Genomic DNA, 905,866 nt, shown 5'->3' on the forward strand with positions numbered 1-905,866 from the left:
TAGGGCAGCGCGCGTCAGGGCGACAGGTCCGGCGCCGCTAGGGTGGGAGCGTCCGCATCCATTTGGGACGTCGCGCCGCGCGCGATACCCGGCCAGAGAGAACCACGTTGACCGAGACCTTCGCCGCGCTGCCCGAAGCCGTGCGCCCCACCTTCGCCACCGTCCTCGCCCGCAACCCCCACGAGCCCGAGTTCCAGCAGGCCGTGCACGAGGTGCTCGACTCGGTGGCTCCCGTCATCGAGCGCCACCCCGCGTTCGCCGAGCTCGGCATCCTCGAGCGCATCGTGGAGCCCGAGCGACAGATCATGTTCCGCGTGCCGTGGGTCGACGACGCCGGCACCGTTCGGGTCAACCGCGGCTTCCGCATCCAGTTCTCCTCCGTGCTCGGCCCGTACAAGGGCGGCCTGCGCTTCCACCCCACCGTGAACGCGTCGATCGTGAAGTTCCTCGGCTTCGAGCAGATCTTCAAGAACGCGCTCACCGGGCAGGGCATCGGCGGCGCCAAGGGCGGCAGCGACTTCGACCCGCACGGGCGCTCGGATGCCGAGATCATGCGCTTCTGCCAGTCGTTCATGAACGAGCTGTACCGGCACCTCGGCGAGCACACCGACGTGCCCGCCGGCGACATCGGCGTGGGCGCGCGCGAGATCGGCTACCTCTTCGGCCAGTACCGCCGCATCACCAACCGGCACGAGTCCGGCATGTTCACCGGCAAGGGCGTGCAGTGGGGCGGCGCCGAGGTGCGCACCGAGGCCACCGGCTACGGCGCCGTGTTCTTCGCCGAGGCGATGCTCGGCGTCGCCGGCGAGAGCCTCGAGGGGCGACGCGTGAGCGTCTCCGGCTCGGGCAACGTCGCCGTGTACGCCATCGCCAAGGCGCAGCAGCTCGGCGCGGTGCCGGTGACCGCATCCGACTCCAGCGGCTACGTCGTCGACGACGCCGGAATCGACCTGGGCCTGCTGCGGCAGGTGAAGGAGATCGAGCGCGCCAGGATCGCCGAGTACGCCGCACGCCGGCCGAGCGCTCGCTTCGTGCCGGACGCGCGGCCGTGGGAGGTTCCCGTCGATGTCGCGTTCCCCTGCGCGACGCAGAACGAGCTCGACGAGACGGATGCCGGCACGCTCATCGCGAACGGCGTGCGTGCGGTCGTCGAGGGGGCGAACATGCCCTCCACCCCCGGTGCCATCGCCGCATTCCGAGGCGCCGGTGTGCTCTTCGCGCCCGGAAAGGCGGCCAACGCGGGCGGCGTCGCCACCTCCGCGCTGGAGATGAGCCAGAACGCCTCGCGCCAGCGCTGGACCTTCGCCGACAGCGAGGCCAAGCTGCGCCAGATCATGCGCGACGTGCACGACGCCGCGTTCGACGCGGCCGAGCGCTACGGACGCCCCGGCGACTACGTCGTGGGCGCCAACAGCGCGGGCTTCGAGCGCGTCGCCCACGCCATGGCGGCGCAGGGCGTCATCTGACGCGGGACGAGCCTCAGGCGTCGGGCGCGCGTGTGGCCGCCGCCGCGCGGCTGCCCACGACCGCGCCGTAGAGCACGAAGCCCAGCATCGCGGCGCATCCGGCCAGCACGATCGCCGCGAGTCCGGCGGAGGGCACCGGCAGCAGCGCGCCCAGGCCCGCGATGACTCCCGCGATCCCTCCCCAGATCGTCGCCTGCTTCGCGCGGATGTGGGCGGCGAGCCAGGCCTCGTCGCTCGCCATGGTGACGGAGGTGCGGATACCCGCGATCGCATTGCGCTTCAGACGACCGGATGCGGCGGCCCGCGCCATCCAGATCATGAGGCAGCCTGAGCCGACCATCACGACGGCGAGCAGGATGCGGATGAAAAGGTCGTTGTCCATGGGGTACCTCAGGCAGCGGGGGCCGGCTCGGGAACGGGGAACAGCGCGTCCAGCAGCTGACTCGTCCAGGCGATGAGCTCGGCATCGCCCAGCGGCTCGCCACCGGCGGTCGGCAGCGGCACGACGAGCGCCTCGCCCGAGGCGACGAGCTTCGCCTTGGGGTACAGCCGCTGCATCCGCACACGCAGCGAATCGGGCAGATGCGCGGGCGCGACGCGCAGGTTCGGTCCCATCGCGACGACGTCGGCGAGCGACGAACGCGCCGCACGACGGCGCAGGCGCGCGACGGCGACGAGACCCTCGACCTCGGCGGGCGGCTGTCCGTACCGGTCGGTGAGCTCTTCGATCACGAGGTCGATCGCGTCGTCCTTCGCGGTCGCGGATGCCGCCGCCGACAGCTTCTGGTATGCCTCCAGGCGCAGGCGCTCGCTGTCGATGTAGTCCTCGGGGATGCGGGCCTGCACGGGCAGCTCGAGCCGGAGCTCGGTCTGCCCCTCGGTCTCCTCACCGCGGAAGGTGGCCACGGCCTCACCGATCATGCGCAGGTACAGGTCGAACCCGACGCCCGCGATGTGCCCCGCCTGCTCGGCGCCGAGCAGGTTGCCCGCGCCGCGCAGCTCGAGGTCTTTCAGCGCAACCTGCATACCCGAGCCGAGGTCGTTGTTGACCGAGATCGTCTCGAGACGGTCGGCCGCGGTCTCGCTCAGCGGCTTCGTCTCGTCGTACAGGAAGTACGCGTAGGCGCGCTCGCGCCCACGACCGACACGGCCGCGCAGCTGGTGCAGCTGGCTGAGGCCGTACTTGTCGGCACGGTCGATGATGATCGTGTTCGCGTTGGAGATGTCGAGGCCGGTCTCGACGATCGTGGTCGAGACGAGCACGTCGGCACGGCGCTCCCAGAAGTCGTCGACGACCTGCTCGAGCTGGTGCTCACCCATCTGCCCGTGCGCGACGGCGATGCGCGCCTCCGGCACGAGCTCGGCGAGATCCGCGGCGACACGCTGGATCGACGAGACCCGGTTGTGCACGAAGAACACCTGTCCCTCGCGCAGCAGCTCGCGTCGGATCGCCGCCGCGATCTGCTTGTCGTTGCGCGGCCCGACGTAGGACAGGATCGGATGCCGGTCCTCGGGCGGGGTGGCAAGGGTCGACATCTCTCGGATGCCGGTGACCGCCATCTCGAGCGTGCGCGGGATGGGCGTGGCGCTCATCGCGAGGATGTCGACGTTCGTCTTGAGCTTCTTCAGGGCATCCTTGTGCTCGACGCCGAAACGCTGCTCCTCATCGATGATCATCAGGCCGAGATCTTTGAAGATCACCTTCTCGGTGAGGATACGGTGCGTGCCGATGACCATGTCGACGGTGCCGTCGGCGAGGCCGGCGACCACATCCTTCGCCTCCTTGTCGGTCTGGAAGCGCGAGAGCGCGCGCACCTTGACGGGGAAACCGGCGAAGCGCTCGGAGAACGTCTCGAGGTGCTGCTTGACGAGCAGGGTGGTCGGCACGAGCATCGCGACCTGCTTGCCGTCCTGGATCGCCTTGAAGGCGGCACGGACCGCGACCTCCGTCTTACCGAAGCCCACATCGCCCGACAGCAACCGGTCCATCGGGATCGGCCGCTCCATGTCGGCCTTGATCTCATCGATCGTCTGCAGCTGGTCGGGGGTCTCGGCGAACGGGAACGCCTCCTCCAGCTCGCGCTGCCAGGGCGTGTCGGGCCCGAAGGCGTGACCCTTGGCCGCCATCCGCGCCGAGTAGAGCTTCACGAGCTCGACCGCGATGTCGCGCACGGCGCGGCGGGCCTTGCTCTTGGCGGCGGCCCAGTCGCTGCCGCCCATCTTCGACAGGGCGGGCGCCTCGCCGCCGACGTAGCGCGACAGCAGATCGAGCTGGTCGGTGGGCACGTACAGCTTGTCGCCCGGGTGGCCGCGCTTGGAGGCGGCGTACTCGAGCACGAGGTATTCGCGCTTGCTCTTGACCGCGTTGCGGCCGCCGCTCGAGACCTCGCGCTGCACGAGCTCGACGAACTTGCCGATGCCGTGCGTGGAGTGCACGACGAAGTCGCCGGGCTTGAGCTGCAGCGGGTCGACGACGTTACGTCGGCGCGAGGCGAGCTTCTTGACGGCGCGGGTGTCGCTGCCGATCGTGCGGCCGTAGAACTCCGACTCGGTCAGCACGGCGAGGCGCGCATCCGCGACCTGGAAGCCGCGCTCGAGCGTGCTCACGACGACCGTGGCGAGTCCCGGCTCGGGCGGCTCGCTCAGCGACTCCACGCGGCGTGCGGCGATCCCCCGCTCGGCGAGCACGTCACGGGCACGGTCGGCGAGCCCCGCGCCGGACGCGGTGACGACGACGGCCCACTGCTCGGTGAGCAGCTGGGCGACATGATCGATCGCGCCCTCGACGCTGCCAGCGAACGACGGAACGGATGCGGCGGCGATCCGCGTGACGCCGGCGTCGTCCGAGAGACCCTCGGCGGCCGCATCCGCTGCTCCTGAGTCGAACGAGGACAGCTCCCACCACACGTCGGTGCGCGCGCGGGCGGCCTCGTGCAGTTCTGGCAGCGACAGGAAGTCGCCGGAGCCGAGGTCGACCGGGGTGTCGGCGCCGGCGACAGCGGCGCTCCACGCCGCATCCAGGAACTCCTGGTTGGTCTCGGCGAGCGTCGTCGCGCGGGTGGCTGCGCGCACCGGGTCGACGATGGCGACGGCACTGGCGCGCGGCAGGTAGTCCACGATCGTGACGAGGCCGTCGACGAGCGCGGGGATCAGTGATTCCATGCCCTCGACGGGGATACCCTCGGCCATCTTCGTGAGCATGCCGGCGAGCGAGGGGAACGCATCGGCGAGGCCGAGCGCGCGGTCGCGCACCTCGTCGGTGAGCAGCAGCTCACGGCTCGGCAGCAGGTCGATCCGGTCGATGTCGCCGGGCAACGAACGCTGGTCGGCGACCGAGAACGCGCGGATCTGGTCGACCTCGTCACCGAAGAACTCCACGCGATACGGGTGGTCGGCTGCGGGAGGGAAGACGTCGAGGATGCCGCCGCGCACCGCGAACTCGCCGCGCCGCGAGACCATGTCGACGCGGTGGTACGCGAACTCCACGAGACGCACGACGATGGCTGCGAGGTCATGCCCGCGGCCGCCGACGCTCAGGCGGATCGTGCCCGCATCCCCGAGTCCGGGAACGATCGGCTGGATCGCGCCGCGCACGGATGCGGTGACGACCAGCGGCGCGGTGCCCTCCCACTCGGCGATGCGCTGCAGCACAGCGAGGCGCCGGCCGACGGTCTCGGCGCTCGGGCTGAGGCGCTCGTGGGGCAGAGTCTCCCACGCCGGGAAGTGGCGCACCTCGGCGCCCGGAAGCAGCGCCTCCAGCGCGGGACCCAGCGCCTCGGCGCGACGGCCGGTGGGCGCGACGGCCAGCAGTACGGCGGGCTTGCCCGCCTCGCGGCGCCGCTCGAGCAGGGCCGCCAGCAGCGGGGCGTCGAGGCCGTCGACGAGGGAGAAGTCCCCGTCGACGGAGGCCGCGCCGGCTGCGTCTCGGAACGTTTCTGAGCGCGCGAGGGCGCGGACGATCCCGGGAACTGTCACCACAAGAGTCTACGGCGCCCCACCGACACCCGCCCCGCGGCGGCTCTCCGCCGGGCCCGGCGCGGTGCTTCCGGGCGCGGCGTGGACCCACCCCACGTTCAAGGGACCCGAAACGCGACCGATCGGGCCCAAAGGGCGCAACACGCGTCCCTCGAACACGACGGGCCACGTTCAAGGGACCCGAAACGCGACCGATCCGGCCCAAAGGGCGCAGCACGCGTCCCTCGAACACGACGTGCCACGTTCAAGGGACCCGAAACGCGACCGATCGGCCCAAACGCCGCAACGCGCGTCCCTCGAACACGACGGGGCGCATCCGGATCCGGATCACCGAGAGTGCGAGGAGGCCGGGATGCGGGGAGGCCCCGCGCGGAGAGTCAGGCGCGCGGGGCGTGCCAGCGCTGCTGGGCGGCGACGAGGCCCTCGTCGACGAGGAGCTCGACCGCATCCGCCGCATCCGAGACGAGGATGGGGAGGGTCTTGCGCTCGGCCTGACCGAAGGCGTCGAGCACCCAGTCAGCCGGGTCCTGGCGACCGGGAGGGCGCCCGATGCCCACGCGCACGCGCGGGAACTCCGGTGTGCCGAGCGCCTTGGCGACGTCGCGGACGCCGTTGTGGCCGCCGTGGCCGCCGCCGGTCTTGAGTTTGAGCGTGTCGAAGGGGATGTCGAGCTCGTCGTGCACGACGACGACGCGGTCGGCGGGGATGTCGAAGAACTTCGCCAGGTTTGCGACCGGCCCGCCGGACACGTTCATGAACGTGTTGGGCTTCGCGAGCACGAGCTTCGGTCCGCCGGGACGCAGCCATCCCTCGGCGATGCGCGCACCCGCCTTGTGCACTTTGAAACCCTCGTTGCGGCGGCCGGCGAGTTCGTCGATGACCATCTGGCCCACGTTGTGGCGCGTCGCCTCATAGCGCAGTCCCGGATTCCCGAGTCCCACGATCAGCCAGGTGTCGGCCATGTCATCCCTTCCGGAGGCGGCGCGAATGCGACGTTGTGACGGACGTAAAACAGGAGAAATCCCGAACGCAGGATGATTCTTGCGAATCGATCCTGTCGTCGGGATTTCTCCTGTGCGAGTGGGGCGGAATTACTCCGCGGCCTCCGAGGACTCCTCGGACTGCTCTGCAGCGACCTCGGCGTCGGCCTCGGCGATCTCGTCCTCCGCGGCGAGGGTCGCAGCGGGCACCGAGATGGCGACGACGAGCGTCTCGGGCTCGGTCACCAGCGTCGCGCCCTTGGGGAGCTTCAGGTCGGCGGCCGTGATGTGCGTGCCGTCCTCGAGGCCCTCGACGTCGACCTCCACGTGCTGCGGGATGTTGGTGGCCAGCACCTCGAGCGACACGGTCGTCGCGTCCAGGTTCGCGATGGTGCCCGAGAAGGGCTCGCCCACGACGACGACGGGCACGTCGACGGCGACCTTCTCGCCCTTCTTCACGACCAGCAGGTCGATGTGCTCGATGATCTGGCGCACCGGGTCCTTCTGGACGTCCTTGACGAGGGCCAGGTGGTCCTTGCCGTCGGCGGTGAGCTCGAGCAGCGCATTCGCGCGACGGATCAGCAGGGCAACCTGGTGACCCGGCAGGGCGAGGTGCACGGGCTCGGTGCCGTGGCCGTAGAGGACGGCGGGGATCTGACCGGCGGCGCGCAGGCGACGGGCGAAGCCCTTGCCGAACTGCGTGCGCACCTCAGCGGTGACCTTGTTGTCTTCCGACATGATGATTCTCCTTGCGGGCCCACGGGCCCCGGGTTTGGGGATGGGTTCGACTCGAACGCGAGCGCGTGAGGAAGCCGTAGGCCTGCACACCCTCGTCGATTACGGATGCGGATGCCGCATCCCTCGCCGAAGTTCGCGTCAACTCTACCAGTGCCGCCCGGTACCATGGAAAAGATGCGCCCCGCCGGCGCGAGCCCCGACCGAAAGGACTCCCCCGTGGACGCTCAGCTCGCCTCCGACCTCCTGCTCGGTGTGATCGGTCTGCTCTCGCTCGGATCCCTCATCGGCGTCGTCGGCGCCTTCTGGTCCATGGGACGGGCGAACTACCGCAAGTCCTGACGCCGTCGCGACGCACGGCGTCGCACGGAATCCTCACGGCGCGTGGGAACACTACGATTGGCGTGTTCCCACCCTTCGTTCGAGGAGTATTTTTCGTGACCGAGGCATCAGCCAACATCGGAGTCGTCGGACTCGCCGTCATGGGGTCCAACCTGGCCCGCAACCTCGCCTCGCGCGAGGGCAACACGGTGGCCGTGTTCAACCGCAGCTATGACAAGACCGAGCACCTCGTCACGGAGCACCCCGAGGCGGGCTTCGTCCCCGCCTCGACGTACGCCGAGTTCGCCGCGTCGCTGCAGAAGCCGCGCACCGCGATCATCATGGTCAAGGCCGGCGGCCCCACGGATGCGGTCATCAACGACCTGGTGCAGGTGTTCGAGCCGGGCGACATCATCGTCGACGGCGGCAACGCTCTGTTCACCGACACGATCCGCCGCGAGAAGGCCGTGCGTGAGACCGGCATCAACTTCGTCGGCGCCGGCATCTCCGGCGGCGAGGAGGGTGCGCTGAACGGCCCCTCGATCATGCCGGGCGGCTCGGACGAGTCCTGGGTGACTCTCGGCCCGATCCTCAAGAGCATCGCGGCCGTCGCCGAGGGCGAGCCCTGCGTCACGCACGTCGGTCACGACGGCGCGGGCCACTTCGTCAAGATGATCCACAACGGCATCGAGTACGTCGACATGCAGCTCATCGGCGAGGCGTACGACCTCATCCGTCGCGGCACCGGCAAGACGCCCGCCGAGATCTCCGAGATCTTCGCCGAGTGGAACCGGGGCGAGCTCGAGTCGTACCTCATCGAGATCACCGCCGAGGTGCTCAAGCAGGTCGACGCCGCCACCGGCAAGCCGCTGGTCGACGTCATCGTCGACCAGGCCGGCGCCAAGGGGACGGGCGCCTGGACCGTGCAGACCGCGCTGGATCTCGGCATCCCCGTCTCGGGTATCGCCGAGGCCGTCTTCGCGCGCTCCCTCTCCTCGAAGCCGGCCCAGCGCGCCGAGGCGACATCGCTGCCTGGCCCCTCCTCGACGGGCACGGTCGCCGACCCCGAGGCGTTCATCGAGGACGTCCGCCAGGCGCTGTACGCGTCGAAGATCATCGCCTACTCGCAGGGCTTCGACGCCATCGTCGCGGGTGCCGAGCAGTACGGCTGGGACATCAAGAAGGGCGACATCGCCAAGATCTGGCGCGGCGGCTGCATCATCCGCGCCCAGTTCCTCAACCGCATCACCGAGGCCTACGCCGAGAACCCGTCGCTGCAGGCGCTCGTGCTCGCGCCATACTTCCGCGACGCCGTCGCGAAGGCTCAGGATGCGTGGCGCCGCGTCGTCATCGGCGCTGTCGAGACGGGCGTTCCGACTCCCGCGTTCTCGTCGTCGCTCGCCTATTACGACGGCCTGCGCGCCGACCGCCTGCCGGCCGCCCTCATCCAGGGCCAGCGCGACTTCTTCGGCGCGCACACCTACAAGCGCGTCGACAAGGAGGGCACCTTCCACACGCTGTGGTCGGGCGACCGCTCCGAGGTCGAAGCCGTCGACACGCACTGATCCCGCAATGACGGACGCCGCCGTGCGCGGCCGCCGGAGGACGCTCCTCCTGGCGGTCGCGACGGCGGCGTATCTCGTGGTGCTGGCACGCCTCACACTCGTGCCCGACGACGCAGCCGGTACCGGCGGCATCCTGAGATCGTGGGCCGAGGCCTTCGCCGCGATGCCGCTCACACGGTGGATCACGTTCGATCTGCTGGAGTTCACCGCCAACGTCGCGCTGTTCGTGCCCGCCGGGCTCCTCGGCGGCCTGTGGCTCGGCCGCCGCTGGTGGCTCGCCATCCCGATCGGCCTCGCGATCAGCGCCGCGATCGAGACGACGCAGCATCTGGCCATCGCGGGCCGCGTCGCCGATGTGCGCGACCTCGTCTCGAACACCGCCGGCGCGGCGCTCGGCGCGCTGGCGATCGCGGCGATAGGCCGCATCCGTCGCCGCTGACGAACGGATGCGGCGCGCCGGGCTCACCGGGTGATGTCGCGCACCGTGCCCTTCTCGAGCCGCAGGCGCCGCGATGCGCGCCGGGCCACGGCCGAGTCGTGCGTCACCACGATAAGGGTCAGTCCCTCACGGTTGAGCTCCTCCAGCACGTCGAGGATCTCGTCGCGCATGTGCTCGTCGAGATTTCCCGTCGGCTCGTCCGCCAGCAGCACGCGGGGCTTCTTCGCGATGGCTCTGGCGATCGCCACGCGCTGCTGCTGACCGCCCGACAGCTCGCCGGGACGGTGGTCGGCCCGCTCGTCGAGGCCGACACGCTCAAGGGCCTCGCGGACCCGGTCGGCCCGCTCGGAATGCGGCAACCCCAGAGGCTCGAGCCCCACGTCGACGTTCTCGGCGGCCGTCAGGGTGGGGATGAGGTTGAACCCCTGGAACACGAAGCCGATCTCGTGCGCACGCACCTCGCTGAGCTTTCGGCTGGTCGCGCGGGCGATGTCGGTCTCGCCCAGCATCACCTGCCCGTGGGTGGGCTGATCCAGGGCCCCGAGCAGCTGCAGGAACGTGGACTTGCCGCCTCCCGTGGGTCCCTGGATCGTGACGAACTCCCCGGGGGCGATGTCGATGTCGACGCCGGAGAGCGCCGTCACGACTCTCCCCTTCTGCCGGTAGGTCTTGCCGACACCGCGCACACGGTAAGCGAACTCCGTCGCCGCGCCGGCGTCGACGCTGTCGTTGATGATCATGTCTGTTCTCCTCGTTTCGTTCGGGTGCGGATCAGGCGACGGCACGTAGGGCCTCTGCCGGGCTGAGTCGCGCTGCGCGCCATCCACCGAAGGCCCCCGCGACCAGCCCCGCCGCGACCGACAGGGCGACGGCCACCAGCACGATGCCGATCGAGACGGGGGCGTTGAGCACCACATCGGATGCGGCGGCCGCCAACTGCGGCATCCCGACTGCTCCCCCCATCCCGCCCGGCCCCGTCATCCCACCCGGGCCCGTCGCCTGTTCGGTGCTCGCGGAGATCGTGGGAGAGATCAGGTTGATGATGCCGACCGCACCGAGCCCCAGAACCACGCCCGCGACTCCGCCGATGAGCCCCTGGACGACGGATTCGCCAGCGACCTGACCGACGACCCGACGGTTGGACCATCCGATCGCCTTGAGCGTTCCGAACTCGCGGGTGCGGCGGGAGACGCCGGAGATCGTGAAGAGCACGGCGAGTGCCACGGCGACGACCAGCAGCAGCACCGACAGCCAGGTGCCGAGACTCGTGATCAGAGCCGCGGCGCTCGCGAGCGAGCCCGAGACGGTCGAGGCCAGATCCGACTGCGAGCTCACGGTCGCATCGGGGAAGGCCTCCGAGATCGCGGTCTGGACCGAGCCGATGGCGTCGGCGGAGCTCGCCTGCACGTACACGGTCGAGACGACATCGCCCACTCCCGCGAGCGTCTGGGCGACATCGAGCGGGATGTACACGTTCGCAGCCGTGTCAGCATCGTTCGTCGCGGAGGCGACGATGCCCACGATCTGCATCTGGGTGCCGCCCACATCGATCGTGCCGCCGACGGCGAGCGACTTCGATGCCGCGTAGGTGGCGTCGAGCACGGCGACGTTCTGACCCGCATCCGCGCCGTCCAGCATCCGTCCCTCGGAGACCGTCACGGCGGAAAGCGGTCCGACGGATGCGTCGGCGCCGACGCCGAGCACGGAGAACGAGTCGAGGTCGAAGGATCCGCCGCCGAAGCCCCCACCCCCGCCCGGCGGGCCGGTCTGACCCTCGGTCGCGGTGCCGTCGTCAGTGGACGGCCGCTCGGGGAGCTCCCCCGTGAAGGTCGAGTTGGTGAGCGCGAGCGCACCGGATGCGGCGGAGACGTTCTCCAGGTTCGCGATGGTGTCGACGGTCGACGCCGCCAGAGTGCCGCGCATCAGGTCGGTCGTCAGCCGGGACTGGCTGAGCGAGGTGGTGCCGTCGTCGTCGGTCGAGCCACCGTCCTGACCGAACTCGAAACGGGGTCTTTCTCCTTGGCCCGGCTCGGTCTCGGCTCCGGCCACGGTCAGGTCGGTGCCGACGCCGTAGACGGACTCGAGGGCCCGGGTCTGTGCATCGCGGACGCCGGATGACAGCGCCGTCACCACAATGACGAGAGCGATGGCGATGGCGAGCCCCGCCGCCACGATGATGGTCTGCTTCTTGCGGCCGGACAGCTCCCGCCGCAGATATGTCGCGTACATGTTCTCCTCCTGGCCCATCGGGTGTAAGGCCGTGCCGAGACGCTAGAGACGCTCACGATGCGAGACGCATGGCGCGTTGATGAGGCGACTATGCGACCATGTCTGTCATCCGGTACCCGATCCGGCTGCGCGACTCACAGCGGGCTCATAACCCGCTCCATAGGAACGGCATAGAAACGACCTCAGAATCGAGGCATGACTTCGATGGCACCCTCTCCCGCTCTGCAGCGCGCCGATGGCTCCGCTCCCCGCATCCTCGTCGTCGACGACGAGCAGATGCTCACCGATCTGCTGTCGATGGCGCTGCGCATGGAGGGCTGGGATGTGCGCGCCGCGGCCAGTGGATTCCAGGCGCTGCAGGCCGCGCGCGACTTCGAACCCGACGCCATGGTGCTCGACATCATGATGCCGGACCTCGACGGCATGGCAGTGCTCCAGCGCCTGCGCCAGTCGGGCAACGACGTGCCGGTGCTGTTCCTGACCGCGAAGGACGGCGTGGCCGACCGGGTCGCGGGGCTCACGGCCGGCGGCGACGACTACGTCACGAAGCCCTTCAGCCTCGAAGAGGTCGTCGCGCGGCTGCGCGGGCTCATGCGCCGCGCGGGTACCGCCCAGGCCGGCGACTCCGAGCCCATCCTGCGCGTCGGCGACCTCAGCCTCAACGAGGACAGCCACGAAGTCGAGCGTCAGGGTGTCGAGATCGAGCTGACGGCGACCGAGTTCGAGCTGCTGCGCTACCTCATGCGCAACCAGCGCCGCGTGGTGTCGAAGGCGCAGATCCTGGACCGCGTCTGGAACTACGACTTCGGCGGACGCTCGAGCGTCGTCGAGCTGTACATCTCCTACCTGCGCAAGAAGATCGACGCCGGGCGGGAGCCGCTGATCCACACCGTGCGCGGTGTGGGCTACATGATCAAAGCCCCGCAGTGACACGCGTCCACCGAAGGGTGGCGCGGCGACTCACGCTCCAGGCCCGGCTCATGGTCGCCGTCATCGGCATGGTCGCCATCATCCTGGGCGCCGTCGGATTGGCCACGGGCACGATCCTCACCTCGATCATGCGGGAGAGCCTGGACACGCAGGTCACGGAGGCGTCGCAGCTGTACGGCAATCCGACCGACAGTGCTGCGGACATCCTCAAGAACGGCCGCCAGGAGGTCGGCACGCTCCTCGTGCTGCGCGGACAGTACGGTCCCACCACCGGCGCGTACGTCGCCGATGACAACAACATCGTCGAACTCTCGTCGTCGCAGATCGAGAGCATCACGGGCCGTCCCGACCACGACACCGGCCGCGTCGACGTCTCGATCGACGGCCTGGGCGACTATCGCGCCATCCTGACCGGCAGCACCTCGGGCGCTTTCCTGCTGGTCGGGCTGCCCACCTCCGAGGTCACCGAGACGCTCGGCCAGATCGTCACCACCGTCGCGCTCGTGACCGTCGGCGGTCTGCTGCTGCTCGGTGTCGTGCTCGCCGTGATCATCCGCCGCAGCCTCCGGCCGCTCAGCGCCGTGGCGAGCACCGCCGAGCGGGTCGCCGCCCAGCCCCTGTCGGAGGGCGCCGTGCGCATCAGCGAGCGCGTTCCCGCATCCGAGGCCGACGACGCGACGGAGATCGGACGCGTCGGCGTCGCGCTGAACACCCTCCTCGATCACGTCGAGACCTCGCTCGAGGCACGTCAGCGCAACGAGGAGCGGATGCGGCGCTTCGTCGCCGATGCGAGCCACGAGCTGCGCACCCCTCTCGCCTCCATCCGCGGCTACTCCGAGCTGTCGCTGCGCGATCGTACGCTGAGCGAGACCACGGAGTCCTCGCTGCAGCGCATCCAGGCCCAATCGCTGCGGATGACCGAGCTCGTCGAAGACCTCCTGCTGCTCGCCCGCCTCGAGGAAGGGCACGAGCTCGTCTACGGATCGGTCGATCTCTCGCGGCTTGCTGTCGAGTCCCTCGGCGACGCGCAGGCGGCGGGCCAGGATCACCATTGGGAACTCGAACTCGACGAGGAGCCGGTCATCGTTGCGGGCGACACGGGCCGACTCACCCAGGTCGTGGCGAACCTGCTGGCGAACGCTCGCACGCACACCCCCGCCGGCACGACCGTGACGCTCAGCGTCACGCGCGAGGGTTCGGACGCGGTGCTCCGTGTGCACGACGACGGCCCGGGCATCGACCCGCAGGTGCGCGACGAGCTCTTCGAGCGCTTCGCACGCGGCGACAGCTCACGCGCTCGCAAGACCGGCGGCACCGGCCTCGGCCTGTCCATCGCACGGGCGATCACCAACGCTCACGGCGGCGAGCTGACGGTCGATTCCGTCCCCGGCGACACCACGTTCACCGTGCGTATGCCAGGCAAACCCATTGATCCGGGATCGACCGCATCCGAGGCCGATCCGAGCCGCTAGCGTGGTGGGGTGACCACTCCGATCGATGCCACCACCACCTCCGCCTGGGCGGATCTCACCGCCCTTCGTGACGGGTTCTCCCCCGACCTGCGCGGCTGGTTCGCCGCTGAGGACGACCGCGCTCAGCGCCTGAGCCTGCCGCTGGCAGACCTGCACGTCGACCTGTCGAAGAACCTCGTCACCGACGAGATCCTCACCCGGCTCGTGGAGCTCGCGCGCCAGACCGGCGTCGAGGAGCGCTTCGCCGAGATGCTGGCCGGTGTGCACATCAACACGAGCGAAGACCGCGCCGTGCTGCACACCGCCCTCCGCCGCCCCGCGGGCGCCCAGCCCGCGCTCGTCGTCGACGGCCAGCACGTCGACGAGGACGTGCAGTCGGTGCTCGAGCTCGTCGCAGCCTTCGCCGACCGGGTGCGGTCGGGCGAGTGGCAGGGTGTCACCGGCAAGAAGGTCACGCATGTCGTGAACATCGGTATCGGCGGCTCCGACCTCGGCCCGGTCATGGTCTACGAAGCTCTGAAGCCCTACGCGGACGCCGGCATCCAGGCGCGATTCGTGTCGAACATCGACCCGACCGACCTCGCCCAGAAGACGGCCGACCTCGACCCCGAGACGACCCTGTTCATCGTCGCGTCCAAGACGTTCACCACGCTGGAGACGCTGACCAACGCCCGCCTCGCGCGCGACTGGCTGTGGGCGGGGCTCACCGCATCCGGCGCCATCGCCGACGAGGACGACGCCCGCACGGATGCGGTCGCGCACCACTTCGTCGCGGTGTCGACGGCGCTCGACAAGGTCGCCGCCTTCGGCATCGACCCGACGAACGCGTTCGGATTCTGGGACTGGGTGGGCGGGCGCTACTCCGTCGACTCGGCGATCGGCCTGTCGCTCGCGATCACCCTCGGCCCGGACGTGTTCCGTGAGCTGCTCGCCGGCTTCCACGCGGTCGACGAGCACGTGCGCACCACGCCGCTCGAGCGCAACGTGCCCGTCCTCATGGGCCTGCTGAACGTCTGGTACAACAACTTCCTCGGCGCGCAGTCGCACGCGGTCCTCCCCTACGCGCAGCAGCTGAGCCGCTTCCCGGCGTACCTGCAGCAGCTCACGATGGAGTCCAACGGCAAATCGGTGCGCTGGGACGGCTCCCCCGTCACGACCGATACCGGCGAGATCTTCTGGGGCGAGCCGGGCACGAATGGACAGCACGCGTTCTACCAGCTGATCCACCAGGGCACGCGCCTGATCCCGGCCGACTTCATCGCATTCGTGAACCCCGCCTATCCGCTCCGCGACGGAGACCGCGACGTGCACGGACTGTTCCTGGCGAACTTCCTCGCCCAGACCAAGGCGCTCGCGTTCGGCAAGACCGCCGCGGAGGTCGAGGCCGAGGGCACCACCGGTGCGCTCGTGGCCGCACGCACGTTCGCGGGCAACCGCCCGACGACGTCGATCTTCGCCCCCGCCCTCACCCCGGCGGTGCTCGGCCAGCTCATCGCACTGTACGAGCACATCACCTTCACGCAGGGCGCGATCTGGGGCATCAACTCGTTCGACCAGTGGGGTGTGGAACTCGGCAAGCAGCTCGCCCTGCAGATCGCACCCGCGATCGAGGGCGATGCGGATGCGACGGCGGCACAGGATTCGTCGACGCGCGCGCTGCTCGACTACTACCGGACCCACCGCACGGTCTGACACCCTCGGGCCCTCCGGCGCCGCATCCGTCTTCCGGGTGCGGCGCCGCGGCGTTGTGGGCGAGTGCGGCGCCGCGGCGTTGTGGGCGAGTGCGGCGCCGCGGCGTTGTGGCCCGGCTCCATCGCCCGAGTTGCGTCGCACTTGCGCAGATGCGCCACTTTTACGCAGATGCGCCTGCTGATCGCAGGCGCATCTGCGCAAAAGTGTGGCGGTTCCGCATCCGTTCGCGCTGGCGGCGAGTAGCCGCGAAGGAAACGGATGCGGCTTGCGCGCCCGCATCCGCCATCCGCCGCTCGCCGCTTGCCGCTTGCCGCTTGCCGCTACAGAAATGCGCACCTGCACCAAGTAATCACTGGCGCAGGTGCGCAGAACTGTGGCATTTGCGCAACTGCGACGCAACTCGGGCACCCGGATGCCGGAACCGACCTTTACGCCGGACCTGCCCCGAGACCCAGGACCCGTGCCCCCAGGACCCGCGCCCCCAGGCCCCCGAGCCCCGAATCCCCCGGGGCCGGCCCCGTGCCCCCAGGTCAAGGCCCCCGGGCCCAGACCCCACGCGCGGGACGCGGGGTCAGTAGCCGCTGAAGGCGTCTGTCGTGATGCCGCGGGCCTTCTCGAGCGCCGGCGCGAGGTCGGCGATCAGCCGCGGCGGGCCCGACACGTACGCGTGACGCTGGCCGATGTCGGGAACGACACGGGCGAGGTGCCCGGCATCGATGCGATCCGGACCTGCCCACGTCCAGTTCGCGGGCAGAGTCCCCGGGTCGTCGGGAGTGAACACGACCACCGGAACCCCGGATGCGGCGAGGTCGTCGCGGAACACGAGCTGACCGGCATCCGACGCCACGAACACGAGCACGATGTCGCGCCGGACCCCGCTGGCCGCGAGATGACGCAGTTGCGACACGAAGGGCGTCACGCCGATACCTGCGGCTACGAGCAGCACGGGCCGCGAGGTGTCCTTGGGTAGAACGAAGTCGCCCCAGATGCCCGTGACGGCCAGCTTCTTGCCCGGCTGCACCTCGCCGAGCGCCTTCTTGTACGAGCTCTGCGGCCCCACGCCGTCGCGATAGGCGACACGCACCGTCGGCAGGTCCTCCGGTGCGGAGACGATGCTGAACTCGCGTCGGGTTCCGCGCGCGTCGGCGCGACGGTGGGGCACATCGAGCTCGAGATACTGGCCCGCCCGGAAGGCGAGACCGCGCTCGGCGCGGAACACCAGCTCCCGAACCGTCGGGCTCGGCGAGTGCCGCTCCACGAGCGTCAGCCGCACGGCCTGACGCAGGCAGAGCAGGAACGCGATCAGGTTGCCGATGAGCAGCGCCCGCTCCTGGCCCAGCGTCATGTAACCGACCGGGATGGGCCAGCCCGCCAGCACCCCCACGACGGCAGCCACCGTGTACTGCTGCCAGCGCCGCGGCGGCAGCGTCAACGGCTCGGAGAGCATGAAGGCGCCGAGGAACAGGAACGGGGATGCGGTCAGCACCTGCCCGATCACGGTGCCCGCATCGATCGCGAGACCGGACTGCTGATACTGGACGAAGACACGGATCAGGTTGACGGCGACGGCGACCACGAAGAAGAGCCCGACGACGCGGATCTTCTCGGTGCGCCAGAGCACGATGAGCCCGAGCAGCAGCACCGGACCGAACAGCACGGGGGTTCCCACCCACCAGGCCGAACCGCCGATGCCCGAATCCAGCGGCAGCAGCGCGGAGACGATCGTGACGACCGTCGCCCCCACGGCCGCCGGGTTGAAGATATGGCGGCCGCGCCACGCGAGCAGGTACTTGGATACGGATGCGGCCAGCGCCGCGATCGCGATGCCCACCAGTCCCATGGGCTCGACGGTCGGGCGCAGCACGAACAGCAGGATCACGGAGGTGATGAGCGTGGACTCGGTGCGCAGGGGCAGCCGCAGCAGTCGCTGCGCCGTGGTGTCGGCGAGGACGCCGACCACGACCAGCACGAGGGCGGTGGCCAGCAGCTCCCACGGCGTGGGGACGACGAGGCCCGCGAACGAGAGGACGAAGGCGATGGCGGCGAGCACGCCCAGCGCGAGCTGAACGAGCCGGTACATCGACAGGCGCCCGAAGAGGGCGGTGACCCGATTCGCGCCGGCGGTGAAGGAGGCGATCACAGGAACAACTCGGCTTTCTGGTCAACGGACCATTCGACGGTGCCGTCGGTGGTCATCCTCACCCACGACACGCCCCAGTCGGCGGCCAATTCGGGGCCGCCGTCGAAGAAGAGTGCGGTCGCCGCCGCGTCGGCGTGCATCGCATCGGATGCCAGCGCCCACGTGGCGGCGATCGTGCGCACCGGAACGCCGGTGCGGGCATCGAGCACGTGGTGGAGGCCCTCGCCCCACGCGCGGCGGTTCGTCGCGGACGCGCACAGCGCCGCATCCTCGACCTCGAAGACACCGATCGCCCGGGAGGGGTCGAAAGGATGCTCGAGACCGACGCGCACGGGACCGCCGCGAACCGCCATGTCTCCGCTCGCGTCGACCACGAAGTCGCCGGCGACGGATCCCGCGAGGATCTTGGCGACGAGGTCGACGAGGCGGCCCTTGCCGAGGGCACCCACATCCAGCAGCGCCGGTCGGGCGAGCCGCAGCGTCTGGGCGTCCCACTCAAGCACCTGCTGCCACGACGGGGCAGGAGAAGGCCCGCGGTCGACGAACGAGTAGGCGGCGTCGTATCCGCGACGAGCGAGACTCTCGCCCACCAAGGGGTTCACCGCTCCCGCCGTCGCCGCATCGAGCTCGAGGTAGGCGTCGAGCATCGCGACCGCATCCGCCGGCGCGGCCGCCTCGCCGCCGTGGGCGGCGAGGCGGCTCACGAGGGAGTCCGGGCGGAACCGCGACCACTCCTCATCGAAGCCGTCGATCACGGCGCCGATGAGCGTGCGGGTCTGGTCGGTGATGGGCTCAGCGGTCTCGATCTCCCATCGGGTTCCGATCGCGTCGAACCGCCACAGCTCGGACATCAGCTCTTGGCTTCGGTCTTGATCTCCTCGATGGCCTGGTTGAAGCCGCCGCTCGTGAGCGACGACCCGGCCACCCGGCTGACCTTGATGTCGTCGATCTTCTTGCCGACGACCTCGTCCGAGATGCCGCCGATGAACTGGCCCTGGTACTGCTGCGACTCGCGCGCCTGCGGGTCGCCGGTCACGTCGACGGCGGTGATGGTGTCATCCGCGAGCGTCACCTTGACGGTGATCTTCTCGACCGTCTCGGGCGTCTGGTAGGAGCCCTCGGCGGTGTAGGTGCCGTCCTTGTACGTGCCCGAGCTGGAGCTGGAGCTGGAATCCGACCCCGACGAGCCCGTGCTCATCGGGGTGCTCGAGGTCGCGGGAGCATCGCTCGAGCCGGTGTCGGTGGTTGCGGCCTGCGAGGAGCAGCCCGCAAGGGCGAAGGCTCCGGCGACGCCGATGACGGCGGCGGCAGTGCGGACGGGGCGGGGTACGGCGTTCGTGCGGATCATTTTCGGTCCTCCTGGATGCGGTGCCTCGACAGACGAGCCCGGTGTACACCGTGCCCGTCCCTCGCGCTGTCGTAGCCGTCCGCTGTATGCGGCGGCATGGACCATCCTGCGCAGAGGACTTTTGTGACCGCTATGAATCCCGAGGAATGTGGATAAGAATCTGTCAGGCAGCGCCGTCGAACATGCTCGTGACCGACCCGTCCTCGAAGACCTCGCGGATCGCGCGGCCCAGGAGCGGCGCGATCGGCAGCACGGTCAGCGCCGGGAAGCGCTTCTCTTCGGGAAGCGGGATCGTGTCGGTGACCACGACCTCGTCGATCGACGCATCCTGCAAGCGCTCGGTCGCCGGGTCGCTGAAGACAGCGTGCGTGGCCGCCACGATGACGCGTTCGGCACCGCTCGCCTTGAGCGCCTGTGCGGCCTTGACGATCGTGCCGCCGGTGTCGATCATGTCGTCCACCAGCAGGCACACGCGCCCGGCGACCGAACCGACGATCTCGTTGACCGTCACCTGGTTGGCGACGTTGGGGTCCCGACGCTTGTGGATGATCGCCAGCGGCGCGCCGAGGCTGTCCGACCATGTGTCGGCCACCCGCACCCGGCCGGTGTCCGGCGAGACGACCGTCAGCTTCGCGCGGTCCTCGGGGGTCAGGGTGCGCTCGAAGTACTCGAGCAGCACGGGCTTCGCGAACAGGTGGTCGACGGGGCCGTCGAAGAAGCCCTGGATCTGCGCAGCGTGCAGGTCGACGCTCATGACGCGGTCGGCGCCCGCGGTCTTCAGCAGGTCGGCGACCAGGCGCGCGCTGATCGGCTCGCGACCGCGGCCCTTCTTGTCCTGGCGGGAGTAGGGGAAGTACGGCGCGACGACGGTGATGCGCTTGGCGGATGCGCGCTTGGCAGCATCCAGCATGATGAGCGTCTCCATGAGCCACTCGTTCACCGGCGGGCCGAAGCTCTGCAGCAGGAAGAAGTCGCAGCCGCGGATCGAGACCTCGAAGCGGGTCAGGATCTCACCCGACGCGAACGTGCGGTACTCGGTGGGTACGAGCTGCGTGCCCAGCTGGGTGGCGACTTCCGTCGCCAGCTCGGGGTGCGAACGCCCCGAAGCCACGACGAGACGCTTCTTGGTCTTGGCGACCAGTCCCGGAGCGATTCCGCGCTCGCGATCCAGATCGACCGTCTTATCTTTGCGTGCCATCGCCAGCTTCCTGTGCGGTCCGTGCGCGCTTCGCCGCATCAGCTGCGGCCGTGCCCGGCCTGTTGTTCTCGACCCATCCCTCGACGTTGCGCTGAGGGGCGACGCTGAGAGCCAGGGCACCGGCCGGAACATCCTTGCGGATGACAGCTCCGGCACCGGTTTTCGCGCCGTCTCCGATCTTAACCGGCGCCACGAACACATTGTGCGAGCCGCTGTGCACCTCGTCACCGATCTCGGTGCGGTGCTTGGCGATGTCGTCGTAGTTCGCGGTGATCGCGCCGGCGCCGAGGTTGACGCCGCGGCCGATCGTCGTGTCGCCGATGTAGGAGAGGTGGGGCACCTTGCTGCCCTCGCCGATCTGCGAGTTCTTCGTCTCGACGAAGGTGCCGATCTTGCCGTCGGCGGCGAGCGTCGTGCCGGGGCGGAGGTAGGCGAACGGTCCGACGCTCGCGCGCGGGCCGATGACGGCGAGGGTCGCATCCGTGCGGCGGACGACCGCATCCTCCCCGACCTCGCAGTCGGTGAGGCTCGTGTCGGGACCGATCGTCGCGCCCGCGGCGACCGACGTCGCCCCCAGCAGATACGTGCCCGGCAGCACCGTCACATCCTCGGCGAGGGTCGCGTCGACGTCGATCCACGTCGTCGCGGGATCCAGGATGCTGGCGCCCGCCATCTGCCAGCGGCGCACGGTGCGGGCGTTGAGGATGCGGGCGGCCTCGGCGAGCTGCACCCGGTCGTTGACGCCGAGGGCGGCGGCCGGGTCGGGCGACTGTCCGACGGCGATGCGCTCCCCGGCGCGGCGGGCCAGCGCCACCACGTCCGTGAGGTACTTCTCCCCCTGGGCGTTGGCCTGGCCGACCTCGGGGAGGTGCCGGCGCAGCGCCTCGGCGCGGAAGACGTACACGCCCGCGTTGATCTCGGCGACCTCGGCCTCGTGGTCGGTGGCGTCCTTCTGCTCGACGATGCGCTCGACGTCGCCGGAGGCATCGCGCAGCACCCGGCCGTAGCCGGTGGGGTCGCTGAGGACCGCGCTGAGCAGTGTCACGGCCGCCTCGCGCGCCCGGTGGGTCTCGACCAGGGCCTGCAGCGTCTCGGCCTCGAGCAGCGGCACATCGCCGCTGAGCACGAGCACGTCTCCCTCGAAGGTGTCGAGGCCGGCGAGTCCGAGCTCCACGGCGCGGCCGGTGCCGGGGATCTCGTCCTGATCCACGACCACCGCGTCGGGAGCGAGGGCGGCGACAGCCTCGGCGACGAGCGCCCGCTCGTGGCGCACCACGACCGCCACACGAGCGGGCTCGAGCACGCGGGCCGTGCGCAGCACGTGACCCACGAGGGGTTGTCCGGCGAGCGGGTGCAGCACCTTGGGGAGGCGGGAGCGCATGCGCGTTCCCTGACCGGCGGCGAGGACGATGACGGCGAGCGGTGCCTTGAGCGATTCCGACATGCTCCGCCGCCAGGACTCGAACCTAGACCTCACAGCTCCAAAGGCTGTCGTGCTGCCATTACACCACGGCGGACCGCCCGCGCTCAGGCGGGCTCCCCCAGTCTGCCACCTGCGGCCACACCCTCCCGCATCCGCTCTGTGCGTCGCCCCGCGCCCGGCCCGCCGCATCCGCTCGCGCTCGGGCAGCCCACTTCCCGCGAGACTGCACTTTCGCCACGAGATCACGGGTAATGACAGTGATCTCGTGCTCGAAATGCAGTCTCGCCGACGAGAGGGGAGCACGGATCGCCATAATGGCCTCATGGCGACAGAGAGCGACGAGGTCGACCGCATCGTCGGGTCGTGGACGACCCAGCGGCCGGACCTCGACTTCTCGCCGCTCGAGGTGCTCTCGCGCGTCGACCGCCTGTCGCGCCACCTCGACCGCGCCCGGCGCGAGGCGTTCCGCCGCAGCGACCTGGAACCGTGGGAGTGGGATGTGCTCTCCGCGCTGCGGCGCTCCGGTGAGCCGTACCAGCTCAGCCCCAAGCAGCTGCTGCAGCAGACGCTCGTCTCCAGCGGCACCATGACCAACCGCATCGACCGGCTCGTGGGGCGTCGACTCGTCCGCCGCGAGGCGGATCCCGCCGACGGACGCAGCGTGCACGTCATCCTCACCGACGAGGGCCGCACCCGCGTCGATGCCGCCATCACCCGCCTGGTCGATGCGGAGGCGCTGCTGCTGCAGCGACTGTCCCGCAGCGACCGGGACCGCCTCGCCGCCCTGCTGCGCAAACTCTCCCTGGGATTCGACACATGAGCGACGACACCGCCACCGCCCCGGATGCGGCTCGGCACCGCAAGCTGCAGCGCTGGTTCGACAACCGCTTCCGCACCCCTGTCGCCGTCTACGGCCTGATCGTCTACACGACGGTCGTGCTGATCGCCGACGAGGAAGGCCCCGTCAGCGAGATGCTCACGGTGTCCATCAGCAGCCTCGTCGTCTTCTACCTCGCGCACGTGTTCGCCCACACGCTGTCGGACCACGGCCGCCACGGTCTCGGCACCGCGACACGGCTCGCCTTCATCCATTCGCTCGGCATGCTCTACGCGTGCGCACCGTCAACGATCGCCATGATCATCACGGCGTTCTTCACCTCGGATGCGGGCGACGTGCAGGATGCCGGCATCTGGGCGGCTCTCGCGATGCTCGCCGTCCTCGGTTTCTCCGCCTACGCGCGCACCGGTGCGAAGCTCTGGGTGCGCCTGCTCGGCGCCGTCGGCACCGCGTTCCTGGGTCTGCTCGTGGTGATGCTGGAGTTCTGGCTGCACTGACCACGATGCTCAGCCCAGCGAGAAGCCTCCGTCGCCGGTGAGCACCTGACCCACCACCCAGCTTCCGGCCGGGCTCGTGAGCCATCCGATGAGCTCGGCCGCATCCTCGGGCCGACCGAAGCGTCCGAACGGGGTCGTGCGCAGATACTCCTCGATGCCGTCCAGGGGACGATCTGCGGTCTCGGCGTCCAAGTAGCCCGTGTTCACCGGACCGGGGTTCACGGTGTTGAGCACGATTCCCAACTCCAGCAGCTCGGCGGCGACGGACGGTGTGATCCCCGCGAGCGCGGCCTTGCTCGTGGCGTAGGCGATCTCTCCTCGCATCGGCCCGTGGATCTGACCGGAGGTCATCCAGATGACGTGCCCCTGCGGCTCCGCGAACGGCTTCGCGCCGCTCACGCGCTCTCCGGGCCGCCGCTGCTCGTGCTGGCCCGGAGCCTTGCGGCGGGCGAAGTCGGCGGTCAGCAGCAGCGTCGAGCGCGCGTTCACCTGCCAGAACGCGTCGAGACGCTCGGGCGTCATATCGAGGATGCTGCCGTCGTCGCCGCTCTTGGCGTGATTGCAGACGAGGATGTCGACGGCGCCGGTCGCAGCGGCGGCCGCATCCATCACCCGGGCGATCGCGCCCTCGTCGGCGAGATCCGCGCCGATGTCGGTCAGCGTCGCTCCGGAGACGAGCTCGGCGCCGATGCCGGCGCGGACCGCGTCGAGATCGTCGGCTCCCCATGGCTGGTCGACGTCGTGCGGGCGGTGGTGCTGGATGACGAGGTGCGCGCCGCGGGCGGCGAGTGAGCGGGCGACGGCGTAGCCGATGCCGCGACGGCGGGAGACGCCGGTGACGAGAGCGGTGCGGCCACTCAGGGGAAGATCTGCATGCATGGGTGGACCCTTTCCGAGGCGCGCGAGCGCGCGTGTGCGGGAGAAGAAGGCGGGTCACCGGCATTGCATGCTGCGAGCGTACCAACCGCACCGGGAGCGGGAGGCGGTCATCTAGCCTGGAGACAACATGGCTCATCTACTCGGCGGCGAAGCCCTTCATCTCGAATACCCGACGAAGGTCGTCTTCGACTCCGTCTCGCTCGGTGTGAACGAGGGCGATCGCATCGGCATCGTCGGCCGCAACGGCGACGGCAAGTCCACGCTGCTCGGCATGCTCGCCGGGCGCACCGCACCCGACAGCGGACGCGTCACCGTCCGCGGCGGCGTCAGCATCGGCGTTCTCGATCAGGCCGACACCCTCGTCGATGGGCGCACGATCGGCGAGAGCGTCGTCGGCGACCGCCCCGAGCACGAATGGGCCGGTGACGCCCGCGCGCGCGACGTCATCGCGGGGCTCCTCGGCGACCTCGACTGGGATGCGGATGTCGCGACCCTGTCCGGCGGACAGCGGCGACGCGTCGCGCTCGCGGCTCTGCTCGCCGGCGACTGGGACGTCATCGCCCTCGACGAGCCCACCAACCACCTCGATGTCGAGGCGATCAGCTGGCTCGCAGCGCACCTGAAGAAGCGGTGGCCGCAGAACGCCGGGGGCCTGCTCGTCGTGACGCACGACCGGTGGTTCCTCGATGAGGTGTGCACGATGACATGGGAGGTGCACGACCGCATCGTCGAGCCCTTCGAGGGCGGCTACGCCGCCTACATCCTGCAACGAGTGGAGCGCGACCGGCAGGCCGCGACGATCGAGTCGAAGCGGCAGAACCTGGCCCGTAAGGAGCTGGCCTGGCTGCGGCGCGGCGCGCCCGCGCGCACGTCGAAGCCGAAGTTCCGCATCGACGCGGCGAACGAGCTCATCGCCGACGTGCCCGAGATCCGCGACAGCGTCTCCCTGCGCTCCCTCGCCGTCGCGCGGCTCGGCAAGGACGTCGTGGACCTGCTCGACGCCTCCGTCTCGTACGACGATCGCGAGGTGCTGCATGAAGTCGAGTGGCGCATCGCGCCGGGCGAGCGCACCGGCATCCTCGGGGTGAACGGCGCCGGCAAGTCCACCCTGCTGGGGCTCGTCTCGGGTGAGATCGCACCCACCGCGGGGCGCGTGAAGCGCGGCAAGACCGTGCAGGTCGCGACACTCTCGCAGCGCATGGACGAGCTCGACGAGCACCTCGACTCCCCCGTGCGCGTCGTGCTCGCGGGCCTGCGGACGACGTACTCGTTCGGGGCAGGATCGAAGGCGCAAGAGCTTACCCCCGGTCAGCTGCTCGAGCGCCTGGGCTTCTCCAGCGCGCAGCTCTCAACGCCCGTGAAGGACCTCTCGGGCGGACAGAAGCGGCGCCTGCAGCTGCTGCTCGTGCTGCTCTCGCAGCCCAACGTGCTGATCCTCGACGAGCCGACCAACGACCTCGACACCGACATGCTCGCGGCGATGGAGGACCTGCTCGACTCGTGGCCGGGCACCCTCGTCGTCGTCTCGCACGACCGGTACTTCCTCGAGCGTGTCACCGACCAGCAGTACGCGATCCTCGACGGCCGCTTCCGGCACCTGCCGGGCGGCGTCGACGAGTATCTGCGTCTGCGTGCCGCGCAGCCCGGCTCCCGGTCGTTGAGCGAGGAGCGCAGCAACGAGACGAAACGTGGCACGCCCGCCTCATCGCCCACCCTCGCGGGCGCAGAGCGTCGCGCCGCCGAGAAGGAGCTCTCGGCGATCGACCGACGCCTCGCGAAGCTGCAGAGCGAGATCACCGCGCTCGACGCCCGGTTCGCCGACGCCCACGACGACTACGACCGGCTGCTCGAACTGCAGCGCACGCGTGACGGGTACGTCGCCGAGGTCGCAACCCTCGAAGAGCGCTGGCTGGAACTCGGCGAGGCGCTCGACGACTGAGCGCCCCACCGAAGGCTCGTCAGGCGGGCACGGCCTCGCGCGGGTGCTCGACGCACCAGGCGAGGCAGGCACGGATCTCGCCCAGCACATCGTCGGGTTCGACGTCGAGGGCGATCGTGTCGGCCACATCCCCCACCGCGCGCTTCTCCCCGAGCAGCGCCGTGTCGGCGGGATGCAGGCCGAACTCGCGTCCGACCGCCTGCACCTCGGCCTCGCGCGCCTCGGAGGTGGGAAGCAGATCACCCAGCGGCACCACCGCGACATCGTGCGGGTCGCGACCGACCGCTTCGCAGCACAGTTCGAGGAACTGGGAGTGGCTCAGCTCGTAGGCACTCAGCGTGTACCTGCTGCCGTGCGTCCCGCGCTCCATCGCACCGACGGCGGCCTGCGCGACCTGGCGCACCGTGACGGCGGACGTGGACCCTCCCAGCACCGGGATCGGCCCGGCGCTGGCCGCGACCGCATCCAGCACGGCCTGCCAGCGGGGGCGCTGCCCCGCCACGATGCCGAAGATGTACGGCAGGCGCAGCACCATGACGTCCATCGCGCCGTCACCCTCGAGCACGGCGACCTCCTCCTGCGCGTAGCGGGAGCGCGGGTACGCGTTGCGGGTGCGGAACCCGAGTTCGGGCCAGCGCTCCCCCCACTCGGCGGTGTCGGAGCCGAAGACGATGAAGCGCTGCACCCCGGCCGCGCGGGCGAGGCGCGCGAGGCGCTGCGTCGGGACGACATTGGCCTCGTAGTAGAAGCGGGATGCGGGTGCCGGCGGCAGGGTGCGCTCATCGGCACCCATCGCGAAGAACACCGCATCCGTGCCGGTGAGCAGATCGGTGAGCTCGCCGTCGGTCATCAGGTTCAGATCGCCCCAGTGGGCGTCGACCTCCACCGGCAGCTCCGGCGCGTCGGTCGCGGGCAGCGCGAGCGTCGCGACCCGATAGCCGCGACGCAGGAGCTCCTGCGTGGTGTGGTAGCCGAGGAGGCCGGTGCCGCCGACGACGAGTGCGCGTTGCATGATGAGCCCTTCCGCGCCGATCCCCTCGGCGCCCTGTGTCTTCGAAGCTAGGCGCGCGCATCCGGACGCAGCAGGGGCGAAGGTCCCACGACCACGAAGGGCCTCCGGCGCGGTGCACGCCGGAGGCCCTTCGATGACGGATGCGGTCAGCTCAGTCCGTTGTCTGCCAGCCACTTCTTAGCGATGTCAGCGGAGGAGGTCTTGTCGACCGTGCTCTCGACGTTCAGCGCGACGAGTCCCTCCGGCGTCAGCGCAGCGCTCACCTTGTTGATCACGTCGGCGACGTCACCGGCGACGTCCTTGTTCACGAGCGGAACGACGTTCGACGCGAGGAACAGCGACTTCGGATCATCCAGGACCTTGAGCTTCTGGGTCTGGATCTGCGGGTCGGCGGTGAACACGTTGGCGACGTTCACCGTGCCGGCCACGAGGTCCTCGACCGTGGTCGCGCCGGTCGCCTGGAAGGTCACGTCGATGCCGTAGGTGCTCTTCAGCCCCGTGGGCCCGTAGGGGCGGTCGGCGAGCTCGGGCGGTCCGCCCAGCGTCAGCGGCTCGGTGACCTTCGAGAGGTCGGCGATGGTCTCGAGTCCCCACTGATCGGCGAACGCCTCGGTGACGGTGTAGGAGTCCTGGTCGCTCGCCGTCGACTGGTCGAGCACGGTGAGGTTCTCGGGCAGGGCCTCCTTGAGCGCCGCGTAGACGTCGTCGGAGGAGCGCGCCTCGGTGTCGGGCTCGAAGAACTGGAGCAGGTTGCCGGTGTACTCCGGGAACAGCGTGATGGCGCCGCTCTCGAGCTCGGGGAGGTACGCGTCGCGCTGACCGATCGTGAAGTCGCGCTGCACCGTGAAGCCGGCGCCCTCGAGCGCCTGGGCGTAGATCTCCGCGATGATCTCGTTCGAGTAGTAGTCCTGGGAGCCGACGACGATCGTGTCGGACGGCGCCTTGGTCTGGTCGCCATCGGAGAGCGGGTCGGAGGAGGACGCGCAGCCGGCGAGTGCCAGCGCGGAGGTGAGTGCGACGGCGCCGATGAGGGCGACGCGGCGGCGGGATGCTGTGGACATGGTGTTCCTTCCTGGTGGATTCGGGACGTGTGGGGCGTGCTCAGACGGCCTGCACGGGTCGGGAGCGCAGCCGCCGCGGTGAGCGCGACGGCGCCTGAGCACGGACGCCGGCGGGCACGGCGGCCCGCTGGGCGAGGGCGAGCAGCGCGTCGAGCACGAGAGCGAGCACGGCGACGACGATCGCGCCGCCGAGCACCTGGTCGATCCGCCGCAGCGGAATGCCCTGGATGATCGGCAGACCGAGGCCGCCGAGACCGACGTAGGCGGCGATCGTCACGGTGGCCACGACCTGCAGCACGGCGGAGCGGATGCCGCCGACCAGCAGCGGCAGGCCCAGCGGGATCTCCACCCGCCAGAGAATCTGCCACTCGGTCATGCCCATCGCGCGGGCGGCGTCGATGACACGGCGGTCGATCGCCTCGAGACCGGAGTAGGCGCCGGCGAGCAGCGCCGGGATGGCGAGCACGACGAAGGTCACCACCGCGGCCTCCGGCTTGTGCAGCACGCCCATCAGCAGCACGAGCAGCACCAGCAGGCCGAACGACGGCACGGCACGGGCGGCACCCGAGATGGCCACCGCGATCTCACGGCCGCGACCGGTGTGGCCGATCGCGAGGCCGGCGGGAATGGCGATCACGGCCGCGATCGCCACGGCGACGGCCGTGTAGCCGAGCTGCTGCAGCAGGAGCACCTGCAGCGCGCTCGGACCGCTGTACTGCTCGGGCGAGAAGAGCCAGACGATCGCATCCCAGAAGACGTTCATGCCGTGGCCTCCGCTCGGGCGGCGGCGCGTCGGCGAGTCGGGCGGGTGTTACGGCTCCAGGGCATCGCCAGCCGACCGAGCAGCACGAGCACGAGGTCGACGACGAGAGCGAGGATCACGACGGCGACGACGCCCGCGAAGACCTCCTCGAGGATGCGGCGCTGCAGCCCGTTGGTGAAGAGGTAGCCGAGATTGGTGACGCCGACGAGGATGCCGACCGTGGCCAGCGAGATCGTCGACACCGCCGTCACCCGCAGACCCGCGAGGATCACGGGCCCTGCCAGCGGAAGGTCGACGGCGAAGAATCGCCGGAAACCGCCGTAGCCCATCGCCGTCGCCGCCTGGCGCACACCCGCATCCACCGAGTCGAGACCGTCCGTCACAGCGCGCGTGAGGATCGCGATCGCGTAGATCGTGAGTCCGACGATGAGGTTGAACTCGGTCGGGATGCGGTAGCCCAGTGCCGTCGGCAGCAGGATCAGCAGCGCGAGCGACGGGATGGTGTAGAGCAGCCCCGTGACGGTGATCACCCAGCCGCGCAGCAGGCGGTACCGCCAGGCCACCCACCCCAGCGGGATCGACAGGACGAACCCGACGACGATCGCGATGAGGCTCTGGCGCAGGTGGTCGAGAGCCAGCTCGGCGATCATGCCGAGGTTCGCGAGGACCCAGGTCATGTCACCGGCCATCCTCGACGAGCGCGCCCTGCGTGCGGCCCTCGGCGTCGACGACGACCGTGCGTCCGCCCACCTCTTTGAGCCGCAGCGCGCGCTTGCCCCTGTCGGCGCCGATGAACGCCGACACGAAGTCGTCGGCGGGCGCCTGCATGATCTCGCTGGGGCTGCCGACCTGAAGCTTCTGCGCCCCCTTCGCGAGGATGACGACCTGGTCGCCGAGCAGGAATGCCTCGTCGATGTCGTGCGTGACGAACACCACGGTCTTGTCGAGGTCGCGCTGGAGGCGGATGAGCTCCTGCTGGAGCTCCGCGCGCACGATCGGGTCGACCGCGCCGAACGGTTCGTCCATCAGGAGGATGTTGGGATCGGCGGCGAGGCCGCGGGCGACGCCCACGCGCTGCTGCTGGCCGCCCGAGAGCTGGCTCGGGTAGCGGTCGGCGAGGGCGGTGTCGAGCCCGACCGTCTCCATGAGCTCGAGCGCCCGCTTGCGTGCGTCGCGCCGGGAGGTGCCGTTCAGCACCGGCACGGTGGCGATGTTGTCGGCGACCGTGAAGTGCGGGAGCAGACCGGAGTTCTGCATGACGTAGCCGATGCGGCGGCGCAGCGCCACGGGCGAGCCCGTCGAGACGTCCTCGCCGTCGATCTCGATGACACCCGCGGTCGGTTCGACCATGCGGTTGATCATCCGGAGGAGCGTCGTCTTGCCGCATCCGGACGAGCCGACGAACACCGTGGTCTGGCGCGACGGGATGACCAGGGAGAAGTCCTTGACCGCACGCGTGCCGTCGGGGAACTGCTTGTCGACGCCGCGGAACTCGATCATGCCCGGTCCCGGGCGAGGCTCACTCGGTGACCTCGACTTCTTTCCAGAAGGCCACGTATCCCGAGAAATCCGCACCGACCTTCTCGATCGCACCCGGGTAGGGCTCGGGGTACGACCATGCGCGGTCGGTGAGCTCGCGGCCGTCAGCGGTCACCGTGAAGTAGTGGGCCGCGCCCTTCCACGGACAGGTGTACGGCGTCGGGCTGTCGACGAGGACGCCCTCGGCGATGCTCGCCGGCGGGAAGTACCAGTTGCCCTCGATGCGGATCAGATCTTCCTTCGGAGCCTCCGCGAGCACCGTGTCACCCAAAAGAGCTTTCATCGCCGCCTCCCAGCCGCGCCAGATCCCCGCAGAACAGCGGAGGAGCACCCACGTTACCCACCCTCGGCGACACCGGCGCCGCAGGTTGCGTCACGGGGCGTCATGTGCTCGCCGCTCTCAGTACCAGTAGCTCAGGCGGACGGGTCGGTGCCAGCCGAACAGGCGGGCCAGCGCCACCGGATCCTCCGCGTGGATGCGACCCGCTGCGGCCAGCGTCACCGCCGAGACCTGACCGAGCACGATCGCCGCGAGCTCCGCGACGCCCAGGCGCGCGCCGGCGGCATCCTCGGTCCTGGCGACCGATGCGGCACCGTCCTCGCCGACCGTCAGGCGGAACCGACCGCCCGCGAGATCCAGCGGGTCGTGCACGTCGAGCACGACCGAGCCCGCCCCCTCGTAGCGACGCGAGCCCAGCAAGGCGGGCGTATCGAGCACGCGCAGGTAGTGGTGGTCGCGGAGGGTGAGGGTAGCCGCGCGCCGATCCGAGATCATCCACAGCAGCGGCTCGTCGACGGCCAGCTCACTGGCACGAACTGTCCCGATGAGATCCATCTCGATGAAGAAGCGCCACAGACCCGCGTAGGCATCCGCATCCGCCGCCATCAGGTTCGCGATCGTGACGCTCGAGCGGGTGAAGTCGTCGTGGTTCTCCTCGACGGAGTACAGCGCGAGCCCCGTGATCTCGCCGGATGCGGCCGTGTACTGCACGGCGCGGGTGTGCCCGGGCTTCTCGGCATCGGCCCGGGTGCCCGCGAAGCGGTCCAGGTGTCCGCGCGGCATCTCGGCCTCGCCCGGAGTAACCCGCCGGATCGAGTCGAACAGCTCCGGGGCGTGCTCCCGCCAGCGCTCACGGGGGATGAAGTCCACCCGACCGGAGGGTGCGGGTCCCGCCCAAGAGGCGCGCTTCACGTCGATCTCGATGCTCGCCGCGGTCACGGCCTGCGCGAAGCCGAACCGTCCGTAGAGCGTGGACTCGCTCACGGTGAGGCTCGCCACCGGCAGGCCCAGGGCCGCGGCCGTGCGCAGCTCCCCCTCCATCATGGCGCGCCAGATGCCGCGACGACGGTGAGTGGGCGCCACCGTGACGGAGCTGATCGCGCAGGAGTCGACGACACCGCCGGGAACGGACAGTTCCGCCACCCACGACGCCAGGGTTCCCACGGGGACCTCGGGCTGCGGAATCGAATCATCGAGCACCGCGATCATCCGTCGGTGTCCGCGAAGCCCCCGGCCCGTCTCGCGCTGCACGTCGCTGGGCTCGTCGCCGAGGAAGCCGCGGGTGACGGCGGCCTGCCACCCGTCGAACGCACGACCGTCGTCGTCGGCGAGACACACGAGCCGCAGGCCGTCGCTCGCCAGACGGGCGCCGGATGCGGCGTCGACGGGGCCCTCGTGCTGACGGGCGATGAGGTCGTGGGCAGACATGCGTATCCTCCTGACGAGCAGCGCGCTCAGTCGATGATTCGGGCACCGGGCACGGGCCCGTGCACGTGATGGGCGACGTGCCCGCTCGCGCTGAGCACGATCTGCAGCTCGATCGCCGCCTCGGCGTCGGCGGCGAGGAACGCGAGGGTGGGACCGGAACCCGAGACCAGGCCCACGAGCGCACCCTCGCGCTCCCCCGCCTCGAGGACGTCGCCGAGCCCCGGACGCAGGGCCAGCGCCGCGACCTGCAGGTCGTTGCGAGCGGATGAGGCGAGCATGGCCGCATCCCCCGCCCGCAGTGCGTGGAGCACGTCGTTGTCGACCAGCGGCCGACGCGAGGCCGGTGAGATGTCGAGCGCGTGACGGGCGCGATGCTCGTCGAGCGCCCGGTACACCTCGGGTGTCGACAGTCCGTCCTGGCTCGTCACGATCACCCAGTCGAAGCGCCCTCGGGCGAGCGCCGGGCTCAGTTCGTCACCGCGTCCGACACCGACCGCGGTGCCGCCCATGAGGGCGAACGGAACATCGGCTCCCAGCCGCGCGGCGAGCGCATGGAGCTGCGGCGTCCCCAACCGGGTGTCCCAGAGGGCGTCGCAGGCGAGAAGAGTCGCCGCCGCATCGGCGGACCCGCCTCCCATGCCGCCCGCGACAGGGACGCCCTTGTGGATCTCGAGGTGCACCCCGCCCCGGTGGCCGGTTTCAGCCGCGAGCAGTCGCGCGGCACGGACGGCGAGGTTGCGGTCGTCGAGCGGCACTCCTGCCACATCGACCGAGCCCGTCACCTCGACGCTGATCGTGTCGGCCGGCGTCGCCCAGACATCCTCGAAGGCCGACACCGCCTGGTACGCGCTCGCGACGTCGTGGTAGCCGTCATCCTGCACCTGACCGACCTCGAGGAAGACGTTGATCTTCCCCGGGGCGCGCACATGGACGCGCGACGACGCTCGCGAGATGCTCACAGTTTCGAGGACACCGCCCAGAGGTCGACGTCGATGCCCTCCGCGAGGGCGTCGATGCGCTCCAGCTCTTCCGTGTCGAACGCGGGTCCGGCCAGAGCTGCGAGGTTCTCGTCGATCTGCTCGACGCTCGATGCGCCGATGAGAGCGGATGCGACCGTCGGCTCGCGCAGCACCCACTGGATGGCCATCTGGGCGAGGGTCTGACCCCGCTCCTTCGCCACGACGTTCAGCCCGCGAAGCGCCGCGATCGTGGCGTGAGAGAGCGGCTTGTCGGGCAATGAGCTTCGCGTCTGCGAGCGATGACCGCGGCCGTCGCCGAGGTACTTGCCCGTGAGCAGCCCCTGCGCCAACGGTGTGAAGGCGATGGCCGACATCTCCTCCTGACGCAGCACGCCGGTCAGGCCGTCCTCGACCCAGCGGTTGAGGATCGAGTACGCGGGCTGGTGGATCACGAGCGGCGTGCCGAGGCTACGTGCCACGGCCGAGGCCACGGCGGTGCGCTCAGCGCTGTACGACGAGATGCCGACGTAGAGCGCCTTGCCCTGGCGCACGAGCGTGTCGAGGGCACCGATGGTCTCCTCGATCGGGGTCACCGGGTCGACGCGGTGCGAGTAGAAGATGTCGACGTAGTCGAGGTTCATCCGCTTCAGGGACTGCTCGGCACCCGCGAGGATGTGCTTGCGCGAGGCGTAGTCGCCGTAGGGGCCCGGCCACATGTCCCACCCCGCCTTGGACGAGATGATCAGCTCGTCGCGGTAGCGACCGAAGTCCTCGCGCATCATGCGTCCGAAGTTCGTCTCCGCGGCGCCGTACGGCGGGCCGTAGTTGTCGGCGAGGTCGAAGTGCGTGATGCCGCTGTCGAAGGAGTGGCGGAGGATCTCGCGCTGCTTGTCGAACGCGACGTTGTCGCCGAAGTTCCACCACAGACCGAGCGAGATCGGCGGCAGGTACAGGCCCGAACGGCCGACCTGGCGGTAGTCCATGGCACCGTAGCGCTCGTCGGCGGCGGTGTACGGACGGTGGATCTCGGGGACGTTCGGACGGAATCGCGGGGCAGTCACCCCTGCAGCCTATCCACGGGGACCTATGAACGCGGGCCCTTGCGAAACTCGCCCGTAATGCGCGGGCTCTACGCTGACGAGATGGTCTCTCTGTCTGCTCTTCCCGCCGACCCCCACCCCTGGGCGGCGCTCCTGACGCGTGAGGACGTCGTGCTCGAATCGGGCATGCTCCACCTCCGTCACGACGATCTCTCCCCCCACGACGCGCATCTCGCGGATCTCGCGATGATCGCGGATGCGTTGACGGATGCCGGCGTCGAGCCACTGCTGGTGCGCCACGGCCTGCGCGACGAGGCGGTCGTCGTGGACGTGGCCGATCAGGACCGCGCCTGGGCCGCGGTGACAGGGCTGTGCACGAGAGAGCCCGTGTACGTGAAGCCCAAAGGCCTGAGCACGGTGCCCGCCCCGGATCACGCCCCGCGCCGCGGCGCCCCCAGCGCCCTTCGCGTCTTCCGACCGCGACTCGCGGGGTCGCTGCGCTACGGCGCGTCGTATGGCGTGCGCCTGGAGTTCTGGCGCTTCGGCGACGAGACGGTCGAGGCGCCGCACGCCAACGCGCTGACCCGGCGCATCATCGCGGCCGCAGACCTCGAGCGCGTCACCATCCGCCGTCACGGCCGCACGTGGCAGAGCCTGAGGGGCATGTTCGACCCGCATCCGAACGAGATGGTCGACGACATCGACATGGTCTTCTCGTGGGTAGACGGCTCGTCCAGCGAGTTCCAGCGCCAGCGCGCAGCGCAGATGGCGGGCTATGTCGTGGGCGAGGGCGACGACGGCCCGGCTCGCTACCGCCACGTCGACGAACTGCGCTACGCCCTGCGAAGCGTCCACATGTACGCGCCGTGGGTGCGTCGCATCTTCATCGCCACCGATTCGCCTACGCCTGCCTGGCTGGCCGACCATCCGCGGGTGACAGTCGTGCGCAGCGAGGAGTTCTTCGCCGACACCTCGGTGCTGCCGATCCACAACTCGCACGCCGTCGAGGCGCAGCTGCACCGCATCGACGGTCTCGCCGAGCACTTTCTCTACTCGAACGACGACATGTTCTTCGGGCGACCCGTCGCTCCCGAGCTGTTCTTCTCCCCTGCCGGCATCTCGAAGTTCGTGGAGTGCGACGTGCGCATCGGCACAGGGCCGAACGCGCCGCACCGCAGCGGCCACGACAACGCGCTGCGCGTGAACCGGGAGCTCCTGCGCGAGCGCTTCGGACGCACCATCACGCACGACCTCGAGCACTGCGCCACCCCGCTTCGGCGCAGCGTGATGGCCGAGCTGGAGCAGACGTTCGCCGAGGACTTCGCCCGCACCGCCGCATCCCGTTTCCGCTCGGCCACCGACATCTCGGTGACCAACAGCCTCTATCACTACTACGCCGCCTTCACCGGTCGCGCGGTCGCGACGACCGCACCGCGCACCCGCTACTACCAGACGACCATGGCCGAGTCACTGCGACGCATGAGCAGACTGTCCGAGCGACGCGACGTCGACATGTTCTGCCTCAACGACGGCGGTTCGGCCGAGGTTCCCGAAGAGGTACGCGTGCGCGTGGTGACCGAGCTTCTGGAGCGCATGTTCCCGGTGCGCGCACCGTGGGAGCTGCCCGCGGTCAGCGCAGGATCGGGATGGGAGCGGTCGGAGGCGTCCGTCCAGCGCTGACGTCCTGGGCGATGCCCGCCGAGTGGAGGCGACGCTGCGCCTCGACCGGGTCGATGTACTCGAGCGGATGCGGCGCGTCGACCGCGACGACGGAGTGCACGACGGTCTCGGCGAACACGTGCACGAGGTTGTACGCCTGCGAGCCGTCCTGCGGGCGCGTGCCGCCGACGGGGACGGTGAGGTCCTGGGCATAGCAGGTCGAGGACGCGACCGAGACCGGGATGCCGGCGAACGTCGCGAAGGTCGAGTAGTGCAGGTGACCGGCGATGATCGCGCGCACGTCGCTGCCGCGCAGCACGTCTGCGAGCGCGCGCTGATCGCGCAACTCGACGCTCGCCGCGAGCGGTAGCACACTCGGCACGGGCGGATGGTGCATGGCGAGGATCGTGCCCAGCGGTGCGGGCTGCGCCAGTTGCTCCCGGAGCCAGGCGAGCTGTGCCGGGCGCAGCTCGCCGTGATGCGCCCCGGGGACGGTCGTGTCGAGCGTGATCAGGCGGAGGCCGTCGATCTCGTCGACCCGGTCGAAGGGGGTCGTGGCAGGGTCCGCATCCAGCAGGCGCGCGCGGAACGCGCCGCGCTCGTCGTGGTTGCCCATCACCCAGAACACGGGCGCCTCCAGCTGCCGGGCGAACGGCTCGACGAGCCCGCGCAGGGCGGTGTACGCATCCGCCTCACCCAGATCGACGAGGTCACCCGTGAAGACGATGCCGTCCGGACGGATGCCGCTCGCCTCGATGCGCCCGAGAGCCCGCTCGAGCAGGCGGAGTCCGTCGACGCGGTCGAACAGCTTCGGCCCCGGCGCTCGCAGGTGGGTGTCGCTCAGGTGCAGCAGTACGCGTTCGGCCGCCGGATACTCCCCAGCACGCATGGGTCCGTCCCTTTCACGGGCCGCTCGGGCGCGGCCATCGTTCCCGCGAATGTTACCGGCATGTTTCGTACCGGCGGCTGAACACACGGTGAATCCCTCAGTTGCACCCGGTGACCGTTCGGGGCGGGACGCTCAGGAGGAGAGGACGCCCAGCTCGCCGAGAAGCCGCCGCACGCGCGCTTCGATGTCGTCGCGCACCTCGCGGACCATCTCCGCGCCCTGCCCGGCGGGATCGCGCAGCTCCCAGTCCTCGTAGCGCTTTCCCGGGAAGATCGGGCAGGCATCGCCGCATCCCATCGTGATCACGGCGTCGGCCTCGCGCACGTCGTCCGTCGCGAGCAGCTGCGGCACGTTCTCGGTGATGTCGATGCCCCGCTCGGCCATGACCTCGACCGCGACGGGGTTGATCGCGGATGCAGGCTCCGAGCCGCCCGAGCGCACTTCGACCCTGTCGCCGCCCAGCGCCCGGGCGAAGCCTGCGGCCATCTGCGAGCGTCCCGCATTGTGGACGCATACGAACAGGACGACGGGGACGCTCATGCGGACACCCGCGCGATCCGCTGGAAGTCGTCGATCGTCAGCTGCTCGCCCCGGAGGGTCGGGTCCACGCCCGCCGCCTCGAGAACGGCACTGGCGGATGCGGCCGAGCCGCCGAACAGCCCGGAGAGCGCCTGGCGCAGCATCTTGCGACGCTGCTGGAACGCGGCGTCCACGATGCGGAACGTCGCGACGCGCTCGGTCTCGTCGCCGCGCGCCTCGGCGTCGCGTCGGAAGCCGACGAGCACACTGTCCACGTTCGGGACCGGCCAGAAGACCTGCCGTGAGACGGTCCCCGCCAGCCGCCAGGCGCCGTACCAGGCGGCTTTGACACTCGGGGCTCCGTAGACCTTGGAGCCTGGAGGCGCCGCGAGTCGCTCGCCGACCTCTGCCTGCACCATGACCACACCGCGCTCGAGGTGACCGAAATGCTCGAGGAAGTGCAGGAGCACGGGCACCGAGACGTTGTACGGCAGATTGGCCACGAGAACCGTGGGCTCCCCCGGCAGATCCCGGATGGTGAGCGCATCCGCATCCACCACGCGCAGCATCCCGTCGCGCACCCCGTGCGCACGGGCCGTCGCCGGGAGGCGCTCGGCGAGACGGTGATCGATCTCGACCGCCACCACGCTCGCCCCGGTCTCGAGGATGGCGAGGGTGAGCGAGCCGAGCCCCGGCCCGACCTCCACGACGTGCTCGCCGGCGGCGACACCGGCGACCTGCACGATCTTGCGCACGGTGTTGGCGTCGACGACGAAGTTCTGCCCAAGTTTCTTCGTCGGAGTGACATCGAGCTCGGCGGCCAGCGCGCGGATCTCGGCCGCGCCGAGCAGGTGCACGGTCATGCCTATAACCCTAGACAACCGTCGAGCCAAGTCCGACCCTGAGAGAACGCTGTCAGGGTTAGGGTGACGAAATGACCACCGAAGCACTCCCCACGGGGACGTTCTCGATGCGCAGTCCGTTCGGACGCCGGGCGATCGGACTCTCCGTCGCCGCGGCCGTGGGCGGGTTCCTCTTCGGGTTCGACTCCTCCGTCATCAACGGCGCCGTGAAATCCATCGAGGCCGACTACACGAAGGAGCCCATCCTCACGGGCTTCGTCGTCGCGGTCGCGCTGCTCGGCTGCGCCGTCGGCGCCATCCTCGCCGGCGCTCTCTCGGACCGCTTCGGGCGTCTGCGCGTCATGCTGCTGGGCTCGGTGCTGTTCCTCGTGAGCTCGGTCGGCTCCGCTCTGACCTTCAGCGTCCCCGACCTCATCGTCTGGCGTGTGCTGGGCGGACTCGGCATCGGCATCGCCTCCGTGGTCGCCCCCGCCTACATCGCCGAGGTCGCCCCGCGGCAGATCCGCGGATCGCTCGCGTCGCTGCAGCAGCTGGCCATCACGCTGGGCATCTTCGCCGCCCTGCTGAGCAACGCCGTGCTCGCCGGAGCCGCGGGCGGCAGCGCCGACAACACTCTGTGGTGGGGTCTCGACGCCTGGCGCTGGATGTTCCTCATCGGCGTGATCCCCGCCGCCGTCTACGGCATCCTCTCGTTCACAATGCCCGAGTCCCCCCGATACCTGCTCGCGAGGGGCCGCACCCAGGAGGCGAAGGATATCTTCGCCCGACTCGTGCCCGCCGCCGATCTCGACAAGACCGTCAACGAGCTCACCACGGCCATCGAAACGGATCGCAAGAACGCGAAGGCCAGTCTCGCGGGCCGCGCACTGGGGCTGAACCCCATCGTCTGGATCGGCATCATCCTGTCGGTGTTCCAGCAGTTCGTCGGCATCAACGTGATCTTCTACTACTCGACGACGCTCTGGCAGGCGGTCGGTTTCGACGAGAGCAACGCGCTGCTGGTGAGCGTCATCACGAGCGTCACCAACGTGCTCGTCACCCTCATCGCGATCTTCCTCGTCGACCGGGTGGGACGTAAGCCGATCCTGCTCACCGGTTCCGTGCTGATGGCGCTCTCGCTGGGTGCGATGGCGCTCTCGTTCTCGTTCGCCACGGGAGAGGGCAAGGACATCTCGCTGCCCGGCGCCTGGGGGCCGGTCGCCCTCGTCGCGGCGAACCTGTTCGTCGTCGGCTTCGGCGCCTCGTGGGGCCCGCTCGTCTGGGTGCTTCTCGGCGAGATCTTCCCCAGCCGCATCCGCGGCAAGGCGCTCGGCGTGGCCGCGGGTGCCCAGTGGATCGCGAACTTCCTCGTGTCGTGGACCTTCCCGGAGCTCTCCGCCTGGTCGCTTCCGCTGACGTACCTCATGTACGCGATCTTCGCGGCCCTGTCGTTCGTCTTCGTGCTCTGGAAGATCCCCGAGACCAAGGGCATGGAGCTCGAACAGACCGAGACGCTTTTCGTCAAGAAACCCCGTCAGAAGAAGTGAGAGGAGCCGGCATGACCAACAACTCGAAGTCGCACGAGGAGATCCGCGAAGAGCGGGAGAAGGCGCAGAAGGAGAAGGACCGCCTCGAGGCGCAGGAGGAGAAGCGCCTCGACGACGAGGACCGCTGAGCCCCGGAGCAGTCGCTCCCGTCGGAGAAACGCACGAAGGTCGGAGGATCGCTACCGTATCCTCCGACCTTCGCCGTTTTCTCCGACACGCGGAACGGATGCGGGGGCGGCGCGTGCGGCTGCGTCAGTCGAACGAGCCGTAGACCGCGAGCGTGTTGGCGGCGACCTGTGCCGCGAGCTCGTCCGGATCCATGCCCAGCTCGGCGGCCATGAAGCGCACCGTCACCGGCACGAGGTAGGGCGCATTGGGACGCCCCCGGAACGGGGTGGGTGTGAGAAACGGCGCGTCGGTCTCGACGAGGATGCGATCTGGCGGCGTCACAGCGAGCGCGTCGCGCAGGTTCTGTGCGTTCTTGAACGTGACGTTGCCCGCGAACGAGAGGTAGTAGCCGCGCTCGGCCGCGATCCGCGCCATGTCGGCGTCGCCCGAGAAGCAGTGGAAGACCGTGCGCTCCGGAGCGCCCACCCGTGCGAGCGTCTCGAGCACGGCGTCGTGCGCGTCGCGGTCGTGGATCTGCATCGCGATGCCGTGCTTCTTCGCGAGGGCGATATGCGCCTCGAAGCTCTCGTGCTGCGCCCCCAGCCCCTCGGGCTCGGTGCGGAAGAAGTCCAGCCCCGTCTCCCCGATGGCGCGCACCCGCGGCTGGGCGGCGAGCTCGTCGATGACCTCGATCGCCGCCCCCAGCCGCCCCGCGGCCGCGTAGGCGGGTGCCTCGTTGGGGTGGATCGCGACCGCGGCGAGCACCCGCGGATGCGAGGCGGCCGCCCACGCCGACCAGCGGCTCGACTCGATGTCGCCGCCGGCCTGCACGACCCCGACGATGCCGACGGATGCGGCGCGTTCGAGCTGTTCGTCGAGCGACATCGCCTCGTCGCCGTCCTGGATCTCCAGATGGCAGTGGTTGTCGTAGAGTGCGACGCCCAACGGCTCCGGCGCGGGCGGATAGCTGACGTCGCGGCTGCCCTTCTCGCGCTGGCGCACGTATTGGCTGGGATCGCTCATCGGATCACTGCTCGACGCGCGGGAACAGCGGGGAGAGTCCGTTGACGCTCGTGCCGGGTCGCAGAGCGCCCCACACGCCCGCCTCGCGCAGCGGCTGGTCCTGCAGGCGCCCGAGCGACTCGGCCGCCCCGAGGGCGATCCACAGCTTTTCCGTCGCGACGGGCATGACCGGCGACAGCAGCACGGCGAGCGCGCGCAGTCCCTCGGCCGCCGTGTAGAGCACGGTACCCAGGCGCCCCGCCTGCTCGGGATCCTTGGCGAGCGCCCACGGCTCGTTCTCGGTGATGTACCCGTTGAGCGCGTCGACGATCGTCCAGATCGCCGCGATCGCCTCGTCGATGCGGAAGCGCTCCATCGCGGCGTCGGCGGATGCGGCCGCATCCGCCACGGTCTGCTGGATCGCCAGATCCGCCTCGGTGTAGGTCGCCGCGGGCGGGACGATCCCCTCTAAGTAACGCTCGATCATCGCGACCGTGCGCGAGGCGAGGTTGCCGAAGCCATTGGCGAGCTCGGCCTGATAGCGCGCCGACAGATCCTCCCAGGAGAACGAGCCGTCCTGCCCGAAGGCGATCGCGGAGAGGAAGTAGAAGCGGTACGCGTCGGAGCCGAACACATCGGTGATCTCGGTCGGCGCGATGCCGGTGAGCTTCGACTTCGACATCTTCTCGCCGCCCACGAGCAGCCAGCCGTGCGCGAAGACGCCGCGCGGCACCTCGAGTCCCGCCGCCATCAGCATCGCCGGCCAGATGACGGCGTGGAAGCGCAGGATGTCCTTGCCGACGACGTGATAGGCGGGCCAGCGGCGGCCGAAGTCCTCCTCGTCGACGCCGTAGCCGATCGCGGTCGCGTAGTTGAGGAGCGCATCGACCCACACGTAGATCACGTGCTGCGGATCCCACGGCACCTGGATGCCCCAGTCGAACGCCGAGCGCGAGATCGAGAGGTCCTTGAGGCCCGAGCGCACGAAGGAGACGACCTCGTTGCGCGCGGACTCGGGACGGATGAAGTCGGGGTTGTCCTTGTAGAGCTTCAGCAGCGGCTCGGCGAACTCGCTCAGCTTGAAGAAGTAGTTCTTCTCCTGCAGCAGCTCGAGAGGCTTCGAGTGGATCGCGCAGACCTTGAGCCCCTCGAACGCGCCCGTGCCGTCGAGGATCTCGGACTCCGGCTTGAACTCCTCGCAGCCCACGCAGTACAGGGCCTCGTACTCGCCTGCGTATATGTACCCGCGATCGTAGATGGCCTGTACGAAGCGCTTGACGCCCTCTTCGTGGCGTTCCTGGGTCGTGCGGATGAAGTCGTCGTTGGCGACGTCGAGGCTCTCCAGCAACGGGAACCATGCCTCGCTGACGAGCTTGTCCACCCACTCCTGGGGGGTGACCCCGTTGGCGGCGGCCGCGCGGAGCATCTTCTGACCGTGCTCGTCGGTGCCCGTCAGCATCCACGTGTCGTCCCCCGACTGGCGGTGCCAGCGCGCGAGCGTGTCGACGGCGACCGTCGTGTACCCGTGCCCGATGTGCGGGACATCGCTCGGGTAGTAGATCGGCGTCGTGATGTAGAAGGAACGGCCGTTGCTCACCCGTAGATTCTAGGCGGCGCCCGAGGGGCGTGCCGCCCTGTGACGAGGCGGCTCAGGCGCTGTCTCGCACGACCAGCTCGGTCGGCAGGGTGACGCTGCGCCGCGGGGCGCCCTCGATGACCTCGAGCAGCAACGTCACCATCTCGGCGCTGATGCGGTCCCAGGGCTGGCGCATGGTGGTCAGCGGCGGTTCGTGCGCGGCGGCGAGTCCGGAGTCGTCGAAGCCCGCCACCGCGATGTCCTCGGGCACGCGGAGACCGGCTCGGCGAAGGGCCACGACGGCACCGGCGGCCATCATGTCGGATGCGGCGAACACCGCGTCGATGTCACGGGTGCGCTCGAGCAGTCGCGACATGGCGAGCGTGCCCGATTCGCGGCTGTAGTCGCCGTGTTCGACGAGATCGGCGTCGAACGCCTCACCGAGCTCCTCCCTAAAGCCCACGAGGCGGTAGCGCCCGCCCGGTGTGTCATCGGGCCCCGCGATCATCGCGATGCGCCGGTGTCCTCGATCGAGCAGGTACCGGGTCATCACGCGGGCCGAGCCCTCCTCGTCGACGGCGACCGCGGCCAGGTCGCCCTGATGCCCGAGCGGAAGCCCGCACGAGACGGTGGGAACACCCGCATCCAGGAGGGAATCGAGCAGCGGGTCGGCCTCGTGCGACGAGATGAGCAGCACGCCGTCGACGTGGCCTGCGCTGACGAAGTGCGCGACGTTCGCACGCTCCTCGGGCGTACCGGCCACGAGCAGCACGAGGGTCATGGACCGCTGGGCGAGCGCTTCGGCAGCACCCCGTAGCAGGAGCGAGAAGTTGGGATCCGCGAACAGCAGATGCTGCGGCTCGGTCAGCAGGAACGCCAGCGAGCCGGCTCGCCCCGTCGCCAGCGAGCGGGCGGCGTGGTTGGCCGTATACCCGGTGCGCCTGATGGCTTCCTCGACCGCCGTGCGGGCATCGGGTGAGACCCAGTGCCCGCCGTTGATCACTCGGGAGACCGTGCCGCGCGAGACTCCCGCCGCGGCGGCGACGTCCCGGATGGTGGGGCGGCGCCGGGCGATGGTCGTGTCTTCCACGCGAGGACTCTATCGCCTGACCCCGGCCGTGCGGACACGACGTGCCGATCAACCTGTGACCGGTCACAGTTCGGTAACGAACGCATCACGGGCTTGATCGCGCCGATCCTCGATGCGCAGACTGTGACCGGTCCCAGTCGCACCTGACCGGGATCGACACCCTCGACCCGACGGAGCGTCATGACCCAGAGCTCACCCTGGCCGCAGCTGGACGGAATCGCCTACGGCGGCGACTACAACCCCGAGCAGTGGCCCGTCGAGATCTGGCACCAGGACGTCGCGCTCATGCGCGAGGCCGGGGTCAACCTCGTCAGCGTCGGCATCTTCTCCTGGGGTCTGCTCGAGACCTCGGAGGGCGTCTTCGACTTCTCCTGGATGGACGAGCTGCTCGACCTCCTGCACGCGAACGGCATCCGCGTCGATCTCGGCACTCCCACCGCCTCCCCGCCCGCCTGGTTCTTCGCGAACCACCCGGACGCCCGCGTCGTGACCCGCGACGGCACCACGATGGGCTTCGGCTCCCGCGGGATGGCGTCGCACTCCGCCCCGGCCTACCGCGAGGCGTCGGTGCGTATCGCGACCGAACTCGCCCGCCGGTACGCCACGCATCCGGCGGTCGTGATGTGGCACGTCCACAACGAGTACGGCGTGCCCGTCGGCGAGGACTACTCGCCTCACGCGGTCGCCGCATGGCGCATCTGGCTGCGCGAGCGCTACGGGAGCCTCGAGGCACTCAACACCGCATGGGGAACCGCATTCTGGGGTCAGCACTACGGCGACTGGGAGCACGTGGGCGCGCCCGCGGCAGCTCCCTCCGTCGTCAACCCCGCGCAGCGCCTCGACTTCGCGCGCTTCACCGATCACCAGCTGCGCGCCTGCTTCATCGCCGAGCGCGACGCGATCCGGCAGCACGCCGACCAGCCGATCACGACCAACTTCATGGCCAACCAGAGCCAGACGACGGACCTGTGGGCCTGGGGCCGCGAGGTCGACATCGTCTCCGACGACCACTATCTCTGGGCGCCCGATCGCGAGGGCGAGATCGGACTCGCGATCGCGGCAGACCTCAGCCGCTCGGTCGGCGGCGGCAAGCCGTGGATCCTGATGGAGCACTCGACGTCCGCCGTCAACTGGCAGCCGCAGAACGTCGCCAAGCGCCCCGGCGAGATGGCCCGCAACTCGCTCACGCACCTCGGACGCGGTGCCGACGCCATCCTCTTTTTCCAGTGGCGTGCCTCGCGCTCGGGAGCCGAGAAGTTCCACTCCGCGATGCTGCCGCATGCCGGCGCCGACTCCCGGGTGTTCCGTGAGGTCACCGCCCTCGGCTCCGATCTCGCCGCCCTCGCCGAGGTGCGCGGCTCCCGCGTGAAGGCCGACGTCGCCATCCTCTGGGACTTCGAGTCGTTCTGGGCGCAGGACCTCGAGTGGCGCCCTTCCGATCTCCTCGACCACGACGAGCGGGTGCGCGCGTACTACACGCAGCTCTGGCGTGACGGCATCACGGTGGACTTCGCGCTGCCAGGCCACGACCTGTCGGGCTACTCGCTCGTCCTCGCCCCCGCGCAGTACCTGCTGACCCAGAAGGATGCGGCGAACCTCACCGCCTACGTCGCCGGCGGCGGAACGCTCCTCGTCTCCTACTTCTCCGCCGTCGTCGACGAGAACGACGCGGTCCACGAGGGCGGATACCTCGCGCCGCTCAGCGAAGCTCTCGGCGTGCGAGTCGAGGAGTTCCTTCCGCTGCGCGAAGGCGACATCGCCGCGATCGATCTCGGCGGCGAGCGCCTGACGATCGACCAGTGGAGCGAAGATCTCCGCGTCGACGGCGCCGAGGTGCTCGCCCGCTACGTCGGCGGCCCCGCCGACGGGGCTCCCGCCGTCACGCGCAATCCGCATGGCGCGGGCGTCGGCTGGTACGTCAGCACGAGGCCGGATGCGGCGGGGCTCGCCGCGATCCTCACGCGGGTGTACGTCGACGCCGGACTCACGCCGGCAGGTCTGCCCGCGGGCCTGGAGACCGTGACTCGCCATGGCAGCGACGCCGACTACGTCGTGCTCGTCAACCACTCCGATGCGGCCCTCGCCGCCCCGATCGCCGGCACGGACCTGCTCACCGGGGCCGCCACGGGCCACGAGACGGTCGTCGCCGCCGGCGGCGTCGCCGTCGTACGCACCCCACCGACCCGCGGGGGTGGTCGCTGACCGGCGACTCCCCCGAACCTCGGCGTCCGTCAACGGGCGGACGCTTCCCCCATCCGGTCGTGACGATGCGACGTCGACGAAGGCGCGCATACTCGACCACCGTTCTGAAAGGAACACGTCACATGCGCAAGATCATCGGAATCGGCGTCGCTGCCGCCGCATCCGCGCTGCTGCTCGCCGGCTGCTCCGGCGGCTCGACCGCCGAGCAGACCGCCGACTCGTCGGCCGAGCTGGTCATCTGGACCGACCAGGAACGCGAAGCCGCCATCACGGCGGCCGCGAAGGCGTTCGAGGAGGAGACGGGCGCGAAGGTCACGCTCGTGCAGAAGAACTTCGAAGACCTCCGCAACGACTTCATCTCGCAGGTTCCCACCGGCGAGGGCCCGGACATCACCGTGGGCTCGCACGACTGGCTCGGGGCGCTCGTCGCCGCGGGTGTCGTGGACACGATCGACCTGGGCGAGAAGGCCGCCGAGTTCGAACCGGTCGCGATCGAGGCGATGACCTACGACGGTCAGCTCTACGCACTGCCCTACTCGCTCGAGACGGTCGCTCTCGTGCAGAACGTGGACCTCGTCGGCGCCGACGCACCCGCCACGTGGGACGAGATGATCCAGAAGGGTCTGGCCGCGGGCACCGAGCGACCCTTCGTCATCAACACCGCCGGCGAGACCGGTGACGGCTACACGATGTACGGCTTCCAGACCTCGTTCGGCGCCCCGGTGTTCGTGCAGGACTCCAGCGGCTCGTACACGAACGAGGTCGGCATGGGCGGGGCTGCCGGCGAGGCGTTCGCCCAGTGGCTGCACGCCAACGGCTCCGCCGGCACCGGGTACCTCTCGACCACGATCGACTACGACATCAACAACGAGCTGTTCGCCTCCGGCAAGGCGCCGTACACGGTGCAGGGCCCCTGGGCGATCAGCTCCTTCCCGGACGTCAACGTCGCCGTGAACCCGATCCCCTCCGCCGGCGGCCAGCCCGCCGCCCCCTTCGTGGGTGTGCAGGGCTTCTACCTGAGCTCGCAGAGCAAGAACGCCCTGCTCGCCCAGGAGTTCCTCGTGAACTACCTCGGCACCGAGGACGCGCAGCGTGCGCTGTACGAGGCGGACCCCCGCATCCCGGCCTGGACCAGCCTGGCCGACGAGGTCGCGAGCGACCCGATCATCGCGGGCTTCCTGGCCTCGTCGAAGAACGGCGTGCCGATGCCGTCGATCCCCGAGATGGGCTCCGTGTGGGACTTCTGGAACGCGGCCGAGTCGCAGATCATCAGCGGTGCCGACCCGTCGGGCACTTGGAACAAGATGATCACCGACCTTCAGGGCACCCTCGCGGGTTGACCGCGACGGGGCGGGCCCTGTGGCCCGCCCCGCTCGTGGCCGTCGAACAGGAGACGACACACATGGCGCAGCCGCAGGTTCTCACCCCGCCCTCGAGGCCTCCTCGGGAGTCCCATGCCCGATCGTGGCGGGGAATCGGGTGGGGGTTCATCGTCAAGCTCATCGTGATGGGCCTGATCAACGCCCTCGGGATCATGGCGATCCTCTCCGCCTTCTCGGCCCAGTCATGGATCCTTCTCGGCGTGACGGCGGCACTCGTGCTCGCCGCCGACGTCGTGTACTTCACCAAGCGCGCCCTGCCGCTGAAGTACCTGATGCCGGGGCTCGTGTTCCTCCTCGTCTTCCAGGTCTTCGTCTTCGGCTACACCGCCTACATCGCCTTCACCAACTACGGCACCGGCCACGCAGGCTCTCAGGAGCAGGCCGTGGACGCGGCCCTCATCCAGGGCGAGCGGCGCATCGAGGGCTCCGAGACCTATCCGCTGTCGGTCGTCGAGCGCTTCGGCGAGTACGGCCTCGCGATCAACGACGACGGCGACGTGCGCGTCGGCAGCGCCGCGTCGCCGCTGACGGATGTCGGCACCGCCCCCGCGGGCCAGGCACCCGCATCCGTCGACGGGTGGACGGTGGTCCCCCGCACCCAGGTGATCACCGACCAGGAGCTGCAGGCGACGATCGAGGCCCTGCGCGTGCCGTTCTCCGACGACCCCAATGACGGCTCGATCCGCACCCGCGACGGCTCCACGGGTGTGCTCTACACCCCCACGATGGTGTGGGACGCCGAGGCGGGCACCATCACCGACACCGTGAACGGCACCGTCTACACCGCTGACGACGCGACCGGCAGCTTCGTCGCCGACGACGGCACGCGACTTCCGGCGGGCTGGTACGTCAACGTGGGCTTCGACAACTTCCTGCGGGTCTTCACCGACCCATCGCTCGCCGGCCCCCTGCTGTCGGTGACCGGCTGGACGTTCGCCTTCGCTGCCGGCTCGGTCGTCATCAGCTTCGGTCTCGGACTGGTCTTCGCGCTCGTGTTCAACGACCCGCGCGTACGCGCCCGGAAGTACCTGAGGACGCTCATCATCCTCCCGTACGCCTTCCCCGCCTTCATGTCGGCACTGCTGTTCCGCGGCATGTTCAACGCCGAGTTCGGCGTCATCAACGACCTGTTCTTCTTCGGCAGCCAGATCAACTGGCTGGGAGATCCGTGGCTGGCCAAGGCGGCCGTGCTGTGGGTGAACGTGTGGCTCAGCTTCCCGTATTGGTTCCTCGTGTGCACCGGGGCTCTTCAGGCGCTCCCCTCCGACACGCTGGAGGCCGCCTCGATCGACGGCGCCGGCCGGTGGCGCCAGTTCCGCTCGATCGTGCTGCCGCTGCTGCTCGTGTCCACCGCCCCGCTCGCGATCTCCTCCTTCGCGTTCAGCTTCAACAACTTCACCGTCATCTACATGTTCAACGCGGGCGGACCCGCGATACCCGGGGCGCCCTACACGCTCGGATCGACCGACATCCTCATCTCGGCGATCTACCGCGTCTCCGGCGTCGCCGGCGGTGCCGCCGACTACGGCCTGGCCAGCGCCCTGTCGATCATCGTGTTCATCGTGGTGGGCGTCATCTCCGCCATCGCCTTCCGCCAGACCCGCAAGCTCGAGGAGTTCCAGTGATGTCCACGGCACGCACCCGCATCCGCCGCCGCCGCTGGTGGCTCGAGGTCGGATGGAAATACTTCTTCGCCGTCGTCGTCGTCTTCTACGCGGTCTTCCCGCTGGTCTACGTCCTCTCCGCCTCACTGAACCCTCGCGGCACGCTCTCCGGCTCGAACAACCTGTTCAGCGCGTTCGATCTGTCCAACTTCGCGGCGCTGGGCGCCACCAGCTACTGGACGTGGGTCGGCAACACGCTGCTCGTGGGCGGGGTCTCGGCCGTGGGCGCCGTCATCATGGGCGCGTCGGCCGCCTACGCGTTCTCCCGGTTCCGCTTCCGCGGCCGCCGTGTGAGCCTGACGTCGCTGCTCATCGTGCAGATGTTCCCGCAGGCCCTCGCCTTCGTCGCGATCTTCCTCATGCTCCTGGCGATCGGCGAGATCGTGCCGGCGTTGGGGCTGAACTCGAAGCTCGCGCTCATCTGCGTCTACCTCGGCGGCGCGCTGGGGGCGAACACGTTCCTCATGTACGGCTTCTTCAACACCATCCCGATCGAGATCGACGAGTCGGCGAAGATCGACGGCGCGACGCACGCGCAGATCTTCTGGCGCCTGATCATCCCGCTCGTCACCCCGATCCTCGCCGTGGTCGCGCTCCTCGCGTTCATCACGGCGTTCGGCGACTACATCCTCGCGAAGATCGTGCTCACCAGCGAGGACAACTGGACGCTCGCCGTCGGCATGTACCAGTGGGTCTCGAACCAGCTCGCCTCCCGATGGGGCCTGTTCGCCGCGGGCGCCGTCATCGCCGCGATTCCCGTGCTCGCCCTGTTCCTCTCCCTGCAGCGATTCATCGTGGGCGGGCTGACCCAGGGCTCCGTCAAGGGCTGAGCCGCCCGCACGAAAGGACACCCATGCAGCGCCGCATCCGTCGTTCGCTCTTCCGATCCGCCGCCGCCGCGACTGCGCTCGGCCTCCTCGCCGCCGGCGCGTTCGCCACACCCGCCGTCGCGGCGGATGAGCCGGTCTCGGCCGGCATCACGGTCCCGAAGGTCGACAACCTGTCTCCCGACTTCATCAACGGGGTCGACGTGTCCTCCGTGATCGCCCTCGAGGACTCGGGCGTCGTCTTCCGCGACACGGCGGGACAGCCCGCCGACCTGTTCGAGGTCCTCGCCGACGCCGGCGTCACCGACGTGCGCGTGCGCGTCTGGAACGACCCCTTCGACGCGGCAGGCAACGGCTACGGCGGCGGGACCGTCGACGTCGCGCGCGCGATCGAGATCGGTGAACGCGCGACGGATGCGGGGCTCCGGCTGCTCGTCGACTTCCACTACTCCGACTTCTGGGCGGATCCCGCGAAGCAGAAGGCTCCGAAGGCATGGGCGGCGTTGAGCGTCGCCGACAAGGCGGCGGCGACCCGCGCGTACACGGCAGAGGCGCTGACGGCATTCGCGTCGGCCGGCGTCGACGTACGGATGGTGCAGATCGGCAACGAGACCACGAACGGTGTCGCGGGCGTCAGCGGGTGGGACGACATGGCGCAGATCTTCTCGGCCGGGTCCGCCGCCGTGCGCGACGTGCTTCCCAACGCCCTCGTCGCGCTGCATTTCACGAATCCGGAGCGACCGGGCAGCTATGCCGATATCGCGAAGCAGCTCGACGACCGGGGTGTCGACTACGACGTCTTCGCATCCTCCTACTACCCGTTCTGGCATGGCACGCTGCAGAACCTGACGAGCGTGCTGAGGCAGGTCGCCGACACCTACGACAAGGACGTCATCGTCGCCGAGACGAGCTGGGCCTACACGCTGGAGGACGGCGACGGCCACACGAACGTCATCGATCAGCCCAGCGAGGCGACGAACTATCCGGTGAGCGTCCAGGGCCAGGCTCTCGCGGTGCGCGATGTCATCCAGGCCGTCTCGGATGTGGGTGCGGCCGGGCTGGGCGTGTACTACTGGGAGCCCGCCTGGCTGCCGGTGGGTCCACCGGAGGCCGCCGCGCAGAACGCCGCGCTCTGGGAACGCGACGGCTCCGGCTGGGCGGCGAGCTATGCCGGCGAGTACGACCCGAACGACGCCGGTGTGCACTACGGAGGCTCCGCGTGGGACAACCAGGCGCTCTTCGCCCATGACGGGACGCCGCTGGAGTCGCTGAACGTGTTCTCGTACGCCCGCACGGGGGCCGTTGCCCCTCGTGAGGTCACCGGCGTCGCCTCACCCGAGCTGACGGTGGCCGACGGCGCGACGATCGCACTGCCCGCCACCGTCACGGTCTCCTACAACGACCTGACCGCCGAGGAGCAGTCCGTCACGTGGACACCCGGCACCGAGTGGGTGTCGGGCCCGGGCACCTATGTCTTCCGCGGCACGACCTCGGCCGGCCTGTCGACGCGCGCGACGGTCACGGTCACCTCGGCGAATCTGCTCGCGAACCCCGGCTTCGAAGACGACGACACGTCCATGTGGCGTGCGACGGGCACCGGCCTCACCGTGGGCGCGTGGGACGACCCGCGGACCGGATCGCGCTCCGCGCACTTCTACTCGGCGGATCGGTTCTCCTTCATGCTCGAGCAGGTGGTGGGCCCCGTGCCCGCGGGGACCTACCGCGCCTCGGGAGCCCTGCAGGGCGGCGGCCAGCTCAGCGACACGGTGCGTCTCGTGATCTCATCACCGACGCAGGAGGCGGCCGCGCCGTTCGTCCTCGGCGGCTGGCGCAACTGGTCGACCCCGACGACGGACACGGTCACGGTGACCGAGGGAGAGACGATCACCCTCAGAGTCGCCGGCGAGCTCGCGCAGGGTTCGTGGGGAACGATCGACGACCTGCAGCTGGAGCGCGTGCCGGAGGCGGCGGCCGATCTGACCCGGCTGAGCGCGCTCGTCGCCCGAGCCGAGACGCTGGAGCGATCCCTGTACCCGCCCGCATCCCTCGCCGCGGTCGATGACGCGCTGGAGATCGCCCGGTTCCTCGGGGGTGCGCTCTCGCCCGCCCAGGAGCGGGTGGATGCGGCCGCGGCCCTGCTCTCCGCGGCGCTCGACGCCCTCGCGGAAGCCGAGACGCCAGGGACGGATCCCGAGCCGGGCTCCGCAGACCCGGTTGCCGCCAAACCGCAGGGCGACGAGGCATCCGCACCCGCTGCGCTGGCCCGCACCGGCCGGGAGGCGCCGCTCGCACTCTTCGTCGCGGCGACGCTCACGCTCGCTGCCGGCCTCGCCGTGCTCGCGCGGCATCGCCGAGCACGCGGGCGCTGATCCGCGACGCCGGCTCCCCCTCTCGATGTGGAGCCGGCGTCGCGCCTGGCAGATGCGTCAGCCGCGAACGGCGAGCGCCGCCTGATAGAGCTCGCGCGAGGAGTGACCCGTCGCCTCGGCGACCTCGCCCGCCGCATCCTTCAGGCGCACACCGGTGCGGACGATCTCCAGCACCTGCGTGACGGCGTCGGGGAACGCCACGCGGGCGCGTTCCGCGCCGCCGACGACGATGACGAGCTCGCCGCGCACCCCGTCGGCGGCCCAGGCTGCAAGCTCCGACAGCGGCCCGCGCACGGTCTGCTCGTAGAGCTTGGTCAGCTCCCGCGAGACGGATGCGGGGCGGTCGGCGCCGAAGGCGTCGGCCAGATCTGCGAGGGTGTCGGCGAGACGGGTGGGCGCTTCGAAGAACACCAGCGTGCGCTCCTCGCCGGCCAACCGGGCGAACATCGCCCGACGCTCGCCCTGCTTGCGCGGCACAAAGCCCTCGAAGGCGAAGCGGTCGGTGGGAAGTCCCGAGACCGCGAGGGCCGTGAGCACGGCGGAGGGCCCCGGAAGCGCGATCACCTCGACGCCCTGCGCCACGGCCTCGGCAACGAGCCCGTATCCCGGGTCGCTCACCGTGGGCATGCCCGCGTCGCTGAGCACCAGCACGTCCTCGGTCGCGGCACGGCGCGCAAGCTCTGCGGCGCGCTGCTTCTCGTTGTGATCGTGCAGGGCGATCAGCTGCGGGCGGTTGGCGACGCCGAGCCCTGCGAGCAGTCGCTGCGTCGTGCGCGTGTCCTCCGCGGCGATCACGGTCGCGGCTTCCAGCGCCTCGACGAGCCGACGGGTGGCATCCCCGAGGTTTCCGATCGGCGTCGCCGCAAGGATGATCACGGCCCCAGCATAAGCTGGAGGGCGTGACCTCGAGCGCCCCGCCGACTGCGCCCGCGCCGCGCCGCTCGGCGATCGACGCGTTCTCCGAACGCATCCGCCGCTCCCGCGCCCTCGATCGGCGCGTGCAGGTGTGGACGCCCGTCCTGCTGACTCTGTTCGCAGGAATCCTGCGGTTCGCGAACCTCGGAACGCCGTCCTCCCTGGTCTTCGACGAGACGTACTACGTGAAGGACGCGTGGTCGCAGTGGCTGCTGGGGTACACGGCCAACTGGCCCGAGGGAGCCGACGCCCTGTTCGCCCAGGACGACGTCCCGGCGCCGCTCGTGACGGGGAGCTTCTCCGTGCATCCTCCGCTGGGCAAGTGGCTCATCGGGCTCGGGATGTGGCTCTTCGGTTCCGGGGACTCGGTGGGCTGGCGCGTCGCAGTGGCCGCCGCGGGCACCCTCACCGTGCTCATCGTCTACTTCGTCGCGCGCACTCTGACCGGTTCGACGGCCGTGGCAGCGATCGCCGGCGGCCTCATGGCCATCGACGGTCTCGCCATCGTGCTCAGCCGCATCGCTCTCCTGGACGGCATCCTCGCGCTGTTCGTGGCGCTCGGCTTCTGGTTCGTCCTGCTCGATCGCCGCACGCACCTCGAACGCCTGCAGCGAGCACTCCCCGCGCGCGAGGAGGATGCGACCGGACCCGCGTGGGGACCGGTGTTCTGGAACCGGCCGTGGCTCGTCGCCGCCGGAGCGGCCGTCGGCGCCGCAACAGCGGTGAAATGGTCGGGCCTGTACGTGCTCGCAGCCCTCGGCCTCTACGTCCTCGTCACCGATGCCCTCGTCCGACGCCGACTCGGCATCCTGCAGTGGCCCGCGGATGCGGTGCGCCAGGGCGCTGCGGCGTTCGTGCTGCTCGTGCCTGTCGCAGCGATCGTGTACCTGGCCTCGTGGGCCGGCTGGCTCGCCAGCGCCGGCGGGTACGGGCGCGCGGCCGCATCCGAGGGTCTCGGCGGGGCGCTTGCCAGCCTCTGGCGCTACCACGAAGCGATCTACGCGTTCCACGTCGGGCTCACCACCCCCCACGGCTATCAGAGCCCGGCCTGGCAGTGGCCCCTGCTCGTGCGTCCGACGTCGATGTACTGGCACCAGAGTGGCGACACCGTCCAAGCGGTCTCGAGCATTCCCAACCCGCTGATCTGGTGGGCCGGCATCGCTGCGGCGCTCTACCTGCTCTACCGCTTCATCCGGACCCGCGACGCACAGGCGGCTTTCGTTCTCGTCGCCCTCGCCGCCACCTACGTGCCGTGGCTGCTGTACCCCGAGCGCACGATCTTCCAGTTCTACACGGTCGTGATGCTGCCGTTCCTCGTGATCGCCGTCGCTCTCGCGGCCCGGCGCATCGCCGGCTCGGCCGACGCCGACCGCCGCATCGCGGGCCAACGTGTGGTCGCGGTCTTCCTCGTCGCCTGCGTGGTGTTGTCCGCGTTCTGGTATCCGGTGTGGACGGCGATACCGGTGCCCTACGAGTTCTGGCGGCTGCACAACTGGCTGCCGAGCTGGGTCTGAGTTCAGGCGCCCTGTTCGTCGGCGTGCATCTGCAGGATCTCCTCGGCCCCGGACTCCACGTCGACGGGCACCGCGATCGGCCGCCCGCCGGTGAATGCGTCGTACTCCCTCGCGACGATCGCCTCGATCTCCGAGACGCGCATGAGCGGATAGCGCGCCTGCAGGCGCGCGACCACACCGGCGTACGAGGTGAGCAGCCAACCGTCGACCATGTGGGTCCTGTCGTGCTCACCGACGGCGTCGGGTGAAAGGGTCATGCTGCCCATGCTGTCACCGCCGCGCGGATCGGGGGCCGTCCGAGCGGGTAGCTAGCCTGACGAGCAAGACTCGCAACGAGCCATATGGGTCGCTCAGCCGACGGTGGAATGGGCGTCGACCTGGTCGACCGCGGCCTGCAGCCGGCCCAGGCACTCCATGACGATCCGCATATCATCCGCAGACATGTCGATGACGGCATCCATCATCCGCTCGTGCATGTCACCGAGAGTGCGGCGCACTTCCTCATCGCTATCGACCGTCGGAACGACCCAGATGCTGCGCCGGTCCGTCTCGTGCCGCTCGCGCCGCACGTGCCCGGACTTCTCCAGCCGGTCGACCATCGCCGTCATCGAGGCGGTGGAGACCCCGAGGTAGCGGGCCAACTCACCCGGCGAGACGCGCTCGCCGCGCTGCTGCGCGCGCAGCAGGTAGCGCAGCACGAGCAGATCGTTCTCGCCCATCGACATCGCCTCGCGCGTGCGCCGTCTCATGGCGACCTCCGCGGCGCGGTACACCCGGAACGCCTGCAGCAGATCGACCGCTCGGCGCTTGCGCGACTCGTCGTCGTCGGCGTACCAGTAGCCGCTGTGCGGCTCCTCCAGCTCTGGCATGCTCTCGATGATAGGACGACTTCACACCACCGGCGCGGCAAAACCGCTCGCGTCGTGGATGGGCAGGCGGCACACGAACTCGCGGCAGTCGTACGCCGTGGCCCGTCCGTCGGCGGCCGTGCGAGCGGTGAACAGCGAAAAGCCCGCCTCGGACCACGCCGCCGCATCCGCCTCACTCACCCGAACGACGACATCGGTCCCCGTCGCGTGGGCGGCACGGGCCAGCGGATGGTCGTCGCTGTCGGCGACCACCACGATCTGGCGACCGGCGCTCTCCAGGAGCGCTGCGACACGCAGCACGGCGGCGTGCGAGAACGGATCCTCGACGGCGCGCGTCGCGCGCGCCGCCACGATCGTGCCGGCCCGGCGCCGGTACCGCTCCCCCGCCCCCAGACGCCACAGCGTGAGGGAGGCTTCGGCGAGCGATGCCGCCCCCGACGGACGGTCGGTGTCGGCGTCGTCGACCGCAGGCGCTCCGAGAGCCGCCAGCACGGTGTCGCGTCCGCCGGGCACGACCGCCGCCTCCTCCGTGGGCCAGCACAGGTCGACGAGCCGGCGCGCCTCGACGGCATAGGCGACACGCCCTGTCGCCATCGCGAGCACCGCGAGCCCCTGGGCGAGGGCACCGTAGTCCTCGAGCGTCGCCGGTGCGCCCGAGAGGATCTCATCGAGCGAGGCGCGGCGCAGAGTCCCGTCGTCGGCGAGGTTCGACTCCTCGACGGCCAGGGCGGCGCGCACGGCTGCGCTCACGAACTCCTCACGGCCGAGGCGGGCCCCCGTCGCGGCGAGCGCCCCGATGGCCAGGCCGTTCCAGCCGCTGACGAGCTTGTCATCGATGCGCGGCGGCTCGAGTGCGCCCCGCTCGTCGAGGGGGCGCAGGTAGAACCCTCCCTCGCTGCGCTCGCCATCGATCCAGGACTCGGAGTCCTGCGCGGCGGCGAATCCACCGGAGGGCAGCTGGAGGGTGTCGATGAGAAACCCCGCCGCGGCGGATGCGATGTCGGCGCGCCCTGCGGCGAGCGCGACCAGGATGAGGCCGGCGTTGTCGGTCAGCATGCGCTCATAGTGGGGCACGCTCCAGTCGCGACGGGTGGCGTACCGGAAGAACCCGCCGTCTGCATCGCGCAGCGGCGAGCGGGCCATACGGTCGAGGGTGCGCCGGGCGAGCTGCGTCGCGGTCTCATCGGGCTCGGTCTGCAGGAAACGCAGCACCGGCCACACCGGGAACTTCGGGGTCGCCGCATCCGCTCCCGCCGGGGCGAAACCACCGAACTCGGGGTCTTCGCGCGCCGCGATGCGCGCGGCGAGCTGTGCGCGGACCTCGGTGGTCGGCCACGCGGGCTCGAGCGCCTGGTCTCCCCGCTCGCGCGCCGCCGCGTCGAGCGCTCCTTGCAGTGCGTGGGACGTCTCGACCACGGCCTCCCGGCGTTCGCGCCATGCCTGATCGACCGCGGCGATGACGTCGGCGAACCCCGGGAGCTGACCCCTCGCCGTCGGAGGCCAGTACGTCCCGGCGAAGAAGGGCTTGCCCTCCGGCGTCGTGAACACCGTCAGCGGCCACCCCAGGTGAGGGGTGAACGCCGCCGCCGCTGCGAGGAACACCGCATCCACCTCGGGATGCTCCTCCCGGTCCACCTTGATCGAGACCATCCTCTGATTCAGGTGCGCCGCGATGTCGGGGTCGGAGAAGGACTCCGCCGCCATGACGTGGCACCAGTGGCACGTGGCGTAGCCGATCGACACCATGACCGGCACGTCACGCCGTCGCGCCTCCTCGAAAGCCGCCTCGCCCCAGGCGTGCCATGCGACCGGCTGCTCCGCGTGCTGACGGAGATAGGGGCTGGCCGAACGGGACAGTTCAGAGCTCATGTGTCAAGCGTAGGTTTCCGAATCGGATGCTCGCGCGACGCTGTGATAGGAAGGTTCGGCAGAGTCCCGCGCGTACGTCGGGTGTGCACGTCGTACGCGGAAAGGGGGGACGCCGGTGGCGCAGAGACTGCCCGCGGCCCCGCCCGTTCTCCCCGGCTTCACTTATGTGCGCCCCCTCGGCACGGGCGGTTTCGCCGACGTCTTCCTGTTCGAGCAGGACATGCCCCGCCGCCCGGTCGCCGTCAAAGTCCTCCTCGAGGACATCGTCGACGACGGCCTGTTGCGCATGTTCAATGCGGAGGCCGATGTCATGGCGCGTTTGAGCGCGCATCCCTCGATCCTCACGATCTACCAGGCGAGCATCTCGTCCGATGGGCGGCCCTATCTCGTCATGGAGTACTGCCCCGGGTCCCTCGGCTCGCGCTACCGGCGTGAGGAGATCCCGCTGGCGGAGGTGCTCCAGGCCGGCATCCGGATCGGCTCGGCGCTCGAGACCGCGCACCGCTCGGGGCTGCTCCACCGCGACATCAAGCCCTCGAACCTCCTGGTGACGGCGTTCGGCGCGCCCGTTCTGGCCGACTTCGGTATCGCCACCGCTGTGGGCGGACGCGGCGACGAAGAAGTGTTCGCCATGTCGGTGCCGTGGAGCGCGCCCGAGATCATCGACGAGCGAATCGCGGGCTCCGTACCCGCCGAGGTCTGGGCGCTGGGGGCGACCGTGTACTCCCTGTTGGCGGGACGAAGCCCCTTCGAGCGCCCCGGAAGCGGCCAGAACGGTCGCGATCAGCTCAAGGCCCGCATCCGCCGAGCCGTTTACACCCCCGTCGGCCGGGCCGACGTCCCCGCGAGCCTCGAGGCCGTACTGGCGCGCTCGATGCACCGCGACCCGGCCGGCCGCCACCCCTCGGCCGCCCAGTTCGCGTACGAGCTGCAGCTGATCCAGCACGAGCTCGGCCTGCCCCACACCCCGATGGAGGTCGCGGTCGACGAGTGGGCCTCCGCCGGAACCCCCGTGAACTTCGCCGACGATCGCGCCCGCGGTCCGGTGCGCCCCAGCGTGCAGTACGAATCGCGGCGGCCGGTACGCTCGCGCGACCGCGGCGGGCGTCGCCCCGATGAGGGCACGGTCCTCGCGGGTGCGTCGCCGCGCGGCCGCGGACTCTCGGGTGGCATGATCGCCCTGCTCATCGGCGGCGCCGCCCTCGTGGCTGCGGCAGCCGTCCTCGTGACCGTCCTCGTCCTCGGAGGAGCCTGAGATGGCCGAGGCCCCCCGCACCGGACTCGCCGACCGCCGCGGCTGGATCATCGGCGGCTCCATCGCCGCCGTGCTGGCCGTCGTCACGACGCTCGCCGTGGTGTGGCCCGGCTTCGACGCCCAGCAGACTCCGCCGGACGACGGCACGATCTGGGCGATGCAGTCCGGCGAGGGCCGACGCTACGCCCGCGTCAACACGACGGTCGGCGAGATCGACACCGTCAAGCAGGTCGAGAACCCCAGCGCGCTCATCCAGAACGCGAACCGCCTGCTGGTCTATGCCGAGGGCGACACCCGGTTCGCGGACGTCGACATGGCGATGCCGGCCGATCTCAACGCCGACGCGGAGGACGCGTTCCAGAACACTCCGCCCGGTACCGTGGATGTCGTCTCCACCGGCGACACGATCGCCTACCGCACCGACAACGGTGCCGTCTTCGCCGGCTCGCTCGCCTCACCGTCCAGCACCGTGCCCATCGACCCGTACGCCGAGACCCAGGTCGCCGAGGGCGAGGAACGGCCCGTCTTCGTCGCCGACAGCGTCACGGTCGGTGTGGACGGGATCGTCTACGCGTACTCATCCGCCGAGGAGCGCGTCGTGCGCGCCGACGCGCGCACCGGCAAGATCGAGGGCTCGGATGCGGTGACCGACGCACCCGCATCCGCCACTCTCAGCGCCGTGGGCACGACCTGGGCGCTGCTCGAACCCGACTCCGGCCAGCTCTGGCTCCGCGGACGCGATCAGCCCCTCGATACCGGGACGATCGGCGGGCTCCTGCAGAAGTCGGGCTCGTCGCGCGACGAGGTCTACATCGCCGACACCACCGGACTCGTCGCCGTCCCCCTCGACGGCTCGGGCCCCGAGCGGGTCGTCGACGCCGCCCAGGGCACCCCCGCAGCTCCCGCGGAGGCGAAGGGCGTGATGTACGCGGCCTGGCTGCCCAACAGCCAGGCGCAGGGGACGCTCTGGAGCTCGGATGCGGGGCAGAGCGATCTGGACTATGCCGGAGGTTCGCTCGGCGACGAGGTCGCGCCGGAGTTCCTGAGCAACGGCTCGCGCATGATCTTGAACGAGACGCGCTCGGGCTGGGTCTGGACGCTGCCGAACGGGGCTCTCGTGCCCTCCTCGCAGCAGTGGGACTCCGATCAGGACGTGCCGACGCAGCAGCAGGAGGACATTCAGGCCGAGCGCGTGATCGATCCGAAGCCGCCCGTCGCCGTAGACGACGCCTTCGGTGTGCGCGCCGGTCGAAGCGCCGTGCTCCCGGTGCTGCTGAACGACCACGACCCGAACGAGGACGTGCTGAGCATCGTGGCCGCATCCGTCGAGGGCCTCGATCCGGCGTTCGCAACGGTATCGGTCTCGAACGAGCAGCAGGAGCTGGTCGTGCGCGTATCGCCGGAGGCGAGCGGGTCGACGACCTTCCGATACCGCGTCACGGACGGCACGACCAGCGACGGCCTCACCTCGCAACCGGCGACCGTCACCCTCACCGTCTCCCCACCCGCGGCCAACACCGCACCGGTGTGGTGCGGTGTCGACGCCTGTCTCGCGACGTGGCCGTCCCCGCAGGTCGTGCCCGGCGGAACCGTCTCGGTCAACGTCCTCGAGGGCTGGGTCGATCCCGACGGCGATCCGATGTACATCTCCTCGGCCGTGAACCAGAGCGGAATCGGCTCGGTCGCCCTCGACCCGCAGGGCACCATCACCTTCCAGCATCCCAATCCGAACCAGACCGACGCCCAGTCGGTCACGATCCTTGTGACTGTCACCGACGCCAGGGGCCTGTCGACCGAGAAGCCGCTCGAGATCGCGATCACTCCGAGCCCGCAACTGACTGCCGCGTCGTTCGCGGCGGTGGGAACCATCGGCGCACCCACCACGATCGACGTGCGCCCGCACGTGACCGGCGTCAACGGTGCCATCACGATGCGCAGCGCGAACTCCATCACGGATGCGGCGGCGCAGATCACCGTCAACGGTGTGGCCGGCACCTTCGTCTTCTCCGCCGCGAACCCCGGTTCGTACCTCGTGCAGTACACGGTCTCGGATGCGCTCGCCGAGGCCACCGGCACCGTGCGGGTCACCATCGTCGACCCCGCGGCGACACAGATCTCCACTCCGCCGCTCACCGCTTTCGTCCGTCCCGGAGAGGACGCGACGATCGATGTGATCTCCCCCGTGTCCAATCCCGCGGGCCTCGTGCTGCTGGCTAGCGATGTCACGGTCTCACCCGATCCCAGCGCCTCGCTGAGCGTCGACCTCGTCGGACAGAGCATGCTGCGGGTGGCCGGATCCACCGACAACGCCCAGCCCGGGACGCTCGGCGTGGTGACGTACACGATCTCGGACGGAACCGGCAACGGCTACACCACCACGACCGGCGAGACGACCGTCGTGCTGCTGCCCTCCCCCACCGCGGAGCCGCCCATCGCCGTCGACGACGCCGTGACGGTGCGTGCGGGGGCGCAAATCGACATCCCGGTGCTCGACAACGACACCGCGCCGACGGGAGCGCAGTTCGCGATCGACCCGTCCCGCATCACGAACGAGTCAGGCGCGGGCCTCGCGTTCGCGACGGGCCGGCTGCTGCGCTACCTCGCCCCCTCTGAGCCCGGCACGTACAAGCTCGGCTACACGATCTACCGCATGGGCTTCCCCGACATGACCGACACCGCCACGGTGACCGTCACGGTCCTGCCCGAGGACTCGAACTCCGCTCCCGTGCCGCGCACGCTGGTCGGTCGCGTGTTGAGTGGTGCGACCGTCTCGATCCCGTTCGAGCGATACGCGATCGATCCCGACGGCGACGCCGTGACGCTGGATCGCATCACAGCGCAGCCGGATCGCGGCTCGGCGGCCATCTCGCCCGAAGGCGACGCCATCCTCTACACGAGCTCGCCCGGCGACAAGGGCCAGGTCTCCTTCACCTATCAAGTGAAGGACGCGCTGGGCGCAGTCGGCGTGGGCGAGGTGCGCGTCGGCGTGCTGGATGCCGAATCGAACCCGGCTCCGGTGACCTACAGCGACTACGTACAGGTGCAGGCCGGCGCCGACTCGGAGGCTGTCGTGCGCCCCGCCGACAACGACCTCGATCCCTCCGGCACCACGCTCGAGGTGATCGACGTGCGTCCGAACGCGGATGTGGGCTCCGAGGAGTACCGCGCGATGGACGCGATGATGCAGGGCGTCAAGGACAACGAGGTGCGCCTGAAGGCCGGCACGCAGCTCGGCACGTACTCGTTCGCGTACACGGTGCGCAACGCCCAGGGAGACACGGCCATCGGTCTGATCGTGCTCAAGGTCGTCCGCGATCCCGTACCCGACTACCCGTCGGTGCGCGACACGACGCTGACGGTCGAGACGCGGGAGGACTTCCCCGACGGCGTCGACGTGCTCAGCGGCAAGGTGTCCTGGAACGCGGGCGACGTGGGTGCACTGAAGCTCTCCCTGTGGGGCGATCCCGACGGCGTCTCGGTCGAGGGTCGCAAGATCTCGGGTCGCCTCCCCGACAAGACGGAGCTCATCCCGTTCCAGGTGACGGGCACAGCCTTCGACGGCAGCGAGGTGACGTCATACGGGTTCCTCAAAGTGCCCGGCACGAAGGACCTGCAGCTGAGCCTGCGCTCGTCCGCGGCGTCGGTGCAGGTCGACGAGCGCGGCACGGTGGATGTCGACCTCAGCCGTGCGGTCGCGCTGCCCCCGAACGCTGAGATCGAGATCGACGCGTCCCGCGTCGCCGCCGGCGGCGGCCGGGCCGAAGCCACGTGCGCCCTCGTGTCGGGCACGACCGTGCGATACTCCGCGGGCGCCGGCGCGCCCTGGACCGACAGTTGCGTCGTCCCGGTGCGCCTTCTCGGGCAGGACACCTACACCTACCTGACGATCCGCGTCGACGTCATCGCCGAGGACCCCCAGCCCGAGCTGCGCGCCGCGTCGCTCACCGTGAGCCCCGGCTCCTCCGCGACGTTCGAGCTGCGAGACATGACGACGTGGGCGGGCACAGAGGACTGGGGTGCGCTGCAGTACGCCACCTCGTACGCCGGCGACCAGTTCACGATCTCGACCTCCGGCTCGCAGGTGACCGTCACGGCCCGCGACGCCGCACGTCCCGGCCGCCAGGAGCCGGTCACCGTCACCCTGCCGAGCCACCGCGACGTGCGCCCCGCCACCCTCGCCCTCCAGGTGGGGCCGGCTCCCTCGACCCTGCCGAAGGGCGCGACGCTCACCCAGTCGTGCTTGCAGTCCTCGGGCAACGGCTGCACGATCGACGTCATCGGTCAAGGCGGCGAGATCAACCCGCTGCCCGGCACGCCTCTGAAGCTCGTCGCCGTCGGAGGCGCCTCGGGCGGCAGCTGCAATGGCGTCTCCTTCGGCGTCGCCAGCTCCACAGCCATCCAGGCGAACTGGTCGCCGGATGCCGACGGCACGCGCTGCACGGTGAGCTTCACGGTCGAGGACGCGCAAGGACGCCAGTCCGCGGGCGATCGCAACGGCCAGGTGACGCTCGATCTGCAGGGATATCCCAAGGCGCCCAACAGCGTCACGCAGGTCGGTTTCGGCGATCGCACGATCACGCTGCGCGTCGATCCCGGCGCCGCGGGCAACGCCTACCCCGCGCTGCAGGGCTTCCACATCCTGCAGGGCGGCCAGCAGGTGACGACGTGCTCCGCCGCCGGAGCGTGCGAACCGTTCCAGGTCTCCAGCAACGGCGACCGCCGCACGTACGAGGCTCGCGCGTTCAACACGGTCGGCGAATCCCGCACGGGCGTGACGGTGCAGGCCTGGGCCTATCGGCAGCCGGCCGTCGGCAACGTCACCGCCGTGCCGGTCTACGACCGCAATCGGACGACCAATGATGCGGGCGCGGTGAAGATCGACATCCAGAACATCGACCCCGAGGTGCGCACCTACTCGGTCACGGGCGCGAATGGGGACGTGCCGCGCTCGGGAGGCGACACGACGGAGGTGACGGTCACGCTTCCGGTCGGTCAGGCCACGGTCACGGTCACAGCCAACAGCGCGAACTCGGCGCCCGACGGCAGCGGCTCGATCGGTCAGACCAAGAACGTGGGCGTCCAGGTGGCGGGCCTGCCCCGCACCGACGCTGTCGGAATCGCGGCCGAGCAGAAGAATGCGCTGGTCGTCACCGGGCCGAACGTGGATATGAACTGGAGCAACCGCGGCCGGGAGATCATCTACGTCGCGTACCGAGCCGGCTGGGGCGACTTCTCTTGCGATGTCGGCCCCGACGGCACGGGCCTGCGCGCGAACGTGAACGGGCAGACATCGCAGACGACGACCATCAACGGCCTGCAGGAGAACCAGAAGTACACCGTCGGCGCGTGTGTCAGCAACGGCTTCGGCGCCGCGAAGAGCGCCACCGCCGACGGGTGGGCCTGGCAGCAGCCGGAGGCTCCCGCCGGCGGCACCTACTCGATCCGCCGCTCGACCGACTGGGACGGCAGCGTCTCTTACCGCGTCAACAACGTGGATGTGCCGGGCAAGTCCGGGTTCGAGACGGTGATCAACAACCGCGAGCCCGACTTCGGCCAAGAGGGTCAGATCACGGCGAAGTACTGCGTGAACGGGTCGAATCAGGAGCGCTGCAGCCCCGAGAGCGCGGTCGGCCCGGCTGACGCGACCAAGGCTCGTCAGGAGAAGCTCTCCAATCCGCAGATCACGCAGTGCACAGTGGGCAAGAATCTGACGGTCGCGGTGAGCCAGGTGATCGGCGGACTCGGTAACGCCCGGATCAAGGAAGGCTCCGTCACCTACTACGGCGACGGCGTTCTCTTCCCCCAGCGCATCGATCCCGACCCCGCGAACCCGTTTAAGGTCCCGAACGGCACCAAGCGCGTCACGGCGACGATCGAGTTCGTGTGGTCGAACGGCGCCGCGACCTACCAGACCGAGACGTTCGATGTCCGTGCGGACTGCCAGGGCACCGTTGACCCGCCCGCCAACAACGACCCCACCACCGGAGGCTGAATCGATGACCGTCACCCCAGAACAGACCGCTTGGTTCCAGGAGACGTTCTCCGCTCTCGTGGAGAACGTCGAGCAGGTGGTGCTCGGCAAGCGTCACGTCATCGAGCTCGCCTTCACCGCTCTCGTGTCGCAGGGGCACTTGTTGCTGGAGGACTTCCCGGGAACGGGCAAGACCTCGCTCGCGCGAGCGATGGGCGAGAGCGTGCAGGGCACGAGCTCCCGCATCCAGTTCACTCCCGACCTGCTTCCGGGCGACGTCACCGGCATCACGGTGTACGACCAGAAGCGCGGCGAGTTCGAGTTCCACTCGGGCCCGATCTTCGCCAACATCGTCCTCGCGGACGAGATCAACCGCGCGAGCCCCAAGACCCAGTCGGCGCTGCTGGAGGTCATGGAGGAGGGCCAGGTCACCGTCGACGGCGTCTCGCGGCGCGTGGGAAGCCCCTTCCTGGTCGTCGCGACCCAGAACCCCGTCGAACAGGCCGGCACGTATCGCCTCCCGGAGGCGCAGCTCGACCGCTTCCTGATGAAGACGTCGCTGGGCTACCCCGACCACGCCGCCACCGTGCGCATCCTGGAAGGCAGCGCGGCCGGCAAGCGCGAGGTGGGCGCGGTGATCACGCCCGAGGCCGTGCAGACCCTCAGCCAGATCGCGCAGGACGCCTACCTGAACCCGCTCGTGCTGGACTACATCGCGCGCGTCATCGAGGCCACACGTCAGGCGGCCCAGGTGCGTCTGGGTGTCAGCGTGCGCGGTGCGCTCGCGCTCACGCGCGCGGCTCGCACCTGGGCGCTGGCCCACGGCCGCGGATACGTGACCCCCGACGACGTCAAGGCGCTGGCCGAGCCCGTGCTGGCCCACCGGCTCATCCTCGACCCCGAGGCGGAGTTCGACGGCGTCACCGCCGGCGCGGTGATCGGTCAGGTCATGCTCGACGTCGCTCCCCCGACGCAGCGCGAGTCCGCGTGACCGATTCCTCCTCCCGCATCACCCGGATCGGCTCGACGTCCACCTCGACGTCGACCGCCGGGAGCACGCGCACGCGCTACGACACGTCGCGTTCCACGACGGTCATCGTCGTGGGCGGCATCCGCTTCTGGCGGCGCGTGCGACGAGCCGTCGCCCGCGCCTCCCGCGCGGTCGCCGACACCGTCACCGCGGGAGGATGGCTGCTGATCGGTGCGGCCGCCATCGGTCTGAGCCTGGGCATCGTGTTCGGGTGGATCGAGTTCGTCCTGGCCGGTGCCGTCGCCGCCGTCCTCGTGCTGTGCGCGGCGCCCTTCCTGTTCGGCGCACGTGCCTACCGCGTCAGCCTGGGCCTCGCGCACGATCGCGTGGTCGCCGGCAGCGAGGTCGCCCTGTCGCTGCGCGTCGTGAACGTCGGTAAGGGCGTCGCCCTTCCCGGCCGCGTCGACGTGCCTGTCGGCGAAGGCCTCGTCGACGTCGCGATCCCTCTGCTGCGCCACGAGGCCGCGCACGAGGAGGAGTTGACGATCCCGGGCCTGCGTCGTGGCGTGCTCGACATCGGCCCCGCGCGCGCCGTCCGCGGCGACCCGCTCGGCATCCTGCGCCGCGAGGTCGTGTGGGAGGACATCCACACGCTGTACGTGCACCCCGTCACGACCGCGATCCCGAGCACCGCGACCGGCTTCATCAAGGACCTCGAGGGCAATCCCTCCTCGCTCGTCGTGGACGCCGACATCTCGTTCCATGCGATCCGCGAGTACGCCCCCGGCGATTCGCAGCGCCAGATCCACTGGAAGTCCACCGCGAAGACCGGAACCCTCATGGTGCGCCAGTACGAGGAGTCCCGCCGATCGCGGATGGTGATCGTGCTGGCCACGGGCGAGGAGGACTACGCCGACGACGAGGAGTTCGAGCTCGCCGTCAGCGCCGCGGCCTCGCTCGGCGTGCGCGGCATCCGCGACGGACGCGACGTCTCCGTCGTCGTCGGCGGCGAGGTACCGGAATTCGCCCGGCGGGCCGTCCGCTCCTCCCGGGACCTCGCGACCATCACCGCGCGAACCCTCCTCGACGAGCTCGCCGGCGTGGAGAAGGGCGAGCGCATCACCGGGCTCCGGGATGTCGCGAGCCTGGCGGTGGAGGCGCACCGCGACGTCTCCATCGGCTTCCTCATCTGCGGCTCCACCCCGACCCTGCGGATGCTGCAACACGCCGCCCTGGCCTTCCCCGCCGACACGGGCGTCGCCGCCATCGTGTGCGACCCCACAGCGGAGCCCGGCTTCCGCACGATCGGCGGTGCGTCGATCGTGACGATGGGTCTGCTCGAGGACCTCCGCCACATCCTCGCCCGGAGCGCACAGTCATGAGCGCCCCCGCCGCACGCGCCCGGGCGCGCCGACCCCGCCGCAGCGATCGCGACATCGCGTTCCTCGTCGGCAACATCGCCTTCATCGACGCGCTCCTCGCGATCGGCGCCGCATCCGCGTGGGCGATCTACCGCAGCGGCTGGTTCGTGCTCGTCGCGGCGGTGGCGATCGTGGTCTCCACCGGGATCGCTCTGCTCGCCGTGTGGCGGCCGATGCGCTGGTGGCAGCTCGCTCTGATCACCGCAGGGGCGTACGTCGTCGTGGGTGTGCCCGTCGCCGCGCCGACGATGATCACCGACCCTGCGACGATCCTGCCGGGCATCTGGGGCGTCGTGAGCGCACCGGTCACGGGGTGGAAGAACCTGCTGACGCTGGAGCTGCCGCTCGGCGTGTACCAGGCGACCCTGGCGCTCCCCCTCTTCCTGATGCTCTCGCTCGGCACGCTGGCTCTCCTGCTCGCGCTTCGCGCCCCCAGGCTGTGGGTGCTCGCGGCACCCCTCGCGCTTGTGATCACCGCGTTCGGCGTGCTGTTCGGCTCGAGCGCCGTGGACGGCTCGTGGCGCATCGGCGCCTGGGAGCTCGACGGCGTCTGGGAGGCGGTGGTCGGCCTCGGCGCTCTCCTCACGGGCTTCGCCTGGTACGTCTGGCGCAATGTTCACACGCGTCGGGTCGCCCTGCGCGTCGCGCGCACAGCGAGCGGCGTGCGCTCCTCCGTGCGTGTCGCGCGTACTCTCGGAAGCCGCATCGCCCTCGCCGCCGGGATGCTCGTCGTCGCCCTCGCGCTGGGGCTCGCGCTCGCGCCCTGGGCGATCGCCGGCTCGTCACGCGACGTGCTGCGCACCGCGGTGGACCCCGTGCTGAAGGTGCGTCAGACGCTGAGCCCGCTCGCCGACTACCGCGCCGCGTTCTCCGACGAGCGGTTCGACGACGTGCTGTTCACCGTCGCCGCCGACTCGGGCGTCGACCGGGTGCGTCTGGCCACGCTGAGCTACTACGACGGCCGCGTGATGCGCGCCACCGACCCGCAGACGGGCGACCGCTCCGACAGCACCGAGTTCCGTCGGGTGCCCGCATCCCTGCCCGCAGACACGGGCGATCGGGCCTCTGCCACCTTCACGATCGGCGACTACACGGGCATCTGGGTGCCCGCAGTGGGAGATCTCACCTCGATCGACTTCTCGGGATCGACGCGAGCAGCACTGTCGGACGGCTTCTTCTACAACCCGGACTCCGCCACGGGCGTCGAGCTTTCGGATCCGGGACTCGCCTCCGGTGTCACCTACACGCAGACCGGTGTCGTCACAGACGCTCCGCGTGACCCGGGGACGCTCACGCCGTCCCGTTCCGGGACGTTCGATCCGGCCTTCGTCCCCGAATCCCTCGAGGAATGGGTGAGCGCGCAGGATGCGCCCTCCGGCGGCGCCGGGCTCGTCGAGCTGATCTCGCGCCTGCGGGCGCGCGGGCTGCTCTCGCACGCGCTGACGCTCGATCCCGGAACCGTTCCGATGTGGGCGCAAAAGCTCGGCGACTACACCTTCGAGCCCAGCCGCAGCGGGCACTCCACCGACCGTATCGGCGACCTGTTCAGCGAACTGCTGAAGAAGCAGAACGAGACCGGTGGCACCGATGACTCGCTGCTCGTGTCGGCAGCCGGTGACGACGAGCAGTTCGCCGTGGCGGGCGCCCTCATCGCGGATCACCTGGGCTTTCCCGCCCGGGTCGTGCTCGGCACACGACTGAGCAGCGATGATGCGGATCTCCCCGTGTGCGAAGACGGCACGTGCACGAGCGGTGACCTCGCCGCATGGATCGAGGTCCGCGACGCGGACGGCACGTGGACGGCGATCGACACGACCCCGCAGCACCGCGTACCGCTCTCGCCCGACATCCAGCAGCGTCGCGACCCGCAGAACATGACACCGGTCGAGCCGGAGCAGGCGGACACGGTCCTCCCGCCCGAGGCGGACCCTGCCGACGCCACCCCGCCGCAGAGCGACGAGCCCACCGATCCCCTCGACCTCGCGTGGCTGTGGGCGACCCTGCGGATCTCCGGCATCGTCATCTTCGCCCTCCTCATCCTGCTGATGCCCGCGATCGCGGTGCTCGCGGCGAAGATCATGCGCCGGCGAGCCAGACGCTCCTCGGCCGATCCCGTCGACCGCGTGGTCGGCGGCTGGGAAGAGTACCTCGACACCGTGGTCGATCACGGTCACCGCATCCCGCCCGCTGCGACCCGTTCGGAGACCGCGAGCGCCGTGGGCGTCGCGGAGTCGACCGACCCCGCGACGCTGGCGGCTCTCGCCGACCGCGCGGTGTTCGCGCCGGGAACGACCACCGAAGCGGAATCCACGAGGTTCTGGGAGCTCATCGACCAGGAACGACAGCGTTTCGCGTCCACAGGCGGCCTGTGGACGCGTTGGAAGGCTCGGCTGTCGCTACGCTCGTTCGCACGCGGATTACGCGAGGCTGCGTCGCGAGATGGAAGGGGACGACCATGACCGGGATCGTCGTCATGGCCGGAGCGCGCTCCGACGTCGGCCGCGTCCGCAAGCTCAACGAGGACGCGGTGCTCGCGCAGTACCCCGTGTTCCTCGTCGCCGACGGCATGGGAGGCCATGAGGCGGGCGATCTGGCCAGCGCCGCGGTCGTGGATGCCTTCCGTCACCTCGTGGGTCGCGACGACGTTCAGCCCGAGGAGGTGGTCACCGCCGTCGAGTCGGCGCACACCGCTGTCTCTCAGGTCGCCGGACGCCACGCTCGCGGCGCCGGCTCCACCCTCGCCGCCCTGGTCGCCGTGGTGCAGAACGGATCGCACGCGTGGCTCGTCGTGAACATCGGCGACTCCCGCGTGTACCGACTCGTCGGCAGTTCCCTCGAACAGCTCACCGTCGATCACTCGGTGGTGCAGGAGCTCGTGGATGCCGGCAAGATCAGCCGCTCCGAGATGTCGACGTATCCGGGTCGCAACGTCATCACCCGCGCCGTCGGCGACAGCCAGAGCCCCGCCGACTACTGGCTCTCCCCCATCGTGACCGGTGAGCGCATGCTGCTGTGCTCGGACGGGCTGTCGAACGATCTGAGCGACGAGGCGGTGCTGGCCGGCCTCAGCCTCGGCGGCTCCGCCGAGCAGACCGCGCACGCGTTGGTGGACCAGGCGCTCGCCCGCGGCGGCCGCGACAACATCAGCGCCGTCGTGGTCGACGTGCGCTCGGGGGGACTCGCTCCTCGCGCCGACGAGGTCACGGGCGGATTCGCGACGAGCGAGCAGGCCGCGGTGCAGCCCATCGAGGTGGACACCATCACCTCGCGCAGAGAACGGCCGATCCGTGGCTGAGCGGACCTGGTTCGAAGGCCCCCTGCCCGCCATCGCCACCGGTACGCTCGCGGTGATCGTGGGGGGCGACGCCGCCGTCGCGGCGGCACGACGCGTGCTGTCGACGGGCACGATGCCCGGGACACCCGAGATCCTGGACGCCCTGATCGCCGACGGCATCGCCGCGGTACCGGCTTTCGCCGTGGTTGCGTTGGATGACGACCGCCTCACCGCGTTCGTCCGCGGCGAGTTCGTGCTCCGCTTCGAAGACCGCTCGCGACGAGTGTGGCGTGTCGACGGCGTCGGCGCCCACACCTGGCGCGAGGTGGAGGCAGCATCGGTGGTGCGCGCCTGGGCAGGCGCCCCTGACGCCGAGCCGAAGCTGTTCGATCTGGGTCCGACGCCGGAGCGTCCCGTGCGCGTCGGACCGACGACGGCTGCGGGCATCATGCTCCGCGGGCGCCCCGCCGTGGCACGGCCTTCGATCCCCGCGGCCCCTCCCGCCGCTGCGGCCCCCGCGCCACGCCCGACCGCGGCCGAGCCCCCGGACGACGAGACCGTCGTGACGAGCTCGAGCGCTCTCGCTCCGAAGCCTGCGCCGCGCACCCCACGTGCGCCGCGCGCCATCGAGCTGCCGGGCGGCGAAATCGTGCCGATCCACGGCACTCTGCTGGTCGGACGAGGTCCCCGCAGCTCCCGCGTGGAGGGCGACGACCTGCCGACCCTGGTGGCACTCGGCGACGTCTCGCGCGATGTCTCTCGTGCGCACGTGAAGATCTGGACCGACGGAACGCGCGTGCAGATCGAAGACCTCGCGACGCCGGGCGGGACCGCCGTCATCGACGCGGACGGCGTCGCACGGCTGCTCGTCCCCGACCGCGCGGTAGAGGTGCGCGAGGGTGCGAGCGCCGAGCTCGCCGGCGGCGCCCGCATCCGCTTCGTGGGAGAAGCATGACCGACGCAGACGACAACACCCGGCTCTCGCGCCGCGGGCCCGACGCGAGCGAGCAGCCCGAGGACAGCACCCAGCTCGTGAGCCGGCGCGACCGACGCAACGCCTCACCGCCGCCCGCCGACGCCACGGCCATCGTGCCCCGCGAGGCGCCGGCGCCGCCCGCCGACGAGACCGTGATGGTGGACCGCGCATCCACCGCCTCTCCGCCGGCCGAAGACGCCGACGACCGCACCGCGCTCGTGCGGCGTCCCGCCTCATCCCCCTCCCCCTCGGCGGATCAGGCGCCGATCTCCGACGAACCGGACGACGGCACGCTGCTGGTGCGCCGGCCCGCTCCGGCCACGGATGCGACCGCGGTCGTCCGGCGGGCCGAGCCGGTCCCCGCCGCGGACGACGACGAGCACACGATCCTCACGCCACGCTCGCCCGTGACAACCGACGAGCTCGACACCGACGACACGGTGCTTCGTCCCCGTGACGAACCGCAGGACGCGACCTTGCTGCGCCGCCGCGAACGCCCGGCGAATGCCGCCGCGGATGCGGATGCGGATGCGGATGACACCGTGCTGCGTCCGCGGGATGCGGTCGCCGAGGACGCGACGAGCCTGTCCCCGCGCGGGGCGACGTCGGCTGCCGCGCCGCGTCTCACACGAGCACGCCGCTCCGTCGCGACACAGACCGAATCGTTCGCGCCCGATGCCCGGACCGACCGCACCCCCGCCCGCGAGCGGTACGCGATCCGCACCCCCACGATCTCGGCCGCGCCGAGCTCCACCGCCTCTGCGCCCGAGGTCGTCGACCTCGGCGATGGTGGGCTCGCGGCTCGGATCGCCCGACGTCGCGCCACCCGCACCCGGCTGACGATTCTCGCGGGCGTCTCCGCGGTCGTGTTCGTCGGGTCGATCGTGGGTCTCGCGACGCTGCTGAGCATCTGAGCCTCTGCTCGGGTTAGCATCGAAGGCTGTGTCAACGCCGGAACCCGTCATCTCGTTCCCTCCCGAGCTGCCCGTCAGCGCGGCCCGGGAGGAGATCGCGCGCGCCATCGAGGATCATCAGGTCGTGATCGTCGCCGGCGCGACGGGTTCCGGCAAGACGACGCAGCTCCCGAAGATCTGCCTCCAGCTGGGGCGCACGCGTATCGCGCACACCCAGCCCCGCCGCATCGCCGCTCGGACGATCGCCGAGCGCATCGCCGAAGAGCTGCAGGTACCGCTCGGCTCCACCGTCGGGTACAAGGTGCGCTTCACCGACAAGGTCTCCGTCGACACCCGTGTCGCGCTGGTGACCGACGGCATCCTGCTCAACGAGATCCACCGCGATCGCCTTTTGCGCCGCTACGACACGATCATCATCGACGAGGCGCACGAACGCTCCCTCAACATCGACTTCCTGCTCGGGTACCTGCGCCGCATCCTTCCCGAGCGCCCGGATCTGAAGGTCATCGTGACCTCCGCCACGATCGATCCCGAAAGCTTCGCACGCCACTTCGCCGATGCCGACGGCGTCCCCGCCCCGGTCGTCGAGGTGTCGGGACGCACCTACCCCGTCGAGATCCGCTACCGGCCGCTCGTCCCGGAGACGGACGACGAGGCAGAGAATGCGGCCGCTCCCGAGGCCGACGACGAGGTGACCGCCATCGTTCAGGCGCTGCGGGAACTCGACGCCGAAGCACCCGGCGACGTCCTCGTGTTCCTGCCGGGCGAAGCGGAGATCCGGGATGCGGCGGATGCGGTGCGCGCGGCCTATGCCTCGGCCACCGCGCCCACCGAAGTGCTCCCCCTGTACGGCCGGCTGTCGGCGGCCGAACAGCATCGGGTGTTCGAGCGATCTCGCGTCGCGGGAGTGCGACGCCGGGTGATCCTCGCGACCAACGTCGCCGAGACGAGTCTGACGGTTCCCGGCATCCGTTACGTCATCGACACCGGCACCGCCCGCATCTCGCGGTACAGCAACCGGTCGAAAGTGCAGCGGCTGCCGATCGAGGCCATCTCCCAGGCCTCCGCGCAGCAACGCTCCGGCCGTGCCGGACGAACGGCGCCGGGCATCGCGATCCGCCTGTACGGGGAAGGCGATTTCGAGCGGCGCCCCGTCTTCACGGAGCCGGAAATCCTCCGGACCTCTCTCGCCGCCGTCATCCTGCAGATGCTCGCGCTCGGATTCGGTGACATCTCCGCCTTCCCGTTCCTCACCCCCCCGGATTCCCGGGGCGTCCAGTCGGCGTTCGACCTGCTCGTCGAGCTGCAGGCCGTCCGTCAGAGTCGGCAGGGTTCCTCGCTCACGCAGCTCGGGCGGGAGATCTCCCGGCTGCCGATCGATCCGCGTTTCGCACGCATGCTCGTCGAGGCGCGGCGCACCGACGTCCTGCCCGACGTGCTCGCAATCGTGGCCGGCATGTCGATCCAGGACGTGCGCGAGCGTCCCGAGGAGCGCCGCGAGGAAGCGGATCGACTGCACGCGCGCTTCGTCGATCCCACGAGCGATTTCCTGACTCTCCTGAACCTGTGGAACCACCTGCGCGAGCAGCAGGACGAGCTCGGTTCGAGCGCGTTCCGTCGGCTGTGTCGGGCGGAGATGCTCAACTACGTGCGCGTGCGGGAGTGGTTCGACGTGCACCGGCAGCTCTCACAACTGCTGGGCCTGCGCCGCGACGCCGAGCGTACGGGTGGCGCAGCGGACCCCGCCGCGGTGCATCGCGCTCTGCTGTCCGGGCTGCTCTCGCACATCGGCATCCTCGATGAACGAGAGAAGGGCAGAGAGGGCAAGGGCACGCGGTCGGAGTACCGCGGGGCTCGCGGCACACGTTTCGCGCTGTTCCCCGGATCCGGCCTGCGCAAGAAGCGGCCGACCGCGGTCATGGCCGCGGAACTCGTCGAGACGAGCCGGCTCTTCGCCCGCACGGTCGCGGCGATCGATCCGGCCTGGGCCGAGCCGCTCGCAGGGGACCTCGCCAAGCGGCAGTTGAGCGAGCCGCACTGGTCGAAGGATGCCGGCGCCGCCACCGCCTACGAGAAGGTCACCCTGTTCGGCGTCGAGATCATCCCGCGACGACGCGTGCAGCTGGCCCGCTTCGATCGCCCCCTCGCGCGTGAGATGTTCGTGCGCCACGCGCTCGTCGACGAGGAGTGGGATCCCTCACGCCTGGCGAAGCCGCTCACCGCATTCGCGCGTCGCAACCTCGAGCTGCGCCGCCGGCTGGAGAAGGTCGAGGAACGCGAACGTCGCCGTGACATCCTGGCCGGCGACGAGGCGGTCTACGCCTTCTACGACGCGCGCATCCCCGCGGATGTGTTCGACGCCCGCTCGTTCGAGTCCTGGTGGAAAGACGCGATCGCACGAACGCCCCGCTTGCTCGATCTGAGCGAGGAAGACCTGCTGGACGGCGCGGAACGCGCCGACGAGCGCGCCTTCCCGACCCGCTGGAGGCAGGGCGATCAGGTTCTCTCGCTCGCGTACCGGTTCGAGCCGGGGGCCGCCGACGACGGCGTGACCGCGGTCGTCCCGCTCGCGCTCCTGGCGCAGCTGTCGCCGCAGGGGTTCGACTGGCAGGTACCGGGACTGCGCGACGAGCTCATCACCGCACTGCTGCGGGCGCTGCCCAAGTCCATCCGACGCCACGTCGTGCCGGCGGCGGATTGGGCGGCGCGCTTCGCCGAGGAGCTCGCCGGCGCGGGCCCCGAGGACCACGCGGGGCTCCCGCCGCTCTCCCTTCGAGACGCCCTCGCCTCGCGCATCCAGCGGGTCGCCAACCAGCCCGTGCGCGCGTCCGACTTCGAGATGGAACGGGTGCCCGATCACCTGCTGATCTCGTTCCGCGCGGTCGACGAGCGGGGCCGCGCGGCCGGTTCGGGCCGAGACCTGGGCGACCTGCAGGAGCGTTTCGCCGATCGCGCACGCTCGTCGGTCGCACGCTCGCTGCGTCGAGGCCCCGCCGCGTCCGCCGCCACCGTCGCGCGCGGAACCCCCGGGGCACCCATCGCGGCGAGCGCCGACGGCTTCGCCGAGCGCGCGGGTGTGACCGACTGGGACTTCGGTACCCTCCCCGAGCAGGTCGACACGCGCGTGGCGGGCGGCGTGGTCCGCGGCTATCCCGCCGTCGTCGACGACGGCGCGAGCGTGTCGCTGCGCATCGAGGCGACGCCGGACGCGGCGGCGCGCGCGACGCGGGCGGGCATCCGTCGTCTCGTGCTCCATGCGGCGCCCTCCCCCGTGTCCTACGTTCTCGACCACCTGACCGCGAACGAGAAGCTCGCCCTCGCTGCCTCTCCCTACCCCTCCGCGAAGGCCCTCGTCGAGGACGCGCGGGTCGCGGTCGCGGATGCGGTCATCACCCGCGCGGCCCCGGACGGGATCGTGCGAGACCGCGCCGGCTTCGAGTCCCTCCGCGACGCGTTCAGCGCGGCGGTGACGGACGAGCTGTTCGCCGCCACGAGCCTCGTCGCCCGCATCCTGCTCTCCCTGCGCGACATCGAGCGCGCCATGAAGCGGCAGAACTCGCTCACCCTGCTCGGCGCGCTCGGCGACATCCGCGCCCAGCTGGCGGGGCTCGTCTACCCCGGTTTCATCTCCCGGACCGGGCCGGCGCGTCTGGCCCACCTGCCGCGCTACCTCGCGGCGGTCGCCGAGCGACTCGCGCAGCTGGCCGACCAGCCCGGGCGAGACCGGCAGCGCCTCACCGAATACGAGCGCTCCGCCGCCGCGTACACGGATGCTGGCGGCACGATCCCGCTCGCCGATGACGCACCCGCCTCTCTCGCGCATGCCCGTTGGCTGCTGGAGGAGTACCGGGTGAGCCTGTTCGCGCAGAGGTTGGGAACGGCCGAACCCGTCTCCGCTCAGCGCATTCTGAAGACGCTGCGCGGCTGAGCCGGGCCCGGGGAGGACAGTCGCACACGCGAAGCGCCCCGGGCACCGCACGACGTTGACAACGTCTCGGCGCAGCCAATACGGTGATCGAAGGCCGAGATTGTTCTCGGTAACAATGACTGCCGACCGCCGCATCCGCGGCACACGATTGCGCGAAGACGCTCAACCGATCGCCGCGGGGACCGTGACGTCCCCGCGCACGCCGCGTCTCGCCCTTCGATGAGAGCGAGGAGGCTCCGCGTGAGCACGCGCCACAGATCCCGAATGCTGACCAGAGGCGGAGCGGTGTGGACCGCTGTCGCGCTCGCCGTCGCCGGAGCGGTCGTCCCCTCCGCCGCTCAGGCCGCGACTCCCGCACCTCTCCTGCACTACACCTTCGACAGCGCCGCGGGCACGACGATCCCGGATGCGAGCGGCAACGGGTTCGACGCGACGCTGCAGCAGAGCGGGGGTGCCGTCGCCGACGGCAGTCTGTCGCTGCCCGGAGGAGCCCGCGGCACCGCCGCCTACCTCGACATCCCCACGACCGGCCTCGTCGGAAAGAAAGACCTCACCATCTCCACGTGGCTCTCGCCGCGCACGGGCGCAGGCAACACCGCCGCGGCCTTCATCGGAGCACCCGTCGCCTCCGGCGCCTCCTACTCGTCGGGGTACTGGCTGCTCAACCCCGCCAACCCCAACGGCTACGTCAAGTCGGTCGTCACGAGCGCGGTCTCCCCCGGTTCTCCCTGGACCACCGAGGTCGGGCCCGGGGCCACCAACGCCGCAACCTCCGGCATCCGCACGCCGGCGGGCCTCAGCCTCTACACGACGGTCATCGACGGCACTACGGGCCAGCTGCGCGTCTACGTGAACGGCGCGCGCATCTCGCAGAACGCGATAGCCCGCGACATCGCCGCGTTCGGCTCGAACCTCGTCGCGGCTCTCGGCCGCTCGACGTACAACGACGCGAGCTGGAGCGGACTCGTCGACGACTTCGCGATCTACGGCCAGGCATTGAGCGACGCCGATGTGCTGGCGCTCTACAACGCCGAAGCCCTCGATCGCGCCGTGGCGGCGGTCTCGGTCGCCCCGACCGCCGAGGCCGACTTCACGCTGCCCACCACCAGCGCGGGCGTCGCGATCGGATGGGCCTCGAACAACGCCGCCATCGCCGTCAGCAACGGTACGGCCGCCGTCACCCGGCCCGCGGCGGGCGCGGGCGACGCGAACGTCACGCTGACCGCCACCTTCGCCGTGGGCGATGCCACGCGGACCCAGACCTACACGGTGCGTGTGCCGCAACTGCTGTCCGACGCCGAGCGCGTGGCGGCGGATCTCGCGGCACTTCAGATCCCGAACCTCGACGACGTCCGCACCAACTTCTCCGTGCCAGCCTTGGGTGCCCACGGGTCCACGATCACGTGGACGGTGGATGCGGCGCATGCGGCGTCCGCGGCGCTCCGGGCGGGCGTACGGGACGACTCGCGCACCGTCGAGGTGACGCGGCCCGCGCACGGGTCCGCCGAGGTCGTCGCGGAGCTGACCGCGGTCGTCACTCACGGACAAGCGACCGACAGCCGCACGTTCTCCGCCCGTATCCAACCCCTGCCTGCGGGCGACGAGGAGACCGAGGCCTACTTCTGGACGTTCTTCACGGGCGAGGGCCAGGGCGCCGAGCGTGTCAGCATCGCCGCATCCAAGGGCAATGACGCGCTCAGCTGGAACACCCTCAACGACGGACAGCCCGTGTTCACCTCCACCGTCGGTACCGAGGGGCTGCGCGATCCCTTCATCATCCGTGCACCCGAGGGTGACAAGTTCTACATGATCGCGACGGATCTAAAGATCGACGGTCTCGCCGGCGGGTTCACGACCGCACAGATCTCCGGTTCGCGCTACATCGAGGTGTGGGAGTCCGACGACCTGGTCAACTGGTCAGATCAGCGTCACGTGAAGGTGTCGAGCGACTACGCCGGGAACACCTGGGCCCCGGAGGCCTACTGGGATGAGGAACTGGACACGTTCGTCGTCTTCTGGGCCTCGAACCTCTACCCGACCACGAATGCCGCCGATCGCACGGCCGTCACCTACAACCGCATGATGTACGCGACGACGGATGACTTCGTGACCTTCTCCGACCCGCAGATCTGGAGCGACGTGCGCCGGGGCGCGGGGCTCGGCCTGATCGACTCCACCGTCGCGAAGGTCGACGGCGTGTACCACCGCTTCACCAAGGACGAGGCGAGCATGACGATCCGACACGAGAAGTCGACCGATCTGCTGGCGACGATCACGGGCACGCTGCCCGGCACCACCGGCCCCGCAGACGAGTGGACGCTCGTGAAGGAGAAGGTCGCGAGCGGTCTGCCCAACGGCGAGCCGGGCGGCACGTTCACCAGCGGGGAGGGCGCCAACATCTTCCCCGCCAATGCCGGCGACGTGAACGGCTTGGACTGGTTCCTCTTCATCGACCAGCCCAACTACCACGGCGGCCCCAACCACTACGTCCCGTTCGGCACGACGAACCTCGAGGACGGGAACGCCTGGCAGCCACTCGGGGCGAAGCTGCGCCAGTCGCTCCCCCACAACGCCGACGGCGGCAAGCCGCGTCACGGCACGGTCATCCCGATCACGCGCTCCGAGTACCAGCGCGTCCTCGAGGCCTACGCGGCCGACATCGCCGTCGCATCGGTCGACGAGATCGCGGTGACCACGAGGGCGGGAGTCGCGCCGACCCTGCCCCAGGCGCACCTGACGAAGGCGGACGGCTCCGAACAGAGCGTCGACGTCGCCTGGGACGCCGTCCCTCCCTCCGCCTACGCCACGGCGGGAGAGTTCACGGTCGCCGGCATCGCGCAGGACGACTCACGCATGCCGGTGGAGGCCACCGTCACCGTCACCCCGGCGGTCTCTGTGCACGCGACGACCAGCACGCGCTGCCTGGCGGGCAAGGCCGTCGTCTCGGTGGCCGTCAGCAACACGGGCGACAGCTCGGCCGTGGCCACCATCGCCACCGTGTACGGGTCGAAGGCCCTCACCGTGGGACCCGGGAAGAGCGCATCGGCCGCCTTCACGACGCGACTGGGCGCGATGCCGGCGGGAACGGCGACGGTCTCGGTGACCCAGGCAGGCGCGACCGCGAACCTCACCGCGCCGTACAGCGCGCTCGCCTGCGGCTGAGGCCGCGCCAGCGCCCCGCGGTGCACCGGCTCGCCGGTGCACCGCGGGGCGCATTGCGTCGCAGACCGGCACAGGGCAAAGTGGCGAGCACCATGACACACGCGATCGTCTACTCCGAGCACGGCGGCCCCGACGTCCTCACCCTCACCGACATCGAAATCCCCTCCCCGGATGCGGGTCAGGTGGCGGTGCGTATCGAAGCCGCCGGCGTCAACCCGATCGATGCGAAGCTGCGAGCGGGCCTGCGCGGTCCCGTGCCGATGACCCATCCGCGCCGTATCGGCAGCGACGGCGCCGGTGTCGTGACGGCCGTCGGCGAAGGCGTGGACGGGTTCCGCGTCGGCGACCCCGTCGTGATCTTCTCCGCCGGCGGGCTGTACGCCGAGCAGGCGATCGTCAAGGTGGGCTCGGTCCAGCCGCGGCCGCCTCAGGTGGATGCCGCGACCGGAGCCGCCCTCGGCATCCCCGTGGGAACCGCCTACCAGGTGCTGCGCTCGCTCGATGTGCGAAGCGGCGACACCCTCGTGGTGCACGCGGGCTCGGGAGCCGTCGGCCAGGCCGCCGTGCAGTTCGCCGTCCTGTGGGGCGCGACGGTCGTCGCCACGTCGTCGCCGTCGCGTTTCGACCGCCTGCGCGAACTCGGCGCGATCCCCGTCGCATACGGCGAAGGACTCGAGCAGCGCCTCCGCGAAGCCGCGCCCCAGGGCTATACGGCAGCCTTCGACGCAGCCGGAACGGACGAGGCCATCGCCGCCTCGCTCGCTCTCGTCGAGGATCGCTCGCGCATCGCCACGATCGTCCGCGGTGCAGACGCGGCGGGATTCGGCATCCGCGCGTTCTCCGGCGGCTCCCCCGAGCCGCTCACCGAGCAGCAGCTCGCGTGGCGGGCCGAGGCCGTTCCCGTCGTGCTGGCGCTGCTCGCGACCGGACGCTTCTCGGTCGAGCTCGGCGAGCAGCTCCCGCTGGCCGACGCCGCCCGAGCGCACCGACTCGTCGAGGCGCACTCCCCCGGCAAGATCACGCTGGTGCCCTGACGCCCCGCATCCATGACGCCGGATGTCGGCGTTGTGGCCGCGTCCGCACTGCGGTGTGAGACTCGCCGCATGGCAAAGCGCATCATCCTGAACGCCTTCGACATGACGTGCGTCAGTCACCAGTCCGCGGGCACCTGGCGTCACCCCGACAGCAGGGCCACGACCTACAAGGACCTCGAGTACTGGACCGAGCTCGCGAAGCTGCTCGAACGCGGCCGGTTCGATTCGCTGTTCATCGCCGACGTGCTCGGCACATACGACGTGTACCGGGGTTCCGCGGCCACGGCGCTCGGCGATGCCGACCAGGTGCCGGTCAACGACCCGTTTCTGCAGGTTCCGGCGATGGCGCTCGTGACGGAGCATCTGGGCTTCGGCGTTACGGCGGCGCTGACCTACGAGCAGCCGTACGCGCTCGCGCGCAAGTTCTCGACGCTCGACCACCTGACGAAGGGGCGCGTCGCCTGGAACGTCGTGACGAGCTACCTGAACAGCGCCGCGATCAACCTGGGCCTCAGCAAGCAGATCGCCCACGACGACCGGTACGAGATCGCCGAGGAGTTCGTCGACGTCACCTACAAGCTCTGGGAGGGCTCGTGGGAGGAGGACGCCGTCGTGGCCGACCGCGAACGCGGGGTGTACACCGACGCGACGAAGGTGCATCCGATCGGCCACCAGGGCACCTACTACTCCGTGCCGGGCATCCATCTGAGCGAGCCGTCGCCGCAGCGCACCCCGGTGATCTTCCAGGCCGGCGCCTCACCGCGCGGCCGGGCCTTCGCCGCCCGCCACGGCGAGGGCGTCTTCATCAGCCCCGCGAACCCGGCGCAGGCTCGCGAGATCGTCCGCGACATCCGATCCCGCGCCGCGGCAGAGGGCCGCGACCCCGACGATGTGAAGACGTTCGCGCTGGTGACTGTCATCACGGCCGAGTCGGATGCGGCGGCCGAGGCCAAGTACCAGGACTATCTGTCCTACGCCTCCGGCGAGGGGATGCTCGCCTTCTACGGCGGTTGGACCGGCATCGACTTCGGGCAGTGGGATCCGGATCAGCCGCTGGAAGAGGTGGAGAACGACAGCCTGCGCTCCGTGCTGTCCTCGCTCGCGAAGATCGATCCCGAACGCCGGTGGACCCCCGCCGACATCGTCGCGCAGCGTTCGATCGGCGGGATGGGGCCGGTGATCGTCGGCGGCCCCGAGACCGTCGCCAACGAGCTGGAGCGATGGGTCGACGAGGGCGAGATCGACGGCTTCAACTTCGCCTACGCGATCACGCCGGGCTCCTTCGAGGATCTGGTGGAGTTCGTCGTGCCCGAGCTTCAACGTCGCGGACGGGCCCAGACCGAGTACGCGGGCTCGACGCTGCGCGAATCCCTCTACGGCGCAGGCCACGCGCGAGTCGCGGACACGCATCCGGCCGCGCGTTACCGTGGGGCGTTCGCAGGCGGCGCGAGCGCCGCAGACGGCACGCTGCCCTCGCGCATCGCCGAGCGGCTCGCCGTTCGCTGACGAGGGTAAGAAGAAGGGCCCCGCCGATCGGCGGGGCCCTTCTTCGTCTGCGGCGCTCAGTTACCGGAGCGTCGCTTGTTGTACACGTCGAAGGCGACGGCGAGAAGGAGCACGAGGCCCTTCACGGCCTGCTGCCACTCGATGCCGATGCCCATGATCGACATACCGTTGTTCAACACACCGATGATCAGACCACCGATGATCGCGCCACCGATGGTTCCGACCCCGCCCTGCACCGCCGCACCGCCGATGAAGGCGGCCGAGATGGCTTCGAGCTCGAAGCCGTCACCCGCCTTGGGCCCGGCGAGGTTCAGGCGAGCGGTGAAGATGAGGCCGGCGAGCGCCGCGAGCAGTCCCATGTTCACGAACAACCAGAAGTCGACCCGGCGGGTCTTGATGCCCGACAGCTCCGCCGCGTGGCGGTTGCCACCGATCGCGTAGATGTGACGACCGAAGACCGAACGGTTCATGACGATGCCGTAGACGAGCACGAGCACGGCCAGCACGATCAGCGTGACCGGGACGCCCTTGTACGCGGCGAGGGAGTACGTGAAGAACGCGATCGCGGCGGAGATCAGCACGAGCTTGGCGATGAACCAGACGATCGGCTCGACGTCCTGTCCGTACTTGCGGCGTCCGGCACGGGTGCGCCACTGCTGCACGACGAGGGCGATGATGCCGACCGCTCCGATGAGCAGCGTGAACACGTCGGGGTCGCCCCCGAAGATGCCGTCGAGGAAGCCGTTGCCGAGAGCGCGGTACTCGTCGGGGAACGAGCCGATGTTCGCGTTGCCGAGCACCACGAGCGCGAGCCCGCGGAAGATGAGCATGCCCGCCAGGGTCACGATGAAGGCGGGGATGCCGACGAAGGCGACCCAGAAGCCCTGCCACGCACCCACGAGCGCGCCAATGGCGAGCGACAGGATGATGGCGAGCCACCAGGGCAGTCCCCACTGCACCGCGAACACGCCCGAGACGGCGCCGATGAAGGCGGCCACGGATCCGACCGACAGGTCGATGTGCCCGGCGATGATGACCATCACCATGCCGATCGCGAGCACGAGGATGTAGCCGTTCTGCACGACCAGGTTCGAGATGTTCTGCGGACGCAGCAGGATGCCGTCGGTCAGGACGGCGAACAGCACCACGACCGCGAGCAGCGCGATGAAGATGCCGTTCTTGCCCAGATCCGTCAACACGTGCGTGATCCAGCGGGTGGCCTTGTTGTCGACCGGGTTGATCGTCGCCCCGGCAGCGGTGTCGTTGTTCGACATGTCGTTGTCTCCTGCGAGCCCCGTCAGCGGGGCTTCTCCATGGTCATGAGCTTGAGAACGGATTCGGGGCTCGCCTCTGCGATCGGCAGCTCACCCGTGATGCGACCCTCCGACAGCGCGTACACGCGGTCGGAGATGCCGAGCAGTTCGGGCAGCTCGGACGAGATGACGATGATGCCCTTGCCGGATGCGGCGAGCTTGTTGATGATCGTGTAGATCTCGTACTTGGCGCCCACATCGATGCCGCGGGTCGGCTCGTCGAGGATCAGCACATCGGGATCCGAGTAGATCCACTTCGACAGCACGACCTTCTGCTGGTTGCCGCCGGAGAGCTTCCCGGTCTTGACCAGCACGCTCGGGGCCTTGATGTTCATGTCGCGGCGGTACTCGTTCGCGACGCGGTACTCCTCGTTGTCGTTGACCAGCCCGGCCTTCTCGAGCTTCTTGAGCGAGGCCATGGAGACGTTGCGCTTGATGTCCTCGATGAGGTTCAGGCCGTACGTCTTACGGTCTTCGGTCGCGTAGGCAAGTCCGTTGTCGATGGCCTCGGAGACCGTGCGCGTCTTGATCTCCTTGCCGCGCATGAACACCCGGCCCGAGATCCGCGTCCCGTAGCTGTGGCCGAACAGGCTCATCGCGAACTCGGTGCGGCCGGCACCCATGAGACCCGCGATGCCGACGATCTCCCCGGCCCGCACCGTGATCGACACGTCATCGACGACGACGCGCGAGGTGTCGACGGGATGGTGAGCCGTCCAGTTCTCGACCCGCAGCAGCTCTTCGCCGATGTGGGGTTCGTGGTCGGGGTAGCGGTGCTCGAGGTCGCGACCCACCATGTCCTTGATGATGCGGTCCTCGGTGACATCGTTCTTCGCGATCGTCTCGATCGTCTTGCCGTCGCGGATGACGGTGACGGTGTCGGCGACCTTCTTGATCTCGTTGAGCTTGTGGCTGATGATGATCGACGTGATCCCCTGACCCTTCAGGTGCAGGATCAGATCCAGCAGATGCGCCGAGTCCTCGTCGTTCAGCGCGGCGGTCGGCTCGTCGAGGATCAGCAGCTTGACCTCTTTGGAGAGCGCCTTGGCGATCTCGACGAGCTGCTGCTTGCCGACACCGATCTGGTTGATCTTCGTCGTGGGGTTCTCCCGCAGACCGACCCGGGCCAGGAGCTTGCCCGCCTCGAAGTTCGTCGCGTTCCAGTCGATGAGACCGAGCGGGCCGCGCTGCTCGTTGTTGAGGAAGATGTTCTCGGCGATCGACAGGTACGGGCTGAGCGCCAGCTCCTGATGGATGATCACGATGCCCTTGGCCTCGCTGTCGCGAAGGTTGCGGAACGCGACCTCCTCGCCGTTGTAGACGATCTGTCCGTCGTACGTGCCGTGGGGGTACACACCCGACAGCACCTTCATGAGCGTCGACTTACCGGCGCCGTTCTCACCGCAGATGGCATGCACCTCGCCGCGCTGAACGGCGAGATTCACGTTCGAGAGCGCTTTGACTCCCGGGAATGTCTTGGTGATCCCACGCATCTCGAGGATGTTCTGGGACATCGTTGCTCCTCTTTCCTGTCGCCGACGGGAGTGTGCCGGGCGGCACGGGGCCGCCCGGCACGGATCCTCGGTTATCAGCCGTTGATCTCGTCTTCGGTCCAGTAGCCGCTGTCGACCAGGACCTCCTTGATGTTGTCCTTGACCACGATCTGCGACTCGAGCAGGTAGGACGGGACGACCTTCTTGCCGTTGTCGTAGTCCTCGGTGTTGTTCACCTCGGGCTCCTCGCCCTTCAGCAGAGCGGAGGCCATGTCGACCGCGACCTCGGCGAGCTTGCGGGTGTCCTTGAAGATGGTCGCGTACTGCTCACCCGCGACGATGGCCTTCACGGAGTCGATCTCGGCGTCCTGGCCCGAGATGATCGGCCATTCGGCACCGACCGAGTAACCGGCGTCGGTGAGGGCCGAGATGATGCCGCGCGAGATGCCGTCGTAGGGCGAGAGCACTGCGTTGACCTTCGAGCCGTCGGAGTACGTCGAGGTGAGGATGTTCTCCATGCGCTTCTGCGCCGTCTCGCCGTCCCAGCGCAGCGTCGCCGCCTGCTGGAAGTCGGTCTGACCGCTCTTGACGACCAGGATCTTCTTGTCGATGTAGGGCTGGAGCGTGTCGATCGCGCCGTTCCAGAAGAACGTGGCGTTGTTGTCGTCGGGCGAACCGGCGAACAGCTCGATGTTGAACGGGCCGGCCGGCGCCGATGCCGCTGCCTTGCCGTCGAGGTCGGTGAGACCCAGACCGTTCAGCAGCGAGTTCGCCTGCTGCACGCCGACCTTGTAGTTGTCGAACGACGCGTAGTAGTTGACGTTCTCGCTGTCGCGGATGAGGCGGTCGTACGCGATGACGGGGATGTCGCCATCGGCCGCCTCCTGCAGGACGCTGGTGAGCGTCGTGCCGTCGATCGAGGCGATGATCAGGGCCTTGGCACCCTTGGTGATCATGTTCTCGATCTGGGAGACCTGCGTGGGGATGTCGTCCTCTGCGTACTGCAGGTCGACGGTGTAGCCCTGGTCCTCGAGCTGCTTCTTGACGGCGTTGCCGTCCTGAATCCAGCGCTCGGAGCTCTTGGTGGGCATGGCGACGCCGATGAGTCCGCCGTCTCCGCCGCTGTCCCCGCCGCTGCCGCCGGCGCTGCTGCCGCAGCCCGAGAGCATGAGCGCGCCGGCGGCAACGGTTGCCGCGGCGAACAGGAACTTGGTGCTCTTCACAGTGTGTCCTTTCGTAAGACGTCTCTGTCTGCTGTGTTCAGTTGTACGTAGGGGGAAGTCTTCAGGCGGCCGAACGCGGGGTCCGGCTCGGATCGCCGTGCTGGCCGTACACGTGCTGGTACCGGTCGTACAGGCGATCGATCGCCTGCTGCGGCAGGGGTGTGAGCGGTCCGCGCTGACCCGCGATGTGCACGGTTCGGGCGACGTCCTCGAGCATGACCGCGGCCTTGACCGCATCCCGCGCCGTGGCCCCGATCGTGAACGGCCCGTGCCCGGCCATGAGCACCGCCGGCGAGCGGTGACCGGCGAGCGTGTCCACGATGCCCCGACCGATCGAGTCGTCGCCGATGATCGCGAAGGGTCCGACCGGGATCGGACCGCCGAACTCGTCGGCCATCGCCGTGAGGACGCACGGGATCTCCTCGCCGCGCGCGGCCCAGGCCGTCGCGTAGTCGGAGTGGGTGTGCACGATGCCGCCGACCGCAGGCATGTTCCGGTAGACGTATGCGTGCGCGGCCGTGTCGCTGGAGGGCTGGCGGTCACTGCCGGGGGTGTTGGCGACGACGACGCCGTCGAGGTCGCAGAGGATCATGTTCTCCGGAGCCAGGTCGTCGTAGGAGACCCCCGAGGGCTTGATGACGAACAGATCCGCACCCGGGACACGCTCCGAGATGTTGCCGCCGGTCCACACGACCAGCCCGTTGCGCACGAGCTCGCCGTGCAGGGCTGCGACCTCCGCGCGCACGCGAGCGATGACGACCTCGGTCTTCACCCCCGTGGCATAGCCCTCGCCTCGAGCGGCATCGGTTGCGGACACGCCTCGACTCCTTCGTCTTTCGAAACCCCGTTGTGACGATCGATGTGACCGTTCACATTGCTGCGCAAGTGTAACGCCACAGATCGGCTTCCTGTCAACCCGCTGAGAGATCTCGGGTTGATAACGCCCGTCAGATCGGCGCGACCGGCCCCGTCGAGCCCCGGACGATGAGCTCCGGCACGATCGGCGCCACGACCGCATCCGAGCCGTCCGCCGGCCCCAGCAGGATGTCGACGCAGCGCCGTCCGAGGTCGGCGAAGTCCTGGCGCACCGTCGTCAACGGGGGCCAGAAATGCGCGGATTCGGGGATGTCGTCGAAGCCCACCACGCTGATGTCCCCCGGGACGTCGAGGCCCTCGTCGCGGATCGCGTGCAAGAGGCCGAGCGCCATCTGATCGTTCGAGGCGAAGACCGCGGTGAAGTCGCGCACGCGCAGCAGCTCCCGGCCCGCGTAGTAGCCGAACTCCGCGGTCCAATCCCCCAGGATGGGCGCCGTGGTGGGCACATCGTTCGCGCTCATCTCCTCGAGGAAGCCCCGCATCCGCGCTTCTGCCTCGATCCAGTCCTGCGGACCGGCGAGGTGGTAGATCCAGCGATGACCGAGCTGGATGAGATGCCGTGTGGCGAGTCGGGCGCCCGCGATCTGGTCGACCGAGAGCGCGTGCTGCGGGTCGAGCTCGGTGGACTGCAGGGTGACGTAGGGCACGTCGAGCTGCTGCTCGGCGAGCGCTCGGAAGACGCGGACCTGCGGCGCGATGACGACCAGCCCCTCGACGGACTGCGCCATCAGGTGCGCGATGCCGTCGGGGATCGAGTCGGGGTCGTGGGGCGAGATGTTGGCGGTGCTCACCCAGTAGCCGCGCTCACGGGCTGCGGACTCGATGGCCGCGATGCTGGAGGCCGGTCCGTACTGCGTGCTGGAGGCCGACAGGATCCCGATGGTCTGAGAGCGGCTGGTCACCAGCGCCCGCGCCGCGCGATTAGGCCGGTACTGCACCTGCGCCATGACCGAGAGCACGCGTTCGCGCGTCTCCGGCCGGATGCTCGGATGGTTGTTGATCACCCGGGAAACGGTCTGGTGGGAGACCTCCGCCAAGCGCGCGACATCGCGGATACTGGGCCGTCGCCCCGTCGCATCGTCGCTCATTGGATCTCCCGGGCCGTGCGCACGGTCACACGCCCGTTGCCATTATGCACGCCACACCCGCTCACGCCCGCTCCCGCGGGCCGTTGTGACAGTCACATGGTGCGCATCGGCGTTTCATCGGAAATCCCTCATCGGGCGACAGCAACCGTTCACCCGCTCCGCCATACGATCGACTAGCGAATCCCCGACAAAAGGAGAATCCGATGATCGCTCAGTCCGCCGTCCGCATCCGTTCCGTCCTTATCGCCGCCGCCGTGGCGGTCGGCATGGGTCTGGCACTGACCCCCGCACTGTTCGCGGCGACGCCCTCGCTCTCGGCCCAGGCCGAGGTCATCCACTACACGCCCAAGGTTCCGATCTCGAGCGGACCCACCATCCACTACTGATCCTCGGACCGGGCGGTCGGGGCAGCGGCAGCGCCGCTGCCCCGATCGCTGCCGTCACCCGCCCTGTCCGTCGAGACGGGCGACGTCTACTGTGGTGTCATGGCGGATTTCCTCGGACGTCTCCCCCTGAGCAACGGGGAGCGCCGAGACGAGTCCGCGGTGAGCGGCGATCGGCGCGCGGCCATCGGCGACGCTCTCGACGAGGCGGCACGTCTGCTCGCCGAATCCGCGTCCGACGACGCGGAGCACCGCGCCAGGGCGCGTCGCTTCCTCGAAGAAGCAGGCCTCGGCACGGGGGCAGCGGGCGGAACGGCGGACGAGCTCCGGGCTCTGGCGAGCGCCGTCCGCCAGGGGCGCAAGCGCACCATCCGGATGCTCACCCGCGTCATCCGCGCGCTCCTCGTGCTCGGCGATGCGCTCGCGGTCGCCCCGCGCGTGGATGCCACGGTGTCGGGAGCCGTCGCCCTGTATGCGGCGACCACCGCGCCGTTCGATCGACGCGCGGCCCTGCGCGGCCACACCGTTCGCGCCAGCGATGAGGAGTGGGAGTTCGGGCGCGGCCCCGTGATCACGGATACCGGCCGAGCCATCCTGCGATTCGTGCTGGCGCTCGACGATGTCGCTCCGCGCCCCGTCAGCCGCCCGTGATCAGATCGCGGTAGAAGCCGATCCCCCGAAGCCACACTTCCACCCGGATGCGTTCGTTGTGCGCGTGCAGGGCCTCCCGCTCGGCGCGGGTGAGATGGAACGGCGTGAACCGGTAGACGTTCTCGCAGATACCCGTGAACCACCGGCTGTCGCTCGCGCCCAACTGGATATAGGGCGTCGCCACGATCTCGCCGCCCAGGGAGGAGTCGATCGCGCGCGCGATCCGACGCCACGGCTCACCGCGCCACGGCGAGACGGGTGAGGGCTCGCTCGCGGCGCGGACCTCGACGTCGATGGCCTCGTCCGCGATCACGCGGCGGATCCGTGCCACGGCGGATGCGGCCGTGTCGCCCGTGAGCAGGCGCACGTTGACCGCCGCGCGCGCGGTCGCGGCCAACACGTTCTCCCCCGGCGCCCCCTGGAGCTCGGTCGCCACGGCGGTCGTGCGCACGAGAGCGTTCGTCTCGGGACCCAGCCGGGCCAGGACGCGGGCGATGAGCGGACCGGTCAACGCCACCGAGCGCAGGGCTGCGCCGAGCGGTTTTGGCGCATGCGGGGCGAGTGTGCGCAGCATCGCGCGCACCGGCGGGGCGAGCCGGACCGGGAACGGACGCCGGGCCAGTCTGTCGACGGCGCGCGCGAGCCGCGCCGTCGCGGGATGCAACGGCGGGGTGGATGCGTGGCCGCCCTGCTCGCGCGCCGTCAGCCAGACGGTCATCGTGCCGCGCTCTGCGACGCCGATCATCGCCGTCGAGCGCGAGATCCCTGGCAGTACCCCGTCGACGACGGCACCGCCCTCGTCGACCACGAGCGACGGCCGAACACCGCGCTCGCGCAGCACCTCGGCGATCGCACGCGCACCGTCGCCGGCCGTCTCCTCGTTGTGCCCGAAGGCGAGGTACACGTCAGTCTCGGGCACGACCTCGCGCATCAGCAGTTCTTCGACGGCTTCCAGGATCGCGACGAGCGCACCTTTGTCGTCGATCGCGCCCCGCGCGTAGACGGCCTGATCGGCGCCGTCGCCGACGAGGTCGGCGCCGAACGGATCGCGATCCCAGTCCGCCTCCACTACGGGGACGACGTCCTGGTGCGCCATGAGCACGAGCGGCCGCTGGGACGTGCGCCCCGGCCACCGGAACAGGAGCGCGTGCCCTACGACGACCTGCCGCTCCAGCCGAGTGTGGACGAGGGGATACAGGCGCTCGAGCGCGGCGTGGAACTCGTCGAACGCCGCCGTGTCCACCCGCGACTCGTCCGCGTACGAGACCGTCGCGATCCTCAGGAGCTCGCGCAGTCTGTCCAGTGCCGTCGCCACGACCCGAGCCTAGTGCGGCACCCCTTGGGTACGGTGGTCGCATGACCACTGTCTCGAGTCCTCGCCTGCGTTGGGGCATCCTCGCCACGGGCAACATCGCCCACACGTTCACGAGCGACCTGCGCACCGCGGGCCTCGACGTCCGCGCGGTCGGCTCGCGCTCGCTCGACAGCGCCCAGCGCTTCGCGACGCAGTTCGACATCCCCCGCGCACACGGCGATTACGCTTCACTGCTCGCCGATGACGACGTCGACATCGTCTACATCGCGACCCCGCATCCGGCTCATGCCGAGAACGCGCTGGAGGCCCTCGCAGCGGGCAAGCACGTGCTCGTCGAGAAGCCGTTCACCCTGACCGGCGACGAGGCCGAGCGCGTGCGCGTCGCGGCCGAGGAAGCGGGACTCCTGGCCATGGAGGCCATGTGGACCCGCTACCTGCCGCACATGATGCGCATTCAGGAGCTGCTCGCCGCCGGCGCACTGGGCGAGGTGCGCGCCGTCACCGCGGATCACACCCAGTTCATCTCGACGGATCCCGCCCACCGCCTGAACGCGCTCGAGCTCGGCGGGGGCGCCCTGCTCGATCTCGGGATCTACCCGTTGTCGTTCGCCTGGGATGTCCTGGGAGCACCGGTCTCCGTCACGGCGAACGCACGGTTGGGCGAGACGGGCGCCGACATCGACGTCGCGACCCTGGCCTCCTATGCCAACGGCGCGCTGGCGACCACCTACTCCAGCGCCCAGGGCGTCGGACCGAACCGCGCGGCGATCATCGGCACGGATGCCAGGATCGAGATCGACCCCACCTGGTACAACGCGACCAGCTTCACTCTCACCGACCGCTCTCGCGACGTGCTCGAGACGTTCCACTGCCCGGATGCCGGTCGCGGCATGCAGTATCAGGCCCTCGCCGCCGAGCAGATCATCGCGGAGGGCCGCCGCGACAGCGATCGCCTGCCGATCGCTGAGACCGTCGCGATCATGCGCCAACTCGACGACATCCGCACGCAGATCGGCGTGCGCTACCCGAGCGAGAACTGACATGGCGGATCTGTCGACGAGCCGCGTGGCCGTCTACCTGGACTTCGACAACATCGTCATGAGCTGGTACGACCGCGTGCACGGCCGCAACGCCTACTCGCGGGATCGGTCGCGCATCGCCGAGCAGCCGCACGATGCGGAGATCACCGAGAAGCTGGCGCGCGCGACGGTCGATGTGGGCGCGATCATCGACTACGCCGCATCCTTCGGCACGCTCGTGCTCACGCGGGCCTACGCCGACTGGTCGTCCCCGGTCAACGCCGAGTACCGGTCGCAGCTCGTGGCGCGCGCGGTCGACCTCGTGCAGCTCTTTCCCGCCGCCGCCTACGCCAAGAACGGTGCCGACATCCGCCTCGCCGTCGACACCGTTGAGGACATGTTCCGACTCCCGGACCTAACGCACGTCGTGATCGTCGCGGGCGATTCGGACTACGTGCCCCTCGCGCAGAGGTGCAAGCGCCTGGGTCGCTTCGTCGTGGGTGTGGGCGTGGCGGGCTCCACCGCCAAGTCGCTCGCTGCCGCGTGCGACCGCTTCGACGCCTACGACTCGCTGCCGGGCGTGCAGGTGCCAGAGCCCGCGAAGAAGGATGCGACCTCGAACGCGCCGCGCTCCCGCAAGCGGTCCGTGGATCCCGCGGCCGATCTGCTCGAGCGAGCGCTGCGTCTGGAGAACGACAAGGACCCGTCCCAGTGGCAGCACGCATCTGCCGTGAAGAGCCTGATCACGCGCCTGGATTCCTCGTTCAGCGAGAAGGCTCTGGGGCACCGCAGCTTCACCGAGTTCGTCGCCGCCCACCCCGACATCGCCGAGATGGACGAGACCGACAACATCGTGCGGATGCGGCTGGTCGAAGCCAAGCGCTGACCAGCCGCATCCGCCGCGCGTCTCACGCGTGGAACGGGATCACTCCCACCAGGATCCCGACCGCGAGCATCACGAGCGAGACGATCGCCGCGCGCCAGAGCACCTTCTTGTGGTGGTCGCCGAGGTTGACGCCCGCCAGCGACACGAGCAGGAGGATGGCGGGAACCAGCGGGCTCTGCAGGTGCACCGGCTGTCCGACGATGGACGCACGAGCCATCTCGACGGGATCGATGCCGTAGGCCTGCGCGCTCTGTGCGAGCACGGGCAGGATCCCGAAGTAGAAGGCGTCGTTGGACATGAAGAAGGTGAAGGGGATGGAGAGCACTCCCGTGATCACGGCCAGGTAAGGACCCATCGCGGCGGGGATCACCTCGGTGATCCAGGTCGCCATCGCGTCGACCATGCCCGTCCCGGTCAGCACGCCCACCAGCACGCCCGCGGCGAGCACCATGGACACGACGCCGACGATGCTGGGCGCGTGCGCGACGATCTCATCGGCCTGCGACTTCAGCTTCGGGAAGTTGATCAGCAGGGCCGCCGCCGCGCCGACCATGAACACGAAGGCGAGCGGGACCACGTCCAGCACCAGCAGCACCATGACGGCGAGCGTCAGGGCGAGGTTCACCCAGATCAGCCGTGGCCGCAGCGTCGCGCGGTGCGGGTCGAGCATGGTGTCGGCCATCGCGGTGTCGGCGGTGTCGACGAGCTGCGCCGCGGCCACGGCGGCGCGACCGCCGCGGACGGTCACCACGTTGCCGGTGCGCAGCGATGCGAGTGCGCCCGGCTTGTGCTCCGCGCCGCGGAACAGGCGGGGTGCGCGCAACGGCCCCTCGCCTCCGGGGGCGTCGAGACGCGCCGTGTCGACCGCGCCTGCCAGCCGGCGACGCTCGGACAGTCCGAGGAACCAGGCGAACGTCAGCGACACGACGATGCCCACGCCCAGCGCGGGGAGCATCGGCACGAAGATGTCGGTCGGCTGCACGCCCAGAGCGGTCGCCGCGCGCACGGTCGGCCCACCCCACGGGACGATGTTCATGGTGCCGTTCATGAGGCCCGCGACGCAGGTCAGCACGACGGGACTCATCCCCAGCCGCAGGTAGAGCGGCAGCAGCGCGGAGGTCGTGATGATGAAGGTCGTCGATCCGTCGCCGTCCAGCGACACGGCCGCGGCGAGGATCGCGGTGCCCAGCACGATCTTGGCCGGGTCGTCGCCCAGCAACCGCGTGATGGCGCGGATGAGCGGGTCGAAGAGTCCCACGTCGATCATGATCCCGAAGTACATGATCGCGAACATCAGCAGCGCAGCCGTGGGCGCCATCTTGCCGATCGAGTCCAGCACCATGTCGCCGAGGCCCAGGCCCGCGCCGGCAAACAGACCGAAGATCGTCGGCACGACGATGAGCGCGACCATGGGCGTCAGCCGCTTCGTCATGATCAGCGCCATGAAGCTCATGATCATCACGAATCCGAGCAGCACCAGGACGGTGTCCGGCGGCACGAACGCGACCGCGTAGTCTGTAGCCTCGGTACGGGGCAGGGGGAACATGGCGACTCCTTCGTCGTCGACGTGCCGCGAAGCGGTGACGGATGCCGCGAGCGTAGGTGCGCGCGCCGCTCGCGCGCGCGCTATCTCGCATTGCGCACGTTCTGCGCGTAGCCTCACTTCTGCGCATTGTGCGCAGAGAGTGGGATCATGCGGTTCGCGACGAGGATGCTGCTGGCGCAGATCGTCACCCAAGTGACGGTCGTCGGCGTCTGCACGAGCGTCTTCCTCTTGCTCGGCGTGAACCAGCTGCGATCAGGAGCCGAATCCTCTGCGCTGAACATCGCCCGCACCGTGGCGGAGGACCCGGAAGTGCGCACGCTCGTCGCGGACTACTCCGCCGATCCGGGCACGCCCGATGCGGCGGGCCTCATCGACGGCCCTCTCCAGCGCTACGCGCACGCGGTCACCGCCCGTACCGAGGGACTGTTCGTCGTCATCACCGACGACCACGGCATCCGACTCGCCCATCCCGATCCCGCCCGGCTCGGCGAGACCGTCAGCACGAGTTACGCCGACGCGCTCGCCGGCCGGGAGGTCGTCACCTGGGAACGCGGCACTCTGGGTGACTCGGCGCGCGCGAAGGTCCCCGTCTACGCACCGGACGACGACCGGCCCATCGGCGAGGTGAGCGTCGGCTTCGAGCCCGCGAGCGTCTTCGACGACCTTCCGTCGCTGCTGGGAGGAATCGGCGCGGCCGTGATCCTCGCCGGCGGGATCGGCGCCGTGGTCGCCGTCGGGATGCGCCGACGCCTCGAGACGGTGACCCTCGGCGCCCAGCCCGAAGAGCTCGCTGCACTCGTGCGCACGCAGACCGCGGTGCTGGACTCCGCGGACGACGGCATCGTGGCCGTCGACCCCGACGGGGTCGTGCGCGTCTGCACACCCGCCGCATCCCGCCTCCTGCACCTGGACGAGCCGGCACTCGGACGCACCCTGGATGAGCTGGGGATGGAGGCCGAGCTCGCCGCCGCGCTGCGCACGCCGGGCCGACGGGACGAGCTGCTCGTCGGCGATCGCGTGCTGTATCTCGACGTGCGCCCGGTGCGCCGCGGGGCGTACGCGCTGGGGACCGCGGCGGTGCTTCGCGACCGCACCGATCTGGTCGCCCTCAGCCAGCGTCTGGGATCGGTCCGATCGATGAGCGACGCCCTGCGCGTGCAGCGTCACGAGTTCGCCAACCGGCTGCACGCCGCGGGGGCGCTCCTCGAGGCCGGTCGCGTCGACGAGGCGCGCGACTTCGTCTGGAGCCTTCTCGATCGGGGTGCGATCGACTACGCCGTCCCGGGACTCCCGGCCGTCACGGATCCGCTGCTGCAGTCCTTCCTCGGCGCGAAGGGGATCTCCGCCGCCGAGAGGGGCGTCGCGCTGTCGGTTGCCGAGGAATCGCTGGTGTGGCGTGAGACGACCGACGTCGAGGACGTCGCGAGCGTGCTCGGCAACCTCGTCGACAACGCGATCGATGCAGCCGCATCCGGCACGGAACCGCGGCGTGTCGAGGTGACGGTGCTGCAGGACGGCGACGCTCTGGTCGCGACGGTCGCCGACTCGGGCGGCGGCGTGAGCGACCCCGGCGCGCTCTTCCGCCCTCGTCCGCCCGATCCTGCGGCTCCCGCCGAGCGCGTGCGCGGGCTCGGGATCGGGCTTCCGCTCGCTCGCGAGCTCGCGCGGCGTCGTGGCGGCGACGTCTGGCTCATCGATGCCGGCGGATCCGCATCCGGCGCAGTGTTCGGAGCGCGCCTGCCCGGCGTCTTTCCCGTATCCCCCGATCACGAGCAGGAGGACCCGTGACCGACACCCTCTCCGTCCTGGTCGTCGACGACGACTTCCGGGTGGCCGCGATGCACGCCGAGGTCGTCGCCGCGCGGCCCGGATTCCGCGCTCTCACGCCCGCCCGCACGATCGCGGAGGCGCGTCGTGCGCTCCTGGTCGAGGTGCCCGACCTGCTCCTGGTCGACCTGTACCTGCCGGACGGCGACGGGATCGAGCTGCTCTCCGCTGCCGGGGTCGACGGCTTCGTGTTGACCGCCGCCACCGACGCGCCTTCCGTGCGCCGAGCGATCCGCGCGGGCGCTCTGGGCGTGCTGCTGAAGCCGTTCGAGCCCCGCATCCTGGCGGACAGACTCGATCGGTACGCCCGCGCGCGCAATCTGCTCGCCGGTACCGGTGCGCTCGACCAGGCAGACATCGACCGCGCCCTCGCCATCGTGCACGGCGCGGGCGATGCGGCATCCGTCTCTCGCGCGGCGACCGAACAGCTCGTGCTCAACGCACTCGGCGACGACGAGGCGTCCGCCGCGGAGCTGGGTGAACGTGCCGGCATCTCACGCGCTACAGCGCAACGCCACCTGTCGGCTCTGGCCGCGCGGGGGCGTGTCGAGGTGGCTCTGCGTTACGGCACGACGGGGCGCCCCGAACACCGTTACCGGGCCCGGTGATCTCCGTCCCGCGGGGTGCGCGTGCTCCACAGCGCCCAGGCGACCAGGGCCGGCTGGAAGAAGAGCCGGACCAGCCGCTTGACGTCGGTGTCGAGACCGAATCCGTCACGCCGGTGGGTGAACTGCGCCCAGTTGCCCGGAAGAACGGCGACGAAGAACGCCGCCAGTAGGGCGCCCATCCGACGGCGCTGCGAGGGCAGAGCCACCAGTGCGGTGCCGAGCGCGATCTCGACGGCGCCCGAGGCGAGCACGACCGCATCTTCGTCGAGGGGCGTCGCGTCCACGACCCAGTCGGGCACCTGGGCGCGGAACTCCCTGCGCGCCCAGAATAGGTGGCTGATACCGGCGAACACCATGGCGGCGCCCAGCGCCCAGCGTGCGAATGTCCTCATGATCTGATTCCACCTCGCCTCGGGGTCTGTGTCGAGGCCCCGCCGGTCAGCACGCGTGCGCGATCGCGTGTTGCACTCACGTCGCGTCCGCCTCGATGAGCGTCGCCGCACTGCGGATGAAGTCGAGATAGTGCTCAGGGTCGTCGCGTTCGACGATCGCCCGCAGGACGACCTCGTCGACCGCGTCACGGTATGCCCTCACGCGCGCCGCGTCTGCGCCGGACGTGATGACCGTGTCGCGCGCACTGAAGCCGAGGCGCGCGAAGTTGGCGGCGTACGCCGGATAGCCGGCGTACGCGTCGGCCTCGGCGAGCAGCCGCGGCGATGCCGCCGCATCCAGCGCCGTTCTCACATAGAGGATGGTGCGAGAGCCCGAGTCGCGCTGCGCCGCCGCGGCGTCGGGCGTCAGCCAGTTCAGCAGCTGCCCGTCGCCCACCGAGGTGGCGAGCCCGCGCATCCGCGGGCCGAGAGCGCCCACCACGACCTGCGCCCCGGGCACGCCCGCGCGCAGCGCCGCGATCCCCTGCTCCACGAGCGCGAGTTGATGCGTGCGTGCGGAACCGGAGCCGATGCCCACGGTGAGCCTGTCCACGGGAAGGTCCGCGGCCTGCAGCGCGGACACCAGCACATCCGGTTCCCGGCGATCCAGCGGTACGACGCCGGTGGCGAGCCCGATCCGATCCGTCACCCGCGCAGCGGCGGCGAGCGCCGCCACCGCGTCCCCGCCGGGGGTGTCGTTCACCCAGAGTGTCGCGAAGCCGGCCTCTTGAGCGGCCGGAGCCAGCAACGCGATGAGATCGGGGCCGAGGGCCCCTGCCAGTCCGAGGGAGAGTCGAGCGGGAGCCACCATCCCTCCAGCCTGCCCCGCGCATACGACGACCGCCACCCCTCGCACGCGGCAAGGGGTGGCGGTCTGGTCGAATCAGGCGGCGACAGCGCTGCGGGTCACGGCCGCAGCCGCCGGCCGGCCGTCGACGACGTCGACGCGCACGGCGCCCTGGTCGGCCAGTTCGCCGGAGACGAGCAGGTCAGCGATGCGATCGTCGATCTCCCGCTGGATGAGACGGCGCAGCGGGCGAGCGCCGTACTCGGGCTCGTACCCGTGCTCGGCCAGCCAGTCCACGACGGCGTCGGTCGCCTCGAACGAGATCTCGCGCCGCGCCAGGCGGGATGCGCTCTGCTCCAGCAGGAGGGACACGATGCTGCGCAGCTGCGCCTTCTCGAGCTTGCGGAACAGCACGATCTCATCGATGCGGTTCAGGAACTCCGGACGCATCGCCTCTCGGAGCTTGCCCATCACGCGCGCGCGCAGCTCGCTCTCGTCACCGAAGCCCGTGGCCCCGCCTCCGTCGGCGATGAACCCGATCGCGCCGGAGCGCGACGCGAGGAATTCGCTTCCGATGTTCGAGGTCATGATGACGACCGTGTTGCGGAAGTCGACCGTGCGACCCTGTCCGTCGGTGAGGCGTCCGTCGTCGAGCACCTGCAGCAGCAGGTTGAACACATCGGGGTGCGCCTTCTCGATCTCGTCGAACAGCACCACCGAGTACGGTGCGCGGCGTACCCGCTCCGTCAGTTGCCCCGCCTCGTCGTATCCGACGTATCCGGGAGGCGCTCCCACGAGACGCGAGACCGTGTGGCGCTCGCCGAACTCGCTCATGTCGAAACGGATCACGGCATTCTCGTCTTCGAAGAGAGAGGCGGCGAGCGTCTTCGCGAGCTCCGTCTTGCCGACGCCCGTCGGGCCGAGGAACAGGAACGATCCCACCGGTCGGCGACTGTCGCCCATCCCGGTGCGGTTGCGCCGGACGGCCGTCGCGACCGCGGTGACCGCCGCATCCTGACCGATCACTCGGGCGTGCAACTCGGATTCGAGGCCCGCCAGACGCCCGCGCTCGCTCTCCGTCAGACGCGAGACCGGGATGCCGGTGCTGCGGCTGATGACGGCGGCGATGTGCTCGGCATCCACGACCTGCTCGCCGCGCACCGCGTCACGGCGAGTCGCCTCGTCGATGCGACGCTGCACATCGGCGATCTCGTCGCGAAGGCGCATCGCGTCCTCGTAGCGCTCGGCCGCCACGGCGGCGTTCTTGTCGGCTTCGAGCGTCGCCAGCTGCGCCATGAGCTCGGACACATCGACCGCCACACCCAGGCGCAGGCGCAGTCGCGCTCCGGCCTGGTCGATCAGATCGATCGCCTTGTCCGGCAGGACACGGTCGCTCAGATAGCGGTCGCTGAGCTCCACAGCGGCACGCAGCGCGTCGTCGGTATAGGTGATGGCGTGGTGCTGCTCGTACGCCGGGCGCAGGCCGTGCAGGATGCGCACCGCATCCTCGACCGACGGCTCCCCCACCTTCACCGGCTGGAACCGGCGCTCGAGCGCCGGGTCCTTCTCGATGGTCCGGTACTCGGCGAGGGTGGTCGCACCCACCAGGTGCAGGTCGCCACGAGCGAGGCGCGGCTTCAAGATGTTGCCGGCGTCCATGGCGCCGTCACTGCCGGCACCCGCGCCGACGACGGTGTGCACCTCGTCGATGAAGACGATCAGCTCGCCCTTGCGCTCGGCGATCTCGCTCATGGTCGCTGTCAGGCGCTCCTCGAAGTCGCCGCGGTAACGGGCACCCGCGAGCATCGCCGGAAGGTCCAGCGACACGACACGGCTGCCGCGCAGCTTCTCGGGCACCTCTCCCGACACGATCGCCTGCGCGAGCCCCTCGACGATCGCGGTCTTTCCGACGCCGGCCTCACCGATCAACACGGGGTTGTTCTTCGTGCGGCGACTCAGGATCTCGATGGTCTGCTCGATCTCGTCCGCACGCCCGATCACCGGATCCAGCTTTCCCGCCTCGGCGAGAGAGGTGAGATCGCGCCCGTACCGCTCCAGCATGGTTGCGGGCTCGGGTGCGGCTGCCTGTTCCGGGGCGCGCTCGCCACCGGTGACGGTCTCGCGCACGCTCTGCGTGAGCGCCTCCGCCGTGACTCCGGCGCGGGCGAGGATCTGGCCCGCGGGCGTGTCCTGAGCGAGGACGAGCGCGAAGAAGAGGTGCTCGGGGTCGATGTAGGTCGAGCCGGAGGAACGCGCGACCTGGAACGCGTGGAAGAGAGCACGCTGCACCGACGTCGTCACGACCGCGGTGTCGACGTCGGCGACATCTGCGCTGGCGGGCAGGCGTTGCTCGGACTCGCGCACGATGCTCTCCGGGTCCACACCGAGGCGGGCGATCGCATCGCGCACCTGGTCGACGCGCACGATCTCGCGGAGCACGTGCAACGCATCGAGCTCGTGCTGCCCGCGCGCGAGGGCAAAGCGCCCGGCATCCTGCAGCGTCTCCTGCGTGCGCGCGCTGAGGTAGCGCGACAGGTCGATCGACCGTGCCGCGCGTCCGCGCTCACCCGCGAGGTAGCGCGAGAGGAAGTCATCGAAGGCGTCGCGGCCTTCGTCGGGGGTGAAATCTTCAGGCATCTGTTCTCCTGATCGGGTTCGGGGTGTCACTCTGCAAAACGGAGTTGAGCGGCGACACATCAAGTTCAACACGCGGAGGGTGACGGTATTCCCACTACGCTCGTCCCAGCGCGAGGGGGAAGGAGATCGGGTGAACGAGATGCTGCGCGGCGCACGCCTGCTGCTGGGTGGATTCGGGTGGTTCGCGCGACGTCCGGGCCTGATGCTCCTCGGCCTCGTGCCCGCGCTCATCGTGAGCGTCGCCCTCACCGGAGCCCTCGTGGCGCTCGCATCGTTCCTGGTCCCGCTCGCGGAAGCCGTCACCCCGTTCGCCGACGACTGGCCGGCGGTCTGGACCGTGGCGCTGCGCATTGCGCTCGGTGTCGCGGTCTTCGCGGGAGCCCTCCTGCTAGCGGCAACGACCTTCACCGCGTTGACCTTGATCGTCGGCGAACCGTTCTACGACAGGATCTGGCGCAGCGTCGAGATCGCCGATTCCGGCGTCGTTCCCGAACACGACCCCGGTTGGCGAGCCGCCTTCGCGGATGCGACCGGCCTCATCGTGCGCGGCGCACTCGCAGCCATGCTCGCTTTCGCGCTCGGGTTCATCCCGCTGATCGGCGGCGTGGTCGGCACGGTGACCGGCGTGATGCTGTCGGGCTGGATCCTCGCCGACGAGCTCTCGGGCCGCGCACTGACGGCACGCGGCATCGATCGCCGCGCCCGACGCCGTCTCCTGCGAACGGCACGCGGTCGAGCGCTCGGCTTCGGCATCATGACGCAACTGTGCTTCCTGATCCCCCTCGGAGCGGTGTTCACGATGCCCGCGGCCGTGGTCGGCGCGACGCGCCTCGCGGCGAGCGTCACAGAGACCGACGAGGAGACCGGCTCAGAGGCGCGGATGCGGTCGGTCTGACGGCAGGCGACCCGGTACTCTGGAGGGAGTCTTCCGAAGGAGTGCCATGTACATCGTGTCCCTGCTGCTGTTCCTGCTCGGGATGTTCGCGTTCGGCATCTCGTTCTCGGTGCCCGGTTTCCAGGCCGTCATCTTCGTCGCCGGCATCCTGCTCATCTCGGCAGCGATGGCCCTGCCGATCCACCTGCGGGCTCGCGCGAAGTAAGTCCGCTCAGGCCCGGCCGCCGGGAGGGCCGATCACGAGCAGCACGGTGAAAGCCACTGCGACGGCGGCGGCGATCACGACGGCCGACAGCACCGGTCGACGCAGCACGGAGCGCAGCACACGGTCGCGCCACGCCGTATCCCGCGGGTCGGAGCCTGCCTGCACTCGCCACACGCCGATCAGTCGGCCGGTCCGCGACAGCCACAGCTCGACGGGCAGCGTCGCGTAGGGAACCACCGCGCTGATGAGGGCCAGAGCCGTCACCCCACCGCTCCACCGCTGGTTCTTCGCGACCAGGATCACGGTCGCCCCGTACGACAGGAAGACGAAGCCGTGGATGCCGCCGCCGACCGTCACGGCCGGCGCGAAGCCCGTCACGGCGCGCACCACGAGCCCTCCGATGAGCAGCGTCCACGACACCATCTCGGCGATGGCGAGGGTGCGGAACAGGGCGTAGGGGGTGCGGAACACGGGCGACTCCGGAGGTAGATCGACGCGCTCGGGTCAGCGCTGCACCGCAGCTTAGACCGAAAATCTTCAGTCTTGCTGAAGGATCTCTCCGAACGGCTGCTCATGCAGTCCGTGCAGCGCGGACGAGAGCGCCGGAACACCCGCGCCGAACACCTCATCGAGCGCCGCCAGCCGCGCATCCGCCTCGGCGAGCGCTGCCGCGCCCTTGGCGGTCACACGCAGATCGGATGCGGCACCCGCGTGCGCGGTGGCGTCCTCGACCAGCCCTTCGCCGGCGAGCGTCTTCACGGCGGTGTGCGCCGTCTGCACCGTGATCTGCGAGCGGCGAGCGAGCTCGGAGAACGAGATGCCCGGCGTCGCCTGCACGTGCGCGAGAAGACCGTACTTCCGCGTCGTGAGTCCGAGGTCCTTGAGGGCCGCGTTCAAGCGCGCATCCCAGACGGCGGAAACCGTGAGAAGAGCGATGACCGGACTGAACGGCGGGCGCTGCCCGGAGGGCTGCGGCGCCCCCTGCGTCTTGTCGGCCATCTGACCATCGTATCCGTCGGAGCCCCGCGGCGGCCGGTAGCGTGAGGGGGTGGAGTTCCGGTTCGACGCGCTGCGACGATGGCCAGACGTCGAGTCGCCTGATCTTGTCGCGGTCGATGCCGCAGACCGCCTCCTGCTCGATGGGTCTTTCGACGCGCGTGCCGGGATGAACGCGGACGACATCGCCGTCATCGGCGACGAGTACGGCGCACTCGCGCTCGGCGCGGCCGCCGCAGCCTCCGGCGTCGTGCGCGTGCATCAGGACGCACTCACGGGCGAGCAGGCCCTGGCGGCCAACGCAGAGCGCGTGGCCCTCACGGACCGCTACCGGTCGATGGAGCTGGCGGGCGCCCTGGTGTCGGGCGCGCGGCTGGTGCTTCTCCGACTCCCCCGCTCGCTCGACGCACTGGAGGATGCCGCGGCCCTCATCGCCGCGCACGCAGCACCCAACGTCGTCGTCTACGCAGGCGGACGCATCAAGCACATGTCGACGGCGATGAACGAGGTCCTGCGCCGTTTCTTCGGCACGCTCGATGTCACCCACGCTCGCCAGAAGTCGCGCGTGCTGATCGCCAGAGACCCGCTCCACGGACACGATCCCGAGCCGCACCGCGCAGTTCACGACGGCATCGCCGTCTGCGCGTACGGAGGCGTGTTCGCGGGAACGGCGATCGATATCGGCACCCGATTCCTGCTCGGAAACCTCCCGGCCCGCCTCCCCGAGGAGGGCCCGCTCGTCGATCTCGCGTGCGGGACGGGCGTGGTCGCCGCGTTCCTGGCGATGCGGCATCCTGATCGCGCCGTCTACGCCTCAGATCGCTCCGCTGCGGCGGTCGCATCGGCGCGCGCGACGGCCGAGGCGAACGGCGTCGCCGACCGCATCCGGGTCGTGAGGGACGACCGCCTCACCGCGCTCCCGGATGCCAGCGTGCCCTTCATCGCGCTGAACCCGCCGTTCCACTCGGGCGCCGCGGTCACGACGGACCTCGCGGCCCCTCTGTTCCAGGATGCGGCACGCACCCTCCGATCCGGCGGGGAGCTGTGGACCGTGTGGAACTCGGCACTGCGCTACCGTCCGGCCCTCGAACGCCTCGTCGGCCCGACGCGACAGGTGGCCCGCAACGCGAAGTTCACCGTCACGGTCTCCACCCGCCCCTGACCGCCGACCCTCTCGCGACCCGGCGAGGCGCTGCTGAGGCCCCTGACCGGAGGCCGGTCAGCGGCGCAGGGCGACCCGGACGATCTCTGCGATCCGCGGCGGCACCGTCTCGTCCTGCAGCGAGGTCGTATCGCCCAACGGCCGTCCATCCACGAGGTCCACGAGCAGGCGGCGCATGATCTTGCCGCTGCGCGTCTTAGGCAGGTCGGGCACCGTGAAGATGTAGGTCGGCTGCGCTACCGGCCCGATCACGGTGCGCACGTGCTGGCGGAGCGCGGCCGCATCCTCGGCATTCGTCACGAAGGCGGCGATGGCCTGGCCGGTGACATCGTCGGCGACGCCCACCACCGCGGCCTCCCCGACCTCGGGATGCGCGACGAGCGCGGACTCGATCTCGATCGTCGACAGCCGGTGCCCCGACACGTTGATCACGTCGTCCACGCGACCGAGAACCCAGAGGTCGCCGTCCTCGTCGAGCTTCGCGCCGTCGCCGGCGAGGAAGTACCCGTGTGCGGCGAAACGCTTCCAGTACGAGTCCCGGTACCGCTCCGGGTTGCCCCACACCGTGCGCGACATCCCGGGCCAGGTGCAGTCGACGACGAGCAGCCCGCCGCCCCCGGGCCCCACATCCGTTCCCTCGGCATCGACGACGCGCACACGCAGCCCGGGCAGCGCCGTCAGTGCCGACCCCGGCTTGAGCGTGGAGACGCCCGGCAGCGGAGCGGCGATCGCACCGCCCGTCTCCGACTGCCACCACGTGTCGACCACGGGCGTCTCGCCGCGACCGAGGTGGCGATGGAACCAGATCCATGCCTCGGGATTGATCGCCTCACCAACCGTGCCCAACAGCCGCAGCGCGGAGAGATCGTAGTGCGAGGGCGGGCCGTCGGGGAACCTGCTCATGAGCGAGCGGATGAGGGTGGGCGCCGTGTAGTACGTCGTCACCCCGTAACGCTCGAGGATCTGGAAGTGCCGCTCCCAGCCGGGCGTGTCGGGCGTGCCCTCGTACAGGACGCTCGTCACCCCGTTGAGCAGAGGTCCGTATGTCTCATAACTGTGCGCGGTCACCCAGGCGAGGTCGGCGGTGCACCAGTAGACGTCGGTCTCGGGCTTCGCATCGAACACCGCCCAGTAGGTCCAGGCCACGTGCGTCAGCCAGCCGCCGGTCGTGTGCACCAGCCCCTTGGGCTTGCCCGTGGTTCCGCTCGTGTAGATGATGAACAGCGGCGTCTCGGCGTCGAAGAACTCCGGCTCGTGCGTGTCGGGCGCGGTGTCGACCGTCTCATGCCACCAGAGATCGCGCCCCTCGGTCCACGCGACCTCGTCGCCCGTGCGGCGGATGACGAGCACGTGCTCGATGGAATCGACGCGGGCGACCGCCGCATCCGCCTGGTGCTTGACGGGGACGGCCGCCCCACGACGGAACTGGCCGTCGGTCGTGACGAGGAGCTTGGCCTGCGTGTCCTCGACCCGGAAGCGCACGGCCTCCGCGGAGAACCCTCCGAACACGAGCGAATGGATGGCGCCGATGCGCGCGACGGCGAGCTGGATGACCACCGTTTCCACCAGCACGGGGAGATAGACGACGACACGGTCGCCCTTGCCGATCCCCATCGCGGTCAACGCGTTCGCCGCCTTCGCCACCTCACGCTGCAGCTCGGCATACGTGATCGTCCGGCGATCGCCGGGTTCGCCCTCGAAGTGGAAGGCGACCCGATCGCCGTGCCCGGCGGCGACGTGCCGGTCCACCGCATTGACCGACGCGTTAAGGCGCCCGCCGGCGAACCACTCCGCGGACGGGATGCTCTCGCCGTCCGTGGGCTCCCAGCGGTGAGCGGTGTGCCAGGGCTCTGCCCAGTCGAGGATCTCGGCCCGGTGCGTCCAGAACGTCTCCGGATCCTGCCCGGCTCGTTCGATCCACTCGCGTCGGATCCATTCCTCGGTCACGTTCGCGCGCTCTGCGAAGTCGACCGGCGGCGCGAAGGTGCGACGCTCCTCGAGCAGACTGCGGATGGTGTCGTCGTGCGCGGATGCGGTGGTGGGCGTGCTCATACGTCTTCCGGGTCGGTGGGGATCCCAGCATCCCGCGCTCTCTCCGACCGGCAAATTCGGGTGACGCTGCGTGACGGGCGACCGCGGGCCTACGCTGAGCGCATGACTGCGAAGCGCGTCGTCGCCCCCACTCTGGACCCCGGCAGCAAGCCGAAGGGCCCGGCGTCGTACTTTCCGAGCATCGAGAAGACTTATGGGCGCCCCATTCAGGAGTGGCTCGATGTCGTCGTCGCACGCCTGACCGCGGGCGAAGCCCACATGGCCGTCGTCGCGGAGCTCAAGGGTGCCCACGGAATGGGGCACGGCCACGCGAACGCGATCGTCGCCTATGCGAAGGCCGAACTCGCGAAGTAGCCCGCGTCAGGAGTCCTCGCCGCTGCCGTCGATGACGGACTCCGCGCCGTCCGACTGAGGATCGTCAGGCTCGGCCGCGGTGGTCGTGTCGGGCTCGGGGCCGGGGGTGACACCGGGCCGCTCATCGGGATTCGACATCGTCAGCCTCCAGAGGGGTTGTCGACGGGGGTGCCGTCGTCGTCGGTCGTGATGTCCTCGCCGGCATCCTGCTGGACGGGCGAGACTCCGGATGCGGTGTCCTCGCCGTCGGGACCGGGAGCGTTGTGCTTGTCGTTGGTCATGCGTCCCAGTACACGCGTGTCGATCCGGGAGGCCGACGGGGTTGACACGTCTCGCTGCGCGCCCGTCAGTCGCGAGGATCGCTCGGGCGCACGGGAGCGTCCTCTGCGATGTCGATGCGGGTCACGCCGTCGTGCTCTGACACGACGATGCGAGGCTTCGCGTCCTCCTCCGTGGCGTTCGGCGCGCTTGTCAGCTGATCGCGCCGCTTCTCTTCGTCGCTCATGTCCATGCGAGCACTGTATGAGCCGAGGCACGCGAGAGCGCGGGGCTTGACGCGAGAGCGCGGTAAGGCGGCGGAGAGGAGAACGGCAGACGAACACATCCTCGTCAGGCGTCCGAACGGGCCCGTGGCGCGCGGCGTAGCGTGGCGGGAGATCAGACTCCACGGATCGGAGCGGGCATGGGAGTTCTTCGTCGCAAGCGGATCTACGAGCCGGCCAGGAGCGAAGACGGCTACCGCGTGCTGGTCGATCGCTTATGGCCGCGGGGCGAATCCCGCGAGCGGGCCGCGCTGGACGAATGGCTGAAGGAGATCGCACCGTCCCCCGAGTTACGCCGGTGGTGGAACCACGAGGCGTCGGCGATGTCCGAGTTCTCCGGTCGGTATCGCGCCGAGCTGGATGCCGTCCCGCAGCCCGTGGAGCACCTGGTGACGCTCGTTCGCGCCCATCCGGTCGTCACGGTGCTGTACGGGGCGCACGACCCGGCGATCAACCATGCCGTCGTGCTGCAGTCGTACGTGCGCGACCGCTTCGACATCGAGGTCGAGGACTAATGGACGCACCTCACGCCGCCGCGCTTCTCGCACCACCGCCGAGCGGAGCCGGATGCGAGGACTGCCTCGCATCCGGCTCGTGGTGGCTTCACCTGCGCCGCTGCATCACCTGCGGGCACATCGGCTGCTGCGAGGTCTCTCCTCACCACCACGCCGAGCGTCACTTCGAGCTCACCGGGCACAGGTACGTGCAGAGCTTCGAGCCGCAGGAGAGCTGGTGGTGGGACTACGTCGAGGAGCGCGAGGTCGACGGCGGGCAGCTGCCTGAGCCGACGAGCCACCCCGCGCGGCAGAGCGTTCCCGGCCCGTCCGCCCGCGTGCCGGCGAACTGGGAGTCGATCATCTTCGACGAGTGAGTACGCGGGCGTCTCACGGCCGGTCCGTCAGCTCGTCATCGCGTGGTGCGTGAGTCGCATCGGCTGATGCCCGGAGGGTATCGGAGAGCCGGCGGAAGAAGACGTCCGCGGTGGAGCCCGGCGAGGCGTCGAAGACGGTGACCATGTAGCCGTGGAGCTCGGGAACGAAGAAGTCCCGGACCGAGATCGAGAGCTGCCCGACGCCTTCGATCGTCGCGGCGATCTCCGACGGATCCGGCAGCGCGACCTCCAGCAGGTTCCAGAAGCGGCGGAAGTCCGCATCCGCGCTCAGCCGTCGCAGGATGGCGTCGTAGCGCGCCGACGTCTCGTCGCCCGAGTAGCGAAAGAGCGCGACGGCGTCGCGCGCCTGCGACTCCCAGGTCTCGAGCCTTCCCCGTCCCGAGGCGTTGAAGGTCTCCTCCAGCACGTTCGCACCCGGCCTGAAGCGGCCGTCAGTGATCGCGACCATGAGATCGTTGGCGGCCACGACGTCGAGGTTCGCATCGGAGATGTAGGCCGGGATGCCCGGCCACCAGCGCAGGATCGCCTCGATCTCCGCGCGGGGGCGTTCAAACGACGCGACCCGACGCGGCGCCGCATGCCCCGCGAGTCGGTGGAGGTAATCGGATTCGGCGGCGCTGAGCCGCAACGCGCGAGCGAGTCCCGCAAGCACCTGCATCGACGGTGCACTGCCGCGCCCCTGTTCGAGTCGAAGGTAGTACTCGCTACTGACGCCCGCGAGGGTCGCGACCTCGTCGCGACGCAGGCCCGGCACGCGCCGGCCGACCTGACGTTCCAGCCCGACCTGCTCGGGCTGGCGCTCCTCCCGCCGCGCGCGCAGGAATCCGCCCAGCGTCGTGCGCACGGCAGATTCGTGTCGCGATGATTCATCCATCGGCATCAAAGCTAGCTCCATCTGTTCGCGGAAACATCGTCCGCGGGCCGTGCCCGCGCGCGTTGACGCAGCCTCCTTCGCCGGATAAGTTGTGACTAACAACAAATGAGGAGATGGCATGACCCCGGCCTTGCAGGAAGCACTCGACGACCTCGCCCGTCTGGCGGAGGACGACGACGATCTGCGCGCCCTTCTCACGCATGACTGGCTGCGCTACCGCGCATCCCCCGCGCTCCAGAAGCTGACGAGGGATGCGCATGCCACCTGCGCGCGATTCAACCTCCTGTACAACACCTCACCCGACGAAGCGCGCGCACTGTTCGCCCAGCTCGTCCCCGGCGCGGGGGCGGGCGTCGACGTACGGCCGCCGGTCACCATCGATTACGGGGCACGGCTCACGATCGGCGATCGCACCTTCATCAACGCCGACTTCATGGTGATCGGCGGCGGCGCCGTCACGATCGGCGAGGACTGCCTCATCGGACCGCGTTGCAGCATCTATACCCCGAACCACGCCGAGGACATCGAACGGCGCCTCGCCGGGTGGGAGCTCCCCCAACCCGTGACCATCGGCTCCAACGTCTGGCTAGGCGGGTCGGTGACGCTCACCCCGGGCGTGACGATCGGCGACGACAGCATCATCGGAGCGGGCTCCGTGGTCACCCATGACATCCCCGCCGGCGTGCTCGCGGCGGGCAACCCCGCCCGAGTGCTGCGTCCCCTCCGCACGTCTGAGGACACCGCCTGAGCCTCGAACGACAGGTACCGGGAACACAGAAGGGGCGGATGCGAACATCCGCCCCTTCCCCACGCTCCGCTCGATCAGCGACCGGCATCCTTACGCGGCTTGAGGAACAGCTCGGGCTCGCGCTTCTCGCGCTTCGCTGCTCGCTTCTCCTTGATCGACAGCTGCGGAGCCTTCTTGGCACCTCGCGTATTCGGCGTCTTCTTGGACATGTGGACTCGCTTCCCCTGAGTGGCTGGCGGATGACCTTCGACCATAGCCCGCTTCCAGGGGAAGTCAAATTGCCGCTGGCCGGGACTTTTTCGTCCGTATCCGCGGCGCTCGCCCAGGCGTCGACACAACGAAAAGCCCCCGGCAGATCGCCCGGGAGGGCGACCGGCCGGGGGCCGTGGCGTTGCGGTGGAACCGCGGAATCACACGGGGATCAGAAGTCCCAGTCCTCGTCCTCGGTGGCCTCGGCCTTTCCGATGACGTAGGAGGAGCCCGAACCGCTGAAGAAGTCGTGGTTCTCGTCCGCGTTGGGCGAGAGCGCCGACAGGATCGCCGGGTTCACGTTCGTGACCGTCGAGGGGAACATGGCCTCGAACCCGAGGTTCATGAGCGCCTTGTTCGCGTTGTAGTGCAGGAACTTCTTGACGTCCTCGGTGAGGCCGACGGCGTCGTAGAGGTCCTGCGTGTACTGCACCTCGTTGTCGTAGAGCTCGTACAGCAGCGAGAACGTGTAGTCCTTGATCTCGTCGCGCTCGGCCTGCGTGATCAGCTCCATGCCCTTCTGGAACTTGTACCCGATGTAGTAGCCGTGCACGGCCTCGTCGCGGATGATGAGGCGGATGATGTCGGCCGTGTTCGTGAGCTTCGCCTTGGCCGACCAGTGCAGCGGCAGGTAGAAGCCCGAGTAGAACAGGAACGACTCGAGCAGGGTCGACGCGACCTTGCGCTTGAGGGGCTCGTCGCCACGGTAGTAGTCCATGACGATGTGAGCCTTCTTCTGAAGGTTCTCGTTCTCCACCGACCACCGGAACGCGTCGTCGATCTCGGGCGTCGACGCGAGGGTCGAGAAGATCGACGAGTAGCTCTTGGCGTGCACCGACTCCATGAACGCGATGTTGGTGTACACCGCCTCCTCGTGCGGGGTCAGCGCATCCGGGATGAGCGAGACCGCGCCGACCGTGCCCTGGATCGTGTCGAGCAGGGTGAGGCCGGTGAACACGCGCATCGTGAGCGTCTGCTCGTCGGGCGTCAGCGTGTTCCACGACTGGATGTCGTTGGACAGCGGCACCTTCTCGGGCAGCCAGAAGTTGTTCACGAGGCGGTTCCACACCTCGAGGTCTTTGTCGTCCTGGATGCGGTTCCAGTTGATCGCCTGGACGTGGTCGATCAGCTTGAGCTTCTCGGGAGTCATGTCAGTGTCCTTGCAGAGATCGGTCGTTGAGCGAGCGGAGCGAGTCGAAACGCGCGGAACGTCAGAGCATGCAGCTGACGCACTCGGACATGTCGGTGCCCTCGAGCGCCATCTGCCGCAGGCGGATGTAGTAGATCGTCTTGATGCCCTTGCGCCATGCGTAGATCTGCGCCTTGTTGATGTCGCGCGTGGTGGCGGTGTCCTTGAAGAACAGCGTCAGCGACAGGCCCTGGTCGACGTGCTGGGTCGCAGCGGCGTACGTGTCGATGACCTTCTCGTAACCGATCTCGTACGCGTCCTGGTAGTACTCCAGGTTGTCGTTCGTCATGAACGGCGCCGGGTAGTAGACGCGGCCGAGCTTGCCTTCCTTGCGGATCTCGATCTTCGACGCGATCGGGTGGATCGACGACGTCGAGTTGTTGATGTACGAGATCGAGCCGGTCGGAGGAACCGCCTGCAGGTTCTGGTTGTAGATGCCGTGCTTCTGGATCGACGCCTTCAGCTCGGCCCAGTCACCCTGCGTGGGGATGTGGTGTCCGGCGAACAGCTCCTTGACCTTCTCCGTCTGCGGCACCCACTCCTGCTCGAGGTACTTGTCGAAGAACGCACCCGATGCGTAAGTCGAGTCCTCGAAGCCGTCGAACGCGTGACCGCGCTCGATCGCGAGCGCGTTCGAGGCGCGCAGCGCGTGGAACAGCACCGTGTAGAAGTAGATGTTCGTGAAATCGATGCCCTCTTCGGAGCCGTAGTGCACGTGCTCGCGCGCCAGGTAACCGTGCAGGTTCATCTGGCCGAGGCCGATCGCGTGGGAACGGTCGTTGCCGTCCTCGATCGAGCGCACGGAGCGGATGTGGCTCTGGTCGCTGACCGCGGTGAGCGCACGGATCGCCGCCTCGACCGTGCCGCCGAGGTCGCCGCCGTCCATCGCCAGGGCGATGTTCATCGAGCCCAGGTTGCAGGAGATGTCCTTGCCGATCTGGTCGTACGAGAGATCCTCGTTCAACGTCGTCGGCGTGTTCACCTGCAGGATCTCGCTGCACAGGTTGGACATGTTGATGCGACCCTTGATCGGGTTCGCGCGGTTCACCGTGTCCTCGAACATGATGTACGGGTAACCCGACTCGAACTGGATCTCGGCGAGCGTCTGGAAGAAGTCGCGGGCGTTGATCTTCGTCTTCTTGATGCGCGGGTCGTCGACCATCTCGCGGTACTTCTCGGTGACCGAGATGTCGCCGAAGGGCACGCCGTAGACACGCTCCACGTCGTACGGCGAGAACAGGTACATGTCCTCACCGTTCTTGGCGAGCTCGAAGGTGATGTCGGGAACGACCACACCGAGCGACAGCGTCTTGATACGGATCTTCTCGTCGGCGTTCTCACGCTTCGTGTCGAGGAAGCGCATGATGTCGGGGTGGTGCGCCGACAGGTAGACGGCACCGGCGCCCTGACGCGCACCGAGCTGGTTGGCGTAGCTGAAGCTGTCTTCGAGCAGCTTCATGACGGGGATGATGCCGCTGGACTGGTTCTCGATCTGCTTGATCGGTGCACCCGACTCGCGGATGTTGGACAGCAGCAGCGCCACGCCGCCGCCGCGCTTGGACAGCTGCAGCGCGGAGTTGATGCCGCGGGCGATCGACTCCATGTTGTCTTCGATGCGCAGCAGGAAGCACGAGACGAGCTCGCCGCGCTGCGCCTTGCCGGCGTTGAGGAAGGTGGGAGTGGCGGGTTGGAAACGACCGGAGATGATCTCGTCGACCAACTGCACGGCGAGCTTCTGGTCGCCGTCGGCGAGCGCCAGTGCGGTCATGACGACACGGTCCTCGAAGCGCTCGAGGTACCGCTTGCCGTCGAAGGTCTTCAGCGTGTAGCTCGTGTAGTACTTGAAGGCTCCGAGGAAGGTCTCGAAGCGGAACTTCTTGCCGTACGCGCGGTCGTTGAGCTCCTGGATGAACTCGTGCGGGTACTTGGCGAGCACACCGGGCTCGTAGTACTCCTTCTCGACCAGGTAGTCGAGACGCTCCTTGAGCGAGTGGAAGAACACCGTGTTCTGGTTCACGTGCTGCAGGAAGTACTCCCGGGCGGCACGCTTGTCGGCGTCGAACTGGATCTGCCCGTTCGCGTCGTACAGATTGAGCATCGCGTTGAGGGCGTGATAGTCCAGCCCCTCGAAACGCGCCTCGGTCTTGAAGCTCAAGTCCTTCAGTGCTGCTTCCACCATCGTTCCAATCCTTCGCCGATGCGCTCGACGTCCTCTGGCGTGCCGAACAATTCGAACCGATCCAAGTGCGGCACACGACACTTTCGGCTGATGATCTCTCCGGCGAGCCCGTAGTGCTCGCCGAAGTTGGTGTTGCCCGCGGCGATCACACCGCGAAGCAGGGCCCGGTTGCCCTCGTCGTTGAGGAACCGGATCACCTGCTTGGGAACCGCTCCCCGCTCCTCGCCCCTTCCCTGACCGCCCCCGTAGGTGGGGGTGATCAGCACGAAGGGTTCGTCGATGAGGGGAGTCGGATCCGTGGGCCGCAGCGGAATCCGCACGGCCCGCATCCCGAGCTTCTCGATGAAACGCGCGGTGTTACCCGAGACGCTCGAGAAGTAGACGAGGAGCGGAGCCGACGGGGCGGGCTCACGGAGGGGGTGGGCAACCGCGCCGACCTGGTCTGCGACAGCGGTTGCCATCGGTCAGGCCAGGCGCGCGGCCAGCTCGTCGATCTTGTCGGGACGGAAGCCCGACCAGTGGTCCTCGTCGGTGATCACGACGGGGGCCTGCAGGTACCCGAGGGCCTTGACCTGCTCGAGGGCTGCGGGGTCCTGCGAGACGTCGAGAACCTCGTACTCGATGCCCTTCGAATCCAGTGCACGGTAGGTGGCATTGCACTGCACGCACGACGGCTTGGTGTAGACGGTGATCGCCATTTCGACCTCTTTCTCCCCTCGGACGGACCTGTTCCCAGCACTTCTCGTCGCCGGGACCTCAATACTACATATGGGTACGGACATCGGATAGCACCACAAGGGGTAGTAGTTACATCCGTGTCATTTTTGCGACACTCTCCCCAGATACAACACAGGTTGTCCACCGTTTCATCCACAGCCGCGGCGCGTCGCGCGACCTGAAAAAACCCTGAATCAGGGGCGAATCCTGGATGAACAGCGCAACCATCCACACCGGGGCCCTCTCCGCTCGATCCCGCTCGGTGGATAACCGTCTTCGGCGTGTCGCGGCGTGTCGCGCCCCCGCATCCGCCCGGCGGCGCCGGCACTCTCCGGGATATCCTGAAGGGATGGCCGGATACCAGGAATTGCTGCGCACCCCGGGGGTGGCGCGCATCATCGCCGCACAGCTCACGGCGCGCTTCCCGAACGGGATGACGAGCCTGGCGATCCTGCTGCACGTCGAGCACGTGACCGGGTCCTATGGATACGCGGGCCTCGTTCTCGCGGCCGCATCCGTCGGGCAGGCGGTCTCGGGTCCCGTCACCAGCCGGTGGATGGGCCGCTGGGGGATGCGGCGTGTGCTCACGCTGACGATGATCGTGTGCGCGCTGGCGATCCTCGCCATCGGCCTGCTCGATCTGCCGGTGGCCGGCTTCATGGCGTTCGGACTGATCGCAGGCCTGTCCACTCCGCCGGTGCAGTCCGCGGTGCGCACGATCTATCCCAAGATGGTCAACTCCCGCCAGCTCACCCCGCTCTACTCGCTGGATGCGTCGCTGCAGGAGATCATCTGGATCATCGCCCCCGTCGTGATCACGTTCATCGCGACGCAGATCGGCACCTGGGAGGCGCTCGTCCTGATCGCCGTGATCCTCGTCGGCGGCGGGACGTGGTTCATCCTCTCCCCCGAGGTCGGCCGGGTGCGCATCCCCCGCAGCAAGCGGCGTTTCGGCAAGGTGCTGACGCGCCCCACCGTGCTGCTGGCCACCGTCATCGGGTTCCTGCTCATCGGTGCCTGCGCCGCCGTCGAGGCGGGTGTCGTCGCGACCTTCGACCACGGCGGGCTCGAGGCGGGCATCGTCCTCGCGGTGTTCTCGATCGGCAGCCTCGCCGGAGGCCTCTCGTTCGGCCACGTGCCCATGGGGCCCTGGGCGATGGCGCGGCGCATGGGCATCGTCGCCGTCGGCCTGGTACTGACGATGTTCTCCCTCAACATCTGGTGGCTCTCTGGCACGCTGTTCCTCGCGGGGATCGGCATCGCCCCGGCCCTCGCCGTGCTGTTCGCGATCACCTCCGTGAGCGTCAAGTTCTCGGACACCGCCGAGGCCTACGGGTGGATCGGCACCGGTCAGCTGATCGGCGCCGCTGCGGGTTCCGCCGTCGCCGGCTTCCTGATCGACGCGGTCGAAGCCCCCGGCGCCTTCATCGCGGCCGCGGCCTTCGCCGGTGCCGGAGCGATCGTCGCCATCGTGTGTGTGCGCGCCTTCCCGGATCTGCGCCACCGCGACCCGAGCCCGATCCCCGACACGGAGCCCACGCCGATCATCACCTGAGCGTCGTTCGGCATCGGCGCAGCGCCATAAGGCGACGCAGGCGGGCGAGGCGAGGGGCAAGCGTTCTACGCTCGTAGACATGCCCGCATCCGTCGCGCTTCCCACGCTCGCGTGGGGCTCCCCCGCATCCGCTCACCACGCCCTCCTCGTGCACGGGCTGGGATCGTCCGGCGCCCTGATGTGGCGCTTCGGAACGGCCCTGGCCGAAGCGGGCTGGCATGCCGTCGCCGTCGACCTGCGCGGTCACGGCCTGGCACCGCGAGCGCTCGACTACACGATCGCCGCCTACGCCGCCGATGTGAGCCAGACGGTCCCTGACTCCGGGGGCGCTTGGGACCTCGTCGTCGGCCACTCGCTCGGAGGAGCGTCCGCAACACTCGCGGCCGCGGAGCATCCCGAGTGGGCGAGGCGGCTCGTCCTCGTCGACCCCGCGCTGTATCTCCTGCCGGCCGACCGCGCGGTCGTCGAACGCAGCCAGCAGGATGCGTTCGACTCGCCGACGATCGAGGAGGTCCGCGCCGCGCATCCGCACTGGCATCCGCAGGACGTCGAGCTGAAGGCACAGGCCGCGCAGCTCGCAAGCCGCTGGGCCATCGAGCAGACCCTCGAGCAGAACGCCGACTGGGACGTGACGGATGCGGCCGCACGCCTCACGGTTCCCACGCACGTCATCGCATCCGATCCCGCGGTCTACAGCCTGTTCACCGGGCCACGCGCCGACGAGGTGCTCGCCCGCAATGCCCTCATCACGCGCTCGATCGTCGCGGGTGCCGGTCACTCGCCGCACCGCGACCGCCCGGACGCCACGGTGGCAGCATTGCGCGAGGTGCTGGCATGACCTTCGATCCGCGCACGTACCTGCCCGATGAGCTCATCGAGCGAATTCGAGACCGCGCGGCATCCGTCGACCGTGAGAACGTCTTCCCGGAAGAGGATCTCGTGGAGCTCCGCGCGGCGGGATATCTCGGCATCCTGGTCCCGGCGGATCGGGGAGGCGCAGGTCTGGGTCTCGGCGAGGCGTCGATCCTGCAGCAGCGGCTCGCCACGGCAGCGCCCGCGACCGCCCTGGCCGTCAACATGCACCTCGTCTGGACAGGTGTCGCCAAAGTGCTGCGCGACAGAGGGATCGACGACCTCGCCTTCGTTCAGACCGGTGCCGCGGCCGGCGAGGTCTTCGCCTTCGGGATCAGCGAGGCCGGCAACGACCTCGTGCTCTTCGACAGCGCCACCGCGGCCGTTCCTCTCCCGGACGGCGGGTACACGTTCACCGGCACGAAGATCTTCACCTCGCTCGCCCCGGTGTGGACGCACCTCGGCGTGCACGGTCTGGACACCACGTCGCCCGACGCGCCTCAGCTGGTCTACGGCTTCGTACCGCGCTCGGACGCCGTGCGCACCCGCGATGACTGGGACACGGTGGGCATGAGGGGAACGCAGTCTCGCACGACGGAGCTGCACGGCGCCGTCGCTCCGGCCGACCGGATCGTGCGCAGGGTCGCACCCGGACCGCAGCCCGATCCGATCGTGTTCGGGATCTTCAGCGTGTTCGAGATCCTGCTCGCCTCCGTCTACACGGGTATCGGTCGACGCGCGCTGGATGTCGCCGTCGAGACGGCCTCGAAACGACGCTCGCGCAAGACGGGACTGACCTACGACCAGGACCCCGATATCCGGTGGCGCGTGGCCGAGATGGCACTGACCTACGATGCGCTCGTTCCGCAGATCGCCGCGCTCGCGCACGACGTGGATGCCGGAGTGGATCACGGCGCACGGTGGTTCTCGCTGCTGTCCGGACTCAAGCATCGTGCCGCGGTCGGCGCCAAGCGGATCGTCGACGAGGCGATCCTGGTCGCCGGCGGATCGTCGTACTTCTCGTCCAGCGAGCTGGGCCGGCTGTATCGTGACGTGCTCGCCGGCCAGTTCCACCCCTCCGACCCGGAGTCCGCGCACGCGACCGTCGCCGCCGCATGGCTCGGTCCGATCCGGCAGGGAGCGGGCAGTTGAGCGCAGTGGGCCGCATCCTGCTCGGCGACGGTCTCGAAGTCAGCGCGCTCGGCTACGGCGGGATGAGCCTCAGCGACGTGTACGGACCGGTCGACGATGCGACAGCACTCGCGACGCTGACGCACGCGGTGGATGCGGGACTCACCTTCGTCGACACGGCCAACATCTACGGCGCGGGGCGCAGTGAGCGCACGATCGCGCGGCTGCTCGCCACCCGACGCGACGAGATCACGTTGGCGACCAAGTTCGGGATCTCCGGCGGCGCGATCGGCTCGCGCGGCATCCGTGGCGACGCCGCGTACGTGCGCGAGCAGATCGATCAGAGCCTCTCCCGACTCGGCACCGACCATGTCGACCTCTACTACCAGCACCGCGTCGATCCGAACGTGCCGATCGAGGAGACGGTCGGCGCGATGTCGGAGCTGGTGGCCGAGGGAAAGGTGCTCCATCTCGGTCTGTCGGAGGCGACGGCGGACGAGATCCGTCGCGCTCACGCCGTGCATCCGATCGCCGCTGTGCAGACCGAGTGGAGCGTGGTCAGCCGCGACGTCGAGAACGCCGTCGTGCCCACGGCCGTCGAGCTCGGCATCGGCTTCGTGCCGTACTCCCCACTCAGCCGCGCCTGGTTGACGAACGACTTCTCCCCCACACACATCGGGCCCGGTGACGGTCGACCCCGGTTCCCGAGGTTCTCCAGCGCGAACCTCACCGCCAACGCGGACCTGCGCGCCGAGTACCTCGTCCTCGCGCACCAGCGCGACCTGACCGGCGCGCAACTCGCGCTGGGCTGGCTGTTCACGCGTGCCGCGCAATTGGGGATCGCCGCCGCCCCTATCCCGGGCTCGCGCTTCGCGCGGCACGTGGATGAGTGGCTGCCGGCATCCGGCCTCATCCTGGACGCGGACACGATGGCGTCTCTCGAGCCCTTCGCCGCCGCCATCACCGGCAACCGGAGCTTCGATATCGGGTGGACGAGTCAGCGCGAGGGTCTTGCGAGCTGACCGTCCCGGTCACTTCCCGGCGAAGTCGAAAGCGCGCAGCAGCTCCTCGACGGCACGCTCACGATCCTCGCCGCCCTCCTCGAACATGTGGGCGACATGGGTGCGCAGATGGTTCTCGAGCAAAAGACGATTCAAGGACTCGAGCGAGCGCTGGATCGCGCGGGACTGCGTGATGATGTCCATGCAGTACTCCTCGGACTCGATCATCTTGGTCACCCCGCGCAGCTGCCCTTCCAGGATGCTGGTGCGGTGCAGCGCGCGCTTCTTGATGTCGTCGATCACGCTGACAGAGTACGCCGTGGAAGGATGACGAAATGCCCCGCACACCGACAGCACTGCTGAGCGACGCCGATCGAGAGCGGCTGCACGGGCTGCGGCTCATGAAGGGGATCGCACTCGGCGCCCTCATCGCACTCGCGGTCGTCTTCGTGATCGCATTCGCTCTGCAGAGCCGGTATCCGTGGCTCTCGTACGTGCGCGCGGCGGCGGAAGGCGGCATGGTCGGAGCTCTCGCGGACTGGTTCGCGGTGACCGCACTCTTCCGGCGACCGCTCGGGCTTCCCATTCCGCACACCGCGATCATCCCGAACCGCAAAGACGAGATCGGACGCACCCTCGGCGAGTTCGTCGAGACGAACTTCCTCGCCGCTCCCGTCATCCGCGGCAAACTCGAGTCCTTCTCGCTCTCCGCCCGGCTCGGCGCGTGGCTGGCGCAGCCGGCCCATGCTGAGCGGGTCGCTTCCGAAGGGGCGACGATCGCGACGAATGTCATCGAGGCTCTCAGTGACGACGACGTCCAGCAACTGCTCGGCGACCTCGCCCGTGAGCACCTGGTCGTGCCCGAGTGGGGTCCGCCGCTTGGCGGCTGGCTCGAGCGCATGGTTTCCTCAGGTGCCCACCACGGCGCGGTGGATCTCGCGGCCGACAGCATCGACACCTGGTTGAGAGCGAACCGCCCCGCATTCACGGGGCTCATCTCCCGTCGCCTTCCCTCATGGGTTCCATCGATGGTGCACACACTGATCGACGAGGCGGCGTACCACGAAGCGGTCAAGTTCGTCGCCGCCGTGCGGGAGGATCCCGATCACCCTGCACGGCACGCGGTGGACGGCTACCTCTCGCGTCTGGCCGAGAACCTGCAGCACGACCCCGTGACGATCGGACGATTCGAAGACGCCAAGACGACGGTCTTCGACTCTCCGCGTGTGCGTGAGCTTGCAGGTGAGGCGTGGCGTACGGCCAAGAACGGTCTCACGCGCGGTCTCCGCGACCCGGACAGCGGACTGCGCCGTCGACTGGTCGAGACGTTGACCGACGTCGGCCGCCGCCTGGAGCGGGACGAGGCCCTGCGCGCCCGCGTCGACGGGTGGGTGACGGATGCAGCGGTCTTCGTCATCGAGCGCTACCGCCACGACATCGCCTCTGTCATCACCGACACAGTGGAGCGCTGGGACCCCGAGGAGACGACCGAGAAGATCGAGCTCATGGTCGGCCGCGATCTGCAGTACATTCGCCTCAACGGCACGATCGTAGGCTCTCTCGCGGGCCTGACGATCTTCGCGATCGCACACGCGATCTTCGGGGCCTAGGGGGCTGGATGAGCACGACGGAGACCTCCGAGCGCCTCTTCTCCTATGGAACCCTCCTGCTCCCACAGGTACAGCTGGATGTCTTCGGTCGCCGCATCGAATCAACGGAGGACGTGCTCGCGGGCTATCACGTCCAGCAGGCCGAGATCGACGACTCCCGCGTCGTGGCGATCTCGGGCCTCGCCGCGCACCCTGTGCTGAGCCGCACCGGAAACACGAGCGACAAGGTCAGCGGACGCGTGCTGGAACTGACGCTCGACGAGCTCGACGCGGCCGACGAGTACGAAGTCTCGCTGTACCGGCGCGTAGCAGTGGTACTTCAGAGTGGACGCGACGCCTGGGTCTACGTGGGGTAGGGAGCGCGGAAATGATCACTCTCGTCCTCGTGCGCCACGCCAAGTCCGACTGGGGAACGGCGGGCCTCCCAGATCACGAACGTCCCCTGAACGAGCGCGGCCGACGCGACGCTCCACTCATGGCTGCGGCCCTCGCCACAACCGGCTTCCGGCCGGAACGACTGCTCAGCAGCACAGCCCTCCGCGCTCGCACGACGGCGGCATCGTTCGCAGCCGCCCTCGAGGTTTCCCTCGAGACCCTTCCCGAGCTGTACGGGGCGTCCGCACGCGAGCTGTGGGATGCGGCTGCGGCGACGGGAGCGCAGAACGTCCTCATCGTCGCTCACGATCCCGGGTTGAGCGAGCTCGCATCCGAGCTGGCAGGCCGCGAGATGATGATGACGACGTGCGCGGTCGCCACGTTCCCCATCGCGGGCGATCACTGGCCCGTGGATCCGTCCCCGGTCGAGGAGTGGGGCCTTCACGCTCCCCGCTAGGCTGCGTCGACCTTCGCGACGACTCCGTCGGTGAGCGAGACCAGTTCGTCGAACGTCAGAGGAAACACCGTGTGAGGAGTGCCGCCGGCCGCCCAGATCTGCGCATGCTGCGCGAGATCCTCGTCGACGACAGTCACCAGCGGTGCGGGATGTCCGGTGGGCGCAACTCCCCCGATCGCCTGCCCCGTCGCCTGCCGGACCTGCTCGACGGTCGCTCTCACGATCGACGAACGTCCTAGCCGTGACGCGAGAGCATGCGTGTCAACGCGGTGAGCTCCACTCGTCATCATTAGAAGAGGTTCGCCATCGGACCAGAACACCAGACTGTTGGCGATGGCGCCGACATCGACGCCGAGAGCGGATGCCGCAAGCGCGGCCGTCGACGCCGCATCCGGCAGCTGCACGATCTCGCCGAGGATGCCGGCCGAACGCAGCGCATCGTGGACGAGCTGGCTGCGAGGATGAAGCCCTGAGGGCATACGGATCAGCGTATGACCTGCAACTGCGGGCACAAACACGAAAGGGCCACCCAGCTTTGGGTGGCCCTTTCTAAAAGGAGTCCGGCGGTGTCCTACTCTCCCACAGGGTCCCCCCTGCAGTACCATCGGCGCTGAGAGGCTTAGCTTCCGGGTTCGGAATGGGACCGGGCGTTTCCCTCTCGCTATGGCCGCCGAAACACTATTGATGTTTCAAGTCATGCACACAACAAAAGAATGTTGGTGCGGTTCTCGACCGTACATCGAGAACCACTCAGTGGACGCAAGCAACTTCAGTTCAAACGGAAGTGTTATCAAGTCATCGGCTTATTAGTACCAGTCAGCTGCACGCATTACTGCGCTTCCACATCTGGCCTATCAACCCAGTAGTCTGGCTGGGAGCCTCTCACCCGAAGGTATGGAAGTCTCATCTTGAGGCCGGCTTCCCGCTTAGATGCTTTCAGCGGTTATCCATCCCGAACGTAGCTAATCAGCGGTGCTCCTGGCGGAACAACTGACACACCAGAGGTTCGTCCAACCCGGTCCTCTCGTACTAGGGTCAGATCCTCTCAAACTTCCTACGCGCGCAGCGGATAGGGACCGAACTGTCTCACGACGTTCTAAACCCAGCTCGCGTACCGCTTTAATGGGCGAACAGCCCAACCCTTGGGACCTACTCCAGCCCCAGGATGCGACGAGCCGACATCGAGGTGCCAAACCATGCCGTCGATATGGACTCTTGGGCAAGATCAGCCTGTTATCCCCGAGGTACCTTTTATCCGTTGAGCGACAGCGCTTCCACAAGCCACTGCCGGATCACTAGTCCCGACTTTCGTCCCTGCTCGACCTGTCAGTCTCACAGTCAAGCTCCCTTGTGCACTTACACTCGCCACCTGATTGCCAACCAGGTTGAGGGAACCTTTGGGCGCCTCCGTTACTTTTTGGGAGGCAACCGCCCCAGTTAAACTACCCACCAGGCACTGTCCCTGAACCGGATTACGGTTCGAAGTTAGATATCCAGAGTGACCAGAGTGGTATTTCAACAATGACTCCACAAACACTGGCGTGTCTGCTTCACAGTCTCCCACCTATCCTACACAAGCCACACCGAACACCAATACCAAGCTGTAGTAAAGGTCACGGGGTCTTTCCGTCCTGCTGCGCGTAACGAGCATCTTTACTCGTAATGCAATTTCGCCGAGTTCGCGGTTGAGACAGTTGGGAAGTCGTTACGCCATTCGTGCAGGTCGGAACTTACCCGACAAGGAATTTCGCTACCTTAGGATGGTTATAGTTACCACCGCCGTTTACTGGGGCTTAAATTCGCAGCTTCGCTTACGCTAACCGCTCCTCTTAACCTTCCAGCACCGGGCAGGCGTCAGTCCGTATACATCGTCTTGCGACTTGGCACGGACCTGTGTTTTTAGTAAACAGTCGCTACCCACTAGTCTCTGCGGCCACCACACCCTTTTCCAGGCAAGCTGGTATAAGTGGATGGCCCCCCTTCTCCCGAAGTTACGGGGGCATTTTGCCGAGTTCCTTAACCACGATTCTCTCGATCTCCTTGGTATTCTCTACCTGACCACCTGAGTCGGTTTGGGGTACGGGCAGCTAGAACCTCGCGTCGATGCTTTTCTCGGCAGCATAGGATCACCCACTTTTTATCCGCATCGTGTCTCAGCCGAACGAGTCGCGGATTTGCCTACGACTCAGCCTACGCACTTGCCCCGGGACAACCATCGCCCGGGTTGGGCTACCTTCCTGCGTCACACCTGTTAATACGCTAACCGCACCAGCATGGGGTCGAGCGTTCACCAAGACGGCATCACCCCGAAGGGATCCACACATTCCTGGCTAGGACTCTTAGCACCACTGGATTAGCTTGGGCGGTTCTTCGCCGGTACGGGAATATCAACCCGTTGTCCATCGACTACGCCTGTCGGCCTCGCCTTAGGTCCCGACTTACCCAGGGAAGATTAGCTTGACCCTGGAACCCTTGGTCTTTCGGAGGACGTGTTTCTCACACGTCTTTCGCTACTCATGCCTGCATTCTCACTCGTGTAGCCTCCACGGCTGGTTCACACCGCCGCTTCGCTGGCCACACGACGCTCTCCTACCCATCAACACGGCTGGACCACGAAGGCCTACCAATAATGTCAATGCCACAACTTCGGTGGCGTGCTTGAGCCCCGTTACATTGTCGGCGCGGAATCACTTGACCAGTGAGCTATTACGCACTCTTTCAAGGGTGGCTGCTTCTAAGCCAACCTCCTGGTTGTCACAGCAACTCCACATCCTTTCCCACTTAGCACGCGCTTAGGGACCTTAGTTGGTGGTCTGGGTTGTTTCCCTCTCGACTATGAAGCTTATCCCCCACAGTCTCACTGCTGCGCTCTCACTTACCGGCATTCGGAGTTTGGCTGACGTCAGTAACCTTGTAGGGCCCATCGGCCATCCAGTAGCTCTACCTCCGGCAAGAAACACGCAACGCTGCACCTAAATGCATTTCGGAGAGAACCAGCTATCACGAAGTTTGATTGGCCTTTCACCCCTATCCACAGCTCATCCCCTCAGTTTTCAACCTAAGTGGGTTCGGTCCTCCACGACGTCTTACCGTCGCTTCAACCTGGCCATGGATAGATCACTTCGCTTCGGGTCTAGGACACGCGACTGAATCGCCCTATTCAGACTCGCTTTCGCTACGGCTACCCCACACGGGTTAACCTCGCCACGTATCGCTAACTCGCAGGCTCATTCTTCAAAAGGCACGCTGTCACCCCTACTAAGGAGGCTCCAACGGTTTGTAAGCAAACGGTTTCAGGTACTATTTCACTCCCCTCCCGGGGTACTTTTCACCTTTCCCTCACGGTACTTGTCCGCTATCGGTCATCTGGGAGTATTTAGGCTTATCAGGTGGTCCTGACAGATTCACACGGGATTTCTCGGGCCCCGTGCTACTTGGGATACTCTCCACGCCAGAACACGCATTTCGACTACGGGGCTGGCACCCACTATGGCTGGCCTTTCAAGACCATTCGTCTATACGCTTCTGTCACGTCGATCACCCGGCAGGATGATCAAGAAAGTCCCACAACCCCCAACGTGCAACGCCTGCCGGCTATCACACACGCTAGGTTTAGCCTCTTCCGATTTCGCTCGCCACTACTCACGGAATCACGGTTGTTTTCTCTTCCTGTGGGTACTGAGATGTTTCACTTCCCCACGTTCCCTCTACCCGCCCTATATATTCAGGCGGGAGTCACTAGGTCGGCACGCCGCCCAGCGGGGTTTCCCCATTCGGAGACCCTCGGATCAAAGTGTGCTTATCCACTCCCCGAGGCTTATCGCAGATTGCTACGTCCTTCTTCGGCTCCAGATGCCAAGGCATCCACCGTTTGCTCTTAAAGACTTGAAATCACATGAGTTTGAATCGTCAACTCGAAAATTGACTAAATGATCTAAAAAAGATCACCTGTGAAATGAATCCGAAGATTCATCTCTAAGATGCTCGCGTCCACTGTGTAGTTCTCAAAGTACGGGCGGTACCAACCCCCACTGCACAAGCAGCAGAAGAAGGCCCAGAGGTACAGCTGCAACCCCAAAAGAGTCACACCCGGTCCCTCAGGACCCAACAGCGTGCACGCCCTCACCCAAGAACCCAGCCCCGTTCCAAACCCGAAGGTCGTACTAAAAACCAGAAACTCACATGAGAGCCTCGTCAAATGTTCCACCCATGAGCACCCTGCAGAGACATTCGCTCTGATCAGGGGCCTGGACACCGAAGTGCCAGATGCTCCTTAGAAAGGAGGTGATCCAGCCGCACCTTCCGGTACGGCTACCTTGTTACGACTTAGTCCTAATTACCGATCCCACCTTCGACGGCTCCCTCCACAAGGGTTAGGCCACCGGCTTCAGGTGTTACCGACTTTCATGACTTGACGGGCGGTGTGTACAAGACCCGGGAACGTATTCACCGCAGCGTTGCTGATCTGCGATTACTAGCGACTCCGACTTCATGAGGTCGAGTTGCAGACCTCAATCCGAACTGGGACCGGCTTTTTGGGATTCGCTCCACCTCACGGTATTGCAGCCCTTTGTACCGGCCATTGTAGCATGCGTGAAGCCCAAGACATAAGGGGCATGATGATTTGACGTCATCCCCACCTTCCTCCGAGTTGACCCCGGCAGTATCCCATGAGTTCCCACCATTACGTGCTGGCAACATAGAACGAGGGTTGCGCTCGTTGCGGGACTTAACCCAACATCTCACGACACGAGCTGACGACAACCATGCACCACCTGTATACGAGTGTCCAAAGAGTTCTACATTTCTGCAGCGTTCCCGTATATGTCAAGCCTTGGTAAGGTTCTTCGCGTTGCATCGAATTAATCCGCATGCTCCGCCGCTTGTGCGGGTCCCCGTCAATTCCTTTGAGTTTTAGCCTTGCGGCCGTACTCCCCAGGCGGGGAACTTAATGCGTTAGCTGCGTCACGGAAACCGTGGAATGGTCCCCACAACTAGTTCCCAACGTTTACGGGGTGGACTACCAGGGTATCTAAGCCTGTTTGCTCCCCACCCTTTCGCTCCTCAGCGTCAGTTACGGCCCAGAGATCTGCCTTCGCCATCGGTGTTCCTCCTGATATCTGCGCATTCCACCGCTACACCAGGAATTCCAATCTCCCCTACCGCACTCTAGTCTGCCCGTACCCACTGCAGGCTGGAGGTTGAGCCTCCAGTTTTCACAGCAGACGCGACAAACCGCCTACGAGCTCTTTACGCCCAATAATTCCGGATAACGCTTGCGCCCTACGTATTACCGCGGCTGCTGGCACGTAGTTAGCCGGCGCTTTTTCTGCAAGTACCGTCACTTTCGCTTCTTCCTTGCTAAAAGAGGTTTACAACCCGAAGGCCGTCATCCCTCACGCGGCGTTGCTGCATCAGGCTTTCGCCCATTGTGCAATATTCCCCACTGCTGCCTCCCGTAGGAGTCTGGGCCGTGTCTCAGTCCCAGTGTGGCCGGTCACCCTCTCAGGCCGGCTACCCGTCGACGCCTTGGTGAGCCATTACCTCACCAACAAGCTGATAGGCCGCGAGCCCATCCTGAACCAAAAAATCTTTCCAAACGTTGACCATGCGGCCACGTCTCGTATCCAGTATTAGACGCCGTTTCCAGCGCTTATCCCAGAGTCCAGGGCAGGTTGCTCACGTGTTACTCACCCGTTCGCCACTGATCCACAGAGCAAGCTCTGCTTCACCGTTCGACTTGCATGTGTTAAGCACGCCGCCAGCGTTCATCCTGAGCCAGGATCAAACTCTCCGTAAAAGAAAAATGCATACACACAACGGAAAAAGAAGTGCGCAGCGAGTTTGAACTGACCAAAAGGATGCCATTACTGACAATCCATAACGCCAACCCCAAAGGGTTGGACTTGATCCAAAGGAATCTCACCCAGCCGAAGCTGGAACGAGGTTATTTGGCATTTGACAAGTGCACGCTGTTGAGTTCTCAAGGAACGGATGCTCCTGCCGCTCGGCTTCTCAGCCTCGCCCGCAGGGCAACTTCTCCATTTTAGCCGTTTCGCTCGCCGTGTCAAATCCGCCGGAGCGGATCGTTCTCACCGCCGAGGCGGCGATCGACGGAACGATCGGCACCCCACACGCACGTCAGATCTGAGATCTTCTCGCTTGTGTGGGAGTGTGTTCTCCGCTTGAGGGGAACGGGGCTTCAGCCTCTCCGCTCTTCCCTGTGGGGCGAACAAGTAATAAGTTACGTGGGTTCCGGGCATCTGCCAACTCGGCACCCCATCCCGGGCGTGTCGCGCATGTTTCCGGCCGATGACGCTCCGCTCTCCGCTCTCCATCCCCCGCATCCCACTCCCACTCCCACTCCCACTCCCACTCCCACTCCCACGAGACTGCATCGGCGTGACGAGATCACGGGTGATGACAGTGATCTCGTGCACGAGGTGCAGTCTCTAGACGGCGGTCGGGCACACGGCGAAGACTCCGCTGTGCGCAAAGGCTCCGACGGTCGCTCTCGTCAGCTCACTCCCACAGCGCCGCGGCGTCGCGGTCTGCCTGGGACAAGCTCGCACCAGCCGACCGCGCCGCGCCGCGCCGCGCCCACAGAGGATCGCAGGGCACGGTTCAATGCGTCGAGCGATACCGTCCACTCCCGCTGCGCCTCGTCATACGCATCACGCGCAGCCCCGCTCCACGCTCCCCGCAGCGCACTGACCTCACCGTCGAGCGCGGCCAGAACATCTTCGAGGGATCCTGCCGCCCGAGCGAGCACGTCTACCATATCCGCATGGCGAGCAGGATCGAACGAGATGCTCATCTCTCCTCCTGCTCCTGCCGAGTCAGTTCAGGCGCATCTCCCGGGACGCATTGAGAGCTTCCCTCGATGACGTACAAACCTGGCTCGGTATGGAACGCGAGACCGTAGACGTCGCCACCAGTCGCGTAGATCGATACGGTCGGCTCGGAGACGGTACGCACGTCCATACCCATAGATGCCCAGTAGTTCGAGACCGTTTCCGCATTGGCAGCATGATCCGTGAGAGGTTTCCGCGCGTAACTCCACGTGGTCTTGACCCCCTCGCTGCTGCCGAGATCACACGACGCCCATGACGGCGGACTTACCTCTGCCCAGCCATCGGGCGAAAGCAAAGCAGCGGTGCTTTGCACCACCTTGAAGAATGCAACGCGGGATTCCTGTGGAGTCGTGTCTCCCCCTGGTTGTGTCCCACACCCGCTCACCACAAGCATCGCGACGGCAACCAGTACAGCCGACAAGCGGCGTCGCGCACGTACGTTGCTCGTGTTCACCGTGTTCCTATCGGCAGTAGAGGCGGCGCGGGGGTGGACTCGCGACTGACGAGCTCGCCCTGCCCCGTGGTGGCGAGTGCAATGTTACGAAGCGACTGGGTATCTCGGTCGAAGTACCCACTGCCATCGTTGGTAAGTGCTCCATGATCTCGCGCGCCCGCTCGTCCGTCACCGCCGTTGACGTCGAACACCTCGGCGCCGAAGCCCGAGCCTGTTGGGTCGACAGGATGCAGCGGACTCGCCTGACCGACCCAAGCCCACGCATCTCCGCTGCCCGGCAACCAGGAAACCGTGTCGGTCGCTTGCCCGGCGAAGACCTGCTCAGCGTGCAAGTCGTTAGCCTGGTCGATCTGCGGCGGCAGGCCAGCGGAACCAACGCTCACGAAAGCATCGACAGGACGCTCAAGAGCAGAGTTGCTCATTGTCGCGACGTGCATGCATCGCGTCAATCGCCGAAACGACGAAGGCCCCCGCTGAGCGGGGGCCTTTCCGGTGGACCTGAGGGGATTCGAACCCCTGACCTCTTCATTGCGAACGAAGCGCGCTACCAACTGCGCCACAGGCCCGGAACTCAACGAGCCTATCACGGCCCGAAGTGACGAAAAAACGTCGTCAACCCGCTGCGCGCCGCGTCGACAGCAGGCGCCGAACGTGGTCTTCGATCTCCGCGTCGTCGACGTACCCCATCCGAGCGAAGGGGGACTCCTCGGCGGTCTTCGCGATCCGCGCGGTGTCGATCGACGGCGGCGCGGCCTGCTCGGCGCGCTCGCGCTTGGCCTCTTCCACGGCGGCCCGGCGAAGCGCCGCACGGGCATCCGCCGCGTCCTGGACGAGAGACGCCCGCGACCCCGAGGTCGCTGCGAGCGGCCTCGGCAGCGATCGCGGTTCCCACGTGGCGGGAGCGGACTTCGTCGGCAGTGCGACGTCCTGCACGTCCGTCTGACGGGCCTGGACCGCCACCTGCGGAACGGGAGCGACCCGCCGTGTTGCCCGACGCGCCACACGCGACATCTGCTGCAGCATCAGCACCGAGACGACGAAGACAGCGCCCGATGCCCAGAGCAGCGTCGCGCTCGCTGCGGTCAGCTGCACCCAGACGCCCAGGCCCGCTCCTGCGAGCGAGAGGAGCGCGAGCACGGTGGCGGTCAGCCGAGCCCGTCGACGCGCCCGAGCCATGCGTACCTCAGGCCGGTCGCGCACCGCGCGGGCTTCCTGTTTGGCGGCAGCGAGCTCCTGCCGCGCGACTTCGAGCTGCGCACGCTCACGCTCGGCGAGCGTCTGACGGGCGAGCTTCTGCTGCGCGGATGCGGTGCGTGCCGTCAACTCGAGCCGCACCTCTTCCGGGGTCTCGCTCGTCTCGGCAAGAACGCGCAGCGCCTGATTGAGACGGACGGCGTTGCGCTCCGCAGCGTTGTACTGGTGCCGGCTCTGCCAGGACGGCAGAAGATAGAGCAGCCACAGCGTCACGGCGACGAGGAAGATCACTCCTCCGCCCAGCACCTGTCCACCCATGCCGTCAACGGTAGGCGACGCACCGCGGCGAACACGGCAAGCGTCGGCGTGTCGGCGTCAGTCGGAGGGAGCGATGCGGTCGCGCTCCGGCACGTCCGCGGCATCCGCGGGCGCACGACCGGCGACCCATCGCGCCAGCACCCCTTCGGGCACCTCTTCGCGGGTCAGCGCGAAGGCGTAATGGTCGCGCCAGTCGCCGTCGATGTGGATGTACCGACGACGCAGACCCTCGTAGCGGAACCCCAGCTTCTGCACGACCCGCAGACTCGCGTCGTTCTCCGGTCGGATGCAGATCTCCATCCGGTGCAGCCGCAGCTCCGTGAAGCAGAGATCGGTGGCGAGAGCCACGGACGTCGGCGTGATGTCGCGGCCGGCGAACTCACGGGCCACCCAGTAACCGATCGTCGCCGACGCGAGCGACCCGCGTGCAATCCCCCACACGTTCAGCTGACCGGCGACGCGCCCGTCGTACTCCATGACCAACGGCACCCCCGCGCCGTCGCGATACTGCTGGAGCAGCCGACGGATGCCGATCTTCATGTCGAGAAGCACGGCGCCGTCTGGGCTCGTCGCCTCCCAGGGGCGCAGCCATGCGCGGTTCGACATCAGATGATCCTGCAGCACGCGCGCATCGCGCGCACGGATCAGACGGATGCCGACCCGCCCGTGCTCGCGCGGTGCCGAAAGGTCCACCTCGAACCTCCCCCGGTTCAGAGTCCGGCGACGAAGTCCTTGAGCCAGGGCCGCAGGTCCGGGCCGAGGTCGTCGCGATCGCTGGCGAGCTGGACGATCGCCTTGATGTAGTCGAGTTTGTCACCCGTGTCGTAGCGCCGGCCACGGAACACCACGCCGTACACGCCGCGCTCAGGATCCGTGGCGAGCTCCTGCAGCGCATCGGTGAGCTGGATCTCGCCGCCCTTGCCCGGCTCAGTGCGCTCGAGCACCTCGAAGACCTCCGGGCCGAGCACGTACCGGCCGATGATGGCGAGATTGGAGGGCGCATCCTCCTTCTTGGGCTTCTCGACGAGCCCGGTCACCTTGACGACGCCGTCTTCGTCGGTCTCCTCGACAGCGGCGACGCCGTAGAGGTGGATGTTCTCCGGGTCGACCTCCATGAGGGCGATGACCGCAGCGCCTCGCTTGTCGTACTCGGAGAGCATCTTCGACAGGAGCGGGTCGCGCTCGTCGATCAGATCGTCGCCCAGCAGCACCGCGAACGGGTGGTCTCCGACGTGCGCCTGCGCACGCAGCACCGCGTGCCCGAGCCCCTTCGGCTCACCCTGACGCACCATGTGAACGTCGGCAAGGTCGGAGGAATGCTCCACCTTCGCGAGCTTGCCGGTGTCGCCCTTCTCGCGCAGCTTCTGCTCCAGCTCCGGCATCGCGTCGAAGTGATTCGCGATGTTGTTCTTGTTGCGGCCGATGATGATCAGCACGTCCTGGATGCCGGCCTCGACCGCCTCTTCGACCACGTACTGGATCGCCGGCTTGTCGACGACGGGCAACATCTCCTTCGGCATGGCCTTCGTGGCGGGCAGGAATCGTGTTCCCAGACCCGCGGCGGGAATGACGGCCTTGAAGGGCTTGTGAGTCATGCCGCGATCCTATCGGCACGCCTCCGACGGTTGCGGTCCTTAGAATCATGTGCATGTCAGACGGTGACGATCGCAATGCAGTGGACGACGTCAAGCGCGCACTCCGCGCCGACCTGCGGGAGCGGCGGCAGACGCTGTCGGCCACCGCGCGGGAGAGCGCGGGCGCGGGAGTCCACCAGCAGCTCGACGCTCTGACGGCGGCGCACCACGTGACCTCGCTCTCCTGCTTCCTCTCCACCAACGCCGAACCCGACACGCGCGAGTTCGTGCGCGAGGCCGTGCGACGCGGCATCCGCGTCCTGCTGCCCGTCACCCGCGTGGACGGGCTGCTCGATTGGGCCGTCGCAACCGAGGACGGCGAGATCGCGGAGGGCCTGTTCGGTCTGCCCGAACCCGTCGGTGAGCTGCTGGGCCCCATCGCCGTCAACGACGTCGACCTGATGATCGTGCCCGCCGCCGCCGTCGATCGCCGCGGGATGCGGCTGGGATGGGGCCGCGGCTATTTCGACAAGACCATCGGCTCGATGCAGAAATGCCCGCCGGTATACGCGGTCGTCTACGACTCCGAGATCCTCGACGACGTCCCGACGGATGTGCACGACCAGCCCGTCGACGGCGTCGTCACCCCCACCCGCACCCTGACGCTGCGCACCCGCTGAGCGCCTGACCCCGGAGGCACCATGCCCACCTACGCCTATGCCTGCAAGTCCTGCGGACACCGCTTCGACACCGTGCAGTCCTTCTCCGACCCCGCACTGACCGAGTGCCCCTCATGCGGCGGCGAACTGCGCAAAGAGTACGGATCGATCGGCGTGACGTTCAACGGCTCCGGCTTCTACCGCACCGACTCGCGCGCCGGCGCACCGAGCTCGGCCTCGACCGGCACGTCGGGTGGAGACTCCGGCTCGTCCGGGGCATCATCGAGCACGGGGGCCACCGCTCCCGCCGCGCCCGCGGCTTCCTGACCGGCCTGGCGCCGGCGACATAAGGAGAGAATCGATGATCAAGGGTTTCAAGGAGTTCATCCTCCGCGGCAACGTGATCGACCTCGCGGTCGCTGTCGTCATCGGCGCGGCGTTCACCGCTGTCGTGAACGCGATCGTCGCGTCGATCATCACTCCGCTCATCGCCATCTTCTGGAAGGCCGACGAGAACGGCGTTCCCGGCATCGAGGTGCCCGACATCTACGGCGGCACGGTGACGTTCCCGATCGGCGGTCTCATCACCGCGATCGTGAGCTTCTTCGCCGTCGCGATCGTCGTCTACTTCGTGTTCGTCATGCCGATGAACCTGTGGAAGGCGCGCCAGGCTGCGCGGGCCGGCGTGCCGGAGCCCGAAGCGGCTCCCGCCCCCACCGAGCAGGAACTGCTGGTGCAGATCCGCGACCTGCTCGAACAGCAGAACAAGACCCACCCCTGACGCCTCAGTAGTGCGGGGGGACCTCGCGCCGCATCCGCTCGTCGTTCGGGCCCGCCTCGGACGCAGCGGATGCGGCGTCGTCGCGTGTGCTCTCGGGCTCTTCGACCGCGCCGGGCGCGGGCGTCAGCCGGGCGCGTCGCGCACCCGTCACACGGACGACGCGCTGGCGGTCGTCACTCGGCGACATCGATCGGCTGCGTACTGGCCTGCGGCGATGTGCCCGCCTCGATACCGAGCAGCGTCGCCACGCGCGCCGCGACCGCAGCGGGGTCGCTGTAAAGGTCGAAGGCGTGCACGCGCAGGTAGTGCCAGCCCAGGCGTCGAAGGATCTGGGGCCGCAGGCGGAGCGATTCGCGCAGCGACTCGGGACGCGTCTCCGGGTCACTCTCGACGACGACGGCCTTGCCGTCATGGCCCGCGACGAGCGGCAGTAGCCCGCGGTAGTCGAGATCGACCTTGATGCCCTTGGCTCGCAGCTCCCGAGCGAGGGCGCGGGTCAGCGGGTCGGCGAGGTCCTCGAGACGCGTCTCGCGCGCTCGCGCCGCCACTCCGCCGAGGATGCTCATGAGCGTCGCGGCGCCATGCTCGAGTCGGCCGTCCTCGAACGCGCTGGGACGGATGGAGGAGACGATCACCATCGAGCGACGCGCACGAGTCATTCCGACCGTGAGCAGTCGCTCTCCGTCAGCCGTGGACAGGTCGCCGAAATCGCTGAGGACGCGACCGTGCTTAGTCAGCCCGAACCCGAGCGAGAAGATCACACGATCGCGACTCTCCGCGACCGACTCCTCGAGGGTCAGCACGGCGAACGGCTCGGCCGTCTCGCGCGACACGAAGTCAGCCACGTCGGAGCGCCCCGCGAAGGCGACGTCCACGGCGGCACGGATGCGTTCGGCGTGCCGCCTGCTGGCGGTGACGACCATGAGGCTCTCACCGGATCGGTTGACCGCGTGCTCGGTCACAAGCGTGACGACGCGCGCGACCTCGGCGTCGGGGCTCTCGACGGCACCCGAGATGGGATCCGGTGTTCCCGTTCCGCCCTCGACGTAGTCGACGCTCAGGCTCCCTCGGCCAAGGTAAGCACCGGCCCAGGGCAGAGAGACGAGCTCGCCGCCGTAGAAGGCGTCATTCACGAGCTGCGCCAGGTCCTCGCCGCCGGCGCGGTAGCTGCGGGTCAGGGTGGCGACGTCGAGGAGCTCCGCCATCCGCTCGAACACCGACACCTCGTCGAACGGCTCGTCGAACTCGTCTGCGACCGCGCGCTCGCCCGCGCCGACCGCGAAGGGCGTCGGCTTCTGGGTGACGGGGTCGCCGAAGAGAACCACCTGCCGCGCGCGCCGCAGCGCCGGCGCCGCCTCCGCGAGACAGAGGGCGGCCGCATCCGCGATGATCACGACGTCGAACGGCGGGTGGTCGGGGATCTCGGGCACCTCGTAGGGCGAGGCGAGCCACACGGGCGCCAGCGTGCGCATGAGCGTCGGCGCTGCCCGCACGAGCTGCTCTGGGGCCGATACGCCGCCTTTGAGCGCCTGCTTGAGCGCCGCAGCCTCGTCGGCGTGGTCGACCAGCCCGATCTTCCACTGCGTCGCGAGCTGCGCCGCGAGGACGGGACCGGATGCGGCGGCATGCGCCTCGTCCACCAGCCGGAAGTCGCGCTCGAGGCGGTCCAGCACGGCGGTGTTCGCGCCGAGGAGCGCGCGGTCGGTGCGCAGCAGATGCTCCAGAGCGGACTGCCACCACGCGAACTCTAGCTCGGCCGCGACCTGGTCTTCCGGAGCGTGACGCACCGACAGCTCGGTGAGCAGGGGCGCGAGTCCCATGCGGTCGAGTTCCGTGCGCAATGTGGCACGCTCGACGAGGTTCTCGAAGTAGGCCGACTCGGCGGCGAGACCGGCCAGCACGCGCATCAGCTGCGCCACCGGCAGCGACGCGAGTCGGCTCGACTCACGCCGCCGCAGGATCTGGTCGAGTTCGCCGAGCTGCGCGTGCACCCGCTGCCAGGCGACATGCACGTCGGCGAGGCCGACGGGCACCTCGGGCACGACGCCGGCGTCGACCAGACGCTGCCAGTCGGCGCGCTGCTGCTGGATGCGCACGAGCGACTCGTACATGTCGCCGACGTGCACCCCGGGGCGCACGTACTCGCGCGACAGGCGCTTGAGGCGGCGCCGGTTCGCGCTGGACATATCCGCGGACTCACGCTTGGGAGCATGTGCCTGGATCAGCTCGACCAGCGGGCGCTCGAAGACGCTCGGGCTGAACTTGTCGAGGGTCTCGCGGATGCCCTGCAGCAGGCGCAGGTAGTCGCCGAGCTCGTCGATGGTGCGGAAGGGCCGCATCCGGGTCTGCGCGATCAGCTCGTATCCGCGCTCGAGCAGGCTCGGGACCTCTCGGCCGCTCAGCTTGCCGGCGAGTGCGTGCGCGGCGCGTGCAGACTCGGTGGTGTCGAAGCTCACGCCGTACCAGGGCGAGTCGTCGGGGCCGAAGCGGAACTCCCCCAGCTTCGCGGCGGCCACGAGCTTCGCCGCCGCCTGCGGCCGCGAATCGCGCAGAGCCTCGAGCGTGGCGATGTCGAAACGGGCGGTTGTCGATGGGGCCGGAGACAGCGCACTCAGCTCGGTCAATCGGCGCACGACCTGCAGAGCCGAGGCTCCGAGACTCGGGTGCGAGGCGGTCAACGCACCCCGGTAGTCGCGCAGGACCGTGCGCAGTCGCAGCAGCGCGTCGTCGATCTCGGCGACCTTGGGCGGCTGCGCCTTCTCGTTACGTCCGATCGCGCGGATGAGATCCCGGTGGAGGTGACGCGGCGTGACGGCGAGCGCGTCCAGGCCGATACCCGCGAGGCGATGGCGAACGCCGTCGAGGGTGGATCGGCGCGCGCTCACCACGAGCACACGTCGACCGCTCTGAACGAGGGCGCCGATCGCGTTGATGACGGTCTGCGTGCCACCGGTGCCGGGCAAGGTGTGCACCGCGAGCGAGTGTCCGGCGGCGATGCGCGCGAGCACGGCCTCCTGCTCCTCATCCGCATCCAGCAGGAGCGTGTCCGCAGCGGGGGTGCGCTCATCGGGGCTCGTGACGCGAGGAAGCGCGGGACGGACCGAGAGGCGCGCCCGCTCGTCGGGGTGGCCGGCGAGCGCGTTCAGAACCGGGTGGTCCAAGTCGGCCGTGTCGCGAGCCATGCCCGATCCGACGTCGACGAAGTTCGAGACGACCAGGCGCGGGACGACGGTGAAGGTCGGGATGTGGGTCGTGAGCGCCCGCAGGTGGTCGATCACGGGCTGCGGACGGAACACCGCACCGTCGTGAGCGAGGCCGGCGAGGGCTGCCGAGTCCAGGTGGATGCCGAAGTGCGTGCCCAGGGCGCGAACGAGCTCGGGGTTGACGACGAAGGAACCGTGGAGCTTGAGCTCGAAGTCGGTGTGGTGGCGACGGATCGCAAGGGGGCGCAGGAGCACCGGGGCTGTGCACATGATCCCGCCGATGCGCCATGAGGCCATGCCCACGGCGAGCGACACCGTCTCGAGGCCCCGTGCGGTGCGCAGTTCGACGTTCTTCGCGGTGATCCGCTCGGCCGCCATCCGTGCGGTGCGAAGAGCGACCTCGTCGCGGTAGAGGTTGGATAGGAGCGTCGAGCGGCCCGTCAGGAACTGCGGCAGGCTCCCCGGGTGCGCTTTATTGATGTCGACGCCGTGCTCGGGCGAGTCCTCATAGAAGAGGAGGGTCGAGCGCCCGCCCAGCAGGGCGGCCTGCGCGCGCAGGCGCGCACGTTCGGGGTCGGCCACGTGCGCGACGACGACGCCCGGCTCCGCGACGCCGAGGTCGCTCGGGCGCACCGGATTCGTCGCCTCGTCTGCACCAGAGATCATGGTGCCTTCTCCACGCCACACACGTGTCACCATAGGCGTGAGATGGGCGAGCGGGCCTCAACCACGGCCGAGTTTCGCCGGATTGGCGACACGCCGGACGGACCGGCCGTTCCTCCCCACGATCACCCGACCCGCGCGTTGTACGCCGGTCGGACGCTTTCCCCGCGGAAGGAGCGCGCGCACGATGAGGATGAGCACATGACTCCCACCGGCTTCCGCATCCATCCCACGCCGCTCGGCGACGCCCTCGTCCTCACGAGCGGCGTCGGCCTCATCGGCTTCGAGTTCCTCGCCGTCCCGCTCGGCTCCGCCATCGCCGCGTGGACCGAGCGTCTGGGTCGGGAGCCGGTGCCGATCGACGAGGATGCGGACGCTCTGCTGGCGCAGATCGACGAGTACTTCGAAGGGACGCGCACGGCGTTCGAGATCGAGCTGGACCTGAGTCTCGTGCGAGGCTTCGCCCGCGACGCCCTGGAGGCGGTCTCCCGCATCCCGTACGGCCAGACGGCCAGCTACGGCGAGATCGCGGTGGAGGCCGGCTCGCCGAGGGCACATCGCGCCGTCGGATCAGCGTGCGCCCACACACCGATCTCGCTCGTGATCCCCGCGCACCGCGTCATCCGTTCCGACGGCTCGATCGGCGAGTACGGGGGGCGCCCCGAGCACAAGCGCTACCTGCTCGATCTGGAGGCCGCGCATCGTCCGGCGGGCGTGTAGGCCGCCCGCCGGACGATGTCGCTAGTGGTCGACGGCCTTCTCGGCGCCGAACCCGGTGAGCGAGCGCACCTCCATCTCCGCGGCCTTCTTCCGATCCTCGGCACGGCGTGAGGTCACCGACCCCAGCCATCCGAGGAAGAAGCCCAACGGGATCGAAATGATGCCGGGGTTGTTGAGGGGCCAGATCGCGACACCCACGTCCTTGAACACGCTCGTGGGCGTGCCCCAGAACACGGGCGACAACACGATCAGCACGATCGCCGCCCCGAGGCCGCCGTACATGCTCCACACCGCACCGCGCGTCGTGAACTTGCGCCAGAACAGCGAGAACAGGATGGTGGGCAGGTTCGCCGATGCCGCGACGGCGAAGGCCAGGGCGACCAGGAACGCCACGTTCTGTCCCTGCACGCCGATGCCGCCGAGGATGGCCAGTACGCCGATCACGATGACCGTGCGTCGCGCGACCTTGACCTCGCCGTCCGGCGGCACGTTGCCCTTCTTCACGACGCTCGCGTAGATGTCGTGCGCGAACGATGCCGCCGCCGTGATCGTGAGGCCGGCGACGACCGCCAGGATCGTCGCGAACGCCACCGCGGAGATGAAGCCGAGCAGGACCGGACCACCCAGGTAGAGCGCGAGGAGAGGAGCCGCGGAGTTGACGCCGCCCGGCGCCGCCGCGATCGTCTCGGGCCCCACTAGCGCACCCGCGCCGTAGCCGAGCACGAGCGTGAGCAGATAGAAGAGGCCGATCAACCAGATCGCCCACACCACCGAGCGCCGCGCTTCCTTCGCGGTCGGCACCGTATAGAAGCGCATCAGCACGTGCGGCAGACCCGCCGTGCCGAGCACGAGCGCCAGGGCGAGGGAGATGAAGTCCCACGGGTTCTTGCCGTACTGCAGGCCCGGGCCGAGCACCGCGTCACCCTTCGGCGAGGCGGCCACCGCGCCCTCGAGCAGCGTGTTCAGGCTGAAGCCGTTGATCGCGAGCACCCAGACGGTCATCACGACAGCGCCGCCGATGAGGAGGAAGGCCTTCACGATCTGCACCCAGGTCGTGCCCTTCATCCCGCCGATGAGCACGTACACGATCATCAGCACACCGACCACCGCGACGACGATGGACTGCCCGATCTGGTCGCCGATACCCAGCAGCAGCGAGACGAGACCGCCGGCGCCCGCCATCTGTGCGAGCAGATAGAAGAAGCACACCGCCAGGGTCGTGATGGCTGCCGCCATCCGCACCGGCCGTTCCTTGAGGCGGAACGACAGGACATCGGCCATCGTGAAGCGGCCGGTGTTGCGCATGAGCTCGGCCACGAGCAGCAGCGCGACCAGCCACGCCACCAGGAAGCCGATCGAATAGAGGAACCCGTCGTAGCCGTTGATCGCGATGGCTCCGCAGATGCCGAGGAAGGATGCCGCCGACAGGTAGTCGCCGGCGATCGCGAATCCGTTCTGCGGTCCGGTGAACGAGCGTCCGGCGGCGTAGTAGTCGGCGGCGGTCTTGTTGTTGCGCGACGCGCGGATGACGATGAAGAGCGTCACCGCGACGAACGCCGCGAAGATGGAGATGTTCAGGACGGGATCGTTCTCGACCGTCTGCACGGCGGCGTGGATGGCTCCGAAGACCTCGTTCATCGCGCACCCGCCTCTCGCCGCTCCAGGTCCTCGCGGATCGCGCGTGACTGCGGATCCAGGCGCCGGTTGGCATAGGCGACGTAGGCCATCGTGATGGCGAACGTCGAGACGAACTGGCCGAGCCCGAGCAGCAGGCCGACGGTGATGTCACCCGAGACGCGGGTGGCCATGAAGTCCGCGGCGAACGACGAGAGAAGCACGTAGGCGAAGTACCAGAGCAGGAATGCGATCGCGAGAGGGAAGACGAAAGCTCGTTGTGCGCGTTTGAGGCGCTGGAACGGGGGTGATTCCTCCACCTCGATGTAGTCGATGCCCGCGCTGTCGGCAGCGCGATCGTGCGATTCAGTCATGTGGCCTCCTTGCCTCATGCCGCGGATGCGGGGTGTCCATCCGAGCCGTCGTCGCCTCTTCGCGGCGATGGTAGGGTCGACGCTACGAAAATCGGCAACGAGGCCGACACCCCCGGAAGTAGGTAGCACCTATGTCCCCCGGAACCACCAGTGACCTGCAGCTGATGACGCGCGCCGTGCACGATCTGGTCGCCCGCACACGCTTCCCCGTCGCCTTCGGCGGGCTCGTACGCGAGCACTCCGTGCACGTGAGTTCCATCGTCGGCGCGCGGGGCCGGACGATCGAGGGTCTCATCGTGCGCGAGCAGCGCGGACTCGGCGGACGGGCGCTCACCGAGAAGCGTCCGCGTCTCGCATTGGACTACCGGAGCGCGCGCGGGATCACCCACGACTACGACGGCCCCATCCTCGGCGAAGGCATCGCCACGCTCTTCGCGGTTCCCGTCGTCGCGGCCGGCCGCACCCGCGGGGTGCTGTACTGCGGGTCCTGGGGTCAGACGGCCGTGGACGACGTGACGGCGGCGCCGGCATTGAAGATCGCCGACGCCCTCGCGTCGGAGCTCCGCATCCGCGACGAGGTCGCCCGCCGTGTCGAGCGCGCGCAGGATGCGGCCCCGGAGAGCGCGTGGGATGCGGCGGCGCGCGAGCAGGTGCGGGAGAGCTTCGCCGAGCTGCGGGCGATCTCCGCCACGGTCAGCGACGCCGCGCTGCGCGAGCGCCTCGCCGCCGTCGAACGCCGACTCGCGGAGGTTGCGGCGGGCGATCGCGGCGCACCGTCGGCGCCGGTGCAGCTCTCGCCGCGCGAACTGGACGTGCTCGCGTGCGCCGCGCTCGGGTCGACCAATGCGCAGATCGCTCAGGAGCTCGCGCTGAAGGAGACGACCGTGAAGTCGTATCTCGCGGCGGCGATGGCGAAGCTGGAGGCCACGACGCGGCACGCCGCGGTGGCGAAGGCGCGCCGGGCGCGGCTCCTGCCCTGATCAACCTCGGATCTGTAGGGTGACGTCATGGCGCGCAGAATCGTCCACCAGCTCGTAGACGACCTCGACGACTCCGTTCTGGAGGTGGGCGAGGGCGAGACCGTTCTCTTCTCCCTCGACGGCATCGCTTACGAGATCGACCTGTCGGATGCGAACGCTGCGGCCCTGCGCGATGCGATGGCACCCTACGTGTCGGCGGCGCGCCGCATCTCTGGCCGGTCGACCGCGAGCATCAAGCCGCGTGCTCGGGCCACCTCCTCGACACGGGACCTCACCGCCATCCGCGAGTGGGCGAAGGCCAACGGCCACCAGGTTTCCGAGCGCGGACGCGTCGCCGCATCCGTCATCGACGCGTACGACGCCGCGCACTGACGCTGGTCACCCTCCGGGTGCACCGCGGTCCACGAGGTCGACACCCGCTGCGCGCAGGGCCTCGAACAAGCCTGCTCGGTCGCGGACGTCGTAGAAACGGAGCGGCGCCCAGCCACCCGTGGCGACTGTGGCCATGAAGTCCATGCCGGTGTTGCGGTACATCTCGTAGATGAGGCCAACCGCTGACCGGCGGCCCTCGACGTCCGCGTCGAAGTCGGCCTCGATACGGCCTGCCAGCCGGCGTCGGACACGTATCGCGCCCCTGTCTATGGCGCGAGACTCGACGGACCCGCCGCGTTCTACGATCGCGAATCGGTCGGTGACGACGTAGGTCGTGCGGTCGGCGAGTGCTCGCTTGACGAAGAACCGCCCCACCGCGAGGTACAACAGCAACGCCCAGAAGAAGCCAACGAGGATGAGCGCCGGCCATGGAACGCCATGGTCCACGACGCTCCTCGTTGCCACCGCGAAAAAAGCAATGCAACCGAGACTGAACGGTACCCAGAAGGCATCCGCGGCGGTGAAGAGCGCCGCGGCATCAGGCTCACCTCGCCACAGCACAGTCCCGTAGTCATACAGTCCGTCGGCGCGCTCCTCAGCCCGCTCATCCCCCATCGGCTCATCATGGCACGGGCGGATCGCCGCATCCGTCATCGAGGCGTACGACGCCGCGCACTGACGCGGCTATGCGCCGAGCTGCTGCCGCAGTTCAGCGTCGCCAGTGCCGGAGAACTCGACGATGCGCCCGCCGACCACCCGATACATCGCGAACTCCGCGACGTTCACATGACGACGTGTGGCGGAGATTCCGCGGTAGACGCCGGTGTGGGTTCCGCTGCCGCGCAGGTGTGCGGCGATGCGGTCGTCCTCGATCACGAGTTGGATGCGTCGCCACTGCCAATCCGGGAAGGCGTGGAACAGATCCGCGAGATCGTCGATCCACGCATCCCGCCCGCCGGGCAGGTGCGCGCGTCGCACGTCCGAATCGACCAGCGCGCGGACGGCGTCCAGGTCGTGACGGTTGCAGGCGTCGAGGTACTCGGCATGCCACTCGCGCAGTTCCCACGGCTCCATCCTCTCCATTATCGCGGGCGGTGTCGGCGGCGTCTCAGGGCACCGGTACGGTCGAGTCACAGCTGACCGGCAGAGGGCGGAGCGCATGACGGACAAGCAGGTGGCGGTCGTCGCGGGGGCGAGCGGGTTCGTGGGGCGCGAGATCGTGGCGGCACTGCGGGCCGACGGCTATGATGTGCGGCGCATCGGTCGTACCGAACACGTGGGGTGGAACGACCCGCGCGCCCTCGTGGACGCAGTCGACGACGCCGACCTTCTCATCAACCTCGCCGGCAAGTCCGTGAACTGCCGGTACACCCACGTCAACCGGAATGAGATCCTGCGCTCCCGCGTCGAGACCACGCGGGCCCTCCGCCATGCTGTGGCCGCAGCCGAGAACCCGCCTCCGCTGTGGTTGAACGCATCCACGGCGACGATCTACCGGCACGAGGAACAGCGTCCCAACGACGAGAGCTCCGGCATCCTCGGCGAGGGATTCTCGGTTGACGTCGCGCGGGAGTGGGAACGCGAGTTCTTCGCCGACGAGCTTCCCCGCACGCGCCGCGTGGCGCTGCGGATGGCCATCGTGCTCGGCGACGGCCCCGCGCCTGACATGCTGCGACGCCTCGCGCGTTGGGGACTGGGCGGGCCCCAGATCGACTCGCCCTGGTTCCCTCACCGTCGATACCGCGGCATCGGGGCGCATCCGACCGGCTCTTCGCGCTCCGGCTGGCACCGGACGCGTGGGCGGCAGAAGTTCAGCTGGATCCACATCGACGACGTGATCGGAGCCGTCCGGTGCCTCGCCGAGCACGAGGAGATCACGGGCGCCGTGAACCTCGCGAGCCCAGAACCGACCGACAACCGCACGCTCATGCGCGCGCTGCGCCGGAAGACCGGCATGCCGATCGGGCTGCCCGCATGGCGATGGATGCTGGAGCCCGCGATGTGGGTGCTGCGTACCGAACCGGAGCTCGTCCTCAAGAGCCGTTGGGTCGTTCCGGGCGTGCTCGACGCCGCCGGATACACCTTCCGCCGGCCGCATCTCGAGGATGCGATCTGAGGCAAGGCCGCCGCCCGCGCCGCATCGGATACGAGGAGTCAAAGCATGGTCTCGAGCTTCACCGTCGTCACCCGCGCTCAGGTGTCCGTCGAGCGACTGTTCGATCAGTCGCTGAGCATCGACGCGCACGTCGAGTCGATGGCACGTTCCGGTGAACGCGCGGTCGCCGGAGTCACGAGCGGCCTCATCGGTCTGGGCGAGACCGTCACCTGGAGCGCCCGGCACTTCGGCTGGCGCTTCCGGATGACCTCAAAGATCACCGCACTCGAACATCCCCGCCGCTTCGTCGACGAGCAGGTGCGCGGCCCGTTTCGCACCTTCCGTCATGAGCATCTCTTCGAGGTGCAGGGTGAGGAGACGGTGATGACCGATATTCTCACGATCGCGTCTCCCGTGTTCGGCCGGCTGGCCGAACGGTGGGTGCTGGTCCCATATCTGCAGCGACTCATCCGCCAGCGCAACGACGTGCTGGTGCGGGCAGCGGAAAGCTGATCGCACCGCCGGTCGCGGTGGGCCGGCACAATGGCAACGTGTACACCGAACTGGCGCTGCCCGATGGATCGGCGCTCTGGCGCTCGAGCGGCGGTGAAGGCGGTGCGGTGCCCGCTGACGGATGCGTCGACCTGATCCTGCTGGACGATGCGGTGTACGTCGCGGGTCCCTCCACGAGGTGGATCGCCACCGTCGCGGATGGGGAACGCGGGTCTTTCGGGCTGCGTCTGTCGCCGGGCCGGGCGCACGGGTTACTCTCCGTAGCACTGACCCTCCTGGCAGATCGACTCGTTCCCCTCGCCGAGACCGTGACCCCGGATGCGGCGCGTGGTCTCCGCGAGCGGATGGTCCGCTTCGGCGACGGCCCGCATCCCACCGCCGGCCTCGTCGAGATCGCCGGGCGTGCCGCCGAGGACAACCCATGGTCGCGTGCTGTCCACATGCGCGCGGAGCGCGCGGTTGCCGCTGGTCGCGTGGCTGAGGAGATGAACGAGAGCGAGCGCACCTTCCGCCGTCGGATGCGTGAGCGCTTCGGCTACGGCTACGCCACCCTGGTGCGCATCCAACGCGCGCGCCGCGCACAGCAGCTCCTGCAAACCGGCCACGCCCTCGCGGACGCCACCGCGGCTGCGGGCTACGCCGACCAGCCGCACCTCACGCGGGAGTTCCGCCGACTGGTGGGTGCGAGCCCCGCTCAGTTCGCGTCGAGCGCCGCGTAGAGATCGATGGAGTTGCCGTCGGGGTCCAGAAGAGTGGCGTACCGCTGGCCCCACGGCGCATCCCAGGGCGCGACGTGACCCGGGTAGCCCGCTGCCTCGAGCCGCGCGAAGACCGCATCCACCTCGGCCGGAGTCTCCTGTACGAAGGCGAGCGCGATGCGGTGGCCTCCGGCCGCGGGCTCGTATGCCGGGTCGAAGCTGCGGATCGTGTCCAGCGTGTCCCACGCGAGGGCGGTACCGTCATCCAGCCGAGCATCGACATGCGGGGCATCGTCGTGTCCTTCCGGGATGTCGACGCCCAAGGAGCGGTAGAACGCGAGCGAGGCCGCCATGTCCTGCGTGACGATGCCGATGAATCCGAGTCTGAGTGCCATGGCTCCACGCTAGGGGCGCACCGCCTCCCGTGTCTTGAACCGAACGGCCACGATGTCGGGGCCGCGCTGAGACGACCGCGCCCCCTTTTGGGCATTCTCCCGGCGCCTGACGTTCCAAGGTCGTGTCGGGCGGGGATACGGTCGGGGCCATGACCGACTGGCAGGCGCGATTGCGTCAATTGCCCGTCGAGGAGTGGGCGACGCTGCTCGACGCGAACTCCGGGCTGCCCGGCCCTCGGGCGAACACGGCTCTCGCCGCGGCATTCGCCGTCGTCGCCGATGAATCCGCTCTCCTCGCGCTCGGCACCCGCGACGACGAGTTCACCGCGATGTGCGTCGCCGCTGCTCACGGTGCCCACGCCGATGAGAACGAACACGTCGCCGCCGCCTTGCACGGCGCATCCGATGATCGGTGGCGTGTGCGCGAAGGCGTCGCGATGGGACTGCAGCTTTTGGGCGATCGCGACGTCGACCGCCTCGCCGACATCGTGAGCGAGTGGGTCGAGTCGGAGGATCCGCTCGTGCAGCGTGCCGCGGTGGCGGCGATCTGTGAACCGCGACTGCTGCGCTCCCCCGCATCCGCCGCCGTCGCCGTGCGCGTGTGCGCCCGCGCGACCGCACTGCTGGCTGGGCGACCCGCCGCCGTGCGTCGAGACGCGGATGTGCGCACGCTGCGGCAAGCGCTGGGCTACGGCTGGAGCGTGGCGGTCGCCGCCGACCCCGCCGTCGGGCTTCCCGCCTTCCTGGGGCTCGACACGTCGGATGCCGACGTCGCGCGGATCGTGGCGGAGAACCGCAAGAAGAAGCGCCTCTCTGCCCTGCTGTGATCGCGGGCGCCCACTCAGTTGATGATCTGGGCGTCGGGGTTCGTATTGAGGGCGTCGATGCGCTCCCGCCACGACTGCAGCGCCTCGGGAGTCAGGCGGGTCCAGTCGGTCACTTCGCGCACGATCCGCAGGGGCGCCGCGCTGCGGTACGAACGCGTCGGGTTGCCGGGGAACTTCTTATCCGTCACGTTCGGATCGTTCTCGAAGGCACCGGTGGGTTCCACTTCGTAGACGTGCGGCGTGTCGCTGTCGCCGCGAGCCGCGATCTCCGCAGCAAGTCCCGCACCGTCGACCAGCGCCGTGAAGTAGATGTGGTTCATCACGACCTCGGGGCGGTAGTTCGAGCGGTGGCCCGCGACCAGGAGGTCTCCCGGCGAGAGATGCGCCTTGGTGCCGTGGAAGAAGGGGCCGTCGTCGAGTGCGTCGCTCACCTCGCACACGTTAGTCGCGTGATCGAGGAGCTGTCTGCTCGGCGTCCTGCACACGCCTGATCGCCGCCTCTCCCCCGCCGGCGAGGAGGGCGCGCTCCTCGGGGTGATCGAGGTAGTAGCGAACGATGGGCACGACGAGGCACGGGTCTGAGCCCATCGGAGCCATCGGCACCAGGATGGGTCGCGCTCCGCCGCTCGGAATGAGTGAGAGTCGGGCGGTCGGAGCGGATGCCAGCTGCACCGCGGCGAGCGAATCCCACGGCAGGTCGACCGCGGCACTCCCCCGGATGCCCCGCAGCCCCTCCGGGCTGAGCTCGAGACCGGCCGGCGTGCGAAGCCGCCACAGTAGCGCCCCCACGACCGCGACTCCGAGCACAGCCAGCACGTACGGCCCGCCGGTGATGAAGATGCCTTGCATGGTCGGCAGACTCTGGCGGACGGCGATGATCTGCGCGATCGCGGGCAGCAGCATGGACACCCCCATCACGACGGATGTCACCGTTGCGCGTGCGGAAGGGGCGAAGTGCAGCGAAGCCGCATCCGTGTCGATCCTCACCGTCCGCGGCACGAGGGAACCGGCCATCACCATGAGGCAGACACCGATGCAGACGAGCGTCACGGCGTAGGCCGCCATGACCAGCCGGAGTCCGAGTCGGTCATCCGCCACGGCGATGAACGCCATGAGCGCGGCCGCCGCGAGCACGACGGCTCCCGGCCATCGCGGCGCACGCCCCCGCGGAAAGACCGGCACCCCGTCATCCATATCCGCGAAGCGCGGTGAAAGGCGTGCGTGCCCCATTGCTGTCCCCCGGTCCGTTTCCCTCCGACGCTACAGGTTCCGGTCCGCCTTGCACTGATCCCTGATGGTCTCGAACGCGTCGGATGCGGCCTCGAACGCCGCCTTGCCCTCAGGGTTCGAGGGAGCGGCAGTGACGGCGTCGAGAGCCTTCTCCGCGTCCTTCATCTTCGCGAGCATCCACTGCGGAGCGCCGGTCGAGGCGCGACTCACCGCATCCCTCACCGCCGCGCGCCCGCTGGCTACCGCTCCGTTCGCGCGCCCGGGAGTCTCAGCGAAGTTCGCGTACTCCTGCCACGAGTTCATGACGTTGAGGCAGGCCTCCGCGCTCGTGCGCGCGGAGGCGGAGGCGCATCCGGCCAGCGCCAGCACGGCGATCAGGGGCAGGACGGCGAGACGGCGATACACGCCGCTCAGGGTAGGAGCCGAACTTAGGCGCTGGTTGACAATGCCGCCTCGCGTGCCGCAGCCGCGATGACCTCGGCGACGGCCTCGGGCTGCGTGAAGTACAGCGCGTGGCTCGCCGGGACGTTCGTGATCGCGGCGCCGGCGCGTGTCGCCATGTGCTGGAGCATCGCCTGGTCGAAGGCGCGATCGTCGGTGGCGATCACGGCCCAGCTGGGCTTGTCGCGCCAGGCCGCCTGAGTCACCGCGGCGCCGAAGACCGCCATGTTCACCGGCACCTGCGCGTCGCGGAGGAAAGCCGCATCCGCGTCGCTCGCATCCGCGGCGAAGCCGGGCTTGAAGGCGTCGGGGTTGAGAAAGCCGAAGCCGTCGTCACCGACGTCGATGACGAACTCGGGAGTGGGCGCGAAGCCTTCGTACTGCTCGCCGCTGGTCTGGCCCGCATCCGGAATGAGCGCGGAGACGTAGACGAGTCCCGCGACCTTGTCGTGCACGCCGGCCTCGGTGATGACCGTGCCGCCCCAGGAGTGCCCGACGAGGATCGTCGGTCCGTCCTGCCGATCCAGCACACGGCGCGTTGCCGCAACGTCGTCCTCGAACGAGGTCAGCGGGATCTGTGCGATCGAGACGCGGTGGCCCGATGCGGTCAGAGCGTCGTACACGCCCCTCCATCCGGATCCGTCCGCGAACGCTCCGTGCACCAGTACGACATTGGTGATCCCCGCGTTGTCCATGAATACCGCCCCCTTCGTCTGTGTCGTCGACGACGTGTCGACTCTTGCAATATATTGCATACCGCATCGAATGACTACCCCGAGTTTGCACGGTCACGCGGCCGCATCCGTGTCTCACTCGTGCACGCGATAACGCGCGGATTCCTCAAGAAGTGAGACACGCAGGGGTCCGCGTTCACTTCGCGTCCCACTTGTGCACGCCGCAGAACCCGACCCCGTGCACGAGTGAGACATGCGAGGCCCGCGTCCCGAGGAAGAGACACCCTAGGTCGACGCAGGCGACGGATGCGTGCCGAACGGAGCCTGGCCTCAGAGGTGCAGCAGAGTGCGAGACGCGGTGAAGCCCACCCGCTCGTAAAGCGGCACCGCGAGGTCGCTGCTGTGCACGACCACCCGCTCCGCACCGCGAGCGGTCGCCTCCTCCACGACATACGCGATCAGACGCCGACCGATCCCCTGCCCTCGATAGTCCGGGTCGACGTAGACGCCCTGCAGATCGGCGGTGACGCGTATCAGTGCCCGGGGGCTCGGCACCCTCTCGGTGAGCACCACCCACGCTGCGCCCCGGATGCGGCCCGCGATCTCGGCGACAAAGCACTCGTGCTGCGTGGCGCGCGCCCACTCGACGAATGCCTCGACGAACGCGTCGCGCTCTGTCGCCGGCACCGCGTTCTTCTCGTCGACGATCGACGACCATCGCAGCTCGGCAACCGGAGCGAGGTCGACATCGACGGCCTTCCGGACGTCGCATCCGCTGTTGCAGAAACTCCACGAGAACGTCGTGTGGAGTCTGCGCGGCAACTTCCTGTCGATCCCCACCGACTGCCCGCAGCGAGACGAGCGTCTCGGATGGACCGGCGACATCCAAGTGTTCGCCCCTACCGCCGGCTTCCTGTACGACGTGCGAGGGTTTCTCGACTCGTGGCTGCGCGATCTGGCATTGGAACAGGATGCCGACGGCACAGTGCCCTTCGTGGTTCCCGACGTTCTGGGTCTGTCGCGGCCGGCCGCAGCGTGGGGCGATGCCGCCGTCATCGTCCCGGACGTGCTCAGCGGCTCTACGGCGACCGGGAGACGCTCGCCCGTCAGTACCCCAGCGCGCGTGCCTGGGTCGATCTGTGTCTGCGACTCGCGGGCCCCCGACGGATCTGGGAGGGCGACTTCCAGTTCGGGGATTGGCTCGATCCGACCGCGCCTCCCGACCGCCCCGGCCACGCGATGACCGCGATCGGGCTCGTCGCCACGGCTGTCCTCGCGCACTCTTCACGATTGCTCGCTCGCGCGGCTGCTCTTCTCGAGTACACGGAGGATGCGGCGGCCTATCGTCGTGCCGCCGATGAGGTTCGCCGCGCGTTCGTCGACGAGTATGTGACGCCAGCGGGGCGTATGGTCTCAGATACCCCCACCGCGTACGCCCTCGGTCTCGTGTTTGACCTCCTGCCCAAAGCTTCCCGTGCCGCCGCCAGCGAGCGGTTGGCCGAGCTGGTGCGCGAGAACGGGTACCGCATCGCGACCGGCTTCGTGGGAACACCGCTCATCCTCGATGCACTCACGTCGACGGGACACGACGCCGCGGCAGCGCGATTGCTTCTCGAAATCGGATGTCCGTCGTGGCTCTACCCGGTCACGATGGGCGCGACGACCATCTGGGAGCGGTGGGATTCGATGCTCCCGGACGGCTCGATCAATCCCGGCGACATGACGAGCTTCAACCATTACGCCCTCGGCGCTGTCGCCGACTGGATGCACCGGGAACTCGGCGGACTGACCGTCCTGGAGCCGGGGGCACGTCGAGTGCGCATCGCGCCCCGAGCACTGCCGGGAATCGACGACGCCGCCGTGGCGCTCGACAGCGCTTCCGGCCGCATCGAGGTCGCTTGGGTTCGCGCAGGCGACAGCATCCGTGTCCGCGCCACGATTCCGAGCGGCGTCGACGCCGAGGCGCACACCGCCGGCGGACCGCGTCCGCTCGGGGTCGGCATCCACGAATGGAAGCTCCCCTCGCCCATGCCGGAACCGCCCTGCGCCGTGGGGCTGGACTCGTCGTTGGCGCAGGTCATCGACGATCCCGAAGCTCTCGCCGTCGTCGAGGAGACTCTCGCCGAGCACCGCCCCGAGGCCGTGACGGCTATGCGGGCGGCGACCCGGTGGACACGAGGCCAGACGCTTGCCGAGCTCGTCTTCCAGTACGCGAGCCCTGCGGTGCAACGCGAGATCGGGCAGCGGCTCACAGCACTGTCCGCCTCCCGGGCCTCCCGCGGCAGTTGATGCGAGACTGCATCGTAGGCACGAGATCACCGGTAAACACCGTGATCTCGTGACAGAAATGCAGTCTCGCGGGGAGAAGCAGACGTGGTGCCCCTGGAGGGATTCGAACCCCCGACCCGCTCCTTAGGACGGAGTGGCTCTTCCACTGAGCTACAGAGGCTGGCCCTGCGAGTCTACCGGCAGCGACGCACCGGATGAGGGCGCGCGCATAGCTCGCGCTCACACTTCCTTCAGCGGGCTTCCATCCCCTGCCTCGACCACGCAGAAGTTCCGCCGTGAGCGTGGGACGCATGAGCCTTCGCCATCGCCCCGTCCCGCTGCTCATCGGCAGCATCGCCCTCCTCGCCGCCGGCGTCGCACTCACCGGTTGCGCGGCGTCACCGGCCGACGCCGGAACCACCCCCGCCGCTGCGGGAGCCTCGGCCAGCAGCGTGGCCGGCGCCGAGCCCACCACCGAGCAGGCGAACGAGACGCTCGTGACCCAGCTCATCGCCGACGCGTTCCCCGACCCTGACTCCCCGGATGCGGCCGCCGCGGTTCAGGCGGCCGTGGCACCGGATGCGGTCGCGCACGGCGCCGGGCTCGCCGCGGGGCCCGACGGGCTGCTCGCCCAGTTCCGCGCCGACCATGCCCGCGTGCCGGGGGCGCAGGCTGTGATCAAGCACCAGGGTGCCGACGGGGATCTGGTTGCGGTGCACTGGCAGATCGCCGAGGATCCCAACGACGAACGGACGGGCGAGGCCGCCGTCGATCTGTTCCGCGTGACGGACGGGAAGATCACCGAGCGATGGTCGTTCGACCAGCCCATCCCGCAGGGCACCCCCGCCAGCGGCAACACGAACACGATGTTCAGCGACCTGTACGAGCCGGGTGATCAGGAGTCCACGCCCACACCTGACCAGGATGAGGCGAACAAGAAGCTGGCGGTCGACGCCTACAACACGCTCTTCCGCGACCACGACGTCAGCGTCCTCGACCGCGCGTTCGACCCCAACTACCTCCAGCACAACAGCGTCGCACCCAACGGCACCGCGGCGCTGAAGAGCTTCTTCACCGGCGCGAGCTTCCCCCCGCAGCAGGCCGTGCTCTCGGTCTCGGACGACGGCCTCGTCTGGATCTTCTCGCAACCCGTGGGTGCCGCATCCGACGACCCGTTCCTCGCCGCCGACATCTTCCGTGTCGACGACGGCCTCATCCGGGAGCACTGGGACGTCGTGCCGACAACAGCCGGTTGACGCCGGCCGTCAGTCGAACAGACGCCTCCAGAGGTTCGTGTCGGCCAGATCCAGCAGTTCGTCGCCACGGCCCGAGAGCACGGTGCGCAGCGCCCACAGCGAGAAGCCCTTGGCCTGCGCCGCGGTGATCGACGGCGGCATCGACAGCTCCTCGCGGGCGACCACGACGTTCACGAGCACCGGACCGGGATCGGCCAGCGCACGCCGCAGAGCGGGCTCAAGATCCGCCGCACTCTCGACGCGGATGCCGGTGATCCCGACGGCCTCGGCCACGGCCGCGAAGTCCGGGTTGTGCAGGTCGGTGCCGTAGTTGACGATGCCGGCCGCCTTCATCTCGACCTCGACGAAGCCCAGAGCGGAGTTGTCGAACACGACGATCTTCACCGGCAGATCGTTCTGACGGATGGAGAGCAGGTCCCCCATGAGCATCGCCAGGCCCCCGTCGCCGGCGAGCGCGATCACCTGGCGGGAACGGTCCACGGCCTGCACGCCGAGCGCCTGCGGGAGCGCGTTCGCCATCGAGCCGTGCGTGAACGAGCCCAACAGGCGCCGCTGCTTCGTCATGTGCAGGTAGCGTGCCGCCCAGATGACCGGCGTACCCACATCCGCCGTGAAGACCGCATCCGGTGCTGCCAGCTCGTCCACCAGGCGCGCGACATACTGCGGATGGATCGGCTTCTTGCCGTCGTCGTTGGCGAGCCCGTCGAGCTCGCGCCGCGTCTTGCGGTAATGCTCGACCGACTCCTTCAGGTGGTGGTCCTTGCGGTCCTGATCGATCAGCGGCAGCAGGGCGGATGCGGTCGCACCCGCATCCCCCACGAGCCCGACGTCGATGGGCGTGCGATGCCCCAGCTGCTCGCCGCGGATGTCGATCTGCACGATCTTCGCCTTCTCGGGGAAGAACTGGCGGTACGGGAAATCGGTGCCGATCATCAGCAGCGCGTCGCACTTCTCCATGGCGCGGTAGCCGGACGAGAAGCCCAGGAGCCCCGTCATCCCCACGTCGTAGGGGTTGTCGTACTCGATGTGCTCCTTGCCGCGGAAAGCGTGCACGATCGGCGCCTGCAGACGCCCGGCGAGCGCGAGCACCTCGTCGTGGGAGCCCGCCACCCCGGCCCCCGCGAGGATCGTGACCTTGCCCGCCGCATTCAGCACGGCGGCGGCCTCTTCCAGCTCGGATGCGGACGGCACGACGACGGGCCGCGTTGCCCGGATAGGAGCGGACGGGCGACGATGCGGCGCGTCCGCGAAGAAGACGTCGCCCGGGACGACGACAACGGCCACACCGCGCTTCTCGATCGCGGTGCGCATCGCCGTCTCGAGCACCCAGGGCAGCTGCGCCGGGTCCGAGACGAGTTCGGCGTAGTGGCTGCACTCGCGGAAGAGCTCCTGCGGGTGCGTCTCCTGGAAGTAGCCGCTGCCGATCTCGGCGGACGGGATGTGGGAGGCGATCGCCAGCAGCGGCACACGGGAGCGATGCGCGTCGAAGAGGCCGTTGATGAAGTGCAGGTTGCCCGGGCCGCAGCTGCCGGCGACGACGGCGAGCTCGCCCGTGATCTCCGCCTCGGCCCCCGCCGCGAACGCCGCGGACTCCTCGTGCCGCGCGTGCAGCCATTCGATGCCGCCATCCTTGCGCAGGGCATCCGTGAAGGCGTTCAAGGAGTCGCCGGGCAACCCCCAGATGCGGGTGATCCCGGCGTGGCGAAGAGTACGGACGAAGAGTTCTGCGACGTTTCCGGCCATGACTCCACGCTAAAGCGCACCACCGGATCCGGCTAAGACGATTGACGAACGGGCCCCCGACGTGTGTCAAAGAGTCACAGCGGAGACGACACCCTGCACGCTGCGCTCGAGGAAGCCCACGATGTCGTCGATGTCGACGTCGTCATCCACGGCCAGCTCGATCAGCACTTCTTCGGCGAACGCCACCCACGACCGCAGAGCGACGTCGAGCAGCGGGCTGGCGGGAACTCCCAACTCGGCGAACACCTCGCGCAGGCGTTGTGCGTTGGCATCCCGGGCGCGATCCACGACCACCCGCACCTCGGGGTCACCGCTGGCGACGCCGCGCACGAGCGAGAAGAAGGTGCCGCGGTTCTCACGCACGAAGAGCGCGATGCGGCGGAGGGTGTCGCGCAGCCGCTCCACCGCGGCCAGCTCGTCACGCGGGTGGGTCGCCTCCAAAAGCGCATCACCCGCACGCGCGACCACCGCCTGATGAAGGCCCTGCCGCGAGCCGAAGTAGTGGAAGATCAGCGCACGCGAGACCTGCGCCCGATCCGACAGCTCCTCGATCGTCAGGTCGTCGAGCGGCCTGTCCGCGAGGAACGCGACGCCGAGGGCGACCAGTTGCGCGCGACGCTGCTCCGGACTCAGCCTGGTGCGCCGCTCACTCCCCATAGCCAGAGCCTAGGCGAGAGGTCGACCTCGCCCGGGGTGAGAGTCCTCTCATACCCGCTCTCACACTATTGACACTTCGTCAACGAGGTCTAGGCTCGCTCACCGACGGCATCGTCGCCGTCCCCTCACCCCCGGAGGATCGATGAAGTTCCCCAACATGGTGCGCTCGCGCACCGGTCGTGTCGTCCTGGCCACCATCCCCGTCGTGGCCGCATCCAGTCTGCTGTTCGGCGGCGTCGCCCAGGGCGCCGTCCCGGTCTCGTTCGCGGTGTCCGGCAGCGAGTTCCAGATCAGCGCCTCTCAACTCGAGGGCACCGGTTTCTCTCAGTACGCCGGCGTCACGCAGGACACCGCCGGCAACCAGCACTCCGTCGCGATCGCCAACATCGCCTCGGCGACGCTGGCGGATCTGTGCCAGTCCGTCGTGTCGGACACCCCGCTCGGCAAGGTCGGCGTGCTGATCACCGCCGGCGGCGGCGGAAACCCGGCGAGCGCCACGAACCTGCAGATCGGCATGACGGGCCTGCGCGGCGACTCATCCTTCGGCAACATCCGCATCGGCGTGGATGCGTCCACCGTCAACACCGCGGCGAAGGGATCCGCGGGCGACTTCGCGCAGGACGCCGACTCGGTGAGCATCGCGAACCTCCAGCAGAACTCGTGGAGCACGCAGGCGTCGACCTTCACCCTGACGGGGATGAAGCTTGAGCTGACCGACGGAACGAAGACATGCTTCTGAACGCCACGCGTCGCTCCCTCGCCGAGCGCGAGACGACCGAACAGGAGTCCGAGAAGGAGCCGTCGCGCTGGCGCGCCTGGCGCACGCAACGGCCGTTCGTCGGCGGCGTGATCGTCATCGTCGCAGGTCTGGTGATGTTCCTGTCGAGCCAGCTCGACTTCGGCAAGCTGCACATCCAGCTCGGCATCGAGGGTCTACAGGCGACCATCGTGCCGCTGGCCCTTGTCCTGCTCGGCGCCCTGTCGATCTTCATGCCGGCCCACCGCATCTTCTACGGCGTGATCACTCTGGGCCTGGCCGTGTACTCGATCGTCGGCGTGAACCTCGGCGGATTCATCGTCGGGATGCTGCTGGGCTGCGTCGGCGGCATCACGGTCGTCTCGTGGGCGCCGCGGCCGGGTGAGGCCGCATCCGCGCTCGCACCGGGCGAGGAGCGGGAGGTGCGAACCAACGGCGAGAAGGAGACCGCATGATCCGCCGCCTGCTGCCCGTCGCCGTGGTGGGCGCGCTGCTTGCAACCACGGGTGCCGCCGCTGCTCCAACCGAGCGGCCCACGGCGTGGTGCATCCCGCTGTTCATGTCGTGCGACGACCCCACCCCGACACCGTCGTCCACCCCCTCGCCGAGCGAGTCATCCGTGCCCGGCCTGCCAGGCCCCCCTGACCTCGGCGGGCAGAGCCCCACCCCGGGCGCGTCAGCGACGCCGCAGGCCCCCACCGAGCCGCAGACACCCGCCGAGCCGCAGGCGCCCGTCGAGGCCGTCCCGGATGAGACAGCGCCCGTGTTCACCCAGCCGCCGGCGCAGCTGGGGTCGGACGGCCTGTCGATCGGCGGGCTCAAGAGCATCTCGCTCGTGACCGTGCCCCTCGCCGACGGCACCCGGACGCACGCCCTCAAGATCAGCGCGGACAGCATCACGATCACCGACTTCGCTCTGACCGTGGGGCACGCCGACGGCCCTGCGCTGGTGACCACGGCGGACACCATGACCCTCTCGGGCGATGTCTCGGTGTACCTGAACTCCCTCACCGCCACCGGCGCCGACGGCACGTCGTACACGCTGGGCGCCGAGACTCCACCGCCGCGCGACGGGATCACCCCGACGCTTCTGCGCGTCACACTAGGCCTCGTGGGTGCGACGGCGGATTCGATCAGCTACTCGAACACCGACCAGCAGCTCACGTCCTGAAAAGTTCCCGGTGAACCTCGTGTGAGTTCGATCCGATCCGCGTGCAGGGGTTGATTCCGCTCTGGATTCTCGGAATCGTGGCCGGTCCGCAGACATCGATGGAAGGGAGCACCATGCTCACTCTGACGGAGAACGCTGCTTCGGCGGTCAAGACGATCTCGTCCCAGATCCCGGCGGAAGGTGGCGGGCTGCGCATTCGCGACACCGGCACCGAGACCGGATTCGAGCTCGCACTCGCTGCCGCCCCCGAGCCGCAGGATGCGGTGGTGGAGACGTCGGGTGCTCGCGTCTTCGTGGACTCCGGTGCGACGGATGCCCTCGATGACAGGGTGCTCGATGCCGAGGTCAGCGATGACGGCTCCGTCCGTTTCGCCCTCGGCGTCCGGGGCTGAGACCCCGCCCAAAGGCCCCCGGGTTCGCCCGGGGGCCTTTGCCGTGTCACTGGAAGTCGCGCGAACGGTGCGAGATCCCGACGCGGAGATCTTCGAAGGCATCCGCGACGAGGTTGGTGACCCCCTCCACCGAACGCTCCAGCATCCCGCGCACGATCAGCGCCGGCGAGTCGCGCACGATGCGTCGGTATCGGTTCCACACGCCGGTCGAGCAGATCACGTTCACCAGCCCGTGCTCGTCTTCGAGGTTGAGGAAGGTGATCCCGGATGCGGTCGCCGGCCGCTGCCGGTGGGTCACGAGGCCTGCGACTTCGATGCGCCGCCCCGACTCGTGGGCGCGCATCTCGCGCGAGGTCAACACTCCTCGCGCGTCCAGCGCGGAGCGGTAGTGGGTCAACGGATGATCGTCGGTGGAGATGCCCGTCGCCCAGAGATCGGCCGCGAGCGTCTCGTAGCTCGACGGGTCGGGGAACAACGGCGGCTGCACCGCCATGACGGTGTCGGGGAGGAACTCCGCCCTGTCCTGCGCGGCGGTGCCGGCGGACCAGATCGCCTCACGGCGGGTCAACCCGAAGCAGTCGAAGGCGCCGGCCGTGGCCAGCGCCTCCAGTTGCGCCACGGTCAGGTCGCACCGGCGCACCAGATCGCGCATGTCGCGAAACGGCCCCTCCGCGTCGCGCTCGGCAACGATGCGTGCGGCGACCTTCCCCCCGATACCGGTCACCGCGCCGAGCCCCAGCCGTACCGCGAACGCGCCGTCGCGGCGATGAGCGGCGGACTCGTCGGGAGCCGCCGCGTCGAAGGGCCCCACAGGCGGTTGCGGGCCGCGGCACGCGTCCATCCCTGTCGGCACCGTGCTCTCACCGACCGGCTCGAGTCCGGCCTGGGCACCGGAGAGCTGCACGTCGGGCCGGCGCACCTCGACACCGTGGCGCCGGGCATCCGCGGTCAGCGTGGCAGGCGAGTAGAAGCCCATGGGCTGCGCCCGCAGCAGCCCCGCGAGGAACGCCGCCGGGTAGTGCAATTTGATCCATGAGCTCGCGTAGACCAGCAGGCCGAACGAGAGCGAGTGCGACTCGGCGAACCCGAAGTTCGCGAACGCCTGGATCTTGCGGTAGATCGCATCCGCGTCCTCGCCGATAAGGCCGTGGCGCGCCATGCCGGCGTAGAGCTTCTCTTTAAGCGAGTCGATACGTTCCTGACCGCGCTTGGACCCCATCGCACGACGCATGAGGTCGGCGTCCTCTCCGGAGAGATCGCCCACGACCATCGCCATCTGCATCAACTGCTCCTGGAAGACGGGGATCCCCTTGGTGCGCTCGAGCACCGGGATGAGATCCGGATGCGGATACGTCACCTCTTCGTGGCCGAGCTTGCGCCGCACGAACGGATGCACCGCCCCGCCCTGGATCGGACCGGGCCTCACGAGCGCGATCTCGATCACGAGGTCGTAGAAGGCCCGGGGCTGCAGGCGCGGCAGCAGTCCCATCTGCGCGCGCGACTCGACCTGGAACACGCCGATCGAATCGGCACGGCACAGCATGTCGTAGACCGCAGCCTCCTCCTTCGGCAGGGAGCGCAGCTCCCACGTCTCCCCTGTCGCCGCATGGATCAGATCGAAGCAGTACTGGAGAGCGGACAGCATTCCGAGCCCGAGCAGGTCGAACTTGACCAGCCCCATCCACGCGGCGTCGTCCTTGTCCCACTGGATGACGGTGCGCCCCGGCATCCGAGCGTGCTCGATCGGCACGACCTCGCCCACAGGCCGCTCGGTGAGCACCATGCCGCCGGAGTGGATGCCGAGGTGGCGCGGCGCCTTGAGCAGCTCGGTCGCATAGGCCACGACCTGATCCGGGATGTCGTGGTCAGGGGCGCTCTCGAGCGACGCACCCCAGCGCTCGACCTGCTTCGACCAGGCATCCTGCTGTCCGGGTGAGAATCCGAGTGCCCGCGCCATGTCGCGCACGGCGTTCTTGGGGCGGTACTGGATGACGTTGGCCACCTGCGCCGCGCGCTCACGCCCGTACTGCTGGTAGACCCACTGGATGATCTCCTCGCGACGGTCGGAGTCGAAGTCCACGTCGATGTCGGGCTCCTCGTCGCGCAGGCTCGACAGGAACCGCTCGAAGGGCAGGTTGTAGGCGATCGCATCGACCGCCGTGATGTCGAGCAGATAGCAGACAGCACTGTTGGCCGCCGAACCGCGACCCTGGCAGAGGATGCCGCGCCGCCGGGCCTCCTGCACGATGCCGTAGACGATCAGGAAGTAGCCCGGAAAGTCCTTCATCTCAATGACCTCGAGCTCGCGCTCGATGCGCCGGCGCTGGTCTTCGGTGAGGTTCGGATAGTTGCGCGGCACCGCATCCCACACCAGTTGCCGCAGCCACGACATGGGCGTGTGCCCCTCGGGAACGGGGAGCTTGGGCAGCGCGGGTGCGGCCTTGCGCAGCGGGAACGCCAGCTCGTCGGCGAGTGCGACGCTGCGCGCGACCGCGCCGGGGTACCGGGCGAAGCGGGCCGCCATCTCGGCCCCCGAGCGCAGGAACGCTCCCCCGTGCGCGGGGAGCCACCCGTCGAGCTCATCCATGCTGCGATTCGCCCGCACGGCGGCGATCGCCGCCGCCAGGAGCCTGCGCTCGGGCACCGCGTAGTGCACGTTGCCGGTAGCAACGACGGGCAGCCCGCGTTCTGCGGCAAGGGCGGCGAGGACGTCGTTGCTCTGGGTGTCTCTCGGATCCCCGTGATCGATGAGCTCGACCTGCACCGCATCCCGCCCGAACAGGTCGACGAGCAGGTCGAGTTCGCGCGCCGCCCCCGCCGGCCCCTCGAGGGTGAGCGCCTGACGCACGGCGCCCTTGCGGCATCCGGTGAACACGGCCCACTGCGGATCCCGCGGGCCGCCGGACTGCTCGGCGAGCTCGGTCACGTCGTACACCGGTCGCCCCTTCTCGGCGCCCCGCAGCTGGGCGCGGGTGAGCGCACCGGCGAGACGGTGGTACCCCTCCTGCCCGCGGGCGAGCACCAGCAGGTGGCGCCCGACCGGATCGGGGCGCCCCTTCTGCGGCGCGGGCAGATCGAGTGACAGCTCGGCACCGAACACCGTCCGCAGCCGGCGGGGCTCCGCCGCCTCCGCGAAACGCACCGAGCCGTAGAAGCCGTCGTGGTCGGTGACGGCCAGCGCATGCAGACCCAGTCGCTCCGCCTGCTCCACGAGCTCCTCGGGCGAGGACGCCCCGTCGAGGAACGAGTACGACGAGTGCGCGTGCAGCTCGGCGTAGGGCACCACCTGTTCGGGGCGCTCGATCACCGGCGGCACATAGGGGCCGCGCTTGTGCGACCACGCCGGACTGTCGCCGCCGTCCGCCCCGGCAGGAACAGGCCTGGGTCGCCGCGCATCGCTGAGGGCGCGTTCGAGCTCCGACCACGGGACGGGCGGGTTGTGCCAGCCCATCAGTCGTACCTCGCCTCGACGCTCCAGCGGGCGTCCTCGTGCACGAGCAACCAGGCGACCTGGGCGGCGTCGACGATCTGGAACCGGTGCGCAACCCGGCGGCGGGCCGCATCCCACTCCCGTTCGATGACGGTCCACGGCCCCGCCCACGAGAGCACCCCGCGCCGGGCTCCCCCGACGGCGATGTCGGCGGGCGTGCCCGACAGCGCCCCGCGCTCGTCGACGAGGATGCGGGTGCCCTGGGCATCCCGCACCTCGGCCGGACGAGGCTCGGGGAACACCGTGGTCGGCAGCGGCGCCGGCAGCGACCCCGGCCAGGGCAGCGACGCGTCGCGCGGAGCGACGGCGCGGTCACCCCAGGGCACCATCACCTGACGTTCGTCGAGCCAGCGCCCGCCGGCGATCACCGGCGTCAGAACGCTCCGATGCCCGAGCATCGCCTGCACCCGCGAGAGGGCATGGTGCACCTTCTCGCGCTCTCCCCGTCCGAACAGCCCCGGGACGTGGTGAGCCTGTTCGTCGACGGCTTCGGGTGAGATGCGCACGCGCGCCACGGGACTGCGCAACTCCTGCTGCTCGGCGAGCTGCCAGCGCACCCGGTCGACGACCGCCGCCGCATCGAAGGTTCCCGGATGCAGCCAGACCCGTTCACTGCGCTCTCCCCGCTCGGACTCGAGCTCCACACGTAGCTCGGTGCACACGAGCCTCAGCTCGTCGAGACGCGCGATGAACTCCTCCGCCGCCATCCGCATCCCGAAGGCCGCCTGCTCGGCGAGTTCGACGGGCGGCTCGAACACGACCTCGCGATCGAGCTCGGGCGGGACGTCGCGGGGGGTCACCGTGCGGGAGTCCGCTCCTGCGGCGAGCGCCTGAAGCCGCACTCCCTGCTCGCCGAGGCGATCGCGGATGCCGTCGGTCGGCAGCTCGGCGAACGCGCCCAGCGTGTGGATGCCCAGTCGCGCCAGCAGCGAGGCGAGCGAGGTCTCGGCCCCGGCGTCGTGCAGCAGGGTGGCGGGCAGGGGCGCGAGGAAGGGTCCTGAAAGACCCGGAGGCACGCACCGCACCGGCGCCTCGGCGGTCGTTGCGGCACGGGCTGCCTGCTCGGCCGTGAAGGGGCCGTCGGCGATGCCGATGCGGACATCCCTCACACCCGCCTCGTGCAGCGCCGCACGCAGGACGTTCGCCGCTTCCTCCTCGCCGCCGTAATAGCGGGCGGGCCCCCGTGCCTTCAGCGCGCAGAGCCCCGGGCGGATGATCTGCACGTGCGGCGCGAGACGTTCGATCGCCGCCACGAGCGGCGCGAAGGCGCGGTGGTCTCGCGCTGCATCCATCGCCACGATCCGCAGGCGAGGACAGGCGCCCTGCGCGTCGCGGCGACGCTGGCCACGACGCACCCCCTCGGCGCGGGCCGCGGCGGAGCAGGCGACCACGACGTTCTTCTCGACGACGGCGACCGCCTCCGCCTCCTCGCCGCTCTCGCGTGCGAAAGCGACCACCGGCCAGTCCGGGATCCAGACGACGAGGGTGCGCACGGGCATCTAGCCCACCGCCCTCATGGGCACGGGAGCGGCAGGGGCGACGGCGGTGAGGGCGCCGTCGCGATCGGGGAGCATGAGTCGCGCGCGCCGGGGCACGGGAGAGCGGCGCGACTGCACGGCGATCGTCACCGTGCGCGACGACAGATAGCCGTAGCCGTCGCCGAGTCCGTCCCACTGTGAATCGACGATCTGCAGCGCAGCCTCCGCCTGCGGCCAGACTCCCTGCACCAGAAGGCTCGCACCGCGGTCTCGCAGTCGCGCCATGAAGCGGGAGGCTTCGGCATCCGACACCGCTCCCGCAGGCCGCACGGCGACCACCGGCATGACCTCGGCGAGGGTGGCGGCCACGGCCAGCCAGCGCGGGCCGGGCTCGGGGACGAGGACGAGGCGCTCGAGCGCCACACCCAACCCCGCCGCCGCCTCGGCGCCCAGCTCCGGCATCCCCACTGCCGCGCACCACGCCCCCTCGCGGGAGGGGCGGGCGAGCAGCGAGAGCAGCAGCGAGGTGGAGGGGGCCACCGTGTATGCGGAGCCGGCACGAAGCCCCCCACCCGGAAGGAGCTCCGCCAGCGCCGGATGCACCGGTCGCACGGCCGCATCCATCCGCCGGCCCTGAACGCGCTCGAGCTGCGCGCGGAGGCGATGGACCTCACCCACGGCGTCTTCTCGCACGATCACCTTCACTCCGACAGGCTAGAACGGATGTTCTAGTTCTTCAATGTCAGATTCGAAGATACGAACGAGTTCGGACATCCTCTTCGGGAGCAGACCCGCGACGTCTGCACGAGGAGTGGGGCTGGCGGCACCCTACGTGCCGCCAGGGACATCACCTCAGCGATCGATCGTGCACACGTCGCTCGGATCCGACGATCTCGGCCGTCGTCCGGATGCGGGCGAACCCGCCTTCCTGCAACACCAGAGCAGAGGTGGCCATGATCTCCGCCGCCGTGCGCGTCACACGACCTATACCGCTGATCTCGGCATCGAGATCGAAGGTGCGGGTCGCATCCCACACCACCGTGGTGTCGTATCCGAGATTGCCCGCCATGCGCGCCGTCGTCTCGACGCACATGTTGGTCTGAATACCGCAGATCAGCAGCTCCCCTATCCCCTGCTCCTGCAACCAGGCGTGCAGGTCGGGGTCACCGTAGAACGCGGAGTTCACGCTCTTGGTGATCAGCAGTGCAGCCGCGGCGCGGTCGACGACATCGACGAGCGCATTGCCGGCAGCGGACGGATGCAGCACAGAGGTTTCGCTGCGGGAGTCGTGACGGACCACGACGACCGGGACACCCTCGATCTCGGCGTACCGCAACAGCGCGGCGACGTTCTGCTCGCACTGCGGATTCGCCGTCGGCCCCCAGAACTCCAGGTCGTCGAACCCCTTCTGCATGTCGATCACCACGAGCGCGCGCGTCATGCCTTCATCCCACCACGCGATACCGGCTCCGCCGCCTCACCCGGCTGCCGACCAGCAATCGATTCCTGCCGCGGCGCGCGGCGGCGATGCGGCAGCACGCCCCACACCACGCCACCGAGCACCAAGGCGAGCCCGATCATCTGCGCGAGGCCGAACGTCTCCCCGGCCAATACGACCCCCAGCACGACGCCGGTGACCGGGTTCAGCAGCCCGACGAGGCCGACCGCGGCGGCGGGCAGCCGCTGAAGACCGGCGAACCAGGCCGCGTAGGCCACCGCGGTGCCGATCAGCATGACGTAGGCGAACCCGACGACGCCCTCGGGGGTGAGTTGCGGGGGCGGCCCCTCGAGGACCAGCGCGACGGGCACGAGAACGACGGAGCCCGCTAGGAGCTGCCACGACGTCATCGCGAGCGCGGGCACCTCCTGCCCCCAGCGGGAGGTGAGGACGAAGCCGAAGGAGGAAGCGACCATCGCCCCCAACGAGGCGGCGATGCCCCACGGATCGACCGACCCCGCGCCGACACCGAGCATGAGCACGACACCCGCGATCCCGACAGCCGCGCCCAGGGCGGCGGCGACACGCGGCCGCTGCCCCAGCAGCGCCCAGGCGAAGAGCATGATGCATGCCGCGGAGGTGGACATGAGGGTCGCCGCCAGGCTCGACGGAAGCCGCTGGCCGACGATGTAGATCAGCACGCTGAAGCCGCCGACATTCAGCACTCCCAGCAGTAGCGATCGCCACCACCACGAGCCGCGCGGAAGGCGGCGGGCGAACAGCAGCACGAGCAGCCCGGCGGGCAGGCATCGGATGACAGCACCCCACAGCGGCACATCGGGCGGCAGCAGATGCCGAGTCACCACGTAGGTGCTTCCCCACGCGATCGGCGCGATCGCGGTGATGAGGACCCATCGTCGCCATTTATCTTCCATGGAAGGAAATACTACCTTCCGCGGAAGATATTGTGATCGCATGACCGGAACCGAGGATCGCGTCAGCCGCATCCAGGACGATTGGCGCCGCGAGCGTCCCGATCTCGATCCCTCCCCCCAGGGCGTGATCGGCCGCATCCACCGCGTGGGCATGGCCCTCACCCGCGAGCTCACCGCGGTCTACGCCCGCTTCGGGCTCACCGAAGCGGAATTCGACCTGCTCGCCTCACTCCGGCGGGCGGGCGCGCCCTACAGCCGGCCGGCGGGTGAACTCGCCGAGCACACGATGGTCACCTCGGGCGGGCTCACCAAGCGCGTCGACCGCCTCGTCAAGCGGGGCCTCGTCACACGCTCAGGGTCCGACGCCGACGGCCGGCGCCGCCTGGTCCGGCTGACGGATGCCGGGCGCGCGCTGATCGACGACGCCTTCACCGCACACATCGCCAACGAGCACCGACTGGTCCGGATGCTGGACGCGCCGGATGCGGAGCAACTCGCCCGCACCCTGCAGCACTGGAGCGAGCGGCTCGAGCGCTAGGACTGCTCAGGCGGCGAGCGCCAGATAGGGCTCCCACCGGGGGTCAGCCCGCTCGGTTCCGCGCACGCTCCAACCCGAACCGTGCGGCACGTCGGGCACGAGCCGCAACGTCCACGACATCTCCTGCGGCGTGCGATCACCCTTCACGTTGTTGCAGCGCAGACAGCACGCCACCAGGTTCTGCCAGGTGTCGCGCCCTCCGCGCGAACGCGGCAGCACATGGTCGATGGTGGATGCGGCCTTCCCGCAGTACCCGCAACGGTGTCCGTCGCGGCGCAGCACGCCTCGGCGGGTGACCGGCACGTTGCGCACATTGGGTATGCGCACGTAGCGGGTGAGGATGATGACCGCGGGCCGGTCGTAGATCTGCGTCGTACCCCAGATGGGCACGTCCTCGACGCGTTCGACGATGGTCGCCTTCTCGTTCATGACGAGCACGAGTGCTCGCTTGAAGGAGACGACGGCCAGCGGCTCGTAGCCGGCGTTCAACACCAGTGTGCGCATTCCCTGTCCTCTCGAATGGCCCGGACGGCTTCGCGGATATTCGATTCGATGGACGCATCGGGGTTGCGGAGGCATGAAAAAAGGCGCTGTCTCATGGACAGCGCCTTGAACACACGGGAAACCCGTGAGTGTCGGTCACGTGATGCCGAAGGACGAGCAGACCGAGCGCATCCATGGTTCGGATGCGTGGTGAACTGCCCATCGGCGCCCTCCGCTTCTCTCAGCGTCGTGCCCTCAGGGTAGCCCACCGCGACGCGCCCGGGACGCGTGTTTGATGAACTCTCGGAATCGTGTCGGGGTCAGCCCGCGTTGGCCTGGAGCCAGGCATAGGGGTCGACCAGGCCGCCGCCGATGCGCACCTCGAAGTGGAGGTGGTTGGCGGTGGAGGAGCCGGTGCTTCCCATCAGGCCGATGATCTGACCGGCCTCGACGTAGTCGCCAGGGTTCACCAGAGTCTGGGTCATGTGGCCGTACAGAGTGGTGACGCTCTGACCGTTGATCACGCTGTCGAGCACGACCGCGTATCCGTAGCCGTAGTACCAGCCGGCGACGCGCACGGTTCCGGCCGCAGCGGCGAACTCGGGGGTGCCCGCGGCGCCCAGCAGATCGACGCCCTGGTGATAGCCGTCGGCGCCGAATCCGCGGCCGACGCGGATCTGCGACATGTCCAGAGGCCAGCGCACGGCCCCGCTGCCGGGGGCCACCATGTTCAGGTCGACGTTGGCGGCGGAGAACGAGGCGGCGGAACCGGCGGCGGCGATGCGCGCGGCGGCGGCTTCGGCGGCCTTCTTCTTCTCGATCTCTTCGGGCGTGGTCGCCGCGTAGCTGCCGCGGTCGAGATCTGCCGAGGTCACCGTGGAGGCCACGACGAGCGACTGCGGGTTCTCTGCCGCCACCTGTTCGATCGTGGCCGCATCCGCGCCGCCGTTGAAGGCGGCGTAGGCGGGAAGACCGACGGCCACGACGAGGCCGCCGACCATGCTGAGGGTCACGATGCTGCGCAGGGGCTTGCGGAAGCTGCTGCCGGTGCGGGCCGGGCGCGCGGCGCGGGCGACAGCGGTCTTGGTGCGGGTCACCTGACCCTGGGCGGTGCGGGCCAGTTCGCGCATGCTGCGGCGACTGGTCACGGGATTCGCGGCGGCCTCGGGCGCGCCTACCGACGAATCGTCGTTCTGTTCAGCCAAATCATCCTCCGGCGCCTCCGCGCTCACAGCGCTGGCTCGTCGGCACTCGATGTCGGGGCACGATATGCGGGTTGCACCACACGGACGACGAGCCGGAGAGGCAATCCGTGCGGGATCCATCGGTGGGCTTCTCACCTGCGGACTGTCCGAGGCTACCGGAAGGTAACGAATAAGTCACGCTGGCGAGGGCCGGATCAATGCTCCGACGGGCTGGGGAGAACCGCTCTCAGCGGGCGTCGGCGACGAGGAAGATGTGGCCGGCGACCTCGACCGGAAGCTCCAGGCCCTCGTCGGATCCGTCCATCTGCACGAGGACGTAGCCCTCGTTGTACTGGAAAGTTCCGGCTGCGCCAGGGACGACGCCGGCGGCGCGCAGCTGCTGCAGGAGCTCGGGATCGACCTGCGCGGGCTCGGCGAGGCGACGCACGGTGCCGGTGATCGGGCCGCCCTCGGCATCGAGCTTGCGGACCAGACCCACCACGCCCTCTTCGAACGTGGAGCTCGGCAGGTCGCCGAGCTGGTCGAGGCCGGGGATGGGGTTGCCGTAGGGCGACTCCGTGGGGTGTCCGAGCAGCTCGACGAGCCGGCGCTCGACCTGCTCGCTCATGACGTGCTCCCAACGGCAGGCCTCCTCGTGGACGTACGCCCAGTCGAGCCCGATCACGTCGCTGAGCAGCCGCTCGGCGAGGCGGTGCTTGCGCATGACGTCGACGGCCTTCTGCCGGCCGGCACCGGTGAGCTCCAAGGAGCGGTCGTCGGAGACGACCACGAGCCCGTCGCGCTCCATCCGGCCGACGGTCTGGGAGACGGTCGGACCGGAGTGACCGAGTCGTTCGCTGATGCGCGCACGCAGGGGAACGATGTTCTCCTCCTCGAGCTCGAGGATGGTACGCAGATACATCTCTGTCGTGTCGATCAGGTCGGTCATGAACGTGTCCTCGAAGTCATAGGGGGCCCGAGGAGAGCCTATCCAACGTGACGATGGTCACGGCGGTCGGCGACCCGCACGCCCCTAGAATCGAGCCATGTCCCACGTCGTGCTCCCTCGCGAGATCCTGCCCGCCGACGGCCGCTTCGGATGCGGCCCCTCGAAGATCCGCCCGGAGCAGGTCGCTGCTCTGGCCGAGCGCGGTTCGTCGCTGCTGGGCACCTCGCACCGCCAGGCTCCCGTGAAGAACCTCGTCGCGAGCGTGCGGGAGGGCTTGGCGGCGCTGCTGCGTCTGCCCGAGGGCTACGAGATCGTCGTCGGCAACGGCGGATCGACTGCCTTCTGGGATGCGGCCGCGTTCGGCCTCATCGAGAACCGCGCACAGAACCTGGTGTTCGGCGAGTTCGGCGGCAAGTTCGCCGCTGCCGCTGCCGCACCGTGGCTGCAGGCGCCCGACGTCCGCAAGGCCGAACCCGGCACGAGCACCTCTCCCGAGGCTGTGGAGGGCGTCGACGTCTACGCCTGGCCGCACAACGAGACCTCGACCGGTGTCGCCACGCGCATCGCCCGTGTCGCCGGGGATGCCGGTGCGCTGACGGTCATCGACGCGACGAGCGCCGCGGGCGGCATCGACTTCGACGTCGCGGAGACCGATGTCTATTACTTCGCCCCGCAGAAGAACCTCGGCTCCGACGGCGGTCTGTTCTTCGCGGCGGTCTCACCCGCGGCGATCGAGCGCATCGAGCGCATCGCCGCATCCGGTCGCTACATCCCGGAGTTCCTCAGCCTGAAGAACGCGCTCGACAACTCCCGCCTGCAGCAGACGCTGAACACCCCGGCGCTGTCGACGCTGGTGCTGATCGACGAGCAGGTGCGCTGGATCAACGCCAGCGGCGGCCTGAGTTGGGCGGCGGCGCGCACTTCCGAATCATCGCAGGTGCTCTACGACTGGGCCGAGGCGTCGAGCGTCGCGACGCCCTTCGTCGTCGAGGTCGCCGACCGCTCCCCCGTGGTCGTCACGATCGACTTCGACGAGAGCGTGGATGCGGCCGCGGTCGCTGCGAGCCTGCGCGCGAACGGCATCGTCGACACGGAGCCGTACCGCAAGCTCGGACGCAATCAGCTGCGGGTGGCGACGTTCACCTCGATCGATCCCGACGACGTGCGCCAGCTGACCCGGAGCATCGACTACACCCTCGAGCACCTCTGACCCGGACGGGGCTTCGCGCCCCCACCGGGTGAGTACACGTTCGCCGGGTGAGCACTCGATGTGATGCTCACCCGGCGAACGGATGCTCAGTGGGCGTTGCCCGGGCCGGACTCACTCCTCGTCGGAGTCGTCGTCCTCGTCGGAGTCTTCCTCGTCGTCCTCGTCGGGGTCGTCGTCGTAGTCGTCATCGAGCTCGTCGATGTCGACGCCGTCGACGTCACCCGCGTGCAGGATCGACTCTCCGCCGCCCTCAGCCTCGTCGTCCTCGTCCTCGTCCTCGGAGTCGTCGAGATCGTCCGTGTCTTCGTCCGACTCGTCATCCTCGGAGTCGTCCTCATCGTCCTCAGCCTCGGCGGCCGCCTCCGCCGCCGCGGCCTGCTGGGCGTGGTACTCCGCCAGTCGCGTGGCCCACGGCACCCATTCGGGCGCGAGCAGGGCGCCGTCGCCGGGCAGCAGTTCGACCTCGAGGACCGTAGGCTCGGCTCCCTCGACGCGCGCCAGTGAGACCGTCCAGTACCAGCCCGGGTATCCCGCCAGGCGGTTCTCGAAGCGGAGCGAGACGACGCCATCGGGCTCGAGCGTGTATCCGGCCGCAGGCCCGACGGTCTGCGGCTTGGTGATCTCGTGGAGCGCGGACAGCGCCAGCTCGTGAGCGGCGAGAAGCTCGGCATCCGGCTCACGGGGCTCGAGGTCGGCTTCCGTCTCAGCGTCCATCGCGTCGACGCCGGCATCGGCGATGGCGGCTTCCTCTGCCGCCACCTCCGTCACCACTGCCTCGTCGGCCTGCGCGACGAGCTCCGCGTCGACGGCCTCGTCAGAGACCGGCTCTGCGCCGGACTCAGGCGTCGAGGTCATCGGCTACCTTGCGCAGCACCGCGGCGATCTTCTTGGAGTGCGACGACGAGGGGTAGCGCCCGCGGCGCAGGTCGCCGCCGATCCCGTCGAGCAGCTTCACGAGGTCTTCGAGGATGATCGCCATGTCGTCAGCGGGCTTGCGCGCACGCTTCGCCAGGCTGACGGGGGCATCCAGCACCCGCACCGACAGCGCCTGCAGTCCGCGCTTGCCGTCGGCCACGCCGAACTCCAGCCGCGTGCCGGGCTTGACCGAGGTCGTGCCCTGCGGGAGAGCCGTGGCGTGAAGAAAGACGTCCTGACCGTCATCCGAGGAGATGAAGCCGAACCCCTTCTCCTCGTCGTAGAACCTGACCTTGCCGGTGGGCATGGACACCTCGCTGCTGCTCTGCGCCCGGAAAGCGTTCGCGGGCGCGACGGAACGCGGATCGGAAGATCCCCTGGTTCCAGCCTACGACACCCCCGCCGAGGCGATAGGCTGATGCGGATGAGCAAGCCCACGCCCGACAGCGACCTCCCGGTTAGCCGCCTCGACCGCATCCTCGCGTTCATGGCGCTGGGGCTGCTCGCGCTCTCGGTGCTGTCGTTCTTGTCGATCATGATCAGCACGGCGATGGGCCTCACCCACGAGGACTACGGCACGGGCATCTGGCCGGCCGTGAGCGCCATCGTGTACATCGCACCCCCGCTGGCCTTCGTGCTCATGCTCACCGTCATCATCCGGGCCTTCATCAGAAGGGCTCGGGCGAACCGAGCCGGGTGACGGTGGCGGGCCCCTCGGACGAACGCGCGCTGGCGTCGCTGCTTGCCGCGTCCGGCGACGAGGAGCTGGCCCAGCTCTTCGCCGCCCGCAAGCTCCCGCCGTCGACTCCCGCGCAGGACTTCTTCGACGTCGCGGCGACGCTTCTCAGCGATGCCAGCGTCGATCGCGCCCTGACGCGGCTGGCCGCTCCCGAGCTCGCCGCGCTGGCCTCGGCGCAGACGGGGCCGGTCGCTCCTGACCTGCGACCGATGCTCGCAGCCCGCGCCCTGCTCGATGCCGACGGCGTTCCGTTCCAGGCGGTGCGCTCGCGTCTGACCGAACGGGCCGGCTCCGAGGCGTTCGCCTCGCCCGAGGTGGCGCCTCTCGCCGCCGCAGATCCCCAGACGGTCGCGGCGGCCGCAGAGCGCGCCTTCGAGCAGGTCGCCTCGCTCGCCGACATACTGATCGCAGCCGCAACCGCCCCGCTGTCGCGCACGGGCGCCGGGGCTGTCAGCGCGACCGAACGCCGTCGGCTCATCGACGACGGCGCGGTCGCCTCGGCGGAGCAGCTCGAGGATCTCCTTCTTCTCGGAGCCGACGCGGGGTTGCTCAGCGACGAGGATCGCAGCTGGCAGGCGACGGATGCGGCAGCCGACTGGCTCGACGCGAGCACGAGTGAACGGTGGGGCGTGGTCGCGTCAGCGTACGTACGCGCCCTCCCCGAGGCGCTGCGTACTCCCGAGGGGGGCTTCCTGCCGCCTTCGGCGTGGCCGGGCGTCTACCGGCTCGATGCGGAGTGGCCCGAGCAGGCTGCCGCTCTGGTGCGCCGGGGCGTGCTGTGGGGCGTCCTGGCCGAGGACGGCCTGCTCCCCTGGACGGCCCAGCTCTCGAGCACGGGAGACGTGGACACCGGAACGCTGACCGCGGCGCTGCCGCCGGAGGTCGACAAGATCTACCTGCAGGCCGATCTGTCGGCGATCTCTCCCGGCCCTCTCGCGCCGAGGCTCGAGCAGCGGCTGCGCCGGATGGCGACTCGCGAGACCCGGGCGCAAGCCTCGACCTATCGCTTCACCGCCGAGTCGTTGACGACCGCGATGAGCGGCGGAGAGAGCGCAGAGTCGGTGCACGCCTTCCTGACCGACGTCTCGCTCACCGGAATCCCGCAGCCCCTGGCATATCTCATCGACGCGACCGCCGCACGCCACGGCGCGATCCGCGTCGGCACGGATGCGGCCACCGGCCGCACGGTGGTGCGCAGCTCGTCACCGCAGCTGCTCGCGACCATCGCGGTCGATCAGTCGTTGCGCCCCGTCGGTCTGGTGGAGCATGAGGGCGCACTCGTCTCCCGCGCCGGGCGGGATGCCGTGTACTGGTCACTCGTCGACGCGCGCTACCCCGTGGTCGCCGTCGACGAGAACGACCGACTCGAGCGTGTCGTGCGCCGATCCGCACGACAGGCCGCGTCCGAGCCGCCCCCGCGCGAGCAGTACGGAGCCCTCATCGCGTCACTGCGCGGCGCGCAGTCCGGTGACGCGGATGCCGCGTGGCTCGAGCGGGAGCTCGAACAGGCCGTGCGCGCCCGCGCGACGATCGACGTCACCGTGAGCCTGCCGGACGGCTCGACGCGGGTGTTCGCGCTCGAGGCGACGGGCCTGGGCGGCGGCCGGCTTCGCGGACTCGACCGCGCCGCCGACGTCGAGCGCACCCTGCCGATGACGAGCATCGTCTCGGTGAGCCCGCGCTGACGGCGAGCCGACCCTCATCCGCTGCCGCGCCGGTAAACTCGACGGTTATGTCCGACGGCCCCCTGATCGTCCAGAGCGATCGCACGGTTCTGCTCGAAGTCGCCCACCCCGAGTCGGAGAACGCGCGGCACGAGCTGGCGGTCTTCGCAGAGCTCGAGCGTGCTCCCGAGCACATCCACACCTACCGCATCACGCGCCTCGGACTGTGGAACGCCCGCGCGGCCGGCCATGACGCGGAGGACATGCTCGACACCCTCGACCGCTGGTCGCGCTTCCCGGTACCGCCGTCGGTCGCCACCGACATCCGAGAGACCGTCGGCCGCTACGGGCGGCTCGTGATCGAGCGCGGTCCGTACGGCGACGACGACGACGCGCTTCTGCTGCGCTCGACGGATGCGGCCGTGCTGGCCGAGGTCTCGCGCAACAAGCGCATTCAGCCGCTGCTCATCGCGCACCCGTCTCCCGGCGTGCACGTGATCGACGCCTGGGCGCGCGGTCAGATCAAGCAGGAGCTGCTGAAGATCGGCTGGCCCGCCGAAGACCTGGCCGGCTATACCCCTGGCACCCCGCATCCGATCGACCTCGAGGAGACGGACTGGTCGCTGCGTCCCTACCAGCGCCAGGCCGTCGACATCTTCACGGAAGGCGGCTCCGGTGTCGTCGTGCTCCCCTGCGGCGCGGGCAAGACGCTCGTGGGGGCGGCCGCGATGGCCGACACCAAGACGACGACGCTCATCCTCGTGACCAACGCCGTCAGCGCGCGCCAGTGGCGCGACGAGCTGCTCAAGCGCACGACGCTCGCCCCCGAGGAGATCGGCGAGTACTCGGGTCAGGTCAAAGAGGTCAAGCCCGTCACGATCGCGACCTATCAGATCCTCACCGCGAAGCGGAAGGGCGAGTACGCACACCTCGCGCTGCTCGATGCGCTGGACTGGGGTCTCGTGGTCTACGACGAGGTTCATTTGCTGCCGGCGCCCGTGTTCAAGCTGACCGCCGATCTGCAGGCTCGGCGCCGCCTCGGCCTCACCGCGACGCTCGTACGCGAAGACGGGCGCGAGGGCGACGTCTTCAGCCTCATCGGCCCCAAGCGCTTCGACGCACCCTGGAAAGAGATCGAGGCTCAGGGCTTCATCTCCCCCGCCGCCTGCTTCGAGGTGCGCGTCGACCTGCCCGCCGACGAACGGCTCGAGTACGCCGCAGCCGTCGATGAGGACCGTTACCGCCTGGCCGCCACGGCACCGGCGAAGATCGACGTCGTGCGCGCCCTCGCCGCGCGCCACAGCGACGAACAGATCCTCGTGATCGGCCAGTACCTCGACCAGATCGACATCATCGCCGAGGCGCTCGGCGCCCCGAAGATCACCGGCGCGACACCGGTCGACGAGCGCGAGCAGCTCTATCAGGCCTTCCGCGAGGGCACGGTGCCGTTGCTCGTGGTCTCCAAGGTCGCCAACTTCTCGGTCGACCTGCCGGACGCATCCGTGGCCATCCAGGTGTCGGGTTCGTTCGGGTCCCGCCAGGAGGAGGCGCAGCGTCTCGGGCGGCTGCTGCGACCCAAGAGCAACGGCCACACGGCCAGCTTCTACACGCTCATCGCCCGCGACACCGTCGATCAGGACTTCGCGCAGAACCGTCAGCGCTTCCTCGCCGAGCAGGGCTACAGCTACACCATCCTGGATGCGGACGACCTGCTGGCCGCAACGCGCTGACCCGCCGGGAAGGCCCGCATCCAGCCATCCCACCGAATCGGTCACCATAATGGGCCTATGACCGCACCGCGCATCCTCGTCGTCGACGACGAACCGAACATCCGCGACCTGCTCATCACGAGTCTGAAGTTCGCCGGTTTCCAGGTTCGCGCCGTCTCCAACGGGGCACAGACGATCTCGGCCGTCCTCGAGGAGGAGCCGGATCTCATCGTGCTCGACGTCATGCTGCCCGACATGAACGGCTTCAGCGTGACCAAGCGCCTCCGCGAGGCCGGATACACCGCTCCGATCCTGTTCCTCACCGCGAAGGACGACACGGAGGACAAGATCACCGGGCTGAACGCCGGTGGCGACGACTACGTCACCAAGCCGTTCTCGCTCGATGAGATCGTCGCCCGCATCCAGGCGATCCTGCGCCGCACGATGCAGGCGGACGAGGAGTCCGTCATCCGTGCGGGCGAGATCACCATGGACCAGGACACCCACGACGTGTACGTGGGTGACGCGCAGATCGAGCTGAGCCCCACCGAGTTCAAGCTGCTGCGCTACCTCATGCTCAACCCGAACCGGGTGCTGTCCAAGGCGCAGATCCTCGATCACGTCTGGGAGTACGACTTCAACGGCGACGCGGGCATCGTCGAGAGCTACATCTCGTACCTGCGTCGCAAGATCGACCCGCACTCCTCCGAGCCTCTCATCCAGACCAAGCGCGGCTTCGGCTACATGCTGAAGACCAAGTCCTGACACCGGAGCGCGCCCTGGGCACCGAGAGCGACAGCGTCACGCGCTGGTGGCGCGGGATCAGCCTGCGCGCGAAGGTGACCGGCGTGACCGTGGCGGTCCTCGTCGTCGGGCTGCTCGCGGCGGGCCTGGGAACCATGGTGTTCCTGCGCACGACGCTGCTGACGAACCTCGACCAGAACCTCAAGCAGGTCGCCCAGTCGGCGATCGCGAGCGCGCTGGTGGAAGCCACGATCGACTCCGACGGCAATCTCGAGTTCGCGCCGCGGGATGAAGCCGGCGGCACCCCTTACACGGTGGCGCTCTACGCCTGCACGGCGCAGGGCACGCGGCTCGCGGTCGCGGGCGGCCAGGATGCGTCCACGACGCCGGTGCTTCCCGAGACATACCCCTGTGACCGCGCCTACATCGACCAGGACACCGTCACAACCCTCGACGGCAGCGACAACTCGCACTTCCGCGCCACGGTGATCGTGACGCCCGTCGAGGGCACCAACGCGACCGTCGTGCAGCTGGTGGCGGTGCCCACCGGGCCGACGGAGCGGATCGTCGCCACCTATCTCGGGATCTACGCGATTCTGGCGCTGGTCATCGTGATCGCGAGCGCCTTCCTCGTGCGTTGGGTCGTGACCCTCACCTTCCGCAGCCTCGGGCAGGTGGAGCGCACGGCCGACGCGATCGCCGGCGGCGATTTCAGTCAGCGGATGACCGACATCGAGCCCGACACCACCGAGGTCGGCCGCCTCAAGCGGGCCATCAACACGATGCTCGGCCGCGTCGACGCCGCGATCTCGCAGCGCGACGCCACCGTGCGCCAGATGCGCCGGTTCATCGGCGATGCGAGTCACGAGCTGCGCACGCCTCTCGTGACCGTGCGCGGCTACGCGGAGCTCTACCGGATGGGCGCAATCCCGGATGCGGACGCCACCGCGCAGGCCATGGAGCGCATCGAGAAGGAGGCCATGCGCATGACCTCCATGGTCGAGGATCTCCTGGCCCTCGCACGCCTCGACGAGAAGCGCGACCTCGTGCTCTCCCCCGTCGATCTGCGTCCCATCGCCCGCGACGCGGCACTGGATGTCGGAGCCTCGGCCCCGCAGCGCACGGTCAGCGTGATCGACACGACCTCGGCCGCCCCCGCGCCCTTGCGGACGCCCCCGGTCTCGGCCTCACGGCAGGCACCCGCAGATGTGCCGCCGCGGCGGCGCGGCGCCGTTCCCACGGCCGCGATCACCCTGGCTGCGCGCCTGCGACGACGCTCGCGCGACGGCGGTGGCGACACCGGTGAGGTGCATCCGCTGCCGGTGGCCTTCCATCCGCGCACGCCGATGATGCCGCCGGTCGTCATGGGCGAGGAGAACCGCATCCGTCAGGTCGTCGCGAACCTGCTGGGCAACGCGCAGCGCTTCTCCGCGCCGGACTCCCCCATCGAGCTGCGCGTGGGCACGGATCTCGAGACCCGCATGGGGTGGATCGACGTGATCGATCACGGCGAAGGTATTCCGGAGCAGATCCGCACGCAGATCTTCCAGCGGTTCTGGCGCGCCGACACCTCGCGCGCCCGGGAGACGGGCGGATCGGGGCTCGGTCTGTCGATCGTCGCCTCCATCGTGGAGTCGCTGCAAGGCACCGTCGAGGTGCGCGACTCCGAGGGCGGCGGCGCGACCTTCCGGGTCTCGCTCCCCCTCGCCGTCGATCAGGATGCGTCCGCACACCTGCTGATCGACACGCAGCCGCTGGAGCGGCTGCCGGATCTTCCGCTGTCCTGATCTCCCCAGTCGACGAGCGCCGGCGCGCAGTCCCCATCCGGGACGGCTATGAGTCGGCCCATCGCGCGTGGTCTCTAGCGTCGGAGTCTCCGACAGAGAGGGGCTCCCATGGCGACCTTCGCCGTAGACAGCGACCAAGTCGCTGCAGCGACCATCACGATCCGTGGCACCATCGACCGGCTGCAGGGAGAGTCCACAGCGCTGCTCGCGCAGCTCGGCGCGCTCCAGAGCTCGTGGACCGGCGCCGCATCCGGCATGTTCCAGGGCACGATCGAGCAGTGGCGTGCCGCCCAGCGCACCGTGGAGGACGCCCTCGCGAGCATCCACGTGGCGCTCGGTGTGGCCGCGCAGCACTACACAGAGGCAGAACAGGCCAACATGACGCTGTTCCGCTGAGAGCTCCGGTCCCCCCACCGGATACGGCGGATGCCCCGGTCCCTTGCGGGGCCGGGGCATCCGTTCGTGAGGTCTGGACTCAGAAGTCCATGCCGCCCGACGGGTCAGCGGGAGCGGCGGCAGCCTTCTCCGGCTTGTCGGCGACGACGGCCTCGGTGGTCAGGAACAGACCGGCGATCGACGCGGCGTTCTGCAGCGCCGAGCGGGTGACCTTGGCGGGGTCGATGATGCCCTGCGCGAAGAGGTCGCCGTACTCACCGGTCGCGGCGTTCAGACCGTGACCGACGGGCAGGTCCGCCACCTTGTTGGCGACGACACCGGGCTCGAGACCGGCGTTGAGGGCGATCTGCTTCAGCGGAGCCTCGATGGCGACACGGACGATGTTCGCACCCGTCGCCTCGTCGCCCGACAGCGTCAGACCCTGGAACGCGGTCTTGCCGGCCTGGATGAGCGCGACGCCACCACCGGCGACCACACCCTCCTCGACCGCTGCCTTGGCGTTGCGGACGGCGTCCTCGATGCGGTGCTTGCGCTCCTTGAGCTCGACCTCGGTGGCCGCGCCCGCCTTGATGACGGCGACGCCGCCGGCGAGCTTGGCGAGGCGCTCCTGGAGCTTCTCGCGGTCGTAGTCGCTGTCCGTGTTGTCGATCTCGCGACGGATCTGGGTCACGCGACCCTCGATCTGAGCGGAGTCGCCGGCACCCTCGACGATCGTGGTCTCATCCTTGGTGATGATGACCTTGCGGGCACGGCCGAGCAGGTCGAGGGTGGCGTTCTCGAGCTTGAGACCGACCTCCTCGGTGATGACCTGTCCACCCGTGAGGATCGCGATGTCCTGCAGCTGGGCCTTGCGGCGGTCGCCGAAGCCGGGAGCCTTGACGGCGGCCGACTTGAAGATGCCGCGGATCTTGTTCAGCACCAGGGTCGCGAGAGCTTCGCCCTCGACGTCCTCGGCGATGATGAGGAGCTCCTTGCCGTCCTGGATCACCTTGTCGACGATCGGCAGGAGATCCTTGATGTTCGAGATCTTCTGGTTGGCGATCAGGATGTAGGGGTCTTCGAAGACCGCTTCCTGACGCTCCGGGTCGGTCACGAAGTAGGGGTTCAGGTAGCCCTTGTCGAAGCGCATACCCTCGGTGAGCTCGAGCTCGGTGCCGAAGGTGTTGGACTCCTCGACGGTGACCACGCCCTCCTTGCCGACCTTGTCGATCGCCTCGGCGATGAGCTCACCGATCGCGGGGTCAGCGGCGGAGATCGACGCGGTGGCGGCGATCTGCTCCTTGGACTCGATCTCCTTGGCGTCGGCCAGCAGCGCCTCGGTCACCGCGGCGACAGCCTTCTCGATGCCCTTCTTGAGCGAGATGGGGTCGGCACCGGCGGCGACGTTGCGCAGCCCCTCGCGCACGAGCGCCTGTGCGAGGACCGTTGCCGTCGTGGTTCCGTCACCGGCGACGTCATCGGTCTTCTTCGCGACCTCCTTGACGAGCTCCGCGCCGATCTTCTCGTACGGGTCGTCGAGCTCGATCTCCTTGGCGATGGAGACACCGTCGTTCGTGATCGTGGGTGCGCCCCACTTCTTCTCGAGGACGACGTTGCGGCCACGGGGACCCAGGGTCACCTTGACGGCGTCGGCCAGGATGTTCAGGCCGCGCTCGAGGCCACGACGGGCCTCCTCATCGAAAGCGATGATCTTTGCCATGTGTGTCTCGTCCCTCCCGGACGTTGGCTTGCGTCTTTAGCACTCAGTGATATCGAGTGCTAATCCATTCTGGCACTCGCCCCCGGGGAGTGCAAGCCGCCGCGAAGGTGCCGCGAGTGCACGGCGCACACGGCGAGACCCCCGGGCACCCGCGGGTGCTCGGGGGTCTCACGCGATGGGGTCTCAGGCGACGATGCGAACCGACTCGGCCTGCGGACCCTTCTGTCCGCTGCCGACCGTGAACTCCACGGCCTGCCCTTCTTCGAGGACGCGGAATCCGGTCATGTCGATGTTCGAGTAGTGGACGAAGACGTCCTCACCGTCGCCGGAGGTGATGAATCCATACCCCTTCTCGGCGTTGAACCATTTGACGGTGCCCTGGGCCATACGAGTCTCCTGATGCTGTAGAACGCAGTCATCGTATGCAGCCCAAACAGCGTCGAAGCGACGGATTCGGCACAGTTGACACGGCGGCAGCGAACTGTTTACGCCGCGGAAACACGCGGCCCTCGGCGACGGGCCTCAGGAGGTAGGAGTGGGGCTGGGCGCACCGGCGGCGGTGCGATCGAGCCCGATCACGATCGTCAGTTGCTTGGCCTGTGACTCGTCCACATCGGCCGTGCCGGCGTCGTCGGTCGGCTGGTACGTGGTGCTCTGGGCGACGTCCGCTCCGCCGATGAGTTCGGCGAGCCCCTTCGCTGCCGCCTCGTCGCCCGGGAAGGCGTAGTAGACCGTCGTCTGGGCGAAATCGGTGGCGCTGGCACTGCTCGCGTTGACGAGGTCTGCACTCCAGCCCTTCGCGATGAGCTCGTCCTTCATGGTGGTTGCCAGCCCTGTCTCCGGCGTCGCGTTGAGCACCAGAACGGAGAAGGACATGTCGACGACCGGCGTCACCTCCGGCGTCGGCGTGGGCGTGGGAGTCGGCGAGGGCACCAGCACGATGCGCCCGGAGAGCACCAGGCTCCCGAAGATCCCCGCGGCGATGAGGACGATGGTCACGACGATCGCCCACAGTGTGACGACTCCCGCCCGCATGCGCGGGTTCTCGGCGCGGTGCGCTCCTACACGCCCCGAGGTGTTCGGCAGGTCGTCGAAGCGGTCGCGGGGCTGCGGAGTTCGGGACACCCCCCGATGCTACCGGAGCGCCTCGCTCCGCCCGAAGAGCGAGGCCTCAGGCGCCGCGCCGGGCCGTCGAGCGCTCACGCCGACGCTCGTCACGGATGCGACGCAGGCGACCTACCAGGAGCGGATCGTGCGCCAGGGCGGCTTGCGAGTCGACCAGTCGCCCCAGCAGCTGGTAGTAACGCGCCGGTGCGAGCTGGAGCTCGACGCGGATCGCCTCCTCCTTGGCATCGGTGTGCGCGAGCCAGCGCGCCTCGAAGGCGAGCAGCTGGGTATCCCGCTCGCTCAGAGCGTCGGATGCGGAGTCGCGCACGGGCACAGGGCCACGCTAACCGAGCATGCCCGCCGCATCCGGACGCCACTCCACAGCCGCGCCCAACGGGTCGACCGCGGCGAGCACCTCGCCATCCAGCGCCAGCGCGAAGCGATCCTTCGGCCAGGCGGCCGCTTCGATCGGCGCGCTCCAACCGTCGTGCAATCCCGGTGCGTCGATCGTGATCCAGCGTCCTGATGCCCGAGCCGCATCGATGATGCGTCGCCGCCCGTCCCTGGGAACATGGGCGAGCACGCCCGGCGTCGTGACCACGAGGGTCGCGTCGGGCGGGGCGGCCATCGCAAGCTCCGCGATGACGCCCTGCGCCGCCGCATCCGCCGCTCGCAGAATCGGCGGCTCCTCGGCAGCGATATCGAGGGCGGCCTCGATACGCTCCCGGCGCCCCTCCTCCCCCGGCCACACAAGCCCCGTCAGCCACCGGCGATCCTCGGCGGAGCGGGCGTCGAGCGGATGCAGGTCGATGCCCGCCCGCCACACGACCGTCGGCATGCGCAGCTCCGTCTCCGGACCACTCCACGTGGATGTGAGGACGACCGCAGCGGGGCCGGCGGTCGGATCGAGCCTTCGTGTTCGTCCCGCATCCGCGTCGTAGCGATAGGAGTAGCGATCCGGATAGAGGCACAGGCCGGCACTGGCGCCGATCTCGAGCAGCGCGATAGGACCCTCGATCTGCGAGAGCGCGGGAAGCAGCGCCGCGCAGCGCCCGGGCTCGTTCGTCTGCACGGAGCGCGCCGCGGACTCCGATACGAGGGCGTCGGCGTGCGCGAGCACCCACGCCCCCCAGTCCGCATGCTCCGCCTCCGACGCCCCCAGGAGCCTGCTGACGGCGAACACGAGGGGCGGCTGCCGGTGGGTCGCCGGTATCCGCGCAAGGACCGTGGCGAGTTCCGGCGTGGTCCACACCGACTGCGCCCACCTCTCGTAGAGACTGCTGCGACCCGGCGCCTCTTCTTCGGCGAAGCGCCGGTAGCGCGCGATGACGGCCTCGAGTTCGCTCACCCGCTCATTCTCGGTCACACGGGAACAGTGCCCTCGCCGGTCGGGTTGAATGGAGCAGAAGGAGGACGAATGAGCTACGCAGTGAACAAGTCCGAGGAGCAGTGGCGCGAGGAGCTCGGAGCGGACAAGTACGCGGTCTTGCGTGAGGCCGCGACGGAGCGTGCGTGGACGGGCGAACTGCTCGATGAGTCACGCGCGGGTCTTTACGCGTGTGCCGCGTGCGGTGCCGAGCTGTTCCAGAGCGGAACGAAGTTCGATTCGCACTGCGGCTGGCCGAGCTTCTACGAGTCGGTCCGCCCGGAGGCAGTGGAGCTGATCGAGGACAACAGTCACGGGATGGTGCGTACCGAGGTGCGCTGCGCCTCCTGCGGCTCCCACCTGGGCCACGTGTTCCCGGATGGCTTCGGCACGCCCACCGGCGATCGGTACTGCATGAACTCGATCGCTCTCGAGTTCACCCCGGAGGCCGGCGAATGACCACCGGCGCACGCGACGCGATGCGCGTGCGCCGATCGTGGTCGAAAGTGACCGACGAGGCGCCGACGCACGACGAGCTCGTCGACATGGTCGCTGCCGCGGGACGGGTGGCCGACCACTCGTCGCTGCGGCCGTGGCGGCTGATCGAGCTGCGCGGGGAGGACCGCGAGCGCCTCGGGCGCGCGATCCACAAGGCGGAGAAGAAAGACGGAGCGTCGACCAAGCCGCTGCGTGCCCCACTGCTGATCGCGGTCGTCGCCCGCATCCGGAAGGACAAGGTGCCGGAGTGGGAGCAGGAGGCGGTCGCGTCCGGCGTCGCACACATGCTGAGCCTTGCTCTCGATGAGGCCGGCTGGGGTGTCATCTGGCGCACCGGGAGCTATACCCGGAGCAAGGCCGTCGCCAAGGTGCACGGACTGAGCAAGAACGAGCGCCTGTTGGGCTGGCTGTATGTCGGGGGCAAGCCCGGCCTCTCCCGTGAGGCGCGGATCAAGCAGGTCGACGGCGCCGCGTTCCTCAGCAGTCTCCCGCGCTGATCACCGCCGTCGCCACCGGGGGACGGTCGCCACGACGACGCCGACGACGGCGACGACCACGGCGATGAGCGCCACCTCGATGGGCGGCCCGGCATGGCCGGGAAAGAGCGCATCGATGACGACCGAGGCTCCGAGAAGGCCGACCACCGAGCCGAGCCCCAGCTGCAACACACCGGTGTGCCGCACGAGCGCTGCCGACAGGAAGATGTAGACGACGCCGATGGCGCCGCCCACGTAGAGCCAGGGCTCGGTCGGCAATCGACGCGTTCCTGCAAGCACGAGCTGCACGGCGGCCGCAGCCGTCAGGAGCACGGTGCCACCGGCGAAGTTCACGAGTGTGGCCGTCAGCGGACTGCCCACCTCGTTGCGCAGCCGCCCGTTCGTGGCCTGCTGCCAGGCGATTCCCGCTCCCGCGAGCAGGGGAAGCACGAGCAGCCAGACGGGAACGGATGCCGCTCCCTCGCCCACCAGTGAGACGACGACCGCCGCAACGACGAGCAGAGCCCCGGCAAGGCGTCCTATCGTGACGCCGACGACGCCGGCGGGGCCGTAGCCGACCCGATCGAGGACGACGCCGTTGACGGTCTGGCCCGCGACCACGCCGACGGTGAAGGCCGCGACGCCGATCGCCGCGACCGCGAGTCCCTGCGTGAAGACGGTGAACGCGCCCGCGGCGCCGCCGAGGATCATCCACACCGGGATGCGGCGCTCACGAACGCCCGCGATCAGGCGGGCGATTCCCGCACGACCGCCCGCCAGCAGCGCGCTGAGGGCGAGCAGGATGACGAAACCCGATCCGAACGAGATGGCGGCTGCCGTCAACGCATCGCCGATGGCCGCACCGAGTGCGCCATTGATCTGCGCCTGCGTCGCCGTCAGCACGCCGACGAGAACGGCACCGGCCACGGCGATCGGTCGGGGAAGGCGTCGTGGGTGGGGCGAAGTCACCGATCGAGACTACGTGCACCGTGCGGTGCGGACTGACCGGGCTCAGGCGGAGGCGGCGCTGCTCGCAACGGCAGAATCGACCGCGTCCACCGCTTCGGTCATCGCGTGAAGAAACCCGACGATGGCGGCCGCATCATCCGGGTCGAGGGAGCGCACGGCAGCCATCATCCGCGCGTGCATGCCGTCGAGCGTGCGACGCACCTCGACGTGGGCGAGATCGGTGGTCTCGACGAGCAGGCGGCGACGATCCTTGGGGTGCGGCTTGCGGCGCAGATGCCCACTGCGCTCGAGCCGATCGAGAATGCCCGTGACCGACGGTGTGGAGACACCGAGGTAGCGACCGATGTCGACGGGCGATACTTCTCTACCCTGCTTCGTCTGGCGCATCAGGTACTGCAGCACGAGAAGGTCGTTCTCCCCCATCCCCATGGACTCCTGTGTCCGACGCCGCATCGCCATCTCGGAGGCGCGATAGGTGCGCAGCGCTTCGAGCACGCGCCGGCCGGCTTGCTGGCGCACGTCATTCGCGTCGTACCAGTACATCGCGCGGTCGCTCATCGCACCCCACGATTTGCGAAATGTTTGTTTGCCATATCGCTAGCCTACCTAGTAATGTCCTCATCGAACAAGCTTCATCGATCGAAAGGCACCCTCATGGGAAAGCTCTACTACGCAAACGCCACCGACCCGATCGAGATGAGCGATCGTCTGCTCGCCCACGTCAAAGTGGTCGCCACGACCAAGCTGCGACGCCAGGAGTCGTTCACGATCAACCTCCGCGCAGCGGCGGGACGAGAGACGTTGTGGATCCACTCCTCGATTCCGCTGCGGTTCGTCTTCTCATCCGCCGAGCCCGAGGCGCTCAACCCCGGATTCCTCCAGTCGCTCGCCGAGGCTGCCAGCTCGACGGCGGGACTCACGGTGGACATCGACGAAGAGGTCCCGGCAGCCCAGCAGCAGCCACGCCGGCGCGCGGCATGACGACCACCCTCGCGCCATTCGTCACCGCCGCATCGCGGACCACGTGGAATCAGGCCGACGACGGACTGTACGTCGCTCAGCGCGACGGTGACTTCTTCGGCTACATCGATAGGAACGACGACGGTAGCTTCGTCGCGTTCGACCGCTTCTCCTCGCCGGTGGGGCGCTACTCCACCCTCGCAGCCGCCAAGGCGTCGCTGACGACGGTCGTCTCCGACCCGATCAACCGGCAGCGGTTGCGCACGCGTGAGCGCCTGCCCTTCATTGCTGCGACGTGGGCGGGACTGGCAGCGATCGCCGTGGCCGTCACCGCCGGCGTCCTGCTTCCCGGCTTCTAACGTCGGCTCACCCGCGTCACCCCCGTCGAGGTGGTGTCGGTGCGGCGGTGCCGGCTACAGGACGTGAACCTGCAACCCCCGTATGACAACGTGCGCGTCGACGCCCTCGTGATTCCAGTGCCGGCTACAGGACGTGAACCTGCAACCCCCGTATGACAACGTGCGCGTCGACGCCCGATTCAATCCGTGCCGGCTACAGGACTTGAACCTGCAACCCCCGTATTACAAGTACGGTGCGCTACCAATTGCGCCAAGCCGGCATGACCGCCTCGCGGTCTGACGCCCTCGCGAGCGCAGGGACGAGTCTATGCGCTCCCTGCGCGGGGATTACGACGTGGGCGTGGGCGTGGGAGTCGGGCTCGCGGTGCGGTAGTACGCGTCGCTCGCCGTGGTGAGCACGAACTGCGCGAACTCCTTCGGGTCATCCAGCGCACCCTGGTAGAGCTCGCCGTTCACGAAGATCATGGGCGTGCTGGTCAAGGTGAGACCGTCGGTACCCGGGATGCCTGCGACGGCCGCATCGGTCGCGGTCTTGGCCCACGCCATGAACTCGCCGTTCTCGATGCAGGAGCGCACCTGACGCGGATCGGAGGCGCCGGCCGCCTGGGCCACGTCGGCGAGCGTGTCGTCGCTCAGTCCGTCGGATGTGGCCTCCGGCTGCTGCAGGAGCAGCTGGTGGTTGAACGCGAAAACCGTGTCGGGCGAGTAGGTCGCCACGCAGGCGGCCGCACCCGCCGCACGCAGCGAGTACTTCGTGCCGTTCGACTTGGCCGTGAGCATGGCGACGGGGTGGTACGAGAGCGTCGCTGCCCCCTCCGTCACCCACGAGGAGAGCTGGGGCGCGTTCGCCGTCTCGAACTGCTTCGCCCCGGGGGCGAGGTAGTCCACGTACACGCGGATGTCGACGGAGGACCGGTTGGTCGGAACCGGCGTAGGAGTCGCGTCACCCTGCGGCGCCGAGGATTCGGACGGAGCAGGCTCGTCCACCGAGCCGCCGAGCACCGACACACCCGAGACGGATGCGACCGCGAAGCCTCCGTCGACCGCACCGCTCGGCTGGAGCTGAGGAGCGGAGGTCGAGGAACTCACCGCGAACACCACAGCGGCGACCACGGCACCGACGACCGCCACACCGCTGATCGAGAGAGCAGCCAGGCGAAGTCGACCGACACGCGCGTGGCGCTGCCGCACTCGCTGCGCCTTCTCGCGCACCGCCTCGCGGCGGTCGCTCGGCGCCGGGACGTTCGATGAGTCGTCGCTCGACATAGGACCTCTGAAGAAAACGTAGGGACCGGCGGAGTCCGGTCGGGCCGCCCGGGAAACGGCCGATCCGATGCTAGCCAGACTGTCTGAGAAATGCCCAGACGCTCGTGCCATACTGAGAGGTGCGCCCGATGGCGGGCGTTGCGGGTCACCCCCGCGCATCCATCACTACGGATCGTCCGGCACGTACCTGCCGGTGAAGGAGAAGAAACAGTGGCAACTGTCACGTTCGACAACGCAACGCGTCTGTACCCGGGGGGAACCCGCCCGGCCGTCGACAAGCTCAACCTCGAGGTCGGAGACGGCGAGTTCCTCGTCCTGGTCGGCCCCTCCGGTTGCGGTAAGTCCACCTCGCTGCGCATGCTCGCCGGCCTCGAAGAGGTCAACTCGGGCAGCATCCGCATCGGCGACCGCGACGTCACCGACGTCCCGCCGAAGGACCGCGACATCGCGATGGTGTTCCAGAACTACGCCCTCTACCCCCACATGACGGTCGCCGAGAACATGGGCTTCGCGCTCAAGATCGCCGGCGTCGGCAAGGAAGAGCGCGCCCAGCGTGTGCTCGAGGCCGCCAAGCTCCTCGACCTCGAGGAGTACCTGACCCGCAAGCCGAAGGCCCTCTCGGGTGGTCAGCGTCAGCGTGTCGCCATGGGTCGCGCCATCGTGCGTCAGCCCCAGGTGTTCCTCATGGACGAGCCGCTGTCGAACCTCGACGCCAAGCTCCGCGTGCAGACGCGTACGCAGATCGCGTCGCTGGTGCGTCGCCTCGGCGTCACCACGGTCTACGTCACGCACGACCAGACCGAGGCCCTCACCATGGGCGACCGCATCGCCGTGCTGAAGGACGGCCTGCTGCAGCAGGTCGGCACCCCGCGTGACCTGTACGAGAAGCCGAAGAACGTCTTCGTCGCCGGCTTCATCGGCTCCCCCGCCATGAACCTCTTCCCGGCCGACCTGGCCGAGGGCGGCGTCCGCTTCGGTGACCTCGTGGTCCCCGTCGAGGCCGACACCATCGGCAAGGCTCACGGCTCCGAGGTCACCATCGGCGTGCGTCCCGAGGACATCCAGGTCGCTCCCGCCGACGGCAAGGGCCTGTCGGTCGTCGTCGACCTGATCGAGGAGCTCGGCGCCGACGGCTACCTGTACGGCCACTCCGAGATCAACGGCAAGCGCACCGACATCGTGGCGCGCGTCGACGGTCGTCGTCACCCGAGCGCCGGCGAGACGGTCATCCTCGCCCCCGTCCCCGGTCACGTGCACGTGTTCGACCTCGAGAGCGGCGAGCGCCTGAACGACAAGGCGATCGCTTCGGTCTGATCGGAACGACCCCCGCGGCGCGGCGGATCCACCCGGATCCGCCGCGCCGCGACATATGTGGAGGGACACCATGGCGGACTCGCTGACCATCACGGCCAGTGCGATCGATCCCGCACTCTTGACGCTGCCGTGGAGCACGCCGCTCGCGGACTGGTCCAGCAACGACATCGTGCAACTCCCCAAAGGTCTCTCGCGCCACCTGGTGCGCTTCTCGACCCTCAGCGGCAAGGTCATCGCCGTCAAGGAGACCACCGGCGAGATGGCGCGGCGCGAGTATGACATGCTGGGCAACCTCGCCCGCCTCGACGTCCCCTGCGTCGACCGTTTCGCGGTCATCGACGGGCGGACCGATGCGGCCGGTCATCCCCTGCCCGCGGCGCTCGTGACCGCCCACCTCAAGTTCTCCCTGCCTTACCGCGCCCTGTTCACCCAGGTGCTGCGCCCCAACACGGCCTCGCGCCTCGTCGACGCGCTCGCCGTGCTCTTGGTGCGTCTGCACAACGTGGGCTTCTTCTGGGGTGATGTCTCCCTCTCCAACACCCTCTTCCGACGGGATGCGGGAGCTTTCGCCGCCTACCTCGTCGATGCGGAGACGGGCGAACTGCACGAGAGCGGCCTCACCCCCGGTCAGCGCGAGCACGACCTGGACGTCGCGCGCACGAACATCGCGGGCGAGATCATGGACCTCGCCGCCGGCGGACGTCTGGCCGGAGACGTCGACGCGCTCGACATCGCCGACGGCATCGTCTCCTCGTACCGCTCGCTGTGGGCGGCGCTGACCGACAAGGAGAGCTTCTCCGCGGCGGAGTCGTGGCGCATCACCGAGCGCGTCCAACGGTTGAACGCGCTCGGGTTCGACATCGGTGAGATGTCGATCGACACCGCGACCGACGGAGCGCTCGTCTCCATCCAGCCCAAGGTCGTCGACGCCGGGCACCACCAGCGGCGTCTGCTGCGCCTGACCGGTCTCGATGTCGAGGAGAACCAGGCCCGACGTCTGCTCAACGACCTCGACGAGTTCCGCGCACGCATCTCCCGCGTGGGCTCCGACGAGGAGATGGTCGCCCACGAGTGGCTCACTCGGAAGTTCGAGCCGGTCGTGAAGGCGATCCCCTTCGATCTGCGCTCCAAGCTGGAGCCCGCTGAGGTGTACCACCAGGTGCTCGAGCACAGCTGGTACATGTCGCAGGCGCGCGGCCGCTCCGTGCCGCTCGCGGAGGTTCTGACGAGCTACATCGACGATGTCCTGCGCCACCGCCGTGACGAGGCGACCGTCGTGGGCCCGCCCACCGAGGCGACGTCCGTCATCCCCGTCCTGCGCGACGACTACGTGCCGCGCGACGCAGACGACGATGACGACGAGGCCATCGACTGGCGCGATCTGGTCTGATCACACGCGGCGGCCCGCCGCATCCGCCCGCTTCGGCTCAGTACCCGACGGTGAAGCGCTCCCGCGAATGACGCGGGGTCTCGATCTCGTCGAGCACGGCGACGGCGAGGTCGGCGCCCGAGATGAAGGACTCGCCGTTCTCATCGACGACGAGCACGTCACCCCCGTCGCGGTATGAGCCGGTGCGCTCCCCCGGCGCCCAGGCGCCGAAGCCTCCGGCGGGGTGAATGTAGAACCAGTCACGGTCACCGGCGCGCGTCTGCAGGTCCTCGAGGATGCCGATGGCCTCGAGCGCTTCGGGCTTGTACTCGTCGGCGAAACCGTCAGTCTCGACCAGACGCGGTCCGCCCTCGGCGACGAGACTTCCACCGGCACCGCCGATGACGCCGATGCGCACGTCCTCGGGCAGCACAGAAAGCAGCTGCTCGATCGCCGGGCGGAGCGCGCCGAGCATGTCACCGCGCGCGGCCACGGCCGAGACGACCACATCGACGCCGACCAGCTCGTTCACCAGCGTCGGGACATCCAGCAGCGTGGCCTCGACATAGGTCGCACCCTCGACCCGTTCGGCGGGAACCGTGCGCGCGACGGAGAGCACCGTGTGCCCGCGCCGGACCGCCTCTGCGACGATGTGGCTGCCGGCGTATCCGGTTCCCCCGAGAACGGCGATGCGAGACATGGGTGCTCCTTCGGTCAGGACCATCAGGCCGAACGTAGCGTGGCGACCTGGTAGAGCGCGACGGATGCGGCGATTCCCGCGTTCAGGGACTCGGTCGCGGCGGAGATCGGGATCGACACGATCTGGTCGCACGTCTCGGTCACCAGGCGCGAGAGCCCCTTGCCCTCGGAGCCCACGACGATCACGACGGGACGGTCGGCGAGCTGGAGTGCCGGAAGCGCCACGTCGCCGCCGCCGTCGAGGCCGAGCACGAACACGCCCTGCTTCTTGAACTCCTTGAGCGTCGTCGTGAGGTTCGCCGCCATCGCGACGGGCAGGCGCGCTGCCGCTCCGGCACTCGTCTTCCACGCCGCGGAGTTGACGCCCGCGCTGCGACGCTGCGGGATGATGAGGCCCTGACCGCCGAACGCCGCCGTGGAGCGGATGATGGCGCCCAGGTTACGGGGGTCCGTTACACCGTCGAGCGCCACGATCAGCGGCAGCTCATCGCGGTCGATGATCTGCTCGAGCAGGTCCTGCGGGTGCGCGTACTCGTACGGAGGGACTTTCAGCGCCACACCCTGGTGCACGCCGTCGAAGCCTGCCATGCGGTCCAGCTCCTGCCGCGTGACCTCGAGCACCGGGATCTCGCGGTGGGTCGCGATCGACAGCATCTCCTTGACGCGGTCGTCCATCTCGACGCGCTGCGCGATGTAGAACGCGGTCGCGGGGATACGGGCGCGCAGCGCCTCGAGCACCGAGTTGCGGCCGGTGACGGTCTCCGTGTCGTCGTTCTGCTTCGAGCGCGGCGTGCGGTTCAGACCCGCGACACGCGGAGCGGACTTGCCCCCGGCCGCGACGAAGCGCTCCTGGGCGGCCTTGCGCTTACCGGCGGGGTGCCAAGCGCGATCCTCCGCCTTGGGGGTCGGACCGCGACCCTCGAGCGAGCGACGGTTCTTGCCGCCGGTGCCCTTCGTAGGACCCTTCTTCTTGCCGCGTCCGGCTGACGGGTTTCCCGGCTTAGCCACGTTTCACACTCCAATGGGTCCCCTCGGGACCGTCTTCGAGGACGATGCCGGCGGCCGCGATCGCATCGCGCACCCGGTCGGCGCTCGCCCAGTCCTTGTCTGCTCGCGCCTGGGCGCGTTGGTCGATCATGACGCGAACGAGCGCGTCCAGGGCTCCGGCTTCGGGGCCGTCCACGCTCGTGCGCCACCGCTCGTCGAGCGGGTTGATGCCGAGGATGTCGGTCATGGCGACGACCTCGGCCGCGCGGCGGCGCGCGCTCTCCGAGTCTCCCTCATCGAGTGCCGCGTTTCCTGCACGCACCGTCTCGTGCAGCACGCCGAGCGCCTGCGGTACACCGAGGTCGTCGTCCATCGCAGCGGCGAATGCCTCAGGGATCGCGGCCGTCTGCGGCGCTGCTCCCCCGCGTTCGGCGCGGTCGAGGAACGTCCGGATGCGTTCGACCGCCGCCTCGGCCTCATCGAAGGCCTTGCCGGAGACATCGAGGCTCGATCGGTAGTGCGCGGCGGCGAGCGCATAGCGCACGACGAGCGGGTCGCGCTCGGCGAGCACGTCGGCCGCAAGGGTGAAGTTGCCGAGCGACTTCGACATCTTCTGGCCGTCGACGGTCACCAGTCCGTTGTGCACCCAGTACTGCGCGAACGCATCGCCGGCGGCCGTGGACTGTGCCAGCTCGTTCTCGTGGTGCGGAAAGCGCAGGTCGAGGCCGCCGCCGTGGATATCGAAGTGCGGTCCGAGATAGCGGCGCGACATCGCCGAGCACTCGATGTGCCATCCCGGGCGCCCCTCACCCCAGGGAGACGCCCACCGCGCATCCGCCGGCTCGCCGCGCTTCGCACCCTTCCACAGCGCGAAGTCGTGCGGGTCGCGCTTGCCGCGAGGGTCCGCATCCGCCGCCGCTTCCATCGCGTCGACGTCCTGGTGCGTGAGAGCGCCGTAGGCGGACCAGGACCGCACGTCGAAGTAGACGTCGCCGGAGCCATCGGGGGCCGGGTAGGCGTGGCCGCGCTCGATGAGCAGCGCGATCAGCTCGATCATCTGCGGAATGGATGCGGTCGCCCGAGGCTCGTACGTCGGCGCGAGGATGCCGACGGCGGAATAGGCCTGGCTGAACGCGAGCTCCATGCGGTAGGCGAGCGCCCACCACGGCTCGGCGGGCGTTGCATTGGCGAGGACCTTGTCGTCGATGTCGGTGACGTTGCGCACGAACGTCACCCGACCGAACCGGTGTGCGAGCCAACGCCGCAGCAGATCGAAGCTCAGCGCGGCGCGCACATGGCCGATGTGCGGGCCGGACTGCACCGTCGGGCCGCAGACGTACATCGTGACGTTGCCGTCCTCCAGGGGCGCGAAGTCGCGCAGCGCCTGCGCCTGGGTGTCATAGAGCCTGACCGTCACTCCACCAGCCTACCGGCGGGGCTGTGTCACCACCCCGACACATGACCGCGGTAGAAAGGACGGATGCTGCCCGTGTTCGCCGTCCTCGCCGCGGCGGTGCTGTTCGGGACGACGGGCACCTCGCAGGCCCTGGGCCCCGACGGCACGACCCCTCTCGGAGTGGGTGCCGTGCGTCTTCTCCTGGGCGGCACGGCTCTGGCGGTGATCGGTTTCGCCCTCGCCCGTCGGAACCGACGCGCGACGGCAGCCGCGCCTCCCCCGCTGACCGCGCGCGCTCTGATCCTCATGGCTCTGACAGGCATCTGCCTCGCGGCCTACCAACCGCTCTTCTTCCTGGGAACGGCCCGCGGCGGTGTCGCCGTCGGCACCGTCATCGCGCTCGGCTCGGCTCCGGTCATGGCGGGGCTCATCGAATGGGCGATCACCCGTCGCCTTCCCCGACCCACGTGGCTCGTGGCGACGGCGCTCGCGACGACCGGGGTCGCACTGTTGGCCTTCGCCGGCGGTGGCTCCGGTTCGGCGGACCCCCTCGGCGTGATCGGATCAGTGGGCGCGGGGGCCGCGTTCGCCGTCTTCGCCAACGCCCAGCGTCGGCTGATGTCGAGCGGGTGGGATCCATTCACCGTCGCCGGGGCCATGGGTGCAGGTTCCGCCGTGAGCGCCCTGTTCATGCTCCCGTTCGCCTCGTTCACCTGGCTCGCCGAGCCCAGCGGCATCGCCGTCGCGCTCTGGCTGGGACTCGCGACGATCGCGATCGCCTACACGCTGTTCACCTGGGGACTGCAGCGCCTCACCGCGGCCACCGCGGCGACGCTGACCCTCGCCGAGCCCATCACCGCCACCCTGCTGGGGCTCGTCGTGCTCGGGGAGCATCTGGACACCGCCTCCATCGTCGGCATCGCTGTGCTCACCGTCGGACTCGTGGTGCTGGCGTGGGGCTCCCGCCGGCGGGATCCCGAACCGTTCCCTCTCGAAGGATGACCATGCTCGAGTTCCGCATCGACGATCCGACCCGCGGCGCGCCGCACGAGCTCGTCTCCGCGCACCTGGTCGCGATGCATGCGGGCACCCCCGCCGAAAGCGTGCACGCGCTCGACGCAGCGGGGCTGAGCGCACCCGAGGTCACCTTCTGGTCAGCGTGGTCCGGGGGTGAGCTGGCGGGCATCGGCGCTCTCAAGCGATGGGGCGACGACCGCGGCGAGCTGAAGTCCATGCGCGTCGCCGACGCCTTCCGCGGGACGGGCTTCGGGCGCGGCATCCTTCGCCACATCCTCGGCGAAGCGGCAGCGATGGGCCTGACGAGCGTGTGGCTCGAGACCGGCAGCACGCCGGAGTTCGTGCCCGCGGTACGCCTCTACGAGAGTGAGGGCTTCGTGCGCTGCGGGCCGTTCGCCGACTACCGCGACGATCCGCTGTCGCTCTACTTCACGCGGGCGGTCTGACCGGTCACTGCGCGGGAAGCAGCATGGCGACCGCGACCGCGAAGACGCCTTCGCCGCGTCCCTCGAAGCCGAGGCCGTCGGTCGTCGTGGCCGAGACGGACACGGGCGCGTCCAGGGCTTCGCTCAGCACGGCCTCCGCCTCGCGGCGCCGCGCGGCGAATCTCGGGCGGGTGGTCTGAACCTGCACCGAGACGTTGCCGATCACCCAGCCCGCTTCGCCCACCAGGGCACGGGTGCGAGCGAGGAACGCATCGGCGTGCGCGTTCGCGTACTCGGGGCGGTCGACGCCGAAATGCGTGCCGATGTCGCCGAGACCCGCCGCCGCCAGCACGGCGTCGACGACGGCGTGAGCGACCGCATCCCCGTCCGAGTGGCCGGACAGGGCGGGCTCATCCGGCCACCGCAGTCCCGCGAGCCACAGCTCCCCGTCTGCGCCGAACGCGTGCACGTCGGTGCCCACACCCACCCGCGGCGCAGGCGCCGGTTGCTGGAGTCGCACCGGGTGCTCGGCGACGGGGGCCAGGAGCAATCGTGCGCGTTCGAGGTCGGCGGGATGAGTGATCTTGAAGCCGAGAGCATCGCCTGCGACCGCCGCGATGCGGTGCCCCGCCGCCGCGACGAGCGCCGCGTCGTCGGTGAACTCGGTGTCGGCCACGGCGTACGCCGCGCTCAGGACGTCCCGCCGGAATCCTTGCGGGGTCTGCGCCGCACCCAGCTCGGAACGATCGACCACGCCGATGATCTCGTCGCCGTCGACCCGCTTGATCGTATCGACCACGGGAAGAACCGGGACGGCACCCCATCCGGTGCGTTCGACGGCGTCCACGATCCGGATAAAGACCTCGGGAGATGTCAGCGCACGGGCGGCATCGTGCACGAGCACGATCTCGATATCGCCCCAGAGCGCTGCGAGCCCCGCGGCGACCGACTTCTGACGAGTGTCCCCACCGGCGACGACGCTCACACGCTCACGCGCATCGCCCGCTGCGGCGAGTGCCTCCGTCAGCGCCTCGCCGGTGCGGTCCGCGGGGGCGACGACGACCACCTGAGCGTCGAGCGCACTGCGGAACACGCCGTCGAGGGCATGACGCAGCATCGTGTGTTCGTCGATCCCGACGAAAGCCTTGGGGACGTCCTCACCGAGCCGGGTACCTGACCCGCCGGCGACGACCACGACCGCGATACGCGGCACGGGCTGAGGCACGAAAGCGCCCTTCGTCAGCTCGCGAGAACCTCTTCGAGCAGCACGCTGGCCTTCTCCTCGTCCGTCTTCTCAGCGAGCGCGAGCTCGGAGACGAGGATCTGCTTGGCCTTGGCGAGCATGCGCTTCTCACCCGCGGAAAGACCGCGGTCCTGATCGCGGCGCCACAGGTCGCGCACGACCTCGCTGACCTTGATCACATCGCCCGAAGCGAGCTTCTCGAGGTTCGCCTTGTAGCGGCGCGACCAGTTGGTCGGCTCCTCGGTGAAGGGGGCACGCAGCACCTCGAAGACACGCTCGAGACCGTCCTTGCCGATCACGTCGCGCACACCCACGAGGTCGACATTGTCGGCCGGAACCTCGATGACCAGATCGCCTTGGGTGACGTTGAGCTTCAAGTACTTCTTGGTCTCGCCCTTGATGACGCGTTCCTTGACCTCGATGATGGTCGCGGCACCGTGGTGCGGATAGACGACCGTTTCGCCAACCTCAAAAAGCATGGAGTTATGTCCTTTCGGCAACGACCAGGATACCACAGGGCCGAATGCGCTAGGGTTCGCGCCCTCGCCCCACGCCCCTCATCCCCGCGCCCGCGCCGCCGCGAGCGCCCCCGCGCGCGCCCATTCCCCTCGACGCCCAGTCCCCCTCACCGCCCGAGTTGCGTCGCATGTGCGCAGATGCCACACCTTTACGCAACGGCGCCTGACATTCACTGGCGCGGATGCGGAGAAGTGTGGCGTCGTTGGGGGCACGCCGCGCTCCGGCGCGTCTCGACGTGCGCCGTTCGCTCGTCGAGCGTGCTCCCGGCGCCCGGCCGACCGAGCGAGCGCCGCGGCACAGGAGAGGCCGGCGGTACCCCGTAGAATGCTGGAGAAGCCGTCTGCAACCGGGAGGAACCGTGAAAACGCGCCTGATCGCGTCCGTCGTCGTGGCGGCTGCTGTCGCACTGGGAACGAGCGGCTGCGCCATGCTCTCGCCGCAGAGCACCACGATTCAGTACTCCCCCGCCGACGGGCTCAACGTGCCGGCTTCGAGCGGGCCGCTCGCCGTGCGCAACGCCCTCGTCGTCGCCAACGACGAAGGCACCGAGGGCAACTTCGTCGCCGCGATCGTGAACGAGAGCGACTCCTCGCAGGTGCTGAACCTCGAGGTCGGCGAGAACGCCGTGAAGCTGACCGTGCGAGTCCCTGCCGGCGACACCGTGAGCCTCGGCACCGAGGACACCGATCCGCTGTTGATCGAGAACCTCGACGCCCGCCCCGGCTCGACCGTGCCCATCTTCTTCCAGTCCGGCGACGGCGAGGGCGCTCGCGTGGAGATCCCCGTCCTCAACGGCGACCTGGACTACCTGACGCCGCTCGCTCCCTGAACGCAGCGCACGGGAAAGGGCGGGACACCTCCGGGTGCCCGCCCTTTCCCGTGCACTCAGGCCTCGAACCGGTATCCGAGTCCTCGGACGGTGACCAGCATGACCGGATCGCTCGGGTTCTCCTCGATGCGCGACCGGATGCGTTTGATGTGCACGTCCAGGGTCTTCGTGTCGCCGAAGTAGTCGGTGCCCCACACACGGTCGATCAGCTGCCCGCGGGTCAGCACCCGACCAGCGTTGCGCATCAGGACCTCGAGGAGCTCGAACTCCTTGAGCGGCATGTTGATCTCCTCACCTCCCACCGTCACGGTGTGGCGGTCGATGTCGAGCGTCACCCGGCCACCCTGCAGCACACGCTCATCGAGGTCGGCCTCCACCTGGGCGAAACGGCGCAGAACCGCCCGCATCCGAGCGAGAAGCTCGCGGGCCGAGTAGGGCTTGGTGACATAGTCGTCGGCGCCGAGCTCCAGCCCCACGACGATGTCGACCTCGCTGTCCTTGGCAGTCAGCATGATGATCGGCACGGACGAGACGGTGCGGATCTGCCGGCACACCTCGGTGCCGGGCATGCCGGGCAGCATCAGGTCGAGCAGCACGATGTCGGCGCCGCGCTCGCGGAACGCGGAAAGCGCGACGGCGCCGTCTTCGGCGATCTCGACCTCGAACCCCTCCCTGCGAAGCAGGTAGGCGAGCGGGTCGGCGAGGTCGGGCTCGTCCTCGACGATCAGGACGCGGGTCATTCGGTGACTCCGTTCGGATTCGGCGCCGCGGCCGTGGACGCGGCGGGGGTCTTCTTGGTCTTCTTGGGACGACGACGGCCGCGCGGGGTGGATGCCTCGAGGTCGTCCGGAGGCGTCGCGATCGGAAGCTGGATGGTGAAGGTCGAGCCGCGGCCGACGCGCGACCAGACGCGCACCTCACCGCCGTGGCGCTGGACGGCGTGCTTCACGATCGACAGCCCGAGCCCCGTGCCGCCGGTGCGGCGAGAGCGTGCTTGATCCGAGCGGAAGAAGCGCTCGAACACCCGCTGCTGATCGGCCTCGGAGATGCCGATGCCCCGGTCGGTGACCGCGATCTCCACCGAGTTGTGCACCTGCTTCACCCCGATGCCGACGCTCGAGCCGCTGGGCGAGTACGCGATCGCGTTGGCGACCAGGTTGCCGAGCGCCTCGGTGAGGATCTGTGTGTCGCCGCGCACGTAGAGGCCGCGCGTACCGCCACGGACGACCGTCACCCCGGAGGAGCCCGCGGCCAGCGCGTGGGCCTCGATCGCGGCGGTGACGACGGAGTCCACCGACACGTCGCCCACTTCGGCGAGCTCGTCCGCGGACTGCAGCCGCGAGAGGTTCATCACGCGAGAGGTCAGGGAGGCGAGCCGCTGCGCCTCGGCGCTGAGGCGACCGGCGAAGATACGCACCTGCGCGGGGTCGTCTGCGGCCGACTCGATCGCCTCCGCGAGCAGGCTCACCGCCCCCACGGGTGTCTTCAGCTCGTGCGAGGTGTTCGCGACGAAATCCCGGCGCATCTGCTCGACCCGCTCGCGTTCGGTGATGTCACGGATGACGATCAGCACCAGCTTCGGCGAGATGGTCGTCGCGCGCGCCGAGACGAGACGGGGCTCCGCAGGAGAGGAGGAACGGCGCAGGGTCAGACTCGCGGTGCTGATCCCTCCCGAGCGGACCGCCCGTGCGAGCTCGCGGATGCGCTCGTCGGGCACGACCTCGTCGACGTGGATGCCGAAAGCCTCGGCGGATGCGGATGCGGCCCGCACCGTCCCCGAGCCGTCCACCACGAGTGCACTGTCGTCCATCGCGGCCAAGACGTCGGGCACGCCCTCCGGAACGGCCGTCGAGTTGCGTGCCTCGACGCGGGCCCTGGCCCGCATCGCGCCGATGATCAGGAGGGTGATCGACGCCCCGAGGACGACGCCCATGACCAGGGCCAGCAGCGCGAGCTGCGACGAGTTCATGGCTCCAGCGTAAATGGATGCTGAACCCGCACCCCGTCGCGAGCCGTCCAGGGAGGCCTACCGCGGGTAACATTCACTCCCGCGGCACCGTTCGTTAACCTTCGACGGCGAGAATCGCCCGGGCCCGTCCCGTGCCGCCCACGATCACCCCAGGAAGGTGCCTGTTTCATGCGCGAGGTTTTCCAGCAGTCCCTCGACGAGGTCCGTGTCCGGCTCGTCGAGATCTCCGAGCTCGTCACCGAGGCCATCGAGAAGGCGACGAGGGCGTTCGGTACGAGCGACGTCGCGCTCGCCGAAGAGGTCATCGACAACGACTCCGTGATCGACGACAAGGCCATCGAGCTCGACGAACTGGCGATCGACATCCTCGCCCGGCAGCAGCCCGTCGCAAGCGACCTGCGCACGGTCGTCTCGGCCCTGCGCATCAGCGCATCGCTCGAGCGCATGGGCGACATCGCCGAGCACATCGCGCAGCTGACGCGCATGCGCTTCCCCGACCGCGCCATCCCCAAGGGCCTCAAGGGCACTTTCACGAAGATGGGCGAGATCGACGTCGACGTGGCGCGCAAGCTCACCGAGTTGCTGCGCACGCGCGACCTGGACCTCGCCGAGCAGCTGCGCAACGAGGACGACAAGCTCGACGAGTTGCATGTCAGCGTCTTCGAGAAGGTCCTCAGCGAGTCCTGGCAGGGCGAGGCGGCGGCGACCGTCGACGCGACCCTGGCCAGCCGCTACCACGAGCGCTTCGGTGACCACGCCGTCTCCGTCGCGAAGAAGATCGTCTACCTCGCGACCGGTGACTGGGCGCCGCAGTCCGAGGTCGAGCCTCAGATCTGACCTCGCAGACACACGAGAAGGGCCCGGATGCGACGCGCATCCGGGCCCTTCTCGTACCGGCTTACTTGCCCTGGTTCGCGACGGCGGCAGCGCCCGCTGCGGCAGCTTCCGGGTCGAGGTACTCGCCCTTGCCCAGCGCCTGCAGGTTCTCGTCGAGGCGGTACACCAGCGGGATTCCGGTGGGGATGTTGAGCTCCGCGATGTCGTCGTCGCTGATGCCCTCGAGGTGCTTCACGAGCCCGCGCAGCGAGTTGCCGTGGGCGGCGACGAGCACGGTCTTGCCGGCCGTCAGGTCGGGGACGATGGACTCACTCCAGTAGGGCAGAAGTCGATCGATCACGAGCTTGAGCGACTCGGTGCGCGGCACCTCGCCGTCGATCCCGGCGTAGCGCGGGTCGTTGACCTGGCTGAACTCGGATGCGTCATCGAGCGGCGGCGGCGGAACGTCGAAGGAACGACGCCACAGCATGAACTGCTCCTGGCCGAACTCGGCGAGGGTCTCGGCCTTGTCCTTGCCCTGCAGCGCACCGTAGTGGCGTTCGTTGAGACGCCAGGTGCGCTTGACGGGGATCCACAGACGGTCGGCGGCGTCGAGCGCGAGGTTCGCGGTCTGGATCGCCCGGCTCAGAAGCGAGGTGTGGACGACGTCGGGCAGCAGGCCCGCCTCGGCGAGCAGCTCGCCGCCGCGGGCGGCCTCAGCCTTGCCCTGGTCGGTCAGGCGTACGTCGACCCATCCGGTGAAGAGGTTGAGCTCGTTCCACTGGCTTTGGCCGTGGCGCAGCAGGATCAGGGTGTGAGGGGTGGTCATGAGCCCATGATATCGACCGCAACGCTGGCATCATGGGGCCATGAGTCCTACGCCATCGGGTCGCATCACCCGAGGCACGACGGGGACCAACCGCCTCCGCCGCGTGGACCGGTGGATCGCCCGCCACCGGTCGCTGCGCACCGCGGAGGCGGAACCGCTCGTCGTCGATCTGGGCTTCGGGGCGAGCGGGGTCACCGCTCTGGAGCTCGAGGCGAGGCTGCACCGCATCCGACCGGATGTGCGCGTGTGCGGGCTGGAGATCGATCCCGCACGCGTGGCTCGGGCGCGTGCGCAGCTGGAAAGCGTGCGCGAGGGAGCCACGATCTTCCGCCCCGACGCGCGGGTGGGGTTCGACCGCGGCGGTTTCGAGGTCCCGGTGCCGGAGCGGCCGCGCATCATCCGAGCGTTCAATGTGCTCCGCCAGTACGACGAGGACGAGGTTCCGGCGGCGTGGGAGCGCATGACGTCGCGCTTGGATGCGGGCGGGATCCTCGTCGAGGGGACGTGCGATGAGCTCGGGCGCATCAGCACGTGGGTCGAGATCGGGCCCGACGCCCTCCCGCGCACGCTGACGATCTCGCTGCGGCTGACCGGCCTGGAGCTTCCCTCGATCGCGGCGGAGCGTCTGCCGAAGGCGCTGATCCACCGCAATGTGCCGGGTGAGGGCGTGCACGAGCTGCTGCGCGCGCTGGATGCGGAGTGGACGCGCGCGGCTCCCCTGGCGACGTTCTCCCCCGCGCAGCGGTGGCAGGCGGCGCTCACTGCGCTCGTGGCGGGCGGGTGGCCGCTGCGGCAGCGTGCGCGGTGGCGTCTGGGCGAGCTGACGGTGCCGTGGGAGCGGGTGGCGCCCCGCTGAGAGACGGCGTCTCAGATGCGGGGCATGGCGGCTCGCGCCTCATCTTCGCCGAGGCCGGTCGCCACGAGCAGATCGACCGCGAACGGCCGCAAGGCGGAGATGACGCTGTGCTCGCCCGCCGAGGCGCCCGGCGCGAGCTGTGCCGGATCCAGGTGGCGCGCGATGGAGCGGGCTGCCTCGCGTGCGGGGATCTGCTGCGCGATGTCGTCGAGCGACTCCCCCACGAGGGCGAGGGCCCGCGCCAGCGAGCGCAGCAGGTCGGCGGGGATGGGGCGGGGCGCGCCGTCGTCGAGGAGATAGCCGGATCGACGGGCTACGACGCGGAGGTTGCGCACCGCGAGGTCGGTGGCCGTCATGACACGTCTGTATCGGTCGAGCTCGGCGCGGCGTCTGCGCAGGAACGGCGAGATGCGCGCGACCGCGACGGCAGAGTCGAGCGATTCCTGCCACGCGCGCACGAGCGGATCGAGCGCCCGGGCCTTCTCGAGAGCGCGCTCCGCCCGCGCGCGGTCTCCCTCCTCGAGCGCACGGATGAGGGTCGCGATCGCGTCATCGATCGCCCCGAAGAGCGCCCGCGCTTCGCGCAGCACCTCCGCGCGAGGGTTGCGGGGCACGAGGGCTGTCACCAGGAGCGCCGCGACGCCGCCGACCGCGCCGTCCGCCAGCCGGCTCCACGACGCCTCCGTCGGCGCCATCGGAAAGAGCAGGACGATGAGCCCCTGGATCGCGGCAGCGATGGCGAAGCCGGGCTGAGGGGAGAGCGCCCTGGCGACGAACACGACGACGGCGAGCGTGATGCCGAGCTGCCACCACCCAGGGCCCACCAGGCGCAGCAGGATCTCGGAGATGACGATGCCGAGCAGCATCCCGGCCACCGTCTCGGCCACGCGCCGCGGCCGGGCGTCGCGCACCAGGCCCAGACTCGACACCGCAACGGTTCCGGCGAGCACAGGAGCGGAGTGCCCGAGCACGAACAACGAGAAGACGTAGGCGCCCATCGCCGCCGCCGTCAGCTGGGCGATGGCGGGCAGGTCGGTGACGGCCCGGTGCAGGGCGGGCCTCGGATCGAAGCGCTCTCGCAGCCGCGTCGACACGCTCGTGGTGTCGACGCCGCCCGGGGGCACGGTCACCGCCGGCGCGAGAGTCGGGGCAAGCGCGGTACGCCAGCGCTGGCACCCGCATCCGGCGGTACGACGGTGGTGACGGATGCGGCGACCTCACCGTCTGCAGTGCGCACGACGACGTCGGTGTCGGTGTCGGCCGTGCGCTTGATGACAGCCAGCGCGATCGGGCCGTCCTCGAAGTGGCGGGCGGCAGAGGTGATGCGGCCGATCTCCGTGTCGCCGACGGTGACCGCATCGCCGCGTGCGGGCAGGGATTCGGCGCTGCCGTCGAGGTGCAGGCTGACCAGACGACGCGGCGGGTGGCCGAGGTTGTGCACCTTGGCGACCGTCTCCTGTCCGCGGTAGCAGCCCTTGTCGAGGTGCACGGCGGTGCGGAGCCAGTCGAGTTCATGCGGGATCGTGCGTTCGTCGACCTCGTCCGCGAAGCGAGGGCGCCACGCGGCGACGCGCAGCGCCTCGACGGCGAGCTCGCCGGCGAAACCGATGTCGCCGGATGCGGCCAGCTGCGCCAGTCGCGCTGCCTCGGCCGCGTCCACGAGCGCCTCATTCCAGCTGCGCTGGGTGCCCGGGTGCTCCTCGATCGGCCCGTACGCGGCGCCGCCGACGGCGACGGCGGGCCACGGGTCGCGCCAGACGAGCGGTGTCTCCCCGACGGTCACGGGACGGATGAGGGCGAGCCCGGCGTCGGTCGCGCCCACGACCGCAAGCTCGGTGGAGGCGTCGCGGACCTCGACCCGCAGCCGGAACCGCATGCGGTTAAGCCAGGTGGCGAGGGCCGGCGCGTCACCCGCATCCGCGATCAGCCATGTCGTCTCGCCGTCGTCCAGCACCGATGCCGCGTGCTCGACCCGCCCCTGCGGATCGAGCACCAGGAGCTCGGTCGACACCCCGGGCGCCAGCTGCGCGAGCGCCTGGGTGGTGATCGAGTCGAGCCAGCTCAGGCGGTCGACACCCGTGACCGCGACGACCGCACGACCCGCCCGCGGCGCGATGGCCGTGCCGCGCACCAGCGCACGCTGTTCGCGCATCGGATCGCCGACGTGCAGCAGCACATCGCCGTCGGTGATCGCGCCGGCGGGCGAGGCGATCATCAGTCCACCTTCGCGAGGCGCGCGGATGCGTGCGAACCGAGCTCGGATCCGAGGGCGGCGATGTCCCACGCCCAGAGCAGATGCCCGTCGACCAGGCCGTACAGCCGGGTGGCCGCCGCGTAGGCCTTCGTTCCGGGCGCGGCGATCACCGCATCGGTGGCGATGTCGATGCGCGGGCCGCGGATCTGACCGAGGTAGAGCTCACTCACGCCGTCGGCGTGCACGATGTTCGCGGCGATCTCGAAGCCGCCCTCGGCGGTGCGCAGGGCTTCGACGTCGTCAGCGGTGCGCGCCGGCGCATCCGTGACGGCCGGCAGCAGTCCGGGCCCGGGATCGCCGGGTCCCTGCGGTCGCACGACACGCCAGAAACCGACCTCGGAGACGAGAAGACGCCGTGACTCGCCCTCGCCGAGCCAGGCGGTCGCGGAGTAGTTGACGGCATCTCCGCCGTCGTGGCTGAAGCTCACCCGGTGCGTGAACTCACCCGAGAAGTGGTGGCCGTCGGCCTCGTAATCGATCACGCCTGTGCCCTCCCAGACTCCGAGGAGCCAGGAGAGGGGTGCGAGGTCGGCGGGCAGATCGGTGGGCAGCTCGATCATCGCCCGCTCCGTCAGCGCTGGCCGCGGTAGAGGTTCCAGACCACGGCGCCCGAGACGAACGCGATGGCGAGGGAGGCGAGCACGAGCAGGCCCACGAAGAACATTTCGAGCGCGACCAGGTCCATGCGCCCCATGGTAGCCCGTCCGCGAGGACGATGGGCTCAGCGCGTGCTGGCGATGAGCGAGGAGAGCGCGACGGCCACGCTGATCACTCCGAGCACGAGCAGGGCGCCGAGACTGCTGAGCGCCACGCGCTGGATGAAGCGCTGCACCCGCCCGTACGCGAGCTGGATGGCGAAGGCGAGGATGACGGATGCGGCGAGCGCCAGCGTCATCCATGTCGCGTGCCACGGCGACGGGACGAACAGCGCGACGGCGATGCCTGCGACGGCCGCGAACACCCAGACGGCCACGATGCCGCCGAAGGGCCGACGTGGCGCCAGTTCCGGTGTCGTCATACGATCATTCTCACGCATGGGAGCGCGCGCTGCACGCCGTTCGTCCCGGTGAGATCTGCGTGCCTCGCGGCTGCGCATAAGATGAGGCACGACGCGGACCCCGCCCGGAGGGTGACTTTGGCACAGCTTCTCGTTCTGAGTTCCGCCGGTGGCGCGCCCGCGCTCCCGGCGCTGGAGCTGTTGAGCCACCGTGTCCGCCAGATCCCCGCAGAGCCCGCACAGCTGGTCAACGCCCCCAACGCGGATGTCGTCTTCGTCGATGCCCGCCACGATCTGGTGGGCGCCAAGTCGCTGTGCAAGATCCTGACGACGACGGGACTCGACGCGCCGCTCGTGCTGATCGTCACCGAGGGCGGGCTGACCGCCGTGTCCACCGACTGGGGCGTCGACGACGTGATCCTGGTCGGAGCCGGGCCCGCCGAGGTCGATGCCCGCATCCGGCTCGCCGTCGGGCGTTTGTCGAAGGAGCAGGTCTCGACCCGCATCCAGACCTCCGGCATCACGATCGACGAGTCCTCCTACTCCGCCAAGGTGCACGGCAAGCCGCTGGATCTGACCTACAAGGAGTTCCAGCTGCTGCACTTCTTCGCGACGCATCCGTCGCGGGTGTTCACCCGCGAGCAGCTGCTCAGCGAGGTCTGGGGCTACGACTACTTCGGCGGCACGCGCACGGTCGACGTGCACGTACGGCGCCTGCGCGCCAAGCTCGGCGATCTCGAGCAGCTCATCGGCACGGTGCGCAACGTCGGCTACCGCTTCAACGTGTACGAAGAGGATCAGATCCCGGCTGCCGGGGAGCGCGCCGGATCCTGACCCCCCGCGGAGTTCACACTCGTGTCACCTCTGGCTGCAAGGATGTGGGAATGATCTCCGACGTGATGCTCGATGCGGGCCTGGGCGATGCCGACGACGACGACTTCGACGTCACCGACGGCGGTGACACAGAACTGCCCGAGGCGCGCTATCTCGATCGCGAACTGAGCTGGCTGGCATTCAACCAGCGCGTCCTGGAGCTCGCGGAGGACCCGACGGTCCCGACGCTGGAGCGCGCGAACTTCCTCGCCATCTTCGGCAGCAACCTCGACGAGTTCTTCATGGTGCGCGTCGCGGGGCTCAAGCGCCGCATCATCACGGGTCTGGCCGTGCCGACCAACATCGGCCGCGCAGCGCAAGACGTCCTCGCCGACATCTCGCGCGACGCCCACGCCCTCCAGCTGCGTCACGCCGAGGCATGGCAGCAGCTCGTGCGCCCCGCCCTCGCGGAGTCCGGCATCGCGGTGATCGGTTGGGACGACCTCGACGGCGACGACCGCACGCGCCTGTCGGACTACTTCCAGTCGCAGGTGTTCCCGGTGCTCATGCCTCTCGCGGTGGATCCTGCGCACCCCTTCCCCTACATCTCGGGCCTCTCGCTGAACCTCGCCATCCGCATCCGCAATGCGAAGACCGGCCGCCAGGAGTTCGCGCGCCTGAAGGTGCCGCCCATGCTGCCCCGGTTCGTCGAGGTCTCGCGCGACGGCGAGCGCGTGCGCTACCTCGCTCTCGAAGACCTCATCGCCAACCACCTCTCCGACCTGTTCCCGGGCATGGAGATCCTCGACCACCACGCCTTCCGCCTCACCCGCAACGAAGACATGGTCATCGAAGAGGACGAGACCGAGAACCTCATCCAAGCGCTCGAGGCGGAGCTCATGCGCCGACGCTTCGGGCCGCCGATCCGCCTCGAGATCACCGACGACATGGACGAGCTCACCCTCGATCTGCTGATCAAGGAGCTCGACATCACCGAGCAGGAGGTCTACCGCCTGCCCGGACCGCTGGATCTGCGAGGGCTCTTCGATCTGTCGCGCATCGACCGCCCCGATCTGCATTACCCGCCGCACGTCCCCACGACCGCGGTGGCGTTCCAGCCCGGTGACAACAACGAGCGCGCCGACATCTTCGCCGCCATCCGCAAGGGCGACGTTCTCGTGCACCACCCGTACGAGTCCTTCGCCACCAGCGTGCAGGCCTTCCTCGAGCAGGCGGCGAAAGACCCGCACGTGCTGGCGATCAAGCAGACGCTGTACCGCACCTCGGGCGACAGCCCCATCGTGCAGGCGCTGATCGACGCCGCCGAGGCCGGCAAGCAGGTGCTGGCGCTCGTCGAGGTCAAGGCGCGCTTCGACGAGGCGAACAACATCGTTTGGGCCCGCAAGCTCGAGAAGGCCGGCGTGCACGTCGTCTACGGTCTCGTCGGGCTGAAGACGCACTGCAAACTCGCCCTCGTCATCCGCGAGGAGAACGGCGTGCTGCGCAGCTACTGCCACGTCGGCACCGGCAACTACAACCCGAAGACCAGCCGGATCTACGAGGACTTCGGCCTGTTCACCGCGAGTGACGAGGTCGGCCGCGACCTCACCCGCCTGTTCAACGAGTTGAGCGGGTACGCGATCGAGAAGAAGTTCAAGCGTCTGCTCGTCGCTCCGCTGCACCTGCGCAAGGGTCTCGTCCGCCTCATCGAGCGCGAGCGCAAGCACGCCCTCGACGGCAAGAGCTCGGGCATCCGCATCAAGGTCAACTCGATGGTCGACGAACAGATCATCGACGCGCTCTATCGCGCCAGTCGCGCCGGGGTGCCCGTGGAGATCTGGGTGCGCGGCATCTGCAGCATCCGCCCCGGCGTCGAAGGACTGAGCGAGAACATCACGGTGCGCTCCATCCTCGGCCGCTATCTCGAGCACTCGCGGATCTTCGCGTTCGACAACGACGGCGACCCGGAGACCTACATCGGCTCGGCCGACATGATGCACCGCAACCTCGATCGTCGCGTCGAGGCGCTCGTGCGCATCACGGCGCCCGCGCAGATCGCCGAGCTGAGCGAGCTGTTCTCCCTCGCGATGAGCGAGAGAACGAGTTCCTGGTGGCTCGCGGGCGACGGCACCTGGACGCGGCATTCGACCGACGCAGAGGACAAGGCGCTCGTCGACCTGCAGGACAAGACGATGTTCCAGGTGCAGCGTCGTCGGCGCTCGAGGGCGGTGCGATGACGCACACCGCCGTCTATGCCGCGGGCGGAATCGTCTGGCGCCGGGTCGAGGACAAGCTGAAGATCCTCCTCATCCATCGCACCCGGTACCGCGACGTCACCCTTCCGAAGGGAAAGGTCGACCCGGGCGAGGCGCTGGTGGAGACGGCCGTGCGCGAGATCTTCGAGGAGACCGGCATCGCCGTCTCGCTCGGGCTCCCGGTCGGCGTCTCCCGCTACACGCTGCCCAGTCGGCGCGAGAAGATCGTGCACTACTGGTCGGCGGAGGCCACCGACGCCGCGATCCGCGCATCCGCGTTCGTGCCGAACAAGGAGATCGCGGCCATCGAGTGGGTGAGCCCGAAGAAGGCGCTCACCTACCTCAGCTACCCGGTCGACGTGGAGATCGTGGAGAACTTCCTCCGCTTCGTCGAGGACGGCGTGCTCGAGACGTTCCCGATCGTCGTGCTGCGCCACGCGAAGGCCACCCCGCGGGATGAGTGGTCGAACTCGGATGCGTCGCGCCCTCTCACCGCCCGCGGACGCAAGCAGGCCGAGGCGATCGTCGGACCGCTCACCTCGTTCGGCATCCGCCGAATCGTCTCATCGGATGCGGTTCGCTGCACCGAGACCGTGGCACCGCTGGCCGCCGCCCTCGGACGCTCCGTCAAGACGAGTGAGCTGATCAGCCAGGACGCGTGGGAGGAGGGCCGCTCCGACGCACGCACGGTCGTCGGCAAGCGGGTGCGCTCACGAAAGCCCGCCGTGGTGTGCAGCCACGGTCCCGTTCTGCCCGACATCCTGCACGAGCTGGCCCTCGCGACGGGCACGCTGCGGGGCTCTTATCTCGGCAGCGCCTCCGCGCTCGAGGTCGGAGGGTTCTCGGTGGTGCACCTGTCGCGCACGAACCCCGGTTCCGGAATCGCCGCGATCGAGACGCACCTGCCGAAGGTCTGACACGTGCCACGCACCGTCCGCGTGGTGTGGACGACACGAGAACACGCCGACCGTCGAGCGGAGGCCGCGCGTCTGGTGCGTGCCGCCACGGGGTGCACGCTCCGGCACGGGCCGTGCAGCAGGTGCGGCGGCGACCATGGACGCCCCCGCCTCGAGGAGGGCGGATCCGTCTCCCTCGCCTATGCCGGCGACCTCGTGGTGGCGGCACTCGCCGACGACGGCGACATCGGTGTCGACGTCGAGGAAGGATCCGCATCCGCATCGGCGCGAATCGAGCGGTTGGCTCCCGGCTCGACGCTGCGCGACTGGACGAGGTTCGAGGCGGCGACCAAGGCGGTCGGGGCGGATCTGCGTGACGGCGCCCATCTGCCGGCGGTCGTCGAAGGAGAAGACTGGCAGACGGACGTCGCCGGTCGCCTCGTGCACGGCTGGGATGTCGACGCCCCCACCGGGTACGTGATCAGCGTGGCGCGAGCCGCGGCAGCGGCGCCCGATCGATCCACGAGCTGAGCAGCGACGCGGACTCGTCGTCCAGCAGGCGACGGAAGTCGTCGGTGACCACCAGAGCATGCCGGTGGGCCGCGGTCCAGGAGCGCAGCAGCTCGAAGAACGCCTCATCACCCAGGTGCAGCCGCAGGGCATGCAGAGCGAGAGCGCCGCGCTTGTAGACCCGATCGTCGAAGAGCCGGGCCGCGCCGGGGTCGGCGATCACCAGATCCTGTGGCTCGGCAGTCAACTGCCGCAGGTGAGCGCGGGCGCACCCGTCCGCGTCCGGTCCGCCCGATGCCTCAGACCACAGCCACTCGGCGTAGCAGGCGAAGCCTTCGTTGAGCCAGATGTCCTGCCATCGGGCGATACCGACGCTGTTTCCGAACCACTGGTGAGCGAGCTCGTGCGCCACGAGTCGCTCGCTCGCCGCATCCAGATGGTTCGCGCCGAACACCGCCATTCCCTGCGACTCGAGCGGGATCTCAAGATCGTCAGCGGTCACCACGACGCGGTACCCGCTCTGCGGGTATGGGCCGAACCGCTCGCCGAACGCCGCGATCATCCGCGGGAGATCGGCGAATGCGGCAGCGGCCGGAGCCGTCAGGGCGGCGGGCGCCCAGAGCTCCACCGGTACGGGAGCGTCGATCTCGGTGCGCCCGTAACGGCCGACGTGCACCGCCGCCAGATACGTCGCGGTGGGCACATCGCAGACGTACTCCACGACCCGACGGCGTCCCTGCGTCTGATCGAGGATGCGGGTGCCCACCGCGACGGCCGTGTACTCCCGATCGGTGGCGATCCTCATCCGCATCCGGGCACGATTGTCGGGGCGGTCGTTGCAGGGGAACCAGGTCGCAGCCCCCGTCGGCTGGTTCGCCACGAGCGCCCCGTCGGTCAGCTCCTCCCAGCCGATGGCGCCCCACGGCGAGCGTCTCGGCGCGGGCGATCCCTCGTAACGCACCTCGATCGTGAACGTCTCCCCTGCCGCGACGTCGCGACCGAACCCGATCTGCAGGTGCTGCGCGCTCTGGCGCTGCACGGCCGGGCTCACGCCGTCGACGCGGACCCTGGTGGCCCGCATCCCGATGAGGTCCAGGCTCACGCCGCGCAGGTCGATCGATGCGGTCGCCTCGATCGTCGCGGTACCGCTCAGACGGTTGGTGCGCACACGGTAATCGAGGTCGAGGCGGTAGGAGGCGACGTCGTACGAGACATCACCACTGCGTGGAGCGTAGGCGTCGCCGCTCACGAGGTGGACTGGTAGGGACGCACCTTCACCGCGCGCCACGGGCCGATGGGGTTGCCGCTCCAGCGGGTGCCGACGGGCACCGTCTCGCCGCGCATCACGAGGGACGCGGGCCCGACAGTCGCATCGGCGCCGATGACGGCAGCAGGCAGGATCACGCTGTGCGGACCCAGCGTCGCGCCGGGGGCGAGCTCTACGGTGTCCATGCTCATGATTCGATCATGGAACAGGTGGGTCTGCACGACGCACCCTCGGTTGACCGTCGCTCCATCGCCGAGGGTGACCAGATCGGGTTCCGGGAGCCAGTACGAATCGCACCACACTCCCGTGCCGATGCGCGCCCCCATCGCCCGCAACCACACCGCCAGGGCGGGTGTGCCGACGGCCCCACGTGCGAACCACATCGCCGCGACCATCTCGGTGAACGTGTCGACGACCTCCGTGCGCCAGACGAAGCTCGACCACAGCGGCTGTTCACCAGCGCGGATGGGGCCGACGATCGTCCACTTGGCGACGACCGTGACCGCTGCCGCCACGGCGCCCGCCGCCAACAGAACGACCCCCGACAGCAGGAGCGCCCCCAGCCAGCCGAGCCAGCTCGTGAGTGCGGCGAGCGCGAACAGCACCGACAGCCCGATCGCGCAGGTCACGACCACGGGGACGAACCGGCAGAGCTCCCACAGCGCTCGCGCGAGGCGCAATCCCGGCGTCGGGCGGTAGGTGCGCGACTCATCGGCTTCGGTGACGGCGCGGCGTAGCCGCACGGCGGGTGAGCCCAGCCACGAGGATCCGGGCTTCGCCTTGCGCGGCGCTGAGGAGAGCACGGCCACCAGCCCGTCGCGCGGCACGCGGTGGCCCGGCGCCGCCATCCCGGAGTTGCCGAGGAAGGCGCGCTTGCCGATGCGGACCGCGCCCAACCGCATCCACCCGGCGTGCAGTTCGTAGGAGGCCACCATCGTGTCGTCGGCCAGGAACGCGCCGTCCTCGATCCGGGTCAGCGACGGCAGCAGAAGCACCGTCGACGCCTCGACGTCGCGCCCGACGCGGGCGCCCAGCATCCGGAGCCAGACGGGTGTGAACAGGCTCGAGTACAGCGGGAAGAGGATGGTGCGCGATGCGTCCAGAAGGCGCTCGATCGTCCACGCCTGCCACGCCACCCGGCTGCGCACGGGGTACGTGCCCTCGACGAGTCCGATCGAGAGCAGGCGCACCGCGACCACGACGACGCCGGCGAGCACGAGACCGCACACGAGCACAGCGGGCACGAGCCAGACCATTGCCGCACCGAAGGCGGCGGACAACGACGAGGCGCCCCGCACACCGACGGCCAGGACGACCGCACCGCAGAGGATGGCGAACACCGGGAGCACGGCGAGTGCCAGTGCCGATGCGCCGTACGCCCACATCCAGCGGTGCGGAGTCGGCGGCCGCTCTGCGGGCCAGTCTTCCGCGACCGCACCGACACGGACCGCGGGAGAGCCCGCCCAGGTCTGCGCCGCACGAACCCGCCCGAACACGGCAGAGCCGGGAGCGATCTCGGCGCGCTGGCCGATGCGCGTGCCGGGGGCGAGGGTACTGCGTGCGCCGACGGTGGCCGCGGCGCCGATGCGGATGGCACCGACGCGCAACAGGTCGCCGTCGATCCAGTAGCCGCGCAGGTCCACCTCCGGCTCGATCGACGCTCCGTCGCCCACCTCCAGCATCCCGGTGACGGGAGGCAGCGTGTGCAGATCGACGTCACGACCGATCCGGGCCCCCAGCGCCCGCGCGTAGTAGGTGATCCAGGGCGCACCGGCGAGGCCGACCGCATCCACTTGCTCCGCGATCTGCTCCGCCAGCCACACGCGCAGATGCACCGCTCCCCCTCGCGGATAGTCTCCCGGGCGCAGACCCGCGAGCAGGATGCGGGCGGATGCGGCGGCGAGCGCCATTCGCCCGAACGGCGTCGCGAACAGAAGCCACCCGACGACGAGCAGCCAGGCCGGCGCCGTCGGAAGGGCACCGAAGCCGGGGAAGAGGCTGAGGACCGTGCCTGCGGTGAGGATGTAGAGCAGCCACCGCACGCCGGAGAGGATGAACAACGGCGCTCCCGCCAGCGTCTGCAGCCACTGCGTCGCCCGCGGCGTCGGCTCGGGACGCCGGTAGTCGCCGCTCACCGCGTCGGGGAGGAAGGGTCCGAGGGCCTTGGCCATGGTCGACAGGCGCGGCATGTCGTAGATATCGGCAACGGCGAACTCCGGCACGCGCGCACGGATGCGGGAGACCAGCTGGGCCGCGGCCAGCGAACCACCCCCGAGGTCGAAGAAGTCCGCCTTCGGCCCCGGCACCGGAACACCCAGCACTGCCTGCCATTGCTCGGCCAGCCAAGCCTCCGCGGGATCGAGCCCCGACGGCGGCGTCTCGACGCCCGGCAGGGGCCACGGCAACCCGGCCCGGTCGACCTTGCCCGATGTGCGCACGGGTAACTCGTCGACGACGGCGAGAAGCGGCACGATCGCCGCCGGAAGGCTCTCCGCCAGCCGCGCCCTCGCCTCGGCGCGGTCGAGCTCGACCCCCGGCTCCAGAACGAGGTAGCCCACCAGGACCGAGACAGCCGCCTCGCTCTGCCGCACCGCGGCGGCCGCGGCATGCACGCCGGGAAGCTCCTGCAGCGCGGACTCGACCTCGCCCAGCTCGATCCGCCGTCCGCCGACCTTCACCTGGTCGTCGGCACGCCCCTGGAAGACGAGGCCCGCACTCTCGAAGCGGACCAGGTCACCGGAGCGGTACGCACGCTCCCACCCCAGCGAGGGCATCGGCGCGTACTTCTCCGCATCCTTCAGCGGATCGAGATAGCGGGCCAGGCCGACACCACCGATGATGAGCTCCCCGACCTCGCCCTCGGCCACGCGGGCGCCGTCAGCATCCACCACCGCGAGCACCCACCCGTCCAGAGGCAGGCCGATCCGCACGGGGGCCGATCCGTCCATGAGAGAGCCGCACGCCACCACGGTCGCCTCGGTCGGGCCATACGTGTTCCACACCTCGCGGCCCTCGGACTGCAGGCGCGCGGCGAGTTCGGGCGGGCACGCCTCGCCGCCGAAGATGAGCAGCCGGACGTTCTCGATCGCCTCCGCGGGCCACATCCCCGCGAGTGTCGGCACCGTCGAAACCACGGTGATGCCCTGACGGATCAACCACGGCGCGAGATCCTCCCCCGAGCGCACGAGCGAGCGAGGCGCCGGCACGAGGCAGGCGCCGTGCCGCCACGCCAGCCACATCTCTTCACAGGATGCGTCGAAGGCGACCGAGAGGCCCGCCAGCACCCGATCGCCCGGTCCGAGGGGTGCATCCTGGAGGAACATGCGCGCCTCGGCATCCACGAACGCCGCGGCTGACCGGTGGCTCACCGCCACCCCCTTCGGCACACCTGTCGAGCCGGAGGTGAAGATGATCCAGGCATCATCCTCGACCGTCACCTCAGGAACCGCGTCGAAGGCGCGCGTCGACGGATGCGGGGCATCCCCGCCGTGGAGTTCGGTCGCCGGCGCCGACCCGCCCGCAGGCACGTACACACCTCCGGCACCGATCACACCGGCGACCCGCGCCTCCCCGAAAACGAGCCGCGCTCGTTCGTCGGGATCGTCCGCGTCGACCGGCACGTACGCTGCTCCCGCGACCAGCACCCCGAGGATCGCGACGTACAGATCCTTCGATCCCGAGGGCATGCGTACACCCACCCGGTCGCCGCGGCGGACGCCCGCGGCGAGCAGGCGGGCGGCGGTGCGGCTGACGTGCGCAAGAAGCTCCGCGTAGCTGAGGGCTCCCGAGCCGTCGTCGATCGCCGATGCCTCGGGGTGGCGCCGTGCACTTTCGCGCAGGATGTCCACCAGGGTGCGGGGCGACGGCGCCGCGGCGGACCGGTCCAGGACGACCTGAGATTCGGAGAGCATGCGCCGAAAGTAGGGACCGCGGGTGAACGGATGGTGTCGCCGCGCGCTCGTGAGAGCGCATCCGCCTCGCTCCGTTCACCTTCCGTTCACCCGCACAGCGGACGCTGGTAAACGCACCTGCTTAGCGTCTTCGGCGAGCCCTGCACCGGGCCCGTAACCCTGACACGTGAAGGATTTCACAGTGAAGATCACCCGTATCGCCCAGGTGGGCGCCATCGCCGCGATCGCGGCACTCGCGCTCGCCGGCTGTGCCGCGAACGAGGCACCCGCCGGCACCGAGAGCTCCGCCGGCGCCGAGTCGACGCTGCCCACCGGTCTCTCCGGCACCCTGAACGGTTCCGGCGCCACGTCGCAGCAGGTCGCCATCCAGTCCTGGACGCAGCTGCTGCAGACGGCCAACGCCGACCTCACCGTCAACTACGACCCGCAGGGTTCGGGCACCGGCCGCGAGTCGTTCCAGTCGGGCGCCGTGCAGTTCGCCGGCTCCGACCGCGCGTTCAAGAAGGACGAGATCACCGCCGGGCCGTTCAGCGCCTGCGCCCCCGACTCGGGCCTCGTCGAGATCCCGGCCTACGTGTCGCCGATCGCGATCATCTTCAACGTCGAGGGCGTCAAGGAGCTCAACCTCGACCCCGCCACGATCGCGGGCATCTTCGCCGGCACGATCACCAACTGGAACGACCCGGCCATCGCCGCGACCAACAAGGACGCGAAGCTGCCCGACCTGGCGATCACGCCCGTGCATCGCTCGGACAAGTCGGGCACGACCGGCAACTTCACCGACTACCTCTCCAAGACCGACGCCGCAGGCTGGACGTACGGCTCCGTCGAGGAGTGGCCGATCGCCGGCGGTGAGGCTGCCCAGGGCACCTCGGGCGTCGTCAACGCGGTCAAGGGCGGCAACGGCACGATCGGCTACGCCGACTCGTCGCAGGCCGCGGACATCTCGTCGGTCGCCGTCAAGGTGGGCGACGACTTCGTCAAGCACTCCGCTGAGGGTGCCGCGACGGCCGTCGACGCATCTCCGTTCGAGGACGGCCGCGGCGACAACGACCTCGCCATCACGATCGACCGCACCACGACCGAGGCCGGCGCCTACCCCGTCGTTCTCATCAGCTACCTGATCGGTTGCGAGAAGTACACCGACGCCGCTGCGGCGAAGCTCGTCCAGGGCTTCTTCACGACGGCGATCAGCGAAGAGGGCCAGGAGGCCGCTGCCAAGAACGCCGGCAGCGCCCCCATCTCCGACACGCTGCGCGAGCGCGCTCAGAAGGCCATCGACGCCATCTCCTGACACGCACAGAGCGGCCCCGGGTTCTCCCGGGGCCGCTCTGGCCCGTCCTGACCCGAACACGACGAGAAAGCGATAGATGACAGCCACCGCCGCGGGACCCACCCGCCCCGCTGCCAAACGGCGACCCGGAGACATCTGGTTCTCCGGCTCCGCTCTGGCCGCCGGCAGCATGATCCTGGTGACGCTCGCCGCCGTGGCGATCTTCCTCATCATCCAGTCGATCCCCGCTCTCGGGGCGGACGCCTCCCAGGCTTCCCTCCTCTCCTCCAACTTCTGGGCCTACGTCGCGCCGCTGCTGTTCGGCACGGTCTGGGCCGCCTTCCTCGCCCTGCTGATGGCCGTTCCGCTGTCGCTGGGCGTCGCCCTCTTCATCACCCACTACGCACCGCGCCGCCTCGCGCAAGGTCTCGGCTACATCGTCGACCTGCTGGCCGCGGTCCCCTCCGTCGTGTTCGGCCTCTGGGGCATCCTCGTGCTCGCGCCCGCGGTGCAGCCGGTCTACTCATGGCTCAGCGACAACGCCGGGTGGTTCCCGCTCTTCTCCGGCGACGTGTCGGCTACGGGCCGCACGATCTTCACGGCCGGCATCGTGCTCGCCGTCATGGTGGTCCCGATCATCACGGCGATCTGCCGCGAGGTGTTCCTGCAGACGCCCAAGCTGCACGAGGAAGCCGCTCTCGCCCTCGGCGCGACCCGCTGGGAGATGATCCGGATGGCCGTGCTGCCCTTCGGTCGCTCCGGCATCGTGTCGGGCGCCATGCTCGGCCTCGGCCGCGCTCTCGGCGAGACCATGGCCGTCGCCATGGTGCTCTCGACCACGGGCGCCGTCACCTGGCAGCTGTTCACCTCTCAGAACCCCTCGACGATCGCCGCGAACATCGCGCTGACCTTCCCCGAGGCCTACGGCACGAACATCAACGTGCTGATCGCGACCGGCCTCATCCTCTTCATCGTGACCTTCGTGGTCAACGCCATCGCGCGCTGGATCGTCAGCCGCCGCAAGGAATTCTCGGGGGCGAACTGACATGACGATCACCGAATCCGCAGCTCCCGCGCGCACCGCATCCGGTGCTCAGCTGCGCGCCGGCCGCCTGGCGGGATGGTTCCCCTGGGTGCTGCTGGGCGCATCTCTCGGCGCGATGTTCGCCGTCTTCGCCATCCTCGGCACCGCGACCGGTGAAGGTGTGAATGTCGCGGGCTGGCTCGTCTCGTCCGCGCTGATCTACCTCGCGCTGATCACGGTCATCTCCACGATCGTCGAGGGCAGCCGCAAGGCCGTCGACCGCCTCGTCACCGGCGTCGTCACGAGCGCGTTCCTCATCGCGATGGTGCCGCTGGTCTCGGTCGCCTTCACCGTCATCGCCAACGGCGTGGCGCGCTTCGATGCGACGTTCTTCTCCTCATCGATGCGCAACGTCGTCGGCGAGGGCGGCGGCGTCGTGCACGCCGTCTGGGGAACGGTGCTGATCACGCTCGCCGCGGCGATCATCTCGATCCCGATCGGGCTGCTCACCTCGATCTACCTCGTCGAGTACGGTCGCGGCCGACTCGCCCAGGCCATCACCTTCCTCGTCGACGTCATGACCGGCATCCCCTCGATCGTCGCCGGCCTGTTCGCCTACGCCCTGTTCGCACTGTTCTTCGGGCCCGGCATCCGGATGGGCATCATGGGCGCCGTCGCGCTGGCTGTGCTGATGATCCCGGTCGTCGTGCGCTCGAGCGAGGAGATGCTGCGGCTCGTGCCGAACGAGCTGCGCGAGGCGTCGTACGCGCTGGGCGTGCCGAAGTGGCTCACGATCGTGAAGGTCGTGCTGCCGACCGCGATCGCGGGTATCACGACGGGTGTCATGCTCTCGATCTCGCGCGTCATCGGTGAGACCGCGCCGCTGCTGATCACGGCCGGCTTCACGGACTCGCTCAACTACAACCTCTTCGACGGCCGCATGCAGACGCTGCCGGTCTTCGTCTACACGCAGTACGCGAACCAGGGCATCCCACCCGAGGCGTACTGGGATCGGGCCTGGGCGGCCGCTCTCACCCTGATCCTCATCGTCATGCTCCTCAACCTCGTCGCCCGGATCGTCGCGAAGGTCTTCGCGCCGAAGACCGGCCGCTGACCTCCCGAGAGAAAGAACCCCTTCGTGTCAAAGAGCATCGAAGTCAACGACCTCAACGTCTACTACGGCGACTTCCTCGCCGTCGAGGGCGTCGGCCTCCACATCCAGCCGCGCAGCGTCACGGCCTTCATCGGTCCGTCCGGATGCGGCAAGTCCACCTTCCTTCGCACCCTCAACCGCATGCACGAGGTCATCCCCGGCGCGCGCGTCGAGGGAGAGGTGCTGCTGGACGGCGAGAACCTCTACGGCCAGGGCGTCGACCCCGTGCTGGTACGTCGCCAGATCGGCATGGTCTTCCAGCGCCCGAACCCGTTCCCGACGATGTCGATCCGCGAGAACGTGCTGGCCGGCGTCAAGCTGAACAACAAGCGCATCTCGAAGTCCGACGCGGATGCTCTCGTCGAGAAGTCGCTGCAGGGCGCCAACCTCTGGAACGAGGTCAAGGACCGTCTCGACAAGCCGGGCTCCGGCCTCTCCGGCGGTCAGCAGCAGCGTCTGTGCATCGCCCGCGCCATCGCCGTCTCCCCCGACGTGCTGTTGATGGACGAGCCGTGCTCGGCTCTCGACCCGATCTCGACGTACGCGATCGAGGAGCTGATCGACGAGCTCAAGAGCGAGTACACGATCGTGATCGTGACGCACAACATGCAGCAGGCCTCGCGCGTGAGCGACAAGACGGCGTTCTTCAACATCGCCGGCACCGGCAAGCCCGGAAAGCTCATAGAGTACGACGACACCTCGACGATCTTCACGACGCCGAGCGTGCAGGCCACGGAGGACTACGTCTCCGGCCGCTTCGGTTGATCCGCCGACACCCGTGAGGGGGGGTCGCGCTTCGGCGCGGCCGCCCCTTCCGCGTGTGGGGGTCTCCTGCCGGTGCCCGAGTTGCGTCGCATATGCGCAGATGCGCCACTTCTCCGCATCCGCCACAGTTGATCACTGGCGCGGGTGCGTGAAAGTGTGGCGCCTTGGCGCTGACAGGGCCGAGCAGCAGGCCCCGGATGCGGCTCAGTCCCGCGGCGAGAGCAGGTAGGCGTTGAGCTCAGCGGTGAAGGCCGCGTCGTATGGCAGCCGCGCCCCGTCGACCGCGGTGATGCCGGCGGCGAGGCGCACGCTGGAGACGAGCCAGGCCGCATCCGCTTCGCGCAGCGCGTCGACGCCAAGAGTGGCGTAGTCGACCTCGAAACCTCGCTCGGCAAGGTGCGCGAAGAGGCTGAGCTGCGTCGTGCCGTGCAGGATGCCGGCGCCTGGCGCGGGGGTCACAAAGCGATCGCCCTGGCGCAGCACGAGCGAGGATGTGGGGCCCTCGAGCAGCACGCCGTCGCTCGTGACGAAGACCGCGTCATCCGCATCGCGACGATGGGCCTCACGGATGGCGGCCATGTTGGTCGCGTAGGAGAGGGTCTTCGCGCCGAGCAGGAGCCAGGGCGCGCGTTCAGGCGCGCCGCTGTCGTAGCCGCGGTCGAGCAGGACGACACGGATGCCGTCACGGCGCGCACGGGTGTTGTCCGGCGCCTCGGCGACCGTCACCCACGCGGTCGGCGTCGGGCCGTGCTCGACCCCGCGACTCAGGATCAGCTTGATGACGCACTCCCCCGCCGGGCACTCGGATGCGGCCGCCGCCACCGCCTGCTCCCACTGCACGACGTTCGGCACGGGAAGATCGCATAGCCGCGCCGAGTGCGCGAGTCGCTCGAGATGGGCGGACACTTCCTGCGCGTGACCGTCGACGACCCCGATCGACTCGAAGATGCCGTCTCCGCGCTGCGTGCTCAGCTCACCGACGCTGAGCGCCGGTGCGGACGGGTCGATCGGCGTGAACGTGCCGGAGAAGTCGGTGCGCGCGTCATCGGATGCGGCGGGTGCGAGCAGGAGTGCGTATCGCCAGGCCATTCCCCGAGCCTACGCGGGCGGAATACCTCGCGGCGAGGCTCCGTTACACTGGAACAGCCGGGCCGCAGTAACCCCGGGCTCCAACTTCTGCCGCTGCGAGCGGCCTTGCGCCGAGAGGCGTTTCTGCGGCCTGGCACTTACTTTTTCCGGCGCAGCCGTGCCCGTTCAGCGAGCCGACGGGTTCGCTAGCCTGATCCCGTGCTGACGATCAAGGTCGACCGCGACTCCGTCGCGATGGGAGACGATGTCGAAAGCCACGCCGAGACCTGGGAAATGCCAGACGATGCGACACTCGGCGAAGTGATCCTCCGCGCTGTCGAGAAGTTCTACCTCGCGTCGGTCGCGGGCCGCGTCGCCTGGACCTTGGAAGACAGCACGGGGCGACTCTTCGCGGTGATAGAGATCGACGGGGCGCCGTGGCCGCCCCGAGCGACCGTGCAGTCGCTCTGGTGGGCGGGGCTACCGCGACGGATCAGCGACGACGGCAGAATGAACGACGCCGGGGAATACGCGTTCTTCTTCCGTTACCACTCCGGCGGTCGCAGTCTTGCCTGGGACGAGTTCCGTGCGTGGGTCGTGCCGCACCGCAGCGAGCGTCCATGAAACGCCGATCTCTGCGGGGACGACGTAGCGCCGCTATCGCGATGATCGCCGCAACTGGATCGCTGCTGCTCACAGCCTGTGGGACGATCTCGACGCCATACGGAGCGTCCGAGCGGGGTGCCTCGCAAGGCGTTGCTGCGCAGGTGGACTTCATGGCTCAAGGCCTGTTGGAGACGGTGCTCTCGGCAGAGCACGGTGTCGTCACAAGGGGTGACCTTCTTCCGCTCGCTGCGCACGTGTTGCTGACACCGGAGGAGCAACTCACGGCCGAGGACGAGCGGCGCGCGTCGACGATCTATAGCTTCTCCACCAGCCTGGATGCGACGTCCGTCGACATCTTCGTTCCCGCGAACTCGCAGGTGAATGCTGGCTTGTACAGCGAATCGACGACCCAGTTCGGCTGCGGCAGGATTCGGGTTGACGCCGTTGCCGCGCTCGCGAGGATCCACGACGTCCCTTGTCCCGAGTGGATCGTGCAGCTCAACCTTCCCGACGCGCGCCAAGTCTCGCTGGCTGACGTGACGGAAGAGCACATCGGGGCGACGGAGTGGAACGCGCGGGACTGAGCGTCTCCGCCCTTCCGTCCGCCCTCCGCGAGACTGCATCCCCGCCACGAGATCACGGGTAATCACCGTGATCTCGTGCGCGAAATGCAGTCTCGCGGTGAAAGACGGGCTCAGGTGAGGTTGTCGCGGCGCCAGAGCGAGGCGGATGCGGTGAGATCCTCCGCGTAGGTGGTGAGGCGCAGAGCGCGCGTGGTGAACGATGACGCCCGTTCCGGCTCGCTCACCTCGTGGTCGTCGGCGAGCTGCACGGCACCGGCGGCCGTCACACGGCAGAACGCTGCGGCGCGCTCGAGCGCGACGGCGAAATCACCCTCGAAGAGCCCGCGCAGGATCATGTCGATCAGCGCCACAAGTTCCTCGGGCCCTGCCGGCGCCGGCGCGCCCGCGACGAGATCGTCTATCGAGGAGAGCGCGGATCGGCCACGTTCGTACAGGAGCGCCGCGGTGCGCGGGTCATCGTGGATCATCGCCTGCAGCAGGTAGAGACGCCAGAGCGCGCCCGGTAGGGAGCGGGCAGGCGCGCGCGACCACAGCTCCGCGATGTCGTCGATACCGTGCTCGGTCGCGAAGGAGACGAGGCGGTCGACGACCTCCGCATCCGGGTCCGCCCGCACGCGTGCGAGCAGAGCCGCGGCGGTGGAGTGCGCGATGCGCGACACCTCGGCAGGGTCATCGCCCGAGAACAGCCGGTCGAACAGTTCGGCGGGACGCCGAATGGGCTTGTGGAAGGGCCGCTGCTCGTCAGTCATCCCCTCAAGGGTACTCGCGCTCCCAGCGCGATCGACGGGCAGCGGATGCGGCGAACGGAGGCCGTTCGAAACAGTAGGCTGGAGGTCACGGGCCTCTAGCTCAGTCGGTAGAGCATCGGACTTTTAATCCGCGGGTCGTGGGTTCGAGCCCCACGGGGCCCACCGTGTTGCGCTTACTCGAAACATCGTCCAAAGCGATTGATGCCGCGCTCGTACGGCGGTTCGGCTCACTCCCAGATCGCGGCCACGTCGCGCTCGACCTGCGCGAGCCGAGAGCCTGCGAACACCGCAGCATTTATGGCTGGGCGTAGCGCGTCGCGGAGAGCGCCCATCGTGGACATCCACTCGCGCTGAGCGGGGTCGTATGGGCCTGAGCCGCTCTAGTGCGTCCGTTGCGCGAGTGAGCTCCGCGACCAGTTCGGTGTGTCGATCCGCGCTGAATGAGATGCTCATTCGCCTGGGTCCTCGTTCGAGATGTCATCGGGGGCGCCGGGAACACAGAGCGACGAGCCATCGATCATGTACAAGCCAGGCTCCGTTGAGAACGACACCGCGTTGATGCCCGCTCCGCCGGCGAAAACGACGATCGTCGGTTCCGTCTGAAGTTGGACGTCCAACCCCTTCGACTTCCAGAAGTCCGCTACTTTCTGCGCGTCACCGAGATGGTCTGCCATTGGTTCGCGGGCCAACCCCCACGACGCGTTCACGCCTTCCCCAGACCCGCTGGAGCATGACCCGATCGGCGCACCCGTCTCATCCCAGCCCTCGGACGAGATGAGTGCTGCAGTGTCGTTGATCAACGTGACGAGCCTGTCGCGGGATTCCTGCGGAGTCATCGATTCCCCTTGCGCGCATGCCGTGACGACAGAAACTAGGCCGACGGTGACGATGCCTGCCACCAGCCGGAGGGCGCGCTTGCGCAGCATCGAAGCGATCATGGGAGATCCTCGCGAGTACTCATCCTCGGAATGAACCTCTCCGGTCGAGACACGAGATCTCCCTGTCCTGTGGTGGCGAGGGCAACGTCCGTCAGCGACTGCGTACCACGATCAAGGTAACCCGACCCGTCGACCGAATCACCGCTCAATGTGCTGGTCCCGTGGCGCAATCCGCTCTTTCGTCAGCGCACGAAGAAAGAACGAGAATGCCGGAGATTGAGGCGGATCAGCTCCAGTTCCATGCCCGTACCGCCTCGAGGTGTCCGTCGATAAACTGCTGCGCCAGCGAGAGGAGATCACTATCAGAAAGACCGAAGAGCGTCCCGACCTCTCCGCCATCTTCGCCGACGTTCTCGAAAAGAACACTGCCAGGATAGAACTCGAGATTCCATTCGTTCTCATCGGAGACTGAGATGCTCCGATGCTCGTTATCGCCGTCATCCTCTTTGATCGTGTCGAGTAGCTGTGAGGATCGAGCCAGCGAGACATCGTCGTCGCCGCCAGCGCCGTAACGGTCCGTGGACCAAACATGTCGTTGTGTTCTCACGTTGTTACCCCCTCAATTACTTCACGAGACGGCCCTAGTCCTGCGGCCGAAACGTGGGCTTTGCACTGCGGTCGCTGCGCATAGCCAGGAGCCCGAAGGCTCCGATAACGACCGCTGCAAAGATCGAGAAGCCAACGACGGGGGCCACTCCGGCGCTGCTTCCTGGCAGGGCTCCGCCGCCACCCGACGAGCGGTCGTAGGCGGACGCGATGTCCCGCTGAGCGTCGGCAACCGAACGAGGTGTGGCGGCGATCATCCGCGCCGGCTCGTTGAGTCCGAGAATAGTGCCTGTCTCCACGGCGAAGAACGCGCCGCCCGTCATTCGCAGCTCGACCAGATCAGCCGCAGGGTGCCTCGCAATGTCCGTAGTGAAGGACTCACGAGTGTCGAGCGAGGAGAACTGCCACTCATCGCCGGTCGGCTGCGCGGAAACGGTGCCGAGCAGCCCGCCGTTCTCGTCGTAGGCCGCGGCAATCCAATGGTCGATATCACCGACAGGGTCGCCGCTCCTGCCATCGATGTACGCCTGACTCATGAGGTGAACGGGGCGCGGGGCGCTGAAGTGAACTCCCTGCGCGCAGAGGCCTTCCAGCCATACGCTGCCAGCTGCTGAGCATGAGAACGCGGCCTCCACCTCCGGAGGCGGCACGGCGTCGTTCGCCGATGCACTGAACCTCGGCATCACGACCGCCATGGCAATCGCGACGCTTGCCGTCACTGTCCCAAAGATGCGCCGAGTCAGCCGTCGCGCCATGAGCCCTCCAAGCCTCGGGCTCATTCTGGCCCGCGGCACCGTCGCCGCTCAACAGTGCGGTCTCGTCCTCGCGTGCGGTCGGTGCAGCGCGGTTGCGCCGGTCACCCCACACCCGTATCGTTCTGTTTTCAGAACGGTGGTGAGGTATGGGCGATTCCGTCGGCGTACGATTGCGGCGACTCCGCGAGGAACGCGGCATGTCGCTCTCCGAGCTCGCCCGCGTGAGCGGGATCGGCAAGGGAACGATCTCCGAGCTGGAAAACGATCGCCGAGGTGCACGCCTCGACACCCTGTTCGCGCTGACGACCGCACTCGACGCTCCGCTGGGCGCCCTGCTTCCCGGCAGCGGCGCGGACGCCCAGCCGGTCGCCGGCGCCTCGGTGTCCGCCACCCTGCTCGACAGATGGACGATCGGCTCAACTCTGATCGAGGCCTACCGCGCCACTATCACGACAGACCACCAGAAGTCCCGCGCTCACGCTCACGGCGTCGAAGAGACGGTGACCGTCATCCGGGGGCGCGTGCTCGTCGGCGCGACGGACACCGCACAGGAGCTGCATGCGGGTGAGAGCCTCCGGTATCCGGGGGATGCGCCGCATCGTTTCCAGGCGCTCGATGACACCGCCGACGTCATCCTGCTCATGCACTACCCACCGCAGACCCCATCCGAGGAAGGACCCCTCCCCCATGACCGATGACCAGCACCTGCCGGAACGGAGCCGGATCGTCCAGCAGCACCTGACGGATGCGGGGATCGTCTCGCAGGTGCGCGAGCTGCCCGACTCGACACGCACCGCCGCCGACGCCGCCTCGGCACTCGGATGCGAGGTCGGAGCGATCGCGAGCAGTCTTCTGTTCCTGGCAGACGACGTACCGGTTCTCGTGATGACCAGCGGTCGCCACCGCGTCGACACCGACATCCTGGAGGCCCAGCTGGCAGCGACGAAGATCGTCATGGCCTCGGCGAAGCAGGTGCGCGCGATCACCGGGCAGGCCATCGGCGGCGTGGCACCCGTCGGGCATCCCGCGCCCATCCGGACCGTGATCGACACCGCGTTGGCCGATTACGAGACGATCTGGGCCGCGGGCGGCACTCCGCACACGGTCATGCCACTGACGTTCGATCAACTCACGACCCTCACCCGCGGCACCCCCGTGCGGGTAGCCGAGGTCTGAGCCCTCTCGATCCTGGCACCTCAGGCCCGATAGGCGTCCGGCGGCATCGTGAGCTCTCCCATCTGCCGCGCGCACGCGAACGCCACGGACGCGGACGCTTCGTCCCCCATCGCCACCGCGGCTCGACGCATACCAATAACACAGCGGGTCGTGAGTGGTTGAGTGATCACCATGCTGCAACGCACCTATCCTCCGAACGATGTCATCAGCGCACGCGTGCCCGGCGCGGATGATCTCGTTCTCGTCGACGACGATCGCCTCCTGGTGGTGGTCAGCATCCGCGCCTTTCCTGAGGGCATCGAAGCACGGCTCATGGTGTGCAGCGCCCCGGGCATTGACCTGCGCGACAGTCTGATGCGCAACCCGAACGCGGCACTGGACCCGCTCGGCGCGCGACTCGAGCTCGTCCGATCCGACGGACATGAACTGTTCTCCATCCTCCGGGGCGGAGGCAGCGAACACGCGTGCGATCTGATCCTGTACGCGCCCGTCGCGCCGAGCGCCGCCGTCCACGGAATCGTCTTCACGTGGCACGAGCTCGATGTCGATTCGGAACACCTGTTCGACATCCGCGTCGTGGCGGATGCGCGCGCACGGGCTCACGCTCCTCGGTGGATTTGAGCCCCCGAAGCCCGCTTCGAACGACCCACGGCAAAACACAGCAGTCGCTGAACGCACGCAAAGGGCAACCCGCCCCGCCCACGCCGTACGATCCGGGTATGCAAGAGCGAAGGGCCCGCGCGTGAGCACCCCGGCCACGGACTTCTCCTCCCGCCGGCACCGCGCCGGGTGGCGGGTCACGCTCCTGTTCGGCGTGTTCTTCATCGTCACCGTCGCCGTGGGACTCACCGCCTCATGGATCTACGCCCCCGCCATCGGATGGATCGCGGGAGCCGGCACGTTCTGCGTGTGGGTGTGGCTCGGCATCCTGCGCCTCGATGCCGCGCAGACCGAGCAGCACGCGACCCGCGAGGATCCGACCCGGACAACCGCCCAGACCCTTCTGGTGCTCGCCAGCCTCGCAAGCTTCGGCGCCATCGCGCTCGTGCTCGTCGAAGCGGGCACCGTGAGCTCGAACTCGGCCCGGCTCGAGTTGGCGGGCATCGCAGTCGTCACCGTGGCCGCGTCGTGGTTCCTCATCCACGTGCTCTTCAGCCTGCGCTATGCGGCCCTCTACTACGCGCAGCACGGCGGGATCGACTTCAACCAATCGGATCCCCCCGACTACCGGGACTTCGCCTACCTCGCCTTCACGCTCGGCATGACCTACCAGGTATCGGACACCACCATCACGAGCAGCGCCATCCGTCGCGAGGCCCTCCGCCACGCGCTCCTGTCGTTCCTGCTCGGCGTCGTGGTCGTGGCAGCGACGATCAACCTGGTCTCCAGCCTCGCCCACTGACCGAGCGGATGCGGCATTCCACAGCGGTTCTAGACGGCGAATCCACGGTGTTATCGTCTGATCAGGACGCAGATCGCGCTCGGGCGCACCGACACGAGGCATCCGAATTCCTCTCGGACCCGACCGACTCTCCCAGGAGTGACATGTCTGAACACGTGCCGTTCACCGACAACTTCAGCGACCTCTCCAACGCCGACGGCTACCAGTTCGAGTTCCGCTGCGAGCGCTGCGGAAACGGCTACCGTTCGGCGTTCCGTCGCGACCCGCGAGCAGCCGGGCAGAAGATCGCCCGCGGCCTCGGCAACCTGTTCGGCGGGCAGCTGTCGCAGTTCACCTCGATGGCGGAGAACCTGCTCGATCGCAGCACCAACTCGCCGGCGAAGGATGAGGCGCTGCGCGCCGCCACCGCAGAGATCGGTCCCCGTTTCCACCAGTGCCGCGGCTGTAGCGACTGGGTGTGCGGCGACGTGTGCTGGAACGAGCAGGTGGGCCAGTGCGTGCGTTGCTCCCCCGCTCTCACCGAGGAGCTCGCGCAGCTGCAGGCCGAGGCGCGGCGTCAGCAGATGCGTCAGCGGCTGGAGACGGTCGACCTCGTCGGCGGGATCGATCTCGGCCGCCAGGCCCAGCCGCGCTGCCCCTCCTGCGGCGCGCAGTCGCACGGCGGCAAGTTCTGCGGCGAATGCGGTGCACCTCTGGTCAGCGTCCGCGTGTGCACCGGTTGCCGCGCGGAGAACCCCGGTACGTCCCGCTTCTGCGCGGAATGCGGAACGAGCCTCACCGTCTGACGCCACGCGGGCGAGGCGATCTCGCGCTCCCGCGCAAGCCCCGCCGATCGTCAGGCACCATCACGTACGTTCGTGACATGACGGCGCGTATCCCGACGGCCGCCGCCTCGATGCGAGGGTGGCGCGAACGTGCCTGAGCGCGTGAATGCGGAGGTGCAGCGGCTGCTCGAGCTCGACAGCGCGATCGTCGTGCACTACACCGACGCCATCACTCCCGACAGCTTTTCGCTCAGTTACCGTTCCCTGTATCTCCACAGCTCGCACCGAGACGCCGTCGAGGCGATCTGGGCCGCGCGACGCGACGGCAAGGCGGCCGCCTCATGACGACGAATTCGAACGCAGCAGGCGTGGTCTGGGCGCGCGTCGAGGACGATTTCCACGTCGGCAGCAGGTGGGGCGAGTTCCTCGGCTACATCGAGCGGCAGAGCGACGGCTCCTTCGTCGCCTTCGACATGCACTCGCGATCCGCCGGACGCTTCGCCGCCCTCACCCACGCGATGAACGCACTCACCGCGCAGCCCCCGCGCCCGCATCCGGTCCGCTGAAGGAGTCCACCACTGTGCCCGAACAGCTGATCTGCGTGGTCTACACGAGTCACGCGCGCGCCCCCTTCACCGACCCCGACCTGGAACAGCTGCTCGCCACGAGCCGCGCGTCGAACCGTCGCCGCGGCGTCACCGGCATGCTCCTGTACCGGGCTGGCCACTTCATCCAGATCCTCGAGGGCCCGGATGCGGCGGTGCGCGACCTGATGCGGGTCATCCAGACCGACCCGCGGCACGCCGACGTGCGGATCGTGCGGGACGAGGAGATCGCCGAGAGACGGTTCTCGGAGTGGAGCATGGGATACGAGCCCATCTCACCGCCCTCGCATCCGGTACCGGAGGGCTTCCGCGACACCTTCGACGACCTCGGCGACGAGGACGACCCCGACAATGTACTGCGCGCGATCGGCGAGCTCACCCTGTGGTTCCGCGTGCGCAGCCGGCATCAGAGAGACTGACCGCGCCGCACGCTCCGATGTGTCAAGCCCCCTTCGCCCCGGCGCGGGAACGGGTGAGATGCAGACGTTCCCCCGAACGATCGGAGCACTCGTGTCCCTCACCGCCATCCCCCGAGCAATGCTGCCCGGCCTGCCCTTCTCCGCTCGCGGCCCCCTGAGCGAGGCCGTCGCCCTTCGCCTCTCCGGCGTCGCCACCCCGAGCGATCTCGACGGGATCGCACGACGGGCCGTCGCGGCGACGACAGACATCGCCTCGGACGACGACATCCAGCTCGCGCTCTTCTGCCTCTACGCGAACGCCTACGGTTCCCTCGACGGCCTCGACGCCGCACTGGAGTGGGATGCTGAGCTGCTCACCGCTCGCCAGGTGCTCGAATCCGCCTTCGAGGCCGCCCTGCGCCGCGACGTCGCCGTCCCCGCCCTCCCGGCTCCCGACGCCGCCGACGTCGCACAAGCGCTCTTCACGCTGACTTCCGACGACAGCGGCCCGAGCCTGTCCCGCTACCTTGCTCGCAAGGCGACCGATGAGCAGGCGCGCGAGTTCCTCATCCAGCGCACGATCTACACGCTGCGCGAGGCCGATCCGCACTCGTGGGCGATCCCTCGGCTGCGCGGGCGCGCGAAGGCCGCGCTGGTCGAGATCCAGTCCGACGAGTACGGCGGAGGCCGCGCCGATCGCGTGCACGCGGAGATCTTCGCGCGCACCGTCCGCGCCGCCGGCCTCGACGATCGCTACGGCGCCTACGTCGACGCTGTCCCCGCTGTGACCCTGGCCTCGCACAACATGATGTCGATGTTCGGCGTGAACCGTCGCCTGCTCGGCGCCATCGTCGGCCACCTGGCAGCCTTCGAGATGACCTCCTCCATCCCCAATCGCCTGTACGGCGACGGCCTGCGCCGACTGGGTTACGGCGAGGACGTCACCGACTACTTCGACGAGCACGTCGAGGCAGACGCGGTGCACGAACAGATCGCCGGACGGGATCTCGCGGGCGCCCTCGCCGAAGATCGACCCGGTCTCTTGCCCGACATCATGTTCGGCGCCGCCGCGTGCCTGGCCGTCGACGGCTGGGTCGCGCAGCACATGTACGACGCGTTCACGAGCGGCGTCTCCTCGCTGCGTGGCGGTGCCGCATGAGCGACGAGCCCGTGACGATCACCGCCTACCCGGACGGGCCGTTGCTCGTGCGGGGGGAAGCGCGGATCGTGGATGCGTCCGGCAACCCGGTCGAGCGCCGCCGCCGCACCGTGGCCCTGTGCCGCTGCGGACTGTCGAGCATCAAGCCCTTCTGCGACGGCACGCACAAGGCGGCGGGCTTCCGCACGGACGAGTGATGCCGGCTCACGCGGAGTACGTCCTGCCCCTGCGGTGGACGGACGATGCGGATGCGGCGGATCTCACCGCCTACCTGCGAGCGCTGTGCCACCACATCGACATCACGGTCGTCGACGCGTCGCCGCCGGAGCTCGCTGCTCGGCACGCTCAGCTGTGGTCGCCCTACGCCCGTCATCTGCAGGTCGCCCGCCCGGACGGCGTGAACGGGAAGGCGTGGGGTGTCGGCATCGGCGTGGCCGCCGCACGCCACGAGCACGTCGTGATCGCCGACGACGACGTACGCTACGGGGCGCGCACGCTCCGCGAGCTTCTCCGGATGCTGGAGTTCGCCGATCTCGTGAAGCCGCAGAACCACTTCGCGCCCCTGCCGTGGCATGCGCGCTGGGACACGGCCCGCTCGCTGCTCAACCGGGCGGTCGGCAGCGACTACCCCGGCACGTACGGCCTGCGCGCCTCGACGTTCACGAAGCTCGACGGCTACGACCCGCGCGTGCTCTTCGAGAACCTCGAGCTCGAACGCACGGTACGCGCCGGCGGCGGCCGCATCCGTTCCTGTCCGCATCTCTACGCCGCTCGGCGCCCGCCGAGCTTCCGGCACTTCCGCGGCCAGCGGGTGCGCCAGGCGTACGACAGCCTCGCACAGCCGGCGCGGTTGGCCCTCGAGCTGGCGCTGCTGCCGGTCGTGCTGCTCACACGCCACCGCCTGCGGACCACGGCGATCGCCGCCGTGGCGGCCGTCGCGTGGGCGGAGGCCGGCCGTCGGAGGCACGGCGGTCGGGCCGTCTTCCCCGCGACGAGCGCCGCCTGGGCCCCGCTGTGGGTCACGGAGCGTGCGGTCACCGCGTGGTGCGCCGTCGCCGTGCGGGCACGCGGGGGCGTGCGCTACGCCGGAACCCGCCTCTGCGTGGCCGCACACCCGCGGCGTTGGATCCGCGCCCGGCTCTCGCCGAGCTGCGTCACGTCCGCCCGCGCCCCTCGCGAGAGGATGGAGGCATGGACACCGCACCCGACGACGACGTCGCCGCCGACTACCTGAGCGCGACGCTCGTGCCGCGCCCCTCGAACTGGGTGCGCGCGGGAATCGACGCCCTGCTCGGTTCCGGCGTGCTGAACATGTACGACGTCGAGGTCCGCCGGATCGACACCCAGGCGCTCGTGCTACGCATCCCCACCGATGCCAACATGGCGTCGCACCTTCTCGGCAAGATCGAGCTGGAGATGGAGACGCTCACGGTGACGGCGTTCCTGGAGTCCTGGCGCCCGATGCAGCGCTGATCGGGCGCGAGGGGTCAAGGTGGGCTCGACGGGGCCCCTCTCACACGCCCCGGGTAGGCTCCGGATGCGGCAGACTTCCTCCTGGGCATTCGCCCGTGGTCCCGCATCCGCGCCCGGGAGGAGCCCGATGACCAGCGTCGAACTGCACCGCAGCGGCCCCGTCAAGAAGAAGCGCCGTCCGATCGCTCCGGATCGCTTGTCGGCGGCGCTCATGCTCATCGCCACGGCGCTCGCCATCATCTGGGCGAACAGCCCCTGGGGTGCGGGCTACGAGCACTTCTGGGAGACACCGATCACCATCGCCGTCGGCGACATGCAGATCGCCTCGAACCTGCATGCGCTCGTCAACGATGGCCTCATGACGCTCTTCTTCTTCCTCGTCGGCCTCGAGGTCAAGCGTGAGCTCACCATCGGCGAGCTCACCGATCGCGCCCGCGCGACCCTGCCGATCGCGGCGGCCGTCGCAGGCCTGGTGGTGCCCGCCGGGATCTTCATCCTCTTCACTCTCGGCACCGACCAGACGCACGCGTGGGGCGTCGTGATCTCCACCGACACCGCATTCCTCCTCGGCGCCCTCGCGATCATCGGCCCGAAGTTCCCGGCCCGTCTGCGTGCCTTCCTTCTGACGCTGGCCGTCGTCGACGACATCGGGGCGCTCCTGGTCATCGGCGTCTTCTACTCGGACAGCCTCAACCTCGTCGCCCTCCTGGTGGCCACAGTCCTCATGGGGCTGATCGCCCTCGTGCGCTTCCTGCCCTACGGCCGCGGATTCTCCTATGCCGCTCTGGGCATCGCCCTCTGGGTCGTCGTGCTGCTCTCCGGCGTTCACGCAACCCTCGCCGGCGTGGCCATCGCTCTGCTCATCCCGGTGTTCCCTCCTCGGCGCAGCGATGTCGAACGCACGGCCGAGCTCACCCGCGCCTTCCGCGAGTCGCCCAACACCGTCTACGCGGCCGCCGTGCAGCGCAGCGTCCGCGACTCGCTGTCGATCAACGAACGCGTGGATGCGGGGTGGCGCCCCTATATCTCCTTCGGCGTGCTGCCCCTGTTCGCCTTGGCGAACGCGGGCGTCCACCTCGACGCGGCGACGCTGCAGGAGGCCTTCACCTCTCCGTTGACCTGGGGCATCATCGTCGCGCTCGTCGCCGGCAAGTTCGTCGGCATCACGGGCGCGACCTGGCTGCTGCGCGCCACGGGCAAGGGCGTGCTCGCCCCCGGCCTCGGCATGACGCGGATCGCCGGCGGCGGAGCCCTGTCGGGCATCGGGTTCACGATCGCGCTCTTCCTCGTGCCCATCGCGATCGACGACCCCCACACGCAGGATCTCGCCCGCGTCGGCGTGCTCACCGCATCCGTGCTGGCGTTTCTCTCCGGATGGGCGATCATCTCGATCGGCGACCGCGTGCGTCCGCCCGTCGCCGTCGGCAAATACTTGAACCGCCCTGTCGACCCCGCGCGCGATCACATCAAGGGACCGAAGGACGCGCCGCTGACGATCGTCGAGTACGGCGACTTCGAGTGCCCGTTCTGCGGCCGCGCGACCGGCTCGATCGACGAGGTCTTCGCCGCGCTGGGCGATCAGGTGCGCTGGGTGTGGCGGCACCTGCCGCTCGACGCGCCGCATCCGCACGCGCAGCAGGCGGCGCAGGCCTCGGAGGCTGCCGCGGCGCAGGGCCACTTCTACGAGATGACGCGGAAGATGTTCGCCCACCAAGACCAGCTGGAGCTCTCAGACTTGATCCGTTACGCCGACGAGCTGGGCCTGGACACCGATCGCTTCGCCGACGACCTGCGCTCCCCCGCCGTCCTGCGCCACATCCAGGACGACCGCCTGGACGCGGAGCTCATGGATCTGCACTCGACGCCCACGTTCTTCATCGGCGGGATCCGCCACGTGGGCCCGTGGGATTCCGCGTCGCTCATCCGCGCGCTGGAGGCATCCCGGGGTCGCGTGATCGAGCCGCATCCGTAAGCCAGCCCTGCGCCGAGCGGTTGCCGCTCGTTCGACAGCGTGCCCGACGCTCAGCGCGACGCGGTGACCTCCGCACCTGCATGAGCGATCTCGGCCAGGGCCTTCTCGCTCGACTCGGCGTGGACGCCGGCGACGAGGTCGGTGAACACGCGTACGTGACGACCGGCCGCGATGGCGTCCAGCGCCGAGGCGCGCACGCAGTAGTCAGTCGCGAGACCGACCACGTCGATGTCGAGGATGCCGTGCTCCTCGAGCAGCTCGGTCGCCGTGCGCCCGTCATCCGTGCGTCCCTCGAAGAGCGAGTAGGCCGGCTCTCCCTGCCCCTTCTTGAGGTGGTGCGTCACGGCGGAGGTGTCGAAGACCTCGTCGTACTCGGCACCGAAGGTTCCCGCCACGCAGTGCGGCGGCCACGTGTCGATGAAGTCGGGCTCTGCGGCGAAGTGGCCGCCGTTGTCGCCCTCGGCGTCGTGCCAGTCCCTGGACGCGACGATGAGGCCGTAGTCTCCCGCATGCTCCGCGAGGTAGGCGGAGATCCGCTCGGCGACCGCGTCGCCTCCCGCCACGCCGAGAGCACCGCGCTCGGTGAAGTCGTTCTGGACGTCGACGATGAACAGCGCCTTGGTCATGATCCGAGCGTACGCCGGTACTCGGCACGCGTCATCGACGCCGCATCCTTCGTCTCCGGCCCGGCGCGCCACAGCTTGGAGGGCCACCACACCGCACGCCCGATGTCGGACGCAAGAGCCGGCACCAGCAGCGAACGGACGACGAAGGTGTCCAGCAGCACACCGAACGCGACGATGAACGCCAGCTGCGCAAGGAACAGGATCGGGATGACCCCGAGTGCGGCGAACGTGGCCGCGAGCACGAGCCCGGCCGACGTGATCACGCCCCCGGTGGAGACGAGACCGCGGACGATGCCCGCGCGCGTGCCGTAGCGCAGCGACTCCTCCCTGACGCGCGACATGAGGAAGATGTTGTAGTCGATGCCGAGCGCCACGAGGAAGACGAAGCCGTAGAGCGGCACCGCCGGGTCCGCGCCGGGGAAGTCGAACACGTGATTGAACACGAGGGCGCTCACCCCCATCGCCGTGCCGAAGGAGATCACCGTGCTCACGATCAGCAGCACGGGCGCGAGGATCGAGCGCAGCAGGAGCATGAGGATCACGAAGACGACCGCGAGGATGACCGGGATGATGACGGTGCGGTCGCGGATCGAGGTGGCGTTCGTGTCGACGTCGATGGCGGTCTGCCCACCGACGAGCGCCGCTCCCTCGCCGAGTTCGCGATCGAGGGCCTCGCGCAACGCGACGACGGCGTCGTCGGCCGCGGCGGAGTCCGCCGCATCCGCAAGCGTCGCGATCAGGAGGACATCGCCGTCGACGGTGGTGGCTTCCGGCGCAGGCGTACCGGGCGGGCCGACCGCCGCGAGCTCGAGCGCGCCTCCCGAGACGGTGACCGACGCCTGGCCCGTCGGAGAGTCCGCGGCGGCGATCGCCACGCTGTCGATGCGCTGGGCGTCCGATGTCGCAGCGACGGCGGCGGCCGCATCCGCCTCGGAGACCACGACGTACACCGGGCTGCCGGACCCTGCCGGGAAGTGCTCTGCGAGCACGTCCTGACCGTCGCGTGCCTGCGAGTACCCCAGCACGAGGTCACTCGAGGGCACGCCGTCCGCCTTCAGCTGCGTGACGCCGGCGGCTCCGACGAGAAGGACGACGGTGCTGATGATCCACACCGGACGGGCACGCCGGGTGACGAACCGCGCCACCCGCGGCCAGAGACCCTTCGCCGGTGCGTTCGGGTCGTCCGACGGCACCGCCGCCGGGTGCTTCGGAATGAAGGGCCAGAAGGCGGCGCGCCCCACCAGCGCGAGCAGTGCCGGAAGGAAGGTGAGCGCGGAGAGCATCGCGAACGCGATGCCGATCGCCGCGATCGGTCCGAGCGCGCGGTTGCTGGCCAGGTCCGAGAGCAGCAGGCAGAGCAGTCCCGCGATGACCGTTCCGCCCGAGGCGAGGATGGGCTCGAACGCTCCGCGCCAGGCCTGTAGGGTCGCCGGCCACCTCTTCTGCCCCTCGGCCACCGCCTCTCGGTAGCGCGCCACGAACAGGAGCGCGTAGTCGGTGGCGGCGCCGATCACGAGGATGAACAGGATGCCCTGCACCTGGCCGTTCAGCACGAAGACACCGGCCTTGGCGAGCCACCACACCGTCAGGAGCGCCACGCAAAGCGCGAAGACGCTGGTGAGCAGCACGAGCACCGGCAACAGCGGCGACCGGTAGACGATCACGAGGATCACGAACACGGCGATGAGGGCGACGCCCAGCAGCAGCCCGTCGATGCCGAGGAAGCCTTCGACGAGGTCTGCGGTGAACCCGGCGGGGCCGGTCACCCATCCGTCGATGCCCGGAGGTGCGTCCGAGGCGACCACGTCACGGACTGCTTCGACGGCTTCCGGCACCTCACCTGATGCGTCGATGGGAACGAAGATCTGCGCGGCAAGGCCGTCGTCGGAGACGATCGGCGGCGAGATCCCGTCGAGCACCCCGGGCGTCTGGGCGATGTCATCAGCCACGGTCTGCAGCTGCGCGAGCTGCGCCTCGGTGAACTTCTGGTCTGCCGAGAACACCACGACGGCCGGGATGCTGTCGCCGGCGAGGAAGTCGGGAAGCCGTTCGTTGACCTGGGTCGAGGCGGCGCTCTGCGGCAGGAACGTCGATTGGTCATTGGTGGAGACCTCGTCGACCTTGCCGAAGTACGGGCCGCCGATCGAGCCCACCACGAGCCAGACGAGCACGAGCAACGCGGGGATGCCGACCCGAAGCCAGCGCGAGGGTTGGGTCGGAGTCGAGGATGCGGCCATGTCGCTAGCTTATCTAGCTATATCGGTTCGGCGCCACTCTCCTGCTCCGGCCTGGCGGATTCAGGCCGCGAACATGGTGACCAATGACAGGACGAGCGCGAGGACGCCGACCGTGAGGAAACCCACGGTGAACCAACCGGTGAGGCGCACGAGCGGAGAGCGCGCGACGAGCCGCATCCGACCGTCCGAGCCCGGTCGGTAGTAGATGGCCGCTTCGTCCGCGCCCGCGAGATGCGCCTCGTCTGCGTCGGTGAGCACCGCGCGACCCACACCGCCCTCCGCCGTGAACCAGTGCGCGACGCGTCCGGTCTCACCAGGTTCGATGACGGCCTGTGCCGGGACCCACGTGCCGTCGACCAGCAGCAGGATCAGCCAGAGGACACCGACGGCCACTGCGCCGAGGAAACCGACCCAGGTGAACGTCTCCAGCAGCACATCGACGGTGTGACCCACTCTCCGATCATCCCATCCCCCTCCCACCCTGCTCCTCATTCCCTCCCCGTCGCTCGCGGGACCGACGGGGGCGGAGAAAACAGAAGAGGGGCCCCTTCCGGGACCCCTCTTCTCGTGCTGAGCCGCCTAAGGGAATCGAACCCTTGACCTATTCATTACGAGTGAATCGCTCTGCCGTCTGAGCTAAGGCGGCGCGCGCCGCTTTCGCGATGCACAAGCAACGATCTTACATGCTCGAACGGGCCGCCGCGAACGCTCGGCGGGCGCTCATTCGCAGCGCAGGCCGTCCTGCGGCACCGTGCCGTCGACGAAGTACGCCTCCACTGCGTCGTCGACGCAGGTGTTGCCCTTGTTGTAGCCGGTGTGGCCCTCGCCGACCCGGGTGATCAGCACGCCGGAGGCGAGTTGATCGGCCAGTGCCACCGACCAGTCGTAGGGGGTGGCGGGGTCGTTCGTCGTGCCGATGACCACGATGGGCGCGGCGCCCTGCGCGGTCAGGGCCTTGCGCTCACCGCTGGGCGGGAACGGCCACGAGGCGCACGAGTCGACGTCGCTCGACCAGTACGGCGCCACGGTGGGCGCGCGCTCTGCGAGCAGAGCCTTGGACGCGGCCTCCTGCTCCGGAGTCGCGTCGTCCGGGTAGTCCATGCAGTTGTAGGCAATGAAAGCCTCGGTGGAGTTGTCGCTGTAGGCGCCGCCGCTGCGGTTGTAGTAGAAGTCGGCGAGCTGGAATGCGACCGACGGGTCGCCCTGCAGCGCGTCGGAGAGGGCCGTGGTGAGGTACGACCAGCTGTCCTGCGAGTAGAGGGCGGCGATGATCGCCGTCATCATCGAGTCGGCGCCCATGCGGCGGCCGTCGGCGTTGGGAAGCGGATTGCGATCGGCGCTCGCAAGCAGCGTGCTGAGGTCCGCCATGCCGTCATCGATCGTGCCGGTGAAGGGGCAGTCGGAGCCCTGGAGGCAGGAGGCCATGTAGGCGCGCAGCGCCGACTCGAATCCGATGCCCTGCGTCGTCGACACGTCCAGCTGGGACGTCTCGGGGTCGATCGCGCCGTCGAGGACGAGGCGGCCCACGCGCTCCGGGAAGAGCTGCGCATACGTCGCGCCGAGGAACGTGCCGTAGGAGTAGCCGAGGTAGTTGAGCTTCTCGTCACCGAGCACGCCGCGCAGCAGGTCCATGTCGCGTGCGGACTGCTCGGTGGTGATGAACTGCAGGATGCCGTCGCTGTTCGCCTCGCACGCCTGGGCGAAGGTGGCGTTGCGCGCCTCGAGCTGGCTGTTCCACTCCGCGGATCCACGGGTACCCGTCGGGATGTCGAACAGATAGCGGTCCATGTCGGGCGCGTCGAAGCATCGCACCGCGCTCGATTCGCCGACACCGCGCGGGTCGAAACCGATGACGTCGTAGTCGTTCTGGAGGGCGTCGCCCACCGCGAACGAGAGCGAGTCGCGGATGAGGGCGACACCGCTGGCGCCGGGGCCGCCGGGGTTCGTCAGGAGGCTGCCGAGCGGCTCTCCGTCGGTGGCGAGGTGACGCACGACGGCGAGGTCGATCTCACCCGCCGACGGGTTGTTCCAGTCGAGCGGCGCGGTGACCGTGGTGCAGTCGAGCCCGGTCCCGCAGGAGTTCCACGAGAGCTCCTGCCCGTAGAAGGGCAGCAGCTCCTCGGAGATGCCCGTCGTGTCGGGCTCGGCGCTGCGGGTCGGCGAGGGCGCGACATCGACCTTGAACGCGCACCCGGCGAGGGCTGCGAGGGTGACGACCACGCCTGTCACGGCGATCAGGCGGCGGATGCGGGGGGCGGCGCTCATGACGAGCTCCTTCCGGTGGCGACGGCGACCAACAGGCTCTCCAACGCCAGCGCGGGGGCCGCGTTGCGCTCGAGATTCCGGCGGGTCAGGGCGATCTCGTCGAGGACGAGGAGAGTACGCTCCGGCTCCCACGCGCCCGCGAGGGCGTGCAGGTCGTCGGAAAGCTCGGTGTTGATGAGGCCGTCGGTGCGACCGAACTGCACCATCACCACGTCGCGGAACAGCGACTGCAGATCGGTGAGAACGCGATCGATGCCGTCGCGCAGGCTGCGCGTGGCGCGACGCTTCTGCTCGTCGGCCAGCGCGTTGAGCTGCGATCGGACGGCGGGCGGCACCGCAGCACCCTCGGCGAGCCCCACCGTCCGCAGGAGCGATGCCCGTTCCGCCTCGTCGCGCTCGACGGTCAGCGCCTTCGCGTCGTCGGTGGCGACCTGCACGATGCGAGCTGCCGCGTCGACCGCGTCGCCGACGCCGCGCACGGCCAGGGCGCTGCGCAGCGTCTCCTCGCGCCGGCGGCGCGCGTCGGCGTCCGTCGCCAGGCGCTGCGCCATGCCGATGTGGCGCTGCGCGTGCCGCGCGGCCTGCTCGGCGACCGCCTCATCGACCCCGGTGCGCTGGGCGATCAGACGGGCGACGTCGGACACATCCGGCTCGCGCAGACGCACGGTGCGCACGCGGGAGCGGATGGTGGGCAGCAGGTCGGCGTCGCTGGGCGCGCACAGAACCCAGATCGTGCGCTCGGGCGGTTCTTCGAGCGCCTTGAGCAGCACGTTCGAGGTGCGCTCGGCCATGCGGTCGGCGTCTTCGACCACGATCACCCGATACCGCCCCAGTGAGGGCGAGTAGTACGCGCGCTCGACGAGCTGGCGGGCCTCCTCGATGCGGATGACGACCTGCTCCGTGCGCAGGGCGGTGAGGTCGGGGTGGCTGCGCGCGAGCACCTGGCGCATGGCAGCTTCGTCGCCCGGCTCGGCGATGAGCGCCGCCGCGAACCCATACGCCAACGTGGAACGGCCCGAGCCGGGAGGGCCCGTGATCAACCACGCGTGCGTGAGCTGCGCGGGATCGGATGCGGCAGCCTGCAGCAGCCGGACAGCATCGTCTTGCCCCCAGACGTCTTCCCACGGGAGAGAGGACGTGATGGTGTGCATGCGCCCAGCCTATCCGCGGCCGTCGACGCTCCCGTCGGCGTCCACAGGAGGCAGCAGGCTCGCGACGCGCGCGCGGATGGTCGCGGCGATCTCCTCGACGCCCGCGGCCGCATCCACCACGAGGAATCGCTGCGGCTCGCCGGCGGCCAGGTCGAGGAAGGCGGCGCGCACCCGCGCGTGGAACTCGTCCTTCTCCGCCTCCAGCCGATCGAACGGCTTGTCGGCGGCGTCGAGGCGGGAGCGTGCGGATGCGGGATCGAGATCCAGCAGCACGGTCACGTCGGGCAGAGCGCCTCCCGTCGCCCAGAGCGACAGCTGGCGGATCTCCCCCGCATCCAGCACGCGTCCGGCACCCTGGTAGGCGACGGACGAGTCGAGATAGCGATCCTGCACGACGATCTCACCGCGGGCCAGCGCGGGTCGCACGAGCGTTTCGACGTGCTGGGCGCGATCTGCCGCGTAGAGCAGCGCCTCGGCCCGCGCGGCGACCTCGCCCCGGTGATGCAGCACGATGTCGCGTACCAGCACACCGACCTCGGTTCCGCCGGGCTCCCTGGTGCGCACGACCGTGCGACCGGACTCACGCAGCCACTGTTCGAGGAGCGTTGCCTGCGTGGTCTTTCCCGAGCCGTCGCCACCCTCGAAGGTGATCCACAGACCCGACGGCGTCGTCTCTGTCACTTCTTCGCGGGCGTCTTGCGGGTGGTCGTCTTGCGCGCCGACGTGCGCTTGGGCGCGGGGCCCTTGGCGCGCTTGTCGGCGAGCAGCTGCTTCGCCCGCTCGAAGTCGACGTCGTCGACGGTCTCGCCGCGCGGGATGGTCGCGTTGGTCTCGCCGTCGGTGACGTAGGCGCCGAAGCGGCCGTCCTTGATCTTGATCGGCTTGCCGCTGACCGGGTCGGCGTCGAACTCCTTGAGAGCGCTGGATGCGCGCCGGGCGCCGTACTTGGGCTGCGCGTAGCGCTCGAGCGCCTCCTCGAGGGTGATGTCGAAGATCTGCTGCTCTGAGTCGAGTGAGCGCGAGTCGGTACCCTTCTTCAGATACGGGCCGTAGCGGCCGTTCTGGGCGGTGATCTCCTCCTCGGTCGCCGGGTCGACGCCGACGACGCGCGGCAGTTCGAGGAGCTTGAGCGCGGTGTCGAGATCGACGGTGTCGACCGACATGCTCTTGAACAGCGAGGCGGTACGGGGCTTGGGTGCGGCTTCCTTCTTGGCGCCGCGCTTCTTGGGCGCTTCCGCGACCTCACCGGTCGCCTCGTCCACCGCATCCGGGTCGACGGGGTCGACTTCCTGCACGTAGGGACCGAAGCGGCCGTCCTTGACGACGATGAGCTTGCCGTTGTCGGGGTTCTCGCCCAGCACGCGGTCGCCGGCGATCGGGGCGTCGACGAGCTCCTGCGCCTTCTCGGCCGTCAGCTCGTCGGGTGCGAGGTCGTCGGGGATGTTGATGATCCGGGGCTTGGCCTCGGGGTCTGCGGGGTCGACGACCTCGAGGTACGGACCGTACTTGCCGAAACGGAGGGTCGCGGTGTCGGTGATGCGGGTCGCGTTGAGCTCGCGCGCATCGATGTCACCCAGGTTGTCGACGATGTGGCGGAGTCCGACGTGGTTCTCCGAGCCGAAGTAGAACTCGCGCAGCCACTGTTCGCGCCGCTGCTCGCCGCGGGCGATCGCGTCGAGGTCGTCCTCGAGCGCGGCGGTGAAATCGTAGTCGACGAGGTCGGAGAAGTGCTGCTCGAGCAGGCGCACGACGCTGAAGGCGAGCCAGCTGGGAACGAGCGCCTGACCGCGCTTGGAGACGTAGCCGCGATCGAGGATCACGTCGATGATGCTGGCGAACGTGGAGGGACGGCCGATGCCCTTCTCCTCCAGCGCCTTCACGAGACTCGCCTCGGTGTAGCGCGGCTTCGGCGAGGTCGAGTGCCCCTTGGGCTCCACCTCGCGCGTGGCCAGCTCGTCCCCCACGCTCAGAGCGGGCAGCGACTGGTCGTCGGCCTTGTCGGCGTCGGCGCGCTTCTCGTCGCGGCCCTCCTCGTAGGCCTCCAGGAAGCCCTTGAAGGTGTAGACGGTGCCGGATGCGGTGAACTCGAGCGCCTTCTGGTCGGCCGTCAGCGACAGGGTCACCGTGGTCGTCTCGTACTTGGCGTCGGCCATCTGGCTCGCCACGGTGCGCTTCCAGATGAGGTCGTACACGCGCTGCTCGTCGCGGTCGAGGTGGGAGGCGACGGATGCGGGCGTGCGGAAGTGCTCGCCCGAGGGACGAATCGCCTCGTGCGCCTCCTGCGCGTTCTTGCTCTTGCTCGCGTAGACGCGCGGGTTGGCGGGCACGGCGCGATCGCCGTAGAGACTCACGGCCTGCTCGCGCGCCGCTTCGACCGCCTGCTTCGAGAGCGAGGTCGAATCGGTGCGCATATAGGTGATGTACCCCTTCTCATAGAGACGCTGGGCCACACTCATCGTGTGCTTCGCGCTCATCGAGAGCTTGCGACCGGCCTCCTGCTGCAGCGTGGAGGTCGTGAAGGGGGCGCGGGGGCTGCGCGTTCCGGGCTTCGATTCGAGCGCGGAGACCTGAGCCGTGCCGACGCTCTCGATGGCCGCGGCCAGTGCGCGCACGTCGTCCTCGGTGAGGACAACGACGGCCTTCTTCAGCTGACCCTTGTCGTCGAAGTCGGTGCCGCGCGCAAGCGGTGCGCCGTCGATGCGGGCAAGGCGCGCGGTGAACGACTGGTCGCCCTTGACGGCCAGCGTCTCGATGTCCCAGTAGCTGGCCGACACGAACGACATGCGCTCGCGCTCGCGGTCGACGACCAGACGGGTGGCCGCGGACTGTACGCGACCGGCACTCAGGGCGGCGCCCTCACGACCGCTGCCGACCTTGCGCCACAGCACGGGTGAGACATCCCAGCCGTAGAGACGGTCGAGCACACGACGGGTCTCCTGCGCGTCCACGAGAGCGAGATCAAGCTCGCGGGTGTTCTCGGCGGCGGCGCGGATGGCGTCCTTGGTGATCTCGTGGAAAACCATGCGCTTGACGGGGACCTTGGGTTTGAGCACCTCGAGCAGGTGCCACGCGATGGCTTCACCCTCGCGGTCTTCATCGGTGGCGAGCAGGACCTCGCTCGCATCCTTCACCGCCCGCTTGAGTTCCGCCACGGTCTTGGTCTTGCGATCGTTGACCACGTAGAAGGGGTCGAAGCCGTTGTCGACGTCGATCGAGTACTTGCCGTACGCGGCCTTCTTGTCGGCCGGAATGTCCTTCTTGCTCGCGAGGTCGCGGATGTGCCCCACGGAGCTGAGCACCTCGTAGTCATCACCCAGGTAGCCCTGGATCGAGGTCATCTTGGTCGGCGACTCGACGATCACGAGCGTCTTACCGCTCTTCGTCGTGGTCTGAGAACCCTTTGCCAACGGTGGTCCTTTCGTCGCTGTCACCATACACACCTCGGGACGGTGGTCGGCTGGAGGGCCGGTTCACCCGTCGCCGCGCGGCTCGGGCGCGGGACCCGCGCGGGCTGCGGCCTGGGCGGGGAACGGACCGAAGGCGCTGCTGAGGCGCACGGTCGCGATGAGACCCTCCACCTCGCAGGATACGACCTCTGCGGATGCCGTGGCTGCGAGCTGGGCGGCGCGCTCGCACGGGACGCCCGTCACAGCGCCGGATGCGGCATCCGCCGCGGCGAGCGCGGCCGCATCCGTTGCTGCCGATAACTGCTGCGCATGCACGCTCGCGGCGCCGACCACGCCGAGGCCGGCCACGAGGACGGCAAGCGCACCGATCGTGCCCACCGTCGCCGCTGCCCCGGGCATCAGCGTCCGCCCGACAGTGCGCACGAGCGCGCACTGAGCGAGATCGCGGGCAGCGGCGCAGGGGCCGAGGCCGTCACGCACACGAGGTCACCCTCCTCGCCGATTGTGCCGCTCGCGCCCGAGACGGCGCGGGAGAGGAGGCCGAGCGCCCGCGCGGCGTCCTCCCCGCGGGCCGCGAGCCGCGCCGCATCCGCGGCGGCGTCCTGCAAGCGCACCTGGGCGGATGCGGTGGCGAGCCCGCCGATGCCGAGGGTCAGCACCAGCAGCACTGCCGGCACGGCGACCGCGAACTCCGCCGCGGCCGAGCCGCGATCGCCGAGCCGGGGTCTCATTCGACCGTGAGCGCGCGGCGCACGAGATCCTCCAGGATCCCGCGCACCTCATCGGATCGCATGATGACCACGAGAAGTCCCGCGAAGGCGACGGCGGCCATCGTCGCGATCGCGTACTCGGCCGTCGCCGCTCCGGACTCATCGCCGAACAGCTCCGCCGCACGGCGGCGGGTGAGAGCCGGGAGCCGGCCGTGGGCTCTGGCGGTGGGTGTCATGTGTTGCTCCTCTCTTATGGGCACCGGCGGTGGGCACGCGGTCACAGCGGGAGTGCGGATGTGCCGAGCACGCTCATGAGCATCGGCGCCACCCCCAGCAGCAGGAAGGCGGGAAGGATGCAGACACCCAGCGGCAGCAGGAGCGCGGCGCCGAGTCCGGCCGCCCGCATCCGACCGTCCGTGCGGGCGCGGTGGCGCGCGAGGGATGCTCCCGCGCGGAGGAGCTCGACGGCGGGGACGCCGGCGGAGCGCGAGAGCTCCAGCAGTGCGTCGAGTCCCTCGTCGGCGGTCTCGACCTCGGGATCAGCCAGCGCCCGGGCGCGCTCGATCGACACGCCGCCGGAGAGCGCGATCGCGACGAGCTCGGCGTGCAGGCCCGGCATCGCGGGAGGCGGTGTCGCGCGGCGGGTGAGCGCACCGGTCCACACGCGGGCCACGAGCATCAGGGCGATGCCCGCGATGAGGCATCCGACACCGACAGGGCTGCCCGTGAGGACGCCGATCGTGTCGAACCCGAGCGCGACGCCCAGGCCGATGGACACGAGCGGCAGCCAGGCCATGAGTCGCGCGGTGGCGGCGGGCTCCGCGAGGGCGACACGCACCTCGTCGCGGCACTCCTGCGCGTCGCGCACCGCTGCGGCGACGGCCCGGAGGCTCTCGGCGAGCGGAGCGCCGACAGCGGTGGCCACCCGCCAGGTCGCGGCCAGCGGACGCCACCTGGCGCCGCGGGCGGCGATCGCACCCGGCAACGGCTGCCCCTGCGTGTGCGCCGCGTGGATGGCGACCGCGTCCGCGTCGCCGGTGGCGGCGAGGAACGCCCAGGCCGAGGCCGGCGAGATGCCCGTGCGCAACAGCACCGAGAGCCGCTGGGCCGCATCCCCCACACCGTCGGGAGCAGGTCGACGCCGTGCGATCAGTCCCATGGGATCGGCTCCATCCCCAGCCGTCCGTCGACCAGGCTCGGACGCGCGATGCCCGCCACGCGCCGCACGCCGCCGCGGTCGCGGGCGACGTGGACCACCACGCCGATCGCGCTGACCACCTGACGCGCGAGCGCGATGTCATCGAGCCCGGCGAGCGCCCCCAGCGCCTCGAGCCGCGCCGGAACGTCGTCGATGCCGTTGGCGTGCAGCGTGCCCGCTCCGCCGTCGTGTCCGGTGTTCAACGCCGTCAACAGCTCGCGTACCTCGGCGCCGCGGCACTCGCCGACGACGAGACGGTCCGGCCGCATCCGCAGCGCTTCGCGCACGAGACGTGCGAGGTCGATGCCGCCCGCTCCCTCGAGGTTGGCTTGGCGCGCCTCGAGCCGGACGTGATGCGGGTGACGGATGCGGAGCTCCGCCACATCCTCGATCGTCACGATCCGCTCGCGCTCAGGAGCGGATGAGAGCAGCGCCGCCAGGAGTGTCGTCTTGCCGCTGCCGGCCGCGCCCGTCACCAGCAGGTTCTCACGGGCCCCGACGAGTCGTTGCAGCGCGCGCTCGGCGCGGGCGTCGAGCATCCCCGCCTCGCGCAGCGCGGTGAGCGATCCGAGGTGCTCACGCGGAACACGGATCGAGATCGTCGTGCCGTCTGCGCTGACGGGCGGAAGCACGGCGTGCACCCGCACGCCTCCGTCGAGGCGCACGTCCACGCACGGCGTCGCATCGTCGATGTGCCGACCGCCCCGTGCGATGAGGCCGGTCGCGATCTCGCGAACCTCGCTCTCCGTCGCATGCCAGTGCGGAACCTGCTCGGCGCCGCGGCCGCGGTCCACGAAGAGGCCGTGCTCGCCGTTGATGAAGATGTCGGTGACCTCGGGGTCGCCGAGATGCACACGCACCGGGTCCCACGCCGCGACCGACAGTGCGCCGAGCGTCAGGGGCGATGTCTCCGGCTCCCTGTCGGCCGCCCGCGTCGGAGCCCCGTCGGATGCGGGCGCTCCGCGCGGCGCGACGACGAAAGGCTGTGGCATGACGACGACGCTAAGCGCGTGCCTGCCGCCGACGCGGTGCACGGTGACGCGCGGTTGAGGAACCGCGGCGGCGAAACGGCTGGGGAGATCAGAGCGCGAGACGCCGCGCACTGCACTCCGGGCAAAGGAAAAGGCGGCATCCCATTGGGGGGTTGGGATGCCGCCGAGCACAGCCCCGCAAATTGGGGGTGATGAGGGCCGTACTCCCCGCCGCGAGGGGCGGGCGCACACGAGCATACGCAACCTCACACCGGCGGCCAAACGGCATGCCGGGCCAATCGGATTGATATATCGGTCTCAGCCGTCCACCTTCTAATGGAGGTATCCGCCCCCGTCCGGAGGGGGCGATGATGTGCGAGACGTCCCGCACGTCATCCCGAACAGCGCGCAAAGGAGCGAGCCATGAGCAGCCAGATCGACCACCTGCTGAACGAGACCCGTCGTTTCGCCCCCAGCGCCGAGTTCGCAGCGAGCGCGGTCGCCACCGCCGAGCTCTACGAGCGGGCGGCGTCCGACCGAGAGGGCTTCTGGGCCGACCAGGCGCGCGAGCTCCTCCATTGGCACATGCCCTTCTCGGAGGTGCTCGACTGGTCGAACCCGCCCTTCGCCCGCTGGTTCGGCGACGGCGAACTCAACGTCGCCTACAACTGCCTCGACCGCCATGTGCTCGCCGGCAACGGCGACCGTGTCGCGCTGTTGTGGGAGGGCGAGCCCGGCGACGAGCGCCGCGTCACGTATGCGGAGCTGACCGACGAGGTCAAGCGCACCGCCAACGTCCTGACGGAGCTGGGCATCGGCGAGGGCGACCGCGTGGCCCTCTACCTGCCGATGATCCCGGAGGCAGTGGCAGCGATGCTCGCCGTGGCGCGCGTGGGCGCCATCCACTCGGTCGTCTTCGGCGGGTTCTCCGCGGACAGCCTTCGCGCACGCATCGACGACGCCGGGGCGAAGCTCGTGATCACCGCGGACGGCGGTTACCGCAAGGGCAAGGTCTCGCCCCTGAAGCCCGCGGTGGACCAGGCCCTCGCCGATCGCGGCTCGGGCGCGCAGGAGACGGTCGAGCACGTGCTGGTCGTGCGCCGTGGCGGCAACGACGTGGACTGGACGCCCGGGCGCGACATCTGGTGGCACGAGGCGGTAGCGGCCGCATCCGCCGAGCACGAAGCCCAGCCGTTCGGCGCCGAGAACCCCCTGTTCATCCTGTACACCTCCGGCACCACCGGAAAGCCCAAAGGAATCCTGCACACGTCCGGCGGCTACCTCACGCAGGCCGCCTACACCCACCGCAACGTGTTCGATCTGCACCCCGAGCGCGACGTCTACTGGTGCACGGCCGACATCGGGTGGATCACCGGCCACAGCTACGTCACCTACGGTCCGCTCGCGAACGGCGCCACACAGGTGATCTACGAGGGCACCCCGGACACGCCGCATCCGGGCCGCTGGTGGGAGATCGTCCAGAAGTACGGGGTCACGATCCTCTACACGGCTCCCACCGCCATCCGCTCGTTCATGAAGATCGGACGCCAGGTGCCGCAGGAGTTCGACCTCTCGTCGCTGCGGCTGCTCGGCTCCGTCGGCGAACCCATCAATCCCGAGGCGTGGATGTGGTATCGCACCGTGATCGGCGCCGAGCGCACGCCGATCGTGGACACCTGGTGGCAGACCGAGACCGGCGCCATCATGATCTCGGCCCTCCCGGGCGTCACCGAGACCAAGCCCGGGTCCGCGCAGGTGCCGCTCCCCGGAATTTCTGTGGACGTCGTCGACGAGTCGGGCGAGGAGGTCGGCAATGACGCGGGCGGACTGCTCGTGGTCACCGAACCGTGGCCCAGCATGCTGCGCGGCATCTGGGGCGACCCGGACCGCTTCGTCGAGACCTACTGGGAGAAGTTCGCCGACCGCGGCTACTACTTCGCAGGCGACGGCGCGCGCCGCGACGAGGACGGCGACATCTGGCTGCTGGGCCGCGTGGACGACGTCATGAACGTCTCCGGGCATCGTCTGTCGACGGCTGAGATCGAGTCCGCGCTCGTGGGCAACGAAGCGGTCGCCGAGGCGGCCGTCGTGGGAGCGAGCGACGAGACCACCGGGCAGGCCGTCGTGTCGTTCGTGATCATCAAGGAGAGCTACCTGCGCGAGCACTCCCCCGAGGGCCTCGCCCAGACCCTGCGGGCCTGGGTCGGCGAGCAGATCGGTCCGATCGCCCGCCCGCGCGACGTCTACATCGTCACCGAGTTGCCCAAGACCCGCAGCGGCAAGATCATGCGGCGTCTGCTCCGCGACGTCGCCGAGGGGCGCGAGGTGGGCGACACGACGACCCTGGCCGACACGATGGTGATGTCCACCATCCAGGCCAAGCTCTCCACGAAGTAGCAGCCGACGAACGAGCCCCGCGTCCTCCATTGGATGCGGGGCTCGTTCGATGGAGCTCAGGGCACGTAGTCCGGGGGCGTGTAGAGGAGCTGCCCGCCGGAGAGCACGAGAACGACGGCGAGCCCGATGAGGGAGGCGCCGATCACAGCCTCACCGGCCCAGAGCACTCCCCTGGCTCGATCGAACCGGCCCGTGGTCGCCACCAGACACAGCGCGAAGCCGGCGATGTGCGCGAAGACCAGCGGCACGATGCCCAGCCACAAGGTCGTCCCCGCCATCGTCGTTCCCGCGGCGAGCGCCTTCGGCTGCTCCGTGCCTTCCTCGAGAGAGGCGAGCGCGAGCAGGAACCAGGCGCCCGTCATCATGAGCACGCCCACGACCGTGAGGAGCCAGAAGAGTGCGGCGACCATGTCGTTGCGCCAGCCGCGCGACGGAATCGGCACTGAGGAGACGGTCGCGGCACTCATAGGACGGATGCGCGCCTGGCCGTGACCCCCACGCGCAGGACCCTCGAGGGGCTTCCGGCGGAGAACAGCGCCAGCGGCGGCAGGTTCGGCGACGGCGTCCGATCCCGCGTGATCGAGTACCGGAGGGGGGCAGCGAGCGAGAGCGCAACGAAGCTCGCGATCAGCTTGTCCAACAGTGAGGTGATGAGATTCGCGATCACGATCGCGAAGGGGAGCACCATGCCGGCGTCGCGGAAGCGCGCGGTGAGGGAGTTCCCGGCGACGTGAGCGCTGAAGCCGCCGTAGACGAGTTCCGTGATCGGGGCGGCGACGATCGTGCAGGCGACGGCGACGACCACGCTGAGCAGCAGGAACCGCGAGAGCGAGCGCCCCCATCCCCAGCGGTGCACGCCATACGCCCAGAGGAGCGCTCCGGCCACCGCGACGGGTGTGAACGGAAGCCCCAAGGTGCTCTGGTTGACGAGCACACCGCCGAGTTGGGTGACGATGGCCGTCGCGACCGCGCACCACGGGCCGAGAGCCAATGCCACGACGGCGGTGCCGACCATGTCCAGGTAGAGCGGGAGGTCGAGCCAGAGGACGACGCGGCCACCCGTCACGTTCAGGAGGACGGCTCCGATCATCACGGCGACGATGAGAGCGACGCGTCGCCCGGCGGGACGAGGCGCGTCGAAACGGAGCACAGATACCGCGCTCACCGGCGGCGCCTCGGCGCCGGATGCCGTCCCCGCACGCGACGAGGGCCGCGGCACGGCCGGCTTGGCCGCGACGCATCGGGCCCGCCAGCCCTCCGCCTCCGCCTCGGACACGCCGAGACTCCGCACGATGTCGACGACGAGCTCCGCGTCGAGACGAGTACGTCCGGGGCGAAAGGCGTCATACACCGTCGAGCGCGACACGGCGACCGAGGAACGCCCGGACCGGTTCGCCCTCAGGCTGGTGATCCGCGCCGCGATCTCTGCGTAGCTCACTCCGCCGGCTTCATGACGCAGCCGCTGGAGCTCCTCCGAGACCGAGATCAAGGTTGCGGCACGCGCAACACGACCGACGCCATCGTCAATCATCCCGCCCCCCCGTTCGTCGCGCTTCAGGCGAGAGTGAAGACGACCTCGACCTCGACGGGGCTGTCGAGCGGCAGCACGGGCACCCCCACGGCGGAGCGGGCATGACGGCCGGACTCACCGAAGATCTCGGCGAGCACGTTGCTGGCACCGTTGATGACGCCGGGCTGACCGGTGAACTCCGGAACCGACGAGACGAAGCCGGTGACCTTCAGCACGCCGGTGAGGCGGTCGACGCCCCCGACGACGGATGCGGCCGCGGCGACGGCGTTGAGCGCCGACTGACGGGCGTAGGTCGCCGCATCCTCCGGCGCCACCAGGCCGTCTGTCTCGCCGACCTTGCCTGTCGCGGGCAGCTGACCCGCGACGAACGGCAGCTGGCCGGCGGTGTGTACGACATCGCCGAAGGCCTTGGCCGGGAGGTAGGAGGCGACGGGCGGGACGACCTCGGGGAGGACGATCCCCAGTTCGGCGAGACGCTCGGTCACGGTGCTCATGCGCTCTCTCCTTCGAACTGACGCGCGGCGACCTGCGCCGCACCGAGACCGGCGTTGGCGGCTGCATCCGTGCCGACCGGGCGCTTGAAGTAGGCGACGAGTCCGCCCTCCGGGCCTTGCACGACCTGGACGAGTTCCCAGCCCTGCTTGCCCCAGTTGTTCAAGATGGCGGCGGTGTTGTGGATCAACAGCGGAGTGGTGAGGTACTCCCAGGTGGTCACGGCGTCTCCCGTTCGTGGGTGAGGACGGGGTCTGAGCCCCGGAAACAGCGGGAACCGGATGCGGCGCCATCGAGTGTTCGCCCAGCATCCTGGCTTACGATCACCCTATGCCCGATAAGAAACGCACGGCCACCGGTGTGCTCTCCGGCCTCGCCGGACTCGTCGGCCTGAGCGTCGTCGCCGGTGTTCTCATCACCGCCACGGTCACGCCCGCGATCGCCGTCACCGGCGCTGCGACATCGCAAGCCATCAAGCTGTTCGACAACATGCCGAACTATCTCGAGATCGACGACATCATGGAGCCGTCGACGATCTACTGGAAAGACGGCTCGGGCAACTACGTCCCGCAGACCTCCTTCTACGATCAGAACCGCTCGCCGGTCACGTTCGACCAGATCGCGACCGTCATGTACGACGCGATCCTCTCCAGCGAAGACCCGCGGTACTACGACCACGGCGGCGTCGACCTGATCGGCACCACGCGAGCCGTGCTCTCGAACCTCGAGGGCGGTGCGAACACGCAGGGCGGTTCGACGATCAGCCAGCAGTACGTCAAGAACATCCTCATCCAGCGCTGCGAGTGGAACGCGCAGAACGAGGACGAGCGCCAGTCCTGCTTCCTCCAGGCGACCGATTCGTCGGGCACGAGCGGCATCGAGCGCAAGCTGCAGGAGATGCGCTACGCGATCGGACTCGAGCAGAAGTACTCGAAGAACGACATCCTGCTCGGGTACCTCAACATCGCCAACTTCGGCGGAATCACCTACGGCATCGACGCCGCCGCCCGTTACTACTTCGGGGTCCCCGCCGCCAACCTGAGCCTCAGCCAGGCCGCAACGCTCGCGGGCATCGTGCAGAACCCGAACACGTATCGCATCGATCAGCCCGATCGCGAGACGAACGGCGCCGCTGACGGCTACGCGCTGACAAAGAAGCGTCAGACGTACGTGCTCGACCGCATGCTCACCGACGGCAAGATCACGCAGGAACAGCATGACGCCGCCGTGGCGGAGCCCATCACGCCGCAGATCACGCAGCCCACCTCCGGCTGCGCGGCGACCGGCGCACCGTACTTCTGTCAGTACGTCGTCTCTGTCGTCAAGAACGACCCCGCCTTCGGCGCCGATGACACCGAGCGCGCGATGAACCTGCGCCGTGGTGGGCTGCAGATCTACACGACGCTCGATCCCGATCTGCAGCACACGGCCACGATCAGCATGCGTGACAACGCACCCGCATCCGTGTCCGGTATCGACTTCGGCGCGGCGACTGTGAGTGTCGAGGCGTCCACCGGCCGCATCCTTGCGATCGCCCAGAACACCAACTTCTCGGAAGAGGCGAACGCGGGCGAAGGCTTCAGCTCGCTCGTCTACGCCGGTAACTCGACATTCGGCAACTCCGGCGGTTTCCAGGCCGGCTCGACATTCAAGCTGTTCACGCTCGTCGACTGGCTCGAACAGGGCCGTTCGGTCAACGAGGTGCTCGATGGCCGGATGCGGGTGTTCAAGAACTTCACGAACTCGTGCACCGGCAACATCGTCAACAACACACCGATCAACAACTTCGGCAAGGTCAATGGCGGCGTGGGAACACCGATGTCGTTCACAGCGCAGTCGTTGAACACCGGCTACCTCGCTATGGCGTCCGAATTGGATATGTGCGACATCGCCAAAGTCGCCAAGAAGATGGGCGTCACCACCGGAGACGGGCGCGACGTCACGATGTCGAACCCGGCGGAGGTCATCGGTGTCGACAACATCTCTCCCCTGGCGATGGCCGGCGCCTACGCCACGATCGCGAACAACGGCACCTACTGCCAGCCCCAGGCGATCGATCGTGTGACGGACGCAGCCGGCAACGAGCTCAAGAAGCCCGATCGCCAGTGCTCCCCCGTGATCTCTCCCCAGGTCGCCGCCACCGCAGCCTACGCATTGCGCGGCGTCATGAACGGTGGCACCGGTGGAGGCGCGAACCCCTACGACGGCACCCAGCTGATCGGCAAGACCGGCACGCACGAGGCGCTGCAGACCTGGATGATCGAGGGAAGCACCCGCGTCGTCAACGCCGCGTGGGTCGGCACCGTGCAGGGCGACAACGACATGTTCGGCCGCGGGCTGCAGAACATCCGCTACACGCTGGCCAAGAACCTGCAACGCACGGCAGACCAGGTCTACCCGGCAGGCGACTTCCCCGACCCGGATCCCAACCTGACCAAGCGCGTGCTCAAAGAGCTGCCGAACGTGCTCGGCCAGACCATCGAGCAGGCGCAGACCACACTGCAGAACGCCGGCTTCGAAGTCACCGTGGGCGACCCCGTCGACTCGGATGCGCCGACGAACATCATCGCCGCGCAGAACCCCGGCGCGGGTCAGGTCGCCGGCGGCACGACGATCACGATCAACCCCAGCAATGGCCAGGGCGCAACCATCCCGGCTGTCAGCGGCAAGGTGCAGGACGCACAGAAGACACTGCAGGATGCGGGCTTCACCTCCATCGCGTTGGGAACGTGCACCCCGGATGACAAGCTTCCGGACAACCAGGCGACGGCGACCGGCACCAACCCCGCCGCCGGTACTGCCGTCAACCGCAGCTCTCAGGTGTTGATCAACTACTCCAAGAAGACCTGTCCTTGACCGGCGGTCCCCGCCGCACCGCCCTCACCGCTCTCGCAGCGGTGGGGGCGGTCGGCGTCGGCGCTGCAGTGTGGGGCACGGGTGTCGAACGGTACCTGTTCACGCTGCGCGAGCACACCCTGCCGATCCTGCCCGCGGGCGCGCGCGTGCTCCGTGTTCTGCACCTGTCCGACGCTCACATGGCACCGTGGCAGCGCCGTAAGCAGGAGTGGATCGCACGCCTCGCGGACCTCGCTCCCGACCTCGTCGTGAACACGGGAGACAATCTCGGTCACGCGGAGGGGCTCGCCGGCATCCGGCACGCCTTCGCGGGACTGCGGGGCGTTCCCGGCGTGTACGTGCACGGTTCGAACGACCTCTACGCGCCGTCGCCCCGCAATCCGCTGCGCTATTTCACGGGACCGTCGAAGGCGCACCGCTCGGCGGAGTCCCTCGACACCGGTGCCCTCGACCGCTTCCTCACCGACGAACTCGGCTGGCACGCGCTCGACAACACCGCGGCGACGCTCGAGGTGGCGGGTTTGCGCATCGATGCCTTCGGCGTGAACGATGCCCACCGCCGCTGGGACGACCTTGCCGCTGTTGTGTCGAAGCGGGCCGAACAGCGCGCGACCGGCGACGCGGACCTCGTGCTGGGCGTGACGCACGCGCCGTACCGGCGAGTTCTCGATGCCTTCGTCGACCTCGACGCCGATCTGCTGCTGGCGGGACACACGCACGGCGGCCAGGTGCGCATCCCGTTCTCCTCGAAGGCGCTCGTCGCGAACTGCGACATCCCGCTCGACCAGGCCCGCGGCCTCAGCACGTGGACGCACGGCGGGCGCCGTGTGCCGCTCAACGTCAGCGCCGGTATCGGCCACTCGATCTTCGCGCCCGTGCGTTTCGGCTGCCGCCCCGAGGCCTCGTTGCTGACGCTGGTGCCCGCGCCCTGACCACGGCTCTCCGGCTCTCCACAGCCGGACGCGGTGCGCGCGCCCTCCCCCGTTCGCCGGTATCGCCCGACGCTGGACGGAGGTGCCGCCGAGCATCGGGGACATGAAACGTGTGCTCGCCGCTCTCCTCGTCCTCGCCGCTGCCGTCGTCGCCGCCGTGGTGTCGATCATGCCCGCATCCGCGGCCTCTCCGGGAACGGGGTTCGGTGAATGGGCGAGTTCCACCCGCTACGGCTGGCACGGCTCGATGGCGATCAACGGCATCCACACCTACTGCATCTTCCCCGGGCGGCCGCTCCCCACCGGCGACAGCGTCGACAACGGTCTGAGTCCGAATGCCGCGGGCCTCGACCCGCAGCGGCTCACCGCGATCAACATGCTCGTCTCGACCTATGGCCAGACCGAAGACCCGGTGCAAGCCGCGGCGGTCGCCTGGGCGGTCAAGGCGATCGCCAACTGGAACGAATCGCTGCACCACTTCGGCTACCCCGGTGATTCCCTGCAGGGCGCGATCGACTGGGTGTTCCGTCATGTCGCCCCCGACCACAACGGAGCGGTGCAGAATCTCGCGGCCGCCTACTACGCGGAGGCGATGGCCCTGCCGGCAGGACAGATGACAGCCACCGGGTCGCTGCAGTTCGCGACGGATGCGGCCGCTCCGCTACGTGGCACGGTGACCGCGGTTGCGGATGCTGCGGGCGCACGCGGGCGGATCACGCTGCAGAACGCGGTGTTCGCCGACACCGGCTCCGCGACCCGGGACGACGCCGAGATCGGCGTGGCCTACGACATCCTCGCGGCCGCTCCCGCCGGAGGGACGCGATTCCGCGTCTCCGGCCAGGGGCAGTTCATCGGCGGTTTCCTCCCGGTCGTGCGGCACTTCACCACGGCCGGCGGCCAGGACACGGCAGGGCCGGGCGGCCGCCTCGAGTTCCCGCTCGAGGGCGCCGACGAGCAGGAGCGCGACACGACGTTCGACCCGATCGTCACGACGCAGGTGATCTCGCGCTACATCCCGGGCGGTGCCTACGTCGACGACGTGACGTTCGCCAGCGCCCGCGGCGCCTGGGGTCGCACGGCCGACGGCGGCTACCTTCCCGTGAGGGCGACCGCGACGCTGTACCGCACCGAGACGGAGCCGCAGCTCACGGATGCTCCCCCCACCGGCGCAGAGGAGGTCGCCTCGCTCGAGGTGACCACCGACTCCACCATCGGACCGACCGCCCCCTACCGGGTCGAGTCTGCCGAGCCCCTGCCGGGTCCCGGCTTCTACACCGCTGTCTGGCGCATCGAGCGATCCCGACAGAGCCCGGAGACCGCCGCGGCGTTCACCGCTGATTACGTCTGGCAAGAGCGCTTCGGGGTGCAGAGTCAGATCACGATGGTTCCGCAGATCTCATCCATAGCCGACCCACTCGTCGCCGTCGGCGACCGCATGTCCGACGAGGTGATCGTCGCGGCGCCTCTGCCCGCGACGGGGGTTCTCGTGACCGCGTCTGTGTTCCGCGTTCCCGACGGCATCGCGGCGACGGATGCCTGCACGGCCGACAACCTTGTCTGGCAGGGACCTGAGCAACCGATGCGCGTCACGGAGCCGGGATCGGTGCGCGTCACCGGGCCCGTGGTTCCCGACTTCGGCACGTACGTCTGGCGCGAACGCGCGACCGACATCGAGGGCCGGCTCATCCACGAGGGGGCGTGCGGCGTCGAGAGCGAGACGACCCGCGCTCCCGTGCCGACGGTGTCGACGCGAGCGGTCGGCTCCGTGGGGCTCGGAGGCGCTGCGGTCGACACGGCCGTGGTCGAGGGTCTCGTCCCGACGTCGGGCACCACGTGGTTGAGCTTCGAGGTGTTCCGGGCCCCCGAGGGTGCCGCTCCCGCGGACGCGTGCACGACAGAGACGCGTGTCGCCGAGACATCCGCGTCCCCCGTCGCCGTCACAGCCGCGGGCGAGTACGCCTCCCCCGCAGTGCGCCTGCACGACACAGGAGTGCACTACTGGATCGAGTCGCTCTGGCACATGCCGGTCGATGGCGAGGCTCGGCTGCTCGCTCGCGGATCCTGCGGGCTAGCGGAGGAGACCACGCTCGTCGAGCGGCCCGCCGTCGTCACTCGCGCGGTCGAACACGCGGGCGTCGGAGACCCCTTCTTCGACCGGGCCATCGTCACGGGGCTCGGCGAGGGCGTCGACGCGCAGCTGGTGTTCTCTGTGTTCCACAACGAGCCCGGCACCGCGCCCCGCTGCGACTCCGAGACCCTCGAGCATCGGACGGCTCCGGTGGCGGTGTCCGACTCCGGAGAGTACGTCTCCCCCGACGTCACGTCGGATGAGCAGGGGACGAAGCTCTGGATCGCCGAACTCGCCTACCGGCCCTCTCCGGGCGCAGAACCCGTCGTGCTGCACACCGGCACCTGCGGCGAGGAAGGCGAGACGACCTTCGTCGACATGCTGGCGCTCAGCGGCGGACCCTCGATGCGTACGGTCGCGGGGCTCGGCGTCGGCGCGCTCGCCCTCGGGTTCGCAGCCGCATCCGTCGTCGCGTTGCGACGCCAGCGCGAGCAGCGCCTGTGACGCGCCCGCGATTCGGGGAATCGGTCGGGCTGGGGTAGACTCGAACGGTTGCCACGGGGTGTGGCGCAGCTTGGTAGCGCGCTTCGTTCGGGACGAAGAGGCCGCAGGTTCAAATCCTGTCACCCCGACAGCACAGCAGAAGAGGTCGACCTTCGGGTCGGCCTCTTCTTGCATTCCGTCGCACAGCGCTTCTGTCCCGCACGAATCGTTAGCGCTCACATATTGCCCACAAATTCCTTGCGCGGCACCTCGAGCCCGCCCTATGGTCAGTGGCAACCCGAGGTTACCGATGACATCGATGCATCGAGAGACCACGAAGATGTGGGACCCCGCTCGCCCCGAGCGACCAGGACGCGCATCCTCACCGTACGCCCGAAAGGCACCTCCATGCGCGCACGCGGAACCGCGGCCCTCGTTCTGGCAACCACCCTGGTCGGCAGCGGACTCGTCGGCGCCGCTTCGGCCCAGGCAGCCGATCCCGTGCGCACCTCGATCGCGTCGGTCACCTCGGCTTCGGTCGCTGCGGCCACCGAAGCTGCGCCCGCCCCCGTGGCGTCCTTCGACTTCGAGACCCCACCACAGGCGGGCGCGTTCGCGTCGGCCGACGCCCGCGCTGTCGTCCAAGGCACCGCCGACCTCGTGACCAGTCGCGAAGGACAGGGCACGGCAGCACGCCTGTCCCCCGCGTTCTGGCTGACCGTCACCAGGGCGGACGGCACCGCGCTCCTGGCGGGCGACGAAGAAGTGACGATCTCGTACGACAGCCTCGCCGAGGCTCAGGGCAACGTGGGGTGGACGGTCTTCGCCGCGGCGGACGCATCGACGCAGACGTATGGAAGCGAGCGATACCTCGGTGTGCTCGACCGCGCGGGCGACATCGTCGTCGAGCGGTACAACAACACCGGCGTGCGCGACACCTCCGGCATCCTCACCGCGACGGGCACCAGCCGGTGGCGGCACGTCGATCTGGTGCTGGCACAGAACACGGCGCGGCTCTACGTCGACAAGCAGCTCGTCGATACACGCCTCGGCGGACCGTCGATCGACGAGATCCTCGGCACCTCCGGCGGCATCCTGCAGATCGGACGCGCCAACTGGGCCGGAGGCGAGTACTTCTCCGGCCTCCTCGACAACCTCGAAATCTACGATCGCGCCCTCACCCCGGCTGAACTCGACGTAGAGGGCGCCGCTGTCGACGACCGTGCAGCCCTGGGTGTTCCTTCCGTCGTCCTCGGAGATCTTCCACGCTCCGTGCGCGGGCAGACGGTCGTATGGTCGGCTACGGGCCCCGGCGCCGCGCGGGTGTCTCCGGACGGCGCCGTCGACACGGCCGGGCTACATGATGGCGTCGCGGTGCGCCTCGAAGCCCGTGTCGCTGGCGCCACAGAGCCGCTGACCTGGGATGTGACCCTGCAGGAGCCGGGCGGAGAGATCGCGAGCTACGTCAAGAAGGTGACGACAGTGAACGGCGTGAAGGACGACCCTCTCGCCTACGACGACGACCGCCGCGCCGATTCCCTGTATGTCGCCGCCCGCCCGGTCGGAAGCGACCACTGGCAACCGCTCAACCGTGGTCAGGCCATCCTCTCGGTGTTGTGGGACGACACGCAGGCGGCAAAGCCCTGGGCGCAGATGGGCTCGCCGAGCCTGTTCCGCGATGCCGACGGCCACCTGGGGGTCGTCGCTTCGCAGAACGACTCCACGAGTCGCATTTACGTCTGGCGTTCGACCGATAACCGCACCTTCACCGACCAGGAGGTCGTCGACCTCGGTTCGGGAATCGTCTCGGCCCCGCGACTGATCGCCGCTCCCGGCGGCGGCTATCAGGTCCGGTGGACGGACCTCGCGAGCGGCGAGGGCCTGACGGCAACGATTTCCGCGCTCGACTGGCGCGCATCGGTGTCGGCAGCAACACGCGCCGATGTACACCCGCTCGGCGTCGACGGAGACGGCCTGCCCGCATGGGCAGCCGACGCCGCATCCGCGCCCGTGACCGAGAAACAGTTCAGCGCCTTCGTGAACGCGTACGTCGACCTGCAGAACACCGGGGTCGAGGCCATCGACGCGCGGGTGGCCTCGGGAGCCGATGCCGCGACGGTGGCCGCAGCCCTGCCGCCCACGGCGACGTACACGTACAACGACGGCAGCTCGAAGAGCCTCCCCGTCACGTGGAGCGCCGAGCAGATCGCCGATGCCGCGGCGGCGGGCGCCGGTACGTACGAGATCACCGGGGCGGTCCAGCAGCACGAGCAGCGGATGGTCTCGGATGCTCGCGCCGACCCGCACGTGTTCTACAACGAAGACGACGGCTACTACTACCTCACCGGCTCGCATTACGCCGAGCCGTCGGACGGCCGGATCGACGAAGCGAGCAGCTACCGGAAGATCGGGCTGAAACGTGCGAGGACCCTCGAAGGTCTCGCCGCCGCGCCCGAGCACATCGTCATCGACCCGGACAACGGCACGGTCGGCCGCGAAGCGCAGTATCCGAACACCTTCTTCGGATGGGGCGGGTTCATCTGGGCGCAGGAGTTCCACAAGATCAACGGACACTGGTGGATCGTCGCGGGTATGAACCTGGGTTTCGCTCAGACCGGCGGCTGGTGCGACAACACCGTGCTGATCCCCTACACCGGCGACGAGGCATCCATTCGTGCGGGCGGGTTCTTCGACGAGGCGAACTGGGGCGAGCCCACGGTCCTCGAAGGAGCCGCCTTCGACGTGTCCTACTTCGAACGCACCGAGAACGGCTCGACGCAGGGGTACTGGATCATGCCCAACGGTGGACGCCTGCTCGTCGCCAAGGCGCGCATGGGCGACGGCGTCGTGCCCCTTCTCGACGGAGCACCCACCACGATCTACACCACCAGCCAGGTGTGGGAGCGGGGCAAGCAGGCTCCCACCCCGGCCGACACCAACGAAGGCAGCGACCAAGCGGTGGTCGAGGCCCCCTACATGCTCCAGCACGGCGACCGCATCTACGTGACCTACTCGGGCGGCACGGTAGACAAGTACTACAGCTTGGGTCTGCTGACGGCGTCAGCGGATGCCGCCCTCACCGATCCGGCGAGCTGGACGCAGACGGCGTTCCCCATCCTCGACACGAACGACACGTATCAGGGTCGCCTCAGCGCCGACGAGTCGACTGCCACGCGGGAAACAGCCGGCACCGGCCACAACGCCCTGATTGCAGACGCGAACGGCAATCTGCTTCTCGCCTACCACGCGCGCCCGTATCCCGACCCGCACACCGTGACCGATCCGGCCGGCGCCGGCGGGCTCTTCGACCCGGACCGCAACACGTGGTTCCAGTCGGTGAACGTGCGCGCCGACGGGCGGCTCGACCTCTCTCTGACGAAGGACCAGGAGGTCGCGCCCGAGAATCGCACGGTCGTCGCGCGGGTGACCATCGCCGCGGGGCAGGGACCGACACCGACCACAGAGCCCACTCCGACGGCGCAGCCGACGAGCCCGCCCGCCCCGACCGCCCGCGCGACGGCGAGTGCCGCACAGGTCACCCAGGGAGGTTCCTTCACCGTCTCGGTGAGCGGCCTCGGCGCGGGCGAGCAGGTGCGTGCGACACTGCACAGCGAGCCGATGGTCGTCGCCGGCATCCCGATCGCCGACGCGAGCGGCGCGGTGACGTTCCTCGTGCGCGTCCCGTCCGACTTCGCCCTCGGCGCACACCAGCTCATCGTGACGCGCGCCGACGGGTCGGCATTGACCGCGCTACCCATCGAGGTCGTGAAGGCACACGCCCTCGCAGCGTCCGGACTGACCGGCTCACCCCTCACCACGGGGATCCTGGCGTGCCTCCTGATCGTCATGGGCATCATGGTGCGGGTGACACGCCGCCGCGCCGCCTGAGACTGCTGTTTCGTCCGATCGATCCTGCTCATGGGCGGCGCGGACGGATACGAGCGTCGGAGTTTCGTCGCTGCGATCAGCGCCGCCTCAATCACCGACCGCCAATGCGGCCGGTGCCCAGAACGCAGGGGCAGGTGTCTCCGACGGGGCGCGCAGACGGAGGCCGCGCGCGACGCATCGACGCATCGACGCATCACCCACACGCCGTGAAAGAGGGGTGGGGGACCTCGTTCGAGATCCCCCACCCCTGTCTATCGGTCGGTCAGCAGCTCGTCCGTCGGCGCGGGCGACCGAGGAACGCCGCACAGCCGCCGGCAACCAGCAACAGAGCGCCGCCCAAGGCGATGCCGAGAGGCACCTGCGCACCTGTCGCCGCAAGCGTGCCCTGTGCCGCGACTGCGAGCGGGATACGGGCGATCACGGAGCCGTCGGCACGGTAGACGACGATCGTGTGCGCACCGGGCGGCAGATCCGCCGGCACCCGCACATCGAAGCTCACCCGACCCGATGCATCAGCCGCCGGGATGCCCGTGATCCGAATCGGATCACTACGCAATTCCGCCGCCACCTGCTCACCCGGCTCCAGTCCCGTTACGGTGACGCGGACGACGCCGCCCCGCTCCACCGCATCCGCAGACGCCGACGCCCGCGGCCCCGACGCAGAAGACGTCGGCTGCGGAGTCGGAGCCCCCGACCCACTCGGCTCAGGAGACGGAGAGCCACCCGGTTCAGGAGACGAAGAACCGCTCGGCTCCGGAGAAGGCGAGCTCGCTCGAACGATGGTCACGATGTACTCCTGGGCGGTCGCGTGATCCTGAGCGACGGAACGGAGCACCACCCGCGTGCTCCCCTGCTCGGCGAGCGGCACGGTCCGCTTCTTCGTGTCGTCGATCAGCACATCCCCGAGGTAGACCAGACCGCTCGGAAGAGCGGGATCGGCGTCGAAGGTCGCGCTGACCGCATCCTTCGCGACGGTCACCGTGTACTCCGTCACATCACCGTCGAAGGCAGGCGACATGGTCGCGTCGTCGAAGCGCAGCGCGGACAGGTGCGCGTCGGTGTCGAACGCCGTCTTCGTGGTCGTATACACCCCGTACACACCACCGACGTAGCTCGTTCCGTTGCTCTGGAAACGAACGGTGACCACGGGGATCTTCTGCCCGTCGGCATCCAGCACGTAGTTGCCGGCCTGGTCGCGCTTGTACCGATCCGCGGCGGCGGTGTCGGCGAGAACGGATGCCGGAATCTCGTCGTACCGGATGTACCACTGATCGGCACCGGACTCGTTGGTGATGCGCTCGTGCTTCAGGAGAACGTCGTTGACGTACACGTCGAACGTGCGCCCGACATCACCGCCGTAGTAGCGAACACCGAGGTAGTTCTTCGGTGCGGCGAGATCGACGGCGAGGTCGTACTGGAAGTAGGCGTCGGCAGCCTGCTGCGCGTCGCGGTACCCCTCCCCTCGCCAGACGCCCACCTGCGAGCGGTTGAAGGCGTAGTTCTTTCCGGCCTCGCTGTTGTTGTTGTCGAAAGAGGTGAGCGAGTCGGTCGTCATCTCGTCGATGCGCAGCTGCTCCTTGTCCTTCTTGATCATCGCCTGCGCCTCAGCCGAATCCGGCTCGATCAGGTTCATGTAGAGGGCGTAGCGGGCGTTGTACATGCTGTAGTACGGCTCGAACACGAGGGATGCGGCATGGTCGTCGACGTTCCGCAGCGCGAACTTCATGACCGTGTTGCCGTTGTTGTCCGTGCCGTTGCCCTGTCGGACGAGGTTCTGCACGATGTTCTTCTTGAACGCGTCGACGTCAGAAACCAGCACCGTGTTGTTCACCGACTTGTCCGCCGTGCTCATCCGCACAAGGATGCCCGCTTGGTAGTCGGCGTCCACGTTCACTCGGCTGAGCTCGGTCGACAGCAACACGGGACCGTAACGGAAGGCGACCCAGTTCGGGTCCTCCGTTCCCGCATCCGCGGTGACCGAGGCCGGCAGCGTGTAGGAGATCTCGTCCCCCTTGGAGACCGGGATCACCACGTAGCCGTTCTGCACCAGGGGGGCGACCTCGCGCGGCTGGCCGTTCACGGTCAGAGTCGGGTTCGGCGACCAACTGGGCACGCGCAACCGCAACGCCGTTCCGGCCGTCAAGGCGCCCCCGTCGATCGAGTCGACGGCGAACGTGACGGTGTCGGTGTTGGGCACATCCGCGGTCTGTGTCAGACGCAGATTCTGCGGCGCCGAGGTGAAGACGGTCGAGCGGAACATGTTCACGTAGATCGAGGCTCCCTTGCGGAAGTAGATCGAATCACCCAGCTTCGTGAAGCTCTCGGTCGCCGTGCCGTGGTCGCACCAGAACTCGTCCTGCTCGCGCCCGAACACCTTCGCGTACCCCGCCGTCTGAGGCTGGAAGTACGTCATCATGCCGGTCTCCGGGTTCTGCGACGCGAGGATCGTGTTGATGTAGGTGTTCTCGTAGTAGTCGGCGTACGTCACATCGGGATTCACCTCGAACAGCGCCCTGGTCAGCTTGAGCATGTTGTACTCGTTGCAGCCTTCGACGGTCGAGTTCTCGCCGTAGCCGGAGGTCGAGCCGTTCGTGGCGAACTCGTGCAGCGTCCCGGGCTCATGGAAGTGCTCGGAGTGGCTGTTTCCTCCGCCCGCGTACGAATGCTCGTCGACGACGATCTGCCAGAAGTTCTCTGCAGCGCGGCGGTACATGTCCAAATCCGCCTTCTCCGAGTCCGACAGCCGGTCGTACAGCGTCGGGTTCTCCGTGAGGACGGTATAGCGCTTGAGCGCTCCCACGAGTTTCGGGATCGTGGTGTTGGCGTGTTTGCCGGCGAGCACGTCCTGTCCCGCGGCGAGCTGGCGGAACAGTGAAACCTCGTCGAAGTACTGGGCGGCCCTCTTGTGATCGTCGTTCTCAGTGATGCTGTACAGCTGGTACAGCGCCTCGTTCATGCCGCCGTACTCGGTGTTGAGGAGGTCGCCGGGATTCGCCTGGCGCGAGCCCCATCCGTTGAGCCAGCTTCCGAACCCGCTGGCGACGCTCAGCGCCTCCTGTCCGACGTCCTCCGGCGCGTACTGGTAGGCCTTCAAGAGTCCCGCGAGCACCTTGTGCAGGTTGTAGAACGGCACGATCAGTCCGTCCTTGCCATGCGGAAGGTAATCAACGGGGAACGGGGCGACGTATCCCGCATTCTCCGGGTCGCGCTGCGCATAAGCATCCTGAGCCGCCCGGAGCCCGTCGACGGCCTCGGTGAGTTTCGCAAGGAGTTGTGCTTTGCGCCCCGCATCCGTCTCTGTCGCATATGCCTGCGAGAGCGCAGAGATGAAGTGCCCGAAGAAGTGTCCCTGGAATCGCGCTCCGGATGCCCGTTCCCATCCGCCATAGGGCTGCGCGTCGGTCGGGATACCGGCCAGCTGGTCGAATGAGTAGAGGAAGCGCTTCGGTTCGAGAGTGAGCAGCCAGTCCACCATCTTCTCGTGGCTGTTCTCGAGATACGGATCCTCCACCAGGACCTCATTGAGATCCGTGTCGTCCAGGAAGGGCGAAGCGGCAGAACCCGATTGCGGGACGACGACCGTGAAGGTTCGCGTGCGCGTTTCGCTTCCCGCGTAGGATGCGGACGCGGTCAGCGTCACGGCGGCATCGCCGTCGGCAGGACGGGTCACCGCGGCACGACCACCGTTGATCGAGATCACATCCGGAGCAGACGAGGACCAGACGATGCCCGCACCGTTGGCCGCGGATGTCGTGAGGCCGAACTGTGCCGTCGCGGACGCGGGGAGGTTCAGGGCGTCGAGCGCGCGCTGGGCGACCGCGGCGGGGTCGAAGTCAGGATCACCCTGCTTGGTGAGCTCCACCACATGCGGGATGTCGGCGACGGAGCTGTAGACGAGGAAGTCATCGATCGCGCCGCGGGCGTAGCCTCCGTTGTAGACGGGGCCGTTGAAGCCGATCGACTTGGTCGTCGAGCCCTCACCGACGATGACTCCGGACGCCGCGCCTCCTGCCTGGCTCGCCACCGACGAGAGCTGCCGTTCTCCGTTGCGGTAGAAGGCGACATCCTTCGTCGCCGTGTCGAAGGTCGCGACGACGTGCGTCCACTCATTGGGCGGGAAGAAGGCGTCACGCGCACCGGAGACCGCGACCTTGTACGGCTGACCGCCGCCGGGCCCGATGGACAGTGCCAGCGGAGTGTTCGCTCCCTCGGAGGTCAGGTACCACCCCTGCGTGTTGTACTCCGCCTTGTTCCAGGTGAAGACCTGCTCGCCGTCCCCCATCGCTCCGGTCGGCTTGTACCAGAACGAAAGCGTCAGGTTCTCCGGCTGCAGGCGGGCATCTGTGCCGAGACCGAGCGCGTCACCGCCACGAAGATTGAGCGCCTGGCCACGCACGCCCGTCACGTAGTCCGCCTCCCCCCGGAGCATGGCGGTGGACATCTCCAGAGGACCGGCATCCGCCAGCGACCCATCGAAGCGCAGGTCTATGACCTTCGCAGAGTCGAAATCGTCGGCCGTACTCAACGCGAGCGCGGGTGCAGCCAATACTGTTCCCGCAGAGACGAGAATGCTGGTCGCACCGAGCGCGACCATGCGCCGAAGTCGAGACATATGAACCCTTCCTGCGTCGTTGCAGTCCATCGAATGTTAGCGCTCACTCAAGATACGCGCCACTGCAAGATTCGACATTTGGCCTGGGGTTTACGTGGGAACGGTTCCACGTCAATTGGTTGCGATGCACACCAAATCCGCGTGTGTCGGGGACGTCTTGCGCTCCCCTCTGCCGGTGCTTAACCTCGGCCCACGGGAGCTCAGCGAGCTCTCCACGAACGAGCCAGCTTTGGAGACTCCCTTGCCTCATCCGACGGCCGCCGCAGCCACCCCGCTCGACGGGTGGGATCTTCTCCTTTCGGCGACGCATCGTCTCGAAACGGACATCGAGAGGCTGTATCTGCGGCGGGGTGCTCCCGAGATGCGCGCCCGGTTCGCTGTTCCGCTTCTGCACCTGGCGCAGATCCAGCGCGCGACGATCGCCCGACTCGCCGACGCCGTCGGCGTCACGCACTCGGCCATGAGCCAGACCGTGGACGCCATGGGACGTTTCGGATGGGTCGCCACAGGACGCGGACGGGATGGGCGCATCCGTGTCGTCGAACTGACCGATGCGGGGCGCGCCGTCCTGCCCGCGCTCGAACGAGTACGCCGGGCTGTGGTGCAGAGCCTGCGGGAACTCGAGGGGTCGTTGCCGGGAGCACCGTCGACCATCGGCCTCGGATTGGCGTCAGCGCTGCGTCAGCGCAGCTTGCACGAACGCGTCGTCGCACAGTTCGACAACAGCGCCGCGGACTAGTCCGCGCGCCCCACGCGCGAGCGGTGCGGGCCGCTCTGAGCGACCCGCACCGCTTCGACTCAGAGAGTGCGGCGCGTGCGCGGCCGTCGCAGGAGGACAGCCCCAGCCCCCGCGATCAGCGACAACGTCGCCACGAGCGCGATCCCCAGCGGCGCCTGCGCACCGGTTGCCGCGAGCGTTCCCTTTGCGACGACGGTCACCGGAAGGCGCGCGATCACCGATCCATCGGCCCGGTAGACCACGATCGTATGTGCGCCCGCGGGGAGATCACGCGGCACCCGAACATCGAAGCTCACCCGGCCGGACGCATCAGCGGCGGGAATGCCGGCGATTCGGATGGGGTCGCTGCGCAGTTCCGCGGCGATCTGCTCCCCGGGCTCCAGACCCGTCACGGTGACGCGTACGATCCCGCCTCGCTCGACCGCGCTGACCGAGGCCGAAGCCTGCGGGTCGGTCGGCGAAGACGTCGGCTGCGTCGTGGGGGCACCCGAGCCTGTCGGTACCGGACTCGGCTCCCCGCTCGGCTCCGGCGAGGGGCTGGGCTCGGTCGTCGGCTCCGGCTCCGGCTCCGGCGAGGTGCCGACGAGAGTCCCCTCGTTGAACAGCGTCCGGACCTCGTCCGCGCTCAGCGCACGACCGTACATACGCACCTCGTCCAGATCGCCCGCGAAGTAGCTGTCGGGCCCCCAGGGGGACCTTCCGAGGAAACCACCACGGTCCACAGCGGACTCGAGGTCCGCTGCGTCGTAGCGGGTGGCGACCTCAGCCACCTTGCTCCCGTCCACATAGGTCGCGAGCTTCTGTCCGCCCGAGAGCACGAGCGTCACCTGAGACCAGACGCCGACGGGCAGCGCCGCGGCGCCGGACTTGTCCTCGCGGTAGCCCGCCTTGATGCCTGCCGCGAGGCCGCCGCAATCCGGACTCGTGAACAGATAGTTCGACGTGTTCGCACCCAGGGAGAGCGGCCACTGGCAGGCCGGTCCCCCGTCCCAACGCACCCATGTCGACAGCGTCAGATCCCGGGTGCCCTCAGGGATCACCCCCGTCGGGATGGTGGCGTATGCGGCGGCCGAGCCCGCCGGGCCGCCAGGCAGCGACAACGCGACGTCGCCGGCGTCCTGCGACGCTCCCACGGCGCTCGTCGCACCCGTTCCGTGCAGCGTGGCGTCGTTCCCCCGACCGGACACGTCGACGATCCGCGAACCTTCGACGGGCTCCGCACCGCCGTCGAAGCTGTAGCGCAGGAGGAGGTCGGCCTCGGCGTCGACGACGGTAACCGCGACCGCATCCTTGAGCCCGTCGGCCGACATCGCCGTCACGACGGCCGTTCCCTTCTTGCGGGCCGTCACCGTGCCCGCTGAATCGACCGCGACGATGGCGCTGTCGCTGGAAGCCCACGAGACACGCTGCTCGGCGTTGGCGGGCTGCACCGCCGCCGTGAACGTCGCGGACGAGCCGATCGCGAGCGTGCCGGAGCGGTAGCCGATGTCCACCGAGGTAGAGCTCACGGGCGTCCCCACGGCGGTGATCGTTGCGATCGCCGGGGTGGCGGAGCCGTCGTTCAGCGCCCCGTGCACCTGGACGCTGTCGCCCGGCACGCGCAGCCCGGACAGATCCACCTCGGGCCAGGTCACCCCCACGGAAATCGCTCCGCCCGGGCGAGCGGCGTTGACACTGCTCGGCAGGCTCACGCGTGTCGTACCCGGTGCGACCGACAACTCGACCGGCGCGACCGAGGTCACAAGCTGGTCGGGATTCCACCGTGCGATCAGTGCGTCTCGCTCGGCGCGGGTGATGCCGAAGGCGACACCGTGGCGCGGCGACGGAGGCAGGGAGTATGCCGAGGGAACCTTCCAGTCGACCTCACCCTCGGCAAGCGACTCGGTGTACAGCGGGATGTAGCCGCCGCCGCCGTACCAGTCCACGAGTACGTAGTTGCGATCCCCGTTGATGTCTCCGGGATTCGAGCGGAACGCCGATGGCCCCTCGGTCTCCGGCAGACCCGCGTTCGCGGACAGGCAGGTGTCGAACTTGCTCCAGGCTCCCGACGTGGAGGGGGCGCGGAGTTCGGTGCCCTTCTCCGCGACGATGTCCGGCCGGCACGCCGTCGCCTCGGTCCCCTTCGTGAATCGGTAGTAGACGCCATCACGTTCGAGGATCGTCGTATCGATCAACCCGGCGTTCGTCTTGCGCAGGCCCTCGATGTCGCTGGACTTGATGTAGGGCTCGGCCGGCGTGAAGGTCACGAAGTCGCGCGTGGTCGCCATCAGGATCTGCGGGCCGTTTCCGTCCTCCTGCGTGTGGGCATCATCGAGGAACAGGCGCGAGGACCAGTACACGACGTACGCGTCGATCGTCGGGTCATAGTGGGCCTCGGGCGCCCAGGTCATTCCGGCGCTGGGCGGTGAGACCTCGATGTGGCGCTGCTCGCCCCAGTTGACGAGATCTGTGGACTCCCAGATCTCCAGGTATCGACTGCCGTGGTCGGTCGGGAATCCCTTGCGTGCTGCAGAGAGGTCGGTGGCGATCAGGAAGAAGCGGTCGCCTTCCTTCGACCGGAGCACGAACGGGTCACGCAAGCCTTGGTCGCCCTTGGTCGATTCCAAGACGGGGTTGCCGCCGTTCAGTGTGCGCCAGTTGAGCGCGTCGTTGCCCTCCGAGACCGCGAAGCGGATCTTCTCGCCCTCCACGGAGTTGTCGCGGAAGTAGACGAACATGTACGCCTCGTTGTCCGCCTCGGTGTGGGTCGAGGCCGCGAGCACCTTCGCCGGGATGTCCACGACGCGTGCGACCGCGCCGAGGCGGACAGTGGCGGTCAGCGTGACCGTCCTGTCGACGCTGCCGCGCGTGACGCTTCCCTTGCGAACGATGTTGGGGGCTTGTCCCTCGTCGGTGTCGGTGATGACAGCCGGATCCGAGGACGTCCAGCCGATCTCCGCATCCTCGGCGAGCGAGGAGGTGAAGTCCACGCCCAGCTCGGCGCCGGAATCGGGCAGGGTGATCGAGCCGCGAACCTCGCCGCTGAGACTCGGGCTGACAGTGAGCGCATCCGCGACTTCGCGGACTGCTTCCTCCTGCTCGGACCCGGGCACCGCGCGCACCGTGACCGGGATCGGCGCACCGCTGCGGGACTGACCGCCCAACTGGAAGGTGGGGGTGAGCGTGACCGCGGCATCACCCTCGGATGCCGACGGTCGCGTCACCTCTCCGCTGGTGGAGATGATGCCGACGTCGCTGCTCGACCAAGTGATCGCGGAGCCCGCGGCCGACCGGGTGGGCAGCACGAGATCCGCGGAAACGGCGGATGTGTCACCCAGCGACACGGAGTCCGCTGCGAGCAGCGCCTTGTACTGCGCAGCTCCCGCGGCACGCACCTCCTCAGCCGACAACGCGGAGTTCCAGATCCGGACATCGTCGACGGCACCGCCGAAGAACGGGTCGTCCCAGAAGGAACGTCCGATGTAGCCGCCGACGTCCCCCTGACCGAGAGCCGCATCGATCGAATGACCGATACCGGTGATCTCGCCGTTCGCGCCGTCCAGCTGGCCGTTCACGTAGTAGCTGATCTTCTCGCCGGGTTGGAAGACCAGCGCGATGTTCGTCCACACCCCGACCGGGAGCGCGTCGCCGCCGTTGCCCACTCGCTGTTCACCCCGAGGCGCGTCGGATACTGCGCCGTATGTGCCGTTGCAGCTCGTGGAAGCGAGGAGGTTCTTGGCCGTGGAGCGCCCGAGACCGAAGGCGAGCTGGCAGTTGCCGTTGGCCGCGCCATCCCACTTCGTCCACATGCTCACCGTCACCGCTGCGTCGCCGGCAGAGACGATGTCGTTCGGCAGAGTGAGGTAGGGCGCGAGGGCATCGGCGTCGTTCCGACCACCCGTCAGGCGGAGGGCCTTGTCGGCCGGATCGCCAGTGACGCCCGTGACGACGGTGGCCCCGACGTTCACGACGCGGCCATCGGCGCGGTCGCTCCGCGAGCCGGAATCGGGAACGGCCGTTCCCGCGCCGAGCGTGCCGTCGAGTGTGTCGAAGGTGTAGTGCAGCGCCGCATCCGGCACGGTCGCCGCGACGGCGGCGGGCAACGTGATGAACGCGGAGGCGGCAACAGCGGCGACGGTGGTCGCGGCGAAGAGGCGGGGGGCGCGCATGAGGTGACGCTCCGTTCGATGGTGGGGGTCAGGGTGCTCGGTCGCGGCGTCGACGCCGGTCGCGGCCTGCCCTCGGTGCGGAACACATCGACACCGTCGGCGAGGACCGGGCCACGGACACGCCGCGGCCGGAGCCCGCGATCGCCGCGAGGCCGGGCCGCCTCTCGCCGATCGCCGCAACCCCGCGCTCCCCGCAGCGGCCCTGCTGTGCGGAACGTGAGATCGCGTTAGCGCTCACAACGCCGAAAGCTACAGCGTGTGATGCTCGTGGTCAAGAGCAACTTCGATACTCGGCGCGCCGTCACAGATGCCACTTGCGCCCGTCCATCACGGGTCCCTATCCTCGGTTCCGCCGCGATCCTCGAAAACTTTTCGACGACGCAGGGAGCGCGAGGAGGCGCTTCCTGGCCCCTGATTCCGACGATTCGCGCTTCCCCGTCCCTGCCCTCGAGCCGGAAGGTTCCCGCATGCCCATACGTCGATATACGTCGTTCCTTGCAGCCAGCGCGCTGGTTCTCGCTGGAGCGATCGTGTGGAGCGCGCCGGCCCAGGCCGTGACGCCTGCCGCCGCGCTCGCCTACGACTTCGATTCGCTCTCGGGCGGAGGGATCGCCCCGGGCACACTCGTACCCGACATCGCGGGCACCCATCCCGCAACGGTACGTGGCACCGGCGCCGAGCTCACAACAGGCCCGCGCGGCGGCGCTGATCGAGCTCTCATGCTTCCGGGCGGCGCAGCGGGATCAGCGGCAGCGTACGTCGAGATGACCCCCGGATTGACAGACGCGACAACGGGCGATCTGACCATTTCGGCATGGCTGAAGTGGTCGGGGGCACAGGAATGCGCCTGGGCATACACGCTGGGCAGCTCGGCCGATCGCTACCTCTTCGCCACACCCCGCTGCGGCGGCAACCTCATCGGCGCCGTCAAGCAGCAGGGCGAGCAGCGCGCGACGAACAACGGACCGGCATCCTCCACCCGCTGGACGCACGTCGCCGTCTCGCTGGAGTCAGGACGACGCATCACGACGTTCGTCGACGGCCAGGCGGTCGCCTCCACCGCAACCACCGCAACGGGCGCCGCGACAGCCGGCACCGACGCGTTCTCCGGACTCCTGGGGAAGTCGTTCTACGGTGGCGATCCGTTCTTCGCCGGCGCCATCGACGACGTCCGCGTCGATCTCAGCGCGCTCAGCGCAGAGCAGGTGCGTGAGATCGCTGCGCCCGCAGCGAGCGCCATCGCCGCCGCCGACGCAGCCGCTGTCGACCTCGGCGACACATCGTCCGTCGTCGGTGATCTCGCACTGCCCCGGCTGGCAGCGGGCGGCTCGAGCGTGACCTGGAGCTCCAGCGACCCGTCCGTGGTCGGCGAGGACGGCCACGTTGTCCGCCCCGGCCCCGGCGCTCCCGACGCAACCGTCACGCTGACTCCCACCGCATCCTTTACCGGACAGTCCTCCGAGGGAGAGCCGATCGAGATCACCGTCAAGGCCGAGTCGGCGCAAGAGCGCGTGCAGCGCCTGTCGTCCAGTCTTGTGGTTCCCCCCGTCGTCGCCAGCGGCACGGCACTGCCGCTCGTCGACGGTGTCGTCTGGTCCGGAGACGCGGTGCGCAACGGAGAGGTCCTCGAGAACACCACCGCCCTGCCCTGGAACGGCGAGATCACGGCGTCGGCCACCATCGGCGCTTTGTCCTTCCAGAAGACGTTCTCCGTGACGGTGCTCGGCACCGACGCACAGCTCCTCGTCGGCTACACGCGCACTCCCACCTCCGATCGCGAGGCGAACCAGGACACGGTGGCCCGCAGCATCCACTTCGCGCTGGGCACGTCGGTCGAGGACGCACAGCCCCTGCAGGGCAACTACGGAATCATCTTCGCCGCCGGCGACTACGTGGGCGTGGACAGTGTCGACCAACGCGGTGTCGCCGATCCCTCCCCCTTCTACTTCTCAGACGGGCGTCTCGGGTTCATCTCCAGCCGAGTGTTCATGTCCGGGGCGGCGGACCCCGTGACGCTCACGAGCGCCACGGTGTTCCGTGCTACCGACGATCGGGGCTCTCAGTTCGAAGAACTCGGCACCATCGATCTCGGCGCCACGACCGGCGTCCGGGCTCCCCGTGCGGTCTGGGACAGCGGCCAGCAGCGCTATGTGGTCTCCTGGAGCGACGACAACGGCACCGCCTACCACACGACGGTTGCCGACCTGACGAGGACCGAATCAGAAGCCGCGCCGTTCGCGCCCGAGAACAACGGACAACGCTCCCGCATCGTCGCCGCGGGCAACCGAGGGGACGTCCTGACGGGATCCCTGCTCGGTGTCGCCGCCGTCTCCGTCGCCGGTTTCGCCGATCGGGTCGCCGATGCGGTGCCCGGAGGCACCCTGCCGGTGAGCGCTTCTCTCGGCAGTGCGCTCGCTGAACGGTACAACCGCGTCTCGAACATCGCCGCCCAGGTGACCGATCCCACGGTCACTGCGGGCGACACCGAAGCCGTCGGCACGACTCGAGCGCGCTTGACCTATTCCGACGGTTCCACTGCTGAGCGAGCCGTGGACTGGGATCCTGCCGACCTCGCACGCGTCGCCGAGGCGACGGAGGGAACCTTCACGGTGTCGGGCACCGTACGCCAGAAGGACTACACCGTGCCCTTCGCCGCGAACCGAGCCGACCCGACGATCTATCGATACACCCGCGATGGGCGAACGACGTACCTGTTCATCGCGACAGACGACACGAACAACAACAACATCGCCTCGGCGCACCTCCCGATCCGCGTGGCTGACTCCTTCGAGGGGCTGTCGGATGCGGCAGGCGGTGCGGAGCGAGAAGTGGACCTGCTCAACCGATGGACGCGTCGCGACACAACCACCGACGGTCGAACCATCGCCGGTTGCTACTGGGCGCCCGAGATCCACGAGATCGGCGGGAAGCTGTCCATCCTGTTCTCTCCCTGCTTCAACGCCGGGAATCCGACGTCCAACGAGGGCGGCGACTGGACCACGGTTCAGTCGCACATCATGCAGCTGCGAGAGGGCGGCGACCCGGCGAACCCCGATGACTGGTCGAAGCCCGCCGCGGTGCTCAGCCCGCAAGGTGCGCCGCTAGGACGACCGGGATACGACCGCAACATCAGCCTCGACATGACCTACTTCGAGGCGAACGGGCAGGCCTACTACGCGTGGTCGCAGCGCTACATCGGCGCCACCGTCGGGGACCCGCTGACGTGGATCGCGAAAGTGGACCCCGCGCAGCCGACGCGGATCGCCTCAGAGGCGAAGCCCGTCATCTCGCCGTCGCTGTCCTGGGAGCTCAGATTGGCCGAGGGCGCGTTCGCCATGGAGCGCGACGGCAAGATCTACCTGATCTACTCGAGCGACGGTGTGAGTCCTCGCTACGTGGTCGGAGGTGTCTGGGCCGACATCGACAGCGATCTCATGGACATCGACAACTGGCACAAGTACAACACGCCTCTCATGAAGAGCGTGCCTATGCCGGATGGCGTCGTCGACTACCTCACCTACCCGCAAGGGCCAGGCCACGGTGCGGTGACGACGGACGACGACGGGAACGAGCTGTACGTCTACCACACGTGGGGTGACGGCGTCGGCGGCAATGGCCGCGACACACGCATCGGACGCGTCCATTGGGCCGCCGATGGTCGCCCGATCCTGGACATGACGAAGGATGAGCAAGTCGCGCCGTCGCTTCGCACCGTCACGATGACCGTCACCGTGAGGCCGACCGGTGGTGTCGGCCCCAGCCCGGAGCCGACCACCAGCCCCACTCCCACTCCGGGCGCAACCGGTGCAAGCGGCGCAATCGTCACCTCCAGCGCCACCCGTGTCCGGCAGGGCGACACCTTCGACGTGTCGGTGTCTGGTTTGCAGCCCGGCGAGCAGGTCCGAGCGGAACTGCACAGCGAGCCTCTGACGATCCGCGGCATCCGGCCGGCCGACGCCCAGGGCGCCGTCACGTTCCGGGTCGACGTGCCGCGGGACTTCGATACCGGGGCGCACACGCTCGTCGTCACGCGTGCCGACGGGACGACTCTCGCGCCGCTCGCCGTCGAGGTGGTCGCGCACGACGCCCTCGCGCTCACCGGCGCCGACTGGCCCGCGGCGGTGCTCGTGTTCGGGTTGGGCGCGCTCGCCATAGGAATCACCGTGTCGTATACGCACCGACGCAGGGCCTGAGAGTCCCTCAGCCGCCACGAGACTGCACCTCCGACACGAAGTCACGGGTAATTTCGGTGATCTCGTGGAGGAAGTGCAGTCTCGCGGCTGGAGGCCCGAGAAGGGGCGCGGGGACAAGGCGGCGCGGACGGCGGATGCGGCGCGTCCCGATAGGATGGGACGAGCCGCACCGCCGCGCTCAGATCCTTCCGCCGGCCCGCCGGCAGAACCCGACACCCGCTGGAGAGCCGTCATGACTCAGCCGCCGAAGCTCGTTGCGTTCGATCTGGACGACACGCTCGCCCCGTCCAAGAGCGCGGTCGACCCTCGGATCGCGGACCTGCTGCTCGAGCTCGCCTCGCGCGTGGAGGTCGCGATCATCTCCGGCGGCCAGCTCGCCCAGTTCCGTGCCCAGGTCGTCGAGCAGCTTCCCGACACCACCGACGACATCCTCGACCACGTGCACCTGCTGCCCACCTGCGGCACCCAGTACTACCGCCTCACCCCCGAAGGCATCACCACCGTCTACGCCCACAGCCTCACCGACGACGAGAAGACCCGCGCCCTCGCCGCCGTCGAAGAAGAAGCCAAACGCCTCGACCTCTGGGCCGAGCAGACCTGGGGTCCGATCCTCGAAGACCGCGGCTCGCAGATCACCTTCTCCGCCCTCGGCCAGTCCGCACCGCTGGACGCCAAGACCGCGTGGGACCCCACCGGCGAGAAGAAGAACACCCTCCGCGAAGCCGTCGCCGCCCGCATCCCCGACCTCGAAGTCCGCTCCGGCGGATCCACCAGCGTCGACATCACCCACCGCGGCATCGACAAGGCCTACGGCATGCAACGCCTCGCCGAACACACCGGCATCAGCCTCGACGACATGCTCTTCATCGGCGACCGCCTCGACCCCGACGGCAACGACTACCCCGTGCTCGCCCTCGGCGTCACCTGCCACGCCGTCGACGGGTGGCACGACACCGCCGACTACCTCGACGCCCTCATCCCCACCCTCCCCACCCGCTGAGCCTTCCCCGCGCCGCCGCGCGGGGACTACGGTGGCGTCATGGGCGCTCTGGGGATGGTCATCGTGCTCGCCGGCGCGGTCTGCGCACTGTGCTGGGTCCTGTCGCTGATCACGAAAGACACCTCGTGGGTCGACCGGATCTGGTCGGTCGTGCCGGTCGCCTACGTCTGGATCTTCGCGGGGACGGCGATCGCGAACGGCCTCGACGCGGCACGCCTCATCCTGATGGCGGTGCTCGTGACGCTCTGGGGCGCCAGACTCACCTTCAACTTCGCCCGCAAGGGCGGCTACAGCGGCATGGAGGACTATCGCTGGGCGATCCTGCGAGCCCGGATGCGGCCGTGGCAGTTCCAGGTCTTCAACCTGTTGTTCATCGTGCTGTATCAGAACGCACTGCTCGTGCTGATCACCCTGCCCGCAGCAACAGCGATGCTGAACGCGACCCCGTTGAACGGGTGGGATGCGGTGTGGGCGCTGCTCTTCCTCGCGTTCCTCGCCGGTGAGTGGCTCGCCGACCAGCAGCAGTGGAACTTCCACCGGGCCAAGGCCGCGGCCGGCGGCGAACTCGCGCCCGGCTTCGTGACGACAGGGCTGTTCCGTTACAGCCGCCACCCCAACTTCTTCTTCGAGCAGGCCCAGTGGTGGGTGCTCTATCTGATCGGCGCCAACGCTGCTCTCAGCGCCGGCGCCGGCATCCTGGGCGGAGCGATCAACGTGACCATCGCGGGGCCCCTCCTGCTGACGCTGCTCTTCATCGGCTCGACCGTGTTCACCGAGTCGATCACCGCCGGCAAGTACCCCGCCTACGCGGAGTACCGTCGCAGGACCTCGATGCTGGTGCCATGGCCGCCCCGCACCCCTCAGACCGCCGGGGTGGTCAGCTGAGGCGGCCGCCGGACGCGGTCAGGTAGCACTGGGCACACATCGACTCGTAGGTCACCTTCTCGTGACTGAGCTCGTCGATGGCGACCTGGTCCCCCTCGAAGACGAAACGGCCGCCGACCAGCCGGGCGTTGAAGAGTGCCTTGCGCCCGCAGCGGCAGATCGTCTTGAGCTCTTCCAGGCTGTGAGCCAGTTCCATGAGGCGGCGTGATCCGGGGAACGCGTGCGTCTGGAAGTCGGTGCGAATGCCGTAGGCGAGAGAGGGAACACCGTCCAGGACCACGATGCGCAGCAGATCGTCGACCTGTGCGCGCGTGAGGAACTGCGCCTCATCGATGAGCAGACAGGCCACATCCGCGCCGTGCTCCGCGAGCACCCGCGCCCGATGCGCCGCGAACAGCTCGCGCAGATCGTCGTCGGGGCGGATCAGGAAGTCGACTCCGCGAGACATCCCCAATCGGCTCGAGATTCGATCGGCGCCCTTCGTGTCGATCTCGGGCTTGGCCAGCAGAACATGCTGTCCGCGTTCCTCGTAGTTGTACGCGGCCTGCAGCAGCGCCGTCGACTTGCCGGAGTTCATCGCTCCGTAGCGGAAGTAGAGCTTGGCCACCTAGAGAGTCTAGGCGGCTCGCCGCATCCGCCTGAGAGCAGCTCCGCTCAGACCGCCAGGTGCAGTTCCTCGGCCGTCGCGGCGAGGGACGCCTCGGCCGCGGCAGGATCGGAGTTCAGCGTCGTGCCGTAGCTGGGGATGAGCTCCCGCAGCTGCGGCTCCCACTCGTCGATGCGGTCGGGGAAGCAGGACTTCAGCAGCCCCAGCATGATCGACACCGCCGTCGAGGCGCCCGGGGAGGCACCCAGCAGACCCGCGATCGAGCCGTCGGCGGAGGCGACGACCTCCGTGCCGAACTGCAGCTTTCCGCCCTTCATGACCTGAGCGCGCTGTCCGGCGTTCAGCAGCTCCCAGTCCGCGCCGTCGGCCGACGGCATGAACTCGCGGAGGCTGTCGACCTTCTTCTTGTGCGTCTTCAGAAGCTCGCTGACGAGGTACTTCACAAGGTTGAGGTTGGTGGCACCGGCGGTGAGCATGCTGCCCAGGTTCGACAGACGCACCTGGGTGACGATGTCCCAGGGCGAGCCGTTCTTGAGGAACTTCGGGCTGAAGGTCGCGAACGGACCGAACAGCAACGAGGTCTCGCCGTCGACGACGCGGGTGTCGAGATGCGGCACCGACATGGGCGGCGCGCCGACGGATGCCTGCGAGTAGACCTTCGCCTTGTGCTGCGCCACCAGGGCGGGGTTGCTGGTCTTCAGCCACTGGCCGCCGATGGGGAAGACGCCGTAGCCTTTCGCCTCGGGGATGCGCGAGCGCTGCAGCAGCTTGATCGCCCAACCGCCCGCGCCGATGAACACGAAACGTGCGTTGATGCGGCCCGGCGTCCGGCCCACCGTATGACGGTAGCCGACCTGCCACGAGCCGTCTTTCTGCCGCTTGAGCGAGCGCACCTCACGACCCGTGAGGACCTCGGCGCCGCCCCGCTGCATCGAATCCAGTAGCTGACGCGTGAGCGAACCGAAGTCGACATCGGTGCCGCTGGGCACCCGGGTCGCGGCGAACGGCTCACCCTTGCGACGCTGCTGCATGAGCAGGGGCGCCCACTCGTTGATGACCCGGGAGTCGTCGCTGTACTCGATGCCCTCGAACAGCGGCTGCTGCTTCAGCGATTCGTAGCGGCGCTTGAGGTAGGCCACGTCCTTCTCGCCGCGCACGAACGTCATGTGGGGGGTGCTGTTGATGAAGGTCTCGGGGGCGGCGAGCACGCCGCGCTCGACGAGCGTCGACCAGAACTGCCGACTCTGCTGGAACTGTTCGTTGATCGCCACGGCCTTGGCAGGGTCGACCGAACCGTCGGGGGCAGCGGGCATGTAGTTGAGCTCGCACAGGGCGGCGTGACCCGTGCCGGCGTTGTTCCACGCGTTGGAGCTCTCCTGGGCGACCTCGCCCAGACGCTCGAACACCGCGATCTTCCAGTCCGGCTGGAGCTGCTGCAAAAAAGTCCCGAGCGTGGCGCTCATGATGCCGCCACCGATCAGGAGGACGTCGACGTTTCCTGTCACCCGACAAGTCTAAAGCGGCGCGCGCGGCCCCTCCGCCAGTGGGACGGGCCGCGCGCGGGAACTTTCGCGGTTCTTACCGCAGACGTTACTCAGGCGGTGACACCCAGTCGAGCGGCGACGATCTCGGCGATCTGCACGGCGTTGAGCGCTGCGCCCTTGCGGAGGTTGTCGTTGCTGATGAACAGCACGAGCCCCTTGCCTTCGGGAGCCGACTGGTCGCGCCGGATCCGACCCACATAGCTGGGGTCACTGCCCGCGGCCTGCAGCGGCGTGGGAACCTCCTCGAGAGCGACGCCAGGCGCCGAAGCCAGCAGCTCACGAGCACGCTCGGGCGTGATGTCGCGCGCGAACTCGACGTTGATCGACAGCGAGTGCCCCGTGAAGACGGGCACACGCACGCAGGTGCCCGCCACGCGCAGGTCGGGCAGCTCGAGGATCTTGCGGCTCTCGTTGCGGAGCTTCTTCTCTTCGTCGGTCTCGTTCTCGCCGTCGTCGACGAGGTTGCCGGCGAACGGGATCACGTCGAACGCGATGGGCGCGATGTACTTCTCCGGCTGCGGGAAATCGACCGCCGATCCGTCGTGCACGAGGCGCAGCGTGTCGCCCTGGGCGAGGACGCCCTCGACCTGTCCGAGCAGCTCCTGGGCACCGGCGATGCCCGACCCGGACACGGCCTGGTAGGTGCTGACGATGAGCCGCTCCAGGCCTGCCTCGGCGTCGAGGACCTTCAGCACGGGCATGGCTGCCATGGTGGTGCAGTTCGGGTTGGCGATGATGCCCTTGGGGCGCTCATCGATCGCGTGCGGGTTGACCTCGCTGACCACCAGCGGCACCTCGGGATCGTTGCGCCAGGCGCTCGAGTTGTCGATGACGACCGCTCCGGCCTCGGCGAAGCGGGGCGCGTGCGCACGGCTGCCGGTGGCGCCGGCGGAGAAGAGGGCGATGTCGATGCCGGCCGGGTCGGCGGTGGCGACGTCCTCGACGATGACCGTCTGACCGCCGAACTCGACGGCGGTGCCGGCCGAGCGCGCGGTGGAGAACAGACGCAGCTCGCCGATCGGGAACGCGCGCTCCGCGAGAATCTCCCGCATGACGGTGCCGACCTGACCGGTGGCGCCGACGACGGCGACGGAGAGTCCGGATTCGGAGATGCGGGTCATGTGTGTTCCTCGGGATGTCGCAGGGCGCGCCGCATCCGGACCGGACGGGCGCAGGGTTGCCCGATTCTACCGTGCGGCCGGGCCTACGAATCCCTGGGGAAAGCGCGCCGTGACGGGCACCCGTGGCGGACAATGTCGGGGAATGGAAGGGGATGCCGTGGAGGATCCGGTCATCGTCGCTCTCGCACGGGCGGTCGCCGCAGCGCCGGCGGATGCGGAACTGCGACTGCACCTGGCGAGCGTTCTGCTGGATCGGGGGCACACCGAGCGTGCGCTGGCCGAGGCGAGCACGGTTCTCGCCGCGGACCCCGGCAACCCCCACGCTCGAGAGATGCTCGCCCGCATCCTGCACGCTCCCGCAGCTGCCGAGGCGCCCGCGCCCGTCTCCCCCGCATCCGATGCGCAGGCTTCGGACGCGCCTGCGGGCGACACCGGGTTCGACTGGTCGGCGGCCGAGGCCGAGGTCGGCCACATCGCCCAGCCCGTGTTCATCGGCGACAGCGCCCCCGCGTTCGACGAGCACGACCTCCAGCGCTCCACGGTCACGCTGGCCGACGTCGGCGGGATGCGGGAGGTCAAGGAGCGCCTGGAGTCTGCCTTTCTGGCCCCGCTGCGCAACCCGGAACTGCGAGCTCTGTACGGCAAGAGCCTGCGCGGCGGGCTGCTGCTGTACGGCCCGCCGGGATGCGGCAAGACGTTCCTCGCCCGCGCCGTGGCGGGCGAGCTCGGCGCGTCGTTCGTGAGCGTCGGGCTGAGCGACATCCTCGGTCAGTACATGGGCGACAGCGAACGCAACGTCCGTGAGCTGTTCCAGCTCGCCCGCCGGCAGGCGCCCACTGTGCTCTTCATCGACGAGATCGATGCGATCGGCCAGCGCCGATCCCTCGCCCGGCAGAACGGGATGCGCGGTGTCGTCGTCTCGCTCCTGGAAGAGCTCGACGGTCTCGGCAGCGACAACGACGGCGTGTTCGTGCTCGCCGCGACCAATCAGCCCTGGGATGTGGATCCGGCGCTGCGGCGTCCGGGCAGGCTCGACCGCACGCTGCTCGTTCTGCCCCCGGACGCGGAGGCGCGCCAGGCGATCCTGCGCCACCACCTCACAGGCCGCCCGGTCGAAGGCGTCGACCTCGCCGCCCTCGCCGCGGCCACCGAGGGCTTCAGCGGTGCGGATCTCGCCTACGTCTGCGAGCTGGCGAGCGAGAGCGCGTTGCTCGAAAGCAGCCGCAGCGGCGTGCCGCGTCTGATCGGGATGGCCGACCTCCGGCAGAGCGTCGCGCAGATCACGCCGTCCACGGGGCCCTGGCTCGAGTCGGCACGCAATGTGGTCCGTTTCGGGGAGGACGACGGAACGTTCGCGCAGCTGCGCGAGTATCTGCGTCAGAGCGGGCGGCGATGAGCGAAGCGTCCGAAGCGGCGCTCGCGCACGCCCAGACGCTCCTGGATCTGGGTCGTCACGAGGATGCGCTCCGCGAAGCGGGACGCGAACTCGCCCAGCAGCCGGAGTCGGCGCCGGCGCTGCGCATCAGCGCCGAGTGCCTCCGGATGCTCCAGCGGCTCGACGAGGCCGACGACCTCGCCCGTCGTGCGGTGGCACTCTACCCACACGATGCCTGGGCCTGGCGCCTCTCGGCGCTCACGGCGCTGGGCCTGCGCCGGTGGGATGATGCCGTTTTGGGCGCGCAGGCCGTGCGGCGCCTTTCCGGCGAGACCCTCTGGGCGCTCTCGGTGTACGCCGATGTCATGCTCGGCTGCAGCCGGGTGAACGAGGCGATCGCAGCGCTCGACGAGGCGCTGCGCCAGCAGCCCGACGATCCCGATCTGCACACCCAGCTCGCCGACGCCCTCGTGCGCGCGGGTCGACGCAGGGACGCCGAGGAGCACGTGAGCGCGGCCCTGGCGATCGATCCGACGCATCCGTGGGCCCGGCGCCTGCGGCCCGCCATCAGCCGCCGCGAGGACGACGCGGACGCGGCGATCCAGCTCGCCCGGATGCTGGGCGAGTCGCCCCAGGACAGCGACACCGAGACGGCGTTCGAGATGGCGAGCGCGCGCCTGCTCGTCCCGCCGCTGTCGATCGTCGCCAGCCAGAGCGCCCTGATCTTCGTACTCTGCGCGCTCGGGGCCGGACTGTTCGGCTGGCGTGTCCCGACGGATACCCCCGCCGTCGCCGGCGTTCTGGCGCAGATCTGCGTGTGGGCGGCGGCACTGGGACTTCTCGTGCTGTGGGCAATCCGCCTGCGCCGCCGCCTGGGCTCGCTGTTCGAACCGATCGTGCGCTCGCGTCTGAGCGAGGGTCCGATCGTGCTCTTCTCCTCGATCTATCTGGCGGGAGCTGTCGTGCTGAGCGGCATCGGCATCCTGATGGGCGCGCTCGCGGGCGACCCGACGGGCACGATCATCGTCCTGGGCGGTGTCGTGAGCGCCTACACGGCGGCCGTTCTCGTCGCGGCTCTCGCGCTGGTGGCGAGGTTGACATACCGCCGCGGCCGCGCGCTCGCACCGCTGCTCTATCTCGCGCTGGCGCCGGGCGCCGTGGTCGGCGTCGTCCTGCTCGCACTGTTCCTGACGGGAGCGGTTCTCTACATCATCGCCTGGGCGCTGTCGGGAGAGCGACTGCCGGAGCCGTTCTGGAATCGCCTCCCGGACCGACGCCGCCAGGCACCCGCCTCCCCGAGGACGTAACGCGGATCAGCGGCCGCTGCCGGCGTAGACGACCGCGTCGCCCTCGCCGTCGAGGCCGTAGGCCGTGTGCACGACCCGCGCAGCCTCCGCGATGTCGTCGGCGCGCAGCACGACCGAGATGCGGATCTCGGAGGTGGAGATCATCTCGATGTTGATGCCCGCCGTGCTCAGCGCTTCGAACAGCGTCGCGCTGACGCCCGAGTTCGTGCGCATGCCCGCACCCACAACCGACAGCTTGCCGATCTGGTCGTCGTGCACGAGCGCCTCGAAGCCGACGTCCAGCTGGTCGGCGGCCAGAGCCTTCAGAGCCGCCGTCGCGTCGGACTTCGGCAGAGTGAAGGAGATGTCGGTGCGGGCGGTCGCTGCGGCCGACACGTTCTGCACGATCATGTCGACGTTGGCGCCGGACTTGGCGACGATCTTGAAGATCTCCGCGGCTTTGCCGGGCACATCAGGAACGCCGATGACGGTGATCTTGGCCTGGCTGAGGTCGGTGGCGACGCCGGCGACGATCGGCTCTTCCATGGCTTCTCCCTCGGGGATGTAGGCGGAACGCTGCTGCGCGTCGAGCACGTAGGTGCCCTCGCTCGAGCTGAAGGTGGACCGCGCGTGGATGACGACTCCGTGGCGGCGCGCATACTCGACCGCGCGGATGTAGAGCACCTTCGCGCCGTTGGCGGCCAGCTCCAGCATCTCCTCGGTCGAGACGACGGGGAGCTTCCTGGCGCGCGGCACGACGCGCGGGTCGGCGGTGAAGATGCCGTCGACGTCGCTGTAGATCTCGCAGACGTCGGCACCCAGCGCAGCCGCCAGCGCGACGGCCGTGGTGTCGGAGCCGCCGCGGCCGAGGGTCGTGATGTCGCGGGTGTCGCGGTTGAAGCCCTGGAAGCCGGCGACGATGACGATCGCGCCCTCGTCCAGCGCTTCGCGCAGACGCACGGGGGTCACATCGACGATGCGAGCCGCACCGTGCTTCGCGTCCGTGATCATTCCGGCCTGGCTGCCCGTGAAGGAGCGCGCCTCGAAGCCCATCGAGTGGATCGCCATGGCCAGCAGAGCCATCGAGATGCGCTCCCCCGAGGAGAGCAGCATGTCGAGCTCGCGGGGGGCGGGGATCGGCGCCACCTCGTTCGCCAGATCGAGGAGTTCGTCGGTCGTGTCACCCATCGCGCTGACGGCCACCACGACGTCGTGGCCGGCGCGACGCGTGTCGACGATGCGCTTCGCGACGCGCTTGATGCTCTCGGCGTCGGCGACCGACGACCCGCCGTACTTCTGGACGATCAACGCCACTGTGCTGCTCCCGGGGATGCGCCGTGTCCGGCGCGACGACGATGGACGCTCGGATGCGGCGTCCAACGCTCCATCTTAGGCAGCCCGGCATTCCGTCCCCGCCATGTGACGGCGGGCTCGAACAGGGGCGGTTACGCTCGAGAGGACACCGCTGACACGGAGGCCGACGCACTCGATGTCCCCCCGCCCCGCCCTGCCGAGGTTCCTCAAGCCCGCGCGCCGACGCGTCGAGCCGCCCGCGGACACGACCGATCTGCTCCCCGTCGTCGACGATGCGCTCAGCGTCCGCATCCTGGATCTCGCGGTCCGGATGGGCGAGACGATGCTGGTCGCCGGCGCGCCGGCGAGCGAGGTCGCCCTGACGATCGTGCGCGTGTGCGAGGTGTACGGCCTCACGCCCGTGCACGTGGACGTCACCTACAACTCGATCACCGCCGCCTACTCCCGTTCGGGCGCCGCGCGCCCTGTGACGCTCCTGCGCGTCGTGCGCGGCAGCACCCCCGACCACGACCGCCTCATGCGGCTGCAGGCGCTCGTCGCGGACATCTCCGCCGGGATGGGGCTGGATGAGGCGCAGGCGGCGGCCCGCCGCATCCGCCGTGCGCCGTTTCGCTATCCGCCCGCTGCCGTCATCACCGCTCAGGGCGCACTCGCCGTCGGCGTTGCGGTCATGTTCGGGGCGAACTGGCTGCTCATCGCGCTCGCCTTCACGGGAGCCGCCTGCGCCGCCCTGACGCAGTTCGCCCTCGCGAGGGCGCGCGTGCCGTACTTCTTCAGCCAGATCGCGGGCGCTTTCGTGCTCACGGTGATCGCGGCCATGAGCCGCTTCCTCGTGGCGCTCGGCGTCCCCGGCGCCCAGGAGATCCGCCCATCGGTCATCGTCGCCGCCGGCATCGTGCTGATGCTCGCAGGGCTCACCGTGGTGGGGGCCGCGCAGGATGCGATCGACGGCTTCGCCCTGACGGCGACCGGGCGCATCCTGGAGCTCGTGACGCAGACGATCGGCGTCGTGATCGGCATCCTCGCCGGACTCGAGACCGTACGGGTGATCGGCCTCGCGATGGAACCGCCCGACATGGCGCTGCCGCTCGGACCGCCGATCATGCAGTTCGTGGGCGCATCGATCATCGCGATCGCGGTCGCCGTCTTCAACGGTGCCGGCGGGCGCGTGGTCACCGTCAGCGCGCTGCTCAGCCTGGTCGCCTGGGGCGGTTACACGATCGCCACGGCCGCGGGACTCGAGGTCGCCGCAGCGAGCGGCATCGGCGCCTTCGTCGCGAGCTTTGTGGGCATCGTGATCGCCTTCCGCCTCCACGTCCCGTCGGTCGCGGTGACGACGGCGGCGATCCTGCCGATGGTGCCGGGGGCCGCGGTGTTCCGCGGGCTTCTCGGCGTCGTCGAATCGGCGGGCGACACCGCCGTGATGATGACCGGGTTCGCCACGCTCGTGAACGCGGCCGTCATCGGCATCAGCCTCGCGGTCGGCGCCTCGCTCGGCCTGTATCTCGGGCAGCCCGTACGGGCGTCGCTGTCGGGCGTGACCCGTTCGCGCGCGAAGGCGCGGCGCTACGACGGGCCGGCGCGCAGCCACTGACCCGCTCGCTCAGATCGCGCGGCGACCCTCGAAAGCCCGACCGAGTGTGACCTCGTCGGCGTACTCCAGGTCGCCGCCGACCGGGAGGCCGGAGGCGAGTCGGGTCACGCGGATCGACAGTGTGGTGAGCAGGCGACTGAGGTACGTGGCCGTCGCCTCCCCCTCCAGGTTCGGATTGGTGGCGAGGATCACCTCCTGCACCGTTCCATCGGCGAGGCGCTGCATGAGCTGCGTGATGCGCAGGTCGTCGGGACCGACACCCGCGATCGGGCTGATCGCGCCGCCGAGCACGTGGTAGAGCCCACGGAACTCGCGCGTGCGCTCGATCGCCGCCACATCCTTCGCGTCTTCGACGACGCAGATGAGCGTCTCGTTCCGGCGCGGATCGCGACAGATCGCGCAGCGGTCCTGCTCGGACACGTTGCCGCAGATCTCGCAGAAGCGCACCTTCTCGCGCACCTCGACCAGAAGCTGGGCGAGCTGGGAGACATCGAAGTTCGGCGTCTGCAGGATGTGGAACGTGATCCGCTGCGCGGACTTCGGGCCGATCCCCGGCAGACGGCCGAACTCGTCGATCAGGTTCTGGACGATGCCGTCGTACATCAGGAGAACCTCGTCGGCTGCTGGTAGGGCTCCTCACGCACGAAGCGCGCATCGAGCACCTGGCGCACCACGGCCTCTCCGTAGCGCTGGATGCCGTCGTTCGGGGCGGTGCGCACCGGGGCGGGCGGCGGCATGACGGGCGGCAGAGTCGCCGCATCCGTCGGGTACATCTCTTCATCGGCGGGATCGACCGGCTCCTCCGGATCGAACGAGGTCGCCACCTCGGCCGCGGGCAGCACGGCGCCGTCGGGAGGCGCGACGGTCAGCGTGCGTGTCGCAGCCGCCTGCGCATCCTCGGGCTCGTCGTCGACGGCCAGCTGCGCGACGGGAGCGGCGGGCGACTCTCCCGCATCCGAGGCGGGGATGGGTGCCACAGCCCACTCGGTGACCGGTGCCGCGGAAGAGGCGCGGGCGGGACCCGGGCGCTCGACCGGCGGTGCGGGCGGCTCCGCGCGAGGCGGGGCGGAGGGCGCTGTGGGAGCCGCATCCATCGGCGGGGCGGGGTCCGCGTCCTGGTCGTGGCGCGCGATGTACTTCACGCGGATGCCGAGCACACCCTGGATGGCCTGACGCAGGTCTTCGCTGGGCCCGGCTCCCGCGGTGCGCTTCTTGAAGGCCGCGATGTCGCTCTGGCTGCGGAAGCTGAGCGTGAGGATGTCGCCCTCGAGTGCGGCGACGCGAGCCGCCGTCGCGATCAGCCACGAGCTGCGGCTGATGCTCTCGAGGCGCCCGAGGACCTCGGGCCAGGCATCACGCAGCCGCTGCACCGTGACGGGGCCGGCCGGGATGTCAGGCGCGGGCGTCGACGGTGCCGGCGCCGGGACGGACCGGGCCTCAGGAGCGGATGCGGGCGGCGCAGGCTCCGCGACCGGTGCCGGGGCAGGGGGAACCGGCACGGCCGCGGCCTCCGCCGCACGGGGAGAGACGGCGGGCGCCGCGGGGGCGGGTGCCGCCGCGGCGGGACGCGTCGCAGCAGGAGCCGCGGGGGCGGCGGGGGCCGCGCCGACGGCGGGGGCGTTGGCGAGCACCCGGGCGACCATCAGCTCCAGCTGGAGGCGCGGGGAGGTGGCTCCCGACATCTCGTCGAGGGCGGCGACGACGATGTCGGCGGTGCGCGACAGGCGCGCGGTGCCGATGATCTCGGCCTGACGCGACATGCGCTCGAGCTCGTCGGAGGGGATGCCCCGCAGGACGGCGGACGCGCCCGCGCCGGTGGCCGCGATGACGATGAGATCGCGGAGACGCTCGAGCAGGTCTTCGACGAAACGCCGCGGGTCCTGCCCCGTCTGAACGACACGGTCGACCGCGGCGAAGGCGGATGCGGCGTCGAGGTCGCCGAAGGCGGTGACGACCTCGTCGAGCAGCTCGGCGTGCGTGTAGCCCAGCAGAGCGACCGCGCGCTCGTAGCCGATCGCCGCGTTCTCGGACCCGGCGATGAGCTGGTCCAGCAGCGACAGCGTGTCGCGCGGCGACCCGCCACCCGCCCGGACGACCAGGGGCAGCACTCCGGGCTCGACCGAGACGCCCTCGGTCTCGCACATCTGCTGCACGTACTCGAGCATCGCGGCGGGCGGCACGAGGCGGAACGGATAGTGGTGGGTGCGCGAGCGGATGGTGCCGATGACCTTCTCGGGCTCGGTGGTCGCGAAGATGAACTTGACGTGCGCGGGCGGCTCTTCCACCAGCTTCAGCAGCGCGTTGAACCCCTGCGGGGTGACCATGTGCGCCTCGTCGAGGATGAAAATCTTGAACCGGTCGCGCGCCGGCGCGAAGATCGCCCGTTCGCGCAGGTCGCGCGCGTCGTCGACACCGTTGTGGCTGGCCGCGTCGATCTCGACGACATCGAGGGATCCGCCGCCGCCGCGACCGAGCTCGACACAGCTGTCGCACGTGCCGCAGGGGGTGTCGGTGGGACCTTCGGCGCAGTTCAGACAGCGCGCGAGGATGCGGGCGCTCGTCGTCTTGCCGCAGCCGCGCGGGCCCGAGAAGAGGTAGGCGTGGCCGATGCGGTCGCCGCGCAGGGCCGTCATGAGCGGGTCGGTCACCTGGGACTGCCCGATCATCTCACCGAACGCCTCGGGACGGTAACGGCGGTAGAGGGCTGTGGTCACCCCAGTAGCCTACGGCGTGCCACCGACGTCGCGGCGGGTGCGTTCTCCCGCCGCGACGTCGGGTCAGGCGTCGAAGTGCGGCTCGTTCTCGCCGATGAGCGTCGGCCCGGTCACCACCGGGAGCGAGGCGGTGAGGGTGGGCACGGATGCGGAGAGCAGCGTGCCGTCCTCCCGCCTGGCGTCGGCGAACATCTGCAGCGTCGGCCGTCCCGGGCGCACGGGCCCCTGCGTGGCCAGCGGCACGACGAGCTCCTCGTCGGGAGCGATCGTGTAGGCGGTGCCCCGCACCGAGAACGAGACGTCCTCACCCCCGGCGCGGTTGCGCACGATCATCTCGTCGCGACGCAGCGTGATGTCCAGGTGCGACGCATGCCACGTGAGCGCATAGGAGAGCTCGGGCCACGCGGCGGGCAGCCGCGGATCGAAGGTGAGCTCGCCGTAGTGGTCGCGCATCCCGCCGAAACCGGAGACCAGAGACGCCCACACGCCACCCGCGGAGGCCACGTGCACACCGTCGGAGGCGTTGTTGTGGAGGTCGGCGAGGTCCACGAAGATCGAGTCCAGGAAGTACTCCAGCGCCAGGTCCTGGTAGCCGACCTCCGCCGCCAGGATCGACTGCACGACACCCGACAGGGTCGAGTCGCCGGTGGTCAGCGGGTCGTAGTACTGGAAGTCGGCGAGTTTCTCCGCCTCGGTGAAGTGGTTGCCCTGCAGGAACAGCGCGAGCACCACATCCGCCTGCTTGAGCACCTGGTAGCGGTAGATCACGAGCGGGTGGAAATGCAGCAGCAGCGGACGCTGCTCGTCGGGCGTGTTCTCCAGGTCCCAGACCTCGCGCTCGAGGAACACCGCATCCTGCGGATGGATGCCGAGAGCCGGGCTGAAGGGGATGTGCATCGCATCCGCCGCCTTCTCCCAGATCTCCGGCTCCTCCGGGTCGAGACCCAGCCGGTCCGCCATGAGGCGGTACGCCTCGGGGGCGGCAAGCTCCATCTCGCGCACGGTGCGGGCGGCGAAGCGCAGGTTGAAGCGCGCCATGACGTTCGTGAAGAGGTTGTCGTTGACGACCGTCGTGTACTCGTCGGGACCGGTGACGCCGTGGATGTGGAACGAGTCCGCGCCGTCGACCTCGTCGCGCCAGAACCCGAGCGAGTTCCACAGGCGCGCCGTCTCCACGGCGATGTCGACCGCCTCGCGGTACAGGAAGTCGACGTCGCCCGTGGCCCGCACGTACTTGGCGAGCGCGAAGCTCACGTCGGCGTTGATGTGGTACTGCGCGGTGCCGGCGGCGTAGTAGGCCGAGGCCTCCTCGCCGTTGATCGTGCGCCACGGGAACAGCGCGCCCGCCTCGTTGAGCTGGAAGGCGCGGCGACGCGCGTCGGGGAGCATGTGCACCCGCATCCGCAGCGCGTTGCGCGCCCAGTGCGGGCTCGTGTACGTGAGGAAGGGCAGCACGTACACCTCGGTGTCCCAGAAGTAGTGCCCGCTGTACCCGGAGCCCGAGACGCCCTTGGCGGGCACGCCGAGTCCGTCGGCGCGAGCGGCCGCCTGCGCGAGCTGGAAGAGGCACCAGCGCGTGGCCTGCTGCAGGTCGTCGTGACCGGCGATGCGCACGTCCGAGCGGTCCCAGAAGGCATCGAGCCAGGCGCGCTGCACGGCGTACTGCGTGGCCACACCCTCCGCCCCGGCGCGGTCCAGTGTGCGGCGACACCGGTCGACGAGCTCGGCCGCGGGCACCCCGCGCGAGGTGTGGTAGCTCACGAGCTTCGTGACCTTGACGGGAACCCCGGCCTTCGCCTGCACGCGGAACACGTTCTTGGCGATGTCGGGCTGGATGAGGGTGCGCGCCGTGTACTCGTTCGCGGTCTCGACGACGTGGTCGGCAGCGACGGCGAGGGTCATCTCGGAGTGCGTGACCTTGTAGCTGAGCACCGAGCGCTGGCCGTCCTGCCAGAACTCCTGCGGCTGCAGCACCCGCTCCTCGATGCGCTCGGCGCGGCGGGGGTCGAAGCCGGCCTTGAGCTTGCTCGCGGGCCGGCCGCCGTAGACGTCCTCACCGTCCTGTCGGTTCACGAGCTGGCAGCTGATGGTCACGGGGGCGTCGGCGTTGAGCACCGTCACCTCGATGCTCATCAGCGCGAGGTGCTTCTCCTCGAACGACACCATGCGCTCGAAATCGATGCGTACCTCTTTGCCGGAGGGCGTGCGCCACAGCAGGTGGCGGCGTAGCACTCCGTCGCGCAGGTCGAGGCTGCGCTCGTACTCGAGGATCTCGGCGAGGTCGAACGACAACGGCTCGTCGTCGACGTAGACGCGCATGACCTTGGCGTCCGGGGCGTTGATGATCGTCTGTCCGACCTCGGCGAACCCGTACGCCTGCTCGGCGTGGCGGATCGGGAACACCTCGTGGAAGCCGTTGATGAAGGTGCCCTGCTCGTGGCCGAAGCGCCCTTCGGGCTGGTTGCCCCTGAGCCCCAGATATCCGTTGCCCACGGTGAACAGCGTCTCGGTGACGCCCGCCTCGTCGATGTCGAACGAACGCTCGACGAGTCGCCACGGGTCGACCGGGAAACGGTCTCTATCGATCATGAACATGCCTTCCGCCGATGACACGGCCAGGGATACGGGTGGGGAGATGCGATCGGGTATCGCAACAGAACCGGCTCAGTCTACGAAGGCGGCGAGGTCGTCGACGACCACATCCGCACCGGCGGCGCGCAGCGCTTCGGCGCCGACGCCGCGATCGACGCCGACCACGAGCGAGAAGCCGGCGGCCTGTGCGGATTCGGCGCCGCTCAGCGCGTCTTCGACGGCGGCGCTACGGGCGGGATCGACGCCCAGCATCCGCGCGCCGCCGAGGAACACGTCGGGCGCGGGCTTGGATGCGAGGTTCTCGCGTTCGGCGACGACGCCGTCCATGACGACGGCGAATCGGTCACGGATGCCGGCGGCGGCGAGCACCTCTTCGGCGTTCTTCGAGCTGGAGACGACGGCGACGGGAACGCCCTTCTCGCGAAGCCGGTCGACCAGCGCGAGTGAGCCGGGGTACGGTGCGATCCCCTCGCTGCGCAGGACCCGTGCGAAGACCTCGTTCTTCCGGTTGCCGATGCCGCAGACGGTGTCCTCGCTCGGATCGTCGTCGGGCTCACCCCACGGAACCTCGACGTCGCGCGAGCGCAGCAGGCTCGCGACACCGTCGTAGCGCTTCTTGCCGTCCAGGTGCAGGAAGTAGTCCTGCTCCGTGTAGGGCGGCGTGATGCCCCACGCCGCGAAGAGCTCCTCGAACATCGTCTGCCAGGCGTGCATGTGCACCTCGGCGGTCGGGGTGAGCACCCCGTCGAGGTCGAACAGCACCGCGTCGTACGACGACAGATCGGGCAGGTCGGTCACGAAGCCTCCAAGGTTGCACTCGACCGGGCGCACCCAGCGTAGTCGCGGCAGGTTACGCGTCGGTGTCACGCGCGCTCAGGCGACGCGGGCGACGGCCAGCGCCTGCCGCGCGATCTCCAGCTCTTCGTTGGTGGGCACCACGAGCACGGCGACCGACGAGGCCGGGGTGGAGATCGTCCGGATGCCCTTGCGTCGCTCCTCGTTGGCGGCCGCATCCAGCTCGATGCCGAGGAAACCGAGCGTCTCCAGGGCCGCGGCACGGATGAGGGGCGAGTTCTCGCCGACGCCCGCCGTGAACGAGATCACGTCGACGCCGCCCAGCTGGGCGATGTAGGAACCGATGTACGCGCGCAGACGATGGATGTACACGTCGAAGGCGAGCGATGCGGGACCGTCACCGGCCTCGCGGCGGTCCTCGATGTCGCGCATGTCCGACACCCCGGCGAGTCCCAGCATCCCGCTGCTCTTGTTCAGGAACGCGTCGAGCTCAGCCGGGGACATCTCTTCGCGTCGCGCCAGCACGAGCAGGATCGACGGGTCCAGATCGCCCGAGCGGGTGCCCATCACCAGCCCCTCGAGCGGGGTGAGCCCCATCGAGGTCTCGACCGAATGGCCGCCGTCGATGGCGGTGATGGACGCGCCGTTGCCGAGGTGGAGCACGATCTGCTTGAGACTGCGCAGCGGCCGGCCGAGGTACTCGGCGACGGACTCCGAGACGAACTTGTGGCTCGTGCCGTGGAACCCGTACCGGCGGATGCGGTGCTTGCGGGCGATGGCGCGATCGATGGCGTACGTGTAGGCAGCCGGCGGCAGGGTCTGGTGGAAGGCCGTGTCGAAGACGGCGACGTGGGGCAGGTCGCCGAAGGCCGCCCGTGCCGCACGGATGCCCTGCACGGCGCCGGGGTTGTGCAGCGGCGCGAGCACCGAGAGCTCATCGATGTTGATCTCGACGAGGTCGGTGATGAGCGTGGGCTGGAAGAACCGCGCGCCGCCCTGGACCACGCGGTGTCCGACGGCGACCGGTGCGTTCTCGGTCAGCGACGGACCGTGCTCGGCGAAGGCGTCGAGCATCACCTGGAAGCCGACGGCGTGGTCGGGGATCGGCAGCTCCTGCGTGTAGGTCGCATCGACCGCCGCCGCTCCCGCACCTGTGAAGTGCACCTTGTGACTGGCCGCTCCCATTCCCTCGCCGATGCGCTCGACGAGCCCTGACGCCAGCGCCGTCTCGGTCTCGACGTCCAGCAGCTGGTACTTGAACGAGGACGAGCCACTGTTGATGACGAGAACGACGCTCACGTTCATGCCTTCCCTTCGGATGCGGGCTCATCGCCCTGAGCCTGGATCGCGGTGATCGCGATGGTGTTGACGATGTCGTCGACCAGCGCGCCGCGCGACAGGTCGTTGATCGGCTTGTTCAGACCCTGCAGGACGGGGCCGATCGCGATCGCCCCGGCCGAGCGCTGCACGGCCTTGTAGGTGTTGTTGCCGGTGTTGAGGTCGGGGAAGACGAAGACCGTGGCGCGGCCCGCGACGGGCGAGCCGGGCATCTTCTTCGAGGCGACGGCGGCGTCGGCGGCCGCGTCGTACTGGATGGGACCCTCGACGGGAAGCTCCGGGGCCCGCTCGCGCACGATGACGGTCGCTTCGCGCACCTTCTCCACATCCGCTCCCGACCCCGATTCCCCGGTCGAGTAGGACAGCATCGCGACGCGCGGCTCGATGCCGAAGCGGTCGGCGGTCTCCGCGGAGGAGACCGCGATGTCGGCCAGCTGCGGCGCCGTCGGGTCGGGGATGACGGCGCAGTCGCCGTAGACCAGCACACGGTCGGCGAGCGCCATGAGGAACACGCTGGAGACGACGCCGACGCCCGGACGCGTCTTGATGATCTCGAAGGCCGGCCGGATGGTGTGGGCCGTGGTGTGCGCGGCGCCCGAGACCATGCCGTCGGCGAGACCGAGGTGCACCATGAGCGTGCCGAAGTAGGAGACGTCGGTGACGGTGTCGGCGGCGCGCGCCATCGTCATGCCCTTGTGCTCGCGAAGGCGCGTGTACTCCTCGGCGAACTTCTGCACGAGGACGGGGTCGAACGGACTGATGACCTGGGCCGCGGCGATGTCGATACCGAGCTCCAGAGCGCGCGAGCGCACCTCGATCTCCTCGCCCAGGATGATGAGGTCCGCGATGCCGCGGGCGAGCACTGTGGCGGCCGCGCGGAGCACGCGATCGTCGTCGCCCTCCGGCAGCACGATGCGGCGGCGGTTCGCTCGGGCGCGCTCGACGAGGCCGTACTCGAACATGAGGGGCGTGACGACGGTGGGCTTGGCAAGTCCCAGCAGACGCGTCAGCTCGGCGCCGTCGACGTGCCGCTCGAAGAGCGAGAGGGCGGTGTCGTAGGAGCGCTGCGAGTCGGCGGCCAGGCGACCGCGCGTGTTCATGATGCGCACGGAGGTGTCGTAGGTGTCGCGGTCGGTCGCGATGATGGGCAGACGCGACCCGAGGCCGTCGATCAGACGGTCGATGTCGGCCGGAAGCGGGAACGGGCCGTTGAGGACGATGGCCGACAGTGACGGGAACGTGCCGGAGGCGTGCGCGAGCAGGGTCGCGAGCAGCACCTCGGTGCGGTCGGCGGGGATCACCACGACGGCACCGTCGCTGAGGCGTGGGAGCACATTGGCGGGACTCATGGCGGCGACGATCACGCCGAGCACCTCACGCGTCAGCAGCTCCTCGTCGCCCTTGACGAGCGTCCCGTCGACCGAGCGCATGACGCCGCGCACGGTGGGCGCCACGAGGAAGCGGTCTTCCGGAAGCGCCCAGACGGGCACCTCGACTCCGGCGGGGACGATGTCGCGGACGGCCTCGATCGTCTCGTCCAGCACTCCCGGGTCGACCCGGGTGGCGACGACCGCGAAGAGCTCCGCGCGGGCCTGGCGCAGCTCGCCGACCGAGAGCTTCGCGATCTGGGCGATGTCTGCGGGCGTGCGGGGATCGCTCGCCCCCAGCTGCTCGGCCTGGCCCTGCTGGGCGCGGCCGCCCACGACCAGGAGCACGGGCGCGCCGAGGTTCGCGGCGATGCGGGCGTTGTATCCGAGCTCGGCGGGGCTGCCCACATCCGTGTAGTCGCTGCCGAGGATGACGACTGCGTCGCACTGCGCTTCGACGGTCTTGTACCGCTCCACGATGCGCGCGAGTGCCGCATCCGGGTCGGCGTGCATGTCGTCGTAGCCCACGCCGATGCAGTCGTCGTAGGCGAGGTCGACGCCGTCGTGGTCGAGCAGCATCTCGAGCACGTAGTCGCGCTCGGTCGTCGAACGAGCGATGGGGCGGAAGACGCCCACGCGCGCGGTCGCATGGCTGAGCGCTTCGAGCACTCCCAATGCGATCGTGGACTTTCCCGAATGACCTTCCGCGGACGTGATGAGGATGCTCTGAGCCACCCGATCAGCCTAGGCGCGCCTCATGTGAGGAGCCAGATGAGGTGTCCGTGAATAAAATCCGCTCCCCCGGCAGCCCCTCTCCCCTTCCCCGCATCCATCTATCCGCCCTCCCGACCCTCACTTCCCGCGAGACTGCATCTTTCGCACGAGATCACGGGTAAAAACAGTGATCTCGTGCTCGAAATGCTGTCTCGCGGGTGGAACCGCGGGGATGGGGATGAGGGTCAGAGCCAGGCGGGCGCGTCGCCGCCGAGGCGGGTCGCCACGTGGTCGAAGCGCAGGGTCGCCTCCCCCACCCGGAAGGGCGGCGGCGCGAGCAGGAGCGCACCGTCGGGAGTCTCGATGCGCTCCCCCGCGCCGAGCGCGGAAGCGGGATCGGGATCGGATGCGGGATCGGGATCGGATGCGGGCGCTTCGGCCGCCAGCATGGTGAGCGCGTGAGCGGTGCGGGCGAGGGACAGCCGCCACGTGCTGCCGCGCCCCGCGATCTGGCGGCGCGTGAGCCCTGCGATGGCCGCCGCCGCCGCGAGGTATCCCGTCGTCCAGTCGAGGGCCTGCACGGGCAGCGAGACGGGGGCCGCCGCATCCGCATGCCGCATGCCGATGTCGGCGACGCCGGTCGAGAACTGCACGAGCGAGTCGAATCCGCGACGGCCGGCCCAGGGGCCGCTCCAGCCGTACGCCCGTACGCCGACCTCGACGAGTCCGGGGCGCAGGCGTTGCCGTTCACCCTCACCCAGCCCCAGGTGGTCGATGGCCCCCGCGCGGTAGCCGTGAACGAGGACGTCGGCCTCCGCCAGCAGGTCGGCGAGCGCACGCCGCCCGGCGGGTGTGCTCGCGTCCAGGCGAGTGGAGCGCTTGCCGCCCATGACATACGGGAGCACGGCGGGCTCGTCCCAGGTGTCGGGGTCGACGCGCAGCACCTCGGCTCCGAGGCCCGCGAGCACCTGCGTGGCGGCGGGTCCGGCGATGACGCGGGTCAGATCGAGCACGCGGAGCCCCGCGAGCGGCCTCGCCGGCTCAGGATGCCAGGACGAGACCGCACGTGCCGTGCTCGTGTCGGTGCGCGCGATGAGCGGCTCCCCCGCGACGGCGGAGCCTGGCGCGGATCGCATCCACTCCGCCCGGGTGCGAAACGCCGCCGCTGCGCCGCCCGCCGCGACGATCGCGGACTCGAGCTCCTCCGCACCGCGTTCGGCGATCGCGGCGGACAGCTCTTCGACGGACTGCGCATCGGGCAGCGCCAGTGCGGTAAGCAGAGCCCTCCGGTGATGCGGCGCGTTGGCGTGCGTACGGATCCATGAGCCGTCGCCCGTGTCGAACGCGCCGGAGAAGGGATCCCACGGCGAGGGGAAGGTCCCCTGCGCGGGGCGGATGTGGCGGCCGAGCCACGCGTCGACGAGGGTCCGGTCTACCCGCACCTCGGCGCCGGGCGTGAGACCTGCGCTCCGAAGCAGAGCGTCGACGGTGGAGGCAAGTGCGCTCATGGCCATGGTGGCCAGGGTCGAGACCGGCAGAGCACCGTCGAGACCGGCCGCCCCGCTCACCTGGACGTCGCCTCTGACGTCGAGGATGCGGCGGAGGTCGTCCCGCTCGGTCTCCGGCTGCACGGCGCCACACTACGCTTCGCGCGCTGCCGCGGGAAAAGAAAAGACTCTCCGCGAACCCGGCAGAGCCTGGTTACCCTTGCTACGTTTCCGTCCTGGGGGAGTTGGCCTGGATGCCGCCTCGCGGAGAGCTGTCACAAGTCTAACCCAGCCCGCGCACCGTCGCTCACGGCGAATACGCCGCCCCGCGCTCCCCCACGCGCGTTACGATCGGGACACGATCGCGCCGACGGGAAGGCATCCGGCATGACCGATACCGCACGAGTCCTCACCGACGAGGTCGATTCCGCGATGGACGCCGAGCGCTTCACCCGCTTGACGCGCGCGATCGGCAAGACCGTCGCCACCGTCATCGACGGCAAGCCGGATGCGGTGCGCAGCGCCCTCGTCGCCCTCCTCGCGGAGGGGCACCTGCTCATCGAGGACGTTCCCGGCGTCGGCAAGACGATGCTCGCGCGCGCACTGGCGGCATCCGTGGATGCGACCGTGCGCCGCATCCAGTTCACACCGGACCTCCTTCCCGGCGACGTGACGGGCGTGTCGGTGTTCGACCCGGTGGCCCGCGAGTTCGAGTTCAAGCGCGGCGCCGTGTTCGCGAACATCGTCATCGCCGACGAGATCAACCGCTCCTCCCCCAAGACGCAGTCGGCCCTCCTGGAGGCGATGGAGGAGCGTCAGGTGACGGTCGACGGCGAGGCGCACCACCTCCCGGATCCGTTCCTCGTGGTCGCGACCCAGAACCCTCTCGACATGGAGGGCACGTACGCACTCCCCGAAGCCCAGCGCGACCGCTTCATGATGCGCATCTCGATGGGGTACCCGGATGCGGCCGCCGAGGCCCTCATGCTCCGCCAGCGCGAGACCGAGAACCCGCTCTCCCACATCCGCCCCGTCGTGCACGCCGATCAGGTGCTGGAGCTCATCGCCTGGGCCCGGCGCATCCACGTCGCGCCTGCCATCGAGGAGTACGCCGTCGCACTGGCCCAGGCCACGCGCGCCCACCCGGAGGTGCGCCTCGGTGCGAGCCCCCGGGCCACCCTCCAGCTGGTGCGGGCCGCGAAGGTCTGGGCAGCCCTCGAGGGACGCGCGTTCGTGATCCCCGACGACATCGCGGCACTCGTCGTGCCCGTCTTCGCGCACCGGCTCATCGCGACGCGCTCCTCCAGCACCCGCGGTGCGGATTCGCACTCGGTGCCGAAGATCCTGGAGCGGATCATCGACAGCGTCCGCGTTCCCCTCGCCGCGCGCGCCTGAGCGCATGAGACGCAGCTGGCCGCTGACGGCGCGCGGCACCGGTGCCGTCGTCCTCGCGCTCGCCTGCTTCGCCGCCGCGAACCAGTTGGGACTCGTCGAGCTGGTCTTCGTGGGGTTGCTCCTCGTGTCGCTCGTCGTCGCGGCGCTGGTGGCCGTGTTCGCCGCACGCGGCCGCGCCGACGTCACCCGCACCGTCGTGCCCGCCGTCCCGGATGCGGGCGATGAGGTCGAGGTGACGGTGCGAGTCGGGGCGCGGACGGCGCTTCCCACCTCCGGCGGCCGCTGGCGCGACACGATGCCGGAAGGCATCGAAGGCGGTGGTCCCGGCACCTTCCCCGCCGTCTCGTCCGGATTCAGCCGCGATGACCGAGAGGTCGTCGTGGGCTATCGGGCGCGGGTGCTGCGTCGCGGGATCCACTGGATCGGGCCTTTCGAGGTGAGCTCGCTCGACCCGTTCGGCATCGCCCGTCGCACGGTCGCCCAGGGCGATCTCACCCGCCTCGTCGTCACGCCCGCGGTCGAAGAGCTCGTCTCCCTGGCGGGCGTGGCGGGCGCCTCCGGCGGCACCCTCTCGCGCGCGACGAACCGATTGGGGCAGGGCACCGACGACGTGATCGCCCGCCCGTGGGCCCCCGGCGACTCCATGCGCCGCATCCATTGGCGCGCGTCCGCCCACCGCGACGAGCTCATGGTGCGCCAGGAGGAACAGGAGAGCTCCCCGGAGGCGACCATCGTCTTCGATCGCGCCTCGGGACGCTTCTCCCCCGAGGCGACGGAGGCCACCGGCTCAGACTCCGCTTTCGAAGCGGCCGTGGGCGCTGTCGCCTCGGCGCTGGCACGACTGGTCGCCGACGGGTACACCGTCGCGCTCGTCGAGCCCGACGGCGTTCCGCTGTGCGACCACGTGGAGCCCGCGGATGCGCCCGCACTCGAGGCGGCGATGCTGATGCTCGCGACGGTGCAGGCCCGGCTCGACGACCGCCTCGGGGCGCTCTCCGGCCTGTTCGCGGGCGAGACGACGGGGCCGCTCGTGCTCGTCACCGGGGCGCTGTCGCAGACTGATGCGGCGATGCTCGCCACCGTGGGCCACCACAGTGCGTTCCCCGTGCTGCTCAGTACCGCTCCCGCGCCGGGCGCGTTCGACGCGGCGAGCGGCTGGACGGCGGCCGTGCTCGGCCGCGACGTCGCCGACGCGTGGCGCGACGCGGTCTCGGAGAGGCTCCCTCATGCCGGCTGAGAAGACCACGCGCGCTCAGGGGCAGGCGGCACTCGCCGTCGGCGTCTTCGTGGCGCTCGTGGCGACGACGCTTCCCGTGATGCGGGTCATCGCACCCGACGCCTGGGTCGTGGCGGGGCTCGGGCTCGCAGCGGTCATCCTGGCCCTCGGCGCGGTGCTGCGCCGGGTCGGTGTCGCGGGGCTCGCGGTCACCGGCATCGACATCGTCGTCTGGGTGCTCGCGCTGACCCTCCTCTATCTGCGCGACAGCGCCTGGGGCGGGCTCGTGCCCTCCCCAGCCTCGTTCGATGCGGTGGGCGCGCTCATCTCGTCGGCGGTGCAGGAGATGGCGGTGGGAGCGGCACCGTTGACCGCCACGCCCGCGCTCTCGTTCTTCGTGGTCGCGGCGATCGGTGCGCTCGCCATCGTCCTCGACCACGTCGTCATCACGACACGGATGCCGCTGCTCGCGGCCATCGCCCTGGTCGCCGTCGCGGTCGTCCCGACGATCGCGGTGCCGGCGCCGATGGATGTGTTCGCCTTCGTGCTGCTGGCGGCCGGCATCCTCTTCCTGCTCGCGACCGACACCCGCACGCGCCGCGGCAGGACTGGTCCACGCGGCGCGCCCGCCGCCGCGTCGGCCGCGCTGATCGCTGTCGCCTCCATCGCCGTGGCGGTGATCGTCACGCCACTGCTGCCCGCCCCCGACGGCGACGCCGTGGTCAGCGGCGCCGGAAGCAGCGGCATCAACCCCACGCTGCGCCTCGGCGACGACTTGCGCCGGCCGAACCCTGTCGAGGTGTTGCGGGTACGTTCATCGGAGTCCCGAGCGCCCTACCTGCGGGCCGTGACGCTGTCGAGTTTCGCGGGCGAGGTCTGGCGGCCCGACGAGCGGGACGCGACGCCGGTGGGCGAAGGCCCCGGTTTCGGTCCGGTGCGCACCGACCCCGACATCCCCCGCGTCAGCGCCGACACGAAGATCGACATCGTGAAGCTGAACACCCCCTACCTGCCCATTCCCTTCCCCGCGACGGCGATCGGCGGGCTCACGGGCGACTGGGGAATCGTGGCCGACAACCGCACGGTCGTCAGCGAAGACGGCGACTCACGCGGTCAGAGCTACGAGGTCATCACAGAGACCCCGACTCCCACGCTGGAGCAGATCCGCGCCGCGACGTCGCGCGGGGCGGATGTCGATCCGGAACTGCGCGAGATCCCCGACGACACTCCCGCGAACGTCTCCGAGCTCGCCCGGGCCGTCACCGCCGACACGAGCAACGACTACGACGCCGCCATTGCCCTGCAGCGATGGTTCCGCTCGAGCGCGTTCACCTACTCGCTGGATGCACCCGTCCAGGAGGGATTCGATGGGGCGGGCGTCGACGCGATCGGACAGTTCCTCGAGGTGCGCAGCGGATACTGCGTGCACTTCGCCTCTGCCTTCGCCGCCATGACGAGGTCGCTGGGGATGCCGACGCGCATCGTGATCGGCTACCTGCCCGGCATGGCCACGAGCGACCGGGTCGACGGTGAGCTCGTGTACTCCGTCACGAGCGACCTGCTGCACTCCTGGCCCGAGGTCTACTTCGAGGGAATCGGGTGGGTGCCGTTCGAGCCGACCAACAGCCTGGGCGTGCCCACCGTCTTCTCCAGCGGCGTGGGAACCTCTCCGGATCAGATCGACTCGGCATCCCCCGCACCCACCTCCGCAGCGACACCCACAACCGCCGCGACCGAGCGCCCGGACACTCCGGACAGCCCCCAGGCGGGGACCGTCAACGGCAGCGCCGGAACCGGCGCGATCGTTCCCGCCGTGTGGGTCACGGTGGCCGCGGTCCTGCTGCTCACCGCGCCTGCGCTGGCGCATGCGCTGCGTCGTCGCCGGCGCCTGATCCTCGCCGCGCGGGGAGACGCGGGCGCCGCCTGGCTGTTCGTGGAAGAAGCAGCGATCGATGTCGGCCTGCCGGTGCCGGGGAGCGCGTCGCCGCGCGCGCTGGCGGAACGCCTTGTCGCGGCAGGGGCCCCGACAGAGGATCTGCGGTTGCTCGTGGACGCCATCGAGCGCGCCAGCTACGCGCCCGTGTCCGCGACGCCGATCGATGACGACAGCGGCCTCGCCGTGGCGGCGTCGCGCGTGCGTCGGGGGCTGATGGATGCCGCGACCGGACCGCGCCGCATCCTCGCCGTCGTCGCGCCGCGCTCTCTCGTCATCCGCCCCGGCACGACCGCGGCCGGTGCGGGCTGGCACGAGCGAGCCCGCACACCGCTCTAGACAGCGAGAACCTTCCTAGCCGAGGCTGGCGATGAGCTTCTCGACGCGGCCCTTGATGTCGTCGCGGACCTCACGCACGACGTCGACGGGCTGGCCGGCGGGGTCGGTGAGCTGCCAGTCTTCGTAGCGCTTGCCGGGGAAGATCGGGCAGGCGTCTCCGCATCCCATCGTGATGACGACGTCCGCCTGGCGGACCGCATCGGTCGTGAGGATCTGCGGAGTGGCACCCGAGAGGTCGATGCCCTCTTCGGCCATGACCGCGACGGCGGCGGGGTTGACCGCATTGCCGGGTTCGCTTCCGGCTGAGAAGACATCGATGCGGTCGCCGGCGAGGGCGCGGAGGTAGCCTGCAGCCATCTGCGAGCGGCCGGCGTTGTGCACGCAGACGAAGAGGACGGCGGGCTTGGTGGAGTCAGTCATGATGTTCCTCGGTTCGGGTCAGGAGCGGGCGGACGTGGTGGGCGTGAGGGAGATGAGCGTGCGAGACGGCGCGCAGCATGCACCGTCGGGCGACACGTCGGGCGCGTCGAACAGCCCGGCACCCCCGCACACCCCGGTGTCCGGCAGAGCGAGGTCGACGCGTCTCGCGGCTTCGTGGTCGCCCGCCAGCTCCGCGACGACGCTGCGCACCTGCTCGTATCCGGTGAGCGCGAGGAAGGTCGGAGCGCGACCGTAGGACTTCGCGCCGACGATGTAGAAGCCCGGCTCGGGGTGGGCGAGGTCGGCGGCGCCGGTGGCCGCGACGGATCCGCAGGAGTGGATGTTGGGGTCCACCTCGGCGGCGATGCGAACGGGAGCTTGCAGTACCGGGTCCAGCTGCAGGCGCAACTCCGAGAGGAACGACAGATCGGGTCGGAAGCCGGTGAGCACTACGGCGCGATCGGCGGCGAGACGACGACCGTCCTCGGACTCGAGCACGACGCCGTCATCGTCGGCCGCAAGACGTTCGATGCGGAATCCGGTCACCAGCGACACCAGACCGGCCTCGACGTACTCCTTCGCCCGGATGCCGAGGGCTCCGCGCGCGGGCAGTTCGTCTGCTTCGCCGCCTCCGAACGCGTTCCCGGCGCTGGCTCGGCGCAGCGCCCACGTCACCGTCGTGTCCGCGTCGCCACGAGCTGTGCGGGCGAGTGCGAGGACTGCTGTGACCGCCGAGTGCCCGGAGCCGATCACGACCGTGTGTTTCCCCGCGAACTCCTCCCCGTCCTCGAAGTCGGGGATCCGATACGACAGCGAGTCTGCCGCGGCGCGTTCGCCGAGCGCGGGCAGGCCGTCGGCACCCGCAGGGTTGGGTGAGGACCAGGTGCCCGACGCATCGATGACGGCACGCACCTGCACCCGTTCCTCCTCCCCTTGCGCCAGCTGGATGTGAATCGTGAACGGCTGGTCAGCACGCCCCGCATCCACGAGTCGATCGCGTCCCGAACGGGAGACTCCCACGACCCGTGCGCCGTAGCGAACCCGTTCCCCGAGTGCCGCCGCCAGCGGAGCGAGGTAGCCGCTGATCCACTGAGCCCCCGTCGGATGGCCTGTCGATGGCGCCGTCCATCCCGTCGCATCCAGCAGTCGCGCAGCAGCCGCATCGATGAGTTCGGGCCAATCCGAGAAGAGGCGCACGTGGCCCCACTCGTGCACCGCGGCGGCTGCCGTGCTGCCCGCTTCCAGCACGACGACTGGCAGCCCTCGCTCGATCAGGTGCGCGGCGGCAGCCAGCCCCTGTGGCCCCGCTCCGATGACCGCAACCGGCAGCGTCTGGTCCATCCCCGACCCTTCTCACATCGATACCTGTCGATAGGTAAGAGTCCGGCACGCATCGACAAATGTCAATACGAGGTGCACAATCGAGGGATGCCGAGTGTGTTGCCCCTGCTCACCACCGAGACCGGTGAGTGCTGTTCGCCGACGCCGGGGGATGCGTTGACCGCCGAAGAGGCAGATTCCATCGCCCGTACTTTCAAGGCCCTCGGCGACCCGACACGGGTACGCCTGCTGTCGCTGATCGCGGCATCGCGCGACGGTGAAGCGTGCATCTGCGACCTCACGGAGCCGGTGGGATTGTCCCAGCCGACCGTCTCCCACCACATGAAGCTGCTCGTGGATGCCGGGCTCGCGACACGCGAGCAGCGCGGGCGCTGGGCATACTTCCGCGTCGTCACCGAAGCGCTCGACCGCGCGGCGAGCGCACTCCGTCCATGAGCACGATCGGCATCCGCGCGATGCAGCCCGCGGATTGGCCAGCCGTCGAAGCGATTTATCGTGAGGGGCTTGCGACGGGCAACGCGAGTTTCGACGCCGAACCACCAAAGTGGGAGGCATTCGATGAGGGAAAGCTCGAGGCGGGCCGGCTCGTCGCCGTTGACGCCGGCGGCGGCGTCAACGGTTGGGCCGCCGCATCCGCCGTCTCCGACCGTGCGGTGTACCGCGGCGTCGTCGAGCACTCCGTCTATGTCGCGACGGACGTTCGCGGCGGCGGCGTCGGTCGCGCTCTCTTGAGCGCGCTCCTGGATGCGATGGACGACGCAGGCGTCTGGACGGTGCAGTCGAGCATCTTCCCGGAGAACAGCGCAAGCCTCGCGCTTCACGAGAGGGCCGGCTTCCGTCGCGTCGGATACAGGGAACGCATCGCGCTCATGACCTACGGCCCGCGGGCCGGGCAATGGCGTGACACCGTTCTCGTCGAGCGGCGCCGGGCGGGCTGATCTCAGCCTGCATGCAAGAACCCCGTCCGAAAAGTGATTCGGACGGGGTTCTCCGTGGCGGAAGTGACAGGATTTGAACCTGCGAGGCGAGTTACCCCGCCTACATGGATTCCAGCCATGCTCCTTAGGCCGCTCGGACACACTTCCAAGGAGCGATCCTAACACGGGCGGTCGCCGTCGCCCGCGCGCGGTCGCTGCTCAACCGACGTCGCCTGCGGGCTCAGCCCGCTCCGGAAGGAGCACGATCCCGCCCGAGGAGTGAGCCGAGCGAGCGAGCTCCTCGATCCACTCCCGGCTGATCTCGGCGGGCTCCGGGTCGTCGAAGACGAAGCGCAACGGGATGGACGGGGCGAACCACAGCGTGCTGCGTCCGCCCTCTTCGCTCTCCGGATGCGTGAGCGAGACGGTGAAGCTCTCGCCGCGGCGCAGCTTCGTGGCGATGACCACCTTCAGATGCGCGAGGGCGCGGTCCTCGATCTCGACCGCCGTCTCGCCCGCTCCGTAGAAGATCTGTCCCATACCGTTCACGGTATGCGAGCGCTCTCGCAGGCCCGAGGACTCCACTCCGAGCGCGCACGAAATGTCCTCGACGCGCGCTCAGCGACGCAGAGTGTGCGACGGCGGCTCGCCGTAGGCCTCGGCGTAGAGATGGGCGAAACGACCCGTATGGGCGAAGCCCCAGCGCGCGGCGATCTCGCGCACGGTGCGGGCGCCGGCATCCGCTGCCATCAGATCCGCGTGCGCGCCCTCGAGCCGGATGCGGCGAAGAAACGCCGACGGCGACATCTCGTAGGCACGGCGGAAGGCGAGCTGGAGGCCGCGCACCGAGGTCCCCGCGGCGAGCGCGACGTCGCCGATGGTGATCGGGTCGGCCACGTGCTCCTCCATGAACGCGATCGCCCGACGCACCGTACGCGGCGACGTCTGTGCGCGGGTGCGGGAATGCTCACCCAGCAGCGGGAAGGAGGTGGCGATGGCGGCCACGAGCTGATGCGTGAACTGGGCTCGCAGCAGCGGCGATGTGGCCACGGTCTCGTCGGCGAGCAGCGTCGCCTCGATGAAGCGCAGCGTCTCGGCCACGATCGAGTGGCGTTCCGCTGTGCCGTTGACCCGATCGGTCCGAAGCCGCGGCGGCTCCTCACCGAGCATCCCGCGCAGCACCCGATGGAACGTCTCGGCGTCGAGGCTGACCGCCCGCATCTGCAACTGGGTGAAGCGCGCGGAGAAGGCGGTCGCCGGAGGCACCAGGAAAGGGATGCGGCCATCGCCGCTCTCTTGTCCGACCGACCACCGATGACGACCCGCGACCGCGTGGGCGACGATGAACTGGGGGAACTCCTCCGCGTCCGTGCGGTTCGATCCGCCGAAACGGAGGGCCGTGGCCATGAGGCTGCTGTCGCTCACGGCGGCCATCTGGTACCGGAATCCGGCCGGAGGATCGGCCGTCAGAACCATCGAGGTGTTGAAGAGCTCGCTCACCGATTCCTGCGCGCGTTGCGGGTCATCCGTCTGCAGTCCACGGCGGGAGGGCGCCCCTTGGCTCACGCCCCGTCACCCGAAACGACGACCGTGGAATCCAACCTGCCCAACTGCCCTCCTTGCGCGCCGATCACGGCGCATCCCCACCCTGTGCGATCACCCGCCGACGGGCTCGGTATCGATCCGATCCACGCGGGAAGTATCCGCCACACGCAGCCGCATGGCAGCAATGAGAATCGGGGTCGTTCGTGCACGAACAAAGAGGGTTGACACCGGATACGCGATCTGGCATATGCGCATCCGACCACCCACGACGATGCGCGGGAACATCGGGCGTGCTCAGGCCGACGAACCCTCCAGAAGCTCCGTCACCCGGTCGAAGTCGAGCGTCTGGGCGATCTCCTCCGCGCGGTCGTAGCGCGACCCGGCGAGCACGACGAACACCGCGCCGACGACGTCGACGAACCCGACGCACTCGTCGCCGCGCAGAGCTCGGTAGCGTTCGGGGGCGATGCGCTCCCAGCGCAGCTCGCGAACATCCGGAGCGCCGGGGACGAGGTCGGCGGCGGGCTCAGCTGCGGGCGTGCGGTTCTCCGGCATCATCTGCAGCGTCATCGTCGCCTCCTGCTCCGTGGGGTTTCCCCTACTGTGCGCTCGGCCGGTAGCAAACAGCTGAGGCTTGACTTATCGTCTGCTGCTCGCCTACGCGTGCACGGGCGGACTCCGAAGAGCCGCCCGTGCGGCGCCTCAGCCGAGGAAGGGGCGCAGGTCGGGGTAGCCGCTGGTCTGCCAGGCGCCGTCGACGACGACGTTCTCGCCATTGACGTATGAGGCGTCATCCGACGCGAGGAACAGCGCCACACCGGCGATCTCCTCGGGCTCGGCCGGCCGGCCGGCGGGGATGCGCGCCATGTACGCCTCGGGCACGCCGGGCATGCTCATGAGGCCGCCGGTGAGCGGGGTCGCCACGAGACCCGGCGAGACCGCATTGACGCGGATGCCGTCGCCGGCGAGTTCGAGCGCCGCGTTCTTCGTGAGCATCACGACGCCGGCCTTGGCGGCCGAATACCCCGATCCGAAGTGCATCGGGACGAGCGAGTTGAGCGAGGCGATGTTCACGATCGCTCCCGCCTGACCCTCGGCGAGGAAGTGCGCCGCGCCGAGCTTCGTGCCGAGGAAGGCACCGTAGAGGTTGAGACGGATGTTGAAGTCCCAGATCGCGAGGTCCATGTCTACGATGCGGCCCGGCCGGGATCCACCCGCGACGTTGTAGACCGCGTCGATACGGCCGAACCGCTCGCGCGCGCCGTCGAAGAGCGCCGTCATCGCGGCCTCGTCGGTGACGTCGGTGGCGAGCCCCGCGACGCTGTCGCCGAAGGTCGCACCGGCGGCGGCGACCGCTTCGGCGTTGATGTCCGCCACGAAGACGCGGGCACCCTCATCCACCAGGCGACGCGTGATCGCCGCTCCGATCCCCGAGACGCCTCCCGTGACGATCGCGACCTTGCCGTCGAAACGTGCCATGACTGCCTTCCCGCGACGACCGGGCGGCGTCGCTGCTCGACAGCATTGTAGGCAATCTATCTGACATCTGTCTTATAAATGGCAGAGTCCGTTCAGAGCTGCCACCACTCGGCGGATGCGGCCAGGATGACGGTGACCGCGCGGTCGAGGTCCGCCATGTCGGTGCGCAGCCACCGCTCGATCGCCCCCACCGTGCCCGCCGCGGCGTAGGCGACGGCGAGCGAGACGGCCACGGCATCACCGGCGATCGTCGCGGGGACGATGCCCGGGCGCCGCTGCACCCACTGCTCCAGTCCTTGGCGCAGGCTCCGCTCGAGTCCCGCCCGCACGGGAGCGGCGAGCAGCGGCTCCATCGCCGAGCGGTAGACGGCCGCCCGCGTACGAACGTGCCGCAGCAGCATCCGCTCGCCGTCGCCGATCGCCGCATCCGCACCGAGAGCGGCGGTCACCTCCTGCAGCTCCGCTTCGAGAGCGTCGGCCACCAGCTCGGTCACCCCGGCGGCGTGCCGATAGAAGGTGTCGCGGGTGACGCCTGCGGCGCGGCAGAGATCCGTCACGCTGATCTGCGACAACGGCATGGTCGATGCCAGCTCGAACACGGTTGCGCGCAGGCGCTCCTGCGTGCGACGCACCCGCGGATCCATCCGCCCATGCTAAGCGCACGCGCGGAAACGGCCGCCCGGCGTCCGGACGACCGTCTCCCCCGCGAAGGTCAGTGCACCGGCATCCCGCCCGTGACCGCGATCGTCTCGCCCACCACGTAACTGGACTCCTGGGAGGCGAGGAACACGAACGCCGGAGCGAGCTCGACGGGCTGACCCGCCCGCCCGATCGGCGTCTGGGAGCCGAACTCCTCGATCTTCTCGTTCGGCACGTAGGCAGGCTGCAGCGGGGTCCAGATCGGACCGGGAGCCACACCGTTGACCCGGATGCCGCGCTCGATCAACTGCTGCGACATCGCACGGGTCCAGTTGGCGATGCCCGCCTTCGAGACCGCGTACTCCGCCAGCGAAGGCGACGGCTGGAATCCCTGCACGCTCGAGGTGGTGATGATCGCCGCGCCGGGCTTCAGGTGCGCGGATGCCGCCTTGGTCAGCCAGAACAGCGGGTAGATGTTCGCCTTCACGACGTGATCGAGCGTATGCGTCTCGAAGTCGTCGATGCTGTCGACCGTCGGCATCGTGCCGGCGTTGATCACGAGGATGTCGAGGCCCCCGAGCTCCTGCACGGCGCGTTCCACGACATCGACGTTGGTCTGCTCCTGCTGCAGATCGCCGGGAAGGAGCACGACCTTGCGACCCTCCTTCTCGATGAGCGCCGCGACCTCCTCGGCCTGCGCCTGCTCCTCGGGCAGATAGCTGAGCGCGACATCCGCACCCTCACGGGCATAGGCGATGGCGACGGCCCGGCCGATGCCGGAGTCGGCGCCGGTCACGAGCGCCTTGCGGCCGGGAAGCCGGCCGAAACCGATGTAGCTGGTCTCGCCGTGGTCGGGCGCGGGGTCCATCTCGTGGATGTCGCCGGGGGCGCTCTGCTGCTGGGGCGGGAAAGGCGGCCGGGGGAACTGGGTGGTCGGGTCCTGGGCGTCGTACATGCTCATGTGCGACCCCTCTCAGCGCGCCGCCGGCGCGCGGTTCTCGGCACTGACCATCCACGCGAGCTGCTCGAGGCGCTCGAGCACCGCGTGGAGGATGTCGGCGCTCGTCGGGTCCTCGTCGTCGACCTCGTCGTGCACGTCGCGGCAGGTACCGATCGTGGCCTCCAGGCGCTCGGTGATGAGGTCGATGACCTCGCTCGTGTCGATCTCGCCCTGCGGGAACTCCGGCAGCGTGGTCGTCTCGGCGACGGTGTCGCTGCGGCCGTCCGGGAGCGCATGCAGCGCCCGCATCCGCTCCGCGACGGTGTCGCTGAACTCGCGGGCGGCGTCGATCACCTCGTCCAGCTGCAGGTGGGTGTCACGGAAGTTGCGGCCGACGACGTTCCAGTGCGCCTGCTTACCCTGCAGCGACAGCTCGATCAGGTCGACGAGCACCTTCTGCAGGTTGTCGCTGAGTTCCTGGGATGCGGTGAACCCGCTCTCCGCGTTCTGCTCCTCGGTGAGCCCGGCTCCGGCTCCGCCCTTCGCGGGGCGGCGGCGGTTGCGCGTGGTGCTCGATGCGTTCGTGGCGGCCATGTCGTCCTCCTTCGTCGTCGAGGACGGGTCGTGCCCGTCGCTCGGTGTCTGACGGTGCGACGCTAACCCCGGCTCGTGGCGCGCCGCCGGGGGTTGTCCGCCCCGCCACAGGTTGCTAGCGCTCGTGCGCGGCGAGCCGCCTAACCTGCCCGCGCGCGGCACGCAAGCCTGCCCCGACCCGGGTCCGGGCCGCCTAGCGTGGCTGCCGTGTCCCGCCCCTCCTCCGATCTCTCGTCCTACGCGGCGATCGGCGACGGCCGGACCGTCGCGCTCGTGGATCGACGCGGCAGCATCGACTGGCTGCCGGTGCCCAACCTCGACTCCGTGCCGGTGTTTGCACGCATCCTCGATGCCGAGAACGGCGGATGCCTGGAGATCACACCGGTCGGCGAGTTCGAGGTGCGTCGCCGATACGTGGCGCGCACGAACGTGCTGCAGATGACCTTCATCACCCCGACGGGTACCGCCCGCCTGACGGACGCGATGGTGACGGGTGTCGCCGGGCGACTTCCCTGGGCGGAACTGGCCAGGCGCGTGGAGGGCATCGACGGCGAGGTCGCCTTCACCTGGCGCGTGCAGCCGGGTACCCGCCTGAACACCGCGGCGCCCTGGGCGGAGCAGCGCGACGGTGCGACGATCCTGCGCGTCGGCGAGACCTCGCTCGCGGTGGTGGGTCAGAACCATGGCGGCCCGACGACCGTCGATGACGGCGCGGGCCCGCGCGTCGAAGGGGCGTTCACGACCTCGAACAACTCGCGCCACCTGCTCGTGGTGGTCGCGACCGACGGCGAGCCGCTGCACCTGCCGCATCCGGAGAACGTCGACCGCAGCATCGACCGCACGGTCGAGGGGTGGCGTGCGTGGTCGCGGGAATTCGGCTATGAGGGCCCGTGGCAGGCCACCGTGCAGCGCAGCGCGCTCGCACTGAAGCTCCTGGTCTACTCCCCCACGGGAGCCATCGCCGCCGCCGCGACCACGTCGCTGCCGGAGAACCCCCGCGGTGGCAAGAACTGGGACTACCGCCTCGCGTGGGTGCGCGATCTCGCCTACACCGCTCACGCGCTCGTTCGTTTCGGCCTCCGCGAGGAGACGCACGCCGCGATCTCGTGGCTGCTGCGCACCATCCGCGACAACGGGCCCGACCTGCACGTGCTGTACACGCTGCGCGGCACCCTCGCGCAGGACGTCACCGAACACGACGCGCCGGGCTGGCGCGGGATCGGCCCTGTCGTGACCGGCAACCCGGCGCACGGACAGCTCCAGCTGGGCGTGTACGGCGACCTCTTCGCCATCTGCCGCACCTATGTGGATGCGGGCAACGTGCTGGACGTCGCCACCGGCCGCATGCTCGCCGCCATGGCCGACCGCACGTGCGACGAATGGCGTAAGCCGGACTCCGGGATGTGGGAGCTTCCCGAGATACGCCACTACACCTCTTCGAAGATGGGCTGCTGGCAAGCGCTGCGCGATGCGGTCGTGCTCGCCGAGGCGGGCGCCATCCCGGGAAGCGCGGAGCGTTGGGCGTCCGAGCGCGACCGCATCGCGGCGTGGATCGCCGAGCACGGCTGGTCGGAGGAGATCGGGGCGTACGTCATGCATCCGGACTCCGCAGACGTCGACACCTCGGTTCTCCTGCACGCCGAGAGCGGGTTCGACCGCGGCGAGCGGATGTCGCAGACGATCGACGTGCTCACCGAGCGGCTCGGCGCAGGTCACCTGCTCTACCGCTATACCGGGATGGATCAGGAGGAGCACACGTTCGTCGCCTCCGCGTTCTGGCGGGCCGGTGCACTGGCGTGCGTGGGACGCCACGAGGAGGCCGTCGCCGCGATGGACGACCTGGTCGCCCGCGCCAACGACGTCGGCGTCTACGCCGAGATGATCTCGGAGCACGACGGCGCCGCTTGGGGCAACCTGCCCCAAGCGCTCAGCCATCTCGCCGTGATCGGCGCAGCCCTCACGATCCGCGACCTCGTCGCAACGGAGGTGCTCGATGGCCGCTGAAGCCCGCATCTTCCGGCGCCTCGATGCGATCCTCGTCGAGAGCATCTTCTGGGATGACCGCACCGACGAGCTCGTCTGGGTCGACATCACGCGAGGCACCATGCACCGCGCCCGACTGGACGGCCCGGAGGACGGCTCCCGCGACACGGTGGTGCGGCTGCCGGCGCCGATGAGCGCCGTGCAGCCCGCCGCATCCGGCGGGTTCGTCGCCGCGTTGAAGGATCGCGTCGTCCTGCTGGATGCGCACGGCACGATCCTGCGCACGGTCGCCGTCCTGCCCCACGCGCACCCGGGCATCCGCAGCAACGAGGCCAAGGTCGATCCGTTCGGACGTTTCGTGGTCGGAGCGATGGATCTGACCACCGGCGCGCCCGATGCGAGCCTCTTCCTCGTCGACGCTGCGGGCACCGTGCGAGCACTCCGCGGCGGTTTCGGCGTCGCCAACGGCTTCGAGTGGTCCGACGATGCGCGGACGATGTACGTCACCGACACGGCCACGCGAACGGTCTACCGCGCTACCTACTCGCGGCAGGCCGAAGCCCTCGGCGAGCTGGAGCCGTTCCTGGTCGGCGAAGACTCCGACGGACTCGCCCTGGACACCGAAGGACGATTCTGGAACGGCGTCTACGGCGCGGGGCAGGTCGTGCGGTGGTCACCCGACGGGCGCGTCGACGCCCGCATCCGGATCCCCGCGCCGCAGGTGACCTCCGTCGCCTTCGGCGGACCGTCGCGCAATCTGCTGTTCGTCGGCACCGCTCGCGAGCAGCTCACCGAGCAGCAGCTCGTCACGGCGCCCCTCAGCGGGTCGATCTTCGTGATCGACACGGGCGCCGAAGGGCGGCCGGCACACACGTTCGGACCGATCCCGTCCGAAAGCGAATGAAAGGACACCCACATGGATCTCGGCATCGCAGGCAAGAAGGCCCTCATCACCGGTGGCGACTCGGGCATCGGCTTCGAGACAGCCAAGCTCCTCCTCGCTGAGGGAGTGACCGTCGTGCTCACCGACCGCGACGCGCACAAGCTCGAGGAATCCGCTGCGCGCCTCGACGCGCCCGAGGGTCGGCTCCACACGTTCGCCGCCGACATCACCGACCTCGAATCCGTGGCCGAGCTGCATCGCAAGACGACGGATGCGGTGGGCGCCATCGACATCCTGGTGCAGTCTGCGGGTATCACGGGCGCGCAGGGACTGTTCCACGAGATCGACGACGAGGGCTGGACGTCGACGATCGAGACCGACCTGCTCGGACCGGTCCGCGTGATCCGGGAGTTCCTGACGGATCTCCGCTCCGGCGGATGGGGGCGCCTCGTGCTCCTCGCGTCCGAGGATGCCGTGCAGCCCTACGACGACGAGCTGCCCTACTGCGCGGCGAAGGCCGGCATCCTGGCTCTCGCGAAGGGGCTCTCACGCAGCTATGCCTCGGAGGGGCTGCTCGTCAACGCCGTCTCCCCCGCTTTCATCCACACGCCCATGACGGACGCGATGATGGAGAAGCGCTCGAAAGAACGGGGCGAGTCGTTCGACGAGGCGATCGCGTCGTTCCTCGACGAGGAGCGGCCGTACATGGAGCTCGGTCGCCGGGGCGAGCCTGAAGAGGTCGCGTCGGTGATCGCCTTCCTCTGCTCGGCGCGCGCCTCCTTCGTCAACGGGTCCAACTACCGCGTGGACTCGGGATCGGTCGCCACGATCTGACGATCAGCCGTCGGCAGCGCCGGAGCCGGCGAGGTCCTTGCGCAGGAAGACCTCGTCCTCGCCTCCGGCGCCGCCGGCGGCCTCGGTGATCACGTAGCCCTGACGTTCGTAGAGGCGGATGTTCGCCTCGCTCAGCCGTCCGGTGAACAGCTCCGCCGTGCGGGCGCCCGCGCGGCGTCCGCGCTCCTCGACCGCGTCCAACAACGCCGAGCCGATGCCTCCGCCCTGTTGATCGGGTGCGATGGCCAGCCGCCCCACGAGCAGCACATCGCCGTCGATGCGCGCGCGGATCGCGCCGATCATCCTCCCGCCGCGCCGCGCGACCTGGCCCAGGTTGTCCCGCAGCTCGTAGGCGACCTCCTCGAGCGTCTGGGTGAACACCGGCATGTCGACGTCGCGGTAGATCAGCGCCTCCTGCACGAAGGCGGCGCGCTGCAGGGTCAGGACCTCGCCCGCATCCTCTGGCGAGATCGGATGGATGTCGATGTCATCGGCGGTCATGCGTGCTCCTGTCGGTCGAGGCCTCCCGCCATCTTGCGCGCACGCACCGGGGCCGGGCCAGCTGTGTGCCGACCCGGCCCCGGTGGTGTAAGCCCGTCGCTAACGGCAGGTCGTCGACGGCACGAGCGCGCTCTGCGTCGTCGTGCGCCCGTCGGCGGCTCTCGCCGTCACCGTCACCGTCTGCGCGGGCGTCGCCGCCAGACGCGTTGTGAACGCAGCCGATGCAGAGGTGCCCGCAGGCAGGGTCAGCACCTTGTTGCCATAGGCGCCGACGATCGTCGCGGTGATCGTCGCCGGATCGGTGTTGGTGACCGCGACCGACTGCACGACCTTTCCGGCGAGGCATTTCGCGGCGGTCGTCATCGCGAAGGCGACCCCGAGCGTCACCGTCGGCGAAGCGGACACGCTCACGCGTCCATCGCTGTAGCCGTCGTAGGTGGCGGTGACGGCGCCGACCTGGGCGGGAACCTCGATCGAGGCCGCCCCATCCGACAGCGTCGCGCTCGCACTCCAGCCGGCACCGGCGAAGGTCACCGTGCCGGCGACCTGACCGGCGTCCGCAGCCTCGACGTGCGCGGTGAGGGTGCGCCCGGATGCGGTGAGCGTCGTCGTCGAGGCGACGGCGGCCACATCCGTCCACCCGTGCAGGGCAGTGAGCACTGCCTGCGAGACGTTGACGAACGAGCCGTGACGAGGGCTGGCGGGCAGACCTCCCACGGGTCGCACGTTCCAGTCGGCACGGCGTGAGATCCGGTCGTCGCGGTTGCTGCTCGCGATCTCGTCCCCGGTCGTGACGAACGCGCGGTAGCCGCCCGATCCGTAGTTGTCGACGAGGAACACGTAGCCGTCGTCGTCGGCGGTGTTGTTCGGGTCTCCCGCGTTCAGCTTGACGATCTGGGGCCCCTCGCCCGCCTGGCCGGTCTCCAGCCCCGTCATGTGCGTGTCGATCAGCTGCCACCCCGTCTCAGGGTCGGCATTCCAGTCGGAGCGGGTGGTCTTCGCGGTGAGCACCTTCGAGCGTTCGAGGAAGATGTCCTTGCCCGCCTCGAGCCCGTCGGCGGCTCCGCCGTCCTCGTTCTTGGTGAACCGGTAGTAGTAGTCGCCGATCTTCTGCACCGTGGAGTCGATCCGCGCGTAACCGGTGTTCTGCCACTCGGCGGGCGGGTACGTGAAGGTGCGGAAGTCACGCGTGAGCACGGTGAACACCCGGGCGTGGAGGTTGTCGCTGTTCGTCTTGGACGCGTCCGAGTACAGCCGCGACGAGAAGTGCACGACGTACGACTGCAGGGCATCGTCCCAGTACGCCTCCGGCGCCCACGTCATGCCGGCGGCCGGCTGGTTGACGGTGATCCCGGTGTTCGCGTCGTTGGTGCGCTTCCAGTGCACCATGTCGGTCGACTCCCACACCTCGATCTTCAGGCTGCCCTCGGACTGTGCCGGGCCCCATCCGGTACCGCAGCTGATGCAGAGGTCAGTGGCGACCATGTAGTACTTGTCGCCGTCCTTCGAGCGCAGCACGTACGGGTCGCGCAGGCCCTTCGTGTCGGTCGTCGAGGTGATGACGGGATTTCCGCCGTTGACGGCCGAGAAGGTGAAGAAGTCGTTCCCGCTGGTCGCCGCCTGGTAGATCTTCTCGTCGCCGTCGGACTTGAAGTACGCGGCCGCGTAGCCGGCGTCCGGCGCCCAGCGGCCGTGCTCGGCGACGGTGACCTGGAAGGTGCGCTCGGCCGAGCGGCCGTTCAGCGTGGCGGTCGCGGTCAGCGTGACGCTGCGATCGCCCGCGCCGTAGGCCGGCCGGGTGACGATGCCGCCACCCGCGAACGGGTCCGCCGAGCCCGCCGCCGGCGCCGTGTAGGCCGGATCCGTTCCCGTCACCAGAGCGGGGTCGGACGAGGTCCAGGAGATGGCGGCGCCGTTGACCGCGCCTTTGGTCGCCAGCGGCAGGTTCTCCGTGGTGCGCGTCGCCAGCACGATCGCGTCGAGATCGCTCGCCACGGACGGCGCGACGACGGTGACCTCGAACGTCAGCGTGCCCAGCGAGCTCGTGGCCGTGAGCGTCACCGGAGTGTCCTGGGTGACGGTGCGCGAGACGACCCCGGTGGTGGACACCGTCTGCGGCGAAGAGGACGCCCACGTCAGCGCGACACCGTTGACCGTGCTCGCGAGCGTCAGGTTCGTGGACACCCGCTCGAGCGACGGGTTCGCCCCCAGCATGGTGGCGAGCACGTCACCGCGCAGCAGCGCTGCGGTGGCCGAGCTCTTCTCCTGGGCGCTGGGCATGCTGGCGCGCACGTCGTCCGCGCTGAGGGCTGCGTCCCAGAACTTCACGTCGGAGACGTCGGCGCGCAGCAGCGCGTCCCCCTGATAGAGGGAGCGTCCGAGGTACCCGAGGATGTTGCCGCTCGGGATGATGGAGCTCAGCGAGCGGGTGTGCGTGAGGGTCGAGATCACTGCCCCGTCGCGATAGAGCGTGAGCGTGTTGCCCTGACCCACCATGGTGAGGGTCGTGAACCCGGGATTCAGACCGCCGCCGGCCGGCATCCGTGTCTCGCCGTTGTCGCTCCCGGACTTCACCCTGATCGCGGCGAGCGCCTGGTTGACGTAGCCGCCCTGCGATGAACGCGGACTCAAGAAGATGTGATTCCCGAGCTGCGTCGTGTTCCACGGGCCCACCCCGTCGCCGATGACCCAGCCGAAATGGTTGGCCGAGGTCTGGGTGGCGACGGTGTACTCGACCGTGAAGTCGTTGTCGGTGCCGGTCACGAGCCCCTTGGGCAGCGACGCGTAGCCGTCGGCGCGGAAACGGAGCACGGCGTCGCCGGCCGCATCCGCGAACGAGGCGTCGGTGAAGCCGGTGAGCGTGGCGTTGCGGCCGTTGCCCGAGACATCGATCAGGGACGAGCCCTGGTGGGACATGTCGTAGTGGGCGGTGGGAGCAGGAATGTCCGCGGCCTGCGCGGCGAGCGGGGCACCGAGACCGGTGACGGTCAGCGCCGTACCCAGCACGGATGCGGCGAACGCGCTGATCCTGCGGTGCCGGCGCGCTGGGGTGGCGGATGAGGGCGGGGAGTTTCTCGTCATCGAGAGTCCTGTTCGTCTCGAGCGATCGATCGGCGCAGCGGCCGACGTCGCATCGGATGCGGTGTTCAGTTGTGGATCCGCCCGCGTGCGGGCGCGACACGGCGTCGGGACGGACAACGCATCCGTCCCGACGCCGTGTCCGGGGTCATCTGCGACGTCTGGCCGTCAGCACCCGCTGCAGGAGCACGAAGACGAGCAGGATGCCGCCGGTGATGATCGTGAGGTACTCGGGGCGGATGGAGCCGTCCTTCGTGATGATCATCCAGAGGGTCGCGAGCACGAGAGATCCGACGACCGAGCCGAGCACGTACCCCGCTCCGCCTGTGAGCAGCGTGCCACCGATGACGACCGCCGCGATCGCGTCGAGCTCCCAGCCGATGGCCGTGACGTTCTGCGCCTTGCCGCCCACCTCCGCCGTGTAGACGACGGCCGCGAGACCCGCCAGCGCTCCGCTGATGATGTAGATCGACACCCGGGTGCGAGCGACCGGCAGACCCATCAGCTGCGCCGAGGACTCCGCGCCGCCGATGCCGTAGATCGTGCGCCCGGAGCGGGTGCGGTGCAGGAAGAAGAACGCGCCGATCACGACGAGCACCGCGATGAAGAACCCGGGCGTGAGCACGAGGTCGTTCACCTTGGGGCCGTCGATGAGCTTGAAGTCGGTCGCCAGCAGCAGGATCGGCGAGTCGTCGGGCGCCTGCACGGGCACCGTCGACAGGATCGACGCGAGACCGCGCGCCAGGAACATCATGGCAAGCGTCGCGATGAACGGCTGCACGTTGAAGTACTGGATGAGCACGCCGGAGACGAGGCCGAACAACGCACCGAAGACGATCATCAGCACGATCGCGAGCCACCCGTTCACGCCGATGTTCATCAGCATGACGCCGGCGACCGAGGTGAAGGCCACGACGGCGCCCACCGAGAGGTCGATCCCGCCGGAGAGGATGACGATCGTCATCCCGACGGCGAGGATGATCGTCGGCGCGAAGCTGACGAGCAGGCTCGACATCGTGCCCATGTGGAACACGCGCCCGTAGGCGAGCTCGGCGTAGACGAGCATGGCGATCAGCAGGAGCACCGCCGCGAGCGACGGGATCACCGACTGGCTGCGGCCCCAGATGCGGGCGAATCCGCGAGAGGGTGCCTTGTCGAGGTCGATGGACGAGGTCGAGACGGACGCGCTCACGCGACAGCCTCCTTTCGGGAACGGGTGCGCCCGAGTCGGAGCACGTAGCCCCGCACCCGCTCGGACTGCAGGAGAACCAGCACCACGATGACGATCGCCTTGAAGGCGGGCGTCGCGGCGGCCGAGATCCCGAGGAAGAGGACCGTCTTGTTGAGTGTCGCGATCAGGAGGGCCCCGACCGTGGATCCCAGGATCGAGAACTTGCCGCCGGCGAGCGACGTCCCCCCGATGACGACCGCGAGGATCGCGTCGAGCTCCATCTGGTAGCCGGTGCCCGAGACGTCCACAGTCATGACCTCCGAGACGGTGAACAGACCGCCCGTCGCCGCGAGCACACCCGAGAGGACGTACACCGCGATGAGGATGGGCCGCGGCCGGATGCCGGCGAGGCGGCTCGCGGCGGGGTTCACGCCGATGGACTCGATCATCAGACCCAGCGCCGTGCGGCGCATGATGACCGAGACGAGAACGACGATCACGATCGCCGCGACGAAGCTGATCGGCAACCCGAGTATCTGCCCGTTCGCGATCTGCCGGAAGGGCTCGTTGGTGGCGTTGGTGTTCTGGCCTCCAGTGATGACGCGGGCGATGCCGCGACCGGCCAGCATCATCACGAGGGTGCTGATGAAGGGCTGGAGCCCGATGACGGACACGAGCAGACCGTTGACGAGACCGAGGACGGCCCCCAGCAGCAGCGCGATGCCGATCGCGGACAGCATGGCACCCACCGATGTCGGCGCACCCGCTGCGGACAGGCTCTCCATCGCCGCGGCGCCGCCGACGGCCATGATCGAGCCGACCGACAGGTCGATGCCCTTGGTCGCGATGACGAAGGTCATGCCGAGGGCGATCATGATGATCGGCGCCGAGACGCGGAGGATATCGAGCAGGTTCCCCGCCAGCATCCCGGTCGTCGGGTTGATGCCGACCGACAGATAGGTGGGGTCCTTGATGACGTTGAGCGTCAGCAGCAGGACGATCCCGACGATGCCCCAGAACCAGGGCGTGCGCACGAGCGTCTTCAGGAAGGACGTCATGAGAGCTCTCCTTCGGCGAGCGCCTCGGTCTGGGCCTCGGCCTTCTCTTCCGTTTCGGCAGCGATGATCGAGACGATGCGCTCGGCCGTCACGTCGGGGCCGTTGACGACCTCGCCGATCTTGTCGTGGTCCTTGAGGATGACGATGCGCTCGGACAGGCGGACGACCTCCTCCAGCTCGGAGGAGATGAAGACGACGCCCATGCCGCCCTCGGCGAGCTCGGCGACGGTCTCCTGGATGTCGGCCTTCGCACCGACGTCGATGCCGCGCGTCGGCTCGTCGAGCAGCAGCAGCTCCGGCTCCGTGGCCAACCAGCGCCCGAGGAGGACCTTCTGCTGGTTGCCGCCCGACAGCAGCCGGATCGGCCGATCGGGGTCGTTCGGTCGCACGCTGAAGCGCTCCATGTAGGTCTTGACCAGCGCGTCGACCTCGCGAGCCGGGACGCGACGCAGCCAGCCCCGCTTCGCCTGCAGCGCGAGCATGATGTTCTCGCGGACGCTCAGGTCGCCGATGATGCCGTCATCGCGGCGGTTCTCGGTGGAGTAGGCGATCCGGTTGGCCAGACCCGCGACGGGCGAGGCGATGTTGGCCTTCTTGCCCCGGATGCGCACGGTGCCGGAGTCGGCGCGGTCGGCGCCCATGATGAGTCGGGCAAGCTCCGTGCGTCCGGCACCGAGAAGTCCCGCGAAGCCGACGACCTCGCCGCGGTGGATCTCGATGTCGGTCGGGTTCAGCGCACCCTTGCGGCCGAGACCTTCCGCGCTGTACACCGGGGTGTCGGTGCGGTCGCGTTCGTCGACCTGACGGTTGGAGCCGAGGGCGCGCAGCGCGTCCAGGTCCTTGCCGATCATCTTCGAGATGAGCTGCGTGCGGTCGAGTTCGTGGGTGAGGTACTCCCCCACGAAAGCGCCGTTGCGCAGGACCGTGATGCGATCGCTGATCGCGTACACCTGGTCGAGGAAGTGGGAGACGAAGAGGATGGCGACGCCCTGGTCGCGAAGGCTCCGGATGACACCGAAGAGCACCTCGACCTCGGCGGAGTCCAGGCTCGAGGTCGGCTCGTCGAGGATGAGCACCTTGGATTCGGTGACCATGGCGCGGCTGATGGCGACGAGCTGCTGGAGGGCGATCGAGATGGAGGCCAGCGGGGCGCGGGGGTCGAGGTGGCCGAGGCCCATGCGCGCCAGCGCCTCGGCGGCGCGGGCGTGGGTCTTGCGCCAGTTGATGCCGAGCGGGCCGCGCACCTCGTGGCCGAGCATGACGTTCTCGCCGATCGTCAGGTTCGTGCAGAGGTTGACCTCTTGGTAGACCGTCGAGATCCCCGCATCCTGCGCGGACTTGGTGCCGGTCAGGCGCCTCTCGACGCCACCTACGAGGATCGACCCGGAGTCGATCTGGTAGACACCGGTGAGCGCCTTGATCAGCGTGGACTTGCCCGCGCCGTTCTCACCCATGAGGGTGTGGACCTCTCCGGGCAGGAGTCGGAAGTCGACGGCGTCGAGCGCTTTGACGCCGGGGAATGTGATCGATGCGCCGCGGACTTCGACGATCGGGGGTGATTCGGTCATCACTGACGAGCTTCCTCGCTACGGGGCTGATGCCCTCGGGTGCCGGACAGAGAGCGGGGATCGCCCGGGGCGATCCCCGCTCTGCCTGCCGGCGCGGTTTAGTGCGGGCTCTCGGCGCTCAGAAGGCGAGGCCGTCGGCCAGCGCCTTGTCGGCCGCCTCGGGCGAGTCGAACGTGGCGCTCTTGACGATGATGGTCGAGTCGACCTTGTCGCCCGCGAGGGCCTTCTTCACGGCGTCGACAGCGTCGGTGCCGAAGAAGGGGTTGTACTGAGCGACGAAGCTCAGGTCGCCCTTGGACAGAGCCTCGAGCGCACCCTTGGTGCCGTCGATCGTGGCGATCTTCACGTCGGTGCCGGGCTTGAGGCCCGCCGCCGTCACGGCCTGCGCAGCGCCGATGCCCATCTCGTCGTTCTGAGCGAAGATGAACTGGATGTCGTTGTTGTTGGCCTTCAGGACGGTCTCGATGACCGACTTGCCCTCATCCGTCTTCCAGTTGGCGGTCTGCGCGCCGACCTTGTTCCAGCCGGACTTGCCGCCGAGCGCCTCGTCGAAGCCCTCGTTGCGCTCGTTGACGACCGACAGACCCGGGACACCCTCGAGCACGAAGTAGTTGGCGCCCTCCGGGAACGCGGTGGTCGCCCACTCGCCGACGGACTTCGCGACCTGCACGTTGTCGGGCGCGATACGGGTGACGTAGAGGTCCTCGGGAGCGTCGACACCGCGGTCGAGCAGGATGACCGGAATCTCGGCCTCCTTGGCCAGCTTGAGCGAGTCCTCCCAGCCCGACGCCTCGGTGGCGGTGAGCAGGATGACATCGACCTCGTCGTTGACGAAGGTCGAGAAGGCGTCCAGCTGCGACTTCTGGTCGCTCGGGCTGGCAGCCGGGGCGTACTTGAGCTCGAAGCCGGCGTCCTCCGTAAAGGCGTCCTTGATGGCCTGCTCGTTGGCGTTGCGCCAGCCGCCCTCGGGACCCACCGCGACGAAGCCGACGGTGGTGAGCTCGCCGCTGCCGCCGCTCGCCTCGCCGCCGGGCTCTGCGTCACCGCTCGAGCAGCCGGCCAGCCCCAGCGCGAGAGCACCCACGCCGATGAATCCCAGCATGCCCAGTGCGCGCTTGTTGTGTGCCATGTGATCTCCTCCTTGAGACTCCCCGACGCTCATCGTCGAAGAGGTGGTCCGTGTGCCCCCCAGCGGGAACGTCGGGTAGCCACATTGTGCGCGCTAACAAAGTGACTTCGCAACTCTTTCGGGGCGATTCGTTACTTTTCCGTTACCGCGAACATTTGTTGCGCATAACAACGCGTGCCAGCGACTCAGTCGCGCGGCGCGGGAGCCGTGGACGCACGCACGACCAGAAGCGGCGCGATGCGATCGTGCCGAGTGTGATCTTCGCCGTCGATGGCGGCGATCACGAGCTGCAGAGCGAGCTCCCCCAGGGCCGAGAAGTCCTGGCGGACGGTCGTCAGCGGAGGCAGGAAGTGCCGCGCATCCGGGACGTCGTCGAAGCCGATCACGCTGACGTCCTCCGGCACCCGAAGGCCCTGATCGACCAGCCCGTGCACGAGACCGAGCGCCATCTGATCGTTCGCGGCGAACACCGCCGTGGCACTGCCGGGATCGAACGCCTTCCCCACTTCGTAGCCGTAGTCCGAGGTCCAGTCGCCGATGATCGCCTCGCCCGCATCGAGTCCCGCGGCGGCCAGCGATTCACGCCAGCCCTGCTCACGCTCCCTCGCGTCGTACCAGTCCAGGGGCCCCGCGAGGTGCGCGATGCGGCGGTGACCGAGCTCGATCAGATGGTCGACCGCGAGTCGTGCGCCGCTGCGCTGGTCCACGGCCGCCGTGTGCCACACGTCGTCGGACTCGGCCTTGATGACGATCGTGGGAAGCCCCGTGCTCTTCTGCCGCAGCAGTTCGAGCGAAGATGCGCGGGGGGCGATGACGCACAGTGCGTCCACCCCCTGGGTCACGAGCTCCACGACTCCGGCGTCCAGCTGCGCGTCGTCATCGTCGTCGATGGAGAACGCGCTGATGGCATAGCCGACGTCGCGCGCTGCGGCTTCCAGGGCGCGCAGCGTGCTGTTCGGACCGAACTGCACCGGACCGTCGACCAGCACCCCGATCCGCATCGCCCGCCGCGTCGCCAGCGCCCGCGCGATCGAACTGCGGGTGTAGTTCATCTCCTCGATCGCCTTCAGCACACGCTGGCGTGTCGAGTCGCGGATGTTGGGATGGTCGTTGAGGACCCGCGAGACGGTCATATGGGACACGCCCGCATGCTTGGCGACGTCGTAGATGCTGGGCCGCTGCCAGCCTCGCGTCAGCTCTGACACGCACCGTCTCCGGAATCGGATGCGGGCGCGGTCTTCGCGCGGCGGGAGGCGGCCGCACGCAGTGCCAGCGCGGCGCCCAGCGCGAGGAGCACAGCTGCGGCCCACAGCACCGGTTCCGTCGGAGGCAGACCGCTGGCCGCCAGAGACCCGACGCCCTCGGCTCCCGAGCCGCATCCGCTCGCGCACTCGATCGGGGTGATCTGGACGCTGACGCCGATCGTCCCCGGGTCAGCGTCGACGTCGGCCGCGTGAGCGGGCATCGTCACCGCGGCAGCCGCGATCGTGCTCGCCAGTGTGGCCAGCACCGCGCCCCAGCGCTTCATGATGCTCCCACCCGGTCGGTCATCTCATTCCGTCCCTCTTCGCGCCCTCGTTGGAGCGCGTCGTCGATCATGGCGGAGATCCGCCTCCGGGAGCGTGATCGTCGCCACAGGATAGCCCAGACGACAAGACCCGCCCCCAGCAAGATCGCCAACTGCGGCCACGGTACCGCCCAGACCGCCGCGTCGGCGGAAATCGGTGCAATGGTCGCATCCGTGTCGGAGATGGTGAGAACCTCCGGCGCGAGGGTCACGGTTGCGCTCAGGAGCCCCCAGGGCCACACCTCGTCGACCTCGACCGTGATCTCGCGGCGATCACCGGGCAGCAGCTCCTGGGCCTGCTGGCCCTCCTCGGGGAAGGCGACCGTCCGACCGCCGACCGACACCGCGCCGGCAGCGACGAGGCGCGTGTTGCCCTCGTTGACCACCTCGAAGGAGACCTGCGCCTCGCCCGGGCGCAGCGGGTTCCACGACAGCCGGTAATCCCCGGCGAGCGAGTCCAGGGAGGCAGCCGGGGTGATCTCTCCCGTCACGCGGGTCAGAACCCGGAAGCCGACCCTGCTCTCGACGCCGACACTCGCCCCGCCCGCGGCGCTGCCCGCCGAAAGAACGGATGCGGTGACACCCGCCGCATAGTCACCGGGCTCCGCACGCTCGGGGACCGCAACGGAGAAGGGAACGACGACGCTCTCGCCGGCGGGAACCGTGACGGCGGCGGGCGCGGAGATCCACGTACCGGCAGCGGTCGACGCGCCCGCATCCGCGAGGATGTCGAAGCGACCGGCCGGTGTGAAGAAGCCGTCTGCGGCGGTGATCCGGAAGGTGATCTCCTGCTCGCTGAGGTTGCGCACCGCGAAGTGCTCGTCCACGCGCTCCCCCGGATCCAGCTCGTGTTCGACCGCGCGCCGCCCGTCGGCGCCCGCGGCATCCGCGGGCGTGACCGACCAGCGCACCGGGTCGTCCTCGGCCGCGGCGGCCGCGACGGGGACGAGAGGCACGAGCATGGCCGCGAGCGCGGCGACGGACACCACCGACGCCCGGATCGCGGACGGCAAGGTGAGAAGGCGTGGGAACACAGCAGTCATCCTGGGGGAAGGGGCAGAAGAGCCGTCACCGACTCCGGGAGTCCAGCGCGCTCGAGGCGAGCGCGAGGCCTCAGGACAGCTCTTCCCACAGGGTGAGCGTGATCGTGCCGGAGTAGCTGCCCGGCGTGACATCCTTCGGGGTCTTGAGCAGCAGATCGGCGGTGGCCTGCCAACTGCCGGCGGCGCTCTGCGCGTCGAAGGCCGTCGCGAGGAACTCGGCCTGCGTGAGACCGAGGTTGTTGGGGCCCTCATCCAGGACGGTGTCGACGTCGGGGCCTTCGGCCACGTCAGCGCTCTGGGTCAGCATCTTCGGCTTCCAGCCGAGGTAGCCCGGATCGATCGAGGCGTCGGGGCCCGCCGTCAGCGCACTCGCCTGGCCCGTCACGTACCAGGCGGAACCCGCGGGGATGTTGTCGCGGTCGTCGGTCACGGTCACGGTCGGCAGCGCTCCGGTGAACAGGCGCTGGTCGGGGTCGGCCGACTCCCCCTCGGTCAGCACGGCGGAGCCGGAGGCGACGCTCAACGTGAGCGCACCGGTACTGGGCAGCGCCGCGATATCGACGGTGACATCGACGTCGTCGTTGCCGATCTCGTCCGCCACGGCCGCTCCCGCGGCGCCGATGAGAAGTGCGCCGCCGACCAGGCCGACGGCGGTCCGGGCGAGAAGGCCCTTCTTCATGGTGTGTCTCCGATCTCCGGCGAGGCGGCTGCGCTGCGCCGAGCTGCAGGACGGCCGGACTCTCCGGTCGCCGGATTGCCCGAGAGGGCGGCGGTCGCGACCGCATCCTTCTCGGTGAAAGGGGTGCCCTCGCCGCGGGCGGTCGCGACGTCGGGCCGAGGGCCGGCGTGCGCAGCGAGCATCGTGCACCTTTGCTGTGACCCGACGATGGGCCACTCACTCGTTCTTCGACTTGATCACGTCGTCATCGGCCCACGCAGCAACGCTCGCAAGGGATGCGGAGCGTCGAGCGGGATGCGGATACGCGACATCGCGTGTTAGCGGTACCAATGACTTGTGCTCGATGTTAGCGCGAACGGATCGACTGTCAAGCACGGCCCGAGGCCCACTCTCTCGGCGAACGCCGAGCATCGCGGCCGCCCGTCGCCCTACTCTGGTGCGATGACGCACTCTGCCGATTCCTCCGACAGTCATAGTCCGCGCGCCCGGGTGACCCCGGGCGTCTGCCTGCACACCGAGGAGGTCGGCCGTTGAACGGCGACCTCCTTCTCAATATCTCCCTCGTCATCGTCTTCGTCCTCATCGGCGGCGTCTTCGCCGCCACGGAGATGGCGCTGGTGACCCTTCGCGAGAGCCAGGTCAACGCTCTCGCGGCCCGGGGCAAGCGCGGTCGCAAGGTCGCGGATCTCGCCCGCAACCCCAACACGTTCCTCTCGGCGGTCCAGATCGGCGTGACGGTGGCCGGTTTCGCCTCGGCCGCATACGGCGCCTCGTCGATCGCGCCGTCGGTGACGCCTTTGTTCGCGTCGCTCGGGCTCGCCGAGTCCGTCGCGGCGACCGTCGCGACGATCGTGCTGACCCTCGTGATCGCGTACCTCTCGTTGGTGCTCGGCGAGCTCGTGCCCAAGCGCCTCGCGATCCAGCGCAACGCGCAGTTCGCCTACGCCGTCGCCCCGGTCCTCGGCGGATTCGCGCGGTTCATGCGTCCCGTCATCTGGCTGCTGTCGGTGTCGACGAACGCTCTCGTGCGGCTGCTCGGCGGCGACCCGAACAAGACGGCCGACGAGCTCACCGACGAGGAGCTGCGCGACATCGTCTCCAGTCATGAGGGACTGCCGGAGGACGAGCGCCGCATCCTCGACGACGTGCTGTCGCTGCGCGACCGCCAGATCAGCGAGGTCATGCGGCCGCGCCCCGAGGTGATCGCGCTCGACGCTCATGAGTCGATCGATGAGGCCGCCGCGCGCGTCGCGGACCTGCCGCACTCGCGCTACCCCGTCATCGACACCTCGATCGACGACATCATCGGGTTCGTGCACGTGCGCGACATCTTCGACGCCGCGTCCGCATCCGGCAGCGCCGATCTCGCTTCCATCGTCCGCGAGATCTCCTATCTCCCGTCCTCCGCGCGCGTCCTGCCGACCCTCACGGGGATGCGGGCGCAGGGGCACCACATCGCGGTCGTCGTGGATGAGTACGGCGGGACCGACGGCATCGTCACGCTCGAGGATCTCGTGGAGGAGGTCGTCGGGGAGATCTTCGACGAGTACGACACGGATGCGGTATCCGAAGCGCTGAGCGCGGAGGGCGGCACGGTCGACGGTCGACTGAACCTGCAGGACTTCGAGGAGGCGACGGGCATCGCCATCCCGCGGGGCAGCGCCGACACGGTCGCCGGCTACGTGGTCGAACGGCTCGGGCGCCTCGCCCGCGTGGGCGACGTCGTGGAGATCGACGGCGCGACGATCCGGGTGAACGCGATCGATCGCCGCCGGATCAGTGAACTGCACGTGACCCGCGCGGCGGAACCCGCGCAAGAGTTCCCGAACTGATCGCCCCTGGCGGGGGACGGGGCGCCCGGCCCCCGCCAGGTGATCTACCGTTGTAGAGGCAGGATCCGCACCCGAAGCGCGCCCGCCAGGAAGGACCCCGTGAGGATCGCATCGTCATCGGACTGGCGGCAGAGCATCCCCTTCGAGACTCCGCTGCTGGTCGCCGACATCGCCCCCGGCGAGCCGGGGCGCTGCGCATCCTGCCCCGCCGACGCACCGGCGCGCGAGCGCACGGAGCTGTGGGCCGTCAAGCACCGCCATCCCAACAACCACGACGGGTTCGTGCGCTTCTACTGCGTCGAGCACCGCCCTGAGCCGCCCCGCGCATCCGCGCCCGCAGCGCCGGCGACTCGCCCGAAGCGCACCGCGGCACGCCAGGCAGCACCCACCCGCACGAGCGCAACGAAGCCCGTGGTCCCCGAGCGCGTGCGCGCCGTGTGCCCTACCTGCTTCCTCGAGGCGAACGCGAACGGCGTGTGCGGCATGTGCGGCGAGCAGATCGCCTGAACCCGCTCAGCGCACCCGCAGCGCTGAGCGTTCCACGCTGACGGCGAAGCCGGTGACCTCGCCGACCTCCTCGCCGTCGATCTCGAACGCGCACGGCTCGGACAACTCCACGCGCAGTCGCTGCCCCTGTGCATGCCGCGCAGAATCGGTGCTCGTCGCGGAACGCTCGCGATCGAACAGCCGAAGGATGCCGTTGTCCCACATCGCGGTGCGCAGCGTCTCGAGCCAGTCGCCGACGCCGGCCGCGCTCATGATCAGCACATCGAGCAGTCCGTCGTCGAGCTGGGCGTCCGGGAAGAGGGTGACCCCGCCCTGGATGGCGCCGCAGTTGCCCACGAGCAGCGTATGGGCCTCGACGCTCTGCGCAGGCTCGTCATCGAGCGCGAGACGGACATCGATCACGCTCGACGACGAGAGCGCGCGTCCCATCGCGGCCACATAGGCGAGCCACCCCGCCTTCGACTTCAGGTCGTCGTCGGTCTCCGCGAGCATCTGCGCGTCCAGACCGAATCCCACCATCACCACGAAAGCGTGACGCTCGGTGCCGCCGGCTCTGGTGAGTTCTACCCAGCCCATGTCCATCGAGCGGGACTCCGACGTCAATGCCCGACGCATCGCCGCGGGAAGACTCAGCAGTGGTACGCCCAGATTTCGTGCCAGCAGATTGCCGGTGCCGCGCGGCACGATGCCCAGGGCGGCATCCGTTCCGGCGAGGCCCTCGGCCACCGCCCGCACGGTGCCGTCGCCGCCCGCGGCGATCACCAGATCGCATCCGGCTTCCACGGCCGCGCGGGCCGGCCCCTGCCCCGGGTCCTCGGGGGTCGTCTCGAACCACTCCGGCTCGGCCTCGGCGCTGACACCGGCCCATGCGCGCGCGAGATCCTCGCGCTTCGTCTTGCTCGGGTTGTAGACGACGGCGGTGCGGGATGCGGGCATGCACACATGCTCTCACCCCGCACGCGTCGCACGGCGCCGCTTGCGACCGACACCGGAACGCTTCCCGACCCGGGCCGTGGATAACCCACAAGACGAGCCCGGCGAATACGCGACAGGAACTGTGGAACCTCGGAAATCTTGTGGTCTGACCTTTCAATTTCATCCGGAAACATGAACAATGAAGGCATGACCCGCCCCGGATACAGCGCCATCTCCAGCTACTCGCGCGTTCAGATCCTCCACGTTCTGCAAAAGCGCGGACAGCGCACCGTCGCCGAGCTGTGCGAGGCGACGGATCTGCACCCGAACACGGTTCGCGAGCACCTTCAGCGCCTGCTCGACGGCGGTTACATCGTGGCCGAAACCGAGCACCGGACGACGCGCGGCCGCCCGCGCGTTCTTTACAGCACCACGTCCGACCGCCGGGGCATCAGCGTCATCTCGCAGCGCAAGGTCCGCGAGGCGGCGCAGCGGGGCGACCTCATGCGCCGCATCATGCCGTGGACGAACGTGACGGACGCCGGGCTCACCCCGGATGCGGTGCACCAGATCGACGCCCTCGTCGAGGACCTCGGCGATGCCGGCTTCGATCCCATCGTCGACGAGGCCGAGCTCACGGTCGATATCTCCCCCTGCCCCAACGCGGGCGCGGATCCCGACCACCGCGAGACGCTCTGCGATGTGCACCTGGGACTGATGGACGGTGTGCTCGCGGAAGCCGGCGGCCCGCTTCGTGTGGACAAGATGGCCGCGTCGTGCGACCCGCGCAACTGCGTCGTCAAGCTGATGCTCGCGCAGCGGGTGCCGCTACCGGCATGAACGGGCGGCCCTCAGCCGCCGATCGCGTTCATTCCTCGCGACGGCTGCAGGAACGAGGGGTCGTCGATGGCGTGCCCCGCGAGCTTGCCCGCGATGCACGAGCGGAGCATGGCGTCCACCTGCATATCGGAGGCACCCCCGCGCAGGAGGGGCACGAGGTCGTATTCGGTCGTGGAGAACAGGCAGTTGCGCAGCTGCCCGTCGGCGGTCAACCGCATCCGGTCGCAGTCGCCGCAGAACGGCGCCGTGACCGACGCGATGACGCCGACCGTGTGGGGGCCGCCGTCAAGAGCCCAGCGCTCGGCGGGCGCGCCGCCGCGTCCCGGCACAGGGGTCAACTCCCACCGGCGACCGAGAGCCTCAAGGATCTCCTCGCGAGTGACCATCTGCGAGCGGTCCCAGGTATGACCGGCATCCAACGGCATCTGCTCGATGAAGCGCATCTGTGCGTCGTGCGCGAGGGCGAACTCCACCAGGTCGACCAGTTCATCGTCGTTCACCCCGCGCATCGCGACGGCGTTGAGCTTGAGCGGGCGGAGTCCGGACGCGGCGGCGGCGCCGATCGCTTCGCGCACCTCCTCGAGACGGTCGCGACGCGTGAGCTCGGCGAAGCGATCGCGCCGCAACGTGTCGATGGAGATGTTCAGCCGACTGAGCCCCGCCTCGACGAGGGCAGGCAACAGCTCGGGCAGACGGATCCCGTTGGTCGTCATCGCGATCGCGACCGGTCCCTCGGGGGATTCGATGCGCGCCAGACGCGCCACGACGTCCACGATGTCGCGGCGCAGCAGCGGCTCACCGCCGGTCAGGCGGAAGGTACTGATCCCGTCGGCGGCGGCGATGCGGGCGACGCGTTCGATCTCGTCGGTCGTCAGGATGCTGTTGCGTGCGAGCCACTCGTTGCCCTGTTCCGGCATGCAGTACGTGCAGCGCAACGAGCACCGGTCGGTCAGCGAGATGCGAAGGTCCCGGTGCACCCGGCCGAACTGGTCGACGAGCGGATCCCCCTGTCGCTGCTGACCCGGATCCGCGGGCGGCGTGCGGCGCAGCTGGAGCGGAACCGCCGTCATCCTCTGACCTCCGCCGCTCGATCGCCCATGACACGAGGGTACGTGCCGTGCCCGGACACCCGGCGCGGATCGGCGTGGAAATTGCTCGTCATTATTCACGGCCGCCCCCTGCGGCCATCTCATTTCGAACTGCGACACTGTGCCGCAACCTCTGATCCGGCCGGTCCCGCGGCCAGGAGTCGAGGCAAGGGCTCTGAAGGGGACGCTCATGGATTTTCTTGATCCGCTCGCGCTCGCGCGCTGGCAATTCGGTCTGACCACGCTGTACCACTATCTGTTCGTGCCGCTGACGCTGGGCATGGGCCTGATCGTCGCGATCTTCCAGACCTGGTGGGTGCGCACGGGCGAGACGAAGTGGCTCCAGCTCACACGCCTGTTCGGCAAGATCTTCCTCATCAACTTCGCCATGGGTGTGGTGACCGGCATCGTGCAGGAGTTCCAGTTCGGCATGAACTGGTCGGCGTACTCACGCTTCGTCGGCGACGTGTTCGGGGCTCCCCTCGCGTTCGAAGGCCTGCTCGCCTTCTTCTTCGAGGCGACCTTCATCGGGTTGTGGATCTTCGGGTGGGACCGCCTCTCCAAGCGCGTGCACCTCGCCACGATCTGGTGCGCCTGGATCGGCGCGACGATGTCGGCGTACTTCATCCTCGCCGCCAACTCCTTCATGCAGAACCCCGTCGGCTACACGATGTCGCCCGACGGCACCCGCGCCGAGATGACGGACTTCTTCGCGGTGCTCACCAACCGCGTCGTGCTCGCAACCTTCCCGCACACCATGTTCGCGGCCATCATGTTCGCCGCCACCGTCGTGGTCGCCGTGGCCGCCTGGCATCTGGCACGCGGGCAGCACTTCGAGGCGATGCGCCCCGCCCTGCGGTTCGGGATGTGGACGGTAATCATCTCGTTCGCCGGCACCGCCATCTCCGGCGACCTGCTGGGCCTGCAAATGGTCGCGACCCAGCCGATGAAGATGGCGGCAGCGGAGGCGCTGTACAACACGGCCTGCGGCGCGGACGCGTCGTTCTCGATCTTCTCGCTCGGCACCCCCGACGGGACGAGCGAGATCTGGTCGTTGCGTGTGCCGTACCTGCTGTCGTTCCTGTCCACCCACACGCTCGACGGCTGCGTGGAGGGCATCAACAACCTGAACGCCGAGTACACCCAGAACTGGCCCGTGTTCGCCGACCAGCTGGGCGGCGAACTGCCCTTCGCCCCCACCATCTGGATCACCTACTGGTCCTTCCGCTGGATGATCGGCTTCGGCGGTCTCGCGGCCGTGATCTCCGTGGTCGGTCTGTGGCTGACCCGCAAGAACGCCAAGCGCGCCGTCCCGCAGTGGGCGTGGCGCGTGGCGATCTGGTCGGCACCGCTGCCCATGTTCGGCAGCCTCGTCGGGTGGCTCTTCACCGAGATGGGGCGTCAGCCGTGGATCGTGTTCGGTCTCATGCTGACCCAGGACGGTGTCTCACCCAGCGTTCCGGGATGGAACGTGCTGATCTCCCTGATCGCGTTCACTCTCACCTACGCGGCCCTGGCCGTCGTGGAGTTCGGCCTCATCCTGAAGGCCGCGCGGAAGGGGCCCGAACCGATCCCCGAACCCGGGGACGGCGAGAGCGCCGACGACGATGCCCACCGCATGACCACGGTCTACTGAGGAGCTCGCCATGGATCTCGCATACCTCTGGTTCTTCATCGTCGGCGTGCTGTTCGTCGGATACTTCGTGCTCGACGGCTTCGACTTCGGCGTCGGGATGTCCCTGCCGTTCCTCGGCAAGGACGACATCGGCAGACGGCAGATCATCAACACGATCGGCCCCGTCTGGGATCTCAATGAGACGTGGGTCATCGTCGCCGGCGCGTGCCTGTTCGCCGCCTTCCCGGAGTGGTACGCCACCCTGTTCAGCGGGTTCTACCTGCCGCTGCTGCTCATCCTTCTCGCTCTCATCGCCCGCGGTGTCTCGTTCGAATACCGGCACCAGCGCGACTCGCTGCGGTGGAAGAAGGGCTTCGACACGATGATCGTCGTCGGCTCCGCTCTTCCGGCACTGCTGTGGGGCGTGGCCGTCGCGAACATCGTGCAGGGCGTGCCGCTGGACGCGCACCACGAGTTCACCGGTTCGCTGCTGACGCTTCTGAACCCGTACGGCCTGCTCGGCGGTGTCACGACGCTGCTGCTGTTCTTCACCCACGGCGTCTACTTCGTCGCCCTGAAGACCGACGGTCAGGTTCGCGCCGACGCCCGCAAGCTCGCGCGCACCTCGGGCCTGCTGACCATCGTGGTCGCCGCGGCATTCCTCGGCTGGACCGTCGTGAACGCGATGGGAGCCCAGGCTCCCGCCCTGCCGCTCGTGATCGTCTGCGCCGCCCTCGCGGCCGTGCTGCTGATCGCCTCCGTCCTGGCCAACGCGACAGATCGCGAGGGATGGGCGTTCGCGTTCGGCGCGGGTACCGTCGCGTTCGCCGTGCTGACGCTCTGGCTCGCGCTCTTCCCGAACGTCATGCCCTCCACGACAGACCCGGCGGGCACCCTGACGATCGAGAACGCCTCGAGCACCGACTACACCCTCACGATCATGACCTGGGCCGCGGTGGTGTTCCTGCCGCTCGTGCTGCTCTACCAGGGCTGGACGTACTGGATCTTCCGCAAGCGCGTCATGCGCTCGCGGATCGAGAAGGCTGCGGCCGTCGTCCACTGACTGCCGTCATCCGTTCCTCCCCTTCGGAGCGGATGACGGCATACCCCCGTCGGACCGGCGGATGCACACGAGCATCGGCCGGTCCGACGGCACATGAGGCAGGATCGAAGAGTGAGTACGGACGCCGCCACCCGCGCGTCGGGCAGTAATCGCCCGATCGATCCGCGGCTGCTGCGATACAGCTCCGCGTCGCGCCACTTCCTGCTGATCACCGCCGCGATCGTGCTCGCACAGACCGGCGTGATCATCGGTTTCGCGTGGCTGTTGACGACCGCGCTGGTCGGCGCGATCGCCGGCGAGCCCGTCGAGACACTGCTTCCGGCGCTCGGCGGCGCCGCGGCGCTCGCGCTCCTGCGGGGGCTGCTCATCGCCGCATCCGAGCGCACCTCGGCGCTGGGGGCCGCCCGGGCATCGCTCCAGCTGCGTGCAGCCCTGGTGAGCGCGGTCGACCGGCTCGGGCCCGCATGGCTGTCCCGCCGCAACAGCGCGGCGCTCGCGGTCACGGCGGGCCATGGTCTCGAGGCGCTCGACGCCTACTTCGGCCGCTACTTGCCGCAGCTGGTCGCGACTGCGATCACGATGCCCGTCCTGATCGTCACGATCCTCGTTTCGGATCCGCTCTCAGGCCTCATCGTCGTGCTCACGATGCCCCTCATCCCGCTGTTCATGGTGCTGATCGGCCTCGCCACCCAGACTGTGCAGCGCCGCCAGTACGGCACCCTGCAGCATCTTGCATCCCGCTTCGCGGACACCGTGGCGGGCCTCGGAACGCTGAAGGTCTTCGGCCGCCAGCATCGCGCCGCGCGCAGCATCGAAACGGTCACCGCCGACTACAAACGCGAGACGATGGCGGTGCTGCGCGTCTCGTTCCTGTCGGGGTTCGCGCTCGAGTTCTTGGCGTCCATCTCCGTCGCGATCATCGCCGTCGAGATCGGGTTCCGACTGCTGGGCGGTCAGATGCCGCTGCTGGTGGGTCTGTTCGTTCTCCTGCTCGCGCCCGAGGCGTACCTGCCGCTGCGGCAGGTGGGCGTGCAGTTCCACGCCGCCGCCGAGGGCGTCGCCGCAACCGACGAGATCTTCCAGACCCTGGACGACGCCCGGGCCCTGACGCCGTCCGCAGGCGCCGGCGCCGCGGCAGTGCCAGTACCGACCGATGCACCTCTGCTGCGCCTGCGCGAGCTGCGTGTGCCGCGCGGCGACCGGGTGATCGGCCCGATCGACCTGGATCTGTCGCCCGGAGAGGTCGTGCTGCTGGAGGGCCCCAGCGGCGCCGGCAAGTCCAGCATCCTCGCCGCTCTCCTCGGCTTCGCCGACTACACGGGTCACCTCGAGGTCGCGGGCACCCCGGCGACGGATGCGGCCGCGCGCGGCATCCTGGCGTGGGCGGGTCAGCGGCCGGGACTGGTGACCGGGACCGTGGCCGAGAACGTGGCCCTGGGCGACGACCACCCCGACGAGGAGCTCGTGGCGCGATGCCTCGCCGACGCGGTCGCGGATGTCGACGGCGCCGTGGCGCTCGGCGTGTCCGGGGCAGGGCTCTCGGGCGGCCAGGCGCAACGTGTCGCGGTGGCACGCGCCCTGTACCGGATGCGGCGCCGCGGGACACCCGTGCTCGCACTCGACGAGCCGACGAGCGCCCTCGACGCGCGCACCGAGGCGGAGCTCTGGCAGACCGTGCGCCGCGCGGCCGACACCGAAGGCGCGGCGGTCCTGCTGGTCTCGCATAGGCCGACGGCGCGGATGATCGCCGACCGCGTGGTCGCCGTGTCGTCCGCCGCCGCTCTCGGCTCGGCGGGACAGGGAGGCACGGCGTGAGAACCTCGGACGTCCTGCGGTCGGCGCAGCCCCCGCTGCGCAGCTTCTGGTGGGCGCTCGCGGCCGGAACGGGAACCGCCGTCAGTGCGATCGCTCTGCTCGCGGCCAGCGCCTGGCTCATCACGCGCTCCGCCGAGCAACCGGCGGTCATGTACATCACCGCGGTCGTGGTGGCCGTGCGCGCGTTCGCTCTCGGCCGCGGCGTCTTCCGTTATCTCGAGCGTCTGAGTGGACACGACGCCGCGCTCGGACGTCTCGCCACCGTGCGCGCGGACCTCGTGCGGCGAATCGTGCCGCTCGCCCCCGATGGCCTGGGCACGACCCGCCGCGGGGCCCTGCTGTCCCGCCTGGTCGACGACGTCGACGAACTGCAGAACCTCCCCCTGCGCGTCGTCATGCCGCTCGCCACAGCGACCCTCGCCTCGGTCGCGAGCGTCGTGTTCGCGGCCTTCCTGCAGCCGATCGCGGCCGCCGTCCTCGCCGTGTGCCTCGCGGCGGCGTTCGCGCTGGCGGCGTGGGTGGGCTGGCGCGCCGGCGCACGCGCGGAAAGCCGCATCGCTCCCCTGCGCTCCCACCTCTCCGACGCCCTTCTCGACCAGCTGACGACCCTCGACGTGCTCACCGCGTTCGACGCCACGGATGCCGCCCGCACCCGCATCCGCCGCGCCGACGAGCAGCTTCGCCAGGCCACGGTGCGCCGCGCGGGCGCGCAGGGACTCACCTCCGGCGCCGTATCGCTCGTCGCCGGCGTCGCTTCACTCGCGACCCTTCTCGCCTGCGCCGCTCTGCTCGGGCAGGGCGGTTTCGACGGACCCGCCCTGGCCGTCGTCGTCCTCCTGCCGATGGCGGTGTTCGAGGTCTTCGGGACGGTGCCGCTGGCCCTCGCCGCGTGGCGCCAGGTGCGCACGGCTGCCGAGCGCGTGGCCGAGACCGTGCCCGACGAGGTGCCCGTGGGACTCCCCCGCGACGAGCCGGCCGCCACCGGGGACGCCCCGCCGCTCGGCGACGGACTGCGCCTGTCGGGAGTCTCGGCGCGCTGGCCCGACCGCCTCGACACGCGCACATTCCGGGACGAGGGGGCATCCGCATCCATCGACGATTCCGGCCGACTGACAGGCATCGACCTCCACGTGCGCCCCGGCGAGCGCGTGCTCGTGACGGGCCCCAGCGGTGCGGGCAAGACGACTCTCGCGCACGTTCTCGTGCGTTTCCTCGACTACGAGGGGTCCTACCTCATCGGAGGCAGGGAAGTGCGCGAGATCTCCGGCGACGACCTGCGCCGCACGATCGGCCTCTGCGAGCAGTCCCCCTACCTCTTCGACGAGACGCTCCGGCAGAACCTGCTCTTCGCCCGCGAGAGCGCGGACGACGCGGACCTCTGGGACGTGCTGGAGCGCGTCGGGCTCGCCGAGTGGGCACGCGAGCGCGGCGGCCTCGACGCCGACCTCGGCGAACGCGGTGGTCTCGTGTCCGGTGGGCAGGCGCAGCGGATCGCGCTCGCACGCGCCTTGCTCGCGCGGTTCCCGGTGCTCGTGCTCGACGAGCCGACCGCGGGCGTGGATCCCGCGGCCTCGGATCGCCTGCTGCGCGACCTGCTCGGCGCCGTCGAGGCCGATCGTGCCGTCGTTCTGATCTCGCACGTCGCGCCGCCGGACGGGCTGGTGGACCGCGAAGTGCGCCTCGAGAACGGCCGGCTCGCCGCATCCGCCTGACTCAGAGATCAAGGGTGAACAGCTGGGCCCCCTCGGGCGACGCGGCGCGCGCAAATCCCAGACGGTCGTAGAACGCCAGCGCTCCGACGTTGCGTGCGTCCGCGCCCAGGTGCAGCCCGCGCACGCCGCGCTCGCGCAGCGCCTCGATGAGCGTTGCGACCAGGCGCCGCCCTATGCCCTGCCCCTGCAACACGGGCAGCAGATCGATGTGCAGGTGCGCGGGGTGCGTCGCCCGGAGGGCGCTGCTCTCGGTGCGCGCATCCGCTTCGCGGACGATCGCCCACTGCCTGGCGTTGGCGTCCGGATGCGCGTATCGCGCCCGCTGAGCCGGCCACCAGCGCTCAGCGAACCAGGCGTCGAAGGCGATCGTGTCATCGGTTGCGACGATGTAGCCCGCCGGGCGGCCTTCTGCATCCTCCGCGACGAAGGCGAGGTCGGGATGCCGCTCCAGGTAGGGCAAGAGGTACAGGTCGGCCCAGAGGCCGTCGTCGGTCAGGATCCCCGCGCCGTCGGAGCCGGCGGCCGCCGTTGCGAGACAGACCGCCGCCAGAGCGTCTTCATCACCCGGACGGAACGGACGGATGACTCCCATGCGCCGAGCGTACCTTCCCCTTGTGCGCCCCGCGGGCAGGGAGCTCCGGTCCTCCGAGCGCGCATCGGTTTGCCGAGCGAGCGCTCAATTGGGTGCTCACTCGACGAACGAGTACTCGCTCGGCGGAGGAGCCGGATCAGGCGGGGAGGATGCGCACGCGCTCGGGGTCCACGGAGAGGGCGACCCGTGCACCCGCCGACAGACCGCGCGCTGCGAGCTCGTCGAGTGAGACGTCAACCGCGATCCCGCCTGTCGCGGTGTGCACACGCGCGCCCGCGATCGTGGGTTCGACGCGCACCACGCGGGTCGACCACGACCCGGGCTCACCGTCGCCCACGATGTGCACGTCCCCGGGTCGGAAGATCGCGGCCCCGACCGGCGCCCCATGAAGGTCGCCGCGCCCCGCGATCCGCACCCCGTCCACCACGACTCCGCCGGATGCGGGGGTGCCGACCACCCGATTGAGTCCGGCCAGCGAGGCGACGAACGCCGTCGCCGGCGCGCCGAGCACGTCACGCACCGCACCCTCCTGGGTGAGCCGGCCCGCCTCGATGACCGCGACGCGATCAGCGAAGGCGACCGCATCCACGGCGTCGTGCGTCACCAGCACGCACGTGCGCCCCGCGAGGTGCTCCGACAGGAGGGCACGGATGCCGTCGGCCGTCACCGGATCGAGCGAGGTCAGCGGCTCGTCGAGCAGCACGAGCCGAGGGGATGCGGCGAGCGCACGCGCGATCGCGACCCGCTGCTGCTGCCCGCCGGACAGGTCAGCGGGCCGCCTTTCTCCCGCATCCGCCAGCCCCACTCGCACCAGCCACTCCTCCGCCAGCGACCGCGCGACGCGAGCGGGTGTGCCGGCTGCGCGGGGCCCGAACGCCACGTTCTCACGCGCGCTCAGGTGCGGGAAAAGGTGGGGATCCTGCCCGAGCAGCACGGTTCCCCGCCGCGCGGCGGCGAGCTGGAAGCGCGGAGTCGAGACCTCGTCCGCATCGAGGACGATCCGCCCGCCGCTCAGCGGCACGAGACCGGCGACCGCATCCAGCAGCGTGGACTTGCCGGCACCGCTCGGACCCATGATCGCCACCGTCTCGCCCGGCGCGACAGACAGCGCGACGTCCAGGTCGAACCCCGGCCGCGAGACGTGGATGCGGGCCTGCACCGCGGTCACCGCACGGCCCCCGGTCGCCAGGCCCGGACGAGAAGCAGAACGAGAACCGCGGTGGCCAGCAGCAACAGCGAGAGCGCGACGGCGGTGTTCTGAGACACACCGGCCCCGTTGAACGCCGTGTAGATCGCCAGCGGCATGGTCTGGGTCACTCCCGGGGCATTGCCGGCGAACAGCGCCGTCGCGCCGAACTCGCCGATCGCCCGCGCGAAGCACAGCACGATGCCGGCGACGAGCCCGGGAGCGGCGAGCGGAAGGGTGACGCGGCGCAGCACCGTCCACCGACCGGCGCCCAGGGACGCGGCGGCGCGTTCGTAGCCCGTTCCGATGGCGCGCAACGACCCCTCCACCGCGAGCACGAGGAATGGCAGCGCGACGAAGACCTGCGCCATGACGACAGCCGCAGTCGTGAACGGCACCCGCACCCCGATCGCGCCGAGGGCGTCGCCGAGCGCCCCGTTGCGCCCGAAGAGGTACAGCAGCGCGACACCACCGACCATCGGCGGCAGCACGAGGGGTACCGTCACGAGGGCGCGCAGCACGGCGGCGACGCGGGGCGTCGCGCGGGCGATCAGCAGCGCGAGCGGAACGCCGACGACGACGCAGACGGTTGTGGCGAGAGCCCCCGTGCCCAGCGACAGCGTGAGCGCGCTCAGCGCGGAGGGGGACGTGATGTCGGACGCGAAGCTCGACCACTCCACGCGGGCGACGAGTGCGAGCAGCGGCAGCAGCAGGAACGCGAGCCCTATCGTCGCGGGGATCGCGAGGGAACGCGGCAGGTGGCCGCGCGGGGTGCCGCTCACGGTGCGCCGAAGCCGTGCGAAGCGAGGATCTGCTGGCCGTGCTCACCGCGTACGTAGGCCACGAAGGCCGCGGCGGCGGCCGCATCCGGCGCATCCTTCAGCGCGACGATCGGGTACCGGTTGACGACGGCTTCCGCTCCCTCGGGCGTGAGCGACTCCACGTCGTCACGGCCCTTCACGTCGGTCGCGTAGACCAGGCCTGCGTCGGCCTCGCCGGCGGCGACCTTCGTCAGCACCGCGGTCACGTTCTGCTCCTGGCTGACCGGGGTGACGGTGATCCCCGCCGCGCTCAGCAGTTTCTGGGATGCGGCGCCGCACGGCACCTCCGGAGCGCACAGGACGACGGTCGCGCCGGGCTTCGCGAGATCTGCAAGCGAATCGATGCCGGCAGGGTTGCCCTCCGGCACCGCGATCACGAGCGTGTTGGTGGCGAACACCTGCGGACCTTCGGCGAGCCCCGCATCCACCACCTTGTCCATGTTGTTCTCGTCCGCCGAGGCGAACACGTCAACGGGCGCGCCGCCGATGATCTGTGTCGCGAGGGTCGAGGAGCCGTCGTACGAGATGGGCTGGATCTGCACGCCCGGGTACTCCGCCTCGAAGCTCTGAGCGATCTCGTCGAACGCGGAGCTCAGGGATGCGGCTGCGGAGATCGTGAGCGTTCCGGTCACCTCGGACGCGCCCGTTGAGCTGGATCCGGGCGCCGGGGTCGCTCCGGAGCACCCGGCGAGCAGGAGGGCACCGGCGGCGGCGAAGCCGATGAGCGAGAAGCGGCGAGCGGGCATGTCAGTCCTTCGGGGTCTCGACGATGACGGTCGTCGCCTTGACGACGGCGACGGCGAGAGACCCGGGCTCGAGTGCGAGGTCTCTCGCGGATTCGGCCGTCATGAGCGAGACGACGCGGTGCGGGCCTGCCTGGATGTCAACCTGGGCCATCACCCCGTCGATCTGCACCCGGTTGACGAGACCCACGAAACGGTTGCGAGCACTCGAGAGCACGTCGCTCGGATCCTCGGATGCGGCCGCCAGTTCGCTCGCGCGCACGGCGAGCGCGGCGCCGGGGATCTCGACCGGGGTGGCATCGGTCGTCGGCAGGATGCCCTGGTCGATCCATCGCCGGATCGTGTCGTCGCTGACGCCGAGCAGCCGAGCCGCGTGAGACACCTTGAAGGAGTGCATACATCCGACAATAGCCGCATACGCGGTCCACCGGCCTGGATTCTGCCGCATCCGCGGATCACCCGGCCCGCCCGATGCCGCGGAAGCCTCTCGGATCGGAAGCGACGCGAATATCCTGAGCACATGCCCGACGAGTCGGTGATCCTCCCCTCCCCGTGGGGCGACTTCTCGCGGGATTCCGTGACGTCGATCGACGGCGAGGCCAGGGTCTTCCAGCGGTTCTCGGTCGCCGGTGACCCCCACCTCACGCTCGAGACCGGCGACGCGAGGATCGCTACGGGGCTTCTGAGCCGCCTCGAGGCGTTCCTGTCGCGTCGCGCGCAGTGGGACCGGACAGCAACCGACGCGGTGGTCCTCGAGTTCAGTTCCGAGGCCCCGACGCAGGACGAACTCGACGAGGCGGCCGACGACCTCGAAGCCGAGCAGATCGTGATCTTCCCCGACGGCGCCGTCGCGGTTCACTTCACCGACACGTGCGGTCGACACTTCCTGGACGGATACTGGCCCGCCGTTCATTTCGGCGCCGACGACGCCGTCATGAAGGTGACCGTCGAGTCCTGAGGATGCGGATTCGCGCATAACCCCGGTGTTCGCCGGATCCGATGCCCGCCGCCCACGGATACCCTGGGGGCATGCCCCTGCCCGCGCTCGTCGAGCCGGTTGCCGCGCTGTCGGACTCCGAGCGCGCGCGCACCGCGCGCCATGCCGTTCTCGCCGGGTTCGGTGAACTCGGCCAACGCCGTCTCGCGGCCGGACGCGTCGCCGTCATCGGCGTCGGGGGGCTCGGCTCTCCGGTCGTGCTCGCACTGGCCGCCGCCGGCGTGGGCGAGCTCGTCGTCATCGACGACGACGAGGTCGAACTCACCAACCTGCAGCGTCAGGTGCTCCACCGCGTCAAGGATGTCGGTGCCCCCAAGATCGACAGCGCCCGTCGCGCCGCCGCGGACCTGGGCTCGGCGACGGTCGTCACCGGCATCCGTGCGCGCATCGACGACACCAACGCCGACGACCTCCTCGCGACCGCCCACCTGGTCATCGACGGCAGCGACACCTTCGCCACCCGTGCGGCCGTCGCCGCCGCGTGCGAACGCCGCGGCATCCCGCTCGTGTGGGGAACCGTGCAAGAGTTCGCGGGCCAGGTGACCGTCTTCTGGTCGGCACCGCCGAACGACGTCGCCCCTGTCGTGCTGGCAGATCTGTACCCGCCGGAGACGGTGGGCGAAGTCCCGTCCTGTTCCCAGGTGGGCGTCCTCGGGGCCCTGTGCGTGCAGGTCGGCGGAGCGCTCGCGATCGAGGCTGTCAAGCTCATCACCGGCATCGGCGAGCCGTTGCTGGGCCGCATCCTTCTCATCGACGCCCTCACCGCCCGCGTGCGCGAGCTCCCCCTGCGCCCGAGCGCACAGAGCCCGACGCCGGCACCCGATCCGCTCCCGGAGATCCCCGAGATCGACACGGTTGAGTTCGACGCGCGCCGGGCCGCCGGCCTCGCGGTGCTGGATGTGCGCGAGCCGGAAGAGACAGAACTGGGAACCGTTCCCGGCGCTCGACTCGTGCCGTTGGCCGCGGTCCTGGAGAATCCCGCTGCGCTCGGCGCCGGGCCCTATGCGGTGGTCTGCAAGGCCGGGATGCGGGCGCACCGCGCCGCCCGCGCCCTCGCGGCAGCGGGAGCCGACGTGGTGGTGCTGGCGGGCGGCATGGATGCGTGGACCGGAGGGCGCGCATGAGCATCCGCACCGTCGAGGAACAGCTCGCTCTCGTGCTCGCCGAGGTGGCGACGCTACCCTCCGAACGGGTCGCGACCGCGGCCGCGGCTGGTCGCACGACCGCCGCCCCGGTGCGCGCCGGCGTCGACATCCCGGTGTTCGAGAACTCCGCGATGGACGGTTTCGCGGTGCGCTTCGCCGACGTCCGTGCCGCCACGGATGCCGCACCGAGCCGGTTGCGCGTCGTCGCCGACCTTCCTGCCGGCACAGCCTTCGACCCCGATCTGGGTCCCGGCGAAGCCGCGCGCATCATGACCGGCTCTCCCGTGCCCACCGCTGCCGACACGGTCGTGCCGTTCGAGCACACCGAGGGCGGACTCGACGATTCGCTGGACGAGATCGCCGTGCTCGTTCCTCCGCCGGCACCCGGCGCTCACGTGAGACGACGCGCCTCCGACCTCTCGGCCGGGGATGTGGTGATCGATGCCGGCGTGCTGCTGGGTCCGCTGCAGATCGCGGCGGCCGCGGCGGCGGGGGTCGGCGAGCTCGAGGTGACGCGAGTCCCCCGCGTCGCCGTGATCTCGACCGGTGACGAGCTCGTGGCTCCCGGGCTTCCGCTTCGACGCGGACAGATCCCCGAGTCGAACAGCATCCTGCTGGCCGGCCTCGCCGCAGCCGCGGGCGCCGATGTCGTCCTCCGCGCAAGCGTCGACGACACGGACGCGTCGCTGCTCGCGGTGCTTCGCGACGCGCAGGATGCCGGCGCGGACGTCGTGATCACCTCCGGCGGCGTCAGCGCGGGCGCGTACGAGGTCGTCAAGAACGCCCTGAGCGGCGATATCGCCTTCCCGAAGGTCGCGATGCAGCCCGGTAAGCCGCAGGGTTTCGGACGCCTCGCCGCAGGTCCTCTCCTGTTCGCGCTGCCGGGCAACCCCGTCTCGTCCGCCGTGTCGTTCGAGGTGTTCGTGCGCCCGGCTCTGATGCGGATGCTGGGGCGCGCGGCACTGCACCGCGACGTGATCCGCCTGCCCGCGACCACCGGATGGCGCACACCGCCCGGCCGGCGTCAGTACCTGCCCGCCTCGATCGACCGCTCCGATGCCACCGGCTGGCGCGTGGGACCCGCGACCGCGGGCGGCTCCGGCTCGCACCTCGCGGGCGGTCTCGCACGCGCCGAGGCATACGCGGTGGTGCCCGCGGAGGTCGAGGAGGTCCGCGAGGGCGATCTCGTCGATGTCATGCTGATCTCATGAGCTTCACCCACCTGGATGCGGCGGGCCACGCCCGCATGGTCGACGTCACCGCCAAGCAGCCGACCGTCCGTTCGGCGACGGCCCGCGGCTTCGTGCGCACCTCCGCCGGCATCGTCGCGGCGCTGCGCGATGGCGCGGTCCCCAAGGGCGATGTGCTGGCCGTCGCCCGCATCGCCGGCATCCAGGCGGCGAAGCGCACTCCCGACCTGCTGCCGCTCGCGCACGTGATCGGCGTGCACGGCGCCGTCGTCGACCTGCTGGTCGTGGACGACGGCGTCGAGATCGAGGCGACCGTGCGGACGGCCGATCGCACCGGCGTGGAGATGGAAGCACTCACGGCGGTGAGCGTGGCCGCACTGACCGTGATCGACATGGTCAAGGCGATCGACAAGTCCCCCTCGATCGAGAATGTGCGGATCGTCCGCAAGGAGGGCGGCAAGTCCGGCACCTGGCAGCGTCCGGGCGAGGCATGACTGACGTACAGGCGATCATCCTGACCGGCGGCCGCGCGTCCCGTCTCGATGGCATCCCCAAGGCGCTCGTGCGCCTGGAAGGCGCCACTCTGCTGGAGCGGGCGGTCGATGCCGCCCGCACCGCAGGAGCTGCGCCCGTGATCATCGCCGGGCCCGAGGTGGCTCCTGCCCCCGACGAGGTGCGATGGGTGCGGGAGACCCCTGCCTACACCGGGCCGGCGGCAGCGCTGCACGCCGCGATGTCGCTCGCCTCGGCCGATGCGCCCTGGACACTCGTGCTGGCGGTGGATCTCGTTCGCCCCGCCGAGGCGGTCGCCCGCCTGATGGCGGATCGAGAACTGCTGCCCGCCGACACCGACGGCGTCTGTCTCGGCGATGCCTCCTCCCGTCCGCAATGGCTCACGGGGCTCTACCGCACCGCCGCGCTCGCACGCGGAACCGCATCCCTTGCCGAAGAAGGCAGGGACCAACCGGTTCGTCAGATCATGGCAGAGCTCGCGATCGCTGTCGTGCGCGCGCCGGACGAGGTCGTGGCCGACATCGACACGTGGCAGGATCTGCAGGATGCGGGCGCTGTCGCGCCCAGCATCGAGAAGGAGGAGGACCGATGAGCGAGCACCTTCCGCCGGAGGCTCTGGACGAGTGGGCGGCGCAGATCGCCGAGCGTCTGGGGCTCACGCCCGAGGACCTACCGATCCCGGCCGTGCTGGATCTGGCGGGCGTGGTCGCGCGCGGCGTCGCGCGTCCCGCAGCGCCCGTGAGCACTTTCGCGGCGGGGCTGGCGGCCGGACGTGCCGGCGGCTCGGCAGAGGACGTGCGGCGGGCCATCGCCGAGATCGCCGACCTCGTGAACGAACGCGAGGCCTGATGGCGCACGTGCGCTACTTCGCCGCTGCCGAGGAGCTCGCCGGGCGCGCCGAGGAACACCGCACGGAGGCGACGGTCGGAGACCTCCGTCGTGCTCTCGCCGAGGAACGCCCGGGACTCGGCGGCATCCTGCCGCGCTGCGCCGTGCTGGTCGCCGGGGCGCGACGTGACGACGATGCGCCACTGGATGCCGACACCGTCGTCGACGTGCTCCCGCCCTTCGCCGGCGGCTGAGCTCAGCCGCCCAGGCCTTTCCAGGCCGTCGTCCCGTCGGACTCGACCTGGCGCTTCCACACCGGCAGCTCTCGTTTGATCTGCTCGATCACCTCGCGGCATACCGTGAAGGCCGCGTCCCGGTGTCCGGAGGCGACGGCGATGACGACCGCGGCGTCGCCGACCTCCAGCCGGCCGATGCGGTGGCTGACGGCGACGAGCGCACCGGTGTCACCGATGGCCTGCTCGGCGATCCGACGCAGGAACTGCTCCGCATCCGGGTGGGCCGAATACTCGAGGGCCACGACCGCGGTGCGCGCGTCGGGGTCGTTATCGCGCACACGACCCACGAACGTGGTGAGCGCGCCGGATGCGGCGTCGTCCACGGCGGCGAGGTGCGCGTCGAGATCGAGGGGCTCGACGCTCACGCGTGCGATGACGACGGGCATCAGTGATCTCCTCCGGCGAGCTGGTCGATGACGTGGTCGGCGACGGCGAGGATCAGCGGCATGCCCTCCGCGACCGCCGCAGGCTTGCCCGGCAGATTGACGATGAACGCGCCACGCGCGGTTCCGGCCAGACCACGGGTGAGCAGCGCCGCAGGCTTGCTCTCGCCCCCGCGCCGACGCAGCTCCTCCGCGATGCCCGGCAGCTCCCGCTCGATCACGCGTGCGCTCGCCTCGGGGGTCTGATCCCGAGGCGACACACCGGTGCCCCCCGAGGTGACGATGAGCTGCGCTCCCTCGGCGAGAGCCGCGCGCAGTGCGCTCTCGACGCTGTCGACGCCGTCCGCGACGACACGAGCCGGCGCGCACTCCCACCCCGCGGCGCGCAGTTGCGCGACCGCGACGGGTCCGGATGCGTCCTCGCGCTCGCCGGCGGCGGACCGATCAGACACGGTGATGACGGCGGCCAGACGCATACCGGTCAGCCTACGACGCGTCTCAGAGCTCGCGCGCCTCGGCGGCCGCGATGATGTGCTCGGCCATGCCGCGGAAGACGAAGCCGTGGAACGGCAGGACCGCGAGCCAGTACAGGCGGCCGCTGAGCCCGCGCGGGAAGAACACCGCCCGCTGGTCGTAGCGCGATCCGGTGCCCTCGGGCGTCACCGACAGTTCGAGCCACGCGAGCCCCGGCACCTTCATCTCGGCGCGCAGCCGCAGCATCCGCCCGGGATCGACGGCCTCCACGCGCCAGAAGTCGATCGCGTCCCCGACGGCGACGCGAGTGCGGCTGCGCCGGCCGCGGCGCAGGCCGACGCCTCCGACGGCACGGTCCATCCATCCGCGCACGGCCCAGAGGATCGGCGTGGAGTACCAGCCGTTCTCACCGCCGATGCCCGCCACGACGCTCCAGAGATCCTCGGGGGATGCGGTGGTCACGGCGCTGCGCGCGTCGGTGTAGACCGTGCGCCCCGCCCACTCCGGGTCGCTCGGCAGCGGATCGCTGGGGACACCCGAGACTTCGGCGTCCTGCCAGCTCGTCTCGATGTCGTCGGCGTCCACGCGCCCCAGCGCGAGCTGCACGGCCCGCCGGTAGGACGTGAGTCCACCCTCGGGCGGCGGGATGACCTCGTCGATCGCGCGGTCCTTGATGACGCACTCGTTCTGCAGGGAGGCGATGAGGGGGCGGGCGATCGAGCGGGGCACCGGCGTCACGACGTTCACCCAGTGCGAGGCCAACCCCGGTGTCAGCACCGGCAAGGGCGCGATGGGGCGTTGCGGCAGGCCCGCCTCCACCGCGTAGCCGTTCATCATCTGGCCGTAACGGGGCGCGTCGGGTCCGCCGATGTCGAGCGCGCGGTTGACGTCGGGCGCGAGACGGGCCGCCCCCAGCAGGTAGTACAGGACGTCGCGCACCGCGATCGGCTGCACACGGTTGCGCACCCACTTGGGCGCCGGCATGTACGGCAGCACCTCGGTGAGATGGCGGATCATCTCGAAGGATGCGGAACCCGAGCCGATGACGATGCCCGCCTGGAGCACGGCGGTCGGGACCGGGCTGTCGAGGAACACCTCGCCCACCGCGACCCGGCTCGCGAGGTGCGGCGACAGCGGCACGCCCTCGGGGTGCAGCGCCCCCAGGTACACGAGACGCGAGACGGATGCGGCGGCGGCCGCATCCGCGACCGTCCGCGCGGCGGCGAGGTCGGTGTCTTCGAACCCCTTGCCCTGCCCCATCGAGTGCACGAGGTAGTACACGACATCGACCCCGTCGCAGGCTTCGCCCATGGCTTCGGGGTCGGTGACGGAGCCCTCGACGATCTCCACGTCGCTCCCCCACGACAGGGCTCGCACGCGCTCGCCGTCACGGGAGAGCACGCGCACCCGGTAGCCCGCCGCCAGCAGGCGCGGGGTGAGCCGCCCGCCGATGTACCCGGTCGCACCCAGCACCAACACGAGCGGCGTCGTGCCGTCCTCGCGGTTCGGCGCGCGCAGGGCGGGCTCGTGCCCGGTGGGCGAGGAGAGCGTCGTCATGCTGCGAGGGTAGGCCTACTCACCCCGGGCGCGACCGGCTCTTGACAGGCCCAGCGCAGAAGGCGCCTGGGCGGCATACTGGGGGCATGGCTCGCCGGGTGGACAGTTTCCGTGGTCTTGCTCAGGCCAGCAGGCTCCGGGTGCTCGGTGTCGTGCTGGAGGAGCCCGGTCTCGCCCTCGCCGACATCGCCGAACGCACCGGCCTGCACGAGAACACCCTGCGCGATCACGTGCGAGTTCTCGAGGACCAGGGCTTCCTCGACTCCGAGCTGGAGCATCGCGGCACCCGCGGACGCCCTCGCCGGCTGTACCGGGTCGTGAGCCCCGAGACCTCGCATCCGCTCGCGCAGCGGCGGATCGAGATCGCGAAGCAGCACGGCGATCTGCTGCGGCGGATGGTAGGCGATGAAAGCGCGCTCGACGAAGAGAGCCTGCACCAGCTGGACGCCCTGTACGAGCATCTCGACGATGTCGGGCTGACCCCGGACCTGGACGAGCAGGAGCTCACCGTCACCCTCGTTCCGTGCCCCTTCCATGAACTCGTGGATGAGAATCGCGAGGTCGTGTGCCAGGTACACGAAGCCCTCATCCGCAACGTGCTCGAGCGGGCCGGCGGGCCGATCGGCCTCGATCGGCTCTTGCCGTACACCACGACGCACACCTGTCGCGTCGTGCTCTCGCACGGTCGGGGCTGCGACGGCGCACCGGAGTAATTTCCACGGTGAACGCCTTCGACATCGGTTGAGGACACGGTCATCCTGAAGCAGTCGAGCATGAATCGCCGCGCTCCAGGAGGCCACGATGACGACGGCTACGGGACGATCCCTCGCGAAGGATCTGTCGAACTGGGATCCTGAGAATCCCGCCACGTGGGACCCCAAGCGCGCGTGGATCACGCTCACCATCACGACCTACACGATGTTCGTGAGCTTTGCCACGTGGTACGTCGTCAGCGCCGTCGCCCCGCGCTTGAACGACATCGGCTTCGCCCTCGATGCGACGCAGCTGTACTGGCTGGTCGCGATCCCGGGGTTGTCCGCGGGCCTTCTGCGGATGGTGTTCATGTTCCTGCCGCCCGTCCTGGGATCGCGCACTCTCGTGACGCTCTCGGCCCTGCTGCTGCTCATCCCCCTGCTCGGGTGGACCTTCGTCGTGCGCGACAACACGACACCCTTCCCGATCCTGCTCGCCCTCGCGTTCGCGGCGGGCATCGGCGGCGGAACGTTCTCGGGGTTCATGCCCTCCACGAGCTACTACTTCCCCAAGCGGCTGTCGGGAACGGCGCTGGGTCTGCAGGCGGGCCTCGGCAACTTCGGGATCTCGTTCATCCAGCTGCTGACCCCGTGGATCGTGGGCTTCGGTCTCTTCGGCACCGCAGCGCTCGCCCCCGAGATCGACAACTCGGGGGAGCTCGTCTGGCTGCACAACGGCGGACTCGTCCTCGTGCCGTGGGTACTGGCCGCCGCGGCGGCCGCGTTCATCTACATCCGTCGCGTTCCCATCACCGCGAACTTCCGCGAACAGATGGACATCTTCCGTCTCAAGCACACTTGGATCCAGACGACGCTCTACGTCATGGGATTCGGGCTGTTCTCCGGGCTGAGCGCCCAGACCGGACTCATGATCAACCAGTTGTTCGGCTCGTTCCCCGACGCTCCGAACCCGCTGGCCGTGATCTTCATCGGCCCGGCGCTGGGAGCGCTCGTGCGCGCCGCGAGCGGCCCGCTGTGCGACCGGTTCGGCGGGGGGATCTTCACCCTCATCGGCGGAATCGGGATGTTGGCCGGATGCGTCGTCGTGCTGTTCTTCCTCGCTCCCACCTCCGCAGCGGACTTCGGCGGCTTCTTCACCGGCATCCTGCTGATCTTCTTCTTCTCCGGGCTCGTCAACGCCGGGACCTTCAAGCAGATGCCGACGATCTTCCCCAAGCGGCAGGCCGGTGGAGCGATCGGCTGGACAGCCTCGGTCGCCGCTTTCGGCCCGTTCTTCGTCGGCGTCCTGCTCTCCACGATCGGCGTCGTCGCCTTCTTCGCCTGGTCGGTGTTCCTGTGCACCGTGTGCATCGGCCTCACCTGGTACTACTACGTCCGCCCTGGCGCCGAAGCCAAGAGCTGACTCGATCCCCCATCCGAAAGAAGCCCCACCATGACTCCCTCCACCCGGAGCATCCACCCCGCCACCGACGGCCCGCTCGCGGACTCGCTCCTCGAGATGGGCCGGTTCCTGCGCCGCGGCGAGGTCTCGCACGACCTGCGCTCGCTCTTTCTCGAGGGCGGCCGCGCGGGGGACGTGTTCTACCGCGATCGGTGGGCGCACGACAAGGTGGTGCGCTCCACGCACGGCGTGAACTGCACCGGATCCTGCTCGTGGAAGGTGTACGTCAAGGACGGCATCATCACGTGGGAGACCCAGCAGACGGACTACCCGTCGGTGGGCCCGGACTCCCCCGAGTACGAGCCGCGCGGGTGCCCCCGCGGCGCGGCGTTCAGCTGGTACACCTACTCGCCCACGCGAGTGCGCTACCCCTACATCCGGGACGCCCTCGCCGGCCTCTACCGTGAGGCGAAGCTCATGCACCCCGACCCGGTCGACGCATGGGCCTCGATCGTCGAGGACGAGGAGAAGTCCCGCGCCTACAAGAGTGTGCGCGGCAAGGGCGGGCTCGTGCGCACCACGTGGGACGAAGCGATGGAGATCGCGGCTGCCGCGCACGTCTACACGGTGAAGCGCTACGGCCCCGACCGTGTCGCGGGCTTCTCCCCCATCCCGGCGATGTCGATGGTCTCGCACGGCGCGGGAGCCCGGTTCTTGAACCTGCTCGGCGGCACGATCCTCTCCTTCTACGACTGGTACGCCGACCTCCCTGTCGCGAGCCCGCAGGTGTTCGGCGATCAGACGGACGTCCCCGAGTCGGCCGACTGGTGGAACGCCGGCTATCTGATGATGTGGGGCTCGAACGTACCCGTCACGCGCACCCCCGACGCCCACTTCATGGCCGAGGCCCGCTATCGCGGGCAGAAGGTCGTGACGGTCTCCCCCGACTACACCGACAACACGAAGTTCGCCGACGAGTGGGTCGCGCCGCATCCCGGGACGGATGCGGCATTGGCGATGGCCATGGGTCACGTCATCCTCACGGAGTTCTTCGTGCAGCGCCGCACGGAGCGCTTCGAGGACTACATGCGCCGCTTCAGCGACGCGCCCTACCTCGTCGCGCTCGAGGAGCACGAGGCGGGGCTCGTGCCCGGGAAGTTCGTCACGGCGAGCGATCTGGGAGGCGCCGCCGCCGACACTCCGCGTGCGGACTTCAAGACCGTCGTGCTCGACCAGCACGGTCAGCCCGTGGTGCCGAACGGGTCGCTCGGGCACCGCTTCACCGCCGAGGACGAGGGACGCTGGAATCTCGACCTCGGCGATGTGGTGCCGCCCCTCTCGCTCGCGGACCTGCCCGATACGACGGAGTCCGCCGAGATCGTGCTGCCCCGCTTCGACATCACGCCCGAAGGCGGTAAGGAGCACGCGGGCGGAGCCGGCACCATCCGACGCGGCGTTCCGGTGCGCCGCGTCGCCGGACGACTGGTCACGACGGTGTTCGACCTGCTGCTCGCGCAGTACGGTGTCGCGCGCGAGGGTCTGCCGGGCCAGTGGCCCACCGGCTACGACGACGCCTCGAGCCCCGGCACCCCCGCTTGGCAGGAGGAGCTCACCAACGTGCCGGCGCAGCAGGCCGCGCGCATCGGTCGCGAGTTCGCCGACAACGCGGAACGCAGCGGCGGGCGCTCGATGATCCTGATGGGCGCCGGCACCAACCACTGGTTCCACTCCGACACCATCTACCGCACCTTCCTCGCCCTGACGACCATGACCGGATGCCAGGGCGTCAACGGCGGCGGATGGGCGCACTACGTCGGACAGGAGAAAGTGCGGCCCATCACCGGGTACTCGCAGTACGCGACGGCCGCCGATTGGGGCCGCCCGCCGCGCCAGAACATCGGCACGGCGTTCTGGTACCTCGCCAGCGACCAGTGGCGTTACGACGGCCTGCCTGCATCCGCACTCGCGTCGCCGTTGGCGCGCGGACAGTTCGAGGATCGCACCACGGCGGACTGCCTCGTCGAGTCGGTCAAGCGCGGCTGGATGCCGGCCTACCCCACCTTCTCGCGCAACCCGCTCGAGCTGTGCGACGAAGCGGATGCGGCGGGCAAGGACCCCGCACAGCACGTGGTGGACGAGCTCACCGACGGATCGCTGCACTACGCGGTCGAGGATCCCGATGCGCCGGAGAACTTCCCCCGCGTGATCTCGATCTGGCGGGCGAACGTGCTCGGATCCTCCGGCAAGGGCAATGAGTACTTCCTCAAGCACCTGCTCGGCACCGACTCCGCCGTGCGCGCGCCCGAATCGCCCGAGGGCTCACGCCCGCGCGACATGGTGTGGCACGAGAAGGCGCCGGAGGGCAAGCTCGATCTGCTGATGACGGCGGATTTCCGCATGACGTCGACCACGCTGTTCAGCGACCTGGTGCTGCCGGCGGCCACCTGGTACGAGAAGTACGACCTGTCCTCGACCGACATGCATCCGTTCGTGCACGCCTTCACGCCCGCGATCACTCCGCCGTGGCAGACGCGCACCGACTTCGATCTGTTCGGCGCGCTGGCCGAGAAGTTCAGCGAGTACGCCCGCAATCATCTCGGGGTGCGTCGCGACCTCGTGGCCGCGCCACTGCAGCACGATTCCGCCGACGTCATGGCGACCCCGCACGGGATCGTCCCCGAGGACGCACCGTTGGTGCCGGGCGTCACGATGCCGAAGCTGATCGTCGTCGAACGCGACTACCCCAACCTCTACGAACGGTGGAAGAGTCTCGGGCCGCTCACCGCGAAGCTCGGCATGACGACGAAGGCGATCACGTATCGACCGGATGCGGAGATCGAGCAGCTCGCGCACAAGAACGGCACCGTCCAGACCGGCCCCTATGCCGGCAGCGTGCGACTCGACACCGATAAGCGCGCCTGCGAGATGATCCTCGCGTTCTCGGGAACCACCAACGGCCGCCTGGCGGTGCAGGGGTTCCGCGAGCTCGAGAAGCGCACCGGGCAGCGCATCGCGCAGCTCGCCGAAGACCACGAGGGCTCGCACATCACCTTCCAGGACGTGCAGGTGCAGCCGCGCAGCGTCATCACCTCCCCTGAATGGTCGGGTTCGGAGCACGGCGGGCGGCGCTACACAGCGTTCGCGATCAATGTCGAACATCTGAAGCCCTGGCACACCCTCACCGGGCGCCAGCACTTCTATCTCGATCATGACTGGATGAGCGAGCTCGGCGAGAACCTGCCGGTGTTCCGCCCCCCGTTGGACATGCACCGCCTCTTCGACTCGGAGAAGGTCGGCACGACCGCACGCACGGCCGGTGGACACACCGAGGTGACCGTGCGCTATCTCACGCCGCACTCGAAGTGGTCGATCCACTCCGAGTACCAGGACAACCTCTTCATGCTCTCGCTCAGCCGCGGCGGCCCCACGATCTGGATGAGCCCCCAGGACGCCGAGAAGGCGGGCATCCGCGACAACGAGTGGATCGAGTCGTACAACCGGAACGGCGTCGTCGTCGCCCGCGCGATCGTCTCGCACCGGATGCCGGAGGGGACGGTGTACATGTACCACGCGAAGGATCGCACGGTGGATGTGCCCATTGCCGAGACGAGCGGCCTGCGCGGCGGCATCCACAACTCCCTGACCCGCATCCTGCTCAAGCCCAGCCACCTCATCGGCGGTTACGCGCAGCTCGCGTGGGCCTTCAACTATCTCGGCCCCACGGGGAACCAGCGCGATGAGATCACCACGATCCGTCGCCGCAGCCAGGAGGTGCAGTACTGATGAAGGTCATGGCGCAGATGTCGATGATCATGAACCTCGACAAGTGCATCGGATGTCACACCTGCTCGGTGACCTGCAAGCAGGCGTGGACCAACCGCACCGGCGTGGAGTACGTCTGGTTCAACAACGTCGAGACCCGCCCGGGCGTCGGCTATCCCCGCAGCTACGAGGACCAGGAGAAGTGGGGCGGCGGCTGGGTCGTCAACAAGCGCGGCCGCCTGAAGCTGCGCAGCGGCGGCCGCCTGTCGAAGTTGGCTCGCATCTTCTCCAACCCGAAGCTGCCGGAGATCCACGATTACTACGAGCCGTGGACCTACGACTACGACATGCTGCTCAACGCCCCGCAGGGCGCGCAGGTTCCCGTCGCCCGCCCCAAGAGCCTGTTGACCGGCAAGGACATGAAGATCTCGTGGTCCGCGAACTGGGACGACGACCTCGGAGGCTCGCTCGAGACGATGCAGGACGACCCGATCCTGCAGAAGATGAGCGAGGAGGTGAAGGCCGAGTTCGAGAAGGCCTTCATGTTCTACCTCCCCCGCATCTGCGAACACTGCCTCAACCCCTCGTGCGTGGCATCGTGCCCGTCGGGCGCGATGTACAAGCGCGCAGAGGACGGCATCGTGCTGGTCGACCAGGATGCGTGCCGCGGATGGCGCATGTGCGTCTCGGGCTGCCCGTACAAGAAGGTCTACTTCAACCACCGCACCGGCAAGGCCGAAAAGTGCACGATGTGCTACCCGCGCATCGAGGTCGGTCTTCCCACCGTCTGCTCGGAGACATGCGTCGGACGCCTGCGCTACCTCGGGCTCGTGCTCTACGACGCCGACCGCGTGGCGGCGGCCGCCAGCGTGGCGGACGATCAGGCGCTGCTGGGCGCCCAGCGGGAGATCATCCTCGACCCGAACGATCCGGCCGTCATCGAGGCCGCCCGCCGCGAGGGCATCCCGGAGGATTGGATCGAGGCCGCGCAGCGCAGTCCGATCTGGAAGCTCATGCAGCACGAGGTCGCTCTTCCCCTGCACCCCGAGTACCGCACCATGCCCATGGTCTGGTACATCCCGCCGCTGTCGCCCGTCGTCGATGTGGTGACCGGGTCGGGCAACGACGGCGAGGACGCCCGGACGCTTTTCGCCGCCATCGACAAGCTCCGCATCCCGATCGGCTATCTCGCGGAGCTCTTCAGCGCGGGCGACCCGGGCCCGGTCGATCATGCGCTGCGCCGGTTGGCCGCCATGCGTTCGTACATGCGCGGCATCAATCTCGACGACGAGCGCGACGAACGCATCGCGCGCGCAGTCGGGATGACGGGGGCCGAGATCGAGGAGATGTACCGTCTTCTCGCGATCGCCAAGTACGAGGAGCGCTACGTCATCCCCTCCGCACACACGGAGCAGGCCCACGCCCTCGAGGAGATGGCGTGCTCACTGGACTTCGACGGGGGCCCGGGCATGGGCGGGGCAGGACCCTTCGGATCGTCCAGCGGGCCGAGCGTGCCGGTGGCGGTGGAGAACTTCCACATCCTCGCCGACCGGCAGAGCGCCGATCGCCCCTCGACGCCCGGCCGGGTCAACCTGCTGAACTGGGACGGCAACGGCGACGCCGACGGCCTGTTCCCGCCCAGCAACCTGGGACCGATCCGCACGACCGGCAAGCCGAAGGACAAGTCGTGAGCGGCCGGCGAGCCGCGGCGCGTGTGACTCCGCTGCGCGCACTGCCCGAGGAGCTTCCCTCGTTGCGGCTGGAGCCTGACGTCCGCGCCAGGGCGCACATGATCGCCTCGCTCCTGCTCGACTATCCCGACGAGCCCTGGTTCGAGCGCCTGCCCGCGTTGCGACACCACGCGGCCGCACTCCCGGTGCCTCTTGCCGACCCCCTCGCGCAGTTCCTGACGGCCGCAGCGGATGCGGGTGCGACCGAATGGCAGCGCCGCTACGTCACGACGTTCGATCTCAAACGCAAGTGCAGCCTGTACCTGAGCTACTACGCGACCGGCGATACTCGCCGCCGCGGGGTCGCCCTGGTCACCTTCCTCGAGGCGTACCGCGCCGCGGGGTGGGAGTTCGATGCCGACGACCTGCCGGACTACCTTCCGGCGGTCCTCGAGTTCTCCGCTCGTTCCGGCTCCGATATCGCCGATGCGCTGATCGCATCGCACCGCGAGGGGATCGAGGTGCTGCGCGCGGCGTTGGAGTCGATGGACAGCCCGTGGGCTCTCGTGGTGCGCACGATCACTCTCTCGCTCCCTGCCATCGACGACCGTACCCGCGAACGGTTCCAAGAGCTCGTGAACGAGGGACCGCCCACCGAGACGGTCGGGCTGAGCTTCCTCGGCAACCTTCCCGCTTTCACCCCCGTCTCCCAGTCAGGAGCCCTCTCGTGAACGCCCTTCAGATCATCCTGTGGGTCGCCGTCCCCTACGCGGCCATCGCCGTCTTCGTGGTCGGCCACCTGTGGCGCTATCGCTACGACAAGTTCGGCTGGACCACGAGGTCCAGCCAGACCTACGAGAACAAGCTGCTGCGGTGGGGCTCACCCATGTTCCACATCGGCATCCTCATGGTGATCGCGGGACACGTCGTCGGGCTGCTCGTGCCGCGGGAGTGGCTGTACGCCATCGGCATCTCGGAGGAGATCTACCACTTCGGCGCCACCGCTATGGGCACAGCCGCCGCCGTGCTCACCCTCGCCGGACTCGCGATCCTCATCTATCGCCGGCGCACGGTGGGCCCCGTGTTCCTCGCGACGACCGTGATGGACAAGGTCATGTACGTCTTCCTCGGCGCGACCCTCGGGTTCGGTACGCTCGCCACCGTCGTGTACCAGGTGTTCGGCGGTGGATTCCATTACCGCGAGACCATCTCGCCGTGGATCCGCAGCATCCTCTTCTTTCAGCCGCAGCCGCAGCTCATGGACCATGTGCCGCTCATGTTCCAGCTGCACATCCTCACCGCGTTCGCCCTGTTCGCGCTCTGGCCCTTCACCCGGCTCGTGCACGTGTTCTCCGCGCCGCTCGGATATCTCTTCCGCCCCTACGTGGTCTACCGGTCCCGAGACGCACATCGGGGCGCCCGCCCCGTCCGCCGCGGCTGGGACCCGGTGCGCACACCCGATCCCGAGCGCCTGCGCCGCCCCTGAGCCTGCCTCTGGTGCGGCCTGTGCTCAGCGCGAGCGCCGCAGCCGAAGGGTGCGCCAACCGGCCAGCGGCGGTTCTTCGCGCACCGCTGGAGCGGCCGGGTCTGTCACGAATGCGCCGGCCTCGGTGAAAGCGCGCAGCAGCACGCGCAGTTGCAGGGTCGCCAGCTCCCGGCCCGGGCAGACGTGCACCCCCGACCCGTAGACGAGGTTCGCCGCTGCATGGGTGCGAGCGTCGAAACCGTCGCCGAACACCTCGGGGTCACGGTTTGCCGAGCGCCAGTCGAGCACCACCACGTCGCCCGCCGAGACCGGACAGCCTGCCACAACCGCGTCCCGCGTCGCACGGCGACGGTTGCTGACGAAGGGGTCGTCGCACCGGAGCACCTCATCGATCACGCGATCGAGGGCCGGGTCGGCGGCATCGGCGACGAACACCGCGCGCGAGGAATCCTCCAACACCCAATGCACCAGCACCGCCGCGCATGCCGCGACCGAGGCGAGGTCTCCCCCCGTCCAGTTGCGCAGGATGGAGACGAGTTCGTCGTCACGCAGCCGGCGACCCGATTCTGTGCGCACCGCCATCAGCAGCGACGTCACGTCGCAGCGGCGCCGCACCCTCCGCTCCTCGAGGATGCCTCGGATGATCCGGTCGAACTCGGCGGCGACCTCTGCGTGGGCGGCGGCGTCTCCGGCGCGAGATGCCCCGCGATACCGTGCCACCCAGTCCCGCAGGGCGGGTTCGAGGTGCGCACCCCATCCGAGCCACGCGGATTGCGCGCGGATCGCGAAGGTGCCGCCGAGATCCTCGACGGCGTCGAACGAGCCCGCATCCGACAGCTCGGCCACCAAGTCGTCGGCGCGGCGTCGCAGCACGGGCTCGAGCGAGGCCAGGGCTGCAGGCGCGAAGAAGGGTTCGAGTAGGCGCCGCATGCGGGTGTGCGCCGGACCGTCGAGCCCGTTCGGGATCTGCAGGTGCGACGACGTGGCGTTGGAGAAGCCTTCGGCGTCGTGCGCGATCCGCACGACATCGCGGTGACGTCTGAAAATGCGCGGGTCACGCTCATTCGACATGGAAGACACCTCTGGCCCCCTTCTCGGCGTCACTCATCCGGTGAGTGACGAACGGGTAGTCGCCGGCCTCGGGGAACTCGAGCTCCACGAATCCGCCCTGCGCCGGCTGCAGGCCCAGCGCCTGCGCGCCGCCCGCTCCGGGGCGCAGCGTGTAGGCGCCTTCGAGATAGACCGTGTCGAACTGCCCACCGACGACATGGAATGCCGAGGGAGAGTTCGGCCCCGCATCCAACACCCAGATCCGCACCCGGTCGCCGATGGCCGCCGTCAACGGGCGATACACGTACTGGTCGGCGTATCCGTTGAAGGCCACGAGATCGGGCGTCGCGGCGGCGAGCTTGTCGGCGTCGGCGGTGCCGCCCATTGCGCCGAGGTACAACTCGCCCTGCACCATGAGGTACTCCGCGTCGACGGGTGCGAGCTCGGGCGGGTCGATGATGACCGCGCCGTGCATGCCGTTCGCGATGTGCATGGACATCGGCATGGTCGAGCAGTGGTACATCCAGATGCCGGCGCGCGTGGCCGTGAACGTGTAGGTGAGACTCTCCCCCGGCTGGATGGTGCGCATCGGCTGGTTCGGGGCGAGCGCGCCGGCGTGGAAGTCGATCGAGTGCCCGATCGACCCGTCGTTCACGAGGGTGATCTCGAACGTGTCGCCGATCCTGCCGCGCAGCACCGGACCCGGCGCCGCCCCACCGAACGTCCAACGCGTCTGCGTCACCCCCGGCGCCACCTCGTCGACCAGTTCGGACACACGTAGCCTCACGCGGTGTACCGTCTCGGTCGCGGCGGGCGCCAGATGGGCATCCCATGCATCGAAGGATGCGGCGGGCTCTCGTTTCAGGTCGACGGCGTCCGCCGCATCGCCGCTGCCGCCGGCGGTCGGAGACCCGTGCGCGTCGTGCGCGTTCTGCGTCGGCGCCGGCAGGGCTGCCTCGGGGGCGCCGTCGATGACCACGGCGAGTTCCATACCCATCTGCCGGTGACCGGCGATGGAGCACCAGCCCGCCATCGAGGTGCCGACCACCCCGACCGTGACGGTCTGGGACGCCCCGGGTGCGAGGCGCTCGGTGCGCACCCCGTTGGCAAAGGTCAGATCGTGCACGTCCGAGCCGGTGTTCTCGAATGTGACCTCAAGAACGTCGCCGTACGGCACGACGATCTCCGCGGGGTCGTACCTCATCCCCTCGACCCGAACGGTCACCGCGGTCGTCCGCCCCGTAGCGGCAACCGCTTCCCCGGACGTGACGACGGATATCCCCACGGCGGCCGGGTCGGCCGCGACACCCGCGGTGACGCACAGCGCCAGCACGGCGAAAGCCGCCACGACCGGCCCCGATCTCCGCGACCTCGGCGTCGGCGGACTCGGCATGCCGAGCGACACTGCAGCGCCGCGATCGGGCGTCGCCCCCTCCGCCCGGCGCACGCGGCGACCGACCACGACCGCGCGGACGGCGAGCACGACGAAAGCCACGACGACGCCCAGCGCGACGAACGAGAGCAGCACACGCGCCAGGGAGGGCAGTGGCGCGAGGTACAGCGCGATCGCGCCGTTGAACGCGACGATCCGAACGACGGCGCCGCGATCGAGCTCCTCCGCCGCGGCACGGGCGCCTGCCGGGCTGCCCATCGCGACGACCGGAAGCAGGTGGCTCAGCGCCCCCATCAGGATCTGCAGACCGAAGCCCGCGACGAGCGGCCCCAGCACCATGAGGTAGGCCGCACGCAGGCTCGCCCAATCCGGCGACACGGCGGCCAGGACCGCGAGCGTCGCGGCGGCAACGACGACCCACCCGAAGGCGGCCGCAAGGCTGTAGGCGGCGAAGGTGCCCGGCGCCAGCGAACGGGCTTCGCGCCATCCCTCTACGGCCAACCGTGCGGCTCCCGCGAGCCAGAGGGCCATGCCGATGGTGACGACGATCCGCACATCCAGCAACGGACCGACGGCGGCGATCACGAGTCCCGACACCAACACGGGCAGCGCGTGACGGGCCGCGGCGCCGGCCGCGTCGCTCATGCGGGCGTGCAGCACCGTCGGCCACAGCAGCACGAGCGTTCCGAGCGCGGTGAGCCCGATCCACCCGTAGGCGTTCAGCACGATGTGCGTCGTGACCAGTCGATCGGTGAGGTCGGGATCGCGCGCCCACGCCATCACGACACCCGCGGCGATCCCTCCGATGAACACGAGTGCCGCCGCGACGTAGTACCGCACGAGCGGGGCGAAGCGGGCGGGCAGGGCATGGCGCAGCTGCAGGATCAGCAGCACGGCATGCGCGAGCACCGCGCCGGCGACGAGCACCGCTCCCGCAACGGTCACCAGAGGCAGGGCGGCGAGGATGCCCGCGACCACCGTGCCGGCGCCGAGCGTGTGGGCGCCGAGTCGGAGCCCGAGCCCCGTCCGCCCGGCCGGAGCCGGGCGGCGCAGCAGCGTGTCGGCGAAGTGCTGCGACCAGATGAGGATCGCCGCGCTCGCGGCGCCCAGCATCGGCACGTGCACCATCAACCAGAGCGGTTGATCGACGAAGCGGTGGACGAACACCGCCACGATCGTCAGCGCGATCCAGCCCACGACGACCGCATTGGTCAGCAGATACCAGTTACGCCGCGACATCGCTCCCCCTCTCGCGCGCGCCGTCCCGCCGGGCGAGCATCGCAACACCGGCGGCCGTCGCCGCGAATCCCAGGAGCGACGCAGCCGCCCCCATCCCGCCGAGTCGGAGCGCCTCGATGCTCCCCCACGCATCCCCCGCGACGACGCGCACCAGCAGCGAGAGCTGGAGCAGCGCGACCGGCGCGTAGAGCGCCCGGTGGTACGGAATCTGCAGCCGAAGAACCGCCGGCAGGATGATCGGGGCGTGCGCCATGATCATGGTCATCACGAAGCCCAGGAAGACCGCGTGGGTCGTGGCATCGTAGACCGCTCCCTCGGTGCGCGCTCCACCCAGCACCCATCCGACGCCCGCCGCGGCAAGCCATGCGTAACCGGTCAGCAGGCACGCTGCCACGTACCGCACCAACCCGCGCCGACGCACGAGCGTGCGCGCGACGTCGGAACGCAGGAGCCATCCGACGAGACCCACGAGCAGAACGCCGGATGCGGGAACCGCGACCGGTGCCGAGGTCAGTGACAGCAGCGTCGCGGTGGCGTACGCCAGCGACAGGGCGAACAGCATCCGCTCGGCCGCGACGGGCGGCGCGGCGACGCGCGCGAGCTCGAGACGTTCACCCGTGATCGTCAGGACGAGGAATGCCGCGAACAGCGGCACGAGCCGCGGGGCAGCCACCCCTCCGGTCCACGCGAGGGCGGCCGCGAGTCCGCTCAGCGCGCCGAGCGCCTGCACGGCGGTAGCCGTCATCGGCTGCCGCCGCCAGATCCCGCGGTACTGCCACAGATGCACGGCGAAGCCTGCGGTCACCAGTCCTCGGCCGATGCCGGCGGGAAGCGGTGTGAGTGCGAGAAGCGCCCCCCAGCCGATGAGAACCGGCGCCGCATACGCCCACCCCACACGCAGGGCGACCGCGCGCTCCACGCTGATGAGCGTGCCGAGGAACCCGAGCACCAGCAGCGGCGCGTGCAGCTCAGGCAGTCGGTCGGTGACGAGCCAGGCCGGCGCCCCCAACAGGAGCAGGCCCGCATTCAGGCCGAGCAGAAGCAGACCCGCCGCCGGCAGCACGAGAAGAAGCCGGATGCCGGGTCCGCCGCGCGTCGGAGTCCCCACAGCTCGAGCGTAGGAAGGGCCCCCTCACGACCATCGGGAGGACACCGTGGATATTCAGCCCCCGGAGCGGATACGCGAGGATGCGGATCGGCGCTCGGGTTCCAGGCGGCGTCCGAGCAGCGCGACGCACACCAGCGCGACGCCCACACCGACGGCGACGCCGCCGATCGCATCGGTGAGCCAGTGGGCGTGCAGGTAAGTGCGACTGAACGCCATGAGCAGCACCCAGGCGGCGGCGACGATGATCGTCCACACCCGCGGCAGCAGCACGACGAACATCGTCGCCACCGTTGCGGCGTTCGCCACATGGCCCGAAGGGTACGAACCGAAGTCACTGAGCACGGTCATGTCCGCGGGGCGCCCGCGCGCGAACACGTTCTTCAGGATCTGCACGACGAGAGCGCTCGCCGCGATCGCGATCACGAGCGTCGCGGCCGACCAGGGGCGTCGCGCCAGCATCAGGAGCGTCACGCCGACGACGGGCACGACGAGCGAGCCGACGAGCGTTCCGCCGGCGACGTTGAGGAACAGCGAGAGCTGCGTGAAGAAAGGCCAGGTGGCCGCGGCGAGCAGGTCGTTCCAGGCGGTGTCGATGGTGAACGGCGCATCGCCGCTCATCACGATCCACACCCCGATCGCCACCCCGAGCGCGATGAGCCCTCCCCCGATCCACAGGATGCCTCGACCGGAGGGCGCGCTGGGCTGGTTCATCGCCTCAGTCTGGCACCCGCATCCGGGATCCGCCGCGGTGGGTGGCGATGGTGTATCAGGGCGCGAGTTGGGCGACCGTGCGCGGACGCACGATGAGCCAGAGCGACAGCGCCGCGATCACGCCGCAGCCGACCATGACCGACGCCATGGTCGTGGGCGAGATGGGTGCCCCGTGGGAGAGTCCGCCCACGAGAGGGGAGATGATGCCGGCGACACCGAAGTTCGTGGCACCGATGATCGACTGCGCGGTTCCCGCGGCGTTGCCGTGCCGGTCGAGCGCGAGCACCTGCACGCACGGGAACGTGAATCCGCACGTGGTCATGAACAGGAACAGCGGCACGACGGTGCCCCAGACGCCCAGGTGCAGCTGATCGCCCACGATGATGGCGGCGCTGGTCACGACGAGGGCCGCGGTCGAGAACGCCATCACCCACTGCGGTCCGAACCGAGCGGCGAGCCGGGATGCGGTCTGCACGCCGATCACCAGACCCACCGAGTTCGCGGCGAACAGCAGTCCGTACTGCTGCGCGTCGAAGCCGTAGCTCTGCTGGAACAGGAACGACGACGCCGACAGGTAGGAGAACAGTCCGCTGAAGGTCATACCGCCGATGATCAGCACGCCCACGAAGACGCGGTCGCTGAACACACTCCGGTAGCGCTGCCAGATCGTCGTCGCCCCCCGCTCCTGACGGCGCGCACGCGGAAGGGTCTCGGGGATGAACACAAGGGCGGAGACAAGCATGACGACGCCGTAGATCGCCAGGACGACGAAGATCCCGCGCCAGGGCATGACCTGCAGCAGCCACGAGCCGACGAGGGGCGCGAGCACGGGCGCCACGCCGGAGACGAGCGCGAGACGCGACAGCATGACCACGAGCCGCCGCCCGCCGAACAGGTCGCGCACGATCGCGGCCGCGACGACACCGCCGGCGGCGGCGCCCGCACCCATGAGCACGCGGGTGATGCCCAGGCTCACGAGGTCGGGGGCGAAGGCAGCGGCAGCGCTCGCCACGACGTGCAGGCCCGTCACGACCAGCAGCGGGATGCGCCGGCCCAGCTTGTCGCTCAGCGGTCCGACCACCAGCTGGCCCAGGGCGAATCCGATGGTCGTCCCGGTCAGGGTCAGCTGGATCATCGCCGCCGTCGTGTCGAAGTCCGCCTCGAGGATGGGGAACGCGGGCAGGTACAGATCGATCGTGAACGGCCCGAGCGCGGTGAGCGCACCCAGCAGCACGATGTACAGCACACGCCGCCACGTCGGCATGGCATCGCCGGGATGCAGGACGATGGGAGCGGTCGCCGGGTTCGAGCCGAGGGTACGGATGGCACCCGTGGCCGGGCGCGGCACGCGCACCGAACCGGTGGCCGTGGTCTCGTTGCGGTCGGGAGCGGGGGCGTCAGACAAAGGAATACCAGTTCGCAAGAGAAGGGGTGGCGCCGAGCGGCGGGCAACGCCCGAAACGATTCGAGCGGCAGGTCGATTCTATCCGAGCTCCTCCGACAGCGGCCGAGACGAGTTCCCAGCCCACACCCGATGCGTTCGCATAGAATCCCCCCGGGCCGACAGCATGGCCCGTGTTCCGCCCTTCCGTGCCCGCACCCACCCGAGGACGTACATCACATGACCCCGACGCCCGACAAGCGCCAGAGCGGCAATCCCGCGACGCAGGCGAAGATCGCCAGCTCCCAGAAGCAGGAGCGCGAGCAGCGCCGCCAGGAGAAGCTGGCCGAGTACCAGCGCCAGCTGGCCAAGCGCCGGCGCAGCAAGCTCGTCTGGTGGGTCGTCGGCTCCGGAGCGGCTGTCGTCGTCGTCGCTCTCGTGGTCGCCTCGATCGTCTTCACCCCGAAGCCCGTCACCTACCAGGCGCAGAACTCCACGGGTGCGGTCATCGAAGGCGTCGAGACCTTCTCGAACACCACGAATCACGTGGAGGGTCCCGTGGACTACCCGCAGACCCCGCCGGCGGGCGGCGAGCACAACCCGTTCTGGCTCAACTGCGGAATCTACACCGAGCCCGTCCCGAACGAGAACGCGGTGCACTCGATGGAGCACGGCGCCATCTGGGTCACGTACGACCCCGCGCGGGTGGGCGACGACGAACTCGCGACCCTCAAGGGCTTCTTCCCTCAGACGTACACGCTGCTCTCGCCGTACGAGGGCCTCGACTCCCCCATCGTGCTGAGCGCATGGAACGCGCAGCTGAAGCTGGATGCGGCGGACGACCCCCGCATCCCGGAGTTCTTCACCGAGTACTGGCGCAGCCAGAACGCCCCCGAGCCTCTCGCCGCGTGCAGCGGCGGTGTCGACGCGCCCGGCCGTCAGTGATCCGATGACAGAACGCACCGAGCGCCGACCGGCCCGATGGATCACCATCGGGCTGGTCGCGCTCGCCGTGATCGCGGTCGGCTTCGCGATCGGGCGCTTCTCGCTCTTCAGCAACGGCCCCGCCGTCCCCAACGCGGCCGATATCGGCTTCGCTCGCGACATGCAGGTGCACCACGACCAGGCCGTCGAGATGGCGATGATCGCATACCAGCGCAGCGGTGACGACACGGTCAAGGCGCTCTCCTACGACATCGCGACGGGCCAGGCTGCCCAGAACGGGATGATGTTCGAGTGGCTGGCACAGTGGGGCGTGCCGCAGCAGGGCACCCTGATGAGCTGGATGGGCGACACCGACGAGCACGGCGCGCACGGCGCCGGAGCAGACGCAGATCCGGCAGAGCTGCGCGCCTCGATGGGAATGGCGACCGATGCAGAGCTCGCCGACCTCCGCAGCGCGACCGGCACCGCGCTGGACTGCCAGTTCCTGACGCTCATGATCCGTCACCACGAGGGCGCCATCCCCATGGCCGACGCGGTGCTCGATCGGGGCAGCATCCCCCGCGTGCTGCAGGTCGCCGAGACGATGAAGGTCAACCAGACCGCGGAGATCGACGCGATGCGCGCCTCTCAGGCACGGCTGGGCTGCTCGGTCGGCTGACGCGGGCGGCCGCTATGGTGGTCGCGTGAACCAGCACCACGACCGCCGTCCCGTCGCGGTGACCCTCGCGGTCGTGCTGGTCTCCCTCACGGGGGCGTACAACGTCGTGCTCGGCATCCTCGTGCTGCTGAGCCGGTACGACGTGGCGGCCGCCGATGTGCTCGTCGTCTCCCTCGTCGGCGCGGGCATCATCCTATTCGGCCTGCTGACGCTCGCGGTCGCGTCGGGAATCGCGCGCGGCAGCCGGCTCTCACGGCTGCTGGTCACGATCTACATCGCCATTCAGCTCACGCTTCACGTGATCACGATCGTCACCAGCGATGCGTGGGACGGCCTGCTCTTCGTGCAGATCGCCCTGCAGATCGCCCTCCTCCTCGTCATGTGGACGCCGCTGGGTTCGCGTTACTTCCGCTCGCGGGAGAGCGCGCCGGACCCCTTCACCCCCTGAGAACGCGCGAGCGAGGCCCGCACGAACCGCACGTGGAAGAGGCGCACGATCTCGATCGCGCCGATCGCGACGATCACGAACAGCGTCAGCGCGTACGCGCCTTCGCGCCCCGGATCGACGAGTTGGAAGAACTCGATCGACACCGGCACCGTGAACAGCGTGATCAACGCGATGAACATGACGCCGATCACGATCACCTTGAAGCGGTTGAGCGGGCGCGACAGGATCGACAGGATCCAGATGCCCACGACCGCCAGGATGATCGTCGACCCCGTGCGCAGTTGGTCCTCCTCGACGCCGATCGAACGGGCGACGAGGGTGTATCCGGTGAGCGTGAGCGCCACGATGATCCCCGACGGCAGGGCGAACGCCAGTGAGCGGGGCAGGAAACCGGGGATGTAGCGTCGGGCGTTCGGCATGAGTGCGAGGAAGAACGCCGGGATGCCGATGGTCAGCCCGTCGGTGATCGACAGCTGGCGCGGCAGGAACGGGAATGACAGGACGAGCGTGCCGAACAGGATGGCCAGAGCCGTCGCGTAGGCGGTCTTGGTGAGGAACAGCATCGACACGCGCTCGATGTTCGCGATGACCTGGCGCCCCTCGGCGACGACGTCCGGAAGGTGGGAGAACCGGCCGTCCAGCAGGACGATGCGCGCGACCGCCTTCGTCGCGGCGGCGCCGGAGTTCATCGCGATCCCCATGTCGGCGCTCTTGATGGCGAGCGCGTCGTTGACGCCGTCCCCGGTCATCGCAACGGTGTGTCCGCGGCTCTGCAGGGCAAGCACCATGGCCTTCTTCTGCTCGGGCGTCACCCGACCGAACACCGTGTGCGTCTCGAGCACGTCGGCCAGCTCCTGGACATCCTCGGGGAGCGTACGCGCGTCGTATCCCTCGGCGACGTCGAGGCCCACATCGCGGGCGATGGCCGCAACCGTGCGCGGGTTGTCGCCGGAGATGATGCGCACCCCGACGCCCTGCGCGTGGAAATAGGTGAGGGTCTCGGCCGCATCCGCCCTGACGCGCTCGCGGAACGTGACGACCGCGACGGGCCTGAGCGCATCGGGAAGCCGTTCCTCCGCCACGTGGCGATCGTCGAGCTCGACCGGCGCCTGCGCCAGCACGAGCGTGCGCAGGCCCCGTGAGGCGAGTCCCGTCACGAGCTCGCCGAGCACGGATGCGGCATCGGATGCCTCCTGCGGAAAGACCATCTCGGGAGCACCGAGCACCCAGGTCGTCCCCGCCAAGGAGACCGCGCTCCACTTGCGAGCGGATGAGAACCCGATCCGCGCGGTCGGAGCGGTGGCGGGTGCCTCAGGGTACGGCTCCCTGAGACACCGAGCCGTGGCGTTGGCATCGGGCGCCGCGCCGTACCAGGCGAGCGCGCTCTGCCAGGCACCCGTCGCGTCCGGCAACGGATGCGCGGCGTCGAAAGTGATCTCCCCTTCGGTCAGCGTGCCGGTCTTGTCGAGGCAGATCACGTCGACCCTGGCGAGTCCTTCCACGGCCGGCAGTTCGTTGACCAGCACCTGCTTTGCGGCCAGCTTCGCCGCCCCGACCGCGAAGGCGATGGAGGTCATGAGCACGAGACCCAACGGGATCATCGCCGTGAGCGACGCGATGGTGTTGACGACCGCCTGCTCCCACCGTCCCTCGGAGAAGATGACCGCCCAGCCGCCCGCGACCATCACCTGCGCATTGAGCACGAGCAGACCGATCGGGCCGATCCCCCAGCTCACCCACTTCAGCACGCGGTCGATGCTCGTGCGAAGTTCGCTGCGCACCATGGAGAAGCGCTTGGCCTCGGACTGGAAGCGGTTCGCGTAGGAGTCCGCGCCGACCTTGTCGACCCGCGCATCGCCCTCGCCGCCCACGACGATGGACCCCGAGAGCACCTCGTCGCCTGGGCGCTTGTCGACCGCATCCGATTCGCCGGTCAGCATCGACTCGTCGACCTGCAGCGCGGTGGAGCGCTCCAGCACCGCGTCCGCGGCGATCTGATCGCCCGCCCGCAGCACGAGCACGTCGCCGAGCACCACGTCCGCCGGCGCGATCTCGGCCTCGCGGCTGTCGCGTCGCACCCGGGCGCGCGGGGCATTCAACAGCGCCAGGCGATCGAGGGCGCGCTTCGCGCGGAACTCCTGCACTGTGCCGATGATCGCGTTGGCGAAGGCGGCCAGGCCGAACAGGGCGTCCTGCCACCGTCCCACCAGCAGCAGCACCAGGAAGCATGCTCCGACGATGCCGTTGAAGAGGGTGAACACGTTGGCACGGACGATGTTCCAGACGCTGCGCGATGTGTCGGCGTCGACTGAGTTGCCGAGGCCCGCGGCGAGGCGCCGTGCCGCCTCCTCAGCGTCGAGGCCGGTGTCCGGATCGGCGATCGACAGCGTCTGATCGGATGGGCCCGCCCCCTGCTGCATGCGCTCACCCTATCCGTCCACCGCTCGCGTGCATCAGGGGCCGCACCCTCACGGATGCGACCCCTGATGTGCGTCTCGCGCGGCGTCAGCCCTTCGTTGCGCCGGCCAGCAGACCGCGCACGAAGAACCGCTGCAGGGCGAAGAACACGATCAACGGAACGATGATCGAGATGAACGTACCCGCGGACTGGAGGTACCAGCGGTCGCCCCACGATCCTGAGAGGGAGTTCAACGTCTGCGTCAGCGGCAGCGATGAGCTCGGCGCGAAGATCGTGGCCACCAGCAGGTCGTTCCATACCCACAGGAACTGGAAAATCGCGAAGGACGCGATCGCCGGCATCGCCAGGGGCAGGATCATGCGGAAGAAGATCTGCCCGTGACCGGCGCCGTCCACGCGCGCCGCCTCGATGACCTCGCTCGGAATCTCCGAGATGAAGTTGTGCAGCAGGAAGATCGCCAGCGGCATGGCGAAGATCGCGTGCGCGATCCACACCGTCGCGAAGCTGTGCTCCACGCCGCGCAACTCAAAGCCCGGGAAGACGGCGACGCCGTTGATCTCGAGACCGCGCGAGAACAGGCTGAGCAGTGGCACGAGTGCCATCTGGATCGGCACGATCTGCAGTGCGAACACGAAGATGAACAGGCCGTTCTTGCCCTTGAAGTCGATCCAGGCGAACGCGTACGCGGCCAGCGACGCCAGTGCGATCGGGATGGCTGTGGCGGGAATGGCGATGGCGAGCGAGTTGAGGAACGACTCCCCCAGCGTCAACGCGGTCCCACCCGAGGTGAGCGCGTCGAAGTAGTTGTCGAGGGTGAACGCAGGGTCGACGAAGACCGTCCACCATCCACTCGTCTGGGAGTCGGCGCCGGGGCGGAAAGAGGTGACGAAGAGGCTGAAGGTCGGGATGGTCCAGAAGATCGCGATGATGATCGCGATCAGCGTGGCCGTCTTCGACGTCATCCGCTTCTGCGCCGTCTTCTCGTTGCGGCGTGTGTCGCGCGCGACCTTGCGCGCAGCCTTGGCGTCGAACGCCGGCGTGGTCGGGGCGGCGGCGCTCATCGGATCTCCTTCTGCTTGCGCATCTGACGCGCGTTGTAGATGATCAGCGGCAGCACGAACAGGAAGAGCACGACGGCCAACGCCGAGGAGTGCCCGTAGCTCTGGAACCGCTGCTGCTGGTTGACCATCTCGAAGCCCAGCACCGAGGTGTTCGAGCGACCGCCGGTCATGACGGCGACGATGTCGTACACCTTCAGCGACGCGATCGTGATGGTGGTCAGCACGACGATCAGCGACGAGCGGATGCCGGGGACCGTGACGTTCGTGAAGCGCTGCCAGGCCGACGCGCCGTCGAGCTGCGCAGCCTCCAGCTGCTCGGTCGGGATCGCCTTGATGGCGGCCGAGAGGATCACCATGGCGAAACCGGTCTGGGTCCAGACGAACACGGCCAGGAGGGCGAACGTGTTGATGAGCGGCTGCGCGTCGAGCCAGCCGACCGGGTCGCCGCCGAACATCGTGACGATGGCGTTGAGCAGACCGATCTGCTCGCCCTGGCGGTAGTCGTAGACGAACTTCCAGATGATGCCCGCACCGACGAACGAGATCGCGACGGGCATGAACACGAGCACCTTGAGGATCTTCTCTCCGCGCGCACGGTCGATGAAGGCGGCGTAGGCGAGGCCGATGATCGTCGAGAGCGTCGGGGCGAACAGGGCCCAGATGATCGTGTTGATGACCGACCAGAATCCCTCGGGGTTCGTGAAGGTCCAGATGTAGTTCTCGAGGCCGACGAAGTTGTCGCCCGTCTTGTCGAAGAACGACTGGAAGAAGGTCGAGATCGCCGGGTAGATGAGTCCCAGCAGGAGCAGCAGCATCGCCGGCGCCAGGAAGACGACCAGCTGGAACACGTATCCCGCCCCTTCGCGGGATCGGTAGTCGGCGAAGAAGAGCAGGGCTCCCACGCCCAGCGCGATGGCGAGGACGTAGACGAGTGCGTTCTGGTAGGGGCGCAGCAGCATGAAGGCGAGCAGCGGAATCGCGAAGCACGCGACGACGCGCAGCCACATGTAGCCGCGACCTCGACGGGGTGCGAACTCGATGAGCAGCAGGACGAGTCCGACCACGGCGCCGAACACGATCAGCACGATCGGGATCTGCACGATGGGGTTCAGCCCGCCGAGCCAGATGAAGAAGCTGTTGAGGGAGAAACCGAGCGAAGTCGGCGGCGCGTCGTCAACCTGCGGGCTCAGCCACAGCAGAAGCGCGGCGACGACGACGAGAGCCGCGGCGGCGATGGCGATGATCGTCGCGATCTTGCGCGCGCGGGGCGATTTCGGAGGCTGGAGCTCGTCATGGAAGACGAGCGGCTCCGTCGTTTTCGTCTGGGACATCTGGGTCCTTGTCGTCCGGGCGGCCGCCCGCGGGCGGGGCCGCGGGGCCGCCCGGCGTGAGAGCCGGACGACCCCGCGGTCGCGAGCGAGCCGACGGGATTAGTTGTTGTATCCCGCCTGGATGTCGCTGAGCACCTGGTCGAGCGGACGGCCGTCGATCCAGTTGACCATCCCCTTCCAGAACGAGCCCTGACCCACCGTTGCCGGCATCAGGTCGGAGGCGTCGAAGCGGACGACCGTGGACGGGTCCTGCAGCGTCTTCATGGCGTCTGTCAGGAACTCGCTGGAGGCGAGCGACGGGTCGGCGCCCTTGTTGGCCGAGATGACGCCGCCGAGCTTGACGCGAGCGTCCGCGAACTCGGGAGTCGACATGTACTCGACGACCTTCTGCACGGCCTCGTCGTCGCTGAACGCGGTCACGAACTCGCCACCGGCCTCGACGTACTGCTCACCGTCGGCGGTGATGCCCGGCAGCAGGAACGCATAGACGTCACCGTCGGGGGCGACGGTGGGCGTCTCACCCGAGGCGGTCTTGGCCTCGAGGAAGTTCGCCGACAGGAACGACGCCTGGTGCGTCAGGGCGCAACGACCGTCGGCGACCGCGGCCGCGACGTCACCGAATGCGGTGGAGTTGATGCTCTTGACGTCGCCGTAGCCCGCGTTGACGTAGTCCGGGTTCAGCAGGATCTTGCCGACGGCCTCGAAGGCCTCCTTGATCTGCGGGTCGGTGAACTTCACCTCGTTGTCGACCCACTGGTCGTACACGTCGGCGCCGGACTGACGCAGCACGAGGTCTTCGATCCAGTCCGTGCCCGGCCAACCGGACGCGGCGTCGGATGCGAAGCCCGCGCACCACGGTGCAGCACCGGTCTTGTCACGGATGGTCTGGGTGAGCGTCAGGAGGTCGTCCCACGTCTTGGGAGCCTCGACACCCCACTCCTTGAAGCTGGCGGGCGAGTACCAGACGTAGCCCTTGACGTTGCCGAGCATCGGCGCCGCGTAGAACTTGCCGTCGAGGCTGCCGTAGTTCTTCCAGTCCGCGGACCAGTACTCGTCGACGTTCTTGGAGACGGCGTCGGAGCCCTCCTTGACCTCACCGGTCTCGATGAGGGACTTGAGCAGACCCGGCTGCGGGACGATGGCGATGTCGGGGGCCGAGCCGCCGGTCACCTTCGTGACGATGTTGCCCTCGAAGCTCTTGTCACCCGTGTAGACGACCTTGATGCCCGTGTCGGCGGTGAACTGCTCGAAGGACTTGTTGAGCGCATCCGCCTCTCCACCGGTGATACCGCCGGCGATCTGGACCGTCGCGCCCTCGACCGAGCCGCCACCCTGGGACGAACTGGTCTCGGCACAGCCTGCGAGTGCAAGGCCGGCGACTCCCAACAGAGCCATCGGGACAAGCACCCGACGTCGCTGTGACCTGGTCATGTGATTCCTCCTCTTTGAGCACGCAGGGGCATCTTGCCCCGCGTATCGGGTTCACTCAGGAACCGATTCCAGGCCACCGTAATCGAATCCCGCATCCGACACAACAGCGAACGATCACAACTCGATAACCTGCTATGGGAGCGCTCCCGAAGGGTCTGTGCAGACCTATGGGAGCGCTCCCGGAGATCTGCCGCAATGTGGAACCGGTTCCCTATTGGAGGGGATTTCGTTTACCATGTGGAGCGTCCCCACATCACCCGTCGAGGAAGAGGGTGGCTCTCATGAGCGGAATCGCCGATGTCGCGCGTCAGGCCGGTGTTTCCAAGTCCACGGCGTCGCGCGCGCTCAGCGGCTCCGGCTACGTCTCCGAGGAAACGAGAGTCCGTGTCACTCGCGCCGCCGAGATGCTGGGCTACGTGCCGTCGACCAATGCGCAGAGTCTGTCGACCGGCCGCACCCAGAACATCGGTGTGGTCATGCCCTACGTCAACCGGTGGTTCTTCGCCGAGGTGCTGGAAGGAATCCAGGCTGCTCTTCTGGAGCGCGGCCTGGATCTGACCCTCTACGACGCCAAGCCGGGCAGCGACACGCGCGAGCGGATCTTCGAGAGCTTTCTGACGCGCAAGCGATTCGACGGTCTGATCGCCGTCGGTCTCGAGCCCGAGGAGAACGAGCTGGACAGCATGCTCGCCCTAGGCAAGCCCGTCGTGAGCGTGGTCGGCAACCACGAACGCACGAGTGTCGTGACTCTCGACGACGCGCTCACTGCGCGCAGGGCCACCGAGCATCTCATCGAGCTCGGGCACCGTCGCATCGCCTTTCTGGGCGCGGGCTCACGCACTCGGTGGCCGCACGTGGAATCGTCGCGACTCGACGGCTACATGCAGTCGATGGCGGATGCGGGCTTGGCCGAAGAGGCCACCCACACGGAGTCGGAGCTGACGCTGCCCGCGGGCTACGACGCCGCGGTCGAGCTTCTCAGCGATGCCCGCACGCGGCCCACCGCGATCGTCGCTGCATGCGACGAGGTCGCCATCGGCGCCATCATCGCGGCCAGGCGCCTCGGTCTGCATGTTCCGGCGGCGCTGAGCGTCATCGGTATCGACGACCACGAGTTCGCCGAGATGTTCGCGCTGACCACCTTCCGTCAGGTTCCGCGCGATCAGGGAGCCGCGGCCGTCGAGTTGCTCATGCGTCAGATCCAGGACCCGACGCTCGCCCCCGTCATCCAACGCCTCAAGCCGCGACTCATCGTGCGCAGCTCGACCGGTCCGCTGCGCTCGGATCGCGCCACCGCGGACGCCACCGTGTGACAGAGGGCGCCGGCGCCGAAGCGCCGACGCCCTCGCGTCATCCGTTCTGGCTCAGTGGCGTCGACGCACCGGGACGGCCCGGCCGACGATACCGAGCGCCAGCAGGAGCGACGCCGCGAGCAGCGCGCCCGCGATCCACTGCGTCTCGGCGCCGGTGGCGGCGAGCGCGCCCGATCGCGGAGCGATCGACACCGCCTGCCAGCCGATCACCTGGCCCGAGGCGTCCAGCACGACCAGACGGTGGTCGCCGCTGAGGTCGGCAGGGAGCGTCACAGTGACGTTGCCCGCCGCATCCACCTGGTGCCATCCGCCGAGCTGACGCGGCGTCGAGTACAGCCACACGGTCACCCAGTCGCCCGCGTACTGCGTGCCGACATGGATCGTGATCGTGGACCCCGCACGCAGCTCGCCCGCGATGACCTTGATGAGGTCCTGCAGCGCGGGAATGAGCTGGCTCGGGTCCACCGGCTGCGGCGTGGTGGTCGGCGGCGTGTCCGTTCCGCCGCCCGTCGAACCGCCGGTCACCGTCAGCGGAAGCCGCAGCTCGGTCCCCGTCTCCGGCGCCTGGATCACGATCGTGCTCGCGGCAGGGGCGTCGGCGGGCACGGTGAAGGCAACCGTCGCGGAGCCGTCGACGACCCCGATCGGATCGAGAACGCTCTGGCTGCCCTCGATGCTCACCAGCAACGAGGTCGTCTCGGGGCTGCCGAGCGATGTCAGGTTCAGACCGCTCACCTGGAACGACACCTGCGACCCCGCCTCGACGGCGCCCGGGAGCCCCGTCACCTCGGCACTACGCGTGGCGTAGCTCGGCGAGACCGGGCTGTTCGCCGTCAGGTAGGAGATCCACGCATCCCGGTCGATGAGACCCGAGTCGCGCGTGTCGGTGCCCTGCGTGAAGGTGCGGAAGTTGTCGCCGCCGGTCAGCAGGAAGTTGAACGAGCCGATCCGGTACGAACCGTTCGGATCGATCGGCTTGCCGTCGATCCAGACGCCCGTGATGTGGGATCCCTGCGGCGCATCCGCGTCGTAGGTGTAGGTCACGTTCTTCGACAGACCGAGCGCCAGGTACGGACGCGAAGGGATGGAACCGTCCGCGTTCGTCTGCCACTGCTCCTCGAGAACCTGCGTGAACTGCTCTCCCGTGAGGGTCGTGGTCCAGAGGTTGTTCACGAACGGCAGCACGGCATTCGCCTCGGCGAAGGTGATCACTCCGTCATCGCCGCGCAGCAGCTCGGCACGAAGCCCGCCGGGGTTCACCACGCCGATCTCAGCCCCACCGCGAAGCGGGTCGGAGAGCGTCGCCACGAGCGAGTCGGCGACGAGGTTTCCCAGCGTGGACTGCGCCGCGCGGTTGTCTCGCGTACCGCCCGCGTAAGCGCCGTCGACGAAGGACCCGCCCTCGAAGGCCGTCGTGATGTCCGCCGAGACGGAGCCGATCGGCTGGTCGCCGACGACCTTCGCTCGGGCGAGCGCGCCGTCCACGATCTCCTTCACCTCGGCGACACGCGGATACGCGGCGACGAGCTCGGCGTCGTCGGCCTTGGTGCGGGCGACGTTCTCCTTCTCATAGGAGAGGACGTCTCCCGTCTCGGGGTCGACGTTGAGCACGACGTGACCGATGTTCTCGCCGTAGCTTCCGGTCTGCACCACGGGACGGGTCTTGCCGGGCTCGCCGGGGATCGGCGCATCCCACGCGTACTTCTTGTGCGTGTGACCCGTGAAGATCGCGTCGACGGATGCGGAGGTGTTCTGCACGATGTCGGCGAACGCCTTGCCGTCCGCGATCTCGTCGGCCAGATTCGCCTTCTCGGCATCGCCCGCAGCAGCACCCTCGTGGTACTCGGCCACGATCACATCGACATCGCCCTCGGCCTCGAGCTTCGCGGCGACGCGGTTGACCGCATCCACCGGGTCTCCGAACTCGATGTCAGCGATGCCGGCCGGCGTCACCAGCGTCGGCGTCTCCTCGGTCACCGCTCCGATGACGGCGACCGTGAGGCCACCGACCTCGAAGGTCGCGTACTCCGGCAGCGCCGGCGTCGTCGTGCCCTTCTTGTAGACGTTCGCACCCAGGTACGTGAAGTCCGCCGCCGGCTGCACGCGGTTCTTCAGGTCGTCGAAGCCCTTGTCGAACTCGTGGTTGCCGACCGTCGCCGCCTTCAGCCCGAGGGCGTTGAGCACGTCGATGGTGGGCTGGTCGTCCTCGAAGGACGAGGCGAACAGCGAAGCGCCGATGTTGTCACCGCTGGAGAGGAACAGCGTGTTGTCGTCGCCATACTCGGCGCGCAGCTGCTCCACCGTGCCGGCGAACTTGACCGTGTTGGCATCGATACGACCGTGGAAGTCGTTGATGTTCAGCAGGTTGATCGGCACCGACGGCTGCCACGCGACGCCTACCACGACGGGGTCGTGGTCGCTGGAGCGGTACGGCGAGACCTCGTAGAAGTTCGTCGCGTTGTAGTTGTAGCGGCTGTACTCGAGTGCGATCGACTCCCCCGCGTTGATGTTCCACACGTCCACACCGGTCACAGCGGGCAGTGCCGCCTGCGAGGCGAGCACGTGGTCGAGCGAGCCGCTGGCACCCTCGAACGAGTACGTGTGCTTGCCCGTGCGCGAACCCAGGTCGGTGTAGCCGGCCGCGTAGAGGACCTGCATCGGGTCTTCCTGCGTGTATGAGTTGAAGTCGCCGAGCAGGAACACCCGGTCGGTGCCGGCTGCGTCCTTGCGCTCCGCGGCGAAGTCCACGAGCGCCTGCGCCTGGCGCACGCGGTCGCCGTTGTAGGCGCCCTGCGGACCGTTGGCGTTGTCGCCGGTGGCCGGGTTGTCGCGGTTGTCACCCTTCGACTTGAAGTGGTTCACGATCGCGAGGAAGGCCGCATCCGTCTCGCCCTTGGGCGCGAAGGCCTGGGCGAGCGGTCGCCGGGCATTGACGAACGCGTCGTCGAGATCGATGACGGAATCACCGACCGGGGAGACGACGTCGGCCTTGTAGATGAACGCGGTGCGGATGACGTCCTCACCGGCGGGCACCTGCGTGGGCGAGGGGACGTACGCCCACTCGTCGGCGACGAGGTCGGCGTTGAGCGCGTCGACCAGGGTCGACAGGGCCGAATCGCGGTTCTCGCCGAAGGCCGCCGAGTTCTCGATCTCCTCGAGCGAGACGACCTCGGTACCGAGCGCGTTGATCGCCTTGACGATCTTGTCCTGCTGACGCTTCAGGCTGACATCGGTTGCGGCACCGCGCGGGCCGTTGTTCGGGCACTGGTTCGCCGTGATCGGGTTGCCGTCACGGTCGGTGTAGACCGAGGTGCATCCCACATCCGCTGCCGTCGTGGTGAAGTAGTTCAGCACGTTGAAGCTGGCGATCGAGATGTCTCCGCCCACCGCGTTGGGAGCGGATGCGGCGCGTGCCGAGCCGATGGTCACGGGCAGCGGACCGCCCGCCGTGACCTGGGCCGTCGGCTGCACCTTCCACGCGTTGTTGCGGTAGTCGAGGATCACCGGCTGCGTGAAGGAGACCGCTGCGCCCACCGTGACATCGACGTCGGTCAGGTACGGCAGCGGGATCGCCTTGTTGGTCGTGCCGCCGAGGAAGTTGATCGACGCTCCGTCATCGAGCACGACACCGCGCGCGGCGTTGTCGGCGACGACGTCCGTGTACTCCTGCGTCCCGACCGGAGCGACGTCGGTCGGCGTGATCAGCGGCTTGTCGCCGGAGGCGAGCCCGATCTCCGCGTACTGGTTCGTCGTGTACGTGTTGCTCACCGTGAACTGACCCTGGGGAGCCACGAGCATGCTCTCGAACTTCTCGCGGTCGGCCGGGGCGATCGGCCAGGTGAGCGGCACCGGGGTCACGGGCGCGACCTGCTCATCGATCGTGGTGACGGTGCCCGCGGAGACGTTGAGCTGGGTGAGCCCATTGAACTCGCCCGCGACGCCGGTCACCTCGACGTAGGCGCCCATCGGGGCCTTCGCCGCCATGGCAGCTCCGGCATCTCCGCTTCCGCCGTACACGAAGACGGCGTCGGATGCGGCGTGGGAGGCGTCCACCGTGCCGCCCGTGCCGGGGGTCTGGATCGTGAAGCCGTTGAAGCCGCCGGCCGCGTAGGCGCCCGTGACGACACCGCGGGTGGTGACGGTCGCACCCGACAGCGGCGTCGCGTCACCCGTGCCCTGGATGTCGGCGATCGCCGTGACCGTGGGCGTTCCGGGGTCAGTGCCCGGATCGGGGTCGGTGCCGGGGTCAGGGTCGGTACCCGGATCAGGGTCGGTACCCGGATCGGGATCGGTGCCCGATACCGCTGCCGCCTGCGGGCTCGGCGTCTGCGCCGTGAAGTCCGTCGCGTTCACATCGGTGTCGACGTTGCCGGTGCGCGAAAGGGACTGCTGCCCGTTGACCGTCGCGGCGGGAGAACCCTCGTAACGGTTCGCGGTGCCGTACCCGATGAGGTCCACGATGCCGGGCGCGTCGACCACCGAGGCGGGGCCTGCGGGCAGGGTGGCTGCCGTCGCCATATCGGAGAGCCAGATCACGCCGTTGGAACCGCTCGGAGTGATGCTGGTTCCCACGAAGTCGGGGGTGACCGGGAGATCTGCGAGGCCGCCGGTGCTTCCGGGCAGCGACACCAGGAAGTAGTCATCGGCCTGAATGGTGCCGCTCAGCTTCTGGACCCCGATGTTCGAACCGGTCGCGGAGGTGTACTGCAGCGACCATCCGTCGAGGGACTGCGCCTCGCCACCGGCGTTGTACAGCTCCACATAGCGGCTCTTGAAGGCTGCGCCGTTGCTTCCGTTGACGTAGGCCTCGTTGATGATGACGTCGGCGGGTTCGGCAGCAACGGCGACGGCGGGCACGAACATGCCTGCGACGACCGCGGTTCCGACCCCGAAGGCGAGCGCCGCGAGCGGGCGCTTCGGCTGGGAGGGGGACATGGATCTCCTGAGGTTTTGCTGAGGGACATTCAGGAGACTACGAAGCCAGACCCCCCTCCTGGCTTACGAGAAGATGACGGTTCGGTGAGATTGCTCTCATGAGAGCGTGCTACGCACGCGGACGCACGAAGGCCCCGGATGCGGCGAACGCATCCGGGGCCTTCGTGAAGAAGGTGAGGACCTTACTTGAGGGTGACCGTCGCGCCGGCCTCTTCGAGAGCGGCCTTCGCCTTGTCGGCGGTCTCCTTGTTGGCGCCTTCGAGAACGGGCTTGGGAGCGCCGTCCACGAGAGCCTTGGCCTCGCCGAGGCCGAGCGAGGTGAGCTCGCGGACCGTCTTGATGACCTGGATCTTCTTGTCGCCAGCAGCCTCGAGGATGACGTCGAAGGAGTCCTTCTCCTCGACCTCTTCCGCGCCACCAGCGGCACCCGCAGCGCCGGCGACGGCGACGGGGGCGGCAGCGGTGACGTCGAACTTCTCCTCGAACGCCTTCACGAACTCGCTGAGCTCGACGAGGGTCAGGCCGGCAAACTGCTCGAGCAGCTCCTCAGTGGTGAGCTTCGCCATGATGTATCTCCTAGATAGGTGGGGGTGTGTGGGAAAGAGCTCGCCGGACGCTTACGCGGCCTCGGCGGTCTCCAGCTTTTCGCGAAGCGCGTCGATGGTGGCCGCAGCCTTGCCCATCGTCGCCTTCATCATGCCCGCGGCCTTCGCCAGCAGAACCTCACGGCTCTCCAGGGAGGCGTACTTGTTGACCTCGTCGGCACTCAGGGCGTTGCCCTCGAAGATGCCGCCCTTGATCACGAGAAGCGGGTTGGCCTTGGCGAAGTCACGCAGAGCCTTGGCGGTGGCGACGAAGTCACCGTGCACGAACGCCACGGCCGAGGGACCCTTGAGGTCCTCGTCCAGCGCCGTGATCCCCGCGTTGTTCGCGGCGATCTTGGTCAGCGTGTTCTTCACCACGGCGTAGCTCGCGTCCTGACGGATGCTGTTGCGCAGCTGCTTGAGCTGGGCAACCGTCAGACCGCGGTACTCGGTCAGCAGAACGGCAGTCGAGTCCTCGAAGTTCTTCGTGAGCTCGGCGACCGATGCATCCTTCTGCGCCATGGTCACTCCTTGATGTGAACGTGACACCCCGCGGTGGCGGAGCGTCGGCCTCGACCCACCCGCACATGACAAAAGCTCCGGCGCAAGCGCACGGAGCTCGGTTCCCGAAGGAGGAAGTTCAGTGTCACCTGCGCGGGCCCCTGCAGTGCAGAGCTTCGATCGCGTCACGTTTACACGCACAGCGATGACCAGCGGTCTTTGGCTTACGACCCAGAGTACGCCACGTTGCCCACTGACCCAAATCGGGGCGTCCCCGCCCAGACCACGCGTCGCATGTCGCTCGCAGGGACGTCCGTCGCCGGGCGTACCCTCGAGAGGTGACCCCCGAACTCGCCGCCCGCATCGTCGCGGACTCCCGCGATCGGGTGGCGTGGATCCGGGCCCGCTCGCGTGGCATCACGGCGACGGATGTGGCCTCGCTCACGAGTGAGCGGGCGATCGCGAAGGCCGCCGACCAGAAGCTGGGCGGCTCGAGGTTCTCCGGCAACGCCTACACCGATCACGGTCGGCGACGCGAGCCCGAGATCGCCGCCTGGGTCGCGGCGACCCACGGCATCCAACCCTCATCCGCCCTCTTTCACGCGGTCGTGGAGAAGCGCCACCTCGCGACCCCCGACGGCATCGCCGTCGACGCCGAGGGGCGGGTGACCCTGGCGGAGATCAAGACCACCAACAAGTCGTGGCGGTCGATCCCGCGCGGTTACCTGCGCCAGGTGTGGTGGCAGCAGCACGTTCTCGGAGCCGAGCGCACGCTCGTCGCCTGGGAGCAGCACGACGGGTTCGTCCCCATCGACGACGAGCCGCGGTGCGCGTGGGTCGAGCGCGACGAGGTCGAGATCGGCAAGCTCGTCCGCCTCGCGACCGCTCTCATCGACGAGCTGCACCTGCGCACCACGCGCGGTCGTGTACCCGCGCCCGCCCCCGAGGCCCCGCCGCGCCGCGAGTACCGCGCCCTCGTCTTCAGCGACTGACCCGCCGGCCGCCGGAACCCCCGCGCACTGACCCCCGCCGCCCCCGCTCCGGCTCGCCCCGCCCCGCCCCGCGCGACTCGCCCCGCATCCGGGTTCGAGGGACGCGAAACGTCGCCGAAACCGCCGATTCGAGGCAATTCGGGTCCCTTGGACGCACTGCATCCGGGTTCGAGGGACGCGAAACGTCGCCGAAACCGCCGATTCGCCGCATCCCGGGTCCCTCGAACACGGAGGGGACGCGCCGCCGCGATCGGGAATAGTTGACGCGCCTCAACGATTGACCATATGGTTGACCTATCTCAAACGTTGACATGTATCAACTTCCTGCGCCGACGACGCCGCACCCCACCGAAGGATGCCGCAGTGACCACCACCATCTCCCGACCGACGGACGCGTCGAGCAAGACCTCGCGCCGTCACGTCCTCGAAGCACTGTCCGGGCTGCTCCTGGGCATGTTCGTGTCGATGCTCGCATCGACCGTCGTCTCGACCTCGCTCCCCGTGATCATCCACGACCTCTCCGGAGACCAGAGCTCGTTCACCTGGGTCGTCACGGCGACCCTCCTGACCACCGCGATCACGACGCCCATCTGGGGCAAGCTCGCGGATCTCACGAACCGCAAGGTGCTCTATCAGCTGGCCATCGCGATCTTCGTGCTCGCCACGGCGGCTGCCGGGTTCTCGCAGAGCCCTGAGATGCTCATCGCGTTCCGCGCGGTGCAGGGCATCGGCGCCGGTGGTCTCGCGGCGCTCAGCCAGGTGATCATGTCCGACATCATCAGCCCGCGCGAGCGCGGTCGCTACATGGGCCTGTTCGGCGCCGTGATGGCGGTCGCGACCGTCGGCGGCCCTCTTCTCGGCGGCGTCATCACGGATGCGTGGGGCTGGCGATGGAACTTCTTCGTCGCACTCCCCTTCGCCGTCGCGGCACTGCTGATCGTGCAGCGCACCCTCCACCTGCCCCAGCGCACATCGCGCAAGGTATCGATCGACTACATGGGCATCGTCCTGCTGGGCACCGCCGTGTCGCTCCTGCTGATCTGGATCACCCTCGCCGGCAAGGACTTCGAGTGGTGGAGCCTGAACACGCTGTTCATGGTCGGCGGCGCGGTCATCGCGACGGTTCTGTTCATCGTGGTCGAGCTGCGCGTGCGCGAGCCCCTCATCCCGCTGACACTCTTCCGCAACCGCACCTTCACCCTGGCCGTGATCGCCTCGATCGCCACGGGCATCGCGATGTTCGGCGCCTCCGTGTACCTGAGCCAGTACATGCAGTCCGCCCGCGGCGCCACGCCGACCGAAGCGGGCGTCATGACCATCCCGATGATCGCCGGGCTGCTGGTCGCATCCATGGGCGTCGGCGCCCTCATCACGCGATTCGGTCACTGGAAGCCCTACCTCGTGGCGGGCGGCGTGCTGCTCACGGCGGGCTCAGCGCTGCTGTCGACGATCCACTACGACACCCCCTTCACCCTGGTATCGGTGTACATGTTCCTGCTGGGCGCCGGCGTCGGCATGACGATGCAGAACCTGGTGCTCGTCGTGCAGAACACCTCCCACCCGAGTGAGATCGGCGCCGCGAGCTCGGGCGTCACCTTCTTCCGCAGCCTCGGCGGCACGATCGGCGTCTCCGTCATGGGCGCGGCCCTCGCGGCCCGCGTGACCGACCTGCTCGCCGACCGAGCGGACGAGGTCCGCACCACGCTCGCCGGACTCGGCAAGGCGGGTGCGGAGTGGGCCACGCAGCTGAGCTCCGGAACCCTGCCGCAGGTTGCGGCCATGCCCGAGCCGCTGCGGGTCATCTTCGAGGATGTGTACGCGAACGGCATCTCGCACGCGTTCCTCATCGCGGTGCCCGTCGCCGTGCTCAGCGTGCTGGCGATCGTGTTCCTCCCGAACACCCCTCTCACGCGGATGACCACGACCGAGCGGGCGCACGCCTCCGAGGCGGATCTCGCGACGGTCTCGGTGCCCGAGGCCATGGCCACGCTGACGGCGACCGGCACCGTCGCGACGCAGCCGGGAACGCCGGATGCGGGCGACGAGCGCAAGTAGAGTGATGGCGATGTCCGAGAAGTCGAGCGACGAGGAGCGCACCGAAGCCGTGCGTGCTCTCGAGGCACAGTTCAGCGACCTCATCGGACAGTTCCGACGCGTCATCAGCGAGAACGCGCACCGCGTCAGCCCGGGGCTTCTCCCCGGGGCGTACAAGGTGTTCACGACCATCGCACGCCACGAGACCGTGACGCAGGCGACGTTGGCGGATCATCTGCTGCTGGACAAGGGCCAGCTCAGCCGGACGGTACGCGAGCTCGAAGCCCTCGGTCTCATCACACGCTCCCCGGACCCTGCCGACGGCCGCTCCAGCCTGCTCTCACCCACCGAGTACGGGATGGAGCGACTCGCCGCCGCGCGAGCCCCGCAGGAGGGCGTGCTCGTGCGCGCACTCGAGAGCTGGGACGTGTCGGACATCGACAACCTGCGCCGCCTGCTCCAGGCCTTGATAGCCGGCATCCGGCCCGACACGGTCTCCTGACCGGCCAGAACGAGGAGCCCCCGCACCGACGATCGATGCGGGGGCTCCTGCTCGTCTCAGCCGGCGTGCACGGCGATCTCGTGCACGCGGGCGATCTTCGCCTCGGTCGTCGAGGCGGAGGGGTTCGTCACCACGAGCCTCAACTGGTCGACCCCGGCGACGCCGACGGCGATCTCCCTGGCGCCCTGCGTGTTGCCGGTGACGGTGGCCACCGTCTGCCACCCGGCGTTCGTGTGCACCTCGACCGAGAAGTCCACGAGCACGGTGCCGGTGCTCGTCCCGTATCCGCTGTAGATCCCCACCGAGGCCACATCGAGCGGCTGGGCGAGAGTAAGCGTTGCGGTGGGCGTCGTATCCCCCACCGCGGAGAGCCAGCGGCCGGCATCCGAGCAATCACCGTCGACCGCTTTCGAGCCCGGCGTGGACGCGCTGTTCTGCGAGGACACCTGCACGCCGGCGCCGATCGCGTCGTGATCCGCGCAGGGTGATGTGTTGGGCGAGCCCGCGAGCCAGTCCTTCACGAATTGGCCCTGGTGCTCACCGGCGAGGATGTTCCAGTCGTAGTCGAACATCTGGGGCTTCCAGAAGTTGTCGAGGATCCACGCCTGCCATCCGATCCAGGGGCGCGCATCCATGTATGTGCGAAACGGCACGCCCCAGTTCGTCGTGGTGCCCGCGGTGATCGAGTCCGAGAACTCCCCCGGCGGGTTCCAACCGAACTCGCTGACCACGACGGGAAGCGTCTGGGCCGCGGTGCCGAACTTCTGATCCAGCAGCGCGGTCGTCGGCGCACCCTGGTTCGGATACAGGTGGTAGACGTAGGCGATGTCGTCTCCGACGATGGGGTCGGTCAGCGCGCCGTTGAGCATCGTGCTCCACTGCGGAGACCCCATCAGAAGCAGCGTGTCGGGCGCCACCTCGCGGATGCCGTCGACCACCGGCTGGATGTAGTCCTTCCAGGTCGTCCAGCTCGCCGGAGAGATCGGCTCGTTGAACACTTCGAACACCACGTTGGGGTTCGAGCCGTAGATGGGCGCGATGTAGTCCCAGAACCGCTCGACCGTCGAACGCGGCACGGCGCCGGCCGCATCCCCGTAGTTGCGCACGAGGTGCAGGTCGATGATGAGGTAGACGCCGCGCTCGACTGCCTGTGTCACATAGGGGGCGATGTACTGAGCGTCGTAGGCGGCGAGATCCGTCGTCGCACCGATCTCGGTGACCGGCAGGCGAACGACGCGCGAGTTCCAGTCGACGGCCACGTCGATGAGCTCGGATGTGGGGCGCGCATTGCAGTACTCGCAGAGGTCGTTCTGTTCGGGGGCGAGAACGGAGACGCCGCGCAGCGCCACATCGTCGCCGTTGGCATCGACGATGCGGTTACCCTCGACCTGCAGGGCGGGTAGCGGCGCCGCATCCGCCGCTGCGGCTTCTGGCTCCGCGGCCGCGTGCGCCGCAAGAGGGACGGACAACGCCACGGCGGCGAGAGCCGACGCGAACGCCAGGCCCCACCGTCGAGGGGCGCGTGAGGAGGATCGGTGCATGGTGTGTTCCCTTTCCTGTTCGTCGCGGGCCTCGTTGCCCACGACGCTTCCGGCCGGAGCCGGGAAGACGCTCACCCGGTGGGCACCGCCGCATCCCGAGAAGCCGACTCCGGCTTCCAGTGATGCGTGCGCACGTCTTCGGGCCAGCGCAGGCTGATCCCGAGCGTGCGGGTGAGAAGACTCTGGTACTCCTCGAGCAGCCGCGGCTCGGCGCGCACGGCGCGCGGCGGTCTGGCCCGTTGCAGACTGAACGCCGCGAGCGCCCCCACAGCCTCGCCGATCGCCCACTCGACCGGGTGGAGTCGGTAGCAGCCGTTCGTGATGTGGGTGGTGCCGATGTTCTTGCCCGCCGGCAGCAGATTGTCGACCCGCACCGGCAGGAGGGCGCCCAGCGGGATCTGGAACGGATACGACTCGATGTCCACGTAGGTGCGCCCAGCGGTGCTGGGATGCAGGTCGATCCGGTAGTGCCCCAGGCCGACGCTGTCGGCGAAGATCTCGCTGCCCACGCCCGCCCCGCGCGCCTCGACGCCCACATGCTGCTCCAGCACGCGGAACTCGGTGAGCGCTCGACGCGCTTCGCGGATGTACGGCGCCTTCGCGTAACCGTCGGAGGTGCCCGTCACGTCACCGCGAAGGCGCAGTCCCGGATACCCGTGCCCCCCGTCCTCACGGGGCGCCTCAGTCTGCATCCAGTACAGGAACGAGGCGGAGAGCTCCCGACTGGCGGCGAGCGCACGCTCGCGCTGCTGCTCGCCGACGCCCAGCAGCGGCGCCTCCCAGTAGTCGATCTGGGGCCAGTTCACGAGCGAGACGTCGGAGTCGATGGTGCCGTCGCGGAAGTTCTCCGCCGCCACCACCCGACGAAAGCGCCAGAGATCGAACGGCACATCGCGCGTCGGCCGCAGCTGGAAGATCGGTCGGGTGCGGACGCGGAGGCCGATGGGCTCGACGTCGACCCAGGACAACTGCGGTCCCGGCCAGAACGGATCCACGTGCGTCAGCCAGTGGTCGTACCGCGCGGGCTTGTCGCCCGTGTGATCCTCTCCCGGTCGATGCTCGAGCGCGAAGCACCACGAGATGGCCTGCTGGTCCATCGGGTCGGCGGTCTCGGGCGCATGCAGCTCGCCCGTGTCATCGCGCCCCTCGGCTCCGATGACGTGCTCTACACCGCCGAGCTCCAGCAGGTCGCCCAGCTCCGTGGCGTCGACGACGATCGGCGCCCTCAGCTCCTTCTCCGAGCCGTCGGCCGCGCGCACCGTCACCGAACGGATGCGGTCGGCCGCCGTCTCGACGGCGACGGGCCGATGCTCGCGCAGCACCCGCAGCCGGCCCGAAGCCAACCACGGCGCGATCATCTCCTCGATGACCGCCGCGGCCACGCGGGGCTCGTGGCAGAGGCGGCTGACGATGCCGAGCCCCGGATCCAGCAGCGGATCGGCCGCGGCCTTCGGCGTCAGCGGGTAGTTACGGCGGTAGTACGCACGCACGCGCTGGCGGAAGTCGGTATACCCGGGCGAGGCGTGCGGCCCTTCGATCCACGCGTTCTCGTCCGGCGGCACGGCCTGCGCGGTGAGCTGACCGCCGAGCCAGTCCGTCTCCTCGGTGAGCAGCACCCGCAGACCCAACCGCAGCGCCGTCAGCGCCGCGGCGACGCCGCCGCATCCGCCCCCGACGACGAGCAGATCCGCGTCCGCGCCGCTCATGCGCCACGCTCCGTCCGCGCCTCGGCGACAGTGGTCCCCGCGACGAGCTCACAGCGTACGAGCACGCTCTCTCGGGGTGCCGCGGGATCCTCGACCATGGCGATGAGCCTGTCGACGGCGATGCGGCCGATCTCCTTACGCGGGATGCGCAGATCGCTCCATCCCGCCCCTGTCGCCGCTGTGTCCTCCAGGACGGCGACCGACACATCGCCGGGGATGGAGACCCCGCGCTCGGCGAGCCGGGCACGCAGCGTGTCGGCGATCCGCTCCGACTCCACGACCACGGCTGTCGCGCGGCCGGTCGCGAGTGCGTCGACGACGGCATCGGGGAGCCCCGCGACCTCGTCGACGTAGCCCGGCGAGTCGTCGCGCAGCTTCAGCTGCTCCACGGCTTCCCGGTAGCCGGCGCGGCGGTCGTCGTAGGGCTCGCCGCCGATGGAGTCGCGCACATAGGCGATGCTGCGATGACCGAGGGCGTGCAGCCGCTCGACGATCTCTGCGGCTGCGCTCCAGTAGTCCGGCACGATGCAGGGGAACGGAGCGCCCGGAACATCGCGGCGTCCGATGTGGACGAACGGGTACCCGTCCTGCCAGAGCCTGGCGAGCTCGGCGCGGTCGGGACTCATGCCGAGCAGGATGCTGCCGTCGGCGATGGTGAGGCGATTGGTCTCCGCGCGGTAGATGCGCCGGGTTCCTGAGCCGTCGCCCGTGGAGCTGAACAGCACGAGGTCGTGTCCGCTCTCCTCCGCTCGCTCTTCGATTCCGAGGAGGAACTCGAAGTAGAAGGACTCTCGGGCGTGCGGGAACAGCGGCTCGAAAGTGTGCACGCCGAGCAGCTGGGTGCGCTTGCCGCGGAGGTTGCGTGCGACGGGGTTCGGCACGTAGCCGAGCTGCGCGATCGCCTCCTGCACCCGGCGGCGCGTCTCCTCGGGGATGCGGGACGAGGATGCGTCGCCACTGATGACCCGGGAGACCGCCGACTGCGAGACGCCCGCGAGGCGTGCGACATCGGCCTGACGTGCGACGCGCCCGCGAGGGGGAAGCGAGGACTGATCGGTCATGCGGGTGCCTCCGTCGGCGTCTCGGGGGTGGGGGCGGTCATCGAGGTGTCGTTGATGAGGTCGCCGCGGCCGACCTGGTGCAGCCAACAGTCGGCCCAGTGGCCGTCGGGCTGCACCGTCCGCGGGGGCGCCTCGGTACGGCAGCGCTCCATCGCGAACGGGCACCGCGGATGGAACCGGCACCCCTCGGGCGGCTCGATCAGGCTGGGCGGCTCGCCAAGATCGTCGGCGGTGCCGAACAGTTCGTCGCGGTCGAGGGTCGTGGCGCGGTGCGGATCGGGAGAGGACTCGACGAGCAGTTTCGTGTACGGATGCTGCGGGCGGGAGATCACCTCGTCTTTGGGACCCGCCTCGACCATCTGCCCCGCGTACATGACGACGATGTCGTCGCACAGGTAGCGGGCACTCGCGATGTCGTGCGTGATGTAGAGCATCGCGAGGCCGTCCTCGCGGCACAGGCGGTTGAGCAGGTTGAGCATCTCGAGCCGGATCGACACATCGAGCATCGAGATCGGTTCGTCACCCAGCAGCACGCGCGGTTTCACAGCCAGGGCCCGCGCGATCACCACGCGCTGGCGCTGGCCGCCGGAGAGCTCGTGCGGGAACTTGTCCAGGAAGTCACGGGCGGGGCTGAGGCTCACCCTTTCGAGGAGGGCGATCATCTGCTGCTCGCGCTCGGCCCGCGTGCTCGCCCCCTGGTGCAGCCGGAGCGCCCGATCCAGGTTGTGCCGCACGCGGTGGAGCGGGTTGAGCGAGCCGAACGGGTCCTGGAAGATCAGCTGCACGGCCTTGCGGTACGCCTTGTCCACGCTTCGCCCGGTCGCTACAGGCCGCCCGTCGAGCAGGATCTCGCCCGAGGTCGGCTCGTAGAAGCGGGCCAGCATCCGAGCGAGCGTGGTCTTGCCGCTGCCGCTCTCCCCCACCACCGCGGTGACGCGCCCCGGGACGAGGCGGATACTCGCCCCCTCGACGGCGCGCACGGTCGCGGAGCGACCCACGGCGCCGGTCACCGTGAAGTGCTTGGAGACATCGATCGCCTCCAGAACCGCATCGCTCATACGGGGACCTCCTCATCATGCAGGTGACACGCGACCTCGCGGTCACCACGGGTGCGCGGCAGCGGCAGGTCGCGCACGCACTTCTCGAAGGCGTGCGGACACCGCGGGGCGAAGGAGCACCCGACGGGCAGCGCTCGCAGATCCGGCGGCGTGCCGGGGATGCCCTCGAGCTTCGTGGCCGTCGCGTGCAACGGCGGGAACGAGTCGCGCAGCCCCTTCGTGTAGGGATGCAACGGTGAACGGTAGATCTCGGATGCGGCGGCCAGCTCCACGACGCGGCCCGCGTACATCACAGCGATGCGATCGGCGAGCTCGAGCAGCAGTGACAGGTCGTGCGTGACGAACACGACGGCGAAGCCGAACTCCCGACGCAGCCGCAGCACCTGCGCCAGGATCTGCCGCTGCATCACGACATCCACCGCCGTCGTCGGTTCGTCCATGACGATGAGCTCGGGTCGGCACGCGAGTGCCAGGGCGATGGTGGCGCGCTGGCGCATCCCGCCGGAGAGCTCGTGCGGATAGCTGCGCACGCGGTCGGCGGAGATTCCGACCAGCGACAGCAGGTGGCGCGCCTGATCCCAGGCCGCCGCCTTCGAGAGGGAACGGTCGTGGGTGCGCAGCACATCCACGAACTGCGCACCCAGCCTCATGACGGGATTCAACGCATCCATCGCGCTCTGCAGCACGATCGACAGGCGCGTCCAGCGCAGCTCCCGCAGTCTCTTGGGCGTGAGGGTCACGAGGTCGATGGCCTCGCCGCCCTCACGCGGGTGGTACATGATGCGTCCGGCGGTCGTCACGGCCGGCGGGCGCTGGAGGCGCGTGAGCGCCGTGATGAGCGTGGACTTGCCCGACCCCGACTCCCCCACGACACCGAGGATCTCGCCGCGTCGAAGTGAGAACGTCACGTCGGCGCAGGCGCGGGTGGGGGCGCCGAGCGAGGCGTACTCCACGCTGAGCTGCTCGACCTCCAGCAGGACGTCGTCGTCGCGTTCGGACACGGATGCGGCCTCCGCACGGCTCTCGGCGGCGATGGTCATCTCAGGCTCCTTCCACGGCGACCGCGGCGCGGCGCACGCGCGCGGTGCGCTTGGCGACGAGGCGCGACGCCGAACGCAGCTTGGGGTTGGCGAGCTCGTCCACGCCGAAGTTGATGAGGGCGGCGGCCGTGCCGACCAGCGCGATGCACAGTCCCGGAGGCACGAGCCACCACCAGAGTCCTCGCAGCACGGCGCTCTGCTGCTGTGCGGCTTGAATCATCGTCCCCCAGCTCACGGCGGAGGAGTCCGAGACACCGAGGAAGGCAAGGCCCGCCTCGGCCATCACGCCGCCGATCAGACCGCCGAGGAACATCGAGGCGATCCATCCGTACAGGTGCGGGAGCACCTCGGTGAAGATCAGGCGCGTGTGAGACTCGCCCATCATCCGCATCGCCTGGACGAAGTCGCGGCTGCTCACGCTCATCGCCTGCGCGCGGAGGGTCCTCGCACCGCCGGCCCACCCGAAGACGCCGATGATGACGGCGATCATGACGAGGCCGGTGCCCTGCAGGTAGCCCGCGACCACGAAGATCAGCGGCAGGACGGGCATCACGAGGAAGAGATTGGTCACGAAGTTGAGCGCCTGACCGGTGACGCCGCGGAAATAGCCGGAGGGCACGCCCACGAGGATGGCGAGCAGGGTGCCGATCGCCGCCGACAGGAAGCCCACGAACATCGAACCGCGAGCGCCCTCCACCACCTGGGCGAGCACGTCCTGGCCGAACTGCGTCGTGCCCAGAAGGTGCTGCGGGCTCGGCGGCTGCGAGATCGCGGAGATGTCGTTGGCGCGCGCATCCAGTCCGAAGATGTCCAGCAGCAGCTGTCCGAACAGCGCCAGCAGGACGAAGAAGGCCAGCACGACGACACCGAAGGTCACCTTGCCGTTGGCGAAGAGGCGATACTTCATGTCACTTCTCCTCTCGCACGCGCGGGTCGAGCCACGCATAGACGGAGTCCGCGATGAGGTTCGCCAACAGCACGGTGAGCGTCACGAGCAGGAAGACGCCCTGCATGACGGGGTAGTCGCGTTTCTGGAGCGCAGAGAAGAGCAGGTAGCCGATGCCGGGGTAGCTGAAGACGATCTCCGTCAGCAGCGCACCGCCGACGACTCCGCCGAGTGCCATCGCGAAGCCGGTGAACTGGGGCAGCATGGCGTTGCGGGCGGCGTACCGCCAGCGCACGCGCGACGACGACAGTCCCTTCGCCTGGGCCAGAAGCACGTAGTCCTCGCCGACGGTGGTCACCGTCATGTTGCGCATGCCGAGCATCCAGCCTCCGAAGGCGGAGAACACGATCGTCGCCGCGGGCAGCGCCCCGTACTGGAGCGCACTCAGGATGAAGGGCAGGTTGAAGCCCACCGGCAGGTTGGGGTCGTACCCGCCGGCGAGCGGGAACCACCCGAGGATGAACCCGAAGTACCAGACAGCGAGCAGCGCGATCCAGAAGTAGGGCACCGAGGACAGGAAGGTGGTGAGCGGGGTGACGATCGAGTCGAACCGCGATCCCGCCCGCCACCCGGCGGCCACCCCGAGGGCTGTGCCCAACAGGAAGGCGGCGATCGTCGTCGTGCCCACCAGCAGCAGGGTCCACGGCAGGCCGGTGGCCACGAGATCCGCGACCGGCACGGGGAAGTTCACGATGGAGACGCCGAGGTCGAACCGCGACAGCTGCACGAGGTACGCGCCGTACTGTTCGAAGAGGTTCTCCTGCGGGTTGCCGAACAGGCCCTGGATGGATTGCAGCGTCGCCGGAGGCAGTGCCTGCCCGCTCACCCGCTCGAGCTGATCGATGATGGCCGCCGAGGGGTCGCCGGGCATCAGGCGCGGGATCACGAAGTTGAGCGTGATCGCCGCCCACGCCGCGGCCAGATAGAAGCCGAGCCTGCGCAGCAGGAACATGCTCCGACCCCGTCTGGGCCTCTTCTTGGCCGTCACCTGCGCCACGCTGACCGTGGCGGAGGTGACGGCACCGGGTGCCAGGCTCATGATGCCGGTGTGAGGGAGAGCAGGGTGCGGATGGTGTCGGGCCCGAGGCTCGGGAAGGGGACGGCGTCGAAGTCGTCGGGGGTGGGCCAGCCCTTCCAGTGCGAGGCGTTCACGTCGACGAACCAGTACGAGTTGTACAGCGGCGAGAAGGGCACCTCGTCGACCACGATGCGCTGCATCTGCATCCCGAGGTCCTTCATGGTCGCCTCGTCGGCGGCCCGCGTCATCTGGGCGAGCACCTCATCGGTCTCGGAGTCGTTCCAGCGGCCGATGTTGGTGGCCGCGGCCGTACCGAGCGGCTCGACATAACGGCTGTCGAGGAAGCTGTACACGCCGTACACGCCCGCCCCACCGGTCGTCGCGATGGTCAGATCGAAGTCGCCGGTCTTCTGCTGGTCGTACAGGGTCGCGCCGGGTGCGCCCGCGGGGGCGACGGTGACACCCAGAACCTTCTTCCAGCTGTTGATCATGATGTCGGCGTACGCGTTCCAGCCGAAGTCCTGGTTGAACGAGAGTCGCGGCGTGAAGCTCTTGCCGTCCTTGACCAGCGCCCCGTCGACCACCTCGTAGCCGCTCGCCGCGAGGGCGGCGACCGCCGCATCGGCGTCGACCTCCTGCACCATCCCCTGGTACTCCGGAGCGATCCAGTCCGAGTAGATCTGGTCGACGAGGCCCGTGGGACCGGCCTCGGTACCTGGGCGGTTGAGGGTGGCGGTGATGTCCGACCGGGGGATCGACATCGCGAACGCGCGCCGCACGTTGACATCGTCGAACGGCGCCTGCGCGGTGTTGTACATCATCGAGTACGCACCGCCGGTGGCGTAGAGCTGGTAGAGGTTCGTCTCGGGGTTCTGAGCGACGAACTCCTGCTCCGCGTTGGGCCAGCCTACGGGGGCCCAGTCGACGTCGCCGCGCAGGAGCTGCGCCTTCACCGTCTCGCCGCTGGTCGCGAGGATCTTCATGTACGCCATGGGGAGCTTCCCGCCCCAGTAGTCATCGCGCGCCTTGAGGGTGACCTGCTGCGCGGCAAAGGCGTCGAGGGTGAAGGGCCCCGTGCCCACCGGGTCGGGGTTGGTCCAGGTGGTCAGATCCTGGTCCTTCCAGATGTGCTCGGGCACCATCGGCAGCGAGCTGGATGCGAACTGGTTCAGAGCGGCGAACGACGGTTCGTCGAAGGAGACCTGCACGGTGTCGTCGTCGACCTTCTCGACACCGGCGTACGTGACGCCGGCGAGGTTGAGTTCCGGACGCTCGAGCGGAAGCGAGAGCGAGTAGGCCACGTCATCGGCCGTCAGCGCCTCGCCGTCGGAGAAGGTCACGTCGTCGCGGATGTCGATCGTGAGCTGCGTGCCGGACTCGTCGAAATCGAGCGACTCGGCAAGCCACGGTTCGACGACGGCGCCGTTGGCATAGTCGATGCGGGCGAGCGGTTCGTAGATGAGCTCGGCGTTCGGAGCCTTCTCGGTCGCGGGCCCGAGAACGTTGTAGTTGCGGACGTAGGTGGTGCCGCCGTCGGACTTGCCGAAGATGATCGTGTCGGCTCTGGTTCCGCCGGCGGACGTCGTGCCGGCCGTGCAGCCGGCGACGGCGACGAGGGCGGATGCCGCGAGGACGGCGGCGAGGACTCGTCGGGTGGTGCGCATTCCTGTCTCCTTCGACTGGATGTTCTCGGGGTGTCACCGTGGCGGCGAGCCGCGGTGCTCTGATGCGGGAAGCACGCTGTTGTGCTCCGGAGGCCACCGGGTGTTCATTCGTATGAGCAACCGATCCAGCTGTCAGGAATGGATGCTTCTACGTATGAGCACGAGGCTATGAAGAAGCCCGGCCGAAGTCAAGACCCCAGCCGGGCTTCTTCGGACTACTGGTTGCGGAAGGCGTCGTCGAAGGATGCGGTGGGCGCAGGCCAGAGCAGGCTGCGCACGAACTCGACGGCCTGGGCGGCGCCGTGGAGGCGGTCCATGCCGGCGTCTTCCCATTCGATGGAGATCGGCCCGGTGTAACCGATGGCGTCGAGGGCACGGAAGGAGTCCTCCCAGGGCACATCCCCGTGACCGGTGGAGACGAAGTCCCACCCGCGGCGAGGATCCCCCCACGGCAGATGCGAGCCCAGCACCCCCGCACGCCCGTTACGCGGCCGCATCCTGGTGTCCTTGCAGTCCACGTGGTAGATCCGGTCCTGGAAGTCCCAGATGAACCCGACCGGATCGATGTTCTGCCACATCATGTGCGAGGGGTCCCAGTTGAACCCGAACGCGGCACGGTGATCGATCGCCTCGAGCGCGCGCACCGAGCTCCAGTAGTCGTAGGCGATCTCCCCCGGATGCACCTCGTGCGCGAAGCGCACCCCCTCACCGTCGAACACGTCGAGGATGGGATTCCACCTGGCCGCGAAGTCCTCGAACCCGCCCTCGATGACGGGGGCGGGAACCGGTGGGAACATCGCCACGTACGGCCAGATGGCGGAGCCGGTGAAGCCGACGACGGTGTCGACGCCGAGCTTGCGCGCGACCCGCGCCGCCCGCTTCATGTCCTCCGCCGCGCGTCGGCGCACGCCCTCCGCATCACCGTCGCCCCACACGTACTCGCGCAGGATCGCCTGGTGGCGGAAGTCGATGGGCGCATCGCACACCGCCTGACCCGCCAGGTGGTTCGAGATCGCGAAGACCTGCAGTCCGTGCCGATCGAGGATCTCCCGGCGCGAGGCGACGTAGGCTTCGTCCTCGTCGGCCCGGCGCAGATCGAGGTGATCGCCCGATGCGGCGATCTCCAATCCGTCGTAGCCCCAGGATGCGGCGAGTCTCGCCACCTCCTCGAAGGGGAGGTCCGCCCACTGCCCGGTGAAGAGGGTGACGGGATGCGTGCTGGTCATAGGGACTCCTTCGATGGGAGGGGCATGTCGGTCGATACGGGGACGGCGGCGATGTCGACCCAGCGACGCTCGCGGGCGGACGTGAGCACGGCGTCGGTGATCTCGGCGGCCCGCAGCCCGTCGGCGAAGGTGGGCAGGCCGTCCGGGCTCGCACCCTCGAGCACCGCGTACGCATCGGCGACGAAGGCGTTGAAGGCATCCTGGTAGCCCATCGGGTGGCCCGCCGGCACGAGCGAGAGCCCGCGGTCGCCCGGTGCATCCGGATCGCGCAGCACGAGCTGCGACCCCTCTCGGGAGCCGATCCACAGCTCCTCCGACCGCTCCTGGGCGAAGCGGAGGCTGCGCGACGAGCCGTGCAGCTCGAGAACGAGCCCATTCTTGCGACCGGGGGCGAGCTGGCTGACCAGCAACGTCCCCAGCGCCCCGCCCTCGAGTTCGACCACCACGGCGGCGATGTCCTCGTTCGCGACCGGCGCGCCCGCGCGCGTGTCGAACACCGTCGAGGTGCGCGCCGAGAGAGCGACGATCCGTCGGCCGGTGACGAACTCGAGCAGATCGCAGAGGTGGGAGCCGATGTCGGCGAACGCACGGGACGCCCCACCGGCAGCCGCATCCGCCCGCCAATCGGTGTCGCCCGCATCCAGCAGCCAGTCCTGCAGATACGCTCCGTCGATCGTGAGGATGCGCCCGACAGCCCCCGTGGCGACGAGCTCACGCGCCTGGCGCACCACGGGGTGGTACCGGTACACGAACGGCACAGCCCCCGCGACGCCCGCATTCTCGGCGGCGACGACGACCGCGCGCGCGTCGTCCACCGAGGTGGCGAGAGGCTTCTCGCAGATCACATGCTTGTCCGCGGCGAGCGCGGCCAGGGTCTGCTCCGCGTGGTCGCGGTTAGGGGTGCACACATGCACCACATCGATGTCGTGCGCAGCGATGAGCTCTGCCGCGTCCTTGGCCGGACGTCCGATTCCCAGGCGATCGGCGGCCTGGGCTGCGCGCTCGGGCGACGAGCTGGCGAGGGCGACCAGCCGGGCGCCTGCGGCGCGCGCGGCGCGGGAGTGCACGGCCGCCATGAAACCGCCGCCGAGGAATCCGGCGCGCACCGGAGCGAACCCGCTCACAGCGTCGCCTGCCGCGGGTCACGATCCTCGGGCACCAGGGGCAGAGCGTCGACCGTGCTCGCAACGGCCACAGCCGCCCCGGTCTGCACGGATTCGTCGATCGCCACCAGGGTGTCGAGCACGTGATAGCCCAGGCGGCCCGTGGCGATATGCGCACCGCCGGAACGGATCGCCCGCGCCATATCCAGCACACCGAGCCCTCGGCCGGCCTCGACGCCGACGGGCGCGACCGTCTCCCAGCTCGGCTCGGCGCCACCGCCGACGGAACGCCCTACGCGCACCTCGCCGCCGAACGTGTTGGGATCGGGCACGATGAGCGCGCCCTCCGTTCCGTTGATCTCGATCACTCCGCTGCGGGCGAGGACCGCGTCGAAGCTGAAGACGCTGTCGGCAGCGGCTCCGCCCTCGAAACGGGTCAACGCCTGCACATGCGTCGGCACCTCGACGGGGAAGGCGGTGCCGGCACGCTCGCCGACCCGGATCTCGCGGCTGGCGCGCGACTGCGAGCCCAGCGCCATCACCCGATCGACCGGGCCGAAGATGCTCACGAGCGCCGAGACGTAGTACGGCCCCATGTCGAACAGGGGTCCGGCGCCGCGCGCGAAGAGGAACTCCGGATTGGGATGGAAGATGTCGGGACCGATGTACTGCATGGTCGTGTGCGCGGACAGCGGGACGCCGATGTCGCCGCGCAGCACCGCGCGCCGCGCGGTCTGCAGGCCCGGACCGAGGATGGTGTCGGGGGCGACGCCGACGCGCAGGCCCGCGGCATCCGCGGCGGCGAGAAGGGCGCGCGCACTCTCCCGATCGATGCCGATGGGCTTCTCCGACCAGACGTGCTTGCCTGCGGCGATGGCCGCCGCGCTGACCGCGGCGTGCGCGGCCGGGATCGTGAGGTTGACGACGATCTCGACCTCGGGGTGGGCGAGCACATCCTCGGGCGCACCGGCGTGCGGCACCCCGTGGCGAGTCGCCTGCGCCGCCGCGCGAGCCGTGTCGAGGTCGCCGATCGCTATGACGCGAATGTCCGGGAACGAGCCGAGGTTCTCGAGATAGGTGTCGCTGATCATGCCCGCGCCGATGACGCCGACGCCGACGGGCCCTGTGCCGGTCATCGGATGCCCGCCTCTGCCAGGAAGGCGATGCCCGCCGCGAGAGCGTCGAAGAGATCGCCGTCGTACTCATCGAACTCGAGCACGGCGAGTTCGAGCGAGCTCGCCGCCGCGAGTGCGGCGCCCAGCGGCACCTCCCCTTCTCCGGCCGGGACTTGATGGAGCTGACCCTGCGGCGAGTCCGGGAGGAAGGGATCGAACCCCGTGCTGCCGTCCTTCACGTGCAGAGCACGCAGCCGCCGGCCCAGGCGCGTGACCAACGCGGGCACGTCCTGCCGCCCGACGGCGGCCCAGTAGGCATCGAGCTCGAGCACGACGTCCTCTCGCAGCAGCGAGACGAAGAACTCGTAGGCGCTCCGACCGTCGATCGAGTGATGGAACTCCTGCGAGTGGTTGTGGTACCCCACGCGCAGACCACGGAATGCGGCGAGTGCAGCGGCGTGGTTCAGCCGTTCGGCCGTGCGGCGCACCGCATCCTCGTCGCGCCAGTGCTCGGCCCACACCATGGGCTCGAAGACCGTGTGGGCTCCGAGACGCTGTGCCGCGTCGAACACCTCGTCCAGGGTCGCGGTGTCATTCTCTCCGGCCGCCACGAGAGGGGCGTGAACGCTCGGGCTGCTGAGGCCGTGGCGCGCGAGGGACTCGGCCAGAGGCGCTCCCCCGGCGACGATGTCGTAGGCCTCGACGCGACGCACGCCGAGGCGGGCGAGGCGGGCGAACGTCTCCTCCCGGTCGGCGGCGAGGGCGTCGCGCAGGGTGTACAGCTGGACGGACAGTGCGGCTTCGGTCATGCGGTCCTCGATTCTCTGACGCGACGGCGCGCCCGGCGGGCGACGATGCCGCGCGATGGAGTTGACGAAAACCGACAGTAGTGCCGGTTTTCAGATTCGTCCACCCCCGCTAGGGTCATCCCCATGTCCGACACCTCGCCGCGCGGCTACGCCAGCGGCCGACGACGCCGCGATCAGGTCGTAGCCGCGGCCTTCGCGGCGTTCGGAACCGTGGGGTACCGACAGACGAGCATGAGCCAGATCGCGGCGGACTGCGGCGTCTCGCGCGCGGGCCTCTCCCACCACTTCCCCACCAAGGAGTCGCTCCTCGAAGCTGTGCTCGACGAACGGGATCGGCGCCACGCGCTGCGCTTCTTCGAGGGCGCACCGGGCCCCGGCCGCGACGGGCTCGATCACTTCGCCCGACTGGTCGCGCTCACCAGGGCTAACGCGACAACACCGGGAATCGTGGGCCTGTACGCCGCGCTCTCGGCCGAGGCGACCGACCCCGCACACCCGGCGCACACCTACTTCACGCGCCGATACGAGAACTCGAGGCGACACCTCGCCCTCGCGGTCGACGACCTGCGCGCCCGGGACCTGCTCCGCGAGCCCGCCGTCGACAGCACCCGGCTGGCGGAGGAGATCATCGCCCTCATGGACGGTCTGCAGATCCAGTGGCTCTTCTCCCCCCGCACCGTCGACATGGCGGGCCGTCTGCGCGCGCGCCTGACAGAGATCGTCCGCGTGGAGCTGCCGGACATGTCATCCGCATCCACAACGCAGTCCTGAGGTTCTCCGCACGGTGACACCGGGGTAACGCCCGCGAGACAAAGCCGCGATTGACTGAGGACAGTCACCGCATCGCATGGCCGATGCCTTCGCAGCGAAAGGAGCGGCCGATGATCCCCCGACCGCCCAGACACGACGTCTCCGCCCCCGCACCGATGCGGGCCGAGGACGTCCCGACGCAGATGCGCGCCGCCGTCATCGACTCCACCGGAGCGCCGGAGCTGCTCCACGAAACCCGCCTGCCGGTTCCGCAGCCCGTGCTCGGCGAGCTGCTCGTACGCGTGGTCGCCGCCGGAGTGAATCCCATCGACGCGAAGACGCGCGCGGGACGAGGCGTGAGCGGCGCCATCTCGGCCTACCCCGCCGCGCTGGGCTTCGACTTCAGCGGCGTGGTGGTCGCCTCCCCGTTCGAGGCGCACCCGTTCCCTGCCGGCACCGAGGTCTTCGGGATGGTGCCTTTCCCGCGCACCGGCGGAACGTACGCCGAGTACGTCGTCGTGCCATCGCAGTCGCTCGCTCGGAAGCCCGCATCGCTCTCGCACGTCGAGGCGGCCGGCATCCCCCTCGCCGCCCTCACCGCCTGGGGCGTCGTGGTCGAGACGGCGCACGCCCACGAGGGCCAGCGTGTGCTGATCCACGCCGGGAGCGGCGGCGTGGGCCACTTCGCGGTGCAGCTCGCCGCGTACTTCGGCGCCCACGTCACCGTCACCTCCTCCGCTCGCAACGCCGCGTGGCTGCGCGAGCTCGGCGCGTCGGTGGTCATCGACTACGCCACGACGCGGTTCGAGGATGTCGTGGCCGACATGGACGTCGTCATCGATCTCGTCGCCAACACGGAGGACGAGATCGGCACGCGCTCGCTCGGCGTCATCCGCCCCGGCGGCCTGTACGTCATGGTGCCCAGCGGCGGCTGGCCCGGCTTCGCCGAGGCGGCGTCGGAGGCGGGGGTACGCGCCACCGGCTACAAGGTCATCCCCGACGGCGATGTCCTCGCCACCCTCGCGCGCCTGCTCGACACGGGATCGATCCAGGTCTACATCGACACCGTGTACGAGCTCGCGGATGCGGCCGAAGCGCACCGCGCGCTGGAGCGCGGCCGCACGCGGGGCAAGTCAGTGCTGCGCATCAGCGAGGCGTGATCCGCAGCGCCCCGCGCGCGGCATCGGCCACCGCATCCGCGACCTCATCCAGCAGGGCGGAGGTGAGGTTCCACTGCTGCCAGTACAGGGGGATGTCGATCGGCGACCCGGGCAGCAGCACGAGCGAGCCATCGGCCAGATCCGCCTGGGTCTGGAGATCGGGCAGCATCCCCCATCCGAGACCGCCGCGCACCGCATCCGCGAAGGCATGCGAGCCGGGAACGAAGCTGCGGGGCGGCGACGCGGGATCGACGCCCCGCTCGCGCAACCACCTGGTCTGCAGCTCGTCTCGGCGGTCGTAGTCGACGACCCGGGCACGCTCCGCTCCCCGGCTTTCCAGATCCCGCGCGAGTGTCGGCGTCGCCACGGCGCGGTATCGCATCGCGCCCAACGGACTCACCCGGCATCCGGCCACGGGCGCGGCGCGCGAGGTGACCGCGGCGACGACACGCCCCGACGCGAGCAGCTCCGCGGTGAAGTCCTGATCGTCGCGGTGGAGGTCGAACACCACGTCGTGCACCGCGGCGACGCGTGACAGTGCCGCGACGAACCAGGTCGACAACGAGTCGGCATTGACGGCGAGCGGCAGGCTCACCGTCGCGCCCTCCCCCTCGCCCGTCTCGCCCAGCTCTCGCAGCACGTCCTGCGAGAGGAGCGCGTACTGGCGGGCGAGACGCACGACGCGTTCACCGTCGTCGGTCGCCCGCGCGGGCTTGGAGCGCACCAACAGCACCCGACCCAGCCGCTCTTCGAGCACACGGATGCGTTGACTGACCGCCGAGGGGGTGATGTGCAGTCGACGAGCCGCCGCATCCATCGTTCCGGTGTCGACGACGGCCGCGAGCGTGGCGGCGAGTTCGGCGGGCAGATCGATCATGAAGGCAGCTTATGGCGATGAAGGAATCGGAACTGGAGCTCATGCAACAAGGGCCCTAGCGTCGAGGCGTGCTCTCTTCCCTCGTCGCGGGCCTCGGTCTCGGCTTCTCGCTCATCGTCGCCATCGGCGCGCAGAACCTCTTCGTGCTGCGTCAGGGCATCCGACGGGAGCATGTCCTCACCGTCGCACTCGTCTGCGCCGTCTCGGACGCGGTCCTCATCGCCGTCGGAGTGTCGGGGTTGGGGCTCGTGCTCGAGGCCGCCCCGTGGGCGGTACAGGTGGCGCGTTGGGCGGGGGCAGCGTTCCTCCTCGCGTATGCCCTGCTCGCGGCGCGGCGCGTGTGGCGCCCGACGGATCCGCCCGCCGTCTGCGCGACGTCTGCACGAGAGGTGGTGACCGTGGTGCCGGATGGGGTGGATGAGGCGAGGGCAGGCGGGGCCACCGTGCAGACGTCGAGCGCCGCCTCGACCGCATCCATCCCGGCCCGCACCTCGCGCACCGCGGCTCTGCTCACGTGCCTGGCGCTGACCTGGCTGAATCCGCACGTCTACCTCGACACGGTGTTTCTGCTCGGATCCGTGGCGAGCACGCATGGCCAGACCCGGTGGTGGTTCGCGGCCGGGGCGATGACGGCGAGCCTCGCGTGGTTCTTCTCGCTCGCCTACGGCGCCAGGCTCCTCGGCCGGATGTTCGCGTCACCCACCGCATGGCGCGTCCTCGACGGCATCATCGCCGTCGTCATGGCGCTGATCGCGGTCAGCCTCATCCTCGGCGGATGATCCGGACGCACGACCGAGGCATCCTGCCACCTGCGCGTCGCTGGCGACAGCCCGCAGCGGCTGCCGCGCATGCGCGGCACAATGTGCGCATGCGTCATGTCCGAGTGATCGTCAGCGGTGCCGTGCAGGGCGTCGGTTTCCGCTATTCCGCCCACGATGCGGCCGCCCGCCTCGGCGTCGCCGGATGGATCAGAAACCGCTACGACGGCACGGTCGAAGCAGAGCTCCACGGTGAACAAGGACGCGTGGACCGCATGATCGACTGGCTTCGCAAGGGACCGCCGTCGGCGCACGTCGAGCGTGTGGAGGTGTCGGAGGCCACCCCGACGGGCCCGCTGAGTTTCGACATCCGAGAAGACGCCTGAGCATGCAGGAAGGGCCCCGTCCGAAGACGGGGCCCTTCCTGTGAGACGTGTCTCAGACCAGTGCGTTGACATCCAGCGGGATGCCGGGGCCGAACGTCGTCGACACCGCGCCCTTCTGGATGTAGCGACCCTTGGAGCTGGACGGCTTCAGGCGGACGATCTCCTCGAGAGCGGCCTTCAGGTTCTCGTCGAGCTGGTCGGCCGAGAACGAAGCCTTGCCGACGACGAAGTGCACGTTGGCATGCTTGTCGACGCGGAACTCGATCTTGCCGCCCTTGATCTCCTCGACGGCCTTGGCCGGGTTCGGGGTGACCGTACCGGTCTTCGGGTTCGGCATGAGGCCGCGGGGACCCAGCACCTTACCGAGGCGACCGACCTGACCCATGAGCTCGGGGGTCGAGACGGCGGCGTCGAACGACGTGTAGCCGCCCGCGACCTTCTCGATCAGCTCGGCGCCGCCGACCTCGTCGGCGCCCGCAGCGAGAGCGGCCTCGGCGGCCGGGCCCGTCGCGAACACGATGACGCGGGCGGTCTTACCCGTGCCGTGCGGGAGGATGACGGTGCCGCGCACCATCTGGTCCGCCTTGCGGGGGTCGACCGACAGCTTGAGGGCGACCTCGACGGTGGAGTCGAACTTCTTCGACCCGGTCTCCTTCGCGAGGGTCACAGCCTCGGTCGGGGTGTAGAACTTGTCGGCCTCGATCTTCTCGGCGGCCGCGCGGAATGCCTTGGACTTGGTAGCCATGTTCGTTATCTCCCTCAGTCCTCGACCGTGATGCCCATGGAACGGGCGGTGCCGGCGATGATCAGCGAGGCAGCCTCGATGTCGTTCGCGTTCAGGTCGGGCATCTTCGTCTCGGCGATCTGGCGCACCTGGTCCTTGGTGAGCTTCGCGACCTTGACGGTGTGGGGGGTCTTCGAACCCTTGGCGACGCCGGCGGCCTTCTTGATGAGCTCCGCGGCGGGCGGGGTCTTCAGGATGAACGTGAAGCTGCGGTCCTCGTAGACGGTGATCTCGACGGGGATGACGTTGCCGCGCTGCGACTCGGTCGCCGCGTTGTACGCCTTGCAGAACTCCATGATGTTGACGCCATGCTGACCGAGCGCGGGGCCGATCGGCGGCGCCGGGTTGGCTGCACCGGCGTTGATCTGAAGCTTGATCAGGCCGGTCACCTTCTTCTTCGGTGCCATTCTTCTTTCCTTTCATCGAGCGGATGCCGGATGCATCGGCTCTCCCGCATCCCATCGAGGGAAGCGGTTGTCGCAGCGCGCCGGAGCGGCACGCAAACCACAACACTCTACCGCATCACCGGGCGTGTCGCGGCATCCCCGAGGCCCTGTGCGGGGAGGCGCCGCATCCGGCGCCTCCCGCGTGCACCCCGCCCCGACACACCTCCGTGTCTCACTTGTTCACCCGAAACGCCCCGCAAACCTGCACAAATGAGACACCGAGACACGCACCTCGCCCTGACAGGCCTCCGTGTCTCACTTGTTCACCCGAAACGCGTGCCAGACGTGCACAAGTGAGACACCGAACGAGGATGCGGGCGGGACGCCGGAACGACGAACGCCCCGCCGATCGTGCGGCGGGGCGTTCGAGCGAATCCGTGTGTCAGATCATCTTCGAGACCTGGTCGAACGACAGCTCGACCGGGGTCTCGCGCTCGAACAGCGAGACGAGGACCGTGAGCTTGCCGCTCTCGGGCTTGATCTCGCTGATCGATCCGGGAAGACCCGCGAACGAGCCCTCCTTGATGGTGATCGTCTCGCCGATCTCGTAGTCGACCTCGGCCGCGATGACGCGAGCCGCCGCGGGGGCTGCGGATCCGCCGCCGGACTTGGCCGGGGCGACATCCTTGATCTCGACGAGGCTCTTGAGCATGTTGAACGCCTCTTCGAAGCGCAGCGGCGTCGGGTTGTGGGCGTTGCCCACGAAGCCCGTGACACCGGGCGTGTGACGAACGACCGACCAGGTGTCCTCGTTGAGCTCCATGCGCACGAGCACGTAGCCCGGGATGCGCACGCGGGTGACCATCTTGCGCTGGCCGTTCTTGATCTCGACGACGTCCTCCATCGGGACCTCGACCTGGTAGATGTCGTCCTCGACCTCGAGCGTCGACTTACGCTGCTCGATGTTGGCCTTCACCTTGCGCTCGAAACCGGCGTAGGAGTGGATGACGTACCACTTGCCCTCGAGCGAGCGCAGCTCCTGGCGGAACGCCTCGTAGGGATCGGCGTCCGCGTCGACCTCTTCTTCGATCTCGTCCACCGCAGCGGCGGCGTCGTCGATCTCGTCCACGAACTCAGGGTCGAGCACGGGAGCGTCCGGCTCACCGTTGATGTCGGGTCCGTCGTAGGGCGTCACTTCGTCGGCCTCCTCGGCTGCGCGCTCTGCTTCTTCTTCGGCGAGCGACTCGGTCAGCACCTCGGCGGCCGCTTCGGCCTCTGCAGCCTCGTCGATCTCGAGAGCGTCGTTGACGATCGCGTCGGCCTCGGGGTCTTCGACGTCGGCATCCGCGTCGTAGCCGGTGTCGGAGTCTTCGTCCTCGTCGTCGCCCTCGATGTGCAGCGCGACGTGCTCGGCGGCCTCGACGGAGCGCTCCTCGGCGGCGAGGGTGTTGCCCTCCTGCGCCTCGTCGTCCTCGCTGGACTGCTCGGCGGCGGTCGCCCAATCGGCGTCGTCGGTGTATTTCTCAGACACTTACGTACTCTCTCGTTCTGGTCTGCGGGTGGCGACACCCGCGCCTCGCGATGTCAGGCTCCGGGAACTCCGAAGACGACGGTCGTCAGCCAGACGAACACGACATCGAGTCCGTAGACGACCGCCATCATCACGATGACGAAGCCCAGGACGACGCCGGTGAACTTCACCAGCTCCTTGCGCGTCGGGGTGACGACCTTGCGAAGCTCGGCGAAGACCTGGCGGATGAAGATGACGATGCGCAGGAAGAAGTTGGGCTTCTTCTCGCGCACGGCACCGCCAGCGGCGACGACCTCGCCCTTCGGCTCGTCCTGGACCATGCACCCACCTGAATCGCTTACGTCGTGCCAGCATGCGCTGGCGCGCAGGGCGGACAGGAATCGAACCTGCAACCTGCGGTTTTGGAGACCGCTGCTCTGCCAATTGAGCTACCGCCCTAGAGACCCGGAGGTCTCGCGCCCGCACTCCTGCCGTGACCTGATCCGAAGGGATGTGTCGTCCCGATGACGGGCACGGCGAAAGAATGCAGACTTCAACTGCACGCTCAAGTGTACGGCATGGCACACGAGGGCGCGAACGCGCTCAGCCCGGAAGGCACGGCGAGAAGACAGCGATCACCAACGCCGGGCCCTCGGCGGCGAGGGTCACGGTGACGCCGTCCTCGGAGATCCACCCCTGTCTTTCCGCGGCCGGATCGGCATCGGCGAGAGGTCGCCACACCGCGGGATCGAGGCTCTCGCCGAGGTCGTCGCGCACTCCGTCCGCCGCCGAGGCGTCGGCGGCGACCGCGAGCACACCGGTCGCCGTCAGCACGATCTGCTCGGTGTCGGCGGGCCGTGAGCACGCCTGGGTGCGCGGCTCGGCGGTCTCGAGCGTGCGCAGCACGTTCGGATCCACCCCCGACGCCTGAGCGACGAGGTCGTCGAACACGTCGCGCATCCGGCGATCCGCCGCGTCCGCATCCACCGGCGAGCATGCGGCCAGCGCGAGCACGGCGAGCAACGAGGCAGCGCCCAGGCCGGCGCGCGCCCTCACGGCCGCACCGCCTCGAGCACCTCGTAGTCCGCGGCCATGGGTTCCGTGACCTGGACGCCGAGCGATGCGAGATGATCCAGCAGCCAGCCGTCGTACCAGCCGTCGACGTCGCACGGTGAGGAGGTGTCGACGTAGTCGGATGCGGGGATGCCGTAGACGTACACGGCACGACAGCTCGCGTCGGCCTCGAGCTCCGGGCCGTACTGGTCGTCGGTGACGCCTGCCCGATCGGCCGCGAGGAAGGCCGGGTAGTAGTTCTGGTACTGGTACCAGTGCATGGCCTCGTGCACGAACACGGCCCACACGGAGGACTCCATGCCCGGATCCCACGCGAGGAAGAGCCAGTTCGGATACCGGGTGGAGTAGCAGCCGCCGACGACGATCTCGTAGCCCGTGCGCTCGGAGAGGTGGTAGCCGCAGTTCTCGTCCCCGGCGTCGAAGGCGACCTGGACCCGGTCGGCGCCGATGGAGGCGAGGAACGCACGCCCGTCCGGATCCGCTCCCGGCATCGCTGGGCCGCCAGGGTTGGGCACGGCCAGCAGCGGTGAGTCGTCTCCCGTCTTCCACTCCTCGACCTGCGCATGCTCGTCGTCCCAGGCCCGATGATCGCTCTCGAAGTCGGCCGTCGCCCCCTGGGTGGCAGTCACCTTCTCGGATGCGGCCGCGAAGGCGTCGGCGATCGCCGACTCCTGCTCGGGGCTCATGACCCGCGACGCGAGCACGCGCTCCCGCTGCTGCCAGATGAGCCACGCACCGCCCGCTCCGGCGGCGAGGAGGATGAGCAGCACGAGGCTCAACGAGAGCCCGATGACCCAGCCCGCACCGCGGCTGCGACGTCTCGACGCGGCGGGCGGGACCGGATGCGGCAGGACGGGCGGCGATCCGGCCGCCGGCGGGGCCGGATCGAACGTCACGCCATCGCCCCTTCGGCGGGGTCCGCGGTGCGCCGCTCGAAGGCGCGTCCGGTCGTGACCGACGGCGTGATGCGCACGAGGACGTCCTTGACGGTGGGCGCCCATGGCGCCGAGGCGAGGGCTTCGAGAGCGGCGATCTCGTCGGAGCGGTCGACGGCCGCCGCCGTCCCGCGCACGACGACGCTCCAGGCGTCGCGCGCGCTGTGGTCGTCGACCTCGAACAGCACTTCGTCGTGCGCAGTGAGCTCGAGCAGCTTCGTTCCCGGAGCGGTGCGGAACAGGATGCTGCGCCCGTCGAGCGCGTAGCCGACCGGGAACACGTCGATCCGCTCTCCGATCCTGGTCACCAGGCGACCGACCTCCTGCGTGCCGAGCAGTCGCCACATCGACTCCTCGTCCAGCACCCGCACCCCGTCCGTCCGCGTCGCGTCGCTCATGCCCCCATCCTGGCCCAACCGGGCCGGGGGCGCACGGGATCGTTCTCTCCCCAGGCGCTCAGGTCCGCTCCCGCTCCCGGAGTACGCTGAATCGGTCGCCGTCCACCACCCGATGGGCGGCGCTGCGACGAGGTTCGAGGAGCGACGGTGAACGAGGTGCCGGCCCCCCAGCAGTTCCAGGTGGATCTTCGAGGGGTGATCGATCTTCTCAGTCGGCACATCTACTCGAGCCCTCGGGTCTTCCTCCGCGAGCTCCTGCAGAACGCCGTCGATGCGATCGCCGCACGTCGCGCGCTGGATGGCGGCGGCGGCCGCATCCGCATCACACCGGCAGGGGTCGAAGCGCCCGAGTTCATCATCCGCGACGACGGCATCGGTCTCACCGAGAGCGAGGTCGCCGATCTGCTGGCCACCGTGGGGCGCAGCTCCAAGCGCGACATCTTCGACCTTCCGCGCAGCGACTTCCTCGGCCAGTTCGGCATCGGGATGCTGTCGTGCTTCATGGTGTGCGACACCATCGTGATCCGCTCACGCAGTGCCGCCGGAGGTCCTGGAGTCGAGTGGGTGGGACGCTCGGACGGCACCTTCGCCGTACGGCCCTTCGACGGCGAGATCCCGGTCGGCACGAGCGTGCACCTCACCCCGCGCGGCGACAGTGCGGCCTTGCTGACGGGCGCCACGGTGCTGGAGCTCGCCGAGACGTTCGGCCGCTACCTGCCGGTCTCGGTCGTGGTGGACCTTCCCGGCGGCGGCGAGACCACCGTGACCGAGCCCGCTCCCTTCCTCGACGGCGACCTCGAGACGCGACTGGCGTACGGGCGCGAGCTCATCGGCGTCGAGCCGCTGGACGCGATCGAGCTGTCGGTCGCCGCCACCCAGACCCGCGGCGTCGCCTACGTGCTGCCGTTCGCGCCGCCGCCCTCGGCGCGCCAGAGCACGCGGGTGTACCTGCGCCGGATGCTGCTGGCCGAGCGCGTCGACGATCTGCTTCCCGACTGGGCGTTCTTCGCGCGCGCGGTCATCGACTCCGGTGGGCTGCATCCGACCGCGAGCCGGGAATCGCTCGTGGACGACGACGCACTCGAGCAGACCCGCAGCGAGATCGGCGACGCGATCCGACGCTGGATCCTGGAGCTGGCGCTTCGGGAGCCGGCGCGGCTCGCGCAGTTCGTCGCCGTGCACGAGGTCGCCCTGAAATCTCTCGTGCGCCACGACGACGAGCTGGCCCGCTTCATCGTGCGCTGGCTCTCGGTGGAGACGACCGCGGGGCGCGTGCGGATCGAGGAGCTGGTGCGCCGCTCCCCCGAGGTCCGTTACGCAGAGACCGTCGACGAGTTCCGCCAGCTCGCGAGCATCGTGCCGCCGGGCACGCTCCTGGTCGACGGCGGCTACCTCTACGACGCCGAGCTCGTCCGTCTTCTTCCCGAGATCTTCCCCGAGGTCAGTGTGGAGCGCGTCGAGGTCGGCTCCGAAATGGACCGGCTCGATCTGCCTCCGCTGGACGACCGCAACGCGGCCCTCGACCTCGAGCGACGCGCCCGCGCAGCCCTCGGCGACGTCGACGTCTCGGTGCGCTCTTTCGAGCGCCGGGAACTGCCCGGCCTGTTCGTCGCGGATCCGCAGGTGCTCCGAGCGCTCGATCGGGGACGCGCCCGTGGGGCCGCCGGCGCCCTGTGGTCGGGAGTCCTCGACCGCGCGGAGAAGGCTGTCACCGGAGCCGACGCGGATGCAGCGGCCCCCGCCGCCAGACTGTGCCTGAACTGGGGCAACCCCACCGTCCGCGCCCTCGCGGCGGCGGGCGACACGGCGGTCTTCGACAGCGGCATCCGGCTGCTGCACGTGCAGTCGCTGCTCGCCGGCCATCACCCGCTCAGCCCGCGCGACCGCGCCGTGATGAGCACCTCGCTCGCGGAGCTGCTCGACCGAGCGCTCGCCGCCACCCCCGACCCGGAAGGAGCATCATGACCGGTTACGCGACCCGCATCCGATCACTGTTCGACGAGATCGACCGCACGCCCTGGGGGCCGGCCGAGAGGGCATTGGTCGCCGAGGCGGTGGCGCTGGCGCAGGCCAGCGGCGACGAGCGCCTCGAGTACGAGGCGCGGATGCGGCAGACCGCCAGCGCGAACATGGGCGGCGACACGGATCTGATGCTCACCTCGTTCGCGTGGTGCCTGGGTCACCACGACGCCGATCCGGAACGCTTCCCCGCCGAGCTGGAGCCCGCGGGCGATCTCATGTGGCACTACAAGTGGATGGCGGGCGCCCTCCGGGGCTCGCCCGAGTTCTCGTCCGAGCAGATCACGGCTGTGCTCGACGACATGCAGACCCACTACGAGCGGGCCGGCCACGGCATGAGCGGCGTGCTCATGGCGCGCTTCGAGGACGCCTGGTCGGCGGGACGCATCGACGAGGCGGCCGAGCTGCGGCGCCGGTTGGAGGCGACGCCCCGCGACGAGTACAGCCACTGCGACGCCTGCACGCGCAGCCAGTTCGCCGGGTTCTTCGCGGAGACCGGTGATGAGGCGGAGGCGATCCGTCTCGTCGAGGAACTCGTCGAGGGCGGCTTCACGTGCGGCGAGGAGCCCGAGCACGCCCTCGCACGCGCCCTCCTGCCCTACCTGCACGCAGGGCGCCCGGACGAGGCGCGCACCGCGCATCTGCGCAGCTACCGCCTCGCGAAGGACAACGCGGACAACCTCTCGATCATCGCGAAGAACATCGTCTTCTGCGCCGTCACCGGCAACGAGGCACGCGCGCTCGCGCTCGTCGAGCGGCACCTGCCGTGGCTCACCCACGACGGGCTGAACGCCAGCGCACACCTCGAGGCGCTCGCGGCTTTCGCCGTCGCGCTGGATGCGGTCGCCGCCGCCGGGCACCCCGACGCCGCCGTGCGCGGCTCCGATGCCGAGGCGCTCGTTCCCTTCATCGGTGCGCACGAGGGCGTCTGGCCGGCCGCCGAGCTGGCTGCGCGGATGTGGGCGGCCGCCCAGAGCATCGCCGAGGCCTTCGACGCTCGCAACGGCACCGATGCCCAGACCGCGTGGCTCGCCGGCCAGCGTGCGGTCGGCACCGAGCGCTACGACGTGCCGATCAGCTCCCACGACTTCGCCGCGCGCACGGCGGCGTCCACCCCGCGCACCACGGCCGAGCGGGTCGAGCGCGCGCTGGCGCTGGACCAGCTCGGCTCGATCGCCGCTCTCGAGGCGATCGAGGAGGTTCTCGCGGACGCCGATGCCGAGGAGCGCGTGGCTCTCACGCACGGACAGCTCGGAATCCTCGTGGCGCTGGATCGCCTCGACGAGGCGCAGGCCGCGCTGCCCGCACGCATCGACGCTCTGCGCGCCACCGGTCGCACCGCACAGGCCCAGCTCGAGGAGCGCCTCGGGCTTCTGCTGTTCGGGGCCGATGCGGACGGCGCCGTCGAGACCCTTCAGCGGACGCTGGACGAACTCCACGACGCGCCCGCGGGCCTGCGTGCCGACGTCATCGCAACGCTCGCGTTCCTTCGGCTGAAAGACCCGACGGCAACCGAACCGGACGAGCGCCGACGCACCGCCGAGCTGTTCGGTCAGGCTGCGGCGCTGTTCGCCGAGGCCGGCGAGCCCGGATTCGCCTACTCGCAGCGCTGGCTGCAGGCCGACATGACGGCGGCCGCCGGCGACCTCGACGCGGCCGCGGAACTCCTCGACGCCCTCGTCGCGCAGGACGGCATCAGCGATGCACGCCGGGCGCGCGCTCTGCTGCTGCGCGCACGGACCCGTGGCGGTCGCGGCGAGTACGCCCTGGGTGCCGCCGACGCCGACGAGGCCACCCGCATCCATCTGCTGGCCGGAGCCGATGACGGGCTCGTGAGCAATGCGTTCTTCCTGGCCGGAGCCCTGCACGAGGATGCGGGCGCCATGGGCGAGGCCGTCTCGCGCTACCGTGTCGCCGCCGAACGCCGCGAGGCCACGGGCGCTTCGGCGACCGATCTGCGCTTCCGACTCGGCCGCGCACTGCTGGGAGCGGGCCTCGGGGAGGAGGCCATCGAGGTGCTCGACCAGGTGCTCCAGGAGGAGACGGCGGCCGAAGAGCCTGCCGGCTCCCGCGCGATCACGGTCGGCATGCTCACGCGCGCCTTCGAGCAGGCCGGTCAGTTCGGCAACGCCGTGGGGGGATGGGAGTTCGCGGCGCAACTGCACGAGGAGGCAGAGGAGCCCGCCGCGCGCGCCTACGCCCTCAAGGAGCACGGGCGCCTGCTCGGCCGCTTCGGCGAGATCGACGACGCGATCGACTCGTTGACCCAGGCCGTGGAGCTCGTACGGGGCGACGAGGAGCAGGTCGGTCTGCTCGCCGACGGCCTCCACACCCTCGCGCAGGCGCACCAGCAGCGCGGCGACCTCGAGAAGGTGTTCGCCCTGCTGGACGAGGCCGTCGAGCTCGGCCGCGCCCATGACGCGGCGTGGTTCGTCGCCGACGTGCTCGACACGCGCGCACGCGCCCTCGCCGCCGCTGACCGCACCGACGAAGCCGTGTCCACCGCACTGCAGGCAGCCGACGGCTTCGTCCAGGCCGGAGATCCGACAGCCGCCGGCCGGTCCGAGTTCGTCGCCGCACGCATCCTCGTGGGCGCCGAACGACCGGCCGACGCGGTCGCGCTCTACCGCGCAGCGCTCGAGCACGCCGGCGATGACGAGGCGCTGCGACAGACCGCCGCTCTCGAGCTCGGCGACGTGCTGGAGAGTCTCGGCCGGCCCGCCGAGGCGGCGGAGATCCGCGCGACGCTTCCGGCATGACGAAGGCGGGGGCGAGATCCTCGCCCCCGCCTTCGTGCCGGCTCAGTCGGCGATGCGGATGAGCTTCTTGTTGACGAATTCGTCCGCCGCCAGCAAGCCCATCTCACGACCCGTGCCGGAGCGCTTCACCCCGCCGAACGGCAGCTCGGGCGAATCGGCCAGCACGCAGTTGACGTAGACCATGCCGGCCTCGATCCGATCCGCCACACGCTCGGCCTGGGCGGGGTCGGTCGTGTACACGTAGGAGCCGAGCCCGAAGCTCGTGTCGTTCGCCACGCGCACCGCGTCCTCCTCATCCCGGACGCGGTAGACGACACCGGCGGGCCCGAAGAGCTCCTCGCGGTACACGTCCATCTCCGACGTGACATCCGTGAGCACCGTGGGCGCGTAGAACGCGCCGTCACGGGTGCCACCGGTCACCAGGCGAGCGCCCTGCGCGACAGCCGTGTCGACCTGCGCCTCGAGCCGCTCTGCGGCCGCGAGAGACGAGAGCGGCCCGAGCAGGGTCTCCTCGGCGAAAGGATCGCCGACGGGAGTCTCTGCCATCGCAGCGGTGAACTTCTCGAGGAAGGCGTCGTACAGCTCATCGACCACGATGAAGCGCTTGGGAGCGTTGCAGGACTGCCCGTTGTTGTCCATGCGCGCCTCGACGGCGGCGGCGACCGTGGCATCGAGATCCGGGGTGGAGAGCACGATGAACGGGTCGGATCCGCCGAGCTCCAGCGCGACCTTCTTCAGGTTGCGACCGGCGATCTCCGCGACCGCGGCGCCGGCGCGCTCGGAGCCCGTGACCGACACCCCCTGCACGCGCGGATCGGCGATGATCGTCGCCGCCTGCTCGTTGCTCGCGTAGAGGTTCAGGTACGACCCCTCCGGCAGACCCGCATCCCGGTAGATCGCCTCGATGGCCGCGGACGACTCGGGGCATTGCGGCGCGTGCTTGAGCAGGATCGTGTTGCCCAGCACAAGGTTCGGAGCCGCGAAACGGGCCACCTGGTAGAAGGGGAAGTTCCACGGCATGATGCCCAGCAGCACCCCGAGCGGCGTCGGGCGGATGACGGCCGACCCCTCGCCCAGGATGTCGATCGGACGGTCCGAGGTGATCTGGTCGGCGTGATCGGCGTAGAACTCGGTGATGTCGGCGGCGAAGTCGACCTCGCCGAGGGCCGCGGCCAGGGGCTTTCCCATCTCGCGCACGGCGATGGCCGCCAGCTCGTCGCGGCGCTCGCGGTGCAGTTCGGCGGCTCGCCGCACGAGGACGGCGCGCTCGGCGACCGGCATCTCGCGCCACCGACGGTAGGCGCTCTCGGACGCGGCGAGCTTCTGCTCGAGTTCGGCATCGCTGAGGGCGGGGTAGGTCGCCAGCTGCTCACCGGTGGCGGGGTTCACGACCGCGTATTCGCTGCTCATTCGTCCTCCTTGGTTGTGGTCTCAGTCTGCCGTCACCGCCGGCGGCGGCGCAGGCTCTCGGGCGCATCCAGGCTCAGCGTGCGCCCGCGGAAGAAGTCGGGACGCTTGACCGCCTGCCAGATCATGATCACGACGCCCAGCAGGATGACGGTCACGCCCAGCACGAACACGAGTCCCAGACCGAAGATCTGCGAGCCCGAGCCGTAGTCGGGGTCCATGGAGTCGATCAGCGTCGTCACGAACAGCACCGCGAGGATCGCCCCGCCCACGAGCGGGAAGAGGAAGGTGAACACGAAGGCGCGCACCGAGTCGAACCACTGCTTGCGGAAGTACCAGACGCACGCGAAAGCGGTCAGACCGTAATAGAAGCAGATCATCATGCCGAGGGCGGTGATGGTGTCCCACAGGACGTTCTCGCTGACGAAGCGCATGACGGCGTAGAACACCGACGCGACGACGGAGGCGACGATCGTCGCGAAGCCCGGGGTGAAGAAGCGCGGGCTCACCTTGGCGAAGCGCTCCGGCAGCGCGCCGTAGTGCCCCATGGCCAGCAGCGTGCGCGCCGGCGACACGAAGGTCGACTGCAGCGATGATGCGGAGCTGGTGAGCACCGCGAGCGACACGAGGGCCGCGAGCGGGCCCAGCACCGGCCCCGACAGGTGGAAGAACACGTTGTCCTGGATGTCGGGGTTGCCGAGTCCGAACTCCCCCGTGCCGACACCGGCGAACATGATGAGCGAGACGGCGAGCAGCAGGTAGAGCGCGACGATCACGAGCACCGTGATGGTGGCGGCCCGACCCGGCGTCTTGTCGGGATCCTTCGTCTCCTCGTTCATGGTGAGGGTCACGTCCCAGCCCCAGAAGATGAAGATCGACAGCGAGAGACCCGCGGCGAAGGAGCTGAACGACGAGACGGCGAACGGATCGAACCAGGACCAGTCGAACGGCGTCGGATCGAACCCGTTGCCGTTGACCGTCTCGATGATCGCCGCGACGGCGAAGACGACCAGCACGACGACCTGGAAGCCGACCAGCACGTACTGCAGCTTCTGCGTCGTCTGCATGTCGCGGTACGAGATGAAGGTCGCCGCCGCCATGAAGGCGAGGCATACGAGGACGTTGATCCCCGGTTGGGCCGCGATGTCGGCGATCGAGGGATTCTGGGTGATCTGGGCGATCAGCAGGAACAGGAAGTCGACGGCGATTCCGGCGAGGTTGGAGAGCACCAGGATGGTGGCGGCGATCAGCCCCCATCCGGCCATCCAGCCGATCCACGGGCCGAAGGCGCGCGTGGCCCATGTGAACGAGGTGCCGGAGTCGGGCATGCGCCGGTTCAACTCGCGGTAGCCGAAGGCCACCAGCAGCATCGGGATGAAGCCGACGAGGATGATCGCCGGCACCTGCACGCCGACCGCCGAGACCGTGGGTCCCAGCGCCGCCGTCAGCGTGTAGGCGGGTGCGATGCAGGAGATGCCGATGACGACGGCGCCGATCAGGCCCACCGTTCCCGCGGAGAGCCCCTTCTTGGAGAGTCCGCCGGTGTCGGCGGCGACGGCCTGCGATTCGGGTGCGCTCATCATCGAGCCCCTTCTGCGTTGCGGGTGCGTGGCACCACGATCATGGGAACGGGCAGCACGTGCAGCATCTTCGCCGCCGTCGACCCCAGGAACAGCCGCCGCGGCTGCGCGAGCCGGCTCGATCCGACCATGGCGATCTCGCCGGGGAGCCATTCGATCTGCGACACCGCATCCTCGATGTCGGCGCCCTGCGCGCTGACGACGTCGGCCACGGATCCTTCGCCGAGCGATGCGCGCGCCTGAGCGAGCACCGTTTCGGCGTGCGTCGCCTCGGTGAGGCGGATGACGCCGGTGTCGACGCCCGCCGGCAGATCGACCGTCGCGAGCGACAGCAGACGCAGGGGCGCACCCGACGCGGTGGCGAGGCTCGCCGCCTCCGCCAGGAGCACATCGCCGCCCGGCCGGGTGCCGATGGCCGCGGTGACCCGCTGAATGCCGACGGATGCGGCCACCTCGCGCGCACCCTCCGGAGCGAGCACGACCGGCACGTCGGAGGAGTGCATGAGCTCGTTGGCGACGGTGCCGAGACGGTGGCGGCCGCGGAGACCGCCGTTCGCGGCGCCCACCACGATCATGCCGGCACCGAACTCGGCCGCGGCGGCGATGAGGCCCTCGGCGAACGACTCGCCGTAGCGGACGTGACGACCGTGGGCGACCGTGTCCTTCAACGTCTCGGAAGCCCGCGCCAGCCACTCGCGCGCCCGCTCGCGCACGTGGCGGTCGTATCCGGCGTCGGGAGGGGTGATGACCGAGCGCTCCCCCGGCAGGACCATCACGATCTCGAGCACCGATCCGGTCGCGACCGCGATCCGTGCTCCGAGGGCGAGCGCATCGGCGCCCGCATCCGTCGCGGTATAGCCGACGACCACCGGCGCGGCCATCAGCGCAGCTCCTCGAGGATCTCGGATGCGGCGCGGTGCCCCATCCGGATCGCACCGTCGACGTGCTGGTAGCCGGCGCCCGCCATGTCGCTGCAGGCGAGGTGGATGGGACCGATCGCCGTGCGCAGATCGGCTCCGTAGCGGTGGAGGCCGCCCAGGTCGAAGCTCGCCGCGTACGCGCCACGGGTCCACTCCTCGCTGCCCCAGTCGCTCTCGTAGTAGACGATCGGGCTCTTGGCCTCGGGGCCGTAGTAGTGCGAGAGCGACTCGAGAATGCGCTCCTTGCGCTCGGCCGCGTCCAGTCGGAACAGGTCGTCCGCGTTGCGGTCGGAGACGAAGCCGACCAGCGTGCCGCGCTCGTCGCCGTGGTTCGTGTTGTCATAGGCCTCGTGCGAGAGCTCGTACGGACTGAACGCGGTGCCGGACAGACCCTGCTCGCGCCAGAACGGACGGTCGTAGACCGCGTGCACCTTGATGACGAATCCCATCGAGATGTGCTGGTGCATCTGCTGCTGCAGCCGCGGCAGCGGCGGCACGAAGGAGATGCGGGGGTACAGCACGGGCGCGAGCGCGAGAATGGCGCGCCGAGCGCGGACCGTGACGGATGCGGCCTCTGCCACGACGCCGTCCTGGTCCCAGGTCAGGGAGCGCACCGGCTGGTCCAGCAGCACGTCCTCTCCCAGGCGCTCCGCGAGCAGCAGGGGCACCTGCTGGAGGCCGCCGACCACGCGCTTGTCGAGGATGAAGTCCGCGTCGACGAGATGGGAGTAGCTGCCGGCGCTGGCCGCCATCAAGAGCGACTGCAGGAGCGAGAATGCGTGCGTCGGCTTGGTGAGCATCGCCGAGCCGGTGGCGAAGGCGAGGTTGCGCACCGCCTCGTCGTCGTCGGTCTGGGAACGCAGCCAGCCGTCCCACGAGATGGTGTCCCACTCGGCCGCCTTCGGGTGCGCCCACGGCCGGTCGGGGTCGATCTCGGCGACCATCGCATCCAGGTCGGCGGTGATGCGTTCGATCTCGGCGGCCGTTGCCGGGGCCACCGGGAAGACGTCTCCCGTGAAGCGGGTCACCGTGCCGTCGGGGCCGACGTAGACGCTGTCTCCCTCGCGGTAGCGCGAGAAGGTGGACAGGCCCAGCTCTGCGACCGTGTCGATGAGCGCCTGCTGGTCGGGTGAGATCCACTGGCCGCCGATCTCGAGCATCGCGCCCTCGATCGTGTCGGTCCACAGCCGCCCGCCGACGCGATCGCGCGCCTCGAGAACAGCGACGGACAGACCGGCTGTGCGGAGGTCGTTCGCGGCGGTGAGGCCAGCTGCTCCCGCGCCGATGACGACGACGTCTCTGATGATCTCGGTGTTGCTCATCTCACTCCTTCGTGGTGCTCGGGTGTTGCGTCTCAGACGGCGGCGAGGGATGCGGCGAGGACGTCGAGCCCCTCGCTGAGGAGGTCGTCGTCGATCGAGAGAGGCGGCAGGAATCGGATCACGTTGCCGTAGGTGCCGCAGGTCAGCAGGATGACGCCCTCGGCGATCGCGGCCTTCGCCACCGAGGCGGCGAGCGCCGCGTCCGGAGCGCCCGTCGCCGGGTCGACGAACTCGGCCGCGACCATTGCGCCCCGGCCGCGGACGTCGCCGACGCGCGGGTCGGCCTGCTGCAGCTCCTCCAGGCGGGCCGTCAGGATGGCCCCGATCTCTCGGGCGCGCTCGATGAGTCCCTCATTCTCGTAGGCGTCGATCGCCGCGAGCGCCGCGGCGCAGGCGATCGGGTTGCCGCCGTAGGTGCCGCCGAGCCCGCCGGCGTGCGAGGCGTCCATGATCTCCGCCCGGCCGGTGACGGCGGCGAGCGGCAGCCCGCCCGCCAGGCCCTTGGCGGTCGTGACGAGGTCGGGCACGATGCCGAACCCGTCGCTCGCGAACATCTCGCCCGTGCGGGCGAAGCCCGTCTGCACCTCGTCCGCGATGAAGACGACGTTGTTCTTCCGACACCAGTCGACGAGGGCTCCGAGGAACCCGTCGGCCGGGACGATGAAGCCGCCCTCGCCCTGGATGGGCTCGATGACGAGCGCCGCGAGGTTGTCAGCGCCGACCTGCTTCTCGATCATCGAGATCGCGCGCGCGGCCGCATCCGCTCCGCTCAGACCGTCGCGGAAGGGGTAGGACAACGGGGCGCGATAGATCTCGCCGGCGAAGGGGCCGAAGCCGCTCTTGTACGGCATCGCCTTCGCCGTGAGCGCCATCGTGAGGTTCGTGCGGCCGTGGTACCCGTGATCGAAGGCGACGACCGCGGGCTTGCCGGTGTACTTTCGGGCGATCTTGACGGCGTTCTCCACGGCCTCGGCACCGGAGTTGAACAGCGCGGTGCGCTTCTCGTGGTCGCCCGGGGTGAGCCGGTTCAGCGCCTCGGCGACGGCGACGTAGGAGTCGTAGGGCGAGATCATGAAGCAGGTGTGCGTGAACTGCGCGGCCTGCGCCTGCACGGCAGCCACGACGCGCGGGTGCGCATTACCGACCGAGGTGACGGCGATGCCGGAGCCCAGGTCGATGAGCGAGTTGCCGTCGGCGTCGACGACCACTCCGCCGCCCGCGGCCACCGCCTGGATCGGCACGGTGTGACCGACGCCCGCGGGAACCGCCGCGGCTTTGCGCGCGAGGAGCTCCTGCGAGCGCGGCCCGGGGATGGCGGTGACGAGGCGCCGCTCCTGTGGCAGCGAGGGTCCGCCCAGGGGCGCGGTGGTGACGTCGGCGATGCTCATGGCCGCGAGCGTAGGGCGAACGCCACGCGCGCTGCACTCGCCTGCCCGTACACGGGTACGCCCAGGATGCGCCACGATGTACAACATGAGCGCGCCGCCGTCCGACAGCCCAACCCTCGGCTCCCTTCTCACCCGCCGGGATCTGGACCTGCGCGCGGCGGGAGAGCTCGACGCCGCCGCGTGGGCGACGCGGGTGCACGGCGTGCACAGCTCGGACCTCGCCGATCCGACGCCCTTCCTGGCGGAGGGGCTCGTGCTGCTGACGACCGGCACCCAGTTCCTCGGGGCCGACGACGATTCGCCCGACTTCGACGCCTACGTCGCGCGGCTGCGCGGGCGCGGTATCGCCGCGCTCGGATTCGGCACCGAGGTCGTCCGCGAGGGCATCCCCCGCGGATTGGATGCGGCCTGTCGCGCCCACGGGCTGCCGCTGTTCGAGGTGCCCTACCGCACCCCGTTCATCGCCGTCGCGCGCGCCAACGCGCAGGCGATCGCCGCGGAGGAGTACGCACGGCGCAGCTGGGCGCTCGCCGCGGGACGCGCGCTCTCGCTGGCGGCGCTGCGCGCCGACGGACTCGCCGCGACGCTGGACGAACTCGCGCGGCAGCTGGGCGGTTGGGTCGGCATGTTCGACGCCGCCGGGGCGCTGACACACGAGCATCCGGCCGCCTCCCTGGATGCGGCCACGCGCGACGACCTGAGCGACGAGGTGTCAGCGCTGCTTCGCCGCGGCGCACGGGCGGGGTCGTCGCTGCACATCGGTACCACCCCGTTCCATGTGCAGACCCTCGGCCGCGGCGGGCGCCTGCGCGGCGCGATCGCCGTGTCCGCCGAGGTGTTCGACCGCGAGGCGCGCGGGGTCGTGACGACGGCGGTCGCGATGGCGGGGCTCGCGCTCGAGCAGCGGCAGACTCTCGCCCGTGCCACGACGGCGCTCCGGGCGGGTCTGGCGGAGGCGCTCCTGGCCGGCGACAGCGCGCTCGTGCGGCGCGTATCGAAGCCCCTGTGGGGAACGCTCGGCACGGGGCAGATCGCGATCGCCCTGACGGATGCCGAGGCCGCGCGTCGCGAGGACGTCCTGCAGTGGCTGGACAGCAGCGTCGCCGCCCGCGGCGGCGCTCTGTTCTTCGGAGGGATCGAGGATGGACTGCTGCTGGCGGCGCCCGTGGGAGACCCGGTGTTCGCCGAGCTCGCCGCCAAGCTCGCCGTGCGGCTGGGCGTCTCGGCTCCCGCGACACTCGATACGGCCCCCGTCGCCCTCTCGCAGGCGCGCGTCGCCCGAGAACGGGCCGCGGCGGGATCCGTTGCGGCGTTCGCCGAGGTGCGCGGGGGTCTGCTCTCCGTCCTCGACGATGAGCGCGTCGGCGCGATCGCCCGCGCGGAGCTGGAGCCGCTGCTGCGCCACGACGCCGAGCACGCGACCGCTCTCGTGTCCACCCTCGACGCGTGGCTCGCGGCGGACACCGCCCACGAGGCGGCCGCCCGGGCGCTCGGAGTGCACCGGCACACCGTGCGGGCACGCCTCGCCCTCACCGAGCGTGTGCTCGGCGTGGACCTGTCGTCCTTCGCGGTGCGCGCTCAGCTCTGGCTCGCCCTCCGCGCCCTGGACTGACCGGCCGCATCCCCGCGCGAACGAGCATCCGTTCATCGAGCGAGCATGCGATTGTGTGCTCATTCGGCGAACGGATGCTCACTCGGCGGCAAGTGGGCGGAAGGTGGGGCGCCGCGCTCAGCCGCAGCCGCAGCTGGCGCGCACGACGAGCGCCGGGGCGAAGACGGCATCGAAGGGCGAGCCGTCCTCAGGGAGCGGACCTGCGGTGCCTGCGAGGATGCGGGCGGCCGCTCGCCCCATCGCCTCCATCGGCTGGCGCACGGTGGTGAGAGCGGGCGCGCTCAGGCGGCCTGCGAGGATCCCGTCGAATCCCGTGACGATCACATCGTCGGGAACGCGGAAACCGAGCTCGCGCACCACATCCATGGCCGCCAGCGCGTTCTGGTCCGTGGAGCACACGAGCGCCCGCGGCATCCGCCCGTCCGCGGCGAGCGCGTGCAGGTGTTCGGCCATCCGATCGGGACCGCGCACGGTGGCATCCACCGGCTCGTCCTCCGGCGCGATCCCCGCCTCGAGAAGGCTCTCCCGGTACTGGGCGAAGCGCTCCTGGCCGTCCCACGAGTCCAAGCGCCCGACGAACGCGAACGAGCGCACGCCGTGCCCGACCAGCAGATGCGTCATCATCTCCCGCATCCCCTGCGCGTTGTCGATGCGCACGCGGTGATGCCCGTCTGCGGCGGGCGCCGCGGAGAACAGCACGATCGGTATCGACGAGGAGAAGCGCGACAGCACCGCCGCGGACCCCTCCGACGGGAAGATCGCGAGCCCGTCCACGCGCCCCGCCGTGTCCGCCACCGACACATCGCTGTCGGATCCGCTGCTGAGCATGACGGGTCTGCCCATCACCCAGCACTCCAGGGCGAACCCGCGCTGCACCTCGTCGACGTACAACGGGAACGCCCTCGGGTCGGCGAGCAGCTCGTCGTCGGTCTCGGCCCACGAGATGGTGCGCGGCCCCTCGAGATCGGGACTGTGCAGATCGCGCAGCGCACGCACCCGCGCCTCCGGCTCGTGAGCCCGCTCGAGCATCAGATCGAACGCGTGCAGACCCAGGATGCCGGTGCGCCCGCGCGCGAGCCCCCGCGCCGACGCGCTCGGCGCGTAGCCGAGGCGCCTCGCGGCCTCCAGCACGCGCTCGCGTGTCGCCTCGCTGAGCTGCTCGGGGCGGCGGAACGCGAACGAGACGGACGCGATGGACACCCCCGCCTCCTGGGCGACGTCGTAGACGGTGGTGCGGCGCGTCCGCGGGCGTTCACTCACGCGTGCGACATCCTTCCCTGCGACGGGTCGTGTGCGCCTCAGGCGAGTCGCAGCCCGTGACGCACCGGGAACAGCGGATCCCCGGTATCCGACGGTACATCCTCCCTCGACGCGCGCACGGCGACCATCGAGCGCGGCAGCTCGACGGGCAACCGTCCCTCGGGCCGGACCCGACCGGTCAGCGCGTCGATCACCGCGCGAGGTGAGCTGCCGTAGTCGACGACGATCGCCGCCGCATCCGCCACGAGCGGGGTGAGGATCGCGGGGCGGTCGATCGTGACCACCAGCACCAGCGGACACTGCCGCCCGATCTGCTGAAGCCGGTACACGAGCCCTGGTGGGAAGTCCAGCGAACCCTGATGGAACCACGCCTCCAGGAAGAGGTCGTCGCGCGCATCGAAGGGCGCCTTGACCCGCACGATGGCAAGATCAGCGGATGCGGGGTCCGCGACGGTCGGTCCGAGCTCGGCGACGTCCGCGTCGGCGAACCCCTCCACGTACAGCGCCCCCACCGGCGTCAACGGAAGGGTCGGCCCGTCGGCGCCCTCGCGGTTGAGCAGCACCGTCGCCGAGCGCGCCTGCGCCCGCTCGCCCGCGGCACGGAACTCGGCATTGCCCACGATCCGCTCCGCCGCATCCACGTCGACGTAGGGGTCGTCGAACAGGCCCAGGGCGAACTTGACCCGGAGCAGGCGCCGTGCCGACTCGTCGATGCGTTGTTCGCTGACGCGGCCCGAGTGCACGAGCTCCAGCAGCAGCTCGACGCACTCCTCGCCGCCGAACTGGTCGGCGCCCGCATCCAGGATCTTCGCCATGCGCTCGATCGGGGTGAGCGTCTCGACGCCCCACGCCCGAGCGGGCAGCACCTGGTCGCCGACGTGGTTGTCGTTGACGAGCTCCCAGTCGGTCACGACGACGCCGTCGTAGCCGAGCTCGCCACGCAGCAGGTCGGTCACGATCTGCCGGTTGTAGCCGAACCCGACCTCCTCGATCGGCTCGCCGCCGCGCTCGAGACCCACCGGCATCCCGTAGTACGGCATCATCCCCGCCGTGCCGCGGCGGATCGCCTCGCGGAACGGCTCGAGGTGGTACTCGAACATGCCGCCCGGGTAGACCTGCTCGCGGCCGTACGGGAAGTGGGCGTCCTCGCCGTCCTTCTGCGGGCCGCCTCCCGGGAAGTGCTTCGTCGTGCACGCAACGCTGTCGGGCCCCAGCCGGTCGCCCTGGAAGCCCTGCAGGTAGGCGGCCGTGAACTCAGCGACGCGCTGCGCGTCCTGGCCCAGCGTCTGAGCCTGACGCCCCCACCGCGGTTCCGTCGCGAGGTCGATCTGCGGATGCAGCGCGGCGCGGATGCCGACGGCAACGTACTCCTGGCGGGCGATGTCGGCGAAGGCGCGCACGGTCTCGACGTCGTCGATGGCAGCGAGGCCCAGCCCCTCCGGCCACTGCGAGAACGGGCCGGCCGAGAAGGCCACCCCCGTGTTCTCGACGAACGCGTGGCGAGGGTCGGTGCTGATGGTCACGGGGATGCCGTGCGGTGTCTTCTCCGCCAGCGCCTGGAGCGCGTTGTTCCACGTGGCCGCCTGCCGTGCGGTGCGGATGGCGTGCACGTTGAAGTGATTCATGTGCTTCTCGCGCACGACGGTGGTGGTCGGCGACTTCGAGATGCGCCCCGGGTGTTCGAGGAGCTCGCCGTCCTCGCCGACCTCGATGACCGTCTGGAACATGAGCCCGCACTTCTCCGCAAGACTCAGCCGCCCGAGGAGGTCCTCGGTGCGCTCCTCGGGTGACAGGCGCGGATCCTCGTACGGATCCATCACGCCGTTGCCGTTCAGATCGCGGTAGCGGGTGCCGTCGGGGGCGGTCGAGAAGGTCGCGGACATGGGGGCCTTTCTGGGGTGCGTCTCGACGGTGCTCACTTGAGTCCCGTCGTCGCGACGCCCTGGATGAAGTAGCGCTGCAGGAACACGAACAGGAGGATGATCGGGGCGATCACCAGCACGGAGCCTGCGAGCAGGAGTCCGTAGTCGGTCGCGTTCTGCCCCGTCGCGTAGAGCGAGATGGCGACGGGAAGGGTGTACATGTCCTCGCTCTGGGCCGCCACGAGCGGCCACAGGAAGTTGTTCCAGGATGCGAGGAAGGTGAGGATGCCGAGCGTCGCCAGCGGCGGCCCGCACAGCGGCATCACCACGCGGGCGAAGATGCGCAGCTCTCCCGCGCCGTCGATGCGCGCCGCCTCGAGCAGTTCGTCGGGGATGCCCAGCATGAACTGCCGCATGAGGAACACGCCCAGCGGTGTCGTGACGAACGGCAGGATCAGCGCGGCGTAACTGCTGGTGAGCCCGAACGAGGACACCATCACGAACAGCGGCACGAAGGTGACGATGCCCGGCACCATGAGGGTGATGAGCACGACGGCGAACAGCAGCTTCTTGCCCGGGAAGTCCATCTTCGCCAGCGCGTAGCCGACCATCGAGCAGAACACGAGGTTGCCGAGCACGGTCAGCAGCGCGACCACGACGCTGTTCGTGAAGAACCTGCCGATGTCGAGGGGGCCGAACCACTGGGCGAAGTTCTCCCAGGTGATCTGCTGCGGCAGCCAGGTCGGCGGCCGCTGCAGGATCTCGCTCTGCGTCTTGACCGAGCCCAGCAGCATCCACACGAACGGGAGCACCCAGACGATCAGGCCCGCGATCAGCACGGTGTAGGTGAGTGCACGCCCGGTGAGCGCACGGCGGGCGCGGCGGGAGGCCATCGTCGTCGAAGTCATGATCTCCTCCTTCAGTCCTTCGAGCGCAGCAGCCGGAACTGCACGAGGCTCACGAGCGCGATCGCGAGGAACAGGATGTAGCTCGCAGCGGATGCGGTGCCGTACTCGCCGAAGCCGAACTGCTTGAACGTGTAGTAGGCGACCGAGAGGGTGGAATCGAGCGGTCCGCCCTGCGTCATCACGAAGGCCTCCTCGAAGAACTGCAGGAAGCCGACCGAGATGAGAACGGCGCCCAGCAGCAACGTCGGACGCAGCAGCGGCAGGGTGATCGCGGTGAGGCGGCGCCAGGCGGAAGCCCCGTCCATGACGGCCGCCTCCTTGACGTCGGTCGGGATGGCCTGGAGCCCCGCGAGGAAGATCACCATGAGCGTTCCGACATTGCGCCAGACGGCCATCGCGATGAGCGAGGGCAGGGCCCAGGTGGTGTCGTTGAGCCAATCGGGGCCCTGGATCCCGACGACGGCGAGCGCCGCGTTCAGCAGCCCCTCGGGTTGCAGGATGTAGCGCCACACGACAGAGACGGCGACGATGCTCGTGACCACGGGCGCGTAGAAGCCGACCCGGAGGAAGGCGACGATCCGCCCGCCGCCCGAGTTCAGTGCCAGAGCCAGCGCGAGTGCCACCGCCATCGTGACCGGGATGCCGATCACGACGAAGGTCGCGGTGACTCCCGCCGACTTGAGGAAGGTGGGATCTCCCAGCACTGCCAGGTACTGCTCGAGACCGACGAAGTTCACCGCGAAGGGCGAGCGGATGTCCTGCGCGCGGAAGTCGGTGAACGACATCGCGAACGAGCCGACGATCGGCACCACCATGAAGGCGGCGAAGACGAGAACGAAGGGGAGCGCGAAGCCCCACGCGATCAGGCCCTGGCGCCGGCGGCGGCTCGAACGGCGGCCACCGCCGGCGCGACCGGAGGCGGCGACGGCCGCCCCGGTCGCGGCCAGTGATGTCTGCGTCATGGGATCAGTCCAGCCCCACGGCGTCGGCCTTGCTCTGAAGCTCCTTCATCGCGTCGGCGGGGGTCATGGTTCCCAGACGCACCTTCTCGAGCACCGCGTCGCCTGCCGCGGCCACCTTGACCCACGTCGTCGTCGCCGGGACGGACTTCGCGGTCTCGAGCTGCGTGCCGAAGGCTGCGAGCGTCGGCTGCGAGGCCAGCGCATCATCCTTCCATGCTTCCTGGACGGCGGGCAGGTCACCGGTCTGGTCGTACCAGCGGGCCTGCGTCTCGGGCTCGGTCAGCCACTTCGCGAGCTTCCAGGCGGAGCTGGCGTTGTCGGAGCCGTCGAAGACGACGAGGTTCGACCCGCCGCTGAACGAGGTGGAGGACTCCTTCGTCGGAAGCACCGCCGTCGTGAACTTCGACGAGAAGTCTGCGCCGCCGAGCTTCTCGAGCGAGCCGATCATGAAGGGGCCGTCGATCAGCATCGGCGTGCGACCGGCCACGAAGTCGGCCTCCTGTGCGCCGGAGGAACGATCGGCCGACGGATTGGCGAGACCGTCCGTGAAGAAGCTCTGGTAGTACTCGTACGCCTCGACCATCTCGGGGGTGTCGAGCGTCCACTTCGAGCCGTCTTCGAGCGAGGCCCCGTTGGACCAGGGCATCCAGAGCGTGCCCTGGAAGGAATCGTTGCCTGCGGGCAGGCGGATGCCGTACTCCGCTCCCGCCTTGGACTTCATGTCCGCGGCCATCTGGCTGAGCTCGTCCCACGTGGTGGGCGCGCTCGTCCACCCTGCCTGCTCGGCCATGTCGGTGCGGTAGTAGAGCACGCGCGTGTCGACGTACCACGGCACACCCGCGGCACGATCGCCCACCTTGGTGGATTCGACGGCGCCATCGAAGGCGCCGGAGGTGTCGAGATCGGTGGGCACGGTCTGGAACGCGTCCGCGAAGTCGGCCATCCAGGTCGAGCCCATCATGGCGATATCGGGGGTGTTGCCGCTCGCGATCGCGGTCTGGAACTTGCTGTACGCGGAGTCCCACGGGATCGCCGTGACGTCGACCTCGACGCCGGGGTTGGCCTCTTCGAACGTCTTGACGAAGTCGGGAAGAGCCTCCCCTTCGGTGCCCATCGCCCACATCGTGATCTTGCCCGTCGCGGGCTCGCTCCCGATGGTCGTCGCTTCCTGGGCCGCCGTTCCTGCATCATCCGCTCGTCCGCATCCCGCCAGGCTGAGGGCGGCGACGGCGAGCAGCGCGACGGCGCCGAGCCGAACATGTTTCATGGTTCCTCCTTGAACGAGACACACCTGATGGCGTCGTGACTACGGTACTTAAGCGCTTAAGCGAGTGCAACCCCCATCGCGGGGCCTGTGGACGGCGAGCTCAGAGGGGGCGGAGATAGCCGCGGACGAACTCGTCGAAGAGGACGACCATGTCGACCTCCTCATCCAGCAGGAACTGCTGCTGGAGCCCGTCCATCACGGCGCTGATGAGCCGGCCAGCGCGGGCGGGGTCGACGTCTGCTCGGATTTCGCCCGCAGCCTGCCCCGCTGCGATGATGCGCCCGGCGGATGCGGCCGAGTCGCGATAGCGCTCGACGAACTCACCATGTGCGGGATGGGCGGGATCGATCGCGTCCGCGGCGACCGTCGTGTAGAGCGCGGAAAGGCCGCGCGGCGCGCTCTGGTTGTAGGCGACCACATCCGCGCTCTGTTCGATGAGTCTGTGCTCCGCGGGGTCTCCGACCGCCTCTCTGATGCGCTCATCGCGCTGGCGGAGCACCTCGACGAAGAGCTCCTCCTTGCTCGAGAAGTGGTGCAGCAGTCCCGCCGGCGTCATCCCCACGCCCCGGGCGATCGCCCGCAGCGATCCCGCGTCGAAGCCGCTGCGGGCGAACACGACCAAGGCCTCCTCGACGATCTGCTGGCGCCGCGCCTGCCCCTTCGCATAACTGCCGCGCTTGCCGCGGGCCCGGGAGGAGACGGCGTCCTGCGCCGCCGCCTCCCCGGTCACCCCATCAGGTGCGCTCACCGCATCCCTCTCGTCATCGATCGCGCGATTCGCCCCAGCTCGAGCCGAAGACCTGCGCCTGCATCGCGGGGCGGAGCGTGCGCTCCATGTCGCGATCCACGACGTAGTCCTTGAGGCTATCGCCGGTCAGCTCGTTGCCGATCGCGGCCATGATCATCGACTGGTCCAAGGACAGGTAGCGCTCAGCGATCGTGCCGCTGTGCACCGCGACCGCATCGTAGAAGCCGCCGGGACCGTACGCGCCGAGGTCGTTCTCGATGCGCGAGAGGTTCTCCAGGGCCCCCTCGCGGTCGTAGGGCAGGGCGAGGAAGCTCGCGTGCGGGGTGACCACGCCGTCACCGAACTGCGGGTCGGGGTTGGTACCCACCGAGCAGCCGGGCCGGTCGATGTCGACGTCCGTCTTCTCCCGGTCGGAGGTGTACCCGTCCGAGCGCATCCCCGCGAGGTCGACGCCGTACTCGGCATAGCCGCCGAACGGATCGCTGGCGGGCGAGAAGCCCCAGTATCCGTAGCCGGCATCCTCTCCGTGGCGCTCCTGCACCGCCACGGTGATCGGGTGGTTCAGCGCCCACGAGTTCTCTCCCCACTCGGCCTCGGGGATCAGCAGATCGGGCATGAGAGCCTCGAACATGCTGCCTCCCCAGCTGGGCACGAAGCTCATGCCGTCATAGGAATAGACACCCTCCCAGACGTCGACGCCGGAGTAGGTGCGCGTCGTGCCCGTGGGCAGCTGCTCCTGCCACGCCCAGTCGCAGCCCGGCGGCATCGTGCGATGCGTGCCGTACAGCGCCGTCGGCGGGATCTGCCCGTTCGCGATGCCCAGGTACGTCGCGATGCGACTCTCGCTCACGGTCGTGTCGTAGTGGTGACAGGTGTAGTACGCGGTCTCGCCCGAGCCGTTGTACATCGGCGCCGCCACGCTGCAGCCGGTGGGAGGCGCGTCCCAGAACCCGCCGCGGTTCGTGCCGGCGGGAAGGCCGGCCGCACCGGCCGGGTCGAAGAAGGCACCGAAGTCCATCGATCGGTACAGGGCGTCCGCCTGGCTGGCCAGACTCGGCTCGGCCTCGCGCACGATGCGCAGGGATGCGGCGAGCCAGCCGTTGTCGACCGTGGACAGGAAGGGCTCGACGGGATCGCCCGAGTCGGGCCAGGTCGTGAGCTTGGCGCCGGTCGCCGGGTCGTACCAGTTGTAGAACATGCCGCTGGCGTCGTTGCGCTCCAGCCGGCCGAGCGTGTCGAGGGTCGTCCGCATCCGATCGCGGGCCTCCCGCCGATCGATCAGCCCGATGTCGCGGGCGGTCACCGTCGACCACAGGTAACCGCCGATGTTCGTCGGCGAGGTGTAGGCACCGGCTGTCTGCAGCGCGCCGTCGATGTTGTCGGACGGCAGCCCGGTGTCAGGGTCCGTCATCGCGACCAGCGATGCCCAGGTGTCGGCGGCGTAGCGCTCCAACGTGCGGGTGTCGCCGTGGTCATGACCGTGGCCGTGGCCTGCGGTCACCGCATCCGCCAGCGCGGGCGTCGCGGTGGTGACCGCCAGCACCGCAGCGGATGCGGCGGCCAGTATGAAACGGGTCGTCTTTCTCATCGTCGCTCTCCTCATCGAAAGCGGCTCCGGGGGGGGAACCGTGTCCCAAAACCCTTACACGTGATCGGTTTTCATTCAAGGCACCCTGCACGAACGCGTGGCACGCCTGCGCCGAACGCGCACCCGTTCGCCGAGCGAGCACCCCATTGCATGCTCGCTCGGCAAACGGGTGCTCACTCGGCGGGGTCGGCGAGGTTCTCGGAGAGGATCTCCAGCACCTGAGCACGGATGCGGGGCGACCGCTCCCCCAGCTCGGCGGCGACGGCATCCACGAGCACCTCGCCGAACACGGCGTGCACCGCCCGTGAGGTGTGCTCGAGCTCGTCGCGGAAGGTCGCACCAGCCGGCGCCAGGACGAGCGAGAGGTCGGCGATCTCGGTCAGCGTCGAGGCGACGAACGAGGTGATGAGCAGGACGCCCGCGCCGGCGGCATGGGCCGCTCGCGCGGCCCGTACGCTCGCCTCGTTGGCCCCCGAGCCGCTGATCACGAGGCACATGTCCTCGCCCGCGAGCTGACGCGCCGAGATCTGCTGCGCGATCGGGTCTGCGACGATCTCCGCGGGCCGCCCGACCGCGGTCAGCCTCATCGCGAGGTCGCTCGCGAGCGGTGACGACAAGCCGTTGGCGACGACCAGCACCCGCCGGGCGCGCGCGATGCGCGTCACCGCGGCGGAGACCGCATCCTCGGTCAGGAGCCCCGCCGAACCGGCGAGGGCCTGCGCCGCACGATCCATCGCCGTGCGCATGCGGCCGAGGACGCCCACGCCGTGGTCGGTCGCCGCATCCGGCTGCGCACCGAGTTCCGCGGCGAGCGCGACCCGCAGCTGGGGATACCCGCGGTAGCCGAGGCGCTGACACGCCCGCACGACCGAGGACCGCGCGACACCGGCCCGATCGGCGAGCTGCTGCGCCGTGAGCTCCACGACGATCTCGGGCTCCGACACGATCAGATCGGCGATGCGCCGCTCGGTGGGCTGCAGGACGTTGCGCAGCGCCGCGATCCGCGCGGTCGTGGGAGCGTCAGCGGACACGCGCACCCTCCATGATCCTGCGGCGGACCGCACCGCTGATCGCGTCGATGGTCATCGTCACCGCGATGACCACGATCAGCAGCATCCCCACCGTCGACCACTCACGGTACTGGGTGTAGGTGGTGAGCATGTCGCCGATTCCGCCCACGCCGATCAGGCCCAGCACGGCGGAGGATCGCACGTTGATCTCGAACCGGTAGAGCCAGAACGACAGGAACGCGGGCGTCGCCTGCGGCCACACGCCCCAGCGCAGCACCTGCGCGGTGTTGCCACCGGCCGCGCGCGCCGCCTCGATCGGCCCCTGCGGCACCGCCTCCACCGCCTCGTATCCCCACTTGCCGAGCGTGCCGACGCCGTTGACGGCGAGAGCGAGAGCGCCCGTCAGCGGTGTGAGGCCGGTCATCGACAGGATGATGATCGCGAAGATGATCTCCGGAACCGCACGGATGACGGAGAAGACCAGACGCAGCGTGGAGCGCAGCCATGCCGGGCCGAAACCACGGGAGGCCACGAGGCTCAGCGGGGTCGCGACGATGACGCCGAGCACGGTGCCGACCCAGGCCATCTCGACGCTGCGCCAGGTCTGCCAGAGCGCCTCGGGAAGCTTCGACCAGTCGGGGGCCGAGAACATGAGCCAGATGTAGCGAACGATCGCGGCCGGAAGCTCCCCCAGCCGCGACCAGGTGATGTCGACCGACCAGAAAGCGGCGACCACGATCCCCGTCACGGCGAGGCCGATGACGATTCCGAGGGGTCGACGCGGTCGCTCAGGCAGCGCGAACGCGGGCGCGGTGTGCGTCGGCGAGGGGTCGACCGCGGTCATACGAGCCTCCGTCGAACGGCGGCGCTGAGGGCGTCGAGAAGGACGACGAGCACGAGGATCTCCAGGATGATGAGCGAGAGCTGGTCGTAGCGGTAGTACGTGCGCACCGCGTCGATCAGCAGGCCGAGTCCGCCGGCGCCCACCAGTCCCAGCACCGACGAGGCGCGAACGTTGAGCTCGAACACGTAGAGCGTCTGAGCGACGAAGGCAGGCCAGGTGTCGGGCAGGGCGAGCGTTCGGTTGATCTGCAGCTGGGTGCCGCCGGCGGCGCGGCCTGCCTCGATCGGACCCGCATCCATCGCATCGATGGACTCGGAGACGAGTTTGACGATGATGCCGACGTTGAAGAGCACGAGCGCGAGGATGCCGGGAAGCGCGCCGACGCCGACCATGGCCACCAGCACCGCGGCCGACAGCAGGTCGGGAACGGCCCGCACGACGTTCAGCACGGTGCGAACGGCCCCGCGTAGCCACGGATGCGGGTTGGTCGGGCGCGCGGCGAGAAAGCTGAGCGGAAGCGAGATCAGCGCGCCGACGGCGGTGCCGATCACGGCCATCTGCAGCGTCTCGAGCAGCGGCCCGACTGTGCGCGGGAAGAACGACCAGTCGGGCTGGAGCAGTCCCATAACCTTGCTCGCCCCGTGCTGCCAGTTGCGTGCGATACCGCTCAGATCGAGATCGATGCCGACGACGGGCAGGCACATGAACACCGTGACGGCGACGACGAGGGCCGCGATGACCCAACCCTTCCAGCGCCCACCGGGCCTGGGCGGCAGCTCGAGCGACGACGCGCTCACGAACCGAGCCGATCCTCGGCCGTGACCGACCGGCCGTAGATCTCCGCGAAGTCGGCATCCGTGGCATCGGCGGCCGAGCCGTCGTAGACGAGCTCGCCCGCCCGCATCCCGATCAGACGCGTACCGTACTGACGCGCGAGATCGAGCAGGTGGAGGTTCACGAGCACCGTCATGCCGAGCTCGCGGTTGATGCGCCGCAAGTCCCCCATCACCCCGTGCGCCGTGGGCGGATCGAGGCTCGCGACGGGCTCGTCGGCCAGCACGATCCGCGGCTGCTGCGCGAGGGCCCGGGCGATCGCGACACGCTGCTGCTGGCCTCCCGAGAGCGCCGAGGCGCGGTCGTAGACCTTCGCGAGGATGCCGACGCGCTCCAGCGCCTCGTAGGCGATCTGCTTATCGGCCGCCGTGTAGGCGCCGAGGAGGGTACGCCAGGTGGGCGTGTGGGTGAGTCTTCCGACGAGCACGTTGTTCAGGACGCTGGTGCGACCGGCGAGGTTGAAGCCCTGGAAGACCATGCCGATGCCGCCCCGCAGGCGTCGGAGCGTACGCGGGCGCGCACCCGCGAGCTCCGTGTCGCCGACCGTGAGCGAGCCGGCCGAGATGGGGACGAGCCCGTTGATCGTGCGGATGAGGGTGGACTTTCCCGATCCGGAGAGTCCGACGACAGCGACCATCTCTCCTGCGGGGATGTCCAGGCTCACACCCCGTAGGCCCATCGTTCCGTTGGGGTAGCGCACCTGGACGTCGCGAAGGCGGATGGGCCAGGAGGCCGGGGCCGCAGCCCCGACCTCCTGGTGGAGAGGCGTCGTCACTGCAGACCCAGCTGCTGCGCCGCGCGGGCGACCACGTCGAGCGAGGCGGGGTCGGCGGGAGCGAGCTTGGTGATGGAGTAGATGCTCTGAAGCACCTTCGAGCCCTCGTCAGAGCTCGAGTACTCCTCGAGCGCATCCGTGATCTTCTGCTGCAGCTCCGGCGACAGGTCGGAGGTGAGGGCGACACCGTCGTTGGGGATCTCGTCCGTCATCGCGAAGACGACGACCTTCTGACCCACATCCGGGACGTCCTTCTTCACGATCGTGCGTGCGTCCCAGAAGCTGAAGCCGACCTCGGCGTCGCCGTTGTAGACCGCGAGGACGGACGCGTCGTTGGCGGTGACCGGCAGCTTCTCGATGTCGCTGTCGGTGTTGACGCCGGCTTCCTGCAGTGCCAGCACCGGGTAGATGTAGCCGGCGGGAGAGCCGGGGCCGAGCATCGCGACCTTCGCGCCCTTGACCTTCGTGATGGAGTCGAGACCGGCCGGTCCCTTCATCGCGTCGGCGCCGTTGCAGAAGAGCATGCCGTCGCGCTCGACGGGAGTGTCGTCGCAGTACTTGTCGGGGTTGTTGGTCATGAACTGCGCGGGGTAGGTGATGTTGCCGTTGCGCTCGGTCTGCAGCACGACCTTGGCGCCGTACTTGTCGCTGGCCTGCCAGAGCTGCAGGGAGGGCAGGAAGCCGATCTGCGCCTGGCCCGCACCCATCGCCTCGACAGCGGCCTGGTAGTCCTTCGCGACGACACCCGTGACCGGGATGCCGAGCTTCTCAGTGAGCATGTCGGTCAGGGGCTTCGCGGTGTCGACGAGGCCGTTCTGGTCCTGGGAGGGAACGAGCGCCAGCACGAGGGAGTCGGGATCGGCCGCGGCCTGGCTCGTTCCGGGGTCGGCCGAGCCGGCACAACCGGCGAGCAGCAGGGATGCGGCCGCCACGACGGCGGCTGCGGCGCCGAGGCGCAGGCGGGTGATATTCATGTGGTGTCCTTCGGATCGGGGTGGTGTGCGGGTCGGTGGGGTCAGGCGACGCGGGCAGCGAGCGCCCAGCGTGCGATGTCGTCGAGGAGGTCGTCCAGGCGCGCGGCGCGATAGGTCGGCTGGGCGTCGGGCGTGACGGATGTCCCGACGAGCGCTGTGGCGTGGCCGCGGGCGTGGGCGGGGGCGAGGTCGTTGCGCCAGATGTCGCCGATGCTCAGCACGGGACGTGCGGGGTCGAGCTCGTCGAGGAGCGCCTCCAGCCCTGCGGGCTTCGCCGCATCCGTGACGATCCGGTCGAAACGCCCGGCGAGCCCCAGCGCCTCGAGCGCTTCGACGAGTCGCACGTCGGGCGCGTTCGTGAGCAGGACCCGCTCAGCGTCGACGTCATCCAGCAGGCGTGCGAGGCCCGCGGGTGTGCCGATCGGGGCCGCCGCCGTCGCCAGCATCCCGCGGCTCGCGCGATACCCGAACGCGAGGTGCGTCTCGTCGGCGCCGGCGCGCAGGGCGAGGATGCGGACGAGGTCGTAGCCGTCGACGGCGCCCTCCGCGGTCGGGTCCCCAAGGCCCCGCCGCACCTCAGTGACGAAACTCTCCGGCAGACGACCGGCGGCGGCCACGGATGCGGCGTAGGCCAGCACCGGTCCGTCGCCGAGGGCGACGGTACCGTCGAAGTCGAAGATGAGAACAGGACGTGGCACGGGGCTCCTTCAGGTGGACGCTTCGTCCATCGTGAAGGAGGATTGTGGACGAAATGACCACGCCCGATGAACAGCCGGTTAAATCATCGACCGAGCGCGTGGATGCGGCGGCCCGCCGTGCGACGGAGGATCCCGCCGCGGCGCTCGCCCTGCTGCCCGGCATCGCCGCATCCGTTCGACAGGACGCCGCGAACGGCCTGTTCGACGCGTGGGATCTTTCCACGGCCGTCGATGAGAACACCGGGGAGCCCGTGCTGCCCGAGGCCTTCTTTCGGTATCTGCACACGGTGGCGGGGCTGGATGCGACCTGGCCCGCGGGCAACGCGGGACTCGTACACGTCTACGGCTACCTCTTCTCGCTCGCCGAGACCCCCTACGGACTCAAGCGCGAACGGTGGCTGGACGCGGCGCTCGCCACGGCGTACGGCGAGCCCACGCTCTTCCACGCCGAGGCGCTGAGCGGCGGCGCACTCTCCGTCACGCCGCTGGCGCGCATCACGGCCGCGGCCCGCGCTCTGCTGTCCGAGCACACGGTGCGCGAGGAGCAGGTCGGGCCGGTACGTGCGCGGATCGCGATCGGGCGGCGCGCCGCATCCGGATCCTTCGCCCTCGCCTACGCGATCGATCGCGGCACGGGCGAGCGCCTCGTGACGACGTTCCCGATCGCCTCCCCCGCCGACACGCTCGCCGCCATCGACGCCGCGCCGCCCCGGCTGCGCTGGAACGCCGCCGAGTGAACACCCGGACCCGCGTGGCTCAGCTGGGGGCGTGCGCCTCGAGGAACTCGTAGACCTCGGTCGTGTCGACCCCGGGGAAGGCCCCGGTGGGCAAAGTCGCGAGCAGCGTGCGGGGCGTGCGGACGTTCGGCCAGGAGTTCTCCCGCCACGCGCTCTCGAGCTCGGCCGGTGCACGCCGGCAGCACACCTCGACCGAGTGCCGTGAGACCCCGCGGTTGGCGGTGTCGCGCCCCAGGAACCACTTCGTGTCCTCGAAGCGCACACCCACGCTGATCGAGTGCGCGCCCTCGCTCGAGTACTCGACGCGAGCAGTGCACCAGTACGTCCCGTTGCCGGTGTCGGTGTACTGGTAATACGGGTTGAAGCGGTCGTCGACGTCGAACACGACGCGACTCGTCCACCGCCGGCAGCACATCTGCCCCTCGATCGCGCCCAGCCGGTCGGCGGGGAAGTTCACGTCGTCGTTCTCGTACGCCTTCGTGATGGTTCCCGACTCGTGCACCTTGAGGAAGTGCACCGGGATGCCGAGGTGCACCGTCGCGAGGTTCGTGAAGCGGTGCGCGGCCGTCTCGTAGGAGACCGAGTAGAGATCGCGCAGGTCCTCGATCGAGATCGCCCGGTCAGCCTTGGCATCGGTGAGCACCGGCACGACATGGGACTCGGGGACGAGCAGGGCGCCGGTGAGGTAATTGGTCTCGACCCGCTGGCGCAGGAACTCGGCGTAGCTCGTCGGCTCCCGATGCCCCAGGATGCGGCTCGACAGCGCCTGCAGCACGGCCGTGCGCGCGTCGCCCTTCGCGGCGACCCGGCTCGAAAGGTACAGGCGCCCGTGCTTCAGGTCGGCGACGCTGCGGGTCGTCTGCGGCAGGTCGGGCACGTAGTGGAGGGTGAATCCCAGGTGCGCGGCGATGTCGCTGGCGGATCGCTGGGTGAGGGGCCCGCCGGGGTGAGCCACCGCATCCAGGATCGCTCGAGCCTCGGTCTCGAGCTCGGCGAAGTAGTTGTTCTGCTCGCGCATGAGATCGCGCAGCTCGACGTTCGCCCGACGCGCCTCCTCGGGCGTCGCGGAGCGCTCGTCGCGGAGCCGGTCGATCTCACCGTGCAGGGCCAGCATCGCCCGCAGCGCCTCGTCGGGCACCGTCTTGCCGATGCGGAACGCGTCGATGCCGAGCGCCTGGAAGGTCTGCCCCTTCATCGCCCGCTGCAGTGCGATCTCCATCGCCGCGCGCTCGTCGAGCGGCTCGGCCTCCAGCAGCGCGTCGACCGTCGTGCCGAGCGCCTTCGCGATCGCACGTAGGAGCGTGAGCCGGGGCTCTCGCTTGCCGTTCTCGATCATGGACAGCTGACTCGGCGCGCGGTCCACCGCAGCGGCGAGCGCGTCAAGCGTCATGCCCTGCGCGGTGCGCAGCTGGCGGATGCGGCGCCCGATCGTCAGGGCGTCGGCGTCGTCGGTCATCGGATCTTCTTCGATCGTCATGGATCGGGATTGTGTCACAAGAGCAGAAGAACGAGCAATCTTCTCCCCGAAAACCTCCGATCCGGGCCTTGATCTTCACCCAAAGTGGTCACACGCCTCGGGACGACGACCGTCCCTCAGATCACAGGAGACCGACATGACCAGCACCGCCCCCTTCGCCCAGGGCCCGCTGCGCGCGGGTGACATGACGCAGACCGCCGCTGAGCTGCAGGAGATCTGGAACACGGATCCGCGCTGGGACGGCGTCGAGCGCACCTACTCGGCCGAGGACGTCATTCGCCTCCGCGGCTCGGTACGCGAGGAGAACACGCTCGCCCGCCGCGGTGCGGAGAACCTCTGGAACCTGCTGCACACGGAGGACTACATCCGCGCACTCGGCGCCTACACCGGTGGCCAGGCCGTGCAGCAGGTGCGCGCGGGACTGAAGGCCATCTACCTCTCGGGCTGGCAGGTCGCCGCCGACGGCAACCTGGCGGGCCAGACCTACCCCGACCAGAGCCTCTACCCGGCGAACTCGGTCCCCGCGGTCGTGCGCCGCATCAACAACGCGCTCATCCGTCAGGACCAGATCGAGCACGCCGAGGGCGAGATCACGCAGGACTGGCTCGCCCCGATCGTCGCCGACGCCGAGGCCGGCTTCGGCGGACCCCTCAACGCCTACGAGCTCGCGCAGTCGCTCATCTCGGCCGGTGCCGCCGGCATCCACTGGGAGGACCAGCTCGCCAGCGAGAAGAAGTGCGGTCACCTCGGTGGCAAGGTGCTCGTTCCCACCCAGCAGCACATCCGCACCCTCAACGCCGCACGCCTCGCGGCGGATGTGGCGGGCGTGCCGACGGTCATCATCGCCCGCACCGATGCCCTCGCCGCGGACCTGCTCACGAGCGACGTCGACCCGCGCGACCAGGAGTTCACCACCGGTGAGCGCACGTCCGAGGGCTTCTACCGGGTGCGTCCCGGCATCGACGCGGTCATCAGCCGCGGCCTCGCCTTCGCCCCCTACGCCGACCTCATCTGGGTCGAGACGGGTGAGCCCGACATCGAGCTCGCCCGCGCGTTCGCAGCCGCCATCCACGAGCGCTACCCCGGCAAGCTCCTGGCCTACAACTGCTCGCCCAGCTTCAACTGGAAGCGACACCTCAGCGACGAGCAGATCGCGACGTTCCAGCAGGACCTCGCGGACCTCGGCTACAAATTCCAGTTCATCACCCTGGCCGGATTCCACGCCGTCAACTACGCCATGTTCGACCTCGCCGCCGGCTACGCCGAGCGCGCCATGAGCGCCTACGTCGAGCTGCAGGAGGCCGAGTTCGCCGCCGAGGCGCGCGGCTACACCGCCACCCGTCACCAGCGCGAGGCGGGAACCGGCTACTTCGACCACGTCTCGACCGCGCTCAACCCCGACAGCGCGACGTTGGCGCTGGCCGGCTCCACCGAGACCGCTCAGTTCCACTGACCCTTCTTCCGTTTCCTCCCCGCCTTCGAAAGGCAGAGCCATGACCCCCACCGCAACGGGCTTCGCGCCCGAAAGCACCCGCATCCGCGGCGACGAACGCCACCCCGGCACCGGCCCCATCGCCACCGGGCCTCACACACCGACGATCGAGGTGCGCGGCCCGCTCCGCGCGCGGTACGACGAGATCCTCACCCCCGACGCGCTCGGCTTCCTGGCCGAGCTGCACGACCGCTTCGCCGGGCGCCGGCACGACCGGCTCGCGGACCGGATGCGGCGCCGCTACGAGATCGGCAACGGACACGACCCCCGTTTCCGCGACGACACGGCCCGCATCCGCGACGATGCGTCCTGGCGCGTCGCCGGCGCCGGCCCCGGTCTCGAGGACCGCAGGGTCGAGATCACCGGTCCGACCGACCCGAAGATGACGATCAACGCCCTCAACTCCGGCGCGAAGGTCTGGCTCGCCGACCAGGAGGATGCGACGAGCCCCACCTGGCGCAACGTGATCGAGGGGCAGCTCTCGCTGTTCGATGCGATCCGCGGGCAGCTGTCGTTCACGAGTGCCGAGGGCAAGCGCTACGAGGTCACCGCGACCGAGACGCCCACGATCGTGATGCGCCCGCGCGGCTGGCACCTCGTCGAGGAGCACCTCGGGTTCACCGATCGCTCGGGGCGCACGCTGGCCGCATCCGGTTCGCTCGTGGACTTCGGTCTCTACGCGTTCCACAACGCGCACCGGCTGATCGAGAACGGCGCCGGGCCCTACTTCTACATCGCGAAGCTCGAGTCGAGCGAGGAGGCGAAGCTGTGGGACGACGTCTTCAGCTTCACCGAGCGACGTTTGGGTCTCGCGCACGGCACGATCCGCGCGACGGTGCTGATCGAGACGCTGCCCGCGGCGTTCGAGATGGAGGAGATCCTCTACGAGCTGCGCGATCACTGCGCGGGCCTGAACGCCGGACGGTGGGACTACATCTTCTCGATCATCAAGAACTACCGCGGCCGCGGCGCGCGCTTCGTGCTCCCCGACCGCAGCGAGGTCACGATGACGGTGCCGTTCATGCGGGCGTACACCGAGCTGCTGGTGAAGACGTGCCACAAGCGCGGTGCGTTCGCCATCGGTGGCATGAGCGCCTTCATCCCGAACCGCCGCGACCCGGAGGTCACCGAGCGCGCCTTCGAGAAGGTGGCCGCGGACAAGAAGCGCGAGGCCGGCGACGGCTTCGACGGCACGTGGGTGGCGCATCCGGACCTGATCCCCGTGGCCCGCGCGGAGTTCGACGCGGTGCTCGGCGACCGGCCGAACCAGCTGGACCGGCAGCGCGACGACGTCGAGGTGACCGCCGCCCAGCTGATCGACGTGCACATCGGCCGCCCCATCACGGCGGCGGGCGTGCACGGCAACGTCTCGGTCGCGATCCGCTACATCGAGGCGTGGCTGCGCGGTCTCGGCGCCGTCGCGATCGACAACCTGATGGAGGATGCGGCCACCGCCGAGATCAGCCGCTCGCAGGTGTGGCAGTGGATCCACCAGGACCGTACGACCGAGGACGGCACCCGCATCACGCGCGAGTACGTCGAGGGTCTGATCGCGCAGGTGCTCGGCGAGGTCGAGCGCCGTGACGGCGACCGCTTCGATGATGCGGCCGACGTGTTCCGCGACGTCGCTCTGGGCGCGGAGTTCCCCTCGTTCCTGACCCTCGGCGCCTACTCGCGGTTCCTCGTCGAGCGCTGATCACCCGGCATCCCCGGTCGTCCCGCTTCCGCGGGCGGCCGGGGATTCTGCGTGCCCGAACTCCTGCAAAACCGGAACGGAACCCGCCTCGCTGCGGGCGAACACGGTGTTCTGCAGGAGTTCGGGCCCGCGGCAGCATCCGCACCACCCGCGAGGGCGCCACGGAAGTCAGGATGCGAGGAGGGCGAGCAGCTCCGCCGGTGCAGCGGCGGACCGCAGATCCGGACCCACGAGACGCCCACATCCGTCGAGCTCCACGGTCACCGTCGCACCGCCCTGCGTCTCCGGCAACGGGTGCAGGACCACCGTGGATGTGGCCTCCACCTCGCACGTCCCCGCGGGGCCGGCCTCGCCAATGAGGGCGAGTGCGTGCGCTGCTTGCTCCCGATCGAGGGCGTCGACACCTGCGTACGGCAGCACTCCGCGGATGCTCACCACCGTTCCCTCAGCGGGAAGCGGCGCCGGGGCGTACCGGCATAACCGCATCCCCGTGACCTCGTCGACGGAGGGCAGCGGCGCCGGCGGCACGGGGACGGCCGTGGCACCGACCTGCGGGAGATCCCGATCGCGGTCGACACCCGCGCCGGGCAGCGTCTCCGCGAGTACCAGCATCCCTGCGCTCGATGCGCAGCCCGCGGCCGTCGCCTCGGCGGACTCGATGAGGCTGCCGCGCTGGAACCGCTCCTCGACGAGGCTGAGCCGCGACACGGCGGCCTCGATGCGATCCAGGACGTCGCGTCGCGGCTGCGCGCAGCCGTCCGACGGATACGGCACGCGGATGAATCGGCCGTCGGCGCCCTCCAGCCACAGCTCCGGACCGATCCACATCGATGCCGGGCAGGCGAAAGCCGCAGCCGCATTCGGCTCGGCGAGGGCCGCGAGCAGCTCGCTCAGATCGCCCTCGAACCGTTCGACGCGGGAGCCGGCCCAGATGCCCTCGGCATCCGTCTGGGTCGTGAACCCGTCGCAGCGGTGCAGCGCCACGGGCTCGAAGCCGTCGGGAACGGCGCCTGCGACCACATCCGGATCAACTCCGCCGAACCCGTCGCCGCAGCGCAGCTCATCGATCGGCACCGCGTAGCCGCGCGGCTCGCCCGACACGAACGGTAGCGCGCCCGCGCACCCGGTGAGCACCGCCGTCAGCAGCACCGCGATGAAGGCCCCCGTCTTCCGCATCCCTCCACGCTACGGATGCGGCACGCAGCCCGCGCAACGAAGCGCTAACGATCCGCGCACCGGACTCCTGCAGGATCGCCCCGATCAGCCGGCCGCCCCGCGGCGAGCGCCCGTTCTGCAGGAGTTCGGGCTCAGTCGCGCGACGCGCGCCCCGCGGCGAAGCCGTCGGCGTAGCCGACCTGGCGCCCCATCGCGATCGCCTCGTCGGTGCCGAGGCGGAACATGTCGTGCTCGCCGGTGCGGGGCAGGGTGCGTGCGCCGGGGGTGTCGACCTCGTCGGTGACGTAACGCGACAACCCGCGCACCACCGCCACGGGACGCCCGGTCGCCTTGCCCTTGACGAGGTCGCCCGCCGAGGCGATCTCGTCGGCGACGACGGGCACCGTCACCACGAGGGGCCTCCCCTGCGCGTCGGTCCCGCCGCGCAGGTCGTCTATCACCCGCATCCCCGCGGCGCCGATCGCGATGTCGGTCTGACCGATGCGCCACGCGCGTCCCAGGGTGTCGCTCACGACGATGCCCAGTCGCACCCCGAAGCGCTCCCGCAGCGCCGCGCAGAGCGCGCGAGCCGACGCATCCGGGTCGACCGGCAACAGCAGGATCGTCCCCTCCGGGGTGTTCGAGGCGTCGACGCCCGCCGCGGCGCCCACGACGCCGAGTCGGTTCTCGACGATCCGGGTCGTGCCGCGCACCGCGACGACCCGCGCGGTCTCCGCGGTGATCGCGTCCGCGCGATCGGATGCGGCCAGCTGCCGTCCCTCCGCCTTCGAGACGATCTTGGAGGTCACGACGAGGATGTCGCCGTCCACGACGCCCTCCGCATCCGCCGCCAGGGCGTCGCCGATGATGGCGGCGAGATCGTCGCCGGCGGCCAGCTCGGCGATGCCGTCGAGGGCCCAGACCTGCATGCGGGGTGCGCTCACCCGATCATGTTTCCACACCCGACGGGGGCCTTCGGCCCTGCTGCGGCGGGCGCTCCCCCGCTAGGCTCGGAGGGTGACCGAACGCGCCCCCGTCTCCCGCAAACTCTCCGCCATCGCCGAATCCGCGACCCTCAAGGTCGATGCGAAGGCGAAGGCCCTGCAGGCCGCCGGACGCCCCGTCATCTCCTACGCCGCCGGCGAGCCCGACTTCCCGACGCCGCAGTTCATCGTGGATGCGGCCGCGGAGGCACTCAAGGACCCGGCGAACTTCCGGTACACGCCCGCCGTGGGCCTGCCGGTGTTGCGCGAGGCGATCGCCGCGAAGACGCTCCGCGACTCCGGGCTCGAGGTCTCGCCCTCGCAGATCATCGTCACCAACGGCGGCAAGCAGTCCGTCTACCAGGCGTTCCAGGCCGTCGTGAACCCGGGCGACGAGGTGCTGCTGCCCGCGCCGTACTGGACGACCTACCCCGAGACCATCCGCCTCGCCGACGGCGTACCGGTCGAGGTCTTCGCCGGCGCGGACCAGGACTACAAGGTCACGGTCGATCAGCTCGAGGCCGCGCGCACCGACCGCACCACGGTGCTCGTGTTCGTCTCGCCATCCAACCCCACCGGCAGCGTCTACACGCCGGAGGAGACACGCGCCATCGGCGAGTGGGCCCTCGCGCACGGCATCTGGGTCATCACCGACGAGATCTATCAGAACCTCGTCTACGAGGGCGTCCGGGCCGTGTCCATCGTCGAGGCCGTGCCGGAGTTGGCCGGCCAGACGATCCTCGTCAACGGCGTCGCGAAGACGTATGCGATGACCGGATGGCGCGTGGGCTGGATGGTGGGCCCGGCCGACGCGATCAAGGTCGCCGGCAACCTGCAGTCGCACCTGTCGAGCAACGTGAACAACATCGCGCAGCGTGCCGCCCTCGCCGCCCTCACCGGCCCGCAGGACGAGGCCGAGACGATGCGGGTCGCGTTCGACCGTCGCCGCCGCCTCATCGTCGACGAGCTCGCCAAGATCGACGGCGTGACGGTTCCCAACCCGCTCGGCGCGTTCTACGTCTACCCCGACGTGCAGGGACTGCTGGGCCGCGAGTGGGAAGGCGTCACGCCGACCACGACCCTGGAGCTCGCCGACCTCATCCTCGAGAAGGCCGAGGTAGCGGTGGTCCCGGGCGAGGCGTTCGGCCCGTCCGGCTACCTGCGCCTCTCGTACGCGCTCGGCGACGACGCGCTTCTCGAGGGCGTTCAGCGCCTACAGCGTCTGTTCTCCTGATCGCGACCGCGTCCCTGAAACGGTCAGCGCGGAGAGCGTGACGAGGAGGCTCCCGGCACCTCGATCGTGATCCGGGAGCCACCCTCGATCACGCCGTGACCCTTGTCGGGCGTGGGCGCGGGGATCGGGATCTCCTGCTCGGCCTCCCACACGAGCCGCGCCTCGTGCGCGGACGGGTGGAAGAGCTCGTCGAATCCGAGCAGCCCGCCCGACGATCCCGCATCGGCACCCTTCGAACGTTGCCTGCGGTGGGTCGAGATGCTCACGAGCACGAAGAGCAGCGGGATGCTCAGAACGAGGACGATGGTGCCCCACCCCAGGACGTCGCTCATTGGGCTGAGTCAGTGCTGATATGTGCCGTGGATGATGGCGCGGCCGAGCGTCTTGAACGCCAGATTGAACGAGACCACGGCGGGTGACGCGTCCACATCCACTCCGAGCGTGGGCTCGGAAACCGCGTGCACCACGAAGTAGTACCGATGCACCTGGTCGCCCTCCGGCGGCGCGGCGCCCATGAAGCCGGGCTGGCCGCCGTCGTTGCGTACGTGGAAGGCTCCGCCGGGGAGAGCGGCCGACGCGGCCCCGGTGTCGAGCGAGGTGACGGATGCGGGCACGTCGACGAGCACCCAGTGCCAGAAACCGCTCGGGGTGGGGGCGTCGGGGTCGAAGCACGTGATGACGTAGGACTGCGTGCCCTCGGGCGCGCCCGACCACGACAGCTGCGGGGAGGTGTTGCCGAGGGCAGCGACCTGGTCGTCCTTCAGCGGCGCACCGTCGGTGACGTCGTCGCTGGTGACGGTGAACGAGGCCACCGCGGGAAGAAGCGGATAGGGGTCCGGCGTCTGGGGGCGAGTGAGATCGGTCATGTCATCGAGCCTACGCACGGTTCTATGAGTGTACAGGGAGTTGCGAACTACGCCCGCGAGCCCTCCGCGCAGAGGGCGTCGCCCGCGGCGCTGCGGTAGTAGAGCACCGCGCGACCGTAGCGGGCGCGGTTGAGCAGCCCCGCCCGCGCCATCACCCGCAGGTGCTGGTTGACAGCAGAGGTCGACACCCCGAGCCGTAGCGCCAGATCCGTCGAGGATGCGGGTTCGCCGAGCTCGGCCAGCAGGAGCGCGCGCGTGCGACCGAGCAGGTCGGTGACCGCCGCCGCATCCGGTCCGATCGCGGTGGACCACATGGCCCCCTGCCCGCGCGCGGGGTACATCACGGTCGGCGGCAAGTGGTCGTCGATGGGCGTGGATACGCGCGCGGTGAAGATCGACGGCACGAGCGTCAGGCCATCGCCGAGGACGGGACGATGACGCACCTGCGGGTTCCACAGCCGCACATCCAGGTGCCGGCCGTCGTAGCGCACGGCATCCGAGAGCCCATTGAGCACGGCGCCGATGCCCGACTGGGCGGCGATGCGTCCGCGATAGGCGATGTCTGCCTGCATGACGGCATGCATGCGCGCCCAGTGCGGGGCGAAACACAGATCCCACGCCGTAGCGAGCGCGCGCTGCAGCCGGGAGACCACGACATCGTGGCGCCCCTGGAACACGCGCGGCACGCTCCCGTGCACCTTCTCCAGATCCGCGTACAGGTGCGCCCGGCTGATCCGGCCGAGGTCGGCCAGCTCGTCCTCCAGAGAGGTCAGCGGTGACGACGGACGCGGGTTCACGAAGTCCGCGACCCACCGCCTGTCGTTCACGAGCGCCAGCAGCATCTCCTCGTCGAGCAGCGACCGCACACCGGCGATGCGCTGGAGCCAGGGACGCTGCAGCGGGAACCAGTCCGGCTCGTAGAGGGCGCGCAGGGCGAGCCCCAGCTCGGACAGCGGCGAGACGCCGAAACGGATGGCGGACACGTCCGCCGCTTCCATCTCGTATCGAATCATGAAGCCATAATCTACATCGATTGCACCCCGCACGATGCCCCTGCGGGAATGGAACGGTGACGAGCACCACCCCCACCGTTCCCCTGCGCATCCTCATCTCCAACGACCACACTCTCCGACGCCTGCTGACGATCACGCTCGTCGACACCCTCGGCCGCGGCGCGTTCTTCACGCTCACGACGCTGTATCTGACGCTCATCGTCGGCGTCCCCCCGCTGTCGGTGGGCATCGGCCTGACCATTGCGGGGGCCGTCGGCGTCGCGAGTTCACTCACCTTCGGACACCTGTCCGACCGCTTCAGCGCCCGTCGGATGCTCCTCTGGCTGCACCTGCTGCAGGGAACGGCCCTCATCGGATACGTCCTCGTACACGACCTGCTGACCCTCATCATCGCCGCATCACTGGTGACCCTCGCGCAGCAGGGCAACGCGAGCGCACGTTCCGCGATCGTCGGGCGGGCTTTCCTCGGCGAAGATCGCGTCCGCATCCGCGCGACGATGCGCACCGTCACCAACGTCGGCATCGGCGTGGGAACCGCCGTCGCCGCGATCCCCCTCGCGATCGGCACCGCCTTCGCGTTCCAGCTGACCATGTCGATCGCGGGCGCCTTGTTCCTCGTCTCCGCGGTGCTGGTGAGGGGCCTGTCGGCGGAGCGCGTGGACGCGCGGCGCACGACAGCCGAAGAGACGGATGCGGACGCCGCCGCGCAGAAGGGACGCAGCCCATATCGGGATGCGCGCTTCCTGTCGCTCACCGCGCTGATGGGCGTCTTCGGCATCCAGTTCGGACTGTACGAGGTGGCCGTCCCCCTCTGGGTCGTCGCACACACCGTCGCCCCGGACGTGCTCGTGAGCCCGCTCCTGCTCGTGAACACGATCGTCGTCGTGCTGCTGCAGGTGCGCATGAGCCGCGGCACCGGCACATTCGCCGGCGCCGGACGCGCCATGCGCAACGCGGGCGTGCTGATGGTGCTCGCCTGCGCCCTGTGGGCGGGGGCGGGCTGGGTCGGCGGCGACGGGTGGGGGCCCGTCGTGGTCGCCGCCGGGATCCTGCTCGCGGCGGCTCTCGTGCACTCGCTCGCCGAGATCACCTCGAGCGCCGCCGGCTGGAGCCTGAGCTTCGATCTGGCGTCGCAGGAGCGGATGGGCAGCTACCAGGGCGTCTACGGCACCGGCTACGCGCTCGGCGCGATGGTCGCCCCCGCCGTCGTGACGATGACGGCCATCAACCTCGGCACCGCCGGATGGGCGATCCTCGCGGTCGTGTTCGGCGTCGCGGCCGCGGGCGTGGTGGTCATCGCCCGCCGCGCCGAGCGCGATGCGGCCACCGTTTGACTCTCCCCCAGGGGGAGACGGGAGGCTGGATCCATGTTGGGAATCGGTGAGTTTTCAGGGTTGACCGGCGTCAGCGTCAAGGCGCTGCGCCACTACGACGAGAAGGGCGTCCTGGTTCCGGCCGAGATCGACGCACGCTCGGGCTACCGTCGGTACGCGGAGGCACAGGTGCGCGCGGGGGTGCAGATCCGCACCCTCCGCGACGCCGGCCTCCCCCTTCCGGAGGTCACGGCGGCCGTCGCCTCCGGTGACGCGGCGGCGGCGCTCGAGGAGCACCGGCTGCGCGTGCTCGCGCAACGGCGCAGAGAGGACGACGCGTTCCGGGCGGCCGAGGTCGCTCTGCGCGCACTCGCCGCCCCCGTGGCGGTCACCGAGCGCGTGATGCCGGCGCAGCCGTTCCTCGGACAGGCGATCAGCGTGCCCGTCGAGGAACACGAGGCGCTGACGGACGACGACGCGAACCGCGTGCTCGGCGAGCTCTTCGAACGCGTGCAGGATGCGGGCCTCGGCCCCGTGGGCAACTTCTGGACGGCGCTCCGGCCCGGTGAGAACGGGCGCGTCGAGATCGTGTGCTGTTGGCCGACGTTGTCGGTGGCGCCCGAGAGCGTGCACGGCTCGGAGGCGTTCTCCGCCGTCCTCCCCGCGCGCACCGAGCTGGTCGCGAGCTGGCGGCCGACGGGCGACGAGGAGCTGCGGGAGGGCGTTCTCCATCCGGCCGTCGTCGCCCTGTTCGACGCCGTCGGCGAGCGACGGATGCGGCTGGACGAGGTCGAGGTTCGTCAGAGCGTGATCGCGACCAGCGAGACCGACTACACGGTCGAGGTCGCGGTGACGATCGGCTAGAGCTCGACGCCGACGAGCACGGGTTCGGGCTGGAGGATCAGCCCGAACTCCTGCTGCACCCGCTGCTGGATGAAGCGCGCGAGCTCGGCGATCTCGCCCGCCGTCGCCCCGCCGCGGTTCGTCAGCGCGAGCGCGTGCTTGCTCGACACCGCGGCGCGCGAGCGGCCGATGCGGAAGCCCTTGCCGATCCCCGCGTGCTCGATGAGCCACGCGGCACTCACCTTCACATCGATCGAGCGCACCGGTGCCGGAGGGACGTACCCGTCGAACCGGTCGAGCGGGATCACGCGCACCGGCTCGATCACGGGCTCGAGCGGCCACTTCGGGCACTCCGCCGGCAGGGTACGCGCGAACTCCTGCGACACCACCGCGTTCTGGAAGAACGATCCCGCGGAGCGCGTGTCGGCGTCTTCCGCATCGAGGACCATCCCCTTGCTGCGGCGCGTGGCAAGGACGGTCTCGCGCACCTCGGCGAGCGAGACGACCGCATCCGGTTCGAGTCCGAGAGCCCGGCGCAGCTGCTCGCCGCGAACGGGCGCCGCGCCGTGACCGACCTGCTGCAGCTCGAGGGTGACCGAGAGGATCACAGCGCGACGGGCCGCCACCGAGCCGTAGTGGTGCTTGAGCACCGAGGTGCGGAAGCCGAGGTTCAGCTCCGTGGCGGGAACCGTGGCGACATCGCCGGTGGACTCGTCGATGAGCTCGACCTCGACGAGCGTCTGCGAGATGTCCTGACCGTACGCCCCGACGTTCTGCACGGGAGCCGCACCCACGGTGCCGGGGATGCCGCTCATCGCCTCGACGCCGGCGAGTCCCGCTGTCACGGTGTCGGCGACCAGCGCATCCCAGTCGTGCCCCGCCTGCACGCGCAGGCGCACGAAACCCTCGCGGGGCGACGGCAGCCGCTCGATCCCCCGGGTCAGCACGCGCACGACGGTGCCGTCGAAGGGCTCATCGCCCACCAGCAGGTTCGACCCTCCGCCGAGCACGAACCAGTCGTCGCCGTCCGCCCAGACCTCGCGCAGCGCGGCGATCAGCCCCTCGCGAGACCGCGCCTCGCGCATCCGCGCAGGGGCGGCACCCGTGGCCAGCGTGGTCAGCTGCGCGAGCGGCAGCGGTTCTACGGCGGTCATGCCTCGCGGGCCACCCGCACCTGCGCCTTGCCCAGCACGGTCGTGTCGGCGTGGGTCACCGTCAGGTCGATGCGCAGCGTCTCGTCGTCGATCTGGCCGACGGTGGCGACGACGCGCACGTCGGCTCCGGTCTCGGCATCGACGACGACGGGTCGCGTGAAGCGCACGCCGTACTCGCGGATGCGGCCGGCATCTCCGAGCCAGGGCACGATCGTCTCGACCGACAGCCCCATGGTGAGCATGCCGTGGGCGAGGACGCCGGGCAGTCCGACGCGGGCGGCGACGTCGTCGCGGAAGTGGATGGGGTTGAAGTCGCCCGACGCGCCCGCGTACCGCACGAGCGACTCGCGCGTCAGGTGCACGTCGCGCTCGGCGACGACCTGGCCGATCTCGTACGCGGTCATTCCTCGCCTCCGATCAGCAGGATGGATGTGGCGGTCACGACGTGTGCGCCGGCCGCATCCGTCACCTCGGCCTCGCTCGTGACCATGGCGCCCTTGCCCACGGCGCGCACGCCCGTCACGCGCAGCTGCGCCGTGAGCTCGTCGCCGGCGACGATGGGCCGCGAGTAGCGGAAGCGCTGCTCGGCGTGGATCGTGCGCTCGAGGGCGATCCCCGAGTCGGGCTCTGCGAGCAGCTGCTGCAGGGTGAGGTCCTGGATCACCATCGCGAAGGTCGGCGGCGCGACGACATCGGCGTAGCCGAGCGCCCGCGCTGCAGCCGGGTCGGTGTGCTGGGGATCGGTGGCGAAGACGGCGCGGGCGAACTCGCGCACCTTCTCACGACCGACGAGGTACGGCGGTGTCGGCTCGAAGGCGCGCTCGACGAGGGTGGGATTCACGGGCACAGCCCCATCCTACCGAGCGGTCCGGCGGCGACCGCCGTCAGAAATGGCTCAGCGCTTGCGTCCGCGGACCGCCTTGATCGCCATCTGCGTGCCGATGAAGACGAGGAAGGCGGCGAACAGGACGTTGGCGACGAAGGGATCGAGCAGCGTCGCGATCCACGCGCCGAGCGCCGTCGTCGTGCACGCGGCGACGCCGACGAGCGCGGCCGCGAGGAGGTCGACGTTCTTGCGCCGCAGGTTGCCGATCGTTCCTGACAGGGCGGTGGGGATCATGAACAGCAGCGACGTGCCCTTCGCCTCCAGATCGCTCGCGCCGAAGATGAGCACGAGGATCGGGACGACGATCACGCCGCCGCCGACACCGATGAGGCCCGCCATGATGCCGGTGAACACACCCACCACGACGAGGGCGATGCCCGAGACCACCGTCACCTCGATGTGCGCGTCGCGGGAGGGGATCACGAAGAACAAGCTCGCGATCACCACGACGATGAAGGCGACGAAGCCCCACCGCAGCGCCGTCTGCGAGATGCGCGGGAGCAGCCACGTACCGATCTGCGCACCCACGACGGCGCCCACGGCGAGCAGGATCGCCGGCACCCACGCGACCGAGCCGTGCACGGCGTAGGAGATCACGCCGACGGCGGCCGTCGGCACGATGGCCGCGAGCGAGGTTCCCGCGGCGAGACGCTGGTCGAACTTCAGGAACAGGACCAGCAGCGGAACGATCACGGTACCGCCGCCCACGCCGAACAGTCCGGACAGCAGGCCTGCCAGCAGCCCTGTCGCGATGCAGGTGAGGATGAAGGCCGGAGTGCGTGGCGCAAGCACGCGTGCGGGGGCGTCGGTCACCGGGAGAGCCTACCGCCGCCCCCGAGGCGTCACTGCACCGACCATCCTCCATCCGACGCGAGGATCACGCCGTTGATGTTGGCCGCGTCATCCGAGAGCAGGAACGTGATGGATGCGGCGAGCTGCTCCGCCGTGGCCACCGTCGGGATGAGCTGCTCGAAGGGTGCCACCCGTGCGCGCCCGCTCTCGGAGAGGTGCGACGGAAGGGCGATGCCGGTCGCGACGGCTCCGGGGGCGACCGCGTTCACCCGGATCCCGGCGGGGCCGTACATGAATGCGGCCGACTTGGTCAGCCCGACGACGGCGTGCTTCGAGGCGGTGTACGCGGCACCTGCCGCGTTTCCGCGAAGGCCCGCCTCCGAGGCGACGTTGACGATGGCGCCACCTCCGGCCGCGGTCATCGCGGGGATCACCGCGCGGGAGAGCTTGAAGGTGCCGGTGACGTTGACCGACATGACGCGCTCCCACACCGCATCCGTCGTCTCCCCCAGCGGCGAGAAGTCGTCCATGATCCCGGCGACGTTCGCGAGCGCGTCGATCCGCTCCCCCGCGGCCGCGACGATCCGGTCGACGGCCGCCTGATCGGTGATGTCGCCGGCGACCGCTACGAGCCTGTCCCCGCCGTGCGCCGCCACCAGCTCGTCCAGACGATCGGCGGAGATGTCGACCGCGACGACACGGCCGTCTTCGCGGAGCACGCGCGACGCCACGGCACGCCCGATCCCGGAGGCCGCGCCCGTGACGATCACGGTACGGCCGGCGAAGCGACCCGCCACGACTCGCTCGGTCCACGGCGCGGGACCCGTCGCCTCGGGCATCGCGCCGCCGTTGGCCTGACGCACGAGATCGTCGACGACAGACTGCGGCAGCTGACCCTGGCTGAGCGCCACGAGCTGCTGAAGCGGCTGCGACCGGACCGGGCCCAGCGCATCCTCCGTCGTCCCCGAGGAGGCGAGCAGCCCGCGGATGAGGTCGCCCCCGACAGGGTGATCCAGCCATTGCGCGATCGTGCTGTTCGCGGTCAACACCACACTCTCCGACATTGCAGAGCCCTTCTCTCGAGCGGGCCGTCGCCGTTCGACGAATAAATCCCGCACGGGAAATACTACGCTCGTGTCGAACGATCCGCCCGTCGAGAAGAACGAACAGGGAGTGAACGTGACGCCAGGCACTCCCCCCGCGCGGCGGGGGCGCGGCGAACGCGCGGGCCTCGACCGCGCCGCCATCCTGGATGCTGCACGGCGCCTGCCCGCGGAGGAGCTCACGATGCAGGGCGTCGCCGACGCCCTCGGGGTCGATCGCAAGGCGCTCCATCACTACGTCCACGGGCGGGAGGGCTTGCTGGAGCTGCTCGCCGAAGACGTGTTCCTGACCCGCATCGCGGCGCTCGAGATCCCCTCCGATGCGCCGTGGAGGGATGCCTGTCGTACCTTCGCCGAGGGGATGCGGCAGTCGCTGGTGGCTTCGGGCGCCCTCGTCGAGCACTTCCGCACCCTGTCGCGTGCGACCCTCGCCGCGGTCCGACCGGCCGAGGTCGTGCTGGAACGGCTGCTCGCCGGTGGCGTCGACGAGGTCACCGCCGGGCGCGCCCTGCTGCTGTTGACCACCATCGCCACGGGCTTCGCACGCGAGGAGGTGGCGGCCGCGGGCGCCGGCGGACATCCGCAGGTGGCGCAGTTCCGCGGGATGCTCCGCGAGACGGGCGCCACGGAGCTCAGCGTGCTGCGCAGCCTCGACGGGAGCGGCTTCGACGCCTACGGCGACGCGCAGTTCGCCTTCGACGTCGGCGCCGTCATCGCCGCCGTCGAGGCCCGCCTCGCCGAATGAGCACCCGTCTGCCGAGCGAGCACACAATTGGATGCTCGCTCGACAAACGAATGCGCGCTCGCGCGGCGTGACGCGCGGTGGCCCGTGACGCCGTGACGCTACTCGCGGCCGGGATCGACGGGGGTGAACCCGGCGAGGCCGCCGCGCTTGAGCAGCCCCGCGACCGCGAGCGCACCGGCGACCGCGAGGAAGATCGGCAGCAGCAGCGAGAAGCCGGTGTTGGTGAACTCGATGATCAGCGCGATCGCGGTGAACGGTGCCCGCATGTTCGCGGCGAGGAAGGCAGCCGCGGCGACGACGGCGAGTCCCGTGCCGCTCGCCCCGGGCCAGAGCAGGGCCCACCCCGCCGCCGCAGCCGCTCCCAGTGCCGCGCCGATCGCGACGGAGGGCTGCAGCGTCCCTCCGATGGCGCCCGCACCGAGTGAGAGCGTGGTCGCGACGTACTTCAGCACCGCGAGGATGAGCAGGAACACGACCGGCTCGCTGAGCTCGAAGCCGGCGGTCGCCAGCGCTCGGCCGTTGCCGAGGATGAGCGGGAAGAACATCCCGACGGCGCCGACCGCGGCGAACACGACCGGCAGTACGACGAGCAGCTTCCAGCCGGTGGGACGGAAGGCGCTCAGGCGTTTGGTCGCGGCCACGAAGCTGGTGGCGACGATGCCCATCAGCGGACCGATCACCACAGCCGCGACGAGCAGCGACGCATTGACCTCTATCGTGCCGAGGTCGTACAGGGATTGGTCGCCTACCAGCGGGCGCGCGACCAGCGTGGCGATCGCACTCACCGCGAGCGCGGTCACCGCGGCGGCGATCGAGAACTCGCCGAGGAGGATCTCCACCGCGAACACGGCACCACCCAGAGGCACGTTGTAGACGGCCGCGAGACCGGCTCCCGCAGCCGAGGCGATGAGGATGCGGCGCCACCGAGGCGTCAGCCGGAACCAGTGGACGACCTTCGACGACGCCATCGCGGCGAGCTCGCGCGGGGCGACCTCCTTGCCGATGGAGGCGCCGAGGGCGACGGAGACGACCTGCAGCACGGTGTCGACGAGCGTCTCGAGCGCCGGCATCCTGCGCCCCGCGACTCCCTGCTCGACGCTCGCGGCGGGGCTGCCGAAGCGGCGGATGAGGTACCAGCCGACGGCGGCGAGCACACCCGCAGCGCTCACGGTCACCAGCGGCAGCCAGAACACGGATGGCTGGGCGAGCCCGTCGAGGAAGGGCCCATGACCCTCGCCCCAGACGAGGTGCTCGATCGAGTGGACGACCCAGACCAGCAGCAGTACCGCGAGGCCGGTGCCGACACCGGCGAGGACGGTCGCGGTGCCGATCCGGGTGAGGTGGCCGACGGCAGGGCGCAGCCGCACAGCATTCACCGCAGCGTACGCCGGGAGCTGATCTGGCCGGTGTCGAAGCCCATCAAGTGCAGACCGCCGTGGAAGCGCGCGTGCTCGATTTTGATGCAGCGGTCCATGACGACGGTCAGGCCCTTGCTCTCGCCGTAGCGCGCCGCATCCTCGTTCCAGATCCCGAGCTGCACCCAGACGGTGGGCGCGCCGATCGCGATCGCGTCGTCGATGACGGAGGGGATGTCGTCGGCCCGGCGGAAGACATCGACGATGTCGGGCACCTCCGGGAGCGAGGCGAGATCGGGGTACGCCGACTGACCGAGGATCTCGGTGGCGTTCGGGTTCACGAAGTACACCCGGTAGGCGCCGGACTGCAGGAGGTAGGTGCCGACGAAGTAGCTCGAGCGCGCCGGGTTCGCCGAAGCGCCCACGATCGCGATGCTCTTGGCCGCGCGGAGGATCGCGAGACGCTCCTTCGCCCCCGGCCCCTCCCAGGTGCGCTGCGAGCGCAGCAGCTTGGCGAGCGGGGAGCTGGCCGGCAGCGCGCAGGTCAGGCCGTTCGGCAGGCGGGTCTCGACGGTCTCCTCGACGGCGGTCACGTCGTTCATCATGCCTCCTGCGCGGCGGCGAGGGCCTGGTCGAGGTCGTAGATGATGTCGTCGACATCCTCGATGCCGACGCTGATGCGCACGAGCCCCGGCAACACACCGCCGTCGATGAGCTGCTGCTCGGTCAACTGCGCGTGGGTCGTGGACGCGGGGTGGATGACGAGCGTCTTCGCGTCGCCGATGTTGGCGAGGTGGCTGGCGAGATCGACCGACTCGATGAAGGTGCGACCGGCCGCGCGGCCGCCCTTGACGCCGAAGCTGAAGACGGCGCCCGGCCCCTCCGGAAGGTACTTCTTCGCGCGGTCGTGATGGATGTGGCCGGGAAGCCCCGCCCAGGTGACGTACTCGACGCGCGGATCGGCGTCGAGCCATTCGGCCACGGCACGCGCGTTCTCGACGTGCGCCTTCATGCGGTACGGCAGCGTCTCGACGCCCTGGGCGAGCAGGAAGGCCGAGTGCGGCGCGAGCGCCGGGCCGATGTCGCGGAGCTGTTCGGCGCGGAGGCGTGTGAGGAAGGCGTACTCGCCGAAGTTTCCGGACCACTCGAGTCCGCCGTAGCTCGGCACCGGCTCAGTGAACAGGGGGAAGCGCTCGCTCGACCAGTCGAAGCGACCGGACTCGACGACGACCCCGCCCAGAGAGGTGCCGTGTCCGCCGAGGAACTTCGTGGCAGAGTGCACGACGATGTCGGCGCCCCACTCGATCGGACGACACAGGTAGGGCGTGGCGACCGTCGAGTCGATCACGAGTGGCACACCGGCGGCGTGAGCGACCGCCGCGAGGCCCTCGATGTCGGCGACCTCGCCCGAAGGGTTGGCCACCGTCTCGGCGAACACCGCCTTGGTGCGGTCGGTGATGGCGGCCGCATAATCGGCGGGATCCGCCGAGGCGACGAAGGTCGTCTCCACGCCGAAGCGGCGCAGGGTCACGTCGAGCTGGGTGATCGATCCGCCGTACAGGTTGGCGCTGGCCACGATGTGATCGCCGGCACCCGCGAGCGAGGCGAACGTGATGAACTGCGCCGAGAGTCCGCTCGAGGTGGCCACGGCGCCGAGGCCCTGCTCGAGCGAGGCGATGCGCTCCTCGAACGACGCCGTCGTCGGGTTCGCGAGGCGGCTGTAGATGTTGCCGTACTTCTGCAGCGCGAAGCGCGCGGCCGCATCCTCCGTGTCGTCGAAGACGAACGCCGTGGACTGGTAGATCGGCAGCGCGCGGGCGCCGGTGACGGCGTCGGGGATGTTGCCGGCGTGGATGGCACGCGTGCGGAAGCCGTATTCGCGGTCGGCCATGAGGGGCCCTTTCGAAGGGGGATGCGGGTTTCCCGCAGCCTACCGGCCGCTTCTCAGCGCCCCGATTCGTGTGTCGGCGTGCGTCGGAGCACCCGCACCGGTCGCTATCGTCGGTGGCATGGAGGACTGGACCGAGGGAGCAGCCGAGGCGCTGGACCGGCTGACCGAGTCGGGGCTCGGCGCACCGTGGACCGGCACCGCCCGCATCCTGTCGGCGACGCCGCCATCGTCTCGGCGGCGCTACCAGAGCTGCACGATCGAGCTGGTCCTGGCCGCGGAGGGATTCGAAGGTGCGACGACATCGGCCGAGGTCGTGATCGACACCCGCTACTGGCCGGAGCCCGGCACGGTTCTGCCGGCGCGTTTCTCTCGCACGCTTCCGCGCACGCTCGATGTGGACTGGGAACGGCTGCGTTCAGCGCGGTGACAGCGGCGGCGCCTCTGGGATGCCGAACACGTGCCTGAGCGCGCTGCGCGCCGCCCACCACCCGCCGAGGCCGTGCACGCCGGGGCCCGGCGAGGTCGACGCCGAGCACAGATAGACCCCCGGAAGAGGTGTGCGCCAGGGGTCCCTGCGCAGCACGGGGCGCTTGAGCAACTGAGCGACGTCGGGAGTGCCGGCGGCGATGTCGCCGCCGGGGTAGTTCGGGTTGTGGCGGGCGAGGTCCACCGCGGTGCGTGAGCGGGCGGCGAGGATCGTGTCGCGAAAGCCCGGTGCGAACCGTTCGATCTGGGCCACGACGGCTTCCTCCCGATCGACGTCACTGCCGGCGGGGACGTGGGTGTAGGCCCACAGGGTGTGCGCGCCGTCGGGGGCACGCGTGTCGTCGAAGAGCGAGGGCTGCGAGATGAGCACATAGGGGCGTTCCGGCATCCGACCGTGTACGACGTCGTTCTCGGCAGCGGCGATCTCGGCGCGCGTTCCGCCCAGGTGCACCGTGCCCGCCTGCGCCACCGCGGGATCCGCCCATGGGACGGGGGCGGAGAGCGCGAAGTCGACCTTGGCGACGGCGGCACCGTAACGGAACCGGCCGAGCGCCGCCCGGTACGAAGGCGGCAGGTCGTCGCCGGCGATGTGCAGGAGCGCTGCGGGGGTGACGTCCAGCAGCACCGCACGAGCCGGTGGCAGCTCCGCAAGTGAGCGCACCTCGTGATCGAGCACGACCTCGACCCCGTGATCGCGCAGGTCCGCGACCATCGCGTCGACGATCGCCTGGCTGCCGCCGATCGGGATCGGCCAGCCGCGCGCGTGAGCGTAGGCGGCGAGCGCGAGTCCCGCGCCGGATGCGGCGAGACTCGGCTGGGGCAGGATCGCATGCGCGGCCACGCCGGTGACGAGGGCGGGAGCCGCATCCTCTCGGAACCTCCGCCCCCACAGCGCAGATCCCTGATCGAGCACGCGCATACCGAATCGCGCGGCGAACACGGGGTCGGCGGGGAAGCGCAGCAACGGCCCGCCGGTCAGCTCGGCCAGCTGGCGCGTGTTCTCGGCCAAGGGACGCATGAGCCGCGCGTAAGCGGCACCGTCGCGCCCCAGCTCCTCAGCCGTGCGGTCGAGGTCCCGGTACGCGAGCGCGGCATGCCCGCCGTCGAGCGGATGCGCGAACGAGACCTCGGGAACGACGAAATCGACGCGTTCGGTGAGCCCGAAGGCACGGAAGAACGCGGACTCGAAGGCGAGCGGATGCACGGCCGAGCACACGTCGTGGAGGAACCCCGGCAGTGTCAGTCCGGCTGAGGATGCGCCGCCGCCGAGGGTCGCGGCGCGCTCGTACACACGAACCGAGAATCCGGCTCTGGCGAGGGTCACGGCGGCGGCGAGTCCGTTCGGACCCGACCCGACCACGATGACGTCGAGATCGCTCACTCTTCGATCATCCCCCTCTCGCGGCCCGACCCTCCGCCAAGAAGGCCAATCGCTGCAGGGTCTCCGCGTTGCGAAGGTGCAGCGGCACGTTCATGATCCACCGCGGGATCCACGCTCCGGGGCCGGCGACCGCGTCCTCCGTGATGCGCACCACGCATCCGTCGTCACTCGGCCGCACCTCGATCACGACGCGCGCCTCCCCCATCGGCCAGCCGCGCGCGCGGAGCACGACCCGCCGCGGCGCGTTGTACTCGCGCACCTCGGTGGTGTCGTCGATCAGCACGGGCCAGACGCCGAACGAGTGGTGTAGCTGCGCCCCTTCGGCCGGCCAGGCATCGTCGACCGACCGCATCCGCGAGGCGCCGACGACCCACGAGGGATACAGCCAGCCGTCCGCCATCACGGCGAAGACATCCTCGGGCGTGCAGGACATGCGACGGACATTGCGTGACATGGGCGGCCTCCGATCGTCGTTGCGTCACGCTAAGCACGACCGCTGCGAGGTTCGACGGGGTTGCCGTTCGCGGCTGCGGCCGCTATCCACCTCACCCTGTGGCACGCTGGAGAGATGCGGATCGCAGTGACGGGATCATCGGGAAAGCTCGGACGCGTGGTCGTTCGCGAACTGGCGGCGGCGGGGCACGAGGTCATCGGACTCGATGTGGTCGGTGAGCGCGGACCGGGCTTCGTGCAGGTCGATCTGACCGATTACGGACAGGTCGTCGACGCACTCGGGTCGGTGAACGACCAGCACGACGGCGTCGACGCGCTCGTGCATCTGGCCGCGGTTCCCGCGCCGGGTCTGCGCGCGGATGTGGCTGTCTTCCACAACAACATGACGGTGTCGTTCAACGTGCTGCACGCGGCGACCCGCCTCGGCATCCGGCGGATCGTGACGGCGTCGAGCGAGACCGTGCAGGGGCTGCCCTTCGACGTGCCGCCGCCCTACATCCCCATCGACGAGGACTACCCCGCGCGTCCCGAGTCGGTGTACTCCCTCGTCAAGCACCTCGAGGAGCGGATGGCGATCGAGCTGGTTCGCTGGCATCCCGAGCTGTCGATCACTGCGCTGCGCTTCTCGAACGTCATGGTGCCCGAGGATTACGCCGAGTTCCCCTCCTTCGACGGCGACGCGCGACGGCGCAAGTGGAACCTGTGGAGCTACATCGACGCCCGCGACGGCGCGCAGGCCGTGCTCCGCGCGCTCGAGACGGCTCCGACGGGCTTCGACCACTTCCTCATCGCCGCCGCCGACACGGTCATGACGCGTCCGAACGCCGAACTGGTCGCCGAGGTGTTCCCCGGCGTCGAGGTGCGCGGCGAGCTCGGCGCGAACGACAGCCTGTTCTCCACCGCGAAGGCGCAGCGCCTGCTCGGCTATGCGCCGCAGCACTCCTGGCGCGATCGCGCCTGAGGCTCAGGACTCCGGCCGCATGGGCTTGCTCATCTGCACCGCCGTCACGCCGAAGCCGAGCGACTCGTAAAGTCGGCGAGCACGCTCGTTGAAACCGAAGACGTTGAGCGCGAGTTCTCGTGCGCCGCGTTCGGCGACGTACCGCTCGGCGAGGAGCATCGCCGCACGCCCGTAGCCGCGACCTCGATACGGTTCGTCGATCTCGACGTCCCAGACCCACCACACGCCCTCGTTGCCGCGCGGATGCGGACCCAGCCACATCACCCCGACGGCGCGTCCCGCCGCCTCGATGTGGAGCACGTCGTGTCCCGCGGCGGGAAGCCCGCCGGGAAAGAGCTCGGTGTACGACTCGGCGGCGATGCGCTCGGCGGTGGCGCGGTCGTCGCCGGCACGCACGCGCTCCTCGGCGTACGCGCGATGCTGGACGGCGATCCACGCGGGGAACTCATCGTCCGAGAAGCGGCGGAAGGTGACGTCGTTCATCTGACCATCATCGCCGCCTCGGCGTTGCTTCCTAGAGTGGACCGATGGACGATGACCGCGAACCCCGCTGGACGACGATCGGACGTTCCGTCGCCTACGAGGGGCGGGTGAGGCTGGTCGAGCACACCGTCCTCCTCCCGGACGGTTCCCGGACTTCGTTCGACGTCGACGAGAGCGTGCCCTTCTCCGTCGCTGTCCTTGTCGTCGACGGAGCAGATGTCCTGCTCTCTCGCCAGTACCGCTACGCCATCGACCGGTGGATCTACGATCTCCCCGGCGGTGGCGGCCTCGCCGATGAGGACCCCCTCCACGCAGCGCAGCGCGAGCTCGAGGAAGAGCTCGGCATCGTGCCCGATGATCTCCGGCACCTCCACACGTTCTTCATGAACCCGGGCCGCGCCGCCTGGCCGACGCACCTGTTCATCTCCACGGCCGGATTCGCCTGGACACGCCCCGACGCGTCGGACCCCGCCGAGCAGGTGAGGCTGGCGCGGATGCCGCTGGCGGAGCTCGATGCGCTGATCGCTCAGGGGCTCGTCGTCGACCCGCCGCTGATGGTCGCACGAGCGATCGCCGCGGTGAAGGGCCACCTGCCGCCGCTGCGGCGCGTCTGACAAGAGCTGGGGCCCGCTGCCACAGACCGCGATCGATTACTGTGCCGCCATGAGTGACGCCGTTGTTCTGCACGTCGACGAGGACGGATTCTTCTGCCTTGTCGCGCCCGATGCGTACCGTGGCTTCGTTGATGAGGATTGGCAGCTTGAGCAGCTCCTGACCCACTTCGTCGGACAGATGCGCGAGGGGACCCTGTTCGTCGCGTATCCCGGCCCGGATGATGCCGACGAGGTCGTCGCGGTCGCAGACGGTCCCTGTGACGCTCCGACGTTGCGTGAAGCGGCGGGTACCGTCCATGTCGGAGCGGGCGGACTGTGGCTCACGGACTACACGCAGCTAACGATGGCCGCCCAGTTCGACGACGAAGCGCCGACCGCAGTCGGCGCGATCCGGCTTCCCGTGCAAGAAGGTTCGCAGCGAGTCATCCTCCGTCACGTCGACGGCAACCCACGCTACCTGCTCGCCATCGGGCCGGTTGCGGACGACGACCGCGAGCCGCTGAACGCAGTCCCGTGGTTCTGTCTCGATTGAGCCAGCCGCCGGACGTGTCCTGCGATGGCGGCGTGTGTGCGGCTCGCCCGACAGCGCCCAGTCGACCACCGGCGCCCGGTCCGCACCATCTGCCACGGCGGCGGGCGAACATCGCTCAGGCCACCAGGCGCAGGTGTCCATCCGCACGACGAGGGCACCTTCCTCCCCTGGCCCCGCTGCCTCCGCATCTGGGAAGAACGATGTCGGAGGCCCTGCCTACTGTGAAGGTATGTCCAGCGATGCGCGCCTCTTCGAAGAGGACCCCGACGCGGCGTTCGCGCGCGCTGTCGAGAGGGCGCCGGTGGAGCCCGAGGACGCGGTCGATCGTGTCGTCGAGGTCTCCGCGATGCTGTCCGTCTTCGCCGCCGAGCAGGTCTGGGCGATCGTCGAGATGCGCGCCGATGCCCACGCCGACGCGAAGCGCGCGGGCCGTCACGATCGCGGCATCGTCGAGCGGTCGCTGCGCCTCGAGCTCGCGCAGGCGATCGGCGCTACCGAGGCCACCGCCGATCGACTGATCGCCCACGCGGTAGCGCTCGTCGAGCGGTACCCCGACACCCTTACCGCGCTCAGCCGCGCGCGGATCACCCAGCGGCACGCTGAGGCTCTCGTCGACGCCGTCGACCGCGCCGAGCCATGGCTGCGCGAAGAGCTGGCCCCGCTCGCGCTCGAGCTCGCGGTGCGTCTGCCCATCGGCGTGTTCCGGCACGCGGTGCGCCGACTCGTCGACGATGCCCGCGCCGCCACGCTGTCCGAGCGGCAGCGCGAGGCTCTCGACGCGCGCCGGGTCGCTGTCGACGACGACCGCGACGGAATGGCGTGGCTCACCATGTACCTGCCTGCTGTCGAAGCGCGGGCGATCTTCGACCGCCTCACCCGCACGGCTGCCGCCCTCATCGCGGCGCAGCCGGCCGCATCCGAAAGCCCGGAGAGCGCGGTCGGAGACGAGGCCGACCCGAGGCGCACGCTCGATCAGGCACGCGCCGACGTCGCCGCCGACCTCCTGATCGACGGCGAAGTACCCGAGCATGGCGAGCAGGTCCGCGGCATCCGCGCGACGGTCGCGGTCACCGTGCCCGCGCTCACCCTCCTCGGCAAGGGCGAAGATCCGGCCGTCGTCGACGGAGTCGGCCCCATCCCCCTCGAGAAGGCCCGCGAACTGTGCGGCTCGGCCGACGGATGGATGCGGGTGCTCACCCACCCCGAGACCGGACTCGTGCTGTCGGTCGGGCGCACGCAGTACCGCCCGCCCGCGAGCCTGCGACGTCTCGCGCGGTGGCGCAGCGCCCGATGCAGCGCTCCCGGCTGCATGGTGCCGGCGAATCGGTGCGAGATCGACCACACGATCGCCTGGGAGCACGGCGGCTCGACCGCCGCCGACAACCTCACCCCGCTCTGCAAGGGCCACCACACCGTCAAGCACCACGGCGGATGGAAGGTGCGGCAGTTCGCGGATGCGTCCACCGAGTGGACGAGTCCGACGGGGCGCATCTACACCGTCGTGCCCGAACGGCGCACACCCACGTTCGTTCCGGATGCATCGCCGCCGGGCCACCCGCCGTTCTGACCCACGCTCATCCCACTCGTTTCACACACCCCGCTCGTTGAGCGAGGAGCGCAGCGACGAGACGAAACGCGCAGCCCTGCGACAGGTGTCGAGGCCTCCTCCACGCGCGTTGCGCGCCGCGGCTGGCATGCTCGGATCACAAGGCGCGGCCACGGCGGCCGCATCCGTCCCCGGAAGAGGTCCGCATGCTCGAGACGCATCTGCCCTACGAGGCCTGGCAGCCGACGAAGGAGACCCTGCATCGGTTCGTGCAGGTGGTCGGCAAGCTGCGGCTCGCGCGCAGCGTGCGACGCAATCACTGGTGGAACGTGCCGTTCCACCTCACCGGCACCGGGATCACGACGCGTCCGATGGGATCCGACCCCACCTTCGCTGTGGACTTCGACTTCATCGATCACCGCCTGAGCGTGGTCACGAACGAGGGCGCCCGCACGTCGTTCTCGCTGCCGGGACTGTCCGTCGCGGAGTTCCACACCCACCTCGTGGGCGCACTCGAGGGCGCCGGCGTCGACGCCGCGCCGATCCTCGAGGCGACGCCGTTCGACCTGCCCGACGCAGCCCGCCCGTTCCGAGACGACACCGAGCACGACGCGTACGATGCCGCATCCGTCACGGCGTACTGGCGCCTGCTGTCGGATGCGGGCCTCGTTCTCGAGGAGTTCTGCGGTCGCTTCAGCGGCAAGACGAGTCCGGTGCACCACTTCTGGCACACGTTCGACATCGCCGCGACGCGCTTCTCCGACACGGTCGTGCCGCACACCGACCAGGCCGACAGCGTCACACGCGAGGCCTACTCGCGAGAGGTCGTCTCGTCCGGATTCTGGTTCGGCGACGCGAGCGTGCCGGAACCGGCGTTCTACTCGTATACCTCGCCGGAGCCGGCAGGCATCGCGCAGCGCCCGCTTCCGGAGGGAGCGCAGTGGCTGGATCGCGGAGCCTCCCACCTCGCCGTCTATCCGCTCGCTCGCGCCCAGACGACGGGTGACCCGCGAAAGGCGGCGCTCGACTTCTTCGAGGCCGCCTATCTCGCCGGTGCCGAGCTGGCCGGATGGGACATCGCACGCTACCTCTGCGTCGACGGGGTCACGGACCCGTTGCTTTCCCCAGCCCGAGACTGAGAGCGCGGCACCGCTCCCGCAGCGGATGCGGCAGGATGGTGCTGCGCGCGAGGGATGGGGGCCCCGAGATGACGACGCACGACGACCCGACCGATCAACTGGTCTCGTTCGCCGACCTGCTGAACGACGGCGAGGACGACCCACCGCCGGTCGATCGTCGTGTGCGCCGCCGACGCCGCTGGATCGTGGCGATCGTCCTGTTGGTTCTCGTCGTGCTCCCTCTCGCGGCGGGCGGCGGCTATACGGTCTGGGCGTTGAATGCCCCGCTGCCCGAGCCGGTGATGACCGCGGAGAAGCCGTCGGTGTCGACACCCGGCGCGGCCGGCATCGCGATGCCCACGGAGGGGGCGGCGGCGCTGAGCGTGTCGGGCGGCGGTGCCTATCTCGGCGCGGGAGCCAGCGGCATCTGGACCTCGAGCGGCGGCGACGACGCGCGCCCGCTGGCCAGCATCAGCAAGCTCATCACCGCCCTCGTCGTGCTCGACGCATCGCCGCTCAGCGGCCCCGACGACCCCGGGCCGACGATCACGTTCTCGAGGGCCGACCACGACCTGTACGACGAGTACTACGTGCAGGGCGCGACGATCCTCGCCATGCCGACCGGCAGCTCGATGTCGCTGCGCGATGCGCTGACCGCGATGCTGCTCCCCTCGGCCAGCAACTACGCCGACGCTGTCTCCACCTGGGCGTTCGGCTCACGCAGCGGGTTCCTCTCGGCCGCACGCAGCTGGCTCGACGCGCACGGGATGACCGGCACGACGATCGTGGAGCCCACGGGGATCAGCGCACGCAACACCGGCACGCCCACCGACCTCATCACACTCGGCAAGCTGGCCGCATCCGAGCCGACCATCGCTGCGATCGCCGCGATGCCCTCCGCGTCGCTGGGAGATCTCGGCACCGTGACCAACACGAACAACCTCTTGGGCATCGACGGGATCACCGGTCTCAAAACGGGGAACCTGGGGCCCGACAACTACAACCTGCTGTACACCTCGACGCTGGATGTGGGGATCGGCGAGCCTCTGGACGTCACCGGCGTGGTGCTCGGGGTCTACTCCCGCGACACCGTGGACAGCGTCGTGCGCGCACAGCTGCAGAGCATCCGCGACGGCTTCCATACGGTGCAGCTCGCCGAGGAGGGACAGCAGATCGGCACCCTCTCGACGATCTGGGGTTCCCGAGCGGCCCTCGTCGTCGCCTCGGCACCCGGCATCCTGACGTGGTCGGACACCGCCATCTCGGTCTCCATGGACGTCGCGGCACCCCAGACGTACACCGACGGCGAGGTCGTCGGCACGATCACGTGGACGGCCGGGCCGAACACGACGACGGCCGACGTCGTGGTCTCGGGCGACATCGAACCGCCGACCGAGTGGTGGCGGCTCACCCACCCAGGACAGCTCGACGGCGGCTAAGCCACGATCTCGCGGAGCGCGTCCACGATCCGGGTCGCACGGTCATCGTCGACGGCCTCCATCCAGTTCGTGACGAACGAGAAGCCGACCCTGCTGTCGAGATCGGCGAAGGCGACCTGCCCGCCCGCGCCGTCGTGCCCGAAGCTCGACGGTCCGAGATACCGCCGCGCCTCGGAGTCGAGCTGGAACCCCGCGCCCCACCGCGGCCACGGTGGCGGCGCGTCGAAGAACGGCGCCCCCGCCGTGCGCTCGCGCGTGGCGGCGACGACGGTCTGGTCGTCGAGAAGTCGCACCCCATCGGTCTCGGCCACAGTTGCCGACCACAACGCGGCGACGGCGCGCGCCGTCGCGACGACGCCGGCGCCCGGGATGACAGCGGACTGCACGGCCGGCATGTTGAAGCCCTCCGCCTCGCCGACGAGAGTGGGCGGCAACGCACCGCCGAGGGTCATGGCGCGGTCGCCCCAGTCGACGACTCCGGGCGAGCGCTGAGCCGCCTGCTGAGCCACCAACCCCTGGAGCGTAGGACCGACGAACAGGTGCGCGGCCGAGCCGGCGCGCTCAGGCGGCAGACCGAGCCACGCATCCGCGCCCAGCAGCTCGGCCATCTCACGGAACACGACGGCAGCGGGACGACCGCTCGCGCGGTGCACGATCTCGCCCGAGATCCAGCCGTGGGTCAACGCGTGATACGCCCACGCCTCCCCCGGCTTCCACAGCGGCTCCTGGGCCGCGAGCAGCGCGGCGACGCGGTCGAAGTCGAGCAGATCCTCGGTCGTGAGGTCGACGCTGAGCGCCGGCACCCCCGCACGGTGGGCCAGCGCGTCACCGACCGTCACCGCATCCGTGCCGTGCTGGCCGAATTCCGGCCACAGCGCGGCGAGCGGACTGTCGAGGTCGACGCGTCCGGATGCGACGAGCCGCGCGACGAGGATCGACATCAACCCCTTCGAACAGGAGAAGACCACCGACGGGGTGTCGCGTTCCCACGGGCGGTCGATGCGTGCATCCGCGGAACCGGCCCAGAGGTCGACGACGCTGCGACCATCGACGCGGATCGCCAGAGCTCCGCCCATCCGCCCAAGCCCGTCGAACGCCGCCGCGAAGGCGTCGCCGATCGCTTCGAAGCCCGGGGCGATGTGCCCGTTGATCCCGATCATGCTGCGATCTCCTCCACGATGAGCCGGTCGTTCTCCCAGCGCACCGGCAGCGGATCCGACAGAGCGCCCACGAAGGCGCCGTCCGTGCCGATGTTCTCGAACGCGAGCATCACGTCGCGCCCCGCCGCATCCTGCGTGATGCGACCGCTGTAGAGCTTCTCGCTCGCGACGAGCACGGCCCGGTCCACCGGGTAGGGCCCGAGCGGATCCTCGAGGGCCACCGCCCAGATCCCGCCGCGCGCGGCGGTGCGCGCGCCTGCCAGATGCGCGGAATCGCAGGAGAAGATGAGCGCCCATCGGCCGTCGATCTGCACCAACTGCGGGACCTCGAGGTGCGCGAAGCCCGCACCGGGAACGCTGAGCGGCGGACGCACCTCCCAGCGCGACAGGTCGGCGGAACGGGCATGACCGATCACGCCGGCGTCGCGGTGACCGTCGCCCAGGGCGCGCGCGGTGACGAGCATGTGCCACCCGTCCCCGGCGGGGTCGGCGAAGACCCACGGGTCGCGCCACGCCTGTTCGTGCCAGGTGCCGTCGCCGAGCGTCTCGTACCACCGCGGGTCCGCGGCGACGACGACGGAGGCATCCTTCGTCCACGCGCCCGGCTCCGATGCGGAGGCGGCCAGCACGGTCTCCACGTTCGTGTGCGCCGCGGGGTCGAGGAACCGCGAGCCCGTGTAGAACATCCGCCACGTCTGCGCGTCGCGGACGACGCTGCCCGTCCAGGTGGCCGTCGCATCCGGCGCGTCCCCGCCGGACGGTCGCAGCACCGTGTCGTGGACGGTCCAGGTGCGCAGATCGGTCGAGGTGGCGTGACCGACCGTCGCATTGCGATGGCGCAGATCGGGGTCTCCGAGCGAGGTCGGCGCCTGCAGGAAGTACATGTGGTGGGTGTCGCCGTCGCGGGCGAACCAGAAGTCCCAGACCCAGTGGTCAGGCAGCGTGAACGTCACAGAGTTCTCCTCGTGAATGGGGAAGGGCCGCTCAGCCCTTGACGGCGCCTTGCACCAGCGCGCGGATGAACTGCCGCTGGAAGATGAGGAAGAGCACGACCGCGGGCGTGATGATGATCAGCGCACCCGCGTTCAGCAGCGGGATGCTGAGCGAGTACTGCCCCTGGAAGAAGGTCAGCGCACCGGCGACCGTCCGCTGCAGCGGGTCGGCGATGAGCACGACCGGCAGCAGGAACTGGTTCCACGTCCAGATGAACAACAGGATCGCCAGAGCGGAGAGCGCGGGCATCGCGAGCGGGAGCTGGATGCTGCGGAACTCGCGCCAGAGCGACGCTCCGTCCACCCGGGCCGCCTCGGAGAGCTCCCTGGGCACGTTGATGAAGTGGGCCCGCATCCAGAACACGCCGAACGGCATGTACAGCCCGATGAGCGGGAAGATCACCGCCCACGGGGTGTTCACGGTGCCGAGCGACTGCGCCTGGTAATAGAGCGGGATGATGAGGGCCTCGAACGGGATCGTCAGGCCCAGGATGAAGAACACCAGCACTGCGCGACCGAAACGCACCTGGAGCGATCCGAGCGCGAACCCGGCGAGGGTGGCGGCGATGAGGCTCGCCGGCACGACTCCGAGCACGATGAGCATGCTGGAGCCCATCAGCTGCCAGACGTGGCCGGTCTCGAACGCCGTGGCGAAGTTGCCCCACTGCGGGTCGGTCGGCCAGGTGAGGCCGGTCGGGTTGCGATCGGCGGGCTGCAGGGCGGCCGAGAACATGCTGACCAGCGGCAGCACGGTGACGATCACCGCCACGCTGAGAAGGAGGTAGCCGAGCACTCGCTCGGTGCGGCTGGCGATCACGAGTCGCTCGCTCTCGAGAGTCGTTGGATGGGCAGGACGACGACGAGCACCAGCACCATCAGCACGATGCCGAAGGCGGATGCGAGGCCGACGTCGCTCTGGGTGAACCCGATGCGGAAGATGGACAGGCCGGGAACGAGGGTGGCCCGGCCCGGCCCGCCCTGCGTCGAGGTGTAGATGATGTCGAAGCTGGACAGCGCGGCGATGACGGTGACCGTCACGAGCACGGCGATCTCCTGGCGCAGCCCGGGGAGGGTGATCGTGAAGAACTCGCGCCACCACCCGGCGCCGTCGAGCCGGACCGCCTCGTAGAGCGAGACGTCGATCTTGCCGAGGCCGGTGAGCAGCAGCACCGTGCACAGCCCCGTCAGCACCCACGACCCGATCAGACCGACCGCCGGAAGAGCAGTGCCGTAGTCGGCGAGCCAGGGGCGGGTGATCCAGCCGAGTCCCAGCCATCCCAGGATCTGGTTGACCGCACCGGTCTGCGCGTACATCCACGACCAGGCGATACCGGCCGCCGCGAGCGGGATGATCTGCGGCAGGAAGAGCACCGTCTGCGCCGACGCAGCGAACGCTTTCGAGCGAAGCCCGCGGATCAGGGTTGCAAGCACGAGACCCGCCCCCACGGGGATGATCGTGAAGAACGCGATCAGCACGAAGGCGTTGCGGATGGCGCCGAGCAGGTCGGGATCGGTGAAGACGGTGAAGTAGTTGTCCACCCCCACCCAGCGGGCGACGCCGATGCCGTTCCAGTCGTAGAACGAATACTGCACCCCCTGGATGAGGGGCCAGACGACGAACGACACGTAGGCCGCGAGAGCCGGCACGAGCAGGAGCCAACCGGCGAGCGTCCCGCGCCGGGCGGCCGCCTTGGCAGCGGCCCGGCGCGGGGGTGCGGTCGTCGCCGCGGCGGTGCCGTCGGGTCGGGGTGCCGCCACAGCGGCGACCGCACGGTCGGTCATTTGCCGCCGACCTCCTTCTCGTAGAACGCCTGCACGCGGTCCACGAACTCCTTGCCCGTGATCTGGCTCGTGACCAGCAGCTGCGACTCGGGGATGATCGATCCGGCGTAGATGCCGGCGGTCGTGTTGGCCATGAAGTCGACCTGGCCGTTCTCGGCACCGATCTGCGCAGACATTGCGAGCGCATCCTCGATGAGCGAGCCGGACTCGACCTTCGGCATCTCGAGCGACGGGTCGCCGCCGGGCGAGGCACCGGTCACGTCCACGATGATCTGGCGTGCGGTCGGGTCGGTGTGAACCCAGTTGAGGAAGTACACGATCTCGTTGAGGTGGGCCGACTTGGCCGCCACCGAGAAGGAGTTCGCCGCGCCCATGGCGACATGGTCTCCTCCGGCCTCGGCCGGCGGGACGAGGAAGAACGACACGTCGGAGCCGAGTGCCTTCTGGTAATTCGCCGCCTCCCAGTTGCCGTTGAAGGTGAACAGACCCTCGCCCGCACCGAAGCGGCTCGTGAAGGTGAAGTAGTCGATCGCGTTGATGTCGGACGGGAAGTAGCCCGCATCCGCCCACTTGCGCACGAGCTCGGCACCCTTCACGTTGCCCTCCTCGTCGTAGCGGGCGCCCGGCTCATTGAACATCCACGACAGGAACTGGTCCTTGTCCACGTACTGGTTCATCGCCGCCTGCACGACGAAGTTGACGACGCCGTCCTTGTCGCCGGCCATGATCGGCAGGATGCCGGCGGCCTTGGCCTTGGCCATGTCGTCCTCGAGCTCGGCGAGTGTCTGCGGCGGCGCATCGATACCGAGCTGGGCGGCCAGCTTGTCGTTCATGTAGATGCCGGTGATGCTGTAGCCGAGCCCGAGCTGATACAGCGAGCCCGAGCCGCGGATGCCGTCCTCGCTCATCCGCAGCGGCGCGAGCTGCGAGGCGGGCCACGCATCCCAGCCGTAGGCGTCGAAGTACGGGTCGAGATTGGCGACCAGACCGTCACGCACCGTGTCGCCCAGGGTGGGGAGGCGGATGAGGTCGGGCGGTGTCGCGCTCGCGAGCAGTTTCGGGGCGTTGGCCGTCAGGTTCTGGAACGTGTCACGAGTGATGGTGAAGGTCACGTTCGGGTGCTGCTTGGTGAACTCCTCGGTCAGCTTGTCGGTGACCGGGAAGCCCGTCTCGTCGGCGATCGTCAGCTCGACCGGGTCGGAGGTGAGCTCCGTCGAGACGGTGACGTCGTTCTGGGCGGCCGGTGCGGCGGCTCCCGGCGCGCAGGCCGTCAGAGCGGCTGCGGCGAGGCCGGTGATCGCCAGCAGGGCGACCGGCCCTGAGCGACGCAGGCGGCGGTGCGGTGTCGTAGTCATGGGGCGACTCCTTTGTCTGTGGTGCAAAACACGGCTCCGGGGGACGGGAACATCGGGTCATGTTCTCGGCGATCCGGTTGCTGAATGGATTTAGCACGCACATTGTGCGCATACTGGGTCCCCAGTGTCAATGTCCGCTCCGCGTACGCTGGGGGAGCATTCAAGGAGGTGTGCGTGGGGAAGCGAGTCACCCTTGCGGATGTCGCGCGCAAAGCCGGACTGTCACCGTCCGCCGCATCGATGATCCTCAACGGCCGCCCCGACACCCGCCTGTCGGCCGATGCCCATGAGCGCGTGCACGCCGCCGCATCCGAGCTCGGATACCGGCCGAACGTCGCCGCGAGGGCGCTGCGCACCGACACAACCCACACGATCGGCTTCGTCTCCGATCACGTCGCCACGACCCGCTTCGCGAGCGGCCTCATCAAGGGGTCCCTCGAAGCGGCCGAGGCGGCGGGTCATGTCGTGCTGGTCGCCGAGACCGGCGGTGAACCGGAGCGTGAGGTCGAAGCCGTCTCGGCGCTGCTGGATCGTCAGGTCGACGGGATCATCTTCGCCTCCATGCGGGCGCGGGAGACCTTCGTGCCGCCCTTGCCCTCCCGCACGCGCATCGTGATGCTCAACGCGACGAACGACGTGCACACCTGTAGCGTGCTCCCCGACGAGGAGACCGGCGGGCGGCGGGCGGTCGAGCTGCTCGCCGATGCAGGCATCACCGAGGGCATCGTGCTTCTCGGCTACGACGCCGAGGCGGAGCGCGACGTGTTCCGCTCCGAGACGGTCGCGTCCCGCATCCGCGGCATGTCCGATGCCCTGTGCGAGCGAGGGATGACGCTGGCACGCTCGGAGTCCATCTGGCTGTGGGAGCCCGCGAGCGGCCATGAAGTGATCTCCCGACTGCTGGCCGAGGGCGAGCGACCGAAGGCGATCATCTGCCTCAACGACCGGCTCGCCTTCGGCGCCTCACAGGCGCTGACCGAGGCGGGCTTGAGCATCCCGGACGACGTGTCGCTCGTCTCCTTCGACAACGACGAGCTCGCGGCCTACCTGCGACCTGGCCTCACCACCATCGGATTGCCGCACGAGGAGATGGGCCGTCGCGCGGTCGAACTCCTGCTCGAGCCGGACGGCCCGCCGCCCGGCATCCACCTCGTGGAGATGCCGGTCGTCGTCCGCGCCTCCATCCGCCCGACGACCCCTGGCTAGGCGCCGGCAGGCGAGTAGCCGATCAGCCACGTCACCCCGAACGCATCGCGCACCTGCCCGTCGACGTCACCCCACGGCCGCTCCCCCATCGCCTCTATGACGGTTCCCGTCGCGGCGAGCGCGTCGAACCATCGCCGGGACGTCACCGCGTCGCCGGCGCCCAGCAGCGCGAAGAGCACGCCGTGCACCTGGACGGATGCGGCGCCGTCGGCCGCATCCGAACCGAACAGGTCGACGGGGCCGCGCAGCTCGCCGTGCGCGATCCACGACGGTGCGCCGTCCCGGCGGCCGAACTCCGCGAAGGTGTGCAGCTCGAGGTCACCGCCGAACACGTCGCGGTAGGTCTTCAGCGCGTCCGCGGCGATGCCGGCGAACTGCAGGTACGGGACGGGGGCGGCCATTCCGGCAGGCTACCGGCCGCCGCCGACCTGCGTCGTGATCAGACGAGCCAGGCGCGCTCGTCGCCGCTGAAGCGGTTGACAGCGCCCGGCGTGGACGTCGCCCGCTCGTACATCCGTGCGAGCCCGGGCATCACCGCCTGGTTGCGTTCGTCGAGGCGGTCCTGACGTTCGATGATCTCCTCGAGGCGCTCGGTGAGTTCGGCGCGCGCGGCGCGCTCGTCGACCGTGATCACCTCGCCGCCGGCGACGACCACGCGTCCCTGCACCATGACGATGTCGATCGAGGAGCCGTTCTCGGAGTAGACGAGCTGCAGGTCGAGCTTCTGACGGGGCGTGAACGCCATGGTCTCGAGGTCGTAGATCACCAGGTCGGCCTGCTTGCCGACTTCGAGCGACCCGGCGACGTCATCGAGCACAGCGCTGCGGGCTCCCCCGATCGTGGCAGCGGCCAGCACCTCGGCGACCGTGGGCCACTGGTCGATGCCCGGCTCGGTCACCTTGTGCAGCAGAGCCGCGGTCTTTATGACATCGAGCATCCGCGGCGAATCGCTGCTCGAGCAACCGTCCGTGCCGAGGCCCAGGTTGACGCCCGCGTTCTGGAGCTTGCGCCACGCGGCGATCCCCGAGCCGAGCTTCAGGTTGGAGATCGGGTTATGGGAGATGGAGGTGCCTGCCGCAGCGACCGTCTGCATGTCGGCATCCGTGAGCCAGATTCCGTGCGCGAGCGTCGTGTTCGGCGAAAGAGCTCCGATGGACGCCATGTAGGAGACCAGGCTCCCGCCGTACGACTCGTCCCCGGTGACCAGCTGCGTCTTCGTCTCGAGCACGTGGATGTGGCACTCGGCGGCGAACTCCAGCGCCATCTCTGTCGCCCCGGTCAGCAGGGCGGGTTCGCACCGCTGCGGCGCGGAGGGCGCGACCATGAACCGCAGCCGGCCGTTCGCGCGACCGTGGTGCGCGGCGAAGGCCTCGCGGGCGAACGTCAGGTACTCGTCGGTGGTCGGCACGCGCGCGGAACGGATCTCGCTCACCACGCCTGCGGGCAGGTAGTCCTCGGCGAAGGGCACCGTATCGAGGAAGGGGCGGTTGATGACGTGTCCCGAGACGTTCGCCCGCACGCCCAGCTGCTCGTAGGCGTCGAAGACCGCCGCGAGCTGCTCGTGATCCTGCCCCGGAGTCTCGAGCACGTCGTCGACGAGGGTCGTCACACCTGCCTTGAGCGACTCGATCCCGAAGAGGGTCGTGCGAAGACGCACGAGATCCGGCGCGACGCGGCTGTCACCGAGGATCGGATACGACATCGCCATCCACATCTCCAGCGGCAGGTTGTCGTAGCGACCCTTGTAGAGCATCTCCCACGAGTGCGTGTGCGCGTTCACGAAGCCCGGTGCGACGAGGCGGTCGCGCCCCTCGATGATCTCGTCGCCGGGCTCGGGCTCCAGGTGCTCGCCGATCGCGACGATGACACCGTCGGCGATGCGGATGCTGCGCACGAGCGGAGTGCTGCCCGAGATCGGGTCCATGGTGATGACGTGGGCGTCGCGGATGAAGGTGCTCATGGTGTGGTTCTCCGTGGAGGGGTGGGGCGGGGCGCTGCGGGGACCCTCAGCGGGTGGATACGGTCTCGCGGGATTCGGGAGCCTGGGTGAACTGCTGCGCCTCGACCCACGGCTTGTGGCTGTTGCGTGCCAGCAGCCAGTAGGTGAGACCTGCGGCGACACCGCCGGTGAGCCAGGAGATGTCCAGGCCGCCGAGGGCCCGCGAGCCGAGGCCCTGCAGCGCCGGCACCATCCCGTTCAGGAACAGCCAGGTGAAGGCGATCCCGACGAAGAAGGCGATCAACGCACGCGGGTTTACGTCGGGCAGACGCTTGGAGCCGACGGCGTCGAACAGGTGGTCGAACCGGCGGGAGCGGCGCTCGAAGATTCCGTAGTGAACGAGCATGATCGCGCCCCACGTGGCGACCCAGCCGACCACCCCGACCAGCCACGCGTCGAGGGTCTGGGCCGCATCCTCCTGGAAGATGAAGAAGACGGCGGCGGCGAGCGAGAGCACGCCGACGAGGATGTTCAGGGCTTTGCGACCGACCTTCAGATCGAGCGCCTGGGCGGCGACGCTGAAGCTGTAGATGTTGAGCACGTTGGTGGCGATGGGCCCGTGCAGCACCAGGAGCAGGACCGGGATGGCGAGGGCTCCGAAGTTCTCGACGATGAGCTGGCCGGGATCGACCGTGCCGTTCTTCGTGGCGAGGGATGCTCCGAGCAGACCGAGCCAGATGACGGGGATGAACTGCCCCAGGGCACTCGCGAGGTACAGCTTGCGGCGCGGGACGCTCGTGCTGATGAAGCGCGAGTAGTCCGCCGCGTAGGTCAACCAGGTGATGCCCCAGCCGATGCCGATGGCGGTCATCACGGCCGACATCGCGACGATGCGGTCGCCGCCGGAGAGCTCCGCGCCGGCGGGGCCCGCGTAGCCCCAGTCGATGTCGAGGAAGAACCACGCGACGACAGACATGATCACCAGAACGAGCACCGTCGGCGGCACCGTCCACCGCTCGAACGCGGCGATCGCCTTGTATCCCGCGAGCGCAACGCCCACCTGGATCGCCATGATGAGGGCGGCGATGCCGATCTTCCAACCGATGTTCGCCTGCGTCGGATCCAGCCAGCCCAGCTCGCCGAGCAGGGCCGTCACGAGGTCGAGCACGATCCAGGTGTTGACGGCGCACCATCCGATCACCACGACCGCCTGGATCACCGAGGGCAGGTAGTTGCCGCGGCGACCGAACACCGCGCGGCCGAGGAGCATGCCGGTGACGCCGGTCTTCTGGCCGAACAGCACGAAGATGCCGAACAGGCCCATGCCGATCAGGTTGCCGATCACGAGCACGAGCATCGTGTCGAGCAGGCTGAGACCCATGCTGATGCCGAGCGCTCCCAGCACCCAGTTGATGGGTGCGATGTTCGCCCCCATCCAGATCCAGAACTGGCCGGACACGCGCGTCGTGCGGGCCGACTCGGGAATGGGCTGGAGCGTCTCTTCGACGTCGTGCGGGCTGGCAGAAGACATGGGCGGCGTCCTTCTCGCGAGGTGGAGCGATCAAGTGGAGCGGGTCGCCACCCAGCATGCGGCGACGGTGTTTCCGTGCTCGCGGCGCTCTGTAAACTCGCCGTCACGGCGAATGGACAAAATGTATGCCCCTCCTGCTCGATCAGATCCTCGCGGACGCCGTCGTCCAGAAGACCGAACCCGAACTCATCTGCGGCACCGCATCCGAGGTCGATGTGCGCTGGGTGCACGCGAGCGAGCAGCTCGACATCGCGCCGCTCCTGCGCGGCGGGGAGCTCATCCTCATGGAGGGGGTCAACCTCGTCACGGCGGATGCGGCCGAGCTGCGCGCCTACGTCGACACCCTCGTCGCCCGTGACATCGCCGCACTCGCCGTCGAGACGACGCCCCGGCTCCCCCGCATCCCCGACGCGCTCCTGGAACAGGCTGAGGCGAGCGGCCTGCCGGTGATCCACCTGCGGCGCCGGGTGCCGTTCGCGCAGATCTGCGAGAGCATCAACAGCCAGCTCGCCGATGTGAGCCTGCGGCGCCTGCGCATCGCCGATCGGATCTCCCTCGCGCTCTCCGAGGCGATCGAGAACCTGGCGAGCATCGATCAGTTACTCGCCCTCATACGCGATCAGGCGAATTCGTCGGCGCAGCTCACGTCGCTGTCCGGCCAGACGCTGGGCGTCGCGCTCGTCGATGCCGAGACGCCGTCGCTCGGCATCGAGTACACCGCACCGGTGTCCTTCGGCGGCACGGTCGTCGCGACGCTCACGCTGCGGCCGGCGGCGGACGCCGATATCCACCTCATCTCGGGTGCGCTGTCACGGGCGCCCGAGATCCTCGCCATCGCGCTGCTGCGCACGCATCCGCTCTCGCCTCACGACCGGCGCCGCAGCCGCTTCATCTCGCTGCTCGCGTCGAGCGGTCCACGCACCTCCGCCGCCGAACACGCGCGCGAGCTCACCACGCTGGCCGTACGGCTGGGGTTCGAGCCCGCCGACCGGTTCATCCCGTTCGTCGTCGAACTCGGCGACCCCTCGACCGTCACGGCGGTGCAGGACGCGATCGCGGCGATCTCGCCACGATCGACCGGGCAGTTCGCCGACGGCCAGTACGTCGGAATCGTGGGGTTCGCCCCGTCATGGGACGCACAGAACGTACGCGACGCGGTGACGGACGCCCTGCGGCGCCTCGCCTCGCGCGGGGGCGTGCGCGCCGCGGTCGGGCCCACCAGCGCGAGCGTGGACCGAGCCGTGCGAGCCGTGCGCTCCGCTCGGGAGAGCGTGCCGTACGCCTCGGACGCGGACCCGGTGGTGGATGCGGCGAGCATCGCCGTGACGCGGCTCTGGCCGCTGCTGTCGCAGATCGATCCGGTCGCTGAGTTCATCGACGAGCAGATCGGCGCGCTCCTCGATCGGGACGCCGTCTCGCACGGCGAGCTGTTCGACACGCTGCGCGCACTGGCCGAGAATCTCGGCAGCAAGACGGATGCGGCCGCATCCCTCGGCATCCACCGGCAGACCTTCTACCAACGATTCGAGCGCATCACTGCCGTCATCGGACCGCTCGAGCCCGGGTCGGCCCGGGTCGGTGCGCTGCTCACCGCCGTTTTCCTCGAGCAGGCACGGCGACAAGCCGCCGCTGCGGCCGACGCGAAGCGGGAGGGAGCGGGGCCCACGGACGCGTGACGGTACGGTCAGTCCTGCTCCGCGCGCACGATCGCGGCGCCGGCGCTCAGCGCGCTGAGCTTGGCGAGAGCCACCTCACGCGGCAGCGGCGCCATGCCGCAGTTGGTGCTCGGTATCAGCTTGTCGGCGTCGACATAGCGGAGCGCACCGCGCAGCGTGCCGGCGACCTCCTCCGGCGTCTCGATCTCGTCGGTGGCGACATCGATGGCGCCGAGCATGACCTTCTTGCCGTCAAGAAGCCCGATGAGCTCCATCGGCACGCGGGAGCCGTGGCTCTCGAGCGAGACGATGTCGATCGCGGAGCGCTGCAGGAGCGGGAAGGATTCCTCATACTGACGCCACTCGGAGCCCAATGTCTGCTTCCACCGGGTGTTGGCCTCGATGCCGTAGCCGTAACAGATGTGCACGACGGTCTCGGCTCGCAGCCCCTCGGCCGCGCGCTCCAGGGCGGCGATCCCCCAGTCGCGCATCTCGTCGAAGAACACGTTGAAGGCGGGCTCGTCGAACTGGATGACGTCGATACCCGCCGCCTCGAGCTCCTTGGCCTCCTCGTTGAGGATGACCGCGAACTCCCACGCCAGCTTCTCGCGACTTCTGTAGTGGCGGTCGGCGAGCGTGTCGATCATCGTCATGGGGCCGGGAAGCGCCCACTTCAGGGGGCGGTCCGTCTGCTGGCGGAGGAACCGCGCGTCGTCGACGAAGACCGGCTCGGGCCGACTCACGGCGCCCACGACGGTGGGCACACTCGCGTCGTAGCGGTCACGGATGCGCACCGTCTCGCGGCGATCGAAATCGACGCCCGCCAGGTGCTCGATGAAGGTCGTCACGAAGTGCTGGCGGGTCTGCTCGCCGTCGCTGACGATGTCGATGCCACGACGCTGCTGCTCCTGCACGGCGATGCGCAACGCGTCCTGCTTGCCCTCGACGAGGGCCTCACTCGCCAGCTCCCACGGCGACCAGAGGACTTCCGGCTTCGCGAGCCACGAGGGCTTCGGGAGGCTCCCGACGATCGCGGTCGGCAGCAGCGCGGGCGTCTCTGCGAGACTCATCGGGCGAGTGCCGGCTCGAGACCGGCCCATCGTGCGAGCACATCACCGTAGGGCGTCAGGAAGTGCTCTGCCGCGTAGGTGCCCTGCGTGATCGCCAGCTGCGCGCGCTCGACGCGGTCGTAGTCGACCTGCGTGCGCGAGAAGTCTCCGTGCTCCAGACTCGGGCGGTAGACGCTGCCCGCCGCCGCGTTCGCGTTGTAGATCTCCGGGCGGTAGATCTTCTGGAAGCTCTCCATCGTGCTGATCGTGCCGACCAGCTGCAGGTTCGTGTAGTCGTTGGCCAGGTCGCCCCGGAAGTAGAACGCCAGCGGCGCCGCGGCACCCACGGGCATGAAGTAGCGCACCCGAAGCCCCATGCGGGCGAAATACTCGTCGGTCAGCGAGTATTCGCTCTGGAGGTACTCGACACCGAGCACCGGATGCGTGTTGTCGGTGCGACGGTACGTCTTGGTCGTCGAGACGCTGATGCAGATCACCGGCGGCGCCTCGAAGCGCGCACGGTAGGCGTCCGAGTCCAGGAACGCCTGGAACAGCGCACCGTGCAGGGCGCCGAAGTCGTCGGGGACCGTGAAGGTGCCGGCATCAGCGGTGACGGCGGGAAGGCGCACGCTGAAGTCGAAGTCGCGCACGTAGGACGAGAAGTTGTTGCCGACGATCCCGTGGCGGCGAGCGCCGGTGTGCAGGTCGCGGATGTGGACGTCGAGCACCTCGAGCAGGGGGAAGTGGCGCTCTTCGCCGTCGGCGGTCAGCGCCGCATCCACCGAGACGATCTCGAGCTCGACGGCGTACCGGTCGCCGTTCGGGTTGTCCCACCGGGCGAGGTCGTTGCACCGGCGGTCGATCATCGTGAGAACGTTGCGGAGGTTCTGCTGCCGGCCCTCCCCGCGGGCGAGGTTGGCGAAGTTCGTCGTGGCACGGGACTCGACGGAGGGCGAGTAGTCCTCGTCGAACGGTGTCGTGGAGATGCGGAACGTGAGCTCGTTCGTCATGCGCAGCCAATCGGGGATCTCACGCGGCCGGCGGGTCGCGCAGGGGTTGTCGTGCCATCGTGCCGAGGATCTGCACCCATCGGGTAATTCGGCGTGACTATGCGCTGCTATAGCCTTCGACTATGGCAAAAACCTCCGCGGGCATCTCGCTGCAACAGCTCCACTACTTCGTGGAGGTCGCGGCGGAGGGATCGATCTCCGCCGCGGCCGATCTGCTCTACGTCTCGCAGCCCACGATGTCGGCGGCGATGAAAGACCTCGAGGCCCGGGTGGGGCGAGCCCTCCTCATCCGCTCGGCGCGGGGTGTCACGCTCACCGCGGATGGCACCGAGTTCCTCGGCTACGCCCGGCAGGTCGTCGAGCAGGTCGCGCTCCTCGAACAGCGCTACCTCGGCCGGCCGCCGGCCCGGCGCCTGCTCGGCGTCTCCACGCAGCACTACTCGTTCGCAGTGGACGCGTTCGTGCGGATGGTGAGGAGCTTCGGCGCCGCGGAGTACGAGTTCTCACTGCGAGAGACGCGCACGTGGGACATCATCGAGGACGTCCGCACGCTCCGCAGCGAGATCGGCATCCTGTACCGCGACGACGTCAACCGGAACGTGATCAACAAGCTGCTCCGCGATGCGGGGCTGGCCTTCCATCCGCTGTTCTTCGCCGAGCCGCACATCTTCATCTCGCGGAAGAACCCGCTCGCCGCACGGGGTCGTGCGACACTCGACGACCTCGCCGATCTGCCGCGACTCACCTTCGATCAGGGTGCGAACAACTCGTTCTACCTCGCTGAGGAGATCCTCTCGACCCTCTCCGCGAAGCAGGAGATCCGGGTGTCCGACCGCGCGACGATCTTCAACCTCATGATCGGTCTCGGCGGCTACACGATCTCCACGGGCATCATCAGCGACGACCTCGATCCCGAGATCGTCGCCGTCCCCCTCGAGGTCGACGTGAGGATCGAGATCGGCTGGATCGGTCAGGCCGCCCTCGGGCTCACCGAACAGGCGCAGCGCTACCTCGACGAGGTGCGGGCGGTGGTGTCAGGCTTCGGTGTGGAAGTGTTGGGGTAGGGGCTCGGGCCGAACGCACGAACGACTGCCCTCGCGGCCGGCGCGGTCGCGATCATCGGCCTGCTCAGCGGGTGTGCGACGCCTGCCGGCAGGGGCAGCTCTGCGACGATCACGTACGAGGTCGACGGGCAGCAGAAGACGACCGCGTTCACTCCGAGCAACGTCACCTGCAACGACCGGGGCGCAGTGAGCCTGAGCTTTCCCGACAAGCCCTTGAGCGGTGTTTCCCTCTGCCCAGGTAGCGCGGACACAGTCGAGACGTGGGTCTCAGATCAGCAACTGATCGTCTTCATGTCAGAGAGCGTCGCGGTCGCAGAGGGAGCCTTCGCGACGAGACGTCGCTGTCGACGATCACGACCCTGATGCGGCTCTTCGCCGCGCCGGGTGACAACCGGGACTAGCGCAGCGAATGAAACCGAGTCACCGGGGTGTCGAATCGATCCTAGTATGCAAGCTACCGACGCATGATGCGTCTGGGTTCTCGCGCAGTCAGCAGATGAGGAGGACGGGCGTGTCTGCAGAACCGTTGATCGGCTTCGGCGTCGGAGAATTTAGGAGCTATCGATCACTCCAGCGTGTTGGGCCGATGTCGAAGGTTCATCTGGTTACTGGGAAGAACAACGCGGGCAAATCGAATCTTCTCCGCGCACTGGGCCTGATTCTCAGTACAAAGGCCGGCCTGTCTAGCGCGCCGTCAGTAGAACTGCAGGCCAGTGTGAACCGCCCAGAGGGTTCGCCAATCACATCGTATCCTTTGGTGTCATTCGCGGTCGGGCTCGCGGAGGTCCTCGACCATATTGCGCTGCGAATCCGCAATGCAAATGCGCTTCGCCCCTTACTTGAGAGTGATGCGTTCAGCCAAGGGAACGACGGCGTCGTGTGGTTCGACTATCAGCTCAGCAACAGGGGGAGTGGGATCACCGACGGGCAACCGTCAACCGAGCAACTACGGTCCGGGCTGGAGAAGGCTCATCCAGACACGCCTGAGTTGATCAAACAGCTGACCCTGGATGCACTCGGGCAGGCATCGTCGGAGGTCGGGGCCAACTGGGCCTCACTTCTCAACCTCATTGAACCGCGCACCCTATTGCCGGACACAGAGCGAGTCGACGCCAAGCGAAGCGTCACAACGGGCACGCAAGGCGCGCAAGCCTCAGGTTGGCAAGACGGTCAGGGCTTCATTTCAACTCTCGCCGCACTACAGAACCCCGAGACGGTCGACTTCCGCCGCGACCGGCCAAAGTTTGACGCACTACAAGCCTTCGTTCGTTCGGTGGTGGAGGACCCACAAGCCACCGTGTCGATCCCTGGATCAAGATCTGATCTGCAGGTCTCATTGAACAGCCGGTTTGACTCGTACAAGAATCTTGGTACTGGAGTGACTGAGATCATCCACATCGCAGCCGTAGCGACCGCATTCTCGGAGCGCGTGATCACCATCGAAGAGCCCGAGATACACCTGCATCCCACACTGCAGCGATTGCTCATCTCCTACCTAGCCACAAGCACCAACAACCGGTACGTGATCTCGACCCACTCCGCTGCGATGCTGGACTCGGGAGAGGCATCGATCTCTCATGTCCGGATGGATGATTCCGGCACCTCAAGCGTCGCGCGCGTCGCTTTAAGAAAAGAGCGAGCCAGCGCTATAGCCGACCTCGGAAACCGAGCTTCCGATCTAGTTCAGGCGAACTACATAGTCTGGGTCGAAGGGCCATCTGACCGCGTTTACATCGTGTACTGGCTCAGTATCATAGCGCCGGAGCTCATCGAAGGAGCTGCGTACACGGTGATGTTCTATGGCGGTGGTCTCCTTAGTCACCTCACCGCGAAGGACGACGACGAAGTCACGAGCTTCATCGAGCTAGCCCAGATCAACCGGAACTTCGCGGTAGTCATCGATTCGGATGTTGGGACCGCTGGCGGCACCATCAACGCCACCAAGCAACGAGTAGTGGACGAGCTCGGCGGCTCGGGCCAACTCGCATGGGTGACCGACGGGTACACGATCGAGAACTACATACCGCACACACTACTCACCACCGCCGTCGAATCCGCATACCCGGAGAGGGAATATCAGATTCCCGTCAACTCGCTCGTCTCACCATTGGGTGGAACATTCTCAGACTCCTCCGCAAAGCCGAACAAGGTTACGGTCGCTAGGAAGGTCGTTGAACGAGGTATGCCGGTCGAGACTTGGCCGGTGAACCTTCGTTCTGTGGTGGATCAGTTGTCAACAGCGATCCGACGCGCCAACGTTACCAGCTAACAACAGAAGGCCACTAGGACGGCGATCGGAGGGGAGGGCAGAGTCTGTCGATAGCTCTCCCCTTAGCATCATCCGATCCCGAGTGTGCAGGTCACCGACTGATAGCCTGCAAATTGCTACAGGAGTGAAGCGGGGGACGGGAGCCGCATGTGGGGGTTTCTCGATGAGTCGGCCATGCATGTCTGTCGCTCTCACGAGCCATGCATTTTCGCGAGTCGAGCGGATGGCGGCCAAGACTGCGTCAGGGAGTACTTCTTCGGCGTTGGCGCAGCTGTGTGGGAATCCGCCAGCGATATGACGGACGAAAGGCTCAGACTTGCCTCGCTTCGCCGCGAGATAGATGCACGCAATGGACTTTCGGCCGGAACGCGCACGGCGAGGTTTCGTGACTCAGGCTGGCATGCAACCGAGGATCTTCCCGACTATGCCGAACCGCTGATTCATGAGCTCGACCTTGGCGGGACATTCAAGGGACACGTCCGCTATGCGCGCAGTAGCGCTCCGATTTCTGGCGGCAACCTTTACGACCTGTACGACCGGCTGTTTGTCGCTGTCGCGCGTGACCTCATCCTTCGCTACCGAGCCGCCCCGTCCTGCTCCCTGACCTTCGAGGCTGACGGGTCGCCCAGCTCTCGGTACGAGCGTATTGTCGCCGCGGCCGGTGCAGGAGATGGAAATCCGGTTGCGCTCGCCGTTCAGCCCAAGGGAGACAATCTCCTCGCCGTGGCAGACTATCTGCTCTTCGCGACGCTCAAGTACATAGCGCGAGGAGTCCAACTCTGCCCCGACGAAGCGAGATGCCCGGAGACACATGGGGCGCCGATCGCCTCTGCCCTGAGCTTGGACCCTGAGGGCAGTTTCGAGGCAACGGGACACGTTACGAAGGCGGATCGGTGGCACCGTAGGTACTACGCCGTGGCCCGCAACATGTCCTCGGTCGTCAGACTCAACATCGACCCGCCAACCACGGTAGCCTGATCGAGCCTCCAGGGAAGTCTGAGTCGCTGAGGTCAGCTTCATTGGGCCATCCAATTGGATGTTATTGCTTCCCTGGAGGCCTCTTTGCTCGACTGGGATACATTTGCCGCCCGCACTGGCCTGCTGCGCGATGAGACGCGATCGGCAGCAGATTGGCGCGAGTGGACTCTGCCCCAACTCCGCCCAGTTCGATTTCGGACTCATCGACGCTGGCGCGAATCTGTGCGTGCGATCGGAAAGCTCGACAATGCAACCCGCATCGCCAAGCTACTGCTCGGTTCTGACCGGCGCTTCGCCGACGCCGTTCACGGCTTCATGGGGGGCCGGTCAACCGTCAGCGCAGCCACCCCGCACCTGAAAGCACCAGTGGTACTCACGGTCGATCTGGCGAGCTTCTTTCAACAGGTGACATTCGCTCGAGTCGCTTCATCCCTGAGAACCCAGCTCGACAGTGACGTACTCAACTGGGTCGAGGGCTGCTGCTTCGTCGATGGCTCACTCCCGCTCGGCTTCCGAACGAGTCCACGACTGTCCAATATCGCGTTCGACTCAACTGATTACGATCTAGAAGCCCTGTCCTCATCCCGAGGGGCCCGCTACACGAGGTGGGTAGACGACCTCAGTTTCTCCGGCTCGGGGGTGAGCGATGAGTTCTTGGCTGACGTGCGAGCCACGTTGAGGCGTCACAACTGGCAGCTGAACGAGCGGAAAACCCGCTTCATGCGCAAGTCGCCCTACGTACTCGGGCTGTATGTCGGCAACAACGCGGACCGTCCTCACTTGCCCCGCTGGATGAAGGAAAGGCTACGCGTGGAGTCTCATTTCTACGCTCGGTTCGGCCGCGATCATTTCAGACGCGACGGAGTGTGGCCCATGGGCAGGCTATATGGACTTGTGGCCTATGCTTGGGTCGTCGATCCCGAGTTCGCGTCCAAGCTTGAGAGCAAGCTCCGGCAAGGTGAGGCGAAGACAGCACCGCTCCTGCCATTGGTCCTCCCGGAGGATACTCGACTGACCGCTACTAACGGCGACGCTTGGGGCTGAACTACCGCCCGATCGATGCCGCTAAGGCCGGTCCACGGCCATTCCGGGGCGCGTAGTTTTTGTTCAAGAAGGTTCTCAGTGCCGTCGGCGACGCGCTCGGACGCGAACTCGACACAGGTACGCCATCCAGCGCCTGCCGCTGTGTAAGCCATTGCACCCCATTCTTGTCCGCAACGCTGGCGAGGACCCAGGCGTGGGAAGAATGCGGGCAGGAAGGTTCCGTTTCCCCCGCAGATAGTCAACCCGGAACGCAGAAAAACCCCCGGAAAACCGGGGGTCTTGTCTGTAGCAGGAGCGGGGCTTGAACCCGCGACCTCACGATTATGAGTCGTGCGCTCTCACCAACTGAGCTACCCTGCCGCGACGTTCCGGCGGCGGACCACCGGATGCTGCGAGCCCCGAGTCAGGATTGAACTGACGACCCCTTCCTTACCATGGAAGTGCTCTGCCACTGAGCTATCGGGGCGCTGCCCGGAGCAATCCGGGCAACCAGAAAAGAATATCAGAGCCGAGGGCCCCGACGAAACACAGCCGGTCAGCCGCCGGCGTGCTGACGCAGCCACGGCAGCGGGTCGATCGCCGTCGTGCCGTTGTCGAGCACCTCGAAGTGCAGGTGCGCACCGAAGGAGTGCCCGGTGTCGCCCACGCGGCCGATGAACTGGCCGACCTTCACGGTGTCTCCGGTCTTCACCTGCAGCGAGCCGTACTGCATGTGGCCGTAGCGGGTCGAGACGAGCTTGCCGTCGATCACGTGATCGATGATGATCATCACGCCGTAGCCGCCGCCGCTTTCCGTCGCGGTGCGCACGACGCCGTCGGCGACAGCCTGGATCTCGGCGCCCTCGCCCGGCGTGAAGTCCAGACCCTCGTGCATTGTGCCGTCACGCATCCCGAAGCCGTAGCTGATCGAGACGCCGACCTTGAACGGCCACTGGATGGGGCTGTTCGCGTTGTTGGTGAAGAAGTTCGAGTAGTGCGTGATGCCCGACTCGGCAGCGAGCTCCGCGGTCGACGCCGTGGAGTAGTCGCTGCGGTTCAGGGCGGTGACCTGCGCGTCGGCGGGGGCCACGTACGCCTGGATCTCGTCGCTCGACAGCGCGCTCGAGGTGCCGGCTTTCGAGCCGGTCGCGATCGAGACGGATGCGGCGGCGGAGCTGCCTGCGCCCGAGACCGCCTCGGCGGGCGTCGTCATACCAATCGCCAGCAGCCCGACGATTCCCATGGCACCGACGGTGGCGGATGCGGCCGTCGCACGCTTGAACGCCGCACCGCTGAAGCGGCGACGCTTCGCCGGAGCGGCCTCGGCGACATCCTGCGCCGCGACGGGCTCATCGGCGATCGCGGCCGCGGCGACCTGGATGGGGGTCTCACCCGTGAAGGAGAAGAGGCGGGCAGCGGCCTCGAACTCGTCGGCGATCGCGTGCGCTTCAGCTTCGTCGGCGAGAACCGCCTCGGCGAACACGCGAGCCTCGTCGTCGAGATCCGCCGCGACATCCGCGACGGGGAGCTCGGCCGGGCTGGCCTCGACGTCCGAAACGACCGACACGGTGTCGACGACGGGCAGAGCGACCGGCTCGTCGTCGATGGCGTCCAGGGCGACGTCGATGGGGGTCGCCGCGGCGACGGACGCCTGCGCGAGCGAACGAGCACGGCGGCGGGTCAGCGGCGCCTCGGCGGCGGATGCCTGGGGCTCGGCCGCAGAGAGCGTCACCTCGGCGGCGGCCACGGGCTCAGCGGGCATCGACAGCGTGACCTCGGAGGCCGCAACCGGCTCTGGAACGACCTCGAGCACCATCTCCGGCTCAGCGCCCGATACCGGATCCGCAACGGCCGTCTCGGTGCGCTGAGCGGACCACACCGGCGCAGGGCGCACAGCCGACTGACGCGCGCGAAGCTGGGCACGCGTGAGCGGAACGACCGCATCCGAGGTCCCCGAAGAAGCCGCCTCAGCACTGCGGTTCCGGCCGGAGCGTCGCGTGAGAGCGGTCTCCGCCTGGGGATCTAGGGGGGTCAAAACGTGGTCAGCCTCGGTCTCGGTCGCACGGGAAGCGACAGGGAAAACGGAAGGAGATGCTCATCCTCGTTCGGGTGACGAAGATAACGAATAGGTAAACACTACAACCCTGAGCCTGAGAATGCCATGCGCGCGCATCAGTCTTCGAGGCGGGCGAGGAGAGCTGCGAACAATCCCGGTGCCGCCGCGATCGTCATCCCGCGATCGGCGCGCTTGCCACCGAGTCCCGCCACGACGCCGCCGGCCTCGGCGACGATGAGGGCTCCTGCCGCGTGGTCCCACGGCCACAGGCCCTTCTCGTAGTAGCCGTCGATGCGACCGGCCGCGACGCCCGCAAGATCCAGCGACGCTGCGCCGATGCGGCGCAGGTCGCGCGCGAGCGGCATCACCCGGGCGAGACGCTCGAGCGCGGGCGCGTGGGTCGCGGGGTCGTACCCGAATCCCGTCGCCAGCAGCGCACCCGCATCCGACGGCTCGGCGACGCGCAGCATCCGCTCGCCCTCGATCGACGACACCAGACGCGCGCCTTCGCCCTGCGCCGCGGTGAAGAGCTCATCGACGGCAGGGTTGTAGACGGCACCCGCCAGTGCCTCCCACTTCTGCGGGTCGGGCTCCCCCGACACGGCCGCGATGCTCACGGCGTACGCCGGGATGCCGTAGGCGTAGTTGACGGTGCCGTCGATCGGATCGACGACCCACGTGATGCCGGAGGCGGATGCGGCCGCGCCGCCCTCCTCGCCGAGGAAACCGTCGTCGGGTCGCGCCGCTGCCAGACGCTCGCGCACCAGCTGCTCGACCTCTCGGTCGGCGTCGGTCACGATGTCTGCCAGCGCCGACTTGGTCGCGGCGATCTGCACGCCCTCGCGGCGCCGTCGGGCGGCAAGCGCCCCTGCCTCCTTCGCGACCTCGATGGCGAGCGATTGCAGATCCAGAGCGGAAGGCATGCTCCCACGCTACCCTCGCGTCGCACCGCCGTCGGCCGTTAGCGTGGCGGCATGACCGTCACCCGGCCGACCCATGACGTCGTGATCGTCGGCGGAGGCCACAACGCCCTCGTCGCCGCCACCTACCTCGCCCGCGCCGGCCGCTCGGTCGTGGTGCTGGAACGGCTCGACCACACCGGAGGAGCGGCCGTGTCCGAGTCGCCGTGGGCCGGGGTCTCGGCGCGGCTGTCGCGCTACTCCTACCTCGTGAGCCTGCTGCCGCCCCGCATCGTCGACGACCTGGGGCTGCGGGTGAGCCTGCGGCGCCGGCGCTACTCCTCGTACACGCCCGACCCCGCCGACCCGACGCGTGGCCTGCTCGTCGACACGGGCGACGCGCGCGCGACGGACGAGAGCTTCGCCCGCGCGACGGGCACGGCCGCGGAGGCCGAACGCTACCGAGCGCTCGGCGCCCGACTGGCCCCGCTGGCGCGCACCGTCTTCCCCTCCATGACCGAGCCGCTGCCTACCGCGTCCGCTCTGCGCACGGCACTCGGTGACGATGCCCTGTGGGAGGCGATCACGGCGCGGCCGCTGGGAGAGCTGCTGAACGAGAGCTTGAAAAGCGACCTCGTGCGCGGTATCGCGCTCACCGACGCGCTCATCGGCACGTTCTCGCACGCCGACGATCCCTCGTTGCGGCAGAACCGCTGCTTCTTGTACCACGTGATCGGCGGCGGCACGGGCGACTGGGATGTGCCGGTCGGCGGGATGGGCCGCCTCACGGCGGAGCTCGAACGCGTCGCGCGGGATGCGGGCGCCGAGATCCGTACGGGCGCCCCGGTCACGAGCGTGAGCCCCGACGGCGAGGTTCGCTACGGCGGAGAGGATGCGGACGTCGTCGCCGGCCGGCTCGTGCTCTCCGCCGTCGGACCGGCCGTGCTCGATCATCTGCTCGCCGTGGCGGGAGCCGACGTGCCGCGACGGCCCGACCCCGAGGGCGCGCAGGTCAAGGTCAACATGCTCCTGCGCCGGCTCCCCCGACTGTATGACCGCCACGTCGCACCCACGGCGGCGTTCGCGGGGACGTTCCACGTCAACGAGACGATGACACAGCTCAACACCGCGTACACGGAGGCGGTCGCCGGCCGCATCCCCGACCCGCTGCCGGCCGAGATCTACTGCCACTCGCTCACCGATCCCTCGATCCTGGGGCCCGAGCTGCAGGAGGCGGGTGCGCAGACGCTCACCCTGTTCGGACTCCAGGTGCCGCATCGGCTTCTGGAGGGGTCCGACCCCGATGCGATGCGGGCCACCCTGCTGGCGGCGGCAGAGCGCTCACTCGACTCCGTGCTCGCCGAACCGCTCGCCGACTGCATCTGGGAGACACCAACCGGCGCCCCCTGCATCGAGGCGCGCACCACCGCGGATCTCGAGGAGTCGCTCGGCATGACCGGCGGCGACATCTTCCACGGTCCGCTGTCATGGCCGTGGCGCGAGGACGAGGCGGATGCGGTCTCCCCCGCCGAGGCGTGGGGCGTCGACACGGCACACTCCCGCATCCTGCGCTGCGGGTCGAGCGCGGCACGCGGCGGCGCGGTCAGCGGGCTGGGCGGTCACAATGCCGCGATGGCCGCGCTCGCGCTGCTTCGGGGCTGATCACATGTAGGCGCCCCGCGCAGATTGCAGAACTGGGCTGCGGGGGTACGGCTGCTCAGCGCGGGGGCAGCGGCGGCGGGGGCGGGAAGCCCTCGTAGCCGGGAGCCGCGGGAGGCTCCGACGGGGTGACGGGCGACGCGGATGCGGGCGGCTGGGCACCGTATGCCGCCTCCGCCGTGGGCGACACCGTGGGCGCCTGCTGCTGCCAGCCCGTCGGGTAGCCGGTGTAATAGGCCTGCCAGTCGGGTGAACCGTCGGGCAGTACCGGCAGCGGGGTGACACGGTCGGCGTAGGTCGGCCAGGCCTGAGGGGCGGCGACCGGCCAGGTCTGCGGCGGCGCCTCGGGGCGGGGCGTCTTGGGGCCGAACAGCAGGTTGACCAGCGGGACCAGCGCGGTGCCGACGGCGGCGAGGATCGTCACGGCCACGACGATGCGCCAGTAGACGTCGTAGAAGTCGACCCACTCCTGGATCGTCAGCGGCAGCACGAGCAGCACGACGAGGGCTGCGACGAGGCCGACGGTCACGTAACCGACAATGCGGTTGAACAGAGTGGGCACGCGCACGATGGCCTTGGTGTACAGACGCACGTGCAGCACCGCGAGCTGGACGATCAACACGATCAACAGGAACGACAAGAACCGCGTGAAGCTGGTGAGCCCGTCGCCGTAGCGGTACGCGTCGAGGGAGGGCCGCTCCGGCATCCAGATGAGGAACGCTCCGACGATCAGGATCAGCACCCACGCGATCATGCTCGTCAGCACGAACCATCCGGGGCGCCGCGGGGCGAGGTGCGCGTCGAGGATCGCGACGCCGGCGAAGGCCGCGAGCAGGAAGATCGTGAGGAAGGCGCGTCCGACGATCCCGTTCTGTGAGCCGATGAGCACCCAGACCACACTCACGAGCGCCGCGGCGATCAAGGCGCCGATGGCGACCCAGATGCCGGCCCGCACGAGACGGTTCGTGCTCGGCGGCTCAGCGGACGGTGCAGCAGACGGTGCGACGGGCGGTTGCGGCGCGGACATCACGGCTCCCTTCGCGGGCGCCCCTCGCCCGCCCCCTCATCCTGGCACGTCGGGCCGATTCGCCGAGGAGGGTTGTGGGCGGAGGCGAGCGCTCCCTCTGCTCACCTGTCGCAGACTGCGCAGGATCCGACGATCTGTGACAGCGGAGCACCGCACGCTCCGGATCGCTCTCAGCGGACCGCGTCGACCACGTCGTCGAGTCGCAGAATCATCGTCCACACCGAGAGCGAGTCACTCACGTCGTCCCTGGAGACGACCCCGAAGCCATGACGCGCGTAAAGCCGACAGTTCCGCTCATCAGAGGTCTCCAGGACGACTGCACAAGCCCCAGCATTCCGAATGGCCGTCAATGCGTGCTCGAGCAGTCGACCGGCCACGCCCCGGCCGCGGTCCTCGGGCCGAACGCCCAACGTCTCCATGCGCCACGCCGTCGGCCAGTCGTCCGATGCGCCGGCCGCAGGGACCTGTCCGCCGTGAAGATCGATGACCTGCTGGATCATCGACGTTGAGGGAGCGGGCGCCTCGGGCGGCAACAGCGCGATCACTCCGGCGCACTCGCCCGCTGTCGCGACGAGCCCATGCTCCAACGCGTACTCGAGGTAGAGGCGCTGGAGCTGTCGCAGGCGGTCGCGGTATCCCGTCGACGGGATCGCCTGGCGCATCCAGGGGTAATCCTCGAACGCTGCGGTAAGCGTTGCTGTGGCGCGGTCGAGCTCCTCGACACGGAGCGCTCGAACGGCGAAGGTGTCGCGCGTCATGCCTCTTATCCCGTCCGTCACACCGGCAGAACACAGAAAAGCCGAAAGCCCCCGTGCGGGGGCTTTCGGCTTTGATGGTGGCGAGTGAGGGATTCGAACCCCCGAAGGCTACGCCGGCTGATTTACAGTCAGATCCCTTTGGCCGCTTGGGTAACTCGCCAAGTGCGCACCTGCCCAGCTTGTACAGTCGACCAGAGGCGCGATCTCCGATACTACCCCCTCGCCGACCTACGCAGAAATCCGCGACGGGCCCGCGCGCGGCGGCTCAGGAGCCCTGATCGAGGCCCGACAGCGCGGAGGGCAGTCGCAGCAGCGCGCCCTCGAAACGGCAGGTCGCAGCCGCCACTTCCATCGCGGTGTCGACCAGCGTCGTCCACGCCGCTGCGTCGGTCGGATGTTCGGACAGCAGCGACGCGACCGCAGAGGAGAGCACCGCATCCCCCGCACCCATCGTGTCGATGATGGCGCCAGGAACGGAGGCGATCGGGCGCTCGACGGCGACGGCATCCGTGACGACGCCTGCGCCGTCGGGCCCGCGCGTGGTGAGAACCGCGACCGCGCCCAGCTCCCGCAGCCGATCCCGCACGGCATCCAACGACGTTGCGTACAGCAGTTCCGCGTCATCGTCGCCGACCTTCACGAGGTCCGCAAGGGCTGCGAGCTCCTCGAAGCCGGTGACGAAGGCGGCACGGTCGTGCATCATCCCCTCGCGCGGATTCGGGTCGACCGCGAGCAGCCCGTCGGCGTCGCGCACCGCATCCGCAAGCTCCGCCGCCTGCGCCGCGTCGTCGAACGGGAAGCAGCTGACGACCGTGATCGCCGCATCCGCGATGACGCGACGCTCCTCGGCTCCGAAACGGATGCGGCGGTTCCACGCGGCCTCGTTGAACACGTACACCGGCTCGCCGCCGGCGTTGCGGGTGCTCACTGCACGCGACGAGCCGTGCGGCGACGGCGTCGCCACGAGCTCGACGCCGAAGTCATCGAGATAGGCACGGATGCGGTCACCGGGCTCATCGTCGCCGACCATCGCGATGAGCGTCGTGGGAAGGCCCAGTCGGGCGAGCCCGACGGCCACGTTGAGCGCCGCTCCCCCGACGAACTCGCGCACGCCGGCGTCGTCGCGCAACTCGTCGATCAGCGCATCCCCGATCACGGCGACCCGTCCTGCTGCGGTCATGCCTGTTCCCCCTTCACGCGCCCGACGAACGCTTCGGCCCGTGCCCGGGTGCCGTCGATACGGCGATCCACGCTCGCGCGGATCTCGCTCGGCGCAAGCGGAGCCGCCAGCCGCACGGTCTCGTGGCACGAGAGATCGGCGCACATGTAGGTTCCCACACTGTCGCCGCCCTCCCCCGCCTCGCCCGCTCGGCGCGCGGTGAACAGCGCGACCTGGTCGCCGGGCTGCATCGTGTGGCACAGATTGCACATCGCGGAGCGCGCACGGCCATTGCCCTCCGCGGCACGGAGCACGACGCCCGCCGGACGCCCCTCGGACTCGGTCACCAGATAGCCCCGACCGCGCGAGCGCGGATCACGCCACGCCAGGAAGTCGAGGTGGTCCCAGTCGGTCAGCAAGAAGTCATGAGGCATGGCGGCCGCCTTGACTTCCTCCGGCGCGGCGTTGACGAACGACGCACGCACCTGTTCCTCGGTCAGAGCCCGCATGACACAAGTCTACGAAGCGACGCTGACGCCGGATGCGGGCCGCATCCGCCCGTGGAAGAATCACGGCATGGCAGATTCCTCGTTCGACATCGTTTCCAAGATCGATCGGCAGGAGGCCGACAACGCTCTGAACCAGGCCCGCAAGGAAGTGGAGCAGCGCTACGACTTCAAGGGCACGGATGCCTCCATCGAGTGGAGCGGCGAGTCGATCCTCATCAAGGCCAACAGCGAAGACCGCGCGAACGCGGTGCTCGATGTCTTCCAGACGAAGCTCATCAAGCGCGGCATCTCGCTCAAGAGCCTGGAGTCGGGCGAGCCCACCGCCAGCGGCAAGGAGTACCGCATCGTCTCCACGCTGAAGGAAGGCATCTCGCAGGAGATCGCGAAGAAGATCGGCAAGATCATCCGCGACGAGGGCCCCAAGAGCGTCAAGTCGCAGATCCAGGGCGACGAACTGCGCGTGCAGTCGAAGTCCCGCGACGACCTGCAGGAAGTGCAGCGACTGCTCAAGGCCGCCGACCTCGACGTCGACCTGCAGTTCACGAACTACCGGTAGGACTAGCTCCTGACCAGGGGTTTCTTTCCCTTGGTCCGCGAGGAGTCCGCAGAACCGGTGACCGAGGCCATGAAGTCCGCCGTCGCCGCGCGCGTCCGGTCCTCCGCCGACGGCCACAGGTGGCTGTAGACGTTCAGTGTGATCGAGGGCTGAGAATGCCCGAGGGCACGCTGAACAGTCACGACGTCGCACCCGGATGCGATGAGATTCGAGGCGTACGTGTGCCGCAAGGTGTGGAGCGTTACCTCTGCCGAGAGTCCCACTTCGCCGCGGATCCGGCGCCACTCCTCGCCGGCATTGTTGCGCTGCCACAGCCGGCCAAGCGGCGTGCGGAACAGCATCTCGTCCGGAGCTTCGAGCCGTTGAGCTGCGACGTGCGCTGACAGCGAGGCGGTGAGCTCGCTCGGCACGAACACGAGGCGTTCACTGCCGAACTTCGGCGGCACGATCGTGGCCGACGAGATCGTTGACCCCTGCACCTGTCGCCGGACGCTGATCGATCGCCCAAGGAAGTTGATGTCCTGAAGCTGTAGACCAGCTGCCTCGCCTAGCCGGAGGCCAGCGAAGAGACAGACCTCCACAAACGGACGAAAGCTGCCCGCCGCCGCGAGGACCGCCCGCACCTGATCCGCGGTGAGAATCTGCATGGCCAACTCGGGGCGTCGCGCACGAGGTGGCTTCACGCTCACTGCGGGGCTGGCGGAGATGACTTTGTCGAGCACGGCGGCGCGGAACGCCATCTGCACGTAGTTCAAACGTGTACGGATGGTGGTCGCGGCAAGGCCGCGCTTCACCTCAGCAGCCACCCACGCCTGCACGTGGGACGGCTTGACGCTCCCCATCTGCGCAGACCCCCACGGGACGCTCTGGAGCGCCGTCTGCGCGGCGCTCACCGTGCCCGCTACCCATGCCTGCCGCTCGACCCACTCCACGGTCCATGCGTCCCACGTGATCGCCCCGGCTCGCGGGTGGACATATTGCCCGCTGACGACGGCTGCGGTCACTTCGTCTAGCCATCGTTGCGCATCGCGTTTGAGCGGGAAGTGCTTGGCGTGCTCACGCCCTTCCGCGTCTCGATAACGGGCGCGCCACGCTCCATTCGGTCGCTGACGGATGCTAGCCATTGTCGGAGCAGCGGCTCGCCTGCTGGTCGGCCGCGTTCAGTCGTTCGAGCCACGTCTCTGACTGCCAATCAGCGCTCGGCGGGCTATTCCGTTCGGAGGTTCGAAGGAGCTCGTCATATCGGGCACCTTCTGCCTGCTGGTCGGCGCGGTACGCCTTCACCGCGTCCTCGACGGTCCGCGGGATCCACTCGCTCGCTGCGTGCCCGCCGGCACCCTCTGGCGCTTCGTCACATTTCAGCGCAAGGTTGAGCCGTAGATCGTCGTACTCCGCGAGGACGCGTTGAAGCTCGAGGTCTTTCTCGGAGAGGCGACGCGCCATCTGATCGATCTCGGCCTCGAAGTCGCCGAGGGCCAGCAGGTGGGAAGCGGGCCGCCCGAAAACATCGGTGAGCGCTTCAACCTCCGTGAACCGGAGAGGGCGCTCCCCCTTCTCCACGCTCCAGACGGTTGCCTGCGACCACTTGAAACCGCGTCGCTTCATTTCCGCCGCGAGATCCTTCTGGCTCATCTCCCCGCGAAGTCGGATGAGGTTCCGACCCACCTGCTCGTCGCTCAGCATGTTGAGAGGCTACCAGAAATGCTGGTCGTTGACGACACGCGTTGTATCTAGTGGGCCGCGACTAGATACGCTGATACTGTGAGAGCGAGTCAGACGCGACAAGAATTGGAGGACTCGATGACCGATCAGCTGCTCACCGTCACGGAGGCCGCGGAGCGCCTCAGAACCTCTCCATCCGGGCTTCGGTGGCAGATACACCAGGGCACCGCTCCGAAGTCCGCGAAGATCGGCGGGCGGCGAATGTTCCGCGAGTCCGACGTCGAAGCGTTCATCGCAGCCGCTTTCTCGGACCAGTGATCCGCCGGCAGGCTCTCCTCACGGTCCCTCGCGCTCCTACGAGGTTGGCCGTCATCGGCGAGCAGCGATCACTCAGCGGGAGCCGGTGAATCATGGGCGCCGGCCTCGTTATGGCGGCGTACGCCGTCGCGAACCGGATCCGGCTCGATCATGTGCCGACGCGGATGTTCGTCTTCATGGCCAACACGGCAGTTGATGGAGACGCTCAGCCTGCGTTCTGGAAGGGCCGCGACAGCCTCGCTCACTCGATCGGCAAGTCGGGGGCGACTGGGCATCGAGCAGCGGGTCGCGCTCTCGATCTCCTCTCCGAGGCTGGGCTGATCGCCTGCATCTCACGGTCAGCGCCAGGCGGCAGGAACGCGAAGTACGCCCTCCTCGACGGCACAGGCCGACCTCTCTCAGTCGGAGGCGACTCACTCGCCGCCGTTGACTCTTCGGCGGCGACTCACTCGCCGCCGAACGGAGGCGACTCAGTTACCAACGGAGGCGACTCAGTGGTCAAAGCGGAGGCGACTCACTCGCCTGCAGAGGAGAAGGAGGAGAACAAGGAGGAGGGGCCACCCCCCGAGTTCTGCTCCAAACACCCCACCGGGGCACCCGGCCCATGCGGCGCGTGCGGCGATGCGAGGCGAGCCGCCAGAGCATGGCGCCCAACCAAGCCCGCTGCACAACCACACCGTCACTCGTTCGACCCCGCCTCCGGCTACTGCACCGGCTGCCCAACGAGAGAGGACCAAGCATGAACAGCTGCAGCCGCGCACAGTCGCACTCGTTCGACCCCGCCTCCGGCTGGTGCACGCACGGCTGCGGGTGGCGCGACGACGGCGCCCACGAAGGACAACTCCCACACCCCCGCCAGCCGATCGACCCCGTCGACATCACCGAACCCCGAAGACTGCCCACTCCACCACCCGAAGGAGACACGAAGTGAACCGACGAGACACCTGGCAGATTCTTGGACCCGAGTGGTCGGACGACGACCTCGAACGCCGCAACACCGCCAAACAGCGGGACATCCTCCGGTGCGACCTCGAGTTCGCCGCGCAATGGGCGGACACCATGGCGGCTCTCGTCACACAGAACCTGCCCGACGCCGAGTTCACCGCCGCGCGCCTTCAGGCACTCCACGAGTGGGAGCGGGCCCGCAAGCTCGCGCAGAAGAAGATCAACTACCGATTCGACCCCCTCCGCCGCTCCCATCGCCTCGTGAGCCGCGACTCCGACCGCGCACACCGCGAGGCCACACCAGAGTTCATTGCCTCGCTACGAGACAAGCTGAGAGCCGCACGGGACGCCTTCCGGGAACAGCACGAGCCCCCGAGCAACCGGACAACGTCGACTCCTTCACTTGAATTCGCTGCCCCCTCACTTCCGCCGACGCTCCACCCAGGCCTGCGACACCTCGACGAGGAGACCCGCAACCTATACGCCAGGCTCGCTCCACACGTCGACCTCGCTTCCACGCCAGACGACGAACTCCGAGCCGCCTGGCGAGCACACAACCCCGGCATGTCCGACAACCTCATGGAAGTCGTTATTGCCGACATCAACAAGCTCCCCAGCTGACCATCGACCAGTCGATCACCGCCCCCGCGCGCACGAAGCCCACTAACCCTGCTTTGACCGGTCAAACCCCTACGCGCACGCGCGCGACGCGTCACGCGTGAAGACCAGGAGACGCGTGTCGAACGTTCGACAGCAGCACGCGCGCGCACGCGCCGCGCGTGAAGCCCATCTAGGCGGGTGCAATCGTGAGCGCGACAGGAGCTCCCGATTTCCTAACGGAATCTGCGTCCGAACGCTCTCAGAGCTCGGTCGACGCGACGGTTGACCTCCTCCGGAACTGTAAGCTTCAGCGGCAAGCGGGCGTTGACACTCTCACCCCGCAGCACGGCCTCCTGGATCCGATTCGCCTCGGCGGCATAGAGCTCGACGAAGTTCCGGTAATCGATGATCGGGTGGCGAGCTATGTCGGCCACGGCAAGTAACGCCTCTCGACCTTGGTTTGACTCGTAGGCCTTCGCTTGCAGCCCCGAGGCCCAGTCCACCTGCTGCCGCCACAAGTCCGTCATCCGTGCCGCGAGGTGTTCGATCATCTTGGGGTCGCCTGGACCCCCGGAATATCGAAAGGCATCCTTCTGAGCGTCGCCCTGGAGCATGCTCTCGAGTCGCTTGATCGTGGCGTTGTTCCTGCTGATTTCGCCAGACAAGTAGGACAGGAGATCTGCGTCGGCGATGTACTCGGCCGTCGCGACGTACCCGATGCGAAGGTCGTTGTAGGCGGAGTCGTGCTTTCGCAGTTCTTCCCTTAGCCTCCAGGCGAAGTATGCGTACTCCCAGGCACCGGGGCGCTCACCGAGTAGCAGGGTCGCTTCGTGCTCGTTGAGGGGGACCTGGCCCGTCGACCGCAGGCGTCCGCTGTTATCCGGTGCCCCGAGCTTTTGCCCGACCGCTGCGGCGATGTCAGCTGGCGACCGACGAGTCCCGTCGATGTACGCGATGGTGGAACGCAATCCCGGCAAGATGGTGTCATCGAGCCGCACCGGTAGCACGTAAGGCGTGACCTGGTCGAGCGCTCGCGCGAGAATCGTGCGACGCTCAAGCGTCGTCCATTGCTTCCGCGCGTAGTGCGCCGACACGAACATGAGCGCGAACCGGGCCCGGTTCTCGTACAAGTCGGAGAAGTACTCGGTGAGGTCTCTTCCCCACATGTCGACTTCGTTGTCTTCGTCGTAGAACACGCGATGTCCCGCCTGCTGCAGGGCCGCCACAGTCTCTTGGACGTAAGCGCGGTTCTCCCCGGCGAAGGAGACTGCGACGTCGTAGTCACGCGTCTGATCCACAGGCTCAAGCTATAGGAGTCCCTTCGGACTCACCACGCGGTGCCGGTCGGCCGGCGTCACTGAGGACCTCGCCACATGGCTCTCACGGGCCCTTGATTCCGAAATCTCCTGAGCGCGCCGCCCCGGCTTCTTCGAGCCGGATCCGGCCCTGAAGCATGATGCCGGCCGCTGTGAGATCGTTGGCTGCTTGCTCGAGCGGCATCGCAACATCTTGGAGCTTGTCCAGCCCTGTTGCGATCACGCGGACGACGTTGAGAACCTCACCGAGCGCCTCAGACGTTGTCTCGTGGGTCCAGGTCGGGTTCTCGAGGGTGCCACGAGGGATCGACACGTCGCCCACCTCGATGGCCTTGACCGTGCTCGTCGGACCGAGTGCGAGCAGAGCTGCCGGAGATGTCTCAAGCACGCAGGCGATCGCGACCAGATCGGCGGCCGTGAACGCTCGTTGACCGTTCTCAGCGTTCGACACTGCTTGACGACTCCAGGGCTTCGTGCCCAAGAGATCGCCGATGGCCTTGCCGAGTTGCGGCTGACTCCAGTCCTTGTGCGCGCGGAGCTTCGCCATGTTCTGCCCAACAATCTTCTCGATTCGCACCAGCCCGCCGCTCTCATATTCATGAATCGATGTACCCCATACCGGAGTTTGTTGACAGCAGGTTAGCGCTCAGGTGTCCTGGATTCAACAGGAAGGAGCGAACCGTGACCCTCATCGAAGAAGCGCGGCTCATCGGAGCGATGCCCTCGCCAGAGGAAGCACGCCGCATCCGCGAGCAGGCTGGCATCGGTGTGAGCAGGCTCGCGGAGGAGATCGGCGTGAACCGAGCCACCATCAACCTCTGGGAGACGGGACAACGTCGCCCCCGAGGCGAGAACCGCCTCCGCTACGCGCGGATCCTTCATGACCTGCAGGAACTCACTGACGCGGCCTAGTGATGCGGCAACGCCCGCGCACCCAAGGCCTGAAGAACGTGGTCGCCTGACCGCATGAACGGAGAACAACCCCATGACCGTCTACATTTCGACCGTACGAGGCGCACGTGAGCGTCTCACCAACGCGCACACGAACGCCTCCACCTTCGCCCACGGGATGCGCGAAGCCCTCACGAAGGCGGCGAGCCACACGGACCCGCACCTGAACGACGAGGGATTGGCCGCGAAACGCCGCGAGCTCGCTCAGGCGTTCCGAGATGCGGGTCGCGTCGACTTCGAGAAGCTCTCCGAGGACATCCAGTGGGCGCAGAAGTCGCTCGCCGACGCGGCCCGCGAAAACGTCGCGATCGCCGACGACCCCGCGGCTCTCATTCGAGCAGAGCAGCGATGGCGCCAGGCGGAACAGCGCCTCGACGCCGGCCAGGACATCGTCACCGTGCTGCGCGACGCCGACGAAACAACCGCGCGCGCAATCGCCGAGTACGGCCCCGCGTGGGCATCCGCGAAGTTCACCCACCCGCAAGGGATCGACGCAGCCGTCAGGGCATGGCTCGGCGAAACTCCTGCCGAGGCCACGTCATCGATCGTCCGGGCTGTGTACCGGCGCCTCGCGGACGTCGCCAGCGACCCGAACGCCCGAGAGTTGTACTCGGCGGCGGAAGCTGCGGAACAACAGGTCGCCGTCGCGCAGCCGTGGATCGATGCCGGCCAGCGCCTTCTCGAACAGGGCTCAGCCGACTTCCTTGGGGCGTCGATCGCGTCAGCCATCGCCGCGCAGGCGTCAACGCCTTCCGCGCAGGAGGCCGCATGACCAGCATCGACGACGAAGTGGCGGCGTTCGCCCGTGAGCTGTCGGGAGCCTCCGTTCTCGACCTCGAGGTCATCGCGAGTGACGTGGCGAGCCTGCTCACGGGGGTCCTCGACGCACCCACTCACGAGGACGCCGCCGTCTGCCTCCGCGAGTTCGCCGACGCCCGGCCTGGACAGTCCGACTACGTGCGGGCAGTGATCCACGGAATGCTCGCGCAACTCGCACTCCACATGGCGATCCTGGCGCCGATCACTGACCTTGTCGGTGACGACGGTCTCCTACGCCGGCTGCTGCGCCTGACGTACGCGGTGCGAGGCATCGAGTTCGGGGGCCTCTGATGTTCGACTCCGGAGCCCTGATCTTCCGTCTGCAGACGGTCGGCGCGCAGATCTTCCGCAAGGACCAGGCTGACGCGCAGGACGCCCTCGAGAAGACGGGGAAGGCGGCGGAGGAGTCGGGCCGGAAGGTCGACAAGTCCGGCGACGCGACCGACAAGGCGTCGAAGAAGGCCCGCGACGCGAAGGGGCCTCTCGAGGAGCAGGCGAAGTCGACGCGGAAGGTCGGCGACGAGTCCGACTCGTCCGAGAAGAAGCAGAACAAGCAGAAGGTCACGACGGAGCAGCAGGCCGAAGCGGCCAAGAAGCTGTCCGTCGCGATGCTCGCCGCCGGCACCGCCGTCGCCGCGATCATCGGACTGTCGGTCGCGAAGTACGCCGAGTTCGACCAGCAGATGTCGTCCACGGCAGCCGCGTCTATGGCTACAGCTGAGGAGCAGCGGGCGCTCGGCGAAGCAGCGCTCGAGGCCGGCGCTGACACGGCGTACTCCGCGACCGAAGCGGCCGCAGCGCAGGAAGAACTCGTCAAGGCGGGTCAGTCCGTCACAGACGTTGTCAACGGGTCGCTGAACGGCGCTCTCGCTCTCGCAGCTGCGGGTCAGCTGCAGGTCGCCCGGTCGGCGGAGATCATGGCGACCACCCTCACGCAGTTCGGACTCACCGCGGAACAGTCTGGTCACGTCGCGGACGTCCTGGCCGCGGGTGCCGGGAAGGCGCAGGGCTCGGTCGACGACCTGGCGCTTGCCCTCACGTACGTTGGGCCGCTGGCGAACGCAGCCCATTGGTCACTCGAAGAGACCGCCGGCACGCTCGCCTACTTCGCGACACAGGGCATCCTCGGCGAGAAGGCGGGCACGAGCCTCCGAGGCGTCCTGGCAGCCCTCCAGGCCCCCTCCGGGGCCGCGGCAGCAGTCATGGAGCAGTACGGCATCAGCCTGTACGACGCGAACGGCAAAATGGTCTCCGCCGCCACGCTCGCAGGCCGGCTCCAGACATCGCTCAGCGGTCTCACCGAGGAAGAACGCAACGCCGCACTCGGCCGCATCTTCGGCAACGAGAGCCTCGTCGCCGCGAACCTCCTGTACCAAGGCGGAGCGGCGGCAATCACGAACATGACCAAGCAGGTCAACGACTACGGCTACGCCACAGTCCAGGCGGCGAAGCGGCAGGACAACCTTGCCGGCGACATCGAGAAGCTCGGCGGCGCGTTCGACACTGCCCTGATCCGCACCGGGTCGGGCGCGAACGACGCGCTCCGCACCATGACGCAGGCCCTCACGGGGCTCGTCGACATGTACGGAGAGCTACCCGCACCGGTCCAGCAGACGGCCCTGGTGCTGGGAGTCGCAACGGGCGCGATGCTTCTGTTCGCCGGGGCAACCGTCGGACTCCGCGCGAAGTTCATCGAACTCAAGGCCCAGATGGACATCGCGAACGCATCGATGGGACGCACCGCTCTCGTCGGCGGCGCGGCGGGCCTCGCGCTCGCAGGAGTGGTCACCATCGTGGCGTTGCTCGCTCAAGCACAAGCCGAAGCAAAGGCGCGCGCGGAGGCATACGCGGACGCCCTCGAAGCCGGCGGAGACGCCGCAGAGAAGTTCATCGCCGAGCAGCTCGCGATGAAGGACTCGTGGCTGTGGATCGATCGAGGCTCCGCGATCGACAACGCGAAGATGCTCGGCATCTCGATCGAGGAAGTCACGCAGGCCGTGAAGGGATCCTCGGCCGAATTCGACAGCTTCAAAGAACGCGTGCAGGCAGCGTACGAGACTCGCGGTCAGGGCGTCGAGTTCGGCATCGCCATGCAGCAGCTTCGGGAGAAGGTCGAGCAGCTGCGCACGGCGCAGGCTGACGCTGCCGAGACGACGAAGAACACGAAGGAAGCGCAGGAACTCCTCACCGAAGCCACGGGTAAGGGAGTCCCGGTGACTCAGACCGCGGCTCAGGCGTACATCGACGCCGGGGGCGCGGTCGACGATCTGAACAGTCAGCTCTCGGACCTGATCGACAAGGTGATGGAGGCGAACGGGATCGGTCAGGACGCGGTGTCGGCGAACATCGACTACCAGGACGCGCTCCGCGACGTGGACGAGCAGATCCGCAACGTCGCCGCTGGCACCGAGGGATACGCCGCGGGACTCGACATCACGACGGAGGCTGGTTCCCGCAACAAGGATCTGCTGGTCGAGCTCTCGCGCAAAGCCGAGGACGCCGCGGAGAAGCAGCTCCGGCTCGACGGGAACACGGAGAACTTTCGGCAGACACTCGAGAACGGCCGGCAGGCGCTCATCGACCGTGCGCAGCAGTTAGGCGCGAACACCGACGAGGCCCAGGCGCTCGCTGACGTGCTCTACAACATCCCGCCAGAGACCGAGTGGAAGCTCATCGCCGACACAGCCGATGCCGCAGCGAAGATCGGCACCATCGAAGCGGCGATCCAGCGCCTCACGGACACGAAGACCGTCACGATCGACATGATCGCGAAGTACGGCCCCATCAGTCCCCAGTTCGCGGCCACGTTGCCACAGGCGAACGGTGGGAACGTGCAGTTCTTCGCCGGCGGTGGCTCGTACGGGGAGAAGCACATCGCGCAGTTCGCTCGAGCGGGCACGATGCGCGTGTGGGCGGAGCAGGAGACTGGCGGCGAGTGGTACCTGCCTGACTCGCCGGCGAAGCGGTCACGGTCGCTGCAGATCGCTGGGCAAATGCTCGACGGCTGGGGATACGACATGGTCCCCCGCGGATCTGTCGCCCCGGTAGCTGCGGCTGGGCTCGACAACGTGCGCATCCAGGGCACCCTCGACCTCGGCAACGGACTCGTTGGCTTCGTCGACGGCCGAATCAGTGCTGCTGCTCGCGCTGAGAACGCCCGGTGGGCTGGTGGGGAGAAGTCGCTGTGAGGCGCTACGAAAGGATCGAGTTCGCGAACATGACCAGCCTCCCTTCTTCTAGGCGGCGGGGTGCACCCTGTGCATTGACGATCACCCAAGTGCGCAAGGTTCCGACGGCCGCGCACTGCGGTTGCCGCGCACCACCCTCCTTGATTCCAGTACAGTTCGAGCATGCTCAGCGCCAGCGCACGCACCGTGATCGTCGTGCGCTTCAAACCGTTCGGGATCGAATCGATCGTGAACAGTGTTAAGAAGCAAGTGATCGGAGACGAGATCAAGGGCCGCCCCGCGCGTCACGGGGTCTCTGTCTTTGCGGATGTTCAGCGCGCGACCGAGTCGGTCGAGGAGACCGTTCACCGGATCTGCACCGTTGCGAGCGCACATGCTGGGGGCCCCAAGATCGCGGTTACTACAGAGGAAGCTCTCAACGCACGTGGCTATTGTCTACACGAGACCTTTCCGCCAGAGTTGCATTACCTCATCGGTGGAGAGTCCATCTTCACTCCACCGCCGGAGCTTGACGGCCTGGCGGATGAGTGGACAAAGGATCGCCGGGACAACCCGGTCTTCGAGAAGGAACAGACTTCATGAGTAGCCCTCGAGTCATCATCGACCTGAACTCGACGGACGAGGATGGCGAGACAATCGTCTTTCTCAGTGACGTCACCTCCGGTGAACTCACGGTTGGGCGCATGGCGATCGCCTACGAGCCGGAGGACGGTGTAGCTGCTCCTGCTCGCGTTGCGTCGATACACCCCGATCGTGGAGTTGCATTCCTCCAGGTCGATTGGAGGTCGATGAAACGTGAGCGCGGGGAGTCGCGCACGTTTCGGCTAGCGAAAAAGGGGTGGGTTCAGGCATCCAATCAAGCCGACACAGCAGTTCTTAGTCGTGTCGGTAGGCACACTGCAGGGTCTCTGTCGGCAAAGTTGACACAGAACGCGGCGTCCTGATGCATGTGTCCGCGCTCGTCGTCTGTGACGCGGTCACCCAACGCGAGGGGCTTCTCAACCTGCTTGGGGGCGGCGTGACCTACCTCTCGCGCGCCAGCTACCCAGCTCCTTTGATGGCAGACATAGCGGTTCTGGTCAATCACCAGCAATCTGACAAGCACATCAAGCTCACGCTGACGCTTCGCAAAGACGGGTCCCCCGAAGTCCTGACAGAGACAGAGTTTGAAGGCGAGCTCGCGGAAACGAACTTGGACCCGTCGGTGTACGGGGCCGCCGCTTTCGCTATCGAAGCACGATCGATCGCTTTGCCTAGCGCAGGCAATTACACCCTGACCGCGGAGCTCCAAGACGGACAGGGGCTGACGACGAACTTCACCGCCGTCGAGGCGCCCTTCCCGGTCGGAGTGGACCACGAACAGCAGCCCGCAACCTAGCCATGCGCGGGGCGCACCGCCGCCCATGGAGACGGCTCAGAGCGTCAGACGTCGCGCGGCGCCTCACTCAGGGCCGATGCCCATACCCACGTACGCAACCGCTCACGTCGGCCGGCGGCGAGAGGCGGACTAGAGCCCTCCGAGCAATCGGTCGACGACATCAGATCCACGTTCGATCGTGTTCTCCGCGACCAGACTAAGCTCACTGAGCTTCTGATTGAGGACGAACCTGGCGTCCCCATACCGCGGGGTCGAGTGAAGAACATCGACAGTCCGCCACTCGTGGCCCTGTTTCTCGCTAACCGAGAGCTCAAACGGCGCTGTGCCTCCGGAGCTTGAGAGCTCGTAGAGCGAGTCCTTGCCGCGCGCCTTGATGGTCCGATCACCGCGAATGACGACAGCAAGCGACATTCCACCTGGACCGGGAAGGGGCATCTCCTCCTCCCAGCGCAGTCGTCCGCTCTCGGTGGCATCCACCAAGCCGTCGATCAACCTGGTCCAGTCGTCAACCGTGAACATCTTGCACGCCTCCTGCGTCATTCCGAATGACTACTGCCACGCCATGAACCTCCGGGCCAAGGTCACGAATTGTCGTCGCCGCGATGCCGACGATATCTGCCACGGTCATCTCCTCATTGTCGAATAGACCTGCACGAGCAACCTGGGCCGCTCTCGTCGTGACGACCATTTTCTGCACGATTTCAGTGTGGTCGAGTCCGCTGTTCTTGAGCAGGGCAGCCGCTTCGCTCGACTGATAGCAGAACCTCGAGAGGGCTTGTTCGGCTTCCTCTCGACTGTTGCTCCTCATGGCTGCGTCCAGACGATCAGAAAGCTCGGAGAACGGCGGCAGGACCGCTAGGAGCTGATTGCGTATCAGGACGCTCTGAGTGTGCTCGAGCGCCTTCTGCGCTGCGACAAGTGCACTCCGACTCCGCAACAGCTGCCAGATCGTGAAGCCGATGCCGGCGCCACCTAAAACGAATGCCACCCAGTCGAGCACACCTGGAACGTTCGCCAGGTCAAGCCAGACCCACTCCCCCAGCCTCATGCCGAGACTCTACCGCTGCGACCGCTCTATCTCGGGCGAGCATGGCCGGATCGGCAGCGCGCACCGCGCCTTCCTCGACCGCCGGAGCACCGACGTCAGGAGCTCCGGCGGGTTGCTTTGATGAGCCCTGCCTCCTTCATGGATCGTGTGTGGCCGCTCGCGCGGTTCTTACCCCAGCCCGAGCCTCTGTTCCTCGAGACGGTCGTGGAGGATCTCAACGACCGTCTCGCCGAGAACATGTACGGCCTTCGTCAGCGTCATGATCTGCATACGTGCACTTAGGAGCACGACGCCCTCCTGCGTCGCCGGCGCGGGCTTACCGGCCGGGTTAACTTGGCGCATGAGCTCAGCCTCTTGTTCGGCGAGCTTCATCAGTTCCTCGTTCATCGCCCGCATATTCTCCAGGAGCTTTCGGGCATGATCGGCTTCAAACATCTATATCTCCTTCTGACGAGAATTCGGGCGCTCGCTCATGGCGCGATCGTAGCTATCGGCTCAGACACGCGCCCAGCCAAGGAGTCCCCTCGCGATCGGCTTCGCACTTTACGTCCCGCCTCGCTGAGCAGCAGAGTAAGCCCACCAGGCAGGGACGGGGAGATCACCGCACCCGAGTAGGCACGGACAGCGCGCGTTCCGGCGGGAGGTGGCAACGCTCTATGCTCGCGATGTGAAGAAGCTTGGGGGAGCATCACTCGTCGTCGCCGCGGCAGTCGTCGGCCTTTCAGGTTGCGCGTCACCGCAGCCGGCTCCAACCGTGACCGTCACGGTCACCGAAACTGTCACAGCAACGCCAACAACTCCGGCAGTTGCCGCGCCTCTCGCGATGGGTGCGACTGCCCAGTTCTCCACCTTCAGCGCCACAGTTCATTCAGTCCAGCTCGAATCTGCCCCGAACGCTCCCGCGCCTCAGAGCGCCGGTAACCACTGGGCTTCGGTGGAGGTCGAAGGCTGCAACACCGGATCCCAGCCCTTCCCCGTAAGCGGCGGACCATGGCAGCTGGTCGCCGACGACAACCGTACTTTCACAATGTCCAGCACCGGGTACAGCCAGTTCCCGGAACCCGACTACGGTTTCGGCTCAGGCACCCTGAACCCCGGCGAATGCAAGCGCGGGTGGATCACCTTCGTCGTCAACGACGGCGCACAAATCACGACTGTTCGCTACCAGAATGACCTGGGCGAAGGAGCCCGCTGGGCTCTCTGACCCCCGCGAGGCGTCCAGCTGAATCACTGGCTCCGGAGGGACGCCTTGATGAGCCCTTGCTCTGTCATGCCGAGAGTCGCTGCGAGGGCGCGCCAGGTAATCCGCAGGCTCGCCGGCATGAGCGATCAGATTCCGCACACGTCGGGCTGGAAGTTCTCAATCCAAGTCACCCCGGTCACGAAGAGCGCAATCGCGATGAGAGCGCCGTGTGTGAGTAGCTTCACTCGGTCCCTGCACCACAAGGCGCGCTGGGCGGCACTCTCCTCGCCACGGCTGATGGGCTCGGAGTCCGCATAAGCCAGCCCAATCGCTGTCAGAACCCCGAGGACCGCGACAGCTACCTTGGCCACTCCGATGAAGGTTGGGCTGCAAGTCGGTAGTACGTAAGCGAACCCACCCAGCAGCAGCACCAGCAGCGGGATGCCGATCAGGCATGCCCACCTGCGGTGTTTAGGCGCTGCGCCGCTGGGGACGACGACCTCTTGCGGCTGGTGCGATGCGCGTTGCTCGTCGGTCATCTCTCATCCCCCAGATAAGTGATCCTGCGTCCGAAGCATAGACCCGACGCCAAGACCGGGCGCACCGCGTACGCGACTGGACTCTCGGAACGTATGGCTCAGGGGCTCCGACGCGCTGCCTTAATGAGCCCCGCCTCTGTCATGTCGAGCGTGGCGGCGAGGGTCCGCCACGTGATTCCACGCGCGCGCGCTTCGACGACGAGCTCATGCCTTCGAAGTAGTAGCTCTGCTCGCCGAGCGTCTACCTCGCGGAGTTGACCGCCGAGCTCGCCGAGGGCTGCGAGTAGTTCGTCATGTCGGCTTTGGTTTGTCGCTTCGTCATCACTCACTAAACCAGGTTACATAACCCGGTTGACAAAGTCGAGAGGGCGGGCTTACTGTCATCCCACACCGGCCCACAGCGAGCCCGGCGCAGAACTGAAACAACGAGAACGCCCCCGCCGCGGCTGCAACCGCGACGAGGGCCTGACCATCGGGAGAGAACCCCAATGAGCAACGACAGCGTACAGCGCGAAGCACGTCCGGGAACGGTCGCCGCAGACCCCGAGATCGAGATCCTCGCGGCGGGATCCCCCAACAATCGAAGCGGCTTCAGTCTCGTACCGCGCCCCGACCTGAACAGCACGGACGTCGACTGGGCGAACGAACACCTCGCCGACGCCCCCATCATCGTCAGCACGCTCACCTCACAGAGCCGCACGCAGGTGTGGCAAGCCGCGAACCTGACCTGGTACCGACGCGCTGGCCAGATCCATGTCCGCAACCGAGATGGCGCCTACCGCTTCGAGGTACTCCTCGCTCCCGGCGCGAACCGCGACGACTACGACTTCCTCCGCCGCACCATCGAGGAAGCGCGATCCGGCCGGTTCGAGCGCCACGGGTGGCGACCCTACCTCGATGATGCCGGCGAACGTGCATGGCGGTTTAAGTACTCGCGCCACTACCTCGACGCAGACGAGACGCACTTTCTCTATGAAGCTCGGGACGACTCCCCCAAGGTCATTCCCTGTGATGACGACCGATGCAGGGAGTTGGTGCACGACGCCGCCGGTGACACGCACGTCGCCGACGACACAGAGACGGAGGACTACGAGCTCTCGGTGGAGCGTTTCGTGAGCAGCGAGCGCGAAGCACCTGACTACTCCGTCTGCCTGGTCCTCAAGCGCAACGACGTCGACATGCCCGCGGCGGCAGCGACGTCCTTGGCGAACGACCTCCAGTGGATGTCGGAGTCTTGCCGCCGCGTCAACCTGCAGCACGCGGCCTAACCGCTACCGTCGGGCCCGCGACGACGCCTGTCCACTCGTCGCGGGCCCGACGATGCACAGCCCCGGCGGGATCGATCCTTCTGGCCACCAAACGGCCTGTCCTACTGTCGGGCCATGGACGAGCAGCACAACCGGCGTCAAACGCCTGGCCCCAGCGACGAAGGTAGCGCCTGGCTCTACTGGAGTCCCAAATCCCAGAAGTGGCATCGTGTCGAGCTTGTCGTCGTGCCATCACTCGAGCCCAAGAACGTCCGCATTCAGCACCTCGACCAGGACCAGGGCGGGCGCGCCGAATGGGTACCAGCGGGTCGGCTGCGTGTTCCTTGGCCATACCGGGAGGCGTATCTCGCGAGGGAGTCTCGGTGGGAGCGACTCAACCGCCACCGCCCCGACAGCGACGAAAGAGACGCGGCATGGAGTGTTCTCGCCGCGGTGGTTCCATGCACTGTTGCGGACCTCGAGGGAGGTGGTGGGCGAGGAGTCCTTGAAGTGCATGACGTCGCCGCGCTCGCTCGGGCAGCTGCGCTAGATGCAGCCGATCTGGTGGCGGATCCTGAGGCTCTCCACGAGGACGGCATCTGGTTCCTGCCGTGGCCCGTCACCCGGTCGATCGCAGCAGCGCTCGCACGAACACACCCCACGGCTGTGCTCGATCTCGTGCGACGTGAACGCGTTCGTTCGCGCCAGCGAGCCCTTGACGAGGTGCTGGATAGCCCTTGGACCGTCGCTGTCACCGCAGGAGAGACGGAGGCTGCACTGTACGGCACCGAGTCGCTCACGCAGAGTCGCAAACACTCGGTCCTGCTGTTCTGGGCGGCCGGACCTGAGCCCTCTCTGTTCGATCAGTTTGTCGCGCTGCAACGCGCGTTCGACGGCCTCTGCGTCGTATCCGCCGAGGCGGCGGTCGAGCTCCGCAAGCTGCGGACGAAGCGCGCCGAGCGGATCGCCACAGCGTTGGATACTGCGCGCGCCGGATGAGTCCGCACTCAGTCCGCAGAAATCCCCACCGAGACCTATATCCGACAGTCGCGGACAACATCTCCATGCCTGGTCAACAGCACAAAACAACATCCGACAACCAACGACAACCACCTCGGCACAGTTCACGAACTACCGGTAAAGCGGGGCTGACGAGCTTTCTCGTCACACCTCGGCGTCGGAAGCGTCTTCCTCTGTGACCGCACCTCGCGGTCACATGGAAAGGAAGACAATGACCTCCCCCGTCACCTCGCTCGACCAGCTTCCCGCCGAGTTCGCCCGACGCTTCAACGCGCGCGATCTCACCGCACTGACTGCCCTCAACGCGCCCGGCGCGGTCTTCGTCCCCGCGCCCGGACAGCCGGTCACCGGCGACCTCGCGGTCGCGGGCGCCCTGGAGCAGTTCCTCGCGATCGGCCTGCCGATATCGATGACCGTGCGCAACGTCTTCGTCAACGGCGCCGTCGGCCTCGCGATCGCCGACTGGAAGCTCGAGGGAACCGCCGCAGACGGCAGCCAGGTCGCCCTCGGCGGCAGCACAGCCGACGTCGCCGTCTTCGACGAGGAGCACGGCTGGCGCTACGCGATCGACAACCCATTCGGCACCGTCTGACCTGCGAGCGGGCGGGGACGACGCCGAGAGCCGCCCCCGCCCATCACCGACCTCGGTAGGATTCTGCGGCACCCTTCCGATCGAATGAACACCGCCATGTCGTCAGCGTCACCCGCCTCGTCCGGCCCTCATGCCGCCCTCGAGGCGATGATCCGGTCCGACCCGCAACGCCTGCGGCGGCGCTCCATCTCGCTGGGAGTCGATCCGTCCGACGCGGACGATGTCGCGCAGGACGCGGTCATGCGCGCCTGGCGCGCGGTCGAGCGCATCCATTCGCCGGAGCCCGGACAGATGTGCTCGTGGCTCGACACGATCGCCCGAAGTGCCGCCTATGACCTCGCCCGGCACCGAGGGAGGCACCACGTCGGTCCGCTCGTCGATGACCGCGGCGGTGACGCCGACATCGCCATCGACGTCGAGACACGGCTCCTGCTGACCGGCGCGCTCGGTGCCATCAACGACCTGTCCGACGACCTGCGCCGACCGCTTCTGCTGAGCGTCGTCGACGGCCTGTCCAGCGCCGAGATCGCCGACCGGCTGGGCCTGAGCGCCGCAGCCGTGCGTCAACGCGTCGCACGTGCCCGCAAAGCGCTCGCCACCTGCCGCAAGGCGGGCATGGAAGCCGGCGACTGACCGCCGCCCCCAAGCCCTAACGCCAGATGCGCGGCTCGTGCCACTGCACGCCACGGCACCCGGCCTGTGGGGCAGCATCGACGTCCGCTCCGATCCACACGGGCGAATTCGACGCCGCGCCGATGCAGTGCCCCGGAGCAGACTCTCCGCCGGAGAACGCCGGCCCCTCGACCCGCAAGGGGCTCACTCCCACCGGCGACGCGCTGGCGGCCGGTCGAGCGAGGCCGACAGCGGCTCCCGCGCCCAGCGACGTCACTCCCGCGATGACGACGAGCGTCGCGGCGGTGCGGCCGGCACCCAGCCGCGCGAGCGTGCGGATCATGGTCACGTCCTCTGCATCGGAGGCGATTCCGCCGGCGCGATGACCCGCGTCGGCGCCCATCCACCAAGCTAGACGATCGTCTAGTCGATTGCCAAGGCGACCCCGCAGACGCGATCAGTAGTACTCGCCGTGGCGGTAGTCCCAGCTCGGGAACTGTTGGGCGAGCAGCGACATGATGCGCTCGAGCGCGAGCCCTCTCCGGATCAACGTCGGCGCGGGCGTGACCGAGCGCTGACCGTGCTGCTCGGGAACGAGCGTGCCTGCGCGATCGACCATCGAGACCATCACTCCCTGCTCGAACCGCTCGTCCGCCCCCACACCGGGCTGGTTCGATGCGACGTAATCGTCCGCCTCGATGAGCAGGTCGGCACTGCGCTCGATCCGCTCGCCGATTCCGGAGATCAGTCCCCGATTGCCCTGACCGGACGGGTTCGCCGAACTCGCGAACGTCAGCAGGCCGTGGTTCTCCCAGAGATCGGCAGCGATGGCCTCCGAGGGAGCCCCGAAGCGGATGACGAAGCACGAGGTCCATCGCGCATCCATGACCAGATCGCCCGAGCCGTCCGCCGGGATCAGCGCCAGAGCACTCTCCCGCCAGGGCAGGATGCAGCCGAGCAGAAGATCCTCCCGCCAGCACCGCTCATACAGCGCCTCGATCTCCGGCGTCAGGTGCGCCAGCCGCCGGAGCATGTCGAGCGAACTCACCAGCACGACGCCCGGCTTCGTGCGCGAGCGCTGCTTGGCGTCGAACTTGCGCTCGAGGCCCGCGCGATCGGTCGCCATGACGATGTAGCCGACCTTCGTCGGAGCAACGACCATTCCTCCTGGCGCACCGAGAAGCGCGACCGACTCCAGCCGCGCCGCCGTGCTCCATGCCATCCGCGTACCGTTCACGTTCTCCTCCCCTCCCCGACGTTCGTCGAGGCATTCACTAGACGATCGTCTGGTGAATACCTGTGGGCGGAGTAGCCGTCGGTTATGCGAGGGGCAAGAAAAGGGAGTCAGCGTACGAGGGCCGCATGGGGTTCGTCGATCACCCGCTGCACGGCGCTCTCCGCATCCGGCAAGCCGAACGACGCGAACAGCGGAGACCAGAGCGAGGCCAGGCGCGCAGCGAAGGCCGCATCGTCCACGTCGTCGGCCGTCTCGAACACCCCGAACGTCGCCCCGAGAACCAGCTCGGGCGCGTACGGCGGGACCTCGGGGCGGCCCGCCTGCTGCGCGGCAGCGTTCAGCTCGGCCGCAATCATCCCGTGCCAGTCGAAGTTCTCCGGCAGGTCGGCATCCACCTGTGCGCGCTCGTGCAGCAGACGCGTCGCGCCGGCCGCGATCGGACAGCTCCGCGCGTCCAGCGATGTCGCCAACAGGAACGCAGCCAGCCGCTCGAGCCCGTGCGGGCGATCCAGGCCCGCCTCGATGGCTCGCCAACGCTCCTGCTGCGTCTCCACCACGGCCGCTGCGAGCGCCGCTTTCGAAGCGAACTGGTGGTAACCGATAGCGGACTTCGGCCTTCCCATGGCCTCGGCGACGCGCGCGAAGGACGCCCCCTCGTAGCCGTAAGCGGCGAACTGCGCACCGGCGGCCTCGATGATCGCGCGTCGCGTCTCGGCCATGCCCTGCTGCCGCTTGTTCATCGCGCACCTCTCTTCACCGGCGGAACGCCCACCCGCCTATCAGACCACGTGGTCGCATCGGGTTCGGGCACCCTGACGATCCGCATCACGACTCCACGCGTCTCGCGTGAGAACGTCATGAGAGTCGTTTCACATTCTCCCGCGACCGACGACGAGGTGGAAGTCTGGAGCGAAGCAACACCGCGCGCCGAGGATGTTCGGGTCATCGTCGTCGTGTGAAGCGCGATGTCGTGTCGTGTAGCCCCTCCCCTCACCGGGAGGGGCTTTTCTGAGCGACAGGCGCGGGCCGTCAGGCGGTGAGGTGCGAGATCAGAATCTGCGTGCCGATGCCGATCAGCACGAGGCCACCCACGATCTCCGCCGGGCGACGGAATCGGGTGCCGATGCGGTGCCCGATGAGCACCGCAGCGAACGACAGCACGAACGTCACGACGCCGATCGCGATGACCGCGATCCACACCGGGAAGTTCAAGAACGCGAAGCTCAGTCCCACCGCGAGCGCGTCGATCGAGGTGGCCACGGCGAGCAGGATCGTCTCGCGCGTCGAGAGGCGCGAGGTTCCTGCTTCCGCACCGTCCTTGTCCGGCGTCAGCGCCTCCCAGAGCATCTTCACCCCGACCGCAGCGAGCAGCGCGAAGGCGACCCAGTGATCGAACGGCTCGATGAACGCGGCGAAAGCGCTTCCGAGCAGGTAGCCGAGCAGCGGCATGAGCGCCTGCGCGAGACCGAACGCGAGCGCCAGCACGAGGGCATTGCGCACGATCTGGGAGCGCAGCTGCAGACCCTTGCCGAGGGCGACCGCGAAGGCATCGGCGGAGACACCGACGGCGAGCAGAGGCAGTGCCCAGAACGACATGACGCTCCTGGTGGGATGGTGGGAGGATGCGGAGCGATCGCCCGCGTCATCCAGCCTGCCGATTTCGGAAAACCGAACTCAACTCCAGCGCGCGATTGTCAGCTTTTCGGCGCACCCAACATCAGTGGAAGCGTGCGCGCGCCCACTGTTCCAGCTCCGCGTACGCACGGCGGCGCGGTTCGGGCGCCGACAGGAAGACATCGTGCACGGCACCTTCGATGCGCGCGATCGTCACGAGCGGGCCGAGCTTCAGGGCGGCGCGCGCGATGTCGTCGACCACCAGCACTGAGTCGGTCGAGGTCATCTGCTCGCTCCACCGGATCGGCGACGACGACCGTGTGGAGAGCAGGACGAAGGCGGGCGCTCCCACATCCACACCGGCGGCGATGCGGGCGTGCCCCTCCAGGACGGCGTGCAGCCATCCGGGATGTGTCACGAAACCCTGCGCGGGGCGCCACTGCTCGCGGTAGCCCGGGACCGGCAGCACGCCGAGCTCGGTCTGGGCCCGCGTGTAGAACCCGAGGTCAACGACGGGCTGCGAACCGCGCGGCTGCACGCGGGCTCGAGCTTGGACGAGGGGCGCGATCGCCTGACGCCCGAACGAGCCGATCTGGAACTCCAGCCAGGGACTGTTGAGCACGAGCGCGGATGCGATGCCCGGGTGGCGCGCGGACCACAGCGACAGCGTCAGCCCGCCGGTGGAGTGTCCGAGCAGCACGAGGCGCCTGTTGCCGCGCGACCCCATCGCGGCGAGCGCCGCGGCGATGTCGGCGTCGTACTCGTCGAGGCTGTCGGCATAGCCGGGCACCTGCCCCTCGCGCAGGCTCCGACCGTACCGGTGCAGGTCGAGGGCGTAGAAGCGCGCACCGAGACGAGTCCAGAACTGGGCCAGCTCGGTCTGGAAGAAGTAGTCCGACCACCCGTGCACGTACAGCACGTCGACGTCGCGCAGAGGTGCGAAGACCCGGCCGAACGGATGCGGCAGCAATCGCACGAGAGTCGCCACCAGCGGACCGTCGTCCGCAGCGAGATCCAAAGGCAGGGTCTGCTGCGCGAACCCGAGCCCGAGGATGTCGGGAACCCAGGCGCTCATGCCGTCAGCCTAGCGACGGGCGCGAGTGACGCGACCGAGCGACCCTGACCTCACTCGCCCCGGGAGATCGCCACCATCTCGTCGCGCGGCACGACCTTGATACGTGCGCGCTCGACGGGGGCGCCGAGGGCGATCTCGTGCTCATCGAGCCGGTGCCATCCCTCGAGGTCGGTCCAGCGCACGCCGCGCTCGGCGAGCAGGGCCGGGATCGCCTCCGGCGAGGCGTCCTCCGGCTGCCACCACGATGCCTGCCCGTTGATGAGGTGACGCACCGTCTCCATCGCGTCGGACTTCGTGTGCCCGATCAGGCCCACCGGTCCGCGCTTGATCCAACCCGTGGCGTAGACGCCGGGGACGACCTCGTTCGAGTCGGGGTGCAGCACCTGGCCCTCGTGGTTCGGGATGACACCGTGACGCTCGTCGAACGGGACCCCGGGAAGCGGTGAGCCGAAGTATCCGACGGCGCGGTACAGCTGCTGGATCGGGAGCTCGCGCAGCTCGCCGGTACCTGCGACGCCGCCCTCACCGTCGGGACGCGTGCGCTCGTAGACCAACGCCGCTACACGGCCCGCCGCATCCTTCTTCACCTCGACGGGCTTGGCCCAGAAGTGCAGGTGCAGCCGACGAGACGCTTCGCCGCCCGCACCGTTCACGCCCGGACGGGTGCGCCACTCCTGCAGCACCCGGTCGATGACCTTGACCTGCTTGTTGCTCGCGATCGCGGCGAGCGACGCCTCGTCGTAGTCGAAGTCCTCGTCGTAGACGACCATGTCCACGTCGCGCAGCTCGCCGAGCTCTCGCAGCTCGAGCGGCGTGAACTTCACCTGGGCGGGACCGCGGCGCCCGAACACGTGGACGTCGGTGATCGTGGAGGCCTCGAGGCCGGCGTGCACGTTGTCCGGGATCTCGGTGGGCAGCAGATCGACGGCATGCTTGGCGAGCATGCGGGTGATATCGAGGGCGACGTTGCCGTTGCCGATGACGGCGACCGACGAGGCATCCAGCGGCCAGGTGCGCGGCACGTCGGGGTGTCCGTCGAACCAGCTCACGAAGTCCGCGGCGCCGTAGGAGCCCTCCGCGTCGATGCCGGGGATGTCGAGGTCCGCGTCGCGGATCGCTCCGGTCGCGAAGATCACGGCGTTGTAGTGCTTCTTCAGGTCGTCGAGGGTGATGTCCTCACCGAAGCGCACGTTGCCGAACAGGCGGATGTCGCCACGGTCGAGCACGTCGCGCAGGGCGGTGATCACGCCCTTGATCCGGGGGTGGTCGGGCGCCACGCCGTAGCGCACGAGGCCGTAGGGAGCGGGGAGGTGCTCGAACAGGTCGATCGACACATCGAACGCCCGCTCGGCCTTCAGCAGGATGTCGGCCGCGTAGATTCCCGCGGGTCCTGCGCCGACGATGGCCAGCCGGAGCTTGGTCATGGGGGGGGTCCTTTCGAGGGGTACAGCGGCGCCGGTGGCGACGCCTCGAGCGCTCTGGGTCGCAGGTGCGGAGATCAGCTGCTGCGATCGGCGACCGCGTCCGCGAACCGCGTCAGCGCCTCGCGGACCGCACCGCGCGGGAGCGGCTCGAGTGCAGCGACCGCCGCATCCGACCACTCGTGCGCGAGCGCCAGGGTCTGCTCGGTCGCGGCGTGTTCGCGCAACTCCGCCAGCGGTTCGTCCAGCAGTGCCGGGTCGGCCCCGTCGGCGATCTGTGCCACACCGGCGTCGATGCGCGCGAGCAGGTCGACGGATGCCGCATCCTCGAGGCGTCCGAGCAGGAGGTACGGCATGGTGGGCACGCCCGCGCGCAGGTCGGTGCCGGGGACCTTGCCGGTCTCGGTCGCATCCGCTGAGAGGTCGATGACATCATCGAGCAGCTGGAACGCCACCCCGACCTTCTCGCCGAAGGTCAGCAGCGGCTGCTCGTAGTCGAGCGGCGCGTGCGAGAACAGGACGCCGGCCTGCGCGGAGGCCGCGATGAGCGAGCCCGTCTTGTCGCTCAGCACCTGCAGGTAGAAGTCGACGGGGTCATCGCCCGCCTGGAGGCCGACGGTCTCGTGCATCTGTCCCAGAACGAGGCGCTCGAAGGTGTCGGCCTGCAGCTTCATGGCCTTGTCGCCCAGACGAGACATGATCTGGCTCGCGCGGGAGAAGAGCAGGTCTCCGGTGAGGATGGCGACGCTGTTGCCCCAGACGGAGTGCGCGGCGGGCACACCCCGGCGCACGTCCGCACCGTCCATGACGTCGTCGTGGTACAGCGAGCCGAGATGCGTCAGCTCGAGAGCGGATGCGGCGTCGATGACCTGCTCATTGACGCCGTCGCCGAGCTGCGCGGTGAGCACCGTCAGCATCGGGCGCACCCGCTTGCCGCCCGCCTCGTAGAGGTAGCGGCTGGTGGCATCGGCGAGCGCGTCCGCCACGTGCAGCTCCTCGGCGAGGTGGGCCTCGACCTTGGCCAGTCCGTCTTCGACGGTCTTCTGCAGTCGGCGGGAGACGGGACCGGCGAAGACGCGATCGGCGAGACCGAGTCTGTTCGCGAGGTGCGCGCCAGGCGCAGAGGGGCTCCGTGTCACTCCTCTAGCCTACCCGCGGGCCGCAGGCGCTCGACCCGCTGTGAACCGTCAGTTCGCTGCGGGATCGGCGAACGGCGCACGCGCGCGATGCAGCGCCACGATGCCGAATGTGAGGTCGCGGTGCGCGACGTCCACCCATCCCGCGTCCCGAATCCAGGCGCTGAGCGTGCGCTGGTCGGGCCAGTCCTTGATCGACTCGTTGAGATAGTCGTAGGCGTCTGCGTTCGAGCTGACGCGGCGGGCGACGATCGGCAGGACGCGGTCGTTGTAGAAGCGGTAGAGACCGGCAAACAGCGGATGCGGCGGGTGCGAGAACTCGCACACCACGAGACGGCCACCGGGCTTGGTCACGCGGCGCATCTCGGCGAGCGCCGCGTGCGGGTCGTTGACGTTGCGCAGGCCGAACGAGATCGTGACGGTGTCGAACGAGGCGTCCTCGAACGGGAGGGCGGTGGCATCCGCCTCCTGGAAGGTGAGGTTCATGATGTGCCCGTGGCGCTTCACGCCCTCGGCGATCATCCCCGGCGAGAAGTCGGCGGCGACGACGTCCGCACCGCTGCGGGCCAGGGCCACCGCGCTCGCGCCGGTGCCGGCGGCGAGGTCGAGGATGCGCTGCCCGGCCCGCGGCGCGATCGCTCGCGTCGCCGCGACGCGCCAGAGTCGGTCGTTGCCGAGGCTGAGCACCGTGTTGGTGCGGTCGTAGCCGGCGGCGACCTCGTCGAACATGCCGCTGACACGGCCCGGATCCTTGCCGAGGTCGGCGCGGTGCTGGTCGGGGCTCTCACTCACGCCCCCAGCCTACGGCGTGAGCTCGCACCCCTCTCGCGGAGCCCTGCCAGGGCGGCGCGAGTCTAGGCTGGGAGGGTGATTCGTGCCTCGCGTCCTCGGCTGCTGGTCGAGACCCGCGAGATCGACCCGATCGACGATCTGCTGGCCTTCACCGACCCCGCGCGCCCCCTCGTGTGGCAGCGCCGGGGCGAGGGAATGGTAGGTCTCGGCGAGCCGCTCGCGCTCCCCTTCGCATCCGACGCCGATGCGCGGGCCGACCGCTGGCGAGAGCTGGCCTCGGCCGCGGTCGTGGACGACCCGCTCGAGATCCCCGGCACGGGTCTCGTCGCCTTCGGCGCGCTCCCCTTCGATCGCCGTTCTGAGAGGCCGGGCGCCCTGCTCGTCGCCCCGGTCGTGATCGGGCGCCGCGACGGCCGCTCCTGGCTCACCCGCATCCGCTGGAGCGACGAGGCGACCATCGCCCCCGTGGCGACGCCCTACGGCGCGCACTGGTCCGCCACCTTGGGACCTGGCCGCCAGCATCCCGCCGGCTACATCGCCTCGGTCCGCGAGGCCGTCGCCGCGATCACGGCGGGCGAGGTCAGCAAGGTCGTGCTCGCGCGAGATCTCGCCGGCACCGTGCCCGCCGGCTCCGACCTGCGCCGCCTCGTACGTGCCCTTGCCTCCGGCTACCCCGACACCTGGGCGTTCGCCGTCGACGGGCTGATCGGCGCCAGTCCCGAGACCCTCGTGACCGTCGAGCAGGGCACCGTCACCGCCCGCGTGCTCGCCGGGACCACGGCCCGCGGCGCGGATCCGGACGCGGATGCGGCCGCCGCGCTCGCCCTCGCGACCAGCACGAAGGATCAGGACGAGCATCAGTTCGCGGTGCGCAGCGTCCTGGCAGCCCTCGATCCGCACACCCGCGCACTGCGCTCGAGCGAGCAGCCGTTCACGCTCAAGCTGCCGAACGTCTGGCACCTGGCGACCGACGTCGAAGGCACGCTCTCCGACACGGCATCCGCCCTGGATCTCGTCGCGGCGCTGCACCCGACGGCTGCCGTCGCCGGCACCCCGACACCGGCCGCCCTCGACGTCATCCGCCGTCTGGAGCCCTTCGACCGCGGTCGCTACGCGGGCCCCGTCGGATGGATCGATCAGGCCGGCGACGGCGAATGGGCCATCGCGCTGCGCTGCGCACAGTTCGACGTCGCCGACACGGGCGCCGACATCTCCCTGACCGCCTACGCGGGTGCCGGCATCGTCGCCGCGAGCGACCCGGAGTCCGAGCTGCTGGAGACGCGCGTGAAGTTCCGGCCGATCGTCGACGCACTCGCCTGAGCGCTCAGCGCTCCAGCGGCACCTCGATGAGCTGCCGGCCGCCGGCGGGCGAGGTCAGCGCCTGATCGAGCGCCGACCGCGTGGTGATCCGGCGATACTCCCACCCGTAGGCGAGCGCGAGATGCTCCAGCCGCACCGACTGGGGCGTGTACTGCACGCGGTCGATGGCGGCCGCATCCGCGACGCTCGCGACCTCGAGCCCGTCGAAGATCGTGCCGCCGCCGTCGTTGCCCACGATCACCTGGATGCGGGGCTCTGCCTCCGCCGAGGGCAGCAGCAGAGCGCCGACGTCGTGCAGGAGCGTCAGGTCCCCCAGCAGCACGCGGGTCACGCCCGGGCGGCCCTCGTCCTGGCTCGCGATCGCCACGCCCGTCGCGGTCGCGACCGTGCCGTCGATGCCGGCGAGGCCACGGTTCGCGTGCACCGGCACCTTCTTGCCGCCGAGTACCTGATCGGCGACGCGGACGAGGCGGGAAGAACCGAAGACCAGACGGTCGTGCGGCCAGCTCGCGCGCCACACGGCGTCGACGAGCGCCGCGCGATCGAGCGGCGCCCGCAGGACGTCGAGCTCGGCCGAGACCGCCGAAAGCCTCTCGCGCGGCACGGCGGAGGCGAGCCCGTCCGCGTCGGGCGCGGGAGGAGAGAGATCGACCGATGCGGCACGGGAGATGCGCATCCACTCGCCGAGCCATGCACGATCGGCGTCGCCGGGTGCGACGGCGACCGCATCCACGGCGGTCGTGCGACCGTTGAGGTTCAACGGCTCGCCGGGGCCGCGCACCGCGATGACCTCGACGTCGTCGCGCCGCAGGAGGGCCGTGACCTCTCGGCTCAGCGTGGGATGGCCCCACACGACGGCGCGCTCGACGCGCCCGCCGAGTTCGGGATCCGACAGCGCCTGCCGGTAGCCGTGCACGAGCAGGCGCCCGAACCGGGCCCCGCTGACGATCTCCGCGATGAGCGGCCAGCCGCCCTCGTACGACACGCGCTCGGCCTCGCCTCCCGCATCCGCCCCCGCGATCACGACCGTTCGCGGCCCGCGCGCCAGCAGCAGCGGAGCGGTGCCGGGCTCCTCGGGAACGTCGGACTCGCCGATCCCGCCGCCGCCCTGGTAGAGCGCCCCGGATGCGGGTTCCTCCTCTTGCGAGGCGGAGTCGTCGGCGCCGGAGCCCTCGAACCACGCGGGAAGGGCGCCTGCCAGCGGCTCGCGGAAGGGCAGATTGACGTGCACGGGCCCGGCGGGGCGGGTGCCGGCGCCGTGAGCGGCGTCGAAGGCGTCATCGGCGAGCCGGCGGAACATCCGGCTCTGCGGTGACGAACCGTCGGGGTCGATCGCGTCGGGCACCGGCGCGTCGATGTCGAGACGCGTCGCGGGTTGGAACAGCCCCGGCTGGCGGGTGGTCTGGTTCGCTCCGACGCCGCGCAGTTCCGGGGGCCTGTCGGCGGTGAGCAGCAGGAGCGGGACGCCCGCGTGATGCGCCTCGAGGGCCGCCGGCATGAGGTTCGCGACAGCGGTGCCCGAGGTGCAGACCACGGCCGCAGCCACGCCGGACTCCCGCCCGATCCCGAGGGCGGTGAAGCCAGCGACCCGCTCGTCGATGCGGACGTGCACACGCACGCGCCCCGAGGTCTCGGCGGCAGCGGCGACGAGTGCGAGCGCCTGCGACCGCGAGCCGGGGCTCACCACGATGTGCTCGACACCCCGCTCCAGAAGCCGCGCGAGCAGCGCCGCAGCCGCATCCGTCGCCGGCGCACGGCCGGCGTCTTCAGGCGTCGTCATCTCAGCGCGGCTCGTCCTCGTCGGGCCGGCGCGGCGCGGGATGCCCCGGCGCCTCCGGCGAGCGGGGCGTGTCGTCGTCGGAGTCGAGCTGAGCCAGCTCCTCTTCCAGCCGGCGGATGCGCTCGTCCTGATCACTGATCGAGCCGATCGTGCGCAGGAAGTCCGGGTCGTCGTCGGGCGCCCGGCGCACCGGTGCCGCGTTCTTGCGCGCCCGTCCCGTCACGAACCACAGGATGCCGCCGACCACCGGCAGCAGGATGACGATGACGATCCAGGTGCCCTTGCTCACGCCGCGGTGGCGCGATGCCGGTTGCACCGCGCAGTCCACGACCGTGTAGACCCAGAAGACGACGGCAACCAGCGCCAGAATGAGCAGGAGCCGGACCATTCCCCCATCCTAGGCCGCGTGGCCTGCGCGGGCCCCGAGAGCGCAGTCGGTCGACGCGTAGGATGAGGGGGTGAAGGCCCGTCCCGCGATCGTCTATTCCGTGCTGCGCGTTCTCGCGTTCCTCGTGCCGTTCGCGATCCTCATGCTCTTGCCCGTCTTCCAGGAGCTGTACTGGCTCGCGGCCATCTTCGCCGCTCTGATCGGGCTGAGCCTGTCCATCCTCTTCCTGCGCCGGCCCCTCGCCGAGGCGACGGCCGATCTCGGCAAGCCGCGCGAGCCTCGCCGCCCCTTCGGTGCCGACGACGCGGAAGCAGAAGACGCCGCATCCGGCGACTGAGTCCTCAGCTCTCGCGCACCTGACGCGAGCCGGGCCTGACCATGGCGCTCGCATCGGGGGTGTCGAAGCCGAACTGCCGGTACAGCTCGTGCGCGTCGGCGGTGAAGAGGGTCCAGCGGAACTCGGCACCGGGACCCTCGTCGATCATGGTGCGTACGAGAAGCTTGCCTGCGCCCGCCCCGCGCGCGGACGGGTCCACCACGACGTCGGCGAGATAGGCGTCGTTGACGCCGTCCGACACCGCGCGCGCGAAGCCCACCTGCGCACCGGAGACGTCGTCGTAGACGCCCACGACGCGCCAGGCCCCATCGATCTGCTGCTCGATCTGCTCCCGCGAACGCCACCGATGCCAGTACACCTCGCTCGAGAGCATCCGCCAGATCCAGGCGCGGTCGAGGCGAGCCGGATCGGTGTCCGCGACGAAGACCATGATCGCCCGCCGCTCAGCCGTGAAGCGCCCAGAACACGAGCGCCGCGTACGCGAGCGAGCCGAGCGAGGTGAGACTCAGCGCGACCACCAGCTCCTTCGGCTCGCGGTACGTCCACACGATGAGGATGGCGGGAAGCACCAGCAGCAGCACGAGCAGGGTGAGCCACGCGGGCGGGTAGAACAACGCCAGGAAGATCGAGATCGCGAAAGGCACGAGCACGATCACGCTGAACAGCACCTGCGTCGCCCGCTTGCCGATCCGCACGCTCAGCGTCTTCTTGCCGGCCTTCCTGTCGGGCACGATGTCGCGCAGGTTGTTGGCCAGCAGCACGGCGCAGGCGAACAGACCCGCAGCGACCGCGCCGAACCAGGCCTCCTGCGGCAGGACCTGCACCTGGACCCAGGTCGTTCCGAGGGTCGCAACGAGACCGAAGAACACGAAGACGACGACCTCGCCGAGGCCCGCGTAGCCGTAGGGGCGCTTGCCTCCGGTGTAGAACCACGCTCCGACGATGCACACGGCGCCCACGGCGAGGAACCACCACTGCTGTGTGCGGATGGTGAGGGCGAGTCCCGCGAGCGCGGCCAACGCGAAGAAGGTGAGGGCGACGATCAGCACCGTGCGCGGCTTCGCCTTGCCGGCGCCCGTCAGACGAGCGGGCCCGACACGGAAGTCGTCCGTGCCGCGAACGCCGTCGCTGTAGTCATTGGCGAAGTTCACACCGATCTGCAGGAGCACGGCGACGGCCAGGCAGCCGAGGGCGAGCAGCCAGTGCAGGGCGTTGTCGATGACGAGCGCCGCGCCCGTGCCCAGCAGCACCGGCGATACGGCGAGCGGAAGCGTGCGGAGCCGTGCGCCTTCGATCCAATCCCCCACGCCCGCGCGCTGCGCAGGGCGCGGACCGACCTGCGCGCGCGCCTTCTGGGGGTTGCCCGAGACGCCGGGTCGCTTCTTCCTCGTCTTACTGGCCACGAGCAGCAATCCTATTGCGGCGGGATCAGCGCTCGACGAGCGCCCGCAGTGCTCGGCGGTCCGGCTTGCCGCTGGAAAGCAATGGCACGCTCGAGACCACCTCGATGCGATCGGGGCGTGCCGGCGCTCCGAGGTCGGCGCCGACCGCAGCCCGCACCTCGTCGAGGCGAGCGGATGCGGCCGCATCCACTCCCGGCACGACGACCACGGGTGTCTCCCCCCACCGTTCGTGCGACGCACCCACGACGACCGCGTCCGCGAACCCGGGAAGTGCGCGCACGACGCGCTCCACCCGATCGAGCGACACATTGATGCCACCCGAGACGATCACGTTGTCGAGGCGACCGGTGATCCGCAGGCGTCCGTCGTCGAACGAGCCGGCGTCGCCCGTGCGGTACCAGCGCCGCCCTTCGTCGTCGCGCACGAACACGGCGGCTGTGCGCGCAGGGTCGTCGCGGTAGCCCTCGGCCAGCATCGGCCCCGACAGCTGCACCTCGCCGTCGGCGATCCGCACGTGCACCCCGTCCAGCGGCACGCCGTCGTACACGCATCCGCCGCTCGTCTCGCTCGCCCCGTAGGTGCGCACGATGCGCGCACCGAGGGATGCGGCCCGCTCACGCACAGCGTCAGGGAGCGCCTGCCCGCCGACGAGGATCGCCTCGAACGAGGCGAGGGCCGCACGCACCTCCGGCGCGTCAGCGGCGGCGATCAGCTGGTTCACCTGCGCGGGGACGAGAGAGGTGTAGGTCGGCGTGCGTGCGCCGTGCGCGGCCGAGGCCATGCCCCGCGAGGCGGCGATGAAGCCCTCGACCGAGAAGTGGCCCTCCAGGATCGCCGGTTCGTGGCCCGCCAGCAGTGAACGTACGAGCACCTGCAGGCCTGCCACGTAGGTCGCCGGCAGCGCCAGCAGCCAGGCGCCCTCGCCGATCCGCGCAGCCGTGGCGCTCGCACTCGCGATGAGCGCGCTGCGGCTGAGCAGCACGTCCTTCGGGTAGCCGGTCGACCCCGAGGTCGTGACGACCGCTGCCACCCCCGGCGGCACCGACACGGGAGCCGTGCCGCCGAGGTGAACGGCGGGGCCCGCGCCTTCGAGAGCCGCGCGCACCGCCCCCAGCACCCCGCGGGCGCCGGGCGCCGACGGAGCTCTGGCGGTCAGTAGTGCCACGGGTAGGGCGACCAGTCCGGCTCACGCTTCTCGAGGAACGCGTCCCGACCCTCGACCGCCTCATCTGTGCCGTAGGCCAGGCGGGTCGCCTCGCCGGCGAACACCTGTTGCCCCACGAGCCCGTCGTCGACGGCGTTGAAGGCGAACTTCAGCATCCGGATCGCCGTGGGCGACTTCGTGAGGATCGTGCGCGCCATCGCGATGGCCTCCCGCTCGAGCTCGGCATGCGGGACGACACGGTTGACCGCACCCATCTCGTACGCGCGCTGAGCCGAGTACTCCTCCGCCAGGAAGAACACCTCACGCGCGATCTTCTGGCCGACCTGACGGGCCATGTACGCCGAGCCGTATCCCGCGTCGAAGGAGCCCACATCCGCATCCGTCTGCTTGAACCGACCGTGCTCCGCCGAGGCGATCGACAGATCGGCGACGATGTGCAGCGAATGGCCGCCCCCGGCCGCCCAGCCGGGGATCACGGCGATGACGACCTTCGGCATGAAGCGGATCAGGCGCTGCACCTCGAGGATGTGCAGGCGCCCCGCCCGAGCGGGATCCGCCACCGTCGCCTGGTCGTCGGAGTACTTGTAGCCGTCGCGGCCGCGGATGCGCTGGTCGCCGCCGGAGCAGAAGGCCCACCCGCCGTCCTTCGGACTCGGGCCGTTGCCGGTGAGCAGGACGACCCCGATGCGCGGGTTCTGGCGGGCCGCATCCAGCGCGCGGTAGAGCTCGTCCACCGTGTGCGGGCGGAAAGCGTTTCGCACCTCGGGGCGGTCGAACGCGATGCGCGCGATGCGGCCGTCGCGCGATACGTGCGCCGTGATGTCGGTGTAGGAATCGGCACCCGGGGCGAGTTCCCACTCGGCCGGGTCGAAGAGTTCAGAAACGCTCACGCTCAGCCGTTCTTCGCGTCGCGCCAGCGCAGCCAGCGGCGAGCGATCTCCGGGTCGTAGTCGGGGCCGTTGAGTCCCAGCGTGAAGGTGCGCACGCCCGCGGCGAACAGCGCGTCTGCGTACTCCTCGTCGCGGTCCTTGAGCTCGTTCGAGATCACGAGGTTCGACACATCGCGGCCCTCCGTCTCGGCCCACCTCTCGATCACGCCGACCTTGTGGGCGATGTCCTCGGGCGCGACGAAGCTGTGCCAGATGTCGGCGTGGCGTGCGACCAGACGCAGCGTCTTCTGCTCCCCCGCGCCGCCGATCAGGATCGGGATGCGGCGGGTCGGCGCCGGGTTCAGCTTGCCCCATCGAGTGGTCACGCGCGCGAGGCCGTCGGCGAGGTCGTTCAGACGCGAGCCCGCGGTGCCGAACTCGTAGCCGTACTCGTCGTAGTCGCGCTGGAACCAGCCCGACCCCGTGCCGAAGATGAACCGCCCCTCGCCCCCCTTGGCGCTGATGTGGTCGATCGTGCGGGCCATGTCCGCCTGCAGGTCGGGGTTGCGGTAGCTGTTGCAGTTCACGAGGGCGCCGAACTCGACGCGCTCGGTCTGCTCCGCCCACGCGGCGAGCATGGTCCAGGACTCGAAGTGTGCACCGTCAGGGTCGCCGTGCAGCGGATAGAAGTGATCCCAGTTGAAGAGGATGTCCACGCCCATGTCCTCGAACCGCACGACGGCGTCGCGGATGTCGGAGTAGGCGGCGTGCTGCGGCTGGAGCTGGAGCCCGAGACGGACCGGAGTATCGAGAAGAGGCATGCCATCAGCCTACGACCGACAGCACAATGGAGCAGTGACTCCCACGCTCGCCGACATCCGCTCGAACCTCCACGTCGTCGCCCTTCCGCTGCGCACCCGCTTCCGCGGCATCGACGTGCGCGAGGCGCTCCTGTTCGAGGGTCCCGCCGGCTGGGCGGAGTTCTCGCCCTTCACCGAGTACCGCGACGACGAGGCGGCGACCTGGCTGGCCGCCGCGATCGACTTCGCCTGGAATCCGCAGCCGGATGCGGTGCGCACCCGCATCCCGGTCAACGCCACCGTGCCCGCCGTCGCCGCCGCCGACGTGGCGGAGGTGCTCAGCCACTTCGACGGCTGCCGCACCGCGAAGGTGAAGGTCGCCGAAGCCGGACAGACCCTGGCCGACGACATCGCACGGGTCGCCGCGGTGCGCGAGGCGATGGGGCCGGCCGGCCGCATCCGCATCGACGCGAACGGCGGATGGAACGTCGATGAGGCGGAGCACGCCTTGCGCGGGCTCGCCGAATACGACCTCGAGTACGCGGAACAGCCGTGCGCGAGCGTTGCCGAGCTCGCCGAGCTCCGCTGGCGTGTGCACCGCTCCGGCATCGACATCGCGGCCGACGAGAGCGTGCGCAAGGCTGCCGATCCGCTGCACGTCGCCCGCGAGCAAGCGGCCGATCTGCTGATCGTGAAGGCCGCGCCGCTCGGCGGTGTGCGCCGGGCGCTGCGGATCGTCGGGGATGCGGGACTGCCCGCCGTCGTCTCGAGCGCCCTGGACACCTCGGTGGGTCTCGGAATGGGGCTCGCGCTGGCCGCGGCGCTGCCCGAGCTGGACTACGACTGCGGGTTGGGAACAGCGTCGCTGCTGGCCGCCGACGTGACCGCCGAGCCGTTGCATGCCGACGGCGGCGCGATCGAGGTGCGACGTGCGGTGCCGGATGCGGACCTGTTGCGCGCCTCTGCCGCCGATCCCGACCGCCGCCGTTGGTGGGAGGACCGGCTCGAGCGGTGCTACCGGCTGGTGAGCGAGTCCGGACTCACTCCGAGTCCGTGACCGCCGCCGCCAGCGTCGCCGTGCGCTGGGTCAGCAGATCCTTGGCGGCCGGGGGCGCGAGGCCCGAGATCACCGCGAAGGCACAGGTGGCGTCCCACACGTCGAGGATGAGGCGTGCGAACTCGATCGCGGGGATGCGCAGGCGCAGCCGGTAGGCACCCGCGATATCGCCGATGATCTGCGCGACCCGCTCCGCCATGGCGGCCTCCCAGGCGAGGTAGGCCTCGGCGAGCCGCTCGTCGCGCATCGCGTTCGTGCGGATCTCGCTCATCAGCACGACACCCGAGGGCACATCGGTTCCGACATCGAGAACGCTCGTAACGAGCTCGGCGACATTGCGCTCGACCGAGGTGTCCTCGCCGAGCTCGCGCACTCGCTCCGTCACCTGCTCCAGCTTCTGATCGGCGACCTGCTGCATCAGCCCGAGCAGCAGCTCCTCTTTGGAGGCGAAGTTGGAGTAGAAGGCGCCGCGCGTGAAGCCCGCACGCTCGCAGATCGCCTCGACGGATGCGCCTTCCAGGCCCAGTTCGGCGAAGACCTCGGACGCGGCGGCGAGAAGCCGCGCGCGTGTGTTCTCCCGACTTCGGGGCACGGCCGGTTGCGTCACGATCTCTCCTTCCACCACATCCATGTGGCTCTCATCGATCGCCCAGGTTCACCACGGAGGCGACTCTAGGATACACAGTTGTATCCGATACACTCTCGTATCGAACCCGCCCGATCACCTCGACCCACGGAGGCGCCGGTGTCCACGCTCCTGTACTCGCTCGGCCGCTGGTCGTACCGCCGCCCGTGGCGCGTGCTGATCGCCTGGCTCCTGCTCCTGGTGCTCGCCGGCGGCGGGGCCGCCCTGTTCTCGAAGGGCACCGACAACAGCTTCTCGATCCCCGGCACCGAGTCGCAGGCGGGCCTGGAGCAGCTCTCGCGCACCTTCCCCCAGGTCAGCGGCACCAACGCTCAGTTCGTGGTGGTCGCCGCCGACGGCACCAAGATCACGGACGACGACTACCGCAGCCGCATCGAGGACACGATCGCGACGATCGAGAAGCTCGACGGCGTGTTGGCGGTCACCGACCCTTACGACGCGTCCATCACCGGCAGCATCTCCGACGACGACACCGCCGCGATCGTGCGGATGCAGTTCGACGGTCAAGCCACCGATGTGCCGGAGTCCACGCGCAGCGATCTGCAGTCCACCGTCGACGCGCTGGAACCCGAGCTCCCCGCGGGCTCGCAGGTCGCGCTCGGCGGAGACCTGTTCGCCGTCTCGCTGCCGGGGGTCACGGTCACCGAACTCGTGGGTCTGATCATCGCGTTGATCGTCTTGATCGTGACCTTCCGCTCGTTCGTCGTCGCGGGACTCCCGCTGATGACCGCGATCCTGGGGGTCGGGCTGTCGATGGCGCTCATCTTCGTGGCCACCGCGTTCGCCTCGGTGTCCTCGACGACCCCGCTGCTGGCGCTCATGCTCGGGCTCGCGGTAGGCATCGACTACGCCCTGTTCATCATCTCCCGGCACCAGGACCAGGTACGAGGCGGTGCGGATCCCGAGGAATCCGCGGCCCGGGCCACCGGCACCGCCGGCTCCGCCGTCCTCTTCGCGGGCATGACCGTGCTCATCGCACTCATCGGCCTCGGTTTCGCCGGCATCCCGTTCCTGACGACCATGGGTGTCGCCGCTGCCGTCGCCGTCGCGATCGCCGTGCTCGTCGCGGTCACTCTGACACCCGCGATGCTCGGCTTCGTGAAGGGTCGCGTGCGCGGCTGGACGAGGCGAGGCCCTCGCCCCGCCCGGGACGCGGCCGCTGCCGCGCGGCGCGGCTTCTCGGCGCGATGGGTGGGCATGGTGACGCGCCACCCCGTTGTCACGACCGTGGCGGTGGTCGCCGCGCTCGGCGTGGCCGCCATCCCGGCGACGAGCCTCGCGCTCGCCCTACCCAACGCCGGCCAGCTGCCCAAGGGAGACCCGGCCCGCGTCGCATACGACCTCACGAGCGAGCACTTCGGTCCTGGCGCCAACGGCCCGCTCATCATGACCGGGACGATCGTCACCTCCACCGATCCGCTCACCCTCATGAAGGACCTCGGCGACGAGATCTCCCGCATCCCGGGCGTGAAGGAGGTCGCGCTCGCCACCCCGAACCAGGCGGCAGACACCGGCATCGTCCAGATCGTTCCAGAGACCGCCCCCGACGACCCGGCGACGGCCGAGCTCGTCCGGGAGCTCCGCGCCCAGCACGACCGCCTCCTCGACGAGTACGGCGTCGATCTGAAGGTCACCGGTTTCACGGCCGTGGCCATCGACATCTCCGATCGTCTGTCGGCGGCGCTGCTGCCCTTCGGCATCTTCGTCGTCGGGCTCTCCCTCATCCTGCTGATGATCGTCTTCCGCTCCATCTGGGTGCCGATCAAAGCGGCGCTCGGCTACCTGCTCTCGGTCGCCGCCTCGTTCGGCGTCGTCGCGGCCGTATTCGAGTGGGGCTGGTTCGCCGACCTCCTGCACGTGGCGCGCGTCGGCCCCGTCATCAGCTTCATGCCGATCGTGCTGATGGGCGTGCTGTTCGGTCTCGCGATGGACTACGAGGTGTTCCTCGTGTCCCGGATGCGGGAGGACTTCGTGCACGCCCGCCGCGACAACCCGGACCGCCCGGCGCGCGAGATCGCGCTCGAGGCCGTGCGCAGCGGCTACACGGCATCCGCCCGCGTGGTGACCGCCGCGGCCATCATCATGTTCGCCGTGTTCGCGGCCTTCGTTCCCGAGGGCGATTCGAACCTCAAACCCATCGCGCTCGGACTCGCCACGGGAATCGCCATCGATGCGTTCCTCGTGCGCATGACGCTCGTCCCCGCCGTCATGGCGCTGCTCGGAGACCGGGCCTGGTGGATGCCGAGGTGGCTGGAGCGCATCCTGCCCCACTTCGACATCGAGGGCGAGGCCGTCGAACGCGAACTGTCGCTGCGCGAGTGGGCGAGCGACGGTTCCGCCGTCGTCGTCGCCGAAAAACTCGCGCTGCGCACCGAGACGAAACCCGTGTTCGGTCCGGTGGATGCGACGGTCGATCCGGGTGAGGCGCTCGTGGTCGCCGCCGAGGACCCCGCCGCGACGCACGCGCTGACGCTCGTGCTGGCGGGCCGGCTGAGCCCGAGCGAGGGACGCCTCCGGGTCGCGGGCCACCTGCTGCCCGAGCGCGGCGCCTGGGTGCGGGCGCGCGCCGGGATGGCGCTGCTGGCCACCGCATCCGACCCTGTCGACGACCTCCGGCACGCACTGTCGGGCTCGCCCGCGGTCGTCGTGGTCGACGGCATCGACCGCCTCGAGCGACTGCCCCACACCGCACGCGACACGGCTCTGGCACTGCTGCGCGACGCCGCGGCGCGACAGCTCACGCTCGTCGCCACCGCCGTGGGGTCCGCATCCGACATCGCCGCCGCACGCGCGCTGCTCATCGACGCCGGGTACCGCACCGGCGAACCCGTCACCCTTCCCACGGCTCCCGCGGAGGTGCTCGCATGACCGTCCCCATCGAACGCTCCCACGCACGACGTCCCGTCACCTGGCTGACGGTCCTCGGGATCGTGCTGCTGCCCGTCATCATCGGCGGGCTCCTCGTCGCCGCCCTCTACAGCCCCGTGGAACGACTCGAGAACATGTCGGCCGCGATCGTGAACGACGACAAGCCGGTGGAGATCAACGGGCAGCTCGCGCCGCTCGGACGCCAGCTCACCGCGGGACTCGTCGAGGGCTCGTCGGACGTGCCAAGCAACATCGACTGGACCATTTCCAACGACGAGGATGCGGCCGCCGGCCTCGCCGACGGCACCTACAGCGCGGTCATCACGATCCCCGAGAACTTCTCCGCCGCCGCCACCTCCACCGCTCCCGGCTCGACCCCGGAGCAGGCGACGATCTCGGTCGAGAGCGCACCGGACGGACGTGTGGTCGACCAGGCGATCACGGCGCAGATCACCCAGACGGCCGCATCCGTGTTCGGCAGCGCCGTCTCGAAGCAGTACCTGACGAACGTGCTGCTCGGCTTCACGACGCTGCACGACCAGCTGGGCGACGCGGCGAGCGGCGCACAGAAGCTGGCCGACGGTTCGGCGAGCGCAGCCCAGGGCGCGACCGAACTGTCCAGCGGCGTCGGTCAGCTCGCCACGGGCGCCGACCAGCTCGCCTCCGGGGCCTCGCAGGCCGCCACGGGAGCCGCCGCGCTGCCCGGCGGCGCGCAGCAGCTCGCATCCGGTGCGCGCCAACTCTCCGACGGCGCAGGCAAGCTCGCGACCGGTCTCGACAACGGAACGAACGATCAGCCCGACCTGAAGAAGGCGGCGGAGGCGACCACGACGGCCGCGAACAGCGCACTCACCCAGACGCAGGCTCTGGGGACGAAGCTGGGGAAGCTCGTCCAGGATTGCTACACGACCTACGGCCCCACGGCCCCACTCTGCGCCGAACTGCTCACCACGATCGGCGACAAGGCGAACCCCACGCCGAACACGATCGCCGCGATCGGCACGGCTGCCGGAACCGCTGCGGGCTACGGCGACGCCGTCGTCGCGGGTGTCTCGGACGCTGCAAGCGGCGCGCGCGATCTACAGTCCGGCGCGGGCGGTCTCGCCACCGGCGCCGACCAGCTCGCGGCGGGCGCGGCCCAACTCTCGAGCGGGGTCTCACAGCTCGCCGGAGGCGCGAGCTCCCTGGCGAGCGGTGCGAACCAGGCATCCACCGGCGCTACGTCGCTCGCCGACGGCGTTACCCAGCTCTCCAGCGGCGCGGGTTCGCTCGCGACCGGGCTGGACACGGCCGTCGACCAGGTCCCGACGTACACCGACGAGCAGGCGCAGCAGACCGCATCCGTCGTCGCCGAACCGGTCGCGGCGCAGGGCATCGGCTCGAACCTCTTCGGCGCGGCCGCCATCCCGCTGCTCACCGCCCTGGTGCTGTGGTTCGGCGGACTCGGCTCGTACGTCGCGTTCCAGGCGGTATCCGCCCGAGCACTCACCAGCCGACGCTCCTCGGTGACGCTCGCGCTGCGCGCCTTCGCTCCCGGGGCCATCCTCGGCGCCGTGCAGGGGCTGCTCGTGGCAGGCGTCGTGCAGCTCGCAGCCAGCTACGACTGGGCGGACTGGTCGATCTTCGCGGCGATCTGCGTGCTCGCCGGTGTCGCCTTCGCCGGCGTCAACCAGGCGCTCGTGGCCGTCTTCGGTGGAGCAGGCAGGTGGATCGGAGCCATCATCGGCGCCTTCGTCGTCGCCACGGGGGTCGTCTCCACGGTCCCGGGCGTGCTGACCTCGATCGCTTCCGTTCTGCCGGTGCAGCCCGCCTACGCCGCGATGCTCGGCGCCCTCACGAGCGCCGGCGGGGTGACGGCCGGGGTCACGCTCCTCGTGGTGTGGCTGCTGCTCTCGCTCGTGGCCACGACGGTCGCCGTCTCACGCCGCCGCACCGTCTCTGCCCGCGCCGCCCTCGTCTGACCCCGGGGCCAGGCCGCGCCGGCACGTGCGTCTGGCGGGGCGCCGCCCGCCCGTCCGGGGGCCGCCCGTCCGGGGCCGACCGGCGCCCGGTCGGAGAAACGCACTCCCGTCGGAGGATCCACGCCGCATCCTCCGACATTCGGCCGATTCTCCGACGTTCGGATGCGACGCCCGCGGCGCCCGCACAGCAGCGTGCCCCGGCGGCCGAAAGGCGCCGGGGCACGAGATGCGGTGGATGCGGGTCAGCTGAGGCCGCTGTAGACGTGCAGGCCCTTGAAGAACAGGTTCACGATGGTGAAGTTGAACATCACGGCGCTGAAGCCGATGATCGAGAGCCATGCCGACCGCGTGCCGCGCCACCCCCGTGTGGCGCGCGCGTGGATGTAGCCGGCGTAGAGCACCCAGATGACGAAGGTCCACACCTCTTTGGTGTCGAAGCCCCAGTAGCGGCCCCACGCGTCGTTGGCCCAGATGGAACCCGCGATGAGCGTGAAGGTCCAGAAGATGAAGCCGACGATCGCGAACCGGTACGCGAGCGACTCGAGCGCGTCGGCGCCGGGGAGGATGCGCAGGAACCGCGGCCCCGTCTTCGCATCGGCGGCGGCCGCCTTGCGCTCACGCCGCGCCTGCAGCAACTGGGTCACCGACAGCGCGAAGGCGAGCGCGAAGAACGCTGTCGCCAGTGACGCGACGAACACGTGCACGACGAGCCAGACGCTCTTGAGCGGGTCGGCCAGCGGGACGACGTCGACGTGAAGGAGCGTCGCCCATCCCATGAGCACGGCGACGAGACCCGTGATGAAGGCGCCCAGGAAACGCAGGTCGTAACGGAACAGCACGGCCAGGTACACGGCGACGATCAGCACGGTGCCCGTCAGGGCGAACTCGTACATGTTCGACCACGGCACCCGCTCGGCGGCGATGCCGCGCAGCACCGCGCCGGTCACGTGGAAGAGGAACGCGAGCCACGTCAGCGACGTGCCGATGCGCGCCCACACCGGACGCGAGCGCTCGCGTCCACGTGCTGCGAGGGATGCGGCGGCGCGCTCTTCGCTCGCGCGCACCTGTGAGATGGTCTCGCCTCCGGCGGCGACGAGCTCGCGCTCGCGCACGAGGGCATCCTGCCGGTCGACGGCGTCGGCGGAGCGGCGGGCGAGGTCGATCGTGTACGCGATGAACGCGAGGGCGTAGATCGCGACCGCCGTCCAGACGGTGAGCAGCGAGACCGCGTCGAGCGAGAGCTGTTCGGGCATGGGGTCAGTCTACTTTCGGGTCTGCGTCGGAGGTCGGCCGATTCGCATCGATGATCTCGCCCTCCGCGGCGTCGGCGAAGGCGCGTCCGTGTCGGTCTGCGAGCTGGTCGACCGCGACCGCGATCTGCGGATCCTCGCCGCGCGCGAGACCCGCGTACTCGATGAGCAGGCCTCCCTCACGCGGAGTGACCTTCACCCACATCCTGCGACGGGGGACGAACAGGGCGAGCAGGAGGGCGGCGAGCGCGATCACCGCGAACAGCAGCACCCAGGGCGCGCCGACGTCGTGGTGGATGGAGAGCGAGACGAACCGCGGCACCGCCTGGGAGTAGTCGGCGCCCGGTGAGCCCGAGTCCAGGGTCCCGTCGGTCACCTCGTTCTGGCTGGGGTCGGCCGCGTTCTCGAACGTGATCGTGCCGAGGCCGTTCGGCAGATCGGTCGTCTGGCCGGGAAGCAGCTGGATCGAGGACTTGTCGGTGTCGATGCCGGTGAGCTTGGTCATCCCGGTCGGATCCAGCGTGTAGACCGAGCGGGGCGTGCCGTCGTCGATGCCGAGGTCACCCTCGTACACGTCGAGACTCAGCACGGGATAGACCAGGTCGGGATACACCGACGTGTACGCGCCGGTGTCCAGCGGCTGCGCCGTCGGGTAGAAGAACCCCACGAGACCGAGCTGCTGCGGCATGCCGTCGGCGATCTTGACGACGCCGAGCGAGGTCATGTTGTTGTTCTGCGGCAGGAAGGGCACGGCGTCGCGGAAGACGACGTCGCCGTCGGCGTCGCGCACCGTGACGATGGGCGCGTATCCGTTGCCCATGAGGTACACGCGGTCGCCGGCGATATCCAGCGGATGGTTGACGCGCACCTCGCCGTCTTGCGGATCCTGACCGGGCAGCTGGGTGGTCACGTGCGCGACGAAGTCACCGGCCTGACCGGCTGCAGCGGTGCCGGACGGCTGGTAGGTCACGTCGAACTTGTTGAGCGTGATCGAGTACGGCGACAGCTGGTCGGCGTCGACGAAGCGCCCGGGGTTGAAGGACGAGTAGTCCGTCAGCGCGTTCACGAAGCTCGTTCCCTGCACCATGGCCCGCTGACCGGTGTAGGTGAGCGCACCGCCGACACCCACCGCGATGAGCACGCCCACGAGGGCGATGTGGAAGAGCAGGTTGCCCGTCTCTCGGAGGTAGCCGCGCTCTGCCGACACCGACAGGGCGCCGCGGCCGTCATAGCGCTCGACGCGGTAGCGAGCGGTACGCAGCTGCGCCGCGGCCGAGGCGATCGCGTCCTCCGCGGCGGCGGACACATCCGTGCCCTCGGGTAGGCGCACCACGAGCTCGCGGTGGTCGTCGAGGCGCGACAGGCGCGCGGGTGTGCGCGGCGGGCGGGCCCGCAGTGCCTTCCAGTGGTGCCGCGTGCGCGGGATGACGCAGCCGATGAGCGAGATGAACAGCAGGATGTAGATCGCGGAGAACCAGGGCGAGCTGTAGACATCGAACAGTTTGAACCAGTCCAGCACCGGGAAGAGATCCGGGTTGTCGGCGCGGAACTGCGTCACACCGTTCGGGTCGGCGGAGCGCTGCGGGAAGATCGAGCCCGGAACCGCGGCGATCGCCAGCAACAGCAGCAGCACGAGGGCGGTGCGCATGCTGGTCAGCTGCCGCCACCCCCACCGCAGCCACTCGATCGGTCCGAGACGCGGCGAGGTGACGTCGTCGTCACGCGAAGGGGCGGGGCGGCCGTCGACGTGGTCGGAGGGACGCAGCGGCTCCGAGACGTCGGCTCGATCAGATGGGGAGCGGGACATTGACCAGCACCCCCTGCAACTGCGACATGAGTGAGCTCCAGACGCCGGTGACCATCAGCACACCGAGAACGATGAGAAGGACGCCGCCGAAGATGTTGATGGCACGGATGTGGCGGCGCAGGAACGACACCGATCTGCTGGCCCAGCCGAAGCCCGCCGCGAGCAGGAGGAACGGGATGCCGAGACCCAGCGAGTACGCGAGTCCCAGGACGGCGGCACGGCCCGGGTCGCCCATGTTCCACGACAGCGCAAGGATCGTCGCGAGCGTCGGGCCGATGCACGGCGCCCAGCCGATCCCAAGCGCGAGGCCGAGCAGCGGCGCGCCCACCAGCCCCAGGTTCCCCCGGACGTTGGGCTTGAACGTGCGCTGCGCGAAGCCGAACAGGCCGATGAAGATGAGCCCCATGACGATCACGACCGCACCGAGCACGCGCGTGATGATGTCGGAGTACTCCAGGAAGAACCGACCGAGCGAGCCGCCCAGCACGGTCATCGCCATGAAGACCACCGTGAACCCGGCGATGAACAGGAGCACGCTCAGCAGCAGGCGCCCGCGACCCTTGCGACCGGATGCGGTCCCCGCCGCTCCTCCGAGGAAGCCGAGGTAACCGGGCACGAGCGGGAGCACGCAGGGCGAGAGGAAGGAGACGAGCCCCGCGGCGAGCGCCAGCGGGATCGCGACCCAGAGCGCTCCTTCGGCGACGATGCCGGTCACGAACCCTCCTTGAGGGCGTCGCGCACGAGCGTCGTGAGGATCGAGGCGTCACCGAGCTCGCCGACGATGCGCGCGGCGACCCGGCCCTGCTTGTCGAGCACGAGGGTCGTCGGTGTGGCCGTGAGCGGCGTGGCGGAGGCGAACGACAGCTTGAGCTTGCTGTCGTCGACCGCGAGCAGGCTGGGATAGCTGATGCCGTTGTCCTTCGCGAAGGATGCGGCCGTGGGCGCCTGGTCGTACGTGTTGATGCCGAGGAACGACACGTCCTCGCCCTTCAGGTCCTCGTACGACTTCTCGAGGCGCGGTGCCTCGACGATGCAAGGGCCGCACGCGGCGTACCAGAAGTTCACGACGAGCACCTGACCGGCGTAGTCCTCGTTCGTCACCGTCTTGCCGCTGTCGCTCACACCCGTGAACACGATGGGGTCCGAACGCTCCGCCGGCGGGGTCTCGACGATCGGCACGCCGTCGGCCCCGATGTAGCCCTTGTTCGAGCCCTCCCGATACTGGTCGGCCAGGGAATCGTTGGCCGAACAGGCGGCGAGGGTGACCGCGAGCGCACCGGCGACGAGGACTGCGGCGAGGCGGCGGGGACGGAATCTCATACTGCTCCTACATCGACGGCGCCTTCGGCGGATGCGGGCTCCGCGTAGGCGATCTCGCGCCAGGCTCCCGGGCCGCCCTCGAAGCTCGTCACGCTGGACAGGGCGCAGCGCCGGGCGCGGGGGTCGTGCCGCAGCGGGAGGCCCGCGATCGCGAGATGGGTGACCCAGATGGGCAGCTGATGGCTGACGATGACGACGTCACCTGCGGGAACCGCATTCCACGCCTTCGCCATCGCCCGCTGCATCCGCGCGACGACCTCGGCGTACGGCTCGCCCCAGCTCGGGACGGAGGGCCGCGTCACGTGACGCCAGTTCAGGGGGTTCGCGAGAGCGCGCCGCATCCGCTTGCCCTCGAACACGTTCCAGGGCTCGATCACGTCGGGCTCGACGACCGGCTCGAACCCGAAGAGCTCGGTGAACGGCTCGGCCGACTCGCGCGTGCGCTGAAGCGGCGAACAGATCAATGCGGTGACGGGGCGCCCCTCTGCCTGCACGTGCTCCGCGGCCTGACGCGCCATCCGACGGCCCGCCGCGCTCAGCCGAAACTGCGGCAGCCGACCGTAGAGGACACGGTCGGGATTGTGGACCTCGCCATGGCGCACGAGGTGGAGGCGTTCGGCGGGCACCCCACGATTTTACGTGGACGGCGGATATGAAGAGACTGAGCGTCAGCTGGTAGCGCTCAGTCGCGGGCACCCACGCGGCGCCGATGCGCGAGCAGCGACCGCACCCGCGCGTAGACGAACCACGCGATGCCGGCGGCGACGCCGACGATGACGATCACCTGGAACACCTCGGCGTACTGCTCGACGATGTGCCACGACTCGCCCAGGAAGTACCCGGCCAGCACGAAGATCGCGTTCCACAGCAGGCTCCCGGCGGCCGTCAGCAGCACGAAGCGCCACAGAGGCATGCGGGTCACGCCCGCGGGGATCGAGATGAAGCTGCGAAACAGCGGCACCATCCGCCCGAAGAACACCGCCTTGCCGCCGTGCTTGTGGAACCACGCGACCGTGCGGTCGATGTCTTCCGGATGCAGCAGCGGCACCTTCGCGGCGACCCGACGCAACCGGTCGATGCCGAGCCACGCGCCGATGCCGTAGAGAGCGAGCGCACCGACCACCGAGCCCGCCGTCGTCCACAGCAGCGCCTCGGCGAGGGTGAAGCCGCCGCGGCTGGCCGTGATGCCCGCCATCGGCAGGATCGCCTCGCTCGGCAGCGGCGGGAAGACGCTCTCCAGGGCGATCGCGATCGCGGCGCCGATGGGGCCGATCCACTCCATCAAGCCGACCAGCGCATCCATGAGCTGGCTCAGCCAGGATTCGTTCGATGAGGCGCGGACAGGCAGGGCGACCTGGGTCATCGGGGTCCTCGAGACTCTCGGTGATCGGGCGAAGGATGTCGTGCGTCGCGCACACGGTATCCGCCTCCGGTGAACCGCGGCTGGGAAACACCCCCGGCGGTCGATCCCCCGCAGAACTAGACGGCGGCCCAGAGCAGGAAGGCGCCCACGAGCCAGGTCAGCGCGGCGACCACGGTTCCTACCAGCGGCACCCAGAACGCGCGGCGGCGCACGATCAGCAGCAGCACCGCGAAGAACGCGGTCAGCACGAAGACGATCCACGGCGCCGTGAGCATGGTCCACACGCCGCCCTGCAGCAGCTCCGCACGGCACACGCGGCCGTCGGCGCCGCATCCGGTGGAGGAAGCCGCGAGCATCAGAGCCAGCGTCGACGACACCGCCGAGACGACGGCGGTCACGGCCAGGAGCACGATCGTCAGCACGATGTCCCACGTCTTCCGCCGCCGACGCGGGGCGGTACGCCCGGCTTCGCGCTCAGGCCTCGGAGCGGGGCGCTCGGAGCGCGGCGACGGCTCGGGTCGGGCGGCGGCGGGTGCCCCGTCGGAGCCGACGCGGAACGACTCGGGCGGCAACCGGAAGATCGCGGGTTCCTCGCCCGGGCGCTCACTGCTCACGCGGCCATCGTACGGGCGCGGGGCACGGCCCGTAGACTGCTCTCTCGTGAGTGAACGCGTTCTGGTCAAGCAGCTGAAGTCCCTCCCCGCGGGAGGTGTCTCGGTGTCCGGATGGGTCGAGACCGTCCGCGACCAGAAGAAGGTGCAGTTCGTCATCCTGCGTGATGAGACCGGCGCGGTGCAGCTCGTGAATCCCGCGACGCGCGAGCTCGGCGAGGACGCGACGTCCGAGCAGGCGGCGGCGCTCGCGCTGACCGAGACGATCTCGAACCTCGCCACGGGCACGTTCCTGACGGTGACGGGCGAGCTCAAGCACGACGAGCGCGTCAAGCTCGGCGGTGTCGAGATCAAGATCGCGTCGCTGGAGATCGCGGCCGCCGCGCTGCCGGAGACGCCGATCGCGGCCGACAGCGGTCTCGACAAGCGCATGGACTGGCGCTTCATCGATCTGCGTCAGCGCCGCAACAACCTGATCTTCCGCATCCAGACGACGCTCGAGCACGCCATGCGCACCTACTGGGTGGAGCGCGACTACGTCGAGATCCACTCCCCCAAGCTCATGTCCACGCCCGCCGAGGGCAACGCCGAGCTGTTCGCGCTGGAGTACTTCGGCGACCAGACGGCGTACCTGGCGCAGAGCCCGCAGCACTTCAAGCAGATGGCGCAGGCCGCCGGCTTCGGCAAGGTGTTCGAGATCGGCGACGTGTTCCGCGCCGACCCCAGCTTCACCAGCCGCCACGCCACCGAGTTCACCTCGGTGGACGCTGAGCTGTCGTGGATCGACTCCTACGAGGATGTCGCCGCGATGCAGGAGGAGCTGCTGGCGGCCGCCTTCACCGCGGTGAAGGAGAAGCACGGCGAGGAGATCAAGGAGCTGTTCGACATCGACGTCGTCGTGCCGACGCTTCCCTTCCCCCGCATCCCGCTCGCCGAAGCGCGCGAGATCGTGAAGGCGCGCGGCTACGACATCCCGCGCACCGACGGCGACCTGGACCCCGAGGGCGAGCGTCAGATCTCCGCCCACGTGCGCGAGACCTACGACCACCAGTTCGTGTTCATCACCGACTACCACCCCGAGATCCGACCGTTCTACCACATGCGCAACACCGAGACCGGGCTCACGAACAGCTACGACCTGCTGTTCAACGGCACCGAGATCACCACGGGCGCGCAGCGTGAGCACCGCATCGAGGTCCTCGAGGCACAGGCGCTGGAGAAGGGCCTGTCGCTCGAAGGCCTCGAGCACTACCTCGACTTCTTCCGCTACGGCATCCCGCCCCACGGAGGCTTCGGCATGGGTCTCGCGCGTGTGCTGATGCTCATGCTCGGCCAGGACTCGATCCGCGAGGTGACCTTCCTCTTCCGCGGGCCCACGCGCCTCGCCCCCTGACCCGCCGCCGCTCTCGGCCCCTCTCCCGGTGCCCGAGTTGCGACGCATGTGAGCAGATGCGCCACTTATGCGCAGCCGCGACAGGTTGATCCTGTGGCAGGTGCGCAGAAGTGGCGCTCTTGCGTTGAGCCCGGCGAACGGATGCGGCGCGCCGACCGCACTGGCCACGCTACGTATACGGCCCGTTCACCACCGCTGTCGGCACCCGTCACCGCGCCCTCATACCGTCCTCTCGTCCCGATCTGTCGCGCCCTTCGCGCGCGGCCGCATCGAACTACCCGAGAGGAACCCGCATGATCATCCGCTCCACCCGCCGCGGCCGCGCCGCCGCCGGGATTGCTCTGACGGCGATCGCCGCCGTCGCCCTCGCCGGCTGCGCAGGCACCGCCGAGGCGTCCTCCGACGACTCCTCGAAGGCGCAGACCGCCACGAGCGTCGCGGACTTCGGCACCTTCGCCGACCTCGAGGCAGCGGCGAAGGCCGAGGGCAAGCTCAACGTGATCGCCCTGCCGCGCGACTGGGCTAACTACGGCGCGATCATCGACCTGTTCACGCAGCGCTACCCGGAGATCTCCGTCGAGGAGCAGTCGCCCGACATCTCCAGCGCCGAGGAGATCCAGGCCGCGAAGACCAACGAGGGCCTGGACACCGCCCCCGACGTGTTCGACCTGGGGCTCACCGTCGCCCTGCAGAACACGGACTCGTTCGCGCCGTACAAGGTGCAGACCTGGGATGACATCCCCGACGCCCTCAAGGAGCCGACGGGTCTGTTCGTGGGCGACTACGGCGGGTACATGTCGGTCGGCTACGACTCGTCGCGCTTCCCGGCGCCCAAGAGCCTCGACGACCTTCTCGGCGACGAGTACCGCGGCGCGGTCGCCATCAACGGCGACCCGACGCAGGCGGGCGCGGCGTTCGCCGCGGTGGGAATGGCCACGGTGCAGTCCGGTGGCACGCTCGACGACTACCAGCCGGGCATCGACTTCTTCAGCAAGCTGAACGCCGCTGGCAACATGCTGAAGCTCGACGTGACCAGCGCGACCGTGGCCAGCGGCGAGACGCCCGTTGTCTTCGACTGGGACTACCTCAACGCGGCCCACACCCAGAGCAACCCCAACTGGAAGGTCGTCGTCTTCGACGGCACCGGCTACGCCGGGTACTACAACCAGGCGATCAACAAGAGCGCGCCGCACCCGGCCGCGGCACGCCTGTGGCAGGAGTTCCTCTACAGCGACGAGGTGCAGAACCTGTGGCTCGCCGGCGGTGCCCGCCCGGCGCGCATGGACGCCATGCAGACCGCGGGAACGCTCGACGAGAAGCTGGCCGCCGCCCTGCCCGCGACGCCGGACAAGACGGTCGTGCCGACCGAGCAGCAGAGCACCGACGCCGGCACCCTGCTCGGCGAGAAGTGGGCCGCGGCCGTCTCGTGACCGCATCCGTCGTGGCCGACCGCGACACGCACGACGCGCGCCCCGCCGCCGGGGAGCCTCAGGCTCCCCGGCGGCGGGGCGCCGGGCGTGACCTGTCCTGGATCGGCCTTGCCCCATTCGCGGCGTACATCGCCCTCTTCCTCGCCCTGCCGACCGTTCTCGCCGTCGGCTCCGGGCTCTTCGACGCGCACGGTGCCTTCACGCTCGACAACATCGCGGCGCTGGGCGACCCGGTCATCCTCTTGACCTTCTGGAACTCCACCTGGGTGTCGCTGCTCACGGCGCTGCTCGGCGCGGTCGTGGGCGCCCTGGTCTGCTACGCGATGCTGGGCCTTTCCGAGACCGGTTTCGTGCGCAGCACGGTGGATGCGGCATCCGGCGTGCTCGCGCAGTTCGGCGGCGTGATGCTCGCCTTCGTCATGGTCGCGGCCATCGGCACCCAGGGTGTCGTCACCCTGCTGCTGAAGAACGTGCTCGGCATCGACCCGTACGCGGATGGCGCGTGGATCTACTCCGTTCCCGGCCTCATCCCCGCGTACATCGTGTTCCAGGTGCCGCTCATGATCATCACCTTCATGCCCGCCCTCGCAGCTCTCAAGCCCCAGTGGGCCGAGGCGCACCTCACCCTCGGCGGCACGCCGCGCAGCTTCTGGCTGCACATCGGCATCCCGGTGCTCGCCCCGTCGTTCCTCGCGAGCCTCCTGCTCCTGTTCGCGAACGCCTTCTCCTCTTACGCCACTGCGGCGGCGCTCGCCAGCCAGGGCTCGCAGATCGTGCCGCTGCAGATCCGCACGGCGCTCACGAGCGAGACGCTGCTCGGACGTGAGAACCTCGCCGGCGCACTGGCGTTCGGCATGATCGTCGTCGTCGCCGTCGTGATGGGCGTCTACGCCCTCATCCAGCGCAGGGCAGCGAGGTGGCAGGCGTGAAGACCTTCGCCCCCTCCGTCACCACCCGCTGGGTCATCGGCATCGTCGTCGGTGTCGTCTTCGCCGTGCCGTTCGCCGCGACGGTGCTGTTCACGCTCGCGCCGCTGCCCGGCACCGACGCCCTCACCCTGTCGCGGTGGCTGGCGCTCTTCGATCCCGCCAACGCCGCCAAGTACGCCCCGATCTGGACGGGACTCGGCAATTCGCTCTCGCTGGCGGCGGTCACGGTCGCGCTCGTGCTGTTCCTGTTCACGCCCACGATGGTGCTCGTCGCGCTGAAGTTCCCGCAGCTGCGTCGCGGCTTCGAGTTCCTCGCGCTGCTGCCGATCTCGATCCCCGCGATCGTGCTCGTGGTCGGCCTCGCGCCGATCTACCTGCAGATCGGGCGAACCCTGGGTACGGGAGCATGGACGCTCGCCTTCGCGTACGGGGTGCTGGTGCTGCCGTTCACGTACCGCTCCATCCAGGCCTCGATCGACGCGATCGACATCAAGACGCTGTCGGAGGCGGCGCGCACCCTCGGGGCCGGGTGGTTCGCCGTGCTCGTGCGGGTGATCATCCCCAACCTCCGTCAGGGACTGCTCGCCGCATCCCTCATCTCCGTCGCCGTCGTGCTCGGCGAGTTCACGATCGCGTCTCTGCTGAACCGCCAGGTACTGCAGACGGCGCTCGTTCTCATCAATCGACAGGATGCGTGGGCCGCCGCCATCTTCACCCTGCTGGCACTCGCCTTCGCGTTCGTGCTGTTGCTCATCATCGGCCGGGCCGGACGCCTGGGCGCCGGAAGGAAGAACTCATGACCACGGCAGACACCCCGTTGCGGGGCCTCCCCTCGACCTCCGACAACATGCTGCTGGCGGAGGCGGGCGCGGGCACGCGCGTACAGTTCCGCGGCGTCATCAAGGACTACGGCACGACGCGGGTGCTCCACGGCGTCGACCTCGACATCGCTCCCGGCGAGTTCGTGTCGCTGCTGGGACCGTCGGGATGCGGCAAGACGACGGCCCTGCGCGTGCTCGCCGGCCTCGAGCACGCCACCGACGGCGCCGTGCTCCTCGCGGGACACGATGTCTCCGGCGTCCCCACGAACAAGCGCGACATCGGCATGGTGTTCCAGTCCTATTCGCTGTTCCCGCACCTGCGCGTGCTCGAGAACACGGCGTTCGGCCTGCGCCGTCGCGGCGTCGGCAAGACCGAGGCGGCACGGCGCGCGACGGACGCGCTCGAGCTGGTGGGCCTCGGCCACCTCGCCGACCGGTTCCCGCACCAGCTCTCGGGCGGCCAGCAGCAGCGCGTCGCGCTCGCCCGTGCGCTCGTGACCGAGCCGCGGGTTCTGCTGCTCGACGAGCCCCTGTCGGCGCTCGACGCGAAAGTGCGCGTTCAGCTGCGCGACGAGATCCGCCGCATCCAGCTGCGCCTCGGGATCACCACCGTGTTCGTGACGCACGACCAGGAGGAGGCGCTCGCGGTGTCCGACCGGATCGCCGTGATGAACGCGGGCCGCATCGACCAGATCGGCACGCCGGAGGAGCTGTACCTGCGGCCCGCCACGGCGCAGGTGGCCGCCTTCGTCGGCGTCTCCAGCCTGGTGCCGGGCACCGTCGTCGGCGAGTTCGTGGAGGTCTGGGGCCAGCGCCTGCCCCTGCAGACGCCGTCGGATGCGGGCCCGGTCGACGTATTCGTGCGACCGGAGAACGTGCGCTTCACCGCATCCGAGGCGCCCGGGGTCGATGCGACCGTGCAGGAGAGCACGTTCCTCGGCAGCTTCCGGCGCTCGGTGGTGCGCACGGCGGACGGCACGATGCTCAACGTGCAGCACGACGCCGGCGAGCGCGTGCAGTACGGCGACACCGTGCGGATCGCGCTGGATCCCGTGCCGGTCGCGACACGCCCCCGCGACTGACCGGAACGGGCCGGCCGCGCGGCCCGATCACGCCACCCCCTCCCCCTACCCAAGTTGCGTCGCAGTTGCGCAATGGCGACACCTTTCCGCATCCGCGACAGTGAACGACTGTGGCGGATGCGGAAAAGTGTGGCGTCAACGCGCGGCGGGAAGCCCGTGGACACCCACCGAGGGCACGAAGTATCACCCGAGGCGGCGGCGTCTGTCGAGTCGAGCGATCGGTTCCGGCGCACCCTTTAGCGTGGTCGGACCCGAAGGAGGACCATGCTCGACAACCCCTGGGCGCGCTTCGCCCTGATCCTGGCCATCGCCCTCGTCGCCGCCGCACTGGTGACGGTCGCAGCGACCGTTTCCACCCGACTCACCGGACGGCGGAAGTCCTGGCCGGCCGGCCTCGTCCGCCGCGCGCGTGCCCCCTTCAGAGCCCTCGCGTTCCTCGTCGCGGCCTGGATGTCCGTCGCGGCCGCGTTCCCGCTGCGGGAGTGGCGTCCGGTGCTCGACCAGGCGTTCACGATCCTCGTCATCGGCGCGACGGCATGGCTGCTGGGCGCTCTCGTCGCCTTCACCACCGATCTCACCCTGGGCCGCTACCGCATCGACGTGCCCGACAACCGGCTCGCCCGCCGCATCCGTACCCAGACGCTCATCGTGAAGCGACTCGCGATCGTGCTGATCGTCGTGCTCGCCATCGGCGCAGCCCTGCTCACCTTCCCGGCCGTGCGGGCGGTGGGCGCGAGCGTGCTGGCGTCGGCGGGCATCGCCTCGATCGTGGCGGGGCTGGCGGCGCAGTCCGTGCTCGCCAACATCTTCGCGGGACTGCAGATCGTGTTCAGCGATGCCCTGCGCGTCGATGACGTCGTGGTGGTCGAGGGCGAGTGGGGTCGGGTGGGCGAGATCACCCTCAGCTATGTCGTGCTGGATCTGTGGGACGAGCGCAGGCTCGTACTGCCCTGCACATACTTCACCACCACGCCGTTCCAGAACTGGACCCGCCGCGGCTCCGAACTGCTCGGCGCCGTCGAACTCGACCTGGATTGGCGCGTCTCCCCCGCGCGGATGCGGGAACATCTCGACGAGGTGCTCGCGCACACCGACCTGTGGGATGGCCGCGCCAGCGTGCTGCAGGTGACCGAGGCGACCGGCGGCTACGTGCGCGTGCGCATCCTGGTCACGGCACGGGATGCGCCGACGCTGTTCGACCTGCGCTGCCTGGTACGCGAGGCGATGGTCACCTGGACTCAGGCCGCCATGCCGGCGGCCCTGCCCGTCCAGCGGGTGCTCATGACGGAGCCGGGCGGTGCAGCCGTACAGACGCACGAGCCGACACCCCAGGATGCGGGACTGTTCACCGGCAGTGCCGAGGCCGAAGCTCGTGCCGACACCTTCACACAGGCGATCCCCGTCGTCTCAGGCGGGGGCGAATCGCCTCAGAGCTCGAAGTCCACCGCGACGCGCGACGAGACGACCGAGCGCACGTAGGTGACGACCTCCTGGTGCGCGGGGTGATCGATGTACTCGCGCAGACCTTCGACGTCGTCGAAGTCGGCGACGATCGCCACATCCCAGTTCTCGCCGCCGAGCACGTCCGCACCCACGGAAATCGCGCGGATGCTGGGAACGACGCCGTCGAGGGCGAGAAGCCGCGTCTTGATGCCGGCAGCGTCATCGACGCGCTGATCGGCGTCGGTGGCGGCGAGCTTCCAGGCGACGATGTGGCGGATGGTCACAGTGATGCTCCTTCGGGGCGAGTGGCGTCCTCGACGGCGGCACGCAACCGCTCGGGGTTCACGCGCCAGTACGCGTGCAGGTCGTCGTCGATCATGACGACGGGGATCTTCTCGGCCCACTGCTGGTGCAGCGCCGCATCTTCGAGGATGGACTTCTCCTCGAGCCGGATCTGGTCGGCCGCCTCGTCGGGGAGTTCGGCAAGGACATGCTCGATCACCCCGCGCGCGACGTCGCAGAGGTGGCAGCCTTCTTTGCCGATGAGCGTGATCGTTCTCACGCTTACATCCTAAATCGGGTATACGACCTCAGGACTCGACCGGGTAGCCCGCGGCGATCCACTCTCCCGTACCGCCGTCGACGTTCGTGACCTCGTATCCGCGGGCTTCGAGCGCCTGCACGACGCGGGCCGAGCGGCCGCCCATCTGGCAGATGACGTCGAACGGCCCCTCGGGCAGGCGATCCAGGTTGTCGCCGATCGTCGACATCGGAACGTTGACCGCACCGGGGACGTGGCCGGAGGCGAACTCCTCCACCTCGCGCACATCGATGAGAGGAACGCCCTCGCGCTCGCGCAGCTGCTGCACCGTGATCGAATTCATGTCACCAGGCTAGACCGCAGACACGAAGCGCCCGTCCAGGGGACAGGCGCTTGTGTCGATGCCGCTTACTTCTTGTTGCGGCGCTGGTGGCGAGTCTTGCGAAGCAGCTTGCGGTGCTTCTTCTTCGCCATGCGCTTGCGGCGCTTCTTGATGACAGAACCCACGGAAAACCTCACTGGTCGGCGGTCTGGGCGCAGGATGACCTGCTCCCGGGAACGAGGCACCGAAAAAATGCCTCGGATAAGTCTAGCCGACGTCGGCGATCGGCCGCTGCACGGCCTCTGTGACGGCGGATTCGGGCACCCGGTAGCTGCGTCCGAAGCGCACGGCGGGCAGTTCGCCAGCGTGCACGAGACGGTACACCGTCATCTTCGATACGCGCATGATCTGCGCCACTTCGGCGACGGTGAGAAAACGCACATCGGGCAGCTCAGCCATGTCCCATCCTCCCCCGGGGTTCAGCACACTCTAGGGCGATGCAGAGACGCGTGTAAACCGGAGTGACGCGTGTGACGAACACGGTGGTCGTCAGCGACTGCGCTTGCCGAACGCCGCCGCGACCGCACGGTTGACGGATGCGGCCGCACGGCCGACCGCTGCGGCCGCGTTCGCGGCCGGTTCCGGGAGTGTCGAGACGAAGGCGGCCGCCGCATCCTCGTCCTCCGTAAGGAAGGGCATGAGCCAGGCGTCGACCTCGTCGAGCGGCTCGCGCGACAGGCTGTAGTAGCGGTGCTGGCCCTCTTCCCGCACCGACACGAGGTCGCTCTCGCGGAGCACCTTGAGGTGCTTCGACACCGTCGGCTGGCTCACGCCCAGCTCGCTCACGATGTGCGAGACGCTCGTGCCGTCTTCTCCGGATGCCGAACGGTCCAGCAGAAGACGCAGGATGTCGCGCCGGGTCGCGTCCGCGATCACACCGAAGATGTCCGCCATGCGCCTTAGGTTAGTCGGGCTCCGAGCGGAGTACCATGACACGCGTTCCGGTCGCTGACCGCTCCGCATCTCCGAAGGGTCCCACGGATGACGTCCGACTCGGCGAGCTCAGCGACGCGACGCCGGCTCAGCGCGCTGTGGGAGCGCATCAGCGACGCCGCCAAGACCTTCACGACCTCGTCGCCTGCGCGATTCGCGGTCCTGATCTTCTCCGGCCTCATCCTGCTGTTCACGGCGCTCCTGTCGCTGCCCGCAATGGCGGCGAACGGCCGGGTGACCCCGCTCGCGGACGCGCTGTTCACCGCGGTGTCCACCATCTGCGTCACGGGCCTGTCGACGGTCAACATGGGCTCGCACTGGTCGCCGCTGGGGCAGGTCGTCATCTACATCGGCGTCAACGTCGGTGCCCTCGGCGTGCTGACTCTCGCCTCGATCCTCGGACTCATCATCTCCCGCAGGCTGGGGCTGCGCGCGAAGCTCATCGCCGCCGGCGACAGCAATCCGATGCGGGTGCACGGCGGTCCCGTCAACGAGGGACAGACCGTGCGTCTCGGCGAGGTGGGCGCGCTGCTTCGCACCGTCGCACTCTCGACGCTCGTGATCGAGGCGGGGCTCGCGATTCTGCTGTACCCGTCGCTGCTGGCCGGCGGAGTGGACCCGATCACGGCACTGTGGGAGGCACCCTACTTCGCCGCGATGTCGTTCACGAACACCGGCTTCACCCCCAACGCCGACGGCCTCGCGCCGTTCTCGCAGGACTACCTGTTCATGTCGGTGCTGATGATCGGCGTGTTCCTGGGATCCATCGGTTTCCCGGTGATCTTCACGCTGTGGCGCCACCAGTGGCACGTGCGCCACTGGTCGCTGCACACCAAGCTCACCCTCATCACGACCGTCATCCTGTTCTTCGCCGGCGCCGTGGTGTTCGTGACCCTCGAGTACGACAATCCCCACACGTTCGGCGGAATGGATGCGTGGGATACGACCTTCCAATCGCTGTTCCTCTCGGCGATGACGCGCTCGGGCGGCTTCTCCGTCATCGACATCGGCGACCTGCACGGCTCGTCGCTGCTGGTGGGCTCCATGCTCATGTTCGTGGGCGGCGGGTCGGCGTCGACGGCGGGGGGCATCAAGGTCACGACCCTCGCCGTGCTCGCCCTCAGCGTCTGGTCGGAGGCCAAGGGACGCCCGTCGGTGCAGGCGTTCGGCCGCCGCATCCCGAGCGACGTACAGCGCGTCGCTCTCTCGGTCGTCGCGTGGGGCGCCACGATCGTCGCCCTCTCCACGATCACCATCGCCCAGATCACGAAGGCGGATGTGGACAAGGTGCTGTTCGACGTCGTGTCGGGCTTCGCCACGGTCGGACTGTCGACCGGACTCACGAGCGACCTGCCTGATCCGGCCGTGTACGTCCTGGCCGCCACGATGTTCATGGGCCGCGTCGGTACCGTGACCCTGGCGGCGGCGGTCGCCGCATCCTCCCGCTCACAGCTCTACTCGCTGCCGGTCGAGCGCCCCATCGTCGGCTGAGTGGCGCGGCTCATCCTTTCGGATGAACCGCCCCGACGAAGGATCGAAACCGCCCCGATCGCCGTCTTCACGCGCGCGCCGTCGCCTACCGTGAGGGCATGACGAAGCTGCTTGCGCACCTGCTCATGCCGATCGTCGCCGCCGTGGCGTTCGGCGCGTGGCTCGCAGCGGAGAGCCCCAGGCTTCTCACCTCTGCCGTTCCGATGCGCGATGAGACGTTCACGACGAGCCCGTACGCACTGCTGTGCGCGATCGGCCTCGCCCTCGCGCTCGCGCTGACCCGGTGGCGCCCGGCGTGGAGCCTGACGCTGATCGGCCTCGTCCTCGCCGCCCAGCTCTTCTTCTGGCCGGCACGCTTCAGCCAGACCGCATGGACGGCCTACCTGATGCTGCTTCCCGTCGCCTACGTGGTGGCGTCACGCGCCGTCGAACGACGCCGCCTCCTTCTCGGCGCCCTGCTCACCGAGGCCCTCGTCGTCGTCGCGCTGCTGACCGTGCCCGCTCTGTCGTTCTCCGGCGCGGAAGGGACGATCCACGGCAAGTCCTGGCCCTCGATCGAAGCGGCGCAGAACATGGGGTGGTGGTCCGCGCTGACTCTCGCCGCGACCGCCGCGCTCTGGCGCGCGGGAAGCCGCCGACGCCGACGCGCATCGGTGCCGCAACCCTCGGCGGGCGAGCTCCAGGACGAGGGGCTCGAAGCTCTCTCGACGCGCGAACGCGAGGTGTTCCGCCTCGTCGCGCGCGGGCTCTCCAACAGTGCCGTCGCTGCAGAGCTCGTCGTCTCCGAGGCCACGGTCAAGTCACACCTGAGCGCCACACTCGCAAAGCTGGGGTTGAGCTCGCGCGGCGAGCTGATCGTCTACGCGTACGAACGAGGAGTCGTCCGCCCCGGCGCGATCTGAATCGGGGTCACGGTCGATGCGAGCTGAGCGATCGCCGTAATCTGTTGCCCATGGTTGAGAAGCTCCGCAACGACGCCCCCGTGCTCGTGATCGGCCTCGGTCGCTTCGGCGCCGCCTGTGCGGGCGAGCTCGACCGGCTGGATCGCGAGGTGCTGGCGATCGACGACAACCTCGATCTGGTGCAGAAGTGGTCGGAGCGCGTCACCCACACGGTGCAGGCGGATGCGCGCAACATCGAGGCGCTCACCCAGGTGGGTGCCGCGGACTTCCAGGTGGCGGTCGTCGCCGTCGGCTCGTCGATCGAGGCATCCGTGCTCATCACCGCGAACCTCGTCGACCTGAAGGTCCCGCAGATCTGGGCGAAGGCCGTCTCGCAGTCGCACGGCAAGATCCTCGCTCGCGTCGGCGCCAACCACGTCATCTACCCCGAGCGGGAGGCCGGCGAGCGCGTCGCGCACCTGGTGAGCGGTCGGATGTTGGACTTCATCCGCTTCGACGACGACTTCGTGCTCGCGAAGATGTACCCGCCGCGCTTCATCCGCGGCGTCGGTCTCAACGAGTCCGGCGTGCGCACCAAGTACAAGGTGACGGTGGTCGGTGTGAAGAGCCCCGGTAAGCCGTTCCGCTACGCCGAGGCCAACACGGTCGTCACCAACCACGACCTCATCATCGTCTCGGGAACGAACAGCGACATCGAGCGCTTCGCCTCGCTCGACCGCTGAGGCTCAGCCTCCTGCGGCGAGCTCGATGATGTCGGCCAATGCGTCGGGCTGTGAGAGGAACGGCGAGTGGCTCGTGTCGAGCCGCGGCGCAGCGGAGCCCGACCGTGCGGCCAGCGCCTCCTGGGCCGGCAGCGGGAAGATCGCATCCTGTTCGGTGATGACGTAGGTCGTCTCCCTGTCACGCCACGCGACCGAGGTGACCGGATCGCTGAACGAGCGCACCGCCTGGGGCAGCAGCTTGGCGCTCGCGGCGGCGGCCGCATCGGGCGAGACGTCGGCGAAGAAGAGCTCGCGGGGTGGACGCGACTCGTCGCCTGCGGTCGCGAGCAGCCCGTCGACGTGCCACCAGTCGGGCTCGACCCCACCGACCGCCGCGAGCAACGACTCCCCCTCGTCGAGCACGAAGGCCGCGACGTACACGATGTGCTGCACGTTCGACGCGTCGGCCGCCTGAGTCACCGGCACGCCGCCGTAAGAGTGCGCGACGACGACGACGGGCCCACCGACGGCGCCGATCGCCGCACGGACCGCATCCGCGTCATCCTGCATCCCGAGTCGTTCCTTGTGCGGCGCATGCACGGTCGGCAGGTCGATCGCCCGTACCTCCCACCCACGCTCCGTCAACACGCGACTGAGCTCATCCCAGCACCAGGCGCCGTGCCAGGCACCGTGAACCAGCAGCAGGGTCGGTCGTACAGACATCATCGTCTCGCTCTCATTCGGGTCGGCGCGTGCTTGACCGCGCCGCAGACGAGGCTCACGATAGGAACACTCGCGGGGACCGAGCAGTGGCGCTCGGCGAAAAGAGGTGTCGATGGGCGAAACCCCCTCCGGCGTGCGCGTACGGGGTACGACTCGCGGCCTGGCGCCCGGGGACGACTACGACCATTTCTGCGACAGCCTCGCCTCCGTCTACGTCGGTGTGCAGCCGCGCCGCCCGGCGCTCGACCGGTTCGACGCGGACTTCTCGCTGTACCGCGCGGGGCCTACCGATATCGGGGTGATCTCGACACCCGGCGTGAATGCCCGGCGGGACCGGGGCTCGATCGCGCGGATGCCCGATGACGCCGTCTTCATCAATCACAGCCTCAAGCCGTGGGGGCTCTCACAGCGCGGCCGGACCTGGGATGTGGCCGCTCGCTCCGCCACGGTGCTCGAGAATGCGCTGCCCTTCGACGTGCTCACCGACAAGCGGCGACGACTCGACCTCGTGACCGTCCGCATCCCGCGCGACCAACTCGCCCCGCGCACCCTGCGAGAGCTCCCGTCGCTGGGCGACCGGCTGGCGCGCACGCCGCTCGGAGCGCAATTGGGCGCGCAGGTGGGATTACTGGCGCACGCCGCGAAGGCCGACCTGACGAGAGTCGCCGCCTCGATGAGCCGCAGCGTCATCGAGCTGCTCGATGCGTTCGCCGTCGACGACCCCGACCCCGCGGCGCCTGTGCGAGCGGACGCGCTGCGGACGTATGCCCGCTCCCGGCTCGGCGACCCGCACTTCGATCTGGCCGCCATGGCGCGCGCGTTCGGATGCACCCCTCGCACCATCCAGAACGCGTTCGCGCGGGACGGCGACACCTTCTCGGGATGGCTCCGGGCGGAGCGGCTGGACCGGGCGCGCGAGGAACTGGGCGGCGCAGGACGTGGCCGATCCCTCGCAGCGATTTCCCGCTCGAGCGGATTCGCGGATACGGGGACCTTCCACCGCGCCTATCGCGAGCGGTTCGGAACCACGCCCGGCGCCGACCGCTGAGTCTCAGCCCTCGGCGGCGAGCTCCTTCGCGCGGGCGAGCGCTGCATCGGTCGCCTCGGCGAAGATCTGCTCGAGGCGGGCGTCCTGCAGCACGGCGACGGCCCGCTCGGTCGTGCCCTTCGGGCTCGTGACGCGGCGGCGCAGCTCGGCCGGGTCCTCGCCGGTGGCATCCAGCAGGGCCGCGGCACCGATGAAGGTCTGCTCGGCCATGAGGCGCGCCGTCTCAGGGTCAAAGCCCTTGCCGACCGCGGCTTCGGTGAGCTTCTCGATGAGTAGGAAGACGTAGGCCGGCCCGGAGCCGGAGATGGTGGACAGCGCGTCGATCCGGTCCTCTGCCACCTCCACGACCGCGCCGACCGTCTCGAAGACGGAGCGGACGACGCCCATCGCCCGCTCGTCGGCGCGCGAGCCCCGGGCGATCCCCGTGACGGCCTTGCCGACCACGGCCGGGGTGTTCGGCATCGAGCGGACGACGACCGCATCCGGGCCCAGGATCCGCTCGAACGTGGCGATCGTGACGCCCGCGGCGAGACTCACCACGATGGCGCCCGGACGCAGATGAGGACCGATCTCGGCCAGCAGGGCGGGGACCATCCCGGGCTTCACGCCGATCAGCACGACCTCGGCGGATGCGGCCGCGGCGGCGTTCGCGGCGGCGTCGTCCTCGAGCGCGAGCGAGCGGATGCCGGCGGTCGCGAGACTCTCCGCCTTGGCCCGACTGCGGTTGGTGACCACGACCTCTCCGGCACGCCCGGAGGCGATGACGCCCTGGGCGATCGCGCCGCCCATGGAGCCGGCGCCGAGGATCGCGAGAGGGGGAAGCTGACTCATTTTTCCACCCTACGACCCGGGGGCGCTCCAGGCGCCCGGACTATCATCGGAACGGCCGGGGCCGCGATGTGCCCCCTCCTGGAGGCGTCCATGATCGAACCCACCAGCCCCCTGTTCGACGGCATCACCGCCCGACAGGTGGACACAGCACGTATCTCCGCGCGCGTTCTGCTGCGCGACGGCGATCGCAGCGACACACCCGCCGAGCGCACGGTGGTTCTCCTGCACGGCCTGTTGTCGTCGTCGCTGATCTGGCAGGAGTTCATGGAGGATCTTCCGAGCGACCTGCGCGTCGTCGCGGTCGACCTGCGCGGGTTCGGCGGCACGGAGTCGCTGCCGGTCGATGCCACCCGCGGGGTCGGGGACTTCGCCGACGACCTGCACGCCGTGCTCGACGCCCTCGAGATCCGCGCGGCGCACCTCGTCGGCACCGATCTCGGCGCATCGGTCGCGGCGCAGTACACGCTCGACGGGCATGGTGCCCTGTCGCTGACGCTGCAGGCTCCTATCTCCCCCTACGGGCTGGGCGGCACCCGCCTCGACGGCAGCCGCCTCACCGATGACGGCGCGGGAACCGGCGCCGCGACCGCGAATGCGGAGTTCGTGCGCCGGCTGACCGCCCGCGACAAGAGCGACGAGTCGCCCGCCTCGCCGCGGAACGTCTTCCGCGCCGAGTTCGTCTCGGAGGCGTATCGGACGGCCCGCGAGGATGTCTGGGTCGACGCGATGCTCTCCACCTCCACCGCCGGCGGCAACTACCCGGGCGACACCGTGTCGAGCCCGAACTGGCCGGGAGCCGCATCCGGCGATCTCGGCGTGCTCAACGCGCTCGCCCCGGCCCACTTCGACCAGTCAGCGCTCGCGCACCTCGGCGCACGCACCCCGGTGCTGTGGATCCACGGCGAGCTGGATGCGATCATCTCCGATGCCTCGTTCCTCGACCCGGCCCACCTCGGCTCGCTCGGCATCCTGCCCGACTGGCCGGGTGAGGCCGACGCGCCGAGCCAGCCCATGGTGTCGCAGACCAGGGCCGTCCTGGATGCGGACGCCGCGACCGGTGCCGACGTGCGTGAGTTGGTCGTCGAGGGCGCCGGTCACCTCGTTCACCTCGAGCGCCCGGCCGCCGTGCGCCAGGCGCTGCTGGAGGTCATCGGATACATCGGGCACGCCCCGAACCCGGCGCCTCCCACCGAGACCATCGTGCTCAAGTCCTCGGACTGAACGCCGCCACGGGGGCAGACTTGCTCCATGGAGTCAGACTTGCTCCATGGAGTACTGCGTCTTCACCGAACCGCAAGAGGGATTCGGCTACCGGGACCAACTGGCATTCGCACAGCGCGCGGAAGAGCTCGGGTTCGACGGGTTCTTCCGCTCCGACCACTATCTGCGGATGGCCCCCGGCGACCCGTTGCCCGGACCCACGGACGCCTGGACGACTCTCGCGGGCCTGGCGCGGGAGACCTCCCGCATCCGGCTCGGCACGCTCGTCTCCTCCGTCACCTACCGCGTTCCGGGGGTGCTCGCCGTCCAGGTCGCACAGGTCGACGACATGAGCGACGGCCGGGCGGAGCTGGGGCTCGGAACCGGATGGTTCGCCCAGGAGCACGCCGCCTACGGCATCCCCTTTCCCGACAAGCGCTTCGGGATGCTCGAGGAGCAGCTCGAGATCCTCACCGGGATGTGGCGGACCCCGGTCGGCGAGACGTTCTCCTTCCACGGCGAGCACTACCGGCTCGACGAGAGCCCGGCACTGCCGAAACCGGTGCAGGAGCGGGTGCCGGTCATCGTGGGCGGCGGCGGGCCGCGACGCACTCCGGCCATCGCGGCGCGCTACGCGAGCGAGTTCAACATCGGCTTCGCGACCGACGAGGTGATCGCGGAGAAGTTCGGCACCGTGCGCGCCGCCTGCGAGAGCATCGGACGCGACCCCGGGAGCATCAAGCTCTCGGTCGCGCTGCCGACCATCGTCGGGCGCACCGCGCCCGAGCGCGAGCGGCGCGCAGCCGCGATCGAGACGGATGCGGCGAGCTTCGACAACGGCGCCAACATCATCGGAGAGCCGGCCGCCGTGCTCGAGCGGGTCGAGCGACTGCGAGCGCTCGGTGCGGATCGCGTCTACTTCCAGCTCGTGGACATGCGCGACCTCGACCACCTCGACCTTCTGGGCTCCGAGGCGCTCCCCCAGCTGCCCCGGTGAGGGTGGCGGCGCGTCAAATCCGCCACCCTCAGCCACCTCAGCTCAGCTGCGCCGAGAAGAAGTCCCACATGACGGCGTTCGCGTCGACGAGATCGGTGGTGGCGCCGAGCACCGAGGCGTAGCCCGCCTGGGTCTCGAGCGCGCGCCCGGGCCAGGTGTGTCCCATGCCGTCGATGACGTACGACACCACCGGGCCCGCTGCGCAGTCGGCGTAGGTCGTGACGCTCACGCCCGCGGTCGGGGCATCGACGCTCGGCTCTCCGCATCCGTCGATCGCAGCCCACCGTTCGACGGCGGTCTGCACGCCGTACTGCCAGTACCCCGCACCGCCGCCGTCATAGGGGTTGATCGGATCCGCCGTGCCCGCGAAGCTCAGCACGGGCGTTCCCGACGCAGGGTCGCACGTCGCGGGATCCGGCGCCCAGCTGCCGTCGCTCTGCTCGGTCGGCACCCCGGCGCGCAGACCGTCGACGGGGGCGATGGCATCGAACAGCCCGGGCCGTTCGCACGCGGTCGCCGAGATCATGCGCCCGCCGCCCGAGTACCCCGTCGCGAACACGTCGTCCACGCACCCCTCGGTCTTGACCCGGTCGACGAGGTCGGCCAGGAAGTTCACATCGTCGGCACTCTCGGTCGGCGTGCCCACCTCGGCGGTCGTCACGACACCGGGGACGTTCCACGCCCAGAGGCCGTCGGCGTTGCCCGGCACCGACCCCTGCGGCACGACGAGGACGAAGCCCTCCTCGGCGGCGGTCTGCTGCAGTTCGCTGACGCCGAGGATCAGATCAACGTTGTTGTTGGAACCGTGGAGCGCGAACACGGCCGCAGCCGGGTCGGCTCCCTCCGGCATGAACACCGAGACATGACGCTCGGCACCCTCGAACGTGTAGTCCAGATCCGTGCGCCCCGGCTCCCACGCCGGCGCACAGGACGCCGACGGCGTCGGCGCGGCTTGCGGTGCGGTGTCGGCGGCGCATCCGGCCGCGGCGAGCGCGGCCACCGCAACGGCGGTCACCGCCAGGCCGCGACGCAGTGACGTGCGGTTCTCGGTCATGGAGTCTCCCTCTTCTTCACTGATGACGGAGGCCGGGGTGACAACAAAAAAGACCCGGAGCACGACGATGCGATTCGTCGGTCTCCAGGTCTTGCCCTTGCGGTAACAACCCCGTACCCGTGCCTCTGCTGCGAGGCTCTTCGAGCGTAGCGGGAAGTGAAAGGGCTTCAGCGACGCGCTGTGAAGAACGCCTGCAGCTGCGCGGATGCGGCCTGCTCAGCGACCCCACCGACGACCTCGACGCGATAGGGCAGGCGACGATCGCGCAGCAGGTCGTACATGGACCCCGCTGCTCCCGCCTTGTCGTCCCACGCACCGAAGACGACCCGGTCGATGCGCGCCTGCAGGATCGCGCCCGCGCACATGACGCACGGCTCGAGCGTCACCACAAGGGTGCAGCCGCTGAGGTTCCAGGACCCGATGGATGCGGCCGCCCGCCGCAACGCCAGGACCTCGGCGTGGCCGGTGGGGTCGCCCGTGAGCTCGCGCTCGTTGCGCGCCTCGGCGACCGTCCGCCCGTCCGCATCGAGAACCACTGCACCGACGGGCACGTCGCCGTCCGCGGAGGCGTGCTGCGCCAGCATCAAAGCCCGCGTCATGGCAGCCTCGTCCGCGGTTCGGGTGGGCAGATTCACCCGGCCAGACTAGCTCCGCGGCCCGCATCCGCGTGACGTAACCTGGACCCATGCGCCTGCACGTCGCCGACCACCCGCTCATCACGCACAAGCTCACGGTGCTGCGCGACAAGAACACTCCCTCCCCGGTGTTCCGTCAGCTCACGGAAGAGCTGCTGACCCTCCTCGCATACGAAGCCACGCGCAACGTGCGGGTCGAGGAGCTCGAAATCGAGACGCCGGTCACCTCGACGACGGGCGTGCGCATCTCCGAGCCGCGCCCCCTCGTCGTGCCGATCCTGCGCGCCGGTCTCGGCATGCTCGACGGGATGGTGAAGCTGCTGCCCACGGCCGAGATCGGCTTCCTCGGCATGGCGCGCAACGAGGAGACCCTGCAGCCGTACACCTACGCCGAGCGTCTGCCCGACGACCTCAGCGACCGCCAGTGCTTCGTGCTCGACCCGATGCTCGCCACCGGCGGATCGCTGGGCGCGGCGATCGACTTCCTCTTCGCCCGCGGCGCGCAGGACGTCACCGCCATCTGCATCCTCGGCGCGCCCGAGGGCGTCGCCAAGATCGAGGAGCTCGTCGGCGACCGCGACGTCACCCTCGTGCTCGGCGCGCTCGATGAGCGCCTCAACGAGAAGGGCTACATCGTGCCCGGTCTCGGCGACGCCGGAGACCGCCTGTACGGCACGGTCTGAGAAGGCCTCAGAGCCACTTCTTCTTCCGGAAGATCACCCAGAGCGCGACTGCGAACACGCCCATGCCGCCGACGGCGAGCGGGTAGCCGTACTCCCAGTGCAGCTCGGGCATGTTCTCGAAGTTCATGCCGTAGATGCCCGCGATGAGTCCGGGCGCGAAGATGATCGCCGCCCACGACGAGATCTTCTTGATCTCGTCGTTCTGCGCGAGGCTCGCCTCGGTCTGACGGCGGGCGACGAGGGCCGAGTGCACCGTCAGTGCCTTGTCCAGCAGCGCACGGAACCCCTCGATGCGGTCCGCGATGCGGATCACGTGGTCGAGCACGTCGCGGAGGTTGCGCTGCACCTCGAGGTCGACGTCGTACTTCTCGTAGCCGCGGCGCAGCCACTCCAGCATCCCGGCCATCGGCTGCACGGCACGCCCGAAGCTGATGACCTCCCCGAAGAGCTCGTAGATGCGGCGCGAGAGAGCGTCGTCGTCGCTATCGCCGAACAACTGGTCCTCGATCTCGTCGATGTCGTTCTCGATACCGGCGACGACAGGCTCGTACTCGTCGACCACACGGTCGAGGATCGCGTAGAGCACGGCCTCCGGCCCCAGCTCCAGCAGCTCCGGCTGGCGCTCGAGCCGCTGCCGGACGGCTGCGAGGTTGGGCGATTCGGCATGACGGATGGTCACCACGAAACGTGGACCCACGAAGAGGTGCAATTCGCCGAAGTCGACGTGCTCCAGCTCGTCGTCGTAGTGCGCGGGCCGCAACACCACGAAGAGGGTGTCGCCGTACCGCTCCACCTTGGAGCGCTGGTGACCCTGAAGGGCGTCCTCGACCGCCAGCGGGTGCAGGCCGAACTCCCCCGCGACGCTCGCGAGTTCTGCGGGACCGGGTCGGTACATCCCGATCCACGCGAAGCCGTCGTGGGCGTCGAGCAGCTCGTAGGTCTCGTCGAGGCTGCGCGGGGTCTCCACGCGGTGCCCCTGGACGTAGATGGCGTTGTCGATCAGGGTCATGAGGTTCTCCGGTGTTGCGGGCGCGACGAGGCGCCAGAGGATGTGGGTGCGCTCTCCGCCAGGGCGCGGCCACCGGATCCCGTCTCTACCGGAGGGATGCGGCGGTGTGCGCCGTGGCGCACGAACTATCGCCGGCCATGGCCATCACCGCCTCTCGGTCTTCTCGGTTGAATGCTCTCCCGCACGGGACGTGCCCGCGCTTCGCCCGCTCAGCGGGCCCGGGCGATCATACCTCTCCCGGGTGACCGGTTCGCATCCCCGTCGTCGGGACCGGCGACGGCTCGTCCTCGCCGACGAGGCGAGCGAACGCGCTCAGCCGCGCGACTCCCTCGGGGGTGCGGGGCAGATCATCGAGCAGATCTGGCGAGAAGACGACGTACGCGGCGAACTGCGCCCGGGAGACGGCCACATTCAGCCGGTTCTGCAGCAGCAGGAACTCCAGCCCGCGCGGAGCCTCACGACCAGAGGACGCGGCGAGCGACACGATCGCGACGACCGCCTCCTGCCCCTGGAACTTGTCCACCGTCCCCACGCGGATGCCGCTGAGGCCGGCCGCGTCGAGCGCGTTCTCCACCTCGACCTGCTGGCCGTTGTAGGGCGTCACAACGATGACGTCAGCGGCCGTGAGCGGGCGAGCGACAGCAGCCCCGTCATCATGGCACGTCCAGGTGCGGCCGATCGTGTCGCGGACGATGCGCACGACCGCCGCCGCTTCCTCGGGCGACGCGACCGCATTGCCCGCGTGCACCACGGGAACCGGGTGCACACCCGGTGCCACACCCTCCAGCGCGCGACTGGCGGTCACCGGCGCGGAGGCGAGCTCGCCGTCGTAGGAGAGCTCCGACACGGCACGCGCGAGCGCCGGGTGCATCCGCCACGTGTGGGAGAGGAAGTAGCCATGGGATGCGGGCAGAACCGCCTGCCCGTCCATGACCCAGCCCAGGGCCGACTCGTCGACGGGCTCGGGGTGCGTGCCCTGGCTGACCTGCGGCAGCTGCTGCGGGTCGCCGAGCAGCAGCAGGCGGCGCGCTGCCCGAGAGACGGCGATCGTGGAGGCGAGCGAGAACTGTCCGGCCTCGTCGATCACGAGCAGATCGAGGCTGCGGCGAGGAACGCGGCCGGCGTGGCTGAAGTCCCACGCCGTCCCGCCGACGACGAAGCCGCCGGGGCGGTCTTCGGTGAACGCCGCGAGTGCATTCTTCTCGAACACCGTGAACGACACGGCATCCGCCTGGCTCGGATCTTTGAGCGCTTTGCCGACGAGGTTCGAGGAGAGGCCTGCCGCCACGATCCGATCCAGCATGTGCTCCACGACGGCGTGCGACTGCGCGACGACACCCACGCGGAACCCGCGCTCAGTGACGAGGCGTGCGACGACGTGGGAGCCCACGTAGGTCTTTCCGGTGCCCGGAGGGCCCTGCACCGCGAGATAGCTGTCATCGAGGTCGACGACGCTGCGCACGATGGCTGCGACGTCGTCGCCGACAGAGGGGGTGAGCGCTCCCGTAGCCGTGCGCGGAGCGACGCGGCGCAGGATGTCGGTGGCCGCATCCAGCGGGAAGTGCGGATCGGCCTCGATCAGCGCGTCCGCCCACGCGTCGATCGCCGCCTGCTGGTTGCCGGCCGCCGGCGGAGCCGCGGGCGCGAGGGCGATCGGCAGGTCGGACCAGGTCTCGCCGTCGGCGGCGAGCTCTTCCACGACGGCGCCGTCATCGAGTGCCTCGACGATGCGCACCGCACGCGCCGCATGGATCCACCGCGGCGACTCCTCGCCGAAAGGCGCCGGGGCGGCGTACACGAGGAAGGGCTGGGTGCCGACGCTCAGCCGCGTGCCCGGTGCAGGCTCCCCCCGCAGCTCGAGGCGGCGACGCAACGCACGCTGGCGTCCCTGTCCCGGCTGCCAGTCCTCGACGACGCGCGTACGCGCACCGTCGAGGACGACGACGTCGCGGGTGTCCTCCCACAGCGACACCGGTTCGCGCAGGCGAAGGAAGTGCGAGGCCCAGAAGGTCTTCGCCTCGCGGGGGTAGTAGTCGATCGCGGCGGCACCGAGGCGGAGGGCTGCCGCATCCGCTTCGTCATCGGTCACGGCCGCACGGCGCTGGAGAGCGACCGAGCGGAACGACGGCTCGTAGACGGCTTCGCCCATGACGGGATCCGCCGACGGGAAGAGCTGGGCCTCGCGTGCGCGATCGACGAGCCAATCGCGCAGGCGCAGCGTCGAGACGCAGTCGTCGCGGTTGTACTCGGCCAGATCATCGAGCACGGCCTGAGCCTGGTCGTCCTGCCCCGCCTCGAGCAGTGCACGTGCCTCGACGTATCGCACGATCGAGTCGTCGCCGCGCTGCACGTCGCTCGTGCGGCGCTGGGCCCCCATGTACAGCGGCTCGAGCTTCTTGATCGAGTACGACCGGGACCCGACCCGCAATGCGCGGCGGACGATCGGATACAGGTCGACGAAGACGCCATCGCGCAGCAGACGGTCGACCTCGGCCTCGCGGGTGCCGTGGCGCGCGGCCATCGCCAGCAGGTGCGTGGGCTCGTAGGGCGCGTAGTGGTAGATGTGCATGCCCGGATGCGCGCGCCGCCGCAGATCGACGAAGTCGATGAACGTCTCGAGCGCCGCCTTCTCGTCGGCGAACGAATGCGCCCACAGCGCCGAGTACTGCTGCTCGGGATCGATCCATCCGAAGAGATAGTCGATGCCCCAGTCGCCGCCACCCTCGGTGTACAGCGGGTCGCCCTCGAAATCGAAGAAGAGATCACCCGCGTCGCGTCGTGGCAGGGCGGCGAGAGCCTGCGGCAGCACCACCTCGTAGCGGGGCACAGCGTCGACGGGCACCGTTCCGTCGGGTCCGGGCACTCCGGCGGGACTCTCCAGCTGGAGACGGGCCTGCGTACGCAGCGACGCGAAGACGTCGTCGCTCATGCGCTCCGGAGCCCTCGAAGCCGCCGCCAGCTCGTCGATCGTCGTGATGCCGGAGGCACGCAGACGCTCGCGCTGCACGGGCCGCATGCCGGCCACGAGCAACAGGTCGCGGTGCGCGGCCACCTCGGTCTCACACGTGGCACAGCGCCCGCACGCCACGACACGTAGCGTCCCACGGGTGTCTCCCCACGCGAGCGGCTCACCGGCCGCGCCTGCGGCGAGGTCACGGTCGGCGATCAGCGCGCGCAGGCGCGCGCGGCGCTGCCGATACACCGGCATGAGATCGCGCACCCGGTGCGTGCTGACCGAACCGTCGCCCAGCAGCAGCTCCACGCGGTCGGCACGGGAGATGCCCGCCGCATCCAGTTGGTCGACGTATGCCGCCAACTGCATCAAGGCGGTGACGCGCGCGTGGCGGGCGAGCTTGGTGTCTTGCACGATCCACGCGCCGTCGTTCGAGCGCACCAGGAAGTCGGCGAAACCCACGAACTCGTCGGTGCGGAACGCCGCCTGGTAGACGACGTGCGCGCCCGGATCAGCGAGAGCGGCGACGGTCGCGGCGACCGCATCCGTCATCGCCGCCTCATCGCCCGAGCGGGTCTCGGGGATCTCGACCACCGCGTCGTCGAACTCGTCGCGATAGCGCTGCAGCACGGCCAGTTCGTGCCGCGTGCCGAGTCGCGCCGCACGCTCGAGCATGACGTCCTCTGGTTCGACGACGGCGGGGATGCGGCCCAGCCGCGCATCGAGCTGGCGCAGCCACGCGAACTCGCACTCCGCGGCGGCTTTCAGGTCGCTCGCACTCCACACCACGCGCCCACTGTCGGACCCCGCAGGCTCGATGTATCGCATTCGCTCCCTTTCCTTCATCGACCCTAGTTGCGGCCGCCGACAGGGCCTGCGCACCGACGCAACCCCGTTCCGGGGCAGGCCGCGAGTGCCAGACTGGAGGCGTGAGCACGCACCTGCCCTTCACGAACCCCTACCGGCACGGCTTCGCCCGGGTCGCCGCCGTCACGATCCCGGTGAGCGTGGCCGACCCTGCGACGAACGCCGAGGCCGTGCTCGCCGAGGCGCGCGCCTGCCATGACGACGGCGTGGCCGTCGCGCTCTTTCCGGAGCTGAGCCTCAGCGGCTACGCCATCGAGGATCTCGTGCTGCAGGACCCGCTGCTGGATGCTGTGGTGGCGGCCATCGAGCAGCTCGTCGCCGCATCCGTGGACCTGCGCCCCGTCCTGGTCGTCGGCGCGCCGCTGGTCCATGGCAACAGGCTGTACAACTGTGCGGTCGTCATCCACCGCGGCGAGATCCTCGGCGTCGCGCCCAAGTCGATGCTGCCGACCTACCGCGAGTTCTACGAGCGCCGCTGGTACGCGCCGGGCGACGACCAGCGCGGCGGCGACATCCGCATCGGCGACCTCTACGCCCCTTTCGGCCCCGATCTGCTGTTCGAGGCATTGGACGTGGAGGGACTCGTCGTACACGCCGAGGTCTGCGAGGACATGTGGGTTCCCGTGCCGCCCTCATCCGAGGCCGCCCTCGCAGGGGCCACGGTGCTGCTGAACCTCAGCGGCAGCCCGATCACGATCGCCCGCGCCGATGACCGCAAGCTGCTCTCGCAGTCCCAGTCGCTGCGCTGCCTCGCTGCCTACGCCTATGCCGCGGCGGGCCAGGGCGAGTCGACGAACGACGTCTCCTGGGACGGCCAGACCATGATCTACGAGGGCGGCCAGCTGCTCGTCGAGACCGATCGGTTCCCGGACGCTGCGCGCCGCAGCATCGCCGACGTCGATCTGGACCGCCTGCGCCAGGACCGCCTTCGTCAGGGCACCTTCGACGACAACCGCCGCTCCCTCACCGAGCGCGTGGGCGCATTCCGCACGATCCACTTCCGTCTGGACCCCCCGGCCGAGCTCACAGGGCTACGCCGGCCCGTCGCACGGTTCCCCTTCGTCCCGGCCGACCCCGCCCGCCTCGCCCAGGACTGCTACGAGGCCTTCAGCATCCAGGTGTCCGGCCTCGAGCAGCGGATGCGGGCGATCGGATCCCCGCGCCCTGTCATCGGCGTATCGGGAGGCCTCGACTCCACCCACGCGCTCCTGGTCGTCGCCCGCGCGATGGATCGGATGGGGCGCCCGCGCAGCGAGATCTTCGCGTACACGATGCCCGGCTTCGCGACCGGCGACGGCACCAAGTCGAACGCGATCGAGCTCGCCGAGGCGATCGGCGCGACGATCGAGACGATCGACATCCGCCCTGCCGCCACCGAGATCCTGCGCGGGATCGGCCACCCCGCAGCGGAGGGCGAACCCCTCTACGACGTCACCTACGAGAACGTGCAGGCGGGGGTCCGCACCGACCTGCTGTTCCGCCTCGCGAACCGGCACGGCGGCATCGTCATCGGAACCTCGGACCTGTCCGAGCTGGCGCTCGGCTGGGCCACGTACGGCGTCGGCGACCAAATGAGCCACTACGCCGTCAACGCCGGGGTCCCCAAGACGCTGATCCAGCACCTCATCCGATGGGTGATCGCAGACGGCGTCGGCATCGACGAGCGCACCGCCGCCGTGCTGCAGGCGGTTCTGGACACCGAGATCAGCCCCGAGCTCGTGCCCGCCGGCGAGGACGGCAAGGTGCAGTCGACCGAGGACGCCATCGGCCCGTACGCCCTCCACGACTTCACGCTGTTCCACATCCTGCGTTTCGGGATGCGGCCGTCGAAGATCGCGTATCTCGCCGAGGTCGCCTTCGCCGACGCGGAGGGGGGACTGTGGCCGGCGGGCTTCCCCGACGACGAGCGGTACGCCTACGACCGCGAGACGATCGTGCAGTGGCTGCGGGTCTTCCTCAGGCGCTACTTCGGCTTCGCGCAGTTCAAGCGCACCGCGATCCCCAACGGCCCGAAAGTCTCGCCTGCGGGATCGCTGTCGCCGCGCGGCGACTGGCGAGCGCCGAGCGACGGGAACGCCGCCGCGTGGCTCAGCGAGCTGGACGCCGCCCTCGAGGCCTGAGGCGGATCAGTCCTCTTCGGGAGCCCAGGCGAGCGTGATCACGAAGGCGTTCCGGGAAAGATCCTGGATCGTGTAGCTCGTGGGCCGATCCCGCACCCACCCGCGGTGGCCGCCCTGATCGAGCTTCACGGCAGTGGCCGACAGGCGCGGCCCGCGACCGTCGGCGGCGAGCACCGCCTGTGCCCGGCTCCAGTGTGTGAGCAGATCCAAGTCGGTCGCGCCCTCCCACAGCTGGCTCTGTGCCCGCATCACCGCGCGGGTGTGCGTGTCGGGATGCAGGTCGCGCAGGTCGATCCCCACACGGACGCCCGGCTCGCTCACCGCGACGACATTGGCCGCCCGGTACTCGGCGACGGTCACGACGAGATCGAGCTCCTCGCCGTCCAGCGAGGCGATCAGACGCGTGTGGTGGCCGAAGGTCGTGGGGGCTTCGCGTTCGATGCGTACGGCGGCCGGGTCGGCACCGAGTCGCGCACCGATGATCGCCCGGGCGAGCAGACGCTTCCGGTCGTGCGCGGTGACCGAGGGGTCCCATCCGAGTCGAGCGTCGATTCCCGCCGGGGTGTCGAGAACGACCGATTCCATCGCTGCCTCCCGAGATCGCGGGCACAGCCGTCTGCGCCCTGTCCTCGACCCTAGCCCGGGCACGCCGCGCCACCACCGGGCGATCCCGGAAGTAATGGGAATGGGCGGCGGCATCCCCGTCTTGTTCATAGGGAGTGCGCGCACACTGACCGTGCGCAGCAGCGACGAAAGGACATCATGACCCGCATCGGACGCAGCGACCTCGACGTCTTCGGCCTCTCTCTCGGCGGCAACGTGTTCGGCTGGACGGCCGACCGCGACGCCTCCTTCGAGATCCTCGACACGTTCCACGACGGCGGCGGCAACTTCATCGACACCGCCGACGCCTACAGTGCGTGGGTGCCGGGGAACAGCGGCGGTGAGAGCGAGACGCTCATCGGCGAATGGCTGGCCGCACGCAAGCCCCGCGACATCGTCATCGCCACCAAGGTGAGCCAGCACCCGGAGTTCCGCGGACTGTCCGCGAAGAACATCCGTGCGGCCGCGGAGGCATCGCTGAAGCGACTCGGCGTCGACACGATCGATCTGTACTACGCCCACTTCGACGACCCCGAGACGCCGCTCGAGGAGACCGTCGCCGCCTTCACCGATCTGGTGAACGACGGCATCATCCGCTACACGGCCGTCTCCAACTACTCGGGCGACCGCATCCGGCAGTGGATCGAGCTCGCGCAGGCCGCGGGCGGACCGCTCCCGATCGCCGTCCAGCCGCACTACAACCTCGTGCACCGCAACGACGTCGAGGAGCACATCATCCCGGTCGCCGAGGAGTTCGACCTCGCGCTCGTGCCCTACTACGGACTGGCGTCGGGCTTCCTGACGGGCAAGTATCGTTCGGCGGATGCGGCCGGTGCCGGTTCCCCCCGCGCCGAGGGCGCCGCCAAGTACGCGACGCCGCAGGGACTCGCGATCATCGACGCCCTCGAGCGCATCGGCGGCGAGCATGGCGCCTCGATCGCCGCGACGGCACTGGCCTGGCTCCGCCAGCGGCCCACCGTCGTGGCACCCATCGCGAGCGCCTCCCGCGCGTCGCAGGTCCCCGACCTGCTCACGAGTGTCGGCGTGACGCTGACCAGCGAGCAGATCGCCGAGCTCGACCGCCTCTCCACCTGGCAGCCCACCTCCTGAGCACGCTGGACGAGCCCGCGACGACCATGATCGTCGCGGGCTCGTCTACGCTCACAGGGTGAGTCTTTTCGGTTCCGGTCCCAGCGACGACCAGGGCAAGCCCTCCGCCACCCGCATCGGCATCTGGATCGCCGTCGCCGGCGTCGGCCTCTTCTTCCTCATCTCGGGGATCATCGGCATCGTCAGCGGAGGCGGCAACTGATGCGCCTGCTCGTCGCGGCGCTCGAGAGCGAGGTCGTCGCCTTCCCCGCAGAGCTCGAGGGGTTCGACCGGCTGATCACAGGCCCCGGCAAGCTGCCGGCAGCCGTGAACCTCACCCGCGCACTCAGTGCCACCGACTACGAGGAGATCGTGGTCGTCGGAACGGCCGGCTGCATCGATCCGCTGCTGCAGGGCGACCTGCACGAGATCGCCGGCGCGATCCAGCACGATGTGACAGACCCCGACGGCGTCGTCGGTCAGCATCTGTCGCTTCCCGCGCGCGTCGGGCACGATCGCGAGGGTGTCATCATCGCGACCGGTGACTCCTTCGTGGACGACGCCGAGACCGTGAAGCTCATCCGGTCACTGGGCGCGGGCCTGGTCGACATGGAGACGTACGCGTACTTCTGGGTGGCCGCCGAGTTCGGCGTTCCCATCCGTGTTCTCAAGGCAGTCTCCGACAACGCCCAGGACGACGCGATGACCGACTGGGATGCGGCCGTGACCGCCTGCAGCCACATCCTGCGCGAGCGCATCCGCGCCGACTACGGGGTCTGATCCCGGGTCAGGATGCCGCGTCGGCGACTTTCTGGGAACGACGCCTGGCGCCGAGATCGGCCACGGCGATGACGAACGCCACCGCGACGAACAGCGCGACAGTCACCATCCCGAAGCCGTACGCGTCGTGGAACACCACCGCGTCCTCCGCGGTGGTGCCGTCCTCGCGATAGACCGTGGCGTAGAAGAGGGCAAGGGCCACCGCGGTGCCCACCGCGGTGCCGATGCGCTGACCGAGCTGACCGACCGATCCGGCGAGGCCCCCGTCGCGGACCGGGATATCCGCGAGGGTGAGGGTCTGGTTGGGCGAGATGACCAGCCCTCCGCCGATGCCGCCGACGACCATGACACCGGCCATCACGAACGGCGTGACGGCGTCGGGAACGTACAGCGCCGTGGCGACGAGACCCGCGACGCACGCCAGCACGAGTCCGAGCCCGACCACGACCACGGGTCGCCCGTATCGTACGACGAGCGTGCCGCCGACGAACGAGGAGACCGCGCTCGCGAGGGCGAATCCGATCGTGACCATTCCGGCGAAGACCGGCTCGATGTGCAGACCGCTCTGCAGGTAGAGCGTGGTCAGGAGGAACATCGACGGCGCCGCGGCGAAGTAGGTCGCCTGCAGCAGGGTGCCGTTGCGGTACGAGCCGATCCGGAACAGCTTCAGCGGGATGAGCGGCTGCTTGCCGATGCGGGCATAGCGCTGTTCCCACGCCACGAATCCGGCCGCGAAGAGCACGAACAGCACGAGCAGCCACCACCGTCGCGGATCATCCCCGGGAGCCCCCGTGGTGAACAGGAACGGCCACATGAGCGAGAGCACCGTGAGCGCGAAGAGGATGACGCCGATGGGGTCGAGGGCGAGCTTGCGGTGCGAGCGAGTGCGTGTTGCGGGCAGGAGAAGGGCTGCCAGCAGGATGGCGAGCAGTCCGAGCGGAAGGTTCATCCAGAAGATCCACCGCCACCCGTCCTGGGAACCACCGACGGCGATGAGCAGACCGCCGAGCGTCGGCCCGAACGCCGTCGCCACACCGATCGTGGCGCCGAACAGGCCGAACGCACGGCCCCGCTCCTTGCCCTGGAACAGCTGCTGGATCAGACCGATCACCTGCGGCATCTGGATGCCCGCCGCTGCACCCTGCAGCAGCCGCGCGATCAGCAGGACGGAGGTATTGGGCGCGAGTGCGCAGACCACACTCATCGCGGTGAACAGAGTGAGCCCGATGAGGAACAGCGCACGGCGGGATCGTTGATCGCCGATGCGTCCCATCGGCACGAGGAACAGGCCGAAGGTCAGCACGTAGCCGGAGACGATGAGCTGCAGCTCGGTCGCACCGGCGGAGAAGGCCGTCTCGATCGACGGCAGCGCCACATTGACCTTGGACAGATCGAGGATCGTGAGACCGGCGACGGCGACGCATACCCAGAACGCTCGCCAGCGCGCGGCGGAACTCAGCGGAATGTCGGTCGTGACCGGGTGAGCTCCAGCTGCGCCGTCGACCGACACTCTCAGTCCCCGCTGCGGCTGAGGGCCGAGCGCAGCACGAGGAAGACGACGAGCGCGACAGCGGCGACGATCACGAGCTTGAAGACGAAGGCGATCACCGAGAACAGCAGGTTGACGAGGAACCAGCCGATCACGATCGATGCGATGACGGCCAGTACCGTCCACAGGGTGTTCTTGCTCACGTTTCCACCTTAGGCGCGCATGACTGGTCGAGGTCCCGGCTTGCGTCGCACGACGATTCGTCGATCGTCGTCATCGCTGCCGGATGACGCTCGGCCCCTGCGGGGTCGCCTCGATCGTCAGCTGCGCGGGCAGCTGGTCCTTCATCGCCTCGACGTGGCTGATCACGCCCACAGTCCGCCCTCCCGCACGAAGCTCGTCGAGCACGCTCATCGCGAGCTCGAGCGTCTGGGCATCCAGCGAGCCGAACCCCTCGTCGATGAACAGGGTGTCGAGCCGTATGCCGCCGGCGCGCGCGGTGACCACTTCTGCGAGGCCCAGCGCGAGCGACAGCGATGCGAGGAAGGTCTCGCCGCCCGACAGCGACTGCGGCGGGCGCAGCTGGCCGGTGAACGCGTCCATGACCTCGATGCCGAGTCCGGATGCGGCACCGCGAGCGGCCAGCGCGTCCGAGTGGTGGAGGCTGTACCGCCCCGCCGACATCTCGGCCAGTCGTACGTTCGCCGCGATCACGATCTCCTCCAACTCGGCCGCCAGCACGAACGTCTCGAGGGTCATGCGCCGCGTGTTCGGTGCGCGCCCGAGCATGGTGTCAGCGAGTCGCGTGACAACACCCGCCTCCTGGGCGAGTTCGGCGACCGCCGCGTAAGAGTCGTCGATGCGCACGACGAGATCGGACAACCGATCCGCCGTGGACTGGGCTCGGCTGAGCTCCGCAATCGCATGGCCACGCGCCCGATCCGCTTCCTCGGCCTTCTGTCGCGCCTCGTCGAGCTCGACCGGCCCTTCCGGCACACCGGCCAGCTCGAGCTGCAGTTCGAGCAGCTGAGCTCGAACCAGCGCGAGATCACGCTCGTGCCTCTCGACCCGATCGACGAGGGTCGCCAGGTCGGTGCGCGAACGCAGTGCGCCCGCGGCATCCAAAGGGTCGGCGAATCCCGCTCGCTCGGCACCCTCGGTCGCCTCCTGGACGGCCGCATCGGCGGCACTCTGTGCGGCGACGAGCGCCACTCGCGCGTTGCGACGACGACGCGCGCGCTCTCGCCGCGCGATGAGCGCCGCGCGACGGTCGGCTACGCTCTCGTACTCCTCCCGCGCGCGTTCGACGACCTGGGCGATCTCCTCCCGGCGCGCCGAAAGCGCTGTGACGCGCGCGTCCGCCTCCCGCTCGTCGCGCGTCGCGCTCTCGAGCGCCGCTGCTCGCTCAGCCTGTTGCGCGTCGATGCGCGCGAGGTCGCGCTCGATCCCGTCGAGTCGCGCTTCGGCATCACGGACTTGCCGCAGGGCCTCCTGAGCATCGGCGAGCGCCCGCTCGAGCTCGTGGGGATCCGCGGCTCCCGCCACGGAGAGGGCCTCGGTGAGCTCCTCGCGCAGGCCGCGCGCCTCCTCCGCGGCACGCGCCTCCTCTGTGCGCGCTCGCACGACGGCGGCTTCGGCCTCGGCGATCGTCTCGTCCGTCACGGCATCATCGGCACGCGGCGCCGGATGCGGGTGCTCTGTCGAACCGCAGACGGCACAGGGTTCGCCGGGCACCAGCGCGGCCGCGAGCTCGCCCGCGCGCTCCGCAACGCGTCGACGCATCAGCCGCGCGAGCGCTGAGGACGCCGCAGCGGACGCGTCGAGCGCGGCGGTATAGGAGGCCTCGGCGGCGGTGAGTCGTGCGTCCACCTCCGACGCCCGCTGCCCCGCCTCCTGCCGCCGCCGTGCGGCCTCGACAGAACTCTCCTGCTCGGCGATCCGGCTCGCCTGAACGGCGGTCTCGGCGCGCGCGGCGAGCAGGGCGTCACGGCGGGCGGGCGCGTCGCTCGCCTCCGCGTTCAGGCGCAGCAGCGCCTCCGCAGCATCGGCGAGGGCACCGCGTGCAAGCAGGAGTTCCGCATCCACGGCCTCGAGCTGACGCTCGCGCTCGGCCGCGGCGTCGACCCGCGCGAGCTCGCCCGTCAGCTCCTCCTCGATCGCGTCGAGGTCCGCGCCCGGATCCTCGCCGGCTGCGTGCCACTCCTCGTCTGCCGCCGCCGCCTCGGTGTCGGCGGCTTGGGCGGCCGCACCCGTTCGTGCGGCGCGTTCGATGACACCGCGCAGCGCCTCGGCCGCGACCGCTCGGTCTCGTTCGACGCGCGATTCCGCGACGCTCTGCGCATCGGCCTCGAGCGCCGCGAGCCGAGCATCGGCGTCGTCGCGGGCCCGTTGCGCCTGGAGCTGTCGTTCGCGCAGCGCGAGTTCGGCGGCGGCGGCGGTCCAGACCTCGTCGGCGCTCACCCGCGCGAGTTCGGCCGTCTCGACCCCGTAGCGCGCTCGCTCCGCCGCGGTGCGCACCGCCTCTCGCCGCGCGGCGAGATCGTCGGAGGCGGGAAGCTCGGCCTCGTCGTCGATCAGCAGCTCGGCTTCGGTCAGCAGCGCCTCGGCGTGCACGCCCCGCTCCCGCAGCTGCTGCTGCGTCTCGCGCCGCCGATCGTCCAGCTCGCGGGCGTAGTCCTCGTAACGTCGGGTGCCGAACAGGGTGCGCAGCAGCGCCTGACGTTCGTCGTTTCGAGCCAGCAGGAAGCGCGAGAACTTGTTCTGCGCGAGCAGGATGACCTGCTGGAACTGCTGCAGGTTCAGTCCCAGCACACGGTCGAGAATCTCGGCCACGTCGCGCGGACGCGAGGCACGACCGATCCAGGTGCCGTCGACGAGTTCGAACAGTTCGGCACGCGCGGGCTCTGTCGTCATCCCGCCGCCGCGCAGCTTCGGACGCGCGTACTCGGGCGAGCGGACGACGCGCCAGCGCACATCGCCCACCGTGAACTCGAGGCTCACCTCGGTGGGGTCGTCGGGCGAAGCATGGTCGCTGCGCAGACGCTTGTCGGGACCGTCGTAACGCGGCACGTTGCCGTAGAGCGCGAACGCGACACCGTCGAGAACGCTCGACTTCCCGGCACCCGTGCGTCCGGCGATGAGGAAGATGCCGTCGTCGGCGAACGCGTCGAAGTCGACGATCTGCCGATCACGGAACGGACCGAAACCCGCCAGCTCGAGCCGGTGGAGTCTCACGCCCCGGCCTCGACGAGGGCGTCCTGCTTCTCGGCGAGCGCGGTGCGCAGCAGCTCCGCCTCGGCCGGCGACGCGCCTTCGCCCTCGCGGACATGCCCGAGGAACGCGTCGATGAGCTCGCGGTCGCTGCGCGCCTGACGGACGCGCTGCACGTAGCTGACGCTCTGCGCGGCATCGGCGCGATCCGGCATGTGCGCCACGCTCGCGCAGAACGGGAACCGCTGCTGCAGCCGGCGCATGACGTCGCGCTGCGGCAGCACGTCGGTGTACTCGGCGCTCACCCATGCCGACTCCGCGTCGGAGAAACGCGGATCGGTCAGCAGGTCGTCGAGAGGCGCGCGCAGCACCTCGAGTCGACGCGGGATGCTCAGATCGCGCCAGGCGACTGAGGCGAGCCCTGACTCGTCGAGATCGACGATCCAGACGCCCCGGCGGCGCCCCTTCTCGCCGAAGCCGTAATGCAGCGGCGCGCCGGCGTAACGTACCCGGTCGCTCAGCTGCTGACGTCCGTGGATGTGGCCGAGCGCGACATAGTCGGGCCCGTCGAACACCGAGAGCGGCACGACATCGAGCGAGCCCTGCCGGATCTCGCGTTCGAGCCCCGGCGTCGCCTCGATCCCCGCCGCGAAGCAGTGCGAGACGACGACCGAGCGACCGCCGCGCTCGCTGTGGTCGGCGCGCACGAGGTCCATGGCGTGCTGCAGGGTCTGCGCCTGGGTGCGCAGCTCGGCCTGCGGCCACAGATGACGCACCTGGGCCGGAGCGAGGTAGGGGATGCCGTAGACATGCACGGGCCCGTGCACGTCGGTCACGGTGACGGGAACGTCGAGACGTGTGGGATCGGTGAGCACGTGGATGCCGTCGCGCAGCAGCCGCGCCTGGAAGCCGAGGCGGGCGGCAGAGTCGTGGTTGCCGCTGGTGACGATCACCTGAGCCTCGGCCTCGCGCAGCCCGACGAGCGCATCGGTCAGCACGGTGTAGCACTCGGCCGCGGGGGCCGCAGAGTCGAACACGTCCCCTGCGACGATGACGAGGTCGACCGCCTCCTCGCGCACGATCGACACCATCTCGTCCAGCACGCCGCGCAAGGCATCGATCGTGGCGTAGCCGTGGAAGGTGCGCCCGATGTGCCAGTCCGAGGTGTGCAGGATCCGCATGTGTTCACGGTACGGGCGGCCTCGGACACAGCGGCGCACCCTCGCCACAGTTCCGAAACATTGCCGCCGTAAGGTGGCGGGCATGGCCATCCGCGACGTCTGCGTCGTCTACATCCTGCGCGGTCGCGCGTCGGATGCGCAGGTGCTGCTCGGCTACAAACGCACGGGCATGGGCCTGGGTCGCGTCGTGGGCATCGGCGGCAACGCCGAACCGGGCGAGAGCATCGTCGACGCCGCCGTCCGCGAGGTGCGGGAGGAGACGGGGCTCGAGATCGACCCCGCGCTGCTGGAGCCGGTGGGGCGACTCGTCTACTGCTTCCCCTCCCGGGACAGCTGGTCGCAGCGCTCGCACGTCTTCGTCTATCGGGCGCCGGTGGCCGAACCCGTCGAGACGGACGAGATCGTGCCGGCCTGGTTCGGCCTCGAGGAGGTGCCGTACGACCGGATGTGGGACGACGCGCGACGGTGGCTGCCCGCGGTGCTTCGCGGCGGCACCGCATTCGGGGGTTACACGTTCGGCGACGACCTCGCGACCGTGGTGGCGGAGATGCCGGGAACGCCCGCCGCCTGAGACGCTGGTGTCCTCGCCCTACGCCGTCAGCCCGTTGAGCTTGCGGATCTGCGCGTCGAATACGGATGCGGGCGCCAGCCGTCGCAGGAGGCTGGCGGCTCTCGCGGTCCGGCCGGCGGTGTAGCGCACCTTCGGGTTGGCGACCGTCGCCGCTGTCAGGACGACGTCGGCGACCACCTCCGGCGCGTCGGCGGTGCGCATCGCCTCGGCGAGAACCGTGCGCACGGATGCTCGCTGCCGTTCGTAGGCGGGAAGTGGGCCGTCACCCCAGCGCGTGTTCGCTTCGAACCCGGTCTTGGTGTAGCCCGGCTCGACGAGCGAAACCCGGATGCCGTGCGTGCGCACCTCGTGATCGAGAGACTCCGAGTAGCCTTCGACGGCGAACTTCGTCGCCGCGTACAGGGCCATGAACGGCGCCGGGATGACGCCGAGCACGGAGGAGATGTTGACGATGCGGCCGCGACCCGCGTCACGCATGTGGGGCAGGACCGCGTTGGTCATCCGGATGACTCCTGTCAGGTTGATGTCGATCGTCTGCTGAACCTGAGCCATCGACGCCTCCTCCGCGGCGCCCGCCAGTCCCGCACCCGCGTTGTTCACCAGCACGTCGATTCGACCGAACCGGGCGATGACCTCGGCGACGAGAGCCTCGACCGACCGGTCGTCGGCGACGTCCAGCCGGGCAAGGCGCCCCTCGTCGCCGGCGCTGCCGGCATCACCGTTACGACTGGTGCCCACGACGGTGAAGCCGGCCTCGCGCAGGGCGCGCGCACTCGCCTGCCCGATGCCTCCGCTCGCTCCGGTGACCACTGCCACACGCCGCGCCTTCTCGATTCGCTCGCTCATCCGCTTGCGCCTCCGGTTCGTTGTCAATCGATGGGATTATGATCGTAATCTAATCACATCGGCACCGCGCCCTCGCGATGCGAATCTCGCCCGGAAGGTGCGATCCTGGAGATCTGATGGCCCGGTACAACAGCGCCCATAAAGAAGCCACGCGACAGCGCATCATCGATCGTGCCGGCCGCCGCTTCAAACGCGAAGGCGTCGACGGAGCGGGGATATCCGCACTCATGTCCGACGCGTCACTGACCAATGGCGCGTTCTACGCCCACTTCGAGTCGAAGGAGGATCTCGTCTGCGCGGTGATCAGCGATCAGCTGCAGCGACAGCGACAGGCCTACGGCGGGGAGCCCTTCACCCGGGAGCGGTTCGAGCAGTTCGCCCGCCTCTACCTGTCGCCGGAACACAGCGCAGACCACGAAGGCGGCTGCCCCTCGGCAGCGCTGCTCGAGGATGTCGTCCACAGCAGCGCACGGACGCGGCACCACTACACCGCGGGCATGCTCGCGATGATCGACGACGTCGCCGCGTTCCTGCCCGCAGAGGACGCCCGCGTGCGTGCCGCGGGGCTGTTCGCATCCATGATCGGCACGCTGCAGCTCTCTCGAGCTATCGATGACCCGGAGCTGTCACGTGCACTGCTGCAGCAGGGGCTCCAAGGGATCCTCGATCTGATCGCGCGCTACTGCGCTGATTCTCTCGTCGCGCAGCCCGTGGCCGAGACGCCGGGAACGCCCGCCGCGTGAGCGTCAGGCGTTGACCTGCTCCGCGAGGCTCGTGAGCTCGTCGTCATCGGTCTCGATGGCGGCGTCCGCGAACCGCTGACGCAGCACGTCGATGACGCGTTCGAGAGGCAGACCCCTCACGTCGACACGCGTCTGGGCGATGATGCCGTCGACCTTGTCCTGGCGCGTGGCGATGTGCTGGTCCATGACAGGCTCGTCCTGCGTGCCCTCGGGGAACGATTCGGTGCTCATTCGGAGTCTCCCGTCGCCAGGTCGGGATCGGCGCCCTGCGACGGCTCGTCGGACTCCACGAGCTCCGGCGACGCCTCGGCGCGCTCGTTCTGCTCTGCGGCCTCCGCGTCGGAGGTGCCCTCCCAGCCGCCGGGCGGATCGGCGTTGATCACGCCCTCGGGCAGATCACGATCGTCCATGCCGCACTCCCTTTCGTCGGGTCTCAGCATCCCGGAACGCACAGGCGCAGGTTCAGGGGATTGACGCCCGTGGACGGCGACGGTAGAGCGCTCAGACGCGCTGTTGGAGGATGCCCGCACGCTCGGGATGAGCGGCGAACCAGTCGGCGACGTACCAGCACATCGGCACGATCTGACGATCGCCCGCCTTCTCGAGCAGGCTCACTGCCCGCTCGACGATCTCGCCGGCGTAACCGTGGCCGCGGAAGCTGGGCACGGTGAAGGCGCGCGTCATCGAGACGCTGCGCCCGTCGTCGCGGTAGTCGAGGACGCTCACGAGGTCGTCGCCGAGGTACAGCGCGTAGCGGGACGCATCCGTCTGGTCTTCGAAGCGGAACTCGGTCACCCCGCCAGGCTACGCCGTCGGCGGGGCGACCGAGGCCGTCTCAACCCAGCTCGTCGGGCGCCGGGATCGCGCGGGTGCGCGCGAGACGCCGGTACCAGAGTCCGGAGTCCTTGACGGTGCGCTCGAGGGTGTCGAAGTCGACCCGCACGACGCCGAACCGCTTGGCGTAGCCGTAACCCCACTCGAAGTTGTCCAGCAGCGACCACACGAAGTATCCGCGCAGGTCCACCCCCTGCTCGAGCGCGCGGTGCGCGGCGGTGAGGTGGCGCTGCAGGTAGTCGACGCGTTCGGCGTCGTGCACGGCGCCATCCGGTGCGACATCGTCGGCGAAGGCCGCGCCGTTCTCCGTGATCATGAGCGGCTGCGCGGGGAACTCGTCGCGCAGCGCCAGCAGCAGCTCCTCGAGTCCTTCCGGCGCGATGTTCCAGCCCATCTCCGTGTACGGCCCCGGCTGCTCCACGAACTCGACGAGCTGATCGCTGCCGGGCCAGGCGGTACCGCCCGCGCTCGCCTTGTGCCCGTCGTTCTGCTGGCGCGGCGAGGAGCCGTCCCACAGGCGAACGGTCGCCGTCGAGTAGTAGTTGACGCCGAGCACGTCGATCGGCTGGTTGATCTGCTCCAGGTCGCCGTCCTGCACGAACGACCAGTCCGTGACGGATGCGGTGTCCTCCAGCAGATCGGCGGGATACTCGCCCTTCAGCATCGGATGCGTGAACGCACGGTTCGCGAGCGCGTCGATGCGGCGCACCGCCTCAACCGCGTTCTCCCCCACGCCGCGCAGAACGTGGAAGTTGAGGGTGACGGAGTACTGCGGATCGCCCGTCGACGTCGCCCGCAGCGCCTGGACGGCCCGCCCGTGCGCCAGGTTCAGATGGTGCACCGCCGCGAGCGCGGCCGCCGGCTCATGGCGACCGGGGGCATGACCGCCCTGGCCGTAGCCCAGGTAGGCCGAGCACCACGGCTCGTTCAGCGTCGTCCAGGTGTGCACCCGGTCCCCGAGCGCTGCACCCATGACCTCGGCGTAGCGCTCGAAGGCATCCGCGGTCGCCCTCACGGGCCATCCACCCGCATCCTCCAACGGCTGCGGCAGATCCCAGTGGTAGAGGGTCGCCACGGGACGGATGCCGCGCTCGAGCAGCCCGTCGACGAGGCGCGAATAGAAGTCGATGCCTGCGCGGTTGACCTCGCCCGTGCCGGTGGGCATGATCCGCGGCCACGCGATCGAGAACCGGTAGGCGTCCAGGCCCAGCTCGGCCATCAGATCGAGATCGCTCTCCCAGCGGTGGTAGTGGTCGCACGCCACATCGCCCGTGTCGCCGTTCCAGACCCGTCCGGGCGTGTGGCTGAAGGTGTCCCAGATCGAGGGGCCGCGACCGTCCTCTGCGGCCGCCCCCTCCACCTGATACGACGCCGTCGCCGACCCGAACGTGAATCCGGGAGGGAACACCAGCCCGCTGTCTCGGAAATCCGCGTTGCCCGCGCTCATCGGGTCACCTCCGCAAGGTCTGCGCGCAGCGTGTCGCTGCGTCCGTCGGGCGTGGTCACGACCACCTCGGCGGCGCCTTCTCCGCCGGGGAACACCCGCAGCGTCAGCCCTTCCAGGTAATCGTAGTCAGGCCGGTCGTCGCGGGCGCCCCACGGCAGGACGGCGCCCGGGCGCACGTACAGCGGCAGCGAATCGACGCCGTGACGCTCGCGGCGCCACCCGCCGTCGGCGCGCTCACCGGTCAGCAGGTGGGTCCACTCGCCCTCCGGCAGGTAGAACTCCACCTCGCCGTCCGCCGAGAACACCGGCGCAACGAGCAGATCGCCGCCGAGCATGTACTGCCGATCGAGGTGGGCGCACGTCGGGTCCCCGGGGAACTCCATCGCCATCGGGCGCAGCAGCGGCACGCCGTCGGATGCGGCCTCCACGCCGCGCTGGAACAGGTACGGCATGAGCCGCATCTTCAGCTGCGTGAAGATGCGCGTCACCTCGACCGCCTCGTCGTCGAAGTTCCACGGCACGCGGTACGACTCCGAGCCGTGGAAGCGGCTGTGGGAACTCAACAGGCCGAAGGCCGTCCAGCGCTTGAACACCTCGGGATCGGGGGTGCCCTCGAACCCTCCGATGTCGTGGCTCCAGTGCGCGAAGCCGCTCCACGCGAGCGAGAGACCGCCGCGGAGCGTCTCCGCCATCGACACGAAGGTCGACGTGCTGTCGCCGCCCCAGTGCACCGGCATGGACTGCCCTCCGGCGGTCGCCGACCGCGCGAATAGCACCGCGTCGTCCGCGCCGCGCGCCTCGACGAGCACCTCGTGCACCGCCTTGTTGTACAGGTGGGTGTAGAGGTTGTGCATCCGATCGGGAGCGCTGCCGTCGGCGTAGACGACCTCGAGCGGGATTCGCTCGCCGAAGTCGGTCTTGAAGCAGTCCACACCCTGCGCGACGAGAGCGCGCAGCTTGTCCTGGTACCACCGGGTCGCGTCGGGGTTCGTGAAGTCCACGAGCCCCATGCCCGCCTGCCAGAGGTCCCACTGCCAGACCGAACCGTCCGGGCGGCGCACGAGGAAGCCCTGTGCCACCGCCTCGGCGAACAGCGGCGAGCGCTGGGCGATGTAGGGGTTGATCCACACGCACACGCGGAGGTCGCGCTCGTGCAGTCGCTGCAGCATCCCGTCGGGATCGGGGAACACCCGCGGGTCCCACTCGAAGTCGGACCAGTTGAACTCGCGCATCCAGAAGCAGTCGAAGTGGAAGACCGACACCGGCAGCTGGCGCGCGGCCATCTCGTCGATGAACGAGGTGACGGTCGCCTCGTCGTAGTCCGTCGTGAAGCTCGTCGACAGCCACAGGCCGTATGACCAGGCGGGCACGATCGGCGGACGGCCGGTGAGCGCGGTGTAGCGGGTCAGCACGTCCTTGGGTGTCGGGCCCTCGATCACGAAGTACTCGAGCACTTCGCCGGGCACGGAGAACTGCACCCGCTCGACCGTCTCGGAGCCGATCTCGTAGGAGACGTGCCCGGGATCGTTCACGAGCACGCCGTAGCCGCGGCTGGACACGTAGAACGGGACGTTCTTGTAGGCCTGCTCGCTGGAGGTGCCACCGTCGGCGTTCCAGATCTCCACGCTCTGCCCGTTCTTGATGACGGGGCCGAAGCGCTCGCCGAGTCCGTAGATCAGCTCGCCGACGCCGAGGTCGAGCTGCTCGTGGACGAACGTGTGCGGACGGATGCTGCTGCCGCCGGCGCGAGCGTTGTCCACCACACCCGGGTCCACCTGCGCGTCGTCGGCGAGGGTGATGTAGCCCTGCGCCTTGTGCCCGCTGCCGGTCAGCCGCTTCTCTCCCGAGAAGAACTCCAGCGACCAGGGCGCCCCCGCGGCGATGCGCGCGGTGAGGGATCCGGTGCGCAGGCGGGCGCCCGCCGCATCCGCCTCGACCTCGGCGGCGCCGGGTGCGGATGCGACACCGAACGAGAGCGGCGGGGTACCGCCGTCGTGGTGCACGATGCGCACGCGCACCACGCCCTCGGCGGGCGACGAGAGCGTCACCGTCAGCGTCGCGCGGTTCAGGGTGTCTCCCCGGCGCTCGATGACCTTGGTCGGCGCGGTGATCACCAGGCCGGGGCCGTCGAGCGTGTCGGTCTCCCAGATGTCGTACGCCTCCTGCGCGTAGAGGGCCGTGACCCCGGGACGCAGTTGCCAGAAACCATCGGTGAACTTCATTTACTTGACTGCTCCTGCGGTGATGCCGCGCGTGAGGGTGCGCTGGAAGATGAGGAAGAAGAGAAGGGTGGGGATGAGTCCCAGCAGGGCGGAGGCGCTGGTGGTGGTGACATCCATGAGCCGGTCGCCCTGTAGGACGCTGATCGCCACCGGCACGGTCTGGTTGGCGTTCGACACCAGGAACGTCAGCGGGATGAGGAACTCGTTCCACGTCCAGATGAAGAAGAAGATGACGAGCACCGAGAGTGTCGGGCGGCTGATCGGGAAGACGACCCGCCACAGGATCTGCCAGCGGCTGGCTCCATCCATCGCCGCAGCCTCCAGGACCTCCTTGGGAAAGGTGCCGTAGACCGAGGCGAGAAGGTACGTGCCGAAGGCGGCCTGGATCACCGTGAAGATGATGATCACCGACCACACGTTGTTGTAGAGCCCGACCGCCTTGGAGAGGTAGTAGAGCGGGTACAGCAGCGCCTCCTGCGGCAGGAGGTTCGCCAGCAGGAACAGCAGCACGATCCAGCTGCGCCCGCGCACCCGGCCGATGCCGATCGCGAACGCGTTGAGCACCGAGATGAGCACCGCCAGCAGCGCCACCATCCCGGAGATGAAGAACGAGTTCCACACCTTCTCGGGGAAGTTGACGCGCTCCCAGAACGCGGCGAGACCCGTGAAGTCGATCTGGCTGGGCAGGGCGAGAGGCCCGCCGTTCGAGTAGTCGGCGGGCGACTTGAACGAGTTCACGAGGATCAGGTAGAACGGCGCGATCACGACGATCGCCCCGACGATGACGAAGGCGAGCATCAGCCAGTCGATGCCGCGCGGGCGGGTCATGCCCCCGCGGCCACGTCGCGGCACGCGCGGCGAAGGGCGCCGCCCGTCCTTGGCGGTGGTCACAGCCATGGTGGCGGCCATCAGCGGCCCTCCCTTTCCTTGCGCTCCGCCGCATTCTGCGCGCGGATGAAGAGCACGGCGACGATCGCGATGACGATGGTGAGGGCGGTGGCGATGGTGGCGCCGTAGCCGACCTGCTGGGCCTGGAAGAACTCGCTGTAGGCGTAGTAGGCGGGCACGATCGTCGAGGTCCCGGGACCGCCGCGGGTCAGCACGTAGACGGGGCCGAAGACCTTGAGAGCTGCGATCGTGCAGGTCAGGGTGACGACGAAGATCTCCGGTCGGATGATGCTCATCGTGATCGAGCGGAAGCGCTGGAACCAGTTCGCGCCGTCGAGTTCGGCGGCTTCGTAGAGCTCGGGATCGACGCGCTGCAGCGCCGCCATGAAGACGACGATCGGATAGCCGAGCTGCACCCAGACGAGCACCACCATGATCGCGCCGAGAGCCGTATCGGGACTGCCGAGCCAGTTGTGCGCGAGGGATCCGAGACCGATGCTCTCGAGGATCGTGTTCAGGGCGCCGTCATCGGGGCGCAGCACCCAGCCGATGACGATGCCGGCGATGGCCGCAGGAAGAATCTGCGGCAGGTAGTAGGTCGCGCGCAGGAAGCTCGCGAGCCGCCCGCCGTACTTGCGGCCGACGACGTCGAAGAGAAGCGCGGCGATGATGAGGCCCAGCACCGTGGGCAGGATCACCATGGCGACGATCATCCAGATGCTGTTGCCGAACGACGTCCAGAACTTCGTGTCGCCGAACAGGCGCACCCAGTTCTCGACGCCGATCCACTCCGGCGGCTTGATGCCGCGCCAGCTCGTGAAGGAGAGGTAGATGTTCCAGACGAGCGGGATCAGGATCACGACGCTCAGCAGGATCAGGCCGGGGATGAGGTAGAGCCAGTAGCCTGCGGATCCGCGCCCGCGCTGCGGGATCAGCGGCTCCTCGGGAAGGGGCTTGGCGCGCCGCGCTCTGGGCGGCCGCACGAACGGGACGGCGGACATGACCGTCTCCTCACTTGGTCGAAGGAATGGGGGTGGCGGAGGGGCAGACGCCCCTCCGCCACCGGGGATCAGCCGCGCAGGCTCGAGACGTACGACTCGTACTCGTCACCGAGTCCGGTCTGCACCTGCTCCGGCGTCGAGCTGCCGTTGGCGAGGTTCTGCAGCTGGGCGACGAGGGTGTCGTAGAACGTCGGCGTGGGCCAGTCCGGGTAGAACGAGAGGCCGTCGGAGTCGAGGATCGAGTTGAACGCGGTGATGAGCTCCTTGCTCTTCTCATCCGTGATGTCCGACTCGTTCGCCGCCACCGGCACGCCGCCGTTGTTGCCGATGATCGCCTGGATCTCCGGGCGCAGCGTGATGTCGATGAACTTGTACGCCAGGTCCTTGTTCTTCGCGTTCTCCGGAACGACCCACAGGTTGCCCGAGGAGCCGAGGCTCAGCTTGCTGCCGGGGAAGTTGAAGATGCCCCAGTCGTAGCCGCTGATCTCCTCCGTGAAGCGGCCGTACCACCAGCTGCCCGAGACGAAGATCGGGTAGTTGCCGGCGATGAACGCGGTGCCCGCATCCTCCGCCTTCATGCCCGCGACGTCCGGGGAGATGTAGCCGGCGTCGACGTACTCCTTGAGGGTGTCGGTCGCGTAGGTGATCGGCTCGTCGTTCCAGTCCACCGGGTTCTTGTAGAGCTGGTAGTCGTCGACCCACGAGCGGTCGGCCTTGCTCAGTGCCAGCTGGTACCAGAGCTGTCCGAGCGGGTACTCGGCGCCCGCCTCGGCGAGCGGCGTGATGCCCTTGGCGACGAAGGCGTCGAGCACCTTCACGAACTCGTCGTAGGTCGTCGGCACTTCGAGGCCCGCATCCGCGAAGGCCTGCTTGTTGTAGTACACCGTGACGAACTCGCCGTAGTTGGGGATGCCGTACCAGGCGTCGCCGCCCATGACGCCGTCTTCGCTGTAGCGGGCCGTCGTCTGCAGCGAGGGGGCGAGCTTGTCGGCCCACCCGTTCTCCTCGACCGCCGAGGTGATGTCGGTGAGCAGCCCCTGGCTGGCCAGCAGACCCGCGGTCGCGTTGCCCTTGTTGTACTCCATGATGTCCGGCGCCTCGTCGGAGTTCAGGACCTGGCTGGCGGTGGAGCGGATCTGCTCGAAGCCCTTGGCCTCGAAGTCGACCTTCGCGCCGGTCTCCTCCTCGAAGACCTTGATCGCCTCGTCCCAGGCCTTGCCCATGGCGCTGTCTTCGCCCTCGTAGTGCCAGAGGGTGAGGGTGTTGGAGTCCTCCGTGCTGCCGCCGCCGCCCGAGCAGGCGCTGAGGGCGAGAGCGGCCACGGCGACGCCGCCGAGCAGGATGAGGGAGCGGTGTGTGGTGCGTGATGTGATGCGTGCCATCTTCGGCACTCCTTTCATGGTGACCGTCGGTGGTCGGGTGTTGCGGGACGGGAATCGCGGCTTATCGAAGCGCTTCGATCTCGCGCAGAAGAAGGGACAGGGGAGGGAGGGTCATCTCGACCGGGCGGCGACGGAGCCGACGTCGAGGTAGTGGGGGGCGATGAGGTGCACACCCGGTTCCGGAGCGGATCCGGCCAGGGCGGCGACGGCGAGCTCGACGGCGAGCTCGCAGCTTTCGGCGGGAACGAGAGGGATCGAGTCGAGCGGCGTGCTGAGGGCCGCGGTGTCGAAGGAGGAGCCGACCGAGACGATCGAGATGTCGCCGGGAACGCTTAGTCCCGCATCCGCGAGCGCATCGAGCACCCCCTGGTGCACATCCTCCGCGCAGTGCAGCACGATCGCGCTCACGCCCTCGGCCAGCAGGGCGCCGACCGCATCGCGGATCGTCGCGGTCGTCGGACGCGACTGCCCGGCGTAGCGGAACGCGGTGGGCACACCGCGGCGTTCGGCCGCCCGCTCGAAGCCGGCGCGCACGCGGGGCGGGAAGTTCGAGCGCTCGTAGGAGATCTCGGGATGGCCGAGCATCCCGATCGAGCGATGGCCCGCATCGATGAGCCGATTGGCCGCAAGAGCCGCAGCACGCTCGAAGTCGAGGTCGACGCACACGAGACCGTCCCGGTCGTTCGGGACGCCGATGAAGATGCTAGGCAGGGCGATCTCGCGCGACAGCGCCACGCGGGCGTCGTCGGGGGCGACGTCGAGGACCAGGATGGCATCGACCAGGCCACTGGCGGCCACTCGCCGCATCCCGGCCTGCGCGTCCTCGTCGGTCAGCAGCAGAATGTCGTAGTCATTGCGCCGTGCCGCCACCGCCGTGGCGAGCACGAACGCCATGTGCGTCGGCGCGTGCGTGTCGATGCGCAACGGCTCGGTGAGCGCGAAGATCTGGGTGCGCCTGCCGGCGAGCATGCGGGCGCCCGCGTTCGGGCTGTAGCCGAGCTCCGCCACGGCCTTCTCGATGCGCCGACGGGTGTCCACGGCGACGGGACGCTTGCCGCTGAGCGCGTAGGAGACGGTCGAGATCGACACACCGGCGGCCTGCGCCACCTCGTTGATCGTGACCATCTCATCCTCTTCGCCGGGTTGGTCGAAGCGCTTCGACGCTGCTTCGTCCAGGACTGTAGAACACGATCGGATGCCAGCGCAACATGTTTCGCGGAGAAAACAACAAACCGGGGGTCCATCGCGCGTTTGACGCAGACACGCCCGGCACGTCATAATCGGCCACATGACTGACAATGCACGTTCTCTGTCCGCCTGGGAGGCGAACGGGACTGCCGGCTCCATGATGGCCGGCCGCATTGTCATGTGTTGTCGAATGTGCCGCTGACTCGGTCACCCCGTCCGACGCCGCCGCGCATCTGAAGCGCCGCGCGTCCTCTGCATCCGCTCTGTGATGCTGCGCACCCGGCCCTGACCCTGGGCCGCGACTGACAACATACGAATCGGGCACGCGTCCCGGTTCATCTTCCGGCAAGGAATCCGCACATGTCCACTCCCGTTGCTCTCGACGACCGCACCACCGCCCGCCCCGCCCTGCGTCTTGTCACCGACGCTCCCGCAGCCCCCGCTCCGGCACCCGCCGCCGAGCGCAGTCTTCCCGCCGGCACCGCGCCGCGCGGCTTCGCGCTCTACGTCGGCTTCGACGAGGCGAAGGCCGCCGCCTCCGGCGTCTCCCTCGGCACGATCGTGGAGGCCCTGCGCCGCACGCTGCACGATCTGGCCCCCGCCGCAGAGACGTACGCGACCGTAGCGCTCGCCCCCGTCGGCGCCGGCGGCCGCGATGTCGACGTCGTGCGCCTGGCGCTGCACGAGCCCTCGGCGGTGGCCCGCACCAAGCCCGAGATCGAGGTCGAGGAGCGCGCCGAGGCCGGCGTCGTGGTCGACATCTCCCGAAAGCGCGTACTGATCGACGGCGAGTCCGCCGCATTCACCTTCAAGGAGTTCGAGCTGTTGCAGTACCTCGTGCTGCGCGAAGGACGCACGATCGAGCGCGCCGAGCTGGTCGGCTCGCTCTGGCAGCAGGGCGACGCGGACGCGCCGGGCGAGCGCACGATCGACGTGCACGTGCGTCGCCTGCGCGCCAAGCTGGGGCGCTTCGAGGACATCGTGCGCACGGTGCGCGGAGTCGGCTACCGCTTCGACCGGCACGCCGACGTGGCCATTCGCTACGGTCACGGCACCCCCTCCCCCGACCGGTTCTGAGTCGGTCGGTCCGCTGTCGGCGGGCCGACGTAGGGTGTGCACATGGATGCGGGCATCTCGACGATCGGGCATCGCCCGCCTCGATCCGCCCCACCGATCCACCCACGACCGCGCGAAAGCGTCTACCGCCCCCGCGGCGAGCTGGATCTGCACCGCACCGTCGTGTTCCAGCGGCGCGGGGCGCACGACCCCACGCTCGTCGTGGACGGCCACGTCATCTGGCGCGCGAGCAGGACCCCCGAGGGGATCGCCACTCTCGCCCTCCGCGCGAGCGGCGCCGGAGTGCGGCTGGCGGCCTGGGGCCCCGGCGCCGAGTGGGTGCTCGACCAGGCTCCCGCCCTCTGCGGCGCTGATGACGACAGCGGTGACTTCGACGCATCCCGCCATCCGCTCATCGCGGCGACGCACCATCGCCACCCGGGGCTGCGCCTCGGCCGCACCGACCTCGTCTTCGACGCCCTCGCGAGCGCGATCTTCGAGCAGAAGGTCACGGGCCTGCAGGCGTTCGGAGCCTGGCGACGGATCGTCACCTGGTTCGGCGAGCGCGCACCCGGGCCCACCCCGCGCCCGATGTTCGCGCCCCCCACGATCGACGAATGGCGACGCATTCCCTCCTGGGCGTGGCATCGCGCAGGACTCGAACCGCCGCAGTCGCGCGCCGTGGTCAAGGCCGCGGCGCACGGCGACAGCATCGTGCGCGCCGTGGCCGCGACCGCCGACAACACCGGTCGCGACCGTATCCTCACCAGCCTTCCCGGGATCGGCCCGTGGACCTCGGCTGAGACGCGCATCCGCGCCTGGGGCGATGCCGACGCGGTGAGCGTGGGCGACTACCACCTCGCCCACGAGGTCGGGCATGCTCTCACCGGCCACCGCGTCGACGACGACACGATGCTCGAGTTGCTCGCCCCATGGGCGGGGCAGCGGCAGCGCGTGATCCGACTGCTGGCGGCCAGCGGCGTGCACGAGCAGCGCCGCGGTGCGCGCCTCGCGCCCGAGGATCATCGCTCGCGCTGAGCCGCTCACCCCCTACGCTGGGCGCATGACGAACTCGCGCACGGGCTGGCCCCGCGGTCGGACCATGTGGATCCTGGGCACACTGGCCCTGTTCGCCGCGGGCATCGTGATCGGCATCGCTCTCGGATCAGTGTGGATCGGACTCCTGCTGGCACTGGTCGTCTCGATCGGGTGGCTCATCGCCTACGAGTCGTGGCGGGGACGCAACGTCGGCATCTACGATCGCGACGACGACGGCGCCCAGCTCTGAGCCTCACGCCCAGAGGGTGAGCTTGTCGGGATTGCGCACCAGCCAGACGTCCACGATCCTGCCCTCGGTGTCGACACCGAATGCGGCGAGCCCTACCGCTCGATCGTTCTGACGCAGCAGGTAACCGAGGCCGTCAGCCGTCTCGACCGGCTCGAGGCTCGCATCCGGCTGCTTGGCCAGGATCCCGAGAACGAACCTCGCGACGTTGTCCGCACCGACGACGGGGCGACGGGCGGCGGACACCCGGCCACCGCCGTCGGAGGTCAGGACGACCGCCGGATCCAGCGCGACCACCAGCTCCTCGAGGCGTCCGCTCGCGCACGCCGCGGCGAAGGCCGTCACGACCTGGTCGTGAACGGCGCGCGACGCGCGTCGACCGCGTTCCTCACCGACCTTGCGCCGAGCGGATGCGGCCAGCTGACGCACCGCGGCGGGCGAGCGTCCGACCGTCTCGGCGATCTCGACGAACGGAACACCGAACACGTCGTGCATCACGAACGCCACGCGTTCGGCGGGCGTCATCGCGTCCAGGACGATCTGCAGCGCGAGGCTCACCGAGTCGTCCAGCGTCACCGAGTCGAGCGGATCCGCCGCAGGCCGGGCCGCACCGATAGCGCCGGACGCGGGCACCGGCTCGGGCAGCCACGGCCCGACATAGCGCTCGCGACGGGCTCTGGCCGAACCGAGCACGTCGAGGCAGATGCGCGAGGTGACGCGATTGAGCCACGCCCCTGGTCTGTCGATCGAGGTGCGCTCCTGCTCCGTCAGCGCCACCCAGCGCAGGTACGCCTCCTGCACCGCGTCCTGGGCCTCCCCCACGTCGCCCAGCATCCGGTAGGCGAGAGCGATCAGCGACACCCGTTCATCCTCGACATCGCGCACAGCTGCCCCCTCTCATCCGTTCGACGACACAGCCTCTCCGATTGTGACCTCACGTTCCGCGGTGCTGCGTCGTCGAAGACACAGAAGCACCCGACGGACGGGGCGGAGAGGACGGACATGCGTATCGCGATCGCGGGAGGAACCGGATTGCTGGGCGGCAAACTTGCGCATGAGGCCAAGGAACGCGGGCACGAGGTGCGGCCGCTCTCGCGCGCGACCGGCATCGATCTCACGGCACCTGACGGCGTCGCCGAGACCGCGGCGCGGATCGACGGCTGTGACGCTGTCATCGACGTCCTCAGCATCGGCACCCAGAACGAGGCGACGTCGATCGCCTTCTTCGAGTCGGCGACGCGCTCACTGCTGTCCGCCGAGAAGCAGGCGGGGGTGGGTCACCACATCGCCCTCTCGATCGTGGGCGTCGACCGAGCGCCGGCAGCGTACTACGCAGGAAAAGTGGCACAGGAGAGAGCGGTGCAGGAGGGCTCCATTCCGTGGACGATCCTGCGAGCGACCCAGTTCCACGAGTTCGCGGCGCAGATGTTCACTGTCGCTGCTCGCGGCCCCATCCACCTCGCCCCGCGGATGCGCACCCAGCCCGTCGCCGCTGATGAGGTCGCTCGACGCCTGGTCGATCTCGCCGAAGCTCCGGCGCACGGGCGGGTTCCGGATCTGGCGGGCCCGCAGGAGGAGAGCCTCGTCGACATGATCCGGCGCTATGCGCGCGCCACGGGTCATCGCGGGTGGATTCCGGCGGTATCGCTGCCGGGACCATTCGGACGAGCGATGCGCGACGGCCGGCTTCTGCCCGCCGCCGACGCGACGATCGGACGACAGAGCTTCACCGAGTGGATCGCATCGCTGAGATGAAGGGACGGGCCGAATAGCGCGCCACCCTGGAGGGCGCGCACAGCGCGCTCCTAGGATGGGGCGCGTGACCACCACAGATCCTGCCCTGCCACCGATCGATCCCCCCGCCGCATCCGGCCCTGCTCTGCAGCTGCGCGGCCTGACCAAGCGCTTCGGGGACAAGGTGGCCGTTGCGGGCATCGACCTCGACGTGCCCACCGGCTCGTTCTACGGGCTCGTCGGCCCCAACGGAGCGGGAAAGACGACGACGCTGTCGATGGCCACGGGTCTGCTGCGCCCGGATGCGGGAACCGCCGTCCTGCACGGGGTCGACGTGTGGCGCGACCCCGTCGCCGCCAAGGCGATGATCGGCAACCTCGCCGACGGCGTGCGCCTGTTCGACCGGCTCACCGGCGAGCAGCTCATCACGTACACCGGGATGATGTTCGGCCTGGCGCGCGACGAGGTGGCCGCACGCACGGCCGATCTGCTGACTCTCATGGACCTCACCGAGGCGGCCGGCACCGCCGTCGTCGACTACTCCGCGGGTATGACGAAGAAGGTCGCGCTCGCCTGCGCCCTCGTGCACGCGCCCCGCATCCTGGTGCTCGACGAACCCTTCGAGTCGGTGGACCCGGTCTCCGCGGCGAACATCGAGGACGTGCTGCGCAGCTACGCCGGCAGCGGCGGCACGGTCATCGTCTCGAGCCACTCGATGGACCTGGTGCAGCGCATGTGCGACCACGTCGCGGTCATCGCGAGCGGACGCGTTCTCGCGGCGGGCACGATCGACGAGGTGCGGGCCGGTCAGAGCCTGCAAGACCGCTTCGTCGACCTCGTCGGCGGCCGCCACCACTCGGAGGGACCGCAGTGGTTGCGACTCTCCTGAAGCTGCGCTTCCGCGTCCTCGGCAACACCCTCGCCGCGAATCCCTGGCAGCTCGTCGGTTTCATCCTCGGCGGCCTCTGGGCCGTGGGGCTTCTCATCGGCGTGTGGATCGGGTTGTTCGCCGCGGGCTTCGCCGGTCTCGATGTGGTGACGATGGTCGTGACGGCCGGCGGCGGCATCCTCGTGCTCGGCTGGGCACTCGGGCCGCTGTTCGTCGCCGGCGTCGACACGACGCTCGATCCCGTCAAGCTCGCACCGTTCCCCCTGACGACGAACAAGATGATGGTCGCGCTCACGGCCGCCGGACTCACCGGCATCCCCGGCATCGCCTCGATCGCGGGCGCACTCGGCCTCTTCCTCGCGCTGTGGCGCTGGCCGATCGCTCTCGTCGCCGCCCTCGTGTGCATTCCGCTCGGCATCCTCACGTGCGTCGTCGTGTCGCGGCTCATCGCCGCGCTCAGCAGCAGCGCCGGCGGGAACCGCCGCACACGGGAGCTCCTCGGCGGTCTCGCGTTCCTCGTGATCATGCTCGCCGGGCCCATCACGATCGGCATCATGAACCTGCTCGACGCGGGTGTGAGCGCCGCAGGCAATCCCACCGACCGCATCGGCGGCATCATCTCCGCGGCCTCGTGGACCCCGATCGCCGCGGCGTGGGCGGTGCCGGCGACGCTCGCCTCAGGCGACATCCTCGGGGGCATTCTGAAGCTGCTGATCGGTGCTGCGACCCTGGTGCTGCTCTGGTGGTTGTGGCGACGGTCGCTGGCCGCGGCCCTGGTCTCGCCGCCGCGTGCGCGCACCGCCACGGTCAAGGCGGGCAAGATCGGCTGGTTCGGGCGCATGCCCACCGGCGGCACGGGAGCGACGTGGGCGCGTGCGCTGACGTACTGGCTGCACGACCCGCGCTACCTCCGTCAGCTCCTGGTGGTGCCGATCTTCCCCGTGCTCATGCTGTTCTACTCGGGCGGCGACGTACGCAGCCCGCTGTTCGCATACTCCGCCGTGCTCGTCGCTTTCGTGCTCAGCATCGTCTCCTACGCGGACGTGTCGTACGACGGCACCGCTTTCGCGACGGTGCTCGCCACCGGAGTGCGCGGCCGGCAGGACCGCGCCGGCCGTCTCCTCGCCGCCGCGGGGCTCGGGGTACCGCTCACTGTCGCGATCGCGATCATCACGGTGGGCCTGTCCACGGAATGGTCGTTGCTCCCTCCCGTGCTGGGAGCGAGTCTCGGTCTGCTGCTGACCGGATACGGCGTGTGCGCGATCAGCTCGGCATCGATCGTGCAGCCCGTCCCCGCCCCGGGCGACAGCCCGTTCAAGCGGGTTCCCGGAGCCAGCGTCGTGACGGCTCTGCTCATGTTCGTGATCTGGATCGGCATCGCGGTGCTCTCGTTGCCCTCGCTCATCCCCGCCATCCTCGCCGGCGTGACGGGCGACGCGATGTGGGGATTCGTGGCGCTGGCGGCGGGCCTCGTCCTGGGAGTCGTGTTCGCGATCGTCGGAGTGCTGGTGGGCGGACGCGTCTTCGACCGCAACGCGCCTGCCCTCCTCGCGCAGTTGCAGAGCTTCAAGGGCGCCTGACCGCGCAGATGACGAGGGCCCCGGAGCGCGTGCTCCGGGGCCCTCGTCATCTGGTGGGTCAGGCGGGGAAGAGCTCCTCCAGCACCCGGACGACGCCGTGGTCGAGGTGCGACGGCGCGCGCAGGCGGGCCCGAGCTGCCACATCCGGGTGCGCATTGGCCATGGCGTACGAGTGGTATGCCGCATCCATCATCTCGAGGTCGTTCAGGTAGTCGCCGAAGACGGCGGTCTGCTCGGACGACACGCCCAAGATCTTCTGCAGGCGCTCGAGCGCCACACCCTTGTTGACGCCGCGGTTCATCACGTCCACCCAGTGCGCGCCGGAGACGACGACCTGATGCGTGCGGGCGATCTCCGATAGCGCGGGAGCTGCGCCCGTCTCCGCGTCACCGAAGTCGTAGACGGCGATCTTGAGGATGTCGTCGTCCACCTGCTCCAGGTCGGACACATGCTCGAGCAGGGCGTAGTACTTCGCAGCCTCGGTACGGAACACGTCATCGTCGCGCTCGATGTAGGCGGAGCGCTTGCCGCACAGCACGACGCCGACATCCTCGCGCAGCCCTCGCACGCGCCCCAGCACATCGGCGACGAACGCACGGTCGAGGGTGTCGGAGGCCAGTTCCTCACCGTCGCGTACGACGTACGTACCGTTCTCGGCGATGAACACCATGCCGTCGGCGTGGCCGTCGAACTCGCGACGCAGCGTCGCGTACTGCCGGCCGCTGGCGGGCGCGAAGAGTGCACCGGCGCGCCGCATCCGCTCCAGGATCGGCCAGAGATCCTCGGGGACACGACCGTCGCCGTCGAGCAGAGTGCCGTCCATGTCGACGGCGACCAGGCGGATGTCGGATGCGGGCTCGCTCATCCCTCCATCCTCCCCGATTCGCCGGGCACATCTCAGCCCGGACTCATCGGCGCTTCAGCGGATGCACGGGGGGAACGGGCGATACGGTCGCGCTGAGCGACCCGAGGGGAAGACATGGACGAGCCCACGACCCGGCAGCAGCGATTCGAGCACGGCTGGGAGGTGCTGTCGTCGGTCGACGGAGAAGCCGGCGAACGCGTCATCGACTCGCTCTCCGGCGTCGCGCCCGAGCTCGTGCATCAGATCGTCGCCTGGGGCTATGGCGAGATCTACGCCAGACCCGGACTCTCTCCCCGCGACCGCCAGCTCATGACGCTCGGTATGCTCACCGCCCTCGGCGACACCCACACCGAGCTCGAGGTGCACATCGGCGCGGCGCTGACGGTGGGCCTCACACCGGAGGAGGTCATCGAAGCTCTGCTGCACTCCGTGCTCTACTGCGGATTCCCGCGCGCGATCAACGCCGTCGGCATCGCCAAGAAGGTGTTCGCCGAGCGCGGCGTCGCGCCGTAGCGATCACGCGGTTGCGGCCGCCTGATCGGCGATCGGTGCCGGCGTCTCGGCGTAGCTACGCGAGAGACGCCGGTACTGCGGCGACAGGAACGCGACCACGACGATCGCCAGCATCACGAGGCTCGCGGCCACGAACACGAGCGCGATCCCTCGCGCCTCGCCGTCGCCCAGCAGCCAGCGCCATCCGTCGCGACCGGCGTCGGTGCGCATGTACGGGATGAGCCAGAACTCGGCGAGCGGGCCGATCAGGAAGGCGGAGATCGGAGCGGCCGCGGACTCGATGCTGGCCGCGAACCCGAAAACGCGCCCCTGGGTTTCGTAAGGGACCACGCGCTGGATGATCGTCTGCTCGGCCGCCTCGGCCACCGGCATGAGCGCCATGAACACCAGCATCCCCACCGCGTACAGCCACCACCATTCGCGGAGGGCGAAGGTGAGCCCCAGCACGGAGACACCGACGTTGACCCACAGGAGGGTGCGCACGGGGTTCTTGCCGAGGCCGAACCGAGCGACGAGACCACCGCCGATGATGAAGCCGATGCTGGTGACACCGAGCACGATGCCCCACACCTCGACGCTGAAGAGCGTCAGACCGTACGGGTCCATGAGCGCCATGAACACTCCACCCACGAGGTTGTTGAACGTCGTGAACAGCAGGAGCGGCATGAGCCCGGGCACCGAACGGATGGCGGGAAGCACGCCGCGGAAGGTGAGCCGGCGAGGCGGCGCGTCCGGATCGTGCGCGACTCCTCGTTCGGGAATCGGCACGAACAGCAGATGCGCGAAGGCGACGGCGGTCGCGACGATGGCGATGAACACCGTCGGCCCCATGCCGAGCAGGCCCACCGACAGCCCCGAGAAAACGCTCGTGACCATGAACGCGACGCCCTGGACGGTGCCCACCAGACCGTTCGCACGGTCGCGGCGCTCGGCGGGAACGAGGAGGGTGACCGTCGTCGACAGCGCGATGTTGCGGAGGTTCTCGACCACCCCGCCGATGAGGATCACACCCGCGAACAGCCAGAACCACGGGCCGCCCCAGTCGATGAGAGCGGATGCGGGGATCGCGAGGAAGAGGGCGCCCGCCAGCAGATACGTGGCCAGGGTGATGAGGCTGGAAAGCACCATCACGGCCTTCTTCTTCATGTGGTCGACGATCGCGCCGAAGACGACGCCGAAGATCGCCACCAGCAGCATGTAGCTGCCGCCGATGATGGAGGTGGCGAGCACGTTGCGCGTCTCGAGGTACGCCCAGAACGTGAGCGCGAACCAGAGGTAGCTGGTGGTCACGTTGGCGACGAGCGTGTTGGCCAGCACCTGATAGAAGCTGCGCATGCGCGACGCCTGGGTGGGCTCGGCCGTGGCGGGACGTTCGAGCATGACGGGCTCCGCTTCGCTGGATGGTGGCTCCATCATGACGCCGGGCGCCGACATCCGCGAGGGTTCGGGTTTTCCCGAAGCCGGTCGTCGGGATTGCTCCGATGTGGCCCACGCGGTGCGCCCCTACTTTGGAGACATGACTTCCGCAGCTCCCACCGTGCGACGCGCGAGACGCCTCGCTCCGGCGCAGACCGCCGGGGCGATCGCCCAGCTCGCCGCGCTCGGCCTCATCGGCCCCTTCATCCTGAGCACATTGCTCGGCCTCCTCGGCACCGGACTAGGGCTCATCCCCGCCCTCGGCGTGGGCCTGGTCGTCCTCGTCGGACTCGTCTACGTCATGTACGCGGTCGGCTGGCTCGAGATTGCACGCATCGACGGGCTCTACGGACTCGGTCTCCCGGCACCGCGCTTCAGCCCCCGCCCGCGCCCGGGCTTTGGCGGCTACCTGCTCTCGCTCTGGCACCAGTTCATCGACCCCTCGATGTGGCGTGCGCTGGCTAACACCGCGATCGCCACCGTCATGGGCATCACGGTCATCAGTCTCGTCTCGATCGTCACCGGTGCGATCGGTGTCGCCTTCGCGCCCCTCTCGGGAGTCGACGAGGTGTGGATCGGCGTGGGCATGATCCCCGCCGGCTGGGCACCGGTGGTGGGGATTCTGGCGGCACTGCTCGCCCTGGCCGCCACCATCGGACTCGGCGTGCTGCACGGCGTGATCAGCCGCGCCATCCTCGGGCGCTCTCGTGCTGCGATGCTGGCGCAGGCCGCCCGCACCTCGGACGCGCAGCGGGCCGGAGCCATCCGCGCCGCCGACGTCGAACGCACCCGCATCGAACGGGACCTGCACGACGGCGTCCAGCCGCGTCTCGTCTCGGTGGGCATGACCCTGGGGCTCGCGCAGCAGAAGATCGACGACGACCCGGCCACGGCCAAGGCGCTGCTCGAGGAGGCGCACACCTCCACGAAGGCGGCGATCACCGAGCTGCGTCAGCTGGCCCGCGGCATCCACGCCTCCGTCCTCGACGACCGTGGACTGGATGCGGCGCTGTCTGCCCTCGCCGCCCGCTCGCACGTGCCGGTGGCACTGGACGTGCGCCTGGACGGCCGCTGCTCCCGCGAGGCCGAGACCGCGGTCTACTTCGCGATCGCCGAGTCGCTCACGAACGCGGCGAAGCACTCACGCGCAGCCGAATGCCGAGTGGTCGTGCGCGTCCGCGACGGCGGCACACTGTGGGCCCGCATCGAGGACAACGGCATCGGCGGTGCGCGGGTCCTGCCCGGCGGCGGCCTCGACGGGATCTCGAACCGGATCCTCGCCGCCGGCGGCAACGTCCGCCTCGACAGCCCGCAAGGCGGGCCGACCGCTCTGGAGGTGAGTGTGCCGTGCGCATCCTGATCTGCGAGGACTCCGTCCTGCTGCGCGAAGGACTCGTCCGACTCCTTGCGGACGCCGGCCACGACGTGGTCGCCGCCCTCCCGGACGCGACCGAGCTCGATGAGAGCGTGGTCACCACCGACCCGGAGCTCTGCATCCTCGACGTGCGCCTGCCCCCGACCTACACCGACGAAGGCATCCGTGCAGCGCTGCGCCTGCGTGCGGCGCACCCGCAGCTGCCGGTCCTGGTGCTCTCGCAGTACGTCGAAGAGCGGTACGCGAGCGAGCTGATCGCCGCGAACGGCGGGGCGCTGGGCTACCTGTTGAAGGATCGCGTCGCGGATGTGGCGGACTTCCTCGACACCGTGCGCCGCATCGGCGGCGGAGCGACCGTGCTCGATCCCGAGGTCATCGCGCAGCTGCTGAACCGTCGCACCCGCGACGAGCGGATGCGGCGGCTCACCGAACGCGAATCGACGGTGCTGGCGCTCATCGCCGAGGGGCGGTCGAACCAGTCGATCGCAGCGACCCTCTTCCTCTCGGAGGCCTCGGTCGAGAAGCACATCACCGCCATCTTCCAGAAGCTCGAACTCGAGCCCGGCGAGTCGGGCAACCGCCGCGTGCTCGCCGCCCTCGCGCACGTCGAGCACGGCGCCGGCGAATCCGGCCCTCAGACACCCCAGACAGGAGCAACACGATGAGCACGCTCACCCCTCCCCCGGCGACCCCCGACGAGGCCGCACCTTCCAGCACGGCGACACCGCCCCGGCATCCGGCCGGCAAGGCCGTCGCGATCACCGCGATCGTCATCGGCGCCGTCATCCTGGGCGGAACCGTGGTTTCGGGCGCCGCCAACGCCGTCACCTCCTCGCTGCCGACCTCCTCTCAGACGCTCACCGCGTCGACCGCCGGCGTCACCGAGGTCGACGTGGATGCGAACGCGGCGCTGTTCGAGCTGCGGTTCGACGACGTCGACGAAGCGACGCTCCAGGTCACCTCCGGCCGATCCGCCTGGCGGATGGAACGTGACGGCGACGAGCTGAAGATCAGCGCTCCGGACGGGTTCTTCGGCATCGGCTGGATCGGCCAGCAGCCGCGGGTCCTGCTCACCCTCCCGCAGTCGCTCGAGGGCGTAGACGCGTCGCTCACGCTCTCCGCGGGAGAGCTTCGCGCCACAGGCACCTTCGGCGATCTCGACACGCACCTTTCGGCCGGTAGCCTCATCGTCTCCGGCGAAGCCCGCACGATCGACTCGTCCATGAGCGCGGGAAGCTCCGACATCCGCCTGTCGGGTGTCACCGAGGCCGAGTTCGAGCTTTCGGCGGGCGACCTCACGGCGGAGTTGACCGGCAGCGCGCCGCGCAGCATCGACATCGGCGTCAGCGCCGGATCCGCGGACATCACCGTGCCGCGCGGCAACTACGACCTCCGCTCCAACGTCGAGGCGGGCGGCGTCGACAACCGGCTCTCCGCCGGCAGCGGCCCCCGCATCCCCGTCGAGGTCCGCGTCTCCGCCGGCGACGTCACCCTCCGCGACAACAGCTAGGCGCGAGCGCAGGAGGAGGATGAGAGGGTGACGTCCTCCTCCTTCTCCGCGTGGCTGCGGGCGCAGCCGTCGCTCGCCGGGTCGGCACCGGTTCTCGACACGGCCACTCTTCCCGATGAGCCCCACGTGCTGTTCGAACAGTGGGTGCGCGGCGCGGTCGCCGCCGGCGTCGCCGAGGCGCATGTGGCGACGCTCTCGACCGTCGACGCGGACGGGCTCCCCGACGCCCGCGCCCTCATCCTCAAGGACGCGAGCCCCCGCGGGTGGGCGGTCGCAGGTCCTCGGGCCTCCGCCAAGGCTGCGCAGCTCGCGGCGCACCCGGTGGCGGCCCTCAGCTTCTGGTGGCAGCCGATCGTACGAGCGGTGCGGCTGCGCGGCGGGATGCAGCCCGCCACCGCCGCCGAAATCGCCGCGGACTTCGAGGCCCGCCCGGAGTCCGCACGCGTCGGGCTGACATCCGCGGACTGGATGCTCTGGCGGCTCGTGCCCACGCACGTGGAGTTCTGGCAGGGCTCTCCCGACCGACGCCACACGCGCATCATGTACGAGCGGCAGGGCGAGAGCTGGCACCGCGAGGTGCGCGGGGGCGAGACGAGCGCCCCCGCGCAGGGAGCCGCATCCCGCCGATAGCCTCGAAGCATGCAGCAGGAGCAGGGTCTTTCGGGAGGCAACTCGGCGGGTCCCGTCTTCCGCGCGGGGAACACCGTGCGCAAGGCTTGGACGCCGGCATCTCCGCACGTGCACGCGTATGTCATGTCCCTGCGCGAGGCCGGCGTCGACGCGCCCGCGCCGCTCGGCCGAGACGAGCAGGGTCGTCAGGTGTGGGAGTTCGTTCCCGGCGCGCTGGCGGAGACGGGCCTGACGCGGCCGGAGCTTCATCGCGTGGGCACGATGGTGCGCGCGATACACGATGCGAGCGCGGGATTCGAGGTCCCAACGGGCGCCACCTGGGATTCCGCGATCCCGGCGCCCGGGGATGAGCTGGTCTGCCACAACGACCTCGCCCCGTGGAACCTCGTGACCGGCGAGCGATGGGTCTTCATCGACTGGGATGCGGCCGCTCCCAGCACCCGGCTGTGGGATCTCGCGTACGCCGCGCAGGCGTTCACGCTCAATGACCCGTCGCGCTCCCCCGCCGACGCCGCTGCGGATCTGGCCGCGTTCGTCGACGGCTACGAGGCGGATGCCGAGCTACGTGCGGCGCTACCCGCGGCAATGGCCGCCCGCGCGAAGGCGATGCACGAGCTTCTGCGCTCTTCCCACGCGGCGGGCCGTGAGCCCTGGGGCTCCATGTACGCATCCGGCCACGGCGATCACTGGCTCGCCGCATCCCGCTACGTACGCGAGCACGAGACGACATGGGCGCGGGCACTGGGCGCGCGCTCGACTCGGCTATGACGCGCCGAGGATGCTGCGCAGGGTCTCGGTGTAGTCCTCGAACGCGCGGCGTCCGGTCTTTGTCAGCGACAGATAGGTGACCGGCGTCCGACCGCGATGCGTCTTCTCGACAGAGACGTAGGACGCCTCCTCGAGCTTGCGCACATGAGTGGAGAGGTTGCCGGCCGTCATGTCGAGCAGTTCCTGCAGTCGCGGGAACGACACGCTGGTGCCGGGGTCGAGAGCCGCCAGAGCGGCGGTGATGCGCAATCGAGCTGCTGCGTGAATGACGGGGTCGAGCTCCGTCACTGTGCCACCCCAGCGACCGGTCGACGGCCGATCCACAGCGCGACGTAGGCGGCGGCCAGGAGAAAGACCCCGCCGCCGGCGACAGCGAGTACGAGCAGAGACGAGCCGGTGAACGGTGCGACGACGGCGACGAGCACAAGCCACGCTCCCATCGCGATCGTCGGCCAGTTGGGCCAGATACCGCCCGCGATCACGTACATGACGCCGACGAAGAGAACTCCGACCACCGGCAGGAAGACCCACAACAGGTCGGGGTCCATGCCGTTGTTCACGAGGCCGAGTCCGACGACGAACAGGCCGAGGAGCCCGACCGGCCACGCCAGGCCGAAGACCGGCGCCGCCCACTCGATCGGTCCGGTGTGACGCAGACCGCGCCCCATTCGCGCCCCGAAGATCGAGCTGACGACCAGCGCCCCCACCATCATCACGCCGCAGACCGTGAGCGCGACCGTGGCCGCCACCACGTCATGCTCCACCAGCCAGAGCGCCCCGAAGCCGATCAGGAAGGCCAGGCCCCAAGCGAGCAGGATCCACGGCACACCCCGCGCCTGCTGTCGTGCCAGCGCGCGCTTCTCGTGTTCGATCACGTGAAGCATCGCGGCGGGGGAGTCAGAAGAGGCAGCGTCGGCGGAAGTCATACTGACTTTGTACCGCAAAGTAGTCTGCAATGGCAAGAGTCGAGCGCGCCGCCTCAGAGCCCGAGCATGCGCTCACTGCGCTCGAAGAGCTCTCGCGCCAGAGCGGCATCGTCCGCCTGTGCGTGAGTGCGCGCGGGCTTGCGCTTCACGTAGTACTCGCCCGGCGCATAGTCACGACCAGGCTCGCCCTCCGCGAGGTACACGAGGGTGTCGGCACCCTTGGGGATGCTCGTGAGGAAGAGCTTCTTGAGGGGCGTCTGGTAGATCAGCCGCATGGGCGAGCTGGGGGCGTTCGAGAAGCTCGTGGCGATGTTGCCCGGGTGGAAGGCGACAGCCCCGATGCCCATGGAGCGGTAACGGCGGTCGAGCTCTTTGACGTGGAGGATCTGCTCGAGCTTGGCGGTGCCGTAGGCGCGCGTGGCACTGAAGGAGCGTTCGTTGTCGAGGTCGTCGATCTCCAGCTGACCGAACAGGCGCGCGCCGACGCTGGAGGTGTTGATGATCGTGGCCGCGGAGGCGATGAGCCGGTCCATGAGCAGCTGTGTGAGCAGGAACGGCGCGAGATAGTTCACCTGGAAGGTCATCTCGTGTCCGTCGATCGTGCTTTCGCGCACTTTGCCGAAGATCCCGCCGGCGTTGTTGGCGAGCACGTCGATGCGGCCGTACTGCGCGAGCAGATCGTCGGCGAGTTCGCGGACGCTGGCGAGGTCGGCGAAGTCCGCGAGATGCACACGCGATCCGACCTCTCGGGCGACCTGCGCCGTGCGCTCGGGATTGCGTCCGACCGGGATGACGGTGTGCCCCTGCGCGTGCAGCACCCGCGCCGCCTCCCGCCCGATGCCGTCGCTCGCGCCCGTGATCACGATCGTCTTGCCCGCCATGAGGCCTCCTTCGCCGCAGCTCGCGAAAGCCTAGTCCGCGTACCTAGCGGGGAAGCATGAAGACGAGCCCGAGCACGACCAGCAGGAGTGCTGCGAGAGAGACCGCCATGGCGTGTGCGTTCTGGCCGTATCGCGCGGCGCGTGCCAGCGCGATGATCGCCAGCAGCGCCCACAGCCACGAGGTGAACATGAATGCCGCCATCGGCATCAACGCCGCCATGCTGCTCGCGCCGGTCGTCGTCAGCATGATCCACGAGAACGACGCCCAGATGATCACCATCGGCACGAAGCCGAGATACGCGAGAACGAGAGTCAGCGCGCGCGGTGGGCGAGGACGGGGACGCGACTCGGAACTCATGTCGTCCTTCGGCATCGGCGAGGTGGGAACTGCCACCGTACCCGGTCGGGCCCCGTCAGGACACGCGGCAGATGATCTCGCCGTGCAGCAGAGAGAACCACCCGTCCTCCGCGCGCGCCCACTCCCGCCACGCCACGGCGATCCGATCGAGCTCTTCGGCATCGGTGTCCGGCCTCGCCTCCAGCTGGCGTGCGAGAGCGGACTGACGGATGCGGTCCGCCCAGAGATTGCCCCACCACATCCGCTCGTCCGCGCTCGCATAGCACCACGTGCTCGACGACGCGCTGATGTCAGTGAGCCCCGCCTTCCGCGCCCAGGAGAGGAGGCGTCGGCCGGCATCCGGTTCACCGCCGTTGGCGCGTGCCGCCGCCTGATACAGCTCCAACCAGCGGTCTAGCTCAGGCAGCTGCGGCCACCACGCGAACCCGGCGAAGTCGGCGTCGCGCACCGCGATGATCCCGCCGGGTCGGGTCACGCGCGCGAGTTCACGCAGGGCCTGTACCGGATCAGCGATGTGCTGGAGCACCTGATGGGCGTGCGTCACGTCGAACGAGTCGTCGTCGAACGGCAGGGCGTGCACGTCGGCGATCCTCACGTCGACGTTCGACACTCCGCGCTCGTCCACGGTCGCGCGCGTCAAAGCCGCCTCGTCCTCTCCGATCTCGGTGGCGGTGACGTGAGCCACGCGTTCCGCGAGATCGACCGTGATCGTGCCCGGGCCGGCCCCCACATCCAACAGTCGGTCGTCGGGCCCGAGGAAGGGCATGAGGTAGGCGGCGGAGTTCTCGGCGGTGCGCCAGCGGTGCGATCGCAGGACGGATTCGTGGTGACCGTGGGTGTAGGTGGACATGCCTCCACATTCCGGCTTCGGGCCGCCCCGGCGGAAGACCGTACTGTTCATAGGAGCGATCCACCCACCCTGCCGAGAGGAGCCGGCCATCACGAACGAACTCGGCGACTTCCTCCGCGCTCGCCGTCAGGACAGGGCGCTCGCACCCGAACACGACTCCCCCGGCGCCAGGCGGACTCCGGGTCTGCGCCGTGAAGAGGTCGCGATCCGCGCCGGGATCAGCGTCGACTACTACGTCCGTCTCGAGCAGGGGCGGGAGTCCCGCCCGAGCGATGCCGTGATCGCCGCTCTCGCCCACGCGCTCGAGCTCTCACCGGATGCAGCGCGGCATCTCCTGCGACTTCGCGATGCGGACGCGGCGCCGACGGAGCCGACCTCCGACACCGATCTCGTCCCACGGATGTCGGCTCTCGTCGCGGCGGTGCGCCCGCAGCCTGCGTACGTGCTCGACAGACTCAGCACGATCGTCGCGGCGAACGAGGAAGGCATGTCGCTGTACGCCGGACTCGCCGAGCTACCGCCGGAGCAGCGCAACACGTGCCGGTACCTGCTGACCGACCCGCGCGCCCGCGAGACGTTCCTCGACTGGGAAGAGCTCGCCCGCGGCGCCGTCGCGCACCTCCGTGCGGCGAACGTCGACCGCCTCGACGATCCTCGGCTGAGCGATCTCGTGCGCGAACTCGGGGCCCAGAGCTCGCAGTTCGCGGCGTGGTGGAGCGGGCATATCGTCGAGCGGCGCCGGGGAGCGACCACCCGCATCCGCGGACTCGACGGTGTCGTCACCGAGCGGAGCTACGAGATCCTCCACCTGCCGGACGACTCCGTGCGCCTGACGATCTGGCTCCCGCCGGCGGCGTGAGCACCCGACCTACACTCGTCCCATGAGTGCGTTCCTCCCCGGCGCCCGCGGCACGCAGCCCTGCCCGGACTGCGGCGCCCAGGTCGCGCAGTCCGACCGATACCCCGAGTATCTCTGCGACGAATGCGAATCGCGCGCTGTGGATGCGGACGGCGCCCGCGTCACCGGATCGAACGCGTCCTTCGGCGGCGGGTTCGTGCTGCACTGGCCGGACGGCGAGCACGAGTCCCTTCCCTGCGCCTCGGCGCGGGTGTGGGTCGACGGACGCGAGTGGGAGTACTCCGAGGCGCGTTTCGGCGGGGTGCTGATCACGCCCGTCCACGACCGCTAACCCGACCGTCGGCTATGCGTCAGCAAAGAATCACGAAAAGGTAACGGGAACCTCTTCCCCTCCGTTATCTCACCGTTATAGAGTGCTCGCACGGTAGTTGTTTTGCTGTGGCAGCTACCGACATGTGATTGCAGGACACTCTTGGTGCAAAGGGACAAGGGCCGGTCGGAAGCCTCTCCGACCGGCCCTTACTGCCGTTCGCGGTGCGTCAGTTCTGCGACTCCGAGACCTGCAGCGCGGGGGCGTCGTCACCCGTGGTGATCTCGACCTTGCGCGGCTTGGCCTTCTCGCTGACGGGGATCGTGACGCTCAGCACGCCGTTGCGGTAGCTCGCCGAGATCTTCTCGGTGTCGAGCCCCTGCCCGAGGCTCAGCTGACGCAGGAAGGTGCCCGAGGTCCGCTCGCGCGTGATCCAGGTGACCCCGTCGCCGGCCGAGAGCGTGCGCTCGGCACGGATGGTCAGCAGCTGACCGTCGATGTCGACATCGACCGAGCCCGGGTCGATGCCTGGCAGGTCGGCGGTGAGGACGTAGTGGTCGCCGTCGCGGTAGAGGTCCATCGGCATCTGCCGGGGGCCGCGCCGTGCGGTGTCGAAGAACGTGTTCGCCATGCGCTCCAGGTCACGGAGCGAGTCGTATGCAGCCATAGTCGTCTCCTCTCGAGCGGGATCGGATGCGGATCCGACCCGTAGTCCCTAAGTTGAGCCCCCTTGACTCAACAATCACAGATTAGCACTCTCATACCGGGAGTGCTAGTTCTCACAGACCCCTCTGAGCGCGCGTCGGCCAGCTCATAGAATCGGCGGGTGAACCGCCCCGCCGAGACGGCGAAGAAGCCGCCTCTGCTGCGGACGATCGCCCTGAATCCACTGATCTGGGCGGCCGCCTGCACGCTGGCGGCGCTGCCCGGATACCTCACCGACGGCGGGTTCTTCTCGTATCTGATGTCGATCATCGCGGGTGCGCTGTGCGGGATCTGGTTCGTGAGCCTCACGGTGCGCATGCCGCACCCCGCCGGCGCCATCGCGCATCTCGTGATGGCCGTTGCCCTCGCGCCGGCCATGTTCGCGGCCATCGAACTCGTGCCGCCGATGCTGGCGCCGGGCGCACCGCGCGCGGTCTACACAGGCGTCCTCTTCGCTCTGCCGCCGGCGGCCGGCTGGGTCTGGATCACGCTCATCAGCCGCGTCACCTCCCTGGTATCGAGAAAGACCCGCGCACAGCCGCGGGTTCCCCTGGCGTGGGAGAACGACGGCGACGCGGTCATCGTCCGTTTCCGTGCGATCCCGATGCGGATGCGGGAACTCACCGCGTGGATGGTCGCCACCATCCTCGCGACGGGAGCGATCGTCACGACGGCACTGATCGTCTTCGGCGACATCGTCGAGCGGCTCGGCCCCCGCCTGCTGATCCTCGCGCTCGGGGTGCTCTTCGCATTCCCGGCCTATCTCGTCGTCACCGCGCTCTTGCGCCGACGTTCGGTCGACGCGAGCGTGCGGGTCTCGCGGGACCGGATGTGGATCACCGCCGGCGAGACGACGCACGCGCTCCGGCTGAGCCAGATCGAGCGGCTGCGATGGGGCATCGGTAGCGACTACGCGCGGCTCGAGGTCACGGCGCCGGGGGTCGATCTGGCTCTGCTGGTGGGCATCGCGAAGCAGGCCAAGGGCATCGCATCCGAGCTTCCTCCGCTGCCGGCGCGAACGCTGCGTCTCGCCGAGACCGAAGGGCTGAAGCAGACCGCCTCGCGGCGCGGCCTCGTGACCCTCTCGCGCGTCTGACTCAGCGGGCCGAGAGGCGCTCGCGGACGACGCGGCGCAGCACCTTGCCGATCTGCGAGCGCGGCAGGTCCTCCACCTGGACGATCCGCTTGGGCACCTTGTACGTCGTCACGTGCGTGCGCGCGAAGTCCCGCAGCGCGGCCGCGTCGAAGACCGCCCCTTCTCGGACGACGATCGCGGCCACCACATCCTCACCGCCGGAGGGACGGGGGATGCCGACAACGGCCGCTTCGGCCACATCCGGATGCAGCAGGAGCACCTGTTCGACCTCGGTCGGGCTGACGTTGAAGCCTCCGGTGATGATCAGTTCTTTCACGCGGTCGATCACCGTGACGAAGCCGTCCTCGCTCACCGTCACGATGTCGCCGGTGCGCAGCCAGCCTCCGGGAAGGAGCACGGCCGCGGTCTCGTCCGGCTGCTGCCAGTAGCCCTGGAACACCTGCGGGCCGCGGATGAGCAGCTCGCCCGCCTCTCCGGCGGCCCGGTCGACGCGCGGATCGTCGGGATCGACGACCCGGATCTCGGTGCTCGGGAACGGGACGCCCACGGTGCCGGGGCGCCGCGAGGGCCCGATCGGGTTGCCGAGCGCGACCGGCGAGGTCTCGGTCATGCCGTACCCCTCCACGAGAAGCCCGCCCGTCGCCTCCTCCCAGCGCGTCACCGTCGGCACCGGGAGGCTCGTCGCCCCGGAGATGGCGAAGCGGATGCTGGAGAGATCGACGCCCTTGCGGGTACTCGCCCGCGAGAGGGCGTCGTAGATCGGCGGCACGGCGGGCAGGAACGTGGGCTTCGATTTCGCGGATGCGGCGATGACCGCATCCACGTCGAACTTCGGGAAGAGCACGACGCGCGCACCCAGCGAGATCGCGAACGTGAGGCAGAGGGTGAGCCCGTACGCGTGGAACAGCGGCAGCACGGCGTAGAACACCTCGCCGCCTTCCGTGAGCCCTGGAACCCACGCGCGCCCCTGCGCAGCGTTGGAGCGAAGGTTGCGGTGCGAGAGGATCGCGGCCTTGGGCATGCCCGTCGTGCCGCTGGTCAGCTGCAGCAGTGCGGTGTCGTCCAGACGCGGCTTCGGCCACTTGCGCGGGAGCTTGCGCACGCGCACGAAATCGGACCACTCGAGCAGGCCGCGGGCACGCGGGCGGGTGGTCATGGCCTCGCGCGTCTCGCGAGCTTTGGCCACCGGGAGCCGCAGTGCCAGACGCTTGCCGAGGGGAAGTGCGTCCGGCACACGCACGGAGACGATGGCCGAGGGCGCGACATCCTCGGGGAACTCGGCGACGGTGTCCGCGACCTTGTCCCAGACGATGGCGACCACCGCGCCGTGCACCTCGAACTGGTGGCGCAGCTCACGCGGAGTGTAGAGCGGGTTGTGCTCCACGACGATCGCCCCGATGCGCAGCGCCGCGTAGAACGCGACCACGTGCTGCGGACAGTTCGGCAGGATGAGCGCGACCCGGTCTCCGGCCTGCACACCCAGCTTGCGCAGCGCGTTGGCAGCGCGTGAGACCTGCTCCCCCAACTCGGCGTATGTCGTCTCGGCACCGTAGAACTCCAGCGCGACCCGTTCGCCGTAGCGCGCGACGGACGCGTCGAGAAGGTCGACGAGCGTCTCGGTGACGGGTTCGATCTCCGCCGGCACGCCGTCGGCGTAGGAAGCGATCCAGGGGCGGGCCTCGAGCGGCGAGCCGGCGGTCGTCGCGTCCGTGGTCATCACGATCCTCCTCGTGGGCGAGACGGGCGGCTCAGCCGGCCGCTGCCTCGTCGAACAGCCACTGCACCGATCCGCCGGCGGCGGTGACGTGGGCTGCGACGACCGCGATCGGCAGCTTCCCCTCCGCGAGCGCTTCTGCCAGCGCATCCTTCTTGCCGGCGCCAGTGGCGAAGACGACCACGCGCTGTGCGCCGTCGAGGGCTTTCAGCGTGAGCGTGATGCGCGTGGGCGGCGGCTTGGGAGAGTTGTGGACGGGGATCACGAGTTCGTCGACCGGGCGGAAGTCGGGGTGGCCGGGGAAGAGCGACAGGGTGTGACCGTCTTCTCCGACGCCGAGCCAGACCAGGTCCAGGCGGGGAGCACCCTCATCCGTCTTCGGCAGCGCCGCGATCGCCGCGGCGTACCGGCGCGCTGATTCGTCCTCGTCGACCTCGGTATCCGGACGCAGCTGCACCATGGTGTCGAAGCCGGGCTTCTCGAGGAGCGCGGGGGCGATCGTCCCCCAGTTCGACTGCGGGTCGCTGATGGGCACCGAGCGCTCGTCGCCGATCAGAACCGTGACCTTCGACCAATCGATCGCGTCCGCATCCTGGGCCGCGAGGATCGCGTAGGCCGCCATGGGCGAGCTGCCTCCGGCGAGCACCCACACGGCGCTGCCGTGCGCGTCGATCGCGGCGCCGAGCGTACGGACCGCGTCACGGGCCGCCTCGGCGGCAACGTCCGCAGCCTGCGGGAGGGTGGTGATCGAACCGTAGGTCACGCTGAACTTCTCTCGTCTCGGATGAGGTCGGATGAGCGGGTGGCGCCGGCAGTCGCGGCGAGCAGCCTCGCCCTCCTCGATTCAACCCCAGGTCGTATGCGATCAGGTGCATGGCAGCTGGGAAACTGGCCCCGTGGAACTCCATCTCGGCTCCCTGCCCGTCGCCCTCACCCCGCTCGGTTCGGCGGAGGGCCGCCCGGCCCTGGTCATCCCCGGCGGACCGTGCCGACCACCCGAGTACCTCACCGACTTCGCCGGCATCGGCGACCTCCATCCCCTCGTCGTCCTCCACCCGCGCGGCACGCCCGCATCGGGTGGCCTCTCCCGAGGCTGGTGGACGGACGCCGAGGACGTCGTAGCGGCGATCGACGCGCTCGGCCTCGACGTGGTCGACATCGTCGGCCACTCGGCGGGCACGCGCCTCGCGCTCGCGGTCGCGACCCGGTTCCCCGACCGCGTCCGTTCCCTCGCGCTGGTGACACCTCCCGCGACCTGGCTGACCGGCACCGCGTACGACGGCGACGACCTTGTCGCGCTCCGAGAGGACGCCGAGGGCATCGCGGGGTACGCGTCGATCCTGAACGACGAGCCCGAGACCCAGGAAGCGTTCGAGGAGGTGTTCCACCGGCAGGCGCCCGCCACCTACGCACGATGGACGGCGACCGAGGAGGCGCACGCGAGCATCGGGCGGATGAGTCTGGCAGCGGCGGAGGCCTGGTTCCAAGACATCCCCGCCGATGCCGTCGAGCTCATCCGCACCGCATCTCTGCCACCCACGCTCGTCGTCGGCGGAGACGTCGACCTGCTCACGGGCCGGCGACCCGTTGCGGAGTATGCCGCGACGCTGGGTGCCCGCCTCGCCATGATCAGCGATTGCGGCCACTACCCGTGGGTGGAGAAGCCGGCGGAGTTCCGCCGCATCCTCGATGAGTGGCTCAACACAGGGGGCTGATCACGTCGAAGTCATCCCCGATAGTTCATGATTCCGTGTACTATCCAACACATGACCACCGTGCTCAACCGCGCCACCGCGACGCACACCGCGGCTCTGGCGCGACTCGGACACGCCCTCTCGGACCCGACCCGCGCAGGTGTCCTCCTGGCCCTCCGCGAGGCCCCGGCGTACCCGTCCGACCTCGCCGACGCCCTCGGAGTCTCGCGCCAGGTCATGTCGAACCAGCTCGCGTGCCTGCGCGGATGCGGCCTGGTCGAAGCGATCCCTGAAGGGCGTCGCACCTGGTACCGCCTCGCCGACAGCCACCTCGCTCCCGCCCTGGACGAGCTGCTGAAGGTCGTCCTCTATGTCGAACCGGGCTGCTGCGCCGGCGAGACCTGTCGGTGCGCATGAGCACACCCGCGACTCCGAGCACGGGGCGCCTGCGCGTGCTGCAGCGCCGCATCCGCTGGATCGTGACCGCGACGATCGCCTACAACGTGGTCGAAGCGACCGTCGCTCTCGCGGCCGGCGCCGCCGCATCCTCCGCAGCTCTCGTGGCGTTCGGCCTGGACTCGACGATCGAGGTGCTCTCCGCGGCGGCGGTCGCGTGGCAGTTCACCCGCCGCGACCCCGAGCGCTGGGAGCGCGGCACGCTTCGCGTGATCGCCGTCGCGTTCTTCGCGCTCGCGATGTACGTCGTCGCGTCGTCGGCGTGGGCGCTGACGACGCGCGTCGAAGCGGAGCACTCCCTCATCGGCATCATCCTCACGGCTCTGAGCGTGGTGATCATGCCGTTCCTCTCGCTCGCCGAGCGACGCGCGGGCCGCGAAGCCGGCTCCGCCACGGCTGTCGCAGACGCCGCCCAGACGCTTCTGTGCACCTATCTCTCGGCAGCCGTCCTGCTCGGACTCGTGCTCAACAGCGCATTCGGATGGTGGTGGGCCGACGCGGTCGCCGGTCTCGTGATCGCCGCGTTCGCGCTTCGAGAGGGTGTCGAGGCGTGGCGAGGCGATGCCTGCGCAACCTCGGTCGGGATGGTGCTCGAGAACGAGCCCTGAGGGGCGGTCAGCTCTTCGAGCCGCTGACCGCGAGCACCCCGCCGAGGCCGATCATCATGACGCCCCCGGCTCCGGAGAGAGTGGAGATGCGGCGCGGCGAACGGGCGAACCAGGCGCGCGCCGTGCCCGCGGCGAGCGCCCACACGCTGTCGCACACCAGGGCGAGCGTCTGGAAGATCAGCCCCAGCAGCAGCAGCTGCATCCACACCGCCCCGGAAGCCGGGTCGACGAATTGCGGGAGGACCGCGACGAAGAACGCGATCGTCTTGGGGTTCGTCAACCCCACGATGAAGCCCTGGCGCAGCAGCGTGAAGGTGGAAACCGGGGCGCGGTCGACGCCGTCCACGCGGGCTCGGCGGTGACGGATCGCCTGAATGCCGAGCCACACGAGGTACCCCGCTCCGGCGATCTTGATGATCGTGAATGCCACGACGGATGAGGCGACGATCGCTCCGACACCGAAGGCGACCGCCACGACCGCGGGCACCGTGCCGAGGGCGTTGCCGACCACGCTGAGAACACCCGCGCGACGCCCGAGCGCGATCGATCGCCCGATCACGAACAGCACGCTCGGGCCCGGGATCACGATGATCACCACCGACGTCACGACGAAGGCGAGGAGGTTCTCGAACGGGATCATGGCCGAACTCTAGCGGTCGGTTGTTTCGGGCGGCGTCAGTGGCTCTGACCGTGGGGGCGCGCCCGCGGGTGGCGTTCAACCACCCGCAGCATCGGACTCGCGACGCCCCCGTCGTAGAGGACGAGGTGACCGTCGCCGAGAACCCGCGCCGTGCCAGCGTCGAGCGGCAGCTCAAGCCAGGACTCCGGCGTGAAGTCCAGCTCCACCAGCAGCCCGGATGATGTCCGCAGCCGCACCTCGTGAACCGGACCCCATCGCCGTCGGGCGATCACACGCGCCCGCGGAAACAGCCCACGCGCGTCGGCGCTCTCCGCGGCAACGAGGGGATCGTCGACGATCACGACGAGGTCGAGGTCGCTCGCCATCGTCTCGGTGCCGCGCGCATACGAGCCCACCTGAATCACCGCGTGAACGCCAGGATCGGCACGAGCCCAGACCACGACGCGTTGTGCGGCCGACGCCGCCGCGCGACGCCGGCCCTTCAACCGCACCGGCATGGGATCAGGTCAGTCACGACCGTGGTCGACGACCGCATCCTCGGCCGCGTCCATCGCCGCTTCGCCCTCTTCCTGCGACTCGGATCCCCCCGATGCGGCGGAGTCCTGGGACTTCTTCTCGTCGTGTTCGTCGTGTCCGGTGTTCTCGGCGTTGCTCATCGCGATCTCCCTCGTTCGTTGCGTTCGGATTCGGGACGCCTTCAGTTCACTCCCCCGTAGCGACATGCGCAGGGGGGTTGCGCAGCCCGCACATGGTGCACAACTCGGCCTTCACCGCCCGGGCGGAAGACCCGCGAACCTGGGCTCGAGCTATGCATGAGAAAAGAATCACGAAAAGGTAACGGGAACCTCTTCCCCTCCGTTATCTCACCGTTATAGAGTGCTCGCACGGTAGTTGTTTTGCTGTGGCAGCTACCGACATGTGATTGCAGGACACTCTTGGTGCAAAGGGACAAGGGCCGGTCGGAAGCCTCTCCGACCGGCCCTTACTGCGTCGCGGCGACGCGGGCGAAGCCGCCCGCGAGCACCGCGATGACCGCTTCGACCTGAGCATCATCCCGCGTCGTGAGCCACCACTCCGCGAGCCCGTCCGCTGCCGCGTGGATCGCCGAGACCACCACCTGCGGCGACGCCAGGCTGACGCTTCGCTGCGCGCACCAGAGCTCGAGCCGCTCCGCGATCATCCGCCGGTACGCCTCGGACTCCGCGCGAGCCGCATCCACCAGGGCATCGGACGCCCGGGCGAGAGCGGTCAGTTCAGCCAGGCGCTCGTACCTGCGCGGGTCGGAGCGCACCTCCGCCAGGAACGAGCCCAGCGCCGCAGCCACCGCCACCTCGAGCGTGTCGACCGGCAACGGATCCGCCCACACACGAGCCGCGAGACGCTCCGACTCCCGCTGGAGCAATGCGGCCACGAGAGACGCCTTCGACCCGAAGGCGTAGTTGACCACGCGATGGGCGACACCGGCGCGCTGCGCGACCGAGCGCAGCGAGAGAGCGGCTGCCCCCTCCGCGACCATGACCTCGACGGCAGCATCCAGGAGCTGCTGCCTGCGCTCGGTCACACCCAGGTAGGGCCGCGACTGCGGTTCATCCTTCACAGCATCCTCCGAGCCGATGGTTCACACCTGCCTCCATACTAGTTTTATCCACTCGGACCAATTGGAGTCGCCATGTCGAACATCACCGTCGCTCCCGCCCGCGCCGAGGAACTGCGCCCCGCGGCCGCGATCCTCGCCGAGGCCTTCGAACACGACCCGGTTCTCGGGGTCATCGTGCCGCAGCGCGACCGCCGTCGGGAACGGCTGACGGATCTGTTCGAGGGCACGCTGAGCGCCGGTCCGTACGCGACAGGCACCGTCGACCTCGCCCGAGATGGCGACGGCGAGCTGCTGGGAGTCGCCGCGTGGGAAGGCCCCGAAGCACGCCGCGGAGCGTTCGGACGTCTCGCGCAGCGACTCCCCCTGTTCGTCCGCTCGATCGGATGGATGCGGCTCGCCCGCGCATTCGGACTGCTCAACCGGATGGAGCAGTACCGACCGAAGGCCCCGCACTGGTATCTGGCCGAGATCGGTGTCAGCGCCCGCGCCCGTGGGAAAGGCGTCGGGGCGACGCTGCTGGCCACGCATCTGCGCGCACTCGACGCGATGCGCCAGAACGCGTACCTCGAGTCATCGACTCCCGACAATCGGCGCCTCTATCGGCGGCTCGGTTTCGAGGAGCTCGCTCCCATCACGGGCCTGCCCGGAGCTCAGCCCGTCGCGATGCTGCGCCGCCCGGCCGGCTGAGACGCGACGCCACTCGGTCGGCGACATCCCCACCCATCGCCGGGTCGCGCGCCGGAGCGACCGCGCATCCGCGAAGCCGGTCGCTGCGGCGACCTCGTCCAACGTCAGAGCGGATGCGGCGAGCAGCCGCTCCGTCACCCGGCGTCGCTGTTCGTCGATGAGTGCGCCGTACGAGGTACCGGCGTCGGCGAGGCGCCGGCGGAGCGTGCGCTCGCTCATGGCCGCGGCACGCGCGTGCGCTGTGAGCGGAAGCACCTCCGGCAGCTCGGCCGCGATGCGGGCGGAGATGCGCGCGACCAGCTCTCGACGATCCACCACGGATGCGGCCTCCGCCTCGAGCACTGCGCGGGTCGCGGCGAACGTCCATGGGTCCGCATACGGATTCGCCAGTTCGGTGGCCCGGGAACCGATCCACCAGGCATCGTGTGCGGCTGCGAACCGCACCGGCGCACCCAAGCCGCGCTCGTAGACGGTCGCATCCGTGGGACGCGCCCGCGCGAGATCAACCCTCTCCGGACGCGCGGTGCCGGCCGACACGTCATGGATCATGCGCGTGAAGTGCGCGAATGCGGCGTCGATCAGCACCCGATCCACGGCCGCGTCGCCGGGGTACGTCTCCGCGACGACCGCGAGCGAGCGCTCGTGCTGTTCGAGACGCCACCGCACCGGCGACCCGGCCAGCAGCTGGAACCGTACGGCGACCTCGATCGCGTCGCGGATGCGGGCGGCAGAGAGCATCGCCAGACCCAGCGTTCCGAGGACGGTGACAGGCTGTCGTCGTCCGAGTTCGAGTCCGAGCGCCGGGTCCTCGAGCGCGGTGCCCGCCGCCGCCACGACCAGTCGCATCTGCGACAGCGACACCCGTGTGCTGTCCGCGTCGAGAGATTCGCGGTCCACGCCCGCGCGACGAAGGGCATCGTCGACGCTCACGCCGCGCTCGTCGGCGAGGCTCACGAGATGTCGGAGCAGGTGAGGGCCGACGGTGGCCGTCCGGGTGGCGCTCATGTGGCCATTCTTCCTGACCGTTCCCGTCCGCGAGAACGGCCGTCCACGCCCGCACCCGGCGGGGTCCGCGCCCTAGCGTGTAGCGCAACCCAGCCGCGAGGAGGACGCCGTGAGCCCCACCGCACAGGAACGCCTGACGCGCACCGTCATCCGCTCCCTCGGCGCTCTGCCCGCGCCGCTCCAACGCCTGATCGCCGGCCGGCCGATCGAGATCGACGGTCAGCGGCTCCTCACGGAAGTCCAGATGGCGCTCCGACTGCTCAACGCACTGCCCGGTGCCGCATTCGAAGAGCTGCCACTTCCCCAGGCGCGTGCGCAGGTGGATGCGGAGGCGCGAATCTTCGGTCGGAGCGATCCCGTCGCCCTCGTCGAGGACATCCGCATTCCGACGCGCGCCGGAGACGTCGGCGCACGCGTCTACCAGGGCTCGACGGAGGGTGTGCCCAGCGGCACGGTCGTCTACTTCCACGGCGGCGGGTGGGTGGTCGGCTCTCTCACCTCGTGCGACTCGGTGTGCCGGTTCATCGCCGCCCACACCGACCTGCGCGTCGTCTCGGTCGACTACCGACTGGCTCCCGAGCATCCGTTCCCTGCCGGCGTCGACGACGCGGTCGACGCCTACCGCTGGGTCCGCGACCACCCGGATTGGGGCACCACGGTCGCCGTTGCGGGCGACAGCGCCGGCGGCAACCTGAGTGCGGTCGTCTGCCAGCTGACGCCCGATGCCCCACCGGATTTCCAGCTGCTCTTCTTCCCCGTCACCGATACGAGCACGAAGCACCCGTCCTACGCCCTCTTCGGCGAGGGCTACTTCCTCACCGAACGACAGATGGACTGGTACATCGACCATTACCTGCCTCGAGAAGCCGACCGCACAGATCCCCGCGCCTCACCGCTGCTCGGGGATCTCCGTGAACAGCCACCCGCGCACGTCGCCGTCTCGGGGTTCGACGTGCTGCGCGACGAGGGCATCGCGTACGCCCGGCGTCTGCGCGAGGCGGGAGTGCCCACCACGCTGCAGGTCGTGCCCGGCCACATCCATGCGTTCGTCAACGCCACCGGCGTCGGACGCACGAGCAGCGCGGCCCTGGCTGAGGCCGTCGACGCGCTGGTCGCGGGGATGCGCACGGCGCGCCTGACGCGCTAGTACGTGCCGTGGGCGCGCCGACGCGCGCGGGACTCAACGAGGACCCCGATCGCGCCCACCATCCAGAGCGCGAACGCCGCGCTCATCGCCAACCGCAGCTGGTCCCGCGTGTACGCGGCGGGGTCGGCGCCCTGCAGGTCCAGCACCACGCCGATCACGTAGACGAGCACGAGCGCGGCGATGAAGCCGCCCATGTTGACGACCCCGGTGGCGGTCGACAGCCGCGAGAGCGGGTTGTCCCTGCGCACCACGTCGAACGCGATCATGGATGCGGCCCCGCCGCTGGAGAGGGTCACGACCCACACGACGAGCAGCCACAGCGGCGCCTCGCCCGGGGTGATGAGCACGGCGGCCAGAGCCACTGCCTGCGCGGCGACCGAGCCCAGTGCGATGAGCGGGCGGCGGCCCGGATGTGCGGCCGAGAGCATGCCCATCAGCGGGGCGAACACCGCACCGCTGAGCACGAACACGGTCACCAGTCCCGCGGCCGCATCACGCGAGAGCCCCTCTCCCGCCATGAGGAACGGGATGCCCCACAGCAGCGCGAACGCCGTGCCGGCGAAGGGCGTCACGAAGTGGATCCAGAACCCGAGGCGCGTGCCGGGCTCGCGCAGCGCGGCGGCGACGAGAGCGAGCTGGCGCGGGCGCGGCCTCCCCTCGGCGGCGACCGGCCGACCGCGCTCGCGGATGATCAGCGCATCGAGGACGGCGAAGACGACGAAGACCCCGGCGACGGCCGCGAAGGCACTCTCCCAGCCGATGCCGTGCGCGAGGGAGGTGAGGAGCACCACGCTGAGCACCTGGCCGAGCTGACCGAACTGCGCCGTGATCTGCTGCAGCACCGGCACCCGCTTGGCGGGGAGCCACAGTGCGATCAGGCGCAACACACTGGGGAAGATGAGCGCGTCGCCGGCCCCGGTCAGAAGGCGCGCCAGGATCGCCGAGGGCACGTCGGGGGCGAACGCCAGCCACAGCGAGCCGCCGGCCATCGTCAGCATCCCGACCGTCCCGATGACGCGCGCGCCCCAGCGATCCAGCAGCAGACCCGCCGGGATCTGCATGACCCCGTAGACCATCAGCTGGAGCGTGGTGAACAGGGCGAGAGTGCTGGAGCCGGCATCGAAACGCACCGCCATGTCGGTGCCGAGACCCGCGAGCGAGCTGCGACCCACGATCGCGACGAGGTAGGTGAACGCGCCGGCGATCCAGATGATCCAGGGCAGGGCCCCGCGGGCAGGACCCGGAACGCGGATCGTGCCGGTCGAGGCTCCGTAGTCGGTCATTTCGGGTGCGGGGCAGCCGGGAAGGGGCGCACTCCGCGAGCGAAAGACATCGACCCCATTCTATCGAGCGCTCAGACGCCGCCTCCGCCGCCGCCACCACCGCCACCACCGGCGGAGCCGCCGCCGGTCGACCCGCCGGAGCTGCTCGAGCTCGAGGTGGCTGCTGCCGAGAGCGAACTGACGCCGCTCGTGAAGGCGCCCACGTTGAACGCGGTCGCACCGGCGTACCAGAGCGGCGCGCCGACGCTCTCGTAGTAGACGGCCAGTTCGGCCGCCCACTGCTTCTCCAAGCCGAACACCACCGCGTAGGGCAGCAGCGGTTCGTATATCGCGAGGACCGCCGCCGCATCCGTCGTGTCGACCGGGAGACGCTCGGCCGTCCGCGGCGACTGCAGCATGCGGATGCGGTCGGCCTCCGCCCAGCTGATGAAGAGTCGGAGCCCTGCGAGCTGCTCCCGAGTCTCGGCGCCCTTGGGGCTCACGGGACGGTGTGCCAACAGGAGGAAGCCGATGGCACCGATCAGAGCCGCGACGATGAACATGAGCACGGGAGGGGCCGGGTCGACCTGCGCGGACAGCGCGAGCGCCCCCGTGACGATCGTCGCCGCCGTCGTGAGCAGCAGCGCCCACACCACGGGCCGTCGGCGCCCCCGCGGCACGGTGCGATACATGCCCCGTTCATCCAGCTCGACGGCCGCCCACGTGCGCATGTTCTCCGAGGTCTGCGCAAACGCGGTGTTGCGCTCCCCGAACGCGAACTCGGCACCGGGCTGAGCGTTCTCGTCGAACAGCGCGTCGATGAACTCGCGGCCGTCCGCCCCGGCGAGCGAAGGATCCACCAGCACGGCCCGCAGTTTCGGGCGCGTCCGGGAGCCCCCGACCTCCTCGATACGGATCGCGCCCCGCACCGCGAGTTCCAGCAGCGCCGCGGGCGCGGCCTTCGAGGGCTTCGACAACAGCACTGCCGCGGTCAGGGGCGTGACGTCTGCGGGAGGCTCGTACTCGGCGACGACGACGCCGCGCCCGGGAGAGTCGCGCAGCACCCGGCGCCAGACGACGATCGCCCACGCGAACGCCCCGAGCAGAGCCAGGAACGATCCGCTCTGGGCCCAGCCCCACCCCGAGGCGAAGTAGCTGCTGTCGAACATCGCGAAGGTCCCCGGCGCGAATCCCACCGACAGCGTGACCGTCTGGCGGGGTGCGACGTTCGCGACCGACACGGATGCGGCCGCCGCGTCCGTGTCGAGAGTGATCGGGCACGTCGTCGTATCGCCCTGGGCACCGACGTAGCAGGCGGCCTGGCCGGTGAGCGAGTCGGCGAGCGCCGGATCGACGTGGAGCGTGGCGGAGACGGAGCCGAAGCTCTGCGCCCAGTCGACGCCGTTGACGTCCCAGTAGAACTCCTCGGTCCCCGTTTTCGGGAAGTACCAGGTGACGTTGCTCAGGTCATACGTGAAGACGTACGTCTGTGTGCCGTGCACGAAACCGTCCACGCGCGACGTCACGCTCCACGTCCCGTCGTCGCTGTCGACCTCGGCGTCTCGCGGAGCGCCCGTCTCGTCTGTGACGGAGACGAGTTCGGGGCGCAGCGGCTGCCCGTTGTAGGTGTCGGGGATCGTGCGGCGCATGCCGTGGTTCTGGTCGATCTCGGGGAACTCGGCCACGAAGCGCTCGACGACGTGGAGGCGAGAGGTGCCGTCGTCCGCGCGGGTCAGGGTGTAGTCGACGTCGAGGCTGCGGAATGTGAAGTCGTCGACTCCGGCGGAGACGAGCGCGGCCGGTTTCGGCGGCGCGGGAACCTCGGGGGCGGCGGCGAAACCCGCCACGGCGAGAGCGAGAGCGAGAGCGGATGCGACGGCGATGGCGCGCGTGATTGCTCCGGCGATCATGGCACCAGCCTATGCCGGGCACAGCGTACGCTATCGGGCATGAGCGACCGCCGTCTGGCCATCGATGCCTGGGAGAGCCTGTTCCGGGCCCAGCACGAGATCTTCGCGGAGGTGGGTGCGGACTTCGAGCAGAGCGGCCTGCAGCAGGGCGAGTACGACGTGCTCCTGACGGTCACGCGCGCGCCCGACATGTCAGCGCGGTTGCGGGATGTGACCCGCAACATGCTCATCAGCCAGCCCAGCGTCTCGCGCCTGGTCGACCGGATGGTCGCGCGCGGGCTGCTCTCCAAGTGCACGGACCCCGACGACGGCCGCGGCGCCATCGTCCGCGCCACCGACACGGGGGCACGTCTGTTCCGCTCGATCGCGGCGGTGCACAGCCGTTCGATCGCCGAGCACATGTCGAGTCTCGACGACGACGAGCTGCGCACCCTGCTGGAGCTCACGCAGAAGCTCCGGCCACGTCGGGACTGAGCGCCCGGTCAGCACTCGATGACGTTGACAGCGAGACCGCCCTCGCTCGTCTCCTTGTACTTGGTCGACATGTCGATGCCCGTCTGACGCATCGTCTCGACGACCGTGTCGAGCGAGACGTAGTGCGAACCGTCGCCGCGCAGGGCGAGTCGCGCCGCGGTGACCGCGGTGGCTGCGGCGATCGCGTTGCGTTCGATGCACGGAATCTGCACGAGCCCACCGACGGGGTCGCAGGTGAGACCGAGATGGTGTTCCATCGCGATCTCCGCCGCGTTCTCGATCTGCGCGGGGGTGCCACCCATGACAGCCGTGAGTCCTCCCGCCGCCATCGCGCAGGCCGAGCCCACCTCTGCCTGGCATCCGCCCTCGGCCCCTGAGATGGAGGCGTTGGCCTTGAACAAGGATCCGAGCGCGGTCGCCGTCAGCAGAAAACGTCGGATGCCGCGGGGTCGCTCGTCGTCGGCGATCGCCCGGTCGAGGCCGACACCCGCATCCGCGAGGAAGCGCCACCAGTACATGGCGACGGCGGGGAGGATCCCGGCGGCACCGTTGGTGGGCGCCGTCACCACGCGCCCGCCCGCCGCGTTCTCCTCGTTGACGGCGAGCGCGAAGGCTCCGAGCCACTCGCCGGGAAGCTCGCGGTGACCGACCGCCTGAGCGCTCTCGAGCTGCGCACGCAGCGAACCGGCGCGACGCTTCACACCGAGCTGTCCGGGGAGCGCTCCGTCGTGGGCGAGGCCTGCCGCGATGCAGGCGCTCATCGCGGCCCAGATCGCGTCGAGTCCGGTGCGCACGTCGTCCTCGCTGCGCCACGCCTCTTCGTTTCGACGGGCGATCTCGGCGATGGAGAGCCCGGTCTCGGCGCAGATCGCAAGGAGCTGGGCGGCGCTGGCGTACGGGTAGGGCACGGCCGCGGATGCCGGAGCGACCTCGCCGTCGCGGCGGATGAAGCCGCCGCCGACCGAGAAGTAGGTCTCACTCGCGACGATCTCCCCCGCCGCATCCCACGCCGTCAGCGTGAGGGCGTTCGGATGCTCGGGACGACGCACACGGGGCAAGAGCACGATGTCCGTCGCCTGGAAGCGGATGGGATGAACGCCTGCCAGCGTGAGCGCCTGGTCGTCACCGATCGCGGACCAGGCGCCGCGTACGAGCTCCGGGTCCACCGTGTCGGGGCGATGCCCCGCCAGCCCCGCCACGATCGCGTCGGGCGTGCCGTGCCCGATGCCCGTGGCACCCAGTGAGCCGAACAGCTCGCATTGCACGCGGTGCACGCGCTCCAGCAGCCCCGCATCCGCGAGCCGGGAGGCGAAGACACCGGCGGCACGCATCGGTCCGACAGTGTGGGAGCTCGAGGGTCCGACACCGATGGAGAACAACTCGAACGCCGAGACGTATGCGCTCACCCCGCCAGCCTACGCTCGGGTCGCCGGATACGGCGGCGTCACTCTTCGACGGCGACCCGCTCGGGGTGCGTGTAGACGTTCAGCGACGTGCCGCGCGAGAACCCCACGAGCGTGAGGTGCATCGACGACGCCAGCTCCACAGCGAGCGAGGACGGCGCCGAGACCGCGGACAGCACGGGGATGCCCGCCATGATCGCCTTCTGCACGAGCTCGAAGCTCGCACGCCCCGACACCTGCAGCACCGTGCCGCCGAGCGGCAGCCGGTCGGCGAGCAGTGCCCAGCCGATCACCTTGTCGACCGCGTTGTGGCGCCCGACATCCTCGCGCAGCGCCAGCAGCTCTCCTGTTGCGATATCGAAGAGCGCCGCCGCGTGCAGTCCACCCGTCTTGTCGAAGAGCGCCTGCCCGCGCCGCAGCGCGTCCGGCAGCGAGGCGAGCCACCGCGCCGGAGCGCGGCTCTCGTCGGTCGCCAGATCGAATCGCGAGACCTTCGTGATCTGCTCGATGGATGCGGCCCCGCACACGCCGCAGGAGCTGGTCGTGTAAAAGGTGCGGGCCGCATCCCTGACAGGGATCTCGAGCCCGGGCGCAAGTGCCATGTCGAGCACGTTGTAGGTGTTCTCGCTCTGTGGCGCGCCGGCGGGCGTGCTCCCCGGGCCCCCGCAGTGGATCGCGCTGCGGACGTCGGAGCCGGCGGCGATGATGCCCTCGCCCGTGAGGAAACCGGCGGCCAGCTCGAGATCGTGACCGGGCGTGCGCATCGTGACGACGAGTGGCTCGCCTCCCACGCGCACTTCCAGCGGCTCCTCCACGACCACCGTGTCGGCGCGACGCCGCGTCGCGACGCCGTCGTCCGTGAACGCGATGCGCGTGACCGGTGTGCGCTCGGTGAGTCGTCCCATGCCGCACTCAGCGGTGCTCGAGGCGCACGATGACCGCCTTCGAGGTGGGCGTACCGCTCACATCGGCGACCGATTCGAGGGGCACGAGCACGTTCGTCTCGGGGTAATAGGCGGCCGCGTTCTGACGGGGCGTGTCGTAGGAGACGATGCGGAAGCTCTCGGCGCGGCGCTCCTGGAGGCCGCCGTCCGCATCCGTCCATTCGGAGACGAGGTCGACGATCTCCCCTTCCGCGAATCCGAGCTCGCGGATGTCATCGGCGTTGACGAGGACGACGCGACGGCCGCCGTGGATTCCGCGGTAGCGGTCGTCCTTGCCGTAGACGGTGGTGTTGTACTGATCGTGCGAGCGCAGCGTCTGCAGCAGGAGGCGCCCGGCGGGGATGTGCGGGTACTCGAGCGGATTGACCGTGAAGCGCGCCTTGCCGTCGATCGTCGCGAACCGACGTTCGTCGCGCGGGCCGTTCGGCAGGAAGAACGTGCGTCCTTTCTGGATGCGGCTCTCGTAGTCCTCGAACCCCGGGATCACCCGTTCGATGTGCGAGCGGATGAGTGAGTAGTCCGCCTCGAGCGCAGCCCAATCCGCCTGCGGCACGTTGGCCGGGTCGTGGAGGCCGGCCGCATCCAGGCTTTCCGACTCCACGGTTCCGTGCTCGGGAAGCGTGCGCTCGTGGTCGCCGTCGTGGGCTGCCGGCGCGTGCTCGGGCGAGGATCCGCCACCGAAGACGAGCGCGCACAGCCTGGCGATGATCGCGACCTCGCTGAGCATGTCGTCCGAGGGCGGAGCGAGTCGGCCCCGCGAGGCGTGCACGGCGCCCATCGAGTCCTCGACGGTGACGCGCTGTTCTCGTCCGCCGCGACGATCGCGGTCGGTGCGTCCGAGGGTGGGGAGGATGAGCGCGCGGTTGCCGGTGATGACGTGGGATCGGTTGAGCTTGGTCGACACGTGCACGGTGAGGCCCACGCGCGCCATTCCCGCCTCGACGACCGCGGTGTCGGGCGTCGCCGACACGAAGTTGCCGCCCATCCCCATGAAGAAGCGGACCTTGCCGTCGCGCATGGCCCGGATGGCGGCGACAGTGTCGAAGCCGTGGGCGCGGGGCGCGGTGAACGAGAACTCCCGATCGAGTGCGTCGAGGAACGCATCCGCCGGCTTCTCGTAGATGCCGACCGTGCGGTCGCCCTGCACGTTGGAGTGACCCCGCACCGGGCAGACGCCCGCCCCGGGGCGGCCGATGTTGCCCTGCAGCAGCAGCACGTTCACGACGTCGCGGAGGGTCGGCACGGAGTGCTTGTGCTGGGTGAGCCCCATCGCCCAGCACACGATCGTCGCCTTCGAGGCTCGCACCTCGTCGCCGATGGCGCGCAGCTCCTGCTCGCTGAGGCCGGTGGCCCGCTCCAACTGCGCCCAGCCGGCATCCGCCATCTGCCGGCGGTACGACTCGAACCCGCTCGTGTGGGCGCTGATGAAGGCGGTGTCCAGAACATCGCCGTCACGGTCCTGCGCCTCGAGCAGATGCTTGCCGATCGCGTGGAAGAGCGCCTGATCGCCGCCCGATCGGATCTGCACGAAGCGGTCGGCGAGCTTGGTGCCACCGAAGGCCACCCCGCGCGGGGTCTGCGGGTTCTCGAACCGCATGAGCCCCGCCTCGGGCAGCGGGTTCACGGCGATGATGCGCGCACCGCGCTGTTTCGCCTTCTCGAGGGCCGACAGCATGCGGGGATGGTTGGTGCCGGGGTTCTGCCCGGCGACGATCAGCAGGTCCGCCTCGTGGATGTCCTCGATCGAGACGGTGCCCTTGCCGATGCCGATCGTCTCCGTCAACGCCGACCCACTCGATTCGTGGCACATGTTCGAGCAGTCGGGGAGGTTGTTCGTGCCGAGACCGCGCACGAGCAGCTGGTACAGGAACGCCGCCTCGTTCGAGGTGCGTCCCGACGTGTAGAACACCGCCTCATCGGGGTGCGACAGCGCCTTCAACTCGTCCGCGATCATCTCGAGCGCCGCATCCCACGAGATCGGACGGTAATGCGTCGCGCCTTCGTCGAGCACCATCGGATGCGTCAGCCGCCCCTGCTGACCGAGCCACCAGTCATCGCCTGCGCGTAGGTCATCGATGGAGTGGGCGGCGAAGAACTCCGGCCCCACGCGACGCACGGTCGCCTCCTCGGCGACGGCCTTGGCGCCGTTCTCGCAGAACTCGGCGACGTGCCGCTTGTCCTCCTCCGGCCACGCACAGCCGGGACAGTCGAATCCGTCCTTCTGGTTGACGCGCAGCAGGGTCTCGGCGGATCGCTTGAGGCCCATCTGCTCGTTCGCGATCTGCAGCGCGTGCAGCACAGCCGGCACGCCCACCGCGACCTTCTTCGGTCGCGACACGTGCACGCGGGTCTCATCGATATTGGCCGTCGGTGGCTTCATCGGCATGCCGCCAGAGTACGCCCCCGCGCCGGGACCGGGACGCGCGGTGACCGCCTCAGCCGTCGGCTGCCTGCCAGAACGCCCGCGCGTCACGGGCGACAGCATCGTCGCGGTGCCCGTTGAGCGCGTCGAAGGCGACACTCGCGCGGGCCTGTTCGCCGTCGGTCTCGGTGACGACCAGCACGGGGTCGGCGCCGATCGCCGCGAAGGCCCGACGTACCGCATCCGAGCCGAGCGTGCGGATCAGGATCCGATCGGTCTCCGCGATCCACCGGTCGCTCCACGCGAGGTCGTCCTCCGGGTCGGCGCTGAGTTCCGGGTGCGCCTCAGCCCACGCGCCCAGCTCCGCAGCCAGAGCCGCGAGTTCATCGCTCTCGACCTCGATGCCGGACTCGTCGGGCCACCAGCGGTAGTACGCGGCATCGTCCGCGTCGCCGTCCTCATCCGCGACCTCGGCGAGTCCGCTCTCGGTGTGCACGAACAGGGCGGGCACGGTGTTGCCGTCCGCCACCGTGATCGCGGCGGCGTAAATCGAACCGGCGACCACATCCGCGGGCAACGCTCGGACGGCTGCGGCGAGCGCCGCCTCCCAGCGACAGCCCCAGTCATCGACGAACTGCTGAAGGACGTCCATGATCCACAGGTTAGCCAGGCGAGCGGAAGCCGCGCAGACATCCACGGCTTCTCGACCTAACGAAGAAGGCCCCCGCATCGCGGGGGCCTTCTTCGTTACTGTCTCAACACAGTGTGCGCCCGAAGGGACTCGAACCCCTAACCTTCTGATCCGTAGTCAGATGCTCTATCCATTGAGCTACGGGCGCATGTTTCCCGTCGCATTCCTGCGCGCGGGCACTAGGAGAGACTACAACACAACCGGGGCTGCTCGCGAATCGAGGCGCCTACTCGAGCTCGCTGACGTCGATCCCGCTCCGGCGCTCGCTCGCGGCCGACACGGCGGGCGCCGCATCCTCGTCCTTCGCGTTCAGTCTGCGGCGATGCGCAGCGAGACGGGGAAGGTCGACGAGTCGAAGGCTCTGCATGCGCGCCTGGCGCATCTTGTCGTAGCCCGGTTCGAGATCGGGCCTGGCAGCCTCGATCCGCAGCGAGCTGTCGATGTTGCGTGCGACCTCCGCCCAGGCCGCCTCACGCGCGGCTTCCACCAGCTCGCGGAGTCCGTCGAGATCTTCGGCGCGCTCGCGGAGCTCCTCGGCGATACGCAGCGACTGCTTGCGCCTGCGTCGGAGGTTGCGCACGTCGCGACTGCGATAGTCGTGGGTGCCGCCGGAGTCGCTGAAGCGCCCCCGCGCCAGCTTGCGCTCGCGCTCCGCGCGCTCGGCGTCCGCCTCCGCCTCTTCGGCGAGCTTCAGCAGCGCGTCCTTCGCATCGGGCACGAACCGGTCGGCGTCGAATCCCTCTCCGGCGGAGAGGATGTCGACCAGGATGTGGTTCTTCAGCGACAGGCGCGTGGCGGCCGCGGCGATGTAGACCCCCTCGGCGACGACATCGGCGAGTTTGGGGCGCGACGCTCGCGCGGCCCACAGGGCTCCGAGTCCCTTGTGCTCCGTCGGTTCGTCCGCTCGTGATGCCACAGCACCCCCTCCGTCGATTCTATCGGAGGGGTCTCGGCGATTCACGGGTCGAGAACGGGGAAAAACGCCCTCGGCGGCTCAGCTCAAGGACTCGACCACCCGCTCGATACGGCGCTGCCGCGTCTGCGCGGCCTTCGCACCCGCGACGGCCGTCACGTGGGCCTTCTGCGCACTGGGAGACAGCGCATCGAAAGCCGACCGAAGCCCGGCGGACGCCAGCGCCTGGGCGAGATCCTCCGGCACCTCGACCGTGCGCACAGCGGTGTCGAGCTCCACGTCGACGGTGAGGGCATCGCCACCACCGATGCCCGTCTCACGCCGCTTGTCCGCGCTGAAGGGGATGAGGTGCTTGCCGGCCATTACTCCGACGGTCGAGCGATACGTGTACCCGTTGACGGTCACCACCAGCGCGGGACGGCGACCGCCGCCGAGCTCCTCGATGACATCCGTCGGAATCTCGATGCCGGTGTTGTTGCCGAACTGCGACATGGTCGTCTCGAACCGCATGAGCCGAGTATGCACCCATGGCGGCGCTAGCAACCAGTGCGAGCTCGTGCAACCCCGCCAGTCCTGCCGGATGGCCGGATTAACCTGTCGGCACACCTCGACGAAGGGAGCACATCATGGGTTTCATCGATGATGCGAAGGAGACCGCGGAGACCGCCGGTCGCAAGCTCAAGGACAAGTGGGACGACACCACGGACCGCATCGGCGACAAGATCGACGAGGCCAAGGCCGACGCGAACGTCAAGAAGGCCGAGGCCGAGAAGGAGTCGGTCGAGCGCCGCAACGAGGTCAAGGAGAACCTGCGCGACAGCTGACGCCTGGCGGCGTCACCGCGTACCCCTGTCATCGAAGGCCCCGGAGAAGGATTCGTCCTTCTCCGGGGCCTTCCGCATCCCCACACAAGCAACGTTCGCCTGTCACAGATCGACGCCGGAGGCGCGATCTGTGACAGGCGAACATGTCGTGGAGGCGAAGGATGCGGGTCAGACGGCGCGGATGGTCCAGCTCGCCGAGAGCGAGCCACCGGGCTCGAGCACCTGAAGGCCCTCGTCGTAGGGATACCGCTGCGCGTTGAACGCGTCCGGCGCACACGTCATGGGCTCGATCGCGAGCCCCACGCGGTGGCCCGAGAGTCCCGGACGATCTGCCGTGTGCACCTGCACCCAGGCACACGCGGCATCCCACGTCATGGCCACACCGTGGCCGTCCGCATCCGTCACGCGAACCGTCGCGAGACCGTCCGCGTCGCGGAGGAGCCCCGTGTAGGCGTGGTCGATCTCGGCCGCACCGATGCGTCGTGCGGTGCGGTAGTCGAACCGCGACGGATCATCCGCGTCGACCGCGCGCAGCTCGGTCGGCGCCAGCCGATCCTCCGTGACGTGCAGCACCTCGGCAGCGGGCAGTTCGAACGTCCAGTCATCGACGCGCCCGCCGCCTGCGACGAGATACGGATGCGGCCCCGTGCCGTACGGCGCCGCCGTGTCCGACTCGTTGACCGCGGTGACCGTCTGCGTCAGGCCCTCGGCATCCAGCGAGAAACGCGTCTCCACGCGCACACGCCAGGGGTAGCCGTCCTGCGCCTCGATCACGGCCGAGAGCGTGACGTGGTCGGGCCCCTTGTCGATCGCGGTGTAGTCGAGCCACGCGGCGAGTCCGTGCAGCGCGTGGCCGCGCGCGGGCTCGGTCAGGGCGAGGCGATACTCCTCGCCGCCGAACGCGTAGCGGCCATCGACGACCCGGTTCGGCCAGGGGGCGAGCGTCGCGCCTCGGTAGGCGGGACGCACCTCGTCAGCAGCGAAGGGCACGACGAGATCGCGCCCAGCGTACGTGAGAGTGCGAAGCGACGCGCCGACACTCGCGATGCACGCCTCGACATCGCCAGAGCGCAGCAGGTGCTGTGTTCCCGACAGCGGGAGCGAGCCCGTCATCACAGGCCCTGTGCGAGGCGGTAGTACGCCTGGTTCCATCGCAGCTCACGCTGGAAGTCGCGCACCGTGGTCGCCTCGTCGATGACGACCAGCTCCGTCTTCGCGATCTCGGCGAAGTCCCGGAACACCTCGATACCGACGGCGGTCGACATCACCGTGTGGTGAGCGGCTCCCGCGGCGAGCCAGCAGGCGGCGGAGGTCGCGAAGTCGGGAGCCGGCTTCCACACGGCGCGCCCCACGGGAAGCTTCGGCAGCTCCGGCGCGGACACGTTCTCGACCACGTTGGCCACGAGACGGAAGCGGTCGCGCATGTCGCTCATGGCGACGACCACGGCAGAGCCCGGATCGGCCGTGAAGACCAGGCGCACCGGGTCGTCCTTGCCGCCGATGCCGAGCGGGTGGATCTCCAACCGCGGCTTGGCGGTGGTCAGCGACGGGGCGACCTCCAGCATGTGGGCGCCGAGGATCTTCTCGTCACCGGCCACGAGGTCATACGTGTAGTCCTCCATGAGGCTCGCGCCCCCGGGCAGGCCCGCGCCCATGACGTTCGCCACGCGCACCAGGATTGCCGTCTTCCAGTCGCCTTCGGCGCCGAAGCCGTACCCCTCTGCCATGAGGCGCTGGACGGCCAGCCCCGGAAGCTGCTTCAGAGCGCCGAGATCCTCGAAGCTCGTCGTGAAGGCGCCGAAGCCGCCCTCCTCGAGGAACGAGCGCAGACCGAGCTCGATCGCGGCCCCGTCGCGCAGCGACTGGTGCCGCTCGCCGCCCGCGCGCAGCTCGTCGACGACGTCGTACAGCTCCTCGTACTCGGCCACGAGAGCGTCGATGTCGGACTCGGATGCGGCGGCGACCGCATCCGCCAGCTCGTTGACGCCCCAGGTGTTCACCTGCACGCCGAAGCGCAGCTCCGCCTCGGTCTTGTCACCCTCGGTGACGGCGACGTAGCGCATGTTGTCGCCGAAGCGGGCCAGCTTCAGCGTGCGGACCGCGGCCCAACCTGCGGCTGCGCGCTCCCAGTCCTCGATCTGCTGACGGACGACGGGGTTCGACACATGACCGACGACGGTCTTGCGCGCAACACCCAGCCGCGTCTGGATGTAGCCGAACTCGCGGTCGCCGTGCGCGGCCTGGTTGAGGTTCATGAAGTCGAAGTCGATGTCGGCCCACGGCAGCTCGACATTCGCCTGCGTGTGCAGGTGCAGCAGCGGCTTCTGGAGGGCGTCCAGACCCGAGATCCACATCTTGGCGGGGCTGAAGGTGTGCATCCACGCGATGACGCCGATGACGTCGTCGCGGCTGTTGATCTCCAGCGCCATCCGGCGGATCGAGTCGGCATCCTTCAGCACGGGCTTCCAGACGACCTTCACGGGGAGCTCGCCCAGCCCCGCGACGACGGCCTGCGACTGCTCTGCGACCTGCTTGAGCGTCTCTTCGCCGTAGAGGTTCTGGCTGCCGGTGACGAACCAGACCTCGTAGCCGTCGAGGGAGCTGGACAAGGGGGTACGAGGCATGGATATCTCTCTTTCGGTTTTCAGAGCGCGACGACGGCAGCGGCTTCGATGGCGAGGCCGGACCGGTAGCGCTCGAGGTAGGCGGCGAAGCCTGCGACGTCGTCGGCGTCGGGCTCCACGGTCGAGGTTGCGGCACCGGCGAACACCCGGCGCTCGAGGTAGGTGGACAGATCGAGCTCGTCGGATTCGCCGAGGAACGCGGCGAGCACCGCGATCCCCCATGCGCCACCCTCGGACGCGGTCTCGCCCACCGCGACGGGGGCGGCGAGCGCGCCGGCGAGGAAGCGCTGCGCGACGCCGGCGGTGCGGAACATGCCGCCGTGGGCGAACATCAGATCGAGTCCGACGCCTTCTTCGGCCAGTACCCGCATCCCGAGGGCGAGGGTGCCGAACACGCCGTACAGCTGGGCACGCATGAAGTTCGCGAGTGTCAGGCGGCTGTCGGGGGTGCGGACGACGAGCGGACGCCCCTCCTCGAGTCCGGCGATGGGCTCGCCCGCGAGGTGGTTGTAGGCGAGCAGCCCGCCCGCATCCGCGTCGCCGGCGACCGCCTCACGGAACAGCGTCTCGAACACGGCGTCCGCGTCGAGCGCCTGACCGGATGCAGCCGAGAAACGGGAGAACATCTCGACCCAGGCGGCGAGCTCGCTCGCGCCGTTGTTGCAGTGCACCATGGCGACGGGATCTCCCGCGGGCGTGGTGACGAGGTCCAGCTCGTGATGCACACGCTGGAGGGGCCGCTCGAGGACGACCATCGCGAAGATGCTCGTTCCCGCGCTCACGTTGCCGGTGCGCGGCGCCACGGCGTTGGTGGCGACCATGCCGGTCCCGGCGTCGCCCTCGGGCGGGCAGAGCGGGATGCCGGCACGGAGCGCGCCGGACGGGTCCAGGAGCGCCGCCCCCTCGGCGGTGAGTGCACCCGCCTCGCGCCCCGCGGGGAGGACCTCGGGAAGGATCTCCGCCAGCGGAACACCGAGCGCGCCGAGCGCGTCGTAGCGGGCGAGCAGCTCCGCGTCGTAGTCGCCCGTGGCCGAATCGATCGGGAACATGCCCGACGCGTCGCCGACTCCCAGCACCGACCGGCCGGTCAGACGGCGGTGCACGTAACCCGCGAGAGTGGTGATCGAGGCGATGTGCGGCACATGCGGCTCGGCATCGATGGCCGCCTGGTGCAGGTGCGCGATCGACCATCGCAGCGGGATGTTCACGCCGAACAGTTCGCTCAGCGCGCTCGCCGCAGGGCCGGTGTTGGTGTTACGCCACGTGCGGAAGGGGACGAGCAGGTCACCGGATGCGTCGAAGGCGAGATAGCCGTGCATCATCGCCGAGACGCCGATGGCCGCGTGCGTCTGCGGACGCACGCTGTGACGCTCGATCGCATCGGCGACGAGCGCGGCGTACGCCGTCTGCAGGCCGGCGACGACCTCATCGAGCGAATAGGTCCAGAGGCGATCGACGTAGCTGTTCTCCCACGCGTGAGCGCCCACGGCGATCACCGCACCGGTCTCGTCGATCAGGCACGCCTTGATACGGGTGGAGCCGAGCTCGATACCGAGCCAGGTGCGCCCGGTCGTGATGGCGTCTGCAGCGGTCATCGCCGGTCGTCCCCGCTCTGTCCGTAGACGTTCTGATACCGCGCGTACAGGCTGTCGATCGCCTCCTGCGGGATCGGCACGAGCTCCCCGCCCTGACGCGCGATGTGCACCGTACGCGCCACGTCCTCGACCATGACGGCGGCCTTGACCGCATCCTTGGCGCTCACCCCGATCGTGAAGGGGCCGTGGTTGCGCATCAGCACCGCGCGGGAGCGGTGCCCGCGCAGCGTCTCGACGATCCCGCGACCGATCGAATCGTCGCCGATGATCGCGAAGGGGCCGACCGGGATCGGGCCGCCGAACTCGTCGGCCATCGCAGTGATCACGCAGGGGATCTCCTCGCCACGCGCGGCCCACGCGACGGCGTAGTCGGAGTGGGTGTGCACGACCCCGCCCACGTCGGGCATGTTGCGGTACACGTAGGCGTGCGCGGCCGTGTCGCTGGACGGCGAGCGCTCGCTGCCGGGCGTTCCGGGGATCACGTTGCCGTCGAGATCGCAGAGGATCATGTTCGCGGGCGTCAGGTCGTCGTAGGAGACGCCGGACGGCTTGATCACGAACAGGTCGGCACCGGGCACGCGCCCGGAGACATTGCCGCCGGTCCACACCACCAATCCGTAACGCACCAGTTCGCCGTGCAGATTCGCGACGTCGTCTCGGACGGCATCGATGGCCGCTTGGACGTCAGGGGGGAAGGGCGTGGCTGCGCTGCCTGTCACGGGTGCTCCATTGGTCTCGTGGCCCGCGGGGTCCCATACCCGGCCGGCCGAAACAAATGTTACCGGTCACACAGAAGGTGTGCAATGACCACTCACCGCCGAACACGCCCCGCCGTCGCGTGCTCGTCGTACCCGGATGCGGCGCCGTCGCAAGAACGGAGGCCCTGACGGGCGAGCACAGCCGTCGCTAGAGGATGGCGTTGAGGTAACTGATGATCGAGGCGTACACGAGGGCACCCACCCCGAGCGCAAGCAGCGCCACCCCGATGTAGATGAGCCATCGGGACCCGCCCGGCTCTGGATTGCGTTGCCCCTCGCGCGCCATGAGCGCCATGGTACTGAGAAAGGATGACGATCGTGTGACGCGGCGCGTCGAACGACGCACGGTGCACCCGGCCGTTGTCAAGCCCCTCCGCCCGGGGCGGCGCACTTCTCATACTGGTGGGGCAACACCGCACGCCGGACGTGTTCGGGTCACCGACGGCGAGCGAAGGCACGGAGCGTTTCGCCCGTGTGATGAGAGGTCCTCTCCGGTTCCCCCAGGCCGCAGAGGGCCTCTCCGCCTTTCTCCGCAATGCGCGTCAGCGATGCAGGCGGCGCCGCGACACCGTCAGCGCGAGCGCGCTCAGCACGGCGAGCGTGGCCACCACGAAGGGAACGAGGCTCGCAGCACGCTGAGCGTGAAGCTCGAGGCCGGGAAGAGCCCCCGCGGCGAAGACGCCGACGCAGGCCGCTACGAGAGCGAGCAGCCCGAGGGCGGTGACAGCTATCTGTGTTGCACGATCCATGAGGACTCCTTCGTCCGCCTACCGTGGTGGCACAAAGGTAGTCCCGCACGGACGCCCGCGTCGGATACGCGCCGTACGTGTGGAAAGACGTTCAGCGGACGACGGCTGTCGCGGTCGTCACCTGAGACACGACTTCCTCGCTGACCGACCCGAGCAGGAAGCGCGCGAAGGCGCCGCGCCCGTGCGAGCCGACGACGACCAGGCGGGCCGACCCCGCCGCATCCGCGATCGCCGCGGCAGGATCGCCCTCGACGACGCGGGTCTGCACCTCGAGGTCCGGGTACGCCTCGCCCACCGTCTCTGCGACGCGGTCGACGGCGGACTGCGTGATCGCATTGAGGTCGGTGAGATAGAGGTCGGGGTACACGCCGAAATCGCCGGGAACCGCGACCGGCATCCACGCAGAGACGATCGTGAGGGTGTCGCCGAAGCGCTCCGCCTCGGCCGCTGCGAACGCCACCGCCGCATCCGAGACCTCGGAGCCGTCGACACCGACGACCACGCCCTGGCCGTCCGTCGGCGCATCCAGCGGCACGACCACGACGGGCGAGTGCGATCCCGCGGCGATCCGATAGCCGTGCTGCCCGCGGCGCCCCTGCCCCCGCTTCTCCCCGCCGATCACCAGCAGCGTGGCGCCCTTCGACGCCTCCACGAGCTCTGCCACCGGGTTGCCGTGCGACACGAGCACCTCGCACGAGACGCCCGTCGATCGCAGAAGGTCCGCCTGATGCTCGAGGCGTGCACGTGTCGCAGCGACCGCCGCCGTCAGCACATCGTCCTCGCCCACGGCACCGGTGGCGCCGCCCACGACGGAGAAGAGCACGAGAGGCTCCCCGCCGCGGCGCGCTCGGGCCGCCGCCCAGTCGACCGCACGCTGCGAGCTGTCCGCATCCGTCACGCCCACGATGATCGAGTCCGACATCCTGTGTCCTTCCGGTCGTTGCAGTCAGGGTAGCGCGGGCGCACGGTACAGTCCTTGCGTGAGTTCCACGCCAGCCAGGCCCGCCCGTAAGCGCCGGCGCGCCTTTCCCCGCTGGCTGCTGATCACCGTGCTCGCGGCGAGCATGGTCATCGTGATCACCGCCATCGGCGTCGTCGGATGGGCGATCACGTCCGGACTTCAGCTCCTCGGCGCGCAGGCTCCGGGTGTCGGCACGCGCATCGTCGTACCGGAGGAGTCCAAGGCGAGCAAGGCCGCGACCGAGGGCGGGCTCGATTCCGACGCGCAGGCGGCGGCCGACTACCTCGCCGCGCAGCCGACCGCCTACTGGCTCACCCCAGAGATCGATCCGATCGGAGACGCGGGCCCTCGCATCCTGAACCTCGCGGCCGAGGCGCGCGATCAGGATGCGGCACTCGCCGTCGTCGTCTACGGGCTTCCCGAGCGCGACTGCGGCAGTCAGTCCGCGGGCGGGCTGGACGATGCCTCCTACGCCACGTGGACGGCGGAGATCGGCCAGGCGCTGGCGAGCGTGAAGGACGTCCAGAAGATCGTGGTGCTCGAGCCGGACAGCCTCGCCCAAGCTCCGGACTGCGACGCCAACATCGACCAGCGCATGAGCGCCCTTCACGACGCCGCACTGCGTCTCGTCGGCGCCGACACGTGGGTGTACCTCGACGGCGGACACTCCAACTGGCGACCCGCCTCGGAGATGGCCTCTCTCATCCAGCGAGTGGGCGTCACCGACAAGGTGCGCGGCTTCGCCACCAACGTCTCGAACTACAACCCCACAAGCGACGAGTTCGCCTACGCCCACGAGGTGTCGCAGCTGCTCGGCGGCAGCCACGCCCTCATCGACACGTCACGCAACGGCGCCGGCACCTCCACCAGCGAGTGGTGCAACGACCCGACGGCGCTCGTGGGCGATGTCGGCGGCACCTACGGCGATGACGTCGTCGACACGAACCTGTGGATCAAACCGCCCGGCGAGAGCGACGGCGTCTGCAACGGCGGCCCGCGCGCCGGATCCTGGTGGCCGGAGGGCTCCGTGCAGCTCACGCGCAACGTGCTCTGACCGGCCGCGACGCGGTATCCGCCGTGAATCGCGGGCAATCCGGCGGATATGGAACAATGGCGACGCGTGCGGTGCCACGAGCCGCGGCCTTGAACCGAGAATCGAGGATGCCGGACTCATGAGCGATGCTTCTGACGGGCAGAAGACCGCGGTCATCGTCGAAGACGATCCCGATGTTCGCCACCTCCTCGCCGAGGTCCTCGAGGCGGCGGGTTTCTCCACCGTTTCGGTCGGAAACGGCATCGACGGTGTGCGAGCCGTCCTCGCCTACCAGCCGCTGATCACGACGCTCGATGTCAACATGCCCGGCATCGACGGCTTCGAGGCTGCCCGGCGCATCCGCGAGAAGTCGAACACGTTCATTATCATGCTGACCGGGCTGGCCGATGAGGCCGATGTCGTGCTGGGCCTGGGTGCCGGCGCCGACGAGTACATCGTGAAGCCGTTCCGCCCGCGAGAGTTCCGCGCTCGCGTCGAAGCGCTCCTGCGCCGCCCGCGTCCCGAACCCGCGGGCCACGCCCGTCGGCAGGAGAGCGTGGGCCCGTCCTTTCCTGGCGCGCGCCCGCAGACCCAGTCCATCCCGGTACAGTCCGAGTCCCGGCAACCCGCCGCACCGGCGCACGTCGAAGAGACGGCCTACCCGCCGGAGGCGGCCATGCCGGCCGACCGCATGACCTACGCGACACCGCCGAACCTCGTCCCGCAGCAGCCCGTGGCGCCCGCACCCGGAGCGGGCGTCGAGCTCGCTCCTCAGACCTCGGGCGCTCTCGTGCCCGGCGGCGGCTTCTGGGTGACCCACCGCGACCTCCAGCTCAACCCGGAGACGCGCATCGTGCTCATCAACGGTCAGCAGATCGAGCTGACGCGCACCGAGTTCGATCTGCTGGCCACGCTCCTCGAGTCGAAGCGACGCGTGCGCAGCAAGGCCGATCTGACCCTGGTGCTGCGCGGCGAGTCCTACGTGACCTCCTACTACGTGGGTGAGGCCGACAAGCGTGCCGTGGAAGCCCACATGACGAATCTCCGCCGCAAGCTGGGCGACAACCCGAGCAACCCGCGCTACATCGAGACCGTGCGCGGAGTCGGCTACCGGTTGACCACCGAGCTGCTCGCACCCTGACACCGCGCCGAACGACGAAGAGGGCCCACGGGAAACCGTGGGCCCTCTTCGTTCGGATGGTGCCGGTCAGACCTTGTAGCCCTGGTAGCGGCGCAGCAGCTTCGAGAACATGAGCAGCGTCTGCAGGACGGTCACGACGCCGACGATGGGCCAGCCGATCCAGAGGATGGAGGACTGCACGACCGGGCCGAGCATGTTCCAGATGATGGCCATCGCGACGAGTGCGGCGGCCAGCAGGATGAAGGGCGTCCAGTGGCCGATCGATGCACCACCGCGTTCTGCCTTGGCCTGCATCGCCCAGTTGTCGACCTTCTTGCGCGAGAGGAAGCGGGTCCACGAGCGCAGGAAGTGGCTGAGGCGGATCCACATGAAGATCTCCGCCGGGAAGATCAGCAGCGCGAAGAGGATGTCGCGCTGATTGCAGTACTTCATCGTCCGCGCGATGCGCAGGTTCAGCAGCACGGCCGTCAGCACGGGGATCAGCCACAGAGGAGAGAAGACGAAGGCGTTGATCGACAGCGAGCCTGCGAGCAGCACGAGGAAGGCGACACGCACGAAGAGGTTGGTGAGCATGCCGAAGTTCTCGAACCAGCGCAGACGCAGGTTCGGGTGGAACGGCTGCCCCTTGGTGTCGCCGCGCTGCCCAGGCCACATGAGTTCGATCGCGCCGAAGGTCCACTTGACCTGCTGCGCGTCGTACCCCTTGAGCGTGGTCATCCCTCCCACCGCCGCGCGGGCGTAGGGGCTGATCTTGGTGAGGTAGCCGGCGCTCTTGATCTGCAGGGAGAGCAGAGAGTCCTCGACCTCGCTGTCCTTGACCCACGGAGTGTTCTGGTGGTTCTGCTTCATGGCGTCGCGCAGGGCGTTCGTCGAGAAGATCGAGAACTGGCCACCGAGCACCGCCATGTTGCGCCCGCGGAGGAGGTTCTGCAGGTTGAAGGCGGCGAACTGGGTGCGCTGCCCGGCGATGAGCCACTTGGCGGTGAGGCCCTTGATGGGGCGATCGTCGATCGTGTAGATCGCCGAGATGCCTCCGATGCGCGAGTCGCTGACGGCCTCGGTCTCGAGGTACTCGACGGCGCGCGGCTCGGCGATCGTGTCACCGTCGACGCCGAGCAGATAGTCGCATCCCTCGACCAGCGAGTAGCCGTAGTTGAGTGCGCCGACCTTCTTGTCGGGGTTCTTGCCGATGTCGTGCACGAAGACCTCGGTGAACTGCTCGCCGAGATCGGTCATGATCTCGTGCGGGCCGGCGTACTCCGACGCGATCTTCGCCGTGTTGTCGGACGTGTTGTTGATGACCACATGGATGACGTCGGGAACACGCGTCTGGGCGAGCAGGGCCTCGATCACATCCGCGATCGACTCCTCCTCGTTGTAGGCAGGGATGACGCATCCGATCGTGGAGCGGTGCGCGGTCGAGTTCTCGAGCACCGACATGAAGTCCTGCTCGAAGTGGGACTCGAGGTCGGCGCCGGGTGCCATCGACGGGTAGACGGGCTCCAGCTGCTGTGAAGGCACCTGCTGATACGCCATACGGGGGTCCGACACAGTGATCACTTCCTGACATTCATGGGCCGCGATGCGGCGGGGGATCGGCACGCGGTTCGTGCGATGAGTCCAGACTGCACGGCCAACCGCAAGATCATGGCGGGCCCGCGAGAAGCTCAGCGCAAGATTGCCGCAAGATCAGCGCCGGTGTCCGCCGGCTCAGCCCGGGAAGATCGCGATCGGCAGGTACTGGTAGACCGTCTGCTGCTGGAACGACGCATCGGTGTTCGCGGTGCCCTCGACGGAGATCGTCAGTGCGAACTCGAGAGTGAGACCGAACGTGTCCGCCGGCAGCTGGTGGATGCTCTGCTGGGGCACGTAGAGGCCGCCCTGGAAGCTGTTGAGGAGCAGTCCACGGTCAGAGCGCAGGGTGTCGCTGGGGACCAGTGTGCGCGGGTCGGCGCTGAACTGGTAGGGCGACTGCATCTGGTTGGAGGTCTGCGTCGTCGTCGAGTTGATCTGCACCGAGGAGATGTACACGCGACGCTTGTCCGTGAGCACCGCCTTCTCGTCGACGCGGTGATCGTAGACGTTGACCGCGAAGCCGAAGACCTTCTCGTTGTTCGCGGTCCACTCCTGCGTGCGCTTGGGGTCCACGGCCCACACGTTCAGCACGAGCTCGAGGTCATCGGCGACGTCGCTGCGGAGCTCGACCGAGCCGTCGTACGTGAACTGCGAGTTGAACGCCATGCTCGCCGACGGCGCGGGCGAGGGCACGACGGTCGTCGGCTGCACCGCGTTGTTGGTGCCCTGCAGGGAGTTGAAGCCGTCGACGATCTGCGAGCATCCGGTCAGTGCCAGGGTGCTCGCGAGGACGAGAGCGGCCCCCGCGCTGAGCCGACGCATACCGCGATCGGCGAAGGGGATTCTCACAGGGTACTCCTCGGAGAGGTGGCCTCACGAGGCTCACGGGATTTCGGGTAGGTGCCGGCCCACTTCCAGAAAACCCCAGGGTCAGCGCCGAAAGTATACGCGATCCTCCCCGTGCACCATGCACGGAATCCGCGTCAGTCCTGCGACGCCCCCGCGATGGCGATCGTCAGCGAGTCGCTGGCGGTCTGCTTGGCGTACTCGGCGGACGTCGGCGTGGTCTGCACGAGGAAGTCGTACGTGAACTGCACCTGCACGAACGTCGCATCGGCGGGCACGTCGCCGATGTTGAAGGTCTGCGAGTAGCTGTAGGGGTCGAGAACGAGGTATCCGGGGCTGACCGAGGACTGATCCGACTGGGGCTCGAGCGGGTCGAAGGAGCGCGAGGCGTTGCCCGGAACGGCGACCATCGTCGCCTTCTGCAGGAAGACCTTCTGACCGTCGTTGGGTGTGACGGTGGTCACCATGGAGATGCTGATCGGCTTCAGCGCGGTGGCCGTCCACTTGTCCATCGACAGGTTCGACCAGTAGTTGATCGTCGCGCTCACTGCGCCGGCAGGCACGACGCGCTGTGTCGAACCGCTGGACAGATCGTTGGTCACGGGTGTCGGAACGGGCGTGCTCGAGCGCGATGGGGATGTCGGGCTCGGTGTCTGCGCGCCGGTGTTCCACGGGGCAGGGCCGCATCCGGTCAACAGCGCCACGGCGAGCAGCGAAGCGACGACCGCGACGGGCCTCCGATGTCTGCGGCGCATGGCGATCTCCCGGTGTGAAGTGGACTTCCCACTCTAGCGGCGCGACATGACCGCTTAAGGTGAAGGCGTGACCAATCCCCTGCTGCCGGCGCCCGCCAGAACGGCCGGACGGATTCTCATCTGGGTGCTGCTTGCCCTGCTCGTCATCCTCGTCGCGGCAGCAGTCTGGTTGGGGGTGCGGGGGTACCTCGCCTACGGCCATTTGACCGCGGCGCAGCGCGCCGCCGGGGAGGTCACCCGCAACCTCGACGACACGGATGCGGCGACCGCACGGTTGGCCGACATCGCCGCGGACACGGCGGCCGCGCGCTCCTTGACGTCGGACCCCGTATGGCGGGCGGCCGAGGTCCTGCCGTGGGTCGGTGACCAGCTGTCGGCCGTGGCCACCGTCACCGCAGCGGTCGACGATGTGGCCGGAAAGGCGCTGACTCCCCTCGTGCGCGTCGCGTCGGACTTCTCCGCCGGCGCGTTGAAGCCTGTCGACGGTCGCATCGACGTCAGCGGGTTCGGCGAGATGCACGAGGCAGCCCAGAGCACCACCGCGCAGGTTGCCCTCGCGTCCGCTGCCGTCGACGAGATCGATCGGACCACACTGCTCCCCCCGATCGCGACGGCCGTCGAGGACGTATCCGGACTGCTCGCTTCGGTCGAGACGGGATCGGATGCGGTCAGCCGCGCCACGGCGCTGATGCCGGCCATCCTCGGCGCGGACGGTCCGCGCAACTACCTCGTCGTCTTCCAGAACAACGCCGAGTGGCGTTCGCTCGGCGGCATCGTCGGCGCCATGGCGCTCGTACACACGGAGAACGGGCAGATCTCCCTCGCGGCGCAGGCATCCGCCTCCGGCGACATCGGCAGGCTACGAGACCCGGTGCTCGACATCGGCCCCGAGCTCACGGCCTTCATGCAGACACGGCCCGCGCGATACATGCAGAATGCCACGCAGGTGCCGTCCTTCCCGCTCGCCGCCCAGATCGCGCAGGCCATGTGGGAGCGCGAGTACGGCGTCCGGGTCGACGGCGTGATCTCCCTCGACCCCGTCGCCCTGTCCTACATGCTGGCGGCGACCGGCCCGGTAGCGCTGCCGACGGGCGACGAGCTCACGAGCGAGAATGCGATCCCGTTGCTGCTGAACGAGGTGTACTTCCGTTACGACCCGAAGACCCAGGACGCGTTCTTCCAGGTGGCCGCGGCGTCCGTCTTCGCCAAGCTCGCCGCGGGGGACGTCGCCCCTTCGGCCCTCGTCTCCGCCTTGGCGAAGGCCGGAGAGGAGGAGCGCCTGCTCATCTGGAGTGGCGCGCCCGAGGAACAGGCGATCCTCGACGGCACGAGCCTGCAGGGTCTGCTGCCGGAGACCGACAGCGAGCGAACCAGCTTCGGCGTGTACCTCAATGACGCGACCGGCTCGAAGATGGACTACTACATGAAGGTCGGCACCGGGGTGCAGTGGTGCACGGCGCAGGGCGGAACGAGCGAAGCGGTGCTCGATGTGTCGCTCACCAGCGATGCGCCCGCCGACGCGGCCAGGCTGCCTGACTACATCACCGGCAGCGGAAGCTTCGGCACCGAGGCGGGACTGACCCGCACAACGGCGTATCTGTATCTCCCCGAGGGCGCCTCCCTGCTCTCCTCGGAGAACTCGGACGGCACGGGCTTCCAGTCCGGAACCGACCAGGGTCGACCGGTTCTCGTGTGGTCGTCGTTGCTCGCTCCGGGCGAGCAGGCCAGCGCCAGCATCCGTGTCCGGACGCCGTGGACCCCCGAGCTGAGCGCCCAGGTCACGCCGGTGCTGCCGGGGACGGACTCCGCTGTCGTCGCCTCCTGCGGCTGAGCGCGGCGTCAGCCCACCTCGACGCGCGAGCGCGACGAGGAGAGCGTCGCCGTCACGAGGATCGGCAGGTGGTCGCTGAGTCCCTGCGGGAGCGTCCGGATGTGCTCGATGTCGAATCCGGTGGATGTCGCGAAGTCGTAATGCCCGCGGAAGAAGCGGTAGCGCGTGTATGTGCGGGTGTCGCTGAGCGTGAGCTCGTACCCCTGGTCTCTCACCCGCTCGCCGAGACGTTCCTTGAAGACCGGGTAGTTGTAGTCGCCGACCATCAGCGCGGGAAGCTGCGGTCCGAGATCCTGCAGCTCGGCCAGCGCCGTGCGGATCTGGTGGCGACGCAGGGAGTTCAGCGCCGTGAGGGGTGCCGCGTGGAACGACGCGACGATGATCTCGCGCCCTGCGTCGATGTCGTGCAGGCGCACGCCCAGCATGCGCTCCTCCGCAGGCTTGAGCACGCGGTCGTGCAGCGACTTCTTGAGCGAGAGCGCGCGCACCTCCTGCAGCCGGAAGCTGCTCTCGCGGTAGTAGACCGCCAGGCCCAGCCGATTGCGACTCGTGGCATCCGCCAGGCGCAGGCCACCGCTGACCTCGGGGATGTCGGTCGTGTCCGCCTCCTGGAGACAGAGCACGTCGACGCCGTGCTGCTCGGCCAGATCCGCGATCTCGCCCGCAGCGCGATGTTTGCGCAGGTTGTAGGAGATGACCTTCATCAGGCCATCCACACTATGCCCGGCACATGAACGACGAATGCCGCTTGCACAACGCCCAGCGAATTCATTCCTGATCTCGACGTGCACGCGTCTGCTCGGCGCGGGCTGCCAGCAGGCCCGCCTCGGGATAGCCGACCTCGGTCAGTACCAGCCCGCGTGCCGCGAGGACCGCGAACTCACTCGTGCGCGTCGCCTCCTCGCGCAGCCGGACCACGTCCTCGACCGCGAGCCGGCCCTGACCTACCGCGACGCACGCGCCCACGAGGGCGCGCACCATCGAATGGCAGAACGCATCGGCCTTCACGTTCGCCACGACCGCACCCTCCGCGTCCCGGCGCCAGTCGAACTCGAGGAGCGTGCGGATGGTCGTCGCCTCCTCCCGCGGTTTGCAGTAGGCCGCGAAGTCATGCAGTCCCCGGAGCGAGTGAGCGGCCTCATCCATCGCGGCCACATCCAGCGCGGCACGCACAGTCGTGGTGGACTCACGGCGCAGCGGGTCGTAGCCGGTGACGTCGTCGGCGATCCGGTACGCGTAGCGGCGCCAGACGGCGGAGAAGCGCGCGTCGAAGCCCTCGGGGGCGAGTGCGGTGCGGTGCACCGTCACGTCCGAGTAGGAGCCCAGAACACCCCGGATGCGGCGAGCCAGGGCCGCGACGGGGTCCGACTCCGACCGGCGCGAGGCCGCCAGCCTCGTCTGTTGGGCCTCGTCGAGATCGAGGTGGGCGACCTGTCCGCTCGCGTGAACCCCCGCATCCGTGCGCCCGGCGACCGTCAACTGAGGCGTGCCGGCGACGATCCGCGCCAGCGCCTCCTCGAGCGTGCCCTGCACGGTGCGCAGGCCCGGCTGTCGCGCCCAGCCACGGAAGTGCGTGCCGTCATAAGCGATGTCGAGTCGGATCCGCACCGCACAAGCCTACGGGTGCGACCGAGGGCGGCACCCATGCGCGGATCGTAGAATGGCCGGGTTTCCCAACCCGGATCCTCCCCCATGCTCGCCGATACCCCTCTCCTCCCGCGCGCCCGCTACGCGGGTCTCGACGGTCTCCGCGCCGTCGCCGTGGCGCTCGTGGTGACCTATCACCTGTTCCCTGGGTGGTGGATGCGCGGCGGCTTCATCGGCGTCGACGTGTTCTTCGTGATCAGCGGGTTCCTCATCACCTCGCTGCTGCTGCGCGAGCACGATGACACCGGCCGCGTCGCGCTGGGGTCCTTCTGGCGACGGCGGGCCCGACGGCTGCTCCCGGCTCTCCTGCTCGTGCTGCTGGCGTGCTCGAGCGCGGCATTGCTCATCGGCGGCGACGTGCTCGTGGGACTTGGACGACAGCTCCTCGGCGCTCTGGTGTTCGGGTACAACTGGACGGCCGTCGTCGACGGCGCGGACTACTTCGGCTCGGGCGGCGGCGAACTCTTCCGAAACCTCTGGTCGCTCGCGGTCGAAGAGCAGTTCTACCTCGTCTGGCCGCTCCTGCTGCTCGCGCTCCTTCTGCTTCCCCGCGCCTGGATGCGGGTATGCGCGGCCCTTGCGGCGGCGACCGCATCCGCGGTCTGGATGGCGGTGATCGTCGCATCCGGGTCCGCGGACCCGTTGACCCTGGGAGCGCGCGTCACCCGCGCCTACTTCGGCACCGACACCCACGCCTTCGGGCTCCTTCTCGGGGTGGCGGTCGCGTTCGCCTGGCGTGCGGCCGTGCGCGTCGAACGCGGCTGGATGCGGCGTCGGGGCGTTCGGGGCGGCGTGGGAGCCCTCGGCGCCGCCGCTCTCGCGGGTCTCATCCTTCTCGCCTCGGTGGGCCAGAAGCAGAGCACCGCGACCTTCCCCACGGCTCTCGTCGCAGCCAGCGCCCTCTCAGCGATCGTGATCGTCGCGGGCACCTGGCCGGGATCGCTGTGGGGGCGCGTGCTGGACGCGGCGCCCCTGCGCTGGATCGGCGAACGCTCCTATGGCCTGTACCTCTGGCACTGGCCCGTGCTGGTGCTGCTGGTCGCAGCCTCACAGGGCACGAGGGTCGACCGTCCGTTCCCCCCGGCGATCGGCGCCGCCGCGCTGGCCGTCACCGTGACCCTGGCGGCGCTGTCGTACCGATTCCTCGAGCTTCCCGTGCGTCGGCGCGGCATACGCCGAGTCATCGGCGATCTCCGGCGGGCGTTCGCGTCGAGCGCGCGCCGCCGCGCAAGGGCCGTGGGCGTCTCGACCCTCGCCCTCCTTCTCATCGCCGGAACCGCCGGCGCCGTCGTTTCGGCGCCCGCGGTCTCCAGCGGCGAGGCGGTGGTCGCTGCCGGATTGGACGCGTTGAAGAATCGGCCGGCCCCGACGGATACGGGCGGGGATCCCGCCGACGCGGTCGTCACGGGCGACGAGGTCACCGCCGTCGGCGACTCGGTCATGCTCGCCTCCGCCCCGGCCCTGCTCGCGGCACTGCCGGGAGCGGATGTGGACGCCGCCGTGTCCCGGTCGATGTATGCAGCGCCCGACATCCTGCGCTCGCTGGCCGATTCGGGACGCCTGCGCGACTTCGTCGTCCTGGGACTCGGAACGAATGGGCCCATCTCCACGCGCACCCTGGAGGAGGTGCTGGAGATCATCGGAGAAGATCGCCAGCTCGTGCTCGTCACCGCATCCGCACCGCGCTCGTGGATCCAGGGCGTGAACGCAGATCTCGCAGCTTTCGCCCGTACGCATCGGGGAGTGCAGATCGCGGATTGGCAGGCGGCGATCGCGCCGCACCCCGATCTGCTCGCCGGCGACGACGTGCACCCGGGGGATGCGGGCGGACGGATCTACGCCGACGCCGTCGTCACGGCACTCGCCGATGCCCAGCGCGCGAAGGCTCGATTCTCCGCGTTCGCGGAGCGGCGGGCGTTCGAGCAGGAGCTGCGCCGGTCGCAGCTGTTCCAGGCCCCCGGCTCCCCCAACGCGGGCTGAGCACGCCGGCAGGCGGTACGGGTCCCGCAACGGCGCGAACCCCGCGGGATCCGAAGATCACGCGGGGTTCGCGGTGCAAAGGGGCCGGGACGGGTCCCGGCGGGTCCGATTACTCGGACTTCTTCTCCTCCGACTCGGCCGGAGCCTCGTCAGCGGTGGCCTCGGGCGCCTCCTCGACGACAGTCTCCTCGGCCGGAGCCTCTTCGACAACCGTCTCCTCGGCCGGAGCGGCCTCGGCGGGAGCCTTGTCGGCCTTGGCGGCCTTCTTGGCGGGCGCGGCCTTCTTCTTGGTCACGGGCTCGAGGACGAGCTCGATGACGGCCATGGGAGCGTTGTCGCCCTTGCGGTTGCCGATCTTCGTGATGCGGGTGTAGCCGCCCTCACGCTCGGCCACCAGGGGGGCGATCTCGGTGAACAGGACGTGCACGACTTCCTTGTCACCGATGACCGACAGCACGCGACGGCGCGCGTGCAGGTCGCCGCGCTTGCCGAACGTGATCAGGCGCTCGGCGAGCGGACGCAGGCGCTTGGCCTTGGTCTCGGTCGTGGTGATCGACTTGTGCGTGAACAGTGCCGCGGCAAGGTTCGCCAGCAGAAGACGCTCGTGTGCGGGGCCGCCTCCGAGGCGGGGTCCCTTCGTGGGCTTGGGCATTCTCAGTTACTCCAGGATTTCGCGGGTGAGCCGGATCAGGCGTTGTCTTCTTCGTATCCGCCGTAGAAGTGGGCGCCGTCGAAACCGGGCACCGAGTCCTTCAGCGACAGACCGAGCGAGACGAGCTTGTCGCGCACCTCGTCGACCGACTTCTGTCCGAAGTTGCGGATGTTCATGAGCTGGGTCTCCGAGAGGGCGACCAGCTCGGACACCGTGTTGATGCCCTCGCGCTTGAGGCAGTTGTACGAGCGCACCGAGAGGTCGAGGTCCTCGATGGGCATCGACAGCTCGTTGGAGAGGACGGTCTCGACCGGCGCGGGGCCGATCTCGATACCCTCGGCCTCGACGTTCAGCTCGCGGGCGAGGCCGAACAGCTCGGTCAGGGTGCGACCGGCCGACGCGACGGCGTCGCGCGGGGCGATCGAGGGCTTGGTCTCGACGTCCAGCACGAGCTTGTCGAAGTCGGTGCGCTCACCGGCACGGGTGGCCTCGACACGGTAGCTGACCTTGAGCACGGGCGAGTAGATCGAGTCGATCGGGATCTGACCTGCCTCGGCGTACTCGTTGCGGTTCTGCGTGGCCGAGACGTAGCCGCGACCGCGCTCGATCGTCAGCTCGAGCTCGAAACGAGCGGTGTCGTTCAGGGTCGCGATGACCAGCTCGGGGTTGTGCACCTCGACACCGGCCGGAGCCGAGATGTCGGCGGCGGTCACTTCGCCCGCACCCGTCTTGCGCAGGTATGCCGTGATGGGCTCGTCGCGCTCGCTCGAGACGACCAGCTGCTTGATGTTCAGGATGATCTCGGTGACATCCTCCTTCACACCGGGAATAGTGCTGAACTCGTGCAGCACGCCGTCGATGCGGATGCTGGTGACAGCAGCACCGGGGATGGAAGAGAGGAGGCTGCGACGCAGCGCGTTGCCGATGGTGTAACCGAAGCCGGGCTCGAGCGGCTCGATGACGAAGCGGCTGCGGAACTCCCCGATCTTCTCCTCGGTCAGAGTGGGACGCTGTGCGATGAGCACGATGTGTTCCTTTCGGCTAAGTGCCCGCTATATGACACTTGCGTGGATGAGGTGTTGAGTTTTTCTCGCGGATGCCGGGGCGCACCGTCAGGCGGCGCGCCCCGGCATCCAGAAGCTGTGAAACGTCAGACGCGGCGACGCTTGGGCGGGCGGCAGCCGTTGTGCGCCTGCGGCGTGACGTCCTGGATCGACCCCACCTCGAGGCCGGCAGCGGTCAGCGAACGGATCGCGGTCTCGCGGCCCGAACCCGGACCCTTCACGAAGACGTCGACCTTCTTGACACCGTGCTCGGCGGCCTGACGGGCTGCCGACTCGGCGGCCATACCGGCCGCGTACGGGGTCGACTTGCGCGAGCCCTTGAAGCCCACTCCACCCGAGGACGCCCAGCTGATGACAGCGCCGGACGGGTCGGTGATCGAGACGATCGTGTTGTTGAACGTCGACTTGATGTGGGCGTGACCCACGGCGATGTTCTTCTTCTCCTTGCGGCGGGGCTTGCGCGCCGCGGACTTGGCCTGTGCCATGTGCGTGTTCTCCTAAACCCTGGGGGCCGCGCCTTAGCGCGCCTTCTTCTTGCCGGCGACGGTGCGCTTGGGACCCTTGCGCGTGCGGGCGTTGGTCTTCGTGCGCTGACCGCGCACGGGCAGGCCGCGGCGGTGACGCAGGCCCTCGTAGGAGCCGATCTCGACCTTGCGGCGGATGTCGGCGGCGACCTCGCGACGAAGATCACCTTCGACCTTGTAGGTGCCTTCGATGTAGTCGCGGAGCGCGACGAGCTGGTCGTCGGTGAGGTCCTTGACGCGGATGCTCTCGTCGATCGAAGTCGCCTTCAGGATCTCGACGGAGCGGGTACGGCCGATGCCGTAGATGTACGTGAGTGCGATCACCACGCGCTTGTCGCGCGGGATGTCGACGCCGGCAAGACGTGCCATGCGGCTCTCCTAGGAGTGAGTGGAGGTGTGGAGCAGGATCGGTGCCCGGGCCTCCGCCCGAGGTGTCCCCCTCGCGGGTTCTGATCCTGCCTGTATGCGTATTGAGTTGTGTCTTGGTACCGAGGTTTCGACTCGGCCGCTGCGCGGCCTCGCTCAACCTTGACGTTCGCGTGTCAATGCCGCTGTGCGGCATTGACACGACGCACGTCAACCCTGACGCTGCTTGTGGCGCGGGTTGGACTTGCAGATGACCATGACGCGCCCGTGACGACGGATCACCTTGCAGTGATCGCAGATCGGCTTGACGCTGGGGTTGACCTTCATGATGTTTCCTGTTCGCTGTCTTCGTGCTCCGTGGCGGAGCCGTTACTTCTCGACCGGATCAGCGGTAGCGATAGACGATGCGGCCGCGGGTGAGGTCGTAGGGCGAGAGCTCCACGACGACGCGGTCCTCGGGGATGATGCGGATGTAGTTCTGCCGCATCTTGCCGGAGATCGTGGCGAGCACCTTGTGCCCGTTGCTCAGCTCGACGCGGAACATCGCGTTGGGCAGAGCCTCGGAGATCACGCCTTCGATCTCGATGACACCGTCTTTTTTAGCCATAGCCTCGCTACCCTCGTGCAGACCGGTCGATCTGCGGTGGATGGGATTCGGTGCCGGAAACGCCCCGACGGCGACACGCCAACGAAGGCGCAAAGCACCAAAGATCAACTATAGGTGATAGAGCCGCATCGCGCCACTCGGTGAGTCGCGGGATGGCCCCACCCGCTCAGGAGATCCTGCTGAGGATGTCGGCCTGAGGGTTGTACGTGATCTGGACGAGGTCTCCGTTCACGCGGAGCGTGGGCGTACCCGTCGCCCCGTCCGGCAGGGACCGCGACTTCGCGAACTTGATGTACGCGTTGGAGGTGATCGCGTTCTCGAGGTCCGAGGTGACATTCACGCCCGCCCCACGAGCGAGATCCACCAGCTGCTCGTCGGTCAGCCCGGTCGAGTTCTCGGCGGGCTGGTTCGCGTACAGCGCCTGCAGGAAGGCGTAGGCGTTGTCAGGGTCGGCGGCGGCAACGGCGTACATCGCGCTCGCGGCGCGGCTGGAGTACTCGGTGCCCTGCGAGAGGCGGTCGAGGATCGCGACCGGGTACACGTTCAATGTGATGTCGCCCGATGCGACGAGACCCTGGATCGTCTCGCCCTCCGTCTGCTCGAACTGGTTGCAGTAGGGGCACATGAAGTCGATGTACGTGTCGACGGTGTGCTCGCCGGTGCCGAAGGAGATCGCCCCCGTGGACGCGTCGATGTTGGATGCCTCGGGGGCCTTGCCCGGGTCCGAAGCCATGTTGTTGAACACGACGACGAGGCCTCCGACGGCCACGATGGCGACGACAGCGATGACGCTGATCCAGATCGCGAACCAGTTTGTCTTGCCCTTTGCCGCTGCCATGACGCTCTTTCCTACTCGATTTCGACCGGCTTCACACCATACGGAGCAAGCCCCGCGGCTCCGCCGTCAGGGGCCGTGAGAACCCAGATTCCTCCATCATGGACGGCGACGCTATGTTCCCAGTGGGAGCCGGCTGAGCCATCGACGGTGGAGACCGTCCAGTCGTCCTCTTCGACGAAGGTCGCCTCGGAGCCCGCGACCACCATGGGCTCGATGGCGAGCACGAGACCGGGCTGGATACGCGGCCCCGGATCGGGGACGCGGTAGTTGAACACCGAGGGCGCCTCGTGCATCTTGCGGCCGATCCCGTGGCCGACGTAGTCGCGCAGGATGCCGTACTCCCCCGCCGCAGTGATGTGATCCTCGATCGCGGCGCCGATCTCACCGATGTGGCGTCCTGTCGCCATCGCGGCGATCCCGGCCCACATGGAACCCTCTGTGATGCGAGAGAGCTCCTGCCGGGCCGCGACGAGCTCGGGCCGGTCGGGGTCGGGCAGCACGATCGTGATCGCGGAGTCGCCGTTCCACCCCCGGAACTGCGCTCCCGCATCGATCGACACGATGTCTCCCGCTTCGAGCACCCGGTCACCGGGGATCCCGTGCACGACCTGTTCGTTGACCGAGACGCACGTCGTGTGGCGGTAGCCGCGCACGAGTTGGAAGTTCGACTCCGCGCCTCGTCCGGTGATCACGGCTGCGGCCGCCGCATCCAACTCGGCCGTCGTCACGCCGGGGGCGATCATCTCGCGCACCGCCTGGAGAGCGGCGGCGGTGATGAGCCCCGGCTCGATCATCTGGCGCAGCTGCGCCGGGGTCTTGTAGATGGAGCGTCGCAGCACGGCTCAGGATGCCGGCGTCAGCCCGCGGGCGATGAGGGCCGTGAGGATGCGCTCGGTGATGACATCGAGGGAGCCGATCCCGTCGATGGCGACGACGAGCCCGCGCTCGCGATACACATCGAGGATCGGGGCCGTCTCGCTCTCGTAGATGCCCAGGCGATGCGCGATCACCTCGGCGGTGTCGTCCGTGCGGCCCTGCTCCTCGGCGCGCTTGGTCAGGCGGGCGATGCTCTCCTCGCGAGGCACATCCAGCTCGATCACGGCGTCGAGGCTCTCGCCGCGCGGCTCCAGGAACGCGTCGAGATCGCCCACCTGGCCGAGGTTGCGGGGGTAGCCGTCGAGCAGGAAACCGGGCGCCGCATCGTCCTGCGCGAGCCGGTCGCGCACGACCGCGCTGGTCAGCTCGTCGGGCACGAGGTTGCCTGCGGCGATGATCGCCTGGACCTGCTGGCCGAGCTCGGTGCCCTCCGAGATGTTCGCGCGGAACACGTCTCCCGTCGATACCGCCGGGACGCCGAACGCCTCGGCGATGCGCACACCCTGTGTGCCCTTGCCGGAGCCCTGCGGCCCCACGATCAACAGGCGCGCGGTCATCGCAGGAGCCCTTCGTAGTGACGCTGCTGGAGCTGGGCGTCGATCTGCTTCACGGTCTCGAGCCCGACGCCGACCATGATGAGGATCGAGGTGCCGCCGAACGGGAAGTTCTGGTTCGCCCCCACCGTCGCCAGAGCGATCAGCGGGATGAGTGCGACCAGACCGAGATAGATCGAGCCGGGGAGAGTGATGCGGGTGAGCACGTAGTCGAGATACTCAGCGGTGGGACGGCCGGCGCGGATGCCGGGAATGAACCCGCCGTACTTCTTCATGTTGTCGGCGACGTCGACCGGGTTGAAGGTGATCGCGACGTAGAAGTAGGTGAACCCGACGATCAGCAGGAAGTACAGCAGCCAGTACAGCGGGTGGTCGCCACGCGTGAGGTAGTTCTGGATCCAGACCACCCAGCCCGGCAGTGCGCCGTCGGCGTCCGGGGTCTGGTTGAACTGCGAGATCAGCGCGGGGATGTACAGAAGCGACGAGGCGAAGATGACGGGCACGACACCGGCCATGTTGACCTTGATCGGGATGTAGGTGTTCGTTCCGCCGTACGTGCGACGGCCCACCATCCGCTTCGCGTACTGCACGGGGATGCGGCGCTGGGACTGTTCGACGAAGACCACGAGCGCCACGATCACGACGCCGACCGCGAGCACGAGCAGGAAGACCTCGAAACCGCGTGCCTGCCAGATCGACCACATCGCGGCCGGGAAGGTCGCGGCGATGGACGTGAAGATCAGCAGCGACATTCCGTTACCGATGCCGCGCTCGGTGACGAGCTCGGCGAACCACATGATGAGGCCCGTACCAGCGGTCATCGTGATGATCATGAGCAGCTGAGCCCACCATGCGTCGTTGGTCAGCAGCTGCTCGCACGAGGCGACACCGGTGTTGCCGAAGAGCTGGCCGCTGCGCGCGACGGTCACGAGCGTCGTGGACTGCAGCAGGGCGAGCGCGATCGTCAGGTAGCGCGTGTACTGCGTCAGGCGCGCCTGACCCGACTGACCCTCCTTGTAGAGGGTCTCGAAGTGGGGGATGACCACGCGCAGCAGCTGGACGATGATCGTCGCGGTGATGTAGGGCATGACGCCCAGCGCGAAGATCGACAGCTGAAGAAGCGCGCCGCCCGAGAAGAGGTTGACCAGCGACAGCACGCCCTGCGTGTTCGACGTGTCGGCGAGACACGACTGAACGTTCGGGAAGTCAACGAACGGCGACGGCACGTGCGCACCGAGACGGTACAGCACGATGATGCCCAGGGTGAAAGCGATCTTCCGACGCAGGTCAGGCGTGCGGAACACGCGCGCGATGGCGCTGAACACGTGGATTCCTCCAGAAAGGGTTCCCGGCGCAGGAGGCGCACAGATCACCAGGGTATCCCACCCCGCGTGTGACCGAGCGGCCGCATCCTCCGGGTATGCGACAGGGGCCGGAGAGATCCTCCGGCCCCTGCACGCGGCTTACTTGACGGTGCCGCCCGCGGCGACGATCTTCTGCTCGGCCGAGCCGGAGACCTTGTCGACCTCGACGTTCAGCTTCACCGAGATCTCGCCGGTGCCGAGCACCTTGACCTTCTCGTTCTTGCGAACCGCACCCTTGGCGACCAGGTCGACGACGGTCACGTCGCCACCGGTCGGGTACAGCTCCGCGAGCTTGTCCAGGTTCACGACCTGGTACTCGACGCGGAACGGGTTCTTGAACCCGCGCAGCTTCGGGGTGCGCATGTGCAGCGGCATCTGCCCACCCTCGAAGCCGGCCTTCACCTGGTAGCGGGCCTTCTGACCCTTGGTGCCACGGCCGGCGGTCTTACCCTTGGAGCCCTCACCACGACCGACGCGGGTCTTGGCGGTGTTGGATCCGGGGACGGGACGAAGGTGGTGAACCTTCAGCACGCCCGGACGCGCCACGGCGACGTCCTTCTTCTCCACCTTGGGCGCTGCGGCCTTCTTGGCGGCGGGCTTACGGGTCGTCTTGGCAGCGGGCTTCTCAGCCGTCTGCTCGACGTTCTCGTTCTCAGCCATTAGTCGATCTCCTCAACCTTCACGAGGTGAGCGACGGCCTTGACGTACCCGCGCGTCTGCGCGTCGTCGGGGCGGACGACCGAGTCGCCGATCCGCTTGAGGCCGAGGCTGCGCAGCGTGTCACGCTGGTTCTGCTTCTCGCTCACCTTGGACTTGACCTGCGTGACCTTCAGACGCTGAGCCATCAGGCACCTACCTTCGATGCGGCCGCGGCCTCAGCCTCGGCGCGAACCAGACGGGCCGGAGCGACCTGGTCGAAGTCGAGGCCACGACGGGCTGCCACCTGACGCGGCTCTTCGAGCTGCTTCAGGGCCTCGACGGTCGCGTGCACGATGTTGATCGTGTTCGACGAGCCGAGGGACTTCGAGAGGACGTCGTGGATACCGGCGCACTCGAGCACGGCGCGCACGGGGCCACCGGCGATAACACCGGTACCGGCAGCAGCGGGGCGCAGCAGGACGACGCCCGCGGCAGCCTCACCCTGGACCGGGTGCGGGATGGTCGATCCCGTGCGGGGGACGCGGAAGAAGTTGCGCTTGGCTTCCTCGACACCCTTCGAGATCGCGAGCGGGACCTCGCGGGCCTTGCCGTAGCCGACACCCACCACACCGTTGCCGTCACCGACGACAACGAGAGCGGTGAAGCTGAAGCGACGGCCACCCTTGACGACCTTCGACACACGGTTGATGGTCACGACGCGCTCGAGGAACTGGCTCTCCGAGCGGTCGCGCGACCCGCGGTCACGCTGGTTGGCGTTGCGCTCACGGCCACCGCGACGCGGCTCCCGCTCACGCTCGGCGGGCGCCGTCTCCGTCGCCGCCGCCTGAGTGGCATCGGTCACTTCGGTCTCCTGGTTGGTGTTCGTTGCATCGCTCACAGGTTCAGCCCTCCTTCGCGGGCGCCCTCGGCGATCGCGGCGACACGACCGGCGTAGCGGTTGCCGCCACGGTCGAAGACGACGTCGGCAACGCCGGCCGCCTTCGCGCGCTCGGCGACGAGCTCGCCGACCTTGCGGGCCTTCGAGGTCTTGTCACCGTCGAAGCCGCGCAGATCGGTCTCGAGGGTGGACGCACTGGCCACGGTGTGGCCCTTGCTGTCGTCGACGACCTGCACGAAGACGTGGCGGGCCGAACGGGTCACGACGAGGCGGGGGCGCTCGGCGGTGCCGACGATCTTCTTGCGAAGACGCGAGTGGCGACGAGCGCGGGCCTCGGACTTGGAAGTCACGGCCATGGTTACTTACCAGCCTTTCCGGCCTTGCGCCGGACGACCTCGCCGGCGTAGCGCACACCCTTGCCCTTGTACGGCTCGGGCTTGCGGATCTTGCGGATGTTGGCAGCTGCCTCACCGACGGCCTGCTTGTCGATCCCGCTCACGGTGAGCTTGTTGTTGCCCTCGACCGTGAACGTGATGCCCGCAGGCGGGTCGACCAGGACGGGGTGCGAGAAGCCCAGCGCGAACTCGACGGACGAGCCCTTCTGCGCGACGCGGTAACCCGTGCCGACGACCTCGAGACCCTTGGTGTAGCCCTGGGTGACGCCGATGATGTTGTTGTTGATGAGCGTGCGGGTCAGGCCGTGAAGCGACCGCGACTCGCGCTCGTCGTCGGGGCGGGTGACGAGAACCTGGTTCTCCTCGACCTTGACCTCGATCGGGTGGGCAGCGGTGAGCGTGAGCTCGCCCTTCGGGCCCTTGACGGAGACATCCTGACCGGACACCGAGACGGTGACGCCGACGGGGATGTCGATGGGAAGACGTCCGATACGCGACATATCAGGTCACCACACGTAGGCGAGGACTTCCCCACCCACGCCCTTCGACTCGGCCTGACGGTCCGTGAGGAGGCCAGAGGAGGTGGACAGGATCGCGACGCCGAGGCCGCCGAGGACCTTGGGGATCTCGGTCGACTTCGCGTACACGCGCAGGCCGGGCTTCGACACGCGCTTGATGCCGGCGATCGACCGCTCGCGGTTGGGGCCGTACTTCAGCGTGAGCGTCAGCGTCTGGCCGACACGCGCGTCGGTGACCTCCCAGCCGGAGATGTAGCCCTCCTGCTGGAGGATCTCGGCGATGTGGGTCTTGAGCTTGGAGCTCGGCAGCGACACGGAGTCGTGGTGCGCCGAGTTCGCGTTGCGCAGACGGGTCAGCAGATCTGCGACCGGGTCTGTCATCGTCATGATGGTTTTCCTTTGTTCACCAGGTTTCGACCGCCGTTACACGACGGCCGACCTGTGGTGGATGCCGACGGGTGTCGGCACGGGGGTGTTACGCCTGGCGGAACGGGAAGCCGAGGTGACGCAGCAGAGCGCGACCCTCGTCGTCCGTGTTCGCCGTCGTGACGATCGTGATGTCGAAGCCGCGGACGCGATCGATCTTGTCCTGGTCGATCTCGTGGAAGACCGACTGCTCCTGCAGACCGAACGTGTAGTTGCCGTGGCCGTCGAACTGGCGGTCGTTCAGACCGCGGAAGTCGCGGATGCGGGGCAGCGCGAGGTTCACGAGACGGTCGATGAACTCCCAGGCGCGGTCGCCGCGCAGGGTGACGTGCGCACCGATGGCCTGACCCTCACGCAGCTTGAACTGCGCGATGGACTTGCGGGCCTTGGTGACGACCGGCTTCTGACCGGTGATCTTGGTGAGGTCGTCGACCGCACCATCGATCACCTTGCTGTCGCGAGCTGCCTCGCCGACACCGGTGTTCACGACGACCTTGACCAGGCCGGGGATCTGCATGACGTTCGCGTAACCGAACTCGTCCTGCATCGCCTTCTTGATCTCGGCGTTGTACTTCTGCTTCAGGCGGGGCTGGGTCTTGCCAGCCTCCGCGGCAGTGGCGGTGCTCATCAGAGGTCCTTACCTGACTTCTTCGCGTAGCGCACGCGGACGGTGCGCTTGACGCCGTCCTTGACCTGCTCCTCGACGCGACGGCCGACACGGGTCGGCTTCTTGGTCGAGGGGTCGACGAGGGCGACGTTGGAGATGTGGATGGGGGCTTCGGTCGTCTCGATGCCGCCGGTCTTGGTGCCGCGCTGGGTCTGACCGACCCGCGTGTGCTTGGTGACGTAGTTGACGCCCTCGACGATGACGCGGTTCTGCTCGGTCAGGACCTTGCGGACCTTGCCCTGCTTGCCGCGGTCGCCGCCCTTGTCCTGCTTCTTACCAGTGATGACCTGAACCAGGTCACCTGCCTTGATCTTGGCCATGAGGGTCAGATCACCTCCGGAGCGAGCGAGACGATCTTCATGAACTTCTTGTCACGAAGCTCGCGACCGACCGGGCCGAAGATACGGGTGCCGCGGGGCTCCCCGTCGTTCTTCAGGATGACGGCGGCGTTCTCGTCGAACTTGATGTAGGAACCGTCGGGACGACGGGTCTGCTTGACGGTACGGACGACGACGGCCTTGACCACGTCGCCCTTCTTGACGTTGCCGCCGGGGATCGCGTCCTTGACCGTGGCGACGATGACGTCGCCCAGGCCGGCGTAGCGCCGGTTGGAGCCGCCGAGCACACGGATCGTGAGCAGCTCTTTGGCGCCGGTGTTGTCGGCGACCTTGAGGCGGGATTCGTTCTGAATCACTTGTTACTCCTTGGATTCCAAGTAAGCCCGAGGCTTACTTGGCCTTCTCGAGGATCTCGACCAGGCGCCAGCGCTTGGTGGCGCTCAGCGGGCGGGTCTCGTTGATGAGCACCAGGTCGCCGATGCCGGCGGTGTTGCCCTCGTCGTGCGCCTTGACCTTGGAGGTGCGGCGGATGACCTTGCCGTAGAGCGGGTGCTTCACGCGGTCCTCGACCTCGACGACGATGGTCTTGTCCATCTTGTCGCTGACGACGTAGCCGCGGCGCGCCTTGCGGTAGCCACGGGCGGCCGCGTCACGGACGTCGTGCTCCGAGCTCTCGTGCCCAGCGGTCTGCTCGACCTCTGCTGCCTTCTTCGTGGTGGCCATCACTCAGCCTCTCCTTCGGCGGCGGCCGAGGTGTCCTCGGTCTTCTTCGCCTTCGTCTTCTTCGCCTTCGCCGGCTCAGCGGCGACGGGCGTGGCACGGATGCCCAGCTCGCGCTCGCGGATCACGGTGTAGAGCCGCGCGATGTCGCGCTTGACCGCACGGATGCGGCCGTGGCTCTCGAGCTGGCCGGTGGCCGACTGGAAGCGCAGGTTGAACAGCTCTTCCTTGGCCTTGCGCAGCTCCTCGACGAGGCGCTGGTCTTCGAACGTGTCGAGCTCGCTCGGGGCGAGCTGCTTGGTGCCGATCGCCATTACGCGTCGCCCTCCTCGCGCTTGATGATGCGTGCCTTCAGCGGCAGCTTGTGGATGGCACGGGTCAGCGCCTCGCGAGCGAGCTGCTCGTTGACGCCCGCGACCTCGAACAGGACGCGGCCCGGCTTGACGTTCGCGACCCACCACTCGGGCGAGCCCTTACCCGAACCCATGCGGGTCTCAGCGGGCTTCTTGGTCAGCGGACGGTCGGGGTAGATGTTGATCCACACCTTTCCACCACGCTTGATGTGACGGGTCATCGCGATACGGGCGGACTCGATCTGACGGTTCGTCACGTAAGCGGGCGTCAGCGCCTGGATGCCGAACTCGCCGAACGACACCTGGGTGCCGCCGGTGGCCTGGCCGTCACGCTTCGGGTGGTGCTGCTTGCGGTACTTGACCTTACGGGGAATAAGCATCAGGCAGACGCTCCTTCTGCGACGGGGGCCTCGTTGCGGGGGCCACGACGGCGGTCGCCACCGCGGTCGTCACGACCGCGCGACTTCGGCGCGTTGGCCTGCTCGCGAGCGAGTTCCTTGTTGGTGAGGTCGCCCTTGTAGATCCAGACCTTCACGCCGATGCGGCCGAAGGTGGTCTTGGCCTCGTAGAAGCCGTAGTCGATGTTCGCGCGCAGGGTGTGCAGGGGCACACGGCCTTCGCGGTAGAACTCCGAGCGGCTCATCTCGGCGCCGCCGAGGCGCCCGGAGACCTGGATGCGGATGCCCTTGGCGCCGGCGCGCTGAGCGCCCTGCAGGCCCTTGCGCATCGCGCGGCGGAACGCCACACGAGCGGAGAGCTGCTCGGCGATGCCCTGCGCGACCAGCTGAGCGTCGGCCTCGGGGTTCTTGACCTCGAGGATGTTCAGCTGGATCTGCTTGCCGGTGAGCTTCTCGAGGTCGCCGCGGATGCGCTCGGCCTCCGCACCACGACGGCCGATCACGATGCCGGGACGCGCGGTGTGGATGTCGACGCGCACGCGGTCACGGGTGCGCTCGATCTCGATGTTGCTCACGCCTGCACGGTCGAGGCTCGACAGCAGGAGCTTACGGATCTTGATGTCCTCGGCCACGTAGTCGGCGTAGCGCTGTCCGGGCTTCGTCGAGTCCGAGAACCACCGCGACACGTGGTCGGTGGTGATGCCGAGGCGGAAGCCGTACGGGTTGACTTTCTGTCCCATTACTTGCTCGCCTTCTTGCTCTGGGCCGGGGCGGACTCTGCCACCTCGGGCGTCGCCAGGACGACGGTGATGTGGCTGGTGCGCTTCTTGATCTGGAACGCGCGGCCCTGGGCGCGGGGCTGGAAACGCTTGAGCGTCGTGCCCTCGTCGACGAACGCGTTCTTGACGAACAGATCCTGCTCGTCGAAGAACTCGCCTGCCGCATCCGCCTTCACACGGGCGTTCGCGATCGCCGAGGCGACCAGCTTGTAGATGGGCTCGCTGGCGCTCTGCTGCGCGAACTTCAGGATCGCGAGAGCTTCTTCAGCCTGCTTGCCCTTGATGAGAGCGACGACACGACGAGCCTTCTGAGGGGTCACGCGGATGTGTCGCACGCGTGCGATGGACTCCACCATTTCTTCTCCTCTGCGTCACCGCGTCAGCGGCGACGGCCCTTCTTGTCGTCCTTCACGTGGCCGCGGAAGGTGCGGGTGGGCGCGAACTCGCCCAGCTTGTGGCCGACCATGGTCTCGCTCACGAACACAGGGATGTGCTTGCGACCGTCGTGGACCGCGATCGTGTGACCGAGCATCGCGGGCACGATCATGGATCGGCGCGACCAGGTCTTGATGACGTTCTTGGAACCCGCCTCGTTCTGCGAGACAACCTTGCGAAGCAGGTGCTCGTCGACGAAGGGGCCCTTCTTCAGACTGCGTGGCATCTTCTTGACTCCTACTTGCGCTTCTTGCCGGCGGTGCGACGGCGGACGATGTACTTGTCGCTTTCCTTGTTGGCGTGGCGGGTGCGGCCCTCGGCCTTACCCCACGGCGTGACCGGGTGGCGTCCACCGCTGGTCTTGCCCTCGCCACCACCGTGCGGGTGGTCGACCGGGTTCATCGCGACACCGCGGACGGTCGGGCGAACGCCCTTCCAGCGCTTGCGGCCGGCCTTGCCCCAGTTGATGTTCGACTGCTCGGCGTTGCCGACCTCGCCGATCGTCGCGCGGCAGCGCGCGTCGACGTTGCGGATCTCGCCGGAGGGCAGTCGCAGCTGCGCGTAGGGACCGTCCTTCGCGACCAGGCGCACGCTGGCGCCGGCCGAACGCGCCATCTTCGCGCCGCCGCCGGGGCGGAGCTCGATGGCGTGGATCACGGTACCGGTCGGGATGTTGCGCAGCGGCAGGTTGTTGCCGGGCTTGATGTCAGCGCCGGCGCCCGACTCCACGACATCACCCTGCTGCAGCTTGTTCGGCGCGAGGATGTAACGCTTCTCGCCGTCCACGTAGTGCAGCAGCGCGATGCGCGCGGTGCGGTTGGGGTCGTACTCGATGTGAGCGACCTTCGCGTTGATTCCGTCCTTGTCGTTGCGACGGAAGTCGATCACGCGGTACTGGCGCTTGTGGCCACCACCGATGTGACGCGTCGTGATGCGGCCCTGGTTGTTACGTCCACCGGTCTTGCTCAGCGGGCGCAGCAGGGACTTCTCGGGCGTCGATCGCGTGATCTCGGCGAAGTCCGCCACCGACGAGCCGCGACGACCGGGGGTCGTCGGCTTGTACTTGCGAATAGCCATAATCTGTGTCCTCTATCCCGACCGTCAGCCGACTGCCGTGAAGATGTCGATGGTGCCCGACTTCAGGGTGACGATGGCGCGCTTGGTGTCCTTGCGCTTGCCGATGCCGAAGCGGGTGCGACGGGCCTTGCCGACGCGGTTGATCGTGTTGACCGAAGCGACCTTCACGCCGAAGATCTTCTCGATGGCGAGCTTGATCTCGGTCTTGTTGGCGCGGGTGTCCACGTAGAACGTGTACTTGCCCTCGTCGATCAGCCCGTAGCTCTTCTCGGAGACGACCGGCTTCAGGATGATGTCGCGCGGGTCCTTGTTCACGGCGGTCATGCCGAGACCTCCTCGGTGGCGGTCCGCGACGCGACGAACGCGTCGTAGGCGGCCTTGGTGAAGACGATGTCGTCGGAGACGAGCACGTCGTAGGCGTTCAGCTGGTCGAAGGCGAGCACGTGGACGTACGCGAGGTTGCGCACGCTCAGCAGGCTCAGCTCATCGTCACGCTCGATGACGACGAGAACGTTCTTCGCGGGGGTCAGCGTGTTCAGCACCGCGGCAGCGGCCTTCGTCGAGGGAGCACCCTCGACGCCGAACGAGTCGACGATGTGCAGACGCTCGCCGCGAGCACGATCGCTCAGCGCACCCAGGAGGGCGGCCGCGATCATCTTCTTGGGCGTGCGCTGCGAGTAGTTGCGCGGCTTCGGACCGTGGACGATGCCACCGCCGGTCATGTGCGGCGCACGGATCGAGCCCTGACGGGCGTTACCCGTGCCCTTCTGCTTGAAGGGCTTGCGGCCGGCACCGGAGACCTCGCCACGACGCTTCGTCGAGTGCGTGCCCTGGCGAGCCGCCGCGAGCTGCGCGACGACGACCTGGTGGATGAGGGGGATGTTCGTCTTGACGTCGAACAGGGCGGCGGGCAGCTCAACGGAGCCGGCCTTCTTGCCGTCTGCCTTCACGACGTCGAGCGCGAGAGTCGAGTCAGCCATGTTCTCAGGCACCCTTCACTGCGTTGCGGACGTAGACGATGCGGCCACGAGCGCCGGGCACAGCGCCCTTGACGAGCAGCAGACCCTTCTCGGCGTCGACGGCGTGCACCGTGAGGTTGAGGACGGTCACGCGCTCGCCACCCATGCGGCCGGCCATGCGCATGCCCTTGAAGACGCGGCTGGGCGTCGAGGAGGCACCGATGGAACCGGGCTTGCGGTGGTTGCGGTGCGCACCGTGGGAGGCGGAGACACCCTTGAAGTTGTGGCGCTTCATGACACCCGCGGTGCCCTTGCCCTTGCTGGTGCCGACGACGTCGACCAGCTTGCCCGCTTCGAAGACACCGTCGACCGTGAGCTCCTGACCGAGTGAGTAGTCAGCGGCGTTCGCGGTGCGGATCTCGGTGACGTGGCGGCGCGGCGTGACGCCGGCAGCCTCGAAGTGGCCCTCGAGGGGCTTGGTGACCTTGCGGGGGTCGATCTGGCCCGCGGCGATCTGAACGGCGTTGTAGCCGTCCTTCTCGGGGGTGCGGATCTGCGTGACCACGTTCGGCGTGATCTGGATGACCGTCACGGGGACGAGCTTGCCCTGCTCGTTCCAGACCTGGGTCATGCCGAGCTTGGTGCCCAGGAGGCCCTGGGAGATCTTGGAGTTGATGTCAGCCATGTCGAACCTCAGAGCTTGATCTCGATGTTGACGTCGGCCGGAAGGTCGAGACGCATCAGCGAGTCGACGGCCTTGGGCGTCGGGTCGATGATGTCGATGAGGCGCTTGTGGGTGCGCATCTCGAAGTGCTCGCGGCTGTCCTTGTACTTGTGGGGCGACCGGATGACGACCACGACGTTCTTCTCGGTCGGCAGCGGCACGGGGCCGACGACGGTGGCGCCGGCTCGGGTCACGGTGTCGACGATCTTGCGCGCCGAGCTGTCGAGCCCCGCGTGATCGTACGACTTCAGGCGAATGCGGATCTTCTGTCCCGCCATAGTCTGCTCACTCTCTTTCTCGCGTCATACCTCTGAGGGCATCGGACGCACGGTGACGCTTGCGCGCCGGGCACTTCTCCCGCTTTCGCGGTGATGCTGCACCACTGTTCTCGTGTCAAACCGACGTCTTCCGACGCCGGCCCCGCACTCCACGCGCAGTGCACGCCCGTTTCCGGGAAGAAGTGTGGGAGATGTCGTTCTGCTGCCCGCGGCCTAGACCCCGCGCCCGAAGCGCTGGTCTATGCACTGCCCTGGCAGTGATCCGGGCAGCAAAGCACCCGGAGTGTGGAACCTGACTAGTCTACGTGTCGCCCGGGCGTGTCGCAAACTCGGGCGTGTCGGGGCGGCGTGTCGAGAACGAACGACAGAACCCCCGGGCCGTGGCCCGGGGGTTCTGTCGTTGACTGTCGTGTGTCAGGCTCCCTGGCGCTGACGACGCACGGCGAACACGGTGACCGCGAGGCCGCCGAGCAGCAGTACGCCGCCGCCGATCCAGACGCCCATCAGCGAACCACTGTCGACACCGGTCGCGGGCAGACCCGAGCCGGAGCCGGTGCCGCCGCTTCCCGTGCCCACGGCGAAGCTCGTGGTCTCGGTGACGGTGACGCCGTTCTTCTGGCCGGTCACCGAGATGTCGTAGGATCCGGTCGCATTCGAGGGCAGTTTGACGTTGAACGATGCGTTGCCCGACGCACTCGTCGTGGTGTTAAACGTCGGCGACGAACTCACGGCCAGCTTGACGGAGGCCTGCGTGATACCGGCACCGTTCTCGCCGGTGACGACGAAGCTGATCGGCGTGTTGCCGTCGAAGGCGGTGGCGACGAGCGTCACCGTGCCGCCGGGGGTGGGGGCACCGGAGACAGCCGCGTCGGGCGATCCGGGCGTGGGAACGTAGGCCTGCGCTGCCGCGGGAGCGGCAACGAGGGCAGCAGCGGTCAGCACGACCGCTGCGATCTTGGTGCGAAGGCTCTTCATTTTCAACTCCGTGGGGGTGTGAGGCGCGGCCTCAGTGGGTACCAGGATGGTCCGGGAGTTGGACTGGATAAGAATCGCCCAGCCTACCCCCGCAGCCCACGCTAGCTCTTCTCCCAGCCCGCTCACAAGTCGGGGGCGGGTTATGCGGCCTTTCTTTACGTCTCCGTAATCTCGCGGTCAGTGCCGAAACGACCCGAAAAGCCGACAGGGGCCGGGCCCGAAGGCCCGACCCCTGTCGGCGAAGTCCGAAGGACTTACTTGAGGATCTTGGTCACCGTGCCGGCGCCGACGGTGCGGCCACCCTCACGGATCGCGAAGCCGAGGCCCTCTTCCATGGCGATCGGCTGGATGAGCTCGACCGACATCTCCGTGGTGTCACCGGGCATGACCATCTCGGTGCCCTCGGGCAGCGTGATGACGCCGGTCACGTCCGTGGTACGGAAGTAGAACTGCGGACGGTAGTTCGTGAAGAACGGGTTGTGACGGCCGCCCTCCTCCTTGGACAGGATGTACGCCGTGCCCTCGAAGTTGGTGTGCGGGGTGACCGAACCGGGCTTGACGACGACCTGACCACGCTCGACGTCGTCACGCTTGGTGCCGCGAAGGAGCAGACCACAGTTCTCGCCGGCCCACGCCTCGTCGAGCTGCTTGTGGAACATCTCGATACCGGTGACGATCGTCTTCTGCGTCGGACGGATGCCGACGATCTCGACCTCGGAGTTGATCGCCAGGGTGCCACGCTCGGCGCGGCCCGTGACGACGGTGCCACGACCGGTGATCGTGAAGACGTCCTCGATGGGCATCAGGAACGGCTTGTCCTTGTCGCGCACCGGGTCCGGGATGGACTCGTCGACGGCCTCCATGAGCTCGACGATCGAGTTGACCCACTTCTCGTCACCCTCGAGAGCCTTCAGGCCCGAGACGCGGACGACGGGGGCGTTGTCGCCGTCGAAGTCCTGCGACGAGAGCAGCTCGCGAACCTCGAGCTCGACGAGCTCCAGGATCTCCTCGTCGTCGACCATGTCGCTCTTGTTCAGCGCGACGAGCAGGTACGGCACGCCGACCTGCTTGGCCAGCAGAACGTGCTCGCGGGTCTGAGCCATCGGGCCGTCGGTGGCGGCGACCACGAGGATCGCGCCGTCCATCTGAGCGGCACCGGTGATCATGTTCTTGATGTAGTCAGCGTGACCGGGAGCGTCGACGTGAGCGTAGTGACGCTTGGGCGTCTCGTACTCGACGTGCGAGATGTTGATCGTGATGCCGCGCTGGCGCTCTTCGGGAGCGGAGTCGATCGACGCGAAGTCGCGCTGCACGTTGGTGGCCGACGGGAACTTGTCGGCGAGCACCTTCGAGATCGCGGCGGTGAGCGTGGTCTTGCCGTGGTCGACGTGACCGATCGTTCCGATGTTCACGTGCGGCTTGGTCCGCTCGAACTTGGCCTTAGCCACTGGGTCCTCCTCAGGACGTCGTGTAGAGACTCCGGTCGCTGGGTTGCGACCGGCTCGCTACGGGGATTGTTCTCAGTGTAATAGAGAGGGGTCGTGTGAAGTTGTGAGCCAGAAGTGCGGACGGGACGAAACCGCCCCGTCCGCAGACGAGACCTCCGAGGAGATTACTCGCCCTTCGTCTTCTGAACGATCTCGTCCATGACGTTACGCGGCACCTCGGCGTAGCTGTCGAACTCCATGGAGTAGACAGCGCGACCGGAGGTCTTGGACCGCAGGTCACCGATGTAACCGAACATCTCGGACAGCGGGACGTTGGCACGGACGACCTTGACGCCGGCCGCATCCTCCATCGACTGGATCTGGCCGCGACGGGAGTTCAGGTCACCGATGACGTCGCCCATGTACTCCTCGGGAGTACGCACCTCGACGGCCATGATCGGCTCGAGGATGACGGGGTTCGCCTTGCGCACGGCCTCCTTGAAGCCCATGGAGCCCGCGATCTTGAACGCCATCTCCGAGGAGTCGACGTCGTGCGAGGCGCCATCGAGCAGGATCGCCTTCACGCCCACCATGGGGAAGCCGGCGAGCACGCCGACGTTCATGGCGTCCTGGAAGCCCTGATCGGTGGGGCTGATGTACTCGCGCGGGATCCGGCCACCCGTGACCTTGTTCTCGAACTCGTACGTCTTGTCCGCCGTGACCTCGAGGGGCTCCAGCGCGAATTGGATCTTGGCGAACTGACCCGAACCACCGGTCTGCTTCTTGTGCGTGTAGTCGTGGCGCTCGACGGTCTTGCGGATCGTCTCGCGGTACGCGACCTGGGGCTTTCCGACGTTGGCCTCGACCTTGAACTCGCGCTTCATGCGGTCGACGAGGATGTCGAGGTGGAGCTCGCCCATGCCCTTGATGACCGTCTGTCCGGTCTCGGCGTTCTGCTCGACGCGGAACGTCGGGTCCTCTTCGGCGAGCTTCTGGATCGCGAGACCCAGCTTCTCCTGGTCGGCCTTGGTCTTGGGCTCGATGGCGACCTCGATGACCGGCTCCGGGAACGTCATCGACTCGAGGACGACCTGGTTGGTGCTGTCGGAGAGGGTGTCACCGGTGGTGGTGTCCTTCAGACCGATGACCGCGTAGATGTGACCGGCGGTCACCGAGTCGACGGGCATCTCCTTGTTGGCGTGCATCTGGAAGATCTTCCCGATGCGCTCCTTCTTGCCCTTGGTCGCGTTGACGACCTGCGCACCGGAGTCGAGGTGACCCGAGTACACGCGGATGTAGGTCAGACGACCGAAGAAGGGGTGCGTGACGATCTTGAACGCGAGGGCCGCGAACGGCTCGTCACGGTCGGCGTGACGCTCGATGACGATCTCTTCGTCCTTGGGGTCGTGCGCCTCGATGGCGGGCACGTCCAGGGGCGAGGGGAGGTAGTCGACCACAGCGTCCAGCATCGGCTGCACACCGCGGTTCTTGAACGCCGAGCCACACAGGACCGGGTACACCTCGGAGTTGATCGTGAGCTTGCGAATCGCGCCCTTGATCTCGGCCAGCGAGAGCTCCTCGCCGCCGAAGTACTTCTCGAGCAGCGCCTCGTCGCTCTCGGCGACCGTCTCGAGCAGCTTCTCGCGGTACTCGGCGGCACGATCTGCGAGGTCGGCCGGGATCTCCTGGATCTCGTACTTCGCACCCATGGTGACGTCACCCTTGGCATCGCCGGGCCACACCAGGGCGCGCATCTCGACGAGGTCGATGACGCCGACGAAGTCGTTCTCGGCACCGATGGGCAGCTGCAGCACGAGCGGCTTGGCCTTGAGTCGGTTCACGATGGTGTCGACGGTGAAGTAGAAGTCGGCGCCCAGCTTGTCCATCTTGTTGACGAAGCAGATGCGCGGCACGTCGTACTTGTCGGCCTGACGCCACACCGTCTCGGACTGGGGCTCGACGCCCTCCTTGCCGTCGAAGACGGCGACGGCACCGTCGAGCACGCGCAGCGAGCGCTCGACCTCGACCGTGAAGTCCACGTGGCCGGGGGTGTCGATGATGTTGATCTGGTTCTTGTTCCAGAAGCAGGTCACAGCGGCGGAGGTGATCGTGATGCCACGCTCCTGCTCCTGCTCCATCCAGTCGGTGGTCGCAGCGCCGTCGTGCGTCTCACCGATCTTGTGGTTGACGCCCGTGTAGAAGAGGATGCGCTCGGTCGTCGTCGTCTTGCCGGCATCGATGTGCGCCATGATGCCGATGTTGCGGACCTTGTTGAGGTCGGTGAGCACTTCTTGTGCCACGGGATGTCCTTACGTGTTGTCGGGTGCGCCGGCCGGGGCGGTGGCCCCGGCCGGCGCCGAGCTGCTGATTACCAGCGGTAGTGCGCGAAGGCGCGGTTCGACTCGGCCATCTTGTGGGTGTCTTCGCGGCGCTTGACCGCGGCACCGAGGCCGTTCGAGGCGTCGAGGATCTCGTTCTGCAGACGCTCGGTCATCGTCTTCTCACGACGACCCTTCGCGTAGCTGACGAGCCAGCGCAGCGCCAGGGTGTTGGCGCGGTGCGGCTTGACCTCGACCGGCACCTGGTAGGTCGAGCCACCGACACGGCGGCTCTTGACCTCGAGGGTGGGACGGACGTTGTCGAGCGCCTTCTTCAGCGTCGCGACCGCGTCCTGGCCGTTCTTGGCCTCGACGCCGCGCAGCGCCGTGTAGACGATCGACTCGGCGAGCGACTTCTTGCCGTCGACGAGGATCTTGTTGACGAGCTGGCTGACGATCGGTGCGCCGTAGACCGGGTCGTTGACGACCGGACGCTTCGGGGCGGGACCCTTACGAGGCATCTAACTCAACCCTTCTTCGCGCCGTAGCGGCTACGGGCCTGCTTGCGGTTCTTGACGGCCTGGGTGTCCAGGGCGCCACGAACGATCTTGTAACGCACACCGGGGAGGTCCTTCACACGACCGCCGCGCACCAGCACGAGCGAGTGCTCCTGCAGGTTGTGGCCCTCGCCGGGGATGTAGGCGGTGACCTCGGTGCCGTTGCGCAGCTTCACACGAGCGACCTTGCGCATCGCCGAGTTCGGCTTCTTCGGGGTGGTGGTGTACACGCGGGTGCAGACACCGGCCTGCTGCGGGTTCGACTTCAGCGCGGGAGCCTTGGTCTTGGTGACCTTCGGCGTGCGCCCCTTGCGAACCAACTGCTGAATAGTTGGCACGTTCTCTCCTTGTCAGTGCTGCACGGTGACAGCGTCGTGGTCTCCCCCGCTCCGGCGGATTCTTTCGATTCGTGTCGGAGAGGGCTCACGCGGACCCACCGGGGCGGCAGAATGACTGACGCCCTTTTCGTTGGTGGATATGCCGTGGGGGTGGCCTGTTCGCAGGCCGTTCCCTGAGATGGCGTGCTCCTGCTCACCCCGTTCGTGCCGGGCACGACGCAGGGCGCGCGAGAGCGCACACCCGCTCAATGATACGCGCCGAATCGGGATGCGGTCAAACGACCGTGATCACGCGTCCGCGCGGACGATGCGCAGCTCGGCATCGCCCAGGAGGAATCGCTCGGTCACTTCCTGCTCGGTGCCAGGGGCCACATCGATCTCGTCCTGCGCAGCGAACACGACGACCCCGTTCGTGGAGTCCAGATCGCTCACCATCCAGGCATCCGCCCGCCGGCGAAGGAGGGCGTGGGTCTTTGAGACAGTGCGCGTGTCGTCGACGACGGTCACCAGCTGCGCGCCGGGGGCGGCGTGAACCGGCACCGGCCGGCGCCCGAGTACGACGGCATCGCCGGTGAGCTCCATCGGCGACCCGTCGGGCAGCAGCAGCGCCCACTTGGGTCGACGGCGCGAGGCGATGACGGTGTCTTCGACGATGTCGCCGACACCGGGGCGCGACGCCGCGACGGATGCGGCCGCCGACCGCGGCATCCCCGCGATCGGCGCTCCGGCCACGGCCGACACCTCGCCCGAGGCCTCGGGGAACGCATCGGGCTCGGCGACGAAGGACTCGCGCAGCACGGGCGGCGCCGCGGGGGGCACGAAGGAGTCGGAGGGCGCGGGTTCGGCCGCGGTCGGCGCGGGCGGCGTCACCGGCTCCACCCACGCGGGCGTCGCCGCCGCGGGCGCGGGCTCCTCCTCGACGATGGCCGGCTGCCACCACGACATCACAGGAGCGGGCTCGGGCGAGACCGGCGCGACGTAGGGGTCATCGACGGGGGCCACGGGAGCCTCGGCGACGGGCGGCGCGGAGGAGTCCGCGGCGGGTGCCGGGTACGCGTCGTAGGCGGATGCGGCCGGGGACGGCGGGGCATACGGATCGGCGGCGGGCGCGGGGTACGCCGGCGCGGCGTACGCGTCGGGCGCCGGTGCCGCATAAGGGTCGCCGGCGGGTGCCGCATACGGATCCGCGGCGGCCGCGGCAGCGGGCTGCGCCGGCGCGTAGGGATCGGCGACCGGCGCCGCGGGAGCGGGCGGCAGGGGCGGTTCGCCCCATGCTCCGGCGATCGGCATCGCGGCGGTGGCCGGTGCCGCCGCAGCGGCGCCGGGCGCAGGCGGTGCCGGCGGGATCCACGCCGACGGCGCCGGGACGTCTCGGCGTGCACCGAACTCATCGGTGGCCGGAGCGTACTGCGGCGCGAATCCGAGAAGGTCCTCGGCCCCGCCTGCCGCCGGGCGCGCCGGCCCCTGCTCGATCGGCCGGGCGGAGCCGAAGCCCAGCACGCTCGCCCAGACCGGGAACAGGAGGGCGGCCAGGACCGTCATCCCCACGCCCTGTCCGAACATGACGTTCACCCGGTGCGCGGCGGTGATGAAGGCGACGTAGACGAAGATCTGCCCGAAGAACGGGATGAGGTAGAGCAGCAGGAGCCAGGGGCTCAATCCGCCGAGGCTGAACAGCACCGCGATGTTGTAGACGGGGATCCAGGCCTTCCAGCCCTCGATGCCGAGCTTCGCGTACACCCGCGACAGCGCGAGCGCGCCCCACACGTAGACCAGGATCGACGGGACGAGTGAGACCAGAACGATGAGCACCACGGTTCCGGCGTCGGGAACCAACGGCGAGGAGTAAGCGGCGACGAGTGCGTTGAGCATGGATGAACTGCCTCAGGGAGTGGGACCGTCGAGGTCTCGGGGGTCGAAAGGAACGTCGAGCGAACGCGTCAACTCTTCCAGCATGGCGGTGATCTGCGGTTCTACATACTTCGCGACCGCTGCTTGGATTCGGATGCGGTGGTGCAGCAGGACCTGGCATACTTCGCGCCCGATCAGGTTCGCGTAGTCGTCGGCGAGTGCCACCTCGTGACGCAGCGCCGCCTTCGCCTCATCGGACAGCGGCGGCAGCGCCGGGATCCCCGCATCCGCGTCGGCGGCCATCCCCGCGAGCGTGAAGAGGAACGGTGCGCCCGGGACCGGGTCCGGATCCAGCGGCAGCCCGTCGTACTCGGGCTCGAGGTCCTCCATGGGGCGGTAGCTGCGGGCCCTGTTGCGCGTCGCCTGCTGGTCGAGCTCGGATTGGAGCAGGGGGAGGTTTCGCGCCGTGTACTCCGCCACCGCGTGATCGACGACCGTCTTCAGACGGGTGGAAAGACCGTGCTGCACACCGTGGGGCACGTCGCCGCCGAGCCCCGCGGCGGAGAGGATCGGCGAGCCCAGGCAGCGACGGCACACCGCCAGTCGACCACGGTGCGTCGCGGGCTCCCAGCGAGGCAGCCAACGCAGCCAGGCGTCGACGGCCTGGCTCACCTGCGTCTCGAGCGAGCGCTCCACGCTCTAAAGGTAGCCGCCACCCCCGTGTTTCCGCGGGAAATCCGCGCATCCGATCGGTCGCGTTCGCGATCAGACCTCGTCGGAGCCCTCCCAGGGCCATCGCGGACGTCCGGCGTGCGTGCGCACGAGCGCGATCGCGCACCACGCCGCGATGGCCGCAGCCGCCGCCACCACGCCGCCCTGCCAGCCGATCAGCAGACGAGCCATGAGCGAGAGCCCCACCGCCACGTCCTCCGAGGCGACGACCGCCGCGACCCCCGCGCTGAGGCTGTACCCGAACCACGCGGCTACCGCGATGAACAGCGCGCCGGTGTAGGCGGGATTGCCCGGACGGATCACCAGGGCGGTGCCGCCGGCGTACAGGCCGCAGGCGACCACGACACCGATGATCCCGGGCGCCTGCCCGACGCCGGCGACAGGCACCACCTCGACGTCTGCGAGAAGGCTCACCACGCCGAACGAAGCGATGATCAGGGCGAAGAAGCCCGCGAGCGTCAGAGCGATGGCGACCGCCGGGCGCACCGGCGGAGTCCGAGGTGCGTCCGGCTCGGACATCAGACCTGGTGCAGCTGCGGACCCGCTTCGAGGGTGCGCTCGTACTCGCGCTGCGCCTCGTCGTTGAGTGCGGTGATGCGCCGGCCGCGGGCGGCGACCCATGCACCGAACCACACCGTCAGCTCGCGGCCCAGCACGAAGGCAAGGATCGGCAGCGGCGAGAACAACGACTGCTGCAGGAGCTCAGCGCCCTGGCGCGCGGTGAGCTCCCAGAACGGCGCCTGGAACAGGATGCCGAGCAGCGAGCCTGCGTAGGCCGCGACGCCGACGAGCAGACCCCAGATGACCCAGTGCGCCCAGCGGGCCCGGTTGAGGATGGCGCCGAGGATCCAGAAGCCGAGGAAGAAGACCACGACCGGCATCCAGAACGTCCACGAACCGATCAGGGCGAGCGCGAGCTCGGCGGGGTCGTTCTGCACGGTTCCCAGACCGCCGTAGAAGTAACCGAACGCGAAGAGCACACCGAACGACAGGACGGCGAAGGCGAGGGCTGCGAGCAGGCCGATCGCCCCAGCGGCGCCGCGGTTGCCGCGGGGGCGGGGTGCCTCGGGCGCCTGCACGAAGATCGGCTGCGCCGCAGCGGCAGCGTAGGTCGGCTCCGGAGCGACGACGGGTGCGACCGTCGTCGCGGCGGCCGCGGCGGGGATCGCCGTCGTGGCAGCGGGCTCAGGGTCCATCGGCACGGTCTCCGGACGGTCGTACCACGGCACGTCGTCATCGGCTCGGGCCTCGTCTGCGACGGTCTCGGTGACGACGACCTCCTCGACGACGCGCTCGCCGTCGGAGGTCGGGGTCTCGACGACCACCACGTCCTCCTCGACGACACGCTCCGACGCGACCTCATGCTCGCCGGTCGCCGTGCGCTGAGCGGCCTCCGCGTCGGCCAGTGCCTCGTTCGCATTGCCCACGACGTCGTCCACGACGACGGTCGGCTCCTCCACCGGTTCGCCGGCCGAGGGCGTCTTCTGCTCGGTCATCGCTGTCGCTCCTTCAGCGGGGGTGCACATCCGCTTCCCGAGGGTAACGCCGGGTCGCGTCGGGCCGTGTCAGGCGCGCGGCGCGCGGCGATCCGTGCGGCTAACCTGACCCCATGACGCTGCGCCGGAGTTCGACCACCCCCCTGCTCGCGACCGCGTCGGCGCTCCTCGCCCTGTTGGCACTGGCCGGCTGCGCACCGGATCCTGCGCCCGCACCGACGGGCTCGGCGCTTCGTACGCCCTCCTCGCAGGCCCCGACCCCCACGACGACCCCGACACCGAGCAGGGCCCCGGTCGCGATTCCCACGGACTGTCGCGAGATCCTCTCCGACGCCGTGCTCGCCCAGCTCGCCGACGTGCCACTCAACGACCCGGCGTTCGGAACGGCCGGCGCCCAGGCCGACGGAAGCCTCACGTGCATCTGGGGAAGCCCCTCGACCGACACCGGCCGGCTCACGACCACCATCTCGAAGAAGTCCCGTGGGCCCGCCCTCGACATGCTCAACGCCCTCGTCGGCGAGGGTTTCACCTGCTACACCCCGGACAACGGGACCCGCTGCGAGAAGGTCTGGGTCGACCCGCAGTATCCAGTGAACGACGGACGCACGCTGTTCTGGCGTGACGATGTCCTGATCGATACGCAGTACGTCGGACTCGCACCGTCGGGCTACACGGATGCGGTCATCTCCCGCGTCTTCGGCTGAACGCGCTCAGTTCGGCCAGATCTGCAGCGCGACGCGCTCGGTGTATCGATCGGGGTGCCATCCCGTGAACACGCTCGCCAGCCACGTGCCGTCTCGGATCACCTGATCCTCCTCGCCCGCGGCGGTCGTCAGGCGGCAGCGCACTCCGTCGCCGAAGTCGTCGCAGTCGTAGCCCGCTGCTTCCAACGTGCTGCGCGCGACACGTGCGGCGTCCGCATTCACCTTCGCCACCGTCGTCACGATGGAGCCCGCGTTGATGCCGGTGAACGTGCACGAGACCGTCACCTCGGGCGCCAGCGAGCTCGCGAGTGCGGTCGCCGACACGCGGGGCGCACTCGTGTCCTGCACCGGCACGCCACCGGCGCGCTGGGTGAGCTGGGCCCACAGCGCCTGAGTGTAGAGACCCTGACACAGCGGGGTGGACGAGGTCGGCGCGGGGGCGGGCGCCTCCCCCTGCGCGAGGGGAGCGGACGTCGACGACCTCAGCGTGTCGCCGACCATCTGGATGCCCGCCGGGACGGCGGGAACGGCGAGAACCACCAGTGCCGCCACAACCGCAGCACTGCCGAGCCCCACGACCCACGCCATGAAGCTGTTGCGACCGCCGATCCGTGCCACACCGACCTCCCCGATCCACGCTACGCGCCGCATCCGGCGAAGCGAGGCAGCGGCACGCGGCCTCAGGCGCGGGCGGGAACGTGATCGGCGATCCAGCCGTGGACGAGACCCATGAACCCCGCATGGTCGTCGCGGAAGACGGTGTGCCCCGATCCCGGCAGCACTGTGACCGTGAGCCCGTCACCGCGCATGGCGGCGGCGACGGCGCGGGTGATCAGCAGGCTCTTCTCGGCCAGCACGACGAGACTCGGCTGCCGGGGCCGGCGCGGCGCGACGAGTGCGCGCGTATCGGCGAGTCCGAGGATGGTGCGCCTGTCCCATGCCTGCAGCGACGAGAGCTCGAGGTCGATGTCCTGTGCACTCCAGCCCGGGTTCATGCGGCGCAGCATCCGTCGACGCGGCTTGGGAGCGAGACCGAAGGCGAGCTTGTACGCGAGCCCGCGCAGCCCCCGCGGGAACGCGAACGCGGGGTCGACATAGACGGCGGCGCGGGGAGCGAGTCGCTCGGCCACGATGCTCGCCACGAGCGCTCCGAGGGAGTGCCCGACGATCAGATCCGGGGCCTGCTCGAGCGTCGGCTCCAGCGTCTCGATGACGTCGTCGGCCCAGGCAGCGGGCGAGTAGCTCTGAGCCCTGGGGCTGCGGCCGTGTCCGGCGAGGTCGACCGCAAGCACGCGGAAGCCGGCCTGTTCGAGGTCGTCGCTCACGCGGTGCCACGCACGCGAATCGGACATGATCCCGTGGATGAGGATCGCGGTGCGCGCACCGGAGCCTGCGGAGCGGACGGCGAGCTGCATGCCGACACGGTAACCGGCGGGGCTTGGCGCGAGCCGAATGCCCCCTATGCGATCGGGTGAAGACGAAGGCCCCCGAGCCGGAGCTCGGGGGCCTTCGTCGTCAATCGTCGATCAGTTATACGTGCCGGGCGTGAAGTCGTCCGTCGAGAAGCTGTCGAAGTCGACGTAGCTCAGGTCGGAGTCGCTGTACGCACCGTCCGAGGCGAAGATGCGGTTGGGGTACCGCTCGCTCTTGGCCTCTTCGGTCGCCTCGACCGTGACGTTGCGGTACTTCGACAGGCCGGTCCCCGCGGGGATCAGCTTTCCGATGATCACGTTCTCCTTCAGGCCCACGAGCGGGTCGCTCTTGCCCTCCATCGCGGCCTGCGTCAGGACGCGGGTCGTCTCCTGGAAGGAAGCGGCCGACAGCCACGACTCGGTCGCGAGCGAGGCCTTCGTGATACCCATCAGCTCCGGACGACCCGACGCGGGGCGCTTGCCCTCGGCCACGGACGCGCGGTTGATGTCGATGAAGCGACGCGAGTCGACCATCTCGCCGGGCAGCAGCGTGGTGTCGCCGTGGTCGACCACGGTGACCTTGCGCAGCATCTGGCGGACGATGACCTCGATGTGCTTGTCGTGGATCGGAACACCCTGCGACCGGTACACACCCTGGACGCCGCCGACGAGGTACTTCTGCACCTCGCGGGCGCCCATGACGCGCATGATCTCCTTCGGGTCGAGCGTGCCGACCTGGAGGGGCTGACCGACCTCGACCCGCTGGCCGTCCTCGACGAGCAGGGTGGCGCGCTTGAGCACGGGGTAGACGTGCGGCTCGTCACCGTTGTCGGGCGTGAGGATGACCTTCTTCTGCTTCTCGGTCTCTTCGATCGTGATGCGTCCGTCGGCCTCCGCGATGGGCGAGGACCCCTTGGGGGTACGCGCCTCGAAGAGCTCCTGCACGCGGGGCAGACCCTGCGTGATGTCCTCGGCCGAGGCCGAGCCACCGGTGTGGAAGGTACGCATCGTCAGCTGGGTACCGGGCTCACCGATCGACTGGGCCGCGATGATGCCGACGGCCTCGCCGATGTCGACGACCTTGCCGGTCGCGAGCGAACGGCCGTAGCACTTCGCGCACACACCGACGGCGGAGTCGCAGGTCAGGACCGAGCGCACCTTGATGGAGGTGACGCCGCCCTCGACCAGGCGGTTGATGAGCACGTCGCCCACATCCGAACCGGCCTCAGCGAGAACCTCGCCGCTCGGGCTGACCACGTCGGCGGCGAGCGTACGGGCGAACACCGAGTTCTCGACGTTGGCGTCCTTGATGAGCACCCCGTCGGCACCCGCGGCGGCGATGGGCAGCTCCAGACCCTTGGTCGTGGCGCAGTCCTCCTCGCGGATGATGACGTCCTGCGAGACGTCGACGAGTCGACGCGTGAGGTAACCCGAGTCGGCGGTACGCAGAGCGGTGTCGGCGAGACCCTTACGGGCACCGTGGGTCGCGATGAAGTACTCGGCCACGCTCAGACCCTCGCGGTACGAGGAGATGATCGGGCGGGCGATGATCTCACCCTTCGGGTTGTTCACCAGACCACGCATACCCGCGATGTTGCGGATCTGCAGCCAGTTACCACGAGCGCCCGAGCTCACCATGCGGTTGATGGTGTTGTCGGCCGGGAAGTGGCTCTTCATGGCCGCCTGGACCTCGTCGGTCGCAGCCGTCCAGATCTTGATGAGCTCCTGACGACGCTCGGCGTCGGTCGTGAGGCCCTTCTCGTACTGGGACTGCACCTTCGCGGCCTGCTTCTCGTAGCCCGCGATGATCTCCGCCTTGTTCGGCGGGGTCAGCACGTCGCTGAGCGCGACGGTCACACCCGAACGCGTGGCCCAGTAGAAGCCGGCGTCCTTGATGCGGTCCAGGGACGCGGCGACCTCGACCTTGGGGTACTCCTCGGCCAGCTTGTTGACGATCTGCGACAGCTTGCCCTTGTCTGCCTGCTCGCGCACGAACGGGTAGCCCTTGGGGAGCGTGTCGTTGAAGATCGCCTGACCGAGCGAGGCGTCGACGAGGCCGTGACGCTCGTAGCCCTCGGGGGCTTCGCCCTCGAGGAAGGTCAGACCGGGAACGCGGATGCGGACCTTGGCCTGCAGGTCGAGGGTGCCCTCGTCCTTGGCCAGGATCGCCTCGCCGACCGAACCGAACACGCGGCCCTCACCGACAGCACCCTCCTTGACCGTGGTCAGGTGGTGCAGACCGATGATCATGTCCTGCGAGGGCAGGGTGACCGGACGGCCGTCGGACGGCTTCAGGATGTTGTTCGACGCGAGCATCAGGATGCGGGCCTCGGCCTGAGCCTCGACCGACAGCGGCAGGTGCACAGCCATCTGGTCACCGTCGAAGTCCGCGTTGAAGGCGGCACACACGAGCGGGTGGAGCTGGATGGCCTTGCCCTCGACGAGCTGCGGCTCGAACGCCTGGATGCCGAGGCGGTGCAGCGTGGGAGCGCGGTTGAGCAGCACAGGACGCTCGCGGATGATCTCCTCGAGCACGTCCCAGACCTCGGGACGCGTGCGCTCGACGGCACGCTTGGCCGCCTTGATGTTCTGCGAGTGACCGAGGTCGATCAGGCGCTTGATCACGAACGGCTTGAACAGCTCCAGCGCCATCTGCTTGGGCAGACCGCACTGGTGCAGCTTCAGCTGCGGACCGACGATGATGACCGAACGACCCGAGTAGTCGACGCGCTTGCCGAGCAGGTTCTGGCGGAACCGGCCCTGCTTGCCCTTCAGCATGTCGCTGAGGGACTTGAGGGCGCGGTTGCCGGTACCCGTGACGGGACGACCACGACGACCGTTGTCGAACAGCGCGTCGACGGCCTCCTGCAGCATCCGCTTCTCGTTGTTGACGATGATCTCGGGGGCGCCGAGGTCGATCAGACGACGAAGACGGTTGTTGCGGTTGATCACGCGACGGTAGAGATCGTTCAGGTCGCTGGTGGCGAAGCGGCCACCGTCGAGCTGGACCATCGGGCGCAGCTCCGGCGGGATGACCGGGACGACGTCCAGAACCATCGAGGCCGGCGACATGCCGGTCGACAGGAACGAGTTGACGACCTTCAGGCGCTTGATCGCACGGATCTTGCGCTGGCCCTTGCCCTCCGAGATCTGCAGACGCAGGCTCTCGGCCTCGGCGGCCAGGTCGAAGCTCTCCAGGCGACGCTTGATCGACTCCGCGCCCATGTGGGCCTCGAAGTACTGACCGAAGCGGTCGACGAGCTCGTTGAAGATCTCGTCCTCGGGCTTCAGGGCGCCGACCTCGAGGGAGCGGAACTCCTCCCAGACGCGCTCGAGCTTGGCGATCTGCTCGTCACCGCGCTTGCGGATGAGAGCCATCTCCTTCTCGGCCGCATCCTTGGCCTTCTTCTTGGCGTCGGCCTTGGCGTCCTCGGCCTCGAGAGTCGCGAGCTCCTCCTCGAGGGCGGCCAGACGCGCAGCCACACGGGCGTCGCGGCGGTCGCCGAGGTTCTTGATCTCGAGACGCAGGTTGTTCTCGTGGGTGGGGAGGTCGCGGTGGCGGCCCTCCTCATCGACGGAGATCACCATGTACGCGGCGAAGTAGATGACCTTCTCGAGGTCCTTCGGCGCCATGTCGAGCAGGTAGCCCAGGCGCGAGGGGACGCCCTTGAAGTACCAGATGTGGGTGACGGGCGCTGCGAGCTCGATGTGGCCCATGCGCTCGCGACGGACGGAGCTCTTGGTGACCTCCACGCCGCAGCGCTCGCAGACGATGCCCTTGAAGCGGACGCGCTTGTACTTGCCGCAGGCGCACTCCCAGTCGCGCGAGGGTCCGAAGATCTGCTCGCCGAACAGACCGTCCTTCTCGGGCTTCAGGGTGCGGTAGTTGATCGTCTCGGGCTTCTTGACCTCGCCGAAGGACCAACGACGGATGTCGTCGGCCGTGGCCAGCCCGATGCGGATCTGGTCGAAAGTGGTGGATTCGAGCACTGGTTCTCCTGTGTGCCTAATAAATCTCGGTGAGTGAGCCGGGGTCAGATCTCGTCGATGGACGAGGACTCGAACCGGCTGGAGATGTTGATGCCGAGCTCCTCCGCTGCGCGGAAGGCGTCGTCATCGGTGTCGCGCAGGTTGACAGCCGTACCGTCGGCCGAGAGGACCTCGACGTTCAGGCAGAGCGACTGCATCTCCTTCATGAGCACCTTGAAGGACTCGGGGATACCGGGCTCCTGGATGTTCTCGCCCTTGACGATCGCCTCGTACACCTTGACGCGGCCGAGGATGTCGTCGGACTTGATCGTGAGGAGCTCCTGCAGCGCGTAGGCGGCGCCGTAGGCCTCGAGGGCCCACACCTCCATCTCACCGAAGCGCTGACCGCCGAACTGCGCCTTACCACCCAGCGGCTGCTGCGTGATCATCGAGTACGGACCGGTGGAGCGCGCGTGGATCTTGTCGTCCACGAGGTGGTGCAGCTTCAGGATGTACATGTAGCCGACGGAGATGGGTGCCGGGAAGGGCTCTCCGCTACGACCGTCGAACAGCGTGGTCTTGCCGCTGGAGTCGATCAGTCGCACGCCGTCACGGGTGGGGTTCGTCGAGTCGAGCAGACCCGCGATCTCCGACTCGAACGCACCGTCGAACACCGGGGTGGCGACCTTGGTGCCGGCGGGGGCCTCGAAGGCCTCCTTCGGCAGGTTCGCGGCCCACTCCGGGTTGCCCTCGACCTTCCAGCCCTGCTGGGCGATCCAGCCGAGGTGGAGCTCGAGGACCTGACCGAAGTTCATTCGACCGGGGATACCGAGCGGGTTGAGGATGACGTCGAGCGGCGTGCCGTCGGCGAGGAAGGGCATGTCCTCAACGGGGAGGATCTTCGCGATGACACCCTTGTTGCCGTGGCGGCCGGCGAGCTTGTCGCCCTCGGTGATCTTGCGCTTCTGGGCGATGTAGACCACGACCCGGCGGTTGACGCCGGAGCCGAGCTCGTCGTCGCCGTCCTCGGCGTTGAACTCCTTGACGGCGATGATCGTGCCCTGCTCGCCGTGGGGCACCTTCAGGGAGGTGTCACGGACCTCGCGGCTCTTCTCGTTGAAGATCGCGCGCAGCAGGCGCTCCTCGGCCGAGAGCTCGGTCTCGCCCTTGGGCGTGACCTTGCCGACGAGGATGTCGCCGGGGCGGACCTCGGCACCGATGCGGATGATGCCGCGCTCGTCGAGGTCCTTCAGCAGGTCGGGGCTCACGTTCGGCAGGTCGCGCGTGATCTCCTCCTTGCCGAGCTTCGTGTCACGGGCGTCGACCTCGTACTCCTCGATGTGGATCGAGGAGAGCGTGTCGTCCTTCACGAGCTCCTGGCTGAGGATGATCGCGTCCTCGAAGTTGTGACCCTCCCACGTCATGAACCCGACGAGCAGGTTCTTGCCGAGGGCGAGCTCGCCGTTCTCGGTCGCGGGACCGTCGGCGATGACCTCGCCGGCCTCGATGCGCTCACCGGCGGAGACCACGACGCGCTGGTTGTACGACGTGCCCTGGTTGGAGCGGTCGAACTTGCGCAGGAAGTAGTCGTCGGTGCCGCCCTCATCCGTCTGGATGGTGACGACGTCGGCGGAGACCTCCGCGACGACGCCGGAACGCTTGGCGGTGACGACGTCACCGGCGTCGACGGCCGCGTAGCCCTCCATACCGGTTCCGACCACGGGCGACTCGCTGCGAACCAGCGGCACGGCCTGGCGCTGCATGTTCGCACCCATGAGGGCGCGGTTCGCGTCGTCGTGCTCGAGGAAGGGGATCAGCGAGGTCGCGACCGACACCATCTGGCGCGGGGAGACGTCCATGTAGCCGATCTCCTCTGCCGGGAAGAGGTCGACCTCGCCGCCCTGGCCGCGGCGGGCGAGCACGCGCTCGTTGGCGAACTTGCCTTCGGCGGTCAGCTCGACACCGGCCTGGGCGACGATGAAGTCGTTCTCCTCGCTGGCGGTGAGGTAGTCGATGTCGGTGGTGACGCGACCGTTCACGACGCGGCGGTACGGGGTCTCGATGAACCCGAACGCGTTGATGCGCGCGAAGGAGGCGAGCGAACCGATCAGACCGATGTTCGGGCCTTCCGGCGTCTCGATCGGGCACATGCGGCCGTAGTGCGAGGGGTGGACGTCACGGACCTCGACGCCGGCACGCTCACGCGACAGACCGCCGGGGCCCAGCGCCGACAGGCGACGCTTGTGGGTCAGACCCGCGAGCGGGTTGTTCTGATCCATGAACTGCGACAGCTGCGAGGTTCCGAAGAACTCCTTGATCGCCGCGACGACGGGACGCACGTTGATCAGGGTCTGGGGCGTGATCGCCTCGATGTCCTGCGTGGTCATGCGCTCGCGGACGACGCGCTCCATGCGCGACAGACCCGTGCGGACCTGGTTCTGGATGAGCTCGCCGACCGCGCGGATGCGGCGGTTGCCGAAGTTGTCGATGTCGTCGACGTCGATGCGGATCTCGGCCTTCTTGCCGGCGCGCACGCCCTCGAAGGTCGTGTCGCCGCGGTGGAGGCGGACGAGGTACTTGATGGTCGCGACGATGTCGTCGACCGTGAGCACCGAGTCGGTCAGCGGGGTGTCGAGGCCCAGCTTCTGGTTGATCTTGTAGCGACCGACCTTGGCGAGGTCGTAGCGCTTGGACGAGAAGTAGAAGTTGTCCAGCAGCGCACGCGCAGCCTCGGCCGCGACCTGCTCACCCGGACGGAGCTTGCGGTAGATGTCGCGCAGCGCGTCTTCCTTGGTGAGGATCGTGTCCTTCTCGAGGGTCTCCTCGATCGAGCTGAAGCCCGCGAACTCGTTCATGATGTCTTCGCTGGACAGGCCGAGCGCCTTCAGGAAGACGGTGACCGACTGCTTGCGCTTGCGGTCGATGCGCACGCCCACCTGGTCGCGCTTGTCGATCTCGAACTCGAGCCAGGCGCCGCGGCTGGGGATGACGCGGGCCGAGACGATGTCCTTGTCGCTGGTCTTGTCGGCCACACGGTCGAAGTACACGCCGGGCGAACGCACGAGCTGCGACACGACGACGCGCTCGGTGCCGTTGATGATGAACGTGCCCTTGTCGGTCTGGAGCGGGAAGTCGCCCATGAAGACCGTCTGCGTCTTGATCTCACCGGTCTGGTGGTTCATGAACTCGGCTTCGACGTAGAGCGGGGCCGCGTACGTCTTGCCGCGCTCCTTGCACTCCTCGATGGAGTACTTCTCGGGCTCGAGGTAGGGGTTCGTGAAGCTCAGCTGCATCGTCTCGCTGAGGTCTTCGATCGGGGAGATCTCCTCGAAGATCTCCTCGAGACCGCTCGTGGTCGGCACGTCGGTGCGACCGGCGGCCTGGGCCTCGGCGACGCGTGCCTTCCAGGCGTCGTTGCCGACGAGCCAGTCGAAGGACTCCGTCTGCAGCGCGAGAAGGTCGGGGACCGTCAGCGTGTCGGTGATCTTCGCGAAGGACAGACGCGAAGCGCCGCGTCCGTTCTTGGGGGTCTTGGTGGTGGGGGTGCTTGCGTGGGGCGCGGCAGCCAAGGGATAACCTCCATGGGCCCGGGCGGGGGCTCGTGATTCTGATGTCAGATGGAGTGCTCGATCTTCCCGACGCGTTCGCACCGCACGCCGCTATCTGCGGGGGCACGCACGCAGGCCGACCACCATATGAGGGCATGGGAGGAGGGAGCGCAAAGACCAACTATATGTCAGATGACGCGCCGTGTCCAGTCGAATTCTTGACGAGTTTCACGACCTGCGGTATAACCGCGCGTCGACCCCGTCAGCGCTCATCCGACGGTCCTGATCCGCACGCGGGTGCCGGGCCTGGCCTGCGCGAGCCGGCCCAGGGAGTCGGCCGTAGCCACCGCGACGACCGGGTACCCGCCGGTGACAGGACCGTCGACTCCGAGCACGACCGGCCGGCCGTCCGGGGGCACCTGGAGCGCGCCGGGGACCATCGCCTCGCTCGGCAGCTCCCCCGCGCGGATGCGGGCGAGCGGCGGCCCCTCCAGGCGCACGCCGATGCGATCGGCGGCCGACGACACATGCCACGCGCCCTCGACGAGCGCACGTGCGGCGTCGCGCGCGAACCAGTCGGCGCGCGGGCCGGGTGCGACCTCCAGGATCACGTCGCCGGGGCCGGGCGCCGTCCACGCGACCGCGTCGATCGGCGGCACCTCGCCCGCGATCTCGCCTCCCGTGGGGAGCTCGTCACCCACGGCGAGCGGGGCCGGACCGAGGCCTGCGAGGGTGTCGGTGGCCCGGGAGCCCGCGGCGCGAGGCACATCGATCCCGCCGCGTACGGCGAGGTACGCGCGAAGTCCCGTCACGAGCGGGCCGATCTCGAGCGCCGAGCCCGCGGGCCAGAACACGGCGCGGTGCGGATCCGCATTCCTGCCGTCGATGCGGAACGCACCCAGGCCGCCCGTCACCGCGATCCACCGGTCGGCGAGCGCCGTGGCCCGGAACGGCCCCAGCAGGATCTCGACGACCGCGGCCGTGTGCGCCGAGCCGACGAGGCGATTGGCGAGCGATGCCGCACGACGATCGGCCGCACCCGACACCGAGATCCCCATCGCGCCGGCTCCAGGTCGTCCGCGATCCTGGATCGTCGCGAGCGGTCCAGGTGCGTCCACCCGCAGCGCGGGTGCGCCCGTGACCCCTGCCGCCGTGGGCCGGGCGGGGAGCTCGACGCGCGCCCGCTCGGACCGGAAACGCACACGCGTGCCGGCGGTCAGAAGCGCCGGAGCGGCCGCATCCGGATCGAAGAGCGGGGCGGTCGTCGTGCCGACGATGCGCCATCCGCCCGGCGTCGCCCGCGGATAGGTCCCCGTGAATCCCGCGGCGAGGGCGACGGAGCCGGCGGGCACGCGCGTACGCGGGGCGTCCAGGCGAGGGATGTCGAGGTCCCACCCCTCCCCCACGAGATAGGCGAATCCGGGCGCGAACCCCGTGAACGCGACCCGCCAAGGCGTCTTCACATGCCGCTCGACGAGCTGCGCGGGCGAGAGCGCTGCCCATCGTTCCGCCTCGGCCAGGTCCATGCCGTCGTACACGGTGGGAAGGATCACTTCGGACGCATCGGCATCGGTGCGGGATGCGGCCGCATCCGTCGCCGCGACCCAGGCGCGCACCGCCTGCGCCGGGACGCGGTGCGGGTCGAAGCGGACGAGCACCGTCCGCGCCGCGGGGACGAGCTCCTCGACACCGTTCGGGGCGGATGCGGCAAGCGCCGCGTGCAGGCCCAGCACCGCATCGAGGTCGTCGAGCTCGATGAGCAGACCGCCCGCCCCGAAGGGCAGGACGCGCCGCCCGCCGGTCACCACGGCGCCCGCACCTCGACCCCTGCCGCCGTCAGCGCCGCACGGACGGCGCCGGCCATCTCCACCGCCTCGGGCGTATCGCCGTGCAGACACAGCGAGACCGCCTCGGTACGCACGACGGAGCCGTCGGCCGCGACGACCTCGCCCGACATCGCCAGGCGCACCGCCCGCAGGGCGACCTGCTCCGGATGGTGGAGCAGCGCGCCCGGCGCGCCCCGCGGCACGAGGGAGCCGTCCGGCAGATAGCCGCGGTCGAGGAACGCCTCGCGGAAGAACGGGACTCCCGCATCCGCCGCCGCTTCGCGCAGCCGGTCGCCGAGACCCAGCACGGGCACGGGCCGGCCGAGCTCGGCGGCGAGGGCGGCGACCTCCGCGACGACCGCCGTCGCCGTCTCCGGATCGCTGCCCGCAGCGTGGTACAGCGCGCCATGCGGCTTCACGTAACGGATGTCGGCGCCCGCGGTGCGCAGGGCGCCCAACTGCGCGGCGAGTTCCCGTCGCAGCCGTGCGGGAGCGATCCGCATCGCCCGTCGCCCGAATCCGGCGCGGTCGGGATACGAGGGGTGCGCGCCGATGGCGACGCCGCCCGCCGCGGCGAGCGCGACCGCCGCTCGCATCGCGTCGGGATCGCCCGCATGACCGCCGCACGCCACACTGGCGCTGGAGATCACCGCGAACATCGCCGCATCGTCCGCGGTCGGCTCGCCCTCGACGGTCTCGCCGAGGTCGGCGTTCAGATCGATCGAGGGCATGTGCACACGGTAGTGCCGCCGTACTGTGGAGTCATGGCCCGCGCGCGCTACGAGCACGTCCCGCATCCTGAGGCGAGACTGTCGGACGGTTCGATCGCCCGCATCGCGCCCTCGTCGTTCACGAGCGGATTCGAGCTCGACGTCGCCGGGACCCCGCAATCGCACGTCGACCTCGACGATCCGACCCACCTGCACTTCGAGTACATCGGGCGGATGGCTGCCGTCATCGATCAGCTGCGCCTGCCCGGTCAGCCGCTCACCGCTGTGCATCTCGGCGGTGGCGCCCTCACGATCCCCCGCTACATCGCCCACACGCGCCCCGGTTCCCGCCAGCAGGTCATCGAGCTCGAGCAGGCACTCGTCGATCTCGTGCGCACGAACCTCCCGCTGCCGCGCGGTGCTCAGATCCGGGTGCGCATCGGAGACGCCCGGGCGGGGCTCGCCCGCCTGCCCGAGTCACTGGTGGGCAACGTCGACCTCCTCGTATCCGACGTGTACGCCGGCGCCCAGACGCCCGCTCATCTGACGACCGTGGAGTTCTACCGAGATGCGGCCCGTCTCCTCGCCCCGGACGGGGTGCTGCTCGTGAACGTCGCCGACGGCGCGGGACTCGCCTTCGCACGGCGCCAGGTGGCCACCGTGCGTGAGGTGCTGCCGGAGATCGCGCTGCTCGCGGAGGTGCAGACCCTCAAGGGACGGCGCTTCGGCAACCTCGTGATCGCCGCTTCCGCCGCCCCGCTGCCGACGGCGTGGCTGCCGCGCCTGATGGCGGCCGGGCCGCATCCGGCCAAGGTCGCGACCGGCGCGGAGCTCGACGAGTTCGTGCGCGGCGCGGTTCCGGCCACGGACGCGACCGCCACCCCCTCGCCCAAACCCGCCGCATCCCTCTTCGAGCGCTGAGGGTTTCTCCGACCGCAGCTCTTGCGACCGCGAGGGGACCGACGCGGCGTGCCTGAAGCGCCCGGCGGCAGAGGTCGGCGACACTGGATGCGGCGCCGGCACGAAGGGAGCAACGTGAGCTATATCAGGGGGCACCACCCGGAGACGCTGCGCGAGATCGTCGACGAGCGGGAATGCCTGGAGCGGCTCGAGGAGATCGGCGCGCAGCGCAGTCTCGCCGCCTTGATGGAGCGCGTCTGGCTGTTGAAGGTCACCGACCAGCTCGACGAGGCGCTCCTCGTGGCCGAGCAGACGGTGCGCACCGCGCGCATGGCCGGCACCCGTAAGGACCTGCTGCGCGCCCGCATCCTGCACGCCACGGTGCAGCAGGAGCGCGGTCAGCTCGGCGCCGCGGCGCACGAGCTCACGACCTGCGCGGAAGAGGCCGAAGGCCAGGGGTGGGCGGGCATCGCCGCTTTCGCCTACCAGCACCGCGGCAAGGTGCACCTGGACGGCGAAGACCTGGATGCGGCACGCGCCGACTTCAAGCGCACGCTGTTCCTGCGCCAGCAGGCCGGAGCGCCCGAGGAGCAGCTGGAGACCACGCTGCTCGCCATCGACACGGTCGATCGCCGCCGCATCGCGGCGAGCGTCGCCAGCTGAGCCGCCCCGCTGTCCGCGGCTCGATCTACGCTCGTCCCATGTCGGATCTGCAGCGTGTACGCGTCTGGGCAGAGGCCCTGATCGCCCTGCACCTCGATGACGGCTGGAGCTTCGGCTTCGACAACGCGAAGCGTCGGGCCGGCCTGTGCGACTACACGAAGCGCCGCATCAGCCTGTCGCGCTATCTGAGCGCTCGCTACGACGACGACACGAACCACCAGACGCTCCTGCACGAGGTCGCGCACGCGCTGGCCGGCTCCGCCGCAGGGCACGGCCCGGCGTGGAAGCGCGTCGCCCGTGAGCTCGGATACGTCGGCGGCGCGACCCATCACGGCGAGACGGCCACGGACCTCGCCCCCTGGGTGGGCGTGTGCCCCAACGGACACGTCGTCTACCGACACCGCAAGGCGACCCGTCCGACCTCCTGCGCGAGTTGCGCGCCGCGCTACGACCCGCGCTTCGCGTTCACCTGGACCCGGCGCGAGATCACACGTGCAGCGAGGATGGCGGCGTCCACGCCACGCTGAGCCCTCAGGCCGCGACGAAGACGCCGTCTCGCAGAACCGGGACCGCGGATGTGGCATCGAGCGTCGCCGCAGCCAGCACCGCGTCGCGCGCCCCCGCATCCAGCAGTGTCTGTCCGCTCGCGCTCGCCGTCAGCAGATGCCGCACCGCGCTCTGCAGTCCCCGGAACGACTCGCACGCAGCGGCAGCCTCGGGCGAGGTGTGGTCGAGCCCGAGAGAGCCGAGCGCATCGATCACGGCCCCCGCCCCGAGCTGATCCTCGACCGCGACGCGCCAGCCGGCCGCATCCGCATCCCCCGCAGCGATCACCGCGACCGAGGTGCGCGCACCGCGACGCTGCTGCTCCGCCAGCACGGCGGCGGCGACGGCGGCCGCATTGCGCAGCGCCCCGAGCAGCACGAGGGCGCCCGCATCCTGTGCGGCGCCGGCGAGCTCCGCGATCTCCGTATCGGCGAGCGGGACCGCGCGGCCTGCGGCGACCGCATCCACGACCTCGGTCGAGGCGGACAGCACGTCCACGATCACGACCACGTCGGACGCGGCGAGCCGGCTCACCCCCGCCGATCCCCACTCGAAGCGGATCTGGTAGCGCGACTGGTCGACGATCTCGGGCATCCGTACAGACTAGGACGAGCCCGGCCCGGCACCGAGCCGCGTGACGCCGCGAGACGCGCGGGGCAGACTGGGGCCATGCGCATCCTGCTGAAGTTCGTCATCGACTGCGATCCGGATGCGGCCTGGCGCGCGCTCCATTCGCCGCGCGCCGTCGCCGAGCTCTACGGCCCACTGATCGACATGCAGCCGCTCAGCCCGCTTCCGACCAGCTGGGAGAGCGGTCAGGACGTCGCCGTGGGGCTCTTCGCCGGGGGGCTTCTCCCCCTCGGCTCGCAGCTGATCTCGGTCAGCGATCGCGCGGTCGACGAGCTCCACGGCCCGGTGCGGATCTTCCGCGACTCGGGAGCGCCGCTGACCGGCCCTCTCGCGTCGCTGGATGTATGGGACCACCAGATGGCGGTGAGCCCCGCGGGATACGGCCGCACGCTCTGGCGCGAGCGACTCGTGATCGAGGGAAAGACCGCCCCGCTGTTCTGGCCGGTGCTGTGGGCGACGTGGCAGTGGCGGGCATCCCGCATCCGTGCGCTCGCGCCGTCATGGGCGCACGATCCGGAAGCCGCGTCCCCCGCCTGAGCGGGTCCGCACCGCCGCCGGAACGGACCCGCTCAGCTGCTCACGCGTCGGCGAGCGCCTCGATGGGGGCGACGCGCGTGGCGAGCCGTGTCGGCACGACCGCCGCGACAAGGGTGAGCACGGTCGTCGCCGCGACGATCACGAGCACGGGGATCGGCGGGATCGCCGGGAGCACGAACGTCGGCTCGGGCGGACGGGTGGGATCGATCGGCACGGAACCGAGGAGCGACTGCGCACCCGCCCAGCCGTACACGATCCCGAGCACCAGTCCCGTCGCGGTCGCCGCGATCGTGATGTGTGCGGCCTCGCGCAGCACCATGACGCGCAGCTGCGTGTTCGAGACGCCCAGAGTGCGAAGCAGACCGAGCTCGCGACGCCGCTGCACGACGCCCAGTGTCAGCAGGTTGACGAGCCCCACACCGGCGATGACAGCGGAGACCGCGACGAGTCCCATCATCACCGCAGAGAAGGTGTCGAGTACACGGGACATGTCGTCGTCCAGAACTCCGCCGCCGGAGGCGGTCATGACGGCCTTCGTGGAGGCGATCGCGACGGCGAACATCGTGATGAGGGTGACCCCCATGACGACGCCGATCGCCATCCGACTCGAGCGCTCGGGATAGCGCAGCGCGTTCTGGGCCGCCAGCCGCGACATGGCCGAACGGCCGAAGACCGAGCCGACCAGACGCAGAACGGGCGGCATGACGAGCGTCGCGCCGAGCGCGAGACCGGTGAAGGACAGCACACCGCCGAAGAAGGCGATGATCACGCCGGCGGGGCTGACGAGACCGTACGCGATTCCGCCGCCGAGCAGGAGCGCCCCCAGCACCAGGAGGACGAGCGCTGCGACATTGCGTCCGGTGCGCCGTGCGGCGCGAGTATAGGGCGCCTCCACGGAGCCGCCGATCGCCTCGAGCGGCGTGACGGTGAGTACGCGTCGCGACCCCGCCCACGCCGCCGCCCACGTGGTGAGCGCGACGATCACCGCGGGAACGACGAGCATCGGCTCGACGGGCGCGTAGGCGACGTCCAGTCCCAGCGCCCAGTCGGACGCACCGACCCCGATGATCGCGACCAGCGTTCCGCCGACGAGGCCCAGGAGCGCTCCGATCGCCCCCACGACAAGCCCCTGCCGGGCGAGCTCCGTGCGCTGCGAACGCGCCGATGCGCCGATGAGGCGGAGGAGGGCGATCCGCCGCGTCCGGCCGGTGACGACCGTGGCGAAGGTGTTGGCCGTGACGATCGCGGCGACATAGACCGCGACCCCTACAAGCAGGACCGTGAGGAAGCTGAGCACGAAGGCCAGCGTGCCGCTGTCGCCGATGTAGGGATCCGCACGCAGGAGCGCCGCGATGTAGCCGGTGGCGGAGATGAGGATGACGCCGAAGGCGGTGGAGATGGCGGAGACGAGGATGCTGGCCCCCATCCCCCGCTCGCGCAGCCATGCGAGAGGTGCGACACCCCTGCCGGATGCGGGCAGCACGACGGCGCTCACGCGACGGCCCCCTGCTCCGCGGCGAGCATGAACGCGGCGATCTGCTCGGCGCTCTGCCCTCGGTGGTCGGCGACGACGCGACCGTCGCCGAGATAGATGACGCGGTCGGCGTGGCTCGCGGCGATCGGGTCGTGCGTGACCATCGCGATCGACTGCCCGTGCTCGCGGCTTGCAGCCCCCAGCAGTGCCAGCACCTCGCGCCCCGTGCGGGAGTCGAGGTTTCCGGTCGGCTCGTCGGCGAAGAGCAGATCGGGCGCCGTGGCGAGCGCGCGGGCGATGGCCACGCGCTGCTGCTGTCCGCCGCTGAGCTCGTGGGGGCGGTGCGTCAGACGCGAGCGGAGACCGAGCGTCTCGACGAGCATGTCGATCCGTGCGCGCTCGATCGCCGACGGGCGGCGGTCGTCCAGATCGAAGGGGAGCGTGATGTTGCCGATGACGTCGAGCGTCGGCACGAGGTTGAAGGACTGGAACACGAAGCCCACCCGGCGGCGCCGGAGGACGGTCAGTTCCCGGTCGCCGAGGCCGGTGATGTCGGTGTCGCCGATCCACACCGATCCGCTCGTCGGGGCGTCGAGGCCGGCCATGATGTGCATGAGCGTCGACTTGCCGGAGCCGGACGCGCCCATGATGGCGGTGAACTCGCCGCGGCGGATGCCGACGGCGACGTCGTCGAGGGCGCGGACGGCGCCGGCGCCACTGCCGTATGTCTTCGTGAGCCGCGAGACACGCGCGGCGAGGCCGAGTTCGCTGGAGGAGATGTGCATGGCTCCGACGCTATGAATCGGGCGGGATCGGCCGCGTCGCCCGCCCGGCGTATCCGCATCCTTCTGGCGGATGATTCGTCCGGGCCGAGCGGGGCGGGGATGGGCGTGGTGCCAGGTGCCAGGTGCCAGGCGCCAGGCGCCAGGCGCCAGGTGCCACACTTTTCCGCATCCGCGACAGTCAATGACTGTGGCGCCTGCGCAAAAGTGGCGCATCTGCGCAGCTGCGACGCAGATCGGGCATCAGGGGAGAGCCGTCCGGGCGCGGGGACGCCGCGTCGTGCTCGCAGCGCAACCGGCCGGTGTCGGGCCCGAGCCGATCACGTAGCGCCACACTTTTCCGCATCCGCGCCAGTGAATGACTGTGGCAGATGCGCAGGAGTGGCGCATCTGCGCAACTGCGACGCAACTCGGGCACCAATGGGGGCACCTGCGTGCGGCGGGGCGCCCGGGGAGGGTCAGACGAGGCCGTGCTCGAAGGCGAAGACGACGAGCTGCACGCGATCGCGCAGTGCCAGCTTGGCGAGGATGCGGCTGATGTGGGTCTTCACGGTCGCCTCCGACAGGAACTCCCGCTCCGCGATCTCGGCGTTGGAGAGGCCGCGGGCGGCGAGCGCGAAGATCTCCCGCTCGCGGTCGGTCAGCGCCTGCCACGCCGGCGGCGCCGCGACGGCCGGGGGCGAGAACTGTGCGAACAGGTCGCGCGTCGCACTCGCGGCGATGACGGCGGAGCCGGCGTGCACCGTGCGGATGGCGGCGAGGAGGAACTCGGGGTCGGCGTCCTTCAGCAGGAACCCGCTGGCGCCCTCACGGATGGCGCGCGCCGCCGCCTCGTCGAGGTCGAAGGTCGTCAGCATCACGATGCGGGGAGCGTCGGCGTCGCGCAGCAGCTCCGCCGTGGCCGCCAGACCGTCGAGGCGCGGCATCCGGATGTCCATCAACACCACATCAGGCCGCTCCCGGCGCACCACCTCGATCGCCTCGACGCCGTCACCGGCCTCACCGACGACGCTCAGATCGGGCTGAGAATCCACCAGCATACGGATGCCGGCGCGGAACAGCGCCTGATCGTCGACGAGGACGACACGCACCGCGGCGCTCATGCCGCAACCCCGATCGGCAGGTACGCGTCGACGACGAAGCCCTCGTCGGTGGCACCCGCGAACAGCGTTCCGCCCACCAGCTGCGCGCGCTCGCGCATGCCGACGACGCCGTGCCCGCCGGCGTCCTCGAGCATCCGCTGCTGCTCACGGGAGGGGGAACGCAGCGCATTGCGCACGGTTGCTCGCACGTGATCACTCTGCCACGCGAGCCACACCTCCACCGGGCCGTCGCCGTGGCGCAGGGCGTTGGTGAGAGCCTCCTGCAGGATGCGGAACACGGCGAGCTGTACGGCCGCCGGCACGTCCTGCGGCGGCACCGGCGCGATCTGCACGCGCAGGTCCACCCCCGTCGCGTGCACCTGGGCGAACAGGGCGTCGAGGTCGGCGAGCGTCGGCTGCGGCCCCGCACCCTGCTGATGACGCAGCTGCGTCAGCAGCAGGCGCACATCCGTCAGCGCCGAACGCGCGGTGGACGAGATCGTGCCGAGCGCCGTGGTCGCCGCGGCCGGGTCGGCTGCCGCCGCGTATCGGGCGCCGTCGGCCTGGGCGATCACCACCGCGAGGGAGTGCGCCACGATGTCGTGCATGTCGCGGGCGATCCGCATCCGCTCGGACTCGATCGCCACCTGCGCGCGTGCCGCGTCCCGCGCCTGCCGGGTCTCTCTCGCGCGAGACGCCGTGCGCACCAGCGCCCCCGCTGTCCACGACAGCCCGAGGGCGAACAACGCCGCGAGCATGACGAAGACAGCCAGCGGCAGGTTGCGCCAGTCCAGGCCCGACGAGACGACGTAGGAGTTGACGAAGACGAGGTAGATCGCGATGGCGGCGGAGCCCGCGACCGCGGAGGAGAAGCCGAGCCAGAACAGCAGCCGCGTGCCATAGGCCGCGGTCGCGTAGAGCACGACGAAGATCGCGACGTTGCTGAGCATGGGCTGCAGCCCCAGCGCCATCTGTGCGAGGGCGGTCGCCCACGCGACGGCCAGCGCCAGGAACGGCGAGAACCTGCGCAACCCCAGCGCCACGGCCATGCCGAGCGACACCAACACGCCCCACACCTGATCGCCCGAGGAGGGCGTGTAGAAGAGGAAGCCCGTGACCCCGAAGAACCCGAACGCGATGAACGCGTCGACGAGCGACTGCACGGGTGAGAGGCGGCGGAACACCCTGACACGCTACGCGGGCGCCGGCGGCACCCGCATCCGCCCAGCGATGTATCCCGTTCTCAGCGACCGCTCGCCCGCGCGGCCGCGGCGAGGGCGGCCGCTGCCCCCTGGGCGTCGTCGGGGGCGATGAGACCCGCCGTCACGCGCACGTGGGGCGCATGCGACTCCCCCGCCACGAACGGGGCCCCCGCGGCGACCACGATGCCGGCGGCGGCGAGTTCGACCAGGGCCGCACGTTCATCGACGACGGGCACCCACAGATTGATCCCGTCCGGCGGCACGAGCGGGATCCCCTCTCGCCGCAGCGCCCCCACCATCGCCTCCTGGCGGTCGCGGTAGGCGAGCCGGGCGCGCCTGACCGCCGCCACGGAGTCCGGCCGGGTCAGCATGTCCAGCAGCACGCTCTGCAGCAGACGCGAGGTCCACCCTGGCCCCAGCATCCGGCGTGCGATCACACGGTCCAGCACGCGAGCAGGTCCCCCCATCGCGGCGATGCGCAGGTCGGGCCCGTGGGACTTCGAGAAGCTGCGCACCTGCACGACCTGATCGGGCAGCCAGCGGGCGAGCGTCACCGCGGGCGCCATCGCGATGAGCCCCGAGTGGTCGTCCTCGACGACGAGCACCCGCTCGCCGTCGCGCGCTGCGCGGATCGCGCCCGCGAGCTGCTGGGCGCGCATCGAGGTCATCGAGGCCCCGGTCGGGTTCTGCGCCCGCGGCTGCAGCAGCACGGCCGACGGATGCCGGGCGAGAGCCCGGGTGAGGGATGCGGGCAGCATCCCCTCGTCGTCGACCTCGACCGGCACGGCCTCGGCACCGAGAGCGTCCAGCAGGTCGAAGAAGTAGGGGTAGCCGGGGGACTCGATCGCCACGCGGTCGCCGAAGCGCACGGTCTGCTCCATCACCCTCGCGATGCCGTCCATCGCGCCGTCGACGACCGTGAGCGTCTCCACCCGCGAGGGCCAGCTCTCCCGCAGCACGTCGGCCAGCTCGGGAAGGACCGGGACATCGTGGTACCGCCCCGCTCCCGCTCGCAGGTCGACGCGCTCGAAGGCTGCGCCGAGCGGTGGCAGAAGGGCGGGGTCGGGCATACCGGATGCCAGGTCCCAGCCGGCTGGCGCCGCTCCCGACAGGCCCTTCACACGCGGCGTGAGCCACGCGCGACGAGGCGCGCGCACGAAGCTTCCCGCCCGCCCCCGCGACACGATGACGCCGGCGCGCGCGAGCGCCTGCCACGCCGCGCTGACTGTCGCAGGGCTCACTGAGAGCACCGCAGCGACCTCGCGCACGGTGGGCAGACGGTCGCCGGGCGCGAGCACGCCGTCGGTCACCAGACGTGCCAGCTCGCGGGCGATCCCTTCGGGACTGCGCTCACCGGCCGCCGCGATCCGGGCTGCGACCGGGTCTTTCGCCGAATCAGTCACGGGTGCACCATTAACCATCACGTCACAGGCTGAAACCGAAGAGAAATGTTCAGTCAGAAAGATAACAGAACGGGGATGACCCGCCGGACCCGCTCCGGTCCCCGTCGCTGCCAGGGTCCTCCACGAGAAACGACCGGGAGGCGATGATGACGACGGTACGCGCAGCGATCACGCAGACGACGTGGACGGGCGACAAGGCGTCCATGCTCGACAAGCACGAACAGTTCGCTCGGGATGCGGCAGCCGCCGGCGCCCAGGTGATCTGCTTCCAGGAGCTGTTCTACGGCCCCTACTTCGGGATCACCCAGGACAAGAAGTACTACCGCTACGCGGAACCCGTGGACGGGCCTATCGTGCAGCGGTTCGCGGCCCTCGCGAAGGAACTGTCGCTCGTGATGGTGCTCCCGATCTACGAGGAGCAGCAGACCGGCGTCTACTACAACACCGCCGTCGTGGTGGATGCGGACGGCTCGATCGCGGGCGTCTACCGCAAGAACCACATCCCGCATGTCGAGAAGTTCTGGGAGAAGTTCTACTTCCGTCCCGGAAACCTCGGCTACCCCGTCTTCGACACCGCCGTCGGCAAGGTCGGCGTCATCATCTGCTACGACCGGCACTTCCCCGAGGCGTGGCGCGAACTCGGCCTCAACGGCGCCCACCTCGCCTTCAACCCCAACGCGACCAAGCCCGGCCTGTCGAACCGCCTGTGGGAGGTCGAGCAGCCGGCTGCGGCCGTCGCGAACGGCTACTTCGTGCTCGCGCCGAACCGCGTGGGCCGCGAGGACAACGAGTACGGCGACGACGCCGTCACCTTCTACGGCAAGAGCCAGATCGTCGACCCGCGCGGCAACTACGTGGGCGAGCTCGGCTCGGGCGAGCAAGAGGAGATCCTCATCCGCGATCTCGACATGGACCTCGTGCAGGAGATGCGCGACGACTGGCAGTTCTTCCGCGACCGCCGGCCCGACACCTACGACGAGATCACGGCCCCCTGAGAGGCGGAGCGATCATGACCACCACACTCATCACGGGCGGCACCGTCGTCTCCGCCACCGGCCGCGTGACGGCCGACGTCCTCGTTGACGGCGAGCGGATCGTCGCGGTGCTCGCGCCCGGCTCTCAGCTGCTGGGCAGCGACCTGACCGCATCCGTGGACACCGTCATCGACGCCACCGGGAAGTACGTGATCCCCGGGGGCATCGACGCACACACGCACATGCAGCTGCCGTTCGGCGGTACGAGCGCGTCCGACACCTTCGAGACGGGCACGCGCGCTGCGGCCTGGGGCGGTACGACCACGATCGTGGACTTCGCGGTGCAGCGAACCGGCGAGCGCGTGCAGGACGGCCTCGCACACTGGCACGAACTCGCCGCCGGAAACTGCGCCATCGACTACGGGTTCCACCAGATCGTCGGCGGCGTGGACGCGGATGCACTGGCGGCCCTTCCGGGCCTCATCGACGAGGGCATCACGAGCTTCAAGATGTTCATGGCATACCCCGGCGTCTTCTACGCGGACGACGCGCAGATCCTGCGAGCCATGCAGGTCGCCGCCGACACGGGTCTGCTCACGATGATGCACGCCGAGAACGGGCCCGTGATCGATGTGCTCGCCGAGCAGCTGGTCGAGGCGGGCAAGACCGACCCGTACTTCCACGGCATCGCTCGGGCGTGGCAGGCCGAGGAGGAGGCGACCCACCGCGCGATCATGCTCGCGAACCTCACCGGTGCTCCGCTGTACGTCGTACACGTGAGCGCCAAGCAGGCCGTCGAGCAGCTCGCCACCGCGCGCGACAAGGGACAGAACGTCTTCGGCGAGACGTGCCCGCAGTACCTGTATCTCTCTCTGGAGGAGCAGCTGGGGGCCTCGAGCGAGCAGTGGGGGGCGTTCGAGGGCGCCAAGTGGGTCTGCTCCACGCCGCTGCGCTCGCGGGCGGAGGGCCACCAGGACCACATGTGGCAGGCGCTGCGCACGAACGACCTGCAGATGGTGTCCACCGACCACTGTCCCTTCTGCATGAAGGGACAGAAGGAGCTCGGACTCGGCGACTTCCGCGCGATCCCCAACGGGATCGGCTCCGTCGAGCACCGCATGGATCTCATGTACCAGGGCGTCGTGACGGGCGAGATCACGCTCGAGCGCTGGGTGGAGCTGACGAGCACGACCCCGGCCCGCATGTTCGGCATGTACGGGCAGAAGGGCGTCATCGCACCCGGGGCGGATGCGGACATCGTGATCTACGACCCGAACGGTCACACCTCGATCGGTGTCGACAAGACCCACCACATGAACATGGACCACTCGGCGTGGGAGGGCTTCGAGATCGACGGGCACGTCGACACGGTCATCGCGCGCGGAAAAGTCGTCGTCGACGCCGGCCAGTACCTCGGCCGGGCCGGCGACGGACGGTTCGTCAAGCGCGGCCTGAGCCAGTACCTCATCTGATGACACGTTCTCGTTTCGACTCGCTGCGCTCGCTCAACGACCGGGGGCGCAGCTCGCTGCGCTCGCTCAACGACCGGAAGGTGTGACCCATGGACTTCGGCGTCGTCCTGCAGACCAACCCGCCCGCATCCCGCACCGTCCAGTTGTCGCAGCTGGCGGAGGCGCACGGCTTCAGCCACGTCTGGACCTTCGACTCGCACCTGCTGTGGGAAGAGCCCTACGTCGTGCACTCCGCCATCCTGAACGCGACCAAGCGCATCACGGTCGGCCCCTTCGTGACGAATCCCGCCACCCGCGACTGGACCGTGACCGCATCCGTGTTCGCAACCCTCAACGAGATGTACGGCAACCGCACGATCTGCGGGATCGGACGCGGGGACTCCGCCGTGCGGGTCACGAACGGCAAGCCGGTGTCGATGTCCGAGCTGCGCGAATCGATCCACGTCATCCGCGAGCTCGCCAACTCGCGCCCGGTCGAATACAAGGGCGCGACGCTGCAGTTCCCCTGGAGCCGCGGCTCCGAGCTCGACGTGTGGGTCGCCGCCTACGGACCGCTCGCGCTGAAGCTGACCGGGGAGGTCGGCGACGGCTTCATCCTGCAGCTGGCCGACCTCGACATCGCCCGTTGGATGATCAAGGTCGTCAAGGATGCGGCCGCTGCCGCGGGGCGCGACCCTGACAGCATCGCGTTCTGCGTCGCCGCCCCGATGTACATCGGCGAAGACCGGGAGCACATGCGCGATCAGTGCCGGTGGTTCGGCGGCATGGTCGGCAACCACGTGGCCGACATCGTCGCCAAGTACGGCACGTCGGGCGAGGTGCCGCAGGCGCTCACCGACTACATCGCCGGACGCACCGGCTACGACTACAACAGCCACGGCAAGGCGGCCAACAATCACGTCGACTTCGTGCCGGACGAGATCATCGACCGGTTCTGCCTGCTCGGCACCGCCGAGGAGCACATCGCCAAGCTCGAGGCGCTGCGCGAGATCGGGGTCACCCAGTTCGCGGGCTACCTGCAGCACGACAACAAGGAGGAGACGATGCGCGTGTACGGCGAGCGCGTCATCCCCGCCCTGACCGAGCACATCACGGCGAAGCGATGATCACGCGCCGCGCGGCCGCCGCGATCTGGGGTGTGGTGGGCGTCGCGGCCGTCATCGCCCTGTGGGAGCTCTACAAGTTCCTGGGCCCGACCGACGGAGTGACGATCGGCGGCGACGGATCGACCGGCAGCGGGGTGATGATCCTGCCGCGCACCCACGACCGCGCGATGCCCCACGTATGGGAGATGGTCGCCCGGCTGTTCGCTTCGACGAGCGGCGGCGACACGCCTCCGCTGTGGGTGTCGGTGCTCTCGGCCGCCGGCGTCACGCTCGGCATCGCGGCGGCGGGATGGGCGATCGGCGTGCTCGTCGGCGGCATCCTGGCGATCGCCATGCAGCGCTGGCGACTGGTGGAGTGGGGGCTGCTGCCCTGGATCGTCGTCAGCCAGACGGTGCCGCTCATCGCCTTCGCGCCGGTCGTGAACGCGCTCGGCGGACAGCTGGCGCGCGAGGGGATTCCCTGGCCGCAGTGGCTGTCGGTCGCGGTCATCGCCTCCTACCTCGCCTTCTTCCCCGTCGCGATCGGCATGCTCCGGGGGCTGCAGGCGCCCGACCGCATCCACATCGACCTCCTGCGCACGTACGCCGCGGGCTACGGCACGACGCTCTGGCGCCTGCGATTGCCCGCGGCGGTTCCCTACCTGCTGCCCGCGTTGCGGCTCGCCGCAGCAGCCGCCGTCGTGGGCGCCGTGGTCGCAGAGGTGTCGATCGGCATGCGCGGCGGGATCGGGCGCATGCTCATCCAACTCGCGGGCCAGGCATCGTCCGACCCTGCAGCCCCCTGGGGCCCCACGTTCGGCACGATCGCGCTCGGGCTCGTCGCCGCCGCATCCGTCGCTCTCGTGGGAGCAGGTCTGAAGAACTACCGCAGAGGCGAGGAGATCGCATGAGCACCGCGTCCGTACCGGCCGTCCGCGCCCGAGGCGTGGGGAAGGTCTTCCCGACCCGCAGCGGCGACGTCGTCGCCCTCACGGATGTGGATCTCGACGTCGCGCCGGGCGAGTTCGTCTCCTTGATCGGTCCCTCCGGATGCGGCAAGTCGACGCTGCTGCGCCTGATCGCGGATCTCGACGGTGCGACGACGGGTGCGCTCGAGATCTTCGGCAAGCCGGCCGTCACCGCTCGGCTCGACCAGGACTACGGCATGGCGTTCCAGCAGGCGGGCCTGCTCCCCTGGCGCACGATCGCCGAGAACATCGCCCTTCCCCTTCAGATCCAGAAGACCGCGAAGCCGCAACGCGCGGCGCGGGTCGCCGAGCTCGCCGAGCTCGTCGGCCTCAGCGATTTCATGCAGCGCTACCCCGACCAGCTCTCGGGCGGCATGCAGCAGCGCGTCGCGATCGCCCGTTCTCTCGCGACCCGGCCGAAGCTGCTGCTGATGGACGAGCCCTTCGGGGCGCTGGACGAGATGACCCGCGAGAGGCTGCAGAGCGAGCTGACCCGCATCGCCGCCGAGACCGGGGCCGCCGTCGTCTTCGTGACGCACTCGATCCCGGAGGCGGTGTTCCTGTCGGATCGCGTCGTCGTGATGAGTCCGCGCCCCGGCCGCATCACGAGCATCATCCCGACACTGTTCGATCGGGAGCGCGATGAGGCGTTGCGGGAGTCTCCCGCCTACTTCCAGAAGGTCACCGAGGTTCGCGAAGCCCTGCACGGAACGCCCGCGACGAGGGCGAACGAGCGATGAGCGCCGCCGGAGTCGAACGTCGGCTGCCGTCGTGGCTGCGCATCGTCGCGCCGGCCGGTGTCGCGCTGCTCGCGCTGGTGGTGTGGGTGCTCATCGTCGATGTGGCCGACGCCGCGCCGCGCATGCTTCCGAGCCCGTTCGCGATCCTCGAGGAGTTCTTCGCGCGCTTCTCGATCATCGCCCCCGACATGGCGATCACCGCGACCAATGCGCTCGTGGGCCTCGTCGCAGGAACCGCGCTGGCGATCCTCCTGGCGGCACTTGCCGCGTCGGCCCGGCCGATCGACGGCATGCTCGCCCCTCTCGTAGCGGCGCTCGCCGTCATCCCGATCGTCGCGCTGACTCCCATCCTGAACACGATGTTCGGCGCCTCGAGCCAGTTCGGCCGGCAAGCCGTCGCCGCCATCGCGGCGTTCGTCCCCGTCTTCGTCAACGTGCTGCGGGGCCTGCGCCAGACGCGTCCTGTGCAGCGCGACCTGCTGCGGGCATCCGCCGCGACCCGATCGCAGACCTTCCGGTTCCTCACCCTGCCCACCGCGCTTCCCTACCTGATGTCAGGGATCCGCATCGCCGCATCCCTCGCGGTCATCTCCGCCCTCGTGGCCGAGTACTTCGGCGGGCCCGCCGACGGCATCGGCACAGCCATCGCCAGTTACGCGAAGTCGGGCCGCGCCGCACTCGCGTGGGCGTTCGTTCTCGGCGGCATCCTCATCGGCCTTCTCTTCTTCCTCGTGACGAGCCTCCTGGAGCGGCTGTCGACGAGGCGGGCCCCGGTCTGACCGGAGGCGTTCCATCGCACCACCCGGCACCACCGAACCCGAAAGGAACAGCATGAGACACAGCATTCGACGCGCCCTCGTCGCCGTATCCGCCGTCGGCATCGCCTCGATGGCGCTGGCTGCCTGCGCAGGCGGGGACTCCGGCGCACCGGCCGCATCCGGAGACTCCGATTTCGAGCCGCTCACCTCCGTCAAACTGCAGCTGCAGTGGCTGCCGCAGGCGCAGTTCGCGGGCTACTACGTCGCGCTCGACAAGGGCTACTTCGAGGAGGAGGGCTTCGACGACGTCGAGATCGTGCCCTCCGGCGGCGACATCGTCCCGCAGGACGCCCTCGTCGCCGGCGACGTCGACTTCGCCGTCGCGTGGGTGCCCAAGGTCCTCGGCACCCTCGAGGCAACGGGCGCCGAGCTCACCGACATCGCGCAGGTGTTCCAGAAGTCCGGCACGCTCCAGGTCTCCTGGGCAGACAGCGGCATCACATCGGTCGCCGACTTCGAGGGCAAGCGCATCGGCTCGTGGGGCTTCGGCAACGAGTGGGAGATCTTCGCCGCCATGGCCGCGGACGACCTCGACTCCACCTCGGTCTCGATCACGACGCAGGACTTCAGCATGAACGCGCTGCTGGACGGCGACGTGGATGCGGCGCAGGCGATGACCTACAACGAGTGGGCTCAGGTGCTCGAAGTAGTGAACCCCGCGACGGGCAAGCTCTATCAGCCGGAGGACTTCAACGTCATCTCCTACGAGGACACCGAGGGCGCCATGCTCCAGGACGCCCTCTGGGCCGACACCGCGCGCCTGTCCGACGACCCCGCCTACGCGGACGCCGCCGTGCGGTTCCTGAAGGCCGTCACCAAGGGATGGATCTTCGCGCGCGACAACCCCGAGGAAGCCGCATCCATCACGTACGACGCGGCGATCAACGCGGAGGCGGCCTTCCCGGTGGGCCCGGTGCACCAGCTGTGGCAGATGAACGAGGTCAACAAGCTGATCTGGACCGACGACGACTTCGGCATCGTGAACGAGGATGCGTGGAAGAAGACGGTCGCGGGCGCTCTCAAGGCGGTCAACCAGGACGGCCTGAACCTCATCACCGAGGAGCCCTCCGACACGGCGTACAGCAATGAGTACATCGAGAAGGCGCTGCAGGAGCTCGAAGCCGAGGGAGTCGCCGTCAAGGGTGCGTACACACCCATCGACGTGACGCTCACCGAAGGCGGTAAGTAGGATCCGCGGTGGGGGCGATGCGCGCATCGCCCCCACCGCTCATCGAAGGAGAAGAGCATGACCACCGATCTCGACCGCCGCGCCTGGGAGCTCGACCGCGCCCACGTGTTCCACTCCTGGTCGGCGCAGGCGGCCCTCGATCCGCTCGTCATCGCGGGCGGGGAGGGCACACGCGTCTGGGATCACGCCGGCACGCGCTACCTCGACTTCTCGAGCCAGCTCGTGAACGTCAACATCGGCCACCAGCATCCGGCCGTCGTGGCCGCGATCAAGGAGCAGGCCGGGCTGTTGACGACGATCGCGCCGTCGACAGCGAATCTCACCCGAGGCGAGGCTGCCGAGCGCATCATCGCGCGCGCCCCCGAGGGGTTCCGCAAGGTGTTCTTCACCAACGGCGGCGCCGACGCGAACGAGAATGCGATCCGCATGGCCCGCCTCGTGACCGGTCGTGACAAGGTGCTCTCGCGGTACCGCTCGTACCACGGCAACACCGGAGCGGCCATCGTCGCCACCGGCGACTGGCGCCGCATCCCCAACGAGTACGCCCGCGGGCACGTGCACTTCTTCGGCCCTTACCTCTACCGATCGGAATTCTGGGCGTCCACGCCCGAGGAGGAATGCGCCCGCGCCCTCCACCATCTTGAAAGGGTCGTGCAGGCCGAAGGGGCGGCCACGATCGCCGCGATCCTGCTCGAGTCGGTGCCGGGCACCGCGGGCGTGCTCGTGCCGCCGCCGGGCTACCTGGCCGGCCTGCGGGAGATCTGCGACCGGTACGGCATCATGCTGATCCTCGACGAGGTGATGGCCGGGTTCGGCCGGACCGGCCGCTGGTTCGCTTTCCAGGGCCACGACGCCGTGCCCGATCTCATCACCTTCGCCAAGGGGGTGAACTCCGGGTACGTCCCGGTGGGCGGGGTCATCATCTCCGAGCCGATCGCCGCGGCCTTCGACGAGCGCGTCTTCCCCGGCGGCCTCACCTATTCCGGTCATCCGCTGGCGGCGGCATCCATCGTCGCGACCCTCGACGCGATGGAGGCGGAGGGGATCGTCGACAACGCGGCGCGCATCGGACGCGACGTCTTGGGCCCCGCGCTGCACGCGCTCGCCGAGAAGCATGACGTCATCGGCGAGGTGCGCGGCGAGGGCGTGTTCTGGGCGCTCGAGCTCGTCAGCGACCGGGGCACGCGCGAACCTCTCGCCGCCTCCACGATGGGCGCGCTCAAGAAGGACCTCATCGGGCGCGGACTGCTCCCCTTCGTGCAGGACAACCGCATCCACGTCGTTCCGCCGTGCGTCGTCACCGACGAGGATGTGAGCGAGGCCATCGCCATCTACGACGCAGCCCTCGCTGCCCTCTGATCCCCCACCCACGACGACGTGACAGGAGAAACGACATGACCCACACCCTCGGACACTGGGTATCGGGAACCGACTGGGACGGGGCCTCCGAACGCACGGCACCGGTCTACAACCCCGCGCGCGGCACGGTGACGAAGCAGGTGCGGCTGGCGAGCGCAGCCGACGTGGATGCGGCCGTGGCCGCCACCGCGGCGGCGTGGCCCGTCTGGCGCGACGCGTCGATCGCCAAGCGCACCTCCGTGCTGTTCGCGTTCCGCGAGCTGCTGAACGCCCGCAAGCAGGAGCTCGCGGAGATCCTCACCTCCGAGCACGGCAAGGTGCTCTCCGACGCCCTCGGCGAGATCGCCCGCGGCCTCGAGGTCGTCGACTTCGCCTGCGGCGTCGGCCAGCTGCTGAAGGGCACCTACTCCGAGAACGTCTCCACCGACGTCGATGTGTACACGCTGCGTCAGCCGGTGGGCGTCGTCGGGGTCATCAGCCCCTTTAACTTCCCCGCCATGGTGCCGCTCTGGTTCCTGCCGATCGCGCTCGCGGCCGGCAATGCGGTGGTGCTCAAGCCCAGCGAGAAGGACCCCTCTGCCTCCATCTGGCTCGCGCGCCTGTTCGCCGAGGCGGGCCTGCCGGAAGGCGTGCTCACCGTCGTCAACGGCGACAAGGAGGCGGTCGACGCCCTGCTCGTGCACCCCGACGTCCGCTCGATCTCCTTCGTCGGATCAACCCCGATCGCGCAGTACATCTACGCGACGGCCGCATCCGCCGGCAAGCGCGTGCAGGCCCTCGGCGGCGCGAAGAACCACATGCTCGTGCTGCCCGACGCCGACCTCGACCTCGCCGCGGATGCCGCGGTCAACGCGGGGTTCGGCTCGGCCGGCGAGCGCTGCATGGCGGTCTCCGTGGTCCTGGCGGTGGATGCGGTCGCCGACGCGCTCGTCGCGAAGATCACCGAGCGGATGTCGACGCTGCGCACCGGAGACGGCACGCGCGGGTGCGACATGGGTCCGCTCATCACGCGCGAGCACCGCGACAAAGTCGCCGGGTATCTGGATCAGGCCGCATCCGACGGCGCCACGGTCGTCGTGGACGGGCGCGGGATCGACGTCGACGGCGAGGCGGACGGCTTCTGGCTCGGACCCTCGCTCATCGACCGCGTACCGCTGGATTCCGCCGTCTACCGCGACGAGATCTTCGGACCGGTGCTCTCCATCGTCCGCGTGAGCGGATACGAGGAAGCGGTCGACATCATCAACGCCTCGCCCTACGGCAACGGCACCGCGATCTTCACGAACGACGGCGGCGCCGCCCGCCGCTTCCAGCGCGAGGTGCAGGTGGGGATGGTCGGCGTCAACGTGCCGATCCCCGTTCCGGTCGCCTACCACTCGTTCGGCGGCTGGAAAGCCTCCCTCTTCGGCGACGCGAAGGCGTACGGCCCCTACGGCGTCTCGTTCTTCACCCAGGAGAAGGCGATCACGAGCCGCTGGCTCGACCCCTCGCACGGCGGCCTCAACCTGGGGTTCCCGCAGAACGCCTGAGCGCGCCCGCCCGCAGGCCGCGTAGCCTGTTCGCACCATCACCACGCCGCATCCGCGGCCGACTTCGACGATCGGAGGTTCCCATGTCCATCGACGCCGCCCACCCCTCCCGTGAGCTCAAGGCGATCATCGGCGAGCCCGAGGTCGTCGAGGACGCAGCGAGCCTCGCGCTCGGAGTGGAGGACGATCCGGCCTGGCTCGAGCTGAAGGACGCCGCCGTCGCACTGCAGGGGATGCAGGCGAAGGACGGCTCGGTGCCCGAAGCGGACGACCGGACGGCCGCGCGCGTGGAGGTCGAGCGGATCGTCGCGGCCGTGCAGGAGCTCGCGCCGCGCTTCCCGCACGACGCCGAGTACCTGCAGGCCCTCGTGGGCGACTTCCTGCGCTGGTCGGCGGAGGACTTCGGCGTGCCGGACTTCTTCGACGCACTCGTCGCCTTCCAGCCGCAACGGCACCGCGTGGACGGGATTCGGCACCTCGTCGTCTTCCCGATGTACACGCAGAACGGCTCGCCGAACCGGTACATCGAGGCCGTGCTCGTCGAGGTCATCTGGCCCGAGTTCATCGCGCAGCTCGAGACGGAGTACACGAACGCCCTGTTCGTCTCGCTCCGGCTGGTGGATTTCACGCCCGGCTACGACACGAACTCGGCGGTGCTGTTTCCCGAGACCGTGTCGATGCGGGAGGTCCCCGCGTTCACGTGGGGCGCGATCTTCCAGGATCGCGAGGCGGCGCGCTACCGCAGAGTCGTCGCGGCCGCATCCGAGATCACGAAACTCGAGCTGCCCGAGGACGCGGCGCGGATGCTGACCGATCAGGCGCTCACCGAGCAGACGTTCGTGATGTGGGATCTCATCCACGACCGCACGCACATGCGCGGCGACCTGCCGTTCGATCCGTTCATGATCAAGCAACGGATGCCGTACTTCCTGTACTCGCTGGAGGAGCTGCGGTGCGATCTGACCGCGTTCCGCGAGTGCGTGCTGATCCGCCGGCGCCTCGACGAGCGGGTCGCGGCCGGCGAGAAGCTGAGCGAGGTCGACGAGCGGATGCGGGAGCACGCGGGACTCGTGCTGTACGCCGTGCTGTTCGATCGCATCTTCCGCTTCGCGATCACGGGCACCCGCGTGCGCAACTACGACGGGCTCGGCGGCCAGCTGCTGTTCGCGTGGCTGCACCGCCGCGGTGTGCTGCACTGGACCGACACCCGGCTGCGCATCGACTGGGATCAGGTTCCGGATGCGGTCGTCGCGCTGGCGGATGCCATCGATGATCTGTACTGGCGCTCGATCGACCGCCCCAAGACGGCGCACTGGCTGGCGGCGTACGAGCTCGTGAGCTCGGTCGTGACCCCGCATCCGGCCTCGGTGTGGGCGCGGGGGCTGCCGGACGAGGTGCTGTCGGGCCCGCCTTCGGGCTATACCGATCAGGTGCTGACCGACGAGTTCCCGCTGTCGATGTTCTACGAGGCGCTGGAGAAGAAGATGCGCGACGTCATCGCCTCCACCGCCGGCATCCGCGCGGCCGACTGATCCGCCCAAGCGGCTCGGCGCCGCATCCGCCCCGCGGCATGTCCCACTTGCCGCAGTGCATGTCCCAGTTGCCGCAATGCATGTCCCACTTGCGGCAACCCATGTCCCACTTTCTGCAGATTTCGGCTCCGATTTCTGCGGAAAGTGGGACATGCTGCGCCGCAGGGGGCGTACGGATGCGGGCAGGAGCCGACGTAGATTGGACGATTGTGACGACTCTGCATGACACCGCCGTGCGCGGCTTCGCCTCCGACAACTACTCCGGCGTGCACCCCGAGGTGCTGGCCGCGATCGCCGCCGCGAACGAGGGGCACCAGATCGCCTACGGCGAGGACCTCTACACGGCCCGCCTGCAGGAGGTCATCGCCTCGCACTTCGGCGACCGCGCCGAGGCCTTCCCCGTCTTCAACGGCACCGGCGCGAACGTGACCGGCCTGCAGTCGATGCTGCCCCGCTGGGGTGCGGTCATCGCCGCATCCACCGCGCACATCAACGTCGACGAGGGCGGTGCGCCGGAGCGCGTGGGCGGCATGAAACTGCTCACCGTCCCCTCGCCCGACGGCAAGCTCACCCCCGAGCTCGTCGACCGCGAGGCGTGGGGCTGGGGTGACGAGCACCGCGCACAGCCCCTCGTGGTCTCGATCACGCAGACGAGCGAGCTCGGCACGCTCTATACGCCGGACGAGATCCGCGCGCTCGCCGATCACGCACACGAGCGCGGGATGCGGCTGCACCTCGACGGGGCCCGCATCTCGAACGCCGCGGCGGCCCTCGGCGTGCCGCTCGCCGCCTTCACGACCGACGCGGGCGTCGACGTCGTGAGCCTGGGCGGCACGAAGAACGGCGCGCTCGGCGCGGAGGCGATCGTCGTTCTCGACCCCGCCGCCTCCACCGGTCTCACCTACCTGCGCAAGCTCAACATGCAGCTGGCCTCGAAGATGCGTTTCGTCTCGGCGCAGCTCGTGGCGCTCTACGAGGGCGATCTGTGGCTCCGCAACGCCTCGCACGCCAACGCGATGGCCCAGCGCCTGCGCCAGGGGGTGGATGCGGGCCTCGCCGACGGCTCGATCCGCGGCGTTTCGTTCACGCACCCCACCCAGGCCAACGGCCTGTTCGCCATCCTGCCCGAGGGCGTGGCGGATCGCCTCCGCGAGAGCTTCCGGTTCTACGACTGGGATGAAAGCCGCCGCGAGGTGCGCTGGATGTGCTCGTTCGACACGACAGAGGACGACATCGACGCGTTCCTGGTCGCGATCGCGCGCGAGACCACGCGCTGACGCGCTCTCAGGCGCCGGAGGGGCGGCCGAGCACGAACGACGCCACCGACGGTCGCCAGTGCCGGGCCACGTAGTCGACGGCCTCGTCGACGCCGAGCGCGCGCGAGGAGTTGCCGACGCGCACCCAGAGCTCCCGGGTGGAGCCGCCGTCCTTGGGCTGCGTGACGAACACCGGCTTGCCCGCGGGCCGGCACTGCACGAGGCACACCACGACGCCGTCGCCCGCCGTCCCGAAACGGATGCGGGGAAGGGCCGCGGCGTTGCGGCCGAGCGAAGTGGAGAGCATGTCGCGCAGCCACAGCTCGAAGCGGTCGCGGTCGGGCGTGCGCAACGTCTGCAGGTCGCGATCGAGTCCGACCGCCTCACCCGCGTCGTTCGCGCCGATCACGAGGACTCCGCCTCGCGAGTTGAGAAACGCCGCCACCGTCTTCGCGACGGCGAGCTCCATGCGCGCGTCCTTGCGCGACTCGCGCACGTTCCAGCGGGCGGTCTCCTTGAACTCCCGGCGCTCCGACTCGCCGGCGGCGAGCACCGCCGCCGCATCCGGCATCGCGCTCGCACCGCGCACCGCCGCCACCGCTCCCGCGACCAGGAAGGACAGCCCGAGGCTCGCCCCCGTCGCCAGCAGCAGCGTGCTCGGCATCCACAGCCGCTGCCCCGGGATGAAGAGTCCGGAGATGAGGGCTCCGATGCTCACGCCGAGCACACCGATGAGGGTCATCGTGGCCGTGCCCAGTGACAATCGTTCGCCGAAGAGCCGGCGCAACAGCGTCGCGATGCCGTAGGCGACGAGCAGCACGACCGGCAGCGCGACGGCGAAGTCGACGAGCGAGGGGCTCGCAGGGAACGCGGATGCGGCGAGCGCCATATCAGCGCAGGGCGCCCACGCTGGCCAGGCCCAGGCGGATGAGGGTTCCCCGACCGCCTTCCATCTCGGCCGCCAGGGCGTCGGATGCGGCCTCCGCCGGCTCCATCCACGTCACCTCGAGGGCGTCTTGGCGCGGCTCGCAGGTGCCGGTGACCGGCACCACGAAGGCGAGGGAGACCGCGTGCTGACGGTCGTCGTGGAACGCGCTCACGCCGGGGAGGGGAAAGTACTCCGCGACCGTGAACGGCGTCGGGCTCGGCGGCAGCAGCGGGAACGCCATCGGCCCCAGATCGTTCTCGAGGTGGCGGAAAAGCGCGTCGCGCACAGTCTCGCCGTAGCGCACGCGCCCGGACACGATCGTGCGGGTCATCTCCCCCAGCGGCGTCGCCCGCAGGAGGATGCCGACCTGCGTCACCACTCCCATGCCGTCGGTGCGCACCGGAATCGCCTCGACGTAGAGCATCGGCAGCCGACGTCGCGCCTCGGCCAGCTCGACGTCACTCAGCCACGCGGGATTGCCGGCGCTCGCGGGCAAGCCCCCGAGCCCCAGGGGATCGCGCGACGAGTCGTCTCCGGGCTCGTGGGGGTCAGGATCGGGCGTGCGGACCGGCATGTTTCCTGTATACCCCACACCCCTGCCTCGCATGGCGGATGGGGGTGGCAGGTAAGAGGATGGAGCGATGGACGCCACCCCCCTGCTCGATGACGATGCCGTGCTGTTCTCCGACGACGACAATGCTCCCGATCGTCCCCTGCTCGTGCTGCTGCACGGCTACGCGAGCGACGAACGCGACCTCTTCTCGCTCGCAGCGCACCTGCCTGCCGAGTACCGGATGGCGGCGGTGCGCGCACCGCTCGCGCCGCCGTGGCCGTCGCCCGGGTACTCCTGGTATCCGATCGAGGGTCTGAACGGCCGCGACCCGGGGGCGATCACGGCCGGCGCGGACGCTTTCCTTTCCTGGCTGGATCGCACGAGCACAGCCGAGACCGTCGGACTCCTCGGGTTCTCGCAGGGCGGCGCCATCTCGCTGCAGGCCCTGCGTCGACAGCCCGGGCGCTTCGCCTTCGCGGTGAACCTCAGCGGTTATGCCGCACCGGACGAGCTCGACACGGATGCGGCGCTCGCGGCCCTGCGCCCACCGGTGTTCTGGGGGCGCGGGTCCGCCGACGACGTGATCCCTGCTCCCCTGATCGCCCACACCGCCCAGTGGCTGCCCGATCACGTCGATCTCACCGGGCGTCTCTACCCCGGTCTCGGCCACTCCGTCAGCGCGGGTGAGCTCGTCGACATCCGGGCGTTCCTCGAGCGGCAGCTCGGCTGACCGCCGCGCTCGGTCTGGACATCGCCCACCGTACTCGGTAGGGTCTTCGAGTCCTGCCCCTTCCGAAAGGTCGAACCGGTGTACTTCCTCGACGGCTTCCAGCCCACGCGCTGACCCCGTCGATCACCGTGCCCGCGGGCACCCGGGTGTCAGTGCTTCCACCGACATCCCGGGAGGCACCATGCCCGCTCTCTCCGCCGCGGTCGTCCTCGACCGCCTCTCCTTCTCGTGGCCGGACGGCACCGCCGCTCTGACAGAAGTCTCCGGCACCTTCGGCACCGGCACCACGGGCCTGGTCGGACGCAACGGCTCGGGCAAGACCACTCTGCTGCGCCTGATCGCGGGCGAGCTGCATCCGACATCCGGTCAGCTCACCGTGGACGGAGACGTGGCGGTGCTGCCGCAGCGCCTGACGCTCGACGCTGACCGTCCGGTCGCCGATCTGCTGGGCATGGGCGACGTGCTGACCGCGCTGCGCGCCATCGAGGCGGGCGACGTCGACGCCCGCCACTTCGACACGGTCGGCGACGACTGGGACGCCGAGGCCCGCGCCGTCGCCGCCCTCGATGCCGCGGGGCTTCCGGGCGACGCCCTCGACCGGCGGGTCGGGCAGCTCTCGGGAGGCGAAGCGGTGCTCGTCGCCACGGCGGGCCTCCGGGCCCGCCGGACGGCCGTGACCTTGCTCGACGAGCCGACGAACAATCTCGACCGCGCAGCGCGGACCCGGCTGCGCGACCTGCTCGCGGACTGGCCGGGCGCCCTGATCGTCGTGAGCCACGACGTGACGCTGCTGGACGGGATGTCGGAGACCGCCGAACTGTACGGCAACCGCCTGACGCGCTTCGGCGGCGGTTACCGCGCGTGGCGCGAGCAGCTGGAGAGCGAGCAGGATGCGGCGCGCGCCGCCGAACGTACGGCCGCATCCGCGGTGCGGCGTGAGAAGCGTCAGCGCATCGAATCGGAGACGACGCTCGCTCGACGTGCCAGGACGGCCCACAAAGCGCAGGTCGAGAAGCGGGTGCCCAAGATCATCGCCGGTGGACGCAAGAATGCGGCGCAGGTGTCGGCGGGCAAGCTCCGCGGCATGGTCGCCGATCGCGAGGCAGCCGCGCGAGCCGCGCTCGAGGCCGCGGAGCGACGCGTTCGCGACGACGAGAGCGTGCACCTGGATCTGCCCGACCCGCAGGTGGCGGCGGCCAGGCGGCTCGCCGAGATCGGCGACGACGAACGCACCTGGATCGTGCAGGGTCCCGAGCGGATCGCGATCGTCGGCGCGAACGGCACCGGCAAGTCGAGCCTGCTCGAGCGATTGGCGGCGGGAATGGGGCACAGTTCGGCCGGAGTCGAGCCGGACGACGGCGGCGGCCGGCGGGTCGGACCTGCCTGGCTGAGTTCCGCACGGGCCGTGCTGCTCACCGATCGGGTGGGATACCTCCCGCAGCGCCTGGACGGGCTGGACGACGACGCGACCGTGCTGTCGGTCGTCACCGATGCCGCCCCGAGCATGCCCACGGCGCAGCTGCGCAACCGGCTTGCGCGATTCCTGCTGCGGGGCGCCACCGTGGACCGCACCGTCGCGACCCTCTCCGGCGGCGAACGGTTTCGATTGTGCCTTGCGCGCCTGCTGCTCGCCGACCCGCCGCCGCAGCTGCTCCTGCTCGACGAGCCGACCAACAACCTCGACCTCGAGACCGTCGACCAGCTCGTCGACGCGCTCTCGGCCTATCGCGGTGCGCTGATCGTGGTCAGCCACGACGACGATTTCCTCTCGCGCCTGGGCATCGACACGGTCATCGAGATCGACGAGCAGGGGATGCGGGAGACGGACCCGTTCATAGACGATGTATAGGCGCATCACCGTCGCCGCCTGAGAGCGTCGGACACCATCGAGCGACGAACACTTCCCGACATGTCAGGAGACGACCGTGACACGCATCCCCGGTGCCGAGCAGACCCCGGACGGGCCCGCCTACCAAGGCCGCCTGTTGGACCGACCGGACGAGGAGGTCGTCGACCAGGGCGCCCCGTTCGATGTCCGCACCCTGATCACCCGCCGTGGCATCCTCGGGCTGGTGGGCGTGGGGTTGGGAACGGCGGCACTCGCGGCCTGCGCCCCCCTGAGCTCGGCGGGCACGACATCGACCGCCACGCCGACGCCCTCGACCACAGGCGCCACCGGTTCGACACCGTCGACGCTGCCCGCGGGCGAGATCCCCGACGAGACGGCCGGACCCTACCCCGGCGACGGGTCCAACGGGCCTGATGTGCTCGAGCAGAGCGGCATCGTGCGCAGCGACCTGCGCACGAGCATCGGCTCCTCGACCGCCGTGGAGGGAGTCCCGCTGACCTTCACCCTGCGCGTGACCGACATGGCGAACGGCGATGCTCCTTTCGCCGGCGTCGCCGTGTACGCGTGGCACTGCGACGCGCAGGGCCGGTACTCCATGTATTCAGAAGGCGTCGAGGACGAGACCTGGCTGCGAGGCGTTCAGGTGGCGGACGCGAACGGCCAGGTCACCTTCACCTCGATCGTGCCGGGCTGCTACTCGGGGCGGTGGCCCCACATCCACTTCGAGGTGTATCCGAGCATCGACGACATCACGGATGCCGGCTCGGCGATCGCGACGTCTCAGCTCGCCATGCCGGAAGCACCGCTCACCGATGTGTACGCGCTGGCCGCCTATGACGGGTCGGCGCGCAACCTGTCGCAGGTGACGCTCTCCAGCGACAACGTCTTCGGTGACGACGGCGGCGCGCTCCAGGTCGCCACCGTCACCGGCGATACGACCGGCGGCTATACCGCCGCGCTCGCCGTCCGCGTCGACACGACGACCACGCCGTCCGCGGGCCAGGCGCCCGGCGGACGACGCTGATCAGCGGCCGCCGTCGCGCCCGGCTCCGCCGATGCCGGGCGCACCCGGCTGGCCGTAGGGCCCGTGGTCGCCGGTTGCTCGATGGTCCTGGATCGGACGCACCGACGAGCCGACGCCGCGCATCATGCGCCACACCCACACGGCAGTGAGCGCACCGATCACGACCACGACAGCCAGGATCACGGCGAGACTCTGCGTGACGATGCCCAGGACGATCGCGAGGACCGCGGCGAGCGCCAGCATCCCGAGGACCACTCCTAGAATCGCGCCGATAGATGGACGCCGAAGCGGCTGCTGCTCGTCGTACGGTTCGGATGTGCCGGCCATCAGCTCGTCCCTCCAGAGGTCGAAGAACCGCCCACGTTACCCAGGCCCACCGTGTTCGGCTGGCCGAGCGGCCCGAACTGTTCATAACCCAGGCGCTCTCCGGGTCGGCGCTCCGGCGGCGGCGCATCGCGCAGAACGCGGGGCACCCACAGCGCCCCGAGCACGACGACGACGGCGCCGGCGATGATCGCGGCGACCACGCTCTGGGTGATGGCGGCGGTGAAGCCGCCGATGACACCGGCCAGGACCAGCATGATGGCGGCGAAGGCCACGACGCGCCACACCGAGGAGCGCGCCGGGCGATCGTTCTCGTTGTTCGTGTCCATCCCGACACCCTAGGCACGAGGCTCGGGTCCCGCACCCCGTTGACCTGGGCGCAACAGGCGTCTAGGCATGCGCTCTGAGCGCAATCCCCGCCCGGGTGTCGGCGGCTACAGCCACAATGATCGGGTGAGTGATGTGCTCGGCCAGTTCTCGCCTGCCACGCAGGACTGGTTCCGAGGCGCCTTCGCCGCGCCGACCGACGCGCAAGCCGGCGCCTGGCACGCGATCTCCCAGGGGCGCCACGCGCTCGTCGTCGCTCCCACCGGCTCCGGAAAGACCCTGTCCGCCTTTCTCTGGGCGATCGACAGCGTGTTCCGGGAGCGGACGCAGTCCCCGACACCGGCGAAGGATGCACCGCGCACCCGCATCCTGTACATCTCCCCGTTGAAGGCGCTCGGCGTCGACGTGGAGCGCAACCTCCGCTCCCCGCTCGTGGGAATCGGGCAGTCCGCCCGGCGCCTGGGCCTCGCCGCTCCCGATGTGCGCGTCGGTGTGCGCTCGGGCGACACAACGTCCTCGGATCGACGCAAGCTCGTGAGCGATCCGCCCGACATCCTCATCACGACGCCCGAGTCGCTCTATCTGATGCTCACGAGCCAGGCGTCAGAGACCCTGCGCGGCGTGCACACCGTCATCATCGACGAGGTGCACGCAGTGGCTGCCACCAAGCGCGGCGCGCATCTGGCCGTCAGCCTCGAACGCCTCGATGCGCTGCTGGAGACGCCGGCGCAGCGCATCGGCCTGTCGGCCACCGTCCGCCCGATCGATGAGGTCGCGCGTTTCCTCGGAGGTGCGGCACCCGTCGACATCGTCGCCCCGCGCGCCACGAAGGCCTTCGACATGACGGTCGTCGTGCCGGTCGACGACATGCTGCACCCGCCGCCGCCTCCGGGACAACAGGCGGACGGAGAGAGCGAGAGCGAAGACTGGTTCGCCTCGGGCGGCGAGAGCACCGAGATCACGGGGTCGCTGTGGCCGCACGTCGAAGAGGCGATCGTCGACCGCATCCTTCAGCACCGCTCGACGATCGTGTTCTCGAACTCCCGTCGGCTCGCCGAGCGGCTCACGGGACGCCTGAACGAGATCTACAGCGAACGGCTGGGACTCGACCTGCCCGACCCCGCCGTGCCCGCAGCGGTGATGGCGCAGGCGGGTGCCACCGCCGGTGCCGAACCGGTGCTCGCCAAGGCCCACCACGGCTCGGTCTCCAAGGAGCAGCGTGCCATCGTCGAGGACGAGCTGAAGTCGGGAGTGCTGCGTTGCGTCGTGGCCACGAGCAGCCTCGAGCTCGGAATCGACATGGGTGCGGTCGATCTGGTGATCCAGGTCGAGGCGCCTCCGTCGGCAGCCTCCGGGCTGCAGCGCATCGGTCGCGCCGGCCACCAGGTGGGCGAGGTGAGCCGCGCGGCGCTGTTCCCGAAGCACCGCGGAGACGTCCTGCACACCGCGATCGTCACCGAGCGGATGCTGGCGGGTCGGATCGAGTCGATCCGCGTGCCGCAGAACCCGCTCGACATCCTCGCCCAGCAGACCGTCGCGGCGGCCGCACGGGGCGCGATCGAGGTCGAGGACTGGTTCGAGACCGTCAGGCGAAGCGCCCCCTTCCGCACGCTCCCCCGCTCCGCCTACGAGGCGACGCTCGATCTTCTGGCAGGCCGCTACCCGTCCGACGAGTTCGCGGAACTCCGGCCCCGGCTCGTGTGGGACCGCGATCACGGCACGCTCACCGGCCGTCCGGGCGCGCAGCGGATCGCCGTGACCAGCGGCGGAACGATCCCCGACCGGGGCCTGTTCGGCGTGTTCGTCGCGGGCGAGAGCCAGAACGCCCGTGTCGGCGAGCTCGACGAGGAGATGGTCTACGAGTCGCGGGTCAACGACGTGTTCACGCTCGGCACGACCAGCTGGCGCATCGTCGAGATCACGCACGACCGCGTCAACGTCGTGCCGGCGTTCGGACAGCCCGGCAAGGTCCCGTTCTGGCACGGCGACGGACTCGGCCGGCCTGCCGAGCTCGGCGAGGCCCTGGGCGCCTTCTCGCGCGAGGTGTCGGCTGCCGAACCCGCCCGCGCCCGGGAGCGGCTGTCCGAGGCCGGGCTGGATGCCTTCGCGCAGGACAACCTGCTCGCCTACCTCGCGGAGCAGCGTGAGGCGACCGGATCGGTCCCGACCGATCGCTCGCTCACCGTGGAGCGCGGGCGTGACGAGGTCGGCGACTGGCGCGTCATCCTCCACTCCCCGTACGGCATGCAGGTCCACGCACCGTGGGCGCTGGCGGTGAACGCCCGCATCCGGGAGCGACTGGGGGTCGAAGGGTCCGCCGTGGCCAGCGACGACGGGATCATCGCCCGCGTCCCGGATGCCGAGGCCGAGCCCCCGGGCGCCGAACTGTTCGTGTTCGACCCCGACGAACTCGAACAGATCGTCACGGACGAGGTGGGGGGCTCCGCCCTGTTCGCGTCGCGATTCCGCGAGTGCGCCGCCCGCGCCCTGCTCATGCCGCGCACGAATCCCAACCGTCGCAGCCCCCTCTGGCAGCAGCGACAGCGCTCCGCGCAGTTGCTCGAGGTCGCGCGCCGCCACCCCACCTTCCCGATCATCCTCGAGACCCTGCGCGAGGTGCTGCAAGACGTCTACGACCTTCCGGCGCTGACCGGCATCGCCCGCAAGATCGCGGACCGCCGCATCCGCCTGGTCGAGACGACGACGTCGCAGCCTTCCCCGTTCGCCCGCGACCTGTTGTTCGGCTACGTCGGCGCGTTCATGTACGAGGGCGACTCGCCGCTGGCCGAGCGTCGTGCCGCCGCGCTGTCGGTCGACCCGGCGCTGCTGGGCGAGCTGCTCGGCAAGATCGAGATGCGTGAGCTGCTCGATCCCGACGTCATCGCGCAGTTCGAACGCGAGGCCCAGCGACTCGACGACGAGCGCAAGGCCCACGGTGTCGAAGGCGTCGCCGATCTGTTGCGCCTGCTCGGCCCTCTCGCCGTCGACGAGCTGGCACAGCGCCTGACCGATGGCGAGCAGGCGGCGCAGTACGCCGCGGAGCTGGTCGAGAGCCGTCGCGCGATCCGGGTCGGGATCGCCGGTGCGGAGCGCATCGCCGCGATCGAGGATGCGGGCCGGCTGCGCGACGCGCTCGGCGCCGCCCTCCCGGTGGGACTGCCCGTGGCGTTCCTCGAGCCGGTGGCGGATCCGCTCGGCGACCTGGTCGCCCGGCACGCACGCACGCACGGTCCGTTCACCGCCGACCAGGTGGCCGAGCGCTTCGGCGTCGGGGTGGCGGTCGCGCGGCACACGCTGCAGCGCCTGGAGTCGTCGGGGCGGGTCACGAGCGGCTTCTTCCTGCCCGAGTCCGCTGCGCGCCGCAGCGATGACACGGAGTGGTGCGACAGCGAGGTGCTGCGGCGGCTGCGGATGCGGTCACTGGCTGCCATCCGGGGCAGCGTCGAGCCCGTCTCCCCCGACGCCTTCGCGCGTTTCCTCCCGGTCTGGCAGCACGTCACGAGGCCCCTGGAGGGGATCGACGGAACGCTCGCTGTCATCGAGCAGCTCGCGGGCGTCCCGATCCCCGCGAGCGCCTGGGAATCCCTCATCCTGCCCTCGCGGGTCAGGGACTACACCCCGTCGATGCTCGACGAGCTGACGGCGACGGGCGAGGTCGTCTGGGCCGGACACGGTGCACTCCCGGGCCGCGACGGATGGGTGTCGTTGCATCCCGCCGATGCCGCATCCCTCACACTGGCCGTCCCCGACGATGAGATCGCCGCCGATTCGCTCGATGCCCGCATCCTCGACGTGCTCGCCGCGGGCGGTGCATACTTCGCGGCGCAGGTGCGAGAGCTCGCGCAGGCGGAGAACGAGCAGTCCGTCGTCGATGCCCTCTGGCGGCTGGCTTGGGCGGGCCGGGTGACCAACGATACTTTCGCGCCCGTGCGCGGACTCCTCTCGGGTGGATCCCAGGCGCATCGGGTGGCCCGCCGAGCGCCCCGCGCGCGGATGTTCCGCGGCGCGAGCATGCCGCGCCCGACGGCGCCGGCGCGGCCCGCATCCGTCGGCGGACGCTGGTCGCTGCTTCCGACGCCGGAGAGCGACCCCACGCTGCGCCACACCGCCGCGGCATCGCTGCTGCTGGATCGCTACGGCGTCGTGACCCGCGGCTCCGTGCAGAACGAGGGCCTGCCCGGCGGATTCGCCCAGGCGTACCGCGTGCTCGCCCAGTTCGAGCAGGCCGGGCACTGCCGACGCGGGTACCTCATCGAGAAGTTGGGAGCGGCGCAGTTCGCCGCGTCGGCGACGATCGACCGGCTCCGCGAGTTCGCAGCGGTGGGCGACCCGCCGCCCCGCACCGGCGTGACTCTCGCGGCGACGGATCCCGCCAATCCTTATGGCGCAGCGCTCGGCTGGCCGGCGCGCGAGGGGGTCAAGCACCGTCCTGGCCGCAAGGCGGGAGCGCTGGTCGTGCTCGTCGACGGCGAACTCGTGCTCTACCTGGAGCGCGGCGGCAAGACGGCGCTGAGTTTCACCGACGACGAGGACGCGCTGGCCGCCGCGGCGACATCGCTCGCCCAGACGGCGCGTGCGGGCCGGCTCGAGACCCTCACGATCGAGCAGGTCGACGGCGCCTTCGTCTTCGGCACGGTACTGGGACGGCTGCTGCGCGACGCCGGCTTCGTCGAGTCCACCCGGGGTCTGACGCTGCGCCGGCTCACCGCCGGGGACGCCGCGCGAGCAGAGCGGACGGCGCGTGCCTGAGGGCGATACCGTCTACCGCGCGGCGGCCCGTCTGCACGCTGCCCTGGCCGAACGCGTCGTCGAGCGGTTCGATCTGCGTGTACCCCAGCTCGCGACGCTCGACCTCAAGGGTCAGACCGTGCACGCGGTTGTGCCGCGCGGCAAACACCTGCTGGCGCGGATCGGCGATCTCACGCTCCACTCGCATCTGAAGATGGAGGGCGAGTGGCACGTCTACGCCCCCGGTGCGCGATGGCGAAAGCCCGCCTTCAAGGCCCGAGCGATCGTCGGCGTCGCGACGGCGGATGCGGTCGGTTTCGACCTGGCCATGATCGAGGTGGTACCGACGACGCGGGAGGACGAGCTCGTCGGCTACCTCGGCCCCGACCCTCTCAGCGAGGCGTGGGATGCGACAGAGGCCGTCCGCAGACTCGGCGCTGACACGCGTGCCGCCCACGTCGCCGTCCTGGATCAGCGCAACGTGGCAGGCTTCGGCAACGTCTACGCGAACGAGCTGCTGTTCGTGCGCGGCATCCACCCCGAGACGCCCGCGACCGAGATCGATGCCGCCGGTTTGATCGAGACCGGCGCGCGCATGATCCGCGCCAACCGGGACCGCCCGGCCCGCACATTCACCGGCCAGGACCGCGCCGGACAGCGCACCTGGGTGTATGGCCGCGCCGGCAAGCCGTGCCGTCGGTGCGGCACCCTCATCCGTGAGACGGCGCTGGGCGCCTCGCCGACCGCCGAGCGCAACGTGTTCTGGTGCCCGCGCTGCCAACCCCCGCCCGCCTGAGCGCTCCTCCTGAGCCCCTGACCGCCTGAGCCCCTGAACCTCGGAGCCCCTGAGCCTCGGAGCCTCGGAGCCTCGGAGCCTCGGAGCCCCTGAGCCTCCGAGCTGCCGACCTCCGCGGCTGGTCACTTCCGCCGCTGGTCACCGCCCTTCGTCGCAACCTCGGCATGTCCCACTTTCCGCAGTCCATGTCCCACTTGCTGCAGAAATCCCGGCCCAAAAGTGCGGAAAGTGGGACATGCCGTCGGAATCCCGCCCCAGAAGTGCAGCAAGTGGGACATGGATGCGGGCGAGCGAGGACTCAGTGGCCGATGTAGCGGCCGGGGCGGTGGTTCATGGCGAGCACCAGGTTCAGCAGCACGGCGCCGATCGCGCTCAACAGCACGGCGGGGGCCGGGATCACCAGCAGCGAGATCAGGATGATCACGAGGTCGAGGATCAGCTGGGTCCATCCCGCCCGGAAGCCGGTGCGCTCCTGGATGAGCAGGGCGACGATGTTGATCCCACCCAGGCTCGCCTTGTGGCGGAACAGGATCAGCAGACCGACGCCGGCCAGCAGATTGCCGCCGAGCGTGCCGTAGATCGGGTCCAGACCCTCGATACGCAGGAGGGCGTGGTGCACGACCGACCACCCCGACACGAGCGCGATCGAGACCGCCGTGCGCAGGGTGAAGTCCCAGCCCTTCTTCCAGATCGCGAGCACGGCGAAGGGCAAGTTCACGACGGCGAAGATCAGCCAGAACGGCCATGACGTCGCGTAGTCGAACAGCAGGGCGACGCCCGCGGTGCCGCCCGTGACCGAGCCCGCCGATTGCAGCAGATAGAGACCGAGCGAGGCCGCGAAGGTCCCGGTGAGGATACCGAGGATGTCCTCGGGCACGCTGTGCGCCGTCTGCTTGACGTCGAAGACCAGGGTCGAGGCGGTCTCGGGCGCGCTCGGGCGTGCGCCGAGCTCCGGTTCCATCGCATCAGCGGCGGGCTCGGCGGACTCCGGATGCGGCTCGTTCACGTCGTCCATCGTGCCACCTGGATGAGCCTGCTCCGCGCGGCGGTTAGGTCGTCGACGCGTGCGGCGCAACCCGCATCCGATCCCGCGTCGGCTCCGAATAAGGTGCAAGGCCGGGAGAGTGCCGGGGCGGGAATGAAAATCCGTACCGGATCGTTTCGATCAGTGCTGGCACCTCGAGGTCCGGAGGAGGCGATCGTGGGCAAGAACTACATCGATATCGAGAACGAGCGCGGTGAGATGCTGCGCTACCGCAAGCACGTGAACGGACGTGGGCTCATCGCGAACGGCGCGAAGGTCCACCCGACGGCTGTCGTCGAAGCGGGCGCCTATGTGGAGCCCGGCGCGCAGATCGCCGCCGACGTCTATGTCGGCCGCGGCGCGTGGATCGAGAGCGACGTCGTCATCGGCCCGAAGGTCAAGATCGCGCCGCACGCGCACATCGGCTCCCGCGCACGCGTGGGCGCCGGCGCGCAGATCGGCGTGCGCACGCAGATCGGCCCCGGGGCGAGTGTCGCCGGGGGTTCGCTGATCGGCGACGACCAGACCATCGCTCAGGGTGAGCGCGTCGCGACCGACCGTCGGGGCCTTCGCTCCGCCGCCTGAGCGCACCGCATCCTTCACCCGCATCGTTCGCCTGTCACAGCTTGCGCCCATCCGCGCGAGTTGTGACAGGCGAACTGCCGTTTCGGGTCCGCTCCGTCGGTGCCCGAGTTGCGTCGCATGTGCGCAGACGCCACAGCTCTGCGCAGATGCGACAGCGATGAACTGTGGCGGATGCGGGAAAGTGTCGCCCCTCGGCGGCCATGCACCACACCGGTCCGAGCTACGGACGGTGGCGCCCCTCGGCAACCACACCATGAGCCACGGACCGGGGGCGGGATAGCCTGGGGGCATGGCTGGTCGAGGGGCACCGAAGGGCGGAAAGAAGCCCGCGCGCTCCGCTTCGACCCGCAGCGGCGGCTCTCATCGGCCCGCCAGGAGCGGCTCGTCCCGCGCCCCAGCCAAGAAGCCCGAGCCGGCCCCGGCGCCCCCGATCCCCGAGGGGCCGTTCCGCCTCGGCGCGATCCCGGGAGCAACCCCCGGCAAGTGGATCGACATCTGGCAGGAGCGGATGCCGAGCACGACGCTCGAGCTCGTGCCGCTCGAGGTCGCCGCGCAGGAGGAGGCGTTGCAGAGCGGCCGGGTGGATGCGGCACTGGTGCGCCCACCCGTGGACACCGAGCGCTGGCATCTCATCCGGCTCTACGAGGAGACGATCGTCGTCGCCTTCTCGGCGGACTCGCACCTCGCCGCGGGTGATGAGCTCACGCCCGAGGATCTTGAGGGCGAGGTGCTCGTCGTCCCGGCGGACGACGTGCTGGACCCGCACATCGCCAGCACCCTCGCGCCCGCCTTCGCGGCACCGCGGACGACGGCGGATGCCATCGAGATCGTCGCGTCCGGTGTGGGCATCGTGATCGTCCCGATGTCACTCGCCCGACTGCACCACCGCAAGGACGTCGAGTATCGGGCTCTCTCGGGCGCAGCACCCGCGCCCGTCGGATTCGCGTGGCCGCGCGAGGATGCGTCTCCGCTCGTCGACACCTTCATCGGCATCCTCCGAGGCCGCACCGCACAGTCGTCGCGCGACTGAACGACCGCCGCGGAGGCCGCCACAGCGGCGCCATAGAATCGCAGGATGGATCCCCGCCCGCTGCTGTACCTCTGCGCGCGCCCGCAGCGGGATGCGGCCCAGGCGGAGTGGGCGTCGTTCCGTGTCGCGATGGGGCGCGACACGGACGGACTCCACGCCTGGGATCTGGTCGCAGACCCCCTGGCACCCGACGCGCTCGAGCGCTATGCGGGCTTCGTGATCGGCGGCAGCCCCTTCAATGTGACGACGCCCGACAAGGGCCCGGTGCAGATCCGGGCGGAGGACGATCTCGCCCGCGTGGCGGAGGCCGCCGCATCCGGCGAGACCCGGGCGATGTTCACCTGTTACGGCATCGGCGTCGTCACCCGCGTCTTCGGCGGCACCGTGGCCGACACGTATCCCGAGGGCACGGGGGCGACGACCGTCGCTCTGACGGATGCGGGGCGCGCCGATCCGGTGTTCGGGAACCTGCCCGAGCGGTTCGACGCGTTCACGGCGCACAAGGAGGGCACCGAGATCCTGCCGCCGGGCGCCGTGCTGCTCGCCACGAACCAGGACTGCCCCGTGCAGGCCTACCGCGTCGGCGAGAGCCTGTACACGACGCAGTTCCACCCCGAGCTCACCCCGCAGGACTTCACGGCGCGCATGCGGATCTATCGCGACGGCGGGTACTTCGATCCGAGCGAGTTCGACGCGGTCGCGGCGCGGGTGCTGGCATCGCCCGTCACCGAGCCCGCGCGCATCCTGCACGCCTTCGCGCGCCTCTGAGCCGGCCGTCAACCCCGGCGCAGTCGCCGCACGGCACGCACGACGGTCACGAGGGCGATGAGAACCGCCGCGCAGACGGCGGCCGCGCCGATCGCCGTACTGTGCGGCTGATCGGTCAGGCGACCCACGGCGAGCCAGGACAGTCCCCAGCACAGAGCGAGCGAGGGGGCGACGCGGCCGAACCAGGCGATGCCGCATCCGATCGCCGCCACGGCGATCAACACGACCACGCCCCAGACATCGGCCGCCTCTTCGGCGCCGGCGGGGAGGATGCGGGTGAGCCACGCGGCGGTGTTCGCGACCGTCGCGAGGGTCACCCATCCGAGGTGCAGTCCCGTGACGCCGTCGATCAGCACGGCAGAGACGGCGCCCTCGCGCGGCTGCGTGATGGCTCGACGCCAGGTGATCGCGAGGGCGACGAGAAGCAGCACGATGACGAGCACGGTCAGCGGCAGCGTGGTGAACTGCGCTGACACGAGCCACAGTCCGTTGAGCACCTCGGTCAGAGCGATCAACCAGCCCAGGCGTCGCTGCCGTTCACTCCCCCGCTGACCCGGCAGTGCCTGCCAGATGGCGTAGGCGATGAGGCCCAGGTAGACCGCCGACCAGATCGAGAAGGCCTGTCTCGCGGGGGCGAGGTAGCTCGCGTCGGCGTCGAGGGCACCGTCTTGCAGATCCTGCACGGCCGTGCCGCCGAACAGGCCTGTGCCGACCATGGCCGCGACCAGCATGAAGCCGGTCGCGGCCAGGACGGCGATCTGGCGCGTGAGGTCGGATGAGCGCGATGTGGCGACGTTCATCCCATAACGCTAGATAATCTAGCTATCCAGCGCCAGGGGTTGACAGAATCCGTCGCCCGTCAGCGGTCGCGCCGACGGGCGGATCGACCCGCGGCGTTCAGCGGTAGCTCGAGAGCACGCGCTGCGATTCCCGCTCCGCCTTCTCGTTCGCCTTCCCTTCGCGCGAGCCCGCGAGCTTCGCACGGATGTGGTCGCCCACGGTGATGGGTTCGTACAGGTCGGGGTGCTCCGCGTCGACGCAGGACGGCACCGTCTCGATGACCGCATCGACGTCGCCGTCGTGGAAGAACGCGGCCGATCGGCGTCGCTCGATCGTCCCGTCGATCACGGGCGGCTTCACCCGGTGCAGGGTCGACATCCACCGCTCGTTCGTCCAACGCGCCGTCACGTCGCCGAGGTTGATGAGAAGCGCGCCGTCGGCGGGAGCGACGTCGTTCCACGATCCGTCGGCGCCGAGCACCTGCAGCCCCTTCACCTGGTCGGCCCAGAGGATCGTCACGATGCCGTAGTCGGTGTGCTCGCCCATGCCGACCAGGTCGCCGTCCAGCGTCACGTCGGTCCCGGGCGGCAGCGCGTAGTTGTTCATCCGCATGACGTCGAGGGAGTGGCCGGTGCGCCGGTCGAAGAAGTCGGGCTCCAGTCCGAGCGCGTCGGCGAAGATGCGGGTCATCGTGCGTGCCACACGCGCCGCCTCGGCGAAGTACGCCTGCACCTGCGCCTCGAATCCGCCGACGTCGGGCCACAGGTTGTCGGCATACTCCGGCTGCGGAAGATCCGGGCATGCGGGATAGTCCGCCTGCGCGGCGCCGACGTTGAACGCCTCGAAGAAGTCGTTCATCCGGTTCGCGGACTCGACCCCCAACGAAAGGCTGAGTGACTCGGACTTGGGCGGGCTGTAGCCGCGGTTGATCTGCGGGGGCGTGCGATAGGTCTTCTTCTGCTCCAGATCGAGCGCGAAGAAGCGGTCCATCGCGTCGGTCAGACCGGCGGTGACCGCATCCGGGATCCCGTGTCCGGTGATCTGGATGAAGCCGACCGTGCGGCAGGCGTCGTCGATCGCGCGTGCGACCTCGGCTTTCGCCTCGGGGCTGCCGGCTTGGACGTACGCGGTGATGTCGACGAGGGCGACGTGGAAGGTCATGGCGACTCCTGGATGGGGATCGCCCTCGGAAGGGCGACCGATGGGTATCGAGGTAGCCACTTCACGGTTTCCCACCGCGGCTTGCGAGAGCCGCGGCGCGTGTTTACATGAACGCTGCCGTCAGGCTAGACGGCTCGCGTTTCCCCCGCGTTACATCTGCCACGGTCGGGTCATTGCGTGTAGATGAACGCCCAGAGTCCGTGAATCGAGCGGTAGTGGCAGTTCTTCACGATGGTGATCCCGTCGGCCTGGTACGCCTTGAGAGCGGCGTGGCACTGCGACTGGGTCGGGTAGTGGCGGGAGTACCACTGGTCAGCGGCGGATGCGGAGAGGGCGGGCGCGAGAGCGATCAGCGTCCCCAAGACCACGGAAAGGCCGAGCGCGCCCGAACGTTGAGTTCGTTTCGTCGTCATACGTGGAGCGTAGCGTTCAGCCCACGAACGGGCGCGAGTTATCCTCAGGGCAGGGGCGCGCCGAGCACCACGGCGGCATCCGCCGGCACGGAAACCGTTCCCGCAGCGGGTGAGACCGGCACGGTGGCCAGGAGAACGCGCTCGGCCGTGGCGAGCGGCACATCCCAGGGATCGGCCGCGAGGTTCACGATGATCCGCAGTGCCCCGCGTCCCAGCACGAACCGCCGCGCCGACGGGGCCGCATCCGGTCGCTCGATCGCGGCGCTCAGGTGCGCCGATTCAGGGTCGGTGAGCTCGGGCCGCTCACGCCGCAACCGAGCCAGGTCGCGGTAGAGCGCGAGGATGCGGGCATGATCGCCCGTCTCGGCCTCCTCCCACGCGAGCTTGGCGCTCTCGAACGTCGCGGGGTCCTGCGGGTCGGGCACGAGGGACTCGTCCCAGTCCGTCTTCGCGAACTCCTCCGCACGCCCCTTCCGCACCGCCTCGCCGAGCCATTGCTCCGGATGCGAGGTGAAGAACGGCCAGGGGGTCGATGCGCCCCACTCCTCGCCCATGAAGAGCATGGGCGTGCCTGGCGCGGTCAGCGTCAGGACGGCCGCGACGGCCAGCCGGTCGGGTGACAGCGTCGCACTCAGCCGATCGCCCGCGGCGCGGTTGCCGATCTGGTCGTGGTCCTGGGCGAAGGTGACGAGGCGCCACGTCGGCACGTCCGCGGGGATCGGATGCCCGTGGTGACGCTCGCGGAACGAGGAGTACGTGCCGTCGTGGAAGAACCCGTGCGTCCACACCTTCTCCAGCGCATCGGATGCGGCGAAGTCCGCGTAGTAGCCGCTCGTCTCGCCGGTGAGCGCGACATGCACGGCGTGATGCCAGTCGTCGCTCCACTGCGCGGCGAGGCCGTAGCCGCCGGCTTCGCGCGGCAGGATCAGTGTCGGATCGTTCATGTCGCTCTCGGCGATGAGCGTGAGCGGGCGTCCGACGTGTGCGGAGAGCGCGTCGACGACCTCCGCCATCTCGCGCAGGATGTGGACGGGCCGCTCGTCGTGGAGCGCGTGCACCGCATCCAGCCGCAGCGCATCGACGTGGTAGTCCCGGAGCCACATCAGGGCGTTCTCGACGATGAAGGCACGCACGGCCGGCTCGTCGAGGTTCACCGAGTCGCCCCACGTGTTGCGGGTGCCTTCACGCAGGTAGGGGCCGAACTCCGGCAGGTAGTTGCCCGAAGGGCCGAGGTGGTTGTAGACGACGTCCTGCACGACGGCGAGGCCGGCGGCGTGGGCCGCGTCGACGAAGCGCGCGTATCCTGCGGGTCCGCCGTAGGCCTCGTGCACGGCGTACCAGGCGACGCCGTCGTATCCCCAGTTCCAGACCCCGTTGAAGCCGTTCACCGGCAGCAGCTCGATGTGGCTCACACCCAGCTCGACCAGGTGCGGCAGACGCTCGATCGCGGCATCCAACGTGCCCTCGGGAGTGAACGTGCCCAGGTGCAGCTCGTAGATCAGGCCGCCGGCCAGCTGTCGACCGGTCCACGCCGCATCGGTCCACGCGAACGCAGCGTCATCGACCCACGCGGATGCCGCGTGCACGCCGTCGGGCTGGCGACGCGAGCGGGGGTCGGGGCGCAGTTCGCCGTCATCGAGCACGAACCCGTAGCGCTCGCCGTCGGCAAGATCCACCGGCGCCCGCCACCATCCGTCGGCGCCCGCCGTCAACTCGGTTTCGCGTGCCAGCTCGGCACCCGAGCGCATCCGCACCCGCCGCGCCTTGGGCGCCCAGAGCTCGATCATCGTCTCGTGTCCTCGTCTCGTGGGTCGGTCGTCATCCGCGCGGTGCCGCGAGCGCGACCGGCGCGAGCAGCGCGACCGGGTAGGTCGCCAGCAGCTGGGCGAGCGGGATCCGCTCGGTGTCGAAGACCCGGCCGGTCAGCTGGTCCTGCACGGCGCCGGCGGGATGCAGCAGCGTGGCGTCGCCCCATCCGCCGCGGGCCGCGAGACCGACGGGCAGCCGGGTCGCGACCGCGATCGCCCCGCCGCGGTCGAAGGCGACCGCGTGCCCGGAGGCCTCACCGGTCACGGTCACCGGCGTGTAGCGGGTGAACAGGTGCGGGCGATCTCGGCGCAGGCGCAGGGCGCGGGAGACCAGCAGGAGCTTGGCGGCCGCGGTGTCGTCCACGGGCGGCACGAGCCCCTCATCCAGCTGCGCCAAGGTCGCGGCGCGGGCGGCGAAGTCGACGTGGCGGCGGTTGTCCGGGTCGACGAGCGACTGCTCCCACAGCTCGGACCCCTGGTACACGTCGGGGATGCCGGGACCCGCGAGCTGGAGGAGCTTGGCGGACAGACCGTTGGAGTACCCCGCCGGGGCGATCTCGGCGACGAGCGACTCGACGACCGGACGCGCCTCACCGAAGGCCGCGTCGACGACGGCGTGCATCCGCTGCTCGAAGTCCTCGTTCACGTCGAGCCAGCTGGTCGCGTCACCGGCCTCGCGCGCCGCCTTCTCTGCGTAGGCGTGGAGCCGCTCGGCGCTCGCCGGCCAGGCTCCGACGATGGCCTGCCACAGGAGCGCGTCGAAAGGACCGTGGCCGGTCGTCGCGACCTCGCGCAGCGCATCGAGCGTCTCGGCCCAGCGCTCAGGGATCTCGGCGAGCACATCGAGGCGCGCCCGCACATCCTCGCCGCGCTTCGTGTCGTGCGTCGACAGGGTGGTGAGCGAATGCGGCCATGATGCCTGCCTCCGCGCGAAGGCGTCGTGGAATCCCGCGATGTCGAGCGAGAACTCGGAGGGGTCTCCCCCGACCTCGGTCAGCGACCCGAGACGGGTGTAGCGATAGAACGCGGTGTCTTCGACGCCCTTCGCCATGACTGGCCCGGTCGTCTGCTGGAAGCGCTGTGCGAGCTCGCTCGAGCCGTCCGCGAGCAGCGGCACGAGCGCGGCGATCGCCTCGGCGAGCTCGGGACGGGCAGCGGATGCGGCCTCCGCCGCCTCGTCGAGCCACGCGAGCCCCGCAGGCAGGTAGCTGCGGTAGGTCGGGAACAGTGCGAGGAGTTCGGCCAGCGCCTCTCGGGCACCGGGAACGGGGATCGGCAGCAGGCGCACCAGACGCGCGACCTCGGATGCCTGGATCGTGTCGGCGATCTGACGCTTCGTACCGTGGATGAGCTCGGCCCACGACGGCGCCGACGCAAGACCGGTCTCGATGCGCAGCTGCGCATCCAGCGCGTCGAGTCCCGCACGCCCCGCAGGGTCGATGAGCACCCGCTCGATCTCACCGAGGGCGTCGTAACCGGTCGTCCCGACGGTGTGCCACCACGAGGGCAGCTCCTCACCGTGCTCCAGGATCTTCTCGACCCAGACCGGCAGGCCGTTCGTGACCTCGGCCAAGCGCGCGAGGTATCCGCCCGGGTCGCGCAGCCCATCGGGATGGTCGACGCGCAGGCCGTCCACGAGCCCCTCGCGCACCCATCGCAGGACCTCGACGTGCGCGTCGTCGAAGACTCGGGGGTCCTCGACGCGGACGGCGGCGAGCGTCGTGACGGCGAAGAACCGGCGGTAGTTCAGCAGCGCGGCCTCGTCACGCCAGAAGCGCAGCTCGTAGTGCTGACGGTCGAGCACCGCGGCGACGTCACTCGGCTCGAGACCCTCGAGCGAGCCCGGGGCGAGCGGGAGCTCATGGTCGTAGTACCGCACGAGTCCGTCGGGGGCGTCGGGAACGGGCGTGGGGTCGATCGTGATCTCGCCGATCACGTCCGCGAGCGGGGCGCCGAGGATCGGCAGCCGCACCCGCCCGTCATCGAGCGCACGGTCGACATCGAAGGCGGACGCGCGCACGGACGCCTCGCCGAGGCGCAGGTAGTCCCACCACCACGGGTTCTCGCGCGGGATCGAGACGCCCATGTGATTGGGAACGATGTCCACGAGCACACCGAGCCCCGCATCGTGAGCGGCGGCCACGAACCGGTCGAGCGCCTCGCCCCCGCCTCGGGCGGGGTCGACGAGCGAGGGGTCGACGACGTCGTAGCCGTGATCGGATCCCGTCGTCGCCTTGAGCAGGGGCGACAGGTAGACCCATCCCACGCCGAGATCGGCGAGGTAGGGGACGACGGCGGCGGCCGCATCCAGATCGAAGCTCGGACGGATCTGCAGGCGGTAGGTCGAGGCGGGCAGCATGCGTCCTCCGGGTCAGTGCGGGAGCTCGGACTTGGGAGCAGCGCCGGGCACCTCGTCGACAGGGACCGTGAGGTTCTGCGTCAGAGATGCGGCGACGGAGTGATCGGGCTCGGCCTCTGCCTCGTGGTGCTCGCGCAGCACGATGAGCGACTTCGCCTCGACCGGCAGCACCTCGCCGGGGCGGACGGGCTCCGAGTCGGCCCTGTTGCCGGCGGTGTCGACGAGCACGTCCCACTCGGGCGAGAAGTCGACGTTCGGCAGCGTGAACTCGACCGGCTCGTCGCCGGCGTTGAACAGCACGATGAAATGGCTGTCGACGATCTGCTCACCGCGGCGGTCGCGTTCGCGGATCCCGTTCCCGTTGAGGAAGACACCCACCGCGCGACCGAAACCGGAGTCCCAGTCCTCCGGCCGCATGGGCGTGCCGTCGGGACGCAGCCACACGATGTCGGGGACGGGCGCATCCTCCTCCTGCAGCACCGGTCGGCCGTCGAAGAAGCGGCTGCGGCGGAACGTGGGGTGATCGCGTCGGAGCCGGGACAGCGCCGCGGTGAACTCGATGAGGGGCAGGTCGATGTTCTCCCAGTCGACCCACGTGATCTCGTTGTCCTGCGCGTAGCCGTTGTTGTTGCCACCCTGCGTGCGCCCCAGCTCGTCGCCGTGCAGCAGCATCGGGATGCCCTGGCTCAGCAGCAGCGTCGCGATGAAGTTGCGCTGGGCGCGGGCGCGGAGCGTCAGCACCTCGACGTCGTCGGTCGGACCTTCGACACCGAAGTTGTAGGAGCGGTTGTGCGACTCACCGTCGTTGCCGTCCTCGCCGTTCGCGTCGTTGTGCTTCTCGTTGTAGGAGACGAGGTCGCGCAGGGTGAAGCCGTCGTGAGCCGTGACGAAGTTCACGGATGCGACCGGCAACCGCCCGGAGTTCTCGTACAGGTCCGCCGAACCGGTCAGCCGCGAGGCGAACTCGCCGAGCGTTGCGGGCTCGCCGCGCCAGAAGTCGCGCACCGTGTCGCGGTACTTGCCGTTCCACTCGGTCCACTGGGGCGGGAAGTTTCCCACCTGGTATCCGCCCGGTCCCACATCCCACGGCTCGGCGATGAGCTTCACCTGGCTGACGATCGGATCCTGCTGCACGAGCTCGAAGAACGCTGCGAGGCGGTCGACCTCGTAGAACTCGCGCGCCAGGGTGGCCGCGAGATCGAATCGGAAGCCGTCGACGTGCATCTCGAGCACCCAGTAGCGCAGCGAATCCATGATGAGCTGCAGCGCGTGGGGGTTGCCGACGTTGAGGCTGTTGCCGGTACCGGTGTAGTCCGTGTAGTAGCGCTTGTCGTCGGCTTCGAGTCGGTAGTACGCCTCGTTGTCGATGCCCTTCATCGACAGGGTCGGTCCGAGGTGATTGCCCTCGGCCGTGTGGTTGTAGACCACGTCGAGGATCACCTCGATGCCGGCGGCGTGCAGCGCCCGCACCATGCCCTTGAACTCCTGCACCTGCTGCCCGACCTCGCCCGTCGACGAGTACGTGTTCTGCGGCGCGAGGAAGGCGATGGTGTTGTAGCCCCAGTAGTTCGACAGTCCCTTCTGCTGCAGGGTGTCGTCGTCGACGAACTGGTGCACGGGCATGAGCTCGATCGCGGTCACCCCGAGCTTCTTGAGGTGCTCGATGATGGCCGGATGCGCGATCGCGCTGTACGTGCCGCGGATCTCCTCGGGGATGCCGGGGTGGAGCTTGGTGAGCCCCTTCACGTGGGCTTCGTAGATGAAGGTCTCCGAGTAGGGCGTCTTCGGCTGGCGGTCCCCACCCCAGTCGAAGAAGGGGTTGATGACGACGCCCTTCATCATGTGGGCGGCGGAGTCGTCATCGTTGCGCGAGTCCGGGTCGCCGAAGTTGTAGCCGAAGAGGGATTGGTCCCAGTCGATCTGGCCGTCCACCGCCTTCGCGTAGGGATCGAGCAGCAGCTTGTTCGGGTTGAACCGCTTGCCGGATGCGGGGTCGTAGGGGCCGTGCACGCGGTATCCGTAGCGCTGCCCCGGTCCGATGTTGGGCAGATACGCGTGCCAGACGAACGCGTCGACCTCGATGACGTCGTGCCGGGTCTCGACGCCGTCCTCGTCGAACAGGCACAGCTCGACCCGCTCGGCCCCTTCGCTGAAGAGGGCGAAGTTCGTACCGTTCCCGTCGTACGTCGCCCCCAGGGGATATGCCGATCCGGGCCAGGTGTGCACGTCGTCGCCTCCCGAGGCATCGGATGCAGGGGCTTTCACCCTAATGGACGCGGGGGGCGTGGATTCGTCGGTCACCACCGGAGCATGGCTCATCAGGATGAGGCGGGCGCGGGGCTTGACGGGGGCTACGGTGAGCACTCCGGATCCGAGCCGCCTCGCGCACCCGAGGGAACACGTCGCCGCGCTCGCGACTTGTCCGGAGTGTGAAGACGCTCATCGTGACCGCCCACCCGGACGGCACCTCGCTGACCGCATCCCTCGCCGCTCGGCTCGCCGACGCTCTCGCACCGGAGGAGGTCGAGGTGATCGACCTCGACGCGGAGGGGTTCGATCCGCGTTTTCGCGCCGAAGACCGCGCCGCATACCGGGGTGAGAGCGAGCCGCCCGCCGATGTCCGCTCCTACCAGCGCCGTCTCGACCAGGCGGATCAGCTGATCCTGGTGTTCCCCGTGTACTGGTGGTCGATGCCCGCGCTCATGAAGGGGTGGATCGATCGCGTCTTCATCAAGGGCTGGGCCTTCGACATCGACCCGGATGGCGGAACCCGCCGCCGACTCGGCGACCTCACCGTACACCTGCTCCTCGTGGCGGGCGATGCTGCCGGCACCTACGACCGACACGGCTACGAGCACGCCATCCTGACCCAGATCGTGCACGGGGTCATCGACTACTGCGGCGCCCGCCGCGGCGGCGTCGTCTTCCTCCACGAATCGGAGCAGGAGGAAGAGAGCGTCCGTCGCGCCGCTGCGGCGGATGCCGTCGAACGAAGCGTCGCCGCTATCCGACGCGCACGAGCCGCCGACGCCGAGAGGTGACGACGCGTCAGGCGGCGGGCCAGGTGACGGATGCGGCGGGCCAGGCGGAACTGCCCAGCTCGGCGATCGCGGCGCGCTGTCGCTGTACGGCTTCGAGCGAGTCGGAGCGGAAGGCCGTCGCGATCACGACCTCGCGCCAGTACTCGTCCGGGCTCCGGTACACCGCGAAGGCCTTGGCTGCGAGCTGTTCCAGCAGCCGCCAGGCATCCGCCGCATCCAGGTAGTCGGCGACGTAGGCGTAGCGCACACCGCCGATCGCGCGCTCGATATCGGCCGCCAGGAGGAGGCGGGGCGGCTGCTCGTCGCTGCCGCGCGCGAGATCGTAGACGTCGAACACAGGCAGGCCCGTGAGCGAGGCGACCCGCGACATCATCCGCTCGGCGTCGTCGCTGTTCGCGATCTCCGCGAATCGGCTCGACAGCAGACCCTGCGACAGGGTGTCGGCGACCAGCAGCTCCGCGTCCGAGCCGGAGACGATCTTGTACTGCTCGTCGAGGGAGGCCCGCAGCTGCGCGATCGGCGGCAGCGGGAGGGCGAACCACGGAGCGCCGCGCTGGCCGTCCTGGTGCTTCGCGCGCACCTGCTGCGGGAGCTCCGCGAACGTCGGTGTGAACGCCAGCGAGGAGTTCCAGCCTCGGATCGCGAAGTCGCTCGCGGCGTCGAGCGCGAGGATCTGCTGCTGCCGCTCGGTCAGCGGCGTCCGCGCGGCGAGGCCGACATACCGGCGCTGCGCGCGCAACGGCGCCGACGCATCGAAGAAGGACAGCGCGGTGGAGGCGACCAGCAGCCCGACCATCAGGCCGAGGAAGAACATGACGAACAACGAGGTCGGCGACCCGCCAGCCCACGAGCCCACCGACGCGACGACCGCCACGATGCCGAAGGGGACGGCGATCGCGGTGACGGGAAGCGCGCGACGGCGCATCTGGCGCGGATCGGCCCGCCGACGCCGCTCCATCAGTCGTACGTACCGCCAGCGCGTTCGCACCGGGAACTCCACCTCGCCCGGATGGTTCTGCAGGACGCTGACGGGTGCACTCACCGCATCATCTTGGCACCCTGTCGACGCGGTCGCGCACGCCCTGTGAACAGCGCACCGCGCGGCGGGTTCACGCTCCCGCGGGCGGGGTGCGAGCGAGGGCCACACGCTCGGCGAGGTACGTACCGAGCGGCATGAACCCGCCCGCCGCACTCCAGCGCACGAGAGGGCCGTCCGCCCCCAGGCGCAGCGGTGAGGATGCCGCATCCACCGCATCCGGATCGATCGTTTCCCAGCCGACATGCACGCTCTGCCCCTCGGCGAATCCGCCGCGGAAGGCTGCCGCGGCGATCGCCGCCCGCTCGCGCTGCGACTCGGCAGCGAACCCGCGCCGCACCTCTTCCCTCGCCCGGACGACCTCGCCCGTCGCGAGGACGGCGTCATCCGTCAGCAGCAGGACGCCCAGATGCCATGCGGAGCCCGCGGGCACGATGCGCGGCGCCGCGGGGATCCCGAGGATGCGGCGGCTGCGCCACACGCCCAGCGCCTCACGCGGAACCTCGCCCAGCTCGCGCCGGGCCGCATCCAGGAGTTCGGCCACGGCGTCCACGCGCCGAGCCTAACCGCGCTGCGGCCTCAGACGCGGATGACGTTCGACGCGCTGCTCGCCCGCCCCTGCTCGCCGTGGACCTCGCGGTGCAGTCGTTCCATGCGCTCGTCGAGCGCGGCCGCGGTCTCGGCCGCCTCGCGCAGGCTCTCGGTGAGCCCCATCGGCACCTGGCGGTCGTACTTGTAGTAGATCTTGTGCTCGAGACTCGCCCAGAAGTCCATCGCGATCGTGCGGAACTGCACCTCGACCGGCACGCGTACGGGGCCGGTGGAGAGGAAGACCGGCACCTCGACGATCGCGTGGAGACTCTTGTAGCCGTTCTCCTTAGGGGTGGCGATGTAGTCCTTGACGGTGCGGACGCTGATGTCGTCCTGCTGGGTCAGCAGATCGAAGAGCCGGTACGCATCGGTCGTGAAGCTGCAGGTGACGCGCACACCGGCGATGTCGGTGATGTGTTCGCGGATCGAGGCGAAGTCCGACGGGATGCCCTTGCGCGTCACCTTGTCGACGAGACTGTCGGGCGACTTCAAGCGGCTCGTGACGTGCTCGATCGGGTTGTACTCGTGCATGTGCAGGAACTCGTCCCGCAGGATCGAGATCTTGGTCTCGATCTCCTGCATGCCGAACCGATACTCGAGCAGGAACCGCTGCAGCTCGTCACGCACCTCGCGCAGCTGCGCGGGGGACATCATGATCTGTTGCTGCTCGAGCGGCACCTTCATGTCTCCGACCGTACGGGCACCCGCTCGGTGGGCGCTGTGAGGACCGACCGGATCGGCCATGTCCCGGTCGGCCCTCACACTCAGTCCAGGATGCGGGCGGCCTGACGCGCGGCGCCCAGCGCCACGTACTCGCCGGGTTCGGGGACCTCCACCGGGAGGCCGAAGACCTGGGGCGCCACGCGTCGCACCGCCTCGGACTGTGCGGCACCGCCGATCAGCAGCACGCGCTCGAGCGGTACGCCGAGCCCGCGCAGGGCGTCCAGGCCCGCGCCGAGTCCGGACAGCATGCCCTCCACCGCCGCGCGGGCGAGGTTCTCACGCGTCGTCGAGGCGAGCGTCATCCCCTCCAGGGATGCGGTCGCGTCGGGCAGGTTGGGGGTGCGCTCCCCCTCGAAGTACGGGATGAGTCGCAGACCTCCTGCGCCCGGCTGCGCCGCGAGTGCGAGCGCGCTGAGCTCGGCGTGGTCGACGCCGAGCAGCCGCGCGATGGCGTCGAGCACGCGCGCGGCGTTCAGCGTCACGACGATGGGCAGGAAGTTCCCGGATGCGTCGGCGAAGCCGGCGACCGTGCCGGTGGCATCGATCGTGCGCTGGGCGCTGACGGCGAACACGGTGCCCGACGTTCCGATGGAGACGATCGCATCGCCCGGGACCGCCCCGACGCCGAGAGCCGCACCCGCGTTGTCGCCGGCACCGGGGCCGACGCGGCGGCCGGCCGCATCCGTCACCCACTCGTCGGGGCCGAGCACGCGCGGCAGCTGGGCGTCGTGACCGAGAGCTGCGACCAGCAGGTCACGGTCGTAGTCGCCTGTCTCGGGTGACCAGTAGCCGGTACCGGAGGCGTCGGAGCGGTCGGTGACGAGTTCGTCGAGCACGGGCCCGAGCGCGCTCTCACCTGCGGGACCATAGCCTCGCAGCCGCCAGGTGAGCCAGTCGTGCGGCAGCGCGACGGCGGCCACGCGCGCCGCGTTGTCGGGCTCGTTGTCGCGCAGCCACCGCAGCTTCGTGATCGTGAAGGAGGCGACCGGGACGAGACCCGTGCGCTCGGCGAGCGCCTCGGCCCCGAACTCTGCGGTCAACTGGGCGGCGGCACCGCCGGAGCGGGTGTCATTCCACAGCAGCGCCGGACGGATGACGCGGCCGTCGGCGTCGAGCGCCACCATCCCGTGCTGCTGCCCGCCGATGGACCACGCCGCGATGTCGTCGAGGCCGCCCGCATCCGCGATGGCCGACTGCAGCGCCTCCCACCAGGCTGCGGGATCCACCTCGGTGCCGTCGGGATGGCTCGCGCGAGAGGTGCGCACGATGGCGCCCGACTCGGCGTCGATCACGACGACCTTGCACGACTGGGTCGACGAGTCGACCCCCAACACCAGCGTCATCGCTGCTCCTTCTTCTTCTTCTTCAGGACGCCCTCTTCTTCAGGACGCCCTCTTCTTCAGGACGCCTTCTTCTTCAGGACGCCCGCGCTCAGGATGTCCGCTCCTCCCGCATCCGCTTCGCACCGTGTCCCACTTTCCGCAGTTTTCGGGGTCCAATTCTGCGGAAAGTGGGACACGGAGTGCGGCAAGTGGGACATGGGGCGCGACGCCCGGGCCGGATGCGGGTCCGGCCCGGATGCGGGTGCGTCAGCCGCGGGCGCCCAGCAGGTGCTCGGTCGCGAGCTGCTGCAGGCGCACGAAGCCGCCGCCCTTGCCGCCCATGTACGCGTCGGTGTCGAAGTCCTCGTAGGCCGAGCGGTCGGCGAGGAACTGCTCGTACGTCTCGCCCTCACCCAGGGTCGGCACCGACAGCTCGGGGACCTTGGCCGCGGCGAGCGCCTCCTGCACCTCGGGGTCGGCGCGGAAGGCCGCGGCGCGCTCCTTCAGCAGCAGGTAGGTGCGCATGTTGGCCGCGGCCGACTCCCACACGCCCTTCTCGTCCTCGGTGCGGCTGGGCTTGTAGTCGAAGTGACGGGGGCCGTCGTAGGCCGGAACCCCGCCGGGGCCGCCGTTCTCGAGCAGGTCAACGAGCGCGAACGCGTTGTGCAGGTCGCCGTGTCCGAACACGAGGTCCTGGTCGTACTTGATGCCGCGCTGACCGTTGAGGTCGATGTGGAAGAGCTTGCCGTGGAACAGCGCCTGAGCGATGCCGGCGGCGAAGTTCAGGCCCGCCATCTGCTCGTGTCCGACCTCGGGGTTCAGGCCGACGAGCTCGGGGCGCTCGAGCGAGTCGATGAAGGCGATCGCGTGACCGAGGGTCGGCAGCAGGATGTCGCCGCGGGGCTCGTTCGGCTTCGGCTCGATCGCGAACTTGATGTCGTAGCCCTTGTCGGTGACGTAGTCGCCGAGCAGGTTGACGGCCTCGCGGTAACGCTCCAGGGCGGCGCGGATGTCCTTCGCGCTGTCGTACTCGGCGCCCTCACGGCCGCCCCACATGACAAACGTCTTCGCGCCGAGCTCGGCACCCAGGTCGAGCTGGCGGAACACCTTGCGCAGCGCGTAGCGGCGCACGTCGCGGTCGTTGGCCGTGAAGCCGCCGTCCTTGAAGACGGGGGCGGAGAAGAGGTTCGTGGTGACCATCGGGATGATCAGTCCGGTGTCGGCGAGTGCGCCCTTGAGGCGATCGATCTGCTTCTGACGCTCGGCCTCGGTGGAGCCGAAGGCGAAGAGGTCGTCGTCGTGGAAGGTGAGGCCGTAGGCGCCGAGCTCGGCGAGCTTCTCGACGGCGTGGACGACATCGAGGGCGGGACGGGTAGGTCCGCCGAACGGGTCGGTGCCGTTGTATCCGATGGTCCAGAGGCCGAACGAGAACTTGTCGGCGGGAGTGGGGGCGGGCATGACGCTCCTTCGCGATGCGAGGCGGATATGTTGTTATTCGCAACTTACTACACTGGAGCCATGGACGCCATCGGCATGCGGCAGCGCAACCTCTCCCGCATCCTTCAACTCGTGCACCGCGAGGGCGCCCTCTCGCGCGCCGCCCTCACCGAGGCGACGGGACTCAACCGCTCGACGGTCGCGGCCCTCGTCGCCGAGCTCGCCGCGCAGCAGCTCGTCGCCGAGAAGGCGCCCGACCCCGCGAGACGTGCCGGCCGCCCCTCACCGATCGTGGCCGCGCAGTCGCGCACCGTGGCGATCGCGGTCAACCCCGAGGTCGACGCGGTCACCCTCGCCGCCGTCGGACTCGACCTGTCGATCCCCGTCCGCGCGCGCATCGCGATGCCCGCGGCCCCCACACCCACCGAGACCGCGACGCTCGTCGCCGAGCACATCGACCGATGGCGCCAGGCGGAACTCGCGGCCCATCGCATCGTGGGCGTCGGACTCGCCGTCCCCGGCCTCGTCCGCACCGGCGACGGCCTGGTGCGCGACGCCCCCCACCTCGGTTGGCGGGACGTTCCCCTGGCCGAGCTCATCCGCGACGCCACGGGACTCCCCACCGCCATCGGCAACGACGCGAGCCTCGGCGTGCTCGCCGAGCACCTCTTCGGCGCCGCGCGCGGCACGGCCGATGTCGTCTACCTCAACGGCGGCGCGAGCGGCATCGGCGGCGGCGTCATCGTCGCGGACAACCCGCTCGCGGGCACCGGCGGGTACGCGGGCGAGTTCGGTCAGAACCGTCCTGGGATCGAGGATGCGGCGGACCGTCGCGTGCCCGGCGGCGTCTTGGAGGACGAGGTCAACCGCTCGCTCCTGCTCGCCGCCCTCGGGCTGACGGATGCCGACGACGCGCAGCTGACGAATGCGGTCGCCGCCGCATCCGGAGACGCCCGCGCCGAGATCGAACGGCAGCAGCGGATCCTCGCGACCGCGCTGGCGAACGCGGTGAACGTCCTCAACCCCAGCGTCGTCGTGCTCGGCGGGTTCCTGGCGGCGCTGTGCGCGAGCGATCTGGGCGCGCTCGGCGACGCGGTACGCGCCCAGGCGATGCCCGCATGCGCCGAGACCCTCGAGCTTCGCCTCGCCTCACTGGCCGAGGACCGCCTGCTCATCGGGGCCGGCGAACTCGCCTTCGCCGACCTCCTCGCCGACCCCTCGGAGTTCAGCCCGCGCTGAGCGTGAAGCGCGTGATGTGCGCCTCACCCGATCCGACGGCGACCGGCCCCACCCAGGCGCCGATGAACCCGCGCGGAGGCCGGGGCGCCAGCACGTCGAGCTCGCAGGAGACCAGCTCCTGATCTCCCGCGAAGAGCTGCGCGGTGAGGTCGCGGATGCGGAGGCTGAGCTCGATCTCGGCGCCCAGAGCGTCCCGCCCGAGGGGCACGCGCCCGATCTCCGCTCCCGCCAGCACCGCGATCGCGTCGCCCGCTCCGGTCACCGACAGCTCCAGCTGCTGGGCGTCGGAGACCCGCAGGAGGATGCCCGCGCGGAACGCATCGTCCTGCGCAGCGATACGCACGCGCAGCGACACGTCGCTGTTCTCGTCGGGGAGTCGTCGACCGAGGAAGGCGACCCCCGCCGTGTTCGACGGCTCAGCGCCTCCGGGAAGCAGCAGGCCGTCGGCGCCCCCGCTCGCGAACTCCTCCGGCAGCCGGCCGGCGCCGTTCCACTCGAGGTCGAGCAGCTCACCGGTGAAGTGCTCCTCGACGCGGATCGGGTGCGGTCGCTGATCCGGCACGCCCTCCGCCGTCACGACCTCCTCCACGCGCCCGACGCCCGGCGCGAACAGCGGACGCCCGTCGGCCCACGCGACCGGCACGAGGGAGGTGCGGCGACCGAGGATCCCCCGCCGCCCGCCCACGGGATGCAGCGCCAGCACCGTCGCCCAGCTGCGCCCGTCGACATCGTCCACGAGGTCGGCGTGCCCCACGGCGACGATCGGAGCCACCGGCCCGAGATCACGGTGCGACAGACGCGGGTTTCCCGCATCCGGCGTGTACGGACCGTCGATGCGATCGGCATAGGCGACGCACACCGCGTGCTCGAGGTCGGTCCCGCCCTCGGCGACCAGCAGCATCCATCCGCCATCCGGATGCGGCAGAAGATGCGGACCCTCGGCCCAGACCGCCCCCACAGCGGCTCCCGTCCAGATCACGACCGGCTCGCTGCCGAGAGCACCCGTGGCGACATCGAGCTCCGCCACCCACACCTCGGTCCGGCCGGGCCAGTAACCCTCCACGGCCTCCCGGGTGCCGCAGAGCCAGACACGATCGCCGTCGACCGTGATCGAGGGGTCGAACCCGCCCACGCCGTCGATCCACACCGGGTCGGACCAGGGACCCTCGGGAGCGCTCGCCGTCACCAGGAAGTGGCCGGTCCGCCCGCCCCACTCGCCCTCCTCGGGCCCGACGACCGTGCACACCACGACGAGTCGGCCGTCCACCTCGCGCACCGTCGGCGCATACGTGCCGGAGGAGGACGTGAGATCCGACAGGTCGATCTGCCCGGGGCGGTGCAGCGCGTGTCCCGCCAGCGTCCAGTTCACGAGGTCGTCGGAGACGTGGACCGGAAGCCCGGGCAGGTACTCGAAGCTCGAGGTGACGAGGACGTACCGGTCGCCGAAGCGGCAGATGCTGGGATCCGGATGACAGCCCGGCAGGATGGGATTGCGGTAACGACCCATGGATGCTCCTTCGCGTGATGGTCGGGTTCCGCCCGGTGCGGGCGGCGGTCTCACCGCTCCGCGCGCGGCGGAGCGGTGGTGGCGCGCGGGACGAGCCGCGTCGCGAGCCGGACGTGCGTGGCATCCAGCTCCTCGCCGTTCATGAGGGCGAGGACCATGGTCGCGGCGGCGGCGCCGAGTCGCTGCATGGGCTGGCGCACGGTCGACAGGGGCAGCGCTGCACGGGCGGCCTCGGGGACGTCGTCGAACCCGATGACCGACAGATCCTCCGGCACCGAGAGCCCCAGTTCGTGCGCGACGTCGATGATCGAAAGCGCGGAGAGGTCGTTGGCGGCGAAGATCGCCGTGGGCCGGTGGACGGAGGACAGCATCTGCACGGCGGCCTCGCGAGCGATGTCGCCGTGATATCGGCCGACGCCGACGAGATTCGGATCGAAGGGGATGCCGGCCTCGGACAGTGCCACCCGGTAGCCCGCGTCGCGCGCGGCGGACGAGCGCAGATCCGGACGCCCGGCGATGAAGCCGATGCGGCGGTGGCCGAGCTCGACGAGGTGGCGAACCGCCTGCTGCGCACCGGTGAAGCTGTCCGACTCGACGGTCGGGAGGTCGGCGCGGCCGGTGTGCGGATCGACCGCGACGATGGGCACGTCAGAGGTGACGTTCACGATCGTGGGCGTCACCATGATCGCGCCGTCGATGAGAGTTCCGCTGAGGCGACTGAGCGAGCGCCGCTCCCAACCCGTCCCCTCCTGGTGGGAGCCGCTGTACGCCAGCACGTCATGGCCGGAGTCGGCCAGAGCGCTGCCCACGCCCTTGAGCACCTCGGCGGAGAACGGCTCGAAATCGGCGACGAGCACACCGATCACCCCGGTGCGCCGCGAGCGCATGCTCGAGGCGACGAGGCTGGATTCGTAACCCAGCTCGTCGACCGCGGACAGCACGCGCGCCACCGTCTCCTCCGCGACGCCGTACCGGCCGTTCACGGCTTTCGAGACGGTCGCGACGGACACGCCGGCGGCTGCGGCGACGTCGTGAATCGTGACCCTTCGGACCATGACGCCTCAGCGTAGACCACCGGAAAAGGTTTTCGAAAACGTTTGACACCCTTTCGGGTGGTTGCCACACTGACACCGCTCGAACCCTTCGAGCCCCCGCACGACGCCACGTCGAGGCAGCGACGCCACGGATGCTCGTGCCCACAGCAGCACCTCGGGGTGCGACTCGATGAAGAGAAAAGGTGGATCACATGAGAACCAAGAAGTTGCTGGTCGGTGCTGCTGCGCTGGCCATGAGCGCCCTCGCGCTCGCCGGCTGTAGCGGCGGAGGAGATTCCGGCGACAGCGGCGGCGACGTCACGCTGACCTTCTGGCACAACTCGACCACGGGCGACGGCAAGCAGTACTGGGTCGACACGGCCGCCGCCTTCGAGAAGGCCAACCCCGGCGTCAAGATCGAGATCCAGTCGATCCAGAACGAGGAGATGGACGGCAAGCTCCAGACCGCCCTCAACTCCGGCGATGCGCCCGACATCTTCATGGCTCGCGGCGGCGGCAAGCTCGCCGATGTGGTCAAGGCGGGTCAGGCCATGGACCTCACCGACGGCCTCTCGCAGGCGACGAAGGACGCGATGGGCGGCGCGCTCTCCGCCTTCGCGATCGACGGCAAGAACTACGGCGTTCCGACCGCCGTCCTGCCCTCAGGCATCTACTACGCGTCCGACCTCTTCACCCAGGCCGGCGTGACCGAGACCCCCACCACCATCGACGAGCTCGAGGCGGCCAACGAGAAGCTGCGCGCGGCCGGGATCGACCCAATCGCCGTCGGCGCGAAGGATGCGTGGCCCGCCGCGCACTGGTATTACAACTTCGCCCTGCGCGCCTGCTCGAAGGACGCACTCGACAAGGCGGCCTCCGACCGCTCCTTCGACGACCCGTGCTGGCTGGAGGCGGGTGAGAACCTCGAGGCCTTCATCAAGACCAACCCCTTCAACGACGGCTTCCTCACGACGACGGCGCAGCAAGGCGCCGGCTCCTCGGCCGGCCTGCTCGCCAACCACCAGGCCGCGATGGAGCTCATGGGCGCCTGGGACCCGGGTGTGATCGCCTCGCTGACTCCCAACGAGGAGCCGCTCGCGGACCTCAAGTGGTTCCCCTTCCCCGAGGTCTCGGGCGGCAAGGGTGAGGCCGGCGCCATGATGGGCGGCGTCGACGGCTTCAGCTGCTGGGTCAACGCTCCCAAGCAGTGCGTCGACTTCCTGAACTTCATCGCTGAGAAGGAGAACCAGGAGGGCTACGCGAAGGCGTTCCAGACCCTTCCGGCGTCCACCGAAGCGCAGAGCGTCGTGACCGACCCCGCTCTGGTCGACATCCTCAAGAGCTACAACGACGCCCCCTACGTGGTCGTCTGGCTCGACACCCTGTACGGCCAGAACGTGGGCAACGCGCTCAACGTCGCCGTCGTCGATCTGTTCGCGGGCAAGGGCACGCCGCAGGGCATCGTCGACGCCGTCAACGCCGCGGCCGCGAAGTCCTGAGAGGTCGATGACGATGGCTTCCGTTCGCGAACACGCGAGTACCGTCGCTGACGCGGCGGACAGCCTTCCGCCGGTGGGCGGTGCCGCATCCGCGGCATCGTCCACCCGGCCCCGCCGCCGACGGGGCAGGTGGCGCCTGCGCGCCGAGCTGCTCCTGCTGCTCGGCCCCGCCCTGATCGTCTTCGTCTCGTTCGTGATCTTCCCGGTCGCGATGGCGGCGTTCTACGGCTTCTTCAGCTGGTCGGGCTACGGCGCCCCCACCGACTTCGTCGGCATCCGCAACTACGTCACGATCCTCACCGACCCGGCCTTCCACGAGGCCCTGGGGCACAACGGCTTCATCGTCGTGATGTCGCTCGTGATGCAGGGACCGCTCGCTCTGGGCCTCGCCCTGCTGCTCAACCGCAAGATGCGGTTCCAGTCCCTCATCCGCGTGCTCATCTTCGTGCCGTACGTCATCTCCGAGGTCGTCGTCGGCCTCGGATGGGGCCTGCTGCTGCAGTCGAACGGCGCACTGAACGGGCTGCTCGAGAAGATCGGCCTGGGCGCTCTCGCGAACGACTGGATCTCGAATCCCTCGCTCGCGATCTGGACCCTCATGGTCATCATCACGTGGAAGTACGTCGGCTTCGCCGTCATCCTCTTCCTCGCAGGCCTCCAGGGCATCCCGGAGGAGCTGTCGGAGGCGGCCGCGATCGACGGCGCGTCGTACTGGCAGATCCAGCGTCACATCGTGCTGCCGCTCATGGGACCGACGATCCGCATCTGGGCCTTCCTCTCGGTGATCGGATCGCTCCAGCTGTTCGATCTCGTGTGGATCGTGTGGGGGCAGTACGTCGCCTCGACGGCGGGCACCTCCACCATGGCCACCTACATGGTCGCCAACGGCCGCAACGCCGGAAGCTACGGCTACGGCAGCGCGGTCGCGGTCGTCATGTTCCTCATCTCGCTGGCGGTCGCACTGCTCTACCAGCGCTTCGTCCTGCGCCGCGACACCGCCGGCGCCATTACGGGAGGTGCCCGATGACCGCCACCGCAGCCGTCGTCACCCCGGGCCGGCGCACGCCGACCCGCCGACACTCGAGCGGGCTTCCCGGCCAGCGGAAGTCGTCCAACCTCGCCGTCTACTTCGTCGCCCTCGTCCTGGTCGCCCTGATGCTGGCGCCCGTCGCGTACATCATCTTCGGCGGGTTCCGCACGAACTCCGAGATCACCCTCGACCCGTCGGGCCTTCCGACGACGTGGAACTGGGAGAACTACGTCAACGTGCTGGCCAGCGGCGTCTTCTGGCGCCAGGTCGGAAACTCGCTCATCGCCGCCGTCGCCACGACGCTGTTCGTGGTCGTCCTCGGGCTCATGGCGGCCTTCGCCCTGGCGCGGTACAACTTCCGCGGACGCGGTGCGTTCTACGCGCTGTTCACCGCCGGACTCATGTTCCCGATGACCGTCGCGATCACACCGCTCTACATCCTGGTGCGCGACCTCGGGCTCATGAACTCGCTCGCGGGCGTCATCGTGCCCCAGATCGCCTTCGGCCTCCCGATGACGATCATCATCCTCGTCCCCTTCCTCGCTGCGATCCCCCATGAGCTCCAGGAGGCCGCATCCATCGACGGATGCTCGCGCCTCGGCTTCTTCTGGCGCATGGTGGTGCCGCTCGCGGTGCCCGGCATCATCACGGTCGGCATCCTCGTCTTCGTCCAGAGTTGGAACTCCTACATGCTGCCGCTGTTCATCCTCAACAACGAGGCGTCCTTCACACTGCCGCTGGGCACGCAGGCGTTCGCGTCGCAGTACTCCGTCGACACGGCCAAGGTGCTCGCGTTCACGTCGCTGTCGATGATCCCCGCGCTCGTGTTCTTCAGCCTCTTCGAGCGTCGGATCGTGGGCGGTCTGACCGGGGCGGTGAAGGGCTGATGTCGCTCGAACAGGATGCGGCCGTGTCCGCCTCAGCCCCCAGCTCCCGCGTCGTCGACCTGCTCGGGCAGATGACCCTCGAGGAGAAGCTCGCTCAGCTCGTCGGGTTCTGGATCGACCAGGGCGACGAGGTCGTGGCGCCGATGGCGGGCGAGATGGCCGGCTCCACGCGCTACGCGGATGCGTCGGTGCACGGCATCGGACACCTCACCCGCGTCTACGGCACACGCCCGGTCGATCCTGTGGAGCGCGCCCAGTGGCTGTGGTCCGAACAGCGCCGACTGCGGGAGCAGACGCGGCTCGGCATCCCCGCGATCGTGCACGAGGAGTGTCTCACGGGCCTGGCCGCGTGGAAGGCGGCGACCTTCCCGACCCCGCTCGCCTGGGGCGCGGCGTTCGACCCTGAGCTCGTGGCCGAGGTCGGGGAGGCGATCGGTGACTCGATGCGCGAACTCGGCATCCACCAGGGTCTGGCCCCCGTGCTCGACGTCATCCGCGACCCGCGCTGGGGACGCGTCGACGAGTGCATCGGCGAAGACCCCTACCTCGTGGGAACCGTCGGCACCGCATACGTGCGGGGCCTGCAGGGTGCGGGTGTGCACGCCACCCTCAAGCACTTCGTCGGCTACTCGGGGTCACAGGCGGGCCGTAACCACGCACCCGTGCACGCCGGCCGGCGCGAGCTGCAGGACGTGTTCCTGCCGCCGTTCGAGATGGCCGTGCGCGACGGTGGCGCCCGGAGCGTCATGAACTCCTACGCCGACATCGACGGCGTCCCGGTGGCCGCATCCGGCGAACTGCTGACGGGGCTGCTCCGCGAGGAGTGGGGCTTCGACGGCGTCGTCGTCTCGGACTACTTCTCCGTCGCGTTCCTCGAGACGATGCACAAGATCGCCGCGGACCGCGGTGAGGCCGCCGCGCTCGCGCTGGCGGCGGGCATCGATGTGGAGCTTCCCACGGGCGACGCGTATGCGGAGCCCCTCGCCCAGCGGGTCCGCGAGGGCGCGGTGCCGATCACGGACATCGACCGGGCGGTGCTGCGCGTGCTCACCCAGAAGGAGGAGCTCGGCCTGCTCGATGCCACCTTCGAGGAGCCGGCACCCGCATCCGTCGATCTCGACACTCCTCGCCACCGCGCGCTCGCACGCCGCCTGGCAGACGAGTCGATCGTGCTGCTCTCCAACGACGGCGTCCTGCCGCTCGCAGAGCCCGCGCGCATCGCGCTGATCGGACCGAACGCGGATGCGGCCTCGGCACTGATGGGCTGCTACTCCTTCGTCAACCACGTGCTCGCGCACCATCCGGGTGTGCCGATGGGGTTCGAGATCCCGTCGCTGCGTGAGGCCCTGACGGCGCGCTACCCCGATGCGTGGTTCGACGTCGCCGAGGGGTGCGCCGTCGAGGGCGACGACCGCTCCGGCTTCACGGCCGCGATCGATGCCGCCCAGGGCGCCGAGGTGGCGATCGTCGCGGTCGGCGACCGGGCCGGGCTCTTCGGCCGGGGAACGGTCGGCGAAGGCAACGATGTGGAGTCGCTCGAGCTGCCCGGCGTGCAGCGCGAGCTGGTCGAGCGCATCGTCGCCACGGGCACGCCCGTCGTGCTCGTGGTGCTGTCGGGCCGCCCGTACGCGATCGACTGGGCCCTCGAGGGCGAGACGGCACCCGCCGCGGTGCTGCAGTCATTCTTCCCCGGCGAGGAGGGTGCCACTGCCTTGGCGGCCATCCTCGCCGGGGATTCGGTGCCGTCGGGCCGGCTGCCCGTCTCGCTGCCGCGGTCGGCGGGGGCGCAGCCGTACAGCTACCTGCATCCGCTGTTGGGTGCGGCGAACGAGATCACGAGCGCCGACAGCACCCCGGTGCGTCCGTTCGGCTTCGGCCTGTCCTACACACGGTTCACGCACCGCGACCTCGTCGTGGATGCGGATGCGAGCACCGCGGGCGGGTTCACGGCGCGTGTGGTGGTCGACAACGTGGGTGACCGTCCCGGCGTCGATGTGGTGCAGCTCTACACGCACGACCCCGTCGCCTCGGTGACCCGCCCGGTCGCGCAACTCGTCGGTTACGCCCGCGTCGAACTCGCCGCCGGTGAGCGGGCCACGGTGGAGTTCGCCGTCCCCGCCGCGCGGCTGGCGTTCTCCGACCGCGGCTATCGCCGCGTGGTGGAGCCCGGCGCCCTGGAGGTCTGGGTCGGGCCGTCCTGCGACGAGCGCGAGACGGCCGCCGACACCGCTCTCGCGGGAGGGGTGCACGAGATCACGGCGCGCGACGAGCGACTCACCGTGGTGAGCGTCACCTCGTAGGCGCCGAGCGAGACGGGCCGGCGCGCGCTGGGGGACAGATCGCGCGCCGGCCTCTTCACGTCCTGCCGCGAGCCCGCCCCGGTCGTTGAGCGAGCGCAGCGAGACGAAACGCCGCGACCCGGCCCACACCCCGCATCCCGCCACACCTCTGCGCAACGGCCACAGAGAATCACTGGTGCATCCGCGGGAAAGTGGCGCATCTGCGCACCTGCAACGCGACTCGGGCAGGGAAAGCGGGGACCGTCCGGCGGGTACAGTTTCGCCGAGGGCGGGAGTATCGTCGGGCGCAACGAAAGGCGCCGACATGACTGATGAGCCCGCACCGTCCTTCGATATCGCCGACCTGCAGTCCAAGGCGCGCGACCACCTCTGGATGCACTTCGCCCGCCAGTCCACGATGGACGCGCCCGACGGGGTCCCCATCATCGTCCGCGGCGAGGGCCATCACATCTGGGATGCGGCAGGGCGCCGCTACATCGACGGACTCGCCGGGCTGTTCGTCGTCAACGCGGGGCACGGCCGACGCCGCCTGGCCCAGGCCGCAGCGCGCCAGGCCGAGCAGCTCGCCTTCTTCCCGATCTGGTCCTACGCGCATCCCGCCGCGATCGAGCTCGCCGACCGGCTGGCGCATCTCGCGCCGGGGGACCTCAACCACGTCTTCTTCTCCACAGGCGGCGGCGAGGCGGTCGAGACCGCGTTCAAGCTCGCAAAGAACTACTGGAAACTCGTCGGCAAGCCCGGCAAGCACAAGGTCATCTCCCGCGCCATCGCCTACCACGGCACCCCGCAGGGGGCGCTCGCGATCACGGGGCTTCCGGGCATGAAGCAGATGTTCGAGCCGCTCACGCCGGGCGGCTTCCGCGTGCCGAACACCAACTTCTACCGCGCCGCAGAGATGGGCTTCTCCGGAACCTCGGAAGAGGAGTTCGGGCGGTGGGCGGCGGATCGCATCGAGGAGATGATCCTGTTCGAGGGCCCCGACACCGTCGCCGCCGTCTTCCTCGAGCCGGTGCAGAACTCCGGCGGATGCTTCCCTCCCCCGCCCGGCTACTTCGCGAGGGTGCGGGAGATCTGCGACAGGCACGACGTTCTGCTGGTCAGCGACGAGGTCATCTGCGCCTTCGGACGCGTCGGGGAGTACTTCGCCGCCGACGCCTTCGGGTACCAGCCCGACATGATCACCTTCGCGAAGGCGGTCACGAGCGGCTACTCGCCGCTGGGCGGCACGATCGTCAGCGACCGCATCTACGAGCCGTTCGCGACCGGGACGACGAGCTTCGCGCACGGCTACACCTTCGCGGGGCATCCGGTCTCGGCGGCGGTCGCCCTCGAGAACCTCGACATCTTCGAGGAGGAGCAGCTCAACCTGCACGTTCGCGAGAACTCGCCGCTGTTCCGGGCCGCCCTCGAGCGGCTGACCGATCTGCCGATCGTGGGAGACGTCCGCGGCGCCGGGTACTTCTTCGGCATCGAACTCGTCAAGGACAAGGCGACGAAGGAGACCTTCGACGACGCCGAGTCCGAGCGTCTGCTTCGGGGGTTCCTCTCCAAGGCCCTGTACGACGCCGGGCTCTACTGCCGCGCTGACGACCGCGGCGACCCCGTCATCCAGCTCGCCCCGCCGCTCACGATCGGACCGGCGGAGTTCGACGAGATCGAGCAGATCCTGCGCGGCGTGCTCACCGAGGCCTGGCAGCGTCTCTGACACACTGTCGGGCACAGAGACGATTCGGGGGGGATCATGTCGCACTCCAGTGTCTTCGCCGCTCCGTTCGCGCGGTCGGCCGATCGTGACTTCATCGTGCGGTGCGTTCTCGGTCTCGCACCGTCCGGCGGCGCGGACATCGGCGAGGTCCTCGCCGCCGTCGATGATGTGAAGCCGAAGGATGCGGGCGCGTGGCGGGCGGCGTGGCAGACGCTCGGCGAGCGCGTGGCGGGACAGGCGGAGGAAGCAGCAGCCGACGGGCGTTCCGACACGGCGCGCTGGGCGTCGCTGCGCGCGGCGAACTACCTCGCGGTCGCGGTGGATGCCGCATCCGCCGCCGACGACACGGACCGGGCCGCCTCGCTGTTCGCCGCGCATCGCGCCGCATGGGAGGCGTTCGCCGCGGACGCGGGCGTACGGATGAGCCGGATCGACGTGCCGCTCGAGGACGCGACGATGCCCGGCTACCTCTTCCACGCGGATGCGGCGGGCCCCCGCCCGACGATCGTCTTCGTCAACGGCAGCGACGGCTCGATCAGCTCCCTGTGGGGCACCGGCGTCGCCGCAGCCCTGGCACGGGGCTTCCACGCGTACGTGTTCGACGGCCCCGGCCAGCAGTCGATGCTCTTCCAGCAGCACGTGCCGTTCCGCCCCGACTGGGAGAACGTGCTGGCCCCTGTCGTCGACGAGCTCGTGAGCCACCGCTACGTCGACGAGCGCCGCCTCGTCGTGTGGGGGATCAGCCAGGCGGGCTACTGGGTGCCGAGGGCGCTCTCCGGCGAGCACCGATTCGCCGCCGCCATCGTCGACCCCGGCGTCGTCGACGTGTCGACGTCGTGGACGGATCACCTGCCGGCATCGCTCGGCAAGCTCCTCGACGAGGGGAAGGATGCGCAGTTCGACCGCGACATGGCACTCGGGATGCGCTTCTCCCACGATCTGTCGGCGACGTGGACCTTCCGCGCCCGGCCGGTGGGTGTCGGCGGGTACGCCGCGGTCATCCGCCGCATGCGGGAATTCGCGTTGACGCCGGTGCAGGCCGCCCGCATCGACACACCGCTGCTGATCACCTCTCCCGAGGGGGAGCAGTTCTGGCCGGGTCAGTCGGAGAGGCTCGCCGCCCTGACGCGGAAAGTCTCGCACCTGGTGCGCTTCACCGCCGCCGAAGGAGCCGACAGCCACTGCGAGCCGTTGGCGAGGACCCTCGTGCACGAGCGTGTGCTGGACTGGGTCAGCGCGACGATCCCGGGTTGAGGGGCCCGTCCGTTCGCGGCAGCAACTCACCGTCCACGACGTCGATGCCGGGCACGCTGTCGAACAGGGCGCCGCCCTCGGGCGGCTCGGGTTGAGCGTTCTCGTCGCGGGGGCGCATGGGCCTCACCTCCTGCGGAAGACAAGCCTGCCGCATCCGAGAGAGGAGCCCGGGCGCTCTTGACAGCCCGCGCCCCGAACCGTAGAGCTTCTCAGCCGTGGTCGACGGGCTCGTCGGCCGGCTCCGGCACGATCGAGAGCCCGTGCGGACCGGATGCGGCGAGCATGAGGTCTTCGACCCAGGCGCGGTTGATCTTCGGCTGACGCGATCCGTAGAAGTGGAACTGCATCGGCACCGACGGGTGCACCCAGAAGCTGCGGCGGCCGCTGCCGTCGCCCACCTCGACATCGAACATGAACGGCTCGCCACGGCGCAGCTTGTTCATCACGACGATGCGCAGATGCGCGAGAGTCCTGTCCTCGATCTCGACGGCGTTCGAGGCGGTGTCGTAAATGAATCGGCCCACGGTACGAGCATAACCAGCACGGCCCGGATACCATCACCTGCCGTTCCGGGTGGGTCGGCATTAGGGTGTGCGCATGGGAACCATCTACTACGGCGGCGGGAGCACGCCGATCCACATCGAGGATCGTGCTCTCGCACATCTGAAGGTCGTCATCGCGACCAAGCTTCGCCGCGGTGAGAGTTTCACCCTGTCGTGGCGCCACCCCGACGACCAGCCGCGCGGCCGCAGCACGCTCTGGCTGCACCCGTCGATCCCGCTGCGCTTCGTGTTCGATGACCCGGAACCGGCCATGCTCAGTCGCGAGTGGGTCGAGGAGCTGGCGAACTCGGCCAACTCGTCCGGCGGCATCATGCTCGTCGCCGAGCATTTCGACTCCCACCCCGCTCCGACGGCCTCTTGACTCAGGCGGTCGGGGTGAGCGGCCCCCAGTGTCCCGGTGCGGGAAGGTCCGCGTAGCGCACGTCCACACCGCCCACTCCCCCGACGCTCGCCACGCACACGAGCAACGACAGCGTCGGGATGCCGAGGTGGCGATGATCGCGGATGAGCGCGCGGTCATCGGTCGCCTCGAGTCGCGCACTGCGCTCGATGACCTCGAGCCAGCTGCGCCACCACTGGTCGTCGGAGTCGTCTTCGGCCAGCGCGGCGAACTGCGGCAGCCAGTGGGTGATGCGCGCCGTGCGCGGATCGTCGAGATCGTCGTGGGCGATCATGTGCGTGCCGGGGCTCAGCACGCTCTCGCGCAGCGCCTCACCGTCCCACGAGATCACCCGAGCGCCGGCCGGTGAGACGTCGAGCAGGTTGAAGCCGCGCGTCGGCGGCGCTCCCTCGGGAACCCGACCCGCCACCGCCTCCAGCGGCAACACGCCGCGCGAGGTGACGGCGTCGTCCGCGAGGGGTGAGGTGTCGGCGCGGTTCAGCAGCACCGCCAGCCGGGATGCGGCAGGGTCCGCCGCGAGCCATGCACCCCCGGCTCGAACATCGTGCACACCGATGACGCCGGGGTAGGTGTCCGGCCACCAGGGGCCCAGCCGATTCCAGGGACGGTTCGGGTCCTCGTCGCGAATGGCCACGATCCGCGTGGGCTCGCTGGCATCCTCGGGCACGCGGACGATCACGGTGCACATCGGCGGGACGGTCTCCTTCGGGCGGCGGGGCCGGATGCGACAATCGAGACATGTTCGTCGTCGTCGCAGTCACGGGCGGCATCGCCGCATACAAGACGGTACATCTGGTGCGCGACCTGGTTCGCGCCGGCCACGAGGTTCACGTCGTCCCCACGGCCGATGCCCTCCGGTTCGTGGGCCTGCCGACCTGGGAGGCGCTCAGTCGCAACCCGGTCACCACCTCGGTGCACGACGACGTCGCGCGCGTGCGCCACGTCTCCCTGGGGCAGCAGGCGGATGTCGTCATCGTCGCCCCCGCCACGGCGAACACGATCGCCAAGATGGCGGCCGGCATCGCCGACGACCTGCTCGGCACGACGCTGCTCGCCACGACCGCACCGGTCGTCATCGCCCCGGCGATGCACACCGAGATGTGGCGCCACCCCGCCACGACCGCGAACATGGCGACCCTGCGCAGCCGCGGCGTGATCGTCGTCGGCCCCGACGACGGACTGCTCACCGGCGGCGACAGCGGGCCCGGCAGGATGAGCGAGCCGGCAGACATCCTGCGTGCGGCGCTCAGCGCCGTGTCCGCCCCCGACCTCGAAGGCCTGCGGGTGCTCGTGAGCGCCGGCGGCACGCGGGAGCCGCTCGACCCGGTGCGCTTCATCGGCAACCGTTCGAGCGGGAGGCAGGGCATCGCCCTCGCGCTCGCCGCCGCCGACCGCGGGGCCGAGGTCGATCTCGTCGCCGCCCATGTGGAGGCCGCGGTCCTCGCCTCGGCCGCATCCCACCCCCGTATCCGCATCACGCACGTGGGCACGACCGCCGAGCTGCAGGATGCGGTGGTGGCCGCCGCATCCGTCGCGGACGTCGTCGTGATGGCGGCCGCGGTGTCGGACTACCGTGTCAGCGAGGTCGCCGACACGAAGCTCACGAAGGAGGGCGGCGACGGCACGCTCACGCTGCGGCTCGTCGAGAACCCCGACGTGCTCGCGGGACTCGCCCGCACGCGCCGACCCGGCCAGACCATCGTCGGATTCGCCGCCGAAACGGCATCCGGCGACGAGCTCCGCGAGCGCGGGCGCCGCAAGCGCGAGCGCAAGGGCGCCGACCTGCTCGTCGTCAACCGTGTCGGCTGGAGCGAGGGGTTCGAGTCCGAGGAGAACTCCGCGCTACTGCTGGCGGAGGACGCCGAGACCGAGACCTCCGGCTCGAAGCGCGAGGTCGCCGACGCCGTGTGGGATGCGGTGCTCGGCCTGCGCTGATCAGGCCACCACGATCTCGTCGGTCGCCTCCTCGGGCAGAGTCGTCACGACCACGATCGACACGTCCTGCATCTTCCAGTCGATCTCGGCCACGGCGCGGCGCGCGTCGTCGAGCTCGCGCACCCGCACCTTCCGGCGCCGGGGCACGACATACGCCTCGACGTGGAAGACCTGGCCCATGTCGCGCATGCGCACCGCGGCCGCATCCACCCACGGCAGCTCCTCGAGACGCTGGACGATGCGGCCGATGAGCGGATGGGTGCCGCTGTCGTCCTCCGTTCGTGCCCGCTGATCGATCAGATCGAGGATGGCCGTGCGCGCGTTCTTGATGCCGTCCCAGACGATCCCGACCGAGATGAACAGCGCCGCGACGCCGTCGAGCCACCAGAGTCCGATTCCCACCCCGAGCACACCCACGATCGAGGCGACGGTCGTGGTCCAGTCGGCCTTGGCCATGTCGGCGTCCGCGTAGAGCACCTTGTTGTGCAGGACCGGCGCGAGCTTCGCCTTCGCATGACCGTAGAAGAACGGCCCCACCACGACGAGCGCCATGACGGCGACCATGAACCATCCGAGCCACACGGTCGCGCCGAACACGCGCACCGTCCCGATCGCCGGATGCTCGGCTTTCACGAGCCCGATGACCGATTCGATCGCGAGGCTGCCGCCGATCGCCAGCAGGGCGACGCCGGCGACGAGATGGCCGACGCCCATCACACGGTGCAGCCCGAACGGGAATGCGCGCGTGGGCCGGCGACGGATGAACAGGAGCGCGAGGAGGAAGGAGATCTGCGGGATGAGGGAGAGCATGTCCTCGATCCACGCGGTCTTCATCGCCTGAGATCCGCCCACGACGAGGGCGATCAGCACGATCGTGACCGTCGTGTATCCGATCGTGAACCACTCCCAGCGCACAGCGGAACGCAGCGCTTCCCGCTGCTGGTCAGGGAGGTCGGTGCGCCCGACCGAGTCGATCCGCATCAGCCGACCTCCTCGTCGAGGAAGCGTTCGATCGCCGCCTGGAGACCGTTCTCGCCCATCGGAAGCAGGATCACCACATCCGCTCCGTTCGACCCGGGCAGCTGCGGGTATGCGCGGGTGACCGAGACCTGCTCGGCCCACGGCGTCTGGGCGGTCATACCTCCCACAGCGACGTCGAGGCGGCCCGACGCCAGATCGTCGACGAGGTCCTCTTCGCTGTCGACCGTCCACTCGACGCGGGCGTCCCGCGCTGCGGCGAAGTCCTCGACCACGTCCGCGAGAACGCCCGACACCTCGCCTCCGTCCACGATCACCAGCTCGCCGCTCGGCGAAGCGCCGGCGCGGAGCACGCCGCCGGTGATGCGATCGAGAGATCCGTCCGGGTCGGCGGGGATGCCGCATCCGGTCAGCGCGAGAGCGAGTGTCGCCGCCACGGCGAGCGCCGATGCGATCCGCGGTCTCATGTTGCCTCCGTCCGCTTGCTCATCGCGGACGCTACCCGGACCTCCCGCCCGTCGCAGCGGCTTGACAGCGAGCGTCGCCTGCCGCATCCGCGGGCTCGGCGCAAGGCCCGGGGTGCGCCGCCGTGCGGGGCATAGCGTCGCTGACACCCCTCACGGAAGGACGACGCGATGACACGTTTCGGCTACACCCTCATGACCGAGCAGAGCGGGCCGCGCGAGCTCGTACGCTATGCCGCCGGCGCGGAGGAGGCGGGATTCGACTTCCTCGTCTCGAGCGACCACTTCTCACCGTGGCTGACGAGCCAGGGACACGCCCCGCACGCGTGGACCGTGCTGGGAGCCGTCGCGCAGGCGACGAACCGCGTCGAGCTGATGACGTACGTGACCTGTCCGACGATGCGCTACCACCCCACGATCGTCGCCCAGAAGGCCGCCACGCTGCAGCTCCTCTCCGAAGGACGCTTCACGCTGGGCCTCGGCTCCGGCGAGAACCTCAACGAGCACGTCGTCGGGGAAGGCTGGCCCGCCGTGCAGATGCGCCAGGACATGCTCGTCGAGGCCATCGAGATCATCCGGGCCCTGCACACGGGCGAACTCGTCACCTACGACGGCCAGTACTTCCGCGTCGACTCCGCCCGCATCTGGGACAACCCCGAGGGCGGCGTGCCCATCGGCGTCGCGGTGTCCGGCGACAGCTCCATCGAGAAGTTCGTAGACCTCGCCGAGCACCTCATCGCCGTCGAGCCGGATGCCGACCTCGTGCACGCATGGGACAGCAAGCAGCCGGCGGGCGGCTCGGAATCGGGCGAGTCGCGCAAGATCGGCCAGATCCCGATCAGCTGGGATCCGGACCGCGACGCGGCGATCGCCCGCGCGCACGACGAGTTCCGCTGGTTCGGCGGCGGCTGGGGCGTCAACGCCGACCTGCCCACGCCCGCAGGGTTCGCGGCCGCATCCCAGTTCGTGCGTCCGGAGGACGTCGCGGACTCGATCGCGTGCGGGCCGGACCTCGACGAGCTGGCCGAAAGCGTGCGACCGTTCCTGGATGCGGGCTTCACGGACGTCGCGGTCGTGCAGATCGGCGATGCGCAGCAGGAGCGTTTCGTCGCCGAGGTCGCCGCACCCCTGCTCGAGAAGCTCCGCGCCCTCTGACAGGGTCGGATGCGGGGCCCTGGCGCCGGCGATGCGGCGACATGTGCACGACCGATCGCCCGGTCGGCGCCCCATCCGCCCCTCCAGGCCCCTTCTGCACCACGGGTCGTGCAGACGTCGCAGTACTCGGGACTCGGTCGGTCAGTCGACGGGCAGGCGGACCGCCGTGCGCGCCTCGGCGAGCTCCGCGGCGGTCCGCTCCCGGCTCCAGGAGCGCGCCTCGGCCATGATGTCCGCGGCGAGGCCGAGGATGCGCTCCCCGGGATCCTGGAGGCGGCCGATCCCGGTGCGCCGCAGCAGCACGTCGGTGAGGTGCTCGGGAGCCTCATCGCGCACGGCCCACGCGACTGCCGCGAGCGGCTCGCCGTCGGAAGTGGCGCGCTCGGCGAGACGCGGGTCGGATGCGGCAAGAGCCAGCACGGAACGAGCCCTGCTGCCGTAATGGGCGAAGAGCACGTCGGCTGTGTCCGCCGCGAAACCGAGCCCCGCGGCATCCCGACGGAGCACCGCCTGCGCGGCCGTGACGTCGTCGACATCGCCACCGGGAAGGGGCGTCTTCGCGGTGGTCGAGGGGGCTGGGCGCAGTCCGTGCGCGGCCAGGCGGTCGACGATCTGCTGGGCGAAGGCGCGGGAGGTCGTGTACTTGCCGCCGAGCGCGGAGAACAGACCCGCGACCCCGTGACGCGCATGATCGACGAGATCGGATGCGCGGGAGGCCCGGTACGTGTCGGTGCCCGCCGACTCGGCGAGCGGACGCAGGCCGCCGTACGCGGCCGTGACATCGTCGAGTGTCAGCGGCTCCGGCAGCTTCGCGCCCGCGTTGATCTCGGCGATGAACCGCTCGATCGCGCCCAGTGTGAGCCGCCACTGGTCCACAGGACCGGTGTACGGCGTCTCTGTGGGCCCGATGAGGCTGCGATCACGCCACGGGGCGACGCTGAAGTGCCCGCCGGAGGAGACCGTCAGCACCATCGTCTCGCCGAGGCGCCGGGTGACGAGGTAGATGCCCTCCGAGCGCACGGCGGGTGCCGGGCCGATGGTCTCGCGCAGCGCCGGGGTCCGGGCGAGGAAGTCGTGCGAGAAGGAGCCGGTCGCATCGATCGTCACCGTGGCGGCGATCTCCGCCGTCTCGTCCGAGACGGCATCGTGCACCTCGGCCCCGACCACGCGCCCCGCGCGCACGAGCAGCTTCGTCGCACGGGTGTACGTCGAGATGGTCGCACGGTGGGATGCGGCCGCCTCCGCGAAGGCGAGCGTGAGGCGTTCCGGCGAGAGCATCATCGCGTCGTAGTAGAGGATGCCGTGCCGCATCCATCCGAGGCCGCGATCGACGAGCTCGGCGGGCGACAGCGATCGGTGCCGGGGGATGTGTGCGGACGCGTCCGCGAGCCGGTTGCGGTCGAACGACAGCGCGTCGTACGCGGTCAGGCCGACATGCTCGATGAGTCCCGGCTCGGGCAGCACCATGCCGATCGGGCGCACGAGGTGCGGCGCGATGGCGAGCAGGGTGCGGCGCTCGGCGAGGGACTCGCGCACGAGGCGCACCTCGAGGTTCTTGAGGTAGCGCAGACCGCCGTGGATGAGCTTGCCGGTGGCGGCACTCGTGGCGCCGCCGAGATCACCCGCCTCGACGAGCGCCACGGAGAGCCCGCGACTCGCCGCCTCGTACGCGATGGCGACACCGGTGATACCGCCGCCGACGACGAGCACGTCGACCGCGCCGTTCGGCAGAGCGCGCCGCAGACTCATGCCGCCGCCAGGTCGGCGCGGATGCCGGCGATCATGCGCTCGCGCTCGGACGCGATGTCGAGAAGCCCCAGACGCAGCACGCGCGCGGCGATCTCCCATCGATCGAGGTCGGCGACGCTGACGGTGCCGGCCCGCAGATACGACCGCAGGTAGAAGCGGAGGAGGATACGGCGCACCGCCCCGTAGACGACGCGCATCGGCGCCGAGGTACCGGGGAAGAGCTCCGCCTCGCGGAACAGCAGACGCGTGAGGGCGACGTCGGCGGCGGGCTGGCCGGCGACCGCCGTCTGCCAGTCGATGACGACGTTGCGCCCGGCGAGCACGAACACGTTCTGCGGGTGGAAGTCCAGGTGCAGCACCGCATCGCCGGCGGGGAGGGCGCGGATGCGGCGGGCGACGGCATCCCGTTCGGTCGGTGTGAGGGCCGAGAGCGCGGGGGTGTCCAGCTGCGCGACAGCGAGCTCGCGCACGTCGGGCAGGCGGTCGGTGCGAGCGCGGTGGACGAACAGGTGCTCGGCGGCGAGAGTGCTGCCCACCTGAGGCAGGCGCAGGATGTTGCGTTCGGCGACGGCCGTGAGCGGGATGCCGTCGATGCGGTCGAACACGATGCCGTGGCGTCCGTCCATCTCGATGCCACCGTGACAGCGCACCGGGGTGATGCCGAGCTCGTACGCGAGGCGCGAGGCGGCGATCTCTTGAGCGACCTCGGTCGCGTCGATGCCGGGAAAGGCGAGCTTGACGACGCGGTCGTCGCCATCGGCGAAGACCTCGGCGGACCGACCGCGCGCGATCGGACGGGAGCCCACGGCGCTCATCGCTCGGCTCGCTGCGGCTGGCCGTATCCGCGACGAGTGGCGGCCTCCACGACCGCGCGCTGCGCGACGGCGTCCAGCGCGCGAGGCTCGCCGATGGCGCGCGCGTGCCAGTACAGATCGCAGATCCACTCCGTCAGCAGCGCATTCTCGACCGCGTGGACGAGGTCGCGCCCGAGGGCGACGGCACCGTGATTGGCCATGAGCGCGGCGAGTCGCCCGTCCAGCGCTGCCCCCACGGCGTGCGCGAGTTCGACGCTTCCGAACGGGTGGAAGGGGGCGACCCGCAGTGCCCCGCCGAGAAGCAGCTGCTGGTAGTGCACGACCGGCACCTCGTCGAGCACGAGCGAGAGGCTCGTCGCCATGGGTGCGTGGGTGTGCACCACCGCCCCGACCTGATCGGCGGGTGCGTGCCGGAGCACGCCCAGATGCAGCGCCGTCTCGGATGTGGGCGCCCAGTCGCCCTCGACGACCTCGCCCTCGAGCGTGACGATCGTCACCTGTTCCGGGGTGAGCTCACCAAGCACGGCGCCGGTGGCCGTCACGGCGGCGAGCTCGCCGATGCGCATGCTGACGTTGCCGGCGGTGCCGACGAGCAGGCCTGCTTCGGCCAGGGATCGGGAGGCGTCTGCCACCGCGACGCGCGCGGCGGAGATATCTGACGTCGTTGTCATGGCGCTAGCATGACCGCGAGCACAAACCAAAGTCAAGTTTGGTTTTCGACGGAAGGATGCGGCACCGTGACACGCCTCGCTGCGACGGAACCGGACTGGGACCGCATCCCGCTGCAGCGCGCACCCCGCCAGGACCGCTCGCGCGAGAAGGTGGCGCGGGCGCTGGCGGCCGCATCCGATCTCGTGGCGCGAGAAGGCGTGGCGGCTCTGACGCTCCCGCGCGTGGCCGAGGCCGCGGGGGTCAGCGTGGGCGCCCTGTACCAGTACCTTCCCGACCGTGACGCGATCGTGCGTGCCCTCGTGGCGGAGTACCACGCACAACTCGAGACTCTGCTGGAGAACGCGGTCGTCCTGACGCGTGAGAGCACGCCGCCCGCCGACCCCGTGGGCCATGTGATCGACGCCGTCGCCGAGATCTATCGCGACCGCGATGCGGTGCGCACTCTCGGCACCGCCTCCGCCGGCGGCCCCATTGACGCCGACCGCGCGGCACACAAGCAGCGGATGGCCGAGGCCGCCGCGCGCCTCCTCCATGCCAGCGGGCTCACCCGTGACGAGACGGATGCGACGGCCCGCGCGCGTGTCGCGTTCCTCGCCGCCGACGCTGTGCTGCACGACGCCTTCGCTGCCCCGCCCGATGCGCAGGAACAGACCCTGCACGAGCTACGCCTGCTCCTTCGCCGCTACCTCCAGCCCTGACCCCGCCGCGGCCACCGGCGCCACTCCCCGCGAGACTGTCCCCACGCCCTCTCCACGCCCGCTGCGCGGACGCGGAGCCTCTGGGCGCGTGGGCCCACCTTCGTGACGAGATCACTGTCATTACCCGTGATCTCGCGCGGGAAGTGCAGTCTCGCGGAGACGGGAAGGGGGAAAGGGGGCTCAGCCGATGGGGCCGCGCATGTCGTCGAACCCGGCGGCGCGGGCGGAGGTGCGCACCCAGTCGAACACGATCTGCGTCTCGGTCGAGGCGACCGCGGGATCCATGCTCAGGCGCGTGGCGACGAAGTCACGCAGCTGCTCCGGCGAGGTCGTGACGACGTGGATGAGAAAGTCGGTCTGGCCGCCGAGGAAGAAGAGATTCAGGACGTTCGGCAGACGCGAGACCTTCTCGGCGTAGGTCTTGATCGCCGGACGCGCCTGCGCGCGGAGTTTGACCGCGACGATGGCTTGGAGCGGCAGCCCCAATGCTGCGAAGTCCACGTCGGCGTGGGCCGAACCGAGGGCACCCGACTCCCGCAGCGCCCGCACGCGTGCGTGCGTCGTCGACGGCGAGAGCCCGACGCGCGCCGCGAGCGCCGCGTTGGTCTGCGACGCGTCGCGACGAAGCTCCCAGAGGATGCGCTCGTCGACCGAGTCCATCCGTCGGTTCTGCGCCTGCGCCATGATCCACCCCGCATCCGGCCGGAGCTTCTACGGAATTCTCGCGCTGGGGAGAATTGTCTTCGGCAGGTAGTGATTCTGACACGATTTTCTTCTAGATTCGGCCCGCTCCAGACGAACATCCTGATACATCGACACGAAGGACGGCGCCATGCGCATCGGAATCCCCACCGAGGTCAAGAACCACGAGTACCGCGTCGCCGCCACGCCCGCCGGCGTGCGCGAGCTCGTGCGCCACGGCCACGAGGTCTCGGTGCAGCGCGGCGCCGGCATCGGCAGCTCGATCACCGACGAGGAGTTCGCCGCCGCGGGTGCGCGGCTCGTCGACGTCGCCGAAGCGTGGGCGGCCGAGCTCGTCCTCAAGGTCAAGGAGCCGATCCCCTCCGAGTACGGCTATCTGCGCGACGACCTCACCCTCTTCACCTACCTGCACCTGGCCGCCGACGAGCACCTCGTCGACGCACTGCTGGCCGCCGGCACGACGGCCATCGCGTACGAGACCGTTCAGCTGCCCGATCGCTCCCTGCCGCTGCTGGCCCCCATGAGCGAGGTCGCCGGACGCCTGTCCGTGCTGACCGGCGGCTACCACCTCCTCGGTTCGCAGGGCGGCCGCGGGGTCCTGCTGGCCGGAGTCCCCGGCGTGCGTCCCGCGAAGGTCGCGGTCATCGGCGGCGGCATCGCCGGCAGCAATGCGGTCGCGCAGGCCGTGGGCCTCGGCGCGGACGTCACCGTGCTCGACATCTCCATCCCGCGGCTGCGTCAGCTCGACGACCTGTACCGCGGCGCGGTGCGCACGGTGGCATCCAGCGCCTACGAGATCGAGCGCACGGTGCTGGAGGCAGACCTCGTCATCGGAGCCGTCCTCATCCCCGGCGCGAAGGCGCCGCATCTCGTCTCGCACGAGATCGTCGAGCGGATGAAGACGGGCAGCGTGCTCGTGGACATCGCCATCGACCAGGGCGGGTGCTTCGAAGACTCCCACCCCACCACCCACGACGACCCGACATTCCGTGTCGGCCCCACGATCTTCTCCTGCGTGGCGAACATGCCCGGCGCCGCCGCCGGCACCTCGACGCCCGCCCTGACCAATGCGACGCTGCCCTACGCACTGGCTCTCGCCGACAAGGGATGGGAGCGGGCCCTCGCCGACGATCCGGCCCTGGCGCTCGGACTCAACACGCTCGGGGGTTCAATCGCGAACGCGGGCGTCGCCGCGGCCTTCCCCGACAAGCCCCGCGTCTGACGCCGGCCGTATGCGGGGCGCCCCGCAGCCCGGACGCCCCCTCCGCCCGGTGCCCCGCAGATTACGGCGGCGTTTCCCGCACCTGCGAATCGCGGCGAATGCTTGCCCCGCACGGGGTGCGTGCGCTTTCATGAACCAACTTGGTCAAACGTCCAACTGCGATGGCGCAGAGACGGAGGAGGCTCATATGCAGGAAACGCGGCGACCCGTGGCGGTCGTGACGGGCGCGAGCTCGGGGCTCGGACGCGGCTACGCGGAGCGTTTCGCCGCCCGCGGCCACGATCTCGTGCTCATCGCCCGCCGAGCGGACCGACTCGAGGAGCTCGCCGCCACGCTGCGCTCGCAGCACGGCCGACAGGTCGATGTGATCCCGGCCGACCTCGCCGATCCCGCTGCCCCCGAGCAGATCGCGGCCGAACTCGCGCAACGCTCGCTCACGGCGGAGGTCCTGGTGAACTGCGCCGGGTTCGGAACCGCGGGCGCCTTCGCCGGCGAGGACCCCGCGCGCATCGCTCAGGAGATCGCGGTCGATGTGACCGCACCCACACTGCTCACCCGGCTGCTGCTGCCGGACCTGCTCGCCGCCGACGGCGGCATCCTGCTCATGGTCTCCAGCACCGCGGGCCACCAGCCCACCCCCAACCTCGCCGTGTACGGCGCGTGCAAGGCGTTTCTCACCTCGCTGACCGCCTCGATCTGGGAGGAGAACCGCGGATCCCGGATGCGGGTGCTGGCCGTCTGCCCGGGCCCGACCGCGACCGAGTTCTTCGAGGCGTCGGGTTCCGAGCAGTTCAAGGTGGGCCGCGTCGGCACGATCGACGAGGTGCTCGACGCGACGTTCACCGCCCTCGACGCCCGCCGCGGCCCCGTCGTCACGGTCGGCTGGGGCAACCGCATCCAGTCGATCGGCTCGAAGCTCGCGCCGCGCCGGCTGACCCTCAGAGTGGGCCGCACCGCGACAGAGCGCGCCGGAAGGAACGCCTGATGCGCCGACTCTCGTTCGAGGAACGCCGCAGCGAACTGCTCGACGCGGCCGTCCGGGTCATCGGCCGCGAGGGTCTGGCGGCCGCCACCACCCGCGCGATCGTCGCCGAGGCCGACATGCCGCTCGGGGCATTCCACTACGTGTTCGCCTCGCGCGACGACCTGATCGCCGCGATCGTCGAGCACATCACCGAGCAGGAGCGCCTCGCGGCGTGGATGGATGCCGACACCGACGCGACGTGCGCCGAAGTGCTGGCACGAGGCCTGGACGCCTACCTGCGGCTGCTCGAGTCGGAACCGCAGCGCGAGATGACCCTGCTCGATGTCGCCACGCACGCCATGCGACACGACCCGGAGGCGGTTCAGCGCCAATGGGCCACTTATCGCGCCGCGGCCCGCGCCAGCCTCTCCTACGCCGCCGAGCTCGCCCGCATCACGTGGACGCGGCCGCTCGACGAGCTGGCCTGGTCACTGGCGAGCTGCCTCGACGGACTCACCCTCTCGTGGCTCAGCACGCGCGACTCGGATGCGGCCCGCCGCCACATCCGTCTGCTCGCCGATGCCTTCGCCACCTATGCCACCCCCGTGAAGGAGACCACCGATGCTCACTGAGACCGACGCCCGCGTGCTCGCGCTCACCAACGCGCGAGCCGTACTGGGAGCCCTGCCCCGACTGGTCGAGCTCGTGCCCGAGGCCAGACGCATCCTCGGGACCCTGCCCTCGCCGACGACGCTCTCGCTCGTCGCGCCGGGCATCCCCGTGACGCGATACCGCTTCTCTTCCGAGGGCATCGCCCCGGTGTCCGAGGGCCGCGGCCCGACCCTGATGTTCCGCTCCGTCGAGCACCTCAACGCCGTCATCGCCGGGACCGCGCAGCCCATCCCGATCGCGGGACCCGCCGGCATCCGGTTCCTGACGCGAGTGTTCACGCCGCTCACCGACCTGCTCGGCGTGTACCTGAAGCCCGATGAGGCGCGCCTCGCGGATGCGGAGTTCCGCCGCCGCAGCACGCTGCTCACCCTCGAAGTGGCGGCGCGCGCGATCGCCGTCGTCGGCAACGAGGACACCAGCGGGCGCTTCTCCGCCGCGCACATGCCCGACGGCGATCTCGACCTCGAGATCGGCGACGAGCTGCGCTACCGCCTCGAGGTGAAGAATCACCGCATCCGCCTCGACGACGACCAATCAGACCCGCCGCGCGCCGCCCTCCGCTTCGCCGACCTCGACGTCGCCGGGGGCGTGATCAGCGGCCGCGACAGCGCTCTGGCCTGCGTCTGCGACGGCCGACTCGCCATGCGCGGTTTCATCCCCCTCGTCGACAACACCAGCCGCATCCTCGACCGCGTCGGCGCCTACCTCGGAGCGTGATCATGAGCACCCCCACCCTGACCCCCGTCTACAGCTACACGAAGAGCAACGAGGCGTTCGCCCGGGCCGTGAAGGTCATCCCCGGCGGCGTGCCCGGACACCTCGGCCCCTCCGAGGGCTGCTTCATTCCCCGTTCGGCATACCCGCTGTTCTCCGAGCGTGCCGAGGGGACCCGCTTCTGGGACGTCGACGGCAACGAGTACATCGACTACATGTGCGGCTACGGTCCGAACGTGCTGGGCTACGGAGACGCGGATGTGGCCGCCGCAGCTCAGGCGCAGGCGCGGAAGGAGGACGTCGTCTCGCTCCCCTCGACCACGATGATCGACCTGGCGGAGCTGCTGGTGGACACCGTCGCCAGCGCCGACTGGGCGTTCTTCGCGAAGAACGGCGGCGACACGACGACGCTGGCCATCATGACCGCCCGCGCCGCGACCGGCCGACGACGCATCGTCTTCATCGAGGGCTACTACCACGGCGTCGCACCGTGGACGCAGAAGCTCGACTATCCCGGCGTGCTCGACACCGACGTGCAGGGCAACATCGAGGTGCCGTGGAACGACATCGAGGCCATGCGCCGGGTATTCACCGAGCACCGCGGCGAGATCGCCGCACTCATCGCCCAGCCGTACAAGCACGGCAACTTCTTCGACAACGCCCTGCCCGCCCAGGGGTATTGGCAGGCGGTGCGACGGCTGTGCGACGAGCACGGCGTCGTGCTGATCGTCGACGACGTGCGCGCGGGCTGGCGGTTGGATCTCGCCGGCAGCGACCACTTCTACGGCTTCGAAGCGGACCTCATCTGCTTCTGCAAGGCCATCGCGAACGGCTACAACATGTCGGCGCTGTGCGGCAAGGACAGCCTGCGCGAGGCGGTGTCGAGCATCACCTACACGGGCAGCTATTGGATGAGCGCGGTGCCCTTCGCCGCCGGCATCGCCACGATCGAGAAGCTCAAGGCGATCGATGGCCCCGCCCTGTTCCGCGAGCTGGGCACGACGCTGACGGCGGGGCTCACCGAGGTGGCGGCCTCGCACGGCCGGACGCTCGTCGCCTCCGGCGAGCCGGCTCTGTTCTACCTGCGTCTCGCCGACGACGAATCGCTCATGCTGCATCAGCGGTGGATCGCCGAGTGCGTGCAGCGCGGCGCTTTCTTCAGCTCCCACCACAACCACTTCATCAACGCGGCCCTCACGAGCGCGGACATCACCCGGACGCTCGAGATCGCCGACGAGGCGTTCCGCGCGATCGAGGCATGACCGCGCTGCCGGCACTGCGCACGCGCGGGGCGGCCGTCGGCGCCGCCTACGCTGCGCAGGGTCTCGGCTACGCCACGATCGTCACCGCCCTGCCGACGATCAAGGACCGCGTCGACATCGGCGACGACGCGGTGTCGATGCTCCTGCTCGCGACCTGCCTCGCCGCCGCTCTCGGATCGGTGCTCGCCGACGTGATCGCCGTGCGCGCCGGCAGCAGACTCGCCCTCGCGTCGGGGCTCGCGGCGCAGGCGGTGGGACTCCTCTTCGTCAGCTTCACCGCATCCCTGCCGGTACTGATCGTCGCCATCGTGCTGTACGGCGTGGGACTGGGCGCGGTCGACGCGTCATCGAACATGCAGGGCTCGCTCCTACAGCGCCACCACGAGCGCCCGGTGTTCGGCAGGCTGTACGCCGGGTACACGGGCGCGGCGATCGTGGCGACCGGCGTCACGGCGGCGGTGCTCGCCACCGGGGCCCCCGCGGGCCTCACTCTGGTCATCGCGGCGGTGGCGCAGATCGCGATCGCCGGATGGGGCCTCCGCGCCTTCGACCCCACGCGTGCGGCCCACGAGGTCGACGACTCCGCCGCATCCCGCCCCTCGCTGCCGCGCCGCGCGATCTGGGCGGTGGGAGCGATCGTCTTCGCGGCGTTCGTCGTCGACTCCGCCGTCGCGAGCTGGAGCACGATCTACCTGACCGACGGGCTGCGCGCCGACCCGGGCGTCACACCTCTCGGCTACGGGGCGTATCTCGTCGCGATGCTGGCGGCGCGTCTGGGCACAGACCCGCTCGTGCGACGGATCGGACGGATGCGGCTGGGCATCGCCGCGGTCGTCGTGGCCGTGGCGGGCGCCGTGCTGGTGGCGGCTGCCCCGTTCGTGCCCGCGGCGATCGTCGGCTTCGCGGCGATGGGCGTGGCCTCAGGGGCGCTCGTGCCGATCGCGTTCAGCCGCGCCGGCGAGCTGCTTCCCGAGCGCAGCGACGAGGTGATCGCGCGCGTGAACCTGTTCAACTACGCGGGTGCCGTCGCCGGAGCGGTCGCGCTCGGACTCATCGCTGCCGGGCCGTCGCTCGGCCCGGCGTTCCTCGTGCCCGCCGTCATCCTCGCCGCACTCTCGCCCCTGTTGCGCACGCTTCGCCGCCACTGACGCCCGCTTGTTCCGTCTCCCACCCCTGCTCGCACGTCAGCGAGAGAGGGCGGCGCGGATGCGGGCCATCGTCTCCAGCGTGAGACGGGTGCGCTCCTGATCCTCGGCCGCTGCGGTCCCGCCCGCCTCGACGAGCGCGACGAACCGCTCCACCTCGCCGCGCAGCGAGTGGCGCTCATCGGGGATCTCGACGGCCTCCCGATCGCCGTCGACGGCGTGGCGCACCACGCGGCGCGGACTCACGAGGTCGTCGATCGACAGGGTGGCCTGCTCCCCCTCGATCTCGCTCACACGCCCGGCGTTCGTGATCTTCGAGTACGACACGTCCACGACGAGACTCGGGTAGCCGAGCAGGGCGACGCCCGCACCGTCCGCGCCGCTCGCGATCGGCACATCCAGCGCACGCACGGAATCGGGACGGCCGAACAGCAGCACGGCCGCGTGCACGGGGTACACGCCGAGATCCGCGAGGGCACCGCCGCCCATCTCGGGGTCGAAGATGTTGACCCGGCGCCCGGCCAGCACGTCGTCGTAGCGGGAGGAGCGCTTGCCGTAGTGCAGGGACGCCCGACGCAGCACCCCGAGCGTCGGGAGTAGATCGCGAACGACGCCGATCCCTGGGTCATAGGCCAGCCGCATCCCCTCCATGAGGATCACACCGCGCTCGGTCGCCGCCTCAGCGAGCGCGACCCATTCCTGCTCGGACGAGACCGCGGGCTTCTCGACGAAGACGTGCTTGCCGGCGGCGAGCGCGGCCCGGATCTGTTCGGCGTGCACCGAGTTGGGCGAGCCGACGTACACCGCGTCGATCGCCGGATCGGCGAGCACCGCGTCCAGATCGGATGCGGCGTGCGGGGCACCGATGCGCCGGGCGATCTCGGCCGCACGCGCTGCGTCGCGCGAGGTCGCCGTGTGCAGCGAGATGCCCTCGACCTGGGCGACCGCACGCGCGAAGGCCTCGGTGATGATGCTGGAGCCGATCGTGGCGACGTTGATCATCGCACCAGCGTAGGCGGGGCCATGAGTGCGACGGTGCTCAGGCGAGCGCGAGCGCGCGGTGCACGGATGCGACGGCGCTGGATCCCTCCCCGACAGCCGCAGCCACCCGCTTCATGGATCCGCGTCGCACGTCGCCGGCGGCGAACAGTCGTGGCAGCGAGGTCTCGAACGGCAACGGCTCGCGTCCGAGCTGCTGCCAGCGCGAGATCGACTGCACCGTGACGTCGGTGCCGGTGCGCAGGAACCCGTGGTCGTCGCGGTCGAGCGATCCGAGCCAGGATGTGGCGGGCTCGGCACCGATGAAGCAGAAGAGCCCGCGGGCGTCGACGTCGCCGACGGTGTCGATTCGCACGCGCTCCAGAACGCCGTCGCCGTCCAGCGCCGTCACGTTGGCGGCCGTGTGGATGCGGACGCCCGGGCTCTCCAGCAGCCGGTCCACGAGGTAGCTCGACATGCGCTGGCGCAAGTCCGTCCCCCGCACCACGAGGTGCACGGGGCAGCCGTTGCCGGAGAGATAGAGGGCGGCCTGCCCTGCGGAGTTCGCACCCCCGACCACGACGGAGGGCGCTCCGGAGACCTGGTGCAGCTCGAGCGGCGTGGCCGCGTAGTAGATGCTGGAGCCCTCGAACCGCGACCACCCGTCGATGTTCAGCCGGCGGTAGGCGGCGCCGGAGGTGACGATGGCGGTGCGGGTGCGGATGAGACGCCCGTCCGCGAGGGTGACCTCCAGCCCTTCGGGAAGCTCGGCGATCGCGACGGCTTCGCACGGGGCGTAGACCCGCACCCCGAACTTGAGGGCCTGCAGCGTGGCCTGGCCGATGAGCTGGCCGCCGCTCACGCCGAACGGGAAGCCCAGGAAGTTCTCGATGCGAGAGGTCGCGGCGGCCTGACCACCCGGAGCGACGGCATCCAAGAGCACCGTGTTCAGGCCCTCCGACGCACCGTAGATCGCGGCGGCGAGCCCCGCGGGACCGCCGCCGATCACCACGAGGTCGACGGCCGCATCCGTTTCGGCCTGGTAGCTGAGTCCCAGCCGGTCGGCGACGACGCCCGGTGTCGCCCGGGTGATCGGCTCCCCCTGGATGTAGGCGATCGGCAGGTCCTCGATGCGCACGCCGTGTTCTGCGTGCACACCCATGTCGTCGGGATCCACCTCGACGGAGGTGTGCACGAGGTCGAGTCGTTCGGCGAACCGGTCGAGCGCGAGGAACTCCCGCGATCCGTGCAGGCCGACGAACTTGAGCGTGAGAGCGGCGGGGCCCGCACGCAGCGACTCCCGCCTGTCCCACAGGGCGTGCAGGATCAGATCGCAGAGCTCGTCGTCCTCCGCCATCAGCCGGCGCAGCTGCGCGCGCGGCACGCGCAGGATGCGACCGGGCTCGGCCACACGCGCGGACAGGAACGCCCCTTGCCCGTTGAGCAGGCTGAGCTCCCCCGCGAACGTGCGCGCACCCATGCGGGTGAGCACCACCTCGTCGACCCAGCCCAGCCCATCGCGGACAATCTCGACCTCGGCGGTGTCGACGAGGATCATGTCGTAGTCGTGATCGCCGGAGCGGAACACGTAGTCTCCGGCGGCGACCTCCTCGGGCGTGCCGTACGAGCACAGCCGCTCCCACTGGGCGTCGGTCAGGTCGGAGGGACGAGTCGGCGCGGCGACGGTCTCGTGGCTCATACGCGGGATTTTCCTCGTCACACCGCCCCGTCACAACTCGACGGGCGCGTCACCCGCGTTCGGGACCCATGAGCGGGCGTAATGCTCGCGTGAGGGCGGCGATGTCGGCACGATCCGACCCCGCCAGCACCTCGGCCTCCCGCCTCACGAGCTCCGTCATGGCCGCATCCACGACCCTGATGCCCTCGTCTGTCAGCAGGATGTAGACGCTCCGTCCGTCGGAGGGGTTGCGCTTTCGCAGCACGAGCCCCCGCGTCGACAGATTCGCGAGCCGATGCGACATCGTCGCGCTCGTGATCATGGTCCGCTCGATCAGCTGCGCGGGGCTCAGCCGGTGTGGCGGATCGGCCCGGCGCAACGCGGCGAGCACGTCGAACTCCCATGAGGCGAGGCCCGCCGTCGCGAACGCGGCCGCCCGCAGGCGATCCAGGCGGATCGCCGCCCGGCGCAGCCGCGACATCACATCGAGGGGCGTGAGGTCGACGTCGGGCAGGCGCTGCGCCCACGCGTCGATCAGCAGATCGACCTCGTCGTCTCGACGGTCATCGCTCACACGACGACGGTAGCGTGCGCGGACCCTATGCGGGCCGGTTGCCCCATCCTCCGCCCGGGGTGCGAGGATCGAAGCGGCTGACCCACCGGCGGACGGAGCACACCCATGACCTCGTACAACGATCACGTGATCGCCGAGTTCCGGCGAAACGGCGGTCGGGTGGAGAACTTCGGCGATGCCCTGATCCTGCTGCACCACGTCGGCGCCCGCAGCGGGGTCGAGCGCATCGCCCCGCTCATGGCGCTGCCGGACGGAGAGGATGCCTGGCTGATCGCCGCGTCGAAGGCGGGCGCCGCAGACAACCCGGCCTGGTTCCACAACCTCCGCGCGTATCCCGACGTGATGATCGAGACGCCGTCGGGCGAGGTGCCGGTCACGGCGCGGGTGCTCGAGCCGTCCGAGCGGGATGCGGCGTGGCAGCGCTTCCTCGAAGCCAGCCCCGGTTTCGGCGACTACGAGCGTCGCACGACGCGCACCATCCCGGTCGTCCGTCTGGAACGCCGATGACTCATCAGCCCGGTGTCGACGTCCCCGATGCGCGTGGGCGCACGGGTCTCGACCGCGCAGGGCTCGATCTGCACGGCAATCCCCGGGTGCGGGTGCGCGAGGTCCGCGTGCTCACCTCGAACTGGTTCGTGACGCGCACGACGACCTTCGACTTCCAGCACTCGGACGGCACGTGGACCACCGAGCACCGCGAGACCTACGACCGCGGAGACGGAGCGTGCATCCTGCTCTACGACGCCGAGGCGCGCACCGTGCTGCTGACGCGTCAGTTCCGCTACCCGGTCTACGTCAACCGGCATCCCGATGGCATGCTCATCGAGGCCGCGGCCGGCCTGCTCGACGACGACGCTCCCGAGGCCGCCATCCGACGTGAGGCCGAAGAGGAGACCGGGCGTCCGGTCGGCGACGTGGAGCACGTCTTCGATGTCTATATGAGCCCCGGCTCTGTCACCGAACGGCTGCATTTCTTCGCCGCGCCCTACCGCCGCGGTGATGTCGTGTCGGGCGCGCGAGCGGGACTCGCGGACGAGGGCGAGGACATCGAGGTGCTCGAGCTCGGGTTCGACGACGCTCTCGAGCGCATCGGCGTCGATATCGTCGACGCGAAGACGATCATGCTGCTGCAGTGGGCGGCGCTGCGCGGCCCGTTCTCGGCGGCCCGCACGTGACGACGCGGCTGCTGCTGATCTCCGACACCCACATCCCTGCGCGTCGGCGCACGCTCCCGGATGAGGTGCGCCGGCTCGCGGATGAGGCCGATCTCATCGTGCACGCCGGCGACTGGGTGGTCGACTCCGTGCTGGATGACATTGCGCAGCACGGCGAGGTCGTCGGCGTGTACGGGAACAACGACGGCGCAGACCTCCGCGCGCGACTGCCGCTGGTCGCGCACCGTCGGATCGAGGGCGTGCGGATGAGTGTCGTGCACGAGACGGGCGACGCACCCTCCAGGGAGCGTCGGATGGATGCGGCTTACCCTGAGACCGATCTGCTCGTGTTCGGACACAGCCACATCCCGTGGGACACCCGCACTCCCCGGGGCATGCGCCTGCTGAATCCAGGATCCCCGACCGACCGGCGCCGACAGCCCCACCACACCTGCATGAGGGTCACGATCGACGACACCCGCATCGAGGCGACGCTCGTGACGCTCTGAGCCGTGCGGCGCGCTCACCCCGTCACTGGATGCGATCGACCTGCACCCGAATGAGATCCGCCTCCGGGAAACGTGCCAGCAGGAGATCGGCGACCTCGCGGCCCGTGTCGGCCGCACGCCCGGCCGCGTCCGCGGCGATCCGCACCTGGACGGTCTCCGCGGCCGCATCCCCCGTCACGAGCGGAGCGACGGAGCCGAGGGCGCCCGCCACCGCATCCGCGACGCGCGGCGGGAAGACCGCGGCGACGCCGGGAGCATCGAGGACGAGATCGGTCACCGCGTCGCGCGGCGCAGAGGGCAGGTTCATGACGCGTCCCTTCGCGGCTGGGGAGCATGGACGTCCTCGATCGTGACGTCGATCGCGGCCACCTCGAGATCGGTGTGCCGCGCCACGACATCCGCGATGCGGCGGCGCACGTCGTCGGCCACGGCGCGCGCATCGAGATCCCACGCGATGGATGCGGTGACATCGATCGTCACGGGCGCGCCGAGCTCCTCGACGTCGCCGATGATGCGCGTGCGTCCGATGAACACCCCGTCCAGCTCGTCGGCGGCCGATCTCAGCAGGGTGCGTACCGCGCCCTCGGCGACCGTGATCCGCACCCTCGGGTCGGGGTGGCGCACCGGCAGATCACGCCCCGACCGCAGCTCCGCCGCGACCTGGTCGAGGATCCCGCCGAACCATCCCGCCGACGGCTCCGGCAGCGAGGCGGCGTCGGCGGCGAAGAGATCGCGGGAGAGGTCGCTGACGCGGGAGAGGGACTCGAGTGCGTTCAGGCACTCCGGGCACTGTTCGATCTCGGCGTCGCGCGGCGAGCGCCCCGCCTCCAGATACTCGCTCAGCTCCTGGATCGTGCGCCCGCAGTCGAGGACGTCGGATGAGGCGTTCGATGCGGTCATCGCCATCCCTCCATCCCGATCATGATGCTCGCTCTCGCGCGGGCGAGGTTGCCTCGCACGGTGCTCACCGGCACGTCCAGCTCCTCCGCGATCTCGGAGTAGCCGAGCCCCGCAGCCTCCCTGAGCAGCCAGGTCCGTCGCTGCGCCTCCGGGAGCCGTTCCAGCGCCGCCGCGAGTGCCGTGAGTCTAGCGTTGCGTTCGGCGACGTGCTCGGGCCTGGTGCTCTCCGGTGTGGACGGCTCCCAGTCCTCGAACGGCGTCTCCTTGGCCGAGCGACGGAGGACCCGAAGTGCTTCCCTCGACGCGATGCGCAGCAACCAGGCCTTGACCGACGCGCCGTCGCGCAGGGTGGGCAGCTGTCGCCAGGCGACGACGAAGGCATCCTGCACGACGTCGTCGGCGTCGGCCTGCGAGCGGAGCATGCGCGCGATGTAGGCGCGCATGAGCGGGCTGTGCCGGCGCACGATCTCGGCGAACGCTGCGACGTCGTCATCGACCGCCCGCTCCACGAGGATGCGGTCTGACAGCGCTGCGAGATCCCTCGACCCCGTTTCAGGCTCCGCCATCGGCCTCTCCGAAAATCCGTCAGAACTTTTTCGTGACGATCCGGCGGGTAGGTGCCTCATGTCAGTAGGGCGAAGTTAGCGCCGACGACGAGAAGCGTCCGGCGCTCTTGTCACCGCCCTGGCAAACGAGATAAAGGAGCACATCATGGCCACTGAGCAGAAGACCACTCCCGCCGTCGCCCCTGCCCGCGTCGACCGCGGCGCCGCCGGAACGACCGGAGCCGCCCCGACGGTCGCGGCCGCAGGACGCACGGTCATCGCCGATGGCGTGGTCGCCAAGGTCGCAGGCATCGCGGCTCGGGAGGTTCCCGGCGTCTACGCGCTCGGCGGCGGCGGAGCCCGCGCTCTGGGGATGATCCGCGACGCCATCAACGCCACCGACCTGACTCAGGGTGTGAAGGTCGAGGTCGGCGAGACGCAGGCCGCAGCCGATCTGACGATCGTCGTGGAGTACCCCGCCCCCATCCAGGAGGTCGCCGCCGGTGTCCGGGCAGCCGTGGCCGGTGCGATCTCCCGCCTGGTCGGCCTCGAGGTCGTCGAGGTCAACGTCGAGGTCAACGACGTGCACCTTCCCGGTGACGACACCGACGACGACGCCGAGGCGCGCGTCGCATGAGCGCCGCGGTGAGCGGAGCGCTCGTGGGTGCGGTGCTCGCCGTGTCCGCCCTGCTGTTCGGCTTCTGGGGGTTCCTCCTGGTCGCCCTGTTCATGGGCGTCGGAGCGCTCGTCGGCCGCGTCATGTCGGGATCGCTCGACCTTCGCGCGCTCGCCAACGTGTTCTCCGGCCGCCGCACATCATGAGCACCGTGACCTGGTCCGCGCTCGGCGGCGGGATGACGCCCGCCGCCGAGACGGTCCTGCCGGGCCGGACGCTCGTGGCCGAGCGGGCCCTCGTCGCCGTGTGCGAGCAGGCGGCGGCGCGCGCCGTCGGGATCCCGCGGCGCGAGGTCACGGTCCGCCTCGGTGCGGCCGCCGGAGCATTGGCAATCCGGGTCGAGGCGCCGCTTCCCATCCCGGATCTGTCGGATGAGGCTCGGTCGGCCGATTCCGAGACCGTCACCGCTCGCGCACACCGCATCCGCGAGCAGATCCGCACTGACGTCGCGGCTCTCACCGGCCGTGACGTGCGCCGCGTCGACCTCACGATCACCGGCGCCCGCATCGAGGAGAGGAGGAGGGTGAGATGAGCGCTGCCGATCGCACCCTCGCGCGCGTGCAACGGCGCGAGACCCATTCGCCGCGGTCGACGGCCATGGTCGTCGCCGTCATCCTTCTGATCGCGCTGATCGCCTACCTCGCGACCGAGACCGTGCTGGTCATGGCGGACGCACCCCCGCTCATCGCGGCCCCGGCAGATCTCCTGCGCGGCATCTCGACGGCGTCCGGCGCTGCCATGACCGCGGTCGGCGCCGCCCTGGCGCTGGCGGGCGTGGTGCTCGTGGTGATCGCCGTCACACCCGGGCGCCTGGCGAAGCACACCATGAGCGCCGCCGACGGCACGATCGTCGTCGTCGACAACGCCGTGATCGCTGCTGCGCTCGCCCAGCATCTGAGCGATGCCCTCGGGATGGATCGGCGCCGCCTCACCGTCGGCGTCGGACACCGCCGCGTCGATGTCACCGTCCGCCCCGAGACGGGTCTGGACATCGATCTCGACGAGGTGCGCGCCGCATCCGAGGCCGAGCTCGCCACATACCGGCTGAGCCCGCCGGTCGCGCTGAGCGTGCACCGCCGGCTGGACAAGAAGGAGGACTGATGAACACCACCCGCCGCGGCCTCAACCGCGCACTCGTCTTGGTCGCGGGCCTCATCGCCCTCGCCGCGGGAGCAGCCGTCGTATGCGCCTCCGTCTGGGACGAGGCCCATCGGATGTGGGAGCAGACCCTGACCGATGCCGCCGGCGCCGCGGATGCCGCACACGCCGCGACTCTCGTCGGCGCGGGTCCGATGTCGTGGGCCGGGCTCGGCGTGATCGCGATCGCCGTGATCCTTATCGTGCTGCTGCTGATCCCGGTCGCTCTGCTGTCGCACCGACGCTCGCGCACCGTGCTGCGCAGCGCCGAGACGGATGCGACGCCCGGCCGCGTCGTCATCCGGGAGGGCTTCGCCTCCGACTCGGTCACCTCGTCGCTGGCGCGGCGCGCCGACATCCTCTCGGCGCGCGTCGTGGCAGACGACGTGCTCCACGCACCCGTGCTCCACGTGGCCGTGACCCCCCGCCCTCACGCGTCACCGCGCGAGATCGCCGACCATGTGACAGCCGTCGGCGCCCGTCTCGACGCGCTACTGGAGCGCCCCACACGCACGTACATCTCACTTCACGCAGGTCTGCGGGCACGTCTCGCCACAGACCGGCGCCCCCTCACGTGACCGCGCACCGCGCGGGTCATCCGAAAGAAGAGAAAGGAACCCTCATGGGACTCGACGACAAGATCAAGAACGCAGCTGAGGACCTGGTCGGCAAGGCCAAGGAAGCCGCCGGCAAGGTCACGGGCAACGAGAAGCTCGAGGCCGAGGGCAAGGCCGAGCAGGCGAAGTCCGACCTCAAGCAGGCCGGCGAGAACGTCAAGGACGCTCTCAAGTAAGCCGGAACACATGTGCCCCGCGGCCCTCGGTCGCGGGGCACATGTGCGCGGGGATACCGCTGCCGCGCTTCGGCTGCGACGATCGACGGGTGCCAGCCCGTGCCTCCCTCCCACCCTCGCGGATCGTCTTCGCGCCCGACAGTTTCAAGGGATCACTCGACGCGACGAGAGCGGCTCGCGCCCTGGCCGACGGATGGCGCGGCGTGCGCCCCGACGACGAACTGCTGCTGCGACCGATGGCGGACGGGGGCGAAGGCACCTTGAAGGCGTTCGCCGCGGCGATCCCGGACTCTCGACGGGTGCCCGTCACCGTCACCGGACCGACCGGGCGACGGATCGCCTCCCACTGGCTGATGCTGCCCGGAGATCGGCCCCGCACCGCCGTGGTCGAGTTGGCGTGCACCTCGGGCATCGAGCTCGTCGGCACCGACGAGACGGTCGACCCACTGGCGACGCACACCCTCGGGTTCGGCGAAGCCATCCGCGCTGCACTCGCGGCCGGAGCCACCCGCCTGCTGCTCGGCATCGGCGGCAGCGTGTCCAGCGACGGCGGGGCGGGGGTTCTCACCGCACTCGGTGCCATGATCCGCGATGACCGGGGCCACCGCGTGTCCGCCGGCGCCGCGGGACTCGCACGCGCCGCATCCTTCGATGGCACAGACCTCATCCCACCGCCGGGCGACGGCGTCCTCGTGCTCTCCGACGTCCGCGCCTCGCTCCTGGGCCCCGAGGGCGCCGCGCGCGTGTTCGGGCCGCAGAAGGGAGCGGACCCCGCTCAGGTCGACCGAATCGAGAACGCCCTGGCACGCTGGGCCCGGGTCGTAGGCGTGGCCTCGGACGTGCCGGGAGCGGGAGCTGCCGGCGGATGCGGATTCGGGCTGCTGGTCTGGGGTGCGCAGCTCGCGTCGGGGGCGGACGCGGTCGCCGAGACGATCGGCCTCGACGCGGCTCTCGTGGATGCGGCGCGAGTGATCACGGGCGAGGGGTCCTACGACTCTCAATCTCTGCTGGGCAAGGCGCCCGGCGTGGTCCGCACCTACGCCGAGGCCCGGGGCGTACCGGTGAGCGTCGTCGCGGGCCGCTTCGGCGTGCCCGCAGGGGTGGATGACATCTCGCTGACCGAGATGTCGGGCTCCCCCGCAGCGGCCCTGTCGGATCCGCGACGATGGCTCCGCGAAGCGGGCGCCCGCCTCGCCCGGAAGCACACGGACCGCGATAGCGTGTAGGGACGGTACCTGCGAGGCGAGGAGCGCATGATGAGCCTTCACGCGCGACTGCGTCGGCGGGTCGAGCAGGACCTTCGTAGCGCCCGCGTGCTCATCGACGGCGATGCGGAGGCGCTGATCACCGGCATCCGGCGCGTCATCACCCCCGACCAGCTCGTGCTGCCCGGCGTCGGCGATCGCCTCGCCGACCTCGGCGTCGTCATCATCGACCGCAAGGCGCACGGTTCGACCCTGCACCGTGCGCAGGAGTTCTTCTCCCGTATCGACGCGCAGCTCGTCGAGGACGCACCGCGGATCTGTCTCATCGTGGGCGGCGCGAACTCGGTGGCGCCGCGCACGCTGGCACGGCTGTTGAGCGCCGAGCTCGTCCATCAGATCGTGGTGAGCACCGCGCCGTCGCTGGCCACGACGCGTGACCGGGCAGACCGCCGCCGTCTGCGTGCGCTGGGATGGCTCGGAATCGACATCCTGCGACTCGGTCGCGTCTGAGGGGAAGCGCCGAACCGCAAGGAATGCGCAAGGAATGCGCAAGATCCGCAATCCCACCTGAAGATTCGGGCCGTTCCGCCCGAATTCGCCCGGACGCGCGTCGCAGCTGAAACCGCTCTCGTACCGTAGCTCCAGCAGCACTCCGCTGCTCTCGGTGAGCGCCCCGTCACCCGAAGGCGTGGGCGCTCACCGCTCCCTCGGCAGGAGACAAGATGGGGAAGACTCCTGCGCTTCCAAGCGCACGCAAGCGGCAATGGGGATCCGAACGACGCCGCGAGCCGTTGCCTACCCTCCACCCGCGTCCCTCGGCCGCGAAGATCGTGTGGGCGCGCGTCGCCATCGCGATCACGGTCGCCGGGTGGGCCGCGTACATGCTCACCACGGCCCTGCGTCAGATCTTCGCCTACGACGGTGAGCACATCTGGCCCACGATCGAGGCCTGCATCTACGCTCTCGTCATCACCGCGCTGAGCTTCTCGGCGCTGATGTTCCTCGTGCAGCGCGAGGCCGCGCTCAGGCGGTTCCGCGATCACGAGCGGGTACCGCGCGCGGAACTCGACCGCCACTTCGACGATGAGCACGGCGAGGGCATGACGGTCCTCATCCCCTCGTACGCCGAGGAGCCCTCGGTCATCCGCAAGACCATGTGGTCAGCGGCGCTGCAGGAGTATCCCTCGCTGCGAGTCGTGCTGCTGCTCGATGACCCTCCGTTCCCCACGGATCCGCACACGCTCGCCCGCCTGGAGGCGACGCGCCAGATCGCTCTCGGAATCGCGGAGGACCTGGCCGAGCCCTCGTACCGCTTCACAGAAGCGCTGTTCGACTTCGAACAACGTGCCGCGACCAGCGGCGTCGGCGAGGCGGAGATCCTCTCGCTGCGTGACGAGTATCGCTACGCGGTCGCCTGGCTGAACGACATGGCGGACTCCGAACCGCACGAGGACCACGTCGACACCTTCTTCATCGAGCAGGTGGTCCGCGGGCTCGCCGACGACCTGGATCTCACGGCATCGGCGCTCGAGTCCGCGGCCGAATCCGGGACCGAGCTCTCTCACCAGCGTCTGCACGAGCTGCACCGACGCCTGGTGTGGATCTTCTCGGTGGATGTGGGAACGTTCGAACGTAAGCGCTACGCCTCGCTGTCCAGCGAGGCGAACAAGGCGATGAACCTCAACGCCTACATCGGCCTGATGGGCGGTCGCTACCGGTTCGTAGAAGGCCCCGGCCGAAAGACCGCGCTGCGTCTGGTCGCCGGTGCCGGGCAGGAGGCGGATCTCGTCATCCCCAACTCCGACTACCTGCTCACCCTCGACGCCGACTCGCTCCTGCTGCGCGACTACTGCCTGCGTTTGGTCTACTTCCTCGAGCAGCCCGGCAACGAACGCGTCGCGGTCACCCAGACCCCGTACTCGTCGTTCCGGGGCGCCCCGACGCGCATCGAACGCCTGGCGGGGGCGACGACGGACATCCAGCACATCCTCCATCAGGGCATGTCGGGCTACGACGCCACCTTCTGGGTCGGGGCCAATGCCGTCATCCGTATGGAGGCGATGGACGACATCATGCAGATCGACGATGTCGACGGCTTCGAGGTGCGCCGCTACGTGCAGGACCGCACCGTGATCGAGGACACCGAGTCCTCGGTGGATCTCGCCGATCACAACTGGACGCTCGTGAACTACCCCGAGCGACTCAGCTACTCGGCCACCCCACCCGACTTCGGCTCCCTCGTGGTGCAGCGCCGACGCTGGGCGAACGGCGGCCTGCTCATCCTGCCGAAGTTCCTGCGTCAGGTGCGCGCCCGCAGGCGCAGTTCGCGCCCGGTGCGCCTGGGCGAGTGGATGATCCGCGTGAACTACATGGCCTCGCTCGCGTGGGCCAGCTTCGCCCTGCTTCTCCTGCTCACCTTCCCGTTCGACAGCAACCTGCTGAGCCCGCTCGTCCTGGTCGCGGCGGCGCCGTACTTCCTGTGCCAGGCGAGCGATCTGAAGTACTCCGGCTACCGGTACCTCGACATCCTTCGCATCTACGGCTTCAATCTGATCCTGCTGCCGGTCAACCTCGCCGGCGTGCTGAAGTCGATCGAGCAGGGCCTGACCGGCCGCAAGATCCCGTTCGCACGCACACCGAAGGTGCGCGAGCGCACCGCCACGACCCTGCTCTACGTCGTGGCGCCCTGGGCGATCGTCGCGTTCTCGATCTTCACCGCCTGGTGGAGCTTCAACGCCCAGAACTGGGGCACGTTCTTCTTCGGCACGCTCAACGCGCTCTGCGCCCTCTGGGCATGCGTCGAGAACATCGGCATTCGCAACTCGATCGTCGATGTGTGGATGGGCCTGACCAACTGGATGTGGGTTCCCGTCCCGGGCGAGACCACGCATCGCGCCGCACCCGGCGAGCCCGGATTCGACTGGCAGGACGCACTGTTCCACGGCTACCCCGCAGCCGGCGATCCGATCCGCCGCACCTCTCGGCCCGCCGCATCCGCCGTCGTCGAGGCGGCGCCCTCGCGCGCGATCGGGGCGTCGAGCGCGCCGGGCTCCGGCGCATGAACACCCGCGTCGCCTACACCGCACCGCCCGCACCTGGCCCGTACGAGGGCAAACGTCTCTCACCCTGGCGGGTCGCGCTGGGGTTGGCCATCCTCGTCGCCATCGTCGCGGGTTCGCTCTTCGGCTACCGCCTGCTGGTCGTGGACCAGGTGCGCGCGGTCACGGGCGCTGCCTGGTTCGCCCCCTATGTCGACGTCACGACCACACCGTTCTTCGCGTTCGAGAAGCCCGAGAACCACGCTGACCGCGACGTCGTCCTCTCGTTCGTGGTAGCGGCCGCGGCAGATTCGTGCACGCCCTCCTGGGGCGGGTACTACGACCTCGAGGAGGCTGCCCGCGACGTCGATCTCGACCGACGCATCGCGCGATTGCGCGACAGCGGCGGCGATGTCGTGCTGTCCTTCGGCGGGGCGTCCGGCACCGAGCTCGCGGGCGCATGCACCGACGAGGACGCTCTCGGACAGGCGTACCGCAGCGTCATCGACCGTTACGACGTGTCGACGATCGATCTCGATGTCGAGGGGCAGAACCTCGAGGACCCGGTCTCGGGTCTGCGTCGTGCCGTCGCGATCGCCGACCTGCAGCGCGAGCGGCGGGCGGCGGGCGAGGAGCTCGCCGTGTGGCTGACGCTCCCGGTCGCGCCCGACGGGCTGACCGCTTCCGCGCGCACGGCCATCGCACAGATGCTGGAGTCCGGCGTGGACCTGACCGGGGTGAACGTCATGACGATGGACTACGGCGTGGACCTCGGCGCGCAGACCATGGCCGATACCGCCATCGACGCGTTGCGCGCGACGCACACGCAGCTCGGCGCACTCTACGAGGACGCGGGGACGCCGCTGACGGCACCCACGCTCTGGGGCAAGCTCGCCGCGACGCCCATGATCGGGCAGAACGACGTCGCCGGTGAGGTCTTCACCCTCGACGACGCGGCGGCACTGAACGCCTTCGCGCAGCAGCAGCGGATGTCACGGCTGTCGATGTGGTCGCTGAATCGTGACCGCACCTGCGGCACGAACTATGCCGACACCTCGGTCGTCTCCAATGACTGCAGCGGCATCGATCAGCAGGACGCGACCTTCGCCGAGACACTCCAGCCGGGGTTCGAGGCCGCACCCGACGAGTCGGCGGGGCGTCGCACCACGCCGGAGCCCGTTCCCACGGTGACCGACGACCCCGCGGCGAGCCCGTATCCCATCTGGAGCGAGACCAACACCTACCTGTCGGGCGCGAAGGTCGTCTGGCGCCAGAACGTGTACGAGGCGAAGTGGTGGACGCGCGGCGACGATCCGGACAACCCGTTGGCGGATGCGAATTCTTGGCCGTGGCGACTGATCGGCCCGGTGCTTCCGGGCGAGACGCCCTACCCGCAGCCGACGCTGCCTGCGGGAACCTACCCGGACTGGGATCCGGCGGCGACCTACACGGAAGGTCAGCGGGTGATGTTCCAGCAGGTGCCCTACGAGGCCAAATACTGGACACGCGGCGACAGTCCCGCCGCCCAGGCCTCGGATGCGGACGGCTCGCCCTGGCAGCCGCTGACGATCGCGCAGCTCGAACAGGTCATCCAGGGCGGCCCGTGACTCGCTGTCGCGTCAACCCCCGCCGGGAAGGACGCACGGCGGCGTAGCGTGCCGGCATCCGCTGGATCCGATCGAGAGGAGACCACGATGTCGAACAACACCTTCCCACCCCCGGTGCCGCTTCCCGGTGACGGCGGTGCAGACCAGGATCCGACGCGCGAGGTGGACGGCGAAGAGGTGCTGGACGAGGACCTCGACGACGACCAGGTCGACAGCGCCGACGCCGATCGCATCGCCTCTCAGGAGGGCGACGCGAGCTGAGCCGGGCCCGGGGACCTCGCGCCGATCGGTGCGGGGTCCCCTCGTTCGCGCAGACGCCTCAGTCGGCGTGCTCCGGCGGCCACACGACGGAGAACCGCTCGAACACGATCTCGTCATCCTCCGACCAGACGGCGCCGCGCGCGGCGCTGACACGCTCCCAGTATCGCCGGTGCTCGCGCTGCCAGCTCTCGAGCGAGCCGTCATCCTCGCCCTCGTCTCTGGCGAAGGAGGCGTCGGCGCTCCCGAAGGGACCGAGGCGCAGTTCGGTGCTGCGGATCACGATGCGCGGCGCGCCGGTACTGTCGCACGCGATCCAGTGGGAGCCGATGCGCGGTACGGCATCGCCGCGCGCCAGGAAATCGGCGACGAGTTCGGCCGTGGCTCGTTTGCGTCCCGACAGGACGATCTCGAGGAGTTCGTCGGCGAGGCGCGCGGAGTCGCCGAAGTGCTCGACGGTGTACTCGGGTGAGGCGGCCACCGCCTCGGGGTGAGCGGCGCGGTACGCCTCCCACATCCGTTCGGCGGCTGCGGTGTCTCTGCTGAGGGCGACGGACGAACGGGACGGTTCAGACATCCTTCGATTCTCCCACTTACATACTGGCGGGCAGTGCCCCGGGGCGGCGATCGCCGTCCCGGGGCACTGCCCGCTCATCCGTCAGAGCTGCGAACGACGCCCGCGTGAGCGCAGTCGCAGCATCGCCACGACGCCGAGTCCGAGCATTGCTGCACCGAACAGCGACGCCGACATCAGCGGAGCGGTCTCCTGTCCGGTCGCCGCCAGCGACCCGGCCGCCGCACGGACGGTCACGGGGACCGACGCGAGGATGCGGTCGCCATCGCGCAGTTGGATGTGGTGCTCTCCGGGTGCGATGTCCGCGGGAATCGTCACCGTCGCCCGAAGCGCGCCATCGGTCACATCGGCCGTGGCCAGCGCACGATACGTGCTCGCGATGCCGATCTCCACCTTCGCGACCTCGAGGCCCTGCGCCGTCACCGTCAACGACTCCCCCGCACGCACCTCCGTGCGAGACAGGACCGCGGTGACCTCGGACTCACCCGGGTTACCGGGGTTACCGGGGTTGCCCGGGTTGCCGGGCTCGGTTGCCTCTTCGGCCGTGAAGGTCCAGTTGTCGACCTCCATCAGCTTCGAGTCCGTGCCGGCCTCGGGCTCAGCGAACACGAAGAAGACGTCGTGTTCGCCCGTCGCGCCACTCACATCGGCGCTCACGGTCGTCCACTCGCCCACGGTCCCCTCGACGGCGATCTCTCCGACGACCGGGCCATCGACCTGGTCGAGGCGCACCTGGATCGAGGCGCCCTCCACGAGCGGCTTCACGCGCGCCGACACCGAGGCCGCTCCGTCGCCGAAGTCCACGCCGGAGATGCCGGCGAAGTCGCCGTCATCGATGGAACTCAGCACCATGTTGCCGCCGCCGTTGTGCTCGGGGAACTCGACGGACGCCGCATCCGTGGCGACCGTCTTCAGTCCGAGCTGCCATGCCAGCGTCTCCGCCTCGAAGGTGCGGTACGGGTCGAACGCCTCGACCTGCTCGACGCCCGCACGGGTTCCCTGAACGGGCTTGATGGTGCCGTCCTCGTTGAACTCGAGCTTGTCGATGTGCACCGAGCGGTAGCCCTGGGTCGATCCCGGGGTTCCGAGCGCCGCCGCCCACGCCGCGCCACGCGTCTGGGCGTGGTACGTGAAGTACGTCTCACCCTTGAACGTGAACATGTCGGAGTGGTTGTTGCCGCCGTTGCCCGCACCGAAGAAGTTCGACTGGTTCTGGAAGGCGACACCCGCATACTTCGACGCCGGCAGGTTCATCGGGTCGTCGGTCATCATGTAGGCAATCGCACCGGTGGGCGGGTACACGCCCTCCTGCGGTCGCACCTGGAAGTTCGACGAGTAGGAGTAGTAGTACGTGTCGCCGCGCTTGAACATGCTCGAGGCCTCGAACATGCCGGGGCCATCGATCTCCACGGGGTCGCCGTCGAGCGTCACCATGTCGTCCTTGAGCTTCACGACACGCGTCGACTTGGGGTTCTGCGGCCCCTGGACGTTGCTGCCGGAGCCGATCTGCGAGTTGCCGCCGAAGTACAGGTACGCCTGTCCGTCGTCGTCGATGAAGACCTCGGGGTCGAACAGCCACATCCCCGCCGGGAATCCGCCGCCGGCGATGTAGTCGGGCGACACGGTGTCCGGGATGATCTTCTTGCCGACCGGGTCCGTCCACGGCCCGAGGGGCGATCCGCCCACGACGACCGCCGTTCCCGTGCCGCTGTCGCAGAAGTAGAGGTAGACCTTGCCGTCCTTCTCGATCGCGGCCGGAGCCCACGAGTTGCGCGCCCAGGGAGCGGCGCCGCCCTCGCGCGCGATCGGCACCGCGCCGTGGTCGACCCAGTTGACCATGTCGGACGTCGACATGACGTTCAGCCGCGTGATGGCGCCGTAGCCGTTGGACTGCGTGGGCAGCCCGTTGGCGTCCTTCGTGTTCGCCTCGTACTGCTGGGTGTCATCCGTCGAGTAGATGTAGAGACGGCCGTTGTAGATCAGGTGGTGCGGGTCGGCTCCGAACTTGTGGCCGACGAGGGGGTTGTGGTCGCCGATGGGCTTGGTCTGCACCTCCTCGAGGCTGCCGTAGGTCGGAGCCGCCGGAGCGTCTGCGACCTTGATCAACGACATGTCGTCGACCTGGAAGTCCTGCAGCGCGCTCGACCCCCACGGGGTCTCGACGAAGAGCCAGTCCGCGGACGCGTGCCGCGCCTCCGCCGTGAACTCCTTCGAGAAGGTGCCCCACTCGCCGCGCGTGTACGTCTGTCCGTTGTCGACGCATCCGTTGAAGTTGCTCGGGCAGAACGTGAAGTTGAACTGCTGCGTCGGCTCGCCCTCGGTGTACTTGAGCTTGCCGCCGAGGCGGTAGGTGGCGCCGACCTCGAGCTTGCCCGTCACCGAAGCGAAGGGTCCCGACTGGGTGTTGGTGCGACCGGTGACCTTGAGGGAGTGCGCCCCGCTCGCTGCGTCATCGCTGAGCGCGAGCGTGCCGGAGCGCGTCGCCGTCCATCCCGTGAACCCGTCCACGAACCGGCCGTCGGGAAGAAGGTTGCCGGCGACGGCCGGCGGCTCGGTCGGCGCTGCGTGCGCAGCAGGGACCGCGATGACCGACGACAGAGCGAGAGCTCCGATGCCGAGCAGGGCGCCGAAGGCGCGTGAGTAACGAGCTTTCCTCAGCCCAGGGGTGCGTAGGGGTGGTCTCACGTCTTGTCTCCTTTGAGTTCGAGTGCCACCAGCGCCCTCATCTGCGAAAGCGCCGCTCCCGTCGATCAGTCGCCGGCCTCACCGGCCACGAACCCGGTTCCGACGCAGCGAGCCACCTCGCTCACTGCACCCTGTCCGCGCACGGGAGGCCGCGGGACGCCGTCCCCTTCGCACGCAGGCTGGTCGCCGCTGCGAGGGGCCGACTCACCCTGCGTCGTCGGCGTCTAGTCGTCGGCGAAAACGCGAGGATGGGGAACCGTTCGCGATGTTACCGGTACCATTAGCGCTAACACAATGGTGTTGCATAACGAACTCCCAGTTTCGAACGATTTTCGACGTCTTCGCCTTCGATCCCGAAGGAGGCGCACACCCGCGCACGGGGAGCGTCCCGCCTCGGATGACCGGGACGGGACGCTCGCGTATCCGGATGTCGGATGCTCAGCTGTTCGGCTCCGGTCGGTGAGCCAAGGGCGTGCCCTGGGCGGCCTTCGCCTCCACCGCAGAGGCCGGTCCGCGCAACACGCGCGCGATGCCGACGGCGACGACGGCACCGATGACGGGCCCCAAGAGATAGACCCAGTAGCCGCTGAAGTCGCCCGTGGCCAGGGCCGGGCCGAAACTGCGCGCCGGGTTCATGGACGCACCCTCGAACGGGCCTCCCATCGTGCCCCACGCGATGATGTAGCCGCCGACGGCGATCGGGATGAAGGGCCCGTTGAGTTTGGGACCGTTCGCCATGTTGAGCACGAGCAGCACGAGACCGCACGTGAGCACCGCCTCGAACCCGACCGCCGACCATTCCAGTCCCGGTTGCGGCCTTGTGGCGGCCAGGTCGCCGCCCCCGCCTGCGAAGGCGAGCGCCAGCAACGAGCCCGCGGACGCCGCCGCGAACTGCACGAGCCAATAGAACCCGGCCATGATCCAGCCCATGTCGCCGCGGAGGGCGAAGGCGAGCGTGACGGCCGGATCGAAGTGGGCCGACATGTCGCCGAGGAAGAAGACAGCGACCATCAGCCAGAGTCCTGAGACGGCGGAGAGCACCAGCGCGAGCTGCCACACCCCGATCTGACCGCCCCACCGCGTGATGATCGCCGCGCCGCCCGACAGGATGAACGTGAGACCGCCGACCCCGATCGCCTCCGACATGAGCCTGCGCAGGCGATGCCGCGGGTTCGTCCAGTCCGCGTAGGCGCGAGGGCCTCCCACCGAGGCGATGAATTCCTGCTTCGCCTGCGAGATCCCACGCCCGGTCGGAATCGATCCGCTCATGGTCGTCCCTCCCCTCTCGCGCGCAGGTCACGCACCGCCGACTCCGGATCCGATCATGTTGGCCGGGACGACGATCTTGTCGAACTGCTCAGCCGTCACTTTGCCGGAGGCGAGCGCGGCTTCGCGCAAGGTCTGCCCCTTCGCGAGCGCCGCCTCCGCGATGTGCGCGGCGTTCTGGTAGCCGATGACAGGGCTCAGCGCGGTGACCAGCATCAGACTGTCCTCGACGTACGCCGAGATCCTGGTCTCGTTGAGCTGGGTCCCCTTGACCGAGTACGTGAGGAACTTCTCGCAGCCGTCACCGAGGATGCGCGCGGAGTGCAGCACGTTGTTGATGATGATCGGACGCATCGCGTTGAGCTCGAAGTTGCCCTGCGAGCCGGCGAACGCGACGGCGGAATCGTCGCCGATCACCTGGATCGAGATCATGACGATGGCCTCGCACTGGGTGGGATTGACCTTGCCCGGCATGATCGAGGACCCCGGCTCGTTCGAGGGGAGGATGAGCTCGGCGAGGCCCGTCCGAGGACCGGAGGCGAGCCATCGCATGTCGTTGGCCACCTTCATCAGCGTCACCGCGATGCCGCGGAACGCCGCGTGCACCCGCACCATCGCGTCCAGCGAGCCCTGCACCTCGAACTTGTTCGGCGCCGTGACGAATGGCTTGCCCGTGAGTTCGGCGATCTTTGCCGCCACATTCTTCGAGAAGCCCGCCGGCGCGTTCAACCCGGTTCCCACGGCGGTGCCGCCCAGCGCGAGCTCGTACAGGCCGTCGCGCGCGTGCTCGACGTCGCGAATCCCCTTCTCCAGCTGCGCGGCGTAGCCCGACCACTCCTGTCCGACGGTGAGCGGCACCGCGTCCTCGAGATGCGTGCGACCGATCTTGACGACACCCATCCATTGCCGGGACTTCTCCGCGATCTCGCGGTGCAGCTCTCTCAGCCGGGGCAGCAGTCGTTGATCGATCTCGGTGACGGCGGCGATGTTCATCGCTGTCGGAAACGAATCGTTGCTGGACTGCCCCATGTTCACGTCGTCATTGGGCCCGACCGGATGCTGGGACCCGAGCGTGCCGCCCAGAAGCTGGATCGCACGGTTCGAAATGACCTCGTTGACGTTCATATTGCTCTGCGTCCCCGAACCCGTCTGCCAGACGTACAGCGGGAACTCGGTGTCGAGCTCGCCGGCGATCGTCTCGTCCGCCGCCTGGGTGATGACGCGGGCCTTCCACGACGGCAGCCGTCCCGCGGCCTCATTCACCAGCGCGGCGGCCTTCTTCACGTACCCGTAGGCGCGGTAGACCTCGACCGGCATGTGGTCGTTGCCGATCGAGAAGTGCAGCAGTGAACGCTGGGTCTGCGCACCCCAGTAGCGGTCGGCCGGGACGGCGACTTGTCCCATGCTGTCGAACTCCAGACGCTCGCCCGACGCGTCCAGTCCGATCGGGACGTCGACGTAGGCAGGGATGTCGGTGGTGCCGGCGGCAGTGCTCATGATCGAATCTCCGCTTCTGCTTCAGACGAGCCGGTCGACTCGTGCCAGCGACGTTAGGAAGCGCAGCGCCCACAGTGCTGCGACATCCGGAGGAAGCCCGCCAGACCCTCGACGGAATCTGACTCGCCATACTCTCGGTCACCCCACGACGATCGGCGGCGGCGCTATCGTCGCCTCGTGATCTCTGCCCCGCTGGCGTTGCGAGACGTGACGATCCGCTATCCGCGCGCCGGACAGCCCGATCTCGTCATCATCGAGAATCTCTCCATCGACGTCCCCGCCGGACGCATGCACTGCCTCGCCGGCCGCAGCGGTTCCGGCAAGACGAGCGTTCTCAAGGCCGCAGCGGGTCTCGTCCGGCCGACCTCCGGCAGCGTGGCGTGGTCGGGAATCGACGTGTCGGCGCAGAGCGACGACGCGACGACGGCACTGCGGCGCACCCACGTCGGCTACCTCGACCAGGGCGGCGTGCTGATCGACGGTCTGACCTCCCTCGAGAACGTGCTTCTGCCGGCCGTCCCCGGTCGGCGCAGCCGCGACCTCGGCCGCAAGGCGCGGGATCTCCTGGGCCGCCTCGGCGTCGGTGGGCGGGCTCGGTCTCATCCCGCGGAGCTCTCCGGCGGCGAACGCCAACGGGTCGCACTCGCCCGTGCGCTCCTGCTCGAGCCGCGTCTGCTCGTCGTGGACGAACCGACGGCGAGCCTCGATCGGCAGAACGCCGACGGTGTGATCGCACTGCTGCGCTCCATCGCGGATGCGGGCACGGCCGTCCTCGTCTCGGCGCACGACCCGCAGCTCATCGAGACCGCCGACACCCGGACCGCGATGACATGAGCCCGCGTGTCCCCCGCCGCGATCGAGCGCGCGTTCCGCGCGCTCTCACCCGCTTCCTCCGCCGACGCCTGCGTCTGACCTCCCTCGCGCTCATTGGGATCGTGCTGGTGGCAGCATCCGGGTTGCAGAGCGCGTCTGCGGAAGCCCTGCGCGAGACGCTCGATGCCAACTGGCGCGGCGACTACGACATCCTCGTGACGGCGGGCGGTTCGTCGCCGCTCAGCGGCGCGAGCGGTGGCCTGCTCGGCCCCGGCGCTCTGACCGATGCCAGCCTCGGTCACATCGCGAGTGCGGATGTGGCACGGGTCCAGGGCGTGGCGGGAGTCGAGGTCGCCGCCCCGATCGGCGCGTTCACGACACCCACGACCGATGTCGCGAAGGCGACGCTGATCGTGCCACTGGACGGCTCGGCGGCCGGACCCCGCGCCTACCGGGTGTCCACCTCGTTGCTCATCGACGACGGCGTCACGCCGGCGCGCACGATCGATGCGAGCGTCGACATCGTCGTCGATCAGACGGCATGGGAGGGTTATCGCCAACTGCAGGACGGCGAGATGCGACCGGTGCGCGCGGTCACGTCGTCCGGTGAGATCGCCTACGGCGCAGAGACCGACGTCGACCGCAACGTGGCGTGGACGTTCGGCGGATGGGAGTCGCCCGAGCAGCCGCCGCCCGGAGAGGGGGTCGTGGCGCTCACGCTGCCGGTCGAGGCCGTCCGGACAGCCCACGTGGTGCTGATCGACCCTGTCGCCGAGAAGAGGCTGCTCGGCGACGCCGGAGCGGTGATGGACCCCCTCATCGAGACGAGCGCGCTCATCGGCCGCCTGGGCGACAACTTCTTCGACCCCGCCGACCCTCCGTCGCTGGGCGATGATCTGAACACGCTGTTCGCGAAGGGCGTCGCCACGCGACCCACGCCGATCCTCACCCGTGCCGTCGACACACCGGCCGCGCATCTGGAGGTGGCGCTGACTCCATTGGAGGCGCCCGCCGGCGAGCTCGCTGCCGCCCTGACGCGTACGTCCGAAGGCGACGGCGGCGTCTTCCCGGATCTCGGCGCCGCCGGCACGGGCGCGACGACCACCCTCTACTCCGGCGAGCCGGGCGACGCCTTATCTCCCCTGACCTTCGACAGCATCGACATTCCGTGGCCCGGCTGGACTCCGCCGCCGGCGGCTGCCTACGCGCGGTATCCGATGTTCCGGCTCGCAGGCTCGCCCGTCCTGTCGGCCATGGATCCGCAGGCGACGACGATCGCGCACGCGGTCCCCGCCGACGATCCGGCGGGCCAGAGCGACGCATCCGCGCCCGAGCTCCGGCTCCGGGCGACCGGTGAGTCCGACGGCGAGCTGCTCTTCTCGTCCATGACGCCCTTCCCGGGGACGGATGCGGGCACGGCCGGTCCGTACGAGACGAACACGTGGCCGGTCGGCACCTTCACCCCCGCGCAGCTGCAGGACGAGGGCGCGGCGCTGGGGCAAGTGGGGCTCGGATACGACGAGTCCGCACCGATCATCGTCGACGGCGCGGACGCCTCCGCAGGCACCGCGCTGCCCGCATCCTTCTCCGGGCTGGGGCTGAACACCTCCGGAGCCTTCGCGATCGCGGATCTGCAGAACGCGCAGTATCTGCACATGACTGATCCGGTCTCCTCGATCCGGGTCCGCGTCGCGGGCATCGAGGGGTACACCGCCGATGCGCAGGCCAAGATCCTCGACGTGGCGTCCCGCATCCGGGATCTCGGCCTGACCGTCACCATCGTCGCGGGATCGTCGTTCGAGACGGTGCCGGTGGCGCTCGAACCACCGACCGGCACCGCCGGTGATGACGCACATCTCGTCGTCACGCAGGAGTACTCGCGACTCGGGGCGGCGGCGATGGCCTCCGAGGGGGTCTCGGGAACCAGCCTGGCCCTCCTGGTGATGTCGATGCTCGCAGCGACGGCACTGCTGCTGTTCACGCAGCTGAGCTCGATCGCCTCGCGGCGGGCGGATGCGGCGGTGCTGCGCCAAGTGGGGTGGACGCGCCGGCGCATCCGCAGCTGGTTCCTCTCCGAAGAGGCCGTCGCGACACTCCTGCTCGGGGGTATCGGCGCACTCACCCTGCTAACCTCGGCCGTGATCGAGACGACCTCGTATCTGGTCGGGATCGCGGTCGCGGCGAGTGTCGTGGGATCCGCCGTGCTGGTGGCGCGCAGCGCCCGCGTGCGCACCGTCGTCGCCCGCCGACCGCGCAACGGATCGCGCGCGGTCACCACGCCGGCCCTGCTGGGTCTGCGCAACGCCCGCACGAGCGGGGGAACGACACTGGCGCTGGCTGCGGCACTGGCGCTCGTCGCCCTGGCGGCCGCGACCGCGGTCGCGGTGCTCATCACCGGTCGTGCTGCCGCCGGAGACTCGCGCCTGGGATCGTTCGCCGCGGCGCAGGCGCTCGTTCCACAGGGCACCCTGATCGCCGTGACCCTCGGAGCCGCCTACATCCTGCTCGTCGTGATCCGGCGCCTCGGGCTCGAGCGGCGCACGACCGCGGAGCAGGCGCTGCGCGCGATGGGTTGGCAGCGCACGCACCTGCGGCGCGCGGCCGCGGCCGAGATCTTCACCGCGGCGGTGCCGGGCGTGGTGGCGGGGGCGGCGCTGACGACGGCGGGTGCGCTCGCCTTCGCGCCCGCAGCGACCGTCGCGGCCGTCGTCGTCGGGATCGTCGCCGCCACCGCCGCGGGGCTGATCCTCGTCAGCGACGGGGCGCGGTCGTCGGGTCGGCGAGGATCGGCGCGAAGGCGAGTTCGGCGGGCCCGATGAGCATGAGTCGCGAGCGCAGCCGCGAACGCTCGAGGCGGACGACGCGCCCCTCCGCTCCCAACGGATGCAGGCGCACCGCCGCCGACAGCCGCTCTCTGCTGACGGAGAGAAGCGAACCCAGGTAGCCCGAGAGCACCACGAGCTCGGGGCTGAAGGCGTTGACGAAGTTGGTCAGAGCGATCGAGAGCACGTCGACCTGCCGTGCGACCTCTGCCATGACCTTCGGGTCTCGTGCGACACCCAGTTCGACATCCAACTCGTCCTCGTCGAGTCGTCGGCGTCCCAGCAGCGGTTCGATGAGGCTGAGGTCCACCTCCGCCTCCAGGCATCCCCGCCGACCGCAAACACACTTGATGCCGCCGGGGTTGACGACCGTGTGACCGAGCTCGCCCGCATAGCCGGATGTTCCGCGCAGCAGCGTGCCGTCCATGATCACCCCACCACCGATCCCGCGCAGAGAGCCGCCGAGGTAGAGCAGATTGCGCACCCCGCGGGCGACGCCGAACCGCGTCTCCACGAGCGCGCCGATGCTGGCGTCGTTGCCCGCCGTGACGTGCATGCCGAGCCTGTCGGACATCCGCGCGGCGATCGGCTCGTTCCGCCATTGCAGCGTCGGTGCCACCAGCACCGATCCGCGGGCGTCGACCAGGCCCGGCACCGCGAGCCCCACGCCCACCACCCGATAGTGCCGATCGATGTCGGCTCGCATCACGTTGATGAGGTCGACGGCGAGCTGCACGAAGCGGCGCGGGCTGACGGGCCGGGCGGTGTCGTGATGGAGGCGGGCGTGCACCGTGCCGGCGAGTCCGATGAGCGCGACGGTGACACCGTCCGCATCCACGCCGACGCTGATGGCCGAGACGGCGTCGTCCACCTGCAGCTCCGCGATGGGCCGACCCGCCTTGCCGGTCGAGGGGACCGCGGGCAGCTCCCGAACCAGGGCCGCATCCATCAGCTCCGAGACGAGGCCCGTGATCGTGGACCGGTTGAGCCCCGTCTGCGCGCTGAGCTGCGCACGCGAGAGCGTGCCGTTCAGCCGGAGCTCCGAGAGCACAGCGACGAGGTTCTGCCGGCGGACCGCGTCATTCGTGGTTCCACCCCCCGCGGAGCCCGCGGGGGGTGGAAGATCAGGCCCCGTCGCGACGGTCACCGCAGTCACCCGGCAATTCTGGCACGGCGTCCGGCGGCTGCCCGGCGCGGGGCGCGGCGCTCACGCGCCGCCGCTGCGTCGCTTGTTGAAGATGTCGAAGGCAACCGCAAGCAGCAGCACGATGCCCTTGATCGCCATCTGCCACGCCGCATCCACGCTCAGGATCGACAGCCCCATGTTGAGCACGCCCATCACGAGGCCACCGATCACGGCGCCGACGACCGTGCCGATACCGCCCTGGACCGCCGCCCCGCCGATGAAGACGGCGGCGATCGCATCCAGCTCGTAGTTCTGACCTGCCGAGGCGACGGCGCTGCCGGCACGGGCCGTGCTCACCACGGCCGCGAGGCCGGCGAGCACGCCCATGTTGACGAAGATGAAGAAGTTGACCCACCTCGTCTTCACGCCGCTCATGACGGCGGCGAACAGGTTGCCGCCCATCGCGTAGATGTGCCGGCCGAACACCGTTCGGTTGAGCACGAACGTGTAGGCGAGCACGAGCACCGCGAGGATGATGAGCACGATCGGCGTTCCGTTGTAGGTGGCGAGCGTCCACGCCGTCGCCATGATGGCCACGACCGCGACCGCGTTCTTCAGCCAGAACGACCACGCGACCTCGCGCGGCAGCTCCATCCGGCGCAGCGTGGCACGCGTGCGCAGCTGCTGAGCCACGAGTGCGACCGAAGCCAGAAGGCCGAGCACGAGGGTCAGCGCGTCGCGGTCCGCGACGTAGCCGAAGACGGGCGGAAGCCACCCGGCGCCGATCGCCGTGAAACCGTCGGGGAGCCCGCTGATCGTGCCGCCGGTGAGCAGCACGAGCGTGAGACCGCGGAACAGGAGCATGCCGGCCAGGGTCACGATGAACGCCGGTATCCCCACGAACGCCACCCAGAACCCCTGCCATGCACCGACGACCGCGCCGACGACGAGGGAGAGGATGACCGCCGCCCACCACGGCAAGCCCCAGTTGTTCATGGAGATCGCCGCGATCGCGCCCACCATCGCCACGACCGAACCGACCGACAGGTCGATGTGGCCGGCGATGATCACCATCACCATGCCGATAGCGAGGATCAGGACGTACGCGTTCTGCTGGATGAGGTTGTTGACGTTGCCGGGCATCAGGAGGCGACCACCGGTCATCACCTGGAACAGCACGATGATGATGACCAGGGCGGCCAGGATGCCGTACTGCCGGAAGTTGATCCGGGCGAGCAGACCCCGCCTCTTCTTCGGCGGGGTGTCCACCGTCTGCGTCGACGCAGTAGCCATGTCAGTTCCTTCCGGCGGTCATGTGCCGCATGAGCGTTTCCTGGGTCGCGTCGGCACGGTCGACTTCTGCCGTGATGCGCCCTTCGGAGATGGTGTAGATACGGTCGGAGAGCCCGATGACCTCGGGAAGCTCCGAGGAGATGACGATGACCGCCTTCCCCTGCGCCGCGAGTTCGTTGATGATGCCGTAGATCTCGTACTTCGCCCCCACGTCGATGCCGCGGGTGGGTTCGTCGAGGATGAGCACGTCGGGACCCGTGAACATCCACTTCGAGAGCACGACCTTCTGCTGGTTGCCGCCCGACAACCGGCCCGTGATGGCAGCGACGCTGGGCGCCTTGATGTTCATCTTGTAGCGGTACGAGTCGGCGACCTTGTACTCGCGATAGCGGTCCACGACCCCGAGCCGCGCCAGTCGCGCGAGCGCCGATGCGGAGACGTTGACCTGGATGTCGCCGATCAGGTTCAGCCCGTACTTCTTGCGGTCTTCGGTGGCATAGGCGATGCCGTGGCGGATCGCCGCATCCACCGTGCGCACGTCGATCAGCTCGCCGTTCTTGTAGACCTCACCCGAGATGCCGGTGCCGTACATGCGGCCGAAGACGCTCATCGCGAGCTCGGTGCGCCCCGCCCCCATGAGGCCTGCGAAGCCGACGATCTCCCCCGCGCGCACCATGAAGGATGCGTCGTCGATCACGACGCGCTCGGTGTCGACGGGGTGGTGCACGGTCCAGTGCTCGACGCGGAACAGCTCCTCGCCGATGTCGGGTTCGCGCGGCGGGAACAGGCTGTTGAGATCGCGACCGACCATAGCGCGGATGATGCGCCCCTCATCCGTCTCGGGATCGTCGCGACGCATCGTCTCGATCGTGCGTCCGTCGCGGATGATGGTGATGCGGTCGGCGATGCGCAGCACCTCCTTCAGCTTGTGGCTGATGATGATGCACGTGATCCCCTGCGCCCGCAGCTGGTCGATGAGATCCAGCAGGTGAGCGGAGTCGTCGTCGTTGAGCGCCGCGGTGGGCTCGTCCAGGATGAGCAGCTTCACCTCCTTGGCCAGCGCCTTCGCGATCTCCACGAGCTGCTGCTTGCCCACACCGAGCTCGAAGATCTTCGTCGCGGGGTTCTCGTTGAGCCCCACCCGTTCGAGCAGCGCTGCGGCCTCCCGGTTCGTGGCGTTCCAGTCGATGACGCCGCGGCGGGACTTCTCGTTGCCGAGGAAGATGTTCTCGGCGATCGAGAGATACGGACTCAGGGCGAGCTCCTGGTGGATGATCACGATGCCGGCCGCTTCGCTGTCGTTGATCGAGCGGAACGCGACCTGCTGCCCGGAGAGGGTGATCGTTCCCTGGAAGCTGCCCGCCGGGTAGACGCCGCTGAGCACCTTCATGAGCGTGGACTTGCCCGCGCCGTTCTCGCCGCAGATCGCGTGCACCTCGCCGGGATAGACGTCGATCGAGACGTCGGAGAGCGCCGGCACGCCGTTGAAGGACTTGGAGATCCCCGCCATGCGCAGGATCGGTTCGGTCATGGTGTGTCCCTTCGCCGCCCGCGGGCGACGCTCGAGCGGCGGGGCGGGTGATGCCCGCCCCGCCGCGTGGATGGATCAGAGACCGACGTCGGAGGCCTTGAGGAAGCCGGAGTCGATGAGCTTCGACTGCACGTCGTCCTTCGTGACCACCTCGGGCGTCAGCAGGAACGAGGGCACGACCTTCTTGCCGTTGTCGTAGGTCTTGGTGTCGTTGACCTCGACCTCCTTGCCCTGCGTGATCTCCTGGATCATCGTGAACACGCGGTCGCCGAGCGCGCGCGTGTCCTTCCAGACGGTCATGGCCTGCAGGCCGTCGAGGATGGCCTTGACGTTCGCCTTGTCCGCATCCTGGCCGGTGATGATCGGGTAGTCCGCACCCGCGGCGTAGCCCGCCGACTTGAGCGACGCCTCGATGCCGATCGCGAGGCTGTCGTTGGGCGAGAGCACCACGTTGACCTTCTTGCCGTCGCCGTAGAACGACGAGAGGCGGTTGTCCATCTCGGCCTGGGCCTTGTCGGACGCCCAGCCCTGGATGCCGATCGACGCCCATGCGTCGTCGTTCGCGGGAGCCTTGCCGCTGGGAACGACCAGCTGTCCGTTGTCGACGTAGGGCTTCAGGACGTCCCACGCGCCGGCGAAGAAGAACTTCGCGTTGTTGTCGTCGGGGCTGCCGGCGAAGGGCTCGAGGTTGAAGGGCCCCTTGCCGTCCTTGAGGCCCAGCTGGGTTTCGATGTACTGGCCCTGGAGGGTGCCGACCTTGTAGTTGTCGAACGTGGCGTAGTAGTCGACGTTCTCGCTGCCGTTGATGAGGCGGTCGTAGGCGATGACGGTGGCGTTCTGCGCCTTCGCCTCCTCGAGCACCGGGCCGAGCGTGGAACCGTCGATGGCGGCGATCACGAGGATCTTCGCACCGCCGGCGATCTGGTTCTGAATCTGGCTGATCTGCTGATCGGTCTTGTTGTCGGCGTACTGCAGGTCCACGGTGCAGCCGGCATCCTTCAGCTTGGCCTGCAGCTGCTCGCCGTCGTTGATCCAGCGCTCGAGGCTGCGCGTGGGCATCGCGATGCCGACGTTGCAGTCGGTCGAGGCGGCGGCGCCGGACGGGTCGTCGCCGCCCCGCGTCGACGAACACGCGGCGAGGCTGATGGCGAGGGCGCCGACCGCCACGGCCGCAAGGAGCTTCTTCTTCATGTGATGTGCGTTTCCTCTCTGAATCGCAAGGCCGATAGCGGCGCGCCCGCACTGTCGCTGCGGCGGGCTCGGGGCTTCGTCGTCCCGGCTGATGACCGTCGGAATTATGACGGCTCCGTAAAATTAACCACCCCAGCCGATTTTGTCTAGAGGCACAACATAATCCGTTGGGAGCGATCCCTGCGGAGCGGAAGACACGGCCGGGCGCGAGCGAGCATCCGTTCGTCGAGCGAGCACCCGATGATGTACTCACTCGACGAACGGATGCTCCCCCGGCGCAGGCGAGCGCCGGGCGCCTAAGCCCTGCGTACCGCGTGCGTCCAGCCCTTCCTTCGGTGCAGCCCAGCCGCCAGGGTGGACAGCGTGGACATCATGGATGACATCGGCGCCTGGGTCGCGCAGCAGCGGTGGTACGCAGGGAAGAGCCACGATCCGCGCTTCCGCGTGCTGGATGCCCAACCCGCACCGGCCGCCACCCGCTACCTGCTGATGGACGACGCCGGCACCCTTCCGGCGCTCTATCACGTACCCGTTGGAATCGTCTCCCGCGCGGAGGCGACCGACGACGTCATCGGCCGAACCGTCGACGGACTCCTCGTGGATGCCGCGCGCCAGAGCGCCTTCGCGATCGGCACCCTCGAGGCGATGGGCGTCGATGTGAGCCGTGTGACGGGGTCCCGGGTGCTGGCGGTCGAGCAGTCCAACACGTCGATCATCTTCGACGAGGACGGCCAGCCGTCGATCATCATGAAGCTCTTCCGCACCCTCCACCACGGCGAGAACCCCGATGTCACCGTGCAGCGCGTGCTGAGCGGCGCCGGGTCACCCTATGTCCCCCGATTCTTCGGAAGCCTCGACGCCGAATGGCCGGATGTCGGACGCGAATCCGGCGTCGCGCGCGGCACGCTCGCGTTCGCACAGGAGTTCTTGCGCGGGGTCCGCGACGGATGGTCGGTGGCGTTGGAGGCGGCGCGCGAGGGGCGCGACTTCACGGAGGCTGCCCGCGACCTCGGCACGGCTGTGGCGGGCGTGCACGGCGCGCTCGGCGCGACTCTCGGCGCATCCGCTCCCGATGAGGATGCGGTCGCCGCCGTCGGCGTCGCCTGGCGGCGTCGACTGCGGATCGCGGCGGCAGAGGTCCCGGCGGTCGCGAACCGTCTGCCCGCGATCGAGGCCGTCTACCGCTCCGCGCTCGATCGGACATGGCCCCTCCTGCAGCGCATCCACGGCGACCTGCACCTCGGCCAGGTTCTCGCCGTGCCGCACGGCGGCTGGCGTCTCGTCGACTTCGAGGGCGAGCCGCTGCGCCCCATGACCGAACGGGCGATTCCCGATCTCCCGCCGCGCGACGTGGCAGGCATGCTGCGCTCTTTCGACTACGCGGGAGCGGTCGGCGAAGCCCCGGATGCGGCGGCGTGGTCCGCCGCCTGTCGCAGCGCCTTTCTCGATGCGTACGCGAATGCGCCGGGTGCGGTCGCGCTCGATCCGGTCCTGCTTCGAGCCCTCGTGCTCGACAAGGCCGTCTACGAGTCGGTCTACGAGGCGCGCAATCGCCCGGATTGGCTGCCCGTCCCGCTCGCCGGCATCGACCAGGCGCTGACCGACTGACTCAGTCGGCCTCCGGCTCCGGCTCCGGTGCGCGCAGCATCAGGAACCGCGCACCGTACGCGGGCAGCGACACCGAGAAGCTCTGCAGATCGTCGACGCGTCCCGCATCCTCGCCCGTGGCGGCGTCGATCACGTCGCTCTGCGGGAGGAGATGCTCCGAGCGCACCGTCCCGACGATCGGCTCGCCGGAGAAGTTCAGCACGGTCACCTGCATCGGCGCGTCGGAGGCCGCATCCCCGTCGTCCAGACGATGCACGAGCACGAGCATCGCCGCGTGCGCCACCTCCGGCACATCAAGCTGGGTGGCCGTCGCGATGCCCGACTCCCGGCGCAGGTCCAGGATGGCGGCGAGTCGGCTCGCGAACGAGGCGGGATCGTCGAGCTGGGCGGGCAACGGACCGTAGAGCGCGCGGCCACGCGGCATCCCCGCCGCCGACCGTGTGGCGGCGGGATCGGCGTCGAGCAGGTCGTGAGCACCCCGCTCGATCCAGCGCGTGTCCCCGGCGGAGATGAGATCGGCGACCTCGTCGGCGGGAACGGTCAGCATCCCCACCAGGTCCCACCCGGAGAGGGCGAAGACACCGGGCTGCCACGCGTTGTACGCGCACAGGAGCAGGTGGGCATCACGGATGACGGGCACGTGCTCGCCGCGGACGTCTTCGAGACGCTCGATGCCCTGCGTCGCCGCGATCAGCGACGCCGTGGTGCACGCGATCCCGTTCTGCGTGAAGACACGGTTGTAGTCGGCGGTGCCCGTCAGGTGCTCGGTCAACTCGGCGCGGACGAGCTCCGCCAGCTCACCGCCCGAGACCTCGTGGCCACGGAATCGGTAGACGTCCTCGGCGTGGCGGGTCGCCCAGTGGACGAGCTCGTAGGTGAGTTCGTCGTGATTCTGCAGCCCATGCACCAGCTGTACCGGCGCGACGCCCAGCTCGAGCGACGAGGTCAGGGCGAGCCTCAGGAACTCTGTCTGCCCCGTGGCGAGTGCGTGGTGGTAGCCGGGTCGTCCGATGAAGTCGTACGAGAGATCTGCGCCGACGGCTCCGGTGTCACGGATGTCCTCGATGGTCAGGTTCAGCTCCTGGAAGGTGAAGCCGCCGACCTTTCGCACCATGCCCGCGATGATGTGGTTCGCCGCGTGGGAGAGCGGGTGCCCTTCCGACCATGCCGGCAGCCCCTCGGCGCTCTTCTCCACGCCGAGGAATCCGTTGGCATCGAGGCGCAGCGCGCTCGTACCGAGTTCCCCCAGGGAGTGGAGGGCGTCGCCGATCACCAGCCGCATCCCGGCGAAGGTCGGATCGAGCCAGTTGATCGAGGGCTGCCCCTGCTTGAAGTAGTGCAGGTACACCCAGCGTCGGGTCGCGCCGTCGGGGCCGATGACGGGCGCTGTGGCGCTCCAGTTGGTCTCCTTCACCCCCGGCGTGTAGAAGATCACGCGCTGCAGCGCCCCGATGATGTAACCGCGCTCGGCGAGTTCGTGCTCGGTGGCCGGGTCGAGGTTCACGCTGTCGACGCCGTCGGGCACATCCGGGAGCAGCGACCAGTCCTCCCGCGGGATCTCGACCATGTGGTAGATGCCCGGGTAGTCCTTGAAGCCCATCTCCGCCAGACGGAAGTCGGCCCCCTTGCCGGTGTGCCCGGGAACGATGTCGTCGATCACGCTGCCGCCGTACGCATCGGCGACGTCGCAGAGCGTCCGGAACTCGTCCTCGGTTCCGAAGGCGGGGTCGATGGCCGTGCTGATGCGGTCGAAGTGTCCGTCGACGCTCGGGGTCTCCCCCCATCCTGCGATGCCGCCGGCGCGCTTGACGGGCCCGGTGTGGATGGCCGTGATCCCGATACGCTCGAAGACCGCCCACAACTCCTCGTCACCGAGGGCGGCGAGGAAGGACTGCCCCGGTCGGGTGATGAGCGAGATCGGGTAGGCCGTGAACCATACGTCGCTCGTCGCGATCGCCCGGCGCGCGTCGGGGCGGGCGTACGGGTTGCGCCACATCGCGGGCTGGCCGGAGAGCTGCCGCGCGAGCACATCCGCGTCCTTGAGCATCGACTGCCGCACGAGCCACTCGACGTATGACGGATTCGTGCCGTTGGCAGTGCGCGGGTCGGTGCGGATGCGGCGCACGCTGCCGCCGCGGAACTGATCGCGCGGGCGGAGCCGCCGCGGACGAGCCGGATACCGCTGTTCGTCGTAGCTGATCTCAGGTGCCTCCAGCTCGCCCTCCCCGGCCTCCGCGGCCATCTTGGGCAGGTCGATGGGGCCGGTGTAGAGGTCTTCGGGCCGGTGGTCGTCGCGCGCCATTCCTCCACGGTAGAGATTCCGCCCGCTCGCCACGAGCACTGGCGCGTATCGCGCAGAACAACTATGGCCGCGCCCCGCATGGATTCCGTCTGCGGGGATGATCCGCGCCCAGGCCCGGCGTAGACCGGGTGCATGACACTCACGTCTCTTCTTCCGACACTCCGCAACAGCCTGCCCGCACCGCTCGAGGAGACCGCCTGGCCCGCCGGCACGCACGCATCGCCGCGCGACGTCGTCATCTCCGGGGTGTCGATACTGCGGCTGGCCGAGATCTGTTCCACGCCGTGCGTCTACTCGGGCGCCGCCGTCATCCCTTTCTCGGGAGGAACCGCTTCGCCCGACGAGTCCGTGACGGTCATCGTCGCGACCGTGACGGACGTCGACCCCACCGGGGCCTGCCTCGACACGCGTTTCGATCTGCACCGGCCGATGTGGCGAGAAGCGCGTCTGCTGGGCCGCGTCTCGCATGCACGGGAGATTGCGCTGGAGCTGCGCGGCGTCGACGGTGAGAGCGCGCGCGTGAGCCTCCCCGGCGACCTGCAGCCGGGCGATGTGCTCGCCGTACCGTGCGCCGGATGTTTCAGCGTCGGCGAGGTGCGTGCGGACCGGGAGCGGTGAGACGGATGCTGTTCGCGACCATCGTGCACTCCCAGCGCTGCGCGCTCATGGCGGCAACGGCCGAGCGTTCCGATGCTACGCCGATGCCTCCATCGCCTCCGGAGGGTGATCGGACTCGGCGGCCCGGGTGGGCAGGCGAAGGGTGAAGGACGCTCCCTCCGCCACCTCGTCGGCCGTCAGAGAGCCGCCGAGCGCGGCGGCGAGGGTCCGACTCACCGCGAGTCCGATCCCCGTTCCCGGTACGGCGCTGTCGCGCGCCGTTGCGGTGCGGTAGAACCGGTCGAAGACGCGCTCCAGATCCTGTCGGTCGATGTGCGAGCCGGTGTTCGCGACGGTGAACCGGACCGCCTCCGGGCTCGCCCCTGCCACGACGCGCACCTCGTCGCCCTCGTGCGAGTACTTCACCGCGTTCGAGACCAGATTGCCGAGAACGGCGACCAGTGCGCCACGATCCGACCGCACGAGGGCATCCTCTTCGATGTCGATCGTGACCCTGCGCAGCGCGAGCGCGGGCAGCGCGTACGAGTCGACGACCTCCTCCACGACCGAGCGCAGCGAGATGTCCGTCATCTCCAGGCGCGCAGACGAATGGAGGCCGTCGAGGAAGCGATTGGACAGCGCGAGCAGTCGGTCGGCGTTTCGGGCGATGACATCGACGTGTGCCCGCGACTGCACCGGCAGCGGCTCCGACAGGAGGAGATCGGCGTATCCGATGACCGCGTTCAGGGGCGCGCGCAGTTCGTGCGACAGGGTCGCCAGCGCGTCTTCCCGCTCTCGTCCGCGACGCAGCTGGTCGGTGATGTCCTGTGCGACCACCATCGTTCCGAGATTCGCCCCGTCCGAGGCATGCAGGCGCAGAGCCGTGGAGATCAGGGCGAGCTGGTTGCCCGGCGGACCGATCCACAACAGCTCCCCCTCGACGGCCTCGCCACGGATCGCCCGCTGCAGCGCCTGCTCGGCGGCGGGAACGGGGGTCACGCGATCGGCGGTGTACATGTGCGCGCAGACGCCCGTCGACGGATCCAGCTCTGCAAGCTCCGCGAAGGCGCGCGACCGGCGGTTCGTGATGAGGGCGCGTTTGTTCTCGTCGAGCACGACGATGCCGATGTCGGCCGTCTCGGCGTAGCTGCGCAGTACCGCACCGAGGCGCTCGATCTGCTTGCCGCTCACGCTCTCGCGTTCGCGCGCGTCGCTCAGGAGCGCCTGGAAGTTCCGGTTCGTCTCCACGAGCATGCGGGCGACGACCACGAAGACGGGAATGACGATGGCGAACAGCAGCACGCTCGCCCAGTTGGCCGATGTGAGCGGCACCCGCGTGAGCAGCGGCGGCGCGAGGATCGCGACGTAGACGCCCACGAGCCCCGCGGCCGCTCCTCGCCTGCCGCCGATGGTCGCGAGCCACACAGCGGGGAAGGCGGCGAGGGCGGCGATCGCGCGGACGTCGTTGTACATGGACAGCGCGAGCAGGATGGCGGCCACGAGGTCCGCTCCGGCGATCGCCGACTGCCGCGAGAAGGGCCACCTCTCGAACGGCAGGGCGAGGGAGATGACGGTCGCGGCCGCGACGATGAGGTAGCCGATGATCGTCAGCAGCGGCTGCTCTGGCATCACCCCCAAGATGGCCGCGACGACGGCGAGGAGTACGAACGTCGCCAGAATCGCCGATTGGGTCTGCGCGAAGAGATACAGTCGCGCACGCCATGCCGAAGTGCTGTCGGAAGCCACCCCTCCTCCGATCTCTCCGTCCCCACGACGGAACGCTTCCGTCCCCACGACGGAACGATTGACAGTAGCGCGCGCGGGGTTATCGGCGCGTCGCCCTTCTCGTACATCGGGTGGAGGTGTATACCCCCACCCGCTGCCCGAGTTGCGTCGCCTCTGCGCAACCGCACCACTTTCCCGCATCCGCCACACTCATTCACTGACGCACCTGCGCAGAACTGTGGCGGATGCGGGAGGGTTCGGCTCAGCTGAGCCGCCGCGAGAGGTGCACCGTCACCTGGTCCCCGATGTCCTTACGCAGTTTCCGCCGCACGCCGGAGTTGAGTGAGAGCATGTGCCCACCGCGCCCGGTCACCATGAGTCCCACATTCTCGAGCGACACATCGTCGACCGACAGATCGACGCGCACTGCGCGCTTTGTGCCGAAGAAGTCTGCAGAGCCGGGCACCTCGACGCACGACCAGGTCTGTCCCTTCACCTCTACGCCGATCGGCGCGGTGAAGGTGTGGTCGAGAGCAACGGGTTCGAACGACATGGCGCCTCCTCGGCATCGGTGAGTGTCGAAGGTAAGACTGCGCGAAGCGGGCAGAATCGTCGCATGGGCCGGAATCTCGTGAACGAAGACGCCGCCCACACCCGTTCGCCCCTCTCGCAGGCACGGTTCGAGAGCGAACTCGGGCCTCTGCGTGCAGAGCTTCACGCCCACTGCTATCGCATGCTCGGCTCTGTGCATGACGCCGACGACGCCCTGCAGAATGGGCTGCTGCGCGCGTGGCGAGCCTACGGACACTTCGACGGGCGCAGTTCGATACGCACCTGGCTCTACACGATCGTCACCCGCACCTGCATCGATGAAGCGACCGCACGCGGGCGGCGAGCGCTGCCGATCGACCTCGGGCCCGCGTCCCCCGTCTCCATCGTCGATGCCGCACCGCACAGCGAGACCGCCTGGCTCACCCCGTACCCAGACCCCGCCGAGCACAGCGAGCGTGCAGCAGACATCGAACTGGCTTTCGTGGCAGTTCTGCAGCAGCTCAGCGGCAACGAGCGCGCAGCGTTCCTCCTCGCTGACGTCCTCGGCTTCTCCGCTCCGGACGTCGCCGAGATCCTCTCAACGTCCCCCGCATCCGTGCACTCCGCATTGGGCCGCGCCCGACGCTCCCTTGCCCGGGCCGACCGACCCCTGCCACCGACGAGGCCCGATCAGCTCGACCTCGCGCGCCGTTTCGCGCAGGCGCTGGCCTGCGCAGACCTCCCCGCTTTCGTGGCGCTGCTCACTCCGGATGTGACCTGGCAGATGCCGCCGCTCAAAGCGTGGTACGCCGGAGCGGATGCGGTGGCGGCCTTCGCACACGCCGTGCCCATGACCCTCTGTCCGAGTTGGCGGACGCAGGTGCTGACTGCCAACGGCCAGCCCGCCGTCGCTTTCTACCTCGGAGAGACCGACGGCGCTTCGCACAAGGCCTGGTCGCTCACGATCCTCACGGTCGAGCGGGGGCGCATCGCGGAGATCGCCTCATTCTTGGACCCGGGACTGTTCGCACGGTTCGGGCTGCCGCACGACATCGTCTGAGCCCGAGACCGGAGACCTGTCGAGCGCAGTCTCGTCACCTGTCCGGCGACCGGATGCGTGAACTCGGCTTGACTCGCCGCGAAGCCGCCTTCACCGCCGGCGGACACCGCGTGAAACGGAGACAGCCATGAGCAGCACCCCCGCCTTCGACCCGTCCGATTTCCTGATCGTTCCCGCCAAGACGTTCGAGCAGCTCGAGGTCGGCGACATCTTCCGCGCCCCCAGTCGCACCCTCACCGACGCCCACGCCTCGGCGTTCCAGGCGGTATCGGCCGACAACCACCCGATCCACTACAACGAGGAGTATGCGAGAGCGCACGGACACAGTGCCCCGGTGGTGCATGGCCTGCAGGTCCTGGCCTTCACCGCGCCCGGCGCGACGCTCTTCCCGCACTACATCGGCGACATCTTCATCGCGTTCACGAGTGTGAGCGCGCGCTTCCTGGGAGAGGTCCACGCGGGCGACACGCTCTATCCGAAGCTGGAGATCACGGATCTGTCCGAGGTCGACGGCGCGGGTCAGGTCACGACGCGAGCCACCATCCACAACCAGCGCGGCGAGCTCGTGCTCGACGGAGCGCACACGTACCTGCTCACCCTCACCCCGACGGCCGGTTCATGAGCCTGCGCCGCGCGGAGATCATCGGCGCGTGGTCGCTCGTCAGCGTCGTCTCCGTCTACGAGGACGGACAGCGCGTCGACGAGCTGGGGCCGAGGCCCGCGGGCTACCTTTGCTACACCCCCGAGGGCTTCGTGTCGGCGACCCTCGGCGACAGCACCCGGCCCACCTCGCGCGCCGGCGACCCGCACAGCGCGACCGCGGACGAGTACGCGGCGATGACCAGGAAGTTCATCGCCTACGCGGGCCACTACAGCCTCGATGAAGCCACGAGCACCGTCGTGCATCGAATGGAGGTCTCGCTGTTCACGAACTGGACCGGGCAGGGGCAGGAACGTCACCTCGCCGTGGACGGAGACACGTTGACGATCACTGCGTCACCCCGCGTGGCCGCCGACGGTCGTTCGTTCCACAGCGAGCTGGTGTGGCGGCGGGATGGCGGCGCCACGAGCCCCGAGGGTGTTCCGGCTGCGACGAAGCTCACCGGCGGCGGGTGAGGAGAGCGTGCACGGGCCGTTCGATGCCCCGTGCAGAACAACAGCACGAAGCCGATGCCGGTCGCAGACGCCGCGCCGAAAGGCGTGTTTGCCAGCAGCGATGCCGCGACATATCCCCCCAACGTCGCCGACAGCGGGAGGACGAGGCCGCGCAGGCGCCAGCCGTGGTCGCGCATGAGACATGCCGCGGCGATTCCCGCGATGAACTCGGCCAGGCGCACGGGCGGGAAACTGTACGGCGAGATCGTGGGCACCGCCATAGCGATCACCGACGCGATCCAGGTCGCGGCGAGCGTTCGGCATCCGCTTTACGCTGCGTTTAGGTCGGCTGTGTTCGACTTGCCGAGGAGGTGACCGCCGGTGCGCGTACTAACCGTCGAGGACCATCACGAGCGCCCTGTTGGAGCTCGCGTCCGCAGAGGCTCATCTGAGCATGACGGAGGTCGATCTGCGCGAGCTCGTCGCCGGACAGATCAGCGAGCTCGAACCCGATATCCGCGAGCGTCGCCTCAAGGTGAGACTCCGCCTCGACCCGGTACTGGTCACGGGGAACCCGCAGCTGCTGCGGCAGCTGCTGTCGAACCTGCTCCGCAACGCGGTCCTTCACAACCGCGACGGGGGGACGGTGGCCGTCTCGCTCACCGCGGCCGGGAACCCCGTGCTCGCCATCGAGAACGACGGCGAGCACATCCCGCCGGAACAGCTGCAGACACTCGCCGAACCGTTTACCCGGCTCCACGCGCGGACCGCGGCGAACGGCCATGGGCTGGGCTTGTCGATCGCGCAGCGGATCGCCGAGCTGCACACGATCGACCTCTCGCTGAGCTCTCGACCGTCGGGCGGGATTCTGCTCACGCTTCGGTTCCCGGGCGACTCGACGTCGACCGCACTGTGAGGCGAGCAAGCCGTCGCGCGACCGCATGGGCAGCGGGCATCTGCGCCGCCGCAGCCGTCGCGACGACCGCGATGGTCGCCGGCATCCCCGCTCCGAGGGCGGACTCGGCGACCGTGGTGATCGGCGCGTCGATCTCCCAGGGCTATCACGCCACCGGCGGGCACGATTGGCCGAGCCTCGTCGAACGAGCCGGCGACGCCGCAGCCCACGACTGCCAGCTGATCAACCGGAGCATCAGCGCCACGCGCGTGCTCGAGTCCTCTCCGAATCTGCCGAGCAGCCTTTGAACGCGGCGCTTCGCTCGGGTCGGATCGCGGATGTCGATGTCATCGACTTCGACGGAGTTCTCGCCGACCCGGCGGATCCCAGCCGCATCCTTCCGGCCTTCGATTCGGGCGATCATCTGCACCCGAACGATGCGGGCCAGTTCGCCTGGCGGATCTCGTCGGCGGCGCAGCATCCTTGTGCTGATCCGCGTGCGGGCCCGCTCGGATCTGAGCAGAGTCTGCACGCGATGCGGGTTCAGTCCGCCGGTACGAGATCGAAGCGCTGCGACGACCCGTGGAGCGTCGGCACCGGCGGCTCGTGCGGCGCCGGCTCCGGCACGACGTAGAGACCCGTGGGTCCGTTCGCTGTATAGGCGAGGGCTTCGAGCCATGCCCGGTTCAGGGCGGGCTCGCGCGTGCCGAAGAACTTGAACTGCAGATTGGCGTTCGGATGCAGCCAGACGGATGTCCGCCCGCTACCGAGACTCACGTCGTCCTTCCAGGTGAGCGCGAACGATTCGTTGCGGCGCAGCTTGGTGAAGATCACCTGCTGGAGATGAGCGAGGGTGCGGTCTTCGAACTCCGCCTTCGTGTACTGGTCGTAGATCAGCTTTCCCATGATGGACTCCGGCCTGCCCACGCGGAGTGAGCGACGATCAGCCGTTTGACGATGGTCCAGACCTGAGAAATCGACACGCTCCGAGCGGGCGGTTGACCAGCCACGATCCTCCGGGCGCTGTCGATGCACAACCCCCTTGCGCGAAACGGGTTACGTCAGGAGCGAAACGGCTCCGCCACCTCCCAGTCGGACCCCACGGCGATCAGGACATCGGCCATCGCATCCGCCCAGTTCTCCGCGTCGACCTCGACGCCGTGTCCGTAGCGCTCGCCGTCGATCGGCTCGATCAGTTGCACGGGGACGACGAAACGCATCCACCGTTTCTACGCGGGGGCGCCGTGGCTCTCGCAGCACCTTGACGCTGAGAGAGAGAGCGCGTATGTCAACCGGGAAGCACCCCGCGCGTCCTGCGCATCACCAGGGCGACCAGGACCGCATCCACGACAAGCCACGCCGCCCACGAAAGCGCCATGTATGACCAGTAGCCCGCCGCGCTCGTCTCTGACAACGGTGCCATGAAGTTGTACTGCACCATCTGGAAGAGGTTGTTGAAGAGCGCGTGCGCGAACACGGCGGGCCATACGCTCCCCGAGAGATAACGCAGCGCACTCACCAGAACGGCGGCGAGGAGCAGATCGACCGTCTTCGATACGACGTCCCGCCCGTCGAGCTCGCCGGCGTAGGCATACGCGAGTGTGAGCGGAAGATGCCAGAGCGCCCACAGAGCCGCGATCAGAGCCGTGGTGACGGCGAAGCCCTTGGGGGCGAGCAAGGTGGTGAGGTATCCGCGCCAGGCCAGCTCCTCACCGGCAACGGGGATCATGAAGACCAGCGAGACGGGCAGCGTCAACAGGATGGCGAGAGCGGCACCATCCGCCCACCGCAGCTCGATGAAGCCCGCGGCGCCGGCGACCAGAACCGGCACGACGCCGACCGCGACCAGCGCAGCGAGCGCGAGCAGGGATGTGCGAGCGATGGCGCGTCCTCTCCCGCGTAGACCCACCGCCGTGGCGGATGCCAGGGTCCACGAGGCTCCGGCCGGAGCGGTCGCCGACCGACGGCGTCTGCGGTAGATGCCGTGCAGGAGCAGGACCGCCGCGAAGGGTACCCACTGCAACAGCGGTGTTGACCAGGTGAGGTACGCCGGGTCTGCGCCGGCGAACACGGGCAGCGTCGCAGCCACCACCGCGCCCATCACGAGGGCGGCGAAAGCGACGACGAAAGGGGCGGTCGGCGGGCGGCGGGCGCCGGCGGATGCGGGAGGTCGAGGGGTCACGCGTCGACGCTAGGAGAGGCACGCTCGCGCCGGACAGCGGGGAACCCGCAGCAACCGGCGCGGAAATCCCGAAAGATCCGAGACCCGGGCCGCACGGCGCGGTAACATCCGGGCACCGCCTCCGGCGGATTCTTCCGGTCCCTGCTTCGAAGGCGGAACATCCCGATGGATCAACCGACGGTCGTGCTGCTCCACGGCTGGCCGGGCCTCCCCTCGGACTACGACGATGTCGTCACGCGACTGCCGCACGCGCGTTGCGTCGTTCCGGCGCTCGCAGGCTTCGGGGCGGCTTTCGACGGCCCTCTTCTGCTCGGCGAAGCCTCGGCCGATAGACATGGGGCGCGCCTGCTGTCGACCATCCCGACATCCTCTCCGCTTGTCGTCGTGGGGTACGACATCGGCAGCCGCATCGCGCAGGCGATGCTCCGCATCGCTCCCGATCGGTTCGCTGGGGCCGTGCTGACTCCCGGCTATCCCGGGATCGGCGCACGCGCGGGTGCGCCCGAGCTCGCGGATCGGTTCTGGTACCAGCACTTCCATCGTTCCGGGCTGGCTTCCCGCCTGATCGACGGCAGCTCGGATGCGGTGCGCACCTATCTCGAGGGCATTGTCGAATCGTGGGCGCCGGGCGCGGACCTCGTCCACGGGGAGAGGTTCGACCGCGTCGTACGGGCCTACTCGCGCCCGGGCGCCTTCGAGGCGAGTCTCGCCTGGTACCGGGACAATGTGGGGTACACGGGCACAGGCGTCATCCACACGGCGACGACGATGCTGTGGCCGGAGCGTGATCCGCTCTTTCCCCCGCGGTGGGCGGATGAACTGTCCAGCTGGTTCACCGACGTCGCACTGCGCCCCGTGGACACCGGCCACTTCGTACCCCTCGAGGACCCGGTATCCGTCGCCGAGGCCGTCTCACGCCATCTCGACCACTGACAAGAGCGCCGCGAACTTCTGCGCCAGGCGAGAACGACCCTACGTCGTCGTTTCGGTCTTCATCCAGAACGGCGAGTAGTGGTAGCCGTCCGGGTCGTCGAACTGTCGTTGGTACATGAACGGGTAATCGTCGACGTCGCCGATCCGACCTCCCGCGGCGCGAGCCCGTTCGACGAGGTCGTCCACCGCCTCGCGGCTGTCGAGGTCGAACGACACCGTGATCTTCGAGGGGGTCTCGGGGCCTCCGATGAGATCCTCGGTTCCGCCGACGCTGGCGTACATCTCCCGGCTGCCGAGCATGACGTACTGGTCGGGCGCGATGGCGAAGCACGACACGTCGTCGTTCGACATCTCCGCGTTCCGGCTCCACCCGAGGGCTGTGTAGAACGCGGTCGCACGCTGGACGTCGGCAACCGGGCAGGTCAGGAAGAGGCTCATGAAGGACACCGTGGCAACATCGGCGTGAGCGCGTCAAGAGTCAGTCCGCGGCGGAGCTCACTCGACTCGGAACGGACCGCCGGCGCTGAAGGCGTAGTCCGCGAATCGCGCCCCCATCCGTTCGTATGCCGCGGCGTTCGGATGCAGCCCGTCATCCAGGTCACCGATCTCGCTCTCCGGGAGGAGCGTGCGGCCGTCGAGCGCGAAGAGCTGCGGATCATCGGAGCGCGCATTCAGGACGCGACTCCAGATGTCACGAACCACCTCGAGGCTCATCGCTCCGCGCTCCAGCTCACGCGGATCTCCCGCACTGATGGCCTGCCCGGTCGTCGCATCGAGAACCGTCGGCCCTGGAGCAGCTTCCAACGACGGGCACGGAATGGGACCGATGACCACGAGCGGCGTCGTGGGATGCCCTTCGCGGATGGTGTCGAGCACCCCGTGCAGCACCGTCTCGAACATCCGACGTCGCATGAGATCGCCGTTGACCACATTGATGCCGATCTCGACGCTGATGACGTCTGCCGCCAGGTCGCGAATGGTGCGCGCGACGAACGGATCACCGACGGCGTTGCCGCTGAAGCCGAGGCTGCGCACACTGGCACCGCCCGCACGCGCCGCCACAGCCGGCCAGGTGCGAGTCGGCGCGGATGCCTCACCGCACTGGCTGATCGACGAGCCATGGTGGACCCAGATCGGCCGGGCATCGCGCGGTGGTGCGAAGGGAGCGTCTGCGCGCAGCCCCACGAGCTCGACCGCGGCCGTGTGCGGCAGCCAGAGCTCGACCGCGTGGTCCTCGATGCGACAGACCGGCAGCGCGAACCGCACGGTCACGACCGATCCCTGCTGTGTGCAGGTTCCGTCCGCGGCGATGAGCTCGTGGCGCTCGGCCGGGACCTCCGCCGCCTCGCACCGTTCCCCGTCGACGACCAGTTCGACGAGCGCGGGAGGCGCCCAGACCCCGCCCGTGTCGATGCCCACCACCATCAGATCGAGCTCCACCACCGCGGCGCGGGTGGTGAGAGCCACTCGCACGCCCGAGGTCATCCCCACGACGAAATCGAAGCCGGGATCGGGAATCTGACGACGCGTCCACGCGGGCAGCCGCCGCGGCCGCACGCCGTAGCGGCCGGATACGAAGTCGAAGGCACCGACGACCTCCACCGATTCCGAGGGGAAGACGGTGGCGTGGGCGAGCACGCTCACCGCCCTCACCTCTGCGATGCACCGCGCACCGGAGGCGCGGTGACCGTGCGAAGAAGAGTCTCCACGAGGGCGAGACGGCCATCCTCACCGCCGCGCGTGGTGGCACCGGGCGCATACGCAGGGGATACGGGCGCGTCGTCACCCTCATCGCCGTCGAGCGCCGCGATGAGATACGCGGCCGCGCGTTCCCCGACGCTCGTGAGACGCGGATCGATCGAGGCGAGATACGGGTCAGCATCCTCGCCGTATCCAGCGATGTTGTCGTATCCGACGATGGCGACATCCTCCGGCACGCGAACGCCGGCGGCCTCCAGACCGGCGGCGAGACCGATCGCGATCGCATCGCTGCCGGCGAAGACGGCGTCGGTCATCGGCGCGTCGGCGAGCAGGATCTCGGCGGCGCGGTGGCCCCAGTCCCGACTGAACGCGCCGTACAGGATCGCCGCGGGCTCCGAGCCTGCCTCCTCCAACGCGGCGGAGAAGCCTGCCGCGCGTTCACGAACCGAGGGCAGGTCCGCCGCGGCGGTGACGTGGGCGATGGCCGTGCGTCCCTGCTCCAGGAGCATGCGCGCCGCGAGCGCACCCCCCGCCCGCTCGTCCGGATGGATGCCCACCGCGTGACCCGAATCGTGCGGTCCGAACGCGTGCACGACGGGAACCGATGCGGTCGCAGCGATGTCGGCGATCGCGACGTCGGGCCCCTCACCGATCACGATGATCCCGTCGACCTGACGGTCGAGCATGTGCCGAACGTGATCATGGCGCAGCGCTTCGTCATGGCGCGCGTCGTAGAGGATGCTGGCGAGATCGTGCGCGCTCAGCTCCCTGTTGATGCCGATCAACACGGGCATGCAGAATGCGCCCGCGGCGTTCTCGGCCAGCACGCCGATCGTGCGACTGCGGCCGAGGGCGACGCTTCGAGCGAGCGCGTTCGGCCGGTAGTCCAGGCTCTGCGCGGCATCGAGCACACGCTGGCGGGTGGCCTCCGCCACCCGCCCCGTCCCATTCATCACCTGCGAGGCGGTGGGCACGGAGACTCCCGCGACTCGGGCGACATCGGCTAAGCGCGCGGATCTCTGCGGCATGTGCACATCCTCTCGCGGTCACAGAACGCGTGGATCCACATCCTATGCCAAAGCGGTTCGGCAGTAGACTCGGCGCGTGATCGAAGATGCGAAGACGCACGCGAGCCCCTCGGATGAGCAGGCGCCCCGCGGCTACGTCCATCCGGCATACGCGGCCGTCGCGGAGGCATTCGCCCAGGTGCTCAGAATGGATGCGGCCGGCGCCGCCCTCTCGATCGTCGTCGAGGGCGAGACCGTCGTGGATCTCTGGGGCGGTACCGATCCGCTCTCGGGCGCGCGCTGGGAGCGCGAGAGCACGACACTCGCCTTCTCGGCTGCCAAGGGGATGGTGGCGCTCCTCGCCGCGCAACAGGTGCAGGCGGGTGCTCTCGATCCCGCGTCCCCCGTCGCCGCGTACTGGCCGGAGTTCGCTGCAGCCGGCAAAGCAGACATCACGGTCGCAGACGTCCTCACCCACGCCGCGGGAATGCCCACGCTCCCCATCGAGGGGCCGGACGATCTGCTCGATCCTGCCGCTCTCGCTTCCCGGCTCGCCGCCGCCACGCCGGATTACGCGCCGCGCAGTGCGCGCGTCTATCACGTGCTCAGCTACGGCTTCCTCGCCGGCGAGATCCTGCGGCGCGTCACCGGCAAGGATGCGGGTGCCCTGCTGCGCGAACGCATAGCCGACCCGCTCGGGGGCGCGCTCTGGATGGGGCTCCCTCCCGAGGAGGACGACCGCTACCTCCCCGTTCTCATGGACGAGATCGTCCCACCGCCGCCTCCCGGCGGCACACCCGAGGCGTCGGACGCCGCGTGTCGGGCCGCCCACCTCAGCACCCTGCAGATCGTTCCCCTGTTCGAGCGCTCGGACGGGGTGCAGGGAACGGAGCGGGTGAACGGACGAGGGTTCCGGCGCGCCGTCATTCCCGGCGGCGGCCTCATCGCCGACGCTCGCTCGCTCGCTCGCGCCTACGGCGCCTGCGTCGCTCCGGTGGACGGCGTGCGGCTGCTCGACGACGCGACGGCGGCGCTGGCATCCCGCGACTGGTTGGGCGGCATCCGCGAGCCGCAGTGCCTTCCGGGGGCTGCCACCACCCACCGGTGGGGACTGGGGTTCGAGATCTCTCATGCGCTCTGCCCGATGCTCGGCGAAGGGTCTTTCGGGCACGCAGGGATGGGCGGACGCCTCGCCTTCGCGCACGCACCCTCGCGGACCGGTTTCGCGTTCATCGGTCAGCGCATGGTGTTCCCGGAGCCGGGGCAGGATCCCCGATGGAAGCTCCTGCTCGCGGCACTCGAGAGCGCGTAAGCGCCGTCACACCTCGTCGACGAGCATCTGCATTAGCCAGAGGTGGGCGGGGCCGGACCGCCACACGATACGTACCCGATCGCATGCGGCGGGGAGGTCGAGCTCGAACGGACGCACCTGACGCGCCCACGGCCACTGCTCATCGGAGAATGCGCCGAGGACGACGCCCGGCGCCGTCTCGACGGTGAAGGAGTATTGCCCCGCCTCATCGAGCCCGAGCACGAGAAGGGCCCGCTGATCGGCGCGCGGGCCATCGTCGAGCGAAACGTCGAGCCTCACGCCCGCCTCGACACGCCACCGGCCAGGCGTCAGCCGCGCGAAGCGTCGCGTGAAGGAACGGCTGATCGAGACCGTGTCCACCGCATCGCGCATCATGGTCTGGGTCACCCCGTCCGGCGCGAAGTGCGGCAGGGCGGGAAGGGGTTCACTCCATGCCACCGGCTGCGAGCCGAGCTCGATGTCCCACCGTCCGCCCGCGTGGAGGTCGGCGATGCCGACGGTCGGGGAGGTCCAGGGCCGGCCGTCGCGCCGCACGGCGCGGATGTAGCGATCGGCGTCGTCGCGACGGTGCGTGACGATCTCCGTGGGCGCCGCACCGATCGGTCGCAGCTTCGTGCGAGCGCGACGCGGTGCCGTCCAGAGCATGCTGCCCGATCCCGCGGGAAACGGGGCGAGGCCGATGACCGCGAGAAGGTGCCATGCCGACATCTCGCCGTTGTCCTCATCGCCCGGATATCCCTGACCGATGCGAGATCCGCGAAACAGCCTGTCCACCGCGTCGGTCACGATGTCGTTCGTCCGCCACGGCCGGTCGGAATGCGCGTACAGCCACGGCACGTGGTGTGCCGGCTGATTGGACAGCGCCCACATCCCACGACGGATGTCGCGCGCCTCCGGCATCTCGTGGATGACGCGGCCGTAGCTTCCCGCGAACGCGGCTCGGGCCGTCTCCGGCGTCTCGAACAGCGCGTCCAGCGCCTCGCCGAGGCCCTCTCGTCCACCGAGCAGTCGCGCGAGGCCTGCGCCATCATGCGGAACGCCGAAGCGCGAGCCCCACGCGTTCGTCTCGGTGTGCCCTCCGCCCCACACCCGCGGGTCGAAGGGCTCGTCCGCCCAGCTCCCGTCTGCGCGGCGGGGACGGAAGAACCCCGTCGATGAATCCCAGAGACTCCGGTACGCGTGGGCTCGATGCGCCAGGAAGCGCGCCTCTGCGTGAGCCCTGCGCGAGGCGGCTCCGGTGGTGGAGCGTGCACGGGCGCGCGCGAGCACCGCTGCGGCGGCGTCGCTGACGCAGCCTTCGAGCGTCCATGACACCGACTCGTGCACCTCGGCAGGCACCCAGCCGCGCACGAGCGCCGCATCCTGACCCTTGCGCCCGAACCGCGCGTCGTCGGATACCGTCGTCGCGTTGCGCAGCCCGGCGATGTAGGCCTGCTCCTGATCGAACCCGCCGATCCCGGCAAGGAGGAGGTCAGCACTGACGACGTCCAGGCTCGTCCCCACCATCGCGTCGAGCGGCGTGCCCGCGGTCCATCGCGGCGACCAGCCGGCGTCGCGGACGTGTTCGAGCATCGCGTCGAGGAGAGCGCCGGCACGAGCGGGAGCGAGCAACGCGAACGCCGGCCAACAGGTGCGGTACGTGTCCCAGAACCCGTGGTCGGTCATCATCCGTCCCGCTCGGACGACCCGCCCCGTGTGTTGAGCGGTGTCGGGCCCGTCCCGCTCGGTCGGGCTCGGGTACGCCGACCCCTCGGGGGTGTCCTCGTCGTGGCGGGTCGGGAACAGGAAGAGCCGCGCGAGATCGGAGGCGACGAGCGCGGGCAGTTCGCCGGCGCCACTCACCTCCACGACGGAGAGCATCTCGTCCCAGAGCTCTCGCGCGCGTCGAGCGATGTCCTCGATGGGCACGCCTGCCACATCCTCGGCCGCGATCCTCGCCTGTCGGGCCGAGATCTGTGAAGCAGCCAGCTCGATCCGCACCCGAGGTGCGGTCGTGCACAGCACGGCATCGGCCCCGCGCCCATCCGTCTCCACCCGTACGCCGGTGAGGCGCAGGTGGTGATAGCTGCGCACGGGGTCGGGCTCGTGGGGGCTCGGAATCACGGATGTGGCCGCGACCGTCACTGCGGTCGCATCCTCCAGCGGCAGCACATCGTCGAGGGCGCTTCCGGGCGCGGTGAGCGCGATCAGACCGGGACGGGGCATGTCGATCTCGATGACGGCCGCAGCACCCGTCGCCGCCGCATCGATGCGGATACCCGAGAGCGTGCGCAGCCGGTAACGGTGGGGGCGCGCCTCCTCGTCGTCGTGCGAGAAAGGCTCGGCGGCAACCCCGGTCCGATCGTCGGGCTCGAGGCCGATGCGGATGGCCAGCGCGCCGCGCTCACCGATCCAGATGCTCGGCGAACGGGAGACGAGCATTCCCGCCAGCGCGGGGTCGGGCCCGGGTCCGTGCGCATTCCAGGTGTACGTCCAGTGCCCGTTGGAGAGGTCCGTCGCCGGCGCGATGCGGAAGCCGCCGTGCGGGACGCCGGCGAAGGGCTGCGTGTTGCCTCGGGAGCGCTCAGGAGATGAGTGGCTCCCCCGCGTGGTCGACACGCGATCGGACGGCGATACGGTCGCCCCCGGCACCGAAGACGCTCGTGAGTGCTCGATGCGCACGCCGTCGACCCACCCGCGCAGTGCCGCACCCGTCTCACGGCGCGGCATCGGCGGATCCACGACGAGTTCGGCGCGCAGGATGCGCGTTCCCGCCAGGGCGGAGAGCGGCACCCTGCGCTCGTTCCATTGATCGGGGAAGTCGACATCGACGCGCGAATCCGCCGCCGTACGCGTGCCGTCGGTCTCCACGCCGACGACGTCCAGAAGGCGTCGGCCGTCGTCCGTGACGAGATCGATCGCCACGGCGCCGGCGCGGAATCCGTCTCGCACGTCGACCGCCGCCTCGTCGAAGGCCGGCATCACCGCCCAGACCAGTTCGTCGCCCTCGGCGACGACCGGTTCGTGCGCCCAGCCCGGAAGCGTCGAACGAGCCGCGCCGACGGCCGGGGCACGGAAGCCGAAGCAGGCCCCTCCGGAGATCCCCGCGCCCGCTGCCGCGGCCGGCGGAGAGGCCGGGCCCTCGTCGGGGAACAACTCCAACGTCGTCATCTCCGGGCGGCCTGCTTCTCCGCCTCGAGCTGTGCCAGCCCACGGTAATCGTCGTCGCGCACCGCGGCTGCACGCGCCGTGCGCAGCGCACCACGGATGGCCTCCGTCGTGAACGACTCCGGCGCAGCGGTACGGATGCCCCACGTCACGGCTTCTCCGGGCAGGAGCGTCTCCAGATTGCGGTCGGCGTGGGCGTCGGGATCGATCATGTCGACGAGTATGGTCGCGTCACGCAGGAGAGAACGCGCCGTCACGCGCACGGCCACCCCGTCGTGGACTTCGGCCACGCTCATGTCGTACGCCGGCTCCGCATCCGGGAAGTCGCGATCGGTCGTTCCCAGCAGCACGGTACGCAACCGGGGCGCATCGGCGCCCTGCCCGGCGATCTCGGTCGCGACGAGCAGTTCGCCGCCGGCCAGCGCGTCGCCGAGGTCGGCGAGCGCAACGGGAACCGCGGCGTGGGCGGGAGCGCTGACGCGGATCACGCGCTGGGCGCTCTGCCGCGAAGGCGTCCACCGCTGCACGTCGACGTCGACCTCCCAGGGCATGTCCGTGCTGTTGCACGCGAACAGCGTCGGACCGGATTCTTCATGTCGCAGAACCAGGATGCGGGGGCGGTAGGCCTCTCGCACCGCATATGCGACGGGCTTGTAGCGGTCGGCGACATCGATCATCGACCACGAGAGGGCCGGCCAGCAGTCGTTGAGCTGCCAGACGATCGTGCCCCGACAGTGCGGTTCGAGGCTGCGGAATCTCTCGACGCCGTAGCGCACGGCTCGCGCCTGGTCGAGCTGCGCCAGCCAGTACCACTCGTCGAAGTCGGCAGGCACCCCGAAGTGCGCGTGCAGCACGTCGTTGATGCGCTCGGTGCCGCCCTCGGCTTTCTGTCGCTGCACGGACCCGGCGGAGAAGGGCGCGGGAAGGGCGTCGTGCACCACCGCGTCGAAGGTGGCGCGCGCGGGCGGCCCCTGGAAACCGAACTCGGAGACGAAACGCGGACGCACCTCGTCGTAGGCGCGGTAGTCGTCGGGGATCCACCAGTGCACGACCCCGCGGCTCGGGTCGTTCGGGTCGTCCCATCGGCCGCCGGAGGACGGGCTTCCGATGAGGTAGGTGCGCGCAGGGTCGAGCTCGGCGACCAGGCGAGGAAGCAGATCGGTGTAGAAGCCCTCACCCCAGGTCGCGCCCGTGAGCACGTGCTCCCAGTCGTGCAGGAACCAGAACCAGAGGTTCTCATTGTTGCCGTTCCACACCGCAAGACTCGGATGCGGCATGAGCCGGGTGATGTTCTCGCGAGCCTCGGCCTCCACTTCGTCGGCGAAGGGCGCCTCCTCGGGGTAGGCAGCGCACGCGAACAGGAAGTCCTGCCAGACGAGGATCCCCGCTTCATCACAGGCCTCGTAGAACGCGTCCGACTCGAAGACTCCGCCGCCCCACACGCGCAGCAGGTTCCCCCCGAGGTCGAGAGTCTGTCTGATGCGGCGGTGGAGGTCGTCCGGCGTCACCCTCGCCACGGAGGTGTCGTCGGGGATCCAGTTGAAGCCGCGCACGAACATCGGGACGCCGTTGACCGTGAGACCGAAGCTGCGCCCGGCCTCGTCGTCGATCTGCTCCACGACGAGGTCGCGGAAGCCGATCCGCTGGCTCCACGCATCCAGTGCCGTGCCGTGGGTGTCCACGAGGGTGATCTGGAGGTCGTGCAGTGCCTGTGCTCCCATGCCGACCGGCCACCACCGCTCGGGTCGCCTGACGATGAGTTCCCCGCGCAGGCGGTGGGTGCGCGGCGGTGCAGGAATCCAGGTGCGAGCGCTGCCGACCTCGACGAGCAGCCCCAGGTCCGCATCGGCGCCGGTCTCCTCGGTGCGCTCCACCTCGATGTCGAGCGCGATGATCCCGTCGTCGCCCTGCATCGTCACGGTGGGCCGCACCGCACTCAACCGCGCTGTCGACCACGCCTGGACCTCTACATCCCGCCAGATGCCGGCTCCCGGCAGCGCGGGGCCCCAGTCCCAGCCGAATGCGCTCGCATTCTTGCGGATGAACGGGGAGAGCTCACTGAAGACCGCCCATCGCTCGCCGAGCCGGGCCCGTTCGGCCGCCGCGGCCTCGACGGGGGAGCGTAGACCCACCCGCAGGTCCACCTCGCCGTGGGCGAGCTCGGGCACCGGGATGCGCCAGGTTCGATGCATGTTCGACAGGCGCGCGCGCGGCTCGGCGGCGATCGTCACGTCGGCGTGGGTGTCCACGCCGTAGAGCACGAGCTCGATGCGTTCGGCGTCCGTCTCGATGGCGGGCAGCGTCGTTTGGTACTCCCAGTCGGAGTGCCCGATCCAGGCGAGTCGCTGCTCGTTGTCGTCATCGAACGGATCGGGGATGGCGGCGGCCTCCTGCAGGGCCATGTGGACATCACCTGGCACCGGAGCATCGAAGCTCTGGGCGGCGATGGAGTCGGGGACCGGACCGGATGCGGCACGAAGCCGCCAGCGTCCGTCGGTCGGGATGCGGATGAGCACGGCGTCGTCCTCGTCTCTCGTCGTATCGCGATTTCCGGGTCGCATCTTGCGTCCGGCGATACTGTGGGGCTAATGTGCAAAAGCGCTTTGGCAACTGACCCGACCCAAAGTACAACACGCACCGAGTCATCGGCAATCAGACCTCAGAAAGAGGAGTTTCGATGAAGAAACCACTCCGCCCCCGCGCGTGGAAGAACGCGGCGGCACTCACCGCCCTGACCGCACTGGCCGTCGCCGGGCTGACCGCCTGCACCTCCAGCACTCCCGCCGCCACAGACGGCCCGGTCGAGATCGTGATCGGCAACCAGCCGGCCGCGACCGAGACCGCACGCCTGGCCCTGTTCGAATCGCTGGTCGAGACATACAAGTCGCAACACCCGAACTACGTCGTGACCACGACGGAGGACGGCTGGGACGCACAGACCTTCTCCGCCCGGCTCGCGGGCGGAGATCTGCCCACTGTCATGGGTGTGCCGTTCACCGAGATCCGCGGGCTGGTCGAGCGCGTTCAGGTCGCCGACCTGACCGACGCCGTGAACGCAATGGGCGTCACCGAAGCGCTCAACCCGCAGCTGATCGATCTCGTCTCCGCAGACGGCAAGATGTACGGCGTTCCGACCATGGCCTACGCGATGGGGCTCGTGTACAACCGGGCGCTTTTCGAGAAGGCCGGACTCGACCCGGATGCGCCCCCGGCCACCTGGGACGACGTTCGCGCAGCCGCGAAACAGATCACCGAGAAGACGGGGGTACCCGGATTCGCCCAGGTCACGACCGACAATCAGGGCGGCTGGGTGCTCGGCGCCGAGGCCGCCGCTCGCGGCGGGTCCCTGGTCAATGCGAGCGGCGATGAGATCACCTTTGACGACGCACCGACGACGGATGCCCTCCAGCTGCTGCACGACATGCGCTGGAAGGACAACAGCATGTCGCCCAACGGCTTGATGGCGGCGCTCGATCTGGCGCAGGCGTTCGCGGGAGGACAGGTGGGGATGTTCGTCCTCCAATCCGACGCGTACCGCCCGCTGACGGAACAGCTCGCCTTCCCCGCCGCCGATTTCGGTTTCGCGGCCATGCCCACCGTCGCCGAGGGCGACGCGCCGACCACGCTGTCCGGCGGCAACATCGATATCGTGCGCCCCGACGCATCCCCGGCGCAGATCAAGGCCGCAGTCGAGTGGATCCAGCTGGCCGAGCTGGGCAAGTACAGCAGCGAGGAGGCGGCGCGTGCCGACGCCGAGGCCCTCGCCTCGCAGGGGTCGGCGGTCGCGATCCCCGGCCTGCCTGTCGTCAAGGCGGACGCCTACGAGCAGTACCTGTCGTGGATCGCGGATCTGAACAACGTCCCCGTCGACAACTTCCGCCCCTACCTCGACAAGGTGGCCGAGCAGAAAGTGACCTCCGAGCCGGCCCTTCGAGGGCAGGACATCTACGCGACGCTCGACCCCGTCGTGCAGGCAGTGATCACCGATCAGAACGCGGACATCGACACGCTGGTGTCCGACGCGGCCCGCACCGCTCAGTCGCTGCTGTCCCGCTGAACCGTGAGTGGCGGCGGACCCGAACCGCCGCCACTCACCTCTTCCGGAGGAACCCATGTCCGTTCGTTCGAGACGTCGACGCGCGAGTCTGACCGCCCTTGCCGTCGCCGCTCCCACGCTGGTGATCTTCGCCGCGTTCTCGTGGTGGCCGATCATCCTCGGCGCCCTGATGAGCGTCCAGCGGCCCACCTTCGTCGGCCCCGTCGAATGGGTCGGCTGGGACAACTTCGCCTACATCCTCGCCGACCCGCAGCTGGGACAAGCGGTGATGAACACCCTCTGGTTCACGGCTCTGGCGATCGTGTTCGGATTCCCCCTCCCCCTCGCGCTCGCCGTCGTCATTTCGACGGTTCGTGCACGCCGCCGCGGCCTGTATGCGGCCCTCGCCTACTTCCCGGTCATCGTGCCTCCCGTCGTCGCGATCCTGCTCTGGCGGTTCGCCTACGATCCGGCTGCGAACGGATTGTTCAACAGCCTGCTGCGCCCGTTCGGGATCGGCCCCCTCGCGTGGCTCAATGATGCGGCCCTGGCGATGCCGTCGATCGTGGTCCAGGCGACGTGGGCGGCCGCCGGCACGAGCGTGCTCGTCTACCTCGCAGCCCTCACGGCGGTGCGGCCGGAGCTGTACGAAGCGGCGGCGCTGGATGGAGCTTCCGTCTGGGGACGCGTCTGGCACGTGACCCTGCCGCAGATGCGCACCATGATCCTCGTCATGCTGCTGCTGCAGCTGATCGGGGCGGCGCAGGTGTTCACCGAGCCGTTCCTGATGACCTCGGGAGGCCCGCAGAACGCGACCCTGACGGTTCTGCTGCTGATGTACCGGTACGCCTTCGGAGGCTCCGCGGACTACGGCGCAGCGACGGCGCTCGGGCTGCTGCTCGCGCTCACGCTCGCCCTGCTGTCCGCCGTGTACCTGCGCCTGACCCGGAGATGGCAATCATGAGCGTCGGACTGCTCACCCCCGCCGAGCACCGCCGACCGCGTGTCATCTGGACACTGCGGATCGTTCACGCGCTCGTGCTCGTCGGACTCGCCGTGGCAGGACTCGGTCCTCTGCTGTGGCTCGTGGCCGCATCGCTCGGCGAGACGGGCGACGTCCTGCGAGACCCGCTGGGCGTCTTCGGGCGGATGACCGAGTGGCAGCACTACGTCGACGCCTTCCAGGGCGTCGACACGGCGCGACTGCTGGGCAACACGCTCATCATGGCCGCAGGCACTGCGATCGTCTCCGTCGTGGTGTCGTTGAGCGCGGGATACGTGATCGCGATCATGCGACCACGATGGGCGCCGCTGCTGTCCGGCGGCATCCTGGCGACGATCTTCCTGCCCGCGATCGTCTCGTTCGTCCCGCTGTATCTGACCATCGTCGACCTGTTCGGAACGGGTGTCTCGCTGCAGAACACGTTCTGGGCGGTGTGGCTGCCCGCCGGCGCCAATGCCTTCGCGGTGCTGCTGGTGACCGGCTATCTCCGGAGCATCCCGCGCGAGCTCATCGAGGCCGCCGAGGTCGACGGCGCCGGGACCCTCCGCATCCTCGTCAGCGTCGTGCTCCCGCTCTCGCGACCGATCCTCGGCGTCGTCGCACTTCTGGCCGCGATCGGCGCATGGAAGGACTACCTGTGGCCGTCGCTGGTGCTCACGGACCCGAAGCTGCGGCCGATCTCGGTCGCGCTTCCGGTCCTCGAGCGCACAAACGACCTGACCACCTTCTTCGCGATCCTCGTCGTCTCGGCCATCGTGCCGATCGGCCTCTTCCTCGTCTTCCAACGACCGCTCCTGGCCAGCGCAGGCCTGTCGGCGGGCATGAAGGACTGAGCGGGCCCCGACACCTCCCCCTGAGCTCGCACGCAACGGCGCGTGCGTGGAAGAAAGGAATGTCCATGACCGAACGATCGATCCGCCGCCACGGCCGGTGGCGTGCGGCGGCGAGCGCGCTCGCCATCGCACTTCTGGGAGGCGGTGCGTTGCTCGTCGCGCCGCCCGCGAACGCGGCTGCGACGACGTACTACGTCGACAGCGCCAACGGGAACGACTCCGCGGCGGGGACCAGCCCGGCGACCGCCTGGAAGTCCTTCACCCCGGTGAACGGGCACACCTTCTCCGGCGGCGACAACATCCTCCTCTCACGCGGCGGCTCCTGGACCGGCCAGTTGTCTCCGCGGGGATCCGGAACGGCTGGCGCACCGATCACGATCTCCGCCTACGGTGCGGGTGCACTGCCCAAGATCAGTGGCGCGAGCGTCGCCACCGGCGGCGCCGTGCAGCTCCAGAACCAGAGCTGGTGGACGATCCAGAATCTGGACGTGTCGAACAACTCCGGCACCGACAACTTCGGCGACCCCACCGCGGGGACGCCGCGATCGGGCATCCTGGTGCGCAACACCGTGGGCAACACGCTGCAGCGCGGCATCGTGATCCGGGGCAACGTCGTGAGCGATGTCAACGGATGCTTCAACTGCGACGGCATCGATGCACACGACAACGGCGGCATCGTCGTGGACACGACCCAGCTCGGCGCGAGCTTCGACGGCGTGCTCATCGAGAACAACACCGTTCAGGATGTGGGACGCACCGGCATCGTCGTCTGGGACGCGAGCTACTTCACGACGAACATGACCGTCATCGTGCAGTCCGCTCTCACCTCGAACGTGCGCATCCGCGCGAACACGGTCATCGACACGGACAGCGACGGCATCCTCGCCTTCGGCACCGACGGCGCCGTGCTGGAGCACAATGTCGTGCGCGGCGCCGGGCAACGAACGATCGTGCCCACGGATGACAACAAGGACACCGTGATGCCCTCCTCAGCCGGGCTCTGGCCCACCCGCGGGATGAACACCCTCGTGCAGTTCAACGAGGTCTCGGGAACACAGACGCACACGACCGACGGTCAGGGCTTCGACGTCGACATGGGCAGCATCAACACCCGCGTGCAGTACAACTACTCTCACGACAACGAGGGCGGGTTCATCCTGCTCATGGGCGGGTTCTCCAGCGACGTCGTCGTGCGCGACAACCTGTCGGTGAACGACGGCTGGGGCGGCGAGAAGGGGATCTTCACCTTCTCGTGGGGAGTGCCCGCGCCCGTGAAGATCTACAACAACACCGTCTACATTCCGGCGGGCTCCCCCGCCAAGCCCATCTACTGCGACGGCGACGCCGGGGCGTGCGCATCCACGACACCGGGGCAGTGGTCGTTCACGAACAACATCATCGACAACCACGGCACAGGCGAGTACACCTACCCGGGCCTCGGCACGAACGCCTCGTTCGCATCGAACGTCTTCTCCGGCAACCATCCGGTGAGCGAGCCGGCCGATGCGACGAAAATCACCGCCGACCCGCAGTTCGTCGCCGCCGGCACCTCGGGTGACGGGTTCGCCGTCGCCGACGCCTACAAGCTGACCGCGTCGTCCCCGGCGATCGCGAGCGGCCAGGTGATGACCTCCAACGGCCTGCGCGACTTCTTCGGCAACGCCGTGTCGCCCACGGCCGCTCCGTCGCGAGGGTTCCACGAGGCGGCGCCGCCGGCGATCGCTCCTGCGCTGTTCGACCCGGCCGATGACTGGAGCATCAGCACGGCGCGGTCCGCGAACGTGGTGCTGGACACCACGGGGCCGGCATCGAACATGGCCGGTGACACGTCGCGGATCAAGCGCACCAACAATCAGGCCGGCTGGGTGCGATGGGACGCCACGCCGGGCAAGACGGTGACCCTCTCGGGCTACTTCTTCAATCAGCAGCCGAGCTCCCTCACAGTCGTCGCGCTCGACGCTTCCGGAGGCGAGACGCCGGTCGCGACCACGGCGACGGCCGCCGTGGCGACGACGAACGGATGGACGAAGCGCACCCTGACCAGCGGGGCGCTGCCGGCAGGCACACGCGCGGTCGAGGTGCGCTTCGGTCCTGTGTCGGCCTGGGGCGTGCAGATCGGTGACATCACGATCGGGTGACCCGGCCGCTGCGGGTCGGTGGCCGCCGGACGATGGCCGCCGACTCGCAGCGCTTCCCCGCACACACCGATCCGAGGACGAGAGGAGAGCGGATGCTCGAAGGAGCATGGATGCTGCGTGCACCGGAAGGGTTCGAGGGTGCACCCGCTTTCGTGAGGGAGGTCGTGGTGCCCGCGGACCTCGTATCCGCCACACTCGAGATCGCCGTCCAGGGACTCGTCGAGGCGCGGGTGGACGGGCGGCCCGTGACCGAGGACGTCCTCGTGCCGGGCTGGAGCGCGTACCAGCACCGGATGCGGGTGGTCTCCTACGACGTCACCGGGCACCTCATCCAGGCCGCGCGGCACCGCATCGAGCTGAGCGTCGGCAACGGATGGTTCTGCGGCCGGCTGGGATGGATGGGCCAGCGTGCGCGCTACGGCGAGCGTCCGGGCGCGGCGGCCGTGCTCACGCTGCGGTTCGCGGACGCATCCGGTCTGCGCATCGCGACCGACGAGCGATGGGATGCGATGCGCACGGCCACGGTGGCGGACGATCTCTACGACGGCCAGACGATCGACCTGTCGCGCGAGCTCGACGAACGCCATCCGGTGCAGACGGAGCCCCTGGACCGATCGGTCCTCGTGCCGTTCCAGGGCCCGCCGATCAGGCGGAACGAGCGCAGAGCACCGGTCGAATCGTGGCGGGATGCCGACGGCGGGAGCGTCTTCGACTTCGGCCAGAACCTCGTCGGTTGGGTGAGAGTGCGTGCCCGCGGCCCGCGCGGACACCGACTCGTCATCCAGCATGCCGAGGTGCTCGATCCCGACGGTCGGCTGGCGCTTCGCCCCTTGCGCAGCGCGAGGGCGGAGGACGTGATCGTCCTGTCGGGCGGCGCCGACGATGTTGAACCCGTGTTCACCTTCCATGGCTTCCGTTACGCGCGGATCCAGGGCTGGGACGAGGTGGAGGGTGACGTCGAAGCCGTCATCGTCGGCAGCGCGCTGGGGCGCACGGGACGCTTCTCCTGCTCCGATCCTGCGCTGGACCGCTTCCACCGGAACGTGGTCTGGAGCCTGCGCGGCAACACCGTCGGGATCCCCACCGACTGCCCGCAGCGCGACGAACGGCTCGGCTGGACGGGTGACATCGCGGTGTTCGCGCCGACCGCCTGCTTCCTCTTCGACATGGACGGCTTTCTGCGCGAATGGCTGACCGACCTCCGCGCGGAGCAGTCGGCGGCCGACGGACGCGTGCCATACGTCGTGCCCGATGCGCTGCCCGGCTGGAGCGTGCGATCCGGAGAGCAGCCGGAGTCGGTGGCGATCTGGAGCGATGCCGCGGTCTGGGTGCCGTGGGCGCTGTGGGAGGCGTACGGCGACGCGACGGTTCTGGCCGACAGCTGGGACAGCATGACCGCCCACGTCGAGCGGGTGCTGGGCAGGCTGTCACCGCGGGGCGTGTGGGAAGACGACTTCCAGTTCGGCGACTGGCTCGATCCGACCGCCCCGCCCGACGATCCGTTCCAAGCGATTGCGGATCCCGGCGCGATCGCGACGCTCGCACTCTTTCGCAGTCTCCGGCGGGTCGCCGCCGCAGCCGTGGTACTCGGACGCACGCGGGATGCGCGGAGGTGGACCGCACGCGCGGAGCGCCTGCGTCGAGACTTCCATCGCGCGTACGCCGATGAGGGTGGGCGACTTCATTCGGACGCGCCGGCGGTTTATGCCCTTGCCATCGTCTTCGCGGTGGTGGAGGGCGACCAGGCTCAGGCCGCGGGAGAGCGGCTCGCACACCTCGTGCGCGCGGCGGATCATCGGGTGATCGCCGGATTCGCGGGCGCACCGTACCTGTGCGACGCGCTGACCATGACGGGCCATCTCGACGACGCCCACGCGCTGCTGATGAACCGTTCGACGCCGGGCTGGCTCGCGCCCGTCCTCCTGGGTGCGACGACCGTCTGGGAGCGTTGGGACTCCCTCCTGCCCGACGGCACGGTCAATCCCGGCGAGATGACGAGCTTCAATCACTATGCGCTCGGGGCGGTGGCCGACTGGATCCACCGCGTCGTGGGCGGTCTGAGCTCGCTCGCACCGGGGTGGCGTCGCGTGCGTATCGACCCCCGCCCGCCCGCCGGCATGTCGTGGGCCCGGACCTCGATCGAGACGGCTGCAGGCACCATCCGGGTCTCGTGGCACCGGGAGCAGGGAAGCGATGACCTGCAGGTGGAGTACTCCGCTCCTGACGGCGTCGACGTGGAGCTCGCCCCGGCCGTCGCCGCAAGAGCCCGACGGGTCGCCGGCTGAGCGCTGCAACCATCGCCGGCTCATTCCAGCACGGCGTCGACCTCGACCTCGAACAGCACGTCCGGCTCGAACAGTGCCTCCACCCCGAGCAGCGAGAGCGGCGGCAGCGGCTCGGGCAGGTTCAGCTCCTTCTGCGCCCGAGCCAGCCCCGCCAGCAGAGCCTCCGCCTTGGCGGGCTCCCAGGAGGTGACGTACATCCGGATGCGGTGCGCATCGGCGAAGGACGCGCCCACACCCGCCAGGCCGCGTGCCGCATTCCGGAAGGCCTGCACGACCTGTCCGGCCAGGTCCCCGACCGATGTGGCACCGCGGTCGCCGTCTCTGTCGATCTGGCCCGCCACACTCACGAGGCGACTGCCCGTGGCGACGGCGACGTGGTGGTATGGGACGGGTCGGAACATTCCTTCGGGTGTGACGAGTTCGACGCTCATATCTCGTTGTTGCCTTTCATTCCTCAGCCCGGCCCTCGCACATCGGGACCGGCCCCTCGCGGGATCAGCCCGCGATGCGGTCGAGTTCGCTCAGGTCTTCCTCGGAGAGTTCGAGACCTGCCCCGGCGATGTTCTCCCGCAGGTGCGCGCGGGATGACGTACCGGGGATGAGCAGGATGTTCGGCGAGCGGAGCAGGAGCCACGCGAGCGCCACGGACATCGGGGTGGTCCCCGAGCGACGGGCGACGGTATCCAGCGCTCCCGCCTGCAGCGGCGTGAAGCCGCCGAGGGGGAAGAAGGGGATGTAGGCGACGCCCTGCGCCGCGAGCCGGTCGATCAACGCATCGTCCGCACGGTTGGCGAGGTTGTACATGTTCTGCACCGAGACGATGGGGGCGATGGACTGAGCCTGCGCCACCTGCGCGGCGGTCACGTTGCTGACGCCGAGGTGGCGCACGACGCCCTCCTTCTGGAGGTCGACGAGGGCGCCGAAGGCGTCCGCGATGTCTTCTTCCACGGGGCCGGATGCGTCTCCGAGTCGAAGATGCACCAGATCGAGCCGGTCAACGCCGAGGGTCTCGAGGTTGTCCGCGACCTGCGCGCGAATCTCGTCCGGCGTGCGCGCAGGCGGCCAACCGCCCTGCGCATCCCGTCGCCCACCCGCCTTCGTGGCGATCAGCAGCTGATCAGGGTAAGGGTGCAGGGCCTCACGGATGAGCTCGTTGACCACGCGCGGGCCGTAGGTCTCGGCGGTGTCGATGTGCGTGATGCCGGCCTCCACCGCAGAACGGAGAACGGCTATCGCCTCGTCGTGGTCTTCGGGCGGGCCCATCACCCACGGGCCGGCGAGTTGCATGGCCCCGTAGCCGAACCGGGTCACGCTCTTGTCTCCGAGGGACCACGTGCCGCCGGGAACAGGGGAAGGGATACTCATCGGTTGAACCTTTCGAGAGTGAACGATCGAGCGGGTACGAATATGGACGACATCACTACCCCTTCGGAAGTAGTTACCTGGAAGTGCCTAAGTGGCGACGACGAATGCCTCGGTTCCGCAGCGACGTCAGATTGATTCGACGGCGACTGCCCGCGACGCGTGCTCGAACGCCGCAAGCAGGTCGTCGACGGAGGGAGCACCGGACAGGCGCGCGACCCCGCCGATGACGTAGAACGGCACACCGCGGGCACCCAGGCGCCGGGCCTCTCGAACGTCGGCGTCCACGGCCGTGCTCCATCGCGCATCCGCGAGCGATGCGGCGGCGCTCGCGCGATCGAGCCCGACCTCGCCGGCGATCGCGAGGAGTTCGTCGACGAGGCCGATGTGCCGCCCCTCGGCGAAGTGCGCTTCGAACAGACGCTGCGTGAGCTCGGCCCGCCTGCCTTCGGCCTGCGCCTGATGCAGCAGCTCCAGCGCAGCCCGCGAGTTGGTCGGTCGCGTGCGGTCCGGACGGTACTCGAGGCCTTCATCGGTGGTGAGACGCTCCAGGTGCGCGAGCATCTGGGCCATACGTGCCGCATCGCCGCCATGCCTGCGGATGTGGGCTTCCCGATCGATCTCGACGGGGGCATCCGGCGAAAGCTGGAACGAGCGGTAGACGACGTCGACGGCCACCGGGCTCCGCTCCAGCGCCGCGCGCAGGCGGGCACCGGCGATGTAGCACCAGATGCACTGCACGTCGGACCAGACATCCACCCGGACGGGCGTCCCGGAGGCGATCATCGCGCCGTCACCTCCTCAGCGTCCGCATCCGCACCGCTGGCCATCGCGGCATGATCGGGCTTGCGCAGGAAGAGTGCCAGCACGATGCCGAGGGCGCTGATCGCTGCCCCGACGCCGAAGGCGACGCCGACCCCGCCTGCCAGCGACGCAGCAGGGGCTCCCCCTGTTGCCCCCGCCGCCACGCTGAACAACGTGACGAACAGCGCGACGCCGGCGGCGCCGGAGACCTGCTGCAGCGTGTTCACGATCGCGCTCGCGTGCGGGTAGAGCAACGGCTTCACCGCCCCGAGCGCGGTTGTCATCAGCGGGGTCATCATCAGCGCGGTCCCGATGCTGAGCAGAACGTGCATTCCGATGACGAGCCATACGGGCGTCTGTGTGCCGAGCGTGGAGAAGGCGGCCATCGCACCGGTGACGATGACGGCTCCGGGAAGGATCAGCGCCCGCGGCCCCAGCTTGTCGTACGCCATTCCGACGAAGGGCGCGAGCAGGCCGGACAGGATGCCTCCCGGCAGCAGCATCAGACCGGCCACGTAGGCGGGCTGACCCAGGACCTGCTGGATGTACAGCGGGAGAAGGATGAGCGAGCCGAACAGCGCGATGGACACCACGACGATCGCCACAGTCGACACGGCGAACAGTCCGCCGGCGAACACGCGCACGTCCAACAGCACGCGATCGGTGTGACGCAACGCCAGCTGACGCAGGACGAGCCCCAGCAGGGAAAGGGCCCCGACGGCGATCGAGATCCAGGCGGGCAGCCCGCCGTTGCCGACGACGCCCTCACCGACGGCGACGAGCCCGTAGATGAGGCCGGAGAACCCGACCGCCGACAGGAGTACCGAGAGAACATCGAAGCGAGCGGGCATCGTGGGCGTCACATTGCGCAGCCACAGGATGCCGGCGACCATCGCGAGGAGCGCGATGGGCAGCACGATGATGAACATCCATCGCCAGCCGAACGACGAGACGATGACACCCGAGACGGTCGGGCCCAGCGCGGGAGCGGCTGCCGTGACGATCGTCACCAGCCCCATCGTGCGGCCTCGCTTCTCCGGCGCGACGAGCTGCATCACCGTCGTGAACAGAAGCGGGAGCATGACGGCCGTCCCGAGCGCCTGCACGATGCGCGCGGCCAGAAGAATCTCGAAGACCGGGGCCACGGCGGCTATGGCGGTGCCGACGGAGAAGAGACCCATCGCCGTGAAGAAGTTGCGGCGGAGGCTGTAGCGCTGCAGAAGCACTCCCGTGATCGGGATGATCACGGCCATCGTCAGCATGAACGCCGTCGTGAGCCACTGCGCGGAAGCTGCCGAGACACCGAAACCTTCCATGATGTGCGGGATCGAAACCCCCATTGCCGTCTCGTTCAGTACCACGACGAATGCCGAGACCAGCAGAAGAGCGATCGCCGGCCCCGTTCGCAAGGGGCTGACGGGAGCGGCGGGAGCCGCGAAGGTGGTTGACATGACATCTCCTTGGGACGATGTGCGCAAGCGGCACTGAGTACCGCTTTAACATTGCGTACCAAGATAGCACCTGTTTGGAAAGGACTCTCGTGAATCCCAATCCCCTGGATCGAAACGCCCTCCTGCACGAGCACGCCGTCATCGGCGGCCATCGCATCGCCCACGGCACACACGGCTCGGGTGAACCGGTTGTGCTCGTGCACGGCACACCATCGAGCTCGTACATCTGGCGCGGGGTCGTTCCCTCGATCGTCGCCGCCGGCTACCGCGTGCACGTGTTCGACCTGCTCGGGTACGGACTGTCGGAGCGCCCGTGGGACACGGCGGCAGACACCTCGGTCACCGGCAACGTCGCGATTCTCGAGGGGCTGCTGGACGTGTGGGGGATCGACGGGTTCCACCTGGTGGCGCACGACATCGGAGGCGGCGTCGCCCAACGGTTCGCCGTCGAACACGCATCGCGACTGCGCAGTCTGACACTCATCGATGTCGTGAGCTTCGACAGCTACCCCTCCCCGCGCACCCGCGAGCAGATGTCGGAAGGTCTGGACGTGCTGGCGAAGAAATCCGACCGCGACCATCGGACGCATTTCACGCGGTGGCTGCTGTCGACGCACAGCTCACCGGACAACTTCGATCCGGCCGCATTGCGCGAATATGTCGACTACATCAGCGGCCCAATCGGACAGCCCAGCTTCTTCGTGCACCAGGTGGCGCACTACGACCCCCGACACACCCTCGAGATCAGCGACCGGCTCGGCGAGCTCGCCGGGATCCCGGTACGACTGGTCTGGGGCGCCGACGACGCCTGGCAGACGCTCGAACGGGGGCGCGCACTGCACGGGGCGATCCCGGGGAGCGAACTGCACATCATCGCCGACTGCGGTCACTTCTCCCCGGAAGAGCGCCCGACCGAGGTGGCCCGAGAGATCGTCGACATGCTCGACTCGTGCGCGACGCGGCACTAGAGGAGAGAACGGTCGCGTCGCATCCACCGATCGGTGGAGCCATCCACCCACCGATCGACGCGCGACGATAGCGACCCGGGCGATTCGCCACCGGACGGTTCGCGACACCGTAGAGGCATGGCAATCATCGAGGTTCAGCGGCTGGAAAAACGTTACGGCGGTCGCACCGCTCTGGAAGAGGTGAGCCTCGCCGTCGAAGAGGGCGAGACCTTCGGCATCCTCGGCCCCAACGGCGCGGGCAAGACCACGCTCGTCGAGTGCATCGAGGGGCTGAGGACTCCGGATGCCGGCACGATCCGCGTCGACGGCCTCGATCCGCAACGCGATCGTCGCCGTCTGGCCCAGGTGCTGGGAGCGCAGCTGCAGGAGAGCGAGCTGCCCGCGAAGATCACGGTCGCCGAGGCAATGCGCATGCACGCCTCGCTCTACCGGAATCCTGCCGACTGGCGCGAGCTGATCGGGCTCCTGCGGCTCGACGACAAGCTGAAGGCGCAGTTTCGTCACCTCTCCGGCGGCCAGAAGCAGCGACTCTCGATCGCTCTCGCCATGGTCGGCGGACCACGGGTGGTCGTGCTGGACGAGCTCACGACGGGGCTCGACCCGCAGGCCCGGCGCGACGTCTGGGCGCTCATTGAGGACATCCGCGCGCGCGGCGTGACCATCCTGCTGGTGACCCACTTCATGGAGGAAGCCGAGCGCCTGGGCGATCGGCTCGCGGTCATCGACCACGGCCGACTCGTCGCATTGGACACCCCCGCCGGACTCATCTCACGAGCTCGCATCACACAGCGGGTACGGCTACGGACCCAGTCGCCGTTCGACCACTCGGCGCTCTCCGCCCTGCCGCAGGTGAGTGCGGTAGAGCGTGCCGGCGGGCACCTCATCGTCACGGGCACGGACGGCATGTCTCCGGCGCTCTCGTCCACGCTGGACGCGCTCGGCGTCGTCACCACCGAGATGAGAGCGGAGTCGATCACTCTCGACGACGCGTTCGTCGCACTCACCGGCCGCCGACTGCTCGATTCCTAAGGAGATCCCTGTGAACGCTCTGCTCAGACTCGCCGCGATCGAGACCCGTCTGCTCGTGCGCGAGCCGCTCACGCTCTTCCTCGCGATCGGATTCGCGCCGCTCCTGCTCGTCATCCTCGGTCTCGTGCCCAGTCTGCGTGAGCCGAACCCCGCCCTCGGCGGAGCTGCGCAGATCAACGGCTACGTTCCCGTCCTCGTTGCCATGGGAATCGGCTTGTTCTCGCTCAGCGCTCTGGCTCCTCTGTTCGCCTCCTACCGGGAGAAGGGGATCCTGCGACGGATGCGGACGACCCCGGCCTCGCCTCTGATGCTGTTGGCGGCCCAGCTGGCGATGGCGATGGTCTTCTCCCTCTTCTCGCTGGCGCTCATGCTCGGCATCGCTCGCTTCGCGTTCGGCCTCGACGAACCTCGCCTGCTGCCGGCATATGCCCTCGGGTTCCTCCTCACGGCGACGGCGTCGTTCGCCCTCGGGCTCCTGGTCGCCGCCGTCTCCCCATCGGGCACGGCCGCCACGGCGATCGGGACCCTTCTCTTCTTCCCGCTGGCTTTCTTCGCCGGCATCTGGCTGCCGCGCTCAGAGATGCCCCCTCTCCTTCTCACGATCAGCGACCTGAGCCCGCTCGGAGCGGGTGTGCAATCATTGCTCGACGCATCGGCGGGCACGTGGCCTCAGCCGCTTCACGTGATCGTTCTGGCGACGTGGACGATCATCGCCGGCGGTGCGGCGGTGCGATTCTTCCGGTGGGGGTGAGCGATGGACACGAGCGCATCCCGACAGGAGGCATTGGCGCGCGGCACGGGCCTCGAGGGCGCGTTCTACGCCGTCCTGCCGTATGCCCTGCTGGCGGCATGCGCCGTCGTCACCATGTTGCAGCCCTCGGGACAGCCCATGGTCGAGGTGCTCGCCGTGCTCGGACTCACACTCCTGGCTGCTCTGTGGATCACGGCATTCGCCCTTCTGGGCCGCAGGGATGCCCGACGGCACCTCGCCCGCGCGGCGGTGTACTACGTCGGACTCATGGCACTCACCACCACCCTCGTTGCGCTCGCACCCTGGTACGCCATCTTTGCGTTCATCGGATACGTCCATGCGTACCTCTTCCTCGAGGGTCGATGGCGATACCTGGGAGTCGTCGCGACCTCCATGATCATGACCGTCGGCTACATGGGCGGATTCGGTGAGATCGCCCAGAAGTGGGCCCTGTGGGCGGCGATCAGCGCCGTGACCGTCCTTCTGGCGGCGACGTCGTTCCACTTCACGGATACTGCCGACATCAGCGGGCGCCGGCAGCGACGGGCATTCGACGAGCTGCACGCGGCGAACGCGAAGCTGGAGTCGGCGCTGCGCGAGAACGGGGAGCTGCAGGCGCAGCTGCTCGTCCAGGCCCGTGAGGCCGGGGTGCGCGATGAACGCCAGCGGGTCGCCCGCGAGCTGCACGACACGCTCGCGCAGAATCTCGCCGGCATCCTCACCCAGCTGCAGGCCGCCGAGCAGACGCAGGAAGACCTCGAGGCACTTCGCACCCACGTCCGGCGTGCTCTCGATCTCGCGCGAGAGGGCCTGGTCGAAGCCCGCCGTACGGTGCACGCGCTGGGCCCGGCCGCGCTCGAGAAATCCCGGCTGCCGGACGCGATCGATAACGTTGCACGTCGCTGGTCCGAGGTGACACTCATCAGCGCCGCGCTGACGACGACAGGCACGCCGCGCCCCATGCACCCGGAGGTCGAGGTCACCCTCCTTCGCACGGCGCAGGAGGCCCTCGCCAACGTTGCGAAGCACGCGCAGGCCTCGCGGGTGGGGCTGACCCTGTCATACATGGACGACCTCGTGACCCTCGACGTTCGCGACGACGGAGTCGGGTTCGACACGGTCGCAGCGCTGGGCAAGAACATCTCCGATGCCGACGAGGGCGGCTACGGTCTCGCCGCGATGCGGCAACGCGTGCAGCGCCTCGCGGGCCGGTTGGTCATCGAGTCGAAACCCGGCGCGGGCACGGCGATCCTCGCGGCCGTGCCCGCGATCCCCCTGGAGGTCGCCCCATGATCTCTCTCCTCGTCGTCGACGACCATCCGATCCTGCGGGACGGTCTGCGTGGCATGTTCGACGCCGATCCGCGCTTCGAGGTCGTGGGCGAGGCCGCCGACGGGGCCGAGGCCGTGACCGCCGCCGAGCGACTGCGACCCGACGTCATCCTCATGGATCTGCGCATGCCCGGCACCGACGGCATCACGGCGATCCGTGAGCTCAGCCGGCGAGGGGTGCCCTCGCGGGTGCTCGTGCTGACGACCTACGACACCGATGGTGATGTGCTGCCGGCCATCGAGGCGGGCGCGACGGGTTACCTCCTGAAGGACACCCCGCTGCCGGACCTCTACCGCGCGGTCGAGGCGGCGGCGCACGGGCAGACGGTGCTCGCCCCGACCATCGCAACGCGGATCGTGGAGCACTCCCGGCGGCCGGCGTCGGAGACCCTGTCGCAGCGGGAGCTCGAGGTGCTCGCGTTGATCGCCCGCGGGTCGACGAACCGCGAGGCGGCGAACCAGCTGTTCGTCAGCGAGGCCACGGTCAAAAGCCATCTCCTCCACGCCTACGTCAAACTCGGCGTGAACGATCGGGCTGCGGCCGTCGCGGTCGCGTTCTCACGGGGCTATCTGATCCCCCACGATCCCCGCGGAACGTGACCGGATGCCGCGCATCCGCCGCGCGAGCCAGCATTCGGAACTCCATGCCGGCATGACATCGAAGTCCGAGCTGAGACGACGCGCTACTCTGCCGGTATGCTCGCCGACGCCCCACCTCCACCCGCGCGACCGGATCTGCGTGAGAGACGCCGGCGTGAGATGGCCAGGACGATCGCTGCGGCCGCCGTCGACCTCTTCGAGGAGAAGGGCTTCTCTGCAACGACGATCGACGACATCGCCGCCGCCGCCGGCATCTCCCGCACCACGTTCTTCCGCCACTCTGCGACCAAGGAGGCGGCCGTCCTCGTCGACGACGCCGGTCTCGAGGCAGAGCTGCTCGCGGCGGCCGGCGCCGCCGACACGGATCCGCTGGCGCATCTCGAACACGTCTGGGAGGGCATGTCGGCGGTCTTCGACGAGGACCCCGCCGGTCGTGACCGGTTCCTGCGGGTGCGACGGCTCATGCGGGAGAACCCGCCCTTGCTCGCTGCCGGACTCGCCCGCGATGCGCAGCTGTCCGATCGCATCGCTGCGGCTCTGAGCGAGTCCCTGCCCGATGACCTGGGCGCGCGCGCGGTAGCCGCCGTGTTCTCTCTCGGTATGCGTCTGAGCTTCGACGAATGGGTCCGTCGCGCAGATGGGGACCCTCGGCATCCGCCGTCCTTGACCGAGGTCTATGCCGACGTGCGTGCGGCACTCGCCCGCACCCGCGGCACACTGTCCTGAAGGACAGGTCGATCCCGTCCCGCGGCAGGGGGTGCTCGCGCACTGCCGCGGCGAGGCTCGAGTCATGGATACCCCCACCCCCTCACCACAGTCCACCTCCAGCTCGCGCCGACGCGTGCGGACGACGATCGCCGCGGCGGTCGCCGCCGTCGTGGTTGGCGGCGCGCTCACGACGGGCGGAGTGCTGCTCGCCGCCGACCGATCCGCATCCGCTCCCGCCTCGTCCGCCCTCGAGATGCGCATGCAGTCCCTCGTGGATGCGGGCTATCCCGCCGTCCTCGCGGCGGTCACCTCACCCGAGGGCGAGGTGACCGATGTCGCCGTCGGCGAGGGCGACCTCTCCACCGGCGACGCGCCTCCGGTGGACGGCGAGGTGCGCATCGCGAGCAACACGAAGATGTTCGTCGCGACCGTCGTCATGCAGCTCGCCGACGAGGGCCGCATCGACCTGGAGACTCCGATCGACTCCTATCTGCCCGGGCTGATCACGGGTGAGGGCATCGACGGCACGAAGATCACCGTCCATCAGTTGCTGCAGCAGACGACCGGTCTCCCGGAGTACGCCGACCAGATCGCGGCGGACGCCTTCGGCGCGCAGCACACCTACACGTCGCCGCGCGACATGCTGGAGATCGCCCTCAGCCGCCGGGCCGACTTCGCACCCGGCGAGAAATGGGAGTACAGCAACACCAACTACCTCGTCCTCGGGCTCCTCGTCGAGGCGGTCACGGACCGAGCGATCGGACAGCAGATCGACGAGCGCATCGTGCAGCCGCTGGGCCTGCAGCACACGTACTTCCCCGCGCCCGGAGAGTGGACCCTGCGCGGCGCGCATCCGATCGGGTACCACGCCGACGTTCCCGGCGAGTTCCGCGACATCTCCGAACTCGACACCTCCTTCGCTTGGTCGGCCGGCGCGATGGTTTCCACCCCGGCCGAGCTGAACGCCTTCATGCAAGCGCTGCTCGGCGGGGATCTGGTCAGTGAGACCGCGCTGGCCGAGATGCAGACAGCCGTCCCCGCCGGCGACGAGCTGTGGCCGGAGGCGGCCTACGGTCTCGGGCTCCAGCGCTATCCGTTGAGCTGCGGCGGCGAGGCGTGGGGTCACGGCGGGGACATCCCGGGCACGCAGACCCGGAATGCGGTGGGCCCCGACGGCACCGCCGTGACCGTCGCCGTGACCGCGCTGCCGTGGGCGGTGGTCCCCCAGGACGACCAGAAGGTCCTGCTCGACCAGTACCGGATCGTCGTCGACGCACTCGACGCGACGCTGTGCGAGCGCTGATCGCCACCGCATCCGCGACGGCCGGTCTCCGCCCGCACAGGGGATGGTTGACTGGCACCGTGCTTCCCGCCGCCCCGCCCGCCTCGCGCGCCGCCGCCGCGAGGCGGGCGGTGGTGCCGGCGATCGTCGCGGCGGGCGCGCTCGGCTATCTCGCCGCCGATCTGTGGCTCGACGGCGTCTCCGCCTCGGTGCCCGGAGACATCCCGGCCGTCGTGACCGCCGCCCTCCTCGCCGCGCAAGCCGTTCTCCTCGTCTTCCGGTTCCGGATGCCGGTTCCGGTCTTCGCGGGCACGGTGCTGCTCGACGCGGTGATCCTCGCCACCTCTGCCGGGGAGCTCGGCGTGGGCTCTGCGGGCGTCATCTTCGCCGCCTACGCGCTCGTGCGGCACGTGCGCCGTGATGTCGCGCTGATCGCGCTCGGTGCGGGCGGCGCCATCACGACCGTCACCGGCTCACTCGCGGCGCTGATCGGTTCGACCGAGACACCCTTCCTGCTCATCCTCAGCGTCGTCGTCCGCTTGGGGCTTCAGTACGCCGCACCCGCCGCCGTCGCCGAATACGCGCTCAGCCGCGAGCGCCTCGTCCAGGCGCTCCGGGAGCAGGCCCGGATGGCCGAGCAGGAACGTCTCGACCGAGCGGAGCGGACGGTGCGCGCCGAGCGGGAGGCCCTCGCACGCGAACTGCACGACATCGCCGGCCATCACCTCTCGGGGATCATCGTCAGCGCGCAGGCCGCCGCAGCCCTCACACGCACGGGCGACCTCGATCGCGTGCGAGAAATGCTGCGAGCCGTGCAAGACGACGCCCGGATCGCACTCGCCGACCTTCGCCGCACGGTCGGATTGCTCCGCAGTGACGACGACGCATCCGGGACCCCGAGCCCGGTTCCGACGATCGGCGGAATCGAGACGCTCGTCGACATCGCCCGCGAGCGCGGCCAGGACATCGCCTTCACGACGCTGGGCGCGCCCTGCCCCCTCGGTGCCCTCGCCGAGGCCACGGCGTACCGGATGGTGCAGGAGTCCCTCTCCAATGCCGCCCGTCACGCACCCGGCGCCTCGTGCGAGGTGACCATCCGCTCCGACGAGGATGCGGTGGAGATCACCGTTTCCAACACTGCACCCCCCGCGGGCACGCCCCGCGGGGCATCGCGAAGCGGATACGGTCTCGCCGGGATGGCCGAACGCTCCGAGCTGATCGGCGCGCAGCTGACGGCGGGCGCGAGCGCCGACGGCGGATGGACCAACCGCCTCCGCATTCCCTTCGACCCCCGGAGTACCGCATGATCCGCATCCTCATCGCCGACGATCAGGCCGTCGTCCGGGCGGGCCTGGCGGTGATCCTCGGCACCGAGAGCGACATGGAGGTCGTCGGCGAAGCGACCGACGGCGCAGACGCGGTGCGCCTGACGCGGAGCCTTCGTCCCGACGTCGTCTGCATGGACGTGCGGATGCCGGGCACCGACGGCATCGCGGCGACCCGAGAGATCACCGGCGACCCGACGCTTGCCACCGACGTGCTGATCCTCACCACGTTCGATGTCGACGCCGACGTGTTCGCCGCGCTCGAAGCGGGAGCAGCGGGCTTTCTGCTCAAGGGCGCCGACGAGCACACGCTCCTGTCGGCCGTGCGCTCGGTCGCGGCTGGAGAGGGCACCCTCGATCAACGGCTGACGCGCCGCATCCTGCGGGAGTTCGGCGAGCGCCGTCGCCCGGGTGCGGCGCGGGCGACGTCTGCAGCTGTGGTGCTCACCGACCGGGAGCGGGAGGTGCTGGGGCTCCTCGCCGAAGGGTTGTCGAACGCCGAGATCGCCGAGCGCCTCTTCGTGGAGCAGACGACGGTGAAATACCACCTGGCCGGCATCCTGCAGAAGACCGGTGCGCGTGACCGGCTCCAGGCGGTGCTCTGGGGAATCCGCGCCGGCGTCGTCCACGTGGCTTAGGCGCGCTCGCTGTCGATCCGGAGCCGTTCCCAGGAGGCAGCGTCGTCCAGCGCGGCCAACAGCTCATCGGTGCGGGGGCTCGGCGTCTCGATCTGTGCGAGCAGCGCCGCGTTGCCGGTGCGCCTCGCCGCGGCGAGGGTGCGGGAGCGGTCGTGGTGATAGACGCCGGACGTCGCGCGCAGGGCGGCTTCGGCTCCTCGCAGTTGCACCTCACGCCGCAGATCGAGCAGCACGATCATGTCCTGCACGTGCTCGGGGAGCCCCGCGAACTCGGGCGAGCTCGGGAAGCCGTCGGGCTGCGACGGCCGCGCCAGCCAGAGGAAGCCGAGCAGTTCGTCGGGCACAAGCCCGCGAACAGTGGACTCCGCGATCCGGAGCTCGTCGCCGAGCGCGGCGCGGGCATGGACATCCGCGCGCCCGTCGGGGGCCAAGCGGACGGCGGCTCTGCCGAGAAGCTGCTGCGCGCGGACCGCGCGATCAGAAAGGGGAGCCGCCCCCGCATCCGCCTCCTGGTGCCGATTGCGGGCGCGCAGCCAGACGGAGGCGACCGCGATGGCCGCGGGAACGAAGACGCACCCGATCGCGAAGGCGATGATCACCGCCCGCACGGCACCGCCAGCCGACGCATCGGTGGCGAGGAACAGGATCGCCACGATGCCGAGGAGGGTCGCGGCGGCCCCCAGGGCCGACCTCAGCGCTCGGCGCACCGGCCGCCCGCGCGGCGGAGCCTCCGGCACGCGATCAGCCCTTCGAGGTGAACGACCACAGGTTGTCGACGCCGCCGGAGGTCGCCACCACCGCGACATCCTGGTGGATGTCTGCGCGGTCGAACAGCTGCGTCACACACGCGCTGACCCCGAAGCGCTCCTGGAACCACAGCGACAGCGCCTGCTGCTGCGAGATGCGCCAGGCGAAGAAGCTCGCCTGCTTGTTGTTGCGCGCCTTCCAGGTGATCTTCTCATCGGCCCGCGTGAGCTCGACGGGGAGCGCCGTCTGGATCGCGAGCTCGACGGCGTCGAGGTCGGGGCTCACGCGCGCGGGGTCCCAGTAGGTGCGGATGACGAACCCTGTGCCCTTGCCGCCGGGCGCGGGGAACCCCCGGTAGACGCCGACATAACGCGCGTCCGCCTGATTCCAGAGCTCGAGCGCCGCCTTCGCCGACTTCTTGACGCCGAAGACACCCCCCTCATCGGTGAGCGCAAGAAACGCCTCCGGCGTCGTCAGGGATGCGGCGAGGGCAGCGTGATCGGGCATGGGTGTTCTCCGTTCGGGCGCGGGGTGTTCGCTGTGGAGCACAGCATAGGGAGAACAGAGGTTCCGCCGCGGGCGTCATCCACATGGCCCTCGTCGCCCGGTCGGCAGGTAGCGGCTCAGCTGCTGAGTGCGGGCGACGATGTCTCTCAGCGACTCGAGCGAACCCGTGATGATCCCCACGGCGCGGGCCTGCACGAGCAGGTTGCCCAGCGCGGTCGCTTCGACGGGTCCGGCGACGACGGGCACGCCCGCCGCATCCGCCGTCCGCTGGCACAGCAGCTCGTTGAGCGCGCCGCCGCCGACGATGTGCACGACCGACAGGGGGATGCCCGAGAGCTCCGCCGCGGTGTGGGCCGTCGCGGCGAAGGCGGCGGCGAGCGATTCGACGATGCTCCTGGCGTACTCGGCCTGCGTGCGAGGGGCGCGCAGACCCTGCTCGTCGCACCAGGCGTCGATCCGCGAGATCATGTCGCCGGGGGGCAGGAATCTCGCATCGTCGACGTCGAAGACGGGCACATCCCGTGCCGGCACATCACGCGCGGCGTCGAGCAGAGCGGAGAGCTCGACCGAATGGCCTGCGGCCTCCCAGCCCCGAATGGTCTCGCTGAGAATCCACAGCCCCATGACGTTGCGGAGCAGTCGCACGCGGCCGTCGACGCCGGCTTCGTTGGTGAACTTGGCCGCGAGGGCGGCGGGGGTCACCACGGGCGACGACACCTCGGTGCCCACCAATCCCCACGTCCCGCAGGAGATGTACGCGGCACCTTCGGTGTTCATCGGCACCGCGACCACCGCAGATGCGGTGTCGTGGGATCCGACCGCCGTGACCGGGACACCGGCACGCGCGCCCAGCGCATCGGAGACGGGGGCACGGAGTTCGCCGATCGTCTCTCCCGGGGAGATGAGCTCCGGAAGGAGCGAACGGCGAAGCCCCAGCTCGTCCAGGAGATGCAGGTCCCAGAATCCGGTGCGGACATCGATCAGCCCGGTGGTCGACGCGTTCGTCGCCTCCGCGCGCTGCTCGCCGGTCAGCCAGTACGCGAACAGGTCGGGAATGAGCAGGATCCGATCCGCGAGAGCGAGCGTCTCGTCGTCCTCGGCCGCGAGCTGGTACAGCGTGTTGAACGGCAGGAACTGCAGTCCGTTGCGTGCGAACAGCTCTCGGTGCGTGAATCGGCTGTGCACCCGACGGACGCCGCGAGCAGTTCGTTCGTCCCGATAGTGGACGGGGTTGCCCAGAAGAGCTCCTGACCGCATCAATCCGTAGTCCACCGCCCAGGAATCGATCCCCACCGTTCGAAGCCCCGGCTCCCTGCGCACCACGTCGCGCAACCCCGCGACCGCGGACCCGTAGAGATGGAGGATGTCCCAGTGCAGCGCATCGGGCGTGCGGACCGGCGTGTTGGAGAACCGCGCGACGGTCTCGGTCTCGAGGATGTCCGGCCCGACGTGGCCGAGGATCACGCGCCCGCTGGTGGCGCCGAGATCGATGGCCGCCAGCGCGCCCGACGTCATCGATGTCATCGCAGGAACGCCGCGGCGACGCCGGAGTCGACGGGGACGTGCAGTCCGGTGGTGCGACTCAGCTCCGGACCGGTCAGAACATAGACCGCATCCGCGACGTTCTCGGGGACGACCTCGCGCTTGAGGATCGTGCGGTTGGCATAGAACTGTCCGAGATCCTCTTCCTTCACACCGTAGGTGGCGGCCCGGTTCGCGCCCCAGCCGGCGGCGAAGATGCCGGAGCCGCGTACGACGCCGTCGGGGTTGATGCCGTTCACGCGCACGCCGTGCTCGCCGAGCTCGACGGCTAGCAGACGCACCTGGTGCGCCTGGTCGGCCTTGGTCGCCGAGTAGGCGATGTTGTTCGGCCCCGCGAAGACCGAGTTCTTCGAAGAGATGTAGATCACATCGCCGCCCATCCGCTGTTCGATGAGCACCTTGGCGGCGGCCTTCGACACGAGGAAGGAGCCCTTGGCCATCACGTCGTGCTGCAGGTCCCAGTCCTTCTCGGTGGTCTCCAGCAGCGGCTTCGACAGCGAGAGCCCCGCGTTGTTCACCACGAGGTCGAGGCCGCCGAACGCGAGAAGGGTCGCGTCGATGGCCGCCTGCACGCCTTCCGCGTCTGCCACGTTGGCGGCGACGCCGATCGCGACGTCCGTGCCGCCCAGCTCTGCGGCAGCGGCCCGCGCCTTCTCGAGATCGAGGTCGGCGACGACCACGCACGCGCCCTCGGCGGCGAGGCGCGTCGCGATGGCCTTGCCGATGCCGGATGCGGCTCCCGTCACGAACGCGATCCGGCCCTGATGGGTCTTCGGCTTCGGCATGCGCTGAAGCTTGGCCTCTTCCAGCGCCCAGTACTCGATGCGGAACTTCTCGGCATCCGAGATCGGCGCGTAGCTCGAGAGAGCCTCGGCGCCACGCATGACGTTGATGGCGTTGACGTAGAACTCGCCGGCCACCCGCGCGGTCTGCTTGTTCGCCCCGTAGCTGAACATGCCGACGCCGGGCACGAGCACGATGAGGGGATCGGCGCCACGCATGGCGGGCGAGTCCGCATCCGCGTGAGCGTCGTAGTACGCCTTGTAGTCCTCGCGGTACTGCTGGTGCAGTTCGTGCAGACGAGCGATCTGCTCGTCTACCGAAGCGGTCGCGGGCAGGTCGAGGATGAGCGGCTTGACCTTGGTGCGCAGGAAGTGGTCGGGGCAGCTCGTGCCGAGCGCCGCGAGCGCGGGCGCCTTCTCGGACGCGAGGAAGTCGAGCACCACCGCACTGTCGGTGTAGTGGCCGACGACGGGACGGTCGGTCGAGGCGAGCCCGCGAATCGTGGGCGCGAGAGCTGCCGCGCGCGCACGCCGCTCCGTCTCCTCGAGTGCCTCGAAGCCGGAACGCACGTCGCCGAAGGGGGCCGCGATGCCGTGGTTGTCGATGTACTCCTGCGCGGTGGCGATGATGCGCAGCGAGTTCGCCTCGGCTTCTTCGGACGTCTCGCCCCACGCGGTGATCCCGTGGCCGCCGAGGATGCAGCCGATCGCCTGCGGGTTCGAGCGCTTGATCTCGGCGATGTCCAACCCCAGCTGGAAGCCGGGACGGCGCCACGGCACCCAGACGACGTCGCCGCCGAAGATCTCACGGGTGAGCTTCTCGCCGTCGGCTGCGGTCGCGATCGCGATCCCCGCGTCCGGGTGCAGGTGGTCGACGTGCGCGGCATCGACGAGGCCGTGCATGGCCGTGTCGATCGAAGGGGCGGCGCCGCCCTTGCCGTGGAGGCAGTAGTCGAAGGCTGCGACCATCTCGTCCTCGCGCTCGACTCCGGGGTACACGTCGACGAGCGCACGGACGCGGTCGAGTCGGAGGACGGCCAGGCCCTGCTCGGTGAGGGTTCCCAGGTCCCCGCCGGATCCCTTGACCCAGAGCAGCTGGATCTCCTCTCCGGTGACCGGATCCACGGCGGATCCCTTCGCGGAGGTGTTGCCACCGGCGAAGTTGGTGGTTCTGGGGTCGGCTCCGAGTCGGTTGCTGCGGGCCACGAGAGCGGCGACGGCGGGCGACGGCGCCGAGCTTGTGGCGCTCATGCGCTCCACCCCAGCTGCGTACCCGCCGCACGCACGGCGACGATGCGGTCGCGGTAGCCGGATGCGGCGTACGCGGCCATCGGGTCGGCCGGCAGGCCTCGGGATGCTCGCCATTCGGCGAGCGCGGAGCGGACATCGGTCTGGAAGGCGTCCATGAAGATCGCGTTGGCCGCGAGAACGTCGTTCTCACGCTGGGCGGCGGCCAGGGCGTCGCGGTCGAGCAGCAGCGCGCGCGCCGTCATCTCCTGCACGTTGAGCACCGAACGGATCTGTCCGGGGATCTTCTCCTCGATGTTGTGGCACTGGTCGAGCATGAAGGCCACATCGGGGTTGTTCAGGCCACCGCCGCGCACGACCTCGACGAGGATGCGGAACAGCTGGAACGGGTCGGCGGCACCGACGATGAGGTCATCATCGGCGTAGAAGCGCGAGTTGAAGTCGAAGGAGCCGAGCTTTCCGAGGCGGAGCAGCTGCATGACGATGAACTCGATGTTCGTGCCCGGTGCGTGATGGCCCGTGTCGAGGCAGACCATCGCGCGGTCGCCGAGCGCCGCCACCTGAGCGTAAGAGGTACCCCAGTCCGGAACGTCGGTGTGGTAGAACGACGGCTCGAAGAACTTGTACTCCAGAACGAGGCGCTGGTCAGGGCCGAGCCGGTCGTAGATCGTCTGCAGCGAGTCCGCGAGGCGATCCTGACGCGAGCGCATATCGGTCTGGCCGGGGTAGTTCGACCCCTCTGCGAGCCAGATCTTGAGGTCTCGCGAACCGGTCGCGTCCATGACGTCGATGCAGGCCAGGTGGTGATCGATCGCCTTGCGGCGGATGCGGTCGTCCTCGTGCGTCAGCGCGCCGAACTTGTAGTCCTCGTCCTGGAACGTGTTCGAGTTGATGGTGCCGAGGCGCACGCCGTGGTCCTCGGCATGACGGCGCAGGGCGCCGTAGTCATCAACGGCGTCCCACGGGATGTGCAGCGCCAAGCTGGGCGCGAGTCCGGTGAGCCGGTTGACCTCCGCCGCATCCTCGATCTTCTCGTGGATGCTGCGCGGCGACCCCGGGCTCGGGAAGACGCGGAAGCGCGTCCCGGAATTCCCGAAGGCCCACGACGGCAGCTCGATCGCCAGCCCTTCCAGCGCCCGGAGCGCACCCTCCGTCATCAGTGTCATCTGGACGACCCCTCGTGAAACGTTTCATGAATCGATTCATGACAGTACCCTCTAGAATTCTGGCGAGCAATAGGCTCGACCTCGCCGCTCCCTCAGACAGGAACCGATGACCGCCAGCGTTCGCGACGTCGCGTCCTTGGCAGGGGTCTCGGTCGGGACGGTGTCGAACGTCCTCAACAACCGCCCATCGGTCTCACCATCCGTCGCCGAACGCGTCCGGGCCGCGATCGCGGAGCTGGGGTATGTGCCGAATGCGGCCGCGCGGCAGCTTCGCGCCGGCCAGAGCCGCACTTTGGCGCTCGTCGTGCTCGATGTCACCAACCCGTTCTTCGCGGAAGTCGCCCGTGGGGCGGAGGATCGCGCGACCGAGTCCGGCTATGTGGTTCTCGTTGGGTCCACTCAGCACGACGCAGAGCGCGAGAGCGCCTACATCGACCAGTTCCGTCAGCAACGGGTCGCCGGAGTCGCTCTCGCACTCGCCCCCGGCGGCACAGCGGTCGACGATCTGCGCGCCGCCGGCATCCCGGCCGTACAGGTCGGGGCAACGACGTCGGACCCAGACCTGCCCAGCGTCTCGGTGGATGACGTGCGGGGCGGTGAGGTCGCCGCCGCACACCTGCTGAGTCAGGGCAGACGTACGCTGACATTCATCGGAGGGCCGCTCACCATCCCGCAGGTGCGCGATCGACTGGCCGGCGTCCGGCGCGCGATCACGGAACACCCTTCCGCGCGATTGGAGGTGGTCGAGCTCGACGAGATGACAGTCGCCGCCGGTCGAGCCGCCGCATCCGATCTCCTCCGCGCCGATGCGCGCCCCGACGCCGTCATCGGCGCGAACGACCTGCTCGCGCTGGGAGCACTTCACGCCATCACGGCGGAGTCGTCCCTCCGGGTCCCCACCGACATCGCGCTGGTCGGCTACGACGACATCGATTTCGCGGCGACGGCGATCGTGCCGTTGAGCTCCGTGCGTCAACCAGCGCGGGAACTCGGTCGGCGCGCGGTCGACATGCTCCTGAATCAGGCGACCGAGACCGAGCGCCACCTCGTGTTCCAGCCGGAGTTGGTCGTGAGGGCCTCGAGCGCCGAGCGCCCCACTCAGTGAGGGTCGTCAGGGAGGCCGACGAAGTGCGCGATCTTCTCGTCCATCACCGCGATCGCGCGGGCGAGCAGCCGCCGGCGCTCCTCCAAGGCCGCCCGACGCTCGCGCAGGAAGCCGACGGGGTCGGGCGAGGCATGCGGCCCGTGCAGCAGATCCGCGAAGGTGCGCAGTTCGTCGATCCCGAGCCCCGCGTCCTTCATGCAGGTGATGACGTGGATCCAGGCGATGTCCTTCTCGCTGAAAACCCGGTGGTTCCGGTGATCCCGAGCGAGCGGTCCGATGATGCGTTCCTCTTCGTAATAGCGGAGCGTGTCCGCCGTGAGGCCCGTCGAAGCTGCAGCCTCGCCCATCGTGAACATCGGGCTCATTCCTTCTTTCCGTCGAGTTCGGCGCGGTCTTCGGCGTCCAAGTGCAGCTGGAGGGCGTCCATCGCCTCATCAAGCTGAGCGAGGTCCGACACCCCGATGATCGGGGTCACCGCGGGTGAACCGTCCAGCAACCATGACAGCACGACCTGGTTCCGCGTCGCATCGCGCCGTCGAGCGACCCGATCCAGTGCGGCGAGGCGACGCTCCGTATCCGGATGCCGGTACGCCTCCTGCAACCGCTCCGGTCGAGCGAACGCCCCACCCAGCAACGTCGTGTAGGCCCACATCCCAAGCCCCTCGGATGCGACGTAATCGAGCGCTTCGGGGGACGCGATGACGTGTCCCCAGTCCGGAAGCGGTGCGAACGGAATCGGCTGGAGGTAGCTGTGCCGCAACTGCACGAAGCGGATTGGCTCGGCATTGCGCGCCCGTGCCACCGCGCGCGCTCGCTCGATGCGCCATATCGCGTGGTTGGACGCACCCAGCCGCCGGACCCGCCCGTCTGCGACGAGCTCCCCGAACGCCTCGACCTGATCCTCGAGTGGAACGGCGCGGTCTTCGACGTGCGCCCACAGCAGGTCGATCGTGTCGACACCGAGCCGTTCCATCGATCCCGCGGCGGCCTCGGCGATGGCGCCGGGGCCGAGCCCCTCCAGGGATGCTGCCCCGGCATGGGGCTGGGTCGGGTTGGCGCCGACCTTCGTCGAGATCGACACCTGGTCGCGCACACCAGGATGACGGCGGAGCCATTCCCCCAACACGGTTTCGCTCGCCCCTCCCCGACCGGACGGCGATGCCCAGAAGGCGTAGTTGTCGGATGTGTCGAGCCAGCGCCCGCCGCGGGAAGCGAAGCGGTCGAGCAGTGCGAACGACGTCTCCTCCGAGAGCCGCGTGCCGAACCACATCGCTCCGAGGGCGAATCCGTTGCTGAGAGTTTCCATGGATACGCAGCGAACCACCTGGAGCGCGCTCCAGGTCAAATCCGGTTCTGCGCAGCGCCAACGGCTCCCGACCTCGCGCCGGATGCTGCCCTGCGTCACGAGCTTGGCCGCTGGCGTGATCTACGTCATGATGCCGTCATGCGCGCCTCCCGCCCCCTCCTCGGCGCACTGCTCGCCCTTGTGACCGTCGTCGCCGCCGGGTGCGCCACGTCGGGCGGCAATCCGGCGAGCGCCGACGCGATTGCCGACCGGGTCGGTGCGGTCGGCATCTCGGCCGATCTCGTCTTCACGACCGAGGTGGCGGGATACACCCTCGCTCCGCAGTCGGTCGGAGTCTCGAACGAGGATGGCATGTCGGCGACCTGGACCCGCGACGGGTCGGGAGCGATGATCTCGCTGCGCACACACAGAGGCGGCATGACCGCCGAGACCTGCGCGGCGCTGCCGATGTGGGACGACACAGAGACTCCCGTCACCTGCACCGAGCAGGACGGGACCTGGCACCGCGAGCACAACGGCGCCCACGAGGACATCGTCGTGCGCGACGGCGCGTGGGTGCTCATCGTCGGATCGGCCGGAGCCACGACGGACGAGATCGACGCGGCCGCGAAGGCTCTGCACGTGCCCTCGCCGTCAGAACTCGACCTGTTGTTCTCCGACACCCCGAGAACGCCACCGCCCCCCGTGGAGCGCGGCGATCTACCCGAGAACGGCGACGGCGCCCCCATCCAGCCGTCCGGTCCGGGCGGCTGACCCACCGTCAACGCAGGTCTGTGCCGATGGGACCGGAGCCCACGACTAGCTCAGGATCGCGGTGTAGGCGAGGCCGAAGATCGGCACGTAAAGAAGCGCGACCAGAACGGTGTGGGTGGCCACGAACGCCACCCCTTCCAAAGCCTTGCCGCGGGCGGCGAAGTGATCGCGCAGCTTGCGGATGAGGGTCGCGGGGTGACGGACGTCCCAGCTGTTCAGTCGCAGGTAGCGCCCGAGGTAGACGCCGACGGAGCCGAGCAGTATCGCGCCCGCAGCGAAGATCCAGCTCCACCCGGGCGGCCCCGACCCGGCTGCGGGATCAGCGATGACGACGATGAGGCCGAACTGGATGAGCGCGAGGCTGAGCACGGCGTTGGCGAGCCCCGATCCGGTGAGCGTGAGGGTGTGCACGATGTCGTACCAGAGCGGAACGGGGGTGTGCTCGCGGCGGTGACTGAAGTTGAGCTCGGTGATGAGGTAGATCGAGTTCGGAAAGAACACCAACCACACCAGTGTGACGACACCGAGGTAGATCCAGACCGCGGCGGCCGGCAGCGTTGCCGAGATGGACACGAGACTGAGCGCGGCGGGCGCCACGAGAAGGAACCCGATGAGCCCGACGAAGGCCAGCGCCACGGGCGCCAGCGACAACCCGATGTTGACGAGCATCGGCCGGTACAGGGGAACGCCGTAGACCTTCGCGCGCAGCAGGATGAGCAGCGCCGCATAGGCATTGAGCAGGATCACGCACACAAGGGCAGTGAGGATCGCATTCATCGCTCCTGATCCTCCACCACATCCGGGGTCTGTTCTGGAGCATCGCGCGATCCTATGGGCCGCTGCTCCCGATCGTGCGGATGTTGACACTCGAGAACGCGAAAACCCCCGATTCCTCGGGGGTTTTCATGGCGGTGACGGTGGGATTTGAACCCACGGTAGGGGGTTACCCTACACAACTTTTCGAGAGTTGCACCTTCGGCCGCTCGGACACGTCACCGCCGACCAGCTTACGTCACGCCGGGCCGAGCCGCCAATCCGCCCGATTCCGCATCCCGCACGTGTTTCTGCGTCTCACTTGTGCACGCAAACGGCGTCGCAAACGTGAACAACCGAGACACGCATGCGGGGGCACGCCGAACATCACCGCCCGAACGATCCGGACCCGACGCCCCACCCCTGCGTGTCTCACATATGCACGCTCAGGGCGACTCTCGCGTGAACGAGTGAGACACGGATGCGGGGGCGGGCGCCTCGCGATCGAGCGGCTCAGCGGGCGAGGGCAGCAACTCCCGCGATGAGCTCGACCGCACGGGCCGGCTCGTCGATGCCGGCGGCGAAGACGTAGGTCGCTGCGAAGCCCGCATCCGACAGCGCGTCGACGCGGGTCGCGACCTCCTCCGGGGTGGAGGTCGGGTTGATCGCGATCATCGCGGTCTTCTCGATCTCGTCGTAGTCGCGGCCGACGGTGTCGCAGTGCGCGCGCAGCACGTCGAGCTTGTGGGTCGGCACCTCCGCCATCGCAGAGAGGTTGCAGGCATCGGCGTACTGCGCGACGAGCTTGAGGGTCTTCTTCTCTCCCCCGCCGCCGATCATGAGGTACGGCTTGGTCACGTTCTGGGGCGAGTTGAGCGTGCGCTCGAGCTGCCAGATCGCGCCCTCGTAGGGCTCTTCGGAGTCCGACCACATCTGGAGGCAGATCTGGATCGTCTCCTCGAGCTCGCGGAAGCGCTGCGCGACGGGCGGGAACGGGAAACCGAGGCCCTTGCACTCCTCTTCGTTCCACGCGGCGCCGATGCCGAGCCCGAGCCGGCCGCCCGAGAGCACGTTGAGCGTGCTGATCTGCTTGGCCAGCAGCGACGGGTGCCGGTAGATCACGCCCGTGACGAGGGTGTGCAGCAGCGCCTTCTCGGTGTGCGCGGCGATGAAGCCGAGGGTGGCGTACGCCTCGAGCATCTCGTGCTCGACCGGCCCGATGCCGGGAAGCTGCCAGAAGTGGTCCATGACGGTGATGCGCTGGATGCCGGCAGCCTCCGCGTTGCGCACGTGTGCGGCGAGCGCGGGACCGAGCTGAGCGGGCCCGCTCTTCCAGGTGAAGTCCGCGATGTGGATACCGAATTCCATGGGCCCGTCCCGTCCGGACGGATGCCGCATCCGCCCTCCGTCGATCAGGGTACGACCGCGGCAGCACCCCGTGGGCGGATGCGGGTGAACTCATCGGAACACGATCACAACGCGTCACAGCCGCCACCTCGACGCGCCGGGTATTCTCCGGGCGAACATAACCGCGCGCGGCACCTCCGGCGCCTGCCAGACTGGGGACATGTCTGCCATCGAGAACTCGAAGCTCACCGTCGTCGGCGCTGGCAGCGTCGGCTCCAGCGTCGCGTACGCCGCCCTCATCCGCGGCTCCGCACGCCACGTCGCCCTCTACGACATCGCGACGGAGAAGGCCGAGGCCGAGGTGCTCGATCTCGCTCACGGCACGCAGTTCACCGGCACGAGCGACATCATCGGCGGTAGTGACCTTTCGGTCGTCGAGGGCTCGCACGTCGTCGTCATCACCGCCGGCGCGAAGCAGCGTCCGGGTCAGACGCGCATCGAGCTCGCCGGCACGAACGCCAACATCATCAAGTCGATGATGCCGCAGCTGCTCGAGGTCGCCCCCAACGCGATCTACGTCATCGTCACGAACCCCTGCGACGTTCTCACCGTGCTCGCTCAGGAGGCCACCGGCCTGCCCGTCGAGCGCATCTTCGCCTCCGGCACGGTGCTCGACACCTCGCGTCTGCGCTGGAAGCTCGCCCAGCGCGCCGGCGTCTCGCCCTCGAGCGTGCACGCCTACATCATCGGCGAGCACGGCGACACCGAGTTCCCGCTGTGGTCCAGCGCCTCCATCGGCACCGTGCCGATCCTCGATTGGCAGACCCCGACGCACGACCGCGTGACGGTCGACGAGCTCGACGAGATCGCGGTCGACGTGCGCGACGCCGCCTACAAGGTGATCCAGGGCAAGGGCGCGACCAACTATGCGATCGGCCTGTCGAGCGCCCGCATCGTGGAGGCGATCCTGCAGGACGAGCACGCGGTCATGCCGGTGTCGACGGTGCTGCACGGCTACCACGGCATCGACGGCGTCGCCCTCTCCGTGCCCTCGATCGTGAGCGCCTCGGGCGCCGTCCCGATTCCCGAGACCGCGTTCAGCCCGAACGAGCTGGGGCTGCTCCGCCGCTCGGCCGACGCGCTGCGCGACGTCGCCGCATCCCTGCGCTGATCGCATGATCGAGCTGGCGAACGCCACCTGGACCGAGGTCGGCGACTTCCTCGCATCCGGAACGCGCATCGCGGTGCTCCCCTTCGGTGCGCTCGAGCAGCACGGTCCGCATCTGCCGCTGTCGACCGACACGCTGCAGGCGGATGCGGTCGCCCGCCGCCTCGCGGAGAGTCTGGATGCGGCGCTCCTGCCGCCCGTCGCCTACGGCAACACGTGGAGCAACGACGCGCTGCCGGGCACCGTTTCGATCAGCGCTGACACGGTGACTGCCCTGTGCACCGACATCGCCGCATCCCTCGACCGCGCCGGCTACGCGCTGCTCGTGGTCGTCAACGGCGATTACGGCAACCGTCTCCCCCTGCAGCGGGCCGCGGAGCACGCCGCCGCGACCGGTCAGCGGATGCCGGTGGTCGTGCTCGATTATCCCGGGCTGGTGGAGATCGGGGATGCGGTGAAGGAGACGCCGTGGGCCGCTCCGGGTCTCTGCCACGCCGACGAGCTCGAGACGTCGATGGTGCTGGCCGTCGCGCCCGCACTCGTGCACCCGGATCGGTACGAGCCGTCCTACCCGCAGCTACCCGCGGACTTCGGGCTGCGGCAGATGCCGCTCGCGCCGCTGTCGGAGTCCGGGGTGTTCGGCGACCCGCGCCCCGCGACCGCCGAGAAAGGCGAGCGGATCCTCGCGCACGTGGCCGCGGAGAGCGAGCGCATCGTCCGTCGGGTGCTCGCCGGCCTCGACCCCGCCTGAGGTAACCGCGGCCCGGGCTTCCCTCGGGCCCGACGCCGAAGCTTCCGCTGTCCGCTCCCCCTCCCACATCCGTGTCTCACTTATGCACGTTCCCGAGCCCGTGAGCGTGCACGTTTAAGACACCGAGGGCGGTCCGTCACATCCGTGTCTCAGTTATGCACGCTGCGGGGCGGTTCAGCGTGCACAACTGAGACACACATCGCCCCACACGCCACCGCCCCGCATCCGTGTCGCACCTATGCACGTTCCCGAGCCCGTGAGCGTGCACGTTTGAGACACGCACCGCCAGAGAACCACCGCCTGGCACCCGTGTCTCACTCATGCGCGTTCCAGGGTGCTCGGGCGTGCACGTTTGAGACACCGAGGGCGGGCCGTCATGTCCGTGTCTCAGTTGTGCACGACGCGGGCCCTCTCGACGTGAACAAGTGAGACACGCAGGGCAGCACGCCCGCAGGCCGCGCGCGCACGCCCCGCAAGCTGCGCACCCGCGCACGCCCCACAGAACGCGCATGCGCACAACACGCGCACCACCCGTACGCGACGCGCGGCCGGTCAGTCCGCGGCGGCGGCGCCGGGAATCGCGCCGATCAGCTCGCGCGTGTACGGGTCGGCCGGGGCGTCGAAGATCCGCTCGGCCGTCGCCTGCTCCAGGATGCGGCCGCCGCGCATCACGGCGACGCGGTCGGAGATCTGGCGGATCACCCCGAGGTCGTGCGAGATGAACAGGTAGGTCAGCCCGTGCTCGGCCTGGAGGTCGACCAACAGCTGCAGCACCTGCTCCTGCACCGACACGTCGAGCGCAGACACCGGCTCGTCGAGCACGATGAGCTCCGGACGCAGGGCGATCGCGCGGGCGATCGCGACGCGCTGACGCTGTCCGCCCGAGAGCTGGGCGGGACGCCGGGTGAGCAGGTCCGTCGACAGACGCACCTGTCCGAGGAGGTCGCGCACGATCGAGCCGCGCTCGGCGCGGGGCACACCGAACGCCTGCAACGGCTCCGCGATCAGCTTCGCCACGCTCATCCGCGGATCCAGCGAGCCGAAGGGGTTCTGGTAGACCACCTGGATGCGGCGGCGCAGCTCCCGCAGCGCCGAACCGCGCAGGTCGGTGATGTCCTCGCCGTCGAAGCGGATCTCACCCTCATCGCTCGGGATGATCCTGGCGACCATGCGCGCCGTGGTGCTCTTGCCCGAGCCGGACTCGCCGACGAGCGAGAAGGTCGTGCCGCGCGCGACCGAGAAGTCCACCGCTTCGACCGCGCGGATGCCGCCGTAGCTCTTGCCGAGGCCAGAGACCTCCAACAGCGGCGCTCCGCTGTCGGGCACGACACGGTCGACGACGCTCGCCGACGGGGTGAGCCGACGCGCGTTGAGGCCGGGGGCGGCGGCGACCAGGCGCTGCGTGTACGGATGCGAGGGGTCGGCCAGCACGCGCTCCGCCGGGCCGCTCTCGACGATCTCGCCCTTCTCGACCACGACGATGCGATCGGCGCGGTCGGCGGCGACCGCCAGGTCGTGGGTCACCAGCAGCACGGCTGTGCCGTGCGCCTCGGCGAGGGCCTGCATCCGATCGAGCACGTGGCGCTGCACGGTCGCATCCAGCGCACTGGTCGGCTCGTCCGCGATCACGAGCGCGGGCTCGCACGCCCACGCGATGCCGATGAGGATGCGCTGGCGAAGGCCGCCCGACAGCTCGTGCGGGTACTGCCCCGCGCGCAGCTGGGCCTCGGGAACGCCCACTTCGGTGATGATCTCGACGGCGCGACGGGCCGCATCCGCCCGCGACAGGCCGCGGTGGCGGCGCAGCGTCTCGGCGATCTGCTCGCCCACGCGCATCAGGGGGTTCAGGCTGTGGGAGGGATCCTGCGGCACGAAGCCGATCCTTCCGCCCCGGATGCGGCGCAGCGCCGACGCCGATGCGGTGGTGATCTCGGTGCCGTCAAACGCGATGGATCCGCCGCGCACGTGCGCCTCGACGGGCAGGAGCTTCACGAGGGCGTGGGCGATCGTGCTCTTGCCGGACCCCGACTCGCCGACCACGGCGACGATCTCGCCGGGGTTCACCTCCAGGTCGATGCCGCGCAGGGCGCTGTGGGCACGGCGTCCTGTGCCGTAGTCGACGCGCAGATCGGTGACGCGCAGCAGAGGAGCGGTCATCGGTCACCTCCGATGAAGCGGGCGACGCGGTTGACGGAGAGGACGACCGCGAGGATGACGGCGCCGGGCATCAGGCTCAGCCAGGGCGCGATGGCGACGAAGTCGCGCCCTGCCGACACGAGCGCGCCCCATTCGGGCGCCGGCGGCTGGGCGCCGAATCCGAGGAAGCTCAGCGCCGACACCGACAGGATGGCGAGGGCGAGCTCGAGCGACGCCATCGCGATAATGGGCCGCGCCGCGTTCGGCATGACGTGACGCACGAGGATCGCGGGACCTCGGGCACCGAGCGTGCGGGCGGCCTCGACGTACTCCTCGCTGCGCACCCGCAGCACCTGGGAGCGCATCACGCGGGCGAAGGAGCCCGCGGTGCCGAGTCCGACACCGAGCGCGATCGAGAGCGGACCGAAGCCGAGCGAGGCGACGACGATCAGCGCGAGCAGGATGCCGGGGATGGCGATGAGCACGTCCACGAAGCGCATGACCACGAAGTCGAGCGGTCCGCCGACGTAGCCGCACACGAGACCGACGATCGAGCCGATCAGCACACCGGCGACGACCGCGAGCACGGCCGAGGACAGCGAGAGCTGGGCGCCGTAGATCACGCGCGAGAACACGTCACGCGCGAGGTGATCGGTGCCGAAGAGGTGCTCCGCACTCGGCGGCTCGAGCCGGGCGGTGCCCACCGAGTCGTACGGATCGTACGGGGCGAGCAGCTGCGGCGCGACGACCGCGACGAGCGTCAGAAGCAGCAGGAGGAGGGAGAGCAGAAGGCCGGGTCTGCGCAGGATGCTCATCGCGCACCCGCCTTTCGTCCGACGAGCCGCGTTCGGGTACGCGGGTCGATCACGCCGTAGAGGCCGTCGACGATGAGAGTCACGATGGCGTAGACGGTCGCGACGACGACGACGACGCCCAGCACGACGTTCACGTCGCGGGCGAGCACGGCGTCGACGGTGAGGCGGCCGATGCCGTCTCGGGAGAACACGGTCTCCACCACCGCGGTGCCGCCGGCGAGGTAGCCGATCTGCAGTCCGATGATCGTGATCGAGGGCAGCAGGGCGTTGCGCAGCACGTGCCGCACCACGACCGTGCGCTGCGCGAGGCCCTTCGCGTTCGCCGTGAAGACGAAGGGACTGGCGCCCGCGTCGAACACGGCGGCCGAGAAGACCTGGAAGAAGATGGCTCCGGTCGGCAGCGCCAGGGTGATGCCCGGCAGCACGACGCTCACGAAGCCGTTCGTCCCGGATGCCGGGAACCACCCCAGTCCGAACGAGAACACACTGATGAGCACGAGGCCCGAGAGGAACGCCGGGATGGCGATACCGAGCGGCGGGATCTGGGTGACGAACGCCCGCATCCACGCCGGCCGGGCGACGTAGGCCCAGACGGTGAACGCGAGGGCGGCGACGAAGCCCACCACGAGGGCGAACACGGCCACGGCGGCGGTGTTCGGGAACGCCCGGCCGATCATCTCCACGACGGGCTGGCCGGTGGCGATCGAGATGCCGAGGTCGCCGCGGAAGAGGGCGAGGAAGTTGACGATGTACTGCTGCCAGACCGGCCCGTCCAGCCCGTAGCGCTCACGGAGCGCCGCGAGCTGGGCGGGGTCGGTCGTGGTGGCGTCGCCGCCGCGCAGGGAGAGCGCGGCGAGGACGGGGTCCCCGGGCAGCGCGTGGATCAGCAGGAAGGCGACGGTGTAGGTCGCCCAGATCACGAAGAGGCACTGCACGATCTTCGGGATCAGGAAGCGGGCGATCGCCTGTGCCCGCCCTCCCGCTGGGGCCACGCGCTGCTCGGGGATGGTCATCAGTTCGAGACCACCGCGGCGTCGTAGAGGTGCAGACGCGAGGCCGAGTCGAAGGTGATGCCCTCGACACCGGCGCGCGAGCCGTGCAGCTGCACGGTCTCCAGCGTCGGGATCACGTAGGCGCGCTCGGCGACGATCTGCTGGATCTCGTCGACGAGCTTCTGACGGGCGTCGACGTCGGCGGTCTGCGCCTGCTTCTGCAGCAGACCCTCGAGCTCCGCGTCGTCGACGATGCCCCAGCGTGCGGGGGATGCGGTCGACAGGAGGGTGCGCAGCGCGTCGGGGTCGGTGCGGGTCAGACCCGCACCCAGGGCGTCGTAGTCACCGGAGGCGATCGCACCGAAGAAGTCACCGGAGGAGACCATCTTCAGCTGCATGTCGATGCCGATCTCCTTCAGCTGGATCTGCGCCGCCTCGAGCACGTCCTGCGCGTAGAAGGCCGTGACCGTGAAGGTGAGCGGCTGGCCGGCCTTCGCGTAGATGCCGTCGGAGCCGAGCGTCCACCCGTCGTCCTCGAGCAGCTTCTTGGCGGCATCCGCGTCGAAGGCGAGGGTGTCGCCGAGATCGGTGTAGCCGGGGGTCGAGGAGGTCAGCACGCTCGTGGGCGCCTTGCCGCTCATCGAGCCGGCGAGGACGTTGATCTTGTCGCGATCGAGGCCCTTGGTGACCGCCTGGCGCACCGCCTCGTCGGCGAGCACGCCGCGCGAGGTGTTGACGACGAGAGAGTTGGGAACGCCCGGGTTGGCCTTCGCGTACAGGTGGTACTTGTCGCCCGCGAAGCGCGCCTCGTCGACGTAGGGAACGTCCTGGATGACGTCGTACTCACCCGACTCGAGACCGCCGGTGCGCACCGAAGGCTCGGTGATGATCGGGAAGGTGACCGAGTCGAGGTAGGCCTCGCCCTCGTGACCGCGCAGCGTCGACGCCCAGTCGTAGCCGTCGCGCTTGACGATCTTCACGGCGTCGTTGGGCACGTACGAGTCGAGCACGAACGGGCCGGTGCCGACGACGGCCTGGCAGCGCGCCTCCGCGGTCTCGGCGACCGTGGCGGGCGAGAGGATGCCGAGCGACATCGTGGTGGCGCCCTGCTGGAACTGCACGTTGGGGGCGGAGAAGTTCACCGTGAACTCGGTGTCGCTCTTCACGTCGGTTCCCGCGTATCCGGCGAGGTAGCCGTTGGCGAGGGATGCGGAGGCACCGAGCGCCTTGATCGCGTCGAAGTTCGCGGCGACCGCCTCGGAGGTGAGCGGGGTGCCGTCGCTGAAGGTGACGCCGTCACGCAGGGTGAAGCTGTAGGAGGTGAGGTCGTCCGCGACGGACCAGTCGCTCGCGAGCCACGGCACGATCTCGCCGGTGTCGGGGTTCTGATCGAGCAGTGAGTCGGTCAGCTGGCGGCCGACGATGAGGGAGGTGGTCACCGACGACTGCTGCGGGTCGAGGCAGGTCGGGTCCTCCTTGAGCGCGAAGACGATGTTCTGCGGCAGATCGGCGGCGGGAGTCGCCGAGTCGGCGGCGGGGGCGGAGGCGGCACAGCCGGCGAGGGTCGCGACGGCGAGTCCCGCGAGCAGCGGGAGGGCGACGCGTCGGGCGCCGCCGGATCGGATGTGGGTCACGGGATCTCCTTGATGCGGGGAAGGGGTCGGGTGGTGCATAGGGGGAGGTCAGAGGGGAAGAGCACCGGCGACGAGCTCGCCGCGGGCGACGACGGCCACCAGGTTCTCGGGACGAAGCGTCTCGATGTCCTGCCACGGCCTGCCGCGCACGACGAGGAAGTCGGCGCCGAGGCCCGCCTTCAGCCGGCCCGTCGTGCCGGTCAGACGCACCGCATCGGCGGCGTCCGAGGTGCCCGCGATGAGTGCGCGCTCGGAGCTCCACGAGAAGGCGGTCTTCATGAGGCGGAGCTCCTCGAGCTGGTCGCCGAAGCGCACCATGACGCCGTTCGCGTCCGTGCCGAGCACGAAGCGCACACCGGCCGCGGCCGCGCCCGTGAAGTTGGCGTCGCGCTCGATCACCACGGCACGCGCCTTCTCGGCCGCCTCGTCGCTGACCGGGATGCGGCGGTCGGCGATCGCGTCGTTGATGAGCAGGGTAGGGGCGACCGGCACGTTGCGCTCGATCAGGGTCTCCCAGTGGCGCTCTTCGATCCCGGTGCCGTGCTCAAGCGAGTCGACCTCGAACCGCAGAGCGATGTCGACGCCCTCCGCGCTGTGCGTGTGGGCGGCGACGAGCATGCCGAGCGCGTGCGCCTCGTCGACGGTGGCGGCGATCTCCGCATCCGTCTGGTTGCGCCAGCCCACCTTGTCGCCCATCGAGAGCACGCCGCCGCTCGTGTAGATCTTGATGCCGTCCGCTCCGGCGCGCGCCCACTGACGCACGAGCTTGCGGCACTCGTCGGGCGAGTCGGCCACCGGGGGACGGTGCGGGTAGTGAGGCGGCGTGAACAGGTCGCCGTGTCCGGCGGTCATGCCGACGGGACCGTGCACGAGCAGACGGGGACCGGGGACGAGTCCCGCCTCCAGTGCACGCGCCGCGGCGTACTGCACCTCGCTGCCCGACAGGTCCCGCAGGGTCGTGACGCCGGCAGCGGCCGCGCGCCGAGCGTGCGCGACGACGTGAAGGGACCGCTCTGCGGCTGGAGTGATGAGCGGCCACGTGAGCCAGTCGGCACCGGGGGTCGCAGATGCGTCGAGGTGCACGTGCGTGTCGATCAGCCCGGGGATGACGCTGTACTCGGGCGCACCCTCGGCGCTTTCGACGGCGGTGATGCGCCCGTCCTGCCAGGACAGACGCGCCGCGCCCACCTCTCGTTCGCCGTCCCAGACGTGGAGGACGGGGGTGGTGGCAGACGTGGACACGGCGGACTCCCGGGGGCGAGGAGGGCAAGAAGGGGCGGGGTGGGCAACGCTGACCGATCGTCACGATACCGAGGAACATGGCCGACAAATCGACAAGTGTTGACATTCGGCGGAATATTTACCGAAGCGAAACACGAGCAATACGCAGGAAATCGCCATCGGAGATGATCTGAGCAACCGATCCCGCGCCGTGGGAACGCTCACTTATCGACAAGCACGCCAGGAGCTTCCATGCAGACCGCCGAGATCCAGACCGGGCGCCGCGTCGTCGTGGTGCTCGAGCCCGGAGACGAGATCCTCACCTCACTCGCCGACGCCTGCCGACACCACGGCATCGCCCAGGCTGCGATCTCGACCTTCAGCGGAGCGTTTCGCACCGTGCGCCTCATCGCGGCCGAGACGCCCGCCGCCGATCCTGAAGCACCCATGCCCACCGCCGTCGACGTCCCCTACACGGAGGGCCTCGGCTCGGGCACGATCACGACCACATCCGACGGCGCCCTCGTCGTCCATGTGCACGTGGCGGTCGGGGTGAAGGACGACGCCGCGCGCGCCTACGCGGGACATCTGCTCTCCGGCGAGACGCACTACGTCGTCGAGGTGGTGCTGGAGGAGATCCTCTCCCCCGTGCTGGAGCGGCGCCCGCATCCGGGATCCGCGGGACTTCCGATCCTGCAGATCAAGGCCACGACTACGCCATGATGTTCTCAGCCGTGCTCGCGACCAGGAAGGTCCCGCTGTGACGTATCTGCCGCTGCCTCGCCCGCTCGGCGATCGCGCCCACCTTCGCGTCCTGCACGGGCTGCTGCGCTTCGTGCGCGAAGCCGCCGCCAGTCGCACCCCCCTGCCGGGCGAGCTGGAGCTGACGGCGCGCCTCGAGTGCACAAGGCAGCAGCTGCGCAATGCGATGGCGAGCCTCGAGGCACAGGGCATCGTCCGGCGGCGCCAGGGATCGGTGACGACCGTCGACCCGATCGCGCTGCGGTTGAGCGTACGCCTGGAGGAGCAGTTCGAGCACACCGACCTGCTGGACCGCCTCGGCTACCAGTCGGAGGTCGAGACGCTCTCCAGCGGTACGACGACCCTCGGCCCCGATGTCGGTGCGCTCATGGAGCTGGCGGCCGAGATGCCGGCGCTCGCCGTGCGCAAGCGCTGGCGGGCCGACGGGGCGGTGGCGATGATCGCCGACGATCTTCTTCCGCTCGACGGTGCGGAGCGCAGCTTCGACCCCGACGAGTCCGTCTTCACCGCCGCGGCGAAGGTCTGGGGCGAACCCGTGATCTGGGAGGTGTCGACGCCCGGCGTGACGACCCTCCACGGCGAGCTCGCGGAGCTGTTCGAGCGGGCGGAAGGCTCACCCGTCATGACCTCCGAGATCGTGGGGATCGGCGCGAGCGGGCGCCGACTCATGCACAGCTTCGAGTACCACGCGCCCGACATCGTGTCGTACTCGCTCGTGCGTACCGTCCGCCCGCCCTGGGGCGGCGTCTGAGCGGAGGTCAGACCCAGAAGCCGACGTGCGCCTTCGCGGCCTCATCCTCCAGGAGCGGGCCGACGACCTCGATCTCGCGCTGACCGCGGGCGAACACCTCGCGGCAGGGCAGGGAGAACGTCGGGTTCTCAGGGTGGTCGCCCGTGAGCTCGAGCAGGCGGTGCTCGCTGAGCGCGTAGACCACACGGTCGATGCCGCACCAGTACGCGGCGCCGGAGCACATCGCGCACGGCTCGGCGCTCGTGAACAGCGTGGAGCCCTTCATCCCTTCCGCCCCCAACACGCGGAACGCCGCGGCGACCGCCTGCAGCTCGGCGTGCTGGGTCGGGTCACCCTCGGGGGGCAGCGAGTTGTTGCCGCACGAGGACACGACCTCGCCCGCGGCGCTCACGACGATCGAACCGAACGGATGCGTGCCGTGCGCGACCGCGTCTTCGGCGACCCGGATGCTCTGGCGCAGGTGCGCGAGGTCAGCCTCTGTCAGTGAGTGCGTCACGAATCTCTCCTTGTGAACAAGTGCTACGAACCGACTTTCACCGTAGCGGGATGATCCGCCAAAATCCGGGGTGAGCATTACGCGGGTGTTACAAGTCGCGAACGAGATTCCCTCCACTTGTCGACAAGTTGAGGGAAGCCGATAGCGTGCCGCTGTACCTCACACCCGCATCCGAAAGGGACCCATGTCGCAGAACCACGTCGCGCGCATCGACGAGACGGTGATCCGGGCGCTCCCCAAGGCAGAGGTGCACGTGCACCTCGAGGGCACCTTCTCCCTGCTCGACATGCTCACGCTCGCGAAGGAGAACGAGGTCGCGTTGCCCGGTCCCGCCGCGACACTCTTCGACATCTCCACGCATGACGCCTTCGCCGCCCCCGAGGTGACCACCGGCGGCGGTGCAGGAGCGGGCTCCGCCGGGCTCAGCGGCTTCCTCCGGTTCCTGGACTGGCAGTGCGGGCTGGTACGCACCCCGTCGCAGGCGGCCCGTGTGGCGTACGCGTTCGCCGTACGTCAGAGCGCGTCGGGCATCCGCTACAGCGACGTCATCGTCAACCCGACGCACTGGAACGCGTGGCGCGGCCGCGAGCTCGACCTGCTCGACGCGTTCGGTGCCGGCTTTGATGAGGCGGAGCAGGACGGCCTGTGCCAGGTGGGCGTGGCCTACTCCCTCCTGCGCAACCAGTCCGCCGCCGAGGCCGAGCGCCTGGTCGGCGAGCTCGTCGCCGCGCGTCCGCGACGCGTCATCGCCCTGTCGGTCGACGGCGACGAGAAGGTCACCGGCCGCACGGGCGAGAAGTTCCAGACCGCGTTCGCGCTGGCCGCATCCGCGGGTCTGCACCGCACCGTGCACGCCGGCGAGTCGAGCGGCCCGGAGGGCGTGTGGGATGCGGTCGAGCTGCTGCAGGCCGAGCGCATCGACCACGGCGTGCGCTCGATCGAGGATCCCACCCTCATCGACCGGCTCATCGCCGACGGCATCAGCCTGGGCGTGTGCCCGCGCTCGAACCTGACGCTCGGCATCTACCCCGACTGGGATTCCCACCCCCTCCCGCGGCTGCTCGCCGCCGGCGTCTCGGTCACGCTGAACACGGACGACCCGGCACCGCTGGGCACGACCCTCGAGGCGGACTGGGCGGTGGCGGCCGACCAGTTCGGCTTCGACTACGCCGATCTGGTCGGCTTCGCTGCACGTTCCATCGACGCGTCGTTCGCCGACGTCGACACGAAGAGCCGGCTGCACGCCGAGCTCGCGGCCGTGAGCGAGGTCGCCCCGGTATGAGCGGTCGCCGTCGCCTGTCCCTCCTGGCCGCCGCGTGCGGCGCAGGAGCGGTCGTCGTGGCGACGGCACTGACGGGCGCGGCCCTGATCCGCGCCGACGACACCGTCGAACTCGCCTCGCTCGTCGCCGGGTGGGATGCGCACTGGCAGGTCACCGGAACGAAGTCCGAACCGCTGTACACCGAACGGATCGAGGTGCGCCGAGAGGGCGACGCGTTCCAGGCGCGCATCGAGGTCATCGGTCAGGGCGACACCGCCCTCGGTACGCAGCTCAGCGCCGTCTCGGTGGATGCGGCCGGCACCATCGCCTGGACCCAGGGCTGCACCAAGAGCGCGGCGGACTGCACCGACGACACGCAACTGCGCGGCTTCCTCGCGACCGCCGCCCTCGTCTCCCTCGACCGGCAGGGGCGGCTGCCCGCGACAGGGACGGCCCGCACCCTGCACGGCACGCCGGTGGTCTGCGTGGCGGATGCCGCGTTGCACCCGGATGCGGCGGCCGCCGACGTGCGGCTCGATCCCTGCTTCGACCGCGCCACGGGCGCAGTGCTGGCGCACTGGTCCCCCGACAGCGCGGCCTTCGTGGGAGCCACCCTCGCCCCCGGCTTCACCGTCTCGACCCCCTGACCCGCACCACCCGAACCCGCCACACCCACCCGAAAGGACACCGCAATGCGTCTTCGCCCCCTCCTCGCCGCGGCCGTCGCCGCGACGGCCGCGCTCGCACTCGCCGGTTGCTCCGGTACCGCCGATGCCACATCGTCCTCCGCCGCATCCGATCACGTGATCCGGGTCGGCGCGCTCACCCCCGGCAACGCGAACGACGGCGCCTTCAACCAGGCCCTCGCCGACGCCCTCGCCAAGCTGCAGGACGAGGGACTCATCACCTACGAGCTGCGCGAGCAGATGGCCGACCCCGCGACCAGCGAGCCGGTCGTCGCCGACTTCGCCAGTCAGGGCTTCGACCTGGTCATCGGTCACGGCATCGAGCTCGGGGACGCGATCTTCTCCGTGGCCAAGGACTTCCCCGACACCGACTTCACGGCCTCGGGGGGCGCCGACATCCTCGACAAGTACACCGACAACGTCGAGACCTGGACCTACAGCACACCTGAGGTGGGTTACCTCTCCGGCTACATCGCGGGGCTCACGCAGGCCTCACCGATCGGACGCGTCGAGAGCCTCGAGCTGGACTTCGTGAAGGCGACGGACTCCTTCTTCCAGCAGGGCGCACTCGCGGCAAACCCCTCGGCCGAGCTGCTCCCGGTCGTCTACGCCGGAAGCTTCGACGACGCCGAGGCTGCCGCATCCGCGACCACGGGTCTGATCGGCCAGGGTGCGAAGCTCGTCTACACGACCGGAGACGGCATCGCCGCGGGCGTCGGCGCGGCTGCATCCAAGGCGGGCGTCCTCTCCGTGGGCGTCTCCCCCGCGGCCGGCGACGAGGCGCTCAAGACCAATGTGTCCACGGTCGATCTCGACATGTACCCGATCGTCAAAGCATGGGTCGAAGAGGTCGCGGACAAGAAGTTCGGCGGCAAGGGCGTCACCTCGACGCTCGAGAACGGCGGCCTCGCCTACCAGGAGATCAACAGCGTCGACGGTGCCGTGCCGGCCGACGTCGCCTCGAAGGTCGACGAGCTGATCGCGGGCCTCAAAGACGGAAGTGTCACCATCTCCCAATGACCACCCCCGTCCCCGAGACCGACCGGGCGCTCGTCGCCCGGTCGGTCTCCAAGAGCTTCGGCGCCGTCCACGCCCTGGACGCCGTCGACTTCGCCGTGCGCGCCGGCACCGTGCACGCCCTCGTCGGCGAGAACGGCGCCGGCAAGTCGACGCTCGCCAAGATCCTCGCCGGCATCGAGTCGGCGGATGCGGGCACGATGGCACTCGACGGGACCACGTATGCGCCCCGGGACCGCGCAGCGGGCAAGGCGCGCGGGGTCAACATGGTCCCCCAGCAGCTGAGCCTGGTGGGCGAGCTGAGCCTGGTGGAGAATCTGCTGCTCGTGGGTTCGACGCGCATCGCCCGCCGCGGCGCCGCACGCGCGGCACTGGCCGACACCCTCGAGCGCGCCGGCGTGAGCGTCGACCTCGACATCCCCACCGCACGATTGAGCCAGGCGCACCGCCAGCTCGGCGAGATCGTCGTCGCTCTCGCCGAGGGCGCGACGACCCTCATCCTGGACGAACCCACCGCAAGCCTCGGCCCCCGCGAAGTGGGCGGCCTGTTCGAGCATCTGCGCACGCTCTGCGCCCTGGGCACGGCGATCGTGCTCATCACGCACCGCCTCGAGGAGGTGCGCGCGGTCGCCGACGAGGTGACCGTCCTGTCGCACGGACGCCGCGTGCATCACGGTCCCGCGCGCGGCCTCTCCGCCGCCGAGGTCGCCAGGCTCATGGTCGGCGACCTCGAAGAGCCCGCCGTGCGCGCGCCCCGCGCCCCGGGCGAGACGGTGCTCGCCGTGCAGGGCGTCCACGCCTCATCCGACACGGATGCGGCTCTGACGGATGTGTCCCTCGAACTCCGCGCCGGCGAGATCGTCGGCATCGCGGGCGTCGCCGGCAGCGGCCAGAACACGCTGATCGACGTGCTGGCGGGGCTGCGGGCACCCGCATCCGGATCCCTCGTGTTCGCGGGTCGCGCGGCGCCCTCCGCCGTCGAGCTGCTGCGCGGGGGCGTGGCGTGGATCCCCGAGGAGCGCAGCGACGCGCTCGTTCCCTCGCTCTCGCTCGGCGACACGCTGGGGCTCTATGAGGCGGCCCGCGGCGTGCGCACCGACCGCCGCACCCGCGGTGCGGCGCGCGCTTCGGCCGGCGAGCGCCTCACCGCGTTCGATGTGCGCCCCGCCGTCGCGACCCTCGCCGCGGGAGGTCTGTCCGGCGGCAACCAGCAGAAGCTTCTGGCGGCGCGCGAGCTCGACCACAGCTGGCCCGGGGGCGCGCCGCGCGTCGTGCTCGCCTACGGGCCGACCCAGGGGCTGGATCTGCGGGCGGCCCAGGCCATCCGCGACCGCCTCGTCCAGGCGGCAGAGGCGGGGGCGGCCGTCGCCGTCGCCTCGCACGATCTCGACGAGATCCGCGGTCTCGCCGACCGCATCGTCGTCGTCTTCGACGGACGCATCGTCGCCGACCTGCCCGCGCAGGCGGCGACGACCGCCCGCATCGGCGCCGCGATGGCAGGACTCGACCCCGCAGAGGAGCCCTCATGACCGACTTCACCGATCTGCTGCCGACGACCGAGGAGCTCGTGCACCTGCGCGCCGTCGCGGCAGGGCACACGGCCCCCGACCTGATCGTGCGCGGCGGGCTCGTGCAGTCACCGGGCACCGAGGAGTGGCTCGAGCGCGACGTCCTCATCGCGGGGCGGCACATCGCGACGCTGACGCCGTGGGACCACGTGCCGACCGCGGGCGCCGAGATCGACGCGCGCGGATGCCACGTCGTGCCGGGCTTCATCGACACCCACCTGCACGTGGAGTACACGAACCTCACGCCGGGCGAACTCGCCCGCCTCTCGGTCGCTCGCGGCACGACGACCGTGCTCACCGACCCGAACGGCGCGGCGAACGTCTGGGGTGCGCGGGGGATGGACCTCGCACTGTCCACGACGACGCCGCTGCACGTGTTCCAGCAGGTGTCGCCGACCACCCCCACCTCCTTCGCGCTGGAGCGCGGCGGCGCCGTCATCGAGGAGGAGGTCGTCCGCGCCCGCCTGCACGACGACAACACGGCCACCCTCGGGGAGTCCAATCCGTTCGACTACGGCGAGCTCTCCACCGGTCGGTTCCGCGAGGCGCTCGTCGCTGGTCGCCGTCTCACCGGCCACACGGCGGCGCAGACGCACGAGTCGCTCTGGGGCTACTTGGCGGCGGGTATCAGCGACGACCACAACGCCTCGACCGTCGACGAGGTGCTGGAGCGCACGCGCCTCGGCGCGATGATCACCGTGATGGGCTCGTCGCTCGCCGACAACACGGTCCCCCTGTTCGCCGATCTCGCGGCGATCGAGCCGGCGCTTCGCCACCTGAGCTTCTGCGCCGACGACAAGCACGCGCTCGACCTGCACACGCAGGGTCACATCGACCACCACGTGCGCCAGGCGATCCGTTTCGGCGTCGACCCGCAGCTCGCGTACCGCATGGCCACCACGCAGCCCGCGCACTACTACCGGCTCGACCAGGTGCTGGGCCTGCTCGCCCCCTCCCGCCTCGCGGACCTCCAGGTCATCCGCGACCTCGCCGAGGTGCGGCCGGAGGCCGTGGTCGTCGCAGGGCGCCTCGTCGCCCGGGACGGCGTCGCGCTCTTCGAGAACACTGACGTGCTGCCCGGCTGGGCGCGCGACACCGTACATCTGCCGGAGGAGCTCCCGGCCGACCTGCTGGTCGTCGCCGCCCCCGAGGGCACGACGCGTGTGCGCGTGCGCGCGATGGAGATGTACAACGGATACTTCAAGCGGGAGTTCACCGCATCCCTCCCGGTCGTGGACGGTCAGGTCGCCAGTGACCCCTCGCAGGATGTGCTGAAGATCGCAGTCGTCGACCGTCACCACGGCGAGGCGCTCGCGGGGCACGGCTTCGTGAAAGGCTTCGGCCTGGGCCGCGGCGCGATCGCGATCACGATGAACTGCCCGAACATGAACATCGCGGTCGTGGGTGCCGACGACGACGACATGCGCCTCGCGGTCGCGGAGCTCGGACGCATGGGCGGCGGGTTCGTGACGGTCGCCGATGGCGAGATCCTCGCCCGTGTGGCCCTTCCGGTGGGCGGGATGATGAGCGACGCCCCGTTCGAGGAGACCGCCGCGGCTCTCGCGGCCGGGCACGCGGCGACCCACGAGCTGGGCTGCGCGATCGCCTCGCCCTATATCATCCTGTCGTTCGTGGGGCTGTACGTCGTCCCCGACCTCGGCCTGACCGAACTCGGTCTGATCGACGCGGCGACGCAGCAGTTCGTCGACGTTCTCGTGCCCGGCCCCGTCGACGCCTGCGGTCACGACCCCGAGGAGCACGCGTGATCCGTTCCTCGCGGATGCGGTCCGCCGCACTGACCGGCGCGGTGGTCGCCGCGGTCGTGCTGGTGGCGGTCGCGCTCATCCTCTTCGCCGGCGCAGACCCGCTCACGGGCCTGCGCGGGCTGGTGGAGGGCGTCTCCAGCTCGCCGTACCGTGTGGGCGAGCTGCTCGTGGGAGCGGCTCCCGTGGCGATCGTCGCGCTGACGCTGATCCCCGCACTCCGGGCAGGGGTGTTCTCGGTCGGCGCCGAGGGCCAGGTCACGATGGGCGCGATCTTCGCGACTGCCGCCATCCTGTGGGTGCGCGACGTGACGGCGGATGCGGCCCCCGCCGTCCTCTACGCGCTGGTCGGATTCATCGCCGGCGCCGTCGGCGGAGCGGCCTTCGCTCTGGTGCCGGCCTGGCTCGCGGTGCGCTGGCGGGTCAACGTGATCCTCTCGACCCTGCTCCTGAACTACGTCGCCACAGGCTTCCTCGGCTGGACGCTGCGCACGTGGCTCGCCAGCGGCGAGGCGACGGCGACACCGCAGAGCGAGCGCCTGCCCGAGGCGGCGGCCCTTCCGGCCCTCATCCCCGGCACCCGCGCGCACGTCGGCATCCTGCTCGTCGTGGTGGCCGTGGTGCTGTTCGAGTGGTGGCGCCGCTCGCGCCAGGCCACCCGGGTCGCGGTCTTCGCCGAGCGTCCCGCGCTCGCGCTGCGCCTGGGCGCGACCAGGCAGCGCACCCTCTACGGCACCATGCTCGTCTCCGGCGCGGGTGCCGGCGTGGTGGGATGGCTGCAGATCGCCGGTGTCAACGAGCGGCTGCTGGGCTCGGTCTCTGGCGGCGTCGGGTTCTCCGGTCTCGCCGTGGCTCTGCTCGGCGGTCTTCTTCCCGCCGGTATCGCCCTGGCCGCCGTCTTCTTCTCGGCCCTCACGGTCGGCGCGGTCGGGATGCAGTCGGCGACCGGAACGATCCCTTCGTCCATCGCGGAGGTCATCAAGGGCGTGCTGCTGCTGGGCGTCGCGGTGATCGCCGCGTCGCGGCCGGGCCTGGTCGCCCCCGCGCATCCGGGACCCGCCCCGGCACCGGACGACGGCGCGTTCTCCGCCGAGGAGATCACGGATGCGGCGGCCGCATCCGGCGAACCGGTCGTCGAGGCCGAGATCGCCGCCGAGGAGGGCACCCGATGACCATCGCACTCTGGGCATCGATCCTGGCCGGTGCCATCGCGCTGGCCGCCCCGCTCGTGATCGCGGGGATCGGCGAGGGCTTCGTCGAACGCGCGGGACGACTCAACCTCGGCATCGAGGGCATGATGATCCTCGGCGCGTTCACGGCGATCTACGTCGGGAGCTCGTTCGGACCCTGGCTGGGTCTCGTCGCCGGCGCCGCCGTCGGAATCGCTCTGGCGCTGCTGATGAACGTGCTCGTCTACACGCTCAAGGCGAACGAGATCGTCGTCGGCCTCGCGATCACCATGCTGGGCCTGGGGCTCTCGACCTACCTGTTCCAGCTCTGGATCCCTGCCGGCCGCACGAATGTCAGCGTTCCGACGATCTCCCCGATCGATCTCGGCCTGCTCACCGACATCCCGCTCATCGGACCTGCGCTGTTCGGGCAGAGCCCGCTCGTGTACGCAACGCTCGTGCTGCTGGCCGCGGCCTGGCTGGTCATGCGCTTCACCCGCTTCGGCCTCCAGGTGCGGGCTACAGGCTCGGATCCCGCATCCGCGGCCCTACGCGGCGTGCGCCCGCGGAGCGTCGGGGCGCGGGCGCTGCTCATCGGGGGTGCGACGGCGGGCCTCGCCGGCGCCGTCATCGCCGTCGGCGCCATCGGCTCGTTCACGCCCAACATGACAGCGGGTCGGGGCTACATCGTGCTCGCGATCGTGATCATGGGCCGGATGAACCCCGTCGGCATCGCGCTGGGCGCCCTGCTGTTCGGCTTCCTGCAGAGCTTCTCGCTGCTGTCACAGTCGACCAGCATCCAGCTTCCCAGCGAGCTCTACACGGCACTGCCCTACCTTGTGACCCTCGTCGTGCTCGTGCTCACCTCCCGCGCCCAGTTGCGCCGTCACGCGTCCCGTCTCCGCCTGTCCTGACCCGAAAGGCTCCGTCCATGCTCACCCGACCGTCCCCCGTCACCCCGCCCGCCGACGAGCAGCACTGGGTCGACGCTGCCCGCCGACTCGCCGACGGCTTCTCCGCGACCGTGGCCGCCGACGACGCCGAGGCGCGCCTGCCGATCGAGCACCTGCGCGCGCTTTCGGCATCGGGGCTGGATGCCGCGTTCCTCCCGCGCGAGCACGGCGGCGAGGCACTGTCGTACGCGACGCTCGGCGCCGTCGTGCAGACGCTCGCCGCGGCCCACCCCGCCGTGGCGACCGTGTGGCTCATGCACCTCGGCGCGGCGCACGCGCTCGTGACGCTGTCCTCCGACGAGCAGGCGGCCTTCTTCGCTTCCGAGCTGAAGGCAGGCAAGCGTTTCGCGAACGCCCTGAGCGAGCCGGCCGGCGGCAACCACTTCCTGGCATCCCAGCAGGATGCGGATGCGGTGGGCGAGAACTGGTCGCTGACCGGTCGCAAGCTGTTCGTCTCGGGTTCCGAAGCGGCCGATCACCTGTTCCTCAACGCCCGGATCGACGGAGCCCCGGCCTTCTTCGGCGTCACCGTCGACGACACCGTCTCGTTCCCGCCCATCGAGGAGACGATGGGGATGCGGGCGACCCGCAGCCGCACGATCGTCTTCGACGGCACGCCTCTGCTGCGATCCCGTCTGACCGGGCCGCCCGCCCCCGACTACGCGAACCTCATCACGGTCGGCTTCGCGTTCCTCTCTCTCGGCATCGCCGCATCCGCCATCGATGCGATCGCGGTGACCGCCGGCAAGGTGCGCGGCGGCGCAAGCCTCGCCGACGCCACGTGGGTGCGCCAAGAGACCGGCGTGGCGTGGGCAGAGCTCACCGCCGCGACACTCATGGCCGAGCGCACGGCGTGGCTCGCCGATCAGCGCTCCCCCGAGGCGATGCCCGCGGCGACCGAGACGAAGATGCTGGCCAATGAAGTCGCCAAGCGCACGGCCGCCCTCGCTGTCCGCATCGGCGGCGGCGGCGGGTTCCTCGTCTCCTCGCCCATCCAGCGCATCTTCCGTGACGCGCAGGCCGGCGCGCTCATGGCCTACTCCGTTCCGTTCAGCTCCGAGCTCGTCGGAGGCTGGGTGCTGAGCGGGTGAGACCCCCGGGCGCTGCCTTCGCTCTGCGACGCAGTGCCCGGGTCGGGGTGCGTGGCGGCGATGATCCGCCCGAGGCACGCCGAGGACCCCCCTCCTCGGCGTTCCCGGCGGCCGTCGCCACGCATCCTTATGTTCGGCGTCCGGCCGTCTCGTCGTGGGCCCTCGATGGATACGCTGGAATGATGAGCCTCATCGATCCCCGCGAGAAAGAAGCCCGCCGCAACGAGAAGTATCGGGGGAGCACGACAGCCCTGATCGCGACGCTCGTGTTCGGTGTCGCGTCGCTCGCGACGACGGCGCTCATCGGCTTCGGTATCGGCGGCTTCGTGGATCAGTTCCGCGTGATGAGCCTCAACAGCGTCTTCAGCACGTGGGACACCGCCATCCCGATCTGGCTGCGCGGCTGGTCGCTACCGATCGGCATCGTGGCCACGATCATCATGGTCGGCGGCTACAGCACCTGGAACCACCGTTACTCGGGGCGCACCGACGGCTACGCGTTTCTCGGCCCTCTGCCCATCGTGCTGGCGGGCCTCACGCTCGGGTCCTGGTACGCCACCACGCTGTGGACCAACCCCGACGCGGTCGGCGTCGCCATCGATCCGACGTTCGGGCAGAACGAGAGCTGGGATGCGGGCGCGTGGATCATGTACGCCGCGCAGTGGTGGCTGCCGGGCATCTTCGCGCTTCTGACCCTGCTGACGCTACTCGGCCGTCTGGGTGCCCAGAAGCGCCGCCGACTCAACAACGAGCTCGCCACGCAGCTGCTCCAGAGCGGTGCAATGGTCCAGGCCGAGATCACCGACGCCCCGCTTCGCGAGCCGAACTCCTCCCGGATGATGGCGGAGGTCACGCTGCGCTTCGAGGACGCCGAGGGCACGAGCCGCTGGGTGAAGTCCATCGTCGTCGTGCCGACGAAGCAGTTCCCCACCACCGGGTCGCGCCGCCCCCTGCTCTTCGACCCGGCGGATGCGGGCAACGTCCAGCGCATCCTCTTCTCGCCGACCGGTGGAACCAAACCCGGCGACTTCGTCTCCGTCTCCGCGGCCGACTGACCCGACCCCGCCCGGGGATGTCGGGTGCGGCGCGTAGCCTGAGACCATGGCCACCCGTCGCCCCGCTCCCGCGCCCTTCCGCTGCACCGAATGCGGGTGGACGACGGCGAAGTGGGCCGGTCGCTGCGGCGAATGCCAGCAGTGGGGAACCGTCGTCGAGGCGGCGCAGCCGACGGGGGTGATGCGCTCGCTCACGCCCGTGAGCCCCACCGCGGCGCGCGCGGCCCGTCCGATCACCGAGCTCACCACCGCGGAGTCGCCGCGGCGCGCGAGCGGTGTGGCCGAGTTCGATCGGGTGCTGGGCGGCGGCATCGTGCCGGGGGCGGCGATCCTGCTCTCCGGAGAGCCCGGCGTCGGCAAGTCGACCCTGCTGCTCGAGGTCGCGGCCCGTGCGGCGCGCGACGGGCACCGCGTGCTCTACGTGAGCGCGGAAGAGTCGACCGCCCAGGTGCGCTTGCGTGCCGAGCGCACGGGTGCGCTGCACGACGAGCTGTACCTCGCGAGCGAGACCGACCTCGCCACCCTCATCGGCCACATCGACGACGTCGAGCCGTCGCTGCTCATCGTTGACAGCGTGCAGACCGTCTCCTCTTCGCTCAGCGAGGGTCTCGCCGGTCACCCCAGCCAGGTTCGCGAGGTCGCGGCGACCCTCATCCGCATCGCGAAGGAGCGCGCCCTGCCGGTGCTCATCGTCGGCCACGTGACGAAAGACGGCTCGATCGCAGGCCCCCGCCTGCTCGAGCACCTCGTGGACGTGGTCTGCCACTTCGAGGGCGACCGGCAGACGTCGCTGCGGTTCGTCCGCGCCCTCAAGAACCGCTTCGGCCCCACCGACGAGGTCGGCTGCTTCGAGATGACCGGAGACGGCATCAGCGAGGTCCCGGATCCTTCGGGCCTCTTCCTCAGCAAGGGTGCCCCGGTCAGCGGCACGTGCGTCACGGTCGCCCTCGAGGGGCGCCGAGCACTGCCGGTCGAGATCCAGGCTCTCGTGGTGGCCGCATCCGGACCCAACCCGCGTCGCGTCGTGAACGGGGTGGAATCGTCACGGGTGGCGATGATCCTCGCCGTCCTGGAGCGCCGCACCGGGCTGCGGGTCGGCGAGCGCGACATCTATGTCTCGACCGTCGGCGGGTTGAAGATCACCGAGCCCGCCACCGACCTCGCGATCGCCCTCGCCATCGCCAGCGCCGCGACCGACCGCCCCGTGGGGCACCAGGTCGCCGCGATCGGCGAGCTGAGCCTCACCGGCGAGGTGCGTCCCGTGGCCCAGCTCTCCCAGCGCCGCACCGAGGCCGGCCGCCTCGGCTACACGACCGTCATCGACTCCGGTGCGAAGGACCTGCTGTCCGCCCTCGGCCGGGTGCACATCCCCACCCCCGCCGCCTCCGGTCGCTGACCCCCGACCCGGTCTGCGCTTCGCGCCCGGGTGCCGCCTCGTCCGCGGCTCCCCGCCCCCGCCGTGGGGGCACATCTTCCCCTCTGCCGAACTGCGTCGCAGGTGCGCAGATGCCACACTTTTCCGCATCCGCCACAGTCATTCACTGCCGCAACTGCGCGAAAGTGTGGCGGTAGCCAGAGGGCACCGGCTCGAAACCGCCCGGGACTCAGACCTCGAGCGCGGCGAGCAGGTCGGCGGGAGTGGCCTGCAGCGGATGCGGGCCCGCGATGTCGAAGAACACCGTGGTGATCTCCTCGCTGTGCGCGCTCAAGAAGCTCCGCAGCCAGTCCGGCCCCTGCAACCCGACCGTGGGCGGCAGCGTCTCGGGCTTGTGCGCGGCATCGCTGAACAGAAGCAGCGCCACCTGCCCGGTGTTGGGGTCGCGGTAGGTCCACACCTCGCCGGCGTCCAGTGGATTGTCGCTCTCGCCGGTGCGCATGAGGGGGACGACCGTGGGGCCGTGGCGCAGCGCGAACGCCACCGCCGCCATGTCCTGCGTCTGCAGCGCATCGGTCAGCGCGGTGTTGCGGAACTCCAACGGAGGCTGCTGCTTCTTCCCGCGCTTCTGCTTGCCGGCCATCCCCCCAGCGTATCCGCCGCGTCGTCAGCGAAGCGGCATCCGCAGGCACACGAGGCGCTCCCTCGTCTCCCAGGATGCGACCTCCACGAACCCGCGGCTCCGGTAGAGCCCGAGGGCGTCGTGTCGCCAATCCCACACCGAGAGCCGCAGGGATGCGGCCCGCGCCGCCGCCGCGCGTCGCACCGCCTCGGCGATGAGCGCCCCGCCCGCTCCGGCGCCACGCGCGGCGGGGTCGACCCAGAGTCGCTTGATCTCCGCATCCGCTCCCGCGACGCGCAGGATCACCATCCCGATGGTACGGTCGTCGACCTCGGCCAGCAGGACGTCCGAGCCGGGGAAGGCCGGGTCGGCGATCTCCGCTGCGTATGCGGGTGCGAGCGGCCCGAACTCCTGCAGATCGTGCGCAACCTTCTCCGCCTCGGTGCGCTCGTGGTATGCGCGCAGGAGTTCGGACACCGCCGCGGCGTCGCCGTCGGAGGCGATGCGGACGACGGCACGGCTCATCCCTCCATTCCACACCCGTGGGCGCGGGAGAATGGACGGATGACCTGGAGCCTGCGTCCGAGTACCCCCGACGACGCGGCGTGGATCGCGGAGCTTCGCGCGGAGGTCATGCGGCCCGATCTCGAACGGCTCGGGCGGTACGACCCGGTCTACGTGCGCCAGCGCTTCCTCAAGGCGTTCGACCCGGCTCTCACCCGCGTGATCGTGGTCGACGGAGAGGATGCCGGAAGCATCGCCGTGCGGCCCGCATCCGACGGCGTCTGGGTCGAGCACTTCTACCTCGCCACCGCCCACCAGGGTCGCGGAATCGGTTCCCGGGTGCTCTCGCTCGTGCTCGAAGAGCACACAAACGGCGCACCGCTGCGGCTCAACGTGCTGCAGGGATCGCCCGCGCGGCGGCTGTATGAGCGGCACGGTTTCGTGCTCTACCACGAAGACGAGATCGACGCATTCCTGCAACGGGAGCCGACCTCGCCGCTAGCGTGAGCGCATGAACCGCGATCGCATCATCGGCATCGTCGCCGCTGTCATCGGCCTCATCCTGGCGACCCTCTTCATGATCTGGGATCTCAACGGCGCGCCGTCGTGGCTGCACTACGTCTCCTGGATCGCCGGAGGCCTCAGCGGATGGGGGCTCGTGGTGGCCATCACGGCCGGCAAGCGCGGCATGAGGCCGTGAGCCTCAGCGCCCTTCGTTGACCGCGAGGAAGCCGGCCAGCGCCTGCTCGGTCTCGCGGAGCGTGCGGATGCGGTCCGCGACCCGTTCGCGCATCTCGGCCACCCGGGCGAGTAGTTCCGCGTCACCGTGCGACTTCTCTCCCGTGGCGCAGGGCAGGACGGCTCGAACGTCGTCGCGGGTGAACCCGAGCTCGAACATGGCGTGGATCGTGGCGACCATCGGCACGGCACGATCCGAGTAGTGGCGGTAGCCGTTATCGCCGCGCTGCGGGCTGATGAGGCCCAGCTTCTCGTAGTGCCGGATCGAGCGCGCGCTGACACCGCTCCGATCGCTCAGCTCGCCGATGATCATGTGCCCGCCCCTCGACTTGACCTTGACACGATGTCAAAGCATATCGTGTCGAACGGCCCCGAGAGCGGGCCGGAGCGGCGGAGTTCATGTTGGAGCAGATCGAGGTCGACGGGCGGATGCGGACCTTCACGGTCGTCGGGGAGCGGAGCCCGGGGCAGGCGCTCGTTCTCGTCTTCCACGGATCCAGGCAGTCGGGCGAGATCCATCGCGCGTTCACGGGCGGCGCGTACGACGCACTGGCCGACAGGGGTGCGCTCGTGGCCTATCTCGACGGCTACCGCGGCAACTGGAACGACGCGCGCCGCGAGAGCCGGTTCCCCGCGCGGCTCGCCGGAATCGACGATGTCGCCTTCGCCCGCGCGGTGATCGCGCGGCTGGGCGAGACGCACAGCATCGATCCGGACCGCGTGTACGCGATCGGATACTCCAACGGCGGCCAGATGGTCATGCGCCTGCTCCACGAGCCCGCCTCGCCGCTCGCCGGTGGCGCCATCGTCGCCGCGACGCTGCCCGAACCCGACAGCTTCCTGCTGCCCCAGGTCCTTCCCGCGCCGCATCCAGTGCCGGTTCTCCTCGTGCACGGCACTGCGGATCCGGTGGTCCCCTACGCCGGCGGACACATGCGGCGATGGGCGCAGCTCGTGTTCCGCGTCGGTGGCTCGTCCCTCTCCGCGCCCGACACCGCCGCATACTTCGCGCGCCGCAACGGCCTGACCGCTTCCCCGACGACGCACGCGGACGCGGCATCGCATCCCGACAGCACGCGCGTCGAGCGCGCCGACTGGCGGGAGGCGGGCCACCCGCCGGTCACGTTCGTCACGGTGCACGGGGGCGGCCACACCGTCCCCGGTCCCAAACCTGGGCCGCGCCTGATCGGCCGCACGGCCACGAGCATCTCGCTCGCCGACCTCGCGGCCGAGACGTTCGGACTGGGCGGCTAGTTCAGCAGGAACTGCGCCGACTGCGCGGAGGGGATGCCGCCGATCGACACGGCCAGGTGGTACGACGCGCCACCGCCCGGCGCCTTGGGCCGGTTCGTGTTCTGGCAGGTGTCGACGGCCGAGCGCGTGCGGTCCCATGTGATGGGCGTCGCGCTCGTCACGGTCTGACCCGCGGCCAGGGTCACGACCATGTCGCTCGGCTCGCTCTGGCAGTCGGTCGAGCGCCACCAGGTGTCCTCGCCCGACGTGACGGTGAAAGTCTGGCTCGTGGTGCCGACGTTGATCGTGCAGTCGGCCGCGGACGTGTTCGTGAGCCGGATCGACAGCTGCGGGTTCTCGTCCGCCGCGTAGCTCGACTGGTTGGTCAGCGCCTCCACGCGCACGTCGTCCTTGGTGCACGTGGGGATGCCCGCATCCGTCGGCTCACCGCCGGCCGTCGCCTCGTCCGCGGGCGCGTCGGTCGCGGGGGCATCCGTCGCGGCCGGCGTCGAGGCGTCGGGGGTCGCGACGGGGGTGGATGCGGCCGGAGCGGGCGCGGCGGCGGAGTTCCACGGCTGAGCGATCAGCAACCACACCAGACCGATGACGACCAGCAGGCCGATCAGCGCGACCAGGCGGCGTCGGCGGTACACGGCCTTCGACGGGCGGCGACGCGGGGTGGGGGAGCTCACGCATCCAGGCTACGTCGCACCCGGCGCCCTGCCCCGGCGGCTCTCCGCGGGCGAACCTCAGAGCTGCTTGAGCATCCTCGTGTTGCCGAGGGTATTGGGCTTCACGTGCGCGAGGTCGAGGAACTCGGCGATGCCCTCGTCGGGGCTGCGCACCAGCTGCGAGTAGACGTCCGGGTCGACGACGTGCTCCCCGATCGGCGCGAAGCCGCGCCGGGTGAAGAAGTCGACCTCGAACGTGAGGCAGAACAGCCGCGAGAGCCCGAGTGTGCGCGCCTGTTGCTCAAGCCCCTCGACGAGTGCCCGCCCGACGCCGCGGTGCAGCCACGCGTCGTCGACGATCAGCGTGCGGATCTCACCCAGGTCGTCCCACATGACGTGGAGGGCGCCGCATCCGATGAGCTCGCCCTTCGCATCCTCGGCGACCAGAAACTGCTGCACCGCCTCGTAGAGCACGACGATGTCCTTGCCGAGCAGGATGCGGCGCTGCACGTAGGGCTCCAGCATCCGGTGGATCGCACGCACATCTGCCGTCCGCGCCGGCCGCACGGTGAACTCGCTCACGGTGCAACCCTACGCCGGGATGCGGCGCGAACGCCGAAGGGCCGGATGCGGCGTGCATCCGGCCCTTCGTGCGTGTGGCGGTGTCAGCTTCCGGCGACGATGTCCGGCGTGGCCGAGATCTCGCCGGCGACGCTCGCGCCCAGTGCGACCTTCTCGCCGCGGGGGGCGATGTCGAACGTGAACCGGCCGCCCTCGGCGTCGACCTTCACGTGGTCGCCGGCGTTCAGCTCGCCGTGGAGGATCTTCTCGCTGAGCTGGTCCTCGACCTCGCGCTGCATCGCACGGCGCAGCGGACGCGCACCGAGCGTCGGGTCGAAGCCGATCTCGATGAGGCGGTCCTTGGCCGCATCCGACAGCTCCACCGTGAGGTCGCGGTCGAGCAGACGCTCGGCGAGACGCTTGGTGAACAGGCCCACGATCTGACGCAGTTCCGTCTTGTTCAGCTGCGGGAAGACGATGACGTCGTCGACGCGGTTGAGGAACTCGGGCTTGAAGTGACGCTTCAGCTCCTCGTCGACCTTGCCCTTCATCCGCTCGTACGTCGTCTGCGCGTTGCCCTCGACCTGGAACCCGACCGGGCCGCCGGCGATGGCCTGCGAACCGAGGTTCGTGGTCATGATGATGACCGTGTTCTTGAAGTCGACGACGCGGCCCTGACCGTCGGTCAGACGACCCTCCTCGAGGATCTGCAGCAGCGAGTTGAAGATGTCGGGGTGCGCCTTCTCGATCTCGTCGAACAGCACGACCGAGAACGGCTTGCGACGCACCTTCTCGGTGAGCTGACCGCCCTCCTCGAAGCCGACGAACCCGGGAGGGGCACCGAACAGTCGCGACACGGTGTGCTTCTCACCGAACTCGCTCATGTCGAGCGAGATGAGTGCACCCTCGTCATCGAACAGGAACTCCGCGAGCGCCTTGGCGAGCTCGGTCTTTCCGACACCCGTGGGGCCGGCGAAGATGAACGAACCGCTCGGACGCTTCGGGTCCTTGAGGCCGGCGCGCTGGCGACGGATCGTGCGGCTGAGGGCGGCGATCGCCTCTTCCTGACCGATGACGCGCTGGTGCAGCGCCTTCTCCATGAAGACGAGACGGCTGGTCTCCTCCTCGGTCAGCTTGAACACCGGGATGCCCGTGGCCTGGGCCAGCACCTCGGCGATCAGGCCCTCGTCAACGACCGCGGTGGTCGCGACGTCGCCGTTCTTCCACTGCTTCTCCAGGCGCAGCCGCTCAGCCAGCAGCGACTTCTCCTCGTCGCGCAGCGACGCGGCCTTCTCGAAGTCCTGCTCCTCGGATGCGGCTTCCTTCTGCTCGCGCACCTTGGCGATCTTCTCGTCGAACTCGCGCAGCTCCGGCGGGCTCGAGAGGATCGACAGGCGGAGGCGGGCGCCGGCCTCGTCGATCAGGTCGATCGCCTTGTCGGGCAGGAAGCGGTCGGAGATGTAGCGGTCGGCGAGGTTCGCGGCCGCGACGATCGCGCCGTCCGTGATCTGCACCTTGTGGTGCGCCTCGTACCGATCGCGCAGGCCCTTCAGGATGTTGATCGCGTGGGGCAGGCTCGGCTCCGCGACCTGGATCGGCTGGAAGCGGCGCTCGAGTGCCGCATCCTTCTCGAAGTGCTTGCGGTACTCGTCGAGGGTCGTCGCACCGATCGTCTGCAGCTCGCCGCGGGCGAGCAGCGGCTTCAGGATGGATGCGGCGTCGATCGCGCCCTCGGCGGCACCCGCACCCACCAGGGTGTGGATCTCGTCGATGAAGACGATGATGTCGCCGCGGGTGCGGATCTCCTTCGTGACCTTCTTCAGGCGCTCCTCGAAGTCGCCGCGGTAGCGGGAGCCGGCGATGAGCGAGCCGAGATCGAGCGAGTAGACCTGCTTGTCCTTCAGCGTCTCGGGAACGTCGCCCTTCACGATCGCCTGCGCGAGCCCCTCGACGACGGCCGTCTTGCCGACGCCGGGCTCACCGATGAGGACGGGGTTGTTCTTGGAGCGACGCGAGAGGATCTGCATCACGCGCTCGATCTCCTTCTCGCGCCCGATCACCGGGTCGAGCTTGTTGTCGCGCGCGGCCTGGGTGAGGTTGCGGCCGAACTGGTCGAGCACGGCCGAGCCGCCCTGCGCACCGGTCGTGGCCTGCTCGCCGGCACCGGTGGCGACGCCCGCGGGCTCCTTACCCTGGTAGCCGCTCAGCAGCTGGATGACCTGCTGGCGCACCTTGTTGAGGTCGGCGCCGAGCTTGACGAGCACCTGGGCTGCGACGCCCTCGCCCTCGCGGATGAGGCCGAGCAGGATGTGCTCGGTGCCGATGTAGTTGTGGCCCAGCTGCAGCGCCTCGCGCAGGCTCAGCTCGAGCACCTTCTTGGCGCGCGGCGTGAAGGGGATGTGGCCGGTCGGCTGCTGCTGACCCTGGCCGATGATGTCCTGGACCTGCTCGCGCACGGCGTCGAGCGAGATGCCGAGACTCTCAAGCGCCTTGGCGGCGACGCCCTCGCCCTCATGGATGAGACCGAGCAGGATGTGCTCGGTACCGATGTAGTTGTGGTTGAGCATCTTCGCCTCTTCCTGGGCGAGCACAACCACGCGACGGGCTCGGTCGGTGAATCTCTCGAACATCGCGGCTACTCCTCCGGCGCCAGATGACGCCAACATCGGGCGCACCCTCCGGCGCGCTGTACATCGAGGCTAACCAGAGCACGCATGCGGCAAGCCCGTGTTCGCCGTGGGCGCACCGCATCCGACGCTTGCGGTCGCATCCGTCATGCCATATCGTTTTTCGATAACAACGATATTCGATATGCCAGGGAGGACCTCATGACCACCCCCACTCAAGCCCGCGTGCTGCGCGGCAGCGACATCGCCGCGATGTGGATCTTCGTCGGCGCCGGGATCGCGGTCGTGGGCGTCACGCTCTTCTTCGCGATCGGACGCATCGTCGACGCACTCAGCGGCAAGGCGCTTCCCGTGGAGGCGCTGTTCTCCAACACGACGGTCGCGGCTCCGATCGGCCCCGACGGGGCGATGCGCGACGTGCTGCTGGAGCGGGCGTGGATCACACCGAGTTCCCTCTCGCCCGCCGGAACCGGTGCGCTCGTGATCCAGCAGCTCGTGCTCGCCGCATCCGTCACCGCGGTCGTCGTGTGCCTGCTGCTGGTGACCTTGTCGGTCATGCGAGGGCGCGTGTTCAACGGGCGCAACACGGTGCTCGTCGTCGCCGCGGGCGCGTCGGGTCTCGCTGGGCTGTTCGGAGTCCCGTTCTTCGGCAACATGGTCGCCAACGACGCCTTCCGCGACATCTCACAGGGCACCTTCGACAACCCCGTCATGAGCGTCGACCTGCCGCCGGTGATCCTCGCCGCCTTCATCGTGGCGATGGCGAGCACGGTGTTCACGGTCGGCGACCGCCTGCAGCGCGACACCGAGGGCCTGGTATGAGCCCCGCGGAGGACGACGGCCCGAGCGGTGTGCACTGCCGACTCGACGAGCTGCTGACCGAGCGCGGGATGACCCTGGCGGAGCTGTCCCGCGTGGTGGGCGTGTCGGTGGTGAACCTCTCGGTCCTGAAGAACGACCGGGCCCGCGCCATCCGGTACTCGACGCTGTCGGCGATCTGCCGCGCCCTCGACTGCGAGGTCGGCGACCTCCTGGTCCGCCAAGACTGACCGCGTCGTCTCCCGCTTGTTCGAGGGACTCTTCTTGTCGCTTCCCCGGCCAAAACTGCGCAGCTCGGGTCCCTCGAGCGGGGTGCCTTCATGTTCGAGGGACTCTTCTTGTCGCTTCCCCGGCCGAAACCGCGCAGTTCGGGTCCCTCGAACAGGGCTTCTCCGTGTTCGAGGGACTCTCTTTCCGACGGTATCCGCGCCGCATCCGCGAGAAGGGTCCCTCGAATACTCCCCGCCTGCCTAGCCTTGTCACCACGACCGTTCGCGCAATGCGCGGCGGACACGACCGGCGACCGCCGCGGCCTGGTTCATCAGCTGCACGCCGGTGACCCGCACCACCAGCCACCCGCACCGCTCGAGTCGCTCCTGCCGAAGGATGTCCGAGGTCCACTGTTCGCGATCGACCCGATGATGGTCGCCCTCGAACTCCACGACGACTCTCTCCCGCGGGTACACGAGATCACCCCACGCGATGATTTCGCCGGTGTGATCGCGAAGGGGGTGGTTGAGCTCTGGTTCGGGAATCCCGCTGCTCACGAGAAGCAACCGCAGAAGCGACTCAGGGCGGGAGAGCGACCGCGTCCGCACGAGCGGTAGCGCCTCACGAAGGCGAGTCACTCCCGGTCGCCGCCCGGCCGATGCGGCGGCCGCGAGCTCTTCCGGCGTGGCGAGTGCACCACTCCCGGAACCGAACATGGGTTCGCGAACGGCGGAGTCCCCGATGGCGACGAGTTCGTGGGTGTCGACAACCTCGGCAGCCAGGCAGGCCCAGGTGCTCGCTGGCGAGGTGACACGGAGACCCCGATACATGCGAACCGAGACGTGAGACGCCTTCACGTTATGCCCGGTCACTCGAGCACCGCGCGGAGTGCGGCCCGGGGCGATAACAGCGACATCGATGCCGCGCTCGAGGCATCGCAGGACCAGCCCCGGCGGCAGCGTCAAATCCCACAGGACCGCAGCGGCGATGTGGGAGAAGAACTGGTCCTGCGGCATCACCAGTGAGTACTGTCGGCACGTGCGTCGAATGTTCTCCGCGAGATCGGCGATATCCTCACCAGCCGGGTGGGCAGACGCGCTTGCAGCGACCCTCATCCCGCGAAATGGCGACTCGAGATCCCGATATCTCAACCGAGCCGGCGAGACGCCGACATCCCGCGCTTCCGCCACCGAGAAGGTGTCGCCCAGGTTCGCCGGCAATGCGGAAGGTCTCATGTCCTCAGCCTGAGCGGCATGCGCAGCCATCGCGGGTCGCAGACCCTCCGTTGGCGGACGACACGCCATCCCTACTCAGCTGCGGAGAAGACGCCGCACGGTTCTCGACGGGCGCGGGATGTGATCCGCGCCCGAGCGAGCCCGCGTTTCGGGTCCCTTGAGCCTCATCCTCATCCGTTCGAGGGACCCGAGATGTTGCCGTTCGGGGCGAAACACCACATCACGCGTCCCTCCAACACAGCAACCCCTGGTTCGAGGGACCCGAAACGTCACGGATCGACGCGAAACACCGCATCGCGGGTCCCTCGGACAACGCGAGCACCCGGAACCCCGGGTAGCGAGCAGCGCACAGCGGGCAGCGAGCACGCCGGCGCACCGCCGAAGCCGGGGAGCCGCGGGTCAGAGCACGGGGACGCGGGTGTTGTCGAACGTGTCGCCGACCAGCACGAGCTCAACGCCGGCACCCTCGGCCACGCCCTCGGGGGAGGCGATCAGCGCGCGCGGCGCCATGTCCATCGTGCAGGCGCGGTCGGCGGGCGGGGTCTGGAACGTCACCGTGATCTCGGCGTCCGCCGTCTTCTTCATGGTGTCCACGACAGGCGCGCAGGAGGAGGAGCCCCACGTCACGAGCGCGATATCGCCCGAGGTGAGCCAGCCCGCGCTCGGCATGAAGTCGGTCTGCGTGCCGGAGCCCGCGAGCCCCTCCGCTCCGGGCAGCTCGACGCTGCCGGATGCGTTGCCGTAGCTCACGTCCACGCGGGTCGCCTGCGCAGGATCGACTCCCTCGGGAGCCGCGACGAGCGTGACGCGCGGCACGAGGTCCTTCGTGCAGGGACGCTCGGCGTCGACTGCGGGGTCGGCGAAGCTCACCGTGACCACTCCGTCCGCGAAGGCGGGTGTCTCCGCGACCGGCACGCAGGTCGAGCTGCCCTCGGTCACGACCGCGATCATCCGCCCGCTGTCGACCCAGCCCGCATCCAGCTGCAGGTCGGCGACCGCGGTCTCGCCGGGCGCGGCTTCGCCCGCGCATCCGGTGAGCATGCCCGCAGCGACCAGCAACGAGCCGGTGATGGTGAGCAGGGTCGTGGTGCGGCGCATGACGGCTCCTCGGAGATCTGCGGATGCGGCCGCAAGACGACCGCCGTGCTCACATCCTGTCGCAGCGACCTGCGCATCGGCGGCAAGCCCGGTAACGGGCCGGTCACGATCGCCGCTACTGCAGCGCCGAGGTCAGGCGGGCGAGGTTGTCGAGAACCGTCGAGCGCAAGGGCTGTTTCAGCCACTCCTCGAGGGTGAGTTCCGTGCTGAGCTCGCGGTAGCGGTCCTCGACCTGCCGCATCTCCTCGACGAACTCCTCGCCGCGCACGAGCATCGAGATCTCCATGTTGAGACCGAACGAGCGCATGTCCATGTTGCTCGAGCCGATGACCGCCACCTCGTCGTCGATCGTCATCGCCTTGGTGTGCAGGATGAAGGGCTTGCGGTACATCCAGATGCGCACACCGGCGCGCAGCAGCACCTCGTAGTAGCTGCGTTGAGCGTGGTAGACCATCGCCTGGTCGCCCTCTTCGGAGACGAAGAGCTCGACCTCGACGCCCCGGTGGCACGCGGTGGTGATGGCGTTGAGGATCGACTCATCCGGCACGAAGTAGGGGCTGACGAGGATGATCCGTTCCTTCGCGGCGTACATGAGCCCGAGGAACAGGCGCAGGTTGTTCTCGAACTCGAACCCTGGACCGCTCGGCACGATCTGGCAGTCGAGATCCCCCGTGGCCTGACGCAGGTCGAACTCGTCGACCTCCTCCGTCAGTAGCTCGTCGGTCTCGCTGTACCAGTCGGAGAGGAAGACGGCGTTGACGCTACCGACGACGGGCCCTTCGAGGCGCACCATGAGATCGACCCAGTGCAGACCGCGACGGATGTTCTTACGCAGGTTGTACGTCGAATCGGTGACGTTCTGCGAGCCCATGAAGGCGATGTCGCCGTCGATGACGAGAAGCTTGCGGTGGTTGCGCAGGTCGGGACGCTGGTACTTGCCGCGCAGCGGCTGCACGGGCAGCATCAGATGCCATTGCGCTCCCATGGCGTCCAGACGTTTCAGCGTGCGGCGGTAGAACGGCTTTCCTCGGTTGGCCCAGTGATCCAGCAGCACGCGCACCGTGACGCCCCGCTTGCGGACCTCCTCGAGCGCACGGAAGAAGTTGTCGGTCGACGCATCCGATTGAAGGATGTAGAACTCGACGTGCACGTAACGTCGGGCGCTGCGGATGGCGTCTGCCATCGCGTCGAGGCTCTCCTGATAGTCGGCGATCAGGTGCGCCTCGTTGTCACCGGAGAGCGGCATGGCCCCGAGGTTGGTGTTCAGCCGCACGAGCGAGGTGAACCAGCCCGGCGCGCCGGGACGCAGCGTGCCGTGATCGAGTCCGGCCGTGGCCTGCTGGATGTACTCGTTGATCGCGCGCTGCTTGCGCCGGCGCTTGCGCGGCAGGCGCGGCGTGCCGATCACCAGGAACAGCACCACCCCGATCACGGGGATGAAGTAGATCGCGAGCAGCCATGCCATGGCCGCCGTGGGACGTCGGTTGCGGGGGACGATGATGATCGCCGCGATGCGGATCACGATGTCGAAGACGAAGACGGCGATCAGCCACCACGATCCGAGATCGATGTCGATGTTGATCATGCCGTCTCCCCCGCCCGCATCCTGCTCAGCGTACTGGCAGGGCGCAGGACGGCCGCGTGGTGCGCGCTCAGTGGTCGGAGGCGACCGGAGGCAGGCCGCGCTTGGCGCGTTCCTCGGCCTCGATCTCCGAGTACACGCGACGCTCGGTGCGGTCCATGCGCAGGATCGAACGCACGATGAAGAAGAACGTCGCCGTCACGACGATGGTCGGCAGAATCGACCACAGCGCCGCGACCCAGATGTTCTCCACGCCTCCATGGTACGCGACGGCTTCTCCACACCGGCCGGGCTCCGGCGCGGCGGCCTGTGGGTTCGGGTGGGGCCGGCCCCGAACGCGCAGCCTCGACGCATGACCACGATCATCAAGGCCCGGGATGCGGCCGACTTCCTCTCTCTCGTTCCTCGACTGCTCGGCTACGAGCCGCGACGCAGCGTCGTGCTGATCCCCTTCAGCGCGGGGCGCACCGGCGGCGGACTGCGCGTCGATCTGCCGCCCGCGGCGGTCGACACGGATGCAGTCGCCTCGACCCTCATCGGCTTCGCCTGCCGTGTCGAGCACACCGATGCCTACGCCGTTCTCGTGTACGACGAAGACGCCGACGCCGTGACGCATGCGGAATTGGTCGCGGCATTGGAGGTCAGGGCGCAGGCGTGCGGACTGCGCCGCATCGATGCGCTGCACATCTCCTCCGGGCGCTGGCGCTCCTACCTCGATCCCGCTCTCGGCGGAGAGATCGCGGCCGACCCGGATGCGGGCGCGCACCGCCCTGCCGCCGACCAGGGCGCGGGAGCCGCGCTGCCGCACGTCGACCTCGCGCGGAGCGAGAGGGTCGGCCGGGCGCTGACCGAGTGCGCCCGCGCGCTGGACTGGGTGCTGCACGGGTCGCGTCCGGCGGACGCCCGCATCCATCCCGATGCCCTCGTCGCCTCCCTCGCCCTCGAGGATCTGCCCGCGTTCTTCGAGACCTGGATCCAGCCGGGCAGTGCTGCGCCACCGCCGAACGGCTCGGGTGACGCGGAGCACGCCGACGTGCAGGATCTCGCGCTGCTGATCTGGTGCCTCGCGCGCCCTGCCCTGCGCGACATCGCGCTGGCCACGTGGGTGGGCGGCGTCGATGGCGGAGACGCCGCCCTCACCGCGCAGCAGGAATGGGAGGCGGGCGCCGCGTACCCGGATGAGCTCGGCGCCTGGATGCTGGGCGAGGGCCCGCGCCCCGATGTCGATCGCCTCACGGATGCTCTCGAGGTGTGCCGGCTCGCGGCCGCATCCGCTCCCGCCGTGTATCGCCCCGGGGCGCTGGCGGCGAGTGCCTGGCTGTCGTGGGCGCTCGGGCGCTCCACCCATGCCGCGCGCTACTGCGAGCAGGCGTTGACCATCGACGCCGAGCACGGCCTCTCGCTCATCGTCTTGTCGATGGTCGATGCGGCCCACCTGCCCGACTGGGCGTTCCGGGCTCAGCCCGGGCCGCTCACTTGACGAGGGGGAAGAGGATGGTCTCGCGGATGCCGAGTCCGGTGACGGCCATCAGCAGTCGGTCGATACCCATGCCCATGCCGCCCATGGGGGGCATGCCGTGCTCCATCGCCCGCAGGAACTCCTCGTCGATGCGCATGGCCTCGTCGTCGCCGCGCGCTGCGAGCTTCGCCTGCTCGACGAAGCGCTCGCGCTGGATGACGGGGTCGATGAGCTCGGAGTAACCGGTGGCCAGCTCGAAGCCGCGCACGTAGAGGTCCCACTTCTCCACGACGCCCGGGATCGAGCGGTGCTCGCGCACGAGCGGGCTGGTGTCGAGCGGGAAGTCCATGACGAACGTGGGGCGCACCAGGTGCGTCTTGACGAAGTGCTCCCACAGCTCTTCGACGTACTTGCCGTGGGTCGCGTGCGGCGGCTCATCGACGCCCGCGGCCGCGGCGATGCGGGCGAGCTCGGCGACCGGCGTCTGCGGAGTGATGGGTTCGGCGTCGATCTCGGATGCGGCGAGCGCGTCGTTGAGCGAGTCGTACATCGAGATGCGGTCCCAGTTGCCGCCGAGGTCGTACTCGGTGCCGTCGGCCCAGGTCACGACGTGACCGGCCTCGGGGCGTCCGGCGAGACGGTTCGTGGCCGCGGCGGCGTTCTGGATGAGCTCCTGGGTCAGGTCGGCGATGCCGTTGTAGTCGCTGTACGACTCATAGGCCTCGAGCATCGCGAACTCCGGGCTGTGGGTCGAGTCGGCACCCTCGTTGCGGAAGTTGCGGTTGATCTCGAACACCCGGTCGAGCCCGCCGACGACGGCGCGCTTGAGGAAGAGCTCGGGGGCGATGCGCAGGTACAGCTCGGTGTCGAAGGCATTGGAGTGCGTGACGAACGGACGCGCCGATGCACCGCCGTGCTGCACCTGCAGCATCGGCGTCTCGACCTCGATGAAGTCGTGACCGGCGAAGGTCTCGCGCAGGCTCGCGTTGACGGCGGCGCGGGTGCGCACGGTCGCGCGGGCCTGGTCGCGCACGATGAGATCGAGGAAGCGCGAGCGCACGCGCGTCTCCTCGTTGAGCTCGGAGTGCAGGTTCGGCAGCGGGAGCAGCGCCTTCGAGGCGATCTGCCAGTCCTCCACCATGATCGACAGCTCGCCGCGGCGGCTGGAGATGACCTGACCGCGCACGAACACGTGGTCGCCGAGGTCGACGAGCTCCTTCCAGCGCTGCAGCGACTCCTCGCCGACGGCGGCGAGCGAGACCATGGCCTGGATGCGGCTGCCGTCGCCCGACTGCAGCGACGCGAAGCAGAGCTTGCCGGTGTTGCGGCTGAACACGACGCGACCGGCCACGCCGGCGATGACGCCGGTCTCCTCGCCCGCCTCGAGGCTCGCGAAGCGCTCGCGCAGCGCGGGGATCGTATCGGTCACGGCGACCGAGACGGGGTAGGCGCCGCCCGCCGCATCCGTCCGCTCCGCGATGAGTCGCTCGCGCTTGGCGAGGCGCACCGCCTTCTGCTCGAAGACGTCCTCTTCGGGGGTCTCGGCGGGCGCGGCGTTCTCGGGCTGAGAGGTCATCGTGGGGGCTCCTCGGAAGTCGCCGTCAAGTCTATCCGCGGCGCCCGGTGTGACCGGTTGCCGCCGGAGGGGCTCAGCGCACGAAGATCTCGGCGTTGTCGACGAAGCGGTGACCGCCGACGGTCGCAGCGATCAGGGCGAGCGCCGGGCCCTGGTGCCCCTCGTCGACGGGCAGGAACGTCGCCGGATCGACGACGTTCAGGTACTCGAGCCGGATGCGGGACTCGCCCATGAGCGCGCTCTGCGCCGCGGCGATGCACGCGTCGACGTCGCGGTCGGCATTGGATGCGGCGGCCTCGAGCGCCCGCGGCAGCAGCGCCGCTGCGGCGCGGTCGGCCGCGTCGAGGGTCGCGAGACGCGTCGAGATCGGCACACCGTCGTCGCTGCGCACCGTCTCGGCCTCGACGATCTCGACATCGAAGAAGAGCTCCCGCACCATCCGGCGCACGAGGAACACCCGCTGGCGGTCGCGCTCGCCGTAGACGGCGACGTCGGGCCGCACGAGATTCAGCAGCTGTGCCTCGACCGTCAGCAGACCGTCGAAGTAGAACGGGCGCACCCGACCCTCGTAGCGAAGGCCCAGATCCCCCGCGCTCACCTTGGTCGTGGCCTTGCCCGCGGGCAGCAGCTCCGCCGCATCCGGAGCGAACACGAGGTCTACGCCCAGGCGATCGAGGAGCGCAGCATCCGCGTCGGGCGTGCGCGGGTAGGCCTCGTACTCGGCGTGCGTGGCGAAGCGCAGCGGGTTCACGAAGGAGGAGACGACCACGATCCCGGCGTTCTCGCGCGCGGTACGGATGAGGTCGATGTGGCCGTCGTGCAGCGCACCGATCGTGGAGACGAGTGCGACACGCGTGCCCTCAGGAGCCGCGGCTCTGGCGTCTGCCAGTCGGGTGCGCAGCTCCGCGATGGTGCGGATCATCCGTCGATCGTATCGCCCACGGGTCCGCGCGGATCCGCACGTGTCAAGGCGTCGTCGACCGTCGAGCGCACGAGCGCCGACAGGTACCCACCGGGGTTCTCGACGCCGATGCCCGCGAGCAGACCCGTCGCCTGCTGCACGATCACGCGGGAGAACTCGGTCGCCGTCGCGATCGCCTCCGCGTACGCGGGCCGATCGGCCTCGGCGATCACGACGGGCTCGCAGCCGATCTCCACGGCCAGCGCCTGCGCGATCGGCAGCACCGCGGCGGGCGCCGTGACGGCGGCGTAGGAAGCGGCGAGCTGGCGCAGGTCGATCGTCGTGCCCGTGAAGGTGATGGCCGGATGCACCGCCAGCCCGATCGCCCCGAGTCGCTGCGCGGGCGCCAGCACGTCGGTGCCGTAGCCGGGGTCGGTGTGCAGCACGAGCTGTCCGGGCTGCCAGGCGCCCAGCTCGGCGAGGCCCGCCACGAGCGAGGGAAGCTCGTCGTGGGGCACCGCGAGCACCACGAGCTCGCTGCGGCGCAGGACCTCGGCGGCATCCAGCACCGGCACTCCGGGCAGGATCGCCTCGACACGGTCCTGATCGCTGCCGGCGGTGATCCCCGTGAGGGCATGCCCCGCCCCGCCCAGGGCCGCGGCCATGATGGGTCCCACCCGGCCCGCGCCGATCACTCCGACGCCCAGACGGCCGTCACGCCTCATCCGTTCTCCTCTTCCTCTCGTTGCTCGATGCGCATGAGCGACGCGGTGTCCTCGACGAACCACCGGTGCGATCTGTCCGTGCGGGCCGCTGTCACCGCGCGGCGCGCCACGTCCTCGAACATGCCGCGCGCGGCCCCGACATCGATCGCACCGAGGCTCGTGTCGACAGCTCCGGCCACGGTGTGCGCGCGAGCCGAGGCCACGCGCAGCGCGCGGTCGATCGGCCCCTGCTGCAGCGCGATGGACTGCAGCCGGGCCAGCGGCACGACCACCAGCGAACGCCAGAGTCTGCCGCGCCGCAGGAACAGCGCCGCATCCGTCACGGCGAAGCCGTCGCGCCGCCACGAGACCGGGCGCAGGATGCGGGCGCGACGCGGCGTGGTCGTGAAGGCGGGGTCGCCGACGGCGCCGAGCAGACCGCGCTCGAACAGGAGCGCGCGTTCGGTTTCGTCGAGCCAGGGCAGCAGCAGCGCCACGACCCGCTCCGCGTCCTCGCGCGTTCCCACCGGCAGCACGCGGGTGAACGCCTCCGCCGCCTCCTGGCCCGCACGCGAGCCGGACAGCCGGTTGACGGTGATCGTCCACCATCCCGCAGGGCGCCAGAGGATCGGCTGGTGCACACGCACAGCGTGCACCCGGCCCGGCGGGAGGATCTCGGTGACGGTCGTGAGGATGCCGAACACGATGCGCACGCCGTGGTCGGTCGGCGCGATCGCGTAACGCAGGGCCCGGACCGTGCCCCGGCCCACGTAGGTCGCGAAGCCGATCATCGTGGGGAGGATGGCGAACACGAGCCATCCGGGGCCCGTCGCCGCCCAGACGACGAGCGCGACCATGACCGCCAGGATCACGATGGTCGAGTCGCGCAGCAGCATCGAGCCGATGACCCGTCCCGGCGGGATCCGGACGACGGATGCGGGCTCCACCTCGGGCTCGTCGGTTCCCGCCACGAGCGAGTCCATCGCCTGCGAGGCGGTCTGCACGGCCGCCGATCGCCACGACGTCGCGGCGCCGGCCTCGCTCGGGCGGCTCTCGCCGAGCGAGCGGCCGGAGGCGAGACGCAGGATGTCGGCGCGCACCTGCTCGGCGTTCGAGGTCGAGAGGTACTCGAGGCGCACGTTGGCGTCCAGGCCCGCGCCTACGACCTCAAGCTTGGCCAGACCGAGCAGGCGCGCCACGAGAGGCCGCGTGAGGTTGACTCCCTGCACGCGGTCGAGCGGGGCCCGCCGGTTGGTGCGGAAGACGACACCGGAGCGCACCTCGACGTCGTCGCCCGTGATGCGGAACGTGTGGAACCGCCACGACATCCAGAACACGAGGATGAGGGCGACGACCACGAGCGCCACGACGCCCAGCGCAAGCAGCACCAGATCGTGGCCGAGCACGTAGTCCACCGGGTCGCCCGGAACAGGACCTGCGAAGCCGGGTGCCAGCCAGGGGGCGAAGATCTCGATCAGCCGGTCGCGCAGGTTGGCGACCACGAAGCCGAGCACGACCACGAGGAACAGACCGCCGCGAAGCAGCGGGGTCAGCGGGTGAAGCCGATGCCACTCGCCGTCGCTCAGCGCGGAGCGGCCCGCATCCGGTTCGGTCACAGTCCCGTCCGCCGGGATTCCGCGACGGCGATGAGCACGTCGCGCAGTCTCTCGGCCGCATCCTGGGTGAGCCCCGGGATCACGACGGCGGATGCGGCGGCCGCGGTCACGAGCTTGAGCTGAGCGATGCCGAACGCCCGGTCGAGCGGACCGTGCGTGATGTCGACGAGCTGCATGCGCCCGTACGGGACGGCGACGACGCGCTGGAACAGGATGCCGCGGCGCAGCACGAGGTCGTTCTCGCGCAGCCGGTAGCCGAACGATCGGATCTGGCGCGGGGTCAGGATGAGGGTGATGGCGAGCGCGACCAGCAGCACGCCCGCGGGGATCCACACCCAGCCGGTGCCGGTGACCGCCGCGATGATCGGCGCCGCGACCGCCACGAGCACGAGCCCGGCCGTGAGCGAGATCAGCTGCACCGTGCGGTAGGCGCGGGCGAGCTGGTGCCACGAGCCGTCGCGCACGAAGAGGCCCTCCCGGCGGGACTCGAGCAGCTCGTCGAAGGTGCCCGCATCCAGCACCGCCTCGTCAGAGGTGGGAGAGGGTGTCGCCTCCGGGGCTCCCGGCGTCGGGTTCGTCATCGTCGTCCTTCCGGATCGTGCACAGACTCTCGGCCACCAATGCGGCCGCCACGAGGAAGACGCAGGCCACGATCGTCGCGATCAGGGTGCTGAACGAGCCTACCGAGGGGATGACGGGCCGTGTCAGCAGGAAGACGGACAGCCCGATGGCGACCCCGCCCATCGCTGCACCGACGATGCTCGCAGCCTTGGCGAGCATCGCGATGCGCACCGCACGGAACGGATCGAGCGGCGTGGTCGAGTGCCCGCGGCTCGCCCGCCGGACCCCGATACCCAGCACCAGCACGAGCGCGCCGAGCAGCGCCAGCAGGATCGGCAGCGTCAGAACGGGGGTGAAGGTCGCCTGACCGGATGCGGTCAGCACCTGGTCGATGAGGAAACCGACGCCGGCACCGAGCACGACGGCGATCGCGAGGGATGCGGGCGAGGTGCGCTTCATGACAGGGCCTCAGCGAGGTCGGCGACGCGGCCGACGCCGGGCAGCACCGCATCCGCGTCGAGGGCGAGCCAGGGCCGCAGGACGAAGTCGCGCTCGGCGGCGCGCGGATGCGGCAGGGTCAGCGTCGATGTCGCGGAGCGCACGTCGCCGTAGGCGATCAGATCGAGATCGAGCGTCCGGTCGCCCCATCGCTCGCGGCGGCGGCGGCCGTGGTCGGCTTCGATGTGGTGGAGGAACTCGAGCAGTACCGACGGGGCGAGGCGCGTGTCCACGAGCGCGACGGTGTTGAGGTAGCGCGGGGCGTCGGGGTCGGGCCCGTCGGGGCGCACCGCGACGGTCTCCATGACGGGGGCGACGCGCACGTTCTCGGTCAGCGGCAGACGCGCGAGGTCGGTCGCCGCCTCGTCCAGCAAGGCACCGCGGTCGCCGAGGTTGGAGCCGAGCGCGATCACCGCGGTGACGGATGCGGCCTTCAGCGGCGCCAACGAGCCGTCGAATCCCTGGGCGAGCCGGCGGTTCATCGCTCCCCCCGGGTGCGCACGATCGTCACGGCCGCGTCGGTGAACGGCACCGTGATGGGCGCCTGCGGCTTGTGCACGGTGACCGTGACCTCGTCGACGAGCGGGCGCGCCAGCACGACGGCGGCGATGCGGGCGGCGAGCGTCTCGATGAGATCGACCGGCTCGCCGGTCACGACGGCCACGACCTCCTCGGCGATCTCGCCGTAGTGCACCGTGTCGGCGACGTCGTCGCTCGCGGCTGCCGGGGCGAGGTCGAGACGCATCGTGACGTCGACGACGAACTCCTGCCCGTCGCGCTTCTCGTCGGGGTAGACGCCGTGGAAGCCGAGGCCCCGTAGGCCCGTGAGGGTGATCGTGTCGCGGCTCATCCTGCTCCTCCCGAGCGCCACGCCTCCGCGATCGCGAGGGCGTCGGCGGTGGCCTGCACATCGTGCACGCGCACGCCCCACGCCCCGGCGTGAGCGGCCAGCGCGCTGGTGACGGCGGTGGCACGGTCGCGGCGGGCGAGGTCGTCCGTTCCGAGCGTCTCGCCGAGGAACCGCTTGCGGCTCGTGCCCACGAGCACGCGCGGGCCGATCCCGACCACCTGCGGCAGCGCCCGCAGCATCTCCCAGTTCTGCGCGCCGCGCTTGGCGAAGCCGACGCCGGGATCGAGCACCAGACGGGAGGGAGGGATACCAGCGGATGCGGCGGCCTCCATCCGGGCGATGAGCTCTCCGGTCACTTCGCGAGCCAGGTCGCGATACTGCGCCGGGGCGTACATGTCGTCGGAGTGGCCTCGCCAGTGCCCGAGCACGATGTCGACGTTGGCGTCGGCGGCCACCTCCAGGATCGAGGGATCCGACAGCCCGCCGGACACGTCGTTGATGACGCGAGCACCAGCGGCCACCGCGGCGGCGGCTGTCGCGGCGTTCATCGTGTCGACGCTGACCGTGACCCCGGCCTCGGTGAGCGCATGCACGACCGGCAGGATGCGCTCCTGCTCGACCTCGACGCCGACGCGCTCCGCCCCGGGCCGGGTGGACTCGCCGCCCACGTCGATGATCTGGGCGCCCTCTCCCACCAGGCGCAGCGCGTGGCGCACGGCCTCCTCATGCGCGAGGAACCGGCCTCCGTCACTGAACGAGTCGGGGGTGACGTTGACGATGCCCATGATGAGACAGCTCACGAGGCTCCTCCTGCGATCAGCGCGATGAGTTCGGCGCGCGCCGAGGGCTCGGCGAACTCGCCGCGAGCAGCGATCGTCACCGTAGTCGCGTCGACCTGGCGTCCGCCGCGCATCGTGACGCACTCGTGCGACGCATCCAGCACGACCAGCACTCCGCGCGCATCCACCCCGTGGGCGATCGCGTCGGCGATCTGTTCGCCGAGGCGCTCCTGCACCTGCGGGCGGGAGGCGAGGATGTCGACGACGCGCGGCAACGCTCCGAGCCCGACCACGCGCTCGGCGGGCAGGTAGGCGAGGTGCGCCTTGCCCGCGAAGGGCAGGAGGTGGTGCTCGCACACCGAGCGGAAGCGCACGTCGCGCAGCACGACGGGCCCCGAGGGAAGCGTCTCCGGCGCCGGCCCCTGCGCCACCGAGATGGTGTGCGAGAGCGGTTCGGATGCGTCTTCACCGACGCCGGCGAAGAAGTCGGCGTACAGCTCTGCCACGCGATGCGGGGTCTGCTTCAACCCGGGGCGGTCGGGATCCTCCCCGATCGCTTCGAGCAGCTGGCGGACGAGGTCCGCGACGCGAGGGCGGTCGACGGCCACGACGGCCTTACGCGGTCGCGGGGCGAGCCTGACCCGACGGACGCTGACGCGGCGTCGCGGGGGCAGCCGCCGCATCCGCCTCCTGAGCAGCGGCCACACCGACTTGCGGCGCACGCGCCGGCACGTCGACGGGAGGCAGCGGCGAGACGGGGCGCTCGGAGCTGGACAGCCACTGCGGACGCGGGGGCAGCCGCTTCACGTCCGAGAAGATCTCGGCGAGCTCGATGTGGTCCAGCGTCTCCTTCTCCAGCAGCGCCAGCGCGAGCTTGTCGAGGATGTCGCGGTTGTCGTTGATGACCTGGTACGCCTCGTTGTGGGCCTGCTCGATGAGAGCCCGCACCTGCACGTCGACGCGCTCGGCCACCCGCTCGCTGAAGTCGCGACCGTGTCCCATGTCGCGGCCCATGAAGACCTCGCCGGAGGATCCGCCGAGCTTGACCGGACCCACATCCGTGGTCATGCCGTACTCGGTGACCATCTTGCGGGCGATGTTGGTGGCCTTCTCGATGTCGTTCGAGGCACCGGTGGTGGGGTCGTGGAAGACGATCTCCTCGGCCACGCGACCGCCCATCGCGTAGGTCAGCTGGTCCTGCAGCTCGTTGCGCGTGACGGAGTACTTGTCGTCGACCGGCAGCACCATCGTGTAGCCGAGCGCCTTGCCGCGCGGGAGGATCGTGACCTTCGTGACCGGGTCGGTGTGGTTCATCGCCGCCGCCGCGAGCGCGTGACCGCCCTCGTGGTAGGCCGTGATGAGCTTCTCCTTGTCCTTCATCACACGCGTGCGACGCTGCGGACCGGCGATCACGCGGTCGATCGCCTCGTCGAGGGCACGGTTGTCGATGAGCTGGGCGTCGGAGCGCGCCGTGAGCAGCGCGGCCTCGTTGAGCACGTTGGCGAGGTCGGCACCGGTGAAGCCGGGGGTCTTTCGTGCGACGACCTCGAGGTCGACCGAGTCGGCCAGCGGCTTGCCGCGGCCGTGCACCTCGAGGATCTGCTTGCGGCCCTTGAGGTCGGGGGCGTCGACGCCGATCTGGCGGTCGAAGCGGCCCGGGCGCAGCAGCGCCGGGTCGAGGATGTCGGGACGGTTCGTCGCGGCGATGACGATGACGTTGGCCTTGGGGTCGAAGCCGTCCATCTCGACGAGCATCTGGTTCAGGGTCTGCTCGCGCTCGTCGTGACCACCGCCGAGACCGGCACCGCGGTGACGGCCGACGGCGTCGATCTCATCGATGAAGATGATCGCGGGCGCGCTCTCCTTGGCCTGGTTGAACAGGTCGCGCACGCGGCTGGCGCCGACGCCGACGAACATCTCGACGAAGTCGGAACCCGAGATCGAGTAGAAGGGCACGCCCGCCTCGCCGGCGACGGCGCGCGCGAGCAGGGTCTTACCGGTTCCGGGAGGGCCGTACAGCAGCACACCCTTCGGGATGCGGGCACCCAGCGCCTGGAACTTGGTGGGGTCCTTCAGGAAGTCCTTGATCTCCTGCATCTCTTCGATGGCCTCGTCGGAGCCGGCCACATCCTGGAACGTGACGGTCGGCGATTCCTTGGTCACGAGCTTCGCGCGGGACTTGCCGAACTGCATGACCTTGCTGCCGCCACCCTGGGCGGACGAGATGAGGAACCAGAAGATGATGCCGAGCAGGAGGATCGGCAGCAGGAGCGAGATGAGCCCGTCGAACCAGGTCGCGCGGGGCACGACGTCGTTGTAGCCGTCGGAGGGCTTGGCGGCGTCGATCGCCTGCACAACCTCGTCGGCGCGGGCACCGACGTAGTAGAACTGCACGTCGTTCGCGCCCTCGTAGGGCTGGGACAGCTTCAGGTCGACGCGCTGGTCACCGTCGGTGTTGGTCACCTCGGTGACGGTGGAGCCCTGGAGCAGCTCGAGGCCCTGCTGGGTCGTGATCTGCTTGGCCGCTCCCAGGCTCGAGATGAGCGAGAAACCAACGATGAGGAACAGCCCGATCACCAGGACATACAGGAGCGGGTTGCGCGTGATCTTCTTGAAGTCCATTTCGCGGGGAGACCCCGGCCCTTTCGTCGACGTACCGCCTCCCGACGGTCGTTTCAGGGTAGCGCGGGCTCACTATGCCGGGTCTGTGCATTCGCCCACGGCGTACAGGGCGCGCGGCCCCGGTCGTCAGCTGTAGACGTGGGGGGCGAGCACCGCGACGTCGCGCAGGTTGCGGTAGCGCTCGGCGTAGTCGAGGCCGTAGCCGACGACGAATTCGTTCGGGATCTCGAAGCCGACGTAGCGGCAGTCGACCTGCACCTTGGCGGCCTCGGGCTTGCGGAACAGCGCGAAGACCTCGACGGATGCGGCGCCGCGGGCGGCGAAGTTCTCCAACAGCCAGCTGAGCGTGAGGCCCGAGTCGATGATGTCCTCGACGATGAGCACGTGCTTGTCGTGGATGTCGGTGTCGAGGTCCTTGCGGATCTGCACGACACCGCTCGAGCGGGTGCCGGTTCCGTAGGAGGAGACGGCCATCCAGTCCATCGGCACGAGCGTCGGCAGGGCACGGGAGAAGTCGGCCATGACCATGATCGCGCCCTTCAGGACGCCCACGAGCACGAGGTCCTTGCCCTCGTAGTCGACGGCCACCTGGGCCGCGATCTCCTCGAGCTTGGCGAGGATCTGCTCCTCGGTGGCGAGAACGGTCGTGAGGTCGTCGGCGATGTCCGCTGCGCGCATAGATCGATTCTAGGTGCCCGCTTCGGCGGCGCCCTGTGCGCCGGCCGGGTCAGATCGAGGCGCTGAACACGATCCGCCCGCCCACCCGGGCCGCGCGGCAGCCGGGGAGGTCGATGGGGCCTTGGCCGCGCCAGTCGGTGACCAGCCGCTCCACCTCCTGCGTCTGGCGGTGCGTGAGCGAGACGTGGAACTCGCTGGCCACGACATGGCGGAGGATGCGGGTGCGCAGCGCCGAAGGGTTGGCGGCGAGGGCTGCGACCGAGACGGCGATCCCTGCCTCGGCGGGCTCGACGATGTCCTCGATGGTCTCGTCGATCATCTCGGCGAAGGCCGCCGCATCCTCTCGCAGCTGCTCGGCGGTACGCGCGAGGGCGTCGGCGATGCCGGGGCCCAGCTCGCGCTCGAGCACCGGCAGCACGCGCTGACGCACCCGCACCCGGGTGAAGGCGGGGTCGTCGTTGTGCGGATCGTGCCACGGCTCGAGCTCGGCGGCGGTGCAGGCGGCGAGGGTCGTGGCGCGCGAGACGCCCAGGAGCGGCCGGAGCCACGTGAGGCCGCCGTCGTCCCGGCGCTCCGGCGCCATCCCGCCGAGACTCGTCGCCCCCGAGCCCCGGGCGAGCCCGAGCAGCACGGTCTCGGCCTGGTCGTCGAGGGTGTGGGCGAGCAGCACGGCCGAGGCGTCGCGTCGCGACGCGGCCTCCGCGAGCGCCGCGCGACGGGCCTTGCGGGCGGCGGCCTCCGGCCCCTCCCCCTCGGCCGACACCTCGACCCGCACGACCTCGGCGCCGAGCCCGAGCCCGCGGGCGAGGTCGGCTGCACGGGCGGCGACCGCATCCGATCCGTCCTGGAGTCCGTGATCGACCGTCACCGCGATCGCGCGTACGTCGAGGGCGGCGGCTTCGAAGGCGACGGCCGCCGTGAGGGCGAGGGAGTCGGCCCCGCCCGAGAGTCCGACGACGACGGTCTGTCCGCGCCGGGGTTCGAGCACCGCGCGGACGGCGCGGCGCACCGCGGCGGTGGCGGGGTCGAGTCCGGGTCGCATGCCACCACGCTACTGGCGGGGGCGGCGAGGGCTCTGCCACGAACAGTGTCCCTGCCCGCTCCCGTGCGGTTCTCGCCGAGCCCTGCCCGCGGAACCGCCGAAGCGGGCCGACTAGGCTGTGTGGCGAATCCGCTGAACTTCCGAAGGAGCACAGGAATGGGCGCATACGACGCCGTCATCGAGATCCCGCGCGGCAGCCGCGTCAAGTACGAGGTCGACCACGGCACGGGCCGGGTCTTCCTGGACCGCGTTCTGTTCACGCCCATGGGCTACCCGAGCAACTACGGCTTCTTCGAGAACACCCTCGGCGAGGACGGCGACCCGCTCGACGTGCTCGTGCTGCTCGACCGCGACATCTACCCCGGCGTGCTCGCGAAGGTGCGCCCCGTCGCCGTGCTGAAGATGAGCGACGAGGCCGGCGGTGACGACAAGGTCGTCGCCGTACTGGCGAAGGACCCGCGCTGGGCCCACATCCAGGACGTCGACGACATCGACGAGTGGACCAAGGGCGAGATCGGCCACTTCTTCGAGCACTACAAGGACCTCGAGCCCAACAAGTGGGTCAAGGTCGACGAGTGGGCGAACGCGGCCGAGGCCGAGCGTCTGGTGTCGGAGGCCTTCACGCGCTTCGAGGAGCACGAGGGTCAGACCAAGACGCAGGGTGAGGGCCAGGCCCCGAACTCGCTCTGAGACCTCTCAGACGAAGAGAGCGGATGCGGCACCGGCCGCATCCGCTCTCTTTCTGTCTGGGTGTCGGACTCAGAAGCCGACGCCGCGCGCCGCCATGAACGGCCGGGGGTTGACGGTTCCGCTCGGGGTGTAGACCTCGAAGTGGAGGTGGCAGCCGAAGGAGTTGCCGGTGTTGCCGACGCCTGCGATGACGTCGCCCGCGTTGACCCACTGGCCGCGCGACACGTAGATGCCGCCGTTGGAGATGTGGGCGTAGCCGGTGCCGTAGCCGCCGCCGTGGTCGATGCGGATGTAGTTGCCGTAGCCGCCGTTGCCGCCAGCGAAGGTCACCGTCCCGGAGGACGCCGCGTAGATGTTGCCCCAGCATCCGGCGCCGAAATCGGTGCCGTAGTGGAAGCTGCTCGCGCAGTAGCTCGGACCGCACTGGGCGTAGCGCTGGCCGTACTCGGACGTGATGCTGCCGCCGGCGGGCCGCACCCAGCCTGAGCCGCCGCCACCGCCGCCGCCTCCCCCGCCGCCACCACCGCCGGGGTTGTTCTTCGCCGCCTCTTCTGCCGCACGGCGAGCTGCTTCCGCTGCGGCTTGACGGGCCGCCTCGTCGCGACGCTTCTGCTCGGCCACACCGGCCTGGTAGTCGGCGACGGTCTTCGCGGTCGTGTCCTTGAGCGCGGCCAGCTGGGCCTGCAGCGTGCCGAGGTTCTGGTTCTGCGCGTCGAGGGCGGCCTGGGCGGCATCCGCCGCTGCCTGCGCCTCCTGCATGGCCTGCTCGGCGGCCTTCTGCAGCTTGTCGCGCTCGTCGCGAGCGGTGGTGGCCTGCGCGGTCAGCGACTGGGCGGCGTTCCTGGCCGAGACGGCGGCCGCGTAGACGTCCTGGTTGCGCTCGAGGAGCTTGTCCATCGTGCCGAGGCGGGCGAGCAGGTCATCGGCACCGGCAGCGGAGCCCGCGAAGAAGAGCTGCAGCGATGTGTCGTCGCCACCGGCCTTGTAGAGCTGGCTGGCGACGCGCCCCGCCTTGTTCGCCGCCTCGGTCGCGGCGGCGGCTTGCGCGTCGGCCTGCGACTGCAGGTTGTCGGCGCGCGCGGCGGCGTCGAAGTACGCCTGCTGCGCGGTGAAGTACTCCTGGGACTTCTGGTCGGCGATCGCCTGCTTCGCCGCGACATCGGCCTGCAGCTGCGCGATCAGCGTCTCGATGCGCTGGATCTCGGCGTTCTTCGCCGCTTCGTTGTTCTTGGCGTTCTGAACGTCGTCCCACGAGGGGTAGCCCTCGATCGCGAGCGCGCGGGGCTGAAGCGGGCCGGCCAGCGCAGCGAGTCCGACGACGCCGAGTGCGCCGGCACCCAGCGCGACGCGGCGGGTCATCGTGGGCCAGAGGGCGCGCTTCTCTTGGGCGGTGGGGCCGCAACCGCAGTCCTCTTCCGCTCCGGACAGATCTTCGGCAGACACAACAGCCCCTCATTCACCGGCGCAACACCGACAACACTAACAACATCAGTCACATCCGCAACGGGTTCTTCGAACGCAGGATGCGGGCGGTCCCGCGCCATCCTCTCCCCTGATCGACGGCCCACCGGGCAGCGACGCGCGCGGGCGGTCGGACCCGATTTCGCATTTGCCGGAGTCTCGCCTATGCTTGCTCTTCGGTAAGCGTGAGCCCGAAGGGTTCATCCGGCCCCATCGTTTAGCGGCCTAGGACGCCGCCCTTTCACGGCGGTAGCACGGGTTCGAATCCCGTTGGGGTCACACAACCGAATACAATTAAACAAGCATGGCCCTGTAGCGCAGTTGGTTAGCGTGCCGCCCTGTCACGGCGGAGGTCGCGGGTTCAAGTCCCGTCAGGGTCGCTCTGAGCGACGGGCCCTTCTCGAAGGGCCTTTCGTTTAGGACGCGGCATCGCGTCGCCTCGAGCGATACGGATGCTGCGGGGCTCTGTAGCTCAGTTGGTAGAGCGCACGACTGAAAATCGTGAGGTCACGGGATCGACGCCCGTCGGAGCCACACGGACCGTCGTTACAACGGTCCCAGAAACCCTCGCCTAGCTTCTACATGGCGGGGGTTTTGCTTTGTGCGGTGAGGGGCAGTGCTTGAACCGCAGTCCTTATGTGGAGCTGCGCCGATGTCGGGAGTCGGCGGGGCCGCTCTGGGGCTGGTCGACACCGCGCGGCGCTGCTGGTGGTGGCGCACATCGTGCCGCGCTCTATCTCAGATGAGGGGCACCGCAAGGGCTTCGCCTCGATCGCGATGCTCGGCTGCAGTCTCGGATGCGACGAGCTGTTCGAGCTCGGCTACCTCGTCGTCGACGATGAGGGTGCTGTCCGGCCCGGACGACCAGCCGAGAGCGAAGCGCTGCGCCCCCGGTGGACCGAGATGGTTCACCGGGGGCGCCAGAGTTTGTTCTTGACTAGTCAGTTCCAGTCTCTGTCGGAGAAGAGCACATCAACGGCCTGCCGCTTCTGTTCGAGGGACAGGTCGACCCCGGTCATGTTGAGGACGATCGTGCCATTCCGCAGCCCTTCATCCCCCAGGACCAGCTCCCAGTACTCGGCCTCCCCGACGGAATCGAAGCGCTGGAAATCTCCGACATCAGTGCGCCATCCCTCCACACAGGAACCGGTCGCCTCCGTGCACACCTCCGCTGTTGCCTCCCGCGGGTTGATGCCGGCGGAGTAGGAGAGGAGGTCTTTGAGCGGGCGCTCCCTGAAGGAGTTCAGGCCCCCGGTGACCCACCAGATGCCTACGGCCAGCAGCACCCCGATGACCACGATGGAAGTGGTGATGATGGTGCGGCGTGGCGACCATCTCCGTGTTTCGGTAGCGGACACACCATCACCTTCCAATGATCGTTGGGTCGGAGCCTACTCAGTACTGGGTGGCGGTGTCCCAGTTGCAGCGGTGAATGGCGACGCCGTAAGTCCAATCCACGGTGCGTGTAGGACGAGCCTTCTCGAGGTTCCACTCACCGGCGAACCACGAACCGTATGCGTGGCAGGAGAACTGTTGGCGCATCGTGGTCTTGGAGGTAAGCGCGTTGCGGACCGTGGCGCCCCACTGCCCGACTGCCTCGTTCCACCCCTCGAGATCCATCAGCGGCGCGGCGATGGCATAGGTCCACCATCCCGGCATCAGATTGACCCGGGGCTGGCCGTTCCAGGTGTCGACGTTCGCACTCGTGAAGAGCATCTGCGAGGCCGCGGGCGCCGCCACGATCGGATAATCGTAGGTGTCGCTGTGCTCGACGACCTGTGTCAGTCGAGCACCATTCACCACGTAGCGGGTCGGCACGTCGACACCATTGGCGTCCTTCGCCGATGCCGGCGTGACGATGGTCACCAGATCGCCGGACGCGGAGCGGACGAGGGCGGTACCGTCCTCGACAAACAGGCTTGCGCCGCCCTCAACGGAGAACTCGTACGCGTACTCGGTCGGGGCTGAGGAGGCCTCGATCACCGTGGCGATCTGCACGAGGCCCTCTTCTCTCACGACGGGGACAGTGACGCTGCCGTTGCCGTTGTCGTGGGAGACGACGCCGTCGACGAGTTTCTGAGCGTCGCCGGCGACGTCGGAGTAGGGCAGTGTGATGCCGACGGTGACATCACCTCGGGTCAGCGTGAGCGGAGCCCGGGCTTCAACGGGGACGACGATGTTCGTCCCCTCTACCGTGGCGTCGATCGCGGCGGTCGCGGTGACGTCGGTCGGAACCTCTGCGACGCTGTCGAGTGTCTGGAACTGCGGCTCTGTCGCGGCATCCGTGAACGACTGCAGCGCCTCGAGCGTCGACGCACTCCCGTCATTCTCCGTTGCGCCAGCCGGTGTGGCACTGAAAACGAGCGCGGAGATTGCGGCGGCAGCCGACAGCCCTGTCAGTTTCCTGCGTGTGATCACGAAATTCCCCTAGTCCGCGCAACATGCGCTGCCTCGTCGGCTCGGCTCGGAGGCCGACAACATCGAACGCCCGTGTGGATCGCTCTTCCCCCGACCATAGGAGTCGAAGGGCCGCCGAATTCAGGCCATGGCCCTAGGACCATGGTTGGGAACTACTGGGCTAGATCAAAGCTTGATCAACCCGATTTCAGTAGCACGGAGAACTATCTGCAGGCGATTCTCAACGCCCCACACGTGATTGATGTGGCGGATATCGGCCTTCACCGTGCCCTCCGCGTAGTGAAGCTCTGCTGCGATCTCCGCGTTGGAGAGCCCCTTCGCGATCAGTTCGATGACCCTGCGCTCTCGATCGCTCAGCGCCGGGGCGTCATCTTGATGCGACTCGGCGGCCTCGATCACTGCTCTGACGAACTGATCCTGCACTTCCGGGGAGACGACTCGGTCGCCCGCATAGGCAGCGACGACTGCATCGATGATCTGATCGGGAGTGGAGTTCTTCACTAAGTATCCGCAGGCGCCAGCACGAAGCACTTCCAGAGCTCGCCATTCGGTAGTGAACGTCGTCAAGGCGACGACGCGACATCGGGGGTTCCAGGCCAACACTCTGCGAGTGGCCTCGACACCGCTGACATCGGGCATCTTGATATCCATCAGGACGACGTCAGGGTCTGCGGCCTTGCAAGCGTCGACAACCTCAGATCCGTCGGCTGCTTCTCCAACGAGCATGACCCGATGATCGTCCGCGATGAATGCCCTCAACGCGTGGCGAACAAGGGCTTCATCGTCGACGACGAGCACGCGCACCGGGTCACTCACGTTCACAACGTATCTCGGTGAGCCCAGCACATTCGTAGCCTCAGGGCCATGAGTCCCTGTCCGCGGGATGGCGCGAAGTAGTGTTGGCGAGAGTATTAGCGCGCGGAGTCAGCGCAAGGGAATCCTGATGCGCGACTCGAACAGGGGGCATCATCATGGCACCGAGTATCTACAGCCTTGAAGTACTTATCCGGGCTGCTGCTGGGACCGACGCGGACTTTGGTGACTGGCTGTGCAAGATGTTGGGCATCTGTGCCTGAAACCCCCTGGGAGCTCGGAGATATCAGAGAGCACGCGCACGCGGATAGCGGACGGGTCTCGATCCGGCGAACGCTTGCCTCGGGTGAGTTCTGGAAACCACGTTCGCTGCACCCCATAGCTCGGCTCCTGCTACTCGTCGTGGTGAGCGTGCTGCTCTGCATCTCGGTGGGCTTCATCGTCACCGGGGGCCCCTTCACACGGGACGACCTGCTCGCTGTTGTGCTCTACGGCGCCCTTGCCGCTTTCGCATGGCGGCCGACGATAGCCGCTTTCCTCGTCATTGTCGGCTGTAGCCTCGGCGCCATTCTGACAGGAAGCGGCGGGGACCTTCTGGAGCTCGCTTTGGCTCTCGGCATCGTCGCAGCGACGTGCGCTCCCTGGGTGATCACGGTCCATGGGCTCGTGCTCGTTGTGCTCACGGCGGACATGGCCATGAACGGGTCATCGCTCACGGAGGGAGGATTCTTCGGCATCGCTGGCATCGCGGCGATTGCGTTTCTCGTAGGCATCACTTTCCGGATCGTCACCGCGCGCGAAGCCATCCTCGTCGCGGAGCGTGCCCGCGTCGTGAAGGATCTCGAAGCGCTTGCACGGGAGGAGCAGGAGCAGATCGCGGACGAACTGCACGATGGGATCGCGCACGATCTCACCCTCGTGCTGTTCCACGCCCGGGCGCTTCCGCGCCAGCCAGACGAGGCGGCCCGACAGGTGTCGCTCACCACGATCGAGGACTCGGCCGAGCGGGCACTGCAGAGCATCCAGTCGCTCTTGTCGCTGATCCGTGAGACGCGGGCCGACGGTGCAGACGGGCGCGCTGTTCGGTATGACGGAGACGTGATTGAGGCCGTGACGTCCTTGGGTGCGCTGTTGAAGGACGCGGGTATCCCGACCAGCGTGTCGGTCCCGCAGACATCGCTCAGCGCAACGCCGGCAGCCGAACGGGTCCTCACGGAGACGGCCATCGAGGCCGTGACGAACATCCTCAAGCACGGGCCCGCCTCGGAAGCCGCGAGCCTCGACGTCATGGAAGGGCCCGGCTTCGTCGAGCTATTGGTCAAGAACGTTGCTCCACGCACCATCCCCGGCAGTGCTGCTCGCTCCAGCGGGCGCGGACTGCTTCGTGCGCGCCAGCGGCTCGTCCAGTACGGCGGGGAGCTGGAATCGGATCTGAATTCAGGTGTGTGGGTCCTGCAGGCGCGGATTCCTCTTGCGCCAACTGGTCCAGGTGTCCACCCCGCCCCGTAAGCGTCGGGCGTGCGCACGAGGTTCGGCGCCGAAGCTGACGCCGCCTTCCGAGAGCTGGGGTCCTCGTCTTTCTGCACGGAAGCAGTGTCGTCTCGGCCAGCTATCTCTCTGACGCAGAAGAAACCGACGAGCCGTGATACCGGCGCACAACACTGGTTAGCGCAGCCGCAGTCCGTCGAGGAGGAGGCGGACCATCGCGTTGGGCGAACCGTCGGCTGACGGCGCGCGGTGACTGAGGTCGCCGATGGCCTGCAGCAGCTGGATCGGGTCGATGCCTGAGCGCACCTCGCCCGCATTCACTGCCGCATCCAGGAGCATCCGGATGGCCGGGCCCAGCTTCGCGATGAGGTGGGCCGGCAAAGACTCAAACGCTGGGTCTCCGGAGATCAGCGCCGCTGAGAGGCCCTGCTTCGTGGCCACGAACCGGGTGAACCGCTCCACCCACCGGTCGAGAGCCTCGCCGGGCGGGAGCTCGTTCAGCAGCTCGGTGGCAGCCGCGGCCGTCGCGTCGATCTCGGTCGTGAACACGGCCGCGACGAGTTCGGCGCGGTTCGGGAAGTGACGGTAGAGCGTTCCGACCCCCACGCCGGCCTCCGCGGCGATCTCACGGGCGGGGGCATCGACGCCCGAGCGGGCGAACACGACCCGTGCGGCGGCGAGGAGCGCGGCGGAGTTGTGGGCCGCATCCGAACGCGGGCGACGAGGCGCTACGGCAGCCGGTTCCGCAGACACGTCGGTGAGACCTCCTTGCCAAACGGAACAGCGTTCCGTATTGTGAGCGAGAGCGGAACAATGTTCCGCATCCACAGACTACCGGAGGATCCCATGCAGTACCGCACCCTCGGCCGCACCGGCATCAAAGTGACCCCCTACGCGCTCGGCGCCATGATGCTCGGCTCGTACGGCAACCCCGATCGACAGGAGGGCATCCGGATCATCCACCGCGCCCTCGACGCCGGCATCAACTTCGTCGACACCGCGGATCGCTACGGCGACTCCGAAGAGGTGGTCGGCGAAGCGCTCCGCGGCCGCCGCGACCAGGTCGTGCTCGCCACCAAGTTCTACGGGCCGGTCGACGACGACATCAACCACCGGGGCGCCTCCCGCCGCTGGATCATGGCAGCGGTCGAGCGGTCGCTCCGCAACCTCGGCACCGACTACATCGACCTCTACCAGCTCCACCGACCCGACCCCGATACGGACATCGAAGAGACCCTCTCCGCGCTGACGGATCTGGTGCGCCAGGGCAAGGTCCGCGCGATCGGATCCTCATCGATGCGCGGGTCCGAGATCGTCGAGGCGCAGTGGACCTCCGAGCGGCGCGGCTTCGAGCGCTTCCGCACCGAGCAGCCGAACTACTCGATCCTCGACAGGGAGATCGAGCGCGAGATCCTCCCCGTCGCGCAGCGCTACGGGATGGGCACGCTCGTCTACAGTCCCCTCGCTGGCGGTGCGCTCTCGGGCAAGTACCGGGCGGGCCAGACCAACGACAACTTCCGCGCCGGCACCGGAATGCAGCACTTCCGCGACGAGCGCCGACTCGCCACGATCGAGCAACTCGTCACACTGGCGGATGAGGTCGGCATCCCTCTCTCGCACCTGGCGATGGCCTTCACCCTCGCGCACCCCGGAGTGACCTCGGCGATCATCGGGCCCCGCACGATGGAGCAGCTGGAGTCCACGCTCGCCGGCGCGGAGGTCGCGCTGTCCGATGAGGTGCTCGACCGCATCGACGCGATCGTGCCGCCGGGCGAGAGCATCGGCGCGATGGACATGGTCTACCGCGGACCGGAGGTGGGCGAGTCGGCGCTCCGCCGCCGACCCGCGTCGGAGCGGATGGCGGGTTGAGCGCGGCACGGGATCCGCGACCTCTCCCACGGACGCGCTAGAAGGGGTAGCGCCCTCGACGGGTGGGAACGCAGACCCTAAACGCGACCTCCCGCGCGCGCAACGGGGGTGACGAGGGGCTGAGCGGGCCGGTGGGCTGGGGCGATGGATACATCACTGGAGAGATCAAGATTCGGAACTGGCCTTATTCGCCGTACGGCGCTCACCATCGGCACCCTAGCCATCCTGCTTACCGGAGGCGCGCTTGCCTCACCCGCGGCCAACGCCGCCGAACCAGAGGTCAACGACGCCCCCACTGCCCAGACGGAGTTCACCGAGGATCAGTGGTCGGCTGCCGTCGACGAACTCATCGCGAGCGACGTCGCCCGCACCGTCGAGCCTGCGGAGGGCGGCGACCTTTACACGTTCCAGATTCCCGTCGACGATCAGGCCGTCCCCGGCGGCCTTTACCCTCTGACCGCGTTCGTCCCCGACGACAATGCGGCGCCGGCACCCGGCCAGGTCACCCCGCAGCTCGGGTGGGGTGAGGACTCACGCGGACCGTTTCTCATCCTCAACAAGTTCGACCAGGACCTACTGACCGGAGGAGCGATCCAAGTGATCGGGCTCGCCGCATGTGCCCTGCCGGGCATCGGGTGGGTATCGTGCGGCGTCATCCAGGGAGCTCTGCTCGTCGCCAGCGCGGGGATCTCGCAGCTGCCGAAGCCGTGCCCCGACCAAGCCAAGGTGTATCTGTTCCAGCAGTACAACCGCGTCGGCTGCTACCCCTGAATCCCGATCGTCCAAGACACGGAGGGCACCCCGTTCACGGGGTGCCCTCCAGCGCGAACAGCGCGTCGACGCGCTGATCCAGCTCGCGAGCGAGGAGGAATGCGAGCATCAGCGTCGGCGCGTGCACGCCTCGTTCGATGGAGATGATCGTCTGGCGTGACACGCCGCAGCGCCGGCTCAACTCCTCTTGCGTGAGCCCCGCGGCGAGGCGGGCTGCCCGGACGTTACTGACGAGCACTGCGGTTCACCCACAGGCGGGAGATGCCATAGCCGACCACGAGCACCGCCAGCAGGCCGAGAAGGATGATCCAGCTCGGCACCGCCGGTGACGCGACCCCGACCGCCAACGCGATTGCCGTCGCTATCAGAGCGAACACGTACGCTGCCGCACGAGCACGCACATCCTCCGCGTACTCGACGGAGTCCGGGCCATCTGTGCGATTCGCCCGCTGCGTGCGGCGCTTGACGATCATGGCGCCGAGCCCGACGAAGGCGACGGGAACGGTCAACGCGACAACGCGAAGCCATTCGAGCTCATAACGGTAGGCAAGCCCGAGGCTGATCGCCATGGCGGCGATTCCCCCGAGAAGAAGAGCGATGTACTTCCAGAACACGAGCCACCTCCAGGTCGCGATGTCAAAAACTCTTGACCAGCGACGTTAGGTCCAGGCATCCATGATGTCAAGACGGCTTGACGTCGCGTTTCGTCTCGCTGCCCTCGCTCAACGACCGGGTGGGAGAGTGCTCGCGCAACGACCGGATGGGAGGGACGCGGGTCAGGCGGGTTCGGTGACGCGGGCGAGTCCGCAGTTCAGGCACGACCACGCGACGAGGAAGGCCTCGTCGTCGAGGAACTCGAAGCGCAGCGCGTCGCCGCAGGTGGGGCACACCCACGGGGGCTGTCGAGAGGTCACTCCTCGAGCGTAGAACCGCTCGAGGAGGCGAGGGTCGTCGCGACGTCAGCCGTCGATGCCGAGCAGCTGCTTCGCGGCGGCGACGGCCGGGGTGCCGCCGAAGTCGGGATCGACTCCGAGCTTCGTCTGCGTGAGCGTCACGTAGACACCGGGCACGTTCGTGACCGTCGTCAGACTCCGGAGGTCTCCGACGGCGCGGCCCAGGTTCGCGATGCCACCTGCGGCCTCGAGTCCTGCATCCGGCACGTACTCGAGTCCGGAGAGCTCGATGATGTCCTTCGTGGGAACGTCGCCCGCGCCCGTGTTGGCGTCGACGGTCGCGCCGAAGGACGCGATGACATCGGCATTGGTGGGCGACTTCCACATGCAGCGCACGGACTCACTGTCGACGGCATCGTCCACGAGCTCCATCCCCTCGATCTGTGCGGAGACGAGCGCACCGATGGCGGCGCACGAGGGATAGCGTTCGACGACATCCGCCACCGTGTATGCACCGCCGCCCTGCGAGCCTCCGGCAGCCGGCTCGGGCGACTGTCCACCGCCGGCGGCCGGCTCCGAACCGGCAGGGGCGGGAGCAGCGGCGGCGCACGATGCGAGCAGCGCGGCCCCGCATCCGAGTGCGAGGGCGGCGAAGAGTCGGGTGAGCGGGCGAGAGGTCGGCACGGAGGGAGCTTACAGACGACGCCGAGCGGCCGGATGGTTATCCACATCGCCGTAGAGTGAGCCCCAACCCTCTCGCACCAGATACCCCCTGGGGGTATGCTGAGCCGTGGAACGGAGCACACATGATTCAACCCATCGAGTTCGGCCGCACCGAGCCCAAGGCGGCCTGCGCCTGCGGCGGTCACGGCGACCACCACGCATCCGAGCCGGCAGCGGCCGACGCCCAGGAGATCCTCGTCACCGGGATGACGTGCGCGCACTGTGTTTCGGCCGTCACCCAGGAGCTCACCGCGATCGACGGCGTGACCGACGTCTCCGTCGACCTACAGGCCGGCGGCGCGTCGCGCGTCACCTTCCGCTCCGCATCCCCCGTCGACGCGCAGGCGATCGCCGCGGCGATCGACGAAGCGGGCTACTCGCTCGTCTGAGCCGCGCCCGCGCGCTCGCGAGACTGCATTGTGGTCACGAGATCAGGGGTAATACCCATTATCTCGTGGCGCAAATGCAGTCTCGCGGGAAGTAAAGGGGTGGCCGGCGCGTCAGCTCACGGTCACGAGCGTGCGCTGCCAGCCGGACGACCCGTCGGGGGCGACGGGGGCCGGCTGCTCGATCTGCAGCTTGCCCGCCGCATCGATCGCCCGCACCGCGATGTAGTGCGAGCCGGGCGTCGCATCCCACTCGAGCACCCACTGCACCCAGGCATCCTTGTTCACAGGCGAGGAGAGCGTCGCGCGCTGCCACTCGCCATCGTCGATGCTCACCTCGACGGCCGAGATGCCGACGCCCTGCGCCCAGGCCATGCCGGCGATCGGCACCTTGCCCGCGGCCACCGGCTTGCCGAGCTTGGGAGTGTCGACGCGTGACGACAGCTTGATGGGGGCACGGTCGCTGTAGCCTCGGGGCGTCCAGTATGCGGTGTCAGCGGCGAAGGTCGTGACCTTCAGCTCCTCCACCCACTTCGTCGCCGACACGTAGCCGTAGAGACCGGGAACAACCATCCGCACGGGGAAGCCGTGCTCCAGCGGCAGCGGTTCGCCGTTCATCCCGACCGCGAGGATGGCGTCGATGCCGGGGTCGGTGAGGGTTTCGAGCGGAGTGGATGCGGTGAAGCCGTCGACGCTGCGCGAGAGCACCATGTCGGCCCCGGACTGCACACCGGCGGCGGCGAGCACGGTGCGCACCGGAACGCCGAGCCACCGCGCGTTGCCCACGAGGTCGCCGCCGACCTCGTTCGAGACGCATGTGAGCGTGATCACGTACTCGTCGAGTCCGAGGGCGAGAAGGTCGTCGAAGCTCAGCTCGACGCGCTTGTCGACCATGCCGTCGACGACGAGGCGCCACGTGTTCGGGTCCACGGTGGGAATCGTCAGCGCGGTGTCGACGCGGTAGAAGTCCGCGTTGGGGGTGAAGAGGGGCGAGATCCCGTCGATGTCGAGCTCCGCGCCCTGCGGGATCGGAACCGTCGTCTTCGGCGCCGGCAGCCGGAGGGCATCGCGGATCTGCCGGATCGATGCGGTCGTCGCGTTCAGCGCCCGCGCTCCGAGGCCCACCACGACGGCGGATGCGGCGACGATGCCGGTGAGGAGGAAGAACCCGCGGCGGTCCAGCTGCATCTCGGACGGCGCCCGCTTCGGGCGTCGTTCGGGGGACGCGAGATGCGGTACCGAGCCGCCCGAGCCCGCATCACGGGTCACTTCAACAGGACTTGTGGCGGCATCATCCGCTTCGAGGGACGCAGGATGCGGCGGAATCGCGCCGGAGGCCGCATCACGGGTCCCTTGAACAGAGACAGTGGCAGCCGCGGCGGCGAGCTTCCAGCGGCGAAGGCGAGAGGTGAGCAGCATCAGCATCCAGATGCCGACGGCGGCGCCGGCGATGCACGCCACACCGGCCAGGGCACCCGCATCCGCGCGCGTGACCACGGCGGCGGTCGCGAGGGCTGCGGCGAGCGCGAAGAGCACGACGCCCCACAGCGGTCGGAGGGTCTCGACGATGCCGATGACGGCGGCCGCGATCACCACGGCCACCGCGAGGGAGGCGAGCAGCACCGCTTTGTCGGCGGTGCCGAACGTCGAGATCGCGAACTCCTTGAGCGGACGCGGCACGATGTCGATGACGAACGACCCGACGGCGATCAGGGGACTGGTGCCGCGCGAGACGAGGGCGGCGACCGCCTCGCTGACCGCGAGGAAGGCCGCTGCCGCAACGACACCGGCGAGCGAAGCCCAACCCCACGTCGTGCGCATCCGCAGTCGTGTCATGGTCGGTCTCCGCTCGCCGGTCCGGCGATTCACGCCGGGGTGTCGTCAGTGTTCAGGGATCACATGGGGGGCATCAGCACCGAGTCGATGAGGTACACGGTCGCGTTCTTCGTCTTCACGCCACCGCAGATGACCTTGGCGCCGTTGACCATGATGTTGTCACCGCTGCCGGTCACCGTCACGTCCTGACCCTCGACCGTGGTGTGCGTGCCGTCGATGGCGCTCGGCGCGATCTGGCCGGGGACCACGTGGTAGGTGAGGATCTTGGTCAGAGCCGCGCTGTCGGTCTTCAGCGAGTCGATGGTCGCGGCGTCGATCTTCGCGAAGGCGTCGTCGACGGGCGCGAAGACCGTGAACTCGCTGCCGTTGAGCGTGTCGACGAGGTTCACGTCGGGGTTCAGCTTGCCGCTGACGGCCGACACGAGGGTCGTGAGCAGCGGGTTGTTGGATGCGGCCGTCGCGACCGGGTCCAGCGACATGCCCTCGACCGAGCCCGCACCGCTCGGAACCATCGCGGCGTAGTCGGCGCAGCCGGCGCCGACGAGGTCGGATGCCGCATCCATCGTCTTGCTGGGCATCGGTGCCGCCGTCGAGGTCTCGGGCGCCATGGTGCTCTCGGACGTGCCGGCCGATCCGCCCGCACAACCTGCGAGCGCGAATCCGGCGACGGCGAGAAGGGTGAGGCCGCCGAAGAGGTGCTTCTTGTTGGTGCGCATGATGTCCTCCGAATCAGAGAGTCGCTGTGTACCGACTCGTTCAGAACACGCCCCGGTGCCGGGAGCGAGGCAGCCGCACTCTTGCGGCGTACATCCTCTGTTCGGCGTGCTCTCTGAAACGGATGGGAAGAATTTCTAGCGAGTGCGTACGGCCCGTCCGGACACGACGATTCCGCCCGAGGAGGTCACGTCCACATCCAGTTCGCTGGGCCGACCGACGTGCGCGCCCTGACGGATCCGGATGCGGCGCGGAGCCAGGCCCCGGCTGCGCAGGTACCCGCCCGTTGCCGCGGCCGCGGCGCCCGTGGCCGGGTCCTCGGAAACAGTGCCGACGGGGAAGATGTTGCGTGCATGCCAGAGCGTGTCGCTCTCGGGCCAGAGCACGATGATCGTGGCCGGCCACCCGTTCGCATCCAGCAGGCGGCGCGCGGCGGCGGGGTCGAAGACGAACGCGTCGAACACCGGGCGCTCGGCGAGCACGAGCAGCGGATGCCAGTTCCCTCCGTACGCGAGAGCCGGCGGATACGACGGATGCAGCGCCTGCCTGTCGATTCCGAGCAGCGCCGTGATCTCGTCCAAGGTCGCCGGCGCCAGCTCTGCCGCATCCGGTTCCACGCTCGTGAACGACACGATGCGCCCGCGCTCGTCCGACCGCGTCGTGATCTCGATCGCGCCCGCCGCGGTCTCGAACACGAAGCGGCCGTCGCCGTCTCGCTCTGCGAGCGCCGCGGCCGTGGCGACCGTCGCGTGACCGCAGAAGGGCACTTCGGCGATCGGGGAGAAGTACCGGATGCGGCGGGCGCCGTCCGCATCCGTCGTCGTGAAGGCGGACTCGGCGTAACCGAGGTCGGCGGCGGTGCGCTGCATCCGCTCGTCGCTCCAGCCCTCGGCTCGGCGCACGACACCCGCCGGGTTGCCGCCGGCCGGGTCGTCGGAGAAGGCGGTCCAGTGCTCGATCTCGCTCACGCTCTCACGCTACCCACGCGTGAGCGTCCCGGCCCCGGTCCACCCGTGTGTGCGTGGACCGCCCGAGGCTCAGCCCTTGAGGTCGGGGAAGTCGCTCTCGCGGAACTCGGAGCCGATGCGCTCGGTCCCGGCCGCCTCCTCGCGCTCACGCAATTCGACACGGCGGATCTTGCCGGAGATCGTCTTGGGCAGCTCGAAGAACTCGACCCGGCGCACCCGCATGTAGGGCGGCATGTGCTCGCGCGCGTGGGCGAGGATGCTGCGTGCCGTCGCCGCGTCCGGTTCCACGCCCGCGGCGAGCGCGACGTAGGCCTTCACCACGTTCAGCCGCACCGCATCCGGGGCGCCGACGACACCGGCCTCGGCCACGGCCGGGTGCTCGAGCAGGATCGACTCCACCTCGAACGGCGACACCTTGAAGTCGCTGGCCTTGAACACGTCGTCCGTGCGCCCCACGAACGTCAGGAAGCCCTCCGCGTCACGGACGGCGACATCGCTCGTGTGGTAGTACCCGTCGTGCTCGACCTTGGCGGTGCGTTCGGGCTCTCCGATGTAGCCGGGCGTGAGGTTGAGCGGCCGCACGGGGGCCGTGGGCAGACAGATCTCCCCCTCGTCAGCCACCTCGCCGGTGAGCGGATCCAGCAGCACGATCTCGACGCCGGGAAGCGCACGCCCCATGGATCCGGGCTTGAGCGCCACACCGGGGGTGTTGCCGATGACGGCCGTCAGCTCGGTCTGCCCGTATCCGTCGCGGATCTGGATGCCCCACCGGCGCTCGATCGTGGCGATCACCTCGGGGTTGAGCGGTTCGCCCGCCGACAGCAACTCGCGAAGCGCCCGCGGCTTGTGCTCGAGGTCGGCCTGGATGAGCATGCGCCACACCGTCGGCGGCGCGCAGAACGTGTTGACGCCCGCATGGTCGAGCTCGCCGGCGAGGGCCACCGCGTCGAAGCGGCGGTAGTTGTAGACGAACACGGTCGCCTCGGCGATCCACGGCGAGAAGAACAGGCTCCAGGCGTGCTTGCCCCAGCCGGGCGCACTGATGGTCATGTGCACGTCGCCAGGGCGCACGCCGATCCAGTACATCGTGCTGAGGTGACCCACCGGGTACGAGACGTGCGTGTGCTCGACCATCTTCGGACGCGAAGTCGTTCCGGAGGTGAAGTAGACGATCGCCGTGTCGGTGGAGTCCACGACGACGCCTGGGCGCTCGTCGGATGCGGCGTCCGCATCCGTGAACGAGGCCCAGCCCTCTCGGTCTCCGCCCACGACGACCCGCACCAGCTCAGGATCGAGCCCGTCGAACTTCTCGGCATCCGCCGCATCCGCGATCACGACGCGGACGCCCGCGCGCTCGATGCGCTCGGCCAGATCGTCGGGTCCGAGCACGACCGAGGTCGGCAGGATGACGGCACCCAGCTTCATGATGGCGAGCATCGCCTCCCAGAGCTCGACCCGGTTGTCGAGCATGAGCATCACGGCGTCGCCGCGGCGCACACCCGCGTCGCGCAGCCAGTTCGCGACACGGTCGGAGCGCACGCGCATCTCGTCGTACGTGCGTGACGCCTCGGTGCCGTCCTCCTCGAGCACCCGCAGGGCGAGCCGGTCGTTGCCGAGGGCGATCTCGTCGAACCAGTCGACGGCCCAGTTGAAGTGGTCTCCCACGTCGGGCCAGACGAACCCCGCGCGAGCGGCCTCGATGTCGTGGGAGTGGGCGAGCAGGAAGTCCCTGGCCTCGCGGAATGCGCGGCCGGCGGCGGAGTGGAGCATCGTGTCTTCGTTCTCGACGGGGAGAGGATGCGGCGCTCGCGAGCGGGCTCTGGCACCGTCCGGTCAGTCTAGGACGGGGTATGTGCGGGCCGCGGCATCCTCTCCCAGGTGATGCCCGATAGCATCGGTGCGGTCGTCGCCGCCAGGGGGAGCCGGCCAGGAGGTCTCGGAACCATGCACACGACCAGACGACAGCAACGTGGACGCCGCTCGGTGCTGCGCCGCAGGAGAGCCCTGGCTGCGATCGTCGCCGCGCTCGCGGTCGTTCTGATCGTCGTCGGTGTGGTGGCGGTCGTGCGGGGGATGACGTCAGCTCCCTCACCGGCGGCTCAGGCGGATCCCGGCGAGTCGACGTCGACTCCCACACCCACGCCCACACCTCTCACCGCGAGCCAGCAGCTGCTCGCCGACAGCGACGACCCGGCCGCGTGCGCCGTGAGCTTCGCCGGCGACGGCATCGCCGAGCCGCCTCAGCTGCAGTCAGAGGGCAAGCTCTACGCCTATCTGCCGATCCCGAGCCGGGAGGGCGCCGTCTTCGCCGGGTGGTACGCGACTGCGGCCGACGCACAGGCGCTCACCATCCCGGCGCGCGTGAACGGCGCCGACATCGTGACGTGCACCGACAAAGAGATCACGCTCTACGGCGCGTGGAAGACGCCGGAAGAAGTGGCGAGCGAGAACGTCGGCGTCCCGATCCTCATGTACCACCAGTTCACGACCCGCCCCGAGGGCGAGGACGGCTGGCTCAAGGGCAACTACGCGTACATCAACGACTTCGACGCGCACATGGCCTACATCGCCGAGAAGCAGTTCTACCTGCCGACCTGGGATGAGCTCAGCGCCTTCATCGACGGCCGGCTCTTCCTTCCCCACCAGTCCGTGATCGTCACCGACGACGACGCCGACCAGACCTGGCTGGATCTGGCGGTTCCCGTGGTCGAGAAGTACCAGGTGCTGACGACGTCGTTCGTCATCACCGGTGCCCGACAGGCACCGTCGCCCGGGCTGCACGTGCTGCAGCGCTCGCACACCCACGACATGCACACGGCCGGCGACAACGGCAAGGGGCGGATGGTCAACTACTCGGTCGACCAGATCGTCGCCGATATGAACACCTCTGCACAGATCCTGGGCGCCAAGGAAGTCATGGCCTATCCCTACGGCCACTACAACGACACGGCGAAAGAGGGCCTGCGCCAGGCCGGTTACGAGATGGCCCGCACGATTGAACCCGGCTACGTGCGCGCAGGGACCGACAAGCTCGCGCTTCCGACGGTGCGCATCAACTACGGGATGGGCCTGCAGGACCTCATCAACCTGATCGGCTGATCTGCCGGATCAGATCTCCCCGGGCGAGATCGCCTGACGGTCGATCTCCTCGACGAAGTACCGTGCCCGCGAGGGCGCCGGGCGCGGCGACGAGGCGCGGCGGGGTGCGTAGACCACGAGCGAGTGGAACAGGAAGCGCACCACGAAGGCGGCGACGAGGGTGACGGCGGTCGCGATGACCACCGAGATGTGCCAGGTCGAGATCATCAGCGTCGTGATCGGGATGCGGATGAGCAGCTCGATGTTGTTGAACGAGAACGACTTCGCGAACCTGCTGCCGATCCCGGACGCCTGCTCACGCATGTCCTGGAAGACGAAGCGCTCCTGCAGCAGGAAGTTGGCGATGATCGTCGTCTCCGCGGCGATGATCATGGCGGCCAGGTCGTGGACGCCGGCGTGCGAGAGCAGCCAGACGATCGCGACGTTGGCCACGGCCCCCAGCGCACCGATGAGCGCGAAGGCGGACATCTTGCCGAAGCGGAGCATCGCCAGCTGCGTCAGGAACGAGATGCCCTGCGAGAACGAGGCCTTCGACGCACCCGCGAACCGGTCCGCGAACGCGAACGGGATCTCGGCCACGCGCAGCGACCGACGAGCGAGGATCTCCAGCAGGATCTTGAAGCCGCGCGGGCGCAGCTGGTCGAGGTCGATGGCCCGACGGTCCACGAGGAAGAACCCGGTCATCGGGTCGGTGACCTCGCGCAGGCGGATCGGGAACATCGCCTTCGTCACGGCGGTCGAGCCGCGAGAGACGATCACACGAGAACGATCGGCGAGCCCACCAGCGGTGCCGTCGGCGGTGTAGCGCGAAGCCACCACCACGTCGACGTCGCCGTGCAGGTAGCGCGCGACGAGGCGCGCAATGTCCTCCGGCGGATGCTGCAGGTCGCCGTCCATGACGATGCAGACATCGCTGGGCGCGGCATCCAAGCCCGCGACGACGGCTCCGCTCAGACCGCCCGCGGGGTCGTCGCGGTGGATGAGGCGAACGGGGATGCTGGCGGTGGACGCCACGCGACGGATGACGTCGGGCGTCTCGTCCGTACTGTCGTCGACGAAGAGGATGTCGACGCTGAAGCCCTTCGCGGTTGCGGCGACCCGACGCACGAGCTCGGCCACATTGGGCGCCTCGTTGAACGTGGGGACGATGACCGTGACCTGCATTTGCACCGCCTGATGGAAGCTGTGAACGCCCGAATGCGGGCGACATTGTTCATCCTGGCACGCTCGTCATGTCAATTCCCTGGGGTTGAGCATCCACATAGGAATCCGCTAGCCAACTCGTAACCACCCGATCACGGGCTGTTTACCCGTACGCTGGAATTCATGAGCGAAACGGGATCCGGCATCACGATGTTCGGCGCCGAGTGGTGCCGCGACTGCCGCCGCACGAAGGCTCAGCTCGACGAGCTGGGCGTGGAGTACACCTACGTCGACCTCGAGGCCGACCCGGCCGCCGCCGATGTCGCCCGCGAGATCTCCGGCCGCACCAACATCCCTGTCGTGGTCTATCCCGATGCGACCCACCACGTCGAGCCGTCCAACGCGGACGTCGACGCGAAGCTTCGCGAGCTGTCGATCATCTGAGCGGCTCCCCGCTTCTCGGCGGGATGCGGGTGCGACGGAGCGTGGGACCGCTCCCCGTACACTGATTCCGGCTTCCGCCGGAATCAGCACGTGAACCGCACCTCTCCCCCCGCTCCTCGCCGAGACATCCAGGGCCTGCGCGCCCTCGCTGTGCTCGCGGTCGTCGGCGCCCACGCCGCCGGGTGGCCCCGCGGCGGCTTCGTGGGCGTCGATGTGTTCTTCGTCATTTCCGGCTTTCTGATCACCGGCCTGCTGCTGCGCGAGGTCGAGACGACGGGGCGGGTGAGACTGGCCCGCTTCTACGGGCGGCGAGCGCGGCGGCTGCTGCCGGCGGCGCTGATCGTGCTCGGCCTCACCGTCGGCGCCGGCTTCGTCGTGTTCAACGCGGTCGTCGCTCAGCGCACCCTCCACGACGCCGCATGGTCGGCGCTCTTCGCGGCGAACTGGCACTTCGCGGCGGACGGCACCGACTACTTCCACGCGACGGATGCGGCCTCCGCGCTGCAGCACTTCTGGTCACTGTCGGTCGAGGAGCAGTTCTACCTCGTGTGGCCGGGGCTCGTGATGCTCAGCCTCCTGCTGCTGCCCGCCGCCGCGCGGGGCGGTCGACGCGGGCGCCTCAACGTGGGGGCGGTCGCGACGGTGATCGTGTTCGTCTCTGCCCTGTGGGCCGCATCCCAGACGACGTCAGAGCCGACGGTGGCCTACTTCTCCACACTGACTCGCGCGTGGGAGCTGGGCGTGGGAGCCGTCCTGGCCGCCGCTGCGCCGCTGCTCGCGCGCATCCCCCGACCCGTCGGCGGATTGATGGGGTGGGTCGGCCTCGCGGGCATCCTGACGGCTTTCGCAGTGATCGATCCCGCCGCGGGCGGCTTCCCCGCGCCCTGGGCTGCCCTCCCCGTCGCCGCCACGGCGCTCGTGCTGGCGGGCGGGGTCGCCGGCGATCCGCGCCACCGCCACCTCTTCCCCCTGACCAACCCCGTCAGCGTGTTCGTCGGCGACATGTCGTACTCGCTGTACCTGTGGCACTTCCCCGCCATCGTGCTCGCCTCGGTCGTGCTCGCCGGACACGACGGCGCGCTCTGGCTCACGCTCGGGGCGATCGCGGTCCTCTCGCTGGCGACCTACCTCATCGTGGAGCAGCCGTTGCGGTATGCGCCGCTGCTGCCGACTCGAGCGGATGCGGTCGAGCCGGCTGCGGCCGAGCCGATCGCCGCCCAGCCCGCCGCCGCTCCGGCGGTGCCGGCCGCACCGCAGCCGCGCGTGGTGGCGACGCGCCCCGCGGGGTGGACGCCGGGCACCCGGTACTACCCCGGCTCGCCCCGGCCGCGACCGCTCGCCGCCGACCCCGTCATCGAACCGGAACTCGCCGATCCCGATCCGGAACCGGTCGTCGTGCCGCTCGCCGCGCCGGACACCTCGCCCGCGGAGCAGGAGCGCGGGAGTCGGTCCGCCTGGAAGGCGTGGCGGGCCCGCTTCGGAACGCAGATCGCTCTCGCCTCCTCGGGGCTCGGCATCGCCGTCCTGGCGGCCGTACTGGTGGCGCAGAGCATCTTCGGCGCACCCGTGATCGGGCCTCTCACCCCGCCCGCCGAGGCGCAGGGAGACGGCGGCGACGACCCGATCGCCGCCGTGCAGAGCGAGCTGGCGGCCGCCGCATCCGCCACCGCATGGCCTGCGCTCTCTCCCTCTCTGGACACCGTGATCGCGCGCGGCTCTGCGGACAATCCGGCACGGGACTGCTTCGCACCCGACGTGGCACCGGATGCAGGCCGGTGCAGCTGGGGGTCGGAGCAGGCCCCCACCCGCATCCACCTCGTCGGGGATTCGACCGCCATGGCCTACGCCCCGGCGTTCAAGAAGATGGCGGAGGACAGCGGCGGCGCCATCCGCGTCACGACCGTGGGGCTCTACGGCTGCCGATTCACCGACGTGGCCGTGCAGAACGACGGCGCCGGCGTCATGGCGGCCTGCGAGCAGCGCAAGGCCGACGTGCGCGCCATGGTGCTCGCCGACGCCCCGAACATCGTCGTGATGAGCAACGCCTACACCCTGGGCCACACGCCGGCCGGGCAGGATCTGAGCGCCGAGACGCTCATCGCCTCGCAGCAGGCGGAGGCGGCCGGATACGGTGCGCCGGGACGGATCGTCCATCTCGCGCCACCCCCGGAGGGCGCCGACCTCGCTCGCTGCTACTCGCCGCTGACCTCGCCCTACGACTGCGCGAGCGCGGTGTCACCGACCTGGCAGCAGATGGAGGCTCTGGCAGAGCGGACAGCCGCCGCATCAGGTGATCACGCGATCAGCTCGCTGCCGTTCAGCTGCTGGGAGGGCGTGTGCCCGGCATTCGCGGGAACTCTGCCGGTCAAGTACGACCAGACGCACCTCAGTGTGCCGTTCGCGGAGCGCATCGCCCCGATCCTGCAGGCCGAGCTCACTGCGGCCGGACTTATGTGACCCGCGGCGTTCATAGCGTCTGCTTCGCTCACCCTTAAGTTCGCTCGTTATACGTTCGTATATGACAGACGTGCGTCTTACGAAATCGTCCGCTCCGACCCCGGCTCGCCGCCGCTTGCGCGCACTTGCCGCCACCGCGGCCTTCCTCTCCGCGACCATCGGAGGTCTCGCCGCGGCTGCCCCCGCATCCGCGCAGACCCTCCCCGGTGAACGCGTCGCCGCATCCGCCGCATCCGAGGCACTGGCACCCCTCGGCGATCTGCTGCGCGAACGACTGCTGCTGGCGGACACGGTCGCTCAGGCGAAGTGGGTCAAGGGCACGCCCGTCTCGGACCCCGCCCGCGAGAAGAAGGTCATCGACGACGCGGTCGCGCTTGCGGCACAGAAGGGCGTCGACGCCGATCTCGTGCGTCGCGTGGTCTCGGCGCAGATCGCGGCCAGCAAAACGGTGCAGAACCGCCTGATCACCGAATGGAGTCACGACCCCGCGAACGCACCCACGGTGGCGCCGGATCTCACACAGGTGCGGCAGCGACTCGACGCCATCGACACCGACCTCGTCGACGTCCTGGGCACGGTGCAGCAGCTGAGCGCGGACCCCGGTTGCGCGCACCTCGTCGACGCCGAGCGCACCCGCGAGTACCCGGGGTTCGATGCCGTGCACCGCAAGGGCGTGCACGTGGCGTGGGGCGGCTTCTGCACCCCCACGCAGAGCTGATCCCGACCGCGCGGTGATGGTGGGACCTAGGTCCCTATTCGCACCCGAGCGAGCGGAGGAGGGTGGAACCACCAAACACACACAGCCCCCAGGTTCCGGCCCCACACCGCCGCTCCGAGGGATCGAAAGGAGCACACCTCTCATGGCCACCATCACCGCAAACGTCCGGGCGCAGGTCGCTGCCAAGCCGATCACGGCAGAGGCGAGCGTCGTCACGAGCCTCGCGGCTCGACGCACCGTCGCCATCGCACGTTTCGCGACCGGCTTCATCTTCCTGTGGGCCTTCCTCGACAAGACCTTCGGCCTGGGCTTCTCCACCCCGGTCGAGCGGGCCTGGATCAACGGCGGCACGCCGGCCCAGGGCTTCCTCAACAGCGAGGCCGTGAGCGGCCCGTTCAAGGGCATCTTCCAAGCGATCGCGACGCCGCTGACCGACGTCCTGTTCATGGCCGGCATGCTCGGCGTGGGACTGGCCGTCATGCTCGGCATCGGGATGCGGGT

General features: G+C 69.3%; 868 protein-coding genes, 17 tRNA genes, 3 rRNA genes, 1 other RNA gene and 1 pseudogene (1 of these 890 only partly in view). 367 read left to right on the forward strand and 523 right to left on the reverse strand.

The annotated features are described in order from the left end of the window. Positions 1-107 precede the first annotated feature (107 nt). On the forward strand, positions 108-1,466 hold the full coding sequence (gene gdhA / locus PQV94_RS10460) for an NADP-specific glutamate dehydrogenase (RefSeq protein ID WP_274285779.1): 1,359 nt from the start codon (positions 108-110) through the stop codon (positions 1,464-1,466). A gap of 13 nt (positions 1,467-1,479) precedes the next feature. Here the strand turns inward: gdhA and PQV94_RS10465 are convergent, their stop codons facing one another. The 4 genes from PQV94_RS10465 to PQV94_RS10480 form a co-directional block, all read right to left on the reverse strand. Further along, positions 1,480-1,848: an SdpI family protein gene (locus PQV94_RS10465; RefSeq protein ID WP_274285780.1), complete on the reverse strand. Its 369-nt coding sequence runs from the start codon at positions 1,846-1,848 to the stop codon at positions 1,480-1,482. 8 nt (positions 1,849-1,856) lie between these two features. Further along, complete coding sequence (gene mfd, locus PQV94_RS10470) at positions 1,857-5,441, reverse strand: transcription-repair coupling factor (protein ID WP_274285781.1); 3,585 nt, start codon at positions 5,439-5,441, stop codon at positions 1,857-1,859. A 377-nt stretch (positions 5,442-5,818) separates the two neighbouring features. Next, on the reverse strand, positions 5,819-6,403 hold the full coding sequence (pth, locus tag PQV94_RS10475; RefSeq protein ID WP_274285782.1) for an aminoacyl-tRNA hydrolase: 585 nt from the start codon (positions 6,401-6,403) through the stop codon (positions 5,819-5,821). 129 nt (positions 6,404-6,532) lie between these two features. Next, complete coding sequence (locus PQV94_RS10480) at positions 6,533-7,159, reverse strand: 50S ribosomal protein L25/general stress protein Ctc (RefSeq protein WP_274285783.1); 627 nt, start codon at positions 7,157-7,159, stop codon at positions 6,533-6,535. 216 nt (positions 7,160-7,375) lie between these two features. On the opposite strand from PQV94_RS10480, the gene PQV94_RS10485 reads away from it, so the two are divergent. From PQV94_RS10485 to PQV94_RS10495, 3 genes are all read left to right on the forward strand, one after another. Continuing rightward, positions 7,376-7,498: a hypothetical protein gene (locus PQV94_RS10485; protein WP_274285784.1), complete on the forward strand. Its 123-nt coding sequence runs from the start codon at positions 7,376-7,378 to the stop codon at positions 7,496-7,498. Positions 7,499-7,593: 95 nt separating this feature from the next. Then, on the forward strand, positions 7,594-9,042 hold the full coding sequence (gndA, locus tag PQV94_RS10490) for an NADP-dependent phosphogluconate dehydrogenase (protein WP_274285785.1): 1,449 nt from the start codon (positions 7,594-7,596) through the stop codon (positions 9,040-9,042). 7 nt (positions 9,043-9,049) lie between these two features. Beyond that, on the forward strand, positions 9,050-9,481 hold the full coding sequence (locus PQV94_RS10495; protein ID WP_274285786.1) for a VanZ family protein: 432 nt from the start codon (positions 9,050-9,052) through the stop codon (positions 9,479-9,481). A 23-nt stretch (positions 9,482-9,504) separates the two neighbouring features. Here PQV94_RS10495 and PQV94_RS10500 read toward each other — a convergent pair whose 3' ends face one another. Together PQV94_RS10500 and PQV94_RS10505 are read right to left on the reverse strand one after the other, a co-directional pair. Beyond that, positions 9,505-10,221 (reverse strand): ABC transporter ATP-binding protein, encoded by a 717-nt coding sequence (locus tag PQV94_RS10500; protein WP_274285787.1) that lies wholly within the window; start codon positions 10,219-10,221, stop codon positions 9,505-9,507. A 31-nt stretch (positions 10,222-10,252) separates the two neighbouring features. Continuing rightward, a complete protein-coding gene (locus PQV94_RS10505; protein WP_274285788.1) occupies positions 10,253-11,710 on the reverse strand; it encodes an ABC transporter permease in 1,458 nt (485 codons plus the stop codon). A 195-nt stretch (positions 11,711-11,905) separates the two neighbouring features. On the opposite strand from PQV94_RS10505, the gene PQV94_RS10510 reads away from it, so the two are divergent. The 3 genes from PQV94_RS10510 to pgi are packed head-to-tail and all read left to right on the forward strand — an operon-like array spanning position 11,906 to position 15,804. Then, positions 11,906-12,640 (forward strand): response regulator transcription factor, encoded by a 735-nt coding sequence (locus PQV94_RS10510; protein WP_274285789.1) that lies wholly within the window; start codon positions 11,906-11,908, stop codon positions 12,638-12,640. 50 nt (positions 12,641-12,690) lie between these two features. Further along, complete coding sequence (locus tag PQV94_RS10515) at positions 12,691-14,112, forward strand: sensor histidine kinase (RefSeq protein ID WP_274285790.1); 1,422 nt, start codon at positions 12,691-12,693, stop codon at positions 14,110-14,112. Positions 14,113-14,121: 9 nt separating this feature from the next. Next, positions 14,122-15,804: a glucose-6-phosphate isomerase gene (gene pgi / locus PQV94_RS10520; RefSeq protein ID WP_274285791.1), complete on the forward strand. Its 1,683-nt coding sequence runs from the start codon at positions 14,122-14,124 to the stop codon at positions 15,802-15,804. Between the two features lie 571 nt (positions 15,805-16,375). Here pgi and PQV94_RS10525 read toward each other — a convergent pair. From PQV94_RS10525 to PQV94_RS10550, 6 genes are all read right to left on the reverse strand, one after another. Next, the gene (locus tag PQV94_RS10525) at positions 16,376-17,944 is read right to left on the reverse strand and encodes an FAD-dependent oxidoreductase (RefSeq protein WP_274285792.1); all 1,569 of its coding nucleotides are present in this window, start codon (positions 17,942-17,944) and stop codon (positions 16,376-16,378) included. Continuing rightward, positions 17,941-18,795: an FAD:protein FMN transferase gene (locus PQV94_RS10530; RefSeq protein WP_274285793.1), complete on the reverse strand. Its 855-nt coding sequence runs from the start codon at positions 18,793-18,795 to the stop codon at positions 17,941-17,943. The genes PQV94_RS10525 and PQV94_RS10530 overlap by 4 nt, the downstream gene beginning before the upstream one ends. Further along, complete coding sequence (locus tag PQV94_RS10535; protein WP_274285794.1) at positions 18,795-19,292, reverse strand: FMN-binding protein; 498 nt, start codon at positions 19,290-19,292, stop codon at positions 18,795-18,797. Before PQV94_RS10535 ends, PQV94_RS10530 begins: the two co-directional genes overlap by 1 nt. Positions 19,293-19,455: 163 nt before the next feature. Then, positions 19,456-20,490 carry a ribose-phosphate diphosphokinase gene (locus PQV94_RS10540; RefSeq protein ID WP_274285795.1) on the reverse strand — a complete coding sequence of 345 codons (1,035 nt, stop codon included), beginning with the start codon at positions 20,488-20,490 and terminating at the stop codon, positions 19,456-19,458. After that, positions 20,474-21,934 carry a bifunctional UDP-N-acetylglucosamine diphosphorylase/glucosamine-1-phosphate N-acetyltransferase GlmU gene (gene glmU, locus PQV94_RS10545; RefSeq protein ID WP_274285796.1) on the reverse strand — a complete coding sequence of 487 codons (1,461 nt, stop codon included), beginning with the start codon at positions 21,932-21,934 and terminating at the stop codon, positions 20,474-20,476. Before glmU ends, PQV94_RS10540 begins: the two co-directional genes overlap by 17 nt. 1 nt (position 21,935) lies before the next feature. Continuing rightward, positions 21,936-22,007: transfer RNA gene (locus PQV94_RS10550), tRNA-Gln, on the reverse strand. A 228-nt stretch (positions 22,008-22,235) separates the two neighbouring features. On the opposite strand from PQV94_RS10550, the gene PQV94_RS10555 reads away from it, so the two are divergent. After that, positions 22,236-22,733, forward strand: coding sequence for a MarR family winged helix-turn-helix transcriptional regulator (locus tag PQV94_RS10555; RefSeq protein WP_274285797.1), 498 nt, complete (start codon positions 22,236-22,238; stop codon positions 22,731-22,733). Continuing rightward, positions 22,730-23,248, forward strand: a complete 519-nt coding sequence (locus PQV94_RS10560) for a hypothetical protein (RefSeq protein WP_274285798.1) — start codon at positions 22,730-22,732, stop codon at positions 23,246-23,248. Before PQV94_RS10555 ends, PQV94_RS10560 begins: the two co-directional genes overlap by 4 nt. A gap of 9 nt (positions 23,249-23,257) precedes the next feature. Here the strand turns inward: PQV94_RS10560 and PQV94_RS10565 are convergent, their stop codons facing one another. Then, the gene (locus tag PQV94_RS10565) at positions 23,258-24,127 is read right to left on the reverse strand and encodes an SDR family oxidoreductase (RefSeq protein ID WP_274285799.1); all 870 of its coding nucleotides are present in this window, start codon (positions 24,125-24,127) and stop codon (positions 23,258-23,260) included. Positions 24,128-24,254: 127 nt separating this feature from the next. On the opposite strand from PQV94_RS10565, the gene PQV94_RS10570 reads away from it, so the two are divergent. Further along, positions 24,255-26,066: an ABC-F family ATP-binding cassette domain-containing protein gene (locus PQV94_RS10570; RefSeq protein ID WP_274285800.1), complete on the forward strand. Its 1,812-nt coding sequence runs from the start codon at positions 24,255-24,257 to the stop codon at positions 26,064-26,066. A 19-nt stretch (positions 26,067-26,085) separates the two neighbouring features. On the opposite strand, the gene PQV94_RS10575 is transcribed toward PQV94_RS10570, so the two are convergent. The 9 genes from PQV94_RS10575 to PQV94_RS10615 all read right to left on the reverse strand — a co-directional run bounded on the left by PQV94_RS10575 (position 26,086) and on the right by PQV94_RS10615 (position 34,091). Then, positions 26,086-27,078, reverse strand: a complete 993-nt coding sequence (locus tag PQV94_RS10575) for an NAD-dependent epimerase/dehydratase family protein (RefSeq protein ID WP_274285801.1) — start codon at positions 27,076-27,078, stop codon at positions 26,086-26,088. A 146-nt stretch (positions 27,079-27,224) separates the two neighbouring features. Further along, the gene (locus PQV94_RS10580) at positions 27,225-28,139 is read right to left on the reverse strand and encodes an ABC transporter substrate-binding protein (RefSeq protein ID WP_274285802.1); all 915 of its coding nucleotides are present in this window, start codon (positions 28,137-28,139) and stop codon (positions 27,225-27,227) included. A gap of 40 nt (positions 28,140-28,179) precedes the next feature. After that, on the reverse strand, positions 28,180-28,902 hold the full coding sequence (locus PQV94_RS10585) for an ABC transporter permease (RefSeq protein ID WP_274285803.1): 723 nt from the start codon (positions 28,900-28,902) through the stop codon (positions 28,180-28,182). Continuing rightward, on the reverse strand, positions 28,899-29,579 hold the full coding sequence (locus tag PQV94_RS10590) for an ABC transporter permease (protein WP_274285804.1): 681 nt from the start codon (positions 29,577-29,579) through the stop codon (positions 28,899-28,901). The genes PQV94_RS10585 and PQV94_RS10590 overlap by 4 nt, the downstream gene beginning before the upstream one ends. A gap of 1 nt (position 29,580) precedes the next feature. Continuing rightward, complete coding sequence (locus tag PQV94_RS10595; protein WP_274285805.1) at positions 29,581-30,402, reverse strand: ABC transporter ATP-binding protein; 822 nt, start codon at positions 30,400-30,402, stop codon at positions 29,581-29,583. A gap of 19 nt (positions 30,403-30,421) precedes the next feature. Next, positions 30,422-30,724, reverse strand: coding sequence for a DUF427 domain-containing protein (locus PQV94_RS10600; protein WP_274285806.1), 303 nt, complete (start codon positions 30,722-30,724; stop codon positions 30,422-30,424). Positions 30,725-30,841: 117 nt separating this feature from the next. Further along, positions 30,842-32,149 carry a GNAT family N-acetyltransferase gene (locus PQV94_RS10605; protein ID WP_274285807.1) on the reverse strand — a complete coding sequence of 436 codons (1,308 nt, stop codon included), beginning with the start codon at positions 32,147-32,149 and terminating at the stop codon, positions 30,842-30,844. A 26-nt stretch (positions 32,150-32,175) separates the two neighbouring features. After that, on the reverse strand, positions 32,176-33,108 hold the full coding sequence (locus PQV94_RS10610; RefSeq protein WP_274285808.1) for a 4-(cytidine 5'-diphospho)-2-C-methyl-D-erythritol kinase: 933 nt from the start codon (positions 33,106-33,108) through the stop codon (positions 32,176-32,178). Next, positions 33,105-34,091 carry an aldo/keto reductase gene (locus PQV94_RS10615; protein WP_274288269.1) on the reverse strand — a complete coding sequence of 329 codons (987 nt, stop codon included), beginning with the start codon at positions 34,089-34,091 and terminating at the stop codon, positions 33,105-33,107. Before PQV94_RS10615 ends, PQV94_RS10610 begins: the two co-directional genes overlap by 4 nt. Before the next feature lie 159 nt (positions 34,092-34,250). On the opposite strand from PQV94_RS10615, the gene PQV94_RS10620 reads away from it, so the two are divergent. Continuing rightward, the gene (locus PQV94_RS10620; protein WP_274285809.1) at positions 34,251-35,828 is read left to right on the forward strand and encodes a stealth conserved region 3 domain-containing protein; all 1,578 of its coding nucleotides are present in this window, start codon (positions 34,251-34,253) and stop codon (positions 35,826-35,828) included. Here PQV94_RS10620 and PQV94_RS10625 read toward each other — a convergent pair. The 3 genes from PQV94_RS10625 to rsmA form a co-directional block, all read right to left on the reverse strand. Next, entirely contained in the window at positions 35,779-36,696 is a 918-nt protein-coding gene (locus tag PQV94_RS10625; RefSeq protein WP_274285810.1) for a phosphodiesterase, read from the reverse strand. The two genes, PQV94_RS10620 and PQV94_RS10625, sit on opposite strands and share 50 nt — an antisense overlap. A gap of 132 nt (positions 36,697-36,828) precedes the next feature. Continuing rightward, on the reverse strand, positions 36,829-37,236 hold the full coding sequence (locus PQV94_RS10630; RefSeq protein WP_274285811.1) for an arsenate reductase ArsC: 408 nt from the start codon (positions 37,234-37,236) through the stop codon (positions 36,829-36,831). Then, the gene (rsmA, locus tag PQV94_RS10635; RefSeq protein ID WP_274285812.1) at positions 37,233-38,078 is read right to left on the reverse strand and encodes a 16S rRNA (adenine(1518)-N(6)/adenine(1519)-N(6))-dimethyltransferase RsmA; all 846 of its coding nucleotides are present in this window, start codon (positions 38,076-38,078) and stop codon (positions 37,233-37,235) included. The genes PQV94_RS10630 and rsmA overlap by 4 nt, the downstream gene beginning before the upstream one ends. Positions 38,079-38,149: 71 nt before the next feature. Between rsmA and PQV94_RS10640 the strand changes: the two genes are divergently transcribed. Continuing rightward, on the forward strand, positions 38,150-39,604 hold the full coding sequence (locus PQV94_RS10640) for a sugar porter family MFS transporter (protein WP_274285813.1): 1,455 nt from the start codon (positions 38,150-38,152) through the stop codon (positions 39,602-39,604). A 252-nt stretch (positions 39,605-39,856) separates the two neighbouring features. Here the strand turns inward: PQV94_RS10640 and PQV94_RS10645 are convergent, their stop codons facing one another. The 3 genes from PQV94_RS10645 to PQV94_RS10655 are packed head-to-tail and all read right to left on the reverse strand — an operon-like array spanning position 39,857 to position 43,380. Then, positions 39,857-40,735, reverse strand: coding sequence for a TatD family hydrolase (locus PQV94_RS10645; protein WP_274285814.1), 879 nt, complete (start codon positions 40,733-40,735; stop codon positions 39,857-39,859). Positions 40,736-40,739: 4 nt separating this feature from the next. Continuing rightward, a complete protein-coding gene (gene metG, locus PQV94_RS10650) occupies positions 40,740-42,311 on the reverse strand; it encodes a methionine--tRNA ligase (RefSeq protein WP_274285815.1) in 1,572 nt (523 codons plus the stop codon). A 52-nt stretch (positions 42,312-42,363) separates the two neighbouring features. Beyond that, on the reverse strand, positions 42,364-43,380 hold the full coding sequence (locus PQV94_RS10655) for a LacI family DNA-binding transcriptional regulator (RefSeq protein WP_274285816.1): 1,017 nt from the start codon (positions 43,378-43,380) through the stop codon (positions 42,364-42,366). Between the two features lie 180 nt (positions 43,381-43,560). On the opposite strand from PQV94_RS10655, the gene PQV94_RS10660 reads away from it, so the two are divergent. From PQV94_RS10660 to PQV94_RS10680, 5 genes are all read left to right on the forward strand, one after another. Continuing rightward, entirely contained in the window at positions 43,561-45,582 is a 2,022-nt protein-coding gene (locus PQV94_RS10660) for a beta-galactosidase (RefSeq protein ID WP_274285817.1), read from the forward strand. A 122-nt stretch (positions 45,583-45,704) separates the two neighbouring features. Further along, positions 45,705-46,922 (forward strand): sugar ABC transporter substrate-binding protein, encoded by a 1,218-nt coding sequence (locus tag PQV94_RS10665; RefSeq protein ID WP_274285818.1) that lies wholly within the window; start codon positions 45,705-45,707, stop codon positions 46,920-46,922. 62 nt (positions 46,923-46,984) lie between these two features. Beyond that, positions 46,985-48,589 (forward strand): ABC transporter permease subunit, encoded by a 1,605-nt coding sequence (locus tag PQV94_RS10670; RefSeq protein ID WP_274288270.1) that lies wholly within the window; start codon positions 46,985-46,987, stop codon positions 48,587-48,589. Further along, a complete protein-coding gene (locus tag PQV94_RS10675) occupies positions 48,589-49,458 on the forward strand; it encodes a sugar ABC transporter permease (RefSeq protein WP_274285819.1) in 870 nt (289 codons plus the stop codon). The genes PQV94_RS10670 and PQV94_RS10675 overlap by 1 nt, the downstream gene beginning before the upstream one ends. Positions 49,459-49,481: 23 nt before the next feature. After that, the gene (locus PQV94_RS10680; RefSeq protein ID WP_274285820.1) at positions 49,482-51,824 is read left to right on the forward strand and encodes a glycosyl hydrolase 53 family protein; all 2,343 of its coding nucleotides are present in this window, start codon (positions 49,482-49,484) and stop codon (positions 51,822-51,824) included. A 57-nt stretch (positions 51,825-51,881) separates the two neighbouring features. On the opposite strand, the gene rsmI is transcribed toward PQV94_RS10680, so the two are convergent. Next, on the reverse strand, positions 51,882-52,700 hold the full coding sequence (gene rsmI, locus PQV94_RS10685; protein ID WP_274285821.1) for a 16S rRNA (cytidine(1402)-2'-O)-methyltransferase: 819 nt from the start codon (positions 52,698-52,700) through the stop codon (positions 51,882-51,884). A 23-nt stretch (positions 52,701-52,723) separates the two neighbouring features. On the opposite strand from rsmI, the gene PQV94_RS10690 reads away from it, so the two are divergent. Next, the gene (locus PQV94_RS10690) at positions 52,724-54,253 is read left to right on the forward strand and encodes a dolichyl-phosphate-mannose--protein mannosyltransferase (RefSeq protein WP_274285822.1); all 1,530 of its coding nucleotides are present in this window, start codon (positions 52,724-52,726) and stop codon (positions 54,251-54,253) included. 2 nt (positions 54,254-54,255) lie between these two features. Here the strand turns inward: PQV94_RS10690 and PQV94_RS10695 are convergent, their stop codons facing one another. From PQV94_RS10695 to PQV94_RS10705, 3 genes are all read right to left on the reverse strand, one after another. Continuing rightward, positions 54,256-54,510, reverse strand: a complete 255-nt coding sequence (locus tag PQV94_RS10695; protein WP_274285823.1) for a three-helix bundle dimerization domain-containing protein — start codon at positions 54,508-54,510, stop codon at positions 54,256-54,258. A 93-nt stretch (positions 54,511-54,603) separates the two neighbouring features. Next, a complete protein-coding gene (locus PQV94_RS10700) occupies positions 54,604-55,122 on the reverse strand; it encodes a MarR family winged helix-turn-helix transcriptional regulator (protein WP_274285824.1) in 519 nt (172 codons plus the stop codon). Between the two features lie 21 nt (positions 55,123-55,143). Continuing rightward, complete coding sequence (locus PQV94_RS10705) at positions 55,144-56,991, reverse strand: thioredoxin domain-containing protein (protein WP_274285825.1); 1,848 nt, start codon at positions 56,989-56,991, stop codon at positions 55,144-55,146. A gap of 115 nt (positions 56,992-57,106) precedes the next feature. On the opposite strand from PQV94_RS10705, the gene PQV94_RS10710 reads away from it, so the two are divergent. The 12 genes from PQV94_RS10710 (at position 57,107) to PQV94_RS10765 (ending at position 81,402) form a co-directional block, all read left to right on the forward strand. Next, complete coding sequence (locus tag PQV94_RS10710; RefSeq protein WP_274285826.1) at positions 57,107-58,246, forward strand: serine/threonine-protein kinase; 1,140 nt, start codon at positions 57,107-57,109, stop codon at positions 58,244-58,246. Position 58,247: 1 nt separating this feature from the next. Then, the gene (locus PQV94_RS10715) at positions 58,248-64,238 is read left to right on the forward strand and encodes an Ig-like domain-containing protein (RefSeq protein WP_274285827.1); all 5,991 of its coding nucleotides are present in this window, start codon (positions 58,248-58,250) and stop codon (positions 64,236-64,238) included. A 4-nt stretch (positions 64,239-64,242) separates the two neighbouring features. After that, positions 64,243-65,208 (forward strand): AAA family ATPase, encoded by a 966-nt coding sequence (locus tag PQV94_RS10720; protein WP_243227343.1) that lies wholly within the window; start codon positions 64,243-64,245, stop codon positions 65,206-65,208. Beyond that, positions 65,205-66,569: a DUF58 domain-containing protein gene (locus PQV94_RS10725; RefSeq protein ID WP_274285828.1), complete on the forward strand. Its 1,365-nt coding sequence runs from the start codon at positions 65,205-65,207 to the stop codon at positions 66,567-66,569. Before PQV94_RS10720 ends, PQV94_RS10725 begins: the two co-directional genes overlap by 4 nt. Further along, complete coding sequence (locus PQV94_RS10730; protein ID WP_274285829.1) at positions 66,566-69,067, forward strand: transglutaminase domain-containing protein; 2,502 nt, start codon at positions 66,566-66,568, stop codon at positions 69,065-69,067. Before PQV94_RS10725 ends, PQV94_RS10730 begins: the two co-directional genes overlap by 4 nt. Further along, positions 69,064-69,903: a PP2C family protein-serine/threonine phosphatase gene (locus PQV94_RS10735; protein WP_274285830.1), complete on the forward strand. Its 840-nt coding sequence runs from the start codon at positions 69,064-69,066 to the stop codon at positions 69,901-69,903. The genes PQV94_RS10730 and PQV94_RS10735 overlap by 4 nt, the downstream gene beginning before the upstream one ends. Next, complete coding sequence (locus PQV94_RS10740) at positions 69,896-70,837, forward strand: hypothetical protein (protein WP_274285831.1); 942 nt, start codon at positions 69,896-69,898, stop codon at positions 70,835-70,837. The genes PQV94_RS10735 and PQV94_RS10740 overlap by 8 nt, the downstream gene beginning before the upstream one ends. Beyond that, the gene (locus tag PQV94_RS10745; RefSeq protein WP_274285832.1) at positions 70,834-71,772 is read left to right on the forward strand and encodes a hypothetical protein; all 939 of its coding nucleotides are present in this window, start codon (positions 70,834-70,836) and stop codon (positions 71,770-71,772) included. The genes PQV94_RS10740 and PQV94_RS10745 overlap by 4 nt, the downstream gene beginning before the upstream one ends. Before the next feature lie 28 nt (positions 71,773-71,800). Further along, entirely contained in the window at positions 71,801-75,700 is a 3,900-nt protein-coding gene (hrpA, locus tag PQV94_RS10750; protein WP_274285833.1) for an ATP-dependent RNA helicase HrpA, read from the forward strand. Between the two features lie 264 nt (positions 75,701-75,964). Continuing rightward, complete coding sequence (locus PQV94_RS10755) at positions 75,965-78,862, forward strand: immunoglobulin-like domain-containing protein (RefSeq protein ID WP_274285834.1); 2,898 nt, start codon at positions 75,965-75,967, stop codon at positions 78,860-78,862. A gap of 92 nt (positions 78,863-78,954) precedes the next feature. Next, a complete protein-coding gene (locus tag PQV94_RS10760) occupies positions 78,955-79,896 on the forward strand; it encodes a quinone oxidoreductase family protein (RefSeq protein WP_274285835.1) in 942 nt (313 codons plus the stop codon). A 69-nt stretch (positions 79,897-79,965) separates the two neighbouring features. Continuing rightward, the gene (locus tag PQV94_RS10765) at positions 79,966-81,402 is read left to right on the forward strand and encodes an LLM class flavin-dependent oxidoreductase (RefSeq protein ID WP_274285836.1); all 1,437 of its coding nucleotides are present in this window, start codon (positions 79,966-79,968) and stop codon (positions 81,400-81,402) included. Between the two features lie 56 nt (positions 81,403-81,458). On the opposite strand, the gene mmsB (PQV94_RS10770) is transcribed toward PQV94_RS10765, so the two are convergent. The 5 genes from mmsB (PQV94_RS10770) to PQV94_RS10790 form a co-directional block, all read right to left on the reverse strand. Then, on the reverse strand, positions 81,459-82,676 hold the full coding sequence (gene mmsB, locus PQV94_RS10770; RefSeq protein WP_274285837.1) for a multiple monosaccharide ABC transporter permease: 1,218 nt from the start codon (positions 82,674-82,676) through the stop codon (positions 81,459-81,461). A 23-nt stretch (positions 82,677-82,699) separates the two neighbouring features. Then, positions 82,700-84,229 carry a multiple monosaccharide ABC transporter ATP-binding protein gene (gene mmsA / locus PQV94_RS10775; protein WP_137417569.1) on the reverse strand — a complete coding sequence of 510 codons (1,530 nt, stop codon included), beginning with the start codon at positions 84,227-84,229 and terminating at the stop codon, positions 82,700-82,702. Between the two features lie 74 nt (positions 84,230-84,303). After that, on the reverse strand, positions 84,304-85,431 hold the full coding sequence (gene chvE / locus PQV94_RS10780; protein WP_425561449.1) for a multiple monosaccharide ABC transporter substrate-binding protein: 1,128 nt from the start codon (positions 85,429-85,431) through the stop codon (positions 84,304-84,306). A gap of 61 nt (positions 85,432-85,492) precedes the next feature. Then, on the reverse strand, positions 85,493-86,203 hold the full coding sequence (locus tag PQV94_RS10785) for an L-ribulose-5-phosphate 4-epimerase (RefSeq protein ID WP_274288272.1): 711 nt from the start codon (positions 86,201-86,203) through the stop codon (positions 85,493-85,495). Positions 86,204-86,378: 175 nt separating this feature from the next. Next, positions 86,379-87,395, reverse strand: a complete 1,017-nt coding sequence (locus PQV94_RS10790; protein ID WP_274285838.1) for a LacI family DNA-binding transcriptional regulator — start codon at positions 87,393-87,395, stop codon at positions 86,379-86,381. A 203-nt stretch (positions 87,396-87,598) separates the two neighbouring features. Here PQV94_RS10790 and PQV94_RS10795 point away from each other — a divergent pair, with 203 nt between their 5' ends. Next, positions 87,599-87,781: a hypothetical protein gene (locus PQV94_RS10795; protein WP_274285839.1), complete on the forward strand. Its 183-nt coding sequence runs from the start codon at positions 87,599-87,601 to the stop codon at positions 87,779-87,781. Between the two features lie 99 nt (positions 87,782-87,880). Then, on the forward strand, positions 87,881-88,429 hold the full coding sequence (locus PQV94_RS10800; RefSeq protein WP_274285840.1) for a hypothetical protein: 549 nt from the start codon (positions 87,881-87,883) through the stop codon (positions 88,427-88,429). Here the strand turns inward: PQV94_RS10800 and PQV94_RS10805 are convergent. Further along, positions 88,416-89,744, reverse strand: coding sequence for a M20/M25/M40 family metallo-hydrolase (locus PQV94_RS10805; RefSeq protein ID WP_274285841.1), 1,329 nt, complete (start codon positions 89,742-89,744; stop codon positions 88,416-88,418). The genes PQV94_RS10800 and PQV94_RS10805 overlap by 14 nt on opposite strands. Positions 89,745-89,785: 41 nt before the next feature. Here PQV94_RS10805 and PQV94_RS10810 point away from each other — a divergent pair, with 41 nt between their 5' ends. Together PQV94_RS10810 and PQV94_RS10815 are read left to right on the forward strand one after the other, a co-directional pair. Continuing rightward, positions 89,786-90,784 carry a Gfo/Idh/MocA family protein gene (locus PQV94_RS10810; RefSeq protein ID WP_274285842.1) on the forward strand — a complete coding sequence of 333 codons (999 nt, stop codon included), beginning with the start codon at positions 89,786-89,788 and terminating at the stop codon, positions 90,782-90,784. 1 nt (position 90,785) lies between these two features. Then, positions 90,786-91,649 (forward strand): NYN domain-containing protein, encoded by an 864-nt coding sequence (locus PQV94_RS10815; RefSeq protein ID WP_243227328.1) that lies wholly within the window; start codon positions 90,786-90,788, stop codon positions 91,647-91,649. Positions 91,650-91,671: 22 nt separating this feature from the next. Here PQV94_RS10815 and PQV94_RS10820 read toward each other — a convergent pair whose 3' ends face one another. After that, positions 91,672-93,195, reverse strand: coding sequence for a CitMHS family transporter (locus tag PQV94_RS10820; RefSeq protein ID WP_274285843.1), 1,524 nt, complete (start codon positions 93,193-93,195; stop codon positions 91,672-91,674). Positions 93,196-93,342: 147 nt separating this feature from the next. Here PQV94_RS10820 and PQV94_RS10825 point away from each other — a divergent pair, with 147 nt between their 5' ends. Both PQV94_RS10825 and PQV94_RS10830 read left to right on the forward strand, forming a co-directional pair. After that, positions 93,343-94,983, forward strand: a complete 1,641-nt coding sequence (locus tag PQV94_RS10825; RefSeq protein WP_274285844.1) for a sensor histidine kinase — start codon at positions 93,343-93,345, stop codon at positions 94,981-94,983. Continuing rightward, positions 94,980-95,630 carry a response regulator gene (locus PQV94_RS10830; protein WP_274285845.1) on the forward strand — a complete coding sequence of 217 codons (651 nt, stop codon included), beginning with the start codon at positions 94,980-94,982 and terminating at the stop codon, positions 95,628-95,630. The genes PQV94_RS10825 and PQV94_RS10830 overlap by 4 nt, the downstream gene beginning before the upstream one ends. Here the strand turns inward: PQV94_RS10830 and PQV94_RS10835 are convergent. The 3 genes from PQV94_RS10835 to PQV94_RS10845 form a co-directional block, all read right to left on the reverse strand. Beyond that, positions 95,615-96,022, reverse strand: a complete 408-nt coding sequence (locus tag PQV94_RS10835) for a DoxX family protein (protein ID WP_274285846.1) — start codon at positions 96,020-96,022, stop codon at positions 95,615-95,617. The genes PQV94_RS10830 and PQV94_RS10835 overlap by 16 nt on opposite strands. Positions 96,023-96,098: 76 nt before the next feature. After that, on the reverse strand, positions 96,099-96,872 hold the full coding sequence (locus PQV94_RS10840; RefSeq protein WP_274285847.1) for an LLM class flavin-dependent oxidoreductase: 774 nt from the start codon (positions 96,870-96,872) through the stop codon (positions 96,099-96,101). Positions 96,873-96,944: 72 nt separating this feature from the next. Then, positions 96,945-99,485: an ATP-dependent Clp protease ATP-binding subunit gene (locus PQV94_RS10845; protein WP_274285848.1), complete on the reverse strand. Its 2,541-nt coding sequence runs from the start codon at positions 99,483-99,485 to the stop codon at positions 96,945-96,947. Between the two features lie 139 nt (positions 99,486-99,624). Between PQV94_RS10845 and PQV94_RS10850 the strand changes: the two genes are divergently transcribed. Together PQV94_RS10850 and PQV94_RS10855 are read left to right on the forward strand one after the other, a co-directional pair. Beyond that, positions 99,625-100,380: an EI24 domain-containing protein gene (locus PQV94_RS10850; RefSeq protein WP_274288273.1), complete on the forward strand. Its 756-nt coding sequence runs from the start codon at positions 99,625-99,627 to the stop codon at positions 100,378-100,380. Between the two features lie 46 nt (positions 100,381-100,426). Beyond that, positions 100,427-100,585, forward strand: a complete 159-nt coding sequence (locus PQV94_RS10855) for a hypothetical protein (RefSeq protein ID WP_243227324.1) — start codon at positions 100,427-100,429, stop codon at positions 100,583-100,585. Positions 100,586-100,591: 6 nt separating this feature from the next. On the opposite strand, the gene PQV94_RS10860 is transcribed toward PQV94_RS10855, so the two are convergent. Next, a complete protein-coding gene (locus PQV94_RS10860) occupies positions 100,592-101,056 on the reverse strand; it encodes a DUF3817 domain-containing protein (protein WP_274285849.1) in 465 nt (154 codons plus the stop codon). Positions 101,057-101,122: 66 nt separating this feature from the next. After that, positions 101,123-101,584 carry a MarR family winged helix-turn-helix transcriptional regulator gene (locus tag PQV94_RS10865; RefSeq protein ID WP_274285850.1) on the reverse strand — a complete coding sequence of 154 codons (462 nt, stop codon included), beginning with the start codon at positions 101,582-101,584 and terminating at the stop codon, positions 101,123-101,125. Between the two features lie 49 nt (positions 101,585-101,633). Between PQV94_RS10865 and PQV94_RS10870 the strand changes: the two genes are divergently transcribed. Continuing rightward, positions 101,634-102,743: a class I SAM-dependent methyltransferase gene (locus PQV94_RS10870; RefSeq protein ID WP_274285851.1), complete on the forward strand. Its 1,110-nt coding sequence runs from the start codon at positions 101,634-101,636 to the stop codon at positions 102,741-102,743. 57 nt (positions 102,744-102,800) lie between these two features. Here the strand turns inward: PQV94_RS10870 and acs (PQV94_RS10875) are convergent, their stop codons facing one another. Beyond that, a complete protein-coding gene (gene acs, locus PQV94_RS10875) occupies positions 102,801-104,795 on the reverse strand; it encodes an acetate--CoA ligase (RefSeq protein ID WP_274285852.1) in 1,995 nt (664 codons plus the stop codon). Between the two features lie 102 nt (positions 104,796-104,897). On the opposite strand from acs (PQV94_RS10875), the gene PQV94_RS10880 reads away from it, so the two are divergent. Then, positions 104,898-105,149: a DUF4287 domain-containing protein gene (locus PQV94_RS10880; RefSeq protein ID WP_274285853.1), complete on the forward strand. Its 252-nt coding sequence runs from the start codon at positions 104,898-104,900 to the stop codon at positions 105,147-105,149. A 6-nt stretch (positions 105,150-105,155) separates the two neighbouring features. Here PQV94_RS10880 and PQV94_RS10885 read toward each other — a convergent pair whose 3' ends face one another. From PQV94_RS10885 to PQV94_RS10895, 3 genes are all read right to left on the reverse strand, one after another. Beyond that, the gene (locus PQV94_RS10885; protein WP_274285854.1) at positions 105,156-105,287 is read right to left on the reverse strand and encodes a hypothetical protein; all 132 of its coding nucleotides are present in this window, start codon (positions 105,285-105,287) and stop codon (positions 105,156-105,158) included. 2 nt (positions 105,288-105,289) lie between these two features. Next, on the reverse strand, positions 105,290-105,430 hold the full coding sequence (locus PQV94_RS10890) for a hypothetical protein (RefSeq protein WP_274285855.1): 141 nt from the start codon (positions 105,428-105,430) through the stop codon (positions 105,290-105,292). 65 nt (positions 105,431-105,495) lie between these two features. Then, positions 105,496-105,660, reverse strand: a complete 165-nt coding sequence (locus PQV94_RS10895; protein ID WP_243227317.1) for a hypothetical protein — start codon at positions 105,658-105,660, stop codon at positions 105,496-105,498. A 171-nt stretch (positions 105,661-105,831) separates the two neighbouring features. Here PQV94_RS10895 and PQV94_RS10900 point away from each other — a divergent pair, with 171 nt between their 5' ends. Beyond that, entirely contained in the window at positions 105,832-106,206 is a 375-nt protein-coding gene (locus tag PQV94_RS10900) for a DUF488 domain-containing protein (RefSeq protein WP_274285856.1), read from the forward strand. Beyond that, the gene (locus tag PQV94_RS10905) at positions 106,206-106,562 is read left to right on the forward strand and encodes a UBP-type zinc finger domain-containing protein (protein WP_274285857.1); all 357 of its coding nucleotides are present in this window, start codon (positions 106,206-106,208) and stop codon (positions 106,560-106,562) included. The genes PQV94_RS10900 and PQV94_RS10905 overlap by 1 nt, the downstream gene beginning before the upstream one ends. Positions 106,563-106,575: 13 nt before the next feature. Here the strand turns inward: PQV94_RS10905 and PQV94_RS10910 are convergent, their stop codons facing one another. Beyond that, entirely contained in the window at positions 106,576-107,427 is an 852-nt protein-coding gene (locus PQV94_RS10910; RefSeq protein ID WP_274285858.1) for an MmyB family transcriptional regulator, read from the reverse strand. A gap of 148 nt (positions 107,428-107,575) precedes the next feature. Between PQV94_RS10910 and PQV94_RS10915 the strand changes: the two genes are divergently transcribed. Continuing rightward, positions 107,576-108,205 carry a sugar O-acetyltransferase gene (locus tag PQV94_RS10915; RefSeq protein WP_274285859.1) on the forward strand — a complete coding sequence of 210 codons (630 nt, stop codon included), beginning with the start codon at positions 107,576-107,578 and terminating at the stop codon, positions 108,203-108,205. A gap of 74 nt (positions 108,206-108,279) precedes the next feature. Here PQV94_RS10915 and PQV94_RS10920 read toward each other — a convergent pair whose 3' ends face one another. The 5 genes from PQV94_RS10920 to nrdH form a co-directional block, all read right to left on the reverse strand. Beyond that, on the reverse strand, positions 108,280-108,414 hold the full coding sequence (locus PQV94_RS10920) for a hypothetical protein (RefSeq protein ID WP_274285860.1): 135 nt from the start codon (positions 108,412-108,414) through the stop codon (positions 108,280-108,282). A 212-nt stretch (positions 108,415-108,626) separates the two neighbouring features. Then, on the reverse strand, positions 108,627-109,604 hold the full coding sequence (gene nrdF, locus PQV94_RS10925; RefSeq protein WP_137417587.1) for a class 1b ribonucleoside-diphosphate reductase subunit beta: 978 nt from the start codon (positions 109,602-109,604) through the stop codon (positions 108,627-108,629). 61 nt (positions 109,605-109,665) lie between these two features. After that, positions 109,666-111,822: a class 1b ribonucleoside-diphosphate reductase subunit alpha gene (gene nrdE / locus PQV94_RS10930; protein WP_274285861.1), complete on the reverse strand. Its 2,157-nt coding sequence runs from the start codon at positions 111,820-111,822 to the stop codon at positions 109,666-109,668. Continuing rightward, on the reverse strand, positions 111,804-112,283 hold the full coding sequence (gene nrdI / locus PQV94_RS10935; RefSeq protein ID WP_274285862.1) for a class Ib ribonucleoside-diphosphate reductase assembly flavoprotein NrdI: 480 nt from the start codon (positions 112,281-112,283) through the stop codon (positions 111,804-111,806). Before nrdI ends, nrdE begins: the two co-directional genes overlap by 19 nt. A 3-nt stretch (positions 112,284-112,286) precedes the next feature. Then, on the reverse strand, positions 112,287-112,520 hold the full coding sequence (nrdH, locus tag PQV94_RS10940) for a glutaredoxin-like protein NrdH (RefSeq protein WP_137417590.1): 234 nt from the start codon (positions 112,518-112,520) through the stop codon (positions 112,287-112,289). Positions 112,521-112,888: 368 nt separating this feature from the next. Between nrdH and PQV94_RS10945 the strand changes: the two genes are divergently transcribed. From PQV94_RS10945 to PQV94_RS10960, 4 genes are all read left to right on the forward strand, one after another. After that, positions 112,889-114,094 carry an MFS transporter gene (locus PQV94_RS10945; RefSeq protein WP_274285863.1) on the forward strand — a complete coding sequence of 402 codons (1,206 nt, stop codon included), beginning with the start codon at positions 112,889-112,891 and terminating at the stop codon, positions 114,092-114,094. Between the two features lie 79 nt (positions 114,095-114,173). Further along, positions 114,174-114,932, forward strand: coding sequence for an alpha/beta fold hydrolase (locus tag PQV94_RS10950; RefSeq protein WP_274285864.1), 759 nt, complete (start codon positions 114,174-114,176; stop codon positions 114,930-114,932). Further along, on the forward strand, positions 114,929-116,098 hold the full coding sequence (locus PQV94_RS10955) for an acyl-CoA dehydrogenase family protein (protein ID WP_274285865.1): 1,170 nt from the start codon (positions 114,929-114,931) through the stop codon (positions 116,096-116,098). Before PQV94_RS10950 ends, PQV94_RS10955 begins: the two co-directional genes overlap by 4 nt. A gap of 5 nt (positions 116,099-116,103) precedes the next feature. Beyond that, a complete protein-coding gene (locus tag PQV94_RS10960) occupies positions 116,104-117,099 on the forward strand; it encodes an aldo/keto reductase (RefSeq protein WP_274288274.1) in 996 nt (331 codons plus the stop codon). Between the two features lie 9 nt (positions 117,100-117,108). On the opposite strand, the gene PQV94_RS10965 is transcribed toward PQV94_RS10960, so the two are convergent. Next, a complete protein-coding gene (locus PQV94_RS10965) occupies positions 117,109-117,381 on the reverse strand; it encodes a metal-sensitive transcriptional regulator (protein WP_137417594.1) in 273 nt (90 codons plus the stop codon). A gap of 32 nt (positions 117,382-117,413) precedes the next feature. On the opposite strand from PQV94_RS10965, the gene PQV94_RS10970 reads away from it, so the two are divergent. Genes PQV94_RS10970 through PQV94_RS10980 form a run of 3 tightly spaced genes read left to right on the forward strand, consistent with a single transcriptional unit; the run spans position 117,414 to position 119,520 of the window. Continuing rightward, positions 117,414-118,688: a DUF445 domain-containing protein gene (locus tag PQV94_RS10970; protein ID WP_274285866.1), complete on the forward strand. Its 1,275-nt coding sequence runs from the start codon at positions 117,414-117,416 to the stop codon at positions 118,686-118,688. Positions 118,689-118,696: 8 nt separating this feature from the next. Further along, entirely contained in the window at positions 118,697-119,044 is a 348-nt protein-coding gene (locus PQV94_RS10975) for a gamma-glutamylcyclotransferase family protein (RefSeq protein ID WP_274285867.1), read from the forward strand. 11 nt (positions 119,045-119,055) lie between these two features. Next, positions 119,056-119,520 (forward strand): SixA phosphatase family protein, encoded by a 465-nt coding sequence (locus PQV94_RS10980; protein WP_274285868.1) that lies wholly within the window; start codon positions 119,056-119,058, stop codon positions 119,518-119,520. On the opposite strand, the gene PQV94_RS10985 is transcribed toward PQV94_RS10980, so the two are convergent. The 10 genes from PQV94_RS10985 to galU form a co-directional block, all read right to left on the reverse strand. Then, the gene (locus PQV94_RS10985) at positions 119,517-119,999 is read right to left on the reverse strand and encodes a YbaK/EbsC family protein (RefSeq protein WP_274285869.1); all 483 of its coding nucleotides are present in this window, start codon (positions 119,997-119,999) and stop codon (positions 119,517-119,519) included. The genes PQV94_RS10980 and PQV94_RS10985 overlap by 4 nt on opposite strands. A 79-nt stretch (positions 120,000-120,078) precedes the next feature. Continuing rightward, positions 120,079-120,195: ribosomal RNA gene (gene rrf / locus PQV94_RS10990) — 5S ribosomal RNA — on the reverse strand. A 111-nt stretch (positions 120,196-120,306) separates the two neighbouring features. After that, a 23S ribosomal RNA gene (locus PQV94_RS10995) occupies positions 120,307-123,411 on the reverse strand. 386 nt (positions 123,412-123,797) lie between these two features. After that, positions 123,798-125,320: ribosomal RNA gene (locus PQV94_RS11000) — 16S ribosomal RNA — on the reverse strand. Together the 16S, 23S and 5S rRNA genes form the textbook arrangement of a ribosomal RNA operon. Before the next feature lie 717 nt (positions 125,321-126,037). Beyond that, positions 126,038-126,337: a WXG100 family type VII secretion target gene (locus PQV94_RS16190; RefSeq protein WP_443192685.1), complete on the reverse strand. Its 300-nt coding sequence runs from the start codon at positions 126,335-126,337 to the stop codon at positions 126,038-126,040. 487 nt (positions 126,338-126,824) lie between these two features. Beyond that, on the reverse strand, positions 126,825-127,265 hold the full coding sequence (locus tag PQV94_RS11005; RefSeq protein WP_274285870.1) for a hypothetical protein: 441 nt from the start codon (positions 127,263-127,265) through the stop codon (positions 126,825-126,827). Between the two features lie 56 nt (positions 127,266-127,321). Beyond that, positions 127,322-127,394, reverse strand: a tRNA-Ala gene (locus PQV94_RS11010). Positions 127,395-127,440: 46 nt separating this feature from the next. Further along, complete coding sequence (locus PQV94_RS11015; RefSeq protein ID WP_274285871.1) at positions 127,441-128,340, reverse strand: large exoprotein; 900 nt, start codon at positions 128,338-128,340, stop codon at positions 127,441-127,443. Positions 128,341-128,397: 57 nt separating this feature from the next. Beyond that, on the reverse strand, positions 128,398-129,033 hold the full coding sequence (locus PQV94_RS11020) for a GNAT family N-acetyltransferase (RefSeq protein WP_274285872.1): 636 nt from the start codon (positions 129,031-129,033) through the stop codon (positions 128,398-128,400). Between the two features lie 17 nt (positions 129,034-129,050). Then, on the reverse strand, positions 129,051-129,935 hold the full coding sequence (galU, locus tag PQV94_RS11025) for a UTP--glucose-1-phosphate uridylyltransferase GalU (RefSeq protein ID WP_274285873.1): 885 nt from the start codon (positions 129,933-129,935) through the stop codon (positions 129,051-129,053). 53 nt (positions 129,936-129,988) lie between these two features. On the opposite strand from galU, the gene PQV94_RS11030 reads away from it, so the two are divergent. Genes PQV94_RS11030 through mscL form a run of 3 tightly spaced genes read left to right on the forward strand, consistent with a single transcriptional unit; the run spans position 129,989 to position 131,354 of the window. Then, positions 129,989-130,594: a 5-formyltetrahydrofolate cyclo-ligase gene (locus PQV94_RS11030; protein ID WP_274285874.1), complete on the forward strand. Its 606-nt coding sequence runs from the start codon at positions 129,989-129,991 to the stop codon at positions 130,592-130,594. A gap of 21 nt (positions 130,595-130,615) precedes the next feature. Further along, the gene (locus tag PQV94_RS11035; RefSeq protein ID WP_274285875.1) at positions 130,616-130,900 is read left to right on the forward strand and encodes an FmdB family zinc ribbon protein; all 285 of its coding nucleotides are present in this window, start codon (positions 130,616-130,618) and stop codon (positions 130,898-130,900) included. Positions 130,901-130,934: 34 nt separating this feature from the next. Then, positions 130,935-131,354 carry a large conductance mechanosensitive channel protein MscL gene (gene mscL, locus PQV94_RS11040; protein WP_274285876.1) on the forward strand — a complete coding sequence of 140 codons (420 nt, stop codon included), beginning with the start codon at positions 130,935-130,937 and terminating at the stop codon, positions 131,352-131,354. A gap of 4 nt (positions 131,355-131,358) precedes the next feature. Here the strand turns inward: mscL and PQV94_RS11045 are convergent, their stop codons facing one another. Both PQV94_RS11045 and PQV94_RS11050 read right to left on the reverse strand, forming a co-directional pair. Beyond that, the gene (locus PQV94_RS11045; RefSeq protein ID WP_274285877.1) at positions 131,359-131,541 is read right to left on the reverse strand and encodes a hypothetical protein; all 183 of its coding nucleotides are present in this window, start codon (positions 131,539-131,541) and stop codon (positions 131,359-131,361) included. After that, a complete protein-coding gene (locus tag PQV94_RS11050) occupies positions 131,528-135,223 on the reverse strand; it encodes an AAA family ATPase (RefSeq protein ID WP_274285878.1) in 3,696 nt (1,231 codons plus the stop codon). The genes PQV94_RS11045 and PQV94_RS11050 overlap by 14 nt, the downstream gene beginning before the upstream one ends. A 198-nt stretch (positions 135,224-135,421) precedes the next feature. Between PQV94_RS11050 and PQV94_RS11055 the strand changes: the two genes are divergently transcribed. Further along, positions 135,422-135,940, forward strand: coding sequence for a methylated-DNA--[protein]-cysteine S-methyltransferase (locus PQV94_RS11055; RefSeq protein WP_274285879.1), 519 nt, complete (start codon positions 135,422-135,424; stop codon positions 135,938-135,940). Between the two features lie 21 nt (positions 135,941-135,961). On the opposite strand, the gene PQV94_RS11060 is transcribed toward PQV94_RS11055, so the two are convergent. Together PQV94_RS11060 and PQV94_RS11065 are read right to left on the reverse strand one after the other, a co-directional pair. Further along, positions 135,962-137,578: a solute symporter family protein gene (locus PQV94_RS11060; protein WP_243233545.1), complete on the reverse strand. Its 1,617-nt coding sequence runs from the start codon at positions 137,576-137,578 to the stop codon at positions 135,962-135,964. Continuing rightward, entirely contained in the window at positions 137,575-137,928 is a 354-nt protein-coding gene (locus tag PQV94_RS11065) for a DUF485 domain-containing protein (RefSeq protein WP_243233543.1), read from the reverse strand. Before PQV94_RS11065 ends, PQV94_RS11060 begins: the two co-directional genes overlap by 4 nt. Positions 137,929-138,059: 131 nt before the next feature. Between PQV94_RS11065 and PQV94_RS11070 the strand changes: the two genes are divergently transcribed. Both PQV94_RS11070 and PQV94_RS11075 read left to right on the forward strand, forming a co-directional pair. Continuing rightward, positions 138,060-138,908, forward strand: coding sequence for a LuxR C-terminal-related transcriptional regulator (locus tag PQV94_RS11070; RefSeq protein ID WP_274285880.1), 849 nt, complete (start codon positions 138,060-138,062; stop codon positions 138,906-138,908). Between the two features lie 27 nt (positions 138,909-138,935). Further along, on the forward strand, positions 138,936-139,280 hold the full coding sequence (locus PQV94_RS11075) for a histone-like nucleoid-structuring protein Lsr2 (protein ID WP_274285881.1): 345 nt from the start codon (positions 138,936-138,938) through the stop codon (positions 139,278-139,280). A gap of 6 nt (positions 139,281-139,286) precedes the next feature. Here PQV94_RS11075 and PQV94_RS11080 read toward each other — a convergent pair whose 3' ends face one another. Together PQV94_RS11080 and PQV94_RS11085 are read right to left on the reverse strand one after the other, a co-directional pair. Continuing rightward, positions 139,287-139,895: a hypothetical protein gene (locus PQV94_RS11080; RefSeq protein WP_274285882.1), complete on the reverse strand. Its 609-nt coding sequence runs from the start codon at positions 139,893-139,895 to the stop codon at positions 139,287-139,289. Between the two features lie 69 nt (positions 139,896-139,964). Continuing rightward, on the reverse strand, positions 139,965-140,354 hold the full coding sequence (locus PQV94_RS11085; protein ID WP_274285883.1) for an ester cyclase: 390 nt from the start codon (positions 140,352-140,354) through the stop codon (positions 139,965-139,967). A gap of 85 nt (positions 140,355-140,439) precedes the next feature. Between PQV94_RS11085 and PQV94_RS11090 the strand changes: the two genes are divergently transcribed. The 3 genes from PQV94_RS11090 (at position 140,440) to PQV94_RS16195 (ending at position 142,607) form a co-directional block, all read left to right on the forward strand. Beyond that, on the forward strand, positions 140,440-141,396 hold the full coding sequence (locus tag PQV94_RS11090; RefSeq protein ID WP_274285884.1) for an epimerase: 957 nt from the start codon (positions 140,440-140,442) through the stop codon (positions 141,394-141,396). 45 nt (positions 141,397-141,441) lie between these two features. Then, a complete protein-coding gene (locus PQV94_RS11095) occupies positions 141,442-141,888 on the forward strand; it encodes an SRPBCC family protein (RefSeq protein WP_274285885.1) in 447 nt (148 codons plus the stop codon). 518 nt (positions 141,889-142,406) lie between these two features. Beyond that, entirely contained in the window at positions 142,407-142,607 is a 201-nt protein-coding gene (locus tag PQV94_RS16195; protein WP_443192724.1) for a helix-turn-helix domain-containing protein, read from the forward strand. Here the strand turns inward: PQV94_RS16195 and PQV94_RS11105 are convergent. Then, entirely contained in the window at positions 142,583-142,981 is a 399-nt protein-coding gene (locus PQV94_RS11105) for a VOC family protein (RefSeq protein WP_274285887.1), read from the reverse strand. The genes PQV94_RS16195 and PQV94_RS11105 overlap by 25 nt on opposite strands. Before the next feature lie 149 nt (positions 142,982-143,130). Here PQV94_RS11105 and PQV94_RS11110 point away from each other — a divergent pair, with 149 nt between their 5' ends. After that, positions 143,131-143,808, forward strand: a complete 678-nt coding sequence (locus tag PQV94_RS11110; RefSeq protein ID WP_274285888.1) for a HEAT repeat domain-containing protein — start codon at positions 143,131-143,133, stop codon at positions 143,806-143,808. 14 nt (positions 143,809-143,822) lie between these two features. Here PQV94_RS11110 and arr read toward each other — a convergent pair whose 3' ends face one another. The 5 genes from arr to PQV94_RS11135 all read right to left on the reverse strand — a co-directional run bounded on the left by arr (position 143,823) and on the right by PQV94_RS11135 (position 146,975). Continuing rightward, positions 143,823-144,239: an NAD(+)--rifampin ADP-ribosyltransferase gene (arr, locus tag PQV94_RS11115; protein WP_274285889.1), complete on the reverse strand. Its 417-nt coding sequence runs from the start codon at positions 144,237-144,239 to the stop codon at positions 143,823-143,825. 10 nt (positions 144,240-144,249) lie between these two features. Next, complete coding sequence (locus tag PQV94_RS11120) at positions 144,250-144,990, reverse strand: hypothetical protein (protein ID WP_274285890.1); 741 nt, start codon at positions 144,988-144,990, stop codon at positions 144,250-144,252. Positions 144,991-145,068: 78 nt separating this feature from the next. Next, positions 145,069-145,443, reverse strand: coding sequence for a hypothetical protein (locus PQV94_RS11125; RefSeq protein ID WP_274285891.1), 375 nt, complete (start codon positions 145,441-145,443; stop codon positions 145,069-145,071). Positions 145,444-145,466: 23 nt separating this feature from the next. Next, positions 145,467-146,174: an alpha/beta fold hydrolase gene (locus PQV94_RS11130; protein WP_274285892.1), complete on the reverse strand. Its 708-nt coding sequence runs from the start codon at positions 146,172-146,174 to the stop codon at positions 145,467-145,469. A gap of 309 nt (positions 146,175-146,483) precedes the next feature. After that, positions 146,484-146,975 carry a GNAT family N-acetyltransferase gene (locus tag PQV94_RS11135; RefSeq protein WP_274285893.1) on the reverse strand — a complete coding sequence of 164 codons (492 nt, stop codon included), beginning with the start codon at positions 146,973-146,975 and terminating at the stop codon, positions 146,484-146,486. On the opposite strand from PQV94_RS11135, the pseudogene PQV94_RS11140 reads away from it, so the two are divergent. Both PQV94_RS11140 and PQV94_RS11145 read left to right on the forward strand, forming a co-directional pair. Then, positions 146,956-147,162 (forward strand): annotated as a pseudogene (locus PQV94_RS11140) (alpha-L-rhamnosidase-related protein); the annotation flags it as partial. The gene PQV94_RS11135 and the pseudogene PQV94_RS11140 overlap by 20 nt on opposite strands. 26 nt (positions 147,163-147,188) lie before the next feature. Beyond that, entirely contained in the window at positions 147,189-148,442 is a 1,254-nt protein-coding gene (locus tag PQV94_RS11145; RefSeq protein WP_274285894.1) for an alpha-L-rhamnosidase-related protein, read from the forward strand. A gap of 85 nt (positions 148,443-148,527) precedes the next feature. Here PQV94_RS11145 and PQV94_RS11150 read toward each other — a convergent pair. Beyond that, positions 148,528-148,602, reverse strand: a tRNA-Arg gene (locus PQV94_RS11150). A 130-nt stretch (positions 148,603-148,732) separates the two neighbouring features. On the opposite strand from PQV94_RS11150, the gene PQV94_RS11155 reads away from it, so the two are divergent. Next, positions 148,733-149,677, forward strand: coding sequence for a nuclear transport factor 2 family protein (locus tag PQV94_RS11155; protein WP_274285895.1), 945 nt, complete (start codon positions 148,733-148,735; stop codon positions 149,675-149,677). Between the two features lie 9 nt (positions 149,678-149,686). On the opposite strand, the gene poxB is transcribed toward PQV94_RS11155, so the two are convergent. Beyond that, entirely contained in the window at positions 149,687-151,420 is a 1,734-nt protein-coding gene (gene poxB, locus PQV94_RS11160; protein WP_274285896.1) for a ubiquinone-dependent pyruvate dehydrogenase, read from the reverse strand. A 66-nt stretch (positions 151,421-151,486) separates the two neighbouring features. Beyond that, a complete protein-coding gene (locus tag PQV94_RS11165) occupies positions 151,487-152,077 on the reverse strand; it encodes a TetR/AcrR family transcriptional regulator (RefSeq protein ID WP_274285897.1) in 591 nt (196 codons plus the stop codon). A 142-nt stretch (positions 152,078-152,219) separates the two neighbouring features. Between PQV94_RS11165 and PQV94_RS11170 the strand changes: the two genes are divergently transcribed. The 4 genes from PQV94_RS11170 (at position 152,220) to PQV94_RS11185 (ending at position 154,397) form a co-directional block, all read left to right on the forward strand. Then, on the forward strand, positions 152,220-152,816 hold the full coding sequence (locus PQV94_RS11170) for a DUF6230 family protein (RefSeq protein ID WP_274285898.1): 597 nt from the start codon (positions 152,220-152,222) through the stop codon (positions 152,814-152,816). After that, positions 152,807-153,289: a DUF6114 domain-containing protein gene (locus PQV94_RS11175; protein ID WP_274285899.1), complete on the forward strand. Its 483-nt coding sequence runs from the start codon at positions 152,807-152,809 to the stop codon at positions 153,287-153,289. The genes PQV94_RS11170 and PQV94_RS11175 overlap by 10 nt, the downstream gene beginning before the upstream one ends. Beyond that, positions 153,286-154,005, forward strand: coding sequence for a hypothetical protein (locus PQV94_RS11180; protein WP_274285900.1), 720 nt, complete (start codon positions 153,286-153,288; stop codon positions 154,003-154,005). The genes PQV94_RS11175 and PQV94_RS11180 overlap by 4 nt, the downstream gene beginning before the upstream one ends. Before the next feature lie 113 nt (positions 154,006-154,118). Continuing rightward, positions 154,119-154,397 carry a Fe-S cluster assembly protein HesB gene (locus tag PQV94_RS11185; RefSeq protein ID WP_274285901.1) on the forward strand — a complete coding sequence of 93 codons (279 nt, stop codon included), beginning with the start codon at positions 154,119-154,121 and terminating at the stop codon, positions 154,395-154,397. Between the two features lie 46 nt (positions 154,398-154,443). Here PQV94_RS11185 and PQV94_RS11190 read toward each other — a convergent pair whose 3' ends face one another. The 5 genes from PQV94_RS11190 to PQV94_RS11210 form a co-directional block, all read right to left on the reverse strand. After that, positions 154,444-157,848 carry an error-prone DNA polymerase gene (locus PQV94_RS11190; RefSeq protein WP_274285902.1) on the reverse strand — a complete coding sequence of 1,135 codons (3,405 nt, stop codon included), beginning with the start codon at positions 157,846-157,848 and terminating at the stop codon, positions 154,444-154,446. Then, entirely contained in the window at positions 157,848-159,386 is a 1,539-nt protein-coding gene (locus PQV94_RS11195) for a Y-family DNA polymerase (protein ID WP_274285903.1), read from the reverse strand. Before PQV94_RS11195 ends, PQV94_RS11190 begins: the two co-directional genes overlap by 1 nt. Then, positions 159,387-160,070, reverse strand: a complete 684-nt coding sequence (locus PQV94_RS11200; protein WP_274285904.1) for a hypothetical protein — start codon at positions 160,068-160,070, stop codon at positions 159,387-159,389. Positions 160,071-160,212: 142 nt separating this feature from the next. Continuing rightward, entirely contained in the window at positions 160,213-160,806 is a 594-nt protein-coding gene (locus PQV94_RS11205) for a cysteine hydrolase family protein (protein WP_274285905.1), read from the reverse strand. Continuing rightward, positions 160,803-161,738 (reverse strand): DMT family transporter, encoded by a 936-nt coding sequence (locus tag PQV94_RS11210; RefSeq protein WP_274285906.1) that lies wholly within the window; start codon positions 161,736-161,738, stop codon positions 160,803-160,805. The genes PQV94_RS11205 and PQV94_RS11210 overlap by 4 nt, the downstream gene beginning before the upstream one ends. 40 nt (positions 161,739-161,778) lie before the next feature. Here PQV94_RS11210 and PQV94_RS11215 point away from each other — a divergent pair, with 40 nt between their 5' ends. Beyond that, entirely contained in the window at positions 161,779-162,276 is a 498-nt protein-coding gene (locus PQV94_RS11215) for a MarR family winged helix-turn-helix transcriptional regulator (RefSeq protein ID WP_274285907.1), read from the forward strand. A 6-nt stretch (positions 162,277-162,282) separates the two neighbouring features. Here the strand turns inward: PQV94_RS11215 and PQV94_RS11220 are convergent, their stop codons facing one another. The 3 genes from PQV94_RS11220 to PQV94_RS11230 all read right to left on the reverse strand — a co-directional run bounded on the left by PQV94_RS11220 (position 162,283) and on the right by PQV94_RS11230 (position 164,892). Further along, positions 162,283-162,780: an HNH endonuclease gene (locus PQV94_RS11220; protein WP_274285908.1), complete on the reverse strand. Its 498-nt coding sequence runs from the start codon at positions 162,778-162,780 to the stop codon at positions 162,283-162,285. Between the two features lie 299 nt (positions 162,781-163,079). Further along, positions 163,080-163,964, reverse strand: a complete 885-nt coding sequence (locus PQV94_RS11225; RefSeq protein WP_274285909.1) for a M23 family metallopeptidase — start codon at positions 163,962-163,964, stop codon at positions 163,080-163,082. A 226-nt stretch (positions 163,965-164,190) separates the two neighbouring features. Then, a complete protein-coding gene (locus PQV94_RS11230) occupies positions 164,191-164,892 on the reverse strand; it encodes a metal-dependent transcriptional regulator (protein WP_274285910.1) in 702 nt (233 codons plus the stop codon). Between the two features lie 97 nt (positions 164,893-164,989). Here PQV94_RS11230 and serC point away from each other — a divergent pair, with 97 nt between their 5' ends. After that, entirely contained in the window at positions 164,990-166,102 is a 1,113-nt protein-coding gene (serC, locus tag PQV94_RS11235; protein WP_274285911.1) for a phosphoserine transaminase, read from the forward strand. A gap of 111 nt (positions 166,103-166,213) precedes the next feature. Here the strand turns inward: serC and PQV94_RS11240 are convergent, their stop codons facing one another. Both PQV94_RS11240 and PQV94_RS11245 read right to left on the reverse strand, forming a co-directional pair. After that, positions 166,214-166,957 carry a DUF3027 domain-containing protein gene (locus PQV94_RS11240; protein ID WP_337994357.1) on the reverse strand — a complete coding sequence of 248 codons (744 nt, stop codon included), beginning with the start codon at positions 166,955-166,957 and terminating at the stop codon, positions 166,214-166,216. Further along, entirely contained in the window at positions 166,941-167,324 is a 384-nt protein-coding gene (locus PQV94_RS11245; RefSeq protein WP_137419171.1) for a cold-shock protein, read from the reverse strand. The genes PQV94_RS11240 and PQV94_RS11245 overlap by 17 nt, the downstream gene beginning before the upstream one ends. A gap of 117 nt (positions 167,325-167,441) precedes the next feature. Here PQV94_RS11245 and PQV94_RS11250 point away from each other — a divergent pair, with 117 nt between their 5' ends. The 6 genes from PQV94_RS11250 to PQV94_RS11275 all read left to right on the forward strand — a co-directional run bounded on the left by PQV94_RS11250 (position 167,442) and on the right by PQV94_RS11275 (position 174,056). Then, positions 167,442-167,717, forward strand: coding sequence for a multidrug ABC transporter ATPase (locus PQV94_RS11250; protein ID WP_274285912.1), 276 nt, complete (start codon positions 167,442-167,444; stop codon positions 167,715-167,717). Beyond that, positions 167,714-169,441 (forward strand): helicase-associated domain-containing protein, encoded by a 1,728-nt coding sequence (locus tag PQV94_RS11255; RefSeq protein ID WP_274285913.1) that lies wholly within the window; start codon positions 167,714-167,716, stop codon positions 169,439-169,441. The genes PQV94_RS11250 and PQV94_RS11255 overlap by 4 nt, the downstream gene beginning before the upstream one ends. 47 nt (positions 169,442-169,488) lie before the next feature. After that, positions 169,489-171,150: a DNA repair helicase XPB gene (locus PQV94_RS11260; RefSeq protein ID WP_274285914.1), complete on the forward strand. Its 1,662-nt coding sequence runs from the start codon at positions 169,489-169,491 to the stop codon at positions 171,148-171,150. A gap of 57 nt (positions 171,151-171,207) precedes the next feature. Beyond that, positions 171,208-171,894, forward strand: a complete 687-nt coding sequence (locus tag PQV94_RS11265) for a response regulator transcription factor (protein WP_137417653.1) — start codon at positions 171,208-171,210, stop codon at positions 171,892-171,894. An 83-nt stretch (positions 171,895-171,977) separates the two neighbouring features. Continuing rightward, positions 171,978-173,660: a sensor histidine kinase gene (locus PQV94_RS11270; RefSeq protein WP_274285915.1), complete on the forward strand. Its 1,683-nt coding sequence runs from the start codon at positions 171,978-171,980 to the stop codon at positions 173,658-173,660. A gap of 108 nt (positions 173,661-173,768) precedes the next feature. Then, positions 173,769-174,056, forward strand: coding sequence for a WXG100 family type VII secretion target (locus tag PQV94_RS11275; RefSeq protein ID WP_274285916.1), 288 nt, complete (start codon positions 173,769-173,771; stop codon positions 174,054-174,056). A 79-nt stretch (positions 174,057-174,135) separates the two neighbouring features. Here PQV94_RS11275 and groL read toward each other — a convergent pair whose 3' ends face one another. From groL to PQV94_RS11300, 5 genes are all read right to left on the reverse strand, one after another. Then, complete coding sequence (gene groL / locus PQV94_RS11280; RefSeq protein ID WP_274285917.1) at positions 174,136-175,755, reverse strand: chaperonin GroEL; 1,620 nt, start codon at positions 175,753-175,755, stop codon at positions 174,136-174,138. Positions 175,756-175,938: 183 nt separating this feature from the next. Then, on the reverse strand, positions 175,939-176,142 hold the full coding sequence (locus tag PQV94_RS11285; protein WP_137417657.1) for a cold-shock protein: 204 nt from the start codon (positions 176,140-176,142) through the stop codon (positions 175,939-175,941). 135 nt (positions 176,143-176,277) lie between these two features. After that, complete coding sequence (locus PQV94_RS11290) at positions 176,278-176,880, reverse strand: LytR C-terminal domain-containing protein (RefSeq protein ID WP_274285918.1); 603 nt, start codon at positions 176,878-176,880, stop codon at positions 176,278-176,280. Between the two features lie 46 nt (positions 176,881-176,926). Beyond that, complete coding sequence (locus PQV94_RS11295) at positions 176,927-177,196, reverse strand: DUF3263 domain-containing protein (RefSeq protein WP_274285919.1); 270 nt, start codon at positions 177,194-177,196, stop codon at positions 176,927-176,929. A 9-nt stretch (positions 177,197-177,205) separates the two neighbouring features. Further along, positions 177,206-178,210, reverse strand: a complete 1,005-nt coding sequence (locus tag PQV94_RS11300) for a DUF2332 domain-containing protein (protein WP_274285920.1) — start codon at positions 178,208-178,210, stop codon at positions 177,206-177,208. A 69-nt stretch (positions 178,211-178,279) separates the two neighbouring features. Between PQV94_RS11300 and msrB the strand changes: the two genes are divergently transcribed. Next, the gene (msrB, locus tag PQV94_RS11305) at positions 178,280-178,687 is read left to right on the forward strand and encodes a peptide-methionine (R)-S-oxide reductase MsrB (protein ID WP_274285921.1); all 408 of its coding nucleotides are present in this window, start codon (positions 178,280-178,282) and stop codon (positions 178,685-178,687) included. Continuing rightward, entirely contained in the window at positions 178,684-179,223 is a 540-nt protein-coding gene (locus tag PQV94_RS11310; protein ID WP_274285922.1) for a nitroreductase family protein, read from the forward strand. Before msrB ends, PQV94_RS11310 begins: the two co-directional genes overlap by 4 nt. Here the strand turns inward: PQV94_RS11310 and PQV94_RS11315 are convergent, their stop codons facing one another. Continuing rightward, positions 179,224-180,171, reverse strand: a complete 948-nt coding sequence (locus PQV94_RS11315) for a DMT family transporter (RefSeq protein ID WP_274285923.1) — start codon at positions 180,169-180,171, stop codon at positions 179,224-179,226. A gap of 42 nt (positions 180,172-180,213) precedes the next feature. Next, positions 180,214-180,729 carry a MarR family winged helix-turn-helix transcriptional regulator gene (locus tag PQV94_RS11320; protein ID WP_274285924.1) on the reverse strand — a complete coding sequence of 172 codons (516 nt, stop codon included), beginning with the start codon at positions 180,727-180,729 and terminating at the stop codon, positions 180,214-180,216. 96 nt (positions 180,730-180,825) lie between these two features. Here PQV94_RS11320 and PQV94_RS11325 point away from each other — a divergent pair, with 96 nt between their 5' ends. Next, positions 180,826-181,152 carry a DUF7882 family protein gene (locus tag PQV94_RS11325; protein ID WP_274285925.1) on the forward strand — a complete coding sequence of 109 codons (327 nt, stop codon included), beginning with the start codon at positions 180,826-180,828 and terminating at the stop codon, positions 181,150-181,152. Further along, entirely contained in the window at positions 181,149-181,490 is a 342-nt protein-coding gene (locus tag PQV94_RS11330; protein ID WP_274285926.1) for a hypothetical protein, read from the forward strand. The genes PQV94_RS11325 and PQV94_RS11330 overlap by 4 nt, the downstream gene beginning before the upstream one ends. A gap of 187 nt (positions 181,491-181,677) precedes the next feature. On the opposite strand, the gene PQV94_RS11335 is transcribed toward PQV94_RS11330, so the two are convergent. Together PQV94_RS11335 and PQV94_RS11340 are read right to left on the reverse strand one after the other, a co-directional pair. Further along, a tRNA-Thr gene (locus PQV94_RS11335) sits at positions 181,678-181,750 on the reverse strand. Positions 181,751-181,817: 67 nt separating this feature from the next. Then, complete coding sequence (locus PQV94_RS11340) at positions 181,818-182,756, reverse strand: DsbA family protein (protein ID WP_274285927.1); 939 nt, start codon at positions 182,754-182,756, stop codon at positions 181,818-181,820. A 210-nt stretch (positions 182,757-182,966) separates the two neighbouring features. On the opposite strand from PQV94_RS11340, the gene PQV94_RS11345 reads away from it, so the two are divergent. Further along, positions 182,967-184,070: an ABC transporter ATP-binding protein gene (locus PQV94_RS11345; RefSeq protein ID WP_274285928.1), complete on the forward strand. Its 1,104-nt coding sequence runs from the start codon at positions 182,967-182,969 to the stop codon at positions 184,068-184,070. A gap of 70 nt (positions 184,071-184,140) precedes the next feature. Beyond that, positions 184,141-185,460 (forward strand): DUF4032 domain-containing protein, encoded by a 1,320-nt coding sequence (locus tag PQV94_RS11350; protein ID WP_274285929.1) that lies wholly within the window; start codon positions 184,141-184,143, stop codon positions 185,458-185,460. 37 nt (positions 185,461-185,497) lie between these two features. On the opposite strand, the gene PQV94_RS11355 is transcribed toward PQV94_RS11350, so the two are convergent. The 3 genes from PQV94_RS11355 to cysS are packed head-to-tail and all read right to left on the reverse strand — an operon-like array spanning position 185,498 to position 188,542. Further along, positions 185,498-186,139, reverse strand: a complete 642-nt coding sequence (locus tag PQV94_RS11355) for an NAD(P)-dependent oxidoreductase (protein ID WP_274285930.1) — start codon at positions 186,137-186,139, stop codon at positions 185,498-185,500. Positions 186,140-186,162: 23 nt separating this feature from the next. Further along, positions 186,163-187,146, reverse strand: coding sequence for a 23S rRNA (guanosine(2251)-2'-O)-methyltransferase RlmB (gene rlmB / locus PQV94_RS11360; RefSeq protein ID WP_274285931.1), 984 nt, complete (start codon positions 187,144-187,146; stop codon positions 186,163-186,165). Beyond that, positions 187,139-188,542: a cysteine--tRNA ligase gene (gene cysS, locus PQV94_RS11365; RefSeq protein WP_274285932.1), complete on the reverse strand. Its 1,404-nt coding sequence runs from the start codon at positions 188,540-188,542 to the stop codon at positions 187,139-187,141. Before cysS ends, rlmB begins: the two co-directional genes overlap by 8 nt. Positions 188,543-188,605: 63 nt before the next feature. On the opposite strand from cysS, the gene PQV94_RS11370 reads away from it, so the two are divergent. Continuing rightward, positions 188,606-189,523, forward strand: a complete 918-nt coding sequence (locus tag PQV94_RS11370) for a DMT family transporter (protein WP_274285933.1) — start codon at positions 188,606-188,608, stop codon at positions 189,521-189,523. 2 nt (positions 189,524-189,525) lie between these two features. Beyond that, positions 189,526-189,984, forward strand: a complete 459-nt coding sequence (locus tag PQV94_RS11375; RefSeq protein WP_274285934.1) for a GNAT family N-acetyltransferase — start codon at positions 189,526-189,528, stop codon at positions 189,982-189,984. Positions 189,985-189,988: 4 nt separating this feature from the next. Here the strand turns inward: PQV94_RS11375 and ispD are convergent, their stop codons facing one another. Further along, on the reverse strand, positions 189,989-191,188 hold the full coding sequence (ispD, locus tag PQV94_RS11380) for a 2-C-methyl-D-erythritol 4-phosphate cytidylyltransferase (protein ID WP_274285935.1): 1,200 nt from the start codon (positions 191,186-191,188) through the stop codon (positions 189,989-189,991). Between the two features lie 14 nt (positions 191,189-191,202). Next, positions 191,203-191,685, reverse strand: a complete 483-nt coding sequence (locus PQV94_RS11385; protein ID WP_137417676.1) for a CarD family transcriptional regulator — start codon at positions 191,683-191,685, stop codon at positions 191,203-191,205. Between the two features lie 398 nt (positions 191,686-192,083). Between PQV94_RS11385 and PQV94_RS11390 the strand changes: the two genes are divergently transcribed. Further along, positions 192,084-192,554 carry a DNA modification methylase gene (locus tag PQV94_RS11390; RefSeq protein WP_274285936.1) on the forward strand — a complete coding sequence of 157 codons (471 nt, stop codon included), beginning with the start codon at positions 192,084-192,086 and terminating at the stop codon, positions 192,552-192,554. A 56-nt stretch (positions 192,555-192,610) separates the two neighbouring features. On the opposite strand, the gene PQV94_RS11395 is transcribed toward PQV94_RS11390, so the two are convergent. Continuing rightward, positions 192,611-193,294 carry a response regulator transcription factor gene (locus PQV94_RS11395; RefSeq protein WP_274285937.1) on the reverse strand — a complete coding sequence of 228 codons (684 nt, stop codon included), beginning with the start codon at positions 193,292-193,294 and terminating at the stop codon, positions 192,611-192,613. After that, entirely contained in the window at positions 193,291-194,523 is a 1,233-nt protein-coding gene (locus PQV94_RS11400) for a sensor histidine kinase (protein WP_274285938.1), read from the reverse strand. Before PQV94_RS11400 ends, PQV94_RS11395 begins: the two co-directional genes overlap by 4 nt. A gap of 168 nt (positions 194,524-194,691) precedes the next feature. On the opposite strand from PQV94_RS11400, the gene phoU reads away from it, so the two are divergent. Next, positions 194,692-195,360: a phosphate signaling complex protein PhoU gene (gene phoU / locus PQV94_RS11405; RefSeq protein WP_274285939.1), complete on the forward strand. Its 669-nt coding sequence runs from the start codon at positions 194,692-194,694 to the stop codon at positions 195,358-195,360. A 61-nt stretch (positions 195,361-195,421) separates the two neighbouring features. On the opposite strand, the gene PQV94_RS11410 is transcribed toward phoU, so the two are convergent. Next, positions 195,422-196,168 carry a phosphoglyceromutase gene (locus tag PQV94_RS11410; RefSeq protein ID WP_274285940.1) on the reverse strand — a complete coding sequence of 249 codons (747 nt, stop codon included), beginning with the start codon at positions 196,166-196,168 and terminating at the stop codon, positions 195,422-195,424. Between the two features lie 40 nt (positions 196,169-196,208). On the opposite strand from PQV94_RS11410, the gene PQV94_RS11415 reads away from it, so the two are divergent. Continuing rightward, positions 196,209-197,024, forward strand: a complete 816-nt coding sequence (locus tag PQV94_RS11415) for a class I SAM-dependent methyltransferase (RefSeq protein ID WP_274285941.1) — start codon at positions 196,209-196,211, stop codon at positions 197,022-197,024. An 11-nt stretch (positions 197,025-197,035) separates the two neighbouring features. On the opposite strand, the gene PQV94_RS11420 is transcribed toward PQV94_RS11415, so the two are convergent. From PQV94_RS11420 to PQV94_RS11435, 4 genes are all read right to left on the reverse strand, one after another. Further along, positions 197,036-198,154 carry an FUSC family protein gene (locus tag PQV94_RS11420; protein ID WP_274285942.1) on the reverse strand — a complete coding sequence of 373 codons (1,119 nt, stop codon included), beginning with the start codon at positions 198,152-198,154 and terminating at the stop codon, positions 197,036-197,038. Then, positions 198,151-199,239, reverse strand: coding sequence for a CAF17-like 4Fe-4S cluster assembly/insertion protein YgfZ (ygfZ, locus tag PQV94_RS11425; RefSeq protein ID WP_274285943.1), 1,089 nt, complete (start codon positions 199,237-199,239; stop codon positions 198,151-198,153). Before ygfZ ends, PQV94_RS11420 begins: the two co-directional genes overlap by 4 nt. Continuing rightward, positions 199,239-199,838: an FABP family protein gene (locus tag PQV94_RS11430; protein WP_274285944.1), complete on the reverse strand. Its 600-nt coding sequence runs from the start codon at positions 199,836-199,838 to the stop codon at positions 199,239-199,241. Before PQV94_RS11430 ends, ygfZ begins: the two co-directional genes overlap by 1 nt. A gap of 161 nt (positions 199,839-199,999) precedes the next feature. Beyond that, positions 200,000-200,296, reverse strand: a complete 297-nt coding sequence (locus PQV94_RS11435) for a hypothetical protein (protein ID WP_274285945.1) — start codon at positions 200,294-200,296, stop codon at positions 200,000-200,002. Between the two features lie 117 nt (positions 200,297-200,413). Here PQV94_RS11435 and PQV94_RS11440 point away from each other — a divergent pair, with 117 nt between their 5' ends. Genes PQV94_RS11440 through PQV94_RS11455 form a run of 4 tightly spaced genes read left to right on the forward strand, consistent with a single transcriptional unit; the run spans position 200,414 to position 204,770 of the window. Beyond that, a complete protein-coding gene (locus tag PQV94_RS11440; RefSeq protein ID WP_274285946.1) occupies positions 200,414-201,109 on the forward strand; it encodes a response regulator transcription factor in 696 nt (231 codons plus the stop codon). 50 nt (positions 201,110-201,159) lie between these two features. Further along, positions 201,160-203,325: an RNA degradosome polyphosphate kinase gene (locus PQV94_RS11445; RefSeq protein WP_274285947.1), complete on the forward strand. Its 2,166-nt coding sequence runs from the start codon at positions 201,160-201,162 to the stop codon at positions 203,323-203,325. Then, positions 203,322-204,260, forward strand: a complete 939-nt coding sequence (locus PQV94_RS11450) for an NUDIX hydrolase (RefSeq protein ID WP_274285948.1) — start codon at positions 203,322-203,324, stop codon at positions 204,258-204,260. The genes PQV94_RS11445 and PQV94_RS11450 overlap by 4 nt, the downstream gene beginning before the upstream one ends. A gap of 3 nt (positions 204,261-204,263) precedes the next feature. Continuing rightward, positions 204,264-204,770, forward strand: coding sequence for a hypothetical protein (locus PQV94_RS11455; RefSeq protein ID WP_274285949.1), 507 nt, complete (start codon positions 204,264-204,266; stop codon positions 204,768-204,770). Here PQV94_RS11455 and PQV94_RS11460 read toward each other — a convergent pair. Next, the gene (locus PQV94_RS11460; protein WP_274285950.1) at positions 204,721-205,998 is read right to left on the reverse strand and encodes a M1 family metallopeptidase; all 1,278 of its coding nucleotides are present in this window, start codon (positions 205,996-205,998) and stop codon (positions 204,721-204,723) included. The two genes, PQV94_RS11455 and PQV94_RS11460, sit on opposite strands and share 50 nt — an antisense overlap. Continuing rightward, positions 205,995-209,927 carry a Pls/PosA family non-ribosomal peptide synthetase gene (locus tag PQV94_RS11465; protein ID WP_274285951.1) on the reverse strand — a complete coding sequence of 1,311 codons (3,933 nt, stop codon included), beginning with the start codon at positions 209,925-209,927 and terminating at the stop codon, positions 205,995-205,997. The genes PQV94_RS11460 and PQV94_RS11465 overlap by 4 nt, the downstream gene beginning before the upstream one ends. A 181-nt stretch (positions 209,928-210,108) precedes the next feature. Between PQV94_RS11465 and pstS the strand changes: the two genes are divergently transcribed. The 4 genes from pstS (at position 210,109) to pstB (ending at position 214,142) form a co-directional block, all read left to right on the forward strand. Continuing rightward, a complete protein-coding gene (pstS, locus tag PQV94_RS11470) occupies positions 210,109-211,221 on the forward strand; it encodes a phosphate ABC transporter substrate-binding protein PstS (RefSeq protein ID WP_274285952.1) in 1,113 nt (370 codons plus the stop codon). Between the two features lie 76 nt (positions 211,222-211,297). Further along, complete coding sequence (gene pstC, locus PQV94_RS11475; RefSeq protein WP_274285953.1) at positions 211,298-212,245, forward strand: phosphate ABC transporter permease subunit PstC; 948 nt, start codon at positions 211,298-211,300, stop codon at positions 212,243-212,245. Between the two features lies 1 nt (position 212,246). Next, a complete protein-coding gene (gene pstA / locus PQV94_RS11480) occupies positions 212,247-213,338 on the forward strand; it encodes a phosphate ABC transporter permease PstA (RefSeq protein ID WP_274285954.1) in 1,092 nt (363 codons plus the stop codon). A 24-nt stretch (positions 213,339-213,362) separates the two neighbouring features. Continuing rightward, positions 213,363-214,142 carry a phosphate ABC transporter ATP-binding protein PstB gene (gene pstB, locus PQV94_RS11485; RefSeq protein WP_137417695.1) on the forward strand — a complete coding sequence of 260 codons (780 nt, stop codon included), beginning with the start codon at positions 213,363-213,365 and terminating at the stop codon, positions 214,140-214,142. A gap of 204 nt (positions 214,143-214,346) precedes the next feature. Here pstB and PQV94_RS11490 read toward each other — a convergent pair whose 3' ends face one another. Then, positions 214,347-215,231 (reverse strand): aminodeoxychorismate lyase, encoded by an 885-nt coding sequence (locus tag PQV94_RS11490; RefSeq protein WP_274285955.1) that lies wholly within the window; start codon positions 215,229-215,231, stop codon positions 214,347-214,349. 198 nt (positions 215,232-215,429) lie between these two features. Here PQV94_RS11490 and PQV94_RS11495 point away from each other — a divergent pair, with 198 nt between their 5' ends. After that, the gene (locus PQV94_RS11495; protein WP_274285956.1) at positions 215,430-215,834 is read left to right on the forward strand and encodes a hypothetical protein; all 405 of its coding nucleotides are present in this window, start codon (positions 215,430-215,432) and stop codon (positions 215,832-215,834) included. 41 nt (positions 215,835-215,875) lie between these two features. Continuing rightward, the gene (locus tag PQV94_RS11500) at positions 215,876-216,400 is read left to right on the forward strand and encodes a hypothetical protein (protein ID WP_274285957.1); all 525 of its coding nucleotides are present in this window, start codon (positions 215,876-215,878) and stop codon (positions 216,398-216,400) included. A gap of 110 nt (positions 216,401-216,510) precedes the next feature. Here PQV94_RS11500 and PQV94_RS11505 read toward each other — a convergent pair whose 3' ends face one another. Further along, complete coding sequence (locus PQV94_RS11505) at positions 216,511-217,149, reverse strand: DNA-directed RNA polymerase subunit beta (RefSeq protein ID WP_274285958.1); 639 nt, start codon at positions 217,147-217,149, stop codon at positions 216,511-216,513. Between the two features lie 89 nt (positions 217,150-217,238). Between PQV94_RS11505 and PQV94_RS11510 the strand changes: the two genes are divergently transcribed. Next, a tRNA-Lys gene (locus PQV94_RS11510) sits at positions 217,239-217,311 on the forward strand. 287 nt (positions 217,312-217,598) lie between these two features. Here the strand turns inward: PQV94_RS11510 and PQV94_RS11515 are convergent. From PQV94_RS11515 to PQV94_RS11525, 3 genes are all read right to left on the reverse strand, one after another. Beyond that, positions 217,599-218,087 (reverse strand): hypothetical protein, encoded by a 489-nt coding sequence (locus PQV94_RS11515; RefSeq protein WP_274285959.1) that lies wholly within the window; start codon positions 218,085-218,087, stop codon positions 217,599-217,601. 226 nt (positions 218,088-218,313) lie between these two features. Then, the gene (locus PQV94_RS11520; protein ID WP_274285960.1) at positions 218,314-218,634 is read right to left on the reverse strand and encodes a hypothetical protein; all 321 of its coding nucleotides are present in this window, start codon (positions 218,632-218,634) and stop codon (positions 218,314-218,316) included. A gap of 34 nt (positions 218,635-218,668) precedes the next feature. Next, positions 218,669-219,388 carry a hypothetical protein gene (locus PQV94_RS11525; protein ID WP_274285961.1) on the reverse strand — a complete coding sequence of 240 codons (720 nt, stop codon included), beginning with the start codon at positions 219,386-219,388 and terminating at the stop codon, positions 218,669-218,671. A 146-nt stretch (positions 219,389-219,534) separates the two neighbouring features. On the opposite strand from PQV94_RS11525, the gene PQV94_RS11530 reads away from it, so the two are divergent. The 13 genes from PQV94_RS11530 to nhaA all read left to right on the forward strand — a co-directional run bounded on the left by PQV94_RS11530 (position 219,535) and on the right by nhaA (position 228,337). Beyond that, complete coding sequence (locus tag PQV94_RS11530) at positions 219,535-220,086, forward strand: helix-turn-helix domain-containing protein (protein ID WP_274285962.1); 552 nt, start codon at positions 219,535-219,537, stop codon at positions 220,084-220,086. Continuing rightward, the gene (locus tag PQV94_RS11535) at positions 220,076-220,564 is read left to right on the forward strand and encodes a YbaK/EbsC family protein (protein ID WP_274285963.1); all 489 of its coding nucleotides are present in this window, start codon (positions 220,076-220,078) and stop codon (positions 220,562-220,564) included. Before PQV94_RS11530 ends, PQV94_RS11535 begins: the two co-directional genes overlap by 11 nt. A gap of 171 nt (positions 220,565-220,735) precedes the next feature. Further along, positions 220,736-221,185, forward strand: a complete 450-nt coding sequence (locus PQV94_RS11540) for a hypothetical protein (RefSeq protein WP_274285964.1) — start codon at positions 220,736-220,738, stop codon at positions 221,183-221,185. A 121-nt stretch (positions 221,186-221,306) separates the two neighbouring features. After that, complete coding sequence (locus PQV94_RS11545) at positions 221,307-221,966, forward strand: DUF1345 domain-containing protein (protein ID WP_274285965.1); 660 nt, start codon at positions 221,307-221,309, stop codon at positions 221,964-221,966. 143 nt (positions 221,967-222,109) lie between these two features. Then, positions 222,110-222,751: a zinc ribbon domain-containing protein gene (locus PQV94_RS11550; protein WP_274285966.1), complete on the forward strand. Its 642-nt coding sequence runs from the start codon at positions 222,110-222,112 to the stop codon at positions 222,749-222,751. Positions 222,752-222,880: 129 nt separating this feature from the next. Next, positions 222,881-223,075: a chemotaxis protein CheY gene (locus PQV94_RS11555; RefSeq protein ID WP_274285967.1), complete on the forward strand. Its 195-nt coding sequence runs from the start codon at positions 222,881-222,883 to the stop codon at positions 223,073-223,075. Further along, positions 223,072-223,296, forward strand: a complete 225-nt coding sequence (locus PQV94_RS11560; protein ID WP_274285968.1) for a hypothetical protein — start codon at positions 223,072-223,074, stop codon at positions 223,294-223,296. The genes PQV94_RS11555 and PQV94_RS11560 overlap by 4 nt, the downstream gene beginning before the upstream one ends. A gap of 14 nt (positions 223,297-223,310) precedes the next feature. Continuing rightward, the gene (locus PQV94_RS11565; RefSeq protein ID WP_274285969.1) at positions 223,311-223,754 is read left to right on the forward strand and encodes a BLUF domain-containing protein; all 444 of its coding nucleotides are present in this window, start codon (positions 223,311-223,313) and stop codon (positions 223,752-223,754) included. A 118-nt stretch (positions 223,755-223,872) separates the two neighbouring features. Further along, on the forward strand, positions 223,873-224,892 hold the full coding sequence (locus tag PQV94_RS11570) for an iron-containing redox enzyme family protein (protein WP_443192725.1): 1,020 nt from the start codon (positions 223,873-223,875) through the stop codon (positions 224,890-224,892). Beyond that, complete coding sequence (locus tag PQV94_RS11575) at positions 224,889-225,089, forward strand: CDGSH iron-sulfur domain-containing protein (RefSeq protein ID WP_274285971.1); 201 nt, start codon at positions 224,889-224,891, stop codon at positions 225,087-225,089. Before PQV94_RS11570 ends, PQV94_RS11575 begins: the two co-directional genes overlap by 4 nt. After that, the gene (locus tag PQV94_RS11580) at positions 225,089-226,126 is read left to right on the forward strand and encodes a glycosyltransferase (RefSeq protein WP_274285972.1); all 1,038 of its coding nucleotides are present in this window, start codon (positions 225,089-225,091) and stop codon (positions 226,124-226,126) included. The genes PQV94_RS11575 and PQV94_RS11580 overlap by 1 nt, the downstream gene beginning before the upstream one ends. Continuing rightward, positions 226,084-226,365 (forward strand): hypothetical protein, encoded by a 282-nt coding sequence (locus tag PQV94_RS11585; protein WP_274285973.1) that lies wholly within the window; start codon positions 226,084-226,086, stop codon positions 226,363-226,365. The genes PQV94_RS11580 and PQV94_RS11585 overlap by 43 nt, the downstream gene beginning before the upstream one ends. A 127-nt stretch (positions 226,366-226,492) precedes the next feature. Next, positions 226,493-228,337 (forward strand): Na+/H+ antiporter NhaA, encoded by a 1,845-nt coding sequence (gene nhaA, locus PQV94_RS11590; RefSeq protein WP_274285974.1) that lies wholly within the window; start codon positions 226,493-226,495, stop codon positions 228,335-228,337. A gap of 50 nt (positions 228,338-228,387) precedes the next feature. On the opposite strand, the gene PQV94_RS11595 is transcribed toward nhaA, so the two are convergent. The 13 genes from PQV94_RS11595 to PQV94_RS11655 all read right to left on the reverse strand — a co-directional run bounded on the left by PQV94_RS11595 (position 228,388) and on the right by PQV94_RS11655 (position 240,923). Next, positions 228,388-228,963, reverse strand: a complete 576-nt coding sequence (locus PQV94_RS11595) for an isochorismatase family protein (RefSeq protein ID WP_274285975.1) — start codon at positions 228,961-228,963, stop codon at positions 228,388-228,390. After that, entirely contained in the window at positions 228,960-231,200 is a 2,241-nt protein-coding gene (locus PQV94_RS11600) for an MMPL family transporter (protein ID WP_274285976.1), read from the reverse strand. Before PQV94_RS11600 ends, PQV94_RS11595 begins: the two co-directional genes overlap by 4 nt. Positions 231,201-231,260: 60 nt before the next feature. Beyond that, positions 231,261-231,653: a hypothetical protein gene (locus PQV94_RS11605; RefSeq protein WP_274285977.1), complete on the reverse strand. Its 393-nt coding sequence runs from the start codon at positions 231,651-231,653 to the stop codon at positions 231,261-231,263. A 120-nt stretch (positions 231,654-231,773) separates the two neighbouring features. Next, a tRNA-Thr gene (locus tag PQV94_RS11610) sits at positions 231,774-231,846 on the reverse strand. Positions 231,847-231,920: 74 nt separating this feature from the next. Further along, positions 231,921-233,465, reverse strand: coding sequence for an alpha/beta hydrolase (locus PQV94_RS11615; protein WP_274285978.1), 1,545 nt, complete (start codon positions 233,463-233,465; stop codon positions 231,921-231,923). Then, complete coding sequence (locus PQV94_RS11620; protein ID WP_274285979.1) at positions 233,462-234,616, reverse strand: DNA polymerase III subunit delta'; 1,155 nt, start codon at positions 234,614-234,616, stop codon at positions 233,462-233,464. The genes PQV94_RS11615 and PQV94_RS11620 overlap by 4 nt, the downstream gene beginning before the upstream one ends. A 9-nt stretch (positions 234,617-234,625) precedes the next feature. Continuing rightward, a complete protein-coding gene (tmk, locus tag PQV94_RS11625; RefSeq protein WP_274285980.1) occupies positions 234,626-235,297 on the reverse strand; it encodes a dTMP kinase in 672 nt (223 codons plus the stop codon). After that, positions 235,294-238,023, reverse strand: a complete 2,730-nt coding sequence (gene topA / locus PQV94_RS11630; RefSeq protein ID WP_274285981.1) for a type I DNA topoisomerase — start codon at positions 238,021-238,023, stop codon at positions 235,294-235,296. The genes tmk and topA overlap by 4 nt, the downstream gene beginning before the upstream one ends. Positions 238,024-238,086: 63 nt before the next feature. Continuing rightward, the gene (locus PQV94_RS11635) at positions 238,087-238,422 is read right to left on the reverse strand and encodes a helicase (protein ID WP_274285982.1); all 336 of its coding nucleotides are present in this window, start codon (positions 238,420-238,422) and stop codon (positions 238,087-238,089) included. After that, a complete protein-coding gene (locus tag PQV94_RS11640; RefSeq protein ID WP_274285983.1) occupies positions 238,422-238,754 on the reverse strand; it encodes a TadE family type IV pilus minor pilin in 333 nt (110 codons plus the stop codon). The genes PQV94_RS11635 and PQV94_RS11640 overlap by 1 nt, the downstream gene beginning before the upstream one ends. Beyond that, positions 238,751-238,969 (reverse strand): DUF4244 domain-containing protein, encoded by a 219-nt coding sequence (locus PQV94_RS11645; RefSeq protein ID WP_274285984.1) that lies wholly within the window; start codon positions 238,967-238,969, stop codon positions 238,751-238,753. The genes PQV94_RS11640 and PQV94_RS11645 overlap by 4 nt, the downstream gene beginning before the upstream one ends. Before the next feature lie 41 nt (positions 238,970-239,010). Then, positions 239,011-239,892, reverse strand: coding sequence for a type II secretion system F family protein (locus PQV94_RS11650; protein ID WP_274285985.1), 882 nt, complete (start codon positions 239,890-239,892; stop codon positions 239,011-239,013). Beyond that, the gene (locus PQV94_RS11655) at positions 239,883-240,923 is read right to left on the reverse strand and encodes a TadA family conjugal transfer-associated ATPase (protein ID WP_274285986.1); all 1,041 of its coding nucleotides are present in this window, start codon (positions 240,921-240,923) and stop codon (positions 239,883-239,885) included. Before PQV94_RS11655 ends, PQV94_RS11650 begins: the two co-directional genes overlap by 10 nt. Before the next feature lie 402 nt (positions 240,924-241,325). On the opposite strand from PQV94_RS11655, the gene acs (PQV94_RS11660) reads away from it, so the two are divergent. Continuing rightward, on the forward strand, positions 241,326-243,299 hold the full coding sequence (acs, locus tag PQV94_RS11660; protein ID WP_274285987.1) for an acetate--CoA ligase: 1,974 nt from the start codon (positions 241,326-241,328) through the stop codon (positions 243,297-243,299). A gap of 56 nt (positions 243,300-243,355) precedes the next feature. Here acs (PQV94_RS11660) and PQV94_RS11665 read toward each other — a convergent pair whose 3' ends face one another. Genes PQV94_RS11665 through PQV94_RS11680 form a run of 4 tightly spaced genes read right to left on the reverse strand, consistent with a single transcriptional unit; the run spans position 243,356 to position 245,545 of the window. After that, entirely contained in the window at positions 243,356-243,766 is a 411-nt protein-coding gene (locus tag PQV94_RS11665; RefSeq protein WP_274285988.1) for a hypothetical protein, read from the reverse strand. After that, positions 243,763-244,830 (reverse strand): hypothetical protein, encoded by a 1,068-nt coding sequence (locus PQV94_RS11670; RefSeq protein ID WP_274285989.1) that lies wholly within the window; start codon positions 244,828-244,830, stop codon positions 243,763-243,765. The genes PQV94_RS11665 and PQV94_RS11670 overlap by 4 nt, the downstream gene beginning before the upstream one ends. Before the next feature lie 23 nt (positions 244,831-244,853). Further along, on the reverse strand, positions 244,854-245,324 hold the full coding sequence (locus PQV94_RS11675; RefSeq protein WP_274285990.1) for a RidA family protein: 471 nt from the start codon (positions 245,322-245,324) through the stop codon (positions 244,854-244,856). Beyond that, complete coding sequence (locus PQV94_RS11680; protein WP_274285991.1) at positions 245,321-245,545, reverse strand: hypothetical protein; 225 nt, start codon at positions 245,543-245,545, stop codon at positions 245,321-245,323. Before PQV94_RS11680 ends, PQV94_RS11675 begins: the two co-directional genes overlap by 4 nt. A 107-nt stretch (positions 245,546-245,652) precedes the next feature. Between PQV94_RS11680 and PQV94_RS11685 the strand changes: the two genes are divergently transcribed. From PQV94_RS11685 to PQV94_RS11705, 5 genes are all read left to right on the forward strand, one after another. Further along, positions 245,653-248,178: a transglycosylase domain-containing protein gene (locus tag PQV94_RS11685; protein WP_274285992.1), complete on the forward strand. Its 2,526-nt coding sequence runs from the start codon at positions 245,653-245,655 to the stop codon at positions 248,176-248,178. Beyond that, positions 248,175-249,110, forward strand: a complete 936-nt coding sequence (locus PQV94_RS11690) for a metallophosphoesterase (protein WP_274285993.1) — start codon at positions 248,175-248,177, stop codon at positions 249,108-249,110. The genes PQV94_RS11685 and PQV94_RS11690 overlap by 4 nt, the downstream gene beginning before the upstream one ends. A gap of 103 nt (positions 249,111-249,213) precedes the next feature. Next, on the forward strand, positions 249,214-251,682 hold the full coding sequence (locus PQV94_RS11695) for a hypothetical protein (RefSeq protein ID WP_274285994.1): 2,469 nt from the start codon (positions 249,214-249,216) through the stop codon (positions 251,680-251,682). Positions 251,683-251,736: 54 nt separating this feature from the next. Beyond that, positions 251,737-251,810, forward strand: a tRNA-Pro gene (locus PQV94_RS11700). A gap of 259 nt (positions 251,811-252,069) precedes the next feature. Beyond that, the gene (locus PQV94_RS11705) at positions 252,070-255,549 is read left to right on the forward strand and encodes a family 43 glycosylhydrolase (protein ID WP_274285995.1); all 3,480 of its coding nucleotides are present in this window, start codon (positions 252,070-252,072) and stop codon (positions 255,547-255,549) included. A gap of 262 nt (positions 255,550-255,811) precedes the next feature. Here the strand turns inward: PQV94_RS11705 and PQV94_RS11710 are convergent, their stop codons facing one another. Further along, positions 255,812-260,143, reverse strand: coding sequence for a beta-L-arabinofuranosidase domain-containing protein (locus PQV94_RS11710; protein WP_274285996.1), 4,332 nt, complete (start codon positions 260,141-260,143; stop codon positions 255,812-255,814). A 259-nt stretch (positions 260,144-260,402) separates the two neighbouring features. Between PQV94_RS11710 and PQV94_RS11715 the strand changes: the two genes are divergently transcribed. After that, the gene (locus PQV94_RS11715; RefSeq protein WP_274285997.1) at positions 260,403-260,900 is read left to right on the forward strand and encodes a MarR family winged helix-turn-helix transcriptional regulator; all 498 of its coding nucleotides are present in this window, start codon (positions 260,403-260,405) and stop codon (positions 260,898-260,900) included. A 59-nt stretch (positions 260,901-260,959) separates the two neighbouring features. On the opposite strand, the gene PQV94_RS11720 is transcribed toward PQV94_RS11715, so the two are convergent. Continuing rightward, complete coding sequence (locus tag PQV94_RS11720) at positions 260,960-265,048, reverse strand: LamG-like jellyroll fold domain-containing protein (protein ID WP_274285998.1); 4,089 nt, start codon at positions 265,046-265,048, stop codon at positions 260,960-260,962. Positions 265,049-265,515: 467 nt separating this feature from the next. On the opposite strand from PQV94_RS11720, the gene PQV94_RS11725 reads away from it, so the two are divergent. The 3 genes from PQV94_RS11725 to PQV94_RS11735 all read left to right on the forward strand — a co-directional run bounded on the left by PQV94_RS11725 (position 265,516) and on the right by PQV94_RS11735 (position 271,126). Beyond that, positions 265,516-269,241: a family 43 glycosylhydrolase gene (locus PQV94_RS11725; protein ID WP_274285999.1), complete on the forward strand. Its 3,726-nt coding sequence runs from the start codon at positions 265,516-265,518 to the stop codon at positions 269,239-269,241. A gap of 232 nt (positions 269,242-269,473) precedes the next feature. Next, positions 269,474-270,241, forward strand: coding sequence for an HAD-IIB family hydrolase (locus tag PQV94_RS11730; RefSeq protein WP_274286000.1), 768 nt, complete (start codon positions 269,474-269,476; stop codon positions 270,239-270,241). Between the two features lie 39 nt (positions 270,242-270,280). Beyond that, positions 270,281-271,126, forward strand: a complete 846-nt coding sequence (locus tag PQV94_RS11735) for a DUF1295 domain-containing protein (protein ID WP_274286001.1) — start codon at positions 270,281-270,283, stop codon at positions 271,124-271,126. On the opposite strand, the gene PQV94_RS11740 is transcribed toward PQV94_RS11735, so the two are convergent. The 3 genes from PQV94_RS11740 to PQV94_RS11750 form a co-directional block, all read right to left on the reverse strand. Further along, positions 271,119-271,733: a thymidine kinase gene (locus PQV94_RS11740; protein WP_274286002.1), complete on the reverse strand. Its 615-nt coding sequence runs from the start codon at positions 271,731-271,733 to the stop codon at positions 271,119-271,121. The two genes, PQV94_RS11735 and PQV94_RS11740, sit on opposite strands and share 8 nt — an antisense overlap. A gap of 47 nt (positions 271,734-271,780) precedes the next feature. Then, positions 271,781-273,238, reverse strand: coding sequence for a malate dehydrogenase (quinone) (gene mqo / locus PQV94_RS11745; RefSeq protein ID WP_274286003.1), 1,458 nt, complete (start codon positions 273,236-273,238; stop codon positions 271,781-271,783). An 89-nt stretch (positions 273,239-273,327) separates the two neighbouring features. Next, positions 273,328-274,398, reverse strand: a complete 1,071-nt coding sequence (locus PQV94_RS11750; protein WP_274286004.1) for an aspartate-semialdehyde dehydrogenase — start codon at positions 274,396-274,398, stop codon at positions 273,328-273,330. A 157-nt stretch (positions 274,399-274,555) separates the two neighbouring features. Here PQV94_RS11750 and PQV94_RS11755 point away from each other — a divergent pair, with 157 nt between their 5' ends. Together PQV94_RS11755 and PQV94_RS11760 are read left to right on the forward strand one after the other, a co-directional pair. Then, entirely contained in the window at positions 274,556-275,794 is a 1,239-nt protein-coding gene (locus tag PQV94_RS11755; protein ID WP_274286005.1) for an ATP-binding protein, read from the forward strand. After that, complete coding sequence (locus tag PQV94_RS11760) at positions 275,791-277,080, forward strand: tetratricopeptide repeat protein (protein ID WP_274286006.1); 1,290 nt, start codon at positions 275,791-275,793, stop codon at positions 277,078-277,080. Before PQV94_RS11755 ends, PQV94_RS11760 begins: the two co-directional genes overlap by 4 nt. A gap of 6 nt (positions 277,081-277,086) precedes the next feature. Here the strand turns inward: PQV94_RS11760 and PQV94_RS11765 are convergent, their stop codons facing one another. After that, a complete protein-coding gene (locus tag PQV94_RS11765; RefSeq protein ID WP_234074807.1) occupies positions 277,087-278,373 on the reverse strand; it encodes an aspartate kinase in 1,287 nt (428 codons plus the stop codon). Between the two features lie 175 nt (positions 278,374-278,548). Here PQV94_RS11765 and PQV94_RS11770 point away from each other — a divergent pair, with 175 nt between their 5' ends. Beyond that, on the forward strand, positions 278,549-279,967 hold the full coding sequence (locus tag PQV94_RS11770) for a threonine/serine ThrE exporter family protein (RefSeq protein ID WP_274286007.1): 1,419 nt from the start codon (positions 278,549-278,551) through the stop codon (positions 279,965-279,967). 9 nt (positions 279,968-279,976) lie between these two features. Here PQV94_RS11770 and recR read toward each other — a convergent pair whose 3' ends face one another. The 8 genes from recR to ffs all read right to left on the reverse strand — a co-directional run bounded on the left by recR (position 279,977) and on the right by ffs (position 291,251). After that, positions 279,977-280,570, reverse strand: coding sequence for a recombination mediator RecR (gene recR, locus PQV94_RS11775; protein WP_137417744.1), 594 nt, complete (start codon positions 280,568-280,570; stop codon positions 279,977-279,979). Then, positions 280,570-282,681 (reverse strand): DNA polymerase III subunit gamma and tau, encoded by a 2,112-nt coding sequence (locus tag PQV94_RS11780; protein ID WP_274286008.1) that lies wholly within the window; start codon positions 282,679-282,681, stop codon positions 280,570-280,572. The genes recR and PQV94_RS11780 overlap by 1 nt, the downstream gene beginning before the upstream one ends. Before the next feature lie 63 nt (positions 282,682-282,744). After that, on the reverse strand, positions 282,745-285,270 hold the full coding sequence (locus tag PQV94_RS11785; RefSeq protein WP_274286009.1) for a glycoside hydrolase family 65 protein: 2,526 nt from the start codon (positions 285,268-285,270) through the stop codon (positions 282,745-282,747). 75 nt (positions 285,271-285,345) lie between these two features. Then, a complete protein-coding gene (locus PQV94_RS11790; protein ID WP_274286010.1) occupies positions 285,346-286,071 on the reverse strand; it encodes an HAD family hydrolase in 726 nt (241 codons plus the stop codon). 75 nt (positions 286,072-286,146) lie between these two features. Continuing rightward, positions 286,147-287,367, reverse strand: coding sequence for an acetate/propionate family kinase (locus PQV94_RS11795; protein WP_274286011.1), 1,221 nt, complete (start codon positions 287,365-287,367; stop codon positions 286,147-286,149). A gap of 2 nt (positions 287,368-287,369) precedes the next feature. Next, the gene (pta, locus tag PQV94_RS11800) at positions 287,370-289,508 is read right to left on the reverse strand and encodes a phosphate acetyltransferase (protein ID WP_274286012.1); all 2,139 of its coding nucleotides are present in this window, start codon (positions 289,506-289,508) and stop codon (positions 287,370-287,372) included. A 224-nt stretch (positions 289,509-289,732) separates the two neighbouring features. Continuing rightward, positions 289,733-291,118, reverse strand: a complete 1,386-nt coding sequence (locus PQV94_RS11805; RefSeq protein ID WP_274286013.1) for a CoA transferase — start codon at positions 291,116-291,118, stop codon at positions 289,733-289,735. A 36-nt stretch (positions 291,119-291,154) separates the two neighbouring features. Then, positions 291,155-291,251, reverse strand: an RNA gene (gene ffs, locus PQV94_RS11810) — signal recognition particle sRNA small type. Between the two features lie 110 nt (positions 291,252-291,361). Between ffs and PQV94_RS11815 the strand changes: the two genes are divergently transcribed. The 3 genes from PQV94_RS11815 to PQV94_RS11825 are packed head-to-tail and all read left to right on the forward strand — an operon-like array spanning position 291,362 to position 295,857. Next, entirely contained in the window at positions 291,362-292,369 is a 1,008-nt protein-coding gene (locus tag PQV94_RS11815; protein ID WP_443192686.1) for an AAA family ATPase, read from the forward strand. A gap of 4 nt (positions 292,370-292,373) precedes the next feature. After that, a complete protein-coding gene (locus PQV94_RS11820; protein ID WP_274286014.1) occupies positions 292,374-293,606 on the forward strand; it encodes a DUF58 domain-containing protein in 1,233 nt (410 codons plus the stop codon). Next, on the forward strand, positions 293,596-295,857 hold the full coding sequence (locus PQV94_RS11825) for a transglutaminase family protein (protein WP_274286015.1): 2,262 nt from the start codon (positions 293,596-293,598) through the stop codon (positions 295,855-295,857). Before PQV94_RS11820 ends, PQV94_RS11825 begins: the two co-directional genes overlap by 11 nt. 15 nt (positions 295,858-295,872) lie before the next feature. Here the strand turns inward: PQV94_RS11825 and PQV94_RS11830 are convergent, their stop codons facing one another. Next, a complete protein-coding gene (locus PQV94_RS11830; RefSeq protein WP_274286016.1) occupies positions 295,873-296,277 on the reverse strand; it encodes an arsenate reductase ArsC in 405 nt (134 codons plus the stop codon). An 18-nt stretch (positions 296,278-296,295) separates the two neighbouring features. Further along, positions 296,296-297,618, reverse strand: a complete 1,323-nt coding sequence (locus tag PQV94_RS11835) for an NAD(P)-binding domain-containing protein (protein ID WP_274286017.1) — start codon at positions 297,616-297,618, stop codon at positions 296,296-296,298. Positions 297,619-297,705: 87 nt separating this feature from the next. Here PQV94_RS11835 and PQV94_RS11840 point away from each other — a divergent pair, with 87 nt between their 5' ends. Together PQV94_RS11840 and PQV94_RS11845 are read left to right on the forward strand one after the other, a co-directional pair. Next, positions 297,706-298,053 (forward strand): ArsR/SmtB family transcription factor, encoded by a 348-nt coding sequence (locus PQV94_RS11840; RefSeq protein ID WP_274286018.1) that lies wholly within the window; start codon positions 297,706-297,708, stop codon positions 298,051-298,053. Then, the gene (locus PQV94_RS11845) at positions 298,050-298,556 is read left to right on the forward strand and encodes a GNAT family N-acetyltransferase (RefSeq protein WP_274286019.1); all 507 of its coding nucleotides are present in this window, start codon (positions 298,050-298,052) and stop codon (positions 298,554-298,556) included. The genes PQV94_RS11840 and PQV94_RS11845 overlap by 4 nt, the downstream gene beginning before the upstream one ends. A 55-nt stretch (positions 298,557-298,611) precedes the next feature. Here the strand turns inward: PQV94_RS11845 and PQV94_RS11850 are convergent. The 8 genes from PQV94_RS11850 to PQV94_RS11885 form a co-directional block, all read right to left on the reverse strand. After that, positions 298,612-298,703 (reverse strand) — tRNA-Ser (locus PQV94_RS11850). 51 nt (positions 298,704-298,754) lie between these two features. Beyond that, a complete protein-coding gene (locus tag PQV94_RS11855; RefSeq protein ID WP_274286020.1) occupies positions 298,755-299,075 on the reverse strand; it encodes a DUF7882 family protein in 321 nt (106 codons plus the stop codon). A gap of 78 nt (positions 299,076-299,153) precedes the next feature. Then, positions 299,154-300,035 (reverse strand): helix-turn-helix transcriptional regulator, encoded by an 882-nt coding sequence (locus PQV94_RS11860; RefSeq protein WP_274286021.1) that lies wholly within the window; start codon positions 300,033-300,035, stop codon positions 299,154-299,156. Between the two features lie 339 nt (positions 300,036-300,374). Then, a complete protein-coding gene (locus tag PQV94_RS11865; RefSeq protein ID WP_274286022.1) occupies positions 300,375-300,650 on the reverse strand; it encodes a hypothetical protein in 276 nt (91 codons plus the stop codon). 132 nt (positions 300,651-300,782) lie between these two features. Beyond that, positions 300,783-301,559 carry an SDR family NAD(P)-dependent oxidoreductase gene (locus tag PQV94_RS11870; protein WP_274286023.1) on the reverse strand — a complete coding sequence of 259 codons (777 nt, stop codon included), beginning with the start codon at positions 301,557-301,559 and terminating at the stop codon, positions 300,783-300,785. A 92-nt stretch (positions 301,560-301,651) separates the two neighbouring features. Then, positions 301,652-302,203: a TetR/AcrR family transcriptional regulator gene (locus PQV94_RS11875; protein ID WP_274286024.1), complete on the reverse strand. Its 552-nt coding sequence runs from the start codon at positions 302,201-302,203 to the stop codon at positions 301,652-301,654. Positions 302,204-302,271: 68 nt separating this feature from the next. After that, positions 302,272-303,159 carry an SDR family oxidoreductase gene (locus PQV94_RS11880; protein ID WP_274286025.1) on the reverse strand — a complete coding sequence of 296 codons (888 nt, stop codon included), beginning with the start codon at positions 303,157-303,159 and terminating at the stop codon, positions 302,272-302,274. Positions 303,160-303,171: 12 nt separating this feature from the next. Beyond that, positions 303,172-303,732 (reverse strand): Dps family protein, encoded by a 561-nt coding sequence (locus PQV94_RS11885; RefSeq protein WP_234074791.1) that lies wholly within the window; start codon positions 303,730-303,732, stop codon positions 303,172-303,174. Between the two features lie 207 nt (positions 303,733-303,939). Here PQV94_RS11885 and PQV94_RS11890 point away from each other — a divergent pair, with 207 nt between their 5' ends. The 3 genes from PQV94_RS11890 to PQV94_RS11900 are packed head-to-tail and all read left to right on the forward strand — an operon-like array spanning position 303,940 to position 307,432. Next, entirely contained in the window at positions 303,940-305,736 is a 1,797-nt protein-coding gene (locus PQV94_RS11890; RefSeq protein ID WP_274286026.1) for a glycoside hydrolase family 15 protein, read from the forward strand. Further along, positions 305,726-306,619: an SMP-30/gluconolactonase/LRE family protein gene (locus tag PQV94_RS11895; protein ID WP_274286027.1), complete on the forward strand. Its 894-nt coding sequence runs from the start codon at positions 305,726-305,728 to the stop codon at positions 306,617-306,619. The genes PQV94_RS11890 and PQV94_RS11895 overlap by 11 nt, the downstream gene beginning before the upstream one ends. A gap of 12 nt (positions 306,620-306,631) precedes the next feature. Continuing rightward, positions 306,632-307,432: an SDR family NAD(P)-dependent oxidoreductase gene (locus PQV94_RS11900; RefSeq protein ID WP_274286028.1), complete on the forward strand. Its 801-nt coding sequence runs from the start codon at positions 306,632-306,634 to the stop codon at positions 307,430-307,432. 3 nt (positions 307,433-307,435) lie between these two features. On the opposite strand, the gene PQV94_RS11905 is transcribed toward PQV94_RS11900, so the two are convergent. The 11 genes from PQV94_RS11905 to PQV94_RS11955 form a co-directional block, all read right to left on the reverse strand. Then, positions 307,436-307,933 (reverse strand): GNAT family N-acetyltransferase, encoded by a 498-nt coding sequence (locus PQV94_RS11905; protein ID WP_274286029.1) that lies wholly within the window; start codon positions 307,931-307,933, stop codon positions 307,436-307,438. 99 nt (positions 307,934-308,032) lie between these two features. Then, positions 308,033-311,014, reverse strand: a complete 2,982-nt coding sequence (locus PQV94_RS11910) for an immunoglobulin-like domain-containing protein (RefSeq protein WP_274286030.1) — start codon at positions 311,012-311,014, stop codon at positions 308,033-308,035. 145 nt (positions 311,015-311,159) lie between these two features. Then, positions 311,160-312,203 (reverse strand): ABC transporter permease, encoded by a 1,044-nt coding sequence (locus PQV94_RS11915; protein WP_337994358.1) that lies wholly within the window; start codon positions 312,201-312,203, stop codon positions 311,160-311,162. Further along, positions 312,200-313,240, reverse strand: coding sequence for an ABC transporter permease (locus PQV94_RS11920; RefSeq protein ID WP_274286031.1), 1,041 nt, complete (start codon positions 313,238-313,240; stop codon positions 312,200-312,202). Before PQV94_RS11920 ends, PQV94_RS11915 begins: the two co-directional genes overlap by 4 nt. Further along, positions 313,237-314,808, reverse strand: coding sequence for a sugar ABC transporter ATP-binding protein (locus PQV94_RS11925; RefSeq protein ID WP_274286032.1), 1,572 nt, complete (start codon positions 314,806-314,808; stop codon positions 313,237-313,239). The genes PQV94_RS11920 and PQV94_RS11925 overlap by 4 nt, the downstream gene beginning before the upstream one ends. A gap of 118 nt (positions 314,809-314,926) precedes the next feature. Next, the gene (locus tag PQV94_RS11930; protein WP_274286033.1) at positions 314,927-315,937 is read right to left on the reverse strand and encodes an ABC transporter substrate-binding protein; all 1,011 of its coding nucleotides are present in this window, start codon (positions 315,935-315,937) and stop codon (positions 314,927-314,929) included. Positions 315,938-316,122: 185 nt separating this feature from the next. Further along, complete coding sequence (locus tag PQV94_RS11935) at positions 316,123-317,142, reverse strand: LacI family DNA-binding transcriptional regulator (RefSeq protein ID WP_274286034.1); 1,020 nt, start codon at positions 317,140-317,142, stop codon at positions 316,123-316,125. Next, entirely contained in the window at positions 317,130-317,465 is a 336-nt protein-coding gene (locus PQV94_RS11940) for a hypothetical protein (protein WP_274286035.1), read from the reverse strand. The genes PQV94_RS11935 and PQV94_RS11940 overlap by 13 nt, the downstream gene beginning before the upstream one ends. Further along, a complete protein-coding gene (locus tag PQV94_RS11945) occupies positions 317,462-318,538 on the reverse strand; it encodes a hypothetical protein (RefSeq protein ID WP_274286036.1) in 1,077 nt (358 codons plus the stop codon). The genes PQV94_RS11940 and PQV94_RS11945 overlap by 4 nt, the downstream gene beginning before the upstream one ends. 79 nt (positions 318,539-318,617) lie before the next feature. Continuing rightward, positions 318,618-319,226 carry a hypothetical protein gene (locus PQV94_RS11950; protein ID WP_274286037.1) on the reverse strand — a complete coding sequence of 203 codons (609 nt, stop codon included), beginning with the start codon at positions 319,224-319,226 and terminating at the stop codon, positions 318,618-318,620. After that, the gene (locus PQV94_RS11955; RefSeq protein ID WP_274286038.1) at positions 319,223-319,408 is read right to left on the reverse strand and encodes a hypothetical protein; all 186 of its coding nucleotides are present in this window, start codon (positions 319,406-319,408) and stop codon (positions 319,223-319,225) included. The genes PQV94_RS11950 and PQV94_RS11955 overlap by 4 nt, the downstream gene beginning before the upstream one ends. A 348-nt stretch (positions 319,409-319,756) precedes the next feature. Between PQV94_RS11955 and PQV94_RS11960 the strand changes: the two genes are divergently transcribed. Then, positions 319,757-321,058: a hemolysin family protein gene (locus tag PQV94_RS11960; RefSeq protein WP_274286039.1), complete on the forward strand. Its 1,302-nt coding sequence runs from the start codon at positions 319,757-319,759 to the stop codon at positions 321,056-321,058. A 99-nt stretch (positions 321,059-321,157) separates the two neighbouring features. Beyond that, positions 321,158-321,565: a glucose-6-phosphate dehydrogenase gene (locus PQV94_RS11965; RefSeq protein ID WP_274286040.1), complete on the forward strand. Its 408-nt coding sequence runs from the start codon at positions 321,158-321,160 to the stop codon at positions 321,563-321,565. A gap of 6 nt (positions 321,566-321,571) precedes the next feature. On the opposite strand, the gene PQV94_RS11970 is transcribed toward PQV94_RS11965, so the two are convergent. Further along, entirely contained in the window at positions 321,572-322,501 is a 930-nt protein-coding gene (locus PQV94_RS11970; RefSeq protein ID WP_274286041.1) for a diacylglycerol/lipid kinase family protein, read from the reverse strand. Positions 322,502-322,687: 186 nt separating this feature from the next. Between PQV94_RS11970 and PQV94_RS11975 the strand changes: the two genes are divergently transcribed. Beyond that, the gene (locus PQV94_RS11975) at positions 322,688-323,320 is read left to right on the forward strand and encodes a helix-turn-helix transcriptional regulator (RefSeq protein WP_274286042.1); all 633 of its coding nucleotides are present in this window, start codon (positions 322,688-322,690) and stop codon (positions 323,318-323,320) included. 11 nt (positions 323,321-323,331) lie between these two features. On the opposite strand, the gene moaA is transcribed toward PQV94_RS11975, so the two are convergent. Continuing rightward, a complete protein-coding gene (gene moaA / locus PQV94_RS11980; RefSeq protein WP_274286043.1) occupies positions 323,332-324,390 on the reverse strand; it encodes a GTP 3',8-cyclase MoaA in 1,059 nt (352 codons plus the stop codon). 208 nt (positions 324,391-324,598) lie between these two features. Here moaA and PQV94_RS11985 point away from each other — a divergent pair, with 208 nt between their 5' ends. The 4 genes from PQV94_RS11985 to cydC all read left to right on the forward strand — a co-directional run bounded on the left by PQV94_RS11985 (position 324,599) and on the right by cydC (position 330,613). Further along, complete coding sequence (locus PQV94_RS11985; RefSeq protein WP_274286044.1) at positions 324,599-326,044, forward strand: cytochrome ubiquinol oxidase subunit I; 1,446 nt, start codon at positions 324,599-324,601, stop codon at positions 326,042-326,044. Between the two features lie 10 nt (positions 326,045-326,054). Continuing rightward, on the forward strand, positions 326,055-327,086 hold the full coding sequence (gene cydB, locus PQV94_RS11990; protein WP_274286045.1) for a cytochrome d ubiquinol oxidase subunit II: 1,032 nt from the start codon (positions 326,055-326,057) through the stop codon (positions 327,084-327,086). 111 nt (positions 327,087-327,197) lie between these two features. Then, the gene (gene cydD, locus PQV94_RS11995) at positions 327,198-328,901 is read left to right on the forward strand and encodes a thiol reductant ABC exporter subunit CydD (RefSeq protein ID WP_274286046.1); all 1,704 of its coding nucleotides are present in this window, start codon (positions 327,198-327,200) and stop codon (positions 328,899-328,901) included. Then, on the forward strand, positions 328,898-330,613 hold the full coding sequence (cydC, locus tag PQV94_RS12000) for a thiol reductant ABC exporter subunit CydC (RefSeq protein WP_274286047.1): 1,716 nt from the start codon (positions 328,898-328,900) through the stop codon (positions 330,611-330,613). The genes cydD and cydC overlap by 4 nt, the downstream gene beginning before the upstream one ends. 1 nt (position 330,614) lies before the next feature. On the opposite strand, the gene PQV94_RS12005 is transcribed toward cydC, so the two are convergent. The 5 genes from PQV94_RS12005 to PQV94_RS12025 all read right to left on the reverse strand — a co-directional run bounded on the left by PQV94_RS12005 (position 330,615) and on the right by PQV94_RS12025 (position 334,352). After that, positions 330,615-331,205 carry a GNAT family N-acetyltransferase gene (locus PQV94_RS12005; protein WP_274286048.1) on the reverse strand — a complete coding sequence of 197 codons (591 nt, stop codon included), beginning with the start codon at positions 331,203-331,205 and terminating at the stop codon, positions 330,615-330,617. 136 nt (positions 331,206-331,341) lie between these two features. Beyond that, entirely contained in the window at positions 331,342-332,373 is a 1,032-nt protein-coding gene (locus PQV94_RS12010) for an ABC transporter ATP-binding protein (RefSeq protein WP_274286049.1), read from the reverse strand. Next, the gene (locus PQV94_RS12015) at positions 332,370-333,173 is read right to left on the reverse strand and encodes an ABC transporter permease (protein WP_274286050.1); all 804 of its coding nucleotides are present in this window, start codon (positions 333,171-333,173) and stop codon (positions 332,370-332,372) included. Before PQV94_RS12015 ends, PQV94_RS12010 begins: the two co-directional genes overlap by 4 nt. Beyond that, the gene (gene modA, locus PQV94_RS12020) at positions 333,170-333,958 is read right to left on the reverse strand and encodes a molybdate ABC transporter substrate-binding protein (RefSeq protein WP_274286051.1); all 789 of its coding nucleotides are present in this window, start codon (positions 333,956-333,958) and stop codon (positions 333,170-333,172) included. The genes PQV94_RS12015 and modA overlap by 4 nt, the downstream gene beginning before the upstream one ends. A gap of 1 nt (position 333,959) precedes the next feature. Next, positions 333,960-334,352 carry a TOBE domain-containing protein gene (locus tag PQV94_RS12025; RefSeq protein ID WP_274286052.1) on the reverse strand — a complete coding sequence of 131 codons (393 nt, stop codon included), beginning with the start codon at positions 334,350-334,352 and terminating at the stop codon, positions 333,960-333,962. Between the two features lie 123 nt (positions 334,353-334,475). Here PQV94_RS12025 and PQV94_RS12030 point away from each other — a divergent pair, with 123 nt between their 5' ends. The 7 genes from PQV94_RS12030 (at position 334,476) to PQV94_RS12060 (ending at position 338,882) form a co-directional block, all read left to right on the forward strand. Then, positions 334,476-334,913: a hypothetical protein gene (locus PQV94_RS12030; protein WP_274286053.1), complete on the forward strand. Its 438-nt coding sequence runs from the start codon at positions 334,476-334,478 to the stop codon at positions 334,911-334,913. Between the two features lie 71 nt (positions 334,914-334,984). Continuing rightward, on the forward strand, positions 334,985-336,076 hold the full coding sequence (locus PQV94_RS12035; RefSeq protein ID WP_274286054.1) for a ThiF family adenylyltransferase: 1,092 nt from the start codon (positions 334,985-334,987) through the stop codon (positions 336,074-336,076). Further along, the gene (locus PQV94_RS12040; RefSeq protein WP_274286055.1) at positions 336,073-337,308 is read left to right on the forward strand and encodes a molybdopterin molybdotransferase MoeA; all 1,236 of its coding nucleotides are present in this window, start codon (positions 336,073-336,075) and stop codon (positions 337,306-337,308) included. Before PQV94_RS12035 ends, PQV94_RS12040 begins: the two co-directional genes overlap by 4 nt. Next, positions 337,305-337,781: a cyclic pyranopterin monophosphate synthase MoaC gene (moaC, locus tag PQV94_RS12045; RefSeq protein WP_243231645.1), complete on the forward strand. Its 477-nt coding sequence runs from the start codon at positions 337,305-337,307 to the stop codon at positions 337,779-337,781. Before PQV94_RS12040 ends, moaC begins: the two co-directional genes overlap by 4 nt. Continuing rightward, entirely contained in the window at positions 337,778-338,392 is a 615-nt protein-coding gene (gene mobA, locus PQV94_RS12050; protein ID WP_274286056.1) for a molybdenum cofactor guanylyltransferase, read from the forward strand. Before moaC ends, mobA begins: the two co-directional genes overlap by 4 nt. Further along, positions 338,389-338,649 carry a DUF6457 domain-containing protein gene (locus PQV94_RS12055; protein ID WP_274286057.1) on the forward strand — a complete coding sequence of 87 codons (261 nt, stop codon included), beginning with the start codon at positions 338,389-338,391 and terminating at the stop codon, positions 338,647-338,649. Before mobA ends, PQV94_RS12055 begins: the two co-directional genes overlap by 4 nt. After that, on the forward strand, positions 338,649-338,882 hold the full coding sequence (locus PQV94_RS12060; protein ID WP_274286058.1) for a MoaD/ThiS family protein: 234 nt from the start codon (positions 338,649-338,651) through the stop codon (positions 338,880-338,882). Before PQV94_RS12055 ends, PQV94_RS12060 begins: the two co-directional genes overlap by 1 nt. 2 nt (positions 338,883-338,884) lie before the next feature. On the opposite strand, the gene PQV94_RS12065 is transcribed toward PQV94_RS12060, so the two are convergent. The 3 genes from PQV94_RS12065 to PQV94_RS12075 are packed head-to-tail and all read right to left on the reverse strand — an operon-like array spanning position 338,885 to position 341,338. Further along, on the reverse strand, positions 338,885-339,313 hold the full coding sequence (locus PQV94_RS12065; protein WP_274288278.1) for a molybdenum cofactor biosynthesis protein MoaE: 429 nt from the start codon (positions 339,311-339,313) through the stop codon (positions 338,885-338,887). Next, a complete protein-coding gene (locus PQV94_RS12070) occupies positions 339,310-339,783 on the reverse strand; it encodes a MogA/MoaB family molybdenum cofactor biosynthesis protein (RefSeq protein ID WP_274286059.1) in 474 nt (157 codons plus the stop codon). The genes PQV94_RS12065 and PQV94_RS12070 overlap by 4 nt, the downstream gene beginning before the upstream one ends. A gap of 22 nt (positions 339,784-339,805) precedes the next feature. Beyond that, complete coding sequence (locus tag PQV94_RS12075; RefSeq protein WP_274286060.1) at positions 339,806-341,338, reverse strand: SDR family oxidoreductase; 1,533 nt, start codon at positions 341,336-341,338, stop codon at positions 339,806-339,808. An 86-nt stretch (positions 341,339-341,424) separates the two neighbouring features. On the opposite strand from PQV94_RS12075, the gene PQV94_RS12080 reads away from it, so the two are divergent. The 6 genes from PQV94_RS12080 (at position 341,425) to narI (ending at position 350,350) form a co-directional block, all read left to right on the forward strand. Beyond that, entirely contained in the window at positions 341,425-342,051 is a 627-nt protein-coding gene (locus PQV94_RS12080) for a helix-turn-helix domain-containing protein (RefSeq protein WP_274286061.1), read from the forward strand. An 88-nt stretch (positions 342,052-342,139) separates the two neighbouring features. After that, a complete protein-coding gene (locus tag PQV94_RS12085; RefSeq protein WP_274286062.1) occupies positions 342,140-343,453 on the forward strand; it encodes an MFS transporter in 1,314 nt (437 codons plus the stop codon). Between the two features lie 30 nt (positions 343,454-343,483). After that, on the forward strand, positions 343,484-347,215 hold the full coding sequence (locus PQV94_RS12090; protein ID WP_274286063.1) for a nitrate reductase subunit alpha: 3,732 nt from the start codon (positions 343,484-343,486) through the stop codon (positions 347,213-347,215). Then, on the forward strand, positions 347,215-348,885 hold the full coding sequence (narH, locus tag PQV94_RS12095) for a nitrate reductase subunit beta (protein WP_274286064.1): 1,671 nt from the start codon (positions 347,215-347,217) through the stop codon (positions 348,883-348,885). Before PQV94_RS12090 ends, narH begins: the two co-directional genes overlap by 1 nt. Then, positions 348,882-349,595, forward strand: coding sequence for a nitrate reductase molybdenum cofactor assembly chaperone (gene narJ, locus PQV94_RS12100; RefSeq protein WP_274286065.1), 714 nt, complete (start codon positions 348,882-348,884; stop codon positions 349,593-349,595). Before narH ends, narJ begins: the two co-directional genes overlap by 4 nt. Then, entirely contained in the window at positions 349,592-350,350 is a 759-nt protein-coding gene (narI, locus tag PQV94_RS12105) for a respiratory nitrate reductase subunit gamma (RefSeq protein WP_274286066.1), read from the forward strand. The genes narJ and narI overlap by 4 nt, the downstream gene beginning before the upstream one ends. A 24-nt stretch (positions 350,351-350,374) precedes the next feature. Here the strand turns inward: narI and PQV94_RS12110 are convergent, their stop codons facing one another. The 5 genes from PQV94_RS12110 to PQV94_RS12130 are packed head-to-tail and all read right to left on the reverse strand — an operon-like array spanning position 350,375 to position 357,256. Then, on the reverse strand, positions 350,375-351,421 hold the full coding sequence (locus PQV94_RS12110; RefSeq protein WP_274286067.1) for a cytochrome P450: 1,047 nt from the start codon (positions 351,419-351,421) through the stop codon (positions 350,375-350,377). Further along, the gene (locus tag PQV94_RS12115) at positions 351,411-354,032 is read right to left on the reverse strand and encodes a multicopper oxidase domain-containing protein (RefSeq protein ID WP_274286068.1); all 2,622 of its coding nucleotides are present in this window, start codon (positions 354,030-354,032) and stop codon (positions 351,411-351,413) included. The genes PQV94_RS12110 and PQV94_RS12115 overlap by 11 nt, the downstream gene beginning before the upstream one ends. After that, on the reverse strand, positions 354,019-355,140 hold the full coding sequence (locus tag PQV94_RS12120; protein WP_274286069.1) for a hypothetical protein: 1,122 nt from the start codon (positions 355,138-355,140) through the stop codon (positions 354,019-354,021). Before PQV94_RS12120 ends, PQV94_RS12115 begins: the two co-directional genes overlap by 14 nt. 54 nt (positions 355,141-355,194) lie before the next feature. Then, positions 355,195-355,851: a phosphatase PAP2 family protein gene (locus PQV94_RS12125; protein WP_274286070.1), complete on the reverse strand. Its 657-nt coding sequence runs from the start codon at positions 355,849-355,851 to the stop codon at positions 355,195-355,197. 55 nt (positions 355,852-355,906) lie between these two features. After that, positions 355,907-357,256: a multidrug effflux MFS transporter gene (locus tag PQV94_RS12130; RefSeq protein WP_274286071.1), complete on the reverse strand. Its 1,350-nt coding sequence runs from the start codon at positions 357,254-357,256 to the stop codon at positions 355,907-355,909. 216 nt (positions 357,257-357,472) lie between these two features. Here PQV94_RS12130 and PQV94_RS12135 point away from each other — a divergent pair, with 216 nt between their 5' ends. The 3 genes from PQV94_RS12135 to PQV94_RS12145 are packed head-to-tail and all read left to right on the forward strand — an operon-like array spanning position 357,473 to position 359,283. Next, a complete protein-coding gene (locus tag PQV94_RS12135) occupies positions 357,473-358,177 on the forward strand; it encodes a DUF3105 domain-containing protein (RefSeq protein ID WP_274286072.1) in 705 nt (234 codons plus the stop codon). 4 nt (positions 358,178-358,181) lie between these two features. Next, a complete protein-coding gene (locus PQV94_RS12140) occupies positions 358,182-358,835 on the forward strand; it encodes a DUF305 domain-containing protein (protein WP_274286073.1) in 654 nt (217 codons plus the stop codon). Between the two features lie 25 nt (positions 358,836-358,860). Beyond that, complete coding sequence (locus PQV94_RS12145) at positions 358,861-359,283, forward strand: hypothetical protein (RefSeq protein WP_274286074.1); 423 nt, start codon at positions 358,861-358,863, stop codon at positions 359,281-359,283. Here PQV94_RS12145 and PQV94_RS12150 read toward each other — a convergent pair. From PQV94_RS12150 to PQV94_RS12165, 4 genes are all read right to left on the reverse strand, one after another. Next, positions 359,238-361,703 carry an HAD-IC family P-type ATPase gene (locus PQV94_RS12150; protein ID WP_274286075.1) on the reverse strand — a complete coding sequence of 822 codons (2,466 nt, stop codon included), beginning with the start codon at positions 361,701-361,703 and terminating at the stop codon, positions 359,238-359,240. The genes PQV94_RS12145 and PQV94_RS12150 overlap by 46 nt on opposite strands. Positions 361,704-361,788: 85 nt before the next feature. Then, positions 361,789-362,763, reverse strand: coding sequence for a carbohydrate ABC transporter permease (locus PQV94_RS12155; protein WP_137417799.1), 975 nt, complete (start codon positions 362,761-362,763; stop codon positions 361,789-361,791). Continuing rightward, the gene (locus PQV94_RS12160) at positions 362,760-364,094 is read right to left on the reverse strand and encodes a carbohydrate ABC transporter permease (RefSeq protein WP_274286076.1); all 1,335 of its coding nucleotides are present in this window, start codon (positions 364,092-364,094) and stop codon (positions 362,760-362,762) included. Before PQV94_RS12160 ends, PQV94_RS12155 begins: the two co-directional genes overlap by 4 nt. Positions 364,095-364,193: 99 nt before the next feature. Then, the gene (locus tag PQV94_RS12165; protein WP_274286077.1) at positions 364,194-365,525 is read right to left on the reverse strand and encodes an ABC transporter substrate-binding protein; all 1,332 of its coding nucleotides are present in this window, start codon (positions 365,523-365,525) and stop codon (positions 364,194-364,196) included. Between the two features lie 281 nt (positions 365,526-365,806). On the opposite strand from PQV94_RS12165, the gene PQV94_RS12170 reads away from it, so the two are divergent. Further along, the gene (locus tag PQV94_RS12170; RefSeq protein ID WP_274286078.1) at positions 365,807-366,838 is read left to right on the forward strand and encodes a LacI family DNA-binding transcriptional regulator; all 1,032 of its coding nucleotides are present in this window, start codon (positions 365,807-365,809) and stop codon (positions 366,836-366,838) included. Positions 366,839-366,889: 51 nt separating this feature from the next. Here the strand turns inward: PQV94_RS12170 and PQV94_RS12175 are convergent, their stop codons facing one another. The 3 genes from PQV94_RS12175 to rplJ all read right to left on the reverse strand — a co-directional run bounded on the left by PQV94_RS12175 (position 366,890) and on the right by rplJ (position 372,879). Beyond that, a complete protein-coding gene (locus PQV94_RS12175; RefSeq protein WP_274286079.1) occupies positions 366,890-371,773 on the reverse strand; it encodes an ExeM/NucH family extracellular endonuclease in 4,884 nt (1,627 codons plus the stop codon). A gap of 182 nt (positions 371,774-371,955) precedes the next feature. Beyond that, positions 371,956-372,339, reverse strand: coding sequence for a 50S ribosomal protein L7/L12 (gene rplL, locus PQV94_RS12180; protein ID WP_137417804.1), 384 nt, complete (start codon positions 372,337-372,339; stop codon positions 371,956-371,958). A 51-nt stretch (positions 372,340-372,390) separates the two neighbouring features. Continuing rightward, positions 372,391-372,879, reverse strand: coding sequence for a 50S ribosomal protein L10 (gene rplJ, locus PQV94_RS12185; protein WP_137417805.1), 489 nt, complete (start codon positions 372,877-372,879; stop codon positions 372,391-372,393). A 317-nt stretch (positions 372,880-373,196) separates the two neighbouring features. Here rplJ and PQV94_RS12190 point away from each other — a divergent pair, with 317 nt between their 5' ends. The 3 genes from PQV94_RS12190 (at position 373,197) to PQV94_RS12200 (ending at position 376,386) form a co-directional block, all read left to right on the forward strand. Then, a complete protein-coding gene (locus PQV94_RS12190) occupies positions 373,197-373,850 on the forward strand; it encodes a YqaJ viral recombinase family protein (protein WP_274286080.1) in 654 nt (217 codons plus the stop codon). A gap of 453 nt (positions 373,851-374,303) precedes the next feature. After that, positions 374,304-375,905 (forward strand): MDR family MFS transporter, encoded by a 1,602-nt coding sequence (locus PQV94_RS12195; protein WP_443192726.1) that lies wholly within the window; start codon positions 374,304-374,306, stop codon positions 375,903-375,905. Positions 375,906-375,915: 10 nt separating this feature from the next. Continuing rightward, on the forward strand, positions 375,916-376,386 hold the full coding sequence (locus PQV94_RS12200) for a MarR family winged helix-turn-helix transcriptional regulator (protein WP_274286082.1): 471 nt from the start codon (positions 375,916-375,918) through the stop codon (positions 376,384-376,386). A 56-nt stretch (positions 376,387-376,442) separates the two neighbouring features. Here the strand turns inward: PQV94_RS12200 and PQV94_RS12205 are convergent, their stop codons facing one another. The 12 genes from PQV94_RS12205 to PQV94_RS12260 all read right to left on the reverse strand — a co-directional run bounded on the left by PQV94_RS12205 (position 376,443) and on the right by PQV94_RS12260 (position 390,673). Beyond that, positions 376,443-377,927, reverse strand: a complete 1,485-nt coding sequence (locus PQV94_RS12205; RefSeq protein WP_274286083.1) for a glycoside hydrolase family 5 protein — start codon at positions 377,925-377,927, stop codon at positions 376,443-376,445. A gap of 71 nt (positions 377,928-377,998) precedes the next feature. Beyond that, entirely contained in the window at positions 377,999-379,633 is a 1,635-nt protein-coding gene (locus PQV94_RS12210; RefSeq protein ID WP_274286084.1) for an FAD-dependent oxidoreductase, read from the reverse strand. Then, positions 379,630-380,694: a LacI family DNA-binding transcriptional regulator gene (locus tag PQV94_RS12215; protein ID WP_274286085.1), complete on the reverse strand. Its 1,065-nt coding sequence runs from the start codon at positions 380,692-380,694 to the stop codon at positions 379,630-379,632. Before PQV94_RS12215 ends, PQV94_RS12210 begins: the two co-directional genes overlap by 4 nt. Further along, positions 380,691-381,752: an ABC transporter ATP-binding protein gene (locus tag PQV94_RS12220; protein ID WP_274286086.1), complete on the reverse strand. Its 1,062-nt coding sequence runs from the start codon at positions 381,750-381,752 to the stop codon at positions 380,691-380,693. Before PQV94_RS12220 ends, PQV94_RS12215 begins: the two co-directional genes overlap by 4 nt. Further along, positions 381,749-382,792 (reverse strand): ABC transporter ATP-binding protein, encoded by a 1,044-nt coding sequence (locus PQV94_RS12225; RefSeq protein ID WP_274286087.1) that lies wholly within the window; start codon positions 382,790-382,792, stop codon positions 381,749-381,751. The genes PQV94_RS12220 and PQV94_RS12225 overlap by 4 nt, the downstream gene beginning before the upstream one ends. A 1-nt stretch (position 382,793) precedes the next feature. Further along, on the reverse strand, positions 382,794-383,699 hold the full coding sequence (locus PQV94_RS12230; RefSeq protein WP_274286088.1) for an ABC transporter permease: 906 nt from the start codon (positions 383,697-383,699) through the stop codon (positions 382,794-382,796). A 1-nt stretch (position 383,700) separates the two neighbouring features. Then, on the reverse strand, positions 383,701-384,777 hold the full coding sequence (locus PQV94_RS12235) for an ABC transporter permease (protein ID WP_337994359.1): 1,077 nt from the start codon (positions 384,775-384,777) through the stop codon (positions 383,701-383,703). After that, positions 384,774-386,420 (reverse strand): ABC transporter substrate-binding protein, encoded by a 1,647-nt coding sequence (locus PQV94_RS12240; protein WP_274286089.1) that lies wholly within the window; start codon positions 386,418-386,420, stop codon positions 384,774-384,776. The genes PQV94_RS12235 and PQV94_RS12240 overlap by 4 nt, the downstream gene beginning before the upstream one ends. Positions 386,421-386,635: 215 nt before the next feature. After that, positions 386,636-387,646 (reverse strand): sugar phosphate isomerase/epimerase family protein, encoded by a 1,011-nt coding sequence (locus PQV94_RS12245; protein ID WP_274286090.1) that lies wholly within the window; start codon positions 387,644-387,646, stop codon positions 386,636-386,638. Then, positions 387,643-388,770: a Gfo/Idh/MocA family protein gene (locus tag PQV94_RS12250; protein WP_274286091.1), complete on the reverse strand. Its 1,128-nt coding sequence runs from the start codon at positions 388,768-388,770 to the stop codon at positions 387,643-387,645. Before PQV94_RS12250 ends, PQV94_RS12245 begins: the two co-directional genes overlap by 4 nt. Then, a complete protein-coding gene (locus PQV94_RS12255) occupies positions 388,767-389,885 on the reverse strand; it encodes a Gfo/Idh/MocA family protein (RefSeq protein WP_274286092.1) in 1,119 nt (372 codons plus the stop codon). The genes PQV94_RS12250 and PQV94_RS12255 overlap by 4 nt, the downstream gene beginning before the upstream one ends. Further along, positions 389,882-390,673 (reverse strand): sugar phosphate isomerase/epimerase family protein, encoded by a 792-nt coding sequence (locus tag PQV94_RS12260; protein ID WP_274286093.1) that lies wholly within the window; start codon positions 390,671-390,673, stop codon positions 389,882-389,884. The genes PQV94_RS12255 and PQV94_RS12260 overlap by 4 nt, the downstream gene beginning before the upstream one ends. A 123-nt stretch (positions 390,674-390,796) precedes the next feature. Here PQV94_RS12260 and PQV94_RS12265 point away from each other — a divergent pair, with 123 nt between their 5' ends. Together PQV94_RS12265 and PQV94_RS12270 are read left to right on the forward strand one after the other, a co-directional pair. Continuing rightward, positions 390,797-391,444, forward strand: a complete 648-nt coding sequence (locus PQV94_RS12265; protein ID WP_274286094.1) for a TetR/AcrR family transcriptional regulator — start codon at positions 390,797-390,799, stop codon at positions 391,442-391,444. 110 nt (positions 391,445-391,554) lie between these two features. Further along, positions 391,555-392,583, forward strand: coding sequence for an NADP-dependent oxidoreductase (locus PQV94_RS12270; RefSeq protein ID WP_443192687.1), 1,029 nt, complete (start codon positions 391,555-391,557; stop codon positions 392,581-392,583). On the opposite strand, the gene PQV94_RS12275 is transcribed toward PQV94_RS12270, so the two are convergent. Further along, positions 392,570-393,460, reverse strand: a complete 891-nt coding sequence (locus tag PQV94_RS12275) for a LysR family transcriptional regulator ArgP (RefSeq protein WP_274286095.1) — start codon at positions 393,458-393,460, stop codon at positions 392,570-392,572. The genes PQV94_RS12270 and PQV94_RS12275 overlap by 14 nt on opposite strands. Before the next feature lie 68 nt (positions 393,461-393,528). Here PQV94_RS12275 and PQV94_RS12280 point away from each other — a divergent pair, with 68 nt between their 5' ends. Both PQV94_RS12280 and PQV94_RS12285 read left to right on the forward strand, forming a co-directional pair. Then, positions 393,529-394,239, forward strand: a complete 711-nt coding sequence (locus PQV94_RS12280) for a LysE/ArgO family amino acid transporter (protein ID WP_274286096.1) — start codon at positions 393,529-393,531, stop codon at positions 394,237-394,239. Between the two features lie 89 nt (positions 394,240-394,328). Next, the gene (locus PQV94_RS12285; protein ID WP_274286097.1) at positions 394,329-394,604 is read left to right on the forward strand and encodes an acylphosphatase; all 276 of its coding nucleotides are present in this window, start codon (positions 394,329-394,331) and stop codon (positions 394,602-394,604) included. A gap of 52 nt (positions 394,605-394,656) precedes the next feature. On the opposite strand, the gene rplA is transcribed toward PQV94_RS12285, so the two are convergent. The 8 genes from rplA to PQV94_RS12325 form a co-directional block, all read right to left on the reverse strand. Continuing rightward, positions 394,657-395,349 carry a 50S ribosomal protein L1 gene (gene rplA, locus PQV94_RS12290; RefSeq protein WP_137417827.1) on the reverse strand — a complete coding sequence of 231 codons (693 nt, stop codon included), beginning with the start codon at positions 395,347-395,349 and terminating at the stop codon, positions 394,657-394,659. Positions 395,350-395,363: 14 nt separating this feature from the next. Next, complete coding sequence (gene rplK, locus PQV94_RS12295) at positions 395,364-395,795, reverse strand: 50S ribosomal protein L11 (RefSeq protein ID WP_137417828.1); 432 nt, start codon at positions 395,793-395,795, stop codon at positions 395,364-395,366. Positions 395,796-396,216: 421 nt separating this feature from the next. Next, the gene (nusG, locus tag PQV94_RS12300; protein ID WP_274286098.1) at positions 396,217-397,305 is read right to left on the reverse strand and encodes a transcription termination/antitermination protein NusG; all 1,089 of its coding nucleotides are present in this window, start codon (positions 397,303-397,305) and stop codon (positions 396,217-396,219) included. Positions 397,306-397,358: 53 nt separating this feature from the next. Then, positions 397,359-397,625, reverse strand: coding sequence for a preprotein translocase subunit SecE (secE, locus tag PQV94_RS12305; protein ID WP_137417831.1), 267 nt, complete (start codon positions 397,623-397,625; stop codon positions 397,359-397,361). Between the two features lie 45 nt (positions 397,626-397,670). Next, positions 397,671-397,743 (reverse strand) — tRNA-Trp (locus PQV94_RS12310). Positions 397,744-397,887: 144 nt separating this feature from the next. Continuing rightward, on the reverse strand, positions 397,888-398,340 hold the full coding sequence (locus PQV94_RS12315; protein WP_274286099.1) for a hypothetical protein: 453 nt from the start codon (positions 398,338-398,340) through the stop codon (positions 397,888-397,890). Then, on the reverse strand, positions 398,337-399,254 hold the full coding sequence (locus PQV94_RS12320; protein WP_274286100.1) for a hypothetical protein: 918 nt from the start codon (positions 399,252-399,254) through the stop codon (positions 398,337-398,339). Before PQV94_RS12320 ends, PQV94_RS12315 begins: the two co-directional genes overlap by 4 nt. Next, positions 399,251-399,691, reverse strand: a complete 441-nt coding sequence (locus tag PQV94_RS12325) for a pyridoxamine 5'-phosphate oxidase family protein (protein WP_274286101.1) — start codon at positions 399,689-399,691, stop codon at positions 399,251-399,253. The genes PQV94_RS12320 and PQV94_RS12325 overlap by 4 nt, the downstream gene beginning before the upstream one ends. 147 nt (positions 399,692-399,838) lie before the next feature. Between PQV94_RS12325 and PQV94_RS12330 the strand changes: the two genes are divergently transcribed. Then, the gene (locus PQV94_RS12330) at positions 399,839-401,656 is read left to right on the forward strand and encodes an HSP90 family protein (RefSeq protein ID WP_274286102.1); all 1,818 of its coding nucleotides are present in this window, start codon (positions 399,839-399,841) and stop codon (positions 401,654-401,656) included. Next, complete coding sequence (locus PQV94_RS12335) at positions 401,653-404,469, forward strand: hypothetical protein (RefSeq protein WP_274286103.1); 2,817 nt, start codon at positions 401,653-401,655, stop codon at positions 404,467-404,469. Before PQV94_RS12330 ends, PQV94_RS12335 begins: the two co-directional genes overlap by 4 nt. Before the next feature lie 42 nt (positions 404,470-404,511). On the opposite strand, the gene PQV94_RS12340 is transcribed toward PQV94_RS12335, so the two are convergent. Genes PQV94_RS12340 through gabT form a run of 5 tightly spaced genes read right to left on the reverse strand, consistent with a single transcriptional unit; the run spans position 404,512 to position 411,086 of the window. Then, on the reverse strand, positions 404,512-405,879 hold the full coding sequence (locus PQV94_RS12340; RefSeq protein ID WP_274286104.1) for an NAD-dependent succinate-semialdehyde dehydrogenase: 1,368 nt from the start codon (positions 405,877-405,879) through the stop codon (positions 404,512-404,514). 32 nt (positions 405,880-405,911) lie between these two features. After that, positions 405,912-407,459, reverse strand: a complete 1,548-nt coding sequence (locus PQV94_RS12345; protein WP_274286105.1) for an APC family permease — start codon at positions 407,457-407,459, stop codon at positions 405,912-405,914. Further along, a complete protein-coding gene (locus PQV94_RS12350) occupies positions 407,456-408,337 on the reverse strand; it encodes a universal stress protein (protein ID WP_274286106.1) in 882 nt (293 codons plus the stop codon). Before PQV94_RS12350 ends, PQV94_RS12345 begins: the two co-directional genes overlap by 4 nt. Continuing rightward, entirely contained in the window at positions 408,337-409,698 is a 1,362-nt protein-coding gene (locus PQV94_RS12355; protein WP_274286107.1) for a flavin monoamine oxidase family protein, read from the reverse strand. The genes PQV94_RS12350 and PQV94_RS12355 overlap by 1 nt, the downstream gene beginning before the upstream one ends. Before the next feature lie 32 nt (positions 409,699-409,730). Next, positions 409,731-411,086, reverse strand: coding sequence for a 4-aminobutyrate--2-oxoglutarate transaminase (gene gabT / locus PQV94_RS12360; RefSeq protein ID WP_274286108.1), 1,356 nt, complete (start codon positions 411,084-411,086; stop codon positions 409,731-409,733). 85 nt (positions 411,087-411,171) lie between these two features. On the opposite strand from gabT, the gene PQV94_RS12365 reads away from it, so the two are divergent. Beyond that, positions 411,172-412,698 carry a PucR family transcriptional regulator gene (locus tag PQV94_RS12365; protein ID WP_274286109.1) on the forward strand — a complete coding sequence of 509 codons (1,527 nt, stop codon included), beginning with the start codon at positions 411,172-411,174 and terminating at the stop codon, positions 412,696-412,698. Positions 412,699-412,815: 117 nt separating this feature from the next. On the opposite strand, the gene PQV94_RS12370 is transcribed toward PQV94_RS12365, so the two are convergent. From PQV94_RS12370 to PQV94_RS12430, 13 genes are all read right to left on the reverse strand, one after another. Continuing rightward, complete coding sequence (locus tag PQV94_RS12370) at positions 412,816-413,958, reverse strand: LacI family DNA-binding transcriptional regulator (protein ID WP_274286110.1); 1,143 nt, start codon at positions 413,956-413,958, stop codon at positions 412,816-412,818. A gap of 38 nt (positions 413,959-413,996) precedes the next feature. Beyond that, the gene (locus PQV94_RS12375) at positions 413,997-415,841 is read right to left on the reverse strand and encodes a glycoside hydrolase family 3 protein (RefSeq protein WP_274286111.1); all 1,845 of its coding nucleotides are present in this window, start codon (positions 415,839-415,841) and stop codon (positions 413,997-413,999) included. 32 nt (positions 415,842-415,873) lie between these two features. Continuing rightward, positions 415,874-416,728, reverse strand: a complete 855-nt coding sequence (locus tag PQV94_RS12380; protein WP_274286112.1) for a carbohydrate ABC transporter permease — start codon at positions 416,726-416,728, stop codon at positions 415,874-415,876. A gap of 11 nt (positions 416,729-416,739) precedes the next feature. Beyond that, positions 416,740-417,690, reverse strand: a complete 951-nt coding sequence (locus tag PQV94_RS12385; protein ID WP_274286113.1) for a carbohydrate ABC transporter permease — start codon at positions 417,688-417,690, stop codon at positions 416,740-416,742. A gap of 4 nt (positions 417,691-417,694) precedes the next feature. Further along, positions 417,695-418,957 carry a sugar ABC transporter substrate-binding protein gene (locus tag PQV94_RS12390; RefSeq protein ID WP_274286114.1) on the reverse strand — a complete coding sequence of 421 codons (1,263 nt, stop codon included), beginning with the start codon at positions 418,955-418,957 and terminating at the stop codon, positions 417,695-417,697. Between the two features lie 100 nt (positions 418,958-419,057). Next, a complete protein-coding gene (locus tag PQV94_RS12395; protein ID WP_274286115.1) occupies positions 419,058-419,705 on the reverse strand; it encodes a TetR/AcrR family transcriptional regulator in 648 nt (215 codons plus the stop codon). 13 nt (positions 419,706-419,718) lie between these two features. Beyond that, positions 419,719-421,293 carry a glucoamylase family protein gene (locus PQV94_RS12400; RefSeq protein WP_274286116.1) on the reverse strand — a complete coding sequence of 525 codons (1,575 nt, stop codon included), beginning with the start codon at positions 421,291-421,293 and terminating at the stop codon, positions 419,719-419,721. 173 nt (positions 421,294-421,466) lie between these two features. Beyond that, positions 421,467-422,324, reverse strand: a complete 858-nt coding sequence (locus tag PQV94_RS12405; RefSeq protein ID WP_274286117.1) for a MurR/RpiR family transcriptional regulator — start codon at positions 422,322-422,324, stop codon at positions 421,467-421,469. Then, on the reverse strand, positions 422,314-423,147 hold the full coding sequence (gene phnE / locus PQV94_RS12410; protein ID WP_274286118.1) for a phosphonate ABC transporter, permease protein PhnE: 834 nt from the start codon (positions 423,145-423,147) through the stop codon (positions 422,314-422,316). Before phnE (PQV94_RS12410) ends, PQV94_RS12405 begins: the two co-directional genes overlap by 11 nt. Further along, the gene (gene phnE / locus PQV94_RS12415; RefSeq protein ID WP_274286119.1) at positions 423,144-423,944 is read right to left on the reverse strand and encodes a phosphonate ABC transporter, permease protein PhnE; all 801 of its coding nucleotides are present in this window, start codon (positions 423,942-423,944) and stop codon (positions 423,144-423,146) included. The genes phnE (PQV94_RS12410) and phnE (PQV94_RS12415) overlap by 4 nt, the downstream gene beginning before the upstream one ends. Then, positions 423,941-424,756, reverse strand: coding sequence for a phosphonate ABC transporter ATP-binding protein (gene phnC, locus PQV94_RS12420; protein ID WP_274286120.1), 816 nt, complete (start codon positions 424,754-424,756; stop codon positions 423,941-423,943). The genes phnE (PQV94_RS12415) and phnC overlap by 4 nt, the downstream gene beginning before the upstream one ends. Continuing rightward, positions 424,753-425,730 (reverse strand): phosphate/phosphite/phosphonate ABC transporter substrate-binding protein, encoded by a 978-nt coding sequence (gene phnD, locus PQV94_RS12425; RefSeq protein ID WP_274286121.1) that lies wholly within the window; start codon positions 425,728-425,730, stop codon positions 424,753-424,755. Before phnD ends, phnC begins: the two co-directional genes overlap by 4 nt. Before the next feature lie 41 nt (positions 425,731-425,771). Then, positions 425,772-426,428 (reverse strand): HAD family hydrolase, encoded by a 657-nt coding sequence (locus PQV94_RS12430; protein WP_274286122.1) that lies wholly within the window; start codon positions 426,426-426,428, stop codon positions 425,772-425,774. A gap of 53 nt (positions 426,429-426,481) precedes the next feature. Here PQV94_RS12430 and PQV94_RS12435 point away from each other — a divergent pair, with 53 nt between their 5' ends. Beyond that, complete coding sequence (locus PQV94_RS12435; RefSeq protein ID WP_274286123.1) at positions 426,482-427,165, forward strand: amino acid deaminase; 684 nt, start codon at positions 426,482-426,484, stop codon at positions 427,163-427,165. Between the two features lie 19 nt (positions 427,166-427,184). Here PQV94_RS12435 and PQV94_RS12440 read toward each other — a convergent pair whose 3' ends face one another. Beyond that, positions 427,185-428,642: a helix-turn-helix transcriptional regulator gene (locus tag PQV94_RS12440; protein ID WP_274286124.1), complete on the reverse strand. Its 1,458-nt coding sequence runs from the start codon at positions 428,640-428,642 to the stop codon at positions 427,185-427,187. 136 nt (positions 428,643-428,778) lie between these two features. Between PQV94_RS12440 and aceA the strand changes: the two genes are divergently transcribed. Both aceA and aceB read left to right on the forward strand, forming a co-directional pair. Further along, entirely contained in the window at positions 428,779-430,095 is a 1,317-nt protein-coding gene (aceA, locus tag PQV94_RS12445) for an isocitrate lyase (RefSeq protein WP_274286125.1), read from the forward strand. 40 nt (positions 430,096-430,135) lie between these two features. Then, complete coding sequence (gene aceB, locus PQV94_RS12450) at positions 430,136-431,830, forward strand: malate synthase A (RefSeq protein WP_274286126.1); 1,695 nt, start codon at positions 430,136-430,138, stop codon at positions 431,828-431,830. 168 nt (positions 431,831-431,998) lie between these two features. On the opposite strand, the gene PQV94_RS12455 is transcribed toward aceB, so the two are convergent. Continuing rightward, positions 431,999-433,006: a hypothetical protein gene (locus PQV94_RS12455; RefSeq protein WP_274286127.1), complete on the reverse strand. Its 1,008-nt coding sequence runs from the start codon at positions 433,004-433,006 to the stop codon at positions 431,999-432,001. Between the two features lie 131 nt (positions 433,007-433,137). Continuing rightward, positions 433,138-433,929, reverse strand: coding sequence for a coenzyme F420-0:L-glutamate ligase (locus tag PQV94_RS12460; protein ID WP_274286128.1), 792 nt, complete (start codon positions 433,927-433,929; stop codon positions 433,138-433,140). 73 nt (positions 433,930-434,002) lie between these two features. Between PQV94_RS12460 and PQV94_RS12465 the strand changes: the two genes are divergently transcribed. Continuing rightward, a complete protein-coding gene (locus tag PQV94_RS12465) occupies positions 434,003-435,202 on the forward strand; it encodes a pyridoxal phosphate-dependent aminotransferase (protein ID WP_274286129.1) in 1,200 nt (399 codons plus the stop codon). 23 nt (positions 435,203-435,225) lie between these two features. Here the strand turns inward: PQV94_RS12465 and PQV94_RS12470 are convergent, their stop codons facing one another. From PQV94_RS12470 to PQV94_RS12480, 3 genes are read right to left on the reverse strand one after another with little or no spacing between them, the layout of a single operon-like run. Then, positions 435,226-435,534, reverse strand: coding sequence for a hypothetical protein (locus tag PQV94_RS12470; RefSeq protein WP_274286130.1), 309 nt, complete (start codon positions 435,532-435,534; stop codon positions 435,226-435,228). Between the two features lie 9 nt (positions 435,535-435,543). Continuing rightward, a complete protein-coding gene (locus tag PQV94_RS12475; RefSeq protein ID WP_274286131.1) occupies positions 435,544-436,068 on the reverse strand; it encodes a YbhB/YbcL family Raf kinase inhibitor-like protein in 525 nt (174 codons plus the stop codon). A 47-nt stretch (positions 436,069-436,115) separates the two neighbouring features. After that, positions 436,116-437,081: an ArsR/SmtB family transcription factor gene (locus PQV94_RS12480; protein ID WP_274286132.1), complete on the reverse strand. Its 966-nt coding sequence runs from the start codon at positions 437,079-437,081 to the stop codon at positions 436,116-436,118. Positions 437,082-437,137: 56 nt separating this feature from the next. Here PQV94_RS12480 and PQV94_RS12485 point away from each other — a divergent pair, with 56 nt between their 5' ends. Both PQV94_RS12485 and PQV94_RS12490 read left to right on the forward strand, forming a co-directional pair. Further along, positions 437,138-438,415 (forward strand): MFS transporter, encoded by a 1,278-nt coding sequence (locus PQV94_RS12485; RefSeq protein WP_274286133.1) that lies wholly within the window; start codon positions 437,138-437,140, stop codon positions 438,413-438,415. Between the two features lie 33 nt (positions 438,416-438,448). Then, complete coding sequence (locus PQV94_RS12490; RefSeq protein ID WP_274286134.1) at positions 438,449-439,258, forward strand: MerR family DNA-binding transcriptional regulator; 810 nt, start codon at positions 438,449-438,451, stop codon at positions 439,256-439,258. Here the strand turns inward: PQV94_RS12490 and PQV94_RS12495 are convergent. The 5 genes from PQV94_RS12495 to PQV94_RS12515 are packed head-to-tail and all read right to left on the reverse strand — an operon-like array spanning position 439,255 to position 443,133. Further along, the gene (locus PQV94_RS12495; RefSeq protein WP_274286135.1) at positions 439,255-440,391 is read right to left on the reverse strand and encodes a UDP-N-acetylmuramate dehydrogenase; all 1,137 of its coding nucleotides are present in this window, start codon (positions 440,389-440,391) and stop codon (positions 439,255-439,257) included. The two genes, PQV94_RS12490 and PQV94_RS12495, sit on opposite strands and share 4 nt — an antisense overlap. After that, a complete protein-coding gene (locus PQV94_RS12500; RefSeq protein ID WP_137417869.1) occupies positions 440,388-440,795 on the reverse strand; it encodes a MaoC/PaaZ C-terminal domain-containing protein in 408 nt (135 codons plus the stop codon). The genes PQV94_RS12495 and PQV94_RS12500 overlap by 4 nt, the downstream gene beginning before the upstream one ends. Beyond that, a complete protein-coding gene (locus tag PQV94_RS12505) occupies positions 440,792-441,238 on the reverse strand; it encodes an FAS1-like dehydratase domain-containing protein (protein WP_137417870.1) in 447 nt (148 codons plus the stop codon). The genes PQV94_RS12500 and PQV94_RS12505 overlap by 4 nt, the downstream gene beginning before the upstream one ends. A gap of 48 nt (positions 441,239-441,286) precedes the next feature. Next, positions 441,287-442,090: a sulfite exporter TauE/SafE family protein gene (locus PQV94_RS12510; protein ID WP_443192688.1), complete on the reverse strand. Its 804-nt coding sequence runs from the start codon at positions 442,088-442,090 to the stop codon at positions 441,287-441,289. Between the two features lie 29 nt (positions 442,091-442,119). Next, on the reverse strand, positions 442,120-443,133 hold the full coding sequence (locus PQV94_RS12515) for an SDR family NAD(P)-dependent oxidoreductase (RefSeq protein WP_274286136.1): 1,014 nt from the start codon (positions 443,131-443,133) through the stop codon (positions 442,120-442,122). A gap of 70 nt (positions 443,134-443,203) precedes the next feature. On the opposite strand from PQV94_RS12515, the gene PQV94_RS12520 reads away from it, so the two are divergent. Further along, positions 443,204-443,917, forward strand: coding sequence for a TetR/AcrR family transcriptional regulator (locus PQV94_RS12520; protein ID WP_274286137.1), 714 nt, complete (start codon positions 443,204-443,206; stop codon positions 443,915-443,917). 98 nt (positions 443,918-444,015) lie between these two features. On the opposite strand, the gene PQV94_RS12525 is transcribed toward PQV94_RS12520, so the two are convergent. The 3 genes from PQV94_RS12525 to PQV94_RS12535 are packed head-to-tail and all read right to left on the reverse strand — an operon-like array spanning position 444,016 to position 447,163. Then, positions 444,016-445,293 carry a chloride channel protein gene (locus PQV94_RS12525; RefSeq protein WP_274286138.1) on the reverse strand — a complete coding sequence of 426 codons (1,278 nt, stop codon included), beginning with the start codon at positions 445,291-445,293 and terminating at the stop codon, positions 444,016-444,018. Continuing rightward, entirely contained in the window at positions 445,290-445,874 is a 585-nt protein-coding gene (locus PQV94_RS12530) for a CoA-binding protein (protein WP_274286139.1), read from the reverse strand. The genes PQV94_RS12525 and PQV94_RS12530 overlap by 4 nt, the downstream gene beginning before the upstream one ends. Beyond that, the gene (locus PQV94_RS12535) at positions 445,874-447,163 is read right to left on the reverse strand and encodes an O-acetylhomoserine aminocarboxypropyltransferase/cysteine synthase family protein (RefSeq protein ID WP_274286140.1); all 1,290 of its coding nucleotides are present in this window, start codon (positions 447,161-447,163) and stop codon (positions 445,874-445,876) included. The genes PQV94_RS12530 and PQV94_RS12535 overlap by 1 nt, the downstream gene beginning before the upstream one ends. Positions 447,164-447,281: 118 nt before the next feature. Here PQV94_RS12535 and PQV94_RS12540 point away from each other — a divergent pair, with 118 nt between their 5' ends. After that, complete coding sequence (locus PQV94_RS12540; protein ID WP_274286141.1) at positions 447,282-447,590, forward strand: hypothetical protein; 309 nt, start codon at positions 447,282-447,284, stop codon at positions 447,588-447,590. Here PQV94_RS12540 and PQV94_RS12545 read toward each other — a convergent pair. Then, complete coding sequence (locus PQV94_RS12545) at positions 447,579-449,030, reverse strand: phytoene desaturase family protein (protein ID WP_274286142.1); 1,452 nt, start codon at positions 449,028-449,030, stop codon at positions 447,579-447,581. The genes PQV94_RS12540 and PQV94_RS12545 overlap by 12 nt on opposite strands. 7 nt (positions 449,031-449,037) lie before the next feature. Then, on the reverse strand, positions 449,038-449,484 hold the full coding sequence (locus tag PQV94_RS12550; RefSeq protein ID WP_274286143.1) for an SRPBCC family protein: 447 nt from the start codon (positions 449,482-449,484) through the stop codon (positions 449,038-449,040). Between the two features lie 114 nt (positions 449,485-449,598). Between PQV94_RS12550 and PQV94_RS12555 the strand changes: the two genes are divergently transcribed. After that, positions 449,599-450,444 (forward strand): NAD-dependent epimerase/dehydratase family protein, encoded by an 846-nt coding sequence (locus PQV94_RS12555; protein ID WP_274286144.1) that lies wholly within the window; start codon positions 449,599-449,601, stop codon positions 450,442-450,444. 3 nt (positions 450,445-450,447) lie between these two features. Here the strand turns inward: PQV94_RS12555 and PQV94_RS12560 are convergent, their stop codons facing one another. Beyond that, complete coding sequence (locus PQV94_RS12560) at positions 450,448-450,927, reverse strand: GNAT family N-acetyltransferase (protein ID WP_274286145.1); 480 nt, start codon at positions 450,925-450,927, stop codon at positions 450,448-450,450. A gap of 44 nt (positions 450,928-450,971) precedes the next feature. On the opposite strand from PQV94_RS12560, the gene PQV94_RS12565 reads away from it, so the two are divergent. The 5 genes from PQV94_RS12565 (at position 450,972) to PQV94_RS12585 (ending at position 456,176) form a co-directional block, all read left to right on the forward strand. Next, entirely contained in the window at positions 450,972-451,541 is a 570-nt protein-coding gene (locus tag PQV94_RS12565) for an NUDIX hydrolase (RefSeq protein ID WP_274286146.1), read from the forward strand. Between the two features lie 49 nt (positions 451,542-451,590). Beyond that, the gene (locus PQV94_RS12570) at positions 451,591-452,073 is read left to right on the forward strand and encodes a hypothetical protein (protein WP_274286147.1); all 483 of its coding nucleotides are present in this window, start codon (positions 451,591-451,593) and stop codon (positions 452,071-452,073) included. Between the two features lie 229 nt (positions 452,074-452,302). Next, complete coding sequence (locus PQV94_RS12575) at positions 452,303-453,640, forward strand: HNH endonuclease signature motif containing protein (RefSeq protein WP_274286148.1); 1,338 nt, start codon at positions 452,303-452,305, stop codon at positions 453,638-453,640. Between the two features lie 185 nt (positions 453,641-453,825). Then, positions 453,826-454,758 carry a DUF5996 family protein gene (locus tag PQV94_RS12580; protein ID WP_274286149.1) on the forward strand — a complete coding sequence of 311 codons (933 nt, stop codon included), beginning with the start codon at positions 453,826-453,828 and terminating at the stop codon, positions 454,756-454,758. A gap of 68 nt (positions 454,759-454,826) precedes the next feature. After that, positions 454,827-456,176, forward strand: coding sequence for a D-alanyl-D-alanine carboxypeptidase family protein (locus PQV94_RS12585; RefSeq protein ID WP_274286150.1), 1,350 nt, complete (start codon positions 454,827-454,829; stop codon positions 456,174-456,176). Here PQV94_RS12585 and PQV94_RS12590 read toward each other — a convergent pair. Genes PQV94_RS12590 through PQV94_RS12610 form a run of 5 tightly spaced genes read right to left on the reverse strand, consistent with a single transcriptional unit; the run spans position 456,173 to position 461,465 of the window. Next, positions 456,173-457,336: a serine hydrolase domain-containing protein gene (locus tag PQV94_RS12590; RefSeq protein WP_274286151.1), complete on the reverse strand. Its 1,164-nt coding sequence runs from the start codon at positions 457,334-457,336 to the stop codon at positions 456,173-456,175. The two genes, PQV94_RS12585 and PQV94_RS12590, sit on opposite strands and share 4 nt — an antisense overlap. Continuing rightward, positions 457,333-458,289 carry a glycosyl hydrolase family 32 gene (locus PQV94_RS12595; protein WP_274286152.1) on the reverse strand — a complete coding sequence of 319 codons (957 nt, stop codon included), beginning with the start codon at positions 458,287-458,289 and terminating at the stop codon, positions 457,333-457,335. Before PQV94_RS12595 ends, PQV94_RS12590 begins: the two co-directional genes overlap by 4 nt. Positions 458,290-458,320: 31 nt before the next feature. Further along, positions 458,321-459,145 (reverse strand): carbohydrate ABC transporter permease, encoded by an 825-nt coding sequence (locus PQV94_RS12600; RefSeq protein WP_274286153.1) that lies wholly within the window; start codon positions 459,143-459,145, stop codon positions 458,321-458,323. Continuing rightward, positions 459,142-460,110, reverse strand: coding sequence for a carbohydrate ABC transporter permease (locus PQV94_RS12605; RefSeq protein WP_274286154.1), 969 nt, complete (start codon positions 460,108-460,110; stop codon positions 459,142-459,144). The genes PQV94_RS12600 and PQV94_RS12605 overlap by 4 nt, the downstream gene beginning before the upstream one ends. Then, complete coding sequence (locus PQV94_RS12610; RefSeq protein WP_274286155.1) at positions 460,107-461,465, reverse strand: ABC transporter substrate-binding protein; 1,359 nt, start codon at positions 461,463-461,465, stop codon at positions 460,107-460,109. The genes PQV94_RS12605 and PQV94_RS12610 overlap by 4 nt, the downstream gene beginning before the upstream one ends. Before the next feature lie 174 nt (positions 461,466-461,639). Here PQV94_RS12610 and PQV94_RS12615 point away from each other — a divergent pair, with 174 nt between their 5' ends. Further along, on the forward strand, positions 461,640-462,671 hold the full coding sequence (locus tag PQV94_RS12615; protein ID WP_274286156.1) for a LacI family DNA-binding transcriptional regulator: 1,032 nt from the start codon (positions 461,640-461,642) through the stop codon (positions 462,669-462,671). On the opposite strand, the gene PQV94_RS12620 is transcribed toward PQV94_RS12615, so the two are convergent. Genes PQV94_RS12620 through PQV94_RS12630 form a run of 3 tightly spaced genes read right to left on the reverse strand, consistent with a single transcriptional unit; the run spans position 462,668 to position 466,141 of the window. Next, positions 462,668-463,072 carry a VOC family protein gene (locus PQV94_RS12620; protein ID WP_274286157.1) on the reverse strand — a complete coding sequence of 135 codons (405 nt, stop codon included), beginning with the start codon at positions 463,070-463,072 and terminating at the stop codon, positions 462,668-462,670. The two genes, PQV94_RS12615 and PQV94_RS12620, sit on opposite strands and share 4 nt — an antisense overlap. A gap of 38 nt (positions 463,073-463,110) precedes the next feature. Further along, on the reverse strand, positions 463,111-464,631 hold the full coding sequence (locus tag PQV94_RS12625) for an amidohydrolase family protein (protein WP_274286158.1): 1,521 nt from the start codon (positions 464,629-464,631) through the stop codon (positions 463,111-463,113). A gap of 46 nt (positions 464,632-464,677) precedes the next feature. Further along, positions 464,678-466,141: a purine-cytosine permease family protein gene (locus tag PQV94_RS12630; protein ID WP_274286159.1), complete on the reverse strand. Its 1,464-nt coding sequence runs from the start codon at positions 466,139-466,141 to the stop codon at positions 464,678-464,680. A 125-nt stretch (positions 466,142-466,266) separates the two neighbouring features. On the opposite strand from PQV94_RS12630, the gene PQV94_RS12635 reads away from it, so the two are divergent. Then, positions 466,267-467,817, forward strand: coding sequence for a PucR family transcriptional regulator (locus tag PQV94_RS12635; RefSeq protein ID WP_274286160.1), 1,551 nt, complete (start codon positions 466,267-466,269; stop codon positions 467,815-467,817). A gap of 8 nt (positions 467,818-467,825) precedes the next feature. On the opposite strand, the gene PQV94_RS12640 is transcribed toward PQV94_RS12635, so the two are convergent. Then, positions 467,826-468,866, reverse strand: coding sequence for a methionine synthase (locus PQV94_RS12640; protein ID WP_274286161.1), 1,041 nt, complete (start codon positions 468,864-468,866; stop codon positions 467,826-467,828). Then, positions 468,863-469,855 carry a putative oxygenase MesX gene (locus tag PQV94_RS12645; protein ID WP_274286162.1) on the reverse strand — a complete coding sequence of 331 codons (993 nt, stop codon included), beginning with the start codon at positions 469,853-469,855 and terminating at the stop codon, positions 468,863-468,865. The genes PQV94_RS12640 and PQV94_RS12645 overlap by 4 nt, the downstream gene beginning before the upstream one ends. 122 nt (positions 469,856-469,977) lie before the next feature. Here PQV94_RS12645 and PQV94_RS12650 point away from each other — a divergent pair, with 122 nt between their 5' ends. The 4 genes from PQV94_RS12650 (at position 469,978) to PQV94_RS12665 (ending at position 475,210) form a co-directional block, all read left to right on the forward strand. Beyond that, entirely contained in the window at positions 469,978-470,919 is a 942-nt protein-coding gene (locus PQV94_RS12650; protein ID WP_274286163.1) for a LysR family transcriptional regulator, read from the forward strand. Between the two features lie 511 nt (positions 470,920-471,430). Further along, the gene (locus PQV94_RS12655) at positions 471,431-473,188 is read left to right on the forward strand and encodes an AAA family ATPase (protein ID WP_274286164.1); all 1,758 of its coding nucleotides are present in this window, start codon (positions 471,431-471,433) and stop codon (positions 473,186-473,188) included. 294 nt (positions 473,189-473,482) lie between these two features. Beyond that, the gene (locus PQV94_RS12660; RefSeq protein ID WP_274286165.1) at positions 473,483-474,166 is read left to right on the forward strand and encodes a hypothetical protein; all 684 of its coding nucleotides are present in this window, start codon (positions 473,483-473,485) and stop codon (positions 474,164-474,166) included. An 84-nt stretch (positions 474,167-474,250) separates the two neighbouring features. Further along, positions 474,251-475,210, forward strand: coding sequence for a reverse transcriptase family protein (locus tag PQV94_RS12665; RefSeq protein WP_274286166.1), 960 nt, complete (start codon positions 474,251-474,253; stop codon positions 475,208-475,210). Between the two features lie 286 nt (positions 475,211-475,496). On the opposite strand, the gene PQV94_RS12670 is transcribed toward PQV94_RS12665, so the two are convergent. The 4 genes from PQV94_RS12670 to PQV94_RS12685 form a co-directional block, all read right to left on the reverse strand. Next, positions 475,497-475,570 (reverse strand) — tRNA-Met (locus tag PQV94_RS12670). A gap of 34 nt (positions 475,571-475,604) precedes the next feature. Next, positions 475,605-475,676: transfer RNA gene (locus tag PQV94_RS12675), tRNA-Thr, on the reverse strand. A 69-nt stretch (positions 475,677-475,745) separates the two neighbouring features. Next, the gene (locus PQV94_RS12680; RefSeq protein ID WP_274286167.1) at positions 475,746-477,005 is read right to left on the reverse strand and encodes a M23 family metallopeptidase; all 1,260 of its coding nucleotides are present in this window, start codon (positions 477,003-477,005) and stop codon (positions 475,746-475,748) included. A 356-nt stretch (positions 477,006-477,361) separates the two neighbouring features. Then, positions 477,362-478,168 carry an inositol monophosphatase family protein gene (locus tag PQV94_RS12685; RefSeq protein WP_274286168.1) on the reverse strand — a complete coding sequence of 269 codons (807 nt, stop codon included), beginning with the start codon at positions 478,166-478,168 and terminating at the stop codon, positions 477,362-477,364. A gap of 51 nt (positions 478,169-478,219) precedes the next feature. Here PQV94_RS12685 and PQV94_RS12690 point away from each other — a divergent pair, with 51 nt between their 5' ends. After that, entirely contained in the window at positions 478,220-479,806 is a 1,587-nt protein-coding gene (locus PQV94_RS12690; RefSeq protein ID WP_274286169.1) for a phytoene desaturase family protein, read from the forward strand. 55 nt (positions 479,807-479,861) lie between these two features. Here the strand turns inward: PQV94_RS12690 and PQV94_RS12695 are convergent, their stop codons facing one another. The 5 genes from PQV94_RS12695 to PQV94_RS12715 all read right to left on the reverse strand — a co-directional run bounded on the left by PQV94_RS12695 (position 479,862) and on the right by PQV94_RS12715 (position 483,256). Next, positions 479,862-480,830 (reverse strand): hypothetical protein, encoded by a 969-nt coding sequence (locus PQV94_RS12695; protein ID WP_274286170.1) that lies wholly within the window; start codon positions 480,828-480,830, stop codon positions 479,862-479,864. Between the two features lie 170 nt (positions 480,831-481,000). After that, a complete protein-coding gene (locus PQV94_RS12700) occupies positions 481,001-481,588 on the reverse strand; it encodes a GNAT family N-acetyltransferase (protein ID WP_274286171.1) in 588 nt (195 codons plus the stop codon). 75 nt (positions 481,589-481,663) lie between these two features. After that, a tRNA-Tyr gene (locus PQV94_RS12705) sits at positions 481,664-481,748 on the reverse strand. Between the two features lie 105 nt (positions 481,749-481,853). Beyond that, positions 481,854-482,768: a PfkB family carbohydrate kinase gene (locus PQV94_RS12710; protein WP_274286172.1), complete on the reverse strand. Its 915-nt coding sequence runs from the start codon at positions 482,766-482,768 to the stop codon at positions 481,854-481,856. Continuing rightward, positions 482,765-483,256 carry an FBP domain-containing protein gene (locus PQV94_RS12715; protein WP_274286173.1) on the reverse strand — a complete coding sequence of 164 codons (492 nt, stop codon included), beginning with the start codon at positions 483,254-483,256 and terminating at the stop codon, positions 482,765-482,767. Before PQV94_RS12715 ends, PQV94_RS12710 begins: the two co-directional genes overlap by 4 nt. Positions 483,257-483,323: 67 nt before the next feature. On the opposite strand from PQV94_RS12715, the gene PQV94_RS12720 reads away from it, so the two are divergent. Then, positions 483,324-483,812: a YajQ family cyclic di-GMP-binding protein gene (locus PQV94_RS12720; RefSeq protein ID WP_137417904.1), complete on the forward strand. Its 489-nt coding sequence runs from the start codon at positions 483,324-483,326 to the stop codon at positions 483,810-483,812. Positions 483,813-483,814: 2 nt separating this feature from the next. Here PQV94_RS12720 and PQV94_RS12725 read toward each other — a convergent pair whose 3' ends face one another. Then, a complete protein-coding gene (locus PQV94_RS12725) occupies positions 483,815-484,816 on the reverse strand; it encodes a tyrosine-type recombinase/integrase (RefSeq protein WP_274286174.1) in 1,002 nt (333 codons plus the stop codon). Between the two features lie 112 nt (positions 484,817-484,928). After that, complete coding sequence (locus PQV94_RS12730; RefSeq protein ID WP_274286175.1) at positions 484,929-485,495, reverse strand: helix-turn-helix domain-containing protein; 567 nt, start codon at positions 485,493-485,495, stop codon at positions 484,929-484,931. A gap of 117 nt (positions 485,496-485,612) precedes the next feature. Between PQV94_RS12730 and PQV94_RS12735 the strand changes: the two genes are divergently transcribed. Together PQV94_RS12735 and PQV94_RS12740 are read left to right on the forward strand one after the other, a co-directional pair. Beyond that, positions 485,613-485,792 (forward strand): helix-turn-helix transcriptional regulator, encoded by a 180-nt coding sequence (locus tag PQV94_RS12735; RefSeq protein ID WP_274286176.1) that lies wholly within the window; start codon positions 485,613-485,615, stop codon positions 485,790-485,792. A 927-nt stretch (positions 485,793-486,719) separates the two neighbouring features. After that, positions 486,720-487,358: a hypothetical protein gene (locus tag PQV94_RS12740; RefSeq protein WP_274286177.1), complete on the forward strand. Its 639-nt coding sequence runs from the start codon at positions 486,720-486,722 to the stop codon at positions 487,356-487,358. 212 nt (positions 487,359-487,570) lie between these two features. On the opposite strand, the gene PQV94_RS12745 is transcribed toward PQV94_RS12740, so the two are convergent. Together PQV94_RS12745 and PQV94_RS12750 are read right to left on the reverse strand one after the other, a co-directional pair. Beyond that, entirely contained in the window at positions 487,571-488,635 is a 1,065-nt protein-coding gene (locus PQV94_RS12745) for a toll/interleukin-1 receptor domain-containing protein (protein WP_274286178.1), read from the reverse strand. 82 nt (positions 488,636-488,717) lie between these two features. Next, a complete protein-coding gene (locus tag PQV94_RS12750) occupies positions 488,718-489,230 on the reverse strand; it encodes a helix-turn-helix domain-containing protein (protein WP_274286179.1) in 513 nt (170 codons plus the stop codon). A 104-nt stretch (positions 489,231-489,334) separates the two neighbouring features. On the opposite strand from PQV94_RS12750, the gene PQV94_RS12755 reads away from it, so the two are divergent. The 6 genes from PQV94_RS12755 to PQV94_RS12780 all read left to right on the forward strand — a co-directional run bounded on the left by PQV94_RS12755 (position 489,335) and on the right by PQV94_RS12780 (position 494,989). Then, on the forward strand, positions 489,335-489,565 hold the full coding sequence (locus PQV94_RS12755; RefSeq protein ID WP_274286180.1) for a helix-turn-helix transcriptional regulator: 231 nt from the start codon (positions 489,335-489,337) through the stop codon (positions 489,563-489,565). Between the two features lie 73 nt (positions 489,566-489,638). Continuing rightward, positions 489,639-490,376, forward strand: coding sequence for a hypothetical protein (locus PQV94_RS12760; RefSeq protein ID WP_274286181.1), 738 nt, complete (start codon positions 489,639-489,641; stop codon positions 490,374-490,376). After that, positions 490,373-490,714, forward strand: a complete 342-nt coding sequence (locus PQV94_RS12765; RefSeq protein ID WP_274286182.1) for a hypothetical protein — start codon at positions 490,373-490,375, stop codon at positions 490,712-490,714. Before PQV94_RS12760 ends, PQV94_RS12765 begins: the two co-directional genes overlap by 4 nt. Next, positions 490,714-493,611: a phage tail tape measure protein gene (locus tag PQV94_RS12770; protein ID WP_274286183.1), complete on the forward strand. Its 2,898-nt coding sequence runs from the start codon at positions 490,714-490,716 to the stop codon at positions 493,609-493,611. Before PQV94_RS12765 ends, PQV94_RS12770 begins: the two co-directional genes overlap by 1 nt. 162 nt (positions 493,612-493,773) lie before the next feature. After that, positions 493,774-494,193: a hypothetical protein gene (locus PQV94_RS12775; RefSeq protein WP_274286184.1), complete on the forward strand. Its 420-nt coding sequence runs from the start codon at positions 493,774-493,776 to the stop codon at positions 494,191-494,193. A gap of 361 nt (positions 494,194-494,554) precedes the next feature. Then, positions 494,555-494,989, forward strand: coding sequence for a DUF6941 family protein (locus PQV94_RS12780; RefSeq protein WP_274286185.1), 435 nt, complete (start codon positions 494,555-494,557; stop codon positions 494,987-494,989). 129 nt (positions 494,990-495,118) lie between these two features. Here the strand turns inward: PQV94_RS12780 and PQV94_RS12785 are convergent, their stop codons facing one another. The 3 genes from PQV94_RS12785 to PQV94_RS12795 form a co-directional block, all read right to left on the reverse strand. Beyond that, positions 495,119-495,508: a hypothetical protein gene (locus PQV94_RS12785; protein WP_274286186.1), complete on the reverse strand. Its 390-nt coding sequence runs from the start codon at positions 495,506-495,508 to the stop codon at positions 495,119-495,121. Further along, a complete protein-coding gene (locus PQV94_RS12790; protein ID WP_274286187.1) occupies positions 495,495-496,037 on the reverse strand; it encodes a hypothetical protein in 543 nt (180 codons plus the stop codon). The genes PQV94_RS12785 and PQV94_RS12790 overlap by 14 nt, the downstream gene beginning before the upstream one ends. Positions 496,038-496,205: 168 nt before the next feature. Then, on the reverse strand, positions 496,206-496,472 hold the full coding sequence (locus tag PQV94_RS12795; protein WP_274286188.1) for a hypothetical protein: 267 nt from the start codon (positions 496,470-496,472) through the stop codon (positions 496,206-496,208). Between the two features lie 319 nt (positions 496,473-496,791). On the opposite strand from PQV94_RS12795, the gene PQV94_RS12800 reads away from it, so the two are divergent. Continuing rightward, positions 496,792-497,241 (forward strand): DUF4352 domain-containing protein, encoded by a 450-nt coding sequence (locus tag PQV94_RS12800; RefSeq protein WP_274286189.1) that lies wholly within the window; start codon positions 496,792-496,794, stop codon positions 497,239-497,241. Positions 497,242-497,366: 125 nt separating this feature from the next. On the opposite strand, the gene PQV94_RS12805 is transcribed toward PQV94_RS12800, so the two are convergent. After that, a complete protein-coding gene (locus tag PQV94_RS12805; protein ID WP_274286190.1) occupies positions 497,367-497,759 on the reverse strand; it encodes a hypothetical protein in 393 nt (130 codons plus the stop codon). Positions 497,760-498,247: 488 nt separating this feature from the next. Between PQV94_RS12805 and PQV94_RS12810 the strand changes: the two genes are divergently transcribed. The 4 genes from PQV94_RS12810 (at position 498,248) to PQV94_RS12825 (ending at position 501,251) form a co-directional block, all read left to right on the forward strand. Further along, on the forward strand, positions 498,248-499,027 hold the full coding sequence (locus PQV94_RS12810) for a hypothetical protein (protein WP_274286191.1): 780 nt from the start codon (positions 498,248-498,250) through the stop codon (positions 499,025-499,027). Positions 499,028-499,141: 114 nt separating this feature from the next. Then, positions 499,142-500,005 carry a hypothetical protein gene (locus tag PQV94_RS12815; protein ID WP_274286192.1) on the forward strand — a complete coding sequence of 288 codons (864 nt, stop codon included), beginning with the start codon at positions 499,142-499,144 and terminating at the stop codon, positions 500,003-500,005. 232 nt (positions 500,006-500,237) lie between these two features. Then, entirely contained in the window at positions 500,238-500,618 is a 381-nt protein-coding gene (locus tag PQV94_RS12820) for a YybH family protein (RefSeq protein WP_274286193.1), read from the forward strand. A 96-nt stretch (positions 500,619-500,714) separates the two neighbouring features. Next, positions 500,715-501,251, forward strand: a complete 537-nt coding sequence (locus PQV94_RS12825; protein ID WP_274286194.1) for an RNA polymerase sigma factor — start codon at positions 500,715-500,717, stop codon at positions 501,249-501,251. Between the two features lie 16 nt (positions 501,252-501,267). Here PQV94_RS12825 and PQV94_RS12830 read toward each other — a convergent pair whose 3' ends face one another. The 8 genes from PQV94_RS12830 to PQV94_RS12865 form a co-directional block, all read right to left on the reverse strand. Then, positions 501,268-501,573: a hypothetical protein gene (locus tag PQV94_RS12830; protein WP_274286195.1), complete on the reverse strand. Its 306-nt coding sequence runs from the start codon at positions 501,571-501,573 to the stop codon at positions 501,268-501,270. A 114-nt stretch (positions 501,574-501,687) separates the two neighbouring features. After that, positions 501,688-502,452, reverse strand: a complete 765-nt coding sequence (locus PQV94_RS12835) for an L-threonylcarbamoyladenylate synthase (protein WP_274286196.1) — start codon at positions 502,450-502,452, stop codon at positions 501,688-501,690. A gap of 122 nt (positions 502,453-502,574) precedes the next feature. Beyond that, entirely contained in the window at positions 502,575-503,207 is a 633-nt protein-coding gene (locus PQV94_RS12840) for a TetR/AcrR family transcriptional regulator (RefSeq protein ID WP_274286197.1), read from the reverse strand. Positions 503,208-503,496: 289 nt separating this feature from the next. After that, positions 503,497-504,063, reverse strand: coding sequence for a manganese efflux pump MntP (locus PQV94_RS12845; RefSeq protein ID WP_274286198.1), 567 nt, complete (start codon positions 504,061-504,063; stop codon positions 503,497-503,499). Positions 504,064-504,184: 121 nt separating this feature from the next. Beyond that, positions 504,185-505,156 (reverse strand): alpha/beta hydrolase, encoded by a 972-nt coding sequence (locus PQV94_RS12850; RefSeq protein WP_274286199.1) that lies wholly within the window; start codon positions 505,154-505,156, stop codon positions 504,185-504,187. 50 nt (positions 505,157-505,206) lie between these two features. Further along, positions 505,207-506,580 (reverse strand): FAD-dependent oxidoreductase, encoded by a 1,374-nt coding sequence (locus tag PQV94_RS12855; RefSeq protein ID WP_274286200.1) that lies wholly within the window; start codon positions 506,578-506,580, stop codon positions 505,207-505,209. A gap of 74 nt (positions 506,581-506,654) precedes the next feature. Continuing rightward, positions 506,655-507,716, reverse strand: coding sequence for a polyprenyl synthetase family protein (locus PQV94_RS12860; RefSeq protein ID WP_274286201.1), 1,062 nt, complete (start codon positions 507,714-507,716; stop codon positions 506,655-506,657). A gap of 48 nt (positions 507,717-507,764) precedes the next feature. Then, positions 507,765-508,442: a class I SAM-dependent methyltransferase gene (locus PQV94_RS12865; RefSeq protein WP_274288282.1), complete on the reverse strand. Its 678-nt coding sequence runs from the start codon at positions 508,440-508,442 to the stop codon at positions 507,765-507,767. A 141-nt stretch (positions 508,443-508,583) separates the two neighbouring features. Here PQV94_RS12865 and PQV94_RS12870 point away from each other — a divergent pair, with 141 nt between their 5' ends. Next, positions 508,584-509,825, forward strand: a complete 1,242-nt coding sequence (locus tag PQV94_RS12870; protein WP_274288283.1) for an isochorismate synthase — start codon at positions 508,584-508,586, stop codon at positions 509,823-509,825. A gap of 4 nt (positions 509,826-509,829) precedes the next feature. On the opposite strand, the gene menD is transcribed toward PQV94_RS12870, so the two are convergent. Beyond that, positions 509,830-511,605: a 2-succinyl-5-enolpyruvyl-6-hydroxy-3-cyclohexene-1-carboxylic-acid synthase gene (gene menD / locus PQV94_RS12875; protein WP_274286202.1), complete on the reverse strand. Its 1,776-nt coding sequence runs from the start codon at positions 511,603-511,605 to the stop codon at positions 509,830-509,832. A gap of 1 nt (position 511,606) precedes the next feature. Further along, positions 511,607-511,993: a PLDc N-terminal domain-containing protein gene (locus PQV94_RS12880; protein ID WP_274286203.1), complete on the reverse strand. Its 387-nt coding sequence runs from the start codon at positions 511,991-511,993 to the stop codon at positions 511,607-511,609. Between the two features lie 70 nt (positions 511,994-512,063). Here PQV94_RS12880 and PQV94_RS12885 point away from each other — a divergent pair, with 70 nt between their 5' ends. Further along, a complete protein-coding gene (locus tag PQV94_RS12885) occupies positions 512,064-512,330 on the forward strand; it encodes a DUF4229 domain-containing protein (protein ID WP_274286204.1) in 267 nt (88 codons plus the stop codon). A gap of 4 nt (positions 512,331-512,334) precedes the next feature. On the opposite strand, the gene PQV94_RS12890 is transcribed toward PQV94_RS12885, so the two are convergent. From PQV94_RS12890 to PQV94_RS12910, 5 genes are read right to left on the reverse strand one after another with little or no spacing between them, the layout of a single operon-like run. After that, a complete protein-coding gene (locus PQV94_RS12890) occupies positions 512,335-512,760 on the reverse strand; it encodes a GNAT family N-acetyltransferase (protein WP_274286205.1) in 426 nt (141 codons plus the stop codon). Positions 512,761-512,773: 13 nt separating this feature from the next. After that, a complete protein-coding gene (locus PQV94_RS12895; protein ID WP_443192689.1) occupies positions 512,774-513,733 on the reverse strand; it encodes a 1,4-dihydroxy-2-naphthoate polyprenyltransferase in 960 nt (319 codons plus the stop codon). Between the two features lie 25 nt (positions 513,734-513,758). Then, positions 513,759-514,889, reverse strand: a complete 1,131-nt coding sequence (locus PQV94_RS12900; RefSeq protein ID WP_274288285.1) for an AMP-binding protein — start codon at positions 514,887-514,889, stop codon at positions 513,759-513,761. After that, entirely contained in the window at positions 514,886-515,788 is a 903-nt protein-coding gene (locus tag PQV94_RS12905) for a 1,4-dihydroxy-2-naphthoyl-CoA synthase (RefSeq protein WP_443192690.1), read from the reverse strand. The genes PQV94_RS12900 and PQV94_RS12905 overlap by 4 nt, the downstream gene beginning before the upstream one ends. A gap of 2 nt (positions 515,789-515,790) precedes the next feature. Beyond that, positions 515,791-516,588, reverse strand: a complete 798-nt coding sequence (locus PQV94_RS12910; RefSeq protein WP_274286206.1) for an LLM class F420-dependent oxidoreductase — start codon at positions 516,586-516,588, stop codon at positions 515,791-515,793. Between the two features lie 34 nt (positions 516,589-516,622). Between PQV94_RS12910 and PQV94_RS12915 the strand changes: the two genes are divergently transcribed. After that, the gene (locus PQV94_RS12915; RefSeq protein WP_274286207.1) at positions 516,623-517,624 is read left to right on the forward strand and encodes an o-succinylbenzoate synthase; all 1,002 of its coding nucleotides are present in this window, start codon (positions 516,623-516,625) and stop codon (positions 517,622-517,624) included. Here the strand turns inward: PQV94_RS12915 and PQV94_RS12920 are convergent. Continuing rightward, on the reverse strand, positions 517,608-518,231 hold the full coding sequence (locus PQV94_RS12920; RefSeq protein WP_274286208.1) for a TetR/AcrR family transcriptional regulator: 624 nt from the start codon (positions 518,229-518,231) through the stop codon (positions 517,608-517,610). The genes PQV94_RS12915 and PQV94_RS12920 overlap by 17 nt on opposite strands. 138 nt (positions 518,232-518,369) lie before the next feature. Here PQV94_RS12920 and PQV94_RS12925 point away from each other — a divergent pair, with 138 nt between their 5' ends. Together PQV94_RS12925 and PQV94_RS12930 are read left to right on the forward strand one after the other, a co-directional pair. After that, a complete protein-coding gene (locus PQV94_RS12925) occupies positions 518,370-521,138 on the forward strand; it encodes an efflux RND transporter permease subunit (RefSeq protein ID WP_274286209.1) in 2,769 nt (922 codons plus the stop codon). Next, entirely contained in the window at positions 521,135-523,099 is a 1,965-nt protein-coding gene (locus tag PQV94_RS12930; RefSeq protein ID WP_274286210.1) for a YhgE/Pip domain-containing protein, read from the forward strand. The genes PQV94_RS12925 and PQV94_RS12930 overlap by 4 nt, the downstream gene beginning before the upstream one ends. 242 nt (positions 523,100-523,341) lie before the next feature. Here PQV94_RS12930 and ccsB read toward each other — a convergent pair whose 3' ends face one another. The 7 genes from ccsB to PQV94_RS12965 all read right to left on the reverse strand — a co-directional run bounded on the left by ccsB (position 523,342) and on the right by PQV94_RS12965 (position 529,453). Beyond that, a complete protein-coding gene (ccsB, locus tag PQV94_RS12935; RefSeq protein ID WP_274286211.1) occupies positions 523,342-524,352 on the reverse strand; it encodes a c-type cytochrome biogenesis protein CcsB in 1,011 nt (336 codons plus the stop codon). Between the two features lie 4 nt (positions 524,353-524,356). Continuing rightward, positions 524,357-526,156 carry a cytochrome c biogenesis protein ResB gene (gene resB / locus PQV94_RS12940; protein ID WP_274286212.1) on the reverse strand — a complete coding sequence of 600 codons (1,800 nt, stop codon included), beginning with the start codon at positions 526,154-526,156 and terminating at the stop codon, positions 524,357-524,359. Beyond that, complete coding sequence (locus PQV94_RS12945; protein WP_274286213.1) at positions 526,137-526,871, reverse strand: cytochrome c biogenesis CcdA family protein; 735 nt, start codon at positions 526,869-526,871, stop codon at positions 526,137-526,139. Before PQV94_RS12945 ends, resB begins: the two co-directional genes overlap by 20 nt. Continuing rightward, positions 526,868-527,476, reverse strand: a complete 609-nt coding sequence (locus tag PQV94_RS12950) for a TlpA family protein disulfide reductase (RefSeq protein WP_274286214.1) — start codon at positions 527,474-527,476, stop codon at positions 526,868-526,870. Before PQV94_RS12950 ends, PQV94_RS12945 begins: the two co-directional genes overlap by 4 nt. After that, the gene (locus PQV94_RS12955) at positions 527,473-528,102 is read right to left on the reverse strand and encodes a histidine phosphatase family protein (protein WP_274286215.1); all 630 of its coding nucleotides are present in this window, start codon (positions 528,100-528,102) and stop codon (positions 527,473-527,475) included. The genes PQV94_RS12950 and PQV94_RS12955 overlap by 4 nt, the downstream gene beginning before the upstream one ends. 56 nt (positions 528,103-528,158) lie before the next feature. After that, positions 528,159-528,839 carry a DedA family protein gene (locus PQV94_RS12960; RefSeq protein WP_274286216.1) on the reverse strand — a complete coding sequence of 227 codons (681 nt, stop codon included), beginning with the start codon at positions 528,837-528,839 and terminating at the stop codon, positions 528,159-528,161. Positions 528,840-528,955: 116 nt separating this feature from the next. After that, positions 528,956-529,453: a DUF6264 family protein gene (locus PQV94_RS12965; RefSeq protein WP_274286217.1), complete on the reverse strand. Its 498-nt coding sequence runs from the start codon at positions 529,451-529,453 to the stop codon at positions 528,956-528,958. A 46-nt stretch (positions 529,454-529,499) separates the two neighbouring features. On the opposite strand from PQV94_RS12965, the gene aspS reads away from it, so the two are divergent. The 6 genes from aspS to PQV94_RS12995 all read left to right on the forward strand — a co-directional run bounded on the left by aspS (position 529,500) and on the right by PQV94_RS12995 (position 536,584). Then, positions 529,500-530,843: an aspartate--tRNA(Asn) ligase gene (aspS, locus tag PQV94_RS12970; protein ID WP_274286218.1), complete on the forward strand. Its 1,344-nt coding sequence runs from the start codon at positions 529,500-529,502 to the stop codon at positions 530,841-530,843. 293 nt (positions 530,844-531,136) lie between these two features. Beyond that, positions 531,137-532,273 (forward strand): ABC transporter substrate-binding protein, encoded by a 1,137-nt coding sequence (locus tag PQV94_RS12975; protein ID WP_274286219.1) that lies wholly within the window; start codon positions 531,137-531,139, stop codon positions 532,271-532,273. Next, positions 532,252-533,202 (forward strand): ABC transporter permease, encoded by a 951-nt coding sequence (locus PQV94_RS12980; protein ID WP_443192691.1) that lies wholly within the window; start codon positions 532,252-532,254, stop codon positions 533,200-533,202. Before PQV94_RS12975 ends, PQV94_RS12980 begins: the two co-directional genes overlap by 22 nt. After that, entirely contained in the window at positions 533,199-534,002 is an 804-nt protein-coding gene (locus PQV94_RS12985; protein WP_274286220.1) for an ABC transporter permease, read from the forward strand. Before PQV94_RS12980 ends, PQV94_RS12985 begins: the two co-directional genes overlap by 4 nt. Continuing rightward, positions 533,999-535,105, forward strand: coding sequence for an ABC transporter ATP-binding protein (locus PQV94_RS12990; RefSeq protein WP_274286221.1), 1,107 nt, complete (start codon positions 533,999-534,001; stop codon positions 535,103-535,105). Before PQV94_RS12985 ends, PQV94_RS12990 begins: the two co-directional genes overlap by 4 nt. A gap of 264 nt (positions 535,106-535,369) precedes the next feature. After that, on the forward strand, positions 535,370-536,584 hold the full coding sequence (locus tag PQV94_RS12995) for a mechanosensitive ion channel family protein (RefSeq protein ID WP_274286222.1): 1,215 nt from the start codon (positions 535,370-535,372) through the stop codon (positions 536,582-536,584). Here PQV94_RS12995 and PQV94_RS13000 read toward each other — a convergent pair. From PQV94_RS13000 to PQV94_RS13025, 6 genes are all read right to left on the reverse strand, one after another. Next, a complete protein-coding gene (locus PQV94_RS13000; RefSeq protein WP_274286223.1) occupies positions 536,533-536,832 on the reverse strand; it encodes a Dabb family protein in 300 nt (99 codons plus the stop codon). The genes PQV94_RS12995 and PQV94_RS13000 overlap by 52 nt on opposite strands. Next, the gene (locus PQV94_RS13005; protein WP_274286224.1) at positions 536,829-537,110 is read right to left on the reverse strand and encodes a glutaredoxin family protein; all 282 of its coding nucleotides are present in this window, start codon (positions 537,108-537,110) and stop codon (positions 536,829-536,831) included. Before PQV94_RS13005 ends, PQV94_RS13000 begins: the two co-directional genes overlap by 4 nt. Before the next feature lie 28 nt (positions 537,111-537,138). After that, complete coding sequence (locus PQV94_RS13010) at positions 537,139-537,432, reverse strand: rhodanese-like domain-containing protein (RefSeq protein ID WP_243233133.1); 294 nt, start codon at positions 537,430-537,432, stop codon at positions 537,139-537,141. Between the two features lie 65 nt (positions 537,433-537,497). Next, positions 537,498-537,596 carry a 30S ribosomal protein bS22 gene (locus tag PQV94_RS13015; protein WP_003792170.1) on the reverse strand — a complete coding sequence of 33 codons (99 nt, stop codon included), beginning with the start codon at positions 537,594-537,596 and terminating at the stop codon, positions 537,498-537,500. A gap of 82 nt (positions 537,597-537,678) precedes the next feature. After that, positions 537,679-537,870, reverse strand: a complete 192-nt coding sequence (locus PQV94_RS13020) for a helix-turn-helix domain-containing protein (protein ID WP_137417931.1) — start codon at positions 537,868-537,870, stop codon at positions 537,679-537,681. Positions 537,871-537,960: 90 nt separating this feature from the next. Next, on the reverse strand, positions 537,961-538,365 hold the full coding sequence (locus PQV94_RS13025; protein ID WP_274286225.1) for an ArsR/SmtB family transcription factor: 405 nt from the start codon (positions 538,363-538,365) through the stop codon (positions 537,961-537,963). Positions 538,366-538,452: 87 nt separating this feature from the next. Between PQV94_RS13025 and PQV94_RS13030 the strand changes: the two genes are divergently transcribed. The 3 genes from PQV94_RS13030 to PQV94_RS13040 all read left to right on the forward strand — a co-directional run bounded on the left by PQV94_RS13030 (position 538,453) and on the right by PQV94_RS13040 (position 541,519). After that, positions 538,453-539,895: a TrkH family potassium uptake protein gene (locus PQV94_RS13030; RefSeq protein ID WP_274286226.1), complete on the forward strand. Its 1,443-nt coding sequence runs from the start codon at positions 538,453-538,455 to the stop codon at positions 539,893-539,895. Between the two features lie 98 nt (positions 539,896-539,993). Next, the gene (locus tag PQV94_RS13035; RefSeq protein ID WP_274286227.1) at positions 539,994-540,797 is read left to right on the forward strand and encodes a response regulator transcription factor; all 804 of its coding nucleotides are present in this window, start codon (positions 539,994-539,996) and stop codon (positions 540,795-540,797) included. 50 nt (positions 540,798-540,847) lie between these two features. After that, positions 540,848-541,519: a potassium channel family protein gene (locus tag PQV94_RS13040; protein WP_137417935.1), complete on the forward strand. Its 672-nt coding sequence runs from the start codon at positions 540,848-540,850 to the stop codon at positions 541,517-541,519. A gap of 3 nt (positions 541,520-541,522) precedes the next feature. On the opposite strand, the gene PQV94_RS13045 is transcribed toward PQV94_RS13040, so the two are convergent. Then, positions 541,523-542,221, reverse strand: a complete 699-nt coding sequence (locus tag PQV94_RS13045; protein ID WP_274286228.1) for an alpha/beta hydrolase — start codon at positions 542,219-542,221, stop codon at positions 541,523-541,525. Positions 542,222-542,333: 112 nt separating this feature from the next. Here PQV94_RS13045 and PQV94_RS13050 point away from each other — a divergent pair, with 112 nt between their 5' ends. Further along, positions 542,334-543,269: an AraC family transcriptional regulator gene (locus PQV94_RS13050; RefSeq protein ID WP_274286229.1), complete on the forward strand. Its 936-nt coding sequence runs from the start codon at positions 542,334-542,336 to the stop codon at positions 543,267-543,269. Positions 543,270-543,272: 3 nt separating this feature from the next. Here PQV94_RS13050 and proC read toward each other — a convergent pair whose 3' ends face one another. Then, on the reverse strand, positions 543,273-544,100 hold the full coding sequence (proC, locus tag PQV94_RS13055; protein WP_274286230.1) for a pyrroline-5-carboxylate reductase: 828 nt from the start codon (positions 544,098-544,100) through the stop codon (positions 543,273-543,275). Between the two features lie 90 nt (positions 544,101-544,190). Between proC and PQV94_RS13060 the strand changes: the two genes are divergently transcribed. Beyond that, entirely contained in the window at positions 544,191-545,321 is a 1,131-nt protein-coding gene (locus PQV94_RS13060) for an alpha/beta fold hydrolase (RefSeq protein ID WP_274286231.1), read from the forward strand. Between the two features lie 46 nt (positions 545,322-545,367). Continuing rightward, positions 545,368-546,297: an LLM class F420-dependent oxidoreductase gene (locus PQV94_RS13065; protein WP_274286232.1), complete on the forward strand. Its 930-nt coding sequence runs from the start codon at positions 545,368-545,370 to the stop codon at positions 546,295-546,297. 37 nt (positions 546,298-546,334) lie between these two features. Here the strand turns inward: PQV94_RS13065 and PQV94_RS13070 are convergent, their stop codons facing one another. Together PQV94_RS13070 and tadA are read right to left on the reverse strand one after the other, a co-directional pair. Beyond that, positions 546,335-547,351, reverse strand: a complete 1,017-nt coding sequence (locus PQV94_RS13070) for an alpha/beta hydrolase family esterase (RefSeq protein WP_274286233.1) — start codon at positions 547,349-547,351, stop codon at positions 546,335-546,337. Between the two features lie 167 nt (positions 547,352-547,518). After that, complete coding sequence (tadA, locus tag PQV94_RS13075) at positions 547,519-547,986, reverse strand: tRNA adenosine(34) deaminase TadA (RefSeq protein WP_274286234.1); 468 nt, start codon at positions 547,984-547,986, stop codon at positions 547,519-547,521. 50 nt (positions 547,987-548,036) lie between these two features. Between tadA and upp the strand changes: the two genes are divergently transcribed. Continuing rightward, the gene (gene upp, locus PQV94_RS13080) at positions 548,037-548,669 is read left to right on the forward strand and encodes a uracil phosphoribosyltransferase (protein ID WP_137417940.1); all 633 of its coding nucleotides are present in this window, start codon (positions 548,037-548,039) and stop codon (positions 548,667-548,669) included. 7 nt (positions 548,670-548,676) lie between these two features. Here the strand turns inward: upp and PQV94_RS13085 are convergent, their stop codons facing one another. Beyond that, on the reverse strand, positions 548,677-549,678 hold the full coding sequence (locus PQV94_RS13085; protein ID WP_274286235.1) for a magnesium and cobalt transport protein CorA: 1,002 nt from the start codon (positions 549,676-549,678) through the stop codon (positions 548,677-548,679). Between the two features lie 226 nt (positions 549,679-549,904). Beyond that, positions 549,905-553,459: a TM0106 family RecB-like putative nuclease gene (locus tag PQV94_RS13090; RefSeq protein WP_274286236.1), complete on the reverse strand. Its 3,555-nt coding sequence runs from the start codon at positions 553,457-553,459 to the stop codon at positions 549,905-549,907. A gap of 101 nt (positions 553,460-553,560) precedes the next feature. Between PQV94_RS13090 and PQV94_RS13095 the strand changes: the two genes are divergently transcribed. Beyond that, positions 553,561-555,618, forward strand: a complete 2,058-nt coding sequence (locus tag PQV94_RS13095) for an NAD(+) synthase (RefSeq protein ID WP_274286237.1) — start codon at positions 553,561-553,563, stop codon at positions 555,616-555,618. Between the two features lie 6 nt (positions 555,619-555,624). On the opposite strand, the gene PQV94_RS13100 is transcribed toward PQV94_RS13095, so the two are convergent. Further along, positions 555,625-556,203: a hypothetical protein gene (locus tag PQV94_RS13100; RefSeq protein WP_274286238.1), complete on the reverse strand. Its 579-nt coding sequence runs from the start codon at positions 556,201-556,203 to the stop codon at positions 555,625-555,627. A gap of 177 nt (positions 556,204-556,380) precedes the next feature. Between PQV94_RS13100 and PQV94_RS13105 the strand changes: the two genes are divergently transcribed. The 3 genes from PQV94_RS13105 to PQV94_RS13115 are packed head-to-tail and all read left to right on the forward strand — an operon-like array spanning position 556,381 to position 558,090. After that, on the forward strand, positions 556,381-557,331 hold the full coding sequence (locus PQV94_RS13105) for an aldo/keto reductase (RefSeq protein WP_274286239.1): 951 nt from the start codon (positions 556,381-556,383) through the stop codon (positions 557,329-557,331). A gap of 58 nt (positions 557,332-557,389) precedes the next feature. Next, positions 557,390-557,533, forward strand: coding sequence for a hypothetical protein (locus PQV94_RS13110; protein ID WP_161594077.1), 144 nt, complete (start codon positions 557,390-557,392; stop codon positions 557,531-557,533). Next, positions 557,533-558,090 (forward strand): phosphorylase family protein, encoded by a 558-nt coding sequence (locus PQV94_RS13115; protein WP_274286240.1) that lies wholly within the window; start codon positions 557,533-557,535, stop codon positions 558,088-558,090. Before PQV94_RS13110 ends, PQV94_RS13115 begins: the two co-directional genes overlap by 1 nt. A gap of 7 nt (positions 558,091-558,097) precedes the next feature. On the opposite strand, the gene PQV94_RS13120 is transcribed toward PQV94_RS13115, so the two are convergent. The 4 genes from PQV94_RS13120 to PQV94_RS13135 all read right to left on the reverse strand — a co-directional run bounded on the left by PQV94_RS13120 (position 558,098) and on the right by PQV94_RS13135 (position 563,970). Further along, positions 558,098-559,600 (reverse strand): MFS transporter, encoded by a 1,503-nt coding sequence (locus PQV94_RS13120; protein ID WP_274286241.1) that lies wholly within the window; start codon positions 559,598-559,600, stop codon positions 558,098-558,100. Positions 559,601-559,602: 2 nt separating this feature from the next. Next, entirely contained in the window at positions 559,603-559,782 is a 180-nt protein-coding gene (locus tag PQV94_RS13125) for a hypothetical protein (protein ID WP_243233624.1), read from the reverse strand. 70 nt (positions 559,783-559,852) lie between these two features. Next, positions 559,853-562,813, reverse strand: a complete 2,961-nt coding sequence (locus PQV94_RS13130; RefSeq protein WP_274286242.1) for an AAA family ATPase — start codon at positions 562,811-562,813, stop codon at positions 559,853-559,855. After that, a complete protein-coding gene (locus PQV94_RS13135; protein WP_274286243.1) occupies positions 562,810-563,970 on the reverse strand; it encodes an exonuclease SbcCD subunit D in 1,161 nt (386 codons plus the stop codon). The genes PQV94_RS13130 and PQV94_RS13135 overlap by 4 nt, the downstream gene beginning before the upstream one ends. A gap of 82 nt (positions 563,971-564,052) precedes the next feature. Between PQV94_RS13135 and PQV94_RS13140 the strand changes: the two genes are divergently transcribed. After that, positions 564,053-564,541, forward strand: a complete 489-nt coding sequence (locus tag PQV94_RS13140) for an 8-oxo-dGTP diphosphatase (protein WP_274286244.1) — start codon at positions 564,053-564,055, stop codon at positions 564,539-564,541. An 18-nt stretch (positions 564,542-564,559) separates the two neighbouring features. Here PQV94_RS13140 and PQV94_RS13145 read toward each other — a convergent pair whose 3' ends face one another. Beyond that, positions 564,560-565,387 carry an oxidoreductase gene (locus PQV94_RS13145; protein WP_274286245.1) on the reverse strand — a complete coding sequence of 276 codons (828 nt, stop codon included), beginning with the start codon at positions 565,385-565,387 and terminating at the stop codon, positions 564,560-564,562. A gap of 116 nt (positions 565,388-565,503) precedes the next feature. On the opposite strand from PQV94_RS13145, the gene PQV94_RS13150 reads away from it, so the two are divergent. Next, entirely contained in the window at positions 565,504-566,130 is a 627-nt protein-coding gene (locus PQV94_RS13150; RefSeq protein WP_274286246.1) for a TetR/AcrR family transcriptional regulator, read from the forward strand. Positions 566,131-566,133: 3 nt separating this feature from the next. Here the strand turns inward: PQV94_RS13150 and PQV94_RS13155 are convergent, their stop codons facing one another. The 9 genes from PQV94_RS13155 to PQV94_RS13195 form a co-directional block, all read right to left on the reverse strand. Further along, on the reverse strand, positions 566,134-566,361 hold the full coding sequence (locus tag PQV94_RS13155) for a hypothetical protein (RefSeq protein ID WP_274286247.1): 228 nt from the start codon (positions 566,359-566,361) through the stop codon (positions 566,134-566,136). Beyond that, positions 566,358-566,540 carry a hypothetical protein gene (locus PQV94_RS13160; RefSeq protein WP_274286248.1) on the reverse strand — a complete coding sequence of 61 codons (183 nt, stop codon included), beginning with the start codon at positions 566,538-566,540 and terminating at the stop codon, positions 566,358-566,360. The genes PQV94_RS13155 and PQV94_RS13160 overlap by 4 nt, the downstream gene beginning before the upstream one ends. Positions 566,541-566,631: 91 nt before the next feature. After that, positions 566,632-566,925, reverse strand: coding sequence for a GNAT family N-acetyltransferase (locus PQV94_RS13165; protein WP_243233616.1), 294 nt, complete (start codon positions 566,923-566,925; stop codon positions 566,632-566,634). A gap of 40 nt (positions 566,926-566,965) precedes the next feature. Continuing rightward, a complete protein-coding gene (locus PQV94_RS13170; RefSeq protein ID WP_274286249.1) occupies positions 566,966-568,411 on the reverse strand; it encodes a glycoside hydrolase family 1 protein in 1,446 nt (481 codons plus the stop codon). Beyond that, on the reverse strand, positions 568,408-570,633 hold the full coding sequence (yicI, locus tag PQV94_RS13175; RefSeq protein WP_274286250.1) for an alpha-xylosidase: 2,226 nt from the start codon (positions 570,631-570,633) through the stop codon (positions 568,408-568,410). Before yicI ends, PQV94_RS13170 begins: the two co-directional genes overlap by 4 nt. Continuing rightward, positions 570,634-571,542 (reverse strand): carbohydrate ABC transporter permease, encoded by a 909-nt coding sequence (locus PQV94_RS13180; RefSeq protein WP_274286251.1) that lies wholly within the window; start codon positions 571,540-571,542, stop codon positions 570,634-570,636. After that, the gene (locus PQV94_RS13185; RefSeq protein WP_274286252.1) at positions 571,542-572,522 is read right to left on the reverse strand and encodes a carbohydrate ABC transporter permease; all 981 of its coding nucleotides are present in this window, start codon (positions 572,520-572,522) and stop codon (positions 571,542-571,544) included. The genes PQV94_RS13180 and PQV94_RS13185 overlap by 1 nt, the downstream gene beginning before the upstream one ends. Positions 572,523-572,590: 68 nt before the next feature. Next, positions 572,591-573,904, reverse strand: a complete 1,314-nt coding sequence (locus tag PQV94_RS13190) for an ABC transporter substrate-binding protein (protein WP_274286253.1) — start codon at positions 573,902-573,904, stop codon at positions 572,591-572,593. A gap of 111 nt (positions 573,905-574,015) precedes the next feature. Beyond that, positions 574,016-575,029, reverse strand: coding sequence for a LacI family DNA-binding transcriptional regulator (locus PQV94_RS13195; RefSeq protein ID WP_274286254.1), 1,014 nt, complete (start codon positions 575,027-575,029; stop codon positions 574,016-574,018). A 423-nt stretch (positions 575,030-575,452) separates the two neighbouring features. Here PQV94_RS13195 and PQV94_RS13200 point away from each other — a divergent pair, with 423 nt between their 5' ends. From PQV94_RS13200 to PQV94_RS13210, 3 genes are read left to right on the forward strand one after another with little or no spacing between them, the layout of a single operon-like run. Then, positions 575,453-576,169: a winged helix-turn-helix domain-containing protein gene (locus PQV94_RS13200; protein WP_274286255.1), complete on the forward strand. Its 717-nt coding sequence runs from the start codon at positions 575,453-575,455 to the stop codon at positions 576,167-576,169. A 42-nt stretch (positions 576,170-576,211) separates the two neighbouring features. Beyond that, on the forward strand, positions 576,212-577,186 hold the full coding sequence (locus PQV94_RS13205) for a DNA-3-methyladenine glycosylase family protein (RefSeq protein ID WP_274286256.1): 975 nt from the start codon (positions 576,212-576,214) through the stop codon (positions 577,184-577,186). A 25-nt stretch (positions 577,187-577,211) separates the two neighbouring features. Next, a complete protein-coding gene (locus tag PQV94_RS13210) occupies positions 577,212-577,436 on the forward strand; it encodes a hypothetical protein (RefSeq protein WP_274286257.1) in 225 nt (74 codons plus the stop codon). A gap of 3 nt (positions 577,437-577,439) precedes the next feature. On the opposite strand, the gene sigJ is transcribed toward PQV94_RS13210, so the two are convergent. Next, positions 577,440-578,318, reverse strand: coding sequence for an RNA polymerase sigma factor SigJ (gene sigJ, locus PQV94_RS13215; protein ID WP_274286258.1), 879 nt, complete (start codon positions 578,316-578,318; stop codon positions 577,440-577,442). 117 nt (positions 578,319-578,435) lie between these two features. Between sigJ and PQV94_RS13220 the strand changes: the two genes are divergently transcribed. The 3 genes from PQV94_RS13220 to PQV94_RS13230 are packed head-to-tail and all read left to right on the forward strand — an operon-like array spanning position 578,436 to position 581,636. Beyond that, the gene (locus tag PQV94_RS13220; protein WP_274286259.1) at positions 578,436-579,188 is read left to right on the forward strand and encodes an SDR family oxidoreductase; all 753 of its coding nucleotides are present in this window, start codon (positions 578,436-578,438) and stop codon (positions 579,186-579,188) included. Between the two features lie 55 nt (positions 579,189-579,243). Beyond that, positions 579,244-580,056 carry an ABC transporter ATP-binding protein gene (locus tag PQV94_RS13225; RefSeq protein ID WP_137417963.1) on the forward strand — a complete coding sequence of 271 codons (813 nt, stop codon included), beginning with the start codon at positions 579,244-579,246 and terminating at the stop codon, positions 580,054-580,056. After that, complete coding sequence (locus tag PQV94_RS13230; protein WP_274286260.1) at positions 580,038-581,636, forward strand: hypothetical protein; 1,599 nt, start codon at positions 580,038-580,040, stop codon at positions 581,634-581,636. Before PQV94_RS13225 ends, PQV94_RS13230 begins: the two co-directional genes overlap by 19 nt. Positions 581,637-581,694: 58 nt before the next feature. On the opposite strand, the gene PQV94_RS13235 is transcribed toward PQV94_RS13230, so the two are convergent. Then, a complete protein-coding gene (locus tag PQV94_RS13235) occupies positions 581,695-582,501 on the reverse strand; it encodes a Cof-type HAD-IIB family hydrolase (RefSeq protein WP_274286261.1) in 807 nt (268 codons plus the stop codon). 114 nt (positions 582,502-582,615) lie between these two features. Here PQV94_RS13235 and PQV94_RS13240 point away from each other — a divergent pair, with 114 nt between their 5' ends. Continuing rightward, positions 582,616-583,014 carry a carboxymuconolactone decarboxylase family protein gene (locus PQV94_RS13240; RefSeq protein WP_274286262.1) on the forward strand — a complete coding sequence of 133 codons (399 nt, stop codon included), beginning with the start codon at positions 582,616-582,618 and terminating at the stop codon, positions 583,012-583,014. A gap of 3 nt (positions 583,015-583,017) precedes the next feature. Here PQV94_RS13240 and PQV94_RS13245 read toward each other — a convergent pair whose 3' ends face one another. Continuing rightward, positions 583,018-584,394, reverse strand: coding sequence for an MFS transporter (locus PQV94_RS13245; protein WP_274286263.1), 1,377 nt, complete (start codon positions 584,392-584,394; stop codon positions 583,018-583,020). A 136-nt stretch (positions 584,395-584,530) separates the two neighbouring features. Here PQV94_RS13245 and PQV94_RS13250 point away from each other — a divergent pair, with 136 nt between their 5' ends. Genes PQV94_RS13250 through PQV94_RS13270 form a run of 5 tightly spaced genes read left to right on the forward strand, consistent with a single transcriptional unit; the run spans position 584,531 to position 588,713 of the window. Continuing rightward, entirely contained in the window at positions 584,531-585,790 is a 1,260-nt protein-coding gene (locus tag PQV94_RS13250) for a sensor histidine kinase (RefSeq protein WP_274286264.1), read from the forward strand. After that, positions 585,778-586,470, forward strand: coding sequence for a response regulator transcription factor (locus PQV94_RS13255; RefSeq protein WP_274286265.1), 693 nt, complete (start codon positions 585,778-585,780; stop codon positions 586,468-586,470). Before PQV94_RS13250 ends, PQV94_RS13255 begins: the two co-directional genes overlap by 13 nt. Further along, positions 586,467-587,315 carry a hypothetical protein gene (locus PQV94_RS13260; protein ID WP_274286266.1) on the forward strand — a complete coding sequence of 283 codons (849 nt, stop codon included), beginning with the start codon at positions 586,467-586,469 and terminating at the stop codon, positions 587,313-587,315. The genes PQV94_RS13255 and PQV94_RS13260 overlap by 4 nt, the downstream gene beginning before the upstream one ends. Positions 587,316-587,342: 27 nt before the next feature. Continuing rightward, the gene (locus tag PQV94_RS13265) at positions 587,343-587,945 is read left to right on the forward strand and encodes a pyridoxamine 5'-phosphate oxidase family protein (protein ID WP_274286267.1); all 603 of its coding nucleotides are present in this window, start codon (positions 587,343-587,345) and stop codon (positions 587,943-587,945) included. 9 nt (positions 587,946-587,954) lie between these two features. Further along, a complete protein-coding gene (locus tag PQV94_RS13270) occupies positions 587,955-588,713 on the forward strand; it encodes a phosphotransferase (RefSeq protein ID WP_274286268.1) in 759 nt (252 codons plus the stop codon). Here the strand turns inward: PQV94_RS13270 and PQV94_RS13275 are convergent. From PQV94_RS13275 to PQV94_RS13295, 5 genes are read right to left on the reverse strand one after another with little or no spacing between them, the layout of a single operon-like run. Beyond that, positions 588,708-589,001 carry a transcriptional regulator gene (locus tag PQV94_RS13275; protein WP_234074558.1) on the reverse strand — a complete coding sequence of 98 codons (294 nt, stop codon included), beginning with the start codon at positions 588,999-589,001 and terminating at the stop codon, positions 588,708-588,710. The two genes, PQV94_RS13270 and PQV94_RS13275, sit on opposite strands and share 6 nt — an antisense overlap. Next, positions 588,998-589,639, reverse strand: a complete 642-nt coding sequence (locus PQV94_RS13280; RefSeq protein WP_274286269.1) for a hypothetical protein — start codon at positions 589,637-589,639, stop codon at positions 588,998-589,000. Before PQV94_RS13280 ends, PQV94_RS13275 begins: the two co-directional genes overlap by 4 nt. Before the next feature lie 53 nt (positions 589,640-589,692). Next, the gene (locus PQV94_RS13285) at positions 589,693-590,520 is read right to left on the reverse strand and encodes an SDR family NAD(P)-dependent oxidoreductase (RefSeq protein ID WP_274286270.1); all 828 of its coding nucleotides are present in this window, start codon (positions 590,518-590,520) and stop codon (positions 589,693-589,695) included. Between the two features lie 43 nt (positions 590,521-590,563). Then, positions 590,564-590,878: a hypothetical protein gene (locus PQV94_RS13290; protein WP_274286271.1), complete on the reverse strand. Its 315-nt coding sequence runs from the start codon at positions 590,876-590,878 to the stop codon at positions 590,564-590,566. Between the two features lie 55 nt (positions 590,879-590,933). Further along, the gene (locus tag PQV94_RS13295) at positions 590,934-591,728 is read right to left on the reverse strand and encodes a class I SAM-dependent methyltransferase (RefSeq protein WP_274286272.1); all 795 of its coding nucleotides are present in this window, start codon (positions 591,726-591,728) and stop codon (positions 590,934-590,936) included. On the opposite strand from PQV94_RS13295, the gene PQV94_RS13300 reads away from it, so the two are divergent. Continuing rightward, on the forward strand, positions 591,727-592,587 hold the full coding sequence (locus PQV94_RS13300) for a helix-turn-helix domain-containing protein (protein ID WP_274286273.1): 861 nt from the start codon (positions 591,727-591,729) through the stop codon (positions 592,585-592,587). The two genes, PQV94_RS13295 and PQV94_RS13300, sit on opposite strands and share 2 nt — an antisense overlap. 22 nt (positions 592,588-592,609) lie before the next feature. Next, positions 592,610-592,918, forward strand: coding sequence for a hypothetical protein (locus PQV94_RS13305; protein WP_274286274.1), 309 nt, complete (start codon positions 592,610-592,612; stop codon positions 592,916-592,918). Positions 592,919-593,126: 208 nt separating this feature from the next. On the opposite strand, the gene PQV94_RS13310 is transcribed toward PQV94_RS13305, so the two are convergent. Continuing rightward, positions 593,127-593,564, reverse strand: coding sequence for an Hsp20/alpha crystallin family protein (locus tag PQV94_RS13310; RefSeq protein ID WP_274286275.1), 438 nt, complete (start codon positions 593,562-593,564; stop codon positions 593,127-593,129). A gap of 159 nt (positions 593,565-593,723) precedes the next feature. On the opposite strand from PQV94_RS13310, the gene PQV94_RS13315 reads away from it, so the two are divergent. Then, positions 593,724-594,698 (forward strand): hypothetical protein, encoded by a 975-nt coding sequence (locus tag PQV94_RS13315; protein WP_274286276.1) that lies wholly within the window; start codon positions 593,724-593,726, stop codon positions 594,696-594,698. A 1-nt stretch (position 594,699) separates the two neighbouring features. Here the strand turns inward: PQV94_RS13315 and PQV94_RS13320 are convergent, their stop codons facing one another. Together PQV94_RS13320 and pgl are read right to left on the reverse strand one after the other, a co-directional pair. Next, a complete protein-coding gene (locus PQV94_RS13320) occupies positions 594,700-596,415 on the reverse strand; it encodes a long-chain-fatty-acid--CoA ligase (protein WP_274286277.1) in 1,716 nt (571 codons plus the stop codon). A gap of 31 nt (positions 596,416-596,446) precedes the next feature. Continuing rightward, a complete protein-coding gene (gene pgl / locus PQV94_RS13325; protein WP_274286278.1) occupies positions 596,447-597,175 on the reverse strand; it encodes a 6-phosphogluconolactonase in 729 nt (242 codons plus the stop codon). Between the two features lie 133 nt (positions 597,176-597,308). Here pgl and PQV94_RS13330 point away from each other — a divergent pair, with 133 nt between their 5' ends. The 3 genes from PQV94_RS13330 to PQV94_RS13340 are packed head-to-tail and all read left to right on the forward strand — an operon-like array spanning position 597,309 to position 599,170. Further along, entirely contained in the window at positions 597,309-598,127 is an 819-nt protein-coding gene (locus PQV94_RS13330; protein ID WP_274286279.1) for an alpha/beta fold hydrolase, read from the forward strand. A gap of 51 nt (positions 598,128-598,178) precedes the next feature. Beyond that, complete coding sequence (locus PQV94_RS13335; RefSeq protein ID WP_243233705.1) at positions 598,179-598,523, forward strand: ArsR/SmtB family transcription factor; 345 nt, start codon at positions 598,179-598,181, stop codon at positions 598,521-598,523. Then, positions 598,520-599,170: a cation transporter gene (locus PQV94_RS13340; RefSeq protein WP_274286280.1), complete on the forward strand. Its 651-nt coding sequence runs from the start codon at positions 598,520-598,522 to the stop codon at positions 599,168-599,170. Before PQV94_RS13335 ends, PQV94_RS13340 begins: the two co-directional genes overlap by 4 nt. Positions 599,171-599,177: 7 nt before the next feature. Here the strand turns inward: PQV94_RS13340 and PQV94_RS13345 are convergent, their stop codons facing one another. From PQV94_RS13345 to PQV94_RS13360, 4 genes are all read right to left on the reverse strand, one after another. Further along, positions 599,178-599,810: a LysE family translocator gene (locus tag PQV94_RS13345; protein WP_274286281.1), complete on the reverse strand. Its 633-nt coding sequence runs from the start codon at positions 599,808-599,810 to the stop codon at positions 599,178-599,180. Between the two features lie 35 nt (positions 599,811-599,845). Beyond that, positions 599,846-600,307, reverse strand: a complete 462-nt coding sequence (locus PQV94_RS13350; protein ID WP_274286282.1) for a nucleotidyltransferase domain-containing protein — start codon at positions 600,305-600,307, stop codon at positions 599,846-599,848. A gap of 9 nt (positions 600,308-600,316) precedes the next feature. Further along, positions 600,317-600,466, reverse strand: a complete 150-nt coding sequence (locus PQV94_RS13355; protein ID WP_274286283.1) for a hypothetical protein — start codon at positions 600,464-600,466, stop codon at positions 600,317-600,319. 326 nt (positions 600,467-600,792) lie between these two features. Continuing rightward, positions 600,793-601,407, reverse strand: a complete 615-nt coding sequence (locus PQV94_RS13360) for a TetR/AcrR family transcriptional regulator (protein ID WP_274286284.1) — start codon at positions 601,405-601,407, stop codon at positions 600,793-600,795. A gap of 72 nt (positions 601,408-601,479) precedes the next feature. Between PQV94_RS13360 and PQV94_RS13365 the strand changes: the two genes are divergently transcribed. Beyond that, a complete protein-coding gene (locus PQV94_RS13365) occupies positions 601,480-602,094 on the forward strand; it encodes a GNAT family N-acetyltransferase (protein ID WP_274286285.1) in 615 nt (204 codons plus the stop codon). Here PQV94_RS13365 and PQV94_RS13370 read toward each other — a convergent pair. Further along, a complete protein-coding gene (locus PQV94_RS13370; RefSeq protein ID WP_274286286.1) occupies positions 601,978-603,099 on the reverse strand; it encodes an AraC family transcriptional regulator in 1,122 nt (373 codons plus the stop codon). The genes PQV94_RS13365 and PQV94_RS13370 overlap by 117 nt on opposite strands. A 109-nt stretch (positions 603,100-603,208) precedes the next feature. On the opposite strand from PQV94_RS13370, the gene PQV94_RS13375 reads away from it, so the two are divergent. Next, entirely contained in the window at positions 603,209-604,246 is a 1,038-nt protein-coding gene (locus tag PQV94_RS13375) for an alpha/beta hydrolase (RefSeq protein ID WP_274286287.1), read from the forward strand. On the opposite strand, the gene PQV94_RS13380 is transcribed toward PQV94_RS13375, so the two are convergent. Together PQV94_RS13380 and PQV94_RS13385 are read right to left on the reverse strand one after the other, a co-directional pair. Beyond that, entirely contained in the window at positions 604,243-605,529 is a 1,287-nt protein-coding gene (locus PQV94_RS13380; protein WP_274286288.1) for an MFS transporter, read from the reverse strand. The genes PQV94_RS13375 and PQV94_RS13380 overlap by 4 nt on opposite strands. Positions 605,530-605,600: 71 nt before the next feature. Beyond that, positions 605,601-607,418: a DUF2207 domain-containing protein gene (locus PQV94_RS13385; protein ID WP_274286289.1), complete on the reverse strand. Its 1,818-nt coding sequence runs from the start codon at positions 607,416-607,418 to the stop codon at positions 605,601-605,603. Between the two features lie 39 nt (positions 607,419-607,457). Here PQV94_RS13385 and PQV94_RS13390 point away from each other — a divergent pair, with 39 nt between their 5' ends. Continuing rightward, positions 607,458-607,892 (forward strand): MarR family winged helix-turn-helix transcriptional regulator, encoded by a 435-nt coding sequence (locus tag PQV94_RS13390; RefSeq protein ID WP_274286290.1) that lies wholly within the window; start codon positions 607,458-607,460, stop codon positions 607,890-607,892. 8 nt (positions 607,893-607,900) lie between these two features. Here PQV94_RS13390 and PQV94_RS13395 read toward each other — a convergent pair whose 3' ends face one another. From PQV94_RS13395 to PQV94_RS13425, 7 genes are all read right to left on the reverse strand, one after another. Further along, on the reverse strand, positions 607,901-609,298 hold the full coding sequence (locus PQV94_RS13395) for an L-serine ammonia-lyase (RefSeq protein ID WP_274286291.1): 1,398 nt from the start codon (positions 609,296-609,298) through the stop codon (positions 607,901-607,903). Between the two features lie 38 nt (positions 609,299-609,336). Beyond that, positions 609,337-610,200 (reverse strand): formate dehydrogenase accessory sulfurtransferase FdhD, encoded by an 864-nt coding sequence (fdhD, locus tag PQV94_RS13400; RefSeq protein ID WP_274286292.1) that lies wholly within the window; start codon positions 610,198-610,200, stop codon positions 609,337-609,339. 7 nt (positions 610,201-610,207) lie between these two features. Continuing rightward, entirely contained in the window at positions 610,208-612,625 is a 2,418-nt protein-coding gene (locus tag PQV94_RS13405; protein WP_274286293.1) for an FdhF/YdeP family oxidoreductase, read from the reverse strand. A 49-nt stretch (positions 612,626-612,674) separates the two neighbouring features. Further along, positions 612,675-613,253 (reverse strand): DUF4303 domain-containing protein, encoded by a 579-nt coding sequence (locus tag PQV94_RS13410; RefSeq protein ID WP_274286294.1) that lies wholly within the window; start codon positions 613,251-613,253, stop codon positions 612,675-612,677. A 114-nt stretch (positions 613,254-613,367) separates the two neighbouring features. Beyond that, positions 613,368-613,440 (reverse strand) — tRNA-Arg (locus PQV94_RS13415). Positions 613,441-613,518: 78 nt separating this feature from the next. Beyond that, on the reverse strand, positions 613,519-614,208 hold the full coding sequence (locus PQV94_RS13420) for an asparagine synthase (RefSeq protein ID WP_274286295.1): 690 nt from the start codon (positions 614,206-614,208) through the stop codon (positions 613,519-613,521). Positions 614,209-614,286: 78 nt separating this feature from the next. After that, entirely contained in the window at positions 614,287-614,715 is a 429-nt protein-coding gene (locus PQV94_RS13425) for a YdeI/OmpD-associated family protein (RefSeq protein WP_274286296.1), read from the reverse strand. A gap of 116 nt (positions 614,716-614,831) precedes the next feature. Between PQV94_RS13425 and PQV94_RS13430 the strand changes: the two genes are divergently transcribed. Continuing rightward, on the forward strand, positions 614,832-615,029 hold the full coding sequence (locus tag PQV94_RS13430; RefSeq protein WP_137418015.1) for a hypothetical protein: 198 nt from the start codon (positions 614,832-614,834) through the stop codon (positions 615,027-615,029). A gap of 168 nt (positions 615,030-615,197) precedes the next feature. Here the strand turns inward: PQV94_RS13430 and PQV94_RS13435 are convergent, their stop codons facing one another. The 7 genes from PQV94_RS13435 to PQV94_RS13465 all read right to left on the reverse strand — a co-directional run bounded on the left by PQV94_RS13435 (position 615,198) and on the right by PQV94_RS13465 (position 621,677). Next, a complete protein-coding gene (locus PQV94_RS13435; protein ID WP_274286297.1) occupies positions 615,198-616,142 on the reverse strand; it encodes an aldose 1-epimerase family protein in 945 nt (314 codons plus the stop codon). Next, positions 616,142-617,653 (reverse strand): L-arabinose isomerase, encoded by a 1,512-nt coding sequence (gene araA / locus PQV94_RS13440; protein ID WP_274286298.1) that lies wholly within the window; start codon positions 617,651-617,653, stop codon positions 616,142-616,144. Before araA ends, PQV94_RS13435 begins: the two co-directional genes overlap by 1 nt. A gap of 20 nt (positions 617,654-617,673) precedes the next feature. Then, the gene (locus PQV94_RS13445; RefSeq protein WP_274286299.1) at positions 617,674-619,248 is read right to left on the reverse strand and encodes a xylulokinase; all 1,575 of its coding nucleotides are present in this window, start codon (positions 619,246-619,248) and stop codon (positions 617,674-617,676) included. Continuing rightward, positions 619,245-619,967, reverse strand: coding sequence for an L-ribulose-5-phosphate 4-epimerase (locus PQV94_RS13450; protein WP_274286300.1), 723 nt, complete (start codon positions 619,965-619,967; stop codon positions 619,245-619,247). The genes PQV94_RS13445 and PQV94_RS13450 overlap by 4 nt, the downstream gene beginning before the upstream one ends. Before the next feature lie 187 nt (positions 619,968-620,154). After that, complete coding sequence (locus PQV94_RS13455; RefSeq protein WP_243233206.1) at positions 620,155-620,292, reverse strand: hypothetical protein; 138 nt, start codon at positions 620,290-620,292, stop codon at positions 620,155-620,157. 256 nt (positions 620,293-620,548) lie between these two features. Then, positions 620,549-620,755 (reverse strand): hypothetical protein, encoded by a 207-nt coding sequence (locus tag PQV94_RS13460; RefSeq protein WP_274286301.1) that lies wholly within the window; start codon positions 620,753-620,755, stop codon positions 620,549-620,551. Between the two features lie 91 nt (positions 620,756-620,846). Further along, positions 620,847-621,677, reverse strand: a complete 831-nt coding sequence (locus PQV94_RS13465; RefSeq protein ID WP_274286302.1) for a universal stress protein — start codon at positions 621,675-621,677, stop codon at positions 620,847-620,849. 58 nt (positions 621,678-621,735) lie between these two features. Here PQV94_RS13465 and PQV94_RS13470 point away from each other — a divergent pair, with 58 nt between their 5' ends. Both PQV94_RS13470 and PQV94_RS13475 read left to right on the forward strand, forming a co-directional pair. Then, a complete protein-coding gene (locus PQV94_RS13470; RefSeq protein WP_274286303.1) occupies positions 621,736-622,770 on the forward strand; it encodes a glycoside hydrolase family 6 protein in 1,035 nt (344 codons plus the stop codon). A gap of 118 nt (positions 622,771-622,888) precedes the next feature. Then, on the forward strand, positions 622,889-623,890 hold the full coding sequence (locus PQV94_RS13475) for a response regulator (RefSeq protein WP_274286304.1): 1,002 nt from the start codon (positions 622,889-622,891) through the stop codon (positions 623,888-623,890). 66 nt (positions 623,891-623,956) lie between these two features. On the opposite strand, the gene PQV94_RS13480 is transcribed toward PQV94_RS13475, so the two are convergent. The 3 genes from PQV94_RS13480 to PQV94_RS13490 all read right to left on the reverse strand — a co-directional run bounded on the left by PQV94_RS13480 (position 623,957) and on the right by PQV94_RS13490 (position 627,066). After that, the gene (locus PQV94_RS13480) at positions 623,957-625,375 is read right to left on the reverse strand and encodes a glycosyltransferase family 2 protein (protein WP_274288288.1); all 1,419 of its coding nucleotides are present in this window, start codon (positions 625,373-625,375) and stop codon (positions 623,957-623,959) included. A 225-nt stretch (positions 625,376-625,600) separates the two neighbouring features. Beyond that, complete coding sequence (locus PQV94_RS13485; protein ID WP_274286305.1) at positions 625,601-626,314, reverse strand: fructose 1,6-bisphosphatase; 714 nt, start codon at positions 626,312-626,314, stop codon at positions 625,601-625,603. A 134-nt stretch (positions 626,315-626,448) separates the two neighbouring features. Then, complete coding sequence (locus PQV94_RS13490) at positions 626,449-627,066, reverse strand: hypothetical protein (RefSeq protein ID WP_274286306.1); 618 nt, start codon at positions 627,064-627,066, stop codon at positions 626,449-626,451. A gap of 67 nt (positions 627,067-627,133) precedes the next feature. On the opposite strand from PQV94_RS13490, the gene PQV94_RS13495 reads away from it, so the two are divergent. After that, positions 627,134-628,897, forward strand: a complete 1,764-nt coding sequence (locus tag PQV94_RS13495; protein ID WP_274286307.1) for a DUF4012 domain-containing protein — start codon at positions 627,134-627,136, stop codon at positions 628,895-628,897. Positions 628,898-628,905: 8 nt separating this feature from the next. Here PQV94_RS13495 and PQV94_RS13500 read toward each other — a convergent pair whose 3' ends face one another. Then, positions 628,906-629,601, reverse strand: coding sequence for an endonuclease/exonuclease/phosphatase family protein (locus PQV94_RS13500; protein WP_274286308.1), 696 nt, complete (start codon positions 629,599-629,601; stop codon positions 628,906-628,908). 64 nt (positions 629,602-629,665) lie between these two features. Continuing rightward, on the reverse strand, positions 629,666-630,505 hold the full coding sequence (gene truA, locus PQV94_RS13505) for a tRNA pseudouridine(38-40) synthase TruA (RefSeq protein WP_274286309.1): 840 nt from the start codon (positions 630,503-630,505) through the stop codon (positions 629,666-629,668). Between the two features lie 84 nt (positions 630,506-630,589). Here truA and PQV94_RS13510 point away from each other — a divergent pair, with 84 nt between their 5' ends. Next, on the forward strand, positions 630,590-632,524 hold the full coding sequence (locus PQV94_RS13510) for an acyltransferase family protein (protein WP_274286310.1): 1,935 nt from the start codon (positions 630,590-630,592) through the stop codon (positions 632,522-632,524). Between the two features lie 109 nt (positions 632,525-632,633). Here the strand turns inward: PQV94_RS13510 and rplQ are convergent, their stop codons facing one another. From rplQ to PQV94_RS13705, 39 genes are all read right to left on the reverse strand, one after another. Then, entirely contained in the window at positions 632,634-633,176 is a 543-nt protein-coding gene (rplQ, locus tag PQV94_RS13515; RefSeq protein WP_274286311.1) for a 50S ribosomal protein L17, read from the reverse strand. Between the two features lie 35 nt (positions 633,177-633,211). Then, complete coding sequence (locus PQV94_RS13520) at positions 633,212-634,201, reverse strand: DNA-directed RNA polymerase subunit alpha (RefSeq protein ID WP_137418030.1); 990 nt, start codon at positions 634,199-634,201, stop codon at positions 633,212-633,214. Positions 634,202-634,326: 125 nt separating this feature from the next. Next, entirely contained in the window at positions 634,327-634,725 is a 399-nt protein-coding gene (gene rpsK / locus PQV94_RS13525; protein ID WP_039395885.1) for a 30S ribosomal protein S11, read from the reverse strand. 33 nt (positions 634,726-634,758) lie between these two features. Further along, positions 634,759-635,133, reverse strand: coding sequence for a 30S ribosomal protein S13 (gene rpsM / locus PQV94_RS13530; RefSeq protein ID WP_137418031.1), 375 nt, complete (start codon positions 635,131-635,133; stop codon positions 634,759-634,761). Positions 635,134-635,340: 207 nt separating this feature from the next. Continuing rightward, positions 635,341-635,457 (reverse strand): 50S ribosomal protein L36, encoded by a 117-nt coding sequence (gene rpmJ / locus PQV94_RS13535; RefSeq protein ID WP_005050492.1) that lies wholly within the window; start codon positions 635,455-635,457, stop codon positions 635,341-635,343. Positions 635,458-635,515: 58 nt separating this feature from the next. Next, a complete protein-coding gene (gene infA, locus PQV94_RS13540) occupies positions 635,516-635,737 on the reverse strand; it encodes a translation initiation factor IF-1 (protein ID WP_017201569.1) in 222 nt (73 codons plus the stop codon). Between the two features lie 166 nt (positions 635,738-635,903). Next, a complete protein-coding gene (locus PQV94_RS13545) occupies positions 635,904-636,575 on the reverse strand; it encodes a DsbA family protein (RefSeq protein ID WP_274286312.1) in 672 nt (223 codons plus the stop codon). Positions 636,576-636,586: 11 nt separating this feature from the next. Further along, positions 636,587-637,414, reverse strand: coding sequence for a type I methionyl aminopeptidase (gene map / locus PQV94_RS13550; RefSeq protein ID WP_274286313.1), 828 nt, complete (start codon positions 637,412-637,414; stop codon positions 636,587-636,589). 3 nt (positions 637,415-637,417) lie between these two features. Continuing rightward, the gene (locus PQV94_RS13555; protein WP_274286314.1) at positions 637,418-638,008 is read right to left on the reverse strand and encodes an adenylate kinase; all 591 of its coding nucleotides are present in this window, start codon (positions 638,006-638,008) and stop codon (positions 637,418-637,420) included. After that, positions 638,005-639,330, reverse strand: coding sequence for a preprotein translocase subunit SecY (gene secY / locus PQV94_RS13560; protein ID WP_137418035.1), 1,326 nt, complete (start codon positions 639,328-639,330; stop codon positions 638,005-638,007). Before secY ends, PQV94_RS13555 begins: the two co-directional genes overlap by 4 nt. Before the next feature lie 138 nt (positions 639,331-639,468). Then, the gene (gene rplO, locus PQV94_RS13565; RefSeq protein ID WP_274286315.1) at positions 639,469-640,029 is read right to left on the reverse strand and encodes a 50S ribosomal protein L15; all 561 of its coding nucleotides are present in this window, start codon (positions 640,027-640,029) and stop codon (positions 639,469-639,471) included. Beyond that, the gene (gene rpmD, locus PQV94_RS13570) at positions 640,029-640,214 is read right to left on the reverse strand and encodes a 50S ribosomal protein L30 (protein WP_137418037.1); all 186 of its coding nucleotides are present in this window, start codon (positions 640,212-640,214) and stop codon (positions 640,029-640,031) included. The genes rplO and rpmD overlap by 1 nt, the downstream gene beginning before the upstream one ends. Then, positions 640,214-640,906, reverse strand: coding sequence for a 30S ribosomal protein S5 (gene rpsE / locus PQV94_RS13575; protein WP_443192693.1), 693 nt, complete (start codon positions 640,904-640,906; stop codon positions 640,214-640,216). Before rpsE ends, rpmD begins: the two co-directional genes overlap by 1 nt. After that, a complete protein-coding gene (rplR, locus tag PQV94_RS13580) occupies positions 640,903-641,262 on the reverse strand; it encodes a 50S ribosomal protein L18 (RefSeq protein ID WP_137418039.1) in 360 nt (119 codons plus the stop codon). The genes rpsE and rplR overlap by 4 nt, the downstream gene beginning before the upstream one ends. Positions 641,263-641,264: 2 nt before the next feature. After that, a complete protein-coding gene (rplF, locus tag PQV94_RS13585; protein ID WP_274286316.1) occupies positions 641,265-641,801 on the reverse strand; it encodes a 50S ribosomal protein L6 in 537 nt (178 codons plus the stop codon). Positions 641,802-641,807: 6 nt separating this feature from the next. Continuing rightward, on the reverse strand, positions 641,808-642,206 hold the full coding sequence (gene rpsH / locus PQV94_RS13590; protein WP_137418041.1) for a 30S ribosomal protein S8: 399 nt from the start codon (positions 642,204-642,206) through the stop codon (positions 641,808-641,810). A gap of 88 nt (positions 642,207-642,294) precedes the next feature. Continuing rightward, positions 642,295-642,873: a 50S ribosomal protein L5 gene (rplE, locus tag PQV94_RS13595; protein WP_274286317.1), complete on the reverse strand. Its 579-nt coding sequence runs from the start codon at positions 642,871-642,873 to the stop codon at positions 642,295-642,297. Then, positions 642,873-643,232: a 50S ribosomal protein L24 gene (gene rplX / locus PQV94_RS13600; protein ID WP_137418043.1), complete on the reverse strand. Its 360-nt coding sequence runs from the start codon at positions 643,230-643,232 to the stop codon at positions 642,873-642,875. Before rplX ends, rplE begins: the two co-directional genes overlap by 1 nt. A 5-nt stretch (positions 643,233-643,237) precedes the next feature. Continuing rightward, positions 643,238-643,606: a 50S ribosomal protein L14 gene (gene rplN, locus PQV94_RS13605; RefSeq protein ID WP_045246799.1), complete on the reverse strand. Its 369-nt coding sequence runs from the start codon at positions 643,604-643,606 to the stop codon at positions 643,238-643,240. A gap of 34 nt (positions 643,607-643,640) precedes the next feature. Continuing rightward, positions 643,641-643,973: a 30S ribosomal protein S17 gene (gene rpsQ, locus PQV94_RS13610; protein WP_274286318.1), complete on the reverse strand. Its 333-nt coding sequence runs from the start codon at positions 643,971-643,973 to the stop codon at positions 643,641-643,643. Next, on the reverse strand, positions 643,973-644,284 hold the full coding sequence (gene rpmC, locus PQV94_RS13615; protein ID WP_137418045.1) for a 50S ribosomal protein L29: 312 nt from the start codon (positions 644,282-644,284) through the stop codon (positions 643,973-643,975). The genes rpsQ and rpmC overlap by 1 nt, the downstream gene beginning before the upstream one ends. Continuing rightward, positions 644,284-644,703 carry a 50S ribosomal protein L16 gene (gene rplP / locus PQV94_RS13620; protein WP_137418046.1) on the reverse strand — a complete coding sequence of 140 codons (420 nt, stop codon included), beginning with the start codon at positions 644,701-644,703 and terminating at the stop codon, positions 644,284-644,286. Before rplP ends, rpmC begins: the two co-directional genes overlap by 1 nt. Continuing rightward, the gene (rpsC, locus tag PQV94_RS13625; protein WP_137418047.1) at positions 644,703-645,461 is read right to left on the reverse strand and encodes a 30S ribosomal protein S3; all 759 of its coding nucleotides are present in this window, start codon (positions 645,459-645,461) and stop codon (positions 644,703-644,705) included. Before rpsC ends, rplP begins: the two co-directional genes overlap by 1 nt. Then, positions 645,461-645,856: a 50S ribosomal protein L22 gene (gene rplV, locus PQV94_RS13630; RefSeq protein ID WP_274286319.1), complete on the reverse strand. Its 396-nt coding sequence runs from the start codon at positions 645,854-645,856 to the stop codon at positions 645,461-645,463. The genes rpsC and rplV overlap by 1 nt, the downstream gene beginning before the upstream one ends. Before the next feature lie 23 nt (positions 645,857-645,879). Further along, positions 645,880-646,161: a 30S ribosomal protein S19 gene (rpsS, locus tag PQV94_RS13635; RefSeq protein WP_053546372.1), complete on the reverse strand. Its 282-nt coding sequence runs from the start codon at positions 646,159-646,161 to the stop codon at positions 645,880-645,882. A gap of 11 nt (positions 646,162-646,172) precedes the next feature. Next, complete coding sequence (rplB, locus tag PQV94_RS13640; RefSeq protein WP_274286320.1) at positions 646,173-647,012, reverse strand: 50S ribosomal protein L2; 840 nt, start codon at positions 647,010-647,012, stop codon at positions 646,173-646,175. A gap of 24 nt (positions 647,013-647,036) precedes the next feature. Beyond that, a complete protein-coding gene (gene rplW, locus PQV94_RS13645; RefSeq protein WP_137418050.1) occupies positions 647,037-647,336 on the reverse strand; it encodes a 50S ribosomal protein L23 in 300 nt (99 codons plus the stop codon). Then, positions 647,333-647,992, reverse strand: coding sequence for a 50S ribosomal protein L4 (gene rplD / locus PQV94_RS13650; RefSeq protein WP_274286321.1), 660 nt, complete (start codon positions 647,990-647,992; stop codon positions 647,333-647,335). The genes rplW and rplD overlap by 4 nt, the downstream gene beginning before the upstream one ends. Before the next feature lie 4 nt (positions 647,993-647,996). Further along, positions 647,997-648,656, reverse strand: a complete 660-nt coding sequence (gene rplC / locus PQV94_RS13655; RefSeq protein WP_137418052.1) for a 50S ribosomal protein L3 — start codon at positions 648,654-648,656, stop codon at positions 647,997-647,999. An 8-nt stretch (positions 648,657-648,664) separates the two neighbouring features. Beyond that, the gene (gene rpsJ, locus PQV94_RS13660) at positions 648,665-648,973 is read right to left on the reverse strand and encodes a 30S ribosomal protein S10 (protein WP_045246810.1); all 309 of its coding nucleotides are present in this window, start codon (positions 648,971-648,973) and stop codon (positions 648,665-648,667) included. A 414-nt stretch (positions 648,974-649,387) separates the two neighbouring features. Further along, positions 649,388-649,948, reverse strand: a complete 561-nt coding sequence (locus tag PQV94_RS13665) for an LPXTG cell wall anchor domain-containing protein (protein ID WP_274286322.1) — start codon at positions 649,946-649,948, stop codon at positions 649,388-649,390. Positions 649,949-650,202: 254 nt separating this feature from the next. Continuing rightward, the gene (gene tuf, locus PQV94_RS13670; RefSeq protein WP_137418064.1) at positions 650,203-651,396 is read right to left on the reverse strand and encodes an elongation factor Tu; all 1,194 of its coding nucleotides are present in this window, start codon (positions 651,394-651,396) and stop codon (positions 650,203-650,205) included. A 164-nt stretch (positions 651,397-651,560) separates the two neighbouring features. Continuing rightward, a complete protein-coding gene (gene fusA, locus PQV94_RS13675) occupies positions 651,561-653,675 on the reverse strand; it encodes an elongation factor G (protein WP_274286323.1) in 2,115 nt (704 codons plus the stop codon). A gap of 68 nt (positions 653,676-653,743) precedes the next feature. Beyond that, positions 653,744-654,214 carry a 30S ribosomal protein S7 gene (gene rpsG, locus PQV94_RS13680; RefSeq protein WP_137418066.1) on the reverse strand — a complete coding sequence of 157 codons (471 nt, stop codon included), beginning with the start codon at positions 654,212-654,214 and terminating at the stop codon, positions 653,744-653,746. Positions 654,215-654,219: 5 nt separating this feature from the next. After that, positions 654,220-654,588 (reverse strand): 30S ribosomal protein S12, encoded by a 369-nt coding sequence (rpsL, locus tag PQV94_RS13685; protein WP_036318318.1) that lies wholly within the window; start codon positions 654,586-654,588, stop codon positions 654,220-654,222. A gap of 288 nt (positions 654,589-654,876) precedes the next feature. Beyond that, positions 654,877-656,460, reverse strand: coding sequence for a DUF5684 domain-containing protein (locus PQV94_RS13690; protein ID WP_274286324.1), 1,584 nt, complete (start codon positions 656,458-656,460; stop codon positions 654,877-654,879). 12 nt (positions 656,461-656,472) lie between these two features. Further along, positions 656,473-657,135, reverse strand: coding sequence for a spermidine/putrescine ABC transporter substrate-binding protein (locus PQV94_RS13695; RefSeq protein ID WP_274286325.1), 663 nt, complete (start codon positions 657,133-657,135; stop codon positions 656,473-656,475). 69 nt (positions 657,136-657,204) lie between these two features. Beyond that, positions 657,205-657,690, reverse strand: a complete 486-nt coding sequence (locus PQV94_RS13700; protein WP_274286326.1) for a hypothetical protein — start codon at positions 657,688-657,690, stop codon at positions 657,205-657,207. After that, complete coding sequence (locus tag PQV94_RS13705; protein WP_274286327.1) at positions 657,690-658,667, reverse strand: ABC transporter; 978 nt, start codon at positions 658,665-658,667, stop codon at positions 657,690-657,692. The genes PQV94_RS13700 and PQV94_RS13705 overlap by 1 nt, the downstream gene beginning before the upstream one ends. Positions 658,668-658,780: 113 nt before the next feature. Here PQV94_RS13705 and PQV94_RS13710 point away from each other — a divergent pair, with 113 nt between their 5' ends. Further along, complete coding sequence (locus PQV94_RS13710; RefSeq protein WP_274286328.1) at positions 658,781-659,371, forward strand: hypothetical protein; 591 nt, start codon at positions 658,781-658,783, stop codon at positions 659,369-659,371. 6 nt (positions 659,372-659,377) lie between these two features. On the opposite strand, the gene PQV94_RS13715 is transcribed toward PQV94_RS13710, so the two are convergent. The 6 genes from PQV94_RS13715 to pxpA form a co-directional block, all read right to left on the reverse strand. After that, a complete protein-coding gene (locus PQV94_RS13715; protein ID WP_274286329.1) occupies positions 659,378-659,989 on the reverse strand; it encodes a hypothetical protein in 612 nt (203 codons plus the stop codon). Between the two features lie 62 nt (positions 659,990-660,051). After that, on the reverse strand, positions 660,052-660,786 hold the full coding sequence (locus PQV94_RS13720; protein ID WP_274286330.1) for an alpha/beta fold hydrolase: 735 nt from the start codon (positions 660,784-660,786) through the stop codon (positions 660,052-660,054). A gap of 111 nt (positions 660,787-660,897) precedes the next feature. Next, positions 660,898-664,773 (reverse strand): DNA-directed RNA polymerase subunit beta', encoded by a 3,876-nt coding sequence (gene rpoC, locus PQV94_RS13725; RefSeq protein ID WP_243233149.1) that lies wholly within the window; start codon positions 664,771-664,773, stop codon positions 660,898-660,900. Positions 664,774-664,817: 44 nt separating this feature from the next. Further along, positions 664,818-668,321, reverse strand: a complete 3,504-nt coding sequence (gene rpoB / locus PQV94_RS13730; protein ID WP_274286331.1) for a DNA-directed RNA polymerase subunit beta — start codon at positions 668,319-668,321, stop codon at positions 664,818-664,820. 248 nt (positions 668,322-668,569) lie between these two features. Next, positions 668,570-670,108, reverse strand: a complete 1,539-nt coding sequence (locus tag PQV94_RS13735; RefSeq protein WP_274286332.1) for a 5-oxoprolinase/urea amidolyase family protein — start codon at positions 670,106-670,108, stop codon at positions 668,570-668,572. Beyond that, positions 670,102-670,857 (reverse strand): 5-oxoprolinase subunit PxpA, encoded by a 756-nt coding sequence (gene pxpA, locus PQV94_RS13740; protein ID WP_274286333.1) that lies wholly within the window; start codon positions 670,855-670,857, stop codon positions 670,102-670,104. The genes PQV94_RS13735 and pxpA overlap by 7 nt, the downstream gene beginning before the upstream one ends. 33 nt (positions 670,858-670,890) lie before the next feature. Between pxpA and PQV94_RS13745 the strand changes: the two genes are divergently transcribed. From PQV94_RS13745 to PQV94_RS13755, 3 genes are all read left to right on the forward strand, one after another. Beyond that, on the forward strand, positions 670,891-671,757 hold the full coding sequence (locus tag PQV94_RS13745) for a spermidine synthase (protein ID WP_274286334.1): 867 nt from the start codon (positions 670,891-670,893) through the stop codon (positions 671,755-671,757). A 114-nt stretch (positions 671,758-671,871) separates the two neighbouring features. Then, complete coding sequence (locus PQV94_RS13750; protein ID WP_274286335.1) at positions 671,872-672,399, forward strand: hypothetical protein; 528 nt, start codon at positions 671,872-671,874, stop codon at positions 672,397-672,399. Positions 672,400-672,437: 38 nt separating this feature from the next. Beyond that, on the forward strand, positions 672,438-672,926 hold the full coding sequence (locus PQV94_RS13755) for a SprT-like domain-containing protein (RefSeq protein WP_274286336.1): 489 nt from the start codon (positions 672,438-672,440) through the stop codon (positions 672,924-672,926). 4 nt (positions 672,927-672,930) lie between these two features. On the opposite strand, the gene PQV94_RS13760 is transcribed toward PQV94_RS13755, so the two are convergent. Next, positions 672,931-673,539: a 2-phosphosulfolactate phosphatase gene (locus PQV94_RS13760; RefSeq protein WP_274286337.1), complete on the reverse strand. Its 609-nt coding sequence runs from the start codon at positions 673,537-673,539 to the stop codon at positions 672,931-672,933. 75 nt (positions 673,540-673,614) lie between these two features. Here PQV94_RS13760 and PQV94_RS13765 point away from each other — a divergent pair, with 75 nt between their 5' ends. Next, on the forward strand, positions 673,615-674,112 hold the full coding sequence (locus PQV94_RS13765) for a hypothetical protein (RefSeq protein WP_274286338.1): 498 nt from the start codon (positions 673,615-673,617) through the stop codon (positions 674,110-674,112). A gap of 40 nt (positions 674,113-674,152) precedes the next feature. On the opposite strand, the gene PQV94_RS13770 is transcribed toward PQV94_RS13765, so the two are convergent. The 5 genes from PQV94_RS13770 to PQV94_RS13790 form a co-directional block, all read right to left on the reverse strand. Beyond that, on the reverse strand, positions 674,153-675,538 hold the full coding sequence (locus PQV94_RS13770) for an ABC transporter permease (protein WP_274288290.1): 1,386 nt from the start codon (positions 675,536-675,538) through the stop codon (positions 674,153-674,155). Positions 675,539-675,603: 65 nt separating this feature from the next. Next, positions 675,604-676,371: an ABC transporter ATP-binding protein gene (locus PQV94_RS13775; RefSeq protein WP_274286339.1), complete on the reverse strand. Its 768-nt coding sequence runs from the start codon at positions 676,369-676,371 to the stop codon at positions 675,604-675,606. A gap of 455 nt (positions 676,372-676,826) precedes the next feature. Beyond that, positions 676,827-677,471 (reverse strand): response regulator, encoded by a 645-nt coding sequence (locus tag PQV94_RS13780; RefSeq protein WP_234074487.1) that lies wholly within the window; start codon positions 677,469-677,471, stop codon positions 676,827-676,829. Continuing rightward, a complete protein-coding gene (locus PQV94_RS13785) occupies positions 677,468-678,634 on the reverse strand; it encodes a histidine kinase (protein WP_274286340.1) in 1,167 nt (388 codons plus the stop codon). Before PQV94_RS13785 ends, PQV94_RS13780 begins: the two co-directional genes overlap by 4 nt. A gap of 59 nt (positions 678,635-678,693) precedes the next feature. Then, positions 678,694-680,055 (reverse strand): aminotransferase class I/II-fold pyridoxal phosphate-dependent enzyme, encoded by a 1,362-nt coding sequence (locus PQV94_RS13790; RefSeq protein ID WP_274286341.1) that lies wholly within the window; start codon positions 680,053-680,055, stop codon positions 678,694-678,696. 146 nt (positions 680,056-680,201) lie between these two features. On the opposite strand from PQV94_RS13790, the gene PQV94_RS13795 reads away from it, so the two are divergent. From PQV94_RS13795 to PQV94_RS13845, 11 genes are all read left to right on the forward strand, one after another. After that, on the forward strand, positions 680,202-681,050 hold the full coding sequence (locus PQV94_RS13795) for a nitrilase-related carbon-nitrogen hydrolase (RefSeq protein WP_274286342.1): 849 nt from the start codon (positions 680,202-680,204) through the stop codon (positions 681,048-681,050). Between the two features lie 14 nt (positions 681,051-681,064). Further along, complete coding sequence (hydA, locus tag PQV94_RS13800) at positions 681,065-682,501, forward strand: dihydropyrimidinase (protein WP_274286343.1); 1,437 nt, start codon at positions 681,065-681,067, stop codon at positions 682,499-682,501. 89 nt (positions 682,502-682,590) lie between these two features. Further along, positions 682,591-683,607: a TIGR03842 family LLM class F420-dependent oxidoreductase gene (locus PQV94_RS13805; protein ID WP_274286344.1), complete on the forward strand. Its 1,017-nt coding sequence runs from the start codon at positions 682,591-682,593 to the stop codon at positions 683,605-683,607. Continuing rightward, a complete protein-coding gene (locus PQV94_RS13810; RefSeq protein WP_274286345.1) occupies positions 683,604-684,497 on the forward strand; it encodes an ABC transporter permease in 894 nt (297 codons plus the stop codon). Before PQV94_RS13805 ends, PQV94_RS13810 begins: the two co-directional genes overlap by 4 nt. Further along, positions 684,494-685,294 carry an ABC transporter ATP-binding protein gene (locus tag PQV94_RS13815; protein ID WP_274286346.1) on the forward strand — a complete coding sequence of 267 codons (801 nt, stop codon included), beginning with the start codon at positions 684,494-684,496 and terminating at the stop codon, positions 685,292-685,294. Before PQV94_RS13810 ends, PQV94_RS13815 begins: the two co-directional genes overlap by 4 nt. Beyond that, positions 685,291-686,073 carry an ABC transporter permease gene (locus PQV94_RS13820; RefSeq protein ID WP_274286347.1) on the forward strand — a complete coding sequence of 261 codons (783 nt, stop codon included), beginning with the start codon at positions 685,291-685,293 and terminating at the stop codon, positions 686,071-686,073. The genes PQV94_RS13815 and PQV94_RS13820 overlap by 4 nt, the downstream gene beginning before the upstream one ends. Positions 686,074-686,125: 52 nt before the next feature. Then, positions 686,126-687,301, forward strand: a complete 1,176-nt coding sequence (locus PQV94_RS13825; RefSeq protein ID WP_274286348.1) for an ABC transporter substrate-binding protein — start codon at positions 686,126-686,128, stop codon at positions 687,299-687,301. 57 nt (positions 687,302-687,358) lie between these two features. Beyond that, entirely contained in the window at positions 687,359-688,660 is a 1,302-nt protein-coding gene (locus PQV94_RS13830) for an aspartate aminotransferase family protein (RefSeq protein ID WP_274286349.1), read from the forward strand. A gap of 35 nt (positions 688,661-688,695) precedes the next feature. Beyond that, the gene (locus PQV94_RS13835; RefSeq protein ID WP_274286350.1) at positions 688,696-690,189 is read left to right on the forward strand and encodes a CoA-acylating methylmalonate-semialdehyde dehydrogenase; all 1,494 of its coding nucleotides are present in this window, start codon (positions 688,696-688,698) and stop codon (positions 690,187-690,189) included. An 83-nt stretch (positions 690,190-690,272) separates the two neighbouring features. Beyond that, the gene (locus tag PQV94_RS13840; RefSeq protein WP_274286351.1) at positions 690,273-691,721 is read left to right on the forward strand and encodes a DUF6421 family protein; all 1,449 of its coding nucleotides are present in this window, start codon (positions 690,273-690,275) and stop codon (positions 691,719-691,721) included. A gap of 209 nt (positions 691,722-691,930) precedes the next feature. After that, positions 691,931-692,998 carry a threonine aldolase family protein gene (locus tag PQV94_RS13845; RefSeq protein WP_274286352.1) on the forward strand — a complete coding sequence of 356 codons (1,068 nt, stop codon included), beginning with the start codon at positions 691,931-691,933 and terminating at the stop codon, positions 692,996-692,998. Positions 692,999-693,005: 7 nt separating this feature from the next. Here the strand turns inward: PQV94_RS13845 and PQV94_RS13850 are convergent, their stop codons facing one another. Then, the gene (locus PQV94_RS13850; RefSeq protein ID WP_274286353.1) at positions 693,006-693,866 is read right to left on the reverse strand and encodes an AlbA family DNA-binding domain-containing protein; all 861 of its coding nucleotides are present in this window, start codon (positions 693,864-693,866) and stop codon (positions 693,006-693,008) included. A 1-nt stretch (position 693,867) separates the two neighbouring features. Continuing rightward, on the reverse strand, positions 693,868-694,479 hold the full coding sequence (locus PQV94_RS13855) for a DUF4916 domain-containing protein (RefSeq protein ID WP_274286354.1): 612 nt from the start codon (positions 694,477-694,479) through the stop codon (positions 693,868-693,870). Positions 694,480-694,546: 67 nt separating this feature from the next. Here PQV94_RS13855 and PQV94_RS13860 point away from each other — a divergent pair, with 67 nt between their 5' ends. From PQV94_RS13860 to PQV94_RS13870, 3 genes are all read left to right on the forward strand, one after another. Then, positions 694,547-695,188, forward strand: coding sequence for an alpha/beta hydrolase (locus tag PQV94_RS13860; RefSeq protein WP_274286355.1), 642 nt, complete (start codon positions 694,547-694,549; stop codon positions 695,186-695,188). A 181-nt stretch (positions 695,189-695,369) separates the two neighbouring features. Further along, positions 695,370-697,037 (forward strand): ATP-binding cassette domain-containing protein, encoded by a 1,668-nt coding sequence (locus PQV94_RS13865; RefSeq protein WP_274286356.1) that lies wholly within the window; start codon positions 695,370-695,372, stop codon positions 697,035-697,037. A gap of 76 nt (positions 697,038-697,113) precedes the next feature. Continuing rightward, on the forward strand, positions 697,114-698,061 hold the full coding sequence (locus tag PQV94_RS13870) for an intradiol ring-cleavage dioxygenase (RefSeq protein ID WP_274286357.1): 948 nt from the start codon (positions 697,114-697,116) through the stop codon (positions 698,059-698,061). Here the strand turns inward: PQV94_RS13870 and PQV94_RS13875 are convergent, their stop codons facing one another. Next, positions 698,062-698,388 (reverse strand): hypothetical protein, encoded by a 327-nt coding sequence (locus PQV94_RS13875; protein WP_274286358.1) that lies wholly within the window; start codon positions 698,386-698,388, stop codon positions 698,062-698,064. Then, entirely contained in the window at positions 698,388-698,714 is a 327-nt protein-coding gene (locus PQV94_RS13880; RefSeq protein ID WP_274286359.1) for a hypothetical protein, read from the reverse strand. The genes PQV94_RS13875 and PQV94_RS13880 overlap by 1 nt, the downstream gene beginning before the upstream one ends. Before the next feature lie 124 nt (positions 698,715-698,838). Here PQV94_RS13880 and PQV94_RS13885 point away from each other — a divergent pair, with 124 nt between their 5' ends. Continuing rightward, positions 698,839-703,461, forward strand: coding sequence for an ATP-dependent helicase (locus PQV94_RS13885; RefSeq protein WP_274286360.1), 4,623 nt, complete (start codon positions 698,839-698,841; stop codon positions 703,459-703,461). Beyond that, the gene (locus PQV94_RS13890) at positions 703,454-704,236 is read left to right on the forward strand and encodes a DNA-formamidopyrimidine glycosylase family protein (RefSeq protein ID WP_274286361.1); all 783 of its coding nucleotides are present in this window, start codon (positions 703,454-703,456) and stop codon (positions 704,234-704,236) included. The genes PQV94_RS13885 and PQV94_RS13890 overlap by 8 nt, the downstream gene beginning before the upstream one ends. A gap of 298 nt (positions 704,237-704,534) precedes the next feature. Here the strand turns inward: PQV94_RS13890 and PQV94_RS13895 are convergent, their stop codons facing one another. Beyond that, a complete protein-coding gene (locus PQV94_RS13895; protein ID WP_274288291.1) occupies positions 704,535-705,197 on the reverse strand; it encodes a YitT family protein in 663 nt (220 codons plus the stop codon). 240 nt (positions 705,198-705,437) lie between these two features. On the opposite strand from PQV94_RS13895, the gene PQV94_RS13900 reads away from it, so the two are divergent. The 3 genes from PQV94_RS13900 (at position 705,438) to PQV94_RS13910 (ending at position 707,643) form a co-directional block, all read left to right on the forward strand. Then, positions 705,438-705,845, forward strand: a complete 408-nt coding sequence (locus PQV94_RS13900) for a transferase (protein WP_274286362.1) — start codon at positions 705,438-705,440, stop codon at positions 705,843-705,845. A gap of 289 nt (positions 705,846-706,134) precedes the next feature. Next, positions 706,135-706,875, forward strand: a complete 741-nt coding sequence (locus PQV94_RS13905; protein WP_274286363.1) for a LysR family substrate-binding domain-containing protein — start codon at positions 706,135-706,137, stop codon at positions 706,873-706,875. Positions 706,876-706,920: 45 nt separating this feature from the next. Next, the gene (locus tag PQV94_RS13910; protein WP_274286364.1) at positions 706,921-707,643 is read left to right on the forward strand and encodes a glutamine amidotransferase-related protein; all 723 of its coding nucleotides are present in this window, start codon (positions 706,921-706,923) and stop codon (positions 707,641-707,643) included. A gap of 8 nt (positions 707,644-707,651) precedes the next feature. Here PQV94_RS13910 and PQV94_RS13915 read toward each other — a convergent pair whose 3' ends face one another. The 6 genes from PQV94_RS13915 to glgX all read right to left on the reverse strand — a co-directional run bounded on the left by PQV94_RS13915 (position 707,652) and on the right by glgX (position 716,390). Beyond that, positions 707,652-708,443: a tryptophan-rich sensory protein gene (locus PQV94_RS13915; protein ID WP_274286365.1), complete on the reverse strand. Its 792-nt coding sequence runs from the start codon at positions 708,441-708,443 to the stop codon at positions 707,652-707,654. Between the two features lie 97 nt (positions 708,444-708,540). Continuing rightward, a complete protein-coding gene (locus PQV94_RS13920; protein WP_274286366.1) occupies positions 708,541-709,584 on the reverse strand; it encodes an isopenicillin N synthase family dioxygenase in 1,044 nt (347 codons plus the stop codon). A gap of 170 nt (positions 709,585-709,754) precedes the next feature. Beyond that, positions 709,755-709,997 carry a hypothetical protein gene (locus tag PQV94_RS13925; protein ID WP_274286367.1) on the reverse strand — a complete coding sequence of 81 codons (243 nt, stop codon included), beginning with the start codon at positions 709,995-709,997 and terminating at the stop codon, positions 709,755-709,757. 44 nt (positions 709,998-710,041) lie between these two features. Next, positions 710,042-711,784: a malto-oligosyltrehalose trehalohydrolase gene (treZ, locus tag PQV94_RS13930; RefSeq protein WP_274286368.1), complete on the reverse strand. Its 1,743-nt coding sequence runs from the start codon at positions 711,782-711,784 to the stop codon at positions 710,042-710,044. Positions 711,785-711,815: 31 nt separating this feature from the next. Continuing rightward, entirely contained in the window at positions 711,816-714,164 is a 2,349-nt protein-coding gene (gene treY, locus PQV94_RS13935; protein ID WP_274286369.1) for a malto-oligosyltrehalose synthase, read from the reverse strand. Positions 714,165-714,176: 12 nt separating this feature from the next. Next, positions 714,177-716,390 (reverse strand): glycogen debranching protein GlgX, encoded by a 2,214-nt coding sequence (gene glgX, locus PQV94_RS13940; protein WP_274286370.1) that lies wholly within the window; start codon positions 716,388-716,390, stop codon positions 714,177-714,179. Positions 716,391-716,608: 218 nt separating this feature from the next. Here glgX and PQV94_RS13945 point away from each other — a divergent pair, with 218 nt between their 5' ends. After that, complete coding sequence (locus tag PQV94_RS13945) at positions 716,609-717,205, forward strand: NAD(P)H-dependent oxidoreductase (protein ID WP_274286371.1); 597 nt, start codon at positions 716,609-716,611, stop codon at positions 717,203-717,205. A gap of 7 nt (positions 717,206-717,212) precedes the next feature. Here PQV94_RS13945 and PQV94_RS13950 read toward each other — a convergent pair whose 3' ends face one another. The 5 genes from PQV94_RS13950 to xylA form a co-directional block, all read right to left on the reverse strand. Next, entirely contained in the window at positions 717,213-718,247 is a 1,035-nt protein-coding gene (locus PQV94_RS13950; protein WP_274286372.1) for a DUF1266 domain-containing protein, read from the reverse strand. A gap of 67 nt (positions 718,248-718,314) precedes the next feature. Then, entirely contained in the window at positions 718,315-718,794 is a 480-nt protein-coding gene (locus tag PQV94_RS13955; RefSeq protein ID WP_274286373.1) for a glutaminase, read from the reverse strand. Positions 718,795-718,820: 26 nt separating this feature from the next. After that, positions 718,821-719,516, reverse strand: coding sequence for a GTP pyrophosphokinase (locus PQV94_RS13960; RefSeq protein ID WP_274286374.1), 696 nt, complete (start codon positions 719,514-719,516; stop codon positions 718,821-718,823). 80 nt (positions 719,517-719,596) lie between these two features. Further along, positions 719,597-720,898: a xylulokinase gene (xylB, locus tag PQV94_RS13965; protein WP_274286375.1), complete on the reverse strand. Its 1,302-nt coding sequence runs from the start codon at positions 720,896-720,898 to the stop codon at positions 719,597-719,599. Between the two features lie 246 nt (positions 720,899-721,144). Further along, the gene (gene xylA, locus PQV94_RS13970) at positions 721,145-722,335 is read right to left on the reverse strand and encodes a xylose isomerase (protein WP_274286376.1); all 1,191 of its coding nucleotides are present in this window, start codon (positions 722,333-722,335) and stop codon (positions 721,145-721,147) included. 60 nt (positions 722,336-722,395) lie between these two features. Here xylA and PQV94_RS13975 point away from each other — a divergent pair, with 60 nt between their 5' ends. Beyond that, positions 722,396-723,553, forward strand: coding sequence for an ROK family protein (locus tag PQV94_RS13975; RefSeq protein ID WP_274286377.1), 1,158 nt, complete (start codon positions 722,396-722,398; stop codon positions 723,551-723,553). On the opposite strand, the gene PQV94_RS13980 is transcribed toward PQV94_RS13975, so the two are convergent. Together PQV94_RS13980 and PQV94_RS13985 are read right to left on the reverse strand one after the other, a co-directional pair. Then, positions 723,540-725,060 carry a glycoside hydrolase family 43 protein gene (locus tag PQV94_RS13980; RefSeq protein WP_274286378.1) on the reverse strand — a complete coding sequence of 507 codons (1,521 nt, stop codon included), beginning with the start codon at positions 725,058-725,060 and terminating at the stop codon, positions 723,540-723,542. The genes PQV94_RS13975 and PQV94_RS13980 overlap by 14 nt on opposite strands. 50 nt (positions 725,061-725,110) lie before the next feature. Continuing rightward, positions 725,111-726,115: a LacI family DNA-binding transcriptional regulator gene (locus tag PQV94_RS13985; RefSeq protein WP_274286379.1), complete on the reverse strand. Its 1,005-nt coding sequence runs from the start codon at positions 726,113-726,115 to the stop codon at positions 725,111-725,113. 191 nt (positions 726,116-726,306) lie between these two features. On the opposite strand from PQV94_RS13985, the gene PQV94_RS13990 reads away from it, so the two are divergent. The 6 genes from PQV94_RS13990 to PQV94_RS14015 all read left to right on the forward strand — a co-directional run bounded on the left by PQV94_RS13990 (position 726,307) and on the right by PQV94_RS14015 (position 734,769). After that, positions 726,307-727,593, forward strand: coding sequence for an extracellular solute-binding protein (locus PQV94_RS13990; RefSeq protein WP_274286380.1), 1,287 nt, complete (start codon positions 726,307-726,309; stop codon positions 727,591-727,593). Positions 727,594-727,606: 13 nt separating this feature from the next. Next, the gene (locus PQV94_RS13995) at positions 727,607-728,620 is read left to right on the forward strand and encodes a carbohydrate ABC transporter permease (RefSeq protein ID WP_274286381.1); all 1,014 of its coding nucleotides are present in this window, start codon (positions 727,607-727,609) and stop codon (positions 728,618-728,620) included. Continuing rightward, complete coding sequence (locus PQV94_RS14000) at positions 728,617-729,510, forward strand: carbohydrate ABC transporter permease (protein ID WP_234074447.1); 894 nt, start codon at positions 728,617-728,619, stop codon at positions 729,508-729,510. The genes PQV94_RS13995 and PQV94_RS14000 overlap by 4 nt, the downstream gene beginning before the upstream one ends. After that, entirely contained in the window at positions 729,510-731,810 is a 2,301-nt protein-coding gene (locus PQV94_RS14005) for a beta-glucosidase (RefSeq protein WP_443192694.1), read from the forward strand. The genes PQV94_RS14000 and PQV94_RS14005 overlap by 1 nt, the downstream gene beginning before the upstream one ends. A gap of 304 nt (positions 731,811-732,114) precedes the next feature. Next, the gene (locus PQV94_RS14010) at positions 732,115-733,515 is read left to right on the forward strand and encodes an aspartate aminotransferase family protein (protein ID WP_274286382.1); all 1,401 of its coding nucleotides are present in this window, start codon (positions 732,115-732,117) and stop codon (positions 733,513-733,515) included. Between the two features lie 36 nt (positions 733,516-733,551). Beyond that, a complete protein-coding gene (locus PQV94_RS14015; protein ID WP_274286383.1) occupies positions 733,552-734,769 on the forward strand; it encodes an alpha/beta hydrolase family protein in 1,218 nt (405 codons plus the stop codon). Here PQV94_RS14015 and PQV94_RS14020 read toward each other — a convergent pair. Both PQV94_RS14020 and PQV94_RS14025 read right to left on the reverse strand, forming a co-directional pair. Further along, the gene (locus tag PQV94_RS14020) at positions 734,747-734,887 is read right to left on the reverse strand and encodes a hypothetical protein (protein ID WP_274286384.1); all 141 of its coding nucleotides are present in this window, start codon (positions 734,885-734,887) and stop codon (positions 734,747-734,749) included. The two genes, PQV94_RS14015 and PQV94_RS14020, sit on opposite strands and share 23 nt — an antisense overlap. A 91-nt stretch (positions 734,888-734,978) precedes the next feature. Next, a complete protein-coding gene (locus PQV94_RS14025; RefSeq protein ID WP_137418129.1) occupies positions 734,979-735,293 on the reverse strand; it encodes a DUF7882 family protein in 315 nt (104 codons plus the stop codon). Positions 735,294-735,366: 73 nt separating this feature from the next. On the opposite strand from PQV94_RS14025, the gene PQV94_RS14030 reads away from it, so the two are divergent. Beyond that, complete coding sequence (locus PQV94_RS14030) at positions 735,367-735,693, forward strand: DUF7882 family protein (protein WP_243231181.1); 327 nt, start codon at positions 735,367-735,369, stop codon at positions 735,691-735,693. Position 735,694: 1 nt separating this feature from the next. Here PQV94_RS14030 and PQV94_RS14035 read toward each other — a convergent pair whose 3' ends face one another. After that, the gene (locus PQV94_RS14035) at positions 735,695-736,420 is read right to left on the reverse strand and encodes an NRDE family protein (protein WP_274286385.1); all 726 of its coding nucleotides are present in this window, start codon (positions 736,418-736,420) and stop codon (positions 735,695-735,697) included. A gap of 50 nt (positions 736,421-736,470) precedes the next feature. Here PQV94_RS14035 and coaBC point away from each other — a divergent pair, with 50 nt between their 5' ends. Further along, a complete protein-coding gene (gene coaBC, locus PQV94_RS14040; RefSeq protein ID WP_274286386.1) occupies positions 736,471-737,667 on the forward strand; it encodes a bifunctional phosphopantothenoylcysteine decarboxylase/phosphopantothenate--cysteine ligase CoaBC in 1,197 nt (398 codons plus the stop codon). Here coaBC and PQV94_RS14045 read toward each other — a convergent pair whose 3' ends face one another. Together PQV94_RS14045 and PQV94_RS14050 are read right to left on the reverse strand one after the other, a co-directional pair. Continuing rightward, the gene (locus tag PQV94_RS14045; protein ID WP_274286387.1) at positions 737,668-738,648 is read right to left on the reverse strand and encodes a cation transporter; all 981 of its coding nucleotides are present in this window, start codon (positions 738,646-738,648) and stop codon (positions 737,668-737,670) included. It abuts the gene before it with no gap. Next, positions 738,648-739,112, reverse strand: coding sequence for a transporter substrate-binding domain-containing protein (locus PQV94_RS14050; protein ID WP_274286388.1), 465 nt, complete (start codon positions 739,110-739,112; stop codon positions 738,648-738,650). Before PQV94_RS14050 ends, PQV94_RS14045 begins: the two co-directional genes overlap by 1 nt. Before the next feature lie 168 nt (positions 739,113-739,280). On the opposite strand from PQV94_RS14050, the gene PQV94_RS14055 reads away from it, so the two are divergent. Next, on the forward strand, positions 739,281-740,264 hold the full coding sequence (locus PQV94_RS14055) for an LLM class F420-dependent oxidoreductase (RefSeq protein WP_274286389.1): 984 nt from the start codon (positions 739,281-739,283) through the stop codon (positions 740,262-740,264). A gap of 141 nt (positions 740,265-740,405) precedes the next feature. Here PQV94_RS14055 and PQV94_RS14060 read toward each other — a convergent pair whose 3' ends face one another. From PQV94_RS14060 to PQV94_RS14070, 3 genes are read right to left on the reverse strand one after another with little or no spacing between them, the layout of a single operon-like run. After that, on the reverse strand, positions 740,406-742,013 hold the full coding sequence (locus tag PQV94_RS14060; RefSeq protein ID WP_274286390.1) for a glycerol-3-phosphate dehydrogenase/oxidase: 1,608 nt from the start codon (positions 742,011-742,013) through the stop codon (positions 740,406-740,408). Further along, positions 742,010-742,828 (reverse strand): aminoglycoside phosphotransferase family protein, encoded by an 819-nt coding sequence (locus PQV94_RS14065; RefSeq protein ID WP_274286391.1) that lies wholly within the window; start codon positions 742,826-742,828, stop codon positions 742,010-742,012. The genes PQV94_RS14060 and PQV94_RS14065 overlap by 4 nt, the downstream gene beginning before the upstream one ends. Further along, positions 742,825-743,499: a class II aldolase/adducin family protein gene (locus tag PQV94_RS14070; protein WP_274286392.1), complete on the reverse strand. Its 675-nt coding sequence runs from the start codon at positions 743,497-743,499 to the stop codon at positions 742,825-742,827. Before PQV94_RS14070 ends, PQV94_RS14065 begins: the two co-directional genes overlap by 4 nt. 66 nt (positions 743,500-743,565) lie before the next feature. Here PQV94_RS14070 and PQV94_RS14075 point away from each other — a divergent pair, with 66 nt between their 5' ends. Next, positions 743,566-744,198 carry a TetR/AcrR family transcriptional regulator gene (locus PQV94_RS14075; protein ID WP_274286393.1) on the forward strand — a complete coding sequence of 211 codons (633 nt, stop codon included), beginning with the start codon at positions 743,566-743,568 and terminating at the stop codon, positions 744,196-744,198. Positions 744,199-744,378: 180 nt separating this feature from the next. Here the strand turns inward: PQV94_RS14075 and PQV94_RS14080 are convergent, their stop codons facing one another. Then, the gene (locus PQV94_RS14080) at positions 744,379-744,882 is read right to left on the reverse strand and encodes an Lrp/AsnC family transcriptional regulator (RefSeq protein ID WP_274286394.1); all 504 of its coding nucleotides are present in this window, start codon (positions 744,880-744,882) and stop codon (positions 744,379-744,381) included. Between the two features lie 148 nt (positions 744,883-745,030). Here PQV94_RS14080 and ald point away from each other — a divergent pair, with 148 nt between their 5' ends. The 6 genes from ald to PQV94_RS14110 all read left to right on the forward strand — a co-directional run bounded on the left by ald (position 745,031) and on the right by PQV94_RS14110 (position 750,882). Continuing rightward, the gene (ald, locus tag PQV94_RS14085; protein ID WP_274286395.1) at positions 745,031-746,122 is read left to right on the forward strand and encodes an alanine dehydrogenase; all 1,092 of its coding nucleotides are present in this window, start codon (positions 745,031-745,033) and stop codon (positions 746,120-746,122) included. Between the two features lie 187 nt (positions 746,123-746,309). Next, positions 746,310-747,107, forward strand: a complete 798-nt coding sequence (locus PQV94_RS14090; RefSeq protein WP_274286396.1) for an SDR family NAD(P)-dependent oxidoreductase — start codon at positions 746,310-746,312, stop codon at positions 747,105-747,107. Then, positions 747,107-747,718, forward strand: a complete 612-nt coding sequence (locus tag PQV94_RS14095; RefSeq protein WP_274286397.1) for a TetR/AcrR family transcriptional regulator — start codon at positions 747,107-747,109, stop codon at positions 747,716-747,718. Before PQV94_RS14090 ends, PQV94_RS14095 begins: the two co-directional genes overlap by 1 nt. Continuing rightward, complete coding sequence (locus tag PQV94_RS14100; protein WP_274286398.1) at positions 747,708-748,475, forward strand: hypothetical protein; 768 nt, start codon at positions 747,708-747,710, stop codon at positions 748,473-748,475. The genes PQV94_RS14095 and PQV94_RS14100 overlap by 11 nt, the downstream gene beginning before the upstream one ends. Before the next feature lie 2 nt (positions 748,476-748,477). Beyond that, positions 748,478-749,734: an aminotransferase class III-fold pyridoxal phosphate-dependent enzyme gene (locus tag PQV94_RS14105; protein ID WP_274286399.1), complete on the forward strand. Its 1,257-nt coding sequence runs from the start codon at positions 748,478-748,480 to the stop codon at positions 749,732-749,734. Next, entirely contained in the window at positions 749,731-750,882 is a 1,152-nt protein-coding gene (locus PQV94_RS14110) for an MFS transporter (RefSeq protein WP_274286400.1), read from the forward strand. The genes PQV94_RS14105 and PQV94_RS14110 overlap by 4 nt, the downstream gene beginning before the upstream one ends. A gap of 36 nt (positions 750,883-750,918) precedes the next feature. On the opposite strand, the gene PQV94_RS14115 is transcribed toward PQV94_RS14110, so the two are convergent. The 3 genes from PQV94_RS14115 to PQV94_RS14125 are packed head-to-tail and all read right to left on the reverse strand — an operon-like array spanning position 750,919 to position 754,109. Then, positions 750,919-751,881 (reverse strand): Gfo/Idh/MocA family protein, encoded by a 963-nt coding sequence (locus PQV94_RS14115; protein ID WP_274286401.1) that lies wholly within the window; start codon positions 751,879-751,881, stop codon positions 750,919-750,921. 37 nt (positions 751,882-751,918) lie between these two features. Next, entirely contained in the window at positions 751,919-753,556 is a 1,638-nt protein-coding gene (locus PQV94_RS14120; protein ID WP_274286402.1) for an FAD-dependent oxidoreductase, read from the reverse strand. Positions 753,557-753,605: 49 nt separating this feature from the next. After that, on the reverse strand, positions 753,606-754,109 hold the full coding sequence (locus PQV94_RS14125; protein WP_274286403.1) for a MarR family winged helix-turn-helix transcriptional regulator: 504 nt from the start codon (positions 754,107-754,109) through the stop codon (positions 753,606-753,608). A gap of 105 nt (positions 754,110-754,214) precedes the next feature. On the opposite strand from PQV94_RS14125, the gene PQV94_RS14130 reads away from it, so the two are divergent. The 3 genes from PQV94_RS14130 to PQV94_RS14140 are packed head-to-tail and all read left to right on the forward strand — an operon-like array spanning position 754,215 to position 755,772. Next, the gene (locus PQV94_RS14130; RefSeq protein WP_274286404.1) at positions 754,215-754,616 is read left to right on the forward strand and encodes a nitroreductase family deazaflavin-dependent oxidoreductase; all 402 of its coding nucleotides are present in this window, start codon (positions 754,215-754,217) and stop codon (positions 754,614-754,616) included. Next, on the forward strand, positions 754,613-755,284 hold the full coding sequence (locus PQV94_RS14135; protein ID WP_274286405.1) for an NUDIX domain-containing protein: 672 nt from the start codon (positions 754,613-754,615) through the stop codon (positions 755,282-755,284). The genes PQV94_RS14130 and PQV94_RS14135 overlap by 4 nt, the downstream gene beginning before the upstream one ends. After that, the gene (locus PQV94_RS14140; protein ID WP_274286406.1) at positions 755,281-755,772 is read left to right on the forward strand and encodes a metallophosphoesterase family protein; all 492 of its coding nucleotides are present in this window, start codon (positions 755,281-755,283) and stop codon (positions 755,770-755,772) included. Before PQV94_RS14135 ends, PQV94_RS14140 begins: the two co-directional genes overlap by 4 nt. 22 nt (positions 755,773-755,794) lie before the next feature. Here PQV94_RS14140 and PQV94_RS14145 read toward each other — a convergent pair whose 3' ends face one another. The 3 genes from PQV94_RS14145 to PQV94_RS14155 are packed head-to-tail and all read right to left on the reverse strand — an operon-like array spanning position 755,795 to position 757,238. After that, the gene (locus PQV94_RS14145) at positions 755,795-756,079 is read right to left on the reverse strand and encodes a hypothetical protein (protein ID WP_274286407.1); all 285 of its coding nucleotides are present in this window, start codon (positions 756,077-756,079) and stop codon (positions 755,795-755,797) included. Next, positions 756,076-756,672 (reverse strand): Asp23/Gls24 family envelope stress response protein, encoded by a 597-nt coding sequence (locus PQV94_RS14150; protein ID WP_274286408.1) that lies wholly within the window; start codon positions 756,670-756,672, stop codon positions 756,076-756,078. The genes PQV94_RS14145 and PQV94_RS14150 overlap by 4 nt, the downstream gene beginning before the upstream one ends. Next, complete coding sequence (locus PQV94_RS14155) at positions 756,669-757,238, reverse strand: RNA polymerase sigma factor (RefSeq protein WP_274286409.1); 570 nt, start codon at positions 757,236-757,238, stop codon at positions 756,669-756,671. The genes PQV94_RS14150 and PQV94_RS14155 overlap by 4 nt, the downstream gene beginning before the upstream one ends. Positions 757,239-757,383: 145 nt before the next feature. On the opposite strand from PQV94_RS14155, the gene PQV94_RS14160 reads away from it, so the two are divergent. From PQV94_RS14160 to PQV94_RS14210, 11 genes are all read left to right on the forward strand, one after another. Next, positions 757,384-757,854: an Asp23/Gls24 family envelope stress response protein gene (locus PQV94_RS14160; RefSeq protein ID WP_274286410.1), complete on the forward strand. Its 471-nt coding sequence runs from the start codon at positions 757,384-757,386 to the stop codon at positions 757,852-757,854. Further along, entirely contained in the window at positions 757,851-758,039 is a 189-nt protein-coding gene (locus PQV94_RS14165; RefSeq protein ID WP_274286411.1) for a DUF2273 domain-containing protein, read from the forward strand. The genes PQV94_RS14160 and PQV94_RS14165 overlap by 4 nt, the downstream gene beginning before the upstream one ends. A 5-nt stretch (positions 758,040-758,044) precedes the next feature. Then, the gene (locus tag PQV94_RS14170; RefSeq protein ID WP_274286412.1) at positions 758,045-758,425 is read left to right on the forward strand and encodes a hypothetical protein; all 381 of its coding nucleotides are present in this window, start codon (positions 758,045-758,047) and stop codon (positions 758,423-758,425) included. After that, positions 758,422-758,994 carry a DUF6286 domain-containing protein gene (locus PQV94_RS14175; protein ID WP_274286413.1) on the forward strand — a complete coding sequence of 191 codons (573 nt, stop codon included), beginning with the start codon at positions 758,422-758,424 and terminating at the stop codon, positions 758,992-758,994. Before PQV94_RS14170 ends, PQV94_RS14175 begins: the two co-directional genes overlap by 4 nt. After that, complete coding sequence (locus PQV94_RS14180; RefSeq protein WP_274286414.1) at positions 758,994-759,608, forward strand: hypothetical protein; 615 nt, start codon at positions 758,994-758,996, stop codon at positions 759,606-759,608. Before PQV94_RS14175 ends, PQV94_RS14180 begins: the two co-directional genes overlap by 1 nt. Positions 759,609-759,652: 44 nt before the next feature. Beyond that, positions 759,653-759,823 (forward strand): CsbD family protein, encoded by a 171-nt coding sequence (locus PQV94_RS14185; RefSeq protein ID WP_137418157.1) that lies wholly within the window; start codon positions 759,653-759,655, stop codon positions 759,821-759,823. An 89-nt stretch (positions 759,824-759,912) separates the two neighbouring features. Next, entirely contained in the window at positions 759,913-761,049 is a 1,137-nt protein-coding gene (locus tag PQV94_RS14190; protein ID WP_274286415.1) for a glycerate kinase, read from the forward strand. A gap of 30 nt (positions 761,050-761,079) precedes the next feature. After that, entirely contained in the window at positions 761,080-761,538 is a 459-nt protein-coding gene (locus PQV94_RS14195; RefSeq protein ID WP_274286416.1) for a hypothetical protein, read from the forward strand. Between the two features lie 212 nt (positions 761,539-761,750). After that, entirely contained in the window at positions 761,751-764,090 is a 2,340-nt protein-coding gene (locus PQV94_RS14200) for a glycosyltransferase family 2 protein (RefSeq protein WP_274286417.1), read from the forward strand. After that, entirely contained in the window at positions 764,087-765,673 is a 1,587-nt protein-coding gene (locus PQV94_RS14205) for a chitinase (protein ID WP_274286418.1), read from the forward strand. Before PQV94_RS14200 ends, PQV94_RS14205 begins: the two co-directional genes overlap by 4 nt. Before the next feature lie 87 nt (positions 765,674-765,760). Continuing rightward, a complete protein-coding gene (locus tag PQV94_RS14210) occupies positions 765,761-765,934 on the forward strand; it encodes a hypothetical protein (protein ID WP_274286419.1) in 174 nt (57 codons plus the stop codon). A gap of 58 nt (positions 765,935-765,992) precedes the next feature. Here PQV94_RS14210 and PQV94_RS14215 read toward each other — a convergent pair whose 3' ends face one another. The 4 genes from PQV94_RS14215 to fumC all read right to left on the reverse strand — a co-directional run bounded on the left by PQV94_RS14215 (position 765,993) and on the right by fumC (position 771,953). Further along, positions 765,993-766,508, reverse strand: coding sequence for an ASCH domain-containing protein (locus PQV94_RS14215; protein WP_274286420.1), 516 nt, complete (start codon positions 766,506-766,508; stop codon positions 765,993-765,995). An 81-nt stretch (positions 766,509-766,589) separates the two neighbouring features. Further along, positions 766,590-769,190, reverse strand: a complete 2,601-nt coding sequence (locus tag PQV94_RS14220) for a family 43 glycosylhydrolase (RefSeq protein WP_274286421.1) — start codon at positions 769,188-769,190, stop codon at positions 766,590-766,592. A 438-nt stretch (positions 769,191-769,628) separates the two neighbouring features. Further along, positions 769,629-770,459, reverse strand: a complete 831-nt coding sequence (locus PQV94_RS14225; protein ID WP_274286422.1) for an MIP/aquaporin family protein — start codon at positions 770,457-770,459, stop codon at positions 769,629-769,631. 27 nt (positions 770,460-770,486) lie between these two features. Next, positions 770,487-771,953: a class II fumarate hydratase gene (gene fumC, locus PQV94_RS14230; RefSeq protein ID WP_274286423.1), complete on the reverse strand. Its 1,467-nt coding sequence runs from the start codon at positions 771,951-771,953 to the stop codon at positions 770,487-770,489. A gap of 177 nt (positions 771,954-772,130) precedes the next feature. Between fumC and PQV94_RS14235 the strand changes: the two genes are divergently transcribed. Together PQV94_RS14235 and PQV94_RS14240 are read left to right on the forward strand one after the other, a co-directional pair. After that, a complete protein-coding gene (locus tag PQV94_RS14235) occupies positions 772,131-772,787 on the forward strand; it encodes an ABC transporter ATP-binding protein (RefSeq protein WP_274286424.1) in 657 nt (218 codons plus the stop codon). Then, positions 772,784-775,585: a hypothetical protein gene (locus PQV94_RS14240; protein WP_274286425.1), complete on the forward strand. Its 2,802-nt coding sequence runs from the start codon at positions 772,784-772,786 to the stop codon at positions 775,583-775,585. Before PQV94_RS14235 ends, PQV94_RS14240 begins: the two co-directional genes overlap by 4 nt. Here PQV94_RS14240 and PQV94_RS14245 read toward each other — a convergent pair. The 4 genes from PQV94_RS14245 to chvE (PQV94_RS14260) all read right to left on the reverse strand — a co-directional run bounded on the left by PQV94_RS14245 (position 775,518) and on the right by chvE (PQV94_RS14260) (position 780,729). Then, a complete protein-coding gene (locus PQV94_RS14245) occupies positions 775,518-776,744 on the reverse strand; it encodes an ROK family protein (RefSeq protein ID WP_274286426.1) in 1,227 nt (408 codons plus the stop codon). The genes PQV94_RS14240 and PQV94_RS14245 overlap by 68 nt on opposite strands. Positions 776,745-776,795: 51 nt before the next feature. Continuing rightward, complete coding sequence (gene mmsB / locus PQV94_RS14250; RefSeq protein ID WP_137418164.1) at positions 776,796-778,007, reverse strand: multiple monosaccharide ABC transporter permease; 1,212 nt, start codon at positions 778,005-778,007, stop codon at positions 776,796-776,798. A gap of 1 nt (position 778,008) precedes the next feature. After that, positions 778,009-779,538, reverse strand: coding sequence for a multiple monosaccharide ABC transporter ATP-binding protein (mmsA, locus tag PQV94_RS14255; protein ID WP_274286427.1), 1,530 nt, complete (start codon positions 779,536-779,538; stop codon positions 778,009-778,011). Between the two features lie 75 nt (positions 779,539-779,613). Beyond that, positions 779,614-780,729, reverse strand: a complete 1,116-nt coding sequence (gene chvE, locus PQV94_RS14260) for a multiple monosaccharide ABC transporter substrate-binding protein (RefSeq protein WP_274286428.1) — start codon at positions 780,727-780,729, stop codon at positions 779,614-779,616. 372 nt (positions 780,730-781,101) lie between these two features. Here chvE (PQV94_RS14260) and PQV94_RS14265 point away from each other — a divergent pair, with 372 nt between their 5' ends. Further along, complete coding sequence (locus tag PQV94_RS14265; protein ID WP_274288293.1) at positions 781,102-782,337, forward strand: maltokinase N-terminal cap-like domain-containing protein; 1,236 nt, start codon at positions 781,102-781,104, stop codon at positions 782,335-782,337. A gap of 1 nt (position 782,338) precedes the next feature. Here the strand turns inward: PQV94_RS14265 and treS are convergent, their stop codons facing one another. Beyond that, on the reverse strand, positions 782,339-784,639 hold the full coding sequence (gene treS, locus PQV94_RS14270; protein ID WP_274286429.1) for a maltose alpha-D-glucosyltransferase: 2,301 nt from the start codon (positions 784,637-784,639) through the stop codon (positions 782,339-782,341). Positions 784,640-784,771: 132 nt separating this feature from the next. On the opposite strand from treS, the gene PQV94_RS14275 reads away from it, so the two are divergent. Beyond that, positions 784,772-785,257 carry a hypothetical protein gene (locus tag PQV94_RS14275; protein ID WP_274286430.1) on the forward strand — a complete coding sequence of 162 codons (486 nt, stop codon included), beginning with the start codon at positions 784,772-784,774 and terminating at the stop codon, positions 785,255-785,257. Positions 785,258-785,332: 75 nt separating this feature from the next. Here the strand turns inward: PQV94_RS14275 and PQV94_RS14280 are convergent, their stop codons facing one another. Both PQV94_RS14280 and PQV94_RS14285 read right to left on the reverse strand, forming a co-directional pair. Continuing rightward, positions 785,333-786,982, reverse strand: coding sequence for a sensor histidine kinase (locus PQV94_RS14280; RefSeq protein ID WP_274286431.1), 1,650 nt, complete (start codon positions 786,980-786,982; stop codon positions 785,333-785,335). Positions 786,983-787,223: 241 nt separating this feature from the next. Continuing rightward, positions 787,224-787,514 (reverse strand): DUF1905 domain-containing protein, encoded by a 291-nt coding sequence (locus PQV94_RS14285; RefSeq protein WP_274286432.1) that lies wholly within the window; start codon positions 787,512-787,514, stop codon positions 787,224-787,226. Positions 787,515-787,577: 63 nt separating this feature from the next. Here PQV94_RS14285 and PQV94_RS14290 point away from each other — a divergent pair, with 63 nt between their 5' ends. The 6 genes from PQV94_RS14290 to PQV94_RS14315 all read left to right on the forward strand — a co-directional run bounded on the left by PQV94_RS14290 (position 787,578) and on the right by PQV94_RS14315 (position 790,850). Further along, positions 787,578-788,552: an RNA polymerase subunit sigma-70 gene (locus tag PQV94_RS14290; RefSeq protein WP_274286433.1), complete on the forward strand. Its 975-nt coding sequence runs from the start codon at positions 787,578-787,580 to the stop codon at positions 788,550-788,552. Between the two features lie 127 nt (positions 788,553-788,679). Next, a complete protein-coding gene (locus tag PQV94_RS14295; protein ID WP_274286434.1) occupies positions 788,680-789,174 on the forward strand; it encodes a MaoC family dehydratase in 495 nt (164 codons plus the stop codon). After that, entirely contained in the window at positions 789,171-789,668 is a 498-nt protein-coding gene (locus PQV94_RS14300; protein ID WP_274286435.1) for a lipocalin-like domain-containing protein, read from the forward strand. The genes PQV94_RS14295 and PQV94_RS14300 overlap by 4 nt, the downstream gene beginning before the upstream one ends. Before the next feature lie 30 nt (positions 789,669-789,698). Then, positions 789,699-790,022, forward strand: a complete 324-nt coding sequence (locus PQV94_RS14305; RefSeq protein WP_274286436.1) for a hypothetical protein — start codon at positions 789,699-789,701, stop codon at positions 790,020-790,022. Between the two features lie 79 nt (positions 790,023-790,101). Continuing rightward, on the forward strand, positions 790,102-790,563 hold the full coding sequence (locus PQV94_RS14310; protein ID WP_274286437.1) for a sensor histidine kinase: 462 nt from the start codon (positions 790,102-790,104) through the stop codon (positions 790,561-790,563). Then, positions 790,560-790,850, forward strand: coding sequence for a hypothetical protein (locus PQV94_RS14315; RefSeq protein ID WP_274286438.1), 291 nt, complete (start codon positions 790,560-790,562; stop codon positions 790,848-790,850). The genes PQV94_RS14310 and PQV94_RS14315 overlap by 4 nt, the downstream gene beginning before the upstream one ends. Before the next feature lie 235 nt (positions 790,851-791,085). Here the strand turns inward: PQV94_RS14315 and PQV94_RS14320 are convergent, their stop codons facing one another. From PQV94_RS14320 to PQV94_RS14330, 3 genes are all read right to left on the reverse strand, one after another. Then, positions 791,086-791,448: a DUF7882 family protein gene (locus PQV94_RS14320; protein ID WP_274286439.1), complete on the reverse strand. Its 363-nt coding sequence runs from the start codon at positions 791,446-791,448 to the stop codon at positions 791,086-791,088. A 155-nt stretch (positions 791,449-791,603) separates the two neighbouring features. Next, complete coding sequence (locus PQV94_RS14325; RefSeq protein ID WP_274286440.1) at positions 791,604-791,762, reverse strand: hypothetical protein; 159 nt, start codon at positions 791,760-791,762, stop codon at positions 791,604-791,606. A gap of 68 nt (positions 791,763-791,830) precedes the next feature. Further along, positions 791,831-792,724: a CPBP family intramembrane glutamic endopeptidase gene (locus tag PQV94_RS14330; protein WP_274286441.1), complete on the reverse strand. Its 894-nt coding sequence runs from the start codon at positions 792,722-792,724 to the stop codon at positions 791,831-791,833. A gap of 165 nt (positions 792,725-792,889) precedes the next feature. On the opposite strand from PQV94_RS14330, the gene PQV94_RS14335 reads away from it, so the two are divergent. After that, positions 792,890-793,657, forward strand: coding sequence for an alpha/beta fold hydrolase (locus tag PQV94_RS14335; RefSeq protein WP_274286442.1), 768 nt, complete (start codon positions 792,890-792,892; stop codon positions 793,655-793,657). 39 nt (positions 793,658-793,696) lie between these two features. Here the strand turns inward: PQV94_RS14335 and PQV94_RS14340 are convergent, their stop codons facing one another. From PQV94_RS14340 to PQV94_RS14350, 3 genes are read right to left on the reverse strand one after another with little or no spacing between them, the layout of a single operon-like run. Further along, on the reverse strand, positions 793,697-794,095 hold the full coding sequence (locus PQV94_RS14340; RefSeq protein ID WP_274286443.1) for a VOC family protein: 399 nt from the start codon (positions 794,093-794,095) through the stop codon (positions 793,697-793,699). 57 nt (positions 794,096-794,152) lie between these two features. Next, complete coding sequence (locus tag PQV94_RS14345; protein WP_274286444.1) at positions 794,153-795,301, reverse strand: GDSL-type esterase/lipase family protein; 1,149 nt, start codon at positions 795,299-795,301, stop codon at positions 794,153-794,155. Positions 795,302-795,306: 5 nt separating this feature from the next. Continuing rightward, positions 795,307-796,386, reverse strand: a complete 1,080-nt coding sequence (locus PQV94_RS14350) for a LacI family DNA-binding transcriptional regulator (RefSeq protein ID WP_274286445.1) — start codon at positions 796,384-796,386, stop codon at positions 795,307-795,309. A 76-nt stretch (positions 796,387-796,462) separates the two neighbouring features. On the opposite strand from PQV94_RS14350, the gene PQV94_RS14355 reads away from it, so the two are divergent. Continuing rightward, positions 796,463-797,677, forward strand: coding sequence for a serine hydrolase domain-containing protein (locus PQV94_RS14355; protein ID WP_274286446.1), 1,215 nt, complete (start codon positions 796,463-796,465; stop codon positions 797,675-797,677). 6 nt (positions 797,678-797,683) lie between these two features. On the opposite strand, the gene PQV94_RS14360 is transcribed toward PQV94_RS14355, so the two are convergent. Further along, positions 797,684-800,827, reverse strand: coding sequence for a GH92 family glycosyl hydrolase (locus PQV94_RS14360; RefSeq protein ID WP_274286447.1), 3,144 nt, complete (start codon positions 800,825-800,827; stop codon positions 797,684-797,686). Further along, positions 800,824-803,340 (reverse strand): glycoside hydrolase family 2 protein, encoded by a 2,517-nt coding sequence (locus PQV94_RS14365; protein WP_274286448.1) that lies wholly within the window; start codon positions 803,338-803,340, stop codon positions 800,824-800,826. Before PQV94_RS14365 ends, PQV94_RS14360 begins: the two co-directional genes overlap by 4 nt. Positions 803,341-803,501: 161 nt before the next feature. Between PQV94_RS14365 and PQV94_RS14370 the strand changes: the two genes are divergently transcribed. From PQV94_RS14370 to PQV94_RS14390, 5 genes are all read left to right on the forward strand, one after another. Continuing rightward, complete coding sequence (locus PQV94_RS14370) at positions 803,502-804,881, forward strand: ABC transporter substrate-binding protein (protein ID WP_274286449.1); 1,380 nt, start codon at positions 803,502-803,504, stop codon at positions 804,879-804,881. 55 nt (positions 804,882-804,936) lie between these two features. Continuing rightward, entirely contained in the window at positions 804,937-805,824 is an 888-nt protein-coding gene (locus PQV94_RS14375; RefSeq protein ID WP_274286450.1) for a carbohydrate ABC transporter permease, read from the forward strand. Beyond that, positions 805,821-806,696, forward strand: coding sequence for a carbohydrate ABC transporter permease (locus tag PQV94_RS14380; protein ID WP_274286451.1), 876 nt, complete (start codon positions 805,821-805,823; stop codon positions 806,694-806,696). Before PQV94_RS14375 ends, PQV94_RS14380 begins: the two co-directional genes overlap by 4 nt. A 65-nt stretch (positions 806,697-806,761) precedes the next feature. Further along, positions 806,762-808,834 carry a right-handed parallel beta-helix repeat-containing protein gene (locus PQV94_RS14385; protein ID WP_274286452.1) on the forward strand — a complete coding sequence of 691 codons (2,073 nt, stop codon included), beginning with the start codon at positions 806,762-806,764 and terminating at the stop codon, positions 808,832-808,834. Positions 808,835-808,926: 92 nt separating this feature from the next. Further along, positions 808,927-811,119, forward strand: coding sequence for an alpha-L-rhamnosidase (locus tag PQV94_RS14390; RefSeq protein WP_274286453.1), 2,193 nt, complete (start codon positions 808,927-808,929; stop codon positions 811,117-811,119). A 20-nt stretch (positions 811,120-811,139) separates the two neighbouring features. Here the strand turns inward: PQV94_RS14390 and PQV94_RS14395 are convergent, their stop codons facing one another. The 4 genes from PQV94_RS14395 to PQV94_RS14410 form a co-directional block, all read right to left on the reverse strand. Beyond that, positions 811,140-811,550: a RidA family protein gene (locus PQV94_RS14395; RefSeq protein WP_274286454.1), complete on the reverse strand. Its 411-nt coding sequence runs from the start codon at positions 811,548-811,550 to the stop codon at positions 811,140-811,142. A 64-nt stretch (positions 811,551-811,614) separates the two neighbouring features. Then, positions 811,615-812,484 carry an oxidoreductase gene (locus PQV94_RS14400; RefSeq protein ID WP_274286455.1) on the reverse strand — a complete coding sequence of 290 codons (870 nt, stop codon included), beginning with the start codon at positions 812,482-812,484 and terminating at the stop codon, positions 811,615-811,617. A 126-nt stretch (positions 812,485-812,610) separates the two neighbouring features. Further along, complete coding sequence (locus tag PQV94_RS14405; RefSeq protein WP_274286456.1) at positions 812,611-813,267, reverse strand: DsbA family oxidoreductase; 657 nt, start codon at positions 813,265-813,267, stop codon at positions 812,611-812,613. Next, positions 813,264-814,736, reverse strand: a complete 1,473-nt coding sequence (locus PQV94_RS14410; RefSeq protein ID WP_274286457.1) for a DHA2 family efflux MFS transporter permease subunit — start codon at positions 814,734-814,736, stop codon at positions 813,264-813,266. Before PQV94_RS14410 ends, PQV94_RS14405 begins: the two co-directional genes overlap by 4 nt. Before the next feature lie 89 nt (positions 814,737-814,825). On the opposite strand from PQV94_RS14410, the gene PQV94_RS14415 reads away from it, so the two are divergent. From PQV94_RS14415 to PQV94_RS14455, 9 genes are all read left to right on the forward strand, one after another. Next, positions 814,826-815,704 (forward strand): alpha/beta fold hydrolase, encoded by an 879-nt coding sequence (locus PQV94_RS14415; RefSeq protein ID WP_274286458.1) that lies wholly within the window; start codon positions 814,826-814,828, stop codon positions 815,702-815,704. 117 nt (positions 815,705-815,821) lie between these two features. After that, entirely contained in the window at positions 815,822-816,733 is a 912-nt protein-coding gene (locus PQV94_RS14420) for an ABC transporter ATP-binding protein (RefSeq protein ID WP_274286459.1), read from the forward strand. 10 nt (positions 816,734-816,743) lie between these two features. Next, positions 816,744-817,484, forward strand: coding sequence for an ABC transporter permease (locus PQV94_RS14425; protein WP_274286460.1), 741 nt, complete (start codon positions 816,744-816,746; stop codon positions 817,482-817,484). Positions 817,485-817,487: 3 nt separating this feature from the next. Then, positions 817,488-818,777, forward strand: coding sequence for a sensor histidine kinase (locus PQV94_RS14430; protein ID WP_274286461.1), 1,290 nt, complete (start codon positions 817,488-817,490; stop codon positions 818,775-818,777). Then, positions 818,774-819,415: a response regulator gene (locus tag PQV94_RS14435; protein ID WP_274286462.1), complete on the forward strand. Its 642-nt coding sequence runs from the start codon at positions 818,774-818,776 to the stop codon at positions 819,413-819,415. The genes PQV94_RS14430 and PQV94_RS14435 overlap by 4 nt, the downstream gene beginning before the upstream one ends. Before the next feature lie 159 nt (positions 819,416-819,574). Then, positions 819,575-820,141 (forward strand): TetR/AcrR family transcriptional regulator, encoded by a 567-nt coding sequence (locus PQV94_RS14440; protein WP_274286463.1) that lies wholly within the window; start codon positions 819,575-819,577, stop codon positions 820,139-820,141. Positions 820,142-820,205: 64 nt separating this feature from the next. Beyond that, positions 820,206-821,426: a serine hydrolase domain-containing protein gene (locus PQV94_RS14445; protein ID WP_274286464.1), complete on the forward strand. Its 1,221-nt coding sequence runs from the start codon at positions 820,206-820,208 to the stop codon at positions 821,424-821,426. 59 nt (positions 821,427-821,485) lie between these two features. Then, on the forward strand, positions 821,486-822,712 hold the full coding sequence (locus PQV94_RS14450) for a sensor histidine kinase (protein ID WP_274286465.1): 1,227 nt from the start codon (positions 821,486-821,488) through the stop codon (positions 822,710-822,712). Next, entirely contained in the window at positions 822,709-823,368 is a 660-nt protein-coding gene (locus PQV94_RS14455; protein ID WP_274286466.1) for a response regulator, read from the forward strand. Before PQV94_RS14450 ends, PQV94_RS14455 begins: the two co-directional genes overlap by 4 nt. On the opposite strand, the gene PQV94_RS14460 is transcribed toward PQV94_RS14455, so the two are convergent. The 5 genes from PQV94_RS14460 to rhaI all read right to left on the reverse strand — a co-directional run bounded on the left by PQV94_RS14460 (position 823,365) and on the right by rhaI (position 829,360). Next, complete coding sequence (locus PQV94_RS14460; protein WP_274286467.1) at positions 823,365-824,105, reverse strand: hypothetical protein; 741 nt, start codon at positions 824,103-824,105, stop codon at positions 823,365-823,367. The genes PQV94_RS14455 and PQV94_RS14460 overlap by 4 nt on opposite strands. A gap of 4 nt (positions 824,106-824,109) precedes the next feature. Continuing rightward, positions 824,110-824,622: a hypothetical protein gene (locus PQV94_RS14465; protein ID WP_274286468.1), complete on the reverse strand. Its 513-nt coding sequence runs from the start codon at positions 824,620-824,622 to the stop codon at positions 824,110-824,112. 75 nt (positions 824,623-824,697) lie between these two features. Further along, positions 824,698-826,137, reverse strand: coding sequence for a rhamnulokinase (locus PQV94_RS14470; protein ID WP_274288294.1), 1,440 nt, complete (start codon positions 826,135-826,137; stop codon positions 824,698-824,700). A 5-nt stretch (positions 826,138-826,142) separates the two neighbouring features. Beyond that, entirely contained in the window at positions 826,143-828,197 is a 2,055-nt protein-coding gene (locus tag PQV94_RS14475; protein WP_274286469.1) for a bifunctional aldolase/short-chain dehydrogenase, read from the reverse strand. Then, complete coding sequence (gene rhaI / locus PQV94_RS14480; protein ID WP_274286470.1) at positions 828,194-829,360, reverse strand: L-rhamnose isomerase; 1,167 nt, start codon at positions 829,358-829,360, stop codon at positions 828,194-828,196. The genes PQV94_RS14475 and rhaI overlap by 4 nt, the downstream gene beginning before the upstream one ends. 106 nt (positions 829,361-829,466) lie before the next feature. On the opposite strand from rhaI, the gene PQV94_RS14485 reads away from it, so the two are divergent. Further along, positions 829,467-830,465, forward strand: coding sequence for a LacI family DNA-binding transcriptional regulator (locus tag PQV94_RS14485; RefSeq protein ID WP_274286471.1), 999 nt, complete (start codon positions 829,467-829,469; stop codon positions 830,463-830,465). Here PQV94_RS14485 and PQV94_RS14490 read toward each other — a convergent pair. Both PQV94_RS14490 and PQV94_RS14495 read right to left on the reverse strand, forming a co-directional pair. Beyond that, the gene (locus tag PQV94_RS14490) at positions 830,459-830,830 is read right to left on the reverse strand and encodes a MerR family transcriptional regulator (RefSeq protein WP_274286472.1); all 372 of its coding nucleotides are present in this window, start codon (positions 830,828-830,830) and stop codon (positions 830,459-830,461) included. The two genes, PQV94_RS14485 and PQV94_RS14490, sit on opposite strands and share 7 nt — an antisense overlap. Continuing rightward, positions 830,827-831,771, reverse strand: coding sequence for an aldo/keto reductase (locus PQV94_RS14495; RefSeq protein WP_274286473.1), 945 nt, complete (start codon positions 831,769-831,771; stop codon positions 830,827-830,829). Before PQV94_RS14495 ends, PQV94_RS14490 begins: the two co-directional genes overlap by 4 nt. Positions 831,772-831,909: 138 nt before the next feature. Here PQV94_RS14495 and PQV94_RS14500 point away from each other — a divergent pair, with 138 nt between their 5' ends. Next, positions 831,910-832,524 carry a hypothetical protein gene (locus tag PQV94_RS14500; RefSeq protein WP_274286474.1) on the forward strand — a complete coding sequence of 205 codons (615 nt, stop codon included), beginning with the start codon at positions 831,910-831,912 and terminating at the stop codon, positions 832,522-832,524. A 45-nt stretch (positions 832,525-832,569) separates the two neighbouring features. Here PQV94_RS14500 and PQV94_RS14505 read toward each other — a convergent pair whose 3' ends face one another. The 3 genes from PQV94_RS14505 to PQV94_RS14515 form a co-directional block, all read right to left on the reverse strand. Next, positions 832,570-833,301 (reverse strand): DUF1361 domain-containing protein, encoded by a 732-nt coding sequence (locus tag PQV94_RS14505; RefSeq protein WP_274286475.1) that lies wholly within the window; start codon positions 833,299-833,301, stop codon positions 832,570-832,572. A 129-nt stretch (positions 833,302-833,430) separates the two neighbouring features. Further along, positions 833,431-833,521 (reverse strand) — tRNA-Ser (locus PQV94_RS14510). A 269-nt stretch (positions 833,522-833,790) separates the two neighbouring features. Continuing rightward, entirely contained in the window at positions 833,791-834,645 is an 855-nt protein-coding gene (locus PQV94_RS14515) for an LLM class F420-dependent oxidoreductase (protein WP_274286476.1), read from the reverse strand. Between the two features lie 199 nt (positions 834,646-834,844). Between PQV94_RS14515 and PQV94_RS14520 the strand changes: the two genes are divergently transcribed. Next, positions 834,845-835,795 carry an L-lactate dehydrogenase gene (locus PQV94_RS14520; RefSeq protein WP_137418207.1) on the forward strand — a complete coding sequence of 317 codons (951 nt, stop codon included), beginning with the start codon at positions 834,845-834,847 and terminating at the stop codon, positions 835,793-835,795. Between the two features lie 4 nt (positions 835,796-835,799). Further along, positions 835,800-836,543 (forward strand): creatininase family protein, encoded by a 744-nt coding sequence (locus PQV94_RS14525; protein ID WP_274286477.1) that lies wholly within the window; start codon positions 835,800-835,802, stop codon positions 836,541-836,543. Between the two features lie 552 nt (positions 836,544-837,095). On the opposite strand, the gene PQV94_RS14530 is transcribed toward PQV94_RS14525, so the two are convergent. Genes PQV94_RS14530 through PQV94_RS14550 form a run of 5 tightly spaced genes read right to left on the reverse strand, consistent with a single transcriptional unit; the run spans position 837,096 to position 843,362 of the window. Further along, a complete protein-coding gene (locus tag PQV94_RS14530; RefSeq protein WP_274286478.1) occupies positions 837,096-838,700 on the reverse strand; it encodes a dipeptide ABC transporter ATP-binding protein in 1,605 nt (534 codons plus the stop codon). Next, positions 838,697-839,494: an ABC transporter permease gene (locus PQV94_RS14535; protein WP_243231011.1), complete on the reverse strand. Its 798-nt coding sequence runs from the start codon at positions 839,492-839,494 to the stop codon at positions 838,697-838,699. Before PQV94_RS14535 ends, PQV94_RS14530 begins: the two co-directional genes overlap by 4 nt. Next, positions 839,491-840,507 carry an ABC transporter permease gene (locus PQV94_RS14540; protein WP_243231009.1) on the reverse strand — a complete coding sequence of 339 codons (1,017 nt, stop codon included), beginning with the start codon at positions 840,505-840,507 and terminating at the stop codon, positions 839,491-839,493. Before PQV94_RS14540 ends, PQV94_RS14535 begins: the two co-directional genes overlap by 4 nt. After that, positions 840,507-842,120, reverse strand: a complete 1,614-nt coding sequence (locus PQV94_RS14545; RefSeq protein ID WP_274286479.1) for an ABC transporter substrate-binding protein — start codon at positions 842,118-842,120, stop codon at positions 840,507-840,509. Before PQV94_RS14545 ends, PQV94_RS14540 begins: the two co-directional genes overlap by 1 nt. 48 nt (positions 842,121-842,168) lie before the next feature. After that, a complete protein-coding gene (locus PQV94_RS14550) occupies positions 842,169-843,362 on the reverse strand; it encodes a metal-dependent hydrolase family protein (protein ID WP_274286480.1) in 1,194 nt (397 codons plus the stop codon). A gap of 231 nt (positions 843,363-843,593) precedes the next feature. Between PQV94_RS14550 and PQV94_RS14555 the strand changes: the two genes are divergently transcribed. Then, positions 843,594-844,064 carry a PCC domain-containing protein gene (locus PQV94_RS14555; protein WP_274286481.1) on the forward strand — a complete coding sequence of 157 codons (471 nt, stop codon included), beginning with the start codon at positions 843,594-843,596 and terminating at the stop codon, positions 844,062-844,064. 37 nt (positions 844,065-844,101) lie between these two features. After that, the gene (locus PQV94_RS14560) at positions 844,102-844,854 is read left to right on the forward strand and encodes a GntR family transcriptional regulator (protein WP_274286482.1); all 753 of its coding nucleotides are present in this window, start codon (positions 844,102-844,104) and stop codon (positions 844,852-844,854) included. A gap of 7 nt (positions 844,855-844,861) precedes the next feature. Here the strand turns inward: PQV94_RS14560 and PQV94_RS14565 are convergent, their stop codons facing one another. Continuing rightward, complete coding sequence (locus PQV94_RS14565) at positions 844,862-845,350, reverse strand: nucleoside deaminase (RefSeq protein ID WP_274286483.1); 489 nt, start codon at positions 845,348-845,350, stop codon at positions 844,862-844,864. A gap of 184 nt (positions 845,351-845,534) precedes the next feature. Here PQV94_RS14565 and add point away from each other — a divergent pair, with 184 nt between their 5' ends. From add to radA, 10 genes are all read left to right on the forward strand, one after another. Beyond that, complete coding sequence (gene add / locus PQV94_RS14570; RefSeq protein WP_274286484.1) at positions 845,535-846,632, forward strand: adenosine deaminase; 1,098 nt, start codon at positions 845,535-845,537, stop codon at positions 846,630-846,632. Next, complete coding sequence (locus PQV94_RS14575; protein WP_274286485.1) at positions 846,629-847,258, forward strand: hypothetical protein; 630 nt, start codon at positions 846,629-846,631, stop codon at positions 847,256-847,258. The genes add and PQV94_RS14575 overlap by 4 nt, the downstream gene beginning before the upstream one ends. A gap of 45 nt (positions 847,259-847,303) precedes the next feature. Further along, a complete protein-coding gene (locus PQV94_RS14580) occupies positions 847,304-848,317 on the forward strand; it encodes a BMP family lipoprotein (protein WP_274286486.1) in 1,014 nt (337 codons plus the stop codon). Continuing rightward, positions 848,314-849,843, forward strand: coding sequence for an ABC transporter ATP-binding protein (locus PQV94_RS14585; protein WP_274286487.1), 1,530 nt, complete (start codon positions 848,314-848,316; stop codon positions 849,841-849,843). The genes PQV94_RS14580 and PQV94_RS14585 overlap by 4 nt, the downstream gene beginning before the upstream one ends. Then, positions 849,840-851,648, forward strand: a complete 1,809-nt coding sequence (locus PQV94_RS14590; RefSeq protein ID WP_274286488.1) for an adenine deaminase C-terminal domain-containing protein — start codon at positions 849,840-849,842, stop codon at positions 851,646-851,648. The genes PQV94_RS14585 and PQV94_RS14590 overlap by 4 nt, the downstream gene beginning before the upstream one ends. Beyond that, the gene (locus PQV94_RS14595) at positions 851,645-852,817 is read left to right on the forward strand and encodes an ABC transporter permease (protein WP_274286489.1); all 1,173 of its coding nucleotides are present in this window, start codon (positions 851,645-851,647) and stop codon (positions 852,815-852,817) included. The genes PQV94_RS14590 and PQV94_RS14595 overlap by 4 nt, the downstream gene beginning before the upstream one ends. Then, positions 852,814-853,728, forward strand: a complete 915-nt coding sequence (locus tag PQV94_RS14600) for an ABC transporter permease (protein ID WP_274286490.1) — start codon at positions 852,814-852,816, stop codon at positions 853,726-853,728. Before PQV94_RS14595 ends, PQV94_RS14600 begins: the two co-directional genes overlap by 4 nt. 17 nt (positions 853,729-853,745) lie before the next feature. Next, positions 853,746-854,858: an acyl-CoA dehydrogenase family protein gene (locus PQV94_RS14605; protein ID WP_274286491.1), complete on the forward strand. Its 1,113-nt coding sequence runs from the start codon at positions 853,746-853,748 to the stop codon at positions 854,856-854,858. Positions 854,859-855,040: 182 nt separating this feature from the next. Beyond that, the gene (locus PQV94_RS14610) at positions 855,041-855,913 is read left to right on the forward strand and encodes a hypothetical protein (protein ID WP_274286492.1); all 873 of its coding nucleotides are present in this window, start codon (positions 855,041-855,043) and stop codon (positions 855,911-855,913) included. A 46-nt stretch (positions 855,914-855,959) separates the two neighbouring features. Then, positions 855,960-857,309, forward strand: a complete 1,350-nt coding sequence (radA, locus tag PQV94_RS14615; RefSeq protein WP_274286493.1) for a DNA repair protein RadA — start codon at positions 855,960-855,962, stop codon at positions 857,307-857,309. A gap of 208 nt (positions 857,310-857,517) precedes the next feature. Here the strand turns inward: radA and PQV94_RS14620 are convergent, their stop codons facing one another. Then, positions 857,518-857,931, reverse strand: a complete 414-nt coding sequence (locus PQV94_RS14620; RefSeq protein WP_274286494.1) for a dehydrogenase — start codon at positions 857,929-857,931, stop codon at positions 857,518-857,520. A 24-nt stretch (positions 857,932-857,955) separates the two neighbouring features. Then, a complete protein-coding gene (locus PQV94_RS14625) occupies positions 857,956-858,435 on the reverse strand; it encodes a GNAT family N-acetyltransferase (protein WP_274286495.1) in 480 nt (159 codons plus the stop codon). 39 nt (positions 858,436-858,474) lie between these two features. Between PQV94_RS14625 and PQV94_RS14630 the strand changes: the two genes are divergently transcribed. Continuing rightward, positions 858,475-858,921 carry a GNAT family N-acetyltransferase gene (locus PQV94_RS14630; protein ID WP_274286496.1) on the forward strand — a complete coding sequence of 149 codons (447 nt, stop codon included), beginning with the start codon at positions 858,475-858,477 and terminating at the stop codon, positions 858,919-858,921. Between the two features lie 4 nt (positions 858,922-858,925). After that, the gene (locus PQV94_RS14635) at positions 858,926-859,114 is read left to right on the forward strand and encodes a hypothetical protein (RefSeq protein ID WP_274286497.1); all 189 of its coding nucleotides are present in this window, start codon (positions 858,926-858,928) and stop codon (positions 859,112-859,114) included. 3 nt (positions 859,115-859,117) lie between these two features. Here the strand turns inward: PQV94_RS14635 and PQV94_RS14640 are convergent, their stop codons facing one another. Next, positions 859,118-859,465, reverse strand: a complete 348-nt coding sequence (locus tag PQV94_RS14640) for a MerR family transcriptional regulator (protein WP_274286498.1) — start codon at positions 859,463-859,465, stop codon at positions 859,118-859,120. An 86-nt stretch (positions 859,466-859,551) separates the two neighbouring features. Between PQV94_RS14640 and PQV94_RS14645 the strand changes: the two genes are divergently transcribed. Continuing rightward, positions 859,552-860,406, forward strand: a complete 855-nt coding sequence (locus PQV94_RS14645; protein ID WP_274286499.1) for an alpha/beta hydrolase family esterase — start codon at positions 859,552-859,554, stop codon at positions 860,404-860,406. On the opposite strand, the gene PQV94_RS14650 is transcribed toward PQV94_RS14645, so the two are convergent. The 3 genes from PQV94_RS14650 to PQV94_RS14660 all read right to left on the reverse strand — a co-directional run bounded on the left by PQV94_RS14650 (position 860,403) and on the right by PQV94_RS14660 (position 864,247). Then, entirely contained in the window at positions 860,403-861,077 is a 675-nt protein-coding gene (locus PQV94_RS14650) for a hypothetical protein (protein WP_274286500.1), read from the reverse strand. The genes PQV94_RS14645 and PQV94_RS14650 overlap by 4 nt on opposite strands. Positions 861,078-861,134: 57 nt before the next feature. Then, the gene (locus tag PQV94_RS14655) at positions 861,135-861,638 is read right to left on the reverse strand and encodes an amino-acid N-acetyltransferase (protein WP_274286501.1); all 504 of its coding nucleotides are present in this window, start codon (positions 861,636-861,638) and stop codon (positions 861,135-861,137) included. Positions 861,639-861,721: 83 nt separating this feature from the next. Next, positions 861,722-864,247, reverse strand: a complete 2,526-nt coding sequence (locus tag PQV94_RS14660; protein ID WP_243230960.1) for an ATP-dependent Clp protease ATP-binding subunit — start codon at positions 864,245-864,247, stop codon at positions 861,722-861,724. Positions 864,248-864,445: 198 nt separating this feature from the next. On the opposite strand from PQV94_RS14660, the gene PQV94_RS14665 reads away from it, so the two are divergent. Both PQV94_RS14665 and PQV94_RS14670 read left to right on the forward strand, forming a co-directional pair. Continuing rightward, positions 864,446-865,066, forward strand: coding sequence for a hypothetical protein (locus PQV94_RS14665; RefSeq protein ID WP_274286502.1), 621 nt, complete (start codon positions 864,446-864,448; stop codon positions 865,064-865,066). Further along, complete coding sequence (locus PQV94_RS14670; protein WP_274286503.1) at positions 865,063-865,293, forward strand: helix-turn-helix domain-containing protein; 231 nt, start codon at positions 865,063-865,065, stop codon at positions 865,291-865,293. The genes PQV94_RS14665 and PQV94_RS14670 overlap by 4 nt, the downstream gene beginning before the upstream one ends. 249 nt (positions 865,294-865,542) lie before the next feature. Here PQV94_RS14670 and PQV94_RS14675 read toward each other — a convergent pair whose 3' ends face one another. From PQV94_RS14675 to PQV94_RS14690, 4 genes are all read right to left on the reverse strand, one after another. Then, positions 865,543-866,538 carry an endonuclease domain-containing protein gene (locus PQV94_RS14675; protein ID WP_274286504.1) on the reverse strand — a complete coding sequence of 332 codons (996 nt, stop codon included), beginning with the start codon at positions 866,536-866,538 and terminating at the stop codon, positions 865,543-865,545. 369 nt (positions 866,539-866,907) lie between these two features. Next, a complete protein-coding gene (locus tag PQV94_RS14680; RefSeq protein ID WP_274286505.1) occupies positions 866,908-867,606 on the reverse strand; it encodes a hypothetical protein in 699 nt (232 codons plus the stop codon). Between the two features lie 115 nt (positions 867,607-867,721). Beyond that, positions 867,722-869,191, reverse strand: coding sequence for a cardiolipin synthase (cls, locus tag PQV94_RS14685; RefSeq protein WP_274286506.1), 1,470 nt, complete (start codon positions 869,189-869,191; stop codon positions 867,722-867,724). Positions 869,192-869,258: 67 nt separating this feature from the next. Next, positions 869,259-869,441: a hypothetical protein gene (locus PQV94_RS14690; RefSeq protein ID WP_274286507.1), complete on the reverse strand. Its 183-nt coding sequence runs from the start codon at positions 869,439-869,441 to the stop codon at positions 869,259-869,261. Positions 869,442-869,540: 99 nt separating this feature from the next. Between PQV94_RS14690 and PQV94_RS14695 the strand changes: the two genes are divergently transcribed. Continuing rightward, positions 869,541-870,668, forward strand: a complete 1,128-nt coding sequence (locus PQV94_RS14695) for a DUF4192 family protein (protein WP_274286508.1) — start codon at positions 869,541-869,543, stop codon at positions 870,666-870,668. Here PQV94_RS14695 and lysS read toward each other — a convergent pair. From lysS to tilS, 13 genes are all read right to left on the reverse strand, one after another. Then, entirely contained in the window at positions 870,661-872,223 is a 1,563-nt protein-coding gene (gene lysS / locus PQV94_RS14700) for a lysine--tRNA ligase (protein WP_274286509.1), read from the reverse strand. The genes PQV94_RS14695 and lysS overlap by 8 nt on opposite strands. A 73-nt stretch (positions 872,224-872,296) precedes the next feature. Then, positions 872,297-873,145, reverse strand: a complete 849-nt coding sequence (panC, locus tag PQV94_RS14705; RefSeq protein WP_274286510.1) for a pantoate--beta-alanine ligase — start codon at positions 873,143-873,145, stop codon at positions 872,297-872,299. Then, on the reverse strand, positions 873,142-873,849 hold the full coding sequence (locus PQV94_RS14710; protein ID WP_274286511.1) for a Rossmann-like and DUF2520 domain-containing protein: 708 nt from the start codon (positions 873,847-873,849) through the stop codon (positions 873,142-873,144). The genes panC and PQV94_RS14710 overlap by 4 nt, the downstream gene beginning before the upstream one ends. Next, the gene (locus PQV94_RS14715; RefSeq protein WP_274286512.1) at positions 873,846-875,444 is read right to left on the reverse strand and encodes a PH domain-containing protein; all 1,599 of its coding nucleotides are present in this window, start codon (positions 875,442-875,444) and stop codon (positions 873,846-873,848) included. The genes PQV94_RS14710 and PQV94_RS14715 overlap by 4 nt, the downstream gene beginning before the upstream one ends. Next, positions 875,441-876,025, reverse strand: a complete 585-nt coding sequence (locus tag PQV94_RS14720; protein ID WP_274286513.1) for a PH domain-containing protein — start codon at positions 876,023-876,025, stop codon at positions 875,441-875,443. Before PQV94_RS14720 ends, PQV94_RS14715 begins: the two co-directional genes overlap by 4 nt. Continuing rightward, positions 875,973-876,464 (reverse strand): DUF3180 domain-containing protein, encoded by a 492-nt coding sequence (locus PQV94_RS14725; RefSeq protein ID WP_274286514.1) that lies wholly within the window; start codon positions 876,462-876,464, stop codon positions 875,973-875,975. The genes PQV94_RS14720 and PQV94_RS14725 overlap by 53 nt, the downstream gene beginning before the upstream one ends. Continuing rightward, on the reverse strand, positions 876,461-876,985 hold the full coding sequence (folK, locus tag PQV94_RS14730) for a 2-amino-4-hydroxy-6-hydroxymethyldihydropteridine diphosphokinase (RefSeq protein WP_274286515.1): 525 nt from the start codon (positions 876,983-876,985) through the stop codon (positions 876,461-876,463). The genes PQV94_RS14725 and folK overlap by 4 nt, the downstream gene beginning before the upstream one ends. Continuing rightward, entirely contained in the window at positions 876,982-877,353 is a 372-nt protein-coding gene (gene folB / locus PQV94_RS14735; protein WP_274286516.1) for a dihydroneopterin aldolase, read from the reverse strand. Before folB ends, folK begins: the two co-directional genes overlap by 4 nt. Then, positions 877,350-878,138: a dihydropteroate synthase gene (gene folP, locus PQV94_RS14740; protein ID WP_274288295.1), complete on the reverse strand. Its 789-nt coding sequence runs from the start codon at positions 878,136-878,138 to the stop codon at positions 877,350-877,352. Before folP ends, folB begins: the two co-directional genes overlap by 4 nt. An 11-nt stretch (positions 878,139-878,149) precedes the next feature. Beyond that, positions 878,150-878,740 carry a GTP cyclohydrolase I gene (gene folE / locus PQV94_RS14745; protein ID WP_274286517.1) on the reverse strand — a complete coding sequence of 197 codons (591 nt, stop codon included), beginning with the start codon at positions 878,738-878,740 and terminating at the stop codon, positions 878,150-878,152. A 7-nt stretch (positions 878,741-878,747) separates the two neighbouring features. Beyond that, positions 878,748-880,754, reverse strand: coding sequence for an ATP-dependent zinc metalloprotease FtsH (gene ftsH, locus PQV94_RS14750; RefSeq protein WP_274286518.1), 2,007 nt, complete (start codon positions 880,752-880,754; stop codon positions 878,748-878,750). Positions 880,755-880,880: 126 nt separating this feature from the next. Further along, positions 880,881-881,432, reverse strand: coding sequence for a hypoxanthine phosphoribosyltransferase (gene hpt / locus PQV94_RS14755; protein WP_274286519.1), 552 nt, complete (start codon positions 881,430-881,432; stop codon positions 880,881-880,883). Between the two features lie 49 nt (positions 881,433-881,481). After that, positions 881,482-882,474, reverse strand: a complete 993-nt coding sequence (tilS, locus tag PQV94_RS14760) for a tRNA lysidine(34) synthetase TilS (protein ID WP_274286520.1) — start codon at positions 882,472-882,474, stop codon at positions 881,482-881,484. Between the two features lie 156 nt (positions 882,475-882,630). Here tilS and PQV94_RS14765 point away from each other — a divergent pair, with 156 nt between their 5' ends. After that, positions 882,631-883,164 carry an inorganic diphosphatase gene (locus PQV94_RS14765; protein WP_274286521.1) on the forward strand — a complete coding sequence of 178 codons (534 nt, stop codon included), beginning with the start codon at positions 882,631-882,633 and terminating at the stop codon, positions 883,162-883,164. Positions 883,165-883,233: 69 nt separating this feature from the next. Here the strand turns inward: PQV94_RS14765 and PQV94_RS14770 are convergent, their stop codons facing one another. Further along, a complete protein-coding gene (locus PQV94_RS14770) occupies positions 883,234-884,607 on the reverse strand; it encodes a peptidoglycan DD-metalloendopeptidase family protein (protein WP_274286522.1) in 1,374 nt (457 codons plus the stop codon). Between the two features lie 224 nt (positions 884,608-884,831). Here PQV94_RS14770 and PQV94_RS14775 point away from each other — a divergent pair. The 3 genes from PQV94_RS14775 (at position 884,832) to PQV94_RS14785 (ending at position 885,159) form a co-directional block, all read left to right on the forward strand. Beyond that, positions 884,832-884,904, forward strand: a tRNA-Glu gene (locus PQV94_RS14775). Between the two features lie 27 nt (positions 884,905-884,931). Continuing rightward, positions 884,932-885,005, forward strand: a tRNA-Asp gene (locus tag PQV94_RS14780). A gap of 81 nt (positions 885,006-885,086) precedes the next feature. Continuing rightward, positions 885,087-885,159: transfer RNA gene (locus PQV94_RS14785), tRNA-Phe, on the forward strand. Positions 885,160-885,363: 204 nt separating this feature from the next. On the opposite strand, the gene PQV94_RS14790 is transcribed toward PQV94_RS14785, so the two are convergent. The 4 genes from PQV94_RS14790 to PQV94_RS14805 form a co-directional block, all read right to left on the reverse strand. Continuing rightward, on the reverse strand, positions 885,364-885,537 hold the full coding sequence (locus PQV94_RS14790; protein WP_274286523.1) for a hypothetical protein: 174 nt from the start codon (positions 885,535-885,537) through the stop codon (positions 885,364-885,366). A 29-nt stretch (positions 885,538-885,566) separates the two neighbouring features. Beyond that, positions 885,567-885,983, reverse strand: a complete 417-nt coding sequence (locus PQV94_RS14795) for a hypothetical protein (RefSeq protein ID WP_274286524.1) — start codon at positions 885,981-885,983, stop codon at positions 885,567-885,569. A 37-nt stretch (positions 885,984-886,020) separates the two neighbouring features. After that, the gene (locus tag PQV94_RS14800) at positions 886,021-887,043 is read right to left on the reverse strand and encodes a hypothetical protein (protein WP_274286525.1); all 1,023 of its coding nucleotides are present in this window, start codon (positions 887,041-887,043) and stop codon (positions 886,021-886,023) included. Positions 887,044-887,208: 165 nt separating this feature from the next. Then, on the reverse strand, positions 887,209-887,859 hold the full coding sequence (locus tag PQV94_RS14805; RefSeq protein ID WP_274286526.1) for a response regulator: 651 nt from the start codon (positions 887,857-887,859) through the stop codon (positions 887,209-887,211). Between the two features lie 402 nt (positions 887,860-888,261). Here PQV94_RS14805 and PQV94_RS14810 point away from each other — a divergent pair, with 402 nt between their 5' ends. Beyond that, positions 888,262-889,365 carry a sensor histidine kinase gene (locus PQV94_RS14810; protein ID WP_274286527.1) on the forward strand — a complete coding sequence of 368 codons (1,104 nt, stop codon included), beginning with the start codon at positions 888,262-888,264 and terminating at the stop codon, positions 889,363-889,365. A 156-nt stretch (positions 889,366-889,521) separates the two neighbouring features. Here the strand turns inward: PQV94_RS14810 and PQV94_RS14815 are convergent, their stop codons facing one another. Further along, complete coding sequence (locus tag PQV94_RS14815; RefSeq protein WP_274286528.1) at positions 889,522-890,097, reverse strand: TetR/AcrR family transcriptional regulator; 576 nt, start codon at positions 890,095-890,097, stop codon at positions 889,522-889,524. 93 nt (positions 890,098-890,190) lie between these two features. Here PQV94_RS14815 and PQV94_RS14820 point away from each other — a divergent pair, with 93 nt between their 5' ends. Further along, complete coding sequence (locus tag PQV94_RS14820) at positions 890,191-891,213, forward strand: aldo/keto reductase (protein WP_274286529.1); 1,023 nt, start codon at positions 890,191-890,193, stop codon at positions 891,211-891,213. A gap of 144 nt (positions 891,214-891,357) precedes the next feature. Next, positions 891,358-891,984, forward strand: coding sequence for a hypothetical protein (locus tag PQV94_RS14825; RefSeq protein WP_274286530.1), 627 nt, complete (start codon positions 891,358-891,360; stop codon positions 891,982-891,984). Positions 891,985-892,018: 34 nt separating this feature from the next. On the opposite strand, the gene PQV94_RS14830 is transcribed toward PQV94_RS14825, so the two are convergent. From PQV94_RS14830 to PQV94_RS14845, 4 genes are all read right to left on the reverse strand, one after another. Beyond that, positions 892,019-892,222: a helix-turn-helix transcriptional regulator gene (locus PQV94_RS14830; protein WP_274286531.1), complete on the reverse strand. Its 204-nt coding sequence runs from the start codon at positions 892,220-892,222 to the stop codon at positions 892,019-892,021. After that, a complete protein-coding gene (locus PQV94_RS14835; RefSeq protein ID WP_274286532.1) occupies positions 892,209-892,598 on the reverse strand; it encodes a hypothetical protein in 390 nt (129 codons plus the stop codon). Before PQV94_RS14835 ends, PQV94_RS14830 begins: the two co-directional genes overlap by 14 nt. 162 nt (positions 892,599-892,760) lie before the next feature. Then, positions 892,761-892,898 (reverse strand): hypothetical protein, encoded by a 138-nt coding sequence (locus PQV94_RS14840; RefSeq protein WP_274286533.1) that lies wholly within the window; start codon positions 892,896-892,898, stop codon positions 892,761-892,763. Positions 892,899-892,943: 45 nt separating this feature from the next. Then, the gene (locus PQV94_RS14845) at positions 892,944-893,561 is read right to left on the reverse strand and encodes a hypothetical protein (RefSeq protein WP_274286534.1); all 618 of its coding nucleotides are present in this window, start codon (positions 893,559-893,561) and stop codon (positions 892,944-892,946) included. Positions 893,562-893,683: 122 nt separating this feature from the next. Here PQV94_RS14845 and PQV94_RS14850 point away from each other — a divergent pair, with 122 nt between their 5' ends. Then, entirely contained in the window at positions 893,684-893,989 is a 306-nt protein-coding gene (locus PQV94_RS14850; RefSeq protein ID WP_274286535.1) for a heavy-metal-associated domain-containing protein, read from the forward strand. A 111-nt stretch (positions 893,990-894,100) separates the two neighbouring features. Here the strand turns inward: PQV94_RS14850 and PQV94_RS14855 are convergent, their stop codons facing one another. From PQV94_RS14855 to PQV94_RS14870, 4 genes are all read right to left on the reverse strand, one after another. Beyond that, a complete protein-coding gene (locus PQV94_RS14855) occupies positions 894,101-895,822 on the reverse strand; it encodes a molybdopterin-dependent oxidoreductase (RefSeq protein ID WP_274286536.1) in 1,722 nt (573 codons plus the stop codon). A gap of 59 nt (positions 895,823-895,881) precedes the next feature. Then, positions 895,882-896,538 carry a fasciclin domain-containing protein gene (locus PQV94_RS14860; protein ID WP_274286537.1) on the reverse strand — a complete coding sequence of 219 codons (657 nt, stop codon included), beginning with the start codon at positions 896,536-896,538 and terminating at the stop codon, positions 895,882-895,884. 135 nt (positions 896,539-896,673) lie between these two features. Then, positions 896,674-897,504 carry a PhzF family phenazine biosynthesis protein gene (locus PQV94_RS14865; RefSeq protein WP_274286538.1) on the reverse strand — a complete coding sequence of 277 codons (831 nt, stop codon included), beginning with the start codon at positions 897,502-897,504 and terminating at the stop codon, positions 896,674-896,676. Positions 897,505-897,573: 69 nt separating this feature from the next. Next, a complete protein-coding gene (locus PQV94_RS14870) occupies positions 897,574-899,274 on the reverse strand; it encodes an AMP-binding protein (protein WP_274286539.1) in 1,701 nt (566 codons plus the stop codon). Positions 899,275-899,448: 174 nt separating this feature from the next. On the opposite strand from PQV94_RS14870, the gene PQV94_RS14875 reads away from it, so the two are divergent. Beyond that, the gene (locus tag PQV94_RS14875; protein WP_274286540.1) at positions 899,449-900,603 is read left to right on the forward strand and encodes a polysaccharide deacetylase family protein; all 1,155 of its coding nucleotides are present in this window, start codon (positions 899,449-899,451) and stop codon (positions 900,601-900,603) included. A gap of 9 nt (positions 900,604-900,612) precedes the next feature. Here the strand turns inward: PQV94_RS14875 and PQV94_RS14880 are convergent, their stop codons facing one another. After that, a complete protein-coding gene (locus PQV94_RS14880; RefSeq protein ID WP_274286541.1) occupies positions 900,613-901,767 on the reverse strand; it encodes a glycosyltransferase in 1,155 nt (384 codons plus the stop codon). Between the two features lie 162 nt (positions 901,768-901,929). Between PQV94_RS14880 and PQV94_RS14885 the strand changes: the two genes are divergently transcribed. The 4 genes from PQV94_RS14885 to PQV94_RS14900 form a co-directional block, all read left to right on the forward strand. After that, entirely contained in the window at positions 901,930-902,190 is a 261-nt protein-coding gene (locus tag PQV94_RS14885) for a glutaredoxin family protein (RefSeq protein WP_274286542.1), read from the forward strand. Positions 902,191-902,280: 90 nt separating this feature from the next. Beyond that, positions 902,281-904,647 carry an acyltransferase family protein gene (locus tag PQV94_RS14890; protein WP_274286543.1) on the forward strand — a complete coding sequence of 789 codons (2,367 nt, stop codon included), beginning with the start codon at positions 902,281-902,283 and terminating at the stop codon, positions 904,645-904,647. A gap of 115 nt (positions 904,648-904,762) precedes the next feature. Further along, on the forward strand, positions 904,763-905,365 hold the full coding sequence (gene aroQ / locus PQV94_RS14895; protein ID WP_274286544.1) for a gamma subclass chorismate mutase AroQ: 603 nt from the start codon (positions 904,763-904,765) through the stop codon (positions 905,363-905,365). A 142-nt stretch (positions 905,366-905,507) separates the two neighbouring features. Further along, positions 905,508-905,866 carry the 5' portion of a DoxX family protein gene (locus PQV94_RS14900; RefSeq protein WP_274286545.1) on the forward strand. 217 nt of this gene lie beyond the right edge of the window, so only the first 359 of its 576 coding nucleotides appear in the window; the start codon lies at positions 905,508-905,510; its stop codon lies beyond the right edge, outside the window.

This window comes from Microbacterium sp. Clip185, from assembly GCF_028743715.1.
Classification (GTDB): domain Bacteria; phylum Actinomycetota; class Actinomycetes; order Actinomycetales; family Microbacteriaceae; genus Microbacterium.

Bases quoted from the DNA above. Each gene is read 5' to 3' on its own strand.
- PQV94_RS12170 (WP_274286078.1), top strand. From the start codon at position 365,807: ATGAGCGGAATCGCCGATGTCGCGCGTCAGGCCGGTGTTTCCAAGTCC.
- PQV94_RS12910 (WP_274286206.1), bottom strand. From the start codon at position 516,588: ATGCCTCTTCTCGATACTCCGGTCCGTCTCGGGCTCCAGCTCCAGCCG.
- PQV94_RS14320 (WP_274286439.1), bottom strand. From the start codon at position 791,448: ATGGGAAAGCTGATCTACGACCAGTACACGAAGGCGGAGTTCGAAGAC.
- PQV94_RS11350 (WP_274285929.1), top strand. From the start codon at position 184,141: ATGGCGGACTCGCTGACCATCACGGCCAGTGCGATCGATCCCGCACTC.
- phoU (WP_274285939.1), top strand. From the start codon at position 194,692: ATGCGCGAGGTTTTCCAGCAGTCCCTCGACGAGGTCCGTGTCCGGCTC.
- PQV94_RS13555 (WP_274286314.1), bottom strand. From the start codon at position 638,008: ATGACCGCGCGCCTGTTGATCGTGGGGCCGCAGGGCTCCGGCAAGGGC.
- PQV94_RS14080 (WP_274286394.1), bottom strand. From the start codon at position 744,882: ATGGCGCAGGCGCAGAACCGACGGATGGACTCGGTCGACGAGCGCATC.
- PQV94_RS13830 (WP_274286349.1), top strand. From the start codon at position 687,359: ATGACCACCGATCTCGACCGCCGCGCCTGGGAGCTCGACCGCGCCCAC.
- PQV94_RS10895 (WP_243227317.1), bottom strand. From the start codon at position 105,660: ATGGACATGAGCGACGAAGAGAAGCGGCGCGATCAGCTGACAAGCGCG.
- PQV94_RS11870 (WP_274286023.1), bottom strand. From the start codon at position 301,559: ATGGCACGTTTCGACGGCAAGGTCGCGATCGTCACGGGAGGCGTCTCG.
- PQV94_RS14605 (WP_274286491.1), top strand. From the start codon at position 853,746: ATGCTCACCCGACCGTCCCCCGTCACCCCGCCCGCCGACGAGCAGCAC.
- PQV94_RS11830 (WP_274286016.1), bottom strand. From the start codon at position 296,277: ATGACTGACTCCACCAAGCCCGCCGTCCTCTTCGTCTGCGTGCACAAC.
- infA (WP_017201569.1), bottom strand. From the start codon at position 635,737: ATGGCTAAAAAAGACGGTGTCATCGAGATCGAAGGCGTGATCTCCGAG.
- PQV94_RS13910 (WP_274286364.1), top strand. From the start codon at position 706,921: ATGGATCCCCGCCCGCTGCTGTACCTCTGCGCGCGCCCGCAGCGGGAT.
- PQV94_RS11580 (WP_274285972.1), top strand. From the start codon at position 225,089: ATGCCGGCTCACGCGGAGTACGTCCTGCCCCTGCGGTGGACGGACGAT.
- PQV94_RS13435 (WP_274286297.1), bottom strand. From the start codon at position 616,142: ATGACGGGCTCGCTCCCGCTGTCGGGAACACAGCACCTGCTGCGCTCT.
- PQV94_RS11155 (WP_274285895.1), top strand. From the start codon at position 148,733: ATGAGCCTTCGCCATCGCCCCGTCCCGCTGCTCATCGGCAGCATCGCC.
- PQV94_RS10660 (WP_274285817.1), top strand. From the start codon at position 43,561: ATGACCCAGAGCTCACCCTGGCCGCAGCTGGACGGAATCGCCTACGGC.
- PQV94_RS13815 (WP_274286346.1), top strand. From the start codon at position 684,494: ATGAGCACCGCGTCCGTACCGGCCGTCCGCGCCCGAGGCGTGGGGAAG.
- PQV94_RS11820 (WP_274286014.1), top strand. From the start codon at position 292,374: ATGAGACGCAGCTGGCCGCTGACGGCGCGCGGCACCGGTGCCGTCGTC.
- PQV94_RS13765 (WP_274286338.1), top strand. From the start codon at position 673,615: ATGCGCATCCTGCTGAAGTTCGTCATCGACTGCGATCCGGATGCGGCC.
- PQV94_RS14300 (WP_274286435.1), top strand. From the start codon at position 789,171: ATGAGCCTGCGCCGCGCGGAGATCATCGGCGCGTGGTCGCTCGTCAGC.
- PQV94_RS14375 (WP_274286450.1), top strand. From the start codon at position 804,937: ATGTCCGTTCGTTCGAGACGTCGACGCGCGAGTCTGACCGCCCTTGCC.
- PQV94_RS10590 (WP_274285804.1), bottom strand. From the start codon at position 29,579: ATGACCTGGGTCCTCGCGAACCTCGGCATGATCGCCGAGCTGGCTCTC.
- PQV94_RS10480 (WP_274285783.1), bottom strand. From the start codon at position 7,159: ATGTCGGAAGACAACAAGGTCACCGCTGAGGTGCGCACGCAGTTCGGC.
- PQV94_RS12480 (WP_274286132.1), bottom strand. From the start codon at position 437,081: ATGATTCGATACGAGATGGAAGCGGCGGACGTGTCCGCCATCCGTTTC.
- PQV94_RS10640 (WP_274285813.1), top strand. From the start codon at position 38,150: ATGACCACCGAAGCACTCCCCACGGGGACGTTCTCGATGCGCAGTCCG.
- PQV94_RS12570 (WP_274286147.1), top strand. From the start codon at position 451,591: ATGAGTGACGCCGTTGTTCTGCACGTCGACGAGGACGGATTCTTCTGC.
- PQV94_RS11665 (WP_274285988.1), bottom strand. From the start codon at position 243,766: ATGAGTGCCGCGACCGTCTCCTCAGTGCCGATTCCGTCGCGCGGCTGG.
- PQV94_RS14100 (WP_274286398.1), top strand. From the start codon at position 747,708: ATGCTCACTGAGACCGACGCCCGCGTGCTCGCGCTCACCAACGCGCGA.
- PQV94_RS10980 (WP_274285868.1), top strand. From the start codon at position 119,056: ATGATCACTCTCGTCCTCGTGCGCCACGCCAAGTCCGACTGGGGAACG.
- PQV94_RS11750 (WP_274286004.1), bottom strand. From the start codon at position 274,398: ATGACCCGCATCTCCGAATCCGGACTCTCCGTCGCCGTCGTCGGCGCC.
- PQV94_RS12325 (WP_274286101.1), bottom strand. From the start codon at position 399,691: ATGAGCGACGCGACGCGGACGGACGGGGTGCGGGTGCTGGACGAGGAG.
- PQV94_RS10505 (WP_274285788.1), bottom strand. From the start codon at position 11,710: ATGTACGCGACATATCTGCGGCGGGAGCTGTCCGGCCGCAAGAAGCAG.
- PQV94_RS13010 (WP_243233133.1), bottom strand. From the start codon at position 537,432: ATGAATTCGATCACGGTGCAGCAGCTGCGCGAGCGCGAGGGCGTTCCT.
- PQV94_RS11905 (WP_274286029.1), bottom strand. From the start codon at position 307,933: ATGACCGCCGATGACATCGACATCCATCCGATCTCGCCAGAGGATGCG.
- PQV94_RS10540 (WP_274285795.1), bottom strand. From the start codon at position 20,490: ATGGCACGCAAAGATAAGACGGTCGATCTGGATCGCGAGCGCGGAATC.
- PQV94_RS12500 (WP_137417869.1), bottom strand. From the start codon at position 440,795: ATGACCGCGTACGAGATCGGCCAGGTCGTCGCCGAGCGCGACGTGCAC.
- PQV94_RS13850 (WP_274286353.1), bottom strand. From the start codon at position 693,866: ATGGCGCTCGCCGCATCCGCGTTCCCTGCGAGCCCCTCGCTCGTCGAC.
- PQV94_RS13835 (WP_274286350.1), top strand. From the start codon at position 688,696: ATGACCCACACCCTCGGACACTGGGTATCGGGAACCGACTGGGACGGG.
- PQV94_RS13925 (WP_274286367.1), bottom strand. From the start codon at position 709,997: ATGACGACGAAACGAACTCAACGTTCGGGCGCGCTCGGCCTTTCCGTG.
- PQV94_RS11570 (WP_443192725.1), top strand. From the start codon at position 223,873: ATGCTGCCCGGCCTGCCCTTCTCCGCTCGCGGCCCCCTGAGCGAGGCC.
- PQV94_RS11725 (WP_274285999.1), top strand. From the start codon at position 265,516: ATGCCCATACGTCGATATACGTCGTTCCTTGCAGCCAGCGCGCTGGTT.
- secE (WP_137417831.1), bottom strand. From the start codon at position 397,625: ATGGTCCAGGACGAGCCGAAGGGCGAGGTCGTCGCCGCTGGCGGTGCC.
- PQV94_RS12605 (WP_274286154.1), bottom strand. From the start codon at position 460,110: ATGACCGACCGTGCGGTCGCCGCTGTGGCGGCACCCCGACCCGACGGC.
- PQV94_RS13545 (WP_274286312.1), bottom strand. From the start codon at position 636,575: ATGGCAGCGGCAAAGGGCAAGACAAACTGGTTCGCGATCTGGATCAGC.
- nrdI (WP_274285862.1), bottom strand. From the start codon at position 112,283: ATGGCAACCGCTGTCGCAGACCAGGTCGGCGCGGTTGCCCACCCCCTC.
- PQV94_RS13300 (WP_274286273.1), top strand. From the start codon at position 591,727: ATGCCTCCACATTCCGGCTTCGGGCCGCCCCGGCGGAAGACCGTACTG.
- PQV94_RS12245 (WP_274286090.1), bottom strand. From the start codon at position 387,646: ATGACCAGCACGCATCCCGTCACCCTCTTCACCGGGCAGTGGGCGGAC.
- aceA (WP_274286125.1), top strand. From the start codon at position 428,779: ATGACCAGCACCGCCCCCTTCGCCCAGGGCCCGCTGCGCGCGGGTGAC.
- PQV94_RS13295 (WP_274286272.1), bottom strand. From the start codon at position 591,728: ATGTCCACCTACACCCACGGTCACCACGAATCCGTCCTGCGATCGCAC.
- PQV94_RS14055 (WP_274286389.1), top strand. From the start codon at position 739,281: ATGACACGTTTCGGCTACACCCTCATGACCGAGCAGAGCGGGCCGCGC.
- PQV94_RS14875 (WP_274286540.1), top strand. From the start codon at position 899,449: ATGCACACGACCAGACGACAGCAACGTGGACGCCGCTCGGTGCTGCGC.
- msrB (WP_274285921.1), top strand. From the start codon at position 178,280: ATGAGCTACGCAGTGAACAAGTCCGAGGAGCAGTGGCGCGAGGAGCTC.
- PQV94_RS13310 (WP_274286275.1), bottom strand. From the start codon at position 593,564: ATGGCTGCATACGACTCGCTCCGTGACCTGGAGCGCATGGCGAACACG.
- PQV94_RS12455 (WP_274286127.1), bottom strand. From the start codon at position 433,006: ATGCGGAAGACGGGGGCCTTCATCGCGGTGCTGCTGACGGCGGTGCTC.
- PQV94_RS13380 (WP_274286288.1), bottom strand. From the start codon at position 605,529: ATGACCGACTACGGAGCCTCGACCGGCACGATCCGCGTTCCGGGTCCT.
- PQV94_RS11375 (WP_274285934.1), top strand. From the start codon at position 189,526: ATGCTCGAGTTCCGCATCGACGATCCGACCCGCGGCGCGCCGCACGAG.
- aceB (WP_274286126.1), top strand. From the start codon at position 430,136: ATGACCCCCACCGCAACGGGCTTCGCGCCCGAAAGCACCCGCATCCGC.
- PQV94_RS12210 (WP_274286084.1), bottom strand. From the start codon at position 379,633: ATGAGCGGCGCGGACGCGGATCTGCTCGTCGTCGGGGGCGGATGCGGC.
- ccsB (WP_274286211.1), bottom strand. From the start codon at position 524,352: ATGCCCGAACAGCTCTCGCTCGACGCGGTCTCGCTGCTCACCGTCTGG.
- PQV94_RS12735 (WP_274286176.1), top strand. From the start codon at position 485,613: ATGACCGATCAGCTGCTCACCGTCACGGAGGCCGCGGAGCGCCTCAGA.
- PQV94_RS14530 (WP_274286478.1), bottom strand. From the start codon at position 838,700: ATGACCGCTCCTCTGCTGCGCGTCACCGATCTGCGCGTCGACTACGGC.
- PQV94_RS11310 (WP_274285922.1), top strand. From the start codon at position 178,684: ATGACCACCGGCGCACGCGACGCGATGCGCGTGCGCCGATCGTGGTCG.
- hydA (WP_274286343.1), top strand. From the start codon at position 681,065: ATGACCACCACACTCATCACGGGCGGCACCGTCGTCTCCGCCACCGGC.
- PQV94_RS14095 (WP_274286397.1), top strand. From the start codon at position 747,107: ATGCGCCGACTCTCGTTCGAGGAACGCCGCAGCGAACTGCTCGACGCG.
- PQV94_RS11445 (WP_274285947.1), top strand. From the start codon at position 201,160: ATGATCTCCGACGTGATGCTCGATGCGGGCCTGGGCGATGCCGACGAC.
- PQV94_RS13690 (WP_274286324.1), bottom strand. From the start codon at position 656,460: ATGCTCAACGCACTCGTCGCCGCTTACTCCTCGCCGTTGGTTCCCGAC.
- PQV94_RS11130 (WP_274285892.1), bottom strand. From the start codon at position 146,174: ATGGACAACGCGGGGATCACCAATGTCGTACTGGTGCACGGAGCGTTC.
- PQV94_RS12380 (WP_274286112.1), bottom strand. From the start codon at position 416,728: ATGACTTCGACGACGATGGCCTCCCGCCGCGCCCGCCGTGCGCTCACC.
- PQV94_RS13250 (WP_274286264.1), top strand. From the start codon at position 584,531: ATGACTTCCGCAGCTCCCACCGTGCGACGCGCGAGACGCCTCGCTCCG.
- PQV94_RS13855 (WP_274286354.1), bottom strand. From the start codon at position 694,479: ATGCCGGTCCGCACGCCCGATCCTGACCCCCACGAGCCCGGAGACGAC.
- moaC (WP_243231645.1), top strand. From the start codon at position 337,305: ATGAGCTTCACCCACCTGGATGCGGCGGGCCACGCCCGCATGGTCGAC.
- PQV94_RS11920 (WP_274286031.1), bottom strand. From the start codon at position 313,240: ATGACGTCCTTCCTGAAGACGCTCGTGCGCACGCCCTGGTTCTGGGGC.
- PQV94_RS10665 (WP_274285818.1), top strand. From the start codon at position 45,705: ATGCGCAAGATCATCGGAATCGGCGTCGCTGCCGCCGCATCCGCGCTG.
- PQV94_RS12890 (WP_274286205.1), bottom strand. From the start codon at position 512,760: ATGGTCTTCGTCGCGGACACCGATCCGGCTCGCCTCGACCGCGCCTGG.
- PQV94_RS13370 (WP_274286286.1), bottom strand. From the start codon at position 603,099: ATGAGCGCCACCCGGACGGCCACCGTCGGCCCTCACCTGCTCCGACAT.
- PQV94_RS12660 (WP_274286165.1), top strand. From the start codon at position 473,483: ATGACGGACGAAAGGCTCAGACTTGCCTCGCTTCGCCGCGAGATAGAT.
- coaBC (WP_274286386.1), top strand. From the start codon at position 736,471: ATGTTCGTCGTCGTCGCAGTCACGGGCGGCATCGCCGCATACAAGACG.
- PQV94_RS10800 (WP_274285840.1), top strand. From the start codon at position 87,881: ATGGCGGATTTCCTCGGACGTCTCCCCCTGAGCAACGGGGAGCGCCGA.
- PQV94_RS10600 (WP_274285806.1), bottom strand. From the start codon at position 30,724: ATGAAAGCTCTTTTGGGTGACACGGTGCTCGCGGAGGCTCCGAAGGAA.
- rpsQ (WP_274286318.1), bottom strand. From the start codon at position 643,973: ATGGCCACCACGAAGAAGGCAGCAGAGGTCGAGCAGACCGCTGGGCAC.
- PQV94_RS14465 (WP_274286468.1), bottom strand. From the start codon at position 824,622: ATGCCCGATCACGCTGCCCTCGCCGCATCCCTGACGACGCCGGAGGCG.
- PQV94_RS12880 (WP_274286203.1), bottom strand. From the start codon at position 511,993: ATGGTCCGGCTCCTGCTCATTCTGGCGCTGGTTGCCGTCGTCTTCTGG.
- PQV94_RS13185 (WP_274286252.1), bottom strand. From the start codon at position 572,522: ATGTCCGCCGTCCCGTTCGTGCGGCCGCCCAGAGCGCGGCGCGCCAAG.
- fdhD (WP_274286292.1), bottom strand. From the start codon at position 610,200: ATGGGACGACTCACCGAGCGCACACCGGTCACGCGCATCGCGTTCACG.
- PQV94_RS14575 (WP_274286485.1), top strand. From the start codon at position 846,629: ATGAGCGGTCGCCGTCGCCTGTCCCTCCTGGCCGCCGCGTGCGGCGCA.
- PQV94_RS11250 (WP_274285912.1), top strand. From the start codon at position 167,442: ATGAGCAAGCCCACGCCCGACAGCGACCTCCCGGTTAGCCGCCTCGAC.
- PQV94_RS11985 (WP_274286044.1), top strand. From the start codon at position 324,599: ATGGATTTTCTTGATCCGCTCGCGCTCGCGCGCTGGCAATTCGGTCTG.
- PQV94_RS12470 (WP_274286130.1), bottom strand. From the start codon at position 435,534: ATGAGCGACGTCCTGGGGTGGGGCACCATCGTCCTCGTTCTGAGCATC.
- PQV94_RS14820 (WP_274286529.1), top strand. From the start codon at position 890,191: ATGCAGTACCGCACCCTCGGCCGCACCGGCATCAAAGTGACCCCCTAC.
- PQV94_RS10465 (WP_274285780.1), bottom strand. From the start codon at position 1,848: ATGGACAACGACCTTTTCATCCGCATCCTGCTCGCCGTCGTGATGGTC.
- PQV94_RS14860 (WP_274286537.1), bottom strand. From the start codon at position 896,538: ATGCGCACCAACAAGAAGCACCTCTTCGGCGGCCTCACCCTTCTCGCC.
- PQV94_RS12350 (WP_274286106.1), bottom strand. From the start codon at position 408,337: ATGGCCGCGCCGGTGGTCGTCGGCTATACCGCGACGGATGCGGGCGCC.
- rpsM (WP_137418031.1), bottom strand. From the start codon at position 635,133: ATGGCACGTCTTGCCGGCGTCGACATCCCGCGCGACAAGCGCGTGGTG.
- PQV94_RS11205 (WP_274285905.1), bottom strand. From the start codon at position 160,806: ATGACGCGCGCGCTCGTGGTGATCGACATGCAGAAGGGGTTCGACGAC.
- PQV94_RS14135 (WP_274286405.1), top strand. From the start codon at position 754,613: ATGACTCATCAGCCCGGTGTCGACGTCCCCGATGCGCGTGGGCGCACG.
- PQV94_RS11825 (WP_274286015.1), top strand. From the start codon at position 293,596: ATGCCGGCTGAGAAGACCACGCGCGCTCAGGGGCAGGCGGCACTCGCC.
- PQV94_RS13190 (WP_274286253.1), bottom strand. From the start codon at position 573,904: ATGGCACGCATCACATCACGCACCACACACCGCTCCCTCATCCTGCTC.
- galU (WP_274285873.1), bottom strand. From the start codon at position 129,935: ATGACTCACAAGCCCTTCAAGGCCGTCATTCCCGCCGCGGGTCTGGGA.
- PQV94_RS11815 (WP_443192686.1), top strand. From the start codon at position 291,362: ATGACCGATACCGCACGAGTCCTCACCGACGAGGTCGATTCCGCGATG.
- rplF (WP_274286316.1), bottom strand. From the start codon at position 641,801: ATGTCGCGTATCGGACGTCTTCCCATCGACATCCCCGTCGGCGTCACC.
- PQV94_RS11515 (WP_274285959.1), bottom strand. From the start codon at position 218,087: ATGATCGCTTCGATGCTGCGCAAGCGCGCCCTCCGGCTGGTGGCAGGC.
- PQV94_RS14435 (WP_274286462.1), top strand. From the start codon at position 818,774: ATGATCTCTCTCCTCGTCGTCGACGACCATCCGATCCTGCGGGACGGT.
- PQV94_RS12260 (WP_274286093.1), bottom strand. From the start codon at position 390,673: ATGACCGAAGCCGCACTGTCCGTCCAGCTGTACACCCTGCGCGACGCC.
- PQV94_RS13475 (WP_274286304.1), top strand. From the start codon at position 622,889: ATGAGCGATGCTTCTGACGGGCAGAAGACCGCGGTCATCGTCGAAGAC.
- PQV94_RS14885 (WP_274286542.1), top strand. From the start codon at position 901,930: ATGAGCGAAACGGGATCCGGCATCACGATGTTCGGCGCCGAGTGGTGC.
- PQV94_RS14290 (WP_274286433.1), top strand. From the start codon at position 787,578: ATGGGCCGGAATCTCGTGAACGAAGACGCCGCCCACACCCGTTCGCCC.
- PQV94_RS13985 (WP_274286379.1), bottom strand. From the start codon at position 726,115: ATGGTCCGAAGGGTCACGATTCACGACGTCGCCGCAGCCGCCGGCGTG.
- PQV94_RS11395 (WP_274285937.1), bottom strand. From the start codon at position 193,294: ATGACCCGCGTCCTGATCGTCGAGGACGAGCCCGACCTCGCCGACCCG.
- PQV94_RS14195 (WP_274286416.1), top strand. From the start codon at position 761,080: ATGAGCCTTCACGCGCGACTGCGTCGGCGGGTCGAGCAGGACCTTCGT.
- PQV94_RS14645 (WP_274286499.1), top strand. From the start codon at position 859,552: ATGTTGGAGCAGATCGAGGTCGACGGGCGGATGCGGACCTTCACGGTC.
- PQV94_RS10565 (WP_274285799.1), bottom strand. From the start codon at position 24,127: ATGCATGCAGATCTTCCCCTGAGTGGCCGCACCGCTCTCGTCACCGGC.
- rplV (WP_274286319.1), bottom strand. From the start codon at position 645,856: ATGGTGGAGTCCATCGCACGCGTGCGACACATCCGCGTGACCCCTCAG.
- PQV94_RS12975 (WP_274286219.1), top strand. From the start codon at position 531,137: ATGATCATCCGCTCCACCCGCCGCGGCCGCGCCGCCGCCGGGATTGCT.
- PQV94_RS12575 (WP_274286148.1), top strand. From the start codon at position 452,303: ATGTCCAGCGATGCGCGCCTCTTCGAAGAGGACCCCGACGCGGCGTTC.
- nrdH (WP_137417590.1), bottom strand. From the start codon at position 112,520: ATGGCGATCACCGTCTACACCAAGCCGTCGTGCGTGCAGTGCAATGCC.
- PQV94_RS11285 (WP_137417657.1), bottom strand. From the start codon at position 176,142: ATGGCCCAGGGCACCGTCAAATGGTTCAACGCCGAGAAGGGGTATGGA.
- PQV94_RS12790 (WP_274286187.1), bottom strand. From the start codon at position 496,037: ATGAGGCTGGGGGAGTGGGTCTGGCTTGACCTGGCGAACGTTCCAGGT.
- PQV94_RS14155 (WP_274286409.1), bottom strand. From the start codon at position 757,238: ATGGCGGAGCCTGAAACGGGGTCGAGGGATCTCGCAGCGCTGTCAGAC.
- PQV94_RS11840 (WP_274286018.1), top strand. From the start codon at position 297,706: ATGCCGAGTGTGTTGCCCCTGCTCACCACCGAGACCGGTGAGTGCTGT.
- PQV94_RS13710 (WP_274286328.1), top strand. From the start codon at position 658,781: ATGACGCTGCGCCGGAGTTCGACCACCCCCCTGCTCGCGACCGCGTCG.
- PQV94_RS11650 (WP_274285985.1), bottom strand. From the start codon at position 239,892: ATGGGACTGATCGCACGGCGTCGACCTGCTCCCGACGGTGTGGGGGAT.
- PQV94_RS13760 (WP_274286337.1), bottom strand. From the start codon at position 673,539: ATGCCCGAGATCGTCGACCAGTCGCGCTACCAGATCCGCTTCGAGTGG.
- PQV94_RS14635 (WP_274286497.1), top strand. From the start codon at position 858,926: ATGAACCGCGATCGCATCATCGGCATCGTCGCCGCTGTCATCGGCCTC.
- PQV94_RS13145 (WP_274286245.1), bottom strand. From the start codon at position 565,387: ATGAGCGAGCGAATCGAGAAGGCGCGGCGTGTGGCAGTGGTCACCGGA.
- PQV94_RS12850 (WP_274286199.1), bottom strand. From the start codon at position 505,156: ATGAGCGCCTGGGTTCCCGACATCCTCGGGCTCGGGTTCGCGCAGCAG.
- PQV94_RS10605 (WP_274285807.1), bottom strand. From the start codon at position 32,149: ATGTCTGCCCACGACCTCATCGCCCGTCAGCACGAGGGCCCCGTCGAC.
- phnE (WP_274286118.1), bottom strand. From the start codon at position 423,147: ATGACCGCGGTCGACCCCTCGCCGACGCACACCGCGCCCGCGTTCGCG.
- PQV94_RS12580 (WP_274286149.1), top strand. From the start codon at position 453,826: ATGCTCGAGACGCATCTGCCCTACGAGGCCTGGCAGCCGACGAAGGAG.
- PQV94_RS11575 (WP_274285971.1), top strand. From the start codon at position 224,889: ATGAGCGACGAGCCCGTGACGATCACCGCCTACCCGGACGGGCCGTTG.
- PQV94_RS12440 (WP_274286124.1), bottom strand. From the start codon at position 428,642: ATGACGATCGAAGAAGATCCGATGACCGACGACGCCGACGCCCTGACG.
- PQV94_RS13405 (WP_274286293.1), bottom strand. From the start codon at position 612,625: ATGCCGATGAAGCCACCGACGGCCAATATCGATGAGACCCGCGTGCAC.
- acs (WP_274285987.1), top strand. From the start codon at position 241,326: ATGAGCAGCCAGATCGACCACCTGCTGAACGAGACCCGTCGTTTCGCC.
- PQV94_RS10865 (WP_274285850.1), bottom strand. From the start codon at position 101,584: ATGGCCGACAAGACGCAGGGGGCGCCGCAGCCCTCCGGGCAGCGCCCG.
- PQV94_RS12825 (WP_274286194.1), top strand. From the start codon at position 500,715: ATGTCGTCAGCGTCACCCGCCTCGTCCGGCCCTCATGCCGCCCTCGAG.
- PQV94_RS12990 (WP_274286221.1), top strand. From the start codon at position 533,999: ATGACCACGGCAGACACCCCGTTGCGGGGCCTCCCCTCGACCTCCGAC.
- PQV94_RS13980 (WP_274286378.1), bottom strand. From the start codon at position 725,060: ATGGGTCGTTACCGCAATCCCATCCTGCCGGGCTGTCATCCGGATCCC.
- PQV94_RS12690 (WP_274286169.1), top strand. From the start codon at position 478,220: ATGACCGTCACCCGGCCGACCCATGACGTCGTGATCGTCGGCGGAGGC.
- rplL (WP_137417804.1), bottom strand. From the start codon at position 372,339: ATGGCGAAGCTCACCACTGAGGAGCTGCTCGAGCAGTTTGCCGGCCTG.
- PQV94_RS13990 (WP_274286380.1), top strand. From the start codon at position 726,307: ATGAGAACCAAGAAGTTGCTGGTCGGTGCTGCTGCGCTGGCCATGAGC.
- ftsH (WP_274286518.1), bottom strand. From the start codon at position 880,754: ATGGACTTCAAGAAGATCACGCGCAACCCGCTCCTGTATGTCCTGGTG.
- PQV94_RS12080 (WP_274286061.1), top strand. From the start codon at position 341,425: ATGGCTCGCCGGGTGGACAGTTTCCGTGGTCTTGCTCAGGCCAGCAGG.
- pth (WP_274285782.1), bottom strand. From the start codon at position 6,403: ATGGCCGACACCTGGCTGATCGTGGGACTCGGGAATCCGGGACTGCGC.
- PQV94_RS13040 (WP_137417935.1), top strand. From the start codon at position 540,848: ATGGTTGAGAAGCTCCGCAACGACGCCCCCGTGCTCGTGATCGGCCTC.
- PQV94_RS14010 (WP_274286382.1), top strand. From the start codon at position 732,115: ATGACTGATGAGCCCGCACCGTCCTTCGATATCGCCGACCTGCAGTCC.
- PQV94_RS11505 (WP_274285958.1), bottom strand. From the start codon at position 217,149: ATGACTGACGAGCAGCGGCCCTTCCACAAGCCCATTCGGCGTCCCGCC.
- PQV94_RS13205 (WP_274286256.1), top strand. From the start codon at position 576,212: ATGGATGCGGGCATCTCGACGATCGGGCATCGCCCGCCTCGATCCGCC.
- PQV94_RS10720 (WP_243227343.1), top strand. From the start codon at position 64,243: ATGACCGTCACCCCAGAACAGACCGCTTGGTTCCAGGAGACGTTCTCC.
- PQV94_RS10575 (WP_274285801.1), bottom strand. From the start codon at position 27,078: ATGCAACGCGCACTCGTCGTCGGCGGCACCGGCCTCCTCGGCTACCAC.
- PQV94_RS10955 (WP_274285865.1), top strand. From the start codon at position 114,929: ATGACCTTCGATCCGCGCACGTACCTGCCCGATGAGCTCATCGAGCGA.
- PQV94_RS12475 (WP_274286131.1), bottom strand. From the start codon at position 436,068: ATGACCGATCTCACTCGCCCCCAGACGCCGGACCCCTATCCGCTTCTT.
- PQV94_RS10595 (WP_274285805.1), bottom strand. From the start codon at position 30,402: ATGATCGAGTTCCGCGGCGTCGACAAGCAGTTCCCCGACGGCACGCGT.
- PQV94_RS13020 (WP_137417931.1), bottom strand. From the start codon at position 537,870: ATGGCTGAGCTGCCCGATGTGCGTTTTCTCACCGTCGCCGAAGTGGCG.
- PQV94_RS14120 (WP_274286402.1), bottom strand. From the start codon at position 753,556: ATGAGCCACGAGACCGTCGCCGCGCCGACTCGTCCCTCCGACCTGACC.
- PQV94_RS12005 (WP_274286048.1), bottom strand. From the start codon at position 331,205: ATGGGAGTCATCCGTCCGTTCCGTCCGGGTGATGAAGACGCTCTGGCG.
- PQV94_RS12285 (WP_274286097.1), top strand. From the start codon at position 394,329: ATGCGTCATGTCCGAGTGATCGTCAGCGGTGCCGTGCAGGGCGTCGGT.
- PQV94_RS14640 (WP_274286498.1), bottom strand. From the start codon at position 859,465: ATGATCATCGGCGAGCTGAGCGATCGGAGCGGTGTCAGCGCGCGCTCG.
- PQV94_RS14675 (WP_274286504.1), bottom strand. From the start codon at position 866,538: ATGGCTGCGCATGCCGCTCAGGCTGAGGACATGAGACCTTCCGCATTG.
- PQV94_RS13070 (WP_274286233.1), bottom strand. From the start codon at position 547,351: ATGACCGAGAACCGCACGTCACTGCGTCGCGGCCTGGCGGTGACCGCC.
- PQV94_RS12815 (WP_274286192.1), top strand. From the start codon at position 499,142: ATGGACGAGCAGCACAACCGGCGTCAAACGCCTGGCCCCAGCGACGAA.
- PQV94_RS12115 (WP_274286068.1), bottom strand. From the start codon at position 354,032: ATGTCGCGGCGTAACTGGTATCTGCTGACCAATGCGGTCGTCGTGGGC.
- PQV94_RS14405 (WP_274286456.1), bottom strand. From the start codon at position 813,267: ATGATCGCCTCCGGGACGCCCGTCCGGGTGGATGTCTGGTCCGACGTG.
- PQV94_RS14150 (WP_274286408.1), bottom strand. From the start codon at position 756,672: ATGACCGCATCGAACGCCTCATCCGACGTCCTCGACTGCGGGCGCACG.
- PQV94_RS13895 (WP_274288291.1), bottom strand. From the start codon at position 705,197: ATGGAACCGGAGCTCGGCGCACGCCCGAGCGCGCCCGAGACCGCCTCG.
- PQV94_RS12345 (WP_274286105.1), bottom strand. From the start codon at position 407,459: ATGATGAGCGCACCCGAATCGCAGGCCGTCGCCGCCGACACCGGCGGA.
- PQV94_RS12810 (WP_274286191.1), top strand. From the start codon at position 498,248: ATGAGCAACGACAGCGTACAGCGCGAAGCACGTCCGGGAACGGTCGCC.
- PQV94_RS13840 (WP_274286351.1), top strand. From the start codon at position 690,273: ATGTCCATCGACGCCGCCCACCCCTCCCGTGAGCTCAAGGCGATCATC.
- rplD (WP_274286321.1), bottom strand. From the start codon at position 647,992: ATGGCTGACTCGACTCTCGCGCTCGACGTCGTGAAGGCAGACGGCAAG.
- PQV94_RS13425 (WP_274286296.1), bottom strand. From the start codon at position 614,715: ATGCGGTTCGAGACGACCATGTCGCAGTTCGGCAACAACACCGGCATC.
- PQV94_RS10745 (WP_274285832.1), top strand. From the start codon at position 70,834: ATGACCGACGCAGACGACAACACCCGGCTCTCGCGCCGCGGGCCCGAC.
- PQV94_RS11330 (WP_274285926.1), top strand. From the start codon at position 181,149: ATGACGACCACCCTCGCGCCATTCGTCACCGCCGCATCGCGGACCACG.
- PQV94_RS10790 (WP_274285838.1), bottom strand. From the start codon at position 87,395: ATGAGCGACGATGCGACGGGGCGACGGCCCAGTATCCGCGATGTCGCG.
- PQV94_RS14420 (WP_274286459.1), top strand. From the start codon at position 815,822: ATGGCAATCATCGAGGTTCAGCGGCTGGAAAAACGTTACGGCGGTCGC.
- PQV94_RS11230 (WP_274285910.1), bottom strand. From the start codon at position 164,892: ATGACCGACCTGATCGACACGACAGAGATGTATCTGCGTACCATCCTC.
- rplB (WP_274286320.1), bottom strand. From the start codon at position 647,012: ATGGCTATTCGCAAGTACAAGCCGACGACCCCCGGTCGTCGCGGCTCG.
- PQV94_RS13195 (WP_274286254.1), bottom strand. From the start codon at position 575,029: ATGGTCACGATCAACGAGGTGGCGCAGGCCGCCGGTGTGTCGATCTCG.
- PQV94_RS11170 (WP_274285898.1), top strand. From the start codon at position 152,220: ATGAAGTTCCCCAACATGGTGCGCTCGCGCACCGGTCGTGTCGTCCTG.
- PQV94_RS13285 (WP_274286270.1), bottom strand. From the start codon at position 590,520: ATGGCGGGCAAGACGATCGTGATCACGGGCGCGAGCGACGGCATCGGG.
- PQV94_RS12795 (WP_274286188.1), bottom strand. From the start codon at position 496,472: ATGTTTGAAGCCGATCATGCCCGAAAGCTCCTGGAGAATATGCGGGCG.
- PQV94_RS11060 (WP_243233545.1), bottom strand. From the start codon at position 137,578: ATGAACGAGGTCTTCGGAGCCATCCACGCCGCCGTGCAGACGGTCGAG.
- PQV94_RS14520 (WP_137418207.1), top strand. From the start codon at position 834,845: ATGTCTGCCATCGAGAACTCGAAGCTCACCGTCGTCGGCGCTGGCAGC.
- PQV94_RS13345 (WP_274286281.1), bottom strand. From the start codon at position 599,810: ATGATCCCGTTCGAGAACCTCCTCGCCTTCGTCGTGACGTCGGTGGTG.
- PQV94_RS12845 (WP_274286198.1), bottom strand. From the start codon at position 504,063: ATGTCGTTCTGGGCACTGCCTCTGCTCGCCGTCGGTGTCTCCGCCGAT.
- PQV94_RS12585 (WP_274286150.1), top strand. From the start codon at position 454,827: ATGACGACGCACGACGACCCGACCGATCAACTGGTCTCGTTCGCCGAC.
- mscL (WP_274285876.1), top strand. From the start codon at position 130,935: ATGATCAAGGGTTTCAAGGAGTTCATCCTCCGCGGCAACGTGATCGAC.
- PQV94_RS13180 (WP_274286251.1), bottom strand. From the start codon at position 571,542: ATGGCCGCCACCATGGCTGTGACCACCGCCAAGGACGGGCGGCGCCCT.
- PQV94_RS14105 (WP_274286399.1), top strand. From the start codon at position 748,478: ATGAGCACCCCCACCCTGACCCCCGTCTACAGCTACACGAAGAGCAAC.
- rplE (WP_274286317.1), bottom strand. From the start codon at position 642,873: ATGAGCACCGCCACTGCCGCGGAGGCTGGCAAGACCCAGCCCCGCCTG.
- PQV94_RS16195 (WP_443192724.1), top strand. From the start codon at position 142,407: ATGCGTGAGCGCTTCGGCTACGGCTACGCCACCCTGGTGCGCATCCAA.
- PQV94_RS12590 (WP_274286151.1), bottom strand. From the start codon at position 457,336: ATGATCGGGATCAACGGGCACATCGCCCCGGGCTTCGAAGCGATCGGC.
- PQV94_RS14710 (WP_274286511.1), bottom strand. From the start codon at position 873,849: ATGAGGCGTGACGGCCGTCTGGGCGTCGGAGTGATCGGCGCGGGCCGG.
- PQV94_RS14485 (WP_274286471.1), top strand. From the start codon at position 829,467: ATGACCGCCAGCGTTCGCGACGTCGCGTCCTTGGCAGGGGTCTCGGTC.
- PQV94_RS14210 (WP_274286419.1), top strand. From the start codon at position 765,761: ATGTCGAACAACACCTTCCCACCCCCGGTGCCGCTTCCCGGTGACGGC.
- PQV94_RS12215 (WP_274286085.1), bottom strand. From the start codon at position 380,694: ATGACCGATCAGTCCTCGCTTCCCCCTCGCGGGCGCGTCGCACGTCAG.
- PQV94_RS13135 (WP_274286243.1), bottom strand. From the start codon at position 563,970: ATGCGGATCCTGCACACCTCGGACTGGCACATCGGGCGCACCTTCCAC.
- PQV94_RS11070 (WP_274285880.1), top strand. From the start codon at position 138,060: ATGTCCCCCGGAACCACCAGTGACCTGCAGCTGATGACGCGCGCCGTG.
- PQV94_RS11615 (WP_274285978.1), bottom strand. From the start codon at position 233,465: ATGAGCGCCGCCCCCCGCATCCGCCGCCTGATCGCCGTGACAGGCGTG.
- PQV94_RS11560 (WP_274285968.1), top strand. From the start codon at position 223,072: ATGACGACGAATTCGAACGCAGCAGGCGTGGTCTGGGCGCGCGTCGAG.
- PQV94_RS11535 (WP_274285963.1), top strand. From the start codon at position 220,076: ATGACCGATGACCAGCACCTGCCGGAACGGAGCCGGATCGTCCAGCAG.
- PQV94_RS11635 (WP_274285982.1), bottom strand. From the start codon at position 238,422: ATGCCCGGGGCAGCGGCGACGGTGGGCACGATCGGTGCGCTTGCCGTC.
- PQV94_RS12515 (WP_274286136.1), bottom strand. From the start codon at position 443,133: ATGTCGGAGAGTGTGGTGTTGACCGCGAACAGCACGATCGCGCAATGG.
- PQV94_RS10845 (WP_274285848.1), bottom strand. From the start codon at position 99,485: ATGCCTGAAGATTTCACCCCCGACGAAGGCCGCGACGCCTTCGATGAC.
- PQV94_RS12760 (WP_274286181.1), top strand. From the start codon at position 489,639: ATGACCGTCTACATTTCGACCGTACGAGGCGCACGTGAGCGTCTCACC.
- PQV94_RS14070 (WP_274286392.1), bottom strand. From the start codon at position 743,499: ATGACAACGACGTCAGATATCTCCGCCGCGCGCGTCGCGGTGGCAGAC.
- PQV94_RS11245 (WP_137419171.1), bottom strand. From the start codon at position 167,324: ATGCCCACCGGCAAGGTCAGGTTCTACGACGAGGAGAAGGGGTTCGGC.
- PQV94_RS13030 (WP_274286226.1), top strand. From the start codon at position 538,453: ATGACGTCCGACTCGGCGAGCTCAGCGACGCGACGCCGGCTCAGCGCG.
- PQV94_RS10735 (WP_274285830.1), top strand. From the start codon at position 69,064: ATGACCGGGATCGTCGTCATGGCCGGAGCGCGCTCCGACGTCGGCCGC.
- cls (WP_274286506.1), bottom strand. From the start codon at position 869,191: ATGATCAACATCGACATCGATCTCGGATCGTGGTGGCTGATCGCCGTC.
- PQV94_RS11490 (WP_274285955.1), bottom strand. From the start codon at position 215,231: ATGGCCTGGCGATACGCACTCCTGCTCGCACCCGCCGCATCCGATGAC.
- PQV94_RS11930 (WP_274286033.1), bottom strand. From the start codon at position 315,937: ATGGCACACAACAAGCGCGCACTGGGCATGCTGGGATTCATCGGCGTG.
- PQV94_RS10820 (WP_274285843.1), bottom strand. From the start codon at position 93,195: ATGTTCCCCCTGCCCCGTACCGAGGCTACAGACTACGCGGTCGCGTTC.
- PQV94_RS10810 (WP_274285842.1), top strand. From the start codon at position 89,786: ATGACCACTGTCTCGAGTCCTCGCCTGCGTTGGGGCATCCTCGCCACG.
- PQV94_RS12385 (WP_274286113.1), bottom strand. From the start codon at position 417,690: ATGACGCAGACATCACTGGCCGCGACCGGGGCGGCCGTCGCCGCCTCC.
- PQV94_RS14160 (WP_274286410.1), top strand. From the start codon at position 757,384: ATGGCCACTGAGCAGAAGACCACTCCCGCCGTCGCCCCTGCCCGCGTC.
- folB (WP_274286516.1), bottom strand. From the start codon at position 877,353: ATGAGCCGCGACACGATCACCCTCACGGGCCTACGGGGCCTCGGCTTC.
- PQV94_RS11385 (WP_137417676.1), bottom strand. From the start codon at position 191,685: ATGCTTTTTGAGGTTGGCGAAACGGTCGTCTATCCGCACCACGGTGCC.
- PQV94_RS11640 (WP_274285983.1), bottom strand. From the start codon at position 238,754: ATGAGACCCCGGCTCGGCGATCGCGGCTCGGCCGCGGCGGAGTTCGCG.
- PQV94_RS10765 (WP_274285836.1), top strand. From the start codon at position 79,966: ATGGCAAAGCGCATCATCCTGAACGCCTTCGACATGACGTGCGTCAGT.
- PQV94_RS10950 (WP_274285864.1), top strand. From the start codon at position 114,174: ATGCCCGCATCCGTCGCGCTTCCCACGCTCGCGTGGGGCTCCCCCGCA.
- PQV94_RS12255 (WP_274286092.1), bottom strand. From the start codon at position 389,885: ATGACCGGCACAGGGCCCGTCGGCGTCGGCGTCATCGGCGCGGGCATG.
- PQV94_RS14525 (WP_274286477.1), top strand. From the start codon at position 835,800: ATGATCGAGCTGGCGAACGCCACCTGGACCGAGGTCGGCGACTTCCTC.
- PQV94_RS11340 (WP_274285927.1), bottom strand. From the start codon at position 182,756: ATGTCGAGCGACGACTCATCGAACGTCCCGGCGCCGAGCGACCGCCGC.
- PQV94_RS12270 (WP_443192687.1), top strand. From the start codon at position 391,555: ATGATCCCCCGACCGCCCAGACACGACGTCTCCGCCCCCGCACCGATG.
- PQV94_RS10715 (WP_274285827.1), top strand. From the start codon at position 58,248: ATGGCCGAGGCCCCCCGCACCGGACTCGCCGACCGCCGCGGCTGGATC.
- PQV94_RS12775 (WP_274286184.1), top strand. From the start codon at position 493,774: ATGCTCAGCGCCAGCGCACGCACCGTGATCGTCGTGCGCTTCAAACCG.
- PQV94_RS13510 (WP_274286310.1), top strand. From the start codon at position 630,590: ATGCTCGCCGATACCCCTCTCCTCCCGCGCGCCCGCTACGCGGGTCTC.
- PQV94_RS11910 (WP_274286030.1), bottom strand. From the start codon at position 311,014: ATGACGAGAAACTCCCCGCCCTCATCCGCCACCCCAGCGCGCCGGCAC.
- mobA (WP_274286056.1), top strand. From the start codon at position 337,778: ATGACTGACGTACAGGCGATCATCCTGACCGGCGGCCGCGCGTCCCGT.
- PQV94_RS12025 (WP_274286052.1), bottom strand. From the start codon at position 334,352: ATGCACTCCTTCAAGGTGTCTCACGCGGCTCGGCTGCTCGGCGTCAGC.
- PQV94_RS10855 (WP_243227324.1), top strand. From the start codon at position 100,427: ATGTACATCGTGTCCCTGCTGCTGTTCCTGCTCGGGATGTTCGCGTTC.
- PQV94_RS13480 (WP_274288288.1), bottom strand. From the start codon at position 625,375: ATGGCACCCGGCGCCGACCTCGAGTCCCACTTCGAGCAGGACTTCATG.
- PQV94_RS14030 (WP_243231181.1), top strand. From the start codon at position 735,367: ATGGGAACCATCTACTACGGCGGCGGGAGCACGCCGATCCACATCGAG.
- PQV94_RS12835 (WP_274286196.1), bottom strand. From the start codon at position 502,452: ATGGCATGGAGCACGGCGGCGCGGCTGGAGTCGGTCGCGCTTCTCGGT.
- modA (WP_274286051.1), bottom strand. From the start codon at position 333,958: ATGCCCGCTCGCCGCTTCTCGCTCATCGGCTTCGCCGCCGCCGGTGCC.
- PQV94_RS10615 (WP_274288269.1), bottom strand. From the start codon at position 34,091: ATGGACTACCGCCAGGTCGGCCGTTCGGGCCTGTACCTGCCGCCGATC.
- PQV94_RS11865 (WP_274286022.1), bottom strand. From the start codon at position 300,650: ATGACGCTGCAGATGATGCCGGAGAACCGCACGCCCGCAGCTGAGCCC.
- PQV94_RS13665 (WP_274286322.1), bottom strand. From the start codon at position 649,948: ATGAAGAGCCTTCGCACCAAGATCGCAGCGGTCGTGCTGACCGCTGCT.
- nrdE (WP_274285861.1), bottom strand. From the start codon at position 111,822: ATGGTGGAAGCAGCACTGAAGGACTTGAGCTTCAAGACCGAGGCGCGT.
- rpmC (WP_137418045.1), bottom strand. From the start codon at position 644,284: ATGGCGATCGGCACCAAGCAGCTCGCCCCGAGCGAGCTCGACACGTTC.
- PQV94_RS12610 (WP_274286155.1), bottom strand. From the start codon at position 461,465: ATGACTACGACACCGCACCGCCGCCTGCGTCGCTCAGGGCCGGTCGCC.
- PQV94_RS14240 (WP_274286425.1), top strand. From the start codon at position 772,784: ATGAGCCCGCGTGTCCCCCGCCGCGATCGAGCGCGCGTTCCGCGCGCT.
- PQV94_RS12820 (WP_274286193.1), top strand. From the start codon at position 500,238: ATGACCTCCCCCGTCACCTCGCTCGACCAGCTTCCCGCCGAGTTCGCC.
- PQV94_RS12030 (WP_274286053.1), top strand. From the start codon at position 334,476: ATGCCCGACGAGTCGGTGATCCTCCCCTCCCCGTGGGGCGACTTCTCG.
- PQV94_RS11055 (WP_274285879.1), top strand. From the start codon at position 135,422: ATGACTCCCACCGGCTTCCGCATCCATCCCACGCCGCTCGGCGACGCC.
- PQV94_RS13460 (WP_274286301.1), bottom strand. From the start codon at position 620,755: ATGGATCGTGCAACACAGATAGCTGTCACCGCCCTCGGGCTGCTCGCT.
- treY (WP_274286369.1), bottom strand. From the start codon at position 714,164: ATGCTGCCCGCCTCGACCTACCGCCTGCAGATCCGTCCGAGCTTCGAT.
- PQV94_RS14475 (WP_274286469.1), bottom strand. From the start codon at position 828,197: ATGAGCGCCACAAGCTCGGCGCCGTCGCCCGCCGTCGCCGCTCTCGTG.
- PQV94_RS11450 (WP_274285948.1), top strand. From the start codon at position 203,322: ATGACGCACACCGCCGTCTATGCCGCGGGCGGAATCGTCTGGCGCCGG.
- PQV94_RS14215 (WP_274286420.1), bottom strand. From the start codon at position 766,508: ATGTCTGAACCGTCCCGTTCGTCCGTCGCCCTCAGCAGAGACACCGCA.
- PQV94_RS12090 (WP_274286063.1), top strand. From the start codon at position 343,484: ATGACTCCCTCCACCCGGAGCATCCACCCCGCCACCGACGGCCCGCTC.
- PQV94_RS11585 (WP_274285973.1), top strand. From the start codon at position 226,084: ATGGACACCGCACCCGACGACGACGTCGCCGCCGACTACCTGAGCGCG.
- PQV94_RS10900 (WP_274285856.1), top strand. From the start codon at position 105,832: ATGGGAGTTCTTCGTCGCAAGCGGATCTACGAGCCGGCCAGGAGCGAA.
- PQV94_RS12785 (WP_274286186.1), bottom strand. From the start codon at position 495,508: ATGTTCACGGTTGACGACTGGACCAGGTTGATCGACGGCTTGGTGGAT.
- PQV94_RS11370 (WP_274285933.1), top strand. From the start codon at position 188,606: ATGCTGCCCGTGTTCGCCGTCCTCGCCGCGGCGGTGCTGTTCGGGACG.
- PQV94_RS14585 (WP_274286487.1), top strand. From the start codon at position 848,314: ATGACCACCCCCGTCCCCGAGACCGACCGGGCGCTCGTCGCCCGGTCG.
- PQV94_RS14175 (WP_274286413.1), top strand. From the start codon at position 758,422: ATGAGCGCTGCCGATCGCACCCTCGCGCGCGTGCAACGGCGCGAGACC.
- PQV94_RS14540 (WP_243231009.1), bottom strand. From the start codon at position 840,507: ATGACCATCCCCGAGCAGCGCGTGGCCCCAGCGGGAGGGCGGGCACAG.
- PQV94_RS12035 (WP_274286054.1), top strand. From the start codon at position 334,985: ATGCCCCTGCCCGCGCTCGTCGAGCCGGTTGCCGCGCTGTCGGACTCC.
- PQV94_RS14145 (WP_274286407.1), bottom strand. From the start codon at position 756,079: ATGAACCTGCCCTCTGCGCCGCGCGACGCGGTGACCGATCTCGTCCTC.
- PQV94_RS13155 (WP_274286247.1), bottom strand. From the start codon at position 566,361: ATGAGCACCGAATCGTTCCCCGAGGGCACGCAGGACGAGCCTGTCATG.
- PQV94_RS14185 (WP_137418157.1), top strand. From the start codon at position 759,653: ATGGGACTCGACGACAAGATCAAGAACGCAGCTGAGGACCTGGTCGGC.
- PQV94_RS12075 (WP_274286060.1), bottom strand. From the start codon at position 341,338: ATGACGACGCTCTCCTCGCCCACCGGGCACGAGCCCGCCCTGCGCGCG.
- PQV94_RS10915 (WP_274285859.1), top strand. From the start codon at position 107,576: ATGACCCCGGCCTTGCAGGAAGCACTCGACGACCTCGCCCGTCTGGCG.
- PQV94_RS11735 (WP_274286001.1), top strand. From the start codon at position 270,281: ATGGGCGCTCTGGGGATGGTCATCGTGCTCGCCGGCGCGGTCTGCGCA.
- rplA (WP_137417827.1), bottom strand. From the start codon at position 395,349: ATGGCTACCAAGTCCAAGGCATTCCGCGCGGCCGCCGAGAAGATCGAG.
- PQV94_RS13220 (WP_274286259.1), top strand. From the start codon at position 578,436: ATGCGTATCGCGATCGCGGGAGGAACCGGATTGCTGGGCGGCAAACTT.
- PQV94_RS11835 (WP_274286017.1), bottom strand. From the start codon at position 297,618: ATGGACCAGACGCTGCCGGTTGCGGTCATCGGAGCGGGGCCACAGGGG.
- PQV94_RS10535 (WP_274285794.1), bottom strand. From the start codon at position 19,292: ATGATCCGCACGAACGCCGTACCCCGCCCCGTCCGCACTGCCGCCGCC.
- PQV94_RS11710 (WP_274285996.1), bottom strand. From the start codon at position 260,143: ATGGTCGCGCTCGGTGCGACCAGCATTCTCGTCTCTGCGGGAACAGTA.
- PQV94_RS14850 (WP_274286535.1), top strand. From the start codon at position 893,684: ATGATTCAACCCATCGAGTTCGGCCGCACCGAGCCCAAGGCGGCCTGC.
- PQV94_RS11275 (WP_274285916.1), top strand. From the start codon at position 173,769: ATGGCGACCTTCGCCGTAGACAGCGACCAAGTCGCTGCAGCGACCATC.
- PQV94_RS14180 (WP_274286414.1), top strand. From the start codon at position 758,994: ATGAACACCACCCGCCGCGGCCTCAACCGCGCACTCGTCTTGGTCGCG.
- PQV94_RS11880 (WP_274286025.1), bottom strand. From the start codon at position 303,159: ATGAGCATGTACGACGCCCAGGACCCGACCACCCAGTTCCCCCGGCCG.
- PQV94_RS12205 (WP_274286083.1), bottom strand. From the start codon at position 377,927: ATGCACCGATCCTCCTCACGCGCCCCTCGACGGTGGGGCCTGGCGTTC.
- PQV94_RS14590 (WP_274286488.1), top strand. From the start codon at position 849,840: ATGACCGACTTCACCGATCTGCTGCCGACGACCGAGGAGCTCGTGCAC.
- PQV94_RS10675 (WP_274285819.1), top strand. From the start codon at position 48,589: ATGTCCACGGCACGCACCCGCATCCGCCGCCGCCGCTGGTGGCTCGAG.
- PQV94_RS13490 (WP_274286306.1), bottom strand. From the start codon at position 627,066: ATGCGCCGCAGACATCGGAGGCCCGTCGCGGTCGTCGCTTCGCTGCTC.
- PQV94_RS11730 (WP_274286000.1), top strand. From the start codon at position 269,474: ATGACTCAGCCGCCGAAGCTCGTTGCGTTCGATCTGGACGACACGCTC.
- PQV94_RS14495 (WP_274286473.1), bottom strand. From the start codon at position 831,771: ATGGAAACTCTCAGCAACGGATTCGCCCTCGGAGCGATGTGGTTCGGC.
- PQV94_RS14825 (WP_274286530.1), top strand. From the start codon at position 891,358: ATGGATACATCACTGGAGAGATCAAGATTCGGAACTGGCCTTATTCGC.
- PQV94_RS13160 (WP_274286248.1), bottom strand. From the start codon at position 566,540: ATGGACGATCGTGATCTGCCCGAGGGCGTGATCAACGCCGATCCGCCC.
- PQV94_RS12550 (WP_274286143.1), bottom strand. From the start codon at position 449,484: ATGTCACGCAATGTCCGTCGCATGTCCTGCACGCCCGAGGATGTCTTC.
- PQV94_RS11260 (WP_274285914.1), top strand. From the start codon at position 169,489: ATGTCCGACGGCCCCCTGATCGTCCAGAGCGATCGCACGGTTCTGCTC.
- acs (WP_274285852.1), bottom strand. From the start codon at position 104,795: ATGAGCACGCCCACCACCGCATCCGCGCACGACGACACCATCCGCAGT.
- PQV94_RS12700 (WP_274286171.1), bottom strand. From the start codon at position 481,588: ATGACGCGCGACACCTTCGCCGTTCGAGCGCTCCGTGTCGAGGAGCTC.
- PQV94_RS12780 (WP_274286185.1), top strand. From the start codon at position 494,555: ATGCATGTGTCCGCGCTCGTCGTCTGTGACGCGGTCACCCAACGCGAG.
- PQV94_RS13235 (WP_274286261.1), bottom strand. From the start codon at position 582,501: ATGAGCGAGCCCGCATCCGACATCCGCCTGGTCGCCGTCGACATGGAC.
- PQV94_RS12275 (WP_274286095.1), bottom strand. From the start codon at position 393,460: ATGATCGATCTGCCCGCCGAACTCGCCGCCACGCTCGCGGCCGTCGTC.
- PQV94_RS10570 (WP_274285800.1), top strand. From the start codon at position 24,255: ATGGCTCATCTACTCGGCGGCGAAGCCCTTCATCTCGAATACCCGACG.
- PQV94_RS14360 (WP_274286447.1), bottom strand. From the start codon at position 800,827: ATGACGACGTTGGAGTTGTTCCCCGACGAGGGCCCGGCCTCTCCGCCG.
- PQV94_RS13365 (WP_274286285.1), top strand. From the start codon at position 601,480: ATGTCGAACATCACCGTCGCTCCCGCCCGCGCCGAGGAACTGCGCCCC.
- PQV94_RS10755 (WP_274285834.1), top strand. From the start codon at position 75,965: ATGCTGACCAGAGGCGGAGCGGTGTGGACCGCTGTCGCGCTCGCCGTC.
- pstC (WP_274285953.1), top strand. From the start codon at position 211,298: ATGACAGCCACCGCCGCGGGACCCACCCGCCCCGCTGCCAAACGGCGA.
- PQV94_RS10625 (WP_274285810.1), bottom strand. From the start codon at position 36,696: ATGCGTGCTGGGGAGTATCCGGCGGCCGAACGCGTACTGCTGCACCTG.
- PQV94_RS11550 (WP_274285966.1), top strand. From the start codon at position 222,110: ATGTCTGAACACGTGCCGTTCACCGACAACTTCAGCGACCTCTCCAAC.
- PQV94_RS14350 (WP_274286445.1), bottom strand. From the start codon at position 796,386: ATGCCGCAGAGATCCGCGCGCTTAGCCGATGTCGCCCGAGTCGCGGGA.
- PQV94_RS14045 (WP_274286387.1), bottom strand. From the start codon at position 738,648: ATGCGGATCGACTCGGTCGGGCGCACCGACCTCCCTGACCAGCAGCGG.
- PQV94_RS11110 (WP_274285888.1), top strand. From the start codon at position 143,131: ATGACCGACTGGCAGGCGCGATTGCGTCAATTGCCCGTCGAGGAGTGG.
- groL (WP_274285917.1), bottom strand. From the start codon at position 175,755: ATGGCAAAGATCATCGCTTTCGATGAGGAGGCCCGTCGTGGCCTCGAG.
- PQV94_RS13865 (WP_274286356.1), top strand. From the start codon at position 695,370: ATGCCCGCTCTCTCCGCCGCGGTCGTCCTCGACCGCCTCTCCTTCTCG.
- PQV94_RS12125 (WP_274286070.1), bottom strand. From the start codon at position 355,851: ATGAACCAGCCCAGCGCGCCCTCCGGTCGAGGCATCCTGTGGATCGGG.
- panC (WP_274286510.1), bottom strand. From the start codon at position 873,145: ATGATCCGCACCATCGCGGAGCTGCGCACCCGACTGGCAGACGCCAGA.
- PQV94_RS11210 (WP_274285906.1), bottom strand. From the start codon at position 161,738: ATGGAAGATAAATGGCGACGATGGGTCCTCATCACCGCGATCGCGCCG.
- PQV94_RS10730 (WP_274285829.1), top strand. From the start codon at position 66,566: ATGAGCGCCCCCGCCGCACGCGCCCGGGCGCGCCGACCCCGCCGCAGC.
- PQV94_RS13150 (WP_274286246.1), top strand. From the start codon at position 565,504: ATGGCCCGGTACAACAGCGCCCATAAAGAAGCCACGCGACAGCGCATC.
- PQV94_RS12055 (WP_274286057.1), top strand. From the start codon at position 338,389: ATGAGCGAGCACCTTCCGCCGGAGGCTCTGGACGAGTGGGCGGCGCAG.
- PQV94_RS14440 (WP_274286463.1), top strand. From the start codon at position 819,575: ATGGCCAGGACGATCGCTGCGGCCGCCGTCGACCTCTTCGAGGAGAAG.
- xylB (WP_274286375.1), bottom strand. From the start codon at position 720,898: ATGACGCTGGTGTTGGGGGTCGACTCGTCGACCCAGTCGTGCAAGGTC.
- PQV94_RS14555 (WP_274286481.1), top strand. From the start codon at position 843,594: ATGCAGACCGCCGAGATCCAGACCGGGCGCCGCGTCGTCGTGGTGCTC.
- moaA (WP_274286043.1), bottom strand. From the start codon at position 324,390: ATGACGGCGGTTCCGCTCCAGCTGCGCCGCACGCCGCCCGCGGATCCG.
- PQV94_RS13975 (WP_274286377.1), top strand. From the start codon at position 722,396: ATGGACGCCATCGGCATGCGGCAGCGCAACCTCTCCCGCATCCTTCAA.
- PQV94_RS13860 (WP_274286355.1), top strand. From the start codon at position 694,547: ATGGACGCCACCCCCCTGCTCGATGACGATGCCGTGCTGTTCTCCGAC.
- PQV94_RS12375 (WP_274286111.1), bottom strand. From the start codon at position 415,841: ATGTCCGCGACCTTCTCGACCGCCCCCGACGGCACCCGCTACCGCGAT.
- ald (WP_274286395.1), top strand. From the start codon at position 745,031: ATGCGCATCGGAATCCCCACCGAGGTCAAGAACCACGAGTACCGCGTC.
- treS (WP_274286429.1), bottom strand. From the start codon at position 784,639: ATGGCGCGCGACGACCACCGGCCCGAAGACCTCTACACCGGCCCCATC.
- PQV94_RS11080 (WP_274285882.1), bottom strand. From the start codon at position 139,895: ATGGGGGATGAGCGGGCTGAGGAGCGCGCCGACGGACTGTATGACTAC.
- PQV94_RS14880 (WP_274286541.1), bottom strand. From the start codon at position 901,767: ATGCAGGTCACGGTCATCGTCCCCACGTTCAACGAGGCGCCCAATGTG.
- PQV94_RS14385 (WP_274286452.1), top strand. From the start codon at position 806,762: ATGACCGAACGATCGATCCGCCGCCACGGCCGGTGGCGTGCGGCGGCG.
- PQV94_RS14445 (WP_274286464.1), top strand. From the start codon at position 820,206: ATGGATACCCCCACCCCCTCACCACAGTCCACCTCCAGCTCGCGCCGA.
- PQV94_RS12365 (WP_274286109.1), top strand. From the start codon at position 411,172: ATGAGCGCGCCGCCGTCCGACAGCCCAACCCTCGGCTCCCTTCTCACC.
- PQV94_RS13050 (WP_274286229.1), top strand. From the start codon at position 542,334: ATGGGCGAAACCCCCTCCGGCGTGCGCGTACGGGGTACGACTCGCGGC.
- PQV94_RS12175 (WP_274286079.1), bottom strand. From the start codon at position 371,773: ATGTCCCCCTCCCAGCCGAAGCGCCCGCTCGCGGCGCTCGCCTTCGGG.
- PQV94_RS13270 (WP_274286268.1), top strand. From the start codon at position 587,955: ATGCAGCAGGAGCAGGGTCTTTCGGGAGGCAACTCGGCGGGTCCCGTC.
- PQV94_RS11500 (WP_274285957.1), top strand. From the start codon at position 215,876: ATGATCGCCGCAACTGGATCGCTGCTGCTCACAGCCTGTGGGACGATC.
- PQV94_RS13290 (WP_274286271.1), bottom strand. From the start codon at position 590,878: ATGAGTTCCGAGTCGCGTCCCCGTCCTCGCCCACCGCGCGCGCTGACT.
- PQV94_RS14000 (WP_234074447.1), top strand. From the start codon at position 728,617: ATGACCGCCACCGCAGCCGTCGTCACCCCGGGCCGGCGCACGCCGACC.
- PQV94_RS14410 (WP_274286457.1), bottom strand. From the start codon at position 814,736: ATGTCAACCACCTTCGCGGCTCCCGCCGCTCCCGTCAGCCCCTTGCGA.
- PQV94_RS13140 (WP_274286244.1), top strand. From the start codon at position 564,053: ATGGCCATCCGCGACGTCTGCGTCGTCTACATCCTGCGCGGTCGCGCG.
- PQV94_RS11940 (WP_274286035.1), bottom strand. From the start codon at position 317,465: ATGAAGCGCTGGGGCGCGGTGCTGGCCACACTGGCGAGCACGATCGCG.
- PQV94_RS13090 (WP_274286236.1), bottom strand. From the start codon at position 553,459: ATGCGATACATCGAGCCTGCGGGGTCCGACAGTGGGCGCGTGGTGTGG.
- PQV94_RS11655 (WP_274285986.1), bottom strand. From the start codon at position 240,923: ATGCCACAGCCTTTCGTCGTCGCGCCGCGCGGAGCGCCCGCATCCGAC.
- PQV94_RS13825 (WP_274286348.1), top strand. From the start codon at position 686,126: ATGAGACACAGCATTCGACGCGCCCTCGTCGCCGTATCCGCCGTCGGC.
- PQV94_RS10670 (WP_274288270.1), top strand. From the start codon at position 46,985: ATGGCGCAGCCGCAGGTTCTCACCCCGCCCTCGAGGCCTCCTCGGGAG.
- PQV94_RS12195 (WP_443192726.1), top strand. From the start codon at position 374,304: ATGTTCGTGTCGATGCTCGCATCGACCGTCGTCTCGACCTCGCTCCCC.
- PQV94_RS10680 (WP_274285820.1), top strand. From the start codon at position 49,482: ATGCAGCGCCGCATCCGTCGTTCGCTCTTCCGATCCGCCGCCGCCGCG.
- mmsA (WP_274286427.1), bottom strand. From the start codon at position 779,538: ATGACCGAACCGATCCTGCGCATGGCGGGGATCTCCAAGTCCTTCAAC.
- PQV94_RS13320 (WP_274286277.1), bottom strand. From the start codon at position 596,415: ATGACCACGGACGCGACGACCGCCGGCTCGCCGCTCGAGGCCCGCCCC.
- PQV94_RS13780 (WP_234074487.1), bottom strand. From the start codon at position 677,471: ATGAGCGCCGCGGTGCGTGTCGTCCTCGTCGACGATCAGGCGCTGTTC.
- PQV94_RS14430 (WP_274286461.1), top strand. From the start codon at position 817,488: ATGGACACGAGCGCATCCCGACAGGAGGCATTGGCGCGCGGCACGGGC.
- PQV94_RS13700 (WP_274286326.1), bottom strand. From the start codon at position 657,690: ATGTCCGAGCCGGACGCACCTCGGACTCCGCCGGTGCGCCCGGCGGTC.
- PQV94_RS12040 (WP_274286055.1), top strand. From the start codon at position 336,073: ATGAGCATCCGCACCGTCGAGGAACAGCTCGCTCTCGTGCTCGCCGAG.
- PQV94_RS11670 (WP_274285989.1), bottom strand. From the start codon at position 244,830: ATGATTGACGATGGCGTCGGTCGTGTTGCGCGTGCCGCAACCTTGATC.
- radA (WP_274286493.1), top strand. From the start codon at position 855,960: ATGGCCACCCGTCGCCCCGCTCCCGCGCCCTTCCGCTGCACCGAATGC.
- PQV94_RS14390 (WP_274286453.1), top strand. From the start codon at position 808,927: ATGCTCGAAGGAGCATGGATGCTGCGTGCACCGGAAGGGTTCGAGGGT.
- PQV94_RS14060 (WP_274286390.1), bottom strand. From the start codon at position 742,013: ATGAGTCTGCGGCGCGCTCTGCCGAACGGCGCGGTCGACGTGCTCGTC.
- PQV94_RS11770 (WP_274286007.1), top strand. From the start codon at position 278,549: ATGTCCCCCCGCCCCGCCCTGCCGAGGTTCCTCAAGCCCGCGCGCCGA.
- PQV94_RS11185 (WP_274285901.1), top strand. From the start codon at position 154,119: ATGCTCACTCTGACGGAGAACGCTGCTTCGGCGGTCAAGACGATCTCG.
- PQV94_RS14455 (WP_274286466.1), top strand. From the start codon at position 822,709: ATGATCCGCATCCTCATCGCCGACGATCAGGCCGTCGTCCGGGCGGGC.
- PQV94_RS12390 (WP_274286114.1), bottom strand. From the start codon at position 418,957: ATGAAACATGTTCGGCTCGGCGCCGTCGCGCTGCTCGCCGTCGCCGCC.
- PQV94_RS13085 (WP_274286235.1), bottom strand. From the start codon at position 549,678: ATGACCCTGATCGACAACGCCATCTACGTCCAGGGGCACCGCGTGGAG.
- cydB (WP_274286045.1), top strand. From the start codon at position 326,055: ATGGATCTCGCATACCTCTGGTTCTTCATCGTCGGCGTGCTGTTCGTC.
- PQV94_RS10495 (WP_274285786.1), top strand. From the start codon at position 9,050: ATGACGGACGCCGCCGTGCGCGGCCGCCGGAGGACGCTCCTCCTGGCG.
- PQV94_RS13880 (WP_274286359.1), bottom strand. From the start codon at position 698,714: ATGGACACGAACAACGAGAACGATCGCCCGGCGCGCTCCTCGGTGTGG.
- PQV94_RS12435 (WP_274286123.1), top strand. From the start codon at position 426,482: ATGACCACGCCCGATGAACAGCCGGTTAAATCATCGACCGAGCGCGTG.
- PQV94_RS11105 (WP_274285887.1), bottom strand. From the start codon at position 142,981: ATGGCACTCAGACTCGGATTCATCGGCATCGTCACGCAGGACATGGCG.
- PQV94_RS11090 (WP_274285884.1), top strand. From the start codon at position 140,440: ATGACGGACAAGCAGGTGGCGGTCGTCGCGGGGGCGAGCGGGTTCGTG.
- PQV94_RS12200 (WP_274286082.1), top strand. From the start codon at position 375,916: ATGTCCGAGAAGTCGAGCGACGAGGAGCGCACCGAAGCCGTGCGTGCT.
- PQV94_RS14205 (WP_274286418.1), top strand. From the start codon at position 764,087: ATGAACACCCGCGTCGCCTACACCGCACCGCCCGCACCTGGCCCGTAC.
- PQV94_RS14470 (WP_274288294.1), bottom strand. From the start codon at position 826,137: ATGACGTCGGGCGCGCTGGCGGCCATCGATCTCGGCGCCACCAGCGGG.
- PQV94_RS14310 (WP_274286437.1), top strand. From the start codon at position 790,102: ATGACGGAGGTCGATCTGCGCGAGCTCGTCGCCGGACAGATCAGCGAG.
- PQV94_RS11165 (WP_274285897.1), bottom strand. From the start codon at position 152,077: ATGGGGAGTGAGCGGCGCACCAGGCTGAGTCCGGAGCAGCGTCGCGCG.
- PQV94_RS12490 (WP_274286134.1), top strand. From the start codon at position 438,449: ATGTTGGGAATCGGTGAGTTTTCAGGGTTGACCGGCGTCAGCGTCAAG.
- PQV94_RS10700 (WP_274285824.1), bottom strand. From the start codon at position 55,122: ATGCCAGAGCTGGAGGAGCCGCACAGCGGCTACTGGTACGCCGACGAC.
- PQV94_RS13115 (WP_274286240.1), top strand. From the start codon at position 557,533: ATGCGCCTGCTCGTCGCGGCGCTCGAGAGCGAGGTCGTCGCCTTCCCC.
- PQV94_RS14325 (WP_274286440.1), bottom strand. From the start codon at position 791,762: ATGCGTTTCGTCGTCCCCGTGCAACTGATCGAGCCGATCGACGGCGAG.
- PQV94_RS14225 (WP_274286422.1), bottom strand. From the start codon at position 770,459: ATGAGCGGATCGATTCCGACCGGGCGTGGGATCTCGCAGGCGAAGCAG.
- PQV94_RS12650 (WP_274286163.1), top strand. From the start codon at position 469,978: ATGGCAAAAACCTCCGCGGGCATCTCGCTGCAACAGCTCCACTACTTC.
- PQV94_RS12495 (WP_274286135.1), bottom strand. From the start codon at position 440,391: ATGACCGCCGTAGAACCGCTGCCGCTCGCGCAGCTGACCACGCTGGCC.
- PQV94_RS13170 (WP_274286249.1), bottom strand. From the start codon at position 568,411: ATGAGCGCGGGCAACGCGGATTTCCGAGACAGCGGGCTGGTGTTCCCT.
- PQV94_RS14490 (WP_274286472.1), bottom strand. From the start codon at position 830,830: ATGAGCCCGATGTTCACGATGGGCGAGGCTGCAGCTTCGACGGGCCTC.
- rplK (WP_137417828.1), bottom strand. From the start codon at position 395,795: ATGGCACCGAAGAAGAAGGTGACCGGCCTGATCAAGCTTCAGATCAAC.
- PQV94_RS14200 (WP_274286417.1), top strand. From the start codon at position 761,751: ATGGGGAAGACTCCTGCGCTTCCAAGCGCACGCAAGCGGCAATGGGGA.
- PQV94_RS14580 (WP_274286486.1), top strand. From the start codon at position 847,304: ATGCGTCTTCGCCCCCTCCTCGCCGCGGCCGTCGCCGCGACGGCCGCG.
- PQV94_RS14870 (WP_274286539.1), bottom strand. From the start codon at position 899,274: ATGCTCCACTCCGCCGCCGGCCGCGCATTCCGCGAGGCCAGGGACTTC.
- PQV94_RS11435 (WP_274285945.1), bottom strand. From the start codon at position 200,296: ATGACGACACCGGAACTGGCGCCACGTCGGCCCTTCGGCGGCATCGTG.
- ygfZ (WP_274285943.1), bottom strand. From the start codon at position 199,239: ATGATCGCCTCGCCCGCCGGCGCGATCACCGACGGCGATGTGCTGCTG.
- PQV94_RS13705 (WP_274286327.1), bottom strand. From the start codon at position 658,667: ATGACCGAGCAGAAGACGCCCTCGGCCGGCGAACCGGTGGAGGAGCCG.
- PQV94_RS13025 (WP_274286225.1), bottom strand. From the start codon at position 538,365: ATGGCGGACATCTTCGGTGTGATCGCGGACGCGACCCGGCGCGACATC.
- PQV94_RS13385 (WP_274286289.1), bottom strand. From the start codon at position 607,418: ATGATCGCCGGAGCAATCACGCGCGCCATCGCCGTCGCATCCGCTCTC.
- PQV94_RS10905 (WP_274285857.1), top strand. From the start codon at position 106,206: ATGGACGCACCTCACGCCGCCGCGCTTCTCGCACCACCGCCGAGCGGA.
- PQV94_RS12715 (WP_274286173.1), bottom strand. From the start codon at position 483,256: ATGCGGGCTCTGACCGAGGAACAGGTGCGTGCGTCGTTCGTCAACGCC.
- PQV94_RS10970 (WP_274285866.1), top strand. From the start codon at position 117,414: ATGCCCCGCACACCGACAGCACTGCTGAGCGACGCCGATCGAGAGCGG.
- PQV94_RS14340 (WP_274286443.1), bottom strand. From the start codon at position 794,095: ATGAGCCTCTTCCTGACCTGCCCGGTTGCCGACGTCCAGCGTGCGACC.
- PQV94_RS14395 (WP_274286454.1), bottom strand. From the start codon at position 811,550: ATGAGCGTCGAACTCGTCACACCCGAAGGAATGTTCCGACCCGTCCCA.
- PQV94_RS13035 (WP_274286227.1), top strand. From the start codon at position 539,994: ATGACGAAGCTGCTTGCGCACCTGCTCATGCCGATCGTCGCCGCCGTG.
- PQV94_RS13305 (WP_274286274.1), top strand. From the start codon at position 592,610: ATGAGTGCGTTCCTCCCCGGCGCCCGCGGCACGCAGCCCTGCCCGGAC.
- PQV94_RS13045 (WP_274286228.1), bottom strand. From the start codon at position 542,221: ATGTCTGTACGACCGACCCTGCTGCTGGTTCACGGTGCCTGGCACGGC.
- PQV94_RS11075 (WP_274285881.1), top strand. From the start codon at position 138,936: ATGGCGCGCAGAATCGTCCACCAGCTCGTAGACGACCTCGACGACTCC.
- PQV94_RS13755 (WP_274286336.1), top strand. From the start codon at position 672,438: ATGTCGGATCTGCAGCGTGTACGCGTCTGGGCAGAGGCCCTGATCGCC.
- PQV94_RS12830 (WP_274286195.1), bottom strand. From the start codon at position 501,573: ATGATCCGCACGCTCGCGCGGCTGGGTGCCGGCCGCACCGCCGCGACG.
- PQV94_RS10630 (WP_274285811.1), bottom strand. From the start codon at position 37,236: ATGAGCGTCCCCGTCGTCCTGTTCGTATGCGTCCACAATGCGGGACGC.
- PQV94_RS11885 (WP_234074791.1), bottom strand. From the start codon at position 303,732: ATGGCCGCCACGAACGCATCGAGCACCACGCGCAACCGCCGCCGCCCC.
- PQV94_RS12770 (WP_274286183.1), top strand. From the start codon at position 490,714: ATGTTCGACTCCGGAGCCCTGATCTTCCGTCTGCAGACGGTCGGCGCG.
- PQV94_RS14680 (WP_274286505.1), bottom strand. From the start codon at position 867,606: ATGCGCCGCACCACGACCCTGCTCACCATCACCGGCTCGTTGCTGGTC.
- PQV94_RS14610 (WP_274286492.1), top strand. From the start codon at position 855,041: ATGAGCCTCATCGATCCCCGCGAGAAAGAAGCCCGCCGCAACGAGAAG.
- PQV94_RS12235 (WP_337994359.1), bottom strand. From the start codon at position 384,777: ATGAGCCTGGCACCCGGTGCCGTCACCTCCGCCACGGTCAGCGTGGCG.
- rpsJ (WP_045246810.1), bottom strand. From the start codon at position 648,973: ATGGCGGGACAGAAGATCCGCATTCGCCTGAAGTCGTACGATCACGCG.
- pstA (WP_274285954.1), top strand. From the start codon at position 212,247: ATGACGATCACCGAATCCGCAGCTCCCGCGCGCACCGCATCCGGTGCT.
- PQV94_RS13200 (WP_274286255.1), top strand. From the start codon at position 575,453: ATGTCCACTCCCGTTGCTCTCGACGACCGCACCACCGCCCGCCCCGCC.
- PQV94_RS12635 (WP_274286160.1), top strand. From the start codon at position 466,267: ATGCCCCTCCTGCTCGATCAGATCCTCGCGGACGCCGTCGTCCAGAAG.
- rpsC (WP_137418047.1), bottom strand. From the start codon at position 645,461: ATGGGACAGAAAGTCAACCCGTACGGCTTCCGCCTCGGCATCACCACC.
- PQV94_RS11720 (WP_274285998.1), bottom strand. From the start codon at position 265,048: ATGCGCGCCCCCCGCCTCTTCGCCGCGACCACCGTCGCCGCTGTTGCC.
- PQV94_RS11265 (WP_137417653.1), top strand. From the start codon at position 171,208: ATGACCGCACCGCGCATCCTCGTCGTCGACGACGAACCGAACATCCGC.
- PQV94_RS13105 (WP_274286239.1), top strand. From the start codon at position 556,381: ATGACCCGCATCGGACGCAGCGACCTCGACGTCTTCGGCCTCTCTCTC.
- PQV94_RS13355 (WP_274286283.1), bottom strand. From the start codon at position 600,466: ATGAGCAACGCCGAGAACACCGGACACGACGAACACGACGAGAAGAAG.
- PQV94_RS14515 (WP_274286476.1), bottom strand. From the start codon at position 834,645: ATGGAATTCGGTATCCACATCGCGGACTTCACCTGGAAGAGCGGGCCC.
- gabT (WP_274286108.1), bottom strand. From the start codon at position 411,086: ATGAGCATCGCCGACGTCACCACCGCGCCCCTGGGCGGACCCTCGCTG.
- add (WP_274286484.1), top strand. From the start codon at position 845,535: ATGTCGCAGAACCACGTCGCGCGCATCGACGAGACGGTGATCCGGGCG.
- PQV94_RS10620 (WP_274285809.1), top strand. From the start codon at position 34,251: ATGGTCTCTCTGTCTGCTCTTCCCGCCGACCCCCACCCCTGGGCGGCG.
- PQV94_RS13995 (WP_274286381.1), top strand. From the start codon at position 727,607: ATGGCTTCCGTTCGCGAACACGCGAGTACCGTCGCTGACGCGGCGGAC.
- PQV94_RS14335 (WP_274286442.1), top strand. From the start codon at position 792,890: ATGGATCAACCGACGGTCGTGCTGCTCCACGGCTGGCCGGGCCTCCCC.
- PQV94_RS14165 (WP_274286411.1), top strand. From the start codon at position 757,851: ATGAGCGCCGCGGTGAGCGGAGCGCTCGTGGGTGCGGTGCTCGCCGTG.
- PQV94_RS11320 (WP_274285924.1), bottom strand. From the start codon at position 180,729: ATGAGCGACCGCGCGATGTACTGGTACGACGCGAATGACGTGCGCCAG.
- PQV94_RS13240 (WP_274286262.1), top strand. From the start codon at position 582,616: ATGGACGAGCCCACGACCCGGCAGCAGCGATTCGAGCACGGCTGGGAG.
- PQV94_RS10890 (WP_274285855.1), bottom strand. From the start codon at position 105,430: ATGACCAACGACAAGCACAACGCTCCCGGTCCCGACGGCGAGGACACC.
- PQV94_RS11095 (WP_274285885.1), top strand. From the start codon at position 141,442: ATGGTCTCGAGCTTCACCGTCGTCACCCGCGCTCAGGTGTCCGTCGAG.
- PQV94_RS10560 (WP_274285798.1), top strand. From the start codon at position 22,730: ATGAGCGACGACACCGCCACCGCCCCGGATGCGGCTCGGCACCGCAAG.
- PQV94_RS14090 (WP_274286396.1), top strand. From the start codon at position 746,310: ATGCAGGAAACGCGGCGACCCGTGGCGGTCGTGACGGGCGCGAGCTCG.
- PQV94_RS11415 (WP_274285941.1), top strand. From the start codon at position 196,209: ATGAGTCCTACGCCATCGGGTCGCATCACCCGAGGCACGACGGGGACC.
- PQV94_RS14600 (WP_274286490.1), top strand. From the start codon at position 852,814: ATGACCATCGCACTCTGGGCATCGATCCTGGCCGGTGCCATCGCGCTG.
- PQV94_RS11015 (WP_274285871.1), bottom strand. From the start codon at position 128,340: ATGGGTGGACAGGTGCTGGGCGGAGGAGTGATCTTCCTCGTCGCCGTG.
- PQV94_RS12710 (WP_274286172.1), bottom strand. From the start codon at position 482,768: ATGACCGCAGCAGGACGGGTCGCCGTGATCGGGGATGCGCTGATCGAC.
- PQV94_RS11525 (WP_274285961.1), bottom strand. From the start codon at position 219,388: ATGGCGCGACGGCTGACTCGGCGCATCTTTGGGACAGTGACGGCAAGC.
- PQV94_RS13245 (WP_274286263.1), bottom strand. From the start codon at position 584,394: ATGCTCGAACGTCCCGCCACGGCCGAGCCCACCCAGGCGTCGCGCATG.
- rpsG (WP_137418066.1), bottom strand. From the start codon at position 654,214: ATGCCTCGTAAGGGTCCCGCCCCGAAGCGTCCGGTCGTCAACGACCCG.
- PQV94_RS10975 (WP_274285867.1), top strand. From the start codon at position 118,697: ATGAGCACGACGGAGACCTCCGAGCGCCTCTTCTCCTATGGAACCCTC.
- PQV94_RS12645 (WP_274286162.1), bottom strand. From the start codon at position 469,855: ATGACGAACGAGCTCACGTTCCGCATCTCCACGACACCGTTCGACGAG.
- PQV94_RS10835 (WP_274285846.1), bottom strand. From the start codon at position 96,022: ATGAGGACATTCGCACGCTGGGCGCTGGGCGCCGCCATGGTGTTCGCC.
- upp (WP_137417940.1), top strand. From the start codon at position 548,037: ATGCGCCTGCACGTCGCCGACCACCCGCTCATCACGCACAAGCTCACG.
- PQV94_RS13350 (WP_274286282.1), bottom strand. From the start codon at position 600,307: ATGCCGGTGCGGTTGAAGGGCCGGCGTCGCGCGGCGGCGTCGGCCGCA.
- PQV94_RS12855 (WP_274286200.1), bottom strand. From the start codon at position 506,580: ATGACCAAGCTCCGGCTGGCCATCGTCGGCGCAGGACCCGCGGGAATC.
- PQV94_RS12265 (WP_274286094.1), top strand. From the start codon at position 390,797: ATGTCCGACACCTCGCCGCGCGGCTACGCCAGCGGCCGACGACGCCGC.
- PQV94_RS11970 (WP_274286041.1), bottom strand. From the start codon at position 322,501: ATGCCCGCATCCCGCACCGCCGTCGTCTACAACCCGAGCAAGACGAAG.
- PQV94_RS10945 (WP_274285863.1), top strand. From the start codon at position 112,889: ATGGCCGGATACCAGGAATTGCTGCGCACCCCGGGGGTGGCGCGCATC.
- pxpA (WP_274286333.1), bottom strand. From the start codon at position 670,857: ATGCCCTCGATCGATCTGAACGCCGACCTCGGCGAGACCGTCGAGGGC.
- PQV94_RS11035 (WP_274285875.1), top strand. From the start codon at position 130,616: ATGCCCACCTACGCCTATGCCTGCAAGTCCTGCGGACACCGCTTCGAC.
- narH (WP_274286064.1), top strand. From the start codon at position 347,215: ATGAAGGTCATGGCGCAGATGTCGATGATCATGAACCTCGACAAGTGC.
- PQV94_RS11430 (WP_274285944.1), bottom strand. From the start codon at position 199,838: ATGATCGAGCTGCCCACCGATCTGCCCGCCGACCTCGCACCCCTCTCC.
- PQV94_RS12840 (WP_274286197.1), bottom strand. From the start codon at position 503,207: ATGAACAAGCGGCAGCAGGGCATGGCCGAGACGCGACGCGCGATCATC.
- xylA (WP_274286376.1), bottom strand. From the start codon at position 722,335: ATGCCCGCCCCCACTCCCGCCGACAAGTTCTCGTTCGGCCTCTGGACC.
- PQV94_RS10920 (WP_274285860.1), bottom strand. From the start codon at position 108,414: ATGTCCAAGAAGACGCCGAATACGCGAGGTGCCAAGAAGGCTCCGCAG.
- PQV94_RS12165 (WP_274286077.1), bottom strand. From the start codon at position 365,525: ATGACCAGGTCACAGCGACGTCGGGTGCTTGTCCCGATGGCTCTGTTG.
- PQV94_RS11325 (WP_274285925.1), top strand. From the start codon at position 180,826: ATGGGAAAGCTCTACTACGCAAACGCCACCGACCCGATCGAGATGAGC.
- PQV94_RS10645 (WP_274285814.1), bottom strand. From the start codon at position 40,735: ATGAGCGATCCCAGCCAATACGTGCGCCAGCGCGAGAAGGGCAGCCGC.
- PQV94_RS10885 (WP_274285854.1), bottom strand. From the start codon at position 105,287: ATGTCGAATCCCGATGAGCGGCCCGGTGTCACCCCCGGCCCCGAGCCC.
- rplX (WP_137418043.1), bottom strand. From the start codon at position 643,232: ATGGCCAAGATCAAGGCAGGTGACCTGGTTCAGGTCATCACTGGTAAG.
- PQV94_RS12625 (WP_274286158.1), bottom strand. From the start codon at position 464,631: ATGAGCACCTTCATCCGCGACGCCCACGTCATCACCATGGACCCGATC.
- PQV94_RS10510 (WP_274285789.1), top strand. From the start codon at position 11,906: ATGACTTCGATGGCACCCTCTCCCGCTCTGCAGCGCGCCGATGGCTCC.
- PQV94_RS13745 (WP_274286334.1), top strand. From the start codon at position 670,891: ATGGCCCGCGCGCGCTACGAGCACGTCCCGCATCCTGAGGCGAGACTG.
- rpsS (WP_053546372.1), bottom strand. From the start codon at position 646,161: ATGCCACGCAGTCTGAAGAAGGGCCCCTTCGTCGACGAGCACCTGCTT.
- PQV94_RS14370 (WP_274286449.1), top strand. From the start codon at position 803,502: ATGAAGAAACCACTCCGCCCCCGCGCGTGGAAGAACGCGGCGGCACTC.
- PQV94_RS14065 (WP_274286391.1), bottom strand. From the start codon at position 742,828: ATGAGCGCCGTGGGCTCCCGTCCGATCGCGCGCGGTCGGTCCGCCGAG.
- rplQ (WP_274286311.1), bottom strand. From the start codon at position 633,176: ATGCCCAAGCCCACGAAGGGACCCCGCCTCGGAGGCGGCCCCGCACAC.
- treZ (WP_274286368.1), bottom strand. From the start codon at position 711,784: ATGATCGAGCTCTGGGCGCCCAAGGCGCGGCGGGTGCGGATGCGCTCG.
- PQV94_RS14265 (WP_274288293.1), top strand. From the start codon at position 781,102: ATGGATGACATCGGCGCCTGGGTCGCGCAGCAGCGGTGGTACGCAGGG.
- PQV94_RS11005 (WP_274285870.1), bottom strand. From the start codon at position 127,265: ATGCACGTCGCGACAATGAGCAACTCTGCTCTTGAGCGTCCTGTCGAT.
- PQV94_RS14020 (WP_274286384.1), bottom strand. From the start codon at position 734,887: ATGCGCCCCCGCGACGAGAACGCTCAACCCGAGCCGCCCGAGGGCGGC.
- PQV94_RS12135 (WP_274286072.1), top strand. From the start codon at position 357,473: ATGACCCCGACGCCCGACAAGCGCCAGAGCGGCAATCCCGCGACGCAG.
- folP (WP_274288295.1), bottom strand. From the start codon at position 878,138: ATGGGCATCGTCAACGTCACCCCCGACTCGTTCAGTGACGGAGGCCGG.
- PQV94_RS11400 (WP_274285938.1), bottom strand. From the start codon at position 194,523: ATGAACTCGTCGCAGCTCGCGCTGCTGGCCCTGGTCATGGGCGTCGTC.
- PQV94_RS13795 (WP_274286342.1), top strand. From the start codon at position 680,202: ATGACGACGGTACGCGCAGCGATCACGCAGACGACGTGGACGGGCGAC.
- PQV94_RS13820 (WP_274286347.1), top strand. From the start codon at position 685,291: ATGAGCGCCGCCGGAGTCGAACGTCGGCTGCCGTCGTGGCTGCGCATC.
- mmsB (WP_137418164.1), bottom strand. From the start codon at position 778,007: ATGGCTACTGCGTCGACGCAGACGGTGGACACCCCGCCGAAGAAGAGG.
- PQV94_RS12085 (WP_274286062.1), top strand. From the start codon at position 342,140: ATGACGACGGCTACGGGACGATCCCTCGCGAAGGATCTGTCGAACTGG.
- PQV94_RS14660 (WP_243230960.1), bottom strand. From the start codon at position 864,247: ATGTTCGAGAGATTCACCGACCGAGCCCGTCGCGTGGTTGTGCTCGCC.
- PQV94_RS10985 (WP_274285869.1), bottom strand. From the start codon at position 119,999: ATGCCCTCAGGGCTTCATCCTCGCAGCCAGCTCGTCCACGATGCGCTG.
- PQV94_RS11530 (WP_274285962.1), top strand. From the start codon at position 219,535: ATGGGCGATTCCGTCGGCGTACGATTGCGGCGACTCCGCGAGGAACGC.
- PQV94_RS10695 (WP_274285823.1), bottom strand. From the start codon at position 54,510: ATGACCCTTTCACCCGACGCCGTCGGTGAGCACGACAGGACCCACATG.
- PQV94_RS13340 (WP_274286280.1), top strand. From the start codon at position 598,520: ATGAGCACACCCGCGACTCCGAGCACGGGGCGCCTGCGCGTGCTGCAG.
- PQV94_RS11895 (WP_274286027.1), top strand. From the start codon at position 305,726: ATGGCCGCTGAAGCCCGCATCTTCCGGCGCCTCGATGCGATCCTCGTC.
- PQV94_RS14380 (WP_274286451.1), top strand. From the start codon at position 805,821: ATGAGCGTCGGACTGCTCACCCCCGCCGAGCACCGCCGACCGCGTGTC.
- PQV94_RS13465 (WP_274286302.1), bottom strand. From the start codon at position 621,677: ATGTCGGACTCGATCATCGTGGGCGTGACGGATGCGGACAGCTCGCAG.
- PQV94_RS14005 (WP_443192694.1), top strand. From the start codon at position 729,510: ATGTCGCTCGAACAGGATGCGGCCGTGTCCGCCTCAGCCCCCAGCTCC.
- PQV94_RS14670 (WP_274286503.1), top strand. From the start codon at position 865,063: ATGAGCCCCGCGGAGGACGACGGCCCGAGCGGTGTGCACTGCCGACTC.
- PQV94_RS14295 (WP_274286434.1), top strand. From the start codon at position 788,680: ATGAGCAGCACCCCCGCCTTCGACCCGTCCGATTTCCTGATCGTTCCC.
- PQV94_RS14620 (WP_274286494.1), bottom strand. From the start codon at position 857,931: ATGGCCGGCAAGCAGAAGCGCGGGAAGAAGCAGCAGCCTCCGTTGGAG.
- PQV94_RS12155 (WP_137417799.1), bottom strand. From the start codon at position 362,763: ATGAGCGCCGCCGCCCCGACCACGCCGGCGTTCGACGCCAAGGCTGCG.
- PQV94_RS11645 (WP_274285984.1), bottom strand. From the start codon at position 238,969: ATGACACCCACCGCCAGAGCCCACGGCCGGCTCCCGGCTCTCACCCGC.
- PQV94_RS11695 (WP_274285994.1), top strand. From the start codon at position 249,214: ATGAAACGTGTGCTCGCCGCTCTCCTCGTCCTCGCCGCTGCCGTCGTC.
- PQV94_RS11085 (WP_274285883.1), bottom strand. From the start codon at position 140,354: ATGGAGCCGTGGGAACTGCGCGAGTGGCATGCCGAGTACCTCGACGCC.
- PQV94_RS14285 (WP_274286432.1), bottom strand. From the start codon at position 787,514: ATGTCGTTCGAACCCGTTGCTCTCGACCACACCTTCACCGCGCCGATC.
- PQV94_RS12730 (WP_274286175.1), bottom strand. From the start codon at position 485,495: ATGCTGAGCGACGAGCAGGTGGGTCGGAACCTCATCCGACTTCGCGGG.
- recR (WP_137417744.1), bottom strand. From the start codon at position 280,570: ATGTACGACGGCATCGTCCAGAACCTGATCGACGAGTTCGGCCGTCTG.
- PQV94_RS14535 (WP_243231011.1), bottom strand. From the start codon at position 839,494: ATGAGCATCCTGCGCAGACCCGGCCTTCTGCTCTCCCTCCTCCTGCTG.
- PQV94_RS10705 (WP_274285825.1), bottom strand. From the start codon at position 56,991: ATGAGCTCTGAACTGTCCCGTTCGGCCAGCCCCTATCTCCGTCAGCAC.
- PQV94_RS10825 (WP_274285844.1), top strand. From the start codon at position 93,343: ATGCGGTTCGCGACGAGGATGCTGCTGGCGCAGATCGTCACCCAAGTG.
- PQV94_RS14665 (WP_274286502.1), top strand. From the start codon at position 864,446: ATGACCACCCCCACTCAAGCCCGCGTGCTGCGCGGCAGCGACATCGCC.
- PQV94_RS11845 (WP_274286019.1), top strand. From the start codon at position 298,050: ATGAGCACGATCGGCATCCGCGCGATGCAGCCCGCGGATTGGCCAGCC.
- glmU (WP_274285796.1), bottom strand. From the start codon at position 21,934: ATGTCGGAATCGCTCAAGGCACCGCTCGCCGTCATCGTCCTCGCCGCC.
- PQV94_RS11240 (WP_337994357.1), bottom strand. From the start codon at position 166,957: ATGACCTCGACGCCTGAGTCCGGCGCAGAGCCGGTCTCTGACGAGGCC.
- PQV94_RS13280 (WP_274286269.1), bottom strand. From the start codon at position 589,639: ATGACTTCCGCCGACGCTGCCTCTTCTGACTCCCCCGCCGCGATGCTT.
- PQV94_RS13455 (WP_243233206.1), bottom strand. From the start codon at position 620,292: ATGGCGCGCGAGGGGCAACGCAATCCAGAGCCGGGCGGGTCCCGATGG.
- rpmD (WP_137418037.1), bottom strand. From the start codon at position 640,214: ATGGCTCAGCGTCTGAAGGTCACGCAGGTCAAGTCCAAGGTGAGCGAG.
- PQV94_RS12400 (WP_274286116.1), bottom strand. From the start codon at position 421,293: ATGAGAAAGACGACCCGTTTCATACTGGCCGCCGCATCCGCTGCGGTG.
- PQV94_RS11050 (WP_274285878.1), bottom strand. From the start codon at position 135,223: ATGATCTCTGGTGCAGACGAGGCGACGAATCCGGTGCGCCCGAGCGAC.
- PQV94_RS11760 (WP_274286006.1), top strand. From the start codon at position 275,791: ATGAGCGAAGCGTCCGAAGCGGCGCTCGCGCACGCCCAGACGCTCCTG.
- PQV94_RS10795 (WP_274285839.1), top strand. From the start codon at position 87,599: ATGATCGCTCAGTCCGCCGTCCGCATCCGTTCCGTCCTTATCGCCGCC.
- PQV94_RS11030 (WP_274285874.1), top strand. From the start codon at position 129,989: ATGTCAGACGGTGACGATCGCAATGCAGTGGACGACGTCAAGCGCGCA.
- PQV94_RS12240 (WP_274286089.1), bottom strand. From the start codon at position 386,420: ATGCGCACCACCCGACGAGTCCTCGCCGCCGTCCTCGCGGCATCCGCC.
- PQV94_RS12555 (WP_274286144.1), top strand. From the start codon at position 449,599: ATGCGGATCGCAGTGACGGGATCATCGGGAAAGCTCGGACGCGTGGTC.
- PQV94_RS12230 (WP_274286088.1), bottom strand. From the start codon at position 383,699: ATGAAGTATCGCCTCTTCGCCAACGGCAAGGTGACCTTCGGTGTCGTC.
- PQV94_RS14505 (WP_274286475.1), bottom strand. From the start codon at position 833,301: ATGAATGCGATCCTCACTGCCCTTGTGTGCGTGATCCTGCTCAATGCC.
- PQV94_RS12805 (WP_274286190.1), bottom strand. From the start codon at position 497,759: ATGACCGACGAGCAACGCGCATCGCACCAGCCGCAAGAGGTCGTCGTC.
- PQV94_RS13335 (WP_243233705.1), top strand. From the start codon at position 598,179: ATGACCACCGTGCTCAACCGCGCCACCGCGACGCACACCGCGGCTCTG.
- PQV94_RS14695 (WP_274286508.1), top strand. From the start codon at position 869,541: ATGACCACGATCATCAAGGCCCGGGATGCGGCCGACTTCCTCTCTCTC.
- PQV94_RS14050 (WP_274286388.1), bottom strand. From the start codon at position 739,112: ATGAGACCGCGGATCGCATCGGCGCTCGCCGTGGCGGCGACACTCGCT.
- lysS (WP_274286509.1), bottom strand. From the start codon at position 872,223: ATGACCTCTCAGCCCGAGAACGCCGCGCCCGCCGAGACCCCCGAAGAG.
- PQV94_RS12960 (WP_274286216.1), bottom strand. From the start codon at position 528,839: ATGACCCAGGTCGCCCTGCCTGTCCGCGCCTCATCGAACGAATCCTGG.
- PQV94_RS12565 (WP_274286146.1), top strand. From the start codon at position 450,972: ATGGACGATGACCGCGAACCCCGCTGGACGACGATCGGACGTTCCGTC.
- PQV94_RS12160 (WP_274286076.1), bottom strand. From the start codon at position 364,094: ATGTCCCAGACGAAAACGACGGAGCCGCTCGTCTTCCATGACGAGCTC.
- PQV94_RS10880 (WP_274285853.1), top strand. From the start codon at position 104,898: ATGACTGCGAAGCGCGTCGTCGCCCCCACTCTGGACCCCGGCAGCAAG.
- nrdF (WP_137417587.1), bottom strand. From the start codon at position 109,604: ATGACTCCCGAGAAGCTCAAGCTGATCGACCACGTCCAGGCGATCAAC.
- PQV94_RS14725 (WP_274286514.1), bottom strand. From the start codon at position 876,464: ATGAAGCGCACCTCGCCCGCATCCCTCGCGATCGCCGTCGTGCTCGGT.
- PQV94_RS12070 (WP_274286059.1), bottom strand. From the start codon at position 339,783: ATGCGTCTGGCCGCCGTCATCACCGTGTCTGATCGGTCCGCCGCCGGC.
- PQV94_RS12560 (WP_274286145.1), bottom strand. From the start codon at position 450,927: ATGAACGACGTCACCTTCCGCCGCTTCTCGGACGATGAGTTCCCCGCG.
- PQV94_RS11705 (WP_274285995.1), top strand. From the start codon at position 252,070: ATGCGCGCACGCGGAACCGCGGCCCTCGTTCTGGCAACCACCCTGGTC.
- PQV94_RS11065 (WP_243233543.1), bottom strand. From the start codon at position 137,928: ATGACTGAATCGCACGATCGCGCTGCCGACAGCGCGGGCATCGACTAC.
- rpsH (WP_137418041.1), bottom strand. From the start codon at position 642,206: ATGACGATGACAGACCCGGTCGCAGATCTGCTGACCCGTCTGCGCAAC.
- PQV94_RS12060 (WP_274286058.1), top strand. From the start codon at position 338,649: ATGGCGCACGTGCGCTACTTCGCCGCTGCCGAGGAGCTCGCCGGGCGC.
- folK (WP_274286515.1), bottom strand. From the start codon at position 876,985: ATGAACCGCCGGCTCGCCCAGGGATTCGACGGCTCGTTGGCGCCGCTG.
- PQV94_RS11465 (WP_274285951.1), bottom strand. From the start codon at position 209,927: ATGCTCTCCGAATCTCAGGTCGTCCTGGACCGGTCCGCCGCGGCGCCG.
- PQV94_RS11600 (WP_274285976.1), bottom strand. From the start codon at position 231,200: ATGGCCGCATCCTCGACTCCGACCCAACCCTCGCGCTGGCTTCGGGTC.
- nhaA (WP_274285974.1), top strand. From the start codon at position 226,493: ATGACCAGCGTCGAACTGCACCGCAGCGGCCCCGTCAAGAAGAAGCGC.
- PQV94_RS16190 (WP_443192685.1), bottom strand. From the start codon at position 126,337: ATGAGCATCTCGTTCGATCCTGCTCGCCATGCGGATATGGTAGACGTG.
- PQV94_RS14855 (WP_274286536.1), bottom strand. From the start codon at position 895,822: ATGACACGACTGCGGATGCGCACGACGTGGGGTTGGGCTTCGCTCGCC.
- rplJ (WP_137417805.1), bottom strand. From the start codon at position 372,879: ATGGCGCAGAAGGATGCATCGGTCGCCGAGCTCACGAAGAACTTCGAG.
- PQV94_RS14720 (WP_274286513.1), bottom strand. From the start codon at position 876,025: ATGACGAACCCGACGCCGGGAGCCCCGGAGGCGACACCCTCTCCCACC.
- PQV94_RS10580 (WP_274285802.1), bottom strand. From the start codon at position 28,139: ATGTCCACAGCATCCCGCCGCCGCGTCGCCCTCATCGGCGCCGTCGCA.
- PQV94_RS14765 (WP_274286521.1), top strand. From the start codon at position 882,631: ATGGGCGCATACGACGCCGTCATCGAGATCCCGCGCGGCAGCCGCGTC.
- PQV94_RS12720 (WP_137417904.1), top strand. From the start codon at position 483,324: ATGGCAGATTCCTCGTTCGACATCGTTTCCAAGATCGATCGGCAGGAG.
- PQV94_RS12680 (WP_274286167.1), bottom strand. From the start codon at position 477,005: ATGGTGCTCGAGGTCGTTCCAGAGCCGGTTGCGGCCTCCGAGGTCACG.
- PQV94_RS10515 (WP_274285790.1), top strand. From the start codon at position 12,691: ATGGTCGCCGTCATCGGCATGGTCGCCATCATCCTGGGCGCCGTCGGA.
- PQV94_RS12995 (WP_274286222.1), top strand. From the start codon at position 535,370: ATGCTCGACAACCCCTGGGCGCGCTTCGCCCTGATCCTGGCCATCGCC.
- PQV94_RS10585 (WP_274285803.1), bottom strand. From the start codon at position 28,902: ATGAACGTCTTCTGGGATGCGATCGTCTGGCTCTTCTCGCCCGAGCAG.
- PQV94_RS14110 (WP_274286400.1), top strand. From the start codon at position 749,731: ATGACCGCGCTGCCGGCACTGCGCACGCGCGGGGCGGCCGTCGGCGCC.
- chvE (WP_274286428.1), bottom strand. From the start codon at position 780,729: ATGAAGAAGAAGCTCCTTGCGGCCGTGGCGGTCGGCGCCCTCGCCATC.
- mmsB (WP_274285837.1), bottom strand. From the start codon at position 82,676: ATGTCGAACAACGACACCGCTGCCGGGGCGACGATCAACCCGGTCGAC.
- PQV94_RS10500 (WP_274285787.1), bottom strand. From the start codon at position 10,221: ATGATCATCAACGACAGCGTCGACGCCGGCGCGGCGACGGAGTTCGCT.
- PQV94_RS13065 (WP_274286232.1), top strand. From the start codon at position 545,368: ATGGAGTACTGCGTCTTCACCGAACCGCAAGAGGGATTCGGCTACCGG.
- PQV94_RS12685 (WP_274286168.1), bottom strand. From the start codon at position 478,168: ATGCCTTCCGCTCTGGATCTGCAATCGCTCGCCATCGAGGTCGCGAAG.
- PQV94_RS13720 (WP_274286330.1), bottom strand. From the start codon at position 660,786: ATGCAGCTCGCCGTCCGCTCCGCAGGCTCCGGTGCGCGCACCGCGATC.
- PQV94_RS11675 (WP_274285990.1), bottom strand. From the start codon at position 245,324: ATGAGCACCGTGACCGAGCGTCTCGCCGAACTGGGGATCGTCCTCCCC.
- PQV94_RS11180 (WP_274285900.1), top strand. From the start codon at position 153,286: ATGATCCGCCGCCTGCTGCCCGTCGCCGTGGTGGGCGCGCTGCTTGCA.
- menD (WP_274286202.1), bottom strand. From the start codon at position 511,605: ATGACGACGCCTGAAGACGCCGGCCGTGCGCCGGCGACGGATGCGGCT.
- PQV94_RS11195 (WP_274285903.1), bottom strand. From the start codon at position 159,386: ATGCCCGTGCGCACCCTCGTCGTCTGGATCCCGGACTGGCCGGTGGTC.
- mmsA (WP_137417569.1), bottom strand. From the start codon at position 84,229: ATGTCCCAGAACATCCTCGAGATGCGTGGGATCACCAAGACATTCCCG.
- PQV94_RS13775 (WP_274286339.1), bottom strand. From the start codon at position 676,371: ATGCACATCTCCTCCAGCGAACTCGGCCTCGCCGCGCGTGTCTCGCGG.
- PQV94_RS11595 (WP_274285975.1), bottom strand. From the start codon at position 228,963: ATGACCAAGGCGCTGTTCATCGTCGACGTCCAGAACGACTTCACCGAG.
- poxB (WP_274285896.1), bottom strand. From the start codon at position 151,420: ATGGCCGGAAACGTCGCAGAACTCTTCGTCCGTACTCTTCGCCACGCC.
- PQV94_RS12355 (WP_274286107.1), bottom strand. From the start codon at position 409,698: ATGAGCAACACCGAGATCATCAGAGACGTCGTCGTCATCGGCGCGGGA.
- rplC (WP_137418052.1), bottom strand. From the start codon at position 648,656: ATGGCTGACATCAACTCCAAGATCTCCCAGGGCCTCCTGGGCACCAAG.
- PQV94_RS14015 (WP_274286383.1), top strand. From the start codon at position 733,552: ATGTCGCACTCCAGTGTCTTCGCCGCTCCGTTCGCGCGGTCGGCCGAT.
- PQV94_RS11215 (WP_274285907.1), top strand. From the start codon at position 161,779: ATGACCGGAACCGAGGATCGCGTCAGCCGCATCCAGGACGATTGGCGC.
- PQV94_RS14035 (WP_274286385.1), bottom strand. From the start codon at position 736,420: ATGTGCACCGTGATCGTCCGCGTGCCCGAGGATGCCAGCGAGCCCACG.
- PQV94_RS11855 (WP_274286020.1), bottom strand. From the start codon at position 299,075: ATGGGACAGATCTTCTACGGAGCGGGCGAGACGGCGGTCGAGATCGAG.
- PQV94_RS12540 (WP_274286141.1), top strand. From the start codon at position 447,282: ATGGAGGACTGGACCGAGGGAGCAGCCGAGGCGCTGGACCGGCTGACC.
- PQV94_RS13875 (WP_274286358.1), bottom strand. From the start codon at position 698,388: ATGGCCGGCACATCCGAACCGTACGACGAGCAGCAGCCGCTTCGGCGT.
- PQV94_RS12340 (WP_274286104.1), bottom strand. From the start codon at position 405,879: ATGAGCAGCGAATACGCGGTCGTGAACCCCGCCACCGGTGAGCAGCTG.
- PQV94_RS12930 (WP_274286210.1), top strand. From the start codon at position 521,135: ATGACCGTCCCCATCGAACGCTCCCACGCACGACGTCCCGTCACCTGG.
- PQV94_RS11900 (WP_274286028.1), top strand. From the start codon at position 306,632: ATGGATCTCGGCATCGCAGGCAAGAAGGCCCTCATCACCGGTGGCGAC.
- PQV94_RS14500 (WP_274286474.1), top strand. From the start codon at position 831,910: ATGCGCGCCTCCCGCCCCCTCCTCGGCGCACTGCTCGCCCTTGTGACC.
- PQV94_RS13770 (WP_274288290.1), bottom strand. From the start codon at position 675,538: ATGGGGGCCAGCATCCTCGTCTCCGCCATCTCCACCGCCTTCGGCGTC.
- PQV94_RS13390 (WP_274286290.1), top strand. From the start codon at position 607,458: ATGAGCGACCGCCGTCTGGCCATCGATGCCTGGGAGAGCCTGTTCCGG.
- PQV94_RS11875 (WP_274286024.1), bottom strand. From the start codon at position 302,203: ATGGATCCGCGGGTGCGTCGCACGCAGGAGCGCCTGCGCGCAACCGTG.
- PQV94_RS12765 (WP_274286182.1), top strand. From the start codon at position 490,373: ATGACCAGCATCGACGACGAAGTGGCGGCGTTCGCCCGTGAGCTGTCG.
- PQV94_RS12150 (WP_274286075.1), bottom strand. From the start codon at position 361,703: ATGCAGCAGGGGGCGGGCCCATCCGATCAGACGCTGTCGATCGCCGAT.
- PQV94_RS14130 (WP_274286404.1), top strand. From the start codon at position 754,215: ATGACCTCGTACAACGATCACGTGATCGCCGAGTTCCGGCGAAACGGC.
- PQV94_RS11540 (WP_274285964.1), top strand. From the start codon at position 220,736: ATGCTGCAACGCACCTATCCTCCGAACGATGTCATCAGCGCACGCGTG.
- rhaI (WP_274286470.1), bottom strand. From the start codon at position 829,360: ATGACACTGATGACGGAGGGTGCGCTCCGGGCGCTGGAAGGGCTGGCG.
- rplW (WP_137418050.1), bottom strand. From the start codon at position 647,336: ATGACCGCCGTGAACAAGGACCCGCGCGACATCATCCTGAAGCCGGTC.
- serC (WP_274285911.1), top strand. From the start codon at position 164,990: ATGTCCCACGTCGTGCTCCCTCGCGAGATCCTGCCCGCCGACGGCCGC.
- PQV94_RS13920 (WP_274286366.1), bottom strand. From the start codon at position 709,584: ATGACCTTCCACGTCGCCCTCGTCGACATCACCGCGTACGTCCAAGCC.
- PQV94_RS11220 (WP_274285908.1), bottom strand. From the start codon at position 162,780: ATGCGCACACTGGTGTTGAACGCCGGCTACGAGCCGCTGGCCGTCGTC.
- PQV94_RS11955 (WP_274286038.1), bottom strand. From the start codon at position 319,408: ATGCTCGCTGCGCACGCCGGCCCTCGGCCCGACGTCGCGACCGCCCGC.
- PQV94_RS13905 (WP_274286363.1), top strand. From the start codon at position 706,135: ATGGCTGGTCGAGGGGCACCGAAGGGCGGAAAGAAGCCCGCGCGCTCC.
- PQV94_RS11190 (WP_274285902.1), bottom strand. From the start codon at position 157,848: ATGGGCTGGCACAACCCGCCCGTCCCGTGGTCGGAGCTCGAACGCGCC.
- rplR (WP_137418039.1), bottom strand. From the start codon at position 641,262: ATGGCCGTGACTTCCAAGTCCGAGGCCCGCGCTCGTCGCCACTCGCGT.
- proC (WP_274286230.1), bottom strand. From the start codon at position 544,100: ATGAGTCAGCTTCCCCCTCTCGCGATCCTCGGCGCCGGCTCCATGGGC.
- rplP (WP_137418046.1), bottom strand. From the start codon at position 644,703: ATGCTTATTCCCCGTAAGGTCAAGTACCGCAAGCAGCACCACCCGAAG.
- PQV94_RS12335 (WP_274286103.1), top strand. From the start codon at position 401,653: ATGACCGGTTACGCGACCCGCATCCGATCACTGTTCGACGAGATCGAC.
- rpsK (WP_039395885.1), bottom strand. From the start codon at position 634,725: ATGGCACAGGCCAAGTCCGCGGCGCGCAAGCCCCGCCGCAAGGAGAAG.
- PQV94_RS12225 (WP_274286087.1), bottom strand. From the start codon at position 382,792: ATGACCATCGCCGCCGAGAGCCGTGCGGAGGCCGCATCCGTGTCCGAA.
- PQV94_RS14625 (WP_274286495.1), bottom strand. From the start codon at position 858,435: ATGAGCCGTGCCGTCGTCCGCATCGCCTCCGACGGCGACGCCGCGGCG.
- PQV94_RS10815 (WP_243227328.1), top strand. From the start codon at position 90,786: ATGGCGGATCTGTCGACGAGCCGCGTGGCCGTCTACCTGGACTTCGAC.
- PQV94_RS14115 (WP_274286401.1), bottom strand. From the start codon at position 751,881: ATGATCAACGTCGCCACGATCGGCTCCAGCATCATCACCGAGGCCTTC.
- PQV94_RS11175 (WP_274285899.1), top strand. From the start codon at position 152,807: ATGCTTCTGAACGCCACGCGTCGCTCCCTCGCCGAGCGCGAGACGACC.
- PQV94_RS13060 (WP_274286231.1), top strand. From the start codon at position 544,191: ATGATCGAACCCACCAGCCCCCTGTTCGACGGCATCACCGCCCGACAG.
- PQV94_RS10760 (WP_274285835.1), top strand. From the start codon at position 78,955: ATGACACACGCGATCGTCTACTCCGAGCACGGCGGCCCCGACGTCCTC.
- PQV94_RS10555 (WP_274285797.1), top strand. From the start codon at position 22,236: ATGGCGACAGAGAGCGACGAGGTCGACCGCATCGTCGGGTCGTGGACG.
- PQV94_RS13225 (WP_137417963.1), top strand. From the start codon at position 579,244: ATGGGGCGCGTGACCACCACAGATCCTGCCCTGCCACCGATCGATCCC.
- rpmJ (WP_005050492.1), bottom strand. From the start codon at position 635,457: ATGAAGGTCAACCCCAGCGTCAAGCCGATCTGCGATCACTGCAAGGTG.
- PQV94_RS13805 (WP_274286344.1), top strand. From the start codon at position 682,591: ATGGACTTCGGCGTCGTCCTGCAGACCAACCCGCCCGCATCCCGCACC.
- PQV94_RS12535 (WP_274286140.1), bottom strand. From the start codon at position 447,163: ATGGCCGACCGCGAATACGGCTTCCGCACGCGTGCCATCCACGCCGGC.
- PQV94_RS12950 (WP_274286214.1), bottom strand. From the start codon at position 527,476: ATGAGATTCCGTCCCCGCCGCCTCGCCGCAGTCCTCGTCGCCGGTGCG.
- PQV94_RS10850 (WP_274288273.1), top strand. From the start codon at position 99,625: ATGCTGCGCGGCGCACGCCTGCTGCTGGGTGGATTCGGGTGGTTCGCG.
- PQV94_RS11410 (WP_274285940.1), bottom strand. From the start codon at position 196,168: ATGACCACCCCTCACACCCTGATCCTGCTGCGCCACGGCCAAAGCCAG.
- fumC (WP_274286423.1), bottom strand. From the start codon at position 771,953: ATGAGCACTGCCGCCGGCACCACCGACATCCCTGCCTACGTCGACGTC.
- PQV94_RS11925 (WP_274286032.1), bottom strand. From the start codon at position 314,808: ATGACCGAATCACCCCCGATCGTCGAAGTCCGCGGCGCATCGATCACA.
- resB (WP_274286212.1), bottom strand. From the start codon at position 526,156: ATGTCCCGCTCCCCATCTGATCGAGCCGACGTCTCGGAGCCGCTGCGT.
- PQV94_RS11950 (WP_274286037.1), bottom strand. From the start codon at position 319,226: ATGAAGAAGGGCCTTCTCGCCCGGACCGCCGTCGGCCTGGTCGGCGGC.
- hpt (WP_274286519.1), bottom strand. From the start codon at position 881,432: ATGCGCGCAGCGGACATCGCCGACGACCTCACGACCGTTCTCGCCACC.
- PQV94_RS13260 (WP_274286266.1), top strand. From the start codon at position 586,467: ATGAGCACGCTCACCCCTCCCCCGGCGACCCCCGACGAGGCCGCACCT.
- tilS (WP_274286520.1), bottom strand. From the start codon at position 882,474: ATGCGACCCGGACTCGACCCCGCCACCGCCGCGGTGCGCCGCGCCGTC.
- PQV94_RS13410 (WP_274286294.1), bottom strand. From the start codon at position 613,253: ATGGACGTCCTTCAGCAGTTCGTCGATGACTGGGGCTGTCGCTGGGAG.
- yicI (WP_274286250.1), bottom strand. From the start codon at position 570,633: ATGAAGTTCACCGATGGTTTCTGGCAACTGCGTCCCGGGGTCACGGCC.
- PQV94_RS13100 (WP_274286238.1), bottom strand. From the start codon at position 556,203: ATGGAATCGGTCGTTCTCGACACCCCGGCGGGAATCGACGCTCGACTC.
- PQV94_RS12695 (WP_274286170.1), bottom strand. From the start codon at position 480,830: ATGTCCGCGCCGCAACCGCCCGTCGCACCGTCTGCTGCACCGTCCGCT.
- PQV94_RS13960 (WP_274286374.1), bottom strand. From the start codon at position 719,516: ATGAAGGTGCCGCTCGAGCAGCAACAGATCATGATGTCCCCCGCGCAG.
- PQV94_RS11620 (WP_274285979.1), bottom strand. From the start codon at position 234,616: ATGCACACCATCACGTCCTCTCTCCCGTGGGAAGACGTCTGGGGGCAA.
- PQV94_RS11045 (WP_274285877.1), bottom strand. From the start codon at position 131,541: ATGTCGCCGAGTGACGACCGCCAGCGCGTCGTCCGTGTGACGGGTGCG.
- phnD (WP_274286121.1), bottom strand. From the start codon at position 425,730: ATGAATATCACCCGCCTGCGCCTCGGCGCCGCAGCCGCCGTCGTGGCG.
- PQV94_RS12140 (WP_274286073.1), top strand. From the start codon at position 358,182: ATGACAGAACGCACCGAGCGCCGACCGGCCCGATGGATCACCATCGGG.
- PQV94_RS14630 (WP_274286496.1), top strand. From the start codon at position 858,475: ATGACCTGGAGCCTGCGTCCGAGTACCCCCGACGACGCGGCGTGGATC.
- rsmA (WP_274285812.1), bottom strand. From the start codon at position 38,078: ATGACCGTGCACCTGCTCGGCGCGGCCGAGATCCGCGCGCTGGCCGCC.
- PQV94_RS13210 (WP_274286257.1), top strand. From the start codon at position 577,212: ATGACGAACTCGCGCACGGGCTGGCCCCGCGGTCGGACCATGTGGATC.
- PQV94_RS10840 (WP_274285847.1), bottom strand. From the start codon at position 96,872: ATGGTGGCTCCCGCTCGACTCTCCCTCGGACTGGCAGGGGCCCTCGGC.
- PQV94_RS13915 (WP_274286365.1), bottom strand. From the start codon at position 708,443: ATGAACGTCGCCACATCGCGCTCATCCGACCTCACGCGCCAGATCGCC.
- PQV94_RS13430 (WP_137418015.1), top strand. From the start codon at position 614,832: ATGGGTTTCATCGATGATGCGAAGGAGACCGCGGAGACCGCCGGTCGC.
- rplO (WP_274286315.1), bottom strand. From the start codon at position 640,029: ATGGCTGAGAACGAGAACGTCGAGCAGACGGCTGAGAAGCCCGCTGCC.
- PQV94_RS12530 (WP_274286139.1), bottom strand. From the start codon at position 445,874: ATGAACGACGTGACCGCCGTCGAGGAGACCGTCGAGACCCGCCTGCCG.
- PQV94_RS13500 (WP_274286308.1), bottom strand. From the start codon at position 629,601: ATGAAGGTCATCTCCTACAACCTGCGCAAACATCGCGCTGCGGGCGAG.
- PQV94_RS10530 (WP_274285793.1), bottom strand. From the start codon at position 18,795: ATGTCCGAGCTGTGGCGGTTCGACGCGATCGGAACCCGATGGGAGATC.
- PQV94_RS12865 (WP_274288282.1), bottom strand. From the start codon at position 508,442: ATGTTCGACGAGGTCGCCGCCGGCTACGACCGCACCAACACGGTGCTC.
- PQV94_RS14275 (WP_274286430.1), top strand. From the start codon at position 784,772: ATGACACTCACGTCTCTTCTTCCGACACTCCGCAACAGCCTGCCCGCA.
- PQV94_RS13810 (WP_274286345.1), top strand. From the start codon at position 683,604: ATGATCACGCGCCGCGCGGCCGCCGCGATCTGGGGTGTGGTGGGCGTC.
- PQV94_RS11685 (WP_274285992.1), top strand. From the start codon at position 245,653: ATGCCCGATAAGAAACGCACGGCCACCGGTGTGCTCTCCGGCCTCGCC.
- PQV94_RS12620 (WP_274286157.1), bottom strand. From the start codon at position 463,072: ATGGCCGCCCCCGTCCCGTACCTGCAGTTCGCCGGCATCGCCGCGGAC.
- PQV94_RS11785 (WP_274286009.1), bottom strand. From the start codon at position 285,270: ATGATCGATAGAGACCGTTTCCCGGTCGACCCGTGGCGACTCGTCGAG.
- PQV94_RS14400 (WP_274286455.1), bottom strand. From the start codon at position 812,484: ATGAGTATCCCTTCCCCTGTTCCCGGCGGCACGTGGTCCCTCGGAGAC.
- PQV94_RS12640 (WP_274286161.1), bottom strand. From the start codon at position 468,866: ATGAGTCTCGCAGAGACGCCCGCGCTGCTGCCGACCGCGATCGTCGGG.
- PQV94_RS11975 (WP_274286042.1), top strand. From the start codon at position 322,688: ATGACCCGCCCCGGATACAGCGCCATCTCCAGCTACTCGCGCGTTCAG.
- PQV94_RS12110 (WP_274286067.1), bottom strand. From the start codon at position 351,421: ATGTCGAATGAGCGTGACCCGCGCATTTTCAGACGTCACCGCGATGTC.
- PQV94_RS12630 (WP_274286159.1), bottom strand. From the start codon at position 466,141: ATGTCTTCTGCCAGCCCGCACGACGTCGAAGAGACGCTCCAGCCCATT.
- PQV94_RS13445 (WP_274286299.1), bottom strand. From the start codon at position 619,248: ATGACCGCTGCAGACGCCATCACGACCGGGCGCACCTGGCTCGGTATC.
- PQV94_RS12220 (WP_274286086.1), bottom strand. From the start codon at position 381,752: ATGAGCGATGCGGTTCTGGAGGCGATCGATGTCTCCAAGCACTTCACG.
- PQV94_RS11355 (WP_274285930.1), bottom strand. From the start codon at position 186,139: ATGTCTCGCATCGCCGTTCTCGGGGGAACCGGATACGCCGGCAGCCAC.
- araA (WP_274286298.1), bottom strand. From the start codon at position 617,653: ATGCCTCGTACCCCCTTGTCCAGCTCCCTCGACGGCTACGAGGTCTGG.